Origin of the sequence: Paenibacillus sp. FSL H8-0034 (assembly GCF_038000305.1) — a bacterium.
Classification (GTDB): Bacteria; Bacillota; Bacilli; order Paenibacillales; family NBRC-103111; genus Paenibacillus_S.
Window position 1 is genome coordinate 2,228,328 of record NZ_JBBOBS010000001.1, and the last position, 922,746, is coordinate 3,151,073.

Here is a 922,746-nt window from a genome sequence, read left to right on the forward strand (position 1 = left end):
TGATCACCGTCTTGCACTGATGGCGATTGAGAACGGTATTGACAAGGTTCGGATCAACCCAGGCAATATTGGCCGCCGCGAGAAAGTAGAAGCGGTTGTTAAAGCCTGCAAGGAGCGCGGAATCCCGATTCGGATTGGGGTAAATGCAGGTTCTTTGGAAAACCATCTTTTGGAAAAATATGGATATCCGACACCGGAAGCTATGGTTGAAAGCGCACTGTTTCATATCAATATTCTCGAAGAGCTTGATTTCCATGACATCATCGTTTCCTTGAAAGCATCCGATGTGCCGATGGCCATTGCTGCCTACCAAAAGGCAGGAGAAGCATTCCGGTATCCGCTGCATCTCGGTATCACTGAGGCAGGCACTTTATTTACGGGCTCAGTGAAAAGTGCAGCTGGTATTGGCGCCTTGCTGAATATGGGTTTGGGCAATACTTTGCGTATTTCCCTGAGCGCAGATCCTGTTGAGGAAATTAAAGTAGCTCGTGAGCTGCTCAAAACCTTTGGTTTGATCACGAACGCGGCTACCCTTGTTTCATGCCCGACCTGCGGAAGACTCGATATTGATTTGTTCTCGATCGCTAATGAGGTAGAAGACTATATTGCCAAGATTAAGGTGCCGATCAAGGTATCTGTCCTTGGCTGCGCTGTAAATGGTCCAGGAGAAGCCAGAGAGGCTGACATCGGGATCGCCGGAGCCCGTGGAGAAGGTATGCTGTTCCGTTACGGAGAAATGATTCGCAAAGTTCCGGAAGCCGAGCTGTTGGCCGAGCTTAAGAAAGAAATCGATATTATCGTGGAGCATTTTGGGAGAACAGGCGAGATACCTGGCAGAAAGCATCATTCCACTCAGACCTCATAAATCTAAATCTTTACACTTAAGGAAAGCAGTGTTCTCTGTACGATGGGGGCACTGCTTTTTGGCGTTTTTGCATAGGCTGGCCGGTATTGACGAATAACATAAGAAAGCAGGAAAACAATTTGCTTACGAGTCTGCTTTCTACGGATGCACAAGGAGGTAACCATGCACACAGCTGCAAAGTGGCTTATTGCCAGCACAGTCGTACTGATATCCCTTGGTTCTGGTATAAGTCAAGCCGAGCCAACACCTGAAGGAGCTCCAGCGATTACCAAGAAAATAGCAATTGTGATTGACGATTTTGGTAATGATATGCGTGGCACGGAAGAAATGATGGCCTTAACGATTCCATTTACTGCAGCGGTAATGCCTTTTTTACCGACGACAAGGCGTGATGCCGAGTGGGCACACAAGCTTGGTCACGATGTATTGGTTCATATGCCGATGGAACCGGTACGTGGCAAAAAAAGCTGGCTCGGGCCTGGAGCCATTACAACCGATCTGTCCGATGAAGAAATCCGCACAAGGGTACAGGCGGCGATTAATGATGTGCCCTTTGCAATCGGGATGAATAATCACATGGGCTCGAAGGTGACTGCAGATCCAAGAGTTATGCGTATCATTCTGGAAGTATGCAAGAATAACAATCTGATCTATTTGGACAGCAAAACAACGCACAAAAGTGTGGTGCAGTCCTTAGCCAAGGAGCTGGGAGTCCGAACGCTCGAAAACCACATTTTCATGGATGATCAATACACGCGTGCGCACATTCTTAAACAGGCGAGGAAGGTGGAGGCACACGTTAAGGATAACGAAACTACAGTTGTCATTGGTCATGTAGGCACGCCAGGCAAATACACTGCAGCCGCTATCCAGCAATCGGTGCCTGTTTTGAAGCAAATAGCTGAATTTGTAAAAATATCACAGCTGGCCCCTTAGTGGGCCGGCTATTTTTGCAGATAGGTCAATATACCGGCACAGATGGCATCAGCAAGCTGGCGCTGCTTCTGCGGCTGCATCATTTGCTCGCGGTCCTGTGCGTTAGAGATGAAGCCCATTTCCACTATGACAGCAGGAACTTGAATATGTTTTAGCAAAAAATAGGTTTTTCCATAGACCGGTGCTGTTTCTGTTGCATACAAAAGATTCAGGGATCGCTGCAAGCTGGTGGCCAGCTGTTTGCTTGCATCGCTTTTTTGATGGAGCACCACAGGTCCGCGTGCTTTACTGTTGGTTGCCCAATTGACATGAAGGCTGATTACGATTTTGGGATGAATTTCGTTCGCAAGATGGCTGCGCTGGGCCAAGTCCTTCAAATGTCTGGAACGATTGCGAAACCAAAGGTTTTCACTACTGAGCGCATAGTCATCCAGTCGATTGAGAAGAACACGAAGTCCTTTTTCCCGCAACAAGCTGTACGTAACTTTCCCCATCTCCAGATTGATATCTTTTTCATACACATCTCCGTGAAGCGTTCCGCTGTCTATGCCTCCGTGCCCAACATCGAGCAGCACGTCGACATTCGTTAAAAAAGGATTGATCATATAAGGATAAGGCTTGGATGCTGCCTTACCGCTGATTGAGCAGGAAAGGGTCATGCCGAGAATTACAATTGTTGAGATCATCATTCGTATTCGCATACGTGGTCGGTTCCTCCTCCGTCATTTTCACTCCTTATCGTTCTCCTATGCCTTGTTATCATACATGCTTGAAAACTTTCTCAGGTAAGGATTAGTGTGTCTGCAAGAGGGGAATACTACCATGCAAGGTACATACTTGTGATGTCATTTCCAAGATACGAGTTTATGCTGCCCAAGTAAATTTCTGCGAAAAATTCTGAGGAGGGACCCTAATGAATATTAGTGTGATTTTGATGATTATCCAGCTGTTTTTTGCAGTTGTGATTGGTATGTATTTTTGGAATTTGCTGCGCAATCAGCAGACAAATCGCACTGCCATCGATAAAGAATCAAAAAAGGAAATGGAAAAATTGCGTAAGCTTCGCGCCATATCATTAAATAAGCCCTTATCCGAAAAAACAAGACCAACTGCGATGAACGATATTGTAGGACAAAAGGAAGGCTTAAGGGCACTCAAAGCAGCCTTGTGCGGGTCCAATCCTCAACATGTGCTCATCTATGGCCCACCGGGAGTAGGGAAAACGGCTGCTGCACGTGTAGTTCTGGAGGAAGCCAAAAGCAATAAAGACTCCCCTTTTCGCCAAGATGCCCAATTTACCGAGGTGGATGCGACAACAGCGCGGTTTGATGAACGTGGGATAGCAGACCCTTTGATTGGTTCTGTACATGATCCGATTTATCAAGGTGCGGGAGCAATGGGCGTTGCCGGGATTCCTCAGCCCAAGCCAGGTGCTGTAACGAAAGCGCACGGTGGTATTTTGTTTATCGACGAGATCGGTGAGCTTCACCCGCATCAAATGAACAAGCTGCTCAAGGTGCTGGAGGATCGTAAAGTATTTCTCGAAAGCGCGTATTATAATTCGGAGGACACGAATGTGCCTTCCTATATCCATGATATTTTTCAAAACGGCCTGCCTGCTGATTTTAGAATGGTCGGTGCGACAACACGGAATCCACAAGAATTACCTCCTGCTATTCGTTCGCGTTGCATGGAAATATTTTTTCGTCCACTGCTTCCGAATGAGATTGGCGAGATTGCCGAAAAAGCGTTTATCAAAATCGGTTTCCCTGTTAATCCCGCCGCGGTTGAGGTTGTAAAGAAACATGCTACGAATGGCCGGGAAGCTGTCAATATTATTCAGCTGGCCGCCGGAATGGCCTTGGCTGATGCTCGCAAAGCAGTAACGGCTGCTGATGTGGAATGGGTAGTCAACAGCTCGCAAATTCCACCTAGGCCGGAGAAAAAGGTCGGAGCCAAACCGGAGATCGGATTTGTGAATGGGCTGGCTGTATATGGTCCCAATCTGGGGATGGTATTGGAGATCGAGGTTACGGCTATTCCGGTTACTCATGGTGGGGTAGGAAACTTGACAATAACAGGGATTGTTGATGAGGAAGAAATGGGAGGATCCTCGCGGACGATCAGGCGCAAAAGTATGGCGCGCGGCTCTGTGGAAAATGTAATGACGGTTTTAAGGAAGCTTGGCATCAATCCTTACAAGTTCGATCTACATGTCAACTTCCCGGGCGGAACTCCCATTGATGGCCCTTCAGCTGGCATTTCCATGGCAGTTGCTATCGCTTCAGCGATATTGCAAACACCTGTCGATAACCATCTGGCTTTGACCGGAGAAATTGGCATTCATGGAAAAGTAAAGCCGGTGGGTGGAGTTGTGGCGAAGGTTGAAGCTGCATTTCAAGCCGGTGTAACCCGTGTCATCATTCCCAAAGAAAATTGGCAGGAAATATTCAGCGGGCTTAACGGATTAGAGGTTATTCCTGTGGATTCCATTGAAGAAGTCCTGGATTATGCACTTGGATCACAATTCAAGTTTTTACCGGAAGCCTATGGAGCACAACCAGATTTTGCACCTGCCGCATCCATTACGGTTCTGCACGCCGATGCGCTGGAATAATAGCAGCATCGGCTTTTCTTTTGTTGAGATGATAATTAGCGTGGGAGGGCGATTGGTGTTTTGATTTTAATTTTGATAAAATGTAAACGTCAGCGAATGTTACGAAGTCAACTTTGCCCAAAGCAAAGTTCTCAGGAGGTGCTTCAGAATGGGACCGAATAAAATAAAAGTGCGGCGTTTGCCATTGCTTCCTTTGCGTGGGCTGCTTGTTTATCCGAGTATGGTGCTGCATTTGGATGTGGGCAGGGAGAAATCAGTAAAAGCGCTTGAGAAGTCCATGGTGGACGACAGCTTGATTCTGCTATGCTCGCAGTCGGAGATTAACATTGAAGAACCTACCACAGAAGATATATATCGCATTGGTACGATTGCCAAAGTCAGACAAATGCTAAAGCTTCCTAACGGTACGATTCGTGTACTCGTTGAAGGGGTAGTGCGTGCGGAGATTACCGAATTTTTAAATAATGATGAGTACTATGAGGTGCAGGTCAGGGAGCTGCCTGAGCAGGAAACAAGCGATCCCGAGATCGACGCTTTAATGCGAACGGTTTTGCATCAATTCGAGCATTACATTAATTTGTCAAAAAAGGTAACACCGGAGACACTGGCAGCCGTTTCCGATATTGATGAGCCAGGTCGTTTGGCTGACGTCATCTGCAGTCATTTATCCTTGAAGATCAAAGACAAGCAGGATATTCTAGAAACGGTTCCTGTAAAGGATCGTTTGGAAAAGCTGCTTAGCATTTTAAACAACGAACGCGAAGTGCTGGAGCTGGAGCGGAAAATCAGTCAACGCGTCAAAAAGCAGATGGAAAAAACGCAAAAGGAATACTATCTTCGCGAGCAAATGAAGGCTATTCAAAAAGAACTCGGCGATAAAGAGGGACGGACAGGCGAGATTGAGGAGCTGCGTTCGCTGCTTGCTGAGACTGAGGTTCCCGACAAGGTTAAGGAAAAGATCGAGAAGGAAATTGATCGTTTGGAAAAGCTGCCTGCAACCTCAGCAGAGGGCAGTGTCATCCGTAATTACATCGATTGGCTGCTTGGTATTCCCTGGTCCAATTTCACCGAGGATGATCTGAACATTATTCATGCTGAGGAAATATTGAATGAGGATCATTACGGACTGGAAAAGCCGAAGGAGCGAGTGTTAGAGTATTTGGCGGTACAGCAGCTGGTCAAGAAGCTGAAGGGTCCGATTCTATGTCTGGTAGGCCCTCCAGGTGTCGGCAAAACGTCAATAGCCCGTTCGATTGCCCGATCCTTGGGTCGACAATTCATTCGCATTTCACTGGGCGGCGTGCGTGATGAGGCGGAAATCCGCGGACATCGGCGTACGTATGTCGGTGCAATGCCGGGAAGAATTATTCAAGGCATGAAAAATGCGGGCACGACGAATCCGGTTTTTTTACTGGATGAAATCGATAAAATGGCGATGGATTTCCGTGGAGATCCGGCAGCAGCACTTCTCGAGGTGCTGGATCCGGAGCAAAACAACACTTTTAGTGATCACTATATTGAGGTTCCGTTTGATTTATCCAATGTCATGTTTGTGACAACCGCGAATGCGGTGCACAATATTCCGCGGCCGCTGTTGGATCGTATGGAAGTCCTCTACATTCCCGGTTATACTGAAATTGAGAAATATAAAATTGCCCGCAATTTTTTACTGCCCAAGCAGCAGAAGGATCATGGACTGCGGGAAGATCAGCTGATTATCGATGAGCAAGCACTCATGAAGATTGTCAGGGAGTATACCCGAGAAGCAGGCGTGCGTAATCTGGAGCAGCAGGTAGCGGCTATTTGCCGTAAGTCGGCGAAGCGTCTTGTGTCTGGCCAAGGTGAAATCGTTACGATCCATGCAGACAATGTGAAGGATTTTCTCGGCCCAGCCAAATTCCATCACGGTATGGCGGAGGAATCCGATCAGATTGGCGCCGTTACAGGACTCGCATGGACAGAGGTAGGCGGCGATACGCTTGTCATTGAGGTTACTGTGATGCCAGGCAACGGGAAGCTGACACTTACCGGTAAGCTGGGAGATGTCATGAAGGAATCTGCGCAGGCGGCGTTCAGCTATACTCGTTCCCGTGTCGGACAGCTTCGTATAGCTCCCGATTTTCATGAGAAGCTGGATGTACACATTCATATCCCGGAAGGCGCTATCCCTAAGGATGGACCGTCTGCTGGGATTACGATGGCAACAGCCCTGATTTCAGCGCTTACGAACATTCCTGTGTCCAAGGAAGTTGCCATGACAGGTGAGATTACACTGCGTGGCCGTGTACTGCCGATTGGCGGGCTTAAGGAAAAAAGCCTTGCAGCGCACAGAGCAGGTATTCGTACGATCATTATTCCGAAGGATAATGCCAAGGACTTGGAAGAAATTCCGGAAAGCGTGCGAAATGAACTGAGATTTATTCCGGTTGCGCATGTCGATGAAGTACTGGAATATGCTTTAGTCAGGCCTGTAGGCGTTTAAGTAAAGGAGCACAGCTCCATAAAGAGAGAGTGGAATTTATTATGAAGGTCAATCAAGCTGAATTTATTATCAGCGCGGTTGGTCCGAGTCAGTATCCTGCCGACGCCTTGCCCGAGATAGCTCTGGCAGGGCGTTCGAATGTCGGCAAGTCATCTCTGATCAATCGGCTCATCCAGCGCAAAAATCTGGCACGTACCAGCTCCAAGCCGGGGAAAACCCAGCAGCTTAATTATTATAAAGTGAATGCGGACTTATATTTAGTCGATCTTCCAGGTTATGGTTATGCCCAAGTTTCCAAATCCAAACGTGAGATTTGGGGCAAGTTTATCGAACAATATTTACTGCACCGTGAGCATCTTAAGCTGGTGCTATTAATCATTGATATTCGGCATGCGCCATCCAAGGATGACCAGACCATGTTTGCCTGGCTTAAGCATAATGATGTTCCCTTGGTTGTCGTTACGACCAAAGCAGACAAAATAACAAAGGGTCATTGGCAGAAGCATGTAAAGATCATCAGAGAAACACTGCAAATGGAAAAGCATGACCGTATGGTTTTATTTTCATCTGAGCTCGGTGTTGGTAAGGATGAATTATGGCAAGTTATTGAGCAGGAGATTGGCTATGTAGCCCCTGAGCCGAAAACTGCGCTTGAACCGGGAGCCCAAACAACGTTGGAAACCAAGACTGAACCGGAAACGAAATTTCAACCCGAAATCTAATTTTAAGGAAATGCGGTGGTTGTATGCATTCAGCATGTGTCGTTGAAATCGTCAAGCGGTTTAAGGAGCAAGCTGATGCAGATGCCGCTATGCCTATGATAAAGTATATGCGCAACCAGTTTGCATTTCTTGGGCTTCCGAGCCCTGTAGAACAAGTATTACGAAGCCTCCCCCCAATCCATAGTCTAACTCATTAAGTAATCTACAGGGTAGGTTGCTTAATTTTGCATACATGGCAGCGAACCGCAGAACTTAGTAAGGGAAACAGAGGGATTCAGATATATGCTTGGAATTCTTCGAGGAAAAGGCGTTATTTTCTAAAATAAAACGGAATTTAATGAATTTATGACAGGAATATTAATGTTTTATGTAGTATACTATATATAAAATAATGTACTTATAGCTTTTTGTTTACAGCAGGGTATGTAAAGGGCTCGAAATTAAAGAATCGAGGGATTTTTATGGCAATGAGGTTAGCGACTGAATATGTCAAAACCTGCCTACAATTAACGGAAGCCGAAATGGCCATGTTTATTCAAATGTTTGTCGATCAGCAAGTAACCCTGCAGGTGAAAATTCTCGATAATGGAAGTCAGGAAGTCGTACTTTTGGATGATGCGGGTCAAGAAATTGTCCTGTCATTCGAATTGCATTATGATACTTATGTGTGCCTCGGCTCTTGCCGTATCCGCAATAAAACACTTGTTAATCTGATGCGCAAAGCAGTTTCAACTTTTAAAGGCAGTGCAACGGTTCATCGCATTTATGAAACTTATATTATGGTGTATGAATATGAGCGCGGCTCCGTAGTCCGAATTGTAGAAAGCAAGGATGGGCTTGAGCGGGTGATTTATGAGCATAAAGATACGTTAGGCTTGCTGGAAAGCTTGTTCCGCAAGGACGAGGTGGAGCAAGAGATTGAACGTATCAAATCTCAAGTGAACAACTTACTGGATCTGAGAAATGACATTCGTGAATTAGCTGTTCGTGAACAGATTGATGAACGTTTAGGTAAATTGACTCATCAATTGTTTGTACTCGAGGCTTAAGTATAGATTTGGTTAAACGAAAACTTCTGATTCCGCCAAGGATTCAGAAGTATTTTTTTTGCCCGAAAAAAAAGTGTTGCATTTCCGTTCAATAGATGGTACTTTTAATCTCGTTGAAAACAAACAAAATAGGAACCAGGATTCACTCAGGACATTATTGTTGCGAGAGATTACTCCCTCGAGAAGTGAATGACGTAGGTCCTAGCGGATGAAATTTTTCAAACATTTTATTCCTAGGAAGGGGGAACCGAAAGATGGAATATTCGACTTTCGGAAGACACGTTGCTGTAGATACTTGGGGGGTTGATTTTGATCTTCTCAATAATGCAGAATGGTTACAAGCGCAAATGGTGGAGGCAGCAGAAGCATGTGGGGCGTCAGTGATGTCGGTACAAGCCAAACAATTCGAACCACAAGGTGCAACGGTATTGGTATTGCTGTCAGAAAGTCATCTCTCCATTCATACTTATCCTGAGAAAGGTTTTGCCGCATTGGATTGTTACACTTGTGGCGAGACGGTAGATCCTCAATTGGCTATCGATTATATGGTATCCGTTTTGAAGCCTGAAACGACTCATGCCAAAAAGCTAATTCGTGGAATGGGTGAGCTCGTAGTAGAAACACCGGTAATCAAACAAATGCAGTTAATTAAATAGAGCAATATGTGTTGCCAATTAAACATGCTTTAAAAATAGTGCCCCGGAGAAATCCGCGGGTATTATTTTTGTCCACAAAACCCCATACACTGTACAATACAGGCTCAGCATGTTTACGAAGTCAGTTTTGTTACACAAAACCAAGTAGATGCTTACGAAGTTAGTTTTGCTCCGCAAAACTCTGAGGGGGACCCCATGAAAAGAAAACGAAGGCTTGTACTCTATTTGCTGTTGATTTTTTTGTTAGGGTGGCCGTTGTATCAAATCTATGCTATGGCGCAAGGGACAACGGAGAAGCAGGATGCCGGGAAGATGCTGTATCAGGTTTCATTGTTTCAGATGGAGCTATTAAGCAGCTACTTACAAAATATAGACAAGGTGAAAGATACCGAAAGCTTGAATGCGCTGCGGCAGGCGGTGTATACGGCTAATTTTACGCATGACCATCTTGTGCTGGCCTTCGGTGATCCAGCTCTTACGACACTAGCAGGAGTACCGGAGCTCATGCAGTACATGCTGCGCCTGCAGGTTGGCGGGCAGCGTTCCCTGCGATCGGATGAAGTGCAGACACTAGTCGAGGTATACAAGCAATTCAGCATTTTTTTCGATGCCTACGGCAAGCTGCTTTCTTCGCGTCTTGATATCAATTCATCGCAAAGTGCTATCATGGCCAAGGCTGATCAGGCAATATCCGAGCTGCTTCGCAAAAAAATGCAGCAGTAGTTTTCGTTTACCGTAATAATAAAGGGTGTTTAATTAACGGACTGCGGTATAAAGCTGAAGGAAATGGTTGAAAATAATGTACATTACACCTTATGCAGCTTTCACAGTTTATACAAAAAATTTGTCGGAGAACCAGAATGTTATATGCTATAATAAACAGAGATTATTTGGAGGGAGGCAGGTGACACCTATGCATATTGTTGTGGCGGGCTTGAATTACCGGACGGCACCCGTTTCGATCCGGGAGAAATTTACGTTTGCCGAAGGAGATCTCCCTTTGGCGCTTAAACAGCTGAAAGAGACGAAAAGCGTCATGGAATCCGTCATAGTGGGCACCTGCAACCGAACGGAGCTATACATTGTCGTAGACCGTGAGCATTTATGCGGACATTATATTCGCGGATTTATAGAAAATTGGTTTGGTGTGTCGCGAGATGAATTCAATAGTCATTTGTATATTTATGAAAATGACAAAGCAATCGATCATTTATTCAGGGTCGCGAGTGGTTTGGATTCGATGGTTATTGGTGAGACTCAAATTCTGGGGCAGGTTAAGGATTCCTTTGCTTTGGCTCAACAAACCAAGACGACCGGGATTATGTTCAATACATTGTTTAAGCAGGCGGTAACGTTCGCGAAGCGCGCACATACCGAAACAGGCATCGGCGATAATCCTGTTTCGGTCAGCTATGCGGCAGTTGAGCTGGGCAAGCGGATTTTTGGCAGCTATGAGCATAAAAAAGTATTAATCATTGGTGCGGGCAAGATGAGCGAATTAACGGTCAAGCATCTATATGCCAACGGTGCGGATAAGGTTATCGTAGCCAATCGGACCTTAACACGTGCTCAGGAGCTGGCTGAAAAGTTTCAAGGTGTAGCCTGTACTATGGACAAGCTGAATGCCTGTTTGGAAGAGGTTGATATCGTCATTAGCTCGACGGGAGCTGCTGAATTGGTATTGACTCGAGAACAAGTCGCGGCTGTCCTTCAAAAGCGTCGTTCACGTCCGTTATTCATGATTGATATTGCAGTTCCCAGAGACCTGGACCCGGCAATCGGCAGCTTGTCTAACGTCTTTTTGTATGATATCGATAATTTGCAGTCGATTGTGAACACCCACTTACAGGAACGGCGGGAAACAGCTGTTATGATTGAACAAATGATTGCAGATGAATTGCAGACCTTTGAGCAATGGACCAAGACGTTGGGTATCAGTCCGGTTATTCAAGCTTTACAGACTAAAGCAAGCTCGATTCATCAAGAGACGATGGATAGTTTGATGAAGAAGCTTCCTGATTTGGATGAAAGAGAATTAAAGATCATCCGTAAATTAACGAAGAGTATCGTGAATCAAATGCTGCGAGATCCCGTAAACCGTATCAAGGAAATGGCTGCGGAACGGCACGGTGATGAGGCGCTGGACTATTTCACCAAAATATTCGCGTTAGAGGAGCAATTGGAAGAGCAGGAACGTGCGGAGCAAGCGGCTCGTCAGCTGGAGCTTGAAGACGTACAAAATCGTTGGAAAGAAGAACTGCTAACGAAGGTTTCCCTAAAGCCTGCTGAGGCCTTGTCCAAATCGTAATCGGAAGAGGTGCCTTGGTCAATGGTTACGAAAAGTTGGTTATACGATGCTATTATTTATATCTACGCCCTGAGCCTACTGTTTTACTTCTCGGACTTTGTTGGTCCGAACCGAAGTGCAAAACGGATTGGGACAGGGTTGCTTTCTTTTGTATGGGTTTTGCAAACGGTATATTTGATATTCGGTTTGGTCTATCATGATCCAACGGAAGCTTTTTCAATGTTTGAGACCCTATTTATGTTGACCTGGCTGCTAGTCACCGTTTCTCTGGTTGTGAACCGCTTTATTAGAATCGAATTTTTTGTGTTTATGGTCAATGTGCTGGGTTTCTCAGTTCTTGCTCTTAATTTTTTCAGTAACCCGAAAGTATCGCCGTCACTTGCTTCCTGGAATATTAAGGATGAAGTGCTATTCATTCATATTTCCTTATCCATCTTAAGCTACACGGCATTTGTAGCGGCAGCCGTGTTTTCCGGCATGTATTTATTGCTCCACCAGCAGTTGAAGAGAAAGAAGTGGTCAAAGCTGATGCAGAGATTGCCGAGTCTTGACAAAACAGATCATTATTCGTATGTTTCTGTCATTATCGGAGCCCCTCTGCTGCTGTTGGGTTTGTCCATTGGTTTCGTGTGGATTGCGCTTGAAGGAAATGCGGCATTATTTTTTGATCCTAAGGTCATCAATTCCTGGTTTGTTTTGCTGGCCTACGTTTTCTATTTATTTCAAAGGGTTATGCTGAAGACACCGGGCTATAAGCTTGCGTTATGGAATTTAGCAGCTTTTTTCATTATGGCACTCAATGTAGTGTTTGCGAATTTTTATTCTTCGTTTCACCAATGGTCGTGATACCATGAACAACATAGATTATTATCCTGTGCTGGTTAATTTGAAGAACAAGCCCTGTGTGATTGTTGGTGGAGGCCACATAGCTGAACGGAAGGCAGGTTCGCTGATAGAAGCAGGTGCGTCTGTAACCGTGATAAGCCCGGACTGCAGTCCACAGATTGAGAATTGGATGCAGCAGGGAGCTCTGACGATACTTCACGAGTTTTATTGTGCAGGAACACGGGAAATGGAACAATCCTTTCTTGTATTCGCCGCTACCAACAATCCGGAAATTAATGAAGCGGTTCGTCTGGAAGCAGAAGCACTGGGCAAGCTGGTTACAGTGGCTGATAATACGTCTGGCAGCAGCTTCATCGTTCCGGCTATGGTCCGTCGCGGCAAGCTGCTCATCTCTGTCTCCACTGGAGGTGCCAGCCCGACGATTGCCCGTAAGATCAAACAAGAGCTTGAACAAGCCTACGGATTCGAATACGAAACTTATCTGGATCTTGTGCAGGAGCTTCGTTTATTGATTCAATCACAGGTTGAGGATATAGAGGTAAGACTGCAAATGCTTAGATTGATGCTGGATTGGGAACTTATGTCCTTAATCCGTTCCTCCGGTACGGATACATACTGGAAGCAGGAGCTCATAGACAGCTTGTCTGCTGAACCAACTATTGCGAGAATGAAGCAAATCGGACTTTGGATTCAACAATACATCAAAGAAGGAGAGACATATGCGTAAAATCGTGGTGGGAACAAGACAGAGCGCGTTGGCCCTGACACAAACCGGGCAGGTTGTTGAGCATCTACGGGAGATCAGTAAGAAGCACGGCATCCCCTGTGAATTTGAAATCAAAAAAATTATTACCAAAGGTGATCGTATCCTCGATGTGACGCTTTCCAAGGTGGGCGGTAAGGGCTTGTTCGTGAAGGAGATAGAGCAGGCTTTAATGGACGGTGAAATCGATCTGGCTGTTCATAGCATGAAAGATATGCCGTGGGAACTTCCTGAAGGTCTAATAATCGGCGCGATCCCGCTGCGTGAGGATCCAAGAGATTGTTTGATTACACAAGGCTCGCTTCAACTGAATGATCTTCCGCAGGGTGCTAAAGTAGGGACGAGCAGTCTGCGTCGTTCTTCCCAGCTGCAGCATTATCGGCCAGATCTCAAGATTGAATCCATTCGCGGCAATATCGACTCGAGGCTGAAAAAACTGGAGTCTGAAGGCTTTGACGCCATCCTGCTGGCGGCTGCCGGCCTGCATCGCATCGGATGGACAGATCGCATAACAGCTTATTTGCCACCTGAGGTTTGTCTGCCAGCTGTTGGCCAAGGTGCCTTGTGTATCGAATGCAAAGATGACAACACAGAAGTGCTGGAGCTGCTTGGGTATTATAACGATGAACGGACAGCGCTTGCTGTGTCAGCAGAACGAAGCTTTCTGGGACGGCTCAATGGCGGCTGCCAGATACCGATAGGTGCGTATGCAACCGTTGAAGGTGAACTTACAGGTGGAGGTTATCAAATCACCATGACAGGTATGGTAGGCTCGCCTGATGGTCAGCAGATGCTGAAGGAAACTTTGAATGGAACCGATCCGGAGCTGTTGGGTGTTACTCTGGCAAATGCTTTGATAGAGCGTGGGGCTTCCGATATTTTGGATAAAATAAGGGGTTGACAAGAAATGTCTAAAGGCGTCGTATATCTCGTAGGGGCAGGACCTGGCGATCCCAAGCTCATCACAGTACGTGGATTAGAGGCAATACAGCGTGCCGATGTCGTTGTATATGACCGTTTGGCAAGCCCAAGACTGCTGAGGCATATGAAGCCGGGTGCTGAGAAAATATTCGTCGGCAAGCTGCCAGATAAGCATATGATGAAGCAGTCGGAAATTAATCAGTTATTGGTTGATCTGGCTCTGCAAGGCAAGACAGTGACGCGCTTAAAGGGAGGCGATCCGAGTGTATTTGGCCGGGTTGGCGAGGAAGCGGAGCTGCTTGCTGAGAATGAGGTAGCTTTTGAAATCGTACCTGGTATCACTTCTGCGATCGCTGTTCCTGCTTATGCGGGTATTCCGGTGACGCATCGCGACTTTACTTCATCCTTTTCCATAGTAACCGGACATGAATACAAGAATAAAACCTACAATGGTGTGAACTGGGGAAATCTGTCGCAGGCATCAGGCACATTGATCTTCCTGATGGGAGTAGCTAACCTCGAATCTATATGCAACAAGCTGATAGAAGGCGGTAAAAAGACCTCCACTCCAGTCGCTTTAATTCGTTGGGGAACGTGGATGGATCAAGAGACTATTACTGGCACCTTGTTTGATATTGTCGAAAAAGTGCGGGCTGCCAATTTCAAATCACCTGCGGTTATTATTGTCGGAGAAGTGGTAAAGCTGCGCGACAAGCTGGCCTGGTTTGAAAAGAAACCGTTATTCGGTAAACGTATTTTGGTTACTCGTGCAAGAAGTCAGGCGAGTGAATTGTCCAATCTGATTGAGGATTTGGGCGGAGAAGCTGTCGAATTTCCCGTAATCCGAATTCAAGCTACTTCTCAAGCTGCTGCACGTACTGCGCTTGGAGACGCTTTGCAGCGGCTGGAGGATTTTGATTGGGTTATATTCACAAGTGTGAACGGTGTGGAGCATTTCTTTGAAGCTATTCGTGAACAACAGATAGATATTCGTAGAATGTATAAAGCAAAGATTGCTGCCGTAGGTCCCAAGACATCAGAGGCGTTGAGAAGTCGGGGATTGCTTGTCGAATTATTACCTTCGAAGTTTCACGGAGATGAGCTGCTGGCAACGATTGCGGAACAATTGAAGCCAGGACAACAGGTTCTGCTGCCAACTGCTGATATTGCCAAAGAATACATTCCAGCGAGATTAAGGGAATTAGGCTTGCAGCTCACTGAGGTAGATGTATACGAAACCGTGCTTGAAACAAGTGGTGGTACAGAGATTATCGAAATGCTGGAGCAGAAGGTGCTGCAGATCATTACTTTCACCAGTTCCTCGACAGTGACTAACTTGTTCCATGCTTTAAAAGAATTAGGTGTGGACAATCCGCTTGAGCTGATCAAAGATTGCCAAATCGCCTGTATCGGGCCGATGACTGCACAAACCGCCATTGAGGCCGGACTGACCATAGATTATCTAGCAGAAGAAGCAACAGTAGAATCCCTGGTAGCCAGTTTATATAACAATTAGAGATTATAGATACATCACGGGAGGTAGAACGATATGGCTTTTCCAATTATTCGTAACCGTAGATTAAGAGGCTCGGCTGCATTACGTAATTTGGTCAGAGAAACGAATGTGACGATTCATGATCTTATATATCCTATATTTGTAACGCACGGAACAGGAATCAAGGACGAGATTTCATCGATGCCTGGCGTGTATCATTATTCATTGGATTTGCTAGAGGAAGAGCTTCAGGAAATCGTTGACCTGGGTATTCAATCGATCCTTGTATTTGGGGTTCCCGATTACAAGGATGCGCACGGAAGCTCCGCTTACGATGCACATGGAATTGTGCAGCAAGCAACACGCCGCATAAAAGAGCTTCAGCCGCAGCTCGTTGTGATTGCTGATACGTGCCTATGTCAATTTACAGATCATGGTCACTGTGGAGTCGTACATTTCGACGAGCAAAAGCAGCGTGCTGATGTGCTTAACGATGAATCACTTGAACTGCTGGTACGCACTGCGGTTTCCCAGGCGGAAGCAGGCGCCGACATTATTGCTCCGTCCAATATGATGGATGGTTTTGTATATGCGATTCGCCAAGGTCTGGACGAGGCTGGATATGATCAAATTCCGATTATGTCCTACTCGGTTAAATTTGCTTCAGCGTTTTATGGACCTTTCCGTGAGGCTGCTCATTCAGCTCCTCAGTTTGGTGATCGCAAGACGTATCAGATGGACCCGGCTAACGGACGTGAAGCGCTTCGTGAGGCACAGTCCGATGTGCTGGAGGGTGCAGATTTCCTGATGGTGAAGCCAGCCTTGGCTTATATGGACCTCATTCGTCAGCTGCGTGATCAATTCGATCTGCCGCTTGTCGCTTATAACGTAAGCGCCGAGTATTCGATGGTCAAGGCTGCAGCCATGCAGGGCTGGATCGACGAGCGTGCGATCATTATGGAGACGATGATTGGCTTCAAGCGTGCCGGAGCAGATCTGATCATTACTTATTTCGCCAAGGATGTTGCACGTTGGCTGCGTGAATAAAGTACTTGTCGCGAGACCTTGGTACAATCAATAAGGAAGTCAGAAGCTTTTCCCATACAGCCTCGGTTGTGTGAGAAGGGCTTTGTTTTTTATACAGGAAGTGCGCCCTTGTCATACATTTGTCGGAATCTGAAGGGGCAATCAGTTGTTACATGCTGCTAAATAGGGCATAATATGAGTAGATCAATTAAAGCTTGCGAGGTCAACTTTTCATAAGGAAAGTTCTTGGGAGTATACGGAAATGAGGAAAAGCGGATGAGCTACAAGGATACATTTATCAAGGCTTGTAAAAAGCAGGAGGTAGATACACTGCCAGTATGGTATATGAGGCAGGCAGGACGCTACGATCCGGATTACCGCGTAATTAAGGAAAAGTACAGCTTGCTCGAAATTTGTCAACAGCCTGAACTGGCTGCCGAAGTGACATTGATGCCAGTGAACAAGCTCGGTGTGGATGCGGCTATATTATATTCTGATATTATGAATCCAGTCGCTTCGATTGGTATTGATTTTGATATTGTCAAAAATATCGGTCCTGTCATCCATAATCCGATCCGTTCTTCAGCTGATGTGGAGAAGCTGCGTCCGATCCAGGTGGAACAGGACTTATCTCACGTCATAAAAACGATCGAGATTTTGGCTGCAGAACTTCAAGTTCCTTTAATTACATTCGCTGGGGCGCCATTCACAATCGCCAGCTATTTGATAGAAGGCAAGCCATCCAAAAGCTATATTCGGACCAAAGAGCTTATGTACAGCGAGCCTGCGGTCTGGTTTCAATTGATGGATAAGCTGGGCGACATGGTCATTACATACTTGAAGGCTCATATCGCTGCCGGTGCAAAAGCGGTGCAGCTGTTCGACAGCTGGGTGGGTGCTCTATCACCCAAAGATTTTCAACATTATGTATTGCCGACGATTAAGCGTATTTTTGCCGAGCTTAACCATCTGGATCAGCCCAAAATTTATTTTCCGGGCGTAAGCTCGGGCGAGCTCCTTCCTTTGCTGCAAGAGGTAGAGGCTGACGTCATTGGTCTGGACTGGCGTGTATCTGTGCCGGAAGGACGTAAGCGTCTGGGATCGAAATTCGCAGTTCAAGGTAATCTGGACCCCTATGTGCTTACTGCTCCTATGTCGGTTATCAAGGAGCAAGCCAAGCTTATTATCGATCAGGGCATTCAAGAGCCGGGTTATATTTTTAATCTTGGACATGGTTTATTTCCTGAGGCGTCCATTGATAAGTTACGCGAGCTGACGGATTTTGTCCATTCTTATTCAACATCCGCTTTGGCTGCGGCCAAACAAGGAAGTGGTGTATAAATGTCAAAACAGCGAATTGGTGTACTGGTCATGTCATACGGGACGCCTGAGAGCTTGGATCAAGTGGAGGCGTATTATACGCATATCCGCAGAGGAAGACCGCCTACAGCCGAACAGCTCAAGGATTTAACAGATCGCTATGAAGCCATAGTCGGGGGTTTTTTTCCACTCAGGGAAAATACGAATAAGCAGGTAAAGTCATTGGAAGAGCGCTTGAACGCTGATCATCCCGACTACTCTTTTGTCTGCTATCAAGGCTTGAAACATGCGGAGCCGTATGTAGAAGATGGTGTAGAGCAGATGGTCAAGGATGGCATTCAGCAGGCAGTCGGTATCGTTCTTGCTCCGCATTACTCTCATATGAGCGTTGGCAGTTATATCAAACGGGCACAAGACAAGGCTGATGAGCTTGGACTTTCTATTCAATTTGTCGAAAGCTACCATCTGCATCCACAGCTTATCCAAGCACTCTCTGTGCGTGTACAAGATGCACTGGAGCGTTTTGATGGTATAGATAAGTCCGATATTCGTGTTGTATTTACAGCACACAGCTTACCTGAAAGTATTCTTGGAACAGGTGACCCTTATACAGAGCAATTACTTGAAACTGCGCGAGCTGTTGCGGCACAGACAGGTATTACGAATTGGCAGTTTGGCTGGCAAAGCGCGGGTCGTACGGGAGTTCCTTGGCTCGGACCGGATATTCTTGATATTTTGCGAACCGTAGTAAAGGAAGAACAGATCCGCAACGTCCTAGTGTGCCCGGTCGGCTTTGTATCTGATCACTTGGAGGTCTTGTACGATCTTGATATAGAGGCACAACAGGTAGCTCAGGAGCTGGAGATGCATGTGGAGCGTACGGCTTCACTTAATACCGATCCCTTGTATATGGAGACGTTGAGCGATGCGGTTTATTTGAAAGTAAACGGTTGAACAAAAAAAGCCCGATTGTTGAATCGGGCTTTTACTGAAATCAAAAAGCGATATGTATTGTGCATGAAGATCGTAAAGTCTAACCTCGTAGCTTGGCAAGATCAAGCTTCATCTCGTTGCCGAGAAAGGTCAATATTTGTCTTTCCTGAAAATCACGGATGACCTGCATCAAGATAGGCTTTTGCACACCGGCCATTTGGGAAACCTCATCGTAGTTAAGCATCATTTTGATTGTTACAATACTGCCTGAACGAATACCATTTTTGTTGGCAAGCTTTATGAGGCTTTTGATGACTCTTGACCTGGCGTCCAGGAAGGTAAGATCATGAACGTGCTGGTTCGTGTCGCGAAGGCGATTACACAGCTCCTGCATAATACAGAGTGAAATGTCGAAGTTGGATTTTAACATCTCCAAAAAGTTAGGCCCAGAAAGTGCGATCATCACGCTGTCTTCCAGAGTTTGGGCAGAAGCCGAACGTGGCTTGCCGTCAATCAATGAGAGTTCTCCAAAGCTGTCGCCTGTTTTGAACAGGGAGAGAATCTTTTCTTCACCGGATGTTGCTGCTGTATAAATTTTTACCGAGCCGCTGAAAACAATGTAGAATACAGAGCCAAGTTCTTTTTCATGAAATAAAACAGTATTGGCTTTGAATGATTTTTTGGAGCAAATATTGGAAATGATCATTAACTGGGAATTGTTGAGACTGGAAAATAAGGGTACCTTGCGCAAAAAGTCGATCATTGTTTCCCCCCGCTTCTTTTGCTGGAAAATAGTCCGAGTATAAATTCAGTTCGAATAATTATATATCGATTTTTCTTGATTTTCAAGACATTTTATCGTAAAGAAAGGGGCATGGCATTGAAACCAACCCAACGAGACGACTCACGTTCATCGAAGGCATTTGCAGAAGCCAAGCAGTATATTCCGGGAGGTGTTAATAGCCCGGTTCGCGCATTTAAATCAGTAGGCTTAACCCCATTGTTTATGGAACGGGGAGCGGGTTCGAGAGTATTCGATATTGACGGAAACGAGTTTATTGATTATATCGGCTCATGGGGACCGCTAATTGTTGGACATAGTCATCCGGAAGTCATAGAGGCGATCAAAAGCGCAGTTGAATTAGGGACTAGCTTTGGCGCGCCGACTGAGCTGGAAACGCGTATGGCCAAGCTGGTCATTGAAAGAATTCCTTCCATGGACATGGTAAGAATGGTCAACTCCGGTACTGAAGCAACCATGAGTGCTTTGCGATTAGCCAGAGGTTATACGAACCGTTCGAAGATTTTGAAATTTGAGGGCTGCTACCATGGTCATGCCGATGCGCTGCTGATTAAAGCGGGATCAGGCGTAGCTACTCTGGGATTGCCTGACAGTCCTGGCGTGCCGGAGAGCGTCGCAGTCAATACCATCACTGTGCCCTACAACGATCTCGATTCGATCCGTGTTGCCTTTGAAAAATACGGAGAGGAAATCGCCGCTGTCATCGTAGAACCGATTGCAGGGAATATGGGCGTCGTGCCACCGCAACCGGGATTTTTACAGGGTCTTCGGGATATTACGACCAGTTATGGCAGTCTGCTTATATTCGATGAAGTTATGACGGGCTTTCGGGTCGGCTTGGGCAGTGCCCAGGGACTTTATGGAATCAAGCCGGACCTTACCTGTCTCGGTAAAGTCATTGGTGGCGGCTTACCGGTAGGCGCTTATGGCGGCAGACGCGATATTATGGAAATGATCGCGCCAAGCGGTCCTATTTATCAGGCTGGAACCTTATCCGGTAACCCGTTAGCTATGGCTGCTGGCTACACTACGCTTCGTTTGCTAGGCCAGCCTGGAGTTTATGAGGAGCTGGAACGCAAAGCGGCCCGATTAGAGGCCGGATTTATCACCAATGCAAAGGAATTTGGCATTGCCTGCACGATCAATCGTGTCGGTTCGATGATATGTCCTTTCTTTACGGATCAACAGGTAACGAATTATGAGACAGCCAAGACTTCGGATCTGCAGCGATTCAATCGTTACTTTGCCGCGTTGCTCGACAATGGGGTGAGTGTGGCACCTTCCCAGTATGAAGGGATGTTTGTATCAACTGCGCATTCTGACGAAGATATTGAGCAGACTATTGAGGCTCATCATACTATTATGAAACAGCTGTAACTAACCATACAACTTAAATAAAAAGGATCAACCCTCGTTGGATGCGAGCGTTGATCCTTTTTATCATTTAACGGGTACTGGAGTAGTTTTTTCTGTTGAACCTCCGGTTGTAGATCCTCCAGCAGGTGCTGCTGGTGAAGCAGGAGGTGTGGTTACAGTTGTGTTAGTCTTAGCTGCTGCATCTCCAGCTGCTGGCGTGTTCTTGGTAGATGCGTCACTCGATGATGCAGGTGTATTCTTGGAAGCATCATTTGTTGCAGGTGCATTCTTCGAAGCGTCATTTGTTGTCGGCGTATTTTTGGAAGCATCGCTTCCAGCAGCTGGGGTTGTATTGGGTACAGATGTGCTGCCCGTTCCTTGCCCCTGTTGATTAGATCCACCCGTCGTAGATGATGGGGGGTTAGCAGCCGGATTCGTCGTGCCTCCAGAAGCCCCTGCTCCTGTTGGAGTGGTCTCTCCTGGCTTAACTGGATCTGTTGTTACCGGATTACCATTACCACCTTGCTGAGTATTAGGATGCGTGGTCGTATCTTTTCCAGTATCCTTGGTACCATTAGTAGAAGGTGTTGTTTTGCTGTTGTCTGTGCCTTGTTGAGGCTTGGTCGCATCTGATTGTGTGTTAGTCTTTGTAGATTCATTGTTACCGGATGGCTTATTGGTTCCAGTATTTGTAGCAGGAGTTTTGGTCTGCTCCGTATCTGTTGTTTTGGCTGGCGTTGGTGTTGTCACAGGTGCCGGATTATTTTTGGCTTTTGCTTTAAGCTCAGCTTGCTCTCGCAAAAAGTCAGGGTGATCGAATGCACCGCCGGCATTAATTGAAGATAACCCATCCCAAACTCTGTTGGCTACCGCATCCTCAGGATGATCGTAGACGAGAAAAGCGGACGGTAATCGGCGTTCACCGTAACGGCTGGAAGGCTTGGTGATCAGCTCGCCGTTCACAACTAGCTCGGAAGAGGCGCCCCCATCCAGGAAGCCTGCGTTGACTACATCATCCGCAAGGAACAATTCCTGAATTTCTTTCAACGTCGCTCCAACACTTTGAGTCGAGCGGCCGTCAGCGACGATAAAAATGACGGTTCCATCCGCTTTTTGACCAACTCCGGTCCGCGGCGCACGGCTAATGTCATTGATGGGAAGCGGTTTTCCATTGGCAATAACCCGCGGATAAAAGGAAGCCGCTTCGGATATACCCATTTCTTGTAATTCAAACATATTATATTTACCGACGACGAGTGTACCTTCCTTGGTAAAGCCAACAATATGCTGTGCGACACTGCTATCCTGGTCCGTATAAATCACTTCTCCACCGGAGATAACAGCCCCAATAGCAGCAAAGCCATTACCTAAGCCCTCGGGATCGTCAAAACCTCCTGCATTGACTCCGGCTACAGCGCCAGTGCGTTTTACCATGGAAGAGATTTTTTCACCTTCACCTGGTTTCGCTGGGGTCATGAGACGAATCGATTTAGGATCATACACATACATCCGTTTGCCCTTCCAGAACGTTCCAGAGACGTCTTCTACTTTAATTAATTCATCGATGGTTCGATTCTTGCGAGTGACCGCAGAGGTAGGTTGAACTGTAACCATGTTAAACTGCTGCTTTTCCTCGGCATTTTCTTCGATAAACTGCCGCATTTTTTGAAGCATGCTGTCACGCTGCTCTGTTCCTACAAATATCCAAGCCCAATCACGATGCTGGGTAATAATGACGGTGTTAGCCATCCAGATGCGCATTTCCGTCCCGACCGGTGTCAAAAACATAAAACTGGAAACCATAAAGGTCAGTATCGTAAATCCCAATAGTGAGCGCTTAAACCAACTCCAATCACGAAGCTGCTGTCGGGTGGATTGGAGAAATTGTAGTGCATTACTCAATGTGTAGTCCTCTCCCAAGTTCAAAATAAAATCAATAAATACTATTCATTCTATCATATTATTTGGTTGTTTAATAGAAGTCCTCATGCGAATTTGCTACAATGAAATATAAAGTTTTGTGAATTGAGGCGATAATTGCGTGGATAAATACAGTCTGTACGGGATTACACTGGAAACCCTGGTTGTGATGTTTGGTTTTTTACTTGTCTTCGGAGTTCTTGTGGCTTACGGTGTTATTTATATGAAGAAGGTGCGGAAGCCGTGAAGATGTCTTGGAGCAAAAAGGGGGAATGGCTGGAGTTGATATTGCCAAAACCTCTTGAAGCAGAGCTCGAGATAGGGAATTATATCCGAATGCCCGTGCTTTTTTTGAAAAAACTGATCAAAAGCGGTGGTGTTTTGATAAAAGGCCCCCGCGTACGCCTCAGGCTGTTTCCGAATGAACCCCTACAGGATATGCCGATATGGGCTCCTTTAGACGTGTTATATGAGGACGATTTTTGTATGGTTGTCCACAAGCCGGCAGGTATGAGGGTTCATGGAGACGGATCAAGAAATGGCAGCGATCAGACGACCTTGGCTGATGCTGTAGCCTTTTACTATGAGAGCACAGGACAGCAGTGCAAGGTACGGCACATCCATCGCCTGGATGAGGATACGACAGGCCCTGTGCTGTATGCCAAGCATGAATGGGCCCAGCTGATTCTGGATGAAGACATGAGAAGTAAATCCATACAGCGCTTCTATGCTGCGATCGTTCAAGGACAATCAGCCCTTTTGTCTGGGACTATAGACGAGCCTATCGGTAAAGATCGGCATCATTCAGCGCGTAGGCGTATATCTGTGACAGGGGAGCGGGCGGTGACCCACTATGAGGTTGTGGAGCAGTTGAATCAGGCTATGCTTGTAAGACTTCGTCTGGAAACGGGAAGAACGCACCAAATTCGTGTTCATCTCAGCCACATCGGGCTTCCAATATGGGGTGATTCCTTATATGGCGGTCCTACTCATGGAATCAATCGACAGGCTCTGCATGGCGAAAGCTTATCATTTGAACATCCCCTGACTGGTGAGTTCATCCATGTTTCAGCACCCTGGACGGAGGATTTTCTAAGGCTGTATACGGTACTTCAAAAAATATAGTCATGCTTATCCCCCGAAAACCATATAAATCTAAAGACAACTGAAACTGATTAACCGATGGATACGGTTTGCAAGATTTAGTTTTCGGAGGGAGGACAAGATATTGGCTGAGCAGCAGAATGGATTGCGGTTCGATATTTATGAGCGGGTGCATTTGTCTGAGGGAGTTGCTGGCATTAAACAATTGGAGGATGTGGAGCTGGTTCCGCATATTCAGGTTGTGCCTCAAGGGGATCAGGCTCTTCTAAGAGGTAATCTGCTTCTATCCGGCACCTATGTAGATGAGCAGGATGCCGTGAATCGTACGTTGGAGCACCTGATTCCGGTAGAAATTACATTGCCGTTGAATCGGGTGCATCGTGTTGAGGATATCGCCGTTGAAATTGAGAACTTTGATGTTGATATTCTTTCAGCCCGAAGCCTCAATATTACCGGAGTATTATCTTTGAATGGGCTTGAGGAAGTCATTGTAGCTCCAAGTGCTGATGAGATCTGGAATCATAATCCGGAGGAGGTGCTTTTTGTACATGAGGCGCCTACACCTGCCAGATCCGACACATCTGGACCGATTTTAACTGAAGCTGCTTATACCCAGCCTATTCAAGAGCGTTCACCATCTTCAGCTTATAATGATCCACCGGATGATTTAAGTGGTTTGACAGATGGTGGAGACGAGGAAGAGGAGGAATGGTTGGAGGACGAAAGCGATGAGGCTCTCGATGCGTTTCAGCATCAGCAGGCCGATAGCTATGCAAGCTATGCGGCAGAGGACAAGATAGAGCCAAGAGTTGCTTTTAATGGGAAGACTACCGATGCTCCCCAACCTGTAAAGCCATTCGGTTTGACCTCTTTGCTGCAAAGTTCCTCGTCAGTCAAAGAGGAGCAAAGATTAGCTGAATCAGAGGCTGCACAGAGTGCTCCCGCTCCGGGTGACCGATTGGAATGGAAGAAGCTGCTGCTGAGCTCAACGAGTGAGAAGCAGGAATTCCGCCGCGTTCGGTTATGTATTGTACAGAAGGAAGAAACCTTGGAAATCATTGCGAAGCGCTATGAATTAAACCCACGTGAAATTGCACTGTTTAACCGATTAGCCGAGCATGAAGTTACCGTAGGACAAATCGTCTATATTCCCAAATAAACGAAAATGCCCGATCAAACCTTAATAGGGGTTTGAAACGGGCATTTTTGGCTATAATAAGGATAAAACCTTGGTTTATAGGCGGATATGTTATTGACTCCATCGGTAATGTTGTTTATCATAGATGTAATCATATGTTTCAATAACTTGGAAAGGGAATAGTAGGCAGCTAACCCATCAGAGAGCGGAATTGTTACGCTGAGAGGTTCCGTAGGATGTAACTTGCCGAAGTCGCCCTGGAGTTGCAGCATTCAAGGCAGGTCTGAGATTCAATATAGCCATCTCGTATGGTCATTGAATGCTTGGTTTGCGGATAGATGCTGCCGGTATCAGCCGTTATCTGTTGAAGTGCCGCATAGTGGGCAGTAATGTGTCAGCCCAATTCTTTTTCTTATGCGGAATAAAGGTGGTACCACGGAAGCAGATCCTTTCGTCCTTTGCGGCGAAGGGATTTTTTTGTTGCCTATGAAAGTGCAGTGGATGGGTAGAAGGTTAAACCCTGGCCCAGTCCAGCCTGCAGGTAATGGATGAATAGTATGGATAATGGAGGAACCCGCGATGGAAGAAATAAAAACAACGGAAATGCCGACGACCTACGATCCGAAGGAAGCGGAAAGGAAATGGTACGAGTACTGGCTGAAGGGCGAATACTTTAAAGCAGGGCAGCGCAAGGATGCAGAGGCGTATACGATCGTTATTCCTCCGCCGAATGTAACAGGCATGCTGCATATTGGGCATGCGCTGGATTGCACACTGCAGGATATTATGATTCGTACCAAGAGAATGCAAGGCTATGATGCACTCTGGCTGCCTGGATCTGACCATGCCGGAATAGCGACACAAACCAGAGTCGAGCAGAAGCTGCGTGAGGAAGGCATTACCCGCTACGATCTGGGCCGTGAAAAGTTTCTGGAAAAGGTGTGGGAGTGGAAGGAGCATTACGCGGATTCGATTCACCAGCAGTGGGCTAAGATGGGCTTTTCGCTGGATTATTCCCGTGAGCGGTTTACACTGGATGAAGGACTGTCTAAAGCGGTCCGTGAAGTGTTCGTCCGGTTGTACGAAAAGGGCCTTATTTATCGCGGCAACTATATTATTAACTGGGATCCGGCAGCACGGACCGCTTTATCGGATATTGAGGTTGAACACAAGGAAATCCAGGGACACCTGTACCATTTGAAATATACAGTCAAGGATAGCGATGAGTTTATTGTGGTTGCCACAACACGCCCGGAAACGATGCTGGGTGATTCTGCTGTTGCGGTGCATCCGGAGGACGATCGATATCAGCATTTGATTGGAAAGGTATTGGTACTGCCATTTGTTGGTCGGGAGATTCCGATTATTGGCGATGAATATGTGGATAAGGATTTTGGAAGCGGAGCTGTAAAAATTACGCCTGCTCATGATCCGAATGACTTTGAAGTAGGAAAGCGCCATGATTTGCCGCAAATATTGGTTATGGATATTACAGGTACAATGAACGATAAGGCTGGACCTTATGAAGGTTTGGACCGTTTCGAGTGCCGTAAGCAAATTGTTGCCGATATGAAGGAATCCGGGGTTTTGGTGAAAATTGAGGATCACGTGCATCAAGTCGGCCACAGTGAGCGCAGTGGAGCTATTGTTGAGCCCTACTTGTCCACCCAATGGTTTGTGAAAATGAAGCCGTTGGCGGAGCAGGCGATTGCTGCGCAAAACTTGAAAACTGGAGTTAATTTTGTTCCGGAACGCTTCGAAAAAAGTTATTTGCAATGGATCGAAAACGTTCGTGACTGGTGTATTTCCCGTCAGCTGTGGTGGGGGCATCGGATACCGGCCTGGTACAATGACGAAACAGGGGAAATGTTCGTATCGCACAGCGAAGCTGAGGCTTCCGTCCGTGCAGGCGGCGGCAAGATCCGTCAGGATGAGGATGTGCTGGATACCTGGTTCAGCTCTGCGCTATGGCCGTTCTCAACATTGGGCTGGCCCGATGAAACGGAAGATTTGAGCCGCTTTTATCCTACGAGCTTGCTGGTTACCGGCTATGATATCATTGGATTCTGGGTGTCCAGAATGATCTTTACCGCGCTTGAATTTACGGATCAAATTCCGTTCAAGGATGTGCTTATTCACGGCTTGGTCCGTGCTGAGGATGGCCAAAAAATGTCCAAATCCTTGGGCAACGGAGTAGACCCGCAGGAAGTAATCGAGAAGTATGGCGCTGATGCGATGCGCTTTATGCTCTCCACAGGCTCAACGGCGGGGCAGGATTTGCGTTTTCGTTGGGAGAAGGTTGAGCAGGCGCGTAACTTTGCCAATAAAATTTGGAATGCTTCGCGTTTTGTATTAATGAATTTGACTGGCTTCACGGTGAAGGACATTGATCTGAGCGGTCAATTAGGGACGGCTGATCGATGGATTCTCCACCGCTTGAACGAAACCGTACGTGATGTAACCCGATTGATTGACACCTACGAATTTGGTGAAACCGGGCGTCTGTTAACTAGTTTTATATGGGATGACTTGTGCGACTGGTACATTGAATTCAGTAAGCTGTCCTTATATGGAACTGATGCTGAAGCCAAGAAAAAGACGCAATCCGTGCTTGCCTATGTATTGGATCAGACACAGCGCTTGATTCATCCGTTTATGCCGTTCATTTCTGAGGAAATATGGCAGCATCTTCCGCATGAAGGAGAGACCATTACACTAGCTGCGTGGCCGGTTTACAATGCCGATTGGGAAGCCGTTGATGCGGTTCAGGAAATGAATTTGCTTATGGATGTGATTCGTACGGTTCGTAACATTCGAGCTGAGGTTAACGTGCCGATGAGCAAAAAAATCGAATTGCTGATCAAACCGGCTAACGGAGAAGCTTTGATTATCCTGCAGCGTAATGAGGAATATATTCGTCGGTTCAGCAACACCTCCTTGCTGGAAATTAGTCTGACCCTGGCGAATCCGGATAAAGCGATGACCGGAATCCTTACAGGAGCCGAGCTGTACTTGCCGCTTGCTGGATTAATCGATATTTCACAAGAACTTGTACGTTTGGAAAAAGAACTTCAATCCCTGCATGGCGAAGTGGAGCGGATCGAGAAAAAGCTTGGAAATGAAGGCTTTGTAGCGAAAGCTCCTGCTAAAGTAATTGATGAAGAGAAAGCAAAGCTGGCCGATTATGCAGATAAGCGGGATAAAGTGATTGCCCGTTTAGCAGAGCTAAGGGGATGACTTCGATGAGCAGTACGACGAATGATTCGCAGGTACAATCATCCAATGGTTTTCAGAGTGCGGAAGAAGCTATAGATTGGATCGTCAACTTGGTCAAGTTCGGTGTGAGACCCGGGCTCAAACGGATGGAAAAACTGATGGAGCTGCTTGAGCATCCGGAACGCCGCTTGAAATTCATTCACATTGCTGGCACAAATGGTAAAGGCTCGGTTTGTGCTTATCTCACAGAGGTTCTGAAGCAGAGCGGTTACGGAGTGGGTACCTTTACCTCTCCGTATATCGAGAAATATACAGACCGTATTCGCTATAACGGAGTCAACATCGCTGATGAGGATTTGCTGCTAGCCGTGAACAAGCTGAAGCCTTTGGTCGATCAGGTAGCTGCTTCCGATCTGGGGCAGCCAACTATGTTCGAAGTATCAACTGCTGTGGCGATTTATTATTATGCTCGAATATCTTGTCCGGATTATGTGGTTTGGGAAACCGGATTAGGGGGAAGACTGGATTCTACGAATATCGTAAAGTCTATATTGACGGTAATTACGAATGTTGGCCATGATCATATGGACATTTTGGGAGATTCCCTGGAGCTTGTGGCTGCTGAGAAGGCTGCGATTATCAAGGCAGGTGTTCCTGTAGTCAGCGCGGTCGATCAACCGGGTGTGATTGAGGTAGTTGAGCAGGAGGCCGCAGCCAAGAATTGCACGCTGTATTTAAGCGGACGGAAGTTTCGCTATGAAACTGTCTCAACCAAGGAAAACGAACAGATCTTCAACTTCGATGGGCCATTTCGCAAGATCGAACAGGTTGCGATTTCCATGAATGGCGTTCACCAGCTGCAAAATGCTTCATTAGCGCTGATGACCCTTGAACTGCTGCGCCAATACTACGCGCTGATCATCGAGGATGAAGTCCTGTTGCGCGCAATGAAGGAGACAAGCTGGGCAGGCCGCATGGAAATGGTGTCTACGGAGCCCCGTATTTTAATAGACGGAGCCCACAACCCTGAGGGTGGTGCCGTGTTGGCACAAGCGCTTCGCGACACCTACAGCTACAACAAATTGCATTTTGTGATGGGGATGCTGTCCACCAAGAATCATTCCGGTTATTTGCGGCATATACTACCAATGGTGAACACATTAATACTTACGGAACCGGTGTGGCATAAGAAGGAAGAGGCTGCTAAGCTGGCGGAGCTGGCTGCTTCACTTATTCAAGAAATGAGCCTTCCCGATATCGAAATCATTGTAGAGCCTGACTGGAAGGCAGCACTGGAGCTGGTGAAAAGCAAAACGGCAGAGAATGATCTGGCCGTTGTGTCCGGCACCTTATATTTAATAGGGGACGTCCGATCCTGGATCCTACATCAAACCGATTCTGAAAAAGGCTGGTGAGAGCTGCGTGAATACATCTGAGCACATCCATTTTATCGGTATTGGCGGATATGGCATGAGTGCTATTGCCAAGGTCATGCTTGAAATGGGCTACCGTATATCGGGGTCTGACCTTGCTTCCCAGGAGCTAACGGAAAAGCTCGTTGCCAAGGGAGCAACCGTGTTTATCGGGCATGAGGCAGAGAATGTCAAAGGAGCCGACGTTGTCGTCTATTCGACAGCCCTGTCTAAAGATAATGTGGAGATGGCGGCTGCTGAGGAATGGAATATTCCGATTCTGCATCGTTCGCAAATGCTTGCACGTCTGATGAACGCGAAGAAAGGGATTGCAGTCGCTGGTGCCCATGGCAAGACAACAACCTCCTCGATGATTGCGCTCGTGCTGGAGGAGTGCAAAATGGACCCTACCTTTATCATTGGCGGCGAAATCATGAACGTTGGCAGCAATGCCAAGGCCGGCAAGGGAGAATGGGTCGTTGCGGAGGCCGATGAAAGTGATGGTTCCTTTTTGCAATACAATCCATTGATAGCGCTCGTCAATAACATTGAAGCGGATCATCTGGAAAATTACAATGGTGATTTTGAGAACCTGAAAAAGGCGTATGCGCAGTTTTTGAGTCAGGTAAGCGACGAAGGCAAGGCTATCGTTTGTAAAGACGATATGTATCTTCAAGAGCTGATACCTGATATTAAAAGTGAAGTCATTACTTACGGTATTGAAACCGATGCCGATTATACAGCCCGCAACATCGTGCTTGGTGATCGCAAGGTAAGCTTTGAAGTCGAACATCAGGGCAGCAGTCTTGGATTCATCCAATTGTCTGTACCGGGCAAACATAATGTTTATAATGCAATGGCAACATTGATTACCTGCATGGAAGCAGGTTTGAGCTTTAGTCAAATTGCGGAAGCTATTACGGATTTTCGTGGTGCAAAGCGTCGTTTTCAAGTGCTTGGCGAGGTGAATGATATTCTGATCATTGATGATTATGCTCATCACCCTACGGAGATTGAAGCTACAATCAGCGCGGCCAAGGCAACCGGCAAAAGGATAATTGCTGTATTTCAACCCCAAAGATATACGCGTACGTACTTCTTGTTTGATCAATTCAGTCGTGCATTCTCTGAAGCGGATGAAGTCATCATCACCGATATATATTCACCTGCTGGCGAGCAGCAGATTGAAGGCATAACTTCCTCCAAGCTGGTTGAATTGATTCGACAGAACAGCAATCAGCATGTCCGCTATATTCCGAGTAAAGAGGAAGTACAGGCTTTTTTACTTGAGCACGTCAAGAGCGGTGATCTTGTACTTACGATGGGTGCCGGAGATATATGGAAGGCAGCGTCAGGATTGGCCCGTACACTGAATCAACAAGCAGAATCCAAATAAAATACAGCTTAAGAGAAACAAACCGAAGACGTCTTTAATAAGCGTCAAGGTTTGTTTTTTTAATTTGCTTGAATAAGCTGTAATAAATAAATTAACATTGACATTGATAATGATAACTATTATCATCAGATTCAAATGTATACTTGTGAGATAAAGGAGCAGGATATGAAAAAAATCAAATACTGCTGTAAAAACTTGAAGCTTGGTTCCAAAAAAGTATACAAATCCATTAAGGAACGATTTCCCGAAATCAAGCAAAAGAAGCAGGATTGTCTCGGGAACTGCAAGCTATGCTCCAAGCAATGCTTTGTTATGTTAGGTAAATCCAACGTTATTTATGCTTCAAGTCCTCGTAAATTGTATAAAGAGCTGAAGCAGGTCATAGGCTGAAATTTTACATACGAAAGGATAATTTAACGATGAGCTTGAGCCTATTGTGGATTCTTTCTCCTATTTTGTGTATAGTGGTTGTACTACTCCCACTTTACGTATGGGGTTTACAACAAAAATAATCCATGGAAGGTGCGTGCTCGTATGTTGAATGATTCCTTAAGTACAGCTCTGAACGATCAAATGAATTTCGAATTTTACTCCTCACATGTGTACCTGGCCATGGCTGCTTATTGTTCTGGTGAAAGCTTGGATGGGTTTGCCAACTTCTATATTGTGCAGGCTGAAGAAGAACGATTTCACGCAATGAAAATCTATAAGTTTTTAAATGACCGCGGCAGAAGAGCGGTTGTGATTGGTATGGATAATCCCAAAAATGATTATGTATCCATGCTGGACGTATTTGAGCGTGCTTACGAGCACGAACAGATCGTTACCAAGCGAATTTATGATTTGTCGGATATTGCAATGAATGAACGTGAGCATGCGACGATTCAGTTTTTGAAATGGTTTATTGATGAGCAGGTTGAAGAAGAAGCGATGTTTGATACGATCATTAATAAATTGAAGCGTATTGATAAGGACAGTAATGCATTTTTTATGATGGATACCGAGTTTGCAGGCCGGGTGTTTACGCCGCCTGCACCTTAAACAATAATATTGAATGGACACCAACAGGCAGCTGATTTCCGGACGATCGATTCGTTCAGGAGGCAGCTGCTTTTTTATGCCTTGCTATCGAAAGTCTAGTGTTATTGTTCTATTCATCTTCACTCTTTCATAGTCTAATAATACGAATTTGGACAAGGGAGCGAAGTATAATGAGCAAAGCCAAAATGACCTTTCGGTTTGATCAGGAATATAGAAACAACGTTGGCGTTCCTGAGAGGAAAGCGAAAGAGCAGCAGGTAATCCCGCTGCACCCGGAAGAATACAAGGTCACCCCCGTGGATACACAGACATTAAATCCATATCCGAATGATTTTGGGGGATGGGAAAGTTCATTTGAAATGGAAACTCAGCGAGTGGAGAGGCTGATCCGTGAGTCAGGTCATAGTACGCAGCAGGAGAAGGAGAACAGAAATGAGAATAGGTACGACCTTCGGCATAACCTTGGACGAGAACCCAGACATGAACCCAGACATGACTCAATAAAAGCTGCTAATGAACTAAATGTTGAACCCAAAATTGACGCTATTCGAGAAACGGGAGCTCCGAATCACAGAACATTGGAAAATGAGGAATTATTATTCTCGAATGATCCTATACGAGGCGAGCCTATAGATCCAATTCGTGATCATCGTTGGTATGTGCCGGAGGAGACATTTTATCGGAGGAGGAAAACGGCAGCCTCATGGTTTAAGGTTATAGCCTCGGTTGCCGGAGCTGTCGCTACGGGTGCAGCCTTCGGATTTCTTGTGCTATCGATGTTTTCCCAGGATTCTGGGACCAATAAAACAAACGTCACGGTGCCAACAGCTGCCAATGTCATGGCTAATGCCTCGGCACCAGCCAAATCAGCACCTACAGATCAAGCTGTCGCGGTGTCTGGAGCAGTGACTCCGTCCAATACAGCTGGCAAAGCTGCAGATCCTGCGGGTTCCATTGCCGCATCGGCATCGGTCAGCAGCGGGGCGTTGGCTGTTGTGAACGTGCCTGCAAAAACATTGACCTTCCTGCAAAGCGGTGTATTCTCGACATCACAAGGCGCAGCAGCTGCACAATCGGAGCTGAAGAAAAAAGGTCTTGCTGCGGTAAGCGATGTCGGTGAAAAATTTCCTGTTTATGTAGGCATGGCTTCCAATCGGGATGAGGCCTCACGGCTCGTCCAGCAATTTCAACAAAAAAATATTGATGTAATCATAAAGAGTGTGGATATGCCTGCGCTTTCGAAAATCAAATGGACAGGCAAGTCAACGGATAATGTGTCGGCCTTTATCACGCAAGGTGATAATCTCGTCCAGCAAATAGCTCCACTTACCGTTTCCCATTTAACTGAAGCTAAATTAACGGGAATGGATGCTTCACAGGTGCAATCCGTCAAAACTGCTCATCAAGCCTGGCTAGGGATGACTACGGGAGTGAATGAGGGGCTTTCCGAGGAAGGTAAGGCAGCCGTTCTTAAAATCAGCAGCGCAATGAATGCAGCTGTAGCCTCATTGGATGAGTATCGCAAAAGCCCAGCTGCTTCCACGCTATGGCAAACGCAAAATGCGATTTTGCAGGCTGCACTTGCACAAAAGGAATTCAGGCGAATAATCACGGCATCATAAAAGTGGGATGATGAAGTCCGTTGTGTTTCTTTACACCTGACATAAAACACGCTGAAAAAAACGCCGACCGGCTCAGCTATGGCTGCTGAGGGGTTGGCGTTTTTGATGTGCTTTGAACATAGCGATCAAGTAAGGAGGCTGCTTCGGCACGCGTCATGCCACGATTCGGCATAAATTGATCTGGCGCTATGCCATCGATCCAGCCGGCATGTTGTAAACTGTAGATCGATTTGGCTGCCCAATGATCAGCAGGTACGTCTGCAAACGACGCGGTACCTAACGGTCCAAGGGCGGCAGGCAGAGCAAGGCGCTGAAACGTAGCAGCAACTTCTGCACGAGTAATCGGTTGATCGGGACGTAAGGTAGCGTCATCGTAGCCGTTAAGAACATCTGCCACTACGGCTTTGTTCAAGGCGGCATTTGCCCAGTGACCGGCTATATCCATGAACAACGGCATCAGAGGTTTTACAGGTGTTACACAGCTTTCACCATTCTTATAAACCACACCAGAAACCGTATGGTTGTTACTGCCGTTTGTGCAAACGGAAGGGTTGGCTGAAGGCTTCTTGACCGTAGATAAATCGAACACCCGGTCCAGCAAGGTCATCCATTCCGCTCGGGTCAGCTCACGGTTTGGTTTATACAGTCGCCCCACGCCGTCAATAATTCCCTGACTTTTTAAGCGCAGTACAGCGTCCCGTGCCCAATGTACACGCATATCGGTGAACACCTCGCTCGGTGTATTCGGTGGCATATAAGCTTCAATGCCTTGCTCTATAGCCTGAGCCATAGTCGTTCTGACCTCATCACTGGCCAGTAATGCTGCATCCTGTCGATTCGAGAGAAAAGCAGTTTCTACGAGTATGCTTGGAATCGTACCCATACGAACTACATAAACAGCGCTCGCTACAAGGCCACGATTTTCTAATCCGGTAGCATCAACGAAATTGTTCAGAACTACCTTTGCAAACTCTCGGCTCTGCGGGGTGAGCTCCGCCATTTCCGGGCTTGCCGGATAGTCTTCCTGTGGATAATTATTATCGTGGTACAGTATCAAAGCACCGCGTGTTTTGGCATTTCCCGGCATGGCGTTGGCGTGGATCGAGACAAACAAATCAGCCTGCTGCGCGTTTGTAAAGTCAACACGTTCTTTAAGTGAAAGAAAAGTATCATCTTCTCTCGATATTGCGGTTTCATAGCCGCGCTCTGCCAGCATCTTTGTTAATTTGGCGGCAATGTCCAGATTAACATTTTTCTCCAGCAGTCCATTGACTCCGACAGCTCCTGAATCCGAGCCCCCATGACCCGGGTCGACAACAATCTTTATTGCCCATGACGAGGATGGAGCGGCTAACAGGCATACAAGGATAAAAATAATAAGGGTATAAGACCGACGCATCAAACAAGGTTCCTCCTTAAAGTTTTCGCCAGAAAACTGGCATCGTAAGCATAAACTTAAAGTTTTCGCCAGAAAACTGGCATCATAAGCATGGGTTAAAAGCTTTCGTCAGAGTGCTTTTAGCTCATCCAGGGTATGTTTTTTAGCAAGTAGGAAAGAGGCTGTATTTACAGGATAAAGGCTTGTGCTATAATACGGTGAGCGCAGTAGCGGCAGCAATTTGACAGCTTCATTTTTTAACATGTAAAGGAAGTGTAGCTATTTATGAAAAAGAATACATTTACTTTCATCTTGCTGCTCGTCATAGGATTAGTAGCGGGAAGCCTGGTGGGTCAGCTGCTGGTTTCTGTCCCTGCACTGGCTTTTCTTATAAAGTCGGTTGATCTTACCTGGCAGCCAAAAGCGGATTTGCTGGTGATCAAATATGATCTCCAATTTCAAATGAAGCTTAACTTGATCAGTTTGGTGGGGCTTGTTGCGGCTTTTTGGATTTTTCGCAGATTATAATGAACTTACTTAAACTTTAACCTATTCGAGACAAGGAGTCTATATATGTCGATATTTGGCGCAAAAAAAATCATTTTGGCATCTTCCTCACCACGCAGGCAGGAATTAATTCAAACTTTGGGACTTCCCTATGAAATTCGGGTTAGTGATGTTCAGGAGGATACAGAACCGGGAATGAGCCCATCTGAAATCGTCGAGCAGCTCTCCGGTCGTAAAGCCGCAGCTGTCTGCGAAATGTTTAAAGCCGAGCAGCGGACAGAAGGGATCGTGATTGGTTCCGATACGATTGTTGTGCTGGGTGATCAGGTGCTGGGCAAGCCGCAAGACCGTAAAGATGCCGCACGCATGCTGGAGGCTCTGCAAGGAAAGGTCCATCATGTTTACAGTGGAGTTGCTTGTATGGATCTGGGTACGGGACGTGAATTGTATGCCCATCGGGTTACTGCTGTCTATATGAAGCCAATGAGTACTTTACAGATTGAAAGGTATATCGATACGAATGAACCCATGGATAAAGCGGGATCCTATGCGATACAGGGGATTGGTGCGACCTTGATTGAACGGATCGAAGGCGACTATTTCAATGTTGTGGGTCTGCCATTATGCCTGCTTGGCGAAATGCTTGGTGAATTGGGCGTAACTGTTCTTTAATCCGGCATCATGCTATAATAAAGCTTCTACAAACCTACGATGTCAGGGGGGAACGAATGGAATCGCACAATTTAACATTGCGCGATGTCCCAAACGAAGAACGTCCAAGAGAGCGCATGATGCAGGTTGGGGCTCAAGCATTAAGCAACGCGGAACTTCTGGCAATTTTACTAAGGACTGGTACTTATCAGGAGTCGGCTGTCCATTTGGCACAGCGCATGTTAAGTCATTCCGGTGGGTTGCGCAGTCTGGTTGATATGAGCTTGGAGCAGTTAACCGAAATCAAAGGCATTGGTTCGGCTAAAGGACTGCAGATTCAAGCCAGCATTGAATTGGGTCGTAGATTGGCACGAAGTGTGATGAATGATACCGTAATGGTTCGTTCCCCTAAGGACGTAGCTGATTTGATGATGGAAGAACTGCGTTATTTACAAAAGGAGCATTTTGTATGCTTGTTTTTAAATACTAAAAATCATGTCGTGGGTCAGGAAACACTTTCCATGGGCAGCTTGAATGCAGCTATTGTTCATCCAAGGGAAGTATTTCGTGCGGCGATTAAACGAAGCAGCGCTTCGATTATATGTGTACATAACCATCCGAGCGGGGATCCAACTCCGAGCTCAGAAGATATTCAATTGACACAGCGGCTGGTAGAGGCGGGCGAAATTATCGGCATTGATGTACTGGATCATATTGTTATCGGCGACCAAGCTTTCATCAGCTTGAAAGAGCAGGGGATGATGTAACAGAAATTGAAACAAACGAAGGGAGTATCAAGCATGTTTGGTGGTTTTACGAAAGATTTGGGCATTGATTTGGGAACTGCTAATACACTCGTCTATGTAAAAGGAAAAGGTATCGTTGTCAGAGAGCCATCGGTAGTGGCAATAAGGACAGATACCAAAACCATCGAGGCCGTAGGAAATGACGCAAGAAATATGATTGGACGGACCCCGGGTAATATACGTGCCATCAGACCGATGAAAGACGGCGTCATTGCCGATTTCGATACAACCTCGACGATGATCAAATATTTCATCAGACAAGCGCAAAAGCAGCGTTGGTTGTTTCCGCATCGTCCAAGCGTGATGGTATGTGTGCCTTCAGGTATAACAGCCGTCGAGAAGCGAGCAGTTGAGGATGCGACACGGCAAGCAGGCGCGCGCGACGCTTATACGATTGAGGAGCCATTTGCAGCCGCTATTGGCGCTGATCTGCCGGTTTGGGAGCCGACAGGAAGCATGGTCGTTGATATTGGCGGAGGCACTACAGAGGTTGCCGTCATTTCCTTGGGCGGCATTGTAACAAGCCGTTCGGTTCGCGTTGCGGGAGATGAGATGGACGAAGCCATCACGCAATACATTAAGCGTACCTATAATTTAATGATCGGGGAACGTACGTCCGAGCAAATCAAGATGGAGATCGGCTCGGCCTTGACGATGGACCCTCCGGTTCGTTTTGAAATTCGTGGACGGGATCTGGTTAGCGGTTTACCCAAAACAATGGCGATCACGTCAACTGAAATTACGGATGCACTTACCGACACGGTGAATAGTATTGTTGAAGCTGTGAAAGTGACATTGGAGAAATGTCCTCCTGAGCTTGCGGCTGATATTATGGATCGTGGCATCGTGCTTACAGGTGGAGGCGGACTGCTGCTTAATCTGGACAAGCTGTTGGCAAGAGAAACAGGGATGCCTGTGCTTGTTGCCGAGAATCCACTTGACTGTGTTGCTATTGGAACAGGCAGAGCACTAGAGCACCTCCATTTATTCAAAATGAGATCGGGCCCAACAAGTAAATCCAGACGTTAAATCCATAAGCGTAAGATTAGAAGGTGGTTATTTTGAAATTACTGGGAAATAAACGATTATTAATACTGCTGCTGGGTTTCATTTGCTTTATTGCCTTGATGGGTTTGACGCTTGGAAAGCGTGAGCGAATGAGTTGGCCTGAAAAATTTGTTACCGATACGATCTCCTGGACGCAAGGAATTATTTATAAGCCCGCTGGCTATATAGCGGGTTTCTTTGAGGATATTCGGCAGGTGCGTACGATTTTTGAAGAAAACAAAGTACTGAAGCAAACCTTGACGAAATACGCGCGCGACACGACCAAATTGAATGATCTGGAACAGACGAACAAACGGCTGCAGGAAGCTTTGAATTTTACAGAGCGTCAAAAGCAGGCAGGCAATTACACCTTTCGTATTGCGGAGGTCGTGGCTGTTAATCCTGATCTACTCAACAATACAGTGAGTATCAATCTGGGTGAGCAGGACGGCGTCAAGCCGAATATGGCCGTAATGTCTGTGGAGGGACTGGTAGGACGCGTTAAGAAGGTATCTTCCTTTTATTCTACGGTTCAGACGCTCAAAGGTATTGATGATACGGCCAATGAATCCAAGGCGATTTCGGTAACCGTCAAGAATAAGGAAAATGAAAGCTTTGGTGTCATTGTATCCTATGATCCTGGGGAACAGCTTCTCGTCATGACCATGATCGATCCTAATGACAAGCTGGAAGTTGGGGATACCGTGATTACTTCCGGATTGGGACAGGTTTTCCCTAAAGGAATCGAGATTGGCAAGGTTGTCTCCAGAAAGCAGGGCAATTTCGGCATCTCGCATGAGGCGCTGATTCAGCCTTTTGCTTCTTTTGACCACCTTCGTGAGGTGTTTGTCGTTATCGTACCGGAGCAGGGGTGAGCTGATCATGCGTAAATGGCTCTGGTTGATCCTGTTGGCTTTGTTTATTTTGGAGGGTACCATACTGCAATGGATCATACCATCTGTATGGCAATCCAAAATCTATGTGGCGCCTCATTTTATCGTTGTAATCGTGATTTATATCGGTCTGTATGTAAATCGGCATACGGCGCTGGTTTATGGTCTTATTTTTGGATTATTACAGGATTTTATTTATTACTCACCTATGCTGGGTCCGATTTCATTTGCAATGGGCTTGACCGGCTATTTGGCTGGCTTGATGCATCGCCGTCTTCATTCCAATATTATCGTGAGTATGCTCGTTATGGCACTCGGAAATTTGTTTTTCGATTCCATTATTTATGGGCTGTACAGACTGTTCCAAATCAACCATCTTGATCTGCAGTGGGTATTTTTCCACCAGATGCTTCCGAGTATGCTGATTAACCTCCTATTCGCGCTTATGGTCTACGTTCCTGTCCGAAAGTTGTTCGAAAGCATGCAGGCTGCAAAGACTGACGCAGAGGAATAATTTTTCACTGAACAAGCAGGAGTTACGTCGAAAAAGGCCGAATTGTATTAGGTGTAGGGAGGTAGGGACGGGGATGGCGGCTACAAAACATCATGTGATGATTAAAGGTGTAAAAGAAGGTCTTGTATTTCTTCTGGATGATAACTGCGCATTCGAAGAAATTATCGAGGAACTACACCATAAACTGGAAAAAACACACCAAAAAATATTGACGGGTCCGATCATTCATGTTCACGTCAAATTGGGTACCCGTACTGCCTCAGCCGAGCAAAAAGATCAAATTCGCAGCATCATAGGTCAAAAGGGCAATCTGTTGATTCAATCCATCGAGTCTCAGGCGGTGGATCCGGTAGCGATTTTATCTAATACAGGTGATGTGCATTTGGTTCAAGGTATTGTGCGTTCGGGTCAAACGATGGTAAAAGAAGGAAATATCCTATTTCTGGGTGACGTCAATCCGGGAGGGGAGCTCATTAGTACGGGCAGTATTTATGTAATGGGCTCGCTCCGCGGAATGGCTCATGCCGGTGTGAATGGTAACGATAAATCGATTATCGCAGCTTCTCATTTGAGACCTACCCAGCTGCGCATATCCGCTATTATTAGTCGACCTCCGGACGAATGGGGCATGAACGAAGCTTTTATGGAATTTGCTTATGTCAAAGATGGCAAAATGGAAATCGACAAAATTCACCATTTGCATAGATTGGTTATGGAACCGTAACATGAAGGAGCTGAGCACTATGGGTGAAGCAATTGTCATAACCTCGGGAAAAGGCGGGGTCGGTAAAACGACTACCTCTGCTAATATCGGAACGGCACTGGCGCTCAATGGCAAGAAGGTTTGTATGGTCGATACCGACATTGGCTTGCGTAATCTGGATGTGGTCATGGGGCTGGAAAATCGGATTATTTATAATTTGATCGATGTTGCTGAGGGCCGCTGTCGATTGGCGCAAGCGCTGGTCAAGGACAAGCGTTTCGATGAGCTGTACATGCTGCCTGCCGCGCAAACTCAGGATAAGAGTGCGATTTCTCCCGAAGCAGTCAGAGAAATTATTTTGGAGCTCAAACGTGATTTTGAGTATGTTATTATCGACTGTCCCGCAGGTATAGAACAAGGCTTTAAAAATGCGGTTGCAGGTGCGGACAAGGCTATTGTGGTGACTACACCGGAAAACGCTGCCGTTCGTGATGCTGACAGAATTATCGGTCTTCTGGAAAATGAGAAAATATTTTCGCCCAAGCTGGTGATTAACCGTATTCGACAAAGTATGGTGAAAAAGGGTGAAATGCTCAGCATTGACGAAATCACCTCCGTTCTGGCGATAGATCTGCTCGGTATCGTCCCGGATGATGAGTATGTCATCAAAGCGGCTAATATAGGGGAGCCTACAGTTATGAATCCTAATTCTGCGGCAGCAATTGCTTATCGTAACATTGCCCGTCGTATTCTGGGAGACACAGTTCCACTCATGCCAATGGAAGAAAAGTCAGGGGTATTGACTAAATTCAAGAAGTTTATCGGGATGGGATGAGCATGTTTTGCTGCAAAAACTAAAAAATATCGATTTGTTGATCGTAGCCATTCTTTTGTCATTCATGGTTATTAGTACGCTGCTTGTTTATAGCGCAACGCTCGATGATCCCAATATCGTGTTCGATATGAAAAAAACGATTACGATTTATGTTATTTGCATACTGGCCTTTCTCGGAGTGGCCTTGGTTGATTATCGTGTTTTATTAAAAATCTCTCCCTATTTTTATGGGGCTGGGCTAATATTATTAATTCTTGTCTATAAATTCGGTTTGGAAATTAATAGTGCCAAAAGCTGGTTTCAGCTGCCCGGTAACTTGCTGTTCCAGCCTGCAGAATTTATGAAGCTCATGCTCATTCTTGCCCTAGCCGCGTTCATGGCTAGAAGGCAAGGAGAAAAGCTGCTCTTTTTGACGGACATAGTGCCTATAGGATTTATCGTACTTATTCCTTTTGTCCTTGTACTGATTCAACCGGATTTGGGAAATGCTGTTATTTTTCTGGTTGTTTTGGTCGGGATGCTGTGGATTGGTAACATCAAGTATACGCACTTTTTAATAGGTTTTTTATTGGTGATAGCGGGACTGTTTCTATTTTATTATTTATTCACTCATTTTCACGACCCGATTCAGCAATATTTGAAGCTGCAAGGTAAAGGACACTGGGTTACCCGGATTGATACCTTTATAGATCCAGATAATGCTTCCAAGGATCACAGCTTCCAGGTGGTCAATTCGATCAAAGCAATTGGATCGGGAGGCTTGTCAGGGGAACGGTATTTGCAAGGCACCTCGGTCCACCGCAATTTCATTCCATATGCGTATTCCGATTCGATATTTGTCGTGCTGGCGGAAGAATTTGGGTTTGTCGGGTCATCGGTGCTGCTGCTGCTGTATTTTGTGCTTATTTATCGGATGATTCTTATCTCGATTCAATGCCATGATAAAGGCGGGGCCTACGTTATTGTTGGCGTGGTGTCGATGTTCGTATTTCAAATTTTTGAAAATGTCGGGATGCTGCTGGGCATCATGCCTTTGACAGGGATTACGCTCCCGTTTATCAGCTATGGGGGAACATCGTTACTTTTGAATATGATGAGTATGGCCGTTGTGGTCAGCATACGGATTCATCAGGAAAAAGAACCTACATTTCGCACATAAAAGAGCACCCATCGAGGTGCTTTTTTTGTGCGAACGCAACAATTATGTTCAATTCACTTGGAGTTTCTTGCTATAATAAAAGCAGGTAAACCATGGAGCGTAGAAGTAGTGGCGAAAGGTTGGGATTCACATCAGGCATATTTTGTTGTCCAAATATTTTTCGCGATTGTTCTGGTACAGCGTATTCATTGTCATATTTCCTGTCATAGTGCTTGGTGGCTTTTCCTATTATAAATCCTCGGGTATTGCGCTTCAAAAAGTGAATGAAGGCAATGCGCAGGTTACGCTGCAAACCAAGCTGCGGATCGAGCAATTTTTGAAAACCGTTGATGCGGCCTCGTTGCAATTGGTTAGTTCGCCGCTGGTCAACAATGCCATGGATCGGGAGCTTTCCTACAAAGAATTTCAACTGATCCAGGATCTGCGTGAGCAAATACAGCGTATTCAATCGTACGAGCTGGGGATTCAGGATATACAGCTCATCAATATGTCAAAAAGATGGGTTTTGGAAAATAGTGGTGTATACCGGTTTGATGATTATGCCGTAAATATGGACCTGATCTATATCAAGAACACGAAAAACTCCTTCTGGACCGGCTCTTTTTCCAACAACCCTTTAACTACAACGATTGGAAAGGGACAAAGTCTGCAATTGATCCGCAGATTGCCGCTGAATTCGCAAGCTCCACAGATGGTAGTCGTTATCAAAATTAATCCGGGGGAAATCAGCAAACTGGTCGAAAATATCCCGGGGATTGGCAAAACATTCGTTTTGGATGAAACCAATAACGTTTTAGCCAGTCATGACGGTTCTCTTAACGGTCGGTTATTTCCGATGAAAGAGTCGCTTCGCGAAATGTTGAGCAGTGATCATCCTCCTGAGACGTTCCAATCCGAGTGGATGGAGCAAATGGTATCGATCAACCTTATTCAATCTACCTATAATGATTGGAAGTATGTAACTCTGATCCCGATCGCTGAGGTTACCCGTGAGTCGAGAGCGATTGGCTGGATTACTTTTCTCATTTGTCTCGGCATTATGGCGGTTGCCAGTGCTCTAGTTTACCTGCAATCCCGCAACATGTACACTCCGATCCGTAAGCTCTATGAGGCTGTCCGGGGAGCATCCGGCACCGCCTCCAGTTCTGTGAATGATCTGAGCAGCCAGGATGAATTCCAGTATATTAGCGAGCGGTTCCAGACGATGAGGCTGACCCAGAATGAAATGGAAACACAAATGCAAAGACAGGCTCAGCAGTTAAAGGATTACTTTGTGCTGAAGCTGCTCCAAGGTCATGTGAATACAGTGGATATCACAGGGGAATGGAAATGGTCGCAATTTCCGTCCGAATGGCATATGAAGGCGGTGCTGGTTACACAGATCGATACCTTTGAAGGGGTACGTTTTCGTGAAGGTGATAAAGATTTACTGCTGTTCGCGATCAATAATATCGTAAGTGAATTAGTACCCGCCGATAGCAGACTGAATCCCATACTGATTCATCCTTCCCAGGTAACGGTAGTCGGGAGTAATACGGAAGACCGTGAGGATTTTAAAAACAAGCTGTATGCAGCTGCAGAAAAGATTCAGGCTGCCGTCAGCAGCTTTCTCGGTCTCCAAATCAGTATCGGCATCAGCCGTCCTTATTCCGAGTGGAGCGACATGCCCAAAGCCTTCCATGAAGGCCAGGAAGCGTTGAAATACCGGATCAAGGCAGGGCAGGAAGCCGTCATTTTTATTGAGGATCAACAGCCTGTTCATCATGTTAAGCCTTACTATCCTGAAGCTGTTGCCGGGGATATGCTGGATGCAATTAAGCTGCTTGAAATCGGGCGGGTGCATGAGCTGCTCGGACAGTTCATGAAGGAAGTTTTTTCGCGGGAATGCACGCACCAGGAGTATCAGGTGTCGTTCATACGGCTGCTTATTGAATTCATAGATTTGGCTAACCAAATGGGAGTATCGTGGGATTGGAATGACAACCGCAATCCATCCTTTTTTGAAAGACTGTTGGAGCTGAATTCATCTGCTGATATCGAGCGTTGGTTTCGTGAGGATATTATTGGCAGGATTCTTGAAGCTGTTGAGCAATCAAGAACTGTGCAGGACACGTCGATCACTGAGCAGGTATTAAGAATGATCCACGAGCAGCAGGAAACGGACTTGACGCTTGAAGCCTGCGCGGCGCGATTGCATTTTCACCCCAGTCATGTCAAAAGAGTGTTCAGGCGTGACGTGGGGGTCAGCTTTAGTGAATACGTTTCCACACACAGGCTGCAGACGGCCAAGAAATGGCTGACCCATTCGACAATGAAAATAAGTGAAATAGCTGAACGACTGCAATATAACAACGCCCAAAATTTTATTCGTTATTTCCGCAAAATGGAAGGGATGACTCCGGGGCAATACCGGGAGCAGTACAAAGCTTGACCATGCTCATGACAACAACGGAAAGGCCTCCCCTGCGGGAGGTTTTTTTCAATTGATTACTGGATCCCAAATGATTATCACGACCTCCAAGCGGCGGAATGATCCCAAAAGATTGTAGACGTTATGATCGGCAGCTTCTATATTGAGGGCAAGCGGCTTATAAACACAGAAAAGGAGGTTAAACGTTGGCTTACTCTCATCTATGGACCTATGTAACTAAACATCGCTGGTTGTATCTCATGCTGGCGCCCGGATTTTTTTACTTTGTTATCTTCAAGTATATTCCGATGTGGGGTGTATTGATCGCCTTTCAGGATTATCAGGTATTCCAAGGTTTTTTGGCAAGTCCTTGGGTAGGCGTGAAACATTTTGATCGATTTTTTGGTGATCCGGCTTTTTGGTTATTGTTCCGTAATACATTTGTACTTGCTTTTTACAATCTGTTTTTCTTTTTCCCTTTACCGATCCTCATTGCCCTGATGCTGAATGAAGTACGACAGGAACTGCTTAAGCGTACGGTGCAAACACTCATCTATATTCCACATTTTATTTCGTGGGTCGTGGTGGTCGGGATTGCGTACATTTTTTTTACAACAGAGGGTGGAATCGTCAACGAGTGGATCGCGTCACTAGGCTGGGAGAAGCTGAACTTTCTTGTCAGTGAAAAATGGTTCCGGGTGATGGTTGTTTCTGAACTGATGTGGAAAGAGACGGGGTGGGGTACGATCATTTTTCTGGCAGCACTGGCGGGAGTCGACCCGCAGCTTTATGAAGCCGCTCGTATGGATGGAGCCAATCGACTCAGACAGCTTTACCACATTACGCTGCCAGCTATTCGAAGCACGATTGTAATCCTGTTGATTCTACGTTTAGGCAGCTTTCTGGATACCGGCTTCGAGCAAATTTTTCTGATGCTCAATCCGTTGAACCGTCAGGTGGGCGAAGTGTTTGACACCTATGTATACAGCATAGGCATCCAGCAGGGGCTGTTTAGCTATAGCACCTCCGTTGGATTGTTTAAATCTGTGATCGGGCTTGTTTTGGTATTGGGAGCGAATTATACCGCCAAAAGGTTCGGGGAGGAAGGGGTGTACTAACACGTGGATTCGATACAAAAACAGGACGTGCAGCGGCATATGGCGGTAAAACGAGCAATCGGAAAATCAGCGGGCAGCATCCTGTTCGAAGGCGTCAATTATACACTGTTAACGTTGTTTGCACTGGCAACCGTCATTCCGTTCGTATATATCATCGTAGGTTCCTTAACCCCTGCGGACGAATTAACGAAGCAAGGCTTTACGCTCATTCCTACCCGAATCACCTTCGATGCTTATAGCTATTTACTGGCATCTGAGGCGGTCATTCGTGGGTTAGGTGCTTCGTTGTATATTACGGTGGTAGGTACGTTCATTAATATTTCATTTACCGTACTGATGGCCTATGCGTTGGCCCGTAAAGAACTGAAAGGCAGGCGACCTGTCCTGCTGATGGTCATCTTCTCCATGCTGTTCAGCGGTGGCATGATTCCGACCTTCCTGATTGTCAAATCGTTGGGACTCCTGGACAGCTATTGGTCGCTCATGCTTCCTGGTGCGATCAATGCCTTTAACCTGATCGTGATGAAAAGCTTTTTCCAGCAGCTGCCTGAGGGCTTGGAGGAATCAGCCAAAATCGACGGCTGCAACGATCTCGGCATTTTATTCCGCATTGTGATACCGCTTTCTATGCCTGCTATTCTCACCTTTGTGATGTTTTATGCGGTGACTCATTGGAATAGCTATTTCACAGCTATATTGTACATCAATGATACCGAGAAATGGCCACTTCAGGTACTGGTTAGGCAGTTGATCATATTGTCGCAGGGCGGATTAGGTGAGTCCGGTCAGGACAGCTTTAATATTCCTGCACAAACCGTTAACATGGCGATGATTGTTTTGTCGACACTTCCGATCTTACTCGTGTATCCGTTCGTACAAAAGCATTTTACAAAAGGGGTCATGATAGGCTCCGTTAAAGGCTGAGTTTTTGTAAAGCATTACAATCAAATTATTGGAGGGGACAATGTAATGAACAAACGGCAATGGTATACAAGCTTAAAGAGTGTCGGCCCTGTTCTCGTGGCAGCAAGCTTGTTAGTCGGATGCAGCGGAGGGAATGCAGCAAGCAGCAAAGCAACAGAGACAACTCCGGCAGCCAAGAGCACACAGCAGGCCAGTACTCCACCGAAGGAACAGCCCAAGGAACCGAAAAAGATCAGTTTGATGATGGTCTATTATTTTGCCGAGCCTCCGAAAAAAGACAATATTATGGTGCAGAAGATTGAAGAAATGACAAACACCAAGCTGGATATAACCTGGGTTCCGAATTCCGCTTACGATAATAAAGTGAATGCAACGATTGCTTCAGGTTCACTCCCTATGGTGATGAACGTTCAGAACAACAAGCTCTCCACCATCTTATCGGGGGTGCGGTCCGGGATGTTTTGGGAAGTCGGCCCTCTTTTAAAGGATTATCCGAATTTAAAAGGCTTGTACAATGAGCAAACGACTTACAACGCGTCTACAGACGGCAAGCTGTATGGTATGCCGCATCAGCGCCCGCTTGGGTTACAAATGCTTCTCTATCGTAAGGACTGGCTCGATAATTTGGGGATGAAGCCGCCAGAAACCATTGATGATGTGTATCAGATGGCCAAAGCCTTTACGGAGAAGGACCCGGATAAAAACGGTAAAAAGGATACGTACGGACTGGTAGAATTTATGCCCAAGCTGCTCAGTCAGCAAGGTTTTGGCAATGCGCTTGCATGGTTTGGAGCTCCTAACGGTTACGGGGTAAAGGATGGGAAGCTGTACCCTGACTTTACAACAGACGAATATTTGGAAGCGATGAAATTTTACCGCAAAATGTTCAGTGAAAAGCTGATGAACCAGGACTTCGCCGCAATTCAGCAAGGGCAGGCATGGGATGGAATCGCAAAAGAAAAAGCGGGAATATACCCGGCTGTTGTCGCTCATGCTACCATTCCAAACTGGACTGCATTGTATCAGGCGAATCCGAATGCCAAGCTTGATTTCGTTACACGAATCAAAGGGCCGAAGGGGGAGAGAGTGTTCGCCTCCAATGGGTTTAATGGCATGTATATGTTCCCCAAATCCAGTATCAAAACGGAAGCTGAATTAAAGGATACGCTTGAATTTATTAATAAGCTGTCTGATCCAAAGCTGGAGCAGTTGCTAGTTAATGGTATTGAAGGACGGCATTATAAAATGGAAAACGGCAAGCCGGTACGCTTGGATCAAAAATTGTACGACGATGAAGTGACGTCTGTTATTGAGCTTCTGATTACAGACTGGAAGCCCAAGCTGATGACTGGTTCGCCGATGGATGAAAAAGTAAATAAAACATATGTTGAAAATTCGTCTATAGCCGTAGCTAATCCGACACTGCCGCTCGTTTCGAATACACAGATCGAAAAGGGCAGCGAGCTGGACAAATTAGTCAATGACGCGCGTGTAAAGTATATTTACGGCGAGGTGGACGACGCCGGCTGGAAAAAGGCGATCGATCAATGGAGGAGTAACGGCGGAGACAAGGTCATTGAGGAATACAACGCGGAGTATGCCAAATTTACGAAAAAATGATCTTTTAGCTGGATGGCAATGTCAGATGAATAAACGGTATGGAGGCTATACATTCATCTGACTCGTCAATCCAGCGAGAAAGGAGCAGTAGGATGGAAACCGGTAAGGTAACAGGGAAGAAACCCAATGTGATCCTGATTACTTCGGATCATCATCGTTGGGATTACATGGGCTGTGCAGGGGCACCGGGCGTTAAGACTCCGAATTTGGACCTTCTGGCGGCACGCGGTACCCTCATTACACGGACTTATTGCAATGCACCGCTCTGTGTACCATCAAGAATAGCTATAACATCAGGGAGGTACCCGATGAATACCGGATGCTTTACGAATCGGCATCCGATACATCCCCATACACCTACATTTCTGCACGCATTACGTGGAAATGGCTATCATACAGCGATGATAGGCAAGCTGCATCATCATGTTCATGTGTGGGATGGTGATTTTATCGCCCATGAAGCAGATATTCATCAGCTCGGATTTGAGCATGTGCATGAAACATCGGGCAAAATGGGCAGCGGCAGCATCGGATGCGAATGCCAGTATACCCGTTTTTTGAGAGAACAGGGCTTGCTGGAAGCTTACCGGAGCTGGACCGGCCGGTTTCGGCAAGGGAATGCAACGATGCTGCCTAATGAAGCATGGCCTTGGGATCAGAAGTATACCCAGGATGCCTATATCGCTCGCAAAGCCAGTGAATTTCTCTTGCAGGTGTCGCCTGACAAACCTTTTTACCTGCATCTTGGATTTGTAGGACCTCATGATCCTTATGATGCACCACAGTCCTACAGGAATTTGTATGACAATGAGGATTCAGATGCAATGCTCGAACTCATTCCAGCAGCGCCGTTGGCGGGTGTTCAGCATATGGAGTATGACAAGCTGCTTGCTTATAAGGCTTGCATTACAGAAGTAGACAGCCAGATCGGACGTGTGTTGGATACTCTCAAAGCGAGCGGATTGCAAGACGATACGGTCATCCTGTATACATCAGACCATGGAGATAATGCAGGGGATCATGGGATGTGGGGGAAAATCAATTTGTATGAAGGCTCTGTTCATGTGCCTTTTATTGCTGCTGGTCCTGGAATCGGGCAAGGTGTAGTCAGTGATGCGATTGTTGAGCTTATCGATATTGGTCAAACCGTGTGTAATTTTACCGGTTGTGAGAGCCATCATTACGATCAAGGCAAAAGTATGATGCCGCTGCTGCTTGGGACTACACAGCAGCACCGTAAGGATGCTTTCTGTGAGATGGGCAGCGATAAGATGCTATATGACGGCAGATACAAGCTGATGTATGGCGATTTAACACGAGATACTCGTACAGAGCTGCAGGCAGCCCCCTATCATGGGCCAGCCTTCGGTAGGCCTGTAAACCTGCCGCCTGACCGGATCTCTCTATATGATTTATTGGAAGATCCGTACGAGCAGCACAATCTGGCAGATGATCCCGTTTATCACGAGATATTGGCGGAGATGAAGGAGAAGCTGCTGATCAGACTGCTCTGCAATATGCAGGCAGTTCCCGATGATTCCGGGAGTGTCCTATAAAGCTTGTTCAAAAGCTGACTTGTGAGCATACGCTACTAGGTTATTAAGGAGAGGTGAACATACAATTGAAGGATAATTGGTTCAGCAGTCATATACGACAAGTGCATGTCGATTTTCATATGCCGGAGTTTCCTTACGATGCCATTAATGATTTTGATGCTGAATCCTTTGTGGCTGAATTTGTCCGGGCAAAAGTCAACGTCGTCGGCATTTTCACGAAATGCCATTTCGGCAATGCTTTCTACGACAACACGGTAGGTCACAAGCATAGCGGGCTTAAGCAAGACTTTTTCGGAGAAGTCCTGGAGGAGGCCCACAAGCACGGTATTAAAGTGATCGCCTATTATTCCTTAGGTACGGATGCTTACGCAGTTGAGCACAATCCAGATTGGTACCAGATTGATAAGGATGGCAGCAAACGCGGAGGTAAAGGAACAGTGTGGGAGCTTCCTTGCATCAACAGCCCTTACCGCGAAGAGCTTGTGATTCCACAGCTGAGGGAAATTACGGCCAAATATGCGATGGACGGTTATTTGCTCGATATTCCATATTTATGGGACCATCACTGCTTCTGCCGCTACTGCAAAAGCAGATTTGTACAGGAATACAAATTAGAGCTGACACCTGAACTGCTTGCTTCCAATCCCAAACTGGTCAATGGGTTTGCGAAGCAGTCCGCCGCTCGCTGCATGCAGGAAATTTATGATGTAGTGAAGTCGATACGTCCGGAAGTCCTCGTTAACTGTAACGGGGCCTGGAAAATGGGTGAGCCAGCGGAAATTAATGCAACAAGCGATTATGGCCTCTGGGAATCCCAGCCTGCCTCAGGAACGTTTCTATGCCATTCCATTCGTTCCCGCTTTGTACGCAACCTTCCAGTACCCGTACAAGTGATGACAGTGCGTTTTACTGAGGGATGGGGGCTGATGAGCTGCAAAACAGCCGAGCAGCTGAAATATGAGTTTGCTGCAATCATGGCTAACGGGGGTGTAATCAACGTTGGTGATCAGGTGCTGCCAAGCGGAAAGCTGCAGAGTGGTGTATACGATATTATCGGGGAAGCATTCTCTTTCGTTGAGGAAAGAGAGCATCTGTGCATAGGTTCCAGCGCTCATAAACACATAGCTCTCATCGGTAATTTTACAGAGAACTGGTATTTCGAGCAGGGAGAAGCGGCTACGATGGGTGCAGCCAAAATGCTGATCGAAGGCCATCACCAGTTTGATATCTACTTCAATAATGATTTTCCGGATTTATCGGATTATCAAGTTGTTGTGCTTCCTGAAACAGTGCGGCTGAATGAGCTATCGACAGCTAAAATAGCTGAATTCGTCCGTAACGGAGGGCTGCTGCTGGCAGCTGGGGAAGCTAGCTTGACCGGAGCGGAAACCACACCTAACTTTATGATGGCAGAAGTGCTTGGAGTGGACTATTTGGACAGAACCCCTTATCCATTTGCTTATATGACCCAGAATGATGAGCTGTGGGCTGGTACCGCATCGATTCCCCAGCTAGTGGAAGAACCGTTTCTCAAGGTGAAGCTATCCACGGCAGAAGCTTTAAGCTATGTACAGTGGCCATTAACCGTTCCGGCACCTCAAAGAGCGTTTCGGCACCCGATTCCGCCTGCGGGCAGGGTCAGCGATTTTCCGGCGATTACCGCTAACCAATATGGACAGGGAACGGCTTTGTATGTAGCTGCTCCGATTTTTAAAGCGTATTGGAACAACAACCATTTTTGGCTGCGGCGAATTATGAATAACCTGTTGAACAAATATGATACGTCTATACCCTTTAAGGTAGAAGCACCGACAACCGTGGAAGCTAATATGATGGAGAAGGACGGAGGCCGCTATCTTCATTTGATCAATTTTCATAACGGTCACACAGGCAGCCGCAAGCAAGCTTTGTATGATCCTATTGAATCCATTAATCCTGTGTATGATATTAAAGTCACGTTCCACAGCTCTGGAATTACAGAAGTTGTGCAGCAGCCGGAAGGGCACGTGTTGGCATTGAGACCAGCAGATAAGGGATATGAAGTGACAGTTCCCAGGCTGCATATTCACAGTGTATTGGAAATCCGCTGATTAGTTTATCAAAGATATAACATAAAGGCAGCTTTTGCAGAGAGTATAATCTGCAAAAGCTGCCTTTTGATATAATAATCCGTTCCAATCTTAGCCAATACGTATTAACCTTTGATACCCGTAGTGGAGATACCCTCGACAAAATATTTTTGCGCGAAGAAGAATACGAGAATACAAGGAACCACAGCGACTACTGACATCGCCAGCACCTGATTCCAGGCTACACTGGTCGAATTATCAAGGGCCATACGCAGGCCGAGGGCCACGGTGAAATTTTTCACACTGGTAATATAGATGAGAGAGTTGAAGAAATCGTTCCAGGTCCATATGAACTGAAAGATCGCCGCAGAAATCAAAGCAGGCATCGCCAGCGGGAGCAGAATACGAACCAGAATGACGAAGGAATTACAGCCATCCATTTTGGCCGATTCATCCAGTTCCCTTGGCAGTCCGCGGAAAAATTGAATGATCATAAAGATGAAAAACGCACTGGTCGCCAGCATCGCCGGAACAATAAAAGGCAGGTAGCTGTTCAGCCAGCCGAGGTTTTTGAACAAAATATATTTGGGAATAATGACGACAGCATTCGGCAGCATGAGCGTAGAAATCATCAAGGAAAACAACAGCTTTTTGAATGGAAAGTTAAATCTGGCAAAGCCGTAAGCAACGATGGTGCTGGAAATTACCGTAAAGATTACAGTTGGAATCACAAGCTTGAACGTGTTCATGAAGAACAGGCTGAACGAATATTGTCCAGAGCCTACCCAACCCTTTGTATAGCCGTCCCACAGGAACTGTTTGGGCCAAAGGCTCAGCGAGCCGAATATTTCTTCGTTGGATTTAAAGGAAGCCGTGAACAGCCATATTAAAGGATAAATCATAATGAGTCCGAATATGCACATCAGCAGGAACGTAATCGAATTTCTAACCGATTCTGATTTCATCGTTTATCGCCTCCGTCTTCATAATGAGCCCATTGGGAGGACGATTTGAACACTAGTGCGGTGAAGAGCATAATGATGGCGAACAATACCCAGGAGAGGGACGAGGCATAACCCATTTTCAAAAATTTGAAGCCTTCATCGTACAGCTTCATTCCGAACAGATAGGTCGATTTTAAAGGGCCGCCATCCGGTAAAATGACAAAAGCTCCGGTAAACTCCTGAAAAGCGTTGACGATTTGCATAATCATATTAAACAACAGAATCGGTGTTAGTAAAGGCAATGTGACGGAAAAAAACATCCTTACTTTGGAAGCTCCATCGACGCGACCAACCTCATACAGCTCGCTTGGTACCTGTTTTAAACCAGCCAGGAACAGAACCATCGATGAGCCAAACTGCCATACATTCAGCATGGAGATCGTGTACAGCGCGATATTCGGGCTGCCGAGCCAATCGACACCAGGGATATGGACCGTAGCCAGCATTTGGTTAACGATACCTTCCTTCATGAACAGGAATCTCCACAGAACGGCGATGGCCACACTTCCCCCAAGAATTGAAGGTAAATAATAAACCGTCCGGAATATATTGACGCTGCGCAGCTTCGCAGTCAAAACCACTGCAACAAACAAAGCGAATGCCAGCTTAGCAGGAACGGCAATCAACGCATAGATAAGTGTTACTTTTAAGGATTGGTAAAACATGTCATCCTTGGTGAACATGTCAATGTAATTTTTCAGGCCAATAAATTTGGGCGGATTGATAAGATCAAACGATGTGAAGGAGTAATAAAAGGACATCATAAATGGATATAGCTCCAGGCATAGAAAGCCCAGCAACCATGGACTGATGTAAAGCAGGCCGATATATTGGTATTTTCTCTTTATATGAACAGTAGGTTTCGTTGCTGCCATTTCCTCACCCCGTACATGGTCTATTTGAAGTAGAAATGCCGCTGGTTGTCAGCGGCACTCCCTAAATGTGACATTGAAGCTGTATGTGACAGTTACTTTTTCAATTCTTTCAATTTGTCCGTATACCGCTTGATCAGCTCATCGGCTGCTTGAGCGGGTGTTATTTTGTCAAAAGCGACTTTTTGGATAATATCTTTGCCAATATCTCCAAGCTGTGAATTTTGCGTGATAGCATTATCGGGAACAGCCTGATTTTTAGCGGCAAGATCAACTGCGTCAGCTACATTTTTGTCCAGCTTGTTAGCCTCGACAATGGCTTTTTTGGCAGGCTCAAGTGCAGGCACAGCCCGAACATCCCCAAGAATTTTGGCAGCCTCGGTATCGCTTAACAGCCAGTTTGCGAACTTAAGAGCTTCTTCCTGACTCTTCGATTGCTTATTGATACTCAAGACCATGGAAGGACGGATAACGGCAGCACCGGTTTTGGAATCCGTGTACGCTGCTGGCAGAACGGATTGGATTTCTGTGCCTTTAGGCAGTGTATCTTTGAATTTGATAACCTCACTGCTCCAGCCTTCAATAGCTACCATTTCCTGATTAATCCATTTTGGATTTTGGTCGGTTTTACCGGAAAATAACTGGCTTTCGCCAAGCGGCTGGAATACGCCTGCTTTATACGCTTTTTGAACCCAATCAAAGGCTTCGGTTGCCTGTTCCTTGGTGAAGGCTAATGTATAGTCATCCTTGACCATTGGACTATTGGCTCTTTGTCTGAGCATGGAAGAGAACATTACCTGTATAACACCAAGATCGGAGTTCATCAGATACATTTTGCTATCCTTCTCATGCAGCTTGCGGCCTTCTTCCAGCACGCTGTCCCAGGTCCAGACCTGATCGGCTTTAATGCCCAGCTTGTCTGCCAATGTCTTGTTGAAAACTAAGGTTCTACCGTTCGTGCCCATAGGCAAGCCGATGATCTTGTTATTGTAGGTTGTGAAGTTTTTCAGGTAAGTAGCATCGAAGCCTTTGAGATCGAACGACTTTTGATTCGTTAAATCAAGCAGAAGCTCGCTGCCGCTGCCAAGCTCAGACAGCCAGGGCTGATCCAATTGGATCAGATCGGGTGCCGTGCCTCCGGCCAACTGCGTTTTCATTTTTTGCTCGTAGCCGTCAAAACCGCCATATTCGGCTTCAATGGTCACATTCGGATTTTTCGTTTTGTACAAATTAATCGCTTCCAAGGTTGCCTTGTGACGGGAATCGCTTCCCCACCAAGCAAATCTTAAAGTAATCGGTTTGCTGCTGTCGGTTTGACCTGCATCCTTGCCTTGGGATGGACTTGCTGGTTCTGGTGTACAACCCACCATGCTAGCTGAGAGCAAGGATATAGCAACAGCCGAGCCCCATAATTTCTTCATATGATTCATTTTCTGATCCCCTTTATGTTCGATTATTCAGCTTCAAGCAGTTACAGGTCCTATTATAGCAACGACCCTGCCAGCTTTAAATCCATCTGATTTGATAAAAGGTTTGAATATTTGTCTATAATGTTGACGGAGGCAATTGGATTTGGGGTGCTTGATTTGTTATTAGTTTTCATTATTTGTCATCGTATTGTTTGCAGTTCTTCGTTCCTCTATAATAAACCCATCACAATTTCCTATTAGAAAAGCACCGGGGAGGATCACATGTACACACTGTTGGTCGTTGATGACGAGACGAAGATACGTAATGGCATATGCAACTATTTCCCGTGGAATGAGATTGGCTTCGAAATCATCGGGGAAGCGAAGAATGGACGGCAAGCGCTGGATACGATCCTCAAGCAGCAAGTGGATGTAGTGCTGAGCGATATCAAAATGCCTGTCATGTCAGGCATAGAGCTGGCCCAGGAATTGTACAGCAGAGAGATCAGTACCAAAGTTGTGTTTCTGACGGGCTACAAGGAATTTGATTATGCGCAGAAGGCTCTTATGTATGGCGTCAAAAGCTATATTATCAAGCCGACCAAATATGAGGAGCTGCTGGCGACCTTCAGTAAAATTAAGGATGAGCTGGATCGGGAAAGACAGCAGGAGTTGGCTATTCCCATACCCCTTGCAGCGGATGCAACGGTTCACCTTCCTGAGGCACCAGAAGATCCGATAGAGGAACAGGGCTATCATGAAAAGAAGATTGCTGCTATCAAAGCACATATCATGGAATGCTACAGGGATGTGACCTTGGAGGAAGTGGCGGGCTTGTTTCATATGAATCTGTACTATCTCAGTAAATATTTCAAAAAATGGTCGGGACAAAATTTCTCGGAGTACGTGATTTCGGTTAAAATGGAAAAGGCTGCGGAGCTTTTAAAAGATTTTTCCTACAAATCCTACGAAATCGGCAGTGCTGTCGGCTACGATAACGCGAAAAATTTTTCCAGAGCCTTTAAGCTCTACTTCGGTAAAAGCCCCCGTGAGTTCCGAGATTCCCCTCCATGATGCTGTCCATTACATGTCCAGAGCAAATGAACCGTAAAGAATGGAAGGCGAACACATGAAAAACAAGTTTTTTATTAAGCATTTGTCCATGTTCCTGCTTCCTTTGCTCATTCCACTTACAATTTTGGGAACCCTTTCGATTCTCATTACGCAAAATTATATTAAGGAAGATATCAATAAAAATTCGGTTAACGTGCTCAAGCAGACGAAAGAAAATATAGAATTGATTTTAAGTGAAACCGACCCGATGAGCCTTGTATATGGTAACGATTTGAAGGTCATTGAAGCGTTAAGCTCGATTATGAAAAATAGCTCTTTGACGCATGAGGAGCTGATTTCCTTTGATATTCTGAAAAGCTTTCTGAGTGCCCCGGCCAACGCGCGGCCCTATATCGATTCCTTTTATATCTATATGCCTAATTCCACAGGCCGTTTTATTTCCTCCAAGCAGGGGTTATCCGATTTGCAAACCTATAATGACAAGGAATGGTACTCGCATTTTATCGAGAAGGACGAGAAGGTCAAGCTGTGGATTGAGCCGCGCAAGGTCAAACAGTTTGAGTTTGAATCGACGAATACGCCGCTTGTTACCATCTATCAACGAATTGAGTCGACGAACGGGGTTATTGTACTGAATATTCGCCCGATCTACATTGAAAATATTTTGAAATCCTTGTCCACCTTCCCGGAGCAGTGCATTCTGGTCGTAAACGAGAACAATCAAATCATTTTTAGCGACCGTCAGCCTGAATATCTGAAGGATCTGAATATGGACAGCATCAACAAGTCGAATGAGGCCTTTTATACAATCAATGCTGCCAATGAATCCTTTATTGTATCCCAGCTGAATTCAGCTCGCTACGGCTGGAAATATATTTCGATTGTTCCTCAGCGGGCGTTGTATGAGGTACCGTTCCGAATTATTCAAATCACGATGCTGTTGCTGCTTATTTCGTTCATGCTGGGTCTCGTTCTTGCTTTTTATTTAACTAGAAATCGGTACAAGCAAATTGCTAATATTATCGATATTATTGATTCTGCTGAAAAGGGAAATCCGCTGCCATCATTACCGGAACGCGTGCAGGATGAGTACGGGTATATTGTGCAAAATATCGTAAAAACGTTTATAGAGCAAAGCTATCTGAAGGTCCAGCTTTCCGAGCGCAGATACAAGCTGCAGGTAGCCCAGTTCACCGCTTTACAGTCGCAAATCAATCCGCATTTTTTATTTAACACGCTGGAGGCCGTAAACTGGGAAACGATCGCATTAACAGGAAAGCCGAATCAGGTTACGAAAATTATTGATAATTTATCCGAGATACTCCGCTACTCCTTAACCAATCCGGAAGAACGGGTATCCTTGCAAACTGAAATTAAAAATGTGAAAAGCTATCTGGAAATCCAGAAATACCGGTACGAGGATAAATTTGATCTGGAATGGGACTATGACCCCAAGGTGATCGGCTTTCGGGTAATGAAGCTGTTGCTGCAGCCTTTAATTGAAAATAGTATTTATCATGGGATTAAAGAAAAGGAAGGGCACGGCTTGATCCGGATTAAAATCAAGCTGGTGGAATCAGCGCTGCAAATAGCCATTGTGGACAATGGTTTAGGGATGAATAAGGATACGCTTGAGATGCTACGAAATAATGTCGAGACTCAGCACGAATTTTCGGAGCATATTGGACTTTTCAACACCAACAAAAGGTTAAAGCTGGCCTATGGGGAGGCATACGGCATTACCATACGCAGTAAAGAAGGGTGGGGCACTTCCGTTTATTTGAAAATTCCAATGACTCAGGCCAACACGGATTCTGTTGACAGCGATGACCGTCTTTAACATGATGAAGCCTGCACTTTAGCTCTGTATCACAGATACAGGGCTTATTTGTTGAGGATCCTGCTTGCTTGTTATATTCGAGTGTACATGCTCATAGGATGAAATATACAAGCCCTATCTGATGCAGGAGGATTATCTACATGGAAACAAGGGATAAAATGAGCCATCGACAAATGGAGCAGCTGCGAGAGAGTGCGGAGCGTTGGAATGATCCTGAATATGTATGGAAACGTAAATGGATGCAGGAATATTCGGAGCAAGCAAAAGCGGATCCTGAAGATGAAGGCGGCTGGCCGTTTCGGCCTAATGCCAATTCGATTCGAATCAAGCTGGTCATTAGCTGCGCGTTGTTTGCAGCGGTATGGGGATTGTTTCAAATCAATCATCCGTGGGCCAATATTGCCAAATCTCATATTGAAGCGTCGCTGAATGAATCTTTTGATTTTCATATGGTTACTTTATGGTATGAGAGGCAATGGGGAGGGAATCCATCACTGCTTCCCGCCTGGATGCCTGGCAAGCAGCAGGAGGCACAGAAGGTGTCGGTTCTTAAAAAGCATTATTTTACCCCTGTGAAAGGAACGGTCATCGCTCCTTATGAATCGAGTCGCTTAGGGGTAACGCTGGAAACGAAGGCGGATGCGACGGTAGCGGCTCTGGATACAGGCCTGGTTATTTACAAGGGCAATAAGGATGAGACGGGCTTCACCGTTGTTATACGCCATGCGAATGGCCTGGAGTCTGTGTATGGCTGGATTGATGCAAAGGTCGAGCTTAATGATTGGATAAAGGGAGGGGAAACGATTGGTAAGGTTTCTGCCAACACCTCCAAGCAGGCTGGCTATCTGTATTTTGCCATTTCCAAGGATAATCGATATTTGAATCCGATGGATGTGGTTGCTTTTGATTAGGTGGAATCGATGGATCGGTGTGCCTGTTCGTATTCATCCGCTGTTTTCAATTGTCATGCTGCTATCCGTAGCTGGTGGCTATTTTATAGAAATAGCTACTTTGTTCGGAATTGTGCTAGTTCATGAAATGGGTCATGTTGTAGCCGCCAAAGGGTTTGGCTGGCGCATCAAGGAAATACTGCTGCTGCCCTATGGCGGTGAGGCTGTGGTCGAGGAGCTCGGCAGCGTCCCGGTCTGGCAAGAAGTGATCGTTATTATCGCAGGCCCATTGCAAAATATATGGATGATGCTGATTGCTTATTTACTGCAATGGATGGGCCTGGTTTCGGAGCAGTGGAGCGCCTACTTCATTGAAGCGAATCTTTTCATTGCCTTATTTAATCTACTGCCCATCTCGCCGCTAGACGGAGGAAAGCTGCTGGAATCGTTGATGAGTATGTGGATGCCTTACCATCGTGTTATTACGCTTTGCAACGGTTTAAGCCTTGTGCTTAGCCTGGTGGTTACAGTAGTTTCCATCTTGCATGTGATCCGTGGAGGCGGTATACAGCTGAATTTGCTTATGATTGGCTTATTTCTGCTCTATTCCAATTGGTATAGCTATAAAGGGAGAGCGTACCATTTCATGCGTTTTTTACTGCATCGCGAAACGGCGCTGGTTCGGTTAATGGGGGCAGGGACGCTGGCTCAACCTATCGTAGTCAATGGGAGTCGGCGCATTAAGGATGTCGTTCGTTTATTCAAGCGTGAACGATACCATTTGGTTTATGTCCTTGACGAATATGGATCGATAAGAGCCGTTGTATCGGAACAGCCGCTGCTGTATTCCTATTTTAATGAGTCCAAGCGGGGATGTGCGATTTCTGAGCTTTTCATGTAAAATGGAAGGCGAGGTGGAAAAGATGAAGCAAATTCTGGTTCAATGCGGACAAGATCAAATTGAAGTAGCTGTGTTAGAAAATGGCAAGCTGGCTGAGTATGACAACGAGTCTCGTGGAACCGAGCAATTGGCTGGCAATATGTATGTAGGGCGTGTCATGCGTGTGCTGCAAGGAATGCAGGCCGCATTTTTGGATATAGGACTTGAGAAAAATGCTTTTTTGTACATCGACGATATGCTTCCTGCTCATCTGGATAAACAGCCTCAGCAAAAGCCGCTGGTTACCGACCTCGTTCAGGAGGGACAAACCTTGCTGGTTCAGGTGGTGAAGGAGCCGGTTGGAACCAAAGGCGCGCGTGTGACGACTCATCATTCGATTCCTGGCAGATGGGGAGTGTATATGCCGGAGGCAGATTATATTGGTGTATCCCGGAAGATTGCCAATGAAGAGGAGCGGCTGCGGCTGAAACGGGCTGCGGAAAGCAAGGTACACCCTGGAGAAGGCTTTATTGTACGAACAGCGGCACAAGGAGTACCGGAGGCGACGATTGCGGCCGATTTGGAAGAGCTTCGACAACGTTGGCTGGCGGTAGAAAAATTGGTCGAACAGCCGGGTGCCGTGCCGCGGAAGGTGTATAGCGATTTTGGACTTCTGTCCAGATGGGTTCGGGACGGGTTTAGTGAAGACATCAAAGAGCTCTGGATCGACGATAAAGATATTCACCAATCCGTTGTATCACTGCTGCGCACCTCGGCGCCTTCGTTATGCGAGCATGTACGTTTATATGAGAGTCGACCGATATCATTATTTGCGACCTATCATGTGGATGAGCAGCTGCAAAGCGGCTTTAAACGCAAGGTGTGGCTTGATAACGGCGGTTATCTGATAGTTGATTACACGGAGGCGCTTACGGTCTTTGATGTCAACACAGGCAAATACACGGGCAGTGTCAGCCTGGAGCAGACGGTGTACGATACGAATTTAATGGCGGCCAAGGATATTGCGAGACTGTTGAGATTGCGAGATATTGGTGGACTGATCGTCATCGATTTTATTGATATGGGCCTGGAATCGAATCGACAGCAGGTTTTGGAGCTGCTAGTCGAGGAAACACGCAAGGATCGAACCAAAACGGTCGTTGTCGGTTGGACGAAGCTCGGACTTATGGAATTGACCCGCAAAAAAATAAAGACAGGTACAGATAAGCTTCCGGTGACACGCTGCAAGACTTGCGACGGGAATGGCTGGATTTGGTCCAAATAGCCGTTATTTGAATCAATGAAGTAAATGTTGCTTTGTTAAGTTCACTGTGATAGAATATTCGAGTATGTTGCAAAACATGCTGTAACCGCGCGAAACAGGTCTAAGTATGTGTGGGAGTTATGACACATCACCTGATGTATAGGCGAGTCTGAGACATGAGGGAGGTGCAACAATATGTACGCAATTATTGAAACAGGTGGTAAGCAATACAAGGTTCAAGCTGGCGATGTTCTTTACATCGAGAAATTGAATGCTGGTGAAGGCGATTCCGTTACTTTTGACAAAGTTTTGGCTGTGTCCAAAGAGTCTGGTTTGGTTCTTGGAGCTCCATTGGTTTCCGGAGCTGCTGTTTCCGCGAAAGTGGAAAAGCATGGTAAAGGTGAGAAAATCATCGTTTACAAATACAAAGCCAAGAAAAACTACCGTCGTAAACAAGGTCATCGTCAACCTTACACTAAAGTCGTGATCGAAGCTATCAACGCTTAAGGATCAGCAGATGATTCGTGTAAAGATTAAACGCAAGCCTGACGGTCGGATCTATTCGTTTCAAGTAAAAGGTCATGCCATGTATGATGAGCCTGGCAAAGATATTGTCTGTGCAGGTGTATCTGCTGTTACAGTAGGTACGGTCAATTCGGTCGAAGTATTGCTCGGAATTCAATTGAAGACGAAAGCCAAGCATGGTTTTTTGGATGTTGAACTTACTGAGCTTGCGGATAACGTCTTGAATGAAAAGGTGCAGATGCTGCTTGAGTCGATGGTTGTCATGCTGCAAACTATTAAACAATCGTACAGTACGTATATAGATGTGCAAGAAAATACGAAATGAAGGAGGTTGACACCATGTTACAATTAAATCTTCAGATGTTTGCATCCAAGAAGGGTGTAGGTTCCACAAAAAACGGTCGTGACAGTATCGGTAAGCGTCTTGGCGCTAAACGTGCTGATGGACAAGGAGTTAGTGCTGGAAGCATCTTGTACCGCCAACGCGGAACTAAGATTCATCCGGGAAATAACGTAGGTATCGGTTCCGATGATACGTTGTTTGCTCTAATCGAAGGTGTTGTGAAGTTCGAGCGTTATGGTCGTACTCGCAAAAAAGTAAGTGTTTACCCATTTGAAGTCGCTCCGGTGGCTGCAGCTGTAGAAGTATAATACGTCATCGACGATAGCCCCGGCGATTCAGTGTCGCCGGGGATTTTTCTATATTTGGACTAGTGGATCGGAGAGGTTGGCATGGGTTCGAATCGACCGTTCAACGAAGAATGCTTCAGTAATCAGAGTGAAAATGGAGCCTTTTTAATGGGTGACGAGAGAGAATCTGATCAGGATCTCCGATGGATTCGCTTGTTTAACCACTATCGGCACGATTGGATGAATGAGATTCAATTAATATTCGGTTATGTTAAATTACGCAAGTATGATAAGCTGGAGAGCTTGATGCAAAACATCAAAGTGAAGGTTCAGCGAGAAAGTAACGTTTCGAAGCTGGGAGTTCCTGAACTCATTATGTATGTGTTCTCGGTACAGGCCGAGGTGAAGGAATTAAAGCTGGAAGTCGATATGGAGCACGAAATCCATTTAAATGAACTCTTGATCGATTGTAAAGAATTGACTCGATTGCTGATTGCAGTCATTGAAGTTTTTAAAGAGCACGCGGTTGTTCACCATGAACATGAGTATGGTTTACGGCTAAAGCTGACACAAACGGTTGGCAAACTGACAATTGAAGGTCATTATCAATGTGATAAGGCCGGTAATCAGCTGCTGCCTGCTCTTGAACGAGTCAGGCTCCAATCGGATATGAATATGACATGGAAAACAAATCAATGGGATGGACATTCTATAGGAGTGAGCATCGAATTACCGTTGAACATATAAAGAGGTGTAGGCATGTTTATCGATAAAGCGAAGATTTATGTTAAAGGCGGCGATGGAGGCGATGGTCTCGTTGCATTCCGCAGAGAAAAGTATGTACCTGATGGAGGCCCTGGCGGAGGCGATGGAGGTAATGGAGGCAACGTTATTTTCCGTGTGGATGAGGGCCTTCGCACACTCGTTGACTTCAGATACCAAAAGCATTTTAAAGCAGATCGTGGAATTAAGGGCCGCAACAAGACGCAGCATGGTGCTAATGCTGAGGATCTAATCGTAAGAGTACCTCCGGGTACGGTCGTCATTAATGATGATACTCACGAAATTATGGCAGATTTAACGCGTCATGATCAGGAAGTTATCGTAGCCAAGGGTGGTCGCGGTGGTCGCGGTAACGCCAAGTTTGCAACAGCGAACAATCCCGCTCCGGAGATAGCCGAGAATGGCGAAGAAGGCCAGGAGCGTTGGCTTGTGCTTGAGCTTAAGGTGATGGCGGATGTGGGCTTGGTAGGTTTTCCGAGTGTAGGGAAATCAACACTGCTGTCCGTTGTATCTGCAGCCCAGCCTAAGATCGCTGCTTATCATTTTACTACACTGACTCCGAACCTGGGAGTTGTGGATGTAGGGGATGGTCGAAGCTTTGTGATGGCCGATTTGCCTGGATTAATTGAAGGCGCTCATGAGGGCGTAGGTCTCGGTCATGAATTTCTGCGGCATGTAGAAAGGACACGAGTTGTTGTTCATATTATCGATATGGCAGCTACGGATGGTCGTGATCCTTTTGATGATTGGCAAAAAATCAACAATGAGCTAACGCTTTATAGTGCCAAGCTCGGTGAACGGCCGCAAATTGTTGTCGCTAACAAAATGGACATGCCGGACGCAGAAGTATATCTGGAGGAATTTACACGGCAGCTTGCTGAAGTGGATCCGTCAATCCGTGTGATGCCCGTATCGGCAGTAACTAAAAATGGTGTTCAGGAGCTTCTGTACAAAGTGGCGGACCTGCTGGAAACGATTCCTGATATGCCGCTCTTGGAGGACCTGGTTGATCTGTCTGAGCGTAAGGTGTTCAAGTTTGAAGCACAGGATGACGAGGAATTCACCATCCGACGTGAGAATGATACATTTGTTATAGAGAGTCCAAGCATTGAAAAGCTGATCAAAAGAACGAACTTCAGTACACAGGAAGCTGTTGAACGATTTGCACGGATTTTACGTAAAAAAGGTATTGATCAAGCACTTAGAACTCGTGGTGCTGTAGATGGACAGACGATTCAGATTGGTGATTTTGAATTTGAGTTTGTTGAAAAAGAATAGTAAGCACGATAAGAGGAGTTCCGCTGCACATGAGTTTGATGTGCTGCTGGCATTTCTCTTATTTTATGTCAACCGCTTATAGATTTTTTGGGAATGTGTGTGTATGATTATTATGTTAGTTAAACTTACATATAAAAGATGGAAATGCTTGAAAAGAGAGTGGTTCGGGAGGTATTATAGAATGGAAGCGAAAAAATTTAAAAAATCAGGTCATTTCCCAAGTTTGATGTCAGCATTTCTATATTTCGATGTTAGTTTCATGATTTGGGTATTATGCGGTGCGTTGGCTTTATATGTCACCAAGGATTTTGGACTAACGGATGCACAAAAAGCAACTATGGTTGCGATCCCAACATTGGGCGGTTCAATATTCAGGATTCCTATGGGAATATTGGCTGATCGTATCGGATCTCGGAAAGCAGGCATTATCGGTATGCTGCTAACGATCCTTCCGCTGCTCTGGGGCTGGCTTGGTGGAACGACCTTTAATCAGGTGTTGGCACTCGGTTTTTTACTGGGGATAGCAGGAGCAAGCTTTGCTGTTTCCTTGTCTCTGGCAAGTCGCTGGTACCCGCCGCAGTATCAAGGCTTGGCTATGGGTATTGCCGGCGCAGGCAATAGCGGTACAGCACTAGCAACCTTCTTCGGTCCGCAGCTGGCAGCGAGCATGGGCTGGCACAACGTATTTGGACTTGCGATAATTCCGTTAGTGCTGGTATTGATCGCTTATATGCTGATGGCGAAGGATAGTCCGAATCAACCGGCTCCCAAAGGACTTTTTGATTATTTATCGGCATTTAAACATAAGGATACGTGGTGGTTCAGTGTCTTTTATGCGATTACGTTCGGTGGCTTTGTTGGATTTTCCAGTTACTTCAGCATTTTCTTCTATGATGTGTATGGAGAAGGTGCGGTCGCGGGCGGTTTGTCGAGAATTCAAATTGGTTATCTCGTTACGATCACGGTCATTGCCGGCAGTCTTTTTAGGCCTATAGGTGGTTACATAGCCGATAAAGTTGGGGGCATGCGATTTATGCTGATTCTTTATTCCGTCATCTGTGTATGTGCATTTCTTGTGTCGACAATGCCAGGCTCCTTTATGGTGATGCTGCTGATTACGAGTGTGATGATGGCTTGTCTGGGCATGGGTAATGGATCTATATTTCAATTGGTGCCGCAGCGCTTCTCCAAAGAAATTGGGGTTGTCACGGGTATTGTCGGTGCCGCAGGCGGATTAGGTGGATTTCTGCTGCCTAACAATATTTTAGGACCTTTAAAGCAGGCCACCGGATCTCACGTTTCTGGATTTATTGTGGTAGCCTCGATCGTTCTGGTAGTGACGTTGGCGTTCTATGCGGTGTCCCGCAGCTGGAGAAATGATTGGGCCAAGTCGGGCTCCGGTGTAAATTATTAACGATCAAAGCGATAAGATGAGTGAGTGGAGTGAACGAATTACTTACGGTCTTTCTGCTTACGCATTTGGCGTTTTAGTCATTTTTGAGGGAGTTGACACCATGAAGCAATGGATTAAAGCGGTAGGAACCGGACGAACAGGGTCGCGTGATTTGACTTATGATGAGGCGGTAGCTGTGGCTCATGCCATTGCTCGCGGCGAATCTACGGATGCACAAACAGCGGCGTTTTTAATGGCGATGCGGATGAAGGGGGAAGCGGACGAAGAAATGATGGGCTTTGTCGATGTCTTTCGCAAGTACTCCCTGCCGTATCGTTCCTTCTCCAATTCTTTGAATTGTGCCGGCCCTTATGATGGCAGACAGTATTTTCCGGTTACGATTCCCGTCAGCCTGCTAATCGCTTCCGTTGGATTTCCACAGGTGCTCCATGGAAGTCAATCGCTGCCTCCTATGTTGGGTATTTCTTTGAAGGAGCTTCTGGAGGGCATAGGCATCCAGGTGGAGCTGGAAGCCAGAGATTGGGAAAACATCTTCATGAGCTTGCATATCGGATTCATATGGACAGATCTGATTTGTCCACCCTTTGGGCGAGTGAGGCAGGTTCGAGAGCAGATAGGATTACGAACGTTCTTTAATACCGTGGAAAAAGTAATCAATCCCGTCCATTCGCAAAATTTAATGATCGGTGTACACCACAAAACGGCGATGGACCATCTGATACATCTCCTGCCGAGGTCGGGTTTTGAAACAGCCTATATAGTACAAGGTATTGAGGGCTCTGAGGATTTGCCGATTCATAAAAGCAGTGTTGTTCGTAAGGTGACACCTTGGGGTGACGAGTCCAATATTATAGATCCTTTAACCTTCGGATTTCGTGGTGACCCATTAGAGAAATGCGGGAAAGACGAACAAATTGGACTTTTAAATAGGGTTATTCAAGGGGATGATTCCGATGATATCCGTAATGAACGGGAACATGTTGTGTTTAATGCAGGATTGCGCCTGTACTGGTTTGACAAGGTAGGTTCGTATGAAGAAGGCTTTCAACTGGCTCGCTCCCTGCTGCAGCGCAAAGAGGCGTTTAAAATTCTAGATAAATGGCGGGATCTCAGTCATAAAAGCGAGTTTCGTTCGCATGGCTGAGGTTGAAGACTGCTCTGGAGGAAGTGTCAGTAAAAAAACCGTATGGACAATCAAGTCCAGACGGTTTTTTGTCATTTTTATTTTAGCAGTACTTTTTGAAGTTTGTCAGTTCATTCCAGGATCGACCAAAGCTGTCCAATGTACCTCAGGCGCGGAATATTGATCAAATCCAGCGGTGCCAACCCAGATGTGGTCAGTTGGACCATGCTCGAAGTAGTGCTCCAGCAGTCGGTGGAAAATAAACGGGATTTCTCGATCAAGTACCTGCTCGCGCGGAATCCAGTGCAATACCCCTTCCTCAGTCTGGATGACATCCCGGCGGGTGGTTTGAGCTGTGTAAATAAATTGCTGGCGAATTTCCTGCTGATTGAGTCGGATCAAAATGTACTGCAGCTTTAGATCGATAATTTCTTCTTCCTGTAAGCCTGTTTCCTCGCATACTTCACGTAAGCAGGCATTGCGTGGAGAGCTAATCTCTCCCGGATCGAGATGGCCGCCTACGGCTGCCCACATTCCCGGATTTAATGTACGTGTCGGGGACCTTTTCATCATCAAAAGGTCGTTGTCATGAAACAACATGGCCGTTGCCATTATACGTGCACGAATCATCAATTTGCTCCTTTATGCTTGTTTATTGATTTTACCAACTTTACCATGAATGCACTTGTTTAGGAAGGCGACAGATGTGGAGACTTTATGAAAAAGACTGGCTATTTGCAAAAGCCTATTGCCTCAACCCGTTGTTTTCGATATAATGTCCACTAGGTAGAAACATTCGTCTTTATGGAGAGGATTTTTACGCTGTCGGATAAAAAAAAGGGTGACACGAAGCCAAATGAACATGAGCGTTACTATTTGGTCAGGGAAGACATTTTACCTGAGGCCTTGCTCAAAACCGTGCAGGCCAAGGAACTGCTGGCCCGTGGGAAGGTAAGAACGATTCATGAGGCTGTGGAACAGGTCGAATTAAGCAGAAGCGCCTTTTATAAGTATAAGGACGGAATATTTCCGCTCAGCAAGCTGGATCGGGAGCGAATCGTGACAATTTCGATGGATCTGGAGCATCGTTCAGGCATTTTATCCAAAGTGCTGGCGATGATAGCCGGACTTGAGGGTAATGTGCTAACGATACATCAAACGATTCCGCTGCAAGGGATTGCCAATGTGGTGATTTCAGTGGAGACTTCATTGATGGAAGAAAATGTAGCTTTTGTGCTGGAGATGCTGCGAGCACAAGAAGGCGTCAGTCGTGCTGCTCTGGTTGGACAGGGGTAGTAGCCGTAGCCGAAGGCTAAAGGAACGGTTGCAAATATAAGGAGGCTATCATATGAAATCTATTCAAGTAGGGCTGCTCGGTCTTGGGACTGTAGGAACAGGGGTTGTCCGTATCATCAAGGGACACCAACAGGATTTGATGAGCCAAACCGGTGCCTCCATCGAGATATCGAAGATTTTGGTTCAGGATAAAAGCAAGCTGCGTGACATCGAGGTCAGTTCTGAACTATTGACGGAAGATCCGCGTGACGTTATTGAAAATCCGGAAATTGATATCGTCATTGAGGTGATGGGCGGCATTGAGCTGGCCAAAGGCTATATTCTTGATGCGCTGGATAGAGGCAAGCACGTTGTTACAGCCAATAAGGATTTAATGGCCCTGCATGGACAGGAGATTTTGGCGAAAGCGTCTGAAAAAGGCTGCGACGTTTTGTATGAAGCAAGTGTGGCAGGCGGTATTCCGATCATTCGGACCTTGGTGGAGGGCTTTTCTTCTGACCGCATTACGAAGATTATGGGAATCGTCAACGGAACGACCAACTATATCCTGTCAAAGATGAGCCAGGAAGGCGCTGCTTATCTTGATGTGCTGAAGGAAGCGCAGGATCTGGGATATGCGGAGTCTGACCCTACCTCAGATGTAGAAGGCTTCGATGCGGCACGCAAAATGACGATTCTTGGCACGCTCGGTTTCCATGCCCATGTTTCTTTAAGTGATGTCAAGGTTCGAGGTATCAGTCAAGTTTCCAAGGAAGATATCGCTTATGGCAAGCGCCTTGGGTATGAAGTGAAGCTGCTTGGGATCGCCGAGCGTCAGGACGATTATATCAGCATCAGCGTACAACCGACAATGGTGAAAAAATCGCATCCGCTGGCTTCAGTGAACGGGGTTTTCAATGCAGTGTATGTACACGGTGAAGCCGTAGGGGAAACTATGTTCTACGGTCCTGGGGCGGGCGGTATGCCTACAGCTACTTCCATTGTCGCGGATCTTGTAGCGGTAGTTCGCAATTTGAAGCTGGGCATCAACGGTCAGCGTGCTTTGGCTCCATTTAAAGAAAAGAAGCTGAAGACCGATGAGCAGATTGCCTCCAAAAATTTCATTTTGCTGCACGTCGAAGACAAGGCAGGTGTGCTTGCCCAAATTACGCAGGTGTTCGCCCAGCATGAAGTCAGCCTTGAGTCTGTATTGCAGCATCCGAACGAAACGAATCCGAAAGCGGAAATTATCATTATTACTCATGATGCGAATCAGGCGGCAATGAAAAAAGTGTTAAAGCAGTTCGAAGGTATGGACGTGGTTCACTCGATCAAAAGCGTTTATCGGGTGGAAGGCTAATAAATCAATCGAGAAGCTGAAACGGAAAAAGGAGTCGTACGATGGGTATGAAAAGCGGCAAGGTACGCGTAAAAGTGCCGGGAAGTACGGCGAATCTGGGCCCTGGATTTGACACGCTCGGTATGGCGCTTGATCTATATACATGGATAGAAATGAGTACAGCAGCACAAACCCGTATCCATCTGCTCGGGAATGGGATGGAAGGAATTCCTACAGATAAAACCAACCTGATCTATAAGGTAGCGCAGATGGTATTTGACAAAGCCGGGGTTACGCACCCGGAGCTGGAAATTTCGATGTACAGCGATATCCCGCTCACGCGTGGTCTTGGCAGCAGCGCAGCAGCGATTGTAGGCGCGCTGGCATGCGCCAATGCGCTGATTGGCAGTCCGCTGTCGGATGACACCTTGTTCCAGATGTCGACGGCACTGGAGCATCATCCCGACAATGTCGGCGCTTCGCTGTTCGGCGGCCTTGTCGTCGCCTTCTGGGACGGCGAACGCGCGGAATATATCCGCGTCGAGCCGAATGAGCAGCTGGAAGTGCTGGTGGCCATTCCACACTTCCAGCTGTCGACAGAGAAAGCGCGGCATGTCCTGCCGCGCGAGCAAAGCCTGACGAATGCCGTGTTCAACGTCGGCCATTCGTCCGTGCTCGTAGCCGCCCTCTGCACCGGGCGGCTTGACATGATACCGCGCGCGATGAAAGACGCGCTGCATCAGCCATACCGAGCCCCGCTTGTGCCGGGGCTCGCGCACATCCTCGCCGAGGCGACGAACCATGGCGCCCTTGGCGTTGCTTTAAGCGGTGCCGGTCCGACGATGCTCACGCTGGTCGACCGGAGCAGCTCCCGCAAGGCGGAGCTGGAGCAGTTCCTGCAGGGCACGCTGCGGGGCGAAGGGATCGAGGCTACCTTGATGTGGCTGAACCCTGCGTCACATGGCGTGCAGGTGTTGACACACTTTGATGAAGGGTGTACATTATTTGAAAACATCAAAGGAGACGTTCGCACATGAAGCGAATTGCACTTTTGGGTCCCGGTACATACACCGAGGAATCGGCACGCCATTTTTTGGATAGTGCTGTCTGTGAGTACGTTCCCTGCAAGCTGATTGACGATGTGTTTATGTCAACGGTAAACGGAATAACGGACTATAGTGTCATTCCGATCGAGAACACCTTCGACGGCTCGGTCAGCCTTCATCTGGATTGGCTGGTACACGAAGTGAATCTGCCGATGCAGGCCGAGTGGATTTACCCGATTTCTATACAGTTAATGGCTGTGGGGGCTCCGGGAGATACGCTGGAAGCAAGCTGCAGCGGCCTGAAGAAAATCGTTTCGCACAGTGTGACGTTAACCCAATGCCGCCAGTTTTTGCGGAAGTATTTGCCTCATGTGGAGCTGGAGCAGGTAAGCAGCAACGGTGAAGCCGCAAGACTTGTACAGGAGCTTGGCAGTCCGGAGGTAGCGGCACTTGCTCCTCGTTCGGCTGGAGCACTGTATGGACTCCAGATATGGGAACAGGATGTGCAGGATCATCAGAAAAATTTTACCCGATTCGTTCTTGTTGGACAAGACCCGATTGAACTGAAGGACAACTACAGGTCTCACAAAACGACAATTCTCGTCACGCTGCCGGAGGATTATCCGGGAGCTCTGCATCAGGTGCTTTCAGCTTTCGCCTGGCGCAGGATCAATCTGTCCAAGATCGAATCCCGGCCAACGAAGAAAAAGCTGGGCAATTACTACTTCTACATCGATATTGACGCATCCCTGGATTCGGTATTGCTCCCGTCAGCCCTTCAGGAAATTGAAGCGATAGGCTGCCAGGTTCGCATATTGGGTTGTTATCCCACCTATTCTTATAAACCTACACACTCGGAGGTGTAATTGTTATTATGGCACAAGTGATTTATTTAAACGGCAAGTATGTGAGCAAGGAAGAGGCAACAGTTTCTGTATACGATCATGGATTTTTGTACGGAGACGGTATCTTTGAGGGGATCCGGATTTATAATGGAAATATATTTAAATGCAAAGAGCATTTGGATCGCTTGTACGATTCGGCCAAATCCATCATGCTTGACATCCCGCTTCCACAGGAAGAAATGCAGCAGGTGCTGATCGAAACCATTCGCAAAAACGAGCTGCAAAACGGATACATTCGTCTTGTTGTTTCCCGTGGTCCCGGTGATCTTGGGTTAGACCCGCGCCGTTCACCGAAAGCAAATGTGATTATTATCGTAGAGCAGCTGTCGATTTACCCGGAAGAGGCTTATGTGAATGGATTAAAAACCGTTTCCGTATCCACACGCCGCAATGTGCCTGATGCTTTGAATCCAAAAATCAAATCGCTGAATTACCTGAACAATATTTTGGTTAAAATTCAAGCCAATCTCGCTGGTGTAGGCGAGGCCATCATGCTGAATTCCCAAGGTTATGTGGCTGAGGGCTCGTCGGACAACATTTTCATCATCAAAAGAGGGGTTGTTTTCACGCCGCCTTGCTACTGTGGGGCGCTTGAAGGCATTACCCGTGCTGCAATAATCGAAATTTGCGAGAAGCTGGGCTACAAGGTCAAAGAAGAGCCGTTCACCCTGCATGATGTTTATGTGGCGGATGAGGTGTTCTTTACCGGAACAGCTGCAGAGGTTATTGCTGTTCGCGAGGTAGATGCGAGAACAATCGGTGAAGGCAAAGCAGGCCCTATCACTACGCATTTGCTTAAAGAATTCCGTAAGCTGGTTGATATCGACGGTGTGAAGGTATACGACGAATAACTCGTCTTGGAGCAGCCCTCTGTTTCCACTTCTAAAGTGGAGATAGGGGGCTTTTTGTGTTGTTCAGCAAGGCAATAAGTCGAACACCAGCAGGTAAAGGTGACAAGCCCTCGATTTTTCTTGCGTTCAATCTTAGTTTTTTTCCTTTAATGATGGTCAAATGCCTACTTCGGTGCATAAACTGTAAGGTCATTTTGTTTTGGCACGTGCAGGTGGTTTTCAGGATAATGCCAAGGAGGTTTGTGAAGTGAAAATTCATATGGTGAAGAAAGGCGACACGCTCTACGAAATCGCCAAGAAGTACAATGTAGATCTCGACAAGCTGATTGCCAGCAATCCGCAAATTGCGGACCCGAATGTGATTGAGGTGGGAATGAAGGTGAAAATCCCCAATGCGCCAATGCCGGTCATTCCGCCAACCGATTATTTGCATAAGCATGTGGTTGTGCAAGGGGATACGTTGTGGAAGCTGGGAAAATCATGGAATGTCCCCTTGCAAATGTTGATTACCGCAAATCCACAGCTGAAAAATCCGAATATTTTGATGACAGGCGAGGTTGTGTACATTCCCAAGGTCAAGCCGCATCATGAATCTCATCAACATGAAAATGATCATCCGCATCAGCCAGAAAATGAGGCGCAGCATCAGCATACCCACCATCATCATAATAAACCGAATACCGCACCCATCCCAGTTCCATTACCTGCTCCAGCTCCAATCGCGGTTGAACCTGCGCCCGTAGTGGAACAGCCAGAGGTAGTGAAGCCACCTGTCAAGCCAATTCCGATGCCTGAGCCAATCCCCAATATCGAATTTCAAATGCCGTTAAAGCCTCCAGCTCCATATCCCGAATACTTACAACCTGAAGCCCAAGTGCCACCTGTCAAGCCAATGAAGCCGATGCAGCAAGAACAGCCGCAATTTTTACAGCCTGAAGCTCAGGCGCCAAATATGAAGCCCATGCAGACTAATCAGTGGGCACAGCCGATACAGCAAGAACAACCGCAGTTCCTGCAGCCTGCAGCTCAAGCACCAGCTGCAAAGCCGGCTAATCCGTGGACAGAGCCGATGCAGTCCAATCCGTGGACAGAGCCGATGCAGTCCAATCCATGGACAGAGCCGATGCAGTCCAATCCATGGACACAGCCGATGCAGTCTAATCCATGGACAGAGCCGATGCAGTCCAATCCGTGGACAGAGCCGATGCAGTCCAATCCATGGACAGAACCGATGCACTCTAATCCATGGATGCATCCGATGGTCGAATCCACAAACGCCTATCCATGCGTCGACAATTACCCGAGTTATGTACAGGGCGCACAAACACAAGCACCGATGTGGGGGCATCACCCTCATGATATGAATTTGTTTCAGCAATACCAGGAGCCAGCTACAGAAGTATTTACTCACGACAACATGAATGCTCCCATGCAGCCTATGTGGTCGGCACCAATGGTTTCTCCTATGGCTGCAGCACCTAATGCGGCACCAATGGTTTCCCCTATGGCTGCAGCGCCTAATGCGGCACCAATGGTTTCCCCCATGGCTGCAGCACCTTATTCGCCAAACATGCCTATGGAAGCTGGATTTGCCGGCATGCCAAACTATCCCTTCTACCAACAGCCGCAGTCGTCTGCAGGTGGTTGTGGTTGCGGCTGCGGAGGTCCTGTGGCCAACATTCAGCATCATCAAGTAATGCCTTATGCATACGGGATGCCGAATGCGCCAATGCCATACGAAACTTGGCCTCATGCTCAATCCCCGGCAGCTTATGGAGAAATGCCAGGTTACTCTCACGGGTATGAACCTATGAATGTAAATACGGCTGCTGCTAACTCTGCATATCCGGGCTCTGTGTATCCAATGTCTATGCAGCCACAGATGGTTCACCCGTACGGATGGTCCCCATATGGAGCTGGCGTACCTGATTGCGGCTGCAACAGCAAGTACGAACTTGAGCAGCTGCTCAGACAGCAAAGTGAAGCCGAAGCGAGAGCAAAGGCCGAAATCTCTACACAAACGGATTCTTTGGAAGCTAATAAAGTGACTATTCAAAACACAAATAACAATAAGAAAAAAGCTTCTATTTCCACAAGAGCCGCCAAGCCAGCGCAAAGAAACCGCAGATCAACCAACAAAACCAGTAAAGCAACATCGAATTCTCCATGGCTGGTCAGATAACGAGTAATTCCATTTTTCGAAACTGCTGCTTGTCACCTAATGAGTGATAAGCGCAGTTTTTTTGTTGTTTTCATAAAGAGTAAAGCGGAATTAGGCGGTTGTGTATAAAGAAAGGAACGGAGGGGAAAATAGGTAATAAAAACCTCACAGGTTCGGATATTGTACAGAAGGGGTGGGTACATATGATTATTCTTGCATTCCTCAAAAAACTTAAAAAACGATTGCAGAAAAGCTTGCGCTGGAAGCGTCGTTGGATGAATTTAACGATATTTTGGCTCGTGGTCAGCGTTTCTGCTGCTGCTTACATGTGGCATTATTCCTCACAATCTACGATGACCTTACAACCCGACGAGCAGACGCAGATGGTAATGGGCCATAACAGCAGGCAGCCTGAGAAGGAAGTGATGGAAATGATCAGTCAAATCAAAGCTCAACGGGAAGCTTTTACCCAAAAATTATACGTGTGCGGCGAAGAGCTGCAGCCGATAGGTATGATGAGTGCAGACGAGATATTGGCCTACCATAGGAGCAGTCCTGATGCAACGGTTAGTATGGATGCGAATGGACGCATTTATTTCAGGGAAACCATTGAGGACCTTTCGCCGCGCTGCAAAGAAAATGCGTATTTCGGAATGGACAGCGGAGGGAACCTATCATTATTTGAAGGCGTTCCAGGGGTAGGGGGCGGCAGTGTGATCCAAACCTTCTTTCAATTAAATATTGAACATCTTAAAAGCAGCCTGCCGAACAGTGCAATCAAAGAGCTGTATCGGGGCATTCAGGTGAGAGATTTATCGGAGTACAACAGTGTCTTGTCAACGTTCAGTGATTACGCCGTCGATGCACCTGGACAAGCCTTAAAGATTTCACCAGCCCCATAGATAATCAGGGAAATCACAGTGTTGATAGATAAACCGCACAGTCTGTTCAGTTGTTTTAAGCTGAATGGACTTTTTGGCGTGTTCATTGGAAGCGATATCTGCTATAATGGAACACATATGTTCGCTTTTGGCAGGCTGGGAGTGGGTAAGTGATGCGAATTATGGGAATTGACCCGGGAATTGCGATTGTTGGATTCGGTGTTATTGATAAGCAGGGTAGTCGGCTTGTTCCCGTTCAGTATGGCTGTATTCAGACAGAAGCTCATACAGATAGTGCTCTTCGTCTCAAGACCGTTTATGACTCGATGGTCCAACTGATAGATAAATATAAGCCGGATGCTGTTGCCATCGAAAAATTATTTTTTAATCGTAATGTTACGACAGCGATGACAGTTTCACAGGCTCGGGGTGTGCTCATTTTGGCAGCGGTCCAGCAAGGGCTGGAAATTGGCGAATATACACCACTTCAGGTGAAGCAAGCTGTAGTCGGTTATGGTAAGGCCGAAAAAAAACAGGTGCAGGAGATGGTTAAGCTGTTTCTGCATTTGTCAGCTGTACCCAAGCCTGATGATGTGGCGGATGCTTTGGCGATTGCGATCTGTCATGCACATTCGGCTGTGCTTTTACAAAAGATAAATGAGGTACGCAAACCATGATCGATTTTTTAAGAGGCATAGTTGTACATAGAGAACCGGATTATTTGGTGCTGGATGTAAAAGGCGTTGGTTATCGGGTATTCTGTACGAATCCTTATGCCATCCAGACGAAGGATGGAGAAGAAACGACCCTGTTTATTCATTATCAGGTCCGCGAGGATGCGCATCTGCTATTTGGCTTTCCTACACGTGAGGAGCAATCGTTGTTCCGCTTGCTTTTGGAGGTTAACGGAATCGGGCCCAAGGTGGCGATTGGGGTACTGGCCGGAGGGAGACCGGAAGTTATCGCGGCTATGATTCAACAGGAAAATATTAGCTTTCTGATAAAGCTGCCCGGGATCGGACGTAAAACCGCTCAAAGAATGATCCTCGATTTGAAGGATAAGCTTGGCGTTATTTCAGCTGGCGATGATTCGATGCTGGCCATCACAGGTACAGGTCATCTCGCAGTACCGTCCCAAGGAGCCGGCGTGTGGAGTGAGGCGAAGACGGCTTTACTTGGGCTGGGCTACACGGAAGCAGAGGCAGACCGGACAGGACAGCTTATCAAGGCTAAGCTCAAGGGTGATGAAACCGTTGATATCGTGATCAAGCTTGCGCTGCAGGCTCTGTTCCAGCAGTCTTTGCGGTAAAGTTTTTTGGCGATGAAAGGAGACACCATGATGGACGACCGGATTATCTCGGCCAATCTGATGATGGAAGAAGAACAAATGATGGAGTACAGCCTGCGTCCGCGCTATTTGGCTGAATACATCGGGCAGACACAAGCCAAAAACAATCTGAAGATCTACATAGATGCTGCCAAAATGCGTAAAGAAGCGCTGGATCATGTATTGCTGTACGGTCCTCCCGGACTCGGTAAAACCACGTTATCGAACATTATCGCCAATGAGTTGGGCGTGAATATTCGTACGACATCAGGACCGGCAATCGAACGTCCCGGGGATTTGGCAGCGATATTGTCGAATCTGCAGGAAGGCGATGTACTGTTTATCGACGAAATTCACCGTTTGAACCGAACCGTCGAAGAGGTGCTTTATCCCGCGATGGAGGACTATGCGCTTGATATTATTATCGGTAAAGGACCGAGCGCTCGCACCGTCAGATTGGATTTGCCTGCCTTTACTCTAATCGGTGCAACCACAAGAGCTGGATTATTGTCTGCTCCCTTGCGCGACCGATTTGGTGTTATCAGCAGATTGGAATACTACACGATTGAAGAGCTGACTTTTATTGTGAGCCGGACAGCTGATATTTTGCAGGTGCAAATTATTGGTGAAGCCGCGCGTGAGATTGGAATGCGGTCTCGGGGAACACCGCGGATTGCTAATCGTCTGTTGAAGCGTGTGCGTGATTTTGCCCAGGTTAAGGGAGACGGCATCATAACAATGGATATCGTAAATGATGCCTTGATCAGTATTCAGGTAGATCATCTTGGATTGGATGAAATCGATCATAAGATGCTGCGCGCCATCATTCTGAGCTTTAAGGGCGGACCTGTGGGCTTGGATACGATTGCTGCAACAATAGGAGAAGAAAGTCAAACGATTGAGGATGTGTATGAGCCGTATCTTTTACAGATTGGGTTCCTGCAGCGCACGCCGCGTGGTCGGATGGCGACACATACTGCTTATCAGCATTTAGGATTGCCTATTCCAAAAAGCTCACCGTAAAAAGGGGGAAACACGGTAATGGGAAAGCACCGGTACCAACTGCATTTGGGCGGTTGGGGGAAATCGACACAAAAGGTTCGGTATAAAGCAAGCCTGCTCTTACTTATTGGCTGCACAATGTGGATGCTGGCAGGTCATTTAGCTCCAGCTTATGCAGCAACCGCCGTACCCAAATTGGATTTGATTAGAATTGCCTTATTTATCGATACAGGAAAATATAGCGCACCAACTCCAGATGTAACATTATCAGCAGATAAAGGGCTTGATGTCAGTTTAAGAAATGCTGCAGGTTTGAAGCCGCTGTTTGCAACCTCTGATAAAAGCCCGCTGCGTGTGGAGCTTGATTCTTATAGTGTGATGGTTCTGGAAACGCCGGATGCGAATCAAGCTCGAGCACTCACCAAAAAGCTGACCGATTTAAAGCTGGATGCAAGTATCAGTGTTCGCACAAAGCTTGGGAAACCAGCATACCAATTGGAGCTGGGTCCATATACAACCAAGGAACTGGCAGCCTCTGCCCTAACCAAAGCCAAGACGATTGCTGATTTGACTGCAGCGAGCAAAGGTTTTACAGCTGCGGTAAATGGGCCTCTGCACTGGAGTGCAGGCAGCTACTCAACGGAAGCTGAGGCACTGGCGCAGGCGGCAGTCCTTGGACAAGCCGGATTGGATGCCGATGTAGCATACCTGGATGCAGCTGCAGGGGCACCTGCCTTTGCAGTTCTGGTAGCCGCAGGATCGGATACAGCGGAGCTGAATGCTGCCAAGCAGCAGCTGGCTACCCTTGTACCAGGTATTTCCTTACAGCCTGTCGACGCTGGTCTCACCTATGTGATCAAACGTACGCTTGCCGATCCTTCATCCACTACAGGCGGAATGATTCAGCAGCTCCTTTTGGGGGGGACAGGCGTTAAGCTTGCCGTAACGTCCAAATCTGCCGAAACGGTTACCGTTCTGGAAAGATCGGAGCGGTCTTATCGAGGGCTGATTGAATTGTCACGTCTTAACAACAAGCTTGCGGTTATTAATGAATTGCCTTTCGAGCAATATCTGGTATCGGTCGTGAGCTCCGAGCTTAGCAAAGAGTGGCCGCTTGAAGCTCTGAAAGCACAGGCGGTAGCTGCGCGAACCTTTGCATTAAAGCAGGGTGTCAAATATCAGATTGCCCATCTCACGGATACGACTCTGGACCAGGCTTATAAAGGGGCAGGTGCCGAATTCGCCACTGCCTCGCAAGCTGTCATGGCTACTGAAGGCGAAGTTATCATGGAGCAGGCGGGTTTGATTTCACCTTTGTTTTATTCGAATGCAGGTGGAATGACAGCTGAATCTACCGAGGTATGGGGTAATAAGGTCAACTATTTGAAAAGCGTGGCTACTCCCGATGAAGGAGCAGAGAAAGGCAAGGCGGTTTGGTATCGGATCGTATTGCCAAATGGGAATAACGGTTATATCCATTCTTCCTATGCAAGGGATACGGGGCAAAAAAATCCGGCCGGTCTTCCTTACTATGAGTCCACGGGTACGGATATTGCCGTACGTCCCGCACCTTATGTCGATAATACAGCTAATCCTGCCACTTTCAAGGTTAATATTGGAGACCGTTTCGTTGTGTTTGATCAAGCTGTGGAATCCAATGCCTACTCATGGATTAGAGGTCCCTATGATGCTGACAAGATTAAGGAAAAAGTGAATACCGTGATGAAAAAACCGATTACGGGTGCTCTGGACCGATTGGAAGTGAAGGGACGCGGAGCATCGGGCCGTGTCATTGAGATGACAGCCAATGGCCAGCTTTTGGAGCCTGATTATCCGGATGCATTGCGCACTCTATTTAATGGTCTGCCCAGCACCCGGTTTGAAATTGAGGAAACAGGAAGGTATACTGTATTGGGAGCTGATAGTACGGTGCGCAACCAATCGGCTGCCATGCCGAATGTGACCGTTATCGGAGGGACTGGCACAGCGAAGCCAGCTGCTGAATCTCAGCTGTTTGTGCTCAGTGGCGATAACAAAGTACGTTTGACGAATAAAACATCCCAGTATGTATTTAAAGGGACAGGAAATGGTCATGGCCTTGGTATGTCCCAATGGGGAGCCAAAGGTTATGCTGAGCTTGGCTATGATTACAAAAAAATATTGCAGACCTACTATGTAGGAGTCTCGATAATCAAGGAATGAAGCGAATATGCAAGTAGATTGGTTCGATTATGATTTACCCGATTCATTAATAGCACAAACCCCCTTGAAGGATCGTACAGCTTCGCGTTTATTGACGTTGAATAAAACAACAGGCGCAGTGGATCATAAAGCTTTTCCAGCATTGATTGATTATATGGAAGCCGGGGATGTACTCGTGTTGAATGATACACGGGTGCTGCCTGCACGGCTTTTTGGTGTGAAATCCGGTACGGGTTCAAAAGCGGAGCTGCTGCTCCTGAAGCAACTGGAGGGTGACCGGTGGGAAGCCTTGGTACGTCCAGGCAAAAGGCTGAAAACAGGGGCTGTTATTTGGTTTGGTGAAGCAGAAGCAGATGGCAAGCCGCTGCTTACGGCTACTGTTGAGGAAGAATCAGACATGGGTGGACGTGTGGTACGTTTTAGCTATGAAGGGATTTTTCCGGAGCTGCTGGACCGATTAGGTCAAATGCCGCTTCCGCCTTACATCAAAGAACAGCTTCCGGAGAAAGAGCGTTATCAAACTGTATATGCCCGAAATGAGGGCTCGGCCGCTGCGCCAACAGCAGGGCTGCATTTTACGGAAGCTTACTTGAATAGGCTGGAACAAAAAGGTATACAATTAGCCTATATCACACTGCATGTAGGACTCGGAACCTTCAGACCCGTATCTGTGGATGATGTGGAGACACATGAGATGCACGAGGAGTTCTATGAGGTGAGTGAAGAGGCGGCAGCCCGTATTAATGCGGCCAAAGCAGGAGGGCACAAGGTAATCGCTGTAGGCACGACCTCGGCGAGAACGCTGGAAACGGCAGCACGTAACTGTCAGCAATCCGGGCAAGTTGAGGCCGGCAGCGGATGGACGGGTATTTTTATTTATCCAGGCTATACCTTTCAAATTGTGGACGCCTTATTAACGAATTTTCATTTACCGAAATCGACACTGCTTATGCTCATCAGCGCTTTGGCTGGGAGAGAGCAGGTACTGGCCGCTTACCGCGAGGCCGTTGATCAGGAATATCGTTTTTTTAGCTTCGGCGATGCCATGTTTATTTATTAGTTCAAATAGTTCAAGTTCAAAAAGTCGCCTTTTCAGCACCGAGAAGGTTGTAAGAAGGTGACGAAGGAGGAGCGGAGTTTAGGAAAATCCTAAATGAGCACCGGACTTCAAGCCTGAATGCAAGATTCGAAGCCGAGTAAGCTACGTGTCAAACTTCGTGATCAAAAGGGGACTTTTGAACAACATTTATTAGTTCAAGCAGGAAGAGTGATCAGAGATGGCAATTACCTACGAGCACATCAAGACATGCAAGCAATCGGGAGCCCGTTTGGGACGAGTTCATACACCCCATGGGATTATCGAGACACCTACGTTTATGCCCGTAGGTACTCAGGCTACCGTAAAGACGATGAGTCCGGAAGAATTAAAAGCGATGGACGCGCATATCATTTTAAGTAACACCTACCACCTGTTCATCAGACCAGGGCATGATATTGTAAGACGTGCAGGCGGACTGCATGGTTTTATGAATTGGGACCGTCCGATTTTGACAGACAGTGGTGGCTTTCAAGTATTCAGTCTTAGCAACATGCGTAAAATCACGGAAGAGGGCGTTGCCTTCAAGTCGCATCTGAATGGCGACAAGCTGTTCATTTCTCCTGAGAAATCGATTGAGATACAAAACTCGCTGGGAGCCGATATTATTATGGCTTTTGATGAGTGTCCACCGTATCCTGCCGAGCATAGCTATGTGAAAAAATCATTGGAGCGGACAACCAGATGGGCGGAACGCTGCTTGCAGAGTCATGCTCGCCCGCAGGATCAGGCGTTATTTGCGATTGTACAAGGCGGAATGTACGAGGATCTGCGTAAACAAAGTGCAACTGAGTTGACTTCCATGGATTTCCCGGGTTATGCTATTGGTGGACTGAGTGTTGGTGAATCCAAGCCGCTAATGTATGAGATGCTGGATTACACGGTTCCAATCCTGCCTGCGAATAAACCCCGTTATTTGATGGGTGTCGGTTCGCCCGATGCACTTATTGAAGGTTCAATTCGCGGAATTGATATGTTTGACTGTGTGCTGCCGACTCGTATTGCCCGTAATGGTACGGTTATGACCAGCTCGGGAAGACTAGTGATTCGTAATGCCCAGTACGCAGAGGATTTTGGCCCGCTTGATCCTGAATGCTCTTGCTATACCTGCACTAATTATTCCAGAGCATATATCAGGCATTTGATTAAAGCGGATGAAACATTTGGTATTCGTCTCACGACCTACCATAACCTTCATTTTTTGGTTGAGATGATGCGTCAGGTTCGACAAGCGATTCTTGAGGATCGTCTGCTTGATTTCCGTGATCATTTTTTTGACAAGTATGGATTACATGAGAACGGAAGAGGTTTCTAAACTATAGTTTAAGATAAAAGGGGAGATTGAAATGTCGTTTTTAGTTGCTGCTGATGCTGCTGGAGATCCGGGACTACAGGGGTATTTGGTTACATACGGTCCGCTTGTACTGATGTTTGTTGTGTTGTATTTCTTATTGATTCGTCCTCAACAAAAGCGTCAAAAAACTCGCGGTATGATGCTGGGCAATTTGAAAAAAGGCGATAAAGTTGTAACGATTGGCGGCCTTCACGGTACTATTCTGGAGATTTCCGACGATACGATCGTTTTACGAGTTAATGATGTGACGAAGCTTACATTCGAACGTTCAGCAATCAATGCCGTTTCGAACCAACCTGCCGTAGATGAGAAGAAATAGGTTGCTGTAAGGGAAAATGCGAGCCTCCACTGATATGGATGGACTCGCATTTTTGTTGTACGTTATTTTTTGAAGTTAATGCCGAGGATGCCTCCGAGTGCACCTGATACAAGTGTCAGCGCTGTCAGGTACAAGGTTTGTTGGCTAAATCCGGCATCATAAGTCAGAAAGCCAATGAGCCATATGATACAGGTGTACACCAACCCAAGCATGCCTCCGTGATACCAGCCTTTAGTTCCACTTCGTTTGCCCGCTGTCATGCCACCAATCAGCATGGCTATTCCATGAATGGACATGGTGTAGCTGTACAACGAGCTTTCCTGTAAATTGGTCGCAAGCATCAGCAGCGAGGTCATGAGTGTTCCGAGCAGCATGAATATCATAGCAACCATTAACCCGGATAATAAGGGGGATGACTTCATTCCGGCTCTCTTCCTTTCAGATAGAGGTTCTTATCATCATTGTATGGGCCCGTACATAAAATTAGTACAGGTTGATCCGTTCCTGCACAATCAAATATCGGGGAATGGCACTATTGTGAGTGAAAGGAAGTGATTGTATGGGTATGGTTCACACCCTTGCCAACTGGCAGATACTAGCTGCTGTTATTATTGCTTTATTCACTTTAATTTGGATTGTCACTGGACTGATTCATCGTACGTATGTAGCGCTTGGCGCCGGACTGCTGATGGTCGTATTGGGCATTGTCAAAGCAGGTTCGGTCTTTTGGAACCATCTGCCCTGGCAGGCGATCGGGCTTTTGATGGGCTTGATGATGATGATCGGATTGACAAATCGAACGGGCGTTTTCGCATATGCGGCTGCCAAAGCAGCACAGAGCTCGAAGGGAAGGCCGTCCATCCTGCTTATTGCTCTGGCGCTGCTAAGCAGTGTAACAGCCGCTTGGCTGGATAATCTAACCGCTATTTTATTGCTCATTCCAGTTACCATTTCTATCGCCAAGGTGATGAAAATCAGTGCGGTTCCTTTTGTGATCACTATCATAATAACCGCTAATCTGGGTGGTACAGCGACGATGATTGGCAGTCTGCCCAATAGTATCATTGGAACAAAGGCCGGACTTACCTTTAATGATTTCTTATTGAATCTCGTGCCTCCTGTGCTTATCATTTGGATAGTGACGGTAGGGCTGTTAAGCCTTCTTTATGCAAAAAGCTGGAGGACTACACAAATTTCGATGGTTGAACTGATGTCCATACAACCAGGCTCCTATGTTAAGGACAAAGGATTGGTTATTAAGGTCTTAACGGTATGGGCTCTTGTGCTGGCTGTCTTCCTGCTGCATCCGCTGCTGCACTTTGAGGTAGCCTATGTAGCGTTAGCAGGCGCAGTATTGATGTATCTGGTCAATTATAAAACGTACAGCTGGACGGAGATGTACAGCTCTGTGGATTGGAACACCTTATTCTACATTTGTGGTTTGTTCATTATAGTTGGCGGGCTCATAGAAGCTGGCATTGTTCAAATTATCGTGGTAAAAGCAATGGAGCTTACCTCTGGTAATTTGATGTATGTCTCGATGCTGATTTTATGGTTAACAGGACTGGTTTCAGCAACAACGGATCACACCATGTTTGTTGCCCTAATGGTTCCTATTATTCAGGATCTGGGTTTACAATCCCAAGGTGCATTGCATCCACTATGGTGGTCATTAGCACTTGGGGCGGGATTAGGGGGCAGTGGTACATTAGTTGGGGCAACAGGCAATCTAATCGCGGCTGGTCTCGCTGGTAGAGCGGGGCATCCCATCTCATTCGGAGCCTTTTTGAAAGCAGGAGCGCCAATTACGCTGGTCTCGCTTTTAATAGCAACCGCTTATGTGAGCTATATGTATTATTAGTACAAGCTCCTTAATAACTTGGCAAACAGCCGTACTCGTCTTGATGACGAATACGGCTGTTTGAGTATTGACAGATTGCTGACGCGGCTAACGGTTACCGTTACACCTGTGTTTGTGTAACGTCTTCGTGAATGAATTGTTTTTGTTTCCATTTACGAACCCATACTCCGTGTGTAGGTGAAAATAACAAAGCCAGCATGAAGAAGCAGCCTGCTATACTGATCATGCTTCCGGCAATCGAGGCGTCTAGTAGATGAGCGACATAATAGCCAATAATGGAGCAGAAGCAGCCAATGATGATGCTGTAAATGATCATCCTGCTTAATTTTTCTGTAAGCAGATAGGCTGTTGCGGGAGGTATGACGAGCATACCTACAACGAGGATAGCGCCGACACTTTCAAAGGATGCTACGGTACTGATAGAAACGAGGCCCATCAGCAGGTAATGAAACAAAACAACCGGAATTCCTACCGCTGCAGCCATTGCCGGGTCAAACGAGCAAATCTTGAACTGCTTGTAGAACAAGGAGATCACAATAACAGTGAGCAGCAGAGCCAGACCGACACCCCATACCGCTTTGGGTCCGATGTCAAGTCCACCGATATGAAGTGTATTCCAGGGTACATAAGCAATTTCCCCATACAGCACACAGTCGAGATCGAGATCAATATCCTTGGTAAAAATACTGATCAGAACAACCCCAACCGCGAAAAGTGCGGTAAATACAACACCAATCGCTGCATCGGATTGCACACCGCTATGATGGAACAATTGAATCAGAAAGACGGTTATGAGACCAATCGCCGCAGCGCCAAGCATCATAAATAAAGAGTCTCTGGAACCGGTAATCAGAAAGGCTATGACGATACCAGGAAGTACGGCATGACTGATTGCATCTCCTATCATCGCCATCTTCCGCAGCACCAGGAAGCAGCCTACAATTCCGCAGGTGCTGGCGACCAAAGCTCCCGTTAGTATAATCCAGAAGGTGCTCATCCTGCTTCACCTCTCTGCTCGAGTTGTAGTGTGTTTTCCTCTTGCAGTACATGGTTGCGAACCGAGGCGCGAACGAGCAGCTTGGAGATGACACCCCTGCGGGGAGCAGCTAATAATGAGAGGACAAAGAGGGCAGTTGCCGCAAGTACAGTTAAGGGGCCCGTCGGTAAATTGTTGCCGCTCGCGCTGATCAGTGTGCCTATGAAACCACTCAGGGCTCCGAACAATCCTGATATTACAATCATCACACCAAGCTTATCGGTCCAATACCGTGCGGATACAGCTGGGGTAATGAGTAGAGCAGCCATTAGAACGACGCCTACCGCCTGGATTCCCACAACGACGGCTATGACTATGAGAAACATAATTAACTGCTCCAGAAAGGCAACAGGGTACCCCATACCGCGGGCAAATCCCGGATCAAAGCTGACCAGCTTGAATTCCTTGAATAATAACGCACTGACGCTGAGCAAAAGCAGACAAATGATCGAAATAGTAATTACATCGGATTTAACCATCGAAGCGGCCTGACCAAACAGAAATTTATCCAAGCCGCTTTGATTACCGCTCCCGCTGTGCTGGATCTGCGTGAGCAGCACGATACCGAATCCAAAAAACACAGAGAGTACGATAGCGAGCGCGGAGTCCTGCTTGATTCGGGTGTGCCGTGTCACATAGCCAATTCCGAATGTAGCAATGATTCCTGCAATCGCTGCTCCAACCAGAAACAAAAGAATGGACTTGGAGCCGGTCAACATGAAAGTGATGCAAATTCCGGGAAGTGCCGCATGCGATAATGCATCTCCCATTAGGGATTGCTTACGCAAATAGGCAAAGCAGCCGATAACGCCACTGCTTAATCCAAGCAGCATACAACCGAGCAGTATCCACTGTGTATTCGGATCGAGAAATAATTGAAACCACGAGAACATACCTTTCACCTCGAATCTATAAGTAATGCCGAGCGGTTATCGTGATCCAGCATCGTGAGTCTGCCACCATATGTTTCCTGAAGCTTAGCCGATGTAAAAGCATGCTCCGTTGGACCAAAGGCAATGATCTGTACATTCAGCAGCATGACCCAATCGAAATATTCCTTCACAGTGGCGAGATCATGATGGACGACCAGCACGGTCTTTTTTTGCATTTTCAACTCGTTCAGCAGTGTGATAATCGCTTTTTCTGTAGCGGCATCGACACCAACAAACGGTTCATCCATAAAGTACAGCTGAGCATCCTGAGCCAAGGCCCTTGCCAAAAAAATCCGTTGCTGCTGACCGCCGGAGAGCTGGCTGATTTGCCGATCTGCAAAGTCAGCCATCCCGACCTTTTCAAGGCATTCCATGGCGATTTTCTTTTCAGCCTTGCCGGGACGTTTAAACCATCCCAGATGCCCATAACGTCCCATCATGACAACATCAAGCGCATGGGTAGGAAAATCCCAGTCAACAGATTCACGCTGCGGTACATAGCCGACAAGATTCCTTTGTTCTGCATAGGGACGTCCGTAGATGGATACGTCACCTGTCAGGCTTGGAATCAGTCCGAGCGCAGCCTTGATTAAAGTTGATTTTCCAGCGCCATTCGGACCAACAATTCCAATCAGCTTTCCCTCAGGTGCTTCAAAGGTAACATTGCGAAGTACAGGCTTCTTTAAATACGCGACAGACATATTCGTAATTTGCAGCGGCGTTGTGCTCATCGTTCATTCTCCTTTTTGAACTTATTTTAGGGCTTTAACGATCGTATTGACATTGTGACGAACCATCCCGAGATAGGTGCCTTCAGGTGTACCGGCTTCACCCATAGCATCGGAAAACAGCTCACCGCCGATAGTCAATTCGTGGCCCTTTTCCTTGGCTCCTTGAATAACGGCATCGATCGCTTTTCGAGGAACACTGGACTCAATAAATACGGCTTTTATTTTATTTTTGACAAGAAAATCACGCAGGTCTGTGACATCCTTGGTACCTGCTTCAGACGCAGTGCTCATGCCTTGCAGCCCCATCACCTTAACCCCGTAAGCATCTCCAAAATATCCGAACGCATCGTGCGCGGTAACGAGCACCCGGCTTTGCTCTGGTATCGATTTAATCTGTTCAGTTACCTCCTTATGCAGGACATCCAGTTGTTTGAGATAAGCTTCTGCATTTTTTCTGTAATCCTCGCTGTGTGCCGGGTCTTTCTTGATCAGGGTGTCACGGATCGATTCGGCTGCCTGCATCCAGTGTCTGACATCAAACCAAATGTGAGGGTCGAATTCACTGTCCATTTCGGCACCGGAACGCAGCTTGGAGCGATCAATTTTTTCAGATACAGCGATTGTTGTTTTCTTTTTGGCCATCTTTTCGAAAATCTCACCCATTTTTCCTTCAAGATGAAGACCGTTGTAGAAAATAACATCGGCATTATCCAGTTTTTGAATATCTCCCTGCGAAGCTTTATACAGATGGGGATCTACACCAGGCTTCATCAAACCTGTAACCTCAACATGATCTCCACCAATCTGCTGCACTACGTCAGTAATCATGCCTATGGTGGTTGTAACCTTGAGCTTAGGCTCACCGGATACCGGTTTGTCAGTCTTATCGATGGTGGAGCAAGCGGCTATCATGGCCATAAAACTTATACTGCATACAATAAAAATGAACCTGTGAAGAGCTGAGGATGCTTGTTTCTGACTTACCTTCATCATTGCGAACCACTCCTTAAAATGTTTTCTTTACACAAATATTTTGGTTGAGGGAAACAATTAGGGCAAAAAAATAGGCCCAAACCTAATGCTGATATACAATTTATCCTACAGCAAAAATGTTTACCTTGCAACAATTATTTTCCCTATGACAAATAATTTCCTTAGGGAAACATTTGAACGCTATGCTGGCAACAATTCGCAAATCAACTTGAGTATGAGGTGTATACATAGAGGTCACAATAGGCTTGGAATATGCTCAGGAGGGTCAACCCATATGCTGATGCTTTTTTTTCGTACCATTTTCGTGTATTTTATTGTGTTCGTTACGATGAGAATTATGGGAAAAAGGGAAATTGGCAAGCTGTCCGTTTTTGATTTGGTGATTTCGATCATGATTGCAGAAATTGCTGTATTTGTGCTTGAGGATATGAATAAGTCGCTGATGGATGGGATTTTGCCGATGTTCACGCTGGTAGGGGTTCAACTGATCATTGCCTATCTGTCTTTAAAAAATGAAAAGATTCGCAGACTTTTTGAAGGCAAGAGCTCATTGATAATTGAGAATGGAAAACTCAACCGTGAGGAGATGAGACGACAGCGCTATAATCTGGATGACTTATTGCTGCAGCTGCGTCAAAGTAAGGTGATGGATGTAGCCAATGTCGAGTTCGCCATTCTTGAGCCCTCGGGCAAGCTCACTGTCGTCGAGAAAAAGGAGCCTGCTGCTGCTCCAGCCGAGGGGAAAAGCCTTTTCCGGTACGAGGGCTTGCCGTTACCGCTGATTATGGATGGCAAGGTGCAGGATGAGAATCTGGAGAAGCTGGGGAAAACACGGTTTTGGCTTAAGAGTGAACTTCAGACGCAAGGAATCAAAGAGTTCAAGGATGTATTTTTCTGTACATTTGATCACCGCGGAAAATGGTTTGTGGACCGCCGCCGGTAACATCATATGAACTAGCTTAGAATAAGTTTACTTGATCAGCTTGCGCCCAAGCAGAAGAACACGCGTCAGATCAGTGCGGTCAATAAGTCGCAACAGAACTGAACAGGATAAGTAGATAATCACGCCAGCGATACACGATACCGCGAAACGTACAGCTTCAACATCCATCCAATGCGTATACATGAGGATATAGCTGCACCAGCCCGATACGAGCATGGCTAAGCCGACCTTGGCAAAGTCAATCATCTGCATCCGAAAGTGAAGCAGTCTTACGACACTATGCCAATGCAGTACCGTCACGAGCATGATATTGATATTGATAGCCATTACAGCCCCGAGAATGCCAAACTGAGGCTGACCTGCAAGTCCGACTATAAGAGCAAGCTTAATTACAGAGCCAATTAATGTATTAATCAAAGCCGAGCCGGGGCGATTCAAAGCCTGCAGGCTGGCTTGCAGGGGTGCCTGAAAATAAATAAAGAGAGCGACCGGAGCCATCATTTTCAACATAGGAGCGATTTGGCTTTGTCCATACATCAGATCACACAGCGGTTCGGCCAATACAAACATAATCATGACAAAAGGGGCTCCTGTAACCAAAGCAAGCTTGAGTGATTGGTGAAGCCGATTATGAATGGTTTGCATATCGTTACGTGCGGCCGCCTCCGACAATGAGGGAATGAGTGAAACGGACAAGGAGTAGGTCAATGCGCTTGGAAGCAGCAGAATCGGAATAATCATTCCCTGAAGCATCCCATATTGTGCTGTTGCCAGCTTGGTGGCAATTCCTGCCGCGGCGAGACTGCGAATAATGAGAATCGATTCAAGAAAATAAGAGCATGAGCCTACCAGCTTATTTCCGGTGATGGGCATGGCCAGCTTCAAGAGATGTTTCAGATTTGCCAAACGGCCGACAAGCGGTACGCTTCCTATTTTGGCAATGGGAAAAGGGGTTGTCTGGCTGCGACTGCGTCGATAATAGAGGTATAGTACCAACAGAGCAACAGCTTCTCCCACCATAACTCCAGCCATTGCTCCTGCGGCTGCATATTCAATACCATAAGGAAGCAGGGCATAGGCAAAGGCGAGCACAGTGAAAATACGTATGAACGTTTCCGCAACTTGTGATACTGCTGTCGGGATCATATTTTGTCTGCCCTGAAAGTAACCGCGCAGCACAGAGCCAATTCCAACCAAAATAATAATTGGAGTCATACACAAGAAGGTGTAATAGACTCTGGAATCGGTCAGCAGATGGTTGGCAATCCATTGTGCGCCAAGCAAGCTGGCCAGAGTGAACAGGATAGCGAGCGACACCGTAAGTGTCATCGCCAGCCGAAGAATGCGTCTGATCCTGCTCTCATTATGTTCTGCTTCTGCTTCAGCAATAAGCTTGGCGACAGCAATCGGTATGCCTCCGGTTATTAAGGTTAAAATAACAATCATAAACGGGAAGCCCATTTGATATAACCCCACGCCTTCTGCTCCGATAAGTCTGGGCAGCGTAATTCGGGGAATAAAGCCAAGAATACGATTTACAATTCCTGCTGCCAGTAATATAAGCGTTCCCTTCAAAAACGATTGTTTGGTCACATCGATTCCTTCTTCCTCCCGAGACTACTAACATGGATATGCAGTACCTGTCCCTATGCATGCACAATATTTAACATGGAGATCACGATACAGAAGGAAAATCCTGCTTGGCAGCGAATATGAGTAAGAGGAAGATGGTTGAGGGCAGGAGGTTGTGAAGGTGGAGCATGATGGGCGCAAGGAAGAGCAGGATGCTCAGCATTCAGAAGATCAAACGAAGCAAGAAACTATCGAGCAAGAACAGACTTTTCTTGAACTGACTACGGAAACCGAATCGAACGAGACAGCAGCCGATGTGCAAACAGATCCTCTTGTAATTGGACAGGAGGACATGCCTGAGGTCATTATGACTAATGACGATGGTAGTAACGATGTCGGGGAGCTTGATGATGGTGAGGAATTGGAAGCTTTCTCAAGTGAGGAGCTTGATGAGGAGCCTGTTGCATTATCGGAAATGGAGCTTAACGAGCTGATTGAGAGCATCTGCACCAGTAAGGCGGAGGAATTTAGAATGATCGGCTACGAGCATGTTACCGGTAGAGAAATCTGGGAATGCGTTAGCGATAAATATCAGAAAACAGGGATGCCTGCGCTTCATCAAATTGTGAATGACATTTTGTCGTTAAAGGTGACGAAATTTATGAACTGGATGACGATGAGTATATATAAAAGCAACCCTTTCGCTTAGAAGGGGTTATTTTTTTGCTGCTGGCAGAGTCGTGTCGCAAATCATCAAATTGACTCGTTTTTAGCAGGTGAGTATAATAGGACTATTGAGATTGGAAGGAGATCGTTACTCATATGAAACGGATTGCAATATTTGTGGCTGTAGTGCTCGTTACATTGGCGCTAGTGGCCTGGACAAGCCCGAGTTTAGTTAACAAAATTAAATTGGGTTTGGACTTAAAAGGTGGTTTCGAAATTCTTTATGTAGCGGAGGCTATAGAGGAAGGTAAGCCCGTTACTGCGGAAGCTTTAAAAGAAACAGCGAACAGTTTAATGAAAAGGGCGGATGAGCTGGGTATTGCAGAACCAGAGATTACGACTGAAGGGAAAGACCGGATTCGTGTACGTTTGGCTGATGTAAAAAATGAGGATGAGGTTCGTAAGGTTATTAAAAAGCCAGCCGAGCTCACTTTCCGCGGTCCAGATGGAACGAAAGAAATGCTGGGCAGTGATTTTGTGGAAAACGCAGCCAAAATTGGCTTCGACCAAACTAACCGTCCGCAGATCAATATCAAGGTCAAAGATCCTGAGAAATTCAAGAAAGTAACCGAGAAGCTCGTAGGCAAGCCTTTGGCTATCTATCTGGACGAGCGTCAGCTGTCTGCACCGATTGTTAATACGGTTATTACAGATGGCAGTGCGACGATCTCCGGTAACTATACGTTTGAGGAAGCTACTGAACTTGCATCAACCATCAATTTGGGTGCATTGCCGTTGAAGCTGACTGAAAAGTACACACAGGTTGTGGGAGCATCCTTGGGTAAAGCTTCGTTGGAGCAAACCGTAAGAGCGGGTTTGATCGGTTCCATCCTGATTTTAATATTCATGATTATTTTTTATCGCTTGCCTGGCTTTATTGCAGCGATCACTTTGATTACATATACATGGCTGCTGCTGGTCGTGTTTGACTGGATGAATGCCACCCTGACACTTCCTGGTATTGCCGCCTTTGTACTCGGTATCGGGATGGCTGTTGATGCCAATATCATCACCTATGAACGGATTAAAGAAGAGATTCGCAGCGGAAAAAGCTTGCTGTCCTCCTTGAAATCAGGCTCCAAGCATTCCTTCCGGACGATTATGGATGCTAACATTACGAATATCATCTCTGCCGGTGTGCTTTATTATGTAGGTAATGGTGCCATTCGTGGGTTTGCGCTTACGACTATTATGAGTATCGTACTAAGTGTTTTGACCAACATATTTTTTTCAAGAATGTTATTGTACTTAATTATTAAAAGTAACAAGTTCAAGAAACCTTCTTATTACGGTGTAAAGGAGGCGGAAATTCGTGGACTATAGAGACCATTTTGATTTTATGAAAAATCGCAACAAATTTTTCACCATATCTATCGTTTTATTGATTGTTGGAGTCCTCGTCACATCGATTTTTGGCTTGAATTTCGGTGTTGATTTTAAAGCAGGTACGGGTCTTGATATTAACGTAGGTCAAACTGTAACGAAGGAAAAAGCGGAAGAGGTCTTTACCGGCATCAATCTGAAACCTTCGGTTGTATCCATAGGCGGGAATAATGATCATGTCTCCGCCAGATTTGATATCATCCTTACAGACGATCAAATCAAACAAATTAATGCAGCTATGGTTTCCACTTTCGGGGATAAGGTTTCCCAGGAGGTCAACACCGTATCTCCGGATATTGCACGCGAGTTAGGACTTAAGGCGATCTATGCCGTAGCTATTGCGAGTATTGCGATTTGCATTTATGTAAGTATCCGATTTGAGTGGCGTTTTGCTCTCGCTGCGATTATTGCGATTTTGCATGATGCTTGTGTCGTTATTGCGATGTTTGCGATTTTCCGTTTTGAAGTCAATCTGCCATTCCTGGCAGCAATTTTAACGACTATCGGTTATTCCATCAATGATAAAATCGTTATTTTTGACCGGGTTCGTGAGAACCTTCGTTTTTCTAAAATTAAATCCACACAAGATCTTTCCAATTTGTTGAATAATAGTATTTGGCAGACGATGAGAAGAAATGTTTACACAGTTCTTACTGTATTGCTCGCAGCTATTTGTTTGTTTGTATTTGGTAGCGAATCAATCAAGCTTTTTGCACTTGCCAAAATTATCGGGTTAACATCCGGAGCTTATTCTTCGATTTGCATAGCCAGCCCATTGTGGTATTTACTGAAAAACAAATCATTGAGTTCTAAACCAAGAGCAACTGCAGTAAAAGAATAATAGCTGGCCGCGTGAACTGATCGGTTCCGCGGCCTTTCTATCAATTTTTAGGGAGTGGCTCTTTTGACAGAGGAACGTTTTCAAAAAACGGAATTCGCCTACTGGATCGGAATCATTGGAAATATTTTTCTTGCTGCCCTGAAAGGTGTATTCGGTTATATCTCAGGAAGCAAGGCGCTCATTGCTGATGCCTTGTACTCAGTTTCAACTGCTGGACATTCATGTGCCATGCTGATGGGACTGCGTGCTGTCAAACAACAACCGGATGGAAATGTTCTCTATAAACAAGGGAAGGCTGAATCCATTGCCGCCATTATTGTGTCGGTATTACTATTGGTTATTGGTATCGAGATTTGTTTTTCATCCGTTAAAACGATTTATTATGGAGTGGATTCGCCTCCGAAAGCTACTGCACTCATTGCGATTGTGCTGTCGATCATTCTTAAAGAAACGATGTTCCAATATCAATACCGTCTGGGTAAAAAAATGTCGAATCAAGATTTAATTGCGAGCGCCCGGAAGCACCGTTTGGGGATGTATTCTTCATATGTCGTATTGGTCGGGGTAGTCGGTGCGCTATCAGGTAATTACCTGGGAAATAATTATTTGTATTACCTTGATCCGCTTGCAGGCTTATTGGTAGCCGTACTTGTTGTGAGAATGGGATATCGTCTTGTAATGGAATCCATTAACCAGACATTAGAACATGTGCTTCATGATGAGGATGTAGCAGAGCTGATGCGCACGGTGCAGGTTATTAAAGGGGTAATTGCTGTCGAATATTTGCGTGCACGTGAACAGGGACATTATGTGATTGTGGATATCAAAATCAGTGTAAATCCACGAATCAGTGTACTTGAAGGCCACGACATTGCAAAAACGGTTAAGCAAGCCTTAATGAAGCGGCATATTCATGTCGCAGAGGTTTATATTCATGTCAATCCATATGATGCGGGATATCCCTATAAAAATAATATTGATTTGGAGCAGGACCAATTTTCATCGATGCTTCATTAGGAAAGCTAAGTAGATGCTTATGAAGCTAGTTTTGCAACGCAAAACTTTCAGGAGGGTAAAATATGCTTCACGCAAAGGCAAAATGGAACATAACTGAAGCGGATGACGATCAAGTGGAAAAGCTGGCGCAGGAGCTTCAGATAGAACCATTACTTGCTCGTCTGCTTATTGCCCGAGGAATGACGAATATTGAACAAGCCAAAGCTTTTCTTGACGAAGGAACGGATTGGAATCATGATCCGTTCCTTTTGGATGGAATGGGAGAAGCGGTTTCCCGTATTCGATTGGCTATTGAACAAGGTGAAAAGATTCGCATATACGGAGATTATGATGCAGATGGGATCAGCAGCACCGTATTGATGATCCATTTGCTGAATCAAATGCAGGCAACGTTTGATTATTACATACCGCACCGGATTCATGAAGGCTACGGGTTAAATAACAAAGCTCTCGATTTGGCTCTGCAGCAGGGAGTTCAATTAATCATTACGGTTGATACGGGTATCAGCGCTGTTGAAGAAATTGCTTATGCCAGACAGCTGGGTCTTGAAGTGATTGTAACCGATCATCACGAACCACCGGAACACCTGCCGCAGGAGTGCATCATTATTAATCCCAAAAAACCAGGCTGTCCTTATCCGTTCAAGCAGTTGGCTGGTGTAGGTGTAGCTTTCAAGCTGGCTCAGGCTTTGCTGGGCCGTTGGCCTTCGGAGCTGCTGGAGTTCGCAGCCATTGGTACGGTCGCCGATTTGATGCCCTTATTGAATGAGAACCGGATGATCGTCAAGCAAGGGCTTAAACGCATGCAGTCTTCGTCTAACCCTGGGATACGTGCTCTGTTTGATGCGGCGGGTATTCATTTGAAGGATGTCAATTCCACGCATATCGGCTTTACTCTGGCCCCTCGAATCAATGCCAGTGGAAGGCTTGAGCATGCCGACGATGCCGTTCGTCTGCTCATTACCGATAATCAGCAGGATGCCGAACAGATGGCCTATCAGCTGGATCAGCTAAACAAAGAACGGCAAAGAATTGTTGAAGAGATGACCAAGCAAGCCTATGAGATTGTTCAGGAAAGCAAATCAGTGCCGCTTAAGCAGGTGCTGGTCGTTGCCCAAGAGGATTGGAATGTAGGTGTGGTAGGTATTGTCGCCTCCAAGCTGGTTGACAAATATTATCGCCCCACGCTTGTATTAAGTATTGATAAAGAAACCGGCTTGGCCAAAGGCTCTGCACGATCGATAGCAGGCTATGATTTATATCAGGCATTAAGTCATTGTCAAGACCTGCTTGATCATTATGGAGGACATCAGGCAGCCGCAGGATTGACGCTCTCGCGAGAGCATCTGCCTGAGCTGGAAAGGCGTTTGAATTTACTCGCTGAAGAATGGTTGTGTTCCGACGATTTTACCCCCTATATGAATGTAGATATGGTCTGCTCGCTAAACGAAATTGGAGTGACAACGGTTCAACAGCTGGAGTTGCTTGGACCTTTCGGTATGGGGAATCCCACACCCAAGGTCATTATTAGCAATGCTGCATATAAAGAGCTTCGTACCATAGGTAAAGAGCAGCAGCATGTAAAAATTACATTAAAAACAAGCAAGGATGAAAGTGCCGCTACCCTTGATGCCGTAGGCTTTCATAAAAGCGCGCTGCTGCCCTGGATTTCTTCTACAGCAGCGATGGATGTGCTTGGAGAGCTGTCCATAAATGAATGGAACGGAGTCCGTAAGCCTCAGGTAATGATTCAGGATTTGCGGATTGCTCATATGCAGCTGTTTGATTGGCGGGGCATTGCCAAGATAGAGCCTAAGCTCGCCGAACTGGCGGAACGTGTTGATGGGCGAAGCTCGGGTGGTGACGCACGGGCTGGTATCCTCATGTTTCACGCCAATAATACCAGCATGCTTGGTTCCATCGTGAACAAGCTTCCGGTGTGGGTGTTGGCGAAAGAGAATGGCAACAGCCTGATGCCTGCCAACGAGCTGGCTGGACAGAGCAATCTGTCCATGGTGACCGATATGATTCTTTTCGATCTTCCTTCAGACTTATCGAGCCTGGGTGCAGCTCTTAGTTCAGCAGTCGGTATGGAGCGTGTCTATGCGATATTTTATCAGGGTGGAACTGTTTATGAAGGTGCTCTGCCATCGCGGGATATGTTTAAGACCGTATACGGAGCCGTGCAACAGCAAGCAGCAGCGAGTCCGTCGGCAGCATTCATAGCCAGTCTGTCGAAGCGTTCAGGTCTTTCTTCCAGTCTCATTCAATTTATGCTGGATGTGTTTACCGAGGTGGGCTTAATTACACAATCTGCAGGCAGCTATCGGCTCGTAGTCAAGCCTGACAAAAAAGATCTCACTCAATCTCAGATTTACCAAAATCGACAGCTTCATGTCGAAGTAGAGCAGGCCTTGCTCTATTCAAGTGCTCAGGAGCTGCATGAATGGCTGATGGAGCAAAAGCAACAATCAAACAAACCATTACTGGAGGGTATTATATGAATTTCAAACCGTATATCCGTGTTATAGAAGATTTCCCACAGCCTGGCATCAGCTTTAAAGACATCACAACCTTATTGCAAAATGGGCCCGTGTACCGGGAAGTTATTAACGAGCTCGCGCGTCAGTTAAAGGAAGTCGAGATTGACTGTATCGCCGGACCGGAAGCAAGAGGATTCGTTATCGGTGCGCCGCTCGCTATCGCGCTCGGAGTAGGCTTCATACCGATTCGGAAAAGCGGCAAGCTTCCGGGACATACCATTGAAGCAGATTACGCTTTGGAATACGGCAAGGATAAGCTTGCCATGCACCAAGACGCGATTCAGCCAGGTCAAAAGGTGCTGATTGCTGATGACCTTCTTGCCACAGGGGGAACGATTGCGACCTCGATCAATCTGATTGAGCAGTTGGGTGGACAAGTGGTCGGAGCTGCTTTTTTGATTGAGTTGTTAGAGCTGAATGGACGCGAAAAGCTGGGTCCGATAGATATTATTTCATTGGTAACCTACTAAAAGGTACGCTTTGAAACAAAACCCGGATCCTTGGTCCGGGTTTTGTTTTCGACAAAATATGTCGAAATGTCGTAAATAAGTTGACGTATTGCCTATGAAAAATGCATAATGGACTAAAATCGAATTAAGGGAATGAGTAAAGCGAATGGGGATTGAGCAGCTTCTTGAAAAGGCGTCTGGGTTTATAAAAGAACATGATTTGAAGCGTATCAGGGAAGCATACGAATTTGCTGAGCAGGCCCATTTCGGGCAAGTTCGCAAATCGGGCGAGCCCTATATTTTACATCCATTGGCAGTTGCGGATATTGTTGTCAACATGCAGATGGATGCAACTTCAATCATCGCCGCGCTGCTCCATGACGTAGTTGAGGATACAACCGTTTCGCTGGACATTGTTAATGCCAAATTCGGGAAAACCTGTGCCATGATTGTAGATGGCTTGACCAAGCTTGAGAAAATCAAATTCAAGAGCAAAGAAGAGCATCAGAACGAAAATTACCGCAAAATGTTTGTTGCGATGGCTCAGGATATTCGGGTTATTCTTATCAAATTAGCCGATCGCCTGCACAACATGCGCACATTAAAATATCAGTCCGAGGAAAGTCAGCGGCGTATTGCCGATGAAACATTGGAAATATTTTGTCCAATTGCCAATAGACTGGGGATCTCTGCGATCAAATGGGAAATGGAGGACATCGCCCTTCGTTACCTCAACCCGCAGCAATATTACCGGATTGTCAATCTGATGCAAAAAAAACGTGTCGAACGTGAGCAATATATCGAGGACGTCGTGCATAATGTCAGCGAAAAGCTCTCCGAAATGGGAATAGAGCCGGATATTTCAGGGCGCCCCAAGCATATCTACAGCATTTATAAAAAGATGACAGCTCGCAATAAGCAGTTCAATGAGATTTATGATCTGCTGGCGCTACGTATCATCGTGGACAATATCAAAGATTGCTATGCTACGCTTGGTATCATTCATACGCTTTGGAAGCCTATGCCAGGACGGTTTAAGGACTATATCGCTATGCCCAAATCGAATATGTATCAGTCTCTGCATACGACAGTCATTGGCCCCAAGGGGGAGCCGCTAGAGGTTCAGATCCGTACAGGCGAAATGCATAGAACCTCGGAATACGGGGTAGCGGCGCACTGGGCCTATAAAGAGGGCAGTGTCGTACCGTCAGGCAGCTTTGAAGATAAGATGAGCTGGTTCCGTGAAATATTGGAGCTGCAGCAGGATGCCGAGGATGCTTCTGAATTTGTTGAGTCATTAAAGATGGATTTTTTCTCCGATCTTGTGTTTGTTTTTACACCCAAAGGCGAGGTCATCGAGCTGCCAGCTGGTTCAGTCCCGCTTGATTTTGCTTATCGCATTCATACCGAGATCGGTAACCGTACTATTGGCGCCAAAGTAAATGGTCGTATCGTATCGCTGGACTATCGTCTGAAAACCGGAGATATCATTGAAATATTAACCTCCAAGCATTCCTATGGACCGAGTCAGGACTGGATCAAGCTGGCCCAATCCTCGCATGCCCGCAGCAAAATCCGGCAGTGGTTTAAGAAGGAAAAGCGTGAGGAGAACGTAGAAAAAGGTAAAGAAGCAATCGAGCGCGAGCTGAAGCGATTGGGACTGGAGCCATCGGCTCTTATGAAAGACAACGAGCTTATGGAGGTCGCCAAGAAGTTCAACTTCCATGAAGTCGAAGATATGTTCTCTGCGGTTGGCTTCAGCGGAATTACCGCTGCACAAATTGTTACTCGTCTTACCGATAAAATACGTAAAGAAGCGGAAGAAGCGCAGCAGCAGGCGCTCCAGCTTACCAATGAAATTAAAGAAGTCAAGGGAGCCACAGCCGAGAAGAAAAGTCGGCCTACACACGGAGTTCGAGTTAAAGGCGTGGACAATTTGCTCGTTCGTTTTGCACGCTGCTGCAATCCGGTTCCAGGGGATGTTATTGTTGGCTACATTACTCGTGGTCGAGGTGTTTCGGTGCATCGCGAGGATTGTACGAATATTCCCGCAGACGATGGGAGCGAAGAAGGTAATCGCCTGATCGAGGTGGAGTGGGTAGATTCGGTTGAAGCCAGCTATAACGTAGAGATTGAAATTGCGGGACATGATCGAATGGGCTTGTTAAATGAAGTGCTGCAGGCCGTTTCGGAAAGCAAAACAATCATATCGGCTGTCTCCGGCCGTTCGGACAAAAACAAGATGGCGGTTATTCATATGTCGATATTGATTCGCAATATTGAGCATTTGCATTCTGTCGTTGAAAAAATCAAACGGATCCGTGATATTTATTCGGTACAACGGATCATGCAGACATAACAATATTGATTTCCAGTTAAAAGCAGGTTTAGTACGAGGATTGAGGTGTGGACAAGTGCGTATTGTTGTTCAGCGTAGTAAGCAGGCTAGCGTTGTGGTGGATGGAGTCACGGTCGGTTCGATTCGGAACGGTCTTGTGCTGCTGGTGGGTGTGACTCATGAGGATACCGAGCAGGATACTCGATATGCAGCTGAGAAAGTAGCCGGGTTACGCATATTCGAGGACGAGACAGGTAAAATGAATCTGTCCATCACCGAGACAGCCGGCCAAATCTTGTCGGTTTCACAGTTTACGCTTTATGGGGACTGCCGTAAAGGCAGACGTCCCAACTTTATGGCTGCAGCCAGGCCGGAGCAAGCTGAACCCTTATATGAGCAGTTCAATGAGCATCTTCGCAGGCTTGGTTTACAGGTGGAAACTGGAGTGTTCGGCGCAATGATGGATGTAGCCTTAGTTAATGACGGCCCGGTTACCTTAATTATTGATAGCCGATAACGGTTCTTTCCGTCTCAAACCGCTCTTACGATATGCTGCGCATACGGTATGGCATACGGATAAATGCATTTCAATGTGGAAATAATAAGCTCAGCAGTGAACGAGCCGTCAACTCGGTCAGCTAGTACTGAAAAGGAGCTTGTTTCCTATGCATAAGTCTGTTAATCAAAATATCGTTTATCGGCCTGAACAGCAGCTGCTATCCTGCGGCTTGGGGGAGTCTGTAGGAATGGTTGCTGCCAGTTTGAACGGCAATGAAGTCACCGCAGACTATTCATCCGTTACAGAGCAGCTAAAGCAGCAGCCTCGCCGAACCTATCGTTAACCACATGCAGATCAAGTAAATCGTCAGGGCATGCTCTGGCGGTTTTTTCTTTTGTCTGCTCCTGACCTGTGATACACTTAGTCTAGTTTTGAGTTCATTCATGGGTCGATTAGTAGCGGACAAGCACTAAATTATGATCATTTGTTGAATTTTGACCAACATTTGCAACCATTGTCACCTATAGCTCGTATTTAGAAGGTGCGGGTAATTTTAACTCAACAATTTTATCGAATTATAAAAAATGATACTTACGAGGTGCAGGATGGGGAAAGCAGGTTATTCAACTGGAAATAGTAAGGGATGGCAGCTGGTAGTGTTTGCTGTGCTGCTGGTGGCCGTAATAGGAGCAGGTACATATTTAATAGCAACAAAACTGGCTTCATCCGGAGGACTTGGTATGCCGCAGAAGCTAATGGTAGTGAAAAGTACTAAAATAATTAAAAGCAGCTATGATCTCATCGTAGTGGGAACCGATCCGGAAGGCTTGGCTGCAGCCATATCGGCATCACGCAACGGCCTCAAAACACTTTTGGTGGATGGGTATGATCGTGAAATCCTCGGAGGATTAATGACACTGGGGTGGCTGAACAGCCTGGATATGAATTATGAGCCCAGCAAAGGCTTATTGTCGAATCATGACATTCTCAATAAAGGTATATTCAGTGAATGGTATGGCCGTATCGAAGGGGATTCCTTTGATGTGGTAACAGCGGCTAATGTATTTAATGATATGGTGAGCAAAGAAGCCAATATCGATTTGCTGTTGAAAACTAAGAAAATCGAGCCGCAGATGGCCTCAGCGGGAGCTGGAGCGCTTGCCCGTGTTACGGGCATAGTCGTTACCAAATCGGATGGCAGCAGGGCTGCTATCGAAGCGAAGGCGGTTATTGATGCAACACAGGATGGAGACATAGCAGCAGCAGCAGGTGTTCCTTTTACAGTGGGACGCGAAGACTTGATGGATCCGAAGAGCCGGATGGCAGTCACAGCGGTATTCAGACTTAACGATATAACGCCTGAACGTTGGGCCAGCTTCAGTAAACCAATTCAAGCTGAGGACAAAGGGCTTGGTATATACGGAATCAACGAAATGAGTCTGTGGGGATTAACGAAAATGCAGGATTACCCCGCTGTTAATAAAGAAAAGGTAAGAATGCGCGGCCTGAACGGCGGACGGCAAAACGATAATACGATGCTTGTTAATGCGCTGCAAATTTTTGGCGTTGATCCTTTTGACCCTAAATCACGGCAGGAAGCGTTTCAGATTGCCAAGGACGAGCTTCCTAATGTTCTGGCATATCTAAAGGAGCAGTATCCTGAATTTGAAGGTGTAGAGCTGGCAGGCATTGCACCTGAGCTGTACGTGCGGGAATCACGCCATATGCAGGGTGAATATAGATTGTCGATTATCGATTTGCTGGAAAATCGGGATCAATGGGACCGTATCGCATTTGGCGGATATCCGGTTGACATTCAACGGACAAGCCCCAAGGATAATGGGGCCGTCGTGATTGATCCAGATAAATATGCGGTTCCTTACCGCAGCATTGTACCGCTTAAGGTAGATGGATTGCTGGTCGTTGGCCGAGCCGCGAGCTATGATACACTTCCTCATGGCAGTGCGCGAGTTGTACCGGTGGGTATGGCTGAAGGCGAAGCTGCAGGGGCATCGGTGAAGATCGCAATTGATAAAAGTATAAGCTTCCGTCAGCTATCGGCATCCAAAGAATCCATTGGCAAGCTGCATAGGATGCTGAATGATCAAGGAATGGACTTAAAGCCATTTAGTCTCAAACCTGCCCCTTACATGGAACACAAATCGTATGAGGGGTTAAAGACTGCTGTAAGCCTGGGACTTTCCAGCGGTGGTTACAGGAATGAATTCGATCTGGATAAAGCTTCGAATCAGCAGCGGATGGTCAATATGCTGGAAGGCATGCGCAAGTTCAAACCCGGAGCGATGTCAGGCAGTGCTTCGGCGGTAATCGCCAAGGCTAATGAACCTGCCAAGCAAGCATTGACGCTGGATTCAGCCGCGCAAATGATAGCATCCTTGCTGAAGCAGGACGCTGCTCCTGCGAATGCTTTGAACAATTTACTGACTAAGGGAATCCTGAACAAAGAGACCGTAGACGGGATTACCAAAAAACAGGAATTGTCGAATGGGGATACTTACATGCTCATTAATGATGTATATAAGTATATTAAAGCGGCAAAATAAACTTATTGAATGCAGTGTTTACTGGCAATAACACACATTATCAAGCAAATGGCTTGACTTTGCCAAAATTCGCTATTACAATAATGGTTATTGAATAGGATTATATATCCGTTGATGGGATCAAGTACTTCGTACCCTTGCATATCCAGAGAGGGAAGCTCAAGCTGCAAGCTTCCTTATGTGAAACGAACGAACAGACCTCCCGGAGGACAATCGGGGAACCACAGTAAATGGATACTGTGCAGTAGTCGAATTGCGTATTGCGGGCGTTAACCGCTTTGAGTGTGTATCTTGATGATTAAGATGTTAAGATGCAAATCGTGGGTGGTACCGCGGGAAGACTTCGTCGATAAGTCTCTCGTCCCTGACAAATTGATGTCGGGGGCGGGAGCTTTTTTAATTTCCTTCCATATCCGGCAAAAGAAGAAAGGAGCAGCCTTATATGAGTATTCAGAAACCGAAGGGGACCCAGGATCTGCTTCCTGGAGAAATCGAAAAATGGCAGTATGTAGAATCCAAAGCACGTGAATTGTGCCAACGATTCAATTATCGTGAGATTCGCACCCCGATCTTTGAGAACACTGAGCTATTTCAACGAGGTGTTGGTGAAACAACAGATATCGTGGAGAAGGAAATGTATACGTTCGAAGCCAAAGGTGATCGCAACAAGCCGCTAAGCTTCTCGCTGCGTCCGGAAGGAACAGCTGGTGTTGTCCGTGCCTATGTGGAAAATAAGCTGTTTGGTGAGCCAGACGTCAGCAAGCTGTTTTATATCGGACCGATGTTCCGTTATGAGCAGCCGCAGGCTGGACGATATCGCCAGTTTCATCAGTTTGGCATTGAAGCCTTCGGATCGGTGGACCCGAGTATTGATGCGGAAGTAATCGCGCTGGGATACACATTTTATAATGAGCTTGGCATCAAGGATGTGACCGTTGATATTAACTCGGTTGGAACTATTGCTTGTCGAGACGTATTCAAGCTGAAGCTGCAGGAATTTTTTGCCCCGGTAAAAGACCAGCTGTGCTCCGATTGCCAATCCCGTTATGATCGAAATCCGATGCGGATTCTGGATTGCAAGGTGGACCAAAAGTTCTGCGAAGGTGCCCCGACTATATTGGAATATTTGGATGAGGAATGTACCGCTCATTTTGCAGCAGTCCAAGAGCATTTGAGTGCCATGAACATTCCATATCGTATTAATCCGCGCTTGGTTCGCGGACTTGATTACTACACGCATACGGCATTTGAGTACAAGGCAGCAGGTATTGGAGCTATTGATACCATTGGCGGTGGCGGCCGTTATAACGGACTTGTAGGCCAAATTGGCGGTGGCAGCAACGATCAGCCTGGAGTTGGTCTTGGACTGGGTCTGGAACGTACTCTGCTAATCCTGCAGGCACAAAATGTGGAGCTTCCTGCTGTGAAGCTGCTCGATATTTATCTGGTTGGTCTGGGAGAAGCTGCAGAGAAGGAAGTTACCAAGCAATTGCAATGGCTTCGACTGGCTGGACTGAAGGCAGAAAAAGATTATTTGGGCCGTAAAATCAAAGCGCAAATGAAATCGGCTGATCGCTTCAAAGCCTCCTATGTTGCAATTCTCGGTGACGATGAGCTGGAACGTGGCGAGATCACCATCAAGTCAATGGGCAATGGCGAGCAGCAAACCGTGAAGCTGGACCAATTTGTAGCCCATATGAAATCTTTAAAGCTGAACTAGAAATTTTAATTAACTGTATTTAACAAAACCTGGAGGTTGATGATAGTCATGTTGTTGAAAACCCATCATTGTGGAGCGTTAACGAAAGCGAATGTAGGAGAGACCGTTATTCTGAACGGCTGGGTACAAAGAAGACGCGATTTGGGCGGCGTATTGTTCATTGATTTGCGTGACCGCAGCGGTTTGGTACAAATCGTATTCAATCCTGATTTTTCCGGTGAAGCCTTAACTATAGGTGACCGTGCACGTAATGAATACGTTCTGGCCGTCAGTGGTAAAGTTGTTGAGCGTGATGCAGCTACGATTAATGCCAACCTGCAAACAGGCGAAATCGAAATTCAGGTTACGGAGATTGAAATCCTGAATGCTGCCAAAAACCCGCCATTCTTCATCGAGGACGGCATCGAAATCGACGAGTCCTTGCGTTTGAAATATCGTTACCTCGACCTGCGTCGTCCGGAAATGCAGCGCACGCTGATGCTGCGTTCCAAGGCTGCCAAAGTTTTCCGTGACTTCCTTGATGCCAATGGCTTTTTGGAAATAGAAACGCCGATTTTGACCAAAAGCACGCCTGAGGGCGCGCGTGATTATTTGGTGCCAAGCCGTGTGCATCCGGGTGAATTTTTTGCTTTACCGCAATCTCCACAAATCTTTAAGCAGCTGCTTATGGTAGGCGGCTTGGAGCGTTATTACCAGATTGCACGCTGTTTCCGCGATGAAGATTTGCGTTCGGACCGTCAGCCTGAATTTACACAGGTTGACATCGAGACTTCCTTCCTGTCGCAGGATCAATTGCTGGATATGATGGAGGAACTTACTGTTGAGCTGTTCAGAGTGACTACTGGCACAGAGCTTGCACGTCCATTCCAACGTATCAGCTATGCTGACGCTATGGGCAAATACGGCTCGGATAAGCCGGATTTGCGTTTCGGTCTTGAGCTCAAGGATGTATCCGATATCGTAGTCAATTCCGGTGTTAAAGTATTTGCTTCCGTTGTCGAAAAAGGCGGTCAAGTCAAAGCGCTTAATGCCAAAGGCTGCGGCAGCTGGAGTCGTAAGGAAATTGATGACTTGGGCGTATTCGCTGGACGCTATGGCGCCAAAGGTCTTGCTTGGGTAGTGCTCAAGGAAGGCGAAATGAAAGGCCCGATCGTTAAATTCTTCTCCGAAGAAGAGCTTGCCGCGTTAAAGACTCGTCTGGAAGCAGAAGAGGGAGATTTACTGTTATTCTCGGCAGACAGCAAAAAGGTTGTTGCTGATGTACTAGGAAATCTTCGTTTGAAAATCGGACGCGATCTTGGTCTGATCGACGAGAACGAATTTAAATTCGCGTGGGTTATGGACTTCCCGCTGTTGGGCTATGATGAAGAAGCCAAACGTTATGTTGCCGAGCATCATCCATTCACCCGTCCTAATGAAGAAGACGTACATTTCTTCGATACCGACCCGGGCAAGATCAGAGCGCAAGCTTATGACTTGGTACTAAACGGCTATGAAGTTGGCGGCGGCTCCATGCGGATATACAAGCGTGAGGTTCAAGAGCAAATGTTCCAAGCACTCGGCTTCAGCAAAGAAGAAGCCCAAGAAAAATTCGGCTTCCTGCTGGAAGCTTTTGAATACGGAACTCCTCCACACGGCGGAATTGCCTTCGGCTTTGACCGTCTGGTCATGTTAATTACAAAACGCACCAACCTGCGTGAAACGATTGCGTTCCCTAAAACCGCAAGTGCTACCGACTTATTAACAGATGCACCAGGTCCAGTAGACGACAAACAGCTGGAACAACTGTCAATCCGCTTAGCCCTTAAGCAGCCCGCTGCAAAAGCGTAATTTTTGCCCTGCACCAACAGTCAAGCTTGTCCCGTAGGGGCCAAAGCGACCCGAGAAATCGCAGTCTCGCATACAAGCACCACACCAACAGTCAAGCTTGTCCCGTAGGGGCCAAAGCGACCCGAGAAATCCCAGTTTCGCACACAAGCATCACACCAACAGTCAAGCTTGTCCCGTAGGGGCCAAAGCGACCCGAGAAATCGCAGTCTCGCACACAAGCATCACACTAACAGTCAAGCGTGTCCCATAGGGACGGAAAGCGACCCGAGAACCCAAACCGTCTGCGCACAACAAAGGGAGTCCAGAGGGCAAAGCCCTTTGGGGCCCTCCCTATAGGGAGGGTTTGGGAGGGTAATAGGGGGAGTAATTTTCATGCTGCACCAGTTTTCAAGAACGGAGCTTGCCATCGGACCGGAAGGTCTGGAAGTCCTGCGTAACAGCTGCGTAGCGGTATTAGGCATCGGCGGCGTAGGCGGAATGGCTGCTGAAGCTTTAGCCCGTACAGGGATTGGGCGGCTCGTGCTGATCGATAAGGATGTAGTCGATATTACGAACATTAACCGTCAGGTGCATGCTCTGATGTCGACTGTTGGCCAGCCCAAAGCCGATTTGATGCGCGACCGCATATTACAAATCAATCCTGAATGCGATGTCGTTTCCTTGCGAATGTTTTATACGGAAGAAACGTACGAGCAGTTGTTTGCTTATCCTTTGGATTATGTAGTGGATGCTTCGGATACAATCAGCTACAAAATTCATTTGATCAAACAATGCCTGGAACGTAAAATACCGATCATATCGAGTATGGGTGCGGCTAACAAAATGGATCCTACCAAGTTTCAGGTTGCCGATATTTCCAAAACCTCCATGGACCCATTAGCCCGTGTCATCAGAAACAAGCTGCGTAAGGATGGAATCAAAAAGGGAGTTAAGGTCGTCTTTTCGACGGAAGCCCCTCTTAAGCCGAGAGTCGATGTTACGCAGAAGATCGTTCCGGAAAATGCCCCTGAAATTCGTAAGGCCAAGCAGCCGCCGGCCAGCAATGCCTTCGTACCGCCTGTAGCGGGATTGATTGCAGTCAGTGTGGTAGTGAAAGATTTACTGGAAAAATCGAATCAGGGCTGAAGATTTTGGAGCGTAGTGAGCACAATTGTGACCACATTTTGTAAACGCCTAAAAAGTCCTTTATAATGTAAAGCATAGGGGAAGCTCCGCAAGGAGTTCTCCTGTGCTTTTTTACTATTTGAAAACTAGATTCGATTACAATAGAGGTTGTGAATGAAGCATGGATTTATTTTCATTAGCAGAGGAGAAAAGCCCGGCAGGGAAGCTGCTCGCAGATCGGATGCGACCGGTTACGCTGGATGAATATATTGGTCAGGAACAGATCGTCGGTCAGGGTAAGCTGCTGCGCCGGGCTATAGAAGCGGATCAGGTATCATCCATACTGTTATACGGCCCGCCAGGTACAGGGAAGACAACGCTTGCGAACATTATTTCGCATGCTACACAAGGCACATTTATCAAATTGAATGCGGTGGATGCCACCGTCAAAGATGTACGTGAGGTCATTGAACAAGCCAAAGACAATAAGACGCTGTACGGTCGTAAAACCATTTTGTTTCTGGATGAGGTGCATCGCTTCAATACGTCACGTCAGGATGCGCTGCTGCCGGCTGTCGAGCAGGGGATTATCGTGCTCATTGGGGCTACGACCGAGAATCCATTTCATCATGTGAATGGCGCGCTCTTGTCAAGATCCACGCTGTTTGAGCTGCAGGCCTTAACTCAGGAGCACTCGCTTGTGGCACTGCGCCGAGCGCTTACTGACCGAGAGCGCGGCCTTGGCTCGCTGCCTATCGCAGCTACGGAGGAAGCGCTTGCGCATATTGCTCGCATGGCTGGTGGCGATATTCGCCGCGCATTGAATGCGCTTGAGCTTGCTGCGCTAACGACTCCGCCGGATAGGGGCGGAGCTGTACACATTACGCTGGAGGTGGCAGTGGAGTCGATACGGCGTCCTACCGTCAAAGCAGATGAATCGACTCAGTATGATGTGCTCTCAGCCTTCCACAAGAGCATCCGCGGCTCCAGTGACGCAGCGCTGTTCTGGTTCCTCTATGCGGTAGAGAAGCTGGGCATGGATCCGATGACCTTTCTGCGCCGCTTGATAGTAGCGAGCAGCGAGGATATAGGTTTGGCTAATCCACAGGCGATGCTGCAATCCGTAACGGCGATGGATGCCTATCATAAGATCGGCTGGCCGGAATCGAAATATGTGATTGCTCAAGCCATTTTGTTTGCTGTTGAAAGTCCCAAATCGAATGCGATTCCACTCGCTATTGGCAAAGTCATGGGAGCCTTTGAGCTTCTGGGCGCTGCCGAGGTACCCCTGCATTTGCGTGATGCGCATTATAAAGGTTCGGAGAAGCTTGGGCATGTCGGTTATCAATATCCTCATAATTTTCCTGGGCACTATGTGGACCAGCAGTATTTACCGGACAAGCTCAAGGAGCAAACCTTCTACGAGGCAACCGAGCAGGGCATGGAGGATAAAATAAGGCTGAATCAAGAGCGCAGAAACGGGCAAAAGCAGCGAAAACCGCGATAATAGGTCAGGCTGGTTCATTTTAGCCTCATTTAAGGCTAATTCTCGGTATAAGTTGAACTGATCAAGCTTTTTGACTGTTTTGTTTAACTTTTAAGCATAGCCCACGGTTTGACTGTATAGTTTAATCATATATAATTTAAATATAGAGTTATATGATGCTCGTAAAAGAATGACGAAGGCTTCTTAATTAAGCATCGAAACATTTTTTTGCATACTATACCAATATTTATGTTGATAAGCTCTAACATATATCAGTTTCAAATGTTTCAAAAAATTGTGAATTTAGGGGAGGTGTACCTATTCATCTCGAACGAGGAGAATAGGAAATTAATTGAGTAGTGACCCATTACCGATACTTTGGAATTTAAGTTTAGTTTTGCTTTTGGTATTCTTAAACGGCTTTTTTGTGGCAGTAGAGTTTGCTTTGGTTAAGGTTCGTCATAGCCGCATTGATGTGCTGGTTAAGGAAGGTAACCGCAATGCCAAGTTTGCTCAAATCATCATGAGAAACCTTAACGGATACTTATCTGCCTGCCAATTGGGAATTACGCTTGCTTCCCTGGGGCTTGGTTGGATTGGTGAACCAGCAATAGCTAAACTGCTCCAACCGGTGTTGCAGCCGCTGCAAATCCCTGAAACGATCCAGCATACGATTTCGTTTATTATTGCTTTTACGATCATCACCTCTTTTCATATCACACTGGGGGAACAGTTCCCCAAGACGTACGCGATTCGTATGCCAGAAAAAATTACACTGATGGCTGCGGGCCCGATGATTCTGTTTTACAAAATCATGTTTCCATTTATTTGGTTTCTGAATGGTACTTCCAACTGGATGCTGCGCAAATCTGGAATAGAGCCTACAGACGAGCATGAGACAGCTCATACGGAACAGGAAATTCGCGGCTTGATGAAGGAAAGCAATAAAAGCGGACTCATTGATAATGCTGAATTAACTTTAATGGACAATATTTTTGAATTTTCGGAAACCAATGCCCGTGAAATTATGATTCCTCGTACTGAAATGATATGTTTGTACGCTAATCTATCCTATGAGGAAAATCGACAAATTGCTGTTACAGAAATGCACACCCGTTATCCGGTCTGTGATCCAGACAAAGATAATGTTATTGGGTTTGTGCATATCAAGGATTTGTTGAAGTCAGACCGCGGTATTGGCAATATCAAAAAAATTATTCGTCCGATCACCAAAGTTCCCGAGTCGATGCAAATCAGTGCGCTGCTTAAGCTGATGCAAAAAAGAAAAACGCAAATGGCGCTGCTCATTGATGAGTATGGCGGCACATCGGGATTAGTCACTTTTGAGGATATTATCGAAGAAATTGTCGGCGAGGTTCAGGATGAATTTGATGAAGAGCGTCCGCAGATCGAAAAGCGTGATGATTCAACACATTCCATTGACGGGCGGATGCTGATTGAAGAAGTAAATAGTTATTTTGGTGTAGAAATCGAATCTGATGACTACGATACGATAGGCGGCTGGATTTATGCACAGGTAGAAATGCCTCCAAAAAGAAGCCAACGGATCGATTACAATAATGAATATGAATTTGTGATTGATGAAACCGATCATTTACGAATCTCGCGAATTTTGGTCATTAAACGCAGTGAGCAAGATGAACAAGAGGTTACGCTCCCAATGAGCATGTAAAAAAAGGCGGATATCCACCTGCAGCATATACTCTTACAAAGAGTGGCTGCAGCGGATAGTCCGCTTTTTTGTGTATTGTGAAGCTCTTAACTGAATTGAGGAAAGGTTAAGTTATAACCGTATCGATAATAGCACCGCCAAGACAAAGCTCGCCATCATAAAATACGACCGATTGGCCTGGTGTGACCGCCTTTTGCGGTTTGTCAAAAATAACCTCGCAGGTGTGATCCTTCTCGTTAAAAGTGACGCTAACTCCTTGATCAGGCTGCCGATAACGGAACTTGGCTGTACAGCGGTATTCCTGTTGAGGCAGCGTTCCGCTGATCCAATTTAGATCAGTCGCTCTCAGTCCCAAGGAATAAAGGCTTGGATGCTGCTCACCCTGCACAACATACAAAACATTGGTTTCGAGGTTTTTGCCTGATACAAACCAAGGCTCTCCACTGCCGGAGCCGCCACCGATACCAAGACCCTGCCGCTGTCCTAAAGTGTAATACATCAATCCGTCATGGCGTCCTTTAACTTCCCCCTCCAAGGTTTGCATATCACCGGGCTTGGCCGGCAAATACCCGCTTAGAAATTCCTTGAAGTCCCGCTCTCCAATGAAGCATACGCCTGTACTGTCCTTCTTCTTCGCGGTGGCAAGACCTGCCCGCTCAGCTATGGCTCGCACTTCCGGCTTCGGTAGATGTCCGATCGGGAACATGGCCTTGGACAATTGGTATTGATTAAGTGCATTCAAAAAATACGTTTGATCCTTATTGCCGTCAACACCCCGTCGTAAGCGGTATATACCATCCTGTTGGTCTACCTGCGCATAGTGTCCGGTTGCAATGTAATCTGCGCCAAGCTCAAGCGCTTTGTTCAGAAACTCCCCGAATTTAATTTCACGGTTGCACATCACATCCGGATTCGGTGTCCTGCCCTTGCGGTATTCATCCAGAAAGTATTGAAATACCTTATCCATGTATTGTTTCTCAAAATTTACCGTATAATAGGGAATGCCGATTTGGTCGCATACTCTGCGGACATCCTCGGAATCTTCTTCAGCGGTGCAGTGGCCCCACTCGTCTGTGTCATCCCAATTTTTCATGAAAACACCGATAACCTCGTACCCTTGCTCCTTTAAAAGCAGAGCTGACACGGAGGAATCGACACCGCCGGACATACCGAGAACGACTCGTGTTTGCTTATTCATTATGGATTTTCTCTCCTTGCTGCTTTACGTTTATCTTGTATTATACATGGGTTATACTGAATAATAAATATTTCATCAATATGACACGGTTTTTCTCCCAAAATACAAGGATTTATGATACCATATATACGATACCAACATGTATTGAAATGTAAATGAGGTGCTTGACTTGAAAATTTCTACCAAAGGCCGATATGGTTTAACAATTATGATGGAACTGGCGTCCAGGTACGGAGAAGGACCCACCTCATTAAAAAGTATTGCCGAAAAGCATCAGCTTTCCGAGCACTACTTGGAGCAATTGGTAGCCCCTTTGCGTAATGCAGGTTTAGTTAAAAGTATTCGAGGAGCCTATGGAGGCTATATTTTGTCCAAGCTGGCAGAAGATATTTCTGCGGGCGATGTGATTCGGGTACTTGAAGGACCGATCAGCCCTGTTGATTTCACGGAAGAGGATGATCCAGCCAAACGTGACTTATGGGTGCGCATCCGGGATAGCATCGCAACAGTGCTTGATTCCACCACATTGAAGGATTTAATCAGCTTCAAGGGTGAAGGCGTCAGCGATAGCTACATGTTCTATATTTAATTCAGATGAAGATAATGGAGTTATCATGACGATCTATTTGGACCATGCAGCAACAACACCGGTTCATCCCGAGGTTCTTGAAACTATGCTGCCTATTTACACACATTACTATGGAAATGCCTCCAGTACGCATAGCGCCGGTAGAGAAGCACGTTCTGTTGTTCAACGATCAAGAGATTCGATAGCTTCTTTACTTGGCTGTGCGGCTTCACAGCTTGTTTTTACAAGCGGAGGTACCGAAAGCAATAACATGTCTATATTAGGCGCAGCTGCTGCGCGCTCATCTTTGGGCAGGCATATTATAACGGTACAGACTGAACATCATGCTGTATTGCATACATGCCAGTATCTAGAAAAGCTGGGCTTTGAGGTAACCTATTTGCCTGTTGATACGAATGGTCAGATCGAATGGAATCAGCTTGTACAGGCGATTCGGTCGGATACTATTTTGATTAGTGTGATGTTTGGCAATAACGAAGTAGGAACGATTCAACCGATTGTGGAGATTGGGGAACTGGCCAGAAGTAAAGGGATCTGGTTCCATGTCGATGCTGTTCAGGCTTTGGGAGCCATGGAGCTTAGTCTGAATAGTCTTCCTATAGATTTAATGAGCTTTTCTGCGCACAAAATTCAGGGACCCAAAGGAATCGGAGCCCTTTATATAGCTAAACAAATTCAGCTAGAGCCGATTTTGCATGGTGGCGCTCAAGAAAGAAAGCGGCGTGCAGGCACCGAGAATGTACCGGGAATTGCAGGTTTTGCAAAAGCATTACAAATTTTTATTGATCATAGGTATGAAATGCAACAAAAGATGGAAAAACTACGTATAGAGATGATAACGAGGCTGCAAGAGCAATTGGGAACAGAGCAAGTGGTGGTCAACGGTCACCCGACAGCGCGTTTGCCGCATATACTCAACCTCAGTTTTCCTGGCATTTCATCCGAAACGATGCTGATGAACCTTGATATGGAGGGAATCGCTGCTGCCAGCGGATCTGCTTGTACTTCGGGATCATTGGAAGTATCCCATGTGCTTCAAGCGATGAAGCTATCTGAGCAGGTAACCGCGTCAGCTGTCCGGTTCAGCTTCGGGTCCAGCAGCAGTTTGCAAGATATTATGACGTGCACAGAGAAAATTGTAACCATTGTAACCCGTATACGTAATAATTATTAGTAAGAGATGTTTCATTCATTTGCAGCTATTGCATCGGGAGGATACAGCGCTTGAAAAAAGCTCGTGATGTGATAGGATTACCGATCCTTTGTGTACAAACAGGTAAACAAGTCGGTACAGTCAAGGATCTATTGCTGGATGAAGCTTGGCAGATTGAGTTCGTACTTCTGGAGAACAGGCATTGGTTTTCAGTATCAAGCTGTGTTGCCTGGAAGGATGTAATTGCGCTGGGTGAAGATGCTATAACCATTCACAACGAAGAGGCTGTCATCCCGTTGGATGCTCAGGATCAAGTGTACATCTCGCTGCTGAATGGGGACCACAAGGTGAAGGGAATGCCTGTTGTAACCGTCAATGGTCAGCATTTGGGTATTGTGGATGATGTTTATCTGGACCCCGAGCTGGGTAAAAAAGTAATAGGCTATGAATTGACCGAAGGTTTTATTTCCGATCTGAAAGAGGGGCGCAAATGGCTGCCCTTACCGGATTCTGTAACAATGGGTGAGGATGCAATTATAGTCCCCGTTCACTGTAATGAATGGTTGACTGAAATAGTCAAATCAAATGAGGAATAGGGTGATACCAAATGTTACGTTGTCCGAATTGTAATTCGAAGGATATTGGCAAAATAGGCTCGCATCAGTTTTATTGCTGGGGCTGCTTTATTGAACTTAGTGTGAACGGAGAGAAAATGTCCGTATATCAAGTTGAAGAAGACGGTACTTTAAGCTCTCTCGACGATCTGTTTTTTGAAGAGGAAATGCCGCATATTCATGCAAACTGATAAATTATCGAATCAGATGTATGTCGAATCGCATTCGCCCTAACCGCTTGAATCTTGCAGCGGCTGGAAGCGAATGCGATTTTTTGTGTTATCCAAGGGGATTAAGAAGCAGGGTTGTACATATACTTATAAAGGTCAAGCGACTTGGACAAGAATGGTTAGGATATGGAACTGAGGTGGTGAGAACGCATGAATCATTTTTACAAAAGCAGAGTTTTTTCAATTATGATACATATCCTGCTGGGACTGCTGATCCTGCTGGTTTTATTGAAAATTCGTCCGATCTGGCTCGGAATTTATCATTTTCTGCTTGAGATCCTGGCTCCTTTTATTATCGCAATGATCATATCGTATGTATTGAATCCTGTTGTGTCCCTGCTTAACGCACGCAAGGTGCCGAGGACGGTGGCTGTTCTACTGATTTATGCGGTTTTCATTCTGTCCACAACGGTTATACTGATGAACTTGATCCCGATGTTCATTAACCAATTGAATGAATTTAATGAGCATATTCCACAGCTGGAAATGAAGGCTCAAGGCGTTGTCGATACGATGAACAGTATGCAGTTTGTACCGGACACCATCCGTACTGGCATCAATCAATCACTGATGAAGCTGGAAAACGGCGTATCGCATGCCATATCGAAGTACATTGACGGTATTGGCAGTACAATCAATATGATATTTATTGCTTTTATCGTACCTTTTTTGGCTTTCTACATGCTAAAGGATTTTCAATTGATAGAAAAAACCGTACTGGCTACGGTACCTAAAGCAAAGCGCAAACAGGTTTACAAGCTGCTGATGGATATCGATACGGCTCTCGGTAATTATATTCGCGGACAGTTTTTAGTATGTGTCATTATTGGAATACTGGCGTATCTGGGTTATTGGCTGGTGGGAATGCCGTACGCGCTGCTGTTGGCTTGTCTGGTTGCCGTGTTTAATATTATCCCTTATCTGGGCCCTTTTTTTGGGGCGGCCCCTGCTCTTATAATGGCCTCGACCATTTCCTTCAAGATGGTGCTGATGGTCGCTGTAGTGAATACAGTCTGTCAAATTCTCGAAGGCAATGTCATTTCGCCTCAGGTCGTAGGCCGCTCGTTAAAAATGCATCCACTCCTGATTATATTTGCTCTGCTTGCAGGCGGAGAGATAGCGGGTGTGATCGGCTTGATTCTGGCGGTTCCGTTGTTTGCTGTCATCAAGGTAATTGTTCAGCATGTTTTTCAATATTATGTACATCGGAGAACAACGTAAACAAGGAGGTTGAATGGTTCTCCAGACGCATCTCCCTAATCGGCTGCTTGGCCGGCTTGTTGACATTCCTTTCAAAAAACGTATATAATCGTATACAAGTATATAACTGAAAGCGTTGATGAAATCAAGTAAACCATAGTCCATTATCCAGAGAATAGGTTACAGCCCATTGCTGCTTGCACGAGGCTAGCTGAGAGAACCTTACTAATGAAGGATGGTTGAAAGCTCATTTCGGAGTGCGGAACAAATCCGCCGGATGGACTCGTTACAAGTCTTGTTCAAGGAGATTGTACAGCAGGCTTGCGTCTTAATTGACAGCTGTGCAGTAACCAGGGTGGTACCGCGATCAATTCGTCCCTGTCAGCAGGGGCGTTTTTCTGTTTAAAAGAGGGTTTGGGGAGTGGAATCGAGGTTTTGCTTGGCTTGCGGAGAAGTAAAGTTCAAGAGAGGGGAATTTGTGCAAATGCTAATGTCCCCTGCGTGCGCAAGGGATGTGCCTTCAAGCATATGCTTTCGAAGTAAGTTTGCGTGCGCAAACTCGTAGCTGTTGAACCCGGATGATCTTGATTAGACGAAGTGGTAATCATCCAGGTTCAAAGGCGGCACGTAAACTCTACGGCACAATCCCTTGCTCCCTCGGGGACCCATTTGAACAAATGCCTTCCTATGGAAGAACTTTACCTGCTTCGCTTGGGGGCAAAACTCCTACTCCATCCCCAATAGGGGGTGGAGTAGTGAACCCCACGCTGCGCGGAGCTTCCCTTAACTAAAGGCTAGCGTGTCCCGCAGGGACGATGCGGCTCCAGAACACAACAGCTGCACCAAGCGCCCGTACTTGAACTTGTACTCACGCACTTGCTCAAGCACCACAGTCAAGCGTGTCCCGCAGGTACGAAAGCGGCCCGAGCACTCGCATGAACTCCAAAAGCATAGCACCACAGTCGAGCGTGTCCCGTAAGGGACATAGCGGCCCGAGAACAACGCAGTCCGCCACGCTCCCACGGGAGTCCAGAGGGCAAAGCCCTTTGGGGCCCTCCCTATAGGGAGGGTTTGGGAGGGTAAAAAAACCACCGGAGGTATCTATATGAAAGCCAGTGAAATCCGTTCCAAATGGCTCGCATTTTTTGAAAGTAAAGGACACCGCATTGAACCGAGCGCGCCGCTCGTTCCGCACAACGATCCATCCTTACTGTGGATCAATGCAGGGATGGCACCGCTCAAGGCTTATTTTGACGGACGTATTGTTCCTGAGAATCCGCGGATTGCCAATTCACAAAAATGTATTCGTACCAATGATATTGAAAATGTCGGCAAAACACGCCGTCATCATACTTTTTTTGAGATGCTCGGCAACTTTTCAATCGGTGACTATTTTAAAGAAGAGGTTATTACCTGGGCATGGGAATTTCTGACGAGCCCGGAATGGATCGGCTTTGATCCGGATCGTTTGTCGGTGACGGTGTATCCTGAGGATACCGAAGCTTTTGAATTTTGGAACAAAAAAATCGGGCTTCCGGAAGAACGCATCTATAAGCTTGAGGAAAACTTTTGGGATATTGGCGAAGGACCTTGCGGACCTTGTACCGAAATTTTTTATGACCGTGGCGATGCGTATGGGGACTTGAGTGATCCTGAATGCTGGCCGGGCGGTGAAAATGAACGTTTCCTGGAAGTGTGGAATCTGGTGTTCTCCCAGTTCAACCATAACAAGGATGGCAGCTACACGCCATTGCCTAATAAAAATATCGATACAGGAGCAGGTCTGGAGCGTTTTGCCTCGATTTTGCAAAATGTGGATTCCAACTTTGATACGGATTTGTTCATGCCAATTATTGAGCAAACCGCCAAGCTTGCTGGTGTGACGTATCATGAGAATTCAGAAACCGATGTAGCATTAAAGGTTATTGCCGATCATATCCGTACGGTTGCCTTTTCGGTAGGTGACGGCGTGCTTCCTTCCAATGAAGGGCGCGGCTATGTCATTCGTCGTTTGCTGCGTCGTGCCGTGCGTTACGGGAAAGTAATCGGTCTCGATAAACCGTTCCTGCACACGCTGACACCGATTGTTGGTGAGATCATGGGGATGTATTATTCCGAGGTTGTCGACAAACGTGAGTTTATCGAGAAGGTGATTCGCACCGAAGAGGAGCGTTTCCATGAAACCTTATCCGATGGTTTGGCTATACTTGCTGAATTAACGGAAAAAGCCAGCTCTGAGGGCAAAACACAGATCAGCGGCGCGGATGCATTCAAGCTGTATGACACGTACGGGTTCCCTTTCGATTTAACAGAGGATTTTGCTTCGGAAAAAGGTTTGACTGTGGATCGTGAAGGGTTTGACAGCTCGATGCAGGAGCAGCGTAATCGCGCCCGGGCAGCTCGCCAGGATTCGGACAGTATGAAGGTACAGGGCGGACCACTTGCTGAGCTGACGGTTAAAAGTGAGTTTGTTGGTTATACTGAATTGGTAACTACTGCTAAAGTGATTGCTGTGGTGCATGAGAATCAATTTGTCGATTTGGTCGGTTTGGGCGAGACGTGTCAGGTGGTGCTGGATGTCACTCCTTTCTACGCAGAGAGTGGTGGACAGGTGAGCGATCACGGCTATCTTGCTTCAGGGGATGTCCGTTTAAAAGTAGTGGATGTCAGCAAAGCGCCGCATGGTCAGCATGTGCATACGGTTGTAGTTGAATCGGGTGTGCTGCGTAAGGGCGATACCGTTCAGGCAGCGGTCAGTGAAGAAATGCGCGAGGATATTATCAAAAATCATACGGCCACTCATTTGCTGCATAAAGCTTTGAAAGATGTGTTGGGTGAGCACGTGAATCAGGCAGGCTCATCGGTAGCTCCAGAGAGATTGCGTTTTGACTTTTCACATTTCGGCAGCATTACTGCTGAAGAGCTGCAGGATGTCGAAAAACGGGTTAACCAGCAAATCTGGAAAAGCACGCAGGTTTCGATTACACTTAAACCAATTGCGGATGCCAAGGCAATGGGGGCGATGGCTTTATTTGGTGAAAAATACGGCGATGTTGTCCGTGTAGTTCAGGTAGGCAGCTACAGCCTGGAGTTGTGCGGCGGCTGTCATGTGGCCAACACGAGCCAGATAGGTCTGTTCAAAATCGTCAGTGAATCAGGGATCGGCTCCGGAGTTCGCCGGATTGAAGCCGTGACTGGCCGTAATGCTTATATGTATATAGATCAACAGCTGCAGCTGCTGCGTGATTCGTCAGGACTGCTGAAATCCAACATTCAAGAGGTTCCCAAACGAATCGAGGGCCTGTTTGTTCAACTGAAGGAATTGGCAAGAGAGAATGAATCCCTGAAGTCGAAGCTTGGCAAAATCGAGGCCGGTTCTTTAACGGACCAGTTGAAAACCATTGTAGGAGTGCCCGTGCTGGCCGCGCAGGTCAATGCCGGGGATATGGACTCACTTCGCAGTATTGTGGATCAAATGAAGGTTAAGCTGGGTTCAGCAATCATCGTGTTGGGTGCGATTGCAGATGACAAAGTGAATCTGGTAGCAGCCGTAACACCGGACCTTGTGGCTCAAGGCTTTCATGCCGGTAAGCTGATCAAGGAAACAGCTGCAATTGTCGGCGGCAGCGGTGGTGGCCGTCCCGATATGGCGCAAGCAGGAGGCAAGGATGCTTCCCAATTGTCGGCGGCATTGGAGCAGGTAGGACATTTTGTAGAAAATCAAGGGATGCTGAAAAAATAAATTTGCACTGTCAAGAGGAATCTTTCGACAAATAGCGAATATCTAAGAAGGTAACGTGTTTTGTAAGCTACTATTCATCATTTTTGTTTCTAGGGGGTGTAGGGATGAGCTCGATGGATAAAACGATGAAGTTCAATGTGAAAGCGGAAGAAATCGAAACATCACCCAAGGAAGTTATATTGGCGGTATATGACGCGCTGCAGGAAAAAGGCTATAATCCGATTAATCAAATTGTAGGCTACCTTTTATCCGGCGACCCGGCTTATATTCCACGCCATAATAACGCTAGGAGCATCATTCGCAAGCGCGAACGTGACGAGTTGATTGAAGAGCTGGTCAGATCGTATTTGCAGCAGCATAAATCATAAGATGCAGGGCAGGAATTTTAAGATATGACTTGATTGCCTGCCGTTGGGAGTTTAGCATAAGATGGAACGTTTGATGGGTTTGGATTACGGAGACAAAACGATTGGTATCGCCCTTAGTGACGAATTGGGCTGGACAGCTCAAGGTCTTGAGGTCATCCGGAGAACAAGCTCAGAGAAAGATATGGCAAGACTTCGCGAATTGATTGCGCAGTACAACGTTCACGGACTTGTCGTAGGCTTGCCCAAGAATATGAACAATACCATAGGTCCTCGTGCAGAGCTGTGTATCGCTTTTGCTGAGTCACTGCGGGAAATTTTCGGATTACCCGTACATCTATGGGATGAGCGGCTGACAACGGCCTCTGCACAGCGTGTGCTGATTGATGCTGATGTCAGCCGCAAGAAAAGAAAGCAAGTCATCGATAAGATGGCAGCTGCGCTCATTTTGCAAAATTATATGGATTCCAATACGAAGAGGTGATTGGCGTGACTAAAGAAGAACAACTTCAAGAAGAAGAACCGGAAATTATTTATATCCCGGATGAAGAAGGTAATGAAGAAGAGTTTGAAGTCATTATGAAGTTCGAGGTTGACGGTTCCGATAAAAAGTACATGATGGTTGTGCCGGTCGACGCGGAAGAGGAATCCGATGAGGTGTATGCTTTCCGTTATGAAGAAGACGGAGACGACCTGCAGTTGTTTACGATCGATAACGAAGAAGAATGGAATATTGTCGAAGATACCTTTAATACATTGATGGATGAGGATGTCGAAGAGGAAGAAGAAGACTCCAATTAATTGAAATGACCACAGGAGGCGTTCTTTTTGTTCACATTAAAGGATGTAAAAATAATAAGTCAGTTGCGCAGCACCTACGGAGATGATATTATTTTGTATGATGATAATGAACAATCCGTTGTTTACAAGCTGCTTACTGAATTTCAGCTGGGTGATCAAGGCTATGCGGTTGTGAAGCAGGATCAGCCTGTTATCGGAGAACCTGAGGTTTTCCGGGTTACAACAGGTCCAGATGGAGAGCTTGAGCTGGAAACCATAGATGATGATGACGAATGGGAAAACGTGACTGAGCTGTATGATGAGATGACGTTTTCTGAGGATAGTGCGTTGTAAACAAGATGTTGGTTTCAAACGGAGTGAGCGGAGACAATCCGCTCTTTTTCGTTGTTTATGCGTACTTGGTCGAAAGGAGTAGTAGTGGCACCGTTTAGTAGAGTAAAAAAGATTGTAGTAACCTTAATTGTGATAGTTATAGTAGTAGTTGTATTAGCTTCGATAGGTTTGGGGTTGTATGTAAAGCAAGCCTTGCAGCCTGTTGCTGAATCCTCTCAGCCACAAAAAATTATGATCCCACCAGGCATGAATCCGAATTCCATTGCTGAGCTGTTGGAGCATCAAGGCTTGATTCGCAGCGCACGCGTTTTTACTTATTATTTGAAATATGTTCAACAGGGCAGTAAATTTCAGGCAGGTGAATATGAACTGCTTCCCGGCATGACCAACGATGCGATTATTGATACTTTTAATAAAGGTTTAACCGTTAAAGAGCAGGGGATCAAGCTTACCGTACCCGAGGGCTACACTGTAAGGCAGATCGCGGATAAGGTTCAGCAGCAATTTGGAACCGATCCGGCAGTATTCATAGAGAAGGCACAGCAGGACAGTCACTTTACGGCACAAGTATTCACGAAAATGGCAAATCAAGCACAGCTGAAAAGCAGGCTGGAGGGGTATTTGTTTCCTGAGACTTACGAATGGAGCAAAGACATTCAAGTGGAGGACATGCTCAATAATATGATGCTGGAGCTCGACAGGAAGCTTGATCAGCTACCGGACAACTGGCAGCAAGCGATGGCGGATCGTGGACAAAGCTTTCATGAGATGCTGACCATTGCTTCGTTGATTGAACGGGAGGCTGTATTGGATGAAGAGCGGCCGCTGGTCAGCGGCGTCATTCACAATCGATTGCGCAAGAAGATGGAGCTGCAAATCGATGCCACTGTTCAATACTTGTTTGATAAGCCCAAGGATCGATTATTTGAAAAGGATTTGCAAACGGAAAGTCCGTATAACACTTATTTGCATAAAGGCTTGCCACCCGGTCCTATTGCGAGCCCAAGCCTCTCGTCGATTAAAGCGGCGATATACCCGGCAGACAATAACTACCTGTATTATGTCACGAAAAAGGACGGCACCAAAGCGCATTACTTTGGGGAAACCTTTGATCAGCACCAAAAAAATATAGCGGTCAGCAAGAAAAACGAAAGTACGCTTAAAAAGTAATTTTTTTATTGAAGGGTGAGAGTACAATGAAAAAACCAGAACTGTACATTTCTGCCGGAACAGCAGAAGAAGCACGGCGTTATGTAGAGGCCGGAGCCGACGCGGTATCGGTCGGTGAGCATCGTTATGGCATGCGGTTATCTGGCGAGGTTCTGCTGGACGAATTAAGCGAGTTAATTCCCTGGTGCCATGAGCGTGGTGCGAAGGTATATGTGATGGTTAACAAAATTATCGATAACGAGATGCTTGCGCAGCTTCCGGATTATTTACAGCGTGTGCAGCAGCTGCAGGCTGATGCGGTTGTATTCGGCGATCCGGCCGTATTAATAGCAATGCGCCAGGCTGCACCGGGATTGCCGCTGCATTGGAATGCCGAAATGACTTCGACAAATTACGAAACAGCCAATTATTGGGGCTCCAAGGGATCGAAGCGGGTCGTATTGGCCCGGGAACTGAACATGGATGAAGCCCTTGAAATAAAAAGCAAGCTGCCGCACATGGAAGTACAGGTGCAGGTGCACGGGATTACAAATATATACCATTCCAAACGCAGCCTGGTAACCAATTACGAGGACCATCAGGGACGCGGACAAGGGGCATCCAAGGGGCTTGAGGATGGCCTGTTTCTGATCGAGCAGGAACGTAAGGATGAGCGTTATCCGCTGTACGAGGATGAGAATGGTACGCATATTATGAGCTCTGATGATATTTGTATGCTTGAAAACCTGCATGAGCTGGTTGAAGGTCATATTGATAGCCTGAAGATTGAAGGCTTATTAAAGTCACCTGAATACAACGAGGCTGTAATCAAAGGGTATCGCCTGGCGATTGATACCTTCTGTTCTGACCCGGACAACTATGTATTCGAAGAGCAATGGCTGGATGCAATTCGGGAGCTGCAGGACCCAAGACGTGAGCTGACGTTCGGCTTTTTCTTTAAAGAGCAAGTGTATTAAACTAGAATGGGATAGGAAAAAGGAGTGATCGTGATGACGTTGATACAGCAGCAGCTTCTTGGCAAGCGAGTACGCCTGGATAAACCGGAGCTATTGGCCCCGGCTGGTAATCTGGAAAAGCTGAAATTTGCCGTCCATTATGGAGCTGACGCCGTCTATATTGGGGGCCAGCAGTATGGACTGCGTTCCAATGCGGATAATTTTTCATTCGATGAGATGCGCGAAGGTGTGGAATTTGCCGAACGTTACGGGGCCAAAGTGTTCGTTGCTACCAATATTTATGCCCATAATGAAGATATCGAAGGGTTGGAAACCTATTTACGAGGTATTCAGGATGCTGGTGTAGCAGCGATTATTGTCGCGGACCCGGTCATTATAGAAACCTGTAAGCGGGTTGCTCCCAAGCTTGAAATACATTTGAGTACCCAGCAGTCGACGATGAACTGGCAGGCTGTGCAATTTTGGAAGGAAGAAGGCGTGGATCGTGTTGTGCTCGCGCGTGAAGCGAGTATGCAGGAAATTGAAGATATCAAGAAAAACGTCCATGTGGAGATTGAGATTTTCGTTCATGGCGCGATGTGCAGCTCCTATTCAGGGCGCTGTGTCTTATCCAACCATTTTACCGACCGGGATTCCAACCGCGGCGGCTGCTCGCAATCCTGTAGATGGAAATATGATTTGTTTACAACGGAGCAGGATCAGCAGGTCGGGATTAAGGAGCTTCCTTTATTTCAGGCTGAGGATGACGCCTTTTCGATGAGCTCCAAGGATTTATCAATGATCGAGCATATTCCTGAGCTGGTACGCTCAGGTGTAGATAGCTTCAAAATCGAAGGCCGGATGAAAAGCGTTCACTATGTGGCTACAGTCGTTAATGCATACCGTCAAGCGATCGATGCATATTTTGCTGATCCTGAACATTATGAGATGAAGCCTGAGTGGCTTTACGAAATCCAGAAGGCTGCCAATCGGCCTTTGAATACAGGATTTTTCTATGAGCACCCGGATCATGAAGACCATATTTTTGAGCCGGAGGATAAAGCAGCGCCTTATGATTTTGTAGGTGTAGTCACAGCCTATGATGCGGATAGCGGCATAGCGACCATTCAGCAGCGTAACCATTTTAAGCCGGGACAAGAGATTGAATTTTTTGGACCTACGGGAACCTTTTTCAAGCAAAACGTTCCTGCTATCTATGATGAATCGGGGCAAGAGCTCGATGCAGCGCGGCACCCTCTTCAATCGATCCGGATGAAGCTGGATCAGCCCGTTCAACCTATGGATATGATGCGTAAAAGAATGCGCAAAGCATAAAAACGGATAAAAGAAGCCTCTACCTCTTGGGGCTTTTTTTGTCTAGGGTCATAATACCCATGGACAGTAATGGAAAAAAGTAATATGATCCAAATGGTCGAAAAAAATGCAAAAATCGCCAAAAAATTTAAAAATGAAGCATATGGACTATTTTATTTCCAATGAAAGCGATTTATAAAAAGGAATTACAAAAACGATGTCGAATATCATTTCTAATGTTATTATGTCATCACTATGTGCAGAAGAAACTATATCAGATTAGGTGGTGGTTCCTTTGAAAGGAATACTGTCTGTGCTCAACGAATGGACAGCAAAAATCGGCAAATTCTTTAAAAATCTTATGTCAAAAAATGAATCCAACAAAGGAGCTTCGAGTTCACAGCATATGAAAAATTCGATGAGTGGTCTTCGTTTGGAAAATCCAATTAAATCCGTCGGTATGAAATTATTTTTAATTTTTCTCGTGAGCATTCTCTTTTTCGTATTGACGGTAGGATTCACGTCGTACAACATTTCCAAAGGTGTGATTCAGAAAAAGGTAGCAGATGCCTCTGAGCAGACGATCATTCAGGCAGGTCAAAAGCTGGATATCATGTACACGGTCTATGAGGATCTGTCGATGCAAATTTTGCTGGACGACGAGATGAAAAAGCTGCTTGTTGAGTCGGAAGCCGTTAATAAAGGAAGCTATGATTATTTGCAAATGCGCCAAAAAATCAGCGACAAATTAAACGTATATACATACTCGAACAAAACGATTAAAGCTTTGCATTTATTTCGTCCTACAGGTGAGCCTATCGCCGCATCGGGAGGCTCTACAAGCAAAGAAACTTTGATTCAGGAGCCGTGGTTCAAAAAAATTACCGATGACAACGGTCGTGCCACCTGGATCGAAACTAAAACCTCAGGCTTTGTAGATACATCCTCAGGAAGCAACACGGCGGCCTTTGCTCTTGGACGTGTATTGAAAAATACTTCTACGAACAGCACACAAGCGGTTCTGCTTATGGAAATTAACGTAGATGCTGTAGGAAAAGAATTAGCTGATATTCAAATGGGTGAAGGTGGACAAACCATTATTATTACCCCTGAAATGAATATAGCTTATGCTACCGATAAAGCTGCTATTGGCAAGCCGACCGTTTTGGATATCACTCCAGATATTCTGAAGGATGAGGCGCGCAGCGCGATGAATGGTAAAAAGGACTTGCAGCTGGTGTACTATAAATCGACCAAAACGGGATGGTACCTGTTGGGTGCGATGCCGATTGCCGAGCTTGTTAAGGATGCCAAGGCTATTTCCAATGTTACATGGATTATGGCACTCGTAGCAGCATTGATTGCTGTAGGTATCGGGATACTCGTAGCCAAAATGATCGGAAAGCCTGTGATTATGCTTCGTAACCTGATGAAAGAAGGGGAACAGGGGAATCTGACTGTTCGGATGAATGTTCAATCACAGGATGAGATCGGCCAATTGGGTCATAGCTTTAATCAGATGATGGAGAAAATTACCGTACTGGTTCAGCAAACCAATCGTTCGGCTCAAGAAGTATTAGAGACTGCAACCGAGTTATCGGATGCGTCCAAGAAAACGGCTACTTCCGCTAAGGAAATTGCGATTGCCACAGAAGAAATAGCCGGAGGAGCTTCAAGCTTGGCGGTTGAATCGGAACGTGGTAATGAGCTGACACATAGCATAGGCATGCAAATGAAGGCTGTTGTCAACTCCAATATTGTCATGGGTACAGCTGCAACAGACGTTCAGAAATCCAGTGAACAAGGTATTCAATACATGTCCGAGCTGATTCTGAAAACGAATGCTACCGAAGAAATGACCAGGAATATGGTTGAGAAAGTCGATAACCTGAAAGAAAGCACACGCTCGATCCGCAAAATTCTTGAAGTGTTGAGCAATGTGTCCAAGCAAACCAACATCCTGTCGCTAAACGCGACTATCGAAGCTGCTCGTGCGGGTGCTGCGGGTAAAGGCTTCATGGTTGTTGCTGACGAGATTCGCAAGCTTGCTGATCAATCCCGTCAATCAATTGCAATCGTTGGTCAAATCACCGAAACGATTCAAAAGGAAATTGATGAAACGGTTAAAGCTTTATCCAATGCATACCCAATTTTTCAAGAACAAATCTTGTCTGTAAAAGAAGCCGATTTGATCTTTAAGGAAGTACAGAATCATATGGGCGGATTTATTGGACAGCTATCCGAAGTAACAGAATCGATCAGCCAGCTTGATGCATCCCAATTGGTGCTTAATGATGCGATGACGAATGTCAGCGCAGTTGCAGAGGAATCCTCGGCAACGTCACAGGAAGTAGCATCGCTCAGCTCCGAGCAGTTGAACATTAGTTCCGGTTTGGTTCGCTTGTCTGACAAGCTTGAGCAGCTATCCAACTCCCTACAAGAGTCGCTTTCCAAATTTGATGTTTAATGAAAGCTGATGAAGGCATTCAGCAAAAAACCTCCAACCATTTTAAAATGGTTTGGAGGTTTTTCTCGTTTCTAAACTGTATAGGCAGCCTGATAATAATCGCACGTTTCCTGCAAGCCTTGCCGTAAAGTATAAACGGGTTCCCATCCGAGATGCTGCCTGGCTGCCGTGTTATCCAATCGACTGTGAAGAATATCGCCAGCGCGTGGCGATTCGAATTTAGGTGCATAAGGAGTATCACACAGCTCACACATCAACTGGAGCAGTTCGACAACAGTCGTTTGAACGTTCCAGCTGATATTGTAAATGCCACGGCTTCCATGTGTCAAAGCTGCCATATTAGCTCTAACAATATCTTTTACATAGATGAAGTCTCTCGTCTGATCCCCTTCACCGAAAATTAACGGCTGCTGTTTCTGCAGCAGCTTGTCCACGAATATGGATACGACTCCGCCTTCGCCTTTAGGATCCTGACGAATGCCATAGACATTTGCATAGCGCAGAATCGTATAATCCAATCCGAATAAAGAGGAGAAAGCTTCAATATAATGCTCAGGTGTGTGCTTCGAGATGCCATAGAATGAAAGTGGTTTTAGGGAATGACGTTCATCAACACCTAAATATTCAGGAGTGCCATAGACGGCTGCCGATGAGGCATAGATCAGCTTTCTTACGCCATGATTACGGCACTGCTCGAGTATGGCAATGGTGCCCAGGATATTAATTTTGGCATCAAGGAGCGGCTGTTTGAGAGAGGTCTGTACATCGATTTGCGCGGCGTGATGAATGACAATTTCCGGATGTATCGCTTCAAATAGTTGAGAGAGCTGTCCGTCCAATAAATCAGCCTTATAGAAGGTCGCCTGGGGGTTGATGTTGCTTGTTTTGCCTGTAGAGAGGTTATCGAGAATATGTACGTGATGTCCGTCCTCAATCAGCTGATCTACAATGTGGGAAGCGATGAAACCTGCGCCTCCTGTTACAAGAACATTCATGAGTAAACCTCCAATGATAAATTAGAAGAAATGTCAAAAAGAGCTATTGAAACTACTTTAGCAGAGGTACTGTCCAAGATGCATTGTCGATCCAGGTACGGTTGCTGAACTCCCGTCCTTTGATAACGACCTGGTGCGGATACACTTCAATATACATACCTTGAGCAAGTGATGACGTTTGTCCTGGCAATGTACTACGAGTACGTCCCACAGATGCATTGTTAAACCAATGGAAGGGGGTTTTCCAGTTATAGTGATCTTCGCTCTCAAAGCTTCTGTGTGTGTGTCCAGATATGACGAAAACATTTTTGTAGGGCTTCAAAATATCGGTAAATTCCTTCGCGCGGATCAATTGATGAGTTCGTCCATCTGTCCCAAGAGCAGGCAGCGGTTGATGAATAAATACGAGGGATGGTTTACCGTCCTCATGAGACTTCATAATATCGCGTAGCCAATTGAGCTGCTCGTCCGAGTACCAGGCTCCCTCGCCAACCTCAGGTCTTTCTTCTACATAAGCCTCCTGGGAGACCATAATCAAATGAACTCCGTTAATCCAGGCGTCGATATAAGGCTTGTTCCCATAAGCCCCATAAGCGAGAAAATTCTGGAACCGGGCACGGGACATGGCATCGGTCTTTCCGTTAGGTACAGTTTCTGTTGAAAATGTACCCTTGGCTGTAAGCCAAACATCGTAATAATCATGATTGCCCATGTTGCCATAAATTTGTGGCAGCTCGTATTGATTCAAAATCTTTTTGAGTAACAAATAATCGCTTAATCGCCCAAAATCAGTTAAATCCCCCCCAAGCACGATAGCATCGAGTTTTGTTTCCCAATTGGTAATATCTTGAAGTGCCAAGTGCAGTTTGTCTGACATGGATGATTCATTGATCGTGATATGTAGATCGCTAAGCACGAATAATGAAATTAAGGGTTCATTGGATACGGCTTCGATGAAGCCAGCGGTGGAATCTGCTGTTGTTTCTGCGTTGACAAAAGGTAGGGAGTTTGCAGCTCCGGCAGATAAGAAGCCTAAAGATAGTAAGCTTTTTTTGATAAAATTTCTGCGTGTTATCACAATCGTATCACCCAATCAGTCTAGGGCCTGTATGAAATCTGGTCTGACAGGTCACCCTAAAGTTTGTTTTATAATGAAGTTTCTCTTCTATTATAACTATCCGAGAGGATGATCTCAATCCAAACAGAAATCAAGTATAAATTAAACTTCCAAATATACGAGATAAACGGTTAATAAATGACGATATAGTTAGCGCGATCAGAATGAATACGTTCTTTTGAGCTTATTCAGCCTTAAAACCATATTAAACCTAATATTCAAGGAACTGCTGCGACTTTACGGTAGGAGCCTCGCGATTGTATTATACATCATGTGTGTATGTAACAGGTTTAAAACGAACCTATTCAGGGAGAAGAGGAAGTCAATCACATGGTAAGTAGAGTAAAACGTCTTTTTATTGGAAGGCCTATGAAATCAGAAGAGCTTGGTGAAGAAAAGCTAAGTAAGTTAAAGGCTTTGGCTGTATTGTCATCAGATGCTCTATCCTCGGTAGCTTATGGAACCGAACAAATTCTCCTCGTTCTCATGACAGTGGGGGTGGCTGCGCTATGGTATTCAATTCCCATTTCGGTGGCGGTTCTGGGACTGCTAACAATTCTGATTTTATCTTATCGGCAGACGATTTTTAATTATCCTGCAGGCGGAGGCGCTTATATTGTAGCCAAACATAATTTGGGTCTGTCAACGGGCTTAATGGCAGGTGGTTCTTTGCTTGTAGACTACATTTTAACAGTTGCGGTTAGTTCCTCTGCTGGCACGGACGCCATTACCTCAGCATTCCCCAGCCTTCATGACCATCGTGTATTGATTTCCTTGATTATGATTACGTTTTTGACAGTATTGAACCTGCGCGGCATTTCAGAGTCTGCTTCTGTGCTGGCTTTGCCGGTTTATTTGTTTGTTTGCTCAGTGTTTATATTGATTGTTTGCGGAATTTACAATTATATAACAGGCGGGGTCAGTGCGCCACAGCCGGTCTCTGGAATGACGATGTCGGGTGTCGGCCTGTTCCTGCTATTAAAGGCGTTCAGCTCCGGCTGCTCGGCGCTTACGGGGGTTGAGGCAGTGTCCAATGCAATCCCTAACTTCAAAAAGCCAGCTGAAAAAAATGCCGCCGCGACGCTTGTGATGATGGGTGTTATTCTCGGAAGCATGTTTATCGGAATCAGTCTGCTAGCTTACTGGTATGGGATTCAGCCAACAGAAAAAGAAACGGTTGTTTCACAAATAGCAGCATCTACCTTTGGCCGGGGAACGATTTATTACATCATTCAGGGTGTCACTGCCCTTATCTTGTTTTTAGCCGCAAATACGGCCTATTCAGCCTTTCCTCTGCTGGCCTTTATGCTGGCCAAGGATAAGTTTATGCCGCATATGTTCATGGTTCGCGGAGATCGGCTCGGATTTTCCAATGGTATTATTATATTGGGTGTTCTGTCTGCACTGCTCGTTATTGTATTTCACGGAAATACGGAAAATTTGATTCCGCTCTATGCGGTTGGTGTGTTTATTCCGTTTACTTTATCCCAGTTGGGTATGATGGTCAGATGGATCAAGCTCAAGCCGAACGGCTGGGCCCTGAAGCTGATCATTAATTCAATCGGGATGCTAACGACACTGGTCATTACTTTTATTTTTATCATAACGAAATTTAGTCAGGTGTGGATGGTATTTATCTTTTTGCCAGTCGTTATGTTTATTTTTTACAGCATTCACAAGCATTATCTGAATACGGCAGATGAGCTGAGAATTCAAATTGATATCGATAAGCCGGTTATCAAGGGAAGTACGATCGTGATCCCTGTTGCCGGCATTACCCGTGTAGTGCTCAATACGATTAGCTATGCCAAATCTTTAACGGATAATGTAGTGGCAGTGTATGTAGGCTTTGATGATGAAGAAATTCAGAAGATGGAGGCCAAATGGGAGGAATGGAATCCGGGTGTACGCCTTATTGTGTTACGGTCGCGCTACCGGAGTATTATGAAGCCATTGATCCGATTTATTGATACAGTGGAATGGAAAACAGCGGATACCGATCACATTACGGTGTTGATTCCGCAATTCATAACCAGGTATTGGTGGCAAAATATATTGCATAATCAAACAAGTTTATTGATCCGTGCGTACTTATTTCAACAAAAGGATATCGTAATCGCCACAGTTCCCTTTCATTTGAATCGGTAAGTCAACAATTGTCTTTTCATGGGTGAAAGAATCAGGTAACATGGAATTAAATGGTTCGCAGACATGTTGATGGGGGATATTTATATAATGAATCAAATTCACAAGCAGCGTTCTTTTATGAGAGAACTATTGATCTGGGTTGTGCTGCTTATAGTAGCTCCACTGGTTACCGTATCCATTCTTTTTTATCAACATGAAATGTCCGGAATGAACAAGATTGAGCAAGAGAAATCGATTCTAACGAATCAAACTGCTCAGAAGCTGGTCGAACGTCTGGGAGATACTATTCTCGGGATTACCGTTACAAACGGGTATTGGGAGGATAATCGACAAGCTGTACTGAATAATGACTTACGATGGATTCAGGACAATGTTGGTGTAGTACCTGATGTAGTGCCCAATATTGATTTTGTAGCGGAAACCGATTTACAAGGCAACGTGCTGGTGCAATCCGGGGATGTAGCAGAGTTGAAAACCAAGGTCTTGTATCCTTTTATTCTTAATAAATTTCAAAAGGAACCGAAGTTTTCCGGGATCGTAAATACGTCCAAGGGACTTGCCATTGTAGCTGTAGCTCCGATTACGAGTAATAAGGGAGAAGCGGCCCCCGTAGGTCTTGTCATATTTGGCAGACTGCTATCCGATGAAATTATAGTTGGCTTAAAGGATACGCTGCAAGCCGATATTGCGCTTCTCCTTAACTCTGGACAGTTTCTAACTTCTACAAAAGGGATCTCGACAGAGCGGCTGCATACTTACGTGGATACTATGAAAACAGATGGCGTGGAGCATTTCAATCTGGAGCGCCGCGGAGAGCTATTGGTTGCGCAATCTGCAGCGCCTTTGCTGGATATGGAAGGGAAAACTATCGGGGCGCTGTACGCAGAGCAGCCGACACGATCGACGACTGAAGCCGCCGACCGTCTTCGCATTCTCGGACTTTGCTCACTTGGCGGCATGCTGCTGCTGCTCGGGCTTGTTATTCTTATGGTACGACAGCGAATTATTTTGCCATTGCGTCATTTCACGTTAACGCTGGAGGAAGTTGCTGCCGGACGTACGGTTAAAGAGATGCCTAAGCATGTCCTGCATGCAGAAGCACAAATTGTCGGTGCCATTGATAAGATTATGCAGTGGAACCAGGTGCTGGAGCAAACGGTTGCCGAGCGAACGGCCTCGATTCGTTCCTTATTGGATAATGCGAGACAAGGGTTTATGTCGATTGGACCTGACCTTCGGGTGATGGGAGAACACAGTGTGGAGTGCACACGTATTTTTCAACAGGATATTGCCGGACAGCGACTGGGATCACTGTTCTATGCAGGTGATGAGCAGGAAGCGGCGCTTCTGGAATCGATCCTCGACGAATTTTATAATGAGCCGGATGAATGGAAGCGGGAATTAATTTTCTCGCTGCTGCCTGAAGAGGTTATCATACACGGTATGGTAGTCCAGGTGGAGTTCAAGTATTTGCCAGCTGCCGAATCGGCCGATATACAGTCGACTATTGGCGGGGCTATTATGGTCATGCTTACCGATATTACCGAAACCCGTCGACTGGAAGAGCAAATGAATCGTGAGCGCAAAAGACTGCAAATGGTCGTTCATGTGATCACACATTCTGAGGATTACGCGCAAATAACGAGAAGCTTTGAAACCTTTTGCAATACGGAGCTTGTTGAGCTCTCAAGTGGTAATGAATCGGTTGAGGATAAGCTGCTTGAGATTTACAAATCGATTCATACGTTCAAGGGCAGCTTTGCCTTGCTGCAATTTATGCATATCGTCCCTCAGCTCCATGAACTGGAATCGGAACTGATGGAGCTGCTTGAACGCGATGTTAAACCGACATGGGAGGAGCTTGAGCAATGGCTTCGCTCGTTGCGGTTAAATGAATGGCTGGACAAGGACAGCCAGCTTCTGAAGGAAGCTCTGGGTGATGCGACATCGGAGATGGGCATGGAATATGAAGTGAAATTGACGAGGGAACAGTGGCAGCACTTGGAACGAGAGTTAAGGATGAGGCTGACCCTGGCAGAGGACAAACTGTGGCTTGCTGAACTGAGGAAATGGCGCTTTAAGCCGTTAAAGGCTTTGATACAGCACTATCCGGCCTATTTATCGGAGCTGGCTGAACGTAACGGCCTCCTTTTGCATCCAATTGAGTTGAATGGAGCAGACATCCCTGTTGATCCGGATCGTTTGAATGGTTTGACGCAATCCCTTGTTCATATTGTAAGAAATATTGTTATTCACGGTATTGAGTCACCAGAGGAACGAGTCGAGCAAGGCAAGGATGAATATGCAACGGTCAGTTTTTCCATCGAGCAAGTTCAGAACGAGCTCACTTTGACGATTTCCGATAATGGTCGTGGCATTGATCTGGAAGCGGTAAGATTACGAGCGGAATCCAGAGGTCTGTTGCCTCCTTATAATGAAGCAATGCCGTTGTCGAACGAGCATATTGCCAATTTGATTTTCAAAGATCAGCTATCGACGACAAAACATACTACGGAATGGTCGGGTAGAGGAATTGGCTTATCGGCAGTAAAAGCGGAAGCTGAAAAGCTGGGTGGAACGGTTCGGGTATCCACGTCAAAAGGTAGCGGCACTGCATTTATCGTGAAGCTGCCATACGAAGATATTACGGGTGCAGAAAGGGTCGGATCACTGTGAATCATGAGGAGCAATATTTTCAAGCTTTTACTGCTAAATCGGCAGCTTATATAACTGGACTTGGAATTCCGGGCTTAAGGGATATTGAGGAGCAAGCAGAAGGATTATTTTTGGAGGATGTAACGGCCTTTATTCAGCTTAGTGGTGTCATTCAAGGCGGTGTTATACTTACTGTTGATCATTCATTGGCAGGCGCGTTGGCTCACAAATTTATGCTAGAGGATATTACTGAGGAAGAAGCGGCGCAATATGGGGTTGAGGTAGTCGCAGAAATAGCGAATGTGATTTCGGGAAATGCTTTGACAGACCGTGATGAACATGATATTTTTTTAGGAGCGCCCTTGGTGATCGTGACCAAAAAAGCGGAGCTGCGATCCAAATTCAGTAATTTTTTCGTGAAAAGATTCCAAACCGATTCAGGTAACTTCTATTGTATATATATCCCTTCACAAAATAAATCCGAGCTTGCTCGTATACTTGCAATATAATCTACCTATGTTTGGAGGATTCAAAGCAGTGGCTAACGTTATGATTGTTGACGACTCTACGGTAATGCGCAGAAATATCAAGCTCATTCTTGAACGCGGTGGACATAAAGTGGTAGTAGAGGCGACGGATGGCAGAGAAGTACTGGCAAGCTATATTAATCATAAGCCGGATTTGGTTACAATGGATATTACGATGATCAATATGGATGGTATTGAGGCGCTGCAAATTTTACTAAAATCCTTTCCTCAAGCGAAGGTTGTCATGATCAGTGCGGTTGGACAGAAGCAGCAGGTGTTGGAGGCGATCAAGTCCGGTGCCAAATCGTATGTCGTGAAACCTTTTGAGGCTGATAAGCTGTTGGAAATCATCGGAAAAGTTTTAATGGCCGGTTAAAAGCAAAATGTACATAGGTATATCCCATAACAGCCGTCAGCAGAGAGATTCTGAGGATGGCTGTTTGCTTGCGTCTACGGAAGTCAATTAGGGTACTATAGAAAGATAGTACTTCTTTTCCTGGAGGGGTCGGGTATACTTATCAATAGGTAGAGATGATAGTGAAAGCTTACGAAGTGAGTTTTCTACGAAAACAGTAGTGAATGCTTACGATGTAAGTTTTCTACGAAAACTTGAAGGTGGTGTATGCACAATGAGCAGAAAATGGCTGGAGCATGAGGGGCCGGAATGGGTCGATAAACGTATTATAACCCGGGAGCAATATGAACAAATATTGGATCTGTACCATGATAATAAGCATGCAATTGGGGTTCTTCCGCTGCTCGGCAGCATATTGGTCGGTCTGGGGATATTAAGCTTTATTGCTGCGAATTGGCAGGAGATCCCACAGCTGGTTAGACTGATCCTGATTATCGTGCTGATGGTTGCTTTCTATGCAGGCGGGGAGCTGTTCCGCAAAAATGATCACGACAGGCTTGGGCTTGCCATGACGGCTTTGGGACTCACCTGCTTCGGTGGGGGTATTGTCCTTATTGCACAAATGTTTCATTTGGTCTCCTACGATATTACTTCGTTCATCATCTGGGGGTCGGTAGGTACGCTGCTCACGTATTTGTATCGAAGCAAGCTTTTGTACTTGATGAGTTTGCTGATTTTCACAGCTGCCCAGTGGTATGGGGTTGTTGAGCATCATCAATTTAGTTATGTCTGCTTCGCTATCATGGTTGTCGGATTAGGCTATTATAGCTGGAGGCGTCAGCATGTTGGTGTGATCTGGTGCTTTGCGGTAAGCTTCATGCTGCAAGCCTTGATGCTTGTCATCGAACAGGAATGGAAGTTCCTCTGGATATTTGTTCCTGTGATGCTATTGTATACGCTGGGTGATTGGATGAAGGATCGGAGCTCAGGATTTGCGCTGCAGTCCGTACCGCTGGCGTCAGCATTTCTGTTTGCCATCGTGATGGTGCTAGCCTTTGATGATTTTACGCGGGGTGACCGTCTGGAATTGCTGGCACAGATTCCTTATTTCATGGGGTCCTTGTTATTGCTATTTGCTTTATCCTTGTATGGTAAATGGAAACATAACCGGATCTCGAGTGCATTTGAATGGATATTGGCAGTACCGTTTATCTATTTACATTCAGGTATTGCCGTGATGTATTTGCTGGCCTTGTTCACCTTTTCCTTTTACGTATTATGGAGAGGGTATATGGAGCAATGGCGCTTCAAAATTAATTTTGCTACGGTGCTGTTTATTTGTACCACGATGGTAGCTTATTTTAAATTAACTTGGGATTTTATGGATAAATCGTTATTCTTTATTATTGGTGGCTTACTGCTGCTAGTACTAAGCTGGTTTTTAAACCGCAGGAAAAAAGTTGTTCTCCGGGATGCCAATGAAGGGGGGAACCACAATGAGTGATCAACCGATGGAAAAAAAGCGCCGATTAACAATACTTCTTATTATAGTTGTGCTTCAAGTGTTGTTCCTCGGTGGAATTGCAACCTCCTACTACGCCGTTGGCTGGTTCGGCACTGAAATTAAAATTAAAACCGTACCTGTTGATCCACGTGATTTTTTATACGGTGACTATGTAACGCTCGGCTACGAGATTAGTACGCTGAACCCCCAATTATGGAAGGAGTCTGCTAATAAGCCGAGTCAAGGTGAAGCTGTTTATGTGCTGCTGAAGCCTTCTGCCAATGGGTTGTATGAAGCGACGGGAATTTATCACAGCAAACCTAGCACGCAAGCAGGTGAGGCAGTATTAAAAGGAACCGTCGATTACAGCTGGGACGATCTGCTTCGTATAGAATATGGACTGGAGCGGTACTATGTGCCGGAGGGTACAGGCAAAGACTTGGAAAGAGAAGCCCGCAATATGATCGTAAGAGTGAAGATCGCTCCTTGGGGACAAGCGAGAATTGATGGCCTTGAAGAAGTGACACCTTCGTAAGGGTAAGTTGGAGATACTGGAAGATTAGCAGCCAACCAAGCTTGATTCGATGATTTAAGGGTTGTAGTGAGTAAAGGGTTAATGGATATAAGGTAAAAGGGCACCCGACGGGTGCCTTTTCTATTGTAGTGATTGTGTGCCTACGTCAAATGTCATCTCTAAATCATCTGTAGAATGGGTCAGGACAGGTTGTTTAATAACAGCTGAACCTTTGCCGCCTGCTGCGAAATCTGAATTAAGGCTGCGTTCGTGGTATGAACTGTCCCCATCCTTTTGCCTTATCGTCAACTTTACCTTGCTCTGCGACTACTTTGCCGCGCACGATCGTATGGGTCGGGAGCCCTTGAAGCTTCAAGCCTTCATAGAGCAACGCCGTTTCTCTGGCAACGGTATAAAGCTCGTGAATATTTACAGTTCGTTGTGCACGCATATCGACTATCGTTATGTCTGCATCGGTGCCAATCCCAAGAGTGCCTTTATTCGGGAACATCCCGAATGTTTTGGCCGGATTCACAGACAACAGCTCAACCAGCCTATGCAGGGAAAGCTTTCCTTTAATCACTTGATCAAGCATAAGCGGCAGCGTTAGCTCTGTACCAGGGAAGCCGGCAGGCGATTTCAAAATATTCGCATATCCAAGCTCCTTGAGAGCCTTCGGGAAAGGGGAATGATCACTCGAAATATAATCGATGGTTCCGTCCTCGATATAGCTCCACAACGCTTCAATCTGCTGGGGACTGCGAAGAGGAGGATTACACTTGCCATAAGGGCCGATCTTCTCCAGATAGCTATCATCAAATATTAAATAATGCGGGCACATTTCGGCATAAATACGAATTCCGTCCTGCTTGGCACGCTTTATGATTTTTAACGCTTCAGGACTTGACACGTGACAGCAGATGACCGGAACCTGCAGCTGTTCAGCGAAAAATACAACCCGGTTAATGGCGCTGGTTTCCACTAGCGTATTCCTGGCTAACAAATGCTTGTTGTAATCTCCCTCAACAAACGTGCGTTCTGCAAATTCCGAGAAATAGCTTAACAGCTCTTCATGCTCGGCATGCAGGGCGAGCGGCAGCCCGGTTTGCGAAATTTGCTTAAAGCCCTCATACAAATCGCGGTCACGGGTCATGGTAAAACCTTCGAATTCCTGCTCTCTACCTGCTGGAGCTTTATGCATAAACGTTTTGTATGCGGATATTCCCTCATCTGCGAGCGGTATGATATCATCCAGATGGTCGCTGCCTGCAGCACCGTACAAACCGTAATCGATTAAAGCCTCCGTTTTCAATATTTCCTTTCGCTTGATCAATAGCTCTGTGTTATACGTACATGGAAAAGAGTTCGGCATTTCAATGATACTGGTAATTCCGCCTGCTGCCGCAGCACGAGTTCCGGTAAAGAAAGTTTCCGTAGAAGCCGGATCTTTGGCAGGTTCCCTGAAGTGAACATGGGCATCAATCATACCGGGCAATACATATAAACCCTCAGCATCAATGACACGTTCCGCTTCAAACTGGATATGGGGCTCGGAAATGATATGAATCTTGCTATCCTTAATTCCGATATTGGCTAACTGGAAGTCCTCTTCTGTTCGGTATACAAGCCCGTTTTTTATCCATAGATCAAGCTTCATGTTTATGCCTCCAAATGTTAGTACTTGGGATGGATTTTGATTTATTATCAAATAGTGATAATTAATTATTATTAATTGATAATAATCATAAATGATTCTTTACATAATTTCAATATCGAAATTGTACTGCACACAAAAAAGCCGCATCCTCTGGGTAGAAGATACGGCTCCGTACTCTGCATACTGCTATATATTTTGCTCAATTTGCTGGGCTGCCCTTTTTAAGCTTGCGATCAATTGCTCTTTGTCCTTCTGAATCATTCGTTCCCTTGGACCGGCGACACTGAGCGAACCGATGACTGTATTGGTTGCGAAGAGCGGTACTGCATACGTGTACACCCCTTCGTCGAGCTCATTGTCAGATTCGGCATAACCAAGCGTTCTTACAGCTTTCAAATTGTCCAGCAGCGCTTGCTTGTCGGTGATTGTGTTTTCTGTATGCTTTTGAACAATACCGTGCTTGAACAATTTGTTCACAGCGTCATTGCCCATATAGGCCAGAATGGCTTTGGAGGAAGCGCCTGCATATAGCGGGATAAATTTGCCTGGTTCTGAAGAAACTTTAACCATGTGAAAGGAGGACGATATATTTTCAATACAAATCGTTTGAAAGCCGGATAAAATAACCAATACCGTCGTTTCTTGAGTTTCGTTCATCAATTGTGTCATAACCGGCGTAGCTGCGAGTGAGAGCTCGTTGTTTAAATTAATCATATTATTCATTTCCAGAAAACGAAGCCCCAAACGGTAAGTCCCTCTGTTTGTCTCCAGCAAATATTTCTTCTCTTTCAAAATGCGGATGTAACGGTACACAGAGCTTTGAGGTATATCCATGATTTCAGAAATCTGAGGAACACTAAGCTCTCTTGTTTCCAGCGTATACAAATCCAAAATTTCTAATGTTTTTCGTGTACTCACTTTGTTCATCCTTCCGACAAATATTTTCTAAATGAAATTCTTATGTTGAAAATTGAGGGTAGACGAAATATAATGTTGTTAATCAGCTTTAATTATCAATTATCAATATCATATTATCAATAATTGATAATAACATCAAGAACTTCTAAAACTCTTTTTTCGGGGAGGGACAAACGCTCAGGTCCACACTGTTTTATTTATTAGATCACAAAAGGGGAAAAAGATAAAGATCGAATGTCCCAAACCAGTTAAAAATGATAACGCTTTACAAATGTTACATTTTATTACATGATCTATTGTTTTGATTTTGAATTCGTTTATTCGCAATTTTAATGTCAGTTAACATGACATAAAGATATTGACAACTATTTTTAGCTGTTGTAAAGTTAGACCCACGTTACATTTTACTACATGAAAATACAAAATTCGACAAAATCCTTAAAAGCGTTTGTATGTGCTCAAAACGTTTTGTCGGACCAAATGGAGGTTGGGATAACTGTAAAACGGGGATCGAAGCACGGTTTCATTTTCGGTTCAGGTCATGTAATTGTTCATGCTTAGCGATAACAAACCATTTTAGGAGGCTAATCAATATGAAAAAACAAACTTCCCTGGTACTCGTTCTTATTCTTTCTCTGGTATTGCTAATCAGTGCTTGTTCGAGTTCTGCTCCTGCAGCTAACGGAAAAGCGGATGTGGGTAACGCAAAAGGTCTTTTGGCTGATATCAAGAAACGAGGTACGATTGTCATCGCAACAAGCGGCAACAACGCACCGACTATTTTTCCAAACGAAAAGAATGAGCTGGTAGGTATTGATGCCGATTGGGCAAAAATTATTGCGGACCATCTGGGTGTGAAAATTGAATGGAAACGGATGGATTTTAGCGGAATCATTCCTGGCTTGATGACAGGTAACTTCGACATTGGATTGTCCGGTATCGGTGTAACGGAAGAAAGACTAAAAACCATGGATTTCTCCGAGCATATTGCGTATGACGAGGTTGTTGCCGTATATAACAAGAAAACAACGGGAATCAACAGTCCGGAAGATATTAAAGGACGTATTACAGGTGTTGTAACGGGTTCCTCCAACGGTGATGCTCCGGCACGTAAAATCGGTGGATATAAAGAATTGAAGACCTATCCGGGACAAGCTGAAGCCTTCCACGATTTGCAAAACGGTCGCATTGAGGTCATGGTTACCGGTAAAATGCTGGCAGGACATTGGATAAAAACAGAAGGCAAGGATTACATGGTATCTCCTAAAGGGATGGAAGGTCGTAAACTGGCCGTAGCCATGAAGCAAGGCGAGCCTGATCTGAAAAATGCTATCAATGAAGCGATTCTTGCCGCCAAAAAGCAGGGGAAATATGAAGAAATTGCCCAAAAATGGTTAGGCTCCACGTTCTCTCAATAATGCCATATTAGCCAGCGCTCAAAATCAGTTGAAGGAGTTGATTACCATGATCAAGTGGGACGTTATTATCACTTATTTTCCTGCTCTTTTGGAGGGCGCTCTGATTACTCTGGAGGTTTCCTTGCTGACTATGGTTATTGCTACCATTGCGGGAACATTTCTGGCGCTCATGCGCATTTCCAGTAACCGGACTATGCGTTCCATCTCTATGGTCTATATGTGGATCATGCGGGGAACACCCTTGCTGCTTGTATTGTTTTTCGTCTACTATGCCTTTCCGAGCTGGGGTATTCGTCTTCCGGCGTTCGCAGCTGCGATCTTGGCCATGTCGATGAATTCTGCAGCGTATAAGGGAGAAATTATACGTTCCGGCATACAGGCTATCCCGCGTGGTCAGATCGAATCGGCTATGGCTATCGGGATGAGCTATGGACAAACGATGAGACGTATCATTCTTCCACAAGCGGTCAGGATTATCATTCCGCCCTACATTAACAATTCCATTTTGCTAATCAAAAACTCGGCATTAGTTTCCTCGATCACGGTAACGGATTTAATGCTGAACAGCCAACAAATTTACAGCGCAACCTACCGTCCTGTTGAGATACTGGGTACAGCCGGCGTGCTTTACTTAACGATGACCAGTTTACTCATGTGGTTTCAGATGTGGGCCGAGAAAAAGCTGTCCTATTATAACCGCTAAGGGATTTTGATGCAGAGGAGCTGTTGACATGAAACCGATTCTACAAATTCAAGGATTGCGGAAATCGTATGGTAATCATGAGGTATTAAAAGGTGTCGATTTGTCGGTTAATAAAGGAGAAGTTATCGCTGTTATCGGTCCAAGTGGCACGGGGAAGAGCACCATGCTTCGGTGTATTAATTTCTTGGAGGAGCCGACGGCAGGTTCAATCTGGCTTGGTGACGAGAAGGTGGAAAGTTTGCCTTCCAAGGCGAAAGCAAGAACGTATCACCCGCAAATAACGAGGCTGCGGACTCGGGTTGGCATGGTTTTTCAACAATTTAATCTATGGCCGCACAAAAGTGTTCTGGAAAATATAATTGAAGGCCCGATGTTATTAAAGAATGTAGCCAAAGAAGAAGCGATCAAGAAGGCCAAACATCTCCTCGAATTGGTGAAAATGGTCGATAAGGCAGACAAATATCCGGCGAGTCTTTCCGGAGGCCAGCAGCAGCGTGTAGCTATTGCCAGAGCACTGGCTATGGAGCCGGAAGTGATGCTCTTTGATGAGGTGACCTCAGCGCTTGATCCCCAGCTGGTAGGTGAAGTGTTGGAGGTAATGACCAATCTGGCTCAGGCGGGCATGACGATGCTTGTTGTGACTCATGAGATGAAGTTTGCCGAGAATGTATCCAATCGGGTGCTATTCATGGACGGTGGCGTTATTGCCGAGCAAGGCACGCCTCAGCAGGTGTTCCGAAATACGGAGCACGAAAGAACACGAAAATTTCTGTCTTCCGTCCTGTAAGAATAGACGGTTGATTCCAGTACCCTATATGAAGCAGGGGGATTCTCATGATTATTGTTACTGGCGGCGGCGGATTTGTGGGCAGCCATATCGTAGAGCGTCTGGCTCATCATGGTAAAGAAGTGCTGGCCGTAGATCTGCATGAGCCTGCCCAACCCGTTAAGTCGCTTTGGCAGCCTTATGGTCGGCGTATTCAGTTTGAGGAGGTGGATATAACGGATAAAGAATCGTTGACTGCGCTATTTTCCCGCAAACCTGTGAAGGGTGTAGTCCACGCGGCAACGATTACCCCTACCGCTGAGCGCGAAAGAGAGGAACCGGAGCGTATCCTGCACATTGGCGTCGTGGGGAGCTCGCTCGTTGTAAACACGGCTGCCAGACATGGCGTCAAAAGATTTATTTATCTGAGCTCAGCGTCCATATATGAACCCATACCAGATCCGCACTGCGTTCTGGGCGAGTTGGATCGGCTGCAGCAAACAGGATTGTACCCATTGACGAAGGTAGCAGGTGAATGGATAACGCGTTATTTGTCCGAAAGCTCTGGAATGGAGGCTGCATCTGTGCGGATTGCAGCCTGCTATGGTCCGTTGGAACGAAATACGGGCGCGCGGACTTCCATGTCTCAAGTATGGAAAGCTGTCAACAGAGCCAAGGATCAGAAGCCGCTTCTTGTAGGCTCACCTGACTATATACTGGATTTCACCTATGTCAAGGACATTGCTGAAGGTATTGTTGAGCTGCTGCTCACCCCGAATTTGGAGCATGATGTTTACAATATTTCGGGTGGAAGCGGTTATTCGTTGATGGAATTAGCGGAAGCTGTAGCGGGGACGATACCCGGTACGGAAATACGGGTTACGGAAGAGCGATCCGACGATGTCTTATTTGCCAAGGATGGCAGCCGCGCTGGTCGATTGGATATTACACGGCTCACAACCGATACACGGTTCGTGCCTGTTTATAATCTTAATTCTGGATTGGCTGATTACGTGAAATGGCTTGAGACGCATCAATTTTAGTGGAGCTGTCTGGCTGCACAGCTTGCCGATGGCTTACTGATGCAGGAAATGGAGTGATGGAGCAGCATGAGAGTTAAAGGAAAGATTGTTCTTGTCACAGGAGCCGGTTCGGGAATTGGTCAAGCGATAGCGTTATTGTTTGCAGCGGAGGGAGCATCCATAGTCGCATCGGATATATCAGAGAATGCAGTTCAGACCGTTGAACAAATTAGGACCCAAGGCGGACAAGCAGCTGTCGTCATCGGTGATGTTGGCGATCAGGATGCATGTAACCGAATGGTGAATATGGCACAAGAGTCGTTCGGAGGTTTGCATGCCGTTATTCATGCGGCAGCGATTTCGCGGAAGGGTACGGTAACCACGATGAAGGAGGAGGATTGGCGGGATGTTGTTAACGTCAATCTGAACTCTGCATTTTATTTAAGCAAGGCCGCCGTCCCGCTTCTATCCCAGGGCGGCGGAGCGATTGTATTCATTGCCAGCCAGCTCGGACTTGTCGGCGCCAAAGATTCTATTGCCTACTCGGCTGCTAAAGGTGCCGTGGTGAATATGGCGAGATCGATGGCTTTGGATCATGCGCCGGATGGAATACGGGTCAACAGCCTTTGTCCGGGGCCGATTGACACGCCATTTCTCCATGCCTCGTTTCAGAGGCAAGCCGATCCGGAAAGAGCCCGAGCATTGGCGCTCGATAAAATCCCTTTGGCTCGTTTCGGTACGCCGATAGAAATAGCGAATGCAGCTTTGTTTCTTGCTTCAGATGAGGCTTCTTTTATTACAGGCGCGACTCTGGCTGCAGACGGCGGTTACACGGCTTGGTAGCAAAGGGGCCAGGAATAACGTTATAGCACTATTCATACCGATAATTTATGAAGGAGTGGATCATATGGATTTAAATCTGCAAGGAAAAGTAGCTTTGATCATCGCCTCCAGTCAAGGTCTGGGTAAGGGTATTGCTGCCGAATTGGTAAAGGAAGGCGCTAACGTGATGCTGACGGGCCGGGATCAGGACAAGCTGCAAGCGACCAAAGCTGAGCTTGAACAGCTTGGTACAGGACAAGTGGCGTACCATCCGGTTGACATTACGAACCCTACGGATATACAACGGCTTGTACAAGTGACCCGCGATACGTTTGGAACCATTGATATTCTCGTTAATAACGCTGGCGGCCCCCCGGCAGGAACGTTTGAACAGCTCTCGGATGAGCAATGGCAGGCTGCTTTTGAGCTCAATCTATTAAGCTACATTCGGATAATTCGTGAAGTGCTGCCTGATCTGAAAAAACAAGGTGGACGCATTATCAATTTGGCTTCTTCTTCCATTAAAGTACCTATTCCCGGATTACTTCTATCAAATACGTTCCGCGCCGGAATCGTTGGGTTGACTAAAACATTAGCTGAGGAGCTGGCGCCTTACAACATTCTTGTTAATACGGTTGCCCCTGGTCGGATTGCAACTGACAGAGTTGCCTTTCTGGATGATGTCAAAGCCCAAAAGACCGGTAAGACGCGTGAGCAGGTAGAGGAAATGTCCAAACAATCCATTCCGCTCGGTCGTTATGGAACTGTGGAGGAATTTGCTAAGGTAGTCACCTTCCTGGTATCGGATGCGAGCTCTTACATCACGGGAAGCTCCATTCTAATTGACGGCGGAATGATTAAATCTATCTAAGAGGAAGAGGTGTATATCGTGAGCAGCATTCGCAACATTTATTGTGTTGGCAGAAACTATGTTTTGCATGCCAAGGAATTAAATAATGAGGTGCCGACCTCTCCCTTTCTTTTCTCCAAGCCTACACATGCGCTGGTAGAAGCGGACGGCAGCCCAATTGTTCTGCCTGGTGATCGTGGTTCCGTTCATTATGAGACCGAGCTTGTTATTCGTATTGGAAGACCTTATGAAAAGGGAATTACGGTCGATGAACTGGTGGATGGGTTAGCTATAGGCATTGATTTTACTTTACGTGACGTTCAGAACGAAATGAAGAAAAAAAGCTACCCTTGGTTATTGGCCAAAGGTTTCCCGAATTCCGCACTCGTGAGCAAGTTCATTTCTTTTCCAGGAGTTGAAGTATGCAAGTCCAAGGATTTTGCTCTTGTCAAAAATGGTGTAGAGGCTCAGCTTGGCAATATCAAACAGATGCTGTTTGATTTACAAACCATCGTAGATTTCTGCGCGCTTCATTCTGGCTTAGAGGAGGGCGATATTATTTATACAGGAACGCCTGAAGGTGTGGGTCCGGTTAACGACGGCGACCACATGAGCTTGCACTGGGATGGCCAAATTGTTGGGGAATGTACGATCCGGCTGTCTTGATATTTCATATCGTGCATATGGAAAGGTTGGTTTTTTTGCCTTCCCTAACCATGTCAGGATCAGGCTTGCTCCATAATATGAAAAGGACCTGACGGTAAGCTTGCCGCCTGGTCCTTTTTGAGCTGTATTTGAAATTTCAAAATAAGTTTTACTTGCGCTTAAGTGTCAACCAAATGACACCGGCAATCACTGCAAGCATACCCAGAAAAGCAATGATGAATACCACGCCATTTAATTCAAACTGATCGCGACCTGTTAGGAAGTCACGCATCTGATTGGATTTTGGTTTGGCGTTTGCCTTGGGGGGAACCGGTTCTTCAGCAAATTCATGAACTTTATTCAGACTGTCGATAGCGACAAATTTACCGGATATTTTGCCGCTTTCAACAGGACTCGTTAGTACATCACTTATCGAGCTGATCCGATCCGGGGAAGTTGCAGCCATAAGCAGCAAGGTTTTGTTCTCATTCAGTGGAGAGCGAGACAATTGGATAACCGCTGAACGGCTCTGTAAATTACTTAATAATTCTACATTTTTGGCAAGCGAAGTCACTTGATCACCTTTAAATTGTATAGAGCTGTCAGCGAATCCATTCATGAAATCAGGGAGTTCTTTGCCTGTGCCAATATACAGAACGTTACGGTCCCGAAGCAGATCCTTGAGCCCTGCCGCGGATACTTTCGCCATAGTTAAATCCGTGTTGTCCTGTGCGCTTCTGCCGATAATTCCAACAGCAGTCATCGCGATATTCAGCTCTCTCGTGCCGATTTTGTCGGGAAAGAGGAAGGTCGTCTGGTTCCAACGGTTGTTCACTACAAAGGAGTAAGGTATCGATTGCAGATTAAAGCTTTTTCTTTCAACAGGCGTGTATGTTAAGGAAGAAGAATTATCAATAACAGCCCAGTTTCCAATCAAATTCGGGTCTACGCAAGCTTCCTGCTGCTTATTCTGCGTCAGGTTTGCAAATTGGAAGGTAACTTCGATCTCAAGTCTTCGGGAAGCTCCGATAGAATCTTGGGTGAAGTCGATTTCCAGTAAGCCAGAGTCGCTGGTTGCCTCGCTGAGCCTATGACTGTCAACAGGTATACCATTCAGCTTCACCGCTATGACGGAATTTCCGAGATCGATGGACTTGGAATGCTTGAATGCTAATGTAAGCCGTGCGCCATTCTCTATATCCGCATAGGCAGGAAGATTGTAATTAATGGTCGTACTGGCTTGCTGCATGCCACCTATGGAGAGATTGGAATAGCCTATTTTCTCCAAGGTCACTGTAAAGGGACTGCCTTGCTTGAATGGATTTAAAGGCTCCGTTTTTTTCAAAGAAGCAGGAATCGAGGTCGTTTGACCAAGCAGCTGAGAATAAAGCGATTCATTCGTTAATATGGATACTGCAGTATTGAGTTCTTCTTCCTTGCCTGTAATGACCAAACCGCTTAATTCAGGATTCCAGAGGGATTGCCCTACCCCGATAAAGCCTTGTCCTTGAAGGGCCGGGTCGGCTTGCTTGCGATAAGCATCTTCTATGGCTTGGCCGCGTTCCTTCCAACGACCTGTCTGTCCGATCCAAATCGTGTTGTTCTCATGTAATAGCGTGTCGGTTAGATCAGATTCCGCATAGATCGGAATATTGATTCGGCTGGCCGATGCCTGGGCTGAAAAAAACTGCACCATACTAGCGGCTGCAGTGAACTCCACCTGCTGGATTTCATCGGGAACAACGAGAATGGATTGAAGCGGCTGTTGGCTGCCCTTTTCAAAGAAAGGACTTGGATACCAGGTCAGATCAGCATTCGCATAATTTTTACCGACATTCAAGTGAATGCTGCTATTTTTACTTACAGTCAACCAATTGGCAGGATTGTTCGGATCTGGACATGCATTATCGGAAATGACCATATGTGTGATAAGCGACAGCTTGCGATAGCCCGGATTTGTAAGGTAATTGGTGATATCCAAACGAAAGTGAGCCTTTTCTTTATTGGAATTGTCCAATAGCACACTACCTACTGGCGTATCGTCGATTAATAGGGTCAAGGTTGAGGTTTTGGACAGCAGTGTCGTAGCATGTCCAAATTCGATGTCCACGAATGAACCGGGAAGCACCTTTCGACCTTTCCCAATCTCAAAATATACGTCTTCGCGGGCATTTTCGCCTTTAAGCGTACGATCCTCCGAGAAAACCGGAAAATTTTCACTGTTTTTTGGAGTAGCGCTGGTTGAGTTAGGTACAGTACCAGGCTCTAATGCCCAGATGGAAGGCAGGTTGACGGTGGAGAAAAGAACCATAAAAAATAATATAAACACACTGGAACGCAATAAAGATTTCATCGAAATGAGTCACTTCCTTAGGGATTTCTTTGACGGATACGTTCGAACGGTGAGCTGTATTAGGTTAGACATCGCTAAATTTTAATTCCTGTTGAGCCTTCTCCAAAATTTCATAGCAGGTCATGCCATGTGGAGGGCAATCTACTTTGCTATGTCTAAGCTTGGCAGTAACCGTACCTTTGCCGCGAGGGCGGGTGAGCAGCATGGAGTTGAAATGATCATCGAGCCATAGCTCGGCTATGCTGGAATTGGCTCTTTCTGTTCCTGACAGGAGCATCGCGAATTGGCCTTCCTCCAGGTATGCCTTGATCTCAACCTCAGGCATAATATCGTTAATGAGTTCGGCGACCTTATTCAGAAAAAGCTGAGTCTGCTCGTAACCATACTCTTTAAAAAACTCATGAAACTGATTAATTTCTACTATCATCAGGGACAACCTACGCTTGTTGCGTACACCCAAAAATATAGCTTCCTCAAACCGCTTCAGAAACAGATCGTGATTAACAAAGTCCAGGGATTCCTCAATGACAAAAGGTTCATCGATATAGGACTCACTGTTTTTTCTATTGTTAGTGAGCGGGCTTCTGCCCTTGTTTTTGGATTGACCGTTCCGTTTGTTAATTCCCCCAATGAGAGAAAAGAACGGAAAGCAAAGCAACCAGATCAAATCGTTCCAGCCGACAGTGGCAATATGATTTCTTACATACAATTGATAAATAACGGAGCTCCCATATACGGCAATAACAAAAAAAGTAAGCATCAACGTGTGATCGGTTCTCCGAAAATAACCGACGACTCCTAACAATATAGCAACTATAAACCACAACGTATTCGTTGGATAAACCTGGCTTGTCATTATAAGATAAAGAGTTAGAAACCCAATTGAAAGCACTTGAAGTAAAATATTAGCATACATTCTGTCTGGCGATTTCATTTCTTACATTCTCCCTCCAAATCATTCTTGCGTATTCACGGAGCAGTTCTAGGTTCAACATAACTATATTCCCCAGAGCTTATGAATTCACCTTTTTTTCTAAGAAAAAACGAAATTTCAACAAATTATTTTACTAAGATAAACGAAAGTAAGGGGGACTGCAAACTAATTTTTAGTAAAGTTTATTAAGTTGGACTTATCATAAACAACAAAAAGGCTACTGACTGGAGCAAGCTTCTGCCCAGGGTAGCCTGATGTGGAATATGGATAAACGAATTTAATTGTTCAGTGTGCCAACCAAGCTTCTTACCGGACCATTTGGAGTTTCGATGATCTCATAAATTTTTAGTACGATCGGATTTTCCAATTGATCGGATGTTGAATCCGTAAAGTAAATGAGCTGCTCGCCAGAGGTCAAACGGCCTTCGCCGTTCAGGCTTTGTGTATTGGATGCAATCCGTCTGCCATCCTTGGTTTCTAATTCAATTAAAAGCTTGTTGTAATTGCTATCAACCATCACGGGCTCAAGTGTCTTTAAATCCATATTGATACGCAGCTTGTAGCTGTATTTGTAGCTTAAGGTTGAAGGGTTGGATAGGGCTATATTCGATAACGCCCAGTCTTGAATCGTAACCTCGTAAGGATACATATTCAGCTTTACATTATCCTTCACTGGTTTGTTGACTGTCAGGATCGATTGTGCAAAATTGATTTTGTACGGAGCTGCCGTTTTATTATCAATTAAACGCAGATTATATTGATCCACCGTATCGCCAACTGGAAGCACAAACGAGTAGTTGACGAGATAATCCGTTCCAGGAACAACCAGATCGGTTGATGCATTGATTCGATTCCCGGCGTAGATAAACCCATTACCCATCAGTTCCGCGGCAAACTGGGGAACTGGCAGCGGCTTATCGCCTTTGTTGGAAAATCTCATTTTGATGATCCCGGTGCTGTAGCCCATTCCTTTATTTTCATAGATTTGAAAATCGGCAGCGGATATGTTGATGTTAGGGTTGACCACGTTGTTGATCGGATCGATTGGGATTTGTGAATTCAGTAAGTAGGGTGATGCTTTGGTGCTGTCTGATACCAGTTGCTCAGTTGTAGGCGCGCTAAAGCTTAGACGACCTATATAATAGGTAAGGTTAGCTGAAGCATCTGTCCGGTTTGGAATTTTAAATGATTCGGGTGTAGATAGCGTAAAGCTGATCAGCTGTGTATCCAAATCCGTTGGAACCGTCCAATAAATGTATTTCTTTTCCCCAGGATCTATGGAGCTGATGGTTTGATCAGCTCTTGAACCTTTGTAGTTCTGCGTGCTCGATTTGCCCTCGATAATAAAACCGGGAATAACTTCGGTTGTTTTTCCTGGATTTTGTACAAGCAGCTTGATCACCTGAACAGGGGTCTGATCCTTGAAATCTGTAGTCATGTTAATTGGCGTATAGGTTAAAGCTGAATCCAGTGAAGGGATTGTAAAGGTTTCTCCCCATTTTTTGATAAGCGCAGGGTCTGAGATGATGGATTGATCACCGTACCAAACCAGATTGGAGATGGGCAGATCGAGCATAGTCGTTTCGACCTTCGGATAGACGTCTTTGTTCACATCGACCCAAACGATACTTGTCGGCTTCAGATTATCGGGTAATTCGACCTGAGCCATATAGCTGAGTGTGATATTGGACATCGGAGGGACCGATATGGCATTGTCGGAGCTGCCGCGCAGCACATATCGTGCTCCATTGTCTGTTACAATCCGAACTTCATAATCAGGGACTCTTACCGTATCATTGGAAACATTATACATTTTGACAATAGTGCCGATACGCGTGCCTGTTAAGGTATGTTCACTCAGCAAACCATTGATCTTGACCTGAAGCGGTCCTGTCAGCGTGGAGGGATAACGTGTATCCACAGCTGCGGCTTGCGCCTCATCAGCCAATGCGGCGCAGTAAGGGAATGATAGAAGAAGTGATGATATCAAAATTACGGACAGAGCTTGCTTTCTAACTTTTTTCATTCAATAGCCTCCATTTACAATTCAAACTTATTTTCGCAATTCAATTTTATCTTTGTCCTTCAAATCCTGGGTACCCGACACGATGACTTGCTCGCCTTCCTTGATGCCATCCGTAACTTCCCGATTTGTATCGGCAACCCGACCCAATGCAACCTTGCGTTTCTCTGCCTGATCGTTAGCTGCAACAAACACATAGTTGTCATTGCCTTCCTTGACGATGCTTGCGGTCGGGACTGTCACGACATCTTGAGTAGAGCCTCCGCCCAGCTGCAGCTTTACTCTCATTCCTGATTTCAGCTTTTGATCGGGATTGGGTACGCTGAGTTCGAGTACGTAGGTTTTGCTTTGCGGACTCATGACGTCAGCCAAATAAGTAATCGTACCTGTCATTGAGGCGCTGCTGCCTTGTGTAACAAAAGGAATGGTTGTTTTGCCTTGAATATATTTCATAGTGCTTTCGGTAATGTCGGCATGAACTTTAATCGGGTTCAATTGCTGGATAACACCGGCTACATAACCGGCTTGCACGGTGATCCCCTGTTCAGGAAACAGATCGGTCAGCACGCCGCTGATCGGTGCTTTCACTTCAAAATCAGATAAGGTTTTGTCTATATCGCGAAGTGACAGCTCCGTGGATTGCTGCTGGATACGCAGTGTAGCGAGTGGATCGGTTGCATCCAGGTTAGCTAGCTGCTTTTGCGCTGTATCCAGGTCAAGTCGATTGGTTTTGATCTGGGTTTCGATCTTCTCCAGCTGAGCTTTGGTAGCAAGCCCCGCATCGTAGTCATTACGTGTATTGTTATAGCTTTTTTCCTGATCAGCGATCAGGATTTCGAGCTTCTGCACGGTATTGGTAAGAACTCCGCGATTCGTAGAGATGTCTTCGCGGGTTTTGTTAATTTGCGCCTGCAGGTTTTGCAGCGTAAGATCGGTTTTTTCCTTGTTTCTGGCAGCATCCACAGAATCGAGTACGAGCACAACGTCGCCTTGATTCACGGTGTCACCACGTTTTTTGAGAATTTCTTTTACATCGCCGCTTACTTTGCTCAGCATGTTGACCTGGGTAGAGGAGACTACATCCGCATCAAGCTCGGTTTTATCTTCCATCTTTTGTTTGGCGGCAGGTGCGGTTTTGACTGATTTGGCTTGACTGCTGCTGGCGTTTGTTGTTGAGCAGCCGACTGCAACTACCCCGCTTAAGGCGAGGATAAGTCCGGTTTGAATCCATCGTTTCCACTGGACGGGATTATTGTTCATTTGAATAGATGCCCCTTTACAATAAAATCGGTAATAATAGCTAATTATTCGCCCATCACGTGCTGTTTGGGTGCGCCGCTTACTTTGGTATTTCTTAAAAATAAGGAAAGCACGGCAGCTATAAAAGATAGTACAGCCGTAATAATAAATACATCATCCAAGCCCATGACTGTGGCCTGCAACTGTACTTGACCATTCAAGTAGGCCAATGCACTTGAGCTTGCCTGTGTAGCCGATTGCCCCATGCTCATATACTGATTCTGCAGCTGTGAGAATTGAGTTGCGATGTTCGTTGAGAACATATTCAATTGATCGGAAAGATCCGCGATATGAAAAGTACGACGATCCGAATAGAGCAGTCCAAGCCAGGCAATACCGAAGGATGAACTGATCTGTCTGACGGTGTTGGACAACGCAGTTCCCTGACCCATCTTGTTCATTGGAATGGTATTCATGCCAACAGTTTGAATCGGCATCATCATCAAGCCCATTCCCATTGCCCGAAACACGAGCCAGAAAATGAGAGTGGAAAATGCAGTTGTAATATCCAAGGCTGAGGTTAAATAGAGAGCCACTCCTGTAAGAAGAAGTCCGATGATTGCCAACAATCGAGCGCCGAATTTATCGAACAGAGCACCGGCTATCGGCATCATAATTCCCGACATCACGGCCTGCGGCAGCAGAATCAAACCGGTCTGTACGGCAGATAAGCCGGAGAGGGTTTGTAAAAATACCGGCAGCAGGAACAACACACCCATCATGATTAGTGTCGAAATACTGGAAATGACAAGGGAAAGTGTGTATGTGCCGTTTTTTAACAAGCTTAAATCGAGTAATGGATAGTCGATCGTTAGTTCAATAGCAACAAAGATAAGAAGACAAACCAAACCTATTGCAATAAAAGCGATGACCTCGTGGTCCGTCCAGCCTTTCTCGGTAACCTTGCCGACTCCATACAGCAGGGACGCTAATCCGATACTGGAGGTGAGAAAGCCCCAAAGATCGAATTTGCTGGCAACAGGAGATTTAAATTCCTTCAAGACGGCCATTGCCAGGAAAAAATCGAGAATACCGATCGGCACATTAATGGTGAAAATAAGTCTCCAGTCCAAATATTCGACGATGTAGCCGCTTAGTGTAGGGCCTGTGGCAGGTGCGAACATAACGGCAATACCGAATAGGCCCATTGCCATTCCGCGTTTTTCTGCAGGAAACATCCGAAATATCATAGCCATGGAAATGGGCATCAGTGCACCACCACCAGCCGCCTGGATAATGCGGAAGATGATCATGGAGCTGTTGCTCCAGGCAATTCCACATAAACCAGAGCCGATTGTGAATATAATCATGGCCAGCAGGAAGATGCGTTTATAGCCAAAGCGGTCACCCAAATAACCGGTCACTGGAACCAAAGCTCCGCTCACTAACGCATAAGCTGTTACAACCCATTCGATCTCGGATTGATTGACCCCGAAGACAGACATCATTTTGGGAATTGCGACATTCACGATACTCATATCAAGAATAGCCATAAAAACAGCGATAATGACGGCTAACATCGCTAGTCCGTATCCAGTGCTCTTCTCTTCAGCGGGTTTCTCTGGAGCTGTATGTACTGCCGATGCGTCCATGGATGAATCTTGTGTTGACACTCGGTTTCCTCCTTTCTCTGTATTGCTCGTGTAGCGATTTATTTCTCAATTTTGACGGTTGCATTTAGTCCAGGCACCAATCGCTTACCTTGGTAGCTGTCAATCGAAATTTTAACGGGAATCCGCTGAATGACCTTTGTAAAGTTACCGCTTGCGTTAGATGATGATAATAGCGAAAAGGAAGAATTAGTTCCAAGACCAAGACGCTCTACATGACCTGTGATAACGGCATCCGGATACGCGTCCACTTTAATCGTGACTTTATTGCCAATCTTGGCATCGGCGATTTCGGTCTCCTGCAGGTTGGCTGTGACATACAGCTTATCCAGATTCGCACTCATTGCAATTGCACTGGTGGGGGATACCATCTGATCTTTAACGCCATTAAATTGAATAATCGTACCTTCCTCTACAGCAATGATCTCTTGTAAAATAGCAGGTGTATTGCCACGGGCAGGCGTTGTTTCAACCATCCCAAGGATGTCACCTTTTTTGAAGGAATCGCCTTCCTTGTAATTCCACTCAATTAGCTTACCAGCTCCGGGTGTGCCGATTGCGCGTAAATCACCTGCAATTTTGGCATCCTCCGTATTGATATACTTGCTGGCCATAGCAAAGTAGTAAGTGCCGCCAGCTCCGCCTCCCAAAAGAATAATAGCTAAAACAGTTAAAATAATAATTTTTTTCTTCATAGTAGGGTTATAGCTCCTCTCTATTTATATTGGATCTTGTAAATTAGTCAGCATTTTGTGGGCGATAGTAATGAACTGCTCGCTTTCCTCAGGTTCAAGACTGCTGATCATACAGCGGAGTACTTTTCTGCGCCGTTCTCTTTGTTCGTAGACCAGCACTCTGGCTTCAGGGGTTAGCTCCACCCATACGACTCTACGGTCGGTTTCATCGCGGGTCCGAGCGACATGTCCGTCACGAACCAATCGATTAATGGCTAATGTTGTCGCGCTAGGAGACAGGTTGAGCTCGTCGGCAAGGTTGCTGACGGTTGCCCGGTTCTTATTATCCAGTGTGATGAGCAGCAAATACTGCTGCTTGGAAAATTTGACCGATCCCCATTTATTCGTTCGGTGCATACCCATTAATATTAACTCTTCCATTCGATCCAGCTTTTGTTCCAAATCATCCATAAGGTACACCTCCTTTTCCAGTGAATACAACGAATAAGATTAGATTTACAGTAAAGATATTTTAGGCTAATTAGTTTTAAGTTAAAACTATATACCAAAAAATATCACAATTACCAATCTATCGTCAACACAAATATTTAGGCATATCGACCTGTGCTGAACAAAAGCTTGGGCAAGTTCTCCATGCATGGTAAAATGAACATTACAATGATAATTATCAATAAGATAAAGGGGCACAAAGCTAATGACTGATCACCGCAACCTCTTAGAGTTGGAAGAGGCAGCGAGACAGCTGTTTCGTAAAATATCGGTCTCATGGTCCAAGTTTAATGAAAATGGGATGACGCCTGTTCAGGGCTTTTTGTTAGAGAGACTTGAAATTGAGGGGCCTCTTAAGGCATCTCAGATTGCTGATATGCTGTGCTATACGCCAGGAGCCATCACTACCTTATCGGATAAGCTGATAGCTGCAGGTCTCGTCGAAAGGGAGAGGACCGATGAAGATCGCAGAGTCGTTTACTTAAGCATCACAGAAGCGGGAAGACAGATGCTGGGATCGATCAGATTGCAGCGCAGAGCTAATGTTGAAAACTTTTTTGGCGATTTGGCGGATGAGGACATTCAGCATTTGATTCGGATATTTAAAGAGGTTGTCTATAAGGACAAAGGATAGCATTCCACTGCGTATAATTGGATTTCACATTACAATGGGGATCTGGTTGCGATGAATGGTTTTACAGACCTAAGGAGGCATACAACAACATGGAATTAGAGGAATGGTCATTGCCGGGGGATATGTTGATCTGGGACCGGACCGAGCAGACAGGGCAAAGTGATGTGCTTGTCCCTTTTGCAATGGACGAGCTGTTGACCAGAAGAGTGGGTGCTGGTGGAACACCTATTGTTCATCTATGGAGGCATCCACGAGCTTTTGTGATGGGTTTGCGTGACAGTCGTTTACCTTATGCCTTACAGGCGATGGAGTGGCTTGAAGAGCAGGGCTATTCGGTAATTGTTAGAAATTCCGGCGGCGCCGCGGTACCACTTGATCTGGGTGTCATCAACATAACGCTCATTATGCCCAAGCGTCAGGGAAATATTGATTTTCGTCATGATTTTGAAACGATGTTCCGATTAATCAGTGAATCCCTGCATAAGGTAACGTCCGATGTATCAAAAGGCGAAATCATCGGCTCCTACTGTCCAGGCGATTACGATCTAAGCATACGGGGACGCAAATTTTGCGGAATTGCCCAGCGGCGCCAGGCGCATGCTATCGCAGTCCAAGCATTCGTTGTTGTGCGGGGTATTGGCAACCCTAAGGCCGAATTGGCCAAGCAATTTTACAATATAGCTACAGGGGAGACGGCAGTCGAGAGTACGTGTGATACCGGAGGGCTCTGTTTTCCAAAGGTAACGGAAAACAGCATGGCCAGTCTGGAGGAATTGATCGGGTTAAAAGACGAGCAGTCCTTCATTGATTCTATAAAAGAGTCGGTTAGAGCGCACAAACCTAAGACCGATAACCAAGCATCTCTGGATCTCCCTAATGAATCCGAAATAACCACAATGGTCGAAACCCTGCGAACCCGTTACGGATTAAAATAAGTAAATAAACAAAAAAACGGAGGCAATGTCCCGTATGGGACGATCCCCCCCGTTAAATCAATCTTTGCTCTCGTAGTCAAGCGTGTCCCTCAGGGACGAAAGCGCCCCGAGAACACAACAGTCTGCACACGTCGAACTCACCCAATCGAGCCCCAAGCGTGTCCCGCAGGGACGAAAGCGTCCCGAGAACACAACAGTCTGCACACGATCCAGGGGAGTCCAGAGGGCCAAGCCCTCTGGGGCCCTCCCTTCAAGGGAGGGTGGGGAGGGTGCCCCGCCCTTATAGGAACAACTTCAAAGCCTCTGGAAGCTCCTTTTGCCAAAAGCCCCATACATGCTTGCCAGGCTTTTCTATATAAGTAAGGTTGCAGCTTCTCGCTTCGAGGAGCTGTTTGGTTTGTCGGTTTGCCTCTAGAAAATCGTAAGTGCCTCCCTGTGTAGCGATTTCCAGCTCGTCCGTTCCAATCAGCATATACAGCTTCAGCCAGGACAAATCGGTTTCTTGGGCAACTTGATCTTGTGTTTGCTGTAAAAATGCACCGGATAAGGATAGGACATTGCAAAATAGGCTACGATAATTTAAGGCTAGATGCAAAGATACGGTTCCTCCCAATGAGTCTCCTGCAATGATGCGATCCTTGGCGATGCTGCCCACAGGGTAACGGCTTTCAATAAAGGGCAGAAGCTCCTGTGAGAAAAAATGCGTGTAGGCTTCAAAGCGTGCTTCCCCTGGAGCATACTCCGAGGTTCTTGTCGCGACGTCAACATCGACGCCAACAATGATCGCAGGCTGAACTCCCTCATCATAAATCAGATGGTTCATGAGTGTAGCGATGCGTCCAAAATTAAAAAATTGCTCACCATCCTGACAATATATGACAGGATATGTGTTTAGCTCCTGATAACCAGGGGGTAAGAGGATTCGAACCGGCCTTTCTTGACCCAATGAGGTAGAGGGTACCTGTTCTTTTACAATCGTTCGTTTATAGTAAATGGCTTCGTCCATAAGGGTTTCCTCCAGTTGTATTAGTATAGTTTTGTGGATTTTATTAATCTGTACTATATATTTTTAAAAACTGTTATATAGGGTAGGGCTAATAAAAATCATATTTTTCAAGTAAGTAGTTGTGTTCTGAGTGAAAACAGGTTTATAATACTACTATAACAGAATTCCAGCTTTAATGGCATTGAAATCCTACTATTGAGGTGAATGTACATGAGTAAGCCGTATGAAGTAGCTGTAACCGAGGTACAGCCTTTATCCGTTCTAGCGCCTGACGGCACTGTCGTAAATGAGCAAGAAATGCCGAAATTGAGTGACGAGCAGTTAAAAGAATTAATGAGACGTATGGTATTTACGCGTACTTGGGATCAACGGGCTGTTAACTTGACCCGTCAAGGCCGTCTTGGCTTCTACGCTCCAGTATCGGGACAGGAAGCAACAATGATCGGTAGCGAATTTGCTTTAAATTCAGATGATTTTGTATGTCCGGGTTATCGCGATATGCCGCAAATCGTATGGCATGGTCTTCCGATGTATCAGGCATTCCTATATTCCCGCGGTCATCAGCACGGCGGACAAATTCCAGAAGATGTACATGTACTTATGCCGCAAATCATTATCGGTGCACAAATTCTTCATGCAATGGGCGTTGCCATGGCATTCAAAAAACGCGGTGAAAAACGTGTATCCATTACGTATACAGGTGACGGCGGTTCATCCGAAGGCGACTTCTATGAAGGTCTGAACTTTGCAGGTGCATTTAAACTTCCTGCGATTTTTGTTGTGCAAAATAACGGTTATGCCATCACGACTCCATTCTCCAAGCAAACCGCAGCAGCATCTGTTGCTCATAAAGCAGTAGCAGCGGGTATTGTAGGCGTGCAGGTAGATGGTATGGATGTTCTGGCTGTAGTGAAAGCCGTTCAGGATGCTGCTGAGCGTGGACGCAATGGAGAAGGCGCGACATTGATCGAAGCGATCACATACCGTTTCCTGCCGCATTCCATGTCCGGTGACGATCCGTCCAAATACCGTACGAAGGAAGAAAGCACGGAGTGGGAACAAACCAAAGATCCTTTGAACCGTTTCCGTTTATACGTTACAGCCAAGGGCTTATGGTCGGAGGAAGAAGAAGCCAAGGTTGTAGAAGAAGCGAAGCAAGCAGTTGCTGACGCCATTAAAAAAGCAGAAGCTGTGGAGAAAATGACGATTCCCGGCTTGATCGATAGCATGTTTGAAGTAACACCGTCCCATCTGGAAGAGCAAAAAGCAGATTATTCAAAGTAAAAGGGAGGAAGAGTAAGCCATGGCACAAATGACAATGATTCAAGCGATCAAGGATGCAATGCGTGTTGAATTGGAACGCGATCCGAACGTAGTCATATTCGGTGAAGATGTTGGTAAAGTCGGCGGTGTATTCCGTGCAACGGAAGGTCTACAGGCTGAATTTGGCGAGGAACGTGTATTCGATACGCCTTTGGCTGAATCCGCAATCGGTGGTTTGGCAGTAGGTATGGGGATTCAAGGATTTCGTCCGATTGCTGAAATCCAATTTGTCGGTTTTATTTATGAAGCATTAGACCAGATTTGTGTTCAGGCAGCACGGATGCGTTATCGCTCAGGCGGTCGTTACAATGCGCCAATTACATTCCGTACTCCTTTTGGCGGCGGCGTAAAAGCGGCTGAACTGCATACAGATCCGTTGGAAGGTTTGTTAACTCAAACACCAGGAATTAAAGTAGTGGTTCCTTCCAATCCTTATGATGCCAAGGGACTGCTGATTGCGGCTATCCGCGACAATGATCCTGTATTTTTCATGGAGCATCTGAACTTGTACCGTTCTTTCCGTGCTGAAGTGCCGGAAGGCGATTACACAGTGGAAATTGGTAAAGCCAAAGTTGTCCGCGAAGGTTCTGATGTTACCATTATTACCTACGGCGCTATGGTGCATACTTCTTTGAAGGCTGCTGAAGAAATCGAAAAAACTCGTGGAACGAAGGTAGAAGTCATTGATCTTCGAACATTGATGCCGCTTGATATCGATACAATCGTGGAATCGATCAAGAAAACGAACCGCGCTATCGTTGTACAGGAAGCACAAAAATCGTCCGGTATTGCTGCAGAAGTAATTGCACAAATTAACGAAAAAGCGATTCTGCACCTTGAGGCTCCTGTACTTCGTGTAACACCTCCGGATACCGTATATGCATTCTCACAGGTTGAAGACCAATGGCTTCCTAATCCGGCCCGTATTATTGCTGGACTGAACAAAGTATTGGATTTTTAGGATAACGAAGCAAGTTTTGCTACGCAAAACTCTAAAGGGAATGCTTACGAAGTAAGTTTTCTACGAAAACTTTTAGGAGGTTACAATATGGCGGTATTTGAATATAAATTCCCGGAGCTTGGTGAAGGCATTCACGAAGGTGAAATCGTCAAATGGCTGGTTAAGCCAGGCGATGTCGTCAACGATGAGACCATCATTATGGAAGTCCAAAACGATAAGTCAACCGTAGAAGTACCTTCTCCTGTTGAAGGCAAGATCGTCGAAATCAAAGTTGCTGAAGGCACTGTCTGTACGATTGGCGATCTGATCGCAACAATCGAAGTTTCTGGAGAGGTTCCACAGCAAGCGGGCCACGATCACGGTCAAGGAGAGAGTGCGGCTCCGGCAGCACCAGCTGAGGCTGCTCCAGCAGCGAAGAGCGATGACCAAGCTGCCGAGTGTGCAGTTGGCGGAGCGGTCGCGGCTAATGTCGCGAACTCGAAGCTGGATACGCCGCTGGCAGGCGGAGCACCGGCTGAAGGCGCGGCTCAAGCCGATGCAGCAGCCGGCGGTAAAGCACTGGCTACGCCAAGCGTGCGCAAGCTCGCTCGCGAGAAAGGCTTGAACATCGGGCTGGTCACAGCTAGCGGCCCTAACGGCCGCGTGACCAAGGAAGATGTTCTCGCATTTGCCGCAGGCGGAGGCACAGCCGCGGCAGCGCCATCTGCTGGAAGCGAAGCTCCGGCAGCAGCTGCGGAAGCAACTTCGAACGCAGGCGCTCCAAGCAAGCCGGCAGTCGCTTCAAGCGCAGCGGCAGCAGTTAGCGGTGAGCGCATCGAAGAACGCGTGCCATTCAAAGGCATTCGCAAAGCAATCTCGAACGCGATGGTTAAATCCGTTTACACAGCTCCACACGTAACCTTGATGGATGAAGTAGACGTAACCCAATTGGTTGCTCTTCGTGCGAAGTCCAAACCCATTGCAGAGAAAAAAGGCGTTAAGCTGACTTACCTGCCTTTCATTGTAAAGGTTCTGGTTGCAGCGGCGCGTCAATTCCCGGCTTTGAACGCGATGATCGACGAAGAAAAGAACGAGATTGTCTACAAAAAGTACTATAACATTGGTATCGCAACCGATACGGATAATGGCTTGATTGTGCCTGTTATTCAGGATGCGGATCGTAAAAATATTTGGACAATCGCTGAAGCTATCAAGGATTTGGCAGCACGCGGTCGTGATGGCAAGCTGTCAGCAGCGGAAATGAAAGGCGGCACGCTGTCGATCACGAATATTGGTTCGGCTGGCGGCATGTTCTTCACACCTGTTATCAATTTCCCTGAAGTGGCAATTTTGGGTACAGGACGTATTACTGAGAAGCCGGTTGTGAAGAATGGTGAGATCGTCATCGCTCCGGTAATGGCTCTTTCCTTAAGCTTCGATCATCGGATTATCGATGGTGCGACAGCTCAAAACTTTTTGAACTATATCAAGCAATTGCTGGCTGATCCTGAGCTATTAATCATGGAGGTGTAACAAATGGTAGTAGGCGATGCATCTGTAGAAATCGACGTGTTGGTCATCGGTGCAGGTCCCGGTGGGTATGTGGCTGCTATTCGTGCCGCTCAACTGGGTAAAAGTGTTCTGATCGTAGATAAGTCGGAAGTCGGAGGTGTATGCTTAAACCGTGGCTGCATTCCATCCAAAGCTTTAATTCATGCTGCAGAAGAGTTCGAGGCAGCAAGCCATAACTCATCGATCGGGATTGTTTCCGAAGGCGTCAAGATTGATTTTACAAAGGTACAGGAATGGAAATCCGGTATTGTGAAAAAGATGACAGGTGGCGTAGGCCAACTGCTCAAAGGTAACAATATTCAGGTATTCAATGGCGAAGCCTTGTTCATTAATGAAAATGAAGCCCGCTGCTTCAATGATAATGAAACAGCTCGTTTCCGCTTCAGTGATTGCATCATTGCAACAGGCTCGCGTCCTATTGAATTAAAGGCATTCCCTTATGGTGGTCGTATCCTTTCCTCCACCGAAGTGCTGGATCTAAAAGAGGTTCCGGAAAGCATGATCGTCATCGGCGGCGGCTACATCGGTATCGAGCTTGGACAAACGTATTCGAGACTGGGTACAAAGGTTACAGTTCTGGAAGGCTCTGACTCCATATTGCCAGGCTTTGAAAAGGAACTATCCAATCTGGTTGGCCGTGGCTTGAAAAAAGGCAATGTTGAGGTATTCACAGAAGCTTTGGCTCAAGGCTGCGAGCAAACGGATAAAGACGTTACCGTTACTTTCACAGTCAAAGGCGAGGAGAAAAAGGTTACTGCACAATACGTGCTGGTAACCGTTGGACGTCGCCCGAACACCGATGGCGATCTGTCACTTGAGTTGGCAGGCGTTGAAGTGGGTGAACGTGGTTTGATCAAAATCAACGAAAAATGCCAAACTAATGTTCCGCATATTTATGCAATTGGTGATATCGTCGCAGGTCCTGCTTTGGCGCATAAGGCTTCTTACGAAGGTAAGGTAGCGGCTGAAGTCATTGCCGGACAACCAAGCGTAATTGATTATAAATGTATTCCAGCTGTCGTATTCTCTGATCCGGAAATTGCAAGTGTAGGCTTGAGTGAAACTGAAGCCAAGGCACAAGGCAAAAATACAGCTGTGGGCAAGTTCCCATTTGGTGTAAATGGCCGTGCATTGACGATGAATACCTCTGACGGTTTTGTAAAGCTGATCGGTGACAAGGATTCAGGTCTGCTCTTGGGCGGACAGGTTGTCGGTAAGCAAGCCTCTAACCTGATTGCCGAATTGGCTTTGGCCATCGAATTGGGTGCTACTGTTGAGGATATCGCGCTTACGATTCATGCACATCCTTCATTGGGTGAAATTACGATGGATGCAGCTGAAGTATTGTTGGGACACCCGATTCATGTATTGGGTAAAAAATAAGATTGATGTACACAAGCCTGGAGCCTCGCTGCTCCGGGCTTTTTTTGTTGATAATCCTACATTTGTCCATACGACATTGCAATTATCCATTAACAGATGTGATCGAACATTGTAGGATACTCCTTGTAGATCATTTTTTATAAAAAGGTGTGTGTTCACATGGGGATTCAATTTGATGCAGAACAGCGGCTGTTTCATCTTCAGGCTGCTGATACGAGCTATGGCCTTCAAATATTGGAATCAGGTTACGTGGTCCACTTGTACTGGGGCCGGAAAATAAATCATCTAAAAGCAACACATTGGCTTCAACTCGGGAGAGACCGGTCCTTTTCTCCAAATCCGGATCCTGCTGATCGAAATTATTCACTCGACTGGCTGCCGCAGGAGTACCCGGCCTATGGAAATTCTGATTACCGTCAGCCTGCGATTCAGCTGCAGCTGGAGAATGGCTCCACAATAACGGATTTCAAGTACGAATCACACCGTATTATAGCTGGTAAGCCAACTCTGGACGGACTTCCTTCAACCTATGTTGAGCATGCAGATGAAGCACAGACACTTGAGCTCACTTTGATAGATGAGTTGACTGAGCTCAAGGCGGTATTAACTTATACGGTTTATGAAAATCATAATGTGCTTACGCGTTCAGTTCGTTTGATCAACGAAGGACTGCAAGCGCTCAAGGTGCTGCGTGTGCTCAGCATGAGTATCGATATGGCCGATAGCGGCTATGACCTGCTGCAGCTATCAGGAGCTTGGGCACGTGAGCGGTATGTTGAGAAGAGAGCACTCGTCCCTGGCACTCAATCCATTGAAAGCCGCCGCGGTGGCAGCAGTCATCAGCAGAACCCATTCATTGCTTTGCTGGCGAAGGGCTCCACAGAGGATCATGGTGACGTGTATGGATTCAGCCTTGTGTACAGCGGTGGTTTTCTCGCCTCCGTGGAAGTAGACCAATTTAATACGACACGTGTAGGCATGGGTATCAATCCATTTGATTTCAGCTGGCTGCTGGAGCCCGGGCAGTCTTTTCAAACGCCGGAAGTGGTGATGGTTCACTCTGCAAACGGGCTTGGCGGAATGTCACAGACATATCATGAGTTATATCGCACGCGGCTGTGCAGGGGAACATTCCGTGACCAGTCACGACCTGTATTGATCAATAACTGGGAAGCGACGTATTTTGACTTTACGGCAGATCAGATCGAGCAAATCGCAAAAGCCGGCAAAGAGCTCGGGATTGAGCTGTTTGTGCTCGATGACGGTTGGTTCGGACAGCGCAACAATGATAAAACCTCTTTAGGCGATTGGTTTGTTAATCTGGAGAAGCTCCCCGAAGGTTTAGGGAACCTGGCTGAGCGAATCACCAAGCTGGACATGCAGTTCGGTTTATGGTTCGAGCCTGAAATGGTTTCTGTCGAAAGTGAGCTGTATCGGGCGCACCCAGACTGGTGCTTGCATGTACCGAATCGAACGAGATCCGAGGGAAGGAATCAACTGATTCTCGATTTATCGCGTTCCGAGGTTTGTGATTATATCGTGAATTCGGTATCGGGTGTACTTAACAGTGCTCCAATCACTTATGTCAAATGGGATATGAACCGATCTATGACCGAAATCGGCTCGGCTTCATTGCCTCCCGAGCGCCAAAGAGAAACGGCTCACCGCTACATGCTTGGTCTATATTCGGTGATGGAGCGTATCACGTCTGCTTTCCCACATATTTTGTTCGAGAGCTGCTCGGGTGGCGGAGGACGGTTCGATCCAGGAATTTTGCATTATATGCCCCAAACCTGGACAAGTGACAACACCGATGCGGTGACCCGCTTGAAAATCCAGTATGGGACGAGTATCGTCTATCCGATCAGCTCGATGGGAGCCCATGTGTCAGCAATTCCTAACCATCAAGTACATCGCAACACCTCACTGCAAATGCGGGGGGATGTCGCGATGTCAGGAAACTTTGGCTATGAACTGGATCTAACGAAGTTTACGCCAGGTGAACGAGAGCTAGCGAAGCAGCAGGTAGCCATGTATAAAGAGCTGCGTCAATTCGTTCAATTTGGTTCTTTTTATCGGCTGTTAAGCCCCTTTGAAGGGAATACTGCTGCCTGGATGTTTGTATCCACGGATGGGCAGGATTGCTTGGTCTGCTATTTCCAAATTTTATGTGAGCCTAATGAGCCGACAGAGCGCATCAAGCTTAAAGGTCTAGATGCAGACGCTCAATATACCTGGTTGGGTACCGATGAAGTATATGGCGGCGACGAACTGATGTATGGAGGTTTCAGCTTACCATCATTACAGGGGGATTACCAAAGTTTCCTTGTACGTCTGAAAAGAGTATGAATACAAATTGCAAGGCTGTTCCAAGAGTCTATGAGACTATGGAGCAGTCTTTTTTTTGCTAAAATTTAAGTTAAATTTTCAGAAATTTTTTAGATTCATCGTGTATAATGGATTTTAGTATGTGCTTTTTTGAAAGGGGAACAGAATGGAACATCTTCATGGAACTTACAACCCGCTAATCGTTATTATTTCTTATATAATAGCAGGAGCAGCCTCTTATTCTGCATTGGATTTGGCTGGAACTATTAGCTTCACTAAGGGAAAAGCACGGGCTCTTTGGTTAATTTGTGGAGCCAGCTTAATGGGATTGGGTATCTGGTCTATGCATTTTGTCGGAATGCTGGCATTTTCTTTACAGATGGAGGTTACCTACCATACCGAGCTTGTCGTGTTATCCGTTGTCCTGGCTATAGCAGCTTCGTATATTGCCTTGTATATCGTTAGTAATAATGAACAGAGAGTCCGTCAATTGGTCACTGGCGGTGCATGTATGGCTGCAGGTATTTGTGGCATGCATTATATCGGGATGGCTGCAATGATGGTTGATATTACATACAATTTCTGGTTGGTTGGTATTTCTATACTGGTAGCTGCCGTAGCCTCTAGCGCGGCGCTTTGGCTGCTATTTTATTTTCGCGAGAATAAGTCCCGCTATATCGTTCTTTATAAGTTGATAAGCGGACTCGTGATGGGAGCGGCAATAGCTGGCATGCATTATATCGGAATGGCAGCGGCTGAATTCTATCATGGGGAAAAAACGGTGATTGCATCAGGCATGCAGATCGAGCAGGGGATTCTGGCTTATATCATTGCGGCAGGTACGCTGGTTACCATTGGATTCACACTGTTCGGTATTTATGTGAATAAACGATTATCATCTAAAGATTCAACGATTTTGGAACACGAAAGATGGTACCATTCTCTGTATGAGAATAACTCTAATGGCATTGTATCGGTGGATATTCATGGTAATATTATGGGCTTTAACCCTGCTGTGACCCGAATAACAGGGCTAAACGAAGCGGACTTCATTAATAAGCATATATCGCTTATCGGTTTGCAAATTGCAGAAGAGGAAAGGGAAAACACGAAAAATTTTTATTATGAATCGTTCAAGAAGCAGCCGCAAAGCTATGAAACTGCATTGATGGCTAATGGTAAACGGGTCGATTTGAGCATTATTAACGTGCCTGTAGAGATTAAGGGAAGACTTGTCGGCAATCATATTATCGCGAAGGACATTACTGAAGAGAAACAATCCAAGGAAAAGGTGCAGCATCTTGCTTATCATGATGAGCTGACGGGATTGCCGAACCGGAGAAGGTTCAATCAAGTGCTTGCAGAAGCCATCGAGGCGACTAAGGGAACGGATTTGAATTTTGCGGTTATGGTGTTGGATATTGATCGGTTTAAGATGATAAATGATTCATTGGGCCATACCTACGGCGATATTTTTCTGCAAGAAATGTGTGAGCGTATTCGCAAGAGCGTAGAAAACTATAAAGTGACACTGGCTCGAATCGGTGGTGACGAATTTACCCTGGTATGCGATCATAGCTATGATGAAAGTAAATCGATTGAGATTGCAGAACGAATTATCCAGGCTGTACAACTGCCTTACCATCTTAAGGACAATGATTTCTACATAACGGCGAGTATTGGTATTGCTCTCTATCCGCAGCATGGATCGGATGATGTGCAGTTGCTCAAAAATGCAGATACGGCGATGTACGAAGTTAAGAAGAACGGGAAAAATGGATACTTCATGTTCACCAGTAAGCTGGATTTCGAGCTTCAGGAAAAAATAGAGCTGGAAAGCGATTTGCGAAAAGCTATCGAGCGTAACGAGTTTCTGCTGTACTATCAGCCGCAAATTCGTCCGAGTGATAATCATATGATAGGTGTGGAAGCCTTGGTAAGATGGATGCATCCGACCAAAGGTATGCTGTCCCCGGGAATGTTTATCTCCATTGCCGAGGAGACGGGAATGATCTATGAACTTGGATCATGGGTATTACGTGAGGCTTGTACACAGATGCGGGCCTGGCATGATGCTGGAGGGCCATTGATTCCTGTTTCCGTAAACTTGTCCTCTCAGCAGTTCCATCAGACGAATCTGGTTTCACAGATCAGGAAAATTCTCGAAGATACACGCCTTGAGCCCCAATATCTGGAGCTGGAAATAACGGAAAGCATGATGATGGACGCTTCGATATCTTCAGAGATTTTGAATGAATTGAGTGGGAGCGGCATTCGAATCAGCCTCGATGATTTTGGGACAGGCTACAGCTCATTAAGCTATTTGAAGCTTTTTCCGATTCACAAGCTCAAAATCGATCGTTCCTTTATTACCGATATTACGAGTGATGATAATGATAAAGCGATTGTAGCTACCATTATATCAATGGCGAGACATCTTAATATGGAAGTGATTGCAGAAGGTATTGAGACTAAGGATCAGCTTGAGATATTACTGGATAATGAATGTCAGGAAATACAGGGCTTTTACTACAGTAAACCTTTATCGGCTGGTGATGTGGAGCAGGCCTTTTTTGTACCGATGAGAATACAGAATCTGCAGGCTAGTGAACAACCGAATGGAGCGAAAGTATGGTCGAAGAAAGCCTTAAGCAGGCAAAAATATTAATTGTAGATGATCAGGAATATAATCTTAGTCTCCTGGAACGGATTCTGGATCGTGCAGGATACAAGAACCTGCACAGCAGCACGGACCCTCATCAGACTGTGCCATTAATCGAGAAGATGGACCCGGATATTGTGCTGCTTGACTTGCATATGCCGGAAATCGATGGGTTTGAGGTATTGAGATTGATTCGTGAATATACCCATGAAGACAGCTATTTACCCGTTCTTGTGCTTACAGCTGATATTACGCCAGAGGCCAAGAAAAGGGCGCTGCAAGCGGGTGCTAACGATTTTCTGACCAAGCCGTTTGATCGAGCCGAGGTTGTTCTTCGTATTCATAATTTGTTAAGAACGAGATATCTTCATCTGCAGCTTCAGCAGCAGAACGAGCTGCTTGAGGAGCGCGTACAGGAGCGAATGAAAGAGCTGCGGCAAGCGAAAGCCGAAATCTTGCAATTGCTTGGCCGCGCTTCAGAGTATCGTGACGATATGACCGGTCAGCATACACAACGAGTTGGGCGGCTGTCGGGCTTGATTGCTGATCGATTGGGACTTCCTGCTCGGCAGGTGGAGATGATCCGAATGGCAGCGCCGCTGCATGATATCGGTAAAATCGGTATTCCCGATGAGCTGCTGCTGAAGCCGGGTCGCTTTGAGCCTGAGGAGTTCGAACGGATGAAGCTGCATACGACCATCGGCGCCAGTATTTTGGAAGGAAGCTACTTTGCGGTTTTGAAAATGGCAGAAATTATTGCCGGCTCACATCATGAAAAATGGGACGGAACTGGGTATCCCCAAGGATTAAGCGGTGAGGCTATTCCAATAGAAGCACGAATTGTTGCGCTTGCTGATTTCTATGATGCATTGACGCATGAACGTCCTTACAAAAAAACGTGGACGTCTCAGGAAGCGATCACTGAAGTGAAAAGTCAGCGCGGGAAACATTTTGACCCACAGATTGTGGATGTATTCATTGATTTATTTCACGATAGCGCTGTTAACTTTTGTAACGAGGAGGTTGTATAAATGAAGGGGATTGTGTTCACGGCATTTATTGAAATGGTAGAGCAAAAGTTTTCTTTGAAAATGCTGGATACGATCATCACCAATGCTCAATTGCCTTCCGGAGGAAGCTATACAACTTTAGGTACGTATGATCACAGCGAAATGATTCAGCTTGTTGTTATGCTCAGTGAGCAATCGGGCATACCTGTTGCTGATTTGGTTAAAGTATTTGGTGAATATTTGTTCGTTCAATTGGTTGAAATGTATCCGCAATTTGTAAATACGAACCGGACCTTGTTCGATTTCTTGTTAAAGGTTGACAGCTATATTCATGTCGAGGTGCTGAAGCTGTATCCGGATGCCGAGCTGCCCGGGTTCCAATATGAAACTAGCGGTCCCGACGAATTGGTAATGATCTATCGTTCATCTCGTCCGTTCGCTGATCTTGCTGAGGGTTTAATTCTTGGTTCCATCCAGCATTACGGCGAAGCTGTGGACATCCAACGGGAAGATTTATCAAATGGTACGGTGAATACTGCCCGATTTACTTTAACAAAGCGGGGGTGAAATCTCATGGATGAAATTGCGATGCTTCGCAGACAGCTCGAACGAGAAAAAGCCGCCCGAAAGGAAGCCGAAAAAATAACGGAGCAAAAAACTCGTGAAATTTATTACATCAATCAGGAACTGCGACGGTTGAATGACAATCTGGAAGACCTCGTCGCCGAGCGCACAGCGGAGCTGGGAAGAGCCCATGATGAAGCTATTCAAGCGAATATGATCAAGAGCCAATTTCTTGCAAACATGAGCCATGAGCTGAGGACACCTCTCAATGCGATTATCGGTTATAGTGAAATGCTGATGGAAGAAGCGGAGGAAATCGGTGAATTGGTCTTCGTGGAGGATCTGGGGAGAATCAACAAGTCGGGCAAACATCTGCTTGAGCTGATAAATGATATACTCGATATTTCGAAAATTGAAGCCGGTAAGATGGATATGTATTTTGAACCCTGTGATCTGACAAGCTTGATTCATGATGTCATGACTACGGTGAGGCCACTGGTGGAAGCGAATGGAAATCGTGTGGAGATTCATAATGTTGAAGGCGAGATTATAAGTGATGTAACGAAGCTAAGACAAATTTTATTTAATTTATTAAGTAATGCAGCCAAGTTTACTAAAGAAGGTACTGTGTATATCGAGGTTAGCTATGAAACCCGAGATGATCGTCCAGGCTGCTCCTTTAGCGTCAGAGATACGGGAATCGGCATGACATCTGAGCAGATAGACAAGCTGTTTCAACCATTCACACAAGCGGATTCGTCGACAACCCGTAAATATGGCGGGACTGGACTCGGTTTAGCGATCAGCCAACGGTTCTGCGAATTAATGGGAGGAACGATATCCGTTCGCAGTGAGCTCGGTCAGGGAAGTGCCTTCACTTGCTGGCTTCCCCTCCAGGCTTCTGCGCAGGCTGATTCTGCATCACCGGCATTCCTGAATCAGCTGCCAATGGAGCTTGAGCAAGCGAGCATCCTTCTCATTGACGATGAGCCTGCCAACCAGCAGCTGATGCGACGGTATTTGGCCAAGGAAGGCTGGACATTAGCGTTTGCTGAAAGTGGGCAGGAAGGTCTGAGTCTTGCCAGAAAAATTCGTCCGAAGGTAATCTGTCTGGATATTTTGATGCCAAGCATGGACGGATGGACTGTACTTTCCTTACTCAAGAATGATCCCGATTTGCAAAATATACCTGTTATTATCCTCTCATTAACGAATGACAAGCATTTGGCCTATTCATTGGGTGCATCCGAATTTTTGAATAAGCCGGTGAATCGGGAGCAGATGATCAAGGTATTGGACAAATTTGTTTCGAATCATCAGGATCATTCCGTATTGGTCATTGAGGACGATGTGGTTTCAAGTGAAATGATGACCAAAATGTTAACCAAAGAAGGCTATGACGTAAGCCAGGCTAATAACGGACGGACTGCGCTGAATGGCATGGAGAACAAAATCCCTGATTTGATTCTCTTGGATCTGATGATGCCGGATATGGACGGTTTTCAATTTCTCTCTGAGCTGCGTGAGCGCGAGAAGTGGTGTCATATTCCCATTGTTGTAGTAACAGCGAAAGCAGTTACTGCAGAGGACCGTTTGAAGCTGAATGGTTATGTGAAGGATATTTTGCAAAAAGGAACGTTCGATAGGGATTCACTAATAGCAGAGATTCGCGGACTGATTCCCGGACCCCCACAGGATCCAAGCTAAGAGACCGTGATTCTATATAGTGTTAGTGCTGGCGAATAATGAATTTATTATGATTAAGGAGTCTCGTATGCATACTATTCTTTTGGTCGAAGACAACGAGATGAATCGCGATATGCTATCCAGACGTTTAATCCGCAAGGATTATCGGGTCCTTATAGCGGAGGATGGTCAACAAGGTATTGAACGCGCCGCTCTGGAACACCCTGATCTGATTTTGATGGATTTGAGCCTGCCCGTACTGGATGGTTGGGAGGCTATTCGGATTCTGAAGCAATCCCCGGAGCTGAGGGATATACCAGTCATTGCTTTAACTGCCCATGCGATGATATCAGATCAGGAAAAGGCATACGCAGCTGGCTGTGATGATTTTGACACGAAGCCGATTGACCTGAACCGATTGCTGGAGAAGATATCCGCGGCATTGACCAAGCAGAAGCACCTACCATAAAAGCTATGGAGTGCTTCTTTTTTTATGCTGATTTATAGATTGACACGGGGCATCAACGGGTGTATTATCCAATTATAAGCAATTTGAACAAACGTTCAAAACATTTGTTTAAAACAAATGTTCAACATTTATACTATGTATGATATTTGATAGATCAAAGGAGGCTGAAATGATGCAGGATAGCAAGGATGTAAAACTGAAAATTTTGGATGGAGCGAAGGTGCTGTTTGCTCAAAAAGGCTTTGAGGGGACAACGGTTCGTCAAATCTGTGATCAAGCGGGTGTTGCGTTAGCGTTGGTATCGTATCATTTTGGCGGCAAGGAGAACGTACTGTTGGCTTTGTATGATACATTTGCACCGCAATTTTTGCAGGAGCCTTTCGTATTGTCTGATCCTGAACAGGATTTACGGAGGTTTATTACAGAATTCGTACGATTTCGTAGGGAGGAGCCGGAGCTGATCAATATATTACAGCAGGAAATTATGATGCAAAGTCCGAGAGCGGAAAAACTGCAGAAATGTGTGTTTGCTTTATGGATGCCTTTGAGGGAAATATTGATATCGGGGAAAGAGCAGGGACAATTTGAGTATGAATCATTGAGGCATACGCTGAATTTTATTGTAGGTACGTTAATTTTTTCGCGTGTCCACTCTTTTTTCGACCCGGTGTTTGTGCAGGATGATATCAAGGACAAGGATGAGTTGGAAGAAGTAGTCGAGCATACGCTCCGATTTATTTTCAAGGGATTGCAGGCTGCACACTAGTCATCATGAGGGGAGAAGGAATTGTATGAAACGGAATTTGATACTATTGCTGGTATTGGGCGCAGCACTAGGGGGCGGAGGATACCTGCTCGCTGCCGAGGGAAAGGATGCAGTGTCTCTGGCGGCAAACCATAAGGGGAGTTTGTTGACGGCGGAGCAGGTTAATGTGTCGTTTCAAGGCGTGGGTGGCAAAATCATTGATTTGGCGGCAAAGGAAGAAATGAAGGTAAGCAAAGGCGATGTACTGATGACGCTGGACCCAACGGATATCGATTTACAGCTGCAAAAGGCGCAGGCGGACATAGAGGTGACAGCCATCAAGGTAAAACAAAGTGAAGATGCGTTGAATGTCGCACAGGATAAGCTGGGCAATGCACTGAAGCAGGCGCAAATTGGGGTGGAGCAGGCCAGGACCTCACAGGAGCAGGTGCTTGAAGGCGCGCGCTCGGAGGATATCGAACGTCAGAAGCTCGCAGTAGCGGCAGCAACCGAAGCACATACCCACGCGTTGAAGCTGTACAATCAATTGCTCAATATCGAAGATACATATGATAACAATCCATACGCTTATAAGGACCATCGCGATGCATTGGAAAATGCACGCAGTCAGCTGTCCACCTTGGAAAACGCGCGGGACCAGCAGCAGCAGGCTTTAAACAAAATGCTCAATGGTGCTTCTCAGCAGGATAAGCAGCAGGCAGCGTTATTGACAGATAAAGCCAATGCGATATTGGAGCAGAATATGCTGACGGGGCAGGACATTACGAATCAACGAATAGGTTTGGATGCACTGATCAAGCAGCAGGAGCAGCAAAATATTCTTTTACAATCCCTGCAGGTGCAAAAGGAAAGAATGGTATTGAAAGCCCCTGTTGATGGCAAAGTGGCCAGAATTATTCCCAAAGCAGGCGAAAATGTAGGATCGGGGACTCCATTAATCGTGCTGGAAACCGGTAAATTGTATTTTGATATGTATGTAGATGAGCGCCAGGTGACGAAGCTGCAGCCAGAAGGCACGGTTCCGGTACGTTTTGCAGCACTTCCTGATCAATTAACTGGACGAATTCAATTTGTCACAGCCGCTCCTCAGTTTGCGGGATTAAGGATGAGTCGGGAGAAAGGAACAGCTGATCTGACAATGTTTCAAGCCCGCATTGAGGTGGATCGGATCGATAAATTACTCCCCGGGATGACGGCGGAGGTGCATATAGATGAAATCGCTGCTCGATGAATGGAGATTTGTGCTGCAAGGCAAGTTTGTACTTATTATATTAATCGTTCCACTGCTCGTATCGGCGCTGTTTGGTTACTTGTTTCAAAACAGCCAGATCAATGAGGCTCCAATTGCTGTGGTGGATGAAGATAACAGCTTGTACAGCAGACAATTTACAGATAAAATCAATGCCTCTCAATATATGAATGTCGTCGATGTGTTTCACTATGCAGTAACACCGGATACTTTGATGGCGAATGAAGCTTATATGGCAGTCATTTATTTGCCTCGTGGGATGGAGCAGCTTCGACTTCAGGGCAAGCAGGTGAATGTGGGGGTTTTGATCGACAATTCGATGCCTGCTGCGGTAAGCAATATCCGTAATGGAGTTCAGGAGCTGTTCACCGTGGAGAACACGACTACCTCGATGGGCAAGCTGAAAGCGATGGGCGTATCGGATGAAGCTGCAGCTGCGATTATTGCCCCTCTTTCGATGCAGCAAAGGCTGCTGTACAATCCGACATCCGATTTTATCGCATTCATGGTTATCGGATTCGTAAATGTAACGGCGCTTGGAATTACAATTGGCGGAGCTGCTGCGATTGTACCGCGATTACGCCTTGAGGGTAAACTGCAAGAGGAGCTCACGCGTCCAATCGGCTTATGGCTGAGAGTGCTGCCTTATGCGATGAGCTCAACCATCAGCTTGCTTCTTGTATTCGGAGTGTTGAAGCAGCTTGGGGGCTTACGATTTGCCGGCAGTCCGCTGGCGTTTCTCGTACCGTTGATTCTTTATACACTCGTAGTGACCGTTATCGGAATGCTCGTCGGTTGGACGGCCGCAGATCCTGCCAAGGTTACCTTACGAACGTATCCTATTGTATATCCATCCTTTATGCTATCAGGCTTTCAGGTGGCCTCAATAATGCTGCCTCACTCGGCACAAGTGCTGGGCAGTCTGCTTCCTCTTACATGGCTATTCAAATTTATCCGTGGCATCGGTTATCGTGGTGGAAGCTTGACTTATTATGCCAGTGAAATCGGCGTGCTTGTTCTGATGCTGGGTGTGCTGTCCTTAGGTGTCGGTCTGATGATCATAAAAGAAAACCGCAAGCTGAGTTTGAATAACAAGATGAAGGAGATTACAGCATGAGCAGAAAAATGAAATTTGCAGCAGTTGCGGTAGGCTTTACCCTTTCCTTGTTTCACTTTATTCCTCCGGTTGGGGCTGAAGCTGCAGAACCCGCAGCGACAATTATACCGATAGATGCTGAAGGGATTTCAATAACCAAGCCGAACTCTTATCTATTAAATGATACTTTAAAGATAGAGATTAAAAGTGTGCTGAACGAAACGACCTCGGAAGGACAACGAGTTGCCGTTGTGGTGCGTGCGAAAAGCACGGCTTCCAAAGTGGTAAGCATACCGGATATGGAGCTGAGAGTGAGAGCGGCTGATGGCTCCGAGTATACGCTTCAAGCCAGCGTATTTAATGCTCATGCCATCCGTCCTCAAACCAATGAAGAGCTTAGCTATATGGCCGTGGTCGATCGTAAGGATACGTTTGAATTGAAGGAGCTTGTGTGGCTATCTGTGGATTGGTATACATATCCGAAGACGGAAACAGAGCTGTTGACCATCCCTGTATCGGGACGCAGCTGGAATGGCGCGTTATCCTCCATACAAGACCCATCTGCCAAGAAGACATGGGATGAATCCTTCCAAATTCCGAATATCGATTCACCGTTGATTTATAAGCCGGCAGCGATCCATAAAGAAAGCACTCCAAAAGGCACCATCCATACGGTAAAGCTGCTGGTGGAAAATCGTTCTACGAAAAAAGAAATGTTACCGTTACTTGGTATGGATGGCAGAGTCGGTGCTGCTGGAGTAAACACGACTTTATTTAACGGAGTAAATACGGAACAGAGCGCCATCACGTTGGAGCCGGGAGAAAAGCGTTATCTGTATTTTCAGATTCCAACAGACAAAGATACGGTATTAAGCAGCTTGAATGTACTAAGCTCAGAAAGCTTCAGACAGATGGACGCCAAAGGAGCAGTTGCACAAGTAGGTTATACGATTGGCAGATTGAATATTGCGCTGCCGCAAGGCGGTCAGGCTGATCTTCCGGTGCAAAGCTTGACTTATCAGTATGGCACTGACTTTTCTTTTGACAGCTTGTCAGATACGATAGACCCTCATATGTCCGTTTCGTTGGTTGAGATGCACATGCATGAGAATGAGGGAGAAGGCTACAATACGGTGATCGGTAAATTCAAGCTAAGCAATAACGGAGATCAACCACTGCCCTTGCCTGTTTTTCAAACAAAGCTGGAGACCGAATCCGGTGCTGCATACAGCGGTAGCCGACAAACGACAACCGCGCAGGATATTATGCCGGGAACTGCTTATATATTGAGCTATTCCTATCGGATGCCGATAGATATGAAGGATCGTACGTTTGTATTAAAAATACTTGATACCAAAGTTTCCACAACGGCAGCAGCTAGTATGGCAACAGCAGCTTCAGTGACCAATACGATCGGCGCTTACGTCGTTGCTTTGCAGCAGGATGTTATGGATGCGGAGAAATTATCCTTTTATCCATTCCAGGTGAAGCTCAACGACTGGTCCCTGATGGCCCGTACAAGCGCACCTTCTGCTACATCACCGATTACTTATACGTACAGGCTTAAGCTTAGCCTTGACATTGAGCGCGAGGAGAAGATGATTGTCGATAAAGACTTTTCCAAAATGTCGCTGGAGCTTATAGATCCAACAGGCAAGCTGTTATCGGTCAAGACCTTGAATTTTACTGGGGTTAACCGATTGGTGAGCGGTATGCAGTTTATTACCTTCGATAACCTGCGCACTGACGAGCAGGAATATCCGCTGAGTATCAACGTGTACGAAACGATTGCAACCCCGACTGGTGAAGTTAAACGACTTATGACGGTGCTGCAGGAGCGCTAATGCAAGCCAATTAGTTTCATACACATAGAGAAATAGGGCAGACAGCGAAAGCTGTCTGTTTTGTCTGTCTGTTAGTGCCTGAATGCTTCTAGCTGTTCTGCAACCATCTTGATGGGAGTTGAATTGTGACGAATCAGCTTTCCGTCGCTATAGACACAATGATGTTCATAACAAGCAGGATCGTAAATCAGAGCATTTAAAAATATAGGAATATTCGAAGCTACTCCTTGGTTTCGAGGATTCAGGATCCAATCGAGCTGCTTCCAGTCTAAAATACCCTCTGTAGTTTTGATCGGAGTGGGGTAGGGGAATTGTGTCGGCAATTCGGCTGCATACAAGTACATACCGCCCAAATCTTGACCATCCACTGTCCAGGTTACAATCCCTTTATAGAAAAGCTCATAATCAGCTTCTGTCAAATTTGCCTCCTCGCTGATCTCACGAATCATCGATTGTGTGGGAGATTCCTCCGGCTCCAGCTTACCACCAACACCGTTCCAGCAGCCCATCCAACTGGGCTTTTCTCTATTTAACAATAAAATGTGATCGCCTTGTTTAATGAAGCAAATGTTGTATTTCAGTCTTGATTTCATCTGATCTCTTCCTCTTAAATCCGATTTTCCTAAGGATACCACAGAGGCTCGTCCCTGAATACCATATAATGGGTAGGTTATGTATAATGAAGAAACAGAAATAGTAGATGTGTGAGAGATAGAGGGGGAATCAACAATGCTTCATCAGCTGTTTATCAATGATCAAATCCCATTCAGACGTAATGGGCTGCTGCAGGGACTTATCATTAGTTATGTGATATTCTGGGTATGGATGTCGATCGAACCTTACAACAGCTTTGGCTGGTGGCTGGAAAACCTGCTGATTTTCGCTGCTGGTGTGACGCTGCTGGTAACGTATCGCGGGTTTCATTTTACCAATTTGTCTTACTTGCAGATCGTGCTGTTTCTTGCCCTGCACACGTTTGGTGCTCATTATTCATATAACACAAATCCGGTGGATAAGCTGATCCATTCACTGTTTGAATTTCCAAGAGATGAGTACGATCGGGTAGTTCATTTTTGCTATGGCTTATTGATCGCCTATCCGATTCGTGAGCTGATCATAAGACTGATGAAGCCAAGCGGCTCATGGGCGTATTATTTGACTCCAGCGTTGGTGCTTGGGAGTGGAGCGTTCTATGAACTGATCGAAATGTGGACGGCTTTTATCGTGGCACCTGACATTGGTACTTTATTTCTTGGTACGCAGGGTGATCCTTGGGATGCGCAGCATGATATGGCGGTTGCCTTGTACGGTTCAATCATCGCGATGATTGTAACGGCGGTTGTCAAGGTCGTGACAAATAAGCCCGTCGTGGTTCGACAACCAGTAGAACAGCGACGGACTGAAGCTCATTAACGCAACAATATTCATGAATGAATGCGAGTAATCCCATGTTGAGCGAATAGGTCTGGTACGGAAAGGCAGCCTGCGATTTGAACTATCGACGTCTTGTGGGTTTGGTAAGCCTGGGCCTTATTCGGCGGGAAGCCGTTGCGGCCACAGGCATAACCTTCATGGTTTGGGTCAACTGATTGTAAACCAGACCCCATTTTTTGCCGGGTCTCAGTCCGAACCTTCGCATATTGATGGGGGTAAGGCGAAAATCGGTTTCCAGTTCGTTTTCCGGGATGACAACCTTCAGCTTCTTGCTGATGGACCCATTAGCTACGGTAATGACCATATTGGGTGTACTTGGTATACCGAGCCAGCTCAATAACGTATAGCCGATAATGATACTGCCATCCCGATGCTTGCGCGGTTCCGATACAAGAAAACCATGAGCCTGGCTGGTCGTGATTCTACGAATCCGAAGTCGGTTAACGTTCGGATCGTAGTTCAGTGTAAATCGGCTGCCGTGACGCATACGGAATTTTCTTGCAGTCAGTGGATCAACTTCGATATAGTTAAACGAGCAGTCGCTTCCTTGTTCGTGAACGACTCTTACTTTGCCTTCGAGATCGGCTCGCTGTAGAGTGACCTCATATCCGTCGCGAATGAGGTGAAGATCGTTGGGCAACCCGCCCTCGCAATTATAAATAATAACCATCGTGTTCTCAGCCAATTCTTTGGAGACCTGAATGTCTACGACGCCACTTGCCACGATACGCTCACTCCCTGTCGATCCTAGTTGCACGGATACGGTAATTTATACTTCTTTACCATATGCGCTTATGTATTTGTTCGTTTGGATGGTTGTACCGGGAAAGATCATAAATAGGATGAAAAGAGGATAACTATGGATCAGCAGCATGTAATAGACGAAGCAAGACGATTTGCGAGGGAACAGCTTGGAGATGATTCCAGTGGTCATGATTGGTGGCACATTGATCGGGTAACCCGAATGGCAGTCCTTCTTGCCAGCAAAGAAGGCGCAGATGTGTTCATCTGTGAGTTAGCCGCTTTACTTCATGACGTAGCCGATGAGAAGCTGAATCCATCACTGGCGGCCGGGATGGCCAAGGTTAACGATTGGCTGGCTGCACAGGAGCTCGCGTCTGCAGTCGTCCATCAGGTTATGGATATTATAGGAAGTATTTCATATAAAGGCGGGCATAACCCTCCGGTCGTATCGATAGAGGCACAGGTCGTGCAGGACGCCGATCGTCTGGATGCGATTGGAGCTATTGGTATAGCACGGACATTTGCCTATTCAGGCTGGAAAGGACAGCTTATTCATGATCCAGAGCTGTCTCCGCGTAAGGAGATAACAGCAGAAGCTTATCGCAGCGGCAAATCTACAGCGATTGCACATTTTGATGAGAAGCTGCTGAAATTGAAAAATTTGATGAATACCGATAGCGCCAAACGGATTGCGGAGGATAGACATCGTGTGATGGAGCAGTTTCTGGAGCAATTTCACCAAGAATGGTATGGCTTGGAGTTAGGTAGCGACGCATCACATTGAAAAACCGGCTCTCCTTCAAATAAAGGGGACCGGTTTTTTGGTCTATTAACAGGATGGTGTGTGACGAGTGCGCCGAAACAACAAGCTGTTGCGATGACTGCTGAGCAGGACAAAGCCGTTGCGTCGCAAGCATCTGCTGACTCGTCGTACCGAGCCGTTGATGACTAGCAGATTGCGACAGGGCGATGCGCTGCCGATCACGCAAAATCCCGTAATAATCGGTACCCGTGAGGTGTTATGGCGGAAGCGTATGGTAACCAAGTCAGTATGAACTGCCATCAGATTCACCTCCTTTATTGGTAATCTGCTATAGTTAATGCTAGATATGAGATTTAGGTAACGGACAAACATCGTCACATCTTGATAATTACAAAGATAAAAAGATAAGAAGGTTAATAGAGATGACCATACAAAGTTTTGTAGGCATTGATGGGTGTAAAGCAGGCTGGATGACCGTTATACTTTCAACAGAGGGGAATTGGACGGCGAAGGTATATGCAGAGCTGAATGAGCTGTGGAGGGACTATGGCGATGCGAAGCTGCTGTTGATCGATATGCCGATAGGACTGCCTTCCTGTGAGAATGGAGTGAGGTCATGTGATCGAGAAGCCCGACAGCTACTGCGGCCTAAGAGGGCTTCAAGTATTTTTTCGGCACCAATTCGTGAGCTGCTTGATCTGTCTTCGTATAGTGATGCCAATGCGCTTAGTAAACAACTGACATCCCGTGGGTTATCCAAGCAAGCCTGGTTTATCATTCCCAAAATCCGGGAGCTCGACCAGCTGCTGCAGATCAATCCGATAGCTCCAAAGAAGCTGCGAGAGTCGCATCCGGAGCTATGCTTCACCACATTGTCAGGCGCACCGATGCTGCATAACAAGCAGACCGAAGCAGGTTATGAAGAACGCATAAAGCTTTTAGAGATGTTGTACCCCCAAGCCCGAACGATCGTCCAACACACATTGGCAGCTTATTCACGGAAGGCTGTGGCAAGGGATGATATTGTGGATGCGCTGGTGCTAGCTATTTCCGCGCTGCTGAGTAGAGGCCATATACAGGCAGTCCCCAGGGTCACGGAGATGGATGAAACAGGACTTCCCATGCAAATAACGTATCCTCCAAAAAGCCTTGATGAATAAGGTTTTTTTGTTATTCAAGCCCTTGATTGACATGGGGACTGCAAGGATGTTGAAGCCGTGCAAAAATGTCTAAGTGCTATCTCACGTAGTGGGGAAAGGATACAAAAGAGTATGATTGTTGATCGAATGGATGTATTTTATAGTAAACCTACAAGAACTCATTATAGATCAGGGAGGCAGCTCAATCATGTTTGATATGCAAAGGTTTAAACAGCCAGCGGCGGCAGATCGTATTCATCCGTTCTGGTTTTGGAATGGTGAAATGGAAGATGGCCAAATTCAGTATCAAATCGATGAAATGGCAGATAAAGGTTTGGGCGGTGTATTCATCTGCGCCAGACAAGGCTTGAAAATTCCTTATTTATCGGAAGCCTGGTTTCAAAAGGTGCGTGTTGCGGTTGAAGCAGCAGAGAAGCGCGGATTAAACGTCTGGCTGTATGACGAATATCCTTATCCGAGCGGTATTGCCGGCGGGGAGGTTACACTGGAGCATCCGGAGGCCAAGCACTACACGCTCACACATACTACACAAAGAGCACTGGGTGGAGAACACCTATCGTTAGAGCTGCCTTGGGCACGTATTGTTTATGCCAAAGCAGTCCCCATTACTGCGGATGGTCGCAGGAATTGGAATGAAGCGATACCGATCCGTGATTCCATAGGTAACTTTCAAGCGGATTCGATTTTTCAAAAAACCGGTCTGACTGCCTATAATCAAAAACGTTTTTTTACTTACCGTACGATTCAAAAGCTGGATTGGACTGCTCCTGATGGTGAGTGGGAAGTATTTATCGCTCAGGAAAAAGAAATAGAAGATTTTAAATATTACGGTACGTTCGTTGACCCTTGCAACCGGGAAGCCATGGCAACGTTTATTCGACTGACGCATGAGAAATACGCGAAATATCTGGGAGAGTTTTTTGGCACGACAATCAAGGGAATGTTCACTGATGAAATCGGTCTGCTCGGCAGTATTCCATGGTCACCACAGCTGGCTGGATTTTTCCTTGAGCGCAATGGCTATGATTTGCTGGAGCATCTGCATGCACTGTTGGACCCCGAGGCAGAGGGTGCGGCCAAGATACGTTACGATTATTATCAGGCAGTCCACCTGCTATTGAGAGAATCGTACCATAAGCAGGTTCATGATTGGTGCGAGCAGCACGGTTTGGAATATGTCGCAGAGGTGCCTTCGGTAAGACATACGACCCAATTGTTCAGTCATGTGCCTGCCGGTGATACTGCACATGAGAAGCTCGGGCGATCGCTGGAGTGGATACTTACTCATAGGGCGTTTGAATTCCGCAGTAGTGCGAAGATGGTCAGTTCTCTGGCACGTCAGCTAGGACGGGAACGGAATCTGATCGAATGCTTCCACAGCGTGGGCTGGTCGATGACACTGCAGGATGCACGATGGATGATCGACAGGATGGCTGCACAGGGAACGAACTTTTTTAACTTTCATGCCTTTTTCTATACGGTTGACGGCTTGACCCAGCATGATGCGCCGCCTTCGCAGTTTTTGCAAAATCCGTATTGGGCGCATTTCCGCAAGCTGGGTGACTACACGGGACGGATCAGCTATGTGATGACCAGTGGAGAAGCTGTAATTTCGATTGCAGTTCTGGAGCCGATAACGTCATTATGGGCCCGTATGGGCAATCCGTTCCATGGTTTTTCACATGGCGGCACCGATACAGCTGAAGAACAAAGGCTGAGCAGCTTAAAAGCATGGTGGGTGCGTATCTTGTACCAGCTGAGTCTTGAGGGCAGAGACTTTGATCATTTGGACCCGGAACTGCTGGCAACTGCGGAAATCAGCAGCGGTACGATCAAGCTGGGTAACGCGCGCTACTCGACATTGGTTCTGCCGCCGCTTACGAATCTGGAAAGCGGAGCCTGGAAAAGCATACAGACATTTTTGCAGCAAGGTGGCAAAGTGATCAGTATGGGGCAGCTGCCCTATGAAGCAATTGATTCGTCAACATCGGATTTGTTCGAGATTACAGCAGCGTTCGGATTAACTGGAGGCGTAAAGGCAAGCTTTTGGGAACAGAACTCAATGGGAAGTTCGGAGTCTGCCGCGAGCTTATATCAGGAGCATGACTCCATCGACGGTGAGCTTCAGGATTGGTACAAAGGAGAGCATAACGCTTACCACCTTCCTTTTAAAGCGTCAGCTGACGAGCAGCAAGTGCTGAAGCCTTTTACAGAGCTGCTGGATAAGCTGGACCCGATGGCAGTTCGACTTCAGCCTGCTTGTGGTGAATGGGGCTTGATGCTGCAAACACGTCTTGTTGAGGAAAATAAGGCACTTGTATTTATTAGCAATCAGGAGTCCATACAACGCCAGGTTGAATTGCAGATCGAATCTCATCTGTGGGGTAAGCAGACAATTGCAGCTGAATCCTACTCACTCGAATTCCGTGAGCTCTCCTTGGATACAGGCGAGGCTGTCGATCTGCAAGGCAAATATGCACAAGTAGGCACCTCGTGGGGGCTGCCTCTGTCGATAGCACCATTTGCATCAAGACTGATTGAGGTCGTCCGTACTGATAGCGGCAATGCGAGTTTGTCACAGCAAGAATTCGATTCAGCTAAGCCGTGGAAATGGACTTTGGATGCGTCCAATGTTTGGAATATGAGCGCACAGCAAGCGAATGTGCTGCGTCTGGATACTTTCCGCTTAACACTTAGTGATGCAGCTGCATCCGCAGACAGCTTTTCTACCATTGGTGCTGACGTGGGTGTGAAAACATTCATAGACCAATGTGCGGATTTGGCTGAAACCTCGGCGCTGCCTGTCATGATGCAGCAAACCTTCGGGACGCCGATGGAAGTCTCGCTAGCCTACCCGCTTCAAGCACGTTATTCAGTGGAATTTGTGGTGAAGCAGCTGCCTGAACAGGTGGAAATGCTGATGGATGATAGTGCTATTGCAGGCTCGGCAATCATTCGAATCAATGGGCATGTACTGGATAATCATAATTTCAAAGCGGTTTTTGTCTATGACCATATGAATAGATCCCAGGAGATCACAAGCCTTCTGCAAGAGGGAATGAATCTGCTTACCGTGGATATAGAGATAGGACAGGATAGCGATGGCATTGTAGATGCCTTGTATGTGACAGGTCCATTCGAGGTCCATTTTGATGAAGCTAATCGGGCAGTGCTGTCGGGTCCAGAGGTGCACAAGCTGCCTTTACAGGCAGGGCCGTATGAGGGCTATCCGTATTATGCTGGTGTTTTCTCGTTTACACAACATGTAGAAGTGACACCTTCCACGGATGCGGCAAGCTTTGAGCTTACCTTTGCAGGCTGGGACCCCCATTTTCATGATTGTGCAGAAGTGCTTGTGAATGGCACATCTCTCGGTGTCTGCACCTGGTCGCCTTACTCATGGGAAGGACCTGCCACACTGCTGCGAGAGGCGGATAACCATATAGAAGTCAAGGTGACGAATACATTGATCGGTCTGCTAGAAGGCAAATACTTCGATTATGAGGAACACGCTGTTAAATTGATTTCGCAAAGAAAGGGGTAAAGCCATGTCTGCTGCACAACAACCACGAACTGCCCCCGGTACGAACACGGTACCTACCGGTGAAAGACGGATGACCCGTCTCCGCCGCCTTGGCCTCGATCTACGCAGGGATAAATACTTATATTTGCTGGCACTGCCGGGCTTGCTGTTCTTCTTCTTCTTTAAATATATACCGATGGGAGGCATCGTGATCTCCTTTCAAAATTATTCGCCATTCGCAGGGATTATGGGCAGCGAGTGGGTTGGGCTAGAGCATTTTCAACGATTCTTTTCCAATCCCGAGTTTATGCTGCTGTTTCGCAATACGATGGCGATTAACATCATGAATTTGGTTCTGTTTTTCCCTTTACCGATTCTGCTTTCCTTGCTGCTGAACGAATTGCGAAGTGTGCTCTATAAACGGCTGGTGCAATCTATTGTGTACATGCCGCACTTCTTGTCATGGGTTATTATCGCCGGACTCACCTTTCTGCTGTTTGCGAAGGGTGAGGGCTTGGTCAATAAAATATTGGAATCACTCGGCGCTAGCCGGATGGATGTGTTGACCAATCCAGATACGTTCTGGCTCATGCTTACGCTGCAATCCATCTGGAAGGAATGCGGCTGGGGAACCATCCTGTTCCTCGCAGCGATGGCCGGGATTGATCCACAGGTGTATGAGGCAGCCAAAATCGATGGTGCCAACCGATTGCACCAAATGTGGCATATTACGCTGCCGGGAATCCGTAATGTCGTGATTATTTTACTCATTCTGCGCTTGGGCCATATGATGGATGTCGGCTTCGAGCAGGTATTTCTAATGTATAACGGAGCTGTTTCCGAGGTGGCTGAGGTATTTGATACGTATGTTTATCGCGTCGGTATTCAGCAGGCGCAATTCAGCTACAGTACCGCGGCTGGATTATTCAAGTCGGTTGTAGGTCTGCTCATGGTCGTGATGGCCAACTGGATCGCCAAAAGAATGGGCGAAGAAGGCGTATACTAGCTTACAATTGTTCTCGCCTTTACCTTGAAACCAACAGCGATCAGAAGAAGATGACAACACAGCCATACGTATTCAACGTACTTTTAAGGAGGTTCCTCATGAAATCAAGCTTAGGCGATCGCATGTTTAACATCATCAACATCGTATTTCTGGCTTTAGTTACGATTGTGACATTTTTCCCGCTTTATTATGTGTTCATTGTATCGTTCACGGATCCAGTGGAATATTTGCAGAAAAGCTTTATTTTGTTCCCGGAGAAATGGTCTTTGGACTCCTATAAATATTTGCTATCCACCAAGGCTTTTCCGAATTCTCTCGGTGTCAGTGCTTATTTGGCAGTCGTCGGCACAGCTTTAAGCTTGATTGTTACAGCGGCGCTGTCCTATACGCTTTCCCGTAAAAGATTGCGCGGTCGGCAGCTGATTCTGCTGCTGATCTTATTGACCATCCTGTTCAGTCCGGGAATCATTCCCAACTACATGGTTGTCCGCCAATTCGGACTGATCAACAGCTTATGGTCACTCATCATACCGGCGCTCGCAAGCGGCTGGAACGTTATATTGATGAAAGGTTTCTTCGACAGTGTGCCGGTTGAGCTGGAGGAATCGGCGCAGATCGATGGCTGTAACGATTTATCGATTTGGTTTAAAATCATTTTGCCCTTATCGCTTCCTTCGCTGGCGGCGTTCGGATTATTTTATGCGGTTGGATACTGGAACCAATTTTTCAATGCACTGATTTATATTACGGATGCCTCCAAATGGCCGATTCAGGTTATGCTGCAAAATATGCTGCTCAATGCGAATAATACCGATCTTCAGGCCGACGTGCTTACGGTTGCCCCTCCGGCAGAAACCTTGAAAATGGCCGCGGTTATCGTGGCAACGGTGCCGATATTGCTCGTGTATCCATTCCTGCAGAAGCATTTTGCCAAGGGTGCCATGGTCGGATCTGTGAAGGGCTGATCGATGGAACAAGAGATCCGGGAGGCACGCAGGCAGGATAGCAGCGGCTTGTTGTCGAACATAGCTGAATAGTGTGTCATAACTGCGTAGACTCCCACAAAAGGTTGGAAGGTGAGCGATATTGGATCGAATTTGGAAGCGATGGTTTGGGATTGCCTCAAAATACAAATATAACAGCCGATTTTTTCGTAAAAGCCTGGTCATGATGCTGCTGGTCGCGAGCATTCCCGGATTGATTATCGGTGTCAGTATTTACTGGTTGGCTTCGGACAATATGGAGGGTGAGCTGCAGCGGCTGCATCAAAATCAGATCAAGCAGCGTGCGGAAAATATTGACGATCAGCTGGCTTATTTGGAGCTGACCTTCTCGCATTGGGCGTTTGATTCCAAATTCGATGAAAAACTGAAAACTTTGGATATTGCCTATAATTTCGAACAGGTTCAGGATTTATTCCGAGCGCTGCTCGTTATGGAAGGTGCACACCCGCTGCTGGAGCGGGTTGAGTTGTTTCTCGATAAGCCGCGGCCGCTGATCTTCAACAAGCTGCAGTATACGTACATTACCGAGCCTGCAAGCCTGCAGCCTTATGAGTCACTGCTCAGAAAAGAGCGTTCTGTATTCTGGACGAATGCATACCCTGCGGCACCGACCAAGGATTCAGAGACCAACTCCTTATCCTTGGTCAACAAGATTCCCGGTGGCAGTGCAGAGCCATTCGGTGCCATCGTAGCAACGATTAATCAGGAAAATCTCATTAAAATGTTGAAGACGCTGACGCCTTACAATGAAGGAGAAACGATTCTTCTGACCGGAGATGGCAGCTGGAAGCTATCGAGCAGTGGCATTGGTAAATTTACAGATATCGATATAGCCTTACAGCAGGAATATTTGAAGCACAGCTCCAAATCGGAGTCCTTCCTGTTTGAGCACAATAAGACGACGTATTCGGTCTCTTATGGACAATTCTCACGGCTGGGCACAACCTGGGTCTATATTTCGGCCGCCCCGCTAACTTCCATAACCGCACCGGTTGTACTTGTATCCAAGTGGATTTTGTTCATCAGTCTGTCCGGACTGCTGCTCGCGCTGCTGTTGTCATGGTTCGTTTCACATCGGATGTATTCGCCGGTTGAGCGGCTGGTACGGCTCTTGTCGGGTGATAAAGATACAGAGCTTAACGATGAATTTGATCTGTTTGAAAAGCAGTGGAATCACCTGTCCAAAGAAAGTGAAACGATGCGATCCAAGCTGACCGAGCAGCTGCCACTGCTGCGTGAGGGGTTTTTCCTGCAATTGGTGCAAGGCTATTTCTACTCACTACAGGAAAATGATCTGCGGGAGCGAATGAAGCACCATGGCTGGAAAACGGAGAAACGGCAGTTTATCGCATTGATGTTCCAATTAACGGGTTTTTCAAATTTACAGGGGCGTTTTTCCTCCGGAGATGAGGATTTGGTTACATTCACGGCAGCTAATATTATTGAGGAGCTGACAGGTTCCCAATATGAGCAGGTCGAGGTTATCAATTTTCACAATTTTTCTGTAGGCCTGCTGCTGTCATTTCCGCTCGATCATCCTGCACGCTGGCTGGAGGACGATATTAGCTCCTTTTGCCAAGAGGCGACACAAACGATCAATCGTATTCTGAAAATGCAGGTAACGGTTTCGATCAGCAAGTCAGCCTATCAGGTGAAGCAAATTCCGCATTTGTTTGAGGAGGCGAGACAGGCGTTGGTATACCGTGATCTGCTTGACGACAATCAAATCATCAAGCCGGAGCTGTTGTCCAAATCGAGCACATTGATGGAGAGCACTTTCCCTTTTACACTGGAAAAAGAAATCGTGCACGCGATCCGCAATGGCTTGGAGCATGAGGCTGTAGAGCTGATCGAACAATTTATGAAGGAATTATCGGCAAGCGGTTCGACGGAGCTGGCTGTGCAGCAGGGGATGCTGCAGCTGCTTGGAAGCATACGGTATGCCGTTCTGCAATCCGGTATGAATCCTGTTCAATTGTTCGGTGGCGTTAACCTGTTCGAGCAGCTGGCACAGCTGAAGGAGCCGGAGGAAATGCTCAGATGGTTCCAGTACAAGCTGGTAGCTGTATTCGTGCAGGAGCTGATCAGCCGGCAGGATTTTCATCTTAAGCAAATGGTAGAGAAAGTAATTTTTCATTTACGAGAGAATTACATGACGATGCTGTCGCTGGATTCTTGTGCAGAGCTGTTCGGGACCAGTCCCTATACCTTAAGTCGGGCCTTCAAGCATATATCCGGCGTTAATTTCATTGACTATCTAACCGACATTCGGATCGATAATGCCAAGGGCCTTCTGCGTGAGACTGAAATCAAAATCAATGAAGTCGCCGAACGTGTCGGTTATCAGCATACGTACTTCAATCGTATATTCAAAAAATACGAGGGGATTACGCCAAGCCAGTTCCGCGAGCTCAATCGCTCCTGATAGGGATAAAAGCTTGTCACATCAGCCTGTGCAATAGCTGCAACAAAGTCCAAACCATGTAAATCGCGACTTACAAAAGAGTATGATTGTTGGCAAACTCCCAATCGATTAACGTCAATGGTGAGCCATCGAATATAGAACTAAAGGGAGGATCACCAATGAATGCAAGACGAAACACGAAAACAGCAGCAGCTTCCATAGCTGCAATTCTGGCACTCTCCGCCGTATTGGCAGGCTGTTCCGGAGGAGCTATAGAAAGCGCCCCGGCAGCAGGGAAAGCAGCAGATGGTAAGATGGAAGCCAAAACCGAAGCGCCGCTTGAGGTCAGTATCATGACGATTCTGCTTACACCTTCACCCGCTGCAGATGATAATCCGATTAAAAAAGCAATTGAAAAAGCAACAAATTCCAAGATGAAGATTCAATGGGTTTCCGGCAACAATTACACCGACAAGCTGAACGTAACGCTGGCTTCCGGCGATATTCCAGAGCTGGTATTGATAAACGATCCGTTTACCTCGGTATTCCGTAATTCTGTTACACAAGGCGCTTTCTGGGATGTGGCTCCTTATATTAAGGATTATCCCAATCTAAGTAGCAAAATTTCCAAAACTGCCTGGGATTTGACAAAAATGCAGGATGGTAAAAACTATGGGATTCCTCGCCCTCGTCCGTCCGAAGCAGATGGTTTCTTCATTATTCGTAAAGATTGGCTGGACAATCTAGGCTTGAAGGTTCCGACAACAACGGATGAGCTGTATGACGTTATGAAAGCGTTCGCGGAAAAGGATCCTGATAAAAATGGCAAGAACGACACGATACCTTTTGCTGCGAATGTAGGACCGACCGATATGGGATCTTTAGGCCAAGTAGAAAACAGCTTCACAGGTGTAAATGGCAGATGGAAGCTGCTCGACGGCAAGTTTGTGCATACAAGCTTTCTTCCTGAGACGCGTAAATCGCTGGAGTATTTGACGAAGGCTTACAAGGAAAAGCTGATTCCGGAAGATTTTGCAGCGTTGAAGCTGACGCAAACCGGGGATCTGTTTAAAGCAGGCAAAGCAGGCATCATTATAGATAAAGCGGGTACTATGGTCGATTATTACGATAAGCTGAAGGTCGTACAGCCTGATTTCAAGCAGGAGAACTTTTACCCGATTACAAACATTAATGGCTATAATCCTAAGGGTCCAGGCTTCTCAGGTATGATGTCGATTCCGAAGTCCGTGCCTGAAGCGAAGATGAAGCGTATTCTCAAATTGATGGATACCTGGATGAGTGATGAGGTGTTCGCGATTCAGCAGTATGGCTTTGAAGGCACCCATCACACAGTTAAAGACGGCGTCAAGGTGATTAATACCGAGAAGCTGGCCGCAGACAACGGAGCCGATTTTAATCAGATTGCCTATGTGGCCGATCCTTATGCAAGCTCCACCAAAGTATTCTTCCCTACGGAAGTAAATGCTTTGTATACCAAAATTCAGGATGAACGCGCCAAAAACAGTGTAGCGGATATCAGTACAGGATTGTTCTCGCCAACCGTGCAAAAAGCATTGCCTGAATATGAGAAAAAGGTGCAGGATTTGAAAACAAAAATCATTTTGGGCAGAGAACCGATTACTGCCTGGGATGAATTTGTAACTAAAATGAAAGCCGACGCGGATATGGTCAAGATGAGTCAGGAAATGACAGAAGCTTATCAAAAGCGCAGCGGCGGCAAATAATAAGACAAAACGCGGGGAGCAGTCTGTTCTCGCAGCAATCAGAGCCTTCAAAGCCACGAATCAAGTGGTTTTGGGGGTTCTTTGCATCTGAGCTATTGGCTAGATTGCTTGCAATATTGTAACATAGAGGGGAATCCGACATAGCTGCAGAGGGGAGTCGTAGTATAGTGAGACCATTTATGTTTGCAATCAAGCCTTCCTACTATGCGAATTTAAAAATAAAACATAAGGTATTTTCAATCATATCGCTGGTCATGGGTATTTGCTTTTTGGGTACTTATTTGTCTCTGCAATATGTGTATTCGATTTATGACGAGCAGTTGTACTCCAAATCGTCACAGCTGCTGAATTTGTCTTCCAGCGGTATCGAAAATGAGCTTAAGAAGCTGGATCGTATCTCCTATAATATTGTTACGGATTTGAGGGTTCAGGAACTGCTGCTATCGCTGAATGAATTTACACCAGAATTTGAAAAATACAAAATTCGTTCTTATGTTACGGATCGACTTGTCCAATATGCCGGTAATGAAAAATATATTTATTCCATGGAGGTGACGGATGTGCTGAGTGGTGAAGCTGTAGCCGGCCAGGCCTCCAGATCCTCAACTGCCAAAAAACAAATGATCCTGAACGAATCGGCCAAAGGTCAAGGCGGAACCCGATGGATTGTACCTGATGCAGAAGATTCCTATTTAATAGCTGCCAGGGAAATACGCTCCTATAATGGCACCAATTTTGACCTTGATCGACTGGGCACCTTAACGGTTAGAATTTATTTTGATAGAATTGCCGAAAATGTGTTGGAAGGCACTGAATTGAAAAATGGCGATTTACAGGTTACCTCCAACAACTATGTGATCTACCCGATCAGTAAAGGACCAGATAAGCTGACACCGATTCCCGTGGAAACCGATATGGATCGTCAAGACTATGCCATCAAGCCCTACAACGGGCAGCAGTACTTTATTTCCCAGGTTCGCTCGGAATATTTGGGCTGGACGTATCTCAGCTTGACACCGTTTGATAAAATTTTCACAAAAATTATTTTGATGAAAAACATCCTATTCGTGAGCTTTGTCATTATTTTACTTCTGTTAATGGCTGTGGCGATCAAATTTGCCAGAACGATGACCAAGCCGATTGAGGAATTAATTGGACGAATGAGGCAGGTTCAGAAGGGGGATTTCAGTCTCGCAGGTATGGAAAATTCGGATTGGACCTCAATCCAAATGGATGAGGTGGGTCAGTTAAGGCGGACATTCCGGATGATGATTCAACAAATCAACGAGCTGATTACGGAGAACTATTCCAAGCAGATTACGATCAAGGAAACCCAATTTAAAGCGCTGCAGGCTCAAATTAATCCGCATTTTTTATACAACACGCTGGAATCCATCAACTGGTTAGCCAAATCAAATGGACAGCCGCAAATCTCGAAAATGGTCGAATCGCTCGGATTTTTACTGAGAAGCTCGATCAGCCTGAAGGAAACCTTGATTACGGTGGGCGAGGAGCTGGATATCGTGATGAATTATATTACGATTCAAAGATTCCGGTTCGAAGAGAGGCTTGTATTTGAACTGGATGTCGCTGAAGACACCAGATCGTTGCTGCTTCCGAAGATGACCTTACAGCCGCTGGTTGAGAATTCGATCCACTATGCACTGGAATCGATGCTGGAACCGTGCCATATCCGGATCTGGACGAAGAAAGAGCCTGGAAAGCTGATCCTTGTAGTGGAGGATAATGGTCCGGGTATGGAAGCAAGCCTGCTGGAGCAGGTACGGAGAGGTGAAGCACCTACTCGCGGGAGCGGGATAGGGCTCTCCAATATTGAGGAACGTATCGTCCTGGCTTTTGGCGAAGGTTATGGCGTGTCCATTGAAAGTGAAATCGAGAAGGGAACCCGGATTTCGATCACCATACCAGATGAAATGAGGGAGCGGCATGTATAAAGTATTATTGGTTGATGATGAACGAATTATTTTGGATGGAATATCGAATGTGGTGAATTGGGAAGCGGCGGGAACGGTACTTGCCGGGACGGCCCGAAATGGCATCGAAGCCTACGAGTTTGTCAAGCAAAACCAACCTGATATCATTATCAGCGATATTAAAATGCCTGGAATGGATGGTCTGCAGCTGGCAGCAAAAATGTTCGAGGAATACCCTCAGATCAAGCTGGTCCTGCTGTCTGGCTTCAGTGAATTTGAATATGCACGTCAGGCGATGCGCTACAAGGTCAAGCATTATTTGTTGAAGCCATGTAATGAAAATAAAATTTTGGAAGCGTTGGTCGAGCTCGTGGATGAGTTGAATCGTGAGGAGCAGCGGGAACAATTCGTGCACAATATGAGGTACGGTCTGGAGAAGGTGCTACCGCATGTTAAGGAGCAATTCCTCAAGGAATTCGTCACGAACAAAACCTATGGCAACCGCGACTGGGAATATTACCGCAAGCTGTTCGACCTGGATCTCCAAAATCGCAAGGTAAGGCTGATCCTGTTTCAATTGGAGGGACATTTTGAGTTTGAGCATATGTTTGCGGTGAAGAACATTGCTGAGGAGCTGCTGCAAAAAACCGTTCTAAGCTCCACAGTCGGCGGACAGGTGTTAATAGTCGTTGAGGATGCGGAGTCTGTCAGTGAACTGTACGATTGCATTCACCAAATTCGCGAAACTTTTTTACGTTATTACAAAATTGATCTGACCATCGCGCTTAGTGAAGCAGATGAAATCATCCGGGCACGCTCCCTGTACAAGCAGACGCTGGAATGCCTGAATTACCGATTTTATTTGGGAGAAGGCAGCTTGATAACAAAACGGGATATTGTGGGGGTAGAGCAGCCTGAACTCAGAGACTTTGCTTATGACGAGGATAATTTGATGCTGCAAATTAAAGCAGGACTGTGGGAAGAGGCCAATAAGGAGATAGATTTATTTTTTCAAAAGCTTGCAGGTCTTCGTTCCAATATATCGACGTCCAAATCTTATGTGATTCAGTTGCTAATGGCTATCATTCGACTTGGACATGCAGATGCTATTGTTAATTATCGAGACCACCTGGTCAAGCTGATGGATCTGGAAACCTTGCAATCGATCCAAACCTTCTTTAAGGAAGTGGCAAGCCAAATTACACTCAGCCATTATGAGCATACGAAAAACAAGCATTGCGCGATTACCGATAAAGTGCTGGACATCATTAACGGACATCTCGGTAATACAGAGCTTTCCCTGAATTGGGTAGCTCATCAAATGCTGTATATGAACTCCGATTACCTGGGCAAGCTGTTCAAGAAAAGAACGGGTGAAAAGTTTTCCAATTACGTCATGAAGGTGCGGATCGCCAAAGCGACTGAACTGCTCGAGCAGAAGTCCGATATCAAAATATTTGAGCTGGCCGAAATGCTCGGTTTTGGAGATAACCCGCAATATTTTAGTCAGGTCTTTAAGAAATACGCAGGCTGCACACCTTCCGAATATATTAAGGCTACATGATCAAGCTCTGTTTTTTTAACAAGCAGGGCGGTATATTAGATTCATATTTGCACGAAAAAGCGTAATAATAGACCTTGTGCAGGAGTAGAGACAAGGGGGGACTGTACTTGATGAAAAAGACATTAATGCTTCTGGTTTCTGTATCATTGCTACTTACAGCGACTGCTTGCGGAGCAAATACAGCCGTACCAACAACGAAGGACACAGCTATTAAGCCGGAGACCGGAGCAGCAGGCACCAGCAAGGAAACGGTCAAGCTTCGTTTTGCATGGTGGGGCGGGCAGTCCCGACATGATTATACATTCAAAATCATTGAGCTGTATCAGAAGGAACATCCCAACGTCAAGATTGAAGCTGAATATGCGGCATTTGACGATTATTGGAAAAGACTGGCTCCTCAGGCAGCAGCCAACGATTTGCCCGATATTATTTCCATGGATATCTCTTATCTGAGTCAATTTGCCGGAAGAGCTCAGCTGGAGGAATTAACTCCCTACATTCATAACCAAACCATTGATGTTAGCACGGTAGCTGCCAATACACTTAACAGCGGCCAGTATGGCGGCAGGCTTTATCAAATCACAGCTGGTGTGAATGCGCTCGGTTCGACGATTGATCCTGAGCTGGTTCGCAGAGCAGGTGTCGCAATGCCTTCCAAGGATTGGACCTGGGATGATCTGGAAGCCCTTGGCAAGCAAATGAAGGCAAGCGGCAAGCTGCTGGGTGACTATATGCGGTACGACGTGTTTTTTCCCTACTACCTGCGTTCCATGGATCAAAAATTGTTCGATCCGAACGGAGCATCGCTCGGTTATACCGACGATAAGGCATTTATCGATTATTATAAACGTTATCAAAAAATGTATGACGCCGGCTACTTCCTGAGTCTGGACAAGCTCGCGCTGAAGAAGCTCACCCCGGAGGATGATGAAATGGTGCTGGGCAACGCGATGGCCTCCTTCGCTTGGTCCAATCAGTATGCTGCCTGGTCAGCGGCTGCCAAACGTCCAACGGAGCTGCTCCCGCCACCGGGACCGAACAGCAGGAAAGGCTTATTCCTCAAGGCAAGCATGGGATTTGCAATTACAAAAAACTCGAAGCAAAAAGCGGAAGCTGCCAAATTCATAAACTTCCTTATCAATGACATTGAAGCCAACAAAATCATGAAGGGCGAGCGTGGTGTTCCCATATCGTCCAAGGTCAAGGAAGCCTTGAGACCACTGCTTAATCCTGAAGAATTAAAAGTATTCGAATATGTAGCTTGGGCGGAAGCAAACAGCAGTCCTGCCGATGCACCCAATCCGATTGGCGCGGTAGAAGTGGAAAAGCTGTTAAAGGACATCAGCGAGCAAATCCTCTACAAAAAGATTTCGATCGAGGACGCAGCATCGAGGTTCCGTACTGAAGCCAACGCGATTCTGGCTAAGTACAATAAAAAGTCATAATTTCGTAAGCAAAAGGCGACTTTGGGATCATTCCCTGTCAGGAATCAGGCCAGTTCATGCAGAACTGAGACCTGATTCTTCTTTTTTTGAGAAAAAAAGGCTCTGATTTCGTTCAAAATGTCTGTGCAGGATGAAATGTCTGTTTTTTAAACAAGGATAACGGTTTTTTGAATTCATATTTTGATCAAAAAGAGTGATAATAAATCTTGTAGAACTCGAATTAAAGGGAGGATACAGATATGAAGAAAGCGCTAACATTAATCTTATCTGCAGCATTGCTAGTTACAGCCTCGGGATGTGGAGCTACCGCTACACCATCAGCCGGAGCGGATACAACGAAAAAACCGGATGCAGCCACACCTGCTCCAGCAGCAACAACAAGCAAAGATCCTGTGAAGTTGCGGTTCTCCTGGTGGGGCGGTCAAGCAAGACATGACTATACACTGAAAATTATTGAACTGTATCAACAAAAAAATCCGAACGTCAAGATCGAAGCCGAGTATGCAGCATTTGACGACTATTGGAAAAAGCTTGCTCCGCAAGCAGCTGCTAATGATTTGCCTGATATTATCCAAATGGATGATGCTTATATCAGTCAATTCGGTGGCCGCGGACAGCTTGAGGATCTACGTCCTTATATGGATAAAGGAACGATTGATAAAACCAATATCTCACCAGCATACCTGAAAATCGGTGAATATGACGGCAAGCAATATCAGTTAACCATGGGTGTGAATGCACTTGGCCCTGTTATGGATGCAGACCTGTTGAAAAAAGTCGGCGCTCCTGTACCTGCCAAGGATTGGACCTGGGACGACTTGGAAGCCTTGGCTAAAAAGTTTAAGGAAAATGGCAAGCTGTTCAGCGACCGTGTCGATTACAAAGTATTTTTCCCTTACTACCTGCGCAGTGTAGATCAAAGAATCTATACAGCTGACGGTACGGCACTTGGATATACCGATGACAAGCCGTTTATCGACTTCTTCAAACGTTACCAAAGATGGTATGATGCTGGTTACGTATTGACGCTGGACAAGATGGCACAAAAGAAATTGACGCCGGAAGATGACGAAATGGTGCTGGGCAACGCAGGTGCTTCCTTCGCTTGGTCCAACCAGTATATCGCTTGGACAGCAGCAGCCAAACGTCCTACTGAAATCATTGCACCTCCAGGCAACACAGGCAAAAAAGCACTGTTCCTGAAATCAAGCCAAGGCTTGTCAGTTACCAAGAACTCCAAAAATAAAGAAGAAGCGATCAAATTCGTTAACTTCTTCATCAATGATCTTGAAGTTCACAAAATCATGAAGGGCGAGCGCGGCGTTCCCATTAACTCCAAAATTCAGGAAGCTCTCAAACCGCTCTTAACGCCGGAAGAAACCAAAGTATTTGAATATGTAGCATGGGCAGCAGAGAACAGCAGTCCGAACGATCCTCCATACCCAGTAGGTTCCGTTGAAGTTCTGAAGGTTCTACAGGATGTGGGCGAGCAAATTCTGTACAAGAAAATTTCCGTAGAGGATGGAGCAGCCAAGTTCCGTAAAGAAGCGAATGCCATCCTTGCCAAAAACAAAAAATAATCAATGAAACCGATCAGGATATGAGCAGCTGCAGAAGCTCTCGTCCTGATCTTTTTTTATTACCAAGCAGCTGGCTGGAGTAAAAATGAGCGCTTTTATCGTAGATTAGTATCTCATGTAAACGCATACAATGATGGTACAATACATATTAGAAATAACAATTAAAGGAAATTGATTAGGGGAGGAAATGAAGATATGAAGAAATGGACCCAAGGCACTTTATCTTTATTGCTTGTCAGCTCGGTTCTGGTAGCAGGCTGCTCGAGTCGGACCGGACAAGCGGGAGGAGAGGCGCCGAAGACGGAACCCCCAGCCAAAACAGAAGCAGCTAAACCGGCACCAAGCACCGGAGGGGCCAAATCCAAGCTTTCTGTATACAGTACGGTTAATGATCCACCGGTTCAAACGATTTACAGGGAAATTGGTGAAGCGTTCAAAAAAGAAAATCCCGATATTGATGTGGAGCTGCAGTTCCCTGGCACAGAGTATGAGAATTTACTAAAGGTCAAAATGGCTGCTAACGATTTGCCCGATGTGTTCGATACCCATGGCTGGGCTCAGATCCGATATGGTAAATATTTGGCAGACCTTCGCGGAGAAGCCTGGGCTTCACAAATGACAGATACAATCAAAAATGTCGTGACCGATAAAGATGGGAAAGTGTACGCTCTTGTTATTAGTGAAGCGAAGGACGGCATCGTGTACAATGCTGATCTTCTGAAGCAGTACAGCATCCAGCCACCCAAAACGTATGATGAACTTATGGCAGCAGCAGAGAAAATAAAAACAGAGTCCAAGGGAGACGTAACACCGTTCTACTTCTCTGGAATCGATAACTGGATGATCGGCTCTTATTTGGATATTTTCTCGACTTCTGCGTTCATTAGTGCACCCAAAAATGATGCCGAAGCCCTGATGAACAATACCTTTGACTGGAACAAGTGGGCTGATCTGTCGCAAAAGCTGTTGGATCTTCAAAAGAAGGGCTACCTCAATAAGGACGCGCTGACTGCCAAATACAGTGATATGCCCAAGCTATTTGCTAACGGTAAGGTAGCTTTTGCTCTATCCGGCCCATCATTCGCTGATGAAGTGAGTAAAGTAAATGCCAATCTGAAAATGGGCTACATTCCGGTTCCATCTATGGTAGCTGGAGATACTCCTAACTTCTCCGGTGGTGAACGGAATACGATGGGGATTTTCAAGGATACCAAGCGCATGGAAGAATCGAAAAAGCTGGTTGCGTTTTTTGCCAAAAAAGAGAACATGACCAAAATTGCGAATTCCACCAAATTACCTCCTGGACTCAAGGGCGTCGAAGCTAATCATAATTTTTCTGCTTTTTATAAAGAGTTTGAGAACATTCGTGTATTCCCTTACTTTGACCGCGTCTATTTGCCTAATGGCATGTGGGACGTTATGTGTAAGCAAGGGACCGAGCTGCTGGCTGATCGGATAACCCCACAGCAGTTTGCCCAAAACATGAAGCAGGAAGTTGAACGTTTACGCAAAAAATAAGGAGAGCTTATGGACAGGGGGCTCGCTCTAGCGGGCTCTCATTTGCTCTTTCCAGGAGAGAATGGAGGACATCATGCCAAGAACCACTTCAGAGCCAACAAGCCGGGATAACCTTTCGAGGCTGAAAACCACGAAGCAGGAAACCAATCGCTTGATCAAATGGAGCCGTTCGGCCTCCGTGCTTAATCTTATGTACATTCCTGCGTTAGCCTTGTTTAGTGTGTTCATCTTATACCCTTTTATTAAAGGGATTCAAATTTCATTTACGAACTGGGATGGTTACTCACAGGAATATGGCTGGGTGCAGGTAGATAATTATATACGGATGCTCAAGGATCCGATTATCGGGAATACAATCAAAAATACGTTTATTTATGGCATAGGCAGCACTTTTTTTCAAAACCTGGTAGGCTTGATGTACGCACTGCTATTAAATCAAAGCATACGCATGCGCGGCTTGACGCGTACCATCATATATTTGCCTGTCATCATCAGTCCGCTAATTATGGGGTATATCTGGTACTTCTTTTTCCAATATAACGGTGGCGCGCTTAATGATATTATTCTTTTATTTGCCAAGGAACCGATCAACCTGCTTGCCAACGATAAAATCAACGTATGGTTGATTACCTTCGTTAACACATATCAGTATTTGGGGATCGCGATGGTCATTTTTTTGGCAGGCTTACAAACGATACCGAAGGATTACTACGAAGCCGCCCAAATTGATGGTGCAACGAAGTTTTCCCAATTTATCCATGTGACCTGGCCTTTACTTGCTCCATCGGTGACCATCAACATTGTTTTGAATCTGATAGGTGGCTTTAAGCTGTTTGATGTGGTCGTTTCCTTAACAGGCGGCGGGCCGGGTTATGCATCCGCATCGTTATCGACATTGATGTATCAGCTTTATTTTGCCAGACAGGATGCAGGTTATGCGGCAGCTTTGGGTAATTTGATGTTTGTCATCATATCCATCATTAGTATCAGTTCACTGTATTTCCTTCGTCGAAAGGAAGTGAGTTCATGAGAACGATATCGAAGCCTTTAAAATATATATCTATTCTGATCTGTTTGCTGCACATTCTTCCCTTTTATGTTCTGATTACAACTTCCTTTAAAGCTGTGGATGATCCGAGCTCGAAGTGGATATTACCGGGCTATCTATATCTCGATAATTTCTATAAAGCTTGGGAGCAGGCCCAATTGGGCAGCGCTTTTATGAATAATATGATCATCACCTTTGTGAGCGTACTTCTCGTTATTATTCTTGGCGCCGCATCATCTTATCCACTTGCCCGTTATAAAACGAAATGGAATACGTTCATCTATACGCTGTTTATATCTGCGTTGATTGTTCCGCCCCTGACGATTTTGGTTCCCTTATATAAGCTGTACGTGGATCTTCATGCCTTAAATACGTTATGGGGCATTGTGCTGCTGCATGTAACATTTAACCTGCCGATCACGATTTTCCTGTACAGCGGATTCATTGGCACGATCCCGAGGGAGCTGGACGAAGCGGCGATGATTGACGGCTCCAGTCATCTGGGTCTTTTCTTCAGGATCATCTTGCCTTTGCTCAAGCCGGTGACAGCTTCGGTTATTATTTTAACGGGAGTCGCGGTTTGGAATGACTATTCATTTTCTGTATTTTTTCTGCAAAAAACAGAGGTGCATACATTAACCGTTGCTCTCTCAGCGTTTTTTGGTCAATACAACAGCAACATCGGATGGGTGGCTTCAGGTTCATTGATGGGTGCTGTTCCGATGACGATTCTGTATTTGTTTTTACAAAAATATTTTATACACGGGCTCTCTTCGGGTGCCATTAAGGGGTAAGGCATTTCGAATATACGGACGGGTGGCTGATGACGTATAATGTTGGAAATGATATCGCTTCCAACAAAGGGGAATTTATCGATGAGGCTTGCGTATTCCTTACGAATGAAATTGACGATGCTCTTCATCATATCGATCATTGTTCCGGTGCTAATCATTATCTGGGCTATGCCATCCTACTTTCACAGTCTGATTTCGGAGGATACCACGGCTTTGACAGAAGGGACTTTAACGACACTTTCCGGTAATTTGGAAACGTATCTTGAAGATTTGGAGCGATTAACGGTAGCTCCATACTGGAGCGCCGAAGTGATGCAAGCGCTGAAGGTAAAGGCAAGTGAAACGAGCGAAACCGAGCTCTATACGAAATACTTAACAGAAAAATCATTGACGGGGACGCTCCCCATTTTCCTGAAAAACACGAGAAAAGATATTTTAGGCACCATTCTTCTGCCTTTTGATGGGTCTGCCTATGTAACTTCCTTAACGAATGCGAATGAAGCCACGGAGAACTTCCCTTTTACGAAGCAGGATTGGTACAAGAAGGCGCTTGAAGCGGATGGAAGGGTCAGTTTTATTAGTGTGCATCCGCAGGATTATTTGAAGTACCGCACTACTACCCAAGTATTTTCGGTAGCACGACTCATAAAGGACCCGGATTCAAGCCAGCCGCTGGCTGTGATTATGGCTGATGCCGATACGGTGGTGCTGGAGCGTATTGTTCGTGATATCCGCTTTAATGTAAGCTCGATTATCGCTATTTATGATGATAACGAAAAATTGATTTATTCCACGCATCCTCTGTCCAAAGAGCTGGAGGAGAAGGCGATCCTGGAAGGTCCGAATGGCCAAACCGTGGATTCCTACGTAGTCGTATCCAAGCAAATATCAACGGCCAAATGGACGGTTGTTGTGCTGCTGTCCAATACAGAGCTCAAGGAAAAAGTGCGCTGGATGTACGCGGCGGGTGCTCTTTTTGCTGGAGGCGGTATTGTACTGACCTTATTAGTATTCTTTGTCTTGTCGAGTGCAATCATTAAGCCGTTCAAGGAAATGATTCTCGTTATGCGGCGGGTACAGCGAGGAGATCTGAAAACCCGATTTTCTTTTCGTGGGAGGGATGAAATCTCGGAGCTGGGTGCCGCCTTCAATACGATGATCGATCAGCTTGGTGATCTGATTGATAGTGAATATAAAGCCGTTTTAAGCAAACGCAATGCCGAATATCGAGCGCTGCAGTCGCAAATCCAGCCTCATTTTTTGTACAACACGTTGAATGGCTTTATTGGATTAAATCGGATGGGTGACCGCAAGCTGCTGGAAAAAGCGATCTTTTCCCTGAGCAGCATGCTGCGTTACATATTGGAGCATAACGATTGGACGACACTTGGAGAAGAACTGCAGTTTTTACGCCAATACGGCGAGCTTCAGCAAATTCGGTTCTCCGACAAGCTAACCGTTTATATTCAATCCGACGCTGAGGTACACGCGATACGGCTGCCCAAGCTGCTGCTTCAGCCGCTTGTCGAAAACGCGATTATACACGGAATCGAGCCGATGGATCGTCCCTGTCTACTTAGAATTGAAAGTCATTGGCTGCTTGCAAGTGATCGTGAAATGCTGGAAATAGTGATTGCGGATAATGGAATGGGTTTCTTACAGGATAAGGTAAACGAGAAGGTGGATATCGGTATGGCCAATGTCAGAGAGCGACTTCATTTGGCTTACGAGCATGCGGAACTATCTATATACAGTAAGCCTCTTGAAGGGACGACGATAACCATTCATATTCCTGTTCAGGGGGGAACATTATGAGGATTGTCATTGCTGATGATGAAAGTCTGGTCAGGATCAGCTTAGCCAGCATGATTGAAGAAATGGAGGGGACCTGGGAGCTCGTTGGAGAAGCCACGAACGGTGCCGAGCTGTTGGAGCTGATTAAACGGGAAAAGCCGGATGTTGTGCTTGTTGATATACGTATGCCCCTGCTGAACGGATTACAGGCAATGGAGAAGGGCTCGATCATTTCGCCGCATACGTACTGGATTATCGTGTCTGGTTATTCAGATTTCTCCTATGTACAGGAGGCATTGAAACGTGGGGCGGTTGATTATCTACTCAAACCAGTCAGTCCTCAGGATCTGGAGGAAGCCTTAATCAAATCCTCGCAGGAAAAGCAGAAACGACAGCTGCTGCTGGGTAAACGGTTTGAAAATGAGCTGGTTTCCCTCGTTCATGGGTTAATGGATGTTCACATGCTGCCGGATGACAGTATGATTCCGCACGTTCGGTTTCAAATTGTGATGATTTATAACGATGGCAGCCATTGCGATGCAGGGAAAATGGTTGGACGCTCACCATGCTTAGATAAGCTTCGGCGCTCGATGGATGCCTATTCAGCTTCCGGGGTTTATGGAGTTTTCATCCTGATGCCTATGGGAGGAGCCGCATTTATTACGGCCTGGAATCAGGCAGATCACTGTAGATCGAACACATTGGTCCAGCAGCTGCTCACCAATCTGAAGGAAGCGGTTCATCAAGACGGGAACAGCAGCATAGCGATTACCGCGATCTTTTCTGAGGAGTGTGAGAATTGTAACGTGCTGCTGGAGCGGCTTAACGAGCTTCAAACCTGGGGCCCGCTGCGTGCCGTCAATGGAATTAATTGCTGCTCTTCAGCGGCTGAATTAGCCAAATTATCCTCCAATGAGGGGATAGAAGAGCTGGCAGCCATTCTGCTCAGGCTGAATCAATCCTACAAAGAGAAGGATTACATGACGTATGCCAAAACGGTAATTGATTTGGAGCGTTGGTCCCATAAGCATGAAGAAAGCAGTTTAAGCACCTTAAAGTCTGCAATCTGCGATTTCATCGATGTAGGTTTGGATTGCAAGCTGGATCACACACAAACCTTTTCACATTGGAAAGATGGCTTGAGCCGCCATGGTGAGCAGCTTCTCAGCAGCGGGGAAGGGATAGGCTGCTCGCTTGTGGATATGTCGATCGCCTATATTGAGCAGAAGTATATGCAGGATATTAGTATTACGCAGGTTGCCCAGGAGTTAAATGTAACACCCAATTATTTGAGTACATTGTTTCGCAAAAAAACAGGTACGACCTTTATCAAATATGTCACCCATATCCGCATGCTCAAATCCAAGGAATTGCTTGCCTCGCCCAATGCCCAGGTACAAAAGGTTTCCGAGCAAATGGGCTATCTTAGCACTCGGCACTTCACCAAGCTGTTTAAAGAACATACGGGCTGTTATCCCTCCGATTATAGAAAACAGCTAATGCAGCAGGAGACGCAGACGAAAGAGCAAATTAAATCCTATTAATGGAATCCGGACTTATGCGCAGAGGCGTATAAGTCTTTTTTATATGAACGCAGTGTGTGGTTTGGATATCTACTAATTCGAGGGCAGCAGAATGGGGTCAAGAGTCTGTATTTTGAACAAAGTGGACGGTTTTTTAAATTCCTAACCCTCTCAAAATCTTTATAATAGAATATATAGGAAAGCAACACATACTGCATACTACTTGTATAGGGGTTGAAATTCATGACTAAGCTGTGGGAAAAGGACAATGTTGTCGGATACGTGTTTGCAGCTCCGTTTATACTCGGATTTCTCATTTTCACTTTATTTCCGATTGTATCTTCCTTGTATTATTCATTTACCGAATACAATTTAATGGAATCACCAACTTGGATCGGGCTCGGAAATTACGAAAAAATGTGGGATGACGATAAAATATGGAAGTCCCTGGAAGTCACCTTTACTTATGTATTTGCAAGTGTGCCGCTGCGACTGGGCTTTGCATTATTCGTAGCTGTGCTGCTTAATAAAGCAATCAGCGGTATCGGTGCTTACCGTTCTGCTTACTATCTACCTTCCTTGATCGGCGGCAGTGTTGCGGTTTCGATTATGTGGATTCAGATTTTTGGCGATAAAGGGCTTTTGAACTCCATGCTTGGCGTCATTGGCATTCAATCAGATACCTCTTGGATCGGAAGCCCGGGAACTGCTTTGTGGACTTTGATAGCGCTTTCAGTGTGGCAATTCGGTTCCTCAATGCTGATCTTCCTGGCAGGATTGAAAAATATTCCGATTTCCTATTATGAAGCGGCTGGTGTGGATGGCGCGAATGCGTTTCACCGCTTTTTCAAAATCACCTTGCCTTTGCTTAGCCCAATTGTATTGTTTAACCTGATCATGCAAACCATTGGCGCCTTTATGACCTTTACCCCGGCTTATATTATTTCAAGAGGTGAGGGCGGTCCGCTGGATAATACACTTTTATATTCGCTGTATTTGTACCGCAGAGCTTTTGTATTTTTTGAAATGGGATATGCTTCCGCAATGGCATGGGTGATGCTGATTCTGATCGGCTTGCTAGCGCTTGCTATCTTCAAATCATCCGTATATTGGGTTCACTACGAGTCGAAGGGAGACAAATAACATGACATCCAGTACAAGACAAGTAAAAGCAGCTCTTTATCATGTATTCATTGGCGGATTGGCTCTTATTATGCTGTATCCGATCATATGGCTCGCAGCCAGCTCCCTAAAACCAAGTAGTGAAGTGTTCTCAACGGCCTATAACCTGATTCCAAGCAGTATTCAATGGGTCAATTATACATCTGGCTGGAAGGGCTTTGCCGGCAATACGTTCACTACGTTCTTTAAAAATTCGTTCATCATCGTTATCTTATCGACCATTGGTGCTGTCGTTTCCTCAGGCCTTGTCGCTTATGCGCTTGCAAGAATTCCGTTTAAAGCAAGATCCTTCTGGTTCGCCTGCGTCATGTTCACAATGATGCTGCCGCACGATGTTACGGTTATCCCGCAGTACGTTATGTTTGCAAAGCTGGAATGGCTGGGTTCCTTTAAGCCTGTTATTGTACCGAGCTTCTTCGGAATGCCGTTCTTCATATTCCTGATTATGCAATTTATTCGTACGATACCGCCAGAAATGGATGAAGCGGCGAAAATGGACGGCTGCAACAAATATACGATCTTTTTCCGGATTATTGTGCCATTGATTGTTCCTGCATTGATGACATCAGCGATTTTCTCCTTCTATTGGAAATGGGACGATTTTATCAATCCGTTGCTGTACTTGAACAAGCCTACCTTATATCCGGTTTCTCTGGCGCTGAAGCTGTTCCTCGATGGCGATTCGCTTAACAACTGGGGTGGTATGTTCGCCATGTCGACACTGTCTCTCTTGCCGATACTGATCGTATTTTTTGTTTTCCAAAAATTCATTGTTGAGGGAATTAGTACGAGTGGATTGAAGTAAGGTAAAGCTGAGGTATGTGTGGTGGGGAGTGGAGTATGTGGGGGCTGCGCGGTCATAGTGTTCTTACGATCGCTGTTGTTCACAGGTTTTCTCATTAGGTAAAAGATTAATAGGTGAAAACCCGTGAACAAAGGCGAACGCTGCGCTTCTCCAGAACACTATGACCACTCCGCTTCGTACTTACCTCGCTTTAAAGATTAGGGATAGAGGGCAAGGGCAAGTGCAAGGACAATATTTAGAGCAAATGCTGAGGGCAAGAGCAAACTGAAGTATTGGATTTAAGCATGAGAGGTATATTAATGCCAACGTTGCAATTTGATGACAACGAAATTCGTGCAGTGATAGATAAAGTTGTAGAGTGGGATATTGAAAGCTACAGAAATGTGCCACATAAGCGGCTGCAGGGCTGGGGATAAGGATTGGTATTGATTTTCCTGACATCGCTGCTTGCGCGTCAGGATTCGTGAAATACTACATGAAGAGGCTGAAGGCTGGAACATGCCGCGGCTTCTTTTTTCTTTTTGGGGGCAGTGAACTTTAATGCCATCTCAGACGTATAATAGATGTTTCGAACATAGTCGAAGGGAATTGGCTCGTGATGACGGACGAACAGCAACTGATTTACCAAGCGCAAAAAGGCGATAGTGTTGCGCTGTCGAAGCTATTCCAACAGCATTACAGCTATATATTCAAGTATGTGGTCAAGCTCACGATGAATGTACAAACGGCCGAGGATTTGACACAGGAAGCACTGATGCGTTCCATGGAAAAGCTGCATCTCTATAATGGAAAGTCGAAATTCTCATCATGGTTGATCACGATTGCTACCCGTATCTATATGGATGAGCTCAGAAAGAAGAAACGTGAACGGAATTGGCAGGTACAAGAGCAGCTTCAGTCTGTCCGCAATCTACAGTGGCAGCTAACGCAAAGCGGGGGTGAATGGCCTGATGTTTTGAATGCACTGCACAAGATGTCTAGCGATATTCGGATACCGATTATTTTGAAGCATTATTATGGATACAGCCAGGAGGAAATCGCGGATATGCTGGATGTGCCCGTCGGCACCGTCAAATCCCGGATCCACAACGGTTTAAGGAATCTGCGAAAGGAGCTTAATGAGCATGAAGAAGTCCGAGACTGACAATCATCACCAGAGGTCCAATACGGACATTGACAAGCTGCTTGATGTAGATGATGAAGATATTACTGCTGCGCTGCATGAAGGATGGGATCGTTTGGACAATCACATCCAAGCATTCACACCAGAGCTTGACTGGTTTCAGCAGCAGATCCAACAACGACAAGCGGTGAACCGCAAGAGATTGGTTCTCGAGCTCGGTATGTTTGTGATAGTTGCTGTTATATTATTGTCGTTATTTATATCACTGACCGTCTGGGCACCCGCTATATTTCTCATCATTCAGCTGATAGCGGTTCTAATTGTTCCGTTCGTACTGGTATCACTGCTCAGAAAGCGGGTGGAAGCATGAAGCTGGAGCCTTCGGAGGTGCCGATTTGGGTATGGATCTTGCTTGGTGCCATCCTGCTGTCGCAAAGCATTTGGCTGTTCTACGATGCACGTAAGCGAGGATTGTACCCGTGGTTCTGGGGTGTATGGGGTTTGTTTCAATTTCCTTTGCCAACATTGATTTATTTGTTGTTTGCACGTAAAATTTTTAAGAGGAGGACATGAATATGTCAAGATCTGTCGAATTTACGAAGGATATGCTGATTTTGCATTTAACCGGATTAACGAGTGTGGGGGCTCTAAGACGCAGAGTTGAAATACCGTACACCGAGATCATTCAGGTTTCGGTCAGAGATTTTAAGTTATCCATGTTTCAATTTCGTGTTGGTACTTCGATCGCTGATGTGAGAGAGGGTCGGTTTTTGATTGATGGTCATTGGTGCTTTATATCCTATGAAAATCATAATGATGTGGTTGTGCTCGAATTGAGGGATCATGAGTTTAAACAGGTTGTTTTTCAAATTGAAAATCCGGTGGAAACCGAACGACTTATTGCAGAGCACAGGCTTGAGTATATAAAAAACCGGGGCATGCAGCAGTAAATTTAGATGATGGCGAGGAAACGTACTGTGGGATCAGCTTTTAAGTTTGATTTTGGTTTGGGGCCAGCGGAGAGATTTTTGCATTCCTTTAAATACGGCTTTTATCGTCGATGTCCCTGACGGCAATTATCATGTCACCTTGATGGTCGGCGATACCTTAACAGCTACCGAGACAACGGTAAAATCGGGTGAGGGCCGTCTGCTGCTTCATCGTCTGCAAACCGCTGCAGGTCAATTTATCAAGCGCAGCTTCGCTGTACATGTAAGCGGGGGGCAGCTCATTCTGGCATTCTCAGGTATTGCGCCGCGGGTAAATGCATTAGAGATTACAATGTCCTCCCAGATTGTGACCGTGTTTCTGGCAGGTGACTCTACTGTCACGGATCAGGAGGCCGAGGGTTATCCCTATGCAGGCTGGGGACAGATGCTGCCGCACTGCCTGAATGCTTCAGCCGCGGTAGCCAATCATGCCAAATCGGGTCGCAGCTCGAAAAGCTTTATCGATGAAGGGCGCTTGGATGTCATCTTGCAGCTTATTCGTCCGAACGACTATCTGTTTATCCAATTTGGGCATAACGATCAAAAGCCGGACCTGGAACGGCGTACCGAGCCTGCTACCACCTATAAGCATTACTTAAAATTATATATCGACGGCGCACGTGAACGAGGCGCGTTACCTGTATTGGTCACAGCGGTTCATCGTCGTATATTTGACGAGAATGGTCTGATTATCAACACGCATGGAGAGTATTTGCAAGCGGTCAAGGAGCTGGGTGAGGCCGAGCAGGTTCCGGTTATTGATCTTGCCGACAAAACACGAAAGCTCTATGAGGCTTATGGTGCGGAACGATCCAAAAGGCTGTTCCTATGGTCGGTGCCCGGCGAATTTCCGAACCACCCATCGGGTGCGGCTGATAATACGCATTTTCAGGAGCGGGGCGCGATTGAAGTTGCCAAGCTGGCTGCTGAAGGGATCAGGCAAGCCCAGCTGAATCCGCTGATGCTGTTTTTGAACTAAACACCGCATTACAATTGTAAAGGGAGGGTTACGAACAATGGGGAAAAAGGCTAGATTCAGTATCATTGGCGGCGGCTTCCGCACGCAAGCATTCCTGCGCATTGCCAAAGAATTGCCTGAACGCTTTGAGGTGTCGGGTCTGGTTGTTCGAGATCCGGACAAAGGACAAATCATTGAGCAGGAATGGAACGTACATACTTATCGTACTCTGGAAGAGCTGCTGGAGAAGGAGCAGCAGGACTTTGTTGTCGTATCTGTAGCGCGTACGGTATGTCCGGACTTCCTGTTTGAGTTGACAGAGCGCGGCATACCGGCTTTGACGGAAACGCCACCTGCCCAGGATGTGGATGGACTGCTCAGGCTGCATGAGCTTACACTGAGCGGAGCCCGTATTCAGGTCGCCGAGCAGTATCATGATCAGCCGCTCCATGCGGCAAGGCAAGCTTTTGTGGAATCGGGACGACTGGGTACTATTTCGGAAGCTTATGTATCAACTGCCCATGATTATCATGGGATGAATCTGATGCGTAAGCTGCTGGGAGCCGGCTATGGGCAGGTCAAGATTCGTGCGATGCGGCATGAGACACCGCTGATGGGCGGACCGACACGAAGCGGCCCTCCAACGGAAGAAACGCTCATTCCGTCTAAACGGGATCTGGCATGGCTTGAATTTGAGGATGGCAAGCTTGGCGTTTATGACTTTTGCAATGATCAATACAGGTCGTGGGTTCGCTCCAATTTGGTCAGTGTAAGAGGCGAGCGGGGAGAGATTGTAGATCAGCGCATTAATGTGCTGGCTGATTATGCGACACCGCAATATTTGGATTTCAAACGGATTAATAAAGGAGAAAACGGCAACCTGGAAGGCTATTTCCTGCAAGGGATCATGGCCGGAGATCAATGGATGTACCATAACCCTTTTGTGGGCTCGCGTCTGAATGATGATGAAATCGCAATTGCAACATGTTTGGCCAGAATGGCCGAATACGCGGCGGGTGGCCCAAGTTCTTATGGGCTGCGGGAAGCGTCGCAGGATCAATACCTCGGTTTGATGATTCAGCAGGCGATTGCTTCAGGTGAAGTAATCACTACGGACGTACAACCGTGGGCAATAATCGACTAACCATAATAAAACCTCTCTCACCCCCTGATCGTAAGATTGGGCGGCTGGAGAGGTTTTTCATTTCTTATTACCAATATGAGGCTGCTTACTTCACTTCAAAATAAGCTACGATTTCATCCAGAAGCAGGTTAGCCGCTTGAATGCCGCCAGCCGAGTTCCAGATCACATCATTCACTTTGACGACTTTGTTGGCTTTGGACACGTTCAAGTTTTTGAATAAAGGGTCTTTTAACCAATTATCGGCCACAGTGGCTGCATCTGTTTTACCGGTATTTTCAGTTACAAAATAGAACAGGACATCGCCATCCATACTTGGGATCGATTCCTTGGTCATTTTTTCAAATGAGGCGTCCTTATCCTGGGGAGCAGGGCGGGCAAATCCAAGCTGAGACAAGAGCAGACCCGCAAAGGTTTGCTTTTGATACATACGTACCTCTGCAGCGGAAAAGCGTACTAGCGATATTTGGGTAGCAGCCTTAGCTCCGAGCTTGGCTTTTACTTCCTCAACCCGTTTTTCGAATGCTGCTATAGCTTTCTCGCCTTCGGCTTTCTTGTTCACAGCTTCTGTATACAGCCTAACATTCGTTTTCCAATCCCCTGATAAATCAGCGGAGAATACGGTAGGAGCAATGTTCTTCAATTGATCATAAATCTTGGCTTGTCTGACTTTATTGCCAATAATTAAATCGGGCTTAAGACTGGCGATCAGTTCAATATTTGGTTGTAATTCATCACCTAGCACAGTGACATCCTTCATATCGGCTTTAATATGATCATACCAGGGTTCTCCGTACCAGGACTTGACGGCGCCAACCGGCTTAATGCCGACTGTAAGCAGTGCTTCTGTTCCTTCATTAGTCAAAATAACAACGCGTTTAGGTGTACCTGTCAAGGTTTCTTCGCCCATAGCATGTTTGATTACCCGTGGGGCTTCAGCCTGGGGTGAAGCGGCTGGTGATGGAGCTGGTGTGGCTGCGACTGGGGACGTTTGTTGAGTATTGCTTCCGCAGCCTGCTGCTACGAATAATACAATAATCGATACTATAAGCAGCAACGGACTACGGGCAGATCTCAGTAATGATAGCATAAATGTCTCTCCTCTGAAAAAGTGAATGGCCGTAACGAACATAAAAAAATGATAATGGTTATCATTATCATAAAAATAATAAGGGATATGAAGGGCCACGTCAATTGCTAAATCAGATCTTGGAGCGTTGGCTCAGGAATCACGTTTAATCCGAGACTCCTGTGATATGAATGCGAACTCATTAAAGATCATTTTCGTGAAGATAAGCGACGGCCTCAGAACGGCTGGAAACCTTCAGCTTTTTGTAAATCGTACTCAAATAATTTTTTACGGTACCGGTTGTCAAAAACAATTCTGAAGCGATAGCTTGGTTGGACTTGCCTTGTTTTAGATTCCTTAAAATGTTGCGCTCCTGGATCGACAGGCCACTCAACTTTTCATCGTGCTGTTGATCAGTGTAAGCTGGTGCCATATTGTCCTGTGACGATCGGGTTTTATGCTGCTCGGAGGCATGGAGCATCCGGGCAAGTCGCTGCTGAATGCTGTAAGGGTAATTGATTCTCCCTCCCATACAGTCCTGAATCGCAGAAAGCATCTTCTCAGTCTCAATGCCTTTGACCAGAAAGCCGCTTGCTCCATGGCGAATCGCTTCCCATATGTAATCTTCATCCTCAAAGGTTGATAATATCAGCACCTTAATCTCAGGAAATTGCAATTTGATTTGTCTGGTTGCCTCCAATCCATCCAGCTTCGGCATATGGATGTCCATCAATACCAGCTGAGGACGATGCAGTTGTACCTGTGCTATTGTGGCAATTCCGTCACCTGTCTTGGCTACTACGGCATAGTTGTCCTCCATACTTAGAATGGCCGCCAAACCATCACGGATTAAAGGTTGATCGTCTGCTATAAGGATGGTTGTTTTAGACAAGTTGCTCACTCCGTTCGATCGTTTTTGCTTGATAGGGGATCGTTATTTCCAACGTGACACCACCAGCCAAATTGTGGCTTGAAATCGCAAGCTTGCCGCCAACATCTGCAACTCTCTCATTCATAGCGCTCAGGCCAAAGCCATGAACGATTTGGAGTGGAGGTTTGCCATTGTCGGCTAACATAAAACGGATGTACGTAGAGTCATATGTTAATGAGAACTGGAACAAGGTGCTGGCACCATGCCGAATTCCGTTTGTTATGCCCTCTTGCAGCGCACGATAAATCGTTAGCTCGATCATGGGCGACAATTCTGGAATCGTAGTATCAATTTCGCATGCAATTTCCACGTTTGTCAGCTTTTCGGTTTCCTCAATTAACCCCATAAGCTCAGGTATGAACGGGTGGCTCGGGAGGTTTTCACGCAACAGATGTACTGAGGTTCGTACGTCATCCAAACCGCTGAGGATGTTGTCCTTCGTTCTATCGATCATTTCAAGTGCAAGCGAATAATGGTTTTTCCCGATGGCATGTGAGGCTGTTTGCAATCCTGTTAGCGCTGATGTCAGCGTATGCCCAACCGAGTCATGAATTTCACGGGATATTCGTGTTCGTTCTTGTAATATGGCTTTGCGCTCCAACTCAATCGAGGCGATTCGCAGTTGTTCATTATCTCGGGCCAATTGATTTTTTTGCTGAAAAGCAATTTTTGCAAGAAAGCTCATTCCAAAAATGGCGAAGTATTCGATGATTCGAGGAAAAGTAAAGAAAATTTGTTCGTAAGGGGGGAATTGTTTGAAAATCCAAAGGCTCAGCAAACAGCAGACATAGCTCACTATCGTAAAAATAAGCGAACGGTTTCTGGAGTGATAAAAAGTAAATTCACCTATGAGAATCAAAACATAAGCCTGTGCAAAAAAATCCTCAGAAACTACCCATATGATAAGTGCTAAAGCCTGCTGAGAAACTAAAAATAGAACGCCAGTCCTTCGGTGCAGATCGACCTTCAGGATATAATCCCGTAACAGGACGACTGCGATAAAAGTACAAGTTAGCAAACAGAGTCCAATAGAAAAATTAGTCGTATGGAGCAGTAAGGTGACGGATGCTGCCAGTACAATTGCAGTCAAGATGAAAGTTAGGTTTCTATTTAATTGTGTATCCATGGCATACCCTCACATGAAGTGAAATATCTAATGACTTTATTTTACCATAAACATGACTTAAGTCATATTATTTAGAAAATAATGTCGAGATATGACCAAAATACTGATTTTTTAGTGAATTTCTTCATCTGGGTTAGGCCATTAGAATCATCTATAATAGAAGAGTATGATAGACTAGGTTAGATATAGGTGTTTAATTAGGTATTGTCTCCCAAAGATGCTTGTGCCTTTATAAGGTGTAGGTCAAAAGGTCCGGGATTTATGCCGGAGGAAAGTAATAAGCTGGGGACCTGTTCAGCAATTACAGATGAAAATAGAAATTTAAGGGAGGCATGGATCATGTTTCTGATTTTATGGAATGTACTTGGCGGCGTTCTTCTAATTTCGACTCTATGTCTGCTTATCGGTTTAATAAGGGGAGGCAAGCCTGAACAGGTGAAGCTCCTCCCTATGGATAGTAGGAAATCGTCATATGAGCAACGGAAAATCTCATGAAAATGACGGTATGGAATATGAGATATTGAATGAGCTCCAGATTCAGAGAATAGGTCCCGCTATGCAGGATTTTTTGGATTGTAATCAGTTTACGCAGCGGGAATCGGAAATTCTCATATTGATTGCTGTACATGGTTTTTCCAATCGTGAAATTGCCGAGTATTGCGTAATCAGTGAAAAAACGGTCAAAAATCATCTTGCCAATATTATGAAAAGGATGGGCATTCGCTCGACACGGAAGCTGCTTTCCTTACTGTTCAATCATGTACTCAACGCTCGTGAACAAGATTCCACTCAACTTCACCGAGTAACAACTATGTTATGATCAAACCTATGGATGGAGGTATTTATATTTCAGCTGTGAACAAAGGAGTAATGATTGCATTTGTAATAATGGCCATTATGCTGTCCGTTGTGTTTGCATCAAACCTCGTTAATGCAGCAAGTGAACCAAATCTTGCTTTAAATCCGAGTCAGACAGGTTATCCCGAGGTTACAGCATCCTACACCTGTGGCTGTGACAATGTATGGAGCGCCGTTAATGGCACTTTTTACTTCAAAGGTAATGAACCACGTGACAGATGGACCAGCTATTATACCGGCAGTGAAACGGATTGGTTGGCTATTGATTTTGGGTCACCTACTACGTTTAATCAAGCTAAATTATACTTTTATAATGACGGAGGCGGTGTGATCCCTCCAGCGAGCTATCTTGTCCAATATTGGAATGGTAATAGTTGGGTAGAAGCGGCAAATCAAACAAAGACCCCAGAAACACCTACCGCCGCTATAGATAACGTGGCAACACCGGAGAACACTTTAAATATAGTGAATTTTGATACAGTGACATCGACCCAATTAAGATTAGTATTTACCAACACGGGCGGTTATGCTACCGGGCTTGTAGAGCTTGAAGTATTCTTGCATCAATCCGCCGATCAGATTGCAGCTTCTGCAATGATAACGCAAATTGAACAATTGCCGCTCCAGGGAGCTGTTGTACTAACGGACAAGCCAGCTATCGTTGCGGCACGTATCGTCTACAATAATCTTACGGTGAGCCAAAAAAATCTGGTCACGAATCTGAGCAGGTTAACAGCGGCGGAAGCAGCAATGGTCACACTGGAAGCAGCCGCAGCCGATCAGATAGCAGCCTCAGCATTGGAAGCGCAGATCGAACAATTGCCGCTCCAGGGAGCTGTCTTATTAACGGACAAGCCAGCTATTGTTGCGGCCCGAGCCACCTATACGAATCTCACTGTGAGCCAAAAAATTCTGGTCACGAATCTGAGTAAATTAACAGCGGCAGAAGCAGCTATTGTAACGTTAGAAGCGGCCTTAATTCCGGACGTGAAGAACGTGGGCGTACTATCTGCTTTTGGCAACGCAGCGGGAAATACGATAACATTAAAATTATCTTCGGTCCTGGATGTGACGTACAGCATGCAGCCGGACAAATTTCAAGTTATCGTCAATGCAGCTCCAATTCCAGTAACTCATGCCGTCTATGATTCGACAGATCCCAGTCGTCAAACGATCAAATTAACATTTTCCTCGCCTGTATTGTTGAATGAAACTCTGGTTGCTTTTTCATCACAAAGCGGAGCGTTCAAAACGAGCAATAATGAATTGAATAATGCGATTCCTTCCAGACCTGTCATTACCTTCAAAGCACTTGATCTGACGCTGGATAATCGTATTGGTGTGGACGATATCGTACGTACGATGAGCAGTTCTGCTCTGCAAATCGATGTTAATCAGGATGGTTTTTTTAATCGAGAGGATCTATTCATGTTATTAAGTCAGCTTTCGGTGCGTTAACTTCAGTCCGTTCATCGAACCTCCATTGGGAGGTTTTTTGTATTGTACAATCCTAACAGGTTAATGGAGCAAAGTAAGGATGGATTCCACGGAATTGTCAATAAAGGAACGATTGGGACGTGATTTCATAAGCACAGTAAGTCCGATTAATGATACGACAAGTGTCTGCGCCAAAGCGGTTGCGTTCGCAGCTGGATCGAGCTCACCCGATTGTTGGCCACGTTCGATCGTTTCTTGAAATATGGCGGACAAATACATCTGATGCTCTCTGGTCAATATTTCAAATTTGGCATCATGAGGAGCAAGCTCGACCATCGTATTAATGCAAAAGCATCCGCGATGAGGCGCCTCTTCGTATTCCTTTGCCACCAGATTGTCAAAATAGGAACGAATTGCAGCTTTGACCGATGGATTCTTTTGAAGTTGAGCTCTCACACTTGAAGCGTGGGACTGGGTGTATTTTCGAAGTGCAGCTTCAAATAGTTCCTTTTTATTCCCGAATGCCGAGTAAATACTGGGTCTTTGAATCCCCATTGTAGAAGTCAAATCACTTAATGAGGTAGCCTCGTATCCTTTCTCCCAAAATACTTGCATAGCTGCGTCTAATGCCTTGTGCTCATCAAATTCACGGAGACGTACCATGTGGAACCCTCTTTTCATATCGATCAGTATAATATGATTTTATTATTTTCTTAAGTTACTGTCAAATCCATTGACATCATAAATGATAACTTATATATTAGTCACTATCATAACATACTGATCAGTATGAATTAATGGTTTGTATTTAAAGGAGTGTTAGCACATGGAAAAGCTTGATGAACAAGCGTTAGTTGTTGGCAAGGATTCATGCGGTGTAGAACCCAGAACGACTGTAGAGTCAACTAAATCCGGTTCAGGTATGGTTCCATCCCTTTCACGCTCCATTACGCTGTTGTTGGCAGTTGCTTGTGGGCTGGCTGTAGCCAACATCTATTTTGCGCAGCCACTGCTTGACACGATAGCTAACGAATTCGGTATCGCTTATTCGTCGATTGGGATTATCATTACGATTACTCAGATTTGTTACGCGCTGGGACTTTTCTTGCTGGTACCGCTTGGCGATCTACTGGATCGACGCCAGTTGGTTGTCACCATGATGCTCATATCTGTTCTTGCACTCATAACGGTGGGTTGTGCGCCTAATAGTGTTGTTATGCTGTTGGGTATGGCTGTGATCGGGTTACTGGCCGTAGTCGTACAGGTGTTTGTCGCATATGCGGCGACTCTGGCTGCGCCCGCTGATCGAGGACGCGTTGTTGGCTTGGTGACGAGTGGTGTAGTTATCGGTATTTTGTTGGCGCGTACCTTTGCCGGTGTATGGACCGATCTTGCCGGATGGCGTGCGGTTTATTGGATCTCCGCGGCATTAACACTGGTGATGGCTTGTGTGATGCTCCGGGTATTGCCTCGCCAGGGAAAAATGACAGCGGCGTTATCGTATCCCAAATTGCTGCGCTCGGTGTTCATGCTGTTTGTTCAGGAACCGGTACTGCTTATCCGTGCTGTGATCGCTTTGCTGATTTTTACGGCGTTCAGCATCTTGTGGACTTCGCTCGTTCTGCCGCTCAGTGCACCGCCACTTTCACTGTCACATACCGCAATCGGGTCGTTTGGGCTAGCAGGTGCTGCAGGAGCGTTAGCGGCAGCGCGAGCAGGACAGCTGGCAGATCGTGGGTTAGGGCAGCGAACTACGGGTATTGCTCTTGTCGTATTACTGGGATCGTGGCTGGCAATCGGCTTGGCCGAGCACTCATTGTTAGCGTTAATTGCTGGAGTAATCGCGTTGGACTTCGCCGTGCAGGCTGTGCACGTGACCAGCCAGAGCATGATCTTGAGCGTGCGTCCGGAATCGCGCAGCCGCCTTACAGCGGGCTATATGATCTTTTATTCCATCGGCAGTGCAGCGGGTTCGGTGGCTTCAACCTTCGTGTACGCACATGCAGGCTGGATCGCCGTATGCTTGCTGGGTGCCGCGGTCAGCGCCTTAGCGCTGCTCTTTTGGGCATTAACCCGACATGTAACGCCTTTGTCTGATACAGCCAGCTGATACAAAACGCAAGCATCAAGTAATCCAAGAGGAAAAAATGAGATGATCATAGTCAAATGACTGTGATTTTTTTCATGCTGTCCTTTACGCTTGGATGAATCCTCAAGTAGAATGAGCTTGAAGGCGCCTTTAATTCTGTTGATCAGTCGAGAATGGTACAATGAGTATCCAAAGTACCTTATGGTTGCGAAAGGAGAAAAGCTATGTATCGCGTTTTAATTGTAGATGATGAGCCTTGGGTGCTTAAAGGCATACTCAATACGTTCAGATGGGACGATTTCGGTTTTGTGGTGATAGCGGATACAACCGATCCTTTGTTGGCCTACGACACCATCCTTAAACAGCAGCCGGATGTGGTCATGACGGACATCAGGATGCCGGAGCTGACGGGGATAGACCTGATGAAGCTGAGCCGGGAGCAGGGGATCAAAGCAGAGTTCATTATTATTAGCGGAGCGGCTGATTTTCATTATGCACAGGAGTCGATTCGCTTGGGCTGCTTTGACTATATGTTGAAACCGCTTCAATTCGATGCGGCGGATGCTTTGCTGGAGCGGTTAAGCCACCATTTGGAGTCGGTGCTTCCACCCAAAGAAGTCGCGGCAAGAGAATTGGAGCCAAAAGCCGAGAATGCTGCGCCGAGCCCGCTCATCAATGAGAATTTCAAACAGTTGCTGGACTATGTCAATCATCATTATGAGAATGAGCTGTATCTGAAGGAGCTTTCGCACAAATTTTATATCAACTACACGTATTGCTGTGATTTATTTCAAAAGGCTACGAAATCTACCTTCAACGAATTTGTAACCCGTCTGCGTATGAATAGAGCCGAACAGCTGCTCAAGGAAAGCCATTTATCGGTACACGAGGTTGCCCGGACAGTAGGCTATAAAGACTGCAATTATTTCAATAAGGTTTTTAAAAAAAGGTTTGGCATGACTCCGACGGGCTACCGCAAGAGCCTACAGGGGGATCAGGCATGAGATTATTAACAAAAATGACTTTAATGCACAAGCTGCTGCTCATTGTCGGCATATCCACGCTAATGATATTTTCACTGCAAATTTATTACTATTCCAAATTTTACGGGCTGACCGAGGACAAGGAAAATGTACATACCTCCAAAATCTTGAAGCAGGTGGAGGAAAAGGTGATTTCCTATGCACAGGATATTAAGGATGCTGCCCTGGCCTCCTCTTACAACACGATGACACATGACTATTTAAGCTCGGATGACCCGATCTACAGATTGCGATTAAACAAGATCGTTGTTGAAATTATGTCTGGCATTAAAGCCTCCAACAAAAATATTCAATCGATTATGATCGTGGATAAAAACAACAATATTCTCGGTGCCTTAAACCCCGAGGATTACATAGTGCTTGAGGAGTTTGAGAAGAAATACAGCCTGCCTGTTTTTCGTTCGCAAACGAAATTTTTCGGAAAAGTATTTAATAGTGAAAAAATGGAGCGGCCCGCCTACTTCTTTTATCATTCGATTTCTTCGACGCTAAACAGTGACAGCACAGTTTCCGATTTGGGAAAATGTATTGTCATTTATAAAACAGAAATTTTGGACCAGCAAATAACGAATATTAAGAACACACCCAATTCATTACTGATGATTCTCGATAATGAATCTCACATTGTTACGGCGGATGAAAGCTCGCTGAAAGGCACTTTCTTTGATAAATCGATTTTTGGAGGCATGGAAAGCGACAGTAGGGAGCATCAGGTGGAATATCGTCAGAAGCTGAACCATGTTCAAATCAACGAGCTTGAACTTCTGGATTGGCAAATTGTCAGCATGATTCCGATTAACGAAATGACCGACGAGCTGCGAGCTATCCGCAACAGCGGTTTTATGATCGGCACGGCGATGACACTGCTTATTTTGGTGATGGGCCTGCTGTTTATCCGCAGTGTGACGCTGCCCTTTGGGCGGATTATACGTTTTGTCAATTTTATCGGGAACAATGACGGCAAGCAAAGACTGAAAATGTCGATCGGCAATGAAATGGGTTTTTTGGCTATTGAAATCAACAGGATGCTGGATCGGGTTGACGAAGCGAATGAGCAATTACTGGAAGCCAGCATTTCGTTGTATCAGATGGAATTAGCCAAAAAGCAGGCTGAATTAGCTTCTCTGCAAAGCCAGATTAATCCTCATTTTCTGTATAATACGTTGGAATGTGTACGAAGTATTGGGCTTGCCAACCGGGTGATGGAAATTGTGGAGATCGCTACAGCGATGGCCAAAATATTCAGGTACAGCATCAAGGAGGATCATTTTGTCCAAATCAACAATGAGATGGATTGCATTCAGGATTATATGCGTATCATGACCATCCGATTTACTGACAAATTCAGTGAGCACATCAGCATCGAAGACAACGTCCTCAGGATGAGAATTCCACGAATGATCCTGCAGCCGATTGTTGAAAATGCGATCTATCATGGACTGGAACGGAAGCACGGAAAAGGGATTTTGACCATAAAGGGCTGGGTGACGGCGGACAATGTGGTACGCTTTGAAATTGCCGACAATGGCAAGGGAATACCTGCTGCAGAGCTTCACAAGCTTCACCGACGCTTGCAAGCGGCGGATATCGATCAGAGCTTTTCCACGGAAAAAGGGCTCGGCTTATTGAATATCCAGCGCAGAATCAAGCTTGCTTTTGGCGAGTCATACGGCATCGAGGTTAACAGCATCGAGAATGAAGGGACTCAGGTTAGCCTGCAAATCCCGATCTCCTTTGACGAGCAGCCTGCCGTGAGGTAAAGATGTTGTGCTGCAGGATGGACACCACCTTTTGTTGTATCATGACTGAATCTATGTGTTGTAAGTTCCGAATTTATTACCCTATCGTCCGAAACGAATCTCTGGAATTCCCTTGGAAAACGTTTACAATTAAAGTGATAATACAAGGAGGCGGATGTGGATGTTTAACCTGCACTCATGTTATGTGAAGGAGCTTGACAGCAGCTGGAGGATGGATCGCACCGTAACCACTCATGATTTACTGATTTTTATTACAAGCGGCAAATTGATTTATTGGGTTGATAATGAGAAAATCCCGCTGCAGCAGGGTGATATTTTGTACATTCCGGAGGGTTCGCTGCGCAGCGGAGCAGCTATTGAATACCATCAAAGATATGCAACGGTGTTTAGTTCGACAGGAGCCGATCAAGGACTGCTGCCGATACTGGACAAGAAAAAGAGCTTTAAAATGAAAATTCAAAATTCCGCGTATTTCAAGCTGAGATTCTCGCAGTTAACCCATCATTGGCAGATGAAGGGGCCTTATCTGGACACAACCTGTTATGCGATTCTGCTCGAGATGCTCAGTATGATCAACAGCGACCTGGATCACAGGGAGCTTGGCACACGGAAATTGAAGCTCGTTTCCGATATCAAAAACTATATCCACAATCATCATCAGGAATCCATCAAGCTGCAGGATTTGTCGGATTATAGTGGTAAAACACCCAATTACATATCCTGTTTATTTAAGCAAGTGACCGGCTTTACGCCGATAGAATATCTTCATGATGTGCGGATCTCGGTTGCCAAGGATTTGATGCTGAGCAAGTCGATAACAGTTCGCGAAATTGCCGAGCAGACGGGATTTTGTGACCAGGCTTATTTTCACCGTGTTTTTAAAAAGGTAACCGGCTATTCGCCGACAGATTTTTTGAACGAAAAATACGGATAAAACTATCTTACATAGAGGCACTTGCACAGAAATGCAGCAGGTGTCTTTTCTTTCTAAAAAATTTTGCCACAATCGTAAGATCGTACAAAGAGGCGGGTATCGTTAATGGTACGGAAGGCAGAAAGGGACTATGCTGATAGAGAAGAAGAAAGCTTTTACACTTGAGATAGCCAAGGGCCATCATAATTTGAAATGGAGGAAATGATCAATGGAGCCATCGAGTTTGCAGTATGCATTAACAGAGGAAGAGCGTCAAACGTTTAACGAGACAGGGTACCTGATTCTGGAAAATGTTCTATCGCCGGAGCAAGTGGCAGCGCTTACTAAAGAGGTTGACCATATATTCGAAACGAAGGTAAAGGCCGGTCATGACACAACCAAAGCATTGTTTCATCCCAACTTTATTCCGGATCATCAGCTTTTCCTTGATTTACTCGATTATGAAAAAGTGCTTCCTAAAGTATGGGGAATTCTCGGCTGGAACATTTATTTGTATCATGCCCATATGATAGTTACCCCTCCAAGCGGCGCGGAGCAGAACGATAAAACGTTCGGCTGGCACCAGGACAGCGGGCGGATGAATATCGAAATGGAATCGGAGCCGCGCCCACGTATGTCGTTGAAAGTAGCGTACTTTTTATCGGATATTTCCGAGCCTGGACGCGGTAATTTCTGGATCGTGCCCAACAGCCATTTGAATAATACAATGGTCAGACCTGAGAGTGGGCTCGGTCAGCTCGAAGGAGCGATTCCCGTATGTGTGAAGCCGGGAACGGCCGTGTTCTTCGACAGGAGGTTGTGGCATGCGGCAAGTCCGAATTGGTCGGACATTACGCGCAAGGTACTCTTCTATGGTTATGGCTACCGTTGGATACGGACAAAGGACGATATGACGGTGCAGGATCTGTATCCGAAGTGTGATCCCATTCAGCGGCAGCTGCTGGGTGACGGGATTAACTGCAATGGTTATTACACACCAACGGATGAAGAGGTACCGCTGAAGGTATGGTTGAAGGAGCATGCACCTAGTCAGGTGGGCAAATAAATAGGTAGAGCAATAAACAGGTAAATCGATGAGTTCAACGATAGAGCGACCATAATGACTATGCTTAAGCAAGGGGGATATGATGCGATGTCAGTAAATGAGCAGACAGCAGTAAACGAACCTTCGGATGCTTCCAGAGCTACACGAAAAAAAGTGAAACACGGCATTATCGATTGTGATGTGCATCCGATACCCAAAAGTATGGATCAAATTAGGCAATACTTGCCAAAGTTCTGGAAAGAACGGTTTCGGGGAGGAGGGAGAGGGTTGTTTTACGGCAACCCCTCCCACGGTATGCGTCAGGATTCGCTTCCACCTGACGGAGGACCGGCTGGCTCTGACCCGGGCTTCATGCGCAAGCAGCTGCTTGAAGCCAATAATATCAAAACCGCGATCTTGATTCCGCGTGAGAACAGCTGCCAGTTTCCCGATCTGGATTACGGCAATGCAATTGCCTCGGCCTATAACGAGTGGATTGCCGATACGTGGATCGGCCCTGGCGATAATCATGACGGCATATTCAAGTCGTCGATCGTCATCAATCACAGCGATCCAGTCTCCGCTGCCAAGGAGATCGACCGTTGGGCAGGGCACAAGCATTTCATCCAGGTGACTACCGATTCAGGCGCCAGATTTCTGATGGGACACCGCAATTTTCATCCGATATTCGAAGCGTGCAGCAGACATCATCTACCGCTTGCTCTGCATCCGGGATTAGATGGGATTGGGATTAATATTCTTCCGTCTCCGGGTAATCCAAGCCATTACATTGAATGGCATACCTGTATGTCGCTCAGCTTTCAGGCGCATTTGGTCAGTCTCTTGACGGAAGGAACGTTTGAGCGGTTCCCGGATTTGCGTGTCGTGCTGGTTGAGGGCAGCTCGACATGGCTGGTTCCGTTGATGTGGCGGCTCGATATGGAGTACAAGGCATTACGTCACGAAATCCCCTGGGTCAAAAAGATGCCAAGTGAATATTTACGTGACCATGTGCGGATTACTTCGCAGCCGTTGGAAAGACCAAGTAACGATGAGGATTTTATGGATATGTTAAGAATGATGGATGCCGAGCACCTGCTGATGTTCTCCTCGGATTATCCACACTGGGATTTTGACAATCCGAAATCGGCTTTTCCCAAGCTTCCGGAGAAGCTGTATAATCGAATCTTTTTTGAAAATGCGGAGGAGTTTTATGGATTATAAGTCCGGTGAATAAGGTGAATAGATATCCGCTGCGCGGTCAAATATCCTTCCAATCGCTGTTGTTTCCTGTATTTTTATTATTTTGTAAGACACTTAGCTGTAAAAATACTGAAACAAAGGTGAACGCTAACGCTTTTCCAGGATTATTTGACCGCTCCGCTCCTTATTCACCGGACTTTGAAATTAAATATTAGGAAGAGGGGAGAATCGGCAGATGGGCAAGCATTTGGTAGGAGCTACCAGTGAGATTTTACCGGGTCAAAGGAAAATTGTTACGGTGGAAGGCATTACGATGGGTGTATTTAATGTTAATGGTACGTACTACGCGGTGAAAAACAGCTGTCCTCACCAGCAGGCGCCATTATGTGTGGGCAAAGTATCGGGAACAACGCTTCCCTCGCAGCCAGGAGAGTTTCTGTATGGCAGGGAAGGAGAGATTCTCCGCTGTCCATGGCATGGCTGGGAATTCGATCTAACGAACGGGCACTCGTTGTTCGACCCCAATCGCTGCTGGGTGAAAACCTATGAGGTGGAGGTAGAACTGCCCGAGGAGGAGCAGCCCAAGCTGGAGACGTTCCCGGTTAGTGTCGAGGAGGAGCGCGTTATGGTTTCTGTGCACAGATGATCTACGGTTATTCGGCAAGACGGCAGAAAACACAGAAAGGGGCGGTACCTCATTATGGAGGAACAGATAAAGAGCACGCATAATCGGAGCACCAATAAAACCGGAATCATTGATTGTGATGTACATCCCTATCCGAAAAACAAGGAAGAAATCCAGTCCTACATGAAGCAGCCTTGGCGCGAACGGTTCAATAGTGGGGGCAGGGGGCATTACGGTAACCCCGTGCATGGGGATCGGCAGGATGCCAAGCCCCCCGGCGGGGGACCCAGCGGCTCCGATCCTGAATTTCTGAGAGAGCAGCATGTGCTGAAATATGGTATCGATCATTGTATTCTCCTTCCTCGTGCCTTCTGTAATTTACTCCCCGATCCGGATTTTGCAACCGCCGTAGCTGCTGCATTTAACGATTGGCTGGCGGATACCTGGCTCGGCAAATACAATGGCGACGGTGTATTCAAAGGATCGATTACGATTGCTCACCAGGATCCGTTAGCGGCAGCGGCTGAGATCAGAAGATGGGCGGGCCATCCGCATTTTGTTCAGGTGATGACGGATTCCGGTGCAAGGGCACCATTCGGACAGCGGCAGTATTATCCGATTTATGAGGCTTGTGCGGAGGCCGGACTGCCTCTGGCCATTCACCCGGGTACGGACGGTATGGGCATTAATATCCAGCCTACTCCGGGGTATCCCACCCATTATATTGAGTGGCATACCTGTCTTTCGCTCGGCTTTCAGGCGCATCTGGTCAGCTTTATTACAGAAGGAGTCTTTGAACGGTTTCCCGGGTTTAAAGTTGTGCTAGTAGAAGGCGGCGTATCCTGGCTGCCGGCTTTAATGTGGAGATTGGATGCCGAATATAAAGCTCTCCGTTATGAGGTTCCCTGGGTGAAGAAACGCCCGAGTGATTATTTGCGCGACCATGTACGGATCACTTCACAGCCATTGGAGCGGCCTGACAATGACAGTCATCTGCTGCAAACGCTGGAAATGATGGACGCGGAGCATCTGTTGATGTTTTCAAGCGACTACCCGCATTGGGATTTTGATTCTCCGAAGCTCGCATTTCCTAAATTACCTGAGCCGTTATGGCAGAGAATCTTTAGAGAGAATGCCAAACAGCTTTACAAGCTCTGATTAGCCACCTGCTTGTAAGCGTTTAACTAGGGCGCATGAAAGATTTTTATAAATGAGGGGATGATTGGCATGCAAAGTAAAGTGTTGTCAAGAACAGCCGGGTATCTTGCATTGGGTATGACCTTATCTGCGCTGGCAGCCTGTAGTGCGGCCCCAGCAGCCAATGATGCAAAGGGCACGGACAGTCAGCCGACTGCAGCAGACAATAAGCCCTTTGCCTATAGCACGATGGTATCAACCTTTGCTGCGGTTCCCGACATGAAAAATCAATTTTGGACCAAATTTCAGAAGGATAACAATCTGCAGCTGGCTATTGAATGGATTCCGGATGTCGAATTTCAAACGAAGCTGAATCTGGCGATGGCGACCGGGGAATTGCCGGATGTCGTATCCGCTCAGAATCCTCATGATATCGGTACATTAAACGCGGTAGATAAAGGCATCTTTTGGGATTTAGGCCCGCTGCTCGGTGATTTAAGCAAATATCCGAATTTGAAAAAGAACATTCCTGAAGCGGCATGGAAGTTTTCCAAATATAAGGGCACGTATTACTTTATTCCGAGAGCCCGCTCTCAAATCAATACAGGCTGGATGATCCGCAAGGATTTGCTGGATGATGTTGGTCTGCCTTTACCCAAAACGACAGATGAGCTGTACACGGCGTTAAAACAGATCAAAGCCAAGGATACAGGCAACAAGCTGATAGGAACACTGTTTTTTGAATCGATTGCTTCTTCCTTCGGCACCTTTACCCCACAATACAACAAAGAAGGCGGCATGTACCGTAATTTACTAAGCGACGCTTATACGGACATGGTGGATTGGTACCATAAATTATATGCGGACGGCTTGATGTCCAAGGAGTTTTCCGCAGTCAAAGGCCTTGAGCCGGATAATTTCTTTGCTTCCGGTAAAACGATATTTCATACCAAAAATTTCTGGCATCAATACCGGATGGATCAGGAAAATAAAAAGATCAATCCCAAAGCCAGTGTAGAGCTGGTCCCGTCACTAAAAGGGCCAGGGGGCTACAGCGCTTATTTGGAGCCGGGGTTTACAGGCGGTCTGTTCATTTCCAAAAAAGTGCCTGAAGAAAAAGTTAAAAAAATTCTTGATGTTTTCAATTTGGCAGCCAGCGATGAAAATTCCCAAGCGTTATTTTATGGATATGAGGGCGTCCACCATAAGGTGGAAAATGGAAAGTACATCATGACCGATATCGGGCTCAAGGAAATTCAAAGCTTTACGAATGATCCGTTTACAATTAAAAGAAACGAGTGGGATAAAGTAGACAGTCCGCTTGCCCCGATTGAAGTCGATTTGGCAAATCGCGAAAAAGTGAAGCCATTATATAAAGAGCTGACGGTCGATCCCTTCCGGATTATCCGTTCGACGACCTGGACGGCGGAATGGCCGAAATTTGCAGATGAATTTGAAAAGAAAAGAACGGAAGCCATTATGGGCATCATTACGATGGATCAATACAAGCAATATATTGAAGGCTTAAGGAATAATGCCGTATTGAAAAAATCGTTCGTAGAGCTTGCCGCCAGCTATAAGGAATACTTCGGAAATTAATCAACCCAGGTCAACGGAACGGACGAACGGGCGGCTAACAGCTGACTGCACCTATCCGTTGACCCTCCCATTTTTTAATGGAAGGAGCATGATGATGGAAGTTCAAAAGGCTGAATGGAATAAAACAGCAGCAAACTCCCGGGAACGGGTCCGTTCGCATTCAGCATGGTCGCAATATGTGAAGTACAGGCATATGTATTTGCTGGTGATACCCGGATTTCTGTTTTTTGCTGTATTTAAGATGGTACCGATGTGGGGCCTGCTGCTTGCTTTTAAGGATTACAGCCCCATTGATGGATTTGCCGCCAGTCCATGGGTGGGACTGAAGCATTTTAACGAGATGTTTGCGGATGAGCATTTTTATATCATGCTGCGCAATACACTATTAATCAACGTGTTTGGGCTTGTGTTCTTTTTTCCGCTGCCTGTGCTTTTGGCAATTATGCTCAACGAGGTTCGTCACGAAATATTCAAAAGGGTGAATCAATCTTTAATTTATATGCCGCATTTTTTGTCATGGGTCGTGATTGCAAGTCTGACCTTTTTCATGTTATCTGTTGATGTCGGTTTGATTAACAAGGTCATACGGGCTGTCGGTTTGGAGCCGTATTCCTTTCTGAATGACAGCAAGCTGTTCTGGGGAATGGTCACGGTACAAAGCATATGGAAGGATGCGGGCTGGGGAACGATTATTTTTCTGGCTGCCATTGCAGGCGTCAACCCGGAGAGGTATGAGGCAGCCGTTGTGGACGGTGCGGGTCGATTCAAGCAAATCTGGCATGTAACATTGCCGGCCATACGCCCGACGATCGTCATCCTGTTAATCCTCCGCTTGGGCCATATTACCGATGTGAATTTTGAGCAGGTTCTGTTAATGATGAACCCGTTAGTGCGTAATGTGGGCGATGTATTCGACACGTATGTGTACAATAACGGAATCCTCCGTGGCATGTATAGTGTGGGGGTAACAGTCGGATTTTTTAAAGGCCTTATTGGTCTGGCGCTGGTCATGGCCTCGAATTATATTGTCAAAAAGCTGGGACACGAAGGCATTTACTAAAGGCTGGGGGAATCGACCATGAGCTTTGTGCAGCACAAAAAAATAACGCTTTTTGATATCGTGAATTATACGTTGTTGGCGATTATCTCGGTATCCTGTCTGTTTCCTTTTGTTTATGTGTTGAGCTTGTCCTTGACGGATCGAGCCGTGTATATTCCATATACCTTCCATTTATTTCCTGAAAAATGGTCTTTGGCCGCATATGCCTATATTTTGTCATCGGATAGTTTTCTGAATGCGTTGAACAGCACATTGTTTATTACGATTGTAGGCTCGATTTTAAATTTGGCGTTTACCTTTACGATGGCTTACGGCTTGACCGAAAAAAGATTGCCTCACCGGAAATGGATTTACGGGATCGTTGTCTTTTCTCTGGTGTTCAGCGCAGGGCTAATCCCCGGCTTTTTTCTGGTTAAGGAGCTGGGCTTGATGAACTCGTATTGGGCACTGATCCTCCCGTCGCTGACCAATGCATGGAGTCTGATCGTGGTCAAAAGCTTTATGGATTCATTGCCGGTAGAGGTGATGGAGTCAGCCAAAATCGACGGCTGTACGGACCTGGGTGTTTTTGGCCGTATCATCCTGCCGCTCAGCAAGCCGGCCTTGGCCGCATTTTTTCTGTTTTTTGCTGTGGCTCATTGGAACACCTACTTTAATGCGCTTATGTTTTTGACCGATTCCAAAAAATGGACGCTGCAGGTACTGGTCAAATCGCTGGTTCTCGATAACCGCGCTTCAACCTCCGGCATGGAAGCCTCTATCGGCGATTCAGCTCCACCGTCGGAGACTGTCCGTTCCGCGGCGATCATCCTCGCGATTCTTCCCATCCTGTTCATCTATCCTTTTTTGCAAAAGCATTTTGCGAAGGGTGTCATGGTTGGTTCAGTGAAAGGGTAATCCTAAACGTGTTGTGACGATAAAAAAGGTAATATTTGTAAATCATAACATCGCACAAATAAACGAAATAAGCCTTGCCCTGAACTGGGGCGGGCTTATTTTACATTTAAAAAAGTAATTAGATCCGAAGTCCTCTTTTTTTAATCGTATTGTTTTCAAATTATATCGTATTGTTTTCAAATCATGATATCATTGAAGGAGCGGAATGAGCAGGTATTACCGACAAGGTGCATAACCCGTGAAATTGAGTGGAAGGTGCTTGTGATAAAATGAATACCTATATCAGCAAATTATTTCATCGCAGAAAATTTTTCGTGAAGCTTTTAACCTATTCCTTGTTGATTGCCATCATTCCAAATATGGTTACATCCATCTTGGCTTATGTAAATGTCACAAAAGTATTCCGTCAGGAAGCCAGCACCAAAAGCCAAGTGCTTCTGACTCAAATGAAAAGCGCGATGGAGATCCTGGTACAGCAAATACAAGAGAACAATAAGCAGGTCATTTATAATACGTCGTTTCGTAATTTCGAAAATTTCCCCAACGGGTATTATTATGAGAACTTGTCGGGTAATCTGAAAACAGAGGATTTGCCGACCAACTACTGGTATTTGAGAAACAAAGATGAAGCAGTAAACAGCATCAATCTGTTCAAGCTGTCCAGTACCTATGTGGACACGGTGTATTATTATGACCGTGACAAAAGCATCGTGTTAACTTTTGGAGGCGAAACCTTGCTCAAACAATACGACTATGGTTCCTTTTATGATAAGGACTGGTTTGATTCACTGGATCGATTCGATGATCGTGGCATGGTTTTTCTCGATACCCGTCCAGCCATGCAAGCGAATCAAAGCTTGAAAAATGTGATCACTCTGATCATCCGTTCAAGTGTGTCCAATGCCTTCATTATTAATCTGGATGTGGACAAGCTTGAGGATAAGATCGTATCCAAGCTGTCGGATCAGGATAACCTGCTGATCGTCTCCCGGGAACGGGGCTTGATTTTCAAATCCCATGGAGAGAAGACGACTGACGAATTGCTTGAACTCATCAAGGACGATACACGTGTGTTCCAAGATACCAATAATACCGTTATCCACAAAAACATGCTGATCACCAGCACGTTCTCTCCCGAGCTTGGCTGGTCGTTCGTCAATTATACGAGTATGGACAGCTTGGAGCAAGGATTGAATTACTTAAAGCAGCAAATTCTCATGTCATCGTTGTTTTTGATTTTTGCGACTATTTTGATTGCCTTCTTATCTTCCAAAAAGCTGTACCGGCCTCTTCAGCAAGTGATGGATACGATGAGAATACAAAAACAGAAAGTGGATGGCAGCTCCAAACCAGAGTTGAAGGATGAATTTCAAGACATTGCCGATTTCGTTCGGTTGACCGTATACGAGAAAGAACGGATCATTGACAGATTGCAGGAAAGCTTGCCTTACTATAGGGAAAAATTTATTCTTTCGCTGCTGAAGCCGAGTACCCGGACAGAAGAAGAGATTAATGCCAAGCTTGATTATTTAGGAATCGAGTTTGAATTAGGTCCTGTCATTTGTTTTGTCGTATCCATGGATAACTATACTATATTGCTGGAGGCGGAAGATCCGAAAATTATTGATTTGTACCGAATCAAGGTCATTCATTTACTGCAGCAGTGCAATTATGACGGCGAACAGGTATTGATCACTGAAGTGGAGGATGACAAGCTTGCAATAGTAATGACTATGGGAAGCTTGTCATTGGATAATGTCTTTTTGATTGCTGAAGGTGTGATGCAGCAGCTACAGGAATCAATGGGAGACGGATTTACAGTCGGCATTGGCAGTCCGTGCAGCGATATGTCCACACTTCCGGGTTCGTTTCACGGCGCATTGGAATCGCTGCAATTTAGATTTTTATATGGCGGCAATCAAGTCATTTTTATTGGTGACGTCTCTTTGATTTCCAGTGGGGACCAGGATTGGTTCAAACAATTGTCCGAAGCGTATGTCGCAAACATTAAATTGGGGAAAGCGGAGGAGGCTAAGCAGACGTTGGACGCCATTGTGGAGAACATCAAGGAGAAACGCATCCACTACAATGAAGCCCGTTCCTTCTTTGCACAGCTGCTCCAGGGTCTGCAGTATGGGATTTCGGCGATCGGGGGCAAGACGGATACGTTGTTCGGGCTGGATCCCTATCAGGAGCTTGCGAATAAACAGAGGATTGAGGATATTACCGACTGGTTCGAAGAACTTACGGATCGAGTGATTGTATCCGTGTCGGAAGAATTTAATGCCAAAGGAACCAATCATATTACCAAAATACTGGATATCATTGATGCGGATTTGAGCCAGGATTTGAGCCTAAATGCAGTTGCCAGCCGCTTGTCGCTCAATCCTTCCTATGTCAGTCGGTTGTTCAAGCAATTTGTTGGCAAGACGTTCGTTGAATTTGTGACGTCCAGACGGATTGAACAGGGAAAGCAACTGCTGGAAACGACAGACATGAAGGTTGGCGATGTGGCCACATGCGTTGGCTACCAGAATTCGTATTATTTTATTAAGCTATTCAAAGAAGCGACGGGCATGACCCCTGGAGAATACCGTAAGCAGCACGTGCGGGAGTAATACAATCTTGATATCACTTTTATTAAAATCAAGGAAAGAAGCCGACTTGATGGGCATACGCCACGATTCTCCGCATTAATCTTTTGACATGGTGAAACTACTATATATTTCATCGTTTTAAGCATGCTATGCTCTGATTGCGGGTTGAAAGCGCTTCATTCAAGAAGGCCTTACGAACGACCGCGAACAAATGAAAACCTATGGGGAGGTAAAAAGAGAATGAACAAAAAGTGGATTGGAACGACCGTTGCCGCATCAATGATGGTCACACTCGTTGCTGCGTGCTCCAATAATACGCCGGCTAAACCAGCGGCGGGAGGCGCGGTTAAAGAACAGTCTAAGGATGCTTCCAAAATCGTCATTTATATGAATACGAATGCGATCTCCCGCAAACCGGAAGGCAGTGACCCGAAAGCTTTGGAAGAAGTGACGAAATATGTTAAAGAACAAACTGGCGTAGAAGCAAAGGCAATCATCCCTCCTAAAGGCTCCGAGAAGGATAAGCTGAATGTTCTACTCGCCTCAGGTGACCAACTGGATGTCTTTCAAGGAGGCTGGGATGAATACAAGCAGGCCATTATCCCACTGAATGATCTTCTGGACAAATACGGTCCCGACATCAAGAAGGCGTGGGACGCCGATGCTTGGAAGCTTATGACGGACAAGGACGGGAAAATCTGGGGTATTCCACGAATTATTACGACAGCTCCTTTCCCGCTTTGGGTTCGGGCTGACTGGCTGCAGAAGCTGAACCTCCCAATGCCGAAGACGCTTGATGAATTCGAAAATGTGCTTAAAGCTTTCAAGGAAAAAGATCCAGATGGCAACGGGAAGGACGATTCCATTCCTATCCTGCTGGACGACCGGTTTCAATATGGCTTGGTCGGCGCTTTCACCGAGAACGGCTACAGCAATTGGATAGACCCAAAGGACAACAAGCTGAAAATTCCCGAGCTGCAGCCAGGTTACGTCGATTTCTTGGCGAAGATGGCAGACTGGTACCAGAAGGGCTACATTTATCGTGAAACGTTCGCCAAGTATGATGTATTGGAAATGTTGAAGACCAATCGTGTCGGTGCGGTGGACATCTGGTACTCTAGTTTGACTGTTAATGCTCCGAAAGTAGCACAGACGGTGAAGGAGATGGACTATCAAGCCATTCCTGATATTAAAGGACCTAAAGGTTACTTCCAAACGGCATATCCTGGAACATCTTCAGCCATGCTTGTAACTAAATCTTCAAAAAGTCCGGAAGGGGTCATTAAATTCATTAACTGGCAGTATCAAAACGTGGAGAACCACTTGACGGCCTGGTACGGTTTAAAGGACAAACATTGGAAATGGGCTGACGAAGGCAAGAAGACCGTCGAGGTATTCAATCCAAGTCCTTACGCCGGAGAGTTTATGATTACTCTTGGACTGGCTATGGAAAGAAAGTATGCGACAAATGATCCACTGCGGGTTAAGCACTCTGATTTCCTGAATAATGAATTAACCAAGTTTGACAAAGTGAAAATGCCTCTCGATCTTGGTGTCATTTATGACCAGATGGCTCTGAAGGAAAAGGTACCGAACGCGGGCGATTTGGATCGTCTCCGGAAAGAGGAAGTTATCAAGTTTATTATGGGTGCCCGTCCAATTAGTGATTACAATAAGTTTGTAGATGAGCTATACAAGGCAGGTCTTGATAAACTGATTGATTTCCAAACGGAACAGTACAACAAACAAAAGAAATAAGCCCATACTGCGTATCGGCAGGTTAGGTTGATCAGGACCTGCCGCATCGCCTTACTGAATGGCTGGACGGGAGAGTTGCAACTATGAATTCACAGAGGATTGGAAATATTTGGAGAAGGCAAAAGTTTTATTATTTTCTGATGCTTCCCGGTCTGCTTTACTTCTTCATCTTTCATTACATTCCGATGTTTGGTGTATCCATTGCGTTCAAGGACATCACACCTTTTGATGGTATCGAGGGAATATTCGGCGGCGAGTGGGTAGGTCTCACACATTTCAAGCGTTTTTTCGATTCCTATTATTTTTGGAATGTGCTTGGAAATACCATTATCATCAGTTTGTATAAACTGTTTTTTGGTTTTCCCGCTCCGATCCTGCTCGCTCTATTATTGAATGAAGTCACGAGCAAATGGTTTAAAAAAAGCGTGCAGACCATTTCTTATTTACCGCACTTTATTTCCATGGTTGTTGTTGCCGGATTATTGACCAATTTGTTGTCAACAGACAATGGGATTCTGAATGCCATTCTAAGCGCCCTCGGTAAAGAAGCAGTTTCCTTTTTGGGTGAGCCGGCCTATTTTCGAACCATTCTGGTCATTTCCGATGTATGGCAATCGATAGGCTGGGGCAGTATTTTATATCTTGCAGCCATGGCGGGAATCGATCCGCAGCTGTATGAAGCTGCCAAGATGGACGGAGCCAACCGTTTACGGCAAATGTGGCATATTACTTTGCCTGGCATTAGTTTTGTCGTATCCATTTTGCTCATCCTGAATGTAGGCAAATTTTTGGAAGCGGGGTTTGAGCAGATCTTTCTATTGTATTCTCCGTCCGTGTATCAAGTTGCGGATATCATTGATACGTATGTATATCGGCAAGGCCTGCTGCAAATGCAATATTCTTTCGCGGCCGCCATTGGTGTGTTCAAAAATATTGTGGGTATGGTCTTAATACTGCTCGCCAATTACATCGTCAAAAAAATGGATCAGCCTGGGCTGTGGTAAGGGGAGGGAAATACTATGATTAACAAAAGCGAAAAAACAACCCAATGGTTGATCTACATTGTTCTTGTCCTCGTATCTCTCGCCTTTTTGCTGCCATTTTTGTCGGTTTTATCTACTTCCTTGGTTAGTGAAAAAGAGTGGATGCGGCGAGGAGCCTTTATTTTATTCCCTGAAGAGTTGGATTGGACAGCTTATCGGATGGTTTTATTCGACAGCACATTAATTTGGGGTGCGTACCAAGTTACTCTCTTCCGTGTACTGGTGGGAACAGCGCTGAACTTGATCGTGACTGCCATGCTCGCTTACAGTCTGGCCCGTAGGGAATTGCCGGGGAAAAATATCGCTGTTACTTTTATTTTTATCACGATGGTCTTTCACGGCGGTTTAATCCCGAGTTATTTGCTTATCAAGTATATCGGTTTGCAAAATTCGTTATGGGTATTAGTTCTGCCATCGCTTGTGAGTGCTTGGAATACGTTCATCATGCGCAATTTCTTCATGTCGATTCCGATTGAGCTTGAGGAATCAGCCGTGATTGACGGCGCTTCACCGGCTAAAGTGTTAATGAAGATCATTGTCCCTTTATCGATGCCGTCGTTTGCAACAATCGGGTTGTTTTACGGAGTGTATCATTGGAATGAATGGTTTCAAGCCTCTATCTATCTGAATGATACACACAAGTATCCGGTTCAGGTGTTCATGCGCAACATACTGCTCAGCGGTTCACTTCAAGATGAACAAATGGATTTGACGAATGAATTACCGCCGGCCGATACACTGAAATCAGCAGTCATTATGGTCAGCACTTTGCCTATTTTATTGGTATATCCATTTATTCAAAAGTATTTTGTAAAAGGCACACTGGTTGGTTCCGTAAAGGGATGAGCTGGATGAAATTATTGGTTGGAGCCAATTGGGAGGAAGTCATAAAATGAAATTTGATTTGCACACACACCATCATCGCTGCGGGCATGCAGTCGATGAAATTGAGAGTTACATCCGCTCCGCCATTGACTTAGGTTTGTCGGCAATCGGGATCTCAGATCATTCTCCTTATTTTGCCGCAGAAGAGGACCATCCCTCACCAGGATTGGCGATGGCGAAGAGTGAATTTCCAAAGTATATCGAAGAGGTAGTGAGGCTTAAGAAGCAGTATGAAGGTAAAATTGAAGTTTTAGTAGGTGTGGAGTCGGATTATTTTACAGATTCGATTAAGCTGTATGCGGACATATACCGCAAATATCCTATCGACTATCTCATTGGATCTATCCATATTTCAGGCGGCAAGCATATATCGGATAGAGGGCTGTGGACGGTGCTTGATGAGGAGCAGTTGGAACTGGAGAAATTCATCTATTTTGACCTGCTGCAGCAAGCAGCCAAAAGCGGCGTGTTTCAAATTATTGGCCATATGGATTTAGTCAGACGATATTATAAGGATTTCATGCAATCCTGCGGTCCGCTTGTTGAACAGACGATGCAGGTATTTGCAGAAACCGGTGCGGTGTACGAGGTCAATACCTCAGGGATCGAGCGTGGGGAAGGGATTAATCCGTGCCGAGAGGTGCTTGAAATAGCCAGCCATTATGGAGTTAAAGTCACCTTTGGCTCCGATTCGCACCGACCTATGCGGGTAGGGGAGCATTGGGATTCAACAATCACCTTATTGAAGCAATTGGGCTATAAGGAATTGATCATGTTCCGCAACCTTAAGCCTGTAAGCATATCGATTTAATGCGAGGGGAACTAGCGATGAAACAGCAGCATGCTTATCAACAATAAACTATCTTATATGGAGGAATTTTATATGAAAATCAGAGGTATTGCACATCGTGGTTATCCCAAGAAATTTCCAGAGAATACATTGTCGTCGTTTCAAGCAGCTTGCGATTTAAACTTTACCCATCTGGAACTGGATGTTCACTTGAGTAAGGATGGCGTTCCGGTTGTTACCCATGATTATTCCATTGACCGCTTGTCCGACGGGAAAGGATTTATTCGAGATTATACGCTGAAGGAATTGAAGCAATTTTCAATTGGTGGGACAGAAACGATCCCGACGCTTGAAGAGGCGATGGATTTGCTCAAGGGTAAAATTAAAGTGCTTATCGAACTGAAGCAAGCCGGTGACATGTATCCCAATCTGGAGGAAGCAACGCTTAACGTCGTTTATAGTACAGATACACTGGAACAGTCACAGATTATATCGTTCGACCATTTCTCCCTCATGCGGACGAGAGAGCTTGATAAGGATATTGAATTAGGAGCACTTTGCAGTGGTAATATGCCGCACGTATTCCCTTTTATGAAAGAAATGCGTTGTACCTTTCTGGGTACACAGCTTAAATTCCTGACACCGGCGTACGATAAGCTTATGAGAGATAACGGCATTATTTGTGGTCCCGGCGTGATCAACTCTATGGAAGAAATGGAGATCATTGCGGACAAATATCCGGCCGCATTGGTTACGACCGATGAACTGGAGCGTTGGGCTGACTTATATAAAAGCAACCCGAAATTGCGTCTCGAGGTTTAATTATTGTGCTTGTTCGTATGAAGTGTGGTTATATGATTGGATGAAGGAGATAGAGCAATGAAAGCAGCCGTGTTCAAAGAAGCTCACCAGATTGAAGTTATGGAATGGAAAACAACGGAGCTTAAACCCGATGAAATGAGGATTCAAGTCAAAAGCTGCGGAATTTGCGGCACAGACCAGCACATTTATCATGGAAATCCAGGCTCTGCAGCCGTAACCCCACCGCTTGTGCTCGGCCATGAGCTGGCTGGTATCGTCACAGAATGCGGGGAGCAGGTGAAGCCATTTAAAGCAGGAGACCGGGTATCGATAGACCCGAATATGTACTGCGGAAGCTGCCGATATTGCCGCAATGGCCAATCGCATCTATGTGACCACCTGCAAGCTGTTGGTGTTACACGTGATGGAGGCATGGGTGAATATACAATCGTACCCGCTGCGAATTGCTATTTGCTGCCGGATTCGATGAGCTTTGCCGAGGGGGCAATGGTTGAGCCACTTGGTTGTGTGCTGCATGGCTTCAAGAAAGTCGACATTCGCCCGATTCATTCCGTACTGCTGATCGGCGGTGGCTTTATCGGTCAATTGTTCCTGCAATTGGTGAAAAAGCAATGCGCTGCAAGGATCGTGGTTAGTGAGCCTGCTGCAGAAAAGCATAAGGCGTTGTTGGCACTGGGTGCTGATGAGATCGTGCAGCCAACCGCTTTAGTAATGGAGCAGCTTAAAGGAGAATTCGACGTAATCATTGAATGCGTGGGACGCAAGGAATCAATGGAGCTTGCCATTGAAGCTGCAAGAAAGGGTGGGCAAGTGCTGCTATTCGGCGTCGCCAATCCGTCAACGCAAATCCAAGTATCACCTTATGCGATTTTCACCAAGGAGCTTTGTATATTCGGTTCCTTTATTAATCCACATACGCATGAAGAAGCAATCGCTCTGATTGACCAAAAGATTGTCAAGGTGGAGCCTTTAATCAGCCATCGATTCCCGCTGAATGAAGTACCGCAAATCATGGATAATTATGCAGGTATGAATGTGACCAAAGGGATCATCGTTTATTGATTTAGAAAGCGAGAAGAAAGAAGTGAACACGTTGAACGGAATATCCAGCATTTGGTTCATTAGCAACGTTGAGCTTCTATGGCGGATGGTGCTTGCTGTTGTTCTCGGTGGATTGGTTGGCATGGAGCGTGAATGGCATAACCATGCAGCAGGCTTCCGTACACACATTTTGGTATGCTTGGGGTCAGCCACCATTATGCTGCTCTCGATCTACGGCTTCTCCGAGTTTGTTGCGGAGGCTAACGTACGGATTGATCCTGCCCGCTTGGCGGCTCAAGTCATTAGCGGTATTGGTTTTCTTGGAGCTGGCGCTATTCTCCGTAACGGTTCCTCTATTAAGGGATTAACCACGGCAGCCTCAATTTGGGTTGTAGCAAGCATAGGCTTGTGCGTTGGCGCGGGATTTATATACCCTGCCTTTGTTGCGACGCTTCTGGTTCTTATCAGCCTTCTTCTGTTAAACAAATGGGAGAAGTATTTGCTAAGGCACCGCCGAAGTAATGATGTCACGGTCAAAGCACATGATGATCCCGGTATGCTTGGAAACATTGCTTATAAATTCAGTGAACAAGGCATTCAAATCATAAATGTAAAAATGACGCATGATCTGGATCAAATGGATGACGAAGACGGGAGAGCGAAAACCCAATTCTATTTTAACCTGCAGGTTAAGGATCGGAATAAAATCTTATTGGCGGTCGAGCAGATTAAAGGACTGGAATCCATTCTTTCAGTTGAAACAAGTCCTGGTCATGATAGGGTCAGGCTTCACCAGCAATTGCCTATGTGATCGTTATAAAGGGTGTAGGCAATGCTGGGTTTAGTGGAGCATCGCTGCTTGTCAAGCATGAGCTTCTATAGCTGTAAGATCGTGAGCTGATCGCTCGCAATCCTGTTATAGATTATAATGCAGCCCCGATCCGAATAGATATTGCCAAATCGAGTTTTTCTAATTTTAAAGGTACAGGCACTTATAGGCTATCACCCACATATGATGATACTAATCGCAACGTGGGGGTGACTGAGTATGCCTGGACTGTTCTCGGCAATAGCTTTGTTTATTAAAGAGGTCGTACTGCTGGTTTCGTATGTCAAAAACAATGCATTTCCCCAACCGCTATCCGAAGCGGATGAGGATAAACATTTAAGACAAATGGCAGCCGGGAATCAACATTCGCGTAATTTACTCATCGAACATAACTTACGTCTCGTCGCGCATATCGTCAAAAAATTTGACAACACTGGCGAGGATCTAGAGGATCTGATCTCAATCGGTACGATTGGATTGATCAAGGCGATCGAATCTTTTTCACCTGATAAAGGTACAAAGCTGGCTACCTTCGCAGCCCGCTGTATTGAGAACGAAATACTTATGCATTTGAGGTCGCTTAAGAAAACCCGTAAGGATGTATCCCTGCATGATCCGATTGGTACAGATAAGGAAGGGAACGAGATTACGTTAATCGATATTCTCGGTTCCGAAGCGGATGATGTGGCCGATCTGGTGCAGCTGAAGATTGAAAAGTCGAAGATCTATAGGAATCTGGACATCTTGGAGGAGCGTGAACGTGAGGTTGTTGTGGGCCGTTTTGGGCTGGAGGCCGGGGGCGAGGAGCGAACACAGCGGGAAATTGCCAAGTCGCTGGGGATCTCACGTTCGTATGTATCGCGGATCGAAAAGCGTGCGTTAATGAAGCTGTATCATGAGTTTTACAAGATAAAGCGGTGAATAAATTACAACGAATAAAACGAAGGTGCCCAAAGTGTAGGTACCTTCGTTTTATTTATTGGGAGATGTTATTAGCTCAACTTTCGCAGCAGCGAATTAAACTAATCACCATATCGTTCCTATCTGACCCGTCTCGTTATTCATCTGTATTCATCGCCATTGCGATACAGCCCCAGACCGTTCATTACATAAGGACGAACAATGTCTAGAAGCAGATCGGTTCGATCTTTTTCCTCGACATTTAACCAATAATGCGCAGCGCCATAAATCGCTGAACCTGTCATGGCCGCCATGATTTTTATATGATGCCTGTCCGCCCCATGGTGGGTATCCCCTTTCAGAAAAATACTCTCTATGGTTTGCTGCAGCATTTTCTTTATTTTTTCATCGACAAGTGTCGCCATCGAATTGGAATCCATTCTGCAGATCAAATAAAAATCCACGATGTATTGGTGCGTCAGCAAGATCAACTGGTCACATATTTCATCCGTAAACTCCTGGGCATTCGCCACTTGCTCAGGAATCATTTCATGAAAAGCCTGTTCTGTGACTTCGTCAAGCAAAGCATATTTATCTTCAAAATGGGCATAAAAGGTGGCGCGGTTAATGGTTGCTTTCTGAGCGATATCTTTGATGGTGATTGCATCAAATCCTTTTCTCCGCAACAAATCTCTGAACGCTGCTCTAATTAACTCTTGTGTGCGTAACACCCTCGGATCTTCCTGATTTACCATTTCTTATCTCCTTGTTAAACATCAATTATCACAATGTGTTGCCTATGCAACTTTCATCTAATTCTGCCGGTTGAAATCATAAGCTTGCGATATTATTATCTTATCAAACAGATGTTGCTTAAACAATCTGTGACTAATTCTATGGAAGGAAGGATCATATTGAACACCAAACCACATAAACTTTTGATATTTGGCGCCGGCGTGATTGGCAGTGTATATGCACTCCGATTAGCACAGTCGGGACTGGACGTCACTATACTGGCACGAGGAAAGAGACTGGAGGCGCTGAAAAGGGACGGCCTGAAATACAACGATAATGGAACGATAAAGCAAATATCTATCAAGACGATAGAAAAGCTTGATAACGACGACATTTATGATTTTATCTTTGTTCCAGTACGATATGATCAGGTCGAATCTGCCCTGTCTGCGATCAAGCATAATCGGAGCAAGACCATCGTCACCTTTACCAATACCATTGGATATGACTCTTGGCTTGAAATCGTGGGTGATCGCTTACTTCCGGGATTCCCGGGCGCCGGTGGAGACATCAAAGAAGATGTTCTATACGCTCAATTCGGTTCCGAAAAACATCAAGGAACCATTTTTGGTGAAATAAATGGACAAACGACCGAAAGAGTGAAAGAGCTTGCCAAAATATTCGAATCAGCGGATTTGCATTATGAAATACAAAAAAATATTCAAGCATTCCATGTTTCGCATGCTGCACTCGCTATAGTCAACAAGCATTTCTATACGTATGACGGACTGGTGGATATAGAGACAGCAAGAAGTGAAAGCACTCTAAGCAAGATCGCTGCAGATATTAAACAAAATATTCGCCTGGTTGAACAAGCCGGAATCCCGGTAATCCCGCCCGAAACGAAGTCAATGAGTGAATTTCCTGAAAAGGATATTATTTCCATATACCGCCAGATGTTAAGCAATGACTTTATAATTGATGTAAAGCTTGGGAACCATGCCGTCAGCCAAAAAGCAGAAATCATGTTATTGCATGAGGTGTTTCATAAAAAGCTATCTGTTCGACGATGACATCATCATCGGCTCCACAAAGGACGGCAAAACGGTTGATATTACCTCCCACTGGGAAAGCAATTATCGGATCATGCCAAGGATTTGACCCAGTTAACACAGTAGAAATAGCTGCAGTTAAAAAATCAACGTATGTTCAATTTAAGAGGGAGGATAAGTCATGAAAGCTATCGTTTTGACAAGTTTTGGAATACCGGAAGTACTAGAGGAACTGGAAGTGCCGGTCCCCGCACTCACCGACACACAGGTTCTCATCGAAATGCACGCCTCTTCCATCAATCCCGCAGATATTCTATTTCGCAGCGGCGCGATTCTTCAAAGTCCGATGGCCGATAAATTTCGGGCTCAACTTCAATTACCGTTTGTTCTTGGTAATGAAGTAGCCGGCATCGTAAAGAAGGTTGGCGAAAAAGTGCGTCACTTCAAGCCGGGGGATCGTGTCATGGGCATGGTTGATAGGGGTTCCTACATGGACTATGTTGCGGCGGAGGAAGATCTTCTTGCGGTTATCCCTGAGAGTCTTACCTTCGAAGAGGCAGGCGCCGCGCCTACGGTTGCCTTGACAGCTTGGCAAGCGCTGTTTGAGCATGGCCGTCTTCAATCAGGGCAACGCATCCTTGTTCAAGCAGGCGCCGGAGGCGTGGGACATGCGGCGGTCCAGTTGGCCAAGCAGCATGGAGCGTATGTTATCGCAACCGCGAGGGACTATAATCATGATTTCGTCAAAGGACTCGGTGCGGACGAGGTGTTCGATTACACGAAAGTCGACTTTGCCACCCAAATAACAGATCCTGTTGATATCGTAGTGGATTCCGCTATGGACCCATCCACTTTCGGTACCGGGTTACCAGGAGAAATCGGAAAGAAGAATTACTCGGTCATCAAGAATGGTGGAACCTATATTTCAGTGGTGGCATTCGCGATCAATCAATATCCGAAGGTTCGCGACATTGACGCATGTTTCTTCCAGGCAAGACCTAACCGTACCGACTTTGAATCTATTGTTCGCCATATGAAAGAGAATAAATTGAGAATCCATATCGATGAGGCCTATCCCTTTACTGCTGAAGGCCTGCTTCAGGCGTATCGCAAAAGCGAAGAGTTGCCGAAACGAGGAAAAGTCGTCATATCGAAAAACGTGAGATAAACCTCTTGCTTAGTGAAATGGGTGCTCTTTCTTTTTTTGAATATGTGGCTAAACCAGTGAACATAATCACTTAATTTCAACGCTAGCTGTTCAGAGTTTAAGCAATGAGCATGATTAGCGAATTCCGTTTTAAAAACCTTATACTTCTTCGTGATTTTCCGCTTTCATATAACCGAACCATCTTGCTCTTGAATTCGGCTGTGAATATACGTCTTTCTTTGGGCATAGTAGTTTCGCTCCTTGTCTATTGGCTTTATTCTACTAGCCCTCAATTTATCTGGCCAATTTACTGTAGCCGATCTCTTTCCCTTTTCGAATAATCTCCATCATGAACCTCCCCTGCCTACGTTTTGCTTAGAGGCAGGAGTTTCTTACTACTACTTACCGTAACTTTCTACAAAACAGCAGGTTGGCTGCTGTCTTTCACTACCCTGATAGCGGAAACGTTGACAGCAAGCTATCGTAAGCAACACTTTCGCAAGTAGGTGGGTACCTCACCATCTACTACTTCTAGCTTTAGGCTATCCGTAGATACTTGATCTCCGGGGTTTCTCCCAAATGTCGGATCTCTCCATACAGATGCTTGGATAAGATCCCTTTACTCCCATGGACATCCCGATGCTCCTTATAGCCGCACCCACATTTGTAATTTCTTGTAGACGTCTTGTTCCGTCTACCGCAACAAGGGCATTGTTGGCTCGTATAGCTTTCATCGATCGTTTTCACGCGGATTCCATAGGCTTCAAACTTGTATCGGATTTGCTTCTGGATCTTGCCAAAGCTCCAATTGGATAACTTTTGGTTCACTACCTTAGCTACGTTTCCATCATCGTAACTCATTGAAATCATGAGTTTTCGATCAAAAACGAGTTCGATTTCTTTGATCTCTGCAGCAGGCAGGCGAGACACTGTAATCCGGATGGCTTGCTGTCTTTTTCCCTTCCATACCCCTAAACTGAGTTGTAGGGTATTCCCCTCGATCTGGAAAGCTTTGTCCACCCATTTCGTGTTGAAATGGCTCTTCTTCTTGTAGGGGTATTTAGGGTTCAGTCCTTGTTTTCTCGCTTGTTGTGCGCTATCCCGCGAGAATAAGTACTTATGGCATACCGCTTGGACCGACTGAGAGTGCAGGGGGAATTGCCCTTTCAGTTCGGATTGCAACTACGATTGGCTGATCCATTTCCCCTCGTGTTGGCGTGCATAATTTCTAGCGTGGGTCAGACATTCGTTCCATATTTCTGCGGATATTCGATTGCATGCAAACAGTCGATTTAGATTCTCTTGTGTCGTTCGGAATTCTGTTTTTATACAGCGAATCATGCGGGTTTCACTTCCTTCTCTGGAAATGAATGAGAACATATATTCCTATTTTAGAAGAGATCTAATCCTTTTGCTACAAGATAAATGCTATTCATCCCCGACTTAACGACAGCAGTTTGAGGACATTGTCGTTGGAAGTCGGGGAATTCTGGCTGATTTTGTTAAATTCAAATTATCACGAGACAAATACCAAAGCGAGGTCGAGAAATGAGGTGAGAAATAAATGCCGGTCGATATTTTTTCAGCGCTTGCTGATCCTACCCGAAGGAAAATAATTGAATTGCTTGCCGAACACGAAGAATGCCCCGCATCCTTCATCCACGCGCAATTCCCAGTCAGTCCTCAGGCGATCTCTCAACACCTGAAAATTCTTCTCAAAGCTAATCTAATCAGCGTGGAGAAAAAAGCGCAGCAACGTATCTATCGGCTGACTCCCATGGTCTTGTTTAAGCTTGATGAATGGTCCAATCATGTCAAGCAAAGGTGGAACAGACGCATGGATGCTTTGGATGCCGTTCTGAAAAATGAGATGGAGAACATGCTCAAAAACCATGAAAAGGAGATTGACGATGAGCCTTAATAAGCAAGATGTCGTAATTACACGTGTTTTCGATTTTTCGGTGGAATTGGTGTGGAAGGCATGGACGAATCCATCACTAGTGATGCAGTGGTGGGGACCTGCTCATTATACGTCTCCACGGTGTGAAATCGATTTTCGAGAAGGAGGAAAGTTTCTATTCTGCATGCGTGCACCTGATTCACATGGCGGTCAGGAGTCGTACTCTGCAGGTATCTACAAAGTAATCAAGCCATTGGAACGGCTAGAGTTCAACCAGTATTTAAGCGATGCAAACGGCAATTACATCGATCCGGCAGAGGCAGGGCTCCCATCGGATTTTCCCAGCAATGTTGAATTTGTAATCGAGTTTTCCTCAATAGGCGAGCGGACGGAACTTAAGATAACGGAATATGGCTGGACGCCGGGAGAGATGTTGAAGTATGCGCTCCTGGGGATGAACCAGTCGCTCGACAAGCTTGCCGAACGAATCGGACCGATGAATCTGTCTTAGCTGACAAGACACGCATATGTATTGCAAGGTCTATACAATTTGACAAAAATAAACCTTAGAAAGTCCAAGTCGCAACGTCATCAGGACTTTGCTGATAGGGCTCGGATTAGAGGTCTGTAGGCTCAGATTTATCAACAAAAAGAATGATTGACAACAAGTTAAACTTTCCTCTATAATTCAAATCAATAATAAATACGGTAAAAGGTTGAGTAAACGAGTACCCTTATCCGTAAACATTTTCCGCTGCTGGCGGGATCTGTTTACTGCGGATAAGGGTTTTCTTGTTTTACCGGGAGAGTGAGGATTTGATTTGAAAGGTTACATTTTTGACTTGGATGGAACGGTTTACTTAGGTGACACCATGATTGAAGGGGCAGCTTTGGCTATCAGCCAACTGAGGGCTAGAGGTGATAAGGTTGTATTTCTATCCAATAAACCGATTGCACCAAGAATCTCTTATGCGGAAAAACTGACGAGAATGGGCATACCGACCTCTATCCACGATGTGCTGAATTCATCGTTGATCGTAGCGAGGTACCTGCAGAAGCATCTAAAACAAGGACAACATGTGTACGTTGTTGGTGAAGAACCGATATGTGAAGAGCTGCGGCTGCACGGAGTCCCGTTGACGGTTGAAGGGCACAAAACGGATTACGTCGTTCTATCATGGGATCGGAGCTTTAACTATGACACGCTTAATTTTGTTTATCAGGCGGTTCTACGCGGAGCAATTGTCATTGCCTCGAATCCGGACTCGACCTGTCCGCTTGAAGATGGAACATTGCCGGATACAGGAACCTTTATTGCAGCATTGGAAGCAGCCACAGGCAGACCCGTTGATCTAGTTGTTGGGAAGCCTTCACCCATTGCGGCGGAGGCAGCCTTACAGCATATCGGACTTGATTCAAGCAACTGTTTTATGATCGGAGACCGACTGGAAACAGATATCAAAATGGGGAATGATGCGGGTATGTCCTCTGTGCTTGTACTGACAGGCATCAGCACTAGAGAAATGGCACAAAATGACGTTTGCCGCCCTAAATATATTATTCCAAGTATCAAGGATATCATTTATTTATAAGTATAGTCCCCAAACTGTAATTATAAGTAAATGGTATAATGAATGATGTCACTATCTAGCTGAGGGGGGCATCACATGTATCCGATCGTCGATTTGGTAGAGCACCAAACAATAGCTGCGGTTCAAAAAGAGGAAGATATGGAAAGAGCCTTGTCAGGAGAGGTTAATATCGTTTTTTTATTAACCGGATCCATTTTTAACATCAAAGAACTGGTAGACCGGATTAAAGCCGCAGGGAAGCATGTTTTTATTCATATGGAATTTATCGAAGGAATTGCCGCTGATCGCAGCGGTGTTACTTACATGGCTAAGCATGTTCAACCGACAGGCATTATTTCCACGAAAAGCAACCTTATCCGGATTGCCAAGGAACATCAGCTTATGGCTATTCAGCGTATATTCCTAATTGATCGGAGTGCGGTAGCGAGGGGGATGCGGGCAGTCGAGCAAAGCATGCCTGATGCTATCGAGGTCATGCCGGGGGTTATGCCCAGAGTTATACGAGAAATAACGAATATGACACCGCTTCCAATTATAGCGGGAGGGCTTGTCGTCCACCAAGAGGAAATCGATGATGCTTTGAGAGCTGGGGCTTTGGCTGTATCGGCAGGTACATCGTCACTATGGTAATCCGAGTCGAGCCCCATGCCGAATCCCCCAAGGATATGCCCACTTACGAAGCTACTCTGTCAAAAGGGGAGCTGGCAGGGAAGGTGCTATTGCAACCTGTTGTAACCTCTATGCCGCCATAAATCTCTTTCATCACTTGATGAAGCGGGATTTTTAGACTATAGCATTGGCAGGCTTTCAGGAAGGTGAGGTGAAAATACCGCTGGAAAGACAGTTTTTACTGTGCTTCAGGAGAATGGAATGATGAAATTTATACTAATTCGGAGGTGTTGTTAATTGAAAACGTTAATGCCGCAATTGAGAGAACGAAAGGGTACGATATTTAAACGTCGTTTGGCTGTACAAATATGTGCAGTTTTGCTGGCAGCCTTGATGCTGATTCCAATTTTGCCACCGAATCAACAAGTTTTAGCAGATCCGCTTCCGGTAACTCAGGTATTTGATTTGTCAGATAGCTCGGATCCATCAATTCTTAAAAAAAATCTACAACGCAGCACAGTCTTGCAGTCTTTTGGCTACGATAATGTCAATCAACATATTTACACGGTGCAATTAATTGGCGGTGGCCTTCAACTGCCGGGCGAGTCGTCGGCCCCCACTGCTGCGGTTAGAAAAACGAATGGGGATTTATGCATCACCAAGCTCGATTTCGCAGGCAACATTATCAGCTATATGTATGTGTTAGGAGCCGGACACGGGGTGTCCATCGGTGTGGAGCCAGGCATTGGGCAGAGTGGACAGCCAGTTGCTTATCTGTGGACAGAGACGGACGGTGTGCCTGATAGTGTGAATGGAGCAAGGGGGACGAAGATCGCCAGATTTCCTTTCACGGATGGTGCGGTAGTAACGCCTAATACCCCGTGGCTTCAGAAGCATACGCTCGTTCCTGGATCCACCAATGCAACAGTCAGCATTGACATGAAGAATGGCTATTTGGTTTCGCGGTATAAAGCAACCGATGGGAATTATAAGCTCAGCTTGTTTGATCTGGCGCAAGTGAAGTTAGGAAACTATGTTGTGCGGTCTACGATAAATATGCCAGCTGTGGATACAACGGTTACTTCGTTCCAAGGTTATACGTCCTATGGAAATTATGCTTATTTGTTGGAAGGCACAGCATATGGGAATGGGAACTCAGTAGCTCCTAACGGCAATACTTACATTAGCATATATGACTTCAACACGGGAGCTTTAGTGAATCGGGGGCTTACAAAAGCCGGATATTCGTTGCTGTATAGAGAACCCGAAGGCATGGCAATCCAAATCCCAAATCCTAGCACCCCGGGCTATGCACGCTTGTCATTCGGCTTTGCTTCCTATGTTTCTACAACGGATACTAGCAAGCAGGCAAGTATCTATTATAAGGACGTGCTGCATTGATCTTGGATTCAAAATAATATTTGAATGGAAAAGTGACATAAGGTATAATAAAATTATCTTAATGAAAACGCTTTAATTGCCAATTATAATTAAATCACTCTGGGTTACGGAGACCATGAGATTACCCAAGAGACAAAGAAATCGTATGTTTGCATACGATCCATTCTATTGTCTTTTCTGTATTTTCTTGGTCTTTTTGCATACGTTCATCAATAAGGGAATCTTCAAAATGCAATCTTATGCTGGACAAAAATGAGAGGGGTATTCTTAAACTATGAAATTAAAAAAAATGACAGCTGTGTTGTCTGTAGCAGCCATGACGGCGACACTGCTTAACGGTTGTTCCCAAGGATCCGAACCCGCTGCAGCAACCAAGCCCGTTGCAGAGGACACAACGCCCATCACGATTCAATACTGGCATTCCCATGCTGAGAAGCAAATGCCTATAGTCAACACGATGATTGAAGAGTTCAAGAAGAAATATCCGTATATTACGGTAGAGCAGGTGTTCCAAGGCGGATATCCCGATCTGCACAAAAAACTGCAGGCAGCCGTAGCCGCAAACTCTGTACCCGCTGTTACGAATGTGGAAGTGGCTTCCCTTCCTAACTTTGCAGAGGGTGGGGTGTTCACGGACCTGACTTCTTTCATCAAGCGCGATCAGATCGACCTGAACGATTTTTCCAAAGGGATGCTTCAAGCTTACGGATACAACAACAAGCAGTATGGCTTTCCATTGATCGTCAGTTCAAGTGTGTTCATATACAATAAGACGATGCTTGATAAGATCGGGGTCAAACCTCCTCAAACGTGGTCGGAAATCGAAGATTTCAATAAGAAGGTAACGATCAAGGAAAACGGCAAAACAACCCGATATGCCTTTTCGGTGCCCGGTTGGGATACATGGTACTTCGATCCATGGATTACCAACGGCGGAGGTACTATTCTTACGGCGGACAAGAAAAAGGTAGGCTTTGACCAGCCGGAGAGCTGGAGATGGATCGAGAATTTCCGCAAATGGACGCAGGAAGGCTCTGTGCAAATGGGATACGGACCAGGAGCTTCCGATAATATGCGGCAAATGTTCCTTGATCAGAAGGTCGCTATGGTCGAGCATTCGTCTGCAACCTTGAAAGCGACCTATCTCGATAATGCGAAGTTTGAAGTGGGCATGTCGTTTCTTCCGGGTGATAAAGAGCGGAAGGCCCATATCGGTGGGGCGGGCATCGTAATTATGGATAAAGCCCCTGAGAAGCAGAAAGAGGCAGCCTGGAAGTTTGTTAAGTTTTTGACAGACAAGGAGAACAATATCAGATGGGCAGATGGAACTGGATATTTGCCGACTCACAAATCGGTCATCAACACCGAGGAAGGCAAAAAGTTTTTTGAGAAATATCCTCAATATAAAGTGCTATTCGACAACTTCGATAACATAGTAGGGCGGCCGCAGCACCCTGCATATCCGGAGTTTAGCAAGAAATATTTGGATATCGTTGGCAAGATGTTGTTGGAGAATGCGGATCCGGTGCCTCTTCTGAAAGATGCAGTTAAAGGGATGAACGATATCTTGAAGGATTATCAATAAAGAATTCATTAAGCAATCATATCGGTCAATGCAAGTGCTTGGACAGGCTTGCTTGGCTGTCAATTCTGCAAATGAGAGGGGAGTCGCCATGAAGACGATGACCAATCGTCGGGCAAGTTCAGAATCGCTGTCTATCAGCACACAGAGCAAGCGATCCCGATTTCGTTGGATGGAAGGCATGAAGGATTTTTCCTTTGCTTTGCCAGCTTTGCTATGTTTATTAATATTTGTTTATTATCCTTTGATCAACTCTTTTTATTTGAGCTTCACAAGCTGGAATATGACGAATCCTATCAAGAAGTTTATCGGATTCGATAACTACACGTATTTGCTGACGAGTGATACCTTTTACAAGGTTCTGAAAATTACGTTTACGTATACGGTTTTGGACGTGACCCTTACGCTATCGATTGGCTTGCTGCTCGCGTTGCTGTTTAATCATTCATCAAAGTTTTTTAGTTTCATGCGCTCCCTGATTTTCATGCCGCATTATATTTCAATGGTTATCGTTGCGATGATCTTCCTATGGATATTTAACGGCCAGTTCGGCGTATTGAATAAATTGCTGGGCAACATGGGAATCGAGCCCGTTCTTTGGCTGATGAATCCGAAAACGGCGTTATGGGCACTGATAGTTGTTTCCGTCTGGAAAGGAGTCGGCTTTACGATGATCATCTTTATCGCCGGTCTTCGAGGCGTGCCTCTGGATTACTATGAAGCGTCAAGTATCGACGGAGCGACCAAGTGGCACCAGTTCTGGAGCATTACCCTTCCGCTCCTGTCACCGACTACTCTGTTTCTGTTTATTACCAACTTTATCTCCTCCATGCAAGTTTTCCAATCCGTCGACGTTATGACGAACGGAGGTCCGTTGGATGCAACGAAGGCCATGGTATTCTGGATCTACGAAATGGCGTTTGGTGAATTCAGGACGGGCAGAGCCTCTGCGCTCGTTATTATCTTCTTCATTATCATTGTACTTCTGACGATCGTTCAGATGTATGTTTCCAGAAAAAAAGTCCATTACGAAGGGTAGGTTGTCCATCACATGAAAAGCTCGGTGTTCGTATCTGCCCGTATCATCGCTGCCGTTATCGTTACCTTATTTATGTTCTTTCCCATCTATTGGATGGGGGTCACAGCATTGAAGTCTCCTGAGGAATTAAGGCTGGCCGTACCTACCTTCTGGCCGGAGAAATTCATGTGGAGCAATTTCTTGAACGTGTTTGATAAGATTCCGTTCGCCCGTTTTTCCTTAAACACGATCATCCAGACAGTCGGCATCGTGGTGCTGCAGATCAATGTGGCCTTGATGGCCGCGTATGCATTTGCCAAAGGAAGCTTTATCGGCAGAGACAAGCTGTTTCTTCTTGTTCTGGCTGCCTTGATCGTGCCCGACCAGGTTGTATTCGTGCCTGTATACGTAATGCTGTCCAAGATTGGCTGGCTTGATACCTATTATGCGCTTATTATTCCACATGCCGCCTCGGCCTACGGAATCTTCCTGCTTCGCCAAATGTTTCGTTCTATCAATAATGATGTCATTGAGGCCTCAAAAATGGATGGTGCAAACCGGATGCAGATCCTGTACAAGGTATTGGCACCTATGGCGATGCCGACGGTAGTTACTTTGCTGGTTATCAGCTTCATTGGCAGCTGGAATTCTTACTTCTGGCCGCTGGTTATGACCAATTCGGATAAAATGCGCGTGCTTACGGTCGGACTTGCCAAGATGCGTGATTCCATCGGGGGCAATGAAGCCTTGTCTTTTCATCTGCTGATGGCAGCCAGCGTCACGGTCATTATTCCGATTGTTGTCGTGTTTGTTTTTGCACAAAAGCACATTATTACCGCCATGTCCAATTCAACATTCAAGTAACAGGGAACTAAGAAATTAGACGATTAGAGAAGGAGAATTGGCATGTATAACAAACGAATACTAACCATTGCCCATCGGGGAGCAGCTGGGGATGCACCTGAAAATACGTTAGCCGCTTTCCGGCTGGGGCTTGAACAGGGCTGTGACGCCATTGAGCTTGACGTACATTTATCGAAGGATGGTGAGATCGTCGTTTGCCATGACCATACTATCAATCGGACATCCGACAGGAGCGGAGCGATTTGCGAGCTGACAGTCGATGAATTGAAGCGGGCGGATGCCGGGTCCTGGTTTCATGAAAGATATGAAGGCGAGCAGATTCCGCTGCTGGAGGAAGTGTTTGAGCTGGTTCCGCCCGAGGTGACGATCAACATAGAGATTAAAGACTCGCGTGGACGCAAGCTGGAGCCGGCTCTGATCGAGCTAATGAAAAGAAATAACCGAATTGCGAATGTAGTGGTATCGTCATTCGATCATAAGAATCTCGTGTTTCTGAAGCTTCTGGAGGAGGAGGTAAAGATCGGGCTTCTTTATGATTGCAATCCTGTACGACATTCCTTGATGGCCGCTACGGCAGAGGTTCCGATCTATTCGCTCCATCCCAATTTCAAGCGACTCGACAACGAAGATGTCCGAGATGCTATAGAGCAAGGACTGCAGGTGTACCCTTATACGATCAACGATGAAAACTTGATGGCCAAAGCTATTAATTATGGTGTGTCCGGTATCATTACCGATTATCCGGGAAGGCTTAAGCGATTGCTGGATCAAACAGCTGGAGGAGCTGGCTATTAAGCGTCGGTACATGAGCCTTTTCACAAACGCAGCTCTTATAGACAGATTATAACTTCAGATAGATCGATTGTGGTGATATGGTATGGAAGACTGTATAATTTTGTTATCATGCATAGGAGGTGCCTTTAGTTATGATTATACCAGGTTTGGCACATCGTGGAGATCCGAGGAAGTTTCCCGAGAATACACTGGCATCTTTTCGTGCAGCGATCGAACGCTCTTTCAGCTATCTTGAACTGGATGTTAACCTGACCAAGGATGGAATTCCTGTTGTTATTCATGACCCTACTATTAATCGCACGACCAACGGTACTGGCAAGGTGTATGATTACACTTGGGAGGAGCTTCAGCAATTCGATGCGGGTCATGGTGAACGAATACCCCTCCTCCTGGATGTCTTGCAATTGGCTAAAGGCCGAGCGATTGTGGATATTGAGCTGAAGCAGAATGGTGATTGGTATCCAGGAATGGAACGAGCTGTCTGGGATGCCATCAAGCAATCTGGGATGGAAGAGCAAGTGGTTGTAACCTCGTTCGATCATTATGCCATCTTGCGGATGCGTGAGCTGGCGCTTGCATTAGAGCTGGGTCTGGTTATTTATGGAGCGACACCATCCATCTTCCCGCTAATGGAACAGCTGAAGGCTAAATATTTAGCTGTCAAATACATATATTTAACAGAGGACTATGTTCAATTATGTGAAAGCAAGGGCATACAGGTGATCGCCTGGACGATTGATGATGAAGCGTCGATGAGGGCTTTTCGGGCTAGATTTCCGAATGTGCTTGTATGCACGAATGAGCTGGAGCGATGGAGTCAATGTGTGCGTGATAGCTCGGTTTCATTTGAATAAGTAGGTTTGGAGAAGGGAAGAGGACAGACTTACATGGCAGCTCCATAGTATCTCTATTTAAAGTTCAAGCCACCTCTAGCGGGTGGCTTTTTACGTGTGACTCATGAGGTGGATCGAATCACACAACAAATCACGTTGGACCCAAACCTCACAACATTTCAGTATATAGCTGACCCATTTGAGGGTTCCAATACATTTCGAACCGTAGCAAGTGAAAAAGAGTTTGGTCAATTACAATTTAGCTGGCGGTAACAAGCGCCATCAGATTTGTTGAGAAAATAAATAAGCGGTTGATGACTGAAATTCTGCCGAGATAATCAAAACCTGGATTCGTTGTGGAATCCGGGTTTTCTTTGTACAAACGAACGACATTCGTCGTTATGTCTATGAGAATCAATATATGACTGTTGGGTATAAATGAAATTATATTTAAATTTATCGAAACGATAACAATAGATATCATTAGATAATAATAGATAACAATAGATAATATTTGTTTACAATAGACAGTGAATTTGTTAATATTTAGTTGAGATATATATCGCAAAAATAGAAATCGAAAGTAAAAGGAGTGATCGCATGAACAGAAGCCCATAAAATCCCTACTTTTGAAAGCGCTTTATTTAAAAAGGCTGCTTCGGTGCTGATCACTTCATTACTTAATATTTGTTGGAAACCAGAAAGCACAACAATTGTTGAACAAGGGAGATCTAAAGTTGATAAGATAAAAGCAGTTTTACAAGCTATAAGCATCGGGAAGTCCAAAATAAATGAGGAGGTTTAGTTATGCTAAAAAGTTTATCCATGATGAGACTCGGGAGACGTTTTACCCTATTTGTAGTCCTTCTTCTCTGCACAGCGATGATGATACCCGTCACAGCCAATGCAGCATATTACGACACCTACACCACCGTCGCAACGCTCGACAATGCAAATAATTGTACCATCGCACAGGGATTTGCTGTGGGAACTACCTACGTCTATTCCGTAAAAATCAACAGTGATGAAACTAAGGCAGTCATTTACAGAACTAAAATAAGCGATGGAACCACTACGCTCATGACAAACGGTGATAATGGGACAACTTACGCTACCTACCTCGGCCATGCCAACGATGTAGTGCTCAGCTCAATTAACGGAGAATATTATATGTTCGTCGTTACCTTGAACTCTGGCAGTATGAGTCTCGTGAAACTGAAGTATGAAGGAACGACATTCTACAAAGTTGGTAACTACACAATCAAATACAATAATGTAGACAAGCCTATGTCGGGTGTAAAAATTACCAGCAAAGACGCCAGCAACATATACTTTCTCCTCAAAAACGGACGAACCTATTACAGGGGTTCACTTCCTCTGACTGCAAACAGCGGTACAATTAATGTAACCAATGGATTCTACCTAAATACTGAAAATGCCCTGGTTAACGGCAGTACCGTATCTAACATCACCTCGTATGCAAACCAGGGTTTCGGTTATTTAAACGATACCATATATGTTCCGCTGACATATCAAAACATCAGCATTGTACTTGTTTATCATAATATTTCTACTGCCTCGGGTACCATATATGCAGATCCTAATCTGTCATTCCGTGTTACGTCCGCAGTATACCCTAATCTTTTTGAGATAGAGGGCGTCGGAATCGCCAACGGGGATAAACTTTGGTTCAGCACCAATCGAAGAAACGCACCGGATGATATCGCTCACGACGGAGTTCACTATTTCGACGATTACAGCGCATCCTAAATAATAGGCATTCACCGCGGTAGATGGGACAAGGCTTTGTCTGGCCTATTCAAACTGTTTTCCTCCTACTTTCGTAGGGGGATTTTTTTATTTAAACCCCAACAGACTATAAGGTAGATGTGGAACTAAGGTTAGCCCATCAATTATGCGTACAGTGGAAAAGGGGCTGCACTCTTCAATGACCACCTTACTCATGTGTGGTAATGAACCTGTGTTGCGTTGTTGGTGTATGTTCTGCGTCCATATGGGCGTTATCACGAAGATCGGTATTGCGGGAAATAGGTAAAAGTAAATGGATATCCAGAGATGCCGCATTAAAAATAGTTCCACCCATGCCTTGGTTCAACAACTGCATATCCAAGAAATTCGAAATCTGTTCCCAACTGTGGCCGTTGTTTATCGGTTGCTAAGTCGTAAGACGAGCAGAATAGTTGAATAATAAAAGTTTATAACTGTACATTTACCTTTAATTTATGTTGTAATGTGTAAATTACATAGAACTGATGTCTGGGTCATCAGATGTGGAGGAATGAAGATGTCTTTTTTAAATGGAATAGAATTATGTCGTCGATTTCATACGGAAGTCGTTGAGTCTGTCATGACGGACTCCTATCCTTTTTTGTCCTATTCATCGGCTCTATTGGGGCCCGGCAGTGAAGTGCTGGGTTATGATACGGAAATGTCAACGGATCACGATTGGGGACCCCGGGTATATCTTTTTCTTAACGAACAAGATATCGGGTATTCCGATCAAATACAAGTATCTCTACAGGGACGAGCTCCGGAGCGGTTTTATGGCTTCTCGGTTGATGTACGAATGACTGTAATTACAACGGTGCCAAGGTTTATTGAAAGCTGCTTGGCTGTTAAGCAAGATGGACCCATAGAGTCAGTGGATTGGCTTACGTTTCCTTCGCAGTCGCTTCTTGAGATAACTAGGGGAGCAGTTTACAGGGACGATCATCGACTACTATACCAGTTACGAAATCAACTCGATTATTACCCTCAAGATGTTTGGCTGTACCTAATGGCATCAAGTTGGCAACGCATCGGTCAAGAAGAACATCTAATGCTTCGTTCAGGCTATATAGGCGACGAACTTGGTTCTGCTATTATTGCTTCACGCCTTGTCCGTGATATCATAAACCTTTGTTTTCTAATGGAGCGTCAATATGCTCCTTATCCGAAATGGTTGGGTACGGCATTCAAGCAATTGAAATGTAGTGAGCAATTACTGCCTTATCTTTGGACTGCGCAAACGGCCATTACATGGAGAGAACGTGAGCATGCATTTAATAATACTTATAAACATTTATCACATATGCACAACGGTCTTAAGGTCACAGAAAAGATTCCGAGTGACGTTTCATACTTCTATGATCGCCCCTTTAAAGTGATGAATGGTGCAGTCGTTGCTAGACTTATTGCGAATCAAATTGTCGATGCTGATATTAAGCTGTTAGCAGATAAGCGCTTGATCGGTAACATAGATCAGATTACAGACAACACTGATTTTAGAAAAATAAATGGGTGGTCTGATGGAGAAGGACAACACGCAAGAACGGCTTTGAAAAAACTGATTATGCCACAATGACAAATAGTCAAACAGGATTAGCACCTTCCCTGCAAGGTGCTTTTCTCATTTCTTGTCATTGGCAAGTAGTATTGGGTTATGTATGTCACAGGAATGCACTGAATATACAGATGTTGTTTGATAAGCCGATTGAAGATGTATGGCTAAATGGATACTATATTAGCCCCAAAGAAAAGGGACCTACTCATACATTTTACCGATGCGGGGACGTATTGGTCATGGAGCGTTATGGTGACTTTGGGTTGGGATCTAACTGTGATTTGCCTACTGCCTTAAATGAGGATGCCCTGTCTTCAATCAAACTGAGAAAGATTAAATCTGTACGAATGTCGTAAGTCCTTGAAGTTGAGGTCATAACATTTTATTAATTTAATTTATTGAAGATGGAGTAGTATGCCGTGGCAATTGCTCCTTGTTGTTATTAAGCTAAAGGGCAATTTAAGGCAGTATTTAAGCAACAATTTAGTTGATTATCTACTTTTATTCACATATACTTAGGTAAACTATTTAATTAGTAATCAAACAATTAGGTGAACTATGTATTTTGAAAACGAAAGGAGTTTATTCATTATGCGCATGCGTGGATTGACCTATGACACGGGATTTCTAAGTGAAGGAACCAGCACACACTCCAACTTCGATGCGGCGAGAGTGTACAGGGAGATGGAAATTATACGGCGCGACCTGCATTGCACTGCCGTAAGAGTGACAGGCGGCGAGCCCGATCGTCTGGAGATCGCTGCGCAAGCGGCAGTAGCAGCAGGCCTTGAGGTATGGATCTCACCGTTCACAAACGATCTTGACCAAGAAGAGTTGCTTGCCTTGCTCGCGGACTGTGCCGAACGCGCCGAACGCCTCCGGGTTACAGGAGCTGAGGTTGTCATGGTAACGGGTGCAGAACTCATGCTCTTTACCCGCGGCTTCTTGCCCGGCGAGACTTTGTCGGAGCGCATTGCGGCTCTGTCCGAACCGACGGTTAGCCGTACTGCGTTCGCGAGACTAGCGACTCCTCTCAACGACTTCCTAGCTCGTGCTGTAGACGTAGTCCGAGCACAGTTCGGGGGTCGTGTCACGTACGCGGCCCTGCCTATCGAACCTGTGAACTGGGAACCTTTTGACTTTATCGCTGTCGACGCCTACAACTCTACTGAGGTTGCTCATCTCTATACTGATTCAATCAAAAAGCTGGCCTCCAGTTCAAATAAGCCTCTGGTGATCTCCGAGTTCGGATGTACGACCTTCAAGGGTGCACACGATCTGGGCGCACGCGGCATGTTCATCGTCGAGTGGGACGGTGCGCGTGCCGTTCGTCTGACAGGCAGCTACGAGCGTGATGAGTCCGAACAGAGCCGATACTTCAACGATAGCGTCAACATTTTCGAAGAAGCTGGAGTCGACACAGCATTCTGGTGTACCTTTGCTTGCCACAACTTGCCGTACGACGAAGACCCCAATCACGATTTTGATCGAGCGTCTTATGGGATCGTGCGGGTTCTGCAAGAAAGCCAGGGAGCGACATACCCCGACATGCCTTGGGAGCCCAAGGAAGTATTTTACACCATCGCAACGCGATATGCAGCCGTAATGGAGTCTTAGAACAATCTATCGTCATTGCATCTGAACCGATCTACTAAGCTATGTAGTTTCCAATGTATTCGTATTCGAGGAGTGAATGGATTGTCTAAAGAGCAGAAGGAAATCGCAAAACAGTTAATGGAATCGTACTTCCAATCACAGGTTGGTGGAAATATGATGCAGAATCGTGCGGTATACAATCAAAAGCCAGGCGAGATAATGGTTCTCTATTTCATCAGTGTGAATGTCAAGGATGACAGTCCGGGTTTGATGGTTTCGGAAATAAGCGGAAAGCTGAATGTCACTTCGCCAACGGTATCGCAGCATATCAACAGTCTGGAAGCACAGGAACTTGTCGAGCGTCATGCCGATCCTGCCGATCGGCGAGTTGTCAGAATCCAGCTTTCAGATAAAGGTAAAAAGCATATACAACGTATTAATGAGGCCCGCCTCAATATGTTCGTTGGTCTCGTTAAGCATCTAGGTGAGGAAGAAAGCCTGCTCTTTGCCGAGATGATGAGAAATGCTTCGGATTATATGCTCAAACAACAGGAAATTTATATCCGGAATATGATGAGTAATGAGTAAGCCACTAACTCTGTTTTTAGAAGTTTTAGGTTAAGATAGGTCAAAGCAGCCATTAAGGACAATGCATTGAAAATTTGAAGGTATTTTTGTAACGATCTCGAATTATTCGATGTATGAATTCGATTACAAATCGTAGGAGGGATATTTGGTGTGGAACCCGGATGAGTATATTAAGGATTTATATGAAAGCGTACGTCCCGTTGAAAGCTTTCGTGCGGACTCGCAGCTGGAATGGGAGGAATGGAGAGGGCGTTTACGGAAACAGTTGGTTGATCTGCTTGGCGGTTTTCCCGTTGAGGTGCCCAGTCTTTCACCGGTTCTGCTCGAATCGGAGGACTGCGGAACGTATATCCGTCAGCGTATTCAAATTCAGACTTATCCACGACTCTATATGCCCATCTATGTCCTTATTCCTAAAGAAAGCAAAGGCCGTCTTGGAGCAGTTATCGCCTGCCATGGTCACGGATACGGCAGTAAGGATATCGTAGGTCTAAACCCCGATGGCACGAAAAAAACGGGAAATCCAGGATACCAAAAGGATTTTGCCGTCGGGCTGGTCAATCGAGGTTTTCTTACCATCGCGCCCGAATTGTTTGGATTTGGAGACCGCAAGCTTCAAGAGGATGCCAAGGCTGCGAACTCCTGCCATAGGTTATCTACGTTTCTCCTGGCAATAGGCCAGACGATGGCGGGGTATCGAGTTTTTGAGACATTGCGTTGTGTGGACTATTTACTTACACGTGAAGATGTGGATGCGGAACGTATTGGATGTATGGGCATTTCTGGTGGAGGTCTTGTCTGCTCATTTGCAGCCGCGATAGATGATCGGATTTCTGCCGCTGTTGTAAGCGGGTTCACCAACACCTTCCAAGCGAGTATTTTATCTATGCATCATTGTGTGGATAATTACGTCCCAGGGTTGTCACTTGTAGCGGAAATGCCTGATCTGCTTAGTCTGATCGCCCCTAAGCCTTTGCTCATTGAAGCGGGAACACGAGATCCGATTTTCCCCGTTCACGCCACCCAAGAGGCATATGAAAAGCTCCAAAGCATTTATCACTTATTAGGTGCTGTAGAGAATTTGGAATTGGATCTATTCGAGGGTGAGCATGAAATATCGGGCAAGCTCGCTTATGATTGGTTTCGTCGTGTGTTGACATAATTAAAAATTGCGAAATGCTTGCGTGTTTTTAATCAATTTTCCGAATTTCATTGGTGCCTATTTCAATGGATACGACGCCAAACTTGGATGTGAACATTTTGGAGATGCCTCTTGCACATACCAATGCATCATCCAAAGTGTTCCATGTATCGTAAACTCCTTTTACTTTTGAATGATCTAAATAAGAACCTGAGACTTCAACGCAGTATCTTTTGGATCCATCCATATAAATCCTAATCTTCCTTAATGATCTGACATTGCCCAAAGATATTCTCTTCATTATTTACCCCCATTTTTATCCAGCAAAATCCACCAAATCCTCAGTCTTTTTACTCGTCACATTCAAAGGAGAAAGTATTTCGGAATGACAATACCATTTAAATTATCTGACTATTCTTATTATAAATGAATCAAATATGCTTACCAAGATGAAGAAATGCATCAGGAAAGCTGTATTTCGGTCGAATTCTACCATTATTTTCTAGTTATTATGACATAAGTCATGTTTGGGTCTGTAATTTGCTTTGCAACTTTTGGAAATTCATGATAATGTCGTTGTCAGAACAGCATGGACATGGAGGTTAATTGCGGTATGGCTCAACTAGACCCAACTATCCGTTTTAGGGCAATGATTGCGTTTTTTTTGCCATTAGGTTTTTCCGCATTACTGATATCGGTTTCTCATGTCATTATTAATAGTACGCTGGCTCATGCGATCATCAATCCTGAAATCGTGATAACCGGGTATGCGATGGCTTTCAGCATTTTTGGTTTGACAGAAGAAGCAGCTGTCTTAATGAGGCAAACGTGTACCGTGCTGGTAAAAGACAAACGTACGTTTAAATCGCTTTTAATGGTTTGTTTATTCCTGATTATTTTTATTCTTTTGATTTCGTCTGTTGTTGCATACACTCCTGCAGGAGCCTGGTTGTTCGGATATGTGTTCGGGGCCTCAGAGGAGCTTCAAACGGATATTCTCGGTACTTACAGGGTTTTGGTACTCGTCACTATTTTTTCTGTGCTTAGATGCATTTACCAAGGAATCATCATTTCCAAAATGCGTACCAAGTGGCTAACAATTGCCATGATGATCCGGTTATCCGTGATGTACGGATTATCTTTATTATTTATCAGCAATCCGCATTTAATTAGCGGCAGGACGGGTGCTTTTATTTTTTTGGCGGGTATGATTGTAGAAGCGGCAGTGAGTTATGCGGAGGGGCGTATGCTTGTAAACAAGCTGCCGGCTTTTTCGGATGATGGCGAATCACGGGATGTTCGGGGTGTTTTTCGATTTTATCGGCCGATGCTTATTTCCGTATTTCTTGCAGTTAGTGTCACGCCTGCGATTAATGTGCTGCTGGGCAAAACGGTTAATATGGAATTAGCCATTGCCTCTTACACTATCGCATTCAGTATTACCTGGCTTGCGATAAGCTTTCAGACATATATGCATCAGATCGTTCTGAACTATTACAAAAAAGCACCTCATCTTGTTTTTAAGTTTGGAATTATCTTTGGGATTATGCCAGGCTTCTTCCTCTGCTTGTTGGGATTCACCCCGCTTGGACATTGGGTATTGCAGAATCTCGTTGGGATTAACGGTGATCTGCTGACAGCTACTGCACAAGCGCTAAAAATATTCGTACTGTTCTCGCTTATTTTTCCTTGGGTGGACTTTTGCAATGGAATTGTCATGCTGCGCAGCCAAACCGGTATTATGGTGTGGTCCCAGGGTTCAAATATTGTTATGACTTTAGTTGTACTCCTGATTGGCATTTGGCTTGTTCCAGATTGGAATGGAGCGATTGGTGCATTGGCCCAGTCCATTGGGAGTGCTGCTGAACTTGGTGTGCTGGTGCTTTCGCTGTCCAGACTCCGTCAGCCTTCGACTTACGAAGCTGAAAGCTGCGGGTCTTGAGAAAATTATCATAAATAAGCTGACAAAAAGGGAGGCAGCCGATTACAGCTCCTCCCTTCATAAATGCAATCAAGCATGATTAAGTTCCAACTGGTCTTCTTCATCCCTATTGAATGATTCCCTATCGAATTCGCCCTCAGAATTGGCCACCAACAGAGCGCAGACAGTCGTCCCTGTTGCATTCACTGCGGTCCGGCCCATATCAACGACAGCGTCAATAGCAAGAACAAGTCCGAGGCCTTCGATAGGCAGTCCCAATGCCGTTAACACCACTGTCGTCGAAATCGACGCCGGACCGGGTACGCCTGCCACCCCGATCGAGGAAATCATGCTGACCAGCACCAGCAGCACATATTCGGTGATACCCAGTGGAATATTGTAAACACGAGCAACGAAGATCGCCACTACAGCCGGCCAGACGCCGCCGCAGCCGTTCATATTCATCGTAGCGCCAAGTGGTGCCACGAAGCTTGCGATACGAGGCGATACGCGCAGCCGCTTCGTGATGACCTCCATATTGACCGGGAGCGTGACATAGCTGCTCCGTGTGGTGAATGCGATCGCAATCGTCGGATATGCCTTACGGAAAAATTTAAAAGGATTCACCTTGGCGACAAAAGTAACCAATCCACCAAAAGTAAAAATAAAGTGAATAATCAGAGCTACATAGGTCGCAGCAATCACTTTGGCTAATGGCGCTAACGTCTCAAGTCCGTATTTGGCAGCCATAGTCGCAATTAGCGCGTATACGCCATAAGGTGTCAGACGAATGATGTATTTCGTCACCTGATGCATGACTTGGGTGAACGAATCGATCACCTGCTTGACAGGCTTCACGGCTTCCGGCTTTTTTGTGCCAACATGGACAATGGCAATGGCTACGAAGAAAGCGAACACAAGCACAGGCACGACTTTACCTGCTGCCATGTCACTGATCGGATTGGTCGGAATCAGGTCCAGAATAACCTGCGAAAATGTTGGAATATCCCGCGGCTTAAAGCTGGACGGTATGGTTTGCGAAATTCCAGCACCCGGGTCGAAGGCCAGAGCCACTAGCAAGCCGATCAATGCGGCAATACCGGTAGTAACTAGAAATAGTGAAATGGTTTTAATGCCGATTTTACGAAGCTGCCCGAGACTGGATATGGAGGTGATACTTGTAATAACCAGAACAAATACTAAAGGAATAACGAGCATTTTGACCAAATTGACATAGATTGTCCCGATGGTTCCAACACTGGTTGCATCAATTTTAAAAGTATTAAAGAATATCCCTGCAACCAATCCAAGTCCAAGTGCCAACAACACCCGGTATCCGAAATTGACCCGCTTTCTTGCTAGCACATAAAGCAGACCGATCAGAATGGCCGAGACAAGCAAGCTGATCCAATTGGTTAGAAAAGCATCAAGTAAATTGTTTTTCACATGGTTCACCCCTTCATTACCCACTTATACAATAGGATTAGTAAAAATACTATACTGCCATACAAAAGTACTGTCAACTATATTATTTTACCCTTCTCTCTTTAAAATATAAGTCTCACAGGTAGTTACAATCCAGATATGAGCTTGGGAATGCATAGATTGTTTGGTTGCAATGCCAAGTAAAAGTTAATTAACAAATATCGTATAAATCTGTTACCATAGAAAAAACATCCACCCTTGACCAGATTACTATTAGTTGATTATTTACAGGAGAGTGCGCCATGAATCACAGAAGAAACCCTTCATTTTCCTTATATTCCCAGTTAGATCTGCGCTCCAAGATCTTGTTGATCTTCATACTGATTCTGGTTATCCCGCTTAGCTTGCAGGGAATCCTCACCTATTATGAATTTTCAGCTTCAGTCCAAAGAAGGTCGGCTGACTATTCCACGCAAATTGTCGGGCAAATTAACCGCAATCTGGACCGGACGCTAATGGAAATGCAGCGACTCTCTCTGATGCCACTATACGATACACAAGTGCTGACCATTTTGCATAAATACAGCCAGCCCGAATATGCTCAAACCCGTCCTTCGCTCGCCGAAATGGAAAAAATGTTCCTCTATATCTCAGGCTCCGCCTACAATCGTTCCGAAGTGAGAGGCATTCAGATTATTGCCGATAACGGATTTATATTTACGAATGTTGACTCCGCACTGATGAATTTTTACGTGGATGTGAGGCAGGAGGATTGGTACCGAAGAGCGCAGATAGCGGATGGAGCCTGGGTCATCATCCCCCAGCATCAACCAAGCTATTATACCCAAAATTCCACGCAAGTGTTTTCCGTAGCCCGTATGATTCGTGAGCCTGACACCAATAACGTAATCGGCATGATTAAAATAGATTTAAAGCTGGACGTATTCCGGCAAATATTGTCCAATGTCAAGTTTGAGGATAAGGGCAGCATACTCGTCGTGAATGACCGCAATGAGTTTTTATTTGAAGAAAGCAGCCCCACGCTGGAGCCCCGTCTAGCAGCAGCTATCCGTTCTACGAATCCATCCAATGAGAATAAGGTCAAGAATCTGGTTCTGGGCGGAAGACCCTTTATAGCCATTGTTGATTATTCCGATTATTCCGGGCTTAAGGTGATCGATTTTATTCCGGTGGATTCCTTGCTGTTAGAAACCAAAAATTTACGCAACTTCACCATCATCATAGCCGTTATTTTCGTTGTTGCCACAGGTATTCTGGCCATTATTTTCTCTTATAACCTAAGCAGCCCCTTAATTCAGCTTAAACGTAAAATGCAGCTGATCGAAATGGGACAGTTTGATCAAAGCGTGCCGGTCGTAACGCAGGATGAGATTGGACAGCTGAGCAAGGGCTTTAACCGAATGGCAGAGGAAATCAATCACTTGGTCAAAGAAGTCTATGTGATAGGACTAAGAGAAAAGGAAGCCGAATTAGCGGCGCTGCAGAGCCAGATCAACCCTCATTTTATTTATAACACGCTCGAATCGATCAATATGAAAGCGCTCGAACAGGAAAATTACGAGGTATCCGATATGATATCCACCCTGGGACAATTGATGCGATATTCAGTTGATCCCTACGACAGGCTGGTGCTGCTAAAGGAAGAGCTGGCTTCTGTAGGCTCCTATGCAAAAATCCAGCAGCTGCGCTATGGTAATAGACTGCACTTTATTTTTGATATTGAGCCTGATCTTGAGAATGCTCTGGTCCCCAAGCTGTTATTGCAGCCACTCGTTGAAAATTCCATCTTTCATGGCGTTGGGGACAGGCCTCTGGGTGGCACGATATGGATCTCTGCCGTTCGATTCGAGGATGATTTGCTGCTGACGGTTCGAGATGATGGAATCGGCATGACCGAGCAGGAAATCGAACAATTGAGATCGTCTCTAAGGTCCTCCTTGCCTGACGATAACGTTCAAAAGCGAGGCGTTGCCTTGCGAAATATATACCAGCGTCTTTTATTAATGTTCGGCGCTTCTTATGAGCTTCAATTTGATGGAAGTCCTGACCAAGGAATCTCTTTTACCATTACGATACCGATAACGGAAAGGACGAAGGAAGATGTATAAAATCATGCTGGTTGAGGATGAAGAAATCATCCGTACAGGTATTAAAAATCTCATAACCAAAGTTTCCAGTAAATTTGAAGTGGTCAAAGAAGCCGCACATGGAAAAGAGGCTTTAGCATATTTGCAAGCTGAAATACCGGATGTGGTCATAACAGATATACGAATGCGCGAAATGGATGGGTTATCGCTAATTGCCAAAGTGAGAGAGCGCTATGCGCATATGCCGCTATTAATTATAAGTGGCTATAGTGATTTTGAGTACGCGCAGAAGGCGATGCGCTTCGGAGTATCGGAATACTTGCTCAAGCCTATTAATCGGTTGGCATTGGTATCCGCACTCGAACGCATTTATCAAACTCTTGAGCTTCAAGAACACGGCGGGCAGCCGACTCGTGCTGTCCTTCACACTGAAGGAGCCCCAGATGAAACCATAATCAAGAACAGTGACGGAAAACGACTCATTCGCAAAATCAAGGAATATATACAGGGCCATCCGGAAGGGGATTTGCGGCTGCAGGCTCTAGCTGAATACGTCCATTTAAATCCGGCTTATCTCAGTCAATTATTTAAACTGGAAACCGCTATGAACTTATCGGATTACATTATGGAAACCCGAATAGAGAGAGCTAAATACTTACTTATCTCGACCCAATTAAAAATTTACGATGTAGCACGGCTATCAGGATACCAGAGTCCCAAACATTTTATGCTTGTATTTAAACAGCAGGTTGGCATGTCTCCAGGCGCATATCGAGAGGATCAAGGTTTGTAAAATATATATAAATAACGGACCAAATCTGAATAGTGCGTGATTTTTTTGGTGTAGGGCTACCCGTATAATGAGGGCTGTAGAGGTTTTCTTATTATTAAGGGGGGAATTGTATGATGAAAAAGAAATGGTTAAGCGGTCTTCTAGCTGTAGCTATGGTTATCGTGTCAACCGCATGTACAAAGCAGGAAGCAGCCGTATCCAGTAATGCGGGTGATAATTCAACGAGCAATAAGCCAGTAACATTGAAGTTTTTGACATGGGGGAACCAGGCACATCTCGATATGTATGCCAAGCTGCTGGAAACGTACAAAAAGCAAAATCCCAACATCACTGTAACGCTGGAGTCCATCCCATTCGCAGACTACCAGCAGAAGGTATCCGTGCTCGCTGCCGGACGAGAGCTGCCTGACATTGCCTGGGTATCCGAGCGGATGGTGCCGCAGTTCATGGCGAATGACATCCTGGCCGATGTGTCAGATATCAAAAGTGATGCTGCCTTCAATTTGAACGATTTTATTCCTTCCACCTTGAATTTGTTTACAAAGGAAGACAAATTGTATGGACTGCCGTTTTCAACACCTCCAAGCGTAATGTTCTATAACCAGGATTTATTTGATAAAGCAGGACTTGCGTCTCCTAACGAGCTGGCCAAGCAGGGGAAATGGACGTGGGAGGAATTTACCAAATCTGCCAAAGCTCTAACAAGCGGTACGGGAGCCAACAAAGTATACGGGGCCAATTTCTTCCGTGATTGGAAAACCTGGATTATGCTTGCCTCCTACGCATGGTCTAACGGCAGTGGCCCGTTCAATAAAGATATGACGAAATTTACATGGTCTGACCAGTACGGTGTAGAAACGTTCAAGATGCTTCAAAATATGATGTTTGCTGATCAATCCCATCCTAAAGCAGGCGAACAAATCAATTTTGAAACCGGAAAAATCGGTATGTTCTTCGATGGATACAGCTATATGTCCAAAGCCCGTACGATCAAGGATTTTAAATGGAGTATTGCTCCAATGCCATCGGGTTCCAAAGGCTCGGTTCCTATGATGGGCCAAGCTGGTTACGTCGTATTTAAAGAAAGCAAGCATCAAAAAGAAGTGAAGGACCTGCTGAAGTTTTTTGCCAGTCAGGAAGGCATTCAGACCTCTTCCACGTTCTTCGTGCCACCACGCAAGACGGTGCTGAACTCGGATTCTTTTCTTAAACAGCCTGACAGCCCCGACCCGTCCATCATTAAACAAGTTGTCATTGACGAGATGGAGAAAGCCGTCGTACAGCCAGGACATGTTCAATGGCAAAAAATCGATAATGAGATATTGGGTGGCTTTGATCAGCTCTTTGGTCAAACCGCACAGCCAGAACAGATTGTGAAAACGATGGAAGATAAAATTACTCCGCTGCTCAAAAAATAACAATGATGTAAGCTGCGGTTCATTCCATAATGGGCCGCAGCTCTACAGGATGGGATGTTACTATGAATCGGTTACGCCAAGCTTTGCATGAACCTAAGCTTCAACTATTCGTCAGCCTGCCTTCCAATGATTTGGCATTGGCGCAAGCGGCCATTGAGGAGGGTGCGGATGGACTGAAGGTACATATCAATGTAGATCACCGCGCCAGTGGAAACAGCTTTGGGCCTCTATCCGAGTATGCAGAGACATTCGCTCAAATTCGCTCCTTGCTGAATGGACCTTTGGGCATCGTTCCTGGTGGCTCGCTTGATGCTATTAATCCGCAGGAAATCGAGCAGCTAATCACACTCGGCATAGACTTCTTTTCGATTTATGCCTGGCATATGCCAACGTTCCTATTAAATTATCCGCAATTGGCTCCTACCTTTGCTATTGATCATACGTTTGATGCCAGACTGCTGGAAGCAGCCAAAGCTTTTCCGATCCAAGCGCTGGAGGCTTCCGTTATTCCATCGGAGCAATATGGGACACCCCTTAACTTTGCTGATCTGCTTCGATATCGTTGGTTGGTGCAAACAGCTGGTTTGCCTGTAATCGTTCCATCTCAGCGCAAATTGGTGCCTGATGATGTTCCGGCTCTAAAGGATAGCGGAGTTCGAGCCTTGCTGCTTGGCGCTGTCGTCATTGGCAAAAGCGCAGATGAAATAAGACGGGCGATACACGACTTTCGCAATGCGATCGACAGTTAGGAGTGAATACCTATGGAAAGCGTACCTTCAGCAAGAAGAAAAAAAGCAATGAATCCATTGAAGCGTGAAGCGAATATTACTGGATGGATTTTTGTTTCACCTATGGTTTTGGGGTTTGCTGCCATATTGATGGTTCCACTGTTCCAAGCCTTTTACATGAGCCTGACGGATTGGCCCTTACTTGGAGAAGCCAAGTTTATCGGCTTTGATAATTATGTGAACATTTTATCGGATCACGACTTTTGGGTTGTGCTCGGCAACACCTTTTATTTTGCAGCCGGTCTGGTGCCGCTCAATATTGCTATTGCTCTACTTTTCGCGGTACTGCTAGCCAAAAGCATGCCAGGCATCAGTTGGTTCCGCACCGCAATATTCGTTCCTGTTATGACCTCGTTAATCGTCTGGTCCATCGTCTGGAAATACATGTTCGCTACAGATTCCGGCTTTATTAATCAGATTTTGCAGCTCATCGGTATTGAGGGTCCTGCCTGGTTGTATAACCCCCAATTGGCGATGCCGGCTGTCATCATTACCAGCGTACTAAAGAACGTCGGTTTAAACATGGTGCTGTTTATCGCAGCTCTACAGCAGGTGCCTGTTCATCTGTATGAAGCTGCAAAAATAGATGGTGCCAATCGATTCACTCAATTTATACGAGTTACGATTCCACTCATCACGCCGACCTTGTTTCTCACCATTATCATGACGGTCATTGGCTCTATGAAGGTGTTTGGCCAGATTTATGTCATGACTCAGGGTGGACCCGGAAGCAGCACCAAGGTGATGGTCTATTACATTTGGGAAAAAGCGTTCAAGCTGTTTGAATTCGGTTATGCTTCGGCTTTGGCTTATATTCTTTTCTTTCTGATTATGGCATTCACTTTGATTCAGTGGACGCTTAGGAAGAGGTGGATTTTTCATGAAAACTAGATCCTTACTGGAAACGGCCTCCAGACGGATGGGTGTTACTGCCCATTACGCCGTTTTAACGCTTTTCTCGCTGCTGCTGCTGTTTCCTTTTATCTGGATGATTTCGACCTCATTAAAGGAACCGTCGCAAATTTTTGTTTTTCCTCCGGTATTTTTACCGTCGCCGATCCGTTGGGTAAATTACTCGGAAGTTCTTCATCTCATACCGTTTCATCTGTTTTATTTTAACAGCTTGTATATTGCCATTGTGGTTGTCATTGGAACGATTTTCTTCGCTTCTCTGGCTGGTTATGCAATCGGTCGAATTCCTTTCGCAGGAAGAAATCTGATATTTTTGCTGCTGTTAAGCACCATGATGGTTCCTTCTGAAGTAACAGCTATTCCCTTGTTTCTGTTCATGCGGGATATCGGCTTCATCAATACACATCTTCCTCTAATTATACTGCCGATCTTCGGGGCGGGCGGTGTCTTTGGTGTCTTCGTCATGCGCCAATTTTTTCTCGGAATGCCCAAGGATTTGGAAGAAGCCGCGATGATCGACGGATGCTCACAGTTCCGTATTTATTGGAATATTATGGTTCCCTTAGCCAGGCCGGCCATCGCGACCTTAACTATTTTTACTTTTTTAACCAGCTGGAACGATTTTTTTGAACCACTCATTTTTATTAATGACCGTAAGCTGATGACGCTGCCGTTGGCACTATCGTTGTTTACGGATGAAGCTGGCACCTCGTGGCATCATTTGATGAGTGCTTCAACCATGGCGACATTGCCGCTGCTAATCGTATTTTTCTTCGCACAGAAGCAATTTATTGAAGGTGTGGCGATGACAGGATTAAAGGAATAGGAGTGATGATAATGACTCGTAAGCTACAGGCGGATGTTGTGGTTGTCGGAGGAGGCCCCGCTGGAATTAATGCGGCTATAGCCGCCGGGAGACAAGGAGCCAGCACCATTCTGATCGAACGTTATGGCTTCCTTGGAGGGATGTCAACTGCTGCCTCGGTTTACCCCTGGATGACCTTTCATACGGAAAGCGGGCAGCAGGTTATTAAAGGGATCGCTCAGGAAATCATCGACCGGTTGATGGAACGCGGTGGATCACCAGGACATTTACGCGATACAATCGGTTTTGTCCATACAGTGACTCCTTATCACCCGGAGATTTATAAGCTGCTTGCCATCGATATGCTGAAGGAGGCTGGGGTAAAGCTGCTCCTGCATAGCTTTGTAGACGGTGTTCAAGTTGAAAATAAGGTGATCCAATCTGTTCAGCTTTCCGGAAAATCGGGACCTATTCAGGTTTCTGGTCAAATGTTTGTCGATACTTCCGGGGATGCGGATATGGCTTATTTGTCCGGAGCCCCTACACAGACAGGACGTGAGGGTGATAAGCGGACCCAGCCGATGACGATGAAATTTCGTATGCGCGGAGTAGATCTCGAAGTCATTCGCCAGGAGATGATCAACAATCCAACTAATTTTTATCATAAAACACCGTTTCATGAGCTGAATGAATTGCCGTTAACGGGCATTCAAGGCTTTTACTCGCAATGGAATGCGGCCAAGCTGCCGATTAATCGGGATCAGGTGCTGCTATTCGCCGGACCGGAGTCTGACGAAATTTTGGTCAACTGCACCCGTGTCCAAGGTCTGGATGGTACGGACATCGAGGACTTGACTTTAGCCGAAGAGGAAGGTCTTAGACAGGTGATGATGATGGCCGAGTTTTTGCAAAAATCGGTTCCCGGATTCTCCCATGCATCCATATCATCTGTCGCTGCCCAAATCGGTGTTCGCGAGACCCGACGGATTGATGGGTTATACCATCTTAGTATGGATGACGTAGTTACAGGAAGACGATTCGAAGATGTTATTGCGCGCAGCGGTTATCCGATCGATATCCACGATCCATCCGGCAAAGGCGTTACGGAGGCTTTGGTGCGAGGGGATGGAGCTTATGATATTCCTTATCGCTGCCTCGTGCCGCAGCAGGTGAAGAATCTACTCGTAGCCGGTCGCTGCCTGTCAACTACCCATGAAGCATTGGCAACAACGAGATTGACGCCAAGCTGTATGGCCACCGGACAAGCTGCAGGAACAGCAGCAGCTTTAGCCAGCGCTGCGGGTACTACGGCTGCTGAGGTCGATGTGGCTCAGCTACAGAAGGTGCTGCTGCACAATCAAGCTGTCTTAACCTGAAATGATAGCGAAAAACTCAAATATGAATCTGGAAAATAATTAAATATTCACAAAGACCGGAGTAGCTTTTGCTACATCCGGTTTTTTGTTGTCTTTTTAAACCTAACTTAAACTCATTTCATAGGTTGACCACTTATATCTACATGGTGTAGATTTATATAAAACTACATGATGTAGATATAGGAGGATTCACATGACAAAATGGCTGCGCATGTCTGATGCTGAGAAACAGATCATGGACATCATCTGGGCAACCGGACGACCTGTTACAACTTCGGAGATTATTAGTAAGCTGCCGGAGGACAAGACCTGGAAGCAGAGTACAGTCCTTACTTTTTTAGCCCGGCTCATGGACAAAAACATGATTACAGCGACTCGAGTAGGAAAAGCGAATCATTATGAACCTTGTATCACTGAACAGGGATATCTGAATATCGAAACCAAGCAATTTATTAAAGAGGTTCATCGCGGTTCTGTATCCGGATTAATAAGGGCGCTTTGTGACAGTGAGGATTTAACGAAGGAAGATATGGAAGACTTGATGAAAAGGCTGAAAGCGAAGTACGATTTACAATAACTGTATCTACCCTCAATCCTTTGAAGGCAGAAGCTAAAGGTGAGGGGATTGAGGTTTTCGTTTCCAGTCCATATCAACGAGCCATTCTGTTCAAAGAATGTGGAATATCCGGTAATGGCGTATTCAGCAAAATCCTTGCCAGGTAAGGATTTTAATTTTCTATGATTTATATCACTTACGTTCTTAACCTAACGACTTATAATCATTTCTATAAGCAGCTAAAGTTAATAATGAATAGACGGGGGTATGATTTATGGAATTAATGAAAAATTCAGAACCGAAAAACCAATTTAGCGGACTTGGCCTTGTTATTTTCCTGATGGGTGTGATTACGTTCGGCCCGTTGATTTATTTTCTAATTAGCTGGGCGCTTGGCAATGTGCCTCTGGTTTCTGGAGGACCCGTGAATTAAAGATAGTGTTACCTAATAGATGAGTCTTGAACAATCCATTTAGTGAGTTTGAACCCTTGATTCTATCAGATATTTTTCATATTTGATAGGGTCAGGGGTTCTCATTTTTGCATATCGCTGCATAAGCCGGTGTACGGCTAATCCGTCGACTAAGGCACGAGGCACAAAAATAACCCAGCTCCCACCGCGGAAGCTGGGTTCAAGCATCATATCGAAGCTGCCAGCTTGGCAATTTCCGTTTTTTCCTCCGGGAACCTAGCGGTAAAGGCATCATAGATTTGTTGATCACTTTGTCCTAATTTTTGTAACGCTGCCAAGTACCATCTCACGATCATACGTGAAATGGGCGCATCCGATTGAAGGCCGGCATTCAGTCGCAGCACTTCTGCCGCGGCTTTGTAATCCTTCCGTTCCGCGAAAATTTTCCCTATCGCTAATGAAATACCGGGAGTAATATCAAATGGCTCCCCTTGCATCTGTCCTTTGGGAAGGCTTTTTAAAGACTCCTTACGGGTCAGCACCTGCTGGTAAGTCTCAACGGCTTGATTCCACAGCTTGAGATTCAATTCCTTGTTGTTGTCCGTTCTCGCACGGTCACCCAGCTCAGCATAAAGACCAATCGCACGTTCATACCAGTTCTGTTCGCCTTGCCGGATATTAATGCCCCAGCTATTATTACGCAGGCTTCTCTCTGTCACTACTAAAGCCTCGTTTAACTTCCCTTCCGTGATGTATTGGTTATACTCGGTCTCAAGGCTTTCTTTATTATAGGGCTCCTTCTGTTTCAACAGCTCCAAATAGGTTTTGGCCTCTTCGTATAGGCTAGCATTTTTAGATTGATTATAAGCTTGATACAGCAGGCTTAGCTTTAGATTCACATAATCCGGATGAGCAGGTGTCGCGGCCAGGGCCGCATTCATCGGTTTCATCACATCTTCAAAACGAACCTGTTCGGTACCCTGCAGCTTTTCTAGTGTCGCCATGTACTGTCGATTACCATTTAACTCTTTAAGTCCGGATACCATGACAACAATCGAGACGACACCGATCACTAACGGGTATATCAAGCGTGTTTTGCCTTGATTTATGCGACCAAACAGAGCTTTTTCCTTGATTAATGAGGGGACGAACCGCAAACCTGCAGCCAAACCACCAAGGGAAAGAAAAACAACCGAAGCCAGATAAGCATAGCTCATTTCAAAATCAAGTAGGCTATGGATCAAAATCGATACGGAAACGATATAGAAAACCTGATAGCCGCCCCGATCCTCGATGTTTTGTTTGAAGTACTGCCTGATATACAAATAGTAAATTGCAATGAGCAGGACAGACAGTACCAGTATTCCAATTAAGCCGGTTTCAACCCCATATTGCAGAAAAAAGTTATGTACTTGTTTAACGATATAAGGATTGTTTTGATACTGCTGATATAAAATCGTCCAAGCGCCGCCCCCTGCACCAGCAATGGGGTAATCACTCACCAATTTCATAGAATCCTTGTACATCGTCAATCGTTCCAGAACACTATGCTGCTGGAAATTAATCGATTGCAGGCGAGTCTGTAATTCCACGGGCAGGAGCCTGGAAACCAAATTGTTTCCCGACAGCAGTATAGCTCCGAACAAACCCGCTATGATCAGAATGATCGGAATAAAAAGATTGGCTATACGATACTTGTTAATCGCAAGCGTTGGCTGCTCCAGCTTCGGCACCACATAACGCTGAATGACCGTAATAACCAGACCCGCTGCTATCGATACAGAGCCTATAATCAGCCAGCCCTTTAACGAATCAGAATCAAACAGGCTGAGTAGAGCGGGTTGAAGGGGGTCATCCGATGTTACTTGCTGAAAGATACGGGTCGTAAGGCTTCTTATCGGCTCAAGAATCAGCAGCGCGCCGATGGCTCCAATTATCGCATACACAAAAAAACAAATCTGCTGTACGAATCTGAAAAAAGGTAAAATAGCCAGCGCAATCAGAGGCAATACGACTAATCCACCTCTGGAAAGTGTAAGTAGGAACGACACAAGCAGCGGCACTACCATAACCGCGTGGATCGAGACCACATACCATTTGCGCTCATTCATTAACAACCACAAAGCAGACAGTAGAATGGCCAGCAAATAAGCGGCATACGCATTGGCATATTGAAAAACCGAAGTTAACCTCAGTCCTTGATCGGACAGCATCACCGCATCCCTAAAATAAGCATTGCCAAACATATTCATAAAACAATAAATGACAGCGACGTAACCAGCTAATACGATACCGTTTTGAATGATTCGTGCGCCGAGCTTGTCCTTGGCAACAGCAACGGCTAATACAAAAAAGATACTATACATCACATTTAGCATAATCATACTGGAAGCATAATGGCTTGAAACAGCATGGAAGGATGCGAGAATGTAAGCAGCGGGTATTGTCCATATCCATAGCCCGAGCGCATCACTGACATCTGTTAATTTCCAATGGTAAGCCTGATAAATGCTAAGCACAAACAGCATGATTCCCGCCCAAAATAACGCAGAATTCAGAGCGTATTCATATTGTACGGTGTAACCGTAAAAAAGCCCGGTTTGAAACAACCACACAAATAAAAATACGGTGATGAGTGCAAGCGAAAGCCAATACAGCAGAGATCTTTCCTTAAAGCCCTTGTTTCCTCGTTCCCTGTCCTTCTTGTACGAATGGGGTATTGCTGCTGCCATACCTGACCTCTTTCCTATAAATTCAACTTTTTCATTCACATATAAGCTAATATTTTCCACTTCATTAGACGCAGCAAGTCCTACATTTGTTTCATTTTCTGGAATATTTATATGCTTAAATAACAAAAAAACTCGTCTTTGGCTTATTAGCTCAAGACGAGTCGTATGCTGCTTTTTTACCAGATAGGCACGAAGCCGTTAATTTCGTCCAGAACACTATCGACGGACTGAATAACTTCTGGGGACAAGGTAACTCCGCTTGCTTGGATATTTTCTTCGATTTGTGCTAGTCGGCTGGCTCCGACAATCGCTGAGCTGACACCCGGCTGTCTCAATATCCAGGCAATGGCAAGCTGCGACAAGGTCAGCTCTTGACTTTGGGCAATCGTATCCAGCTTGCCAACGCACTCAAGAACATCGTCCTGCAAATAGCTGCTGATCCAGCGGTTGATATCGCTGTTGGCCGCGCGGCTTTCGGATGGAATCGGCTGGCCTGCCTTGTATTTGCCGCTCAAGATGCCTTGTGCCAGCGGAGAAAATACGATTTGTCCCAAGCCTTCTTTGACGGAGGTTGGCAGCACTTCCTTCTCAATATAACGGACAAGCATGTTATAGATAGGCTGGTTTGAAATTAACGGTCTCAGGTTCAAACTTTTGCCTATATGAACTGCATCAGTAATCTGTGCCGCCGACCATTCGCTGACTCCGGCATACAGGACCTTGCCCTGACTGACCAAATCGTCCAGAGCGCGCAGCGTTTCCTCTAACGGCACCTCCGGATCGAACCGGTGGCATTGATACAAGTCGATATAATCCGCCCCAAGCCTCTTCAGGCTGGCTTCGCACTGCTCAACGATATGCTTGCGCGACAGTCCTTTATCGTTGGGTCCATCCCCCATGGGAAAATACAGCTTTGTCGCAATGACATAGCTTTCACGTGCATAATCCTTAAGCGCTTCTCCGACGACGATTTCCGAAGCACCGCGGTTGTACGCGTTGGCTGTATCAAAGAAATTAACGCCGTTATCGTAAGCGTATTTAATACAATCGATCGCTGTCTGCTTCTCCACCGCGGTACCGTAGGTTAACCAGCTTCCCAACGAAATCTCACTGACTTTTAATCCACTTCTGCCTAAATTCCGATATTTCATGTATGTTCCTCCTGTTTGATCCATCAACCTGCTCAATTGTAAGACTAGCGGCGGCCGATATTTTCGATTTTTTTCATCCTTAACTTGAAGTAATCCTCGTTTTGCAGCTCATTGGCTTTCTCTTGCAGTTTATCCGCATCCTCATGAATGGAAACAATTCGCCCTTGATAGGCATCCAGCTTGCCTTCACCCACCAAATAAGCCAGTGTCGGAGCTAGGTGGGCAGGAGCGTCTCTATGCTCCGCAAAGGCCTGGGTAATACGCGGAAAATAGGTTTGCCCAGCCTCTGTTTCTCTTTGGTATTTAGTCATATCCGTATCGTTCAAGCCAGGATCTAAGGCAAAAGCCATCACTCCTGTGTCCTGCAGCTCGGCATTCAGATTTTCTGTAAACCGGGCAATAGCCGTTTTTGAGGTACCGTAGCCATTGCCGTATTTAAACTCCCGAGTGGTGCCGCCGCCTACGACATTAATAATTCTTCCTGCGCCTTGCTCAAGCATAAGGGGGACAGCGCCCTGCACACAGTGAAACACCCCGAACAGATTGGTGCTTACATCGTTGATCCACACCTCAGGGTCTACCTCCCATGTGGGTCCGATAGCGGCAAACGCGCCAGCGTTGTTGATCCACACATCCACATTGTTAACGATATTTCGAATTTGACCGATTGCTTTTTGCACGGAACTGCGTTGTTGAACATCCAGATGCAGACAGTGGCTTCGAGGTGACAGCTCCCTCAGCTGCTGATCAAGTTCATTCAGAAGCTGTTCGTTTCTGCCGGTTCCCACAACGGTATACCCACGCTCAGCAAAATAAAGGGCTGTATTTTTTCCGATTCCTCTCGTGGCACCTGTGATGACGACTACCTTGTCCGAATCTCCCATAATGGAATACCTCCTTGAAGAACAAGTTAATAAAGCTCGTTCCTGATCCTCATGATACAGGATTGGAAGAAATTATTTAAGAACTGACTTATTATGCAATTAGTTACCTTGAAGTAACCACGGTGGGATATTCCGAAGAATAAAGCTGCGATGTCAGTACTTTTGGCTTGTCCAAAAGCCATTTCGTTCCATAAAGCTAACATTGACAGATGCTCTTTAGTGGCATAATAATTAACATCTAAGAACAGTCAGGTTCCAATGAGGGCCTGATGTTCAATTTGAATAAACAAGGAGAATCCTACTATGCTGAATTATGATTCGTTATTTAACCCATACCCTTCTCAAAGAATGGTGACCTATGGCAGAAAAGGGATGGTCGCGACGACACAGCCCTTAGCTGCACAAGCAGGATTGGATATACTGAAAAAAGGCGGGAATGCGATTGATGCCGCAATTGCTACAGCTGCCTGCTTAACGGTGGTTGAACCTAATTCCAACAGCATTGGCGGCGATTGCTTTGCTCTGATATGGGTGGATGGGAAGCTGCATGGCCTCAATTCAAGCGGCCCTTCTCCGGCAGCGATAACTGTCGACAAGGTCAGGGAGGCTGGACACAGCGCTATGCCGACTTATGGAATGGTACCGGTAACCGTTCCGGGGACGCCAGCAGCTTGGGCGGCGATGTCAGAGCGATTCGGCCGGTTGCCTCTGGCGGAAGTGCTGCAGCCCGCTATCGACTATGCGGAAGAGGGGTTCCCGGTATCACCGACTATTGCGAAGTACTGGAAGCATGGCTTCGAGGCGATCAGCGCTTTGAACAGCAGTCTATACGATCCTTGGATGGAAACCTTTGCTGCAAATGGACGCGCACCCTATGCCGGAGAAATATGGCGTTCCGAGGGACATGCCCGCACACTTCGTTCGATCGCGGAAACGCAGGCGGAATCGTTTTATAGAGGAGCGCTGGCAGAGAAGATGGATCGTTTTTTCCGCAAGCACGGAGGCTTCCTGACCCAAGAGGATCTGGCCGCGTATAAGCCGGAATGGGTGGATCCGATCCAGGTCAACTACAGAGGCTACGATGTCTGGGAAATTCCTCCGAACGGCCAGGGGCTGGTTGCTCTTATGGCATTAAATATTCTCAAAGGAATGGGTTTTGACGCCAAGGATACGGTGGATACTTATCATAAACAGATCGAGGCTGTAAAGCTGGCGTATGTGGACGGTCTGAAATATATTACGGATGCGACCAAGATGAAGGTTACTACGCAGCAGCTGTTGTCCGATGATTATGCCCGGGAAAGAAGGGAATTAATCGGTTCGGAGGCGATACTGCCATTGGCCGGGGAGCCGCCCAAAGGTGGAACTGTTTATATGGCCACTGCGGATGAAGAGGGCAACATGGTATCGTTCATTCAGAGCCATTCAGGCGATTTTGGCTCCGGAGTTGTGATTCCAGGGACCGGAATATGCATGCAGAACAGGGGAGCAGGATTTTCGCTCGATCCAGAGCATCATAATGTCCTTGAACCTGCGAAAAAAACACGGCATACGATTATTCCGGGATTTATTACGAAGGACGGCATGGCCGTTGGACCCTTTGGCGTCATGTGCGGTTCCATACAGCCTCAGGCACATGTACAGCTGGTGATGAATACGATTGATTTTCATTTGAATCCACAGGCGGCTCTGGATGCACCGAGATGGGGTTGGGTGAAAGAAAAAGTGATCGAAGTCGAGCCGCAGTTTCCCGATCACATTGCTCAGGCCTTGGCAAGACGGGGGCATATCGTTCAGCGGGCACTCGATTCCGGCATGTTTGGCAGGGGGCAGATTATTTGGCGTGATACGGTAACCGGAGTGCTGGCAGGTGGAACAGAACCAAGAGCCGATGGAGAGGTAGCAGCCTGGTGAGTGACGCCAACAGCCGTTTTATTTCAAATGGCTATGCTCGGTATCTTCGAAAAGATGGATTATTAAGCTTATAATAACTGCATTAAAAATTTGGATGTTATATTAATTGGCTGGATACCCCTTACACGTAACATCATTATATAATATTGTTGTAAGGTGAATGTTAAATTAAATAACATGAAAAGAGGGGATTATATGAAAAATGCTTTCATTCAAAAATCATTATTAGTCGTTGCCTCTGCCGCTCTTGTTACGGCTACAGCTTGTGGAAATGTCGACACCAAAGAAGCGACCCCGACTCCCGGTACTGCAGCCAAGGAAAATGTGACCCTTACGATGGAATACAACTGGTCAAGCCCGAATGCTGACAACCAGCTGTACAAGGAACGAATCCAGAAGTTTATGGCTGCGAATCCGGATATCAAGATTGAGGCGCAGGATATCCCCTCGGCCCAATATCGAACCAAGCTGCGTACGGAAGCAGCAGGCAACAGCATGCCGGATATGTTTATCTTATTTCCGGGAATAGAAATGGACCCGTACATCGATGCCAAGGTGCTTATGCCTCTGGATGAGATTATGGATACCTGGAAAAATATTTTACCCGCTCAGGCGTTGGCTGGCTATAACGTAGACGGTAAGCAGTATGCGATTCCAACGAAAATGACCTTTGTTGATATTGTTTATTACCATAAGGATATGCTTGCCAAGGTTGGCTACAATCAATTCCCGAAAACCTATACGGAATTAATTGATTTGGTGAAAAAGCTGAAAGCCTCCGGTGTGGTGCCGATTGGTATCGGTAATAAGAACAGATGGCCATTGCAATCGACCGTTCTCTCGACTGTTGAGGATCGGATTGCAGGAACGGAATTCCTCACCAAGGTGAAGCAGGGCCAAGCCAAATTTACAGATCCCGATTTTATTAAATCGCTCGCCGTCTTTGACGAACTCAACAAGCTGGAGGCGTTCAACGCCGATTTGAACACGATGGATGAAGTGCAGCAGCAGGATTACTTCCTGCAAAAGAAAGCCGCGATCACCATGACAAGCTCAACCATTGATACCAAATTCCGTGTCAGCAATCCTGAAGGCGGAGACAATATAGGTGTTGCACTCTTTCCAACTATTGATGGCGGAAAAGGAACAGCAGGCAAAAGTGCAGGCGTCGTTCAATATGGAATCGGGCTCAGTAAAGAATTAAAAGGAGCCAAGAAGGAAGCTGCTTTCAAATTCCTGAAATATTTTTACGCACCTGAGCTGTATCAAGAATTGATGAGCAAAGGAATTGTGGTTCCGGCCAAGGTTGATATGCCTGCAGATACCAGCAAGTACCTGAAGGAAATGCTGGAGCTGACGAAAAACGGCGATGCGCTTGTATTTGACAGTGTAATGCCAGCACCAGTTAAGGACGTTATCGAGAATGGCCTGCAAGCCATTACGATGGGGCAAAAGACACCAGAGCAGGTTGCTCAGGATATGCAGGCTGCAATTGAAAAAATAAAAAAGTAAAGGCTCGTGGTGAATAGGGGAGTACTTGCACAGCTTCTTTAAGAATCATGTTGGGTAGGGAGGAATAGCAGTGAAAGCCTCAATCGGGGGATTTTCCTTCTATCAGCTGTTAAGCGAAGGTGAAATGGACATCTTCGGATATCTCGAAACCGTCAAATTCCGTTATAGATTGGATGCAGTCGATTTGTGGAATGGTTTTTTCTGTGACCGCAATGTTCCTATCTGGACTTTGGCAGACGAAGATTATCTGAGAAAAATAAGAAAAGCGCTGGATGAAAAACAGCTGACGGTTGCCAATTTGGCTGTGGATCGGGCCCACTTATGGGACCCCGATCCTGAGGTCAGAGAACAATTGCATCAAAATGCGCTGCTGCATCTGCGTGCAGCGGATATTCTGGGAGCGAAGTCGGTTCGTATTGATACGAGCCGGGGCCCGGGCGCCATGACAGAGGAGCGGTTTGATTATACAGTCGGGCGTTTTCGGGAATATGCACAGATTGCTTCCGACTACGGATTCACGGTAGGTCCTGAGAATCACACAGGAGCTTCATTGAATCCTTACTGGATGAAGCTGATTGCCGAAGAGATAGACCATCCGGGCTACGGCATCTTGCTTCATATTGGACGCTGGGAAGATGGGAACCAGCAGGGCGATCTGATGGTCGCTCCGTGGGTAAACCATACTCACTTTGATGCACGTACAGTGGGTTCGGCAAAAGCGGAAGAAACGGTCAAGCTTCTGAACAACCTTGGCTATACCGGATATTGGGCTGTGGAATACAATGCGCCGCAGAATCCTTATACGGAGCTCGGGTGGGCGCTCGGCTCCATGAAGAGAGTGCTCGTATCGGCAGGATTAACAAGCTAAGCTGGAGGCGTAAGCAATGGAACGGAAAAAGATCAGAATTGGCGTTATCGGCGTTGGGATTATTGGAAAAGCACATCTGGATAATTACGCTGGAATCGAGGGTGCTGAAGTGGTTGCCATCTGTGACATTAATGAGCGTGAGGCTCTGCAGGTCGCAGAGAAGTATGGAATTGCCCATGTGTATACCGATTACAAGCAGCTGCTGGCCCGCGATGATATCGATGCGGTTGATGTCTGTCTTCACAATAATTTTCATGCTCCTTTGACTATTGCTGCCCTACAGGCAGGGAAGCATGTGTACTGCGAGAAGCCGATAGCCGGATCTTATTATGACGGTCAAAAGATGCTCGAAGCAGCAAGGGAATGCGGAAAAATGCTGCATATCCAGTTAGGCCTGCTGTATAAAAAAGAAACGAAGGCTGCGAAGGCGCTGATCGACGCCGGGCAATTAGGCAAGCTGTTTCATGCGCGCTCATCCGGGTTTCGACGTCGGGGCAGACCCTATGTCGATGGCTTTGGCACCTCCAATTTCACGCGAAAACAAAGTGCAGGCGGCGGAGCGCTGCTGGATATGGGCGTCTATCATATTGCGCAAATGTTGTACTTGCTCGGAGTCACCTCCGTTCAAAGAGTAACCGGCAAGCTGATCCAGGAGATGGAGATGGATTCGCAGCGACAAGCAGACAGCGGGTTTGACGTGGAAGAATTGGCTCTCGGCTTCGTTACGTTCGAGGGCGGACTTACATTGGATATTTTTGAAGCCTGGGCCGTCCATTTGGGTGGCGTAGAAGGAAGCAGTATTATTGGGTCCAAGGGCGGAATTCGCCTTCCGTCCTATCATTCAGCCGAACAAACGGCTGACTTCAGCTTTCATACAACGGTTGCCGACATGGATCTGGACAGCCGGATTGATTTAAACCGGATGGATATCCGTTGGCACAGAATGAGAGAGAATGAGGATGCGTACGATTCGTCACAGCAGCACTGGATTGCCGCTCTGCAGGGCAGGGTAGAGCTGCTGCCGACGGCTGATATCGCTCTGGCGACCATGCTGATCAGCGAGGGGCTGTACCTCTCGGATACGCTGGGACGCGAAACGACGGCGGCTGAAATTATCGCGAACTCGCAGTCACTTGCGATTCCGATGTAAGCCTTGCGTTTCCTCCCTCCGGGAACGGGGAGCTTGCTCTTCGTCCCTGGTAATCCTCTCATTAAATTCAGAGTGAAGGAAGGCTAAATATGAATGTAACGAAGCGGATGGGAATCACTATATTTGTTGGAATGCTGCCCGCCTTGATTATTTATATCGGCATTGCATTGATTCCGGTTGCGATGTCCTTGTACTATTCATTTTTCGATTGGAATGGCTTGTCTTCCATGACTTTTGTAGGCTTGGATAATTATGTTACCGCCTTGAAGGACAGCATATTCTGGAAAGGTTTTCAAAATAATATTTACATGATGATAAGCGGAATTGTGGGACAATTGCCAGCGGGGTTGTTTTTCGCACTGCTGTTAAATCGGTCGTTGAGGGGTCTCAAGCTATATCGCTCCGTCTTATTTCTCCCGGTTATTATATCGGCGGTTATCGTTTCCTTGGTATGGAACATGGTGTATGGAACGGAATCCGGCTTGCTCAACAGTATCCTTAGCTCATCGGGACTGGATTCATGGAAGCAAAACTGGCTGGGCAGCCCGCGTTGGGGCATGATATCGGTAAGTATCACTTATTTGTGGCAGAACTACGGATTTTTTATGGTTATCTTTTTGGCTGGCTTGCAAAATATTTCGGAAGAGGTCAAAGAAGCGGCAGTTATGGATGGGGCGACCGGTTGGACGCGGTTGTGGTTTATTACGCTCCCGATGCTGAAGGAAACGATCTGGGTAACGCTCATCTTCTCGATCAGCAACAGCTTCCGGGTATTTGACCTGATCTATGTCATGACGGCTGGAGGGCCTGCGCATAATACCGAGGTTATGAGCATTTATATGTATACCAATGCATTTTCAAACATGTACTTCGGGCTTGGAAGCGCCGTATCCATTCTGATTCTGATATTCAGTCTGCTTGCTATATATGCAGCCAAATTAATTACCCGTAGAAGCGATTAATCCAGGCAAGCTGCAGAAGGAGGAGCGAGTAGCTATGCAAACATCACTTGGCAAAAAAACAATGATTCATATCCTGTTGGCGGTATTGTCCGCCATCAATATACTCCCGATCGTCTGGATGGTCGTCAGCTCTTTTAAATCTGAGGCAGACTTTGCAACGAATCCCCTGGGACTGCCTAAGACTTGGAATTTCAGTAATTACACGAGCGCCTGGAAGGTTGCCCATCTGGGTACTTATTTCTGGAACAGCGTGCTCGTGACAGCAGCTTCGATCCTGCTGACGGTGCTGCTCGGCGCACTGGCCTCCTACTTTTTATCGAGATTTGAATTTCGGATGCGCGGATGGTTATACGGGTTGTTTATTATAGGGATGACGATTCCGATTCACGCTACGCTCGTTCCGATCTTTATCGTGATGAAAAAAATCGGCTTGTTGAATACTCACCTTTCCTTGGTGCTTCCTTATACGGCCTTCCATCTCTCGATTACGATCTTTATTCTCGCAGGCTTCATGAGAGGGTTTCCGAAGGATGTGGAGGAATCCGCTATTATGGACGGGGCAGGACTGTACCGAATATTCTGGTCGATCATTCTTCCGATGACCCGGCCTGCGCTGGCTACCGTCATTATTATTAACTTTATTTACAATTGGAATGAATTTTTGTTCGCGCTTGTTCTGATTAACAAAGCAGCTCTGAAGACACTGCCTCTGGGATTGGCTAATTTCGCCGGAACCGAGACCCGCTTTCAGACGCTGCAGATGGCGGCATTAACGATGGCTCTTGTACCGCTTGTCGGCTTTTACCTGGCGATGGAGAAGCAATTGATACAAGGCATGACAGCGGGCGCGGTCAAAGGATAATCGTCAATAAAGATCGTTTTACCTGCGTAACTGGTTATTTATAACATGGATTTAATATTTAGGTAGCATCGAACCCTGGTTTTCCTTTAATGTAGAGAGGAAGCGTATTGCGGACAGGGGGAGCAGGATCGAGATGAGAGCTAACGGAACGCAATTATGGAATTTCAGCTTAAGAAGGAAGTCGGTAGCGATCTTTTTGCTGCTGGTCACTCTTCCTTCTATTCTGGTAGGTTATGTGATATTGAGCTGGTATGATGAAATATTGAGGCAGCAATTCATAGACTCCATGGAAAAGAACCTGAACACCATCGAGCTGAATCTGACTGAAAAAATCAAGGCTGTTGAAGATATATCCGACTATATGATCTATCAGGATAACTTTCGCAATTTCATGGAAACCCCGGCGACTCCGGCGTACAGAGAGCAAGTCAATAAGGATAGGACCGCAATTGAAGGCTTTATTGCCTTCCAAACGATGTCAAAACGATATATTAAATCAATGTCCTTACAGGGGATTGGCGGCAACGCGCTGCAAATAGGTGAGCCTGTGACGGGATTGGAAACGAATTGGACCGATCAGGCGAAAGCGAATAAAGGTCGTATTGTCTGGACGGATTCCTATCCGCTGGAGAGCGGTTGGACGGGCAGCAAACGAGTCGTCTCGATGATTCGTGTCATTAACTCCTTTGAAAATCCTTCACGTCCGGTGGGTGAGGTCATCGTGCGTTTGGATGAATCGGAAATAACGGACTTATTATCGAATGCTGTTCCTACGGATCAGGGCTCGATTTTTATTGTTCGTGCGGACGGTACCGTTCAGCTGCACCAGGATGCGTTGCTGGTAGGTCAACCATATCCCGATGCAGCCTTGCTGCAAAAGGTGGCAAAGCCGGCTAACAAAGTGTTTTCGTTGAAGGAAAATGGAGTCTCCTACGTGGTGTTCAACCAACAAATGAAAGCGACAGGCTGGAACATTGTAACGATGATCAAGGAAAAGACCATTGTTGAAAAAACTAGGGCAATCAAGGCATCCTTGCAAATTTTGCTGTTCGTTTTCCTCGTCTTTGGATTGTTTGCTTTAATTGGCTTTGAACTGACGATTATCCGACCGATCCTTGCCTTAAGGAAAGAGACGCACCGTCTGAAGCAGGGCGATTTTTCCGCACAGGTGGAAATTCGGTCCCGTGATGAGGTTGGGGAGCTCGGCAGGCAATTCAATATTATGGTAACCACGATGAGGGAATTGATCGATAACAAGTACAAGCTGGAAATTCGGCAAAAGGAATCAGAGCTGCGCATCCTGCAAAGTCAGATGGACCCGCATTTTCTGTATAATACGCTCGACATGATCCGCTGGACAGCCAGACTGGAGAAGGCTCCTGAGACGAGCCAGCTCATCGAGACGTTATCGCGATTTTTTCGAATGGGTCTGAACAGTGAGAAGCGTTTTATCACATTGGCTGGAGAGATGGATTTTGTTCGTTCTTATCTGAATTTACAGCAGAAGCGGATGGGCAGCAAGCTGCAATTCAGTCTCTATATGGAAGCGTCGCTTGAGGGTGCCGTCCTGCTGAAAAAGGTGATTCAGCCGCTTGTAGAAAACAGCATTAAGCACGGGTTCCGGCGACGGGGTGGCCAGATTTATGTACGCTGCTATCGTGATGGACAAGATATGATCATGGAAGTCCTTGATACAGGGGTCGGGTTCACTAAGGATAAAATGGAACAGATTCGTCAGGCGCTTGTTGAAAGAAGCGATGATCCTGCTGTGATGGATCATGCAATCTGTAACATTCATGAGCGCACCTTGCTGGTTTACGGCAGTGGATATGGAATCGAGCTGCCTGATCAACAGCAGGAAGCTGGAGCATGCGTAAGGCTAAGAATCCCTCTATGGATGAATGAACAGGAGGCGGAAGCATGACCATCAGAATGTTGATTGTGGATGACGAGCCGATCATTTGTCAAGGGCTGAGAGAGACCATTGCCTGGGATACCATCGATGTGGAGGTAGCGGGGGAAGCCTATGACGGCCTGGAGGCTTTACAATTCGCAGCCAAGGAGCCGATTGATTTGGTGCTGACGGACATTAACATGGACGGAATGGACGGACTCGAGCTGGCCAAAACGCTCAAGGAGCGGATGCCGCATATCCGTATTATCATTCTTAGCGGTTATGATGATTTCGAGTATGCACGTCGGGCGCTGCGTCTTGGCATCGAGGATTATTTGCTTAAGCCTGTCGACATTGAAGAGCTCATGGCAATGGTACAAAGAATCGGTCAGGAAATCGTACTGGAAGCTGAGCAGGCGCACAAGCGCAAGCAGGAGCTCCAGTTAAAGTGGTTCTCCGAGCTTATCCAAGGCGGAGGGACCATACAAAAGGATACGGATACGCCATCCTTTATATCTCGTGACGTTCATTCCTTCCGATTTATCGCCAGCCAAATTACGGACTATGCAGGCTGGGCCGAGCACGCTTCCGAGGAGCTTCGGCGTTCCGCAAGAAGCCAATGGGAGGCAGCGGTTGCTGCTGCATTAAAGAGCTGCGATCAGGAGGTGATCTCCTTCTTTCATCATCCCAATTTGCTGTTAACGTTATGCATGGGGGCGCATCAAGCAAGCGGTGTCGATTTGACTGTAGCTTTGTCGGAGGCACAAGGCCGGATGTCGGATAGTCCACGTCTGCATTTTGGAATTTCATCGGGTTATGCCTCATTGAAGCAGCTGTATGCCAGTTATACCGAAGCGATGTCGGTACTGCAGCTGGATGCGATACCGGGCTTCGGAAGCTTCAGATTCTACGATGAGGAGCAGGTTGTGAAGCGGAGACCTCAGCAATTTTCCCCTTTAGAGCTGGAAAAGCAGCTGATGCAAGTGCTTTTTTATGGGAGCTATGAAGAATTGGATGAGATTATCGAAAGGATTATGCAGGAGCTTCGCGAGCAGGGGTACCTGCTGAAGGAAATTTTGCAGGCGATCAAGGAATTGAGCATCATTTTGCAGCGTAAACTGCGTACCAACGGGATAGATCTAACGCGCCACACTGATTTATTTAATGCCCATGAAATTGATCTGCTGGTGCACAACTCCAGTCGGGCCTTGAAATCGCTGCTCCGTCGTGAGCTGTGGTCGATGTTTTCGATCATTCATTCCTCTCTTGAAGGCAAGCATCACTGGATTACCGAACGGGTCATCACCTATATCGATTCCAGGCACACCACGGATTTGAAGGCTTCGGAGGTCGCAGCCTGGCTCAAAATCACGCCGAATTATTTCAGTATTATTTTTAAACAAAACTTTGGCAAAGGGTTTGCTGAATATTTGAATGAAGTCCGCATCAATCACGCCAAAGCGATGCTCGTGGAGACGGAGGAGCGCGTATTTGAGATTGCCGAAAAGGTAGGGTATCGCGAATACAAATATTTTTGTTCGATTTTCAAAACATACACAGGAATCACCCCAACCCAATACCGGAAGCTTGCGGTAGTGCCGTCAGGCTCTGCTGGAACTTTGGCGGTGCGTAAGCGCTAGCAGGCTGAAAACAGGGAGTGGCAGTTAAGATGTCGGAAGCTTCTTCAGTGAACGTACGTTCTTTTGGCGTCATCAAAGGATTCAACTTTTTTATTTATGGGGCTATTGCGATTTACAGCTCTTTTTTTCCACTATATTTGAAAGCAGTAGGGATGTCGAACTTTACAATCGGTCTTCTGCTCGCTGGAGGTCCCTTCATTTCACTGCTGTCCAATCCTTTTTGGGGATATTGGAGCGATAGGCTGCAAAATGGCAGACGTATTCTGATCGTGCTGTTAGTAGGTAACGGGGTAGTTATGCAAGCTGTTTTTGCTGTCCATTCCACCTACTTTATTTATGGGTTAATGCTGATTCACTTTTTTTTCCAAACTCCATTATTTTCACAAAGCAATAGCTTAATACTGGATGTCGTTGAACGGACAGGCCACAAATTCGGTGCTTTCCGACTATGGGGGGCATTAGGGTGGGCGATCATGGCGGTGGCCACGGGGCCTATTCTCGAACGTCTCGGTATTCAGGAGTTCTGGATCGTATACGGCTTGATGATCGTGATTTCCATCGTGCTCGGTTGTATGCTCCCGCATCAGGCTCCTGCCGTGAGCACGAAGAAGGTATCCGCTGGCGGCTACGGTAAGATTCTCGGAAACAAGCTGTTCCTGTCCTTGATTATTATAGGAATCCTGATCTCTATTCCCAATTCGATGAATAATATTTTTGTATCGATCTATATATCGGATATGGGAGGCAGCCATGCCTTGATCGGCTGGTCAGCGTTCCTATCCTCGATATTTGAAATTCCGGTTTATTTGCTGCTTGATCGCTATTTACGCAGAGACAACAAGACGATGATCGCCTGCCTGATTGTCGTCAGTCTGCTGTATGCACTGCGCTGGCTGCTGATGTCGATGGCGGTAACGCCCTATCAGATCATTTTCACGCAAACGCTTCATTGCCTTACCTTTGCAGGCTATTATTATGTCGGCACCCAATTAACCGCTTATTTGATTCCTCAGCCATTTCGGGCTTCCGGGCAGGCTGTATATGCTTTAAGCTGGGGAGGCTTGGCAGGCATTATTGCGGGCATTATCGGAGGATGGATGTTTCAGGATCTGGGGGCGCCTACGATGTATCGCATTTGTACCTTAATGGCTTTGCTGGGTGCAGCCGGATTTGCTGTCATGTACATATATGTCTTCAAGTCAACACGGCATCATACATGATTTAACTAATAAAGTAATAATAGGGAGGAATTATTCATGGAAAAGTTGAGGATTGGCGTTATCGGGGCTGGCAGTATCTCAAGCCTGCATATGGACGCTTACGCAAACAATAAGGAAGTTGAGCTGTATGCCATTTGTGATATGAATGTGGAAAGAGCCCAGGAAAAAGCGGACAAATACGGAATTCCCAACGTATATTCGAACGTTCAGGAGCTGCTGGCCAATTCTGAGGTGGAAGCTGTCAGCATATGCACCTGGAACAATACGCATGCGGAATTTAGTATCGCCGCTGTGAACGCGGGCAAGCATGTGCTTTGCGAAAAGCCGCTATGTCAAACGGTTGAGCAAGCATTGGACGTTCAGTCTGCTGTCCAAAGCAGCGGCAAAGTGTTTCAGGTCGGCTTTGTCAGACGATATGGGAATACGACACAAATGCTGCGGCGCTTTATCGATGCTGGAGATTTGGGTGAAATCTATTATGCCAAAGCCAGCTATTTGCGTAGACTGGGCAATCCCGGCGGCTGGTTCTCAGACAGCAAGCGCTCCGGCGGCGGACCGCTAATCGACCTTGGTGTGCATGTGATCGATTTGTGCTGGTACTTGATGGGCAAGCCGAAGGTTCAATCGGTAAAAGGCAATACGTATCGCAAGCTGGGCAACCGCGCAAATGTACAGCATCTATCGTTTTATCAGGCTGCTGATTATGATGCAACCCAGAATGATGTTGAGGATCTGGCGAATGCACTCATCTGCTTCGAGAATGGTGCATCGATCATGGTCGATGTCAGCTTTACCCTGCATGGCATCAAAAATGATGGCACCATCAGCATCTACGGAACGAAGGGCGGGGCACAGGTGGAACCGGAGCTGCAAATTGCAACGGAAAAGCATGACATGATGCTAAATCTTTTGCCTCAGGCTGACACGCTTACGTTCGATTTTGTTGCCGGCTTCCAGAATGAGATCAATCATTTTGTTCGCTGCTGCCTGGGAACGGATGAGACTCTCAGCCCCGTTGAGGATGGTGTGGAAATTATGAAAATTTTATGTGCGGTCTACGAGTCGGCGCAGACAGGGAAAGAAGTTCGTTTCGATTAGAATGGCAAGGTCGTATGGGATTTAATAAACGGAGTCAAATGGAGGATACAGATGAAAACGAGCTTGAGTGTGTGGAGCTGCCATAAGTATTTTTACGATAAAACATGGACAAATGCGGATTTCATTCATTTTGTCGGTCAACAGACGAAGGCGGACGGGATCGAGCTGCTGCATCGTTTTTGGGACCCGGCAACGGATACCCCGCAGGTTGAAAAAGCCTTGCAGCAGGAAGGACTGGAAGTAGCATGCGTTGGGGCTAGTAATAACTTTGCCCTGCCAGACGCGGCAAGTCGTCAGGAGCAATTGAATCATATCATCGAATCAGTCGATATTGCTGCCCGATTTGGCGCAAAGGTTGTGCGGGTATTTTCCGGCAATCAGCAAGAGGGTGTTGCGTACGATGAAGCCAGGCACTGGATCATCGAGGGGCTGAAAGCGGCGGCTGACTATGCAAGCAGTAAGAACATCGTTTTATGTCTGGAAAACCATGGGTTATTCGCAGGCAAATCGGAGCAGGTGCGTTCGATCATTCGGGAAGTGGATTCCTCTGCTCTTCGCAGCACGTTTGACATGGGGAATTTCATGCTGGTTGACGAGAATCCGAATGATGCTTTTGAACAGCTTCAATCTGTCGTTGCGCATGTTCATTGCAAGGATTTTATAAAGGTTGGAGAAGACTTTCAGGGCGAAAGCTATGCTTCCTTATCCGGAGACAAGTATGCCGGTACTATTATAGGAGAAGGCAGCGTGGATTTGCGGCACCTGTTGAGTCGTCTTAAGGAGAACGGTTATGATGGCTGGTTAACCGTCGAATTTGAAGGAAATGCAGAACAGAAGGCAGGCAGCATTCAATCTATCGATCATTTGCAGCAGCTTTTAGGCGAATACTAAGCGGAAGATTCATGTTAAAGCAGCGCAGATAGCGCTGCTTTATTTGTGCAGCACGAAACGAACAGGAGCATGTAAACAAAAACAAGAGTAGAGCATGTGGTACAGGCTCTACTCTTGGCTATTAGCTTCTATTAATCACGTATTTCTGCAATAATCTCGATCTCGACCGGTGTATGGAAAGGCAGCTCGTTCGTTCCAATAGCTGATCTTGCATGTCTGCCGTTATCACCAAACACGTCCACCAATAAATTAGACGCACCGTTGATCACGTATGGCTGATCGGCGAAACCAGGTGCACTGTTGACAAGGCCCAGCATCTTGACAATTTTCACGACACGGTCCAAATCGCCGAGATAGCCTTTCATAACAGCTAGACAGTTGATGATCGTCTGGCGGGCTGCCTCTTGTCCCTGTTCTATAGTAAGATCCGTGCCCAGCTTGCCCTCATACATCAATTCACCGTTAATGCGGCAATCCTGCCCTGACAAATAGATCAGATTACCGGTTTGAACGCAGGGAACATAAGTAAACCGCGGTTCAGGTGATGGGGGGAGTACGATACCAAGCTCGAGTAGTCTTTGTTCAATTTTTGCCATTGTGATGAACCTCCATAAATGTATATTAGTGATGCGTGCAGCAGTGCTGCGCCCGAATCAATTGACCTTCTCTTGCGTGTGTATGCTGATCACGATCAAAGGTTGGCTTGCCATTAACGATAACCTGAGTGATACCTTGAGGATATTGTCTGGGGTCCTCAAAGGTGGCATGATCCTGGATGGTCTCTGGATCGAATACAGCCAGGTCGGCTGCATAACCAGGGACGAGCAAGCCACGCTTGCCGAGCTTGAAGCGCTGTACAGGGAAGGAAGTCAGCTTGCGCACTGCCTGCTCAAGAGTCAGCACCTTCTCGTCACGTACATATTTGGCAAATACCCGTGGGAAGGTGCCATAGAGTCGCGGATGCGGCTTGCCGGTTTCACACGTCAGGCTGTCCGATGCAATAAGCGACCGTTCATAGCCGACTACTTGCTTGACATCCTCGTCAGCCATATGGAAATACACAATTGAAATTCGTCCGTCCTCTTCAAGCAGTAAATCAAGCATGCAATCAACCGGATGCTGACCTCTGATTTCGCTAATTTCCTCAATATGCTTGCCTTCAAGTGCCTTGTTTTTCTCGGAATGAACAGCTGACAGGTAGATGCTTTGCCAGCCGGTGGAGCAGACCAGGTTATCCCAATCCTCATGCTCGCGTCCCAGCTCTTCACGGATACGTTTGCGCATACTTGAGTCTCTGCATAGCTCCAAAACGCCATGGATGCCGCCTTCAAGTGACCACGGCGGGAGCACGGTTGTTAAGGTAGTGGAGCCTGCGCTATACGGGTACACATCGCAGGTAACGTCAAGTCCGCGGGCACGAGCCTGTTCAATCAGCTCCATCGCTTCCATGACCTTGCCCCAGTTGCGCTTGCCTGCAGCTTTCAAATGACTGATATGCAGAGCAACGCCTGTTTTCTCGGCAATCCAGATCACTTCCTTGACGGATGGGATCAGATTGTTGCCTTCACCGCGAATATGGGTCGAGAATAACCCGTTGTACTTGGGCAATATGGAGCATAACTCGGCAACCTCCTCCTTGGAGGTATAGCTGCCCGGAGCATAGAGCAGTCCGATGGAGAAGCCTATAGCACCTGCTTTAAGTCCCTCCTCCAGAAGCTGCTTCATCAGCTGCAGCTCCTGTGCTGTAGCATCGCGCTTGGCGAAACCCATCACGGCAATCCGCAATGCGCCATGTGCGACGTAAGTCGCGATATTCTCGGAGGGAGCGGAACGCGCGAGCGTATCCATGTACTGGGAGACGGTTTCCCACGGCCATTCCCATGAGGTTTTTCCAAGCACAGGCTGGACATAGCTTTGCAGCAGGTCGGCATTCTGCTTGAAAAACGGGGCGGGAGCGAGTCCGCAGTTACCCACGACCTCTGTGGTCACACCTTGCCGGATTTTGATTTCGCTATGGGGATGATCCAATATCATCAGATCGGAATGGCAGTGTCCGTCAATAAAGCCGGGAGAGATGACCTGTCTGTGAACATCGATCGTGCTGCGAGCCTCCTGATCAAGCCTGCCAATTGCTGCAATCAGCCCATCCTTCATGCCGACATCACCCAAAAACCACGGATTGCCTGTGCCGTCTACAATGCGACCGTTTTTCAATATGAGATCAAGCATAGTAACGTCTCCTTCTGTTCGGATTCGGTAGTTATTCCAGCATCCCGCGCCCAAGCACGGTCATTTCCTCGAATGCAGCGCCGTCATGGAAATACACTTTGTTGTGCAGATTAACCGTACTGCATATATGGTTCGGGATGATCCGCAGTCGGCTGCCGACCTGAGGATTGGTGATCTGCGCGTTTGGACCAAGCCGCAGCATACCATGCTCTTCGGAGAGCCGCTCCAGCACCGCATCGTCCAGCCCATCGATGTGGCCGAAGCCCTGAAGCATCAGCGGTTCGACATTGGGCTGCACATCGGTGGCAAATGTTTTACTGCCGCCATCGACCACAGCAAGATCTGCTGACGGTCGGCTCACGACCGTGACCCAGACGCTGCCTGCACAATCCTCCAGGCTGCATACGCCCAGACGGGCCTGCATGCGATCCTGATACACATAAGTGCCCGGTCGGATTTCGGTTACGCCCTCTACAGAAGCTGCATACATGCCTGTTGGAGTTGAGCCTACACTCACATCAACGATTGGAATGCCATTCGCGCGCAGCCGCGCAGCCAAATCGGCCATGATGTGGCCTTCATCCTCACCTGCGGTTTGCAAATCGAGTGTTGGCTTCTGCTTGTAGATCGCTCCGCGGAACGTATAAATACCTGTCAACCGCAAATGCTCCAAGGCATGGATACGTGCGGCCAATTCTGGTGCTTGATCATACAGCACGCCAGTTCGACGCAGACCGGTATCGATCTCCAGTCTTACTTGAAGCTGGTGGCCGCTGCGGCCGGCTGCTTCGTTCATACGCTCAGCACCCTCCAGGCTGTCCACCGCTGTAATCAGTGTGATTTGTTGGCTTAGTCGGATTGCGCGTTCGAGCTTGTCAGTCGTCACAAGCGGATAAGCGATAAAAATATTCGTGATCCCATGCTGTGCCATGACCTCAGCTTCGGACACCTTGGCCACGGTAATGCCTACAGCTCCGGCTTGCAGCTGCTGATGGGCGACCCCAGGCAATTTATGTGTTTTGGCGTGGGGACGAAGCTGAACCTGATTGCTGCGGGCCACCTCCGCCATCTTCTGAATGTTACGCTCCATTGCCGCTTTATCAATCTGGATAAAAGGGGTTTGTGGTTCCTTATTTATGGTTGACTTGCTCGCTGCTTCGCTCATTCGTGGTCCTCATTCCTCTCAGTTTGAGATTTGCTTTCTTCCAAATAGCTGTACAGCGTGTACTTGGAAATGTTCAAGTAGCTGCATATTTTCTCGCCGCTCTTTTTTACCAGGAATGCACCTTTCAGGTCCAACAGCTGAATCATCTTCATTTTGTCCTCTTTCGTCATCGCGGCTACCGGCTTGCCTACCTGCTCCTGAGCTTCCTGAAGCAGGGCTTCGAGCAGGTCGCTCACATTGCTGACGAACGATTCCTTCACCTCTACCTGCTGTCCGCCAGTCGTGAGTGAATCCAGTGTTCGCTTGGCCATCATCAGATCGGTCACATCATAATTGATGCATATGGCTGCGATCGTTGCGCCCTTGCTGTTTTTCTTATACAACGAAGTGGAACGAAGGATGCGGCCATCCTTGGTTTGGGTAATGTAATTGAATCGATTTCCATTCACCTGACTGCCGCGCAAAATTTCCAATCCCAGATTCGTACCAGGGTCGCCGACCTTCCGTCCGGTTATATGACCATTCTCAATCGCCACAATGGTACTTTCGTAATCTCCGGTCAAATCATGAAGCACGACCTCGCATTGCTCCCCGAATTGAGCAGCAATACCTTTAATCAGATCGTTAAAGAATTCAAAATCCTCACGAATAGACTCCATCATTCATCACGGTCTCCTTATTTAAAAATAACTCATGTAAAAGCAGCACCTGCAAAAATAGTAACACAAACAAAAAGAAATTCAAACATAAATTTAGTTAGAATAAATAAAAGTTTGCTTCATTTCATTTAACTGACGATCATATAAGCTCTGTGAGCGATTTGTGGGCTGTATAAAAAAATGGCATAAATCACAATATAAGGATGAGGTGGGGCCAATGTCATTATCGTGTGAAAAAACACCACAATTACAAATCAACCAAATATTCGAAAATAGCTACGATTTCATATGTGCAGAAACGATATTGAATCATACAATCGTACATATTTGTTATTTACAGTCCTTAGTGAATTTTAAAGAAACGCTGGATTTGTTAGTGAATCAGCTCAGCGATGCCGAAGAGGGTATGGATCCGATTCGTTATATGTCACTGTCCTATAATGCCAGAGTGAATCTATCCCTGGATGAACTGGTCAAATCTGTATTGCGGGGTATGTTAATTGTTTTTAAACAGGATGAGATCGAGCATGTGGTGTTTGAACCTTTACATCCTAATATTGCCCGGAGCATCGGCGAAGCTCAAAACGAGAATCCCATCCAAACATCCATGGATGCATTTACCGAAGATATGAAGCTGAATGTGGGTCTGATGCGCAGAAAACTGATGTCAAAAGACTTAATCATTCAATCACATTCCTTAGGCTCTGCTTACCCGCGTGAATTGTCGGTTCTTTATCTACAGGATCAGGCTGACCCGAAGATGGTCAAGCTTATTCAGGATTGCTTAAATGAGAATAAAATGATGGACATATCCGATATTCAGCATTTATTGAAAGCATTAAAGCAGCCCCGGTTCAGCCTCGTCCCCACCTATGTGACTTCAGAGCTTCCCGTAACGACAAAGCATTATCTGCAGGATGGACGGGTCGTGATTTTATTGGATCATTTTCCGTTTGCTATTTCGTTTCCTGCTATAGTCACGGATTTCTGGGCCGTAAAAACCGATCAGGATCATCCGGTCCCTTTTATGATTCTATATCGAATTATTCGCGTAATTTCTCTATTAGTAGCCATTTCCATGCCCGGCTTGTATGTGGTCCTCAATGCCGTTAATCCTGAGCTTCTGCGAATTCAGCTTGCCGTGTCCATTACAGACTCCAGAGAAGGGGTTCCATACCCGGTATTAGTTGAGGTCCTGCTCATGCTGATCATTATTGAAATGGTTATTGAAGCGAGTATTCGGCTCCCCAAGAGCATCGGTCCAACGATCACGATGGTTGGCGGTATTATTCTTGGAGAAGCTGTAGTTCAAGCCAGATTGATGAGTAATTTTTTGATTATTATCGTAGCGGCTACCACCATTGCGCATTTTTCATTGGGAACGTATATGAATTCACTCTCGATTCGATTGTATAAGTATGTAGTTATTTTTTTCAGTGCTTTATATGGAATTTTCGGCTTAATGTCCTCCCTCGTTCTATTGTGTTTCTATTTGGGGAGTATTACCACCTTTTCCGTCCCTTATTTGAGTTATACCGCCAAAAGAGGGAATTCTGATGAATAAAAATTTGGTTTTAATTTTATTTTTACTTGTCCATCTATCTTTGTTTTTTTATCTGTATCCGGTGAACATTATCGAAGCGGCAACAAAGGGCAGCTGGGAACCTATATTGATCGGTTTTCTGTTGGAGGCGCTTCTTACCGGCGTCTATCTTAAGGGATTATCCGCTTTTCCAGGTAAGGATATTGTCGATATATTCACTGGAATTTCGGGAAAATGGATAGCAAGAGCTATGCTTATTCCCTATTTCATTTTTCTGTTTGTAAATTTCATCGTTGCTCATCGCATGGAATTGGATTCGGTTAACGTTGTGCTCCTGCCCAAAACCCCTATGTTATTTCTATTGTTACTTTATGGAATCCCTTTTTATGCAGCTTGGAAAGGCATTCATTCTATAGCACGAGGGGCGATAATAGTGAGTGCCTTCGGTGTGCCATTAATCCTTTTTTCCTTGATGAGTGGCATCAAAAATTTTAGTTTTCAACAAATTTTCCCTTTATTAGATACCCATATGACTTTCTTCGGTAAAACACAATTTTATTCGTCGTTTTTCGCCCACACTGGTTTTTTGTTTCTGGGGATGATAGGTCTCAAGGTTAAGGTAAGCATGCGTTATATCATTCCGGTCTTAATGATGCTTTCCTTTTTTGGACTGTGCGCTGTTTATGTACCCTTATTGATTTTTGGTCCCGAAGCGATTATTTATTTGCGATATCCCGTCGTGTTAACCTCGGATACGGTCGATATGGAATGGGTGATTTTTGATTGGCTGCCTACATTTTTTATTATTTCTACGATAGCCGTCTCTATGGTGGAAGCAGCCGTATCCTTCTGGATCATGACAACCCTATTGCAAAAGCTGTTTTCCTTTCGAAAAAGAGGAGTGGCCATCATAGGCTTAGGCATCATGTCGTATGTCTTTAGTGCAATGATCGTCAATACGGATTGGCTGGATCAACTGAATTCGTGGAATACGGTCTTTTGTTTGTACAGTATCCTTGTAATCCCTATGATGGTATGGATGATGAGTTCAAAGTATAGGAGGAATTCCACGTGATGCCTCGCTCGATGATCCGTATAGGACTCTTTATGTGCTGTCTGGGCTGCCTCGGAATTCTTACCAGCTGTTGGGACACCAAGGATATTAACAAAAGACTCATGCCTGTCGTCATGGGGGTTTGCAAAAATGGCGATCAGCCCTACAAAATTATATTGCAGGTTCCGAGTCCTCAGAAGAAAGGGTCCCAATACTTAGAGGGTGAGGCCCAGACGATTAACAAGGCTATGGATGAAATACGTACGAAGTCTGAAAAAAGTGTTGACCTGCTTCATTTAAGGTTATTTCTCATATGCGAAAAAACGGCCAAAAATAATATTAATGACATTGTCAATTATGGAGTACAGGCAAACGATATTTCGGTAAAAGGATTGGTCGGGATTGTGAGAGGTGATTTCGAGCAGACGATGTATCACAAAATCCAATCCAATCCGGAGCTGTCTTCCTATGATTTTTTCAGTGAACAGGCGGGGTGGACTCCCGACAATACAATCAAACGGCTATGGGAAGTATTTCGTGATATAAATTCGTATACACAGGATATGGCCATTCCTATTCTTAGTAAAGGAACCGACACCCTGTATAATTTCGAAGGTTCTGCCATTATGCGAAAGGACAAAATGGTCGGTGATATTTCTTCGGATGAAACCTTGATTTACAATGCCTTTCAAAGAAAGTATACAGGCGGAACGATAGAGGTTTCGAAGAACAGCAGTGTCTTGATCAAGAAGGCAACCATTAGCCATAAAGTGAAATGGACGGATGCAGGTCCCAGTATGCACAGTCGGCTGAAATTGGAGGTAGTCATTGCAGAGAATAGAGATATCCTATCCGACGATGATATTGCAAAGCTGCTTAAAGAAGATATCGAAAAAAAAGCGGAAAAGCTTATTAACCGACTGCACGCCTATAAAGCCGATGCCCTTGGAATAGGACAATATTTTCGAAGAATCATGACGGAGAGTCAGATGAAAAACTGGAAAAAGCAATGGTTCCCACAAATGAAGCACGAAGTCACAGTAGATATAACGATTCTCAACAACATTTATTTCAAATCTTCTACTAAAATGAAATCAAGACCTGGTACTTCACCAGAAAATAAATGAAATGTAACTAATATTTTTATCAAAAACAGATAGAAAAAGTCAGACTTTGGTAGGAGAGCAAATAGTACTGCATGTTTTGGAATGAGGCCGAATGATCCTGAAAAAAAGTTAACGTTACATGACCAATGGTAAATATTAGGTACGCATTTTCAGTAAATTTAGGGCCAGTCACCCAAAAAAGACTCATTTTTGTGATAAAGGACACAAAAAATAATCGAAATTACGAATTGTATAAGAGTTTATAGTTAAAATCTATTTGTTTATTTTTTACATTTTAGATGTTTCAAAAACTGATTTTTGGGTAACTAACATTGAAGTCTCTACATAAGTGTTGCAATGAATAGTTAGAAAGGGGAGATTTAATAAATCATCAGATCGCCAAATGTTCTTAGTAATTGTGTAGTTGAATACGAAGAACATGTTAGTAAACAGGACAATAAGGGATGGTGATGCTGGTGAAAGCAATTGCGGTCAAAGAGGACCGCGCAATTTATTTCTTTCGGTACTGTTCACTCTTGCTTACCTCCCTGATTTATTTATTAGGGGACAGGGATCCGCCATTCATGTTTAAGTTGAGTATGACTTTGGCGTTGTTTATTTTGGCAAAAGGGATTACGGACATTTACAGAAGGATCGATAAGTCCTCATGGATGTTCAAGTTAATTCTATGCCTGGAAATGGTCGGGATGCTTCTTCAACTCCTGTTCACAGGCGGATTCGGCAGTCCATTTCTATGGTGCGTCATGAATCCTTTGTTAATCGCGGCCAGCTATACCTCTGCTGTTTACGGCTGTTTATTGCTGCTGGGGTACTTGCTGCTTGCTACATCATTTTTGTATTACACGTCTGGCGGCAACTATGAATCGATTGGGACTTTTTTATTGGATAACAGCTATTTTTACTTGATGCTCCTGCACATGATATTTTTCGTTCATATATTAACCGATGTGAAGAACAAGCTGGAGAGGGCGAATACACGGACCAACGAGACGTTATGGCATATCAAGTCGCTATATCAAATCGTGGAAGCAGCAGCCCAAAGCGAATCAGGCAATCTAAGAAAGATATTTACCGAGTTTGCGTTAAGGCTGACCGACCAGAAAATGGCTTTTTTTTGGGATTCAAACGCCAATGAAGATGATGAAAGATTAATTGTCCATGGAACCACAGGCAGTGACGTCGTGGCATCGATAGGTTTCGCAATGGAAACGAGATGGAAGGAGCTTCAAAGCCAGGACAGCCCATCGTTGGTCAACCTGTTTTTTCACGGTGAATATTTGATTATGCCTGTCAAATCTACAACAAGATTCTGGGGCGTACTCGGTATCAAGATGGAAACATATTCTCAGGAGGAAGGAAAACACTGGTTCGTTCAGCAGCTTTATTTCCTATCTGAGCTATGTGCCATCGTTCTCGAAAGGCATCAGCTTGAGCGCATCGAGAATCAATTAATCATTATTGAGGAACAGAACAGGATCGCTGCTGAAATGCATGATAGCGTATCACAGCATATGTTCGGTATTGTGTATGCCACACATTCTTTAATTCGACAATGGCCCAACATCCCGGAAAAGCAATTGAAGGAGCAGCTACAGCTCATTCTGGAATCATCCAATATCGCTTCACAAGAACTGCGCTCGTCCATTTATAGTCTAAGCTCCAGAAAAAACGGTAGTTCCTTTTGGGTCAGTACGGTCACCTCCCATCTGGATAGCTTGTCCAAGCTGCATACGGTGGAAATCCGCATGAAGGTAACAGGGGACGAGCATCGTCTGCCTGTTAATCATCAGAAGGCCTTATTCAGGATTATTTCCGAAGCGACTGGTAATGCCATTCGGCACGGGTGCAGCAGTTCCATTCAAGTAGAGTTGATTCTAGCGACGGGTGAAGCCAAGCTGGTTGTGAATGATAACGGAGAGGGCTTTGATGTACTTGGGCGACTATCCGATCCGAAGCTTAACGGGCTTGGAGTCAGTAACATGAAGTTTCTTGTGCAGTCGTTAGGCGGGACTATTGAAATTCGCAGCCATCAAGGAAAGGGTACCCAAATCCTAGTCATCATGCCTATTGATTATTACGAAAAAAGAAATTAGATTTCCCAATATACGAAAGTAGGTGCTTGAGTATGAAGATTGTTATTGTAGATGATCATCCGTTGGTAAGAAGAGGATTGTCGGCGGTACTGACTCTTGAACACGATATCGAAATTATGGGAGAATCTGAAATGGTTGAGGAAGCGATGGAGTTGATCGAAGAAACCAAGCCTGACTTGGCTATTGTAGATATTAAGCTGGGCAACCGATCAGGATTTGAGGTTGTTGAGCAGTTGAAGGATTCATCCTGCCGTTGCATGATCCTGACTTCTTCGATGATGGAGATGGACGTTAGAAGGGCCGAGGCTGCTGGCGCGGAAGGGTATGTGCTGAAAGAAGCGCTTCCTGAAGAATTGTTATTGGCTATTAAGCTTATTTTCAAAGGCAAGAAATATTATGACCCAGGTCTGATGGAGATTTTGTTCAAAAAAGATGACGACAATGACCTGCATAAACTAACTCCCAAAGAGCGTGAGGTTCTCATTGGCCTCGGAGAAGGGTTGTCCAACAACGGCATCGCGGATAAACTGGTAGTCACTGAATTTACCGTTAAAAAACACGTAAGCCAAATCCTAAGTAAATTGAACTTGAACGATCGCACTCAGGCTGCTTTATACGCACATTCCAGAGGACTTGTTAACTTTTCTATGGACACTGCTGGCTCCATGCATCAAAACTTCCAGTAATACTATCTCTCATAAGATTCGGGTGCATCCTATTCTGCCTCCTACCGGCTATGTCCGGTTGGGAGGTTTTTTTATTTGCTACACTCTGGTTGCAACAGCAGTTGGAAGAAGGTCTGCTTTCGCAGCACCTCCATGCTGACGATGCTCATCTGGTACAAAAGTATACTTTTCAGATATTAAATAGAGGGGGGCGACCCTGCACAAAATACCTGCAAAAATCATAACATCGGGTAATACCCAAAGTGTCAGAGGTACTATAAGATTTATCTATAAGAGGTAGTTCAAAAAGCCCCCTTTGATCACGAGGTCTCACTGTAAGCCTGCTCGGCATCGAATCTTGCATTCAGGCTCGAAGTGCGGTGCTCATTTAGGTTTGCCTAAACTCCGCTCCTCCTTCTTTACCTTCTTGCAACATTCTCGGTGCTGAAAGGCGAATTGTTGAACTCGCACTATAAGCAGAGTTCTCGACTTTGAACAAAAATAATCGATAGTTATGATTCGGGAGGATGACATGGAGAAAACGATACTTGATTACTTCATCATAGTTCGAAAAAAACTATGGTTGATTGCGCTGTTTGTTCTGCTCTCTTGTGTAATGACTTACTACGTCAGCAAGACGTTCGTCCAGCCTGTGTATGTTGCAACTAACCAACTGCTGGTCAACAGTGTTATGAAGGACTCTGAATCTATCAGCCTTAATGATGTCAACATGAACCTAAATCTGATCGAAAGCTACAAGGAGATCATTAAATCAAACACGATTACCGAAACGTTAATTGCTAACCACCCTGAACTGCAGCTGACAAGAGAGCAGTTGGACAAGAAACTGAAGGTAAGCTCCGTCGATAAAACGAACCTCATCAAAATTGAAGTGGAAGACAGCAATTATGGCAAGGCGGTTCTGATTGCCAACGAAATTGCACAAACCTTTATAGACGAAGTACCGGGCTTAATGAATGTGAACAATGTCAAGATTCTTTCTCCCGCTAATCCGGGTAAACTGCCTGCTCCGGAAAATGCCAGCATCGCGATGAATCTCGCCGTCAGTTTCATTCTTTCTGCGATGGCGGCTCTCGGTGTGGTATTCTTCCTGGAAAATATAAATGACACCCTTCGTTCCGAAAAAGAAGCTGAGCATTATGTAGGTTTGCCGGTTCTTGCAACGATTGGAACGATAAAGAAAACCAACAAACGAAAAAGATCTAAAAACATGAGCGAAGAGGTGAGTGATCAAACTTATGTCACTGTTAAGTAATGTACTTGTCACTGAGACTGATCCAAACTCTGCCGTTGCCGAAACTTATCGGTCTTTACGTACTTCAATTAGGCACAAGAGACTTAAAAAATCGGACGAGGGAATCGTCCTCATGATTGCCTCTCCTAAAGCACAGGAAGGCAAGACGACCACCTTATCCAATCTTGCCGTCGCCTTTGCGCAGGACGGTCAGAAGGTGATTGTCGTTGATTGTAATTTACGCCAGCCTTCTTTACACACGATATACGGATTGTCGAGTGATGCGGGACTTGCCCAATATCTAAAGTCGGTTTCTCCTGTCCAAGGCTGCACTTCCAAGGCTGCACTTCCCAATCTGCATCTGATTACGTCAGGAGGGCAGCCGCCTAATCCTTCGGAGCTGCTGGGTTCCCCAGGAATGGCGGAGCTGTTGGATCATTTAAAACAGCAATACGATGTGGTTCTTCTGGACTCGCCGTCCGTATTGGATTATACAGATGCCGGGCTGCTGGCAGAGTACAGCGACGGTATCCTGCTGGTTGTCAAACAAGACAGGACTAAACGTGAGTGGGCCAAACAAGCCAAGGAACGGCTTGAACAATCAGGAGCCAGGATACTGGGTATGATCATAAACAAATAAGAGGGAACTTCCACAAATCGATAGGAGGATAAGAGAGATGAAAAAAGTGAAGAAAGCAATTATTCCTGCAGCAGGATTAGGAACACGGTTCTTGCCAGCTACGAAGGCAATGCCCAAAGAAATGCTTCCGATCATCAACAAGCCAACTATCCAGTATATCGTGGAAGAAGCAATTGAGTCTGGGATCGAAGATATTATTATTGTGACGGGTAAAGGGAAACGAGCGATTGAGGACCATTTTGACAACGCTTTTGAGCTGGAGAGCAAGCTGCTCGAAACCGGCAAGCTGGAAATGCTGAGGGAAATACAGCGTTCCGCCAAAGTGGAAATCCATTACATCCGGCAGAAGGAGCCTAAAGGCTTGGGACATGCTGTCTGGTGCGCAAGGAGATTCATTGGGAATGAGCCGTTCGGTGTACTGCTTGGTGATGATATCGTCACTAGCAAGGTTCCTTGCTTGAAACAGCTTATTAACCAATATGAGAGCTCCGAAAATTCAGTTATAGGCGTTCAGAAAGTACCATCAGATATGACCCACCGATACGGTATTATTAATCCAGGTAGACAGCAGGATCGGTTGTATCAGGTGAATGATTTTGTGGAAAAGCCTGAGCCTGGAACAGCTCCCTCCAATTTGGCAATTATGGGCCGTTACGTATTCTCCCCCAAAATCTTTGAGTTTTTGGAGCTTCAGGAGAAGGGAGCAGGTGGAGAAATTCAATTAACGGATGCCATTCAAAAGCTGAATCAAATCGAGCAGGTGCTCGCCTATCAATTTGACGGAATTCGTTTTGACGTAGGCGAACGTCTCGGTTATATTCTCACCACACTAAGCTTTGCCCTGCAAAGTAAGGATCTTCGTCACCCGGTGTTGGATGCCATGGCTTCCATGCTCATCACAGAACAGTATCCGTCCATACTGGATCTTAAAGGAGGTAGGGACAATGGGTTTGCGAGAACTGCGGGAGGATTATGATTATGCTGTACCGCACAAGAGATATTATGGCAATGTAGCCCACAAGGAGAAGAGCTACGCTGCATATCTGTTTATGAAACGTATGCTGGATATAAGCTTATCCTTATGCGGAATCATATTCCTACTCCCCTTATTGGTCCTTGTAGCTGCCTGGATCAAGATCGAGGACCCGAAGGGGAAAATTTTTTTCAAGCAAAATCGGGTCGGTAAGGACGAGGTACAGTTTCCGATGTACAAATTCAGATCCATGGTGTCCAATGCTGAACAATTAAAGGAGCAATTAAAGGCTCAGAATGAAATCAGCGGTGCGATGTTCAAGATGAAAAACGACCCGAGGGTCACTCGTGCAGGCAGGTTTTTACGCAAAACGAGCATCGATGAGCTTCCCCAATTATGGAATGTCTTGATAGGCGATATGAGCTTGGTCGGACCGCGTCCTGCACTTCCGAGCGAAGTTAAAGAATACACGAATTACGATAAAAAAAGGCTGGCAGTAACGCCAGGCTGCACAGGCCTCTGGCAAGTAAGCGGAAGAAGCAGCGTAAGCTTCAAGCAAATGGTCGAGCTGGATTTGAACTATATCAAAAAACGCAGTATAGGATTCGACATGAAAATTATATTTAAAACCGTATTTGTACTACTGGGCTCTAAAGATGCCTTTTAATCAGTAAAAGACAGGGGAGGGGAGCAAATCCATGGTGCCTAGTAACCAACAGCCGCATGTCTCCATCGTTATATGCACCTATAATCGGGCTGATTTGCTGCGTGTAACCTTAGACTCCCTGCAGGACTTGTCCAGTCTCGATAAGGCTGAGGTGATTATTGTGGACAATAACTCCACCGACCATACGCGCAGCGTTGCGGAGTCATTTATGAAGCGCAATACGGGTAATGTGGAGGTGGGTTATTACTTCGAGCCCAGTCAAGGACTGTCTGCAGCGCGAAATAAAGGGATTCAGGCGGCGAACGGACCTATTATCGCATTTCTGGATGATGACGCTATCCCCTGCTCCGAATGGATCAGCACGATTATTGCCGTATTCGAAAGCAGGCAGGACGTGTATGCGCTTGGAGGCATTATTCGCCCTAACTTTGAAAGCGACCGCCCTGACTGGTTGATTAAATCGCTTGAATTGCCGTACACGATTGTGGATATGGGCAGCGCAGTGAGGGAGTATCCGCCGAAACGTCATCCTTATGGAGCCAATATGGCAATCCGCTGTTCTTTTTTTGAAAACCATTCATTCCCTACGAATCTTGGCCGAAAAGGAAGCATGCTGCTGTCAGGCGAGGAATCCTGGATATTCGATAAAATGAAAAAAGAAGGCAAAACGATCCTTTATCATCCGGGGATGGCTGTCGTTCATTTTATCCCTGCCAGCCGGTTGACCCGGGAATGGATCCAACAAAGGTACTATTATCAAGGGATTTCAAATGCATGTATGCATAACAGCTTTGGGAGTAAGGTTAGCCTTCTTGGTACGCTGGCAGGTAAAATGCTCTACATTATCGCTGCTTCTCTCTTCGCCCGCAATGAAGGCAGCAGGCTGCTGATCAAATGCAGGCTGGAAAGCATACGCGGTACGCTCGATATGTTAAGGAGACGCGGAAATACGCCGCTGGTCAGGTGAGGGCTGCCTATGACGGACCTTCATCTACAGTTGAAAAAGCCGGTATATGTCACAACTGCCTATGTAACCACTGCATGGATAACTGGAATCGCAGCGGTTTACCAGCCCATCTTGAGTATCTTGGGAGCAGCTCTCCTGCTCCTGCTGGCTGTTACCGTTCATAACCCGGCACGAATCAGCTATCCGGTGCTGCTGTCTACGGCCATATCAGTCAATTACATCATTGATGCTGATGTGTTCGGTATTGAAATGATCTCGTTGTATAAGCTTGGGATCCTGGTGCTGCTTATCCCTTGTATGCTTCAAAACGGTATTCGCTTGAAATTTGTGTATCCCATTGTTGCGTTTGCCGCCATGCTGTTTCTAACCTTTTTTTTCTCGGAATGGCACCCGAGACTAAGCGCTTCTTTATCGCTGAAAGCTTTTATCGGACTCGCACTGCCGTTCGTCTTTCTGCTGATCCAGTGGAAGAAGGAGATGGCGCAGCGGCATATTCAAATCATCTGCCTGCTTCCTCTGGTAAGCATTGCAGCAGGACTCGTCCTTCAGCTCGCACATCTGTATTCTTTCCTTGATGTCGAGTTCACAGGAGCTGTCAGGGTGCAGGGAGCGAATATTGCACCACACTTGGCGATGCTGGCTTTTTTGGGAATTACGATTGCTCTGATTGAAACGAAACGCAATCCGGATAAGGCGACGTTTTTTTATTTTACGTTAGCCGCTAATTTTGCAGTGCTCATTGCAACAGGAACACGCGGTCCGATACTGGCCATGCTGGCTATGGTTGCATATTACTTCTTTGATATCGTCAGACAATATGTCAAAGGCAAAGCTATGCTGATTATTCCGCTTGTTTGTTCCGTAGCCTTGCTTGCGGCAGCTGTGTATGTACAGTGGGACAATATGACGAAGCGTTCCTTTGAACGTCAAACAGGTACGGGAATTGACTTATCCGGCAGAACCGAGGCCTGGGCATTCTTCCTGAAAGGAGTGGAAGATTCTCCGATGGCAGGCAGAGGGCTTGGCTCCGTTACGGTTGCAAATGACGGAAGCTTATATAAGGGATTTGTTGTTCCGCATAATGAATATATTCGCTTCTACTACGATTCCGGCTACATCGGATGCGGACTGCTATTTCTGTCACTGCTGATCGTATTTGCTTTGATTTACCGGACTCTAGCTCCCAGCATAAAGGTTTATTATTTGGCATTTATATTCGGGTTCTTCCTGTATTCCTTTTCGGATAATACATTGTCTACCGTGCAATTCATTATTCCGTTCTGTTGGTACTTGAACTGCCTGTATCTGCTATCCAGGATAATCCCCAAAAAAGAAGATGTGATCCCATGAGTAGAGTGAATATGTTCAATGTCAATTTTGATAATTATGATTTTATGGATCTGCTGGGATTCATTGATGAAGTAATTCGCCAAAACAAACATTCCTACATTTTAACCTGCAATGTCGATCATTTGATCAAGCTTAGAAAGGATACCGAATTTCAAAAGGTATATTCAAATGCCGGAGCGATTGTCGCAGACGGAATGCCGATTATATGGGCCTCGAAGGTGCTAAAGAAGCCGTTGAAGCAGAAGGTATCCGGTGCCGATCTGTTTGAAAAACTGGGAGAGGCCTTTGAAGATAGGCAATACCGCTTGTTTTTCCTGGGATCGGCAGCTGGAATTCCAGAACAAGCGATGAGAAACCTTAAATCCTTATTTCCAGGTATGAATATCGTCGGCTGTTATTCGCCTTCATACGGCTTTGAGAACAAAGAAGAGGAGAACCGGCACATCGTTCAGATGCTGATTGAGGCGAAGCCGGATATTGTATTTGTTGGCGTAGGTGCTCCTAAGCAGGAGAAATGGATATACCAGCACTACTTGAATTATCAGGTTCCGGTTTCTATTGGAGTTGGGGCTACCTTTGACTTCATTTCTGGCTCGGTCAAAAGAGCTCCCGATATTATGCAAAAAACAGGATTTGAATGGTTTTGGAGACTTGTACAGGAGCCAAAAAGACTGTGGAAACGTTATTTGGTCGATGATTCTATGTTTATCGTTATGGTATGGAAGGAGTTCAGGAAGCAATTCAAGCTGAAACGGAGGGGAGCGTAATGAATGATGAATCATTCGGCTGGAATACCCGGAGGATGACTACAATTTGGGTACCCGCCCTTATCGTGATGGCTGTCATATTCGTCCTTTCCTCCCAATCCTACGAGCAGCAGACGATCAAGGCGCAGCTAACGTATGTGGTGCATAGTACCATCTTGAGCGATTATTTATCTAGCATCAAGATCCAATACGGCTCACTAACGATTGATGGCAATAAAGACGGTCCGGGTGGAGTGCTTGAGTTTATGATCCGTAAACTCGCCCATGTCATCGAATATTTCCTGCTGAGCATAAGCTTGCTTAGAGGTATCCGGTATACGACAAAGCTTCGCCTTCCCAATGCCATGATCATTACAGTCTTGCTATCGGTCTGCTTTGCTGTGACGGACGAATTTCACCAGCTGTACGCGATCGATCGCGGGCCCAGACCGCAGGATATTGTTCTTGATATGGCAGGTGTGTTGATCGGCATACTGGTATACGGCTTGCTTGCATTATGGAAGAAGAGAAGACTTGTCAATACGCACAAGACGGAGGGCTTATGAGAACGATAAAAGAGCTGTATTCATATCCCTTCATGAATAATGCGGCTGTCGTTGGTTTATGGATATGTGCTGCATTGCTTGTTTCTATCATTATTGGCTTTTCCAGCGCAAGCCTGAGCCATGCCATCAGTACAGAGATTGCAATTTTGTCAGTGATTTTGTTTCCGGCCTTCGTTATGGCTTTGCTTGAATCACGCAAGATTGTCCCTTATATTTTGCTTGTCTGGGCCGTATGCCCTGAGATTAGAAGAATCGAGGATTGGCTTGAAGGTTCCTATCATTCCGTTTCGATGTTAAGTCTGGCACCGCTTCTTACAAGTGCTGTTCTCATTATTCCGGTGCTGGCCAATGTACACAAAATCGACTCACCCATTCGCAAAGTGCTTTTATTCCTGTCTTTGGCTTTGATCTACGGATGTGTAATCGGTCTTACCAAGAACGGGACAGGCACCCTTTACGATTTGGTCAACTATCTGATTCCGATGCTGTTAATTCCGTATTTTGCCGTTGCTCCATTTGAAAAGAAAGATTTGGACCGGCTGCTTATCACGTTCTCCAATATAGCGATTCTGGTTGCGGTTTACGGAATTATCCAGTATATGACGGTACCGCCATGGGATGCTTTTTGGATGAATCATGTGGAAATGAGCTCGATAGGCAGGCCCTATCCGCTGGAAATACGTGTATTCTCTACCCTTAATTCGCCGGGACCTGCCGGTATGTTTATGGGAACTGCGCTTGCACCGATGATTCTGGAAAAACGATGGCGCGGAGCCTTGGGCTGGATAGGTATCCTGCTGGTAGCCGTAGGCTTACTCATCACACTTGTTCGCTCGGCATGGCTGCTGCTATTCGTCGATATTGCTGTTTATACGATGCTCTCATCGGGAACGCATAAATGGAAGCTGCTTACTCAAATAGGGGTGGCTGTAACCGCTATGTATTGGATTATTCCGAAGCTGCCAGGTGCACAGGTGCTTATCGCCAGGCTGGAAACGATGACGGCCATCCAGGACGACCATTCCTACAACGAACGATTGGATTTTTTTCATACGGTTTTCCCTATGATGCTCAGCCAACCGCAAGGATTGGGACTCGGAAGTATAGGAGTCGGAACGAAATTGGACAATGGGGGCGCGCTTGGTGAATTTGGCATATTCGATAACGGGTTCGTCGCCGTCTTTCTTACATTTGGTATTATTGGAGGATTTCTATTCTTCCGAGGGCTGACACTGATGGTCAAATATCTAATTACACGAAGTGAGGGAATGGCTGGTTTTTTATCATATCGAAGTATGGCGGTTGCCTCCATAATAGGCAGCATAGCGAGCTTGATGTTTGAGAATGGCTATACGGGCTTGAGGGGCTTTCTGCTGTGGAAGATGGTGGGTATAGGGATCGTGGCGCATAAAGCCATAACACAGGGAAGGAGGCGAAGCCCGGATGCAGCAGCAGATCAACTTAAAGTTAGTCCGGATTAGGCCGATATTCGGTTTACTTAAAGCACTATTGTCCAGCAAGAGCAATATGGCTAATACAATCAGAACGATGCTCTTCAGTATTTTGATATTAGGAATTAATATGCTTACGGGTATTTTAACCGCACGCTTTCTGGGACCGTCTGGACGAGGTGAGCAGACGGCCATGGTGTTATGGTCACAGTTTCTCGCCTTCAGCTTTACTTTCGGTATTCCTTCAGCATTAATTTACAACGTCAAAAAGAACATACAGGATGCTGCCAAGCTGTATACGACTGCATTGTGGATGGGGCTAGCTGCGGGAACGATAGCCATGGCTGCTGGAATTATCTTTCTACCCTATTGGCTCAATTCGTACTCCCATAATGTCGTACTGTTCTCACAATGGTCGATGCTCTTTGTTCCCTTGATCGTTCTCTCTCAAATCAACAATGCGATGATGCAGGTGAGGGGAGAATACAAGCTGTACAACCGGCTGCGGTTTCTGATTCCATTAAGTACGCTAGCCTGCTTGGGTGTTCTGATCTTGTCGGGAACAATGCATGCTTATACATCGGCAGTCGCGTATTTGGCTCCGGCGGTTCCTTTCTATATATGGACGACACTGCGTTTAATCCAAGCCTATCAAATCATCTTGAAGGATGCTTTTCAAACCTTCAAGCAGTTAATTAGTTATGGGATTGGCTCCTACGGTAACGATTTAATGGGTAATCTTTCTTATTATATTGATCAGATTGTCATAGTTGGGTTATTGAACCCAGCGCAATTGGGACTTTACGCGGTTGCAGTCAGCCTCTCACGGGTGGTCAACGTCTTCTCCACTTCGATTATCGCGGTATTGTTTCCCAAAGCATCCGGCTTACCGAAGGATGAAGTGGTACAGTTGACCTTTCGTGTATTTCGTATTAGTACCTGTATCGCCATCATGGTATCGGCAGCCATTATGGTCATTGCGCCTTTTGTCCTGACCTTGCTGTATGGTAATGAATTTAGGGAGGCGCTCGGCGTGTTCAGGCTGCTTTTGCTGGAGGTTTCCATATCCGGTGGAACGATGGTTCTGGCCCAAGCTTTCATGGCGCTCGGTAAACCGAAGGTTGTCACGATTCTTCAAGGGCTTGGACTGCTGCTCGTCATTCCGATGCTGATGCTGCTCGTTCCAAAGCTTGGACTTACCGGCGCAGGGATAGCGATGCTGTCGTCCGTATTAATCCGATTTCTGTTCATTCTCATCAACGTACGATTTACCTTGAAGATGAAGATCCCATGGCTTCTGATTACCAGGGAAGATGTGCGTTGGTTAATATCGGCGTTATCTGCGTATAAAGCGAACAAGTCTGCTGAATCCAGGGAATAAAGGAGGTGTAAGTCCGATGATCGACCATTGTGCTTCTGCAGGGAAGTATCTCATATCTGCGGTCATTATTGCGCAGGATGATGAATCAAGGATTGCCGGCGCTATAGCTTCCTGCAAAGCTTTCGCCGATGAGATCGTCGTGGTTGACGGAGGGAGCAAGGACGGTACCATTCGAGTCTCCGAGCAATTAGGCTGCAAGGTATATCAGAATCTGTGGCCTGGCTATGCCAAGCAGCGTATTTATGGGAGCGAGCGGGCGTCACATGATTGGATATTCGTCATCGATACCGATGAGGTGGTGAGCGAGCTTTTAGCCAAGTCCATTCTGGAGAGAAAGAGAGATTTATCAGATGGGAAAATAGCTTATGCTGTCTTTCGAATCGGAGATTTTTTGGGTCGTTGGATGGGGAAGGGAGAACGTCTGGTTCGTTTATATAATCGAAACAACGTTCAATATAAAGACAGCCTGGTTCATGAAATACCGGATGTATCGAATACACAGGTTATGAATTTACAAGGGACATTATGGCATTACGGTTTCCGCAGCATTAACGATCATGTTGCCAGGTTTAACAAATATACCGATTTAGAGGCGGAGGAGGCCGTAATTGCGGGGAAGCCGTTTAGATGGATTCGATTGCTGTACCGTCCTCCGGCGCGTTTTATACAAAAATATGTGATTCAGGGATTGTACAAAAAAGGTGTCCCCGGTCTTGCCGTTGCTATATTCTGGGCGATGTACGAGTTTCTGGTTTGCTTAAAGCACTATGAAAGTGCTCTTGTTCACAGCAAGGTGAAACATCGACATGAAGAAGAACCGCTAAAGGAGGGAAAGAAATATGCCATCCAATAAGCTGCAAATTTTGTCTATCGGGATGGGCTGGCCGTCTTCCCAGGCGGGTGGATTGAATACCTACTTTAAGAATATCTGCGAAAATCTTTCAGAGCGGAGTAAGCTGCATGCTCTGGTATGCAGTAAGGATAACCCCAAGGCTAAAGAGGGAATGCGCATTACCAGCATTACTGATCCTGATATGAAGCTCGGGAAGAGGCGGAGCATGTTCCGCACGTATGCAGCCAGGCTGATGGATGAGCAGGAGATTGACATCCTGTATTCGCATTTTGCTCCATATGGCGTGGGAGCCGCCGAGGAAGCCAGGAAGCGAAATATTCCGGTAGTCATGGCATTTCACGGTCCGTGGAGCGAGGAAATACGTGCAGAAGGGGGCAGCCTAACGCACCATATCAAAGCATGGATCGCCAAGTCGATGGAAATGAAGGCCTATAGGCTTGCTGATGCTTTCATCGTATTGAGTGAAACCTTCCGTGACGTTTTGCACCATCAATATGGGATTCCATTTGACAAGATATTCATAATTGCCGGTGCGGCTGATATACGGCGGTTTCAGCCGTCCGAGGACCGAAGGGAGGTTCGGAGAAGCCTTGACTTGGCAGAAGATGGCACAACGGTGCTAACGGTAAGAAGACTTGTTAATCGAATGGGCTTGCTGCAATTGCTCGATGCGTGGAAGGAAGTTGTTCAGCACTTTCCTGATACTATGCTTTTGATAGGAGGGAGGGGGCCGCTAAAGGAGCAATTGGAAAGCCGAATCGCGGAGTACGGTCTCGAAGGCAAAGTTCGATTGCTTGGTTACATCCCTGACAGTGATCTTCCCAGATATTATCAGGCCGCTGATTTGTTCGTAGTTCCTACCCAATCGTTGGAAGGCTTCGGATTGATTACCGTCGAAGCCATGGCCTCAGGGCTTCCCGTTGCAGCTACGCCTGTTGGGGGTAGCCGGGAAATATTAGAGAAGTTCCGCCCCGAAATGCTGTTCAAGAGCGAGAAGAGCAGCGATATCGCAGAAGGGATCATTCGTTTACTGAAGCATAAGCAGCAGTGGCCTACCGCTGAACAATGCAGGAATCATATTCTGGACAACTATACGTGGGAGCATGTAACGAACCAGGTGGAAGCTGTTTTTGAAACGGTACTTGGCAAGTATCAAAGCACCGACGGCCGGGATCGCAATTTATGGACACCGAGCACACGGAAAGGGAGGCATGATGCGGATGTTAAGAGTAGCGTACATTGATCATACTGCCAGATGGAGTGGCGGAGAGGTTGCCCTTTATAATATTTTGACCCATCTGGGCAGCCATGTGGAACCGTTGGTCATTTTGGCGGAGGAAGGCGTCCTGGCCGACAGACTGAGGGAAAAGGGAATCCAGGTTCGTGTGATCACCATGAATGAGAAAGTCAGGAACCGCAACCGGAATGCCGTCAATATGCAGATTGTCTCCGCAGCCTTTCAATTACTGTCCTACGGAAGAGGGCTTGCCCGAATTTTGAAGGAAGAGCAGGTCGTCTGCGTTCATACAAATTCCTTGAAATCAGCGTTTTACGGTGCAGTTGCTGCGAAATTGGCTGGAATTCCATTGATCTGGCACATCAGGGACCACATCGGCGAGCCCTATTTGAAGCCAGTTGTAGCGAAGGCCATCCGGTTGTTGTCACGTATACTGCCTAACGGTGTCATTGCCAATTCCAATTCTACTCTAAATGCCTTGAAGCTGCCGAAATCGAAGAAAACATTGGTCGTCTATTCTTCCTTTGCCAAGGCTATCAACCCATTACCGGGCGTAACGGTGCTGAAACCAAAGTTCACTGTGTTGCTCGTTGGGCGTCTTGCCGAATGGAAAGGCCAGCATATTTTGCTGGAGGCGGCCAGGTCGTTTTTGCCTGACCAGCATGTCCAGTTCTGGCTCGCTGGCGATGCACTTTTTGGAGAGGATGCTTATAAGGAGGAGCTTATTCGTCAGATTGAAGTATACGGGCTAACGAATGTAACCTTACTCGGGCATGTCGAGCATATTCAGGAATTGATGCAGCAAGCTGACCTTCTCGTCCACACCTCAATTACACCTGAGCCTTTCGGACAAGTGATCGTGGAAGGGATGGCAGCAGGGCTGCCGGTTATTGCCTCTAATGAGGGCGGACCCACTGAAACTGTCGTACACGGTGAAACAGGACTGCTTATCACACCTGGAGATCCCGCTCTGTTAGCCCGCTCGATCCGTGAACTGCTGGGAAATCCGGAAGAAAGACGCAGAATGAGTGAGAATGGCAGGAAACGTGTGCAGGAGCATTTTGTCATTGAACGAACCGTTACCCAAATCACAAGCTACTATGAAGGATTAATTTCCAATATTTAACTAAACCATGGGGAAAAAGGATGGATCAAATGAAAATAGCAATAGCGCATGATTATTTGATTCAAATGGGCGGTGCCGAAAGAGTCGTAGAGGTCTTTCATCATATGTATCCGCAGGCGCCTATTTTCACCACGGTTTTTAGCAGCAATGGGCTGCTTGACGCGCTTAAGGATGCGGATATACGTGCATCCTGGCTTCAAAAAATGCCAGGAGGGACAAATAACTTCAAGGGAATGCTTCCCCTTTACCCATTTGCGATTAGGGATTTCGACTTCCGTGAATTTGATATGGTGCTCAGCTCCAGCAGCGCATTCATGAAAAGCATTCAAGTGCCGAAGGAGACTTTCCATCTCTGTTACTGCCATACGCCAATGCGGTTTGCATGGGACTATGACACTTACATGCAAAGACAGTCCAAATCCAATGTACTGAAGCAGCTTTTGAAGATCTACATGCAGCAGCTTAAAACTTGGGATCAAAGGACGTCAAAGAACGTAAATCAATTCGTTGCCAATTCATCCGTTGTGAAAAACAGGATTCAAAATTATTATAACCGCGACTCCGACGTTATTTTTCCTCCGATCAATACATCGAGGTTTCACAGCTCTGCGACAATCGGGAACTATTATTTGATTGTTTCCCGGCTTGTGTCCTATAAACGGATTGATCTGGCCGTGGAGACGTTCAGCCGCAATGGACTTCCTTTGTATATCGTCGGAGAAGGGCCCGATCTTGGGCGGCTGCGTCAGCTGGCTAAAAGTAATGTGAAATTTCTCGGCAGGCTGGAGGATGGGGACGTTACGAAGCTGATGGCCGAGTGCCGAGCATTGATCTTTCCCGGTGAGGAGGATTTTGGCATTACGCCGCTTGAAGCCAATGCTGCAGGAAGGCCGGTTATCGCTTATCAGTCTGGAGGCGCACTTGATACCATCATGCCGAAGCTGAACGGGATTTTCTTCAAACGTCAAGAAATCGATGATCTGGATGCTGCTATAAATGAAGTCGAAAATCACGCTTGGGATGTACAGCAAATCGTCAACCACGCTCGGAAGTTCGATGAGAAGGCATTCATGGTGAATTTCAAAAATTATATAGGCAAAGCTTATGAAAAATTCAGAGAGGGACGGTGACGGCATGGATATCGCTGTAATTGGAACCGGTTATGTCGGACTTGTTTCGGGAATATGCTTTGCAGAAATGGGCAATCACGTTACTTGTGTCGATCAGGATATCAATAAGATTGAGGCTTTGCACAATCTAGCTTCCCCCATCTACGAGCCAGGAATCGAAGCATTTATGGAGCGCAATGTCCAAGCCGAACGTTTGAAGTTCTCATCCAACTTGGTCGAGGCGGTACGGCAATCCGAGCTTATTATTATAGCGGTAGGTACTCCCTCCCTGCCAAGCGGTGAAGCCAATTTGCAGTATATTGAGCAAGCAGCAGGCGAAATAGGCAGAGCCATGAACGGCCGGAAAATCATCGCTACGAAAAGCACCGTTCCCGTTGGAACGAATGAGAAAATACGCCAGATCATAGCGGGTCAAACGGAGCAGCCATTTGATATTGTCTCCATACCGGAGTTTCTACGAGAGGGCTCGGCTATACAGGACACGCTTCATCCTGACCGGATTGTGATCGGGCTGGATAACCGGGAGTTAGAAGCAACCATGGTGGAGTTGCACAGCAGCTTCACGGACCAGATCTTCGTCACGGATATTCGCAGCGCGGAAATGATCAAATATGCTTCCAATGCATTTCTGGCAACGAAAATATCATTTATCAATGAAATATCAAATATTTGTGAAAAGGTGGGGGCTGATGTAATGGAGGTCGCTTTAGGAATGGGGAAAGATCCCAGAATTGGTCCGTCGTTCTTGAATGCCGGAATTGGCTACGGAGGATCATGCTTTCCTAAAGACACCAAAGCATTAATCCAGATTGCGGGTAATGTTAATTATGAATTCCAGCTTTTGAAGTCGGTGGTGGAAGTCAATAAGGCGCAAAGATACAAAGTGATTGAGAAGCTGAAGCAGTCGCTCGGACAACTGAATAACACCGTGATAGGGATATGGGGCTTATCTTTCAAACCGAACACGGATGACATCCGCGAAGCGCCTTCGATTGAAATTATTGAAGCCTTGATCGGCTTGGGTGCACGGCTTAAGCTCTATGATCCTGTTGCCATGGACAAATTCAAGGATAGCTTCGACCACCCTTCCATCACGTGGTGCGCTAATGCGCTGGATGCTGCAGCAAATGCGGATGCTGTGTGCTTGCTGACAGATTGGCAGGAATTCAAGGAGATTTCATTGTCACAGTTAATCTATGTGATGGAACAACCGATTCTTATTGATGGAAGAAATGTGTACAGTAAAGAGCAGATCGAAGGAGCAGGGCTTCATTATTATTCAATAGGAAGGCCTGAACCTATACCAGCTTTCCGTTCTCAGGTCCATGTCGGATAGGCTTAACTAATCATAACCATAGGGAGAGTGACATTCATGAAACTTGTTCTTCTATCTGGAGGCTCGGGTAAGCGGCTTTGGCCATTGTCCAACGATTCAAGATCCAAGCAGTTTTTGAAAATACTCGAAAATCCGAACCATGAGATGGAATCTATGGTACAGAGAGTATGGAGGCAGCTAAATAACGCAGGTTTGACAGATTCCGCTTATATAGCTACAAACCGCTCTCAAATGGATATGATGACCAGCCAGCTTGGGAACGAGGTCCCGATCATTGTCGAGCCCGAAAGGAGAGATACCTTCGCTGCTATTGCGCTCACGGCTACATACATGTATTCGATGGGCAACGTTCCGCTTAATACCGTCATAACCGTCATGCCAGTCGATCCTTATGTAGATGAAGCTTTCTTCGAAGCTATCAAGCAACTGGAGCAGGTTCTTCAAGAGACGAATGCCAACCTGGCGTTAATCGGTGTCGTTCCAAGCGTCCCTTCAGAGAAATATGGCTATATCGTGCCCTCCGAGCCTCATACTGCAGATCCTAATATACTTCAGGTCAGTCATTTCAGGGAAAAACCTGACCGTACGCAAGCCGAAGCTTTGATCCAGCGTCATGCTCTATGGAATTGCGGGGTATTTGGATTCCGTCTCGATTACTTGATTAATGTGCTGATTGAGAAAGGACTTCCCATTCAGTATGAGGAGATGCTCAAGCAGTATAAAGACCTGCCCAAAATCAGCTTTGATTACGAGGTTGTGGAAAAGGAAGACAATGTAGTCGTGCTGCCCTATAGCGGATTTTGGAAGGATCTGGGCACCTGGAATACGTTGACAGAGGAAATGAGCTGCTCCCAGATCGGGACGGGCATTATTACGGAGGACTCCATAAATACACACCTGATCAATGAGCTGGACATCCCGGTTACCGTGATCGGCATGAACGATGTGGTAGTGGCTGCAAGCCCGGACGGCATATTGGTCACTTCCAAAGCGGAAAGTCCAAGAATTAAGGAAGTTATGAATCATATTGAACAGCGGCCGATGTACGAGGAACGGAGATGGGGACGGTATCGCGTCGTTGACTACATCAAATATAAAGAAGGTAATGAAGTATTGACCAAACGCATCATGGTTTGTGCAGGTAAAAATATTAGCTACCAGCTTCACTATAAACGAAGTGAAGTATGGACCATCATTAGCGGCATTGCTGATATTGTGATCAACGATAAGCCGTTTCAAGTGAAGGCGGGTGATGTAGTCCGTATTCCGGAAGGGACCAAACACAGCATTCTGGCTATAACTGATATGGAGCTTATCGAGGTACAGACCGGTTCGGAATTGATCGAGGAGGATATCGTTCGAATTTGCATGGAATGGAAGGACATACCGCTTCATCAATTCATATGAAAGCGGATATTCGGAATGAGCAACCGCCTTTTATTCTCTTTGTGGGGGATGGAAGGCGATTGTTTATTTGACCACTAAGTATAAAATAATGAACCAGATCGGCAAGGTTATGACAATAGCCCAAATACAACCTCTTGGCATGGACAGCTTAGAATTAGGATTCACTCACCAGCAGCTCCTTTAACAAGCATAAGTTTTGCGAAAATTATACCATATGATTTTGCTGCAGCATAGCAGAAGGGTGGGTGTGGTTCAAAAAGTGATTTCTATTTTACTGTTACTTACGTTGGTTACCCCTCATTTTCCTGGTGATTCAGATATTTCGTTAGCTTTATCTGCTCCGGTAAATCCGATAGCATCAACCGAAGCAAAAGCAGTATTGCACAATCTCTATGAGATATCAGGGACGAAAATCATAAGTGGACAGCATGATTACTTGGAAAGCCCGGATGAGCTGAACAACAAGTTAAAGAAACAGACTGGCAAGAACGCGGGAATCCACGGTTATGAGCTTGGAGCCATTATGAATCAATCCCCTTCGGAGGTAGCCTCGCAAAGACAAAAGGTGGTGAACAGCGCGATCGCATGGAATAAGGCAGGTGGTCTTGTTACGATGACTTATCATGAAAGCATTCCCGATACTTGCCGCTGCTGGTCCAATGTACAGAAGGAAATGAGTCAATCTGAGTTCGATAAGTATGTGACGCCGGGAACTGAGGAATATGACAAATTGATTGCGGACCTGGATGAGGTGGCCGTATCGCTGATTAAGCTTAAGGATGCTGGGGTTCCGGTATTATGGCGTCCGTATCATGAAATGAACGGAGGATGGTTTTGGTGGGGCAAGAAGAATAACTTCTCTGCTCTATGGAATATCATGTATGACCGATACGTAAACGTGCATAAGTTGAACAATCTTCTGTGGGTATGGAGTCCAAATGCGCCTACGGAATGGGCCGATCCATATACGCTGACTTATCCTGGAGCTGACAAGGTGGATATTCTGGCTGTGGACATCTATGGTAATGATTTCCGACAGGAATATTATGACAAGATTGTTGAGCTTGCGGGAGACAAACCAGTGGCGATTGGAGAAACCGGCGAGATCCCGGACCCTGCTGTCCTTGAGAATCAGCCAAAATGGGCGTATATGATGGTTTGGGGCAAAATGCTGACCGAAAATAACACCGCAGAGCGTATCCACTCCTTTTATACCAGCTCAAGATCCATTAAGCGGGGGACGGTTCCACTTACTCTCCGAATGCCCGGCAAGGCTGTCGGTAAGAATGGTTTGGTAGCCGAATATTATGATAATAAGGACTTTACAGACCTTAAGGAAGTTCGTGAAGATCCTAATATCGACTTCAATTGGCGGCAATTGGCTCCAACTACCGCTGTACAGGCAGACACCTTCTCTGTGAGATGGACGGGCAGGCTTTGGCCCAGCTTTACGGAAACTTATTCGATATCCACCTTGAGCGATGACGGAATAAGAGTTTGGGTGAATGGGAATTTAGTTATAGACAGCTGGTTCAACCAAAGCTGGGTTGAACGATCCGGCACGATTGCACTTACCGCCGGAAAGCCCGTCGACTTTAAAGTAGAGTTTTACAATGATAAGGCAGGGGCGGCAGCCAAAGTCATGTGGTCAAGCCTGTCCCAAGCCAAAGAAATCATTCCGGAGAGTGCGTTATTTATTCCTAAATGAAGGACGCGGTTCAATAAAAGGAATGGAGACACACCATGAAAAGAAAACTGGTTTTGTTGTTTGTCTTGCCAGCAGTTCTGCTAGGCTTGTTCATTGTATCTTTAGTTTCCTGCAACCCATGCAAGGCAGCCGATCAATTAACGCGTGCTGAGCCAGCGTCAGCCTTGCTAAGCCAGGACAGCTGGATATGGCTGCTGGGGAAACAGGATGATTCCTTTAATGAATTCGGTGATTCGGATATCGGGAGTCAAAGCTACAGCTTTTCTGCCGATTCCATGAAGAGTACGGATTGGAAGAGTGTGCCGAGTGGACTTAATAAATCAGTGAATCCGTCATTTAGCATTAATTATTCGTTGGAAGCAATCCCGGAATACGGCGTACATTTACAGTTCAAAGTACTCGATGCTTACAAATCAGTCCCTCAAATGGCTGTCTTCACCAACCGCTTGTTATCGGGCATTGTTCAGATCGCTGGCGTAGGTGGTACGACAAGCGATTACCCATTCCAAAAAACATACAAGCTTTACATCCCGAAGGAGCAATTGCAGCTGGGTAACAACGTATTGGAGCTGCAGGCTGCAGGCTGCTTATATTGCTCGGCGTCGGAGAATGAATATCTTTGGTGGAAGTGGGATTATATCGGGTTAAAAGCTTTATCTACACCTGTGGAGGAACCGATTCATGGCAGCTATATCGCATCAGGTACAAGCCTCAACAATATGTCCTTTTACTACGACGAAGGGGCCGTTCGGCATCTCCCTTATGTCTTGAAATGGATGGGCATCGCTTATAGCGGTAATGTGATGCGTACCGGCTGCGCTACCGATGTGAAGAACGCTTGTTCAGCTATTGGGACTTATTACGAGACATTACGGGACTATAATACTCAAGCTGTATCGTTTCATTTGCACACAGGCAATATCAAGCTGAAAATGGATGGAACACTTCCCGATGATGCCAAGGATAAATTGTATAATTACGTAAAAAATTATGGTTCTCTTTTTCAATATTATGAGATCGATAACGAGCCTGGATTATTTAATCGTTCCAAAGCAGTAAATCTGGCCATAGCGAATTGGTTAAATGCCAATATCCCTATATTGGCACCCCACTTGAAGACCGTTGCCCCAGGCTGGGCCTATGCTCTCCCATATGAAATGAAAGCTTGCAAAAATCAATTGCCCGATGGAAAACGCCAATGCGGGGATCCTGACGGGTGGGAAAGCGATCCGTCCCAGCGCAGGGAGCTGGAAAATGTGACGAATCTAACCAATGGTCATTCCTATGGCTCCTCATTTGCGGATCGTGTGGGCGGAAGCTTTGTGGAAAATTTGAAGACGTTTGGTGGAGCCGAAGACGGTTTGCCGAAGCTGATGCTGAATACCGAATATGGTACCTCGGATACTCATATGGATGCTAAGCAATTTGGGGCGGTAGAACCGAAATCGGCGGTTTTTGACCGGATTATGCGCGCTCATATTGGTTATGCAGACATGTTCACCCATCATGCTGCCTTTTATCCCAACTACTCTTTGTTTGAAACGGGCTTTAATTTGAATAACCACAATCCTGCTACAACACGAATTTACGGGAACACTTCGGAAACAGATTCCCGGGCAGGGGTTATGAGACGGCTTAATCTGGCCTATGCGACCCATGGCAAACCGTTAGTTTACCAAATAACGAATACCAATGTCTTGTATGATAAGCTGGTATACTTCCGTGGGGTAGACACGTCTTCGCTGAGGCCTTTGCCCGGATCGCAGGGAACCTCTAACAAAATATTGCTGAACTTCGTTAATTTTGAGAAAAGCACACAGACGATAGCTGTCAAGGTGACGATGCCTGAGCAGACTATTTATGAAGGGGAAAGATTCGGGCCAGGCAGCACCTATGAGGAAGCACGGACGTATATATCGGGATTACAGGCTTCCCCTGATCTGGAGTTAAGGGAAACGCTTGGTCCGGGTGAAGCGGTTCAATATATTCTAACACGTTCTGAAGATGTTAAACCAAAACCTCCGACTTGGGTGAAGGCGGCGCCTATACAGCAGCATTCAATAGAACTCTACTGGATGGAATCGGAGGGAGCCAAGGGCTATGATATTTGGCGTAGTTCAGATTCAAGTATGAGCTACGAATTAATCGCTGCTAACGTGCAGAAAACCAGTTTCATCGACAGCAGCACTTTGGCTGGAACAACATACAAGTATCAAATAAGGTTGCCAGGCGTAAGTGGGACTTCGCAAACAGTCGAGACAGCCGCGACGGATTATGTGCCTTTGGAACGAAAGGATTGGATAGTCTCTGGCAGTTCCGGCGGGAAGCCACAAGGCGCGATTGATGATAACAGCAATACAAGGTGGGATACTAGCGCCGCGCAGACGTCGGGACAATATTATCAGGTAGATATGAAGAATCCCTTTACGATCAATCGAATAGAGCTTCAGACGGAGGGATCGCCTAACGATTACCCACGTAAATATGAAGTTTATGTGTCGAACAATGGCTTAACCTGGACAGGGCCGATCGCATCCGGTAACGGAAATAAGGTAACGGAAATAAAATTCACCCCGCAGCAGGCCAGATATGTAAAAATTGTGCAAACCGGTACGAGTGGAAATTACTGGTCCATTCATGAGCTGCAGATTTATGGTTTTGAACAATAGCTGAGAAGATGAATCCCCCATCTGGGGGATTTTTTTGCGAAAATTGTCCCAAAATTAGGATAGGAGCTACAATTTTGAATTTCAGTCTTCTTGACATTTCAATAAGAATGAGGTAAATTGATTTTATGAAATTAAATTGTATACAATTTAATTGAATGGAAAGAGATGCTTATGAACAGAGATGAAATATTGAAGCTGGATAATCAATTATGCTTTGCGGTCTATGCGTTCTCAAGGGAAATGACAAAGCTGTACAGGCCGGTGCTGGATAAGCTGGGACTTACATACACCCAATACATTGTGCTGTTGGTGCTTTGGGAGCAGGATGTCCTCACAGTTAAGGAGTTGGGCAGCCGATTGTATCTGGATTCGGGTACCCTTACGCCTTTGCTGAAGAAATTGGAGGGCATGGAATTGCTTCGACGGAACCGTGACCCTCGGGACGAGCGCAATGTCATCATCCGGCTGACGGATCGGGGGCATTCTCTTAAGGAGCAAGCACAAGAGGTGCCTGAACGCGTATTTTGCCAGATCGACATAGCTCAAGAAGAAGCTTTCACAATGAGGAAGCGTCTTACCGAGCTGCTCGAGCAAGTTCATCAACTTACACAGGAGGAATAAACTATGGGAGTTCATTCGTTTTCCGCTACCAACATTCGAGGTCAAGAAGTGCATTTGGATCAATATAAGGGCAAGGTGCTGCTCGTTGTGAATACAGCAAGTAAATGCGGATTTACACCGCAATATACCGAGCTGCAGAAGCTGCATGAAAGCTACAGTGATCGAGGACTTGTTATTCTTGGCTTTCCCTGCGATCAATTCGGCGGTCAAGAGCCTGGCACTAATGAAGAGATCGACACCTTCTGCCAAATTAATTATGGCGTTACCTTCCCGCTCTTTTACAAAATCGAGGTGCTGGGTGACAACAAGCATCCGTTGTTCGGCTATTTGACAGAAGCTCTGCCATTCAAAGGCTTTGACCTGAACGACGGAACTGGTAAAATGATGCACAATATGCTGACTAAAGCGGGTACGATTGAGGGCAACGATATCAAATGGAATTTTACCAAATTCCTTATTGATGCCGATGGTAATCCGATCCAACGTTTTGAACCCACGGTTTCGCCTGCAGACATGACCTCTGAGATTGAAGCGCTGCTGTAATTTGTTATTCATTGCTGGGACCCTTTTTTAGGAAAGGGTTCTTTGTGTTGTTTAAAATGAAGCTGCATTTCGAGATTACAGCTACTGTGTGGACGAAGTTCAAATTAATTATGCCGAAATTGGCAAATTTTGCTCAATCGCCTTCCACCGGACACGTGGTTACGATTATGCCCGGAGTGACCATTGGCACCGGCGCTGATTGAAAGAAAGGCTAAGCTGCTATCAGTTTAAGGGCTTCTGTTATGAACAGGCATTTTACAAATTCTTCACTTGCGTTTGATATTCTGATAACAAACGACTGATAAAGTAGGTATTGTAGCAAACAAACGAATAGGTAAGGGTACGAGTCGAGGAGAATACCCTTTATGCAACAAATGGAAGAGCCTTTGTTTTGGCGCGCCGCTTCCGTTTGATGGATAAAGGGTTTTTTGTGTTGTTCAAAGGAAGGAGACCGCGGACTTAACAGCAGATGATCACATGTCGATGGTTTGTAAATGAACTCATGAAAGGGTTGAAAATTTATGAAAAGGTACTCGATGAAAAAGCATGCCAAATATGTAGTTGTAATCATGATAATAAGTTTAATAAGCGGTATGTTTCAAGTCCCTATGCTTCCATCCGAGGTTCATGCTGCGGATACAGGGAGAAAATCGCTGGATGTGAAGAAGACGTTAACAGCACCGGTAATTGATGGGAAGCTGGATGATTCCGTCTGGAAAATTGATCAGCCACTGAATGCACGTGTAGGCGAAGGCACCTTTAAAGACAGCAAATTCGGCTTACTGTGGGATAACAAATATTTATATATGGGTATTCAGACGGATGACGACACGCTCACGAGTGGTGGAACGGGGGATTGGTTTGAACAGGACAATATTAATGTATTCCTGGATCCCAAGCTTCATCAATCCACACCTTATGTGGCCGATGATATGCAGCTGGGTTTTGTATATAAACCGAATACGACGGTACCGGAATTTCATTATGGTGCTGCAGCTAATGGTCAGGCAGCCAAGGATGATAAGAAAATATTGAGAGCCATCAATAAAACCGCTACAGGTTGGTCTCTTGAAGTCGCATTGCCGTGGGATATGATCAATTTTGACCCGGTGTTAAAAAAACAATTGGGTTTAGAAATTGGCGCTACAGACCGATATGATACGGACCATGCCAAGAATAGAACCAGCTTCTGGAGTGCCTATAACTCGTTTTCCTTCTGGAATGATACGTCCGGATTTGGAAACATTACGCTTGTGGACAGCAGTCCGGTTTCAGGCAGCCTGAACAATGTAATCCTTCAGGAAAATTTCGACAATTATGCTACAGGTCAAATTCCAGATGGATGGATTTCGGATATTAATGCCGGTAGCCCCCCATTCTCCGTAGTGAAAGATACATATGGCAATGGAAGAATGGCATTTAATGGTAACTCGTCAGGCACGCAAAGCCGCATTCTTGCGCCGGTTCAATGGGACAATTATGTGATTGAAGCGGATGTTCGATTTGATGCATGGTTGAATACAGGCAGATGGGGTTCCATCATGTTCCGGGCACCCTCCACCGGCAAACCTCCTTATTCGCAAATGGCTATTAAGCCAAATGGTATTATTGAGGTTGCTTACAGAAAGGCTGATGGCAACTGGGTCTCCCCTATAACCATTACCGGATCAGCACTGGCACTGAACAAAGATTATACGATGAAAGTAAGAGTCTTCGATAATCATGTTCAGGATTATTTTAAAGATAAGAGTGCGCCTGCTTTTGATCTCAAAGGGGACAAGTTCTTGACACCGGATGTGCTGCCAGAAAGAGGGTCAATAGGTTTCCAAGGCGATCAGAGTATCGTATCCTTCGATAATCTGAAAGTGACCCGTATAACGGCTGATCGGCTCGATATGACAATGCCTGGCACACTTGAGGCCCTGACAGGAGGGGCTAGCGTAACAGCCAGTGTGTATTATTCGGATGGCGTGACAGATTCTCCTTCCGATGGACGGGTGAAGCTGTATTCATTGGATGAAAGCATTATTAGAATTATTGACAATAAGATCTATCCTATCAAGCCGGGTAAAGCAATGGTTAAAGCTGTTTATTATAACCAGGAAGTATCTAAAGAAATTACGGTTACACCGTCTCTGACAGGGATTCAGGCGACATCCATCAAACATGATGACGGTTATATTTTGGCTACTGCTGGTCAGGATGTGCTGCTGAATTCGGTTATATTTAAAGCGGAATTTAATGACTTTTCATCGGGAACTATCAAGGGCGATGAACTAACCTGGACTCCCAGCAGTCCTGACGTTGTTGTAGCGAATGGCAAAATAACGGCGCAAACAAAAGGTGTCTATACGCTTAGTGCAGCAGCAAGTGGCGCTACAGCGAATATGGCTCTAGTCGTTAAAAACGCTGGTGATACTGAATATACACTATACGAAGAGAATTTTGATAACGCCGCAGAAGGCTCTTTGCCTCAAGGATGGACGAGAAAAGAGGGGACTACAGTCAGTGCGGCTGTGGTGAAATCCGGTGCCTTTGAGCTGAATGCGAGTGCTGCTCCCGATAATCCTTCCCGAGTGCTGCTTCCCGATTACCTGGGGTTGTTCGGTAATTACAGGATTGAAGCTGATGTTACGCATTTGGCTGCAAATGATGCGGCCAGATGGCACTCGATCATGTACAGAATACAAAACAATGATTATCCCTACTACCAAATGGCTGTTAGGAAGGATGCAACTGCATCCAATGGGATTGAATTTGCCGAGCGAACAACTGCCAATGCATGGAACGTAATGGAGACAGGATCGAATACGGAAGCTATTGATGCAGCCAAAACTTATCATTATACAGTCAAGACCCATGGAAGTCGGGTACAGCAATTGATTAATGACCGGGTAATGATAGACACCAACGCTGCAACGGCGTACACGAAAGGAAGAATTGGGCTTCAGTCCAACGGAAGTAAAATGAAGGTGGATAATATTCGAATCACTTTGCAGCAGGAGGCGCTGCCACCGATGCCGAGTGATCGATTCGTTCAGGTTACAGAACCGGAAAGCCGGATTTCCATGGCCCCGTCTGTGATCACCGAGCTGAAGACGATGAAGGATTTGACAGCATTAACCGGACCTGTTCTGCCTGCGACTGTAATGGTCCATGTGAACAGTGATTTAAAGGCTACAGATCCAACAGGCCAGACGGAAATTGCAACTCTTGACGTTATTTTGGACGCAATCGGAAACCGGATGATTCCTGCTTTCTACGTCAAGGATGAGCAGACTGTGGATAAGCTGATGGATGCTCTGAAGAACAAGGGTATGGAAGATGCTTTTGTCATCTCTGACAAGGGGGATTTGGTTAAGAGGGCAAGAACGGCCTATCCAATGATCCGTGGTATTGTAGATTTCAGTAATATTAGAGATGTAACGCAAGAGGGCTTGTTGGACATTCGTAGACAAACCACACGCAGCCTGGCCAAGATCGCACTGCTGCCACAGAGTGCAGCCTCCATGGACAATGTTGCATACCTTCAGCAGCGGCTGATCGTAGTATGGTCGAAGGAAACGGCTGGAGCGATTGGTCACAGCCTGTCGATGCACAGCTTGATTACCGCCGGAGTGAACGGAATCGTCACGGATTCGCCAAATGAAGCTTTCACGGCCTTTCAACTGTATTCGAATAATACAACATTGATCCGTAAGCCTTATATTATCGGTCATAGAGGCATGCCGACGAGCGCTCCCGAGAACACGATCGAAAGTGACAAGCTTGGGTTGGATAACGGAGCAGACTTTATTGAAAATGATATTTATGTAACCAAGGACAATCGTCTAGTCATTATTCATGATGCTGAATTGTCGCATACAACGGATGGTGCAGGAAATGTTGAGGACTTTACACTGGAGCAATTAAAGAAACTGAATGCCAATAAGCCGTTCCCAACAGGCTTTCCGTATGTTCAAATTCCGACACTGGATGAGCAGATTGAACTGGCTGCAAGCAGAGGGAAAATGGTTATGGCTGAAATCAAGACGAGCACGCCAGCTGCTGTTGATGCCTACGTCAAGCTGCTTAAAGAGATGAACGCAGAGGGTCTTGTCGACTCGATGTCCTTTAGCTCGAATCAATTAAAGCTGCTGGCTGATCAGATGCCGGAGATGCCTTCGGGCTTGCTGGTAAACAACATCAGCTCTAATGAGACGAACGCCAATAAATCACTGCGTGATGCGCTAAGAACGGTTCAAGGTCTTAATGCCACGTTCAACGTAGGCTATTATGGGATCGGCAAGAACTTTCTGGAGGCAACCAAGCACCGTGGATTAATCGTATCGCCGTGGACCATTAATAACCAGGATGATCTTAAAAACTTGTTCGCACTAGGAGCCTACGGGTTGACGACCGATTATGCGCTATGGGCTGCGAATTGGGCGGCTTCGGTTAAACCGGAGAAAGACAACTATGTCATGCTGAAGGATGAAGACTTGTCCTTACATGCAACCGTCGAAACCTACAAAGGCACCAAATCGACCGTAACACCGGAAATCGTGCTGCTGGACGGTCAAGATTTCATTGGGGTGGATCAAGGCAAGATAACAGCCAAAAAGTCAGGAACCGCACATGTGCTGCTCAGATATACAGCCGCCATGGACGCCAGCCGGAAATATGATTTGTATACGAAACCGATCTCTATTGAGGTCAAAGGGCAGGAGCCGGAGAACCCAGGAGGTAATCCAGGAGAAAACCCAGGAGAAAATCCGGGCGGTAATCCAGGAGAGAATCCAGGTGGTAACCCAGGAGAAAACCCAGGTGGTGGTAACCCTGATCCTGAGCCAGTAACCTATACACTCAGTGTGAATCCGAAGCAATATACGATTATTGTGGGCAGAGAACAGAACATCGACAATGTTACCTATTTGTCTGCAAAGGATAGCCAAATTGTAACTCCTTATGCAGCCTATACACCTCGTGACAATACCATTGTATCTGTAGAGAACGGTAAGATGCGGGCGCTCATAACCGGTTCTACAGTGATTGATGTTGTTTACCGTAACACGACCGCTTCCATTGACGTTACGGTAGTGCTCAAACCGTCCAATTCGAGTTCAGGCGGCTCCACATCATCCCCGGATACATCCGATACATCCGGAACAGGCAATAACGGTGATGGCAAACAGTCCGTGAAGCTTGAAGCCGTCGATGGCAAGCTGGATGCGGGTCAACTCAGAAATGCATTTGCTGCTGGAACCAGAGTTGAGGTGCATATGACAGGCGAGAAGCTGGAGCTCAGTGCGGCCGGGCTGTTGGATGCATCACAAATAAACGGAAGCACGCTGGTCATTACAGGCGATAGCAATGCTGCTTATTATTTGCCAGTATCCACTTTAAATCTAACGGGATTGGCACAGCAGCTGGGTGTAAGTGTGAATGACCTGACGATCCAGGTGACGATCAAGAAGCTTGACGACAGCATGGCGGCAGCAGTTGCAGCAGCTGTGGTGAAAGCAGGCGGACAACAAGTCTCTACTGCTGTAGATTTTGATGTTCAGGCAGTCAATAAGAGTGGCCAATCACTTCCTATATCCTTTGGCTCCACCTATGTGGCTCGCGAGCTAAAGCTTGGCAAGGAAGTCGATTTCAAAAAAGCGACGGGTGTACAGTTTATCCCGGAAACCAAAATGCTCCGGTTCGTTCCGACCGTTTTCGAAACGAAGGATGGTCAGACAACAGCTACACTTAAACGAAATGGCAACAGTATGTATACCGTAATGGAGAATAACAAAAGCTTCACCGATCTGGCCAACCATTGGGCAAAAGCGGACGTGGAATTGCTGGCCAACAAGCTGGTGGTTGATGGGGTTAGCGATAGCCGTTTCGAGGGTGATCGCAATATCTCTCGCTCGGAATTTGCGGCACTGCTTGTTCGTGCCTTGGGTATAAGCCCAACTGCTGCGAAGAGCGATTTCCGCGATGTAGCCTCCGATGCCTGGTATGCTCCTGAGGTGGCTGCGGCGGCGAAAGTAGGTCTGATCAGCGGCTACGAGGATGGTACATTCCGTCCTGATAAGGAAATTACACGTGAGGAGCAGGCTGCTATGGTCGTCCGTGCCATGTCCTTCGTAAGCGTGGATACGGCGATTTCGGCAGCACAGCAAAGCGAAACCTTGGCGCCATTCAAGGATGCCAATAAGATCGTTTGGGCTAAATCCGAGGTAGCTACCGCTGTTCATGCGGGTCTGATGAATGGAATGACACCCGACACGCTCGATTTGGCAAGCTACGCAACACGTGCCCAATCCGCTGTTATATTGAAACGTTTCTTAAGCAAAGTCAATTTTATTAACTAGGTTTGATCAGCTTCGTTTCATGAGTTGGTTTGGGTGAGCGAAGCTGTATGAACAAAATGGTTGAATATAAAGTTTGCTTGGGCTGGACATAACAGTCCAAGTAAACTTTTTGTTGATTCAAGTTAATATTGCGCAAACAATAGTCTGTTAAATTGGAGTAGGCTTAAGAGATGGAAAGGATGTTGGCTAATGAGTATTATTGAACATGATTATTGGGGCCCCAAAAGGATCATACCAGCAGTACGCAAGGTGGAGGATTTGCAGGCGGCCTGCCGTAGTGACAGTCCGGTTGTTTTCCTGCTGATCGGCGATCTGCTGACCGTGGAGGATTATATTAAACAAGTGCAACAAGCCGGTAAGAAGATTTTCCTCCATGTCGATTTTATTACGGGATTGGGTGGCGATCCGATTGTAATGAAGTTTGTAGCCGAGCGATTGCGGCCGACTGGCATCATATCCACGAAGAGCCATTTTGTAAAGCATGCCAAAAAAAATGGGCTGATGGCGATCCAACGGATTTTTTTGATCGACACGTCGGCTTTGGAGCATGGCATCCACAACATTGAGCAGAGTGGGCCTGATGCTGTTGAAATTATGCCTGGATTGATACCTCGTGTGATTACCAAACTATGTGATACGATTTCAATACCTATTATTGCAGGTGGATTAATCCATGATCACAGTGAGATCACAATGGCTTTACAGGCTGGGGCCAGCGCCGTATCGATGGGCAGTAAGCGGCTTTGGACCTGATGATGCCATAGGTTTACAAAACCTTAACTTCCGCTTGATGCTCCGATAACACAAGCTTGGTAAAGTAAGAGATGTAATAACTAATCGAATATACAAGGGTACGAGCCGAAGAGAAAACCCTTTTATGCAGCAAGTGGAACCGCCTTTATTGGGGCGCGCCGATTCCGTTTGATGGATAGAGGGTTTTTTGTGTTGTTCCAAGAAAGGAGATGCTCGAAGATTGCCGGATATGATGGATTTGGATGGTTACTTTTTTGATTTGGATGGAACGATTTTACTAGGGGAACAGCTGCTCCCGGGTGTCTCGGAAACTTTGGCCGTGTTAAGGCAAACAGGAAAGAGGATTTTGTTCTTGAGCAATACTACGACACGAACCCGTATGGATTGCGTGAATCGGCTGCGCAAGCTTGGCCTTGAGGCGCACCTGGAGGAAATCGTGACGGCCGCTTTTACGGCAGCTATATATCTGCGTGAAGGCATGCAGGAGCCGCTGGTATTTGCAGTCGGGGAGCCGGCATTGTTCAGCGAGCTGGATGAGCAGGGGGTCAAGCATACGATGGACCCGCTTGCCGCTACACATGTGCTTGTAGGTATGGATATGCATTTTGATTACGACAAGCTTCATCAAGCCATGACGGCTGTACGCAATGGAGCTGCCCTGATCGCTGCGAACCCGGATCCGAATTGTCCGGTTGTCGGAGACGTCATCCCGGATACGTGGTCGATGGTGAAGGCCATAGAAGCGGCAAGCTGTATAGCACCTCATGCCGTTATCGGCAAGCCATCCGAGCATTATGCAGCTAAAGTGCAGGAATGGAGCGGTCTAAGCGCTGATCGTTGTCTGATGATAGGTGACCGGCTGGAGACGGATATTTTATTCGGGTCGAATCATGGTTTTTACACGGCGCTTGTATTGACGGGGGTCACGGCAAAGAGTGATATCGCACACTCTCCGATTCAACCTGATTACGTATGGGACTCGTTGGATGACTTACTATCGATCCTGCACATGCATAATGAACAGACGTAAGCAGTCCATTTCAGCAAACACGTAGCATGAGAGTTTACACCTGCTTCACACAGCTGTAATCATGGGATCACAATGATTTGTTACAGTGAATGTGGAAGCGGCGGAAGTACGCAGTTCTTTACAAATAAGATCATAGGAAAAAGGAGAGATTTACTTATGCGTTCCCTCACAACAAAAATGATAGGTCTTACTTTATGCGTCTCCATGCTGGCCGCCTGCGCCAAAACGACGACCGAGCCATCTGCCGCAGCACCTGCAGGGGCACCAACCGATACGAAAGCAGAGAAGGTCGAACTGAGCTTCTATTACCCGATTGCGGTAGGCGGTCCTCTGACTGCGACGATTGAAAGCATGGCTCAGGAGTTTACCAAGCTTAATCCAAACATCACCGTTAAGCCGGTATATACAGGCAGCTATGCGGACACTGCAGTCAAAACTCAAGCCGGCGTACAGAGCAAAAATCCACCCGATGTGGCCGTGCTTCAGTCTACCGAGCTGTTCAGTCTGCTGGACATGAACGCGATCGTTCCGTTGGATGATTTCATTGCCAAAGAAGGCGGCGATAAATATTTGTCCGATTTCTATCCGGCATTTATGTCGAACTCGCAAACCGGCGGGAAAACATACAGCATTCCGTTTCAACGCAGCACCATAGTACTTTATTACAACAAGGATCTGTTTAAAGCGGCAGGACTTGATCCAGAAAAGGCTCCGCAAACCTGGGACGAGATGAAGGATTATGCGAGCAAGCTAACCAAAAACGGCGTATGGGGCCTGGAAATTCCGGTGACGGGATATGCTTACTGGATGATGCAAACCTTTGCGCTGCAAAATGGTAAAAATTTGATGTCCGAAGACGGCAAAAAAGTCATGTTTAATACGCCTGAGAACGTGCAAGGACTGCAATATTGGAGCGATTTGGCGAAGAAAGACAAAGTAATGCCGGAAGGCGTCACCGAATGGGGAACTGTACCTTCTGACTTCCTGGAAGGCAAAACAGCGATGATGTACCATACAACTGGCAACTTGTCCAACGTGAAGAAAAATGCCAAATTCAATTTTGGTGTAAGCTTCCTGCCTAAAAACAAAAACTTCGGAAGTCCAACGGGCGGCGGAAACTTCTACATCTTCAAGGATATCGATAAGAAAAAGCAGGAAGCAGCCTGGAAATTCGTGAAATTCATGACTGAAACAGAGCTTGCTGCACAATGGAGCATCGATACCGGTTATGTCGCTGTTAAAAAATCGGCCTACGATACAGAACGAATGAAGAAATATGCGGCAGAATTCCCGGCTGCTCTAATTGCCCGTGATCAGCTGCAATATGCTGCTGCCGAGTTATCCACACATAACAACGGCAAGGTTATGAAAGCATTAAACGATCCGATTCAGGCCGTACTGACTGGCAGTATGGCACCTGCTGAAGCTTTGCAAAAGGCACAGGAGGAAGCGGATAAGGCGCTTGCACCTTTTAATAAGTAATTGTTGAAAACGGGGAGGCGCTGCTGCGGCACTGAGCAGGACGCACAGCAGACTGCTTCCCCTTATATTAATGCGAGGAGGCCCCCAATTGGGCAGCAAAAAATCAGTCTTAAGCTGGAAAACCAATGCGTTTGCCTGGATGCTTCTAGCGCCATCGCTTGTCTTTTTGTTTCTATTTACGTTCTACCCGATTGCCAAAACGATTCGACTCAGTTTTTACCAGGCTGATTTGGCGACACCGGTACCTATTTTCAACGGTTTGGATAATTATAGGCATTTGCTGGACGATATGGTTTTTTGGCAGGTCATGTCCAACAATATGTGGTTTGCGATTGGCACGGTACCAACCTCGATTCTGTTAGCGATCCTTATGGCGGTATTTACCAATAAAGTAATGCGGGGCACAAGCCTGGCACGGACAGCCTTTTTTTATCCGACGTTAATTCCGATGATTGCTGTAGCCAATATTTGGTTGTTTATTTACACCCCGCAGTACGGACTGCTCAGCAGGGTGATGAAAGGCTTTTTGCAAACCGATGTGAACTGGCTGGGATCACCGCAGTATGTGATGTGGGCCATGGTGATTATGGTAATTTGGAAGGAAGCCGGATATTTTATGATTTTTTATTTAGCCGGTTTGCAAAATATTTCTCCGGATCTGTATGAAGCTGCACAGATGGATGGCGTGGGACGCTGGACGGTATTTCGTAAAATCACCTTTCCGCTGCTCATGCCAACAACATTATTCGTTTCCATTGTGGCCTTGACCAACTCGTTTAAGCTGGTGGACCACCTGCTGATTATGACCAAGGGAGGACCAAACAACGCCAGTAATTTGCTGCTCTATTATATTTACGAATCTGCGTTCAGCTTCTGGGATCAGGGAATGGCTTCAACCTTGACGGTTGTCATGATTGGGGTTCTTCTATTGTTTGCAGCGTTAAATTTCCTTGGATTGGACAAAAAAATTCATTATCATTAATGCCTCCTCAAGGCCCAAGTAAGCTCCCGTAAGGGGGAGAAAGGCGATCCCTATGCTGCTTAAAAAATTGAATATAAGCCAATGGCTCTTATATATAGGTGCTGCCTTCTGGCTGGTGCCGCTGCTTTGGATGACAGTAACTGCATTCCGCCCCAAGCAGATTGCTTTGTCACCTTCGTTTTCACTGGAGTTCACACTTGATAATTTTGCCCGGGTCTGGTCGGCAGCGCCATTTGCACAATACTATTTGAATACGATCCTGATCGTGGTGGGCGTATTCCTCGTTCAGATGATTACGGCTTCGATGGCCGCCTTCGCCTTTGCAAGAGTGGAGTTTCGCGCCAAAAATATCGTATTTCTGCTATTCCTTATCCAAATTATGGTGCCTGCTGATGTATTGATTTTCCCGAATTACAGCGTGCTCAAGGAATTGTCACTGCTCGATACCAAGCTCGGTGTGATGCTGCCGTATTTTGCATCGGCTTTTGGCATCTTTCTGCTGCGGCAGATGTTCAAGACGATCCCTCCAGAGCTCGATGAGGCTGCAGTAATGGAAGGCTACTCGAAATGGCAGATTTTGTGGAAAATCTATTTCCCGCTTTCCCGTCCCACTTATGTGGCCTTTGGGCTCGTATCCGTCAGCTATCATTGGAACAATTTCCTATGGCCTTTGATTGTTACCAACTCCGTAGAGAACCGTCCCTTGACGGTAGGTCTGGCTATATTCGCACAGTCGTTCGAAATAGGTGCTCAATGGACTGAAGTCAGCGCTGCTACGCTGCTTGTCATCGCACCACTGATGATCGGATTCCTGTTGTTTCAACGTCAGTTTATGAACAGCTTCATTCATTCAGGAATGAAGTAATAACCAAGAAAGGATGATGAATATGCGGAAAGGCAATGAATGCTTGATCTCGACGTATGCTTTGGCAGATATTTCCTTGGATGAGGCGGTTAATCATTTAATAAATGAAGGCTGTAAAGCGATAGAAATCATGTGCGAAGGGCGTCATGGTGAATTGCTGGATTGGCCGCAGGAACGACTGAATGAGCTGAAACAGCTTGGAGATGAGAATCAAATCATCTGGACGATTCATGCTCCCATAGCGAATCTGAATCTGGCAGCAGAGGAAGAGGAGTTGATTCAGTCTAACACGGAGCTGCTGCTTCGGACCTTGCAGATTGCGGAGCTGCTGGAATGTGCTTATGTGGTGCTTCACCCCGGCGAGCTGAGCAGGGACAAGGTGGATCAGGATAGCGCGAGTCATGAAGCAGCGCTGAGGATAGCTGCCTTTTTGCAGGAGATTGTGAACGAAACCGAAGGGTCACAAGTTATCCTTGCTTTGGAAAATGTGCCTCCTTATCCCGGATTGCTGGGAACAGATAGCGTGTTTTTGAAAAAAGTGATTCATCTCGTACAATCCCGACGTGTAAAAATTGTTTATGATGTGGGTCATATGCATTTGATGGGTGAAGGGCGATGTGAACAGTCGTTTCAAAGCCTGCTGCCGTTTATAACGAGTATTCATCTTAGTGATAATCTGGGGCAGCATGACGATCATCTGCGGCTGGGAGCAGGAACCGTTCCTCTGAAATCGGTGCTTGCCATGGCCAACGAATACGGTTATTCAGGTGCCTGGGTGCTGGAAATGAGCAATATGAACGATATCCGATTATCTCAGGAGTGGCTGGGTCACTAACGCTAAACATTTTTTTACTAAACGAACAATTATTCGAGGTAATTGAATATATGTTTAATAAGGAATGTTTAAGGGGGGACGTCATGCAGATCCAAGTTGTGCGACCAGGCCAGACGCTCTATCAGCTTTCACAAGCTTATGGTGTAAGTATTCAAAGCATTGCAGATGCAAATGAGCTATCACCGGATAAATCGTTGGTCGTGGGACAGGCATTAGTAATCCCGATCACGGGTCAATACTATTGGGTAGAGAGCGGGGACAGCCTGTATACGATTGCCCATAAATTCAGGATATCACCGCAGCAGCTGGCATCGGTCAACGGTTTAGCACCAAACCAGCCGCTCAACGTGGGTCTCAGGTTATATATTCCACCAAGGCCGCGCAGAAATATCGAGGTTAATGCTTATATCGAGCCTCGAGGTGATACGGTCTCACCTGCACTGCTCCAGGCAGCCCGGCAAGCGTCCCCCCATCTTACCTATCTTGCTCCTTTTAGCTTCCGCATCCAACGCGACGGTACTTTGCAGGCTCCTCCTCTTGGTGGCCTCCAGACCATAGCCAGTAATAACAACGTGACGCTCATGATGGTTATAACTAATCTGGAGCAACAATTCAGCGCAGAGCTTGGAGCAGCCCTATTAAATGACGAGCAGCTGCAGGATACCTTATTGGATACGATTATTCAAACAGCCAAGCGACTTGATTTCAGGGATATTCACTTTGATATTGAGCATTTGCGTCCACAGGACAGAGAAGCCTACAATCGTTTCTTACGTAAAGCAGCGGACATCATCCATAATGAGGGGTTTTTGATGTCAACGGCACTCGTGCCCAAGACCAGCGCAGCGCAAGTAGGTGCGTGGTACACGGCACATGATTATCGTGCCCATGGTGAGATTGCCGACTTTGTCATCATTATGACCTATGAATGGGGGTACAGCGGCGGGCCTGCTATGCCCGTATCCCCGATAGGTCCGGTTCGACAAGTATTGGAATATGCGCTGACGGAAATTCCCGCCTCCAAGATCATGATGGGACAAAACCTCTACGGATACGACTGGACCTTGCCCTTTGTGGCCGGAGGAGCGTATGCCAGAGCTTTAAGCCCTCAGGAGGCTATTAATTTGGCTCGTGAGCGGCAGGCTGCGATTCAATACGATTACGTGGCGCAGGCTCCACATTTTACCTACTGGGACGATAATGGTAAAACCCACATCGTTTGGTTTGAGGACGCAAGATCGATTCAAGCCAAATTTGATTTATTAAAGGAATTGAACCTTCGGGGGATCAGCTATTGGAAGCTCGGATTAAGCTTTCCTCAGAACTGGCTGCTTATCGAGGATAACTTCAATGTCATCAAAAAATAACAAGTCCGATAGATCACCCGCTTCTTTTCGATGAATTTCCGTATAATAGCTAGTATGAGGCCTGCGTGATTGCAGGCTTTTTTCATTTGATTAGGTTATAATAGGAGAGGTATCATCATTCCATTTAGGAGGTAATCAAGTGAATATTGCTTTTGTTGGTTTGGGGACTATGGGGCGGCACATGGCAGTCAACTTATTAAAGGCTGGATATAAATTAAGCGTTTACAATAGAGATCGGCGCAAGACTGAGGGTCTTGGCCCTTCCGTCCGTGTTGTAGACTCTCCCGGCGAAGCTGCCCAAGGAGCAGACATTGTGATCACGATGATCTCAGATGACCGTGCTGTCAAGGAAGTTTATTTGGGTGAAAACGGGATTGTCCCTGCCTTACAGCGGCAGCCAGGTGCCAGAACGCTTATCGATTGCAGTACAATCTCGCCGGATACAAGCCTGGAGCTGGCTGCTCACTTATCAGCTGTTGGCGTACAGATGCTGGATGCACCAGTTACTGGCAGCGAGCCTCAAGCAAAAGAAGCACAGTTGACTTTTATCGTTGGTGGAGACCGAGAATTATTCGAGAGCTGCCTGCCTTTATTTAATGCGATGGGGAAAAAAGCGGTACATATGGGAGCGCAGGGTACAGGCTCGCAAACGAAGCTTGCCAATAACGCTCTGGTTGCTATTACACTGGCTGGACTTTCCGAGAGTATCTCGCTTGTTCGTCAAGCGGGCATTGACCCCGCCTTATTTCTTGAGGTAGTAGCGGGTGGCGGAGCGCGCAGCGGCATGGCGGAGATGAAAGGACCCAAAATGCTGAGCGGTGACTTTTCACCGCAATTCATGACTCGGCTAATGCTGAAGGATTTGAAGCTGGCCCGCGGATTGGCGGAATCGTTCGAGCTTCCGGTGCCTGCATTATCAGCTGTCAAGGAGCTGTTTCAGGTTGCTTGCAACGATGGATATGGCGATGAAGATATGAGTGCGATTGTCAAATGCTATGAAGACTGGGGCAAAGCCGGAGCCAGTCATCGTAGCTAGCCAGCATCATTGCCAGTCTCACAAGTACAGGCTCCCCTGATGTCTTCGAATCATATCCTACTAAAGATCAGCTGGTTATCCAAGCTGATCTTTTTTCATTCTGGATAACCCTTCACTCACCCTAAGCCTACAGGTGTAATTTTACGGATACGGATTTGATGGGTTGTCGTGTATGATCAACAGCTTTATACTAAGGATAATCATGGGAATGTCCTGCTGTCAGGAAATCATTTATTAGAACAGGTGGAAAAAAACGACTATGTATTATTGGAAAGCACAGATCGAAAAGCCGATTGAATTCATATCTGCAGGGCACTTTACCGCTGGTTATCCGTGGATTCACGGTAAACGTTCGATAAACAGCTTTGAGATTATCCTTGGGCTGCGCGACACTGCCTATATTCAGCAGGAGGATGAACAGTTTGAGGTGACTCCAGGCAATGTACTGCTGCTCTTGCCGGAGCAGACCCATTGGGGTTATGCGTATTCGGACCCGCAGGTTTCTTTTTATTGGCTGCATTTTCAATGTCCTGAGAGCAGCATGGAGTTCATCGACGAGAAGCAGGCCGAGGCCGAGCTTGGACGGTACAAGCATAATCCTTATTTGGATCAAGGCATGCCATTTGTCCTGCTGCCGGCGTTTTTTAAACCACCCGAGGTGGACAAAGCAGGGATTTTGTTTCGTCAGCTGCTGCACATTGTGGAATCACGCTATTACACCCGGCAGGGGGCCGACTACATGCTGACTTCTTTATTAATTGAGCTGACGCAGCAGTCGATGGCCGCTTATGCAAGCCCTCAAGGGGGAATGACTTCGAGGCACCAGAGGATGAAGAGTGTGCTGGAGTGGATTCGCATCCATGCTGTCAAGCCTATATCGGTTGATGATGCTGCACGTGAATTCAATTACAACCCCGATTACTTGACCCGTTTATTTAAAAAGGAAATGGGCATGAGCATGCAGGAATATATCCAAAAGGTCAAAATCGACCGTGCAAAGGAAGAACTGGGCCGCACCGATCTTTCGATTAAAGAAATCGCCCATCGGTTGGGATTTGAGGATGAAAAATATTTTATGAAAGTGTTCCGCAAGCATCAGCAGATGACGCCTACTGAATTCCGACGTGCTTTTTACCGGACACATTTGAATAACAAGTAGATCGTCAAAATACCGTAAAGTAGACAACTGAAACACAGTAGGAGAAATGAATCATGTTCTTGCTCATAATTATAGACAAATGAAACGGCCTAATGGAAATGGTTAATCATCTTCAGCATGAAATCGATTACAATACAATCAGAGCGGTTGTTTCAAATATCCACTTACGGATGGCAAGGAGGGCACCATGAGTATGAATAATTGGATTAAGGTGATGCGGAAAAATAAGCTGTTTTTCAAAATTCTGATGTACTTCTTATGCTTGCTGCTTCCTATCCTGGTAATCGGTTTTATTGCTTATTATAATTTGCTTCAATGGCTGGGACAGGATGTATCTACCAAGCTGGTCAATAATTTGACGGCAAGCTCCAGGAAAATAGATGCTAATCTGGAAATGGCGCAGTATACACAGATGAATTTATTGTTTAATAGTGCCGTTCAGCAAAACCTGCAGCCGTATTCGGAGCTTGTAACATCCAATAGAAGAAACCTGCCTGAGCTTATTCGGGCGATTGCCTACAGCAGGAGCATTGTGAGCTCTTATGTAGACAATATGTATCTATTTATGGATGATAAACGGATTTACCGCAGCGACGGGGCCGATGATTTCGATTTTTTTTTCAATAGTGTGAACCGTTATGAGAAATATAACGCTTCGTTTTGGCAAAATAAACTGCAGGAGTATCAAAATTTTGAAGTTTTGGAAGCGAGCGATGTCAGTACTTCAGGGTCAGATGCAAGGAAGAAGGTCGTACCGATTTTGTCTGCCCAGTATATAGAGGGACATATGGCAGTGCTGGTATCGGATTTATCCGTTCAGGCGATGGCGAAGCAGATGAAGGACAACTCACTATTCCCCGATACCGGATTTGTTATTACGGATCAGCAGGGCCGATTAATTGTGAATACGGGACGATACACCGATACGGAAATCAACGAAATGACCGCAGAATTACCGGATGATCAGCCTTCAACTCTTAAGATGAAGCTGCAAGGTCAGCCTTCACTCGTTGCTCATATATCCTCAGAAGCCATCGGATGGTCCTATTATTCCATAACACCGGAATCGGCCTACAATCATCAGGCATCCAGTGTGCTCGGTATTGTTTTTTGGATTTGCCTGCTTTTAATCGTGTTTGGTGTGATCCTGTCCTTTATTTTCAGTGTCAATTTATATAATCCGATTCGGAATATGCGTGACGTGCTGATTCAGAGTGAAACGGCAAAATTATGGGATGATGAGCAGACAGGCAACGAGCTGGAGGCGATAGGCAGGGGAATCCGCAAATTGCTGGAGACTAACGATATGGCTAATCGAAAATTCAGCTTGTTTTCAAGCGAGTTTCTCGATAATGCTTTTACCTCGTTAATACGCGGCGTTCCGCTGGTTCATCAGGAATCCTTCTACCGTATGCTGAATGAGGTCGGCTTTGAGAATGGCCGTTATGTATGCTGCTGCATGCTGTTCCAATTCCGGGATGCCTTCTATGAAGAGATTCAGGATACGGAACGATTCATCATATTGGAGAAGCTTAAAAAGGTAATTTGGGGTGTGCTGCAGCAGCATGTGACCTGCTATTTGATCGAGTACGAGCACAATGCGTATGTCGGTATCGTCAAGCTGGAACCGAACAACGATAAGAGCAAGCTGATGAAAGGACTTGAAAATATTAAGCAAACCTTCGGCTACGATGTCAAATACTGCGATCTGATGATCGGTGTGGGTACGGACTACTCCGACATTCAGGATATCGTGAAGTCCTACAATGAAGCCATTACGGCGATTGGCCATAAATCGGACGCTGCTCTTGACGATATGGTGATCATGGACGCCGCCGATTTACAGATGGAACACAACTATTACTACTCCTTTCTGGAAGAAAATAAAATCATCAACAGTCTGAAATTCGGAGATATGGAGCTGCTTGAGAAGAGTATGGATGAATTGATCAAAATGAATAAAGCGCGCGGTGCCTCTCACCAATATTTGGACGCGCTGCTCATGGAGCTGTTCAGTACCGGCAATCGATACCTGGCTGAAAAGAAGCTTGATCTTCATGCTTTTCTGTCCGAGAAGGAGCATTTGACTTTAACCCGCAAAGGGCTGCTGCCGCATGAGTTTGATGCAAGAGTCAAGCTGCTGCTGACATTTTTCAAGCGAATTATCGGTCAGACCGCAACAAAGCCCGAACGTAAAACGAATCAAGTCGTTCCCTTAATCGTCACTTATATCAACGAGCATTATTCGGAAAATCTCTATCTCGAAATGATTGCCGATGAGATGGGGATGTCGCCCAAATACGTTTCCCGTATATTTAAGGAATCTACAGGGCAAAACCTCACAGATTATATCAGCTTGATCCGCATTAACAAGGCCAAGCAATATTTATCCGAGACGAACCTGTTAATTGGCGATATTTCGTCCAAGGTTGGGATTCACAGCCGATCGACCTTTTTGCGGTTATTTAAAAAGTATGAAGGCATTACCCCGATGGATTATCGAATTACCCTTGAACAAGAAAGTACCTGATTGTGAGATCGGGTGCTTTTCTTTCGGTTAATGAGGCTTGATAGCTGTGATTATCCAGAAATTTGAACAGGGTGGACGAATGACACATCGTATCAGGTCCGGAAATTTGGCACATGGAGGTACCTCTTTGCCACTTTAACTATATCGCTCATGGACTTACAGTAAAGCTATTCCGAACAATAGCAACAAGGAGGAGTCTACATGGTAAAAAGAACCAGCAAAACGATTGCCGTTCTCATGTCTTCTATGCTCGCCACAGGAACATTAGCTGCCTGTTCCCCCACCACGAAGGGAACGGACAACAAAGCTGCAGGTGATAACAAGGAAGCCACCAAATCGATTGCAATCAAATGGATGAGAGGAGAAAATCCGGCACAGCCGCTGATTAAGGATTCAGTGGTTATTAAACAGCTGGAGGTGAAAACAGGAGTCAAAATTGATTTGGAAGCGGTACCAGGGAGCAATTATGAGGATAAGAAAAAAACGTTATTCGCGACCAACAATATCCCGGATGTTATGATGGTGACCCTCACGGATATATCCAACTTTGCCGATACCGGGATGCTGCTGCCGCTTAATGATTACATTGATAAGTATGCGCCTAATTTCAAGAAAATCATGCAATCGAATCCCGAGATCAATAAATTGATGATCAACGGCAAGCTGTACGGTTTCCCTTCCCTTCACAGATGGCAGATTGACTACGGCCAGCTCCCGATGATGCGTGTGGATTTGCTCGACAAAAATAATATTAAACCACCTACGACCTTCGATGAATTGTATCAGGTTTTAAAAAAGCTAAAGGAGATTTATCCGGATTCCTACCCGATGACAACCCGCAGCGGGACCAAAAGCCTGCTGGACATTTTATCTTTCAGCTTTGGCGGCGGGTATAACATTTATTATGATCCTCACAAAAAGAAGTATCAATTTGGAGCGCTGACCCCTGAATTCAAGGATACGCTGGAATATGTGCATAAGCTCTATAAGGATAAGCTGCTCGACCCTGATTATGCAGTTAATACCGCCCAAACATGGCAGGAAAAGCTGAGCTCGGGTAAATCATTTTATTTTCACGATAACATTACGTTTGCAACCAACTTTACGAAAACGCTGCAAGCGAAGGAGCCGCAGGCCAAATTCGATCTGCTGCCGGTGTTAGGTACAGCGAAAGGCGTCAAAAGAAACAGCATGTACCCGGCTGGTCATTTAGCCGAAGCCCATGTGATTAATGCCAAAACGAAAGACCCGGTTGCATTAGTTAAGCTATTTGACTACCTATACAGCGAAGAGGGTGCTGACTTGCTTAACTTTGGCATCGAAGGTACGCATTATACGAAAAAAGGCAGCGAGTATGTGATCAATGACAGCCTGCTCAATCAGTTCAAGGATAAGCAGGACCCGTTCCGTGCGATGCAGTCCTCGATAGGAACCGGTTACTTGGGACTTGCCTTGCTGGCTGATGACCGTCCGCAAGCCGTTGTATCGCCACCCGAGCTGCTGAAGTGGGATAAAACAGTGAAGGAAGCGCAAGCGAGAGGCGAGCTGTTTGCCCAGCCGCTAGACCCCCAGTTCACCAAGGAAGAACGCGAAAAGCTGAAGCAGCTACGCTCTCAAGTCGATACAATAATGGCTCAAAATGTCGATAAGTTCATCATGAACGAAGGCGCGTTTAATGAGTTTGACGGCTTTATCAAGCAGTTGACGGATAAGGGCGCTTTGGAAATTGAAAAAATTTATAATGATGCGAATGCTCGTGTAGGCAAATAAGTAAAAAAGTAAGCAAGCAAGCTTCCAGGCATTGCGGGAAGGAGGAGACTGAATGCAAGACAACCTGCAGGCTGCAAAGCCTGTCGCGCAAGAGCGGGAACGAAGGCTGAAGGCTGTAGGCAAGCAAATTCGGAAAAATCTGGTGCTCTACGCGATGTTCCTGCTTCCGGTGTTATATTTTATCGTGTTTCACTATATCCCTATGTTTGGGAATTTAATGGCGTTCGAGGACTATAATGCTTTTCAAGGATTTTTTGGCAGTCCATGGGCAGGCACCAAACATTTCGAGGCTTTTTTGGGAGATCCGTATTTTTGGAAGCTGGTACGCAATACGCTGCTGCTCAATGTATATTCGTTAATTTTTTTCTTCCCGGCTCCGATCCTGTTTTCGCTGCTGTTGAATGAGCTGCGGCAGCGGTTGTTCAAACGTTTTGTACAAACCATTACGTACATCCCGCATTTTTTGTCCACGGTTGTGGTCGTTGGTATTATTGTTAATCTGCTGTCGCATGACGGACTGATCAATCAGCTGATTGCCTTCTTCGGTGGGGAAAAAATATCATTTCTGATGAAACCGGATTGGTTCCGCTTCATATACGTGAGCTCTGAAGTGTGGCAGGGTGTTGGCTGGGGGACCATTATTTATCTGGCCGCATTGACTGCCATAGATCCGCAGCTGTACGAAGCAGCCACATTGGACGGGGCCGGGCGCTGGAAGCAGGTACGCCATGTTACACTTCCAGGCATTCAACCTATCATAACGATCATGTTCCTGCTGACGCTTGGCCAGATTCTGTCTGTCGGCTTCGAAAAGATTCTGCTGTTGTATAACGGCGCCACTTATGAAACCGGGGATGTGATCCAAACCTTTATTTACCGCAGAGGTCTGCTTGATAGTGATTTCAGCTTTGCATCGGCTGTTGGCATTTTTCAATCACTGCTCGTCTTTACGCTAATTGTCACAGCTAATAAAATTTCAAAAAAACTCAGTGAAACGAGTCTTTGGTAGGGAGGAGGCGGACAATGAGAACGAAAAAATTCGGTGTGTTCGATGCCTTCAACCTGATGATCATGATTGGGATGCTGTTTGTAACCCTGTATCCGCTCTATTACATGTTTATTGTATCCATCAGTTCAGGGAATGCCGTTTCCAGAGGCGATGTCATCTGGATGCCCATCGACATCAGCTGGCAGGCTTATAAAATCGTGTTTGATGATCCTTCTATTATGAGAGCTTACGGCAATACACTTCTATATACGACGTTAGGTGTAGGTATCAATCTTGCGATGACTTCACTCTGTGCGTATCCATTATCACGTAAAGGCTTCTATGGACGAGGCGTATGCTCACTGCTGATCGCTTTTACGATGTTCTTTGACGGCGGGCTGATTCCGCGCTTTATGGTCGTTAATGAGCTGGGGTTGGTCAACACGATGTGGGCGCTGCTGCTTCCCTCGGCGATTAACGTGTGGTATATGATTCTGATGCGTACGTTTTTTCAGGGCATACCGGATACTCTGCATGAATCTGCCAATATAGATGGAGCAGGCGAGCTGCGAATTTTTCTCCGTATTGTGCTGCCGCTGTCCACGCCGATCATAGCAACGATGATTTTATTTTACGCAGTCGGGCATTGGAACAGCTTCTTCCCTGCTTTGATCTATTTGAATGATAAAGACTTGTTTCCTTTGCAGGTCATTTTGCGAAATATTGTGATTCAAGGCGATATGGCAAGTCAAGGACTGGATATGGGCGGGATCATGGGATCGCTGGTGATTGCCCAGAACATTAAGTATGCAGTCGTTTTTGTAGCTATAGCTCCTATCCTGGCCGTGTACCCGTTTGTTCAAAAATATTTTGTGCAGGGGGTGATGGTTGGCTCGGTTAAAGGTTGATAGTACTCATTACAAAACAAAGGAGAACTTAACCATGAAAATTCAATCCCAAAAACAATTTATATTTGAAGACGACCGCCCTTTTCCAAGCTGTCATGCTTCTACGCTGGTCGTTTTGCCGAATGGCGACATTCTGGCTGCATGGTTCGGCGGTTTGCATGAGAAGGCTAGCGATGTGGCGATCTGGATGTCGCGGCGTACCGGAGAGAGCTGGTCAGCACCTTATCTAGCTGCAGATGAAGAGGGCATTGCCCATTGGAATCCGGTGCTTTTTGATGATGGCCGCAAGCTGACGCTTTATTATAAGGTCGGCCATGAAATCACAGATTGGTTTACACGGGTTATTCATTCTGTGGATGGCGGACAGACATGGACAGAGCCGAAGAAGCTTGTTGAAGGCGATATCGGCGGACGAGGACCGGTACGCAATAAGCCGATTTCATTAAGCAATGGCACTATATTGGCGCCTGCTTCTATCGAGAGGAAGGACCCGGATGCGCCGGGCAAGCAAATTTGGGAAGCATTCGTCGACATATCCGACGATTTCGGACATACCTGGAGGCAGAGCGGCCTTGTGCCCATGGAGGTCTCCAAGCTGGTAGGGGCGGTGCATTCACATGCCAAAGGGTTTATTCAGCCAACCTTGTGGACGTCAGGCGGGACGCATGTCCATATGCTGCTGCGCAGCACCGAAGGCTTTATTTATCGCAGCGATTCGGAGAACAACGGAGAAACCTGGAGCCTGGCCTATCCGATAGAGCTGCCCAACAACAACAGTGGAATTGATGTCGTGCAAATGGACAACGGGCTGCTGGCGCTTATTTTTAACCCAGTGACCGGTTATTCCACAAGCAGTCCACGTACGCCGATTGTCATTCGTTTTTCCTCGGACAATGGCGGTACCTGGACGGATGAAATCAAGCTGGAAACCGAGCCTGGTGAATATTCATACCCAGCCATTGTTGCCAATAACAATGAGCTGTACGTAACGTATACCTGGAAGCGGGAACGAATCGCCTTTTGGCAGCTGACCCTGCAGCAGCAAGCGGTCCATAGCTAGAGTTGAAGAGTCGACAATCATGCTACAAAAAAAGTCCGGTTCTCCCACTTGTGGGAAGTAACCGGACTTTGGCTTTATAGCTAAACGAGTTTTTTGATATAGGACATGTAAGCGGGCAGCGAAACCTCAGGTTCCTCCAGATAAGGAGCCCACTTTTTCTCATATTCCAGCGAGAGCCAGCCGTTATAGCCATTTTCCTTCAGTATGCTGACAATCTGGGGGACAGGCACATCGCCATCTCCGATCAGACAAAGCTTTTTACCGTCTTCGCCTTTAATCGCGTCCTTGACATGGGTATGCTTGATGTAAGGAGCAAGCTCCCTGTAGGTAACTTCAGGCTCTTCCCCATGCAAATAAGGATGCTCAAAATCCCATAGGACGCCAACACTGCTGCTGTCGGTTTGATCCAATATCTGCTTGATGATGCGGTGATTGTTAATATCTCCGTGGGTTTCCAGCAGTACAGTTACGCCGGTTCCTTCTGCATAACGCCCTAATTCAGTCAGTCCTGATGCGATTTGGCCTGCAATTTCCGCTTCTGAAGCGCCTTCGGGAATGATGTCTCCAAATACGCGGATGTAAGGTGCCTGAAGCTTCACCGCAAGATCTATCGCATCCTTACCTTCCGGAATGGCGGCACGGTATTTCTCCTCACTGTGAAAGGCGCAGGATGTGTCCAGACAACAGATTTCCAAACCCTTTTGTTGTAAATCCAACAAAGTTTGCTCTATATTTTCGGGTAAAAAAGGTCGCGCCCGGGGTAAGTACATCTCGCCTTCCACGCCTCTTAACTCAATACCGTCGTAGCCAAGCTGCGCGGCTGCATTCAGGGTTTGCTCCCAGCTCCAATTCGGGCTTGCCAATGTTTGAAATGCGATCTTCATCAGGTTCTCTCCTCAACTATACAAATGTTCATGTATGCAACAATGACTTTCTTGATAAGAATAGAGTATGATATAGTAAATGCAATTTCATTGTAATTTTTGGTGATAATATGGACTAAATTGACGTTTTGTGGGGGGATCGTACTGCTTCATACTTATTTAGACCAAATCGATCAATATATTCAATTTTTACATGTTCAACGCAAAAGCCACAGTATCGATTTTCATCTGCATCAAGGCTGTGAAATATATTTTCTGCTTCAAGGGGATGTGAAATACTTTGTCGAAAAAACGGTGTATCCACTTCAATTCGGTGATTTGATTATTACGAATCAACATGAAATCCATAAACCATCCTTTTCGTCCGATGTGGTTTATGAGCGAATCACGATCGAATTTGATCCCCAGCTTGCTGCATTGTTTCAAACGGACGATTTTAATCCTTTATCCTGCTTTTATGACAGACCTATCGGGAAAAGGAATAAGCTTTCTCTAACCAGTACGGATTCAGCCGCGCTGCTCAGTTTATTTATGAAATATGATGCTTTAAAAAACCATCCGTCCTTAGGAAACGCCGTTATGAAAATGGGTTGTTTTATGGAAATTCTCGTTCATATCAACCGCCTGTTCCAGGAGCAGAAGCTTACGGATCAAGGGCTCGATTTGCATCACAAGCTGTCTCCCGTTCTGGACTATATTGAGATGAATTTGGGAGAGGATCTGAGTCTTGATCAGTTGGAGAAGCAATTTTTTATCAATAAATATTATTTGATCAAGCTTTTCAAAAAGTATACCGGAAATACGATTCATGAATACATCATTTACAAACGTATCTCCCTGGCCAAAAAATTACTCGCAGAGGGCAGCAGTGTTACCGAGGCTTGTATGGTCAGCGGATTTAATGATTACACCAGTTTTTTGCGTATGTTCAAGAAAAAAGTAGGAACCCTGCCTCGGGATTATCAAAAAAATTATTTGGGATAGCCGTCCACTTGTAAAGTTGGTGTTAAGTCAATAATTCCTATATATTCATCAAAAATTACAAGGAAGTTGCATTTATCACCCCTTACAATGAGAGAGAGCGTGATATCACAGAAATTTGAGGAGATGCAGGATATGAGTGAACGGAAAATAAGTATTGGGTTAGTCGGGCTTGGGAACATTGGCTCCACACATGCCAAAATATTGAAGGAAATGAGCAATGTTCACATAGCTGGTGTATGTGATGTTGTTCAGGAAAAAGCGGATTCCTATGCCAAGGACCTGAATACGAAAGCTTATACCAATTACAAAGATTTGCTGGAGCAGTCCGGGCTGGATGCAGTGATTATTGCCGTGCCGCATTATGATCACCCTACTGTTGCTTTGGAAGCCTTTGCACGTGGAATCCATGTTATGTGCGAAAAGCCGATTGCTGTTCATCTTAACGATGCCAAGCGTATGATCGATGCCTACGAGGAAGCTAAAAAGCAGCATCCGAATTTGGAATTCGCCATCATGTTCCAAGAGCGCACCCTACCTTTTTACCGTAAAGTGAAAAGTGTTGTAGACAGCGGCCAGCTTGGTAAGCTTACGCGTGCTACCTGGATCAATACGGCATGGTTCCGTTCCCAGGCTTATTATGACAGTGGTGACTGGCGTGCAACCTGGGCAGGCGAGGGCGGCGGTATTTTGACAAATCAGTGTCCGCACACACTTGACATGTATCAATGGTTGTTCGGTGTACCTGCCAGCATTACCGGACATGCACATATCGGCAAATATCACAATATCGAAGTCGAGGACGAGGTAACCGCATACTTTGAACATGCTAACGGCATGATCGGGCATTTGATGGTGACGACGGCTGAGTCGCCGGGAACGAATCGGATGGAAATTATCGGTGAACACGGCAAGCTGGTGCTGGAGGATGGCAAGCTGGTGCTTTATAAAAATCCGATGTCCATGCTGAAATACTCCAATGAAACTGAACAAAAGTTCAGCAAAATGGAATTCGAAAAGATCGAGATTGAAGTCGATATTAATGAGCCTTCCGGACATCAAGTGGTGACTACCAAATTTGTTGAACGGCTGCTGAACGGTACTGGAGAGCTTATCGCTCACGGCGTTGAAGGTGTAGGCGCGTTGACTTTGGCAAATGGCATTATGCTGTCCTCGTTCCAAAAACAGACGGTAACCGTTCCGATTGACGCTGATGCTTTTGAAGTCAAGCTGAAGGAACTGATTGCCGGTTCAAAATTCGTTAAGAAAGCGGCAGCAAGCTTGTCGCAAGAAGATATGTCCAAATCTTTTGGCAAGTAATGAATGGAGAGGGGACCTCGCTGTGAGTCATGTTAAGCTTACTTGTTTTGCCGATGAAATCGCTTCCGATTTAGATGAACAGCTGGATGTTCTTGAGCAGGAAGGTATCAAATATTTGGAATTACGTGGAGTATGGGGCAAAAATGTGCTTGATCTGAATGAAGAAGAGCTGAATCAAATACAAGCGGCATTACAACAACGAGGTTTTCGTATTTCATCCATTGCTTCACCGATCGGTAAATACTTAATAACGGACCCCTTTGAACCACAGCTTGAGGCGCTCGATAAGGCGGTACACGCGGCGCATTTGTTTGAAACTCCGTATATTCGCATTTTTTCTTATCGGCTGCCTGAAGGCGAACCCGTTGAAGCCCATCGTGCAGAGGTGCTGTCCAGACTGAAGCAGCTCACAGAGACTGCCAGCCGCCATGGAGTCATATTGATCCTGGAAAATGACAGCAATTTGTACGGTGCAACCGATGATTGCTGCCTGGACATTCTTGCCCATTGCGATTCGAAGCATATGCGTGCAGCGTTTGATCCAGGAAATTATGTAATGAATAACGTTCAGCCCATGCACGACGCTTATCCCAAGATTGCTCCCTACATCGACTATGTCCATATCAAGGATGCTACACAGGTGCCCCGTCAATTCGTACCAGCTGGTGTAGGTGAGGGTCACATTGAGGAATTGCTCGTTACATTAAAGGAACGTCAGTATGACGGTTTTCTATCGGTAGAGCCGCATTTAAAGCATTATTTGCCTGAAGCAAGCGATTCGGAGCGTGTTGTTGCGGCAATCCAGGCTTTAAAGGTATTGCTCGATAAGGTAGATCAGACCTGGGAATAGTACTGTCATAATTGAATTCAAACCGGCTCTTCACTCGAATATTTTTCGGGAGGGAGCCGGTTTTTTGGTGCATCGATGATCCGATCTCTGCTTTGCTTACCCTCGGTATCCCTTGGGAGATATTCCGTACAGCTTCGTAAAAGCACGGGTGAAAGAGAACAAATCAGGATACCCAAGAGAAAGGGCGATTTCAGTTACTGAAAGATCGGTTTTCTTGAGCAGCTGGCTGCCCTTTTCCAAACGAAGCCTTTGTAAATACTGCATCGGGGAGCAGTCAAACTCTTTCATAAAAGCAGTATATAGGTGGGACCGGTGCACACCCATATACCGCGCAATATCGTCTATTTTGATATTTTCGGTACAATGCAGCTCCATATAGGGTTTGACCTCGGTAACCCAATGGCGCTTTGGCATGGCTTGCTGAATGTCGGTGTTTTGTTTGATTCGCCACAGCAGCTCAAATAGCAGACTTTGCTCGCGCATAGGATCAAGTTTGCCTTTTTGAAAATATTGAATGAATTGTCTGATTGTCGCCCATACGCGATGGTCCAGTGCCTGCCGGAGATGAAACGATGTATCCGTCAAACCCACCTCTAACAGTAAATAAGGGACCTGTGGACCATCAAGCGCCAGCCATACCATGTGCAACTCCTCTGAACTATCCGGTGTTGCTTGATAAATATACGATTTCCCAGGAAATAGACAAAAGGCATCGCTCTCCGCCAGCTCTACCGTTACGCCTCCACTTGTCACTTGAACTTTCCCTGATTGAATCAAATGAAATCCGAATTGCTGAATGCTTTTCGGTCCGACAACATAATGTGGTTTCGCTTTATTATGCCCAGCCCGGACGATCCAACTGCCGCCTGCTGCCTGCATAGGTGTGGGAAGTGAATACCAATGCTCAGCAAATTCATGGGCGTATTCCTGCATATCCATCGTCAACTCCCTGATAACCTGTCCTACCTTCAGGATAAATCAACAGACAACATAATGACAAGTACAACATATTTGCATTCTCACGAAAAGGAAACCGATTTATACTATTAAGATAAAGAAATCGATTCCTAACAGGAGGATTGCATAATGAGTAAGCCCAACATATTGCTAATCACAAGTGACCAACAGCATTGGAATACCCTTGGCGCTTTTAACGGTGAGATTTCCACTCCGAACCTGGACAGATTGGTGAAGCAGGGAACAACCTATACGAAGGCTTATTGCCCGAATCCGACTTGTACACCCACGAGAGCTTCCATTGTTACCGGTATGTATCCGAGTCAACACGGAGCCTGGACCTTGGGCACGAAGCTTTTGGAGGACCGACATACCGTTGGTGAAGACTTTAAACAGGCCGGTTATCGAACGGGACTGATCGGGAAGGCGCATTTTCAACCGCTAAAGAGTACGGAGACATATCCTTCCGTGGAGTCATACCCCATCATGCAGGATCTGGAGTATTGGAAAAGCTTTAACGGGCCTTTTTACGGGTTTGATCATGTGGAGCTCGCACGCAATCATACGAATGAAGCCCATGTGGGACAACATTATGCTATCTGGATGGAGCAAAAGGGCTGCACCAACTGGCGTGATTATTTCCTCCCGCCGACCGGAACGATGGATCCGTCTGTGCTGCATAAATGGCCTATTCCTGAGAAGTTTCATTACAATACCTGGATAGCCGAACGAACCAATCATCTACTTGAAGATTATAGTCAAAATGAGGACAGCTTTTTTCTATGGGCAAGCTTTTTTGATCCGCACCCTGATTATCTCGTACCGGAGCCTTGGGATACGATGTATGATCCGGAGCAGCTAACCATTCCAACCGTAACACCTGGTGAGCATGATCAGAATCCGCCACATTTTGGGATGACTCAGGAGCCGAATCCGGATTTCTCGCATTTACTGGAAAGCGGCTTTGGGATCCATGGCTACCATTCCCATAATCGGCACTCGGAGAGTGAACGCAAACAGCTTGTTGCGACTTATTACGGAATGATCAGCTGTATGGATAAGTATATCGGCCGGATTTTGGATAAGCTCGATGAACTGGGGCTAACGGATAACACCATTGTCGTGTTTACAACAGACCACGGCCACTTCTTTGGTCAGCATGGGTTGCAATATAAGGGTGGCTTTCATTATGAGGATCTGATCAAAATTCCTTTTATCGTCCGTTATCCGGACCATGTGCCAGCAGATGTGCAATCTCCGGCTATTCAATCGCTTGTTGATCTCGCGCCGACATTTTTGAGTATGGCCGGAATTGCAGTCCCTCACAGCATGACGGGTGTCGATCAGAGCGAGGTATGGTTAGGGAAGTCCGATCAGGCGCGGGACCATGCCATCTGTGAATTTCGCCACGAAGCGACTACAATTCACCAAAAAACGTATGTAGATCAACGATATAAAATTACAGTCTACTACAATCAGACCTATGGCGAAATCTTCGACCTGCAGGAGGACCCGGGCGAGCTGAATAACCTGTGGGATGACAGCAAAAGTGCAGCATTGAAGACAGAGCTGCTGTTGAAATATGTATGGGCGGAGCTTGGAAAAGAACCGCTGCCGATGCCGCGCATTTGGCACGCTTAGACGTCACCAATAGAAAAAGATGGTTTCCGTTTAGCGGAACCATCTTTTTTATCTCCATTAGGTCATAAGGAGAGCCTATCAGGCTTATATTCACAATAATCACTCGTGACTATTCTTCACCTTTATTACAATTTTGATGCGCTCTCCGACTCCACCTTCTTGTAATTTTTCTTGTATTCAGACGGATAACACCCAACAAATTCTTTAAATAGCTTTGTAAAATGTCTTGTACTGAAATAGCCAACCTGCTCGGCGGCTTGCTGTACCTGAACCATTGGGTCGGACAGCAGCTCCTGCGCTTTCAACATTCTGAGTTTGGTCACATATTGCATAAAGGTCGTTCCGGTTCGCTTATGGAACAGACTGCTTAAGTGATTCGGAGTCACACTGAACTCTTCTGCGGTACGACCTAATGTTAAATCTCCTGCATAATGCTTTTCTATATAAGCTATGGTTTTGCCTACCAAATCAGGCTTAGGATCGACTTGTCGGATCTTTTTATCCAGAAGCTGTACGCCAAGACCCTTGAGTAACTGCAGCCATTCCGCTTCCCCAGTTGGAATGAGCACGGGCGCTTGGATGGAGCAGTTGAGAAACCGTGAAAAAGCCATTGACGTTTCTAGAGATATCGAGTTGCACTGCTCTGAATAGTTTTTAATAAATTGCTCAATCATATCCATATAGCCTACATATTGTGCTCTGTGGTATTCATCTACAGCTTTATTTAAGAGGTGGCATAGCTGAGAAATCATTGGCTGCGATTCAACTGCAAGTAAATCTGCTTGAGTCCAGCTGCGTGAGATCCCCAATGAACAGCGGAGATAAGAAAGCTTATGAAGCATATTTACCTCAGCTAGCAGGGAGGTATAAGAATCGCATTCACCAGATTGTACCAGTGTAAATGCTTGCCCCGGCTCCTCAGCCTGCTGTACCAGCTCGGCGTGAGCAGAGAATAGCTGCTCCAATTGCGCTGCGCCCTGTAATGTCTGGTACTTCCCGACTACAGCCCAATCCCCGCTTGGCAAAATTAAAGTGGCCAGCTCCAAATCCTTATGGTAATACCGCGACATTGCAGAGCGAATGGCACTGATCAACAGCTTGATGGCTGCAGATTTTTCCGTTTCCGAGTAGCAGCTGTCCATATAAATAATTTGACATCGAATCCCGCTGTAAGTCTTAGGTGCCGGTTCAATTTCTTCCCAGTCGCGAATGAGACCGTGAAATAAAGATAACATGTCCGACTCAAAGAGCTTGTTCTTCTCGATGATTTGCAGTAATGCCGTTTGTTGTATTTTGGTCAGCAGCACTCGTATATCCTGAATATCGACCGGCTTCAGCAAATACTCCATCGCTCTCAGTCGGAGGGCTTCCTTGGCATATTCAAAATCAGCGAAGCCGGTTACTATAATCCATTGGGTATCCGGTGATAACGGGGCTGCTTCTTGAATCGCTTCGAGACCTGATTTGCCAGGCATTCTAATGTCCACAAAAGCAGCCTCAGGCTGGATCCGTTCAGCTAGTTGGATCAGTTCCTTACCGTTGCGTGCTTCATAGATATGCAAATCCGGGCAGATTTCCAACAGCATAATCGATAACGCTTCTCTAGCCAATTGTTCATCATCTGTAATCACAATATTCATGGTGCCAGCTCCTCTTTGTTAAGAGATATAGTGATCGTTATGGTAGTACCCTGTCCTGGGCTGCTGACCAGTACAAATTCGTGTTTATCCGGAAAAGCGAGCGCTAATCGTTCCTTAACATTGCTTAAACCGATATGCTGATCATCTATGTGTACGGAAGTATCAAATCCTAATCCGTTATCTGAAATGCGAATGACAAAGCTTTCTCCGTTATCGCTTTCGGGGGCCATTTGAGCGCTTACCTCAACTATACAAGGATGCTCACAAGGCTCAACGCCGTGAATGATAGCGTTTTCGACTAACGGCTGAATCAGCAGCTTGGGAATATAAATAGGTGCCAGCTCGGGTGCCAATGTGATGTTTATTTGTAAGCGGTCACTAAAACGTATGCTCATCAGCTCGCCGTATTTGTGAATACTGGAGAATTCCTCCTCCAGACTGCAGGAATCATGAGAGGTTAAGAAGTAACGGAGCATTCCGCTTAACGATAATATAGCACGCTCCAGCAGCGCATGTTCTCCTTTTCGGTTTAGACTCACGAACGCATTTAATGTATTATACAGAAAATGAGGGTGAATTTGTGACTGCAATGCGCGAAATTCGGCATTTCTTAGCTTCAGCTTGTTCAGATACTCATTCGTAATTAATTCATCCAACTGACTGATCATTTTGTTCAAAACGGTTCCCAATTGAGCGATCTCATCCTGTCCTCGAACGGAAAAGCGTTTGTTCATATTGCCGAGCTGAACCTGGCGCATGACGCCGATCATTTCTTTGAATGGTGTCAGTAAGGTTCTGGAATAGGCCAAAAACAAGAAGAAGGTAAGCACCACGCCAGCTGCTGCAAATATCGCTCCCGTTAAGCGCATCCAATGGGTTTTGGAAGCCAGCTCTGCTTTGGATAACCAAACGGTAATTTTCCAGGAGCTGGTCGAGATTTCCCTGGATACAGCTACATAGGACTGCTGATTAAAATCGTTATTGGTCGGGTTTTTCAAAAATTGGTTCAAAGCCTCATGAGATAAGTTCGTATTCGAATAAATCAACCTTTGATCCTTGTCCGTAATCGTAACAAAAGAATCTGCGTTAACGGAAATTTGTCTGACGATACGATCCAAAATGATCGTGTCGGCATCTGCCATAATGACAGCAAGCGGTTGTTTGGAGTCAGGGTCCTTGATTAATCGTGCTACAGAGAATACCTCCGGGACAGCAGTCAGCTTTAAATAATCCTGGGGATGGACATTAACAAAGGCTACTCTTCCATTAGCTGCAACGGCTTCACGATACCAGTTTTGCTCCGTATAAGGATATGCGTTACGAGTTTCAGTCAGCTGCGAGCTGCTATCGTTATAGTAGACAGAACCATCAATAGCCACAAGCAGTGTGCCCAATATATCCTTACGTAAATTGACCAGCAAGCTCGGAAGCGTATGGTACAAGGTATAATCGGCTTTAAACTTTGAATACGGATCAACAGGACTGTTGATACCCCGGGCTTGTTGCTTGAGAGAGTTCATCACATCATTATTCGTGTAAGGAGAGATCGTGACTCGTTCCAAATCGTCCAGATACGTTTGAATGTTTTCGGTCAGACCGATCAAGGTAGCGTCGGTAAGCTTTTCCGTTTCTTTCGTGATAATTTTCACATAATAGGCAGGCATTACAAAAGCGATTATAATAACAGGAATTAGAATCGTTAACGAGTATAGCAGAATCAGTTTCACTCGAATCGAGATTTTTGGCTTATTCAAGAGAGACTCCCCCTGCATTAATTTGAGGTCGATTATACTTGAAAATGAATAGGGTTGCAAGATTAATTATGAGCGCCTGAAATCGTAGATTTAGCGTATATGTAAACCCTTACAACTATGATAGGATTTTTGTGGGAAAGAAATAATAAATCTAAAGAGGTGGGTACATGTTAAAAAAGTGGAAAATATCTTTGGCATTAACCTTGGTATCAGCAGTAGCTATAAGCGGTTGTTCCCAACGTCCTGAATCAGCTTCTCCAGCACCAGCGCCTTCGAGTGGAAAGGAGAGCAGCAATAGTAATGCCAAGAAAACGTTATCCATGATGATTAATGTTGCTGATCAGCCGGTACAAGATGTGTATCGCCAAATTCTTAATGATTTCTCCAAGGAGAACCCGGATATCGCTGTGAATATTCAGTTCCCTGGCTCGGCTTATGAAAATAACATGAAGGTAAAGATGGCGGCTAATGATCTTCCCGATGTATTTGATACGCATGGATGGGCGCAAATCCGTTATGGAGAATACCTGGCCGATCTGAAAGATGAGCCGTGGGCCAAGCAATTGACTGATACCATCCAAAATGTAGTGACAGACAAAGCTGGCAAGGTATACGTCTTACCGATAAGTGAAGCCAAGGACGGCATTATGTATAACGTCGATATGCTCAAAAAATATAATTTGGAACCGCCCCAAACCTTTGATGATTTAATAACAGTTGCTGAGAAAATTAAAAAAGAGAGTGGCGGAAAAACAACACCTTTTTTCTTATCAGGCATTGATGAAAGCACCATTGGCACCTACTTTGACTATTTTGCAAATTCCTTACTGATCAGCCCTGCAAGCAATTCTGCAGATGCATTGTTAAAAAACACCTTCGATTGGAACAAATGGAACCCGCTTCCGGAAAAATTGCTGGATATTAAAAATCGCGGACTGATTAACGAAGATTTCTTGACAGCGAAGCGGAGCGAGATTCCGGCTGCTTTTGCTGCAGAGAAGGTAGCCTTTGTATTGCTGGCTCCATCCTTCGTTGATGCGGTTAATAAAATAAAGCCGGATATGAAAGTCGGCTTGATGCCGATTCCATCGATGTCAGCCGATGATAAACCGAATTTTTCTGGCGGAGAACGATCCACGATGGGGGTATGGAAAGACTCCAAGAATATGGCCGAATCCAAGAAGCTGCTTCAGTTCTTTGCTAAACCAGCCAATATGACCAAGATTGCCAATGTAACGAAGCTGCAGCCGGGGTTAAAAGGCATTGAGTCGAAGCATGACCTGACCGAGTATTATGAAAGATATGCCGATATTCGAGTGTTCCCTTATTTTGACCGCGTTTACTTGCCTAATGGAATGTGGAGTGTTATGTCCAAATCAGGAACTGAGCTGCTTGCTGGACGAATTACACCAAAAGAATATACAGCGAATATGAAGCAGGAAGTCGAACGTTTACGCAAAAACTAACTATGCTCGGCTCGTATCACGCCTTGTGACTCCATATCCTCTGCATGGGCGATTGCATCCCAGTAGAAGGAGCAACGGACGTGGTGCGAGAATGTTAACGCTGTTTCACATTCGTGTCTTATTTGAATGAAGGAGGATTAAACGTGGAGACCGTGTATCGTAAAACAGGTGAGAGAGGAACTACTAAAAGTCGTTTACGTCGCTGGATAAATTCCCCATCCTCAATAAACCTGATGTACTTACCTGCGCTTCTGCTGTTTGTGTTATTCATTTATTATCCATTTTTTCAAGGGATTATGATCTCTTTCACGAATTGGGACGGTTACTCGCAGCTGTACAAGTATATCGGTTTGGATAACTATAAAAGAATGCTTTCGGACCATCGAATCGGTACCGTAATTGTCAATACGCTGATTTATGGAATTGGCAGTACGGTTTTACAAAATGCCATCGGTTTAGCCTATGCGCTCTTGCTCAACTACCATATCCGTGGAAAGACCCTTATTCGTACGATTGTCTATCTTCCCGTTATCGTCAGTCCTCTGGTTATGGGTTATATATGGTATTTCTTCTTTCAGTTTAACGGCGGGGCACTTAACGATATCATTCTATTATTTCGCGATAAGCCGATCAATTTACTTGCTGACACCCAGCTTAACGTATGGATCATTACACTGGTAAACACCTATCAATTCCTGGGTGTTGCGATGATTATTTTCCTGGCCGGCCTGCAGTCCATTTCCAAGGATTATTATGAGGCAGCGGAGATGGATGGCGCTTCGGGGTTATCTAAATTCCGCAATATTACGCTCCCGCTTCTTGCGCCTGCCATTACGATTAATATTGTACTTAACCTGATCGGCGGCTTGAAGCTGTTTGATGTAATAACCGCGTTAACCAATGGGGGACCCGGCTATGCATCCGCTTCATTATCCACGATGATTTATCAATTATATTTTGCTCATCAGGACGCTGGCTACGCAGCCGCATTAGGTAATTTTATGTTTTTGCTTATATCTGTTATTGGTTTGACCTCTTTGTATTTATTACGTAAAAAGGAGGTTTCCTCATGAAGCGTGCAGGCGTTCTGTATACCCTCATAGGTGCGTTAATAGGTCTCATGCATATCGTTCCTTTTTATGTGCTCATCACCACCTCATTTAAAGATACCTTGGACACCAGCTCCAAATGGATCATGCCGGGTTATGCATATTGGGATAATTTTATTCATGCTTGGGAGATCGCAGGTCTGGACAGAGCATTTGTCAACACAGCGATCATAACGTTATTATCCATTGCACTGATCTTGATTCTCGGTTCGTCAGCGGCATTTCCACTTGCCCGTAATCAAAGCAAGCTCAATAAATGGATGTACGGATTTTTTGTAAGTGCGCTTATCGTACCACCGCTTACGATTCTCGTTCCTTTATATAAAATGTTCGTTGAAATCGGGGCCATGAATACGTATATAGGGATCGTGATTCTTCATGTTACCTTTCACCTATCGATGGCTATCTTTTTGTTCACAGGCTTCATTAGTACGATTCCAAGAGAGCTGGACGAAGCTGCTATGATTGATGGCGCTTCCAGGATTGGACTGTTTTTTCGGATTATATTGCCGGTACTTATGCCCATTACGGCGACTGTTATCATCATGAATGGCGTTTCGATCTGGAATGACTATCAATTCTCTGTATTTTTCCTGCAGAAATTAGAATACAGAACGATCACTGTGGCTTTATCGACATTTTTCGGTGAGAACAATTCCAACATCGGTTGGGTAGCTGCCGGTTCCTTATTAGCTGCAATTCCCAGCATTTCAGTCTACCTGTTTTTGCAAAGATATTTCATCTCAGGCATGACCTCGGGGGCTATCAAAGGATAATAAACATAGAATTAGAGGATACAACATTCATAGAGAAGAGGAATGGCAGCATGAAGAGAAAACCGGTAATGGGCTTAACCTTGGGAGATGCAACAGGCATCGGATCGGAGTTGGTTGCAAAAACGCTCCAATCTGCAGAAATTCGTCAATTGGCGACATGGGTTGTAGTAGGTGATGAACGTGTTTTTCAGCAAGGCCAGTCCGTAGCAGGATTATCAGTCCCTTATGTAAAAATCGCTAACATCGAAGAAATCGATAGCGAGGACAAGGTTTATTTGATAGATTTACACAATTTGTCTCCGGATACTTATTCTCTGGGCCAATTATCGGAAGATTCCGGTCAAGCAACCGGTGAGACGTTGACGTACGTGTTGAAGCTTGCACAGCAAAAAAAGCTGGATGGTGTTGTTTATGCGCCCATCAATAAGGAAGCTTTGCACCGAGGTGGATTTCATTTTCAGGATGAGCTGCATTTTTTTGCATCACTTCTGGATTGCAAGGAAGGCTTTAGTGAAATTAACGTGATGGGCGACCTTTGGTTTACGCGAATAACTTCCCATGTGCCGTTAAAACAAGTCAGCAGCCTCGTAACCAAAGAACGCGTTGCCCGTATTATCCGTTTTGCTCAGGATACTCTAACCAGCGTAGGCTTCGATAATCCCAAAATTGTCGTAGCCGCCCTTAATCCGCATGCCGGCGATGGAGGTCTGTTAGGCACTGAAGAAATCGACGAAATTCGGCCTGCCATTGTGAGCGCTCAGGAGCAGGGAATTAACGTAGAAGGCCCTTATCCGGCGGATACCATCTTTTTACGGTTGAAAACCAAACCTTTCGATTGTCTGGTTAGCATGTATCACGATCAGGCACAGACCGGTATGAAGCTGCTTGGCTTTAATAAAGGCATTACGGTCAGCGGAGGACTTCCTGTTGTCATCACCACGCCTGCGCACGGTACGGCATTTGATATTGCAGGGCAAGGGATCTCTGACCCTGGCGCTACAGAGCAGGCCATGAAGCTCGCTGTAAGATTAGCAGGATTCTAATAAAACCATACAATTGGGAGGCAAGGTTTATGTCAAAGATTACTTTTCTAGGTGCTGGCAGCTCGGTATTTGCCAAAAATGTGTTGGGTGACTGCATGATGACCCCAGCTCTGCAAGGCTTTGAACTAGCATTGTTCGATATCAATGAAGAACGTCTCAAGGATTCTGAAAATATGTTAAATAATTTGAAGCTGACACTTGGAAGCACCTGCACGGTACGAGCGTACACCAACCGCAAAGATGCGCTTCGTGGGGCCAAATATGTAGTTAATGCGATACAGGTGGGCGGTTATGATCCGTGTACGATTACAGATTTTGAAATACCAAAGAAATACGGCTTGCGTCAAACGATCGGTGACACCTTGGGAATTGGAGGCATCTTTCGTAATCTCCGCACCATTCCGGTCATGCTCGATTTTGCCAAGGATATCAATGCAGTGTGCCCGAATGCGCTGTTCCTGAACTATACGAACCCGATGGCTGTACTGACGAATGCCATGATCACCTATGGTGGTGTACAGACAGTCGGCTTATGCCACAGTGTTCAACGGTGCATACCGTACTTATTTAAGGACTTGGACATCGATACGGAAGGCGTTCATACCAAAATAGCCGGTATTAATCATATGGCCTGGTTGCTGGAAGTCACTAAAGACGGAGTGGATCTGTATCCGGAAATCAAGCGTCGTGCCCGTGAGAAACAACAAGAGCAGCACGAGGACATGGTACGTTATGAAATGATGTTCCGCTTTGGCTATTACGTGACCGAATCCTCCGAGCATAATGCCGAATACCACCCGTACTTTATTAAGAAAAATTATCCTGAATTGATTGAGCGTTTCAATATTCCATTGGATGAGTACCCACGTCGTTGTGAACGCCAAATCAAGAGATGGGCAACCATGCGTGATGAACTGGTCAATAACAAAAATCTCGGACATACCCGGTCTCATGAATATGCATCCTTTATGTTTGAGGCGATGGAGACCAACAATCCGTTCAAAATCGGCGGTAATGTGATGAATACCGGATTAATTACGAATCTGCCTAAGGAAACCATAGTCGAAGTACCATGCCTGGTTGATGCAAGCGGTGTGACGCCAACGTATGTAGGGGATCTGCCTCCGCAGCTGGCTGCATTGAATCGCACGAATATCAATACGCAGTTGTTAACCCTGGAAGCAGCTGCCACCGGGAAAAAAGAGCATATTTATCACGCAGCGCTGCTTGACCCTCATACGGCAGCCGAGCTTTCTATCGATGATATCGTAGCTATGTGCGATGATCTTATTGAAGCTCATGGCGATTGGCTGCCGAAGTTTGTGTAAGAAGAGACTTATTAAATAGACAATAGCTTATGAAGTGCAGGTCCGCGTATATCGTGGACTTTTTTGTTATTCATAATTATCTAAATATTCAGATAAATATAAAAAGACCAGGCTAAATATTGTATCATTCATACGCCATGTCTGCATAAACTGTAAAAGAGTACTAGTTGTTGCAACCGGTTTCATTCGGTTGAGTAAGTGAGATGTTTCACAAATGGAGAAAGGTTTGACGACTCATTGGCCAAGAAGCCGACCTATGTTAGGAGGATCGCCGTATGCTGCATATTGTTGTCTGTATCAAGCAGGTTCCCGACAGCCGAGAGATTCGAATTGACCCGAAGAACAATACTTTAATACGTCAAGGGGTTCCGAGTATTGTTAATTTTTATGATTTGCATGGCTTGGAGGAAGCACTGCGGATTAAGGATGAATTGGGTGCAAGGGTAACTGTTGTCACGATGGGGCCTCCCCCGGCGGAAAAAAGCTTGAAGCAGTGCATCTCGTTGGGTGCGGATGAGGCCGTATTGGTAACAGATCGAGGATTTGCAGGTGCGGATACACTAGCTACCTCTTACGTGATAGCCAAGACACTTCAAAAGGTAGCGGAAACATGGGGTGCCATAGATTTGGTATTTTGTGGAAAGCAGACACTGGATGGGGATACCGGACAGGTCGGGCCGGGCGTAGCCTGCAGACTTGACTTGGAGCAGCTGACCTATGTCAGTAAGGTGGTGGAGGTCGATACGGAGAAGCGCAGACTGACAGCGCACCGCTTACTTGAGGATGGCATTGAAGTGGTACAGACCAGCATGCCGGTGCTGATTACGGCTTTGAAGGAATTGAACAAGGTACGCAGAGCCTCTATGCCAGGGATGATTCGGGCCGCCAGGTACAAGCCGGTGGTATGGACGACAGCCGATTTTCCGGATTTGGAACGATCAATGATTGGATTGAAGGGCTCGCCAACGATCGTGTCCAAAACCTGGGTACCCGAGGTCAAAGCCGTCAACTCGAAAATGATCACAGGCGATTCACCGGAGGCAACTGCCGTACAGCTGCTTGACCAGCTGTGGGAGCGGGACTTACCAAGCCGATTAGGCTGGACTTAGGAGGCGACAATATGTCCAATGAACCAAAAAAGGACACACAGGATGCGGGGGCTATGCCGGATTGGTCGGCGTATCGTGGGGTTTTAATTGTCATTGAGCAAAGGGATGGGGAAGCCAAAAAGGTGTCCTGGCAGCTGCTGGGTGAAGGTAAGAAGCTTGCAGCCAAGCTGGAGGTTCCCTTACTGGCTCTGGTCATCGGCAATGGAGTTGAGCCTCTTGCGAAGGAGGCTGCTTATTATGGTGCTGACAAGGTTTATTTGTGTGAAGCACCTGAGCTTGGTGTATATCGGACACGGCCTTACAGCCGTATCTGCCTGAAGCTGATCGATGAGGTGAAGCCTGAGATTGTGCTGTTCGGCGCGACGGGGACAGGACGGGACTTGGCTGGAGCGATTGCGACACACCTGCCGACAGGGCTTACCGCGGATACAACGGAGCTGGACGTGGAGCCGCATCCCTCACGGCTGCTGCTGGCCAGCCGGCCGGCCTTTTCCGAGAAGATGATGGCAACGATTCTATGCAAGCAGTATCGCCCGCAGATGGCGACGGCGCGTGCCGGCGTATTCCAGGCATTGCCACGGGATGAGACACGCGAAGCTGAGATCATCAGGATCGAGAGTTCGATGCCAGAAGAAGAAATTGCTGCGCAAGTTATCGACTTTATACGGGATACAGGTAATCTGAATCTGGAGGAAGCCGATATCATCGTATCCGGCGGTCGCGGTTTGGGAGGGCCTGAGCCTTTTGCGATGCTCAAGGAATTGGCCGATGCGTTGGGCGGGGTCGTCGGTGCTTCTCGAGCAGCTGTAGATGCCGGGTGGATCAAGCATGAGCACCAGGTCGGACAGACAGGCTCAACCGTCCGGCCGAAGCTGTATTTTGCCATCGGCATCTCGGGCGCGGTTCAGCATACGGTAGGTATGGGCAATTCGGACATCGTTATCGCAATCAACAGGGATGAGAAAGCTACGATTTTCCAGTTTGCTCATTATGGGATTGTGGGGGATTTGTTCAAGATCGTGCCAGCGATAACGGAAGAAGTCAAAAAACGTAAAAGCCTGTTCGGCATTCAACTACCGAATTCAGAGGCAGCATCGCAAGAGCCTTCGCGGCAGCAGAATCTGGAACAATCTGTATAGAACTATTATTGTGAGGAGCGGATTGCTTTGAACGAAAAATTTGATGCTATCATTGTTGGGGGTGGACCAGCAGGTGCCGCCGCCGCATTAACGATGTCCCGGGCCGGATTGTCTGTTGTATTGCTTGAGCGTGGTGAATTTCCCGGTGCCAAAAATCTGTTTGGTGGTGTATTATATCGTAAGCAAATCGAGGAACTCGTCCCGGAGTTTTGGAAGGAACGTAATTTCCCGATGGAGCGGTATATTGTAGAACAGCGAATCTGGATGATGGGCAAGGAATCAATGGTAACCTTTGGACATCGGAATGAAAAATATTCGGAGCCCTATAATTGTTTTACCGGCTTGCGAGTCAAATTCGACCAGTGGTTTGCGGACAAAGCGGTTGCTGCAGGAGCTCTGCCCGTCTATGAAACGGTTGCTTTGGATGTCATTCGGGAGGGCGACCGGGTAGTGGGCGTCAAGACCGATCGGGATGACGGCAATTTGTATGCGGATGTCGTGGTCATAGCGGATGGTGTGAATTCGCTGCTCGGTAAGGCGATGGGCATTCACAAGGAATGGAAGCCCGATGAAGTCTCTCTGGCGGTTAAAGAAATCATCTCCTTGCCCAAGGAAAAGATCGAGGATCGCTTCGGTCTTGAAGGGGACGAAGGCGTCACCATTGAATTTATGGGTGAAACCTCGCTTGGCATGGCGGGGATGGGATTCTTGTACACGAACAAGGAAACCATTTCGTTAGGCGTTGGGGTCATGGTCAATCATCTGCGGGACAAAAAGGTTAAGCCTTATGCCATCCTGGATGCCGTGAAGCAGCATCCGATGATCCGCAAATTAATTCAGGGCGGGGAAACCAAGGAATACTCGGGGCACCTGATTCCCGAAGGAGGTTTTCATTCAATACCTCCACTGTCTGGAAACGGCTGGTGTGTATGTGGAGACGCGGCTCAGCTTGTCAACTTTGTAAATCGGGAAGGCACGAATCTGGCGATGACTTCAGGCCGCCTGGCAGGCGAGGCTATTATTGAAGCTAAAGGCAGAGGCGATTTCTCGGCCGCTTCGTTGAACGCTTATGACCAGAAAATCCGCAGCTCTTTTGTACACAAGGATTTGAAAAAGTACAAAGGCATGCACCAATTCCTCAAAGAACAGAATCCCGAGCTGTTATTCGATAAGCTGCCCCGGGCATTAAATGAAGCGGCATATAATATGTTTTTAGTTGACGGCATCCCTAAAGCGGATAAACAGAAAATGGCTGTTAATTTAATTAAGGATGCAGCCGGCGGCACCATGAATCTGATGAAATTAGGCTATAAAGGGTGGAGGGCGATGAACGGATGAGCTGTAATGTTTCTGAAAAGCTATTTACGATCCGTTATAAATGCGATACGGAGTCCCATTTGGTCATTAAAGAAACGGAAACCTGTTTGAGCTGCAAGACCAAGGACTGTAATTATTTTTGTCCGTCTGACGTCTATGAGTGGGAGAAAAAGCTGAAGATTACGACAGTAGCCTTTGAGAACTGTATTGAATGCGGCACCTGTCGGATTGCTTGTCCATCCGATAATATCGCTTGGGTATATCCAAAAGGCGGCTATGGCATTACGTATAAATACGGGTAAACCGGAGCGGCTGAGTCCATTGCATACGAAACGAGCCTCGCAGTCTTTCTGCAGGCTCGTTTTTTATTGTATTTGTATGCATAACCAGATGATTATTGGTAGGCGTGCACATTTAGCAAGGTTTCGAGATCAACGATATCGTAATTTCGTTTTTGCAGCTCCTCAATCATAATCGGCACGGCCTTGGCGGTTTCGTTTGTTCTTGAAGTGGAATGCATGAGAATAATGTCGCCATTTCGAATATTATCGATGACATTATGAACAATATTATCGCTTTCTCGCTGCGACCAATCCAACGTATCTATCGACCATAGAACGATCTTATGACCTGTTTCGGTTGCAGCGGCAACCACTTTCTCATCGGTATCCCCATACGGGGAGCGCATCAGAGCAGGCTTCTTGCCGATGATATCCTCAATGATTTTGTCAGTTTGATTGAGATCCGCTTGAATTTGATGATTGGTTTTTTCGGTTAAATTGTCATGCTTGTAGCTGTGGTTCAACACCAGGTTTCCATTATCGAATGCATGGCGCACAACCCCCGGGTAGATTTTGGCCATTTCGCCTACAAAAAAGAAGCTTCCTTTAACCCCATATTTCTTCAATGAATCGATAATAGCAGGCGTATTGACGTTATCTGGACCATCATCAAAGGTCAGAGCGACTCTATTCCGGTCAGGCCCATTGATGTAGACGCTGTCACGATGTTTCCGGGCAAAAGTAATTATGTTCTCACGCCACTCTGTCATGCTTTTTAAAGCTTTGGGAGTTAGCCGGTTGGACTTCCCTTTAATTTCCAGCCTATACTCTGGAGGTTCAGGCTCGGGTCGAGCTGGGGTTTCTTCAGGTACGGGTATAGCCGTTTCAGCTGCAGGTATGCTCAAGACAGCAGAAGCAGTGATAGGCGCGGTCACCTCGGAAGATTGGGTTGGAAGGGAAGGTATGGTTGGAATCGACGCGCGGGAAGGTTCTGACGAATGGTAGAAACAACCGCCCAACCATACCATATTTACTAGCACCAGCAGAAAAGTAAATTTGTTATTCATAAGCTTCATAGTAAATAGACACTCCCTTTATCCGAGCATACCAAACTACGTTCATATGTAAAGGCTCTCGGATTCGATTTGCAGACATTATTTAATATAGACGGACAAGCAGTCCTTAGAGTTGTACGTTCATCGAGAATAACTAATAATATCGTCAATAAATACCATTTTTAAACACAATAGGAGAGCGTCGGTCATCGCTGGGCTGGCAGTTTTATGTTGTGTGTTGTTTGATTTCCATAATTTATGCATACTTTCTATTTCACTATTTTGATAGACTTTGTATGTGACAGGAATATATTTTAGGAGGAATTGCATGAAAAGGTTTGTCATTTCTACTATGCTGGCCGGGAGTCTTTTATTTGGCGGTATAGCTTCAGCTTCAGCGGCATCAGCAAATCCGTACCTCGCTACAGATTCCGACACATTCTGGAGCATTTCACAGAAGTTAAATATGAATGTCTCGGACCTTATTGCTGCCAATCCGCAGATCGATCCACAAAATGTGCATGCAGGTGTTTCTATCAATCTTCCAGGAACGCAAGCAAAAGGCTGGGAAGCCCAAGCGGATGCTATCATTGCGACAGGGATGAAGCAGCTTGGAACCCCCTATGTGTTTGGCGGCGACACCCCGTATGTGGCATTTGATTGTTCAGGCTTTGTACAATATGCGTTTAATGAAAACGGTTTTGACCTTCTTCATTCTTCATCATTGCTGAGTGAAATGGGAACACCTGTAGATAAAGGTGATCTTCGTAAAGGCGATCTTGTATTTTTACAGGGCACCTACACGAGCGGCGTTTCCCACGTTGCGATTTATCTTGGCAATAATCAGGTTCTTCAGGCGGGAACTATGGGCACCCGTGAAGTGAAAATCAGCACTTTTTTTGGCACACCTTACTATGATGAGCACTATTGGGGCGCACGCCGTCTCATCAATTGAATACGAGGGCAGGTCGAATACGATTATTCGTCTGCCCTTTTTGCTGTAAATGGGCTGCACCCAAATCCGCAAATACGAAAGCGGTTCCCCATTGACAGAGATGAATCGATATGATAAGTTGAATCCAAGAATAAACGCGCGTCCACAAAAAACAGGAATGGCTGATGGCATTTTGAGAAACTTGGATATTAAAAGCAAGGAAATCGCTGAAATTGCAGGTGTGTCCAGAAGTACAGTAAGCAGAGTTATCAATAATTACCCTAATGTCCCGGCCAAAACAAGGGAAAAGGTCATGAGGGTCATCGAGCAATATAATTATTTTCCGAATATATCGGCGCAAATTTTGGCTGGCAAAAAGACCAAAACTTTAGGTTTATTTTTTATCGATCAATCTCACTTTAGCGAAGATTCGTCTGCCAATTTGTTGATTACAGGCATAATCGAGAGCGCTTCCATTCTTGGATATAATGTACTTGCCTATATAATTCGGGACTTGAGTACAGCGGAGAATATGAAAAATGTCAAAGAAGTGTTTTATCAGGAGCGTATTGCCGGTGGAATATTTATTGGAGCGGAAAATCATGAGCCTATCGTAGAGGAGCTGATCGCCGGAGGATTTATCGTAGGGATATTAGACCAGGTTCTACCAGGACGCAGTGAGCCTAACCGAATTGTATATAACCTGGATAATGAAGGGGCCGCTATGCAAGCAGTGGATTATTTGGTCCGTTTAAACCATACCAAAATCGGGATTATCAATAGTACAATGAGCAGAGCCTCCGCCAGCTTCAAGTTCAAAGGCTTTATGAATCGCATGCAGCATCACGGCCTGGAGGTTAAGAAGCATTGGATCATGCATGGTCAATACGAATCCGGCGGGTATGAGGCGATGGACAATCTGATTAGAAATTCAACCGACTTACCGACAGCGATATTTGCAGCCAATGACAGCATTGCCTTTGGTGCGATTCGTGCTGCTAATGATCATCAATTAAAGGTTCCCGACGATATTTCCATTATTGGAATCAATGATCAGAAGCTGAGCGCTTATTACAAACCTGCATTAACTACGTTTCGTTCTAACTTTAAGGAGTTTATATCCGGGATTACTACAAGTGTGATTGAGGCTGTAGAAAATGGTGTTGCCAACGAATCGATAAAAGTAACGCTGGATTTGGAACTGATCGAAAGAGAATCCTGTAGAAGAGTTGAAGCGTAAGGAACAGCTTCATTCTTTTACACTCAATTATAAACGCGCTTTCACAAAGAATTGGGTAATGAAAGGGATAAACCCTGAAAATATCCGTATATAATAGCATGATTGCATTATATGAAGAAGTGAATGACATCGATGTTAATATTTTTTCTTGTTCATAAATAAACGCGCGTCCAAATCTAAAATAAAGTGTCGGGAGCGAGCCATGAAAACTATTTTTATTACAGGAGCCAATCGGGGATTAGGGTATTGCTTGGCGGTGGAGGGACTGCATAGAGGATATGCGATTTACGCAGGCGTAAGATCAGCGGATTCCTTTGCCATGCTGGATTCGTTGTATAATCAATATCCCAATCGGGTCCATTTGATTGAAATCGATGTCGCAGATGAAGATTCGGTAAGAAAGGCAAGCGGCGAGATCCGCAAAACGACAGACTCTCTGGATGCCATCATCAATAATGCGGCCATTATGCTGGAAAGAGAAAAAACTATCGAAGAACTGGACTTTGATCTCGTTCGCCACAGCTTTGAAATCAACACATTCGGGCCGATGCGAGTGGTCAAACATATGCTGCCACTCATCGGAGCAGGCACCCAACCAGTAATCATGAATATTTCCTCGGAAGCTGGCACCATTATTAACGCATTCAGTACGAACTATCCTTACAGTATGTCCAAGACTGCATTGAACATGTTCACGGAGAGGCTGCGGCATTACGTTCAGGATCAAGGAATAACCGTGTATGCCGTGCATCCGGGCTGGATGAAGACGGATATGGGTGGAGAAGAGGCACCCAGCGAGCCGGCAGCTGCGGCCGAGGGAATTTATAATATCATCGAAAAAAAGATTACGGTTACAAGTAAAATAGCTTTCATTAATCACCTGGGCAAACCAATGCCGCTTTAATTAGGTGGCAGGCATCACTCATTTTAGCGGAGAATTCGTTGTGGATTGGGGGGCTATGATGGGAGCCTCGGTGTTGGTTTCGGTACCCGTGCTGATCATTTTCCTGTTGTGCAGCAAGTACTTTGTACAAGGACTTTCGGACGGCTCGGTAAAAGGCTGAGTCATCTGTTTATTATTGCTGGAGGTGAGTGCCGTATAAGTCGTCCAAGGGAATTCCTTGTTATCAAATAACAGAGCACCATCCATAGCTTTAACCTGTAATCACACAATCGAACTCAAAAAAGCGGAGGTTATTCACATGTTTAAAGGAATCGGCCATACAGCCTACAACGTAATCGATATGGACAAATCATTGCAATTTTATTGTGACGTGCTTGGGTTTAAAAAATGCTTCGAATTAAAAAATGATAAAAATGAGCCGTGGATCGTTTATCTAAAGGTTCTTAATTTACAATTCATCGAGCTGTTTTATAACGCCAAGCAGGGAGTCGACAACGACACCAAAGTTACTAAAGGCTATAACCATCTGTGTCTGGAGGTCAACGACATTCACGAAATCGCCAACCATTTGAAAAACAAAGGATTGACTTTGGATGTGGAGCCCAAGATGGGGGCGGATTTGAACTGGCAGTGCTGGGTTAGAGACCCGGATGGAAACCGTATTGAATTTATGCAGCTTGATCCTGAATCACCGCAAGCCAAATCTTAAATAAAGGGAGTGTCTGACTTGGAACAAATATCGAATAACCGAATCATCAAGCTTGGTGTCGTCGTGGACAATCTGGAGGAAGCGTTCCAGTATTATGTGGAATTGTTCAAGCTTGACCCGACCAAGATGAGAGCACCTAAGCCCAAACCAACCGATTCAGAGTTATCTCAGGCACCAGTAGCTGCTGCTACACCAGAGGGCGGCAATACCCCTTTTGTATGGTACAGGGGGGAATATCGGAATGCACGATGCCGGACGGCTATTATTCCGTTGGAGCCGATTTATCTGGAATTGATTGAGCCTTATGATGAGCTTAGTCCATGGACGGAATTTAGAGAAAAGCATGGTCCTGGCATCCATTTTATGACATTTCATATCGATGGCTTCGAGGAGCATATTGAGCTGATGGAGAGCAAGGGAATGCCTGCTATCCATCAGCAGGAAAAAGGTAAGGAACGGTACGCTTACTTTGATTCCGTAGCCAAATTAGGGGCAACGATCGAGTTTAAGGAAATCGATAAGAACTAACAAACAAACCAAGGCCGTTCTTCAGTCCATTGTGGCTGTGAACGGCCTTGGTTCTGTTACATGGAGGAAAAGCGGTCCAACCCTTAGAGGTACAGCTTTCGGTATTGACCCGGGGGTACACCGGTTGCTTTCTTGAACGTACGGGTAAAGCTCTGGGCATTGCTGTAATAGAGGCGTTTGGCTATCTCATCCACACTGAAATCCGTTTCGACAAGCCACTGCTTGCTTTTTTCGATACGTTGATTCAGCAGCAGCTCAGCGTATGTTGTCTCATATAGCTCCTTGATCGCCTGTTTGGCTACCGATACAGGGATACCGAGTGCCTTGCAGCAATCCTCCAGTCGTATATCCTGCAAAATGTGTTCGCTTATATAATCTCTAAGATGGGTCGCCGCTTGCTTCATCTGGGTATGATACTCTTCGGTCAGCCTCCCAATCAAATACTCTGCACAGTGGTGCTGCAGCCAGTTCAGCCATTCATCCATGGTCGTGAACCGGAGAAGCTCACTTAAGGAAGGAGGCTCCAAGGGCTCGGTAAGTGCTGCACCGATTTCCCTGTAAACCGATAATGTCAAATCAAGCAGCAAATGCTGCAGCTTGTGATAATCTCCTTCCGGGGCTAATATGCGTAATTTATGGAGGGACAGCAGTGCTTCATCCATATTCCGCGAACGGATGCTGTGAATTAAATCCTGCTCAATCCTGCGCGACTCATCAAATGAAAAGCTTAAGCCCTTGACTGAGGTTAGATCCTCGTAATACAACACTTTATTCGTTCCGAGCGAAAACTTTTGCTTCAGAATCTCCATAGCTTCCGATGCGGAAATGTGCAAGTATTTCGTTCCTTTGCGGGATTGGCTGACTCCTATCGTTACGGTTATCGGGAAGTGCTCTGAGATAAACTCGTGGATCGTTAACATCCAGCCGTTTAATTGCTCGCGAAAGGGTGTCTCTTCTTGTTCAGATGAGCCGGCGATTCCAATCAACTTGCCATCGTTCAGCTTCACTGCCAGACCATGATCGGTAAGCACCTCACGGACCACACAGGCAATGCCGTACTCAAAATAAAACAGATCCCATTCGGAATACGTTTCCTTCAGTTGATTGTAATAATCGATTTCAATGGCAAAGCCGCAGTAGTCGGCTTCCTCATGCAGCTGTAAATCCAGCTTTTCAACCCAATCCTCCTTAATACTGACACCGTTTTCAAGCACCTTTCGCAAATAAGCATCCTTGGCTTCGGGAATAATTTCATGAAGTCGGTGCTTGAGCTGGGAAACATGGGAATAGATCCGCTCGAATTCATCGCTTGGTTTCGTGGTGAGCTTCGAACCGAAGGGCTCATCCATTAATCGGATCAGCTTGCTCCATCCTCGGAAAAACCAATGATTGCTAATAAAGACAGCAAGTATGGATAACGCAACAGCGATGAGCAAGATAAGGAGTGTGATATTGCGGAACGAATTGATTTTGCTAAGAAATTGTTCGTCAGGTACTGCAACGCCAAAGATCCAACCCGTCACAGATGAAGAAACACAAGTGATCAGCAATCCATTTTTATATAAGGTATGGGATTGGTCGGACTGTAGCGCAGTCAGCTCCTGATCATGGGCAAGACTGAGGGTAATTTCTTCAATCCCGGCAAAAGTACCTTTTCCTATCGGCAAACCATTGCCATCCATAATAAAAGCGGTTGCTTTGTTCGCTTCGTCCTTGTTGGTTATGCCTAAATAATCATAAAATAATTTGGAATTGACATGAAATAACAGGAGTGATGAAGGCTCACCCCTAAAGACCGGCAGTTTCCTTATGTATACATAGGTAGAGGACCCATTAAAATCTTTGGTCAAAAAGGCATGATCTACATGCATGCCCATAAACTCCTCCAGCAATGAAGTATATCCCGAATGGACCTCATCCATCGTCGGCTGGGAGGAATAGTGCAGCTTGGCTTCCGGATCGAACAATAATACGTTATCGAGATAGCTGATGGACGCCTGAACCCGGACGAGCAGCTGGGTAAAAGCCAGCCTATCAAATTGGTTGAGCTTATGGGCTGAAGGATTGTCAATCCATTTTTCAAAATCAGGGACTTTTTCCATCTGTATGGCAGCCTGATTCAACTGCTTGATATAGTTCTCAAACCCATCGCGTGTTTGCTGCAGGGATATCAATTGAACCTGCTCAATTTCCTTGCGGATAATATCGGAGGCCAGATTGAAAATAATCAGACCAATCAGCACTATGCTGAGGGATGTGAGAAGAATATGGGTTACCGCATTTTGCAACTTTTTCGACATGCTGTCCTCCAAATTCCTTGCACTTAGTAATGATTAATTATATCATGAATGTTTTGGATATTTGAAGTCAATAAGAGCCGAATAACGGACAATCAGCGGTAAATTCACTTACCAATTCGAGCAAATGCTTGTTTTAATTAAAAAGATAAACGTACCATATTCATAAAAACCGCATTTTCGCGATTTGTAAATTGCGAGATTGGGTACGAGAATACACAATAGGGACATGCGGCACGAACATGGAAGCATGCTCCATGAATGCTTCATTCTAATCATTCTAATCATAGGACATATAAGGGGGCATTCCAATGAAATCGTTGAGAAGCTGGAAAATGGGTACGATAATAAGCTTGAGTACGGTTATGGCACTGTCTGCGACGGCTTGCTCGAATCAACCGGCAGCGCAGGGAAGTAAGGGAGCACCTGTGGCCGAAGGCCCAGTGAAATTAAATATGGCCTACTATATTGGCTGGAACACGCCAAGTATCGCCAGAGAGGATAACCCTTCACTGAAGTATCTGGAGGACAAGCTGGGAATCCGAATGAACCTCACCGCAGCAGCTCCCGATATTTATAAAGAAAAGCTGAAGGTGATGATTGCCTCCGGAGATGTCCCGGATGCGTTCGCCTGGACGGATATCGATGATTTTATGGTCAAGCTTATTAAATCGGGCGTTGTGATTCCACTCGACAAACATATTGATGAGTACCCGAATTTAAAAAAAGAAAAACATTTGTTTCTAACCAAATATCAAGGAAGTATTTATGGGCTGAGCAGCGTCCGCAATCCGATCGCCTCACAGGATATCCCGCTTATCCGCAAGGATTGGCTGGACAATCTCGGTATGAAGGTGCCAACAACACTGGATGAGCTGTACGAGACGGCGAAGGCATTTACCAAGAACGATCCCGACAAAAATGGCAAAAACGATACGTATGGTCTCCAGCTCGGTAACACGGCTGCCGGTATTTCTATTAGAGGAACGACTGGGATTACCCAGGCTTTTGGTATCAAAAATGCCTGGACCAAGCAGGGAGATAAAGCAGTGCCGCGGTTTGCGACTGCCAACTTTAAAGAATACTTAACCTGGATGAATAAAGCGTTTGCCGAAGGACTGATTGATCCCGATTTTGCTGTTACCGACGGTCCTACATCCGATTCAAAGCTGGTGCGTAAAGGTCAGGCGGGCATTATGTTCAACTTCACTACGCGTATTTACGATTTCGAAACGAATTATCAAAAAACAGATCCGAATGGCAAGCTGATCCCCTTCGAAGCGATCAAAGGGCCTAACGGAGAACGTGGTGTGACGGCACGTGTGGATAGAGGAGGAATCTTCATCTCGAAAAAGGCAGCCGATGACCCGCAGAAAATGAAGAAAATTATGGAATGGCTAGATTTTGGCGCCAGCGAGGAAGGCGGTATTTTCTGGAACTATGGGGTAGAGGGCATGCATTACAAGAAAACAGCCGACGGGAAGATTGAACAGGATACGAAAATGTTCGAACGGGATATGCCGCGTACCTTTAGCTTTACACTGCCGATCCAATCCACCGATGAGCTGTACATTTTCCCGCAAAACACCAAGGAGGCGCAAAATCTTGTAGTTTCCGGTCATAAGATGAATGAGCCGTATCTGGTAACCGATGAGACGCAGCTGTTATTCTCGCCGACCTATGCCAAATACGCAACCGAGGCGGAGAAATTCATTCAGGATAACACCGTCAAAACGATTATGGGTGCAAGTAAAGTCAGTGATTGGGATGCGGTTGTGAAGCAGTGGTATGACCGTTATGAAGGTGACAAGGTTGCTTCTGAAATCGCAGAGGTTATGAAGAAGTAAGAAGGATAGACGTCGGCGGACACAAGCTGTACAAGGCTTGTCCGGCCGATCGTCATAAGAAAGCGGGTGCTGCAGCAAGAATGACGCTAACTAAATTATGGAAGGCCGATAAATATTTATACCTGATGGCACTGCCGGGAATGCTTTATTTTATTGTATTCCATTATTTTCCAATGTGGGGGATTGTGATCGCATTTCAGGAATATGACCCCTTTCAAGGTGTTATGAGCAGTGAATGGGTTGGTGCGGACCATTTCGTCCGTCTGTTCAAGCATCCCGATTTTTGGATGATTATGCGTAATACGCTAGTTATCAGTATGTTAAATATCGTATTTTTTTTCCCGGCTCCGATCATACTGGCACTGTTATTAAATGAAGTGAGAACAGCCTTTTTCAAAAAGACGATTCAAACGGTTATGTATTTACCGCATTTTGTCTCCTGGATCGTCATCTGCGCGTTATCGATTTCGTTAATGAACTCCGAAGGACTTCTGACTGAATGGGTTCATGCGCTCGGATATCCACAGGTTCAATTATTAATGGATAAATCCTTATTCTGGGGCATTATTACGCTGCAAAACATCTGGAAAGATGCCGGATGGGGAACGATTCTATTCCTCGCTGCGCTGGCGGGAATCAGTCCCGAATTGTATGAATCCGCCAAGGTGGATGGTGCGAATCGCTGGCAGCAAACGCTCCATATTACGATTCCGTGCCTGATGAATACGATTGTCATTTTATTGATTCTACGGCTCGGACAAGTATTGAACATATCCTTTGACCAGCTGTACATTATGGGCAATCCGCTTGTAAAAGAGGTTGCGGAAGTTTTCGATACGTATGTGTATCAAGCGGGCGTGCTGCAGGGCAATTTCAGCTATGCGACTGCCATCGGCATTTTTAAATCGGCTGTCGGATTTGTGCTCATACTTGGAGCCAACTATATTTCCAGAAAGACAAGTGAACATTATTTATTCTAACAGAGGAGGCGAGAACCAGTCATGAAACGAATTCGCCCCGCCAGCCTTGCCTTTGATATTTGTAATTATATCGGTTTGGCTTTACTGGCTGCCCTGATGGTCTTTCCGTTCTGGAGCGTGCTCGTCAGCTCGTTGACCGCACCGCATCTTGTACATGAAGGCGCCATCATGCTGTGGCCCAAGCAAATCACGGGGATTGCCTTCGAGACTATTTTCAATACACCTAACTTTATCAAGGTATTTCAAAATACGATCTTTATCACGGTGATAGGTACCTTTGTCAGTATGGTGTTATCCGTCATGCTCGGATACCCGTTGTCGAAGAAACGGCTCAAAGGCTCGCAGGTCATGATATTTATTGTATTTTTTACCATGATGTTTCATGGCGGCATCATTCCATCCTATTTGATTGTCAAAAGTCTGGGACTGATGAATACGTTATGGTCGCTTATTATTCCGAACGCCATTAATGCTTTTAATATCATTATCCTCATCAGCTTTTTCCGAACATTGCCTGAAGAGCTTGAGGATTCTGCGCGAATCGACGGATGTAACGATTTTGGTATTTTATTCCGAATCATGGTGCCGGTCTCAATGCCAATTCTCGCTACACTGACGCTTTTTTACGCGGTAGCACAGTGGAATATGTTCTTCCAGGCGGTTATGTATATTTCCAATCCGAATAACTTTACGCTGCAGGTGCTGCTGAGACAGCTGCTGCTGGTACTGACTTCGGATGCAATTGCTGCTTCGCTCAGTGAAGACGCCCCTCGTATTGGTGTAACGGTCAAATTGGCGATGATTGTCGTGTCTACCGTACCGATTTTGCTCGTATACCCGTTTCTGCAAAAGCATTTTACAAAAGGAATGATGCTCGGCTCGATTAAAGGGTAGCTCATTGAGCTCCGACAATTATATCTGGTTATCAATGTAAATAAGAGCAGGGCAGGTCGAATTTTATCATTCGCCTGCTCTTTTTGTTGTACGGTAAGGAATTCAAGCTGAGGCTGTCATATATCAATTATAGATACAAAAGTGATGAAGTTCGTCCATTTTAAAATGGAAGCGAATACAATAAAATGAGGGTAGACCTATACTTCGCAGGATGGCTGCAGCTTGAGCAAACGATATGGAGGGTGAATCATGAAAAAATCAGGTTTCATTGTACTACTGGGATTGCTCGTATTCCTGAGTGCCTGTACGCCAAATGTTGGAGCCCCGGAGGCTAACGACATTAAACCAGCAGGTAATCAAGCAGATGCCAAGACCGACGACAAAGGCAGTAAAAAGTTGACGTTATGGGTTTTCGCTGAGGCACACAAACGTTTTTATGAAGCGGTAAAGGAAGAATTTAAGAAAAAACAGCCTAATGTTGAGGTTGACATTAATTTGATGGACGGAAATGCTCTGGTAGATAAGTATACCATCATTGCCAAATCCGGTGGAGAAGGTTCTCCCGATCTGATCGATATTGAGCAGGGGCAGTTCCCCAAATTCATTCGTGGGGATATTCCATTTGAAGCGCTTGATCCTTACCTGAAACGTGACAATTTGTCAGAAGTGATGTCCAAGGGCCGCCAAGCTTTATACACGGTCAATGGCAAGCAGTATGGTATTGAGCATGCTGCAACAGCTTCTGCTTTATATTACCGCAAGGATGTATTCGACCAGGCAGGGATTAACGTTGCGGAGCTGAAAACCTGGGATCAGTTTACAGAACAAGCAAAAAAGCTGGTAGGCGATAAAAAATACATATTTCCACCGTCCCCGTCAACAAAAACGAACAGTGAGCAAACCTATTTTGAGCTGCTGATTAAGCAGGAGGGCGGCGACATTGTTACTACCAAGGGAGAGATCGGGTTTAACTCGCCTGAAGGAGTCACCGCGCTTAAGCGCATGAACAACTGGGAGAAAGACGGTATCATGGATAAAAACTTTTATGATGGTCCAGCCTTCTGGGATCAATACAAAAAGGGGAATTACATTGCGGCCTTTGGCCCCGATTGGTGGGTAAACCAGCTGGCGGATAATGTTCCTGATCTGAGCGGCAAATGGGCTGCTGTCCCGATTCCTTTGGGTGGTGCCAAGTCGGTCCCTACATCCGTATGGGGTGGAACGGGACTGATGATTTCTAAATTTGCCAAAAACAAGGATTTAGCCTGGGAGTTTGTGAAAACCGCCCAATTAACGCCTGAAATGTCGGTAAAACGCTTTCAAATCGTTAATTTATTTCCGGCGCTCCTCACCTCTGTTAATGAAAAAGGACTTCATGAGCAAAGTAAATATACGCAATATTTTAATGGGCAGGATTTAGGTGAGCTGTACGGAAAGCTTGTTGCCGTAGCACCTAATCAAAATCAGGCCTGGTGGCGAGCCTTATTCACACAGGCCTGGGATAAATTCAAGTTCGATTATGCTGAAGGGAAATTGACACCAGAGCAGTTCCTGCAAAAAGTCGAGGAAGAGCTGAAGCAGCAAATCAAGAAACAGGAAGCAAGCGGCTGACAACATAGAGCTGGGAAAGGGGACCATACTCCCCTTTTCTGCTTCTGTTTAAAGGAGGAATAACCGTTGATTATAAAACCATCGCATTGGTTAAAGCTGGCACCGTTTTTGTTTATTAGCCCATTTTTCATACACTTTGCGGTATTCAACCTTTATCCGACGGTGTACGGCTTCTGGGTTAGCTTGTATGCCGGAGTCAGTAAGCTGGCTTTTGTGGGATTCAGAAATTATGGCTTTGTCCTTCAGGACGAAAAGTTCTGGAAATCGATGTGGAATGGTCTTCAGCTAACCGGTGGCAGCGTGTTTATTATTCTTCCGATTGCACTCGGTGTAGCGCTGCTCATTAACCAACCGTTTGTCGAGAAGCGAAAGGGACTGTTTGCCACCTTTTTCTTCACACCCAATATTACGTCCGCTGTAGCGGTTGCCATTGTATTTGGCCTTATTTTCAATAAACAGTTTGGCAGCTTGAATGTGATCCTCTCCTTTGTAGGGATGAGTCCGATAGCCTGGCTTGAAAATCCGAGATGGACGATACCAGCTCTCATCCTTCTCTCAACATGGAGATATTTGGGTATTAACATTTTGTATTTCTTGGCTGGCTTGCAAAATATCCCGAGCGAATTAATTGAGGCAGCCAAAATGGACGGGGCCAATTTATTTCAACGATTTTGGCGTATCACGCTTCCGCTTCTTCGTCCGATCCTGACTTTTATTGTATTTCAAGCGATTATCGGTTCGTTCAACATGTTTGCTGAAGCTTATTTATTGGCCGGTGGAGGCTCAGGACCTGATAATTCACTGCTGTTTCCAACGATGTATTTGTATGAACAGGCATTCCGCTCGCAAAATTTCGGTTACTCTTCAGCCATTGGATATGTGTTTACCTTTATTTTGTTAGCTATAGGGATGCTTCAGTTACGAATGTTTCAGGAAAGGAAGTAAGGCAGATGCTTACGAATCCAATTTACAACGTGAACACGAAGAGGATGATAGTATGCTGACTAACAAAATGAATCGCATGACCGTATATGCCACGCTGATCATCCTGAGTTTTCTATTTAGTGTACCTTTTCTTTTCATGGTGGGAACCTCGTTCAAAACGTATGATGACATTGTCAACAGTCCACTGAATCCCATACCACTGAAGCCTACACTGGATAATTTCGTTCTTCTTTTTCAGAAACTCCCTTTCTGGACGCAGTTTTTGAATGGGGCCTTTATAGCAGTCAGTGTGGCTGTATTAGCCATGATATGTAATGCTGTGGTGGCATACGGATTTTCCCGTTATGAGTTTAGAGGTAAGCAGGTTCTATTCATGATCGTCATTGCCACGATATTGATTCCATCCCAGATGACGCTTGTACCGACCTTTATTATGTTTCGTAACTGGGGATGGCTGGATACCTTTTACCCTTTGATCATCCCAGGTGCTATATCGGCGATAAATATTTTTCTGATTCGGCAAATTATGAATGCAATTCCCAAGGAGCTGTACGAAAGCGCGCGTGTAGACGGGAGCTCGGAATGGGGCACCTTCGTGCGTATAGCAGTTCCTCTATCGATGAGCGGGATCGGTATTGTTGGTCTACTGCAGTTTATGGGTTCGTGGAATGATTATTTAAGTCCGCTCATCTTTTTGATATCGGAGAAAAAGATGACTCTGGCTGTAGGAATAACGACCATGAATAACCCTTATAAAGAGGACTATGCCACACCTATTACAGGAGCTTGCCTGATGGCCATCCCCGTGCTCATTCTGTTAAGTGTCGTTGGTCGAAAATATTTTGTCAGTGGGCTTGCTGCCGGGGCTATAAAGGGTTAACCAGGTGGGATCACATGATTATAGCTTTCTCTTCGAATTTCACTTGGCGTTTTTCCAGAATGTCGTTTGATCGTGCGGGCAAAATGGTAGGAGGTTTTGAAGCCTACCTGTTCAGCAACGGCTCCAATCTGCAGGCCTGTGCTGCGCAGCAGGTCAATTCCTTGCTTGACACGGTAGTTCCATAAATATTGGATGGGCGTCATATCTTCATCACGTCGGAATAAACGAATCAGATGCTCTGGTGTATGTTTAGTAACCTTCGATAGGCTGCTTAGCGTCAAATCCTCAGCATATCGCTTATGAATTTCCTCCTTGGCAATCAGTACGGAAGGATGCTTTCTGTCATTGATGTTCCCTTGGCTGCATTCTGCCAAATATAATAATATCGCAGCTCGTCCCAATGTTCGGATTACTTCCTCATCTTGCTGCACCCCATCGCTTTGCAGGGATCGTATAATGTCTGTTAGCTGATTCATCTTTTCGGATAAGGGAATGAAGAGAGGAAGGGAATCCAGGAAGCTGATCGCCATCCCGTCCAGAGGCTCGACTGAAACAGCGATCCAGCGATGCCAGGTTTCCCGTTTATCCGCGAACACGAAGTTCTCCATATGTCCGGGTTTAAGAAGCACCACATGTCCAGGGGGCACCTGATGTTTGACTTTGTCAATTTCCACGGTCATGGCGCCTGAATGCAGCAGTACGAGCTGCAAATCCTGCTGAATACGCGGACCATACGCCCCACCGGGACCGTAAACTACACTGCCACCGTAAGTTTTAATAACAGTAAAGGACGGAGTCGCTTCCGTCCCTGATTGTTCGATCATCCCGATCCCTGCCCTCGTAAAAGCGTATTTACCTCCTATTATACAAGAGATATTTTACGTTTTAAATCCTCTCTTTCAATCTTGGAATCATGCCGAATATAGTGGCACACATAAGAACGCCTCCAACGATTCGAGCGATTGCGGGTCGAGGAGTGGATAAGCAAGCTGTCAAAAATAAGGATATCCCCCTGGTCCATGATGACCGGAATTTCTTTACTTAAATCAACGTCCTCAACCTCGTCGGTCCACGCCTCGTGCTCCTGCAAATTTTTGACGGCTCCATGGGAGAGAACCCCCAGCTTATGTGATCCCGGTATGACCCATAGACATCCATTTTCTTCATTGACCTGTTCCATCGCGATCCACGCTGCTGTCAAAGTATTCGGCTCATTGCGAATATAATAATAATCCTGATGTGCCGCTTGCCCGGGGGAAGTTGGTTCCTTATAAAAATACATACTTTGAACGCCTGTGGCCTCGTCTCCGAGCAGCTGCGCCAGTGACCCGCGAACGATGGGCAGCTTCATCATCTGAAGTGAAAATCCATCATGGAGGTGAGGATTAAATAACCGAACAGAGAAGCGGTCTTTATCATCGATGAACTCTTTGCCCTTTCTAGGCTTGGCCCAATCCGGCATCTCATCCGATGAGCGGATAGCATGAATATGAGCATTGAAGGTATGGATCAAATCGTCGGAGCAGCCCCCTTTGATGATAATAAATCCATCCTCCTTGTATTGAGCAATTTGCTCCTCGGTAAGTGGATTGGTCCTTTCGAATTGAACTTGAACAGTCATAAGTAATGCCCTCCTTTAAAGTTCAAAACCGAATCGCCTCTCCTGAAAGGGCTGCGATTTCTGTTTTGCTATACTCCAAGTGTAAGGTACAGGGGGATAAAACAAAATGCTTGCAACTAATATTTTGTGTCTGTAATTGATATTTGTAAAAAAGATAATGGCCCAGAGTGCGCAATTTAACAGCTTTATCTCCAGTCTCTGCGTGATTTCAAAAAAAGACTATAGCCGGAAATTTTTCAGAGGCATAGTAATAATTTGTTATTATTGCACGTTCGGCAAGCTCTATCCTAAAGTAAGGGCATAAGCTAATCGATTCACACCAAAGAACACTTTAAGGAGGAAGGCTTCATGGATATGCAAGCGACAAAATCAATCCCGCAATCGCTTTCCAAAAGTAAAAGCAAAGCCTCGCTATGGGCCGAACTGAAAAGAGATAAGTATTTATATCTGCTGGTTCTGCCAGGCGTACTGTATTTTCTTGTTTTCAAATACTACCCCATGTGGGGGATCATCATCGCCTTTCAGGACTATTCCCCTTATATGGGAATATTCAAAAGCGCTTGGGTCGGTGTCGAGCATTTCATCCGCTTTTTCACGAACCCAAGCTTCTACTTGCTCTTTCGCAACACGATGATGATAAGTCTCCTGAGTCTGGTCTTCTTCTTTCCCTTGCCCATTGTGTTATCCCTTTGCATGAATGAAGTGAGCAACAAATATTTTAAGCGGGTGATTCAGTCTGTGGTGTACCTGCCGCATTTTCTCTCCTGGGTCATCATTGCGGGGATTACGTTCCTGCTCTTATCGCAGACGAACGGCATTATCAATTTGATGCTGGAATACATGGGGCTTTCGAAAATTGCTTTCTTGACCAGTGAGAACTTATTCTGGGGACTATTGACCGGACAAAATATATGGAAGGATACCGGCTGGGGGACGATCATTTTTCTCGCAGCGATTACAGGCATCGATTCGCAGCTGTATGAAGCAGCCAAGATCGACGGGGCCAACCGGATTCGGCAAATGTGGCATGTAACCCTGCCGGGCATTCGCAATGTCATTATAATTTTGTTGATTCTCCGCTTGGGTCATATTATGGATGTCGGCTTTGAGCAGGTGTTCCTGATGGCCAATGGAGCGGTAGCGAATGTCGCCGATGTTTTTGAAACCTACGTGTACCGTAACGGTATTCAGCAGGGTCAATTCAGCTATACCACAGCTGTTGGACTATTCAAATCGGTCATTGGCTTGACGCTTGTTGTTTGTGCCAACTGGCTGGCTAAGCGGTTTGGTGAAGAAGGTGTGTATTAAAGTGGAGCGTTGGAGCGTGTTCAAAAAAAGAGTATGTTCAAAATGTTGATCGCTATGGAGAAGGGGTATGCCTCCGGTCGCTGTTGAAATCGTGAATGGTTATTATATTCAGCGGTATATTCACGATTTCAAAGGCGAACGCTACGCTCCTACAGCACACCCCTTCTCCTCCGCTGTTCATTTTGAACACGCTCCAAATAAGGAGAGGGTAGAGGGAGAGATACATTCGCCCAGCGTAATGTATCTTGTTAAGGGATGAATGCGCTGAATCATAATCAGCGTATGACTGCTTACTAGTCGTGAAGCTGTCATTTGTAAAAAAATGATCATGATGTACACCTTTGTCCTATATCGCTCAATATCACATTCGGCTTCTCTTGCTACCTCAGGTCGGTTCCATAACGATGAAAAACATCGTTATACGGAGTACAAACCGCAAGGAGCGCTTATAACGATGTTTTTCATCGTAACAACGGACATTCAGCGGATTTAGTCCTTCATATTGCCGTGTTGCGATGTTTAACATCGTACCACAAGACATTTCGGCGTCTGCTGGAATTCTAACGATGTTATTCATCGTTACGAGAGAGAGCGCTTAGAAAATGTAGCCGAAGAGTACTCTCTTAATGCGGATATGATGCAAATAACGCATAATGGCGTTGCTCTAATCCATATTCAATGCTGATCCATTGAATAAATGCCCTTTACCTTCAGCGATATTTATAAAATAAGCTGCGCCTTGCGCCCTGCGGCCTAGAGGGCCGCAAAATGCGGTGAATACGCAGCGGAGCGTCCGTGGTGTTCTGGAGATAGCGGAGCGGTGCCTTTGTTCCCGGATTTTCACCGATAAATCCTTCATACAATAATAAAATCCGGGAACAACAGCAATCGGAGGAACACTTCGGACGCACAGCGACAACCGATTCACCGCATTTTATCCCTTTGTTCTTTGTACAGCATCTCGCAATCCCATATTATTTTAAAAAGGAGCCACCCTCATGAGAGAAAGCTTAGGCGACCGCCTGTTCAGTATGGCAAACCTTGTGCTGCTGGTCATCATCGGCATCATTACGTTGTTCCCCTTGTATTACGTTTTCGTGGTTTCCTTCACAGAGCCACGGGAGTATATCGATAAATACGGTTTTGTGTTATTCCCGAGCAAGTGGAGCCTGGGCTCCTATGAATACTTAATGTCCACATCCGCTTTTATTCGGGCAACGGGTGTCAGTGCTTTTCTGGCAACGGTGGGTACGCTGCTCAGCCTGATGGTAACCTCGGCCTTTTCATTCGGACTTTCCCGCAAAAGGCTGAGAGGCCGAAAGCTGATGATGTTCATGGTCATGTTCACGATCCTGTTTAATCCCGGGATTATCCCGCTGTATTTGCTGGTGCGTGATTTGGGTCTGATCAACAGTGTATGGGCGCTCATTATTCCGGTATTGACCAGTGGCTGGTATGTCATTTTGATGAAGAGCTTCTTCGACAGTATTCCGGTAGAGCTGGAGGAAGCTGCCATGATTGATGGCTGTAACGACCTGAGCATTTTCTTCAAAATCATCTTGCCGCTTTCCGCTGCATCGCTTGCCGCATTTGGTTTATTTTACGCAGTTGCTTATTGGAACACCTTCTTTAGTGCGGTGTTGTACATTAATGATTTTACGAAGGTACCGCTGCAAATTGTACTGCGCAACATGCTGATTGATTCCGATACCGCGATGGGTGGGGCGTCAGCCGTGGAAATGTCATCAGACAAGCAGCTGCCTACGCAAACGATCAAAATGGCTGCTGTCGTCATCTCAACCTTGCCGATTCTGATGGTGTATCCGTTTTTGCAAAAGCATTTTACGAAGGGTGTTATGTTAGGTTCTGTCAAAGGTTAAGTGCAGCTGGCTTGTCGTTGCTTAATCCCGCATCGGCAGCAGGGCTCAGCTCGATCTGGCACACCAACAATTATATAAATACAAATGGTAGAGGAGCAAATGAAAATGAAAAATTTTTCCGATTTGGACAGCACATGGCGTATTGAGAAAATTGAGCAGGCACTCATGAAAGGCGAACGCCGCAGAACGGCGGGCTGCAATGCAAGACTGGGGGTACATGGTAAAGAGGTCAGCTTTCCCTTGGTACGAATCACGATTGGCGGCATCGCGGGGTATAGCTGGTCCCGTGTTTCCCGTGAGGCGGCAGCAGCGTTTATCGGGACTCCGATAAGCGAAATCTTTTGTGAGGATCAATGGATCAAGGACCGTTTTCAAAGCATCCAATTCCCGCTGTTTGACTGGTTAGCGAACGTAAGAGGCATTCCGGTGTATCAGCTGCTGAGCGGCCAATCGACACCTTTGAGCGTTGCTTGCTATGATACGTCCTTGTATTTTGATGATCTGCACCTGAGCTCTGAGGCAGATGCGGTGAAGCTGCTGCAGGAGGAAGCGATGCAGGGCTATAACGAAGGATTTCGCGGCTTTAAAATCAAGGTCGGCCGTGGTGCGATGCACATGGACTTGATGGAAGGCACGAAGCGGGATATCGCGATTGTAAACGGCATCCGTGAGGTGGTCGGCCCGGCATGCAACATTTCAATTGATGCGAATAACGGCTATAACCTGAATTTGACGAAGCATGTTCTGAAAGAAACGGCGCATGCCAACCTGCTGTGGATGGAGGAAGCGTTCCACGAGGATGATCGGCTGTACCGTGATTTGAAGGCATGGTTGGCTAAGGAGGAGATCGATGTGATGATCACCGACGGTGAAGGCTTGGCGGCGGGACCGATTGTGGAATGGGCGGAGCAAGGCCTGATCGATGCCATCCAATACGATTTGAAGGATTACGGTATTGTCAATTGGTTAAAGCTGGCGAAGCGACTGGCTGCAAGCGGCGTGAAAGCGGCCCCGCACAACTATGGCGGCTTCTATGGAAACTTTGCTTCGGCACAGGTATATCCAGCCATCGAAGGCTTTATGTTCGTGGAATGGGATGAAGCGCAAATTCCGGGTATCGATACGTCCGGCTACACCATTCAAGACGGCAAAATCTCTGTGCCTTCTACACCGGGCTTCGGCTTGCACATCGATACGGACCTTTATGAAAGCAAGCTACGTGACGGCGGTTGGGCAGTGTAAACTCAAGCTCCCGAATTGGAGCAGGCGAGTTATCCACATCAGATAAAACCAGGAAGCTAAACTAATTTTAAGGGGATGATTTGCAGTGAAATTAACAACAACCCAGTTACTTAAAAAACGGACTCTGTTATTTGTATCCATGATGGTCGTATGTTCTTCATTTGCCGCAGCTTGCTCGTCACCAGCGCCTTCAACTGGACCTGCGTCTGCGCCGGCAGCTGCCGGTAAGGAGGAGCCCCAAGCTCCAGCCAAGCCTACGGAAATCAAAGTGATGGCGGATTACACGATAGCGCAGCCTCCATCGCCAGACAATCAGGTGCAGAAGGAATTTGAAAAAAGAACGAATACGAAGCTGACGGTTACCTGGGTACCGGGTGGAGATTATGCGGATCGCGTGAACGTGGCGCTGGCTGCTGGCGATATTGCCGATCTGATTAAAATTCCGAATATTACAACCCCGTTGTTCCGACAAATGGTCAAACAAGGAGCCTTCTGGGATTTGACACCTTATATCAAAAACTATCCAAACCTGATGGCCATAGATCCGAAAATATGGAATAACACCAAGATCGATGGAAAGTCGTTTGCAGTTCCTGCGGGACGACCTTTGAACGGCGGTGGCTTCTTCTCGATTCGTAAGGATTGGCTGGACAAATTAGGCTTGAAAATGCCGACAGATCTGGATGAGCTGTATACCGTTTTGAAGGCCTTTAAGGACAACGCGCCTGACGGTAAAAAGGACACGACCGGCTTTACCATGCGCGGCGGCTCTGGTGTATTTGAAGAGGTATTCACCGGAACTGTCGGCAAATGGAAGGAAAAGGACGGCAAGCTCGTCAATATGACGCTGGAGCCGGAGATGAAGGAAGCTCTGATTTATGTGAGTAAATTGTACAAGGAAGGTTTAATTCCGCAGGACTTCCCTGTGCTGAAGGAAAATCAGTATTGGGAGCTGGCTACAAGCGGCAGAGCGGGACTGACATCGGAAACACCGGAGGCCTTATTCAGATACACCATGGATCAATGGAAGAAGGACCCGAAGGTCGAATGGACACCGATGCTTTCACTGGCTCCAAAAGCCGGAGGCAAAGCTTACGTACCGCAAGCAACAGGCTTTAATGGCGTGTTGGCGATTCCCAAAACCGTACCGGAAGACAAAATGAAGGCGATTTTGAAATTCGTGGATTACGGCTCGGGCGGCGAGGGCCTGGATTTGACCCTTTATGGCATCAAGGATGTTCACTATTCCATTGTTGACGGCCAAAAGATTGCGAATGATAAGGCTGTAGCCGACAGTGTGGGAACCGCTTCCTGGGGTAAAATGTTCAGTACACCTGTACTTGATCTGTGGCAGTATGCAGCCGGAATGCCCAAAGAGGTATATCAACGCAACATGAAGCTGGCTGAAGAAAAAGCGAAAATTTCCACGCCTGACCCGGCTATTGGTTTGGTTTCCGACACAGAGCTTAAAATGGGTGCTGACTATACGAAAAAAATCGCTGATATGAAGACACAAACGATTATTGGCAAAATTTCATTGGATGACTGGGATAAATATGTAGACAGCCTTAAGAAAGATCCCAACTACACCAAAATTACGGAAGAAATCAATGCAGAATACAAAAATCGGTTGGCTCAAAAATAAGCTGAACACAAGTGCATTTGTGCAGAGGCAAGGGTAGCCCCTTGCCTCTTAGACAGCAGCAACGGTGTGTGGTCAATGTGCAATGGGGATGGATGGAGGCGCTTAATGGAAGCTGCTGTATCTGATCGGATGCAGCAGCTTTTTTGCGTTGTCAGCGATCTTAAATTCGTATAACCTTTTGTTGATTATTTCATATACAAAATATACAATGTATATTATACATACGCAATTAAGTGCAGAAGCAGTGATCGGTGCGCGGCGATTGGGCCCCATCAACCAAAGGATGTGAAATGTCCCGATGAGCAGGCCAAAGGGCAAACATAAAGGGTCAATCTATTGGAAAAATTTAAGTATTGTCCTGCTGATCACATGCATCCCCATTGCATTAATCAGTGTTATTCTTTACTATATCGGAACGGATCGTATTGGAATGGAAGTGAACAAGGCCCATCAGAATCAGCTGAGCCAGTCGATTCAGCACATGGAGGATTATTTATCCAACCTGGAGCATACGGTGGTGCGACTTGCTTTTGATCGAAGTATGGATGAGTCGCTTAAGCAGATGGATTTTATTATGGAATTTCAAAAAACAAATGAATTAATGAGATCGTTTACATTGATGAGGGAATCGAATTCCTTGATTGGTGGAGTGAGCTTATATTTACGCGATGCCAATAAGCTTATTGGAGATGAGTTTGGATTTCAATCCGTTCAGTCGGAGGATGACAGGAAGCTATTAAGATCCTTATTGGAAAAAGAGCGTACCATCTATTGGAACTATTCGTTAAGAAAACCGGGTTATTCCGATACCCTGTACAAGGCTATTGTGGTCAAGCTTCCTGGTGGTCAAATGTATGATTCCTACGGGGCATTCATCCTTTATTTGGATCAGGCTAAATTAAATACGATGGTGCAAAAATTGGCTTCCGGAGAAGGCGTTGCTTTCTTAATTAATGAGAACGGTGATTATTTAACTACTCCCCACACCAATGAACTTTCCAAGGAAGAACTCACACTTGAGGATGCGGTAAGAAGCCGGATCGCCCAGGAGGATCTTCGCGACCATACCTTTAAATTTGACTGGCAAGGTCAAAGCTATACCGTATCCTATGGGAAAATATCCAAGCTTGGCGGCAAATGGACGTTTGTCTCGGCAACCCCGATGTCGCAAATCATTGCTCCGGTCACTTCGCTGTCGAGATTAATTCTCTGGATTAGCCTATTCGGCCTGACGGTCGGCTTGCTGCTATCGTGGTTCGCCTCCAACAAAATTTACGATCCGATTTATCGCTTGAAAAGCTTGTTCGAATCATCCAAGCCTACCAGGTCAGATGAAAAGGATGAGGTCACCTACATTGAGAATCAGTGGAATCAGCAGCTGGTGGAGCAGCAGACCCTTGCGATGCAGATCAAGGAATCCATACCAACCTTAAGAGAGAGCTTCCTGCTGCAATTTTTGCAGGGCAATTTGTATACGCATACAGAATCGGAGCTCATAGACAAGATGAAGCAGCTGGATTGGAATGCGGAGGATAAAAGATTTGCGGTTATGGTGGCGCAGCTGCATGGGATTTCCGAGCTTGGTGGCAAATACTCCGAAAGGGATTCGCAGCTGATTACGTTCGCCGCCTCCAACATTATATTGGAGCTGTGCTCTGAGAAGCTGAACATGGTGCATGTAATTAATTTTCAGGATTTATCTGTCGGTGTGTTTTTTGTTCTGAATCATAGCATTACGAATGAGGAAATCAAGGCTGTACTCAACAAGCTTGCCCATGATTATATCGCGGCGGTTAATAATGTGCTGCGAATGAAGGTGACGATTGTCACGAGTAAAATATCCGATTCGCTGGTGGATATGCCGAATGTACTGGAGCAGACGCGTAAAGCGCTGCGCTTCCGGGATCTTCATACGTCCAATCAAATGCTCGATATGAATCAATTTATGATAGAGCCTAACAGTGCGAAGCATTTTCCCTCCGAGCTGGAAAGAGAAATCGTACATGCGGTCAGCCTTGGTCTGGAGGAGGAAGCAGTACGTTTAATTCGACTGTTTATACAGGAGCTTCAGGGGGATAACAGTACCGAATTGATGGTTCATCAAGGGATGATGAAGCTGCTGGGTACGCTGCATGACACGATTATCAAGCATGATGTGAATATGTATGCTTTGTATGAGGGGGTACATCTGTATGAGCAGCTGATGCTGTTATCCGAGCCGGATCAGATCGTAGACTGGTTCCAGTACAAGCTGATCCACCCGTTTATCAAAACATTGTCCATGACCTATGACGGTAATTTGCGGGAGGTGATCGATAAGCTGCTCGTGCAGATTAAAGAGGAAATCCTGATGGATGTCTCTCTGGAAATGTATGCAGACCAATTGCAGATGAGCTCCTCCAAGCTGAGTAAAGCCTTTAGACAAATCCATGGTACGAACTTTATCGACACGATTATTCGTTTGCGTATTGAAAAGTGTAAGGAGCTGCTGTGCAAGACCGATATGAAAATCAATGAAATCGCAGAGCTGCTGCATTATCAGCCCTCTTACCTCATTCGTATGTTCAAAAAAAGCGAAGGTTTGACACCAAGACAATATCGGGAAAAGCATGCGCAAGGATAGCCATGAGGCCTGTTCAGCTATGAAGAAGGAAGCTTGAAAAAAGGATGTTGTCCAATGGTTTACATTTCCACACTTATATTGTAGTATTGCAATGTACATTGTGTATTAACAATATGGAATAAGGGTGATAAATATGACGGTGCAGCCGTATAGACAAGACTATCCACGTCCACAATTTGAGCGGTCTGAGTGGCTTAATTTAAATGGGGAATGGGAATTTGAATTTGATGACCATCAGGTAGGGAACCTTGAGAAATGGAATGTATCGCACGATTTTAGTCAAAGGATTCAAGTTCCTTTTTGCTTTCAAAGCAGCTTGAGCGGCATCGGAGATACGGGTTTTCATGATACGGTCTGGTATCGTAAAGCGTTCACTGTACCCGCCGCCTTTGTCGGCAAAAGGATCGTATTGCATTTTGGTGCTGTTGATTATATGTCATGGATCTGGGTAAACGGTCAGTTGGTGAAGGTTCATGAAGGTGGGCACACCCCTTTTTCAGTAGATATTACCGATCATCTGCAGGATAATGAGAACACAATCGTCGTGAAGGCTCAAGACTACAGCCAGGATCAGACTCTTCCCAAAGGCAAACAATATTGGGAGGAGAAATCGGCAAGTATTTGGTATACCCGGACTACAGGCATTTGGCAAACTGTCTGGTTAGAGCCTGTAGCCGAGACGTATCTGAACAAGGTAAAGCTTACCCCTTACATCGATTCGAATGAGATTAAAATCAGGGCATTTATTGAAGGACGACTAAGCGATAATCTTTGGTTGAAAACAATTATATCCTTCAAGGGAGCTCCGGTAGCTGAAGAGATCGTTAAAGTCACAGAGTCGGAGCTGATGCGGCGTGTTGGATTGCACGATTTTAACGATCATGGAAGAGGTCGCTGGTGGTCGCCAGAGAAACCGAATTTATATGATATCCAATTCCTCCTGCTAGATGGCGATCAAGTTATTGATCACGTAAACAGCTACTTTGGAATGCGCAAAATAGCTATCGAGGACGGCAAGGTATGCCTGAATAACCGTTTTTATTATATGAAGCTTGTGCTCGATCAAGGTTATTTCCCGGACGGTATTATGACGCCACCAACAGATGACGCGATCAAACAGGATGTTGAATTGACCAAAGCAATGGGCTTCAACGGAGCACGCAAGCATCAGAAGATCGAGGACCCGCGTTACTTGTATTGGTGTGACCGTTTGGGACTGCTCGTATGGGGAGAGATGGCGAATGCCGCGGCGTATTCGGAAAATTATGTGCGTCGCATCACCTCGGAATGGCAAGAGGCTATCGAACGTGATTACAATCATCCCTGCATTGTGGCTTGGGTGCCATTGAATGAAAGCTGGGGCGTGCCAAATATTTTGGTGGACAAGTTCCAGCAGCAGCACGCGCTTGGTCTGTATCATTTAACCAAGTCCTTGGATGACACCCGACTTGTTATTTCTAACGATGGCTGGGAGCATATTAAATCCGATATTTGCACGATACATGATTACGAAAGCAGCCGGGAAGTGCTCGTAGAAAGATACCGTACCGTGGAAAATGCAGTTCAGGCAAAGCCAGCCAACCGTTGGATTCATGTGCCTGACTATCCTTATGAGGGCGCTCCGATCCATGTGTCGGAATATGGCGGCATATCATTCAAGAAAAGTGATTGGGAAGGCTGGGGTTATTCAGCAGCTCAAAGCGATGAGGATTTTATCGAACGCTATAAATCGGTTACGCAGCCCTTGCTGCAATCACCGGTCGTACAAGGCTTTTGTTATACGCAGCTGACCGATGTAGAGCAGGAAATTAACGGATTGCTGACCTATGATCGTAAACCGAAGGTAGCATTGGAGCTAATAAAGCAAATTAATGAAGGAAAATAAGCGGAAACCTATATACAGATGAAAAGGTGGTTTTGGATCATGCTGAGAGTTCCTTTTTCCGAGATGATGGATCAATTTGTACGCGTGCTGCTTGGCAAGGGTTTCACTGAAGAACGGGCACAGCAGTGTGCAGCGCTGTTTGCCGAGGCCAGTCTCGATGGGGTGTACTCACATGGGCTGAACCGATTCCCATCTTTCATCGAATATATGGACAAGGGTTATATCGATATCGATGCTGTACCGGAATGCATCCATAGCCTCGGGGCTATGGAGAGGTGGGATGGACATCTTGGACCGGGCAACCTCAATGCCAGATTGTGCATGGACAGGGCGATTGCTCTGGCCAAGCAGCATGGCATGGGTTGTGTAGCTCTCAGGAATACGAATCATTGGATGCGTGGCGGAAGCTATGGCTGGCAGGCTGTAGAAGCGGGCTGTGCAGGAATTTGCTGGACCAACACGATGCCCAATCTGCCCCCGTGGGGCTCCACCGAAAGAAAGCTTGGCAACAATCCGATTGTATTTGCAGTGCCACGGGCAGAAGGAGCTATCGTATTGGACATGGCAATTTCCCAATTCTCCTATGGACAGCTCAATACGAAGAAGCTGCTTGGATCGCAGCTTCCTGTTGATGGCGGGTATGACACGGCTGGTAACCTGACCAAAGATCCATCCGCTATCCTGGAGTCGGGAAGGCCACTGCCTATCGGCTTTTGGAAAGGCTCGGGCTTAGCGCTTGTGCTTGATCTGATGGCTGCAATGCTTGCCGATGGCCATACGACTCATGAGATTGGCAAGCTGCCAGTTGAACATAGCGTATCGCAAGTCTTTATGGCTTTTGATATCGGTGCATTTCCGAACCTTGATTACATTAACGAACGGATTCATGAGGCGATTCTTGATTTGCAAGGTGCTGCGCCACTTGAAGAGGACAGTACGATTCGATACCCTGGTGAGGATACACTTGTCAGACGGCAGTATAATTTGGAGCATGGAATCCCGGTGGAGCCTTCCATCTGGCAGCAGGTCACCCGTTTATAAGTTCTGCGTTCATCTTATGGGAGGAATTCACAATGAAATTCAGTGAAACGACGATACTCCACAAACGGACCCTGTTCCTAGTATCCACATGGGTTGCCTTGTCTTTCTTTGCTGCTTGCTCCATTCCGTCGTCAGAGGCTCCATCAGTCGATGTCAGTGAAGAGTCCCAAGCCTCTGGCAAGCCGACCGATATCAAAATCATGGCGGACTACACGATAGCTCAGCCTCCATCACCGGATAATCCGGTACTGAAGGAATTTGAGAAAAGAACCCACACGAAGCTTACAGTAGTCTGGGTGCCGAGCGGGGATTACGCGGATCGGGTCAATGTGGCTTTGGCTACCGGTGATATTGCCGATTTGATCAAAATTCCGAATATCACGACACCCCTGTTCCTTCAATTGGTGAAGCAGGGTGAGTTCTGGGACTTGACGCCTTATATCACAAATTATCCGAACCTGATGACACTAGACCCGAAGATCTGGAGCCATACGCAGATTGATGGAAAATCCTTTGCAGTTCCGGCAGGACGTCCCTTGAATGGGGGTGGCTTTGCCTCGATCCGTAAGGATTGGCTGGATAAATTAGGTCTCAGGATGCCGACTCATATGGATGAGCTGTACACCGTGCTCAAGGCGTTTAAGGACCAGGCGCCGGATGGCAAAGAAAATACGGTTGGTTATACGATGCGGGATTGGCGTGTTGTTGAAGAAGTATTCACGGGAACCGTTGGTAAATGGAAGGAACAAGACGGCAAGCTAATCAATATGATACTGGAGCCGGAAATGAGAGAGACACTCGTTTACCTGAACAAGTTGTATATCGAGGGTCTGATCCCCTACGATTTCCCTGTGCTAAAGGAAAATCAGTTTTGGGAGCTCGCTACAAGCGGCAGAGCCGGATTGACCTCGGAAACACCGGAAGCGTTGTTCAGATATACGATGGAGCAATGGAAGAAGGACCCGTCGGTCGAGTGGACCCCGATGCTTTCCTTGGCACCCAAAGCAGGAGGTAAGGCATTCGTAACGCAGACTACCGGCTTTAACGGTGTACTGGCTATTCCCAAGACCGTACCTGAGGAGAAGATGAAGGCCATTCTCAAGTTTATTGATTATGGCTCCGGTGGGGAAGGATTGGATCTGACACTTTACGGGATCAAGGGTGTGCATTATACGGTGGTTGACGGTCTGAAAATCGCTAACGATAGAGCATTTGCAGACAGCATAGGAACGGCTACATGGGGTAAAATGTTCAGTACGCCCGTGCTGGATTTGTGGCAGTACGCGGCTGGGATGCCCAAGGAAATATACCAGCGCAACATGAAAATTGCTGAACAAAAAGCAAAGTTATCTACGGGTGACCCTGCGATTGGTCTGGTTTCCCAAACTGAGCTTAAAGTAGGAGCCGACTACAACAAGAAAATTGCCGATACGAAGGTACAAGCCATTATCGGGAAAATTTCCATGCAGGAATGGGATACCTTTGTAGATACGCTTAGGAAAGATCCGACCTATACCCGGATTACCGATGAAATCAATCTCGAATACAGCAAACGGATGGCACTCAAGTAAATAGGATCCCCTTACGGTTGATAACGAAGGAAGTTGTCGACGAAGGGGATTTTTTGCTATTTTAATTAATAACGCTTACATTTCCAATCAAATTGGCATTTTAGCATATCAGAGTGCCTTATTTAATGATCAGGATCGATGATATTATGAAAGCGTAAACAAATTACAAGATTGAAAGGGGTATACAAATGAAAAAGTGGATTGCGATGCTTTGCGTGTGTGTATTGTTTGTCATCTCGGCCTGCAGTGGGAGTGGAACAACACCCGCGACACCGGCAGCACCAGATGCCAAACCGACCCAGCCAGCTCCTGCAGCTAAAGCTGGTGAGAAGAAGAAGCTATCGTTCTGGTATATTGACACTGGCAAACGGAAGGAGCTTATTGAAGCGGCCGTCCAAAAGTTTATGAAGGATCATCCTGACGTAGACGTGGAAGCGGTTCAAATTCCTAATGACCCTTACAAGACAAAGCTCTCGGTAGCGATGGGCGGCGGAAATCCACCGGATGTATTTCACTCCTGGGGCGGCGGCTGGTTGAAGCAATTTGTAAGCGCTAACCAAGTGCTGGACCTGACTGGCAAAATCAGCAGCGATGATTTTTTGACTGCTGGTCTGGATGTAGCTACCTTTGATAAAAAGGTGTATGGTGCACCGCTTGCCATGTCTGTCGTTCCCTTTTACTACAATAAAGAAATTTTCGCCAAATACAATATACAACCGCCACAAACCTATGATGAACTGCTTACGATCATCGATAAGCTGAAGAAAGAGAACATCATTCCTATCGCCCTGGCAAACCAAACCAAATGGCCTGCGGCATTTTACCTGATGTATTTTGCAAACCGTTTGGGTGGCTCGGAAATCTTCAACGAAGCCTTCGAAAGAAAGGGACGTACCTTTGAAGACGAAACTTATGTGAAGGCCGGAGAGATGATTCAGGATTTGGTTAAACGCGGCGCTTTCAATCCCGGATTTAACGGTATTCAGTACGACACCGGAAATTCCCGTCAGCTGATGTACACAGGTAAAGCCGCTATGGAAATGCAAACGTCTTCCTACATTAATAACATTCGTGCGGAATCACCTGACTTCGAGAAAAAAGTAGGCATGTTCCCATTCCCTGCAATACCTGGCGGCAAAGGTAAAGTTACCGATCTGGTAGGTGGCGTCTCCCCTGTATTCTCGGTAGCTGCCAAAAGTAAATATCCTGCTGAAGCGATTGAGCTGGTTAAAGCTTTGACCTCCAAGGAGCTTGCACAGCAAATGGCGGATCAGGCGAGCACAATCTCGGCAGTTAAAGGAGTTACTTATTCCGATCCTTTTGCCAAAGAACTCAATGATATGCTGAGCAAAGCAACCTCCATGCAGACCTTCTATGACCAAACCTTGCCTGCCGAGCTTGCCGAGCTGCACAAAGATACAACTCAAAATTTATTTGGTAATTCCATGACGCCGGCTGCAGCAGCCAAAGAGATGGAAGCGAAAGCCAAAGAAGTCCTGAAAAAATAAATCGGGTGATGGATTACGGATCAGGGGGAGGGCTGCCTCCCCTTACCGGTAACACACCAGAAGAGAAAGGAGCTTCCCATGAACAGCAGTAATCCTACAGCGACTTCTGCTCCGACAGGGAGCGGCACGACTTCGACCGAGCAGATCCGCAGACAGAACAAGCTTCGAACCAACCTGTTTTTACTAAGGTTTATCGGCCCGACGCTGCTTATTTACCTGGTCTATGTAATCTATCCTATCTTTGCGACGTTTTATTACAGTCTATTTAACTGGAACGGCATTCAGGCTGAAAAAACGTTTATAGCTCTAAATAATTACAGTGCATTGTTGTCAGATAAAGTATTTTGGATGACGATTTCTAATAATATGCTGCTGGTTATCGCTTCTGTGGTAACGCAGATTCCACTTGGTCTCATCATGGCACTCATTTTATTTGCCCCACTTCGAGGCATGCGTATATTTCGTACCGTGTATTTCCTGCCGCTGCTCATGTCTACCGTGGCAGTCGGAATTTTATGGACATTCATCTATGATCCGATGTTCGGTATTGTCAACAAGCTGCTGGAGGTGATCGGGCTTAGCTCATGGCAAAATGGCTGGCTGGGCGACCCGAAGACTGCTTTTATTGCGGTAATCGTAACGATTTGCTGGCAATATACGCCGTTTTATATGATCTTATTTCGTGCAGCGATTTCGGGAATTCCCGATGAAATTTACGAAGCAGCTGAAATCGATGGATGCAGCGGTTGGAAAAAGTTTTGGAGTATTACGCTTCCCTTGATTAAGCCAACAATTATCACATCCTCGGTGTTATCTGTAATTGGATCGTTAAAATATTTCGACCTGATTTTTGTTATGACCGCGGGCGGCCCGTCCAGTAGTACGGAGCTCATGGCAACTTATATGTACAAGCAGGCCTTTTCCAAATTTAACATGGGTTATGCCAGTTCCATTTCGTTTACGATGTTCGCCATCGCATTTGTGGTTGCACTCATCATCCTGGCGGCCGACAGATCCCGCGATAAGACAGCCTGATAATCGGGGACAATACAGCATAAAGAAGGGGATGATCACAATGCTTTCCATGATAAAGCGTGCAGGGCTTTATCTTATTGCACTCGTATTACTGGTCTTTACCGGATATCCGTTTGTATACATGATAGCGACCTCGTTGAAAACACAGACTTATTTTTTTCAGAATCCCGCGTCCTTATGGACCAACTTTGTGCTTGAAAACTATGGACTTGTTTTTAAACTGGGGATCGACCGTTATTTTGTGAACAGCCTGATGATTTCGATTTTTTGCGTAGCCGCCGTTATTCTGTTGTCAGCGATGGTCAGCTTTCCACTCTCCCGTATGAGATTCAAGCTCAACCGTCCGATTTATTATTTGTTTCTTGCCGGTATGATGATTCCAGTGCATACTACACTCATTCCGGTGTATATTCTTACCAAAGAAATCGGCTTGTACGATTCGTTATGGGCGCTGGCAGGTCCTTATATCTCCTTTAGTCTGCCGATCTCTATCATCATCCTGGCACAGTTTATTCGGGAGATTCCCCGAGAGCTCGATGAAGCGGCCATTATGGATGGAACGACCCAACCCCAATTATTTTGGAAAATCATTCTCCCGTTGCTGTCTCCGGCTCTGGCAACGATAGGAATTTATAATTTTATTCATATATGGAATGAGTTCGTATTCGGTCTGATTCTAATAACAACACCGGCCAAGATGACGCTGCCGCTTGGACTACGCGCCTTTTACGGTGAATTTTCGGTCAATATTCCGGGAATTATGGCTGCACTCACACTCGGCTCCTTGCCGCTGCTGATCGCTTATTTTGTTGCTCAGGAAAAGGTAGTCAAAGGGTTATCCGCCGGCGCCGTAAAGGGCTGATCCTGCGAGAAACAAACCTGTTAAATTCAATATGTTGCATGCGGACCATCCCTATAGTGTAATATAGGAAATGGTTCTTTGTGTTTAAAGGATGTGTTGGACATGTACAGGATGATAGCAAATCTCCAATTGAACAGGACACGAGTGCAAATTTTACTTGGCTTCCTGCTCGTCATGGTCGTAGTGCTTTCCGTTGCAGGGGGGCTTGTATATCGTTCGATATCGGATTTGCTGATCCGTAATGCCGAATCCTATGTGGGGGAGACGGCGAAGCAAGCGAGTGCACGGCTTGATGCCGTTCTGGCCCAGGTCGATTCGCTCAGCCTGCAGCTGGTGACGGATGCCCGAATCCAGCAGCTATTATATAAAGCGAAGACAGGAGAGGTGCTCACGATCGATCAGAAGCTGTCGGTCCGCCCGATTTTGAATAATTTGATGGCTTTATCGTGGCTGATTCAAGGCATTGAGCTGTATGCAGGGGATGAACCCTTATATCCGCTGGAAAACCAAAATATTTCGGAACGGATCGGCTTGGAAACGGCTACTTTCGCAAATATCAAAGAAGGCCAATTGATATGGGCGGAAATGCAGCGCAAGGAAAGCGGGCATCTTTTTGCCGTGAGACAGATCCGCCTGGAGGATGATTACTTGGGAAGAGGAGGATATGCCGTATTCCGGGTTACGGATTCGCTGCTTGACTTTTTCAATACGGAATTTCCTACGGTCAAGGGAAGCACGATGCATTTGTTCGATCGGCATGCACAGCTTGTGGCCTCAAGCTCCCCTTCACTGCTGGATTCGGTCGATCCGGCGATTCTGACAAGTACGGCTGCGCAAGGGGCGCATTCGATTATTCAAATAGAAGGTACAGACTATTTGAAAATCGTTCGTCAATCAACAGAGACCAACTGGTCTATTCTCATGCTCGTACCGCTGGATACGATAACCGAAGGCCTTTTGGTTTTAAAGCAGGCTTTACTGTGGGCGCTTGTTATCGGTGCGGTGCTATGTCTCCTGCTTCTGTGGATTTTGTCCAGCATCATAACGAAGCCGATCCGCAGGCTCAGAAATAAAATGCGTATCCCTGTATTTGCTCTGCCGCAGCAAAATGACGAGGTCTATTTTAATTTTGAAATGAATGAGCTGAACATCTCGTACAACAATCTGGTCAGAGAGCTGCATCAGCTTGTGCAAACGGTTTACGAAAAGGAACGTCTGAACAATCAGGCAGAAATCAAAATGCTGCAGGCGCAAATTCATCCGCATTTTTTGTTTAATACACTGGAATCGTTATACTGGACGTTGATAGAGAAGCAGGAGGAAGAAGGAGCTCAAACCGTTATTGCCTTATCCAAGCTATTCCGATATACCATTAATGCAGGAAGCAATGATGATTGGGTCAGCCTCAATGCCGAAATCGAACATTGCCAACGTTACATGGAAATTATGAAATACCGAATCGGTCACCGCCTGCACTGGCAATTCCATATTGATCCGCTTCCCTACGATATCAAGCTGCCCAAGCTGTTGATACAACCACTCGTTGAAAACGCTATCCAGCACGGTATTGAACCCAAGGTTGGCGCATCCTCCCTGCTGGTATCGATCCGAAATGTGGAAAGGGACGGGAAGTCTTTGTTAGGCATTCAGGTAAAGGATGATGGAGTTGGCATGGACACAGAAACGCTAGCGGCCTTGACCCAAAGACTGGAGGTCCATCATCAGCCGGACCCCCACTCATCGTCCTCTTCCTCGGGTATGGGCTTGTTAAACGTACAACGACGAATCAAGCTGTATTATGGTCAAGAATACGGAATTCAATTTCAAAGCAGTCCCGATCGAGGTACAATCTTAGATCTTTATCTTCCCTATGGAGTTGAGCGCAATGTCTGAATATCCTTGCATTCTCATAGCTGAGGACGAGCTGCCTACCCGAAATGGCGTATTAAAAGCATTACAGTCCTGGTCACAAGGAAAAGTGAATTTACACACAGTGGAAAACGGTCTGGAGGCTTTTCAATACCGAAGCATTCATCCCGTGGATTTGCTGATTACGGATATACGGATGCCAGGCCTTAATGGTATTCAACTGCTTGAAAGGCTCAAGAAGGAGGGACTGGAGACGACGTCCATACTGCTGACCGGTTATGCGGAGTTTGAGTATGCCCGCAAAGCAATGGCTTTGGGAGCCGTGAACTACATCCTGAAGCCCGTTGAATACCAAAGCCTGATTGCGGCGGTCGAAGAAGCATTTGAAACCAGGAAGCTGTGGAAACAATCACATACCGATTCTGCTCTTGCGATGCCGCAGGTGCACAATGATTCAATCCGTAAAGCGCTGATCTTTATTACTTCCGAGCTGTCGAATCCTTCTCTGGGTATCCGGGACGTTGCCGAGCATATTCATTTGAATTCGAGCTATGTATCCGTACTTTTCAAAGAAGAAACCGGACAAACCTTCAGTGACTTCCTCACCCAACAGCGGCTGTCGAAGGCTAAAGAGCTTCTGCTTGGGACGGATATGAGAATATACGAGATTGCCGAGCGTACGGGGTTTAGTTCGTCCAAATACTTTGTGAAAGTATTCCGTGAGGCGGAGGCCTTGACTCCAAAGGAATATCGCAACGACAGGAAAAAAATTCAAGATAAGAGCGGGAGCGACCGTGATGAGAACGCGTAACCTTAAGTTATGGATACTTGCCATGCTGCTGGTCACTGTGATGCTGGTCTTAATGATCAAAGGCTGTTTCTCATCTGCACCCGAGCCGTCTCAAGCTGAGCCTTCCGCTCCTTCAGCACCTGTTAAAATTACATTTTGGAACCAGGAAACCAATGACCGCAGGCAGGAAGTACTAAAAGAGAGCATTCAGACCTTCAATCAAACACATCCCCATATTCAGATCGTACCGTATTTTTACGAGGGGGAAACCTATAAAGCCAAGCTGAGAGTGGCTACGATTTCCGGAAAAATGCCCGATTTGTTTTATTATTGGACGGGTGAATCCTTCAAGTATATGGTCGATTCCCAGATTGTAGCCGATTTAACGGACTTGATGGAGCAAAACCCGCTGTATAAAAAGCAATTTTATCCGGAAGCGCTGCACAACGCTACTTATTATGACAGACTTTATGGGCTGCCTCATACAAGGACTCATGTCGTATTTTGGTACAATAAGCGCCTGTTTGCCCAATACGGGTTGACACCTCCACAGACCTGGGACGAGCTGATGCTGACGGCCGACAAGCTGCTGAGCAAAGGAATTTCGCCGTTTACCGTCTCCGGCAAGGAAAGGTGGCCCTTGTTAAATTGGTATGCGTACTTGTCCAATCGGTTAGGCGGGTCATCCCCTTTTCATTACATAACTAAGGGAGCCGGAGATTTCACCGAGCCCAGCTTTATTGAGGCCGCACTGTTATTCCGTGAATTAGTGAAGAAAAAAATGTTTGTGCCAGGTTTTCTGGGAGTCGATAGGCAATTAGCGGAAAGCATGTTTTTGAAAGGTGAAGCGGGGATGTATTTGCAAGGTGATTGGGCAGCAGAAGAGATGCTAAGCAATCCGGATATCGCTTATTTCCGCTTTCCAACTGTGAACGGTAAAGGTGATCCTACCGTTTATTACGGTGGCTCGTCCAATGGCTGGGCAATTTCCAAAAACAGTAATCAGCAGGCTGCCTTTGAGGTACTCTCCTATATGCTGAGTATGGAGGAAAGGAAGAAATTCGTCGAGACCAGCGGCCAGCTCTCTACACTTAAAGAGCTGCCGCTTTCGCCTAGCCATATGAAGCCGCCGATCTATGATTATGTCCAATTTATCCAAAAAGATCCGAGCAATTATTTTGGCTATTATGATCAGGAAATTGATCCTCGCAGGTCCGAATTGCTGTTGGATGCGGTGGTTACAATGGCTGGTGCGCAGACGATGTCACGAAAAGAAATAGAAGATTTATTGAAACAGATTCGGTAAATGCTTATTTAACAACCAACACTGGAATTTTGGCATGCTGCACGACATTGTGACTCACGCTACCCAGAATAAACTCACTAATTGCATTAAGGCCTCTGCTGCCGATAACAATCAGATCAGCATGAACCTCATCGGCATATTCAAGAATAGTTTGGGCGGGGCTGCCTTGCCGAATTTCAATATTCGTATTATCGGGGTTAAGCAGCGATTTTTGAATTTGCGCCACGATTTGTTCAGAATAATCGCTATTGATTTCCACGGGTGGAATGTAAACCGCTTCACCTACAACGTATTTGGGAATATTGATGACATGTATGATTTCCAGGTGGGAAAAATGATTAAGCTTGGCCAGCTTTATCGCGGAATCCAGTGCTTTTTCGGAAATTTCAGAGCCGTCATAGGCAACAACAATTTTTGAATAGATCATCGAAATCACTCCTACTATAAAGTAATATTTTCTCCTGTTTTCTCGCTTATCCTCAGTATTTCAACATTGACACCTTGAGTGGTAGTTGTGCAGAATGTAGCCTACACCTGATTTTCTGTAAGGACGTAGGCAGGAACAGAGCTTAGGATCGTTTGGATTCCAAAACTGTGGATAATTGGATATGATCGCACAGTTGGATCTCCACATTCACCCTTGGGGTTTACCCTCCTATGTCACACTGGGTCTATGCCCTCACATTCCTTCGTTCTACCTCTCAAGGGGTGGATGCCGATTCTTGCTCCTTTACGGGGTCGTTGCCCTTATGGAATGTTGTTCGTCGGCTTCTCCGATGCTTCTGTTGTCATTGCCTAACACATGTGAATTAACTCGAGTTACAGATGATTTGCTTTGTTTTTAAGCTGCCTCTAGCTGCATATGAAACTGTCGAACAGGACCGAGTACATCTTTCGCGTTGTACTCTCTTTGCTTTGTCCCCAAGGTATGCAGGACTCGAATCAGCTTTCCACATAAGGCAATGAGGGACTGTTTCTTCTTGAGCGGATTCTGGCTACGGGTCGTGTATTGCTTATGAAGAGCCTTAAACGCTTCGTTTTTAGCAGCCATTGGCATCACGGCGCGGAACAGTAGCGCACGCAGACGTGATCGCCCTCGCTTACTAATCCCTGTCCTGCCCTTGCGCTTGCCCGAACTGTTCTCTCTCAAGTTCAGTCCAGCGAGCCGTATGATTTGTTGTCCGTGATCGTAGTTGTTCAGATCGCCTACCTCCGCTAGAAAACCGGCTACTGTTATCGCTCCGATTCCTGGCACGCTCAGCATCTGTTCAGCCCCTGGGATCTCGCTGAGTATGTGCATAACCTGATTGATGATCTGTTCGAGTTGTTCACAAAACAGGTCGTACTGCCCCAGTAGCGTGTCCAACTCAATCCGAGCAGCTCTTGCACCCTCTGTAAGTCCGATCGATTCAGAAGCAGCCGTGTAGAGTGCCTCTGCACGTTTGATACCTACGCCACGTTTGACCTCCGTTTTCCAGTGAGACAGAACACTTCTTGCCCCTTTCAGGACAATATCCGCTGGCAGCGCAAATGATCGCAACGTCATGAGCGATGCCTTACCTTCCCAGGCCTTGAATACCGTGGTGTACTCGGGAAAGAACCGATCAAGCCAGTTACCAATGCGACCTTTGACCTGAGTCAAGCTAGCCGACACCTTCTCCCGAAGGTTCATGAGAATTCGTAATTCTGCATATTCCTTCGTCGGTAGCTTTGGCTCCGAGTACTTCCCGTTTCGGATGAGATCGGCAATGACTTTGGCGTCCTTGTAGTCGCTCTTGGTCTGAGAGTTGTCCTCCAGTTCTTTCGTCTTATTCACATGATGCGGATTCACAACGACGACTTGGATGCCTTGATCTTGCAAGAAAGCCGCTAACGGAAACCAGTAGTGTCCGGTAGGTTCGATGCCAAACACGATGTCTGTTTTGCTGTGTGTTTGACCGAGTTCCTTCATCCACATGGCCAGTTTCGTTAGCCCTGTATGGTCGTTATGGAACACGCAGTCTTTTCCTAGCTCAATGCCTCGGAAATCCACCGCTCGAGCCACATGAACCTTTTTGGCGATATCTGCTCCAACGACCAGTGTTTTTTCGGTAATTCGGGTAATCCGTTGATTCTGTTTCTGTTTTAGCTTATTCTTCATAGTGAGTGCCTCTTTTCGTATGTGGGTTTTGTTCTTCCCGGAACGTTCCCAGTATACTAGAGGCGCTTTTTTCATTCAAAGCTCAAATTACTTCATTACAGGAATGGCTCCTTATGTAGTTGATTTGTATATTTTAACATGATGAGATGTAAGCAGGTATGATAAATATCACAGAGAAATAAAAAAGCGCCTTCTTTATCTGTGGATAGAGAAGGGGCTGCCGCTTGCAAATGCCAATGGAGCAGGTTACGCATTTCTGTCCGCACCCAGAACCGCCAAATAGTGCGGATTGCACATAATTCCCAGGATGTTCCCGAAAGGATCGACCACGGAAGCCGTAATGAACCCCTCACCACGTTCTGTGAGTGCTTCATACTCTTTGGCTCCCATGGACAGCAACTTCTCCAGTACTGCTGATATATCGTCAACGTGCCAGTACACGACAGCACCAGCCGGTCCGGTCGCCATACCACCAGGCGCATAGCGACTATCAATCAGGCCCAACTCATGCTGGTAGTCGCCAATGCGAAACTCGGCATATCCTGGGCGTTCGAAGTAAGGCTCAATACCTAACAGTTCAGTGTACCATTTCTTCGCTGGCGCTAGGTCAGCCGCCCAAAAGCTAATGGTGCTAAGTCCTCGTAACGTTTGTTTATTATTCATTATCTCCACTCCTACAGTTGTGTAAGCAAGAATACGACATTATCAGGAATCATCGGATAATGCTCAGTCTGCTGCTCCTATATATATTGTAAACGTCTAATACTGACAACAGTATGTCAGTGTTCTAGCAAACCCCAAAATAGCAATCCATAAGAAATAAGATCTCGATTACAATGCTATAATGTGAATGCGAGTGTAACCTGCATGCTCGGTTTTGCACTACACATGCAGGAAAATTTAATTTTGGGGTGAGCGATTATGGGAGTTAAGGCAGCTAAAATTTTTGTTAATTTACCTGTTAAAGATCTGAATAAATCCGTCGATTTTTTTACTAAAGTAGGGTTTGAATTCGACGCCCAATTTACCGACGAAAATGCAACGTGTATGGTCGTCAGTGAGCACATATTCGTCATGCTGCTGGTTGAAGATTTTTTTAAAACCTTTACGAATAAACAAATTTCCGATGCAGCAAAAAGCACAGAGGTTATTGTAGCGTTATCTGTTGACAGTAAGGAACAAGTGGATGAAATTGTCAACAGGGCTCTAAATTCTGGAGGACAAGCCTCCAAGGAACCGATGGACCAAGGTTTTATGTATGGATGGAGCTTTCAGGATATCGACGGTCATCTATGGGAAGTTTTTCATATGGATGCCAACGCAGTCGCTCAAGGATAAGAGCACCTATGCAAGCCTTAATCAACTGTCCTGCCTGCAGCCGCAGAGGGCAGTTTTTGTCTTTTCTATTCATTTGAAAACAGTCGTGATATATTATTATAAAATAAATCCCATCAAATCTGGAGGCATACAGGATGAACAAGGAAACATTTGTAGCTTGGCTTGAGGAAAAAATTCAACGAATTAACGATACACCGGTTAGTCTGGTCGAAACGAAGGAAAAGCAGCATTACCTGTTAGGCAGCTTGAGAACGCTAGAATTAATAAAGGAAAAAATGGTTAACGGTGATTTTGATAACGAGTAGATGCAGTCGTGGATATCTGCGACTTTTCAACCATTAGTAGGCATCGACGAAAGAGCAGACGAATAATGACTATTCGGTCTGCCCTGCGCCTTTAGCAGATATGATTATTGATTACCGTCTTCATGACCATGATGATGATGACCGTTGGCATGCTCACCCATATGGCCTCCGACATGACCGCCTACACCATGACTGCCAAATTGGCTGTCTGCATGAACGCCTGCTTCATGGTTTCCCCAATGACCGCCAGCATGGACGCCCACTCCATGACCACCAAAATGACTGCCAGCATGGATACCAGCACCATGACCGCCCAGATGACCACCGGCATGAACACCTACTCCATGACCGTTAGTACCATGGCCCAAATGAGTGCCAGCATGAACTCCGGCACCAAGGTTGCCCAGGTGACCACCTGCTTGAACGCCAACACCATGGCTGCCAAAATGGGTACCAGCATGAACACCCGTACCATAACCAGCAAGATGCCCACCGGCATGAACACCAAGGCCGTGGCTGCCAAAATTACTACCGGCATGAACACCGACACCATGGCCGCCCAAATGACCACCCGCTTGAAAACCCACGCCATGAGGGCCATAGTAGCCTCCAGCTTGAGGATGTACCCCGTAGAACTGCTGCGAGAAGGCTTGTGGATAATTCATATGCGGATATTGTCCCTGCGCGTACATATGGGGAATTCCCGGATAGGGCATCGTTTGCTGCTCTGGGTCCCGGAATGAGGCTGGGTGTGCCGCATTCACAGGCACTACTTCCTGCACATACATGGTTGTGCAATGCATTTTATCCAGACGAGGAATATAGGCAGTGCTTCCTGGAGCAATATCATTAGGATTTAGAATATGTGGGTTCATGGCCTCAAGAATGGGCTGGGGGACATTATACATCTGCGCAATCTGCTCCATGCTTTCTCCTTCTTGGCTAAGATGCTGAGCATAATAGTTGCCATCCCGGTCATCTTCTCCTCTGAAAAAGGGAAAGGAAAAAGATGAAAGAGAGAAAAAAGGGAACAATCGAACACGAGGATCTGGTCGGTTATAGGATGGCTGCCCAACAAACCCTCCTCGAAAACCACCAAGACTTTCCAATCCACCGAAACCTCCCAATCCAAAAGCACGATCATCCATAATGTTAACCTCCGCTTATGATAATATAGTCATTTGTCCCTATTGTATGGGCAAATGTCATAATCGGTTCGTAATAAATCGCAAAAATTTTATGAAGCAGAATAAAATGTTCCTGATCTTCCTCTTCAAGCAAGATGCCGAAATTAAGCATAGTTTTTCCGTAGATAAGAATAGAAGCTGTGGCTCCCAATCACCTATACTAAAGTTGTTCCTACAAGCAATGCTGGCTAATGAAATTCACGGTCTGCCATGCTTAACTACAACACATTCAGGGAGGATCACAACCATGTCAACACAAACGAATCCATCGCTTTCCAAAGAAGAGGTTACTTTTTACGAAGAAAATGGCTATTATTTATACAAGAAGCCATTGTTCAGTCAGGAAAAGCAGCAAGAACTGAAACAAATCTTTGAAGAGCAATGGGAGCTGGTTGGCCGCAAATTGAACAGCGAGCTGGATACACCCCATTTTCGGGATGAAAGGCTGCTTAAATTTTTGCTGAGTGATGAGGTGCTGGATTTGGTTGAGCCGCTTCTTGGGCCCAATATCGCGCTATGGTCCAGCCATTTTATTTGCAAAGAGCCTTTCATTGGCAAACAGACGCCATGGCATGAAGATTCTGCCTATTGGAACGGTCGGTTAAGCAGATTCGATAAACTGGTGACGGTATGGCTGGCGATTGATCGCAGCTCAGAGGAGAATGGCTGCATGCGGGTTATTCCGGGAACGCACAACAATGGTTTTTCAGAATATGAAGCTGTGGATAAGGATGAGAACATCTTCGCTACCGAGATCAAAAAAGTCGATGACGCGAATGCCGTATACTTCGAGCTGGAGGCAGGAGAATGCTCGCTTCACGATTCACGGATTATGCACGGAGCCAAGCCCAATACGAGTCCTTACCGTCGCTGCGGCTACACGATGCGTTATTTTGCCACAGATGCTAAATATATTGAAGAGAAGAACTCTCCTGATTTCAAAATTTGGCTGGCACGCGGAATAGATTTGGCCGGCAACCGTTACGAGAATGCCTAAGGTGAGCTGAAGCATAATTATGGGAAATGGGGGATATAGGGATGGATGAGGCTTTCATCGGACCAGAGCGATTAACGAATGAAAAATTTATGATTCTGCCATCCCCCTTTCGTATATATCAAACAACAATTGAGCAAAGAGTGAGAACGCATTGGCACGAATTTTTTGAAATGTCGTTCGTACGATCTGGGGCTGGAACACATATACTTAATGGGAATCCGATTCCGATTTCAAGAGGCCATTCCTTTTTGTTAACCCCGGCGGATTTTCACGAAGTCGTACCGGATACAAGTCAACCGCTGCATATTTATAATTTGATTTTTACGAACAGGTTTATTAGAGATGAGCTGATGCCCCACATTTTCGAAGGAATTTCTGTTCATTCCTGTTTATTTCAAGCTGAAGAGTGTGAGTTTATTGAGCAGGCCTACAAACGGATTTGGGAAGAAGCCCATAATTGGCGATCGGATAGTGAGTTCATTGTGCAAGGTTGTATTGAGCGCTTGCTGATCGATCTCTCACGTAAATGCCGACAGGCTATTGATACGCCACAATGGACCGGCAATACCGCGGTGCATGAGGGGGTCCGCAAATCGTTAATTTATATACAGCATCATTTTCGTACAACCCTTTCCCTGGAGGAAGTCGCTTCCTACTGCGGGCTGTCAACCAACTATTTCAGTGAATGCTTCAGCAAAATGATAGGGATGCCCTTTCAGGTCTATGTCAAGGAAGCACGGCTGCAATTTGCCAAATCGCTGCTCGGTGTGACAACCCTTCCAATTACCGATATTTGTTTTGCCTCCGGCTTTAATACGCTGCCATACTTTGAACGGGCTTTCAAGCAAAAATTTGCCGTTTCACCCCGCGACTATCGTAAAAACTCTGTTTACTGAGAAAGCAGAACTTATTATTTATTTTATTATGACAAGCGTTGTCACTATTATCGTTTATCATTAGAATCAAGCCCAGTTAAACAGGCGGGACTGAAAAAAATGAGAAACGAAGGAGCTGTTTCATGATGACGCTGCAAGTAATCCCATATATTATGTTGGATGGACAAGCAGGGGAGGCTATTGATTTCTATGTACAAGCATTGGATGCCAAAGTCCTCTTTAAACAAACAATCGGAGAAGGTCCGGAGAACCCCGAATTTCCACTGACCATCGAAGAAAAGCAGCGTGTGGCACACTCCGTCTTACAAGTTGGCACAACAGAAATGTATGTGGCTGATCTTGATCGAGGTCAATCCTATCAGTCGGGTAATCAGGTTACCATTTGCATTACGGCTGATGTGAGGGAGCAAGCCAAACCCATCTATGATGCCCTGCTGCAGGACGGTCAAGTCATTATGCCACTGCAGGAGACTTATTTTAGCCCTGCCTACGGGATGGTTACGGACAAGTTCGGTGTCACCTTTCAAATTTTCACGAAAAGACAGCGTTAATGCTGCAAGCATGTTTTTGACGGAAGCCAGCCGCGATGGTCGATGGGGCTTCCTTGGAACTTGCGTAAACTAACGGCTCTGCTCGCAGCATTTGCGAAAGAGCTTTTTTTTTCAGCAGTAAAAAATTCCTTGTCTGTGCAGCAACCTTTTACGTACATGATCCGTCTTAAAAATTAAGCATTTATTGGTAATGCACTTTGAGGAGGAATGAATGATGAGGATACGCAAAAACGCAAGCACGGCAGCACTTGTATCGATGTTATTACTTTCCAATGTCCCACTGGCACTGGCAGATGAAGCGGTGCCTGCAGCCATGAGCTCCAGACCAATGTTAATCCCGCCTGGCGGCTCCGAGGCTAGTCCAGGAGATGCAAAAATCTCCAAGGAACGGGCGATCGAGCTGGCTAAATCGTATGTAACGATACCAGAAGGCTATACGGTTGAATCGGTAAATCTCAATTCCAACAGCTTCAACGGGAATCGCATAGTTAACTGGAACATAAGCTTTCGCAAGCTTGTTGATAACAAAAATATCGGCAATATGAACATTACCATTAACGGATTGAACGGCAAGCTGATGGAATATTATTCGTACAGCAATGATCCCGATTATAAACCGAGTTATCCTCCTAAGGTGGACCTTCAGAAAGCGAAGGGCATTGCCGCGGAGTGGATTGCCAGGCTGAATCCGGATGAGCGTGAGCAGCTGCTGTATAACGACATTCTGGAGCAGTCGCTTAAGGCGCCGCTGAATGGCTCTTACCAATATTCAATCCGATATGACCGCACGCATAATGGTGTTCCTTTCCCGCAAAACGGTATTAATATTCAGGTGAATGGGGACGGCGTCGTCACCCAATACAGCTTTAATTGGGATGAGAACTCGACCTTCGAGAAGGCAACGCCGATTAGTGAAGAAGAAGCCGCTAAAGCCTTCAGAGACAAGCTCGCTCCCAAGCTGAATTATCTGATGCTGAACGAAGCGAAGGGCGAGAGAAAGCCAGTCGTTGCGTATACGATGGAGCTCCCAATTCTGAATGCAGCTACAGGAGAAGTATGGAAGCAAGGACCCGCTGCAAGCGTCAGCCAGGAGCCTGAAAAGCCTTTGACGGATGCGCCTTTAAGTGAGCCGCCTGCGAGCAATCTCAACCTGACCAAGGAACAGGCGTTGGAAAAAGTCAGCTCCACGTTTAAGCTGCCGGAAGGCGTTAAGCTCGAGGACGCTTCTTATAACGAATCGACCAATCCGGTAACGGGTGAGGTGCAGTCCATTTGGAACCTTCGCTGGAATGAGGAGAAGAGCACAGACTCCACCATTAGAGCGGGAATCAATGTTTGGGCTACAGTCAACAGCAAAACCGGAGAAATTACCAACTTTAGCCGTAATACTTATACGCCTTATGGAGATCAAAAGCCTGTTGAACCGAAGATAACCGTGGACGAGGCGAAGGCGAAGGCGATCGAATTCGTTAAAAAGCAGCTGCCCGCGCACACCGACCAGTTAGTGCTGGATACAGCAGCAATGGCCAATTTGGTGAATATGCCAGCTGAGCAAACAAAAATGATGACCGCCTGGGACATACCCTTCAAGAGAATAATAGACGGTGTGTATGTGAATTATGAAAACGTGCATCTGGCTGTGGATAAAGTGACGGGAGACATCACAAATTATCAGTTCAATTTCTCCAATGTTGCTTATCCGAAGCAGAAACCGGGTGTTATTGATCTTAATAAGGCGAAGGAGCTGCTGCTGTCTCCCTATACGATCAAGCTTAATTATGTGCTGTCAAATCAAGGGTTTGGAATTATGCCTATCGAGAAAATTCGTCTTATGATGGCTGCGGGAGAGCTGCCGCAAGGCTCTGATACAACCGACAAAGAGGCCAAGCTCGTGTATGTGCTGCAGTCTAAATATAGTGGCGAAAGTTATTTTCTTGATGCCGTAACCGGTCAATGGAGAAATAGCTCAAACGGGGAAGCCATGAGCTTGGAAAAGGTGCATGTCACGGATATCGAAGGTCATTATGCACAAACAGAGCTGCAAATCATGCTGGATTACCAGGCGCTGGATGTCGTAGACGGAAAAGTGAGTCCGAACGCTTCCATAACGCGCGGTGAATTGGTCAAAATGCTCGTTATCGCAATGAACGGGGGACGCTCCGGTATTTATTATGGTGCGGAGCGCGCAGCATCCTTCAAAGATGTGAGAAATGAATCTCCCCTCTTTGCCTACGTGGAGAACGCTGTTGACCGCGGCATCATTCAGCGCGGCAAGGATTTCAACCCACAGGAGATTATGAATAGGGAAGATATGGCTGAATTGATCGTAGGTGCGCTTGGTTATAAAAAACTGACGGACTATGCCAATATTTTCAGCGACAAATTCGGTGATGCCGGCTTGCTCAAGAATCGTGGGGAAGTGGCCATTGTGATTGGACTTGGGATTATGACGCTTTCGGATGGAAGCTTTAATCCTAAGCAGGAAGTTACTCGCGCACAGGCTGCCGTAGCGTTCTATCGTTATTTGCAAAAGGCGACTGAGCTGGCAAATAGATACTATTAATTCATGAGAACTCATTTCTGATCTGCATGTCAAAGAACCATCATCCCTACTAAGAGTAGAGATGATGGTTCTTTGTATTCCAAATATTATTTATTAGCTTCCCATTCTGCAATTTGTTCCTTGTAAAGAACCAATAGCTTGGCCAGGGATTTTGTGATCACTTGGGCATCCTTGGATTCAGCAGCCTTTTGCAATTCCAGCTCACCTTTAAACAAAGGATTATCTAAAGAAATAGCAGCGACACTTACAGTGTTTCTGGCTTCGGCAGTGGAGAGAGTTAATGTCTCTGCATCAGATGGAAGAGCTGGAAGAGCAGCAACAGCTAAGGCTACCCCGACCTTGATATCAGTGCTGGCTGTTGGATTTGTAAGCTCGCCTAGAGTCACAGCTTCCGTGAACTGGCCATCCACAATCTCCTTCATATCGGTCCGGTCAATGATTCGAACAGAACTGAGATTTAAGTTTGTCCCTGTGCTTTCCAGAGGAGTAGCCTGTCTGAGTACGGCTCCGAATTTTTTCTGAATAGCTTCATGGTATTGAGTTAAAGTGTTTTTCCAATCATTCACTGTATCCGGCGCATAAGCTGCAGCCAGCTCTACAGGATCAGTACGCTTAACGGCAGTAGTAGCAGCAACAGCCTGAAATTGGGTTGATGATGTCAATGTTTGGGATGGGCTTGTCGTGGTCTGACTGGCTTCACTCGCATAGGCAGAACTGGCAGCAACGGTCAGCAGTAAGGTGGACAGGGCAATTTTTTTAACGATCAGTTTGTGATTCAAGATTCAACACTCCTTGGTTTGTTTTTGTCTTACAAGTTCTAGTTTAGAGTTCAGGTGTGGCAGAAGATTGGTTAAATTGTGGAAAAACAATGGCATTCTCCCCTATCCATCGATGTCTTGGTTATAATGTAGAAGAGACTTGATAGGAGGTTATATCATTGAACAGCTATCTGATTGCCGTTGTAGACGATGATCATCATATACGTAATCTTGTGGAAGCCTATTTGCAAAAGGAAAACTACCAAACCATTGGATTGGAAACGGCGGAGGCGGCGTGGGAGCTATGGAGAACCAACCCTCCGGATATGTGGGTGCTGGATATTATGCTTCCCGGGATGAACGGCTACGAATTTTGCAGAAAGATTCGTAATGAAGCAGAGGTGCCAATCATTATGATTTCCGCTCGTGACACTGAAGTCGATATCATTCTCGGTTTGGAGCTGGGAAGCGATGATTATTTGGTTAAGCCCTTTAGTCCACGTGAACTGGTGGCCCGTGTCAAACGGCAGCTTCAACGCGGAAACAAGCTGAAAAACGCGGATGAAGCCAGTAAAAATGCCGCAGAGCTGCCACAGATCATAGTCGGCCAGCTGCAGCTGATGCTGGAAGAAAGACGCGCGTTTTGGCAGGGGGAAGAAGTAGAAATGACGCTGAAGGAATTTGAGCTGCTCAAAGCATTAGTCGAGCATCCGAATCGCGCTTTTACACGAGACGAGCTGCTGACTATGGTGTGGGGGGACGATTATTTTGGAAGCGAGCGAGCCGTGGATCATCTAATCAAACGCCTGCGCAAAAAAATCGGCCAATTGCCAGTCGAGTCGGTATGGGGACATGGCTATCGCCTGAGAACGGATGGAGGAGAGTTGAAATATGAAGCTGGTTCATCAAATTAATCTCGCTTTCGGGATATTGCTTGTTCTTGTGCTCACTGTTACTGCGATCAGTATTCATTTTGTACTGCTGGACCATTTTATAGGCGCACAAAAGGATGATATGCATGCAGTGGGTTGGAAAATGCAAGAGACATTGGAGCAAGAAGCATACCAGATGACTGAAGGTGTGTCAGCAGTTAACGTGACTCCTAGGCTATTATCGAGCAGCACTGCTGCCATAGCCGCTGTCCCCATAGTAGGCGTTGATGCTATCATCTCAGATAATATGGGAAATATTGTGTCTGGCACACTCCCGGCTGCTTCGTCTACCTCGATTACAGGGGTCAAAGCATTTAATGCAGTCACTGCGGTTAGCCCGTTGAGCTTAACGAGAGCTGCCACTGTAATCGATCCTACTCTGCAGGAAACTGCGAACGTACCAAGCCTGCAAAATATATGGGAAGGGAGAGACACACGCTTCATAGCTACAGTCAACGCTATTCCCCAAGGTACTTTGACTCTCATTACACCGGTTAGTAAAATTACAGCTATTGAACAGGCGCTGTTTGGAAGGCTGCTCATCGTATTAGGGGTTGGAGGCATATTGATGTTTCTGCTTAGCTTATTTATTACCAAGAAGCTGATTAAACCGCTGATGAGATTACGAGAGGAATTAAAAAAAGTAAAGGAACGCCGATTCTCTGAGGTTCAGTTGATTCATGCCGGAGGGGAGATCGGTGTCGTTGCCCATACCGTATATGATCTGGCTGAAGAGCTGGATAGATACAACCGGGTACAGAAGCAATTTTTCCAGAATGCATCACATGAGCTTAAAACTCCACTAATGTCCATATCAGGATATGCGGAAGGTATCCGTGACGGTATATTTGAAGGGGAAAGCGTTCAAAAAGGATTGGACATTATCCTCAGCGAGAGCGGCAGGTTAAAAAACATTATCACCGAAATGACGCTGCTGGCGAAGCTGGATAGCGAGGAAAATATTTTCCAGACGTCAATGGTTAACGTGCAGGACATGCTGACAGAAACGATTGAACGGATCACGCCGCTGCTGGTCCAAAAGGGATTAAGTTTGGAAATCGTGTACGGTGAGGGCAAGCAGGATACAATGGCGATTGCGGCTGATCGGGATAAGCTGCTGCAGGCTTTGTTGAATGTGGTTGCAAACGCGACGAGGTATGCGAGCCAACATATCTGCATTCATGCCGGGATCTATCAGGACAGGGTTGAAATTTCCATTATCGATGATGGATCAGGAATACCGGAGGATCTGCTTCCGTATCTGTTTCATCGCTTTGTGAAAGGCAAGGGAGGTGAAAATGGACTGGGCTTGGCAATCTCCCGCGCCATCGTCGAGCGCTGCGGCGGTCTTATCAAGGCTCGCAATCGTAAAGAGGGCGGGGCCGTGTTCACGCTCGATTTCCCTTCCGCGGCCTAACTACATAGATCGCCAACCCCTTACAGGAGGCTGGCGATCTTTTGGCGATCTTCGAACTCTGTATTACTTGGATTACTTGGTTGCGGTGATAGCAAACATAGGCTTATGCTGGTTCAATACCTGCTCGATCTGTCTCAAAATGTCTGCATCGAAGCCCTGCCATACCTGAACCTGTGTAAAACCGATATGCTTCAGCATATCCACATCCCACATTGGCCTTTTTACATAGCTGAGCGGCAGAGCCAAAGCAAAATCGTGACCTTCGGCAATTTCATCCTCCGTACGATAAGGAATATAACCCTGTTCAACAGCCTCCTGCTGAGCCAGTTTTTGAAGGAAGGCTTCTTTGGGATCGGTCAAAAACAGATTCCAATTCCCATCAAAAATAATCACATCCCCGCCTTCATTCAACCAGGAATGCCAATTCCGATAAGCTCTAACTGGATTCGTCAAAAACCATGTCACATTACGGGAAATAATCAGATCGAACGGCTCAACAGGATTAAATTCAAAAATATCCGTTTCAATAATCTGGATAGGACATCCAAAGTGTGCCGCATTTTTCTTTGCTTTTGCAATCATTTCCGGTGAAGAATCGATGGCTGTCACATCATGGCCTAATCGCGATAAGAGTATACCGAAAAAGCACGGGCCGGTACCCACATCAAGCACCTTCAGCCCCTTTTTATCCTTAAGCAGTCGGCTAATGATGAGCTCCCACTTTTCGTAGGCCCCGTTCGTAAACTCGTTATGTATGATACCGTCATAAATATCTGCCCCCTTATCCCAATAGGCACGGTGTTCTTTGGCTAACTGTTGTTCACTGGCTGTAGTCATACATATTCGCCTCCTTTGCGATGATTGAATGAGCTTTGTTCATAAATGCTAACGAATGGTGATCATTATACTAATTGTAATAATTACTGTCAACATCCATATTATGAATGGCAGTTACCTTCGATTTGGCTCATAACGAATCATGGCTTGTAATCGCTCTCTAAAAAAATAACTTGCTAATTGTATTATTTACGATTAATAATAAAGGCAAGAAATAATAGGAGGCGTACACATGTATACACGATTTAACATCATGCTCTTCACAATTATGGTTATTATGGCGTTATCAGGCTGCTCGGATAACTCGAATTCCCAGATAGCTGATTCCAAGGCGGCAGACGTACAAGCTGAAAGCCCCACAACGATCACTATCGCCACTACGCAGGATTCCATGGGAGATAAGCTGGATGCGGCCACCTATAATGGCACCAGACACGCTCATGCCTCTGTATATGATGCACTACTGGATTATCAGGGGAAGGGTGAGCTATCGCCAAGCCTTGCGGAATCCTGGGATATAGCTGAGGATGGTTTGACGTACAGCTTTCATTTGAGGAAAAATGTGAAATTTTCGGATGGTAATGAATTGACTTCCGAAGCAGTCAAATTCTCCTTAGAGCGTGCTGTCAAGCAGGAGGCCAATGCGCCATTAGAAATTTCGCAGAAACTGGCCAAGATCGAAACACCGGACAAGTATACGGCTATACTCACCTTTAAGGAGACCGCTCCCCAAACCTTGCTGGAGCTGAGCCAGGCCCGTCCCTTCCGGATCATGAGTCCGGATGCTGTAAGTCCGCGTGGCGCCATTGAGGGTGAATTCAAGAAGGCTATTGGCACAGGTCCATGGCAAGTAGGCAGCTACAAAAAAGGAGCGGAAACGGTATTAGTAGCCAACCCGCATTACTGGAAGGATAAGCCGTCGTCATACTCGCTAGTTCTGAAGGTCATTACAGATCCGCAGGCTCGGGTGCTGGCGCTGCAAAATGGTGAGGTTGATTTGGCTGGTGGTGAGATGGGCAACCTGCCGCTTGAAAACATCCCGTTGTTCGAGAACAACAAAAACTTCAAAATCGAAACCAACAGCAGTACAATGTCTTATTTTCTTGTCATCAATCAAAAAAATGAGTTTCTCGCAGACAAAAACATTCGCCAAGCGATCAATTATGGAACCGATACAAGCAAAATGATGAATGGAAAGGGCGCTGCGGTCAGAGGTTTATTTCAGAAAAATGTCGCCTTTGTCACGGACAGCAATCAGCCCGCATATGGATATCATCCCGACAAAGCCAAGCAGCTGCTCGAGGCATCCGGTTATACATGGAACGCCGGCAAGAAGCTGTATGAGAAAAATGGCAGGCCGATTCAGCTTAAGCTGGTCATTCAAACGACCGAATACCCGGAATGGAAAGAGATGGCCGAAATTTTTCAGGACAATATGAAACAAATCGGCATACAGGTAGATATTCTCAACCAGGAGAGAGCTGCTTACTACAACACGCTCTGGAATACCAAGGAATACGATCTGATGATCTATCGAACTTATACGGATGCCCAATTACCTTATCGATTCCTGTCATCGCTATTTTATAACACAGACAAGGTGCCAGCCGTTGCTTATCAGGATGATCTCTTGAACGGTTATCTGGACAGCATAGCCAAAACCCATGTGAAAGCGAAGCAGCAGCCTGTGTTTGATCAAATCTTTGCCCGTATTCACGACGAAGCGATGACCGTCCCGATATTTTACATGAAGCAGACCTTTATACATAGCAGCAAAATCACCGGCTTTTCCTTTGGTACGATTGAAGATGATCCTGTTCAATGGCATAAGCTGCAAATTGAGGGAAAATAAATGACCCGCTATCTGTTGAATCGGTTCGTTGTGCTGATTCTCACCCTGCTTTTGTTTACCCTGTTTGTATTTACGCTCATGCATATGGCTCCAGGAGATCCGGCAGCATTGTTTCTGCAGGACCTTGGGGCCGCCCCTGATAAAACATTAATTGCAGCCTTACAGCAAAAGTGGGGGCTGGACCAATCCTTTGCCGTTCAATATTTCAGATGGCTGTATGAGCTTGTACAGGGCAAGCTTGGCAATTCCTATATATCAAGTATCCCGGTTACAGAGGAGATCGTTACGCGTCTGGAACCGACAATTCGTCTAATGCTCAGCTCCTTCGTTGTCACCCTGTTCATTTCGGTTCCGCTCGGCATTCATATTGGACTGCGTGAACACTCGCTGCTGGATCGGGTAACTTATGCAGGCACCGTTCTGGGATTGTCGATTCCGTTGTACTGGCTGGCCATTCTGCTGATGTTTGGCTTTGGTGTCATGTGGAAGCTGTTTCCCATTGTGGGCAGCGGGTCGTTACGCCATTATGTGCTTCCTGTGACGGCAATCAGCATCGTCGAAAGCGTCTATTTTATCCGCATGATTCGGTCCTTGACGCTGGAATATAAACGGGCCTTTTATATGGAAGCTGCTGCTGCCCGTGGCTTGAAAAGGCGGATTTTGTATCCATCCTATTTATTTCGCTCGATGCTGGTGCCGATTATGACGATAATAGGGAGCAGCTTTCCCAGCTTTTTTGGTGCGGCGATCATCATAGAAAATATGTTCAGCTTTCCGGGAATCGGCACCTATATGCTGGATATGATATACCGTCGGGATTTCCCGGCCATTCAAGGCTGTACCCTGCTGCTGGCGACTGCCATCTTTATTTTGAATTTTTGTACCGACCTTTGCTATTATTGGGCTGACCCGCGAATTCAATTAGAAAAGCAGAGGTGGGAAAACTGAGCTTATTTATTACGAATCATAAAATAGGTTCAGCAGCTATCCTATTTATCCTTCTGTTAATAGCCGTTGGCATATGGGCACCGTGGCTGTCCCCGTATGATCCCTATGCAACGAATTATAGCGCCAAGCTGCAAGCACCGAGCCTTGAGCACTTGTTTGGCACCGATTATTTGGGACGGGATATATACAGCCGATTGCTTGCGGGTATTAGTCAATCTGTGTTTCCGGTGTTTGTCATATTAGGCATCGTTATCGTGATCAGCTTATTGATGGGGACGCTAAGCGGCTATTTCGGAAACTGGCTGGATATGCTGTTGATGAGTATTACGGACATTTTTGTCGCTTTACCGAATCTGCTGCTCACGATTGTGATTGTCGGCTTTTTGGGTTTTGGCATCGAGAACGTATATTTGGCTATTATTTTGTCTTGGTGGGCGAAGTATGTACGGCTGATCCGCGGTTTGGTTCACGATGTGAAAAAAGAAGCCTACATTCTGTCCAGCCGGGTAAGTGGCTCCTTTGGTCTTGTGACCATCATCCGCCATGTGCTGCCCAATGTCGGTCCACAGGTGCTGACGATGTTGATCCTGGATGTAAGCCGGGTCATTCTGACCTTGTCGGGTCTGTCCTTTCTCGGTATCGGAGCCCAGCCTCCTTCACCCGAGTGGGGAGCAATGCTGCTGGATGGGAAAAATTATTTGCAAATTGCACCCTGGATGGGATTTTTCCCAGGCTTCGTTATTTTTCTGACAGCCTGTGCCTTCCAACTATGCGGTGAAATGCTGCGCAAGCGGTTTAAACTGAAATAAACGTCAAAGGAGGCTGCAGGTGGCGGTTATAGCTGAAGTGAAAAAGCTGTCCATTACTAGTCAGGATCATCAAACACTGGTGTCGGACATTAGCTTTTCTTTACATACAGGCAAGACGTTTTGTCTGATTGGCGAAAGCGGCAGCGGGAAAACCTTAACACTCAAAGCGATGCTGGGCATGCTCCCGAATCAGCTTCATCTCACGGGAGAGTTAATATTTAAAGGTACGAATACCGTTCCCTTTACCCGCAGGGAGTGGCAGCAGATTCGAGGCAAGCATATCGGGATTATTTTTCAACATCCGGAACAAGCGCTGCATCCCGCTATTCCCATCGGTCGGCAGCTGGTTGATTTGCTGAAAAGCCATATTTCGATTACAAAGCTTGAGGCTGAACGACAAGCCTGCCGGATGCTGGACAAGGTTGGTTTAAAGCCAGCGGAGACACTGATGAAGCGGTATCCTCATCAATTAAGCGGAGGCATGAATCAACGGGTGATGATCGCGATGGCCCTGCTGCTTGGACCGGAGCTGTTGATCGCTGATGAACCGACAAGTGCTCTTGATGTGACCACACAAGCGGACATTCTCACTCTGCTGCGAGGGCTGACTGCCGAGAGTGAGATGAGCCTGCTTCTCGTTACGCATGATCTGCTAATCGCCAACTATATCGCAGATACCATTGCGGTGATGGTTCAAGGGACTATTATCGAACAAGGAAACGCATACGATGTGATGAAGCATCCCCGGCAAGCGTACACCCGAACCCTGTGGGAATACCGTTCAAAATTCATGATAACCTAAGGCTGTATAAGAGGAACCAAAGGAGAAGGTCTTATAAGTCATGTTAGACATCCAGCATATAAGCAAGCGGATCGCGTTTAAGACGATTCTTGAAGATATTCATATCACCTTGCAAACAGGTCGTTCTCTGGCGGTTGTCGGCGAGAGCGGGAGCGGAAAATCCACTTTGGCCCGAATCATTATGGCACTGGAGCGTCCGACATCGGGACGTATTATGTTCAATGGGGTGCCGGCACCGGAGAGAAGGACAGCTGAGTTTAAGAGCTGGTATCAGCAAATCCAGTTTGTATTCCAAAATTCTGCGGCCTCACTTGACCCCCGTATGACGATTTTCCAAAGCATAGAGGAGCCTTTATGCCATTTGACCAAGCTCAGGACAATCGATAGAAAGCAGCTTGTGCACGAATACGCTGCCAAGGTCGGACTTCCACAACGTTTGTTAAGCTCGGTTCCGAGTCATTTAAGTGGTGGACAATATCAACGGGCTTGTATCGCCAAAGCATTAATCGTGAGGCCAAAGCTGCTTGTGTGTGATGAAATCGTATCCAATCTGGATGTGATTCATCAGCATACCATCATCGAATTATTGCAGTCCTTGCAAGCGGAGCAGCAATTATCACTTCTATTTATTACCCATGATCTTTCTCTGGTTCCCAGCTTGTGTGACGATGTGTTGGTCATGAAAGACGGGCGAATGGTAGAGCTTATACAATCAGCTTTGCTGAATTCCAGCCAACATCCGTATACAGCATCGCTTCTGAGTGCGGTGAAGCTGCTCGGCCAGCATTGGCACCATTGATATATGGATTATTGTGGAGTATCGCATCGGTTACCCGATTCACCAATTGTAGACAGCTGTCATAACGGATTCTCATCCGATGATAGCTGTTTTTTGTTTATGTACATGGGTTTCCGGATGAAATGGTTTTATCGTTGACATTTAAAAAAACTACCACTACGATAACCATTATAGAAAGGGGACCTTTGTCCAACAAGATTAAAGATGATGGGAGGGAAGGATATGATGATAAAGGCAGGACATGTACTGGCACGTTTAACCTCAAAATCACTCAAACGCAGCCTGGTCATTTATTTGCTTATAGCCTGCCTGATGCCTATGCTGCTCCTGACGGTTATTACTTATGGAAGTATTTATTCGATTCTTGAAAATAAAATCAAAAATGGGATTTATTCTACCCTCAAGCAAGAACGAATCGGTCTCGAAAACGTCCTGAATAATCTGGACTTTGCCTCCAAGCAGCTTGCAATAGATGGAAAAATAGTAAATGATGTGCAATTATATTCTACTCAAGGCGATTTTTATGACAAAGCGAACATTGGGGCAAGCATTAAAGACAAGATCAATATGATCAGCTATACGAATCTGAATCTGGGTATGATGTTCTATTATGATCCTCGTTCCGATCAGCCGTACAAATTTGAGAATTTACAGGTGGATTCAAGCCGTGCCATCTCAACGCTGCCGCATTTTACCGAATACCAGGGTGCCGTATATTACGGTCCACACAAAACGATGTACAAGAGCAGCGATAATATTGTTTTTTCCTCGCTCCGCAGGCTGGAAACGAAGGAGAATCTCGAATTATATGTATATCTGGAAACGAATTACAATTTATTTCGCAAAATTTTAAATAATGAAACTTATGGTATCGAGGTTTCCCACCTATTGATTAATGCGCGTGGGGAGGTTACCTACATGGAAAATGAAAAAGGGTTCACAGAAGCGGACAGTGTGCCTATTCTGCAGGCGATAGATAATGAGAGTGAATACAAGGGCTATATTTTGTTTCATACGATGAGTGAGCAGGGCTGGCAGCTCGTTATTGCCGTCAAGAAAACGGCATTCAATAATGAAATTTATGCGTGGCTGACCAAGATTGCGCTGCTTGTCGTAGCGACGACCCTGTTTGCGCTGCTGCTTGCGCTCATTATTTGGAGAACAGTGTACAAGCCGATGAAAAAGCTGAATAAGGAAATTATTTATATGGCAGAGAACCGCAATGCTCCCGTTCAATTCACCAGAGTCGAGGAATTCGACCACCTCTTAATTAATTTTCAGGAAATGAAGCAGAAGATCAATGTGCTGATTGCCGAAATTGAGGAGAGTGGCAGGGAAAAAAGCCGCCTGGAGGTCGAGAAGCTGTTAACCCAGATCAACCCGCATTTTTTGCATAATACACTGAACACGGTCCAATGGCTGGCCAGAATGAATGGTCAAAAAGAAATTGATCGATTGGTCACGCTCTTGGTTAAGGTGCTGCACTACAATCTCGGTAAGCAAAGTATGATTGTCACGGTGCAGGAGGAGGTCGATGCGCTGAACAACTATATAGAGCTGCAGCGTATTCGATATGATTATGAATTTGATTTGCGGCTGCAGGTGGATTCAGATGTCAGCCATGTAGCGATGCCAAGGTTCCTGCTCCAGCCGTTGGTGGAAAATGCAATTTATCATGGCAATGGTGAAAGAAATAATTATATTGAAGTTTCGATTCATAAAAATGATACGGATGGGCTCCTATTGAAAGTAACAGATAATGGTCAGGGTATGGATGATGCGACGCTCAGCAAGCTGCTGGCTGAAAGCAATGAAAATTTAAAAAGAGGCTTGGGAATCGGTTTACAGTATGTGAGCCGTCTCATTAAACGATATTACGGCGATGCGAGCAGAATGTCGATCGACAGTGTAGTCGATAGAGGCACGGTTATCCGGATCGACATTCCGATTAAGTCTAAGGAGGATTTTGATGATTAAAGCGATAGTCGTAGATGATGAGAGACTGGTGCGTAAAGGCTTTATATCGATGCTGGATTGGTCAGCCCGCGGGATTGACATTATAGGGGAAGCGGCGGATGGCAAGACGGCTCTGGACATGCTGAAAACTCAGGATATCGATTTGCTGATTACCGATATTACGATGCCAGGCATGACGGGCTTCGAGCTGATTCAGCAGGTGAATCTGCTGCCCCGGCGAATATGGACAGTCGTCCTTACGTGCCACCACGAATTTAATTACATTCAGGATGCGCTGCGGCTAGGAGCTATCGATTATTTGGTCAAAACGTTGCTGGACATGGACAATCTGGAGCAAACCATCGACCGGATCGTAGAGCGGATTCATACCGAGGAGAAATACCATCTGGATCGGCAGGCAGAGGTTCATCCCCAAATTTATACAGAGCATGCCGCCATTGTCTTTTGCTCATTGGATGAGGTACCCCCTGGTTCCGAGCTGCTTCAGCAGCCCTTTATCCGTAAGAACCGGATTATCGAGATTGCACCGGATTTGTGGTCGCTGCCGCTTCGCCAGTCGTATTCCTATGATGAGCTAGTGAAAACGGTGGAAGGCATGGCGCTGCGTCGCTGGCAGGGGATGTACCTAACAGGCTTGGAAGGACGCTCGATTGAGAACGTGTCCGGATTGCTCGCGCAGGCATTGCATAACAGAGTCTTCTATTCGGTAAGACCCGGAACCGGCTTGATGCGAACAACCTTAGCCGATCTGGAGCGGCGGTATGGAAGCAATCGGACTCACGCTGTAGAGTCCTGCTTAACGAACTGGATCCATCTGAGATGGGCTTTGAATAAATCCGAATGGGAGCGGCTGCTGGAGGAAACCGAAGCTGTACACCCTGACTTCAATCAGCTGCGTCTGTCCATGCAGCGGTTATTAATCGATTGGGAACCGCTTTTTCACTGGCACAAGAACGCTCCACAGCTCATCGCGGCGATCAAGAAAAATCAGTACTGGTATGAGTGGAGAAGCTGGACGGCAGAGCTGTCGGCTTATGCACAGCTGAAAACCTACGAGCTGTCTGTAACGGCGGAAGTGATGACAAGCCTAATTCGTTCCATTCAATTGATGCGTGATGATCTGGGAAGCGAACTGACTCAAGAGGCGGTTGCCAAGGAAGTGAATATGAGCCGCAGCTATTTCAGCCAATGCTTCAAGAAGCTGGTCGGGGAATCATTTGGCGACTATTTACGTGCCCTGCGGGTAGACGAAGCCAAGAGGCTGCTGGAATCCAGTGACAAGGCCGTTTATGAAATCGCAGCAGCTGTCGGCTTTAGCGACGATAAATATTTTAGCCGGGTGTTTCGTGACAAAACAGGTCTGCTGCCAACCGAGTACCGAATGGCCCGAAAGGGAAAATGGTTCGATGAGGGTTGAATTTCGTTCACAAAGTGTGGACGGGAAATCGATGTTATGACACCGCTTTCTATCCCGCTGCCGGGGTTGGATCTAGTATGATGATAAAGCAAGCAAGGATCAGCACAGTAGATAGGGGACCTATATGAAAGTGAAGCCGTTTTCCTTAATATTGGCGACGATGCTGGCATTGTCGGCATGCAGCCCCGATCAACCACCAAGCCGTGCGGAACTGAGCGACAAGGTAAGCCAAGACGGTGAAATGAAAGGAGAAGACCTGGCCTTTGGCAAATACAAGGTGCCCATCACACTGAGGATCGGTTTTTCGATTCCTAATGAGGCTGGAAGGCTGGCTCAGGGCGATACCTATGATGACAATCCCTGGTCTCGTTATTTCCAGAGCAAGACCGGTATACAGGTTGTGCACAGCTGGCAGGTCCGGAATGAAGGCGATGCTTACAGGTACAAGCTGGACGTATCGATTGCCGATAACGATCTGCCGGATGCAATGGTCGTGGATCGCCAGCAGCTGCGTGCTCTAATTGATCGCGATATGCTGACTGATATGACGGAGGTGTTTCCTAAATACGCATCACCGCTTGTAAAAGCAATGTATGATTCCTCCCAAGGACTTGCGACAAGAGATGCTACATTCGGTGGAAAGCTGATGGCTCTACCCAACATTGCGATTGAAGCGGATAGCCCGACACTCGTCTGGTTACGTCAGGATTGGCTGGATAAGCTGAAGCTGCCTGCTCCCACAACATTAAACGATATTGCTGCCATCACGAAAGCTTTTATAGAACAAGACCCGGATGGCAATGGCAAGCCGGATACGGTAGGGATTCCGGTAAACAAAGTGATCGTATGGGGTGCAAAACCGAATATGAATGGTCTTGATTCCGTTTTTGGCGCCTACCGATCATTCCCAGGAAACTGGCTGAAGGATCGCAATGGGAACATCTATTACGGCTCGGTCGCCCCGGAAACGAAGCAGGCGCTGGGAATACTGGCAGGGTGGTATAAGGCCGGCATTATCGATCCTGAATTTGCTCTGCGTCAGGACCCTAACGAACCGATTGCCGATAATAAAGCCGGTATTTTCTTTGGCCCCTGGTATGCGCCGAGTGGTCCCCTAAGGGAGTCCGTCAAAAAGGATATGGCAGCAGAATGGAAAGCTTTTGCCGCTCCGCTTGATAATAGCGGAAAATTCGTCACCCATATGGCTCCGATTACAGACCGTTATCTTGTGGTCAGGAAGGGCTATCCGAATCCGGAAGCCGTCGTACGCTTACTGAATCAGTTCACGCAGTATGAACGGGTAGACAGCTACATAGCCAATTATGGCAGTGAAATGGATCCGGCTCTGCAAGCCTTGAAAACCTACAAGGAAGCTAACCATGTACAGCCCAGGCATTATTATCCCTTTGATTTGCTGCTGGATTATACCGATTCCGTGCAGCGTTCCTACAAGGCTGTGCTGGAGGTTATGGAGGGCAGGAATCAGCTGGAAAAGCTGGCCCCTCAATACCAGAGCAGCTACAAAAACATGATCATCGACCGTGAGCACCCGAAGAAAAACCTCGATGCCTGGGTCAGCGCCCATGCGAGGGCATACGGTGCCAAGGTTATCGTGGACACGCCGATGGATAAAGTGTACAGCGAATTTTACGGCTTGACGACAACGATGGAAACCAGGTGGGCTGCGCTCGAAAAGCTGGAAAAGGAAACCTTTTTCCGTATTATAAACGGCAGTGCGCCGTTAGACAGCTTTGATAGCTTCGTTCAGCAGTGGAACCAGCTGGGCGGTGAGACGATTACGAAGGAAATACAAAAGTCCGTAGATCGATAGTAACGATATGACAAGGGGGATTAGCTGTGAAGAAAAGGAAAAAGCTTGTATTTGGATTGTTGTCCATTGTGTTGGTCGCGTTATCCGCCTGCTCGAGTCCACAGACGGAGGGTCAAGGTACTGCCCCTGTCAAGGATAATAAAAATGAGAAGGTGGAGCTGCGTGCAACGTGGTCAGGAACTGCAGGACGCCACGAGCGCACTTTGAAAGTCATTGAGCTGTTCGAGAAAAAGTATCCGAACATTAAAATTAATGCGGAATACTCAGGTACTGACGGATTTTCCGACAAGCTCAATACCCAGATTGCCGGAGGGAATGCTCCTGATTTAATTAATGTCGGGGGGATTACCGATTTGGTGGCCCGTGGTGCAGCCCTGGATATTACGCCCTATGTGACCAGCAAAGAAATCAATCTCGATAAATTCGATCCTGCTTTATTGGAGCCGGGCAAGGACAATGGAAAGTTCTATGGCATCAGTTTGGGTACCAATGGAATCGGTTTTTTTTACAATGCGGATCTGATTAAGAAAGCAGGTATGGAGCCTCCTAAGGATACATTGTCATGGGAAGAGTATGAAGCTTATGGCAAGGAAGTCGTTAAAGCACTGGGACCCGGCTATTATGCATTTGCCGATCAATCGAGATATTCGCTTTATATGAATTATTTCCTGCGCCAAACCGGCAAAACCATTTACAAGGACGGCAAGGCAGGCTTCGATAAAGCGGATGTGGTTAGATGGTACACGATGTGGGACCGGATGCGCAGTGAAGGACTGCTTCCAACACCGGAAGAATCGGCGACTTTTACCGACCTGTCCGTAGACACCTCCATATTCCCGAAAGGCAAAACCGTATTTCTGATGAGCTGGCTGAATCAATTAACGGCATTTCAAAATGGGATGAAGGATGAGCTGCAGATTACAGCACTGCCGTCCGGCGGACCAGGAGCCAAAAATGGATTGTGGGTTCACCCCAGCCAATTCTGGACGATTAATAAAACATCCAAGCATCCGAAGGAAGCCGCCATGTTCATTAATTTCTTCATTAATGATGAGGAAGCAACCCAGGTTCTTGGCAGTGAGCGTGGTATTCCCAACTCATCGGCCGTTCGTGACATGATGAAGCAGACACTGAATCCGACAGAGAAAAAATTCTACGCGTATTTTGAAAATTATATCTCCAAAGCCGGACCTAAGGATCAGGATCTCCCTAACGGTACAGAATTTGGCAATGCCGTTGTCAGCTCCTCGCAAAAGGTTTACTTCAAAAAAGCGACCATCGATCAGGCTGCACAGGAAGTTGTAGATGCCTTTGACAAATCGGTCAAGAAATAAGCGATAGCGTGATGATCAAATCTGTATGAGGAGGAACCGTGTTGAATTCGATTGTTGCTACGAATAAGGGGCGAGGGCACAAACTGCGGAGGCTTTGGAAGGAAAATAGTGCTGCGTACCTTTTTCTCCTCCCATGGTTGATTGGAATCTTCCTGCTTACGCTCGGGCCGATGCTCAGCTCGCTGTATTTATCCTTTACCAAATATGACATGCTGAAGCCCTCGGAATGGATCGGAATGGACAATTACAGGACTATGTTCACGAATGATGTCCATTATATGAATGCTTTGAAGGTAACGTTCACCTTTGTATTTACATCGGTACCACTCAAGCTTGCTTTTGCACTGGCGATTGCCATGCTGCTCAATATGGGTCTAAGAGGACTCGGGATATACCGTACGCTTTATTATATCCCGACCCTGCTTGGGGGGAGCGTAGCCATTTCCGTGCTGTGGCGCAAAATGTTCAGCGCAGACGGTGCCGTCAACCAGGTTATGCTCAGTCTGTTCGGTTATCAAGGGCCGGATTGGGTAGCCAATCCCAAATATGCGCTGTATTCGGTTTCGATGCTGGCTGCCTGGCAGTTTGGCTCTTCAATGATTATTTTTCTCGCCGGGCTGAAGCAAATTCCCTATGAGTATTACGAGGCATCCAAAGTGGATGGAGCAGGGAAAATCCGCCAGTTCTTCAATATTACGATTCCGCTGCTTACACCCGTGCTGCTGTTTAATATTGTGATCCAGATCATCGGAGCGTTTCAATCATTTACGCAGGCATTCATCATTAGCGGAGGCACAGGCGGACCGATCGATTCGACGTTATTTTATACGCTGTATTTGTATATGAAGGGATTTACTTCTTTTCAAATGGGATATGCTTCTGCAATGGCGTGGGTGCTGCTGGTTATCATTTCGATCTTCACCGCACTGATTTTCCTTTCATCCAAATACTGGGTAAATTACGGGGATGGAGGTAATTGACAATGACTGATCGTCTCGGAAATCGGGCTTGGCTGCTTCATTTTGCAATTGTTTCGCTTGGTGTCATCATGCTGTATCCGATCGCCTGGCTGATTGCCAGCTCATTTAAGCCCAGTAATCTGATTTTCTCTGATCCGGGTCTGTGGCCAACCGAGTTTACATTAACCAATTACACGACCGGTTGGGCGGGATTCGCCAAAAACAAATTCAGCACCTTTTTTATTAACTCCTTTATCGTATGTGCCTTGTGTGTAATCGGCAATCTGGTGTCTACATCCCTGACGGCGTTTGCTTTTGGCCGAATGGGCTTCATCCTGAAAAAGTTCTGGTTTGGTCTGATGCTGATGACGATTATGCTGCCGCATCATGTAACGATCATTCCACAGTATGTACTGTTCCGCAATCTGGACTGGATCGATACGTATTTCCCGTTGTTTGTGCCCAAGTGGCTCGGGACCGAAGCGTTTTTCATCTTTTTGATGATTCAGTTCATACGTGGACTTCCCAAGGAGCTGGATGAATCGGCAAGAATCGATGGCTGCGGGCCATTCCAGATTTATTGGCGCATTATTATGCCGCTATGCACACCAGCGCTGATTACGACCGCCCTGTTCACCTTTGTCTGGACATGGGACGACTTTTTCACGCAGCTGCTGTATCTGAACTCGGCCAAGCTGTTCACGGTTCCACTCGGTTTAAGACTATTCATGGATTCATCAGGAGAATCGGCTTGGGGACCACTGTTTGCAATGTCGGTGCTTGCGCTTGTGCCCAGCCTGATTATTTTCTTCTCGCTGCAAAAATATTTTGTCGAGGGTATTTCAACAACAGGAATTAAAGGTTAATTAAAATTGAGATGAGAGGCGGAGTTAAAGTGAGTGTAAAAGCGAAGGAAGTACCTAATGGCGTTTGGCCGGTAATGCTAACCCCGTATACGAAAGACAATGAGGTTGATTATATCGCACTTGAGCAATTAATAGATTGGTATATCAAAAATGGCGTCCATGGATTGTTTGCGGTATGCCAATCCAGTGACATGGTTCAGCTTTCATTGGCAGAGCGGGTAGAGGTTGCACGCTTTGTCAAAGAGAAGGCGGCTGGCCGAATACCTGTTGTGGCATCCGGGCACGTATCCGAATCGTTCCAGCAGCAGCTGGAGGAAATTAAACAAATATCGGCGACTGGTGTGGACGCTTTTGTGCTGGTAACAAACCGCCTCGCTCAAGAGCATGAGGACGACGAAGTATGGAAGGCGAATGCCGAAAAAATATTGGCGCAATTCCCAGATGTGGATTTTGGTTTATATGAATGTCCTAATCCCTACCATAGACTGATGTCTCCGGAATTAATGAAATGGTGCGGTGAAACGGGCCGATTCGGCTTCATGAAGGAATGCAGCAACAATATTGAACAGATCAAAGCGAAGATCAAAGCCGCAGAGGGCACGCCTCTTAAAGTGTTTGTCGCCAATAATCCGCATGTGCTCGAAACGATGCAAGCAGGTGGTGCGGGATACAGCGGTATGCTGGCGACGTTCCAGCCTAATCTGTATGCATGGTTGACGGACAATTGGGACAAGGAGCCTGAAAAAGCCGAATTGATCCAAAACTACCTGGGTGCCTCATGCTTGTTCGAGGGCAGACATTATCATATTGCAACCCGCTATTATTTACAGCTGGAGGGACTTGATATTACCTTGAAGGCTCGTACGAAAAAAGCTTCAGATTTTAAAGTCACACATGAGCGCGAAGTGGAGCAGTATCGAAAGTTCAATCAATATGTGACGCAAACGATTTTAAATTAAACGAATTTATACCAGCAAAGAGCTGATGCATCTTTCATGGCATCGGCTCTTTTTTTGATTGAAAACGCCCTGTAGCTATTTGGTCCAGTTTTTATGCTTGCGATATTCGGTTGGCGTCATTTTTATTTTTTGCTTGAAAAAATGGGAAAAGTGGGAGGTGTCATAAAAGCCGAGCGACTCGGAAATATTCTCGATCGTATAGTAGGAAGCACTCAGATAAGAGCAAGCCTTATTAATTCTAAGCTGATTATAGAGATCGATCACGCCGCAGCCAAATTCCTTTCGCACAAGCCGCTCCAAATGGGATTGGCTGATCGCAAGCTCCTTGGAAACATCGCTCAATGTGATTTTCTGGTTCAAATTTTTATTCAGAAACGTTAACAAATGATTTTTGAAGTTAACTTCGTTGCCATTCATGATCATTTCCACGCAGGAAACAATAAGGCCGTCCAAAATATTGGCAATTTTGATTTTCGAGAGCTTGGTGAATCCTCTGGATTCCTTTTCAAGTACAGGCAGAAGATCAAGATTATGCGAGTAATCGATAATGATAAAATCCGGAATGTAGGCATCCAGCAGGCCAAGCATACCCTTGGTATCCTTGGACGTTTGCAAATTGATACCGAACTGATAATAGCCGGTGGTCGATCTTAATGAATGCGGCTGCAGCGGAGGTGTAATACAAATCTTCCCACGTGTTAAAGTATATTCCTCTCCACCTATCGTAAACAATAAAGTCCCATCAATCACCCAAATAAACTGGTAGTAGTTGTGATGGTGCTCAGGCATAAACCAATTCTGGGCACGATTGTAAAAATTAACCTCCTGATAAGGCTCCGCAACATTATATACCATAAAGCTCTCATTATTTTCCATATTTCTGAGCAGCCTCCCCCAAAAAAACGATATGAGCGAAATATACAAATAATTGATCTGATTGTCAATAGTGGGTTTGATTGAAACCATATATAATCTAACTATCAAGACACGCCACATCCAATGTAAAACAGCGTGATTATACAACCTTTTTTCAAACACGTCTAAATGTGCAAAGGGAAGTGATACAGAGCCTTTCATGTAAACGCTATCTTGATCAAACCACAATCAGGGGTCAATTGGGAATTGCTTAATCATTATGAGGAGGATGAACATGTCTACTAAAAAGTTTGCTCTGTTAGTCGTGACGCTACTATTTTCAACTACAACTGTATTAGCTGGATGCACAAGCAGCAATCCGCCTGCTGCGAAGCCTGGGGACAGTACTGCTGCACCTCAAGCAGGCACGGGAACGATGATTACCGATAAACCGTTAACGGTTACAGGCTGGACTGATTTTATACCTGCACCGGGCTCAACGGGAGTCAGCAGCTATAGCGATCAGATCCTGTGGAAGGAAATTGCCAAGAAAACGAACATTTCCGTGAAGTGGGAAACGACAGCCGCCCCGGCTGCAGATGAGTTTAAGCAGCAGTTGGGCCTGATCATGGCTTCAGGTAAAATTCCAGATATTATCGGACATATCGATCCACTGCTGGCTGATCAGTACGGCCGTCAAGGTGCACTGCAGCCGTTGGAGGATTTGATTAAGAAAAATGCGCCCAATCTCCAGAAGATTCTGGACAGCACCCCGGCGGTAAAAGGTCAAATCACTTCACCTGATGGGCATATTTATTTCTTCCCGAGACTTTTGCTGGACCCTCGTACGCAAGCGTTTGCAGGATATATGATCCGCGGGGATTGGCTGCAAAAGGTTGGGATGAAGGCACCGGATACGACGGATGAATTATATCAGGTTTTGAAAGCGTTTAAAGAAAAGGATCCGAACGGAAATGGCAAGGCGGATGAGATTCCGTTCACCGACAATCCGAACCCGATCATCTGGGCGTTTGGCGTAGGCAGCCGTGGTCCGAACAGCACCGACGATTTCTTCGTCGAGGACAGCAAAATCAAATACGGTCCGACTGATCCGCGCTACAAGGATGCCCTGCAATATTTGAACAAACTGTACAGTGAGGGATTGCTGGACCCTGAATACGAAAAAATGAAAGGTGATGTGCGTGACGGCAGAATTATGAATGAGCAGTCCGGCTTCATCTACGGCTCAAATGCCGGTTACCTGACCAAATATAACAAAATGCTGCAGGGTGCGGGCAAAACTCCGGGCTTTAACGCACTAGCCGCTCCCAAAGGACCAACAGGGGAACGCAATATTCTTGGTAGACATAATGAAATCGATCCGGGTCGTGGCGTGTCCATTTCCAGCACAACCAAAAATGCGGTAGAGCTGACGAAGCTGATGGATTACTTCTATTCCAATGAAGGAGCTACTCTGTTGTACTTCGGTACGGAAGGCGATACGTACACGATGAAGGACGGTGTACCCACCTATACAGATAAGGTGGCGAACGATCCGAAGCTTGATATTCTCGGATATCTGAATACGTATGTCGGCTATGTCAGCGGATGGCCTTCCGCACAAATTCCTGAGCATTATTTGGCTACGCTTAGCGATGAAGGAAAGAAAGGCAATGCACTGGCCGTGCAGTACGCAGGCAAGAAGAAGGTTCCTGCGCTTCACTTTACCCAAGAGGAACTGAACGAGGTGCAAACGCTTCAAAGAGATATTAACACGTATATCGATGAAAATATGAATGCTTTTATACGCGGGAAGAAACCATTCAGTGAATATGACGCCTTCCAGGCAGGACTTAAAAAGATCGGTTCGGATAAGCTGGCTGAGTTGTATGGCAAGGCTTATGCCCGATTCATCGCTGCGCTTAAGTAATGCAGCAACCATACGAACGTAAATAGGGTAAATCAGGCCGAGTGCAGGACGGATCGTTCCTTCCTGCGCCGCCTGTGAGCCTGGGAGGTGCATCAAACTTGGAAAATACCGCAGTGCAGCGCAAATCCGGCATGTGGATGCGAAATAAAATGAAGCGGAACCTGGTCTTGTATCTGTTTATCGCTCCAGCTGCTATCTATTATTTATTATTTCATTACGCGCCGATGTACGGCACGCTGATTGCTTTTCAGGACTATAACCCTTTTAAAGGAATGACGAGCAGTCCGTGGGTTGGTTTCAAGCATTTTCAGGCCTTTTTCGATTCCATCTACTTTTTCCGTTTGGTTCGAAATACACTGCTGATCGGTCTATATACGATTGTGTTCGGGTTTACGATTCCCATTGTGTTTGCAATCCTGCTGCATGAGGTGAAAAATTCGAAATTTCGCAATGTGATCCAATCCGTCAGCTATTTGCCTCATTTTATTTCGACGGTCGTTGTAGCGGGCTTGATTGTTAACTTTTTGTCACCTTCGACAGGATTTGTTAACGGAATTATTGAGCTATTGGGCGGCACGCGAATTGACTTTTTACGTGATCCAGGCTGGTTTCGGACGATTTATGTATCTTCAGGCGTATGGCAGACGGTTGGCTGGAGCTCAATCATTTATTTTGCCTCGTTAACCGGGATCAGTCCGAGCCTGTATGAAGCCGCAGAAATGGATGGAGCAAGTAGGTGGGATAAAATCTGGCATATTTCGCTTCCAGGCATCAAGCCGACGATTATTACGATCCTGCTGCTCGATCTGGGGCGCGTGATGGATGTAGGCTTCGAGAAGGTGTACCTGCTCTACAACACTGCCACCTATGAAACGGCAGATGTGCTGAGCACCTATGTATATAGAGCCGGTTTGGAGCAGCAGCAGTACAGCTTTGCTTCCTCCGTAGGTTTGTTCAATTCGTTCCTGACGTTCGTCTTTATTATTGTGTGCAATCGGTTGGCCCGGCGACTCAGCGGCTATTCTCTATGGTAACCGAATCTCTTGAAAGCGGGTGGATGTAAGATGAGTCGTATATCAAAAAAAACAAGCGGGACGGACGTGGCCATTTATGTGCTGCTGGTACTGACCGCAGTCTTGTTCATATATCCGTTCCTGTATATTATTTCTGCCTCTTTCAGCGATCCGGCCCAGGTCATAGCGAATCCGATGCTGATTGTTCCAGTAGGTTTTACGCTGGGGGCCTACAAGCTGCTGCTGTCCACGAGTACGATCTGGCTCGGCTATTACAACAGCATCATTTATACCGTCTGCGGTACGGCATTGAACGTAACGGTAACCCTGCTGGCTGCCTATGCCTTATCGCGCCAGGAGTTGACGGGAAGAAAGATCATCATGTTTTTTATCGTGATTACTTTATTTTTCAACGGCGGCATGATTCCGACTTATTTGATCGTCAAGTCACTGGGACTGCTTGATACGCGTCTCGCGCTGATTGTCACAGGTGCCGTGACGACCTGGAATCTGCTGATTACCAAAACCTTTTTTGAAATGAACATTCCCCAGGAGCTGCGCGATGCTGCCGAGGTAGATGGTGCGAGCGAGTTTACTTTTTTCCAAAAGGTTGCTCTGCCCCTATCGAAGCCGATTATTGCGGTTATCGCTTTATTTTATGGCTCAGGGCACTGGAACGCCTATTTTAACGCACTTATTTATTTGCGTCAGCGTGATTTGTTCCCGCTTCAGGTGTATTTAAGAGAAATTCTTATTCTCGATCAAAACACGGATATGATGGGGGACGTCAGTGACGGTCGTGTGCTGGTGGCACTTACGCTGAAATTCGCCGTTATGGTGGCTGCTATAGCGCCGTTATTACTTGTATTTCCATTCGTGCAGCGCTTTTTTGTAAAAGGTGTATTGATTGGAGCACTGAAAGAATAGACAGCGTTTCATGCTGAACCATGAGGAGACGGAGGCTTTACAAATGGAGATAGAAAAAATCAAAAACTTGTCAGTGGATGTACACAGATTAACGAATGGTGAAGGGCATTACTTTTACGGTTATTATGATAATCCGTCGTGGAGCGGGAATGACCGTTATCACTTGTATACAAAAGTAAAATTTTGGGATCGCCTGCAGACAAGCGAGGATATTGCCGAACTAGGCATGATTGACGTGGAGACCGGTCAGGAAATCCCGCTTGCGGAAACGACAGCCTGGAATTTTCAACAGGGAACGATGCTGCAGTGGCATCCGCTGGCCCCGAATGATGAAATTATTTTCAATCAGCAGACGGATGACGGCATTAAAGGCGTGGTAATGAATGTCCACACCAAGGAGTCAAGATTTTTGGAGCGACCTGTAGTGAATGTCGATCCGACAGGGAAATATGCGCTGAGCGTTAATTTCTTCCGGATGTATGATTTTCGCCCGGGCTACGGCTATGAGGGGACACCCGATCCGTTTGTAGATATGCCGCATCCTGAGGAGGACGGAATATTCCGGATTGAGCTGGAAACAGGTATTAGCAAGCTGGTGCTGTCCTTACAGGAAATTTGGGACTTTACCAAGGGCTATTTTGCAGGCGAAGATCAGAAGATTATGATAAATCACATCAATTTGAATACAGATGGAACCCGATTTGTTTGTTTGGTAAGGAATTTTCCTGTAAATGGTAAAAGTTGGAAAACAGCAATATTGACAGCCAACCATGATGGCTCCGATCTATACCTGCTGTCCGATTATGCTTATGCATCCCATTATCATTGGCGTGATCCGCAGCATCTCGTGATTTATTCGAGCGGCTTGGAAGGCTCGACAGCGGGTGTTCAATTGTATGAATTGAAGGATCAAACACACGAGGTTACGCTGCTCGATCAGCAGTACTTTTTGAGGGATGGCCACTGCACCTATTCGCCGGACAGGACTATTATGCTGTATGATAGCTACCCCGATGAGGACAGCTATCGTCATCTGTATGTATATGATTTGATCAACAGGAAGGGCGTAACGCTGGGTTCATTCTATTCCTACCCCCATATTAACGGAGATTTCCGCTGCGATTTGCATCCAAGGTGGAACAGGGCCGGAACCGCGCTATCGTTTGACTCCACACATGAAGGGAATCGTCATATTTATACTGTGGATGTCAGCGACGTATTTAAATAATCGAATAGGTAAGGCCAGGCTGTTTCCAAGATATGTCTGATCATGGCGAACAGGCTGGTGAGCACGGACTCATCGGAAAAAGCACCTTTTACGAAGGTTCTGCGAGAATCCCGATGATGTTCGCCGGGGATCTTATTGAATTTGGACGAGTCGTCAATCGGCCCGTCAGCATTTTGGATGTAGGGCCTACGCTATGTGAAATCGCAGGAGCAGATACACCACCAAGACAAGATGGAGTAAGCTTGAGACCGTTATTTGTCGCTCAGAATGATGCGGAAGCAGAGCGTATGGTGATCAGTGAGTTCATTTATCAAGTGGATGGAAATATCGTGCACGCTCGTATGCTTCGCCAGGGCAATTTCGGATTGGATCGCACAGATTTATTACAAGCCTCATCGACCATCGGCTTGAAGACAACACAAAAGCGAATAAGATCCATTGACATCATCGCCAGCAATTCACAGAAACGCCGTAGATCAGTCGTTTTTGGGCTTCAAGGAGCTGATTCAAGGCCGGAATAATGTTATTTATTTCAGTGATATTAACCCCAAACACACGCTTCAATATAATTATCCGTTTCAGGAAATGAAGGCTTTGGAAACATCAGTGATAGAAGGCAATATGGACATGATCAATACCGTTATCAAATCGATTTTGCCAGCCATTCCGGCATGTCCCAGTCTCATCTGTCTTACTTGTTCAAGCAAATGCGAGACAGCACGAGTTCCGATTACATCAACTATTTAAGAATAGAAAAGTCGAAGCAGCTGCTGGTCCAAACAGACGAACCACTCACCACCATCGTATTGCAAATCGGCTATTCCGATGTGTCCAGCTTTGTCCGCAAGTTTAAGAACACCGTAGGTACGACCCCAGGAGCTTTTAGGAAAACGGGTATTGCCAAGTAAAGGGCTTATGCTATCTGCATAGGCTTTTTGTTTACCTTAAATTTCGCATATAGACTTGCAATATCGCATATTGCTTTTGTGTTCCTCATTCAGCTACGCTTGGAAGTGACTCAGAGAGAATGAGGTCAGATCAAATTAAAACGCTTACTTAAAGAGAGAGAGCGTACATTCAAGAAAGGGTGACTTTGAATTGGCTTCAAAGATATGGTGGAATCGACCAAGAGTGGGACGCCTATGTCAAGAAAGTCAAGGACATGAATTCGGATGAGCTTGTAAAAATTTATCAGGAAGCCTTAGATCTTTTCAATAAAAATTAATGGCTATGACTGGAATTCACATCCCAATAATCAGCACGTCGCAGAAAGGAAAAGACTAATGCAAAGGTATTCAATAGCTGACGCTCCTACGATTGTTTTTGAATCTCCGGACCCTGCAGAGATTTATTGCTACAGTCCTGGAATTGCGAGACTTCATACTGGCCGCTTGATAGCGACGCTGGATCTTGGAGGTAAAGGGGTCACCAAAATGGAAGGCCCCAAGGGCATTCGCTATGGTGAGCCTACGATGGGGAAGGCGTTCATTCGCAATGAGAGCACAGAAGAATGGGAGCATGTGCTTGACTTCCCTTTTATGCATGCCCGGCCTTTCACAGCGGGAAGGGCTACATATATTCTGGGATTGACCGGTGATTTGACCATCGTGCGTTCGGATGATGATGGGATGACCTGGTCAAGCCCGGTAACACTGACCGAAGGCGAGCAATGGACGCAAGCTCCTTGCAATGTACATTATGCCGGCAATTATGTTTATCTGGTCATGAACAAAAGACCGTATCATGATGTGACATCATTTCCACCGTTTTGTGTGGAGGCACCTGTTTTAATGCGTGGGCACGTCAATGCGGACCTGACATTAAGGGAGAACTGGATTTTCGCCTCGGAATTGGTGTTTCGGGACATCGTTTCGATAGATGATCTGGATTATTTTGGAATTCCCTTTTACCAAAAACATGAGGGAGAAAGTGTGGAAGCTGCACCGGGAAGGAAATGTGTCCCGATTGGCTGGCTGGAAACGAACATCGTCCAATTTCAGGATCTGAATCATTATTGGTATGATCCCAGTGGCCGAACGTTTCATTTGTGGAGCCGGGCGCATACGGGAGGAACGGGGTATGCGGCGATTGCCAAGGTTGTGGAGCATGAAGATGGAAGTATGACGACGATGCTCGAAACGGTGCCCTCAGGCAAAACAATCTTGTATGTGCCTTGTCCGGGGGGACAGATGAAATTTCACATTGTATATGATGACTTGTCTTCGCTGTTTTGGTTACTGAGCACGCAGGCAACCGACAGTATGACCCGTGCCGAGCTGCTGCCGAAGGATCGGTATGGACTGCCGAATAATGAGCGGCAGCGGCTGCAGCTCCATTTCTCCAAAAATTGCATCGATTGGTGCTTTGCAGGGATTGTAGATATGGTGTCTGAGGTTAAACAATCGCGGCACTACGCAAGTATGGTGATCGATGGCGAGGATCTGCATGTACTCAGCCGCTCTGGGGATAAGCATGCCAAGCATGCACATGATGGCAACTTAATCACATTCCACACAGTGAGAAATTTCCGGGAGCTCATTTATTAACTTATGGCAACAAATCTTATGGGAATGAATAAGGAGACATGGATACATGGTGAAGAGGGTTGCACAAACGCTGGCAGAAAAGTGGGTTACGGTTTACCAGTCACCTGACCCGTCGTCCATAGCATGCTATAGTCCCGGTATTGCTCGATTACCTGGAGGGCGGCTGCTGGCCACGATCGATATTATGGGTATTGGTTTAGAGCAGCTGGGTGGAAGCAAGGGCATCCGAAATGGCAAGGAGATACAAGGGAAGCTTCTGATCTCCGATGATGGAGGGCAAACGTGGCAGCAGCAGCTCGATTTCCCGTTGATGCATGCCCGTCCCTTTGCCTGTGGCTCCAATGTCTATATTCTTGGCCATTGCCAAGATTTGATGATCATCCAGTCAGGCGATGGGGGCAATACCTGGTCGGAGCCGATAAAGCTGACAATAGGTGAGCAATGGCATCAAGCTCCCTGCAATGTTCATTATGCAAATGGGTGCGTGTATATCGTCATGGAAAGGTTTGCAGCTTCCGATGTGTCTGGTTGGCCCGTCAGTGTCATCGCTCCCGTAACCATGCGAGGCAGGATGGATGCGGATCTGACAATAAGGGAAAACTGGACATTTGCCTCTGAGCTTGTGTTCCGGGATGCAGTTGCGGTGAGCGAGCTGGATTATTTTGGGGTTCCTTTTTTCCCTACACTGCCGAAGGAAACCATGGAGGTTGCACCGGGAAGGCATTGCGCCCCAATCGGCTGGCTGGAAACGAACATCGTCCAATTTCAGGATCCGAATCATTATTGGTATGATCCCAGTGGCCGAACGTTTCACTTGTGGAGCCGGGCGCATACGGGAGGAACGGGGTATGCGGCGATTGCCAAGGTTGTGGAGCATGAAGATGGAAGTATGACGACGATGCTCGAAACGGTGCCCTCAGGCAAAACAATCTTGTATGTTCCTTGTCCGGGGGGGCAGATGAAATTTCATATTGTATATGATGACGTGTCTCAAATGTTTTGGCTGCTGAGCACACAGGCAACCGACAGTATGACTCGTGCCGAGCTGCTGCCGAAGGATCGGTATGGACTGCCGAATAATGAGCGGCAGCGGCTGCAGCTGCATTTCTCCAGAAATTGCATCGATTGGTGCTTCGCAGGCATGGTAGCCATGGTAGCGGACAATAAACAATCGCGGCATTATGCGAGCATGGTGATCGATGGAGAGCATTTGCACGTACTCAGCCGATCCGGGGATGAGCACGCCAAAAATGCACATGATGGAAATTTGATTACGCTTCACACCGTGAGCAATTTCAGGGGCTTGATCTATTAGTGAAGGCACGAATCGAATGAGAACCAAATCCTATGAGGTTACTGTAAGAAAATTCGATATTACCAAAGAGAATGAACGGATTGTCGTTACGATATAAAAATACGAATAGGGAAGAAGGAAACGCTCTTGATTCAGAATCATCCATCAGCAGCTTCATTTAAAGGTGTGTTTTCACTGCTGCTCACCCCATTTACAGCTAATGGCGCCATCGACTGGAACACGTATGACAAGTATGTGGATTGGCAGCTTTCAAAGCAGCCAGATGGTTTATTTGCCGTCTGTGGAAGCAGCGAGATGAAGTGGCTGAGCTTCGAGGAAAGGCTGGAGCTGGCGAAGCGTGCCGCACAACGCTCCGGCAAGATTCCTGTCATTGCCACGGCCAATCTGAATCCGGATATAAGTAAGCATGCCTCAGAAATTGCCGAGATGTCAGAGACCGGAATTTCCGGAATTGTGCTTACGCCACCGAGTGGCATGGGCGAAGATCAAAGCAAGCTGGGCGATTATTTCGCCAGCCTGCTGGAAGGCTGCCAATTGCCTGTAATTGTATACGAGTGGCCTCATGTTACTCCTTATTTGATCGATCCCCAAATATTTGGGAAGCTGGCTGATCTGGGCCTTACAGGCATCAAGGATACAACTTGTACGCTTGAGGGCATTCAATTCAAAATACAAATGGCTTCCCAATCGGTGGTTTACCAAGCGAATACCCCGTTCATGCTTGATGCGATTCGAATGGGTGCCCAAGGCATTATGGCGATCACAACAGCATCAGCGGCAGGGCTGGTCGTGGATTTTTGGCAGAAGGCAACGCACAATCACCCGGACGCTGAGGTACTTCATCAGCATCTTGTTTATTTGGATGCCATTCTGCGGCTAGGCTACCCGGCGATGGCGAAGCATTTGGCAGTCTGCCAGGGAATTCCGTTTGACCTTTATACAAGATGGCCGGTAACGTTAAAAAACGAAGCGCTCAAGGCCATCGAAATATGGTACAACTATGCCAAAAGGCTGGAGCTGCTGTATTAGAATTAAGGGTCATGCGAACAGGGTGAATATCGGGTAAAACCGTATGCTCATCCTGTTTTTAAACTAGTTTAAGAATCGCATATGGGTGTTAATTTTCGAGCATTTACATGGCGCCATGTACTCACTAGAATGAAGCATGCAGCACGGCAAGATAAATGGAAAAGTGAGGAGAAGATGCGAATTTACTTTGTAAATTGAAGGCGGTTTCGAGAGGTATTCATCATGTAATAGGCTACAGAGATGCTCTTAAGATTTAGCTTAAAAAAAAGGGAGTGATCGTATTTATGTTCCATTTTGCATGTGTCAAGTCTAGTGTAATTACCATGATGATACTGGTTCTACTGATGGGTTTGCTGCCAGTCCAGGAGGTTCATGCTGCTTCAGTTAACCCGAATGCCAGTCAGAAAGTAAATGCTGTATTGAATTACCTTGAAACGTTGAAAAACCAGAACCAAATATTAGCTGGACAGCATTTGCATGAAGGTCGGACCGATCTGTATGCGCCTATCAGTGAGTATCAGCATACGTACGACGTGACCGGCCGCTACCCGGCGCTTCTCGGCTTGGATATGGATTTTGGTGTGCATGGGTCGGTGTTCTCCAGTATGGATGAAAACCGGTCGAAGAAAGTTGAGCAAGCCACCCAGCATGCTGCGCATGGTGGACTTGTCACCTTTACATGGCACGAGACCAGTCCCCAAGCAATCGATGACAGTGGCTGGAGTGCAGTTAACCAAGCCATGACAGCAACCAATTTCCATGATCTTGTTACGCCGGGCACGCCCTTGTACAACAAATGGTTGGCTCACATCGATTTGATTGCTTCATACCTGAAGGAATTGCAGGATAATGGTGTAGTTGTGCTATGGAGACCCTACCATGAAATGAACGGTAGCTGGTTCTGGTGGGGTAATAAAGGAACGGAATTCAAGCAGCTATGGATCAACATGTACAACAGATTTACGAATCATCATAATCTGAATAACCTGATCTGGGTTTGGTCGCCGAACACGGGAGACATGAACAGCGTGTACACCAATTATTATCCAGGTGATGCATACGTGGATTTGGGCGGAGTGGATTTATATACCAACAATCGAACCGATGCCGCTTGGACTTCCGTCAATAACACCTTCAAGACCAAGCTAGGCTCGAAGAATTTCGGCTTAACGGAAGTAGGGCTATTGCCGACTCCGGAAAAGCTAATCAACGATACCGACTATGTGTGGTATATGTTATGGCATACAGGCTGGATGGACAATAACTTCTATGGGGCGCCAACTGGTAACGGACCGGGAAGCAATCCGCAGATTCTGATGGATTTCTATAATTCCCCCAATACGATTACTAGAGATGAATTATCTTTATCGACGACAATTATCGATCCGCTCGACAATTGGAATAAAACCTACAGCCATAGCTCGGGTCTCTCCTTCGACGTAACGAACACGCAATACATTGGCAATGATTCCTCCCGAGCCTATCGGATGCCAACAGCTCCAGCCCATGCCGAGATCGTCTGGAAGTACAAAGGCATCTCAAGCTTTCAGGCTACAGGCTATCATTGGCCCTATGAGTCGATATCGCACTACAGCTTCTTTACATCATCCGATGGAAGCACCTGGACACCGGCAACACCGGTGATTACCCAAAACTCAGTTGGCTCGGGCGGGAATTGGTCCAAGTTTACTTACGCTCTTAGCGGCTTGTCGAATGCCAATTATGTAAAAATACAATGGAACTATACGAGCGGAATGCAATGGAACCCCAATCTCGGCGAAGTCAAGCTTGAGCATACAGGTTCATTTGAAACCACTTCTGTAGATCCGCTCAATGATTGGACCAAGACCTATTCCCATACCCCTAACACTAACTTTAACACGACTAATAGCACTTATATTGGTTACGATCCTTCGCGAGCCTCTAGGACGCTGGCAACGGACGAGGAGATGATATGGAACTACAATCAAATTCAAAGCTTTCATGCCACAACTTACTTCTATCACGAAGAAGCGATAGCTCATTTCAGCTTCTATACGTCACCAGATGGAAGCACCTGGACACCGATTACTCCTACCATCCACCAGAATACGGCGGTTTCCAGTGCTGCGTGGACGAATATGTCTTACACACTGCAGAATCTTAGCAACGTAAATTACGTCAAGGTTAAGTGGAATAAAACTTCCGGTTATGCCTGGAGCCCTCAGGTCGGTCAAGTGGCTGTAACGCATCTCAATTAAAGTCGAGCAAGATAAGAATCGCATATGGGTATTAATAATGGAGCATTTACTTCCAGCTAAGGAGTCACTACTATGAAGAATGCAAACGCTATCAGAACATCGAAAGGAGGGTTACAGATCACTGTAATAGGTAAAAAAAAGGCGCTCAAGGTCATACAGAATTATCAATTGTACTTATTGTTTTTACCTACCTTCTTATTTTTTATTATCTTTCATTATGGTCCGATGTATGGCTTGCAAATTGCTTTCAAGGATTTTAATTTTGCGAAAGGCATTACGGGCAGTCCATGGATTGGGTTTGACCATTTCGAACGTTTTTTTCGCTCTCGACAGTTTTGGACATTAATAAAGAATACACTGGGCTTAAGCCTATATAACTTGCTTGTCGGATTCCCGGTACCGATTATTTTGGCACTATCATTGAATCAAATTACAAGGAATCGGTTTAGGCGCTTCGCTCAAACGATTACCTATGCACCACACTTTATCTCGACTGTTGTCTTGGTTGGGATGATGTCTGTTTTTTTGTCTCCTTCCACTGGGCTAATCAACCACTTGATTACGTTTCTGGGCGGAGATCCGATATATTTCTTTGGAGAAGCAGGCTGGTTTCAAACCCTTCATGTATTCTCAGGTGTTTGGCAGCATGCTGGATGGGGAGCAATTATTTATTTGGCAGTTCTTGCAGGAGTCGATCCTGGTCTTCATGAAGCAGCAATTGTGGATGGAGCCAATAAATTTCAACGGATCCGGCACATTGACTTCCCGAGCATCATTCCAACGGCAGTTATCCTCTTGATCTTGAATTTCGGAACCTTGCTGACAGTTGGTTTCGAGAAAACCTTTTTGATCCAGACGCCATTGAATATCGCTTCATCTGAGGTAATTGCAACCTATGTCTACAAAACCGGCCTATTGGGATCACAATTTAGTTATTCAGCGGCAATTGGACTCTTTGATTCCGTGATTAACTTGATGCTATTAATTGCCGTGAACCGACTGGCCAGAAAATTTACGGAATCAAGCCTGTGGTAATCAGTTATCGTAAAGGGAGGTTAAGTTTTGATTAAAGCAAGGAGTCGTGAAGACCGTTTATTCGATGCTCTCAATTATTCGTTGGTGCTCCTCTTATGTGCCATTGTTATTTATCCGCTTTATTTTATCATCGTTGCATCCTTCAGTGATCCTTATGAGGTCAATACAGGGCAGATGTGGTTGTTTCCAACAGAAATATCGTTCGAGGGGTATAAAAGAATATTTCAAAATGACACACTTTGGTTGGGCTACAGAAATTCTTTGATTTATATGGTAATTGGCACATGTATCAATGTAGTTTTAACGATTACTGGAGCTTATCCGCTATCTAGAAAAGACTTTTATGGGCGGGGCTTCTTTATGGTCATGATCGTTTTTACCATGTTCTTCAGCGGGGGGTTAATTCCAACCTATCTATTGGTAAAGGATTTTGGCATGGTTAACACCCTATGGGCATTAATTATCCCTAATGCAATTGTCGTATGGAATTTGATTGTCGCCAGAACGTTCTTTACGCAATCCATCCCTGAGGAGGTTAGAGAAGCTGCCTTTATCGATGGATGCTCGAATATTCGGTTTTTTATGACGATCGTTGTGCCTCTATCGAAGGCGATTATTGCAGTCATGGTTCTCTTCTATGCGGTAAGCCATTGGAATTCTTTCTTCTCGGCCTTAATTTATTTGCGGGATGAGAATAAATACCCGCTGCAACTGGTCTTGAGACAAATATTAATCCAAAATCAGGTGCAAGAAAACTTTGATATGGGAGATCTCGACTCGACAGTCATGCTGCAGCTTGCCGAGCAGATCAAATACGGAGCGATTATTTTGGCAAGTATTCCAGTGCTCATCTTGTATCCGTTTTTACAGAAATATTTTGTTAAAGGCATCATGATTGGATCTTTAAAAGGATGAATGCAATGTTCAACTTTTTTAGATATAGTTAATCATACAAAGGGAGTGTTTATGTTTATGAAAAGACGTGTTAGTACACAGGTGCTAATTGCTTTATCGATGGTTCCCTTATTGGCGGCGTGTACAAATGATAAGGATCCTGCTGCTGTTGAGAGCATAAAAAAGGTCGAGAAATTTAATGTATCAGGACTTCCTATTGTAAATGAAAAGATTTCTTTAACCGCTTCTATTCTAAAAGCAGCCCATCATGGCGATTTTAATGATATGGAGATGGTGAAGAGGCTTGAGAAGCTGACGAATGTCCATATTAAATGGGATCAAATCCCCGCTGAAAGCATTAAGGAAAGAAATAATTTGATGTTTGCCAGCCATGAGCTGCCGGATATCTTCTTTGCTGGATTGAACTCTATCGAGGTTGTGCAGTATGGTTCGCAAGGTCTGCTAGTTCCGCTTAATGATTTAATAGATAAGTATGCGCCTAATATTAAGAAATTTTTGAATGAAAACCCGAATGTGAAGAAAGCGGCAACAACACCAGATGGGAAGATATATGCACTGCCTTGGGTGTATAACCAGCCGTATTTTGAATATCGGAACAGCTTTTTTTTGAACCAGGAATGGTTGAAGAAATTGAATTTGAAAGCGCCAACAACAACAGAAGAGCTGTATACCGTATTGAAAGCCTTCAAGGAGAAGGATCCCAATGGAAATGGAAAAGCGGATGAAATTCCGTTAGGCATGATTTATTCCAACTTGAACAATAGCCACCATGTACTGTACGGCGCGTTTGGTGTTTTGGAGCCAACTGGAAGCAAGCTTGCTGTAGTTGATGGGAAGGTACGCTACGAGCCTGTTCAGCCAGCCTATAAGGAAGCCATTACATATTTCCATAGATTGTATCAAGAGGGCTTGATTGATCTGGAAGCATTCACCCAGGATCAGAAGAAATACAATGCGAAGATTGCCAATAAGGATGTCGCGCTATACGGTTCATTTACAAGCTTCAACGGTGGTGAAACAGGATCTAATGAAAGGCTCGCGCAATACATCCCCATTGAACCTGTGGCAGGTCCGAGTGGTGATCGTTTCTGGCGTAGACAAGATAATCGTATGCAATTAAACTACTTCTCGATTTCATCCAGCAATAAGCATCCCGAAATTAGCATGCGCCTGGCGGATGCCATGAATGAAGGCGAGCTCAAATATGAATTGCATCGGGGTCCTTTCGGAACTCATTTAACAAAATCAGCTGACGGTAAAATTACTGAGGTTGCTCCACCTGCCAGTGAATCACAAGCTGTATTTAAAGGGAAAGTAGCGCCTCTAAATTTCATTCCCTTACTGTTCAGCAGCAAGGAAGCTTTAAATGTCGTCGAAAGCGCTGCCAACGATGCTAGAAATGTCGCTTATGAAACGATTTATAAGGACAATATCGTACCTGAGAAAAACACGTATCCTTCAACGGTTTACTCGACCTTGGAGGAAGCTGACAAACTGAAGGTATTGGATCTGGACATTGATTCCTATGTTTCCGAGATGGAAGTGAAGTGGATCGTTCGCGGCGGCATTGATGAAGAGTGGGACAATTATATCAAAGAAATTAACAGTATGGGACTAAAGGATAAGCTGAAGATTCATCAAGGCATCTATGACCGTTATATGAAGAATTGATTTGAAGGCTAGAAGATGTCTATGATGAGATTGAATGTGAGCGAGGAGAAGTGCGTATGAAGTTCTTAAATAAATGTTCACTGCACTACAAGTATTTCATTTCATACACCATCATTCTTAGCATACCTTTGATCCTCATAGGCGGATTCATTTATCAGTATTTTATAGAGACAGTCCGTTCGGAAGTCATAAAAAACAACAAGCAAGTGCTGTCGCAAGTGCAATATAATCTGGATGTGAAAATGGATGAATTGGAAAAAATAGCTTTTCAAATTTCGTTGAATAATCAACTAACCCCTTATCGCGTTACAAGAGACGGCTATTGGGGAAGGCAGGCTCTGCAGGAATTAAACAAATACAAAACAGGAAATAGCTTCATCTATGATCTTGTGCTTTATTATGATAAACAACCTTTTCTATTCTCATCTTATAGTACATATCAGGTAGAAGAATTTATGGATGGATTATTTGGTTATACTTCATGGAATCAAGACCAATTCAGGCAGGATATCCTCCATAACTCCTTGTCTAAAGTGTACGCGCCACAACCTATTAAACCATTGGGTGATAATCCGTTTATTACGTACATGGTCCCCATTCCTAAATCAGCGACCAATTATGGAGTGGTCATGTTTTTCATTAAAGAGAGTTCTATTCAGCTTCTCATTCAAAATATTTTAGAGGATGATGGCAAAGCTACATTTATCTTAGATAGAGAAGGGAAACTCGTTAATACGACTGAATCTAGCAACGCATCCCAAATGGCAGTGATTGCTCCCTATCTGCAATCCAAAGCGGATGAAGGAACCATGAAGCTTCAAATAAAGGATGTTGATTTTCTAGTTTCCTATACCAGATCACCAAGAAATGGATGGACGTATGTGACGCTAGTAGAAGAGGATAAGATCATGACACGTGTTGTCTTTATCAAGAAAATTGCTCTTATAAGCTTAGCGGCAACCTTCCTATTGGGGCTTTGCCTGAGCTATTTGTTTATGAAGTTGAACTATAGCCCGATTCGCAAGCTTAGACAATTCATTGAAAGTGAAACCGGAGAGTCTCTACAGCAACATGTTAATGAATTTGAAGCCTTTCAAAGTATTGTTCATCAGATGTCCAATAAGAACCGATCTATGCAGAGCCAAATTATTTTCAGCAGGCCTGTTTTGAGGAATTTTTACCTGCATGAGTTATTAAGAGGGAATATTGAAGAACTGTCCAAGCTGAATTGGATGGTCAATGAAACAGGAATCTATTTTTATTACGACTGGTTCAGGTCTGTCATTCTACAGCTGGACACATCAGAAGAATCGATCAATGAAATACTGCCCCAAATTGCCCGTAAACTGGAAGAAGAGCTGGACCAGGAGAATGTAGGTTATGCACTGGATACATGGGAAAACAATAAAATCGTGTTTATTATCGCCTCTGAAAGTGATAGTCCGATCGCTTTCCTGAAACAAATGGAGAAATTGCAGATGGCTCTAAGAATAGAATGGGGGGTTCATGCGACCATTGGTGTAGGCAATGCTTATGCGAAAACATCCGAAATCGGAAAATCGTATATTGAAGCCAATACCGCACTGGATTATCGCTTAATACGTGGTAAACGGTCCATCATTTTCATCCATGAGGTGGTAGAAGGTGACAGAGCCTTACAGATGGTGAATGAGATGGAGAATATACGGTTGTATATTCATCGTGGTGAGATCGAGCAGCTATCCAACTATTTGTCCGAATTGATTCGCGAAATCAAAGTGAAAAATGTGTCGTTATTTGTCGTAAGGAACATCTGCTATGATCTCATCCATCTTATTGTGACGACGTTGAACGAGCTGCAGCAAAATGATCAATATGAAGCAATAGGCTACCCGGATGTCATCACTTTATTGGATTATGAAACCATTGATGAATTATCCGATATGATTACGGATATTAGTATTCTCATCTGCCGCCATATCGAGGAGAGTAAAAACCGTTCCTCTGTCCAATGGAAGAACGAGTTAGTGACTTATGTGGATGAGCAATTCACAAACCCTCAGTTTTCCCTTCAATTGATGGCGGAACAGTTCTCGGTCACGCCACCTTATTTAAGTCGTATTTTCAAAGAAGAAACAGGCAAAACATTAACCCAATATGTCAATGGACTACGCATCGAAAAGGTCAAGAAGATGCTTGCTGATGGAGAAGATAATTTGCAGGAGCTTGTGGAGAAGGTTGGCTATACCAATGTCTCAAGCTTTATAAGGAAATTCAAGGAGAGTGAAGGCATTACGCCTGGCGATTATCGGAAAATCTATACGAAGTAAATAAGGAGGAGTACATCCATGTTTTTATTAGAAAAAAGAGTGTTAATTAGAGTTTTGATTTTATGTATGCTGTTGTCTTTAACACCGTTCATCGGGATATTAAACCATGCTTCAGCTGCGACAACCCTGTACGTTTCTCCACAAGAGAACAATGATTATCTAATAAACCCAGGGAAAGGATGGGTTGTGTATAGCAATTTTGCTAATGCAAATTCTGCGGTCTGGAAAAAGGCCTCAGTGGGTTATGCTCGCTTTAATTGGAAGGATATTCACATAGGAGACAATTCTTTTAATTGGACACCGATCGATAACATGTACAATGCTGCTGTAACTAAAGGTAAAAAATTTGCATTTGGGGTTATGCCTGTTCAGGTGAACTCGTCATCAAGCTACACATCCATGCCTCAATGGGTTATTGATGCTGGCGCACAGTATTATTATGCATCAGATGCACCGAGCACCAAAGTGCCTGTATGGAATGATCCCGTATTTATTAGCAAAATGGGACAATTTATTACTGCACTTAAAGATCGTTATAATGGTGATCCCAATATTGAATTTATCGATGCCAGAACCTTTGGAAACTGGGGCGAGTGGCATTTAGGTGGGCTTGGGGGAACAGACCCAGGTGATGCGGTTAAGAGACGGTACATCGATCAGTGGTCTGGCTTTGATCAAACCCATATTATCGTGCCGATATCTGGTGGAACGGGTATGTATGCTGGAGGGTATGGCTATTATGCTCGAGACACCTATGGGTTTGGTGCAAGAGAGGATTCTTCGGATTACTCTCCACGATGGCAAAAAGCTTTGTCATTTTTAAATATCGGTCCAGCAGTAGGAGAATGGTCTTTTCCATATGAAAAATTAAAGCTTGGCCAGGGATGGACAGGTGAGATCTGGTATGACGGTATGGTTCCGGGCCAAATTAATGGTTCCAAATATAGCTATCAGCCATTAGGTGAGTGGAATGGAACGGACGCCAATACCTTTTTATCCGAAAAAGGAAATCTGGTTGATGAGTGGCAGAACAAAATGGGCTATTGGTTTAAAATGACAGAGGCGGCTTATCCCAGTGATCTAGGCAACGGCACTACCGGAAGCCTAACCTTCAAGATGCGGAATGACGGAGTCGCACCCCTATACATGAAAGGAAACACTGCAGTTGTAAAGCTGGCCTTGTTGGACAGCAGCAATCATGTACTTGCCACCAGCACCTTGTCCGGTGTGAATCCTTTTGACTGGAAGCCTGGCCAGACCGTTACGAATTCAACCTATTTTTCATTCACATACAACGCTAATGCAACTAAGCTGGCGCTAGGTGTATTCTCCAAAGCTTCTATGCCAGAGCCGGATATCAAGCTTGGTATTAACAATGGAACATCAAGTAATTGGTATGTACTGTCCGAAATGCCTTCAATACCAGCACCAACTCCCGTTGTACCGGCGGCAGGGCAGGTATTATGGCTGAAGGCAGATTCCATAACGGGCTTGAATAGCGGTGACAATGTGTCTACCTTCGCTGACAGCTCTGGAAGCTCAAACCATGCTGTTCAGAATACCTCGACAAAACGGCCTAAATATTATGCAAATGTTGTTAATGGAAAAGCAGTGTTACGCTTTGATGGCATTGATGATTACATGAGTATGGGGAGTCCTGCATCTTTGAACTTACAGAATAATACGACGATATTTACGGTTGCAAAAAGTCAAGGCACTTCTATTAAAGGCATATATGGCAGAGGAGAAGCGTTGAGAATATCAAGCTCAGACACCGTACCCAGGTTTTTGGTAAGGAATACAAGCCACACGACCAAGACGGTATCGGGAACTGTGTATAGTGGCACATGGAATGCTCTTGGCGGCACCTATAGCAATTCGGATGGGAATCTGAATTTTTATAAGAATGGGGCATGGATAGGAACCGATTATTTGGGAGGGCAGATCAGGAATGTTTCGCCGGATGATCAACCCAACACGATTGGAGCTTATATGGCTTGGCATACGGGTGATCAAAAGTATATCGATTACTTTTTCCAGGGAGATATTGCAGAGGTAATTATCTATAACCGTGTACTGACAGTGAACGAAAGGCAAGATGTTTTTTCTTATTTGTCCAATAAATACGGATTATAATACTTCTAAAGTATGGGATGCTTGTTACAGGCGAGGCTAAGACTCCATGAGAGCTATACTTCTCATGATCTGTATTAGTAGTGAGGGATAGTTCACGCTCCCTGTGCGATTGCAGCAGCGAATGCAGGTGCTCATGGGTGCGATGGGCGACCTCGGCTTTCACAAATCCAATTTGATCCGTTGGCTGCTTGACGACGAAGTGGCTGAAGTCGCTGCTCTCGTGAACACACTGCATAAAGAAGGAACCGATGTAGACGATAACGCGACCTGCGTATTGCGCATGAAGAAGGGAACGATCGGCACGTTGGTTGCCAACTGGACGTTATTATAAAGGCGGCGACAACAGCACGGTATGGTGGTGCGAGAATGGCGCTATGCACATCGCACGCATCTGGTTGATCAAGTTATTGTCGAGCTTCGTGACGGCTCCGTTGAGAAGTATCAAGTAGGAGCGATGGCGACGAACGATAAGCAATTGCCTAGCGGTATTATGGACGCTTTCGTGGAAAGCATTGTAACAAACATACCACCGTGTATTTCCGGTGAAGAAGGTCTGAAGTCGTTGGCAGACGGTCATTCTGGCTGCTTTCGAATCATAGGATTCGAAAAAAGTTGTTCCTTTGTCCTAATACTTATTTCTAATACTGGTACTGAAAAAGTAAACCTATCTGCTGCTTGAGCAGCTGACGGCTTACTTTTTTTATATTGAAGCGAAAAGCACATATGCAAGCATAGGGGGGGTGGTTTTTTATTTCCCCTTTTAAGTCAAAAAAATATACATGTTTGTGTATAAAATTACATTCATGCAATGGCGGATAGTCTCATCAATTATGGAAAACTGCGGTTTAGTTCAGGTGCGATTCCATGCAATGGAAACTATGTATGTTTCCAGAGGATATGTCTTTGATCCTGAAGGATCGCATTCAGATATTAGAAGTACAATGAAGATCGGTTTCAGAAAAACTCGGCGACCTCTCCGGTGGAATACCAGTAAGTGATCGCCGCATAAGCCTTATGATTTTTCGTGGATTATCAAAGGAAGGAAGTATAATATACTGCAGAGAGATGCACGCGAAAAGATTCAATGCAGCCGAGGTAGGTTAATCGAATTTCAATTTTATGAAGTCGTTATTGCGCATCGGCTTGTTTTTATTTTCCTGATACCATTTATTGTAAAAATCATCAATTTGCTTGCCGCCCGACTTCTCCCAAAGTGATTTCGCCTCTACCATCGCCTGCTCCGGCGTATATTTATCGCCGCTTACAATCGCTTTTTTCCATAGATCGTTGATCGTATCCGTATTTTTGTTAATGACGACTAGATCGGCCGAAAGCGAAGGAAGAATCGTCGAATCGTATTCGGTCGCGAACGGAAGATTCGGGTTCAAATATATTTTATCCGCCGTTTCTATCATAGTAAGGAACTCTTTCTCCTGCGGAATGTCGGGACTCAGCTTAATTTCGTATTTTTCGCATTTGCCCATCAGTGCCATTGAGCTCAACATTGCAATATCGTTGGTCATCACCATTTCTTTCTTGTTTTTTTCTTTATCGATCGGCTGGGCGCATCCGTCTTTATCCGTCTTGTAATGCTGGCCCTCCAGCCCGTTCTTAAGCGTATTCATCGTCGGCTTGGATACGAGGAAATCGATATACTTCATCGCGGCCTTCGGGTCCTTCGTATTTGCATTAATGGCAGCCGTCAGCTGAACAGGAAATTTGGGGTTCGGATTGAACTGACCATACGGCCCTTTTGGAAGCTCGATCGGAATCACCTCAGCGTCCGGCACATTTTTCTTCAACGATTGGTATATGGCGAAGGTCGAAACCTGATCCGCGCCGCTACTCTGCGCATACATGCCCAGCTTGCCGTTAATCCAGTCCTGCTTGGCTTTTTCGCCGTTCTTGTCCGTTAAGAAGTCTTTATCCACTAATCCTTCAGAGAACAATCGTTTTTTGAACGCCGTGGCCTCCCTGGCCTGTTCCCACGTCTTCTCCAACTTTCCGTCCTTGGAAAATACCCCTGTATTTTGAAACATTGCGTTGACTACATTTTCTGCCGTATAGCTGAGGTTAATCGCATAGGTATCCTTAACGCCATTGCCGTCCGGGTCCTGCTCGCGGAAAGCTTTAGCCACCGCGTACAGCTCCTCTGTCGTTTTAGGGATTTCCAGATTCAGTTTCTTTAGCCAGTCTTTGCGGATAAACAGCAGGTCGTTGGTCTTCATCCCGAGCAGACGGCCGAACTGATAAATTTTTCCGTCCGGCTTCCTGCCCATTTCCTTCAATATCGGATATTGATCGGCCAGCTTCTTGTACTCAGTGCTGTTGTTTTGAATCAAATCGTCCAGTGGCAACAGCTGCTTCTGCACATACAAGTCATTCATCAGGCCAGAGTCGTAATCGAACACCAGGTCGGGTGCGCCGGCCGATGCGAACAGGACGTTGAATTTCTGCTTGGACTCAGCTCTCGGAATCGGCACAAACTTCACATCGACCGGACCTTGCTCATTCAGCCATTTTGTCCAGCGGTTATTGTCCACCGTACCCTCCTCGACGGGCACATTCCCCCTATCATACAGGGAGGAGGAAATGCTTCCACGTTTGCCATCCCCTTTGGAATTATCACCGCTCTTGGCCGCGTCTCCGCCGCCGGCACAGCCTGCGAGCAAGGCTCCTGCCGCAAGCATTACGGCAAGGCCGGTATTCGCCGTTCTATAAATAGATGTACGTTTCATTTGTTAACCTCTCCTTTTAATATATTCTTTGTCCAATCAAGTCTTGAAGCTCCGATCGTGCTATCCCTTGATCGCGCCGATCATAACACCCTTGACGAAAAATTTTTGCAAAAAAGGATATACGGCCAACATAGGGAGCAGCATGACGATTACACCCGCGGCTTTTATCGTTTCCGGAGTAACATCCTTGATGTCGTCCGACTGTACATTGTTGATTTCCTGTAAAATGGTCTGGCTTTGAATCATTTGCTGCACAAGCACCGCCAGATTCAGCTTGGTTGTATCCTGAATATAAATCATGAGACTGAAAAACGAGTTCCAATAACCGACACCATAAAAGAGAGTCAATGTGGCCATAACGGGCAAAGACAACGGGATAACGACTTGAACCAGCAGTCTCAGCTCGCTACAGCCGTCCATTTTCGCCGCTTCGATCAGTTCTTCCGGAATATTTTCAAAAAAGGTTTTCATAATGAGCATATTGAACGTGCTGATCAAGCCCGGCAGCCAAAGCGCTGCGTATGTATTCAACAGTCCCAGCGATTTAACGACAAGAAACGTCGGGATAAGTCCTCCGCTGAACAGCATCGTGAATACAATCACCAGCGTCCAGGGACGCCGAGCGTAGAAATGGCTGCGGGAGAGCGGATATGCCGCCATTACGGTAAACAGCATGCTTAAGGCGACGCCCACCACTGTAATGACAACGCTGTTCCAAAATGCCCCTAGCACCCTCGTCCCGTTAAACAGCACGCCATACGTTTCCCATGTAAACCCGATCGGCCATAGCGTCACATCTCCCGACATGACCGCATGTGGATCGCTGAACGACAACGAAAAGAGATGAATCAGCGGCACAAGACAGCTTAGACCCGCTAACGAAAGAATGGCATAGTTGCAGAAGTAGAATAGTCTTTCGCCCCTTGAAGTCTTCACTTTGGCTCCTCCTTACCATAAACTTTGATTAAACCGCCGAGCCACCCTGTTTGCCGTGAATACCAGAATGAAGCCGACAAACGATTCGAACAGCCCCATCGCCGAGGTTAGGCTGAACTGCCCGCCCTGGACGCCTACGCGATAAATGTACGTACTGATGACCTCCGCTATGTTTAGAACGCTTGCATTTTGAAGCACATAAATGTGATCGAAGCCAACTTCCAGAATCCGGCCGAGCGAAAGAATAAATACGACGACGATCGTTGAGCTGATACCCGGCAGCGTTATGTTCCAAATTTGTCTGAACTTGTTCGCACCGTCCATGCTGGCCGCCTCGTACAATGATGGATCGATGGAACTCATCGCCGCCAAAAAAATAATGGTGCTAAAGCCCGCCTCCTTCCAGATGCTCGACCCTACGAAAATGGTAATCCACGAAAATTCGTCATAAAGAAAACTGAACGTAGATCCGCCCAGCTTCTGGATCATAAAATTAACCGCTCCGGACTGCTCGGCGAATAGCGCCACCACCAGCCCTCCTACAATGACCCAGGAGAAAAAATGAGGCAAATAGACTAACGTTTGAACCGCCTTTTTAAACCACTGTTTGCGCGCCTCGTTCAATAAAATCGCCAGCACGATCGGAACCGGAAACCCGGCAACGATGCTGAGCACGCTCAGCATCAGCGTATTGCGGATAATGTTTAATGTCTGGGGATTGCTGAACAAGATTTGAAAGTTTTTGAATCCAACCCAAGGGCTATGCCAAATTCCATCCGCAAAGTTATAGCTTTTGAAAGCCATCACGGTTCCGAACATCGGAGCATATTTGAAGATAGCGTAATACGCCACAACGGGCAAGAACATAAGTAGGAGCGGAAGGTTCTGCTTAAACCTTCGTCTTGCATTCAAGCGATAAATCTCTGGCGATTGCGAATGAAGTTCGGTATCTCCTGCAGTGTTCATATGAGCTCCTTTCGATCCATGAATTTGTGCGCACTCTGGATGGCCTTAACTATAGGACTGAACGGCCGAGCTGGCAATCGCCATGTTTCATTCGATCTGCAAATTTCCGAATTCGGCTGAAAAACAGGAATATACAAAAATCCGGCAATTGATACAATTCCGCAGTGGTCCGCTCCATACAGAAAAACCCACTCCTCTGACGGCGCAACGCCATGGAACGGGTAGTCTCGGAAAATTTATACTTTGCGGTATTCGCCAGGAGTCGTTCCGGTCGTTTTTTTAAAAGCACGGATGAAGGTCATTGCGTTGGTATATCCGACATGCAAAGCCACATCCTGGACCGGCAGTGCCGACTGCTTCAACAGATCCTTCGCCCGGTTCAAACGGACATTCGCCAAATAATCAATGAATTTTTCGCCCATCTCGTCGCGGAACAGCTGGCTAATATATTTGCCGTTGACCTTGAAGGCATCCTCCAGATGCGACAAGGACAACTCTGGGTTATTATAATTCACCTCGATATACTTGCGCACGCCTTGAATAAAATCGTGATGGCTGCTATGTTCACGAACCCGAGACAACTTGCGCCACGTATCGTCCAAAACGCCGAACACCCGCTGCTTCAACTCCCCAATTGTTTCGAAGCTGTCGAGCAACTCGTTCAGCGCCGGAATCGCTTCCGCTTTCCACAGCTCCTGCAGCTCTGGCTGCAGTTCCATCATTTCCTTGTATAGATTGTAGAGCAAATAATTGAGCAAATGCAGGATTTCTTCGCGCTTATACAAGCCGTTGTCGATTTCTTCGAAAAATTCGTCCGCATGCCCCTTCCATTTCTCGTCACCCACCCTGAACGCATGTGCGAGAGAGTGGACGGAATTCAAACTTTTATAAGCCACTCCCTGCTGCAGCGGAGTATGCCTGCGTTCGATCACCCGGCCGGTGCCCAGCATCGTCTTATAGCTCAGCGATTCCAATGCGGACTGATAGCTCTGTAAGATATCCGACGGCTCCTCCATCGTGAAGCCTATACCCATGGTAACCGTAAAATCGAGATGTTCCCGCACCCAGCCGATCACCTGGCTGCACAGACCGGAGACGGGATCGTCGGCTTCGAGTTCCTCACGGTACTGCAACAGCACCCCGAGCCGGTGTCCCGACGTCCATTCCGCCCACGGGGTCAGACCATGCGTTTCCCCCAGTTCATGGATCACGCTACTGAGCACAAATCTAAGCAAATATTGATCCCGCGTCGAATAAGTTTGGCAAAAATTCGAGTACTTGTCGATTTCCAGCACGGCCAGTCCGATGCGTCCGTCGTGGCGCGGCAGTTGAAGACGTTCCATCTCCAGCTGCCACTGCTCGCGAGAGTACATCCGGTTGCCTTCGACTAGATCTGTAAAAAATAGCCGTCTCTTATAAAGCAGCCCTTCCTCAGAGCCTTGCCGGAGCTCATTGGCTTGCTCGATCAGCATGTCGATCGCATGCTCAATGAATTTAAGCGCATCCTTACCAAATTCGCTCCAATTCAGCTGGTTTTTCTTCTTGGAATACGAATTCAGTTTGCTCAACATCGATTCGATCGGCCGATAGTTTCGCCGGGTGATGAAAACAATCCAGTACGCACCGGCGATGAAGAACAGAACGGCGACGATAAGAGCCGTATTGTAGACTGCATTGCCCGCTTCGTACCAGTTGCCGTTAATGAGACCCGTATGAATCGTAAAGCCGCTGTACTCCGACGTAAGCCGGATCAGCTCAACGCCGCTCTTCACCTCGGGTGTGTCCAGCAGCATTTGCTCGTCGGTACCGCTGATTTCGGCATAGCTGACATTCGCATTCGACATTTCCATGATCAGCTCTTGTAGCTTTTTCGTTTTGACATTAACGACAAAGACCGTTTCTACCCCGGTGCGCAGCGGGATTTTCCGCAAGAGGGTAATGACGGGTACGGCAGCGTCCGACCCGGTTATTTCCTTGTAGATACGCTTGGATGTCCACGGATGCTCACGCATCGCTTGATATTCCGGCCTGGCCGCCTCTATCGCAAATGCCCCGTCCCCAAACTGCTCAACCGGACGAATGAAATTGTCTGAGAAAACCTTGCGCTCCTCCGGACGGAAGATGTAGATCGAATCGATCAGCGAGCTGCTGTTGTGCATCCGCTTGATTTCATTGGTCACTTCGTATTCGACAAAGTGGTCGTTCAACGAAGGAACGTCATAAATAAACTGGATCAGCTTATGGTTATTGTACATTTCGTTGACGAGCATTTTTTCGATATTTTGCAAATTATAATCAATCGCCTGCAGCACATGCTTGGCAAATACTTCGTTGGCACTGCGTGCCGAAGCTTTGGACTGGTGGTTCAGCATATAGGCCATCAATAACGAAAGCAAAATAAATACGATAAAAAAGACCGGGAGATAATACAACAATTGACGATAGAACCATGGTTTTTTCATAGGAACCTCGTTATAACATAATATAAGGTGGATGGCGAAGCTGCGGAGGACACTTACTTGCCATTCGATTTTATGCCATACGGGGGCAATTCGCAACCATGAAAATGGAAGAATGCATTTTTTTATACTTTCATCCCATCATCAGTTTATCGTTGATTTTTAAGTTGATGGCAATACCATTTAAATATATCTTTACAGGAATTCCCTTATGCGGTAAGTTCTAATTATAAGAAAACTGTAATATGGAAGAGGGATTGAAAGTGGAAAAATCGTAGTATCTATCTATCTATCTATCTATCTATCTATCTTTAGACGGAATCATGGAAGAGCCGGGGGGGTGGCATATGCCTTATTGGGATGATGAAATGGCCAATTTCCAACGCGATGTGTTTTATCCGAGTGACGCGCTTCTTCTGGGGCGAGTTACATACGAAGGTTTTGCCGCAGCGTGGTCGAAAATGAAGGGGGAGGGTGCCGACGAGAAGAATTCCATGCCCAAGTATGTGGCTACTACTACACTAGAAGAAACCCAATGGAACGCCAGTTTCATCAAAAACAACATTATAGAAGAAGTGACCAAGCTTAAGCAGGGAACGGATCAACAATATCTGATCTATGGTAGCGGTCAATTAATTCGTACCTTGATGGAGCACAACCTTATCGACGAGTATCACTTTATGATTCGTCCGGTAGTATTAGGCAAGGGCAAACGACTCTTTACGGAACAGAATCAAAGAGACTTGAAGCTGGTAAGCGTTAAGACAACATCAACGGGTGTAGTCATTTTATCCTATCAACCCTCAAAATGACTTGACTAAAGAATTCAAAGACAGTTTCACAACGTTCCATGCGCTTGAATTACAAACCAGAATTGAACAACTGGACTATGATAATGACCCGTTGCCTCTAATACGACTGCCGCACGTTTCCCAATAAAAGATTCCAAGTCTTGGGCTTAACGAAGAAAAGACGCAAGTCCATCAAGATCATGATTAAAACGAAAAATCTTTCCATAGGGTGTTCCTCTGTCTGCAAAAGCTTGCACGTGACTTTCCCCTTTGAACACATCCAAACCAATGACATGGTTCACATAATCACTCCCATTATATTATTCATCGGCAACCCCTAACCAACTGTCGTCCACATTATCGCATGTGATTCGGGATCATGGTCCCAACCACACAAAATAAGGTCTACCAGAAAGATCTGGTGACCTCATAATGGATTGTCAACATTAAATCAGACAGCTTTTTTAAGGGCTGCTTGACGATACTGAACAGGCGTCATGTACCCCAGTGATCCATGAATTCGATGCTTGTTAAACCAGTTGACGTAGTCGAATAGTTCCAACTGCAGGTGATGAAGGCTTTGGAACTCCATCTGATGGATGAACTCCGTTTTCATAACCTTGTAGGTCGCTTCAGCCACAGCGTTGTCATAAGGACAACCCTTCGCGCTTAACGATCGACCGATCTCAAAGGTTTCCAGAAGCTCGTCCATCTTCTGGTTTTTAAACTCACTTCCACGGTCCGTATGAAACCACTGGATTTGGCTCAGATCGCCTTCTACCGTAGCAAAGGCACGCGAAACCAGAGCAGCGTCCTTATGGGGACCTGCACTATGGCCAAGGTACGTCGTTGTTTTTTCGGCATTGTAGAGTTCCGCTCCTTCGCATGATAGGTCTATTCTACAAGCCCTTATTTTTATTGTCCAACTAAGTGTAGTCGATCCAATATCGATAAAAAAGGCGAGAAATGCAGCTAAATCAACGAAACCTATTAATGAGAGAGCATCCCAATAAAGCGGATGCTTTTTTATTTTATAGGGGAAGGGGGATAGTTTCTACTTTTTATCAAAAGTGTATATTGTAGCAGGGTAAAGGCACTGCAAATCGTCGCGCTGTATTTTGAAAAGAACGACAATATTATCAACTATAGCGATACGCCAGATGGTACAATAGGTATAAAAAGGGAATTGATATGGATATATGAACCATTGGTCTCTGATACATCATTGGAGCATATTTGGATTGAGCAAATTATTATACTCGGGTGTGGATTGCTTGAAATTAATCTTTTTAGATATCGATGGGGTACTAGTAACATCTAACTCTTTAATACCAAGTGACAAGTATTTTGGACATACATTTGATCCGAACTGTGTTCGAAAATTAATGGAAATCCTTACAGCGACAAAAGCGAAAATAGTCATTTCTTCATCTTGGAGAGAAGGCAGGACCTTAACTCAATTACAATCCATATTTAGAGCTAATGGTCTAGAGGATTGTGTAATTGGAATGACACCTTCGTTCAACGATGAAACATTCAGAGGAATTGAAATACAGGTATACTTGGACACTTTTGATGATCTTGAAGGATTCGTTATTATTGACGATGAGGAAGAGATGGGTGAATTGGAGCCTTTCCTTGTGGAAACTGACTTTAGAACTGGAATAACGGAAAGTGTAAAAGATGATGTAATAAACAGATTAATGATGAACAAACAATGAACGAAGGAAAAATTGTGAGTAGGAGGTTATGCTATGTCACTAGTACCCTTGAGGATACCAATGGGGGTTATATGCTTATCTAAATCAGCACGTCTAGCAGCTCTAATCACAATGTCACGGACACCTCAATCATACAATCAATTCCCGTTAGAGTTGTTTATTCCAAAGGTTGCCGTAGTAAATTGGAAGCATAAGCTTGCCAAAGCGGCAAACATATGGGTTAAGTGACACCTCATGTACAGCATGTGTCAGAAAAGGCAATCACGTATTCACCAGAATTTAAAGTAAAGGCTCTATAAGAAGATCTGGAGGCTTATGCGCAAGTAGGGTCTTATGGCTAAGATAACGTAGGCCAAACCCCTACCGAAAGATGGCTAAGGCCACTCAAGAGCATAAGACTTCTCCGAACCTGCTCAAGCGTCAGTTTGATCAAGGCGAATCCGAAAAGGTGCAACTGACGGACATTACCTACATTCCTTATGTAAATGGACTCATGTCCTATTTATCTTGTGTAAAGGATGGAGCAACCTAACAAATCTTGGCCCATCACCTTTCGAAGTCGTTAGAGATGTCTATCGTGAATCGAACCCTGGACAAGCTCTTGAACCTTGCATTTTACTCTCCATCCGGAGGCCATGATCCATTCGGACCAGGGGATGCACTACACACCCTTGCTTTCAAATGCGCATTAAACAAGCCGGCCTTCAGCAGTCTATGTCTCGTAAAGGGAATTGTTGGGATAATGCTTCTATAGAGTCGTTTTTCGGGCACATGAAAGATGATCTGGATGAAACCACATCTTTAACTTTTGAAGAACTACAAGCCCAGATAGAGGAATATATCCACTTTTATAATTCAGAACGTTTCCAATGGGAATTAAAACAGATGACCCCTGACGAGTACAGGAGCCATCTATTAGCAGTATAGGGTTACTGGGTGTTTATTTAAATGTCCACAAACCGGGTCACAGTTCAGATTGGCGGAGTGGCTGTTTTTTAAGGTGAAAAACTATCGTCGTCCGGCTACTCGCTTTGACAAATTGACCTCGACAAAAAGCGAGTTTATGCTTGTCAGTTTAAAATAATTTCAAGATTATTTTGGATATTTATAGTAGAATAAATCCGAGTTATTTTTTATAGAAAGGATATTAGAGGGGGAACGGGGCATGGCCCGACTGGAATATCGTTTATTACATAATCCTGCTGAAATGATATGTCATTATGATCCTATTTCAATCGATGAATTGCTTGTACGCAACGATTCGGATTGGTTTATTCGCGGTGGAACGATATATGAACGGCATCGTACGGAAGAGGAAGACAGTGTTCATCTGATCTATGTGATTCCAACAGAAACAGCGGTAGAGCAGTCCGAACCGGAAAGCGTGCAGCAAGAAGGATTCGTTGTAGAAATCCGACAATTTGCAGACGAAGCTGCTGATTATCCGCTCCTGCATGTAAAGCATTGCAGCAGCTTGCTTGAGGTTCTGCTGCTGCTGCAAACGGAAACGATCAAGCTGAATGGACGCAAGTGGAATAAAACATCCTTCGAGCTTGATGAGGATCGAAAAATGTTCGTTTATTATGCGAGAACCAACGATTGAGGTGACCAACGATGCTGCCAAAAAAAGAAACGATAACACACACAGAAAAGACTCCTCCCATGAATAAAACGGCGCTAATGGTTTCCGTATTCATGGTTACGGCCTTGGTGGGGTGTGGACAGACTCCCCCAAATGCCAACACTGCTGCATTGGCCAACAAGACCGCCCAGGAGGCCGTGGTATCCGGCGAGGAAGAGATACAAGAGATACCGGAGCTGGCCAGCACAGATGATATACCATATGGCGGCACTGCAGGGGATTATTGCCAGGACGATAATGGCGATAACCAATGTGATGACTCAGGAGCCAGCGTGGATAGAAACTATGTGTACAATTACAATGGAAGTACTTATTATGGCCGGGAATCGTCCGTATCCTCAGGATTAATTACCGGAGCGTTGGCGGGGCTTGCCGTAGGTGCCGCAGCCGCAGCAATCGGAGCCGCTAAGGCCGGGAAAGCTTTGCAATCCAATAAGGCAGTTGCGCCCGCCAACAATAAGCCGACAGCCAGCAGCAATGCCAAGAGCACAACACCTGTCGCTGACAGCAAATCAAAGACTGCAACGACCAGCAAGCCAGCGCCTACGACAACTCAGCGCTCCGGCTCGTTCACCTCTTCTGCGTCTACGGCTCCTTCTTCCAGCTCTTCATCCGGAAGCAAGTCAGTATCAGCACCCAAAGCGTCATCCGGTTCCTCCAACGGGATATCCAGCGGAGCCTCCGGCGCCAAGGGAGGAATCGGCAGCTCCTCCGGCAGTTCAGCATCCAAAGGGTCAAGCAGCTAGGAGCTAGATGAAGGGTGGGGGCGTAGCCTGCATGAATTACGAAGAGCTTAGAAATTCGATCTATGGTCCGCTGCGTAAAGAGGGCATATTTACGTGGGACTTTATGTATGAGGCCGAATACGCGCTGGCAGACATTCATCTTATCAACCTGGTTGAACATAAACAGCTTCAGGAGGCGACAGATCGCCTTGCGCGTATTTTTCACAAATGTTATCCGGTGCTGCAGGAGGCGGAGGATGACTTTTTGCTGGCCATGGGAATTCCCGCTGAGGCTTTGCAGACGGTTCGTATCAAGCTCCCAGCTGCTTTTGCAACGGTGTACGGAGCTTTGGATTTGGCATGGACAACGGACGGCATCAAGCTGATCGAGTTTAATGCCGACACACCGTCTTTAATTGTAGAGGCCTATTATGTCAATGGACACGTATGCCGCCACCACGGCGTGAGAAATCCGAATGAGGGCTGTGAGCAGCATTTTCCACAGGCATTTCAATGTATGCTGGAGAGCTACGGCGAGCTGGCGAATAGTACGGAGCCTATCGCATTTTGCTCGCTCGACTGGCATGAGGAGGATGCGGCTACGACACGCTACTTATTGCAGCAATCGGGACTGAACGGCCGATTCGTTCCGCTCTCCGATCTCCGGGTATATGAGGATAATCTGTATTTTGTAGATGGCGATTATTTAACACCTGTACCTATGATGCTGCGGCATCATGCTTTGGAGAAGCTGGCTATTGAGACCGATGAGGAAGGATATCCGACTGGAGCGCATACCCTGGATTTGATTGCACGAGGGAAGGTCGGTATTATTAACCCGCCGAGCGCCTTTTTATGCCAGACGAAGGCTCTCCTTGCGCTCATCTGGAACCTTCACGAAACCGGTGTTTTTTTTAGCGAGGAAGAGCATGAATGGGTTGACCGCTATATGCTCCCGACATATTTTGAGAATCGCTTTATCGGTGAGCATGCTTATGTAGAGAAGCCGATTTATGGCAGGGAGGGCGGATCGGTTACGCTCTATGACGCAGACGGAACCATCGCCGAGCACAACGACAATGATGAATACCGCGACCAGCCGATGGTTTACCAGAAGCAGGTAGAGCTTCCCCAAATTACAGTTCAAACGTTAAACGGCCCTTACACAGGAAGTGCGCTATGGCGTTCTTTTGTTATCGGAGGGACTCCTTCCGCTGTATTATTACGATTGGGAAATAAAATTACGGGGAATGAGTCGTTTTATTTGCCAGTCGGTCTCAAGGACTAACGGCTATGATGCTGCAACAGGAAAGGAACATGGATATGGATTTGAGTTTGATTATCACGTGGGAGCAAGTATCTAATTTTTTATTATATTTGGTAACGACCTTGGGACTTATTGGCGCAGGACTGGGTATTTTTCTAATTATTACTCCATACAAGGAAATGAAGCTGATCAAGGAAGGGACCAGTACTGAAATAACGAAGGTGAATGCAGCGCAAGCATCCGCTCACGATCTCGGCGGGAAAATGATCGGACTGTGCGTCGTGCTGGCCTCAGCTATTTATCATTCTGCTAATCTTATGGAGCTGATCCTCTGGGGATTGGTCGCTATTGTTGCCCAAATTGTGACTTATTACTTGTTTGGATGGATTACCCCTTTTAAAGTCGCCAAGGAAATACAAATGGGTAACGTATCCGTCGCGATTCTCGGGTCACGTCTCAGTCTGGGATGCTCGCTTATTATAGCTGCTCTGATCAGTTGAATAGTTAGTCGGATAGTTAGACAGTTGGATACATATTTACATACATAAATCCATCAATATTTCTGGAGCAGCCATTGAAGGCTGCTCTTTTTGTCGTGTTCTATAAAGATTATAGAAGTGGACATTAAGGATTATAAACGCCCAAATAACCAACAACCATACGGTTTACAAGGATTTACTGCAATTGTCGCTGTCGGGATTGTATCTATTTATCCGGTTATTCGAAATAATGAATTCAGAAGTCAGCTTCACCGACAGGGCGTCGGTATCATCCAACCCAATATCAAGAATGAGGTGCTGAATGAAAAAAAAGTATGCAGTTTGCGGCGTAAGCAATCGAAGCCTGAAAATGTTCATCGGACCGATGCTTTCGACATTTTCCAATCAAGCAGAGATCGTTGGGCTGCTCGATATTGATTCCAGAAGGTTTGAAGTATGTAAGAGCAAATACCCGGAGCTTGCCGGCGTGCCGGAATACGGAGCCGATGCTTTTGATACAATGGTCGCACAAACGAAGCCGGATGTCATTATTGTAACGGGCCGTGACGATACGCATGTCACTTATATTTTGAAGGCGCTGCAGCACGATCTGGATGTGCTTTCCGAGAAGCCGATGGCAACCACTGGGGCTGATTGTAGGCGTATTATCGATGCAGAGTCCAAGAGCAAGGGGAAGGTAACGGTTGCTTTCAATTACCGGTATGCTCCTATTCACAGCCGGATCAAGGAACTGGTGCTGGAGGGCAAGGTAGGGCGGGTAACATCCGTCGATCTGAATTGGTACATCGATACGTACCATGGAGCCAGCTATTTCAAACGGTGGAATCGGGTTAGGGAGCATTCGGGAGGATTATCGATTCACAAAAGCTCGCATCACTTCGATTTGGTCAATTGGTGGACGGGGCAGCAGCCGGTAGAAGTATTTGCCTTCGGCGCTCTTAATTATTACGGCCCTGATGGCGAGTTGAATCCGAAAAAAGAAGATGGACGCCATTGCGCCACCTGTGAGGTGAAGCCCGATTGCAATTATTATATGCGCTGGTCCTCACGGAGCAAGGAGGTTCATGTAGTAGACGATCATATCGGTGCTGTCGGCACCGTAGATGCTCAAGCTCCTTACAGCGAATACCGCTCTGATGCCTGTATCTACGATTCACAAATTGATATCGAGGATACTTATTCGGTTAACGTCAAATATAATGGCGGAGCGCTGCTCACCTATTCAGTCAATTTTTCACTGCCTTATGAAGGCTACCGACTGGCAATTAACGGAACCAAGGGTCGTATTGAATCGATGGAATACCATTCCTCCGGCAGAGTACCATTCCCTGTCCCTGTGCAGACGATCGATTACTTTCCATTGTTTGGCTCCAAGGAAACCATTCATGTCGTTCACAGACAGGGTGGGCATGGAGGCGGAGACCCAACGCTTCTGGAGGACATCTTTCTCGGTCCCGATCCGAAGCGGCCCTATGATATTTTGTCAGGCTCGATAGATGGCGCCTATTCGGTTGGAACGGGAGAAGCGGTATGGAAATCCGTTAAGGAGAATCGTCCCATTCGGATCGAGGATGTATTGGCCTCAACTTAAATTGCACATAACAGAAAGGAGGCGTTGGATTTGAAAACACAAGTGGCGAACGGTGCAGCAAGCAGCTTGAGCCATAAGGCAAGCTTGTTCTGGAGTCGGCTTATCAAAGGGCGTTATTTATACATGATGGTCACACCGGGCCTGCTGTATTTTGCCATATTTAAATATTTACCTATGTGGGGGGTCATGATTTCCTTTAAGGATTATTTGCCTTATCGGGGGTTTTGGAACAGTCCTTGGGTCGGCTTTAAGCACTTTGATCGTTTCTTCCATGATCCGGTATTTTGGCTGCTGCTAAAAAATACGTTTGTGCTTGCGATTTATAATATTGTCTTTTTCTTTCCAATCCCGATATTAATCGCATTGATGCTGAACGAGCTGCGCGTGGAATGGTTCAAGCGATACATTCAGACCGCCGTCTATATTCCCCATTTTGTATCGTGGGTCGTCGTTGTCGGCATGGTGTACACCTTTTTCTCCTCCGAGGGCGGGATATTTACGAATATGCTCGTTAATGCGGGCTTCGGCAAAATTAATTTTTTGATGTCCAACGACTGGTTCAGACCCATGATCATTCTGGAGGTCATCTGGAAGGAATCCGGATGGGGAACGATTATTTTTCTGGCTGCGCTGTCAGGGGTCGATCCTACACTCTATGAAGCCGCCAAAATGGATGGCGCGGGCCGAATGAGACAGCTGTGGCACATTACGCTTCCAGCGATTCGCAGCACCATCGTGATCTTGTTCATTTTGCGGCTTGGCAGCTTTCTGGATACCGGGTTCGAGCAGGTTTTCCTGATGCTCAATTCGACAAACCGTGAAGTTGGCGAAGTGTTTGATACTTATGTGTATGTCAATGGTGTTCAGCAAGGGCAGTTCAGCTTCAGCACCGCTGTCGGTCTGTTTAAATCACTTGTCGGCTTGTGCCTGGTGCTTGCCGCTAATAAAGCAGCCAAGAAAATAGGCGAGCAAGGTGTATATTAACTTGGAAAGGAGGCTGCTGTTATGATTCATCCTACAATGAGCTCACGCGTATTTGATATTGTCAATTCCGTGATTCTGATTGGCTTCGCATTGTTTGCCATCGTGCCCTTCCTGTTTGTACTGTCAGGTTCGTTAACAGCTTCAGAGGAGCTGATGCAGCGCGGGATTGTGTTATTTCCAACGAAGTTCTCGCTGGATGGCTATCGCTATATTTTTTCAACAAATACCATCATGTGGAGCCTTGGCGTAACGGTTTTTATTACGGTCGCAGGCACCTTGATCAATTTGCTGTTCACGACATTAACGGCTTATCCGTTGGCGAGAAACGAATTTATGGGTCGCGGTCCGATTATGCTGCTCGTGCTGTTCACAATGCTGTTCAGCGGGGGCATGATTCCAACCTTTCTGGTCGTCAAATCGTTCGGCCTGCTGAACAGCTACTGGTCCTTGTTAATTCCGGGGGCGATCAGTGCCTTCAACCTGATTATATTAAGAAACTTCTTTCAGCAGCTGCCGGATGGGCTGGAAGAGGCAGCCAAGATTGATGGCTGCAACGATTTTCAAATATTGGTGCGCATCGTGCTGCCACTTTCACTTCCCGCTATGGCTACCTTCTCATTATTTTATGCGGTTGGCCATTGGAATACATTTTTCAGTGCGATTTTGTATATCAATGACAGCTCCAAATGGCCCATTCAAGTATGGCTCCGCCAAATCGTTATTTTGTCACAGGGCGGGATCGGGGATTCACAAGAGATGGGCAGTGATTATGTAGCACCCCCCGGTGAGGTCATCAAGATGGCGGTTATCGTCGTCTCAACGGTTCCGATTTTGATTGTGTACCCTTTTCTGCAAAAGCATTTTGCCAAAGGGGTCCTGCTCGGCTCTGTCAAAGGCTAGGGAATCATCCAATACAACGGGAGGGCATCATGAAAATCACCAATATTACCTGCTATACAAAACCGATGGGATTGTTCTATGTTAAAGTGGATACCGATGAAGGCGTCTACGGTTTCGGTGAGTCCAGTCCGATGCGGCCTGATGTGCTGCTGCAAATTATGAACACTGTCATCAAGCCCTATGTGATCGGGATGGACCCCTTTCAGGGAGAACGGATTGAGGAGATTGTGCTAAGGAGAAATTATAAAATATCCGGCCAGCTGCTGGCAGCCGCATATAGTGGTCTGGAAATTGCGTTATGGGATCTGAAAGGTCGCTATTTGAAGCAACCCGTGTATAATTTGCTTGGGGGTCTATATCGTGAACGCATCCCTCTCTATGCGTCCAGTATGAGCCGCGACCTGACGCATGAGGAAGAAGCCGTCAAGATTCGTGATGCGATAGACCGTCTTCAGGTAAAAGCCGTCAAAATCAAGGTGGGGCCGCGTTACGGTACAGGACTGCCCGTCGATCTGGACGATGATGTACGCAAGGTCAAAGCGGCGCGGGAAGCGATAGGCCCGGATTGCAAGCTGATGATCGATGGCAACAGCTCGTATACGTATATTCAGGCGGTTCAGCTGTTTGACAGAATTAAGCCATATAACATTTACCATTTTGAGGAGCCTTGTCCTTATTATGATGTGGACACCTATATTAAGCTGGCTAACACGCTGCCCGTACCGATTCATGTCGGGGAGCAGGATTGGAGCATCTTCACGTTCCGTGATTTTATAAGCAAGGGAGCCTGCCACTTGTACGCTGCCGATCCGGTCAAATGCGGAGGGCTGTCCAGTGCGAAACGCGCTGCCGCCTTGTGCCGTGCATTCGGCATTCATTATGTGCCGCATAATACAACCAAGGGCATCGGTTTTGCCGCAGCGATCCATTTGGCTGCCAGCTCACCGGAATGCAGCAGCTATTATGAATACAACATAGAATCGAACAGCACACGAGAGCGCTACTTGAAGCAGCCTTTCGAGGTACAGGATGGTTACATACTTGTGCCGCAAGGACCCGGCCTCGGCATTGAGCTGGACGAGGAGCTTATGGAGTCGACGCTTGACGTTTTCCGTTAATTATTTAATGAAACTCTACTATGAGCTTGACCATTTCAGGAGGCGAATTTATTCATGCAAACCAAACGTATCATCAAACAAGGTCTGATGGCTGCTGGAGCTTTATCCTTAGCTATTACTTCTGCATGTGCAAATGGCGGAGAGTCCAAGTCAGGAGGAGCGGCAGCGACCGGTCCGGTTGAAATTACGATGATGAACCAGTATTTAACAGCAGAGCCGCCCAAAATGGACAGCGAGCCAATGAAGCTGCTTCAGGAATATACCAACACCAAGCTGAACATAACCTGGGTCCCGAGCGCCAGCTATAGTGAGAAGGTAACCGCCTCGATTGCTGTGGCTGGTGATTTACCGAAGCTGCTGCTCGTGAAGGACGACCGTAATCCGGCGATTATCGAAGCGGCCAAGGCAGGTCTGTTCTGGGAGGTGGGTCCTTATCTGAAGGATTATGCCAATCTGAAAACGCTCGATGAGGCCCGCCTATCCAATATTTCTATAGAAGGCAAAGTGTATGGCATTTATCGCTGGCGGGCTATTGCGCGAAACGGGATTATTATCCGCAAGGACTGGCTGGACAATCTCGGACTGCAGGAGCCCAAAACGATTGATGAGCTGCTGAATGTGTTCAAAGCGTTCACGTATAATGACCCCGATAAGAATGGCAAGAATGACACGTTCGGGATCTCTTTTGACTCCAACAGCTCATTAATTCTCCATCTGCTGGCAGCTATGGGAACACCGAATTTGTGGGCCTATCAGGATGGTAAGATGACACCTGATTTTATGACAAAGCCGTATATGGATGGTTTGAAAATGATTCAGCAAATGTTCAAGGACAAAGTAATGAACAGTGATTTTCCTGTTGTGAAGGATCGCACTGTGCTGGTGAATCAAGGAAAAGCAGGCGTCTACATCGGAGCCTATGATGATTTGAATGCCAGGTTTACCGATTTGTTCAAAGCCAATCCGAACGCCAAGCTGGATACGATTGCTAATGTAACCGGCCCGGGCGGTGTCAAGGTACAGGCAGGAAGCGGCTATAACAGCGTATTTATGATCCCGAAAACAAGTGTGAAAACAGAAGCAGAGCTGAAGCAGGTTCTGGCATTTATTGACAAATTAGGTGACGAGAAGGTTCAGACCTTGATGAACTGGGGGATCGAAGGCAAGCATTACAAGGTAGATAACGGTAAAGCCATTCGTATCGACGAGAAGGTGTACACAGATGAAGTATATAATACGCTGTTCCAATTAATGGTATTTGATGGCAGCAAGGCACTTCCGGGCAATGTCGATCCGGCCGTTACCAAGTTTAACAAGCTTATTGCCGACAATGAGAAATTTGCGGTTCCGAATCCCGCATTGCCGCTTCTTTCCAAAACCTATATGGAAAAAGGCAAGCAGCTGGATCAGGTGATGTCCGACGCAAGAACCAAATTCATTATTGGCGAGCTCGATGAAAAGGGCTTTGAGCAAGCTATTGCCAACTGGCAAAAAATTGGCGGCGACCAGGTTATGGCTGAATACAAGGCAGAATATGACAAATCACTCAAAAAATAAATGATTTTCCGGGGAGGAGCCGACAGGTTCCTCTTCTTTCCATCAATTGTAGCGCTAATGATTATAGGATTTCATCAAGGATAATGCGATAATGGATGCAGATTGAACGTTTGAATTGACTTAGGAAAGTGAGATCGTCATGAAGCTGAAGTTATCCCGCTATCACGTAAAGCTATTTATGTTATGCTTGCTGCTTGGTGCCATTCCCGTTATGGTATTAGGTATTTTTTCGTATATGAAATCGTCCAACATTATTGAAAACAAGGTGCTGCAGGGCAATGACCAATTGTTGCATCAAACTCAAATTCAGCTGGAAAACACATTGAAAATTATTGACTTCTCGATTTTTCAGCTGGTCAATGCACAGCCGGTCAGTGATGTACTCCAGATGCCCATTCAGGCCAGAGATTTTCCGCTTGTCGACAAGGTTCTGGAAACCTTGCAGCGTATTCAGATCTATGAACTCGGTATTCGCGATATTCAACTGATCAGCATCGATCAGAACTGGATCATCAGCAATAAGGGCTACGCCAAGCTGGATGAATTTACGGACACCGGCAGGCTTGCCTTATTCACGGGTATCGATCGACCTTTCAAATGGATGACTGAAACCACAGCAAGCAAGGACGAAGCCCAGGCGCAAACGAATATTTATTTGGTGAAACGCTTTCCGAGCTATTCGGCCAAGCCTACCGCCCTGTTGGTGACCCAAATGTCCAATCAGGAGCTGTTCAAGGTACTGCCCAAAAGCAGTGAGCTTGGTTCATTGATGGTTGTCGATGAGCAGGGGAATATCCTCGCGACCGATCTGCTGCCCGAGGTGGATAAAGGTCTTCGTGATTCACAGCTGCTGCAAAATATGCTGCAGAGCCCCGAACTGAACGGCTACCGGATCGGACAAATCGGCAAGGAGGAGTATGGCTTCACCTTCCGCAAATCGTCGTATAATGGCTGGACCTATTTATCTATTGTATCGCTTGACAGTATCACACGGGAATCACAAGCGATTGGATGGGCTACGTTATGGGCTTGCCTGATCATTCTCATCCTGATTATTATACTTTCCCTGCAGGGAGCCAATAAGATGTATTCCCCACTGCGCAGTCTGTATCAGAAAACGGCTGTCGCTGGAGAACCCGGGGATACTCAGGTGCCGCAGGACGAATTCAAGGTGATCGAACGCCGGATGGAGACCATGTCGCAGAATAATATGCATATGACCAGCCATGTTCAAATGCTGAGACATCAACTAAAGCCATTTATGATTTACAAGCTGGTTCAAGGTCAGCTAACAGGTAAAGAGATTGAGGAGCAGCTGCAGCTATTCGGCTACTCGCAGCAATTTCGCTGGTTGGCAGTGGTAGCCATACAAATTGATACACTGGAGACAACGCGCTATAGTGAGCACGACCGTGATCTGCTATTATTTGCGATCAGCAATATTGTGGAGGAAACGGTTGCAGCAGAGCATCGTCTGAATCCTGTCGTCATCGATCAATCACAGGTGACTGTCATTAGCAGCAACCACGATTCACCGGATGCTTTCAAGGATTTTATGTATGCAACGATTAAGCAGGTCCAGGAAAATGTATTGAAATTTCTCGATCTGCCAGTCAGTGCGGGAATCAGTCGGCCTTATATCACTTACGACCTGACGTCCAAAGCGTATGCGGAGGGTCTTGATGCATTAAAATACCGGATTACAAAGGATACTGAAACGATTCTGTTTATCGAGAATGAGGAACCGGAAACCCAAATGGTGTTTTTCCCGGAGCATCTGGAGAAGCAGCTGGTCGAAGCGGTCAAATTCGCCGATGATAAACGCGCACATGTGCTGTTGATGGAGTTTCTGCAAATTTTGTCCAATCGTGAGCTTACCCATAATCAGATGCAGAACTGGCTCATGAAGCTGCTGATGGATCTGCTGTATATTCCAGAGCAGCAGGATGCTGCTATTTCTTCCCTGGATACGAATGCAATTCCGTTATACCTGCAGCTAAAACGCCTGAATACCGTTCAGGAAATCGAGCAGTGGCTGATGCAGCAAATCATTGAACCAATTATTCAAACAATGGATCAGAGTAAAGAAGCACCTTACCACAAAATATCCAATGAAGTGGTAAGAATCATTCAGAGCGAGTATGACCGTGAGCTGACGCTGGAGGAATGCGCTTCGCGGCTCAATTACCATTCCAGCTATATCCGGCGTGCACTCAAGAAAAGCATGAATATCAATTTTAGCGATTACCTGCTTGCCTACCGGATGGATATTGCCAAGAAATGGCTGACCGAAACGGAGATGAAAATCACCGATATGGCTCGCAAGCTGCAATATAACAATCCACAAAATTTTATCCGTTATTTCAAGAAAACGACTGGCATGACACCCGGACAGTACCGGGAAGTATCGCTAAGTGAAAATGGAGGCTGATTGTGATGTGGAATCCCGATGAATTTCTTGAACAGCTGTACGACCGTCAGACGTATGTTCACGCCTTTAAAGCGAACACCGAGGCCGAGTGGAGTGAATGGAGAACAGCATTGCAAGCAAGGCTGATCCAAGCGCTGGTGCTGCCGCAAAGAGACGTGGTTCCGCTGAACCCTGTGTGCCTGGAGCGAGTGGACTGCGGCGATTATATTCGCGAGCATATCGAGCTGACGACCGATCATTTTTTGAAAATGCCCTGTTATGTACTCCTGCCTAAACAGGTAAAAACTCAAGCTGGAGAGGGTTCCGCGGGTACTACTCCCGCAATCGTCGCTTGCCCAGGCCATGGGTATGGGTACAAACAGCTTATAGGGCTGATGCCGGACGGAAGTGTGAGGGAGGACGAGCCTGGTATTTACAAGGATTATCCCATTGAGCTGGTAAAGCGCGGGTTTATCGTCATCGTGCCTGAATTATTGGGCTTGGGTGATCGAAGATTGATGCAGGATCAGGACAAGGAGCCGAATGCCAACTCCTGTTTCAGATTGTCCACGAATCTGCTTATGGCTGGTAAAACGTTGGCCGGTTACCGTGTTCATGAGATGATGTGCTGTGTCGATTATGTATTATCCCTTCGTGAGGTAGCTCCTGAGAGGATCGGGTGTATGGGCTTCTCCGGGGGCGGGAACGTTATGGCATTAACAGCGGCTGTTGATGAACGAATTCGTGCTGCCGTCATTAGCGGGTTTACCAATACCTACAGGGATAGTATATTGGCCAAGCCCCACTGCTCGGATAATTATATACCGGATCTGCTGAATATTGCTGAAATGCCTGATATATGGGGGCTTATCGCTCCGCGGCCTTTGCTTATTGAATCCGGTCAAGCCGATCTTGGATTCCCGATTGCAGGCGCAATTAAAGCGCTTCACCATTTAAAATCGATTTATCACGTACTCCAGGCAGAAGATCAGCTGGAGGAAGACATCCATCCGGGCAAACACGAGGTTTCGGGTGCCATAGCTTATGACTGGCTTCAACGGCATTTGTCTGCAGGTTAACCATTCAGAAGGAAGTCCACATTGCTACACCCATATAATGTCAAGGAGGGTATACCATGCATAAAGAACAGCAAATCCGTCTCGGAATGATCGGAATGGGCAAGGTTTCCGTGGAGAGGCATATTCCATCCATCCATTCCTTGAATGATCCCGATGTACAGATCTATGCCGCTGCAGACGCCATGCCGGGACTGGCCGACAAAGCTGCGAGCCAATTCAATATTCCGCATAGCTTTGAGGATTATAAAGAGCTGCTTGCAATGAAAGAGATCAATGCCGTTTCCATCTGTACACCTACGTTCACTCACGCAGCAATCGCCATTGATGCCTTAAGGGCGGGGAAACATGTGTATCTCGAAAAGCCGGCAACACTGAATGAACAGGAAATGCGTCAGGTGCTGGATGCTGCCAAGCAAAGCGGTAAGGTGTTTATCGTTGGCTCCAATGGCATGCTGCAAAATCAGATGTTCCTGTTTAAACAGATGATTGATAATAAGGAGCTGGGCGAGGTTTTCAATGTTAGCATTACACGTGCATCCTCTAGAAGCAGCGGCAGCCATAAACGCAAAACAATCGGTGGCGATGGCATCAGTATGGAGAGTGCATCCCACAATGTGGAATGGGCGCTCTATTTCTTGAATGATCCCAAACCGATATCCGTAACAGGTCTCGGCTATTACAAATATGATAATCTATCGATACCTCTTGAGCTGAGAGAAGCTGGCGAAGTGGATGATTGCTCCCTGGCGCTAATTCATTTTGATAATGGAAGCAGCTTTATGTACAAGGCAATGAGATCAGCCGTGGCTCCCGCTGAATATGAGGTTAACATTCAAGGAGATACAGGCTTGATCCGCTATGATGTCAACAAGTGCTATAAAGAGAAATCCGATGACTGTATACGTATTTATACCCAGCATAAGGATGGGCAGCTTATGGAATCCAAACCGCTGATCTCCTGCGGCAGAACCCATGCTGCGATGTACGCGCATTTTTGGGATTGCATACGTCAAGGGAAGCAATCTCCTATCAGCAGTGGAGAGAGAAGCGTAAGAGTGATGGAGATATTGGACGCACTGCAATTGTCGATGCGCAATAACGGGCTGCAGATCAGGCTGGATGCCACCTCCGCTTTCGGAGGGAATTAGGATGATAGGGCTCAGCTGCCATTCACGAAATTACGGTCCCGGCACACCGGATGAAATTTTTGCATTTATTAAGAGGCTCGGCTATGAATACATTGATGTTGATTCGGTTGGTACGATCAGACAGGACGATGTTATTGAGAATCCGAAGAAACAAGCGCAGCTTGTCCAAGAGCTTACCGCCAAATACGATCTCAGGCTGGCCGAATATTTTCTGGGAACCGTCGCTGTTGATGGAATTAGTGTGAATAACAGTCAACCGGACACTGTGCTCAGGGGTAAAATGCTGGATAACTTTGCCCGGATCTGCGATTATGCCCAAATGGCCGGTTTTCGAAGCATCATGGGGTCAGCAGGAGCGTTACACAAGGAACTGGGTTATGAGCGTTCATTCGACAACGCGGCTAATACACTCCGCGAAATGGTGGCCATGGCAGCCGCGCATGGCATTTCCTTTCATGTCGAGCCCAGCCGAGCCTCGCTGCTGAACGTACCCTCCCAAGCTATGTTAATGGCACAAACCGTAGAAGGCTTAAAATATACACTGGACTTTCTGCATTTTCAGGTGAACGGTTATGATCAGCAGGAAACGATGGAGCTCTTGAATTATACGGGGCACATGCATGCAAGACAAGCTGCAGTCGGTTGGCCAAAGTGTCCATTCGAGCATGGGGAAATTGATTTTGATGCCATTATTAAAAGGCTGAGAGGGCTTCGATGGCAGGGCATTATTGCGATGGAATTTTGGAATGGACCCGAGGAAGAGGCAGCTGGCATGAATCCGGTCGAACAGACGCTGTTGATGCGTTATCACTTGAAGGGACTTATCAAGAAATACGAATGTTAATGACGGGTTCCGCTGACGCAATAAGTTGGCTGGAACCTTTTTACTTTTACAGAGTGCTGAATAGTGCGATATTGCAGGAAAACCAAGCTTTAGACATGGATGCATAAGCTGCGGGAAGCTTTGGTCAGGCCGGGAGCAGCAGCTTTTTTATTGTTAAATTACCGAACTCGTACTACAATAAGATGAGCAATATAAAAGGTTGGTGAATTTGAATTGAGTAAAGCGATAATTAACGTGCTTGAGAAATATGCTCCAAAGCTGATTGACCTGAAAAAACAGCTAAAGTCAGTATCATCTGACGAAAAAATGATCATGGGTCAGCTTGATGAAGAAATTAACGGATACAGCTCATCCCTTATTAATAAGAAGATATATGAACTCAAACGGATCTCAGGAAAAATAGTCGAGACCCGTAATGATATTTCCCAAAAAATTCTGATGAATCTTGAAAATCATAGCACCCCCAATGAAGAGCTGTTTGAGCAGCAGGAATATTTGGAAATGCAGATTTTGATTCTGGAGAAAGCCATTCAGAGAAAACAGGAACAGAACCGCCAATTCAGCCATAGCGTAGAGCGTAACTTTATTGACCATCCTTTTATTTCTTCAACGACTCCCAATGAGTCCACGCTAAAGCTGAGACGTAATCAAAAGGGTATTCTCGAATTGAACAAATCCGGGTTCAGAAACCTTTTTTATCAAAATAGCAATGGAACTCTGCTGCTGCCTTATGACGCGCGTAATTTATTCGGTGTTTTTAAGATGTGGGAGCAAAAGGGGAAGGCCAAGGAGTTTGAATTCGCTTTTAAAGAGCTGCTGCATAATGTGAATGCTGATATTAATGGCGGCGAATACGATACCCTGCATACGAGCTTGGACAACCTCGGCAAAACGTCGATTGTGATGGAAGAATTTTATGATGCCGAAGCCAAGAAACGCAGAAGAACGAAAATTCATAATCCTTTTCAGGATGTCGATATCGATCGTGACACGAATACAGTCTTTATGAGGCTAAGCGATGATTTATATAAAAATCTTCTGGCTGGCAACGTGGTGTCGATCAGTATCTCGCTGTTTAATGACCTTGCCACCCCGACCTCAAAAAATCTGTATTTGATTGTCGTAAACAAAACAAAGGATCGCGAATTTGTTCTTGAGGTCGAAGCCCTGATTAATCATTTGGGTCTGAACACGAATGATAATTACAAGGCTTATGTGATGCTGAAAAACTCATTTGATGAACTGCAAAATTTTGATGTTATCCGTAATTATGAAATCGTCAAAAAAGGTCGGGTACCGGTTAAGGTTATATTTGAACCGAGCGAATGGCTGCAAAAAGCGACGGATACGATCGAGGAACGATTGCTTATTTAATATGAGAGGCCTCTTCATCCGAAGGGGTTTTTTATAATATCAGAATTAATAAGTTTTCAGCGGAGCTGAACATTCTGATATTGCAAGAAAAGCTACATGTAAAACACGGATGTATCTTCACCGAATAGGCTTCGATCAGAAGCTTTTCTTACTATGTCGAAGTCAAACACCTCTCTACTACGAAATCAAACACCTCTCCACTACGAAAAAATGAAAAAAAGTAACTTTTTCTCGATCTTTTTCCCACCTCTGTACTACGAAGTAAACACCTCTGTACTACGAAAGACCTTTCTACTACAAAATAAACACCTCTCCACTACGAAATGAAACCACTCTGTACTACGAACCACCTCTCTACTACGAAAAAAAACCACTCTGCACTACGAAGTAAACACCTCTGTACTACGAACCACCTCTCTACTACGAAAAATAACACCTCTCCACTACGAACTAAACCACCTCTGTACTATGATTGACCAATCTTAATCTTAAATGGTATTGTCGAAAATACCGGAATCCTGTTTAACGATCCCGAGTGTTGGGGATCAGCAAAAAAACCTCCGCTGTCAGCGGAGGCTTCTCTGGGAAAATAAGGTCGCCAAACCTTACTCTCCGAGCACCAGATTGCACTGGATACTCATATTGTCGATAAATCCATACCGGTTGCAGCTGTTACCAGCAGTCAGCAACCTCACCCAACCTTAATCCGCAAAAAAACGGCGCGATTGAAGGTCTGCTTAAATTTTGTCTTTTAAGGGATTGTCCGTATATTGTAATGAATTGCACTTGTCCTGTAAAGTTTTTTTTCAAATTAACCAGTTAGTCTTCGGAAGGAGGTATGATCGAGTCATGGGAGAGGCCAAACGTAAGTCTGACGTAAACCGCAGCGCGAGTTATTTGCAGCTGGACAATAAGAATCTGGGCAGCACTTATCCCGTCTCGGTAGATCATACCTTCCTTACCGATCTATTCAATCTGGAGAAATCCTATGCCAGCGATTCGGTGGTCATGTTCCGTAAGAACAGCCATCCGCTGCGTAAATTTCACGTCACAGGAACGACTATTCGTTTCATGATGACGATCTCGCGTCGTTTTAATACGGAGGGGACGCTGGCAGGCTGTCCGCTGCACCGTCTGTATCAATTGATGGCCGAAGAGTACGAGGAGAGCTGCACGAAGGAGCAATTTTACGCGGAGGCTCACAAGCTTATTGCTCTTGGCATCCTGTCCGTTTCACGCAGCGGGATTATTAATGAGTGGAAGCTCGAGTCCTTTAAACGGGAGACAGGCCGTTTTGTCTTGTTTCACCCTCTGGTGTTCACCGCCGCGTTTACAAATTTGCCGATTGCCGCTCAAAAGCTGTATTTGTATATGGTGAACAAAAATGGCGAAAAGCTGAAGCATAAAGATAAAGAGCTGCTCGGACGCCATTCGTGGTTGTACACTCTCACTCATAAATCACGTCCCGCGCAGATTCGGGAATTATTACAGACTCTTTCTGAGTTGGAGATCAATGGGCAGCGGCTATTTCTGGAATGCTCGGTGGAAAAGGATTCATTGGGCCGTTGGGCTGTTCATTGGGTGCTCAACCCGACCTTCGTTGTTCAGCATGTGCCTGGTGCACATTACCGTATGGTTCCGAAGGCAAAAATCCCCTACTCGCAAACGGTCTCTCGTCTGCGTCAGCTGTTCAGCTTCTATCGGATTTCTGAGGTAGAGCAGCTTGGCAATGGCAATGTGTTCCTCGGTTTGGCTCAACTATTACATCATGCAAGCATGACCATACTCCGTTATGCAGCTGCCCGGATTCGGGACATCGTAATGCGCTACGGTTTTCATGGTATGGACCTGGTCAATATGCTTACTGTTGAGCTAGAGGACCGTTCCTTCGCTGCCTATATGGAGGTTATGAAGGAAACCGGAGCTTATCGGTATATAGAAGCCTCCGAAGATGAGGGCGTGTATGCTGAAGCAAGACCACTCCAGTTCTTCCGCGCGATTAAGGACAAGTTCTCACTTCGTGAATTTGCCAAGGTCTGCAGCAGAGCAGTCGCTGAGCTTGGAGAGCGGTATAGCAAACCGATGAAGACACCTATCTCTTCCGCGGACGTGCACAGGTTCAGAGGTAGCGCTCTTCATCATGAGGTTTTTTATCTGGAGGATTTCCTGCTTGAGCTTGAATCATCTATGAATGGAAAAGTGACTGCGTAGCTTCCTGTAATTTCAGGAGGCTGTTTGTCTTACCCAAAATCAAATGGCGATCTTTCCCACAAGCAGAATCCACAGAGAACTATCGGGGATTCTCACATATTTGAACAACAAGGGGCAACAGGATTCGCTGTATCAGCGGCTGCTTGCCCTTTATTGTTAACTTAAAGTTATGAATGCAGACAATAGGTAAGCATCATGGTTAGTTTATTAGAAATAACGCTGTACCTATAGTTAATTAATTAGACAGCTTTTGTGGATTGTTGGGAGACGGGGGATAAGTATAGAGCCTTCTTAGGGGGAATTAGATATTAACATGGGGATATATTGTAAATCTCTGAATCTATAACTTAATAATCATTGAGTCTGAATTTATGCACATAAGTGGACAGCTTGTCTGAAAAGTTATTCACAGGCTGAATAACCACCTTTGTCTGTTCTGGCTTTGCTGCTGTTGATACTTTTCCTAATAGGTACTTGATTTATAAGTTACTAATTTTTAAAAGATAAATAATTTTAGGGAATGGTTTAATCAATTTAAATACTGTTTTTCCCTTTATTTTCCGTAAAATATGATAGATTTCCTAAATTGAACAAAGCGTGAACAGATTGTCCTGTTATGAATTGATATTCTTCGTACTGTTACTTTAGTTAGATGTGATTTTTATTGAGGTTCTATAGAATTATGTCGAACTATATTCTGCATAGAAGGAAGGATTACAGACAGCATGAAGCTAAAACATTTTACTACCTATGTCCTTGCTTTGATGATGCTTGCTAATGGAAGTACGGCACTTGCCGCCAGCTTCTCGGATACTAGCAACCATTGGGCCAACAGCAGTATCGAACAGATGGCTGCCTCCAAACGAATTAACGGTTACCCCGATGGGACCTTTAAACCGGATCGTCAGGTCAGTCGGGCAGAGTTCGTCAATATGGCCAACCAAACCTTCGGTTTGTCCGGAACAGCTGCAAACACTAACTTTAATGATGTAAAGTCAGCAGATTGGTTCTATCCACAGGTATCAGCTGCACAATCTGCTGGTTATATCCAAGGTTATCCTGACGGAACCTTCAAACCGAATCAATCGATTTCCAGAGAAGAGGCAGCGGCTGTTTTGGCGAGACTTCTAAAACTGGATACAAGCACTCCAAGCACCCTCACAGTCAAAGATGCGGAAGTTATCGATAGCTGGGCTAAAGGTAGCGTCTCAGCTCTTCTGACCAAGCAAATATTCAATGGCTACGAGGATGGGTCCTTTAAACCGTTTGCTCCCATTTCACGTGCTGAAGCAGCAACTGCATTTCAACGTTCTTGGGAATTGAATCAGCTGTCTGTTACTGCTCCAACGGATGGGAAGTTGAATATTTCAACTGTTAACGGTGAGAACGGTTTGATTACCGTCCTATTTAACCAGGCATGGACTACGGAACCAACCCTAGCCGATTTCAAAGTCACACAATCTGTAAATGGCGAGACAGAAACAATTGTGACTCCAACGAGCTTGTCTGTAGATGCATCTGCCAAAACCGTTAAGCTGGTTGTCCCTACAGTGAGTCAAGGCTCTGTCGTATTTAGTGTATCCTATCAAGGATTGGCAGCAGCTGCTCCAGCCTTCACAATCGCTGCTGGAGGCGGCGGATCAGGATCAGGTTCAAGCCAAAGCTCGTCGAACAATGTTTTATGGATATCGAATACATCAGCTATATTTGATGGGCTGTTACTGACCAAGATCGAAGCTGCTGTCAATACACAAGTAACGAAAGTAGAAATTATGAAGGGCACTGTGAAATTGAACGATGCTATTCCAGTCAATGGAAGCATATCGGTCAGTTTAATTGGAGCACAAAGCGGGGAAACGTTGACGTTGACAGCTTACAATGGTTCGACATTGCTGAAATCCTTTTATGTGAGTGTTCAATAAATCCATAGTTTGTAGATCGATTATTTATTAAATTGCATAATGAAAGGTGAGAACCCATGTCCAAGGCAACCAAGAAGCTGCTTATTACTGCCTCTGCCTCTGTATTTCTAATGGCAGCAACTTCCGCACCTATCTTCGCAGCTCCATCCAATCCGGGCTACTATGTAGGCAATCAAAAATATCTGCTTAGCGATATAGCAGCAAACCCAAGCCTGCTCGTACAATTGAACAATAATTTGAATACGAAGGGGCTTTCCAGTTTTATTGCGGATTTACCTGAGGGCCGACTCAATTATGCCCAATTCATGGCTGCGAATCCTGGTAAGCTTAATCTGTCTGCTTTTAAAACATTCGCTGCTGCGCATCCCGCAGTCATTCCGGCTGACGCCGTTATCGTACGCCCTGATGGAAGGGAAGAACGCGATCCTGACTCACCTCTGCCTGGAATAAGTGTGCAGAATGGACTCATTACCATTAGCTTTGGTAGTGCGCCTTCGAGCACACCTACTATTAAAGACTTCGTTGTTACACAATCGGTGTATGGAGGCAGTAATCCTCAGGTTATCGTTCCTTCAGGTCTCCAGCTGAATGCAGACGGTACCGTGGTATCGCTGAGTGTACCCACAATAGCTGCGACTGACATTGCACAGAGTATTGTCTACACGGTGGCTTACAAGCTCTCCAGTACGGTATCAGCAGGTTTCACGTTGGCCGCCAAACCAACGACGGAACAGCCGGTAGAGCAGGCAGTGATAAGTACTGTAAGCGCGGTGAACGGAACCATCACAGTAAATTTCAATAAACCTGTAACTGTCGCCGAAGCAACCTATAGTATGAAGATTAGTCGTTCCATAGATGGTGGAGCAGGCACAACTGAGATACCTTCCCTGGTTCAAGCATCCGGTAATACCGTTATCTTTAAAGTAGCTGAGGTGGGACAGACGGCGGCTAAACAAAGTGTGGTGTACAGCCTGTCCTATTTGAATGGAACTACCATCAATACGGTGGGCTTTACCGTAGCCAAGATTCCTGATGCGGTTATCAACTCAGCTAGCGCGGTGAACGGAACCATCACGGTTATTTTCGATAAGGCTGTATCTATCGCCGAAGCGACCAAGGGCATGATGATTATTCGGTCCATAAATGGTGGACAAGTTTCGACCGAGGCACCTTTACCGATTGAAGTATCTGGTAACACCGTTACCTTCAAGGTGAACGAAGTGCAATTTACAGATGCAGATCAAAGCGTCGTTTACAGCTTGTCCTATCAGAATCAAACTGCCTACAATACGGCGAGCTTTACCGTAGCCAAGATTATTGTTAGTGCGGTTAACGGTAGCGTGACCGTCAAATTTACAACAGTCGAAACAGTAAGTGAAGCTATTTACCAAAATCTTAAGTTCAAACAGTCGATTGACGGAATGACATCTACTAATGTAACAGCAACATCTTCTGTGTTGGATTCTGTGAATAATTCGGTTACCTATACCGTTCCAGCTGTTCAGAAGCTATATACGGAGCAAAGCGTCACCTATAGTGTATACAATGGAGGAAGCACTGCAGTAGGATCGGCTGCGTTCACTATTATATTAAAATCACCAACGATTAACACTCCAGTCGATCTTAATAATAACCATAAAATAGTAACTGGGACCGGAGAACCCGGTTTTAAAATTAAAGTGACTATTTCCGATGGAATTCATTCTGTAGAAAATCCTGAAGTTATAGTTGGAGTAAATGAAACAGCTGATGACAAGTTTACTACTGCCAATTTTAATCTAAGCACAATAGCAAGCGGCCCTATTACCCTTACAGTAACACAGCGTGATACTGATAACGGCAGAGAACAAACAATTAGTGGTATCACAGGAACCAGAAGTCCATAAAATGCAGTTGGTCAAGAGAAATCCATTCTACAACGTCACTTTTCAACTTAATATCTAAGACACAGATACTCGATGAAAGTGGTGAATCCATTGACCGACATTTACGTCCTACAGCCTTTGGAGATTCAGCCCTACGAACATCTGGCATTACCGGATTATATTCATTATTTCACGCAGAATGATGATCTATCTACCCGGATCAGTGTAGGAGCAAGCATTAATGGGGATCCGGCAGCTCTAGTTTTGGCTGAGATCAGGATAATCGACGCTTTGGGGATCTTGCATTCATTTGGAATCGCGCCTCCTTATCAGAGTGAAGCTTTAGAGCAGGAGTTGCTTCGTTTTACAGTAAAGCAGTTTAAGGAGCTTGGCATCCGCAGCTTACAGATTACTTTGCAGCCGGGGCATACTGTTAGTTTCCCAGACTCCTTGACAGCCTGTGACTGGCAGAAGGATGAAGGGGCGGTGACCCATTATCAGTTTGATTGCCTGCTGATTAATAGTCATTCCAAATGGAGTCTGGATATACCGCTGCCCAAGAGCTATTCGGTACACGACTGGCAGGACATCACTGTTAAGCAATGGGAGGAGCTGAAGGAGGCAGACTGGTATCCATATGCCCTTTCTCCATTCGAAAGCTATAGCTTTGGTGATATTGATCAGCAAGCCAGTTTGTGGCTTCGTCAAGGTAAAGATATTGTCGGATGGATCGTGGCAAAGCGTTCCAATGAGCAGTTTTTGTACTGGAGCTCAATGTTCATCAGAGAGGATGCTTACCGCAAGCATGTTGGTATTCCTTTCATACAAAGGATGATCAGACGTCAGGTCGCGTTGGGAATACCTTACGGTTGCTTTGATGTGAATGCCTATCATCAACAGTTCCAACGCTTTGTCAACAAACGATTTTTGCCCTATATTTTCCATCGTCAGGAAGTACAGATTTTTAGCAAAATTCTGTAAGCCCATTCGATACCTACATCACAACCAATGAATGAATACATGAACTAAAAAACAGTAGGTTTATATCCAAGAAAAAGAAGCCTGCACTTTTCACACATGTACTGTGGAAAAACGTAGGCTTCTTCTTTCACATTTAGGAACAGGCTGGATACTATGGATTTTTTGGAACAACCGTTCTCACACCGTAATAACGCTAATCCCGAGCTCCTGCAGCCGCTCTAGTGTTTCCTTATCTATGCGGCGGTCCGTGATAATGACATCGACCTCGGACAAATCGGCAACATGCGTGAACGCCTGCACACCGAATTTACTGGAATCGGCCAATAGAATCACCTCATCCGCCATGCCGATCATCTTTTGCTTAATACGGGCCTGCAGCTCGTTGGACTCGCTGATGCCGCGGTCAAGATGAACGCCCTTGCACGACAGGAAAACTTTATTGACATGGTAGGCGTCCAGAGAACGCTCGGCCAGTGGCCCTACGAAGGACAAGGAACGCTGCGCTAATATGCCGCCTGTTGAGATGACTTCGATCTTTTCCTTACTGCTTAGCTCCGTTGCGACCTTGATTGCATTGGTCAATACGGTGAGAGGCAGATCAGGCAGATCGGCAGCCATATACCAAGCCGTCGAACTGGCATCCAGCAAGATACGATCCTTCAGGTCGATCCGCTTGATCGCTTCCTGAGCTATTCGTTTCTTCTCATCGGCATAGGTGATTTCCCGTTCAGCATATGGAATTTCCGGCTGCTGATTGTCCTTGACACTGACCGCTCCACCATGCGAGCGGCGCAGACGCCCAGCTTGCTCCAAGCGGTCCAGATCACGGCGAATCGTCTCCTCCGTAACCTGACATAGCTCGCTCAGCTCAGAAACTCGGATACCGCCTCTTTCGTTGACCAAACCTACAATCTTTTCATAACGCTCCGCAACCAGCATACTTAACCTCTTTTCACAAACAATGTTATTCAGTCATTCCTGTCAGTTTCAGAAATTGATCATAGGCTTCGGCCCACAGATCTTGTGCTTCAGGCTCATAAGTAATAATGCTAAAGGAATCCCGAATCACCTGACGCGCTTCCCATATGTCCTGGAATACCCCTTGGGCAATCCATTGAACGGCCATATTGCCGATAGCGCTGCCTTCAGATGGACCCGCCCATACCGGCTTGCCAATCGCATTAGCTGACCATTGGCAGAGCAGCGTATTTTGAATGCCTCCGCCGACCATATGCAAACCATTGAACCGCTGCCCGGACAAGCGTTCCGTCATTTCAAACACGTAGCGGTATTTGAGGGCAAGGCTTTCGAGAATGCAGCGAACGATTTCACCGATCGTTTCAGGGGCTTGCTGCCCAGTTTGATGGCAATATTGGGTTATTCTTGAAGGCATATCACCAGGAGCCAGGAACAAGGCATCATCAGGATCTATGAACGCCTTGAATGGCTGAGCAGCTCCGGCCAATTGTACTAATTCGGGAAAAGCATACGATTTTCCTGCTTTCTCCCACACGCGGCGGCTTTCCTGCAAAATCCACAGGCCCATAATATTTTTGAGCAGGCGATAAGTACCCTCGACGCCACCTTCATTGGTAAAATTGAGCTTCTGCGCCATCTCATTAATGATCGGCTTGTGTACCTCGGTTCCCATCAGTGACCAGGTGCCACAGCTCAAGTAAGCAAAGGATCGATCCGTAGCCGGAACCGCTGCGACGGCAGATCCTGTATCGTGTTCGGCAACCGCATAAACGGGAATCGAAGGTATGCCCAGCTCTTCACAGACGGATGCTTGCAGCATACCAGCTTGACTTCCAGGCTGCAGCACATTGCCAAACCACGATGCAGGGAAATCCAGCAGCCTCAACAGCTCGGAGTCCCAGCTACCTTGAACCGGGTTAAATAATTGGGTCGTTGTAGCATTCGAAAACTCATTGTGCATCTCGCCCGTCAAGAAATACCTCAGCAAATCCGGAATCATCAAAAACCGGTTATCTGCCTGCAGCCAAGGGGAGTTAGCCTGTTTGAGCGCAAATAATTGAAATATCGTATTAAACTGCAAAAACTGAATGCCTGTTCTCCCAAAAATAACCGACGCAGGAATCTGTGCAAACAAGGTTTCCATCATATCTTCCGTATGTCGATCCCGGTAATGATAAGGGTTCCCAACCAGCTCGCCATTTTTGCCGATAAAGCCAAAATCAACGGCCCAGGAATCAATGCCAATGCTGTTTACTTCTATTCCCTGATTCTTGACGATCAGTAGTCCTTGCTTGATTTCATGATACAACCGTAAAATATCCCAATGCAAGCGGTCGCCCACCTGCACCGGATCATTGGAAAACCGATGAAGCTCCGTGATTTCGATCTTGCCATCCGTCAGGCGGCCGAGCAGCGCTCTGCCGCTGCTCGCCCCCAGATCAAAAGCGACAATGTTCCCCAAAGGATATCACCCTTATTCGTTAATTAGTTTCCGCGTTTAAGCAATACTTCCTGCTCGTAGGATTTTACTTCTGCCAGCCACTCTTCACGCACCGGCACGCCTTTGGACGCGCAATAGTAATCCCAGATGGCGCCAAAAGGATAGGACTTGAACTCTTCCGTCAATGCCAGACGTGTAGTGTAGTCGCCTTCAAGCTCGGCTTTCTTCAAGGCTTCGACTGGATCAAGCATCGCACGCATCAGTGCTTTGATCGTGTTGCGTGTGCCGATTACCCAAGCCGCTACACGGTTAATACTGCCGTCGAAGAAATCGAGGCCAATATGTGTTTTTTCAAGCAGATTGCCGCGCACTAATTCTCTGCCGATCTCGATCAGCTCATCGTCCAGCGTTACCACGTGATCGCTATCCCATCTCATTGGGCGGCTGACGTGCAGCAGAATGCCATCGGTGAAGAGGGCAAGAGATGACAGCTTGTTGGAGATAACCTCTGTCGGGTGGAAGTGACCTGCATCCAGGCAGATCAGCTTGTTATTTTGGATGCCATAGCCCATATAGAACTCATGGGAGCCGACCACGTACGCTTCTGAGCCGAGTCCAAACAGCTTGCTTTCAATGGCGTCCAGGTTATGGGCTGGATTGAGCTCTTCAGCGAATACTTCGTCCAATGCCGATTTCAGGCGCTGTCTTGGTGCCATACGGTCTGCCGGAACATCCTTGTAGCCATCTGGAACCCATACGTTGGTGACGCACGTTTGACCCAATTGCTCGCCGAAAAAGGCGCCGATTTTTCTTGAGGCTTTGCAGTGATCGATCCAGAATTGACGAATTTCCGGGTCGGAGTGGCTTAAAGTAAATCCATCCTTGGATTTTTCATGAGAAAAACAAGTCGGATTGAAGTCCAGACCCAAGCCTTGCTCCTTGCACCAATCAACCCATTTTTGGAAATGCTTCGGCTCCAGCTCATTCAGCTCGACCTTTTCATCTGTATCCGCATAAATCGCATGGAGATTTACCTTGTGCTTGCCGGGAATTAAAGAGAACGCTTTCTCCAAATCCGCTCGAAGCTGTGCAGGGGATTGTGCTGCTCCTGGATAATTACCGGTTACGGAAATACCGCCGGTCAAATCCTGATCTCGATTAAGGAATCCTTTTACATCATCGCCTTGCCAGCAATGCATTGAAATTTTGACTTTTTCCAGCTGCTCGAGCACTTGATCGACGTTGATGCCGTGAGCTGCGTACAGTTCTTTCGCTAATTCATAATTGGCTTGAACATTTTTGTCCATGGGTTAAGCTCCTCTACCTTAGGATTTGATGGGATAAGCGATGACTGACATCAGAGCATTCTCGGCCTGAGTCGTATCCAGACGGCTGTATTGTACGATAATCGGAATATGGCTTTGTACTTCAATCGCATAGGGAACACCAAGTGGAATAGACGTTCCTTCCTTGGTAGCCAAGGAGCTCGTGCGGATATGCTTGGTCCGGCGGCCGGCAACCATTTCCTGAATGTCCTCAAGCGGAGGACGGTCCTCGAAAAAAATCGTAATAGTAATGTGTGCATCCTCTGAAGATGTGTTCAATACACAGATCGATTCGTGGCTGGTTAACGTCCCTGAGCTGATCTCCGGAATGTAACCGTCAGGAATAATCCAAAGCTTTTCTCCTGTGGCAGACGGCATGTCACGGCCTCCTTTTAATTGTAAATCTATGAGTTATCCGATGTATACAAAGGGGTGAACATGCATTCATTGTATGGGTTTGTATACATCGGAGTACACTTAAGAACATACTTGCACAGACAATGATTAACGAGTGAATGCAGCAGGAACGCCGCCGTCGATCGTCAGCATGCAGCCGGTGGTTTTATCGGATTTGGAAGATGCAAAGAAGGCAATTCCCTCGGCAATGTCACGCGGATAAATATTAACGAGCAGGGTGGTACGTTTACGATAATGCTCTTCCAGTTGATCGGGTTCAATGCCGTAGGCAGCGGCACGTTCATTGCGCCAACTTCCGTTCCAGATCGCAGAGCCTTGCAGGATCGCATCCGGCAGGATTGTATTGACACGAATACCAAATTCTCCGCCCTCTGTAGCGATACAACGTGCGAGATGAGCTTCCAGTGCTTTGACAGAGCTGTATGCGGACGCGCTTTTTCCGGCATATATGGAATTTTTGGAGCCAATGAATACCATGTTACCGCCGATGGCTTGTTCCTTCATCAGGATGAAGGCTTCACGGGCCACAAGGAAATATCCCGTTCCGAGCACGTTCATGTTTAGATTCCATTCCTTCAACGATGTCTGGTCAAAGGGGCTGGAGGTGGCAAGACCGGCATTATTGACGATAATATCCACACCACCGTAGGTGATGGAAGTCTCGGCATAAGCAGCTTGAATCATTTCTTCGCTCGTTACATCCATCTTGACGGCAATCGCGCGATTTTCTCCATACTTGGCATTGATTTCTGCCGCTACCTTCTCGGCACCCTCCAAGTTAAGGTCGGCCAGTACAACATGCGCACCTTCAGATACAAGACGACGAGCCGTTTCACTGCCAATCCCGCCAGCTCCGCCGGTAATAAAAGCAATTTTGCGGGAAAATTCCGCTTCAGCAGGAGCTAGCGACAATTTGTAAAGCTCTAATGGCCAATATTCCACATTGTAGGATTCGTTTTCGCTTAGCGATACGAATTGACCCAGAGCAGTAGCGCCTCTCATGACAGCTATCGCACGATGATACAAAGCGCCGCTAACCTGTGACATCGCCCAGCTTTTACCCGTATTGATCATACCTACTCCCGGAATCAGAATGACACGCGGCGCAGCTTCAAACATCACATCGCCTTCATTTTTGTTACGGTCGAAGTAAGCTTTGTACATTTCTTTATATGCAGCGACGCCTTCTTTTAGCTTCGCTTTCAAACCTTCGATATCGTCTGCATTGGGCGTCCAGTCTATGAACAGGGGAACAACCTTCGTGTGGACGAGATGATCCGGGCAAGCCGCGCCAACCTGGGACAATGCTGCGGAGTTGTGTCCGCCTACAAATTGCAGAACATCGTCGGCATCGTCGAAGGAAAGAATCATCTTCTTGGCATCGCTCACTGCACCGCGAATCGTCGGCATCACTTGTGCAGCCACGGTTCTGCGTACCTCTGCGGCTAGTGCGGCATGCTTCACACCACCAAAAGCCTGCTCTTCTTTAATGCGTGCTTCGATGAAGTTTTCCGCTTCGGTAATGATTTTGATCGTTTGGGCGTAAGCCGCTTCAGACGTTTCGCCCCAAGTGACCAGGCCGTGTTTTTCCATTAGGACAAGCTCAGCCTTAGGGTTGTTCAACACGCCTTCTGCGATCATTTTGGAGAGCGTGAAGCCGGGACGAATATAAGGGACCCATACAAAACGGTCACCGAAAATTTCACTTGCCAGCTCCTTGCCATTATCGGCGCAGCAAAGGCTTATGATGGAATCGGGATGGGTATGGTCAACGTGTTTAAATGGAAGAAAAGCGTGCAGCAGGGTTTCGATTGATGCGCGTGGATGTTTGGCGTCAATCATGCAATTTGCCAAATAAGCGACCATTTCTTCATCAGGCATTTCCGATTTCTCAAATAAAGGACGAATATCCTCCATGCGCAAGCCAGTAAAATTAGACGCTTTCATGGAAGCCAGATCAGAACCGCTGCCTTTGACATACATGACCTCTACGTCACGACCACGGAAATCCTTGACGATGGTTTTGCTGGACGTATTTCCTCCACCATAATTGCATACGCGACGATCCGTGCCTATCAGATTGGAACGATAGACGAGTTGATCCAGACCGGTGACTTGCTCTGATGCTTTAGACGCTTCCCACAAACTTTGTACCATGCTTATACCTCCGTATGAATGTTTATTTGATTTTGTTTACATCTTATCATATTTGTTTGTGTTTGAATATATCAAATTCAAACACAAACAAAAGCAATGTAATAGTATTAAGTTTGGGTATTTATTGTTTTGTATAGCTGACTTTCTTAAATCCGGTAAGCTTTGCGAAAGGCAGATGGACTCATGTTGTAGGTATTGGAAAATACCCGGCTCAAATAAAATCCGTTCTGATAGCCGCATTGCTGAGCAATCGCTTCCAAAGTAAGCTCAGTATTCAACAGCAGGCTCTGTGCCTTGCGCATTCGGATAGCTGTCAAATACACGATAGGCGAGACGCCCATAGCGGCCTGGAATCGTCTGGAAAACTGCGACTGACTCAAGGACGCTTGATCAGACAAAAGCTTCAAGGAAAGCGGCTCGTATGCGTGATTGTGGATATGTCGAACCGTGGTACGGATGACCGGATCCGCTGCAGTGATTTGAGTCGTCTTGTCCAGCTGCTCTGCGGCACATAAGTACAACACATCGGTCAACAAATGCTGCTTATAAGCGAACCACCCCTGAATGCTCGAATCAGCAAACTCGCGAATGCGCGAAAACGTCGCTGAGTAGTGATCGATTCTATGAAAGGAAACTTTGCCGGAAGAGACGTCGGGTCCAGGCACAATAGGACGACCCTCCGCATCTGTCCACCTGAATTCGATGAATAGGAAAGAGATTGGCTCCAGCGCCTGGCGGTACAGTGTCACACCGGGAGGACACAGTAGGAGCTCACCAAATTTGGCACGTCCTTCCTCATTACCCATCCGATACAAAAAGCTGCCTTCATCAGCCGCCAATAGCACCCAATTCTCGTAAGTATCCTCTGCCAGCATAAATGACCTTTTAATCGAAGTATTGTACCAGCGCACCAGAGATGCCTGGAAGGTTGTGTCCAACATCGTTTGTCCTCCTCTCGCTTACGCACAAAAAAAGATATGGATGTTAAGAAGTTCCTGCATGTAAGTCTTGGTTTGTACGTAGTAAGATGATATCAGGAATTGAGCAAAAACTATATAGTCAAATAGAAAAGGATGTGTTGGCATGAAGAAGGTTGCTTATTTAACGAACGATCAATTGAAGAGCTACAACGACAATGGGTATCTCGTGCTGCGAAAAGTATTCTCCGAACAAGAGGCTGCCGTATGGCGTCAAGATAGCGAAAGACTGCTCAGCTTGAACGAATATCTCGATCCGAACAACCTGCGTGTTGGTTACCGTAAGATCGAAGAACGTTCCATAATCGAGAAGATCGACCCTGTGCAGGATCTTTCGGCTGTATTCCACGGTCTGGTGAACGATGAACGTATTTTGTCGCCGCTTCGTGATATTTATCAGGATGAACCGACGTTGTTCAAAGACAAGCTTATTTATAAGCTTCCCGGTGTGACGGGGTATACGATGCATCAGGATGCCTCATGGTGGCAGGGCTTTCCGATAGAAGGATTGATTTCGGTCATGGTCGCTATCGATGGCGCCTCGAAGATAAACGGGGGCTTGGAGCTATTTCCGGGCTATCACTCTAAATTCCGCTCAACACCGGGCGAGCTGCGTAATATGAATGCGGAGGAAATCGCTGAAATTGATTCGGCCAAGGGACAAATCGTAGAGACAGAACCTGGAGATATTATTATTTTCCATTCGTTCACGCCGCATCAAAGCGGTCCGAATACAGCCAACGTCAGCCGCCGCCAGCTGTATCTGACTTATTCACCTGCCAAAAACGGCCAGCTGTATAAAGCACATTACCAGCATTATTGTCGGTATGTCACGAATTTAAGATCGAAGACCGATCCTAACGACTTGTATTTCAAATAAGTGACTGTTTACATCTGTTAAAAATGTGAAACCTATTCGGGTGCAAGGACATATCCTGTAGAATAGGCATACAAACAGGGTGTGGTGACATGAAGATCAAGCTGCAAACCGACATGAAGGTAAATATGAAAACCATATTGAAGGATAGTATTATTCATGTATCAGATGATGCACTCAAACGGGAGGTCAGAGGGATTGTATTATTCTGGGCGGAAAAACGACTGCTGGAGGATGGATGGCCCAGACCGAACAGCACCAAGGCGATTCGAGAATATTTGATGGAAAACGGGGTCATAGGTGACATTACGGAAGATCAGGAAGATATCTGAATATGAATGTGTGCACATGAAAACAAGGATAGCTCTGCTGCTGGAGAAGCAGCGGGACTATCCTTGTTTTTATTTTAGCATCAAGAACTAATGTTCTATACGTTGTTGCTCAGAATTTTGAGTGCAGTCGATATAGAAGGGGAAAGCAAGATTTTTTTCGTAATGATCAGTAGAAGCCTGAACCTTATCCAATTGTATTTCCATTTCTTTTTTGGTTGATAGCTTCACGGGGCGGCTCCTTGTGACTACATCTATACATAGAATAAGCATGATACCAATTGTAACAAAAAACACGATAGCATAGACGGTCATCTCTTGAATCATCGTATTCCTCCTATGAATCTTTTTTCAAAGTTTACCAGATAGTCGCTAAAAATGTACTCGAAACCCACTGTCAAGCCATAGCTTTTATTGTCGAGGAGCATGAATGTGAATAGATTATGGTAATTAAGAGAATTTTAGGAGGAATACAAGAGGGAATAGCGAATAAGAACAAAATTACGAACATTAATAAAAATATGAAAATTTAGGTAAAGGAGAGGTAGAACGATGAAGGAGACGATAGCGGTTGAATGTGTAGAAGTAGCGCCTTTCAAAGCACTTGCGGTACGGACGGCGATGCTGCCAGACAAGAGTGGTACACGGGTAGCGTGGAGCAAACTAACAGCGCAGGTTCCGTTGGAGGATGCACGACTGACGCTTGGACCGTCGGCGTATGTGTTCATTCCACAGGAGCAGTGGGGCGAGAAGGTCGATACGCTCTGGGTTGGACTGGCGGTTGCCGAATTCGGTAATGTACCCGATGGCATAGAAGCATTGGAAGTGAGCGGAGGGCTGTGTGCGAGCGCGCGCGTGCACGGAGATGAAGCACACATGTGGCGTGTGTATGAAGCCATGTTTGCCTGGTTGGAGCAGTCACCTGATTATGAGCTGGATAAGCGACAAGGCGTGTTGGGGATGGAGACGGTGCCACTCGAACCGTTGAATGCTTTAACCATTCCTTATGAATCCATCAAGACATTCGATTTCACCATGCTGTATCCGGTGCGCAAGAGAAAGTTGGATTGATTTATACACGCACATGAACAAATAAAAACGGCATTTCTGCCGTTGTATGAAAATAATTATTTATTTTGGCAATAATAATTCGATTCACGATGAATGTGATATGGGATGCAGACCATATTTGTGTATGACTTCCGCGACGGCATGCTCGAGATGGGATTTCGCAACATATTGCGCATGTGCTTTGAGCTCTGGATGCGCATTCCCGACAGCTACTCCCAATCCGGCAGTCTGTATCATTTCCAAATCGTTTAAATTGTCACCGATCGCAATCACTTCCTGCAGCTCGATTCCAAGATGGTTCGCAAGCGTTATTAAAGCCTGCCCTTTGGACACCGACCGAGGCAGCACTTCCAGGTACGTAGGCTCCGACCGCACCAATTCACAGTTAACCCCCACCATAGCTTCCAGTGCTTCCGATACTCCGGAGAAATCCTGATCCTCATTAATGATTAGTATTTTGTTGACATTGCTTTGCTTCAAAAAATCCGGAGTATCCCAGCTGTGACACTGTACCTTATCCTTTTTCATATAAGCCTCGATAGGTTCCGTAATTTCTTTGACCCATATTTGTTTGTCGGCATAAAAAATCATATCCAGCGGTTGGTCTTGCAGCAGTTGAAGGCATCTTTCAATGACATTCAGCGTAAGCCTTGCTTCAAAATAACAGTGATCCGTGTTGAAATCGACAATTTTACCCCCGTTGTATAAGATAACCGGATGACGGATATCCAGCTCCTGTGCGTATGGCAGCGCAGCTTCTTCAACCCGCCCAGTGGCGAGTGTGACGATCCCGCCCTGCTGTTGAAAAGCATAAATCATTTCCTTGTTGCGCTTACTGATCATTTGCTGCAGATCCACCAGTGTCCCATCAATATCGGTGACGATCATGCGGTAGCGATGCACTGACGGCATTATTTGTACACAATCCTTTCTGGAGCCAGCGGTAGCATAGATGAGAGGTAAAGGGTTCCCGACTGCGAGCCTGTAACATATAACTCGGCTCCAGACGTATGCGCTAACCGTTCCCATTCATCCTGAAATTGTTTATATTCGGTGTCATTGTTCGTAATTAATATCCAATCTGGAGACAGCTTTCTGAGCAGCTGTTCGTTCCATCCATCAGCCATACCATGATGACCAACCTTAAAGCCGCATGGCTGCAGCTTCTCATACTGCATAATTCGATCCCAGTTCGAGAGCAGCGCATCACCACCGAATAGTAATAGCTGAAGACCATCCGTCTGCTCGAATAGCCAGACGCTGCTGTCCTGATTGGATAAGGAATCGAAATTAATCAGAAGCTTCTCTTGTATGACCGGTTCGTGAGGTGAAGAACACAGCTGCATAATATTCTCGTAAGCCGGTAAATCATTGACATATAGTGGGTCCAGATGCCGCAATACAAAGGGTCCGATACTCCATGATGCAGAGGCAGCATCTTCACTGAAAGGTGGACGCAAGGATATGATTGTATTTTGCTGGAGCAGCAGCTCCCATAATTGCTTATAATTATCGAACATCCGGGCTGTTTGGACCGCTTTTGGGTGGCGAATATCACGTAAAGTCAGCGAGAACCGAGGGTAAGGCATAACCGCCTCGATGACAGGAATATGCTCGGCTACCCCAAGCAAGCCTGTCAGATGATCAGGATGAAGATGGGTTAGAATCATCAGATCGATCTGTTTCCAGCCTCGTTCCTGTATGAAACGAAACGGAATAACGGACTCTTGAAAGAATTGATCCCCTCCGTCGATAAGCACGACAAAAACTCCGCTTTCCGTGGGGATTTCCAGAAAAAAAGCGTCACCCCGACCCACATTCAATGCATATACAAGGGGTCTCATGCTTCATCTCCAATTAATAGATGGATCTTCTTTTTGTCCAAGGCAATCCGGATGTTACCTTCCAAATATCCACGAACACTTGGACTGGTATCATCAACGATCCACTGTGTAGAACCGGCTTCTGCCCAATATCTGATCATTCGACCCAGAAAGCTGCTTCTTGTAATGAATCCGCTCCATACATTATCGTAATTTCCTTGGCTAGTTTCATAAGGGATAACGGAAATGCATTCCGGTCTAATAACCAGTGTCACCTTGTCTCCCAGTTTTGCAGTATAACCGGTTTTATCGACCCTGATCGCCATATCCGCACATTTGACGATATAATCCTCAGCTTCCACGCCAACCACTTCACCGTTCAGGAAGTTGGCGACACCTACAAAGTCGGCTACAAACCTGTTGTTCGGTTTAAAATAAACTTCCCAGGGCGTACCGATCTGATAGATGGTCCCTTTGTTGAACACGGCAATCCGGTCTGACAACGAAAGTGCTTCGTCCTGGTCATGGGTTACGAAGATTGCCGTGATTCCGGCACGCTGCTGCATATCTCTTATATCGTTTCTCACTTCCACACGCATTTTGGCATCCAGATTGCTTAAAGGCTCATCCATCAGCAAAATATTTTGTCCTATGATCAATGCCCTCGCGAATGCGACTCTCTGCTGCTGGCCTCCGCTCATCTGCTTTGGATACCTGTGCTCCAACCCCTGTAGTCCGAACATATCGAGCATCGCTTCGACTTTTTCCTTTAGCACATTGGCGGGCACCTTTTTCAGCTTTAAGCCGTAGGCAATATTCTCAAAAACAGTCATATGGGGGAATAGCGCATATTCTTGAAAAACGAGCGGGGTGTTTCTTTTGTACACCGGCGTGCCGTTTACTTGATTTCCTTCTATATAAATAGTTCCGGAGTCGGGCTCATGGAAACCGGCGATCAACCTCATCAGCGTCGTTTTTCCACAGCCGCTTGGCCCGAGAAGCGTGGTAAAGCTGCCTCTTTGTATGTCCAGTGATACATTATTGATGGCCTTGAAAGCTCCGAACTGCTTCGTCACATGTTCAATTTTGATAATCGAGTTCTCTGCACTCATCATATGCCTCCGTTATAACCCAATGGATTTACCCTGTTCTTTCATAAAAAGTCGAGCTATGCCGAGTACGGCGAAGGCGATGGAAATAAGCACGACCGTAAATGCTGATGCGCTGCCCCAGGCACCGTTCTGTACAAGGCCCAGAATTGAAATCGTACCGACCGACGTTCCTGCCGAATAAATAAATATGATTACGCTTAGGCAGGTCACCGAACGTAGGAAGGAAAGTACAAGTCCCGATAGAAAAGGCCCTCTGAGCAGGGGAAGCAGGATGTTCTTGAACGTTCTGAAATTGCCAGCGCCCATATTGAGCGACGCTTCCTCCAGAGAGGTTCCAATCTGCTGCAGGCCTGCAAGGCTGGCGCTGTAACAGGTAGGTAAATTCCAGAACATCAATGCGATAATCATAATAGCCGAGGTTCCCGTCAGTACAAGCGGACCTTCGTTAAAAGCAATGGCAAACCCGAGTCCGAGAAATACCCCTGGGACAGCTCCAGGTAAAATGGCCAGAAAATCCAGCAAACGATTGATCCCAATCTGCTTTCTTTGCACGATATAAGCAAGCGGCAGTGAAAATAATGCTGCTGCAATCGAGGAAATGAGTGCAAACTTGATGCTGTTGAACATTTCCTTACCCTTGGCAAACACATAGCTCATATTATTCAAAGTAAAGGACCAGTCATATCCCCATGTCTTCGTGAAAGCTCCGTAGAACAGCACCCCATAGACCGCTAATATAACTGCCGTAACGAACAAACAGAAGGAGAACAAACCCCATTTTACATAAAAAGGGACAGGATACGGCGCCAAGGAGGTTTCTTTGCCAGTGACGGTTACATAGGATCGTTTCCCGACCCAATTCCTGTTCAGAACAAACAGTCCGAGCGCTGGAATGAGCAGTGCCGTAGACAGCATAGCTGCCGAAGGCAGGTCGAACAATCCGGCCATCTGCATGTAAGCCTCAGTTGGTAGAAGCGTATAGTTGCCTCCGATAATCATCGGATTGCCGAAATCAGCCAGCACATTCATGGCGGCGATGAGTGCGCCTCCCGCAACCCCCGGTCTGCATAGCGGGAATAGTATATCCTTAAATACTTGCCAGCGAGTTGCTCCCAAATTATACGCAGCATATTCCAGGTTCGTCGGACCAGCCTTAAGGACCCCGTTAATAACAGCATAGGCATACGGGAAAAAAGTAATCGTCTGAACCAGCCATAACCCATGCCAGCCGTAAATATCAAAGTTAAGGTGCAGCACATGCTTGGAAATGATCCCCTGTCTGCCAAACAGTAAAATGTACGACAGCGCGACGATAAAAGGAGGGGAGACAATCGGTAAAAGGGTAATAAAACGGAAAAGCCCTTTGAGCGGAATATTCAGCCTTGTAATGGAATAAGCAAAAATAAAAGCGACGACGGTGCAGGAAATCGTTGAAATAACCGTCATGAACAAGCTGTTTAGCGCTGCCTGAAACCAACGTGAATTGCTAAACAGTTGGAGATAATCGCTTAATTGCGGAAAGCTAATGACTTTTAGGATCGGCCAGCATACAAAATAAACAGTGATCAATATGATCATGACTATAAGTGCAGCCAGAATCGGCTCTTGCTTCAATCGTTTCAAATCGGCCCATGCGTCTTTAACAGCACGTGAGGTCAAGGCAGGTCACACCTTTCGATTGCTAAACTTGCCTATGTGGTAAGTGAGAAACATTCCCCGCACAGGCAAGTCAGCGGTTTGCTTGATATGGCGGTTGCGATTGTTATTTCTTTCCGGTCATTTCAGTAAATTTCTTCACAACATCAGCCTTCATCTGGGAAGCTTTCTCACGATCATATTTCACAAGCTTAACATCCTCGATTTTAATCATACCTTCCGGTGGAGCCACGTCTTTTCTCACTGAATAACGGTTCGATAATTTCGTGTTCATTTCCCCAACCGGCTTGGTTAACAGCCAGTCAACGAACTTCTTCGCATTATCCGCGTTGGCTCCGCCTTTCACAACACCGACGCCGCCGATTTCAAACGCAGTTTGCTCCGGAACGATAACCTGAATTGGATAGCCTTGCTTGGCTGATTTAACGATATCGTGCGACCAGGACATCCCGGCGACAAATTCACCTGTAGCCGTAAGATTAATGCCGTCACCAGCAGCAGGGGTGTAGTGATGAACGTTGTCATTGAGCTTTTTCAAATAGTCCCAGCCCTTTTCTTCGCCTAATCTGAACAACTGGTCTGCTACAAATATGTATCCTCCGCCAGCTGTAGCCGGGTTGGACGTTATGAATAAGCCTTTGTAGGCAGGATCAAGCAGATCATCCCACGTTTTTGGTTCTTTAATGCCTTTGGGTTCAAGCTCTTTTTTGAATCTGTCCTTATTCAGCACGATGCCGAGAACACCCATATACCATCCTTGCCAGAAGCCTTTAGGATCATTGAACTGGGCATCCAGATCCTTAGCGTTGGGTGAGGAGTATTTCTCTAGTAATCCTTGGGAAGCGAGGGGCTCGTAAAATTCAACTGAGCCGCCGACAAAGATATCTGCTTTGGGGGAAGCTTTTTCAGCCTGAATTCGTGTGCTTGCCTCTCCAGCTCCGCTTAAACGTAAATATTCGATTTCTATACCCGTATCTTCTTTAAACTTTTTTTGAATTTGCACAATATCATCTTCATTGAGGGCGGCATACACGGTCAGTTTTTTGGATGCTGCAGGGGTGTCTTTGGGTGCTTCCTTGGTTTCAGCCGGTTTCGGAGCAGAAGCGGTTGTTGGACCTGCACTGTTGGTTCCGCATCCGGTTAACGTTACAACACTGACGAGCGTAAAGGCAGTTAATACACCAATCCATTTTTTTAACACGTTTGTTCCTCCTAGTTTTGTTGCCCAATGGGCATGGGGTTGAAGAAGCAGGATAGCATGATCTTAGATTGATTGTTATATTTGCAGAGCCTTACAGGTTTGCCTTACGATCAACTTGGCTTTGATCAATTCGGATTTCGGGGTCATTTCTTTATCAGAAACCATTTGCAGCAGCAGCTCGGCCGCTTTGGCACCCATTTCCGTACGGGGCTGCTCCATTGTAGTTAATTGGATCCAGTGCAGCTCCGTGTATTCCAAATTATCGAAGCCTATGACGGAAATCTGATCCGGTACCGCAATTTTGTGCTGAGCCAGCCATTCGAGCGCCCCGATACCAAGCAAATCATTCCCGGCGAATACAGCAGTTATGTTCGGATTTTTCTCATACAGCTTGCTCATGGCCTTTCGGCCGCTGTCTATGTTTCTTCCACCACTCATCACGATGTTGCTGTCATCAGAGAGAAGGCCGTGCTTCCACATGGTATCTTTATAGCCAAGCAATCTTTGAATCCCGGTAAATGAGCTTTCCGGCATCCCGATAAATCCGATCTGCCTGTGGCCCATCCCGATTAAATAATTGACCGCTTCTGTTGCTGCCTCATAATGATCAACATCAACATAAGGAGCCGATAAGCCCGGAGGCGTTCTTCTCCGTAAAAATACGACAGGCATATCCAGACTGGAAATGAGTTCCTTGAATGAATCGTCCAGGAAATCGGGAGTAATAATAAGCCCGTCAAACTGTCGCTCAATGGCATTGGAAAGAAACTGTTTTTCCTTCTCAGGGTCGCGGTTCGTATTTCCGTACACAACCTGATACCCTTTTTTGGATAAAGTATCCTCAACTGCATTGGCTAGACCGGCAAAAAACGGATCCGATATTTCCGGGATCATTAAACCGATCGTATACGTTTTTTTGTTAATTAATCCTCTCGCAATCGCATTGGGCCTGTAATTTAGAGCTCGGATCGCCTCCATTACTTGCAGCTTTGTCTCTTCGCGTACATCGGGATGATTATTCATTGCCCTTGAAACGGTAGATACTGAAATTCCTAAATGCTTAGCCACGTCTTTAATATTTGCCACATGCACACCTCTTCACAAACGTTTCCGGAAACGTTCCCTATGTTACAATACGATGTTTATACTTTCAATCCGTTTTGCCGAAATTTACATAATCTCAAGAAATGAGCCGTTTTTTCGATCAAATCTTAATAATAATTTTAAAATTACATATATTTTTGAATGAAAATGTCGTTGTTAAAATACAAACGTTACCGGAAACGATTGCATAAGGAGGCACCCTGTTATCTGGATACCTCCACGGGTGGTGGGAGCTGCATGTCATATTACAAGCCCGATTGGCATATACATGTGGTTAAAGTCAGATACATGTCCAACATGAAAATAAACGTTTGAAGATTGCGCGAGGGGATGGATGTAACATATGGAACACGCAGATCCAATCATTGCGATCCTGGGCATAGGTACGGCTGTACCGGAATTTCGGATCGATCAAGCGGATACCGCACACAGATTAGCTGAAGCATTAAGAGATAGTCCCGATTCCGCACGTTGGGCCAAACGAATATTTAAGCAATGTGGGGTAGAAACACGCTACACCTGCGAACCGAATCTGCTCGAATCCGCTGATAGCTGCCGTTATTTTCCAAGAGGCACAATACAGGATGCCCCTTCAACCAGGGACAGGATGCAAACCTACAAAAGGGAATCGGTTCCCTTAAGTCTGGATGCTGCTCATAAAGCTTTACTGGATGGGAACATCAAGACATCGGATATTACCCATCTGTTCACGGTCAGCTGCACAGGGCAATTTCTGCCCGGCTTGGATACGGTCCTGGCTAACCAATTGGGACTAGCCGCCGATGTCAATCGGACGCCGCTTAACTTTTTGGGCTGTGCTGCCGGATTGAAGGCTATTTCTTTGTCACGGCAAGTGCTCTTGGGCAATCCGTCTGCCAAGGTGTTAATTGTATGCGTTGAGCTATGCACACTGCATATTCAGCCTTCGAGCCAGCGTGAAGCCTTATTTGCAGCTTCTTTTTTTGGTGACGGGGCGTCGGCTTGCATCATAGGGGCACCTGGCCCTGACCATAAGGATGTGTTTCAGCTCGACAATGGGCGTTCCGTTCTGCTGCCTGATTGTGCCGATGAGATGGTATGGGAAGTTGGCAACTACGGCTTTGATCTTTATTTATCTCCGAATATTCCTAAGCTGATCGCAAGCTTGATACCTGCCGAGGTTGAACATTTGTTAGACGGTAAGCCGAATCCAGAGCTATGGGCTATACATCCCGGAGGTCGAGGGATTGTTGATTCCATACAAAGCCTGTTCAAGCTTACAGATGAACAGACCCGTCCCAGCCGAACCATACTTCGTGATTATGGTAATGTATCCTCAGCAACCTTGTTATTTGTCCTGAACGAAATGAAACAGGAGCTGAAAAGCAAGGGCTCCGGACCAGCTAATGGGATTGCCCTGGCATTCGGCCCAGGTCTGACCGCAGAACTGATCCCGATAACGTATCATCCAGCGGTCATTAGTCAAGAACAGCTTATAGGTTATGGCCGTGCTTAGAAGCATCCAGCGAAGGGCCGAAGAGCCCGAATTGATGGACGACCTTACTGTAGGGGGGGCTGCGCTGCGGGAAGCCTTGCATCACCTCCGGCGGCTGAATCGGATTTTCGGTGCCTCTGCGCCTACACTTTATGGAGTCAAACGATTGTGGCTGGATGCCGGCAAGCCGGGAAAGCTAACTATTCTGGATATTGGATGCGGTTCGGGGGATGTAAATACGCATCTCCTGAGATGGGCGGACAGGAATCGCATCGAGCTCCAGCTTGTTTTGATCGATATTACAGAAGAAGCCTATGAAGAGGCAAGGCTGTACTTTCAGAATGAACCGCGTGTACAGGTGAGGAAAGATGATTTGTTTTCACTGCCGGAGGCTTGTGCAGATATCATTACGGGAACGCAATTTGTACATCATTTTGCAGCAATCGAGCTTCCCAAGGTTGTAGACAGGATGCTGAAGGCTTCGCGATTAGGCGTTGTCATCAATGATATCCATCGGCATTGGATTCCATGGGCTGCGGTGTGGCTTGTAACGCGAATGCTTTCCAATAATCGTTACATTTTACACGACGGGCCATTGTCCGTAGCCAAAGGCTTTCGATCGGCGGATTGGCAGCATCTGAGGAAAACGTTGGATACCCCGGAGATGTTTTATGCATGGAGACCGTTATTCCGCTATGTCGTCGTCTTAAACAAGACCAGATCTAATTCCAACAACGGAGTTGAGCAGGGATGAATCCTACTTACGATGCAGCCATTCTTGGTGCTGGCATTGCAGGCAGCAGTCTGGCCAAAAAGCTCGCGGATCAGGGCTGGAATACCGCTCTGATCGATCGTCAGTTGTTCCCCCGGCACAAGGTTTGCGGAGAATTCCTTTCCCCGGAATCCCAACATACACTGAAAGCATTAGGTTTAATGAAGGCTGTGGAGTTGCTGCAACCAAGCATGATTACCCGGATAAGGCTGATCTTTAGTCACGGTGCTGCTTTGGAGATTCCTTTGCCTGGACATGCTCTGGGAGTGAGTCGTTATTTACTGGATTCTACATTCCATAATGAGGTGTTAAGGTCCGGTGCACAGCTGCAGACGGCAACAACGGTCACATCCGTGTATCCCAATGAGGATGGATATACGATTGAGACGAAGCGGGATGGGTTGAACAAACAGATTCAGGCACGTACGGTAATCGCTGCTTGGGGAACTCATCGTCGTTCAGGACTTCCGGGTTCTACTAATAAGGGTTCCGTTCAATCTATGCACATCGGGGTGAAATCCCATTACTCTGGAATAGAGATGGAGCCTGTTGTTGAACTGTATGTGTTCCCTGGTGGTTATCTGGGCATTTCGCCGATTGAAGGTGGACTTGTGAATGTTGCGGCGCTTTTGACACAGAGCGCTTTTGGAAAAACAGAAAAAACGATCTTTGGCATGATCGATGCTGCAGCCCGTAGAAGCCCCAAGCTATATCGAAAACTGGCTCAAGCGACTCCGGTGCCAGGTACACAGTCGGCAGTTTCCCCGATTGATTTAAAGCGCAGTCCCTTGGCATGGGATGTGATTCCGCATGTGGGGGATGCTGCGCTCATGATACCGCCATTATGTGGAGACGGCATGTCGATAGCTTTGCGTTCGGCGCGATTGTGTGGCGCATTAGCCGACCGCTATTTACGCGGGGATCTAACGCTTGGAAGCTGGCGGTATGAATATACGCAGTCTATACATCGGGAATTCAAGCGTCCTATGCGATGGGGGCGCTTTCTGCAATGGCTGTTTGGCTTACCGCTTGTGCCCCGACTATTGCCTGGATTAGCGAATCTGGCACCAGGACTAGCTATTGAATTGGTTCGGGCAACCCGATTACAAGGAACAGAGTAAATATGGGAGTTCACAGGCTTGCACTGATCTCTTACCGCTATCCCAAGGTTGTTATATCGTTCTGGGCCTTGTTTTTGCTGTTTTTTGGTAGTTACGCAAGCAAGCTGCCTACGGTCCTCAAGGATCACGGCTTGCTCCCGAATGGAGCCTATGTCCAGGTTCAGCAGCTATTGTCTGCTGATTTTCATATACCCGAGGACCCGATCATGCTTGTTTTTGAAAAAAAAGAATTCGTATCGCTGGAGAAGTTTCAGCATTATATCGAACAAGCCTTAAATCAATTGCGTGGAATTGACGGTCTAACTGAGGTTATATCGCCACTCCAGACGCTGGGGATGCTTGAAGGTAATTACGCTTATGCACTTCTTTCCTTTTCCTATAAGCCTTATCAGCTGAAGCCCGTACTGGCAAATATGCGTAGTCGTTTGCTGAATCAGCAGGATATGATGGTAACCATGACAGGGAAATCTGTCGTTCAGGACGATGTGAACCGGGCAAGCGAACGTGATTTGCGCCAAGCCGAGCTGATCGGCATACCGGTCGCCTTTGTGATCCTGTGGTTTGCTTTTCGAGGAATCGTTTCTGCGATGATTCCTGTTGTTATAGGCATGATTGGGGTAGCCTGCACGATGGGGATGATGTATGGGATAGGTACCCAGCTTGAGCTTTCCAACTTTGTGCTTAATGTCATCCCGATGGTCGGACTGGCTCTGAGTATTGATTTCTCCTTAATTCTGGTCAGCCGATTTCGCGAAGAATTGGAGAGACAAGCAGCAGAGCCGGCGATGGTCACAGCCATGAAGACAGCTGGAAGGGCTGTCTTATTCTCGGCGTTCAGTGTTTGTTTAGGTTTAATGGGAACCCTGTTCATTCCACTTCCTATTTTCACTTCGGTTGCTGTAGGAGCGATGACCGTATTAGTCGTTTCGGTTTGTTTGACCTTTACCTTATTGCCCGCGATGCTGTCATTCTTATGGCCAGCCATTCAAGCGGAAAGCAAGCCGCTGTCCAATAAATCAGCATACAGAAGAAACAATATCTGGTATTCCCTATCGCTTTTTGTAATGGACAAACCGGTCCGTATGCTTGTATTGGCTTCATTATTGCTAATCGTCTGCTTGCTGCCTGTAAGCAGGATGAAGCTTGCCATACCGGACGCGTCATCTTTACCTGCTGTCTATAGCTCACGTCAGGCTGCAGAGGTTTATCAAGCCCATTTCGTTACTCCTTCGACCTCTCCTATAGTTATGGTCATGCAAGGGAAATTCGATAACCTGAACAAACAAGATTGGATGGAGGCCTATGCCTTTGTTCAAATGCTGGAAAAGGATCCCGGTGTGGTACGTGTTGCTTCTGTTTTTTCCACCTTGGGCATGCTGCCTGCGAAGCTGGATGCATCGTTTCAGCAGCAACCGCTGCCACAGGACCCATATGGCTCGGTGCTGCAGCGATTTGTGAATAAAAACCACATGCTGCTCCATGTGACATTAAGAGGAAGCCCGTCTTCGGAACAAGTAATGGACTGGCTCAGACAACGGGAGCAGACCGGAGCATCTGCAAATTTACCGTATGTGCTGGGTGGAGAGGCCAAATACCAGCAGGAAGTCTTTGATGCTATATTTCACAATCTTGGTTACGTGCTCTTATTTATTGTGATTTCCAATTATTTGGTATTATTCTTTGCTTTCCGATCCCTGCTTATTCCGCTTAAAGCCATTGTGATGAATCTCCTGAGTCTGGGAGCCGCATTCGGCATTCTGGTATGGATCTTTGAAGAGGGGAATATGGGAATGGAACCGGGCAGTATCGCCATCATGATTCCCGTATTTATATTTGGACTGACCTTCGGTATCAGTATGGATTATGGGGTGTTCCTGGTATCGCGAATCTTTGAAGTATACCGAAATACACAAGACAATGATCGTGCGGTACTCATCGGGCTGGCGTCAACGAGCAGAACCATAACCTCAGCAGCAGCAATTATGATTGTGGTGACAGGACCATTTGCATTTGCCGACGTTGTCGGGGTTAAACAGCTTGGGATTGGTATCGCAGCAGCTATTTTGATTGATGCGACCATAATTAGAATGCTTGTCGTTCCCTCCTTAATGAAATTGTTCGGCAGTTGGAACTGGTGGTCACCGAGCTGGCTCAAATAGGTTGTGCAAAGTATAACCGATTACACATGCGATATTTATTTACATAATATGGAATTAACGAATTACAAGTAACCCTTTCATTTATGAAGGGTTTATTTGTAGTTGCTCATGTAGTCACACTTCATGCATCCAGCCTCCAAATACAAATTCACAAAAAAATATCGTCGATGCAGGAAAGAAGGTAACCCTGCTAGAAAGCTATCTAAAAGCTTATTTCGATTTGTGACACGGGGAGGGACCTATGATTAACGACTATCGTTTTGCGGATGAATTATTCATTCAGGCATTTCAGCACGCACCTATTGGGATGGCTCTCGTAGCAACAAATGGAGCCGTTCTTAAGGCGAATGCTTCCGCATGCTCCATGTTAGGGTATTCGGAAGAAGAGCTGACCTGGATCACTTTTCAGGAAATTATACATCCTGATGATTTAGAGCTTAATCATGAGCTTATGAACCAATTAATCGAAGGCAAGCGGGAGTCGTATCAGATGGAAAAGCGATTTTTTCATAAGCAAGGTTCTATTACATGGATTCAATTAACAGTCTCCCTAGTAAGGGATGAGGAAGGCAGACCCTTATTTTTTATATCCCAGTTTAATAATATATCCACTTATAAATTGGCTGACGAAGGATTGCGGGAGAAAGAACGCCAATTATTATACAGTGAACAACGGTACAGATCGTTATTCGAGCATCATCCCGATCTGATCTTCTCGATGGATTTGGAGGGTACTTTTACTTCAATCAACCATTCGGTGGAGAGACTTATCGGATATACAGATCAGCAAATTCAGCACAATTCGGTCAACTATCGCACATTTATGCATCCTAAAGACAACAAGAAGGTAGAATACCATTTTGCACTGGCAGCAAAGGGACTTACTCAACGGTATGAGACGGAGGCATTGGATAAGAACGGGAATGGCTTCAGCTTCGATGTGACACATATTCCTATCATCGTGAACCATCAGGTGATGGGGGTATACGGAATTGCCAAGGATATTACCCAACAAAAAGAATTATGGCTGCAGCTGAAGGAAAGTCAGGAGCTGTACCAGATTATTTCAGATAATGCTCAGGAAATTATTTCATACAGCACGCCGGATGGAATTACCCGTTATGTGTCACCCGCTATCAAAACCATACTGGGTTATGAACCTGAGGAAGTAATTGGCACCGTTACGACCGATTATTGGCATCCTGAGGATCGAGCATTTTTGATCTATAACGGACTGTTTCCCATTTCGGAGGTCGATATCTTTACCTGCAGAGCCCGCCATAAAAATGGACACTATATTTGGATCGAGACCACCTTGAAGTTAATCAGAAATCGTGATGGGAAAATTACCAAATTATTTAGCGTTGGAAGGGATATTTCTGAGCGTAAGCAAGCTGAGGATGAGCTGAGGAAAACCAAGGACAGACTGGAATCGTTGATTCAAAATAATGCCGATGCGATATGGGTCGTTGACCTTGAGGATCGGGTTATAGAAGCCAATGCCGCTTTTGAGAGCATGTTTCAATGGAGTCTGGATGAAATTATTTGCGCTGACTCGGTATACTTGATCGTGCCCGATCATCTCAAGGAATCTGTAAAACTCAATTTGAATCAAGTGAAATCGGGTAATTCGGTTATCGGCTTCGAAACAATCCGACTGCGTAAAGATGGAAGTCTCATCGAGGTAAGCGGAACCTTGTCTCCCGTACGTGATGAACAAGGCGTAATTGTGGGGATCATGGGGATGTACCGCGATATCAGTGAAAGAAAAAGAGTGGTTCAGGAGCTGAATGCCGCTAAGGACCAGCTGGAATCCTTTATTGATCATAATGTTGATCCGATTCTAATCGTAAACCTTGAGGAAAAGGTGTCCAGAGTCAATCATGCATTTGAAAAGGTTTTTGGATGGTCAGCCGCCGAAATTATAGGCCTCTCCATTCAGAAGCTGCCGATTATGCTCCCTGATTTGTCGCCGCAGATGGATATGAGGCAGAAGGTATCAAAATCGGATGAGCCGCTCACCGGTTATGAAACCGTCAGATGCAGAAAGGATGGCACGGTCATTCCTATTATGCTGTCCAGCTTCGGTATGCGAGATGAGCACGATCATATTCATGGCTGGGCTGTTATTCTGAGAGACATCACTGCGCAGAAGCAAGCAGAAGAGCTTGTGATCAATTCCAAAAAATTATCGATAGCCGGTCAATTGGCGGCGGGAATTGCTCATGAGATCCGTAATCCAATTACGGCTATCAAAGGCTTTGTTCAGTTTATGCAATCGGGTTCGCTTCAGAAGCAAATCTATTTTGATATCATCTCGTCTGAAATCGAACGGATCGAAATGATTTTGAGTGAACTGTTAATTCTCGCCAAGCCGCAATCGGTCCAGTATGAGCGTAAGGATATTCGCATGCTCATCGGTCAAGTGACCACCTTATTGGGGACACAAGCGATCATGAACAATGTGCAAATTGTTACCGAGTTCGAGCTGGAGACGACTCATATTTTATGCGATGAAAATCAATTGAAGCAAGTCTGTATCAACTTCATCAAAAATGCTATTGAAGCTATGCCCAAGGGCGGCACGATCGTGATTCAATTGAAAAGTAAAGATAAAGAAAACCTGCTGCTCCGCTTCATTGATCAAGGGTTTGGTATTCCTGAACATATTCTATCCAGGCTCGGGGAACCTTTTTACACAACCAAAGAAAAAGGCACGGGACTCGGCTTTATGGTGAGTAAAAAGATTATTGAAAATCATCAAGGAGCGATAGAGGTATTCAGTATAGAAAACGAGGGAACAACGGTTGAGGTCAGTCTTCCCATAGCTCAATAAGGCAAGGCGTGTTTAAATTCAGGAAATCTTAGAATTATTGAGAAATGATTAATCTTTGTATGCTATAATTCTGCTATCGTCTGATTTATAGATAGAACAGGTGGTGGATGCATATGATGTCCCGAAGGCAATTTGTCAAAAGAATGCTGGCCATCCTGGCGGTTTTTGCGGGAGGCGGTACAATATGGAAGTATGTGCTTGATCATGAAAAACCGCTGCATGCCGAATCTGAATCCACAGCTGCAACTACACCTATCACTGCCGAGCCAGCAGCCAATCCGATGTCGAATAAGCTGCTGCTGTCCTTTTTCCTGTTAAGTGATCTGCATATTTCCGATGGGATCTCGATAATGACAGATAAGCTGCATGCCGCATTGAAAGACGTCAGCAGCTTTGAATCTCCGGTGGAATGTATCGTGTTGGGTGGAGATCTGACGGATATGGGCCGTGATACGGATTATAAGCTGCTGCGCAAAATATTAAACGGTTACAAGCTGCCTCCGATTTACGCTAACATGGGGAATCATGATTACTATGATATTTGGTTAGATAAGAAAGGCGAGTTTGCCAAGGAAACCATGCCCAATGGCAAAAGCGATGCTATGGCCAAAGAGCGATTTATGAAATTTTTTGGATATAAGGATCAACCATATACCGATTTCTGGATGGGTGGCTTTCATTTCATATTGGTATCTCAGGAAGCTTATGTCGGCGATAAACCGGAATATGGCGAAGGGGCCTGGTATTCGGATGCACAGCTGGCTTGGCTGAGCAACCAGATGAAGCAGCATGAGGACGGGAAACCCGCTTTTGTGTTCATTCATCAACCGCTGCCGGCACCGGGTATGGATGGAGGCTCGCATCAGCTGGTCCGGGCCAAGGAATTCCGTGAGATTCTTAAGCCGTACCGCAACGTATTTGTTTTGTCGGGTCATACGCACCGTAATTTTGCCACGGAAAATCACTACAACCAGGATAATTCGTTTCATTGGTTCAATAATGCCTCGGTTGGCAAAACCCGCAGCTCCGGGAATGATAATGTTGCTCAGGGCATGTATGTGCAGATCTATGAGGATAAGGTTGTGGTCCGGGGACGTGAATTTTCGGATCGCAGCTGGATCGATTCAGCCCATTATACTGTGCCGCTGCAAGCGAAGGCATAAGAGATTTACCCTCGGCGAATTGAATGTACCCATTCTGAAGTCTCCAGTTTCCACGCTGACACGTGTGAGCTGGAGGCTTCTTAACTCGTCCTCAAGAACTTTTCTGACACATCTTGCGTCTAACTCATAGCTGGAAAAATATATGTATAAATGAGGCGAGCGCACATGTTAAAGAAAACGATGCTGACCTGGCTCGGAGCGCTGCTAGTGTGGTGCCTGTGGTCAGGTATAGCTATGGCGGATGCGGGCTCTGTTCAAGTGAGCATAGTGAAATTCCCCGTAAAGGTTAACGGTCAAATGATGAACAACAAGCAGTTGGATTATCCATTTCTAGTGTACAAGGATGTGACCTATATACCGTTAAACTGGGATTTGATGCAGGAGCTTGAGCTCAGTATCGATTGGAACGCAGACGAAGGATTGAAGATTTACAGAAGCTGCTGCACAAGTCCTTACTGGATGTACCCGGCTCTTGAGAAAACAAAGTACGTACAGAGTGGCAAGGCAGCAAACTTGTTGACCCGCACCTATTCGGCCAAGGTTGCCACTGCTCCCATTCAATTATGGGGCGCACAAATTGTTAACGATAAGGAAGAATATCCGTTCCTGGAGTTCAGGGATGTCACCTACATGCCGCTGACATGGACGTTTGCTCATACACGACTTATGATGGATTTGCAATTTAGCCTTGAAGAAGGACTTTCGATATGGAGCGGTCAGGACCATGTGCTCCAGCAAATTGTATATGATGACGCCCAAGCCTTGTATGTCGATGCCTTGGGTCAAGACTATAAAACCTACGCCATGATGAAAATCGATAAAAAGCTGCAAACGAAACCGGAATGGATCGAGCAGGAGCAGGCGCAAAATATCCGTGACAAGGCCGCTCAGGATGCACAGGCTGGAGCCTATGAGGGGAAGAAGGCTGTAATTGAACGTGTGGGCAACAGCCTCACCTATGAAGGCTTTCAGCTTGGAGAGCTGCGTAAAGAGGAACAAGGGATTCTCGGCGATACCAAGCTGCAGATTGAAGGTACGCTGTATGAGATCGATAGCAAGCGAAAGCTGCTTGCCGTGTACACCTATTTCCCGATAGCCGTAATAGGTCCGCCGCCAAGCAGCCGCTATCAGTTGTTCGCGATTATAGATGGACAACTGCGTCCAGTCACGAACTACCCCTACAAGCCACAATATGTTGTTAAAAATACCGACGGCTCGGTTTGGATTGCACGAGATCGCATGCCATTCAGGGATTTTTATTTCCGCGGCTCCGGTTTGCTGGCGCTTATGGACATAAATGGCAATATACGCCTTGCCAACGAAGTCTGGAATGAACAGGATATCAGCCCGATTGGGTTTAACAGCCCTACAAGAAATCCAGTTGAACCCGATGGACGATTGATTGTAAGGCTGTACGGCAAGTCTTACACGAATGAGCTGGGAATCGACCCTTCTACAGGGTTGAACCCTCTTACCAGCGAGCTTACGGATTCTCAGAAAGAGGGCTTGTACGAGGTATTGCCTACACTGGAGCTGCGGAAATTGTCGAAGGCCCCTGACGATGGACTTTCCTTTTACCGAGACAGCGAAGGTGATATCTACACCATTCAATTGTACAGCAATACGGTGACGAATTGGACACAGAATCGGTCAAAAACCTGGAGTGACATCGAGCTCCTGCAATAGCATACTGTTTCGTATATAATAAGCAGCTGCAGATGAATAGGCGTATGGAATAGGGGATAACCATTGGTTACCCCGTATTTGTCATGTTTAGTGTCTCTGTATCGGTAATCATAAGGAGTCTGCGCCCAGATTGTTTCTGTATTGGGTAGGTGTCATGCCGATATACTTTTTGAAGATTTGAAAAAAGTATTTTTCATCGTTATAGCCGGCGGCATGGGCAATATCACTTAGCTTCATGCTTCGATCGTGGAGCAGTCTGCAGGCGTGATCGATACGAATTTTGTGTAGATGGTCGAGAAAATTGGTTTTGAGCTCTTGCTTGAACAGAAAGCTTAAATAACCGGGAGTAATGAAAACTTCGCGGGCTACGGTTTCCCGATTGATGTCCTTATGATAGTTATGCTCCATATAATCAAGTACGGATTGGAACATTTTATTACTGTTTTTTTTCACATGTAATTGCTCACTGGCTTTTAATAATACGTCCGTTAATGTCTGTACGATGTAATCCATACTGGAATGCTCGATAATACGGGTAAGCTCTGTAAGGCTTTCACCGAATACGTCATTCGTATTAATATTTTTTTCGATACAATAACGGTATAAGGCAAATACAAGCGCGAGCATGGACTTTTGAATATGCTCTTTTGAGGTGCTGGCTGGCTTAAGCGCTTCGTTAAATGCGTTCAGCCTGTCCGCAATGGCGTTCTGATCACCTGTGGCTACAGCCTGAATTATCGCTCTCTCCTGGGATAAAGGGTAGGAGGTGTGAACGGGATCATCATCGACAGTTTCCTTGTAATCAACAATCTTTTCGGTGCCGATAAAATATTTCATATCCAACGCCCGGATCGATTCCTGATACGAAATTCTCAGATGGTTAATCCCCGGATCAAAGCTGCCTATACCGATTGAAACCGTGAATTTCAAATATTGACGAATATGCTGCTGCACCTCTGCGACGTGTTGGTTCAATTCATCGCTGCCTGTCCAATCCTCTGTATTTAAAATAACGATGATATCATCCTGATGTTCAAATGCAGCACATCGAAATAAAGCAGAGAACGTTTCCTCGGCTATATTCTTGACACCATATTTGAACAGCTCGATATCCTCTTGATCATACTTTCGCTGCAGCATATGCAGATTATCAATTTGTAAGACAATGATGCCAAAAAACAGATGGGGAAACGCCTCTCCATTGATATGCAGATTGGCCAGCAGACGCTCGAACGGTGGATTATCTGTCATCACCAGTCGGCTTAAAGTCTTCTCCTTTAAAAGCGGAAAGCTTTCGCGAAAGCCGACCTTGAGCTTTTCCAACGTATTCTCCTGATGGCGGGCCTCCTCAATGATCGCTTTAAGCTTAAGAACCGTATCCAATATTTCCTGTGTTCGGCTTGGCTTAAGCAGATAGTCACTGGCGCCGATCGTCAGCGCTTTCTGTGCATAGGCGAATTCATCGTATCCGCTCATAATCACACATTTGATATGGGGATAATCATTCGTTACATGTTCAATCAGGGAAAGCCCGTCCATCTCCGGCATACGTATATCAGTGAGCAGGATATCCACATGAACATTGTTCAACAGCTCGAGGGCTTCAGCCCCGTCCCTGGCTTCACAAACGATTGTGATATCGTGCTTCGTCCAATCAATTAGGGAACGTATGCCTGTGCGGGCTCTTTCCTCATCATCGACAATCATTAAATGGATCATACGCGTGGCTCCTCCTGGGTATCGGGTATGGCAGGGACTATAATTTCCACTCGGGTTCCTTGACCCAGTTCACTTTCATAATTCAGTTGATAACCTTCCTTGTAATAATGTCTCAGTCTGGCATTCACATTCTGGATCGCATAGCCACTGGTTTCTTGTCCCGTGTACACGTCACTGTCGGCTGGCTCTGCCAGTATCCGTTGAATCGTTGCCGCATTCATACCAGGTCCATTATCTTCAATGACAAATCGCAAGGTATCGCCCTGCAGAGAGCCGCTAACCGATACAATTCCGCCGCCGCGCTTACGCTCTATGCCGTGAATTAACGCATTTTCGATAAAAGGCTGAAGAATGAGCTTTAAAATGACATAGGGCTCGATTTCATCCGCGATATCAACCCGATATTCCAAAAGATCCTTGAATCGCATTTGCTGCAGAGATAAATACAATTCAATCAATTCTTTTTCCTTTTTCACATTGGTAAAGCTTTTGCCGCGATTCAGACTTAAACGGAACAATCGGGACAGGTTCACAATCATCTCACTGATCCGGCTTTGACCGGCTGCTTCAGCTTCCCAAAATATCGTATCCAGCATGTTATACAAAAAGTGAGGGTTGATTTGTGATTGAAGCGCCTTGAGCTCGGCTTCTTTTTCTTTGAGCTGAAGCACGTAGGCATCGTCGATTAAGGCTTTAATGTTAGCCACCATGCTGTTGTACCCGCGGCTTAATTCTCCGATCTCATCTCTATATTTAATATCTACCCGTTCGTCAAAATGGCCATTCTGAAATCGTTTCATCGACAGCAGCAATTGCCGCAGGGGCGCAGTCAAAATCGAAGTCAGGATAAACATAAATGGAATACTGAGAAGCAGGCATGCCAAAATTAATACGATAACAAACACCTTGATCGAGTCCAGCTCATGCGTCAGTGAAGCCAAAGGTACCGCATACAGAATACTCCAACCGTTTTCATTGATACCGCTGTAGGAAAGCAGCAGCTTCTCTCCATTGCTGTTGATGATCATGGAACCGGACTCACTTTGCTGCCTTGTCGCTGTAAAAGACAAATCCGGGTTGTTGCTGCTAAAAAAATCCTTGCCCGCCTTTAACAACGGGTAGCCGGTTTGATCGAGAATGACGATGCCATGGTCTTGGTCATGTAAATTTTTTAAATACAGGCTGCGGATCGTATTTTGGTTAATCCCCACAAAAATGAAGCCGATCGTGCTGCCATCGCTAACATTGCGGACAATCCGGCTCATTCCGATTTTCTCATTCCGGTTATTCTGAATGAACACGTTGTTATCGTCCGTTAGCGGAAACCAGTATGAGGCACCGTTCAGCTCCTCGGTTTTACGGTATATCGGACTTTCCTGAATGTGAATAAACTGGTTGGCACCGCTGCTATCATCGGTGGATACCTGAAACAGAGGGGCAGGGCCCTTCCCATACAGAGCCAAATAATCAAAGTTCCGTGTGAGCAGCATCTGGTTCATGATCGATGCGGATGAGCCTGAATATAGCGTGGTTTCCAACTCACTGGTTGAGCCTACGCTGCGCTTAAGCTGGCTTTGTACCTCGGATGCGAGACTGAATACCGTTACCCAATCCGCAATGTTTTTTTGCAGCATGACAATATTGTTGTCCACTTCTTTAATAATCCCGAGATTGGTGGTACTGACCTTGTTAATAATTTCTTTACTGGAGGTTTGATAGGAATAATAGCCCAGTGTCAGACAAAGGACTACAATTAGCAAGTAAAAGAGAATGAAGATTTTATATTTAATGCTCAGGTTTAAATAAAGCTTTCCTATATTGATCATCTCCATGTATGCTACTGATTCTGGTTGTATTGTATATCCCCGCAGCAGTTTTCACAACGTATGTACTCCAACATTCGATAAAATTAAACTTTACCCGTTTTTTCTCTACTGTTTCTTAGCGAACACTTTGCTATGATCCAAGTAACAAACGAACCTTACATGCGAAACATTCAAATTTATTATTCAGGGGGAGCTCACTTATGAAGAAAACGAATCCTATGGTTAAGGCTGCTTTGCTCACAACGGCTGTGGCTATGGTGGGGACATTAGCAGCTTGCGGAGCCAGCACTGATACGAAAACAACGCCAAGTTCAGCTTCAAGTACGCCAAGCCCGGCAGCTGCCGGTGCCAAAAAAGAAATTACACTGCGTTTATTTTCCAACCTGCCGGATCGCAAATCCGGACAAGGACTTGCCGAGCAGATGGCTATTGACAGCTATGTCAAAGACAATCCCCATATCAAGATTGATGTGGAAGCACTAGCCGAGGAGCCATTCAAAAACAAGCTGAAGGCTTACATGGCCTCCAACGAACCGATTGATGTCACCATGGTTCATGGCGGTGCTGAGCTCAGTACGCTTGTTAAAGCCAAATATGTGAAAGAGCTGAATGCCAAGGAGTATGAAGGGGACAAATACAACTTTTTTCCCGGCGTCTACAAATCGTTTGAATTTGACGGGAAAATTTACGGACTTCCGAGAAACAGCGATTACGAAGTGATTTATTATAACAAAAAAATGTTCGCTGATAACGGAGTTAAGGTTCCTGCAACCTACAATGAGCTGTTGGACGTGGCCAAAGCGTTCAGGGCCAAAGGCATTACTCCGATGTCGATCAATGGAAAAGATTTGTGGAGCTTCGGTTTGCTGTACCAAAATATACTGCAGCGCGTGAGCGGCGATCAAAGCCTGATTCTGGACGCTGTTGATCAGAAGAAAACTTTTGCACAGGATCCAAGCTTTTTAAAGACGGCACAGCTTATGAGTCAGCTGCGGGACGTCAAGATGTTTCAGGATTCGTTCATGACTGCTGATTACGGCGCTTCGCAAAATCTGTTTACACAAGGAAAAGCAGCTATGTGGTTTATGGGCTCATGGGAAGCGGGGATGGCTACCAATGATAAATTGCCGGAAGCGTTCCGCAGTAATCTTGGGGTTGCCAAGTTCCCTGTAGTCGAAGGCGGCAAGGGTAAGGAATCCGATTTGCTGGCATGGAACGGCGGCGGGTATTCAGTTACAACTTCCTCCAAAAATCCGGATGAAGCCAAAAAGTTTTTTGATTATTTAATGAGCGCGAATCAATGGGCCAAATATGCCTGGGAAACCGGCGCCGCTGTACCTGCACAAAAATACAATTTAACCGGAAAAGAAAGTGAGGTTCAAAAGCAGCTCACTGATATCCTGGTTAAGGCTTCTTCGACTGCTGGAGCTTCATTTATCGATTACGGCTCACCGGCATTTAAAGATGATGTTCAAAATGCATTCGGCAAGTTTTTTGCAGGTACATTTACACCGGAACAGCTGACTGCTGAATTGCAGGCATCAGCGGAAAAACAAAAGAAATAAGCTCGGAATGAGAGATAGAGGGATTGTTCGAGGGCAGGCCGTGCTGTCTGTCCTTGACGGATCCAAGTGGAAGGAGTGAGGTGCCATGCACAAGGTGCTTGGCAACAAGATGGCTATTTTCCTGTTTGTTTTTCCAGGTATTTTGTTATTTATGGTTACGTTTCTGGCACCGATTGTGCTTAGTGGGTATTATTCGTTCACCGATACGCTGGGCCCAGGTACGGACGTTAAAATGGTCGGATTGCAAAACTATCAGGAATTGCTGTTTGAGGATTCGCGGTTCTGGAGATCGTTAATGAATGCGCTCCTGCTTGGTATTGGCTGTATTGTCCTGCAGCATCCGATCTGTATAGCCTTCGCTATTTTGCTGGATCGTATCGGCGGCAAAGCCGAGAAGGTGTTTCGTACGATTTTTTTCATTCCTTGTGTCATTTCTGTGGTGGTCATCTCCAGAATGTGGTTGAGCATCCTGGACCCTGATTTCGGGATTTTCAATAAAATTCTGGATACGATCGGGCTTGGATTTTTGCAGCATGCCTGGTTAGGCGATACGAGTACCGCACTTGGCTCCTTGCTGTTTATTTTAATTTGGGCGGGGTTTGGCTGGGGGCTTCTATTCTATTATGCCGGAATCAAAGGGATTCCCGAGGAGCTTTATGAAGCCGCTCATCTGGATGGGGCTTCAGGACTGAAGCTGCATTTGAAAATTACACTTCCGCTGCTATCGCCGGTCATTGCTGTTCAGGTAACTCTCGCGATAGTTACAGCACTCAAGCAAATGGAAACCGTGTTTCTGACAACAAATGGCGGTCCCGGTGATTCCACACAATTTCTGGCTGTTTACTTGTATAACAAAGCCTTCTCGGCGAGCCAGTATGGCTATGCCAACGCGATATCGATCCTGTTTATTCTCGTTTGTTTAATCGCGACCTATGTAAGCAACAAAATGATTCGCAGCGACATAGCTGAATATTAGGCGGTGGCAGATATGAAAAGCAAACATTCAACGATTCTTTGGATTCTGTTTATACTGGTAGCCTTCGGGCAGTTATTCCCGTTAATCTGGCTGTTCAATTATTCGCTGCTTAACAGCAGCGACTTTTTCTCCTCCAGTATTTTGAAATGGCCAAGCCAGCCGGAATGGCAAAATTATGTGAACGCATGGGTGGACGGCAAATTTCCCAAATATTTATTCAACAGCGTATTGGTATCAACGGTAACGATACTTTTAACCGTATTTTTGTCCTTATCACTGGCTTACGCCTTCACACGGATGCAGTGGAAAATGCGTTCGTTCTTTTTTACCGTGATTTTGTTAGGCATCATGATTCCGATTCACGCCACGCTGCTCCCGAACTTTGCCATTTTCAAAGCCATTGGCTTGACCAATTCCTATCTCGGATTAATTATTCCTTACACAGCCGTTTCGGTTCCGCTCGGAACCTTCATCTTATCCGGTTTTCTGCGCAGCATTCCCTCAGCTATCGAAGAATCGGCTGTTATGGATGGCTGCAGCATTTATCGGATCGTCTTCCAAATCATTATGCCGCTCACAATGCCAGCGTTGGTCACGATAGCCGTAACTACATTTTTAACCTGCTGGAACGAATTTATTATGGCTGCAACCTTTCTGAGCAAGGATTCTTTAAAGACGCTGCCCTTCTCCGTGATGAATTTTGCAGGCCAGTATTCCTCCGATTACGGCTCACAGTTCGCAGTGATGGTACTGACCTCGATTCCTGCGATTATTATTTATGCGATGTTTAATGAGCAAATTACGAAGGGTGTCACCGCTGGTGCCGTTAAAGGGTGAGGCTGTTATAAGCCATTGTCGATTAGTTGACAATTCGCGTGCTATATTCCGCTCATCAGACACAGGTTATAGCCGACAGCCGTCAATCGTTGGCTGTTGATATAATACGGATGGCTGTAGCGCGCTAACGCCTGCTCGCTGTCCTTGGCGTTAGCGTCCGCCCAAATCCGGATCATGCCGTCCGGATAAAAGCAGAGCAGCTGCTCGCCCGGCATATCGAGAAAATGCGAGGCCATCGCAACCGACCCGCCGACCTTGCCGTACGAGCGCCCGCTGCGGTCCAGCACTTCCCCGTCCCCGCCGGGAATGCCGCGGACGAGCTCGTGATACCCGTCGCCGTTCAGGTCGACGGGCACCATCCGGTAGACGCTGAACGGCAGCTCATACGGCTGCCCGCTCGACGCGTCGAAGGTAAATTCATCGCGGTCCTGATGGAAGCGGCCATCGGGACCGCATGTTTTGGTTCCGATGCGGATCGCCATCGCCACATGCCCGCCCTCATCCTTCAGGCGTGCGGTCCAGCCCATATCCATATGGCCATGGTCGACTTCTCCCCACACATGATGTCCCTCCTTGTCGTATACAAGGACGCGCGGCGAAGCTGAAGGGTCGGTTTCGCGTATCGTATACAAGCCCCACGACTCCGCTTGGGTATCCCATACCGGTTGTACGATATCGGAATGTCCCTTATAGCTTTCGCGATCGGCACAAAACAATTCGGTTCCGGTATCCAGCTCAATGCATCGCTCACCCCAAAAAATTTCATCCACACCATCCTGATTGAAATCAACGACAGGACATAAATGGCTGCCTCTGGCACCCGGGTCATCCTTGCCTACCTGAAATTCCCAACGCGGACTCATATTCGAATTCCATCCTTGCAAATACATGTTGCCATAGGTACCTTGTGCCGTAACCAATACAGGCTCGCCATTAACCATACCTCCGGCTATGAAGTTACGGTACTGTGTGGACATAGGCTGCTGCGTGTCTCTGTACACCCACGGATACTGCCCGATGGTTTCTCCTGTGCTGCCGTCAATACGTTCCAGGCAGCTGTTTTGCAGACTAAGCTGATGCTGCATATTCAGATTGTTGACGAACCAGATTTCATCCGTACCATCCCCATCCAGATCAAAAGGGAAAACCGGGCAAAACCAGATCCCAGGAATAACGGAAGGACCAAAGTCTCGTTTCCATAAGATCTCGCCCTCTGGCGTAAATAGCACCAATTTCAAATTGTCCGTCGGAAAAAAGAACATCTCCGCATAAGGATCAATATCAAAATCCGCGCTGTATACGACGGCGATCGCTTTTTTGCCTTCTTTAATCCGTACGGGAAATGCCCGCAGCATGCCGATGGGGGAGCCGAGTGACAGCTCCAGCACCTGCTTCAATTCAATCTCCTTACGATCCTTCGCTTCCGTATTCATACTTCTAACCTCCTATAATATGATGAATGGTATAACCCTGCCTCAGCCTTTAACTGCCCCAACCATAACCCCTTTAACAAAAAAACGCTGAATAAACGGATACACAATCAGAATCGGCAGCGCGGATAAGAAGATAGCGGCTGTCCGCAGCGATAGGGAGGAAACGTGGCTCATCGCAGACATATCTCCTAATAGAGCGGCCATTTCGTTTTGAATAACCATATCTCTTAAAAACAGCTGCATGACCTTCAAGTCGCTGGAGCTTGTATAAATGACTGCATCCATAAAGGAATTCCAGTGATGGACGGCGATAAATAGCCCGATAGTCATAATAGAAGGGAGCGATAAGGGCAAATAGATTTTCAGGAAAATCGTGAAATCGTTAGCGCCGTCAATTTTGGCCGATTCCTCCAGACTGTCCGGGACATTTTCGAAAAAGGTGCGCAGCAAAATCACGTTCCACGTGCTAATTGCGGTTGGGATCACAAGCGCCCATATCGTATCCATCAGACCAGTCGCCTTCACGATCAGGAAGCTGGGCACGATGCCGCCGTTAAACATCATTGTAATGATGATATAGATCATGAACCACTTTCTGCCCGGCAGGTACGTTTTGGAAAGCGCGTACGCAATGGTTAGCTGCAGGCACAGATTGACGGCCAGTCCAAGCACAGTTCGGGTGATCGTCACCAGAAACGATTGTATAAATTGATTGTTGGCCAGGATTAACGAGTAGGCTTCCAAATTAAAGCCTCTTGGAATCAGCAGCAGCTCGCCCTCCGTAATCAAATCCGAATTGCTGACCGAGGCCAGAATCACATAATAAAAAGGAAAAAAAGTCATGATCGCGAACAGCACCAGAACGGCACCGATCACTGTGGAAGCAGACCATTTATAAGACATGCCCAACACCCCTTTCTTTTACCATAACGAAACATCGCTGAATTTGCGGGCTAGCCGGTTCGTGCTCCAGATCAGGAAGAAACCGATAGCCGACTGGAATAAGCCTATAGCCGCTGTCGTACTGAACTGGGCGCTCTGCAGCCCAACCCTGTAAATATACGTGCTGAGCACATCTCCGACATCGTACACGGAAGGATTGTAGAGAATATAGATTTGTTCAAAGCCAACCTCAAGCAAATAACCGATTTTCAAAATCATCATAATAATAATCGTGTTGCGGATACCTGGCAGCGTAATGGAAATCAGCTTGTGCCAACGATTCGCCCCGTCAATCGTCGCCGCTTCATACTGCTCGGTGTCAATGGAGCTGAGTGCTGCCAAATAAATGATCGCGCCCCAACCCGATTCCTTCAGTATCGAGGAAGCGATGACAACAGGACGGAAGTATTCGGATTTACTCATAAAAAATACCGGCTCCATACCCAAATAACGCAATATGCTGTTGACCAGCCCTTCATTGGGAGCCAATAGCTGGATCACGATACCACCAAATACGACCCAAGACATAAAATGCGGGAAATATACGACGGTTTGGATCGTCCTTTTGAACAATACGCTTTTCATTTCGTTCAACAGCAAAGCCAATATAATCGGAACCGGAAAAGCAAATATCAGCTCGTACAAATTGATCAATAACGTATTGCGGACGATCATGAAGAAGTCCTGATTGTGCAGCAGAAACTCAAAGTGCTTCAAGCCAACCCAAGGGCTGCCGATAATGCCTTTGGAGAAATTATAGTCCTTGAAGGCAATAATCACCCCGTACATCGGTAAGTAACGATAAATAAAATACCAGATCACTCCCGGGAGCATGAGCAAATACAAATATTTATATTTGCTTATCGCCAGTCGGATAGCTGCAGCTCGACTTCGTTTCAACGATCGGCTAACGACTGCCTGCATTTCTAATGGTGTCGCCATGTAAATTCCCCTTCCTGTTCGATATGGTCTTTATTATAGGGGGGTTATTCCAGCGCTGATATTGTTATTATGCCGGATCATGTATATATTTTTGACTTTTGGCTTGCTATTTTTCCTTCCAAAGAAATAGACCTTATCCCTAAAAAAGGTTGATGTTATACTTAATGACGACGCTTTCAATGATTTAGATGAAGCTTTGGCGGGGGGATGAAGTATGCTGAAAAAATTAAAAAACATGAAAAAATGGCTTCTTCTGCTCATGATTCTTGTATTGATTCAGACTTTTGCTTACGAGTTTTATTTGATTAAAGCACAGGTTGAGGCGTCTGAGCGTTCCATTGAATCCTTTCGATCCACGCATGAAAGTCAGGCGTCACTGGCCTTTTTACTGGAGGACCAGATCAGCTCGATTTATTATCGGCTCACTCTCGACCAAACGCTGGGGGAGTGGTTGCAGCAGCGGGAGCCTACCATATCCAATATGTATTTACTGGGTCTTCTTCAGGACAATTCCTTGAAGATTATTAGCAGCAATCCGCTTGTCGTCTCTGTATATATTTATGGAAAAACAACGGATACGGTTTTATCGACCAACCATGAGTTCACCAAGCTTGACCAATTTCCCGATAAGGAAATTTTTACGGAATTCAATGAGAAAAACGGCCATTGGGTTGGCAAACGGCTGGAAAAGGCCGGTTACGGCAATGCCAAAAGCATTATTTCCTTTATAGGCGCAATCGGTAACAATGGACTGGTGGCGATCAATATCGACGAACGTAAGCTGCTGAGTCAATCGGCCGACTTGTACGGGACCCTGCTCGTTGGCAAGGAACGGAATATCCTTACGTTTCAAGACGGCAAGGACGTCAAGATCACGGAGCTGCCTCTAGAACGATTGCCCCAAAAGCCGACTTTATTGGATCAGCCATTTTCACTTGAAGGATACAAGGTATTTCAGACCGGTCATGCGAGTGGGGAGTGGGAGATGATTTCCATCGCTACACCTATCGAGTCCTCGCCTGCATGGCAGTATCGTAAGATCATGATCGTGGTGTTAAGTCTGTTTCTTATAATGCTGGCAGCACTTATCTATAGATATGCCAAAAAGTCGTATTTTCAGCCGATAGAGCGGCTTGAGCATAATTATAGTAGGAATCTCGATGACTTGAAGCATAATTTGGTGCTGAATGTACTGACAGGCAAGCTCAAGGAAGCGGATATTCGCGAGAAAATGACGGAAATGGGCGTGCAGTTTCCTTCCGACAGGATCATGGTCATTGTGTTTCAGATCGATGATTTTTATGATTACCTATTAAATATGAAGCAGGATGACCGTTTTTTTATGGATAAAACGATATACAATGCGATCAAGTGGACCTTCATGACCTCTTATGCGGCTTATGCGGTGAAGGCGGAGCTGGAGAAAATCGCGATTCTGCTCTCGATACCGAGCGATATGGAGGAATCAGCTATGCTGCATAAGGTGGAAGGCACCATCCGTTATTTACAAAATGAGATCAGGGATAACTGCAATCTGACGATTTGCGCAGGTATTAGCCGTTTGCAGGAAAGCCTGAAGGATGCGCATACCGGTTATTATCAGGCCCTGCAGGCTGTTGGCTTCAAGACGATCTATGGCAAGCACAGCATCATACGATACCAGGACATTTCAGCCAAACATTCCGATGAACATGTGTATCTCGTTACCGATATTAACAAAATGTGCAATCTGATTAAAGAAGACCGGCTTGATGAATTCGAAAGCTTATTTCGCCGTATGCAAAATGGAATGCTGAATGAAGAGAAATTTTCGCTCGACCGCTTGAATGCACTATTTTCCAATGTCCTGTATGGGATTGTGAAGTTGACGCTGGAGCAGCGGTTTGATTTTGCAGACATCGTGAAAGAGGATATTTTTATGAAAATATACAGCTATGAATTTCTTCAGGATAAAACCGATTACGTGATTCATGTAGCCCGTACGGTATCGGCAGCCATTCAGGCGCGTAAAAATTCCAATAATAAAACGGTTCAGCTCATCCTCGATTATATTCACGATCATTACGATCAATCGATTTCGCTGACGACCATATCCGATTCTCTCGGAATTAATTCGTCCTACATCAGCACATTAATCAAGCAGGAGGTGGGTCAAGGGTTCGTCGATTATATGAATCAGCTGCGAATCAATAAAGCACAGAATCTGCTGCAGGACCCGAATCTGACGATCAAGCACATTTCGGAAATTTGCGGTTATGAAACGGTGCACTCCTTTATTCGCAATTTCAAGAAGGTACATCTGCTCACTCCAAGTGAATACCGCAATAAATCGCTATCCAAAAGGAATGTATAAAAAAATAAACATCTCGTTTTGCAACTATTTTACACAAGTTGAAATAATGTAAATTGCCAAGCGAGGTCGAATGATTTAACAATGGAATTACCGGCCGATATCACCGATTGCCATTTTAAAGGGGGAGCAGCTTCAGTCGGCGGAGACGATATGTATCTATAAAAGGAGGAAGTCCGGATGAGAAGGGTTGCCTGGAACAGAACAGCTTTACCAGCAGTATTGGCTGCAGCGTTAGCAGCTATGGTCGGCTGCAGCAGCACAGGGTCAGGGGGAAATACGGCAGCGGCACCAAAGGATGCGGGACCGTATAAATTTAAAGTGATGTTTGACTACAACGTCGATCCCAAAGGAATGTCGCTCTCGGATAACGAGTACATCAAGTTTCTGAAGGAGAAGACAGGGGTGGAGGTAGTGCTGGATTCACCGGGTACGGCTGGCTACGTAGATAAGCTGAATGTACTTATGGCATCGGGCAGCTACCCGGATGCGTTTGCTGTAGGCGATCGTGATCTGGTGATGAAATATGCCAAAGACGATTTGTTGGCTGATCTGTCTCCTTATATTAATGATACGGCCAAGTATCCGAATTTGAAGAAGGTTATGCCCCCTGATGCTTGGCTGCCGGTTACCGAAAAGGGCAAAGTGTTTGCCATTCCTTACAGCAGGCCCGACGGCTTGAGTCAGGTTGTGTATATCAATAAAGAATGGCTGGATAAGCTGAAGCTTCCGATACCCAAAACCATTGATGATTTTTACAACGTGATGAAGGCGTTTACAACCGATGATCCTGACGGTAACGGGAAAAACGATACGTTCGGCTTATTAACGAATAATACTGTCGATAACGGAGCTCGTGCGTTCAAAGCTGCCTTTAATGCGGAGGCTTACTCCATTCGTGATGGGAAAGTAACGCCATCGGAAATCACGCCGGAATACAAAGAATTTTTGAGATTTATGAACAAGCTGGTCAATGAAAAAATTCTCGACCCGGAATTCCCGACCATCACGACACCGATTTTCCAGCAAAAGTTTAAAACGCTCAAGTATGGCATCATCTCTGGATTCTGGCACTATCCGTCCGGCCTGGAAATTCCGAAGGAGGTCATGAGCAAATACATTGCAGTGCCCGCACCGCTGCAGCTTGACGGTCAAGCCTCCAGCTTCGTATATCCGAGCTTGAACCGACATTATGTGGCGATTCCCAAAACGACCAAAAATATCGATCAATTGATGAAATTTATGGATTGGGCGGTATCACCGGAAGGAATGAAATATTCGTTCATCGGTGTTCCCGATTTCAACTACAAGGAAGCTGGCGGCAAGATTGAGCTGACTGCCAATCAATTAGCCCCGATCCATTGGGCATTTTCGCTGGTCCGTACCGGACAGCTGACGGAGGATGTGAAGAAATACATCGGTGTCGTGTATCCGAAGGAAGCGGTAGATAATCTGGAGATGGCAACGAAGATAGGTAAAGCGGATGTGCTGCGCGCTGCGCTTCCTTTTTACCCCGAGCTGACCGGCTTTAATCTGGCTAAAATCAGCAGTGAATATACGACCAAAGCGATTCTCGGCAACGCTGATGTGGACAAAACGTGGGATGATTATGTCAGCCGTTATAAATCCGCAGGCGGGGACAAGGCTATCGAATTTTGGACGAATTGGTATAACACCGAAGGTAAAAATGTGGTCAAACCCTGATTAGGATGAATTTTTCAAAAACTTTAAAGTAAATGCTTACGAAGTCAGTTTTTTTCAAAAAACTTTTAGGAGGCAACAAAACATGGCAAATTCTACAGTACAGGTTAAATTGGAAAAGATACTGGAGCTATCGCTCGGGCAAAATTTGGGGCAGCTGCGCGCTATACCCGTACAGCTGGGCGGCGGACAAAAGGCGTTTCTGGCGATATATGCAGCGGACTTTGATGTAGATCCGTCCGTAAACATGTTTTTCTATCCGACGGATAACCTCAAGATGACGCTGTTTACCGAATCAGGCGAAGTCCTCTGGAAGCGTGAATTTGGCAAAGGGCTGGTTCCCGGCATCTGGTTTTGTCCGGTATATGCGTTCGATTTGAACGGAGATGGTGTGGATGAAATCTGGTTTGTTAACAATACGAATGAACAGCATCCGTTTGCACTGCCATTTTACCGGTTGGAGCAGCTGAATGCGGCGACCGGGGAGACGGTAGGGCATTGGCCATGGCCTCATGAGGGCGGTAAGGTAGAACCGCTGAGCTGCACATTCCGTAATTTCATTGTCGGCGGTTACGTCCATGGGGAGCCCGTTCTTGTAACGGCTCAGGGAACATATATGGATATGCGGCTGCAGGGCTGGAAGGCTGATATGACGAATCGTTGGGAAACCCTTATCAAGAGGGAGGACCCGGGTGCTCGCGGCAGCCATGTCACCCCTGTGATTGATCTCAATGGAGATGGAATTGACGAGCTGATGTGGGGGGAGCGCTGCATTGAGCTTAATACGGGCAAGGAGCTGTTCTGCGCGGACCGTGACGTATATGAGGGGCATTCGGATGTCGTTCAGCCTATATTGGACAGCAGCCAAACCTGGTCGTTGTTCACTGTTCGCGAATCCGATCCTACAGCAACACCACGAGTTGTCATGTTTGATGCTCAGGGAAATCGCAAATGGGGGGATGTCGAACAGGGGCATATGGACATTGGCTGGGCGGCTAGATTGAAGGATGATCGCAGCCATGTGACAATGGCGATTCGGATCGGTGCCAAAACGTGCGGACCGGACGGACGATTCCATCAAGATATGGATGAATTCACCTATGATGCGGGAACCGGCAAGCCCTACGAGCTGCCGTTCAGTGTGTACCGTACGATGCCGGTGGACTTGAATGGCGATGGCTTTCACGAGCTTGTTCGTGGGATGCCAGGGGGTGACGGGGAGGTCATCGACCGACATGGTGTCTCCCTCGGCAGTGTTGGCGGAACAGTTGCCATGGCGACCAAATTTCTGGATATGCCGGGCGAGCAGATCCTTGCGTTCAGCGCTGACGGTACGATCAGCATCTGGGCTGACCGGAACGCCGAGGATACACCAGAGGCGATAGCTCGCTACAATCATCCTTACTACAAAGCTTGCCAGAAGCTGTACGCTGTCGGTTACAATTTGTACATTATTAGCGGCTTGTGAGTGGACACATAAGCAAGCAGACGGTCTGCTGAAGTTAGACAGGCACCCCCTTATGAGAACTTATTAGCGGTACTCGACAGCCCTACCCCGTGATCTAACGGGTGCAGGGCTGTTTGTTTTCCTATTTATTTGAAGAAAACGTTTTTTTATGAGAAGATTGAAATGAATAAATTTGAGCACGTAAGGAGTGAGCGTACTGATGTCAACGCCAACGATCAAATGGGGCATTGCCGGTCCGGGCAATATATCCAGGCAATTTGTAAAGGATTTGGCTTTTGCTAAAGGGGCAGAGGTGGTTGCCGTTGCGGGAAGGAGTCTGGAGAAGGCAGAGAGCTTTGCCAAGGAATTCAATATCCCGCAAGCTTATGGAAGTCTGGAGCAGCTGGCTGAGGACTCACAGGTGGATATCGTCTACGTAGGTACGCTGCATCCCGCACATAAGGACAATACACTTACATTTCTACGAGCCGGAAAAGCGGTGCTATGCGAAAAACCATTTACCATGAACGCGGCGGAAGCCGAGGAAATGATCACCTATGCCAAGGAAAATCGTGTATTCCTGATGGAAGCCATGTGGACACGCCATTTGCCCGCGATTCACAAGGTAAGACAATGGTTGGAAGAAGGGAAGATCGGTGAGGTTAGACTGGTTAAGGCGGATTTTGGTTTTAATATCGGCTGGAAGCCGGAAAGCCGTTTACTGAACCACGCATTAGGTGGTGGAACGCTGCTGGATGCCGGAATTTATCCTATTTCCTTTATATCGATGGTATATGGTACTCAGCCTGTTAACATCATGAGCAGTGCGAGAATGGGAGAAACCGGGGTAGACGAGCAGTTTTCACTGCTATTTGAATATGAGGGAAAACGAACGGCATCACTGAATGGATCTGTTCAGCTGGCTATGGTCAATGATGCTTACATATTCGGGACCAAAGGCCATATTCATGTCCCATTATTTCTAGCAGCCCGCTCAGCCACGCTGAAGGTGACGGGTGAAGATACCATAACCTACGAGGATGATCGCAAGGCACACGGATTTGTATTTGAGGCGGAGGAGGCCATGGCCTGCCTGCGTGAAGGGCGGACGGAAAGCAAGATTATGCCTCTGGATGAGACACTCGCTATCATGACTACTATAGATACGATCAGAAAACAGTGGAATTTAACCTATCCTGCTGATAAATAATTGGTGAACGGCCAATAACCTGCTCATGGATGAGCAGGTTATTTTTTGACGTACAGCCTTACAAACATGAAGGATTAATTGTAGGAAATAAGTGGAGATGGTAAAATAGGGGAATATTTACGTGCATGTGTCTCAATGTTCAAACAAGTACAGGGGGCTGAATGTGATGAAGATGAATTTGTATTATCGTATGCTGCTGTCTTACACGCCTATTTTCTTTGTGGTCATTTCGATCCTGATTTTTTCTTTCTTCGCTGTATTGAACAATTCGGTCCAGAAGCAGATCGTGATGACGAACGAAGCGATTACAACGAAGGTTGTTCAGGCTATCGACGCGAATCTCAAATCGGCGGAACGCACGGTGATCAAAGAAATCGTGGCCAACCAGACGATGAAGGATTTTTTTTCAACCTCGGAATCTAAAGTGCTGTATGACTATTTTCGCATCTCACAAAAAATGGACGAACTCTCGTCCATCCTCCCCTTTTCCAATTCCATTTATGTGTACAATGCCAATTCCGGCAAAGTTTTATCAAGAAGTGGGCTATCGAACCTGGATCAGTTTGGCGACCGGGATTTTCTGCTTTCGGCTTATAATTCGGCTGTGAATCCCAATACCTGGAGCGATCCCCGAATGTATAATGAGTTTGTTCATGAATCCATAGGTGAAGAACGCGTCGTATCGCTGATCAAATATTATCCCTATATTGGTGAAAAGCAGGGTGCTATTGTCGTTAATGTCCATGTACAGGCTTTGAACGGGTTCATTAAAGATTTGGTTCGATCTGATACCGGCCCGATCGAGCTGTTGACGTCGAAGCTGGAGCCGTTTAATCCCAAACGTACACTTCAGGATCCAAGTGCGGCTCTTGATGATAATAAACGGCTGTTTACCAAATCAGAGTACACGGGCTGGGGGTACGTATCGGCACAAAGTGACAAACGATTTTCGCTGCTAGCCTTGCTGAATGATTTTTGGATCGTTGTCGGGTTCATAGCGATCATATCGGGACTTATCGGGCTAACCTATATTACACACCGCAATTATAAGCCGATTCAAGCCATTGCAGGTCGCATCCAGAACTACTCCAAACGTAAAAGCGGAGAGCTGGTCAAGCGCTTAGAGAAGGATGAATTAAAATATATCGAGTACGCAATTGATGATTTATTGGAAAGGGCGGGTCAATACGAGCAGCTGCATAAGGATGATCTGCTCATTCGCAAACGACAGGTGCTCTTTGATTGGCTGGAGGGCCACAAGGTATGGTCTGACAAGTCGTGGAAGCAGGAGATGGAGAACCTCCAGCTGCCTACCCAGTTTCATCGATTGACAGCTGTCATCGTGGAGATTGACCGATTTTCACACTTTACCAAGACCTATAATACGAGAGACCAATACTTGCTTAAATTTGTGCTTAGCAATGTACTTCAGGAAATTGCCCACAATGATCAGTTATTTGTTTGGAATGAATGGTTTGAACCACAGCAGATGGCGGTTGTGCTGTACCTCAATAGTGATCAGGAGCAGAATCAGAGTGCGGTATGTGAAGTGATGAAAAAAGTGCAGGCGTGGACCTTAAGCAATCTGGGTTTTACAGTTTCCGTAGGGATCGGCTCGGAGATTCAGTATCCGGGTGAGATCACCGAGTCCTATTCGGTGGCAAAGGAACACGTAACGTATAAGCCGGTATTTGGCCTAGGTGCGATGATAGGGAGCTGGGACCTGCAATCCAAGGCAGAGGGCCGTATTATCCCTCATCTGCAATTAGCCCGGACCATAGCGAAGTCTTTTCGGATGAGTGACGGACAATGGCAGTTCCATTTAGCTGGGTTGTATCAGGAGTTGAAAAAAGGACGCTTTTCACAAACAGACATGGAAACCATTACGAATTATATGATGTATCATTTACATAAAGAATTGCTGGAGATGGCGGATGAAGTGAACCACCTGCTTCACAATGAATATGATTCGGAATTTGAAGCGATAGCCAATGGGTCGGAAACCCTGGATGAATGGCGAGACCGGTTGGAAACGCTGCTCTCCGTGCTGGAAAGTAAAATATGCTCTCTGCGGTCCGTCAAAAATAATTATGTGCTCATTGGGCGGGTGAAAGAGTATATTGAGCTTCATTATGCCGATCCGAATTTGTCCTTGAACCAGATCAGTGACCGGTTCGGGATGAATCCACGTTACTTGAGCAAGCTGTTTAAGGAAGAATTCGGTGAAAAATTTATTGATTATATGCTTAGAAAACGGTTGGAGGTAGCTCAACAGCTCCTGCTGAATACGTCGCTGCCTGTACAGGATATCGCGGAGCAGGTTGGTTACGTCCATGTGATTTCGTTTCACAGAGCCTTCAAAAATATGTTCGGATTACCTCCGGGGGATTATCGGAAGCGTGCCGAGGGGCGCTAAACTCCATCCCTGCCTGGGACGAAGGCTAATAATGTTCGGAATTGTTAAGTAAATACAAATGGTTAAGTGAGTAATTGGAAGCGTTTTCTAACAAATCGTTAAGCGGCGATTCATGTAAATTGATCCTCTTTCGCTGCTGCTTTAAAGTTTACCTTACATTACACAGAAAAGGAGGTAGCCTATGCCGGGCAAGAAATCTGCAGCAGGAGGTACCGTCGTTAGCTCGGAATCTTTACCGCAAGCGTCAGTAAAGCTGAAGAGAAGGTTTTCCATTGGCCAGGATTGGCAGCTGTATGCCTTGCTGTTCGTGCCGATGCTGTATTTTTTGGTATTCAAATATATACCGATGTACGGCGTAACCATTGCATTTAAGGAATTTAATATGTTTCAGGGCGTCTGGAGCAGCCCGTGGGCGGGGCTGGATACCTTTCGTGAAATTTTTCTGATGAGGGATTTCTATAAGGTGCTGCGCAACACGCTTCTGCTTAACCTGCTGGATCTGATTGTTTCATTCCCGGCTCCCATTGTATTGGCGCTATTGTTAAATGAAATTCAAATCAAATGGTTTAAAAAAGGCTCGCAGACGATTTTGTATTTGCCGCATTTCATTTCCTGGGTCATTATAGGCGGGATGGTTTACCAACTGTTATCTACCAATACAGGATTGGTCAATCATTTATTGAAAGCGTCGGGACTCGGTGTTATTCCGTTCCTGACAGACCCGATATACTGGATCATTACTTATGTAGGCTCAGGGGTTTGGCAAAATGCGGGATGGGGCACGATCATTTATTTGGCCGCACTGACCGGTATTAACAAGGAGTTGTATGAAGCGGCAGAAGTGGATGGGGCTGGACGACTGCGGAAAATATGGAATATTACGCTGCCTGGCATCAAACCAACGATTATGATTCTGCTTATCATTAACATTGGCCATATGGCGAGTATCGGATTTGAGCGGCCATATGTGCTGGCGAATCCCTTGGTTAATGATGTATCCGATGTTATCAGTACCTATGTGTACAAGGTAGGTGTGCAATCTGCCCGCTTCTCCATCGCAACGGCTATCGGTTTGTTTCAAGCTGTGGTCGGTTTAATTTTCCTGCTCTCATCCAACTATATTTCCAAAAAAGTGACCGACCAAGGCATATGGTAAAGGGGGAAGCTTAAGTGACAACCAGCGTGAATGATAAAATTATTAATGCGTGCATCATTATCGTAGTAACCTTTGCATCTTTCCTGTGCCTTGTGCCGATTCTGCATTTGGTTTCCATTTCGCTTAGCTCCAATGCGGCTATATTATCGAATCAAGTCACGCTGTTTCCGGTAGAATGGAGCACTTTGGCCTATCAGACCGTGCTCAAGGACGTGAAGATGTTTAAATCACTGTTGTTTACGATCATGCTGGTCGTCCTGTTTACTTCGATTTGTATGGTAATGACGATTTGCGCCGCATATCCGTTGACGAAGAAAAGGCTGAAGGGCAGAGATTTTTTTCTGTTGATGATTTTGTTTACGATGTTTTTCAGCGGCGGGCTGATCCCTGAGTATTTGCTTGTTAAATCGCTAAAGCTGACCAATACGATCTGGGCGCTGGTGCTCCCTGGGATGGTCAACGCATTTTATTTAATTATTTTGAAGTCCTTTTTCTCTTCAATTCCCGAGGAGCTTGAAGAGTCGGCGCGCATGGATGGAAGCTCTCATTTTGGAACTCTGATTCGGATCGTGCTTCCACTGTCGATGCCTGTTCTTGCGACGCTTAGTTTATTTTATGCCGTAGGCAGATGGAACGCATTTATGGATGCGCTGTTCTATATTACGAATCAGGATCTGTATCCGATCCAGCTCAAGCTGTATCAGCTCGTGATCAGCAATCAGATGAGCGATTCGATGGCCACAGAGGGGATGAGCGCAACGGCTCCTATTCCCGAAAGCCTGAAGGCGGCGAGCATTATGTTTGCAACCGTTCCTATTTTGTTGGTTTATCCGTGGCTGCAGCGCTATTTTATTTCCGGAATGATGATTGGTGCGGTAAAAGGTTGAGGGTAAATAATCCGAAATGGAGAGTGGACTGCGATGAAACTGAACAAGAAATCCGCATATCGGGCATTGGGTAGTACGCTCGCAATTACGCTGCTGGGCGGGACGCTTGCTGCCTGCTCGGGTGGGGAAAGCGCAAGTGGCGGAGCGTCGGACAGTGGCAAGAAGGGTGCTCCTGTTACATTAAAAATTGAGCTGTTTGACCGCGGCAATACGCCTCCTGGTGCTCCGCCGCTCACAGAAAGCTACTTTGTCAAATATATGCAGGAAAAGTTTGGCGATCCCAACAATATCAAGCTGGAGTTCGTAACGGTTCCACGGACAGAGGAAGTACCGAAGCTTAACGTGTTAATGTCGGCCAATGAAGCGCCTGATCTGATATTTACCTACAGCGACCCTGCCGTTCAGAACTGGGTGAAGCAGGGTGGGTTAACCGAGCTTGGGGAATTGCTGAATCAATACGGACCTAATTTGAAAAAGTATCTCGGAGATCAATTGCTCAGCTATGGGAATTTTAGTGGCAAGCAGTACACGATTCCGGCGAAAAGAATTATTTTGGCATCGCAGACGCCGAATATCAGAAAGGATTGGCTTGATAAGCTGGGCATGCAGCCTCCTAAGACAACGGATGAGTTCTATGCAGTTTTGAAAGCGTTTAAAGAAAAAGATCCCGGTGGTACGGGAGGCAAGGTCATTCCTTATGGAATTAAGTACAATAACAATATTGACCCATTGGTGAGATCATTCTGGAAGAAGATGACCGAGGAGGAGTACAGCTCCCTGCCAGATCTGGTTAAGCCGGGTAATAAGGACGGGTACAGGTTCCTGAACAAGCTGTACAATGAAGGATTGATCAGCCCGGACTTTGCTCTGGATAAGGATGGCAAGAAGTTCCAAGCGGATCTGGTTAACGGTCTTATCGGCTTTTCGATTACGAATACGAATGAACCGGTTTATTTTGCCTACTACTCCACACTGCAAAAGAATGTGCCAACAGCAACACTGATGGCGGTTGATCCGTTTACCAACTTTGAGGGCAAGCATGTCAAATCGATTTATCATCCGTTGTCCGCCCATATCGCAATTCCCAAATCGAGCAAAAGAGCTGTTGAGGTTATCAAGTTCCTAAACTGGATGTCCGATTATAAGGTAATCTTCGATCTGCAAAACGGTACGGAGGGTGTTACCTATAAGATGGGTGAAGATGGGATTCCAGTAATTATCGACTCGGATGAAGCCAAGAGGGTGCTGTACAATTATCTCGATTACAGTATGCTGATCAACGGCAAGGACATGGGCGACCCCGAGAAAACCTTAAAGGCTAATGCTGCAGATCCGAAGTATAAAGACTTTACGATGAGCAGCATCAAGGTTGGCGAGCAGGATGGACAATTGCCTGCGCGGTTTGACCGACCTATTGAGGCGCAAATCAAATATAATCAGACACTGGGCGATAAGGCGATCGAAATTTATGTGAAAACCGTTACCGCCAAGCCAGCTGATTTTGACAAGCTCTACGATGATATGGTCGCGGAATATATGAAAACCGGCGGCAATGAAGTGCTGGAGGAGCAGAAGAAGGCGTTCCAGGAGATGAAAAAGTAATCGTGTACGGTACAAGCAAGCGATTAACCCCACAATTAACTGTATACCAAATAAGCTTATGGGAATCCATAGGCTTATTGGAGTTCAGCAAAATGTACAAATACGCTATAATAATGTCTATATTGACCATGATGGAAGTTTATTCCTGCCGTATTATAAAGGTAAATGCAAGCATAAGATGAATCAAACGTCCAGCCCTCCGCAACCGATATTGAAAGCCACCTTACACAAGGAGTTATCCATGATTTGCTCAGGGAGGTTATTTGAATGGAAAGACAGCTGCACAGCAGCCAGTTTATTAAAGAGCAATCTTTTCCCTTCTGGATCAAAAGATTTTATCACGATCACGAGCATGTTCCGTTATTGCACGGTCACGATTTTGTTGAACTCGTATACGTGATCCGCGGCGAAGGCCAGCATGTGTTTGAGGGCCATTATTATGAAATTCGCACTGGCGACGTATTTATTATTAATCCGGGTGAGGTCCACACGTACAGCATTCAGCCGGGCAAGGAGCTTGAAATTATCAATTGCCTGTTTTTGTCCGATCTGATTCAAGGTAATTGGCTGCTCGATCTCGGGATTTCGCAGTCCATGGATTATTTTTATGTGCATCCTTTTATGGACAAAAGAGAACGTTTTCACCGCTGCCTGAACATGTCGGGACCGGATGGGGCTCGCGCCTTAAGTCTGCTGGAAACGATGATAGGCGAATTTGATAACCGGCAATCCGGCTCTGAGACCTTAATTCGGCTGCAAATGGTGGAGCTGCTTATTATGCTTTCACGCTCTTACCAGCAGGCACAAGGGCAATGCAGCAAAGAACCGGTACGCAACCAATCCAAGCATATGCTGATCCGCCGAATCTATGGTTATTTGGAGCGGAATTATGATAAAAAAGTATCGATACCTGTTCTCTGCGAGCTGTTTACGATCAGCTCCCGACAATTGAACCGGATTTTTAAACAATCGATGGGCATGACCGTCGTGGATATGCTTCATCAAATTCGTATTGAGCGAGCCAAGCATCTGCTGAAGGAAACGGACGAGAAGGTTATTACCGTGGCGGGCAGAGTCGGCTATGAGGACCCGGCTTTTTTTAGCAGGCTGTTTCATCGTCGGGTTGGCTGCTCCCCAGGCAAATATCGGGAATCCTCCTGAAACCTGTGAATGGAAAGGAGGGTTTCCTGTGTGGCGATGGAATGACCGGATGCTCAAGACCAAGATGTTTATTTCCTTTTCAATTGTTGCCTTGGTCATCGTCGGCATCACCTGCGGTATTTTTTATTACAAAAATACGAGCGATATCAAGAGCCAAACCTTTTCCTTGTCCAAAATCATAGCGAAGCAATTTTCTGAAATGCTGGATTTATATATGCAAAATATTGAAGAGCTAACCCTTTCCATTTCAATCGATCCTGCTATTCAAAGCAATCTGTTTGATTTTTATAAAGCTTCCAATCCGATTGAAAAGGAAACGATAGGCTACAGATTGAACCCGATATTATTTAATTTCTCCTATCCCAAATCCTACGTACAGAGCATCTCCATTTACACCTTGGACGGACATTTGTATCACTACACGAAGTATGTCAAACCGGACCCGGTAGTTACCTTATCGAGCGAACAGTTGCACAATTATGCGGAGGTGCTGGGCAGCAAGCCGTTTATTTTGGTGCCGGCTCCTGAGGAGCAAAAGCTTGGAGATAATCCGGAAACCGTCGTTTCCTTTATTCGCAAAATTACGAAAATCCCCACCCAAACGATCATGGGATTCGTGGATATCAAAATCAATCTGAACGCATTCAAGATGGTGCTGACCAACACCGAAGAGAAAGAAAATGACAGCACGATGCACGTATTGATCGTCAATGACGAAGGTAAGGTTGTTTTTGAAAATGGGAGTCGTCTCATGGGAAATTCCCAGGCACGCTTTGACACCACGATATTCAGTAAGCCCCTTCCTGAAGGCGAATTACACTGGAATGACAAGGTTTACCTGTATACTTTTGAAAAATCGAGCTATACGGGGTGGTCGACCATCATTCTCATCCCCAAGGACATTATTATCTTAAAGCAAAAGCGCATTCAGGATATCGTCATCATTATCGGACTCATCAGTATGCTGCTGATCGCTACCGTCTCTTATATATTGTCCCATCAAATTACCCTACCCCTCAGCAACATGGCGCGCAAAATGTCCCGGGTCGAAATCGGCGATTTGAGTCAGAGAATGGATTATGCAGGAGCCAATGAAATCGGAAAGCTAAGCCGGATGTACAATCATATGCTTGACAGCATTTCCCGCTTGATCCGTGAAGTGTACGAATTAAAGCTGGCAGAGAAAAATGCTCAATTATCGGCGCTGCATGCTCAAATTAATCCGCATTTTTTATACAATACCCTCAATATTATGAAGTCGATCAGCCGTTTGCGGGGAATTGAGGAGGTAGCGGAGATCTCGGAATCACTAGCGGGGTTATTTCAGTACAGTATGAAAAATCTCCATCGCCCCGTGGCACTGGCTGAAGAAATTGAGCACATCAACAATTATATCAAAATTCAGCAGCATCGATTTGGCAGCCGTCTGGAGCTGCAATGCGATATTTCAGGAGCTGTGCTGCAGGCTTCTATTCTTAAGCTGACGATTCAACCGCTTATCGAGAATGCTGTAAATCACGGTCTTCGTAAGGTAAAGACGGGTGGATCTATTCTTATACGGGCAGTCTGCCATGAGTCCGTTCTGACGATAACGGTGACCGATAACGGAGCCGGAATGAATGAAGCGCAGAGAATACAGATAGACAACACCTTGGATAGCTCAAGCTCACTCCATCAATTTCAGGATATCCACCATGGGATCGGACTCTTGAATATCCACCAACGGATTCAGCTTTTTTACGGAAGACCGTATGGATTGCAGGTAAGCAGCGAGTTGGGTGTTGGGACTACAGTAACCCTGATGATTCCGTTCAGTCGGGTCCAACCTGTGAAGGGAGAAATCGCGCAATGAATATTTTTGTAGTAGAGGACGAGCATTGGGCATTGGCTGAGATGGTAGAGCTGTTCAAAAGCTACGAGCCTGATCATCATATTTATGCTTTTGAAAATGGCGATGATGTGTTGACAGCTCTGGACACGGTTCGACCGCATTTGGTGCTGACAGATATTAATATGCCGGGTATTGACGGTTTGGAGCTGATTGAGAAGCTGAATCAATTGGACCCGAACATCATGAGCATGATTGTCAGCGTTCATGACGAATTCGAATACGCTCGTGTCGGGATGAGGTTCGGGGTTATTGATTATCTCCTGAAGCCGGTAAAAAGGGATATCCTGTATAAGGCTGTGGATCAAGCGATTGTACATATCGAGAAGGAGAGCAAGCGGAGAGAGGAATGGCTGAACGGATCGATTACGCAAATGCTGCTTGCCGAGGAAATTCCTGAGTATGATATTTTGCAGTCGATAAATGGTCGTGCCTATTGTATGGTGCTGCTCGTATTGGATAAGGGCTCGGTAGTAAAAAGCTGGAAGGATACGGCTGTAAGCTGGAATGAGCTGAGACAGCAGCTCGCCGGTAAATATGCAACTCATAGTAATTATTACTGTGTTGATCTGGATTGTCGACATAGGATCGTTCTAATCCCGTTACCTCATGTCAGGCAAATGAGCGATATCCAAGAGAAGCTATCCTTTTTATATGAACAATTACGTACGCTTCCATCTCCAGTCCATATGGGATTTTATGTCAAATCGGAGCGAAGCAGCCTTTATCAGGTATGCTTGGAGCTGCAGCAGCGGCTGGATAAGCAGATGACCTTTGGCATGTCCACGTGGCTGCCGCCGGAATTGAAAAGGCAGGATGCCGAGCTCGGCACAGTATGGGAAAAGGTTAGAGTCATGGAGCTTCATTATAAGAAGGGCGATATGTTAAAAGGGAGTGCGGTTTTACAGCTTATTATGGAGGAACTGCGCTTGAAGCAGGTTACCCGACGTCAGCTTCAATTGTTTATTCATGATCTGCTGTATTCTCTGAAATATAATGTGCTTGCCTCCAAAGTAGGGATGGTGAGTGTTCATGATCTGCAAGAGGACGTTCGGCTGCTGAATCAATTGGCAAGCTACACAGAGCTGTTCAATTGGTTAAATGAAAGTATTGTCAGTATTTATTGTGAACAGGAAATCAAGGACTTCAATCCGAAGGGGCTTGTACCTGTTCTGCTTCAGCTCATCCACAACCATTTTCAGGGAAGCATTTCCTTACAGCAGTTTGCAGCCGAGCATCATGTCAGTCTGGGTTATTTATCACGAATTTTTAAAAGCCAGACTGGGCATACGTTCTCGGAATACATAACGAATTATCGGATAGGCAAAGCCAAGGAGCTGCTGACAAGCGGAGTCGAGCGGCTGCAGGAAATTAGCAGTCTGGTCGGTTACGAGGATCCTAGGCATTTTAGCGCGCTGTTCAAAAAAATAGTAGGTGAAACTCCGATTACCTATGCGAAGCGACATGCAGTTAAAAAATAAGAAAAGCTTCAGATCGAAGCCTATTCGATGAAGATACATCCGTGTTTTACATGTAGCTTTTCTTGCAATATCAGAAGGTTCAGCTCCGCTGAAAACTTAGACATTCTGATATTATAAGAAAAGCTTCAGATCGAAGCCTATTCGGTGAAGATACATCCGTGTTTTACATGTAGTTTTTCTTGCAATATCAGAAGGTTCAGCTCCGCTGAAAACTTAGACATTCTGATATTATAAAAAAAAGGAAAAATCCCCCCCATAAAAGAGTGCAAATCGTAGGTATGCTGCAAAAAGCATCGAACGTACAATGAAATCAAGGCCAAGGGAGACGCTTCGCTTACGAAGTTTGTCATCCGAAACTGGTAACGCTTACGAAGTCAGTTTTCTTCGAAAACTTTTAGGAGGTCAAAAAAATGAGTCGAGTCAGGTTCTTAACCGTCTGTTCTTACGCAGCCTTGATAACAACCGTAATTGCAGGCTGCAGTACACAACCCCAAGCACAACCGGCTGGCGGTTCAGCCCCGGCCACAGGTACTCAACCTGCTGCACCCGCTCCGGCCGCAGCCAAACCTGCTGAGCCGGTAACCCTCACCCTGTTGATCGGATCGACCGGAACACCGTACCCAGCTACGCAGGCTGTAGCAGCAGAAGCGGAGAAGAAGCTGAACATCAAGATCAAATTTGACATTAAGCCGGACGGTACGGAAGGCGACAATCTGGTCAAGACACGTCTGGCTACAGGAGATATGGCGGATATTCTTTACTATAATTCGGGTTCCCTACTGCAGGCGCTGAATCCGGAAGAAAACTTCGTGGATCTGACAAAGGAGCCATTTATGGCTAATCTACTCGATTCCTATAAAGAAACCGTTTCCTCCAATGGCAAGGTTTTTGGCGTCCCAGGCGGCTCATCGAATGTCGGCGGTATTCTGTACAATAAAAAAGTGTACAGCGAGCTTGGCCTCACCGTACCGAAATCATGGGCGGAATTCATCGCAAATAGCGATAAAATCAAAGCTGCCGGTAAAACGGCAGTCATCGGTTCTTACAAAACGACCTGGACTTCACAGCTCTTCGTGCTTGGCAATCAATATAATATTCAGGCTCAAGTACCTAATTTTGTGGCGGATTACACAGCCAATAAAATGAAATATGCAACTACACCTACAGCGCTTCGCGGCTTTGAAATGACAAGTGAAGTGTTCAGTAAGGGATACATGAACAAGGATTTTCTCGCGACAACCTACGATAATGGACTGAAAATGCTTGCTGAGGGTACAGGCGTACAGTACCCGATGTTGACTAGTGCGATCGATGCCTTGGCTCAAAATTATCCGGATAAGGTAAAGGATATCGGCGTTTTTCCAACACCAAGCGATAACGCCAGCATCAACGGCTTTACGGTTTGGATGCCAAGCTCCTACTATATTAATAAAAAGAGCAAAAATGTGGAAGCAGCCAAGAAGTTTTTGGATTTCATCATGTCGGCGGATGGACAGAAGGCTTATATGACCAAGAGCAAAGCGAATGGTCCCTACGTTATTAAAGGAAGCAAGGTTCCTGACGATGCCTTTGACGGTATCAAAGACATGCAGCCTTATTTTGATAACGGCAAAACCGCACCGGCATTGGAGTTTGTATCTCCCGTCAAAGGACCGAATCTGGAAAGCATCCTGATTGAGGTCGGTACAGGCCAAAAGTCACCAGCCGATGGTGCAGCCGATTATGACAAGGACGTCAAGAAGCAAGCCCAGCAGCTTAATCTTCCAGGCTGGTAACAATCGTAAACCAGTTAAGCTGCTATTGTATACTATTGGATTAAATGAACCGGCCCTGCAAGAACTTTGCAGGGCCGATTGTGTAAGGGAGCGATCATAATGAAATTAGTGCAGAACCGGATGTATTCGTATTTATTTTTATTGCCTGCAGGCATTATTTATTTTGTATTTTATTTGCTGCCAACGATCATGTCGTTTTTTTTCAGCTTGACGAGATGGACGCTGACCAAATGGCAATTTATCGGATTTGATAACTATGTGATGTTCTTTGAGGAATCGTCTCTGAAAATAGGTTTTAAAAATACGCTGATCTTTGCGGTGGTGACCTGCGGATTAAAAGTGGTACTTGCTCTCTTGCTCGCCACACTGCTGACCTCGAAAATCTGGTTCAAGGACTATTTTCGCTCGATGGTGTTTTTCCCGACGCTGCTCAGTACGATTGCGGTGGGGATCGCCTTCAGTACGATGATGCATCCTACGCAGGGTGTCATCAATACAGGTCTCGCAGCGATAGGGATCAACGGCCCCGATTGGCTTGGGAATACGAAGCTTGCCCTGTTATCGGTTGCTTTTGTGGACGTATGGAAAGGCGTCGGCATCGCCACGGTAATTTACATAGCTGGCATCATGTCGATTCCCCAGCATTATTATGAAGCTTTGAAAATGGATGGAGGCAATGCGATCAGGGGGTTTTGGCATATCACACTGCCTCTCAGCAGGCCAGCCATGAATTCTGTCATTATTTTGGCCTTCATCGGGGGTTTGCGTACCTTTGACCTGATTTGGGCGATGACCAAAGGCGGTCCCGGATTTTCCACGGATTTAATCGCTTCTATTATTTATAAACAGTATCAGGCTGGATTTTACGGTCTTGCTACAGCAGGGAATGTCATTCTGTTCATCGCTATCATGCTCTTGGCCTTCCCCTTGTATATGTTCCTGAATAGAAGAGAGGTAGATTTATGAACAGGATCACACAAAAAACGACGATCAGTATCGTGATGCTGCTGCTTTCAACGGTGATATTCTGGATTCCGTTTTATTTTGTCATCATCAATTCGTTTAAATCTCCTACAGCAGCGGCTGATATGAATATGTCCTGGCCGACAAGCTTTCATATTATTGACAATTATACTGCCGTATTGACAGCTACCGACCATATGCTGGTTCGCGCCTTCGGTAACAGTACGCTGCTTACACTGCTGTCGGTTACAGGCTTGGTCTGCGTCAGTTCATTGGCAGGCTTTGTGCTGCAGCGAAGAGAGAAAGGAAAAGCGGCCTCGATCTTCAATTTCCTGGTGCTGGCGGGGCTGATGATTCCACCTGCGGTCGTACCGACGATTTGGGTGTTGAATTCCATTGGCTTATTCAAAACCTTGACAGGGCTTACGCTGGTTGAAATTGCATTGCATTTTCCGTTTTGCGCGATTTTGTATAAAGCCTTTACCGCAACGATCCCGCGTGATCTGGACGAAAGTGCATTCATTGATGGATGCGGCGGCTTCAAGCTGTTCACGCATATTATTTTCCCTTTGCTGAAGCCTGTCTCTTCAACGATTGTTATCATTCAGGCGGTCAGTGTGTTCAATGATTTTGTAAATCCGTTGTATTTCTTGCCCGGCTCTGACAATGCAACCGTCCAGCTGACGCTCTACAATTTTATGAGCATGTACCTGACCTCGTGGAATTTATTGTTTGCGGATGTCGTGCTGATCTCGCTCCCCCCGCTCATTTTGTTTCTCTTCTTTAACAAGCAGATTGTCGCGGGCATGACCGCAGGCTCGGTGAAAGGATAATGACCGATTCGACCACTTGAATGGCTGAATGGACAATGAACTGACGGCGGAACCCCTTTACAATAGAGATAGTAAAAGGAATGGATAAAGGGGGAGCGTAGATGGACAGCTCTTGCGGTCCTGTGCTTTGGTTCACGGGCCTGTCAGGTTCCGGTAAGACAACAACCGCACAGCATGTTTATGAGCGACTCATTGCAGCGGGGAGAAAGGTTGAGCTGCTGGATGGGGATATGATTCGTTCGATGATTTGCAAAGGTCTTGGATTCAGCAGGGAGGACCGCTTGGAAAATATTCGCCGGATCGCCTATGTGGCTGATCTGTTGGCTCGACATGGTATTACAGTGCTCGTTTCCGCCATTACCCCCTATCGTGAAATGAGGGAGTACCTTAGAGCTCATGTTGCAGGATATATAGAAATTTATGTAAAATGCTCCCTTGAGGTCTGTGAGCAAAGAGATGTCAAAGGGCTATACGCCAAAGCAAGACGTCAGGAAATCGCCATGTTTACAGGGATTTCTGACAGCTACGAGGAGCCGGAACAGGCGGATCTTATTATTGACACGCAGCGGCATTCGTTAGCTTCCAATGTGATTCAAATTATAGAATGGCTGGATGGTCACGTCTGGGAAACCGAATCGATGCAGAGTCTCAGCTGTGTTGCAGCAGGTCAAGAGCTAGGCGAGCAGCCAGGCTTGGAGGCAGCTCATCATAAATCGGAAGGGGATCACGGATGAAGATCATCATGATCTCGCTGGATACGCTTCGTGCTGACAGGCTGGGCTGCTACGGGTATGGTAAACCGACAAGTCCGCATATCGACCGAATCGCTTCGGAAGGCGTACTCATGGAGCGTGCCTATGCGGCTGATATTCCTACCGAGGTCGCACATTCTGCCATATTTACAGGGAAAATCGGTCTGACGTCAGGAATCATTTCCCACGGCTCCGATCTGGCTTACCTGCCCAAGACCGTAGAGTGGCTGCCTTCGATGCTGAAAGCCTCGGGTTTTGTCACTGGCGCCGTTGATAATCTATACAACATGAAGGAATGGTTCGCACGCGGCTATCGGTACTACATCAACAGCTCGGGCAAGAAACGGTGGATCGACGGCAGAACGATTAATGATTTGGCAATGCCCTGGATTGAGGAGCATAAGGAGGAGAATTTTTTCTTATTCCTGCATTACTGGGATGCGCATACACCCTACCTGCCGCCGGATCACTACCTTCAAGATTTTTATGGGAAAGAAAGAGACCCTTACCAGAAGGACAACACGAGTATGAAGCAGGCGTATGCGCACGCTGCTTATCCTTTTTTTAAGCATCACCATTACAATAAGCTTGGCCCTGTAACGGATGCCGAATATGTAAACGCTCTCTATGACGCAGAAATTCGTTATTTGGATGATCTGTTGGGTGAACTGGACGCACATTTGCTGAATCTGGGCATCCGTGAGGATACGCTGCTGATCCTTTTTGGTGACCATGGAGAGAGTCTTACGGAGCATGACATCTACTGGGATCATTGCGGATTGTATGAGCAAACGGTGCATGTGCCTCTCATACTGAGATGGCCAGGACATATTCCGGAAGCAAAGCGGGTGAAGGGCTTCGTTCAGCATGCTGATTTGCTGCCTACGATATTTGAGGCCGCAGCACGGGCAGCACCGACGGGTATTGATTTATCCGTACTGCATCCGCCTGATGGATTGGATGGACACAGCCTATGGACATCCATTCACAGCGAGGCTGACGGGACAATGCGTGAGGTATATTTAAGCGAATGTGCCTGGCAGGCGGCGCGGGCAGTCCGAACCGAGCGTTATAAGTTCATCCGTTATTATGATTCAGGCCCTTTTCAGCGGCCTCCAAGAGAGCTGTATGATCTTCAGGAGGACCCAGAGGAACAATGTAATGTGGTTGATAAGCATCCTGAGCTGGCAGCGGCCCTGGAGCAGCAGCTTGATGATTTTGTAGCCCTAAAGCTGCAGGGGAAGCCCGATCCGATGATGCGGCAAATCGAAGAAGCTCAGCTGCCATTTCGGCGGCGGATCGAGACGATCCTGGGAGCGGTCGGATTAACATGGGAGTCGTGGATCGCGAACCCACAACAAGAGCGCTATGACGAATTGGAGAAAGCCCATGTCCTGAGAGATTGAAATTCTAAAATGAAATTCACTATGAAAGGTGGTGCAGTCCCTGCTTGCCCTCATTACAAGCAGCTTGGGGCAGGTGACGGGATGCGTAAAATGGCTTTGAAAATTGGAATCGTAGGTATGAACGGGATTGGCATGCGTCATGCCGAATGTTATTCAAGTGACCCCCTAGCGAATGTAATCGCTGTTTGTGACGTCGTTAAGGAACGAGCTGACAAAGCAGCAGACAAATACGGTGTCACCGCCTATTACAGTTTGCAGGACATGCTGCAGCAGGAGCCTGATTTGCAAATTGTCGATATTACGACGGGCGGCATCGATAATGGGAGCTGGCATTATGAGCCCGCTATGCAGGCAATTGCAGCAGGCAAGCATGTACTGATTGAAAAACCATTAGCGAACGATATCCATGAAGGCAGAGAGCTGGTTCGGTTCGCAGCTGAAAAAAATGTATATTTGGGAAGCAATCTGAACCACTATTTTACAGCTCCGGCGGAGAAAGCGCGGCAATACATCGATTCAGGAGATATCGGGGAAACCGTATATTGCCTGCACAAAATGGGCTTCAATGGTGGGGAGGCTATGTACAATCCACCCAAATCTCCAAAGGATAAAGGACAGCCTTATTTTCACATGAAAGCTTTTCTGACCCATCCGTTCAGCGTTATGCGCTATTTTTGCGGTGATATTACGCACATCCAAACTTTTTCCAATCAGGCCGGCTTTCGCAAAAGCGCCAGCGATATTATGGTCTCCATTAACAGTATCCACGTGAAATTTGCAAGCGGTGCTGCAGGTTATCTATTAAGTCAACGTGGCGATGCAACCTATGGCTTGGGTGGCTGGTGGAGCATGGAGGTTGGTGGAACGAAGGGGACCTTTTGCATTGAAAACTGTGTGGAAAAGGTGTCCTATTGGAGAGCTCAGCCGGGTGTTCCTGTGATTGGCGCGCATCCAGAGCCTGAGGTAACGGAATCAGGTGTTACGGAATTTAATTCGACCTTTAACAACAGGCTGCATGCGTTTCTTGAGGATATTAGCAATGGCGTGCCAAGAGAGCATATTCGCGCTTCCGGCAGGGATGCGCTGGCTGTGCTGGAATACACCTTTGCCGTAATTGAATCGTATGAGCAGGGAGGTGCCGTGGTTAGGCCTCACCCGCTGCCGGCGTTTCATGGTGATCCTTTGGTGATGTAATTTAAAAAATGGTGAACAGCTCGCTGCGCGACCGAAGTATTCTTACGATTGCTGTTGTTTCCCGATTTTTCTTATTGTATAAGACATTTCTTGGTGAAAATTCGGAAACAAAGGCACCGCTTCGCTATCTCCAGAACACCACGGTCGCTCCGCTCAGGTTTCACCGAACTTTTAAATGATTTGAGTGATTAGAGTTATTAAGGGCTTCACATCAAAAGCAGTGCTTTAATAATCAGTTCAAAACCTGATTGTGGTTAAATTCACTAAAATCCCAGCTATATGATGATCACGATTATGAATAAGTTCCTATAACGATGAAAAACATCGGATCAGACGAAATTCAAAAGATTCCAGCATTGTAACGATGAAAAACATCGTAAGGGGCACTCTTTAGGTGGATTCGCTCATTATTTTAAGTTCTAACGATGTTTTGCATCGTAACAGAGACTCAATACGTGACAGATCCATCTGTTAAGATGTTTTACATCGTAATAGAGTCACATTAAAACAAAGATGCCTCAATTGAGTACGGATATGCTTTTAAAAGATTAAACACGGCAGTAAAAGCCGAAAAAGGGAGAGTGTAGGAATATGATAAAGCTTGGTGTCAATTCAGTGTTGTTTAAGGAATTTGATTTCGCGACGGCTGTGCGTCACATCGCGCTTAGTGGCTACGATGGGGTGGAGATTTCTGCCATCGAAGGCATGTGCGAGCATTTGGAGCTTACGCGCTGGAAGGAGCAGGCAGCTGAGCTGAGATCGATTGTTCAAGAGAACGGTTTAAGTTTTCTTTCGATGGAGTTTGGAAGCGTCAAAGATGAACAGAGACTGTTGAGCGCTTTTGAGGCAGCGGCAGAAATCGGGATTCCGATCATTAACATCGGACCGGGTGGTAAATCCGGTGTAGAAGAGGATGTGCAGCGCTCGCTCGATATGCTGCAGCGGATGTCGGAACAGGCGGCCTCCTTTGGAGTGACTTTATGTGTGAAGGCGCATATTGGCAATGCCATCCACGACACGCCGACAACGCTCAGGGCGATGTCCGAGGTATCGTCTGCCGCATTTGGCATCGATATGGATCCCAGTCATATTTTCCGAGCGAACGAAAATCCAGAGGAAGCGCTGCCTGCTGTTATCAGCAGAGTCAAGCATGTTCATATCCGTGATTGCAAAGGCCGTGAGCAGGGCCCGGGACCGATTGAGCTGCAGGCTTGCGGGCGCGGCGACATCAATCTGTTTGCTTACTGCAAAGCGATGGCAGACAGCAGCTATAACGGACCTGTTGTACTTGAGGTTATCGGTGCCAAGCCGGAGCATTCACTTGCCCAAGTGTCCATAGTCGCTGCAGAAACCTACGGGTATTTGAACGCTTGCCTCCGACAGCTTGGCGCACGTTAATTGTATCCGAATGATCATCATATTTAATAAATTTATCATAAGTATAGGAGAGTGAACGGAATGTCCGGTTCTACAAAAAAGCCTAATCTGATTCTGTTCGGAATTGACAGCCTGCGTCGTGATCGAATGAGCTCTTATGGCTATGGCAAGCTGACAACTCCGCATTTGGATAAGCTGGCTGGCGAAGGGGTGCTGTTTGAACAGCATTTTAGCCCCAGCATCCCCACCACCCCTGCTTATGCCAGTATGCTGACTGGCAAGGATTGCTTTGGTACCGATGTAGTCGCACTGCGGCACAAAGGAGCAGTAGGGGCAAAGACGCTGCCGGAGGTGCTTGGCGAACTCGGCTATAACACGACATGCGTCGGATTTACAGGGAATCCATCGTCGCGAGGCTTTGATACTTATCTGGATTACGAAGCCTGGCTGCCAGGCGAGTCAGGAAGGTGTCCGAAGGCTGAAAACCTGAACGAGGTGGCCATTCCCGAGCTGAATCGCCTGGCTGAGGATGACAAACCATTTTTCCTGTTTCTTCGCCATATGGACCCGCATTCTCCCTATTTGCCGCCGAAGCCCTATGAGCGTATTTTTTATGGGGGCGATGAGATGGATCCATCCAACCCTTCCATGGAGCCGGTATACAGCTTCAAGCCATTTGCTGATTTTCTCAAATCATGGATTCCGGAGGGCGTGACCGATGAAGCGTATGTGAATGCCCAATATGATGGAGCCGTTGCCTATATGGATGCCTGCATTCAAAATTTGCTCCAAACCGTAGACGCTTTGGGACTTACCGAGGATACCCTGATCGTGGTGACGTCCGACCATGGTGAAACGCTGTATGAGCACGATTGCTTTTTTGATCATCATGGCTTGTATGACTGCACATTGGTTGTACCTTTAATTATCAAATATCCGGGTAAGGTACCCTCAGGTAAAAGAGTGACAGATGTCACGGTTATCAGTGATATTATGCCAACGATTCTGGAATTGATGGGAATTGATGAGCAGCTGGAGCCGGACGGTCAAAGCCTTGTACCTTTCATACATGATGATCCGGGACGCAGAGTAAGTGAATTGTATATTACAGAGTGTACCTGGATGCGCAAGCACGGATGGCGAACGCCGCATTGGAAGCTGATTCGTGCGCTGGAGCCCGATTTCCATTTTAAACCGGAGGTGGAGCTGTACAATCTGATTGAGGACCCGCAGGAAAATAACAATGTGGCCGAGCAGGAGCCGGAAATTGTGGAGCTGCTCACGGCAAGAATGGAAGCCTATATCAGCAAGCGCGAGGATCAGACAGGGAGAACCAATCCGATGTATACCAATCTTGGTTGGCATGGCAAGGGTGACGCTCCTTTTACATCCTCGCAGCAGGCGTATGATACTTTATATATCGGTGATTCCCGCAATGCCCGAGCTCTTCAGGCCAAAGGGCTTAATAAGAGCAAATAACGAGTGGACCATGCCGCCCGCAATATTGCGGTGCGGCTATTGTTTATGAGCAGCAGTGATTAATTTATAGCAGCACGGTAAGCAGTCGGTTAAAGAGATGACATCTGTATATTTTCACATTCACACATGTTCAGGGAGGGTTCATCGATATGATTCGTGTAGCTGTGGTTGGCGTCAATAACATCGGGAATATACACTGCCGTTACTACGCACAGCATCCGGATACGGAGCTTGTTGCTGTTTGTGACTTAATGGAGGATCGAGCCAAAGCGGCTTCTACAGCCTTTGGAGTCAAAGCTTATACAGACCTCAGAAGCTTGCTGGACAACGAGGAGATTGACATGGTTTGCGTAGCGACAGGCGGTGAGGAAAAGGGCAGCCATCATTATGAACCCGTGATGCTGGCTATCGAGGCCGGGAAGGATGTGCTGGTGGAGAAGCCGATCTCCAACCGGATTGAAGAAGCCCGGGCCATGGTGAAAGCAGCCGCAGCCAAGGGCGTGCGTTTTGGCTGTAATTTGAACCATCGCTTTACTCCGGCTGCCGAGAAGGGCAAGGCTTGGATGAAACAAAATCTGCTGGGCACCCCGCTATTTATCAATATGAGATTGTCGATTGATAACAAGGCCGATTTTACGGAATGGTTTCATATGCGGGCGCTTCATCCTCATTCTATAGATGTTATGCGTTATTTTTTCGGTGATATCAAGCGGGTGCAGGCATTTATGAATAAAGCTCCGGGCCGAACCACATGGTCCAACGCAAGCATCAATCTGGAGTTTGCGAGTGGGGCTATCGGTCATTTGACAGGCAGCTATGACATGTCCATGCTCCACCCCATCGAATGGTGCGAGGTGGCTGGAACAGAAGGGCGATTCGTCATCGAAAATGTATACGAAAGCATTACCCTGTATCCACGCCAGAGCAGTGAAACCATTGTGGTGCACAATTCGATTATGAGAGGCATGCAGGGCTTCAACGATACGTTCCGCAACCGGATCGAACGATTTATCGAGCAAATTAAACAGAAAGCTGCCCCTGAACAGATTGAGGGCTCAGGCTTGGAAGCATTGGCAGCCCAGGAGGTCATCGAAGCCGCAATCCTATCCCAACAATCCGGGGGCCATGCGATCGAGGTGCCGAGCAGCCTATAAAGGGACCCTTTGGGAAGGAGGGAGCACAGATACGATGAAATCCCCAAATATTTTGTTTATTATGCTCGATCAGCTGCGTTACGATTGCATCGGCTATAGCGGAGCTTATCCGGTCCATACCCCGAATATCGACCGTTTAGCTGCGGAAGGGGTTTGGTTCTCGAACGCTTTTACACCCATACCCATTTGCTGCCCATCCAGGCAGGCCTTGATTAATGGTCGAAGGCCGGAAACCTTTGGAGCACTGTGGAATTTCAAAAACGGACTCCGCATCCCGGCGCTTGAGCCTACGGAATATGCTTGGCCAAGAGAGCTCCACACGTGCGACTATACCAATGTATTTCTCGGTAAATGGGATGTACATCCCGAGCTGTCTCCCTTGGAGTACGGTTATGACACCTATATCGGATTTGAGGGCTATAAGGAAATGCTGGCGCAAGCATACCCCGATATCCGCTATGAAGCTGGTTTTTTCGGAGAACGTGACCCCGTTCCTGTAGAGTGCTCCAAGACGCACTGGCTGGCGGATCGGGCATGCGAATCGATCCGTGAGCTGACATCAGGGGACCATCCCTGGTACATTCAGCTGAATTTTACCGAGCCTCATCTCCCGTGCAGACCGTCAGGCAGCTTTGCAGATATGTACCGACCTGAGGATATACCGATTTGGAGCAGCTTTGACGAAACCTTTGCCAATAAACCGTATATTCAGAAGCAGCAGCTTCACAGCTGGCGGATTGAAGACTTTACATGGGAGGAATGGGCACCTATCGTGGCCCGCTATTATGGTATCATCAGTCAAGCGGATGATGCGATAGGCAAAGTGCTTCAAGAGCTGAAGCAAACGAACGCCTACGACGATACCCTTGTCATCTTTACCTCCGATCATGGCGATATGTGCGGCTCGCACCGGATGATCGACAAGCATTATGTGCTCTATGACGATGTAGTCAAGGTTCCGCTCATAATTAAATACCCCGGGACAGCGGGGCAGGGACGTGTATGTGAGCAGTTTGTCTATAATATGCTCGATTTGCCACCAACTTTGCTGGAAGGGCTGGAATTGCCTGTACCCTCATCGTTCCACGGCAGATCGCTCATTCCATTATTGAAGGATGAGTCTGTTCCCGACTGGAGAAAGGAGATCGTTTCCACCTACAACGGGCAGCAGTTTGGATTGTATACGCAAAGAATGCTCCGCACTGCGAACTGGAAATATATCTGGAACACAACCGATATCGATGAATTATACGATTTGGCGCACGATCCTGACGAATTGATCAATCGTATTTATGACCCTGGCTGCAAGGAGCTGATCCAGACACTTAGAAGCCTCTTATATCAGCGGCTATGTGCCGAAGGCGATGGTTTGGTGCAGAGTGAATGGATGCGGAATCAACTGCTGGACAATAAGAAGCTGTAGCTGCTCACGTATGGGGAGCGGTGAGTCATTCATTTCAATTCAGGTGTACCTGAGAAAGGAGAAGGCACAATGACAGAGCCCCATTCGGGTACAGCTATCAACCGATCTGCGACAGATTTGGCATTGAAACAGAGGAGGAAGCTGACAAGATACATCATCGCCTACTCCTTCCTGGTGCCCATTTTTGTTTCGATGGGTTTGTTCAAGTATTATCCATTTTTTACGGCTATAATCAAGTCGCTTTATCAATGGAACGGGGCCAATTTGAACACGTTTGTTGGCTTGGATAACTTCGTCAAGCTCGTTCGTGATCCGACCTTCTATGCTTCTCTTAAAAATGTCACATTGCTCACGATCAGCTTTGTTATCATTCAGCTGACTTTACCGTTGTATGCCGCTGTTGGCGTCTTTCATTCCCATAAAAAGCTTCAGCATGCGTATCGCTTCTTATTTCTCGTTCCGATGGTTGTTCCTTACATCATTATCTTTTTGTTGTGGCGATGGATCTATTTAAGTAATGGCGTTCTGAATACACTGCTAAGACAGCTAGGTCTGGACTTCTGGACCCACGCTTGGCTAGGTGATAGTACGACAGCGCTGGCATCTATTGTATTCGTCAATTTTCCCTGGATTGGTGGCATTTACTTTCTCATCTATTTGGCGGGACTGCTTACCATTTCTCCTGAGCTGTACGAGGTGGGAAAGCTGGATGGCATGAACGGCTGGCAGCGCTTTTGGTATATCGAGCTGCCTTTACTCCGTAATCAAATCAGGCTTGTTGTCATTCTGGCCTTCATTCATCAATATCAAAGCTTCGAAAATGTGCTGGTACTGACCAACGGAGGTCCAGGGTTTACAACGCTGACTCCTGCCCTGTATTTATATAAAAAAGGCTTTGAGTATAACGAGCTGGGGTACGCGTCTGCTATCGGCGTGATGATTTTCCTCATTCTCATACTATTTACCTTTATCGCCAACAAAGCAATCAAACAAACGGAAAAGCTGGATTAAGGGGAAATGAGCATGCGTAAATTAACTTATGGAGCTGCTGCCAACCAACTGATTTTATGGCTGCTGGTCGCATTGACCTTGTTTCCTTTTTATATGCTGCTGATGAGCTCTGTGAAGTTTCAGGATCAGATTATTCACAGCTTTTGGACTCCGGCATTCCCGCTGCACGTTGACAATTATAGCAGTGCCTTCAAACAAACATGGCCGTTTATTATGAATTCGATTCTGATTACATCGGGCATTATCGTCTGCGTGCTGATCAATTCGACTCTAGCGGGTTATGCATTTGCAAGATTCAGCTTTCCAGGCAAAAAAATATTGTATGCGCTTATCCTCATGCTATTGATGGTGCCCGGATTTTTGCTGCTGATTCCCCAATTTATTTTGTTCAAAAATCTCGGATTGCTCAACACGCACTGGGCTCAAATTTTTGGACCGATGGCTGGGGCTTCCGCTCTGGCAACGATGCTGATGAGAACTTTTTTTGAGGGGATCTCCAGCAGCCTATTGGAAGCCGCCGAGCTGGAGGGTGCAGGTGATCTGAGAGTTTTCTGGCAAATGGTGCTGCCGCTGTCTCAGCCCATCATTGCGACGGTGGCTATCATGAATGCACTAACTGGCTGGAACAACTACATTTGGCCTCTGGTCGTGACCTCGGGGGATCGGGCTCGCCCAATCATTTTGGCGCTGAGCAATATCAAGGGACCGCTCGATCAGGTGCAGGGAATGCAATTTGCCGGATACGTTATCGCCTCGGTGCCTATGCTGGTCTTGTTTGTGTTCGCCACTCGATCCTTCATCAGCGGGATCACGTCCGGTGCGATGAAGGGGTAGTACGGGAACTGAAAAGAAGTGATGTTGCGAAGAAACGAATGTAGGTAGGCTTACGATGTAGACAAAGGAAGGGTGTTGAACCATGTTGGCAGCATTACGCAAGGAACAAACGTCTTACAAGCTTCTAACGTTTGGATTAGCATTTACGTTTATGGCTGCCGGATGCACCGGGACTCCGTCGGGAGATGCTGGCTCCAGTAATCAAGCAGGTGGTTCCACGACGGGTACAGGCGCCAAGACCGAGCTTAACGTCATGTTTACGACAGAGGCGAACGGAGATCAGACCGAGCAGCAAATTTGGGAAGAAACGGTGAAGATGTACGCGCAGAAAAATCCGAACGTGAAAATCAATTTACAGCTGCAAAATTTCGGTGGTGTGGAGCAGCATCGGGCATGGGTGACGACACAGCTGATCGGCGGTACCGCACCGGATCTGTTCACAACCCGATATATATGGGATCAGGAGGATCTGAAGAAAGATCTTCTCATGGATCTGACGCCTTTTTATGGTAAAAAAAATGATTATCTTGGTGGCAAGTCCTGGGACGAAGTATTTCCCAAATCTGTATTGCAGCGTTTGATCGGAGATAATAAAACCTATGCAAGTGTGCCGGCCAGCATCGATTCTGTACGTATTCTTTACAATAAGGAGCTGTTTGCCAAAGCCGGTATCCAGAACGTACCTGCAACCTGGAACGAGTTTCTCGACATTCAGGATAAATTGAAAAAATCAGGGGTAACCCCATTCGGTTTTCCAAACACAAAACCTGGAGATTACAACTACAGCTGGACCACTCGCATCCTGACAGAGGAACTGATTGCCGGACAATATGAACAGATGGATATCAGCCATAACGGCTTTATCGAGGTGAACGAGTATACGCGTGCTGTGGATCAAGGAATTGTCGATATAACCCGCTCTCCTTACAAGGATGTGTTCCCTATTATTAAAAATTGGAGTCAATATTGGGCGAAGGGCTATAATGGCATCGATTTTAATACGTCGACGGACATGTTTTTGCGTGGGGAAGTTGCGATGATTATGAGAACCTCCGGACAGAGCAAGGTGCTGTATGAATCCAGTGCGCGCAAGTTTGAGATGGCTGCCTTTCCGCTGCCGTATTTGACCAAAGAAAACCATCCTGATGCCATAGGCAAGCTAATGGAAATCGGTGGTGTGCCCGCGGGCAATATGGCCATTCCCAAATCGATCAAGCCGGAGAAGCTCGATGCAGCCATTGATTTTATGGCTTTTGTAACCTCAGCCCAAATTCAGGGCCTGCATGCACAGAAGTTATACCGGACTCCAGCCACCTCGACTGCGGATCTTCCTGATAACCTGAAGGGCTTTGCCTTTGTAGGTGACCCAATGAAGCTGAATATTTATGGCGGCGAGGTCGACAAAAATGTTACAGAGAACAATCAGAAGCTGGGCCAGCTGTATCTCGAAGGCTCATTACCCTTGGATAAATATTTGAATGATCTGAAAAAGGTAATGCTGGATGGAGTGAAGCAAAAGAAGGAGGAGAACAAGTGGAGCGTTGATAATAACTACGGGATTCAGAAATAAATATGGATAAAATTAAGTATGCTTAAGTAGGAACCAGATGGGCTTGATCTGCAAGGAGCAGAGCTGAAGGCATTTCAGTAAGCTAAGCACTGCGCCTGATAGATCAAGCCATGTAAGATAAAAAATTGTTGTTGACAAACATCCATAAATCATATATCTTTAATTAAAGATACTTAATAATGAGATAAATAGGAGGTAAAGCTCATGATCATGCACTTGAAAAGAGCGGAGAACGCGACACTGAAACAGGCGATCAAACCAGATCTTATAACATGCAGAAAAGGTGCTTTTGTTATCCGTTAGCAAGCATATTTATTATTCCTTCGTCATATATCTTAAAATTAAGAATATTAAATTAAAAATAATTGGAGGCTGATTGTTATGGTAGCATGGGGATTATTAATAATTCGTTTGGTAGTTGGTTTGTTATTTGTCGGTCATGGAGCTCAAAAATTGTTTGGCTGGTTTGGTGGCTATGGCCCCAAAGGAACAGGTGGATGGATGGAGTCGGTTGGTATTAAGCCGGGAGTTGCTATGGCGGTTATCGCCGGGTTGATGGAGCTGCTGGGAGGATTGCTGTTTGCCATAGGCTGGCTGACCCCTGTTGCCGCTATTTTGATTGCTGCGACAATGCTTGGAGCCTTCAAGGTTCATGCTAAGAACGGAATTTGGGCTGCAGCCAATGGCTATGAGTATCCATTAGTTCTTATTGCCGTTGTAGTCGGAATCGCCTTGACCGGAGCTGGCGCTTATTCATTGGATGCCCTTTTTAAATAATGATCAAGTTATGATAATCGCACTCATCAAACCTGAGGTTTGATGGAGTGCGATTTATTTTATGCGGGCATGTCACATAAAAATGTTAAATAGTTCCCATACTACAAGAACGAAATAACATGGGGAGGAATTGAATTGGAGCCAATAGTGTTGTGTAACAGGTTATTGTATCCATTATTAAAAATAGGTAGCTGCTTAGAGTTGGATACTCCATTCATTCTGAATAATTCACTGTCCCTGGATGCCGATGAACCGTTCCAATAAAATCGAAAGACTATTGTGGAGCATCGCGTTTCCTGGTTTTGGACAAATGCTAAATAAAAAATATGTAAAAGGTTTCACTTTGATTGTTCTGGAGTTCGTTATAAACTCAAATGCACATTTGAATCAAATCATCATTCTCAGCTTTAATGGCGAAATCAAGAACTCGATTGAAAGTACTGATTATCATTGGCTAATGTTTTATCCTTGCGTCTATATGTTTGGAATGTGGGACGCTTATAAAGATAGTGGTGAAACGGCAGATTACGCTTATTTGCCTTATGTTAGCGGCGCATTTCTCGGTACAGTAGGGTTGATGTATTCAGCTCACCTGACCATTTTCGGCATTTTATTAGGTCCTGTGTGGATGCCGATGTTATTTGCTTTTCTGGGCATCGGGATCGGGATTGCGTTATTTAAGATATTGTATCAAAAGAAACCCTGACACTATTCAGGATAAATCAATATGAATACGGTTGAAATCACTCTTACTAACATTAATAAACATAATTCAACTTGGATATGGTAGTATTGATTATATTTTCACTTTAATTCACAATGAGTGTAAGCGGATTCATATGGGGGGATGGAAATTGCTGAAGGTCATGATTGTTGAGGATGAGGATATTGTGAGAGAGGACATCAAACATTTAATCGATTGGGAGCAGCATGGTTTTGAGATCATCGCCGAAGCAAGGAATGGCGGAGAGGGCTTGCGAATTTGTATGGAACAAAATCCGGATGTGATTATTACGGATATCAAGATGCCTGTCATGGGTGGATTGGAAATGATTGATACCATTCTACAAATTCGCAAAAGCAAAAAAATCATTCTGCTAACGTCCTATGGTGACTTTGACTTTGCGCGGCAGGCTATTCAATTAGGCATCCATTCCTATGTGCTGAAGCATGAACTGGACGGTTCGTTATTAATTCAGGAGCTGAACAAATTAAAGCAGCAGATGCAAGAGGAAGAAAGTGTCGGTTATTTGGCCCGCAGAGAGCAGCTTCGTATGTATCTCAAGCGGATGGAGTCGATGATCGATGATGCTGGCATAATAGTCACTGACGATTTGTTTCGTTGGAAGGGTAGAACAGGAATTCTTATTATGGGCTTTGATTCTCTGCATCCAGATCAGGAATATACACAGAACAGACCTGCCGCAGTAGATAGGAAAACATTTATCGATTTTATGTACGCGCGTTCATCGGATAAAGTCGAATCGGAAGTCGTTGATATGTACGATAATGAATATATTATTTTTTATCGAATTCCTGAACGCAGTAGTGAACTCAGCATTTTTGAATACAGCAGCCATTTGGCGAATCATCTGCAATCCCTTGTCAACAAAGCGTTTTCCAGGAAAATTTCCGTAGCCATCGGACCTGTTTTTGAAAATCAGCGAGATATCCGGGAGAGCCTTAAAAAAACAAGGGAGTTGTATGCCTTAAGAATATTTAGGAAGGGCAGCTCCCTATTAGTGCAGACTCACAAGCAGCTCGACAAGCAGGCATTGTTGGCTTCGATAGATCACAAGCTTAAGGAAATTCAGGAGTATTTGAAGCATGAGCAGTATGGGTTGGCTAATGAAGCCATTGATGAGCTGTTTACCCGGCTGCTTGTAGCCTTGGAGGACATAGCTGCACTGAAAAACGGAATCCTCGAGCTGATCCGTTTGATCAATCTGAAAGCAATTCCCAAGCACGGAACGCCAATGATCGAGCCCTTTGATGCTCTGTCTGAAATACAGCAGTTGGGCAGTGTGTACCAGATTGCAGAATGGTTCCAACATATGGTCATGAAGCTGGAAGAAGAATCGAATGCCAAATACAGCAAAAAAATCAGGGAGCTGCTGCAATATATTCATGCCAATTACGCGAAGGATATTACGTTAAATGAAATTGCGGACCGGATGGGGTTCAGTTTGATTTATGCGAGCCAATTGTTTAAGAAGGAGGTGGGTGTTTCCTTCATCACATATTTGACCCAATACCGGATTGAAAAGGCGAGGGAGCTCCTGGCTTCCGGCCATTATAAAGTGTACGAGGTGAGCTCGATGGTTGGATATCAAACGGTGCAATATTTTTCCAAAACATTTAAGAAAGTAACCGGACTGAGCCCTGGTGATTTGTAAAAGGATTCACGGACGATTCCCAAGTCGAATTTGGATTGTGTACTCATCATGAAGGAGGGTCGATGTATGCCCCATTTTTTAAAATCGATGAATATTAAGGTGAAAATTACAGCCGTCGCATTTATTTCTATTTTACTTTCAGTCGGCCTGAGCAGCTTTTCGATTTATTTGTACGTCAATCCGATATTGAGCAGGCAGATCGTTAGAGATAACCAAACGATCGTTGAAAAAATAGCCCAGCAGGTTTCTTATCTTTCCGAGGATATTGTGAATTATGCCAAAGGGATTGTCGTTAACGATCAGCTGCAGCTGCTGTTAAAAAAAATGTCTACCACGCAGGACTACGACTATTTTGTGAGCAATCTCCAATTGGAAACGGTATTAAAGGAGTATAGCTTGCTCAGGGATCATATCATTGTCGATATGTTTATCGTGGATCGCGATAACAAGGTATTGGAAATGAAAGATGTTTACTCAAGCTCCATAACGGAGGATTGGTACGATGACTTTAGAACCAACAATCAGTATAACGGAACGTCCAAGCCGCATATTGTTACGAATAATTTGAACCGACCTACGGAGTTGAAGGTTGTCACCTATGTGATGAATATTTATGACAAGCAAAATCCTTATGTATATTTGGGCAAGCTTCTCATTCACATGAATTATGAGGTATTGGTAAAACCGATGCTGACCGATCCTTCGCTCGGAATTCACATATGGACCTTGAACAAGGATAAGGAAACGGTGTATGCCCCGAACACTGCTGCTTTATCGGCTCCACAGGAAGTGTTTGGCGATTCCGCTCTTCCGAAAGAGACCGTATTGAAAGATGGGAATTATTACATACCTGAATCGATACCCTCCTCGCAATGGGAATTAATCGGGGTGATTTCGGAAAATAAAATCAACGCCAACATGACATATACCAATTATGTGCTGGTGTCCATTATGCTGATCTGTTTGTTGATCATGTCATTGTCGATCTATCCGGTGGTTGCCAATGTGACCAAGCCGCTCATGAAGCTGATCAGAGGGATGCGCCAGGTTTCCAAGGGCGAGCTGCATACCCATATATCGGTGACAAGTGGCGATGAAATCGAAGAGGTTGCCAAGGTATTTAATAAAATGGTCAAGGATATTAAAAATCTGGTGGAGGAATCGGTTCTGATGGAGAAACAGAAACGGGAGCTTGAGCTGAAAATGTTCATGTACCAAATCAATCCGCATTTTATCTACAACACTTTAAATTCTGTGATTTATTTGGCGAGAAAGGCGAATGCCCCGGATGTGGCGGCTCTTACGAAGGCATTTATTTCATTCCTGCAGCGAACGATCAAGAATAAACCCGAGATGCTTGCCTCCATTCAAGAAGAAATGATCTACATGGAGGACTATATAATGATTCTGCAATACAGGTATATCGATAGAATGGAGCTGTTATGGGATGTTGAAGAAGCTTGCAGGCAGAAAAGAATACCCAAAATGATTTTATATCCGTTAGTGGAAAACAGCATCTTTCACGGTATTCTCCCTTCTCAACGCAAAGGCTGGATTCGAATCCGTGTAAGGGCTGAGAGCGGCAACCTTGTGGTCAGTGTGGAGGATAACGGAGTTGGGATGAGCCTTGAGAAGCTGGAACGTCTTCGTTCGTTGATGGGCTCGCCTTTTCTGCAGGAGGATCTGGACCACATTGGCATGCTGAACGTGAATAACCGGCTTCAATTATTGTACGGTGAACCGGCGATATTACAAATCGAAAGTGTAGAGAACGAAGGTACGCGAATCCGCTTTTCCATACCAGACTGGCTTTCATATGCCGCAGATCATAAAAATGTATAACATATAATAATTTTGACATGTATTCAGCTCTGGATGCTGCTGTTATATTAATCCATGTAAGCAAGATCATATTGAATCAGGAGGATGATGTATGCGCAAGAGATGGATGAAAGCGTTACCCGTGGTTCTTCTCACAGCAATGCTCGGATTGGCAGGATGCAGTGGAGGGGGTCAGCAAAATGCTGCCGGTACAGACAAAAAGCCGGAAGCGGCAGGCAGTCCAGCGAAGACAGACATTAATATTTGGTTGTGGGACAAGACGGATTCCCGGGCCAAGATGTATGAGGAGTTCACCAAGCTGTATCCCCAGTATAACATTGTCATGACAGCGGTTGAGAGTAAGGATATGGCTCAAAAGCTGCAAACGGCGCTGGCCTCCGGGGCGGATCTACCTGATGTGGCATGGCTGGAACAGACCTATCGTGGCAAGCTGCTATCCCTGAATATCTGGGAGGATCTGTCTAAAGCCCCTTACAATCTTGACAAATCTCAGGTGCTCGACTATTTGGTACCTCTGGAAACTACCGAGAGCGGAGTTTATGTCGGCCCTGAAGCCCCTTCTGTCGCGGGTATGGCTTATAAACGCGCTTTGGCCAAACAGTACTTTGGCACAGAGGATCGTGCGGAATTGGAAAAAATCTTTACCGATTGGGATACCTTTATTCAGAAGGGCATCGAGGTCAAGGAGAAGTCCAATGGCAAGGTGTTTATGTTTGCAAGCCTTGGCGATGCTTATGCATTCCTCAAAGGGCAAACGAACACACCGTTTATTCAAGGAACTACCCTGAATTTGAAGCAGGGTGTTGGACCTTTGCTTGACAAGCTGGTGCAGATGAAAAAAGCAGGCATTATCGATGTATTGGATACGAACTCCCCTGCTGCCAATGCTTCCTATACCGATGATTTACACATTTTTTACCCATGCGCCAACTGGTCGGTTGAGTTCACAATCAAAGCTAACGATAAAAATGGCGTAGGCCGTTGGGGCTTCATGATTCCACCGGGAGGACCTTTCCCGCTTGGCGGAACACTGCAAGGAGTTCCACAAAAAGCCAAGAACAAAGTAGGGGGAGCCGAGTTTGTGAAATGGCTGTTCCTGACCGAAAAAGGCTCTGAGGTAGCACGCGATTATAAGGGCAATTTCTCGCCATTCAAGCCGATTTACGAGAAAGCCGATTTCTACTCGAAGAAGGAAGAGCATTTTGCCGGGCAGGACGTTCAGAAGGCTATTGCCCAGGATGTATTCCCCAAAATTAAATCGGTACGCCTGCCAAGCAAATATGATCAGGATATTGATGATTCCGTTAACGTAGCGATGAAAACGATCAATGCGTCCAAGGATGGCAATGTGGCTGTGGATCAGCTGATCAAGAAGATGGAAGATGACTTGAAGAGCAAGCAGCCAGATCTCAAGGTTCAATAAACAAGATCAAGCTTGTTAAATAGCAAGAAGGCCAAAAGGGGGTTTGGGTTCAGGCGCAAGCTCCCTTTTGATTCATAATGATAAGGTAGAAGGTGAGATGCTTGTTAAGGGTTGGGAAAAAGGCAACACCTTATTTGATGGTCGCCCCGTATTTTGTTATGTATATCGCATTCGGTTTGTTTCCGATCCTGTTCTCACTGGTGATCAGCTTTACCAAATGGGACGGAATCACCGATATGGTATTTGTTGGTTTAGCTAACTATATCCGAATATTTACGAATGACAGCCTGTTCTATGAATCCCTGTATAACACGATTCTGATCATTGTGATCACCATACCGGTAGAAATCATATTAGGGCTTCTGCTGGCGGTATTCCTGAAGGATTTCTTTCGAAAATCAAGAAATGCGCTTCAGCTGATTAACTTTTTACCGTATATTACAACGCCGGTTGCGATCGGAATCATCTTTCAAATTTTGTTTGACTGGAAGAATGGCTCGGTGAATGCAGTGCTAGGCATGCTGGGCATTGACACTGTTTATTGGTTGGGTGTTCCATGGGCAGCCCGGCTTGTTGTGATCATTATGATGAGCTGGACTGCTTACGGGTATAAAATGGTGCTGTTTTTGTCAGGGTTATCCACAATTCCCGAAGAGCTGTATGAATCAGCCAAAATCGATGGCGCCCGGTGGTGGGACAGCTTTATTCATATTACGATTCCTATGTTAAGACCGATCATGCTGTTCGTCGTGATTACCAGCATTATTAACGGCTTCCGCTTGTTTGATGAACCGCAACTGCTGTTTCAATCCGCATCACAGCCGATTGGTGGTCCTGACCATGCTGTTTTGACCGTAGTCATGAGATATTATGATGTGGCCTTTCACAATTTTGAATTCGGCTATGGCTCTGCTATTGCTTACAGTCTGTTTATTGTAATTTCGATTTTCTCCATTTTCTCCATGAAAATTATGAACCGCAAGGAGGAATCGCAGCTTTGAGACATATAGGAAAATTACCGGTATATATCCTGGTTACGATTGTATCCCTGTTTGCGTTAGTTCCGTTTTATACGATGATTATTATGGGCACCTATGTCAGTGAAGATTTGTATACAGGACTCAAGCTGCTTCCGGGCACTTATTTGCTGGAAAATCTAAAATCAGTGCTGGCGCAAAACTTTTTCCGGTTTTATTTAAACAGTCTGGTTGTTGCTGTGATTAACACGACGGCAGCAGTACTGGTCAGTGCGCTGACAGGCTTTGCCTTCGCCAAATACCAGTTTAAAGGTAAAAAGCTGCTCTATTTCTTTATTATTGGCACGTTGATGATCCCTCCACAGCTAGGTTTGGTTGGATTTGTTGTAGAAATGCGTTATTTGGGACTCGTTAATACCTTGGTTCCGTTAATTATAGGTGGTATAGCCAATGCGTTCGGTGTGTTCTGGATGACGCAGTATATCAGCAGTGCGGTCCCTGGTGAAATTATAGAAAGCGGCAGGCTGGACGGATGCAGCGAATTCGGTATATTTGCGAGAATCGTGCTGCCTGTTATTCGCCCGGCTCTGATCACCTTGTCCCTGCTGTTTTTCCTGTGGTCCTGGAATAACTATTTGACACCTCTGGTATTGATTAATAAGGAAAGCCTGTATACGATACCGCTTGCAGTCTCCTTGTTGAGCAGTGAATACCGTACGGATTATGCCGCCAGAATATTGGCGCTTGCCCTGTCAACGATTCCGATCCTGATTTTGTTCGGCTTCGGCTCGAAGCATCTGATTCGTGGACTTGTGGGAGGAAGCATCAAGGGTTAAAGGTCGAATGACTTGCATGCCCTACTTCATAAGATACAAAGGGAGAGTTAACATGAAACTCATCATTCAGTTAAACGATTCGTGGGAAATCAAAAAATTCGCTCCATTTGATCAGGTTGATGCGGATACATTAAATAAGGATGCGGAAGAGTCTGTAGGGGAAAATGGATGGATACCGACCAACGTTCCCGCTCAGGTTCATGAAATTTTACTTAGGGAAGGGCTGATCGAGGACCCGTCTCTGCTTGGCAAAGGAAAGGAATGCTTGTGGGTCGCCGAGCACGACTGGATCTATAAACGTACCTTTAGCGCCCCCGAGCTGCAGGATCAAAAGGCATACCTTCATTTCAAGGGACTGGATACGCTGGTCGATATTTACCTCAATGGCAAGCATGTGGCCTACCACAATAATATGTATGTGCCAGCCAGACTGGAAGTATCAGGGCTGTTGGAAGAAGAAAATATACTCGTGGTACATATCCATTCGCCCTATGCCTTCATGCAGCAGGCCGATTATCCGAAAGATTGGACTGGCAAAATAAGACCGAGTCGTTTAATCAGAAAAAGTGATCAGGATTTTAACGATTACTTGGGTGCCAAGCCTTACCTGACCCGGATGGGCATTTACGACACGGTTTCTCTAGAGGTTGTAGATGAGCTGGAGATTGTGGACAACGATCTTTCATTCCGACTGCTGGAAGGGTATGAGCAAGGGTTAGTTACAGCCAAAGTGAGTGGAGCCGGGTTCGCAGCAGGCAGCACTTTACAATTGACTATCAAAAGCCCGGATCAGCAGGTCGTTGCTCAGCATAACACCCCGATCTCCAGCGAAGACGCAGAAAGCTGGACTTATACCTGCGAACTGGCAGTTCCTGATCCGCTGCTGTGGTGGCCACGGGGCTACGGCGAGCAGCCGTTATATGAGGTTTCCGTGTCTGTGCTTGTTAACGGCGAAGCCAAAGACCAGAACGTGAAACGAATCGGCTTCCGCGATGTTAAGATGGTGCAGCCGCTTGATTTTGTCATTAATCAAAAGCAGATTAAATTATGGGGGGCTCAATCGGCGCAGCTACAGGGAATTACCCACTGCTGGAATAACGAAAAATCCAACCAGTTGCTGGACCTGCTGGAGAACGCGAATATGAACTCGCAGCGGGTATGGGGCGGTGCCGATCGATACGATGATGCCTTTTATGATGAGGCTGATCAACGGGGCATTCTGATCTGGCAGGAGTTTTTCCACGATTATGGGATGTATCCCGATACGCTGCCCTATCGTGAATTGTACAGGAAGGAAGCAGAATATCAGGTGAAGCGGCTTAAGCATCACCCTTCGCTGCTGTTTTGGTGCGGTGGCAATGAATGCTTCATGGGAGCTGAGTTTGAGCTGCCCGGAGAGCCCTACATAGGCGGCGAAATCTTTCTGGAGGATTATAAGAGCGTATGTGAGACGCTGGACCCTGACCGATACTACCACATCAATTCGCCATACGGAGGTGCTTATTGCAATGATCCGTTGGCAGGGGATACCCACAGCTATACGAATACGTGGTATGTTCCGGGAGCTGATTATCCGATCATGATTGCCGAGGAAATCAGAACGTCCCCGCCATCATTGAAAAGCTTTGTGAGATATATGGGCGAGGAGCGGGCATGGCCGGCAGATTATTCAGGTCAAATAACCCGAAACTCGAAATACCCTTGGCCTGATACCTGGACCGAGCGGACATCAGCCTTCGGCTGGAGGAAGATACCGCCGATTGAGCTGTTTTATGACGCAGACGATCTTCCATCGGCCGTATACAAATTTGGAGCTGCCCATGGGCATTATTTGCGGAAGGTGCTGGAAAATAACCGCAGAGGCAAGCCGTCTGAAAGCCCAGATGGCGAACGAATATGCAAAGGGCATTTCGTGTGCAGATGGAACGATTCATGGCCTGTTATTTATGGAAGCATGATCGATTATTATATGGAGCCGTATATGCCTTATTATGCGGTCAAGCGAGCCTACCAGCCTGTACTGCTGTCGTTTGATGTGCAAAACTTTATTTATTTGTGGGCTGTGAATGACAGTGCCAACGATGTTGAAGGCACCTTATATGTGAAGCTGTTCGATCCTTTATCCAATGCTTTTGTACAAGAGTTCGAGAAAAGCGTGCAGGTTCGTTCAGGTGAGTCGAACCTCATTACGAATCTCAACGAGTTCAAGCAGTTTTCCAGAACCTATATCTTATATGCCTATTTGGTGGATGCTCGGGGTGAGCTAATCGCGAGAACGCATGATTTCGTAGATATCGAAAGGCATATGCGATTCCCCGAGGCCAGGATTGCGATGGAAATCAACGGTGGTCAACTCACGCTGTCAACGGATCAGTTTGCACGATGCATTGAGCTCTCGGGCAATCATGAGGGTGATGAGTTCGGCTGGCTGTTTGAGGATAACTACTTCGATTTGCTGCCTGGAGAGGTCAAGCAGGTCAACATATTGGGCAGGCACACGAAGGGAACGATTACAGCAAAAGCTTATTACTCTCCATTTCCAACTGAAGGAGGCTTTACCCGATGAATATCATCCGTTATTCAGAAAAGCTCGATCCTATTATTTCTCCCGAGCAGACTGCGCAGAAATTGGCCACGGGCTTCTCCTTTTCGGAAGGTCCTGTCTGGTGCTCTCGCACAAACCAATTATATTTTACGGATTTCCCGAATCATCGTATTTATACCTGGAACGAGACGAACGGCTTGCAGCTTTATAGTGATCATAGCGACAGAGCGGTTGGTCTTACCTTGGACGCGGAGGGGCGGCTGTTATCGTGCGAAACGCTAACCCGCAGAATTTCCCGAACGGAGCTGGATGGCTCTATTACAGCGCTCGTCACCCATTATCAAGGAAGCAGAATCAATAACACCAACGATGTCATTGTCAAAAAGGACGGAACGATTTATTTCTCCGACCCTTACAGTACAGCATTGGGAGATACGAAGGATTTGGACGTTAACGGGGTATTCCGGTATGATCCGCAATCAGGAGCTTTGGATTTGCTTGTAGAAGATTTTCCGAGACCTAACGGACTTGCCTTTTCTCCGGATGAATCACTTTTATACATTGACGATACGACTGAGCAGCATGTCAGAGTGTTCGAGGTAAACCCGGATGGAAGCATCAGCAATGGACGGGTCTTTGCGGAGCTGGACACGGAGGCAGGCCCTGGTGCCGCAGACGGGATGAAAGTAGACGAGCATGGCAATGTGTATGTGACCGGACCGGGCGGTGTGTGGATATTTGCCCCGTCAGGGGAGCGGTTGGGCAGACTGGAATTCCCGGAGGTTGCTGCCAACCTATGCTTCGGTTCACCGCCGGAATCGGCGCTTGGTAACACACTGTTCATAACAGCGAGCTCTTCCTTGTACAGCGTCAAGCTTCAGGTTCGCGGAGCGGTATAATGAAAATTATTGACGTACAGGTTTTTAAATTGAGCGGAACGATGAACAAGGCGTGGGAGCACCGTGCACGTTCGGCTGCTCCCTTGGACATCTATCCCGAATATGCACATCGTGACCCGTCACCGTCGATAGACAGCTCGACAGAGTCGATACCGTTGGTTCGTTATTATGTGAGCATTGTTACCGACGAGGGTCTTGACGGGTTATACGGGCCGATGGTGTATGAAGAGCAGGCGGATATCATTATCAAGAAGCTAAAGCCGCTGCTGCTGGATCAGAACCCGCTGGATATCGAACGTTTATGGGATCAAATGAGATTCGACCGGCACGGCCGCAGCGGTTATTATATGATGGCTGCCAGTGCAATCGATTGTGCGCTATGGGATTTACGCGGTAAATTTTATCATACGCCGGTTTATCGGCTGCTTGGCGGACCCACGCGTTCGCAAATTCCCGTATATGCCAGCACACTGGGCTATCCGATTGATGCAGGCAAGGCAGGCGAGCAAGCAAAAGCCTTCGTGGACGCCGGTTTTAAGGCGCAAAAATGGTTTTTTCGCCATGGCCCCTCTGCTGGCGGGAAAGGGAGGGCAAGCAATCTTCGTATGGCGCAGGAGGTACGGGAAGCCATTGGCAGCGAGGCTGATTTCATGCTTGATTGCTGGATGGGCTGGGACGTTCCTTACGCGATCGATATGATGGACCGGCTGCGCGAATTACGGCCGTTATGGCTGGAGGAACCACTGCTTCCCAATCAGATTGACGGCTACAGGCTGTTAAAAGAACGGGGGTCGCTGCTGCTGGCCGCCGGTGAGCATTTGTATACCCGTAAAGATTTTAAGCCGTTTTTTGACGAGGGGCTGTTAGCTTATGCCCAGCCTGATCCGGATTGGACCGGAGGCATTACAGAGCTGCGTAAAATCGCGATCCTTGCCGAAGCCTTTGATGTGAAATTCATTCCTCATGGCTGCACAGTGCTGCCTAATCTGCATGTGATCGCATCGCTTGCGCCTTCGGTGTGTCCTTATCTTGAATATTTGGTACTCTACCAGCAGCAGCAAAACCATTTCCACCTCAACAAGCTGATCCCGGTGAACGGATTTCTTGCTCTTCCTGAGCAAGCTGGGCTGGGCATTGAGCTGGATGAAAGTACGATTGAAGCTAAAGTACGGTTGTAGCATATATCATTAAAATGAAATGTATTCGTGGAGGGATTGCGATGAAATACGGTTACTTGGGTAAGTCGGGATTAAGGGTAAGCCGGTTATGTCTGGGTACGGCAGCCTTTGGCGGCAAGGTAGGGAAAGAAGGAGAGTATGGGAGTATCAGTGAACAGGAAGCATTTCGAATTATGGATGCAGCTTTGGATGCGGGAATTAATTTCTTTGATACCGCCAACGTCTACGGAGGGGTAAGACTTCGTGGGGAAACCATCGGTCATCGCGGGATTACCGAGGAGATTATCGGACGCTGGTTTGCCCAGGGAGGCAACCGTCGGGAACGGGTAGTACTCGGAACCAAGGTGGGCCGGGTGTTCGAGGAGGATGAGCTTGACGGCCCGAACAAGGCGCAGGGCTTGTCGTTGTACAAAATCCGTCGACATTTTGAGGCATCACTAAAAAGGCTGCAAACTGATCACATCGAGCTGTATCAAATGCATCACGTGGATCGGAATGTGCAATGGGAGGAGCTGTGGGAGGCGTTCGAAGGCCTTGTCCGGTCAGGAAAGGTCGATTATATCGGCTCCTCCAATTTTGCCGGAAGAGATTTGGCACGTGCTCAATCGGTCGCCAAGGAACGGCATTTTATGGGCCTGATTTCCGAGCAGCACGGGTACAACCTGCTGAACCGATTTCCGGAAATGGATACGCTGCCGACCGCCAAGGAGCTTGGTATCGGCATTACAATATGGAGTCCGCTGGCAAGGGGGCTGCTGGCCACGGATGTGAGCAAGCCGATCACCCGGACACTGACAGATGATGCACTGATGCTGCTGGAAACCCATCGTTCGCAGATGGAGCAGTTCTCTGACCTGTGCAGAGAGCTGGGTGAGAAGGAAGCCAACGTTTCCCTGGCATGGCTGCTGGCCAATCCGGCTGTAGCTGCCCCGGTAATCGGTCCGAGTACGGTGGAGGAGCTGGAGGATTTACTGCGCTCCGTCGAAATCGAGCTGGATGCGTCAACGATGAAAAGGCTGGACGAAATTTTCCCAGCCACGAGTGAGCTGTCCATGTTTAAACAAACTTAAAGGCGGGGAGGTATGAGCAGTGAAATACGGTTACTTGGGAAAGTCGGGGTTAAGGGTAAGCCGGCTGTGCCTCGGTACAGCAGCCTTTGGTTCCTTGCCAACAAAAGAAGGGGAATATGGGAGTATTTCTGAGCAGGAAGCGTTTAAAATTATGGATGCAGCTCTGGATGCAGGCATTAATTTTTTCGATACTGCCAACGTATATGGCGGAATCGGCCACCGCGGCAGAGCCGAGGAAATCATTGGCCGCTGGTTTGCGCAGGGCGGCAATCGCCGTGAACGGGTTGTGCTTGGCACGAAGGTTGGTCGTGTATTCGAGCAGGATGAGCTTGACGGCCCGAATAAGGAACAGGGCTTGTCCTTGTACAAAATCCGCCGCCATATCGAAGCATCGCTGAAAAGATTGCAAACCGATCATATTGAGCTGTACCAAATGCATCATGTTGATCGGCATGTGCAATGGGAAGAATTGTGGGAGGCTTTCGAAGGCCTTGTCCGGTCAGGCAAGGTGGACTATATTGGCTCCTCCAATTTTGCCGGAAGAGACTTGACGCGTGCCCAATCCGCCGCGCAGGAGCGGCATTATATGGGACTTGTTTCCGAGCAGCACGGGTACAACCTGCTGAACCGATTTCCAGAAACAGATACAATGCCAACTGCGAGGGAGCTTGGCATTGGCATTACGATATGGAGCCCACTGGCCAGAGGGCTGCTGGCAGTGGATGTCAGTAAGCCATCAATCCGACCGCTCACTGTCGATGCCCAGATGCTGCTGGAAAATCATCGTTCGCAGATGGAGCAATTCTCAGCACTGTGCAGGGAGCTCGGAGAGCAGGAAGCCAATATTTCCTTGGCGTGGTTGTTGGCCAATCCGGCTGTAACTGCTCCTGTGATCGGTCCAAGCAGTGTACAGGAGCTGGAGGAAACGCTGCGTTCTGTTGAAATCGAGCTGGACGCTACGACGATGAAACAGCTTGACGAGATTTTTCCGGCGTCTCGGGAGCTGTCGATGTTTAAACAAACGTGACCCATTTCACCCAAAATGTGGTATGTTATTGAGGAGGGGCTTGAACATGTCCAATAGCTCCCGGTGCACAATTCGTGAATCGGTTATATCTACATTAAAGACAGTCACCTTGGAAAACGAACTGCTGCGGGTCCGTATTCTAATCAGCAAGGGGGCTGATATATTTGAGTTCATCTACAAGCCATTAGATATGGACATTCTTTTGAAAACGAGCAACGGGCTTGATCGGTTTGAGCATAGAAATTTGGCTGAGCACAGATTGAACAATTATTCGGAGCTGTTCACGGGCGGCTGGCAGGATTGCCTTCCCCATCGAGCCAGATATTTGGATTTGGATATTACGCAGGACACCGGTGGCATCGCAGCAACAGTGCCTTGGGCGTATGAAGTTGAACAAAATACGGCTGAATGTGCCAGCATCCGCTGCTTCGTCCAATTGCCCGATATTCCGCTGTTCATCGAAAAAACATTTAAGATTAAGCAGGGGGATTCGCGTCTGTATGTCGAGCAGCGAATTCGTAATAAGGGAGCGGCAGCCGTACAATTTACATGGACGCAGCATGCGGCGTTTGGTGGTCAGTTCCTAGATGAACGCGTGTACATTGAATTTCCAGCTTGTATCGCTTTTCATGCAAGGCAATATGACCGTGCATTTGCAAAAGACTTGAGCCGTTTTGAGGAACCGATTAACCGGGTCACGTTACCCGACGGTACCATCAGAAATCTTCAGGAGGTGCTGCCGAGGTTTGCCAATGAGCAAATATTTACGGTGCTGACGCATATCCAGGAGCCTTGGGTGAAGCTGATCAACCAGGATAAGAAAGTTGGCGTTCAACTCCGCTGGGAGCTGGATGCTTTTCCATTTATCCGCTACTGGAGCAACAATGTCGAGGATATGTATACGATCGGCATTGAGCCGAGCAATGATGCATTTGCCAATTTTGATCATTCCCTGGAGCACGGTACTTATCGCGAACTGCAGCCTGATCAGTCATATGCCACCGAATATACTTGTGAAATTTTTGAGACATAAGCTGCATAACCACAACAGGATTGAAGGGAGTTATCATCAAATGGCTATCGCCGTAGCGTTTCGGACAGCCTCGCCTCAAGTAAGCTTTGCTGTCGATAAGTTAAAGGAAGCGATTCTGGCAGTGGGGGAGACCTATGAAACCGGAGAGCTGAATCGCCCGGGGCATCTACATATCGCCATCACCGGCTCGGAGGAAGAAGCTGCTGTGCTTGGCTTGGCAGTGGATACCTCTGTGCTTGCCGAAGGCTTCGAAATACGACGATTTCTGCATCAAGGCAAGCCAGCTCTTGCAATTCTCGCTCGTGACGAGTCGGGAGCGATGTATGGCGTATTGGAGCTTGCCGAGCAGCTCCGCGATCAACTGGAGCTGTCCTTTATCCCTGAAGGTATAACCAATGCCAGATTGGCGTTTCGGGCACTCAAGTTTAATCTGCCCTGGTCCAGCTATCGGATGCATGCATGCTTTGATTTGCAGCATGAAACCGTTCGTGATCTCGGCTTTTGGCAAAGCTTTCTCGATATGATGGCGATTAACCGCTACAATGTGCTGACGCTTTGGAATCTTCATCCTTTTCCTTATATGGTCAGATCGGTTCATTTCCCCAAAGCAACTCCTTTTTCCGATGAGGAATTGACGGAGTGGAAGCAGTATTGGACCTCGCTGTTTCGGATGGCTAAAGATCGTGGTATCGAAACATATGTGATCAACTGGAATATTTTCGTATCGGAGGCGTTTAAAGAGCACTATGATGCGCAGGCCGTGGATGATCTGCAATTTTATTACGGTGATGCTTACTCAACCGAACAGATTAAACAATATACTCGCGAAAGCGTTACCCAGATAATTGATGAGTATCCCGATTTGGCCGGACTTGGCATTTCTCTCGGAGAACGAATGGACGATATGGCTCCCGAGGCGAGGCAGACGTGGATCGAGGAGGTGTATTATGAAGGCATGAAGAACGCCGGCAGACCTGTCAAATTTATTCACCGTGCGCCGTTTTCCGTAGACCCGCTTATTACAAGAACCTCTATCGAAAAAAACGGTTTTATGCCTGAGCCGGTCTGGGTTGAGGTCAAATTCAACTGGTCCCACGCCTATTCGTCCTCGAAGCTGCTGCTGACGCATGGGGGCTCCAAAGGTATGGAGGGCTACTGGAACCCGCCGCCGACCAACTACAAAATTACGTGGATGATCCGCAATGAAGACTTTTTCACGCTTCGCTGGGCACAGCCTGACTTTATCAGAGAGCATCTGGCAGAAAATATTCATGACTATGTAGGCGGTTATTATGTGGGTTCCGAGTGCTTCATACCCGCAAAGGATTATTCCCATGTGGAGGACAGCCCGCAAATGAGCTGGACCTACGCGTTCGAGAAGCACTGGCTGTATTACATGCTGTGGGGTCGATTGTTATACGATCCTTCAACACCTGACACCGTATTTCAAAATGAAATCAGTCAACGATACGGGGAATCGGCAGGTAAGCATTTGCTTCGAGCCTTTTCATCCGTTTGCAAAATGCCGATGGCACTCGGTTCCTTTTTCTCATTTACGTGGGATTTTACTTTATATGCCGAAGGTTTCATCGCGACCAATCGGACTGAGTACAATTCGGGAGAGGCGTTTATTTCCTTGAAGGACCTGCTGGAAAGCACAACCTTTGATCCCGCGTATTTATCACTTCGTGATTATGCAGACCGTTGGGTAAACGGTGAATCGATGGAGGGCTTCATCACACCGCTGCAATTAGCGGATACGTTGGAGGCGGATGCCCAACAGGGACTTAAGGCGCTGTCCGCCATAGTCGATCCCTCGCCCGCACTCAGCTCTGAGACAGCAGATGTTGAAGCCTGGGCGTATCTAAGCCTTTATTTGGCTGCCAAGCTCCGGGCCGGAGTCTGCTATGCCCTGTATGAGAAAACTGGCAAAGAGGATGATCGCAGAAATGCACAGCATTGGCTGGAGGCGCCCTACGCAGCGAAGCATTGGGAGGATTTGATCGATGTGACGAAATCCCGTTATAAGAAGCAGCCTTTGATGCATTTGGGAGAAACTTTGTTCAGCTGGGAGCTGTTTCGTCCGCAGGTCGCTGCAGATATTGCATTTGTTGGCGGGAATCAAGTAACGGCGGTTAACTGAGACACATAATCAGCGAATGGCTGGGCTGTCCACAGCAGGGCCTATACAAGTAAGCGGAGGTGGATGATCACAATGGCGATTGATTTCAAGGTAAGGCTGATCCCGAGTGCCGGTATGCTGCTCCCTATAGTAACCCGGTTGGAGTTAAACACATCAACGTATCAACAGCTTGTACAAGAGTTCAGTGATATGGATATTTGGTTGCAGGACGAAACCTCAGGGCTGGAATTCGCATGTCAATTAAATAGTCAGTCGATGTCCGCAACACCGGTGGGCACGAATACGGAGCACGCGCTGTATGTGTTGATCAAGGAATGGCCTGCCGACAGCAGTGCTGCCGAATTAAGCTTGGTCTTTATGCAGAAAGCCAAACCAGTTTCCATGCCTGAGGACCGAAAATATAATCCATGGCGGAACACATATGGGGTATTCCTTGATCATCAAGAAGAGAATGCAAGAGTTATCGTGAGCATCGAAGGCAGTTTGGCTACACGTTATATGTACTCTCCGTTTGTACCCAAGCCTTATTATTACCCATTGATTGGACCGAAGGGACATACGCTGATTCAGGATGCGCCGGATGATCATCTGCATCACCACGGCTTGTGGTGGGGACATGATGACGTCAACGGGCATAAGGCATACCATGAATTTCGTCGAGAAGGGCGGCAGACCCACCGCAAGTTCCTGGCGCTGTTTGGAGGACCTGTTTTTGGGCAAATTACATCGCTTGTGGATTGGCTGGATGAGGACGGCGGCCTTCTTTTGCAGGAGACGCGTTGTGTCCGGATTTATAATATGCCAAGAGAGGCCAGATACCTGGACCTTCACACATCGCTTCATGCGGTAAACGGTGAGGTAGTTTTTGGCAGCACCAAGGAAGGCGGTTTCCCGTTCATTCGGGTCAATGAGCAAATTAACGGCTTCCATACCGGATTGCTGACGGCTGCCAGTGGAAATACCAAGGAAAAGGGAATTTTTGGAACAGTAACTGAATGGGTCGATTACAGCGGCAAGCTGGTTCATGTGGATTGGGATAACGGCATTCCCCACAAAACGCACATCGATGCAGGAATCGCGATGTTTGTACACCCGGACAATGAAACGTACGCCTCGCAATGGTTTGTGCGGGATTCCGGAGCCTTTACATCGGCGAACTTTCATTTCTCGGGAGGAAAGACGCTGCAGGGTGGCGATAGTTTGAACATACAGCAGCGGATTTACGTGCATGAAGGCGATGTGAATAGCGGTCAAGTGAAGGAACGGTTTCAGGAATATATAGAGCCTATAGCGATTGAAATTATAAGAACGTAAGCTATCCCCAAATAGGAGGCAAACACTTTGAAAATCAAAAGTATAGAAAGCTTTTGCACACAGCATATCGGGATTGTCCGTGTTCGGACTGAGGATGGATTGGAAGGTTACGGACAAGTTGCTCCATATCAAGCCGATATCTCGGCTATGGTGCTGCATCGGCAGGTCGCTCCTTATGCGCTCGGAGCCGATGCTGACGATATCGATGGACTGGTCGACCGCGTTGTGACAGGCGAGCACAAATTCCCGGGTTCTTATATTTGCCGGGCAGTCGGAGGCCTGGATACAGCGTTATGGGATCTGCGCGGCAAACGGGCAGGGAAAAGCGTCTGCGAGCTGTTGGGAGGCAAGCCGCGACTGCTGCCTGTATACGGTTCCAGCATGAAGCGTAATATAACGCCTGAGGCGGAGGCTGAGCGGCTTCTGAGGCTTCAGGATAAGCATGGATACGAAGCATTCAAAATCCGGATCGGGGAAAACTTCGGTAACGATGTTGACCATTGGCCGGGACGCACCGAAGCCATGATCCCGACCCTTCGGAAAGCTTTGGGTGATCAAACGATCATCCACGCCGACGCCAACAGCGGGTTCACGCCAAAACGGGCAATCGAGATCGGCCGTTTGCTGGAGCAATATAACTACGGACATTTCGAAGAGCCGTGCCCTTATCCGGAATTGGAATGGACCGCGGAGGTTGCCGACGCTCTAACGATCCCTGTGTCCGGCGGAGAACAGGACACCGATCTGGCACAATTCAGACGGATGATCGCGATGAAAGCTGTTGATATTGTACAGCCGGATATTTGCTACGCAGGGGGCATCAGCCGTACGCTTCAGGTAGCCAAAATGGCCGAGGCAGCCGGAATTCCCTGCACGCCTCATGCCGCCAATTTGTCAATGGTAACGATTTTCACGCTGCATCTGATGGGAGCCCTGCCCAACGCTGGACCTTATCTGGAATTCAGTATTGAGGAACCGGGCTGGGCACAAGGCTTTTACGAAACGTTCCCGGTGGCCAGAGACGGTAAGGTCGCCATTCCTGACGGACCAGGCTGGGGCGTTACCTTCAGCCAGGAATGGCTGGACAAGGCACAATATCAGATCAGCAGTAAGCAGTAAGGAATAAGAGGGATTTCAAAACGGATATGATACACAAAAAAGCAGCGATCTTGCAAATGGCTGCTTTTTTGTGTCACAATTAAGATGGATTGTTGGAAGCATTCTCCCAGTCAAATCGAAATCATGAGGAGTCGAAGTTCGATGCAAATCATTTACCATGGTCATTCTGCCATTCAGATCATCACCAACGGAAAGTCGTTAATTATCGATCCTTTTCTCAGCGGCAATCCACTCGCGACTGCCAAGCCTGAGGATATCAAGGTCGATGCCGTTCTTCTGACGCACTCCCACATCGACCATATATTGGATGCGGAGCCGATAGCCAAAGCCAATGATTGTTCGGTTGTGGCGAATGTGGAGCTGGCAACCTATATGTCCTGGAAGGGTGTAAAAACGATAGGCATGAACATGGGCGGGAACGTCGACCTCGGCTTTGCCAAGGCGAAAATGGTCCAGGCGTTTCATACGTCGGGTATCGTCGATGAAGAAAACAAGCAGATTCTGTATGGGGGCACACCTGGCGGATATTTGATCTATGCGGAAGGTTTAACGATATTACATACCGGAGATACCGCATTGTTCGGCGATATGAAGCTGATCGGCGACCGCAATCGTATTGATGTCGCTTTGGTTCCTATTGGTGACCATTATACGATGGGACCTGAGGATGCCTTACAGGCTGCAGAATGGTACAAGGCGAAGCTGGTTGTTCCCGTTCATTACAATTCATTCCCTGCTATCAGGCAGGATGCCGATGCGTTCGTATCGCTGCTGGAAACACGCGGACTGAAGGGGAAGGTTATGGCTCCTGGAGATACGCTTGAGGTTGAGCAGGAACTAAACAAATAGTAGAGCCGAGCGTCCCGAAACCTTTATACACCTTTACATAATGACAGTTGAGAACATGATTCATGTTCCCGACTGTCATTTTTTTATTTACCGGAAATCGTCCATTCTTAATCTGGAAATCGTACATGGTTCATGTCAGGACGATCACCTATAATAGACAATGATAATCATTATCAATTGAAATAAAGGAGAATACGGATTTATGGGATTTTGCATATATTTGATAACTGCCAGGGGGAAAGAGAGAATGAGAAAGCTGTCCATATTTATACTCAGTTTGATGGTGGTCGTGATGGGTTACGCTCCAGCGATCGGATGGGCGGAACAGGCAAGCAGCCCAAGTCCAGATATAGCCAAGCAATTTGAGAGCTTGAAGCAGCAAGGCATATTAGAAGGGTATGCAGACGGCTCAGCCGGATTGGAACGCAGGATGACGCGCGCCGAGTTCTCTGCGGTACTGGTCCGGTTGCTGAAGCTGAACAGAGAGACCGGCAACCCTTCATATGAAGATACTTCATCGCATTGGGCTCATGAGCAGGGGTACATAGAAGCGGTGACGGCTTCTCGGCTAATGGAAGGAACCCAAACTCACGTATTTGATCCAGATGGAAATGTAACCTTGGAGCAGCTGGCTGCCACTTTGGTACGCGGCCTTGGCCTAAAGCCAGCACCAGAATTAGCAATGAAGGGCCAAGTATCCGACTGGGCCAAGGGATATGTTGCCACAGCCGTTCAGCTGAAGCTGTTGGGAGAGCAGTCGGATTATACCCAGGCAGCGACAAGAGAGACGCTGACGGTTTCACTTTCCGCAGTTGAGGACAAGCTGAAGCAGGCTCCTGCCGTGCCTGTCGGACCTGTCTCCATCACAGAAGTCAAGGCAACCGGAGTCAAAAAACTGACGGTTACGCTTAACCAGCCCGTAGATACAGGCAATATCACCTTCGAGGTCAAGCAAGCAAACGCCTTGGTAGAAGGTAAGGCTTCTTTTCAGGAAAATCGTCAATCGGCAGATATCGTATTTGATACCGTATTAAAGGAAGGCAGCTACTCTGTCGAGCTGAAGGGCTTGGAGGGTACTAGCGTGGGTACAACCAGAGCAGAAGCCACAGTCCAGAAAGAAAAAATGGAGAAAATCGAGTTTGTTACGGCATCAGATACGCTTCCACAGGCCAATAACGTATACGTTGAATTTAAGGCATTCAACCAGTATGGTGAAGCGTCGACCTGGAACGCCAATCAATTCGTTATCGAAACGGGAAATGTCAAAAGTACTGCAGTCAGCGGTAAGCAGGCGATTAAGCTTCAGCTGCAGGAGGAAGACAAAAAATCGCGGGTGTCCGTAACGATCCTGCACACTGAGACCGGACTGATAGCCAACAAAACATTTGCTATAGGCGATCGTCCTTACGTCTCGAAAATCGAAATCGGTGATTTGCTGCTGCCCGGCACATCCAAGAAGCTGATTGCAGGCGCTGAAGCCTACCTGAAGCTCAAGGCGTTCGATCAATATGGAATTCCGGTTATTGCAATCGACGGGCTTGGGCAGGATGGTGCTTCCTACGGCTTGAACACGTACAACGGCATCAAGGCAGTTGTGAAGGACAGCACGGTCCTGAAAATACCGGATGGGGCATGGTATGACTACGACGGTGATGAATTTCCAGAGCTTAAAGTCATTGGCGGAACGGATATTGATCAGTTCAGAGAGTCGGAGATCACCTTGTATGCGCTCGGGTCGGGCCAAGCAATGACGAAGAAGATCTCTATCTCATTAATTAAAGGTGCTTTTTCCGTACAATTTGGCGAGTTTAATAAGGTTGCAGCCGTAGGCGATAAGGATATCATTTTACCGTTGATAGTCAAAGACGATCAGGGTCAGGTATTGACGTCGAATGAACTGGCGGCAGGAATCGATCAGTTGACCGTGCAAAGCACGTTTGGCAGTGCAGCGAGCGTGAAGCTTGAGGCATTGGGTAAAACGAGAGGGCTGCTTGCGTTAACAGGCCTGTCGGTAGGAAGCGGAACCGTTACCGTGCAAATCATAGGCACCGATAAAAAAGCGAGTCTGAGCCTTAGCATACAGAAGGAGCGTTACCCTGCCCAAATTATGGTGAAGACGGCGCTGGCTCCTTTCTATATACAGGAAGCAGAGGAAGGTCTGGTTATTCTCATCAAGGATCAATACGGAGAATTTATCCGCAATGCGAGCAACGAATATATTTCGGTGCTTGCTGACGCTGCGGATGCGACTAAAGTCCGAACGGATGCAGCTTACAAAATTCATGTGGCCTATGAAAATATTGGGGATGTCTCAGAGAATAAGGCTCTTTATCCGACTACGGGACCGTTAAAGCCGGCTATAGATGCTTTGAATGCCAGCAAGCCGCTGTCTCCGAATGTGAAGGAGCAATACAGGATAGATGAGACATTTATGCAAGCAGCTTCCGGTAATGTGGAAGGGTTTAACATCGGGAATATTTACAATATCAAATTATCCTTCAAAGCAGACGCCAGGAAAACAGGCAGCTATAGATTGAGCTTAACGCTTGTTAAAGTCGAGCATATCAATGGTACCGTTACTGTGGAAAAACTGAATCAATTAACCAATACGATTGGGGTTATTGATGGCAAGGATCCCTCCATTACTTATCAGGTGGTATTGGATACGGCTGTGGACAATACGCTTTTTGCTGCTGGTGATGCTTATAGAGAAGGGATAATTGTCGATTCAACGGTAACGGGAGACGCTTACGGCTTGGTCAAGGACCGTGTTAAGCTTGCCAAGGAAGTTTTGCTTTCCGCCAAAAAATCCGGCCAGGAAGTCAAAGTACCCGTTGTCTGGATGCACAATCCACTGGGAAACGTAGCTTCTTCCAACACCACCGTAGCGAATGCTGTGTATATCAATACGGGGACGGCGGCTGCGCCACTTTATAAATATTTTGTGATTGGAGATAAGGAAGGCTCAGCGACGATAACCGCGCTATATAAAACCGGCAACAGCGTGAACGCAACCAGAATAGAGATGAAAACGTCCAAAAAGCCGATAGAAATTGTGAGGACGGCTAGCAGTAAAGCCTATGCGTCCATTGAATACAACAAAATTTCCGGCAAAAAAATGTGGGATTATCCGTTAATGGGAGAAGTCATTCTTACCGATCAATACGGATCACCTTATAAAAATGATGTGATGTCGGCGCATGTCAAAGCGTTAGGCTTGATGTTCTATGTAACGGATATTGCCTATAAAACCGCTGGTGGTGACGATGCGGTGACGGTTGATCCTTCTACCGGGGTCGTGACCTACACCGGTGATGGCGATATGGCCAGCTTTACATTGGTCATCGCAGCGCCAAGCGGCAAGAAAGTACAAACGGTCGTCAATTTGCGATAATACAGCTCCTCAACATGTACAGCTGATTTAAGCAGGCAGTCTGGCTATGAGCTTCCACAAATAAATGAAAGTGACAGCGTTCCAGCAGTCATTTTCATTTATTTGTATTTGTATAGGAGCGCCTTGAAATCAGCTTGACCGCTATTCGTACACTATGCTAAGTTGTTATTTGATAATGAATATCATTCTCAAATTAGATAGGGGAGTTTAGCTTGCACCATACACTACATGAGCAAGTACCTATGCATATAAACGTCTCTCTGGACAATATGTGGTTTAAGCTTCAAAGCATCGAGCTAGTGCGCGATGGTCGGATCGAACAGCAGCTCATCGAGTCCTACGTATTGATCATCGTTAAGAGCGGTGTTGGCTGCTTGACCATGGATCTCGACGAATACCCATTGCGACAGGATGCCATACATATCGCTTTGCCTGGGCAAACGCTAGGGGTGACGCTTCAGGATGAGGATGAATTGGAGCTGTATGTGATCAAGTTCGAGGTATGCTGGGATTCCGTATCGCATCCAACATTTCCACTTGTAGGGGAAATTCCTATTTACCCGAAGGCACAGACGGTACTTTTGTGCGATTTGATGTACAGCTATTGCCGCAGTGAACAACCGGTGGAACGTTTCCGTGGGCAATCTGCTTTTCTGGAATTGCTGTATTGGATTATCAAGAACATTCGCATGCTGCCCGAGCTGGATTCCCGCACAGCGCTTGAGTCCACCAAGGCTTACATTGAAAGCCATTATAACGAAAGCATTACCATTGAACAGCTGGCCCGTATGGCGAAGATCAGTCCCAAATATTATGTAGACTTATTTAAAAAAACGTATGGAAAAAGCGCGATGGATTACGTAACCGAAGTGAGGGTCAACTATGCCAAGCAGTTCATGGTGCAATCCGATGCCCGTTTACGCGATATCGCTCATCAGGTCGGCTACAATGACGAGTTTTATTTTAGCCGCAAGTTCAAGAAGGAGGTAGGGGTATCGCCTACAGCCTATATGAAAAATCGCCGCCGTAAAATTGTCGCCTATTCCTCTCCCATCCTCGGTCAATTACTGGCTCTCAAGATGATTCCTTATGCTGCGCCGCTTCATCCCAAATGGACAGCATATTATCATAAAATGTACCGGACGGATATACCCCTGCATCTGAGCGCATACCGGTTTAATGAGGATTGGGAATCCAATATTGAGGCGCTCATCCAAGCCGAGCCGGATGTGGTTATTAGCAGTGATGAGCTTCAGGCTGTTGAGAAGGAGAAGCTCAGGCAGGTTGCGCCTATCTTTTACATTTCTGCGCAGGATAAGAATTGGCGAGAGCAATTGCAGCTGACCGGACAGCTGCTTGGAGCAGGACAGGAAGCCGATACGTGGCTGCTGAACTACGACAGGAAAGTGACGCACGCCCGCGGCCGTCTCCTTCAGGAATTGAAGGATGATACGATTCTGATCATGAGTATTTTTAAGCAGAGCTATCATCTTGCTCCGGCACGAGGGATGAGGGATGTGCTGTTTCAGGACTTGCAGTTACAATCACCAGCCGGTGTCGATCCGACAGTTTGCAATCAATCCATTAGTCTGGAGCAATTGGCAGGTTTCGATGTCGATCGGATTTTGTTAAATGTGTGTCAGGAGCCAGAATCCCTGAACCATTGGCAATCGCTGCAAACCTCATCTCTATGGCAAAATTTGAAGGCGGTCCGCAGAAACTGCGTGTATATGATTTCCTCCGATCCATGGCGGGAGTATTCCGCTTATGCGATTGGACGCATGGTGGATGACCTCTTGAAGCTTGTATATGGACATCGTACAAATTAACTTCCGGAAATCGTCCATGTCCCAGGATAGCGACGTAGTTTATAATTCGATTGAGAATCTTTATCAATTGAAAGATAATGTTATGCTCACTCAAGTTACAGGAAAAGGGGATCGTCAGGAAATGAACAAGAAAGCATGGGCATTAGGATTGATATCCATAATGATGCTGGGGTTGGCAGCTTGCGGCGTCAAGGATGAGGCCAAGCCTGTCGGCAGTGTGGCAGCAGGTACTTCAAGCACAAATGTCGCTGGCAGCAGTGCCGCCGCAAGTGCGTCAAGCCCGTCGACAGCATTAAGAAAGATCACTTATTTGGGCAAGGAGTACACCGTACCCGCCAAAGCGGACAAAATTGTGATTACCGGAGCGGTGGAATCGATGGAAGACGCACTGGTGCTGGGTGTCAAACCGGTCGGAGCGATTACCATTGGCGGCAAATTCCCACCCATGTTTGCCAAAATTACAGAAGGCGTGGAATCGGTCGGTGAAAAATCCCAGCCTAATATTGAAACGATTCTGAAGCTCAAGCCCGATCTGATTTTGAGCAGCACCAAGTTTCCTGCCGAAGCTCTGGAAAAAATGAGCAAGGTTGCGACGACGATTCCCGTATCTCATATTTCAACCGATTGGGAAACGAATCTGAATTTGCTTGGAGAGCTGACCGGCAAACAGGAGCAGGCCAAGCAGGCGCTTGATAAGTACAAGAATGAGCTGAAGGAGTTTAAGGAGAAGGCTGGATCTAGCTTAAAGGACAAGAAGGTTCTGGCCGTAAGGCTTCGGACTGGCAGCCTGTTTATCTACCCTGAGGACGTATTTTTCAATCCATCGATTTATGCCGACCTGGGAGCAGCGGTTCCCGCAGAGGTAAAGCAAGCGAAGGCACAGCAGCTTGTATCCCTGGAGAAATTCTCAGAGATAAACCCGGATTATGTGTTCATCCAGTTTGCAGAGGACGAGAATAAGGATACCCCCAAAGCGCTTGAGGATCTGAAAAACAATCCAATATGGAAAAGCATCAACGCTGTAAAAAATGGTCATGTATACATCAACCTGGTCGATCCGGTAGCTCAGGGTGGTACCGCTTATAGCAAAATCGCCTTCCTTGATGCCATTAAAAGCAGTGAATTTCTCCAAGCAAAGTGAGTAGAGTCCTATGTCATTAAAGCTTTCTGCAACGGCAATCATTCTGTGGAGCTCGCCTTTCATCATCATATTCACGATGCTGCTATCGATTTTTTACGGAGCCAAGAATATCGAGATGAATACGGTTCGTGATGCGCTGTTTCATTTTGATCCGGGTAATGTGAATCATCAGATCGTTATGCATTCCCGAATTCCAAGAGTAGTCGGAGCCTTGCTGATCGGTGCTTTTCTGGCCATATCAGGGGCACTTATGCAGGGGATGACAAGAAATTATCTTGCATCCCCTTCGATTATGGGGGTTTCCGATGGTTCGGCATTTGCTATAACCGTCTGTATGATTTTTATGCCGGGCTCCTCTTCCATGGAAATGATTTTGTTCTCTTTTCTGGGCTCAGCGCTCAGCATTATCATTGTATTCAGCTTGGCTTCGCTTTTACCAGGCGGGCTTTCTCCAGTTCGAATGGCAATTCTTGGCACGATCATAGGTACGTTTTTGAGCAGCATTTCAGCAGCGCTGTCGACTTATTTTCAAATCTCGCAAAATATCAGCTTTTGGTACAATGCACGGCTGCATCAGATGGACCCCAGTTTGATCAAGCTGGCGCTTCCTTTTGCCGTCGTCGGGATTGTGATTGCACTCTGTATATCCAAATCAGTTTCCATACTTTCGCTCGGGGAAGAAATCGCTGCAAGCCTGGGACAAAAAACGTTATTTATCAAGGTTGCGGCCACACTCAGCGTAGTTATTTTAACAGGGGTATCTGTTGCGCTTGCAGGTAAAATTGGGTTTGTGGGACTCATTGTACCCCATATCGCACGTTTTTTTACCGGGGTTGATTACAGAAAAATCATTCCGTGCTCCGCTGTGCTCGGTGGCATCTTTCTCGCGCTTTGTGATGTGCTCAGCCGTTTTCTCAATTATCCGTTCGAAATGCCGATAGGGGTCGTGACAGCAATGCTTGGCGTTCCTTTCTTTCTCTATCTAACAAGAACGAGGGGAGGAGCCAAATCATGAATAACGCTTGGAACCGACGTTTTGCTGCGGTAATGGTAGTGGGGACGGTTATTTTACTGATTACGCTGTATATGAGCCTGACCAGTGGGACCTTCGATATGACGGTTCAGGACGTCCTGCGGACCTTGCTGAGAATCGATCAGAAGCCGGATCAGGACTTGGTAATTTTTGAATTTCGTTTACCGCGGATCGTCATTGCCGCACTTGTCGGATTAGGCTTGGGGATTGCAGGTGCTGTGATTCAGGGTATAACGAGAAACGGACTGGCCGATCCCGGCATACTGGGGATTAATGCAGGTGCGGGCGCGGCGATGGTGATTTTTCTGTTTTTCTATCAAGGCAAGCTTAAAGGAACAGGCTGGATGTCCATTCTGGCGATGCCGATGTTTGGATTGGTAGGTGGTCTGCTCGCAGCGATACTGATTTATCTGTTTTCGTGGAAAGACGGCAGGCTGGAATCCCAGCGTCTCTTGTTGACCGGCATAGCGATAGCGTCGGGCTTGGGGGCAATATCGTTGTATTTGACTTTGAAAATGAATGCCAAGGATTTTGAGATGGCGGCTGTATGGACATCCGGCAGTATTTATAATGCCAATTGGAAATATATCGTGTCGATGCTTCCATGGCTTGTGCTGCTCATTCCCATTATTATCCGAAGGTCATATATTCTTGATTTGTTCCAGTTGGATGAGGACAGTGCAAGAAGCGTAGGGGTAGCTGCGGAAAAAGAAAAGGCTATACTGCTGCTAAGCAGCATCGGGATTGTGAGTGCATGTGTATCCGTATCCGGGAGCATCGGCTTTGTCGGACTGATGGCTCCTCACATCGCGAGGCGTTTGGTCGGGAGTGCACATAAGCGAATTATTCCTGTATGCGGTATTGTTGGAGCTGTCCTGGTTATGGTCTCGGATTATATCGGCAAGGTGCTGTTTGCCCCGGCGGAATTGCCTGTGGGTGTCGTTGTGGCGATCATTGGGGTTCCCTATTTTGTCATATTGCTGTACAGAAGCAAGGCAAGAAGCTGAAACGAACCATTCACATATAAAACAGGTTCTTATTGGAATCAGAGGAGGAATTGAAACGAGTGACTCTTGAAAAAAACGTGCAGGCCGAAATCCTATCCAGGGACCTTATTCCACAAGAGGTGACTATACCACGCAGCGAGCAGCGAGTGATGCTGTCACACGCGGGTAACCGCGAATACCGAATCAGCATAGCTACACCGAAGGAAGAACCGCCTGCTTCCGGATTTCCGGTCATTTATTTGCTGGATGCCAACGCTGTATTTGGAACGATGGTGGAAGCTATTCGTGTACAAGGCTCGCGGTCCGAGAAGACCGGAGTCGTTCCAGCTATTGTCGTAGGGATTGGCTATCAGACTGAGGTTCCATTCGCGACCGGACGTTATTATGATTACACACTGCCGGTGCCTATCTCCGAGCTGCCCGTTAGACCGGACGGAATCGCTTGGCCGGAGCATGGCGGAGCCGAGGATTTTTTGACTTTTATTGAAGAGCAGCTAAAACCGGAGATTGAACGTGATTATAAGATTGACACCCGCAGACAAACCATATTTGGCCATTCGCTTGGCGGTTTCTTCGTGCTGCACGTGCTATTCAGCAAACCTGCTGCATTCCAGACGTATGTGGCGGGTAGTCCGTCGATTCATTGGAACCAGCGTGCGCTCCTTGAAGCGGAGCAGCAATTCGCTGCTGGCCTGAGTCAGGAGCGAGCCCATGTGGAGCTGTTGCTTGCCGTAGGGGAACTGGAACAAAGTCATAAAAGCCGCATGAATGCCAACGCCAAGGAGCTTGCTGATCGGTTGTCCACGTTGAAGAGCTGTGGTGTCCATGTGGAATTCAAGGAATTTGAGGATGAAGGCCACACATCGGTACTGCCGGCATTGATCAGCCGTGCGCTGCGGTTTGCATTGAAACCATCGGGCGGAATTGATAAAAGTTAGACGATTGTCCCTTTACATAATGAATTTTCATGTTAATTTAAGGAAAAATATAGCAGAAAATCAGCTGAATTTCATTTACGCTTCAGGTTGGAATTTTATTCTTAGTTCATAAGGAATAAGCAATTCCTTTCTCGGTTGACACTATATAGACAAGGTGGAGAGAGCCATGAGTAAATGGAAGCAAAGTATGATGGCAGGAACGGTAGCGGCGGCATTATTGGTTGGAGGATTTGGAGGTTCATTCACACAGCAAGTGTTTGCCGATGATGACAGCGAGGATTCATCCATCTCCTCACCGATCGATACATCGATTCCCGCTGCAACCCGGGCTGACTTAAAGCTCAATCAAATCCTTATATTGGCATCTTCTATATTGGATGTCGACTATAGTGATTTGCAAGAGGAGCTTCATGATGGGCGGTCGCTGGCGGACTTGGCCACACAGCAAATGAACGAATCTGCTAGCTTTACAAATCAACTGGTAAGTCTCGTCGAAGCACCAATCAACAACAGTTTAAATAGCGGCAAGATCACCTCTGACGAAGCGACTGCACTCATAAAATCGACCACAGAACAGGTTACTCAAATCGTTAATCAGGCGGGCTATCAAGAAAAATCCTGAAATTATGTTAAATGAGTCCGTAGTGTTTCACTTCAAGATGAACAGGGTAATAAAAAGTAGTGGGAAGTGGTAATAATGAATCAAACGTCATACGGAAGAAGCATGAACCTATGTCAATCCGAAAGGTAGTTGATTTACCATGAGCTCTCTGAAAAGGATGAAACGATCGAGATGGTTTCGATTGTTTTCAGGTCAAATTCCCTAGCAGCTGGAAACTTCAATATTCTACAGCTAAATGAAAATTAATAATGTCTTGATAACTAATTGAACGGACGTTATCGGACGCAATCGCTTCCCACGTTATATAAGGACCCTACGATGCATGCATCGTAGGGTCTTCGTAATGAGATGAGCAGAGTTATGATTGAACTGCGACTAACTGGCTACGCCGCTTTTCCAGACCAAAGCTTAGAATAACGCCGCCCAGAGCGAGAACGGCAAGGCAGGCTGCCAACCAGGGAACGGAGGACAATCCCATATAGGTTATAGTCACACCACCCAGATAGGCTCCGCTCGCATTACCTAAATTCAAGGCTGAATGGCTTGAGGTTGTTGCAAGCAGAGGGGCTTCATGAGCCAAATTCATAATACGGATCTGGATACCGGGCATAATACCGAAAGCCGCGATTCCCCAGAGGAAGATAGTAACGACAGCCAGCACTGGATTCGAAAGCGTAACGGTCAACAGCGATAGAATGACGGCCAGCACAGCAAAGTTGATTATTAAAGCAGGCTTTAGCTTCCAGTCAGCAAGTCGGCCGCCAAGCATATTGCCAATGGTGACTCCAAATCCGAATAAAACCAAAATCCAGGTTACACTATGCTCGGCAAAGCCGCTGATCGATTCCAGCATAGGTGTAATATAGGTGAATACGGAGAACAGGCTCGCGCATCCGAGTGCACCCGTCAGCAGCACCAGCAGTACCTGGGGATTAATCAGACTGCGGAATTCCTTGGCAAGACTCGGTACGTGCTCCTGGCGAATAACAGGAATAAATTTGATAATGCCGATCAAGGAGATAATTCCCATGATGGTAATGGCGCCAAATGAAGCTCTCCAGCCCAATTGCTGACCAATGAAGGTTCCGAACGGGACACCAATAATATTGGCAATCGTCAATCCGGCCAGTACCATGGATACCGCTCCGGCCCGCTTTTCTGGCGCTACAAGTCGAGCAGCGATGATGGATCCGACACCAAGAAATGTACCGTGAGCGAAGGCTGTCATCACCCGTGCGGCAATCAGCAGATAGTATGAAGGGGCCACGACAGACAAAGCGTTACCCACAATAAAAATGCACATGAGCAGAATGAGCAATTTCTTTTGGGGAACCTTATGGGTAAATATAGTGAGCAAAGGTGCGCCAAAGGCGACTCCAAGAGCATAGCTCGTAATGAGCTGGCCTGCCTGTGGGATCGTGACTTCCAGATCATTAGCGACATTAGGGAGCAGACCCATAATGATAAATTCGGTCATGCCGATGGCAAAGGCGCCCGCAGTCAGACATAAAAGGGGTAAAGGAAAACGTCCCTTCTTGGGTGACGATGGGGCTTGGTTTATTGCTGAACTCATGATGTGTATCTCTTCCTATCCGTAAGTTATTCCGTGTCTGCCTTATCTGTTTATATATTGCAGGCAGTGCACAGTAGGCTCTCTTGTAAGAGTATAGCACCTCTGGCTGGATGCGTTAAGATGAGAAATACCGGAAAACCGACCGATACAGTTGGATTACAGTCCTTTTCCGGTTTGTGCTGCGTATTGCAAGATAGCTATTGCCGCTCTTTCCCTACGTTTGGAGTCGCTGCTGTTGAGCGCTTCCTTCAACACATTCATAGCTTGCTCAAGGGTGTCTTTATCTATGATGGCCTTGGGTACGCTTTGTACAGGGATATTTGGCTCAGCGCCTGTATGTGCAACGACTCTCAAATGATTCGGCAGCCACCGGTCCAATCCGGCTGTTTCCATAGCTAGCTCATATGGTGTAATGGCTTCACGATGATTTAATAAGCTTTGCACTGCTTTATTCAGTTCACTTCGAGGTATCCGGTTCAACCAGGTAACGCCTCTTCTATGGCACATGCCTTCATCGTTATTATCATGCTGTTCAACATAATAATAATCGCCTATATCCCCAAGGTAGACCTCTTGTTCATGGGCAACAAGCACATAATCACCATCCTGCACCATGTGCACAAAGCAGTTGATTTCGTCTAATGGATCGGTTATATTGGTATCCGTCATCTCGTAAGCCAGGACAAGCCGTCGTTCCAGCTCGGGTGTACTAATGTTTTCCAAATCTCCGATGCCCGGCCAGCCTATACATACAAAATGATCTTTAAGAAAAAGTGCCATTCGATCCATTCCATGCGGGTTGGATTTTATTTGAAACAGCTTCATCGGTTGCATTGCTCCTTTTCTGCACAATAATGGAAAAAACCAAACAGACAGCTAATAAATCGCTGCCCTTTTAGTTATTGCTATTTCATTGTATAGATAATAGAAGGGAATTAATTAGCTCTGATTTCAAGCAGCTCGTATTTAATGACACCCACAGGTGCATTGACACTAACGATATCGCCAACCGATTTACCCATGAGAGAACCACCGAGAGGACTTTCGTAAGATATTTTATTCTCGGCTACATCAGCCTCTGAAGGACCAACGATTTTATACTCAACTTTTTCCGAAAACTCAACGTCATTCAGGATAACGATGGAACCTACATGAACGGATGATATGTCCACATTGTCAGCTACTTTGGCTTTTTTTAACATTCTTTCAATGGTTATTATTCTGGTTTCCATGAATGACTGGTCGTTTTTCGCAGAATGGTATTCACTGTTTTCCTTGAGATCGCCATAGCTGATTGCTAATTTAATACGTTCGGCTAATTCCTTACGCTTAACCGTTTTTAAATCCTCCAGCTCAAGCTCCAAATTACGAAGTCCCTCTGGTGTTAAAAATATTTCATCCTTTGCCATATCTGCATCCCCTAGACTATCCAATTTCAGATCCGATGATCTTCTTACATATTACACTATATTCGGCAATCGTGCGAAGAAAGGGTGAATTTATCGCACATTTCAGATGAGCCTTATTATGGAAGAGTCGGTGTGAACCCCAAAAAACCTGGCCAGCGGCCAGGTTATAGGCTGTAATTCCAATTACGTAATGATGGTGATAGTAGGAGCTGAAATGGTAGGTTGAGTAGCAATTGTAGAAGTTACGGTGCCGAAGTTTGCTATTTCCAATAGAACAGGTACCCCTACTGAGATATCGATCGTTGCCAGTACAAGGCTAGCTGTTGTCAGCGTGGACAGCGCGCTCTGCTGAAGAACACCATTAATATAAACATTGTAGTAATCATTTTCAGTGACAGCAGGTAAAGCCACAACCGGACCATCAGCATCGTCAACAAAGCTGGCTGCGGGAATTGTAATTTCTGTAGCACCTATCATTCCGTCATCAATTGCCGCAAAGAAACGGGAGACAACGGGATTGACAGTTGTATCGATGGTGCCACCGCTCGATATCGGAGCCGTGGAGGTTGCCGTATAGACGGGTTTAATAATTGCCATATTCTCACCTCCTTTACTCTGCGTTGAAACCGAATGAAATCTTCAGTTCTATTAACAGTAGATGAAAGTTAAATAGAATATGTAACGGCCAATCTACTGACATCTATATTAAGGTTACAGAACCTATGAATGCTATGAAATAGCAGGTTGGCGTGCGATTGATAGATATCTCTGATTCATTGGAGAAATCAGCACATTTGCCTGCGCATCAGGTCTAGGTTAACATTGAATAATCAGTACTCACGCGAAAGCCATGGGAACAAGGTAGACAGCCGATGGTACTCCATGGGAGAAGCTGTTCGAATCAATACGATGATGGAGGTGCAGGAAATGGCAGCAGGCTCAGGAATTAAAGCTGTAGAGTGGTCGATGAAAGCAGGTGAACATACGTTTGTCGTTCATGCTGCATTACTATGGGATGAGAACGATGGCATTCTTGTGGATACAGGAATCCCCGGTCAGCTGGAGGTGATTCGAGCTTCACTTGCTCAGGAGGCGGTTCCTTTTGACAAGCTTACAAAAATCATTATTACTCATCAGGATTTGGATCATATCGGCAGTCTTCCTGAGCTGCTCTCGGCTTCAGAGGGACGGATTGAGGTTCTCGCACATGAATTGACCAAGCCTTACCTATTAGGGGAAGTACCGATCATAAAAAGAGGTGTCCTTGTGCCGCCTTCCAAGGTTGATGTGACGCTTCAGGACGGTGATGAGCTTCCTTATTGCGGGGGGATTCAAGTAATTTTCACCCCGGGCCATACACCGGATCATATCAGCCTTTATCACAAGCCAAGTAAAACCTTGATATCGGGTGATGCCTTGACCTCACAGGATGGTGTGCTGATGCCGCCTAACAAAGCATTTACACCCAATATGGAGCAGGCACTCAGCTCGGTAGCCAAGCTGCTCGATTATGATATTGAGACCGTCATTACGTATCATGGCGGTGTTTGCACAGAACGGATTCAGGAGCGACTTGCTGCAATTGCAGCGGGTGAGCAATAATAAAAATAATAAAATAGAAGGATTGGGATCGGTGGGTAAACCCGTCGGTCTTTTTGTACTTTCATCACAAATATCCCATCCCGCTCATCCGAGCAGGACAGGATGTAAGTAGTTGTTGGAAAATGGTACTGCTTTAGTTTCTCGATTTCTGGATGACCTCCGTGGCCGGTGGTTCCTTAAGGATTCGGGCTATAGTTAAAGCTTTAAGACGAAGCTGCTCTGCAGCCTCATTAAAGCGGATAAGCCATGTGAACTGCTCCAATCGGCTAATCAGCCAGAGCGGGATGAGCAGACCTGCCAGCGAAGCCAACACAGCTATGGGCAGTGCCCATAGACTGTCCGGATGGGCGAAGTAAGGAATGAACGAAACCGCTAATATGGGAGCTGCATTCCATTTGAATACTTGGATCAACGATATCGTAACAATTGCAGTTGCAAAAAATGAGACAGCCCCGGTATCCATTGTATAAAAGAAGCTTCCGAGCGATACTGCAATGATAGCTCCGATAATGATGCGCACAACATCTTTGAGCTGGCCTATTCGGTGTATGAACAAGAAGCTGAATGCGCCGAGCGTTGGATAAAATACCATCTTCAATGATGGAAAATGGATGGATGCCCAATAAGCGGTCATAAGATAGCAGCAAATGATAAGCGAACGCAAAAAAAACATGAATTGCTAACTTCCTTTCTCATGAAACGGATTAAACCGATCTCTTGACTTGGCATTTTTAATTTTACAAATGGTTACACTCGATGTCAATCATTTAATGAATGACACGACTACAGATGTTTTGTACGGTCAAATTGTGTTATGTTTTTATAAATTTATGCTACGAAACAGGAAAATCGTTGTCGATATCGAATATAAGGTACTCAACAGCAAATCAAAAGCATACATGAATTAGGTGCCCATTAGACAATAAGGGGTAACAGGGAATCGGGTGCAACTCCCGAGCGGTCCCGCCACTGTATTCGGGGAGTTTTTTTTCATGCAGGTCACTCGGTAATGTATCGGGGAAGACGGAAGAAAACGAAGATCCGAAAGCCAGGAGACCTACCTAATTTAATCACCCGACAGCCTTCGCGGAAAGGAGTGGTGTACAAACGATGAAACGGCGATCCCGCAGGATCCTGTTTTATATTGTGATGTACCCATGACCAATTCTAAAGGATTGGTTTTTTTGTTTCGCCTATTATGGGAAAGAGAGGATTTAGAGAATGAAAGCAAAAAAGATGTTTCGAGCTTTATTGGTGGTTGTGGCCTTTACCCTGTATTTTGTTATTAACGAGCCTCAATCTGCCTACGCGATGCACATTATGGAGGGGTTCCTGCCACTGGGCTGGGCTGTGTTCTGGTGGGTTGTGTTTATTCCCTTTTTCATACTCGGATTACGTGCCTTGGTCAAAATCAACAAGGAAACACCAGAGTTGAAGATTATGCTGGGTCTGGCGGGCGCTTTTACTTTCGTGCTGTCAGCTCTTAAGATCCCTTCGGTAACGGGAAGCAGCTCACATCCAACAGGGACAGGCTTGGGTGCCGTGATGTTCGGACCTCTGCCGATGAGTGTGCTTGGATCTATCGTACTGTTGTTTCAAGCGCTGCTGCTGGCACACGGCGGTTTGACGACACTTGGAGCAAATGCCTTCTCCATGGCGGTCGCAGGACCTATGGTAGGATATGTCGTTTATAAGTGGCTGATGAACACAACAGGCAAGCAAAAGCTGGCCATATTCTCGGCAGCTGCATGTGCAGATCTGTCCACTTATGTGGTAACCTCGATTCAATTGGCGTTGGCTTTTCCTGCGGAAAATGGCGGCTTCCTGGCTTCTTTCATCAAGTTCGGCGGTGTGTTTGCGATCACCCAAATTCCTCTGGCTATCAGTGAAGGCTTGCTCACGGTATTGATCTGGAACTGGCTGCAGGCCTATAGCTCTGAGGAGCTGTCCATTCTTCAACGCAAAATGAAAGGAGTTAAGCAGTCATGACAAGTCGCACTAAAAATATACTTATGCTGACAGCTGTAGTGCTGTTGGCGGTTCTTCCGCTGATTCTGGTGAATGGTGAATTTGGCGGAGCGGACGATGCTGCCGAACAGATTATCGCAGAGCTTCACCCTGGCTATAAGCCGTGGTTCTCATCGCTTGTCGAGCCTCCTCCCGAAACGGAAAGCATGCTCTTTGCGCTTCAGGCGGCAATTGGTGCAGGCTTCATCGGCTATGCGATCGGCTGGTTCAAGGGTAAATCGGTTAAGCCGACTAAACAATGATCAAGCTGATCGATACACTATCCTATAAAAATCGGCTGCGGTCCGTATCTCCTGCGTGGAAATGCGGTTTTGCGGCCGTTCTGTTCGTAGCAGCATACTTGTCGCATCCTGTTGTACAGCTCTGCCTTGCAGGCTGGATGCTCGTATGGACTGTTTTTTATGCCCGAATTCCTTTTAAATCCTATATCCTGCTGATTGGGCTTCCTTGTTTATTTTATGTGACCAGCCTGCCTGCCCTTATGATCGAGATCGGAACACAATCCAGGGATTCGGTAGCGGCAGCCAGCACGAATCAAGTGCTTTTTACATTTATGAATTGGACATGTTATATGACGGAAGCAGGCTTGCATCAAGCTGGCTACTTATTTGCAAGAGTTGTTGCTTGTCTTTCCTGTCTTACCTTTGTGATGCTGACAACGCCGATGTCCGAGCTGTTTCAGGTGATGAACAAGCTGCGAATGCCCACATTGGTATTGGAGATTATGTTGATTATGTACCGTTTTCTTTTCCTGCTGTCAGAAACGGCGCAGCACATGTATACAGCCCAAAAAGCGCGAGGCGGTCAGTCCGGATTCCGCGGCAGGCTGAACGACACGGCGATTTTAATCGTTCGCTTGTTTGGTAAAACCATGCAGAGGTATAGAGCACTGTCCCATGGCTTGATAGCCCGGGGTTTTACGGATGAGATTCGGATGGCTCCTTATATGGCTAAGCCCGTTGCGCCCCGTTACTGGTTGGAAAGCTGGATCGGGGTAAGCCTCTTGTTGGGGCTGGAGTGTTGGATTCGATGGAGGTAACAGTAATGAAATCGATCTTGGAAGCAAGAGATGTACATTATAGGTATCCCGGTACGGATACGGAAGCTCTTCAGGGACTGAAGATGAGTATACCCAAGCATAAGAAAACGGCCATTTGCGGCCATAATGGCTCCGGTAAATCAACTTTTTTCCTTCAGGCGATTGGTATACACCGTCCTGTGGTCGGAGAAATGCGGTGGCATGACACTCCTCTATCGTATCGTCCGGAGGCTCTCAAAAAACTTCGCCAGCAGATCGGTCTTGTGTTTCAGGACCCCGAGCAGCAGTTGATTCTGAACACGCCGTTTGAAGATATATCCTATGGCTTGCGCAACGCCGGGATGGCTGAGCAGGAGATCGCGCTGCGAACACGTCGTATGCTGACAGCTATGGGTCTGGAGCATTTGGCGGACAAGCCGATTCACCATTTGAGCTTGGGCCAGAAGAAACGGGTAGCGCTTGCCGGAGTACTTGTGCTTGAGCCTGAGCTGCTGATGCTGGATGAACCGACAGCGTATCTGGACCGTTTGTCCGAGCAGCAGCTGGTCGAGGAATTGGATCGGATTCATGAGAACGGCATTACGATCGTGATGGCCACCCATGATATGAATCTGGCCTATTCATGGGCGGATTGGATTCTGGTCATGGATCATGGACAATGTGTGATGCAAGGCACGCCGTATGAGCTGTTTCAGCATGAGGAGCGGATTCAGTCACTCAGTCTCGAACTGCCGCTGCTGCTGGAGCTGTGGCAGGCTTTGCCCGAATTTATCCGTAAGGACGTTATCCCTCCTCGTACGATGGCGGAATTCAAGCGCTTGATGGCTGCGTCGTCTCAAGGGTGAAATAGCGGATGAAAGCTGTGATCTGCGAATTTACTTTGTTTTGCGATTTATGCATCCTCACAGCTGAAAGAGCTATTAGCCGATGTCCGTGAAGCCACATGTATCAATTGATATAAATACAGGGGAATACTTGTATAACCGGAGTTTTTTGGTTTTTCACAAAAAAATTCCGGTTTTTTATTGTCTTTACATACTATTAATCCGTATATCAACCGGCGGTTTACGTTTATTTTCATAAAGAGAGGGAGATATTAAAAGCGAATACAAAAAAAACGGAGGGTTGGCGTTAACCATTTCCAATATGACAACTATGTATGATAAAAATGAGTCCGATGCTTTTTTTGATCAACTGATTAATGTCATAGGAAATCCACCGGACTTAATATATCAAACTTTTGCACTGAGCGCGGACGTTCAGGGGTGCTATTTATTTATCGAAACCTTGGTGGACAAGAATAAAATTGATAATAATGTGCTGCGTTTTTTTTCGGAGGCTCAAATGTTTGACGGTTTGGAGAACGGCTTGAATCTCGTGGAAACCTTAAAAAACACCATTCCTATTGTTGCGACGACGACAACTTATGATTTGGACTCTTGCGTACAAGGCCTTTTGGAAGGGAAATGTTTGTTTTCTATTCCTGGAGCTGACGAAGTGCTTCTATTTGATGTTGCTCATTTTCCTCATCGTGCCGTAGCGGAAGCTAAAACAGAGACGACTGTTCAGGGACCCAATGAGGCTTTTAATGAACACCTGACGACCAATCTGGGCTTGCTGCGAAAAAGAATTCAATCCTCAAATTTTCGAGTCGAACAAATGAAGCTGGGCACGTCCACTGAATCGAGAGTTTTGCTGAGCTACATGCAGGATCTCGCACCGACCGAAGTAGTAAATGAATGTCGTAACCGCATTCGGGCTATTGAAACAGATAGCATTCTGGACAGTACTTATATTGTGGAATGGATTGCAGACAAAACATTCATTCCCTTTCCTTTGATCATGAAAACGGAACGGCCTGATGTCACGGTTTCACATATATTGGAAGGCAGGGTAGCTATTTTGGTCGATGGAAGTCCAATAGCACTAATCGGGCCGGTTACTTTTTTTCAATATTTTAAGTCGCCTGAAGATTATTTCCAAAGAGCGGATGTCGCCACTTTTATGCTTTGGATCAGGTTTTTGGCTTATTTGATGGCCATATTCGTCCCGGCACTTTATATAGCTGTTACCTTATACCAACAAGCATTGATTCCACCTATGCTTCTTGTAAGCCTATCTGCACAGAGGGAAGGAGTCCCGTTTCCTTCGTATGTGGAAGCTTTTTTGATGACGGGTATATTTGAGGTGCTGCGTGAGGCCGGTTTGCGAATGCCGCGAATTGCGGGTCAAGCGATCTCGATTGTAGGAGCACTAGTATTAGGGGAAGCCGCGGTACAAGCTGGTTTTGTATCGGCCGCGATGGTTATTGTTGTAGCTGTTACCGCTATCACGAGCTTTGTCGCCCCATATTATAACTTCGGCTTATCACAACGATTTCTTATGTATGCTTACATGATATTGGCCGGATTTATGGGATTATACGGTATCTTATGCGGTGTCTTGTTTACCATTGTTCACCTCGTTTCACTGAAATCGTTCGGTGTTCCTTTTATGGCTCCTGTTGCACCAACGTTCCTTTCGGATTGGAAGGACACGCTAATTCGCGTGCCAAGATCACGGATGAAAACCTATCCTCGCATGAATCATACAAAACGCAAAAAAAGGTGAAACTCATGAACTTCAAACATTTTCTCAGGTACTGTAAAGGTTACTTGATGATCATTTCTTGCCTTTGTTTGACAGGCTGCTGGGATATGGTGGAAGTGAATCAGCTTGCTATTGTAAACTTTATCGGGTTGGACAAAAATCCGGATACCGGAATGTACACCGTTTATTATCATATTATTAATCCTTCAGGTATAGCTACACAAAAAACGTCGGGGATCAATTCTCCTATATATTCGTATCGTATCGAGTCCAAGACCATTGGAGAGATTTATGATAAAATGCTCGACAAGATTCCAAGACGGCCTTTTTTTGACCATTATCAGTCATTGGTAGTGACCGAAAGGACTGCTAAAGAAGGAGTAGAGGAGCTTATTAATTATTTGGTCAAGCATTCGGACAACCGGTCCACTATCCACATGTTCGTAACCGGTTCTCGACTCTCAGACATCATGGATACATATACCACCCTGGAGAGGATGCCAGGCAGGGTCATACACACTATCGTTGAAAATCAGTCCAAGCAATCGGGTCGGGCAAGCAAGCAATCGCGAGTCAAAGATCTGGTTGAGAATATGGAAAGCTCTTCGCTTACCATACTTCCCCTTATTACCCTATCGAGCTCACAGCCCAAACCCACCACTAATCGTTATGAACAAATTGATGCAAATAAGGGAAACATTGTATTGGATGGAGGCGCTGTATTCAAAAGAGGCCATATGATTGGGAAATTAAAACCGATGGAGATGCCCTTGGTCAATTTGTTGAATGGGCAAATTATGACTTTTCACCAATCATTAAATTTAGCCGGAGGTCATGTCGATGTCCGCGCTATGTCGATTAAGGTACATAAGAAAATATTAATACAAGCCGGCCAACCGGTTTTAAAGATTGATATCAAAGCGAATCTTGATATTCTAGAAAATTCTCAAACTACGAAGTTGACCGTTCAAAATCTGGATGAAATCAAAAAAAAGTTCAACGAACAAGTCTCAGAGGAAGCTCACCGTTTTTATGAGAAAACTAAACGGATGGGTTGGGACATTCTTGGAGTCGAGGAACAAATCAAACGAAATCATATAAAAATCGGAGAAGTCATTCCAAAAGATAAAAATATATGGGATGAAACCCGTCTTGAGATTACCGTAACTTGCATCATACAATCTGTCGGTGATACTATCGATCCGTTAAAAAAGAAAAGGTGATGACGATGGAGGAAGCACGCATCAGCAGGTGGCAGTTTTTTCTGTTGACATTGAATTATACAATGGGCACCTCTTTCTTTATTAGACCAGGAGGTATTATTGCTTCAACCAAGCAGGATGGTTGGATCATTCCGTTAATAGCGGGAAGCATTACTTTATTGGTAGTCTGTTTGTGGTTGACACTGGTAAAAGCCAATCTTGGATTAAGTATCGTGCAAATTTGCATAAAGGTGCTTGGGAAACCAGTGGGAGGATTCTTTGCGCTGCTTTATATTTGGTACTTTGTGCAAACGTCCAGCTGGGTTACTCGCAATCTTGGCGATTTCATGAAGACTCTTGTCATGCCGCGTACACCAATATCTGTATTTCATCTCATGCTATTATTGATCGTTTGTTATGCCGCTATCAAAGGAATTGAGACTATAGCAAGAGTTAGCGAATTCTTGACCCCATTCGTCTTAATTGTTGTAGTGATTATCTACTTATTAACCTTATCCGAATGGCGGACGGATCGTTTGTGGCCCATGTTTCAGATGGATGCCTGGCATTTGATGATCAATTCTTCCTCTGTTATCGGATTTCCGTACCTGGAATCTGTTTCTCTTATGATGCTGGCTCCTTATGTCAAAAGTGGGGTCAAGTCAGGTTTGTTATATGGTATAACGATGGGGATGTTTCTTTTAAGCGGGATTGTTTTTGTAACCATAGGTGTTCTTGGAGTGACTCGCGCATCTCATTCTACGTACCCGCTGTATATCATTGTTCAGGAGCTTAAAATTGCCGAATTTATCGAACATGTGGAATCAACAATCGTGATTGTCTGGCTGATCTGGATTTTCCTCAAGCTTTGTACAGCATACTACTGCGCTGTGCTGGGTATATGTCAATTATTCCGACTCAATGACAGAACATGGATCGCAGTGCCCCTGATCCTGCTAGTCTCCGGGCTCGCGATTTCATTTAACGATAACGTAGTGGAAAATATAGAGTGGGATAAACGATACATCTTTTTATATTCCTGTTTTTATGGAATTGGAATCCCTGCTTTGCTTCTCTTGATGACCTGGCTCCGGAAAAGTCGCAGCAAAAGTAAGGAAGGCTTATTGTGATCTGGTTTATTGTGTGTTTTACGGTCGGATTTGTTGGGAGTTTTATCTTGATGTTACGAAAGAGAAAATCCGTTAAGGAAATGTTCTTTTTTACAGCTCTTTCGTTGCTTGGTTTTGTTGTTTGGATGGGTATTTTTCTTCAACATAAACTCAATCCGAATGAATGGATAGGAAGATTGATCGATATGATGAAAATGTAGAAGCTATTACTTGCCGAAGAGCCCATCGGTTCTTGTGGACTCCAGGCACTTGGACCATGAGAACTGTATAAATCGGTTCGTTCCGAAACCTTCTGGAATCAAACAACGCTTTGTGCTCCAAACCCATGCTATCCGCCTTTAACTCCCACGCTTGTATTCCGATTCTTCGAAGATATCTTTAACTCAACTTTGTCAGTTTCGTTAGTAAACCCTCCAGATCCTTTTGATAGTTGTCAATTTAATTGTGCACAAAATAAATTCGGGCTTATAACGCAAAAGATGATTTATTTGGAATTGTGCATTATACTTTGAGAAGATGCAGGAAGGGACAGTGAAAGCAAGTGGTCAAAGAACGATTGGCAGTGTTGAAAGTGCATATTGAGCAAGCGGGCTACGAAGGTCAATCCGACGTGATCAAGCAAATTCAATTTGATGTACGGCAAGGTGAGCTTGTCGGTTTGCTGGGCCCGAACGGAGCAGGCAAAAGTACTACAATCAAAAGTATTCTGGGCTTGCTCAAGGATTTTAAAGGAGAGATCACCTTTATGGGTGAGAAGAAAAGCTATGCGTATATTCCCGAGCATCCGATACTTTATGACGAGCTGACACTCTGGGAGCATATGGAGTTTGCAGCTGCTGTGTATGAACTGGATCGGGACGTATTTCTGGAAAGAGCCGATGATTTGCTGCGCCGCTTCAGGCTGTTGGATGAAAAGCATCATCTGCCAGGCAAATTCTCCAAGGGCATGCAGCAAAAAATCATGCTCATCCTCGGTTTCCTCAACAAGCCGGATGTCTACATTGTGGACGAGCCTTTTATTGGATTGGATCCCAAGGCGATCAAGGATTTTCTCGGTATGCTCGATGATGAACGGCAGCGCGGAGCGGGTATCCTGATGAGTACGCATGTGCTGGATACGGCTGAACGGATTTGTACTTCCTTTGTGCTTTTATCGGGTGGCAGACTGGTAGCAAACGGAACACTGCATGATATTCAGCAGCAGTCCGGCTTACCGGGTGCCCCTTTATTCGATTGCTTTCACTCCTTGCTATGATGGGGGGACGGGGCACATTGACGAGCAGCTGGCGGTTATTTGTTCGAAGAGTAGGTTCTGATTGGAGCTATCAACATAAAGCGCTGCGGCTTGCCGTGGACTGGATTGTAGCTTTGTATGTCGTCATTCCCTTGATGCTTGTGGCAGGTTATCACTATATAACATGGCTCCACACGCCTCCTGCGTGGTTTCATTTGTTTACGTTACCGATGGTTGCAGCGGTATTGTATGTATTTGCCTGGATGGGGACGATACGTTATTTTGTTGAGGAGGGGGATCAGCTCTTTCTCAGGCAAAATCAAAGCTGGTTCCGCCATCTGATGGTTCTTGGCTATAGATATTCTCTGGTTCTGCAGGGTGTCACAACCTTACTGCTGGTAGCTTTGCTGCTGCCCTTGTTATACCAGAATTTCGCCTTTACAGCTGCAGCGGTTGCCAACCTGTTTATTCTGACCTATTTGTTAAAAGTAACCTTGGGCTTAGCCCGTCAACTGCTTGCTCTCCATCTGTACGGAATCGTTCTATGGTTATTGCGGATTGTATTATTTACGGGAGTTTTCTTCTTATATGAGAATATTGTTGCTCACATTATTGAGCAGCCTGTGTTCAGCTGGGGCGGGATGCTGGTGCTACTGGTGCTGTTTGTTGTTCTTAGCCGGGTACGATTGGCCCAGAAGGGCGCATTTTTTGCCGATATTGCCAGAGAGAGCGATTCACGGATGAGGATTGTATCACTGATGCTGATTCGGGTCGTTAAGCGGAGGATCAGACCGACACGCAAGTATCCATTACTGTTCGGAAGATCGCAGCGATTGTTCCGTGGTGCAGGCGCGGCCAGCGGACTGTCCGATTTTTTGGCCAAATCGTATTTTCGCAGTGGTACACAGTGGAGATTTACGATACAGTTTGCGGTGGTGATGGGAGCGGCTTTGTTTTTTTTACCGGGAACACTTAAGATCGTGATCTGGATCGTGGCTGCGTGTATGTTGGCCTATTGGAGAAAACGGTTCTGTAAGGAAGAGATGAACGCTTCGTTTTTGAAGCTGTTTGATATTCAAGATGCAGCCAAGCACCAAGCGCTTCAAGCCGTTACTCCCATTCTGGTGCTGCCAGCGCTGCTGCTTATCAGCTTATGTGCAGGTATTTCCATGTTTACCTGGTGGGGACCCCTGCTGATGCTCGGAGCTGCTGTACCGCTAGCCTATGGATCATCTTCTGTGTTTACGAGCTGGTACTAGGGGAGGGGATTGCAACATGATGTAATTAGCTATCAGCCGCGAGATTCGGATTTTTCTTCCGATGATCGGGCTTTTTAAAGTTTGACAATAACCGAACGATCGTTTATTATACAGACATGAGACATAAAGATGATAATAAAAGCGAAGCGATCTTCCAGGCGACGATCCAGCTTTTGAACGAAATTGGTTTTTCAGATATTTCGATGTCCAAGATTGCCAAACGGGCAAATGTATCCCCCTCAACGATTTATGTATATTTTGAAAATAAGGAGGACATGCTGAAAAAGCTCTATTTGAATGTTAAAGAAAAAATGAGCTTGAAAATGCTTCATGGAATTAACGAAACGACCCCGATTCAAGCGGGCTTTGAATTGATTATGAGCAATCTGAAGGACTTCGTGCTTGATAATAAGGATTATTTTCTGTTTCTGGAACAGTTCACGAACTCACCGCTGATCGCAAGATTGTGTCTGGATGAGAGTATCGGGTTTTTTAGAACGCTTCATGAATTCGTTGAAAAAGGACAGCAGCAGCAGCTATTAAAACAAGTAGATGCCAATCTGCTGCTCATGTATTGTTACTACCCCGTCACACAAATGGCCAAGGAGCATTTTAAAGGGGCCGTAGTGTTCAATCAGGAAAAACTCAAGGAAATAACTCAAATGAGTTGGGACGCCATCCAAGCGTAGTTATTTCTTTTTTTATATAATAAAGAACGAATGATCGTTTAATTTAAAATCATTAAAACAAAATCCTATAATGAAAGCAGGAATTATTCATATGTCTAAAGTATGGTTGATCACAGGAAGCTCCCGAGGACTTGGACGCAGTATTGCTGAAGCTGTTTTGGCGCATGGAGATCAATTGATAGCAACAGCCCGTAAGACCGAACAGCTGGCCGATCTTGTAGCACAATATGGAGATCAGGTGCGCGCTGTAACACTGGACGTTACAAGCCCCGAGCAAGCCGAAGCCGCTGTACAAGCCGCTGTTGAAGCATTTGGACGGCTTGATGTTGTAGTCAACAATGCCGGGTATGGGAATATGTCTTCAATCGAAGAAACTTCATTCGAGGACTTTCATGCTCAAATCGACACGAACCTGTGGGGCGTTATTAACGTAACGAAAGCGGCATTGCCTGTTCTGCGTAAGCAAAAATCAGGTCATATCGTGCAGATTTCCTCTATAGGCGGCCGCAGTGGCACACCGGGTTTGGGGGCCTATCAGACAGCCAAGTGGGCAGTCGAGGGCTTTTCCGAGGTGTTGTCCAAGGAAGTGACTCCTTTTGGTTTAAAAGTCACGATCATTGAACCAGGCGGCTTCCGCACAGACTGGGCAGGCTCCTCTATGAGTCACGTTGAAGCAGGAGAGGATTATCAAGGAACGGTAGGCAAATTACAGGCATACATTCGTGAGAAAACAGGTACAGAGCCAGGAGATCCGGCAAAAGGGGCACAAGCGATCCTTGCCGTTGTCAATGAGGAGAATCCACCACTTAGACTTCTGCTCGGCAGCGACGCTGTATATATGGCCAAGCTGATCGATCAAGGCAAGCTCGCCGAAACGGAACGGTGGGAAAAGCTGAGTATTTCCACGGATTATGCTGATTCCTCATTAAATGCAGCACTCAAGGATCTGATTTAAACAAAGCCGGCAGAAAGCAGGAAGCCATATGTCATCGAACGTTAACTTGTCACTTACTAACACAAGAACCGCAAATACACCGCATCAGAAAATACGGGCGATTATTACGGGGGTTACCGGTATGGTAGGGGAAGGTGTACTCCACGAATGCCTTATGCATCCGGATGTCGAGCAGGTATTAGTGATTAATCGGAAGCCGTGTGGTGTAACACACCCCAAGCTTATTGAAATCCTGCATCATGATTTTTATGACCTGACGCCTATCGCCACTCAATTAGCACCTTACAACGCATGCTTTTTTTGCCTGGGCGTTTCCTCGGCCGGGATGAAAGAAGCGGATTACGAGCGAGTGACGTATCAACTTACGATGCATGTGGCTGAGCTGCTATCCCGACTCAATCCCGATATGACCTTTTGTTATGTAACCGGAACGGGGACTGACAGCTCTGAGCAGGGAAGAAGTATGTGGGCCAGAGTGAAGGGGAAAACGGAAAATCATCTGCTGCAGCTTCCGTTCAAGAGAGCATTTATGTTTAGACCCGGCTATATACATCCAACCAAGGGACTCCGGAATGCTCATCGGTTGTATTCCCTGCTGTCCTGGCTGTATCCTCCACTCAAACGCCTTTTCCCCAATCATTTGATCACACTGAGGGAACTGGGGATAGCTATGATTCATACCGTGAATACGGACGATGAGCGATCCATTTTGGAGGCTAAGGATATTCTGAGGCTGGCTGAGGGCGGATGATTAGCTTATAATTAGCTGTAAGCCGTTTTCTTCATCAACTCTTGGGAGGTAACAATGAAACTACGATGTGCGATTCTTGATGATTATCAGAATGCTGCCTTGCATAGTGCGGATTGGTCCACTATTTCGGAGCAGATAGAGGTTGAGGTTTTTCAGCAGCACTTTGATCAGGAGGACGAGCTGGTCAGGGCGATCCAGGATTATGACATCATTGTAGCTATGCGTGAACGCACTCCTTTTAAGGCGCCGTTATTTGCGCGGCTGCCGCGCTTGAAGCTGCTCATCACGACGGGCATGCGTAATGCTTCCATCGATCTGGCAGCAGCTGCGTCTCACGGTGTTGTCGTTAGCGGCACTTCGGGCAGCGGAGATCCTACTACAGAGCTTACTTGGGCATTGATTCTCGGACTTGCCCGCCATATTGTACCGGAACATAATGCGATTCAGTCGAATGGTCCTTGGCAGAGCACGCTTGGCATGGATCTTCAAGGGAAAAGACTCGGCTTGCTGGGGCTTGGCAAGCTTGGCAGTCGGGTGGCACGGATTGGGCAGGCCTTTGGGATGGACGTGACGGCATGGAGCCAGAATTTAACCAAAGCGCGTGCCGAAGAAGTAGGGGTGAGTTACGCAGCCTCCAAAGAGGAGCTGCTCGCAAGCAGTGATATTGTCTCGATCCATCTCGTGCTCAGCGAACGGACGAGAGGGCTGCTTGGCGAGAAGGAGCTCAAGCTAATGCGCCCGACGGCGTATCTGATCAATACCTCGCGCGCACCGATTGTGGATCAGGCTGCTCTTGTCGAAGCTCTCCAGAACCAGCGAATAGCAGGGGCTGGGCTGGATGTATTCGAGGTGGAGCCTTTGCCAAAGGATGATGTGTTTCGTCGTCTCCCCAATGTATTAACCACACCGCATCTCGGGTACGTGTCCCAAGGGAATTATCAAACCTTTTACCGGGATGCTGTGGAAAATATAGAAGCGTTTTTGTCCGGCTCGCCGATTAGAATATTGTCGTAAGGCTGTAAATAGATTAGGTCTACAATAAAGAAGCCAACTTGTCATAGTCTGGAGTTGGCTTCTTTGTATTTTATTTGGTTGGCTGCAATTCGACGGCAATGGGCTTATACTTCGCGGACAGGTAGGTGTCTGCTGTAGCTTCTACTATGACCTGCGGATTCATGATATCCGGCTGAGGCTCGGTAAGGCTGTACTGGATCTGTGCAGTTCCATCGGTAAGAAAACGAATGCCCTCAATCTTGATGCCGTAGCCTGGATTGGGCGTGATGCCCCGTGACAGCGTAATTCGGTTCAAATCTGCGTTCACTGGCTCAACCGCTACGGTTACCTCCTCGTGCTGCGGATTCGTCAGTTTAACGGAGTGGGCTTCGAGAAACTGGATCGTATTGCTAACCCAGACAGCAGCTTCCCCACGGGTCATTTCCCGTTTAGGGTAGGCCATATGGTTCTCCTCTGTTTTGGCCAGCTTGTGCAGATACAGAAGCTGCATGCTATTCGTATACGCTTTGTCGATCTGGTCTTCATCAGCAAAGCCGATATACATCATAATCACAGGAAAGGTCCCTTTTTTGTCCAGCGCATGAATGAGCAAATCGGCGTACTGTTCACGAGTAATCGTAGCGCCCGGGTCGACATCCTTGGGAATGTTAAGTCCATTCAACTGGGCGATAATAAACGCTTCCGCATACCAGGCATCGTTAGGTACCTTGGTGAAGTAATCGGAAGCCTCCGGTTTTTTAATAAAACGTATCGTATCGAGATTCAGGTTCAGCCCTTTGACGAGCAAGCTCACACTTTGAGCATAGCTGATCGGACTGCGTGGGGCAAAATGCTCGCTATCCACGCCGGTTACGATCCCTTTATCTTTAAGCATCATAATAGGCTCTTTCTCCGCTGCATCCAAATCCGTAAAGGCAAATACAGAGCCCGCCGACATTGTACTTAACAAAAGGGCTGTTGAAACTATCGCTGTTATCTTTTTCATGATCATGTTCCACCTTTCCTAATTGTAGTTGCTCACTATCCTGCAGTTAATCCTTAAGACGGTCCATATACTGAAAAGGTTGCTGTGCCCGTACAAATAAAGTTAGCTGGAAGAAATGTCGTTTAAGAAAAGCAAGCATATTCCAGGCCTTTGCATAGATCCGCGCGGGGTTCCGATTGTAGGACGATCTATGATATGATGGTAAGGATACGAGGTAAGAACTGAAAGAACTGAATGTTAAGAGCTGAATTTATTGCCCGATAGGAGATTGTATAGAATGAATAAAGTTACGAAGGCTGATCGTATTAAACGGATGCAGGTTCCACAAGTGGACTCAAAGCTTGCAGGCAGAGTTCCGGCTGGGCAAGTGGTGACGGAGCGATTCCCTATTTTACACGAGGGTGAAGTGCCTGAATACGATATGTCCAAGTGGACCTTACGTGTATTTGGTGAGGTTGCAGAGGAACGGGAGTTCAGCTACGAGGATCTGTTAGCATTGCCGCAAACCGAGGTTGTCTGCGATATTCATTGCGTTACCCGCTGGACCAAGCTGGACACGGTATGGGAGGGCGTACGCTTCCGTGATTTTCTGAGCTTGCTGAACATAGAGCCACAAGGGAAATATGTTATGCTTCATGCGGATCATGACTACGAAACGAATGTTCCGCTGGAGGATTTAATGGGTGATCAAATCCTGCTTGCGATCAAATACGATGGCAAACCGTTAACGAAAAAGCACGGCTGGCCGCTGCGATTCCTGGTACCGCATCTTTATTTTTGGAAAAGCGCCAAGTGGGTTCAGGGTATCGAGTTTATGAAGGAGGACCGGGAAGGCTTTTGGGAGCGTAATGGTTTTCACAATACAGCCGATGCTTTTGAGGAGCAGCGTTTTTCAGGTGAGCCTCTGCCGATTCCCGAGGATGAATGGGTACATAAGGATTATGACTGAGTGCTCATAGGAGGCGTTAAGCTCCTGTGTCAACAAGTGAAAAAAGCTGATCAAGTTCGAAAGTGGTGAAATTAAGGTGCTACTCCTAACAGCACGCGTTCTCCAACTGATAAGGAGAGCAAGGCAGCCACTGTCCAAGGCGGAAATTGCCAATGAGACTGGGATTTCTTTATCGGCAGTTTCTGTTCATGTCGATCGATTAATGCAGGAAAAGCTGATCATGGTATCCCATGTAGGTGCTTCCAGCGGTGGCAGAAAGCCTAAGCAATACGCGATTCATAAAAATTATGGGATCATCGTATCCATTGAGCTGGGTATTTCCTACGTTCAGGTTGCGATTGCGAATTTTGATTGTGAGATTATAGCGGCGACGAACTCGCCAAGTGATATTAATCAAGGACCTGATGTCGTTCTGCCTCAGGTGCAGCAGCTGGTGGACCATTTGCTTCAGGAAAATAATCTCGATAAGAGTCTGATTAAAGGGATCGGAATCGGAGTGCCGGGCCCTGTCGATTTTTCCTTGGGAACCCCTATTGCACCCCCTATCATGCCAGGCTGGGATCAATATCCAATCCGCGAATTCTGGTTTCAGCATTATGCGTGTCCCTGTTATGTAGATAATGATGTTAACAATATGGTGCTTGGCGAATATGCCAAGGGCTTGAATTTTGAAATCGATAATTTAATTCACATCAAGGTCGGTACGGGTATCGGCTCCGGTGTGATTTACGATGGCAAGCTGTACCGCGGCTCCACGGGAAGTGCCGGTGATATCGGGCATTTTGATATTGGCAATGAGGTGATGTGCTGGTGCGGTAACCGCGGATGCCTCGAAGCGAACGCAGGAGGCAAGGCAATCGTCGAAAAGGCGAAGCAGCTCGCTTTATCCGGGAAAAGTGAGTATTTGTTACAGCTGCTGGAGCGCAACGGAAGGCTGACACTCGATGACTTGGGGGAAGGCTTGCTTAAGCTGGACCCGGCCTCTGTGGAGTTAATCCGCGAGAGCGGAGCTGCGATTGGCAAAGTGATTGCTTCTATCGTAAATTTTTCGAATCCGTCATTAATTTCAATTGGCGGCAAGCTGTCCGAATTTGGCGATATATTTCTCGCAGCGATTCGCCAAAGTGTGTATCAAAGATCGATGCCGCTGGCTACCCGTAAATTGATGATGAATAAATCATTATTAGGCAGCAAGGCTGGACTGATTGGCGGCGCTTATATGACGATAGATCAATTGATCCTGCAGGCAACGAATGATGATCCCGAGCATTTTCTGAATGTGATGCCAAGTATAGAGACATACAAATAAGTTGAAATGGCTGAATGGGGTATGTACCTGTTCAGTTTTTTGTTGTTTGCCAAAAGTGCTGGCGGATGATCTATGCGCATAAGATCTTTTATCTTTATAAAATATACTTTTAATATTGAAAGTCAAAAGTATATCTGCTATAGTCAAAACCAAGGGAGTGGATGTTCATGCGCAGGATCAAAGCGGCTATCATCGGGGCGGGGTTTATCGGAAAGGCCCATCTGGAGGCAGTTCGAAGGTTGGGATACGTGGATATTGTGGCGATAGGTCAGAATGGGCAGGATAAGGCGGATGCTTATGCGGAAGCGCTTAAGATCCCCAAAGCTTATGGCAATTATATGGATTTATTGAATGATCCTGAAATTGAAGTGATTCATAACTGTACGCCCAACCATCTTCATTTTGAAATTAACAAGCAGGTGCTTCTCCATGGCAAGCATCTACTATCGGAAAAGCCGTTGACGTTAACCCGTGAGGAAGCAAAGGAGCTATACGAGCTGGCCAGTCAAACGTCGCTCGTGACCGGTATTAATTTTAATTATCGGCAGTTTCCGATGGTTCAGCATCTGAAGTCGATGGTCAAGGACAAGGATTTAGGGGAGATTAATATTATTAGAGGCAGCTATTTGCAGGACTGGCTGCTGTATGATACGGATTATAATTGGCGAATGGAGCCTGAGTATGGGGGACAGACGAGAGCTATCAGTGATATCGGGTCGCATTTGTTTGACCTTATTCAGTATGTAACGGATTTAAGAATCGTTGAGGTATTCGCAGATCTGGCGGTTGTGATTCCGAAACGGTATATGAATGCTGCGCAAGGAGAATCCTTTCAACCGAGTTCGACTCATGATCGACAGCTCGTAGATATTAAGACTGAGGATTACTGCTCTGTACTTGTGAAGTTTGATAATGGTGCTCGCGGCGTGTTCACCGTATCTCAAGTATCGGCAGGTAAAAAGAATGCCCTTGAAATTAATCTGGACGGTTCGCAGGCTTCCGGCTCCTGGAAACAGGAAGAGCCTTTTCGATTAATGATGGGCTACCGCGATAAACCGGGAGAAACCGTTCTGAGAGACCCGAGTCAGCTCAAGAAGGAAGCGCTCCCCTTCATGCATTATCCAAGCGGACATGAGGAAGGCTGGACCGATAGCTTGAAGAATATGATGCATAATTATTATCAGGCGATCGTGAATCAAGTACCGATATCCGGTTCCGTGGCGACGTTTAAAGAGGGCTACGAGATCATGGTTATTAATGATGCCATTGTGCGGAGTGCGCGGTCGGGAACATGGGAGGCCGTTAACTGGGAGTAGGCAGTTGCCCGATACTTATACCGATTGGTAGTTATATGAGCTGGATTTCATGCAGAGAGGCTGTCCCTTTAGTAGAGAAAGTCTACTCGAAGGACAGCCTCTTATCTAATTCATTCGCGGGCAAACTGCTGCACCTCTGCCAGAGTAGGCAGTGAGCTTTGGGCTCCGGCGCGGGTCACCGTGATGGCGGCTACAATCTGGGCTTGCCGGATCGCTTCGTCCATATTCGGATTGGACACATAGCTGGCTGCAAAGCCACCTATAAAGCTGTCTCCGGCAGCAGTGGTATCCAGGGCTTTGACCTTATGGGCCGGGAACATGGTGAACGTCTGATGATCTGCATAACAGCAGCCCTTTTCGCCAAGTGTCACAATGAGTGATTGGACGCCTTTGGCCAGCAGCGCCTGGGTCGCAGCTTGAAGGCTTTGGTCATCGACAAGCTCAATTCCGCAAATATCCGCCAGCTCATGCTCATTCGGAATCAAAATATCGACGTAGGACAAGAGCTCATCATCGAGAGGTTTGGCTGGAGCTGGATTCAATATCGTTGTTTTACCAAGCTGCTTGGCTAATTGAAGGGTGTATTTGACAACCTCCATGGGAACCTCAAGCTGAAGCACGACAATCTCACATTGCTCAATAGCCTGCCTTTGCAGCTCAATATCCTGCTCTGTGATATCAAAGTTAGCACCTGGAATAACAATGATATGGTTACTGCCACTCTGATCCACGGTAACTACAGCAACACCGGATTTCTTGGTAGAGGTAACGATATGCTCTGTATTGACGTGGGAAGCTGTTAGAGAGCTTAAGAGGGAGGTGCCGTACGGATCGGCTCCGACTTTCCCGATCATGCTGACCGGTGCCTGCAGCTTGCCGATCGCTACTGCCTGATTGGCGCCCTTTCCCCCGGGGATTTCCGTTAATCCGGTTCCAATGAGCGTCTGGCCCTCCTTAGGCATGTGGTCGACATTAATGACGATATCCATATTCAAACTTCCTACAACTACGATAGCTGGTTTCATGGTTTTCATTCCTTTCTTGTGGAGGCTCGCGGGATAAGGGTAACATCTAATTCGTGCAGGCTGTTTGCTACAGCGTCTCCGTTAATCTTTTGAATCAGCAGCCTTGTCGCTAAAGCTCCAAGCTCATAAATCGGCTGGGCCACCGTTGTAATTTCAGGTTCTGTGGCCTCTGTAAGCTGTATGCCATCAAATCCGCATATCGCCACTTGCTCAGGAACCTGGACTCCCATACGGAGCAAGGATTTCAATACCCCGACAGCCATCAGATCATTACCAACAAAGACACCGTCTACATCAGGGTGGCGCTCCATCATGTGTTCAGCAGCTGTGATCCCGCCATCCAAGAGGAAATTTCCGGGTATGAGCAGATTCGGACTGTACCACGGCAAATGCTGCACGATATCCTCGTATCCCCGAAGTCGCTCCTGAGCGGTTCGAATCTCCTGTGGTCCATAAATGTGAGCGATTTTGCTGCAGCCTCTATCCAGCAAATGCTGAACAGCGAGCCTCGCCCCAGCACGATTATTCGAGCGGACAACGCTGCAAACCTCATCAGAGGGTGCGCGATCCAGCACGATATAGGGGATATGGCTGCTGTTCAGGCGAAGAGCCTCTTCCATACCCAGCGTGTGTGAGGAGAAAATAATTCCGTCGACGTATCTTTGTCTGAAAATCTCGATGTAAGCCTGCTCCTTATCGGCTTGATCATCGGAGCTGCCAAAAAACACGGTATAACCAAATGTACGTGCGACTTCCTCGACGGCTCTTGCCAGCTCTGGAAAAAAAGGATTCATCATATTGGAAAGAATCAAAGCGATCGTTCGGCTCCGCTTGCTTGCCAGTCCTCTAGCGACTGCACTGGGTTCATACTGCAGCGTCTGGATGGCCTGATTCACCTTGTGCTCCGTTTCCTGATTGACGTAGCCGCTCTTGTTCAAAACACGGGACACAGTGGAAACAGACACACCTGATAATTGTGCAACATCCCGGATCGTTGCCACCAATAATCACTTCCTTCGAGAGAGATGCTGCATAAGCATGCGCGTTGTGGTATCGGTACCATAACGGATCAAAAGTAATGTGGTACCGGTACCACATTCGTAACATAATTTTACTTGGGAAATAAATCAATGTCAATATGACAAAATAGTTGCGTTTAAAGTAAAAGAAATGGAATACGAAAGTGGTTTCATATGCGATATAGTTACAGCATTACAACATAAAGACTGGATAGGGGAGAGAGCAATGAGAACTAATTCGTCGACCGCACCGCCGGTTGGGGTTACAACGAAAAGACCTAAACAGGGGTTCATGAAATATTTGGATTTGTATCTAATGGTGCTGCCGGCTCTTGTGTTTCTGATTATCTTTAAATATGTGCCGATGTACGGCGTCGTTATCGCATTTAAAGACTACAACATCATTCAGGGTGTCATGAATAGCAAATGGGTCGGATTTCAACATTTTCAAGAGCTGTTTGCATTCGACGAGTTCCCCAATGTTGTGCGTAACACGTTATTAATCAGTCTAATGAAACTAGTTATAGGATTTCCTGCTCCGATCCTGTTAGCATTGCTGCTTAATGAGCTTAGGCTGGCTGTATTTCAACGCGCTGTGCAAACGGTTACTTATTTGCCTCATTTTATTTCATGGGTAGTTGTCGGAGGCATGGCTGTAGATTTGCTTTCTCCGAGCAGCGGGATTGTGAACAAGATCATTCAAGCCTTTGGCTTCGAACCGATATTTTTCTTATCGGATGAGCGTTTGTTTCGTTGGATTTTGGTATGGTCTGATATATGGAAAGAAGCGGGTTGGGGTGCAATTGTTTATTTGGCGGCATTGATCGGAATTAATGAAGAGCTGTTTCAAGCCGCGACAGTGGATGGAGCAGGTAGATTTAAGCAAATATGGCATGTTTCATTGCCGGGGCTTACTTCAACAATCGTTGTTTTGCTGCTGCTTCGCCTTGGCCATGTGCTTGATGCCGGGTTTGAGCAAGTTTTGGTTATGTACCATCCGGCTGTATACGAAGTGGCGGACATCATCGACACCTATGTATTTCGGGTAGGGCTAGGTACGATGCAATTTGGGTTAACAACGGCAGCTGGGCTGTTCAAATCGGTAATAGGCTGTGTGCTACTCATTTTAGCGAATATGTTAGCAAGAAAGATGGGAGAAGAAGGAGTATTCTAACAAGGAAAGGCGGTGGTACCGTTGATACGAACTAAAGGTGAATTTGTATTTAATTATTTGAATGTCTTCTTGCTTTCTCTGTTATCATTATCGATGGTCTTGCCGTTTATTCATATAGCTGCCAAGTCGCTCAGCAGTGAGGCGCATGTGCTGGCAAAAGATATTATTTTGTGGCCAAAAGGCTTTAACACGTTGTCGTTTGAGTATGTGCTTACGAACAGGCAGTTTTTTTACTCCTTTTCCAATTCCGTGTTTATTACGGTAGTTGGCACATTAGTCAGCATGGCGTTGACGGTATTGGCTGCTTATGCTTTATCCAAAAAAGTATTGCCTTACGGGCGTGTCTTGATGCTGGCGTTCGTTATAACGATGTTCTTCAGCGGCGGTTTGATTCCAACGTATCTCGTTGTTAAGGAGATAGGCTTGATGAATACGTTGTGGTCACTTATATTGCCCGGTGCCATAGCCCCCTTTAATTTGATTCTAATTCGCAATTTTTTCATAGGTGTACCGGAATCATTAGAAGAATCGGCTAGAATAGATGGAGCTTCTAACTGGCGCATTCTTTACTCGATCTATCTTCCATTATCCAAGCCTGCTTTGGCTACGGTAGCGATGTTTTACGCTGTAGGCTACTGGAACAGCTTCTTTCAGGCAATGATGTATATTACAGAACGGCGCTGGATTCCACTGCAGATGTTTCTGCTGCAGCTTGTGTCGGATGAGAAAACTGCTGATACGGCGCTCAATGATGTTTTTAGAGAAATAACTCCTGAAACGATTCGTGCGGCGGCCATATTATGCGTGGTTATTCCGATCCTGCTTGTGTATCCGTTTATTCAAAAATATTTTGTAAAAGGGATTATGTTGGGAGCGGTGAAAGGGTAGACAACCTGTCTTTGCACCGGACCTTCATATATATACTCAAATAACAATGGATTTCTAAAAACAGGGAGGGTTACAAATGAATTACAAAAAAACAGCGTTAATCAGTATGTCGGCTTTGCTCGTTGCTGGCGTAGCGGCTGGATGCGGCAATGATGCGGGGACTGGGGCAAGTAAAGGAACGGAGAAGTCAAGCGGGTCAGCGACGGCTGCGAACACTAATAAAAATGTAAGCGTTATGATGTCCTATCATCCATCGTTAGAGCAGTTCTCAGGGTCAGACGACATGAATAACAACAAGCTGGTCAAGTTATTGAAGGAGAAATCAGGGTTTAATGTAAAATATGAAGCACTGCCCAAAGATAATCCGTCCCAGAAGGTTTCCATCATATTTGCTTCCGGTGATGTTCCGGATCTGATACGGATCAGCGGCAAGTCCGACTATTTCAAGCTCGCTCAGCAGGGTGCATTCGAACCATTGGATGATTTGATCAAGTCCAGTATCCCGAATTTAAGCTCATACCTTACACCGGAAATTATGGACTCTACGCGATTAGACGGCAAAATATACGGAATTCCACACCGTGTAGCGCAGAAGGTAGGCAATGGTATCCTTATGCGGTCCGACATTACCAAGGAATTAGATCTAAAAGATCCGGTGACGCTTGATGATTTTTATGCAACACTTAAAACGATTAAGGAAAAGAAAAATCTTGCTGGTTTGACTGCTGCCGCCGCCAATCCTGGAGCCTTCACGAATTCTTTCCTTCCGTTCGCAGCAGCCTACGGTGTTGGCAACAGGACCGTCGTAAAGAACGGCAAGCTGGAGTTTTCTGTGCTGCAGCCGGAATATAAGGAATTTTTAACGACAATGAAAAAGTGGTACAGTGAAGGCTTGATTGATCAGGAGTTCTCCATTAATAAAGATGTGAAGGACAGGATGATCAATGGTACATCCGTATTCAATACGGCGGCTTGGTCAGATGCGTTGACGATTGACCGATCGATCCAGGAGAAGAAGACAGGAGGCACCCTGAAGTTCATTGCTCCTGTAACAGGCAAAGACGGTCAATCCGGCGTCCCGGAGGAAGCCGTTGTTGGCAGCTCCTATTGGGTTATTCCCAAGCAAGCCAAAAACAAACAGGGAGCAGCTGAATATTTGAATTATGTCATTGGACCTGAAGGAGATCAATTGCTGACCTACGGAATTGAAGGCCAAGACTTTAAAATGGAAAACGGCAAACCCGTACAAACAGCTGAACAAAGCAATGCCATTAATTGGCGCACGCTGTATTTCTTTGGGGATACCGATCCAAGCTTCTTTGCCAGATTAGGAGCGAAAGGCTTCTTGCCTTATTATGAACCCCTTATTCCTTTCAAGCGGAACCGGGAAGAAACCGTATATGCACCATCTGTAGAAGCGTATGATTCCAAATCCACTGAATTGCGTAATTTTGGTGAAGAAAACTCCTTGAAATTTATTATGGGCAAACGGAGCTTGGATGAATTTGATAAATTTGTACAGGAATACAATGCCAAAGGCGGCAAAGCAGCTATTGATGCGATGAATGAATGGTATACGAAGAAAAAATAACCGGTAAAGCCCCCTGATCCGGAAGAGAGGTTGATAATCCATGAATCCCGGCAAAGAAATATTGAAGGTGATTGATTGTGATGTACACAATCAGTTCCGCAGCAACCAAGATCTTGTTCCTTATTTGGAGGAGCCATGGAAAAGTCAGGTGAGAAAATTCGGTTGGCACGGAGGAGGGCTGCCCTATGCATCGCCAATCGGCAATAAACGGAAGGATGCCGACCCGCCCAGCGGGCTTCCGGTTGGCGCCGATCCCGACTACATGATCGAACACCTGGTGAAACCTTACAATATGGAATACGCTCTGTTGAACTCCGATTCGATAATCGGCATATCGGGATTTGCGGATGCGGATTATGCTTCAGCGATATGCCGCGGGTATAATGATTACTTCATTAATGAATGGCTTTCGAAAAGCGAACATTTCAAAGGTTACCTGTGTATCGCGACGCAAGACCCGTTGGAGGCTGCCCGGGAAATTGACCGGGTAGGTCCCCATCCGGATATAGTCGGCGTTGTTGTAGTAGGCGGCTCGCGGACTCCCTACGGTCAGCGGTTATTTCATCCGATCTATGAGGCATGCGTCAGAAATGATCTTCCCTTCGTCATCCATCCGGGAGCTGAAGGAGCGGGTATCTTTAATCCGCCGACAGCAGTCGGATATGTAAGCAATTATTTGCAGTGGCATACCTGCCTGCCGCAATCCTATATGGCTCATTTGGTCAGCTTTGTCTGCGAAGGCGTGTTTGAGAAGTATCCTACCTTGAAGGTCGTGTTCTGCGAAGGCGGCGTTAACTGGCTACCACCGTTATTATGGAGATTGGATAAAAATTATAAAGCGTTGCGTGCTTCCGCCCCATGGCTTAAGCGGATGCCGAGTGAATATGTGCGTGACCACTGCTTTATGACCACACAACCCATAGAAGAGCCGGATAACCCGAAGCATCTGTTAATGATGTTCGAAATGTTTGATGCGGAAAATATGCTATTGTTTTCAAGCGACTATCCGCATTGGGATTTCGATGATCCGAACCGAATCCTTCAGCAACTGCCAATAGAGAAAAAACGTAAAATTTATTATGAGAATGCGAAGCAGCTTTTTAAGCTTAAATAAAGGGTTGATAAGGCTTTAGGAAGGCTATTCTTATCAGCCTTTCTGGAGCTTGTTAGCAGTGTATATAGGAGGGAAGAGCAGCATGGCGGTTTACTACGTGGCTGACACGGCAATCATACCGGAAGGAACCCACCGGATTGTAGAGGTGGAGGGTCGATCGATTGGTATATTTCATATCAAAGGGGAGTTTTATGCCCTTCATAACAGCTGCCCCCATGAAGGTGCGGAATTATGCAAAGGACCTGTTTGCGGTACAACTCTTCCATCCGATGTGTATGAGTTTAAATATGGACGTGATCAGGAAATTGTGCGCTGTCCTTGGCATGGTTGGGAATTTGATATTAAAACAGGTAAATCTTTATTCAGCGATCGCGTCAGAACGCGCAAATACAATCTGATCTTATCCGAAGGGCAGATCGGTATCGTAATCGGGAGCGCAAACGAAGAATAACTTCAAGAAAGACAGCGACATATGAAGGTTAATCCCAAAAGTCATTTCGGGAATTTTCAGTCCCCACATAACAATCAATATCGAGATACAAAAGAACCTCCAGTTCCACTTTACAGTGGATTTGGAGGTTCTTTTGTAGATATTTGGGATTGTTTCTTTAGGCTTTGCTCTCTCGGGACAGGTCCGGTTTATTCCACACGTACAGCCGTAGTTCCAGCGATACATAAATCTCCCTGAATCCGAATGTGCTCATAGGGCAGCGTTGGATTGGCAATTCGCCAAAGCATACGATCGGCAGCCCGATATCCGGTTTCGCGGATCGAGAGCAGCGGTCTGGTGAAGAGCGGAAGCGAATCCGGCTGCTCATTTAAAAAGCCGATAACAGATACATCCTCGGGTATACGAAGTTTAAGCTCCTGACACAGCTGATAAAAAGGGGCGACCTCACCATGGACACCACAGATCACGGCAGTTGGGGCATGTAGAACAAGCTTGTCTCGCAAATCCTTTAGCCAATCAGGTTGAAGGCTGCGCTGACCGATCGAATGCGCTGCAGCGTCTACCACAGCATTGAATTCATTCATCGCATGGATAAAAGCCTGCCAGCGCACAATAAATCCTCTTTGCGAATGCGTATCGCCAATATACATGATGTTATGATGGCCGATGGACCTTAAATAAGCAACAGCCTGATAAGTGGCTTCGTATATATCCCAGATCACACTGTCCGCCTTGGTACCGAGCGGGGGATAGCTGAGCAGAATCTTCGGCATCGGTATTTGCAGCAGCACAGACTCCCAGGTTTTGGGCAAGATGCTGGGCGCAATGAACAAGCCGTCAGTGAATGCGACTGCTTGTTCCTCCAGCCACTCAGCCATAGCGGCCTCCCGAGTTAAGGCAGGCAGTAAGCAGATTTCAATATGGTGGCCGAAGGAGGCAAAGCGATCATGCAGCCCCTCCAGCAGCAGACGATTATAGCCAATGGATTGCTCGGTCTGTACGAGCAGGAATCTTTTGCGTTCTATGGGATAGGAAATAATCCGCTCCGCTCTCAAGCTGCGGATTTGCTCTTTCGTAAAATACCCGAGCTTCTCCGCCGCTTCCACGATAAGCTGCCTTGTAGCCTCTGACATCCCCGGCTTTCCCTTTAAGGCCTTGTTAACGGTCTGTATCGTAACGCCAAGCTGCTGAGCGATAGTTTTCAGCGTTACCTGCTTGCGTATGGGCATACTTGGGCACCCCTTGAATTAGATTAGGATTTTATTGGCTATGCTTCGGTAGCTTGTGCTTATGTTCTATCCTACCATGCTTTGATTTTAGATGAAACTAAAATGAAACTAGTTCTCTTGCAGCGGCAGCTTATAATGAAGATATCTTACTTAAGGAGGCTGACAATATGAATAAGCAAGCGTTAACCACGATTACAATAACTTCTGAGCTGCAGGTGTCCCATACACCGGATGTTGTCGTTATCGGAGGCGGTGCGACAGGGATTGCTGCTGCCATAGCAGCGGCACGGAATGGCGCGAATACATTGTTGATCGAGCAGCGCGGATACCTCGGCGGTATGGGTACGGCAGCTTTGGTGCCTGCCTTTTGCCCCTATACGGATGGAGAAAAGCCGATTATTCGCGGTATCGGACTGGATCTGCTGGAGAAGATGAAGCAGGCGGCCGGTGACAAATTTCTTAACAGCTACAAGGATTTGCTGGATTGGGTACCGATTGACGTGGAAACGCTAAAGCGGGTATATGACAAGGAGGTGCTGGACAGCGGCGCCCAGCTTTTGTTTCATACGGTCGCAGACCAAGTGCTGCTCGATGGCGACCGGATCAGCGGAATCGTCATTAGCAACAAGTCTGGACGTTCTGTAGTTCAAGCAAAGCTGTATATCGATGCGTCGGGAGACGCCGATCTGGCTGCGCTAGCCGGTGTTCCGTTTCAAACGGGTGGAGAGCAGGGCGAGCTGCAGCCGGGTACGATGTGTTATGTGGTATCTGGCGTGGATAAAGCGCGCTTCGAGCAGTTTATCGAGCAGTCCGGGCAAGGCAAAAGCTTGGAAAAAACCGTCGTAGAAGCTCAGCTTAACGGTGATCTTCCGGAAGGTCGTAAACGCATTTCGGGTATGGCCTGGATCACAGATTCAGTGGTCGGCTTTAACTTTGGTCATATCTTCGGTATCGACGGGACGAAGGCAGAGGATCTGACCCGTGCCGCGATTGAAGGGCGTGTGCTGATCGATGTGCAAATCCAGTTTTTGCGTAAATATGTACCGGGCTTTGAGGACATTCATTTGGTACATTCCGGCGATCAGATCGGGATTCGGGAAACACGGCGGATTGCCGGTGATTATACGCTGGTTGTCGATGATTTTATCTCGATGCGAACCTTCGAGGATGATATAGCCCGTAATGCTTATTTTATCGATATTCATCTAGCCAATGCGACCAGTACGATGGTCATCAAGCATCTGCCGAAAGGACAATCACATGGAGTGCCTTATCGCTGCATGCTGCCGCAGGGCAAGTCCAATCTGATCGTCGCCGGGCGTTCCGTTTCCTCCGATCGTCCCGTGCAGGGCTCGCTCCGCGTAATGCCGAACTGCTTTGCGATGGGGCAGGCGGCAGGAACAGCAGCGGCTATGGCGAGTGTAACCGGTAGCGGGTTTCGCGAGGTATCGATACCTGAGCTCCAGCGGAAGCTTGTTGAGCAAGGCGCTTGGCTGGGGGAACGACCAGGCCATGCGGATGCTGTGGCTGTAGGTGTAGGGGCTTCGGGTAAGGTTGAATTCGACGATGAAGCTTGACCCAAAGTAAATGAACCAGATCAAAGATCGGCCTCCTGTATGATTGCGGCGGGAGCGGCGATCTTTTGTCTTTTTGCGTGTGTCTGTGCGTCATTCAAGTTATACTACATAATAGATGGGAGGGGCAGCACATGTATCGATTGGTTATCGTGGACGACGAGCCTACAGTGCGGCACGGGCTGAGCACTTATTTTGACTGGAGTCAGTATGGAATTGAGGTCGTCGGTGAAGCGGACGATGGGGATGTCGCTCTCGAACTCATTGAACGGATCAAGCCCGATATGGTGCTGACCGATGTCCGCATGCCGCAGATGGATGGCATACAGCTGTCCAGTGAAATCAAGCTGCGCTTTCCCGGGATCAAAATTGTTTTTGTCAGCGGGCATGATGATGCGGATTATTTGAAGTCTGCGCTTAAGGTCAATGCTGTCGATTATATATTCAAGCCAGTGAATATGCAGGAGCTGGCAGCTGTGGTGGAGCGGGTGGTCAAGGAGCTGCAGGATGCGGAGCAGGAGCGCACCTATATTGTAGACATGCAGGTGAAGCTGACGCAAAGCATGCCTTTACTGCGGGAGAAGTTTCTGATGTCATTGATTTGGGATGGCGTGACGAATCCGGCACGGATCAAAGACCGGCTGGATTTTCTCGGACTCGATTTGCCGGCCGAAGCCGATTATTGGACACTCGTATTGAAAATCGATGATAGCGCAGAGGTGGTGGCGACCCGAACGGAGCGGGATCAGCAGCTGCTTTCCTATTCGGTTCTCAACATCGTTCAGGAATTGACGGAGCAGATGATGCAGGGGTATGCCTTTGAAACCCGCAATGGCGAGTTCGTCGTCATTCTGAGAATGGGGGAGGAAGATAGTCAGGAGGAACGGCTGTTCAGCTTAACCGAGCAAATTCGCGACAACCTGAAGCGTTGGTTGAAAATTAGTGTCACTATCGGTGTAGGCGAGCGAATTTCCGGATTGCAATCGATGCCTGAATCGTATAACCAAGCACGCGAGGCGGCCGATCAAAGATGGTATCTGGGGAAAAATCATATTATCTCGATCGATAATTTACAGCAAAATACGGACAGCCTTTATCGGTTCGATACGGCTCAGGGTGAACGCATCATGTCGGTGCTAAAGGCTACGGATCAGGAAAAGCTGATCGCCGAGCTGGATGGAATTTTTGAGCCCCTGTCGCGAAGCCGCAAGGAAGGCTTGACCAACTGCCGTAACGTCAGTCTGCAGCTGATTCTGATGGCAAGCCGACTGCTGCTGGAGCTTAATATGATGGGGCCGGAGATGGCCGACAAGGAAGCCGCACTGTGGGAGCAGGTATTTAAGCAGGAAACGATTCTCGATCTGCGTCACAGAGTAGAGACTCATCTGCTGGATGTATGCGAACGGATCCGTGAAAAACGGAGCAGCAAGCCCAAAAATGCGATTGAACGGGTACATACCCTGATCGATGAACGGTTTGCCGAAAACCTTCAGGTTGGCGATATCGCGCGGGAAGTGTTTTTGTCGCCGACCTACTTGTGTCTGCTGTTCAAGCAGGAAACGGGAGAAACGATCAATGAATATTTGACCAAGGTAAGAATCGAAAAGGCCAAGGAGCTGCTAAGCGATCCGCGCAATAAGTTTTATGAGGTGTGTTATACCGTCGGCTATTCGGACCCGAGCTATTTTAGCAAGCTGTTCAAAAAGTATACGGGTCTGACACCAAGCGCATTTCGCGACCAATTGCCTTAAAGGGGGGAATAAGAAACATGAGAAGACTCTTGAAAAGAAGCTGGAACTATGGCTTGCTGCTCTTGAAAGGAGCCATGGCGGCCAGACGCTGGCTGTTGGCTTATGTCATTCTCATTCTGATTCCTGCTGCGCTGCTGCTCTATTCATATACGCAAAAGTCCTCTCAGATCATTGAAGAGGAAGTAACCCGTACGATGCTGCAGACGATTAAGCAAGCAAGCATCAACCTCGACTACCAGTTCGATTCGGTCCGTGATACGTCGAATATTATTTTTATGAATCCGAAGCTTCACCAATATTTAAGCAGCACGGCTTCTATTGGACAGCAGCTCGACTCGCTCAAGGAGCTGAGGTATCTGGTCGATAACGCCGGGACGAATCCGAATGTGATGCGGGTTCGTTTGTTTGTGAACAGCAATCGGATTTTTTCCGGGGAACGGGTCAACTTTTTCACATTGGATAGCTTGAAGGGCAGGCCTTGGCTCCAGCAGGTGATGGATGCAGGCGGCACCATTGTGTGGACGGGCGCTTATCAGGAATCGTATTTGGACCCCGGTCCTGTCTATGTGTTCTCCGGTGCCCGAATGCTGAGAGATCCTGAAGTATACGATCAGATTTCAGGCGTACTCTTGATCGATGTGGCCGAAAGGACGATCCAGGATATTTTGGCCAAAATCAAGCTGACCCAAGAGGGTACGATCTACCTTGCAGCACCGGATGGGACGATGATATCGAACAAAGATAAGACGCTGCTGGGCAGTAAAATGGAATTTTCTGAGGTGCTGGCCGCATTCGGACAAAGCGAGGAAGGCATTATCCCCGTAATGAAGGACAACAACTCTCGTTATGTCGTGTATACAACGCTTCGATCAACGGGCTGGAAGCTGGTTGCGGAAATTCCGAAGGCGGAGATTACGTCGCGAGCGACGGCACTGAATCAGTTTTCCGGAATTGCCACGTTATCGAGTGTCACGATTTTGTTCCTGCTGCTTGTATTTATTTTATTAGCCGTGCTTGTACGAGGCATGAACCGCAGGATGCAATCCGTGATCATGATGATCAAACGGGAAGGAATCGAAAGCCTGGATGAACGCTCGGGTATGTCTGAGGGTGACTCCAACCTTTTGGAAAATAGCGTCGATCATTTGATTCACAAGGTTCATGATTTGATGGAAGAGACGTATCGATCCAGGGTTCAGGAGCGGGAAGCGCAGCTGCGGGCCCTCCAGGCACAGATTAACCCGCATTTTCTGTACAATACCTTGGATACGATTAACTGGATTGCGATCGGACGGGGAGCTCACGATATTAGCCAAATGATTGACGGGTTAGCCAAATATTTTCGGCTTAGCCTCAACAAAGGCAAGGATAGGGTCAGTGTCAGCGATGAACTGAATTTGGCCAAAGTATATCTGGACATTCAGCAAACCCGGTTTCCGAAAAGCTTTGAATTTCATATTGAAGCGGAAGCTGGCCTGGATGTGTATGAAATGCCTAAGCTAACCCTCCAGCCGATTGTCGAAAATGCGCTGCTGCATGGGATTCGCAAATCAAAGGGTAAGGCAGGCACGATATGGATTCGAGCAGCCATGGAAGGTGACGAGCTGGTATTATCGGTTACGGATGACGGAATCGGCATGCAGCAGGAGCTGGTGGACACCCTGCTGACTGAGCCACAGCCTGCCATGCGATCCGATGGATCAGGGAGCTCCTATGGGTTATATAATGTGAACGAGCGTATTAAATTGTTTGCCGGAGAGCAATACGGGTTGACCATCGGGTCGAGGCTTGGCGAAGGTACGACGGTTGTTGTTCGTTTCCTCTGCTTGCAGTCAGATCAGCACAATAAGGCTTAATGCATCATCCTATAGTCCAAACCATAAACCGCACTCTTCGAAAATAGAAGAGGGGCGGTTTTTTGTATAAATACCTTAAGATAATACCAGAAACACAAATATTGCCATCTACAGACGGATCGGCTCTCTCTATATAATACAAATATACCAACACGGAGGTGAGCTGACCACATGAGTCGTACCCTAGTAGAACCTGAACCCCAAATCGTTCAAACCAAAGCGAGAAGAGTAAACAGCGGCCGCTGGAGATTGTTTCGAGGCAATCTCGACCTCTATATATTGTTAGTCCCTGGCTTGCTGTTTCTATTGCTGTTCAAGTATGCGCCCATGTATGGCATTATTATCGCTTTTCAGGACTTTAACATTTTTGATGGGTTTACCGGCAGTAAATGGGTCGGACTGGCCCAATTCGAAAAGCTCGTTCACTCGGAAGAATTTTATCAGGTATTTATCAATACGTTATTGATTTCGCTGTACAAAATCGTGCTGCTGTTCCCGATCCCGATCCTGATTGCACTTTTCCTGAATGAGGTGCGCAGGACCTGGTTCAAAAAAACCGTACAAACGATCATCTTCCTGCCGCATTTCCTGTCCTGGGTTATTATTTCGGGCTTGTTCATCAACATCCTGTCACCAAGCGGCGGACTGGTCAATAATGTCATTCAAGCCTTTGGCGGCACACCGATATCCTTCTTTCTGGACAACAGCTTCTTCCGCAGTGTGATCGTATTTACGGCTGGCTGGAAAGAATCGGGCTGGAATGCGATTATCTTCATCGCTGCTATCGCAGGTATCGAGCAGGAGCAGTATGAAGCGGCTGCCATTGATGGAGCAGGGCGAATTAAACAAATGCTGCATATTACACTGCCTGGCATCGTGCCGACGATCATTCTGATTTTTATTCTGCGCCTGGGCTATTTACTGGAAGCGGGAACCGAACAAATTTTGACCATGTACAATTCGGTTGTCTATCAATCGGGCGATGTTATAGGAACCTTCGTATACCGTCAAGGGCTTGGGCAGCAGGATTACAGCTTCAGCACGGCGGTTGGCATATTCAATTCGCTGGTTGGCTTTATTCTGATTGTCGCAGGCAACGAGCTTAGCAAAAAACTGATCAAACGCAGCATCTGGTAGGAGGCGAGAAATATGCATAAAAAAACAATTGGCGATTGGTCCCTCGACATCTCCGTTTATCTGGTATTGCTGCTGTCGGGTCTGGCTACCTTACTGCCGCTCGCTAACGTGCTTTCCAAAGCCATCAGCGAGGAATCCGCCGTGGTATCCGGGAGAGTCGGGATTTTCCCTGTAGGCTTTCAGCTCGACACGATGAAGCATGTTGTATCTTCCGCACAATTCCTTCATTCGATAGGGGTTTCCCTGCTGATCACAGTGGTGGGTACCGTGCTTTCAATTCTTTTGACAGCGATAACAGCCTATCCCTTATCCAAAAGGCACCTGCCCGGCATTTCCTTTATCATGCTGCTGTTTATTTTTACCATGCTGTTTAATGGCGGCATCATTCCAAACTACCTGTTGATGAAGCAGCTTCACCTGATTAACAGTCTTTGGTCGCTTATGCTGCCAGCCTTGATTAGCGTGTTCAATATGCTTGTCATCAAAAGCTACTATGAATCGTTGCCGGAAGCGCTGGAGGAGTCAGCCAGAATGGATGGTGCACGCAATTTTACAATTTTATTCCGAATTATCATACCGTTGAGCGTTCCTGTTATTGCGACCATCGCGCTCTTCTATGCCGTTTATTTCTGGAACGACTATTTCCATCCCATGCTTTATATCAACGACGCCGGCTTGAAGCCATTGCAATTATATTTGCGAGATATCGTCATGGATGCGGACAGCTCCAGCGCCGTCAACAAAAGCGTTGACGATATGATGAACGTATCTCCGGAAGGTGTGCGTGCGGCAACCGTTATCGCTTCGATTATCCCGATGCTGCTCGTGTATCCTTATTTGCAAAAGCATTTTGTCAAGGGTGTATTGATCGGCTCTGTCAAAGGATAAATTTGCGTTAATGCTCGGGGTGCTTGCATCCTGGGTTTAATGATATAGTAAACATAATCGAATCGGGAGGTTTACACATGTTGATAAACAGAAAAACCATGCTGCTTACGGTTGCAGCCACCTTGTCAGTGACGTCGCTTGCGGCCTGCTCCAGCCCAACCAACACCAGCGGTGGCAGCGCGCCAAATCCTGCCCCGGCAGCTTCAGCGCCAGCAGCACCAGCTCCCAAGCCGGAATTGAAATCACTTCAAATCTGGCAAAAGGATGACTACAATACGTATCCGGTAGCCAAGTATTTGGAGCAAGCTACAGGCTATAAGGTCCAATATGATATGCTGCCGCAGGATAAACCACAGGACAAGCTGAACATTCTGATTGCCTCCGGCGAGCCTTACGACGCGATTACGACTACCGGTGGTACGGATTTCAAAGCTTTGTATGCCGATTACGCCAAAAAAGGAGCTTTAACGGACTTAGGTCCCCTGATCGACAAGTTTGGACCTAACATTAAAGCAGCGATTGATCCGGCTGCCCTGGAAGCGGCTAAAGTGGATGGCAAGCTGTATGCGATTCCTACCAGAACGATTCCCTTCGCTGCATCCAGCCTATACATTCGTGAGGATTGGCTAGATAAAGTCGGAATGAAAGCGCCTACTACACTAGATGAGCTCGTGGCAGTTCTGAAAGCGTTTAAAGACAAAGATCCAGGCGGCAATGGTGATAAAAATATTCCTTTGACCATAAGAGGGGATGCTTCCTTTATTGACAATATTGTTGGTGCATTCGGAATGCCTGGCTTCTGGAACAACGTGAATGGCAAGCTGACGCCTCGCGCCATGGACCCTGCTTACAAGGAGTATGTAACGTTTATGGCAGATCTGTTCAAACAGGGCCTGCTCGATAAAGAATTCGGTGCGAACAAGGATGCGACTGCCAAGGAAAAATTCACCAGCGGCAGAGCGGGCATGATGATGTTGAATTGGTCCGATGTACCGACCATTGCGGATGCCTTAACCAAAAGTGTACCTACGGCCAAGGCTGCCTTTATTCCGACGATAAAAGGAAAGGATGGCAAAACCGGCTTGAACACCAGCTCAGGCTTTGACCGCATCACGTACATTCCCAAATCCTCCAAGCATGCAGAGGATGCGATCAAATGGATGAATGCCAAGCTTGAAAAGGACGTCTTTAGAACGATGGCGATTGGTGAGGAGAACAAGCATTATACACTTAAGGACGGCGCGTACATGCCTATTCTGCCGATCTTTACCGACGAGCGGAATCAGGCTAACAACTTCTTGACGGGTACGGACGATAAAAACTATCCGACCTATTGGCAGGCTCGTGTTCGCAAGGACCCACGGTTGTTCGATGCATGGAACTATATGAATAAAATCCAGCCGGATAGCACAAGAATAGAGGATCCGCTTGGATTTGCTCCTTACTTGCCTGAATTCTCCAAGAGCTTCCAACAGCTGAATACGTTAGTTGGCGATTATACGAACAAGCTGATCTATGGTGCAGAACCGATGACGGGGATAGACAATTTTATTCAAAAGTTCAAAACCTCTGGTGGAGATGCAAGCTACAAGGAAGTGAACGATTGGTACGCAACTGCGAAGAAATAAGGTAGATTGAATTCGCGGCAATTCTCGCACTGTTGTTGGAGTGTGAGGTTGCCGCTTTGTTGGTCTTGGAGTTATCTTGTTCTCGGAGGGAATACACATGGAGAATCGATTAGAACGCAAATGGCAAGGGAAAAGCTGGTGTACCCTGGGTGACAGCATTACCGAAGCCAATGGCTACCAGCCCTTGGTTGGTGCTGTACTAGGGTTTTCCGTGATCAGTAATGAAGGGAAAAGCGGTTGTCCACTCACTGCTGGCGGTGACCGGGATTATGGGGCCACCGTGCATATCGGTCGCAGCATCGAGCCGATGTTCGATTGCGTTACGATCTTCGCGGGTACCAATGATTATCGCCTGGATAAGCCGATAGGGCACAAGGATGATCGGAATATCCATACCTTTTATGGTGCTTACCTCACATTGGTCGAGGATTTATTGAACAAGAACCCGGCATGCAGGCTCAATTTATGGACGCCTCTCCAGCGCGATAAAGACGGCTTCGATATCGATACTATCAATCAGTCCGGTCATCGGCTTATCGATTACGTCGAGGTCATTCAGGAGATCGGCAACCGTTATGCACTTCCGGTACTGAATTTGTATGCAGAAAGTGGCTTCAATCGGTTTACGCTGTCTTATTTGAGTAAGGATCGGTTACATCCGAACGAACAAGGCTATGAACGGATTGCGTCGATGGCTGTCAGCTTTCTGGAACGTTTATAATCAATTCGAATGGTTCAGATTATCCTTACAATTCCCAATAGACCTTCCATGCTGCTCTGGAGCAAATGGAAGGTCTTTCTTCGTCTATATGGCCTGATTAACGGTTATTTCGACTGCCGCTCTCTGTACTGCCCCGGTGTGATACCCTCATGCTTCTTGAAGGTTCGATTAAAATAAGCGGCCTGATAGCCTACCTGCGAGGCAATATCGTTGATTTTCTCATCCGTTTCTATCAACAGCTGTTTGGCCTTGTCCATACGGAATTGGGTTAAATAATCAATAAACGTTGTGCCTGTAACCTGCTTAAAGCCGACACTCAGCTTCTTGGGGTATGTGCCGTGCAAATCCGCGCAATATTCCAGGGAAATATCCTTCATATAAGTTTCGTGAATCGTATGAAGCACCTTTTCGACGAGCTGTTTGAGCTGAATGTCCTGCGTTTGATGCATTTCCTGCAAATAAGGTGCGATTAATTTGTCCTTGATCGTTTGGATCGTGGTCTTGGGGTCCATATGAAACAGCTTTTCCCACAGGGTCTCACCTTCATCCAAATGCAAGGGGTTGAAACCGGAAAGCATGATCGTGTTTTGAATATTGCCGAATAGTTGAAGAAGACCCTGACGCACCTGAATTTCCTTATCACTCTGCTGTTGAAGAGCTGCCAGAAAATGATCCAGACTCTGGTACAGCTCTGTATCGCTACCCATGCGTAGAGCTTGTATAATTTCCTTCTCGGTTTCGAATGGGTAATTAATGGCATGAGACCCTTCCGGCATCATTTCATCCATATACAAAATCTGCTGCTGTTCATCGAGCTTCTTATATTTCAGTGCTTTTCGGGTATCATCGAATAGATCCGAGAGATTGCTGAGCGAGCGGGTGCTTTTGCCTACACAAATGGTAATATGCACCTTGAGCAAATTGTACAGCATGGAAGCGAGCTCGTCAGCGAGATGATACAGGGTGGCCTTGATATCTGCCTCCGACATATCCACAGCAAAGTGGATGAGCAGTCCGACCGTCAAATCCTGAAAGTTAATGACACTGCAGGCCATCGCTCTACCGTTTGCAGCTTCCCCGACAATATTGGATGCTGCAAATGTTACCAGCTGCTCGTCACCAGGCGAAAATTTACCCTCGTGATGAGACAAGCCATGCATCTGAATCATCATTACCGAATGGATGGTATCCTGAACATCCCAGCCGTATTGCTCCATGCGATCGACGATTTCCTTTTCATTCAGAAAATACAAATGACCTTGTACCAGCTGCAGCAAAAAGCTTTCCTTAAGCGTAGGCAGCTGGGTGTCCAGACGTTCCTGCATCATCTGGCTTTCTCGTGAGATATGCTTCCATTCGCTGGCTATAAAATCAAGCTCATCCGTTCCTTCGGAGCTCTGCTTGCCAGAACGAAAGAGCAGAGCAAGCTTGCGAATCGGACGATACGATTGCCTGGAAGCAAACCAGGACAGGAACAGGGCCAACAGCAGTCCAAAGCAGCCTGAGTAGATAACCAACCGGGACAGAAGCTCGACTGGCTGGGTCAACTGTGCAAGCGGCGCAGCTGTGGCGACCTTCCATATATGTCCGATCCGTTTCATCGTGGCATATGAAATCGAATACGATTGACCTTTCAAGGTTTCCACGTAGGAGCCCTGCTCATTTTCTCCGATGACCCTTGCCACTAATAAATCCAGCTCCGTCGGCTGGCTAATGGGATTCAAGCCCAGGGATATGGTTCTGCCATCCTGCTGCATCAGAATTGTGGAGCCTTCGCCTCCGGGTTCAAGCTCCCCGATCAGCCGGTTTAACTGCTTAGCGTTAATTTCTATGATTAATGCAGCCTCTGTAGTGGCTAATCCACCAGGAAGCCGGACGACCAGCATATACGGAGCGGCATTGGGATTACGCGTAATGGTATCTGTCCAGTATATGTCTCGTTGGTAAGAAACCAAGGCTCGATAGTCCTGCAAGGAATCCATGGAGGTAAACTTCTGAATGCCTTTATTTTCCTTGATCAGCACTTCCTGCTTATCCAGATACAGGCTGACCTCATCGATCAGCGGATCCGATGCCTTGATCCACGTCAGTGATCGATAGATCACCTGCTGGATATTATAGAAGTCACGCTCGACATCCAGATTGCCATACGTATTGCTAAGATTCAAATTAAATGACCATTGGGCAATGACGGTTTCCAAATGCGCGAGATTACTGTCAATTCGTTCAGTGGCGAACGAAACCTGATTTTGATGGGTTCGTTTGGCTTCTGCTTCGATATTGGCAGTCCCAATGAAATATACAAACAATCCGATTATGGCAGCGGGTAAACAGGCGCTGATGGCTGCGATGAGAAATGTATTTCTATAATGTTTGTGCTTCCACATGCGCTCACCCCCCAGTATACGTTATATCTTAATACATAGGTGGGCTATAAGCCAAGCGTTTTTGGCCCTTGGAATGAAAGTCCAATGGCAGGAAATCGAATGGAATGAAAGTACATATACAGGAAATGGATGGGGAACGAATATGCAATTGCCGGAAATCAAGCGGCATTATATAGTGAGTCCAAGAACAACAAGAGGATGGTGAATGGGATGAGCGGCCCAAAGATGGATTCCATGAATGCTGCCGCATGGAAGACGACAACACATAACAAGAAAGCAACCAAACGACGAGCAGTCTGGCGAGGGTTAATCAGGGACAAGTATTTGTATGTGCTCGCCTTGCCCATGCTTGCGTATTTCCTCATATTCAAATATGTACCGATGTGGGGAATACTGATTGCTTTTAAAAACTACACGCCTTATGTAGGGTTTATGAGCAGCCCATGGGTAGGGTTGGAGCATTTCGAACGGTTTTTCTCCAATACGGACTTTGTGATCCTGCTTCGCAACACGCTGGCGATCAATGTGCTGAACTTGGTCTTGTTTTTTCCGCTGCCAATCCTGATCTCTGTGATGCTTAACGAGGTCCGTAGAGAGTGGATCAAGAGAACGATACAATCGGTGATTTATTTACCGCATTTTTTATCGTGGGTCGTGATTGCAGGAATTACTTTTCTGATGCTGTCCACGTCAGATGGTGTCATTAACAAGATCCTATTTGCACTTGGCTTTCAAAAGCATGATTTCTTGACGGATTCCAACTTCTTCTGGCTGCTGCTCACGTTTCAGTCGATGTGGAAGGAAGCGGGGTGGGGGACGGTAATTTTCCTCGCTGCGATTGCTTCGATTGATCCGGGACAGTATGAGGCTGCCAAAATTGATGGCGCCGGACGCTTGCGGCAAATCTGGCATGTGACCCTTCCGGCGATTCGTAATGTGATCATTATTTTACTCATTCTGCGGATTGGCCATATGATGGATGTCGGGTTCGAGCAGGTGTACCTGATGATGAACGGAGCCGTGGCCGATGTGGCCGATGTATTTGATACGTATGTATACCGCAGCGGGATTCAGCAGGCTCAGTTCAGCTACAGCACTGCCGTCGGTTTGTTCAAATCGATCGTGGGTGTCATTCTGGTTGTGGTCACAAACCGATTAGCCAAAAAATTCGGAGAAGAGGGCATTTACTAAAGCAGGGTACCAAGGGGATGCAGAAAAGATGCGGCCTGATCTTGGGAACAAGCTCAATGAGCTGCTTGATATCAGCCTAATGAGGAGGTTAACCGATGGTAGATCGGAGTATTTCGGACAAGTTGTTCAGCTCGGCAGTTTTATTCATTTTATTGGTTATTGCTTTAACGATGTTTTTTCCTTTTTATTATGTATTCGTCGTGTCCTTCACCTCACCCATTGAATACTTGCGCAAAGGTCTGGTGCTGTTTCCAACTGAATGGACCCTGACCTCGTACAAATATTTACTGGCGAATAATGTATTTGTGAATGCAACGGCGGTAAGCACCTTTCTCGCGACAGTCGGAACAGCGTTAAGCTTGGTTGTTACCGCAGCGGGAGCCTATACCTTGTCCAGAAGACGACTGCAGGGGAGAAGGGTGCTGCTGATCCTGATTCTGATGACGACCCTGTTTAATCCGGGCATTATCCCGCCGTATCTGGTAGTTAGGGAATTGGGTTTAATCAACAGTATTTGGTCATTAATCGTACCTGTGCTAACGAGCGGCTGGTATGTGATATTAATGAAAGGCTTTTTTGAAAGTATTCCAGAGGAGCTTGAAGAGGCAGGGAAAATTGATGGTGCATCTGATATTGGGATTTTCCTGCGGATCATTTTACCGCTGTCGCTTCCTTCTCTGGCTGCTTTTGGTTTGTTTTATGCAGTGGCTTACTGGAATACCTTCTTCTCGGCGATTTTGTATATCAATAAGGCAGATTTAAGACCGCTGCAGGTTGTACTTCAAATGCTGCTGATTGATTCCTCCAGCTCGTCCTCGGGAGAAATCGCAAATCAGATGTCGAGCGAAATATCGATTCCAACCGATACGCTAAAAATGGCTGCTGTAGTCATCTCGACCGTTCCGATTTTGCTGGTATACCCGTTTTTGCAAAAGCATTTTGCCAAAGGGGTTATGGTCGGCTCGATCAAGGGGTGAGCAGGTTTGGAATAGCCCGTGTGTCTGTGGCGGGTTGATGAATGCAGCTGAAAAAGCTGATATTGGGGTAAGCTTAATAACATACTCAGGGAGGTTACAAGGATGAAACGTTATCATTCAAACATGCACCAAAAAATCGCATTTACATGTGCTGCGGCACTCGTTCTGCCTGCTTTGCTTACGGCTTGCTCAGGTGGTGCCGGAAGTACGGGCGGAGATACGAAAGCCGGAGGAGCGACGAATGCGGATGCAGGGAAACCAACGGAAATCTCGATCTTTGCCAACCAGCAGGGGGCGCAAGCCGTAGATTCCTCTAATGAGCTGCTCAAGGAAATAGAGAAAAAAACGAATACGAAATTGAGTATTACCTGGGTGCCTTTTAACTCAATCAAAGAAAAAACCAAGGTAGCACTGGCATCTGGAGACTTATCTGACCTGACCTTTGTCGATAATGTTTACGATTCGCAGGTCGTCCAGATGGCGACTTCGGGAGCTTTTTGGGATTTGACTCCTTATATCAAGGATTATCCGAACCTGAATGCGCTGCCCAAGGAAATATGGGATAATGCCAAGATTGATGGCAAAAACTTTGGAGTACCACGGCCTCGTCCGCTTGAGGGCGCTTGGGGTGTTCATGTCCGTAAAGATTGGCTGGATAAGCTGGGGCTGAAGGTTCCTGAAACGATGGACGATATTTATGCAGCAGCCAAGGCATTCACTGAAAAAGACCCTGATGGCAATGGAAAAGCAGATACGTTTGGACTTACCGGGAACGTGGATGCCGATGGGATGGGTGCTTTTGGCTGGATTGAAAATGTGTTTGTCGGGGCGTCAGGCAAATGGAAATTGAAGGATGGACAGCTGGTTCCTGTTATTTATGAGCCGGGACAAAAGCAGGCCTTGGAATGGTTGAAAAAAGCCTATGATGAAAAGGTGCTTGTGCCCGATTTTGCCGTTATGAAATCCACACAAGCCAGAGAGCAGTATATGGCGAACAAGGCGGGAATATTTGGCTCTGCACTGAATCCTCAATGGTTGTATACGGATGCGCTTCGTAAAATCGATCCGCAAGCCGACTCCTATCCGTTAACATACGTGACTGGACCGGAAGGCAAGTTCGCGGGCAAGGATTCGGGTGTATTCGGGATGTTTGTCATTCCCAAGACGGTGCCGGAAGCGAAGCTGAAGAAAATTTTGACCTTTGTGGATCAAGGCAATAGCGAGGAAATTTCAACGATGACCCAATTTGGCTTGGCCGATAAGCATTATACAATCAAAGACGGCTTCAAGGTTGCGACAGAGCAAGCCAAGATTGATAATATTCCGGATGTGACGAATAACCTGCTGCAAATTTTTCAACGATACGATAAATACCAACGGGCCTATTATAATGGTATTCCCCAAGAATTCTACGAGCGCAACAAAAAAATCGTCGATGATCGTTCGAGCTTCAGCAAGCCGGACATCAGTACGGGATTAATCTCGCAAACGGCGTTGACCTTAGGACCCGATCTGTACAAAAAGATACAGGATATGAAAATCAAAGTCATTCTTGGTAAAGAGCCGATGTCTGCTTGGGATGATTATGTGGCTAAGCTGAAAACCGATCCACAGTTCGTGAAAATTATTCAAGAAACCAACGAAGCTTACAAAAATAAAAATAAATAATGAGTTGCTTGTCCCTGGTTGCCTGTTCTATGGTAATCAGGGATGTTGTTATTTTCTAATGATAGGGCTGAAGCATATGGATTATGAGTTTTTGACTGGCTTTACGCCGCGAATGGTCGATGTGGTGGAGCGGGAGGCTGGGTTCTGGGAACATTTTAATTATAACCTGCTGCGCGAGAGGACAAGACTTCATGTGCTCTGTTATGTGTACGCGGGTAAAGGCCTGCTTGAGCTTGATGGGGAAAGGCATTTGCTCGTACCTGGCAGTCTGTTTCAAATTCGCCCGAACCGACATATGCAGATTACGACTCAACCGGATTCTCCGGTATGCTTCTTTTCCTTTCATTTTCAATACCGTCTGACAAGCTGGGAGGGCATTAACATGAAAATCACGGAAGGGGTTGAAGAGCTGCCTTTTCCAATCGTACAATATGTTCAGGAGCAGCCTGCTCTGACAGCTGCATTCCGTAAAGCCTTTCAACTGTGGAGGGACAAGAACAGCGGCTACGTATGGCTGGTCAAGCTTGAATTCCTGAATACACTCCAGCTTATGAATCAACTATCCACGATACAGCAGGAGGATTCCTCGACCTTGGCAGCAATTCAGAAGGCCATTCAATATATGAAATCTGCTTATCAGGAGCCGTTAACGAGAGATATGCTGGCCGAGCATGTGTCCTTATCACATGGTTATTTTTCCGTTTCCTTTAAAAAGCATACAGGCATTAGTCCTATCCAATATTTAACGCAAATACGGCTGGATTCCGCGAAGCATCTGCTTAAAAGTTCAATGCTCCCGATCAAAAAAATCGCTGAAGAGAGCGGATTTCCCGATTCCTTTTATTTCTCGCGTTTGTTTGTCAAAGAAACCGGGATGTCTCCTCGCGACTATCGGAACTCTTAACTGCAGCCAATAGAAGAAACCTCTAACACATACATGAGAGAGGTTTCTGATCAATCTTATAATTACATTTTAGGATTCGCGCCATATTTATTATCATACTCATCACTATCCTGACACAAAAATACAATAAGGATAATGCTTCCAATCAGCGGAATCAAACTAATTAAGAGCCACCATCCGCTTCTTCCCGTATCGTGTAGTCGACGACATCCAACAGCTAAAGACGGTAACAAAATAGCTAATGAATACAGTCCTGCTAATATGGAATTCAGATTTACGATTGAATCCAATATGGCCGCTACAATAGAAAAGATGGTACTGAACAGAAAAAACATCCAGTATTCCTTGCGTCTTGCTCTCCCTTGAAATCCAGCGTAATTCTTAAACGCTTTTAAAAACCATTCCATTTCCAATCCACCTCGATTTCATTTTGTTGCGGTATCCGCAATCTTACAATTACTTTTTCTATATCGGCAGGTAGAATACAATTTTTAAGTATATTCCCAAATTTTTTTGAAAATGTCTGCTCTAGGTTTTCCTTTGCCCTTGTTTTTTTGCTTTTGCTCTTGCCCTTGCTCTCTACCTCCTGCCAAGTGAGGTGAACGATGAGCGAAGCGGTCGTGGTGTTCTGGAGAAGGGGAGCGCTCGCCTTTGTTTGCGGATTTTCACCGATAAATGTCTTATCAAATGAGGAAAATTCGCAAACAACAGCGATCGTAAGAACACTTCGACCGCGCAGCTCCTACCGTTCACCTCCCTTGCATACTTTTCTCCAGATTTTCCGAAACTTTTGTTCATGTACGAACCTCCGATGTGCCTTTATAGTAGAACGTATAAGCAATTAGATACCGCGGTTAAAGGAGCGAATAAGATGAACAATAAACCTAATATCATTGATGCTGATGTGCATAATGCGATTGCCAAGCCCAAGGATCTGCTTCCCTTTTTGCCGAGAGTATGGCACGAGAACTGGCTGGCAAGCGGTCCAGGCTACGGTGGAGGCTGGTATTCACCGATAGGCGTGATGCGTAAGGATTCCGTTCCTGAAGGCGGAGGAACTCCAGGCAGCGACCCTGCCTTCATGCTGAAGCATCATTTTGAAAAATACGGAATTGACTACGGGATTTTGACAGGGTCCGGTGTGCTCGGCATTTCTCTGAATCCGAATCCCGATTATGGTAATGTCGTTGCCAGTGCTTACAACGATTGGCTCGTTGAGACCTGGCTGAAGGCCAGTCCGGTATTTAAAGGGTCTATTCTTATCAATCATTCGGACCCGCAGGCAGCGGCCAAGGAAATCGATCGGATGGCCAAGCATCCGGATATGGTACAGGTGATTATGTGCAGTGGTTCGAGAATGCTATATGGTCAGCGTTATTATCATCCGATCTACGAGGCGGCGGAGCGTAACGGATTGCCGGTAGCTGTTCATCCCGGAACGGAAGGCAGGGGGATATCGGGAGCGCCGACACCATCCGGTTACCCGACATCCTATCTGGAATGGCACAATATTTTACCGACGAATTATATGGCTCATGTGAACAGTCTGGTCTGTGAAGGGGTATTTGAAAAGTTTCCAAAGCTGAAGTTTGTTGCCATTGAAGGTGGAATTGCATGGCTGCCGCATCTAATGTGGAGGATGGACAAAAATTATAAAGCGCTGCGGGATTTAGTCCCTTGGTTGAAGCGGATGCCTTCCGAGTATATTCGAGAGCATATTTTGCTAACGACACAGCCGATTGAAGAGCCGACAAGCCCTGATCATCTGAACCAGGTTTTTGATATGATTGGCGGCGACCATATGGTCATGTTCTCATCGGACTATCCGCACTGGGACTTTGATAATCCACAGATGGTGCTGGCGCCGATTCGCAGAGATTTACGACGTAAGATTCTGGTCGAAAATGCTATGAATCTGTATGGACTGTATGACAAACCAGCTGCAAGCATCGCACAATCGACTGAGACTCCTTCGAAGGAGGAACACCCTAATGAATAAAGTCAAAGTACGTTACGAGGCTGCGTCACTCATGGAATTGCAGGAAAAAGGGCGGGTCATAGCAGTGGTTAAAGGTATGGAGATCGGGATTTTTCTTGTAAAAGGAAACCTGCATGCATGGCGAAATGTGTGCCCGCACGCTGCGGCTCCGGTGTGTGTAGGGGTAGTATGCGGGACCCGATTGCCCTCGATGGTATATGAGTATCAATATGGCAGGGAGCAGGAAATTGTTCGCTGTCCCTGGCATGGCTGGGAGTTCGATTTGACCAATGGCCAGCATTTGGCAGATCCTAATGTCCGACTGCGGGGATATGAGGTGGAAACAGACGGTGATCAGGTATATGTGCTGATCTAAATGCTTATGTTAATGTCTATTCCGAAATTGAGTCGGTGAAACGCCGAAATAGGCTGTAAATTGTTTGGTGAAATAATGAATGGAAGCATAGCCCAGATACAATGAAATATCGGTTATGGATCGGTTGCTTTCAAGCAGGGTGGCTGCAGCTCTACGCATTTTTATTTTCAAAAGATAGGCTTTGGGTGACAGTCCCGTCATCTGTTTAAATAAATTATAGAAATGGGTCTTCTGCAGCCCGCTTTGGTGTTGCCAATCAATCTCATCGTCCTGGTTCCAGGAATGGCTCTCCATCTTTTCGATAATACGTTGAATCCGTGGATCGAAGGGTTGTGCTGAGCGGCAAATTTGATGAAATTCCAATATCCAGCCATAAAGCAAACTTGCTGCAATTTCGTTCTTATACAGGCCGTTTTCACTATACACACGAGTTATATGAATAAACAAATCGACAAGACGAGGATGCTGTTGGATTTGTACCACCGAAGGAAAGTGCTCCAGTTCATCACAGGGCATTAGGGTAGTGAGGTATTGGGAGTCGATTTGTGCGGTGTTGTAGGCTACATGCTGCTTTGTCTGCATGGGATGATTTGTCCAAAGCTCGCAATAAATATTATAGCTGGACAAAGGATCTTCATGACTGCTCTGAAAACCATGTATGTGTGTTGGTGGAATATAGAACAAAGATCCTCTACGTACAGGATAACGCTTGGAGCCGACTGTCACCGTGCCTTGTCCACCATCAAATAGATGAAAAGCATAACAATATCCATAACGATTTCCTTCATTGGAGCTTTCATAAAACTTGTAATGGTGCGCAATTCTTAGGGTAGGGACTATATCTTGAATGTTTTTCACGGAGCCGATTCATCTCCTGACCATTGGAATACGAGCTGACCTCCTTAGTTTAACATATTTGGGCGAACTTAAATCACCGGAATATCGTACAAATCAGTGATGATTTATTAAAATACTTATGAACCGTCGATTGCTATAATAATCCTGCAGATCAATCCAAACTTTATCTGGAGGTGTTTGAGCGATGGACGTGTATGCAAGTGGCAGTTTAACGAAAGAGCAATTGGATTTTTATAACGAAGAAGGTTATTTGGTTCTTCCCGAATTATTAACAGAAGAGGATTTGCAAGCGGTGAAGCAGGCGATGTCACAAAAGGTGACACAGATAGCCGATGAGCTGTTAGCCGCAGGGTTAATTACGGATACTTTGGCGGATACTCCTTTTCCGAATCGACTGGGGGATTTGTTCAAGGACTTATCCGCAGAGGAATTTCTGAAATACGGGCGCAGCTGGAGAGACCGCCTTCCAGGCTACTTTAACTTAATGAGCAATCCCAAAATACTGAATGCAGTAGAATCGCTGATTGGCGGTGAAATATTTTCTAACCCGGTTTATAATGTTCGTCCCAAGGTTCCTCTTGTTGCGGCAGGTGCAGTACCGTGGCATCAGGACAAATCGTATTGGCCGGATGCCAATGCAAATCCTGTCATTACAGTATGGATCTCATTGGTTGATGCAACCGAAGAAAATGGCTGTCTGCATGTCAAGCCGCGAACGCATAAAAAGCGGGTGTTGAAATGGCATCGGGAGAGTGCTACAGGAACTGGCTACACCGCGTTAAGCGAGAAGCAATTAGGAACTACACCAACTGTAATCTTGCCCGTAACAGCAGGGAGTGCGATATTGTTTAACGATCGCTGCCTGCACATGTCGACTCCAAACTTGTCGAAAAGTGTTCGCTGGAGCGTGGATCTGCGTTACCAGCCAACAGATCAGGACCCGATGCCACAGCATGGAGCCGGTTTTCTTGCAAGAAGCCATAAGTATCCTGATCGGGTATGCACCTTGGCGGATTGGTTAAACAACAAACCTGAGCATAGAGAACAGGATTTGCAATAATTGCATAGCAAACAGCGCCCTGAACCCGATATTTCACTCGGGTCAGGGCGCTGTTTATTTGGAGCCGTCATGCGGAGTATCGCAATGGACATGGGCTCGTTACTTCTGGGGCTAACGGAGGTCAGGTTAATGTCATACTAATGAATCCAAAGCAAAGGGTGTAAAGTATATGGATTCAAGCGTTTTTGTATAAGTGCGTACGGTATCCATAGAGGTCAGGCAAACAACACCGCTTTCTATGGCTTCACGACGCAGTTGGAAGCCGCTGCTGTCAGCCATTTTCCCTGTCGTCACCGTGTTGATGAACAGGTCCGCTTTGAGGCTTCGCAGCGAATGGACCATTTCCTCTATGGGAAGGCTTGCGGCTGGAATACCGGCTGCTTGCAGCACCTGCGCAGTCCCGGGTGTAGCGATAATTCTGTATCCCAGTTGGAAAAGCATGCTTAATGGCTCCACCACTTCCTGCTTATGCCTGTCGTCAACAGAAACAATAACAGTACCTTGAGCTGGAAGCTTCATGCCTGCGGCGAGCATGCCCTTATGCATCGCTTTGGCAAACACGGGGTCTCTGCCTATCACCTCACCGGTAGATTTCATGACCGGACCGAGTGCGATCTCGACTCCGCTTAATTTATGCATAGAAAACACGGGGACTTTGACGGATACTTCGTCTGTTTCCTTAAGTAAGCCCTCCGGAAATCCGAAAGAGGAGAGGTTTTGACCTAACGCTACTTTCGCAGCAATATTAGCCATAGAGACACTCGTGACTTTACTCATAAAAGGTACGGTTCTTGATGCACGCGGATTGACTTCGATAACATATACCAGCTCGTTTTCGACTAAAAACTGAATATTCACAAGTCCTACGATGCCGAGGTGTTCAGACAATTGTAAGGTGATGGCTACAATTTGAGCCTGGACACCGGATGATAAGCTTTGTGGTGGATATACGGCAATGGAGTCTCCGGAATGGACACCGGTTCGTTCGATTTGTTCCATAATGCCAGGAATCAAGATGGTTTGCCCATCATAAATGGCATCGATTTCGACCTCGATTCCGTGCATATAACGGTCGATTAAGACGGGATGCTCAGGGCTGACCTGGGCTGCACGTACCATATAAATCATCAGCTCGGCCTCGGAATGAACAATTTCCATGGCGCGTCCCCCAAGAACGTAGGAAGGACGTACCAATACAGGATAGCCGATACGTTGTGCGGTATCCGCAGCCTCGACAATCGAACGTGCTGTGGCTCCTTGTGGTTGAGCAATATGCAGCTTGCTAAGGAGCGCCTCGAATTTTTTGCGATCCTCGGCCGTATCGATTCCGGCAAAGCTGGTACCATAAATACGAATGCCTCGCTCCACTAAAGCCGACGCTAAGCCAATAGCTGTCTGACCGCCGAATTGCACGATAACGCCTTCTGGCTGCTCATGTTTAATCACATGCAGGACATCCTCAAGATGAAGAGGCTCGAAATACAAGCGGTCGGAAATGTCGAAATCGGTCGAAACCGTCTCTGGATTATTATTGATGATAACCGCTTCATAACCCATTTCCTGAATGGCTTTAACAGCATGAACGGTGGAGTAATCAAATTCGATTCCTTGTCCGATACGTATGGGACCAGAGCCCAATACTACGATCCTGGGCTTCGTTGGTATCGGGGTTTCATTTTCCATTTCATAGGTTGAATAATAATAAGACGAAGTTGCTTCAAACTCCGCCGAGCAGGTGTCCACCATCTTGTATACCGGAACCATGCCAAGAGCATATCGATATTGTTCAATCGCCAATGCGGTTGTCAAGGCATAGGAGGGATTCACTGAGCGGCGAATGCCAGCAATAGCCTGATCGCTGAAGCCGTGCTGCTTGGCTTCCAGAAGCAGTGACTCCGTTAGCACCTCTTGTTGAAGCTCATACTCGAATTGAACCAGCTGCTCGATATTGTGCAAGAACCACGAATCAATCTGTGTCAGACGATGAACGTCGGATACGGCGTATCCGCGACGAAATGATTCGGCAATCAGAAACAGCCGCTCATCATCCGCTTTTTGCAGCCGTTTATGCAATTCGTCTTGTTGGAGCTGCGCTGTGTCGGGAAGGTAGAGTCCTACCGCCCCAATTTCAAGGGAACGAACAGCTTTCTGCAGGGATTCCCCAAAGGTACGGCCAATCGCCATGACTTCCCCTGTAGCCTTCATTTGTGTGCCCAGCGTACGGTTGGCTGAAGGGAATTGATCAAACGGCCAACGTGGAATTTTCGTTACGATATAATCGAGCGCAGGCTCGAAGAAGGCATAGGTTTGGCCAGTAACCGGGTTAACGATTTCGTCGAGGGTAAAGCCCATTGCTATTTTGGCTGCAATTTTGGCTATCGGATACCCTGTGGCCTTGGATGCCAGAGCCGACGAACGGCTGACCCTCGGATTGACTTCGATGACGTAATACTGGTAGCTATCCGGGTCAAGCGCGAACTGGACATTGCATGCGCCCTCTATACCGAGCGAGCTAACGATTTGAATGGAGGCCGTGCGCAGCATTTGATATTCGCGATCGGATAAAGTTTGGCTCGGAGCTACAACAATACTATCCCCTGTATGTACGCCAACAGGATCGAAATTTTCCATATTGCAGATAACAATGCAATTATCGTGGGCATCACGCATAACCTCATACTCGATTTCCTTCATACCAGCGATGCTTTTTTCCACCAGACATTGACCGATGGGACTGCAATACAGACCGGAGCGGACGATATCCATGAGCTCATCCACCTGATGGGCAATACCACCACCACTTCCGCCCAGCGTATAAGCAGGGCGAACGATGACCGGATACCCGATTTGCTCGGCAAACCGTATAGCCTCATCGGGCTCGGTAACAATGACGCTCTGGGGCACAGGCTGCTGCAGCTCCTTCATCAGCTCGCGGAACAGCTCACGGTCCTCCGCCTTGCGGATGGCATCCAGCTGCGTACCAAGAAGCCTCACCTGTTCACGCTCCAGAATGCCGTCTTGAGCAAGCTCAAGCGCCATGTTGAGCCCCGTTTGCCCGCCAAGCGTGGCAAGTATCCCGTCAGGGCGCTCCTGCATGATGATCTGTTTGACGAATTCCAGCGTGATCGGCTCCAGATAAACCTTGTCGGCAAACGTATGATCGGTCATAATCGTAGCCGGATTGCTGTTAATAAGCACTACCTCTACGCCTTCCTCCTTAAGCGCTTGGCAAGCCTGTGTACCCGCATAGTCAAACTCGGCAGCCTGCCCAATCACGATGGGGCCTGATCCGATGATAAGAACTTTTTGATAAGCTTTATTTTTCGGCATACAACCGTTCTACTCCTTTGTCTTGAGAATTATTTAAAGTGCGAGTTGGCTGAAAACGATGGATAACGTCCAAAAATTGATCGAACAGCGCATTGCTGTCATAAGGCCCCGGAGATGCTTCGGGGTGGAACTGTACTGAAAATGCTGGATAATGGTTGTGCCGGAGTCCTTCTACTGTGCCATCGTTATTATTGATATGGGTGATCGTCAGATCGGTGGCAGCAACAGAAGATTCAACCACCGCATAGCTGTGATTTTGTGAGGTAATGAGACAGCGGCCGGTTTCCAAGTGCTTTACCGGATGGTTGGAGCCGCGGTGCCCGAAAGTCAGCTTGCTGCAATCCGCACCACAGGCCAGTGCAAACAGCTGATGTCCCAGACAAATACCGAACATCGGAATCTCGTCGAGAAGCTCCCGGATCACGGGTAACACATAAGCGACATCCTTCGGATCGCCCGGACCATTGGAGAGCAGAATGCCATCCGGATTAAAGCGGCGAATTTGCTCGGCAGTCGTATCATGAGGAACAACAGTAACATCGCATCCCCGGGTGATTAGCTCTCGGATAATACCCGATTTACAGCCGAAATCCACAACCACAATACGCTCTTTGGCCCCTGGGCTCCGGTATGGCTGCGGGGTGGAGACAAGCGCTGCCGGATTGCTCAGGGGAGATGCGGCATGCAACTGCTCCTGCAGTGAGGCCAGCGATTGGCTGCTGGTCGTCAGCAGACCCTTCATCGTACCGTGCTGTCGCAGAATACGTGTCAGCATTCGTGTGTCAATGCCGCTGATCCCTGGAATTTCATACTGCTTCAACAAGGCATCGAGACTCATGGACGATCTCCAATTGCTCGGTGCAAGCTCGTGTTTCCTAACAATAAAACCGTGAATCCACGAGCGGATAGCTTCAAAATCGTCCCGGTTGATACCATAATTTCCGATCAACGGATACGTCATCGTAACGAGCTGTCCGCAATAAGAAGGATCAGACAATACCTCCTGGTAACCCGTCATACCGGTTTGGAAGACGACCTCTCCTGCGGATTCTCTCTCACTGCCAAAAGCCTGGCCCTCAAAGAGGGTTCCATCCTCTAACAACAATCTGGCTTTCATCCTGCTTCACTCCTAAAATAATTATATGAAAAAGGTGGGATATTAAATTAAAGTTTTATAATTGTGATTAAATATACATTAAAACGAATAAATATACAATCCTATAATTTTTCTGGATAACTGACGAAGGGTCGCAAATGTAGTATAATGTCCTTTTCAAAGAGGAGGAGTTGGATGGGAGTCAGCGTCAAGGATGCGATGCAGATCGGCGGACTGGTCAAGTGCAAGGTAGTAGCCGGGGAAAAGGGACTGCATAAGACCATTGATTATATCACTGTTATGGAAGTACCGGATGTGATCCGTTGGCTGAAGGGAAATGACTTATTGTTGACGAGTCTGTATCCGATCAAGGACGATGAGGAAGCGATTGGACAGCTGGTTCAACAATTGCATGCTGTGGGAAGCTCTGCCTTGGCGATAAAAACCGAGCGGTACGTGAAACAAATCCCTGCTGCGATCATTGAGGCAGGGAACCGGCTTGATTTTCCAATTATTGAAATTGATGACGAGGTTTCCTATCTGGATATCATGACCCCATTGATGGAACGGAGCTTAAATCAGCCGGATCTGGGGAAGGAGCAGCTGGAAAAGTCGTTCCAGTGGATCACGGAGCTGGCGATGGGAGGCAAGGGCATACCGGCTTTGGTGGAAGCTGTCCAGCAAATGACGGAGAACATCATTACCGTGGGTTCGGAGATGCCTAACCTCGAAGGTATTTCGTCGGGCAGTCATGTCGCTCCCCTCACACGATCACAAAAAAACGAGTTGAAAATAGCGAAACGCTCGATCAGGATGGAGCGCATGCTTAATCACCTCAATACCCCCTGCATAGTCACGCCATTGCTGTTAAATGATGAGCTGTATGGAGATGTGACGTGCTGGCAAACCAAACGAGAATTTGTCGAGCGGGATTTTCTTATACTGGATCGAACGATACTGCTGATGGCTCTTGAGTTTTTGAAGGTGATTACGAAGGCGGATGTGGAGCAAAATTTTAAGGACGACCTGTTAACTGAAGTGCTTTTGGGGAATATTACGGATAAAGCCGAGGTTATTAATAAGGGGAGAATGTTCAACTGGGATTTAGCGAAGGATTATCAGGTGTTTGCTATCGCTTTTACCAGTTCTTCTTCACATACAACTCTGATCGAGAATGAAGCACTGTGGTTTCAGGAGCGTAAACGAAAGCTGCTGCGCAAAGTGAATGAGATTTTCCGATTTAATGCCATACTTACAATACGTAAGGAGCATATTATTGTGCTCTATCACTGCGATGGGACAGGTGCGACAGAATATGCCCAGCAACCGGGGCCTTACAAAAGCTCCACCATGGATTTGGCCGAATCTGCGTATCGACAGCTTTCGCAAGAATTTGAGGAATTGCAGTTTACCATCGGTATCGGGCGGTTTTATCAAGGACTGGAAGGCATTCACGAAGGGTATAAGGAGGCAGTCAAGGCGATTCAACTGGGAAAACCGATCAGTGGAGCCACAGGCTGTGTCCATTACGAGGATCTCGGTATCTATCGCGTATTGGGTCAGGTCAGTGATTGGAAAGAGATGGAGGAGCTGTATTCGGAAACCATCGGCAAGCTGGTAGAATACGACTGGAGTAACAATGCCACCCTTGCTGATACGCTGAGGGAGTACTTTGCCAGCAATTGCTCTTTGTCGGAATCGGCAGAAAAGCTGTTCGTTCACGTGAATACGATGAAATACCGGCTGCAAAAAATAGAACAGCTGACAGGCTGTAACGTTCATGATGCGGAGAAACGACTGCTGCTGCATATGGGACTCAAAATAGACCAGCTTTTACAGTCCGGCAATATTTAGGATTTGGCTAAACCGACGACACTCGGTTTATTTTTTTGTCCAATTCCACATATTCGCACCGCGATTTTCTTGGTACGATTTCTACTATCTCTTTCTATTACTTGAATTGAAAGGATTGACAGGACATGAAGATGCTTATAAAAAATGGAACGGTTATCAATCCGGAAAATAATTTTAACGAAATCGCTGATGTCGTCATCGAAGATGGCAAGGTGGTTGCTATTGGAAATAAGCAAGTTGAAGCTATAGATCATGTGATTGACGCAAAGGGTTTACTGGTGGTTCCGGGTCTGGTCGATATTCATGTTCATTTTCGTGATCCCGGCTTCCCGCAAAAGGAAACGATTTCATCAGGTGCTGCTTCTGCTGCCGCAGGGGGGTTTACCTCGGTGGTCTGCATGCCCAATACGAAGCCAAGTATTGATACGGTACAGACGCTTGAATATGTGCTTCGCACCGGACAGGAGCAAGCGGGCGTTAAGGTCTATTCCTCGGCAGCTCTGACTTACGGTATTGAAGGCAAGGTGCTGACGGAAATGGAAGCCCTTTATCGGGCAGGAGCTGTTACATTTACCGACGATGGCAAATCTGTTATGGACCCACGACTCGTGCATGAGGCTTTTCGCAAAGCTGCACAATTGGATGTGCCGATCAGCTCTCATTGTGAGGATCATCAGCTGGTTCACAGTGGTTCCCTTAATCAGGGTAAGGTAAGTGAGCAGCTAGGAGATCCGGGAATCCATCGGCTTGGTGAAGAATTGATTATTGCCCGTGATATCCTGTTCGCAGAAGATACGGGTGCAAGGCTTCACATTCAGCATGTGTCCACCTCCAGAGGCGTTCAGCTTATACGCGAAGCGAAGGCTAGAGGGGTACGGGTAACGGGTGAAGGTGCGCCGCATCATTTTTCCTTAACGGATGAACAGGCATTGGTAAGCGGCACGATGGCCAAGGTGAATCCACCGCTTCGCACCCGGGAGGATGTGGAAGCCGTCATTGCGGGTTTGGCCGACGGCACCCTGGATGCGATTGCAACCGATCATGCTCCGCACACGTTTGATGAGAAAGGGCGCCCATTAGCGGAAGCACCCTTTGGGATGGTGGGGCTGGAAACGGCTGTGGGTTTAACCTTCACCTACCTGGTTCATCCAGAGAAGCTGACTTTGACAGAGGCGATTGCCAAGCTGACGATTATCCCTTCGCGAATAATGGGTCTTTCTTCAGGAAGGCTGGCTGAGGGCTGTGATGCTGATATTACATTACTTGATCCGCAGAAAGAATGGACGGTCGATGCAGAAGCATTTCAATCCAAATCCCGAAACAGTCCGTTTATCGGTATGAAACTTAAAGGAAAAGCCGTTCTAACGATGGTCAATGGTAAGGTCGTATATGACGAAATGGGGATATCCAGATGACGATTCGATTTCCAAGAGTTTTTCTGATTGTTCTTGATAGTGTGGGCATCGGTGCGCTTCCGGATGCATCCCAATATGGAGATTCAGGCTCCCATACCCTGGGGCATATTGCCGAGACTACAGGACAACTACGGCTGCCGCACTTGGAGCAAATGGGGCTTGGCTGTATAGAAGCCATTCAAGGGCTGCAGGCTGTAGCAAATGCCAAGGCTCATTATGGGAAAATGGCCGAGATTTCAGCGGGCAAAGACACATTAACAGGTCACTGGGAGATCATGGGTGTATGTAATAAGGTGCCATTTCAAACTTTTCCTGAAGGCTTTCCTGAAGCGTTCATTCAGGCTCTGGAGACGGCAGCTGGCCGCCGTATTATCGGCAATAAGGTTGCTTCGGGCACCGATATTCTCGATGAGCTGGGTGCTCAGCATATGCAGAGTGGACATCTGATTGTATACACCTCAGCTGATAGTGTACTGCAGATTGCGGCGCATGAAGATATTGTCCCTCTTGAAGAATTATACGCAATTTGCCAGAAGGCAAGGGAAATGACCTTGAATGAGAACGGTATCGTCGTGGGCAGGGTCATTGCTCGTCCTTTCACTGGAGGGCCCGACCTGTTCGTAAGAACGCCGAATCGACGTGATTACGCTGTAAGCCCTCCTACGGCTACGGTCATGGATCGCTTGGTTGAGCAAGGGCTTGATAGTATAGGGATCGGTAAAATTTCTGATATATTTGCAGGGGCGGGTGTTACGGAAAGCTTGAAAACCAAATCCAACAGGGATGGAGTGGACTGGCTGCTGAGCGTTATGAAGCAGGATTTTACAGGTCTTTGCTTTTTGAATCTGGTTGATTTTGATGCTATTTATGGCCATCGTCGGGACCCGGCAGGCTATGCGTCCGCGTTACGGGAATTCGATGCGCGATTGCCGGAAATAACCGGGGCTTTAAGGCCCGATGATTTGCTCATCATTACGGCCGACCATGGTAATGATCCGACACATCCGGGCACGGACCACACCAGGGAATACGTGCCGCTGCTTGTTTCACATCGGAGCCTGGATCAAGGCTTGAATCTGGGAATTCGTACGACCTTTGCAGACGTTGGAGCGACGATAGCCGATAATTTCAGCTCGCTGCCCCCGGCATATGGACAAAGCTTTCTTTCTGATATCTAAGGGAAAAACTGCATACTCATTAAGAACAGTGGGCATGAATAAGAACAAGGAAAAACTTGCTAGACGAGCCGATTCCATATATTTCTATTCAGTTTCTGTATGATATTGTCATCGTCAAAGGATGAGCTGGAACAAGAATGGTAAATATGTACATTGTCTGTATGGACAAAAATGATAACTTTAATTTGTCGGTTTGGATATATTCCTTTACATTTATAAAATGTAAAATAAGTCTATACAAAAGGAACAGCTATTTATACAATGGTGTCCGTAAAATTGCGAAGTTTAAGGGGTGTTATACGTGTCTACTACTGCAATTCACATCGAGGATGTTAACAAAATCTACAAGGCAAGCGATGGGCGAGAGGTACAGGCGTTAACACATATTAATCTGGATGTAAAAAAAAGTGAGTTTATTTCCATTATTGGTCCATCCGGGTGTGGAAAATCAACCTTATTGCGCATACTCGCGAATTTGGATACGCCTTCCACGGGTAAGATTACATGGGAGAACTCGGCAGACAATATCGGTTTTGTGTTTCAGGATGCTACCTTGCTTCCTTGGAAGACCGTTTACCAGAATGCCAAATTTCCGCTTGAGGTCAAAAAGCTCGATACCCCGGCCAATCTGGCCAATCTGGATAAGCTTTTGGAGCTTGCAGGCTTGAAAGGATTTGAAAAAGCATATCCCCGTGAATTGTCCGGCGGGATGAGGCAGCGGGTAGCGATAGTCAGAGCATTATCGTATAATCCGGATGTTTTGCTCATGGATGAACCATTTGGCGCTTTGGATGCACTGACTCGTGACAAAATGGGACTGGAATTGCTTCGAATCTGGACCGAAACCCAAAAGACCATCCTGTTCGTGACTCACAGTATTTCGGAAGCTGCATTTCTATCGGATCGTGTTATTGTGATGTCACCCCGACCAGGGAAAATTGATGAAATTATCGACATTCAATTGCCACATCCACGGACCGTAGAAGTGAAGGAGACGATCGAGTTCGTGAACTACGTTAAAAAGCTAAGGGAAGTGCTGGGCTAATGCTGAGATTAAGGCAAGTTGGAGAGTATTTCGTTGCCATCCTTATTCTTGTAGTCATTTGGTATGTGTATGTCGTCGCTTTCGATGTACCTGCGTTTATCGTGCCGCTTCCTTCGGATGTAGGAGTAGCACTTATCGAAATGTTTTCCGCACAGGATTTGCTGCACCATTTTTTCGTCACCTCGGGTGAAGTGCTCGCAGGTTTTGTATTGGGGATCGTTTTTGGTTATTTGGTCGGCTATTTGATCGGCCGTTTTAAATTTCTTGAAGAAGCATTGATGCCTTATATTCTTCTTGCCCAAACGGCGCCGAAGATTGCCCTTGCTCCTTTATTTGTCATTTGGTTTGGTCTTGGCTTCACCTCCAAGCTGATGTTAATTGTATCTATGGTGTTTTTTCCAGTTATGCTGGGTGCCATATTCGGCTTGAAAAGTGTCACGTATAATCTCAAATGCTTAATGCAAATAACGGGATTAAACTGGTGGCAAAAAATCATTCAAGTTGAGCTTCCGTATTCCTTGCCGCAAATTTTTGCGGGCTTGAAGGTCGGCATGGTTCAGGCGGTTATTGCTGCTATTGTTGCGGAATGGATATCAGGAGAGAGCGGGCTTGGTTATTTACTGGTGTTTAACAGCACGACATACAATTCCCCTATGCTGTTTGCCAGTATTATATATACGATAGTTGTTGGGATTATTTTCTATGCACTTATTAGCTTTTTGGAAAACCGTTTTCTGTTCTGGCACGATTCCAAGCAAGTGAAATAATATTAGGGGAGGTGAAAAGAGAAGATGAACAGCAGATTCATTCAAGCAGATTTTCCTCTATATGAAGGAACGAAAGTACCTCATCTACGCATCTCCGAAGGGGAAACAGCACCTTACGTACTGCTGCCAGGCGACCCGGCGCGAGTTGAGCTGATCCGTGAACTGTTTGACAGCTATGACATCATCAGCTCGAATCGTGAATTTAAAGTCGGTACAGGCGAGTACAAGGGGAATCCGATCTCTGTCTGCTCAACCGGTATCGGTGGTCCTTCCACAGAAATTGCTGTTCTGGAGCTGCTTCGCTTAAAAGCTAAATGTTTGCTTCGCATTGGCGGGACGGGCGCGATTCAAGAAGGCATTGATTGCGGGGATATGATCATCAATACGGGAAGTGTCCGATTAGGTGGTACAACTGGCCATTATGCACGCCCTGAATTTCCGGCGCTGGCCAATCATTATGTGACTCAGGCGTTAATTGAAGCCTGTGAGGAATTAGGCTACCGCTACCATATTGGAATTGGCGCAACAACCTCTTCCTTTTATCATGGTCAGGGGAGAGACGTAGCCCCTTACAATTATTCAACTGACATCATTAATGAGATGAAATCGCTTGGCGTGCTGAATCTGGAGATGGAATCAGAGACGCTGCTAACGATTGCTTCGGTTATGGGCGCTTACGCAGGCACCTTACTTGTTGTGCATGCTAACCGCATCACGAATCAATGGCTGGTTGATTATGAGGAAAGTCAAATGAAACTATGTAAGGCCGCTTTGCTAGCTGTAGACAAATTGATAAGTAGGGGTGTTGTTTCGTGATGAAGAAAAAATCAATTAGCCTTTTAATTTGTATGTTGTTTGTTGCCTCAATTTTGGCTGCTTGTGGAGCTAAGACGGGGAATGAAGCTGCACCTGCTGCACCTGCGCCAGCCGCAACCGATAAGCCTAAGGAGCTGCAAAAGGTTACCATTCAAATGGACGGAGCTGCTGTTCCTTACTATGCACCGATGTATGTGGCCAAAGAACAAGGCTTTTTCAAGGAGCAAGGTCTGGATGTTGATTTTGTTTATGCCGATGCTGCAAGTATCGTGAAGAATGTTGCTGCGGATAACGTGCAATTCGGATTTCCTAATGCGGATGCAGTTATTACAGCCAAATCACAGGGCATTCCTGTAAAAGTTGTACACACCACTTATCAACGTGGTTTGGGAGCAACTATTTTCAAGAAAAATAAAGGGATCACAGGTCCTAAAGATTTGAAGGGCAAGACAGTTGCCGTAACCAGCTTCGGAAGCCCGAACTATATCCAGCTGCAAGTTATGCTCGAGAAGAACGGCATGAATATCAAAGACGTGAATACGAAAATTGTAGGTACAGGTGCTATTGTCAATGCGCTGGTGTCTGATGAAGTCGATGCTATCACTTTCTCAATGTTGAGAACCGTTGAGCTCAAAAACAGCGGTGTGGATGTTGATGAAATTCGCTCTGACGATTTCTTGCCTTCATTCGGTAATGTTGTAATCGCATCGGATAAGTATTTGTCCAGCAATAAGAACACGGTTATTGCGTTCAATAAAGCATTGAACCAATCGTTGGATTATATTATTAAAGGCAATGCCAAAGCAGCCATCGACATGTCCATCAAGAAGTATGCAACATCGTCTGAAGGTAAACAGGAAATTACAGAACAAATATTCAACGATGTGTTCATTCCTTACCTGTGGCAAAGTGATCTGACGAAGAAAGATGGCTATGGAGCTGCCGATATGGCAAGATGGCAAGCATCCATCGATACTCAAAAAACGTTTGATACGATCAAGACCAGCTTTAAAGCAGAAGATTTAGTTGTAACCAATCTAAAGTAACGCAGGTGATCGTAAATGAAGTATTACGGACGTAAAAGCTTGCTCGTTCTTGCTACGCTGATTGTGTTTATAGGGCTATGGCAAGCCTACGTATCTGTATTTCATATACCGGTACAAATTCTTCCGGGTCCATTATTGTTCTTGTCCAAGTTTTTGAATATTATGGCAATGGGTGATATGAGCACGCATATTGGGTTAACGTTGTATGAGATTTTTGTCGGATTTTTGATTGGTTGTGTGCTGGGCTTGCTCTTCGGATATTTACTTGCCAAGAGTGTACTGCTGGAGCGGATGTTCACGCCGTATATCGTCTTGGTTCAAATTGCACCCAAAATATCGATCGCTCCGCTGTTTCTATTATGGTTCGGGCTGGGTGCTACCTCGAAGATTGCTTTGGTCATACTGGTTGTCTTTTTCCCTATCATGGTCAATACGATTGTCGGTATTCGTTCAGTGGAGAGCAATATGCAGGACTTGCTGCATATTCTCAAGGCTAATCGGTGGCAGCGTTTCTGGACAGTGGAGATTCCTTATTCATTGCCTTCGATCATGTCAGGTGTCAAAGTGTCTACGACCTATGCGATTACCGGTGCCGTGATTGGAGAAATGATCGGTGCCAAGGCAGGTCTCGGGTATCTCGTTATTCTGGGCAGTGAAACCTATGATATTAACCTTATACTAACAGCTGTATTGTTATTAAGCGTAATCGGTCTGGTTTTATACCTTTTGTCTAATGTATTGGAAAAAAGGCTGCTCCGTTGGCATGAATCTCAAGAAGTTATTATGTAAGCAAAGCTTTCCGTTTCAGCCGACCCCAACGTTTTGTAATCTGTCTGACAGACCTTAACGAAGGGGCGTTTTTTTTAGAGTAAGAGGTGAAGAATCGTGAATATCACTCGATTGGAGACTGCGTTAATAGAAGTCAATGAGATAGGTGCTGTCAAAGGGCAGGGAATCACCAGACTTGCCTACTCTCGCGAGCATTGGGCTGCGAATGCTTACTTTATTCAAAAGTGCGAGGAAGCAGGGATGTCCGTACGCATCGATGCCTGCGGCAATGTGATTGCACGGAGGGAAGGCAGCGATCCACAGCTGCCCGCTGTAGCTTGCGGATCTCATCTGGATACGGTGCAGCACGGTGGTGGTTACGATGGAACACTTGGCGTTATAGCCGGGTTGGAAATGATACGCAGCTTGAATGATAGAGGCGTTGTCACCCGTTATCCGATTGAGCTTATTTCATTCGCTTGTGAAGAATCGGCGAGGTTTGGTGTCTCGACAATTGGAAGTAAAGCGATGGCAGGGAAGTTGAACCCCGATTCGCTTGCGCATCTGCTGGATAATGAAGGTACATCCTTTCCGCAGGCACTGGCTGCAGTCGGATTGGACTTTACACAAATCACAAATGCACGAAGAAAGAACAATGCACTGAAAGCTTTTTTTGAGCTTCATATCGAGCAAGGTCCGCTGCTTGAAAAGCGCGGAGTGGAGATTGGCATTGTCACAGGCATAGCTGCTCCCATCCGTCTGGAAGTAACGATTCAGGGTCAAGCGTCCCACTCGGGGACGACACCTATGAACATGCGTAAGGATGCGTTGATCGGAGCTGCCGAGATCATCACGGCTCTGGAGAAGGCGGCGTTAGAGCAAACCGAGCACGATACAGTCGCTACCGCAGGTGTGTGCGAGGTACTTCCGGGAGCGATGAATGTAGTACCGGATTGGGTAAGCCTGAAGATTGATATTCGCGGTACAGATGCGACTTCCAGACAAATGATTATCGAACAGCTATACACTTTGTTTCATGAATTGGAAAAAAAACGGGGACTGCAGATTGCAGCGCGAATCTTAAGTGAAGAAAAGCCGGTTTCCTTGGATAAAGAAACGATACGTTTATTGTCCTCCGAATGTGAGGCTCAAGGTGTCACTTATACGAATATGATGAGCGGTGCCGGGCATGATGCGATGAATATGGCAAGTATTTGTAAAACCGGTATGATTTTCATTCCATCCAGAGACGGTATCAGCCATCATAAAGATGAATACAGCTCCATCTCCCAAATAGCAAAAGGCGCTGCCTTGTTGGAAGAAGTTGTTCTCCGGTGTGCAGAAGAGATTCGGAATGGTTCAACCGGGATATTGAATAACATGGACAGGAGCATACAAGATGAAAGCGGAAAAAAGAAAAGTGCTATCTAATCAACAAGTCAGCGAGCGTTATTGGCATATGATTGTTGATGCGTCAGACCTACAGATCACAGCAAAGCCCGGCCAGTTCTTTAATGTTCTCTGCGGGGAGTCTTATTATCCGCTGCTGCGTCGGCCTTTTAGCATATACAGAATTAATAAAGACAGCAATACGCTCGAATTTCTTTATTTGGTTAAAGGGATCGGGACCAAGCAGCTGGCAACTATTCAGGCAGGAGATACTGTCGATATTTTTGGTCCGCTTGGCAATGGCTTTACCCTGCGTGAAGAAGCCGGGACGATTCTGATGCTCGCTCGTGGCGTTGGCATCGCCACACTGGCAGCGCTGGCGCAAGAAGCTGCTCAGCAGGGAGTCCGCAGTGTGGCTATCCTTAGCGCGAGAACAGCTAATGATTTACTTGCAGCAGATGCTTTGCAAGGGTTCGGTGCGGAAGTATACAAGGTGACGGACGAAGACGGCAGCAGCGATGTCGAGCAGGTACGGCTGTTGATTGAGCGTATTATGCAAGAGCATTCCATCCAGGCCGCCTACACCTGCGGTTCCAAACGATTGTCTATGCTGCTGCAGGAGATTGCCGCCGGGCAGGATATATTCGCCGAAATTGCATTGGAAGAAAATATGGGCTGTGCGATGGGTGTCTGTTTTGCTTGTGTCTGCGATATTCAGGACCAGGATGGAGCTACCCGGAGTGTCAGGGTTTGTAGAGAGGGTCCCGTGTTTGCCCTGGAACAGGTGGTGCTATCATGATGAAAGCGGACCAAGGAACAAGGATACAGGAAGCTGATTTAAATCTGCAAGTCCAAATCGGAAGTCTCATGTTACAGAACCCGATCATGCCAGCCTCGGGAGCCTTCGGCGAAGAGATGGAACAGGTGATCGATTTTAATGAAATTGGGGCGATCGTTCCGAAAAGTATTACCAAGCATCCACGTAAGGGGAATTTAACGCCAAGAGTTTGCGAGGTTCCTGCTGGAATGATCAATTCCATTGGCATTCAGAGCAAAGGAATTGCGTATTACCTGAAAGAAACGATTCCGAGTTATGATAAGTATGATGTACCTCTCATCTCCAGTATTTCGGCAGATTCGATCGATGAGTTTGCGGAGATGGCGGAGATTATCGGAAAGCTGGATAGAGTCGGAGCCTTGGAGCTGAATATCTCATGTCCCAATCTGAAAGGAAATGGACTTGCCTTCGGTATGGACCCGGAAAGCACACGCGCATTAGTCCGTAAGGTGAAGGAAGTTACCGACAAGCCGATTATCGCGAAGCTCTCGCCCAACGTGACCAGCATTCAGGAAATTGCCCTCGCAGCTGAGCAAGGTGGAGCGGATGGGTTGAATGTAGCCAATACCATACTGGCCATGGCTATTGATATCCATACACGCAAGCCCAAAATCGGCAATAATATGGGCGGATTATCCGGTCCGGCGGTCAAACCGATTATTGTCCGTATGATTTATCAGGTGCGTCAGGTCACCTCTTTACCGATTATCGGCTGTGGCGGGGTTTCTAGTGGCGAGGATGCCATCGAAATGATTTTGGCTGGAGCTACTGCGATACAAGTAGGAACGGCCAGCTTTATCCAACCAACAGCAATGATCGATATTCTACAGGAAATCAAGGACTACATGGTACTTTATCAAATCCAGAATATTAATGATTTAATAGGGAAAGTTATGGTAAATAGTATTTATGCTGCTGATTAGGGAGGTTTAATTTGAGTATAGCCATACTTCGCAATCTGAAATTCAGATCCAAAATGATTATTTTAAATGTGACAGCTCTTATCTCCATCATTTTTATTGCGTTTGTAGGCTATCATTATATGACGAGTATGGCTGCGAATTCCAAGGAAATGTACATGAGCCGATTGATGCCGGTCAAATGGATCAATAATATTCAAACCAGCACACGCACAAACGAAGCCAGTATGCTTGAGTTTCTGTTGACGAAGGATGAACTGTTAAAAATTAAGATCAGCAAGCAGGATCAATTTATCGATACTACGATTGAAGCATACAGTAAGATTGCCAACACTCCGACCGAAATGGAGCTGCTCGAGCAATATAAGAAGCTGCTTCCTGCCTACCGTACAGCTGTTGACAAGGTAATCGAGCTTGCTATGGCTAATAATGAAGCAAAGGCTTATGATGCATTTGTGACAGAGACCAGCATCTTAGGCAAACAAATTAATCAAACCTTAATTGACCTGTCTGATTATAATGAACAAATCGCTGAACAATTGTATGGGCAAACAGAGCGGGATGCGAGTACAGCAAAGGTCATTACTTTTATTTCAACCTTGCTCGCTGTAGCGGTTTCTATCCTGGTAGGGGTTATGATCAATCATGTTATCACTACACCACTGCGCTCCCTGCAAGAGTTAATGAACCGGGCTGGTGCTGGCGATCTTTCGGTAAATGGAGATTATCCTTATCAGGATGAGGTGGGCAGTCTGACGGGCTCCTTTAATAAAATGCTGGAAGGCTTGCGTGCTTTGGTCATTCAGGTGTCGGACAATGCGCTGATCATTTCCTCAAGCTCACAACAGCTGCTGGCAAGTACAGAGCAAAGCGCGCTGGCCTCCGAGCAGATTGCTTCATCAAGCGAATATTTGGAGCAGGAGCTGGATAAGCAAGTGATCAGCTTGGAGGATGCGACGAATGCTATTGATCAAATGGCGGACAAGATCACAGCGATCCAAAGTAACAGCGAAAATGTGTATGTATCTGCTGGCCAGGCCGCTACCTCTTCCAAAGAAGGGGCCTTGACCGTCACATCCGTATCGGAACAAATGGTATCGATCCATTCATCGGTGAAAGATCTGGATGCTACTATTGAGCTGTTGACTACGCATATTCGTGATATTGGCAAATTCGTTGCCGTCATCCATGAGATTTCAGCTCAGACGAACCTGCTTTCCTTGAATGCAGCTATTGAATCGGCGCGTGCGGGAGAAGCGGGAAAAGGCTTCGCTGTAGTCGCTGCAGAGGTCAAAAAGCTTGCTGACGAATCCGCAGTATCCTCCCAACAAATTGAGAGGCTGATCGGTTTGATTCAATCGGAGATGAAACGGATTGGCAGCACCATGCAGAGCGGTTTATACGAAGTGGAATTAGGGATCGCAAAAACGCAGCAAGCCCAAGTCGTCTTTCAGCATATTGACGAAGCAGTTGACCATGTATACGCAGGAGTAAGCAGTGTCAAAGAAACGGTTGACCATTTGATATTAGGCAGCCAAAGAATCGTAACCGTTATGGATGTCGTCGATAACGTTGCCAAAGAGGGCAAGGCAGTGAGTAGGCAAAGCTCAGCTTCAAGTCAGGAGCAATTCTCCAGTATGGAAGAAATCAGAAGTGCAGCTGAATCACTAGCCAAGCTTTCTGAGGATTTGCAGCTAGCCCTACAGCATTTTCGACTATAAACGACATATTTTTACAAAATTCGCTAGATTGTCATAGTGTTGATGATGATTTTAAGGTAAACTAATGGCAAGCGACACAGTTGGTTTATCCATTCGTCGATACCACATTTATGGAAGGAATGATTTTATGAATAAAGTTGAAAAGGTAAAAGCATTTTCAGAGTTGTTTGAACTCATTAACATGTATTATGTTGAACGGGATCAACCAAGCGAGGAAGACAACTTTTTTGCAAAAGTGGAGAACTGCTGCGATCTATTGGAATTGGATTTTGAAGAGCTTAAAAAAGCGTTTGAACTTAACTCATTGGCTTAATACCTATACGTTTGGAACAATGACCTGGCCCTTGGCCAGGTTTTTTTAATTTTCGCGAAAGTCAGAGGCATCTGAAATGACCGTTATTGTTACGATTATGACCGTTTGAGCGCAGTAGGGTGCCGACAAGTGTAAACAACGGTAAGCATTTCAACAATATCTTTACTTGTCTCTAATCCTTGCAAAACATTGCATAGGTAGAATCGGTATGTAAGCCAAACAAGGAAGCTATCAGGAAGGAGCATTCGGAGTGATATCTAAAGAGGCTGTAGCATTAGGGAGTAAGCCTACTGTTAAACCTGCCGCAACCCTTCGTGAACGCAAGCAAGTCAAGCCGCGTTCCAAACGAAAAACAAGAGAAGCATGGACTGGATTTATGTATGCCCTGCCTGCACTGGCACTATTATTGCTGTTTCGATACTGGCCGCTTGTGTTCGGGATGTGGATCAGTTTATGGAAATGGGGATATGTGCCGGAGCGTTTTATTGGCTTGGACAATTATATGCGAATATTCACCGAGGATCTAATTGTGAGTGATCCTGCAGCCGGCTTGGAGCTTGGCGCTGTCGCGCAGGCATTCATGGTGACGATCTTTTATGCGATAGGAACGATTCCGTTAACGTTATTGCTTGCTTTTATTGTAGCTTATGTGTTGTTTCATATTACGAAAGGCAAGACACTGCTGCGGGTTCTGTTTTTTCTTCCTTATATTACCTCTCATGTAGCAGCAGCGATTGTGTTCAAATGGATTTTTCATCCGAGTGTAGGTCTTGCCAATTGGGGGGTGCGCTCCATGGGAGGAACTCCGCAGCAGTGGCTTACTGATCCTGATCCCATTCTGATCAAGCTGATCACGACGCTTGGAGGCCAATGGCCGGCTGCCATTCCGACCGTGTTCGCAGGACCGACCTGGGCACTGGCTGTCATTATATTATTCTCGATATGGAGCAGTCTTGGCTTTCAGATAATCGTGTTCCTGTCCGGTATGACACAAATTCCGCATGATCTGACGGAGGCGGCCCGTATGGATGGAGCGCGGACCTGGAATGTGATCCGTCATGTGACGCTTCCGCTGTTGTCTCCGACCTGGTTTCTGCTTACGATCATATCGGTCATCGGGGCTTTTGAATCGTTTAATGCCTTTTATGTATTTTCCGGTGGTGAGGGTGGTCCCCTTGGCTCGACAATGTCGTTGCCATTGTATATTTTCCGTAGCTTTTATGTGTATGGTCAGATCGGCTATGCTTCGGCAGTATCTATGGTATTGTTCGTGCTGCTGCTGGGATTGACCTGGCTGCAGCTGCGCTACGGTGAGAAAAAGGTTCATTATATGCATTAAACGGAGGAAAGCTGTGAGGAGGAATGTAGCATGTACCAAATGGTTGGGGCGCGTCGCTCCTCCAAAATCTTATGGACAGTTGTATTGATCAGTGTGGGGTTATTGGCTTGCTGTGTCGTGTTTCCTTTCTTTTGGATGATCCTGACCTCGCTAAAAAGCGCCGTGGAAATCAATCGGATGCCGCCGACCGTGCTGCCTGAGCTGTGGCAGTTTCACAACTATGCGGCTGCTTGGCTAAAACCGGAGTCGACCTTTGAGCAGTATTTTATAAATACAGTCATTATCGCCGGGATTGGAACGGCTTTGCAGCTGCTGGTTTGTGTTCCGATAGCTTTTGCCATCACGCACTTTTCATTTCGCGGACGCAACCTGATTTTTATGCTGGTGGTCATCACGATGCTGATTCCTTACGATGTTACGCTGGTTCCCAATTTTGTAACAATGCGTCATATCCCTTTCGCTGGCGGCAATGATTGGCTGGGTGACGGTGGTCAAGGGTTTTACGATAGCTACATGGGGATGCTGCTGCCGTTTCTGGCTGAGGCGTTCACGATATTTTTACTGAGACAGGCGTTTCTTTCCGTACAGAAGGAATACTGGGAGGCGGCTCAGGTCGATGGAATGTCAAATGGTCGCTATCTGTGGACGGTGCTGCTTCCACTTGTGCTGCCTTCGTTGATAACGACAGCATTGCTGGCATTTATCGGTAAATGGAACGGTGTGCTGTGGCCACTGCTGATCACGTCCAGTGAATCACTCAGACCGCTGCAGGTTGGACTGCTCTATTTTGTCAGCGAGGAAGGTCCGAATTACCATCTTCTGATGGCGGCGGCTACCTTCACAATCGCACCGATTGTGCTGCTGTATGTGTTCGCTCAGCGCTGGTTTCATCAAGGTATCACAGCAACAGGACTTAAAGGATAAGCAAGCTTGCATACAAACATAGCAGTTGCTTGACAGAGGAGGATTACAGATGAATGGGCTGCACAATGTAGAGGTCGTACTATTTGATCTGGACGGTACGCTTTATCAGGATGGAACCTTTTATAAACGCTACCTGGAGCTTTTGTTTGACAAAGGGGAGCATGCTGCAAGGCTGGAAGAGCTTCTAGTCGAAATGGCTTCTTTATTGGAAGGAGGTCATCCGAGCAGCATTGGGGATTGGTACCACCCGGGTTCGGATACATGGACACGCGGTGGAGATCTGACCGTGTACCGGGATTGGCAGGGTCAGCAAGTAGAGGCTGTAACGAATACGGCAGAAATGGCTTCTATATATGCAGGGGATGCCTGGAGTCTGGTCAGCATCTTTGCAGCCAAATACGGTGTTGAGGAAGGGCAGCGACAACAAGCCTTCCAGCAGGTACGCAAGGAAATGCTGCAGGGCGCTTCAAGCTTTGAACGCCATCTGGGTCTATACGAGGCGATTGGGGGACTGACCGGAGTACGTAAACGGATCCTGCTCACCAACTCGCCGGAAAATACAGGCCGCGAATTTATTTCGGCGCTTGCCTGCACGGAGCTGTTCGACGAAATCGTGTATGGGGCTGGAAAGCCAAGTGGTCTTGAACGATATATGTCTGAGCTGATTGAGCAGGAGGGTCTGCGTCCAGATCAAATCTTATCAATTGGCGATCACGCCTGGAACGATCTGTACCCAGTACGCAAGCTTGGTGGCCGAACCGTTTGGCTGTCTCCGTATCCATCCTCGGAAACAGTGCAATGGGATGTGCAGCTGTCCACTCTTGATGAGCTGGCAGACCTGTTGGTGAGGCTGCAGCAAGCACAGGAGCAGAAGCTGGAACAACAGACTGAGGTCAACACATAAAGCATTCAAAGGAGGAAACAAACATGAGTGAACGGTATGAGGAAAAGCTTACCTTCTACGGCGGACTGACTACGATTGGCGGTGTACATATTATGTACAGCTGCGGGGATACGGGTATCGTATTCGATCTGGGTATGGCACGCGGTTTTTTCAACGGAGATACCCGGGTTCGGTCAGATTATGGTATTCGCAGTTTTTTACTGACACGCATGGCTCCGCCTGTGCTTGATCTATACGATCCCGAACTGCTGGGTGATCTGGGCGAAGCAGAGCTGCAGCAGGTATGGGGCAGGGAGCAGCTGGAGCAGGTAACCAATCTGCATGGCTTTGTCAGTCACATTCATCAGGATCATATGGCACTCTTGCCCTCACTTCGGCCTAATCTCCCGGTATGGATGCATCGCGATGCCTATGCCGTATATGAAGCGATTGTGGCAGCGGGTGAATATGAAGACACACGTGCTGATATTCGCATCATTGAGGACGGGCAGATCGTCGATTACGGTCCCTTCCGCATCGAATTTATTGAGGTCGATCATGATAGCCCCGGTGTGACAGGCTTCATCATTCATGGACCGGAGCATCGGATAGCTTTTACCGCTGACTGGCGGCGACATGGACGAAATCATCATCGTCTGGACCGTTTTATCGAACGCTGTCAGACGGTTGGTGTGGATGTGCTGATTACAGAAGGCACAAGGATGCGCCCTGACACTTTATTCCGGAAGCCGAAGGATCGGCTTGAGGTGCAGGTAGCTGTTGAATGCCGCCTGGCGATGGAGCAAACGGACGGATTAGTGTATGTGAACATTCTTGCCCGTAATGTGGAGCGAGTAGCCGATCTGATTATGAAGACGCAGGAAGCAGGTCGTGAGCTGGTGATGGACGAAAGTACGGCTGTGCTCTGGTTTGAGGCTTCAGATAAGCTGCAGGTGCTGTCCGGACATCCCGCGCTGGAAGCTGGACGCCATGTAATCCGACTGCTTCGCACACCTGTTTGGTCACAAGGACCACGCCCTGCGAAGAATGTTAAGCTTCCTTATGCGCCTATTACAGTGAATGAGATTACAGCGAATAAATCACAGTATGCGGTTTACCTAATCTATCCACTCACTGCATTAATTGCAGAGCTTGAGACCAAAGGCTCGCAAGCTGCAGCGTCCATATACGTTCATGCTGATGGCAATCCGCTGACTTCGGCTGACGAAACGCTGTTAAAGTGGTTGAACGAATTTGGCGTTCAATACCGTTATTGTGCAACCGGAGGTCACGCAGCTCCGCAAGAAATTACGGAATTGACGACTGCCATTGCGCCGGGACTCGTGATTCCACTGCACAGCAACCATCCGACCTTGTTCAACAGCGGTGGCGTCCGCAAATATTATCCAGCTCCCGGAGAAAGCTTCAAGGTGTCCGAGCTTGTGGGTAATAAAACAACCGTGTAGCACTTGCATTCAACGTTCGATTTGACTTGCTTGCCATTCACCTAATAAACAATTCCCAACAATCGAAGGAGTGATAGTCGTGTATTCACGTAAATCGTTTGCTCATTGGAAAGCATCATTGGCATCTTTATTATTAATCACAACGGTAGGCTGTGGGGTGACAACTCCCGCTGCAACAACAGGCAGTGGGACGGATAAGAAAACGGAAAGCGCAGCAGCCAAAGGCATTGAGCTAGGTAAAAACGGACCGATTACCATTGACTTCTGGCACATTCAGGCGACGATTTATGGCGATGCGATTAAAGAAATGGTAGCTGCCTTCAACAAGGAGTACGAAGGGAAGATCATCGTCAAGGAGGTATTCCAGGGTTCCTATGATGATCTGAACAAAAAGGTTCGTGCTGCGCTGCAGGGCGGAGGCCTTCCGGCTGTTGCGATGTCCTACGAGAGCGATACGCTCGAATATATGAAGGCTGATAAAATTGTACCGTTGGATGAATACATTAACGACCCGGTGAACGGGCTGAACAAGCAGGCGTTGGACGATATTATGCCAGGGGTGCTGGCGCGTCAGCGTATTCCGGAGTATAACGGCAAGACGATGAGCTGGCCGCACGGTAATTCCTCCATGGGCGTATACTACAACATCGATCTACTCAAAAAAGCAGGTTATGAGAAACCGCCGGCTACGTGGCAGGACTTTGAGAAAATGGCGCTCGATATTACACAAAAAAGTGGTGAGCCGGCACTGGTGATGGGCAACGCCAACAACGGAGGTACGTTCCGTACGTGGCTGCGCACCTACGGCATTGATCCGATCAAGCTGGATCAAAGCGGCGTCAATTATGATAATCCGCAGGCGGTAGAGCTGGCAGCTATGATGAAAAATCTGCTGGATAAAAAAGCGATCATGCTGGCAGAAAATACGGAGCAGGAATTCACGAATGGCAGAGCAGCCATGGAAATCGGAACGACTGCCCGTACAAGCTCAAAGCTGGATCTGATCAAGGACAAGTTCAAATGGGGAATCAGCCTGATTCCGCAGGGCAAGAGCGACAGCAAGGTGACTGAGCTTTATGGTGGCAATCAGGTGCTGTTCAAGACGACCCCCGAGAAGCAGCTGGCCGGATGGCTGTTCCTGAAATACTTTGCAGAATCCAAGGCACAGGCGATCTATGCAGCGAAAACCGGATATTTCCCGGCTACCAAGTCTGCGCAGGATACGGATTTACTGAAGAAAAACTATGCGGATAATCCGCAAAAGAAACAGGCGTTTGATGAAGTATTCCCTTATGCACGTATCGATGTATCATCCGCTGCCCGCAACAAGATGGATACGGTTCTGGGCGAAGCGCTGCAAGCAATGAATGCGGGTAAGCTGACTCCTGCTGATGCGATGAAGAAAGCGCAGACTGATGTTACCAAGGCTTTAAAGGAATTCAAATAATACATTGAATAAGTGAAACCGGAGTCTGAGAAAGCATGCTAACTTCTCAGGCTCTCAGGAGGTATCAGCGTTGAGCTCAGTTCATCGGAGAAATGAAATTATGATCGCAGTACGGCGTGTCGGCAGCGTCTCAGTTGAAGAGCTGGTCGATACGTATCAAGTCTCGGTGGAAACAATCCGCCGGGATCTTCGTATTTTGGACGAGAAGGGACTTTTACGCAGAACGTATGGCGGAGCGGTGAAGCGAGAGCAGACCACCTGGGATATGCCTTATTACGAAAGAATGCAGCTCAATCTGGAGCGCAAAGAGGCGATTGCCCGTGAAGCTGTGAAGCTGCTGGAGGATGGCGATAGCGTTTTTATTGACGGAAATACCTCCGGTCTGGTGCTTTCCCGTTACATCCCTGTTGACAAGAACCTTACGATTGTTACGAATTCGGCTATGGTTACGCTGAATTTGATTCAGAAGAAAGGGAAGCTGAAGGTTTATTTGGTTGGCGGAGAGGTCGATGAGGACGGCAAGACGTTCGGCTACAAGCTGCACTGTGAGCTGCGTCAGTACCGATTCGATAAGGCGCTGTTTTCCTGCATGGGCTTTGGACCTGAGGGCATTTATTATTCCAAGTGGGAACCGCTGCAAATTGCGCAGATGCTAGTCGAGCAGAGCAATCATCTGATTCTGATGGCGGATTCGTCAAAGGTCAATCGCAGCGGCTTTTTGTTTGGCATGGGCCTGAACCGGATTCATACACTTGTAACAGACGAAGGAACACCTGCCGATATGCGCGATAGTTTGCGGGATTCAGTCCGCAGCTTGGTCATCAGCGGCATTGAAGGCAAGGAAGAATAGCTGTCTGATAGGAAATGAAGCATAGAAGTAAATTGAACTGCGGCATCCTTAGGGACGTCGCAGTTATTTGGCATGCCTCAGAGTACTGATTACCGACAATCTGCCCTAATGATTATATACAATCATGACACCAACAGATAACTTAGAGAGCAGAGAGGCTGATTTGTAACCCCATTTTGTATTCTATATAATGTAGAAACCGGATACCATTGAAAAACAACTATGCTGAAATGATTTAAATGTATATATTTACCATTCATCAAGTGCGAAAACTATAAGCCTAAATCGTGAGGGAATGCCATGTATAAATCCAAATATTTACGGAGAATCATTCTCTTTAGTATGATCCTGGTTACGATCCCTGTCGTATCCTTAGGTATTTTATCTTATTTTAAAGCCAAGGGTATTGTTCAGGAAAAGGTTAACGAGGGCAACATGCAAGTGCTGACGCAGACGGAGTTGAAGGTTGAACAGATATTACAAACGATTGATAACGCAATTGTCCAATTCAGTAACAGTAAAATTGTGAGCGAATCGATAACCCGCGGCTTTGAGGCCAGAGATTTTATGTTAGTGACCGACTTGGCGAATGGCCTTTACAAGCTGCAATCGTATGATTTAGGTATTTCCAATGTACAGCTTGCGAGCTTTGCGCATAGATGGACACTCGACAACAGCGGGTTCACGCAATCTATGACGGACATCGAACTAAAAACGCTGACAGAACGAACGCAGTTTGCAGAATTATCCAAGTGGGTTACCAACGAAGGTGCCCATATTTTGCTGGTCAAAAAACTGCCGATCAATATCTATAAGGGCACATCCGGTGTGATTGTAGCGAACGTTCCTAACTATAGGCTGCAAAAGCTGATTCCCGAATATAACGGCGAGTCGGATACGATCGTTTTTGATGCGGATTACCGCTTATTGACACAGGTGTCCAATCCCAATTTTTCGCAGGAAAAGATTGATCAGGTAGTTCAACATTTAAAAGCATCCACAGTGGATAAAGGCAGCAATGAAATTCGTCTACAGGATGGGTCCATCGGTGTCACATACAAAAAATCTGCTTTTAACGGCTGGGTCTACGTTTCACTTGTTTCAATTGAACAGATTACGAAGGAGTCAGGGGCGATTGGTTGGTACACGTTTTATGTGTGCACAGGGGTATTTCTTATTTTGCTGGTGCTATCGTTAATCGGTTCCAATCGAATCTACACACCTATTCGTCTTGTATTCGAGTCCGCGGCTGGAGATAAAGCTAGCGAGAACAGAAATGAGGATGAGCTGCAATTCATTGGCAAACATATCGTTTCACTGCGAACCTCACAATCAAGACTGCTGGATCAAATACAGGGACATACGAAGCAGCTGAAGGAGTTTTTTGTGAGAAAATTGCTGTTAGGTGAGTTGAATGGTCAAGAAATTAAGGAAAAGTCAGAGCAATTTCAGTATGAATGGGGCGGTGACTCCTATTGTGTGCTGACGGTACAAATTGACACATTAGCGGGAACGCGTTTTCAGGAAAATGATCATGACCTGCTGATGTTTGCGGTTAACAATATCGTCTCGGAGCTGACACTTCCGGAATCCCGTCTTGAACCTGTCGTTATAGGCGGCAATCAGGTGACACTGCTGAGGAACAGGACCTCTTCGTCCGAGCAAGGGAAGAACGATGTGTACGCACTCTCAGAGCTGATTCAGACAACGGTCAAAGAAATACTGGGGCTGCAGATCAGCATAGGCATCAGTGGCTTCTATACGAATTTGAATAGAGGGGCGCAGGCTTACAGGGAAAGTCTGGAGGCATTAAAGTATAGAATTCGCTTTGGTGAAGAGGCCATTCTGCATGTTGAGGATGTGCTGCCTGACCATCGGATTCAGACAATTTTCCCCGAATGGATCGAAAAGCAGCTTATCGATGCGCTCAAGATTCCCGATTTGGACAAGGCCCAGCAGCTGCTGCACGAGTTTCTTACTGTGATGCTGCGCGACCCTATTCGGCATCAGGAATATCAGATGATTTTGTTCCGGCTGCTGGCCGATTTGATTCGCGAGATTCAGAATGCAGGCGAGAATCTTCAAGCCTCCTCCCAGGAGGACCGGCAGCTGTTTGAGCAGCTTTTTAATCTCAAAACGATTGCAGAAACCGAGAGCTGGTTTATGAAAACAGTGCTGGAGCCGATGGTCACATTGTTGAACAAAAAGTGGGAAAGCCAGAATAAAAATATTTCCGAGCATATGATCGAAATTATCCATGAAGAGTTTGAGTCCGACCTGACCCTGGATTTATGTGCAACACGACTTAATTATCATCCGAATTATTTAAAAACCGTGTTCCGTAAGGAGACCGGTGTGAACTTCAGTGATTATGTTTCGCAATATCGACTCAATCAGGCGAAAAAATGGCTGCTGGAAACCGATATGAAGGTATCCCAAATTGCGGAGAGGCTCAGATATCAGAATTCGCAAAACTTCATTCGGTATTTCCGCAAGATGGAGGATATGACTCCAGGCGATTATCGCAAAAAATATTTGGATACCTGAAGAATGTTAGTTAAACTGGCATTCTTTTTTGTGCTTAGTCAACTAATAGACATATTTCGACAAAAAATTCCCCATTTTTGGACCTCCCATTTGGAATAAATACTGGTTTTTACTATAATAAATAGAAAGCACATGATCAGGACAGGAGTACAAATTCAATATGGATATTTATCATGACGTTGAAGAAGCCGAGCAGTTTATTCATATATGCTACAATGAAACAGGCAAAACAATGGGTGAAATGGAACAACGAATTATAGAGATCCGGCAAGCAATCGCCGAACAGGGCTATTATGAGCATACGCTTGAGGAACTGCAATATGGGGCCAAGCTGGCATGGCGCAACAGCAATAAATGCATCGGCAGGTTGTTCTGGGAGACCCTGCATGTTATCGATGCACGCACTCTGGAAACGGAGGAAGAGATCGTGCAGGCGCTGTATCGTCATATCGAATACGCTACGAATGGTGGTCGGATTCGTCCAGCAATCACTATTTTCAAGCCTGCCATTCAGTCGGAGCAGCAGATTCGCATTATGAATCACCAACTCATTCGTTACGCGGGCTATGAAACCGATCGTGGTGTCGTTGGAGACCCAGATTCCGTTGCCATCACGAAGCTTTGCCAGGAGCTGGGCTGGAGGGGAGCCGGGGGCTCCTTTGACGTGCTGCCGCTCTTGGTGAAAATAGGCAATCGAGTGCCGCGGCTATTTGAGATTCCGTCATCGCTCATCATGGAGGTGCCTTTGAGCCATCCGGAGATCCCTGGCTTTGCCGATTTGGGGCTGCAATGGTACGCCGTGCCAATGGTCTCCAACATGCGGCTGGAGATTGGAGGCATTCATTATACAGCAGCTCCCTTCAACGGCTGGTATATGGGGACTGAGATTGGAGCGCGGAATCTTGCGGATACGGGGCGTTATCATATGCTGCCCAAGGTAGCCGATATGATGGGACTGGATACGAGCAGGGATTCCACCTTATGGAAGGATCGCGCGCTGGTCGAATTGAATATAGCCGTATTGGATTCTTTCAGGCAGCATGGCGTAGCCATCGTCGACCACCATACAGCCGCCCAGCAATTTATGAGATTCGAGGCCAACGAGCAAAAGAAGGATCGTCAGGTGACCGGGAATTGGTCCTGGTTGATTCCGCCCTTATCGCCTGCGACGACACCTATTTTCCATCGGCAGTATGAGGATGCAATTGTAAAACCGAATTTTTTTTACGATGAAACGATATAGAGCTATCAGCGAAACCTCCCATCAAGGAGGTTTTTTGGCTTCTTAAGAGATTATCCGATCTGCCATAATGATTATAAATGATCAAATTGACACGTAAACCGGCCTCTGAGGCTCTCACAACCCCATGATCTGCTGCCGTGATTGTAGACGGTAACGGGCATTGCCTATAAAGTATGAGCTACAGACAAACGACCATACAACGGGTGAATGGGGAGTGAACCAAGATGCAGGCTGTATCTGAAACGAGATCATCCATTTCAGATTCCAAAATGAATGCTTTTAAACGAAGACTCAAACGGCAAAAATGGTTTTTTATTATGCTGCTTCCGGGACTGCTGTACTTCCTAATTTATAAGTATATGCCGATGTGGGGTATACTCATTGCATTTCAGGATTACCAGCCGTTCCTGGGTTTTTTTGGGAGTAAATGGGTTGGATTCAAGCATTTCGAAACGTTTTTTGGCAATGAGATGTTCTGGCAGCTGTTCAAAAATACATTCATTCTGGCTGTGTATAACATCGTGTTTTTCTTTCCATTACCAATTATCATTTCGCTGATGCTCAATGAGGTTCGCCGAGATATATTTAAACGATGGATTCAAACACTCATCTATGTGCCGCATTTTGTATCATGGGTAGTGGTGGTCGGAATCAGCTTCCTGTTCTTCACGACAGAGGGCGGAATCGTCAACACGATGCTGAATAATATGGGAGCTGAGCCGGTCAAGTTTCTGTTAAGCAAGGATTGGTTCCGAACGATCGTTACGTCACAAGTGATATGGAAAGAAACGGGATGGGGCACGATTATTTTTTTGGCTGCGCTCGCTGGTGTCGATCCTGGATTGTATGAAGCCGCCCGCATTGACGGGGCTAACCGCTGGAGACAAATGTGGCATATTACGCTTCCTGCGATTCGCAGTACGATCATTATTTTACTTATTCTGCGGATCGGCACGTTCCTTGATTCCGGCTTCGAGCAAATTTTCCTGATGGTTAATCCATTGAACCGCGAGGTTGGGGAGGTGTTCGATACGTATGTATACACGACGGGGATTTCGCAAGGGAAGTTCAGCTACAGTACAGCGGTAGGTGTGTTTAAATCGATCATCGGGCTGCTGTTGGTAACCGGGGCAAATCGCTTAGCCAAAAAGTTCGGTGAAGAGGGTATTTATTAATAAGCGACGCTTGGCCATTGCACCCAAGGTTCAGTCAAACTCGAAGGAGGATCAAACCCATATGGTAGAAAAACAACTATCCAGCAGATTGCTTGACGGCATCAATTACTTGCTTCTGCTCCTTATTGCCGCCGCTTGTATCCTGCCTTTTATCTTCATCATCGCTTCGTCACTGACAGCTCCTGAGGAACTGCTGAGGAAAGGATTTATCTTATTCCCTACCAAATTTTCTTTGGTTGGTTACAAGTATATTTTATCGACGGACATTATATTATCCAGCCTTGGCGTTTCGATATTTATCACGGTAGTTGGAACGCTGGCGAATCTGTTGTTCACCGCCTTAATGGCGTATCCGCTGGCGCAAAGAGATTTGATGGGCGTCAAGCTGTTCATGAAGCTGGTCGTGTTCTCGATGCTGTTCAGCGGCGGGATGATTCCTACGTATCTGGTCGTGAAGGAGACGGGGCTGCTCGATAATGTTGGCTCTCTTATTATTCCGGGCTTGATCAGCGCCTTTAACCTGATTATTATGCGCAGCTTTTTTCAAAACCTGCCTGATGGTCTGGAGGAAGCAGCGAGGATTGACGGCTGCAGCGATGTGGAGATTTTGTTCCGGATTGTGCTGCCATTGTCGGCACCCGTACTGGCTTCACTCGCTTTATTTTATGCGGTAGGGCATTGGAATGCTTACTTCAATGCCGTTCTATATATTAACGACAGCAAGCTATGGCCGATTCAGGTATGGCTCAGACAAATCGTTATTCTATCGCAGGGAGGAATTGGAGATTCTACGAATTTCGGTGAGGATTTTGTTGCTCCACCAGCGGAAACGGTCAAGATGGCAGTTATTGTGCTTTCGACGCTGCCAATTCTGATTGTATATCCATTTCTGCAAAAGCATTTTGCCAAAGGCGCGTTATTGGGGTCAGTAAAGGGTTAAACTAAACTAGAGATGAAGAGGAGATTTAACTATGAAAACGAATGAAACTCGTAAATTTGCGAAAATGATTAGCGTTGTTTGTTTGACCTGCATGTCGGTGTCACTGCTGGCAGCCTGCACAGGCAAAACCGAAACACCTGCCGGACAACCGGCAGCAGGCACACCGGCCAAGCCGTTGGAGCTTCAGATTATGATGATTCAACAAGGTGCTGAGCCGCCAAAGAAGGACAGTCCCATTCAGAAAAAGATCGAAGAGTACACCAATACGAAGCTTGATATTATCTGGGTACCTGGAGCGGGTACAGCCTATGATGACAAGGTTAGTGCAACAAATGCTTCCGGTAAGCTGCCCGATGTGATGCTGATCCGTAAAACGAAGGAATCCGCCATGCTGAACGCGCAAATGTCGGGCATGTACTGGGATTTGACTCCATTTATTAAAGACACGAAAAACCTCAGCAAGATGAATCCGGTTGCAGTGAAAAATGCGAGCGTCAGCGGCAAGCTGTATGGAATCCCGCGGGAGCGCGTATTGGCTCGTTACGGTATGATATTCCGCAAGGATTGGTTGGATAATCTGGGATTGCAAACGCCTAAAACAGCTGATGATATTTACAATGTGGCGAAAGCCTTTACTTTAAATGACCCGGATAAGGATGGGAAGAACAATACGACCGGTATCCAGGAAGACGCTACGATGGAATTGCTGAAGCAGCTGACCATATACAATGGAGGTCCGAATGGATGGGGACTGAAGGATGGCAAGATTACGCCGGACTTCCTATATCCAGAGTTCAAGAAATCTTTGGACCTCTACAAAAAGATGGTTAGCGAAAAGCTGATCAGCCCGGATTTCCCGATTGCCAAGAAATACGATTACTTTAACCAGGGCAAAGCAGGCATGTATTTCTCCGTTATCGACGATGGCGCTACCCGTCATTTGGATATGATTAAAGCGAATCCGAAAGTGGTCGTTGATGTCGCTGAGAATTTCGATGGCCCGCAAGGACAAAAGGTAAGAGGCACTGTAGGTTATGATTCTCTGATCGTCATTCCAAAATCGAGTGTTACGACTGAAGCCAAGATGAAGCAGGTGCTGGCGTTCCTGGACAAGTTGGGTGATGAAGAGATGCTGACGCTGCTCAATAATGGGATTGAAGGGACTGACTACAAGGTTGAAAACGGAGCAGCGAAAAGAGTTGATGGCTCGCAGCTATCCGGAGAGTTTGTTAACCTAAGATGGGGCGATCAGTACGGTGGCATCAAGATTACTAAAAATGCGATTGAAACCCAAATTGACAAAATGTTCGCTGACAATAAAGGTATCGCGGTTAATGATCTAAGCGCTGCATTATTATCCGATACCAACACAGAAAAAGGCGTGGATTTGAAAAAGGCGATTACCGATGCGCAAACCAAGTTTGCACTAGGCGAGCTCGATGACAAAGGCTGGAGCGATGCCGTAGACAAATGGGTTAAAGGCGGCGGCGACAAGATCATGGAAGAGTTCACAGCCGATTATAACAAAAACGGCAAATAAGGAGCTGAAAACATGATCCAATATCCCGAGCTGCCACAGCATCTGACACCCTTGTTTGACTACCCGCTTCGCGATACGTCCATTTGTCTCGGAGGCGATGGTGTATATTACCTGACCGGAACGACAGGTGCCCCCGATTGGTGGGCGGTGACAGGAGACATCCAGCTGTGGAAATCATCAGATTTGGAGCACTGGGAGCCGCTCATTACCAAACCGCGTAAACGGACAATCGTTTGGAATGTGGATCGGGACGGCACCTGGCAAAAGGAGATCCAGCAACGGGACGGTGCGCCGTTCCGTCCGCTCTGGGCACCCGAGATTCACTTTCTCAAAGGCACCTTCTGGCTTACCTACAGCATTCCGAGACTTGGCAATGGACTGCTGCGAAGCATTAGCGGCAAGGCGGAAGGGCCTTATGTGGATAATATCGAGGTGGATGCACCGCTCAGTCCGCATATTGATGCCTCACTCTTTCAGGATGATGACGGTCAGGTATACTTCTTATGTGATAACGGTAAAATGGCGAGAATGAATGAAGATATGACAGCATTGGCAGAGGAGCTGCGGCTTCTAAGTCCCGCCAATGCCGAGCATGTCGGCTTCGAAGGAACGTTTCTGTTCAAAGCTGAGGGACGTTACCATCTGGTTGGAGCGGATTTTGTGGATGGTGACTATCACTGCTTTGCAGCAAGCTCCGATAAGCTGTATGGTCCTTATGGCGACCGATATGTAGCTATTCCGCATGGCGGGCATAATATGATTTTTCAGGATAAATGGGGCCAGTGGTGGAGCACATTTTTTGGCAATAATGACAGCGCTCCGTTCAAGGAAAGGCCGGGTGCGCTTCGAATTGAATTTGATCAGAACGGACAAATTCGCCCTATGAAGGAATCCCGTTCGGAGCTGTGACAAGCTTGAATTAGCTGCCCAATGTTCGAAACGATTAAGAAGTTAGCTGTTTTTACGGAGGGATGAAATTGACTGTCTTGAGATTGGACGATATTCCATCACCTGTACTGCTGCAAGGCAATAGCCGGATCGCTTATCGCGACCCGGCTGCTTTGTATCATGAGGGTGTATTCCGATTGTTTTTTACACTGACGGAAACAGAGCCGGATGGACGAATATACATGTATACAGCGACGAGTGAAAGCCGTGATTTGTTATCTTGGAGCGAGCCGAGAAAATTGACACCGAGAGACCGCAGCTTGAATTATTCCAGTCCTGGTAATGTAATTCGCTATCAGGATCGTTGGGTGATGTGTCTGCAAACTTATCCAAGGCCAAATGGCGAGAAATATGGCAACGATTCATCCAGAATATGGAAAATGGAAAGTGAGGATCTCGTGCAATGGACAGCTCCTGAACTTCTGCTCTTGAAAGGCTCAGAGGTTCCTGTGGAGCAAATGGGCCGGATGATCGATCCTTATTTGATTGAAGACAAGGATCAACCGGGCAAATGGTGGTGCTTTTACAAGCAAAATGGCGTTAGTCTCTCGTACTCCTGCGATTTAGAAAAATGGACTTATTATGGGCATGAGCGCGCAGGGGAAAACGTCTGTATTTTGAATGAGCACAATGAATATGTGATGTTTCACTCTCCGGAGAACGGCATCGGGATCATGCGGTCATTGGATTTGAAAAGCTGGACGCATCAACAGCCAGTGCTGACCTTGGGACAGCAGGAATGGGAATGGGCGAAGGGCAGGATTACTGCGGGGTTCGTCCTGGATTGCCGAAATGTTGCAGGCATCGGTAAATTCCTGATGTTTTTTCATGGGAGTGGCCCTGAGGATGAGCAGGTTATCTTCGATACCCACGCTTGTATCGGAATCGCGTGGAGTGATGATCTTGTGGAGTGGCATTGGCCGAGGTAAACCTGAGCATCAAGAGAGGTTTACAGCATTCCATCTACGAGCAGTAGCCGCCTGAGCATCAACTCCGGCGGCTTTTATATGAGGACATTCGCAAAGCGGTCTATTGTCTGTCGTAGACAGGCAACGGGTAAACACTGGAGCTTAGCCAATAACAACTCCGATCTTACCTTCGTCTACTTGTGTTGTATAGCTTCGGGTACGCGTTTTGTCATTAAACAGCGACTTTCCGGTCTTAATATCAAATTCCCAGCCGTGCCACGGACAGCGGACGATCTCTTGATCTCTTCCATATATAAATTCATATACGCCGGAATCCAGTGTTGTTCCACAAACGTCACCCTTGCACAAAGGTGCACCCTCATGCGGACAATAATTGTGAATAGCGTAAAACTCCCCTTTAATATTGTAAACACCGATCGATCGACCGGATACCTCCACCACCTTGTGACTCCCTGGCGGAATGTCAACGGCTTCAGCAATATAATAAACGGCCATGTGGGAACTACCTCCTCCTGCTCCTATTTAAGCTGGTACAGCTGACGGGCATTTTCGTAAAAAATCTTGTGCTTCGCTTCAGCAGACAAACCTCTCATGATCATAAAAGGGTCGTCAAAATCCCAATGCGGGAAATCGCTGGAAAATAATAGAATATTCTCCGCATCCATCATTTCAAATATTTGCTGCAAATGCTTGGGATTATCTGGCTCTTCAATCGGCTGAGTGGTCAAATAACAATGATCACGGATGTATTGGCTGGGCATCTTCTTCAACCATGGCGTGGTTGCGCGCAGCGCTTTAAAATTTTTATCCATTCGCCACATCAGATGGGGAAGCCAGGCGACTCCGCCTTCTACGAGTACAAATTTTAAGCGCGGGAATTTCTCGAACACGCCTTCGAGCACAATACTAACGAGCTGAGCCATGAAATTTTGTGATAAGCAGGTGTGCCACTGGAAATAGTTGCTCACATACCCTGCCGCAGTAGGCGGATTGGAAATGCCGCTTCCTTCGGATCCCGGATGGATGGCCACAGGCAGCCCATGCCTCTCCGCCGCTTCATAAATCGGATGATAATAACGGTTTCCATAGGGAATGTGTGTAGCGCTAATGAGTATGACCTGAACGATATCGGGATGTGGTCCAATCCGATCGATTTCCCGGGCTGCCTGCAAAGGGTCTTGGGTGGCGACGGTCATGGAGCCTTTAAGCTTTGGATGATTCGGGAGCCAATGATCAATCAAGTAATCATTATAGGCTGCCACAATAGCCGTGGCATAATCGGCATCGGGATGAATGGACATGGCATAGGTGCTGCCGGTAAGTATTGCATAATCCATATGATAAGCGTCGACCAGATGCTCCATAACGAGCTCGGGATAGGCTGCTGCGTCCCGGCCGTCATCCGCATAGGCATCCTTACGCTGTACGCCAATAGGCGAAGTATACGTGCCGCCGCCGCCCTGTATACCGAATTTGATAACTCTGCTTTTCCACGGCTCTTTCAAGTAAGGCACGAGATCCATATGGCTCTTCAGTGCCTGATGAACGTCGCAATCAATGATTTGGGCTGGAAGCTTCATATCGTCATTCCTTTCACAATGGCTGATTGATTTCTAGTTCAGTATAAAAAAATAAGCCTCTGCTTGCGATAAACAAAACAATTATTATTTGGACAATTCGATGATTAATGACTATAATGGGGGGATTAACCGTAACGCTTAGTGAAGAAGTGGTAATGAAAATGAAACGAATGAGCAAAACGACATGTAAATGAGGTGAAGCCGCGATGATTGAATTAAAATCCGTTCTTCTGGAGGAGGTTGGTCCTGAATGGAGAAAGGCAGAGGAGATCACGGAAGCCCATATTTTTATCTATGTGGTCAGTGGTGAATTGACCTATCGCCTGAACCACCAGGATATACCGCTTACAAAAGGGGATATACTGTTTATTCCCAAAGGCACACTTCGTGCAGGTATCGGGGACGGTACCCAGATGCATCAAAAGTTCGCATTTCTGTTCCAGTCCTCTGGTGCAGCAGAGCATACCTCCATTCCGCTGCTTGCACACAAGCCGTATCTGCTGCTGCATACCCGGAATCATGAATATATGAAGCAGCGCTTTTCACTGCTGCTGCAGCAGTGGCTTGGCAAGCTGCCGCATTACGAGCTGATCTGTACGGGCATCGTGCTGGAGCTGCTCGGTATCGCAGCAAGGGAAGCGGATCATGCAGACTTACCGTTGAAAAAGCTGTCCATGGTGGCGACGATTCAGCAGTATATCCTCGACAGCTATCGCGGACAAATTCGTCTTGAAGAGCTGTCACAGCTCGTTGACCGGACTCCTAATTATGTGACACGAATATTCCGCGAGGTGACAGGACAAACACCAATCGATTATTTGCATCAGGTGCGTGTGTATGCCGCTCGCGATTTGCTGCTGAATTCGCCGATGACGATTGGGCAGGTTGCTGATCAGCTCGGCTATTGTGATCAATCCTATTTTAACCGGATGTATAAGAAAATTACCGGACATCCGCCCTCCAATCATACCGGACATCAAGCGATCGGACAGCGGAGAGAGGAGCGGGCATGAGAAGCCTTTCGAGATTGAATTCGTTGCAGACGAAGCTGACGCTGACGTTCCTGTTGATCCTACTGCCGCTCGTGAGCGTCAGCATATTTGCCAATTATTATTCGCAAAGCATCATGAATGAGCAAATTAGTGACCGAACCAAAGGGGCTCTGTTAACTACGCTGGAGTATATCGAGCAGTTAACCCAAAACATGGATCAGCAAACACTGCTGATTGCGTCCAATCCCAACATCGTCGATATCTGGAAAGGAATCGAGAATCCTTTAAGCCCGGACCATTTGTATGGTATCCATACCGTTCAGCAGCAGCTGACTGCACTGACGAATGTGAATGGAGCGATCAAGGATGCTTTTATCATTCATGGTGAAAGCGGTAACGGAGTCTCCACACTGAAGGGGGGGATCAAATGGCCTGATGTGAAAAAGGATTATTGGTTTCAGCAAACGATTAAAGGGAGCGGTGGGCTGGTAGTGTACGTGCCGACCAGGGAGAGTCGCAATCCGTCGCTGTATATGAGCGAGGATATGATTTATTATATGCGTCTGCTGGATGTGCTCAGCAGCACGCAAGAACCGAATGTGATGGTGCTGGCTGTCGACAAGCGATCCTTTCAAAAAATCATCCAAAATCTGCAAACCTCCATTAATATGAACATTACACTGCTCTACAACGACGGATTTGTACTCGAAACCAATCCAAATTCGGAAAATTTGCATAAGGAGGAGCCTTTTTCGATTACCGTAAAAAAGGGTGAATGGTCGATGCGTCTGGCGCAGCCGAGGGAGGAGGTATTTAAGCTATCTCATATTCTTCAGCAATTTACTTATTTGATTACAGCTATCAGTATTATGCTGGCGATATGGATTGCATGGCTCGTGTACAGCAGCATTTCCAAACCGCTGCAGCAGCTATCGGGTGCCTTTAAACAATTCAGCAGCGGGAATCTGACTTTCGAGGTCGTACATCAGAGGAAGGATGAGTTTGGCTTTGTAATGAATGGCTTCAATCGAATGGCGGCCGCACAGCGTAAAATGATTGAGGATGATTATGAAAAGGAGCTGCGGTTGGCCAAGGCCGAATTCAGCTTATTGCAGTCGCAGATTAATCCGCATTTTCTGTATAATACACTGGATTCGATCTATTCGGTTGCTTCAAGCAAACGTATTCCGGAAATAAGCGAAATGGTCATTAATCTGGCCCGTTTTTTTCGTGTAAGTTTGGGCAAAGGCAGAGACTCCTTCACATTGGCGGAGACGGTTCAGCATCTGATGTATTATATGCGTGTACAGCAAATCCGCAAGGATCATTTCACCGTGGAAATCGAGCTGGATGAGGCAACGAAGGAGCTTCAGATCCTGAAATTGCTTCTACAGCCCATTGTGGAGAACTCGATTATCCATGGACTGGAACAAAGCCCGAATGAGGGTTACTTATGCATTCGCTCGCGAATTGTAGAAGACAGATTATATGTTGAGGTGGAGGATACGGGAGTCGGAATCCCCGAAGACAGGCTGCAGGAAATTATCATGGAAATGGACAAAATCACGAGCAAATCGTATATGAGCTCTCCAGATAAACCAACGATTCTCTATTATGGATTGAAAAATGTGAAATCACGGATCAAGCTGTATTATGGCGGTGACGCTGATTTGTTAATCGACAGCCAAGAAGGCAAAGGTACGAAAGTAACGTTGATTTTGCCAATGGGAAAGGAAGGACAAACATGAAACTGTTAATCGTTGAGGATGAGCATCATGTCAGGGAGCGGATTGCGGAAGGGATCGAATGGGCAGACAATCAAGTGGAGCTGGTCGCGGCCGTCGGCAGCAGCAGGGAAGCATTAACCATTCTGCAAAAGGATCATATTGATATCGTGCTTACGGATATTCAGATGCCCTTGATGAGCGGACTTGAGCTGGCCAAATGGCTTAAACAGAAATTCCCGCTTATTAAGGTCATTATTTTAACCGGTTATGACGATTTTGAATACGCGCGGGAAAGCATCGAATATGGTGTGTTCCAATATTTGGTCAAGCCGGCGGAGAACGAGCTCATTATGCGGACAGTACTGGATGCGAAGGCAGTCAGGGAGCGGGAAATTAACGAGAAGCACAACATAGCCACGCTCGAAGCCAAGTGGAATGAGCAGCTGCCTGATTTGCAAAAGATGTTTTATAAAAATTGGTTGAATGGGCGTTATTCCATATGGGAGATCGAGAAAAGAGGGCGGGATCTTCTGTTAGCCCTGGATGCCCGCAAATATTTGCCCATCATATTCGACATGGACCCCATCTCAGAGGACAACGGCCGCTTTCAGGTACAGGATCGATCACTGGTACAATTTTTGCTTGCTACAATTGCGAGCGATGTGCTGGCTGATCAGGAATGTGTGGTATTGCAGGATGATGACGGCATGACGGCTGTGGTCTTCATATGGTCGGATGAAGAGCGGGATGAAACGGTGTATGGGCGGGTGAATCCGCTTATTAGCGGGCTGCTCGGGACAGTTAAGGATTGTCTCAAGCTGACGGCCAGTGCAGGTATAGGGCCTCTGGTGGCCGATAAACAGCTGCTCGCCAATGCCTATAAGCAGAGCCGAATGGCTCTGCAGGAGCGGATTATTCTGGGCAATGAAATCGCGATTCCGTATAGGGATGTGGTCTCGATTCAGGACTCGTGGATGATGATGAGCCATTTGGAGAAGGAATATGAGGTTGCTATTGAAACAGGAGACCGTACCAAGTGCGAAGCCTTTATACAACAGATGATGGAGCTGGGTTTCTCTGCTCATACGCCTGTTACGGAGGCGAAGGAGATGCTATGGCGAATTACGTGTCTGCTGGCAAGGATTATACATATCCACGGATGGACATTGCGTGAAGCGCTGCAGCAGGATTATGCCGATTTTGAAAACTTCAACCAGCTATTATCGAAAGAGCAGGTTGGTGAATGGCTGCGCCGGATGACTTCACGTATTAGCCAAACGATAACCGAAAGGCGGCAAACCGGCACACAGCTTGCAATGAGTCAGGTAATCGGGTTTATTCAGGAAAGGCTGCATGAAGAGGAATTAAATCTGTATCTGGTTGCCGAAAAAATGTTTATCAGCTATTCCTATTTAAGCCGGACGTTCAAGGAAGTGACTGGGGAATCCTTTTCCGATTATGTACTTCGACTGCGTATGGAAAGAGCCAAGGAATTGCTGACCAAGGGCATTAAGGTGTACGACACGGCTGAGCAGGTGGGATATAAGCATGTGAATTATTTTTCCAAAAGCTTTCAGAAATATTGGGGAGTCAAGCCAAGCGAAATATATAAATGAGCGTGTTCATACAGGAAAGTCGGAAATCGATCCGGCTAACAGAAAGAAGGCATGAAGTGAAGAGGGGCTGTCCCGCAAGGTCTGAAGAGACCTGTGAGACAGTCTTCTTTACGTTGACTGAACAAAAGTACAACTTTTACGTCAGGTTTGGGGAAGTTTTGCACAGCTTTCCATGATACAACTAAAGTAGGACTGTATTCGCTTAAGAAGGGAGATTTATATGCAAACGTCCGTGTTCGCTCGTTCGGGTGAAACCATCAGCAGGCTTGGTTTTGGTGGTATGGGTTTAAATGGCATCTTTGGCCGGCAAGACGATGCTGCGATGATCCGTTCCCTTGTGTTTGCGCTGGAGAACGAAGTTAATTTTATTGATACGGCAAGAGTGTACGGAAGATCGGAGGAGCTTATAGGCAGGGCTTTAAAGGAGTGGAGCGGGGAAAAGCCGTTCATCGCAACAAAAGCTGCTGCCTCGGCACCGCACCATTCCTTACCCGGTGCAGGCTTTCATTTTCCGCTGGACGTACAATCCACCTATCCGCCCGGATCTATACGGACGAGCGTGGAGCAATCGCTGCAGGCTATGGATATAGAGACACTGGATCTGCTCCAGCTTCATGTCTATTGGCCGCAATGGGATGGTGTAGATTATTGGATGGAAGAGCTGCTCAGGCTGAAAGAGGAAGGCAAGGTTCGATATTTGGGTGTCTCTTTGCCGGACCACCGGCATGATCATGCGATTTCATTGGTTAGAGCGGGTGTTATTGATTCGGTGCAAACGATCGTCAATATTTTTGACTCGGTCGCGCTTGATTGTCTGGTTCCAATCTGCCAGGAGAATAAAGTGGCTGTCATCGCAAGAGTTATTCTGGACGAAGGAGGGTTGACGGGATTCTTGAAGGAGGATACCGTTATCCCCGATTCGGATTATCGCTACAATTATTTTGACTGTCAGCCACGAAGTGTTTATCTGGACAAGGTGGATCGCCTTCGCCAATATGTGCCTCAGTATGCGAGCTCATTAACGGAGCTGGCCATTAAATTCGTGCTGAAGGACCCGGGTGTGACCGTTGCGATTTCTTCGATGCAGGTACTCGAATATGCAGCGGAAAATATCGCAGCTTGTGACAAGGAAGCATTGCCGGATGAGCTGTTTGAGCTTATTAAAATCCGTGAACGTTGGATCAGACACTTCTATCATGCTAGGAGACATTTATGAGCAATGACTCTGAAGCTGATTCCAAGGTGCTGTGGGCCGAGCTGTTCCCGGCTGAATTGATTGAGCGCCAGCAGCAATGTCCTATCGTGTATATGCCGCTTGGTTTGTGTGAGCCGCACGGTCAGATCAGTGCTTTTGGTCTGGACACCTTCAAAGCGGAATATTTATGCACACGTGTAGCCCGGCAGGTGGGTGGTATTGTCGCTCCCAGCATGAACTATCATGTGCACGAGACGGGGCCTTCAGCCAAATTTCTGGAGGCAAATGTGGGGGAACATAATCCCTATATGTCATCCGTTCCTCCATACGTATTTTACCATTTTTTCCTGTATCAGCTGCGTTCCTTCTATAATGCAGGCTTTCAGTCGGCTGTCATATTGTCCGGGCACGGTGGGGCTCATGTGCATGATCTGCGTAAAATTTCCCGGATGTTTCAGGAGAAGACAGGAATGAACATTTGGTATGGAACAGATTTTGATCTTGTCGAGGGCACGTATAAGGGAGATCATGCCGGGAAATACGAGATTTCGATGCTGATGCACATACGTCCTGATCTGATAGATCCTTCCAAGAAAGCCTTGGAGGAGTTGGATGGGGCTGGCGGACGGTTGGCGGCTGCATCGGATGCCGATGAGGCGACTCGGGCGTACGGTGAACTGATTTGCGATGCATGTGAGCTTGCTTTAAGCCGCATTGTGGCTGAACTTGGACTTCAATCCGAACCTGTGACGAATCGGCTCCCACTTCCCTATGGGGTAATTGAGGAATTATGGTCACAAATTGTACGCTCTGCTGAATCAGGTACCGAGCATTGGGCAGCTTTGCAGCCGAGGGAAGGGCAGGCGCCTGTCTCTGAGCAGTCACGTTGGAAGCCTTACGAGCATATCCGAATGCAGACTAATCTGTAATCAAGAGCACTCATGCCCAATTCTATTAGTTTCTGCGAAGGTCTGAACAAAAGTACAACTAATTGATTGAATTGAAGCAGTGAAGAACATATTTTTTCGATATATTTATAGCATACCAAACAAGGAGGGTTCACCCCATGTTAATGACCAACGCATCGAATTTTGTATTGACTGAAGAAATGATTGAAGAATTTTATCGTGAAGGCTTCTTCTACGCTCCAGGCTTTTTGACCCAGGAAGCTGTTGATAAAATTAACAAGGAAAATACGGAATTTGCCACCCAGCAATCCAATGATGGCAAGTGGAAGTCCAATCCTACTGTAAGCTTGGCCAAAAGTCAGGCACAGTTCCCGGAAACCGTCAATTTCCTAAGCAATACGCGGATTATTGAATCCTTTGAGCGCATTTTGGGAGACGATGTCAAGCTCTGGATGGGGATGTATGCTGTTGTGCCTCCACGTGGAGAAGGCTTGGCCTGGCATCAGGATAATATGTACACGCATATTCTGGGACATATGCTGAATGGTTTTGTCGCACTGGATCATATCACTCAAGAAAACGCAGGCTTGTGGCTGGCACCAAGATCCCATCGTTTGGGCCGTCAAAAGGATCTGAATGAGGCTGGTGAAACACATCGCCGTGCTGCTGATCCGGATAACGGGGCACCTTGCAAGCCAATGGCTCCAGGAGATGCTGTCATTTTCCATAGGGAAACGCTGCATCATAGTAAAACCAACCATACCGACCTGCCAAGAAGAGCGTATGCCTTCCAGGTGGCATCGGCCGTCTGCCGATATGCCGAGACGGGCAAGCTGCTGACAGACCGCGAAGATCTGTCTCCTTACAAGAAGTAATTGTATATGTATTCAAATAAAGCTGCTCATGGTTGTATAACGTGAGTAGCTTTATGTATTTTATGAGATATGGAGCAATTACACATTAATTTAAATACTATTGAAAATGATTCTCATTGTCAATGATAAATTTAATAACAAATTTTAATATCCCATATCAAGAAAAGTTATATCAAATTAGGGGTTGACAATTATTTACTCCCTCATATACTATCGAAATTGTATGCATACGGCAATTCAACACCCGGTATAAGCAGAAATCAAGATTGATTGGCAAATACTAAGTGAAGTAAGAAAGATGTAACAATATTTTTTTTGCATTATTGTTGAGAATGATTATCGTTATTATTTAAAGGTGTCAATAGCCCTACTGAGTATTATCTGTGGCATATCCTTGCTGCTTATTCGTAAAGGAGAGATATTGTGAACGCGCAACTTAAGAAAGTCATGTCAAGCTTACTCATTCTGTTTGTCCTGCTTGCAGGCATCCCGCTTCCGGATGCAACGGCGGCTACCGGTGATCCTACCGTACAATTAAAATCCGCCACAACCTCGGTGTATGGTGGAAACAAGCTCTCTAATATTTGGCAATCTGTTGGTAATGTGACCAATAGTGTGTACCAGCAAGTGTATGGATATGAAGCGACGATATCCTTTAATCCGAATGAGATGGAATTATCGGACGCTACTGCCCAAAATCAGTTTAATACACCGGTAAAAACGGAAGTAGCTCCCGGAAAGTATCTCGTTACTTTTGATATCAAGGACAGAAGCAATCCTGTTAGTATTACATCCGAGACTTCTTTTCAATTGCTATCTTTATCCGTGCAGACTAAAGAAACCTCACAAATTCGTAACGTAGCGATTCAAGCATCCGATATCTCCATTATCAACAAGGATGGCAACAAATTAAAAGTCGATGATTGCTCGTTCACCTTTACTGTGTATCCGGCCGGTGATCCTACCGTCCAGGAAATAAACTTTACAGCGCTGCATGCTACCAAGGATGAAGCTTCATCCATGGATAGGTACTTAAGCAAACCAGCGAAGTGGAAAGTACAAGACGGCAAGAACAAGGTATCATTTACGATCAATGACAGCACGACGATACCGAGCTTCAAGGTGGATCATAACGGTACAATGGTGGAAGCGACTGTAGTCAGCACAGATACAGCAGCGAATACAAGAGTTGTGGAGTTTGAAGTGAGCGACATGACGGCATTGCTGAACGCTGTGGTGCATATATCTACTGTACAAAAAAATGGGACGCCTTATGAAATGGATCATTCGATTCGTTTGAGATTCGAAATTTCGAATAAGACCTCCTTGCAAACGTTGATAACCGACGCACAGACATTCCATGATGCAGCTGTGGAAGGAAGTGCAAATGGTCAATATCCGGCAGGTGCGAAGAGCACATTGCTTGTGGCTATTAATCAAGCCAAGAGTACGGCTGACAATACATCCGCTACTCAGCAGCAGTTGGATGAAGCACTGGCAGCTCTGCAAGCGGCGCTGACTGTGTTCAAAGCAGCAGTCGTTGTTGTCACTAATCCGGGTACAGGGACGGGAGGATTAGCAGACGGCGAGTACGCGGTCAGCTTCAACATTTACAAAAAAGGTACGAATGAAAATTCGGTGATGTACGATTACGTAGATAAGAATAGCGGTAAATTAACAGTTGCCGGCGGTAAAAAGTATGTTTCGTTCAATTTACTGCAAAGTGCTGAAATCACTTCGTTCAAGACTGAGCAGGCTGGAAGTTTGACAGAAACGGCAATCGTAAGCAACGATACCGCTAACAACACCCGAGTTATTAAATTCGAAGTTAATGATTTGAATGCACGATTGAACGGATGGGTGAAAATTTACTGGCAGGTAACGCCTACCTTCTTGTACGACAATGAGTACGATGTAGAGCTCGGTTTTTCCAGTATAACCACGGAACGAGAAATAAACTTTACAGCGCTGCATGCTACCAAGGATGAAGCTTCATCCATGGATAGGTACTTAAGCAAACCAGCGAAGTGGAAAGTACAAGACGGCAAGAACAAGGTGTCATTTACGATCAATGACAGCACGACGATACCGAGCTTCAAGGTGGATCAGAACGGTACAATGGTGGAAACAACTGTAGTCAGCACAGATACAGCAGCGAATACAAGAGTAGTTGAGTTTGAAGTGAGCGACATGACGGCATTGTTGAACGCTGTGGTGCATGTATCTACCTCACTGCCAAATGGATCGCCTTATGAAATGGATCATTCGATTCGTTTGAAATTCATTATCGTGAATACCAATTCCTTGCAAGCACTTATAGCTGAAGCGCAAGCCATCCATGATGCAGCTGTAGAAGGAACAAACCATGGGCAATATCCAACAGGTACGAAAAGCACATTATTAGTTGCTGTTAATGAAGCCAAGGTAACGGCTGGCAATACATCCGCTACCCAGCAGCAGGTGGATGGAGCATTAGCAGCTCTGCAAACAGCGCTAAATGCGTTCAAAGCAGTCGTAGTTGACAAAACTATTGATTTAACTCAGCCTGTTAAAAACGGTGAATACAGTGTTACCTTCAAAGCAGCAGTATCGGAGGATGGCTCTGGAACTCCAATCAGTAACTATATCGACAACGGAGGTACTCTGAAGGTAGTTAACGGTAAGAAAATGGCAGCAATAAAATTGAAAAGTGGAGTAACGGTTTCGAAAATCCGGCGTATTCATGCTGACGGTACATCATCTGAATTATTACCTCAATATTCACTCAAACAATCAGGCGTCGTAAGAATATTGGCTGCTGAGGAAAGCTCCAGGCAGGTGGAGTTTGAAACTGAGGATTTGACAGCTACCTACGCCATTCAATTAAAGGGTTCAGCAGGAGAGGAACATACCTTTAAATTAGAATTTGACAAGGTCATCGCAGTCAATGTACCCGACGATCCAACCACACCTACAACACCAGGCACAGGCAATAGCGGCTCTGGGAATTCGGGTGGCGGCGGCTCTGGGGGCGGGTCAGGAACGGTGTTATCAACTTTGGTTGACGGCAAGTACAGCACGAACCTCACGATTTTTAAAAGTGGAACGGATGAGAAATCAATCATTCAGGATTATGTGCAAAGCCCAGGTATCGTAAGAGTAAGTGGAGGAAAACAATATGTTTCCTTTATTGTTAAACAAAGTAAAGAAATAACAGAAATCAAGATTGAGCAAAATGGAAGCTTGTCCGAGGTTAGCGTCCTTAGCAAGGATGAATTGAATAATACTCGTGAAATCGAATATGAAGTAAAGGATTTATCAGCGAGATCAAAAGGCTCGGTCAAATTGGCTCAGACAGCCGTCAATGACGTCCAGTCCTTCGATGTTGAAATTGCTTATGATAAGTCCAGCTTGAAGGAAATTGATCAAAATGCAACGCTGACATCGATCGCCGAGAGTGGTCAACCAACGGTTAATCCAACAGCAGGACAGATTGCGTTAAGCGATATCCAGAACCATTGGAGTAAAGCCGCAATTGAGCGTGCAGTGGCACTTGGCATCGTTAATGGGTATGAGGATGGTTCGTTCCGACCTGACGGTGAAATCAATCGTGCTGAATTTACGGTAATGATCAGTCGTGCACTCAAATTAGAGGGCAAAGCAACAGAATTAACTTTTGCTGACCTCTCCAGCATACCAGATTGGGTAAAACCACATTTGGCTCAGACTGTAGGTGCAGGTATTATAACGAGCTATGAGGATCAAACTTTCCGCGCAGACCGCAAAATTTCCAGATCGGAAATCGCTGTTATGATCGGGAGGGCGTTGAAGCTTCCGTCTGATGAAAAGGAAACACTTTCGTTTGCAGATGCCGAGCAAATTCCATCTTGGGCACGTGCGTACGTTGCTGCTGCGGCTAAGCAAGGAATTATTAACGGAAGAGATAATAATTTGTTCGCACCCGATGCGAGTGCAACGCGTGCAGAAGCAGTGACTCTGATTGGCAAGCTGTTGGACCAAGTTAAGTAATAATTGCTAAATCATATCCGTTTTGGATATACGAAGGGTGCCGGGCAACTGGTACCTTTCGTATTTTTATATGTATTTATTAACATATTTTAGTGTTTTATACTAAAAATTATGTATTGTTAGAATAGCAAGGAAGAGGGTAAGATGGGAGAAACTTCATTGTGGAAAGGGAATTGACAAGATGAAACAGACATTATCCAAATTTCTGCTATGCTCTGCACTATTGTTATCCGCCTCCACTCTCCCTTATCTTACTTGTTCCGCTTTTGCGGAGCCGGCCTTCTCAACAGTTCTGTCACAGGGATCTACAGGCACTCAGGTATCCTTGCTGCAAACCAATTTGAAAGTACTTGGGTATTTTAAATACGATACCGCAACAGGTTACTACGGAAGCATGACTACACAGGCTATCGTGGACTTTCAACAAGCATACAGTTTGCCGATAACTGGAATGGCCGACCTGAAGACCCAGACAGCCATTACCAATGCATGGATCAAAAACAAAATTGTCGCTGATAGCTACAATTACCTAAAAACCCCCTACGTATGGGGTGGCACGAATCCTGGTATTGGATTTGATTGCTCCGGCTTCGTCTATTATATGTTTTCGACATATGGTGTTACCATGAATCGGACGTCCTCTGCCGAATTGTCTCAAATGGGCACAGCGGTAAGTCGAAGCAAGCTGCAGCCGGGAGATCTTGTTTTCTTCAGCATCAATATACCAGGAGTCGTTGACCATGTCGGCATCTATGTAGGCGGGGGCCAGTTTATTTCAGCGACCCGTTCGTCAGGCATTGCTGTCCAGACTTTAGACAACAACAGCTACTGGACACCGAGATATTTGGGAGCCAAACGGGTTTATTAAGATACGCAACAAGAACCGGAAGCCAAGTGCTTTCGGTTTTTTGCCTAGTACTTGCTCATACTTGGATCCGCTTTCATAATAAAAGGATGTCTGCTATACTTAAAGGCTGACAAGTATTCCAGGTTCAACCTGAAATGACGGAGGAAGCAGCTATGTTTTACGATGATATTCGTTTGGATGATGAACTTAATTTTGTGAAAAAAGTGGGTACTTTAACCGAGCATGAGATGCATGTTCATGATGCGCTGGAAATTAGCATTGTGTTAAAAAATAATGTCAAATACCACCTGTGCGACCGTGATTATCATGGCAAGCCTGGTGATGTTTATGTGTTTCGTCCTTTTGAGCCGCATTGGAATCTGGCTGAGGAAAGTGATAAGCCGGTAGAGTGGACGATGGTGTTGTTTGCCCCTTCGATTGCGAGGTCAATCCCGGAAGGACATAAGCTGCTAACGCCGTTCTATGCGGCCGACAAGTTCTCGCCATTAATTCCTGCACATACAACATACGCTCAAGCGATACAATACGCTTCCAAGCTGGCGATAGCCGAAGGGGAACAGCAGCTTCCCGGATGGAGGGCCAAGCAATATCTGTATTTTATCGATATTCTGGTGATGATATTCCGCTACTATGAGGCCGTGCAGCTGGATGATCCTTCTAATTCCAAAACGGATCAGGGGATTATTAATGTCATACAGTATATGCTTTCCCATTTCTCTGAGGATATCGATATCAACGAAATGATCCTCATGTCGAATCTGCGAAAAACACTGTTTTTCCAAAAATTCAAAGGCACTACGAGTCTGTCCCCCAATGAATTTATTAGCCGCTTACGATTGCAATCTGCAGTCTACCTGCTGGACCACACAGCCAAATCGATCACCGATATCGCTTTTGAGTGCGGCTTCCATTCCTTAAGTTATTTTAACAAGCAATTCAAGCAGTACAGAGGAATTTCACCCAGAGATCAGCGCAACCAGTTGAACATAAGAAGAGAGCTATAAGTCCAAATACTGCTTTCGGTATTGATAGGGCGTGATGCTCATCCTTTTTTTGAAAAACTGGCAAAAATAAGACAGATTCGCGAAACCGCTTTCCAAACAAATCTCACTGATGGTTTTGGAGGAGGTTTTTAATAATAAACACGCCTGATTCAGACGTTTGGCCATCAGATAGTCGGTGATGGTTCCCCCGGTTTTTTGCTTGAACAGTGCGGAGATATGCTTGTGGGACAGATGAACCTCCTTGGCCAGCTCGTGAATGGAGAAAGGCTCCTGATAATGCGCCTCGATCCAATCCATAATCCGTTCGGCGTGGTTGAGCGATCGGATTGAAGCGCCATCCGTGCTATCATATTCCGCCCATATCGTGCGAAGCAGGCATAGAAAACGGACGAAAAACAAACCATATTCCTCAGCCAGCGTGTTGGAGGGAACCTTGGCACATCGTTCATGGAGTTCCTTGTAGAGCAGAACCAGCGGGTGCTCCTCACTCAGCTCGAATATTTGCTTGCTCAACTGATCCTTCCATAGATGCTGGAAAAAGCTGCGCAATACCGGAAATGGTGCCAAATAAGTATCAAACAGTGACGGCTCGAATACGACATAGGAGCGTATATAATCCGAGCTGTTATCCTGCTGGATACGGTGCAGCTGAAAGGGCTGGAACACGATCAATTGTCCGCTATTAAACTCATACATTCGGCTATCCAGCATCAAATGACCTTTCCCCTCGTAAATATACATAAACTCCATTCCTTTATGGGCATGAAAATGGTTCACCATTTTTTGGTCTGCCTGATACTTCAGAACAAAATGGTTATCCGTCAAATCCAAATGCTCAATAACGGCCATACAGTACCTCCTAACACCGTACTTTAACTACATTATAACCGTTATTAATGAAAGTTTAACGTGTTTTTTTATGATAAGCTTTTTAGGAAGAGTCGGTATGGCTAAAGGGGGGTCAAAGATGAGAATCGTTATAATTGCCGACGCGATCAGCAGGGATTCTGGAGCAGCTGTAGATATAGACAGTCATTCCCGGCAAGTATGCAAGCGCGTACATGGGGACGTCAGAGAACTCATTGACAGCGTCCCTGGATTAAGGGCGAACAAAGGAGCTTAGCAGAATGACAATACTGACGGCTGCATTAATCGGAATCGGAGGCATTGCCCAGGCGCTTCACCTTCCCGCTCACCAAGCGTTGAATGGCTCCAGACTCAAATGGTTGTGTGATCCTGATATCAATAAGGCAAGAGCTGCCGCCGAGCAATTTGGTATTCCTCACTGGACGAATGATTCCAACGCGATATGGTCAGATCAGGAAATCGATTGGGTGGATATTGCTGTGCCTAATCGTTTCCACGAGTCCGTGACCATAGCCTGTCTCGAATCCGGCAAGCATGCTTTATGTCAAAAGCCATTGGCAGGCACCTTCGATGCTGCTAAACGGATGGTGCATGCAGCCGTTCGTTGTGAACGTCAGCTTGGCGTCTATATGTGCTTTCGAGGGGACCCGGCACTTCAGTTGCTCAGACGGTTGATCCGGCAAGACCATATGGGTGAGATCATTTCGCTGGGGGGCAGGATGATTTCTTCCAACGGCTTCCGTATACAGGAGGGGCAATGGCGAATGGAGGAGGCTTCGGGTGCTCTGGATTTGCTTGGTGTCCATATGATTGATCTGTTTGCCTGGCTGCATAGCGATATTGAATGGGTGCAGGCCTATTCCAATACGCTGTATGCACCGATGAAGGGCGATGATGTGACAACGGCCATATACGGTTTGGCGAGAGGCGTAACAGCGGTTCTCGAAACAACGTACAGCTCGTTCGTTCAAGCCGATACCCCCTTGTATGTACTGGAGGTTAACGGAACGGCAGGCTGGGCTCGATATGTGCTGGATCGTGGACAGTTGACGATACAACTCAAGGACAGCTTTATTGATGAACAGCTGGCTTACGAGGGCGGCACCATGATCGAGGCTGAATTTCCACATACGCTATCCGGTGGCGGGGCATTGCCTAATGTTCATCAATCCTTCGTAAATGCGCTGCGTGAAGATCGCCCATTCGAGATCGACGGACAATGCGGCGCGCAAGCTATTCGCGTCATGTCCTGTACCAGGGAAGCGGCGGTTACACACGCAAGGGTCATGATTTAACCCGTAAGGTTGATCTCGGTTGTTTCACTTCATTGATGTACATAGGAAAAGGGAGGGTTCAATATGAAGCGAAGTTTGGTAGCAATGATGTCCATGGTGATATTGGCAGGGGGAGTGGCAGGCTGTTCGACGGGGGCCAATAGCGGCAACAGTACAATGGCTCCCAAAACCGATACTCCCAAGCAGGAGGCACCCAAGGCAGAACCGGCCAAGACGGACCCGGCAGCGAAGGTGAAAATTCGTGTAGCCTGGTGGGGCTCTCAGGACCGGAATGATAAAACGCTGAAAGCCATCGATTTGTTCATGAAAAAAAATCCGAATATTGAGGTGCAATCCGAATTTATCGGGTTTGACGATTACTGGAATAAAGTGAACACCCAGGCTGCCGGAGGAAACCTGCCGGATCTGATGCAAATTCATGAAGGCGTCATCAATGAGTACGTCTCACGGAAATTGCTCGTCGATTTGAACCCTTATGTAGATAAAGGAACGATTAATCTTAAAAATGTCGATGCCAACTATTTACCGGATAAAGTGGACGGCAAGCTGTGGGGTGTCAATCTGGGTACCAACACGATGACGATGATCTACGATCCGGCTCTATTCCAGAAAGCGGGCGTTGAAGAATTAAAGCCGGGTTATACGTATGAGGATATGGCCAATACGTTGCGTACTATGAAAGCCAAGCTGGGTAAAGATTTCTACGGGATTACACTGGATAACGGTTATGACGGATTCAAGCATTTTGTCAGACAGAACGGTACGATGTTTTATTCGGCAGATGGGAAAAAGCTCGCTTATCCCGATGATAAGGTGTTCGTTGACTATTATACCTACTGGCAGAAGCTGATGAAGGAAGGTTTGGCACCAGGACCTGAGGTTCAATCCGAATTTAAACAGCTGGAAAATTCACTGTTGGTTCATGGTAAAGCAGCGATTCAGCCGGTTCAAAGCAATCAGATTGTCGCCTTGGTAGCGGCTTCCAAACGTCCGTTGAAAATGACGGTTTACCCGACACTGCCCGGCGGCAAGGAAGGACATTTTCTGAAAGCGGCGATGTCATTCGCTGTTACGAGCCACTCGAAAAATCCGGAAGCAGCAGCCAAGCTGATCGACTTTTTCACCAATGATGCTGAAGGCAATGATATCTTGGCGGCAGAGCGGGGAATTCCGATCTCCTCTGAAATCCGCAAATCGGTTTCGGCGAAGCTTCCAGACACGTCCAAGCAGATGTTCTCCTACGTTGAAGTTGCCCAAAAGTATGCTCGCGAGAGTGAAGCACCATCCCCTCCAGGGGATAATGAAATCAGAACGCTGCTCGGCAAGCTGCAGGAGCAGATCAATTTTGGCAAGCTGACACCGGAGGAAGGTGCCAAGCAATTCCGTAAGGATGCTGAGCAAATTTTAGCCAAAAGCGCAAAGTAAGTTTATTAACACGTTAACCAGGAATTCTACAAATTAAGTAAACAGCCGTTCGGCATCGGACGGCTCATCTTTATATAGGGGGCGATTCACGATGCGCCAGACAGTAGCAACAGACCGCCAATCTATCAGGGTGAATAAGCTTGCCGCATTACGGGAATGGAAAAAAACGATCATTGCGTATGCTTTTATATCACCGTGGCTAATAGGTTTTATCGTATTCATTATCGGCCCGATGCTGGCCTCTTTGTATTTTTCCTTTACGCAATATGACATGCTGTCCAACCCCAAATGGATTGGACTCGATAATTATATCGAGATGTTTACCAGCGATAAACGTTTTCTCACTGCACTTAAAGTAACTCTGCTGTTCGTGCTCGTTTCAGTTCCGCTTAAATTGTTGTTTGCCTTGCTGGTTGCGATGATTTTCAATGTGGATCGAAAAGGGGTTACCGTTTACCGTACCTTATATTACATTCCGTCCATTCTTGGCGGAAGTGTCGCGGTTGCTGTGATGTGGAAGCAATTATTCGGCTCCAAGGGAGCTGTCAATTCACTTCTGGGCTTGATCGGGATTAAAGGTATGAGCTGGATTGCAAGTCCTGACTTTGCCTTATGGACATTGATTCTGCTCGTGGTTTGGCAGTTTGGCTCACCGATGCTTATTTTTCTGGCGGGGCTCAAGCAAATTCCAACTGAATTGTATGAGGCAGCCAAAATGGATGGGGCCGGAGCAGTCATGCGCTTTTTCCGTGTTACGCTGCCTATGCTGACGCCTATCATATTTTTCAATCTGGTGATGCAGACGATAGGAGGCTTTATGACCTTCACGCAAAGCTTCCTGATTACAAGTGGCGGCCCGATGGACTCTACGTTATTTTACGCGGTGTATTTGTACGAAACGGCATTTACGCATTTCCATATGGGCTATGCATCGGCGATGGCCTGGGTCCTGCTGCTGATCGTGGGTCTGTTCACAGCATTGATTTTCAAATCTTCGTCCTCATGGGTTCATTATGAAACCGAAGGAGGGAAATAGGATGAGTAGTTCGATACGTACGATTTTATTTCATACAGGCGTGGTGCTGCTGGGGTTGTTCATGGTGTATCCGATCCTGTGGGCCATTTCGAGCTCGGTGAAGCCGGAAGCGGAGATTTTTCAAAATGCGTCTTCCTTAATACCTTCAAGCCTGCGATGGGATAATTATGTGAAGGGCTGGGCAGGGTTCGGTAATTTTCATTTTGGGCTGTTTTTTCAAAATTCCTTAATCATTACGACAGCGATTGTGATGGGTACGCTGATTTCGTCCAGTCTGGTAGCATTTGGTTTTGCACGTCTGCAGTTTAAGCTGCGTAAGTTATTGTTTGCTTTACTTTTGATGGCGATCATGCTGCCGGCGCAGGTCACATTGATTCCTCAATATATTTTGTTTCACAAGCTGGATTGGGTGAATACCTTTCTACCATTGATCGTTCCCGCATTCGTAGGCGGAACCCCATTTTTCATTTTCCTGCTGATTCAATTCATCAGAGGAATTCCCAAGGAGCTGGATGAATCAGCGGTTATCGACGGCTGTTCTACCTTTGGCGTGTTTTGGCATATGATGCTTCCGCTGATGGCTCCGGCCTTGGCGACAGTCGCTATCTTTTCGTTCTATTGGTCGTGGGATGATTTCCTCGGGCCGCTTATCTACTTGAATCAAACGAAGCTGTTCACCGTATCGCTCGGCCTGCGGATGTTTGCAGATCCGTCCTCGATGTCACAATGGGGTCCATTATTCGCGATGTCCGTGCTGTCGATTGTTCCGCAGATGCTCGTATTTTTATTTTTCCAAAAATATTTGGTGCAGGGACTGGCTACTACGGGCCTGAAAGGGTAAGAGAAGAACTACTAGCAGCCACAGCGATAATGTGTCATGGCTCAAGGCTGTAGGCTTAGCACGTATTGGATGGATAGAAACCCGCCTGGGGCGGGTTTTTTGTTGTATAAACGTACATTTGGTTTGTAAATAAAAGGTATCAAATTGTGTGCGAAGGGAGACATTAATTTCAGCGGATTTAAAATAGGTCGTCCGCAATTAGATAGGTTGCAAACCTATCTAATTGTGTGATTTAATATATGCATGTCCAGTACAATGTAAAACTGCTGAAGAGGAGAAGCTAGGTATGGAATTGTTTATTACGATTTTGGTTTTGCTTGCGCTTATCGGGGTGTCTAATGTTATAAATCGGGAGATTCCATTCGTTCCCGTTCCCCTCATTCAAATTGCTCTGGGCGTTATTGTAACTATTATTCCACTCAGCATTCATATGCACTTGGAGCCTGAACTTTTTTTTCTTTTATTTATCGCTCCTCTGCTCTATAACGATGGCAAACACACCCCCCGCGGTGAGCTGTGGCGTCTTCGCGCACCTATTTTAATACTGGCCGTCGGACTTGTTTTCGCAACTGTTTTTCTGATCGGATATGCCATTCATTGGATGATACCATCAATCCCGCTGCCTGTGGCGTTCGGTCTTGCTGCCATACTGTCGCCGACAGACGCCGTCGCTGTCGGTGCATTAGCAGGGAGAATCCGCCTGCCCAAAAGCTTGATGCATCTGCTCGAAGGCGAGGCGTTGATGAACGATGCTTCAGGACTTGTCGCTTTCAAATTCGCGGTAGCTGCTGCTGTAACCGGCGTATTTTCTTTACCGAAGGCTGGTGCCAGCTTCTTAATAATAGCTATTGGCGGCCTTGTCGTTGGTGCGGTGCTGGCATCGCTCATTACCGGTTTACGTATATTGCTGCGCAGATCCGGGCTCGAAGACGAGACCATGCATATGCTCATACATATTCTGACTCCTTTTGCACTTTTTTTGGCAGCAGAGGAATTAGGCTTATCCGGCATATTAGCCGCGGTGGCCGGTGGTGTTATGCACGCTGTCGAACGAGATAAGTCGCAAAAGGCAAAACCCCGAACGAATGAGGTTTCAGATAATACCTGGTCCGTGATTCTTTACCTGTTAAACGGGCTCGTATTTGTTATTCTGGGTTTACAAATTCCAAGTGTTTTCAGTACGGTACTGGGGAGTCCTGATTTCAACAACGGGGAAGTCTTGGGCTATGCGCTGGCCATTTTCGTTATGCTGATCGTGCTCCGCTTTTTATGGACCTTCGCTTTTTCGCGAGTGGGCAGCATATTTGGCCGTATTAAAAGCAATGAGAAAATATCGTTTAAAATTCTTGCGATGACCTCTTTATCGGGTGTTCGCGGTGCTGTGACGCTTGCGGGCGCCTTCTCCATTCCGCTGATTATCGATAATGGCGACCCATTTCCAGAACGCACCCTGGTTATTTTCCTGGCAACGGTTGTCATCCTGCTGTCTCTGCTTACTGCAAGCATTCTACTTCCCTTGTTAGCCAGCAACGATGGAAAGAAGAATGAAGAAGAGCGGCTGGAAAAAGAGCGACTGGGTCAGATCAAGATGATGAGCGCTGCGATTGAGGCGGTTCATCAGGCTACGAATGAAGACAACGAGGCTGAATCCGCGGCTGTTCTGGCCGATTATAATCGTTGGATGAAGCACATTCAGCCCAATGAAAACAGATATGGCAGCCTGCGCATGAGTAAAGATGAACCCAAATTTCGAATCGAAGCGGTTGAAATAGAACGTGAAGAAACGCGCCGCTTGTTGGCAAACAAGGAAATAAGCAAGGAGCATGCTGTTTTATTTCTTGACAGCTTGGAGCAGCTTGAGCTGATTTTATCAAGTCGGACGCATCTCTTGCTTATTATCCTGAAGTCTTTAGCTAAAAGGTTTAAGGGAGTCTTTTTCAAGGATGTATCGAGGTTTTCAGACGCTCAATCCAGATCGGATCGGGAGGCTATGAGACAAATTAAGCTGCGAACCAGCAGTGTCGTTATCGAAACTATGGGAAGGCTCCATTCCGGGTCCAAAGAGAAAGAGGTTATGGAGGTCATTAACCATTACCATTTTATTAAAGATAAACTGTCAGAGTCCTATCTTTCACAACAAGGAAATAAGGCAGGCAGTGATGAAGTCAAAAGAGATTTGCATTGGGTAGCGATCCAAGCGGAACGAGATGAGGTACAGGCCTTGTACGAGCAAGGTATAATTACTCGGGACATTGCCAACGAGCTCAGACGAATCATTCGTGATCGTGAAGCATCGATTCTTGAGCAGGAGTAGTACAAGAAATGAAAATAGCAAACGGAGGTGATAGCTGCCGTGGATGAGGAATTGTCTTCTATTATGAAGGAAATGTCTGAAACCTTTGAACGGTTTGGTAAAGCCGCATGGCGAAAGCAAACCGTCTACGGTATTAAATCGAGCGAGATCCGCGTGCTGCTTTGCTTAAATCAACTTACGAATGAAAGTGATCATGGTGTCAATATTTCTGATATTAGCAAACGGTTATCGGTGACTTCGCCAACTGTCACACAAATGATCAAAAATGTAATAGCTGCTGGTCTGGTAGAACGGTTTAATGATTCTACCGATAAACGGATTACGTTACTCCGGCTGACGGGCAAAGGAGAAGCTGTCGTTCAGAAAGCTACAGAAAGATACCAGTTTCTTTTCTCCGGTCTCATCGAGAAGTTGGGAGAGGAGCAAAGCAGAACGCTCATCATGCTGCTTAACGAAGTGTACAATCATTTTTACGAGGTCAGCTCCAATGAGTGGGCACATGAGGATGAATAGGAAGGCTGCCGCTCGTATGGAAATCGCTCTTCAGCAGCACCATGATTCATGATTGGATTGTGTAAGAGGATATGTCAATAATCGGATACCAAGCCCGCTGGCCTAGTGAATGACCGGCGGGCTTTGCCATGTTCATATCTCTGTTAGTATTAAAATAGGTACTTGCTTTTCCTTTTTATTAGTTGCTTTTAATTGTTTTTAATTGACAGTTTGAAAGCGACGGAGTATGATGAAGCCATAAGCATTCATCTTTGAGAAAGGAGGAGAAGTGGTCATCGTTATCGCTTTTATACTCGTGATTGGCTCTGGGCTGATGCACGCAGTCTGGAACTTATTTACCAAAACCAGCACTAATAAAATTGTATTCCTATGGTCGATCCACATTACATCGTTTGTGTTATTGCTGCCCCAATTTGTTAGTGAATTGTGGCAGGCTCAGCTTACCTCAGCCGTGTTGGCGCTTATGCTGCTGTCCATGGTATTTCAAATGGCATACTGCTTTTTGCTTCCGATTGTATATCGGCTTGGAGATATGTCACAAACGTATCCCATTATGCGTGGAACGGGTGCGCTGCTTGTGCCGATTTTAAGTGTGCTGTTCATGGGTGAAACGATGACACCTGTGGGATGGGCAGGCGTGTGCGGTATCGTTCTCGGTCTGTTCGCACTCGGTGGATTTACCCGAAAACGAGGAAAGGAAGCGCCTGCCATTCGCAATATGTTACCTGTGTTTGCGGTAGGATTATGCATCACCGGTTATGTCATGACTGACAAAATAGTACTACAGACGCTCTCGCCGGTAGCTTTAATCGAGCTTGCGAATATCGCGTACCTGCTTGTGCTAAGTCCGATTGCGCTTCGATCCGGCTTGATCAAACAGGAATGGAAGCTGAATGTCAAGACGATTCTACTGGGAACGGTATGCTCACCGGGCTCGTACCTGCTGTTTTTATTTGCTATGCAGCTTGCACCTTTATCGTATTTGGCACCTATGCGCGAGATTGGAACCGTTTTCGGTGCTTTATTTGGCATCATTTTATTAAAAGAATCGGATGGACTGCGCCGAATCATGTTATCCGGTGTGATAACGGCAGGGGTCATTTCGGTTGGTATTTGGGGAAGCCCATAATCATATTCCAGGAGCGTGATGGGTATTGAAGAACATTAATCGTGTCATTATTATTGGATGGGACGGGGCAGGAACTTTTGTGCAAGGGGCACATACTCCCCATTTGGATCGATTCATTCAGACAGGCGCGTTTACCCTGGAGGCTCAGACGGTAGTACCCTCGATCAGTGCCCAATGCTGGGGGGCTCTGTTGCATGGAGTTGTCCCGGAGAAGCACGGACTTACCAATGACTTGGCAGCTGCGGCGAGCTTTCCCGAGGATTCCGAGTTCCCGTCGGTCTTTAGATTGGCAAGGGAAGCCTATCCACATCATAAGCTGGCCTCCTTCAGCGCCTGGCAGCCGATTAATGACGGGATTATTGAACGTTCACTTGAGGTTCATAAAGTAAATATTGCGGTGGATGGTGAGCTGGCTCTTGCGGCTGCGAGCTATATTCGCGACAACCCCGATTTGCTGTTGATGTATATTGATTTGGACTGGCCAGACGCAATGGGGCACCGACATGGCTTCAATACGCCGGAACAGATTCACGGAATTGAGATGACGGATGCACACACGGGGATCATTCTCGCTGCGATTGAGGAAGCAGGAATCTGGGATGACAGCCTGATCATCATCGTAACCGATCATGGAGGCGGAGGGATTCAACCACAGGACCATGGCAGTGATCATCCACTCGACACAACGATTTTTTGGGGATGTATCGGTCCGGGCATCCAGACAGAGGCAGCGCTTTCAGGACTTACAATCACAGATACAGCCGCTGTCGTTGCACATGCTCTCGGGCTTCAAGCGCCTGCTGCTTGGGATGCCAAGCTGCCGAGTGGATTATTTGCCAATGAAAAGCATACAGCATCATCGGCAGCCGATTAAACGGCTTTGATTAAAGCCCAGCTGTCGTCAGCCATTTGATAGTCTGCTGCTTCAATACCGTTTCCCATTCTTCGGGAGGCTCCAGATCACACACAATCCGGGATATATGCTCTGAATCGCTAATTTTATAAGGAAAGCGTTGACCCAGCTTGGAGGAATCGCTAATAACGATCACATCGTTCGTCTGCTGGATGGCTTTTCGGGAAATGAGCGCCTTGCCTTCGTCCATACTTGTAATGCCTGCTTCAGGATGAAGGCCGTCAACAGAAATGAATGCTTTATCGACGTAATAATGACTCAGCATGGTTTCCGTGATGGACCCGGAACAGCGTGCCTGCTTGACACTGATTTCGCCACCAAGAAACAGCACACGCCCTTTAAATGTATGCCGATTGCTTCTTTCGATCAACAAGGTCGATATGGGAAATGAATGCGTTATGATCGTAAGATCATGTTGGTTCAAATAAGGAACGATGGAAAGTGAAGTCGTGCCTTCGTCCAAAAAAAGGACATCTCCGTCCTTCACAAGGCCAGCCGATAGGCGGCCTATTTGTGTTTTTTGCTTCTGATACAGGGTGACTCGATCCAGATAAGGGGGCTCCTCCTGAGCATAGCTCCGTTTAACAGCTCCGCCGTAAATCTTCCTTAGCTTCCCCTGAGCTTCAAGATCGTCCAGATATCTGCGGATCGTTTCCTTGGATACCTGTAATAAGCTGACAAGCTCAGCTGTGGTGACCTCGCCGTTATTGTCCAGAAGCTCAATAATGGTGCGTTTGCGTTCTTCACCGATGAGTGACAATGTGATCCTCCTGGCTTTGGTGGAATGAGTAATCGTAAATTCTCAACTGATGTGTTAATCGCCGCCCCCACCACCTCCACAACTTGAGGAAGAGGAGCAGCTCGACGATGAGCAGTTGGAAGAGGAACCGCCGCCGTCATGGCCGCTGCCGCTATCATTGCTGCAATTGCTTTCATTGCCATTGCCATGGAATAATGAACCCGAATCACTGCCGCAAGATGAGCCGCCCCCTGAGGCTGCATAGTCTTGTTCGCGCTTCAAGGCGTCCTCCTCGGTGTAATGCTGTCCCATGAAGGAATCGAAGCTGCCGAACTGGGTGGCGGAGTAGAATAATAAGGCTCCAGCCAAATAAGGCATATAGCCCGCCGATTGGGAAACGTGACGCTCTGTGTAGTAGGTGGTGCCGGGAATGGCCTTGGTTACTTGTGCTTTGGCCTGACGTATGAGCTCGATGATCGTTTCATTGATCTCGGGGTAACGATCCGCGGCACGTTGATTGAATCTGCGGGCCCGTATTGACGTCTCATCAGCCTGCTTAAGCTCCTCAAGCCTTTCGGCATTTAACGGAAACCGGAAAAAGGGCCCCCAGATCCGGTTGGAATAAGCGGTATCGATGAACATATGGGCGTATACCCAATCGAACCAAGCCCGGCCATCAGGGTCCGGTACTCCATCTGTATGTGGGGCGTGATGGATGGGGGAACCGAGAAAAGCTTCTCCCAACTGGCCGTACTCGCGTGTGAACATCAGCATTTCATGCCAGATCTCGTCAACAGCATCACTGAACATCGGAACATCCTTCAACACCGCAGTCATCAAAAAATAACGTTTCAGCTCAAGAAATTTCCATTCAAATTCTGCGGGCGACATTTGCGGCTGCTTGTTCAGCATGCGGGTTTTGAGCTTGGCTGTAAATTCTCCGGCTAATGCTTGTTCCAGACGAAGCACGGCTTGCTTGATGGGCAGAGTGGGCTGGATACCAAGCAGGGAAGGTGTCGGAGTATCCGCATACAAGGCTTGCGGCGGCTGAACCTTTCTTCTTGGCGTCGTGGGCTTATGACGTTGGTGCCGATTGCGACTGGAGAAATTGTTTTGATTGGATTTGCGTATAGTGGCATTGCTAATGACAACGACGACAATAACGAGAAGCACAATAATAACAATAGATGCGACAGTCATAGCTGACCTCCTTTAAATTGTCGAAGTAATGACCTTCAAAACGATTTACCAGGAACTGCCTACAGTATACCATAACACCCCTAAGTGGAATCAACCGTTGATTAATAGCTGGAGGAATAGGGTAAAATGACATAGGCTTTAACAACATTCCCATTACTGAAAGGAGACGTTGATTATGGCAAGAGTAGCATTTTTGTTGGGACCCCAATTTGAGGATAGTGAGATGCAGCAGCCATATGAGGCTGTGCGCAAAGCTGGACATGACACGGTTATTATCGGATTAAAAGCTGGTGAGAAATTGGAGGGCAAGCAGAAGAAGGCCGCCTATGTGAGCGAGAAGGCTGCCAAGGATGCGGATCCGGCAAGCTTTGACGCTGTTGTGATTCCCGGAGGCTCCTCCCCAGAGCAGCTCAGGCTCGATCCCGACATCCAGTCATTCGTCCGGGAGATCGATAAGCAGGGCAAGCCGATATCCGCCATATGTCATGGACCGCAAATTCTGATCAGCGCCAAGCTGACCCAAGGACGTACGATGACGAGCTACCCGCCTCTACAGGATGATCTGACCAACGCAGGAGCAAATTTTAAGGATGCCGAGGTTGTGGTTGATCGCAATTTTATAACGTCGCGTACACCTAAGGATGAGCCTGCATTTATAAGGGAAACACTGAAAGCCCTTGAAGCTGTCAAAACCGTTCGAGTCTAATGAAGCATACCAAAAGCCGATCCTCCTGTAAGCTGGGTAGGGTCGGTTTTTTTGATTGGAGGATGTGCTAGCTTAACCCAAACCTGGCTCAATCTCGAAAATAAAATTGGTATGGTCAATCCGGCAATGGGCCGTGACCGTGAATGGGGACGTAGCGTAGATATCGTTCCATGAAGCTTGCATTTTTTTCCAATACTTAGGATAGCTGCGATGAATCTTTTCTCCGATACCGAGCAAATCAACCTTGTGTTTTTGGGAATAGCGGATATATTGCTGTACGTCGCCGGCGATTGCCTTATTTAGCTTTTTTTCCAGCTCAAGGATGATCTCGGGATTGATTTCGGCACCCTTACACTCATACCCGGTAATATTCAAGGTCGCATAAATATCAATATGAGTTTTTGGTTTCAGGGTGGCATCGACAACTGGCTTTATAACGCTTTTGTTGCTGACGTTTTCAAATGTGATGGTTTGATTGGGTCCGCAGGAAAGGGTTTCTACAGTGCTCTCCATCTTGTTCAAGGCACGCATGTAGCCCTTGGTTTCCGGTGTGCTCATAAGACTGATGAGCCGCTCGTCCTGAAAAGCATATAGACCCGTAGCTTGCAGCTGCTGCTTATTATTTTGTAAGGGGTCCTTCTCAACCTGGAGTGCAGGTATAGTCAAATCATGGGTGCGGTTAACCAGCCCTTTATAAACATCAATCAAACTCGTTTGCTGCGTTAACGCGGTGCTCTTCTCACCCTGTGACAAACCTCTCAGAACTTGTGAAAAAATCGGCCCCTTCGGCTGGGACACCTGCAAGACTTCATAAGCATGTCCTTCCGTCACATAGAGCAGCGTGGAATTGCGGAACTGCTTTAACCGGCGCAAGGCTTCTATATGCTTGTTAATTCCATTTTTCGCGGCTGCCTTGCTGAACAGGATGACTGCCGTATGTCCCCAGAGCAGCGTTCGATCCGACTTGGTCCTCATCAATCGGGCTGCCTCGAACAAGCCATTCCCTTCAGAAGAAAGAAAAAAAGTACCGTTATGCATTCCTTTTGGCTGCTGTCCACTAGGTGATAGCTCCGCTATTTCGGCTGTTAGCCTTATTAATCCCTTATTTCCTTCGTCAATGGCAATTGAATGGACCAGGTGCAAATCGTTCAACTCCATATTGCCTCTACAGCCTGAGCTGATCAGGCATATGCCCAGTATAACCGCTAACCTCCATGTCCCATGCTTCATCTTTTTTTACCATTGAAGCGGGTTCGGTTAATGGGCCTGAACATGCTCGGACGCTTATAGTTGACGGAATGGGGTCTCCGAATAATGACATCGGTCAATTGATCCATATCAAACGGCGCAGCAGGTCCCAAATAAGGAACGCCGAATGAACGAAGAGAAGCCAAGTAGGTTAGCAGCATAATAATCCCTACCATAATCCCAACGTAGCCTAACAGGAAAGCAAACAGCGTCATGGCAAACTGGAGAATACGAATCGTGTAATTCATTGCCGTAGGTGGAAGTGTAAAGGTGCATATCCCTGTTAATGCCGCGATAATGACCATGATCGGAGAAACAATACCGGCCTGAACAGCGGCTTGCCCCAAGATAAGGGCACCGACAATACTGACAGCCTGCCCGATCTGCTTGGGCATCCGAACTCCGGCTTCACGCATAATCTCAAAAGCAAACATCATCATTAAGCTTTCTAGCACCGCGGGAAAAGGTACGGGTTCTTTTGCCGCTGCTATGCTTTGCAATAAAGGAGTTGGCACGAGTTCGTGGTGATAAGTAACCGTAGCCACATAAAAAGCGGGAAGGATCAAGCCGAGAAAGCCGCAAAATAAGCGGAGCAAGCGAACACAGGAGCCGATATAAAAATTCCAGTTATAGTCTTCGCTTACTTGAAACGCCTGCAGGAATACAAACGGCAGCAAAATGACAAAAGGTGTTCCTTGAGCCACAACGGCGATTCTTCCATCGAGCAAAGCGCCAATGACCCGATCGGGTCTTTCTGTTGACTCTACTAAAGGAAATAAGGTATATGGGTTATCAATAATCCACTCCTCGACATAATTGCTGCTCAAAATAGCATCTATCGGGATTTCACCAATTCTGAGGTGCAGCTCATTCAGAATGTCGGGATTTGTGATTTGACTGACTGAGAGGATAGCCAGGGTCATTTTGCTTAAATAACCGACTTTCCGGTATTCGACCTTCAGATCTGTTGATGGAAAATGAAATCGAACCAATGCAATATTATTATGCAACGATTCTGTAAACCCGCTTCGTGGTCCTTTCACCGTAGATTCACTGTCGGGTTCATTCACATTTCGCAGCTGAACACCAAATGTAGCTATAGCGATTCCATATGCCTCAGCTGGAATAAGCAGTACCGTTAACCCCGAAACGAGTTGTTCGGCAGCATCCTCAATGGTGTATACCTTGGACTCTTTTTGAAAAGCGCGCAGCATCTCCTTATTTTCTTTAAACAGCGTCAACATCTTCTCGAGCTTTTTGGAGTCGGTCATTCCTTCCAGATAACACACCGTTATGGCTTGCCCGTCATCCATAGATAAGTCAGCCATAATCAGATCTTCAGTATGCTGAAGCTGATCCAGCAGCCATTGCTTATTATCCGACATATTGTCCGTCAATGCGGTTTTGTTCGTTTGTATGAGGCTCACCCACTTTTAAAGACTTTTAGTTTCAACAGGGCTGCTGCTAACAGCAGGGTAGGAATGAATAATTGAAAGGATACAAAATACCAGGCCTGTTTATCATAGATGGCCGCTAATTCGATAAGGCCCCATACTTTGTATTTGGAGCATATGACAAATCCGATAGCCATAGGTACGATGAACATGCGAGGGTGTTGAATGCGCAGTAAATCCGTGATTCCCTGCAGGGCTGACCAGAAATAAACCGTAATCTTGATGAAAGAGCTCATCACCCATACCGCAATAAGTACAGCATCGAATCGTTCAATATTGGTAAAGATTCGTATGTTTTGTATGAGACTGATGCTGGGGTATGTAAAAGTTGATGTCGTTCTCCAACCAAATATCAACGTGCAGGCCATGACCGAGAACAGCAGTATACAGGCAATCAGTCCAACCGCACCTACTGCGTAATAAGAGGTTTGTGGAGTCTTGCGAACATGCTTGAGAATCATGGAAATAAACATCAAATCACCATACCAGGAAACGGCAACTATCAGACCCTTCAAAGGCTGAATGAATCCTTTCTCCAAGATGGGAAGCAGATATTCGGGATGATACTGATTGACCAATAACAGATAAATGCCTAGAAATGTGAAAAGAATCACAATGAAAATAATTTCAGATATACGAGCAAATACCTCAAGGCCATGATAAACGGCATAAGAGCACATAATTGCACAGGCGATCATGTACCATACTTGTGGGGTTGTAGGATCAAGGGCAATAATAAAAAATTGAGAAAACTCACGAAGTGTCCATGTCGATACGTCTATAAAATAAAAAATAATAAGGGCAGCGACCAAACTGCCGATCCATCGTCCTAACAGGGAAACACTGATTGTTATCATATTTTTACCGGGAAATAAACGGTCCAGCCATACAAATACAAATATGTTGAACAATCCAATGGCGCCACCCACCAATATTAAATACCAGGAGTCGCGTTCCGCATAGTGGGCAAGCGCTGCTGGAGCGTATAAGCTTGAGGCCCCAATGGTCGAGATCACAACTAATGCCAGCATTTGATGATTGGTAATCATAACTCGGCGTTCCATATCGGACCTTCCTTTCCATTGATTATAAGTATGCTCACTCATTAATGAAATCATCCAGCTCCAGGACCCGATCCAGATTGTGATGACTTACTGCTCTGCTGCCAAGCCAATGACGACGGCATACCCGAATAACAGGCTGATTTTGGGAAAAGCTAACTTTGGTATATATGGATTTTAAGAAGAAAGAGGGAGACTTGTCTATGAGTTCTGTACCTATTGTGTTTCGATTCCAAGACGACGGGGCGGCTGCCTTGGCTTATGATACGTTATTGGAAATCGGTTATCATGCTCATCAGGATGAACAAGAAGGTCAATGGATCGTTCAAGTGTTTGTGGATCACAGTGAGCTGACTTCTGCTTTGGAAATTGCGCAAGCTCATGGTGGGGAATTGCTGTTATTGGACGAAGGCACTACAGGGGATGAAGACGATGACAGTGGCGTATTCACTGGCGGTGATTTAACGGATGCAGCCGGAGGACAGCTGTTCAATACGGCCTATGGACTGGATATGATTTCGATTCCGGCTCATCTCGTCAATGAGGACGAGGTTGCAGATACAACAGCTTCCGACTGATGAAACCTTATATTTACGCGTACATCCTGTCAGCTATTTGGTTTCTGCTTGTGATCCTGTACTTGCCTCACAGTAAAGGCTATGAAATGATCGCCAGCAAGAACTGGAGCTTCGTGGTTATGGATCTCTTACTGATAGCTCCTGTGCTCATTTTCCTTGCTATTGCAGAGCGCTTCTGTCGTACTGCAAAGAAATCCGATTCGCAGCAGAAATCATCAGGTCCATAAAAAAACGATAACGGGAGCTTGGTGTCACACTGCCGATTTGTCTGGATGAGCATACAAATTTATATAAGAACAGCAGCTTCTCATGTACCTGTGACTTGGTTTCTACCATCATACGAATTCCTCCTGTAAAAGAATGGCTTATAGCATAGCTACAAGTTCTTCAGATAAAGTAGGGGGAATTCTGAAGATTTTCTTAAGAATTTACAAAACTATCAAGCTTGTATGATCTTGCGTTAATAGTGTAGCTGTACAATAAGGTGAAATATAGCACAAAAGAGGAGAGATACCGATAATGCATAAAGGTAAATGGATCACAATGAGTCTCGCCTGCATCATGGTTTGGACGATCAGCGGCTGCGGCACCTCGCCAACCAATACAGACAAGTCCGCCTCTCAGGCAGTGTCTGCCGGAGTAGCGGAGACGAAAACGGCTGTAGCGGGCAAGCTGAATTTTTACACCTCCCAGCCTGAAGAAGATGTGACAAAGCTGATCACAGCTTTCAATAAAAAGTTTCCTGAGGTGAAGGTGGAAACGTACCGATCCGGGACGGAAGAGGTTATCGCCAAGCTGCAGGCAGAGAATCAGGCAGGTAAAGTCCAGGCCGATGTGCTGCTGGTTGCAGATTCCGTAACCTTCGAGGCGCTTAAACAGCAGAAGCTGTTAAAATCGTATAAATCGCCAGAGCTGGCCAAAATCCCAAAAGGATTTGCCGATCCGGATGGAATGTATCAAGGTACCAAAATTTTAGCGACGGTGCTCGCTGTTAATACACAAAAAGTAAAAACGCTGCCTACTTCTTGGAAGGTGTTGACGGAAGCGGCCATCAAAGGCGCAGCGATTATGCCAAGTCCATTGTATTCGGGAGCGGCTGCTTATAATGTTGGCGTGATGACAAGGACGAATGAATTTGGCTGGGACTTTTTCAAGCAGCTTAAAACAAGCGAAATCTCTGTAGTCAAGGGTAACGGGGCTGTTCTTAAGGAAGTAGCAACAGGCGCCAAGTCATATGCTATGGTGGTAGATTATTTAGTGCCGCGTGAGAAAAAGAAGGGTTCTCCGGTTGAGCTTATTTATCCGACGGAGGGAGTGCCGGTTATTACGGAGCCGATTGGTATTCTGAGCAGCACGGCTAATGAAAAAGCGGCGCAGGCACTGGTCGATTTTGTACTATCCGAAGACGGTCAGAAGATCTCCGCAGAAATCGGGTATACACCGCTGCGTGAGGGTATTAAAGCGCCGGATGGCTTAAAATCGTTCTCCGAGATGAAGGTGTTATCCGGTGATCTGGCTAAATTGGTAGAAGCGCGCGATCAGGATAAAAAAGCATTCACGGACATATTCGGACAATAAAGCTAATGAAGGACGCGTGTACACAGATATGAATACAAATCTTGAGCAGACAGGGCTTCATAAGAACGGTTCAAGGGCCGATAAGGCTCCGACCCGATTGGGCTCCCGTGTCTGGCTGCAACGGATCGCTCTTGGATTAGGTTTCGTTACTGTCATTCTGCTGTTTCTGTTCCCTATCATAAAGCTGATGGCGTTGAGCTTTGTGCACAAAACAGGAACGGGGCTTGGTGTATACTTGGATCTGTTGGGTGAGGCAAGAACATGGAAAACGATGGAATCGACTTTAATCATCATCAGTGGTTCGACGCTGGTTGCAATCATTTTAGGTATAGGCCTTGCATGGTTAATTGCCTATAGTAACTTGTCACATAAATCATGGCTTCACTTGATTGTCATGCTGTCATTTATTATGCCTTCTTATGTCGTTACATTGGCCTGGACTTCATTTACAGGCGTACAGGGGCCGATAGCCGAATTTCTGCATCTGTTTTCCGAGGATCTGAAGCCGTGGAGCATGTACAGCTACGGGGGAATTATATTTGTCATGGGTATCCATCATTATCCGCTTGTGTATTTGCTGACGGTTGGTGTGCTCAGGCGAATACCGCGAGAGCTGGAATGGGCAAGCCGCGCAGGTGGAGCCGGCCGATGGGCGACATTTCGCACGATCACGCTGCCGCTGGCCATTCCGGGTATAGCAAGCGGTGGTCTGCTCGCTTTTCTGGCCAGCCTGGACAACTTTGGGATCCCAGCCTTCCTGGGAATTCCAGCTAATATTACGGTATTAAGTACGCTGATTTATGAGCAGGTAGTCGGATTTGGACCCAGTGCGTTTGCAAGAAGCTCTGCGCTGGCTGTCCTTCTGGGAATTGTCGCCTTGGTCGGAACTTCAATACAATGGTTTGTTCAACGCTCCTACAAGACATCGGAAACGGCCTGCGAGGACATGGTGCCGCGGTTTCAGTTAGGTAAAAGAACAGGGCTGTGGACGGGGCTCGTCTGGCTGTTTCTGGGCGTGATTACTTTTTTGCCGTTAATCTCGATGCTGATGTATTCCTTAAAGAAAGCCTATGGACTCCCATTTAGCTGGAATAATACGACATTCGATCATTTCCGTTTCGTCCTGTGGGAGAACGCCAAGGCGTACCATGCGATTGGCAATAGCTTCACATTAGCGTTGGTCACCTTAATCGTCTGTATGATATTGGGAACTGCCTTTGCGTACTATCGGCTGCAACGGTCTACGCTGCTGGTAAAAGGAATGGATCTGGTGATCAGCCTGCCCTATGCACTTCCGGGCATTGTGTTCGGCTTAGCGATGATTCTTACCTGGATGGAGCCGATTCCAGGCTGGAATCCGGGAATTTACGGCAGTGTGGCGATTTTGTTCATTGCTTATATGATCCGTTTCATGACGCTGCAGGTGCGCAGCAGCATGACGGCTTTTCAGCAGATCGATGCTTCAGCGGAGGAAGCCGCCCGGATTTCAGGTGCAGGGTGGAGCAGCGTATGGCGTAAAATTCTCCTTCCTCTGACGCTGCCGGGGATACTGGCCGGAGCACTGCTGGTGTTCTTGTCCGCTTTGACGGAGCTAACGGTTTCCTCGTTGCTATGGTCGTCAGGATCGGAAACGATTGGTGTCGTTATTTTTAATTTTGAGCAGGCAGGCAGCACGAATTATTCAACTGCATTGTCGTGCGTCATTGTGGCCCTGATTATGATATTGATGATTCTGCTGCAGGCTGTGAAGTGGACAGCCCAAAGAAAGGGAGGCGCATTGTGAATACGGAAATCATTCGTGTAACGAAGCATTTCGGATCGCAGGAGGTATTGAAGGGGATTGATCTGCAGATTCAATCGGGAGAATTTGTCGCTATTTTGGGGCCGTCTGGCTGTGGCAAAACGACACTGCTGCGGCTTATGGCAGGCTTCGATCATACAACCGATGGGGAGATCCGGATTGCCGGGAGAACAGTCGACGGCAACGGGCATAATGTTCCGCCTGAGCACCGGAATATCGGTATGGTGTTTCAATCCTTTGCGCTGTGGCCGCACCTGAGTGTCAAGGAGCATGTCCGTTTTCCATTGCGTCATCAAAGCAACAAGGCTGCTTTACCACGTGCGAATGAGCTATCACGCATCTCCGAGGTATTGGAAATGGTTGGTCTGACACAGCTGGCAGACCGGATGCCGCATGAGCTGTCCGGCGGACAAAAGCAGCGGGTTGCCTTTGCCCGTGCAGTCGCAGCCAAACCGAGCTTGCTGCTGATGGATGAGCCGTTATCGAGCCTGGACGCGATGCTGCGCCTGGAGATGCGTCGGGAAATTCAAAGCCTTCACCGTCGCAGTCAAGCCTCGATTGTTTATGTGACACATGATCAGGGAGAAGCCTTGGCGATGGCGGATCGCATTGTAGTGATGAATGAGGGTCGGATTGAGCAGATCGGAACTCCGCAGGACGTGTACCTGCGGCCGCAAAGCAGCTTTGTGGCCCGATTCGTAAGCAAAGCCAATCTGGTTGAAGGCAGCTGGGACGGAGCCGTTTTTCATCCGAGAAGCGACAATGTGGCTGCACCTGCATGGGCTGGAAATGAGGTTTCAGGGGAGATCAAAGCCAGCGGTTTGTTTCCGGTCAGACCTGATCAGTTTTTGATGCAAAGAGATGGCAGGGAGCGAACAGATCGACCTGGATTGCCCGGACAAATCGTCAATGTGCAATATCAAGGCAAAGAAATTCATTATGCGGTTAACGTGAACGGGCATACCTGGGAAGTGCATACAGGATTTACGGAGCCCTTCGAGGTAGGCGAGCGGGTACAGGTTGCCTTGAAACAGCAGGCTGTATAAATGAGCTCAATAGCAGCATAAGCATTCCAAAAGCAAGAGCCGTTTCCTGGAACGAACAGGGAACGGCTTTTTGTGTGCGATGTTCAATGGAATGCTTATTTTTTATCGGCCAGCCAGGTCGCAAGCGCACCGATTTCAGTATCTGTGAGCTTGCCTTTAAAGCTGGGCATGGCCCCTTTTCCGTTATTCAATATTGTGGCAAGCTGGTCCTTGGAATATTTGGCGCCGACCTTTTGCAAGCTGGGTCCAACGGCGCCCTCCAGTGCATTACCGTGACAGCTTACACAGTTTTGCTTATAAATCGCACTAGCATCCGCAGTGCTACCGCCACCCGTAGTTGATCCAGCTCCCTGATTGGCTGCTGGCGGCGTTGGGGTACTTGGTGGTGCAGAGCTTTTCGATCCACAGGCGGATAGCGAAATAGAAAGCAGCAGGGTGACACAGACAAGTGATTTGTTCATAGGGAATTCCTCCTTAGGGTTGGTTCTGGTTTCAGCTATTTTGTGAAAAACAGTTTGTTTGCATAAAATGTCCGTCCGGTGATCAAAATATACGCAACGTCCATTTATTACAAAATGAAGCTCAATAATCCAATCCAAAAGGAGATTGATATCATGGAAGAAAAGGATACAGAACGTCCATCAAACGATTCGCGCCGACGTTTTTTGAAATATTCCGGAGCTGCTATCGGTGGGGTCGTTGTGGGTGGAGTGCTGACCAAGGCGCTCACCGGCGGATTTACCAAGCCCTCAGAGACTCCTGCCCCAGCACCTGCAACTGGCACTGAAGCCTCAGCGATTGATTACAATCAGGCTCCGATGTTTTTTGATCAGACTCAGCTTCAGCTGACGGAAGCAGCAGCAGAATGTATTTTCCCCAAGGATGAGCTTGGTCCGGGAGCTACAGAACTGGGTGTTGCCTTCTACATAGATCATCAGATGTCCAGCCGCTGGGGCGTGAACGCCCGCGAATATCGGATGGGCCCATTTGTTAAGGGGGAAGTGACTCAGGGCGATTATCAAAGTATTCGACGTAATGAGCTGTTTACAATGGGTTTGCAATCGTTGGAGGAAGCCAGCCAGAAAAAATATTCAAAAGGTTTTGTGGATCTGGCCGAGGAGGAGAAGATCGACATTCTCACGATGATGGAAAAAGGAGAAATCATGGTTGTAAATGGGGTCACGGGTAAAACCTTTTTCAACATGCTGCGCACTTTAACGATAGAAGGTGCCTATTCCGATCCGGTATATGGTGGCAACAAAAATATGATGGGTTGGAAAATGCGCAAATATCCGGGCAATCAAATGAGCTACACGGAAATTATGGACAAGGACCAATTCGTCTTGATGGAGCCAAGAAGCTTACGGAACCATTTTGTTACCCATTAAATCAATAACAGAGCAGTCAACCATAGAAAGTGAGGAAATTAAATGGCTACAGTATTGCCAAAGGTTCCGGTAGTGATCGTGGGCATGGGATTTCTGGGCGGAATTATTGCCGCGGAATTGACCAAGGAGGGCGTCAAGGTTGTCGGGTTGGAGCGCGGGAAACCTCGGAGCACCAAGGATTATTATATGGTGCATGATGAGCTGCGTTATTCACAGCGGTATGAGATGATGCAGGATTTATCCAAGGAAACGATTACGTTTCGCAACACCGAAAAGGTTGCAGCTGTGCCGATGAGAGAATATGGCTCCTTCCTGCTCAGTGAGGGGCTCGGGGGTGCAGGGGTTCACTGGAATGGACAAACGTATCGGTTCCTACCCTATGATTTTGAAATCTATAGCAAAACAGTAGAAAAATATGGTAAAAATAAAATTCCGGCAGGGATGACGATCCAGGATTGGGGTATTACCTATGATCAAATGGAACCGTACTTTGATAAATTTGAGAAGATGGCCGGCATATCCGGTGACCCCGAACAAAATCCGCTTGTAGGCAAAAGAACCAATCCTTTTCCAACCAAGCCGATGATTCGGACACCAGTGCTCAAATTATTTGAAGAGGCCTCGAAGAAGCTGGGTTATCACCCCTACATGATGCCATCTGCTAATCTTTCCGAGCAGTATACGAATCCTGACGGTATCACACGGGCTGCCTGTCAATACTGCGGCTACTGTGAACGATACGGCTGTGAATACGGGGCCAAAGCGGATCCGGTGGTGACAGTCCTACCAGTAGCTCAAAAAACCGGCAATCTGGATCTTCGATCCTACTCGAATGTAATTCAAATTTTGAATGACGGCAAGAAGGCCACTGGAGTCGTCTATGTGAATACGCTCACTGGGGAGCAATTTGAACAGCCGGCAGACGTGGTGATCATGGCAAGCTACGTGTTCAATAATGTTCGTCTGCTGCTGACTTCCAAGCTGGGCAAACCCTATGATCCTGTTTCGGGAACAGGGGTAATCGGCAAAAACTACGCTTATCAAACAAACGGAGGAGCAGCTACCGGATTTTTTGATGATCGAGAATTCAATTTGTATGCAGGGGCCGGATCACTCGGCATCGAAGTGCCTGATTTCAATGGAGACAACTTTGATCATACAAATCTTAATTTTATTCATGGAGCAGGTATCCGGATTTCCCAGACAGGGCTTCGACCGATAGCAACCAATTCCGTACCCAAGGGAACTCCATCGTGGGGAAAAGAATTCAAGAAACAATCGATCAAATATGCCAATAGTGTGCTGGCGGTATCTCCGCAGGGAAGCAGTATGCCTTGGAAGCATCATTATCTTGACCTGGACCCTACGTATAAGGATGCGTACGGACTACCCTTGATTCGGGTGACCTTTGACTTTGAGGATCAGGATCGTGAGATGATTAAATTCGTCGCAGGTAAATCGGCGGAAATTATGAAAGAAATGAAACCAACGACAATGGGGTCGGCGGATCAATTAGGGCCTTACAACATAGTCCCTTATCAGTCGACTCATAATACAGGAGGAGCGATTATGGGAGCTGACCCGTCCACTTCTGCTGTTAACTCTTACTTGCAAATGTGGGATCACGAAAATATATTCGTTGTCGGGGCATGCGCATTTCCGCATAACAGCGGCTATAATCCTACAGGAACCGTTGGCGCACTCGCATATCGGGCGGCAGAAGGGGTCTCTCAGTATATAAAAAAAGGCGGATCTCTGGTGTGAGTACACGGAGTCTGCAATCTAGCTTCTAATGGGGGTGGGGATCGGATGGAAATGGAGGACTGGGTACTGCATTTGGCGGAGATCAGGAAGCGGCTCATTATCGTCGGTTCTTGGTTTATCGCCGCACTCTGTGTAGGACTTTACTTGTCGCCGAGTATTTTACGTTACATCAAATCACAGCCTACAGCGAGCGGAATTGAATGGAATGTATTCTCATTTACGGATGGGCTGCTCATTTATATGAAATGTGCTTTGCTGTTTGCTCTGCTGTTCGCGGTGCCTATCATATTGCATCAGCTGTGGGGGTTCGTGAAACCAGGGCTTACAGAGGCTGAGGCCAGAAGCACCTTGCCTTACATTCCTGCGGCGTTTGTACTGTTTTTAGCTGGAGCTGCCTTTGGCTACATGGTTGTGTTCCCGATGATGCTGCATTTTATGAAGACCATGAACGTGACGATTGGTGCTGTGGAAACGTATGGTATCGACCGCTACTTTTCGTTTTTATATGAAATTGTGTTTCCGATGGCGGTAGCCTTTGAGATGCCAGTGGTGCTGATGTTTCTTACCAAATTGGGACTGCTGACACCCGAGCGGTTAAAAATGACACGAAAATATGCCTATATCACCCTGGCCATTGTAGGCTCGTGCATTTCGCCACCGGATATGATTTCCCACTTATCGGTAACCGTTCCTTTGTTCCTGCTGTTTGAAATCAGTGTATTCGTTTCAGGCAGGCAGTGGCGGGCCATGCAGCATACGCCGACGAACAGCTAAGGAAGTCTGTACCGCAGCAAAGAATGCATACATAGGAGCCTTCACCATTCCGAAAGGCTCCTGATCATCAAAGCAAGAAAGGAGAATCCATATGTTTAACAATATTGGTGTTTCAGGCTTAGTGTTAATTCTGGCTATCGCTCTGATCGTGTTTGGTCCCTCCAAGCTGCCGCAGCTCGGCAGAGCCTTCGGGGACACACTCCGCGAATTCAGGAATTCTACGCGCAGCATCGTAGAGGATGAGGAATCTGCTGACAAAGCTTCCATCAAGAACGAAACGACAAAACTGTTGTAAAGCCGGCTCATGGTTGAGTAGCGTGGAATAAATAAATACACCTCTCAAATCCCACTTAAATTGTGGTTTGGAGGTGTATTCGTTGTTATTGGGAATAACAATTATTTACCTTGGTAGAAAGTAAGAGTTCCAGCTACTTCATCAGCGCTGACGAACAGGTTGCGTCCGCCAACCTTGTGAATACCCTCAGGTGAAGTTCCGGAAGGAAGCAGGCCCAGATAATTTGGTTTCTTGGGATCGGTTACCTCGAAAAACAGAATCACGTTTGCGCGTTCAGCAGCTACCGCCATGATTTGCTTGCCGTTCACTTCGGCGATAGTCAGGTTTTCAACCTCGCTGCTGCGATTACCGCTGCGGCTTTCTGGGTAAAGACCTACTAGAGCGGCAGATTGATCGATGAGTTCCATGCTGTCATAGATCACATTTCCATCTAAATCCCAGCCCATCACATTGCGTCCGCCCGAGCGAACGCCATCCTTGAATTCGTCTTTGCCCAGATCGCCTTCATTGGCAGTGAATAGGTACTTACCGTCAGCTGTAAAGGCGATACCATCCGGCTCAGGACGTGCAGTCAGCTCTTCAGTGATCGACACGATGTCATCTGTTTTTAAATCGGCTTTATGTTTGGTAACACCAAGCGAGAAAATTTTGGTAATCGCTTTTTTGTTCAGATCCACAATGGCAATTGCATTGTTTTCCTGCAAAGTGATTGCGGCTGTGGAGCTGTCCGGACTGATCGCTACATATTCAGGCTGAGGATCATGAGGGTAGATAGCTCCTTTAACAGTGGATAAATCTATTTTAAGGTCGGTAAGCTCTCCTTTGGTAACGTCTCCGCCTGCAAAGCTGATGATTGCGATCGAGCCTGGACGTTTGGCGTTTTTATAATCGATTTCGTCCTTCGCTACATCAATTTCTTCATCTTCAATCGCAATGACCGCATATTTGCCGTCTTTGGATATTACTATACTGTCAGGTCCGATGCCAACCTCATAGGACTTAACGATGCTATACGTATTTAAATCGACTGCGGCAACTATACCTTTGTTGGCATTCGTTACATCATCACCTGTGCGGATAGCAGCCAATGCATATTTGCCATCAGGAGTTACGGCCACACTGGTAACGGTCGCTTTATCAGAAAGGCTTTTGAAGCTGACTTGCTTCAAGATACTAACCTTAGTCACATCTTCAATATTCAAAATGCTGATACTGCCCAGATCATCCTCGGTAACGACCAAACGTTTACCATCCGGTGTGGATGAAGCGATCTCGGCTTTGCCACCCGGCATTTTGAAGGTGCTGGCCACCTCGTAGCCGGTTTTGTTTTGTTCTGCAATTGCAACCTGTTGAATAGACTGGAAGGTCTCAGGTGAGATTTGCATCAAGGAATCAACCAGATAAGGCTTTTTATTTAATTTGAACAGCTTGCCCTGGAGTGTCGCTTCATCGGAATCGAGCTTGAGCACAGCCTGTACGCTGCCGACCGCGATTTGTACACTGCGATCCTTTTCGTTCCAGGTCAGCTTGCCCTGCATGTTTTCAAACGTTTTTCGTACAGGTACATCCTTTGTTTCCGCAAAAGCCGTAGCGGCTGTCAGACTTGTGATCAATAAGGCGCCTGCGGTCATGCTGGTCAATAGTTTACTGCTGCGTTTCATGGATACACCTCTTCATCAGAATAATGACAATATGCATAGTATAAGAGGCCATTGTAAAGAGAACGTTATGAAAATATAAATAAACTGTAAATATAAATCACCATTTTCCAGGATGTTAATTGTTTACATTACGTTTACACACACTAAATATTTAGATAGTACTTCCTATATATAATGATTAAAGACCATATTGAAAGAGTGGAGAGTCTATATGACCAAAGGTGATATTTCGCAATTTGAAAAGAAGATCATTATCCGTAATATTGTGCGTGCCGACTTTGAAAATATTATCGAGCTGCAAAACGTCTGTTTTCCGAATATGCTCCCTTGGAAAATTGAACAGCTGGAAAGCCATATCCGCATATTCCCGGAGGGGCAAATCTGTGTCGAATATGATGGAATTATAATCGGTTCGTGCTCCAGCCTGATCGTCAACTTCGATGAATATTTGGAGCAGCATACCTATGCGGAAATTACGGATAAAGGATACATACGTACACACAATCCATTAGGCGGAAATTTGTACGGCATGGAGGTCATGGTCCACCCGGATTACCGTCGTATGAAGATAGGCAGACGTTTGTATGAAGCACGGAAGCGGTTGGCCGAGGAGCTGAATCTGAAAAGCATTATTGTAGGCGGACGTATTCCGCTCTATCATAAATATAGCGATAAAATGTCGCCAAGAGCATATGCCGAAGAGGTATTGCAGCAAAATATTTATGATCCCGTGCTGACCTTCCAGATGATGAACGGCTTCACGTTGAAACGGATCATTACGAACTATTTGCCCGATGATCAGGAATCGATGACCTATGCGACACTGCTGGAATGGAACAACATTGAGTATAAACCGAAGATCTCCAAGATCCATTACAAAATGTCATTTCCCGTGCGGGTATGTGTTGTTCAATACATGATGAAGAAAATCGAATCGTTTGAGGAGTTTGCTACCCAATGCGAGCATTATGTGGATGTGGCCTCGGATTATAAATCAGACTTTGCCGTATTTCCGGAAAATGTGACCATGCAGCTATTATCCTTCCTGGAGGAGCGCTCACCCAGCTTGGCTGTCCGCAAATTGACCGAATTCACACCGAATTATGTGGAGCTCTTTTCCGATCTGGCTGTGAAATATAACGTCAATGTTATCGGAGGTTCGCACTTCTTGGAAAAAAATAATCGTATCTATAATGTGGCCCATTTATTTCGCCGCGACGGGACGATAGCCCAGCAGTATAAGCTGCATATTTCCCCTAACGAACGCAAGTGGTGGGGAATCAACGGTGGCAACCGGTTGGAAGTATTCGATACGGATTGCGGTAAAATTTCGATCCAGCTCAGCAGTGATATTGAGTACCCTGAGATTTCACGCATTGTTGCTGAAGAAGGGGCGCAAATTATTTTTGTACCGTATTGTACGGAGGACCGCCAAACCTTTTTACGCGTCAAATATTGTGCCCAGGCGAGAGCAATTGAAAATCAAATGTTCGTTGTGACCGCTGGCACAGTAGGCAATCTGACGCATGTTGAAAATATCGATATCCAATACGCCCAATCCGGCATTTATACACCATCCGACTTCTCCTTCCCCCGTGACGGTGTGGCCGCAGAGTGCAGTGAAAATACGGAAACGGTTATTATGGCCGAGATCGATCTGGAGGTACTGCAGCGTTACAGAAAAACGAAGGAAGTTTTGACGATTGGGGATCGACGAACCGATATTTATTCGCTGCAAATTCGTTCCTAATTCGTTTTTCTATTGTGAAGGAGTTACGCCACTATGACAACACTGAAAATTGCTACGATTCAATACGGTTTGACCGACATTCATTCCGCTGAGCATTACTGGGAGCTGATGGCCGAGAAGCTGCAGGAGGCAGTCAGGCAGGAGGCGGAGCTGGTAGTTTTACCGGAATATGTGACGGCACACTTGCTGTCGCTTGTTCCAGCTATGGATAATGAGGATGCGTGCCGGTATTTGGACAGCTTTACGACCGTCTATCGTGATTTCTTTCAGCGCCAAAGTAAAGAAACCGGTATGGTGATTGCCGCCGGCAGTCATATTTGTCAGGAAGCAGACGGGTATGTGAACACGGCATTTATGTTCTTTCCTGATGGCCGGGTGGAGACGCAAAATAAATTTCATCTTACCCCTGAGGAAAAGCATCGCTGGCTGCTGAAAGGTGGAGATTCACTTAATATCATTCATACCCGTTGGGGCAAAGCGGCGATCTTAACCTGTTACGATATCGAATTTCCCGAGATTGCACGAATTGCTGCAGCCAGAGGCGTAGAGCTGATCCTGTGTCCCTCTTATACGGATTCTGCGGCGGGATATCATCGTGTCCGGCATTGCTGCCAGGCACGTGCCGTTGAAAATCAATTGTTCGTGGCACTAAGCGGGATCGTCGGCTCCTTGCCCGTGGGTCGTCCCCAAATCGATGAGGGCCATTGTCAGGCGGGAGTATTTGCACCATGCGATGTTCCTTTTCCCAATGATGGAATCTTGATGTCCGGGCGGTTGAACGAAAATATGGCCGTATATACGATTGTCGATTTCTCCGAGCTTGACAAAAACCGCAAGCATGGCGTCGTTGCTCCCTTCTATGACCGCAGGCCGGATTTATATGAGCGGGAAGAGAAGGCGAGAGTATAATTAGAAAAAACTTGATAATAAGGTCCTCCCCAACTATGATGGAATCAATAACGCTTTGAACCTTTATAGGCTTACAGGAGGACCCGCATGCGTAAGGAAAAAATGGATTTGGACCACGCCTTTCCCATCGACATGGCCAGAAGAACGATCCGAGCCAATACGGTCACCAAGCATTGGCATCCGTTTGTGGAGCTTGGATATTGCATCGACGGCGAAGGCTGGTTCCATATTAATGATGAAACCTACCCCGTACGCCCTGGTGATGTATTTGTAGTGAATCAGACACAGCCTCATATCGCCAACTGCGATCCGGACAAAATGTGCCGGTTTCTTTTTATATATTTCCGACCTTCCATATTGGAAACGAGTGAGCCTGAGCTGCTGCTGCCCTTTAACTCCAAGTCTTTTGTCATACGCAATCAGATTGTAGGCCATCTGCCGATAGCGCAGGAGATTGGTCGGTTGATGCTGGGCATGGGGGAGGAATTGGAGCAGAAGCAAATCGGCTATAAAAGCTATGTGGTTGGGGCACTGCAGCAAACATGTGCTCTGCTTGCCCGCTATTATCGGTCACTGCTGAGCGAGCAGGAATGGAATGTGACGTTAACTTCATTTAACAGGATATTCCCGGCGCTGCAATTTATTAAGGAGCATTATACCGAAACGATTCATCTGGAGGATGTAGCCGCACATATTTCGCTAAGCCCGTCCCGCACCTATCATTTATTCAAAGAGATTATTGGAGACGGTTTCAAGGAGTATTTAATTAAAATGCGCGTGAAGGAAGCGCAGCGGCTGCTGATTGGCAGCGATATTCCGGTTACCGATGTATTTCTGCAAAGCGGATTCCCGAATCACGCTTCTTTTTATCGTTCGTTTCAGCAGCTTGTGAAGATGACACCAAGGCAGTACAGGTCAAGTGTAGGTGCCACAGCGGATTTTATGAATTTTCCATAGGTTATATTGAAGCTTCGACCCCTTTTTGATTATACACTGTTAGTAAGAAAAGGAGTCGATTCAGATATGGAGACTAAGCTCAAAATAGGAATTGTCGGCTGTGGCCGCCACATGTTCGAATTTATGTACAATACGTTAAGATGGGCCAAGCCGGTATCGGTTGTAGCGGCATGTGACATCGATGAGGGACGATTGGACAAGTTCACAGGTCATTATAATATCCCCAAGCGCTATACCGATTTTCGTGAAATGTTCGAAAAGGAGCCGTTGGATGCCATCATTTGCGTCATTAATCCACAGATGCATTATGAGGTGGCGAAGGCTGCTATGCTGTCGGGCATTGATGTACTGGTCGAGAAAACACCTTGCCTGAATACAGCTCAGGCCGAAGAGCTCCTGCACATTCAGGAGCAGACGGGACGTATCACGATGGTAGGCTTCAACCGCAGATTTACCTCCTCGTATGTGATGGCGAAGCAAATTGCGCACCGTCCGGAGTTTGGCGGGATTCATATGTTCCAGTCACAATTTAATGCATCACCCTATAAATCCGATGCCGAATTCAAGCTGAGTCACATTATCCATCATTTTGATCTGGCCCGTTTTATATTGGGAGAGATTGAATTGACGCATGCGCAGCGAATCAGCTTGGATGAAACGATTGGGCATACCCAGGTGGGGTATACGATTTCGTTCCGTACAGAAGGGGGCGCAATCGGTTCGATCCAGTCTGCTTCCATTCTCGATGAAATGTATCCGATGGAGCGGCTGGAGCTTCTGGGCAACAAACAAAATATTGTTGTGGATAATATTCGTAATTTGGTTTATAACCGTCCCCAGGGATATCGCAGGGATCATTATAAGCCCTATGACCTGGTGGACGGTGGAGACGCACTTGTTTGGAATTCCAGTCTGGGCCTGTATCCGCGGTTTTCGTATTATGGTTATGAGGATCAAATGGTGTATTTTATAGACTGCCTCATGAACGGTAAGAAGCCGGAGCCTAACTTTGCGGATACAGTTCGTACGATGCGGCTGCTTGATGATCTCGACAGACTGCTCGGCTAGCTTCAGGAAGAATTGGTCTCACGAACAAGAGGAATGCGCAGCGTAACCTCTGTCCCGCCTTGTGCAGGCGAGGTGTATAGTAGACTGCAGCTGTCGCCATAAAATAATTGCAGCCGTTCCTTGATATTACTAATGCCAAAGCCTCCGCAGCCAGTAGAAACGAAAGTCTGATTGTTTAATTGCTGCATCATGCTTGGAGAAATACCGTATCCGTTATCCTTGACGAGGAATTCCATGAATTCCTCGTTTTTGTGTACGTAAATAAGGATGAAGCCTTTATGCTCCACGTGACGGATGCCATGGGCGATCGCATTTTCGACAACGGGCTGCAGCAGCAGCTTGAGCATATGGACTGATTGGAGTGATGGCTCCATCTCAATATGATAATCGAATCTATCGTTATATTTCATTTTTTCAATGAGTAAATAGCTGTTAACATGCTCTAACTCCTCACGGACGGTGATGATCGCGGCCCCTTTGCTTAATGAAATCCGATAAAAAAGTCCCAACGATTTGGCCAGCTTGTAGATGTCATCCGTCCGTTTCAGTTTAGCCAGACCGCAAAATGATTCCAGTGTATTATACAAAAAATGTGGCTTGATCTGGGACAGCAGCAGCTCCAGCTCCAGATTGCGCTGTCTGGCCGAGGCTTGCTCGATTTCCACGGTATACGCTTCGAGCCGGTCCATCATTTTAGCGAACGTACGGCTAAAGAGCCCGATCTCATGTGAAGCTCCCATTAAGGGAGTCATATCATTACGGAAGGTCCATTCAATTTTTTTATCAAAATTGATCGATTGCAGGAGTCGTGTTAATGTCGTTACCGGCTTTAGCATCCGCGAAGAAATAAATATGGACAAAGAAAGGATGAGCGTCCCGGCTATAATCATGAAGATCACCATGAACTCCAGGACACTGCGGCTGCTGTAGTTAATTTCCGCTGTCGGTACAGCATTGATGATCACCCAGTCGCCATACTGGGACGGATATTGGGTAACCAGATAAGACTTGCTGTCCAGCTCCATCTCCAGATCCTCCCTACCATGGATCGGAACGGTCCGGAGTTGTCCCATAATCCTGTCCATGTTGTTCGAATCGGTACCAAATAACAATTGGCCGTCCCGGGTGATGACATAGAACTTGCGGTCACCCGTTACATTGTTCGTCAAGATACGAAATACAGGCGTAAGCTCCATATTGATTTGCAGCAGACCCGATTTAAGCAAGGACGAATTGTCATAATAATTCATAAATACCGATATAAAATGCGGTTTCTCCGGAGGGTCGTCCGGTGCACGCACCGGCAGCCAGTATTGGGTTAAGGAAGGAAGCTGATCAATCGTCGGGTAGGCTGCGAGACTGGATATCCGTTCTTCCGGCTTTTTCACTTGAGCACCGAACTGAAGCACGGCTTGGTTGCCTTGATATACATAAACGGAATCTACATAGGGACGTGTAGAAAGCATGTTTTTCATATATAAATAGCTGCTGATTTGATTGTTGACGTATTGCGGATGCGAGAAATCGGGAAAGGTATGGACCAGCATACCCAGCTCATTGTTAGTGTACATGCCTTTGGCCAGCCGATCGATATCCTCCTGCATTTGGTGGATATCTCTATCGAGGACCTCGGTTGTATAATTGATCGATTGCTTGGTTTCCTTGAGCAGCAGGCCTGACACCCTGTTATACATCCCAATGCCAAGTGTAACAAAGGAAAGCAAAATAATCAGTACCAGTATGGCATTCATACGAGCGCGTATCGAACCGAAGGAAAGCTTCATCTGGCCCTCTTGTACTCGGAGAAAGAGATCTGAAACATTTTTTTGAAGCATTTACTGAAATAAACGGGATCACGATATCCAACCTTTTCTGCTAATACATGGAGCTTGTAATCCTGCTCACTGAGAAGCTCGACAGCCTTGTGCATACGCAGTGTGTTGATATATTCACTTAGCCCTACACCTTGAAGCTTCTTGAAGCGATGGCTCAAATAAGAGGCCGAGACAAACAGCTTTTGTGATAGCAGCTCGACACTCAAATCCGGGTCATGCAGTGCTTCCATAATCAAATACTTGGACTGCTGTACAAGCTCATCCTTCTTCGTAAGCTGTTCCTGGTAATAGGAAACCGACAGCTCTGTAACAATACGAATCGTGGTTTCAGCAAGCTCTGCAAGAGTTTCCACCTGCTGGATCACGTCGGATGTCACTTGCTTTTGCACTAATCGATGGGCTTCGAGATTGAGCAGCTCACTGGAAAACAAGAATGCAGCTTCCCGGGTGTAGGCTTGTTCGTTGGCCAATGCCACATAATAATCCTTCAGGATCGCACGCAAATTAGCAGTTTGGCCTGAGCGAATAAGAAAGGATAGCTTTTCTCTTGGAAAAGCAAGATAGGATTGTCGGGCTTCCTGCGATCGAATACTTGTGGGTCGAATCATGCTCCCATGCCCAAGATAGAACTTACGGGCAAGCTGCTGTTGGGAGGATAGGAAAAGCTGTGGCAGACTATCGTATCCACTGTTGGTTTCGCTCATTCCTATAGTTAAGGATAAGGAGTACCTGGCATGTACCATTTCCATCCATTCAGCAAGAGCAGCCGGCAGGAAATGCTCGAACCCATACGTGGAGCCTATGACCAGAGTCAAGGTTCTGGAATCCACTCTATGTAACACATGCCAGGGAAGACCCGCATTTCTCAAGCAGCTGATGCCGAATTCGAGCACCTGGCTGACAACATCATCAGCGGAATCGCTATAACCGGAATCCGTTGGAGAAAGCTCGGTTAAGGATGGTCCTAGCTCCACTATTGCACATTGGATATAATCAGATGGCAGCGTCACTTGGAAATCGTGCAGATTGGCGGCGACCTGTTCATTAGACAAGGAATTTTCTAACCATAATTTGATAAAATGGGCAAATCGCACGCTTTGCAGTGCACTTTCCGATGCGTCCCAATGCTGCAGCTTCTGAATTGTTAGTGCACGGCTGTCCAGTTCATGCTTCACACGCTGTACAGCAGTTAGCAGGGCATGATCGTCAATCGGCTTGAGTAAATAATCTGTAACTTTGTAAGTAATCGCCTGTCTGGCATATTCGAAGTCACTATAGCCGGATACTATAATCATGTGCATGAGCGGGTAATAGGTATAAATTTCTTTGGCAACCTCAATCCCGTTTACAATGGGCATATTGATATCGATAATAACCAGATCAGGTACCGTCTGTGCAAGCTGGGATAACACTTGTTTCCCATTCTCCGCTTCCCCGACGATTTCAAAGCCTTGATCCTGCCAGTCTATGGCGTTTTTCAGCATTTCTCTGACGAGGTATTCGTCGTCTGCAATTAGAACCTTTAGCATTATGGGTACTCCTTCCATCTCAAAAAACACTAATAAATCTACAAGTAGAGTGAAGATTATTGCATGTAGTTCGACTGGCTTTGATTATACAATATAAATGTGCTTAAGAAATATGAGCAATTATCCATATACAGGAGGGGTTTTCTTGAAAAAGATAGGTTCAGTCGTACTTATGCTCACCATGATATTCGCACTTTTGGCCGCTTGTTCCGGTAACGAGGGGGCCGAGCCGTCCAAAGCATCCGCACCGCCAAAAAACACTCAGGCAGCATCCGAGCCTCAAAAGGACGGTCCCAAAGTAACATTGCGCTTTGCAACCAATTATGTGGCCAATCAACCGATGGGCCCCATGCAGCAGCAGATTTTGGATCAATTCAAGAAAGACTTCCCGAACGTGACGATTGCGATGGAAGAATCGGCGGGTAACGACCTGCAAACCAAGATCAAAATGGATGCGGTCAGCGACAGAATTCCTGATGTGTTCAACTACTGGCGGATGGATCCGGTTTTTGGATTGGATGGTATTGCGAAGGCTGGACAGCTGGCGGACTTAAGCGATTGGGTCAAATCGGACCCTGCTTTTAAGGATCTGTTTGATGATGATTTCTGGAAAACAGCCACGCTCGAAGGAAAAACGTATGGTGTACCTATCGTCATGTATTTCATGCAAATGTTCGTCAACAAAGAAATACTGGATAAAGCGGGAATCGCTGTTCCACAAACCTTTGAGGAGCTGTTGGCGGCCACTAAAGCGTTGAAGGCAAAGGGCTATGTGCCTTGGGGCATTAATACACAGGCCGATAGCCTGGCCAATCGTTTGTACAATTATGTGATGAATGGAATGCTGACGAACGAGAGAGCGTTGAAGATGCACTCAGGGCAGGAGTCGATGAACGTACCCGAGGTGGTTAAAGCATTAACACTGCTGAAGGAGCTGGTTGTCGGCAACATACCGGAAGATGCGGTAGCGCTGAATACGGATGCGGTCATTTCCAAATACATCAATACCGAAAAATCGGCTTTGTTTGAGAGTGGTTCGTTCTCAACCCCGTTAATCAAGCCTGAAATTCAGGCCAAAATGGTAGCCATCGATTTCCCGCTTATCCCGGATGGCGCCCAAAAAACAAAAACCATTGAAAAGGATCTGACTAATCTGTATTATGTCAGTGCCAAATCGTGGGCAGATACCGATAAGCGTCCCTACATCCAGGAGCTGTTACGGAGATTAACGTCCCGGGAAGCCGGGAAATCATACGCAGAGAAAGCTGGACAAAACATTCCGATGAAGGGTGTCGAGGTCGATCCGGTGAAAATTGGCCGATTGGCATTCGATGCGCAAAAGCTGGCAGCCAAGCTGCCTGCCAACAAATGGCTGAATGCCGTGATGAAGCCGGATCAGCGTACCAAATTCGAGTCGAAGATGGGGGCATTCTACGGCGGACAGATTACACCGGAGAAGCTTGCTGAGGATTTGAACGCGATATTTTATAGCAAATAATCAAGCTTGATGTGTTCATGCTATTGAGACTACGGGGCCAATCCGCTCTCGCGCCGAGAGCAGGTTGGCCTCATTAATCCTGTAAAGGTAGGAGGCAAATCCAGTATGGGGTTGCTTGCATTTCGTAAGACGGTTATTTTGTTTATGCTGCCCAGTCTATTGATATATGGCTTGTTCTTTGTAGTTCCATTTGCACAAACCTTTTATTTCAGTTTTTTTGAGTGGAGTGGCATCGGGAAGAAGACATTCCTTGGTTTTAAAAATTATATGGATCTTATGCATGATCCGCTTTTTTTGAATGGTTTCTGGAGAGTGCTAATCTGGGCCTTGCTGGCCATTGTGATTAAGGACGGACTGGCGTTGGTTCTGGCAAGCGTACTGAGAAAGCCGATTCGCGGCTCAAACTGGTTTACGACTGTATTCTTTTTACCTGTGGTGATCTCTACGGCAGCGATCGGACTGATGTTTTCATTAATGTATGACAAGGATATCGGGCTGCTGAACTTGTTTCTGCAAACGATTGGTCTTGGGGATTGGTCGAGAAGCTGGCTGGCCGATGAAAATACGGCTTTCTATGCAGTAATTGCTGCTCCTCTCTGGCATACGATCGGTTATTTTTTCATTATTCTGCTGGCGGGTATGCAAAATATACCAGAAGAGGTATATGAAGCAGCCACACTGGATGGGGCAGGAGCATGGACGCAGTTTACACGGATTACGATTCCGTTAATTTGGCCTATTTTGCAAATATGCATGATTTTATCGATAACGGGAGCCTTCAAAAGCTTCGATTACGTCTTTATTATGACCAAGGGCGGTCCGGGCGACTCCACACAGGTCCCGGCAACCTATATGTATGAAACTGTATTTGTTGGAATGAAATATGGATATGGAACAGCGATAGCCATCCTGATTTTTGTATTTAGTCTGGTCGTCACTTTGCTATTTCGCAAGCTGACGACTTCAAAGGAACAGTAATGACAACCGATGGGGGGACCAGAGAATGAGCAGGATGCAAGGCGGTCGCATGGTCGGCAAGCTGTCGACAGCCGTCAAGTATGGCGGATTGATCGCTTACTCTTTAATGACATTATTTCCGCTGCTGTGGATATTAAGTATTTCGTTTCGTGATAACGACCAAATATTTACGAGTATCCGATTGATTCCGGAGTCCTTTAAATGGACGAACTATGAGCAGGTACTTCTGGGTGGCAACATTCCCCGCGCCTTTTGGAATTCTGTCAGCATTACGACACTTTCCATTGTACTGCTGCTGTTTTGTGTGCTCACGCTGTCGTTTGCGATTTCCAGATTTCGCTTTAAAGGCGCCTCAGCGGTGTATCTGATTTTTTCCGCTGCCGTGATGGTTCCTACGGTGACCATTCTGCCGATGACATTCAAGCTTTTTAACGATCTACACATATTTGGATTCAAATATTCGATTGTGTTTGCCTATGTAATTTATGAGCTGCCGGTTTCTATTTTTTTGATGGTGATGTTTATGCGGGCGATCCCGCAGGAGCTTGATGAAGCGTCAGTGATCGACGGCTGCAATATTTGGCAGTTATTTACGAGAGTGATTCTGCCACTCAGCCGCAATGGAATCGTCACGATCACGATTTTAGCATTTGTTGCGTACTGGAATGAATATTTAACGGCTTTGATTATGCTGCCGGATCGGGCTAACCGTACGTTGTCCGTTGCATTATCGTTCACCAAGGATGAGAATAGTGTGAAATACGGGTTAATGGCGGCCTCCGTGATGATCGCGGTCATTCCGATGATTATTTTTTATTCGATCGTCAAAAACCAGCTCGTCAAGGGGATGTCCTTGGGGGCAGTGAAAGGCTGACTTAAGAGTCTGCAACGGATTTTATGAATTATTCGTGCTTTATGTTGAAGCTTCACTGATGTGTTCCTACTATAATATAGAAGAAACAAACGAATCGGGAGGAAATGACATGGAAAAGAAATTGCGCGTGGGTATTGTAGGCTGTGGAAAACATATGTTTGAATTTATTTACACATGTCTCAGATGGACACAGCAGGTTCAGGTAGTTGCTGTTTGTGATATTGACGAAGCCAAGCTCAATCGGTTCTCGAACTACTACAACATTCCGCAGACGTATACGGATTATAACGAGATGATTGCCAAGGAATCGTTGGATGCGATCGTATGCGTCATTAATGAGCAGATGCATTACGAGGTGGCAAAGGCGGCTTTGCTCGCTGGAATCGATATTTTTGTAGAGAAAACGCCAAGCTCCACCAGCCAGCAGGCTGAGGAACTGATCGAGCTGCAGAAGCAATCGGGCAAGACTGCGATGGTTGGTTTTAACCGTAGATTTATGACTTCGTATGTGATGGCCAAGGAAATTGCGTCACGCCCGGAATTTGGCGGTATTCATATGTATCAATCGCAATTCAACACGACCCCGTATAAATCGGAAGCATACTTTAAGCTGAACCACGTGATTCATCATCTGGATTTGGCTCGCTTTATGATGGGTGAGATTAAGCTGACTCAGGTGCAGCGTGTGTTTATTGATGACAAAAGAGTTGGCTATACGATTTCGTTCCGGTCGGAGTCGGGTGGAATCGGTACGATTCAGTCCGGTTCGCTGTTGGATGAGCTGTATCCGATGGAGCGGCTGGAGCTGATTGGCGACCGTCAAAATGTCGTGGTCGATAATGTGAAGAACCTTGTTTATAACCGTCCTCCCAGCCAAAAGAAGGATCAATTCAAGCCTTATGCGCTGCTTGAGGGTGGCGATACGTTAAGCTGGAATACGAGCCATGGTCTGTATCCGAAGCATTCCCATCATGGCTATGAGGATGAGTTGGTTTACTTTATCGATTGTCTGGTGAACGGTCGCAAGCCGGAACCGAACTATGAGGATGCCGTGCAAACGATGCGTCTGCTGGAGGATATGGAAGTACTGCTGGCTGAGCAGGTGAAGTAACGGCAGCTACCCACGAAAGCTGAGTGAACAGGGATCATGGCCGTGCAAGGTCATCCTGAGTGACCCTGCTTTCGATGAAGCTGGATACAGCAGATAGGCTGGAAAATAAGATACCTGTTGAGGTGTGTTATTTTCCAGCCTTTTCAACAACACGAATGTATCGCTGTGTGCGTGTACTTCTTATCCAGAGACGAAGCAACGCATCAGGTTTCCCTGCTGCGGTATTCGTCGGGAGTCATATTGAAATATTTTTTAAAAACACGTGAAAAGTGAGAGGGGTTTACATAGCCGGATTTTCGGGAAATTTCATGAATTTTTTCATTGGTTTCGCTTAGTAAATGAGAGGCTTTTTCCATTCTTAATCTATAGATGTAGTCACTCATGCCTTCGCCAGTTTCCAGCTTGAAGATTTTCGATAAATAGGCAGGGTGAAGATACACATGATCGGCCAACGATTGCAGGGACACATCTTGATCAAGATGGGCGTGCACGAATTCCTGCACCTTTTGAATAATCGTATGGTGGCTGCCTTTGGTTTCTTTGACGGCATGATCCCGCAGGGAATCGATAATCCGGGTTCCCCATTTTTCCAAACTGTCTATGGAGGCGAGCGTTTCATGGTCGGTCGCTTTCAAAATACCGATGTCAGCGAATTGTTCCAGCAATAGGCCTTGCTTGTGCAAGGTTTGCAGTACAGCGGAGCCGAGCATTAGTGCGGTTTCCTGCATATATTCGTAGGTGTAGCCTTTTTTTGTACGGAGCTCATCAATAATGGACATGAACTTGTCTTCGACTGCACTGAAGCGGCCTGCCTCTAGCAGATGAATTAGCATCGGTGGTTCATACAAATTACGCAGAGGTTGAAATTCAGCAGGTGGCACTACATGCTTGGAGCTAATAAAAAAACCATGCAAATTTTCCGGATGTCGACGAATAATGGATATGGAGTTTTGGTAAAATGGATAAATTTGATCGGGATAGCTGCCCCAATCACTGATGAGTACCGATACACTGCCCTTCAGAAACTGAGTCACACTGTCCTGCAGCTGCAATGACAGCTTTTCGAGAATTTTACGAGCCTTTTGTTCATTCATTTCGCTGCCCGACAGGAAGCCAGGGTCCTTGGGTGTAATAACAAACACCAAATAATCGTAGATGTCCTTGCACTGCCATAGCTGAAATTTCTCAGCAAAAATTTCTTCGCTAATATTGACGATGCCAAACTCCAGCAAGGAGCGGCTGTAATCATCATAATTACTGAACCCTTGCTCCATTCGCACGAACATCATGGCAAACAGCTGGTCGCGTTGATCCGGCAGATTGAACATGGTGAGCTTTTTGTTCAACATCAGAGGCGGTATGTATTTGCCCTGCAGCAGATCGTTCAGCAGCGCACTCCGCAGCTGCGGCAGATGCTCGCTTAAGGTATACAACGTACGTTGATGAGAGGTGACTTCCTTCCATTCGGTCTCAATTTGATCGATGGCAGTCTGTACGGTCTGGATTAATTCTTCCTCCTTAACGGGCTTTAAGAGATAAGCGACAGCACGAGAAGAGACGGCATGCTGGGCATAGCTGAAATCGGAATGCCCGGAAAGCAATATACACTTGGTTTTACCGGAGAGCTTATGGATCTGGTCAATCAGTTCCAGTCCGGAAATACCCGGCATGCGGATATCGGTAATCACAATATGAATATTTTCAAACTGAATGATCTGCAAGGCCTCATGGGCCGAGTGGGCCGTGTGTATGGCTGTAATACCCAGATCCTCCCATGGATATGTTGAAGCCAGATTATCAACAACAAACTTTTCATCATCAACAATTAACAGTTCAAACATGGACAGCTACATCCCTTCTCATTGAAAGTACAGCCTTCACACCGCCAAGCTCTGAATGATCGAGCAATAGACCGGATTCATCACCGTACATATAGATTAGTCTTTGGTGCACATTCCATACGCCACAGCCCATTTCTTCTGTTAGCGGCTGTGAGCAGGTACGGCGCAGCTCCTTAAGCTGGATATCAGTCATCCCGACTCCGTTATCCTCAACGACGATATTAATGCTGCTCACGCTCATTTCCATATAGATCGTAATTCGCCCCTCCCCCACGAGCGGCTCCAGTCCATGAATGATCGCATTTTCGACCAAGGGCTGCAGCAGGAGTCGGGGGATCGGCAGGTCGAGCATTTCTGGTGGAATCTGAATATCATAATTGATTTGCTGTCGAAGCTGCTGGATGGTCAGGTAGTTGTTCACGAGTCCGAGCTCTTCTTTCAGAGTAGAGCTTTGCTTTTCCACACGTGTTGTATAGCGATAATAATCGCCAAGATTGGTAGCCATAGCTTCGACAGCCTGGTTCTCCCCTAATCTCGACATACTGACAATGAAGAACAGACAGTTATAAAAAAAATGTGGATTTATTTGCGATTGCAGTTGCTTGAGTGTCGCCTCTCGTGAACGCAGCTTCTCGGCATATACCTTTTCGATGAGCTCCTGAATTTCGGCAGCCATCTCGTTAAACCGACTGAATAAAAAATGAAACTCGTTTTTCGGCTGATTGGACAGTCGTGCTGAATAATCGCCTCGCTTCAGCTTTTGGACGTTATTGATTAGCTCACGAATCGGCATCTGTACATTTCGATAAAGCACAAAAGATATCGCAGTGCCCAGAATGATCAGCACGATGATAACGGAAAAGAATAAATTGCGGCTTTTATACATCGGCGATAACACTTCATCCAATGGAACAAAATCGATCAGGGTCCATCCTAAAGCATTTGACGGAACCGAGCTGACCATATAAGGCTTGCCGGATATCATAACCTGAGCGTGGCTGCCTGAGCTGCCGGGCTGATGATCCTGGAAATAACGGATTAGTTCGGTGATATGCTCGGGATTTCCTTTACGGTTCATAATAGGTTCGAATCCATTTCTATAGAAGAAAGGGTTTCCCTTACGATTGGTCATAAAATCGTCAAGCATATTGCGTAAGTTATCGGTGGAAAAGCTGGTCTCCACGACCAAAGTGGCAGTAGACAGGTCGTTCCGGGCACTTGGCGGCTCGGTTGTGTACCAGGAAAAGCGATCCTCTGTACTCCGGTTATCCTTGGGTTCGAATATCCATTTGGTAATCAGCTGTTCCTGAAGCTCAGGCAGCTTATATTCGATCACCGGATAGGTCGATAACGCAATATTGGAAATCGGCGAATAGACCGAGATATTGTTGCGCCAGCTGCTGGAGCTGCTGAACAGGAGAAGCTTTTCTTCAATCGTCTTTCTCGTTTTGATACGTGCGACATAACTGCTGATCTGATCCAACTGACTAATTTCACGAACTCCGTATTCACCGCTTTCATTGCTTAATGTGATCGAGTGCAGAGCCAGCTGCGCAGCTGTATTTTCCACCTGACTCAGAAAAAAGTTGAGCTGACGAATGCTGGAATCCTCGATCTCGTTCTGAATGACCTGTACGCTGGTTTGATACGAATAACTGTACAGGAAAATAACCGGTAGTAACAGGACAAACATCAATACCATAATTTTTTTGAAAAAGCTCATCTTGAAAGGCATGGAGCGCTTTCACTCCCTTTGAGTGGATTGCTTTCAGTTTATCACGATCCCTTTCGGGAATATAGACGTAGGCGAAGCAGATCTTTAAATGCTTAAAATTAGTACACGTTTCCTAAGAGGAGAATATATGCGTGTTTCCTAAAACCATCTATGATTAACGTAGGGGAACAAACAGTTAACGAAGTGCTTACGAAGTTAGCTTCCTAAGGAAGCAAGCAAATGCTTACGAAGCCAGTTTTGCTACGCAAAACTAAGTTGATGCTTACGAAGTTAGCTTCCTAAGGAAGCTTTAAGGAGGAGAATACTTTGATATCTGGAGCGAGAGCAGTGGTCTCCACGATAAGTGCTGATGCAGGTTCTGGCAGGCGGGAAATAGAATCCGATTGGTTTGTATCCAGTCTCGCGGATTCACTGCTGCTGATTCAACTGCTGGAAACCAACGACTGGACTGCAGCAGAACGCAAGCTGCGAGAGTTATTTGCCAACTGGAATGCGACAGCAGAGGTTACGGGTGAGCATAGGCTGGAGATGTATTATATGCTTTGTATGACCTACAGCTATGCGGCACATCGTCAGGGCAAACAGCCAGAGCTCATTATGGGCAGTAAAACGTCCCAGATGAATGCGTGTCCTGAATTCATATCACTAAAGGAACTGGAGGCATGGGCAATCGGGATATTATTCAAACTAAAAGCAGAGTATGGAGAGGTGGAGCCGTCCAATGTTCCCCATCGTAATGAGACCATCCACCATATTCAACAAATTGTGCAGCAAAACCTGCATGAGGATGTATCGCTGCAGCTTCTCTCAGACAAAGTGAATTTGCATCCCAAATATGTATCGTGGCTGTATAAGAATGAAACAGGAGAAGGCTTCAATGATTACGTACATCGGTTAAAAATGGAGCGAGCTGTCCACTTCTTGCGCAATAGCAGCAAAAAGGTATATGAAATCGCCGAGCATCTGGGCTACCATCATACGTCTTACTTCATACGGGTATTCAAGGAGCGGTTTCACATGACGCCGCAGCAGTTCAGAGATCAATAATGGATGTTATCACACCAGAGACAGAGGAGAGCGCTGGATATGGAAAACGCGCAGCAAATCACGAGAAACGCAGCAATTAAAAAAAATAAAAAAACGGACAAGAAAACAAGGATTAAGTGGAATTTTGCACGAAATTGGCCTTTGCATCTGATGGTGCTGCCAGCATTTCTGGTCGTGCTGCTTTTCCAATATGGCCCGCTGCCGGGGTTAATTATGGCCTTCCAGCAATATAAGCCCTGGCTTGGATTTACGGATTCACCCTTCGTGGGCTTGGATCAGTTCGCCAAGATGTGGGAGTTTCCGCAATCTCGTCAGGTTATTTTGAATACGTTAATTATTGCCAGCTTGAAGGTGTTGTTTCAATTAATAGTGCCATTCGTCTTCGCTCTGCTGCTGAATGAAATTCGTGCTATCGGCTACAAAAGGACGATTCAGACCATGGTCTATTTGCCCCATTTTTTGTCATGGGTCATTCTCGGCGGCATTCTGATCGATATGCTCTCAACGGACGGTGGTATGGTCAATCGGATTCTGGGTGCCGTATTCGGTATTCAACCGATTTTTTTTCTGGGAAATGGAGATTGGTTCCGGTTTACGATTGTGGTCAGTGATGTGTGGAAGGATTTTGGATTTGCTACGATTATATTCCTGGCTGCACTTGCCGGTATTGATCCGAGCTTATATGAGGCGGCGGTCATTGATGGCTGCAATCGATTCAAGCAGGTGCTTTATATCACCATTCCCGGGCTGATTCCAATTGCGATTGTGGTCGGTACACTGTCATTGGGCAGCATTCTGAATGCGGGATTCGACCAGATCTTTAATCTGTACAATCCGCTCGTTTATGGAAAAGGCGACATCATCGATACCTATGTATACAGAGTCGGACTCTTGAGTGGTGATTACAGCTTTGCTACGGCTGTAGGTATGTTCAAGTCGGTAGTCAGCTTTATTCTGATCATGATTGCTTACAGAATGGCGTACGTATTCGCCAATTACCGGATTTTCTAGAAAACTCAGATTATGCTTACGATGCAAGCTTCCTACGGAAGCTCAGCAGATGCTTACGAAGTCAGTTTTCTGTCGAAAACTCAGATTATGCTTACGATGCAAGCTTCCTACGGAAGCTCAGCAGATGCTTACGAAGTCAGTTTTCTGTCGAAAACTTTTAGGAGGGACCCTCATTGAATCACCTATCCATGCCTTACAAAATATTTTCAGTCTTCAACTATGTATGTATGGGGCTGCTTGCAGTGATTTGTCTGCTGCCGCTTATCCACATTTTGGCGGTATCCTTTAGTGCACCAGCTGCGGCCAGTGCCAATCTGGTCGGTATATGGCCGATGGGCTTTACTGTTGACGCGTATACGAAAACGTTGGCCAATGAAAACTTTTTGAGAGCATTGATTAACGGTGTCACCCGTACTGTAGCGGGAACCGTGCTGTCCATGCTGCTCATTACATTGACGGCGTATGCATTATCCAAGGATAATCGCGATTTTAAAGGCAGAACCTTTTACATGTGGGTGTTTGTTTTTACGATGCTGATGCATGCCGGCCTGGTGCCGACTTACATTTTGATTCAAAAGCTCGGAATGATTAACACACTGTGGGCGTTGATTCTGCCCCATGCTGTGAATGTATTTAATATGATTTTGCTGCTTAATTTCTTCCGCTCCAGTGTCCCCAAGGCTTTGGAGGAGGCTGCATATATGGATGGAGCCGGTCATTTCCGCACCGTGTTTAACATCTATTTACCTCTTGCCTTGCCTGCGATTGCTACGGTATCGTTATTTACGATGGTCGGTCAATGGAATTCATGGTTTGACGGTCTAATTTATATTACCAAGGCCCAGAATTACCCGCTGGCCACCTTTTTGCAGACGATTATTGTACAGCGTGATTTAACGAGTATGAACGTGAGTGCGGATGATCTGGAGCAGATGAGCGAGCAGACTGTCAGAGCTTCCCAGATGTTTATTGGCGTGGTGCCGATTCTGCTCGTCTATCCTTTTTTGCAAAAATATTTTGTTAAAGGCATTGTGATGGGATCTGTTAAGGAGTAGGAACAAGTAAGATATTTTCAATAGAAGTATAAATTGTTGCCTGTCAACGATATAGATAATTTGATATATCTATATCATATATCTTCGGATATACTCGGTTTGAAAACAAATGAATGGGGGATTCACATGACACAAATGTTCATCAAGAAAGCTTTTGTACCGTTGCTGCTAACGTCTGCACTGTTAACCGTAACCGCTTGCACCCAAGAGCCAGTCGCAGCACCGAAGGTTCCATCTACTGATACAACAGCACCTACGACAGGCATCCAATATACGGCACCGTTCAAGGATGGCAAATATGACCCACCGATCACGTTGACCACAATTAATCAAATTAGTGCGAGCACAACTTTTAAAAATGGCGAAACGATGGAGAACAATGTTCATACCAAATGGGCGAAAGAGCGTCTTGGCATTAATCTTAAATATAACTGGACAGCACCTGCGGCTAATAAGGCGTTTGAAACGAGGTTGCGCTTGGCGCTTTCCGCGAATGAAGATATGCCGGATGTGGTTGCCATTGCTGGCAACACGGCGCTTGCCAATGACCTGATTGATTCGGGTAAATTTATGGAAGTCGGCAAGATGTGGGAGCAGTATGCTTCACCGCTATACAAGAAAGCAGTTAATGAAGATCCTTCGATGTGGTATCCGTTTATGCGCAAGGATGGAGCCTACGGGATTCCCATTCCTGAATACTCCATGAATGATGACACGGTCTTTTACATTCGCGAGGATTGGCTGGAAAAACTCAATATTAAAGCACCAACCACTATTGATGAGATGGAAAAAGTGATGGATGCGTTCGTGAACCAGGACCCGGATGGTAATGGCAAGAAAGACACCTACGGTATGGCAACTGCTTTCCGTGATTCGCTCGTAAGTACACAAGCGACTGCTGGCTGGCTGTTTGGAGCCTATGGAACGATGGCTGAGATTTGGAATGAAAAGCCGGATGGCACTTTAGCTTATGGTTCGATACAGCCAGGTGTCAAGCCTGCGCTCGGGAAGCTGAGAGATTGGGTGGATAAAGGCTACATCCATAAAGAAGCGGCTCTAATGGACGAAACCAAGGCAGCAGCACTGTTCACATCCGGTCGCGCCGGAATTATTGCCGGACCTCACTGGATGACCTTATTTCCATTAGCTGATCTTATGAAGAACGTGCCAGGAGCCAAATTCAAAGCCTACACACTTCCCAAGGGACCTGATGGCAAGCAGGGCCGTAAAGGCAACCTGAACTTTAGCGGATCGGTGCTCATTAACAAAAATGCAAAAAATCCGGAGGCCTTTTTCGTTTACCAAAACTACCTATTCGAGAACTTCGCTTTCCCCGGCAAGGATAGTGAATTCAAATACCAGTTTGCCGAAGGCTATGATTATGCAATTGTAGACGGCAAGCCAACCGCAGATACAACCAAGATTCCGGGTGGTCGTGTGATTCCGCAGAAATATACGATTGCATTTGAAGGCGCGCGGATCCCTTCTACACAAATGGAGGCTTATGCCAATCTGGCCAAAGGCAATGGACCTACTACACAATTTGAGGTTAGATCCAGTTTGATTGCTGATGAACCAAGACTTCAGGCAGCGACCATCAACCTTGCATTGAAGGATGTATCTTATCGAGAGAAATATACGGCGCCTCCAACCAAAACGATGAAATCGAGATGGGATAATTTGAAGCAGCAAGAAAAGGATACGTTCGCCAAAATTATTTACGGTGAGGTACCATTGGATGAATTCGATAACTTCGTCAAAACCTGGGAATCCTCCGGCGGTAACACCATTACTGGAGAAGTGAACGAATGGTACCAAAGCGTGAAGAAGAAATAAAGTAATTTGAAGATCATACCTATACGGGAGGTTTTTATTTTGAAAAGGACGCTGGCTTTACTGACTTCACTCCTAATGGTTTTTGTTATGGCTGCCGGCTGCTCAACTTCTGAGCCTGCAGCCGGGTCTGGCAACGAAATGAAGCCCAAGGAAGGAGCTCCCTCTGCGACAGGACCCGATAAGAATAAGAAGGTCACTCTGCGCTTTGCGACGAACTGGGTGGGCACAAGCCCGATGACGAAGATCGTCAAAGATACGCTTGACCAATTCAAGAAGGATTATCCGAATGTCACGATAGAGGTAGAAGAATCTCCCGGTAATGATCATATTACGAAAATCAAACTGGATGCTGTCAGTGACCGTGTCCCCGATTTTTTCAACTATTGGCGCCTGGACCCGGGCTTTGGACTCGATGAGGTGGCCAGAGCGGGCAAGGTTGCCGACCTGAGCGAATGGGTGAAATCCGATCCGTTCTTCAAAGATCTGTTCGACGAGAGCGCCTGGAAAACCGCTTCGCTAGACGGTAAAACCTATGGTATTCCGGGTACGATGTTCTACACGGCTATTTATGCCAACAAGGAAGTGTTCGATAAAGCCGGTGTCCCGATTCCTGCAACCTGGGATGAGTGGTTATCCGCTGTGAAATCACTGAAAGCCAAGGGCGTATTGCCGTTTGGCATCAGTGTTAAGGGCGACAGTCAGGGCGTGCGAGCGTTTGACTATGTATTCAGCAATTACTTGGGCAATGATAAGGTCCGCGATATGATCCTGGGTAAAGAGCCGTTTAACACACCGGAAACATTGAAGGCCGCACAAATGGTCAAAGAGCTGCTGATCGGCAATCTCCCCGAGGACGCAATTGCGATTGCAAATGAAGTAGCTGTATCCAAATATTTGAATACAGGTAAAGCAGCGTTGTTTATCGACAATTCTTCAGCAATTAATAGCATAAAACCGGAAATTCAGGAAAAGCTGGTTGCTTTGAAATTCCCGTTGATTCCGGGTGGTGCACAAAAAACGCAAAATTTTGAAAAGGATTTAACCCAGCTGTTCTATATGGGCTCCAAAGCCTGGAACGATAAAGACAAACGTCCTTACCTGGAAGAACTGCTGAAGCGTTTTGCTTCTCGTGAACAAGCCAAAATTTATGCAGAAGTCGGTCAACAAACCGTTCCCCAGCTGGGTATGAATATCGATCCTGCCAAATATGGGCGTTTGGCGACAGACGGACTTAAAAACGCACAATCAGCACCAGGTAACAAATGGCTTCCTTCCTATATGAGCCCGGATCAAAGAGCCAAATTCGAACCGTTAATCAGCGCTTATCTTGGTGGCGAAGGGACACCGGAGCAATTTGTTCAGGAGATGGATAAAATTTTCAAGAAATAGTACGGCCTGTTAGCTTGAAAGGAAGCCTCAAGTCGGGAGGGACACTGCTTAATGGGACAGCTCAGGTTTCGAAACACGATTATTTATTACATGCTGCCGGCGCTCATTTTGTACTTTATTTTCTTCATCATCCCATTCTCCAGAACGTTTTATTACAGCTTTTTTGAATGGAACGGGTTTGGCAAAACCACCTTCGTCGGTTTACAAAATTATGTCAAGCTGACGAAGGATGAGCTGTTCCTGACCGGGATCGGCCGGGTGCTGCTGTGGGCTGGTTTGGCTATACTCTTGAAGGTCGGCTCGGGACTTGTTCTTGCCAGTATGCTGCGCCGCCCGATCAGAGGCTCGAAGTTTTTCTCGGCTGCTTTCTTCATGCCGGTGGTCATTTCTACTGCTGCGATTGCGCTGATGTTCACGTTGATTTATGACCTGGATGCGGGATTATTGAACACCCTGCTGCGCTCAATCGGACTGGAGAGCTGGGCACGAATATGGCTGGGGGATAAGCATACTGCCTTTTATGCGGTCATTGCCGCACCGATTTGGCATACGATTGGTTATTTCTTCATTATTTTGTTAGCGGGCATGCAAAATATATCCGAAGAAATCTACGAATCAGCCACCATTGACGGCGCGAACGCATGGGTGCTTTTTTCAAGGGTCACGGTTCCGTTGGTATGGCCGATTTTGCAAATTTGTATGATTCTTGCGATAACCGGAGCGATCAAAAACTTCGACTATGTTTTTATCATGACCAAGGGAGGGCCAGGCACCTCTACACAGGTACCGGCCACCTACATGTACGATACGATTTTCGTCGGATTGAAATATGGTTATGGAACCGCGATCGCTTTTACAATCTTCCTGTTTTCATTAATTGTCACCTTGGTGTTCCGCAAATTAACAACCTTCAAGGATTAAGTCATGAGGTTCACATGTGAGGAGGTGGTGTGGAAATGGAAATAGCAGCTGCCAAGGTGAAAAGTATGCAGGCAAGCCGCTCTATAACCAGCAGATTAGCCACGTGGATCAAGTACGCAGTGTTGATTGTACACTCCCTGTTTACTTTAGTACCGCTGGTCTGGATATTAAGCAATTCGTTTCGTGATACGGATCAAATCTTGACCAGTATTCGTTTTATTCCGGAAAGGTTCGATTTCAGCAATTATATGAGTGTGATTACGGCATCCAACATTCCCAAAGCGTTCTATAATTCGGTCAGCATCACATTGGTCAGCTTATTGCTGCTCTTGGCAGTTGTGCTTCCGGCTTCGTTTGCCATTTCGAGGTTTCGCTTTAAGGCCAGTGGATATATCTATATGTTTTTCTCGGCCGCGATCTTTGTACCTGGTATCACGATTCTGCCCATGGTATATACGTTGTTTAATGATTTGCATTTGCTTGGATACAAATATTCGATTGTTCTGATGTATGTGGTGGGCGAGCTGCCGATTGCGATGTTTCTGATGGTCATGTTTATGCGGGCGATTCCCCACGAGCTGGACGAATCCGCGATTATCGATGGAGCTACCACCTGGACGCTGTTCTCCAGAATTGCTGTGCCCTTAAGCCAAAATGGGATTGTTACCGTGTTAATTTTGACCTTCGTGGCGATCTGGAATGATTATTTGTTAGCCTTGATTATGCTGACGAACAAAGCGTACCGTACCTTGTCTGTCACGCTGGCCTTTACGAAGGATGAAAATGGGATTAACTACGGGATGATGTCGGCGGCTATTATATTTGCGATCGTTCCGATGATCGTATTTTATCTGGTCATCAAGGATCGTTTAATTAGCGGGATGACCTTAGGCGCAGTTAAAGGTTGACTGTGACTTTCTTAAAATGGGGGTGTGGTTTCATAATGCAATCGAAGATTACAGATGCCTATGCTCACTTTGGGCAGCCACGTTTTGGATCTCTGGATCAGCTTATCAGTTATATGGATAATCATCAGATTGAGCAAGCAGTAGCGGTGTTGGGACCGCGAGTTCCCGATTTCTCTATCATCAGTGAAGCAGCAATCCGGTACCCGGATCGTATTCGAGCGGTCGGCATTCCTTTTGGAGAAACGAAAGACGAGCGGATTGAGGCGGTGAAGCTGCAGCTGGACGTTGGAGCGATGGGCATTCGTCTTGAAACACGTGAGGCTGTGGAATACCCGGAAATACTGGAGCTGATTGGGGAAAGCGGCCGCTGGGCGTATGGAATCGGAGCCTGCCTGAATCAAAGGATGGCTGAGCTGTATTTGACTTGGTTGAGCCAATATCCTAAGGCCAAGCTGGCTGCTCCGCATTTTATGTACCCCGATTTCTCACCTGAAGATTCGGATAAATCGGGTGGCAGTATCCAGAAGCTGATGCAGCACGAACGATTTTATGGCATTTTTGTTCGTAATGCTGGCATGACTTCGTCGATTCATCCTCATACGGCTTATAAAGCCTGGATGGAATATGTGTATGAACAGTGTGGTCCCAACCATTTGATGTGGGGAAGCGAATATCCGGTGCTCTATTGGCGCAATGAAAATGCGAACGCAGCGATGGACATGTTCAGAGGGTTTCTTAATTGTAATGAGGAAGAATGGAAACGGATTGCCAGCACGAATGCTATCGAGCAGTTTTTTACAGGTATGGCTCCCCTTAGCACCAAGGGCTTTATAATGGAATCGCCGGAGAAGCAGGATTCATCCATACAGAAGCTGGCTATACCGGAATGGGTAGAACAGCAGTTTGAGCGCAACCGTACAATCCCGTATTTTCCCAAAGGGATCGATCTTCCGGTTGAGGTTTGTGTTGCCATATTGGAAGGATACTTGCATTCACCTGAGTTTGCATCAGGCAGAAGCATGTCTGAATATATATTTAAACAATGGACCCGATAAGTAACATCCTAGCAGTGGTCCTAAACAGAGAGTAGGAGGAGTAGGAAAGCAATGGAATATACAACTTTAGGTAAAACAGGGGCGACTGTGAGCAGGATTGGTTATGGAGGTGCGGCAGCCGGACTAAAAAATTATTTGCATACCTTTGACCCGACTGACGGCGATGACCGTAAACATCTGTTCGAATCCATAGAAGCTGCTCTGCAGGGCGGGATCAATTATTTTGACACAGCGCCGGGATATGGCAATGGTGAAAGCGAAGAGATTCTGGGGTCAGCACTCCAAGGCGTCACCGCAAGCGGTTCGCACCCGCTGTTTATTGCTACCAAGGCCAATTATAAAACCCGTGGCAAACTGCGCGAATCCGTCGAGCTCAGCTTGACAAGACTTCGCAGGGACCGAATTCAGCTGCTGCAAATCCATGGCGATTCCTATACTGCCGAGCAGGCTGACAACATCCTGATGGATGGGGGAATGGCCGAGGAGATGCTGCAACTGAAGCAAGAGGGTCTGGTTGAGCATATCGGCTTCAGCAGTGAGGATAACAATGATGCCGTGTACCGTTTCATTCGCAGCGGCATGTTCGATATGATGCAGATTTGCTATAACTTTATTTTTCAGCATGGTTACGAGCCGAGCCGTCCTTTTGGCAGTCTATTGGAAGCCGATAAGGCTGGGATGGGCATTGTAACGATGAGAACACCGACCTCTGGCACATTTCAACGCTGGATTCAAACTGTGAATCCGGAAAATACGTTCGATTACACACCTGCATTGATTCAATTCGTATTATCAAATCCATATGTCGATGTAGCCCTGATGGGGATGCGTGACAAATCTATTGTGCAGAAAAATATCGCCATTTGTGAGGATAAAGCTGGCCGTATCAGTCTGGAAGCACTCCATGAACGGTACGTCTAAGAGTGCATGTGTAAAAAGTATGTCGCTATAGAAGTTCGGTGAATATAGAGCGGAGCGACCAAATGATCCTGGAGAAGCGTCAGCGTTCGCCTTTGAAATCGTGAATATACCTTTTAATCTCATCCAATTTCACGATTTCAACAGCGATCGGAAGGATATTTGGTCGCGCAGCGGAACTTATTCACCACGTTTTGCAAATTCAAATGAAATATTGGAGGAACAACAGCATGACTGAAAATAAACAATGGTATCAAAAGCAGCTGCGGATATTGCAAACGGTACTGCGCGAGCCGGATGTAGTGGATTATGACGCTGGCTCCGTCGTTAACTATATGGAACAAATACGTGCGAACTGCATCATAATAAATGGCGGCGGAATCGTTGACTTTTTCAGACATAATCTGGTTACGGCGAATCCGAATCCATTTATGACCAAGGAGGATCTGCTCAAGGATCTGGTGGAAGCGGCTCATGCCAAAGGCATTAAAGTCGTGGTCCGTGTCGATTTCCGTGGTGTGGACAAGAAAATCTATGAGCTGCGTCCCGATTGGTTCGCTGTCAATGAAATCGGTGAGCCGAAGACACGCGATAATCCGCTTCACTCCGCAATTTTTCAGCCTTGCTACCAGAGCACCTACCGTAATGAGCATGCGTATCGGTTCATCGATGTGCTGTTTGAAAAATATGATATTGATGGGATTTGGGAAAATTCCTACAGTCAAGGCGGGATCTGTTATTGCAAGAGCTGCTCGGACCGATTCCGTAAGGAAACCGGTCATGAATTGCCTCGTGGCGGTCAATTCACAGATAGCCATTACGATGAGTACCGCGATTGGAAAGCAGCCTGCGTGATGGAGCATCTTCGTGATTGCCGTGCAGTTGTTAAGAAATATGGCGAAGAAAAAGCCTATGCGGCTGAAATATTCGGTTTATATCATGATCGCTTTAAGTCGGATGGACATGATCTGTATGCGATCAAGGACCACTTTGATTTCCTGGTCACCCCTTTGTTTACAGCCAACCACGAGCCTATGAACGGTCCCTCGACGCTGATCAAATTTTTGAAAAGCTTGTCGCCGGATAAGGTTCCGGTTATGCTGTTTGGTCACCTGGGCACGAATAATGATTTGCGCTATATTTCCTCTGCCAAGCAGGAAACAAGGTTATGGATGTGGGAGGCCATTAGTGCAGGCGGTTCATTCTGGAACTGCGTATTTAACGGACAGCATCCGGGCGCAACCTATGACCGCAGAAATGCGCTGCTGAGCGCCGATATTTACGATTATATGGAACGCAATGAGGACCTGCTGACCGAGCAGACAACTGTTGCTGAAGTCAATGTCTTATATTCACGCGCAACGAATGCAGCATTCGGTAACCCGAATCGGAGCAAGGATGCCTATTTGACACATTTAATGGGGCTGGAGCAAGTATTAAACGATCAGCATATTCAATACCGGCTGCTGACGGATGATAAGCTTAGTCTGGAGACACTCCAAGCGGCCAAAGTGCTTATCTTGGCTAATGCTGCATGCCTGTCTGATGAGGAAGTCGAAATCATCCGCAGCTATGTACGCGGTGGCGGCAAGCTGATTGCGACCAATCTGACCTCGTTTAGTACGCCAGAGGGTAAGAACCGTCCTGATTTTGCATTAAGTGATGTATTTGGCTGCTCGTTTACAGGTAGTGTCAAGGACAACTCCCAGTATGGCTACCAGTATGTAAAAGAAGCTCATGCCTTGACTAAAGGCTTCGAGGATACTCAACTGCTTGCGAGCTGGAGTGATCAGTATCTGGTTAGAACGAATACGGATACTGCACAAGCTTTGCTTACGTATGTGCCGCAGATTTTCCCGCAGCCGCCGGAGCGCTCGTGGCTCAGAAGCTATGAGACGGATTATCCGACCCTGATATTGAATCCATTTGGTGAAGGAGAATCGATTTTCTTCCCTTATGGTGTGGATCGTAATGTGTGGCTTCATGGACATAATGATTTTAGCGAGCTACTAAAAAATGCTGTCGAATATATGCTGGGCGAGCAACATTTGATCCGCTCGAATGCGCCGCTCAGTGTTCATTTTAGTCTTAATCATAGCGGTGCCGCAGAGGGAGAATATGTGCTTCATATCGTCAATACGACAGCAGCTCCGCGCCGTCCGGTTCTACAAACGATTCCAGTTACAGATATCGAGGTTGAGATTGTGCTGCCTGTTCAGCAGGTGGCTGAATTCAGAATCCTTCGAGGAGATGCCGGAATTGAACTGGTTCGTACTGAATCTGCTGGCGATGGGCAAATCCGGTTGTTTGTCCGCATTCCGCGTATTGAAGAATATACAGGCATTTATATAGATGCCCGGTAGGTGAAGGACGCTCACAAGCAGGAACATATAGGAGTCGGAAAAAAGAGTTGGAAAAGCCGATACTGTCTCGCTGTGAGATAGCTCGGCTTTTCTTTCCGTCTGTTGTATAATCAATATGATGAATTATGCATCAATGATCTGACAGTTTGTAGTTGTAATGGTTACGAACTGTCGTTATTTGAATCATGGAGGGATTATCATGTTGAAGTTTTTGCTAATTGCTCCTTATCGCGGGATGAAGGATCTTTTGGAAGATATACCGGCAGCGCCCGACTACGAGGTTCATGCAGAGGTGGGTGATCTGAAGCAGGGGCTGAACATTGCCAGGACAGCCGAGCTGCAGGGCTATGACGTTATTATAAGCAGAGGCGGAACCGCACAACTAATCCGCAGCCATGTGCAAATTCCGGTGATCGAAATAACGGTCAACGGCTATGATATATTACGTTCGCTTACTTTGGTTAAAGGATATCGGGGGACGATTGGTATCATTGGATTTCCCAACATTGTGGAGGGAGTGGACACGATTGCCGAGCTGCTGGACATTCAGGTCATGACCTTCCTTATCCATCATGAGCATGAGGCGGAGGCGGCGGTTAATAAAGCCAAGGAGCTGGGCGTCGATCTCGTGATTGGCGATGTGGTTACGGTGGCAGTCGCCGAGCACTCGGGTGTTCGGGCGATTCTGATAACGTCTGGGCGAGAAGCGCTGCAGGAATCGCTGCTGCAAGCCGAGCAAATGGCTAGAAAGAGGCAGGCAGAAGCCCATCACAGAGTGTTGATGAAATCGATACTGGATGCTTTGCAGTATGGAGTTGTTTATGTCGATGCCGAACAGAACGTGAAATTTTGCAATGAACAGGCTGGGCGTCAATTAGGAGTAATAGCGACGACAGCGGTAAATATGAAATGGGCTGAGCTCATTGCCAGCACCTCCACTTCCCTGATTTATACAGATGCAGGTCGTTCTGCAGACAGAACCAAAGGAGCAGACGGAACAGATAGAACAGCTGTACGCAGCAGAACAGGTTCGTTTAAGCTTCAGCGGTCTAACCCGACAGAGGACCTTATTCTTGTGATAGAGCATTCTTTGGCGGAGCAAGGAACGATCTTTGAGTTGCATGAAAGTCAGTCGATTGAAGGTCTGGAGCGGCGTGTCCGCAAGGTAAGGGAGGACAGGCTTTCACCGCCCAAGAGCAGGTTCCAGCAATTCGTGCAGACGGATCATATCAATGACGCCTATATGGATAAGGCCAAACGTTGGAGTAAACAACTGTATCCGATTTTGATTACTGGAGAGCCAGGGACAGGAAAGAAGACATTAGCCGAAGCGCTGCATAATGACAGCCCCTATCAGTCGGGTCCTTTTGTCCTGCTCGATGCGGGTAGCTGTACATCCGAGCAGCAGGACCAGCAGTTGTTCGGCCGTTTGGACCAGCAGGATAGCTCCTTGGTGCGTCGTGCAGAATCAGGAACGCTGCATATCCAGCGAATTGAGCAGCTTAGTCTTCCTGTTCAGCGTAAGCTTGCAGCGGCATTACAAGCTTCCCATGCAGCTCTGATTCATGATGATCGGCCGCCATTTCGGTTTATTGCTTCCACAGCTGCAGATTTGGCGCATCAAGTGAATCTGGGCGAATTCGACCAGCAGCTGCATGTACAGCTGCAGATTTATTCGCTTCATCTCCCACCACTTTGCAGCGTAACAACAGAGCTGGATCATATCGTATTTTGGTATTTGGCAGAAATGAACCGAACCTTGGGCAGTCAGGTGCTGGGAATTAAACCGGATGCATTGAATCGGATGACAGCATATGAATGGCCAGGGAATTTTGCCGAGCTGCAGCAGGTGCTCAAGCTGATTGTCGAGACGTGTGAAGGTTCTTTTATTACGCTGCAGCATTTACAGCCGGTATTGGACAGCTTAATGAGTAAACAGGACAAGACAACGAATAGCAGTCTGGAGCAGTTGATCGGAGCAACGCGGACCCTGGAGGAAATTGAGGCTGATATTATACGTTTCGTTCTTGAGCAGGAGGGCTTCAATCAATCTGCTACTGCCAAAAGATTGGGGATGAACCGCACCACGCTCTGGCGCAAGCTAAGCCCATGAGTCGTGTCCTGTACGATTATAGCTATTACAAATGTCACAATTTAAAAAAATGTTTAAAAATGAAACACAATTCGTATTTCTCGCCGTTGTATTATGAAACGCTGATTTGATAAGATGAGATCAGACAGCAAGTGGAAAAGGAAAGCAGGCGGGTACGATCATGGATAACGTCATTATTCTTTCTGATGATTTAACAGGGGCAAACGACTCCGGCGTTCAGTTCGCCAAGCACGGAATGCCTACAGTTGTTTGCATTGATGACAGGCAAGTTCTTACGCCGGCTAATTCCGGTACAACGTATGTTAGGAATGTGGAAAGCCGGTCACTTACACCGGAAGCCGCATTTCGTAAATGGAGCGAGCTGCTTGAAACCCAGGATTTGAGTCAGTTTCAGGTCATTATGAAAAAAATAGATTCTACATTGCGTGGAAATATTGGCAAAGAAATTGAAGCTCTGATGAGCACTGGACAGTTTGACCTGGCCATCGTAGCCCCTGCCTATCCGCAGAAAGGGAGACTGACCATAGGTGGTTATCAGCTGCTTAACCAGCAGTTGCTTGAAGATAGTGAAATTTCACGGGACCCGAAGTTTCCGGTTACGAATTCCAAGATTTCTGATATCATCGGTGCTCAATCTTCGATTTTGGTGGGTGAAGTTGAAATTCGTTCCATCCGCAGCGGCAGACTGGCTATGGAGGTACGCACGCTTCAGCAGCAGGGAACACGGGTCATTGTAGCGGACAGCGCCACACCTAATGATTTGCAAACCATTGCTGAGCAACTCGCGGGCGAGCGTGTGCTATGGGTAGGCTCTGCAGGGCTGGCGGAAGCATTGGCTAATCGTTATCCCAAGGTTGGATTTTATAAGTTGGAGTCGGACGTTGAGAGGTTTGATGTCGAGATAACCCAAGATCAGGAGCAGCTTGCCGATCCTACAGCTCCTGTACTTGTTGTGGCAGGAAGTGTCAGTCAGGTTACGAGACAGCAGGTAGAGACACTGAGGCAGAATGGCTTCCGGTCCTTGGTGATTGATCCACTCCTGCTGCTTGGTATTAGCGATCAGGAAATGGCTGAGCTCGTACAGGAAGCGCGGCAGCTCATTGCCTCAGGCGAGGATCTGGTTGTAACTACGGACATTTCCAATGAGGCCAAAGTTCAAGTGGTTGATTATTTGCAGCAGGCTGGTTTAAGTGCACTGGCTGGCGGGGATCTGATCGCAGATGGTATCGGAAGGCTGGCAGCAGCGGTCATTAACCAGGAAAAGCTTGCCGGTGCAGTACTAACGGGTGGCGATATTGCCTACCGTGCCTGCACACATTTGAACATTGCCAGCCTGGTTATTATCGGTGAGGTGGAGGAAGGCTTGCCGCTCTGCAAAGCTGAAGGCAAAGTCTCGATTCCTCTGGTCACAAAGGCGGGGGCTTTCGGAAATCCTAATTCTTTACTGCAGGCAGCACAAGTTATCAGGGATAGAAAGTAGTTATTGCCCAAGCAAACAGTCATGGAAAATAATCAGCCAAGCATAAGGAGATATATAGAATGCATAGACCGATAATAGGAATTACGATGGGTGACGCGGCAGGTGTCGGCCCGGAAATTATTATGAAAGCATTGAAGGACCCACAAGTATTTGAAACCTGCAAGGCGATTGTAATCGGTGATGCCAAATTTTTATCAAGAGCCGAATTATTTTTGCAAACCGGTTTGCGCGTTCATTCGATCAAGTCCCCTGAGCAGGCATTGGATCAAGCTGGAGTCGTCAATTGTCTGGATATGGATCTATTGCCAGAGAGTCTACCCTACGGTAAAGTTTCACCACAGTCCGGCGATGCCGCGTTCCGCTTTTTGGAGAAATCCATTGAGCTTGCAAAGGAAGAGAAGATCGACGCCATCTGTACGGCACCCTTGAACAAGGAGGCACTGCAGAAGGGTGGACATCATTATCCGGGACATACGGAAATTTTGGCGGATTTAACTGCAACGAGTGATTACGCAATGATGCTGAGCTCCCCCAAGCTCAAGGTTATTCATGTGACAACCCATATGGGTCTGATCGATGCGGTCAAGTCAATAACGGCTGAACGCGTATATTCGGTTATTAAGATGGCACATGACACTCTGAAGAAAGCAGGCTATGAGCAGCCGCGGATTTGTGTATGCGGGATTAACCCTCATGCCGGAGAAAACGGGCTGTTTGGCTATGGTGAAGAGGATGCGGTTATTGTGCCTGCTGTAGAGCGTGCCAAGCAGCAGGGAATTAACGTGGTTGGGCCGTTGCCTGCCGATACGTTATTTTTCCTGGCAGTTCGCGGCGATTACGATATTGTAGTTGCGATGTATCACGATCAGGGGCATGGTCCTATCAAGGTGCTGGGTCTGGATGCAGGCGTCAATATTACGGTAGGCTTGCCGATTATACGTACCAGTGTGGATCATGGAACCGCATTTGATATTGCAGGCAAGGGCATTGCTGATGAAAAAAGTCTTTTGGAAGCGATCCGTCAAGGTATCGAATTAGCACCCAAGCGGTAGAAGTGAAGACATGCCATACATGTATGACAATCGAAACCATATCCTTTCAAGGAGGAATAAATCCAATGTTGCTGCCAAAGTTTGTGAAGGTCAAACAGCATTTTAATGGACCCAAGATCGACGATATTGAGGCGGAAATCAGCAAGCAAATGGAAGCTATCCGTTTGTCCGACAAGGTCAAGCCGGGGATGAAGGTGGCAATAACAGCAGGCAGTCGAGGGATCGCTAATATTGCCTTGATCATCAAAAATGTGGTCAATGAGCTCAAGAAGCTTGGGGTCGAGCCACGAATCATTCCGACAATGGGCAGCCATGGTGGAGCGACCGCTGAAGGACAGATCGAGGTGCTGGAGGGTCTGGGAGTGACTGAGGACTACTGTGGGGCCCCGATTCTTTCGTCCATGGAGGTTACACAAATTGGAGAAACGCCGGCAGGACTAGCGGTATACGCGGACAATCACATTCTAGTCAGTGATGCGGTTATCGTAATTGCCAGAATCAAAGTTCATACCGATTTCAAATCCTCGCAATGGATTGAAAGCGGAATTGTCAAAATGGCCGCTATTGGTATAGGCAAGCACAAGCAGGCGCTGCTGCTTCATTCGTATGGGATTCATGGCATCCGTGATTTAATGCCTGCTGTGGGTCAAGTCACTCTCGATAAATTGAATGTATTATTCGGGTTGGGCATTGTGGAAAATGCTTTCGATCAGACGGATATTATCGAAGCTATCGAAGCAAAGCAAATTGTTGAGCGGGAGCAGGCGCTTTTGAAAATATCGAAAAGCATGATGCCGAAGCTTCCCGTGGACGATATAGACGTGCTGTTCGTTGACGAGATCGGCAAAAACTACAGTGGAACCGGAATGGATACCAATATAATAGGTAGAATGCGGATTTTGGGCGAGGAAGAGCTGGACAGTCCGAGAATCAAATATATAGTAGCCAGTGATTTAAGTGAGCCTTCCCATGGAAATGCACTCGGAATGGGGCTTGCCGATCTGACAACCAAACGTTTTTTCGATAAAATCGATATGAAAAAAACGAATGAGAACGTCATTACAAGCTCATTTATTATGCGTGGAATGATTCCGATGGTCATTGATAACGACAGAGAGGCGCTTCATGTGGCTTTACGCTGTAACTGGGGTATTGAATCGTCACAAGCGAGAATTGTTCGTGTTCCCAATACACTTCATTTGAAGTATATCTATGTATCAGAGGTGCTCGTACCCGAAATTCAAAAGCTGTCTCATATCGAAATTTTGGGTCAGCCGGAGCCCTTGCAATTTGATGATCATGGCTATCTTCCGAAAATGGCTGAGCACGACTAGACTCACTTTATTTCAGGTAACTATAGGAATTCAAGTATATTAAATGAGATTAATGTCAGTTCTTTCTATTCTCTCAATTATTGGTTATGATTTAAGAGGTGGATTACATATACCAAAGGAGCTGAGTATTAATGGAGTACACGTTCTTAGGAAGAACCGGACTTAAAGTGAGTCGTCTTTGTTTAGGCACAATGAACTTTGGTCCGTCGACTGATGAGAAGGAAGCTTTCAGTATTATGGATGCCGCACTGGATGCCGGAGTGAATTTCTTTGATACCGCCAACGTTTACGGAGGGGAAAACCGCCGTGGCTGGACCGAGGAAATCATTGGGCGTTGGTTCGCTCAAGGCGGGAATCGTCGGGAGAAAGTCGTGCTGGCTACCAAAGTGTATGGACCTATGGAGGATGAAAATGATGGTCCTAATATGGAAAGAGGATTATCCACGTACAAAATCCGCCGTCACCTGGCAGCTTCATTAAAACGGTTGCAAACCGATCATATTGAATTATACCAAATGCACCATATTGCCCGAAGCGCGACTTGGGATGAATTATGGGAAGCCTTTCAGGCATTGGTACAGCAGGGAACTGTTGACTATGTCGGCTCCAGTAATTTTGCTGGCTGGCATATTACTTTGGCACAGGCCAAAGCGAAGGAGCGTCACTTCCTGGGGCTGGTATCTGAGCAGCACAAGTACAGCCTGTTTTGCCGTGAGCCTGAATTGGAAGTACTTCCGGCTTCAGAGCATCATGGAATCGGTGTGATCGCATGGAGTCCATTAGCGGGAGGCCTTCTGGGTGGCAATGCATTGAATCCGGATGCAGGCTCAAGAACAGCCAATCAGACCAAGGCTATCGAGAAGCATCGCTCGCAGCTGGAGCAATTCTCCGCGCTGTGCAAGGAGCTGGGGGAAAGTGAAGCGAATGTTGCCTTGGCATGGGTATTATCTCATCCGGCACTCACCGCACCGATCATCGGACCACGGACTCTGAAGCAATTTGAAGATACATTAAGAGCTGTAGAAATCAAGCTCGACACGGAAACGCTGACCAAGCTGGACGAGATATTCCCGGGTCCAGGCAAGCCTGCTCCTGAAGCGTACGCCTGGTAGCAGCTTGTTACATCCATACTTACATCTATACTAAACAGACAACCCTCCAAATTCGCTGTAAAACGCGATTGGAGGGTTATTTTACTCTCATACAGGCTGGGTATGATGCAAGGCGCTACACTTTAAACTTACCGATAACGTCCTGAAGTTCGTCGGCCATGCCGGAGAGAACTGTTGCAGATGCTGTGATCTCCTCCATGGTAGCGAGCTGCTCCTCGGCCGCTGCCGATACATTTTGCGTACCTGATGCCGTCATATCGGATACCTCCATAATGGTCTCAAATGACTGAACGACCTGCAACGCATTCGCACACATGTGCTGGGAGGAGTCGGACACCTCTTGAATTTGTGTAGATACCTGCCGGATTGATTGCTGAATTTGTGTAAAAGCGTCACCTGCGGTATGGACGGCGTCCAGGCCTTGGTTGACCTCGGTAATTCCGATATCCATAGATTCAACCGCGTTTGCGGTTTTGTCCTGGATGACGGTAATAAGCTCGGCGATGGTTTGCGCTGAACGGGAGGACTGCTCGGCAAGCTTCCTGACTTCGCCAGCAACAACAGCAAAACCGCGGCCCTGCTCGCCGGCGCGAGCTGCCTCAATGTTGGCGTTCAGAGCCAGCAGATTGGTTTGTTGGGCAATGCTTGTAATAGCGCCGACGATTTGTCCGATTTCCTGTGATCGGTCGCCAAGCTCCTTGATTACCAAGGCAAGCCCGTTAACGGTTTGCTGCATGGACTCCATTTGGGTGATAGCCGAATGAATGGCCACGTTACCTTGTTCCGTCTTTTGGGAGGCGTCCAAAGCCAGAGAAGAGACATTGGTAGCATTGGCAGCAATCATTTGAATACCGTCTGAAATATCCTGAACGGACTGGGAGCTTTCTTTTAAAGTCTGGACCTGCTTCTCCGTTCCCAATGCTACTTCCTCAGTAATCTTAGCTACTTGTTCTGTGGCTTGACTGGTCTGTGACGCGCTGGCTGTCAGCTGCTCGGCAGATGCTGCCAGGCTTTCGGAGTTGGAGCCGACCTGCTGAATCATATGCCTCAAATTTTGAAGCATCAAGTTAAAACTGTCGGCAAGCTGTCCGATTTCATTGTTATCCTTGACTGTCACTTGTACAGTAAGATCACCGCTCGATGCTTGTTTAGTAAAGGCGGTCAACTGAATGAGCGGTCTGGCAATTTTATTAGATAAAAAGAAGCCTGCAGCACAGGAAACTAGCAATACAATGACAAGCAAAACGATGCTTTGAGAGATGATTTTTGTGTTCTGAGACATTACGGAATCGTAGGATTGAGCATTACCTATAAGCCAGCCAGTCAGCTCGTTATAGGTGTAAGAAACCATCATTTTTTGACCATTTTCGACAAAAATCGATGTTCCGTCATTTCCTTTCAAGCCCTGTTGGACAAAATCGATTGCACTGATATCCTTATCTATGTAGTTTTTATCCATGTGAGCCAAAATTTTACCACTGCGGTCTATGATAAAAGGAACATTACCGTTCTGAGAAAGTTTGGTCACATATTCACTGAGAAAAGAAAGATCAATATTGTCAGTCAGGATTCCAGTAACCTGCTTGCTTTCATTCAGAACCGGCACGGCCAGGACGATAATTTTATTTCCGGTAGCTTTGGCTATCAATACTTCGGATACAACAGGCTTACCGGTTTGCAGAGATTGTTTGAAATAATCCCGGTCGGCTACGTTGGTCATAGCCAGATTATCACTGCGGACTTTTTGCTGCCCTGCCACATCGGTGTAATTAAGGACAGCTTCTGGATGAACCTTTACCGAGGCATTTAGCAGTGCTTTAGCAGTTTCAGCTTTGGGTGCTCCGCTCTGAAAGATTTCATTCTGGGCAAGTACTTTTAATAAGTCAAAGTTTTGGGCGATGACAACGCTAATATCACTCTTAATCGATTGGGCATTGGCCAGGCTAAATTCGCTGGCATTGTGCTGCAGCTCCTGGCTATTCGAGTAAATACTGAAACTGGAAAATACTAAAATGGGTAACGAAGCGAATAGCATAAGAACAAGGATAAGTTTCTTTTTCACATGATGCCCCCCTGAGATGTTTGTAAAAAATTAGTGATCTTTCGTACATTATATTGCATAATTCGACAAAAAATCTATTAAATAATAGTCAAGTTCCTAATAAATCTTATAAACAAGGACTAATGGACTAGAACGTTCATGATTACAAAAGTAAGTTCTTCCTGTCAATTGCTAATTGTCAATGTATTGGAATTTTGGCTTGATTCTGTTAGAGTATTTATATGGAAAAATAAGCCAATCAAACAAAGGATGGGGAGACATTTAATTGAATTATTTACAAAAATCAGGCAAACGTTTTATGCTGTCGGTCCTTGCAGTGATACTCTTTGTATCGGTTGCAAGCTCGTCAGTTTATGCGGATGCCGCAGCCGACAAGGGAGCTGTTCCCGCGGTTATCGAAAAAACGACCCGATCTGTCGTAGCGATCATCGGTAAACCTATCGATAATAAAAAGACAGTGGAGAAAAACCGCTATGATCTCGCTCACGGCACCGGAGTTATTGTAAAAAGCGATGGGTACATCCTGACCAATGCCCACGTAGTGAAAAATATGCGTAATATCGTGGTTGTAACCTCGGATGGACAGACGCATCCGGGGAAAACGACACATTTTGATGAAGAAAGTGATCTGGCTCTCGTGAAGATCGAGGCGACGGGCTTGACCCCGGCCATACTGGCAGATCCCACGGATCTTAAGGTCGGTGAATCGGTCATGGCGATTGGGACACCGTTATCCTTTGCGCTGCGCAACTCGGTTACCTACGGTATCGTCAGTGGAATGGACCGCTCGGTATTGTCCAAGTATCAGCTGATACAGACGGATGCGGCGATTAATCCCGGCAATAGCGGGGGGGCGTTGGTCAATATGAAAGGACAGGTTATCGGGATCAATACACTCAAGTATGTCCAGTATGGCGTAGATGGACTTGGCTTTGCGATTCCGGTGGCGACCGTACAGCATGTATTGGACCACTTTTTCAAATACGGCAAGGTGAAGCGTTCTTCCCTGGGATTGGAGCTTGGAGAGAGCTGGGAGGCTGTTGTTGGCTTACCGTCAAGCAATGGCCTGGAGGTAACTTATGTGGAACCGGATTCTCCGGGCGCGAAGGCTGGGATTGTCCAAGGTGATGTGCTGCTGGCTATCGACTCTTACCCAACACGCAATCAGGTCGAATTCAACGAGGCTTTAAAGAACTATTTACCGGAGCAAAAGGTCAGATTGACGCTGCAGTCAAGCGGAAACTCCAAAGTCATCGAGGTAGTTCTGGGTGAGGAGCATTCCAGCTCCGAGACTGTTATTCAGGATGCCGATGGCTCCTATATTGATGCGGATCAAGGCAAAACATGGATTGGCGATAGCCATTACGGCTGGTCGATGAAATATCCGGCAGGACTTGTTAAGACCAATGAAGATTCGGGGCAGGGCAAAAGTGTGCTTCTTGTTGATGCCAAAGGCGAGTTTGCCATCAGTATTATCGTTGAAGAAAAGCAAAGCGAGGATATTTCTCCGGTTGGACTCATGAAAAAACTGGCCGATGATGGCAAAGGTACGCTTTTGGAAAAAAGGTTTATCGAGCAAACACCGCAATCTTATTTATTACTTGTAAAGAAAAATGAACGTGGGGAATATTACCAAACACGAGCCTTTTCCAAAGGGGATAAAGTTTATTACCTGACGCTGATCGTCGAGAAGGAGGAATCCTACAACAACGCGATCAAACGCAACAGCTACAGCGATCTGCTGGATTCGTTCGTGCTCTCGTTTGATGCGAGTAATGCCTCCTTGAAGGATATATCCGCCTATCAAACCGGGAATACGGTGACGACGGAGTATGGGCTAATCTTTGAAACGCCTCTGGAATGGAGCAAGCGGGATTGGGGCAACGGTCTGAATTATGCAAGCAAGGACGGTGAGCAAACTTTATCTGTACAGGTGAGCTCGGCCGCGTCCGGTGATACCTTGAAGGACTGGGTAGCAAGACAATCAGCGAAATTTAATGATGCCTACACGGAAGGTTATAAGGAAGTAGGGGAGTCGAATGAAACCGTCATTGGCGGTACCGCGGCTATTGAAAAGCGTTATGCTTCGACTATGGGGGACAAATGGCGTCAGTCTCATGTTATTTACATGATTAAGGATAAATACAAGTACGAAATAAAATTCGTGTTTCCAAAAGCCGCAGGTGGTGAAGACATGGATACGCTGATCAGCAGCTTCGAGAAGTCTGCTTCCTTTACCAAGGAAGGCGTCAATCGTTCACTCGGATTTATTCAGGATGAAGAAGATCTGACCGATCTGAACAAAACGATAACGTACACCAACAAAAAATATATGTACACACTGCGTGTTCCCGAAGCCTGGCAAGGAGTTTACCAGAGAGAGCTTGACAGTCCATCCGCGCAGTTCAGCTTTAATGGAGGCAGCCTGAACATATCGGCCGATGACCGTTCAAGTCTGGAAGAGACGATAAAGCGGATTGAACAGGATCATAAGAAAAGTACTGAAGCCGATGCAAATTACAAAAACTCCGCCGCTGACGAGGAAATGTGGGGCATGACGGTTAGAAAGTTCACAACTACATACAAAAGCAGAAATGTGCCCTACACCCTCGTTGAATTTGTATTTGAAAAGAACGGGTATGTGTATTCCGTTCGTGAGCGGATTAATGATGCGGTCAAAACCGAAGGGCAATGGCAGCGGCTGGAACATGCTGTGCATTCGATCCAACTGCTCGATAAGTAAGGATAGGATGAGAAATAGTGATGTACTATCGATGTAATTTCTTGAATCCGTAATATCAGGAAGGGGATTATGCTCATGCGAGGTTTGGATCAGCAGGTAGCCGTTATTGCAGGTGGTGGCAGAGGGATTGGCAAAGAGATTGCCAAGGCTCTCGCCAGCTATGGCAGCAAGGTCATCATCGGAAGTCGTACCGAGGAGCAGTATAAGGGAACAGCCGAGGAAATTCGCGGGTTGGGCGTAGAGGCGGACGGACTCTCGCTCGATGTTCAGGATCAGGCCAGTATTCAGCAGTTTGTGGAGCAGGCGCACCGTATTCATGGGCGAATCGATATCCTGGTTTATTGTGCCGGGACGAACAAGCGAATGCCTGCCGAGCAGTACACATCGGAGGCATGGGATGAGATTATCGGAATTAATCTGAGAGGGGCCTTTTTAACCTGCCAGGAGGTCGGGAAGCGGATGATCGAACAAGGCAGCGGCTCGATCGTGACGATCACCTCGATGCTGTCCCATATCGCTACCCCGAATCAGAGCGCTTATTCAGCCTCCAAGGGCGGTCTGCTGCAATATAGTAAGGTGTTGGCGGTGGAATGGGCTAAATATGGAATTCGTGTTAACTCGGTAAGTCCGGGCTATATCGAAACCGATCTCAATTCGGCGAACTTTAAACGACAAGCGTTCCGAGACGGTGTATTGGGCAAAACCCCGATGGAACGGTTTGGTCTGTCACATGAAGTGGCGGAGGCGGTCTGCTTTCTGGCATCTCCTCAAGCCTCGTATATAACGGGCATCAGTATCCCTGTGGATGGCGGCTTCTTGGCAGGACATCAAAATATTGTTATGCTATAGGTTCAGTCAGTTAAGGATAGAAGGGAGGCTAATCTCCAGATGGCCAAAAAACAAAGACCCGCAGCGGCACCCAAACCAGCTGCTCAGGATAAGCCGGCTACTTTGAAGGATTTGATTAATCCTGATGTTCTAAGCAAGCTGCAGGCACAGTCCGATGCGATGAAAGCAGCCGAGGCTAAGCAAAAGGAAGATGCCAGACAGCAGATCGTGGATGCCCGCAAGGCCGAACAGAAGCGGCTGGAAAATGATTTCGAATATTTACTGAACAACAGCGGTACGAAGGGAACGAAGTACTGATTAAAATGTAAAGTTAAGTACTGAATGCAAACTTTCATCAAAGTATAAATAGGTCCATAGCAACAGAGATGACGTTGGTAAGGTATGTGACTTGAACTATTTCTTAGCCTAAAATCAGATGATTTTAGGCTATTTTCATGGCTTAAGAACGTAGGAATTGCTACGCGATTTTTTTTATGATGTAATATCGTCGAAATTCTGCAAAAGGCGCAGCTCCAGCCCTTTTTCGTTTGTTGTTAGTTCTTGCATGATCGGAATAGTCATATCGGTATTAGGGTTGTATTTCAGGCCCCAGTGCATAATGGCAAAAATGACCGGAAACAGGTCAAGTGTCTTTTGTGTTGGTCGGTACATGGTTTGTGCGCGGTTTGAATCTCCTTCTATCTTGACGAGCAGGCCTGCTTCAACGAGTGATTGGAGCCGTGCACTCAAAATATTAGTTGAGATGTGCTCGCGTGAAGCAAGAAACTCGCGGTAATACCGCTTGTTATGGATAAGGACGTCACGAAGTATGACTAGGCTCCAGGGATCACCCCATATGTCGAGCGCATATACGATTGGACAAACTGTGGAAGGTCGCTTTTTCATGAGAATGATTATACAATTCGTGCTTGCATTTTGCAAGTTTGTACTTGCGTTTTGCAAGTACAAGATTTATACTCGTTGTGTAGTCAAAAATAACGAAGGGAGATAACTTGCATGAATCAAAGTTACAGTACTTATTTTAAGGTAGATCAAAGTCCCGAAGAAGTCTTCGCCGCCATCAATAACGTCCGCGGATGGTGGTCTGAGGAAATTGAGGGCACTACCGACGAACTCGGTGAATTTAAGTACCACTACCAAGATATTCACCGCTGCACGATCCAAATCACCGAGCTTGTTCCAAGTAAAAAGGTTGTTTGGCACATTACAGACAACTACTTTAACTTCGTAGAGGACAAGAACGAGTGGAAGGATACCGACATTGTCTTTGAACTCGCCAAGAAAGACGGCAAAACAGAAGTTCGATTTACGCACGTAGGCCTCGTTCCCGAGTATGAGTGCTACGCCGTCTGTACGGACTCCTGGGGCATCTACATAAGCGGCAGCCTTCGCGACTTGATCACCAAGGGTAAGGGCCAGCCCAACCAAAGCGAGCAAATTGCAAACAAACACGGCATAAAGAACTCTTAGAAACCCCATGCCATAGACTGAAGCTCGACGCTTAGCAACCGAGGCTTTGCCAAAAGGTTGCGTTGCCGCTTTTGAAAGCGTCGAGCAAAGTATTAACAATAGTCAACGCAGACTCCTGCGGGTTTCCCCAAAAAAACTTGCCGTTATTTGTGATACGGCTCTCCGTATCTTATAGAATGGCTAGATGATTGCGTTAACTGGAAACGATAGTTCAATCAATTGAAACGGGATCTGCGACTACCGCGGAGCCCTTTTCATTATGAGTTTGCAAGCATTTCTTTGCCACGGATTCTTTGAAGCATTTCCGTTGTGGTAAAATAATGCATCTAGCCACAGGTGTCATTGCTTTGTTCCTTTTTTTGCGCTGGATTGATCAGAGTTTGTCATTTGATTCTGATCCTTTACATAGTATTCCCGAAAATAATAACTAGTGCTATGATGAGAATTGAAAAGCTGATGCCACATAAGAAATGCTAATCATACTGGTTTTCTCCACAAACTCGGTTTATAATAATGAAATAAGTTTTCTTGCAAAAACCAAATGAATGCCTATGGAGGGCTGCAAAGAAATGCGCATTGACGCACATCAGCACTATTGGCTAACCTCACGTACTGACTACGGATGGCTCAAGCCTTCCCTGGGACGTATCTATGCGGATTATATGCCTGAGCAATTAAAGCCTTTGCTGGAGCAATACAATATCCAAAAAACCATCGTTGTTCAGGCTGCTCCAACCTCTGAAGAGGCGGAATTTCTGTTAAGCATAGCGGAGAAGGAACCTACGATTGCTGGCGTAGTCGGATGGCTGGATCTGGAATCGAACACATTTGAGCAGGAATGGGACCGCTTTCGCAGCAACCCCAAGTTTGTCGGTCTGAGACCGATGATTCAGGATTTGCCTTCTGACTGGATATTGGGGGAAACCGTTATCCGTCATCTCAAGTTATTGGCCGAAGCGCAGTTCCCAGTAGATTTGCAGGCTAATCCCCGTCATTTGCCGTATATTGTGGAGCTGCTCAAGCAGGTGCCGGAATTACGTGCTGTTGTCGACCATCTGGCCAAGCCGCCGATATTGGAAGGCACAATGGAGCCGTGGGCTTCGCAGATTCGACAAATTGCCGCGTATCCGAATGTGATGTGCAAGCTGTCTGGAATGGTGCCCGAGAAGTTAGATGCCGATTGGACGCAGGCGGCTATTCAGCCTTTTGTGGATGTGGTGGTTGAAGCCTTTGGCAAGCAACGTGTGATGTTCGGCAGCGATTGGCCGGTATGCCTGTTCTCAGCGACATACACGCAAGTGCTGGAGTTGACCCAATCAAGTCTGGATGCAAGCTGGACGGAAGATGAATTGGCTGCTGTCTATGGAGGCAATGCAAGTCGGTTTTACCGATTAAATGGATAATTCATTCGATAATTTACATTCGATAACCAAGTAAAGCATATTACAGGAGGCATAATGATGACTACTATTCAACAATCAGGCAGCACACGGAGCTTATCCGATATTCCACAAACGATGAAGGCAGCGCTAATGACGGAGCCGCATCAAATCTCGATCGTCGAGCTGCCCGTACCGGCGATCAAGCCCGATGAGGTACTCGTCAAGGTAATGGCAGTGGGCATCTGCGGATCGGATCTCCATTATTATGAACACGGTCGAATCGGTACTTATGTTGTAGAAAAGCCGATTATTCTTGGCCATGAGTGTGCAGGAATCGTCGCAGCTTGCGGTGAAAATGTAACACGCTTTAACCCGGGTGACCGTGTGGCCATCGAGCCTGGAATTACGTGCGGTCGTTGTGATGCCTGCAAGTCGGGCCGTTACAACTTGTGTCCAGACGTTCAGTTCCTGGCTACGCCTCCGGTAGATGGAGCCTTCTGCCAATATATTGCCCACCGTGAAGACTTTTTGTTCCCGATTCCTGATTCCTTGACCTTCGAGGAAGCGGCTTTGAATGAACCTTTTTCCGTCGGTATTCACGCGCTGAATCGGGCTGGCTTTAAACCTGGATGGGATGTGGCTATTATCGGAATGGGTCCTGTGGGCTTAACAGCCGTGGCTGCCGCCAAAGCCTTTGGAGCCAACCGGATTTTTGTCAGTGATCTCGAAATCAACCGCTTGGAAGCAGCCAGAAAGCTGGGTGCAACCGACCTGATCTATCCTGATGTGGCCGATGCTGCAGCCGAGATCAAACGACTGACTGGTGGAGGTGTTCATTTGGCTATTGAAACCGCAGGGCATCCACGTGCACTCAAAACAGCGATGCATTCGATCCGACGTGGAGGCAAGCTGTCGATAGTAGGACTGCCACCGGTCGATGAGGTTGGCGTTAATGTTCCTTTCATCTGTGATAATGAAATCGACATCTATGGCATTTTCCGTTATGTGAATACGTACCCGCAGGGAATTACCTTCTTGTCTTCCGGCAATACGGAGATGATGAGCTTAATTACAGACCGATACCCACTTGAGCAAACGCACGAAGCGATGGAGCGAGCCAGAACGAATAAAGCGGGCAGTCTGAAGGTTATGGTATATCCGAATTCACTTACGTAAGTAATCCCGATATACGAGTCTACATGTATCATAGACACGAGTCCAGCTGTGAGCCTTTAAATGGCGATCAGTGGAACTCGTGTTTTTTTATGGAAAATGCTTCGTGCTTCTTTTTCCATGAGTGTGGAATGCGTCACAATTAACCCAATATCAATCATATCCGGGGGACTACCCCGTCCGTATAATAAGGTTATGAAAACTTGATACATACAGGGGGAGCACAACAAATGAGACGTCACGCAAAACGAATTATGGCTGTATCTATGGCATTTGCATTGCTTGCATCGGGTTGTTCGAACAAGGCGCCAGAGCCTTCAGCCGAGGGTAAGGCGGCAAAAGCAGCAGAACCCAAACAAAAAGTGAAAATTCGAATGGTGTCCTGGTCATCCGCATCCAGCTTTAAAATGCAAAAATCGGTAGTCGATATGTACTCCCAGAAAAATCCGGATATCGAGGTTATATTCGAGTCGGTCCCCGAGCAGTATACGGAAAAGCTGCTGACGCAAATTGCTGCAGGCGACGCACCGGATATTATTATGGCTGGTAACGACCAATTATCGCCGTTTGCCGAGAAAGGCGGGTTAACTGACCTTGATGAATTCGTCAAGGGACCCAACGGAATTAATACGGCGGATTATTTCGAAAATATCCTGAGCTTTGGCAAGTATAAAGGCAAGCTGTATTCGATGCCCAAGGATTGGACCAACATGGCGATCCTCTACAACAAAAAAATGTTTGATGATGCCAACATTCCTTATCCGAAGGCAGGATGGACGTGGGATGAATTTTACAGCATAGCCAAGAAACTAACGATCAAGGACGGTAACAAAACGACACAGTGGGGTGCCAAGTTCAACGGCGCTGACGTGAGCAAGATTCAACCCTTAATGCTTGCATACAGTGACGGCCTTGTTCAAACAGATGGGAAAAAGTACGAAGGTTATATGAACAGCGACGGAATGGTCAAAGCGATGCAATTTTATCGGGACGCTCACTTTACCGACGGAATCAGTCCAGGCAGCTCGGATACCCAAGCATTAAAAGGTGTTGATTTGTTCGCAGCAGGGAAGGTTGCCATGAGTATGGATGGCCGCTGGCAGATTGAGACCTATAAGAAGGACCCGAATTTTAAATTCGGATCAGTTACCTTACCTGTTGGACCTAAAGGTCCGGCAAACGTTGTGTTCTATGGCGGATGGGGAATTTACTCCAAATCCAAAAACAAAGAAGCAGCCTGGGAGGTACTGAAGTTCATTTCCGGACCTGAAGGAGCGAGAGTATTCGCTGACTACGGATTCTCCGCCCACAAGCTCGTAGCCGAGGAGAAGGGGCAAATGACCGACCCTAACTATAAGGCGTTTATCGACGACATGCCGAACAATAAACCAACGCCGCAATACAGTGACCCGCTCTACACGAAAACCGGTCTTCCGCCTATGCAGCAGGTGATCGAGAAAATTTTGCTTCCGGGCGATGTTGATGTGAGGAAAGAACTCAACGAAGCCGCAAAAACGGCAGATGCCAATTTAAAGAGAGAAAATAAATAAAGGGAGAAAAGCGGGTTCTACGAACTCGTTTTTCTATGCCCCCATGGAGGACTTGAACTTGCTGGCAAAAACAAACTCAGAGAAAAAAGAAGCAATCACATTTTACGTGCTGATCTCGCCTTGGTTGATTCACTTCTTCTTGTTCGCATTGGGTCCCATGCTGGCCTCCTTGTACTTCGGCTTCACGAAGTGGGATATGCTGAATCCTCCTGAATGGATTGGCCTGGACAATTTTAAATTTGCTCTGTTTGAGGACCCGCTGTTCTGGAAGTCGCTGCGTATTACTGTTACTTATGCGATATTTTCTGTTCCCTTGACGCTTATATTCGGTTTGGCTTTGGCTATGCTCCTGAATAAAGCAGTTAGGGGAGTCAGTATATTCCGTACCCTGTTTTACTTGCCCTCCCAGTTAAGCGGCGTTGCGGTTATGATTTTGTGGATGTTTATTTACAATCCGCAAATCGGTCTGCTTAACACGATTCTCAGCTATTTCGGGATCGAAGGCCCCGGATGGATCTTTGATCCGAATTGGAGCCTGCCGTCCTTAATTCTGATGAGTTTGTGGGAGGTTGGCGGGGGGATGATTATTTGGCTGGCCGGATTGAAGGGAATTCCCGATTCGCTGTATGAGGCTGCAGAATTGGATGGGGCCAGCCCGTGGAGGCAATTTTGCAATGTGACGCTTCCGATGTTATCGCCTACGATTTTCTTCACGCTCGTTATGGGGATTATCAGTGCTTTGCAAAAATTTGGAGAAGCCTTTGTTATGACCAAGGGTGGCCCTTTGAATTCGACACGGCTTTATAATTTCCATTTATATGATTATGCATTTTCCAGGATGGAGATGGGCTACGCCTCCGCCTTGGCCTGGCTGTTATTTGTTATCATCATGGCCTTAACGCTGATTGTATTCAAATCCTCTGCATCCTGGGTTCATTACGATGGGGAAAGGAAATAGCAAACCACTATGAAAAAAAACAAAAAATGGGTAGAAGTCCTGATTTATTTGATACTTACATTGGGATCGGTCATCACGATGATTCCGTTCTTCTGGATGCTGTCCACCGCACTCAAGGAGGAGTGGCAGATTCAAAAGTGGCCGCCACAATGGATTCCGAACCCTGCCAGATGGGATAATTTCCTGATCGTCTTCTCCCAGCTTCCGTTCGGCAGCTGGTTTATGAACACGCTGTTCATAACGGCTGTTACGATGGCGGGAACACTGCTGTCCAGTACGATGGTAGCTTATGGCTTTGCCCGATATCGCGCTCCTGCCCGGCAGTTTTGGTTTATTTCCATGCTGGCTACGATGATGATACCGTGGACGGTTATGATCATACCGCAGTTTTTTCTATTCAAGAGCCTGGGCTGGATCAATACCTTTTTACCGCTGATGGTGCCCAGTTTCTTTGGTACTGCTTTTTATATCTTTTTGCTGCGCCAGTTTTTCCTTACCATTCCGATCGATATGGAGGAGGCTGCCAAAATCGATGGGGCGGGTACGATCAAAGTGCTCATGTACGTGCTGCTGCCTATGGTGGTGCCCGTGCTGATAACAGTAGGCATATTCCAATTTAATTCAGCATGGAACGATTTTCTGCATCCGTTGATTTATTTGAATCGTTCAGAGCTTTATACGCTTTCCCTTGGCATTAACTTTTTTAAAAGCGATAAAGAGGTGCAATGGAATTTATTGATGGCCGCATCGATTGTTACGTTACTGCCCAGTCTGGTGCTGTTTTTTGTCGGCCAGAAGTATTTTGTACAGGGAGTCGCGATGAGTGGGGTCAAAGGGTAGGCATCAAGATAAAGAGAGGAGAATTCCCATGCGAATTGTCATTCTGGGTGATTTTCATTTAAATCCGGAGCAATATGAATTAACGGAGTCAGCAATGGCAGACATTGTGCAAAGCAAGCCTGATTTGGTCATACCACTCGGAGACTTCGGCAGCCGTACGCTCATTGGCAGCACGGAGGGTCTTAAGGAAGCCAAATGTTTTCTCGATCAAACGGGGACCACACTAAGGCCGATTCTCGGCAATCACGATTTGGAAAGGGAATCGGGTTCGGGACTGCAGCCAAAAGGAACGATGATTGATTGTTTTCAAGCTTTATTCAAATTAGAGCAGCCTTACGGTGTGTTGGAATATGAGCATTTCCGTTTGTTTTTTGCATCTACAGATCCGCAATCTCCCGATTCCTGCTACGATGTTCAGGAATGCTTTGTTTCCGATATACAATTCAATTATTTGACCGGGAAATTAAAAGAACGCCCGAACGTACCTGTAATCTTTTTCACGCATGCACCACCGATTGGCTGCGGTTTGCGGACGGTGCCGCGTGTTCATGTCAGATCGACGAACGCCTATCTGGATCAGAACCATGATTCGCTGCGCTGGTATCATTTATTTAGGAATACCCCGGAAATTGTCATGTGGTTTTCAGCCCATTATCATCTTAGCCACTTCCATCCGGATGCTTCAACGCTGCGCTTTGGAACGCGCTTTTTTATAACCGGTGTACATGGGATGTGCACGCGTGATGGCAACAGACAATCGAGGATATTGGATATCGGCCGTACGGGAGTCAAAGTCAGCACACTGGACCATATTCAGCGCACAATTACGGATGAAGGGGGCTGGAGCTATGAGGAAGAGCTGGGGGGCTTGGTGCAAGTGCCGACTGTAAAGCTGTCGCTTACGGCCTCCACCTCGGTTGGCGAAGCCGCCGCTGCCGCTTATGGCATCGTTCCTATCAGCAGGAAAAGGTATATCGTCTCGACAGAGGACGGCTTTTCGTGGGAAACAGAGCCTGCGATTGAAGCGGTATTGGGAACTTACCACATCGGTCCCACGCTTATAGGAATCACGGTTTCTCGAGACGATGTCTGGATCGCTTGGGATCAATATGTGGGACGGAGTGATCTTCGCAATCCATGGCGATTTGTCAGGCTGGAGAAGGGGCCATGGCCAGCTAATAAGCTTTCACTGGATAACGAAATTCAGGCAATTGCGGCAAACGTGTCAGGAGGCATCTGGGTGCTTGCCGGCAATGAACTGTTCAAGGTCGATTATTCAGAGATCACGGCTGATTGTCAGTTCGAACGCATCATGGCTGTGGATGAGCCTTGTGAAACATTGATTTCGAGTGAGGGACATGTCTGGATTTTGGCCAGCTCAGGTGTATTGTATGATTACAATGAAGCAGAGAGGACGCTTCTGAAGTATCGGGAGCATGTACGGGCATGGGACTCGGACTACGGCCAACATGTCGGTTTGGTTTCGCATCATGGACAATTAGCCATTATTTCCGAGGATGGCGAGCATTCATTCAGGTTCGTGCTGCCAGATGCATTCAATCATACAATGCCTGAAACTGTCCGAATCCTTGCTCTCGGCAGACATCATGCTGCTGTACAGATTGACGGCAGCGTTTATTACGCTGTGATCAACGGACAAACACTCACCAAGCTGGATACCGTCGGCAGTACTGTGACCGACATTGCCAAATGTCTGGAGGAGGATGCAGCAGCCACTTGTTCATCGTTCGCTCTTGCTGTCCATCCCGGAGAAGGTCGTCCCCAGCTGCAAATTTGGCAATGTACCTTGGAATGAGGATTTACCTGATTCACATTTGTAGGTTATATTAAGGGGGAAGCTTGACCCGTGAACACATCTGACTTTAGGCAGCTTTGATGATGATTTTCAAGGGAGGAAGATGGGCATGGGTCTAAAAAAGAAAGCGATCCTCTTCTTTGTTCTACTTATTATGATTCCCGTCCTTGCGGTGGGCTGGTATTCCTATGAAAAGACGAGCTCTACCATCAAGCTGCAGGTAGGCAGGACCCTTCTGGAGCTGCTGAAGCAAAATCATGCTGCTTTGAACCGGGTCATCAATCTTATCGACGAGAATTCGATCAAAATCTCGACCGATTCAGCAATTCGCAGCCTGACGGATCGCCAGATGTCGGGAAAACATCGTTTAGAGGATGTAGAGGGGCTGCTCGGAAGATATTCTTCCCTCAATATTAGCCAGCCTCGTTATACGCTGCTCACCCATCACTATGCGGAGTATGGCATCCAATTGAATCCGGCTAACCGGTTGAGCAGTGTCATAGATATTCAGCAATTCAGTACTCCGGCATGGTTCTCCGAAACGATTCAGCATGCAGGGAACGGCAGCTTTAAGGTGCTGCAGGATTGGAGCGCTTTTGGCAAGAGCCGCAATACGCTTGCCTATATGCGGGCTATTCGGAAACAGTCGAACGCCGATCAGGCTGAAAGCATACTGGTCGCTTCCAACCTGGAATCCGTGCTGCAGCCGGATCTGGAATCGGTTCAGCTGCCTTCAGGCAGCCATGCTTATTTAACCAATAACCTTAATGAGGTATTGGTAAGTACGGCTGCTGATGTGGCGCCTGGCTCGCTGCTCGTTTTTCCAAGGGAAGTGGATCTCAAGAACGAAGGGGTTTCTTTTGTTCAGCAGGATGACAAGCAGTGGTTATATATTACGCATTACAGCTCAACTTTCAGCACAAGGCTTATTTATAAGGTTCCCGCAGATACGCTGACGGCACAGCTGGAACCGATTCGATATGTGATTCTGACGATTACATGCATTTACCTGGTGCTGATGGTACTGTTTGTCGCATATTTGGACAGAGCGGTGCTGCGGCCTTTGCTTTTTTTGACGCGTTTAACCAAAAACTATACCCCTGGTCAGAAGCGAGGGGAATGGATCAAGTCAAGACGATCGGATGAGATCGGTCACCTTCACGATTCCTTTCATCATATGACGGAAAGGTTGAACGAATTGATCGAGGAGAAATACATTATCGAGCTGAAGGAAAAAGAAATCAGACTGATGTCCCTGCAGTCCCAGATCACTCCTCATCTCTTGTACAATACGCTTGACTCGATTTATTGGTATGGGATGAAGGGTGGAGTCCCGGAAGTAGCGGAGATGGTACGTGACCTTTCGATGCTGATGAGGATTGGCTTAAGCAAAGGCAAGCTGATTACGACTCTTTCCGAGGAGCTACTGCATGTCGATTCCTATGTGCGGCTGCAATTCAAAAGATACAAGAACTCATTCCAGGTACACATGGATATTACGGAGGAGACCCGCGGCTGCATGGTACCCAAAGTGATTGTACAGCCACTCGTCGAAAATGCGATTTTTCACGGAATTGGCAAAATGGACGGCGAAGGTGAGCTCTGGATTCGAACACTTTTTGTTGATGGTGTGCTGCAGATCAAGGTAGAGGATAACGGATTTAAGCCGATTCAGCTGGATTTGATCAGCCGCATTCTTTCGGAGGAGGATCAACCTGATCCTTTAAAGGAGAAGGGTTATGGCATTCGCAATGTGAATAAACGGATTCAGCTGCATTACGGAAATGAATATGGACTTACTTATTTCTTGCGTCCCGGAGGAGGGACAATAGCAGTTATCACCCTCCCTGTTCTAAGAGAGGAGGAGATTTCATGCTAAAGATATTAATTGTTGATGATGAGCTGCTCGTATGTGAAGGAATTCGTGATTTGCTGATGAACGCTAATCTCGGCTTGACGGAAATTGAGATCGCCCTGAATGGGTTCGAGGCTCTGGATTACATTCGTAATGACCCGCCTCATGTTGTCATAACCGATATTCAGATGGGCGGGATGAATGGTGTCGAATTGATGGAAACGGTGTTTTTGGAGCAGCCGGGAATTCCGTTCCTCGTGATCTCGGCTCATGATGAATTCGAATATGCCCAGAAATGTATGCGCCTTGGTGCAAAGGATTATATCGTTAAGCCTGTCGTTCCTGAGCAGCTGTTGGAAGTTGTCGGTAAGCTGCTAAAGGAAAGGCAGGGCTATTTCAGCGATTATGCGATTAACCGCAAGTTTTCGCTGGAGGGCGTGCTTTCGCCGCAGATGTATATTTTGAGCGAAACCTTTTCCAATCAGCAAATAGATCACCGGGACCTGGAGGAGCTGTTCGAAAGCCTGGAGCTACCGTTGATAGGACCTTATTATTCTATTGTGGTAGTCAAGATTCATTTTGATCCGGATAAAAAGCTGAAAGACCGCAATTTATTCAAATATGCGTGTATGAACGTAATTGAAGAAACGATAGCTAATTGGAGTGGGCTTGCGTTTCACGTAAGCGGCAATAAAATTGTCGTACTGCTGCAGTGGCAGGAGGATATTCATCACGTTAGCTCGGATGGCGCTGTGTCTGAGCTCAACCGAATCGGCAACCTGCTGCACTACAATATTCAAACGTATCTGCGCTTGGAAACGACCGTAGGTATAAGCCGTGTGGGAAAAGGCAGTAATCGGATCGGTGAGCTTTACCATGAGGCTGAGGATGTGATCTATTGGCGAAAGCTTCATCAGGAGCATGCTGTGTATTACACGGAGGATTTTAACCGCGCCTCTGCTTCAAGATTCGTGAACTGGCAGCAGCAGATTGATTTATTAGCTGAGTTATGGAAAAAGGAGCTTAGTCCGGAGAGCACCCGACGAGAGATCGAACAGATGCTGGATTCCATAGAGCAGATTTATGATGACCAGGAGCTTTATATCAGCTTTGTCTCCATGGCTGCATCGCGTATTTATTGTGTGCTGCTTGAATTCAAGGATGAAATCGGAGATGGCATTCGGCCGTTTGATCCCCGTTATTGCAATGAATATATGGTGCCTCATGATCAACGGAGGGCATCGCTTATTGATTTTTTCTTTGCTGCCTATCAGCGGTTAAAGGAATGCAATGAGAACAAAGACCGGACGATCATCCAGCAGGTACTGAGCTTTATCCAGAAATCATACCGCAGCAAGGAACTCAATTTGCATGAGATTGCGCGGGTTGTACATTTAAGCCCCAATTATATGAGCTACTTATTCAAAAAAAGCATGAACATCAATGTATGGGATTATGTCATTAAACTAAGGATGGAAGAAGCGCATCGGCTGCTGCTATCCACGGATAAGAAGCGATATGAAATAGCTGACGAGATTGGTTATGAATCGCCGGAGCATTTTGGCCGCATATTCCGCAAATATTTCGATATGAGCCCGAATGAGCTGAGGAATAGAACGGAAGCATAGGATAAAGCCTGCCAATTCACTTGTTAAAGTGGACTCGCAGGCTTTTGGTTGTTGAACTAGAGCAATGCAATTACAGAGGTACATCGCGTTTGCATTCATAAATGGAATGAGGCAGAACGATGATAATTATTATTTAGCCTGCACGCTGATACGAATCACATTCCATGATGCCTTTGTCAATTGTGCTGTCAAGCCGGAACCATTCACCACGGCATTGCCGCGGTTATGCGGTGCAACTGCAGTAGAATCGTCAGCAGTGTTGCGCGCCTTCAGATCAGGATTCTCCAGAACGATATGCTCAATCAGACGGCTGTTGGCTCCAAAGCTGCGAAGATCAAGCTCAAGCGGCAGTGGATGCTCCAAATCTCGGTTGACAGCAAATACCGTAACCTCCTGCGCTTCCTCATTATGCACAGCTACAGCTTCAAGGTAAGGGACATCGGTGATCTCGCTTGTATCGTATTTCGGCGAATGAATTAACGGAACTAACGCATTGCCTCTGCCATATACCGATGCATGCATATAAGGGAAGAAAATCGTTTGCATCCACGCTTTACCGCCTGTTTCCGTCATAATCGGTGCAATCACGTTGACCAGCTGCGCAAGGCAGGCCATTTTGACACGGTCGGCATGTTTCAATAAACTGATAAGCATACATCCAACAACCAATGCATCCTCCATCGTATAAATATCCTCAAGCTGTGGAGGAGCGATTTGCCATGGGTCGCGCTTCTTGTCAGCATCATTGGAGTGATACCAGACATTCCATTCATCAAACGAGAGATACATCGTTTTTTTACTGCGCTTTTTGGCTTTGATGTAGTCGCTTGTAGCTATAATTGTTTTAATGAAGTCATCCATTTCCAACGAACGTGCAAGGAATGTTGGTGTATCGTTCTTTTTATTGCCATAATAGGTATGCATCGATAAGTATTCAACATGATCATACGTATGATCGAGCACGGTAGCTTCCCATTCCGGGAAGGTAGGCATCGTCCGGCTTGAGCTGCCGCATGCTACGAGCTCAATCGTTGGATCGACCCATTTCATAACCTTGGCGGATTCGGCAGCGACACGGCCGTACTCGGTTGCCGTCTTGTGACCGATTTGCCAAGGACCATCCATTTCATTGCCCAGGCACCAGGTTTTAATTTGATGGGGCTGCTCATAGCCGTGGCTTCTTCTCAAATCACTCCAATACGTACCGGAGGCATGATTCGAATATTCCACGATATTGCGAGCTTCATCGACACCATGGGTGCCCAGATTAATTGCCCACATGACATCGGTTTGAGCTTTTTGGGCCCATTCCACAAATTCATTCAAACCAAATTGATTCGGTTCAATCGTTTTCCAGGCCAGCTCCAGCCTGCTTTTGCGCAATTCCTTGGGTCCGATTCCGTCCTTCCAGTCATAACCGGATACGAAATTGCCGCCGGGATAACGAACAATCGGTACCTGAAGCTGCTGAATCAAAGAAAGCACGTCTTGACGAAAGCCTTTTTCATCCGCTTCAGGATGCCCTGGTTCATAAATGCCTCCATAGACGGCACGTCCAAGGTGCTCGATGAATGAACCGTAGATGCGATTGTCAATTGCGCCAATAATAAAATCCTTGTCAATAATCATGGTAGCTTTGTGTTGAGACATGATTTGTAACACTTCCTTTTGATTAATATAATTATTAATTTAACTAACCTGCATTCTTTCTGATATCAATTTAACACGTATATAAAAGGAATATCAATGTTTATTTTTAATATCTTCTTGATTTTATTGAAATAATATATATATTAATTATAGTGATTGTTTATACGAAGGAGGCTCGTATGTTAAAAATAAATACGGATACCAAATGGCTTGCACTCTATGAGGCGTTGGCAAGTGGAGTACGGCTGCGTATTCTGGAGCTGCTGGGGGAACAGCCGATGAACGTAAAGGAACTTGCTGCAAGCTTGAGTCTGAGCAGCGCTATTGTCACCATGCATGTCAAGAAGCTGGAAAATGGTGGGTTGATAACGACGCAGATGGTTCGCAAGCAGGGAGGTACGCACAAAATATGCTCACTTGCCGTCCGAGGTATTGAGATTATACTTCCGGGTGAGGCGCCGGCAGAAGAAAGAAGCTACCATGAAACGAACATCCCGATAGGGCATTATACAGCCTTTGACGTATATCCCACATGTGGATTGGCTACACAAAAGCAAAATATAGGACAATATGATGATCCGCGTTATTTTCTTGACCCTGATCGGATGCATGCCCGGATTTTGTGGTTTAGTAAAGGGTTTGTGGAGTATACGGTTCCTAATTATTCGCTGCAAACTCAGAAGTTGGAGGAGATTGAAATCTCCGTGGAAATTTCCTCGGAAGCACCTGGCATCAATGAGCATTGGCCTTCCGATATTCGTTTTTACTTAAATGGAATATGCCTGGGAGAATGGACGAGCCCCGGAGATTATGGGCATACCCGAGGTCGCTTCACACCTTCCTGGTGGCAGAGAAATGTCAATCAGTATGGATTACTCAAAGTCATTCGAATTGACCACAAAGGGACTTATATCGATGGAAGGCAAATATCAGAGGTCACAGTGGATGCATTAAGCCTGCACAAAAAGTTCTGGACGCTGCGATTTGCCGTGGAGGAAGATTCCAAGCACGTAGGCGGACTGACCCTGTTCGGCGAAGGCTTCGGCAATTACAATCAGGATATTGAGCTGCGTGCCTATTATAGTGAAAACTAGATGTGTAATGAAAGAAGAAGTAAAGGGAAGGCTATTGAAGATCTTTAAGGTCAAAGAAGGTCAAATAAATAGAGAGTCCATGATTTGGCAATCATTTTGCCGGAAAACCGATCTATTTTGAGCTATACAGCCGATAATCGCTTTTGATTCTTTAGGCAAGTAAGTTTATAATAAACATATACCAGAAAGTTAGATGAACCGTGAGTGGCGGCTGAAGGGTTACGGGTAACCACAGTGAAATTGTAAATACAGCGATTTGGGGCACATTAATGGTTACTGTAACCGTTCAATCGTGCCCTTTTTAATAGATATGGTTTGACCTTTATTGACCAATTTGATATGGGGAGTGAAGGCTATGAGCCCTACCAAGGATTTCTATAAGATACTCGGTGTTGACCGTAAGGCGACAAAGGAACAAATTAAAAAAGCACATAAAAAAATGGCCAAAACTTATCATCCCGATGTGAATAAAAGCCCTGAGGCGGAAAAGAAATTCAAGGAAATCCAGGAAGCTTACGAGGTCCTGAGCAATGAAGAATCCAGAGCCAACTACGATCAATACGGGGATAGCTGGCAGGATCGAGGCCGTGCCCAGCAAGGTGGCTATGAAGACTTTGGACAAGCGGGCGGCTTTAATTTCAATGGACAGAATTGGGGAGGCACATCTGGAGGTGCAACCTACCAGACTGGAGAGAGCGATTACGGTGATCTGTTCAGCCAATTTTTTGGCGGAGCTGCTGGTCGTGGAGGCCCGGCGGGTGGTGGTTTTTTTACGAACGAGGACAGATTTGGTACAGAGCAAGTGGATGAAGAGGCATCGCTGCTTCTTACGTTAGAGGAAATTACAAAAGGCGGCAAAGTCAGGGTACAGGTTCAAGGTAAGGAGATTGGCGTTACGCTGCCTGCTTCCATTAGTGATGGACAACGTATTCGTCTCAAGGGCATGGGTGGAACCTATAGGAATGGCAGCAAAGGCGACTTGTACATTACGCTCAAATTCAAGCCTGATCCTGTATTCGTCGTAGACGGCTTCAATCTGACTGCCCGTCTTGAGACTGCTCCTTGGCATGTGGCGCTCGGTACTGAAGCGAAGGTCAAGCTGCCGGATGGCAGCATGCTTAACGTTAAGGTGCCTGCCGGAATCAGCACAGGGCAAAAGCTGCGAGTTACCGGTAAGGGCTTGCGCAAGCCGGATGGCAGCTTCGGAGATTTGTATGTCGCTGTACAGGTGACGGTACCTAAGGCAAGCTCGGAGAAGGTACAGCAGCTGTATCGCGAGCTTGCACAAGAGCAATCCTTCGAACCTAAATTTATGACTTTATGAATGGGGGAAATAACATGGATTTTAATCGTTTTACACAAAAAGCTCAGGAAGCAATTATCGCAGCCCAGCAGACGGCAATATCGCGCAAGCATCAGGAAATTGGTTTGACGCATCTGTTATGGGCACTGCTGGATCAGCAGGAGGGCCTTGCGCCGCGGCTGCTGCAAAAGCTGAATGTGCCTATTGAAGCCTTCCGCTCCCGTTTGGAAGAACAGCTTGGCCGTAAGCCGAGAGTAAGTGGACCCGGCGCGGATACGATACGGAATTATTTATCTCCGGCTTTCGACCGAATTATACAGGACGCAGAAAAGGAAGCCAAGTTACTGAATGATGACTATTTGTCGATCGAGCATTTATTGCTCGCAATTCTTGAAGATAAGCTAGAAGCCGGGGAGCTGTTTCGTTCCTTCGGTGTGAGGCGCGAGACCCTGCTGAAAGCATTGTCCGAGGTTCGTGGGCATCAGCGTGTAACGAGTCAGGAACCGGAAGCTACCTACGAAGCGCTGAGCAAATATGGCCGTGATCTTGTTGCCGAGGTGCGGACAGGCAAGGTTGACCCTGTAATCGGCCGGGACGCCGAAATACGTCGTGTCATTCGCATTCTTTCGCGTAAAACCAAAAATAATCCGGTCCTGATCGGTGAACCCGGAGTTGGTAAAACAGCCATCGTAGAGGGACTTGCCCAGCGTATTGTCAAACGTGATGTCCCTGACGGCCTGCTCGACAAAACGATTTTTTCACTGGATATGAGCTCACTCGTAGCCGGTGCCAAATACCGTGGGGAATTCGAGGAACGGCTGAAGGCTGTACTTCACGAGGTCAAGGAAAGTCAGGGGCGTATTTTGCTCTTTATTGACGAACTGCATACGATAGTGGGAGCGGGCAAAACCGAAGGCGCGATGGACGCAGGCAATATGCTGAAGCCGATGCTGGCGCGTGGTGAGCTTCACTGTATAGGTGCAACCACATTGGATGAATATCGTCAATACATCGAGAAGGACCCGGCGCTTGAGCGTCGTTTTCAACAGGTGCTTGTCAGCGAACCGGATGTGGAGGACACGATTTCGATATTGCGTGGATTGAAGGATCGCTTTGAGCTGTATCACGGTGTGAAAATCCATGATAATGCGCTCGTGGCTGCAGGTATTCTATCGAATCGCTATATATCTGACCGCTTTCTGCCGGATAAAGCCATCGATCTGATTGATGAAGCCTGCGCGATGATACGTACCGAGATTGACTCGATGCCGACAGAGCTGGATGAGGTAACGCGGCGCATGATGCAGCTTGAGATCGAGGAAGCTGCGTTGCGCAAGGAAACCGATGCAGCGAGTCAGGATAGACTGAAGGTGCTTCAGAAGGAGCTTGCGGATCTAAAAGATCGGCATAACACATTAAAAGCCAAATGGGAAAATGAAAAAGAAACCATTCAAGGCATCCAAAGGCTTCGCAAGGAATTGGAGCAGCTCCGCATGCAGCTGCAGGAAGCTGAGGATCGTTATGATCTTGAAAAATCCGCAGAGCTGAGCTACGGGCGTATACCCGAGCTGGAAAAACGTGTGAAGCAGGCGGAGGAGGAGGCGCGGGCGAACACGGACCATCGTCTGCTGCGCGAAGAAGTTACGGAGGAGGAAATTGCCGGAATCGTTGCGCTCTGGACCGGCATACCGGTTAGCCGTCTCGTTGAAGGCGAGAGGGAAAAGCTGCTCCGTCTGGAGGAGCTGCTGCATAAGAGGGTCGTCGGCCAGGATGAGGCGGTTAATCTGGTTTCCGATGCTGTGCTGCGCGCGCGGGCTGGATTGAAGGACCCGAATCGACCTATCGGCTCGTTTCTGTTTCTGGGACCTACTGGCGTCGGTAAAACAGAATTGGCCAAAGCATTGGCTGAAGCTTTGTTCGACAATGAGGACCGAATTATACGGATTGACATGTCGGAGTATATGGAGAAGCATTCGGTATCCCGACTGATTGGAGCTCCTCCCGGTTACATTGGTTACGAGGAAGGCGGACAGCTAACAGAAGCGGTGCGCAGACAGCCGTATTCCGTGCTGCTGTTTGACGAGATCGAGAAGGCGCATCCGGAAGTATTCAACTCGCTGCTGCAGTTGCTTGATGATGGCCGATTGACCGACTCTCAGGGCAGGGTTGTCGATTTCAAAAATACGATTGTGATTTTGACCTCCAATATCGGGTCTGCTTATTTGCTCGATGGTGCGGATGACAACGGAAATATTGCGAAGCAAGCGGAGGAAGCCGTCTTCCGTGAGCTGCGGCAGCATTTCCGTCCCGAATTTTTGAACCGGATTGATGATGTTGTCCTGTTCAAGCCGTTATCGCTTCATGATGTTGAGCAAATTGTCAGCAAGCTTGTACATGGCTTGGAGCAGCGTCTTAGTGAACGGCGGATTGAACTGCGCTTGACGGACGAAGCCCGTTTTCATATTGCGGTTGAAGGTTATGATCCTATGTATGGCGCAAGACCATTGAAACGCTATATCCAGCGATTTTTGGAAACCAAATTGGCTCGTGAAATTGTGGCTGGCAGCATCCTGGACGGCTCGCGGATTGCTATCGGTGTCAGTGAAGGCCAGCTAGCCATTATTCACGAAGAAAAGGTCGCTTATCCTAACGATGGTGAGGCGGCAGCTGCAAATAAGGATGACCCGACAGCCAGCGTAAAATAATGGATAGCTGGAGCTCCTCACAATTGCAGGTGCTCTGGTGATACAACTGCAGCTTCATGCAAAAAGTCCCTGTCAGATGTGTTCTGATGCAGGGACTTTTTGCGCATTTGTGCCTGTTATTTTTCCATGCCTATGAAACTCGGCTAGCTATCCTTCGTTATTTCCGTACTTGCTGCGGTACTGCCCCGGAGTCATTTCCTCCTGCTTGCGGAAGGAGCGAATGAAATTTTGCGGGTTATTGTACTGCAGTTTTTGTGCGATGTCCTTGATTGGCATATCGGTTTCGATCAACCATTTGCGTGCCATCTGAAACCGGTACATTAACAGATAGTCGCTGAACGTCATATCGGTTTCTTTTTTGAACACACTGCTTAAGTAAAAGGCATTATAGTGCAGCCGCAGGGCGCATTCGTCTAAAGTCAGCTCGGTATCATATTCACTATGAATCATGCTAATAATTTGCTCGGATAAATTATGGTATTGCGAGTCGCCGCGGTCACGGAACACTTGCAGCATCGGCTGCAAAATACGGGTGCGGAACCAGGATTCGATTTCTCCGCTAATATACAGCTGCAGCAGCTCCTCGTGCATCGAACGTCCTTCATGATGAATTTGTACCAAAGCAATACCGGATTCCTGTGAGACGATCATCAAATCGTTCAACAGCCTGATCAACGAAATTTGGTATAATTGCGGTGTTTGATCCTTGCCCAGCACTTGAACAAGCCACTGCTTCAGCAGAGCATACGATTTGTCCTCATCGGCCAGCTTAATGGATTCGATCAGTTCATTTTCCAACTGCTTGGGATACGTGTAAATTAAGGTGTGCTTGCCTGAGTTGAGATTTTCATACGGAACAACGATACCTTGTCCGAGCTTGAGCCGCTGCATCAATGCCTCCAGGCCTTCGCGGTAAGCACGGGCACTTTTGCTCGCACTGTCAAAAGGCAGACTTAAGCCAATACTGATCGATAAACCGAGATAAGTACGAATATTTTGCTGAATGGATTCAGTAAATTGGTAAACCCGATCCTTGAAAGAATCCGTCTGTGAACTCTTGAAGCCAATCAGGGTGACCTGCGTCTGGTCAAAAATCACGGGCGTCAGCCGGTTCTCTGCAGGTACGATTTCCTCGACGATATTATTGATGGCAAACATCAAGAGATCCAGATCATTGGCGGTAAAACGGGTTTCCTCCAGGGAATCGATCTGAAGCGTCAACACAATCATCTGATCCCAGCCATCAATCAGCTCGGCATAACCGTAAGCTCTGAGTCGATCTTCGATTTCCGTTTTGACGACGTTGTCCTGATACATGTTAATGAGAAAAAAACTGCGGACCTGCTGGGAATGCCGGTTGATTTCGACCTTCAGATTCGAGTTGGAGGCAAATAGCTGCTGAATATGCTCCTGGATAACCTGAAACTCATTACGTTTGACAGCATCCCACTCCGGCAGGCCCTCCGAAATCGCTTGAAGAATGCGCCGCATCGGATTATACATGTTGCGGCTTCCGTACCAGACGAAGATTACGCATACGGCAAGTATGAGCAGGCAAGCATACAAGGTAAACCAGCCAATGGCTCGTGATTCCTTGGTAAACTGACTCATTTCCGTGAACGATACATAGATCCAATTGTTCAAATCCGATTTCACATAGGTGACCGAATAAGAACCGGTGGTTGTATTGGTTTCAAACTGTTCACTATTATTGGCGAAATGGGTAAGCTCGCTCTCATTGATGTATCCGGTTTCCATAATGGATTTACCGATCAGAGATTCGTCGGGATGTACCATAATGGTATGGTTTTGGTCCATGATCATAAAGTGGCGTGCCGTTGATTCCGGTTCCATCATGCTGACGAGGCTGCAGACCGGAATCGGCGCAAAAAGAATGCCTCTTTTGTCAGACAGCAGCAGGGGCAGCTTTTTGACCAAAATCACGGTATGGCTGCATTTGTTGCTTTGCGTGTCCGGGGAACCCAGATTGCTGTTCTCGTGCAGGATCCAGCTCGAATTGTTCGGTAAATTCATAAAGCTCAGCAGGTGTTCCGTTTCTTTAAATTTATTAAGCTCGTATAAGCCGTTGTTGTTAATCAACCATTTATCGGCCGCATTAAGCAGGAGCACATCCGTTACCTTCATATCGAACGATTGAATATGCCCAAATTCACGACGGAGGCTATTATAGAGCTGAAAGTCGTTATAATCCATCTGACGGAATAGCGCGTCCTGCATCAAGGTCGAATCCGCCATATGATTAAGTGTATAATCAAGCGTTTTCAAAACTTGTTCGATATTCCCTTTCATTTGCTTCATAATAAGCGTATTACTTTGATTAACCTGATGCTGAATTGAGCTTGAGGACTCCATATAGGAAAGCATACCGAGCAAGAGCACGGGTACAATGCAGAGGACACATCCAAAAAGGATCAGCTTCGTCAGCAGGCTTTGTTTGTTCATAGATCGGCGACTCCTTTATGAGAAGTTGTATAAGTAATTTAGAAATTGATTGTGCAGGTTCGATGAATCGGGAATGCGGAGTGATCGCAATAAGCACCCGATTGTAGCTGTATGTAATAGTAACAAATACAAGCCGGATCTCCAATAATCATTTTGCCGGAAGTAATCATTATATCAGATTCAGTATGTAGATAACAGGTTTTACCGCGTTATACCAGCATGTTACAAGCCTGCAAAGCCAATGATTATAGACGTAACGGATCAAAAATTATAGTCTGAGATTGTCACAAACGGCTTGAAATGTTCAGCGACAACCACACTTACAAATGATAATGGGGGACCGAACAAATGATGAATAAACGAGTATCGATGGTTATGGCAGCTGCATTATCACTTACCGTAGCGGCTGGATGTGCATCCAGTTCAACGAAGCCCGCAGCTAATGATGGTAAGAATGCAGCAGCAACTCCAGCAGGGCCTACGAAAATTACGATCATGGCTTCACTTAAAATACCAGAGGTACCAACAGATACCATCCAAAAGCTGGTCGAAGAAAAAACCAATACAAAACTTGAGATTCAATGGGTTCCAGATGGCAGCTACGATGAGAAGATGAACGCTTCGATGGCGACAGGCACACTGCCTCAGGTATTGTACTTGAAAAATCCAGCCTCGCTGATCCTGTTGAAGGATGCCATCCGCAATAATCAGTTCTGGGAGGTAGGTCCACTACTTAAGGATTATCCGAATTTAAATAAATTGCTTCCGACAATTCTGAATAATACATCGGTTGACGGAAAAATTTATGCGTTGTATCAAGAGACTCCATTGTCACGCCAAGGTGTGATTTATCGGAAGGACTGGGCTGATAATCTCGGTCTGGCTGCTCCCAAATCTACAGATGATCTTTATAAAATGCTTAAGGCATTCACGGAGAATGATCCTGACAAAAACGGCAAAAAAGATACGATCGGTCTGACTGACCGTAATGATCTGATCTACGGAGCCTTCAAAACGGTATCCTCCTACTTCGGTACACCTAACAACTGGGGCGAGAAGGATGGCAAGCTTGTGCCTGAATTTATGTATCCTGCCTATATGGACACACTGAAATACTTTTTAAAGCTTCATAAAGAAGGCTTGATCAATCAGGATTTCCCGGTTACAAGTAAAACCGATCAACAAAATCTGTTCCAGACCGGTAAAGCGGGCGTTTATATTGGATCGATGGCTGATGTTATTTCCCTGAACCAAAAAATGGCAAATAAGGATTCCAAGCTTGATGTGGCTAACCGTCTGACAGGTCCGGACGGCAAAACCGGCATTTGGTCCATTCCTGGTTACGGCTCAGCCGTATTCTTCCCGAAATCCGCTGTAAAAACAGAAGCAGAGCTCAAAGGCATCCTGACGTTCTATGACAAAATGATGAGTCCGGAATTAACGAACCTGATTTACTACGGTATTGAAGGCAAGCACTACACGTTGAAGGATGGTAAAGCCCAGGTTTCCGAGGATTCCAAAATGACTGACCGCGATGTGAAGCCTTATCAGGCTACGCTGATTGGCGGACAAAGCACGAATGGTATGCTGACAGGTTACTTTACTTATGATGCCAAAGCAAAAGCCGAGGATCTGATTGTCGACAATAACAAAATTCTTATTAACGATCCAACCGCACCACTGGATTCCAAAACCTACACCGAGAAGGGTGTTCGTCTGCAGGATATTATCAAGGATGCAACCTATAACTTTATTATTGGCAAGATTGACGAAGCCGGCTTCCAAAAAGAAGTAGACAGATGGAAAAAAGAAGGCGGAGACAAAATTATCGAGGAATACACAGCAGCTTATCAGAAAGCCAAGAAATAATTTAAACGATAATTCTCTATGAAGCTGGGGGCCTTCCGGTCTGAGGATGGCTCCCGTGCTTGTTGTACTTAAGGAAGGAGGAACCTGCGATGAATGACACAATTGTCTCCAATCAAGTCCAAATCAAACCGAAATCAAGCTCGAGCCTTTTGCGGCGAGTTATCAAAAATAGAGCGATCTACCTGATGATCTTACCGGGGTTCCTGTTTTTTATCATTTTCAAGTACGTCCCGATGTGGGGACTTATTATCGCTTTTCAGGATTATAAGCCATATTTGGGGATTACGGGAAGCAAGTGGGTAGGACTCGACAACTTCCAGAGACTGTTCGAGGAACCGGCATTTTTTAGAATACTTGCCAATACTTTGATCTTGTTCGGGATGAATTTATTGTTCTTTTTCCCGGTGCCGATTTTACTGGCCTTAATGCTTAACGAAGTGCGGCACAGCGGTTTTAAACGGACCGTGCAAACGTTGGTTTATATTCCGCATTTTATGTCCTGGGTTATTATCGTGTCGATTACATTCGTTATGCTTTCGATGGATCGGGGGATCATTAATGAAATGCTGGCTGCGGCCGGATACGATAAAATTAACTTTTTGCTTAACGCCTCATGGTTCCGGCCTACTTATATTTTACAGGTAATCTGGCGCGAAGCGGGCTGGGGAACGATTATTTATTTGGCGGCAATGGCGGCGATTGATCCTGGTTTGTATGAAGCGGCCAAAATGGATGGTGCCGGACGTCTGCGTCAAATATGGCATATTACGATTCCTTCGGTACGCGGAGTTATTATCGTGCTGCTTATTCTGAAAATCGGTGATGTGCTGGAGCTAGGATTTGAACAGGTCTACTTGCTGTTAAACTCGGCTAACCGTGAAGTAGCGGAAATTTTTGATACGTATGTGTACACCGCAGGCTTGAAGCAAGGACAATACAGCTTCAGCACCGCTGTCGGATTCTTCAAATCGATTATCGGCCTGATTCTCGTGATGAGCGCTAACAAATTAGCCAAAAAAGCTGGCGAGGATGGCATTTATTAAGTCAACATGGAAAGGAGACAGAGCCTTATGCAGCAAGATAAATCGATGAGCAGTCGCTTGTTTGATGTGATGAATTACGGACTTTTGGCTATTATAGCTCTGGTGATGATTCTGCCGTTCATTCACGTGGTAGCGGGATCGTTCACGACTGCCGAGGAAATGGCGGCCAGACAATTTGTTGTGTTTCCGACCGTCTTTTCGTTGAATGCCTACAAATACATTTTCTCCACGAATACGATTCTGCGTTCGTTGGGGGTTTCAATCGGAGTTACGTCGGTCGGCACTGTGATCAGTATGTTTTTAACGGCTTTGATGGCGTATGGCTTGACTCGACGTGATCTGGATGGACGAAAAGTGATCATGTTCATGGTCGTGTTTACTATGCTGTTCCATGGCGGGTTAATTCCAACCTTTATTACCGTAAAAAACATGGGTTTAATCGATTCCTACTTTGCTTTGATTATTCCTACGGCTATTAATGCGTTTAACTTGATCATTATGCGCAACTTTTTCCAAAATATCCCTGAAGGTCTGGAAGAGTCGGCCAAAATGGATGGCTGCAGCGATTGGGGTATTTTGTTCCTAATTGTACTTCCGCTGTCGATGCCTGCCATTGCGACGATTTCGTTATTTTATGCGGTAACCTATTGGAATACGTATTTATCGGCGATTCTCTATTTGAATGATAATGCAAAGTGGCCGGTACAAATTATATTGCGGCAAATTGTTATTTTGGCAAGCGGGCTCAGTGCAGATTCCTCGGGCTTCGATGACGGTTATGCAGCACCACCGGAGCAGACAATCAAGATGGCCGTTATCGTGGTAGCTACCATTCCTGTGCTGATCGTATATCCGTTCCTGCAAAAGCATTTTGCCAAAGGTGCATTACTCGGTTCGATTAAAGGCTGATCTCATGATTCCATACACTATTCACCTACTACCCGAAGGGAGTTAATTATGAATACTACCAACACTACATTTAACCGTACCGAAGCAACCCCTATCGATTGGGCCAAGGCGGCCTGCGATTCACTAGTGTCCAGCTTTGTACCAGGGGAGCTTCCTCCAGCTAATCGCTGGCATTATCACCAAGGCGTGTTTTTGCAAGGTATGCTCGCTCTGTGGGAGCAAACGAAGGACGCGAAGTATTTACTGTATCCCAAGGCATATGTGGATCATCTGATCGACGAGCAGGGCAATTTCTATTTCAGCCGCGATGAGCTGGATGCAATTCAACCGGGCCTGCTGCTGTTCACGCTGGATAAGAATTTCAAGGAGCCCCGTTATCGGATTGCGATGGAGAAGCTGCGACAGCTGTTCCGCACCTTGAATCGTACGGCTGAGGGAGGATTCTGGCATAAGGACAAGTATCCCTACCAAATGTGGCTGGATGGTTTGTATATGGGCGGCGTATTTGCGATCAAATATGAGGTCGAGTACGGTGAAGCCGGATTAATTGAACAAACGCTGCATCAAGAAAAGCTGATGCGTACGTATATGAGTGATCCCGCAACGGGGCTGCTGTATCACGCATGGGACGAAAAACGGCAGACACCTTGGGCGAATCCGGAAACAGGCTGCTCACCGGAATTCTGGGGCAGATCGCTTGGCTGGTACGGACTGGCTTTGGCTGATTTCCTTGATGCTTTGCCTGCTGATCATGAGGCGCGCGAGCAATTGACGACATCGTTGGGTAACTTCGCTGCAGCGCTTGCCCGCTATCAGGATGAAACCAGCGGATTATGGTATCAGGTTGTAGATAAAGGTGATCGTCCTGAAAATTGGTTGGAAACATCAGGCTCAGCCTTGTTCGTATATGCGATTGTCAAAGCAATCAAACATGGCTATGCAGATACGGATGGCAGCTTGGCCAAGGCAGCTAAGCATGGTTATCAGGGTTTGGTCAACCGGATGAAGTTCGATGAGCAGGGACGTTTTGTTATGCCAGATATTTGCATCGGAACCTCAGCGGGAGACTATACGAATTACATGACAAGACCTGTTTGTGAAAATGATCTGCATGGCGTAGGTGCATTTGTGCTGACATGTGTTGAAATGGACGGAATTTTTTAGCATACTGAATAGGTGAAGGAAAATCATACACTATGAGTCGCTGAAAGTAGTGTGTCATGGAAGGAGTTGTCTTTCATCTGGAAGCCTGATTTGTATTTGGAAAAGCTGTATACGGAGACGGAAGCGATACGCAAGAGGAATGGCAGTGATTCTCAAGATCAGGAGCAGCTTCGTAATAAGCTTGCAACAGCTCTTGGCTCCTTCGAAGCATTAGATGGCACACAGCCTGCGCTTGATCCTGTACTTCTAGAGAGCACTGATCTGGGTGATGTTATACGGGAACGCGTTGAGTATTCGTCAGCTGATGGACTGCGGGTTCCGGCCTATGTTCTGATTCCGAAGAAGCATGGCAATGGACCTTTCCCTGCGGTTCTGGCCTGGCATGGACATGGCTATGGCAGCCGGGAGGTTGTCGGACTTCTGCCTGATGGTTCAGAGGATACCGGTGCCTTGGGGATTCATCGTCATTTTGCTCTGGAGCTGTGCCGAAGAGGGATGGTCGTCATCGCACCCGAGATTATCGGATTCGGTGACCGTAAGCTGACCTGGGATGCCGAGCAGAACCCGGACACGCCGAACTCATGCTTTCCGATTGCTGCTGCACTGCTGCTGGCAGGTAAAACGATTGCCGGACTGAGAGGATATGAAGCCATCCGTTCGGCGGATTATTTGACAACACGGACAGATGTTGATGCCTCCAGAATCGGATGTATGGGCTTATCGGGTGGTGGTATGGTTGCCTCGTTGTCTGCAGCATTGGATCAACGGATTCAGGCTGCTGTTATTTGCGGATACAGCAACACGTATAAGCGCAGTATTTTATCAAGACGGCATTGTCTGGATAATTACATTCCTGGTATTTTATTGCATGCGGAAATGCCGGAATTGATCGGATTGATCGCGCCGCGAGCCTTATTTATTGAGTCCGGTATTAGCGATCCGTTATTCCCGATCGATGCGACTGAAGTGACGATTGAGCGAGTAAGCGGCATTTATGCTTCGATGGGTGTACAGGAGCGCTTTACTTCTGATTTATTCGAAGGCAGACATGAGATTAGTGGACGACGTTCATTCGATTGGCTGGCCGAGAGATTAAGCGCTGGCAGGCAAACAATCAGCAGTTGATATATAATGTGGACGGCCGCGCAGGTCGTCTTTTTTTCGTCCATATTTGTGATTACGCGGATTTTGTCGATAATACTTGAACGAGTGATCGATATGGAGTTAGACACATTTTGATACTTGGCGCCCTATTTAGCTCGAAGTACCCATAACAACAAGACATTTTTTGATATCCTGCAGCACTTTTGGCAAAAACAATAAATGTCGCTACCATCTGCTGCCAACTTCTATTAAAATAGAGAAGAAGGTTATAAAGGAGGAATTGGGATATGGGTTCAATTAAACAAGGTGCTGCAATCGGCTTCATCGGTACGGGTGTCATGGGTCAAAGCATGGTCAAAAATTTAATGAATGCAGGATATAAGCTGCATGTGTACAGTAGAACCAAATCGAAAACCGATGAATTGGTGGAAGCTGGCGCAGTATGGCAGGAATCACCGGGAGCTTTGGCCCGTGAGGTGGACGTTGTGATCACGATGGTTGGTTTTCCGAGCGATGTTGAAGAAGTATATTTGGGCGAGCAGGGTATTCTCCGTCATGCACAATCAGGCACTTACCTCATCGATATGACGACATCCAGTCCTTCACTTGCCAAAAAGATCGAGCAGGAAGCGAAAAAAGTGCAATGCTTCTCCCTGGATGCTCCAGTTTCCGGTGGCGATGTGGGTGCTCGTGAAGCCAGATTGTCAATTATGGTTGGCGGTGAGCAGGATGTATTTGACGCAGTTTTGCCGGTATTTGAAGTGATGGGCAAAAATATCGTCTATCAAGGACAAGCAGGCGCAGGTCAGCATACGAAAATGTCCAATCAAATTGCGATCGCTTCGAATATGATGGGTGTTTGTGAAGCATTGATTTATTCGAAAAAGGCTGGTCTTGATCCGTCCACTGTGCTTAAGAGCATTGAATCGGGTGCTGCGGGCAGCTGGTCACTGAGCAATCTGGGACCGAGAATTATTAAAGGCGACTTTGAACCTGGATTTTTCGTAAAGCACTTTATTAAGGATATGGGAATCGCCATTGATTCAGCTGAAGAGATGGGTCTGCAAACACACGGTCTCAAGCTGGCTAAATCGTTGTATGAACAGCTGCAGGAGCTTGGCGAAGAAAACAGCGGCACACAGGCCTTGTACAAAATATACGAATAAGCTGAATGGTCGAGGCTGGATTGTGTTCACGGCTCTATTTGGCCTATACGAGTGTAAAGGCGTGATGAAGGATGGAAACCTTTTTACAATATGGAAAAGATGCTTTGCGGATTAACGTACCTGATCATTCCAAAGTCATTGAACCTTCGCATCTGGAGGGCTTGCAGGACGATAAGGCTGCCGTCATGGAAGCATTACAGCATCCGATCGGCGTTCCTCCCCTGCGTGAGATGGTGAAAGCGACGGATAAAGTAGCTATCGTGATCAGCGATATTACAAGACCGACACCCAATCATAAGCTGGTTCCTTGGCTGATCGAGGAGCTGGCCCATGTACCGGCAGAGCAATTCGTCATTATTAATGGGACGGGCACGCACCGGGATCAAACAAGGGAAGAATTCATACAGATGCTGGGCGAGGAAATCGTCGATAAGGTTAGAGTTATCAACCATCATTGTCACAACAAGGATGAGTTGGTCAACCTGGGGCGAATTTCGTTCGGCTGTGACGCGTATTTGAATAAGGAGTACGTGGAAGCGGACTTTCGAATTGTCACCGGATTTATCGAGCCGCACTTTTTTGCCGGATTTTCCGGTGGCCCCAAAGGGATTATGCCTGGAATAGCAGGAATCGAGACGATTCTGACCTTCCATAATGCGCGGATGATTGGGGACCCGCTAGCAACCTGGGGGAATATGGAGCACAATCCTTTACAGGAGATGGCTGGCGAGGTTAATCGCTTGTGCAAGCCTGAATTCATGCTGAATGTTGCGCTGAACAAAGACAAGGAAATTACGCAGGTATTTGCCGGGGAGCTGTTCGAAGCCCATAAGCAGGGCTGTGCTTTTGCCAAGGAGCATGCGATGGTTCCGGTTGAGCAGCGTTTTGATGTCGTCATTACCTCCAATTCAGGCTATCCACTGGATCAGAATCTGTATCAGGCTGTCAAAGGGATGAGTGCAGCGCATAAGATTGTCAAGCAGGGCGGAACGATTATTGTTGCTTCCGAATGCTCGGACGGGATACCGGATCATGGCAATTATGCAGGCATCTTACAGCTGCGTAAAACACCGCAGGAGATTTTGGAGCTGATCAACGATCCTTCGTTTTCCCAATTTGATCAATGGCAGGTACAAAAGCAGGCTGTTGTGCAGGTGTGGGCCGATGTGTATGTGCGCTCATCACTGCCGGATGGGCTGATCGAACAAGCGATGCTGAAGCCATCCGCTAATATTGATGATACGCTGCAGCAGCTTGCGCACAAATATGGTGAATCTATGAGTGTTGCGGTGCTGCCTTTGGGTCCTTTAACAATTCCTTACGTTAAGGGCGAGTAAGAAGGTATGTTTAAAAGGCTTTCAAGATAAGCATTAGGGAGGCTATGCTGACCGATTGTTGAATCTTGAGGGCTTTTTGCGTTGTAAGCGGTGAAGCAGACACGGTATAGTACTTGAGAAAGCACTCATGACAAGTATTGACGGTTCAACGCCGCCTTCCTTCTGGTTATAATCATGTAGTACAATAAAAGCACATTGCGTGGAATCCTCCCGCAGTAGATGGAGGCAGCTATGACCAACTGGATTAACCACTTGTATCGTGCATTATTTCCCGGGAAAGTAGAGCGAAGTGGTAAATATTTACATCGTTTAATTTGGGTAGGTTGTCTTTCGGTATGTATTCCCATCCTTGTAGCCGGATTATTATATTATCAGTTTGCTATGGAACGGACCAAGGAGCTTATTATAGATGAAAGCAAATCTTCGCTGGCATTAACAAGAGACCGGGCGGAGCGTATTTTGCAAGGCATTGAAAAAGAGTCCCTTCAGCTGGCAGCGGAACCGGTAATCAATGATGTATTTTCCAACCGGATTACTGACAAGCCCTTGGTATGGCATTTGGAGCTGATGAATAAAATTACATTGGCCAAAAATGCAAACGATTTTATTAATGAAATCTATTTTTTCAGTACGCAGGAAGATGTGGTTCTGACGAATCAATATGGAGCCGTCGACCTTCATGAGTTTAAATATAAAAATGATGTTATACAGCTGATGGCGGATAAAAATCCATTGAGATGGGTGTATTTGCCGGACAGTCAACAAAGTGGAATCATTACATTCTTCCGAAGATTGCCGGTAGCCGCCGCGGCTTCGTCACAAGGTATTTTGGCTTTTCAGATCGATGCCAAAGGGATTATGCGATTTTTCCCCGATGATACGAATTTATTAATGAATGGAAAAGAATTGATTTTTGTCAGCTATCCGCATCAATTGACTCAGTCCGGGAAGACATCAGCGGCTAACGCTATGAGTCTGGAGGATATGCCGGTCCTGAAAAAAATTAGCGAAGCGAGCAGCAGTATCGACAGCTTTTATTATACGGGTGCCGATGGCAAGGAAGCCCATTACTCCTACGTCAAAAGCTTGTTTGGACGAACCTATGTATCGGTAATTCCTCAGGAGCTGATTACGGAGCGGTTGGTTTGGATACGTGTGATTACGTTATTGGCCTTGACCTTTTTTATTATATTGGCCGTCATTTTCACCTATTTCAGCACCAAACGTGCTTATAGTCCGATAGATCAGCTTATTAAGCACAGTAAATCGCTTGGGGCCGGGCGTGTGCAGACGAATGAAAATGAATTTGACTACATTCGCGCCTGTCTGGATTATTTGAGCAAGGAGACGCAGCAGCTTGGCAGTTATATGGATAAGATCCAGCCGACATTGCGTGAACGGTGTTTGCAGCAGCTCATTAATGGCGATTACGTGCTTAGCAATTCCCTTATTCAGGACTGTGAAACGTACGGTCTGACAGTGAAGTCCAACTATATGATCATGGTCGTCGAGGTAGAAAATGTGCTGAGGGAAACGCGGTTTTTGCCGGGCGATCAGCCGATTATTGCTTTTGCCGTGGCCAATGTGATTCAGGAGCTTATGGATAAAAACTCGGATTTGAAGGGTTATGTATTTCCGTATCAGGGAAAGGGGATAGCTCTGCTGCAATGGGATCATGATGCGGAGCAATCGAAGCTGCCAGAGAGGACGATTGAATTCGCCCAGACGGTGTGCGACTCTTTGAAAAGCTTTCTGTCCTTCGAAGCTTCTGTAGGGATTGGCCGCTGCTACTCGCATATTGCCGACGTTCCGGTTTCGTATAAAGAAGCTGAGGTGGCTCTGCAGTATCGGATTTATCAGGACACGGCTTCAGTTCTCTATATAGAAGATCTGGAAAATTCAAAAACCCGCGCCATCTTCCGTTACCCGCGCGATTTGGAGGGGGCAATTGTCGATTCGCTATCCAAGGGCGAGCTGAAGCAGGCAGAGCAATCGCTGGAACGGTTCACCAAGGCGTTGCAAACATCACAATCCGTTAATTTTATTCACCAAAGCTACTCGGTGCTGCTATCTGCGATTATTACTTCTCTGGAAAAACAGGGAGGGAGCATTCTCGATATTCTGGAGCATAATCTGTTCGGTCAACTGGAAAGCAAGCAAACCTCACGCGACATCATCGACTGGTTCAAGGAGGTATTGTTCCCGCTGCACAAGAAGCTGACCGAGGATTCGCTTAATGATACAGGACAGACTGCGATTTGGCAGGTGTGCCAATATATTCGCGAGCACTGCACGGAGGACTTGTCTTTGGTATATTGCGCCGAGCTGGTAGGGATGAGCCCTTCTTATGTAAGCCGATTGTTCAAAAAGGAAATGGGAATCAACTTCCTGGAATTTGTCGTGGAGTGCAAGGTCGAGGAGGCGAAGCGGCTGCTGCTGGAAACGGATCAAAGCATCAGCGAAATTGCCGCGATCATTGGCTACTCCGAACGTAATCTGACCCGCGTGTTTCAGCGCAATATTCAGATGACTCCAGGGATGTTCAGGACGGCTTATCGGTAGTTTGAATGTGAAACTTCAGATCGTTTTAAGGGATTCGTGATCATAGTATCGCGAATCCCTTTCGCATTTTAACTAATGTTATACATGAACAAAGCGCCGATTTATACAACCGTTAGGATTTTACTCCCTTGACCGTGAGGTCGAATTGATTATTATTGATTGTCAAGGCTGCTTCATAATAACCTCTACCACAACCAGAGGAATTACATTTACATTGATACGTACCCGAACATCCGCACACATAAAATTTGGTCTTGGTAAATCCAGGATAAATATTATTTAGCTTTTCATAAAATGTGTGTGCATGGTGAGTAAAAATAGCTATAACGTTATCTCTCACATTGGAAGGAATCGCATTGAAAAAATGGTCTGTTTCATTCTGACTCAAAACATGCGTAGGATCTACTGTAATTCCTTTCACCTTTAAAGGCCAATGACAATCGATAATATAGTAAAAATTAGGATCTAAATTTTTAAGTAAAGTTATGCTTGCAAAGCTGAATTTTCCAGGTGCATTATCCAACCAGACATACTTCACTTTACCATTCGTCCCAGGAAAATTCATTTGTCCGAGAACATTTCCTAAATACTTTTTGAATAAAACTCTTGTATTATCTTCCCAACTTCCTATGGACGCCTTAAAGGGAATATTCTTGGGGCCCAAAATTCCTCTGGCGACATCTTTGAATGCTTTATAATCCACATCGGCGGCTGTTCCCGTCGAACCGTGTTTATTATCCCCTCCAAAAATAACAAACTTTTTATTCCCCGTTTTCACTGCTTTAGATAACAGGCTTTTATAAATGCTTAGTCCATTACCATAGCCGACATGACTATCACCAATAATTGTAAAGTTGACTACTTGAATAGCTGCTTTACGTACCGGTTTGGATTTGAAAAAAAGTTTAACTTTACTAAGTTTTTGATTGTTCCTTATCCATCTCAATAGCATTCATCCTTACTGTTAGTTGGATTTGTGTATGAATACTTTTATTCCTAATGGAACTTCTATGTGTGGGTAAAATGGTTGTATGAAATAAATGGGTTCTGTGAGCGCCCAATCGACCCATCCACAATCAATCAAGCGTGTCCCGCAGGGACGACAAGCGCCCCGAGAACGCCGCAGTTGCGCCAAATCAATCCATCCACAAGAAATCAAGCGTGTCCCACAGGGACGATAAGCGCCCCGAGAACAATGCAGCCGCGCATCCGAATAGGGAGTCCAGAGGGCTAGGCCCTTTGGGGCCCTCCCTGCAGGGAGGGTTTGGGAGGGTGCGTCCCTCAGGGTTCTGGGTGAATATCAAAAGACAATTTCTGTCCATCCCTTCGGACCTTAATTGCATTTCAAGAATTGTCTGTATACTGCCTTCCTCCAGCAGTCTAGTATTAAGTCCACAAGGAAGCAAACCACAACAAATGAGGAGAGAGGGCGTACACAATGATAGAATCCAACAAGGCCGTGTTGATCACCAGAGCAACCGGAAACGCAGGCTACTGGTCCAGGCTATGGAATCGGATGGTGCAGCACAAATATATGTATTTGCTGGCTTTACCGGGAATTTTGTTTTTCTTGATATTTAAGTTTGCACCGATGTGGGGGCTGCTGCTTGCTTTTAAGGAGTATAACCCGTACAGCGGATTTGCCGGCAGTGAGTGGGTAGGGTTCAAGCATTTCACCGAATTATTTACGGACAAAAATTTCTACATCATGCTTCGCAATACGTTTGCCATTAACATATTCGGCTTGGTGTTTATGTTCCCGCTGCCGATTATACTCGGCTTGATGTTGAACGAAGTTCGTCATGAGGTGTTCAAGCGGATTAATCAGTCGATCGTATATTTACCGCATTTTTTATCATGGGTTGTTGTAGCAAGTATGACTTTTTTTGTACTGTCTACAGATGTCGGGATTATCAATAAATTAATAACGGACTCGGGTGGGGAAAGCATCGCTTTTCTATCCAATCCTAATTATTTCTGGGGAATGATCACGCTGCAAAGCATGTGGAAAGAGGTAGGCTGGGGTACGATCATCTTCCTCGCAGCGATGGCGGGCGTCGATCCGCAAAGATATGAAGCGGCTGTTGTTGACGGTGCAAGCCGTTGGCGGCAAATCTGGCATATTACCTTGCCTGCGATTCGACCTACCATTTTCATTTTGTTAATTCTTCGTTTGGGACATATGGCCGATGTAGGCTTTGAGCAAATTTTGTTAATGATGAACCCGTTGGTTTCGTCCTTGGCCGAAGTATTTGATACCTATTCCTACACACAAGGGATTCTTAAAGGCCAGATCAGTACCGGGGTTACGGTCGGTATGTTTAAAGGTGTGGTAGGCTTTATCTTGGTCATGGTTTCCAATTATGTGGTTAAAAAATTAGGACACGATGGAATCTATTAATTAAAGGAGGAGAAAACGGATGAGCTTTGTATCGAAAAAGAAATTGGAGCCCTTCGACTGGGTCAATTATTCATTGCTGGCCCTCATATCATTCGTCTGTGTGTTCCCGTTTCTGTATGTGTTTAGTGTTTCCTTTACCGATCCACAGGTGTATGTGCCGCTGAAATTTTATGTGTTTCCGGAAAAGTGGTCGCTCTCCGCTTATAAATATATTTTATCGACCAACAGCTTTGCGAATGCTTTGAAAAGTACCGTGTTTATTACATCCATCGGTACGGTGATGAATGTAATTGTATCGTTCTCGTTGGCCTATGCGTTAACCAAAAAGACAATGCCAGGCCGTGGTATTATGATGGGCGCTGTTATTTTTACGCTTGTGTTCAGTGCGGGGATCGTGCCGAACTACCTGCTGATTAAAGAGCTGGGCTTGCTAAATTCATACTGGGCTTTAATCTGGCCGGCACTGACCAATGCGTGGAGCTTGATTGTCATCAAAAGCTTTCTGGAATCGCTGCCCTCGGAGCTGGAGGATTCAGCCAAAATTGACGGCTGCTCCGATCTTGGCGTGTTCCTGCGTATCGTGATTCCGTTGTCGATGCCTGCGATTGCGGCGTTCACCTTATTTTTTGCAGTAGCGCACTGGAATACGTATTTTAATGCATTAATCTATATTTCCGATTCGAAGAAATGGACGCTGCAGGTGCTGGTCAAAACACTTGTTATCGATTCCGATTCGAACGGTGTAGGTCAGGCGGGTTCCGGCGGAGATGACCGGATGGTTCCTCAGGAAACGATTCGAATGGCTTCGATCATGCTGTCGATGGCGCCAATTCTTGTCATCTACCCGTTTTTGCAAAAACACTTTGCCAAAGGTGTTATGCTGGGTTCAGTAAAAGGTTAGTCGATCCGTTGGACGGACAATTTTTATCCTGAGCCAATCAGCGCATCAATTGTCTGTATCACTCGGTCCAATGCAGGTTTAGATTGAATAGGAGTAGAGAGCTTTCTTGAAAGAGAGCATTTTTATGAAACCATACGATGCAGGAGGATTTATTCAATGAAAACATCAAGAACATGGACAGCCAGCGTATCTGGCGTGGTAGCACTATCTTTACTGGCAGGCTGCGGAGGCAACGAAGGTCAATCTCAGACACCGGGTGCGGCAGCAGGCACTGGCAGTACAAGCAAGCCGCTTGAAATTAAAATGTTTGCCGGGCTTTACAATGAAGTTCCCGATATGAAAAACGCGTTTTGGACCGAATGGCAAAAAAGAACGAACAGCAAGCTGGATATCGAATGGGTACCCGACGGTGATTTGAATACGAAGCTGGATTTATTGCTGGCCTCCGCGGATCTTCCCGAGGTTCTGGCAGCGCCGTCTGCGGTGCGTCCTACACTATTGAATGCTGTCCGCAGCGGCGCATTTTGGGATTTGACGCCTTTCCTTGGCGATCTGAGCGAATATCCAAACCTGAAAAACAATCTGGCCAAGGACGCGCTCAAATATTTGACGGTTGATGGTAAAATCTATGCGGTTCCGCGTTCCCGTTCCCGAATTGATCCCGGTATCAAAATCCGCAAGGACTGGCTGGACAAGCTGAACATTCCCGTACCAAAAACCTTGGATGAATATGCGGCAGCCTTGAAAAAAATCGTGGAAAGCGACCCTGACGGCAACGGCAAGAAGGATACGCTGGGCTTGATCGGTAACGAAATTATTGTAAAGGATGCTGATCCTTCGTTTGCCGCAGGCTTCGGTGCCTTGGATCCTACTTATAATGCCGAAGGCGGTATGATTGAGAGCCGTTTGACTCCGCAGTATAGCGACGCGGTAGCCTTTTACAAAAAACTGTTTGATGATGGCATTCTTTCCAAGGAATTTGCGGTTATGAAGAAAACGCAAGCCGAGGAATTGTATAAAACCGGCCGTGCCGCTTCCTATGGACGCAGTGTGTGGTGGGACAATGAGTGGGAAACCGCCATCAAAAAAGTACAGCCGGACGCTCAAATTTTGAACCTGCATTTAAAAGGACCTAAGGGAGACGCTATCGAGCTGCAAACCGGTGTATCCGGCGGCTACTACATTTCCAAAAAGGTTCCTGAGGCCAAGGTGAAGGAGCTGCTGAAATATTTTGACCAAACGGCTTCCGATGAATTAACAGATTTGGCTTACTATGGTATCGAAGGTGTACACTACAAGCTTGTCGACGGGCAGAAGGTGCTGAACGATCAAGGCATCAAGGAGGTTAACACGACGAGCAAAGGCGCAGGTGTACTTGCTTACTCCAAGTGGGGCAAGGTAGAGAGCGCTTCAGGCAGCAAAGCTTATAATGATGCGAAGAAAAAAGAAGTGGAAATTTTCGATGAGGTCGGTAAAGTCAATCCGTTTAACTACACGGTGTCGAATACCTGGAACAGCACATGGCCTAAATACGAGAATGAATGGAAAGCCAATGTGACTAAAGCGATCGTTGGTCAAATTACGCTGGATGAATACAAGGCCTACGTCGAAAAGATTAACAACACACCGGAAATGAAAAAAGCTTATAAGGAATTTACCGAGTCGTACAAATCTTTTACCGGTAAATAAGAAGAGCAAGTAAGCAAATACAACAACCATTCAACGGTTACCAAGCCGAGTGGGGCCCTCCAGACCATTGGCGCGCACACGGGACTGGTAACCGTTTCCAGGAGGAAACTATGGATACAACGAACAAATCTTGGTGGCAAAAGCCGCTGCGTGTTATTCAACCGAATCTTCAGGTCCGCGACACGGATCAAATCGATCCGCAGGAACTGGCTGCTCAAATGAAAGACATGGGAGCCAATACAATTGTCTTTAATGTCGGCGGGATTTATGGCTGGTATCCGTCCAAGGTCAAATTTCATACGTTGAATGAATTTTTGCCAACAAGCTTTGATCTCTTAAAGGAAGTTATCGAAGCGTGTCATCAGCAGGGTATCCGCTTTATTGCACGTGTCGATTTCAGTAAGGCTGAGGATTCCATCTACCTGCAGCGGCCGGAATGGTTTGCCAGAGATCTCCAAGGTGAGCCGATTACGATTGGTGCCAAACGGCCGGGCAATTGGTCACTGCTGATGTCTACCTGCATTAACAGCGCTTACCGGAATGAGGCAGTGGCGATTCCCGTCCTTCAGGAAATTATCGATAACTATGACATTGACGGGATTTTCTTCAATGCACCTAATTACACCCTCTGCTACTGTGAAGCCTGCTCCCGCAAATATACGAATCTGTACGGGACGGAAATGCCGACGGAGCGAAAAGCCTTCGAACCGGCCTGGGAATCGACCTGCCTGCGCGATAATATGGATAACCTGTACACAATGATCAAACAAACCGGCAAAGATATTCCGATGATCCTTTACTACAATCTGTATCATGATAATTTATTTGATCGTGCGGAAACGACTGATATGCTGTGCACGGAGCCGCAGGATATTTTGTCGCTCGGACATCATCATATTCCGGAATTTTGGAAGCCTGCTTTAAGTATGAAAATGGGCCGCAGTCTGCCGGATCGCCCGACTCCTTTTGGCATCGTGCATTCAAGTCCGGGTATGGATTGGCGGCATACGGGGCTTCCTCCGGCTGAGTACAGCTTCTGGCTGTCGCAAATTCCGGCTCATGGCGGAAGCATCTGGCATTCCTTAACAGGAATACCGAATACGATTGGTGACAAAAGAATTCTGGATGTCGTGAAAAATTTCAACGTCAGCGTCGAGAAGGTCGAGAACTATATGGATGGGGCTGCTCCCGTAGCGCAGATTGCCATGATGTGGACAGCAGATGCTTCGGCAGAGGGCTGGGCTGATGGTTTGATCAATATGCAAATTCCTTTTGATGTGCTGCTGGAGGCACAGGCGACAACCGATAAGCTTTCACAATATCGTGGTCTTGTTATCCCGGAAGGCATGCAATATTCAGATTCTTTTATTGCAATTATTAGCGACTATGTCCAGGCTGGCGGTCATATTTTTGCCGAGGGTGCGATTCCGAATCATCCGGCTCTGCTGAAGCTGCTTGGTATTTCAGAGGATATGTACACAAGCGAGTCATTGCTGGCCTCGTACCTGCGTTTTGAGGGTGCTAACAATCCATTGCAAAAGGGACTGGAGCATACCGAGCTGATCGCTCATCGCGGCAAGGTCAATTATGTCAAACCCACGGGAGCAGATACACAGGTGCTGGCGACATTGGTGCCGCCATTCTCACCACTTGAAAGTGTGGGAGCGCCTCCGGAACGTGCTTCACTGCCGGTTAGCCATACGGATTTACCACTCGCCGTTTGGAATTCATCAGGAAAAGGCCACGCGCTGTACCTGCCGTTCTCCTTAAGCCAATTGATCAATGAATATAAATTGGGTGAGCACTACCAGTTCTTATCCAATGCGATTGATATGGCACTTGCTGAACATAAATTTATTGAAGTCAGCAACTTTCAGGGATTGCAAATGACTGTTTTTGAAAAAGATAAGACATTGCTTGTCCACCTTGTTAACGGAGTTGGCAGACGTCCACTATCCACCAATATTCCGCTGCATCAGATCGAGGTGTTGATCAGGTTGAAGGGTAAAAGCGTGAAGGCTGTGAAGCAGCTCATCTCCGGGCAGCCATTAGAGTTTGAGAGCAAGCAGGACAAATTAGCGGTTTCCGTTCCGAAGTTGGATATTTGGGAGTGTCTGCTGATCGAATTTGAGTAAAGCGAAGGCAGACCAATCTTGCTGCCCGGACAGTTTTTGACTTAAGCAGCGTTTAGCATGAATTGTCTGTATGATTCCGATTGTTTGGCATTTAATATCGGGTTATCGGGGTTCACGTTCGGACAACGAACGGAGCCCCGGCCCAATGCCATAACAAACACAAAACTTTTGAGGGGGACAATTTAATGAAAGCGTTTCAAAAATGGTCTGCAGGCATTTCATGTGTAGTTGCTTTATCTTTAGCTGCTGGATGCTCGGGAGGTACCACAGAGAAAGCTGCACCTGCGGCAGCTGGAACGGGAACTGCTACCGACACCAAGGCTCCGGCGAAGCCGCTGGAAATTAAAATTTTTGCTGGTCTGTACAACGAAGTGCCTGATATGAAAAATGCGTATTGGACGGAATGGCAAAAGAGAACCAATAGCAAGCTGGATATCGAATGGGTACCCGATGGCGATTTGAAAACAAAAGCAGATTTGTTGTTCGCATCGGCTGATCTGCCAGAAGTCGTGGCATCCCCTGATTCTACCTGGCCGACACTGCGCAGTGCGATCAAGAATGGTGCCTTCTGGGATTTGACTCCATTTCTTGGCGATTTGAGCCAGTATCCGAACCTGAAAAAGAACATGGCCCCGGATTGGCAAAAGTATTTATCGGTAGACGGCAAAATCTATGCGGTTCCACGTTCCCGTTCACGAATTGATAACGGTATCAAAATCCGTAAGGACTGGCTCGACAAGATGAATGTTGCTGTGCCGACTACTTTGGATGAATATGCAGCTGCCCTGAAGAAGATTGTCGATAGCGATCCCGATGGCAATGGCAAGAAGGATACGCTTGGTCTTATCGGACACGGTGTCATTATTAATGATGGAGACGACGCGTTTGCGGCCGGCTTCGGTGCGCTTGACCCTACTTATAATGCAGAAGGCGGCATGATCGACAAGAGAATGACTCCGCAATGGACCGAGATGGTGAATTGGTTCAAAGGCTTGTATACCGATGGCGTGCTGTCCAAGGAATTTGCGGTTATGAAGAAAACTCAGGCTGAAGAGCTGTACAAGACCGGCAGAGCCGCTTCCTATGCCCGCAGTGTATGGTGGGACAAAGAGTGGGAGGATTCCATCAACAAAACACAGCCAAATTCCAAAATTATAAATCTCAATCTGAAAGGACCTAAGGGCGACGCCATTGTGTTATCCACAGGTGTATCCGGCGGCTATTACATTTCCAAGAAGGTTCCTGAAGCCAAGGTTAAGGAGCTGCTGAAATACTTCGACTACACTGCTTCCGATGAAATGACCGATTTTGGTTATTATGGATTGGAGGGCGTGCATCATAAAGTAGTCGGTGGTCAAAAAGTATTGACTGAGCAAGGCGTGAAAGAGGTTAATACCACAAGTAAAGGCGCGGGCGTGCTGGCTTATGCCAAATGGGGTAAGGTGGAAAGCGCATCAGGAGACAAAGCTTATAACGACGCGAAGAAAAAAGAAGTCGAAGCCTATGACACGATTGGCAAGGTAGACCCTTTCCGCTATGTGTACTCTGCAACCTTCAACAATACTTGGCCGAAATATGAAAGCGAATGGAAATCGATGATGACCAAAGCGATTGTAGGACAAATCACGATGGATGAGTACAAAGCCTATATTGAAAAATTAAACAACCTGCCTGAAATGAAAAAAGCTTATATGGAAAATACCGAGGCCTACAAGGAATTTAACAAGAAATAAGCACAGAGTGCGGTTACCAGAGGATTCCTCTGGTAACCGTTTCGATGAATGCAGGCGAAGCTGGAGCTGCCGAACAAAACTTAAAAGCCCCGTGAATAGGTCTCCGCTGTGCGGTCAAATATCCTTCCGATCGCTGTTGTTTCCGTATTTTTTGGATTGTATAAGTGATTTAGTGGTACAAATAAGCTCTCTATTCACCAGATTATTAAAAGTGCGATGAATCAACAGCGGAGTGACCGTGGTGTTCTGGAGATAGCGAAGCGGTGCCTTTGTTACCGGAATTTTACCGATACATGTCTTATACAATTATAAAATCTGGAAACAACAGCAATCGGAAGAATACTTCGGTCGCGAAGCGGGATTTATTTCATCGCATTTTTAAGATTGTGCTTACGAAGAAAGCTTCCTACGGAAGCTCAGTTAATGCTTACGAAGTGAGTTTTGCTAAAGCAAAACTCAGCAGATGCTTACGAAGAAAGCTTCCTACGGAAGCTCACAGGAGGGTCAATCATGCAGAACCATACCAAAGCGTGGTGGCAAAAGCCGCTGCGTGTAGTGCAAACCAATTTGCAGATTAAAGACACCTCGCTGATCGAACCGGATCGGTTTGCTGCCCAAATGAAGCAGATGGGGGCCAATACCATCGTCTTTAACGTGGCGGGAATTTATGCCTGGTATCCATCCAAGGTGCCTTTCCATACAATTAATGAATATTTACCGCACAACTTCGATTTATTGAAGGAAGTGATCAGAGCTTGTCATGAGCAGGATATTCGCTTCATCGCACGGTTTGACTTCAGCAAGACAGAAGACAAGTTTTATTTGCAAAAGCCGCAATGGTTCATCCGACAGCCATCAGGCGAGTCCGAGATCATAGGAGCAGGACGACCGGGAAATTGGTCTTTGTTGATGTCGACCTGCCTGAATGGTGGTTATCGCAATGAGGATGTAGCTATTCCGGTGCTGGATGAGGTCATTAGCAATTATGACATTGACGGGATCTTTTTTAATGCGCCTCGTTTCGTACCCTGCTGGTGTGAAGCTTGTCAGAAGAAATACTTTAAGCTGTTTCAAAAGCCGCTTCCAGCCGATAAAAGCCAATTTGATCCGAGCTGGGCACCCACCTGCTTCCGTAACAATGCGAACCATTGGTACAACATTATCAAAAAGAAAAATCCTGAGCTTCCGATGATTTTATACCTGTACCCAGCCAATATGCTGGATCGTGAGCAAACCTCAGATATGCACTGCACGGAGCCGCAGGATATTTTGTCGCTTGGACATCATCATATTCCTGAATTTTGGAAGCCTGCCCTCAGCATGAAGCTGGGCAAATCATTGCCGGATCGGCCTACACCATGCGGGATCGTTCACTCCAGTCCAGGTATGGACTGGCGGCATACAGGACTTCCGCCAGCAGAATACCGTTTTTGGCTGTCACAAATTCCGGCTCAAGGCGGGAACATCTGGCATTCGTTAACAGGCATACCCGAGACGATCGAAGACAAACGGATTCTGGACGTAGTGAGTGATTTCAATCGCAGTGTAGAAAAAGTAGAGAGCTATATGGAGGATGCGGTTGGTGTTGCGCAAATAGCGATGATGTGGACAGGTGATTCATCGGCAGAGGGTTGGGCTGATGGCTTGATCAACATGCAAATACCATTTGATGTAATCCTTAGTGTACATGCAACCCCTGAGAAATTGTCACGCTACAAGGGTCTCATTATCCCTGAGGGAATGAAAGTTAGTGACGCGTTTATTGCGACCCTTCATCAGTATGTGAAGGGTGGCGGAACTATCGTCGTCGAAGGCGCAGTTCCTGAAAATGAGCAGCTGCTTGAATTACTGGGCATCTCCAACCAGCTATACACGAGTGAGGCGCTGACAGCATCTTACCTGCGCTTTGAGGGAGATAACAATCCACTGCAAAAGGGTATGGAGCATACCGGCTTGATCGCACATCGAGGCAAGGTGATGTATGTGAAGCCGATTGGCAGCGATACGCAGGTGCTCGCTACCTTGGTGCCGCCGTTCTCACCGCTTGAGAGTGTGGGAGCGCCCCCGGAGCGGGCGTCGCTTCCGGTCAGCCATACGGATCTGCCGCTCGTGACCCGGAATCGAATCGGCACAGGCCAAGCTGTATACATGCCTTTTTCACTTAGTCACTTAATTAATGAATTCAAGCTGGGTGAGCATTATCAGCTGCTGTCCAATGTTATCGATATGGCTCTTGGTGACGATAAGCTCATTGAGATCAGCAACATTCATGGTCTGCAAATGACCGTCTTTGCAAAAAGCAATACCATGCTCATTCATCTTGTCAATGGTGTCGGTAAACGCCCGCTGGCAACGAACATCCCGCTGCACGACATCGAAGTCAGGCTGAAGCTGGATGACCGCAAGGTCACACAGATCCGTCAGCTGATCTCCGATCAAGCGCTGACATCAACCGTAACGGATGGTAAACTAGCCATCACCATACCACGGCTGGACATCTGGGAATGCTTGTTCATAGAATTTGAAAAATAAACCTGTAAGTTGGGTGAATAAGAAACTCGGCCAAGAGCACTTCGGTCGCGCAGCGATTCTTATTCCACCAACTTTCATCTTGCTAGGAGGCAAAGCTATGAGCTGGTGGAAATCAAACCATTTACGATTAATTCAAAATAACCTGCGTGAAACGGATGCTAATCTGAATGTGGATCGTCTGATTGAAGATTTGCAGCGACTATCCACGAATGTACTGATGATGAACGCAGGTGGGATCGTTGCCTTTTATCCGACAAAGCTTGAGTATCAATACCGGGCTGCCAACCAGCAAAAGGATTTGTTGAAGGAAGCTATCGAAAAAGCGCATGCTCATGGCATGAAATTTATCGCCCGTTTTGATTTCAGCAAAGCGCATGAATCGATTTTTGACAAACGGCCTGAATGGTTTTACAGAACCCGTGAGGGCAAAGAGGTCAATTATCATGGAATCGTGCATACGTGTATTAACGGCTACTATCAAAGGGAATATTCACTGCAAATGATTGACGAAGTGATATCTAATTACGATGTGGATGGCATTTTCTTCAACATGTTTGGCTATCAGACGCGTGATTATAGCGGCACTCATTACGGAATCTGCTTTTGCGCTAACTGCAAGGCCAAATTTCATGAATTTAGCGGTTTGGATTTACCGTTAACCGAAAGCCTCGATGATCCGGTATACCGTCAGTATAAATTGTTCCAGGATGCGACCACCAAGGAAATGCTGGATCGTATCCATGCATTGGTGAAAAGTAAAAATAAAGATATCGCGATCTCGACGTATAACGAGCATAAGGTCGATATTGTCCGCAAGGAATCGAATACGGATAACAAGCGTCCCCATCCGGTTTGGTTGTATTCAGCCTCGGAAAATGTGCAGTCGCTGGAGGATTCCTGGGAGGATAAGCTGGTCAGCAACTGCTGCATCAATGCGATTGATCTGGTCCATCGGTTCACCGGCGTGTCCAGGCATGAGGTGAATATTCGCTTGAAGGAAGGCTTGGCGAGTGGATCGGGACTCGATTTTTGCATTATCGGCGTGTTCGAGGATTATCCGGATCGTGAGAATTTGCCGACGGTTGCGGCCATCTATGAGTATCACAAAAACAATGAACAATATTATGGCAATTTTATTTCAATGTCCGATGTCGCCCTGATCAAGCCGGGCAAGCCCGTTCAGAAAAATATGAAGGAATATTTGGGGCTTTACAAAATGCTGAAGGAGGAGCATGTGCTGTTCGACGTTCTGGATCAAAATGTTCTCGCGACGAAAGCAGGATCGCCCAAGCGCTATAAAGCGATTATGATCCCGGATATTACGAGCTTTTCAGAGGATGAGCTGCAGGCGCTGGAAGCTCTTTATCTACAAGGTGTTTGTTTGTTCAGTACAGGTGGTTCCTTCACCGAAGGCGTTGAGAATATATCTTTTCTCCAGCACAGATTTGATGTCAAGCTGGAAAGTGTGCACGTACACACGCAAGAGGCCGCTTACCTGCTAACCGACAATAAGCAGCTTTTTGCAAGCTTTCCTGAACGTGATTGGATCTTTCTGACGGACAGCTTTTACCGCGTTGAATTTGGACCCAATACGGATAAGCAGCTTCCTTACGTGATTCCATCCACATTTGGCCCGCCAGAGCGTGCTTCCGGTCATCGAATCTCCGAGCAGCATTGGGGAGCGGGCATCCATACGAACGGGAACCACAAGGCTGTGTATATCCCATGGCAAGCTGGTGAGCTTTATTACAAGCATGGTTATGCCGATCATAAAAACGCGGTTATGGATTTGCTCCATCATACTCTGGATCAACCGTTGACTCTGGCAACGAATGCGCCGACGAATGTGGAGGTGTTTTTTCACAAGCTGCCTGATGGTAATTATATCCTGCATATGCTGAACCTTTCCGGCTTTAACGGTGTATCGTACACAGCTCCACTTCCTGTCTATGACTTGAAGGTAACGCTTCGTGGATTAGAAGCATGCAGTGAGACTATTCATCTAACTGAACCATCTCAACCCCAAGCGATGTTTGTCCAAACCGAACAGGAGATATCGATTGAAATCCCGGAATTGAGTGATTTTGCTGCGATTGTGATTCGTACCCGTTAAGAAATTGTGTACAGCCCCTAATAGACACAATGAAGCCTCCGCCCACGGTTATAGTGGAAACGGTAGGCTTCGTTTTTTTAAATGAATAATCTTAATACTATTTTGAATCCTTGTCGGATACAGGTATCATGGCAGTCATTTCATATATATCGTGTATTTCTTGTTCAAGTCCATGGTACAAATCCATCTTAGGCTCGTAGCCCAGTAAGGATTGGGCCTTAGTAATATCTGCCCAAGTATTTCTGGGTTCCCCATACGTAGGTCGGATAAACTGAATGTCCACTTTTTTGCCAACCAATCGTTCCAATATAGAAATGCATTCCAGAACCGAAGCGCGTTCCTTACCACCGATATTGATGGTTTCACCGATGACATCATCCGCATAGGCAACCTGGGCAACTGCTCGAACACAATCTTCTACAAATGTGAAGTCTCGGGTTTGCTGACCATCACCATATATGGGTATCGGTTTATTGTGCATAATGTGATTAATAAAACGATGAAAGGCCATATCCGGCCGCTGTCTCGGACCATATACGGTGAAGAAGCGAAGGATCACGATAGGAACCTCATCATTATGAGCGTATACGTGACACAGCTGTTCCCCGGTAAGCTTGCTGACTCCATATGGAGACAAGGGATCTGTTGGGGTAAGCTCGTTGACTTGCCCCGTCTTTTCTCCATAGACGGAGGAGGTCGAAGCGTAAATTAATTTCCGGACCGGATACTGTCGGCAGCCCTCCAGCAAGCATTGCGTAGCCAAAATATTGTTCGTCACGTAAGTCTCAAAGTCGGGGCCAAAGCTCGAACGAACACCAGGGATTGCCGCCAGATGATACACAATATCCACCTGTGGGAGCAGGTTCTCCCATGAAACCTTCAAAATATGCTGCTGAATAAAAGAAAACCGCGGGTGATGAAGCAGCTTTCGAAGGTTGCGCTCCCTCATCCAGTTGGGAGTAGCCGATTGGACAAAGGCATCCAGTCCGATTACTTGATTGTTTTCATCCTGAAGCAATCGCTCGCATAGATGTGAACCTATAAATCCGGCAGCGCCAGTGACTAATATCTGCATAACAACCATCCTTTAGCTGATTTAGGTACGTCGACTTTATTTTATAATATCAGCATTTATAAGTTTTCAGCAGAGCTGAATATTCTGATATTGTAAGAAAAGCAACCTATTGGACACGAATGTATCTTCACCGAATAGGCTTCGATCAGAAGCTTTTAAGGCCTCGATAGACGGTTTTCTTATTTCTGCATCTGAGTCCAATTCATGCCAATACCCGAATAATGATAGCCCAGTGAAGTTAATTGCGCGCCATCCAGCATATTTCTGCCATCCAACAGGAAAGGCTGCTTCAACAGGCTTTTTAATTGTCCCCAGTCCGCCGTGATATATGGCTTCCATTCCGAGCATAGGATGACAGCATCACAATCTTGAATAGTTTCCTCCAAGGAATCGAATTGCTGCAGCTGTTCGGAGTACATGGTGCCCGGAAGCTTGGCTACCGGATCGTGGACTCTGATCACAGCAGAGCTTTCCAGTAATTTGGCGATAATGCCGATTGCGGGTGCTTCTCTGATATCATCAGTATCCGGTTTAAAGGAAATGCCTAATACCGCGATTGTTTTCCCATTGAACGTGCCCAACAACTGCTCCCAAATGTCCAAATAATAGACAGCTTGCGACTGATTGACCTGCACAACTTTTTCTAGAATCGTTAAGCTCAGGTCATGCTCCTGAGCTGTAAACAGCAGCGCATGGATATCTTTGGGAAAGCAGGAGCCTCCATATCCGATGCCTGCTCTTAAAAAGTGCGCTCCAATCCGATGATCCATCCCGATCCCGACTGCAACATCGGCAATATTCACTCCTAATTTCGTGCACAGTCTGGCCAATTCATTGATATAGGAGATTTTCGTAGCCAAAAAGGCATTTGCAGCATATTTGATCAGCTCAGCTGTTTTGGGCTTGGTAACCACCACAGGACAGCTTAATTTCTCATATAAAGATCGAAGCCGTTCTGTGGCTTGGTCATTTTCACTGCCAATAATAATCCGATCAGGCTCAAGAGCATCTCGTAATGCGCTGCCTTCTCTCAGAAATTCAGGATTAGATATCACGTCAAAAGAAATCGCAGTAAGCTGGGCTTGGGCAATCCATTGGACTACTTGTTCATTGGTTCCAACAGGAACCGTGCTTTTGATTACAACTAGTCTGTATCCCGCCATGTTTTTGCCGATACTCTCCGCTGCTTCTTTAATAAACCTCAGATCTGCACTGCCATCACTTCCTGAGGGTGTCCCGACACAGAGGAAGATGACTTCATTATCGCAGACAGCCATGTCCACCTCTGAGGTAAATGTAATGCTGCCGGAAGCCAAATGCTTTCTTAACGCATCGTCCAAGCCAGGCTCATAAAAGGGGGGGACGCCTTGATTCAACATTCCAATCCTTGACTCATTCGGGTCCAATCCTGTTACATTCCAACCAAGCTCTGCAAGCAGCAAAGCTGTAGTCACGCCGACATAGCCCATTCCCATAATTAGAATATTCATTTGTTGGTTCCTCCGGAGGTCTGAAGGTATATGAATTGCGCACCGAGAATGGCATGACTTAGGGCAGTCCCGGTATCAAGCAGCTCAAGTCCTTCCAGCAAGATGCAGTTGTCCATATGGCAGCCTTCCAGCTTAACTTGCGGACCAATGGTTACATAAGGACCGATGATGCAGTTCCTTAATAAGGCGCTAGGGTCAATGAGCACAGGGGGAATGATTATGCATTCGTCCAAACGTTCGCGATTGTTCAGCAATCCATCGGCATCCATCTGGTCCAGCATCCAGTGATTCGCTTCAAGCCATCGTTCCATCGTCCCCACATCTGAATAGTTTTGTTCTGTCTTGTGGAAGACTGCCGAATAGCCTTGATTGATCATCCACGAAATGGCATCCGTAATTTCATATTCTCCTCTTGGAGACGGTCTGATTGCATGTATGGCCTTGAATATGTCAGCACTAAAAGCATAAGCTCCCAGGACGGCGAGGTTAGACTTGGGTGACACAGGTTTTTCTTCAAGTCCTACTATTCGATTCCCGGCGATCTCCGCTATGCCAAAATCCTGAGGGTTTGCAACGTTTCCAAGCATAATGGCGATCTCATGATGGTCATAATGAATAGCTTGAGCCAAAGGCTCCAAGGACTCTGTAATCAGATTATCCCCTAATAATAAGATGAAGGGTTCATCCAGAATAAAGGACTCGGCCTGCAGAACTGCATTTGAAATCCCAAGGGGCTGCAATTGATGAATATAGGTAATATCCAAATTCCATTGCTCACCTGTGCCAATCTCTTTCATGAAAAGCGCGAGGTGCTCGGGACGTATGACAATGCCAATCTCACGTATTTGTAATTTAATCAGCTGTTCAATGCAGTAATGGAGAATAGGTTTGTTGGCTACCGGGAGTAATACTTTTGGTGTTGCTTCGGAAAAGGGGTAGAGCCGGGTACCTTTACCTGCACAGAGAATTAATCCCTTCATAAGGTTTGAGCTCCTTGCTTATATGAATTTATTATTAATTTATGTATATCATTTTCTATATGTTAGGGCGATTAGCAGTTCATAGAAAAATATGCGCTTTGATCAATAAGTGTTGTGAGGTCAACTGAATTCCGCCTTATTACTCTATCAACAGCCTACACAATTAGATTAGGAAATCATAGAATACAGGGAAACCTGAGAAGTTTCAAAATTAGAAGCGAAGGGAATGATCGTAGTGTCATTGGCAGATCAAGTGAAGTTAATGCTTGACAACCATCCTGATGTTGCAGAAGTTCAGGTGGAGTATTTGAATGGTGAAAAGCATGATTTTTCTCTCGTTGAAGGAGAAGAAGACGATGCTCCGCCCATACCGAGAGAAATAGCTATAACCAATTTGTTGAGCGGGGTAGATTGGAGTCTAGTAGATGAAATTGAAGTGGAATTCGATAATGGTAATAAAGTGGAGTTGGATGTAGAGACAGGAGAATTGGAAGAAGACGAAGATGAAGACGAAGATGAAGATGAAGACGAAGATGAAGATGAAGATGAAGATGAAGATGAAGATGAAGATGAAGACGACGAAGATGAAGACGAAGACGAAGAAAGCGAAGACGATGATGAAGATGAAGACGAAGAAAGCGAAGACGAAGACGAAGATGATGATGACAACGACGAAGATGATGACGAGGATGAAGTTTAAGGATTGACCTGTAAACATAATTGGTTTAGCGGCAATCAACCCGGATGTCAGCCGGGTTGATCCATCGTTCTTGAATAATATTAAAGCTAAGTAAGTGTACAAGCTGCCTACATGAAGATAAAAAACGGCTGCATCAGCCCTAATGCTGGACTCCTGTCGTCAGGAAGTCCAGCTTAGGTACTGAGTCTGAAGGGGCGTTATCTGCGTTCCCAGACGGACAAGATGTCATCAGCAACACGCTGCCAAGTGAAATGCTGTTCAACCATACGACGGCCATTCAGACCCATTTGACGAGAACCATGGAGATCAGACAACAACAAATTCAGATGATGCGCATATTCCAGAGGATCTTCCGGATCTGTAATTAAAATGCCATTGTTGCCTCTTACAATTTCCGGATTTCCTCCCCGATTGGTGGTGAGAAAAGGCAGTCCTGCAGCCATTGCCTCATAGTGGACTCTTGCCAACGGCTCCTGCCAGATGGAGGTGCAAACAAAAATATCGCTCGCACAGAACCAACGATGAACATCGTGAGCTTGAACGTATCCGGTTGTGATTACGGGTATAGAGGAACGCTCAGCTAGAGCGCGGACATAAGCCACATAGTCGCTAATCGTATTATCGCTGTACCAAGCGCCACCTACAATGACAAGCACGGCATCGGAATGCCTTAGATGGGACATGGCGCGGACAAGGACATGTGGACCTTTGTTACGCGACAATCTTCCTACAAAGAGGATTATCTTTTTGGATGCAAGATTGTGCTCCGTTCTAATACTTTCTCTGGCCTGCAACGAATACTGGGATTCGGTCCAAGGGGCAAATTTGCTTAAGTCGACCCCGGAGTAGATCGTTTTCAGCTTTGGCTCTGCTTGAGGGAAGTATTCACTTATTGCACTGCCAATATAATTACTAATGGTAATGATCCGTTCAGCTTGCTCAATGGCAGCGCTGCCCTCGGCTTTGCTGATTTTCGCAGGATTAAACATATCGTTATGCATACTTAATATAATTCGGGCGTCTGGCGCAGCCTCATGCACGGCAGTAATGAGCTTCGGACGATTAAAAATATGAATGATATCATAGTGCTCCTGACTCTGTGAGAGGAAGCCGATCACTTCTTGAACATAAAGATCTAACACTCCATCTGAATTGACACGGACATAGCGGATACCATCCGTAACTTCCTCGTTTAATAAATCAGGATCTGTTCTTCCAAGAATCGTAATTTGATGATGCTTGCTTAGTAGCGAAGCAACTCCACAGATATAAGTTTGTATGGCACCACCCCTAATGTTGGGAACAGGCAGTTTTTCAGTACAAATCATTAAAATATTCATTAGTCCGTATCCTCCTAAATTTAATAGACAACTTACATCGTAAGCATCTATTTTATAATCAGGCTGTCTTCTGCGACCGTGGTTTATAGACTGGTTTAATGGATGATTTAAGCGGAATCGCTTGTTTTTTCTTGACTTCTATTTTCTTTTTGGTTACAGGGGATGGTTGCCCAGCTTTTTTTACTGTCGTTTTCTTAAGCTTTTTAACGATTTTCAGTTTGGCTACAGGTCGCGATTGCAACTGTTTTTTGCGTGTTTTACGTTTGGTCTTAACGACCACTTTTTTGACTTTTTTCTTCAATCTCGAAGGTTTAGGAATTTGAAGGACGATCCGTTCAGGTGCATTAGCAGGAGGCTGTGCGGCTGCACTGTTGTCAGCTTGTGCGACTGTATTGGCAGATAAATCTTGAGTCCCAATGGCTGCTGGCGGATGCATGATAGGCACTCCTGCCGGCTCATAAATAAGTGGTGCATGTGTAAATAGACCAAAATGATCAGAATGAGCAGGTGTAGTCGAAGTATCAGAGTCTGATAAGTAGATCGGATTAGACAATGGCGTATACGGCTGGTAATCCACATCAGTATCAAAGACAGGAATGGCTTCTTGCTGCTGGTGAGCAAAATCAGCATCAAAGACAGGAATGGCTTCTAGTTGCTGGTGAGCAAAATCAGTATCAAAGACAGGAATGGCTTCTTGTTGCTGGTGAGCAAAATCAGCATCGAATACGGGAATAAGCTCCTGCCCCTGTTTCTCGGAAGGTGCCCAAGGCATTTGTGGAATATCGATGCCCACCGGAAGTTTGATACCTTGTCGAACAGGAGCCTTGCGTACAACTTCCCATTTGGATTCGATTTCCTCGGTCGAGTATTGTGCAGGTAGATAAAGGGCTTTGTCCTGCTCAAGCTCGGATAAGGCCTGCCATTTACTGCTTTCTGTTGCCAATACCCTTGCCAGAATAGGCTCAAGCTCATGCTGCAAAAATAAATTCGGATCAAATACGATCTCCTTGATATGCTTGTAAAACTCGTTAGGAAATGCCATATCGATCCATAGAAGCTCGAACATATCCTGGTCAATCGGATTAGCTTCGTGGTAAGCACCGATCATACCGCGAATCCAGTTCAAATCCCAGTTACCCATATCATCCATCGTACTCGTTATCAATTTACGCAAATCACGGAAGGGCAGGTCGTAAGCGACACCATCCAGATCTATGACCCATATCCCACCGGGACCCATCTGACCGTTGGACCATCCGTAGTCCTGATGAGCAAGTCCCCAGTACTGCTCACCTTTGCCTATCATTGTAAAATAGGGCGATGCCTGAAAACGAGTGAATATGTCCTGGGCTTGTTTTTTAAACTCATCGATAACAGAAAGCAAACGCTCACTTGATGGTGTTTCTCGATAGACGGTAGCAATATCCTCGAACCATCCAATCTTGGCCATAATTTTCTCGTAATAGTTGGACCAGCCGTATAATCGGGACGATTTGGCAGCACCCCATGGAGGGGTATAGCCTTGGGAATGTTTATGAAACTCTCCAAGACCGTAGCAAAGCGCCACGGCGCCTTCCAGATCGATTTTTGAAACTTGCTGCAGCGGTTCAATCCACTCCGTCACGATCCATAGCTTGCCACCAGCTTCAACATACAACGTGTTTTCTTTATTGGGAATGAAGGCAGGTACCTTGGCACCTTGCTCAACCATATATTGCTGGGCGCCGATACTGAATAAGCTTCTTTTGGGATCTCTGTGCAATACTTTAAGGCTGCGTGGGCCATGATCTGTATTAATTCTCCAGATAGCACCCCCTTTATCGGGTTTGGAAGTGATCAGCAGCATGTCGAATACAAGCATTTCGTACTGCTCCATCACCTGATAGGCAATTTTTTCCAGCTCGGGCGGAACGTATTGCTCCAGAACGGTCCCAGGCGGCAGCGTGTTCGTGAGATGGTCCCAAGGCCCAATTAGGTAGTTCTCCAAAACGATCACTCCTTCATATAAAATTAATGTTCCGTGCAGATTTCGACTGGATGGCCTGATCGTATAAGCTCAGCTGCTTTTCAGTCGTTTGTGAAATATGAAAGCGGTCCATCACGAATTTTCTCCCGGCCTTGACTATATCCGATTTTTGCTGTTGTTCGAGAAGCAGCATACTCTTTATTTGATTGGCGAGCAGGGCGCCGGATAAAATTTGTGGGCAAGCATGGTCGCCAAACCATGATTCCCATGCTTTATCGTATAGATCCGGCTTCACCAATCCCAATATGCCGAGTGTACCTACCGCTAACAAGGGTCGTTCACAAGCCATAGCTTCGAGGGCTATTCGTCCCGTACCGATAATATAATCGCTGATACAATAATAAGCACACATGTCAGTAACTTCGCCAACGTAATGAATATAAGGATGGTCTGTGAGCTTGCGATGGTTGTTGACCAGTTTAATGATGTTCTCTTGCTTGCCGCCTCCACCTGCAATGATCAGATGCAAATTCGGGTCATCCGTGTATCTTAAGGCAGTGGTAACATGAATCATGTACTCACAAATATCTGCTTTCTCCCACGATAGGCGGCCTGCATACAGGATTACGTTTGCTTGTTGGGGAATAAACAGCTTTTGACGAAGATACCTCCGATAAAAGAGGGCATAAGGCTGATATTCCATGACATCGAGTCCATTGGGAATCAGATTGGAATCCAGTCCTTTTGCTGCCAATGAACGTTGTATGGAGGGACTAACACAAGTAACAGTCGAGGATTGTTGCAGCAATTGGAGGAATTCCGGGTCATAGTAGGTGCCATGAACTGTGAATACAAAAGGAATGTTCATCCGATCCGCAGCCGTGATAGCAACACTTCCCGAGGGGACTTGGTGGCCATGAACCAGATCAATTCGCTCTGCAGCTATGATCGATTGTATGAATTTTATATACAGTTCCCTGTTTTGCGAATCAGGCTCATAGGTGTCCAGAACAAAGTCAATTTCATAATAAGAGCATCCCAGTCCGAGAAAGTGCTCCAGAAGCTTCCCCCTTTTACCAGCCACGATGACAGCGGCCCCTTGTTTTAAAAGCTCGCGGGTTAAGGAGAGCGTGTAAGTTTCCGTTCCGCCTATATTGAATTGATCAATAACCATCAGAATCCGCAGGGGGGGAGCGAGGCTTGAGGAACGAGCGGATTCATTAGGGTTAGGGCTCAGTGGGCTTATCGGATTTTTACTTATTTGAATGAAGCTGCCTGCAGATTTATGGACGGGTTTGGACAGGAATTGATTCTTAGACACTCCTCGCTTGTTAGCTTGCATGATTCACCTCCCAAACAAGTTACTTGTATCTATTTCTAAGCATATGTCATCTAGCGATTCGTTGATATGTACATTCGTGGATTTTGCTCAAATACGTGGGATACGGAGCATTGTCCTAAGTTTTATTAATGAAAGCTGAATATATTAGTATACGATTCATAACCAAAGGAGTGAAATGCTTGGATATCCAAGAGTTGCTTAAAGGGGCTACATTGATCGGGAAAGGAAAACAAGGGAGAGTCTATAAGCTTGATTCCGATCGGTGTATCAAAATATATAGCGATGAGCAGCATGCTCAAATGGAACACATGTCCTATTGCCGTGCAGAGGGCTCTCCGATTATTCCTAAGCTGTATGAAGCAGGAGCGAATTACTTGATCATGGAGCTTGTGCAGGGAGCGTCGCTGGATCGTTATTTGAAAAAAAAGGGTGCGATAAATCGAAGCGACACGGAGCGTATTTTATTCATCATTTATGAAATGACAAGGCTTGGGTTTACACGAATTGATGCCGCGGTCTTTCATATTTTTATCGATCAGGACCAGCCAACTGGCAAAGTGATCGATCTAGTCAATAGCTATACAAAGCAATACCGCATTCCATTGGTAATGTTCAAAGGATTGTCCAGGCTTAACGTCTTAAATACTTTTCTCACGCATGTTAAAGCCTTGGACCCTGAGCTGTATCAGTTGTGGGGGAGTTACTTGATGGCAAGGAGCGAACGGTATGGGAAACTCCAAGTTTTCGATGAATGAGGATTATTTTAAGCCGCACCTCATATGCGAGCAATTTCAATTAGGCAGTTTTCATAAGGTTCTTGGCAAGCTGGGTGGAGCATTTAATACAAATGTAAAAATGGAGACCAGTGAAGGTGAATTTGTTGTTCGAATTTTAAACGAAAATAATACGATAAAGCATCTGCGATATGTAGGAAAAATGCTTGCGGAGCTGAGTGCGAAGGGGCTGCCGGTATTGACACCTCTTTTGGCGAAGAATGGCGACTCCTTTATAAGATGTAAGGATAAATGGCTTCAGGTGTCGGCGTTTGTGACGGTTGAGCCCTTCCAATGTCGGGAAAGCCAGGTATATGCCAGCGCGCGGAGCTTAAGGGCTTACCATCAGGCGCTGGAGCATGTACATCCGGGGCCTAAACCGGGCTGGTCCTTTTATCGAAGCTCTGTTTATTACAAGCAAGCCAAGGAACGTTTAAAAAGTATTGATGTGGTTCCTCAAGCCGAGCTTTCCAGTATGGAGTTCATCCTTGAAGACTTGTCGAACAAATGGGGGCAGGCCCAAGCTTCACTTCCGAAAGCGGTTCTTCATGGGGATTGGCACTTTTGGAATCTGGGTTATGCGGGGGATGAAGTCAGCTGTGTGATGGACTTTGATTTTATGCAGCAAGGAACAAGGATTCACGATGTCGCCTATGCTTTATGGGTTATCTATGTGCTGCTGCCGGAGTATGCCTACAGCTTTGACAGAACTTTTATAGAGGGATATGGACCACTGACGGATGAAGAGAAGCATATACTCCCAGTCGCTGTGGCCCGTATCGCTATGTTTTTCCTGTTTCAATCGGCCTATGCTTCGAATCCTTTGGTGAAGTGGCAAAAGCACTATCCAAAGCAGGAGCCTCTGATTCAATGGTTATCCTCTGAGGGCACCGTAAGGCTTGAGGAAATAACAAGAGCAGCATCAGATCAACCTTCGTCATGGAGGTCAGAGGGATTGGCAATTGATGAGGAGGATCCATCTTAAGCTTCAGAATGGATCGCGGTCGCCCTGGAGGCGGCCGTTTTTGGATTCGGACCTATACAGGAGGCGGACAAGAGGATGATCACAGCGGTATGTTGACAATGCAGCGTTGGGATCGGTTAAAGAATAAGAAGCAAACAAAGACACCCTCAGCGGTGTCTTTGTTTGCTTCTTATTTGCTGCTCTGTTGCTTTTCATCATCTGATTTGCCGTCGAATGTGTCTTCAACCCTATCCATGATTTCTTGGACAGCCTCGCTCACCATATCTGTCGGGGCAGCATCCTGCTGATCGACAGGTGTAATAATAAAGTCGGGTGTGGGAGTAGGGTGCGTATCCTGCTCTATGTTTTTTTTGCTCATGTCGTTTTCCTTCTCTCGATTGGATTTATGACGTACACAATATTACCCATCTCACACGATTTTATTCACCTATACTTCAACATCTTCAATGAATCGTGCATACAAGAGAGTAAAGCTGTACAATAGATAGGAGAAGACAATTCAAAGGCAAAGGAGTGAATGAATTGAGCGAAACTACTTCTACGATTCAGGAAGCGTTTACCTTGGAAGCGGGACAATTGGAAACAGGAGAGAAGCTGTTTATCCGCGGAGAAGTCAGAGTTGTACCGGACCAATCTGGCCCAAGTCCCGTGCTGCTGATCTGTCATGGTTTTAAAAGTTTTAAGGAGTGGGGATTTTTCCCATATATCGCCACTCGTTTTGCAGAGCGGGGCTATTATGTAATCACTTTTAATTTTTCCTGCAACGGGGTGAATGTAACCGATTTTGATGAGCTGGAGCGATTCGCCGTGAATACATTTTCCAGAGAGCAGCAGGATCTGGAGGTCATTCTTCAGGCGCTGCTTGCTAATAAGCTTCCACTTGCTGATGCCGCGGACAAGGAAAGTATTCATTTGTGGGGGCACAGCAAAGGTGGAGGAACCGCCATTATATTTGCTGCTGAGCATCCGCAGGTTAAATCTGTATTAACATGGAACGGAATCGGATTCACGGATCTGTTTGACGACACTTTCAAAAAGCAGCTGGAGGAGTACGGGATCGCCTATGTGGCCAATGTACGCACCAAGCAGGAAATGCCGATCAAGGCCGTATTTTATGAGGACCTGATGGACAATAAGGAACGGTTTGATATTGTGAAGCGATTAGCGGGTCTCACCATTCCTGTACAGCAGATTCAGGGGGATCAGGATTCTCTCCGTCTGATGGAAGGCTTTCAACAGATGCGTGCGGGGGATGACAAGCATTCCGTAGTTACTATTGCCGGTGGAAACCATACATTCGGAGCTGTTCATCCATTTAAGGGAACGACGCCCCAGCTGGAGCAGGCTATACAGGCCTCTCTGCAGTTTTTACCTTTGGGTTGACAGTGAAAAGACACTTTGCTAGCATGATATCATAGTAAACCAATATGGATAAATATTTAATTTAGGTTCTGCCGGACAGCCGGAGGCCAACATGCCATGGTGTGTCTCTTTTTCATATCCTATTATAGAAAGCGAGTGTTCAAGCATGAAGCATAGAAAATTGGGAAGAACTGGTTTGAAAGTTTCCGAGGTGAGTCTGGGTACGATGGCGTTTGGTCGTTGGATTGATGAAGCGCAGTCCCAGCAGGTTCTGGATGCCGCGCTGGATGCAGGAATTACATTGATTGACACAGCTGACGTATATGGAAAAGGCATGGATCGTGATAATCCTCTGGAGTCCGGAGAGTCGGAGTATATACTGGGCAGAGTGCTGAAGGGCAGACGCAATCAGATCATTCTGGCGACCAAGGTACATGGCAAAGTAGGGATAGGTCCTAATGATTCAGGACAAAGCCGCTATCATATATTCCGTGCGGTGGATGCAAGCCTGAAGCGGCTTCAAACCGATTATATTGATTTGTATCAGGTACATCGCTTTGATCCGGAGACGCCGCTTGAGGAAACGCTGAGTGCCCTCGATGATTTGGTCAAATCGGGCAAGGTAAGATATATTGGCTGCTCCAACTTTGCTGCATGGCAAATTGCCAAGGCCCATGGGATCAGTGCGCTGAACCATCTCCACCGTTTTGAAAGTGTGCAGCCCGAGTACAGCATTATTACGCGAGGCATTGAAGATGAGCTGATTCCTTTCGTTGCCTCCGAGCAGGTCGGTGTTATTGTATACAGCCCTTTGGGTCGTGGATTGCTGTCAGGGAAATACAAGCAGGGGGAAGCTCCACCGGAGGGTTCGAGAGCCGCAGCTGGCGAAAGAAGAATACATACCCTGCTCGGTGTGGAACGCAATTACCACATTATTGAATCGCTCAAGCCTCTGGCGTCCAACCGCGGCTGGACGCTGGCGCAATTCGCTTTGGCTTGGGTGCTGAGCAACCCACATGTTTCCTCCGCTATTCTTGGAGTATCGAGACCGGAGCAAATCCAAGATGCGTTGCAGTTTATCGGTGACCCACTTACGGCTGAGGAGCTGGCCGAGGTTGACCGCATTTCGAAGCTGAATTAATGGAAGCGGCTAAGTGGGACAATCGTGCAATCAGCTGGATTTTTTTTGATGTAGGCGAAACGCTGGTGGACGAATCGAAGCCGATTCGTGAGAGCATCAGGCAATTTGTCGATAACGCCGCGAGACTCGGTTATCAGATTGAGCCGCATATCGTGGAGCAGTCGCTCATCCATTATCATGGGTTGTTCAGTACGTTTCCGATGCGGCAGGTCATGGAACAGCTTGTTCCGTCCGAGGCGGATCGTCTGGAGATACGCAAGGGTATGGCTTATCGCAAGGAATGGGATGAGCCTTTCCCGGATGCTGTCGGGATTCTGGAGCAGCTGAGCAGGCATTACAAGCTTGGGATTATCGCCAATCAGAGTGCAGGCACGGCTGCGAGACTGGAGCAGTATGGGATGCTGAAATATCTTTCGGTTGTCTGCTCCTCCGCAGAGGAAGGGTTATCGAAGCCGGATGTACGCTTATATGAACGAGCCCTTACAGAAGCGCAGTGCAAGGCTGAGCATGCAGTAATGATTGGTGATCGGATCGATAACGATGTCATTCCTGCAAAACGTGTGGGGATGCAGGCGATATGGGTACGGCAGGGACTGGCCCGGCATCAGCCGATTCCGCCGGATCATACCGCACCGGATATCGTAGTGGATCGATTAGGGGAGATCATCAAGTATTTGGCAAGAGTATAGTGGTAACGAAGAAATGATGCTGACAATGTGCCCTTTTGGCTGTCTTCCTTTAATGGAGGCGGGTGAGAGGGCTTTTTTGAATTGGCGGATCGTCCGTTTATGATATGATTTAACAGGACAGGAGGACTATGATCGTGGAAAACAAATGTATTAGATGGTATGAGTTCGGAGAGCCACAGCATGTTTTAAAGATTGAGAAAAAGCAAGTGGAGAGACCGGATCGTGGAGAAGTTCTTGTGCGAATGAGGGTTCGCCCCATCAATCCATCCGATCTGATCCCGATTAAGGGAGCCTATTCCCATCGTATTTCACTTCCGTGTATTCCTGGATATGAAGGTATCGGCATTGTGGAGGATATAGGTCCTTCGGTTTCTCAAGAATTGATAGGTAAACGTGTGCTGCCTTTACGTGGGGAGGGCACCTGGCAGCAATTTGTTAAAGCGCCGGCTCAATGGGTAGTTCCGTTACCTGATGGTATAGAAGATTACATAGCAGCTCAATTATATATAAATCCGATAACGGTTTGGCTTGCCTGTACGGAAATATTGAATTTGCAGCCAGACGATGTTGTACTGGTTAATGCTTGCGGCTCTTCGGTGGGGCGCATTTTTGCCCAATTATCTAAAATTATAGGTTTTCAAATGATAGCGGTGACGAGAAATCATAGCTATACCCAAGAATTGCTTCGATTGGGTGCTTCCCATGTTATCCCTACAACAGCAATGCCACTGCATCCAACGGTGATGGAATTGACGAATGGACGGGGGGCCGATGCTGCAATTGATTCGGTAGGAGGATTACCCGGTACAGAATTAGCTTATTGCGTGCGTCCCCATGGTTCATTATTAACCATAGGTCTTTTATCAGGTACATCTGTAAATTGGGCGGAGATCACAAACAAGGCTCAAGTCCATGTTAAAATGTTCCATTTGCGGCAATGGAATCAGCGCGTATCTGTTCAAGCCTGGCATGAAGCCTTTAACCAGTTGATATCCTTCATTCAGGATAAGAGATTAAGTCTGATGCAGCCACAATCGCTTTACAGTCTGACAGCGATACATGAAGCAGTTGGAGCTGCAGAGAGTGGTGGAGGCAATCAGGGAAAAATATTTCTGACGAGCTAGGGAGTCAACAAACAGGGATTGACGTTACCCGCGAAAATAAGTATGATAACTTACAAACGAAGTAAAACGTAAATATAAATAACAAATCGAAACAAAAATACACTTTAAATCGAAAGAGGTTTTTATGATGAGTCGAGGCTTGGTTTCATCTACACCGCTATTAGTGGAAGCAAGAGCACAAGGATACGGAATCGTCGCCTTTAACGTACATACGCTGGAAATGCTGCAGGCTGTCGTGGAAGCGGCCGAGAGCTGCAGGGCGCCGGTTATTATTCAAACCACGGTCGGCACCGTAAAGCATTTGGGGATGGATTATATTGTAGCTGCAGCTCAAGTAGCGGCACGCCGGGCATCGGTACCGATTGCACTTCATCTTGATCATTGTCAGGATTTGACGCTGATTCAACAGTGTATAGAAGCCGGATATACCTCCGTCATGATCGATGCCTCCAAGCTGCAGTTCGAGCACAATGTCGAGCGGACGAAGGAAGTCGTGGCCTATGCAAGCCGACGTGGTGTGAACGTGGAAGCGGAATTGGGCAAAATCGGCGGTGTTGAAGACGATATTGTTGTGAATGAGGCCGATGCTATGCTCGCGGTTCCCGAGGAGTGTGAGCAATTCCTGGCGCTGACTGGTGTTCCTACACTGGCTCCCGCCATCGGTACGGCACATGGCATTTACAAGGGAGAGCCAAATATAGATTTCAAGCGTATTGAACAAATCGCCAGTCGAGTGGCTGTGCCGCTTGTTCTGCATGGCGGCTCCGGTATTCCTGCTGATCAGGTCAAACGATGTGTAGCATTGGGGATGGCCAAGATGAATGTAGCGACCGAATTGAAAAATGCATTTTCTTTGGCCATTCAGCACTTTTTTGCTGAGCATCCGGAGGAGCTGGACCCACGTCAATATATGGTGCCTGCCAAGGAAGCGGTCAAGCGTATGGCAATAGATAAAATCAACCTTTGCGGCAGTGCAGGCCGCGCATAAAGCTATAGAAAGAAGGAAGGGATATTGCCATGCATAACGAGTATCTGCTTGGTATCGATATTGGAACCTCCGGCTGTAAAATAGCTGCTTTTACACCGGATGGCGAGGTTGCCTTTCAATGCACCGAAACATATGAAACGTTATATCCGGCAAAGGATTGTGTGGAGCAGAATCCGCTCGATTGGTGGGCGGCGGTATGCCGCGGGACCCAGCGAATGTTTGCCCAAACCGCTATTCGGCCGCATGAAATTCAAGGTATCGGCGTGGACGGACAAAGCTGGTCGATGATCCCGGTGGATGTGACCGGACAGGTGCTGCGTAACAGTATGATCTGGATGGACCGGCGTGCAGTCAGTCAGTGTGAGCAGATGAAGCGTTCCGTAGGGGAGGAACGAATTTTTACAGTTTCCGGCAATCCGCTGTCACCCTCTTATACGACTGGCAAAATCCTCTGGATGAAGGAGCATGAGCCTGAGCTGTACGCAAGGACACATAAGGTGCTGCAGTGCAACAGCTTTATCGTGTTCAAGCTGACCGGGATTATTTCGCACGATCTTTCACAGGGCTATGGTATTCATGCATTTGATATGCAAACGGGAACCTGGGACATAGGGCTATGTCGTGAGCTGGGAATCGATCCGGACTTGCTGCCTGAGCTGTACGGATGCAGTGATATCGTCGGGACGGTACATGATGAGGCGGCTGCGAGCAGCGGGCTGCTCATCGGGACTCCGGTTGTTGCCGGAGGCTTGGATGCAGCCTGCGGCACATTGGGAGTTGGCGCGATTCATGATGGTGAAACTCAGGAGCAGGGCGGTCAGGCTGGTGGAATGAGCATTGTGATGAGCCAGCCTATCATGAATGACAAGCTGATCCTGGGCTTCCATGTTGTTTCAGGTAAATGGCTGCTGCAGGGCGGTACGGTCGGTGGCGGGAGCCTGAGCTGGTTTCAACGCGAGCTGTTCGGGAAGGGTGTTACAGCTGATAAGCTACAAGACGGTGCAGAAGCAGAGCAGAATGGCAACGCTGTACCCCAGTCTGTGTTCGAACCCTTCAGAGAAATCAATGAGGAAGCGGCACAAATTAGCGAAGGCAGTGATGGCCTTATTTTCTTGCCCTATATGGCAGGTGAGCGCTCCCCGATCTGGGATATCGATGCCAAGGGTGTTTTCCTGGGACTTACCTATGCAACAACGCGTGGTCATATGGCTCGTGCCATTATGGAGGGCTGTGCGTATTCGCTGCAGCACAATTTGGTAACGGCAGCCGATGGCGGCGTAGGTGTCGGTGAGCTGTATAGTATGGGCGGTGCGGCGAATAGTCAGCTATGGTCACAGATTAAAGCAGATATTACAGGCAAAACCCTGCGGATCGCAGCATCCGATACGGCAACCACCCTCGGAGCCGCAATGCTGGCAGGGGTTGGAACAGGCTTGTATAAGGACTTTGCCGAGGCTGTTCGAAGGACGGTCCGGTTCCAAAGAGAATTTGCTCCTGATCCTGCACACACGGAGCTGTATACCAAGGGCTACGAGCTGTACCTATCGGCTTATGCAAGCTTGAAGGATTGGTTTCCACAAATGAAAGCGAGGTCTTGACGCATGAAAGCAGCAGTATTATATGGACAAGATGATATTCGTGTTGAAGATATAGCCATTCCTGAGCCGCAGGCGCATGAAATTCTGGTTAAAGTTATGGCCACAGGGATTTGCGGCTCCGATGTGCCTCGGGTTCTGGGAACCAAAGCACATCATTATCCGATTGTACTCGGGCATGAATTCGCCGGGATCGTTGCCAAGGTCGGCACAGGTGTAACACGGATCGGTGTCGGAGATCGGATTGCCGGAGCGCCATTGGTTCCTTGTCATCAATGTGTGGATTGCTTCAAAGGGGACTTTGCCCAATGCCAATACTATTCCTTCGTGGGCTCACGGGTGAACGGCAGCTGGGCCGAGTACGTCATTATTCCTGAGATCAATGCGGTGCGGATTGATGATACGGTCAGCTATGCGGAAGCTGCCTTCTTTGAGCCATCGGCTGTTGCTCTTCATGCGCTGCGTCATATCAGCTTTCAAGGCGGCGAGGACGTGGCCATTCTGGGCGGAGGCACGATTGGCTTATTAACCCTGCAGTGGGCCAAGGTGCTTGGAGCGCGAACGGTTACGGTATTCGATATCAATCAAGATCGTTTGGAGCTTGCCCGCAAGCTGGGCGCGGATTATGTGATCGATACACGCAGCGAGGACTTCAAGGAACAGGCAGCTTCTATTGTAGGTGCCAAAGGCTTTGGTATCGTGATGGAAACAGCGGGATCGGATGTGACGATGCGTCTTAGCTTTGAGCTGGCGGCTAATAAAGCGAAGGTCTGCTTCGTAGGTACCCCAACTAAGGAGCTTACCTTTGATTACAAGCTGTTTGAGCTGATGAACCGCAAGGAATTTACTTTAACCGGTTCCTGGATGTCCTACAGTGCGCCGTTTCCCGGGAATGAGTGGGAGCTTACAGCACATTTTTTGAGTAAGCAAAGATTCAATTTCCTGGACATGATCGATAAAATATTGCCTCTGGAGCAAATCAACGATGCCTTTGAGCTGTACAAGCAGCCAGGTGCCGTTAAAGGGAAAATACTGCTGACCCTGGGAAGTGAGCCTGTGTGAGTGAGGACCCTACTAGCGCTTCCCCTGCAGATTCTCGTAAATTATTAAGCCTGGAGCGGCATCAACGGATCATGGATTATTTAAAAGCTAACAGGAGTGTCGAGGTCTCCCAGCTAAGCGAGCTGCTTAAGGTATCGGAGGTCACCGTGAGAAAGGATCTGGAGCGGCTGGAGCGGGCTGGCTTGTTATCCAGAAGCCATGGCGGCGCGATTCTACTAGAGCGGCTGCTGTACGAGCCTTCTTTTGCCGAGAAGGAGGATCAATGGATCGATGAAAAACAAGCCATAGCTCATGCTGCAGCTTCTCTCATTACAGATGGAATGACCGTAGCGATTATGACCGGAACGACATTAAGCCATACGGCAAGGCTGCTTATGCAACGTCAACGATTGAATATTGTCACGAATGCGGTCAATATAGCGACCGAGCTGATGCATGCGGCAGGGGTGAGTGTATTTTTGACAGGGGGCAATATTCGACCGAATACGTTGGCTTTGGTTGGAGAAATGGCGGAAAGGTCGTTGGAAGGCATTTATGTCGAGACAGCCTTTATCGGAGTGAATGGCTTCAGTCTGGAACAGGGTTTAACAACTCCCAGTATTGAAGAAGCCCGAGTTGTCAAAAAAGTAATGGAGAATGCACAAAAGATAGTGGTTGCGGTCGATCATACGAAGTTCAATCAGGTTGCTTTTGTTCGGATTTGTACCGTGGAGCAGATCCATACCGTTATTACCGACAGGAAGACACCAGCGACCGAAATCGATAAGCTGCGCGATAAAGGAATTACGGTTATCGTCACTTAAAGTGTGCTTGCGCAAGTAAGCTACACTTTTGAAATGACAGTCCCGTGAGCCCGCCGACCTAAAGGTAACTTTCGCGGACAGGCGGGTTCACGAGGACGCCAAGCAGCTCATAATCGGTTCCGATGAGTAAGTATTGAGAACGACCAGAAGGCTCCAGTCGTTTACTGCTTGATACCAACTAAACGTTTAGCAAATGCGGCACCGAATTCCTGGCATTGCTTAAGCTCGCTCTGCGAGGGGGACATTTCGATTTTCAAGCCTTCCTCTACAACCTCAGCACCAATTTCCTTTAGCTTGTCAACGAGCTGATCGACCGCCCCGCCAAATACAGGATAAGAAGAATCGCAGGAGCCAAACACGATCGCTTTTTGTCCATCCAGCTGTACCTCCGACATTTCATCAAAGAAATCGAGAAACTCATCCGGCAAATCTCCGTCTCCCCAAGTGTAGGCGCCCAGCGCGATACCATCATATTTTAACAGGTCATCGCCTGATGCATACATGACTTCCTTTATATCCAGCTCTACTTGCTCGGATTTAATACCTTCGGCAATGGCGTCTGCCATATCCCGTGTATTTCCGGTAAGGCTTGTGAAGACCATCAAAATTTTACTCATTCCTATACCCAGCTCCCTTTATGTGTAATTGCGTACTGATGTTAAGCGAATACCAACAATGATAAACGTTATCAGATAATCAATAATGATAATCATTATCATTTATGTTGTCAATAATAAAATATTTTTGATCCCCTCTATAGTCATCCTATGGTTTCGTCCGTGTTGCTGATGGTGTAAGATGTGTATAGATGCATAGAGAGGGTGTTTCCAGATGGAAAATTTCTATTACATAACGGTTAAGCTGTTTACAGCCATGGTTGGGCTGTGGCTAATTACAAAACTGCTCGGCAAGAAGGAAATTTCACAACTGACCGCCTTCGATTTTGTCTCTTCTCTGATGTTAAGCGAGATTGTTGGCAACACGCTTTATGACAAGGACGTTACCCTAAGTGAGCTGCTCTATGCGCTGCTGCTGTGGGCGGCGATGTCGATGTTTCTGGAAAAGCTGGTGCAGTTTATACCCGGATTGTCCAAATATTTGAATGGCCGCGCCGACATTATTATTAACCAGGGGAAAATTGATTTTCGGGCGATGAAGCGCAACAATCTGGATTTTGACCAATTGCATACACTGCTGCGGGAGCAAAATATATTTACCGTACGCGAGGTCGCTTTTGCTGTTTTTGAAACGAACGGGAATATCTCGGTTTTGAAAAAATCGGAGGTTGACAGCATCACGAAGACGGACCAGGAGCTTCCAGAAAAGTCTATGATGCTTCCGATGGTGCTGGTTGAGAATGGGCGGATTCAAACGGATCGATTGGCAAGACTCGGCCGCACAAAGCCGTGGCTGCTTGATGAGCTGAAGAAGAACGGGGCTGGACGAATACAGGATGTTCTGTATGTAGAATGGTCGGAGCATCAAGGCATGTATGTTCAGAAAAAGGAGTGACTGCGGATGTAAACACATGCTTGCGTTATGAAATTAGACCATGGGGGAGCTAGCATGAAGCCTAGTAAAAAAGGTTTTAAAATCTCATTTATCATATCCAGTGTCGTATTGTTTTCTGTTCTCATGACCCTGCTTATTAATTCGTTCGTAGGCTATCAGGCTGAGAAAACGTCCTTATACAGCACGACGCAGGAATTAAATCGAATTCGATCCGACGAGCTGAGCCGAACAACCCAAACGATTATTTTATCGATGAAACAAACCGTAATGGCATCCGCACAATATTTTACAAAAGAACACAGCTCGGATGAAGCAGCCCAAGAGCAGCTGGATTTTTTAATGAGCACCGATAATTTGTTTAATTCTGTAGCATTGGTAGATAAATCGGGGTCGTTACGAGCAATATCACCAAGAAATTCGGACATTATTGGACAGAAGCTGACATCACAGGCTTCCAGACAAGCGCTGGAGCTGCAAAAACCTTTAATGTCAGAGCCTTACAGGGCAGTCACGAACCGACTGATCATATTGGTCAGCCATCCTGTTTTTGATGCGAACGGAAGCTACAATGGTTTTATTTCAGGTACCATTTACCTGCAAGAGCCTAATTCACTTAAAAAAATACTGGGAGAGCAGTCGGCTGCTACTAATGGTTCGTATTATTATGTCGTCGATGCAGCAGGCAATCTTATCTATCATCCGGACCCTGAACGAATTGGGGAAAATGTGCTCGCAAATCCTATCGTACAAAAAATAGTAGCAAAAGGCGGCGGTCAAGGCGAAGTCAGCAATACCAAGGGTGTGAGTTATTTAGCCGGTTATTCCACAGTCCCTGAAACAGGCTGGGGCATTGTGGCCCAGACGCCTAAGCAATATGTAGACCAAAGCACCAAAAAACTGATAACCTCAATGGCTCTGTATTCGTTACCCTTTTTAATTATCGTACTTGTCTTGGTGCTGTGGCTGTCACATAAATTATCACAACCACTGAGCAGGCTCGCGTTGATTGCTTCCGGTCTGAATAACGCAGATGGCAGGAGCAAGGAAATTCCCCAAATCGATCACTGGAATTATGAAGCTAATGAACTGTATACAGCCATTGCCAAGGCGTTTCATATCATGAACAAAAGAACCGAGGAGCTTTCCTTTGAAGCACAAACCGATCCACTGACAGGGCTGACCAATAGAAGGACTATGGATGCCATTCTTGGGTTGTGGCAGGCGCAGTCAAGAAGCTTCAGTGTGATCATGCTGGATCTGGATCATTTTAAATTGGTGAATGACACCTACGGTCATCAGATAGGGGACCAGGTGCTTCAGTTTACAGCAGGTATCATGATGTCCGAGAAGCGGGAGCACGATTATTGCTGCCGGTATGGCGGCGAGGAATTCACCATACTGCTGCCGGATGCTACGGAAGAACAGGCTTTTTTGCTGGCTGAGCGCATTCGAACCTGTATCGAGGGCAGCATCTGTCCGACAGGTCAAACAATTACATTGTCGCTTGGCATCGCGTCCTATCCGAATGATGTATTGAGCATACAGAGGTTATTTAAAAACGCCGATGATGCGCTGTATCAAGCCAAGCATAATGGACGTAATCAAACGGTAGTGTATACGAATGCATCTGAGCCGACCCTCACCTCATCTTAAAAACAGATTGTCTGTAGCCAGGCCATGCTCGTTACGGTATTTACCTGGTGACATGCCTACCCAATGCCGAAATACCTTGGAGAAATAGTTACCCCCTGCAAACCCGACGGAACCTGCAACCTCGTCCAGGGTTTGTTCGGTCGTTCGCAGCAGCTCGGCCGCCTTTTCGATGCGCAGCTTGTTTAAATATTCCAGTGGCGTCAGTCCGATAAAGCGCGTGAATTGTCTGAGAAAATGATACTTGGAGAGTCCCGCATTTTCGGCCATCTCGTCCAGATTGAGAGGCTGCTCGTAGTGCAGTTCAATGAAAAGTACGGTTTTTTGTATCGCTTCGGGGATCTCGGATATCGATTTTTCAAAGGTCGTGCTGCGGTGAAGCTCAGTAATAAATTGATACGCAAATAGCGCGTTTAGGTAACCATCTGTAATTTGCCGCTGCCTGGCTTTCTCGAATATCATTTTCAATGCCCGGATTGGAGGGCTATCTATGGAAAATTCGGACACATGTCCGAGCTTGGAAATCAGCTCATCGACGATGGGACGAAGCCGCTCACCCCGCATCATAATAAACATATACTCCCAGTGATCACTTTCCGGGGGAAAATAGTAACGATGCTGGCTTGGAATCCATACCAGAAATGCTTTTTCGGGAGTGAGCAGGCAGGATTGCCCCTCTATATGCATCATGCCATAGCCAGACAATGTATATTGGAATAAAAAAGCCCCTTCTTCGCCGCGATTGAGCCCATCCCAGTTGTAGTCCGTGCTGACTGTTCGTTCCCATCCGACCCCGTGCAGCTGGGCGATCTCATAAGCTGGTGTTTCCCGAAATCGAAAGCCATAGCTGTGCCGAAACGGTTCATTGGATTTATTGGACAAGTCAGAATTCTCCTCTTTTCATCGATCTGAAATCATAACTCAATACAGCAATATATTACCTATGGAAAGCAGTTTATTACCATTGTCATTGTTTCCATAATACTTTATTTTAGATAAAGGAAGCAATTTATTAGATTGATGAGGAATCAGGAGGATGTAAACATGTTGAAGGTAGCTATGATTGGTGCCGGAAGTGTTGGCTTTACACGCAGATTAATGATGGATATTCTCTCTGTAGAGAAGTTCAGGGATACCGAGTTCCGGCTGATGGATATTAACGCAGACAATTTGCGGATGGTCTCAGACCTGTGCCGTAACTTAATTGGAAAGAACAGCCTCGCTGCGACGATTGTGGAAACGACGAATCAAAGGGAAGCCATAGCCGGTGCAGATTACGTCATTTGTATGGCTCGTGTTGGTGGTTTGGAAGCGTTCCATCATGATGTAGAGATTCCACTCAAATATGGCGTCGATCAATGTGTCGGTGATACGCTTGGACCGGGCGGTGTGTTCTTTGCCCTACGGACGATACCGGTGCTGCTCGGGATTGCCAAGGATATGCGTGAAACCGCGCCCAATGCACTGCTGCTGAACTACTCGAATCCGATGGCGATGAACACATGGGCGCTGCGGCGTGCAGGTGGCATTAACGTTGTTGGCCTGTGTCATGGCGTGCAGGGTGGTCATAAGCAAATTGCCAGGGCGCTTGGACTGCCGCGTGAGGAGGTTGATTTTATATGTGCGGGCATCAACCATCAAACCTGGTACATTCAGGTTACGCATGAAGGAAGAGATATGACGCCTTATTTACTGGAGGCATTTGAGAAGCATCCTGAGCTGTCTGAACGTGAGCCTTGTCGGATTGATGTACTGAAGCGCTTCGGTTATTATTCAACGGAATCCAATGGACATCTAAGCGAATATTTGCCATGGTACCGCAAGAGCAAGGAAGAGATCGACAAGTGGATTTATAAAGGCGAATGGATCGGCGGCAGAACCGCAGGTTATTTAAACCACTGTATTTCCAAGCGTGACGAATATCTCGAGATGTATCCCAAATGGATGAGCGGTGAAGCTGAATATATCAAGCTTGGGGAGCGCTCCGACGAGCATGGCTCCTATATTATCGAGGCACTGGAAACAGGCAAAACCTACCGCGGCCACTTCAACATTGAGAACAGGGGTTTTATCACCAACCTGCCCGATGGTTCTACGATTGAAATCCCTTGTTATGTGGATCGCAATGGCATTAACGTTGCCTGGGTAGGTGATCTGCCCTTGCAGTGTGCGGCAACATGCCGTACGAGCATTAGCGTTCAGGAGATGGCAGTCGAAGCAGCGCTTACCGGAAACCGTGAGCTGGTGAAGCTGGCCATTCTGCATGACCCTCTAACTGCTGCGCAATGTACGACACAGCAGGTATGGGATATGTGCGATGAGATGTTTGACGCGCTGGCTCCATGGCTGCCGCAATTTAACGGTGAAGGCGCGACCTGGCCGGATATCCCGCAGCCGGAATCATTCTACAAGATCAGCAAGTCTGCTGACGGCTGGCTGCCGCCCGCTCTGCGTGGTGAGCAGGTAGTTGTGAATACGGAAGAGCGTCTGTCTGTCGGGTATAAGGATTCTTAAGGAAATTGCTATCAATACTTCGGGTAGAAAGCCTTCTCTGGAATAGAAGTGTTCGTTCATGAACGCTCATCCAGAGAGGTTTTTTTGCTTTTTATGAACTATGCAGGCGTTACCCCGAAGCTTGCCGCACTCCAGAACTCTGTAGGCATTGCGTTTAATTGCGCTGTTTTTGTTCTGGCAGCGTTATAGTTTTGGCGGCATTGGTATATGATTTGACGGATTGTATGCATAGTTCATGGCAGGGGAGCTTGTTAAAATAGAAGTAGCTGTTGAGACAAAGGAGGCTTGCTTCATTGATTAATCTAGATGCTCATTTTCCGTCCTATACACAATTTAACCCAGAGGTTCCGGTTTGGTGCGTGACACCCCATGAAGGAAGGGTCATCCATCGTTTTTTTGATACTTCGCCTTTCAGCCCATCGGGCCGGTATATGGCGCTTTTTCGCATGCCATTTGAGAATCGGTATCCGGTACCGGGGGAACGGGGGCAGATTGTATGGGTGGATCTTCAGGAAGGAACCGAAGCCGTGATTGCCGACACCTGCGGTTGGGAAAGCCAGATTGGCGCTAATGTGCAATGGGGAACGAGCGACACGGAAATTTACTATAACGATGTGGATACGACCACCTGGAAGCCGATCGGGGTCAGACTCAATCCGTTTACCGGCAGCAAGCACATCTTTGAGCAGGGGCTGTTCGTCATTTCTCCGGATGGGAAAAGCGCAGCGACCACCTGCCCGCTTCGTGCGCGCCGAACGCAGGACGGTTATGGTGTAATTGTTCCTGACGACTGCTTGCCTAAGAACAACGGGCTGCCATACGATGACGGCATTTATATCACGGATATTGAAAGCGGGCAAAGAAAGCAGCTGATATCGCTTGGGAGCATGCTGGAATCGCTTGGGTCGCAAGTAAATCTCGACACCTACCGTACAGGTGAAAGCTACGGCTTTCAATGCAGGTACAATCCGCAGGGTACCCGATTAATGATGATTCTCAGATGGCTTAAGCCCGGTGGCGGTGAAATCAAACAAGCGATTACCGTCAAAAGCGATGGAAGCGACGTGCGGCTTGCCGTATCCCCTGAGCAATATTCGAAGGGTGGCCATCACATTAACTGGCATCCCGATGGCGAGCATTTGACGATGAATCTGAATATCAACGGAGATGGCATTCGATTCGTCCAATTCCGATACGATGGCACAGGATTGCATAAGCTTGTAGACAATCCGGGCTCCGGGCATCCTACCGTCCATTCGAACGGAACGCATTTACTGACCGATGCCTATTTAAAGGACACACCTGCCTATGGCGATGGAACCGTTCCGCTTCGCTGGGTAGATTTGCGTAATGGCCATGAGACGGCGATCGTCCGCATCCATACACAGCAGGCTTATGACAACACGCTTAGAGTGGACCCGCACCCCGCATGGGATGCTGGATTCAAGCGGATCGCTTTTAACGGGTTCGCTGACGGAACACGCAGAGTGTATGTAGCCGATGTATCCTCCTTGTTATAAATAATCTTTCGGAAAGGCAGATGAAGATGGTGAATCAACATGAATATATACCTACTCTGATCATAGGTGCCTCTATGCTGGGGCTTGGAGTGGCATTCAGTAAAGGAAAAGACGCGGTTACACTTGAATACAGCAGCGCAGTCGGCAATGAATTTATTCGCAGCTTTAAATTGGCCGATCAGCCTTATCAGGTAGCTTCCTCCAAGGGTTTGGATATCGGGCAGGAATGCCTGGCGAGAAATGCAATGTCTGCAGACGGAAAGCTGCATTTGCCTGGGCTGATGCATGTGCTTGTCAATCAATTAAGTGAAGCCAAGCTTGATGTTCGGCTGTTAACCTCCGTAGTGGAAGTCAATAAACACAAGGATCAATTTGAAGTGCTGGTATATGATGCCTCTGGGCTCAGAACGATCATTACGGATCAATTAATTGATACGACGCCTTATTGCGTCACCAGGCCCGGCCAGTGGGGTCCGGCATCCAAGAGCCTGAATATGATGATTCACGGCTGGTCTCAGTCTGCACAGCTATTGGAGACAGCGCACAGCCCGGAGCTGAAGTTGGAGCCCGCCGGGAATTCGAAGACAGTATACAGCCCGAATCGGCAGCCGGAGTCAAGTCCAATTTTGCAGCCTAACGATGCCGCCGGTTATGCGATTAAATATGGACGGTTCGCATCGGAGGTTATTCTTGAATACCCGCTTGACATCGAGGACAACTGGGCAATAGCCCGAGATAAGCTGTTTACATTTTGGCTGAATCGTCCTGAAGCTTTACGCACATGTTCATTTGTCACACACGCCGACGAATTCAATATGAAATACAACCAACCCCACCATCATCTGGAACCGGGCTGGGATTGGTTCCCGTCTGCTTTTTACGACAATCCGTTGGAAGCTTTCGATCATGGTTACCAGCATCGAATGGGGGTTCAGCAATGATGAAGCTATGGGAAAAAAAGTCGGGCCATATAGACTCCAGTGAGATCCATACGCAGTTCGGAGAGCATTATGATGTAATTGTCGTAGGTCTTGGCACTGCCGGCTCCTTTGCAGCTATGCAGGCTGCACGCAAGGGGTTAAGGGTACTGGCTATTGAACGTTTGAATGGCATGGGTGGTACGGGTACGCTGGGTGGGGTGGCAGGGTATTATTACGGTACGCGGGGCGGCATTTATGAACAAATCGACGAGCAGGTCACGAAGTATCAGAAGCAGGATGATTTCCTGCCGTTTAAAGGGATGCATTCGGAGCTGAAAAGCTGGGTGCTGGATACAGAAATAGCAAGTGCCGGTGCGGAGGTTCATTATCTATCCTATGTAATCGGCGTATATATGCAGGATAGAACGGTTACGGGACTGCGCTGGGTATCTCCGGCCGGGATTCACCAGTCTTCTGCCCGGATCGTTATCGATTGCTCCGGAAATGCCGAAGTGTGTGAGATGGCCGGTTGTGCCTTCCAATTGGGCAGGTCTATCGATGGCCAGCCGCAGCCATTCTCGAACGTGGTATTCAAGCTATATGAGAACCAGCGTGTGGGCAATTTTTATACGGATTCCGGTTATATCGATATTACGAATCCGGAGGATGTCACCAGCACGATCCTCGAATCCAACAGGCTGCCTACACATTTAAAAGAGCAGTATACCGAACAATCCATGCTGCTAAAAACGAATCAGCTGCTGGGAGTCCGTGAGACAAGGACTATTGTCGGGGAGGCTCAGGTCACCCTCAAGGACTATCTTGATGATCGACTGACGACGGAGCCGGCTTTCTATGCATATTCGAATTTGGATAACCATGGCAAAGACATTGCCTTCGAAAGTGATACCCAGCAGCAATGGCTCGTTGCCGCGAGCTTATGGGGTTTGAATTTCAGCGTCCCCATTCCGGCGGGCACGTTGATTCCCAAGGGCTACGACGGACTGTTGGCTGCCGGTCGAAGTTTATCGGTGGATCATGATATCGCGGCTTGCGTACGCCAGAAGCGCGATATGCAGAAGAGCGGGGAGACAGCGGCAAATCTGGCGTATTTAGCGATTTCCGATAGTGTACGTTTAAGCGAAATTCCCTATAAGAAGCTGCAGGCTCTGCAATTGGAAACGGGCTGCCTGAGCCTTGACAGCAGCATTGAGCTGCGTGATACAACACCACAGGAACATACCAGTCAGGCTTCGAATAGCCAATTGAAGTGGCTGACGGATATCGAAGCGATCCGAACGGCATTAAGTACAGACAAGCCGGGAATTGCCATATGGTCCGTGAGGCGTCTGGGAGCTGCATATGATTCATTGCTCCCCTCGTTAATCGAGTGGATTCAGACGGGGCAGGAAGAGCTTTTACGTAAAAATAGCGCTATTGCTCTTGGCATGCTCGGTCATGCGGCCTCTCTGCCTATATTAAGAGAAATGGTAGTTAATCGTGACCTTTATGTACCGAGGTCGAGTAGGAAATATAACCAGCCCCATGTGTTTACTGCGATCTATCTGCTTGGTACCATGAAGGATCAGGAAGTTATGCCGGAGCTTCTCACGATCCTGGATGATGCCTCTTTTATCGATACAACAGCCGTGGATAATAAAAATCAGGAATTTATTTTTGATACAGACGAGCTGTATTTTCAATTTTTCAGTTTTTCCTTTATAGCCGCGCTGCGCATTGCAGATGCTTATGAAGTCTGGAAAATCCCGGTCGCGGACACGATCGAGAGACGTCTGAAGGACCCGCATACGAAGCTGTCGGTCACGTTGAAGAACAGCTCGCAGGATGTAACGGCAACCGTCAGAAAAGAAATGAAAGGGAAAATCGAACAGATTTTCAAGCAGCATATCAAGCAATGGGACTCGGTCAGTTCGATCTGAAGCCCGGAATCAAGAGGCGGAGCCAATCCGCCTTTTTCTCGTTAGGACATGGTATACTGTTTTTTAGCCGTTCATGAGAACGCTATCAATTACTATGAGCTGTACAGATTAAGGGGGGATCATGGGCATGAATGAGAAAAGGCTGCGGATCATTATTGTGGACGACGAGGTCCCCATCAGGCAAAGGCTGCAATTGTTTGACTGGTCTGCTTGTGGAGCGGAAATTGTAGGTGAAGCCGAGAATGGCGAGGAAGCTCTGGATTTATGTGCCAGCTTGCTGCCGGATCTGGTGTTTACGGATATCAAGATGCCCGTGATGACAGGCCTTGATTTATTAAAGCAAATTTCACAGGAATATCCGGAGATTCCTGTTGTGCTGATAACGAGCTTCGACGATTTTAATTACGTCCATCAGGCATTAAGGATGGGTGCCGTTGACTATTTAATGAAGGTGACCCTGCGGCAGGAGGAGCTGGCGCAAACGATTCAGAAAGCGAGAGACTGGCTTCAAAGCCGCTATTCGCAAAAAGAATACGAACGGGCCGAGGAACGGAAGCATAAATCACAGCTGTTTCGTCGTATGCTGGGACAGCCGCAGCTGCGGGAACAATCGCAGCAGGAAATGTTGCAGAACCTGCTGTTTCCGGAGAAGCTGCCGGAGCTTCCCTTCCGCTTTATACGCATCTTAGCTCAAGTCAAACGTGAGGACGAAATGATTGTGGATCAGCAGCTTCAGGAGCTGCTGATCCTGCAGCAGAAGCAAAGCAGATTGGCAGACATGAAGTATTGGTATTGGTTCTCGATTAATTTAGGCGATTATCTGGTTTGGTTTCCGCAGACCTATCCTCTTGAGGAGCTTACGGTTATCGCAAACGGGATTATTGATCATATTCGTCATTCCCTGGCAGCGAGTATGCCGTATTTGGTTCAAGATGCTGCCGTGTATGCGATTATCAGCAGCGAAGTAACCAGCTACGACGAATACCGCAATGTGTTTCGTGAAACGTTTTTTTGGATCGATTATTGTTTTTTTAATGAAGGTGATTCTGTATTCGTCGGTAAACCGGTGCCGATGCAGGTAATGGACGGCAAGCTGGAGTTTGAGCTGCGTACGAGCTTTCGCCGCAGCCTGACAGATTTATCAAGCTTTAACGAATATGTGAGGACCGAATTTAAAGCATGGATGCTAAAGCATCGGGTACATCCGTCCGGTATCCGCATGTTTCTCAAATCCGAGCTTCAGGAATGGGACTCAGGCTCAAAAGATATCGTTCATGACCGTACCCAGCTTGTTCAGCGTATCGATCAGTCTGCCACGCTGGATGAGCTGATCTCCAATATGATTTACTGGATGGAGGATAAACGCGGGGATTTTGTAAGAAAGGAGATACGCAGAGCCAAGGAGATTATTCAGGAGCGGCTGGGTGAGCCTGTTACCTTGTCGGCGGTTGCCGGGGAGGTAGAGCTTAGCGGCGACTATTTTGGCAGGCTGTTTCACGAAGAGCTGGGGATGACATTCAAGGAGTATTTAACCCGCTGCCGGATCGAGAAAGCCATCGAGCTGCTGCAAACGACAAACCTGAAGGTGTATACGGTATCCGAGATGGTAGGTTTTCCGAGCTATCGCTATTTTGCTCCATTATTCCGCAAGTTCACCGGTCTCTCACCATCTGATTATAAGCGGGGGTAACATCATGTTAAGACGCATGCATCGTATGAGGCTGGCAACGAAACATTTTATTTTTTTGTTCCTTGGCGGTCTGCTTGTATTCGGTATTCTGGCCTGGAGTACGCTCGTGCAATCGGAGCAGTTGTTTCGCGCCCAAACCATCCGGGACTCGGAGATCATTATAAACCGGACGAATGATTATTTGAATGCTTACCTGGAAAATGTGCAGCATGTTATTTTGCAGCTGGTATCCCGGACTGATATCTTCGACAGCTACGACCCGATGTATACTGAGAAAGCCCTGCAGGAGTATGCCGATACCAATAACTCTATTATAAGCACCATACTGTTCGTTAAGGATGACGGGACCATCCTAAGCAATACCCAGCTTTATTATGACATCCTTGGCTCAGGTGAGCTTCCCGATGTATTTGAGCTGGCGAAAGGGAACTATGGCGGCATTAATTGGAGCGAGCCCTACTGGTCGTCGCTATCCCAATACACCGTTGCTTTTGTTCGTCCGGTGGGCGGGTCGCAAAAAGGGATTGTCGTGATCGAAATCAATCTGAAGGAATTTTCTTCGCGATTGGCGACTTTAAGCGGCGGCGAGTTTCAGACCTTTATGATTATGTCTGCAGGCGGCCGCCTGGTTGCAGGCAATTCTTACAGCAAATTGCTGCCATATCCGTCATACCCTCCCGAGCTGCCAGCGGCTTTGAATGAACAGCTGTTTGAGCTCCCGACAGGGACCAGCGAGATGGAGACCGGGAATAACCATCTGATTGCCGTGAAATCGAATATGAACCGATTGGGATGGAGCCTGATCTCAGTATTTGACAAGGGATATTTTTATGGGAATATCGGTGAATTGTATGCCACGTATGGCAGAGCTACGCTGCTTTTGGTCATTATACTGCTTGCAGGTGCATTGATGATCAGCAGAACCTTTTCACAGCCGATTATTACCTTGGCCAAAAAAATGGACCGGGTGCAGGATATCGACGTTCCCTCTTACCTGAGTGTGTCGCGGGGCGATGAGATTGGTGATCTGGCAAGAAGCTATAACTCCCTTATGTCGAGGATCAGTATGCTCAGCAAAGATATTGTGGAGATGGAAGTGAAAAAAAGAAGCTATGAAATCCGAATGCTGCAGAATCAAATCGGACCGCATTTTCTATACAACACCCTTGCCTGCATCGCCAGTCTGGCTTATCAGAATAAAAACGATCAGGTACAGGAAACGATTCATTCCCTGGTCGGTTTATTAAGCATTACAATGGGCAAAGAGTCCTCACTCACGACGCTTGCCGAAGAGATTCAAGGGATCGAAATGTTTACGCAAATCCAGAATGTGAGATACGGAAACCGCTTTACATTGAATTTGGACATTGATCCGGCTGTGCTCAAGGTTCTGATGCCTCGATTAACCCTGCAGCCGCTAGTTGAAAATGCAATCTTTCACGGCATTGTACCCACACGTCAGCATGGCATGATTACGATCCGTGCATTTCGCAATAAGAAGGGTGTGCGTATTTACATAAGAAATAATGGAATCGGGATCAGCAAGCCATTTTTTCAAAAGCTGCTGGAGGGTCACCCCCACGATGACGACATGAACAGGAAGGACGGACTTGGCGTGTACAATGTCAACCACCGGTTGTTTTTATACTTTGGGAGGCCGTATGGGCTGAAGGCCAACGGTGTGCATACAGGCACGATAGTATGTGTACGCATTCCTTTTACAACAGAGCGGAGCCAGGTGTAGACCTTTGCTTCGTTTTTTTGTTTTGGTACACATTTTCCGATCTTTTCCGGCGCAGCCGTCTGTTCTCGCGGAAATAGTGGAGTAAATCACGGTATTGATGTATAGAGTTGAATCCTGCTACTTGATAAACTGAAGTAGTCATCGATGATCACGATACTAACGAAGCAACTTTTTCCACGAAAACGATAAGGAGGACCCAGAACTGAATGCTGCTCTCTAGACGCAATTGGGCCAAGTATTTTGCCTATTACACCATGCTGCTGCCCGGAATTATTTATTACATCGTTTACAAATATTTTCCGATGTACGGATTGATTATCGCATTTAAAAACTTCAGTATTGTGGACGGGATTATGGCCAGTCCCTGGAACGATCCCTGGTATGGCCACTTTCAGGAGTTCTATCAATCGCCTTATTTTTGGCAGCTGCTGGAGAACACCTTTTTGCTCAGCGTGTACAAAATGATAGCAGGTATCGTACCGCATATTGTACTGGCAATTTTTTTATTCGAATGCAAGGTTGTTTGGTTTCGCAATGTGGTCCAGACGCTGAGCTATATGCCTCACTTTTTGTCGTGGGTTATTATTTACGGGATTTTGATTGCTTTCTTATCGCCCAGCTCCGGCCTGGTCAACAGCTGGATTGTAGGCTCAGGCCTGCAGCCGATTGCGTTTATGTCGTCGACGGAATGGTTCCGGAGCGTACTGGTCGGCTCGGATCTATGGAAGGATCTGGGTTGGGGTGCAATCATTTATCTGGCTTCGATGGCAGGCATTAATCCAGCGCTGTATGAAGCCGCCAAGGTGGACGGGGCTAATAAGTTTCGAATGATTTGGCACATTACGCTGCCGGGCATCCGCAACGTCATTGTGATGATGGTCATCCTGAAGCTGGGTCATATCCTCGATGCCGGCTTCGAGCAAATCTATTTGCTGTACAATATCAGCGTATATGAAGTGTCGGATATATTGGATACCTGGGTATTCCGAACTGGGCTTGAGCAGTTGAATTTCAGTCTCGCCGCTGCAGTCGGATTGTTCAAATCGTTGATTGGGCTTGTGCTGGTTCTTTTATCCAATCAATTGGCGAAGAAGTGGGGGGAGGGCATTTGGTAAACTGGACATCCGACCGATTATTTAATGCTCTTATGTATGTCACTCTGCTGCTGGTTTCAATCGCCGCTATATTTCCGATGCTTTATGTGGTATCCGTATCCATTACACCTTATACCGAGCTGCTGCGCAATGGCGGATTTATCGTAATCCCGAGATCCGTAACGTTTACGGCTTATAGAGAGCTGTTCCATCAGCCTTATATTCTTAGCGCTTTCAATATTACGGTGTTTATTACTGTGGTCGGGACGGCGATCAATCTCATTCTAACTACGCTGATGGCTTTTCCGTTAAGCCGCAAAGATCTGCCCGGCCGAAATATCGTTTTGATGATGGTCGTGCTGACCCTTCTATTCAGTGGTGGGATCATTCCTACCTATCTGATTGTCAAAGACACCGGGCTGTTGGATTCTGTCTGGTCGATGATCATACCCAACGCCATATGGAGCTTTAATGTATTGATTATGAAAAGCTTTTTTGAAAACCTGCCGGAAGAAATTATGGAATCTGCGCGGATGGACGGTTCGTCCGAATATGGTCTTCTTATCAAAATCGTCGTTCCGCTGTCGGTACCTGTGATGTTTACACTCGGATTGTTTTATCTGGTGGGTCACTGGAACGAGTTTTATCATGCGATTATGTATGTGACCAAGCCGGATATCCAGCCCTTGCAGGTGGTGATCCGCAATATGCTGATGCAGGCGCACAGCCAGGTTGAAAGTGTCGATGAGACGATCCCGACGATGACCCTGCAGATGGCAGCAGTTGTGTATGCCTCATTGCCCATTATTGTTTTTTATCCGTTTATTCAAAAGCACTTTTCCAAAGGAATCATTATCGGGGCGATCAAAGGATAATTATAAACAGAAAGAGGGAGTTCGAATGAATCGGAAATGGTTGATTATGATGTCGGTGCTCGTAACAGGGGGAATGCTGGCAGGCTGCTCCGGAGGAGCAGCTACAGGTGGAACCAGCACAGCGAAGGAGCCGGCGGCAGGTGCGGATAAAACACCGGCAAAGGCAATCAAAATTGAAGTGGCGCGTCCGGGAGGCAATCTGCCAAAGCCTGAGGAGGACCCATTGAAACAGGCAATTGATAAAAAGCTGAACGTCGATTTCAATATGGTGATGATTGGCGGGAGCGACTACAAGAATCAGATCAATGTTCGTTTGGCTGCCGGTAATTATCCCGACGTTTTTGAGCTGGAGCCGGGTGAAATTAAAAGCTTTGCCGACAAGGGTCTGCTGCTCGATTTGACACCCTATGTGCCTAAGCTTAAGCCTGTGCTTGATTTTCAAGGAAAAGAGGATTTCGAGAGAGGTTTTATTGGCGGCAAGCAGTATGCGATCGGACGGGATGCTAATCTTCCGTTCAATACGTTCCTGATTCGCAAGGATTGGCTGGATAAGCTCGGCTTGAAGGCGCCTGGGACACTTGAAGAGTTCAAAGCAGTAGCAAAGGCGTTCACGGAGCAGGACCCGGATGGAAACGGCAAGAAGGATACCATCGGCCTGACGGGATTCGAGCTGGACACGTTTGCCCCGCTGTTTGGATCGTTCGGAGTTGGCAGCCCCGGCAACCTTTATTTGAAAAACGACAAGCTGACGGATGCGATGTTCGATCCTATGATGAAGGATGCGCTTACCTACATTAAAGATCTCATGGATTCCGGCGGCGTGGATATGGAATATATAACGAACAAGAACGGGCTTGCCATCGAGAAAGCCTATCAAGGCAAAGCGGGCATTATTTATACAGGCTGGCAGAGCTTTCTTAGAAAAGATAGCGAGGTGAAGTGGAAGGGCGTGAATCCGAATGCACAGTGGGTTCAGTTGGCTTCCCCAAAAGGTCCGGGAGGACAATTTGATGCTTCCTACGATTATGGCAAGGCTCCACAATATTTTGTGATTTCCAAGGCTGTTGAGAAAGATCCGGCGAAGCTGCAAAAAATATTGGATGTTTTTAACTACATGGCAAGCCCGGAAGGCTTGAATTTGGTTTCCTACGGGATTGAAGGCAGACATTACAAGCTGAACGGCGGCAAGGTTGAACCGACAGAGCTGATGGATACGGAAGGAGGTTACTTTTCCATCTACCAAATGGCCGGACGTAAGGAGCTGGAGTACTTGTCCACACGGTTTCCTTATGTAGAAAAAGAGCTCAAGTTTACGAATGAGCAGCCTCGAATCAAGATTTTGAACAGCTATATTTATAATTATCCGGCGGGCTTCAACAAAAACGATATGGATCGGTTTACGAAGGACGAAATCATTAAGTTTATTCATGGAAAACGTCCTTTGACGGAGTATGACCAATTCCTGGCGACCTTGAATTCAACCTTTAAAAATGATGCTTATCTGGAGCATGCTGCCAAGTTGTTGAAGGAGAAGGGGATTTTGAAATAGCTTAATTATTTCACACTTGCAAGGGCTGTAGGGGGATTAAACCTCATGCAGCCCTTTGTTTGTTATAGGTGTCGAATTGTGTTTTCGAATCGTGCAATAGGCATAGACAAACGTCCTATATTATGGATAATAGGTAATGGGACCCAATTAGAGCCGAAAAAGAGGGAGTAAGGAATATGAAAAGGATCTTGGGCGGTAGCGCATTAATCATCATTGGAATCATAGAAATATTTGTTTACAGGAATTCGTATGAATATCATATGGTCACTTCCCCTAAGTTTACGATCCTGGTTTTTTTTCTCGTGGTAGTAGCTCCTTTGTTTTGTGGGCTTATGATACTCCTCGATTTTAAACCTTTTACCTATATCCAATCCAAGATAGTCTCTTATCTTTCGAATAGGAAGGCCAAGAAAAATCCATTAGCTATTCGGAGGGAATTGGAAAAAAATCTGCTGAAGCTGGCCTATACAAATAAGGGTGTTCTTACGGTTGTTGATGTTAGTTTACATACGGATCTGACTTTGGAGGCAGCCCAGGAAGCGTTGGAATATATGGTTAAACATAGCCATGCGAATATTAAAATTGCACAGAACGGAACGGTGCTGTATCAGTTTAGAGGCATTCTGACCGAGCGGGAAAAGAAAGCTGATAAAACGCTGGATGAATTGTTGGAAGAAAAGCTTTAAACGATTCAGGCTTGTCACCTGAACTATACAGCAAAATGAGTGGAGGCTATTCAATGCCAGTTCAACTATTGACTACAACAGCGGGCGTTCAATCCTCAGAAACGCTAGCAATATACATCTTTATCAGTGGATTTATATTGAATGGTTTGCTGCTCGCAGCTTTGATTTATTTGCTATACAACATATCGAAGCTGAAGAAGAACCCTGGATTCATCTCAGAGCCTACTGCAAGACCAAGCACGAAAAAGCCTGCCGAACAAGGCGTAGGACAAGTAATTGAGAAACAGATTCTGACTCTGGCTTCTAAGCGCGGCGGTAATTTGAGCGTCGTCGAAACGGCTTATTATACAAAGCTCTCTTTAGAATTATCGGAAAGAGCATTGGTGTCCTTTGTAACAAGAGGATTTGCTGAAATCAAAGAGAAAAAGGGAGCCTGTATCTACCATTTTCAAGGTATTCTTACTGAATACGAGAAGGTAACAGCCAAATCACTCGATGATTTATTGGACGACAGGTTTAGTTAGATTCGAAATATTAGAAGAGAAAGGAGTCTATACATGTCTGTATTCTATTATTCCAGCACTACATCTTCCGCGGGGGTCGAAATCTTTGCAACAGTCTTCGCTACTATATTTATATTAGTAATATTCTGTGCGCCGCTTTGTATTATTGATGCCTATTTTTACGGAAAATTTAGGGAAGCTAAAGCGAAACGAAAATCTTTTGGAGTTATTTTTGAGACACAGCTGTTGGAGCTGGCCCATGCAAAAGGAGGCACGCTGACGATTCAAGAAGTTTCCATGAATACGGATCTCTCACTTGAGGAATCGGAGCAGATGCTGGATTCATGGGTCAAACGTAACTTTGTTAATCTTCGAGTTTCGACTAGCGGTGATGTTCTCTATGATTTCCCAAGAATTGCATAATCTTCGAGTAGTTCTAATAACCCGGAGCAGCTAGCATCCCTATGATGGGACTAAGTGGCTTCGGGTTTTTATTATGGTCTCAACCCATCGCAATAACATACCCCTGTTAAATATTAACTCAACCCTATCCTTTAATTCTTTTCTATTCGGTAAGATAAATGAAGAGCGGAATGATGCTTACGAAGTCAGTTTTCTGGCGAAAACTTTTAGGAGGGAATCCATGTCCAAACAGCAGGCGGCCTTGCCCTGGCAGAGGCAATCAGCCGCAAAACACACGAAGTGGCACAGAATCAAAGCATACAAATGGCTGTATGTACTGCTGCTGCCGTCGATTGCTTATTTTTTTCTGTTCAGTATTGTGCCCTACTATGGGTTGACAATCGCTTTCAAAAACTTCTCGCCGTTTGTCGGAATTGCTGATAGCCCTTGGGTGGGGCTAAGGCATTTTGAACGGTTGATGGAGAACCCGGATTTTTATCGGCTGCTGAGAAACACGCTGTTGATCAGCCTGTACAAGCTCGGCTTTGGCTTTCCGGTTCCGATCCTGTTTGCCTTGTTATTAAATGAGGTGCGTTCGGTTGTATTCAAGCGCTCGGTACAGACGATTACGTACTTTCCGCATTTTTTATCCTGGGTGGTGTTCGGTGGGATTGTCGTTACCTTTTTGACTCCCTCGGGGGTCATTAATGCCATGTTGAAGGCTTTCGGCATGGCTCCGGTCAATTTCTTGGTGGATCAGCAGTTTTTTAGGCCGATTTTGGTCGTTACCGGTATTTTAAAGGATTTTGGCTGGAGTGCGATTATTTACCTCGCGGCGCTGGCGGGTGTCAATCCCGAGCTGTACCATTCGGCCAAGGTCGATGGAGCGGGCAAGTTCCAGCAGATGCTGCATGTCACGCTGCCCGGCATACTGCCGACGATATCGCTGATGCTGATTATTAATTTAAGCCATTTGCTGGATGCCGGCTTTGAGCAAATCTTCGTGCTGATGAATCCGACCGTATACGAGGTAGGCGATATTATCGATACGTATGTGTATCGGATGGGTCTGGAAAAAGGCCAGTTCAGTATCGCAACAGCAGTCGGTTTATTTAAGGGTGTCATAGGCTTTGTTCTGATTGTAAGCGCAAATTGGCTGCTGCGGAAATTCGATCAACGTTCGATCTGGTAAGAACAAGACACTGCAAGAAGACTTAATAAAAAGGAGGTTTCCCATGGTCAAAAGTGAGCGCAATGTACTCACGGACGTTTTGATTCACGCTGTACTTGTTCTGTTCTGTATCGTCACGCTGCTGCCGGTCGTGCATGTGTTCTCGGTTTCATTCAGTGACCCCATAGCTATTCACCAATCGAGCATTATGCTTTATCCGAAAGACATTACGCTCAGCGCGTATCAATATATTTTTTCAACACCGGCGCTGGTCAGAGCGTTCCTGATAACGGTTACGATTACGGTAGTGGGGACATTTTTGAATCTGGTATTCACGATTACGGCGGCATTTGCACTTTCCAAACGGAATTTGCCGGGGTTGAAGATCTTTATGATTCTGATTATTGTTGTCATGAATTTTAATGCCGGGATTATTCCGGGTTACCTCAATATCAAAAACCTGGGGCTGCTGAACAGCATATGGGCGATGATCATTCCGGGTCTTGTCAGTGCGTTCAACCTGATCCTGATGCGTAATTTTTTTATGGATTTACCTGAGGAGATCGAAGAATCCTCCAAGATGGATGGCTGCAATGAGTTCACATTCATTTGGAAAATATTAATCCCTCTATCGCTGCCAGCAATCGCTACGATTGGCTTGTTTTATGGAGTTGCGCATTGGAATGAGTTTTTTAAAGGCGTCTTTTATATTACGGATTCACGTAAATGGCCCTTGCAGGTACTGTTGAAGGTCATTGTGTTTGACGGCAACTTTACGAATTTGGCTGGAGCGGATACGGAGCAAATGAAGGTCGAGCCTGCCAATGTGCAAGCGGCCGCGATTATTTTTGCTACCTTGCCGATCGTGCTGGTGTATCCATTTTTACAAAGGCATTTTGTGAAAGGTATCGTGATGGGTGCTGTGAAAGGGTGAAACTTAACAGAGCAGGGTGAAACATTAAAGCAGTCTTATTATCAAAAACCATTTAGGAAGCTACCATTAATCGTGTAATCGTCAGTAAACGCAAGCAAATGAAAAGGGAGGTCTTACCATTGATTCGTAAATCATTACCTGTAATTATGACCGGAGTGGTCGCATCCTCATTGCTGTACGGCTGTACGGCACAAGAAACGAAGGCCCCTGCTGGCTCAGCGGCTAATACACCTGCCGGGTCACCGACTGCAGCACCCGCAAGCACAGCACCAGCCAAAATTTCAGTTATCAAGCCATTGTATCCGGGACACATTTATTACCCTGATTCCGAGCTGGAAAAGCTGGTTGAGAAGGGAGCCAATGTCGAGGTTACCTATGAGACTCCACCGAGCACGGAGTACAAGACCGCAATTAACGTCAAACTTGCTGGAGGGGATATCCCGGATATCGTCAATACGTTTTCTCCAGGCGATACCGAGCACAATGCGCTGATCGCTCAGGGGGCGTTTAGAGCCCTCGATGATTTACTGCCCAAATTTCCGAAGCTGCAGGCTTCCTTCAGCGATTCCATATGGAATATGCTCAAAAATCCCGCAGATGGCAAAATCTATGGAGTACCTTGGCTGCGGGACCGTGGGGGTACAGGGATTGTCATCCGTAAAGATTGGCTGGACAAATTGGGCTTGAAGGAACCCAAAACTTTAACGGAGCTTGTAGATGTACTTAAAGCGTTCCGCGATAAGGATCCTGACGGCAATGGCAAGCAGGATACGATTCCGCTCGCATTCAAAGACAATCAGCTGTTGAATGTGTATGCGCTGCTGCCGCTGTTCGGTGTCAATCCCGGCTGGTCTCCTGATCCGAAGGATAACAATAAACTGGTCAATGGCATTACCCAGCCGGGCGTGCTGGATACATTGAAATTTATTAGGGATTTAAGACAGGAAGGGCTGCTGGATCAGGATTTTCTGGTTGGCAAAACGATCGGCTTTGACAAATTTAAATCAGGGCAGGTGGGTGTGCTCTTAACAGGTCTCGGTGACTATAGGCAGCTTGCTGTGCTGCCCAACATGAAAGCGGAAATTCTTGATCCAATCGAGCATAACGGAAAGAAATGGGGGCTGGCGATGCCGGCCATACCGATTTCACGAACGAACCAAATCTCAGCCAAGTCCAAAAACCCGGAGGCGGCGCTGCGCTACCTGGAATACCAGATCACAGATGGCTTTGACTATATTCAATATGGGGCTGAAGGTAAAACCTACAGTATCGTCAATGGCATTAAAACCCCTTTTGCGGACGACAAGAAAGATAAGCAGTACAATACCAATGTAGGCTTGGAGCTGCTGCAGCCGGAATGGCTGTTCGTCGATACCGAAAAATACACGAAATTTGTTTCCAAGGATATTGCCCAGTACATCATCAAGAAGCTTGACGAATACGAGAAAAACAGTGTGTATGACTATCTTCGTCCAAATGTGGATTTCCCTTACCGTACGGAAACCTCCGTGCAGCAGACGCAAATTCTTACCGAGGGCTACAGTAAAGTATTGCTGGATACCGCAGTAGACCCGAACAAAACCTTTGAGGATACTATTGCCAAATGGAAAGCGGCTGGTGGCGATAAGGTTACTGAAGAAGTCAACAAGCTGCAAAAGGATAAATCTGCACCAAGCTATACCTTTAAAAAGAAGTAGGGCGATTTGTCAAACTTTAAAGAATTCATAGCCACTTTTACAAAATCATAATATAATAGACTCCTAAGCCAATCACAGCTGTTAAGGAGCTGCATATGAAAAATTTTGTAACCGTCATAGGTACCGTGTTCGTGGATTGTAAAGGTTTTGCCAAACAAAATTATATTCCGCAAGGAAGAAACTTGGGTAAAATCGAGTTTGTGCATGGTGGCGTAGGCCGCAATGTAGCCGAGAATCTTGCGAATCTGGAGTTAAATACAGCATTTGTATCCACTATGGATCATTCCGGATTAGGTCTCGAAATTAAACAACGTCTTCAGGATGTTCAAGTCAATACCGACTTTTTGAAGCCGGCGAATCAAGGTATGGGCATGTGGCTCGCTGTGCTGGATGAGAACGGGGATTTGGCCGGATCGATTTCGCAGATGCCCGATCTTCAAGCATTGGAAAGCGTATTTGCCGAATCCAGACAGGAAATTGTGGAACGCTCATCCCATATCGCTTTGGAGCTTGACCTGAATGAACAGATAAGCAGCTCAGTTATTTCGATGGCTGTACAACAAAACAAGCCTGTTTACGGAATTCCTGGAAACTTGGATGTTGTACTTAAAAACAGAGGTTTGCTCAAGCAGCTGGAATGCTTTATCTGCAATGAAGTGGAAGCCGAGCGGCTTTTTGATAAGCGTATAGGTACGACGAACCCGGACGAAATGCTGCAGGAATTGGTTCCTTTTGTAGATGCTGTTGGACTGCGCTCGATGGTTATCACTTTGGGGGAGCATGGCTCCGTGTATTATGACTCCGTTACCAAGGAACAAGGCCATCAGCCTGTTTTCCCGGTTAAGGTTGTCGATTCCAGTGGTGCTGGAGATGCTTTCTTTTCCGGAACTATTATGGGATTAGTGCGGGGGATGAGTCTTAAGGAAGCGGTTGTGTGCGGTACCAAGGTTGCGGGCTGGACAATAGAATCACAAGAAAACAACTGCCCCGATTTAAAAGTTAGAACGGGTAAAGACGAATATTTCCAGAGACTGCTTGTAAAATAAGCAGTCTTTTTTTTGTTCATCGCAATCTAGCATTCATCAACGGACACAGTCTATCACTTGCATCCCGCAAAATATGAAGTAAAATGAAGATAGATGTCGATCTGGTGGAGGTGGAGAAGCGATGAAGAGAAATGTGGGAAGGGTGCTGCTCGCTGCAGCTGTGATCATGATGCTCGTACAACCGCTATCTGCTGTACATGCCGGATTTTTTGATCGGGTGAAGGATATTTACAAGCTGCCGGAGCAGGTGGAGATCATTGAGAAGGAATACGAATCCACGAAGCAGCAGCTTCAGGAGCAAGTCAAAAAGTTCGACGAACAGAAGGATAAACTGACTGAAACGATAGCACGCTCGAAAGAAATGGAAGAGAGGCTGCTGGCCCAGAACAAACAGCTGCTGGAGCAAAATGAAGCTTTGCAAAGAGCTATTCAGTCAGCGGAACAGGACAAGCTGGACAAGGAAGCGCGCAACCGTAAGCTGTTCTGGATGGGAGCGACAGCTGTAGCTTTGATCGCAGGTTATTTTGTATCCGGTCGGTTAATACGTGTAGCGGTCTGGAAGCGGCAAAAGCGCAGCTTACGTAAATAGAAAATGGCAATTTATGGGAGGGTCGCAATGGACATTTCTTTTGAGCAGGCTGAACAAAGGACCCGGCTGGCAGTGCTTACGATGGATAAGGGAGAAGCCGTCCATGTGATGCATCCCAATCAAATTGTTGCTTTTCAAGGCCAGCCTTCCTTGCGTGAGGATTCCTTTATGAAGCTGTCCAATATGTACCGCAAAAAAAGATTCATTCAATCGCGGATCAGTGGTCCGTCACGTTGTATGCTGGGTCTACCCGAGGGCTATAGCCTGGGAATGGTTGCTATTAAAGAGGATGACGATCTGCTGTTTGAATTCAAGCATGTGTTGTTTTATATGGAGGGGATGACCTTTCGCACACATATTCAAACCATTCGTAATGCGATCATGACACGTGATTTGGTGAAAATGAGGTTTCAAGGACCGGGAAACCTGGGATTGCTAACGTCAGGACCGCTTTATCAGGTGGAGCTTCACCCGGATAACCCGTTGTTTGTCGATGTGAACTGTCTGGTTGCCTACCCCCAGCATATTGAGCTTAAGCCATGTGTATATGGAAATACGTTAGCCAGCCAGCATATGAACTATCATTGGGAGCTAAAGGGCACCGGTTCCGTACTGCTGCAGCCCTGCAAGCCTGACAAGCAGCTGGATGAGCATATGCAAGGTGACAGTCTGATTCGTCGGGTACTTAGAGAAGTGATTCCGTTCGGAGGGATCTTTATCAAATGAAATAAGCCACCGAAGTGGCTTCAGAGCTTAAACAAAACCTCGTACGGTAGCATGGGGTTTTTCTTCTGTTTGGAGAGATACCGTTTTAATTGAAGTGATCGGAATGATATTGATGCTATGGGGAGATTGATACTTCACAAAGCGTTCATCCATCTCAATAAGCGTCCCATTGGCAATGCTTCCGCCATCAATGAAAAGTATCGTGACCTTTTGATTGAGAAATTCTTTTAACATGGACCTCACATCCTTCCTAGTTCAGTGTACCCTAAAGTCGGAAAGAAGGCAAAGCAGACATTTCACCCAACAAGTTAAATCAGGCAGGTTAAACCTTAAGTTAGACCTATCTTAACCTGGAGCGATATCCGCTATGATATAACGGAACCAATAGTAAAGGTTGTTCAAAGAGCTGTTTTTGAGCACGCAAAATGACTGAAAAGGGTGGTTGAGATGTCTGCAAATGTTAATAATCCAATGAAAGATGTGCGGAATATTAAATGGGGTCTTGAGATTCCCCGCGAGCATTATTGTGATCAGCCCTATATCGTAATCACGGCAAGTGGAGATTGGGTATGCGTGATGACGACTGGAGCCGGTGTTGAGGGAGAGCGGGGACAGCATGTGGTCTCTGCAATCAGTAAGGACCAGGGTCAGACTTGGTCGGAGCTTACCGATATCGAACCGGCCGATGGTCCCGAGGCTTCCTGGGTCATGCCGCTTATTGTACCGAGTGGACGGATTTACGCGTTCTATACGTATAATAGCAGCAACAGGAGCGAGGTTATTTCGGATAGTGGTTCCCACATATCCCGAGTAGACACATTAGGTGACCTGATGTTTAAATATTCCGATGACGGCGGACGTTCGTGGTCGAAGGAGCGGTATCAGGTGCCGATTCGGAATATGCAGATCGACCGTGATAACCCTTATGAGGGCAAGGTGCAGTTTTTCTGGGGAGTGGGCAAGCCGATCATTCATGAGGATTCGGTATATATGGGGTTGGCCAAGGTGGGCAGCTTTGGTGATGGATTTATGGCATCTTCAGAGGGGATTTTTGTGAAAAGCAGCAATATTTTAACGGAGTTGTCTCCCGAACGAATTGAATGGGAAACACTTCCTGACGGAGATCAGGGGATTAAGGCGCCTTTGGGAAAAGTAGCGGATGAGCATAATCTGGTCGGACTGAGTGATGGCAGCTTGTACTGCACGTATCGTACGGTTGAGGGTCATAATGGTCAGGCCTACAGCCGTGATGGAGGTCATACGTGGACAAGTCCTGATTATGCCGAATATAATCCGGGAGGCCGGAAGATCAAGCATCCGCGAGCCGCTAATTTTGTACGCAGGTACAGCAACGGCAAGTACACGCTCTGGTTTCACAATCATGGTATGGACAATCGGGCAACCCCATCGCTTGCTTATCAGGATCGCAATCCTGTCTGGATGTGCGGTGGAATCGAAAAGGATGGGTACATTCTTTGGTCGCAGCCGGAAATCGTGTTATATGATGATGAACCGCGGACACGGATCAGTTATCCCGACTTTATTGAGCAAGAAGGCAAATATTTCATCTCCGAAACGCAAAAAACGATTGCACGAATCCATGAAGTCGATGCCGCATTATTAGAGGCAATGTGGAACCAGCATGACAATGACGAGCGGTCCGAGCGGGGCTTGGTTTTCGAGGTCGTGAAGCCGGCAACGATAGGAACAGACGCGCTTGTGGAGCTTCCAGAGCTGCCGAACCTTGCAGCCGGAGGCGGGTTTGCGCTTGATCTATGGATTTATCACGGAAGCCGTGGTGCAGCAGGAAGCCTGTTGGATACGAGGAGACGGGGTGGCAAAGGAATAGCCGTAGCTATGACCGAGCAGGGAACGATTCGTTTGACGTTGAATGACGGCAGAAGTGAATCTTCTTGGGAGTCCGATGAAGGACTGCTGCAATCCAACGCCTGGCAGCATATTGTGGTGAACGTTGACGGAGGTCCCAAAATCATTACGTTTGTGATCAACGGTGAGCTGGCGGACGGCGGCAAGCAGCGGCAGTTTGGCTGGGGACGGTTTTCACCACATATTCAGGATATCAACGGAAGTCGTCAGGTCCTGCTAGGAGCGGGCTGGGAGGGTCTGATCGGATCGTTTCGTATCTATGACCGCTATTTGCTGACCTCTGAGGCAGTTGGAAATTACCGTTTCGGCTTGACGTCACAATAATCCAAGGAAGAAAGGAGGGCAGATCCCGCATGAACGAGGAGCCATGGAAAAAATATATAAAGCTTGGTTTAAATCATCATTTGCTGTTTCCGGTAACCTTTGAGTCGGCAGCCGAGCATCGACGCACGATCAGGGAGGTGCTGGCTTATCCCGAGTTCGAGGTCATTGATATGTTCATTCCCGATTCCGATGAAGCCGCTGAAGAAGAAATTCCGTTGGTGCACGCCAGCGGCAAAGAGCCTGTGTATAACTGCCCACTGATGAACGGACCGAGGCTGAACCCGAACAGCCCTGACCGGGCCATCCGAATGGAGACCGTAGAGGCGGTAATCAAGCATTTGCGAAGAGGGTTAGATATTGGAGCACGCAAGGCCGTTATTGCGAGTGGACCGAATCCGGGAGAAGCGTTAATTGCCGAGCAAACCGCTTATTTCGTCGAATACGTAGCCGCACTGTGTGCGCGTGTTCCCGAGATCGAGCTGCTTATTGAGCCATTTGATCGCTCCATCGGGAAAAATCTGCTGATCGGATCAACTCGTGAAGCGGCTGAGGTTGTAAGACAGGTTCGAGCTCAGGGCTATGGGAACATCGGACTGCTGATCGACATGGGACATATCCCCTTGATGAATGAAACCTTCGCTCAGGCTGTGAAGGATTCACAATCCTATATCAGGCACGTACATCTCGGCAGCTGTGTGATGAGTAATCCCGCCAATCCGTTATATGGGGACATGCACCCGCCATGGGGCTACGAGGATGGGGAGCATGATGTAGTGGAACTGGTCGAATTTCTAAAAGCCTTGTTTGCATCCGGCTATCTGGGTGGAGAGGACCGGCCTTCCGTGACTTTTGAAATGAGGCCTTACCCTGGGAAAAGTGAACGGGAAAGCGTGGATATTTTTCTTGCCAAGCTGCGCGAGGCCTGGAAGACGCTTTGAGGTGCACCAAGGCTGAATGAACAAGGGGAGGATTAAGCAGATGAAATGGATGATTCGTGTAGATATGGAAGGCTTGACAGGTGTCGTCAATATGAAGCAGGTCGTGCCTGGCGCCGAAGACTATGGGTTTGGCCTGCAAATGCTGAAGCATGATTTGGCAGCTGTGCTGGAGGGACTCCTGCAAGCCGAAGAGGATGAGGTATGGTTGTATGACATTCATTTTTACGGTACGAATGTCGATCTGTTCCAGCTGGACCCGAGGGTTACCGCAATATGCGGCAAGCCGCATTACGGACCCGAGAACCTTGCCTTTCTGGATGGCAGCTTCGATGGAATGATTCTTCTCGGTCTTCATGCGAAGGCTTCTATGCCGGGGGCGCTGCTCAATCATAACTATGAGCATGATATCATCAAAATGAGCGTAAATGGTGTTGTTGTAGGCGAGATTGGACTGGAAGCCTTAATGGCAGGCGAGGCAGGCGTGCCTCTCGTTATGGTTACGGCGGATTCAGAGGGTGTGAAGGAAACGGAGGCATTGCTGCCGGGAACGGTTACGGTTAGTGTCAAGCAGTCGCTTGGCGACAACGCTGCCGCCTGCTATCCACCTTCGCGGACAGCAGCTCTGCTGAAAGCTGGTGCGATGGAATGCGCCACGGCAGCGAAGAGGCTGACACCCTATACAATCGCCGGACCGATTGAGCTGGATATGCAGTTCAAGCCGGGAGCTTTACTGGATAAGCTTAGAGTCAGATTGGCTGCTGCTTTCATCGAAGCAGACCGGATGGTTCTCACAGGTGACACCGTGCTGGAGGCCTGGAATCAATATTTGATTGCCAAATCCGATTGATGGCTTCGGCAGTTTAAGTAAACCCCCTCAAAAATATATGCAGCCGTGTATTGTTTGTACCTGAGCCTTGGTACAATGACATACACGGCTGTATGAGGTTATCAAGCCGTTCACTGAAAGATCGATTTTTGAACATGATCGTATGTGTATCGATTATAATAGAACTAAAACACTCGTTGTGGAACCGAAGGGAGGCGACCGTATTGAATCCATCGATAGATATTTTGATCATCGAAGACGAGGGTGAGGTACTGGAAGGTATTCGCACTTCCCTTCAACAGCTTGACCCCTCAATCGGTCATATCTACGCTATCGGCAATGCGGAGGATGCCAGAGAGATGATCCGTACGCTGTTTCCGCGGATTATTGTAACGGATATTGTACTTCCGCGGCTGTCAGGACTGGAGCTGCTGGATGAAGTGATGCAAATCTCCGATTACGAGCCCAAGGTTGTCGTAATCAGCAGTTATAATGAATTTTCCTATGCGCAGCGGAGCTTGCAGTTAGGTGCGCTTGATTATGTGCTCAAGCCTTTCGATAAAGCTGAATTCAAGCAAAAGCTGCTCAAAATTGTGGCAATGATCCATGAGGAGGAGCGGCAGCGGTTCGAAATGCAGCATCGGATCGAGCATGCGCAGATGGGCACCCGGATGCTGATGGACCAGTACATACTGAGCTTTTGCACCAAAAAAACACAGCTGCAGGAGCATATTTACCACCGGCTGCAGCTGTGGAATTTAACCTGGCTGACGACCTCCTCCTATCATCTGATGGCCTTTGGCGTTAGCGGTGAGGTACCGGAAAGCGATAAGGATATGGAGCTGCAGCTGTTTTCCGTCGGCAACATAGCCGGAGAGACGATGGAGAAGTTCCACTCCTCCTATCTGCTGAAAAACGTCCATAACCGCTGGATCGTAATAACCGCATACCCGGATCTGGAGGAGATGATGGAGGCCATTCGCCACAATGTCCGCAAGTACCAGCGTCACGAGCTGCATTTTGGCGTCAGCGGTACGATGTTTTCGTTTCAGGCTTTGTTTGACGCCTATGAGCAGTCCAATCAAGCACTGCGCTGGGCGGCTGCCAACCGTAAGCCGGAGCTTTACTATCAGGAGATGGAGGATGGCTTGCCGGAACGTACAACGGCGGATGTCAATGAACGGTGCGCTGCTGCGCTGATCTCCGGTGACCGTGACGGCATGGTCCGAGCGGTTCGGGACAAAGTGGAAAGCATCGTCCGGTTAACGCAGCTCATTCATCGCAAGCAGCTGGCCCAAAACTGCCTGGACTGGATTATGGATATTCAAACGCTAGTCAATGAAAAGTCAGGCATTTATCTGGATCAAATCTCTTTATCGCTGTGGGAACGTCTTGAATGCTACGAATCGATAGATTCAGTCAAGCACGAGTTGTGTGCCTATTTTCAAGACTTGTCTGACAAAGTAACCTCTCAGATATCCGGAACAGGCAATGCGATTATTGAGCAGGCCAAGGTCATGATAGGCGAGGAATTCGATAAAGATATTACGCTCCAGGGCATTGCCGATAAGCTTGCGATTCATCCGGTATGGCTGAGTCATTTGTTCAAGAAGGAAACAGGCCAAACCTTTTCCGATTACGTGATTGAGCTGCGTATTGAGAAGGCGAGAAGACTGCTTCGTGAATCCAATCTGAAAATATATGAAATCGCTTCAAAAATCGGATATTTGGACCTGCAGCATTTCGGGAAAATATTTAAAAAACGGACGGGGATGTCACCCAAAGAATACCGGTATGGCAAATGAACGGAGTGTGCCAACAGCCATGATCAACCTGAATTTATATGCCAAAATCAGCCTGCTGCTGCTATCCGTCGTGACAATCCCAACCATACTGCTGGGGTATTTGTCGTTCAGCAATTCAAGCGAGCAAATCCGTAACGTGACGAATGCGTTCCTGCTTGATAATTTGCAGCACAATGCCCAACGGGTGGACACTCTGATGTCGAGAATTGAACAACGCTCGGAGAAGGTTCTGGAATCAGATAAAGTGAAGGCGCTGCTCAGAGAGCCTGCTCCGGACAGCCTGCTCAATGAATTTGATTTTATAAGGATGATGAATCCGGTGCTGGATGAGCTTAAGGGCGAGTACGAGCTGAACATTTATCCCAAGCAGCCTGCCAAATACCCGAATTATGCGAGCGGTATTACGGGAGAGGAGCCGTGGTTCAAGCAGGCCCTGCAAATGGAGGGGCGCGGATACTGGCATGTCTATTCCGTGAATGGGGAGCGTACTACGGATTTGCTGTATGTCCGGGCGATTCGCGACTTCCCTCAGCTGCAGCCGCTTGGTGTGCTTACGATTCGGGTTCCGAGCTTTCTGCTCGCTAACCAGCTGATCATTCCCGAGCGTCTGGAGCAGCTAAGCTTTTATATGGTCAATGAGGCAGGCAGGATCGTAGCTACCAGATCGAATCAAAAGGAAGGCGCAGATCTGGCTATAACACCGAGCACAGTGAAGACGAACACCTCGGTGCTCCAGACCAGAATTCAGGGTACCGATTATTACGAGGCCGCCAAGACGCTTGGAACGGCTGGCTGGAGCATTACCGCATTAATTCCGGTCTCTGAGCTGATGGGTCCTATTGAGAACATTAAGCAGTTTACCTGGATACTGGTCGTGTCAGGCATTTCAATTATGAGCATTCTTCTATTAATTATCGTGCGTAAAATAACGATTCCGATCAAATCGCTGGTCCGCCATATGCGCCGCATTTTGCTGGGGGAGCTCGTGTATTTTGACAGCTACAGGAAACGAACAGATGAGATCGGACAGTTGATTCGTGGCTATAATTCAATGATTACGGGGATGATCGAGCTGATTGGCAAAACCAAGCAGTTTGAGGAGGAAAAAAGACGTCTGGAAATCCGGACACTGATTCATCAAATGAACCCGCACTTTTTGTACAATACGATGGATACGATCAAATGGAAAGCCGAGAAGGCCCAAGAGCCGGCAATCGTAAATATGGTTACGGCACTATCCAATTTGCTGCGTTTCAGTATTAACAATGGAGAAGAACTGACGACGGTGGAGCGAGAGATCCAGCACGTACGCAATTATTTGAGCATCGAGCTGCAGCGGAATCACGATGCATTCGCTGTCTTTTTTCAGGTGCAGCCGAATATTCTTCATTTTCCATTTATGAAGCTTACCGTACAGCCGCTTGTGGAGAATGCCATCAAGCATGCGGTCAAGAAGATGAAGGAAGGTACTGGAAAAATTATCTTATCGGTGTACCAATCCGGCGACCGCCTTATTTGCTGTGTGGAGGATAACGGAGCAGGCAGCGATCAGGATTTATCGGCGCATTTTGCACTCATCGAGCAGTCCGGAGGCAATCAGGAATCAGGTGTCGGTCTATACAACGCGGACAGAAGATTGAAGCTGCGGTTTGGAGCGGACGAGGGCTATGGTATCTATATGGAAAATCGGGCTGGGGGCGGCTGCAAGGTCACACTGGTCCATCCCGTAATCGGGCATGAGGAACAGGAAAATCAGCATGAACTGTATAAAGCACGGTGAAACATTAAATAAACCATCTTTCGGTCTGTGGTGGGAAGGACTAGAATCAGGGTGAGTTGGGCCCTGTACCTTATAAGGGGGGTTACCGGTTTGAGCAATAACATCGCATTCAGAGCTATGGTGGCACTGCTGGTTTGGATAGCCCTGACCGGATGCAGTGACGGCAGTAATCAAGCGGACAGTAAGGATAATCAGATGGAGCCGATTCCTAAGCTTACCGTGATCAAACCGCTGTTTCCGGGACATATCTATCATCCGGACTCAGAGCTTGAGAAGCTGCTGGAGAAGGAGACGCATGTGGAGGTTACCTATGAAACACCCCCTTATAGTGAATACAAGACAAGACTTTCCGTTAAAATGGCGGGTGGTGATATTCCAGACATTGTGAATACGTACAGTCCGAATGATCCCGAGCATAATGCATTGATCGATCAGGGTGTGTTTTTGCCGCTGGATGATTTACTGCCCAAATTTCCCAAGCTGAAGCAAGCGTTCAGCGCACAGACCTGGGAGTATATGCGCAATCCGACGGACGGTCATATTTATGGAGTTCCCTGGATGCGGGATCGTGGAGGGCAAGGCATCGTAATTCGCAAGGACTGGCTCGACAAGCTCGGTTTGAAAACACCGACAACGCTCGATGGGCTGGTGGAGGTATTGATCGCCTTTCGTGACCAGGATCCTGATGGCAACAGGGTGAATGATACGATACCCCTTACCTTTAAGGACAATCAGATTTCCAATCTGAATGGGTTCTTTTCATTATTCGGGGTCAATCCCGGATGGTCTCCGGCAAGTACGGATGCCAATCAGCTTCAATATGGTTTGGTCCAGCCTGGAGTCAAGGAGGCTCTGAAATTTCTGCGCACCTTGCGTCAGCAGGGGCTGATGGACCCCGACTTTCTGGTTGGCAAAACAATCGGAATCGACAAGTTCAAGTCAGGCAAGGTGGGTGTGCTTATTCTGAATATTGGCGATTATCGGCAGCTTGCCGTGATGCCGTCATTGAAGACAGAGATTTTGGACCCGATCCATCATAAGGGGAATGTCCTGAGTATTAATCTTCCGGCCACGCCGATTAACCGGACAAATCAAATTTCCAGTCGTTCCAAGAACCCGGAGGCTGCGCTTCGTTATCTGGAGTATCAGATTACAGGTGGATATGACCTTATTCAATACGGCGTGGAGGGTAAAACGTATCGGATCGATAACGGGGTCAAGCTTCCTTTCGACAATGAAAAAAAAGATCCCCAATTCAGCACGAACGTCGGACTTGAGCTGCTGCAGCCCGAATGGCTGTTTACCGATCCGGAGAAATATACCAAATTCGTACCCAGGGATATGGCTGATTACATGATGCACAAGCTCGACACGTATGAGAAGAACATTATGTATGATTATCTTCGTCCTAATGTGGTGATCCCGTCACTTCAGGAGAAATCAGCGCTTCTTCGTCAAATTATTGAAGAAGGGTATACACGAATGCTTCTGGAATCGAAGCTGGACGTGGATACAACATTTGATGAAATGGTCGGCAAATGGAAGAAGTCCGGAGGCGATCAGGTCACCGAGGAAGTCAATCGTTTGCAGAAGGATAAGTCGGAACCCAGCTTCACCTATATGCGAAAACCCTAAAGGTTTTCTGTGGAAAGGAAGGAACACAAGAAGATGACGATGAAACCTGAGATACAAGTAGATGAATGGAAAAGAAGCAATCCCGATATAATGGTTTTTGTGCCTAAGGAGGATGCGTATACCGGAGATAATGAGCATTTTCTCGTATTTGAAAGTCCCAAGGGCGAATGGCTGGCATTATGGACACAAAGCTCTGTGGAGGGACACGGTGACAACCATCTGGTTTTGTCACGGAGTAAGGATCAGCTTGAATGGTCGGAGCCGGTTTATGTAGCAGGGGCGCGTCGGGGCGAGAGAGGCGGACAGGCAAGCTGGGGTTTTCCAGTTGTATCGGAGCAGGGGCGTATGTATATCTTTTATACGAAAGATATCGGCATTCATGACTTGGATTCACAGACGACCGGTACGATGGGCTGCGTGTATTCAGATGATGATGGATATACATGGATAACGGGCACTGATATTCCGATGGATCGGAACCGGTATGATCACCCTGATCCTAAGGTGCCACGCAACTGGATCGGTTGGCAGAAGCCGATTCGCGACAGTCAGGGCCGCTGGATGACAGGTTATACACAGTGGAGCAGCCGTGAAGTCTACGATGTCCCCAAGGTTGGCTGGTACAGCAAGGATTCTCGCTCCCTGTTCATGCGATTCGACAATATCGACGAAGGACCGGACCCCGAACGGTTGAAGATCACCTGGCTTCCCCAAGGCAGCGAGGGACTTGCAGTGCCTTTTCCCGGGAATCCCGAGCTGTCCGTCGCACAGGAGCCAAGCCTTGTACTGCTTCCCGATGGTCGTTTATTTTGCGTGATGCGAACGTTTACAGGATTTATCTGGTATTCGGTTTCGAGTGATGATGGAGAGAGCTGGACCCCTCCACAAATGCTTCGTTATCGTGATGATGGGGAGCCCATTCGCCAACCTATTGCTTCATGTCCCGTATATCCGCTCCAGGATGGACGGTTCGTGCTTGTATTTCACAATAATGATGGAAATCTGGGGGAATACGGGCCGCATCATGCGCTTCATAACCGCCGTCCGGCTTACCTAAGCTGCGGACGTTATGTTGAAGGAGCCCGTCAGCCGCTCTGGTTCGGGAAACCTAAACGGTTTGTGGATACAGACGGTTTAACGATAGGACCCAAGGGTACAAGCGAGATTGCCACTTACCCCAGCATGACGCAATTTAATGGGAAAACGGTGCTTTGGTACCCCGACCGCAAATACTATTTGTTAGGGAAATATGTGACAGAAGCCTGGCTGGAGAATGGGCTCGATTAGGTTTATTTAAACTATAAATGCGGCCCGCACAGAGTCATTACTCTGAGCCAAGCCGCATTTGTCTTGTAGCCAACTATAGGTTCGGATCGTAGTCGAATTGTATCAGATCGAATTGCAGCATGAATAGGCTACTGAGCTCTTGTCGATTTCCCTGGTGCAAAACCGAGTTCCCGTTGCACATTTTCCATTGAAAAAATGGGCTTATATGCATGGCCCGGCTGTTCATAATAGGATAGATCGTATTGCCCCGCCCGTTCTCCCAATATGGCGCTGAGCATAGCTATTGTAGGAATGCTGCAGCTGCTTTCAGGACCAACCATGTTCCATGTATAGGCTCCTGCTTGAAGGGGGGCATGGATGGCATGAACGATGGCTTCGACAACATCGCTGGCATAAATATGGCTTAAGCGGACAAACGGTATGGTTAATTTCGTAGCTGCTGTCACGACGGGAGGTGTCCAGCTGTCATCGGACACGACACTACCCAATCGCAGGTTAATAAAGGTCGTATCTGTATGATTTCGCTGAAAGTAATCCGTTAGCTGCTCCAGCATGAATTTGCTTAAACCATAGGCATCTTTGGCCAGACAGATGTGATCATCAGGAATAGGAAGCTGCTGTGGAAGAAATTCGTTATCCAGGCAGCCCACTGCTGCGATCGAGCTGGCCCCAATAAAACGGGTCGCTCCCCGATCGAGCAAATAACGGTATAGTCTTCTTGTGCCAAGTAGGTTGACCGATAGTCCGTCTTCTTCGCTGCAGCCCCCGGTAACCGCGGCGAGATGTACAACAGTGCTGACGCTGAATTCGTCCAGAAGCCGCAAATCTTCAAATCGGTCATAGTTCCCGCGTATAACAGCGACGGAAGGATTGACAGGACTTCGCGACAGGCAGACGACATCCTCATGAGCATCTGTCGATAGTCGTTCGAGCAGCCTTTGTCCGATAAATCCACTTGCTCCAGTTAGTAATATCGTCATATAGATCTCCTATTCCCATCGAATAACGATGCCATTATAAGAATTGCGTTTGCTGGTAAACAGCTGATTGTACACATCGGCTGAAGCATCCCAGTTCAGCTCGTGGGATATGAGCTTTGCCATATTCAGGGTACCGGATTCGATGAGGCGTATAACCCCTTCACGAACCGGATAATCTCCGATGAAGCAAGGAAACACGGCATTCAGTTGTTTGCTGTGAGGGATATTAAAATGGAAGCTGACCCGATCCGGGTACCAGCCGAGAAACACGAAGGTTCCTTTGTTTTTGCATGTATCCAAGGCATCGTCGAGCAGAGCTTCAAAGCCTGTCGATTCCGCAACGATGTCAACACCCCCGAGGAATCGTTCTTTGATCGCTGCCACTGCCTGCTGCTCGTTGGAATCGATCACCCAATCCGCACATAGCTCACGGGAGCGCTGAAGACGATCTGTTGCAATATCCGAGGTGATGACATAAGCGCCACGGAGCTTAGCAAGCATGGCTGCACATTGTCCGATCAAGCCTTGTCCGACGATATAAACAACATCTCCTGTACGGACCCCGGCCTTGTTCCAGGCGTTAGCCGCAACACTCGGTTGAACGAACATAGCGCATGCTTTTAGCGATGCGGTCGAGGTCAATTTGTGGGCAAGATGCCTGCTAGCCTTCACATATTGTGCATGCGCTCCGCTGCAAAACACCGTCACCCAATCTCCCGGTTGGAACATCCCGACTGCGTGTTGTCCCACTTCCACAACTTGCCCGCTGGCCTGATAGCCATTTACAAACGGAGGTGGACCGTAATCCGTCCTTTTTCCTTCTGCAATCCACATTTCAGTACCTATGCTTATGCCCGAATAAGCTGTTTTAATAATAATCGAATCATCATCAAGCTGAGGATACGCCATTTCGATAATTTCCGCTTTTTTGCCAAGCTCCGTTACGGCTAACACTTTGATCATGGATTTTGCCACCTTTTTCGTTGTATGGTTAGAGGAAGGTTCTAACAGTTCTATCGTAAAGGGATTGCGGATGGATGACGATGGTGTAAAATCAGACTTCGTATGGTACATATTCCGATTATCGGAGGTAGACAAGTACATGGGTGAATCGAAAGCAACTGTTGTGTTTCAGGGCAACCGATTTTTCAGAGAAGGCGAGAGCTTCAGTATGGTCAAGCATTCGGAATCGATGATGGAGGACAGAAGTTTCCATTCTCACGATTTCGTGGAAATTTGTTATGTCTATTCGGGTTCTGGCTACCATGTTGTCGGAGAACAGATATATGAGGTGGCTAAAGGGGATTTGTTTCTCATTAATTACGAGGTGACACATACGTTTTACCGTACAGCTGAGCAGCAGGAGCTGGTAACCTACAACATTTTGTTCAAGCCGGGATTTTTGGATGACAGTCTGCATTTGTTTCACGATTTTACAAGCTTGACGCTTTCCTATTTATTCAAGGATAGCTGGGCGGACGAACCGTTCCGCGAGGACCTGAGATTAAGCCTCGACGAGCAGCGTGAGTTCGATCAGCTTATTCATAAAATGGACATGGAATACAATCAACGTATGCCCGGACATAGTGCGATTCTAAGAGCTTATACGATTGAGCTGATTGTTATGATGATGAGGGGCTTTCAGAACCTCAGCACAGGCAATGAGCGTCAGCACAAAAAAGCTTCGGAAATCGAAGCGGCACTGCTTTATCTGGACACCCATTTTCACGAACCAATTCAGCTTGCCGAGCTAGCCAAAAAAACCTTTTTCAGCAAAAATTATTTTTCACACCTCTTTAAAGAGGCAACAGGCCTGACGGTTTCCCAGTATACTCAGCTTGTCCGGATTGATAAAGCCTGCGAAATGATGCGGGACCCGGACAAAAAAATTGCGCAGATTGCATGGGAGGTCGGGTATGCGGACTATAAGGCGTTTTATCTGGCTTTTAAGAAACAAAAGAGCTTGTCCCCGCATGCTTACAGGAGCGGCCAGCCCCTCACAAACCAATAACTTAAATGAAGCGGGTTAAACCTTAAGTGAGACCTATCTTATCCTGGGCCTATATCCGTTATATTGGAAATAAAACCGGAGTGGGGTGAGTGTCGAGATGAACCAAAGACGATGGTTGCAGAATGTAAAATGGGGAGAAATACTTCCTTATGCAAGGACGCTGGCAGGGGATGATCTGCAGTTGGGGCTATGAGACGACCGTTCAGCTTTCAGACGAAGCTGTTTATTACGTTTTCGTTGCTCGTTACGATGATCATCGCGATTGCATTCAGCGTCTTTTATTGGTATTACCAGAAGGTAAATGTAGAGACGATTATTCGTACTTATCGGGGAGAAGCGGCAAGCGTTACCCAGCAGCTCGATAATTCACTGTATACGATGGACAGGCTGGTTATGCAAATCAAATACAATCCGACGATTGCCAACACGTTTTTTTATATGCCTTATCAGGAGAATGCCGAAAGCTACTTCGAGAATAACCTGGAGGCAGCCTACAAAATGAGAGAGCTGATTACCTCTATTGTCGGCCTGGACCCGCAAATTTTTAATCGGGTATCGATTTTGAGCCGCTCCGGCGCTTTCTTCGGAACGGGTGCCTATTATGACAAGGCACGGGTGTCGAAGCAAGCAAGAGAATCGCCCTGGTTCAATCAACTGAGCAGCAAATCGGAATACCGCTTGCTGCTTCCGCCGCACAGGGACGATTGGGATCTTGAATCGAACCGTGAGGTGATTTCGGTTATTCGCAAGCTGGGAGAGGATTCGATCCCCAATACGTTAGTCGAGATCCAGCTGCCGGCCGAATACCTGGATAAGATCAGCTCCCCCGGACAAACCGGCAGCAAGCAGGTGATGATGATCAGCCGCACCGGAGAATGGATATTTCCCCGAAATCCCATACTTACAGAACGTTTTGAGCCGCATCGTCAGGCTTTTTTACAGAATTCCGCTGCATCCCCATCCTTGCCATCCGGGAATGAATTTGCCTGGATTGATATGCCGGACGGCTCCCGGGATTTGCTTATTTATCAGCACGCCCCTTATTCGGACTGGACCGTTATGATCGCAGAGCCGGAGCAGGAACTGCTGGCGCCAACCCGCCAAGCCGGATATATATTCAGCATCACGGCTTTTCTGATTATTTTATTAACACTGTTAACCTTGTATTTCTCCACAAAGCGTCTCCTGAAGCCGCTTCGGCAGCTGCGTGACACGATGAATCAAGTGCATCTGGATGCAATTCCGGATATGCGTGAATCGAAATTGTTCAGGGGCGTGGAGCTGCAAAATACGCACAATGAGCTGCACCACTTGTACCAATCCTTTCGTAAAATGCTGGAGCGACTGGAGGAATCGAAGGAGCAGTCCATCGAGGCTCGCTCACGTGAGCTCAGGTCTCATTTTGCAGCTCTCCAGGCACAAATCAATCCACATTTTTTGTACAATACGCTTTCCTTGATCGGCGCTTTGGGCTATGAAACGGGCAATAGCAGCATCAATCAGCTATCAACGATGCTGGTCGGGATGTTTCGCTATATCACTTATGCGGGAGGACAGCCGGTCACGCTGCGGGAGGAAATCAGGCATACGCTGAACTACCTGAATATTATGAAAATCCGTTACGAGGACCATCTCGACTTTGTAATTGATGTTGATGAGCGGCTGCTCGAACAAGCCCTTCCCAAGATTACGCTCCAGCCGTTTGTGGAAAACTGCTTCAAGCACGGCTTTGCCAATACCAATTATCCCTGGAAAATCACGATTACAGGGTATGAAAGGGATCAAAGGCAGTTTATTGAAATTCGGGATGACGGTTGTGGATTTTCGGAATCCTATTTAGTTGGTTTTGCCGAACAGGCTTCCGAGGTTGCGTCCGGTACATTCAGTGTTTATTCACCAACATCTCGCGCACAGCAGGATAGCGGGACTCCTGATGAATGGAAGGAGGAGAGCGGAGCGGGTACGATCAACACGTATGCACGGCTGTACTACCATTTTGGCGGTCGGGTTTGCTTAGAGCTGCTGAATGGGGAGGATCAGGGAGCCGTCGTGCGCATCGGCTGGTGGAAGGGAACACAGCTACATACGCCGGAGTGAATGATCTTTTATGTACGTGCAGCAATAGCGTGCAGCATTCAAAGCTGATTAAAAGAGGGAGCTGGGGCCGATGCCGACAGTTGTCGTCGTGGACGATGAAGCGCCGTATTGCCGGGCATTAAGAAAAATGATAGAGGAAGCGGGTCCGCGTTTTCAGGTGCTGGGGGAAGCCTTTAACGGGGAGCAGGCACTCGACATGCTCGCACAATTACGGCCTGATGTACTGTTTACCGATATTCGTATGCCGGTGATGGATGGACTTCAGCTTATCGCTGAAGCCAAGCGGCGGCAGCCGGAGATCGCTACCGTCATTGTAAGCTCGTATGACGATTTCCATTATACGCGTAAGGCGATCCAACTGCAGGCCGAGGATTATCTGCTGAAGCCGGTGACGATTCCCGATTTGCAGGAACTGCTTATGCGGGTCGAGGCGGGCATCAACGAGCAAGTGAGAAGACGGGAGAAGGAGCTGTGGGCAGCTGTTGTGGAGCAGGGGGCCGTTGATCGGCTGTCCAATTCGATGAGATATGCTCATTACGTTGTCTACATGCTGTGCGCAGGCTCTATGGGCCAAGCTTATGAGGATCATATGCATCCGGGCAAGTTATTTTGGCAGTCGGATTACGGGGAGGCCATTATACGGAAGATGATAGTTGAACCTTATGGCTGCTGGATACTGGATACAGAGAAGGAAAATGAACGCTTTCTGCTGATAGGAAGCAAGGAATCCGTAGAATCAGCTCTTCAGGCAGCGCAGGGATTGATTCAGGAACTGCTGCACAGGGCGGACTGGTTAGCCATCCCCCTGACCATTGTGCAGCAACCCGTGACTGAATTGTCAGGACTCAAGCAGGTGCTGCAAACTGCAGGCAAAAGGATGCGGCTTGGTCTGCTGTTCGGCCGATCCAGCGTAATGGATGAATGTACTGACCGCAAGCCTGCGCCTATGCAGCCCTATTATCGTAGGCTCGGTCAGGCGATGGAGCTGCGGCAGAAGCAGCCGATCCTCGACGCGATCTTTGACATCGTACACGTCTGGGAGCAGCAGGAAGCCAGCCAAATCACTATCGAAAATGGCTTGAAGCAAATTCTTTTTATGTTTCCAGAGCATTTCAAATTGATTTCGGATGAGCAGTTCATCCTAGCAGGGATGGAGCTGGATTCGCTTCTGCTCCATTCCTTGACTTATCCGGAGCTGCTGGCCGGAGCTGAATATACATATAGCACCTTGATGGACAGTGCAGCTTCCGGTACCCGAATCAGCGATCATCAAGAGGAAATCATTGTACAAATCGAGCACTATTTGCAGGCCAATTATTCGCTGCCAATTACCCTTCAGGATTTGTCCAGGCGGTTTAATCTGGTGCCCAATTATTTAAGCGCCATGTTCAAGAAATTCCGCGGGGTTACACCAGGTGAATATTTAACCCAATGGCGTGTTCATCAGGCCAAGAAGCTGATGAGCGATTCATCTGGCTTACTGTTGAAGGATATAGCGGATCGAGTAGGCTATTCCGATCCATTGTATTTCAGCCGCGTCTTCAAAAAGGTTACGGGCTTGGCACCTTCGGACTATATGAAGTAAGTCTGATCCCTGATGTCGGGCCGAAATCGCAACAAATGAGATATGTCCATAAGCGGCTCTGATTCGTCCATTCCTTTGGCGCAAGGCTTAAGCGTATACTTTTTCGTGAAAGCGATCTCATTTGTTGTAATGCTTTGACGATTGTCCGGTTTCATAAAAAATCAGTTCAAGGAGTGAAGACATTGAAGGTTCATTCATCGGGTTTACAGCGTTGGGGACGGGAAAGGCGGCGGTACTTATGTATGTTATTAAGTTTCGCATTATTGTTCACGGCATTATTACCGATTAGCGGTTTCGGCGCTGCAGTAGCCAATGCCGATCCGCTGCCGGAAAGCGATCTGATCAATGAGTCATTTGACGGGATGGCAACGGGATCGACACCAGCTAACTGGGGAGTGTCGGTGACAGGAAGCTCTTATGTTAAAGTGGCGGAACGGCCTGAGGGCGAACGTTTTCTGCAAATTTACGATGCAAGCAAGCAGGCGACACAGGGAATCACCAAAACTTTCACCTCACAGACGGGCAAGCTGACCGTTCAAGCGGATGTGCAGCTGCCCGCGGGGGCTACAGCCGGCAAGGAAAACATGCTGTTCTATATCCTTGATTCAGCTAACAAGCCGGCAATTGCGCTCAATCTGCAGCCGGATAAAATTATTACCTATCGCACAGTCAGCGGTGTCACGACGAGTACGACACTGGCCACAGGTCTGCCCCTGAACGGCTGGAGAAGCCTGATTGTTGCAGCGGATTATAGCAGCAAAACGTATGATTTCTACCTGGACGGTTCACTCATTCAAAGCGGTGTGCCTTTCCGTTACGATGATGCCGTGAATCTGAGCAAGCTTCAGGTAGCCGGTGCCTACTATGCGGATGATGCGAACTATATCCGTATCGTCAATCTGGATCAGGTAGCCGTATACACCGGGGCGGTCCGATTGCTGCAGCCTCCTGTGCTTGCTCCTGACGTGACGAATGCCACAGTGGGTCAGCCGGTTGATCTTGCTTTTACGGATAGCGCTTCATGGCGTGCGGCGATCAGTGGCGTTGCGGTTGACGGAGCGACAGTCAGCGGTTCAACGTATACAGTGGGTTCCGGCAATCTACATATCGGGTCAGCCGCTTTTCCAACCGCCAAATCGTATCAGATCGTTGTGAAAGCTGCCGGATACGTGAATGCAGCCGTTACACAGCAGGTCTATGCAGCGACGGTAACCGATCTTGTGTATGAAAGCTTTAATTCGATCACGGTGGGAACGACCCCTTCCCAATGGGGAGCCCAGACGACAGGCAGCTCTTATGTGCAGGTGAAAGAGAAGCCTGATGGAGACCGATATCTACAAATTTACGATGCCAGTAAAATGACTACGGAAGGCATTAACAAGAGCTTTGCCTCACAGACAGGCAAGCTGACGATTCAGGCTGATGTCCAGCTGCCGACGGGGGCAACTGCTGGCAAGGAAAATGCGCTGTTCTATATGCTGGATTCAGCAGGTAAGGCTGCAATTGCATTAAGCTTCACACCTGATAAAATAACCTCGTTTCGAACCGTGGGGACGACAACAACGACAACGAATCTGGTCACAGGACTTCCGCTTCATGGCTGGAGAAGCATCACGGTGGCTGCTGATTTCGCAGCCAAAACCTTCGACTTTTATCTCGATGGCGAATTGAAGTCAGCGGCTGTTCCGTTCCGGTACGATGATGCTGCCAATATAGCAAAGCTGAAGGTCAGCGGAGCTTCCTATGCCGATGATGCCAATTACATCCGCATCGTGAACCTTGACAATGTCCATATTTACGTGGGCGAGCCAAAGTTTCCTGCACCAGACCTTGTTACGCCGCCGGCACCCGGTGTTGAGAAAAATTCCTTCGACAGCTACTCCAGCGTATTCCTTTCCTCCAGGTGGTGGCGTACCGACGGCATGGATGGACAGTTGGGAACACTGGATGTGTTGAAGCGTTTTATGGCTACCGATGACAAGTGGTCTTATATAACCGACAAAAACCAGATTTCCAATATCGTGCGGCAGGGAGTCGGCTTTCAGGGCACCTTGAATATGAATATGGGATCGGTTGGCAGAGCCAAATACTTCGACGGAACTCCGATTGTAGCGCCATGGATGACCTGGGGAGCGACCTGGGGCAGCATGAGCGATCCGTTATACTACCAGGCTGTGCTGAATGTCGGCAAGCAGAGCATCGACGCGGGAGCGGCCTCCTTCCAGTTTGACGATTGGCGCGGCAGCGTGGATGCCTACAAGTTCGGCGGAGATTTCTGCGATCCGTGCATGGAGCAGTTCCGCCAGTATCTGGATGACAACTATTCGGATACACAGCTGAGTGCCTGGGGAGTTTCCGATATTTCAGCCTTCAACTATAAGACGTATTTGCAGACGACGCTGGATGTTCAGACCAACGGCGATTATATCAATAAAAAAATACTATCACCCTTGGACGGTGCTTTTAGTGATTTCAACTACAAGGCTGCTATTGATTTTCATACCCGGATGAAGCAGGATCTGGAGGCTTATGCGGGTACAACGATAGAGTATTCCAATAATGCTCCCTTCATTAAGGATTCCGTGGCAAGCAAGCATTTTCTGCATGATGCGTTCAACTATGGCATGGGTGAGAATGATGAGGACTCCATGACCATTGATAATATGGTAACGAACGGCTCCTTGTCCTCAGGCCTCGGCAAGCCGCATATCATATCTCCGCTGCCTTATCACGAGGCCAAAATTCGTGAAGGCATCGCCGCATCCTATGCGCTCGGGCAGTATATGCTCGTACCGTGGGATGCCTGGCTGCAGGGCTCGACGCGCTACTTCGGAACCGTCGAGCAGTACGGTGATTTATTCCATTTTATCCGGCAATATCCGTTTCTGTTCGATGGGCAGGAACCTCCCGCCAAGGTAGGCATACTTGTCAAATGGAGCGATATGAATTTTGCGACGCTCAGCAGCTTGTCGATGAAATTGTTTAAAGCCGGTGTACCTTTCCGAATACTTGCTGCCAATGACAGTCTGCCGGCTTATGCGCTGCGCGAGCAATCATTTGAAGGTCTAGACACGCTGATCGAATATGCTCCGACAGCTTCCTTCAGCGCGGCCGACCAGCTGCTGATCAGCAATAGCGGCGCCACTGTTCTCGGTGCCACCTATGTCGATTCATCCTGGCTCGCTGCCAGAAGCCAGGTGTCCGTCAGCGGCGGAGAACAGCTGTATGCCACTGTTCGCTCGCCTGAGGACACTCTCGCTCCGAAAGTCATCCACCTGCTGAACCGTACGGGGTTAACGGCAGAGGATATCGAGGTTACGTTGGCGGATTCGGCATTTTTTGGAGGCTCCAATCTTCAGGCCGTGCTTTACCAGCCGGGCCATAATCCGCTTGCACTCACTGTAACGAATGTGGGAAGCGGCAAGCATAAGGTTACGGTTCCTTCCCTGGAGGAATGGGGAATCGTTCGTGTCGGCAGCGGCAGCTCGATTACGTCTGGGGATGTGTTCAACGTATCGGCGCCATGGTCGGGTATCGCGATTGGAAATCCGGCTCCCACAGGTTCGGCATCTTCCAGCGGAAGCACCGTTACCATCACGAGCTCCGGTGCAGGCCTGCATGTGCCCTCCAAGGGAGATATGGGCTCTTCGGATCAATTCTCATATGTATATGAGCAAATCCATGCCACACCGCTTCAGGATTACAGCGTAAGCACGAGGCTTGCGGACTCCACAGGGGCTGCGAACGGTGCATTGACGGGTCTTATGCTGCGCGAGACTCCGGCCTCCAACTCCAAGTTTGTTGCTATTGCTAACGTTGCAGGGAACGGGCTGAGGCTGTTCTGGCGTGATGCAGACAATAGCGATATCGGCTCCTTGTCACTCGGTCAGCCGGCGCTTCCCGGGTATGTCAAGCTGGTAAGGCATTCCGGGACGTATTCAGCTTATTATTCCTCGGACGGCATTCAATGGGGAGCTGCTATCGGTACGCATAATATTTCGCTGCGCACTACGCTTGGAGGCGTCTTCACTGCAGCCGGCAAAGGAAATGAATCCCATACGGCTTCATTTGATTCTACCGTTATTACGTATGGTGATGTGGTTCTTCCGTCCGGTCAGCTGGATCACCTGACTATAGGCGGCCTGCCACAGCAGCTGTCGGTAAGCAAGACAGCGCAAGCAACGGTGACCGCCAGCATTTACAATTCAGGAGTGGAAACGAAGCTGGATATTACAGGCGAGCAGATTCAATATACGTCATCCGACCCGTCGGTAGCGATAGTCAGCTCCAGCGGGATCGTAAGCGGGATTGCAACAGGAACGGCAACCCTAACGGCGTCATTTACCGCTAACGGTGTGACTGCAACGGGAACGGCAGCGATCACGGTCGTGCCTCCGAATTCCATACTGCTTGACGAAACGTTTGATTCCTATGACGTATCAGAGCTGCCGGCAAGCTGGGTATACAGTCCCACTACAGTGGGAGGCTCTTACATTCAAATTTCGGAGACTCCGTCTGTATCGGACAAAAGCCTGAATATTTATGATAACTCGCCGGGTGGATTCCCATCGGCAACAGCCAGCTTTGAACAGCAAGCCGGTCCGTTCTCCGTCCAATTCGATTTCAAGGTAAATTTCGGTACGGTGAAAAGCAACGGCGGTGCGATCGTCGCTTATATGCAGTCGCCAAGCGGAACTAATGGCATCTCACTGCTTGTTGAAGACGACGGCTTCTGGTATCTGGATGGATCGACGACGGTTGTAGCGGCTCCAGTTGTGGAAAATCAATGGTATGCGATTCGTATTGATCTGAATCCAGGAACAAGAAAAATGGATCTGTATATCGATGGAGTGAAGGTTGTGGATCAGGGGAACTTCCGCAACGCAGTCGATACGATTTCCAAAATACAGGTGGGCGGAAGCTCCAACGGAGTGGAAACGTCGGCCTTCTGGAACAATGTGCACATTTCTTCCTGATAAGCAGTCTGTCAGCTTATGCAGCTGTATTATGTAACAAAGAATCAAGCCCGGAGAATGTAAGGCTCCGGGCTTTCCCATGTAACAACTACTGTTTATCCATATACAACATAGATCCGTCTATGTAAGCCGTCTGACGAGGCTGTTACACTTATCCTGTAAGCGCAAACAAAGCAGGGAGCGTGCTATTCAGCAAGAAAAATAGAAGCAGCATGGAGGTGAGAATGAAAATGAATATCGAACATAATGAGAGCGTTATCGCCAGTGCTACCGTCAAACGGTCGGGCACACAGAATAAATCCGGCTGGCTTTACGATCTCCGTAGAAACACTAACCTGTATCTGATGGTGCTGCCGGGCCTTATCGGGTTTATCGTGTTCCATTACATACCGATGTACGGCATCATCATTGCTTTTAAACAGTATGATCTGGTCCTCGGATTTATGGAAAGTCCATGGGTCGGCTTCAAGCACTTTCAAAGCTTTTTTAACGATCCTTATGCGGTCCGGGTCATTAAAAACACACTGCTGTTAGGCTTTTACAGCCTGCTGATCGGCTTTTGGCCACCGATTATTTTGGCGCTGCTGCTGAATGAGCTTACCTGGAAAAGGTGGAAAAAATTTTTCCAGTCGATCAGCTACCTGCCGCATTTTATCGCGATGGTTGTCGTGGTTGGGATGATGATGGACTTTCTGAGCATAAATGGTGTGGTGAACTCGGTCCTGCTTTCAATGGGTTTTGACAAAATAGCCTTTTTTAATGAATCGGGCTACTTTCGCAGTCTATACATCGGCAGCGGTATTTGGCAGGGAATCGGGTGGGGATCAATTCTGTATTTGGCGGCTCTGACCGGCATCGACCCGGAGCAATACGAGGCCAGCTATATCGATGGCGCCAGCCGCCTGCAGCGCATTTGGCATATCAGCCTTCCGGGCATGCTGCCGACGATTACGATTCTACTGATCCTGCATGCCAGCGATATCATCAATATCGGCTTCGAGAAAGTATACCTGATGACCAATCCCGCGATTTATGAGGTGGGCGATGTGATCCAGACGTATGTGTACCGAAGAGGCATCATAGACCGCAATTTCAGCTATGCGACTGCAGTTGGTTTGCTCAACAGCGCTGCCGCCTTCCTGATTCTGTATACGGCCAACAAAGCGAGCAGGGCGCTGAAGCAAAATTCGTTGTGGTAGGAGGAACCCCATTTGAAAAATACAGGCTTGGCCAACCGGCTGTTTGACATATCCAATTTCACCGTACTCATGCTCTTATCGCTCTCCATCGTACTGCCGTTTGTGTATATGCTATCGATTTCCTTAAGCAATCCGGTACAAGTGGGGCTTTATCAGGTGGGACTGATACCACGCGGGTTCAACTGGAAGTCGTACGAAACAGTTTTTCAGGATAATCAGATTCTGCTGTCGTACTGGAACAGCGTGCGTTATACGATGCTGGGCACTGTGCTGGTGCTGCTGATCGGCTGCCTGACGGCATATCCGCTGTCTGTCAATCGGTTCAAGGCGCGCAGACCCTTATCGATTCTGTTTACGTTTACGATGTTTTTCAGTGGCGGTCTGATTCCGTCCTTTATGCTGCTCAAAAATTTGAGCCTGCTGGACACGATTTGGGCAATAACGCTGCCCGCTGCATTCAGCTTCTGGAATATCGTCATTCTGCGTACCAATTTTCAGGCAATGCCGCAGGAGCTGTATGAATCGGCGTTTATCGACGGTGCCAATGACTGGCAGATTTTGTTCCGCATCGTGCTGCCCTTGTCGAAAGCGATTTTGGCGACAATTGCGCTGTTTGCCTCTGTCGGGCTGTGGAATGCCTATTTCGGCCCATTAATGTATCTAACCTCGCCAGAAATGCAGCCTCTGACGATTATTCTTCGACGCATTTTGCTGGCCAATGAGGTGCTGTCACAGGGCGCGCTGGATCAGGCCAACAGCATGGAGATCGACCCCGTTGCCTCAGCAGGACGGATGATGAGTATTCGAATGGCGACGATCTTTGTCACGATTGGCCCGATCGTGCTGATTTATCCGTTTGTACAAAAATATTTCGTACAGGGTGTTCTCGTTGGTTCGGTTAAAGGCTGAGCGAGTTGCGGAGCGGAAGAATGAGCTGCTGCTGCGTGTTTATGGATCTATCAGTCTGCATGCTGGCGGTGTAAGGTGAAGCGATTTGCAAATACAAACAATGGAGGGGTTTATGTGAACAAAGCTACAACAAGAACGGCTGCTGCCGTCATGGCGATTTGGATGACGATTTTGGCCGGGTGCCAGAGCGGGGAGAAAGCCGTTTCGACCGCACCTGCTGCAGCAGGGGATGGGAAATCTGCGAAGGAAATCCCGACAGTCGAAATCATGACGGCCTGGGACCCGGGGCTGCCAATCAGCAGCGATCTGCCCGTGTTCGTAGAATGGGGTAAGCGGACAGGGATCAAATTCAACGTCAACAGCCCGCCAAGGGATGCATTCAAGGAAAAAATAAACATTGTGCTCACCTCGGGCCAACTACCGGATATGATGAAATTTTTTCAGGACGAAACGACGCAAAAGGAATACGGTCCGCAGCTGTTTGTAGCATTGGATGATTACATGAAAGCCGGCAAGCTGCCCAATCTGGAACGCTGGCTGAAGAAATACCCGGAAATTGAAAAGGCGATGCGCCGTCCCGAGGATGGCAAGCTGTACGGCTTCCCGCTTGTCCAGGATTTTGATTTTGCAACGACGCTGTGGCAGGTGCGCAACGATCTCCTGAAGAAGGAAGGACTGGACGCGAGCCAGATCCAGAGCGTCGACGATTTGAAAAAGGCGATGCTGGCGCTGAAAAAGCAGACCGGAGACTATATCACCTCCTCGCGGCTCGGCTTTGATTATTTTGCCGAACGGACGCAGGTATATTTTGGAATTAATGTCAACAACGGTCCGAATAACGGGATGATGTTCGATCCGGAGCAGAAAAAATTCATGTTTGCCCCGGTTGATTACAAGGATCGTTACAAGCAGTGGGTCGAGCTTATGCGCTGGATGTACGCCGAGAAGTTGCTGCACCCGAACTTTTTGACGATGAAGGACCAGGAGCTGTTCGCAGGCTACGCGAGTGACGATTTCCCGCTGATGCTGGAGCAAACGGCGATGAAAAACCTCAATATGACGGATGATCCAGCCAAGGAAGTACAGCCGATCTATCCTTTCAAGATCGATGGGAAGATTCAGTCGCAAAATCTCGATCCGCATTACAATATCCATTACCGCTCACCGCTTGTCATTAACAAGAAATCCAAATATATAGATGAAATCATCAAAGCGATGGATTATACGTACAGCGATGCAGGTATTGAGCTTTTGATGCTGGGCGTTGAGGGGGAGACCTTTTCAAAGGACCCGAAGACTCCGTCAGGCTACAAATTCGACAAAACGCAAAGCGCCTGGACGGTTGGCGCAGACGGAAAATTCCCGGACGGATTGAAAAAGGGTACGGATTACGGTTACGGCACTTGGTGGCTGACTGGAGTGATTCCTGCCGCTGCTCGTTACAGCACCTGGAGCTACAAGGAAGGGCAGGAAAAGGAAGCGCAGCTGGTTCCTGATCGGATGAAAAAGCTGAAGGAACTGGGGGCGCTGCGTGATCCTGAACCGGCGTTAAATTGGAGCAAGGAGGAATCCTCCAAAATATCTGAAATCAGCACAGCGATGAAAACCTATATCAGTGAGAACGTGACCAAGTTTATTCTCGGTCAAAAGCCGATGACGGAATGGGACGCTTTCACTGACGGCTTCAAGAAGTTGAGATATGAGGAGCTCGCCAACATGTATAACGAGAAATATAAAACCTTGAAATAGCCGATATCGAATTGAGAGAGGAGGGATATTTCGATGACACGATTAAAGGTGGGGCTGATCGGTCTCGGAGAGGTTGCGCAAATTATTCACCTGCCTGTGCTGGAAACGCTGGTGGAGCGTTTTGAAATTGCGGCGCTCTGTGATGTTTCTCCTGGCGTGCTGCAGGCCATGGGTGCGAGATACAGGGTAACACGACTTTACGAGGATTATCTCGAACTCGTCAGGGAGCCGGACCTCGATGTCATTTTCGTGCTGAACAGCAATGAATACCATACGGATTGCACGCTTGCCGCCCTGCAGCATGGAAAGCATGTACTGATCGAAAAGCCGATGTGTATGACACTACCGGAAGCGGATGCGATCATTCAAGCGCGGGATGAAGCGGGGAAGCATGTTATGGTCGGATATATGCGGAGATACGCTCCCGCATTTCTGCAGGCGGTGGAGGAAGTGAAGGCGATGGATGTCATCCATTACGCCAAAATTCGGGATATCATCGGCCAAAACCGGTTGTTTATCCAGCAGTCGAGTGTCGTGAGTAAATACGATGATATTCCTCCTGCGGCTATCGCCGATTGTACGGAACGCAGAAACAGCCTGCTGAGGGATGCGATCGGGCGTGTCCCGGTAGATTTGGCGAGAGCCTATGGATTGCTGAACGGGTTAAGCAGCCACAGCTTGTCCGCCATGAGGGAAATGCTCGGATTTCCGCAGCATGTCGCTTCGGCTGTCACCTGGAAAGGCGGCAGCTTTATTCAAGCCGTATTCGCCTATGACGGATATTACGCCACTTTTGAAACGGGTACGGACGGATTAAGAAGGTTTGACGGCCATCTCGAAGTGTTTGGAGCCTCCAAGCAGGTGAAGGTTCAGTATGATACCCCTTATATCCGCCATCTGCCGACACTTCTGCATATCCAGGAGACTCAAGGGGAAGCGCTGGAAACGCGTGAGATCAGACCTACCTATAAAGATCCCTATACCCTGGAGCTTGAGCATCTGCATGAGGTTATAACGGGATCGGTTCCACTCAAAACGACACCGGAGGATGCCAGGCAGGATTTGGTGCTGTTTGGATGGATCATGGAACGCTTAAAGGTGAACTAAATAAATTTGCTAATAACCGTGTCCTCCGTTAACACCGGAAGGCATGGTTTTTTGTCGTTCAATCACCGGAGATCGGCTAAAGATTATCGAGTTTGTCAAATGATTATACCGGTGTCTCAACGCTTTAGACAGCTGTTCGGTTCAACTGGTTGGCTGTTGATTATATCCTGAACCATTCTTAACCTGCTACATTCGGAATGCGGATTAGAGCTTCCGTGTTCGAACCATACAGATCATACAGCTCGGGGAGGTGAAAAGAATCATACACAAGCACAAACAAATGCGGCAATTCTCCATTCGTTCAAGGGATGGATGGCTTTACCTGATGCTGTTGCCCGGACTATTGTTCTTTATTTTGTTCAAATATTTACCGATGTGGGGCGTATTGATTTCACTCCAAAACTATCAGCCGGCTCTCGGACTGTGGGGAAGCGAATGGGTAGGACTGGCTCATTATAAACGTTTTTTTTCTGACCCTTCCTTTTGGATGCTGTTTCGCAATACGACGCTGCTGGCCGTGTACAGCATCGTGATCTTTTTCCCCATGCCAATTATCGTTGCGCTGCTGTTGAACGAGCTTCGGGTGCAGTGGTTCAAGCGTTCGATACAAACGTTGATCTACATCCCGCATTTTTTTTCAATTGTTGTCGTTGTGGCGATTTCCTACGTGCTGTTCACAACAGAGGGTGGGATTATCAATGAAATGATAGTGGGGATCGGCGGCGAGAAGGTTAACTTTTTGACAGAGCCCGAGTGGTTCAGGCCGATGGTAACCTTACAGGTGGTCTGGAAGGAAACCGGGTTTGGGACGATCATTTTCCTGGCCGCACTGGCGGGCGTTGATCCGCAATTGTACGAAGCGGCCAAAATAGACGGCGCCAATCGTTGGCACCAGCTCTGCCATATCACGCTGCCAGCGATTCGGAGTACGATTGTCATTTTGCTGATCCTTCGGCTGGGACACTTTCTGGATACTGGCTTCGAACAGATGCTGTTGATGATCAACGCATTGAACCGTGACGTAGGCGAGGTATTTGATACGTATGTGTATACCAGCGGTATTCTGGAAGGCCAGTTCAGCTATTCAACCACGGTGGGTTTGTTCAAATCCATTGTTGGCCTTGTTCTTGTAGTAATTGCCAATCGGATTGCCAGAAAATTAGGTGAAGAGGGGGTGTATTGAAACGTATGCTGCACAAACGCTCACCGGCAGGAGTTCTATTCGACACAGCCAATTACATTTTTCTGATTGGAATTGCGTTGATTACATTGCTTCCGTTTCTGCATATTGTGGCCGGTTCGCTTGCTTCCGCCCGCGAGGTGCTGAACAGCCGCTTCATTTTGTTCCCTAGGGAGTTCTCACTGGAGGCGTACCGATTCATATTTTCGGAAAGCACCCTCTCCCGCAGTCTGGCGACGACCGTATATATTACTGTTGTGGGTACTTTTGTGAATATGGCGATGACCTCGTTGATGGCGTATCCATTATCCCGTAACATTAAGGGGAAGCGGCCGATTATGCTGCTTATTGTGTTCACCTTGCTATTCAGCGGAGGGATGATTCCTTCCTTTCTTGTGGTAAAATCACTCGGCTTGTTGAATTCCTATGGGGCATTGTGGCTTCCCGGTGCGATCAGCCCGTTTTATTTGATCATTATTATTAATTTCTTCAAGCAGCTGCCTGTTGAATTCGAGGAATCGGCCAAAATCGACGGCTGTAGTGACCCGCGAATTTTGTGGAGTATTATATTGCCTTTATCGATGCCGGTGATGGCAACGTTTTCGCTTTTTTATGCGATTGCGCATTGGAATACATTTTTCCAGGCATTAATCTATATTAATGACGCTTCCAGATGGCCGATTCAGGTGCTGCTGCGGCAAATTGTGATCATGTCCTCCGGCGGGATCGGGGATGCCAGCTTCAGCAGCGAAACGACGATTCAGGTACCGCCCCAGACAGTGAAAATGGCCGTTATTGTCGTGTCCACACTGCCGATTATTGTTGTTTATCCGTTTTTGCAAAAGCATTTTACGAAAGGCGTGCTGGTTGGATCGATCAAAGGTTAATTCATCACATAATTGAGCGTCCATGCAGCAATTTTATGCTATATAATAATGATGAGGGGTAGGGGAATTATGAAGTCGATAACAAGGAATAAACGAACTATTTCTTTAATATGTGTGCTATCTACGGTAGTGACTATGGCAGCGGGCTGCGCGAATCAGGAAAAGGGGAATGCGGCTACAACGCCTGCAGCGGGACCGGAACCTCTGAAGCTTAGTATTATGGCTACCTATTACACACCACAGCCGCCGAATGCTCAGAATGAAGCATGGAAAAAGCTGCAGGAGCTGACCGGTACTTCAATTGATATGACCTGGGTACCCCGCTCGGCTTTTGATGATAAGGTGAGTGTGTCGATTGCCTCCAATGACCTCCCGAAGGTGATGCTGGCCTTGAAATATAATGCGGCACCTTTGGTTAACGCAATTAAATCGGGTATGTTCTGGGAAATCGGACCGTATCTAAAGGATTATAAAAACCTGAACGCGATGAATTCCATCCCATTCAACAATACCAAGATTGACGGCAAAATCTATGGTTTGTACAGGCCGCGACCCATATCCCGCCATGGTATCATTTTCCGCAAGGATTGGCTGGATAATCTGGGCTTGAAGGAGCCGAAAACACCCGAGGAATTATATACGGTGTTGAAAGCCTTTACACATGACGATCCTGACCGCAATGGCAAGAACGATACATTAGGCATGGCGGAATACAAGGATATTGAATCGTATTTAATGCCGCATATGGCAGCCATTTTCGGAGCGCCGAACAAATGGAATGAGGACAAGGGAGCGTTTACGGCCGAGTTCATGACTAAAGAATATTTGGATGCGCTCAAATTCATAAAACGGCTGTATGACGAAAAGCTGATGAACCAGGATTTTGTCGTGACCGAAGAGCTGCAGCGCAGCACGATGTTTTATCAGGGAAAAACAGGGATTGTGCTTGGCAACGCCGATGGTGCAGGCTCGATGCAAAATGAGCTTCGCAAAAACCTTCCTGATGCCAAGGTGGAGCTGATGGGCGGCATTGCCGGTCCGAAGGGCGAACGGAATATGGCGCAGCAAGGCTATACCGGTGTCTATCTATTCCCCAAATCCTCGGTAAAAACGGAAGCTGAGCTTAAAAAGATTTTGTCCTTTTTCGATAAGCTGCTCGAGCCGGATGCCGTTAACTTGTTAGCATGGGGTATGGAAGGCAAGCAATACAAGCTGGTTGATGGGCAAGTGGAGAAGCTGCTGGATAACGAGAAGTTTACGAGCGACTTACTTGGTCTTGATGAGCTGCGCATCGATGACAAGGCGAAGGAGCTGCCGCTCAAGGGCGAGGACGCCATCACCAAAAAAGCGAAAAAAGCAATGCAGGACAACGAGAAGAAAGCCGTTCTCAACCCTTCGCTGGGGCTGGAGTCGGAAACTCTGGTCCAGAAGGGCACAGAATTAAATAAAATCATCAATGATGCCAAAATTAAGTTTATTACAGGCAAGCTGGACGAAGCAGGCTGGAATAAGGCGGTTGAGGATTGGATCAAGGCCGGCGGCGATAAGGTCATGACGGAGCTGGCTGAAAGCCTAAAGAAGTCACAAACCAAATAACCGGTGGTCCAAGGGAGAAGCAAGTCTTTTCCCTTTCCAATGTTTCATAAAGTCCGGTGCTGCACGAAACCGCTGCTGGGGAGGGACCGGATGAATCATCATCATCGCATCAACTTTTTCAAAAAATTATTTTTATTTTGCTTCGGCATAGGGATTGTGCCTGTGATTACGTTGGGCTATTTCTCTTATGCCAAGTCCTCCGCGCTTTTGCTCGACAAAGCGAACAGAAGCAGTGCGGAGTCGGTAGAACAGACGCGGCTGCGATTCGAGCAAAAAATGAAAATGGTTGATAATACACAAACTCAATTCATTGGTGCATCTGCAGTCATCTCGGCGATGGAACAGCGGCTGGATAGCAATAATTATTTGTTGTATGAGGACTTGATTCAATCGATTCATCGTCTGCAAACGTATGAGTTCGGTTTGGCGGAGGTATATCTGGTCAACCTTTATCAGGATTGGATTTTGGACAGCCGAGGTCAAAGCTCGTTTGAGCAGCATTATCTGGCAAAGTCGATCGATGCGTACGTGGGCATTCCCAAAGCTTCCTTCTGGGCTTCCATGAAGCTGCCCTGGTATGAGGATGGCAACCCGCTCCAATGGAATATGGCTCTTGTCAAAAAGATTCCTAACAATTCGATCAAACCAATGGGATTGCTTGTAGCCATCCTTCCCTGCATAGAATTGAACAAGATGCTGCCTCAGGGCGGTGAGCCCGGCGAGTTTTATGTGTTGGACGATAAGCTGAGGGTTATCGCTTCTGCCCATCCTGAGCAGGTCGGCATCGATCTTTCGAAGGATCCGGTGATCGGTCAAATTCAAGGCGAGCAGCTGGAGGCTAACCAATTTCAGACGGATATTGGAAATGAGGCCTATGGGATCACTTATCGAAAATCCAGCTACAATGGATGGACATATGTGAATAAAATTCATATTAGGGATATCAAGCAAGAATCCAGAGCTATTGGCTGGCTGACCATCGCGATCTGTTTAAGCCTGCTGCTTTTTTTGCTCCTGCTATCCTTTCAAGGGTCTCGACAGCTGTACCGACCTATTCGCAGGCTGTATGACATCGTCTTAAAAGCACCGGATACGCCCAAATTATCGCCCAGAAAAGATGAGCTGTCCTGGATTGAATCCAAGCTGCACATGCTGCTTAGCAATCAGGCTCAAATGAGCCATCAGCTAAAGGAGTTTTTTGTGCATAAGCTGTTGCAGGGCGCGGTCGGTGCGAATGAGATTATGGAAAGATCCGATTCACTGGGGCTGTCTTCCTGGAAGTCCATGAGAGTCCTGTGCGTGAGGATCGATACGATGGAAAGCACGAATTACAAGGAATGGGATCGGGATTTGCTGTTGTTCGCTATACACAATATTACAAGCGAGCTCATTGCAGCAGAGCTGTGCCTGCCACCTGTCGTGATCAATGAATTTCAGGTTACGGTTATAGGAAGCCATGCCGAGCTTGCGGAGGAATCCAAGGCAGAGGCCTATGGACAGGGGAAAGCGATTCAAACGGCGATTCAAGACTATTTGAAGCTGTCTGTCAGCATGGGCATCAGCTCTGCAATCACGCATCCAGCAGATATGCCTGGCGCATTTCTGGAGGCCAAGGAAGCGTTGGCGTATGGGGTTCGACTTGGATACGAATCGATCCTGTTTCTTGAGGATATGCACTCTCCCTTGATGTCTGTACCGGTTACGTTTCCACAGCATATCGTCAGCGAGCTAACGGAACAGATCAGGCTGCTGGACGAAGGAAAGGCGAATCTGCTGATTGAGGAGTTTATGGCGGTGGTGGCCGATAAATCCATTAGTCATCAGGAGTTTCAGCTTTATCTGATGCGGCTTCTGGTCGAGCTGCTGCGTTTGTATCAAGACAATGGCGGGCAGATGCAGGACCTCGTGCTCAATGAAAAAGCAGTTGTAAGCGAAATGTTTCTATTGAAGTCCAATAAAGAAATCGTCGTCTGGTTTCAAATGTCTGTCATCAGACCGTTAATCGCCCACATCGAGCAGCGCAGGGATTCGCTGTATACCAGCATATCCGATCAAATTCTAACCATCATTCACAGCGAGTATGATACCCCGTTAACACTGGAATTGTGCGGTGCGAGGCTGAGCTACCACCCGGAATATGTGGGTCGCGTCTTCCGCAAGGAGACGGGCTTTGCCTTCGGTGAATATTTGTCCGGGTATCGTCTGCAAATAGCGAAGAAGTGGCTGGTTGAGACGGATATGACCGTAACGGAGATATCTGAGAGATTGATGTACAACAAGCCACAAAATTTCATCAGGTATTTCCGTAAAATGGAGCAGATTACACCCGGTCAATATCGGGAGTTGTTTCACAGCAAATCCAAACGGGCAGCGGAGCAGCAGGAGACATCGAGTGCTGAAACCTTTGCCGCTAAAAAGGAGTGAATGCTTATGCTTACCATGAATACGTATAAAGATTCGATGACAGGCTGCCGGATTCAGACAATCGGACAGTCAGGTACCGATACGAGCCATTATTATTTTACGGCTATGACCTGGCTGGCAGACAGTCGAAGATTGATTGCCAGCACCCAAATCGACGCTGACAAGAAATGCAGCTACGTGCTGTTTGACACAGAAACCGGTCATTCAACGGTTATTGCGAATGGGGAGCAGTGGGCGGGAGGTGTTGTTTCCTCGGATGATAAGCTGTACTTTCCACGTGACAATTCAATCCAAGGCATCGATTTAAACACATTGAAATCCTGGACCGTGTGCGAGCTGGCATCTGGAGATTATTTCGGGGAGCCGCTTTCCGTGTCTGATGATGCCTCAGTTCTCGGCGTGTATGGAATGCTCGGCGGACAATCGTTTATCGGAACTGTGGATGTAGCTGCCGGAAAGCTGACACATCAGATAGCGCCCGGGTTCGCCCGGCCCTATGAGATCGCTAACCATGCGATGGTTAATCCCGTTTACGACCATTTGGTCTTGTTCGCCCATGAGGGAAAGACCGAGCACATCCCTGACCGCTTGTGGCTCTACGACACCGAGGCCTCTAAACTGAGCAATATATATGAACAGCAGCAGCTGCAGGACGGTAGCCTTGGCGAGTATATAGGGCATGAGATGTGGGCGGCTGACGGGGAGGGCGCATATTTTGTCAGGTATAAATCCAGTCCGATCGCGCCAACCGGCATTTATTATGTGGATAGGCACCGGAGCCAAGGGGTATTTTTAAATGGGGATTATGGCTATTGGCACGCTGCTGCGAGTCCTGACGGCAATTGGATCGTTGCGGATACACATGAGCAGCCATCCAAACTCGTGCTGATTGACCTTCGTGATCATTCGTCCAGAGTGCTAACCGAAGTACCGTTATGGTGGAACCATCCAGGGCATCCCCATCCTTCGTTCAGTCCGGACAGCCGTAAGGTAACCTATACATTTGCCGATGATGAGAATCATTTGTGGATCGGCATTATCGATATATATGAAGAGCTTGAAAAGTCTGGTGAATAAAGAGCGGAGCGGTCAAATGATCCTGGAGAAGCGATAGCGTTCGCCTACACGCTTTCTGTAAGAAAGCGACAACGAAAACATGCGCTGTCTCCATATTTTTACTACTAAATATCTAATAAGATCAAAAAATAAGGAGACAACAGCGATTGGAAGGATATTTGATCGCACAGCGGGACTTATTCAGCGGACTTTTAAACAAAGTCCTAGATATGAGCAGCAGTCAAGGAAAGGAGCAACGATTGTGAAAAAGCTCGAAGGTAAGCAGGAAGCCGCAACCCTTAATAACATGGAACACTATGCATCCGATGTAGCGGCTTCCGACAGTGCACTGAAGCCGGTCGTGCATATGATTGGCAACGCACATCTGGACCCGGTATGGCTCTGGCGCTGGCAGGAGGGCTTTGCCGAGATCAAGGCCACGTTCCGCTCTGCTCTCGACCGGATGGTGGAATTTCCCGAATTTGTGTTTACGTGCGCGGGTGCCTCCTGCTACAAATGGATAGAAGAAAATGAACCCCGTATGTTTGCAGAAATTGTGAAGCGGGTAGCCGAAGGGCGGTGGGTCATTGTCGGCGGCTGGTGGGTTCAGCCGGATTGCAATATTCCGGCAGGAGAGTCGTTTGCAAGGCATTCACTCTATGGACAGCGCTACTTTCTGGAGCGTTTTGGCAGGTCGGCGAAGGTCGGCTACAATGTCGATTCCTTTGGCCATCATGCCATGCTGCCGCAAATTCTCAAGCTGAGCGGTATGAACAACTATGTATATATGCGGCCCGAGGAGCATGAGCAGCACATTCCGGCCAATCTGTATTGGTGGGAAAGCATGGACGGCAGCAGAGTCATGACGTACCGGATTCCATGCGGTTACAATACGCATCAATTTGAAACCTCGGAGCCCAAAATCTTGAAGGTGCGGGAAATCGCCGAGCAGCAGCAGACCGACCAAATGTGCTTCTACGGGGTTGGCAATCATGGCGGCGGACCGACTATTGCCAATTTGCATGAAATCCGCGCTGTCAAGGAAAGGCCTGGTGGCGAAGCGATCCTGCTCAGCTCGCCGGACGCCTATTTTGAGCGCATGCAAGCGCATGGGCAGATACTGCCGGTCGTCACGGGTGAACTGCAGCATCATGCCAGCGGCTGCTACGCTACCCATTCGGAGACCAAAGCCAGCAATCGTAAGACAGAGCACAGGCTGATGACGGCGGAGAAGCTGTCTGCCTTGGCGCACCGTCTGCTCGGACACGATTATGACTCCGCACAATTTCAAAAAGCCTGGGAATGTGTGATGTTTAATCAGTTCCATGACATTATGGGCGGCTGCAGCATCAAGGAAGCTTATGACGATGCGAGAGAAGCTTACGGTTATGCGCAGCATATCGCTTCCATTTCGTCCAATGCGGCCCTGCAAAGGATATCGTGGTCGATCAATACGATGCGCCCGGGCATTACCTTTCTGGATAAAAATAAAGACCGCACCTTGTGGGAACAAAATGACAGCGGGATTCCGGTAGTCGTGTTCAATCCTTTGTCCTGGGACGTAGAGGCACCGGTGGTCGTTACCCAACAGATGAAGAGCATCACCGACGAAGAGGGGAATCCCGTTGTCATTCAGCATGTGCGCGCCTCGCGAACGAACGGGGGAGATAAATACGACACTCTATTCAGGGGAGTGATTCCGGCCTTCGGCTACCGGGTGTACTGGATTTTCCGCAATCAAACGTTTACTGACACCGATCCCGGAGCCAGTGTGGGTACAGATCCGAATAGCGGGAACGCTGCATCCCAGACCTTGTGCGAGCAAACGCCAAAGGATGCACTACTGGTCTCTTCGCAGGGGGCGGAAGCTTTTCTCGAAAATGCATGGATACGCCTTGAGATCGATCCACATACCGGTTACGTGAAAAGCTTGTTTGATAAAAGAGCTGGAATCGAAATCGTAGTTGGCCGCATGGCTGTGCCTCTTGTCATGGATGAGCATGACTGTGATACTTGGGGGCACGGCAAGCTGGAGTTCCGCAATGAAATCGGACGCTTTACCGATGCCACGGTGAAGGTCGTTGAATCGGGACCGCTGCGGGCTACATTAAGAGTAACAAGCCGGTACGGGAATTCCACGCTTAGACAGGACTTTATGTTATATAAGGATAGCCCGGATATCCAGGTAAAGGCCAAGCTCGATTGGCAGGAGAAGCACAAGCTGTTGAAGCTGTCTTTCCCGACACGTATTCACGAACCGAAAGCAACATATGAAATTTCTTATGGCTATCTGGAGCGCCCGGTAAATGGCGAGGAAGAGCCGGGGCAGCAGTGGGTCGATGTGAGCGGATGGCTTGTATCCAGCAGAGAGGCTTCAACGAATTTGCCTATGGAGGCTGCGGCAGCAGGCTGCAGCTACGGGTTAACGCTGCTGAATGATAGTAAATACAGCTTCGATGTAAAAAATGCCGACCTGCGTATGACGATTGTGCGTGGAGCGATTTTTGCCGACCATTATGGTAAACGGGATGATCTATGCGAATATATGGATCAGGGTGTTCAGGAGTTCGCCTATGCGCTGGTGCTGCATGCGGGAACTTGGCAGGAGGCGAGTATTGTCCGCAAAGCCTATGAGTGGAATGTTCCCCCGGTTCATATTGTAGAAACATATCATGAAGGGTCTTTGCCACAAAAGTGGAGTGGCATCCACTTGTCTACAGAACAGGTTGCCGCCACTGTTTTTAAAAGGGCAGAGGAAGACAATGGATACATATTGCGCTGCTATGAAACGCATGGTTTGGAGACGGATGTGACAATCGAGCTACCGATGCTAGGACGCTCATGGCAGTCTAGGTTCGGACGCTGCGAGATTAAAACCTTTTACATTCCAGATGCTTCCGACTTGCCTGTAGTTGAGACGAATTTTATTGAACTGCCCTGGACATGAGGGCATAACGAATTCGGCCAATGATGTGGTGGGAGACTTGATTACCCCAATTAATAAATTTAGCAGCAAGGTCGGGAAATCCGGCCTTGCTTTTTTTTGTATATCCCCGAATGGTCAGACGCGGCTGCTTCTGAGAAAAAGATAACTAAGGCGTATAAAAGCTTAACTGACACCTATCTTTTTTAAGGGTGCACTTCGTTATGATAAATGTGATCGCAGGGATGGATTTGCTGTGATCTGAATTTGAATTTGGAGAGGATGATGGATATGCCACAAAGGCTTATTGCCCAGGAACCGAGAATATGCACGTATGAAACTTATGAAGACCGTCCGCTGCTTGTCAATGAAGTGAGGGTGCTTACCGAATACGCATCGGTGAAGATGGGCGTGAGCTTCGTACAGGAAGGTGGTCATGAAGCATGAGTCTGGAGTCTGTGAATTCAAGCATAACGAATAGTGGCACCCATAGCACCCAGACAACGATTTTGTTCCTGGACGATTGGCAGCTAAGCAGTATTACGAATATGGATCGCAAGGTTGGCAAACCCAAATGGATTCGGGAAGGGACGCTGGTCGATGGATTGACGGAAGGCACATGGAACTTTCCACTTGTCGTCTATGAGCCGGATTTGCAGCTGTGGAAGGCAGTTTACTGCGGTGCGGTTGATTTTGAACCCGTAAGAGCTAACAAAAACCGTTTTCTGCGCAATCAGATCCTGCTGTATGCCGAGAGCTCGGACGGGGTGAACTGGGTGAAAAAGGACGTGAGCGACCAAGCGTCATTTCCGGGTAAGCGGTATGCAGCCAATCAGGTATTTGGTCTTGATGAACACTGTGATGGTGCGCCAGTATTTTATGATCTTCATGAGCGTGATTCTGAGCGCCGGTGGAAATACTTTTTTGCCAGCCATCGCAAGCAGTTTCTGGCTGTCTCGCCTGATGCTATCCATTGGAAGGTGGAGGCTATTCCTCTTGACGAGGTAACGCTTGATTCGCCGATCACGTGCTTCTATAATGATGTTAAAGGTACTTATGTGCTTTCCCGCCGTGTTCATAACGGAGACAGACGTATTGCGCTGTTTGAAACCATGGATTTTCGCACTTTTACTCAACCGGAAATAGTGATTCATCCCGAGCCGCATGATCCTCCCTTGGTCCAGTTCTATGGAATGCCCGTTTATAAATACGAGCATTTGTTCATGGGACTCCTCTGGATGTTTCATACGAATCCGGGAGAAATCGAGTACCACAAGGATTTCGGTCCGATTGATTGCTCGCTGGCGTACAGCATGGACGGCCGGCATTTTTTTCGTGCGCTGCATGAACCCTTTATCCCACGCAATGAACGCGGTGAGCACGGCGGTGGCAGTATATATACGAGTACGATGCTGCAAGCTCCCGATGGTCATCTGCGTTTTTATTCGGGTGGTTCAAAGGCGGAGCATTTTCAGGATCAAAATCTCGACGATGCAGCCCTGCTGCTGCATGAGCTGCGCAAGGACGGTTTTTTTTATCTGGAAAGCCATGCCATGATCGGCAGGGTCATGACACGCTGCGTTGATTTTGGCGGGAATGGTCTGAATCTTAATGTCCGTGCACCGTATGGAAGGATCAGGGTGCAGTTGTCCGAAGCGCAGGGCAAACCGCATGATGGCTTCGCATTTGACGATTGTGTACCGTTCTGTGGTGACTCTACTGCATACAGCCCAGTATGGAAATCTGGCAGGCTCCCATCGGAGCTGCATGGAATTCGGACGCATATTGAAGTGGAGGTAACTTCTGGAGAGCTATACGCCATTCGCGGCGACTTTGAGATTCAAATCGGTTCGAAATAAAGCCTGCAAGTAACCTTGAAACCTTTATGCGAAAATGAGAAAAGGCTTACAAAATCAGGAGGTACACAATGATCTACTCGCCATCAATTGATGCTGTGTTCAGGAATAGCGGTTATGATCTGGACAGGATTTTGCGAACAGTCAAGGAGCTTGGTTTTACAGCTTTTGAATTTTGGGGCTGGGGAAATCGGGATATCGATTTGATGGAGCAGTTGGTTCAGGAACTGGACCTGCAGGTAGGTTCCTTTTGCACCAAGTCAATTTCACTGCTTGATCCAGCGCTTCGCGATTCATTTGTAATAGGGCTGGAGGAAACATTGGTGATTGCCAAGCGGTTGAACTGCAAGTATTTGATTGCAGTAACGGGGAATACGCTTGATGGGTTTTCACGAGCAGAACAGCATCAAAGTATCATCGACGGATTAATGGCTTGTGCTCCCTTGCTGGAAGCGGCAGGCGTTACTCTGGTTCTGGAGCCGCTGAATACGAAGGTCAATCATCCGGGATATTTCCTTGAAACCACTGCAGAAGCATTGGCTATCATTGCCGAGGTTGGCAGCCCTAATGTGAAGCTGCTGTATGATGTGTATCACCAGCAAATTACCGAAGGTGATCTGACGCCAACAATTAGCTTCAATATCGGGCAGATCGGATATATTCACGTCGCTGATCATCCGGGGAGGCATGAGCTGGGAACAGGAGAAATTGCCTATCCATTTGTTATGAACAAGCTGCGGGAGCTTGGATATTCCGGCTATGTGGGACTGGAATTTATTCCTACAGGGACACCGGAGGATGGTTTGAGAGCTTGTCTTGCGCAGTTAGATAAATAGTATGTAAGTGACTAAACAAGAAGGCCTCGTTTCCGTTAGCGGTCAAGAGGCTTTTTTATATGAACCGTTAACCGATATGTGAATTTCACGCCAAATAAAGGGGATGGACAGATTGATTCAGCTACCCGAGAAATTTATTCATACCATAATGGGCGTACATCAGGAAAAAGGCGCTTTGTGGCTGGAGCATTTTGAAGAGCTTATCCAATACTGCGAGAACCGCTGGTCTTTTCAAGTTCAGGCAGCTTATCCGCTTTCTTTCAACTTTGTTGCGCCAGTGCTTTTTCACAATGGTACAGAAGCCGTACTCAAGCTGGGAGTTCCCAACAAGGAATTAATCACGGAAGCGGAAGCACTGCGCATGTACAAGGGGAATGGTTGTGCCAGACTCTGGGATGCGGATACCGATAAAGGTATTTTGATTCTGGAAAAAGCGACCCCAGGGCACACCCTGAAAACAGTCGTAGATGATGATGAGGCGGTACGACTGGCCTCAGCCGTAATGAGGAAGCTGCAAGTACCCCCGCCGCTGCGCCCTTTGTTTCCATCGACAGCGGATTGGGCCAAAGGCTTCGACAAGCTACGCACCCGTTACCATGGCTCCACAGGACCCTTGCCGGAACGCATGGTGCGTAAAGCGGAGGAATGGTTTGCGAAGCTGCACAAGACTTGGAGAAATCCACAGCTGCTGCATGGTGATCTTCACCATGAGAATCTGCTGTCAGCCGAACGTGAGCCTTATATCGCTATCGACCCTAAGGGTCTGATTGGCGAGCTTGAGTATGGCGTCATTTCTTTTTTAATGAATAACTTGCCAGAGAAGCACCCAAGCGACATCATTAGACGAAGAATTGAGCTCTTCAGTAAAGAGTTGACATTAGATCCAGTAAGAATAATGACTTGGGGCTACTGTCATGCGGTACTTTCTGCCTGGTGGTGTGTGGAGGATCAGGTTGGCGATCCCCTGAAATCACTGGAGCTGGCAGCTGTTTTTGAGAAGCTACTGGAAGAAGAAGCATAAGATGAGTTCGTACCAATCCAGGCTATTAAGGGTGCGCTCTGTTGAGTGAATAATAAAGGATGCGGGACAGATTGACATCACTAAGGTTTAAAAACAAGCTGTACAGGAGTTTGGCAATTTTTATTTTTACAGGATATGGTCTATTTATGTGTTATTTATTGTTTTTCGGATTCTCCAGAGCTGCCAGAACGGAAAGAATGATGAACCTGGTTCCTTTTAAAACGATATCCAATTATATAACAGGATTTCATCATTACAATTTGGATACGTGGGTCATTAACCTGTTTGGAAATGTGGCAGCTTTTATTCCGTTTGGTTTTTTGGTGCCGCTGGTTTTCCCGGGCGTTCGGAGCTACCTGCAAATCATTACCCGTTTTTTTCTGGCGCTGCTGGCTGTTGAAGCGATCCAGTGGGTGTTCCATGTTGGCAGCTTTGATGTTGATGATATTTTGTTGAATGTAATCGGCGGATTAATCGGATTTGCCATGCTGCAAAGAGTTCGCCGTTTGAATAAGAGATAAAATAATGAACGGTGACATGCCTAATGACGGAAAATGAAAGAAGGAACACATTTGCCGCAGCAAATCGATAATGAGAGCGTTTCAGCCGCGTCGCCTGAGCCACGCAAGTACAAACGATTGCTCGATCCACAAGTGCTGTTAAAGCTGGAGACAGGTGGGAAGAAGGAAATCCGTAAAGTGATTTTGCAGCTGGCGGGACCTTCACTCGTTGAAAATATGATGATGAATCTGCTTCAAATGATTGTGATGATCATGGTCGGGCATGTGGGTGCGGAGGCAGTCACGGCGGTTGGATTGACGAATCAGCCTGTGTTTTTTGCGTTGGCGATCTTTATGGCATTGAATATCGGTACGACTGCGATTATTGCAAGAGCGATGGGTGCAGGTAATGTAGAAGAGGCTACACTTACGGCTCAGCAGACGTTTATGCTCAGCTTATTGCTGAGTGTTGTGGTCATCTCGCTCAGCTACATATTTGCTGAAAATATTCTCGTGCTGCTCGGTGCGACGAGCGATGTTCTTGCAGAGGGACTGAGTTATGCGAAAATGATGTTTATCTCGCTCAGCTTTACGGTCATTTCGACAAGCCTGTCAGCCATTTTACGAGGAGCCGGGGACACCAGAACCCCAATGAAAATCAATGTATTGTCGAATATTCTCGTTGTCATTCTTGGATATCCGCTTATTTATGGAATTGGCTCCATTCCGGGCATGGGACTGATCGGTGCTGCTGTTGCTACGGTGGTAGCGCGGGCTATTTCTACCTTGTGGGTAGTCTTTGTATTATTTGGAAAAGGCTCAATTATTAAGCTTTCCTGGAGGAAGCTAATGGTTGTCGATTACCCGATGATCCGTAGAATTGTCAAAATCGGCCTGCCATCAGCGGGGGAGCAGCTTGCTCTTCGAGCAGGGCAGCTTGTATTTACTTTGGTACTGAGCGGTTTGGGTACGGCGGTGTTCGCGGCGCATACGATTTGCTTCAACATTATGGGGCTTACCTTTATGCCAGGTATGGCTTTCTCGCTTGCGGCCAGCACGTTGGTGGGTCAAGGATTAGGAGCTGGCAAGCCTGAGCTTGCGGAAAAATTCGGCTGGGAGACCAGCAGGTTCGGACGCATTTTTGCCGGTATTATGGGCGTCGGATTTATTGTGTTCGCGCCTTACATTATGATGCTGTACACCCATGATGCAGCTGTTATTAGCGCGGGGGCGAGTGCACTGCGTATTATTGGGCTGATCCAAACCTTTCAGGCGTCGCAGTTTATCCTGGCAGGCGCGCTGCGTGGGGCTGGCGATACCCGGTTTCCCTTGATTTCGACTTTTGTTGGTGTGTTTATTTTTCGGGGTATGCTCAGCCTGTTGTTTGTGCTCGTTTTTCACTGGGGGATTATCGGTGCCTATTTATCGATTGCGGTCGATCAGGTTGTCCGAACTGCCATTATTTACTTCCGTTACAAAAGTGGTAAATGGAAAATGGCGGCTGTCTAGTAGTGTGGTGAATAAAGAGCGGAGCGGCCAAATGATCCTGAAGAAGCGTTAGCGCTCGCCTACACGCTTTCTGTAAGAAAGCGACTACGAAAGCATATGCTGTTTCCGAACTTTTACCGCAAAATAACTTATAAAATGAATAAAAATACGGAAACAACAGCGATCGGAGGGATATTTGGCCGCGCAGCGGGACTTATTCACCGCACTTCCAGACTTGCCCAAGTTACAGTCATACAACTAACTACATGTCGATGTTGAATTGAATGGCTTCGGAACCTTCCTTGAGAGGAGGGTTCTTTGTCATTCGTAGCGATTCTGCAGCATAGGGACATGGGTATATAATAAATAGCTGGATGCATGCAAAAAGATTGGAGCCAAAGCGTCAGGACTCCGTCGAATCATGGATATGAGGCAGGCTGAGTCTGCATAAAATAAGATAACAACCAGAAAGGGTGATCCCGGATGGAGATCGTTTTTGTATGTCATGGTCAAGGAGAACACACACTGCAAATACCAGAGAGCTACAAAATGGAGAATCCCGGGCTTACAGATTACGGAAAACATCAGGCTGAGCGCCTGAGAACAATCATGCCCCTGACAGAACGCCATGCCGTCATAGCGAGCCCAACAAGACGTACGCTGCAAACCGCGCAGCTTTGGTGTAAAGGTTCGCACGCGCTTCGTTTTGTTCATCCGGCTGCGGGTCCTCGACAATTTCCGCTGCGCTTTGATTTCCAAACCTTGCCTTGCGATGAAATGCTGGAGCCTTCCTGCTTATCCGATTGCTATAGTGACTTTTCGCTGCCCCAGGATGTACCTCCCTATATGTGGCTGCAAGGTATCAACACACTGCCTAATCTGCTGTTTGAGAAATGGGCTGAGCAATTTATGAACTGGTGCAGGAAGCTGGAGAAGGAAACGCTTTATATCGTTTCTCATGATGGAACGATAGCCTCCTATATGCAGCTGATTACCGGGACTAAGTTAACCCGGAGGGATCTGCTGCCGGATGCAGGATGGATTCCCGTGTCCTCTTACCAAAAGGTTTGATGGGTGATTTCCCGCTTTCAGTTAGGAAAGTATGGGATCGGGTCCAAGACAGCTCAGTCATCGCTGCATGTTCAAATATACAACGCAGGGAGAGGAGCATTTTTGTGCTTCATCCTTTACTGCTGATATGCTATAATAATACATTGTGATGTAAAAGTTTCGGTTAGGGAGTGAACAGTTTGTCTCTTATAGTAATGAAATTCGGTGGAAGTTCGGTTGGTGACGCAGAACGGATGAAGCGCGTAGCGGGTCGTATCGTAGAGAGACAGCGCGAAGGTCATCAATGTGTGGTCGTAGTTTCAGCAATGGGAGATACGACAGATGATTTGATTGACTTGACGAAGCAAATCAGCTCGTCTACACCTCCGGCCAGAGAAATGGATATGCTGCTGAGCACGGGTGAGCAGGTATCGGTAGCATTATTGTCGATTACGATTCAGAGCTTGGGTCAACCGGCGATATCTTATACGGGCTGGCAGGCTGGGATGTACACAGAGCCTGTTCATGGAAAAGCGAGAATTTCCGATATTCAACCGGAACGTATATTTAAAGCGCTGGACCAGGGGAATGTAGTCATTGTTGCGGGCTTCCAAGGTATGACGCAGGAAGGCGAGATTACGACTTTGGGACGTGGTGGCTCCGATACGACAGCAGTAGCGTTGGCTGCTGCGATTAAAGCTGACGTATGCGAGATTTTCACCGATGTGGATGGAATTTATTCCACTGATCCGCGTGTGGTCAAATGTGCTCGCAAGCTTCCGGAAATTACGTATGATGAAATGCTGGAGCTCGCCAATCTGGGTGCTGCTGTACTGCATCCGCGTGCTGTGGAATACGCCAAAAATTACAATGTGCCGCTGGTCGTCAGATCCAGCTTTAACCATAATGAAGGTACCCAAGTCAAGGAGGAAGCAGCAATGGAGCAAGGTATCGTAGTACGCGGAATCGCAAGCGATAAGAATGTAGCAAGAATCAGTATTCTTGGTGTGGAAGATAAACCGGGTCAATTGGCCAAAGTATTTACTGCACTGGCTAAAGAGCAGATTGACGTCGATATTATCGTACAAAGCGGTGTTCTGAATGGTGTTGCTGACTTCTCATTTACTGTAGCGCTTTCCGATAAGGACAGAGCTGTCAAAGTCATTGAAGAGATTCGCAGCACTGTGAACTTTCATGAAGTCTCATCCCAGGAAAATCTGGTGAAGGTATCTATCGTTGGTGCAGGCATGGTCAGTACGCCAGGAGTAGCTGCCAAAATGTTCGAGGTCATTTCGGATCTGGGTTTAAGCATCAATATGGTCAGTACGTCTGAAATTAAAACCTCATGCGTAATCGACAACAGTCGTTTGCCGGAAGTGATTCAGGCGCTGCATACTGCTTATGGCTTGGACACTGAGCAGCAGGCATTTGTCGGAGGACCTTCCGACAGACGTTAATGATGATCTTCCTCTTATCTTAGCTTATCAAATAAAAAGGTGAATACCTTCAACAAAAAAGCTGTAATTCCAGCAGCCATCAAAGGCCCGACAGGAATGCCGCGCAAAAAAATAATACCGAAAATCGAACCGATGACAAGACCCACAATTAATTGTGGGTCTATTTTTAATAAGCTTAAACCTTTACCGTTCATATAGGTGGCGATGGCCCCGCCCAGCAGCGCCAATATTCCCGGCCATGTCGTAAACATACTGGCTACGTCTTTGAATGATATTTTCTCACTGGCAAACGGAACCAGCACGCCCATGGTTAAAAATAACAGCCCCAGCTCCAACCCTCTGCGTTCAATGGTCGGTAAATAACGATCCAGGCTGACCAGCTTGATAATCAATAGCACGCAGGCTGCTGTAGTAATGATGTTCGAGCGTCCAATCAGGCCGATTATAATAAGCGCAACCAGTAATATATCCCCATTCATAGCAAGAACTCCTTGTCTCATGGATTTCACTTTTACTGTATGAGACAGGCAGCTATTTCATGTTCATTTCATTAAAGGTTTAATGCAGCTGTTTCACCGGCAATAAGGTCAAACGCCCACCCTGCATGATAGGGACGAGAGGGATGAGATTCATTCGTGAGCAGTAGATGACATCATCGCGGAAACCGAGCTTATCCAGCCGTTTACCGTTGCTGCTTTTTAACAAAGCTTCTGTCATCGCGGATTGCACTTGCCGGAATGCGTGCAGCTGACATAAGCCCAGATCATCGACATTCATCGACTTGCCTTGCCCCGACAGTCCTTGTAATTCCTCGATAAGCTGACCTGCACAGATTCCGTCCTCAAAAGCAAACACGTCCTGCGTACCCGAGCACAAGATGACGATATCTTTATTTAAGGCTGCTGCTTCCATCGCGCAGGCTCTGCCGTTAAGCAGTGAAGCGATAAGTACAGTACCGGACCTGTTCGCTTTTTGGATAGCACGGGTACCGTTGGCAGTCGTAAGAATAATGGTTTTACCTGCAATTTTGTCATCCATATACTCAAATGGGGAGTTGCCTAGATCAAAACCCGGTATTTTTTTACAGTAACGTTCTCCACCCGCTAGCCATTCCTGTTGTTCTAATAGAAGCTGCTTGGCTTGCAGCACCGTTTCGACCGGATAAATCGCATCGCACCCATGAGCCAAGGCTGTCAGCATGGTACTGGTGGCTCGCAGCACATCAATGACAATAACAGTTTTGTTCACTAGGTCATCCGAACGCGCCTCGTTGACACTGGGAATGACGGTAATATCCATTGATGCTATCCTCCTATAAGTTTTGCTTAAGCAAAACTGGCCTCGTAAGCGATACTATAAGTTTTGCCAAGGCAAAACTGACTTCGTAAGCTTCCTTATATAACCCAATCTCCGACGTAGGCACAAGGTGCCTCCAGACCAAAATGCATCGTATCCGAACGCAATCCTCTACGCAGCGCCTCCAGTGAAATCAAATCCTGTGGGGCTACATTGCCCAAATGAATATCGCTTCCAAGAAGATTTAACAGATGGACCTGCTGCTCCTTCTGAGGAGCTTCCCACAGCAGCAGATGCTTGGATGGCACACGTTCCAGCACCTTGACGATGTCCTGATCCTTACACTCGCCCTGCTCATCATAAATGCCGACACCTTTACCTGACTCCCGACCCTCGATCGTAATCAGGCTGGCACCCAGCTCAGCGTCTATAGTAACCGTTTCAATCAATGCATCAATTTCGATAGAGGAGCCCCACAGTTTTTTTCCATATTCGGTAATAACCGTGAACCCTTCCTCTGCAGCACGAGTAATAAGCTGGCTGCGCAGATTCCGGTCCAGCTCAATCGTACCATCGGAAATTTCAACACCGTTAAAGCCCAAAATTGAGATCATATCAAAAAACTCGTCTACCGCGTCCTGCTGAATAGCGACCTCCAAAAACGTACCACCAGGGTACACGATAATATTGTGTTTTTTGGCCATCTCGATTTTGCGCTTCAATATATCCGTTTCATACAGCGGTGATGTGCCAAATCCGATTTTGAGCATATCGACATAAGAACCCGCCGTTTGCAGCAAATCGTCAAGCGCATGAATTCCCAGGCCTTTATCGATCACCATGGTTTTACCGAGCATTCTTGGTTTGTCAGTGCGTTTACCTGACGGATCGCTGAGCAGTGGATGCCATTTTACCTGTGTCGTTGCTTCCATGTTTTATCGCCTCGCTGTTACTTGGATTGATTACTTCGTCATCATATGCATCAGAAGGTAGTGATGTGCCCAGTATGCCTAAAAGCAGACATGTCCGCATAGAGTTGAATGAGAGGCTGAAATAGAAGAGTTCCCACACGCAGATAAAGAAAGGAGAGGAGAAAGCTGATTAATAAAATTGTATTAAGTATGGCCGCACTTCGTTTGATGTCGGGTAGTATCGAGATCATTGCCGCGCTTCTGATGCTACGTTATAACCAGATTGAAAAAGCTCTGATGGTTAACACCGGTCTGGCTATGGTAGGACCCTTTGTGCTGCTGACGACTACCACTCTAGGGCTGGTGGGGCTTGCGGATAAGCTGTCTGTAGGCAAAATGCTCTGGGTGCTTGTTGGTGTGAGCTGCATTTTTATCGGGATTTTGAGAAAATAACTGGTCATATTTCAGTAGGCCAAGCATACACATAATTTAGTGAACGGAAGAATAATCTGACAGAACAGCAGTGAGGGTTCACTGCATATTAAATGAAGGGGGTGGGTGGATGCAGTCACTACTTCAGCTATTTTCGGTTTCATTACGTCAAAGACTAGCAGCGCTACCCTCTCAAATTGTACAGGATTTACAAGAAATTCGGGTTCGTGAGCAGCGCCCTCTTGAGATTGGCTGGGGGAGGCAATACAGCTTTGTTTCACAGTCAGGTGGTCTAACTAACGATCCCGCTGAGGCTTATAGGCCGAATCGAGAGGATTGCGCCGCGCTGCTGGAGATGCTGACGCAGCATTCGCTATATACCTTTGAGGAGGAGCTGCGAAGAGGCTTCATTACGGTGGCAGGGGGGCATCGCATCGGGCTGGCTGGGCGGACTGTGCTGGAGCAGGGCAAGGTCAGGCTGCTGAAGGATATCAGCTCTTTCAATATCCGGGTTGCCAAGGAGCATAAGGGCTGCGGCAATCAAATTTTACCTTATGTGACCGATGCAACAGGACAAGGCTCTATTCTTCATACCTTGATCGTATCCCCGCCTCAGCAGGGGAAAACGACCCTGATTCGTGATTTGGCAAGGATTATCAGCAGGGGTCCCGTAAATGGCAGTGGCTTGTCACTGCGACGGGGATACAAGGTTGGAATCGTGGACGAGCGATCCGAGATTGCCGCATGCGTCCGAGGAGTGCCGCGCTTTGAACTGGGTCCGCGTACGGATGTGCTGGATGGCTGCCCAAAGGCAGAAGGGATGATGATGATGATTCGATCCATGTCTCCAGAACTGCTGATTGTGGACGAGATTGGCAGACCTGAAGATGCAGCAGCTATCCATGAAGCGATTCATGCCGGTATCACCGTGATGGCCACCGCACATGGCTTGAATTATGACGATATTTCAAGAAGGCCGGTATTAAAGGAATTGCTCCATGATCAGGTTTTTAAAAGGATCGTCGTACTGAGCAATCAATCGAGTATAGGAGCATTGGAAGGTATCTACGATGGTCAGGGACGCAGATTGAATACTTCCATCAAAGGCAGTCATGCTCTCACAGTCGCTGTTGATCAGGAACGAACAATGATCACACGCTCCGTTCAACCGTCAGGGAGCACCTTATGCTGAAGCTGCTGGGAGCCATGATGATTATGCTGTCGGCAACCTTATTCGGTTTTTATCAGGCACAGCGATTTTCGCGAAGACCCAGGCAAATTTCCGATCTGATCCGATCCTTGCAGCGGTTGGAAACCGAAATGACCTATGGCTTGACCCCGCTGCCTCAAGCACTGCTGCAGGTCGCACGCGCCTGTCCGCAACCAGTCAGTCATCTATTCCGCTATACCGCAGAACAATTGAAAGTAGCTGCAGGTCGGACAGTACAGCACATATGGCAGCAAGCGATAGCTGAACATTGGCAATATACAGTGCTAAAAACGGGGGAGCAGGAAATTCTCAGTCAGCTGGGGAGTACACTAGGATTATCGGACAGCGCCGATCAGGTCAAGCATATCCGGCTGGCGGTTCAACAGCTGCAGGGTGAACTCGAAACGGCAGTGGAGGAACGTAAAAGGTATGAAGGCATGTGGCGCAGTCTTGGGCTGCTGATGGGAGCGCTGGTCGTCATATTGATGTATTAGAGGGATGGGATCAAGGGTTTACAGGTTAGAGGTGAGGTGCCGTGAATGAACGTTGACGTGAGTGCGATATTTCAGATAGCCGGAATCGGAATTATTATCGCAATGATTCACACCGTACTGAAGCAAATGGGCAAAGAAGATATGGCGCATTGGGTAACATTAATCGGATTTGTTGTCGTGCTGTTTATGGTTGTCAGAATGCTGGACAGCCTGTTCAAGGAAATTAAAACTATTTTCTTATTCCAGTAGGTGAATCGTCTTGGAGATCATACAAATAGTGGGCCTGAGCCTGTTCGCCACCGTTCTCGTTCTGATCATCAAGGAACAAAAGCCGATGTTTGCTTTTCTGATCGTCGCGTTTACGGGTATCACCATCTTTTTATTTCTCATCGGCAAAATATCAACGGTCATTCAGGTACTGGAGGATTTAGCGACTAAAGCGAGCATAGACATGATTTTCCTTAAAACCATTCTCAAAATTGTCGGGATTGCCTACATTGCCGAATTTGGTGCCCAAATTGTTAGGGACGCGGGTCAGGAATCGATTGCCTCCAAGATCGAGCTATCCGGCAAAGTATTAATTATGGTGATGGCGATTCCCATCGTATCCGTCATTATAGAAACGGTCGTGAAGCTGCTTCCAGCCTAACGTAAAGTCGCATGGTTCCAGGAGATGAAGCTAATGATGCCCTACAAGACTTGGAAACGATACACCTCCACACCGCTTACAGCTGCTCTTTATGGAGACAGAAACAAATTGGGGATCAAACGGGGTTGGCTGCTGCTGGTATGCTTCCTGTACCTGTTCATAGGGGGACTGGGTGGCATTGGATTTACGAATATGACAGCAGGTACAGATCACGTTGAAGCTGCTGGTCCGGTCGAGCAAATCATCAAGGAAGAGGCCGAACGGCTGCAAACCGATCCCGTTGAGCAGTATTGGACCAAGCTGATGCAAACGTATGGAGGTTACTTTCCGGAAAGCAAGACACCGACCTTTAACGAGCTGTTGACCGGGGCCAAGGATTTTCAGATGAGTACGATCTTATCCGGTATTTTTCGTTACTTCTTCCATGAGCTCGTATATAATGGCAAGCTGCTGGCGTCCATCGTCGTGTTATCCATATTCAGTATGCTGCTTGAGACGCTGCAGAGCTCCTTTGAAAAAAACAACGTCAGTAAAGTGGCGTACGCGATCGTTTTTATGGTGTTGATGATCATGGCTGTTAACAGCTTCACGGTTGCCATCGGTTATGCGAATGCGGCAATCAGCGAGATGATCCATTTTATGATCGCGATTGTCCCGCTTCTGCTGACACTGCTGGCTTCGATGGGTAATATGGTTTCTGTTTCTGTCCTGCACCCGTTAATCGTATTTATGATCCACGCAGTCGGGACGGGCATTTATCTGATTGTATTCCCGCTGCTGTTCTTTTCAGCCGTGCTGCATATCGTTAGCTCCTTGTCTGACAAATACAAGGTAACCCAGCTGGCTAACCTGCTCAGAATGATAAGTGTGGGGTGTCTTGGAGTCTTTATTACCGTATTTCTCGGAGTTATTTCAGTTCGTGGGGCAGGCAGCGCCATCGTGGACGGAGTCACAATCCGCACAGCGAAATATATTGCCGGGAACTTCGTACCTGTCGTAGGTAAAATGTTCTCGGACGCCTCGGAGACGGTAATAGGCGCTTCGCTGCTGGTCAAGAATGCTGTGGGACTTGTCGGACTGGTTATCCTGCTCATTTTGTGTGCTTTTCCTGCATTGAAAATAATGGCATTAGCCTTGATATACAACCTGTCAGCAGCCGTCATGCAGCCGCTTGGGGATAGTCCTATCATTGCTTGTCTGGATACGATAGGAAAAAGCCTGATTTATGTTTTTGCCGCCTTGGCCGTGGTTGGACTGATGTTTTTTCTGGCTATTACGATGCTTATAGCAGCAGGCAATCTTTCCGTGATGATGCGATGATCGTTGTACGCAGATAGGGATGACAGAGGAGGGAACAGGATGGGTTGGCTTTCCGATTGGTTGAAATCGATCATTATGGTGATCCTGCTCGCGACTTTTGTGGACATCCTGCTGCCGAATCAGACGATGCAGCGTTATGTGAAAACAGTCATCAGCCTTTTTATTTTACTCACCCTGCTTCAACCGCTATTTTCATTGTTTCAAAAGTCGACCTCCGTTGATCTCATGCTGAGCCAGGCACAATCGCTTTTTCAAGACAATTCGGCATCGGGAGGAGCCTTGCCGGTTTTCCAGGCTTCATCGCCAGCATCGCAAGCAGGAGGTCCGGGGCAAACCTTGCAGCAGTCACAGACACAAGGGTCGGCCGGCAGCATGCAGACACTCGGAAGCATTCAACAGCAGGCGGAAGCACTGAAAATGCAGCAGGAGGAACGCTCCCAGAAGCTGATGCAGCAGCAAATCATTACTTTAATGAAACAAAATATTGAACAAACGCCGGCTTTTAAGGTAGGAGATTTGAAGCTGGAAACCGGTAAGGACGCAAACGGACAGATGCAAATCCGCAGCATCCGTGTACAAGTCGCTTATCGACCGGCTTCGGTCCCATCCAACATACAGACGCAGACGGTCAACACCTTTCAGGTTGAACCTGTTAAGCCTATAGACATTTCGATAGAAGCGAGCAGTGGTCAGATCGATAGTACCTCAATGGGAGGAGGAGACAACAGGCAGACAGATAGTAAAGCAGCTAGCGCTAACGGCTCTACAGGGAATAAACAGAAGCCGAAGCCAAGCACCGGCTTTGAGCAGCAGCAATCACAAATCCGCATGCTGCTCAGCAAGACATGGCAGGTTCAGGAGGACCGTATAGATGTAGAGGTTACAGGGGAAAAGCTTTAGCTGATCAGGTTACTTAGAAACGGCGGGCATTCATTTAATCAGGGAAGGGTGCAGGGGGAGGTGGAACCGATGGGAAGTCTGATGAAATGGATCGAGAAATGGCTCGGTGGTGGGCCGAATGGAACCAAACGAATACAGACATTTCGCTGGCTGCTGCTGCTCGGGCTGGTGGGAGCGGCGTGTATGGTGCTTAATTCTTTTATTCATGTCAAGGATGTCGATCCTATCGGGGAAGGCCGAGCTTCTCCTACAGAGACAGCCAAGCCTGTATTTGGTTCCTCAAGCAAGGAACGAAGCACCTTTCGTGAATATGAGGAAGCCTACCAATCACAGCTGAAGGAGTTGTTGAGCAAAATTGTTGGTGTGGGTGAGGTGGAGGTATTGGTAACGATTGATTCTACTGAGGAAATTGCAGTCGAGCGCAATACGAAGGATACCCAGCAGGTAACCAATGAGAAGGATCAGCATGGTGCAACCCGCCATATCAGTGATGTCACACGAAGTGGGGAAGTGGTCATCTACGAGGTTTCAGGTGGGAAGCAGCCGCTTGTGACCAAAACGATCAAGCCCAAAATCAGAGGCGTCGTCGTCGTGGCCAAGGGAGCCGAAAATCTGACCGTCAAAAAAATGATGACCGAGGCTGTGGAGAGAGGGCTGGACGTTCCTGCCAACCGTATTTCCATACTCCCGCGTAAACAATAGACGCCAGGTTTTCTACGAAAACTCAGTAAAGCTTACGAAGCCAGTTTTTACTGGCGCAAAAACTCAGTAGATGCTTACGAAGTAAGTTTTCTACGAAAACTCAGTAAAGCTTACGAAGCCAGTTTTTACTGGCGCAAAAACATAGTAGATGCTTACGAAGTAAGTTTTCTACGAAAACTCAGTAAAGCTTACGAAGCCAGTTTTTACTGGCGCAAAAACTTTTAGGAGGCAAAACAATGAACTCAAAAAGACAAACAATTTGGTTGGTATCCATGCTCAGTCTGATGGTCGTGTTATCTGCTTATTATTTGTTTACAGAAGACGTCAGCAAGCTTGAGTTTACATCAACAGGTGCAGCAACAACAGGTACTGCAACAAATGGTACAGCCAAAGGAACGGACAGCACAACTGGACTTTCCGCCAAGGAAATCGTCATCAACACCAATGATCTGAACGTCAAGCCGGTTGAATCCAAAACGACGCCTCAGGCAGCTGCCAAAACCGATACAGCTCCAAGTGCTGGTACGAACGCTACGGTCACTCCAGCAAACCCCGCCGCACCTACAGCCAATCCAGCAACTCCAGCTGCACCAACAACCAAAGCAACGACACCAGCTGCTGCCGATCCTAAAGCAAGCAGTGAAGCAGCCAAAGATCCGAAAAGCACAACCCAAGCCAGTGCCGCTACTGCACAGCCTACTGCCAAAGCCAACGAAGCGGTGAGTGCAGAGGATGCGAAAGTGCTTCAGCAGGTCATGACACAGGTCAAGTCAGGCAGCGACTATTTTGCAGGTCTTGGGCTGAAACGTAATGAGGAGCTCGCCAAACTGACCGAGAAATGGATGACGATTCTGGCTGATCCGAAGCAGAGCGCCACAGCTGCAGCGAATGCAGAAGCAGAGCTGAGAAAGCTCCAGGATCAAGAGGCTAAGGTTACCAACCTGGAAGATACATTAATGAAGGAATTTCCGCAAGCTGTGATTACCGAGGAAGCCAGCAAATGGAGGGTCACTGTTCAAAGCAATAAGCTGGAAAAAAGCCAGGCAGTCAGCATTATTGATAAGGTTATGCAGGAAATGAACGTTGCGGCTGATAAAATAGTGGTGCAATTTGTACCTTAAGGAGATCCCGGCAGCTACAAACCCGATTTAGATCAATGAAAAAGCACAAAGAAGCGGAAAAGGATTGTCGCATCCTCCGCTTCTTTATTGTTTTTTATCGATTGAGAAGAAGGGCTGAGCATAAATGAATCACGCTCGTATAGAAGTTGACCAGCACATAACTTAGCCAGCCCATTTAATTGTGGGAAGCGGTTGCAAAAAAAGAGTCCGACGGGTCGGACTCTTCGCGTAAAAATAATACATAAGTGCTACTCCACAGGCTCGGTGACGATATCGTCCGCGTCTTCCGCTGAATCGGAAATTTCCTCATCGGCTTCCTCAGACTCCTCGTCGTCTGATTCTTCCTCCTCAACGGCCTCTTCCTCTTCAGCCTCAGCCTGGACGTCTTCGACCTCAGCGTCGGCTTCGCCTACTGCTTCCTCCGATGCTTCTGCAGCTGTTGCCTCTTCGTCAACCACAATCGCTTCGTTTTCAACTTCACTCATATGTATCCCTCCAATTGTGCTTAGCTGAGCTAAGCCTACTACTAATATAGCAGGGAGGTACTGCAGTAGCTGTCGATATATGGGTATGATTGTTAAATTTGGATTACATTCTGATTACAGCTTGCTCCAAATCTACAAGTGCGATTATTCCTGCTTTACAGCCAATATTTGTAAAAGCTCTGAACGTGTATTGATGCTTAGCTTCCGGTACATGCGCGATACATAATTTTTGACAGTGCCTTCGGTAATATACAGATCCTCTGCGATCATCCGGTTACTCCAGCCTTGCCAAATCAGTCTGACTATTTCCAGCTCCTTGTCATCGAGTGAAGTGCTATGTTTGGATAACAGCTTGCTCAGATCGTTGATGGTTGTATTTTTTTCAAGCTCTCTAAGCTGGGTGAGTCTGCTGGATATGTTGTTGATCAGCTTGAGTGGTGCCACAAACTGGCCCTCCATGACCATCTCAACCGATCGATAAAAGGACTCGACATTCATATCCTTGAGCAGATACCCATTGATCCTGGCAATGGCACCCTCCTCCATATAAGTATCGTGATCAAAAGCAGTCAGCAAAATAATTTTCATTTGAGGATATAGTTCTCTGATCGCCTTGGTGCATTCAATGCCATCCATATCAGGCATTTGAATATCCAGAATACAAAGCTCCGGCACAATAGTGCTGTCCTGGAGAGCACTCAAAGCTTCTTCGCTGCTCGCTACAGAGGCTATAATCTCATACTTCGAATTCGTTTGCAGGATTTCCTGCAGGCTGCTTCGAACCAGTGAATGATCCTCGGCAAGCAGGACTTTAATAGTGTGGGTTATCATGGCTCATTTGCGCTTGATCCTTCTGGATGCAGCTCTCCTTTTTAATCTATGCAAAGTTATTGTATCATGTAATATAGTAAACAGCTGTAAATTTTCAACCATGCTTGTTAATTGAAGGAGGACATTGTTGAGAACCTTGGTCGTGGTCATGTTTGTATGGGTTATTATGCTCACGGGATGTTCCCAAGAGGAGTCAATTCCGCGCGTGAACAAGGGGGAGGTGGACTTCAGTGGATTTTCATTGTCAGGTGTGAACCGTTCTTATGTGTTGTCTGGGGATTGGCGCTTCGCTCCCGATAGGCTGGTCGACCCGAAACAAAGCTGGCCGGAGGCAAACACCGGATATATGGAGGTTCCTGCAAGCTGGGAATTTGCGCCATACATAGGTGACAAGGAATGGAATCGTCAATACGGAACGTATCGATTACAAATTCGACTGCATCCTGACGATGTGGGGCAAACAATTGGCTTAAATATGAGACAGATTTCTTCAGCCTATCGAATGTGGATCAACGGTCGATTGTTAATGGAACTAGGCACGGTAGGTACAACGGCCTCGACATCAGTACCCTATGAATCCCCTGAATACGTTTACTTTATCCCGGAGAGCAGCAACTTGCAAATGGATATACAGGTATCCAATTACGCCCAGCGCAAAGGTGGAATTTGGAGCGAAATTCATATTGGGAGCCAACGGGCGATCCAATCCGATTCACTTCCTCCTTTGGTTAGAGACTGCATGAGTGCGGGCGCTTTATTGATGATGGGTTTGTTTTATTTAGTATTTGCATCGTTATACATATCTGATCGTTCAACCTTATTTCTGGGCCTTCTATCGATTTTATTAGGACTGCGGACATTCTTATTTGGTGAAGTTTTGGTCATTTCCTTTCTTCCGGATCTACTCTGGGAATGGCAGGTAAAGCTGGAATATTTGATTGAGATTGCAGCCATTCTTGCTCTCAATCAATACTTGAGTTCGATCTTCCCTGAGCATTTTTCCAGATATGTACTGAAGTTCCTTTATTTAATCTTTGGGTTGTTCGCTGTATTTGTTTTGTTAACACGACCTGTTATTTTCACTCAATGGCTTAGCGTATTTACGGTGTTGATTACCTGCACGCTTTTGTATTCTTCATGTATTGTTTATCCAAGGGCAGTCAGGCAGCGTCGCCTTGGGGCGCGTTCTGGTGCGATAGCGGGTATCATTGCAGTTTTCACTGTATTGAGTGATTCTTTTTATTACCTGTGTATTCCACTTACATCGGAAGGTCTTATCAATACCGGTTTCTTTATCTATTTACTTACGCAGATGGCAGTTACCGTCCGGCGTTATATCCATCTTAAGCAGGAATCTGTGGCGCTCACCCTACGCTTGGCTGAGTCCAATGAGCAGCTGGAACAAAAGGTAATGCAGCGAACCCGGCAGCTCACAGAATCGCATCGGTCCAATTCTCGTTTATTACATAATATCGCTCATGACTTGAATGCACCGATTGCATTGATTCGTCAACAAACGAAGCTTCTGCAGGTCCATGTTCAGGAAGATGGACTTCACCATTTAAAGCTTATCGGGCAGCAATCCGAATGGGCTGTACGGCTGGCACAGAACCTGAATGATTTGGCACGACTGCAGGAAAACGAAATGAATTTTCAACCCGCGCTGATGAGCTCAGAGGGCTTGCTGAGGTTTCTTTATAAAAGGACCGAGCCTATCATTCGCGGAGGCGGATTTACGTGGTCGCACAAATCGCTGGACGATTTGTTTGAAGCGGACGCGCTGATGGTAAAGGTAGATTTGTTTTTAATGGAGCGGGTGTTCGATAATATCGCCTCTAACATGCTTAAATATGCGCTTCCAGCCGGCCATGTAAGTTTGTCTTATGAGAAAAAGGAAGAATCAATGGAAATTATTTTTGAGAATGAAGTAGCTGCACTGACGGATGAAACACTTGACCGCATGTTTGATCGCTTCTATCAACAGGTTCCTGAAGAGGGTGGAAGAGGCATCGGGTTAGCGGTTTGCAGTGAAATTGTCCGTTTGCATGGGGGACAGATTCGTGTCGTTCAGCCCGATAAAGGGACAATTCAATTTGTGATATCGCTTCCACTTATGCTGTAGTCAGAGGAAACTCTTTCTTTGTTAAGGGATTGTGGTATAATAGCAACGTTATTGTTTCACCATCGTTGAAGGAGTGAATCTAGTGTTTAAACTTAGCGAAATTAAAGAATTAATTAAATTAATCGATCAAAGTTCCCTGCAGGAATTGGAAATTGAAAATGAAGGCTCTCGTTTGCTGATTCGCAAACCTACCAAAACAGAATCTGTTGTATTTGCATCATCACCAACGCAGCACTCATTTCAACATTTAGCACCTCAACAATCCTTACCACAAACGGTAATCCATGCCCCGGCGGAAAGTCATAACCCTGTGGTGGAGGGTGTGATAGCACCTGCGGCGAACGCGAACTTACATAAAATTGTATCACCCATGGTCGGCACGTTCTATGCGGCATCATCCCCAGGTGCTGCTGATTTTGTGAACAAAGGCAGCCAGGTTAAAGAGAAGTCCGTTGTCTGCATCATTGAAGCGATGAAGCTGATGAATGAGATCGAAGCAGAAATCAAAGGTGAAATTGTGGAGATACTGGTAGAGAACGGCCAATTGGTAGAATACGGCCAACCCTTGTTCCTTGTAAAACCCGAGTAACGAAGTGCGAAGTCGGTTTTCTTCGGAAAACTCAAGGTTACGCTTATGAAGTCAGTTTTCCTTCGGAAAACTTGTAGGAGGAGATCGGAATGAAGTTTCAAAAAATTTTAATTGCCAACCGCGGCGAAATTGCCGTTCGGATTATTCGTGCTTGTCAAGAGCTGGGTATATCCACAGTTGCCGTGTATTCGGAAGCAGATCGGGAATCGCTGCATGTCCGGCTCGCAGACGAGGCATATTGCATCGGCCCCACTTTATCCAAGGACAGCTATCTGAATTTGACCAATATTATGAGTGTAGCAACCTTGACTGAAACCGATGCGATTCATCCTGGTTATGGATTCTTGGCTGAAAACGCCGATTTTGCCGAGATTTGTGAGAGCTGTAACATTACCTTTATCGGTCCCTCGCCAGATGCGATCAATCGAATGGGTGATAAAGCAGTAGCCAAGCTTACGATGAAACAGGCGGACGTTCCGATTATTCCTGGCTCTGACGGTCTTGTTGAGGATTTGGATGATGCGCTCAGGATCGCCAAGGAAATTGGATATCCGGTCATCATTAAAGCAACAGCAGGCGGTGGAGGCAAAGGAATTCGTATTGCCGACGATGAAGAGATGCTGATTAGTCAAATTACCAATGCCCAGCAGGAAGCTCAAAAAGCTTTTGGAAACGCTGGCGTGTACCTGGAAAAGTATTTGACAGGAATGAAGCATGTTGAAATTCAAATATTGGCAGACAAGCATGGCAATGTCGTCCATTTAGGTGAACGGGATTGCTCGGTTCAGCGCAGACGCCAAAAGCTCGTTGAGGAAGCACCTTGTCCAATTTTGACTGAAGAAGTGCGTGTACGGATGGGTGAAGCTGCCGTTCGTGCTGCCAAGGCTGTTAATTATTCAGGAGCTGGAACACTGGAGTTTCTACTCGGCGCTGATGGCCAGTTTTATTTTATGGAAATGAATACGCGTATTCAGGTAGAGCACCCGGTAACGGAGATGATCACCCGTATAGATATTATTAAAGAGATGATCCGGATTGCTGAAGGGGACCCGCTATCCTTTACACAAGATGAGGTTAGAATCGAAGGATGGGCGATTGAATGCCGTATTAATGCTGAGGATTCCACCCGTAATTTCATGCCTTCCGCCGGACAAATTCAATTTTATTTGCCACCTGGAGGGTTCGGAGTCAGAGTAGACAGCGCTGCGTATCCGGGATATACGATTTCACCGCACTATGATTCGATGATTGCCAAGCTGATTGTTTGGGGAAGAGACCGTGATGAAGCGATTCAGCGCATGAAGCGTGCGTTGTCCGAATTTGCGGTTGAAGGCATACACTCGACGATCCCTTTTCATTTGAAGCTGCTGGAGCACCACAAATTTATTTCCGGGGATTTTGACATCAAATTTCTTGAAGATCATGACGTGAATGACCCTGAATCGTAAAGCTTTTATTTGTCATGGCTATATGATGATGATATAGTATGGGTTAAGACAAGTTTGCTAACTTCGCGCATACATATAGAGAGATCGAAGAAATAGACGCTTAGGAATCGGATTATAAAATTAGGAGGCCCCCAAATCATGACAATGATTGCTGCGGATTACGAAAAAACAGAAATGGGTACGATCCAGATAGCTCCGGAAGTCATCGAGATCATAGCCGGTATGGCTACGATTGAAGTTCCGGGAGTTGCAGGAATGAGTGGCGGTTTTGCAGGCGGGATTGCCGAACTGCTAGGTCGCAAAAATTTGTCCAAAGGCGTTAAGGTTGAAGTCGGACAGCGTGAAGCAGCGGTTGATGTATCCATCGTTATTGAATTCGGTACACGTATTCCAGAAGTAGCCTCAGGTGTTCAGCTCAATGTCAAGAACGCTATCGAATCCATGACAGGTCTGAGTGTTAAAGAAGTTAATGTACACATTCATGATGTTATTTTTAAAACGGTTGAGAAAGTGGAAGAGACAGAAGTTGTTCCACATCGGGTTAAGTAATGTAGTTTTGAAATGGTGAAAAAAACGATTTTGAAAACCCCCTTCAAGCTGTAAGGGGGTTTGCTCTCATTCGGAAGGAGTCCGGTTTTGTGGTAAAAGTGATAGATAGACTGCTTCTCTTCGTACTCAGCGTCGTTGTTCTGATCGTAGGCTGCTCGGTGTTATTGTGTGCTTTGGGTTGGATTCCTTTCGATAAAGCTGTTAATTTTGCCCGTGACGTGTACTTTGATTTGCATACGGCATTAACCTTTATATCCTTGACAGTCGTGACTATGCTGATCAGTATTCGTTTACTGATAGTATCCCTGCCGCGAAGCAGTGCGGTAGTGCCGTCCATAGATCAACGGACCGAGTTTGGAGATATTCGAATCTCAATGGAAACGGTCGAAAATCTATCTTTGAAGGCAGCACAGCGTACACGCGGTGTGAAGGATTTAAAGGCTCGGGTGAAGGTAAGTCCCGCGGGCCTGGAAATTATCATCAGGGCGATCGTAGACGGGGAAACCTCAATTCCGCAGTTGACCGAAGAGATGCAAGCAGGGGTTAAAAAGCATATCGAGGAAATAACGGGAATTCCGGTTGCAGTTGTTACCGTGTTTATCGCCAATATTCAACAATCAACACCTACATTTAAAAGTCGGGTAGAGTAGAGGTGGGTTCTTCCATGTGGAATGGGCTGTGGGAACTGCTGTGGGAACGTCATCGCGGGAAAACCCTGGGGTCAGTCGGTGGCGTACTATTGGGACTCATCTATTTAATTTGCGGATTGTGGGATATGTTAATTTTCGCCCTAATCGTATATACTTGTTATCATATAGGGAATCGTGTAGAGCGGGGAGAACCCGCCATTCCCGTTGAAACGACGTGGCGCTGGATCATGGACAAATGGAGATTGTTTAGATGAAATCCCTGGTTCTTGCCAAGGATTTTTTTGTTTGATGTTACGAAGTTGCTGTTTATGAAGCGAGCTTCCCTCAGGAAGCCTTTAGAAAGGAATTAAACCGGATGAGAAGAAGATTGGCAAGAGAGCTAGCGCTCCAAAGCCTGTATCAGGTTGAAATGAACACGGTGAGCGTGATAGAGGCGATCACTCATGTTGTGGAAGAAGCACAAAACGATGATGAGTCTGAATTGATCAAAACGAAGGATACCATTGCTGAAGAGGAAATCAAGGAGCTTGTGGACGGGACGCTTGCCCATAAGGAGAGCATTGACGAGCTGCTTAAAGACTATTTAAAGGGCTGGAAGATGGACAGGCTTTCCCGTGTAGACCGCGAAATCTTACGATTGGCTTCTTATGAGATGCTATACCGTGATGATGTTCCGCCCAAGGTTGTTGTCAATGAAGCAATTGAATTGTCCAAGCATTTTGGTACGGAGGAGTCCGGCAAGTTCGTCAATGGCGTGCTGGGCAAAATGATTAAGGAACTGGATGAAATCAAAAGCAAACGTTAATAAACATTCAGGAAAGGGGACAAATCATGTCCGCACAAGTCATTAACGGAAAAGAGATCGTCAGCACTTACCGTGCGCAAATTAAAGAGGAAGTCGCTAATTTGACAGCCAAGGGTGTACAGCCCGGACTGGCTGTTATTATCGTGGGCGAAGACCCCGCTTCTCAGGTTTATGTACGTAATAAAGCCAAAGCTTGTGAAGAAGCAGGGATCTATTCCGAGGTTCATAAGCTTGCGGGCAGCACGTCGGAGGCTGATGTGTTGGCACTAATCGAGCAGTTGAATCACAATCCGCGTATTCATGGCATTCTTGTGCAATCCCCCCTTCCCAAACATATTTCCGAGGATAAAATCGTTGAAGCGATAGCGGTTGAAAAGGATGCAGATTGCTTCCACCCTGTTAACGTTGGTAACTTAATGATTGGCAAGGAAGGTCCGGCTCCTTGTACGCCTGCGGGTGTGATTGCCATATTGAAGCATATTGGCGTTGATATCGCGGGTAAACATGCAGTGGTTATTGGAAGAAGCAATATTGTAGGCAAGCCGATGGCTATATTAATGCTCAGAGAGCATGCAACGGTAACCATATGCCATTCCAAAACAGCCAATATGGAAGAAATTACACGCCAGGCGGATATCTTAATTGCAGCAGTCGGCAAGCCGAAGATGGTCAAAAAGCATCATGTGAAGCCGGGCGCTATCGTTATTGATGTCGGTATCAATCGACTTGATACAGGCAAGCTGGCAGGAGATGTTGATTTTGATGATGTCTTGGATACAGCGAGCTATATTACTCCGGTTCCGGGTTGTGTAGGACCGATGACCATTACGATTTTACTTAGAAATACGCTTGATGCGGCTGCGCGTACCTTACAGTCCCAAGTGAACGGATAAGCAGATGAAAGAAAAAAAAGTTCTTTCGATCAAAGACCTGAACCGATATATCAAAATGCGTCTCGAAAGTGACAATACCCTGCAGGACGTATGGGTCCGCGGGGAAATTTCCAATTTCACCCATCATTCCAGCGGTCATATGTACTTTACATTAAAAGATGCGGACAGCAGGTTGAAAAGCATCATGTTTGCCTCCAGCAACCAGAGACTCGGATTCATCCCGCGTGAAGGCACAAAGGTATTGGCCTGCGGGAATATTTCCGTGTATGAGCGTGATGGTCAATACCAATTCTATGTATCTCAAATGCAGCCTGATGGCATCGGAAGTTTGTATCTGGCTTTTGAACAGCTGAAGAAAAAGCTGGCGGATGAAGGACTGTTCGCAGTTGAACGGAAGCAATCGATTCCACGTTTTTCAAAGGCGATCGGAGTCATTACTTCGCCGACAGGGGCGGCAGTCCGTGATATTATGATTACGCTTCAACGGCGCTATCCGAATGTGCCTATACTGCTGTATCCTGTGCTGGTGCAAGGAACGCAGGCAGCACCTTCTATTGTGAAAGCGATCGAGACGATGAATGCAAGAAATGAAGTCGATGTCATGATCGTCGGTAGAGGCGGAGGCTCCCTGGAGGAGCTTTGGGCATTTAACGAAGAGGCAGTAGCCCGATCGATTTATGCATCACAGATACCGATTATATCCGCTGTAGGTCATGAGACGGATTTCACAATTGCCGACTTTGTTGCTGATCTCAGAGCGGCAACACCAACAGCGGCAGCAGAACTGGCGGTTCCTCATCATTTGGAGCTTAGACAGCAGCTCAGCTATTATAATCAAAGGCTTCACGGTGGGTTGTCCAATCAGTTGGAGCGGGGGCGAGACCGTTTGCGCAGGGCGCGGCGGTCACCGGTATTTCTGAATCCCCGCAGACAGCTGCTCGTACAGCCAATGGAACGGTTGGATCGGACGAAGGAGCAGCTGGCCTACAAAATGCGCAGACGTCTGACCAAGCTGCAGGAGCGTCAGCTTAAGCTGGACAAGCTGCTGTCTTCGTACAATCCGAAGGAGCAGGTGCTGTTTGCCAAGCGCCGTCTGGGCTCAACCGTACGCCAATTGCAGCAAGCGATTCAGACGGCCAAGAGCCAAAAGCGGCAGGAGCTGGTCAGTGCTATCCGTCAGCTGGATGCGCTTAGTCCATTAAAGGTTATGCAGCGGGGCTATAGTCTTGTCTACGATGAAAATCAAAAGCAGCTTATCAAATCCATCCAGCAGGTACAGATCGGCGATGTACTGAAGCTTAGATTGACGGATGGGCAAGTAGATTGCCATGTATGGTCAATGGAGGGAAAAGAAAATGTCAAAACAGGAAACGACGCCTAGCTTTGAGGAGGCGATGGATAAATTGGAGCAAATCGTAGCCCTTCTTGAGAGTGGAGATGTCCCCTTGGAGCAAGCGATTGAGCTGTTTCAAGAAGGTATGAAGCTGTCCCAATTGTGTGGAAGCAAGCTGGAGCAGGTAGAGCACAAGATCGAAATTTTGATGGAGCAAGAGGGCGGATTGGTCAAAAAACCTTTCAATCCAGGCACAGACGAAAAGGGTGGAGCTTAATATGAGCACCGAAATGACAATAAAGCAATACCTTGACCAAAAAGTCGAGCTGATCGAAGCGGAATTGCTTGAATCCATTCCCGGTATCTGGAATATTCCTGAAACCTTAAGGGAATCCATGATGTATTCACTGATGGCGGGGGGCAAACGTCTCCGTCCCATTTTGATGCTGGCAGCAGTAGAAGCGCTGAATGGCAGCACGGAATCGGCAATTCCCGTTGCTTGTGCAGTTGAAATGATTCACACCTATTCACTGATTCATGATGATTTGCCTGCGATGGATAATGATGATTACCGCCGCGGCAAGCTAACGAACCATAAGGTATACGGTGAAGCGATGGCTGTATTGTCCGGTGATGCACTGCTTACCCATGCATTTTATTCAGTTGTTCAGGCGTATCGGATTTATGAGGTGCCGGCTGAACGGGTGCTCGACATCGTTGAGGATTTATCCAGACTGGCAGGTGCTCCGGGGATGGTTGGCGGCCAGGCAGCGGATATGCAGGGAGAACAGGGCTTAACTCGCTTGGAGGAACTCGAATATATTCATACACACAAGACAAGCGATTTAATCGTGTTTTCTTTGAAGGCTGGAGGTCATTTGGCGGGTGCTAATCCGAAACAGCTCCAAGCGTTGGAGAAGTTCGGTTATAATATCGGTCTGGCCTTTCAAATTCAGGATGATATTCTCGATCTGGTCGGGGATGAGAAGAAACTCGGCAAGCCGGTTAAAAGTGATGAGAAGCAGCAAAAGGTTACCTATCCTTATTTTGTAGGCATTGAAGCCTCTCAGGCCAAAATGAATGAGCTCGTTGAACAAGGCAAGCAGGCGATCATCAATGCCGGATTCCCGTATTCAGCAAGACTTTTGGAGCTTGCTGATTTTATTGTGCAAAGAGACAGGTGAGCTTGGTAGAGGCAGTTCAAAAAGTCAGCTATATGAACATGCACAATGAGCTGCATTTTTCCGTATCATCTTACAATTGAGCACCTATCATCAACTATGCTATAATAAATCAAACGTTTAGTGGGATAGATTGCTTATTCACTCCTGCGATTGGGGTGTTTGTTATACGCAACAGTCCAAACAGGAAAGCGGGGAACACGCGTGCTGCTAGAACATATCAATCAACCACAAGACTTGAAGCACCTGACGATCGAACAATTAGAACTGCTTGCAGAGGAAACGAGGCAGTTTTTGGTTGAAAAGCTTTCGTTAACCGGTGGACATCTTTCTTCTAATCTGGGAGTTGTTGAGCTAACCATAGCCCTTCATTATCTTTACAATAGCCCTGTAGATAAATTTATTTTTGATGTGGGACATCAATCCTATGTGCATAAAATGTTTACCGGACGTATGAATCAGTTCGATACCCTGCGTAAGTACCAGGGTCTATGTGGCTTTGTCAAGCGCTCGGAGAGCGAGCATGATGTCTGGGAGGCCGGGCACAGCAGTACGTCGTTATCGGCAGCCATGGGCATGGCAGTAGCTCGTGATCTCAAAGGTGAGGACAACAAGATCATCGCTGTTATCGGAGATGGCGCCTTGACCGGCGGTATGGCCTTTGAAGCTATGAACCACATCGGACATGAGAAAAAGAACATGATGGTCATTCTGAACGACAATGAAATGTCGATTGCTCCTAACGTTGGCGCGATGCATAATTATTTGGGGAAAATCCGCTCCGATAAGCATTATGTGAAAGCCAAGGAAGAAGTCGAGTATTTGTTGAAGAAAATCCCGGCTATTGGCGGGACGCTGGCCAAGACGATGGAAAAGCTGAAAGACAGCTTGAAATATATGCTTGTATCTGGAGTTATATTTGAGGAACTGGGCTTTACTTATTTGGGACCGGTTGACGGACACAATCTTCCTGTGCTGCTGGAGACGTTAAAGCAGGCCGAGAAGGTTGAAGGACCCGTTATGGTTCATGTGCTGACATTAAAAGGTAAAGGCTACTTGCCAGCAGAAGCAGATTCGTTTGCCTGGCATGGGGCACGTCCATATAAGGTCGAGTCTGGCAAAATGCTTAAGGCTGTCGGACATCCCGTGTATACGGATGTTTTTGGCAATACGCTGATCGAGCTGGCTGAGCAGGATTCAAGAATTATTGCGGTTACTCCCGCGATGCCTGGAGGCTCTGGCCTGCTGAAATTTGCAGCTCAATTTCCAAAACGGATGGTTGATGTTGGGATCGCCGAGCAGCATGCAGCTACCTTCTGTGCGGGGCTTGCGAGCGAGGGCATGAAGCCTGTATTTGCTGTATATTCCACATTTTTACAGAGAGCTTATGACCAGATTGTTCATGATATTTGTCGTGCGAATCTGAATGTGATCTTTGCTATCGACCGTGCAGGCTTTGTCGGAGAAGATGGTGAAACCCATCATGGTGTGTACGATATTGCGTATCTGAGAAGCATTCCTAACATGGTGCTGATGATGCCCAAGGATGAAAATGAGCTGCGTCATATGCTCAAAACTTCAGTCGATTATGATGAAGGTCCAATCGCGGTTCGTTATCCACGGGCCAATGGGCTTGGCGTACCCATGGATGAACCTTTAAAGGCGATTCCTATCGGTACATGGGAAGTGCTGAGACCTGGCGACAGTGCCGTAGTGCTGGCTGTGGGACCTATGATTGGCATCGCCTTAGAGGCTGCCGAGCAGTTAAATAAGGATGGCTTGCAGCTTCGGGTTGTTAACGCACGTTTTATTAAACCCATGGATGAGGCTATGCTGCTTCAGATCTCCAAGGAGAACCTGCCTATCATTACTTTGGAGGAAGGCACAATAATGGGCGGCTTCGGCAGCGGTGTGCTTGAGTTTTATGCGAATCAGAATCGTCATGGTTTGCAAATCAAAATCCTCGGAGTTCCCGATTATTTTGTCGAGCATGGATCGGTAAAAGAGCAGCGTCAGGAAGTAGGACTTACTGCAGAACGGCTTGTATCCGAGGTAAAAGCGTTGATGCCGCGCAAACGGCAGCATGCTTGAATCATCTCGGCAGAAAGTGGGAATAACTTCAGCATGGCAGCAGATAAAGAACGATTAGATGTATTACTTGTGGAGCAGGGCTTTTTTCTGACACGGGAAAAAGCGAAGGCGTCCATCATGGCCGGACTTGTTCAGGTGGATGAGGAACCCATCGACAAGGCCGGTACAAAGGTGCTCAGAAGCTCCAGAATTCTTGTTAAAGGTGCAATCCATCCCTATGTGAGTAGAGGTGGATTGAAGCTGGAGAAGGCTTTAAAGCTGTTTAATATTGATCTGAATGGCATCACCATGCTGGATATTGGAGCCTCCACCGGAGGATTTACGGATTGTGCTCTACAGCATGGAGTGGCTTACGTATACGCAGTGGATGTGGGCTATAATCAATTGGATTGGTCGATGCGCAGCCATCCTCAGGTGAAGGTCATGGAGCGAACCAATTTTCGTTTTATGAAGCTGGAGGATTTGGAAGGACAGCAGCCTGCTTTTGCTTCGATTGATGTATCGTTTATCTCCTTAAAGCTGATCCTGCCTCCGTTAAAAAGCATTTTGGCAGAGCATGGATCGGTCGTTGCATTGATCAAGCCGCAATTTGAGGCAGGTCGCGACAAGGTTCCCAAGACAGGGGTTGTACGCGATCCGTCTGTTCACACGGAAGTACTTCAAACGGTGCTGGGTTTTGCAGAGGAAGCTGGATTTTATTTGCAGGGACTTACCTTTTCTCCGATACGCGGCGGCGAAGGCAACGTTGAGTTTCTAGCTTATTTTCAATCAGCAAGTCCTCAATCTATTGTATCATCACAACTCAAAGACGAGTGGATTCAGCAAGTAGTCATCGATGCGCAAAAGCTTCAAAACTCATCTGGAGGATGAGTTTTTTGTTTTTTTGGAGGATATTGGTCGGGTTTCTCGAATACTTACCATTGAGGTGAACGGGATGCAAAGTGGCGATGGCTTTGTTATAATTTTGATAATTTTGATCGTGGGATTCTGGTTATACCTGTATATTCGCAATCGAATGAAGGGCACTATGGAAAGTGAAGGGGAAGGACTTCCACTTCCGGAAGGTACCCCGGTATCGTCGGATGAAGTTACTCGGTTACTGGAGGAAAATGGATTCAAGGTCATTAGCGGCAAACAGCGTATTCCCATTCACATTACGATTAATGAGGGGGAGCCCTTGCACAGCCGTTTGTTTATTGATTATTTCGTGGAGCAGGACGGACTGTATTATACAGTAAAGGTTGCCAGAGAGCGCAAGCCTATGGAAGCCACAGGAAGCTCGATACGTGATCATCTGCTTGTCTTCCATTTACTGTATCCGCAAACTTCAGGCGTGCTTTATGTAGATCCGCAGCAGCAGAGGATACAGTGTATCCGATTTCAAATAGACAACGAGGATGAGGTATAAAATGAAAGGCCAACGACATATCAAAATACGCGAAATTATTACGAATAATGAAATTGAAACTCAGGATGAGCTGGTTGATCGATTGAAATCTGCGGGTTATACGGTTACGCAGGCAACCATTTCACGGGATATCAAGGAATTACATTTGATTAAGGTTCCATTGGATGATGGCCGTTACAAATATTCGGTTCCTGCCGATCAGCGTTACAATCCTCTGCACCGTTTGAAGAGAGCTTTAAATGATCATTTTGTACATATCGATTATACCGATAATCTGGTCGTATTAAAAAGCCTTCCGGGAACGGCCAATGCGATAGGTTCGCTGGTTGACAGTCTGGAATGGCCGGAAATTATGGGAACGATCTGTGGCGATGATACCATATTAATGATTTGCCGCGGCAAAGAACAAAGCAGCAAGGTGGTAAATCAGATTTTATCCATGCTTAGCTAACAGGGAGAGTTGACGATGCTGCTTGAAATGACAATACGCAATTTAGCTGTTATAGAATCCGTACACCTTAACTTTCGTAAAGGGTTTCATGTCCTTACCGGAGAAACAGGCGCAGGTAAATCCATTATTATTGACGCTTTAACCCTTGTAGCTGGAGGAAGAAGCTCAGCCGATCTGGTTCGATACGGCAGCGATAAATCTTCCATTGAAGCTTTATTTCATATCGAGTCGGGGCATCCGGTTTGGACAACCCTGGCAGAACTTGGGATTGAAGCCGATTCGGAAGAGCATTTAATCATACGTCGTGAAATCACAGCACAAGGTAAAAGCACAAGCCGTATTAATGGGCAAATGGTTAATCTGGCAGGACTGAAATCCGTAGGTGCCTGGCTTGTGAACATTCATGGTCAGCATGAGCATCAATCGCTGTTCCATGTGGATGAGCATATCAATTGGCTCGATTTGTTTGGTGAAGCGGAGATAGGCCCATTAAAAAGCGAATACGGGAAGGCCTATTTAACGTATAGCGGGATTCGTAAAAGCTTGAAGGAGCTTGAGGAAACCAGTAAAAAATCTCTGCAAATGCTGGATCTGTATCGTTTTCAGGTGGAGGAAATCAGCTCGGCTCAATTAAAGCTGGGCGAGGATGAATCATTACTCGAAGAAAAACGCATACTAGCGAATGCGGAAAAGTTATATCAGAACGCTGCGGATTCTTACGATTCTTTAAGTGGAGCTGGAACGGGTCTTACAACGATTAGTAAAGTGATGCAAAAAATTGAGGATATTGCTGCTTTGGACCCAATAAAGCTTCAATCTGTTCTGGAGCAGGTCCAAAATGCTTATTATCAGCTTGAAGATGCTGCTTATCAGCTCCGTGATTATCGTGATGACATCGAATTCAATCCGACAAGGCTTGAATTTATCGAACAACGCTTACATACCATGGCTGGGCTTCGACGCAAATATGGAGAAAGTATTGCTGACATTCTTGAATATTTAAAGAAAGTACAGCATGAGCTCGATATGATTGAGAATAAGGATGAAAAGCTGCAGGAACTGCAGAAGCAGGAAAATCAGGCTGTTCAAAATTTACGCAAGCACGCCAAAAGCTTATCTGAGAAAAGACAGCAGGTAGCGGGCAAGCTGGCAGGCGAAATTGTGGCCGAGCTGCGCGATCTGCATATGGAAAAAACGCAATTTAAGGTTCAAATTAAATTTAACGAAGAGTCTTGCGGCGCAAATGGTGCGGACGAAGTGGAGTTCCTGATTTCAGCCAATCCCGGTGAACCGTTACGATCCTTGAGTAAAATCGCCTCAGGTGGGGAAATTTCCAGAGTGATGCTTGCTTTAAAATCGATTTTTGCCCGAGTCGATCGTATTCCTGTGCTCGTGTTCGATGAAGTTGATACTGGAGTTAGTGGACGTGCAGCTCAGGCAATTGCCGAGAAAATGTCACGGCTGTCCCGGGATTGTCAGGTGTTTTCAATTACTCATCTTCCGCAAGTCGCTTGTATGGCCGATGCTCATTACCTGATTCACAAAACAAACGACGGAAAGCGGACTTTTACCCATGTAGACGATTTATCTGCTGAAGGACGTATTCACGAGTTGGCGCGTATGCTCGGAGGTGTAGAGGTCACAGGCACGACCTTGCAGCATGCTCAGGAAATGCTGGATTTGGCAGATGTCAAGAAAGGAAGTTTGTAGCCCCAAGTGTGGGATCATTTTCACTTATAAAACGAATGGTGTGGGGATACCTTAAGGGTACGCATTAAGCGGTGAGTCATTGCCGCTCGTGCACAGGAAGCAAGGGAGCGTGACACCATGAGTTCCAACCGGAGAAAAAGATTGATCGGATTAATGCTTATCTTCTTCGTTTGTCTGGGTAGCCTGTCCACACCCTTCCAAAGCTTTGCCTCATTTCCAGAAGAACTAAGACTGTTCACTGGTCAGCAGACCAGTCTTCAGTTGGCGATGCCTGTTAGCGCCCAGGTGAGCGTGAATGATCCGGACATTGTTAAGGTTAATGGATCGAACAAGCACTCATTTCAAGTGGATCTTCATCATCCCATTTCTTTGGAATCTTACAAAGCAGGGCAAGCGGAGCTTACGCTAAAACTTTTTGGCAAGATTCCACTCAAAACCGTTAAGGTCAATGTTGTTCCTGACCTCAAGGTTATTCCAGGTGGACATACCATCGGAGTCAAGCTAAAGTCCGCTGGTGTTCTGGTTGTCGGCCATCATTTGGTGACGATAGCGGATGAAAAAAAGATTTCACCAGGTGAGGATGCCCGAATCCAATTGGGCGATCTGATTGTCAAGCTGAACGGTAAGCCGATTACCGACGTGTCCAAGGTGTCTGAGCTGGTGAC

774 protein-coding genes, 3 pseudogenes, 1 riboswitch and 2 other annotated features (2 of these 780 running past the window's edge) are annotated in these 922,746 nt (G+C 46.5%); of the genes and pseudogenes, 641 read left to right on the forward strand and 136 right to left on the reverse strand.

All coding sequences use genetic code 11. From position 1 onward, the window contains the following. Together ispG and NST47_RS10140 are read left to right on the forward strand one after the other, a co-directional pair. Positions 1–865, forward strand: partial view of a flavodoxin-dependent (E)-4-hydroxy-3-methylbut-2-enyl-diphosphate synthase gene (gene ispG / locus NST47_RS10135; RefSeq protein ID WP_341159646.1) — the 3' portion only. The gene continues 251 nt to the left of window position 1, outside the view; the window shows 865 of its 1,116 coding nt (coding positions 252–1,116); its start codon lies off the left edge, out of view; its stop codon occupies positions 863–865. Positions 866–1,027: 162 nt separating this feature from the next. Beyond that, the gene (locus NST47_RS10140; RefSeq protein ID WP_341155030.1) at positions 1,028–1,801 is read left to right on the forward strand and encodes a divergent polysaccharide deacetylase family protein; all 774 of its coding nucleotides are present in this window, start codon (positions 1,028–1,030) and stop codon (positions 1,799–1,801) included. A gap of 8 nt (positions 1,802–1,809) precedes the next feature. Here NST47_RS10140 and NST47_RS10145 read toward each other — a convergent pair whose 3' ends face one another. Continuing rightward, a complete protein-coding gene (locus tag NST47_RS10145; RefSeq protein WP_341155031.1) occupies positions 1,810–2,502 on the reverse strand; it encodes an N-acetylmuramoyl-L-alanine amidase family protein in 693 nt (230 codons plus the stop codon). Between the two features lie 212 nt (positions 2,503–2,714). Here NST47_RS10145 and lonB point away from each other — a divergent pair, with 212 nt between their 5' ends. The 14 genes from lonB to hemH all read left to right on the forward strand — a co-directional run bounded on the left by lonB (position 2,715) and on the right by hemH (position 18,960). After that, positions 2,715–4,418 carry an ATP-dependent protease LonB gene (lonB, locus tag NST47_RS10150; protein ID WP_341155032.1) on the forward strand — a complete coding sequence of 568 codons (1,704 nt, stop codon included), beginning with the start codon at positions 2,715–2,717 and terminating at the stop codon, positions 4,416–4,418. A 148-nt stretch (positions 4,419–4,566) separates the two neighbouring features. Continuing rightward, complete coding sequence (gene lon, locus NST47_RS10155) at positions 4,567–6,900, forward strand: endopeptidase La (protein ID WP_341155033.1); 2,334 nt, start codon at positions 4,567–4,569, stop codon at positions 6,898–6,900. 41 nt (positions 6,901–6,941) lie between these two features. Beyond that, entirely contained in the window at positions 6,942–7,622 is a 681-nt protein-coding gene (gene yihA, locus NST47_RS10160) for a ribosome biogenesis GTP-binding protein YihA/YsxC (protein ID WP_341155034.1), read from the forward strand. Between the two features lie 461 nt (positions 7,623–8,083). Continuing rightward, positions 8,084–8,671: a non-ribosomal peptide synthetase module gene (locus NST47_RS10165; protein WP_341155035.1), complete on the forward strand. Its 588-nt coding sequence runs from the start codon at positions 8,084–8,086 to the stop codon at positions 8,669–8,671. Positions 8,672–8,925: 254 nt separating this feature from the next. After that, on the forward strand, positions 8,926–9,327 hold the full coding sequence (speD, locus tag NST47_RS10170) for an adenosylmethionine decarboxylase (protein ID WP_076231477.1): 402 nt from the start codon (positions 8,926–8,928) through the stop codon (positions 9,325–9,327). A 195-nt stretch (positions 9,328–9,522) separates the two neighbouring features. After that, positions 9,523–10,050, forward strand: a complete 528-nt coding sequence (locus NST47_RS10175; RefSeq protein ID WP_341155036.1) for an S-adenosylmethionine decarboxylase — start codon at positions 9,523–9,525, stop codon at positions 10,048–10,050. 190 nt (positions 10,051–10,240) lie between these two features. After that, entirely contained in the window at positions 10,241–11,635 is a 1,395-nt protein-coding gene (gene hemA, locus NST47_RS10180) for a glutamyl-tRNA reductase (protein ID WP_341159647.1), read from the forward strand. A 21-nt stretch (positions 11,636–11,656) separates the two neighbouring features. Next, on the forward strand, positions 11,657–12,481 hold the full coding sequence (locus tag NST47_RS10185) for a cytochrome C assembly family protein (protein WP_341155037.1): 825 nt from the start codon (positions 11,657–11,659) through the stop codon (positions 12,479–12,481). Between the two features lie 4 nt (positions 12,482–12,485). Beyond that, positions 12,486–13,208: a precorrin-2 dehydrogenase/sirohydrochlorin ferrochelatase family protein gene (locus NST47_RS10190; RefSeq protein ID WP_341155038.1), complete on the forward strand. Its 723-nt coding sequence runs from the start codon at positions 12,486–12,488 to the stop codon at positions 13,206–13,208. Next, on the forward strand, positions 13,201–14,145 hold the full coding sequence (gene hemC, locus NST47_RS10195; RefSeq protein WP_341155039.1) for a hydroxymethylbilane synthase: 945 nt from the start codon (positions 13,201–13,203) through the stop codon (positions 14,143–14,145). Before NST47_RS10190 ends, hemC begins: the two co-directional genes overlap by 8 nt. A 6-nt stretch (positions 14,146–14,151) precedes the next feature. Next, positions 14,152–15,681, forward strand: coding sequence for a uroporphyrinogen-III C-methyltransferase (gene cobA / locus NST47_RS10200; protein WP_341155040.1), 1,530 nt, complete (start codon positions 14,152–14,154; stop codon positions 15,679–15,681). A gap of 33 nt (positions 15,682–15,714) precedes the next feature. Further along, the gene (hemB, locus tag NST47_RS10205) at positions 15,715–16,707 is read left to right on the forward strand and encodes a porphobilinogen synthase (RefSeq protein ID WP_341155041.1); all 993 of its coding nucleotides are present in this window, start codon (positions 15,715–15,717) and stop codon (positions 16,705–16,707) included. Positions 16,708–16,962: 255 nt separating this feature from the next. After that, the gene (hemE, locus tag NST47_RS10210) at positions 16,963–18,027 is read left to right on the forward strand and encodes a uroporphyrinogen decarboxylase (RefSeq protein WP_341155042.1); all 1,065 of its coding nucleotides are present in this window, start codon (positions 16,963–16,965) and stop codon (positions 18,025–18,027) included. Beyond that, positions 18,028–18,960 carry a ferrochelatase gene (gene hemH, locus NST47_RS10215; RefSeq protein ID WP_341155043.1) on the forward strand — a complete coding sequence of 311 codons (933 nt, stop codon included), beginning with the start codon at positions 18,028–18,030 and terminating at the stop codon, positions 18,958–18,960. A gap of 79 nt (positions 18,961–19,039) precedes the next feature. Here the strand turns inward: hemH and NST47_RS10220 are convergent, their stop codons facing one another. Further along, positions 19,040–19,702: a Crp/Fnr family transcriptional regulator gene (locus NST47_RS10220; protein ID WP_341155044.1), complete on the reverse strand. Its 663-nt coding sequence runs from the start codon at positions 19,700–19,702 to the stop codon at positions 19,040–19,042. Between the two features lie 111 nt (positions 19,703–19,813). Between NST47_RS10220 and hemL the strand changes: the two genes are divergently transcribed. Beyond that, positions 19,814–21,118, forward strand: coding sequence for a glutamate-1-semialdehyde 2,1-aminomutase (hemL, locus tag NST47_RS10225; RefSeq protein WP_341155045.1), 1,305 nt, complete (start codon positions 19,814–19,816; stop codon positions 21,116–21,118). A 63-nt stretch (positions 21,119–21,181) separates the two neighbouring features. Here hemL and NST47_RS10230 read toward each other — a convergent pair whose 3' ends face one another. Next, a complete protein-coding gene (locus NST47_RS10230) occupies positions 21,182–22,999 on the reverse strand; it encodes a phosphodiester glycosidase family protein (protein WP_341155046.1) in 1,818 nt (605 codons plus the stop codon). A gap of 139 nt (positions 23,000–23,138) precedes the next feature. On the opposite strand from NST47_RS10230, the gene NST47_RS10235 reads away from it, so the two are divergent. From NST47_RS10235 to NST47_RS10275, 9 genes are all read left to right on the forward strand, one after another. Beyond that, positions 23,139–23,264, forward strand: a complete 126-nt coding sequence (locus tag NST47_RS10235; protein ID WP_341155047.1) for a hypothetical protein — start codon at positions 23,139–23,141, stop codon at positions 23,262–23,264. Positions 23,265–23,266: 2 nt separating this feature from the next. After that, positions 23,267–24,142 (forward strand): RluA family pseudouridine synthase, encoded by an 876-nt coding sequence (locus NST47_RS10240; protein ID WP_341155048.1) that lies wholly within the window; start codon positions 23,267–23,269, stop codon positions 24,140–24,142. A gap of 103 nt (positions 24,143–24,245) precedes the next feature. Next, positions 24,246–25,280, forward strand: coding sequence for a LysM peptidoglycan-binding domain-containing protein (locus NST47_RS10245; protein WP_341155049.1), 1,035 nt, complete (start codon positions 24,246–24,248; stop codon positions 25,278–25,280). A gap of 139 nt (positions 25,281–25,419) precedes the next feature. Continuing rightward, positions 25,420–25,721, forward strand: a binding site (T-box leader). A gap of 117 nt (positions 25,722–25,838) precedes the next feature. Then, positions 25,839–28,496 carry a valine--tRNA ligase gene (locus NST47_RS10250; RefSeq protein WP_341155050.1) on the forward strand — a complete coding sequence of 886 codons (2,658 nt, stop codon included), beginning with the start codon at positions 25,839–25,841 and terminating at the stop codon, positions 28,494–28,496. Between the two features lie 5 nt (positions 28,497–28,501). After that, the gene (locus NST47_RS10255) at positions 28,502–29,890 is read left to right on the forward strand and encodes a bifunctional folylpolyglutamate synthase/dihydrofolate synthase (protein ID WP_341155051.1); all 1,389 of its coding nucleotides are present in this window, start codon (positions 28,502–28,504) and stop codon (positions 29,888–29,890) included. Positions 29,891–29,897: 7 nt separating this feature from the next. Then, entirely contained in the window at positions 29,898–31,283 is a 1,386-nt protein-coding gene (gene murC, locus NST47_RS10260) for a UDP-N-acetylmuramate--L-alanine ligase (RefSeq protein ID WP_341155052.1), read from the forward strand. A 165-nt stretch (positions 31,284–31,448) separates the two neighbouring features. Continuing rightward, entirely contained in the window at positions 31,449–31,673 is a 225-nt protein-coding gene (locus tag NST47_RS10265) for a DUF1450 domain-containing protein (RefSeq protein WP_091163585.1), read from the forward strand. A 144-nt stretch (positions 31,674–31,817) separates the two neighbouring features. Next, positions 31,818–32,324 carry a ferritin gene (locus tag NST47_RS10270; RefSeq protein ID WP_341155053.1) on the forward strand — a complete coding sequence of 169 codons (507 nt, stop codon included), beginning with the start codon at positions 31,818–31,820 and terminating at the stop codon, positions 32,322–32,324. A 170-nt stretch (positions 32,325–32,494) separates the two neighbouring features. Continuing rightward, entirely contained in the window at positions 32,495–33,946 is a 1,452-nt protein-coding gene (locus NST47_RS10275; protein WP_341155054.1) for an SPOR domain-containing protein, read from the forward strand. 76 nt (positions 33,947–34,022) lie between these two features. Here NST47_RS10275 and NST47_RS10280 read toward each other — a convergent pair whose 3' ends face one another. After that, positions 34,023–35,345 carry an N-acetylmuramoyl-L-alanine amidase gene (locus NST47_RS10280; protein ID WP_341159648.1) on the reverse strand — a complete coding sequence of 441 codons (1,323 nt, stop codon included), beginning with the start codon at positions 35,343–35,345 and terminating at the stop codon, positions 34,023–34,025. A 264-nt stretch (positions 35,346–35,609) separates the two neighbouring features. On the opposite strand from NST47_RS10280, the gene NST47_RS10285 reads away from it, so the two are divergent. The 15 genes from NST47_RS10285 (at position 35,610) to NST47_RS10355 (ending at position 52,157) form a co-directional block, all read left to right on the forward strand. Continuing rightward, positions 35,610–35,852 carry a DUF4321 domain-containing protein gene (locus tag NST47_RS10285; protein ID WP_341155055.1) on the forward strand — a complete coding sequence of 81 codons (243 nt, stop codon included), beginning with the start codon at positions 35,610–35,612 and terminating at the stop codon, positions 35,850–35,852. Positions 35,853–35,897: 45 nt separating this feature from the next. Next, entirely contained in the window at positions 35,898–36,503 is a 606-nt protein-coding gene (locus tag NST47_RS10290; protein ID WP_341155056.1) for a Maf family protein, read from the forward strand. A gap of 56 nt (positions 36,504–36,559) precedes the next feature. After that, a complete protein-coding gene (gene radC, locus NST47_RS10295) occupies positions 36,560–37,249 on the forward strand; it encodes a RadC family protein (protein ID WP_341155057.1) in 690 nt (229 codons plus the stop codon). 33 nt (positions 37,250–37,282) lie between these two features. Next, a complete protein-coding gene (locus NST47_RS10300) occupies positions 37,283–38,317 on the forward strand; it encodes a rod shape-determining protein (protein WP_341155058.1) in 1,035 nt (344 codons plus the stop codon). Between the two features lie 32 nt (positions 38,318–38,349). Then, complete coding sequence (gene mreC, locus NST47_RS10305) at positions 38,350–39,210, forward strand: rod shape-determining protein MreC (RefSeq protein ID WP_341155059.1); 861 nt, start codon at positions 38,350–38,352, stop codon at positions 39,208–39,210. A gap of 7 nt (positions 39,211–39,217) precedes the next feature. Next, complete coding sequence (gene mreD / locus NST47_RS10310; protein ID WP_076231545.1) at positions 39,218–39,742, forward strand: rod shape-determining protein MreD; 525 nt, start codon at positions 39,218–39,220, stop codon at positions 39,740–39,742. 73 nt (positions 39,743–39,815) lie between these two features. After that, positions 39,816–40,466 carry a septum site-determining protein MinC gene (locus NST47_RS10315; protein ID WP_341155060.1) on the forward strand — a complete coding sequence of 217 codons (651 nt, stop codon included), beginning with the start codon at positions 39,816–39,818 and terminating at the stop codon, positions 40,464–40,466. A 19-nt stretch (positions 40,467–40,485) separates the two neighbouring features. Continuing rightward, on the forward strand, positions 40,486–41,280 hold the full coding sequence (minD, locus tag NST47_RS10320; RefSeq protein ID WP_076231549.1) for a septum site-determining protein MinD: 795 nt from the start codon (positions 40,486–40,488) through the stop codon (positions 41,278–41,280). A gap of 7 nt (positions 41,281–41,287) precedes the next feature. Further along, positions 41,288–42,439, forward strand: a complete 1,152-nt coding sequence (locus NST47_RS10325) for an FtsW/RodA/SpoVE family cell cycle protein (RefSeq protein ID WP_341155061.1) — start codon at positions 41,288–41,290, stop codon at positions 42,437–42,439. A 145-nt stretch (positions 42,440–42,584) separates the two neighbouring features. Next, positions 42,585–44,870: a helix-turn-helix domain-containing protein gene (locus NST47_RS10330; protein ID WP_341155062.1), complete on the forward strand. Its 2,286-nt coding sequence runs from the start codon at positions 42,585–42,587 to the stop codon at positions 44,868–44,870. A 239-nt stretch (positions 44,871–45,109) separates the two neighbouring features. After that, positions 45,110–45,967 (forward strand): ABC transporter permease, encoded by an 858-nt coding sequence (locus NST47_RS10335; protein ID WP_341159649.1) that lies wholly within the window; start codon positions 45,110–45,112, stop codon positions 45,965–45,967. 39 nt (positions 45,968–46,006) lie between these two features. After that, positions 46,007–46,891: a carbohydrate ABC transporter permease gene (locus NST47_RS10340; protein ID WP_341159650.1), complete on the forward strand. Its 885-nt coding sequence runs from the start codon at positions 46,007–46,009 to the stop codon at positions 46,889–46,891. A gap of 45 nt (positions 46,892–46,936) precedes the next feature. Further along, complete coding sequence (locus tag NST47_RS10345; protein WP_341155063.1) at positions 46,937–48,511, forward strand: extracellular solute-binding protein; 1,575 nt, start codon at positions 46,937–46,939, stop codon at positions 48,509–48,511. A gap of 92 nt (positions 48,512–48,603) precedes the next feature. Next, positions 48,604–50,067 carry a sulfatase family protein gene (locus NST47_RS10350; protein WP_341155064.1) on the forward strand — a complete coding sequence of 488 codons (1,464 nt, stop codon included), beginning with the start codon at positions 48,604–48,606 and terminating at the stop codon, positions 50,065–50,067. Positions 50,068–50,132: 65 nt separating this feature from the next. Next, complete coding sequence (locus NST47_RS10355) at positions 50,133–52,157, forward strand: alpha-amylase family protein (protein ID WP_341155065.1); 2,025 nt, start codon at positions 50,133–50,135, stop codon at positions 52,155–52,157. A gap of 104 nt (positions 52,158–52,261) precedes the next feature. On the opposite strand, the gene NST47_RS10360 is transcribed toward NST47_RS10355, so the two are convergent. The 3 genes from NST47_RS10360 to NST47_RS10370 form a co-directional block, all read right to left on the reverse strand. Continuing rightward, positions 52,262–53,101, reverse strand: coding sequence for a carbohydrate ABC transporter permease (locus NST47_RS10360; protein WP_341155066.1), 840 nt, complete (start codon positions 53,099–53,101; stop codon positions 52,262–52,264). Continuing rightward, complete coding sequence (locus NST47_RS10365) at positions 53,098–54,015, reverse strand: carbohydrate ABC transporter permease (protein ID WP_341155067.1); 918 nt, start codon at positions 54,013–54,015, stop codon at positions 53,098–53,100. The genes NST47_RS10360 and NST47_RS10365 overlap by 4 nt, the downstream gene beginning before the upstream one ends. A gap of 92 nt (positions 54,016–54,107) precedes the next feature. Beyond that, a complete protein-coding gene (locus NST47_RS10370) occupies positions 54,108–55,442 on the reverse strand; it encodes an ABC transporter substrate-binding protein (protein ID WP_341155068.1) in 1,335 nt (444 codons plus the stop codon). Positions 55,443–55,703: 261 nt separating this feature from the next. Between NST47_RS10370 and NST47_RS10375 the strand changes: the two genes are divergently transcribed. The 12 genes from NST47_RS10375 (at position 55,704) to NST47_RS10430 (ending at position 67,143) form a co-directional block, all read left to right on the forward strand. Then, the gene (locus NST47_RS10375; RefSeq protein WP_341155069.1) at positions 55,704–56,495 is read left to right on the forward strand and encodes a response regulator transcription factor; all 792 of its coding nucleotides are present in this window, start codon (positions 55,704–55,706) and stop codon (positions 56,493–56,495) included. Positions 56,496–56,550: 55 nt separating this feature from the next. Next, the gene (locus NST47_RS10380; RefSeq protein ID WP_341155070.1) at positions 56,551–58,335 is read left to right on the forward strand and encodes a cache domain-containing sensor histidine kinase; all 1,785 of its coding nucleotides are present in this window, start codon (positions 56,551–56,553) and stop codon (positions 58,333–58,335) included. A gap of 140 nt (positions 58,336–58,475) precedes the next feature. Next, the gene (locus NST47_RS10385; RefSeq protein WP_341155071.1) at positions 58,476–59,246 is read left to right on the forward strand and encodes a M23 family metallopeptidase; all 771 of its coding nucleotides are present in this window, start codon (positions 58,476–58,478) and stop codon (positions 59,244–59,246) included. Continuing rightward, positions 59,239–60,126, forward strand: coding sequence for a site-2 protease family protein (locus tag NST47_RS10390; protein ID WP_341155072.1), 888 nt, complete (start codon positions 59,239–59,241; stop codon positions 60,124–60,126). Before NST47_RS10385 ends, NST47_RS10390 begins: the two co-directional genes overlap by 8 nt. A gap of 22 nt (positions 60,127–60,148) precedes the next feature. Beyond that, positions 60,149–61,390 (forward strand): Rne/Rng family ribonuclease, encoded by a 1,242-nt coding sequence (locus tag NST47_RS10395; RefSeq protein ID WP_341155073.1) that lies wholly within the window; start codon positions 60,149–60,151, stop codon positions 61,388–61,390. Between the two features lie 73 nt (positions 61,391–61,463). Beyond that, positions 61,464–61,550, forward strand: a sequence feature (ribosomal protein L21 leader region). A gap of 14 nt (positions 61,551–61,564) precedes the next feature. After that, a complete protein-coding gene (rplU, locus tag NST47_RS10400; protein ID WP_240414360.1) occupies positions 61,565–61,876 on the forward strand; it encodes a 50S ribosomal protein L21 in 312 nt (103 codons plus the stop codon). Positions 61,877–61,886: 10 nt separating this feature from the next. Further along, positions 61,887–62,219: a ribosomal-processing cysteine protease Prp gene (locus NST47_RS10405; protein ID WP_341155074.1), complete on the forward strand. Its 333-nt coding sequence runs from the start codon at positions 61,887–61,889 to the stop codon at positions 62,217–62,219. 14 nt (positions 62,220–62,233) lie between these two features. Further along, the gene (gene rpmA / locus NST47_RS10410; protein ID WP_076231585.1) at positions 62,234–62,545 is read left to right on the forward strand and encodes a 50S ribosomal protein L27; all 312 of its coding nucleotides are present in this window, start codon (positions 62,234–62,236) and stop codon (positions 62,543–62,545) included. A gap of 81 nt (positions 62,546–62,626) precedes the next feature. Continuing rightward, complete coding sequence (locus NST47_RS10415) at positions 62,627–63,271, forward strand: Spo0B domain-containing protein (RefSeq protein WP_341155075.1); 645 nt, start codon at positions 62,627–62,629, stop codon at positions 63,269–63,271. A 12-nt stretch (positions 63,272–63,283) separates the two neighbouring features. Continuing rightward, on the forward strand, positions 63,284–64,585 hold the full coding sequence (gene obgE / locus NST47_RS10420; protein WP_262684694.1) for a GTPase ObgE: 1,302 nt from the start codon (positions 63,284–63,286) through the stop codon (positions 64,583–64,585). Between the two features lie 181 nt (positions 64,586–64,766). After that, positions 64,767–65,999, forward strand: a complete 1,233-nt coding sequence (locus tag NST47_RS10425; protein ID WP_341155076.1) for a nitrate/nitrite transporter — start codon at positions 64,767–64,769, stop codon at positions 65,997–65,999. A 100-nt stretch (positions 66,000–66,099) separates the two neighbouring features. Then, entirely contained in the window at positions 66,100–67,143 is a 1,044-nt protein-coding gene (locus NST47_RS10430; protein WP_341155077.1) for an anthranilate phosphoribosyltransferase, read from the forward strand. Between the two features lie 105 nt (positions 67,144–67,248). Here the strand turns inward: NST47_RS10430 and NST47_RS10435 are convergent, their stop codons facing one another. Beyond that, positions 67,249–67,752: an NUDIX hydrolase gene (locus tag NST47_RS10435; RefSeq protein ID WP_341155078.1), complete on the reverse strand. Its 504-nt coding sequence runs from the start codon at positions 67,750–67,752 to the stop codon at positions 67,249–67,251. A gap of 174 nt (positions 67,753–67,926) precedes the next feature. On the opposite strand from NST47_RS10435, the gene NST47_RS10440 reads away from it, so the two are divergent. The 14 genes from NST47_RS10440 to yajC all read left to right on the forward strand — a co-directional run bounded on the left by NST47_RS10440 (position 67,927) and on the right by yajC (position 82,880). Continuing rightward, positions 67,927–68,418 carry an ACT domain-containing protein gene (locus tag NST47_RS10440; RefSeq protein WP_076231601.1) on the forward strand — a complete coding sequence of 164 codons (492 nt, stop codon included), beginning with the start codon at positions 67,927–67,929 and terminating at the stop codon, positions 68,416–68,418. A gap of 52 nt (positions 68,419–68,470) precedes the next feature. Further along, positions 68,471–69,757, forward strand: a complete 1,287-nt coding sequence (locus NST47_RS10445) for a homoserine dehydrogenase (protein WP_341155079.1) — start codon at positions 68,471–68,473, stop codon at positions 69,755–69,757. 47 nt (positions 69,758–69,804) lie between these two features. Next, positions 69,805–70,773 (forward strand): homoserine kinase, encoded by a 969-nt coding sequence (gene thrB / locus NST47_RS10450; RefSeq protein WP_445667455.1) that lies wholly within the window; start codon positions 69,805–69,807, stop codon positions 70,771–70,773. Beyond that, positions 70,770–71,648, forward strand: coding sequence for a prephenate dehydratase (gene pheA / locus NST47_RS10455; protein ID WP_341155081.1), 879 nt, complete (start codon positions 70,770–70,772; stop codon positions 71,646–71,648). The genes thrB and pheA overlap by 4 nt, the downstream gene beginning before the upstream one ends. Positions 71,649–71,656: 8 nt before the next feature. Further along, the gene (gene ilvE, locus NST47_RS10460) at positions 71,657–72,538 is read left to right on the forward strand and encodes a branched-chain-amino-acid transaminase (protein ID WP_445667373.1); all 882 of its coding nucleotides are present in this window, start codon (positions 71,657–71,659) and stop codon (positions 72,536–72,538) included. A gap of 247 nt (positions 72,539–72,785) precedes the next feature. Continuing rightward, positions 72,786–74,720: a LysM peptidoglycan-binding domain-containing protein gene (locus NST47_RS10465; RefSeq protein ID WP_341155082.1), complete on the forward strand. Its 1,935-nt coding sequence runs from the start codon at positions 72,786–72,788 to the stop codon at positions 74,718–74,720. 182 nt (positions 74,721–74,902) lie between these two features. After that, positions 74,903–75,601 (forward strand): BofC C-terminal domain-containing protein, encoded by a 699-nt coding sequence (locus NST47_RS10470; RefSeq protein ID WP_341155083.1) that lies wholly within the window; start codon positions 74,903–74,905, stop codon positions 75,599–75,601. 152 nt (positions 75,602–75,753) lie between these two features. Continuing rightward, positions 75,754–76,257 carry a crossover junction endodeoxyribonuclease RuvC gene (gene ruvC, locus NST47_RS10475; RefSeq protein WP_341159652.1) on the forward strand — a complete coding sequence of 168 codons (504 nt, stop codon included), beginning with the start codon at positions 75,754–75,756 and terminating at the stop codon, positions 76,255–76,257. After that, positions 76,254–76,889, forward strand: a complete 636-nt coding sequence (ruvA, locus tag NST47_RS10480) for a Holliday junction branch migration protein RuvA (RefSeq protein ID WP_341155084.1) — start codon at positions 76,254–76,256, stop codon at positions 76,887–76,889. The genes ruvC and ruvA overlap by 4 nt, the downstream gene beginning before the upstream one ends. A gap of 30 nt (positions 76,890–76,919) precedes the next feature. Then, positions 76,920–77,930, forward strand: coding sequence for a Holliday junction branch migration DNA helicase RuvB (gene ruvB, locus NST47_RS10485; RefSeq protein ID WP_240414644.1), 1,011 nt, complete (start codon positions 76,920–76,922; stop codon positions 77,928–77,930). A gap of 18 nt (positions 77,931–77,948) precedes the next feature. Then, positions 77,949–80,111 (forward strand): SpoIID/LytB domain-containing protein, encoded by a 2,163-nt coding sequence (locus NST47_RS10490; protein ID WP_341155085.1) that lies wholly within the window; start codon positions 77,949–77,951, stop codon positions 80,109–80,111. Between the two features lie 7 nt (positions 80,112–80,118). Then, positions 80,119–81,171 carry a tRNA preQ1(34) S-adenosylmethionine ribosyltransferase-isomerase QueA gene (gene queA, locus NST47_RS10495; protein ID WP_341155086.1) on the forward strand — a complete coding sequence of 351 codons (1,053 nt, stop codon included), beginning with the start codon at positions 80,119–80,121 and terminating at the stop codon, positions 81,169–81,171. Positions 81,172–81,388: 217 nt separating this feature from the next. Continuing rightward, entirely contained in the window at positions 81,389–82,522 is a 1,134-nt protein-coding gene (gene tgt, locus NST47_RS10500; RefSeq protein ID WP_076231627.1) for a tRNA guanosine(34) transglycosylase Tgt, read from the forward strand. A gap of 31 nt (positions 82,523–82,553) precedes the next feature. Beyond that, the gene (gene yajC, locus NST47_RS10505) at positions 82,554–82,880 is read left to right on the forward strand and encodes a preprotein translocase subunit YajC (RefSeq protein WP_341155087.1); all 327 of its coding nucleotides are present in this window, start codon (positions 82,554–82,556) and stop codon (positions 82,878–82,880) included. A 62-nt stretch (positions 82,881–82,942) separates the two neighbouring features. On the opposite strand, the gene NST47_RS10510 is transcribed toward yajC, so the two are convergent. After that, complete coding sequence (locus NST47_RS10510; protein ID WP_076231632.1) at positions 82,943–83,302, reverse strand: TIGR04086 family membrane protein; 360 nt, start codon at positions 83,300–83,302, stop codon at positions 82,943–82,945. A 137-nt stretch (positions 83,303–83,439) separates the two neighbouring features. Here NST47_RS10510 and NST47_RS10515 point away from each other — a divergent pair, with 137 nt between their 5' ends. Continuing rightward, positions 83,440–84,741, forward strand: coding sequence for an ArsB/NhaD family transporter (locus NST47_RS10515; RefSeq protein ID WP_341155088.1), 1,302 nt, complete (start codon positions 83,440–83,442; stop codon positions 84,739–84,741). 100 nt (positions 84,742–84,841) lie between these two features. Here NST47_RS10515 and NST47_RS10520 read toward each other — a convergent pair whose 3' ends face one another. The 4 genes from NST47_RS10520 to NST47_RS10535 are packed head-to-tail and all read right to left on the reverse strand — an operon-like array spanning position 84,842 to position 88,433. After that, complete coding sequence (locus tag NST47_RS10520; protein ID WP_341155089.1) at positions 84,842–85,738, reverse strand: metal ABC transporter permease; 897 nt, start codon at positions 85,736–85,738, stop codon at positions 84,842–84,844. Then, on the reverse strand, positions 85,735–86,670 hold the full coding sequence (locus tag NST47_RS10525; protein WP_341155090.1) for a metal ABC transporter permease: 936 nt from the start codon (positions 86,668–86,670) through the stop codon (positions 85,735–85,737). The genes NST47_RS10520 and NST47_RS10525 overlap by 4 nt, the downstream gene beginning before the upstream one ends. Before the next feature lie 5 nt (positions 86,671–86,675). Next, entirely contained in the window at positions 86,676–87,440 is a 765-nt protein-coding gene (locus NST47_RS10530) for a metal ABC transporter ATP-binding protein (RefSeq protein ID WP_341155091.1), read from the reverse strand. 21 nt (positions 87,441–87,461) lie between these two features. Then, positions 87,462–88,433, reverse strand: a complete 972-nt coding sequence (locus NST47_RS10535; protein ID WP_341155092.1) for a metal ABC transporter solute-binding protein, Zn/Mn family — start codon at positions 88,431–88,433, stop codon at positions 87,462–87,464. A gap of 274 nt (positions 88,434–88,707) precedes the next feature. On the opposite strand from NST47_RS10535, the gene NST47_RS10540 reads away from it, so the two are divergent. Beyond that, positions 88,708–89,376: a DUF421 domain-containing protein gene (locus tag NST47_RS10540; protein WP_341155093.1), complete on the forward strand. Its 669-nt coding sequence runs from the start codon at positions 88,708–88,710 to the stop codon at positions 89,374–89,376. A gap of 27 nt (positions 89,377–89,403) precedes the next feature. Here NST47_RS10540 and spoVB read toward each other — a convergent pair whose 3' ends face one another. Then, a complete protein-coding gene (gene spoVB / locus NST47_RS10545; RefSeq protein WP_341155094.1) occupies positions 89,404–90,969 on the reverse strand; it encodes a stage V sporulation protein B in 1,566 nt (521 codons plus the stop codon). A gap of 160 nt (positions 90,970–91,129) precedes the next feature. Here spoVB and NST47_RS10550 point away from each other — a divergent pair, with 160 nt between their 5' ends. From NST47_RS10550 to NST47_RS10620, 15 genes are all read left to right on the forward strand, one after another. Next, a complete protein-coding gene (locus NST47_RS10550) occupies positions 91,130–91,657 on the forward strand; it encodes a post-transcriptional regulator (RefSeq protein ID WP_341155095.1) in 528 nt (175 codons plus the stop codon). Between the two features lie 113 nt (positions 91,658–91,770). Further along, positions 91,771–92,997 carry a protein translocase subunit SecD gene (gene secD, locus NST47_RS10555; RefSeq protein WP_341155096.1) on the forward strand — a complete coding sequence of 409 codons (1,227 nt, stop codon included), beginning with the start codon at positions 91,771–91,773 and terminating at the stop codon, positions 92,995–92,997. Continuing rightward, complete coding sequence (gene secF / locus NST47_RS10560; protein ID WP_341155097.1) at positions 92,987–93,898, forward strand: protein translocase subunit SecF; 912 nt, start codon at positions 92,987–92,989, stop codon at positions 93,896–93,898. Before secD ends, secF begins: the two co-directional genes overlap by 11 nt. A gap of 54 nt (positions 93,899–93,952) precedes the next feature. After that, positions 93,953–94,915: a cation diffusion facilitator family transporter gene (locus tag NST47_RS10565; RefSeq protein ID WP_341155098.1), complete on the forward strand. Its 963-nt coding sequence runs from the start codon at positions 93,953–93,955 to the stop codon at positions 94,913–94,915. Between the two features lie 62 nt (positions 94,916–94,977). Further along, a complete protein-coding gene (gene recJ, locus NST47_RS10570) occupies positions 94,978–97,419 on the forward strand; it encodes a single-stranded-DNA-specific exonuclease RecJ (protein WP_341155099.1) in 2,442 nt (813 codons plus the stop codon). Then, positions 97,416–97,928 carry an adenine phosphoribosyltransferase gene (locus NST47_RS10575; RefSeq protein ID WP_076231657.1) on the forward strand — a complete coding sequence of 171 codons (513 nt, stop codon included), beginning with the start codon at positions 97,416–97,418 and terminating at the stop codon, positions 97,926–97,928. Before recJ ends, NST47_RS10575 begins: the two co-directional genes overlap by 4 nt. A 145-nt stretch (positions 97,929–98,073) precedes the next feature. Further along, complete coding sequence (locus NST47_RS10580) at positions 98,074–100,266, forward strand: RelA/SpoT family protein (RefSeq protein WP_341155100.1); 2,193 nt, start codon at positions 98,074–98,076, stop codon at positions 100,264–100,266. 55 nt (positions 100,267–100,321) lie between these two features. After that, positions 100,322–100,762: a D-aminoacyl-tRNA deacylase gene (gene dtd / locus NST47_RS10585; RefSeq protein WP_341155101.1), complete on the forward strand. Its 441-nt coding sequence runs from the start codon at positions 100,322–100,324 to the stop codon at positions 100,760–100,762. A 148-nt stretch (positions 100,763–100,910) separates the two neighbouring features. Continuing rightward, positions 100,911–101,087, forward strand: a complete 177-nt coding sequence (locus NST47_RS10590; RefSeq protein WP_179097493.1) for a hypothetical protein — start codon at positions 100,911–100,913, stop codon at positions 101,085–101,087. A gap of 262 nt (positions 101,088–101,349) precedes the next feature. Continuing rightward, the gene (locus tag NST47_RS10595; protein WP_341155102.1) at positions 101,350–103,308 is read left to right on the forward strand and encodes an FAD-dependent oxidoreductase; all 1,959 of its coding nucleotides are present in this window, start codon (positions 101,350–101,352) and stop codon (positions 103,306–103,308) included. A gap of 442 nt (positions 103,309–103,750) precedes the next feature. Further along, complete coding sequence (gene hisS / locus NST47_RS10600; protein WP_341155103.1) at positions 103,751–105,028, forward strand: histidine--tRNA ligase; 1,278 nt, start codon at positions 103,751–103,753, stop codon at positions 105,026–105,028. Positions 105,029–105,076: 48 nt separating this feature from the next. Further along, the gene (gene aspS / locus NST47_RS10605) at positions 105,077–106,858 is read left to right on the forward strand and encodes an aspartate--tRNA ligase (RefSeq protein ID WP_341155104.1); all 1,782 of its coding nucleotides are present in this window, start codon (positions 105,077–105,079) and stop codon (positions 106,856–106,858) included. A 372-nt stretch (positions 106,859–107,230) separates the two neighbouring features. After that, entirely contained in the window at positions 107,231–107,983 is a 753-nt protein-coding gene (locus tag NST47_RS10610; protein WP_341155105.1) for a tRNA threonylcarbamoyladenosine dehydratase, read from the forward strand. Positions 107,984–108,143: 160 nt separating this feature from the next. Continuing rightward, entirely contained in the window at positions 108,144–109,469 is a 1,326-nt protein-coding gene (locus tag NST47_RS10615) for a replication-associated recombination protein A (protein ID WP_341155106.1), read from the forward strand. Between the two features lie 331 nt (positions 109,470–109,800). Next, positions 109,801–111,141 (forward strand): hemolysin family protein, encoded by a 1,341-nt coding sequence (locus NST47_RS10620; RefSeq protein ID WP_341155107.1) that lies wholly within the window; start codon positions 109,801–109,803, stop codon positions 111,139–111,141. Between the two features lie 106 nt (positions 111,142–111,247). Here NST47_RS10620 and mnmA read toward each other — a convergent pair whose 3' ends face one another. Further along, the gene (mnmA, locus tag NST47_RS10625) at positions 111,248–112,339 is read right to left on the reverse strand and encodes a tRNA 2-thiouridine(34) synthase MnmA (protein WP_341155108.1); all 1,092 of its coding nucleotides are present in this window, start codon (positions 112,337–112,339) and stop codon (positions 111,248–111,250) included. A 169-nt stretch (positions 112,340–112,508) separates the two neighbouring features. On the opposite strand from mnmA, the gene cymR reads away from it, so the two are divergent. The 14 genes from cymR to NST47_RS10695 all read left to right on the forward strand — a co-directional run bounded on the left by cymR (position 112,509) and on the right by NST47_RS10695 (position 127,252). Continuing rightward, positions 112,509–112,928, forward strand: a complete 420-nt coding sequence (gene cymR / locus NST47_RS10630; protein ID WP_076231676.1) for a cysteine metabolism transcriptional regulator CymR — start codon at positions 112,509–112,511, stop codon at positions 112,926–112,928. A gap of 25 nt (positions 112,929–112,953) precedes the next feature. Continuing rightward, positions 112,954–114,102, forward strand: coding sequence for a cysteine desulfurase family protein (locus tag NST47_RS10635; RefSeq protein ID WP_445667374.1), 1,149 nt, complete (start codon positions 112,954–112,956; stop codon positions 114,100–114,102). A 50-nt stretch (positions 114,103–114,152) separates the two neighbouring features. Further along, entirely contained in the window at positions 114,153–114,677 is a 525-nt protein-coding gene (locus NST47_RS10640; protein ID WP_341155109.1) for a PRC-barrel domain-containing protein, read from the forward strand. Between the two features lie 11 nt (positions 114,678–114,688). Continuing rightward, positions 114,689–114,886, forward strand: a complete 198-nt coding sequence (locus NST47_RS10645; RefSeq protein ID WP_076231682.1) for a hypothetical protein — start codon at positions 114,689–114,691, stop codon at positions 114,884–114,886. A 189-nt stretch (positions 114,887–115,075) separates the two neighbouring features. Then, positions 115,076–116,146 carry an AI-2E family transporter gene (locus tag NST47_RS10650; RefSeq protein WP_341155110.1) on the forward strand — a complete coding sequence of 357 codons (1,071 nt, stop codon included), beginning with the start codon at positions 115,076–115,078 and terminating at the stop codon, positions 116,144–116,146. A gap of 1,084 nt (positions 116,147–117,230) precedes the next feature. Further along, positions 117,231–119,867 (forward strand): alanine--tRNA ligase, encoded by a 2,637-nt coding sequence (gene alaS / locus NST47_RS10655; RefSeq protein ID WP_341155111.1) that lies wholly within the window; start codon positions 117,231–117,233, stop codon positions 119,865–119,867. Positions 119,868–119,971: 104 nt separating this feature from the next. Continuing rightward, on the forward strand, positions 119,972–120,235 hold the full coding sequence (locus NST47_RS10660) for an IreB family regulatory phosphoprotein (protein ID WP_076231688.1): 264 nt from the start codon (positions 119,972–119,974) through the stop codon (positions 120,233–120,235). A gap of 61 nt (positions 120,236–120,296) precedes the next feature. Further along, positions 120,297–120,716, forward strand: a complete 420-nt coding sequence (gene ruvX, locus NST47_RS10665; protein ID WP_341155112.1) for a Holliday junction resolvase RuvX — start codon at positions 120,297–120,299, stop codon at positions 120,714–120,716. 5 nt (positions 120,717–120,721) lie between these two features. Further along, on the forward strand, positions 120,722–121,033 hold the full coding sequence (locus tag NST47_RS10670) for a DUF1292 domain-containing protein (RefSeq protein WP_341155113.1): 312 nt from the start codon (positions 120,722–120,724) through the stop codon (positions 121,031–121,033). 27 nt (positions 121,034–121,060) lie between these two features. Further along, a complete protein-coding gene (locus NST47_RS10675) occupies positions 121,061–121,366 on the forward strand; it encodes a DUF1292 domain-containing protein (protein WP_341155114.1) in 306 nt (101 codons plus the stop codon). Between the two features lie 57 nt (positions 121,367–121,423). After that, complete coding sequence (mltG, locus tag NST47_RS10680) at positions 121,424–122,536, forward strand: endolytic transglycosylase MltG (RefSeq protein WP_341155115.1); 1,113 nt, start codon at positions 121,424–121,426, stop codon at positions 122,534–122,536. A gap of 26 nt (positions 122,537–122,562) precedes the next feature. Further along, entirely contained in the window at positions 122,563–123,492 is a 930-nt protein-coding gene (locus NST47_RS10685) for a peptidase U32 family protein (RefSeq protein WP_341155116.1), read from the forward strand. Between the two features lie 33 nt (positions 123,493–123,525). After that, a complete protein-coding gene (locus tag NST47_RS10690; protein ID WP_341155117.1) occupies positions 123,526–124,806 on the forward strand; it encodes a peptidase U32 family protein in 1,281 nt (426 codons plus the stop codon). Between the two features lie 340 nt (positions 124,807–125,146). After that, positions 125,147–127,252 carry a methyl-accepting chemotaxis protein gene (locus tag NST47_RS10695; protein ID WP_341155118.1) on the forward strand — a complete coding sequence of 702 codons (2,106 nt, stop codon included), beginning with the start codon at positions 125,147–125,149 and terminating at the stop codon, positions 127,250–127,252. A gap of 71 nt (positions 127,253–127,323) precedes the next feature. Here the strand turns inward: NST47_RS10695 and NST47_RS10700 are convergent, their stop codons facing one another. After that, positions 127,324–128,247 carry an NAD-dependent epimerase/dehydratase family protein gene (locus NST47_RS10700; protein WP_341155119.1) on the reverse strand — a complete coding sequence of 308 codons (924 nt, stop codon included), beginning with the start codon at positions 128,245–128,247 and terminating at the stop codon, positions 127,324–127,326. Between the two features lie 52 nt (positions 128,248–128,299). Continuing rightward, the gene (locus NST47_RS10705) at positions 128,300–129,325 is read right to left on the reverse strand and encodes a metallophosphoesterase family protein (protein WP_341155120.1); all 1,026 of its coding nucleotides are present in this window, start codon (positions 129,323–129,325) and stop codon (positions 128,300–128,302) included. A 369-nt stretch (positions 129,326–129,694) separates the two neighbouring features. Here NST47_RS10705 and NST47_RS10710 point away from each other — a divergent pair, with 369 nt between their 5' ends. The 6 genes from NST47_RS10710 to NST47_RS10735 all read left to right on the forward strand — a co-directional run bounded on the left by NST47_RS10710 (position 129,695) and on the right by NST47_RS10735 (position 137,088). Further along, on the forward strand, positions 129,695–131,512 hold the full coding sequence (locus NST47_RS10710; protein WP_341155121.1) for an APC family permease: 1,818 nt from the start codon (positions 129,695–129,697) through the stop codon (positions 131,510–131,512). A gap of 87 nt (positions 131,513–131,599) precedes the next feature. Next, positions 131,600–134,188, forward strand: coding sequence for an ATP-binding protein (locus NST47_RS10715; RefSeq protein WP_341155122.1), 2,589 nt, complete (start codon positions 131,600–131,602; stop codon positions 134,186–134,188). Beyond that, positions 134,185–134,676: a chemotaxis protein CheX gene (locus NST47_RS10720; RefSeq protein WP_341155123.1), complete on the forward strand. Its 492-nt coding sequence runs from the start codon at positions 134,185–134,187 to the stop codon at positions 134,674–134,676. Before NST47_RS10715 ends, NST47_RS10720 begins: the two co-directional genes overlap by 4 nt. Positions 134,677–134,704: 28 nt before the next feature. After that, positions 134,705–135,070: a response regulator gene (locus tag NST47_RS10725; protein WP_341155124.1), complete on the forward strand. Its 366-nt coding sequence runs from the start codon at positions 134,705–134,707 to the stop codon at positions 135,068–135,070. A 253-nt stretch (positions 135,071–135,323) separates the two neighbouring features. Next, a complete protein-coding gene (locus NST47_RS10730; RefSeq protein WP_341155125.1) occupies positions 135,324–136,553 on the forward strand; it encodes a DUF2157 domain-containing protein in 1,230 nt (409 codons plus the stop codon). Continuing rightward, positions 136,546–137,088, forward strand: coding sequence for a GDYXXLXY domain-containing protein (locus NST47_RS10735; RefSeq protein ID WP_341155126.1), 543 nt, complete (start codon positions 136,546–136,548; stop codon positions 137,086–137,088). Before NST47_RS10730 ends, NST47_RS10735 begins: the two co-directional genes overlap by 8 nt. A gap of 235 nt (positions 137,089–137,323) precedes the next feature. On the opposite strand, the gene NST47_RS10740 is transcribed toward NST47_RS10735, so the two are convergent. Together NST47_RS10740 and NST47_RS10745 are read right to left on the reverse strand one after the other, a co-directional pair. Next, positions 137,324–138,724, reverse strand: coding sequence for a dihydroorotase (locus NST47_RS10740; protein WP_341155127.1), 1,401 nt, complete (start codon positions 138,722–138,724; stop codon positions 137,324–137,326). Positions 138,725–138,910: 186 nt separating this feature from the next. Beyond that, a complete protein-coding gene (locus NST47_RS10745; RefSeq protein ID WP_341155128.1) occupies positions 138,911–139,642 on the reverse strand; it encodes an IclR family transcriptional regulator in 732 nt (243 codons plus the stop codon). A 593-nt stretch (positions 139,643–140,235) separates the two neighbouring features. Between NST47_RS10745 and NST47_RS10750 the strand changes: the two genes are divergently transcribed. The 7 genes from NST47_RS10750 (at position 140,236) to NST47_RS10780 (ending at position 145,889) form a co-directional block, all read left to right on the forward strand. Beyond that, positions 140,236–141,060 carry a substrate-binding periplasmic protein gene (locus tag NST47_RS10750; protein ID WP_341155129.1) on the forward strand — a complete coding sequence of 275 codons (825 nt, stop codon included), beginning with the start codon at positions 140,236–140,238 and terminating at the stop codon, positions 141,058–141,060. 46 nt (positions 141,061–141,106) lie between these two features. Then, entirely contained in the window at positions 141,107–141,763 is a 657-nt protein-coding gene (locus NST47_RS10755) for an amino acid ABC transporter permease (protein ID WP_076231719.1), read from the forward strand. Positions 141,764–141,800: 37 nt separating this feature from the next. Further along, positions 141,801–142,550: an amino acid ABC transporter ATP-binding protein gene (locus NST47_RS10760; RefSeq protein ID WP_341159654.1), complete on the forward strand. Its 750-nt coding sequence runs from the start codon at positions 141,801–141,803 to the stop codon at positions 142,548–142,550. Positions 142,551–142,597: 47 nt separating this feature from the next. Further along, positions 142,598–143,572, forward strand: coding sequence for an NAD-dependent epimerase/dehydratase family protein (locus NST47_RS10765; RefSeq protein WP_341155130.1), 975 nt, complete (start codon positions 142,598–142,600; stop codon positions 143,570–143,572). A 66-nt stretch (positions 143,573–143,638) separates the two neighbouring features. Continuing rightward, positions 143,639–144,394 (forward strand): SDR family NAD(P)-dependent oxidoreductase, encoded by a 756-nt coding sequence (locus tag NST47_RS10770; RefSeq protein ID WP_341155131.1) that lies wholly within the window; start codon positions 143,639–143,641, stop codon positions 144,392–144,394. Positions 144,395–144,458: 64 nt separating this feature from the next. Beyond that, positions 144,459–145,244 (forward strand): SDR family oxidoreductase, encoded by a 786-nt coding sequence (locus NST47_RS10775; RefSeq protein WP_341155132.1) that lies wholly within the window; start codon positions 144,459–144,461, stop codon positions 145,242–145,244. Positions 145,245–145,262: 18 nt separating this feature from the next. Then, a complete protein-coding gene (locus NST47_RS10780; RefSeq protein ID WP_341155133.1) occupies positions 145,263–145,889 on the forward strand; it encodes a fumarylacetoacetate hydrolase family protein in 627 nt (208 codons plus the stop codon). Positions 145,890–146,037: 148 nt separating this feature from the next. Here NST47_RS10780 and NST47_RS10785 read toward each other — a convergent pair whose 3' ends face one another. From NST47_RS10785 to NST47_RS10815, 7 genes are all read right to left on the reverse strand, one after another. Beyond that, positions 146,038–148,221: a cellulose biosynthesis cyclic di-GMP-binding regulatory protein BcsB gene (locus NST47_RS10785; protein ID WP_341155134.1), complete on the reverse strand. Its 2,184-nt coding sequence runs from the start codon at positions 148,219–148,221 to the stop codon at positions 146,038–146,040. Positions 148,222–148,285: 64 nt separating this feature from the next. After that, positions 148,286–149,077: a diguanylate cyclase domain-containing protein gene (locus tag NST47_RS10790; protein ID WP_341155135.1), complete on the reverse strand. Its 792-nt coding sequence runs from the start codon at positions 149,075–149,077 to the stop codon at positions 148,286–148,288. A gap of 355 nt (positions 149,078–149,432) precedes the next feature. Continuing rightward, a complete protein-coding gene (locus tag NST47_RS10795; RefSeq protein WP_341155136.1) occupies positions 149,433–151,181 on the reverse strand; it encodes a hypothetical protein in 1,749 nt (582 codons plus the stop codon). A gap of 27 nt (positions 151,182–151,208) precedes the next feature. Next, a complete protein-coding gene (locus tag NST47_RS10800) occupies positions 151,209–152,438 on the reverse strand; it encodes an efflux RND transporter periplasmic adaptor subunit (protein WP_341155137.1) in 1,230 nt (409 codons plus the stop codon). Between the two features lie 44 nt (positions 152,439–152,482). Further along, a complete protein-coding gene (locus NST47_RS10805) occupies positions 152,483–154,090 on the reverse strand; it encodes a DHA2 family efflux MFS transporter permease subunit (protein WP_341155138.1) in 1,608 nt (535 codons plus the stop codon). Positions 154,091–154,128: 38 nt separating this feature from the next. Continuing rightward, positions 154,129–154,782 (reverse strand): HlyD family secretion protein, encoded by a 654-nt coding sequence (locus NST47_RS10810; RefSeq protein WP_240414280.1) that lies wholly within the window; start codon positions 154,780–154,782, stop codon positions 154,129–154,131. Positions 154,783–154,806: 24 nt separating this feature from the next. Beyond that, positions 154,807–155,232: a MarR family winged helix-turn-helix transcriptional regulator gene (locus tag NST47_RS10815; protein ID WP_341155139.1), complete on the reverse strand. Its 426-nt coding sequence runs from the start codon at positions 155,230–155,232 to the stop codon at positions 154,807–154,809. A gap of 244 nt (positions 155,233–155,476) precedes the next feature. Between NST47_RS10815 and NST47_RS10820 the strand changes: the two genes are divergently transcribed. Then, positions 155,477–155,905, forward strand: a complete 429-nt coding sequence (locus tag NST47_RS10820; RefSeq protein ID WP_341155140.1) for a MarR family winged helix-turn-helix transcriptional regulator — start codon at positions 155,477–155,479, stop codon at positions 155,903–155,905. A gap of 89 nt (positions 155,906–155,994) precedes the next feature. After that, a complete protein-coding gene (locus tag NST47_RS10825; protein ID WP_341155141.1) occupies positions 155,995–156,840 on the forward strand; it encodes a lipoate--protein ligase family protein in 846 nt (281 codons plus the stop codon). Between the two features lie 280 nt (positions 156,841–157,120). On the opposite strand, the gene NST47_RS10830 is transcribed toward NST47_RS10825, so the two are convergent. After that, on the reverse strand, positions 157,121–157,846 hold the full coding sequence (locus NST47_RS10830) for an alpha/beta hydrolase (RefSeq protein WP_341155142.1): 726 nt from the start codon (positions 157,844–157,846) through the stop codon (positions 157,121–157,123). 210 nt (positions 157,847–158,056) lie between these two features. Here NST47_RS10830 and pdhA point away from each other — a divergent pair, with 210 nt between their 5' ends. The 14 genes from pdhA (at position 158,057) to NST47_RS10900 (ending at position 176,738) form a co-directional block, all read left to right on the forward strand. Beyond that, positions 158,057–159,130, forward strand: coding sequence for a pyruvate dehydrogenase (acetyl-transferring) E1 component subunit alpha (gene pdhA, locus NST47_RS10835; protein WP_341155143.1), 1,074 nt, complete (start codon positions 158,057–158,059; stop codon positions 159,128–159,130). A 19-nt stretch (positions 159,131–159,149) separates the two neighbouring features. Further along, positions 159,150–160,130: an alpha-ketoacid dehydrogenase subunit beta gene (locus tag NST47_RS10840; RefSeq protein WP_341155144.1), complete on the forward strand. Its 981-nt coding sequence runs from the start codon at positions 159,150–159,152 to the stop codon at positions 160,128–160,130. Between the two features lie 87 nt (positions 160,131–160,217). Further along, positions 160,218–161,642: a dihydrolipoamide acetyltransferase family protein gene (locus NST47_RS10845; protein WP_341155145.1), complete on the forward strand. Its 1,425-nt coding sequence runs from the start codon at positions 160,218–160,220 to the stop codon at positions 161,640–161,642. A gap of 3 nt (positions 161,643–161,645) precedes the next feature. Next, positions 161,646–163,064: a dihydrolipoyl dehydrogenase gene (gene lpdA, locus NST47_RS10850; RefSeq protein WP_341155146.1), complete on the forward strand. Its 1,419-nt coding sequence runs from the start codon at positions 161,646–161,648 to the stop codon at positions 163,062–163,064. Between the two features lie 159 nt (positions 163,065–163,223). Beyond that, positions 163,224–165,413 carry an alpha-galactosidase gene (locus tag NST47_RS10855; RefSeq protein ID WP_341155147.1) on the forward strand — a complete coding sequence of 730 codons (2,190 nt, stop codon included), beginning with the start codon at positions 163,224–163,226 and terminating at the stop codon, positions 165,411–165,413. 145 nt (positions 165,414–165,558) lie between these two features. After that, positions 165,559–168,060 carry an EAL domain-containing protein gene (locus tag NST47_RS10860; RefSeq protein WP_341155148.1) on the forward strand — a complete coding sequence of 834 codons (2,502 nt, stop codon included), beginning with the start codon at positions 165,559–165,561 and terminating at the stop codon, positions 168,058–168,060. Continuing rightward, the gene (locus tag NST47_RS10865; protein WP_341155149.1) at positions 168,024–169,085 is read left to right on the forward strand and encodes an HD domain-containing phosphohydrolase; all 1,062 of its coding nucleotides are present in this window, start codon (positions 168,024–168,026) and stop codon (positions 169,083–169,085) included. Before NST47_RS10860 ends, NST47_RS10865 begins: the two co-directional genes overlap by 37 nt. Beyond that, positions 169,086–169,631, forward strand: a complete 546-nt coding sequence (locus NST47_RS10870; RefSeq protein WP_341155150.1) for a heme NO-binding domain-containing protein — start codon at positions 169,086–169,088, stop codon at positions 169,629–169,631. A gap of 6 nt (positions 169,632–169,637) precedes the next feature. Beyond that, positions 169,638–171,335, forward strand: a complete 1,698-nt coding sequence (locus NST47_RS10875; RefSeq protein WP_341155151.1) for an ATP-binding response regulator — start codon at positions 169,638–169,640, stop codon at positions 171,333–171,335. A gap of 67 nt (positions 171,336–171,402) precedes the next feature. Beyond that, a complete protein-coding gene (locus NST47_RS10880) occupies positions 171,403–171,783 on the forward strand; it encodes a response regulator (protein ID WP_341155152.1) in 381 nt (126 codons plus the stop codon). A 172-nt stretch (positions 171,784–171,955) separates the two neighbouring features. Continuing rightward, positions 171,956–172,549 (forward strand): TetR/AcrR family transcriptional regulator, encoded by a 594-nt coding sequence (locus tag NST47_RS10885; protein ID WP_240414267.1) that lies wholly within the window; start codon positions 171,956–171,958, stop codon positions 172,547–172,549. Positions 172,550–172,574: 25 nt separating this feature from the next. Continuing rightward, on the forward strand, positions 172,575–173,780 hold the full coding sequence (locus NST47_RS10890) for an HlyD family secretion protein (protein ID WP_341155153.1): 1,206 nt from the start codon (positions 172,575–172,577) through the stop codon (positions 173,778–173,780). Beyond that, positions 173,761–174,915 carry an ABC transporter permease gene (locus tag NST47_RS10895; RefSeq protein WP_341155154.1) on the forward strand — a complete coding sequence of 385 codons (1,155 nt, stop codon included), beginning with the start codon at positions 173,761–173,763 and terminating at the stop codon, positions 174,913–174,915. Before NST47_RS10890 ends, NST47_RS10895 begins: the two co-directional genes overlap by 20 nt. Continuing rightward, positions 174,912–176,738 (forward strand): hypothetical protein, encoded by a 1,827-nt coding sequence (locus NST47_RS10900; protein WP_341155155.1) that lies wholly within the window; start codon positions 174,912–174,914, stop codon positions 176,736–176,738. Before NST47_RS10895 ends, NST47_RS10900 begins: the two co-directional genes overlap by 4 nt. A gap of 71 nt (positions 176,739–176,809) precedes the next feature. Here the strand turns inward: NST47_RS10900 and NST47_RS10905 are convergent, their stop codons facing one another. After that, positions 176,810–177,331, reverse strand: a complete 522-nt coding sequence (locus NST47_RS10905) for an NUDIX hydrolase (RefSeq protein ID WP_341155156.1) — start codon at positions 177,329–177,331, stop codon at positions 176,810–176,812. A gap of 136 nt (positions 177,332–177,467) precedes the next feature. Here NST47_RS10905 and NST47_RS10910 point away from each other — a divergent pair, with 136 nt between their 5' ends. Further along, complete coding sequence (locus NST47_RS10910) at positions 177,468–178,151, forward strand: DUF2238 domain-containing protein (protein ID WP_341155157.1); 684 nt, start codon at positions 177,468–177,470, stop codon at positions 178,149–178,151. An 82-nt stretch (positions 178,152–178,233) separates the two neighbouring features. Here the strand turns inward: NST47_RS10910 and NST47_RS10915 are convergent, their stop codons facing one another. After that, positions 178,234–178,896, reverse strand: coding sequence for a hypothetical protein (locus tag NST47_RS10915; RefSeq protein WP_341155158.1), 663 nt, complete (start codon positions 178,894–178,896; stop codon positions 178,234–178,236). Positions 178,897–179,031: 135 nt separating this feature from the next. On the opposite strand from NST47_RS10915, the gene NST47_RS10920 reads away from it, so the two are divergent. Next, a complete protein-coding gene (locus tag NST47_RS10920) occupies positions 179,032–179,700 on the forward strand; it encodes an HD domain-containing protein (RefSeq protein WP_341155159.1) in 669 nt (222 codons plus the stop codon). A gap of 45 nt (positions 179,701–179,745) precedes the next feature. Here the strand turns inward: NST47_RS10920 and NST47_RS10925 are convergent, their stop codons facing one another. Beyond that, complete coding sequence (locus NST47_RS10925; protein ID WP_262683000.1) at positions 179,746–179,979, reverse strand: hypothetical protein; 234 nt, start codon at positions 179,977–179,979, stop codon at positions 179,746–179,748. Positions 179,980–180,101: 122 nt separating this feature from the next. On the opposite strand from NST47_RS10925, the gene NST47_RS10930 reads away from it, so the two are divergent. The 23 genes from NST47_RS10930 to NST47_RS11040 all read left to right on the forward strand — a co-directional run bounded on the left by NST47_RS10930 (position 180,102) and on the right by NST47_RS11040 (position 209,922). Then, positions 180,102–180,839, forward strand: a complete 738-nt coding sequence (locus NST47_RS10930) for a DUF429 domain-containing protein (RefSeq protein ID WP_341155160.1) — start codon at positions 180,102–180,104, stop codon at positions 180,837–180,839. Between the two features lie 187 nt (positions 180,840–181,026). Next, positions 181,027–184,383 (forward strand): glycosyl hydrolase, encoded by a 3,357-nt coding sequence (locus tag NST47_RS10935; protein ID WP_341155161.1) that lies wholly within the window; start codon positions 181,027–181,029, stop codon positions 184,381–184,383. 4 nt (positions 184,384–184,387) lie between these two features. After that, the gene (locus NST47_RS10940; protein ID WP_445667375.1) at positions 184,388–185,368 is read left to right on the forward strand and encodes an ABC transporter permease; all 981 of its coding nucleotides are present in this window, start codon (positions 184,388–184,390) and stop codon (positions 185,366–185,368) included. 98 nt (positions 185,369–185,466) lie between these two features. After that, complete coding sequence (locus NST47_RS10945) at positions 185,467–186,333, forward strand: carbohydrate ABC transporter permease (protein ID WP_240414257.1); 867 nt, start codon at positions 185,467–185,469, stop codon at positions 186,331–186,333. Between the two features lie 121 nt (positions 186,334–186,454). Then, positions 186,455–188,797, forward strand: coding sequence for an AraC family transcriptional regulator (locus NST47_RS10950; RefSeq protein ID WP_341155162.1), 2,343 nt, complete (start codon positions 186,455–186,457; stop codon positions 188,795–188,797). A gap of 158 nt (positions 188,798–188,955) precedes the next feature. Beyond that, positions 188,956–190,521, forward strand: a complete 1,566-nt coding sequence (locus tag NST47_RS10955) for an extracellular solute-binding protein (RefSeq protein WP_341155163.1) — start codon at positions 188,956–188,958, stop codon at positions 190,519–190,521. A gap of 167 nt (positions 190,522–190,688) precedes the next feature. Beyond that, positions 190,689–192,476 carry a sensor histidine kinase gene (locus NST47_RS10960; RefSeq protein WP_341155164.1) on the forward strand — a complete coding sequence of 596 codons (1,788 nt, stop codon included), beginning with the start codon at positions 190,689–190,691 and terminating at the stop codon, positions 192,474–192,476. Continuing rightward, positions 192,469–194,019: a response regulator transcription factor gene (locus tag NST47_RS10965; protein WP_341155165.1), complete on the forward strand. Its 1,551-nt coding sequence runs from the start codon at positions 192,469–192,471 to the stop codon at positions 194,017–194,019. The genes NST47_RS10960 and NST47_RS10965 overlap by 8 nt, the downstream gene beginning before the upstream one ends. A gap of 110 nt (positions 194,020–194,129) precedes the next feature. Further along, positions 194,130–195,464, forward strand: a complete 1,335-nt coding sequence (locus tag NST47_RS10970) for an ABC transporter substrate-binding protein (protein ID WP_341155166.1) — start codon at positions 194,130–194,132, stop codon at positions 195,462–195,464. 239 nt (positions 195,465–195,703) lie between these two features. Continuing rightward, positions 195,704–197,044 (forward strand): ABC transporter substrate-binding protein, encoded by a 1,341-nt coding sequence (locus NST47_RS10975; RefSeq protein ID WP_341155167.1) that lies wholly within the window; start codon positions 195,704–195,706, stop codon positions 197,042–197,044. 195 nt (positions 197,045–197,239) lie between these two features. After that, on the forward strand, positions 197,240–198,562 hold the full coding sequence (locus NST47_RS10980) for an ABC transporter substrate-binding protein (protein WP_341155168.1): 1,323 nt from the start codon (positions 197,240–197,242) through the stop codon (positions 198,560–198,562). Between the two features lie 190 nt (positions 198,563–198,752). Next, the gene (locus NST47_RS10985; protein ID WP_341159656.1) at positions 198,753–199,592 is read left to right on the forward strand and encodes a carbohydrate ABC transporter permease; all 840 of its coding nucleotides are present in this window, start codon (positions 198,753–198,755) and stop codon (positions 199,590–199,592) included. Next, positions 199,589–200,404 (forward strand): carbohydrate ABC transporter permease, encoded by an 816-nt coding sequence (locus NST47_RS10990; protein WP_341155169.1) that lies wholly within the window; start codon positions 199,589–199,591, stop codon positions 200,402–200,404. Before NST47_RS10985 ends, NST47_RS10990 begins: the two co-directional genes overlap by 4 nt. A gap of 105 nt (positions 200,405–200,509) precedes the next feature. After that, positions 200,510–202,219 (forward strand): cache domain-containing sensor histidine kinase, encoded by a 1,710-nt coding sequence (locus NST47_RS10995; RefSeq protein WP_341155170.1) that lies wholly within the window; start codon positions 200,510–200,512, stop codon positions 202,217–202,219. Next, a complete protein-coding gene (locus tag NST47_RS11000) occupies positions 202,216–203,742 on the forward strand; it encodes a response regulator transcription factor (protein ID WP_341155171.1) in 1,527 nt (508 codons plus the stop codon). Before NST47_RS10995 ends, NST47_RS11000 begins: the two co-directional genes overlap by 4 nt. Before the next feature lie 222 nt (positions 203,743–203,964). Beyond that, a complete protein-coding gene (locus NST47_RS11005; protein ID WP_341155172.1) occupies positions 203,965–204,864 on the forward strand; it encodes a carbohydrate ABC transporter permease in 900 nt (299 codons plus the stop codon). Position 204,865: 1 nt separating this feature from the next. Beyond that, positions 204,866–205,708 (forward strand): carbohydrate ABC transporter permease, encoded by an 843-nt coding sequence (locus NST47_RS11010; RefSeq protein WP_341155173.1) that lies wholly within the window; start codon positions 204,866–204,868, stop codon positions 205,706–205,708. A gap of 598 nt (positions 205,709–206,306) precedes the next feature. After that, a complete protein-coding gene (gene sigY, locus NST47_RS11015) occupies positions 206,307–206,852 on the forward strand; it encodes an RNA polymerase sigma factor SigY (RefSeq protein ID WP_341155174.1) in 546 nt (181 codons plus the stop codon). Beyond that, a complete protein-coding gene (locus tag NST47_RS11020; protein WP_341155175.1) occupies positions 206,833–207,201 on the forward strand; it encodes a YxlC family protein in 369 nt (122 codons plus the stop codon). The genes sigY and NST47_RS11020 overlap by 20 nt, the downstream gene beginning before the upstream one ends. Further along, the gene (locus NST47_RS11025; RefSeq protein WP_341155176.1) at positions 207,198–207,404 is read left to right on the forward strand and encodes a sigmaY antisigma factor component; all 207 of its coding nucleotides are present in this window, start codon (positions 207,198–207,200) and stop codon (positions 207,402–207,404) included. The genes NST47_RS11020 and NST47_RS11025 overlap by 4 nt, the downstream gene beginning before the upstream one ends. A gap of 2 nt (positions 207,405–207,406) precedes the next feature. After that, positions 207,407–207,781, forward strand: a complete 375-nt coding sequence (locus tag NST47_RS11030; protein ID WP_341155177.1) for a hypothetical protein — start codon at positions 207,407–207,409, stop codon at positions 207,779–207,781. 52 nt (positions 207,782–207,833) lie between these two features. After that, positions 207,834–208,799 carry a rhamnogalacturonan acetylesterase gene (locus tag NST47_RS11035; RefSeq protein WP_341155178.1) on the forward strand — a complete coding sequence of 322 codons (966 nt, stop codon included), beginning with the start codon at positions 207,834–207,836 and terminating at the stop codon, positions 208,797–208,799. 37 nt (positions 208,800–208,836) lie between these two features. Continuing rightward, positions 208,837–209,922 (forward strand): Gfo/Idh/MocA family protein, encoded by a 1,086-nt coding sequence (locus NST47_RS11040; protein ID WP_341155179.1) that lies wholly within the window; start codon positions 208,837–208,839, stop codon positions 209,920–209,922. A gap of 85 nt (positions 209,923–210,007) precedes the next feature. Here NST47_RS11040 and NST47_RS11045 read toward each other — a convergent pair whose 3' ends face one another. The 3 genes from NST47_RS11045 to NST47_RS11055 all read right to left on the reverse strand — a co-directional run bounded on the left by NST47_RS11045 (position 210,008) and on the right by NST47_RS11055 (position 213,045). Next, complete coding sequence (locus NST47_RS11045; RefSeq protein ID WP_341155180.1) at positions 210,008–211,009, reverse strand: ABC transporter substrate-binding protein; 1,002 nt, start codon at positions 211,007–211,009, stop codon at positions 210,008–210,010. 181 nt (positions 211,010–211,190) lie between these two features. Then, a complete protein-coding gene (locus tag NST47_RS11050) occupies positions 211,191–211,880 on the reverse strand; it encodes a response regulator transcription factor (protein ID WP_341155181.1) in 690 nt (229 codons plus the stop codon). Beyond that, positions 211,873–213,045 (reverse strand): sensor histidine kinase, encoded by a 1,173-nt coding sequence (locus NST47_RS11055; RefSeq protein ID WP_341155182.1) that lies wholly within the window; start codon positions 213,043–213,045, stop codon positions 211,873–211,875. Before NST47_RS11055 ends, NST47_RS11050 begins: the two co-directional genes overlap by 8 nt. A 472-nt stretch (positions 213,046–213,517) precedes the next feature. On the opposite strand from NST47_RS11055, the gene NST47_RS11060 reads away from it, so the two are divergent. Both NST47_RS11060 and NST47_RS11065 read left to right on the forward strand, forming a co-directional pair. After that, complete coding sequence (locus NST47_RS11060; RefSeq protein WP_341155183.1) at positions 213,518–213,865, forward strand: response regulator transcription factor; 348 nt, start codon at positions 213,518–213,520, stop codon at positions 213,863–213,865. A gap of 50 nt (positions 213,866–213,915) precedes the next feature. Continuing rightward, the gene (locus tag NST47_RS11065) at positions 213,916–215,361 is read left to right on the forward strand and encodes a discoidin domain-containing protein (RefSeq protein ID WP_341155184.1); all 1,446 of its coding nucleotides are present in this window, start codon (positions 213,916–213,918) and stop codon (positions 215,359–215,361) included. A gap of 60 nt (positions 215,362–215,421) precedes the next feature. Here the strand turns inward: NST47_RS11065 and NST47_RS11070 are convergent, their stop codons facing one another. Continuing rightward, entirely contained in the window at positions 215,422–216,003 is a 582-nt protein-coding gene (locus tag NST47_RS11070; RefSeq protein ID WP_341155185.1) for a TetR/AcrR family transcriptional regulator, read from the reverse strand. A gap of 163 nt (positions 216,004–216,166) precedes the next feature. Between NST47_RS11070 and NST47_RS11075 the strand changes: the two genes are divergently transcribed. The 20 genes from NST47_RS11075 (at position 216,167) to sigK (ending at position 239,397) form a co-directional block, all read left to right on the forward strand. Continuing rightward, a complete protein-coding gene (locus NST47_RS11075; protein WP_341155186.1) occupies positions 216,167–217,450 on the forward strand; it encodes an MFS transporter in 1,284 nt (427 codons plus the stop codon). 203 nt (positions 217,451–217,653) lie between these two features. Then, positions 217,654–218,433 (forward strand): response regulator transcription factor, encoded by a 780-nt coding sequence (locus tag NST47_RS11080; protein WP_341155187.1) that lies wholly within the window; start codon positions 217,654–217,656, stop codon positions 218,431–218,433. Further along, entirely contained in the window at positions 218,430–220,232 is a 1,803-nt protein-coding gene (locus NST47_RS11085; RefSeq protein WP_341155188.1) for a sensor histidine kinase, read from the forward strand. Before NST47_RS11080 ends, NST47_RS11085 begins: the two co-directional genes overlap by 4 nt. A gap of 160 nt (positions 220,233–220,392) precedes the next feature. Continuing rightward, entirely contained in the window at positions 220,393–221,166 is a 774-nt protein-coding gene (locus tag NST47_RS11090; RefSeq protein ID WP_341155189.1) for an AraC family transcriptional regulator, read from the forward strand. Between the two features lie 208 nt (positions 221,167–221,374). Further along, on the forward strand, positions 221,375–222,211 hold the full coding sequence (locus NST47_RS11095) for a phytanoyl-CoA dioxygenase family protein (protein ID WP_341155190.1): 837 nt from the start codon (positions 221,375–221,377) through the stop codon (positions 222,209–222,211). Positions 222,212–222,298: 87 nt separating this feature from the next. Then, positions 222,299–223,414: an amidohydrolase family protein gene (locus NST47_RS11100; protein ID WP_341155191.1), complete on the forward strand. Its 1,116-nt coding sequence runs from the start codon at positions 222,299–222,301 to the stop codon at positions 223,412–223,414. 214 nt (positions 223,415–223,628) lie between these two features. After that, complete coding sequence (locus NST47_RS11105; protein ID WP_262682972.1) at positions 223,629–224,039, forward strand: Rieske (2Fe-2S) protein; 411 nt, start codon at positions 223,629–223,631, stop codon at positions 224,037–224,039. A gap of 54 nt (positions 224,040–224,093) precedes the next feature. Continuing rightward, positions 224,094–225,176: an amidohydrolase family protein gene (locus NST47_RS11110; RefSeq protein WP_341155192.1), complete on the forward strand. Its 1,083-nt coding sequence runs from the start codon at positions 224,094–224,096 to the stop codon at positions 225,174–225,176. Between the two features lie 69 nt (positions 225,177–225,245). Beyond that, entirely contained in the window at positions 225,246–226,754 is a 1,509-nt protein-coding gene (locus NST47_RS11115; protein ID WP_341155193.1) for an extracellular solute-binding protein, read from the forward strand. Positions 226,755–226,848: 94 nt separating this feature from the next. Next, complete coding sequence (locus NST47_RS11120; RefSeq protein ID WP_341155194.1) at positions 226,849–227,814, forward strand: ABC transporter permease; 966 nt, start codon at positions 226,849–226,851, stop codon at positions 227,812–227,814. A gap of 18 nt (positions 227,815–227,832) precedes the next feature. Further along, positions 227,833–228,711 carry a carbohydrate ABC transporter permease gene (locus tag NST47_RS11125; RefSeq protein WP_341155195.1) on the forward strand — a complete coding sequence of 293 codons (879 nt, stop codon included), beginning with the start codon at positions 227,833–227,835 and terminating at the stop codon, positions 228,709–228,711. A gap of 269 nt (positions 228,712–228,980) precedes the next feature. After that, complete coding sequence (locus NST47_RS11130) at positions 228,981–231,329, forward strand: AraC family transcriptional regulator (protein ID WP_341155196.1); 2,349 nt, start codon at positions 228,981–228,983, stop codon at positions 231,327–231,329. A gap of 219 nt (positions 231,330–231,548) precedes the next feature. Continuing rightward, a complete protein-coding gene (locus NST47_RS11135) occupies positions 231,549–233,066 on the forward strand; it encodes an ABC transporter substrate-binding protein (protein WP_341155197.1) in 1,518 nt (505 codons plus the stop codon). A gap of 83 nt (positions 233,067–233,149) precedes the next feature. Next, positions 233,150–234,070, forward strand: a complete 921-nt coding sequence (locus NST47_RS11140) for an ABC transporter permease (protein WP_341155198.1) — start codon at positions 233,150–233,152, stop codon at positions 234,068–234,070. Between the two features lie 15 nt (positions 234,071–234,085). Beyond that, positions 234,086–234,955 (forward strand): carbohydrate ABC transporter permease, encoded by an 870-nt coding sequence (locus NST47_RS11145; RefSeq protein ID WP_341155199.1) that lies wholly within the window; start codon positions 234,086–234,088, stop codon positions 234,953–234,955. Between the two features lie 46 nt (positions 234,956–235,001). Then, positions 235,002–235,805, forward strand: coding sequence for a histidinol-phosphatase (locus NST47_RS11150; RefSeq protein ID WP_341155200.1), 804 nt, complete (start codon positions 235,002–235,004; stop codon positions 235,803–235,805). 72 nt (positions 235,806–235,877) lie between these two features. Next, complete coding sequence (locus tag NST47_RS11155; RefSeq protein WP_341155201.1) at positions 235,878–236,606, forward strand: glycerophosphodiester phosphodiesterase; 729 nt, start codon at positions 235,878–235,880, stop codon at positions 236,604–236,606. A 57-nt stretch (positions 236,607–236,663) separates the two neighbouring features. Continuing rightward, entirely contained in the window at positions 236,664–237,668 is a 1,005-nt protein-coding gene (locus NST47_RS11160) for a zinc-dependent alcohol dehydrogenase family protein (protein WP_341155202.1), read from the forward strand. Between the two features lie 85 nt (positions 237,669–237,753). Beyond that, entirely contained in the window at positions 237,754–238,458 is a 705-nt protein-coding gene (locus tag NST47_RS11165) for an MgtC/SapB family protein (RefSeq protein ID WP_341159657.1), read from the forward strand. 237 nt (positions 238,459–238,695) lie between these two features. Continuing rightward, positions 238,696–239,397 (forward strand): RNA polymerase sporulation sigma factor SigK, encoded by a 702-nt coding sequence (gene sigK / locus NST47_RS11170; protein ID WP_341155203.1) that lies wholly within the window; start codon positions 238,696–238,698, stop codon positions 239,395–239,397. A 140-nt stretch (positions 239,398–239,537) separates the two neighbouring features. Here the strand turns inward: sigK and NST47_RS11175 are convergent, their stop codons facing one another. Continuing rightward, on the reverse strand, positions 239,538–240,131 hold the full coding sequence (locus tag NST47_RS11175) for a TetR/AcrR family transcriptional regulator (RefSeq protein ID WP_341155204.1): 594 nt from the start codon (positions 240,129–240,131) through the stop codon (positions 239,538–239,540). A 111-nt stretch (positions 240,132–240,242) separates the two neighbouring features. Here NST47_RS11175 and NST47_RS11180 point away from each other — a divergent pair, with 111 nt between their 5' ends. Both NST47_RS11180 and NST47_RS11185 read left to right on the forward strand, forming a co-directional pair. Further along, complete coding sequence (locus tag NST47_RS11180) at positions 240,243–241,184, forward strand: ketopantoate reductase family protein (protein WP_341155205.1); 942 nt, start codon at positions 240,243–240,245, stop codon at positions 241,182–241,184. Positions 241,185–241,344: 160 nt separating this feature from the next. Next, complete coding sequence (locus NST47_RS11185; protein WP_341155206.1) at positions 241,345–242,331, forward strand: NADP-dependent oxidoreductase; 987 nt, start codon at positions 241,345–241,347, stop codon at positions 242,329–242,331. Here the strand turns inward: NST47_RS11185 and NST47_RS37175 are convergent. Both NST47_RS37175 and NST47_RS11190 read right to left on the reverse strand, forming a co-directional pair. Next, the gene (locus NST47_RS37175) at positions 242,262–242,486 is read right to left on the reverse strand and encodes an IS3 family transposase (RefSeq protein ID WP_445667456.1); all 225 of its coding nucleotides are present in this window, start codon (positions 242,484–242,486) and stop codon (positions 242,262–242,264) included. The genes NST47_RS11185 and NST47_RS37175 overlap by 70 nt on opposite strands. A 361-nt stretch (positions 242,487–242,847) precedes the next feature. Continuing rightward, entirely contained in the window at positions 242,848–243,492 is a 645-nt protein-coding gene (locus NST47_RS11190) for a transposase (RefSeq protein WP_341155207.1), read from the reverse strand. A 382-nt stretch (positions 243,493–243,874) separates the two neighbouring features. On the opposite strand from NST47_RS11190, the gene NST47_RS11195 reads away from it, so the two are divergent. From NST47_RS11195 to NST47_RS11240, 10 genes are all read left to right on the forward strand, one after another. Continuing rightward, positions 243,875–244,231 carry an ArsR/SmtB family transcription factor gene (locus NST47_RS11195; RefSeq protein WP_341155208.1) on the forward strand — a complete coding sequence of 119 codons (357 nt, stop codon included), beginning with the start codon at positions 243,875–243,877 and terminating at the stop codon, positions 244,229–244,231. Continuing rightward, complete coding sequence (locus NST47_RS11200) at positions 244,203–244,721, forward strand: SRPBCC family protein (protein WP_341155209.1); 519 nt, start codon at positions 244,203–244,205, stop codon at positions 244,719–244,721. The genes NST47_RS11195 and NST47_RS11200 overlap by 29 nt, the downstream gene beginning before the upstream one ends. A gap of 310 nt (positions 244,722–245,031) precedes the next feature. After that, positions 245,032–245,802, forward strand: a complete 771-nt coding sequence (locus NST47_RS11205) for an HAD-IIA family hydrolase (RefSeq protein ID WP_341155210.1) — start codon at positions 245,032–245,034, stop codon at positions 245,800–245,802. A gap of 75 nt (positions 245,803–245,877) precedes the next feature. Beyond that, a complete protein-coding gene (locus tag NST47_RS11210; protein ID WP_341155211.1) occupies positions 245,878–246,432 on the forward strand; it encodes a glycerol-3-phosphate responsive antiterminator in 555 nt (184 codons plus the stop codon). A 276-nt stretch (positions 246,433–246,708) separates the two neighbouring features. Next, the gene (locus NST47_RS11215; protein WP_341155212.1) at positions 246,709–247,812 is read left to right on the forward strand and encodes a phage baseplate protein; all 1,104 of its coding nucleotides are present in this window, start codon (positions 246,709–246,711) and stop codon (positions 247,810–247,812) included. Between the two features lie 274 nt (positions 247,813–248,086). Next, the gene (locus NST47_RS11220) at positions 248,087–249,397 is read left to right on the forward strand and encodes an ABC transporter substrate-binding protein (protein WP_341155213.1); all 1,311 of its coding nucleotides are present in this window, start codon (positions 248,087–248,089) and stop codon (positions 249,395–249,397) included. Positions 249,398–249,485: 88 nt separating this feature from the next. Continuing rightward, a complete protein-coding gene (locus NST47_RS11225; RefSeq protein ID WP_341155214.1) occupies positions 249,486–250,433 on the forward strand; it encodes a carbohydrate ABC transporter permease in 948 nt (315 codons plus the stop codon). 12 nt (positions 250,434–250,445) lie between these two features. Beyond that, positions 250,446–251,276, forward strand: coding sequence for a carbohydrate ABC transporter permease (locus NST47_RS11230; RefSeq protein ID WP_341155215.1), 831 nt, complete (start codon positions 250,446–250,448; stop codon positions 251,274–251,276). 42 nt (positions 251,277–251,318) lie between these two features. Continuing rightward, positions 251,319–252,071: a glycerophosphodiester phosphodiesterase gene (locus NST47_RS11235; RefSeq protein ID WP_341155216.1), complete on the forward strand. Its 753-nt coding sequence runs from the start codon at positions 251,319–251,321 to the stop codon at positions 252,069–252,071. A gap of 131 nt (positions 252,072–252,202) precedes the next feature. Further along, a complete protein-coding gene (locus NST47_RS11240; RefSeq protein ID WP_341155217.1) occupies positions 252,203–252,925 on the forward strand; it encodes a glycerophosphodiester phosphodiesterase in 723 nt (240 codons plus the stop codon). 525 nt (positions 252,926–253,450) lie between these two features. On the opposite strand, the gene NST47_RS11245 is transcribed toward NST47_RS11240, so the two are convergent. Then, positions 253,451–253,690 (reverse strand): hypothetical protein, encoded by a 240-nt coding sequence (locus NST47_RS11245; protein WP_341155218.1) that lies wholly within the window; start codon positions 253,688–253,690, stop codon positions 253,451–253,453. A 21-nt stretch (positions 253,691–253,711) separates the two neighbouring features. Here NST47_RS11245 and NST47_RS11250 point away from each other — a divergent pair, with 21 nt between their 5' ends. The 6 genes from NST47_RS11250 (at position 253,712) to NST47_RS11275 (ending at position 261,514) form a co-directional block, all read left to right on the forward strand. Next, positions 253,712–254,674 (forward strand): hypothetical protein, encoded by a 963-nt coding sequence (locus tag NST47_RS11250; protein ID WP_341155219.1) that lies wholly within the window; start codon positions 253,712–253,714, stop codon positions 254,672–254,674. 535 nt (positions 254,675–255,209) lie between these two features. After that, positions 255,210–256,268 (forward strand): DUF4037 domain-containing protein, encoded by a 1,059-nt coding sequence (locus NST47_RS11255; RefSeq protein WP_341155220.1) that lies wholly within the window; start codon positions 255,210–255,212, stop codon positions 256,266–256,268. A gap of 570 nt (positions 256,269–256,838) precedes the next feature. Then, positions 256,839–257,864 (forward strand): hypothetical protein, encoded by a 1,026-nt coding sequence (locus tag NST47_RS11260; protein WP_341155221.1) that lies wholly within the window; start codon positions 256,839–256,841, stop codon positions 257,862–257,864. 81 nt (positions 257,865–257,945) lie between these two features. Then, the gene (locus NST47_RS11265; protein ID WP_341155222.1) at positions 257,946–258,431 is read left to right on the forward strand and encodes a MarR family winged helix-turn-helix transcriptional regulator; all 486 of its coding nucleotides are present in this window, start codon (positions 257,946–257,948) and stop codon (positions 258,429–258,431) included. 148 nt (positions 258,432–258,579) lie between these two features. Next, a complete protein-coding gene (locus NST47_RS11270) occupies positions 258,580–259,593 on the forward strand; it encodes an alpha/beta hydrolase family protein (protein ID WP_341155223.1) in 1,014 nt (337 codons plus the stop codon). A gap of 592 nt (positions 259,594–260,185) precedes the next feature. After that, on the forward strand, positions 260,186–261,514 hold the full coding sequence (locus tag NST47_RS11275; protein WP_341155224.1) for a multi antimicrobial extrusion protein MatE: 1,329 nt from the start codon (positions 260,186–260,188) through the stop codon (positions 261,512–261,514). A gap of 69 nt (positions 261,515–261,583) precedes the next feature. Here NST47_RS11275 and NST47_RS11280 read toward each other — a convergent pair whose 3' ends face one another. Then, positions 261,584–262,939, reverse strand: coding sequence for a dicarboxylate/amino acid:cation symporter (locus tag NST47_RS11280; RefSeq protein WP_341155225.1), 1,356 nt, complete (start codon positions 262,937–262,939; stop codon positions 261,584–261,586). A gap of 281 nt (positions 262,940–263,220) precedes the next feature. Between NST47_RS11280 and NST47_RS11285 the strand changes: the two genes are divergently transcribed. From NST47_RS11285 to NST47_RS11325, 9 genes are all read left to right on the forward strand, one after another. Then, entirely contained in the window at positions 263,221–265,047 is a 1,827-nt protein-coding gene (locus NST47_RS11285; RefSeq protein WP_341155226.1) for a sensor histidine kinase, read from the forward strand. Next, a complete protein-coding gene (locus NST47_RS11290; protein WP_341155227.1) occupies positions 265,040–265,819 on the forward strand; it encodes a response regulator transcription factor in 780 nt (259 codons plus the stop codon). Before NST47_RS11285 ends, NST47_RS11290 begins: the two co-directional genes overlap by 8 nt. Positions 265,820–265,929: 110 nt before the next feature. Further along, positions 265,930–267,237 (forward strand): ABC transporter substrate-binding protein, encoded by a 1,308-nt coding sequence (locus NST47_RS11295; protein WP_341155228.1) that lies wholly within the window; start codon positions 265,930–265,932, stop codon positions 267,235–267,237. 62 nt (positions 267,238–267,299) lie between these two features. Continuing rightward, the gene (locus NST47_RS11300; protein WP_341155229.1) at positions 267,300–267,986 is read left to right on the forward strand and encodes a hypothetical protein; all 687 of its coding nucleotides are present in this window, start codon (positions 267,300–267,302) and stop codon (positions 267,984–267,986) included. A gap of 12 nt (positions 267,987–267,998) precedes the next feature. After that, positions 267,999–268,916: a carbohydrate ABC transporter permease gene (locus tag NST47_RS11305; protein ID WP_341155230.1), complete on the forward strand. Its 918-nt coding sequence runs from the start codon at positions 267,999–268,001 to the stop codon at positions 268,914–268,916. A gap of 28 nt (positions 268,917–268,944) precedes the next feature. Further along, positions 268,945–269,763 carry a carbohydrate ABC transporter permease gene (locus NST47_RS11310; protein ID WP_341159658.1) on the forward strand — a complete coding sequence of 273 codons (819 nt, stop codon included), beginning with the start codon at positions 268,945–268,947 and terminating at the stop codon, positions 269,761–269,763. A gap of 11 nt (positions 269,764–269,774) precedes the next feature. Next, on the forward strand, positions 269,775–271,118 hold the full coding sequence (locus tag NST47_RS11315; protein WP_341155231.1) for an FAD-dependent oxidoreductase: 1,344 nt from the start codon (positions 269,775–269,777) through the stop codon (positions 271,116–271,118). 193 nt (positions 271,119–271,311) lie between these two features. After that, positions 271,312–271,695: a BlaI/MecI/CopY family transcriptional regulator gene (locus NST47_RS11320; protein ID WP_341155232.1), complete on the forward strand. Its 384-nt coding sequence runs from the start codon at positions 271,312–271,314 to the stop codon at positions 271,693–271,695. 253 nt (positions 271,696–271,948) lie between these two features. Then, positions 271,949–272,107, forward strand: coding sequence for a hypothetical protein (locus NST47_RS11325; RefSeq protein ID WP_179097410.1), 159 nt, complete (start codon positions 271,949–271,951; stop codon positions 272,105–272,107). 206 nt (positions 272,108–272,313) lie between these two features. Here NST47_RS11325 and NST47_RS11330 read toward each other — a convergent pair whose 3' ends face one another. The 3 genes from NST47_RS11330 to NST47_RS11340 form a co-directional block, all read right to left on the reverse strand. Then, the gene (locus NST47_RS11330; RefSeq protein WP_341155233.1) at positions 272,314–274,818 is read right to left on the reverse strand and encodes an O-antigen ligase family protein; all 2,505 of its coding nucleotides are present in this window, start codon (positions 274,816–274,818) and stop codon (positions 272,314–272,316) included. Positions 274,819–274,994: 176 nt separating this feature from the next. After that, a complete protein-coding gene (locus tag NST47_RS11335; protein ID WP_341155234.1) occupies positions 274,995–275,969 on the reverse strand; it encodes an aldo/keto reductase family protein in 975 nt (324 codons plus the stop codon). A 44-nt stretch (positions 275,970–276,013) separates the two neighbouring features. Further along, a complete protein-coding gene (locus NST47_RS11340) occupies positions 276,014–276,853 on the reverse strand; it encodes an SDR family NAD(P)-dependent oxidoreductase (protein ID WP_341155235.1) in 840 nt (279 codons plus the stop codon). 303 nt (positions 276,854–277,156) lie between these two features. Here NST47_RS11340 and NST47_RS11345 point away from each other — a divergent pair, with 303 nt between their 5' ends. From NST47_RS11345 to NST47_RS11395, 11 genes are all read left to right on the forward strand, one after another. Further along, positions 277,157–278,767, forward strand: a complete 1,611-nt coding sequence (locus NST47_RS11345) for a gamma-glutamyltransferase family protein (protein WP_341155236.1) — start codon at positions 277,157–277,159, stop codon at positions 278,765–278,767. Positions 278,768–278,962: 195 nt separating this feature from the next. Then, complete coding sequence (locus tag NST47_RS11350; protein ID WP_341155237.1) at positions 278,963–280,279, forward strand: extracellular solute-binding protein; 1,317 nt, start codon at positions 278,963–278,965, stop codon at positions 280,277–280,279. Between the two features lie 70 nt (positions 280,280–280,349). Continuing rightward, complete coding sequence (locus tag NST47_RS11355; protein ID WP_341155238.1) at positions 280,350–281,147, forward strand: sugar phosphate isomerase/epimerase family protein; 798 nt, start codon at positions 280,350–280,352, stop codon at positions 281,145–281,147. A gap of 16 nt (positions 281,148–281,163) precedes the next feature. Continuing rightward, entirely contained in the window at positions 281,164–282,297 is a 1,134-nt protein-coding gene (locus NST47_RS11360; protein WP_341155239.1) for a Gfo/Idh/MocA family protein, read from the forward strand. A gap of 89 nt (positions 282,298–282,386) precedes the next feature. Then, positions 282,387–283,259, forward strand: coding sequence for a carbohydrate ABC transporter permease (locus NST47_RS11365; RefSeq protein WP_341155240.1), 873 nt, complete (start codon positions 282,387–282,389; stop codon positions 283,257–283,259). 34 nt (positions 283,260–283,293) lie between these two features. Then, positions 283,294–284,121 (forward strand): carbohydrate ABC transporter permease, encoded by an 828-nt coding sequence (locus NST47_RS11370; protein WP_341155241.1) that lies wholly within the window; start codon positions 283,294–283,296, stop codon positions 284,119–284,121. A 133-nt stretch (positions 284,122–284,254) separates the two neighbouring features. Beyond that, on the forward strand, positions 284,255–286,045 hold the full coding sequence (locus NST47_RS11375) for a sensor histidine kinase (RefSeq protein ID WP_341155242.1): 1,791 nt from the start codon (positions 284,255–284,257) through the stop codon (positions 286,043–286,045). Continuing rightward, positions 286,042–287,655 (forward strand): response regulator, encoded by a 1,614-nt coding sequence (locus NST47_RS11380; protein ID WP_341155243.1) that lies wholly within the window; start codon positions 286,042–286,044, stop codon positions 287,653–287,655. The genes NST47_RS11375 and NST47_RS11380 overlap by 4 nt, the downstream gene beginning before the upstream one ends. A 47-nt stretch (positions 287,656–287,702) precedes the next feature. Further along, positions 287,703–288,875: an MFS transporter gene (locus NST47_RS11385; RefSeq protein ID WP_341155244.1), complete on the forward strand. Its 1,173-nt coding sequence runs from the start codon at positions 287,703–287,705 to the stop codon at positions 288,873–288,875. Positions 288,876–288,911: 36 nt separating this feature from the next. Beyond that, on the forward strand, positions 288,912–289,973 hold the full coding sequence (locus NST47_RS11390; protein WP_341155245.1) for a Gfo/Idh/MocA family protein: 1,062 nt from the start codon (positions 288,912–288,914) through the stop codon (positions 289,971–289,973). 51 nt (positions 289,974–290,024) lie between these two features. After that, positions 290,025–290,864 carry a sugar phosphate isomerase/epimerase family protein gene (locus NST47_RS11395; RefSeq protein ID WP_341155246.1) on the forward strand — a complete coding sequence of 280 codons (840 nt, stop codon included), beginning with the start codon at positions 290,025–290,027 and terminating at the stop codon, positions 290,862–290,864. A gap of 131 nt (positions 290,865–290,995) precedes the next feature. Here the strand turns inward: NST47_RS11395 and NST47_RS11400 are convergent, their stop codons facing one another. The 4 genes from NST47_RS11400 to NST47_RS11415 are packed head-to-tail and all read right to left on the reverse strand — an operon-like array spanning position 290,996 to position 294,917. After that, complete coding sequence (locus tag NST47_RS11400) at positions 290,996–291,460, reverse strand: RidA family protein (RefSeq protein ID WP_076229358.1); 465 nt, start codon at positions 291,458–291,460, stop codon at positions 290,996–290,998. 25 nt (positions 291,461–291,485) lie between these two features. Further along, positions 291,486–293,093 carry an N-acyl-D-amino-acid deacylase family protein gene (locus tag NST47_RS11405; protein ID WP_341155247.1) on the reverse strand — a complete coding sequence of 536 codons (1,608 nt, stop codon included), beginning with the start codon at positions 293,091–293,093 and terminating at the stop codon, positions 291,486–291,488. Positions 293,094–293,124: 31 nt separating this feature from the next. Next, complete coding sequence (locus NST47_RS11410; protein WP_341155248.1) at positions 293,125–294,258, reverse strand: alanine racemase; 1,134 nt, start codon at positions 294,256–294,258, stop codon at positions 293,125–293,127. Further along, positions 294,255–294,917: a helix-turn-helix transcriptional regulator gene (locus NST47_RS11415; protein ID WP_341159659.1), complete on the reverse strand. Its 663-nt coding sequence runs from the start codon at positions 294,915–294,917 to the stop codon at positions 294,255–294,257. Before NST47_RS11415 ends, NST47_RS11410 begins: the two co-directional genes overlap by 4 nt. A gap of 217 nt (positions 294,918–295,134) precedes the next feature. Here NST47_RS11415 and NST47_RS11420 point away from each other — a divergent pair, with 217 nt between their 5' ends. The 41 genes from NST47_RS11420 (at position 295,135) to NST47_RS11620 (ending at position 347,134) form a co-directional block, all read left to right on the forward strand. Next, positions 295,135–296,481 (forward strand): spore germination protein, encoded by a 1,347-nt coding sequence (locus NST47_RS11420; RefSeq protein WP_341155249.1) that lies wholly within the window; start codon positions 295,135–295,137, stop codon positions 296,479–296,481. Further along, a complete protein-coding gene (locus NST47_RS11425; RefSeq protein WP_341155250.1) occupies positions 296,474–297,535 on the forward strand; it encodes a GerAB/ArcD/ProY family transporter in 1,062 nt (353 codons plus the stop codon). The genes NST47_RS11420 and NST47_RS11425 overlap by 8 nt, the downstream gene beginning before the upstream one ends. After that, a complete protein-coding gene (locus tag NST47_RS11430) occupies positions 297,535–298,641 on the forward strand; it encodes a Ger(x)C family spore germination protein (RefSeq protein WP_341159660.1) in 1,107 nt (368 codons plus the stop codon). The genes NST47_RS11425 and NST47_RS11430 overlap by 1 nt, the downstream gene beginning before the upstream one ends. Positions 298,642–299,204: 563 nt before the next feature. Beyond that, the gene (locus tag NST47_RS11435; protein ID WP_341155251.1) at positions 299,205–300,734 is read left to right on the forward strand and encodes a sensor histidine kinase; all 1,530 of its coding nucleotides are present in this window, start codon (positions 299,205–299,207) and stop codon (positions 300,732–300,734) included. Between the two features lie 32 nt (positions 300,735–300,766). Beyond that, the gene (locus NST47_RS11440; protein WP_341155252.1) at positions 300,767–301,420 is read left to right on the forward strand and encodes a response regulator transcription factor; all 654 of its coding nucleotides are present in this window, start codon (positions 300,767–300,769) and stop codon (positions 301,418–301,420) included. A gap of 511 nt (positions 301,421–301,931) precedes the next feature. Then, complete coding sequence (locus NST47_RS11445) at positions 301,932–302,675, forward strand: YveK family protein (RefSeq protein WP_341155253.1); 744 nt, start codon at positions 301,932–301,934, stop codon at positions 302,673–302,675. Then, positions 302,659–303,294: a CpsD/CapB family tyrosine-protein kinase gene (locus NST47_RS11450; RefSeq protein ID WP_341155254.1), complete on the forward strand. Its 636-nt coding sequence runs from the start codon at positions 302,659–302,661 to the stop codon at positions 303,292–303,294. Before NST47_RS11445 ends, NST47_RS11450 begins: the two co-directional genes overlap by 17 nt. A gap of 37 nt (positions 303,295–303,331) precedes the next feature. After that, positions 303,332–304,270, forward strand: coding sequence for a UTP--glucose-1-phosphate uridylyltransferase GalU (gene galU, locus NST47_RS11455; protein WP_341155255.1), 939 nt, complete (start codon positions 303,332–303,334; stop codon positions 304,268–304,270). Continuing rightward, a complete protein-coding gene (locus NST47_RS11460) occupies positions 304,239–304,934 on the forward strand; it encodes a sugar transferase (protein WP_341155256.1) in 696 nt (231 codons plus the stop codon). The genes galU and NST47_RS11460 overlap by 32 nt, the downstream gene beginning before the upstream one ends. Positions 304,935–304,965: 31 nt before the next feature. Continuing rightward, positions 304,966–305,901, forward strand: a complete 936-nt coding sequence (locus NST47_RS11465) for a glycosyltransferase (RefSeq protein ID WP_341155257.1) — start codon at positions 304,966–304,968, stop codon at positions 305,899–305,901. A 9-nt stretch (positions 305,902–305,910) separates the two neighbouring features. Next, the gene (locus NST47_RS11470; RefSeq protein WP_341155258.1) at positions 305,911–307,251 is read left to right on the forward strand and encodes an O-antigen ligase family protein; all 1,341 of its coding nucleotides are present in this window, start codon (positions 305,911–305,913) and stop codon (positions 307,249–307,251) included. Continuing rightward, on the forward strand, positions 307,248–308,018 hold the full coding sequence (locus tag NST47_RS11475) for a WecB/TagA/CpsF family glycosyltransferase (protein ID WP_076229381.1): 771 nt from the start codon (positions 307,248–307,250) through the stop codon (positions 308,016–308,018). The genes NST47_RS11470 and NST47_RS11475 overlap by 4 nt, the downstream gene beginning before the upstream one ends. Further along, on the forward strand, positions 308,018–308,563 hold the full coding sequence (locus NST47_RS11480) for a VanZ family protein (RefSeq protein WP_341155259.1): 546 nt from the start codon (positions 308,018–308,020) through the stop codon (positions 308,561–308,563). The genes NST47_RS11475 and NST47_RS11480 overlap by 1 nt, the downstream gene beginning before the upstream one ends. Then, positions 308,560–310,044 (forward strand): O-antigen ligase family protein, encoded by a 1,485-nt coding sequence (locus tag NST47_RS11485; RefSeq protein ID WP_341155260.1) that lies wholly within the window; start codon positions 308,560–308,562, stop codon positions 310,042–310,044. Before NST47_RS11480 ends, NST47_RS11485 begins: the two co-directional genes overlap by 4 nt. Then, positions 310,007–311,395 carry a lipopolysaccharide biosynthesis protein gene (locus NST47_RS11490; RefSeq protein ID WP_341155261.1) on the forward strand — a complete coding sequence of 463 codons (1,389 nt, stop codon included), beginning with the start codon at positions 310,007–310,009 and terminating at the stop codon, positions 311,393–311,395. The genes NST47_RS11485 and NST47_RS11490 overlap by 38 nt, the downstream gene beginning before the upstream one ends. 16 nt (positions 311,396–311,411) lie before the next feature. Further along, on the forward strand, positions 311,412–312,248 hold the full coding sequence (locus NST47_RS11495; RefSeq protein WP_144026399.1) for a glycosyltransferase family 2 protein: 837 nt from the start codon (positions 311,412–311,414) through the stop codon (positions 312,246–312,248). Beyond that, positions 312,235–313,491, forward strand: coding sequence for a glycosyltransferase family 4 protein (locus NST47_RS11500; RefSeq protein WP_341155262.1), 1,257 nt, complete (start codon positions 312,235–312,237; stop codon positions 313,489–313,491). The genes NST47_RS11495 and NST47_RS11500 overlap by 14 nt, the downstream gene beginning before the upstream one ends. Further along, entirely contained in the window at positions 313,469–314,611 is a 1,143-nt protein-coding gene (locus tag NST47_RS11505) for a glycosyltransferase family 4 protein (RefSeq protein ID WP_341155263.1), read from the forward strand. Before NST47_RS11500 ends, NST47_RS11505 begins: the two co-directional genes overlap by 23 nt. 29 nt (positions 314,612–314,640) lie before the next feature. Then, complete coding sequence (locus tag NST47_RS11510) at positions 314,641–315,741, forward strand: glycosyltransferase (protein ID WP_341155264.1); 1,101 nt, start codon at positions 314,641–314,643, stop codon at positions 315,739–315,741. A 4-nt stretch (positions 315,742–315,745) separates the two neighbouring features. Further along, on the forward strand, positions 315,746–317,077 hold the full coding sequence (locus NST47_RS11515) for a UDP-glucose dehydrogenase family protein (protein WP_341155265.1): 1,332 nt from the start codon (positions 315,746–315,748) through the stop codon (positions 317,075–317,077). Positions 317,078–317,113: 36 nt separating this feature from the next. After that, a complete protein-coding gene (locus tag NST47_RS11520; protein ID WP_341155266.1) occupies positions 317,114–318,484 on the forward strand; it encodes a sugar phosphate nucleotidyltransferase in 1,371 nt (456 codons plus the stop codon). 247 nt (positions 318,485–318,731) lie between these two features. After that, a complete protein-coding gene (locus NST47_RS11525; protein WP_341155267.1) occupies positions 318,732–320,192 on the forward strand; it encodes a glycosyl hydrolase in 1,461 nt (486 codons plus the stop codon). 35 nt (positions 320,193–320,227) lie between these two features. After that, positions 320,228–322,861 carry a discoidin domain-containing protein gene (locus NST47_RS11530; protein WP_341155268.1) on the forward strand — a complete coding sequence of 878 codons (2,634 nt, stop codon included), beginning with the start codon at positions 320,228–320,230 and terminating at the stop codon, positions 322,859–322,861. A 171-nt stretch (positions 322,862–323,032) separates the two neighbouring features. Further along, positions 323,033–323,482: a MarR family winged helix-turn-helix transcriptional regulator gene (locus NST47_RS11535; RefSeq protein ID WP_341155269.1), complete on the forward strand. Its 450-nt coding sequence runs from the start codon at positions 323,033–323,035 to the stop codon at positions 323,480–323,482. Positions 323,483–323,485: 3 nt separating this feature from the next. Next, positions 323,486–324,025 carry a glutathione peroxidase gene (locus NST47_RS11540; RefSeq protein WP_341155270.1) on the forward strand — a complete coding sequence of 180 codons (540 nt, stop codon included), beginning with the start codon at positions 323,486–323,488 and terminating at the stop codon, positions 324,023–324,025. A 44-nt stretch (positions 324,026–324,069) separates the two neighbouring features. Then, the gene (locus tag NST47_RS11545; RefSeq protein ID WP_341155271.1) at positions 324,070–324,228 is read left to right on the forward strand and encodes a hypothetical protein; all 159 of its coding nucleotides are present in this window, start codon (positions 324,070–324,072) and stop codon (positions 324,226–324,228) included. Positions 324,229–324,561: 333 nt separating this feature from the next. Next, positions 324,562–330,369 (forward strand): glycerophosphodiester phosphodiesterase family protein, encoded by a 5,808-nt coding sequence (locus NST47_RS11550; protein ID WP_341155272.1) that lies wholly within the window; start codon positions 324,562–324,564, stop codon positions 330,367–330,369. 189 nt (positions 330,370–330,558) lie between these two features. After that, a complete protein-coding gene (locus NST47_RS11555; protein WP_341155273.1) occupies positions 330,559–331,122 on the forward strand; it encodes a glycerol-3-phosphate responsive antiterminator in 564 nt (187 codons plus the stop codon). A 229-nt stretch (positions 331,123–331,351) separates the two neighbouring features. Next, positions 331,352–332,152, forward strand: a complete 801-nt coding sequence (locus NST47_RS11560; RefSeq protein ID WP_341155274.1) for an HAD-IIA family hydrolase — start codon at positions 331,352–331,354, stop codon at positions 332,150–332,152. A 156-nt stretch (positions 332,153–332,308) separates the two neighbouring features. After that, positions 332,309–333,634: an ABC transporter substrate-binding protein gene (locus NST47_RS11565; RefSeq protein ID WP_341155275.1), complete on the forward strand. Its 1,326-nt coding sequence runs from the start codon at positions 332,309–332,311 to the stop codon at positions 333,632–333,634. Between the two features lie 139 nt (positions 333,635–333,773). Beyond that, entirely contained in the window at positions 333,774–334,616 is an 843-nt protein-coding gene (locus NST47_RS11570; protein ID WP_341159661.1) for a carbohydrate ABC transporter permease, read from the forward strand. Positions 334,617–334,668: 52 nt separating this feature from the next. Next, positions 334,669–335,481 carry a carbohydrate ABC transporter permease gene (locus NST47_RS11575; RefSeq protein ID WP_341155276.1) on the forward strand — a complete coding sequence of 271 codons (813 nt, stop codon included), beginning with the start codon at positions 334,669–334,671 and terminating at the stop codon, positions 335,479–335,481. Positions 335,482–335,497: 16 nt separating this feature from the next. Then, complete coding sequence (locus NST47_RS11580; RefSeq protein WP_341155277.1) at positions 335,498–336,316, forward strand: sugar phosphate isomerase/epimerase family protein; 819 nt, start codon at positions 335,498–335,500, stop codon at positions 336,314–336,316. An 83-nt stretch (positions 336,317–336,399) separates the two neighbouring features. Beyond that, the gene (locus NST47_RS11585; RefSeq protein WP_341155278.1) at positions 336,400–337,683 is read left to right on the forward strand and encodes a glycoside hydrolase family 18 protein; all 1,284 of its coding nucleotides are present in this window, start codon (positions 336,400–336,402) and stop codon (positions 337,681–337,683) included. 139 nt (positions 337,684–337,822) lie between these two features. Beyond that, the gene (locus NST47_RS11590) at positions 337,823–338,719 is read left to right on the forward strand and encodes an NAD(P)-dependent oxidoreductase (protein ID WP_341155279.1); all 897 of its coding nucleotides are present in this window, start codon (positions 337,823–337,825) and stop codon (positions 338,717–338,719) included. A 259-nt stretch (positions 338,720–338,978) separates the two neighbouring features. Next, positions 338,979–339,878 carry an AraC family transcriptional regulator gene (locus NST47_RS11595; RefSeq protein ID WP_341155280.1) on the forward strand — a complete coding sequence of 300 codons (900 nt, stop codon included), beginning with the start codon at positions 338,979–338,981 and terminating at the stop codon, positions 339,876–339,878. A 193-nt stretch (positions 339,879–340,071) separates the two neighbouring features. Then, positions 340,072–342,408 carry a helix-turn-helix domain-containing protein gene (locus tag NST47_RS11600; RefSeq protein ID WP_341155281.1) on the forward strand — a complete coding sequence of 779 codons (2,337 nt, stop codon included), beginning with the start codon at positions 340,072–340,074 and terminating at the stop codon, positions 342,406–342,408. Between the two features lie 201 nt (positions 342,409–342,609). Then, on the forward strand, positions 342,610–344,178 hold the full coding sequence (locus tag NST47_RS11605; RefSeq protein ID WP_341155282.1) for an extracellular solute-binding protein: 1,569 nt from the start codon (positions 342,610–342,612) through the stop codon (positions 344,176–344,178). A 52-nt stretch (positions 344,179–344,230) separates the two neighbouring features. Beyond that, positions 344,231–345,187, forward strand: coding sequence for an ABC transporter permease (locus tag NST47_RS11610; protein ID WP_341155283.1), 957 nt, complete (start codon positions 344,231–344,233; stop codon positions 345,185–345,187). Positions 345,188–345,201: 14 nt separating this feature from the next. Continuing rightward, on the forward strand, positions 345,202–346,074 hold the full coding sequence (locus NST47_RS11615; RefSeq protein ID WP_341155284.1) for a carbohydrate ABC transporter permease: 873 nt from the start codon (positions 345,202–345,204) through the stop codon (positions 346,072–346,074). Between the two features lie 34 nt (positions 346,075–346,108). Next, on the forward strand, positions 346,109–347,134 hold the full coding sequence (locus tag NST47_RS11620; protein ID WP_341155285.1) for a sialidase family protein: 1,026 nt from the start codon (positions 346,109–346,111) through the stop codon (positions 347,132–347,134). Positions 347,135–347,214: 80 nt separating this feature from the next. Here the strand turns inward: NST47_RS11620 and NST47_RS11625 are convergent, their stop codons facing one another. After that, positions 347,215–348,018, reverse strand: a complete 804-nt coding sequence (locus tag NST47_RS11625; RefSeq protein ID WP_341155286.1) for a sugar phosphate isomerase/epimerase family protein — start codon at positions 348,016–348,018, stop codon at positions 347,215–347,217. Positions 348,019–348,120: 102 nt separating this feature from the next. Between NST47_RS11625 and NST47_RS11630 the strand changes: the two genes are divergently transcribed. From NST47_RS11630 to NST47_RS11640, 3 genes are all read left to right on the forward strand, one after another. After that, on the forward strand, positions 348,121–349,002 hold the full coding sequence (locus tag NST47_RS11630) for an AraC family transcriptional regulator (protein WP_341155287.1): 882 nt from the start codon (positions 348,121–348,123) through the stop codon (positions 349,000–349,002). Positions 349,003–349,134: 132 nt separating this feature from the next. Next, complete coding sequence (locus tag NST47_RS11635) at positions 349,135–350,319, forward strand: Gfo/Idh/MocA family protein (RefSeq protein WP_341155288.1); 1,185 nt, start codon at positions 349,135–349,137, stop codon at positions 350,317–350,319. Between the two features lie 22 nt (positions 350,320–350,341). Then, entirely contained in the window at positions 350,342–351,169 is an 828-nt protein-coding gene (locus NST47_RS11640) for a sugar phosphate isomerase/epimerase family protein (protein ID WP_341155289.1), read from the forward strand. A 96-nt stretch (positions 351,170–351,265) separates the two neighbouring features. Here NST47_RS11640 and NST47_RS11645 read toward each other — a convergent pair whose 3' ends face one another. After that, complete coding sequence (locus NST47_RS11645) at positions 351,266–352,108, reverse strand: AraC family transcriptional regulator (RefSeq protein WP_341155290.1); 843 nt, start codon at positions 352,106–352,108, stop codon at positions 351,266–351,268. A 147-nt stretch (positions 352,109–352,255) separates the two neighbouring features. Here NST47_RS11645 and NST47_RS11650 point away from each other — a divergent pair, with 147 nt between their 5' ends. Beyond that, entirely contained in the window at positions 352,256–353,767 is a 1,512-nt protein-coding gene (locus NST47_RS11650) for a sulfatase family protein (protein WP_341155291.1), read from the forward strand. A gap of 125 nt (positions 353,768–353,892) precedes the next feature. Here the strand turns inward: NST47_RS11650 and NST47_RS11655 are convergent, their stop codons facing one another. Beyond that, positions 353,893–355,407, reverse strand: coding sequence for a response regulator transcription factor (locus NST47_RS11655; protein ID WP_341155292.1), 1,515 nt, complete (start codon positions 355,405–355,407; stop codon positions 353,893–353,895). Next, the gene (locus NST47_RS11660; RefSeq protein ID WP_341155293.1) at positions 355,404–357,161 is read right to left on the reverse strand and encodes a cache domain-containing sensor histidine kinase; all 1,758 of its coding nucleotides are present in this window, start codon (positions 357,159–357,161) and stop codon (positions 355,404–355,406) included. Before NST47_RS11660 ends, NST47_RS11655 begins: the two co-directional genes overlap by 4 nt. Positions 357,162–357,328: 167 nt before the next feature. Here NST47_RS11660 and NST47_RS11665 point away from each other — a divergent pair, with 167 nt between their 5' ends. The 9 genes from NST47_RS11665 (at position 357,329) to NST47_RS11705 (ending at position 366,750) form a co-directional block, all read left to right on the forward strand. Further along, positions 357,329–358,627 (forward strand): ABC transporter substrate-binding protein, encoded by a 1,299-nt coding sequence (locus tag NST47_RS11665; RefSeq protein ID WP_341155294.1) that lies wholly within the window; start codon positions 357,329–357,331, stop codon positions 358,625–358,627. A gap of 233 nt (positions 358,628–358,860) precedes the next feature. Further along, positions 358,861–359,700, forward strand: a complete 840-nt coding sequence (locus NST47_RS11670; RefSeq protein ID WP_083689182.1) for a carbohydrate ABC transporter permease — start codon at positions 358,861–358,863, stop codon at positions 359,698–359,700. After that, positions 359,697–360,512, forward strand: coding sequence for a carbohydrate ABC transporter permease (locus tag NST47_RS11675; RefSeq protein WP_341155295.1), 816 nt, complete (start codon positions 359,697–359,699; stop codon positions 360,510–360,512). Before NST47_RS11670 ends, NST47_RS11675 begins: the two co-directional genes overlap by 4 nt. 50 nt (positions 360,513–360,562) lie before the next feature. Beyond that, a complete protein-coding gene (locus NST47_RS11680; RefSeq protein WP_341155296.1) occupies positions 360,563–361,555 on the forward strand; it encodes a 4-hydroxythreonine-4-phosphate dehydrogenase PdxA in 993 nt (330 codons plus the stop codon). A 29-nt stretch (positions 361,556–361,584) separates the two neighbouring features. Continuing rightward, complete coding sequence (locus NST47_RS11685; RefSeq protein ID WP_341155297.1) at positions 361,585–362,883, forward strand: alpha-glucosidase/alpha-galactosidase; 1,299 nt, start codon at positions 361,585–361,587, stop codon at positions 362,881–362,883. A gap of 275 nt (positions 362,884–363,158) precedes the next feature. Next, entirely contained in the window at positions 363,159–363,992 is an 834-nt protein-coding gene (locus NST47_RS11690; protein WP_341155298.1) for an electron transfer flavoprotein subunit beta/FixA family protein, read from the forward strand. Between the two features lie 11 nt (positions 363,993–364,003). Then, entirely contained in the window at positions 364,004–365,131 is a 1,128-nt protein-coding gene (locus tag NST47_RS11695) for an electron transfer flavoprotein subunit alpha/FixB family protein (RefSeq protein WP_341155299.1), read from the forward strand. A 27-nt stretch (positions 365,132–365,158) separates the two neighbouring features. Beyond that, on the forward strand, positions 365,159–366,469 hold the full coding sequence (locus NST47_RS11700) for an FAD-dependent oxidoreductase (RefSeq protein ID WP_076229425.1): 1,311 nt from the start codon (positions 365,159–365,161) through the stop codon (positions 366,467–366,469). Continuing rightward, a complete protein-coding gene (locus tag NST47_RS11705) occupies positions 366,466–366,750 on the forward strand; it encodes a ferredoxin family protein (RefSeq protein WP_076229426.1) in 285 nt (94 codons plus the stop codon). Before NST47_RS11700 ends, NST47_RS11705 begins: the two co-directional genes overlap by 4 nt. Positions 366,751–366,842: 92 nt before the next feature. Here the strand turns inward: NST47_RS11705 and NST47_RS11710 are convergent, their stop codons facing one another. Next, positions 366,843–367,796, reverse strand: coding sequence for a polysaccharide deacetylase family protein (locus tag NST47_RS11710; RefSeq protein WP_341155300.1), 954 nt, complete (start codon positions 367,794–367,796; stop codon positions 366,843–366,845). A 316-nt stretch (positions 367,797–368,112) separates the two neighbouring features. Between NST47_RS11710 and NST47_RS11715 the strand changes: the two genes are divergently transcribed. The 6 genes from NST47_RS11715 to NST47_RS11740 all read left to right on the forward strand — a co-directional run bounded on the left by NST47_RS11715 (position 368,113) and on the right by NST47_RS11740 (position 372,099). Further along, complete coding sequence (locus NST47_RS11715; protein WP_341155301.1) at positions 368,113–368,739, forward strand: C40 family peptidase; 627 nt, start codon at positions 368,113–368,115, stop codon at positions 368,737–368,739. 100 nt (positions 368,740–368,839) lie between these two features. Then, positions 368,840–369,958, forward strand: a complete 1,119-nt coding sequence (locus NST47_RS11720) for a LacI family DNA-binding transcriptional regulator (protein ID WP_341155302.1) — start codon at positions 368,840–368,842, stop codon at positions 369,956–369,958. A 202-nt stretch (positions 369,959–370,160) separates the two neighbouring features. Further along, positions 370,161–370,862 (forward strand): SDR family NAD(P)-dependent oxidoreductase, encoded by a 702-nt coding sequence (locus NST47_RS11725; protein WP_341155303.1) that lies wholly within the window; start codon positions 370,161–370,163, stop codon positions 370,860–370,862. A 4-nt stretch (positions 370,863–370,866) separates the two neighbouring features. Next, positions 370,867–371,022, forward strand: coding sequence for a hypothetical protein (locus tag NST47_RS11730; protein WP_341155304.1), 156 nt, complete (start codon positions 370,867–370,869; stop codon positions 371,020–371,022). Between the two features lie 138 nt (positions 371,023–371,160). After that, positions 371,161–371,571 (forward strand): VOC family protein, encoded by a 411-nt coding sequence (locus NST47_RS11735; RefSeq protein ID WP_341155305.1) that lies wholly within the window; start codon positions 371,161–371,163, stop codon positions 371,569–371,571. 18 nt (positions 371,572–371,589) lie between these two features. Beyond that, positions 371,590–372,099 (forward strand): VOC family protein, encoded by a 510-nt coding sequence (locus NST47_RS11740; protein ID WP_341155306.1) that lies wholly within the window; start codon positions 371,590–371,592, stop codon positions 372,097–372,099. Between the two features lie 83 nt (positions 372,100–372,182). Here the strand turns inward: NST47_RS11740 and NST47_RS11745 are convergent, their stop codons facing one another. Next, a complete protein-coding gene (locus NST47_RS11745; protein ID WP_341155307.1) occupies positions 372,183–374,399 on the reverse strand; it encodes a helix-turn-helix transcriptional regulator in 2,217 nt (738 codons plus the stop codon). Positions 374,400–374,707: 308 nt separating this feature from the next. Here NST47_RS11745 and NST47_RS11750 point away from each other — a divergent pair, with 308 nt between their 5' ends. The 6 genes from NST47_RS11750 (at position 374,708) to NST47_RS11775 (ending at position 381,553) form a co-directional block, all read left to right on the forward strand. After that, positions 374,708–376,243 (forward strand): extracellular solute-binding protein, encoded by a 1,536-nt coding sequence (locus NST47_RS11750; protein ID WP_341155308.1) that lies wholly within the window; start codon positions 374,708–374,710, stop codon positions 376,241–376,243. A gap of 80 nt (positions 376,244–376,323) precedes the next feature. After that, entirely contained in the window at positions 376,324–377,223 is a 900-nt protein-coding gene (locus tag NST47_RS11755) for an ABC transporter permease (RefSeq protein WP_341155309.1), read from the forward strand. Positions 377,224–377,244: 21 nt separating this feature from the next. Further along, the gene (locus NST47_RS11760) at positions 377,245–378,117 is read left to right on the forward strand and encodes a carbohydrate ABC transporter permease (protein WP_341155310.1); all 873 of its coding nucleotides are present in this window, start codon (positions 377,245–377,247) and stop codon (positions 378,115–378,117) included. A 249-nt stretch (positions 378,118–378,366) separates the two neighbouring features. Then, positions 378,367–379,728 (forward strand): ABC transporter substrate-binding protein, encoded by a 1,362-nt coding sequence (locus NST47_RS11765; RefSeq protein WP_341155311.1) that lies wholly within the window; start codon positions 378,367–378,369, stop codon positions 379,726–379,728. A 66-nt stretch (positions 379,729–379,794) separates the two neighbouring features. Then, positions 379,795–380,673, forward strand: coding sequence for a carbohydrate ABC transporter permease (locus NST47_RS11770; RefSeq protein ID WP_341155312.1), 879 nt, complete (start codon positions 379,795–379,797; stop codon positions 380,671–380,673). 52 nt (positions 380,674–380,725) lie between these two features. Further along, positions 380,726–381,553, forward strand: coding sequence for a carbohydrate ABC transporter permease (locus tag NST47_RS11775; RefSeq protein ID WP_341155313.1), 828 nt, complete (start codon positions 380,726–380,728; stop codon positions 381,551–381,553). Here the strand turns inward: NST47_RS11775 and NST47_RS11780 are convergent. Together NST47_RS11780 and NST47_RS11785 are read right to left on the reverse strand one after the other, a co-directional pair. Continuing rightward, on the reverse strand, positions 381,550–382,377 hold the full coding sequence (locus NST47_RS11780; RefSeq protein ID WP_341155314.1) for an AraC family transcriptional regulator: 828 nt from the start codon (positions 382,375–382,377) through the stop codon (positions 381,550–381,552). The two genes, NST47_RS11775 and NST47_RS11780, sit on opposite strands and share 4 nt — an antisense overlap. A 38-nt stretch (positions 382,378–382,415) precedes the next feature. After that, positions 382,416–383,174, reverse strand: coding sequence for a phytanoyl-CoA dioxygenase family protein (locus NST47_RS11785; RefSeq protein ID WP_341155315.1), 759 nt, complete (start codon positions 383,172–383,174; stop codon positions 382,416–382,418). A gap of 354 nt (positions 383,175–383,528) precedes the next feature. Between NST47_RS11785 and NST47_RS11790 the strand changes: the two genes are divergently transcribed. From NST47_RS11790 to NST47_RS11855, 14 genes are all read left to right on the forward strand, one after another. Continuing rightward, on the forward strand, positions 383,529–384,482 hold the full coding sequence (locus tag NST47_RS11790; RefSeq protein ID WP_445667457.1) for an ABC transporter permease: 954 nt from the start codon (positions 383,529–383,531) through the stop codon (positions 384,480–384,482). Positions 384,483–385,480: 998 nt separating this feature from the next. Next, positions 385,481–386,362, forward strand: a complete 882-nt coding sequence (locus NST47_RS11795; protein WP_076229440.1) for a carbohydrate ABC transporter permease — start codon at positions 385,481–385,483, stop codon at positions 386,360–386,362. A 105-nt stretch (positions 386,363–386,467) separates the two neighbouring features. After that, positions 386,468–387,604 carry an enolase C-terminal domain-like protein gene (locus NST47_RS11800; RefSeq protein WP_341155317.1) on the forward strand — a complete coding sequence of 379 codons (1,137 nt, stop codon included), beginning with the start codon at positions 386,468–386,470 and terminating at the stop codon, positions 387,602–387,604. Between the two features lie 85 nt (positions 387,605–387,689). After that, entirely contained in the window at positions 387,690–389,249 is a 1,560-nt protein-coding gene (locus tag NST47_RS11805) for an extracellular solute-binding protein (protein ID WP_341155318.1), read from the forward strand. A 298-nt stretch (positions 389,250–389,547) separates the two neighbouring features. Next, positions 389,548–391,872 (forward strand): AraC family transcriptional regulator, encoded by a 2,325-nt coding sequence (locus tag NST47_RS11810; RefSeq protein WP_341155319.1) that lies wholly within the window; start codon positions 389,548–389,550, stop codon positions 391,870–391,872. Positions 391,873–392,005: 133 nt separating this feature from the next. Next, entirely contained in the window at positions 392,006–393,757 is a 1,752-nt protein-coding gene (locus NST47_RS11815; protein WP_341155320.1) for a glycoside hydrolase family 2 protein, read from the forward strand. Between the two features lie 39 nt (positions 393,758–393,796). Next, complete coding sequence (yiaK, locus tag NST47_RS11820) at positions 393,797–394,798, forward strand: 3-dehydro-L-gulonate 2-dehydrogenase (protein ID WP_341155321.1); 1,002 nt, start codon at positions 393,797–393,799, stop codon at positions 394,796–394,798. A gap of 32 nt (positions 394,799–394,830) precedes the next feature. After that, on the forward strand, positions 394,831–396,369 hold the full coding sequence (locus tag NST47_RS11825; RefSeq protein ID WP_341155322.1) for an extracellular solute-binding protein: 1,539 nt from the start codon (positions 394,831–394,833) through the stop codon (positions 396,367–396,369). 188 nt (positions 396,370–396,557) lie between these two features. Continuing rightward, positions 396,558–397,877: an extracellular solute-binding protein gene (locus NST47_RS11830; protein ID WP_341155323.1), complete on the forward strand. Its 1,320-nt coding sequence runs from the start codon at positions 396,558–396,560 to the stop codon at positions 397,875–397,877. Between the two features lie 78 nt (positions 397,878–397,955). Further along, a complete protein-coding gene (locus NST47_RS11835) occupies positions 397,956–398,912 on the forward strand; it encodes a carbohydrate ABC transporter permease (protein ID WP_341155324.1) in 957 nt (318 codons plus the stop codon). Between the two features lie 49 nt (positions 398,913–398,961). Then, the gene (locus tag NST47_RS11840; RefSeq protein WP_305954286.1) at positions 398,962–399,774 is read left to right on the forward strand and encodes a carbohydrate ABC transporter permease; all 813 of its coding nucleotides are present in this window, start codon (positions 398,962–398,964) and stop codon (positions 399,772–399,774) included. Positions 399,775–399,903: 129 nt separating this feature from the next. After that, complete coding sequence (locus NST47_RS11845) at positions 399,904–401,667, forward strand: cache domain-containing sensor histidine kinase (protein ID WP_341155325.1); 1,764 nt, start codon at positions 399,904–399,906, stop codon at positions 401,665–401,667. Continuing rightward, complete coding sequence (locus NST47_RS11850) at positions 401,660–402,454, forward strand: response regulator transcription factor (protein ID WP_341155326.1); 795 nt, start codon at positions 401,660–401,662, stop codon at positions 402,452–402,454. The genes NST47_RS11845 and NST47_RS11850 overlap by 8 nt, the downstream gene beginning before the upstream one ends. Further along, entirely contained in the window at positions 402,441–403,739 is a 1,299-nt protein-coding gene (locus NST47_RS11855; protein ID WP_341155327.1) for an ABC transporter substrate-binding protein, read from the forward strand. Before NST47_RS11850 ends, NST47_RS11855 begins: the two co-directional genes overlap by 14 nt. A 4-nt stretch (positions 403,740–403,743) precedes the next feature. Here the strand turns inward: NST47_RS11855 and NST47_RS11860 are convergent, their stop codons facing one another. The 3 genes from NST47_RS11860 to NST47_RS11870 form a co-directional block, all read right to left on the reverse strand. Beyond that, on the reverse strand, positions 403,744–404,166 hold the full coding sequence (locus tag NST47_RS11860) for a universal stress protein (RefSeq protein ID WP_341155328.1): 423 nt from the start codon (positions 404,164–404,166) through the stop codon (positions 403,744–403,746). A gap of 414 nt (positions 404,167–404,580) precedes the next feature. Beyond that, on the reverse strand, positions 404,581–405,879 hold the full coding sequence (locus NST47_RS11865; RefSeq protein WP_341154505.1) for an IS110 family transposase: 1,299 nt from the start codon (positions 405,877–405,879) through the stop codon (positions 404,581–404,583). 246 nt (positions 405,880–406,125) lie between these two features. Beyond that, complete coding sequence (locus NST47_RS11870) at positions 406,126–406,542, reverse strand: VOC family protein (protein ID WP_341155329.1); 417 nt, start codon at positions 406,540–406,542, stop codon at positions 406,126–406,128. A 258-nt stretch (positions 406,543–406,800) separates the two neighbouring features. Between NST47_RS11870 and NST47_RS11875 the strand changes: the two genes are divergently transcribed. Continuing rightward, positions 406,801–407,217: a VOC family protein gene (locus NST47_RS11875; RefSeq protein WP_341155330.1), complete on the forward strand. Its 417-nt coding sequence runs from the start codon at positions 406,801–406,803 to the stop codon at positions 407,215–407,217. Between the two features lie 134 nt (positions 407,218–407,351). Further along, the gene (locus tag NST47_RS11880; RefSeq protein WP_240415241.1) at positions 407,352–407,522 is read left to right on the forward strand and encodes a hypothetical protein; all 171 of its coding nucleotides are present in this window, start codon (positions 407,352–407,354) and stop codon (positions 407,520–407,522) included. Between the two features lie 104 nt (positions 407,523–407,626). On the opposite strand, the gene NST47_RS11885 is transcribed toward NST47_RS11880, so the two are convergent. After that, on the reverse strand, positions 407,627–408,670 hold the full coding sequence (locus NST47_RS11885; RefSeq protein WP_341155331.1) for a LysM peptidoglycan-binding domain-containing protein: 1,044 nt from the start codon (positions 408,668–408,670) through the stop codon (positions 407,627–407,629). A gap of 286 nt (positions 408,671–408,956) precedes the next feature. Here NST47_RS11885 and NST47_RS11890 point away from each other — a divergent pair, with 286 nt between their 5' ends. The 4 genes from NST47_RS11890 (at position 408,957) to NST47_RS11905 (ending at position 413,716) form a co-directional block, all read left to right on the forward strand. Next, complete coding sequence (locus NST47_RS11890) at positions 408,957–409,706, forward strand: phytanoyl-CoA dioxygenase family protein (RefSeq protein ID WP_341155332.1); 750 nt, start codon at positions 408,957–408,959, stop codon at positions 409,704–409,706. Between the two features lie 41 nt (positions 409,707–409,747). Next, entirely contained in the window at positions 409,748–410,602 is an 855-nt protein-coding gene (locus NST47_RS11895; RefSeq protein ID WP_341155333.1) for a helix-turn-helix domain-containing protein, read from the forward strand. Positions 410,603–410,727: 125 nt separating this feature from the next. Beyond that, positions 410,728–411,153 carry a VOC family protein gene (locus tag NST47_RS11900; RefSeq protein WP_341155334.1) on the forward strand — a complete coding sequence of 142 codons (426 nt, stop codon included), beginning with the start codon at positions 410,728–410,730 and terminating at the stop codon, positions 411,151–411,153. A 214-nt stretch (positions 411,154–411,367) separates the two neighbouring features. Next, the gene (locus tag NST47_RS11905; RefSeq protein WP_341155335.1) at positions 411,368–413,716 is read left to right on the forward strand and encodes a YcdB/YcdC domain-containing protein; all 2,349 of its coding nucleotides are present in this window, start codon (positions 411,368–411,370) and stop codon (positions 413,714–413,716) included. Positions 413,717–413,802: 86 nt separating this feature from the next. Here the strand turns inward: NST47_RS11905 and NST47_RS11910 are convergent, their stop codons facing one another. After that, a complete protein-coding gene (locus NST47_RS11910; RefSeq protein ID WP_341155336.1) occupies positions 413,803–414,495 on the reverse strand; it encodes a hypothetical protein in 693 nt (230 codons plus the stop codon). A gap of 158 nt (positions 414,496–414,653) precedes the next feature. Here NST47_RS11910 and NST47_RS11915 point away from each other — a divergent pair, with 158 nt between their 5' ends. Together NST47_RS11915 and NST47_RS11920 are read left to right on the forward strand one after the other, a co-directional pair. Continuing rightward, on the forward strand, positions 414,654–415,388 hold the full coding sequence (locus NST47_RS11915; protein WP_341155337.1) for a response regulator transcription factor: 735 nt from the start codon (positions 414,654–414,656) through the stop codon (positions 415,386–415,388). After that, positions 415,366–416,823 carry a sensor histidine kinase gene (locus tag NST47_RS11920; RefSeq protein WP_341155338.1) on the forward strand — a complete coding sequence of 486 codons (1,458 nt, stop codon included), beginning with the start codon at positions 415,366–415,368 and terminating at the stop codon, positions 416,821–416,823. Before NST47_RS11915 ends, NST47_RS11920 begins: the two co-directional genes overlap by 23 nt. A gap of 72 nt (positions 416,824–416,895) precedes the next feature. On the opposite strand, the gene NST47_RS11925 is transcribed toward NST47_RS11920, so the two are convergent. After that, positions 416,896–417,660: a class I SAM-dependent methyltransferase gene (locus NST47_RS11925; protein ID WP_341155339.1), complete on the reverse strand. Its 765-nt coding sequence runs from the start codon at positions 417,658–417,660 to the stop codon at positions 416,896–416,898. A 232-nt stretch (positions 417,661–417,892) separates the two neighbouring features. Between NST47_RS11925 and NST47_RS11930 the strand changes: the two genes are divergently transcribed. From NST47_RS11930 to NST47_RS11985, 12 genes are all read left to right on the forward strand, one after another. After that, a complete protein-coding gene (locus NST47_RS11930) occupies positions 417,893–419,512 on the forward strand; it encodes an ABC transporter substrate-binding protein (RefSeq protein WP_341155340.1) in 1,620 nt (539 codons plus the stop codon). Beyond that, positions 419,513–420,460, forward strand: a complete 948-nt coding sequence (locus tag NST47_RS11935; protein ID WP_341155341.1) for an ABC transporter permease — start codon at positions 419,513–419,515, stop codon at positions 420,458–420,460. Next, positions 420,448–421,269: an ABC transporter permease gene (locus NST47_RS11940; RefSeq protein WP_341155342.1), complete on the forward strand. Its 822-nt coding sequence runs from the start codon at positions 420,448–420,450 to the stop codon at positions 421,267–421,269. Before NST47_RS11935 ends, NST47_RS11940 begins: the two co-directional genes overlap by 13 nt. Positions 421,270–421,288: 19 nt before the next feature. Further along, on the forward strand, positions 421,289–422,071 hold the full coding sequence (locus NST47_RS11945) for an ABC transporter ATP-binding protein (protein WP_341155343.1): 783 nt from the start codon (positions 421,289–421,291) through the stop codon (positions 422,069–422,071). 40 nt (positions 422,072–422,111) lie between these two features. Further along, entirely contained in the window at positions 422,112–422,870 is a 759-nt protein-coding gene (locus NST47_RS11950) for an ABC transporter ATP-binding protein (RefSeq protein ID WP_341155344.1), read from the forward strand. A 222-nt stretch (positions 422,871–423,092) separates the two neighbouring features. Then, complete coding sequence (locus tag NST47_RS11955) at positions 423,093–424,847, forward strand: sensor histidine kinase (RefSeq protein WP_341155345.1); 1,755 nt, start codon at positions 423,093–423,095, stop codon at positions 424,845–424,847. Beyond that, positions 424,840–426,264: a helix-turn-helix domain-containing protein gene (locus NST47_RS11960; RefSeq protein ID WP_341155346.1), complete on the forward strand. Its 1,425-nt coding sequence runs from the start codon at positions 424,840–424,842 to the stop codon at positions 426,262–426,264. Before NST47_RS11955 ends, NST47_RS11960 begins: the two co-directional genes overlap by 8 nt. A gap of 124 nt (positions 426,265–426,388) precedes the next feature. Continuing rightward, positions 426,389–428,095: an ABC transporter substrate-binding protein gene (locus NST47_RS11965; protein ID WP_341155347.1), complete on the forward strand. Its 1,707-nt coding sequence runs from the start codon at positions 426,389–426,391 to the stop codon at positions 428,093–428,095. Positions 428,096–428,121: 26 nt separating this feature from the next. Continuing rightward, a complete protein-coding gene (locus NST47_RS11970; RefSeq protein ID WP_341155348.1) occupies positions 428,122–429,429 on the forward strand; it encodes an ABC transporter substrate-binding protein in 1,308 nt (435 codons plus the stop codon). 41 nt (positions 429,430–429,470) lie between these two features. After that, a complete protein-coding gene (locus NST47_RS11975; protein WP_256711221.1) occupies positions 429,471–430,409 on the forward strand; it encodes a carbohydrate ABC transporter permease in 939 nt (312 codons plus the stop codon). A gap of 2 nt (positions 430,410–430,411) precedes the next feature. Next, positions 430,412–431,254 carry a carbohydrate ABC transporter permease gene (locus NST47_RS11980; protein ID WP_076229480.1) on the forward strand — a complete coding sequence of 281 codons (843 nt, stop codon included), beginning with the start codon at positions 430,412–430,414 and terminating at the stop codon, positions 431,252–431,254. 29 nt (positions 431,255–431,283) lie between these two features. Next, positions 431,284–432,213: a dihydrodipicolinate synthase family protein gene (locus NST47_RS11985; protein WP_341155349.1), complete on the forward strand. Its 930-nt coding sequence runs from the start codon at positions 431,284–431,286 to the stop codon at positions 432,211–432,213. Between the two features lie 75 nt (positions 432,214–432,288). On the opposite strand, the gene NST47_RS11990 is transcribed toward NST47_RS11985, so the two are convergent. After that, positions 432,289–433,089, reverse strand: coding sequence for a helix-turn-helix domain-containing protein (locus NST47_RS11990; protein ID WP_341155350.1), 801 nt, complete (start codon positions 433,087–433,089; stop codon positions 432,289–432,291). A gap of 274 nt (positions 433,090–433,363) precedes the next feature. Between NST47_RS11990 and NST47_RS11995 the strand changes: the two genes are divergently transcribed. The 17 genes and pseudogenes from NST47_RS11995 to NST47_RS12075 all read left to right on the forward strand — a co-directional run. Further along, positions 433,364–434,998 (forward strand): extracellular solute-binding protein, encoded by a 1,635-nt coding sequence (locus NST47_RS11995; RefSeq protein ID WP_341155351.1) that lies wholly within the window; start codon positions 433,364–433,366, stop codon positions 434,996–434,998. A gap of 98 nt (positions 434,999–435,096) precedes the next feature. Continuing rightward, complete coding sequence (locus NST47_RS12000; protein WP_256711223.1) at positions 435,097–436,032, forward strand: ABC transporter permease; 936 nt, start codon at positions 435,097–435,099, stop codon at positions 436,030–436,032. Positions 436,033–436,062: 30 nt separating this feature from the next. Continuing rightward, positions 436,063–436,938: a carbohydrate ABC transporter permease gene (locus tag NST47_RS12005; RefSeq protein WP_341155352.1), complete on the forward strand. Its 876-nt coding sequence runs from the start codon at positions 436,063–436,065 to the stop codon at positions 436,936–436,938. A 43-nt stretch (positions 436,939–436,981) separates the two neighbouring features. Next, the gene (locus tag NST47_RS12010) at positions 436,982–438,166 is read left to right on the forward strand and encodes a hypothetical protein (protein ID WP_341155353.1); all 1,185 of its coding nucleotides are present in this window, start codon (positions 436,982–436,984) and stop codon (positions 438,164–438,166) included. A gap of 32 nt (positions 438,167–438,198) precedes the next feature. Further along, on the forward strand, positions 438,199–438,687 hold the full coding sequence (locus NST47_RS12015; protein ID WP_341155354.1) for a sulfatase/phosphatase domain-containing protein: 489 nt from the start codon (positions 438,199–438,201) through the stop codon (positions 438,685–438,687). A gap of 126 nt (positions 438,688–438,813) precedes the next feature. Continuing rightward, complete coding sequence (locus NST47_RS12020) at positions 438,814–439,074, forward strand: helix-turn-helix domain-containing protein (RefSeq protein ID WP_341159662.1); 261 nt, start codon at positions 438,814–438,816, stop codon at positions 439,072–439,074. Between the two features lie 185 nt (positions 439,075–439,259). Further along, on the forward strand, positions 439,260–439,391 hold the full coding sequence (locus NST47_RS12025) for a hypothetical protein (RefSeq protein ID WP_341155355.1): 132 nt from the start codon (positions 439,260–439,262) through the stop codon (positions 439,389–439,391). A gap of 58 nt (positions 439,392–439,449) precedes the next feature. Next, entirely contained in the window at positions 439,450–440,712 is a 1,263-nt protein-coding gene (locus NST47_RS12030; protein WP_341155356.1) for a hypothetical protein, read from the forward strand. 46 nt (positions 440,713–440,758) lie between these two features. Then, the gene (locus tag NST47_RS12035; RefSeq protein ID WP_341155357.1) at positions 440,759–442,027 is read left to right on the forward strand and encodes a sialidase family protein; all 1,269 of its coding nucleotides are present in this window, start codon (positions 440,759–440,761) and stop codon (positions 442,025–442,027) included. 126 nt (positions 442,028–442,153) lie between these two features. After that, positions 442,154–443,056: a dihydrodipicolinate synthase family protein gene (locus tag NST47_RS12040; RefSeq protein WP_341155358.1), complete on the forward strand. Its 903-nt coding sequence runs from the start codon at positions 442,154–442,156 to the stop codon at positions 443,054–443,056. Between the two features lie 284 nt (positions 443,057–443,340). Next, a complete protein-coding gene (locus NST47_RS12045; RefSeq protein ID WP_341155359.1) occupies positions 443,341–445,296 on the forward strand; it encodes a glycosyl hydrolase in 1,956 nt (651 codons plus the stop codon). A 72-nt stretch (positions 445,297–445,368) separates the two neighbouring features. Then, positions 445,369–446,331 (forward strand): ABC transporter permease, encoded by a 963-nt coding sequence (locus NST47_RS12050; RefSeq protein ID WP_341155360.1) that lies wholly within the window; start codon positions 445,369–445,371, stop codon positions 446,329–446,331. A gap of 27 nt (positions 446,332–446,358) precedes the next feature. After that, positions 446,359–447,246 carry a carbohydrate ABC transporter permease gene (locus NST47_RS12055; RefSeq protein WP_341155361.1) on the forward strand — a complete coding sequence of 296 codons (888 nt, stop codon included), beginning with the start codon at positions 446,359–446,361 and terminating at the stop codon, positions 447,244–447,246. A 57-nt stretch (positions 447,247–447,303) separates the two neighbouring features. Next, complete coding sequence (locus NST47_RS12060; RefSeq protein WP_341155362.1) at positions 447,304–448,917, forward strand: extracellular solute-binding protein; 1,614 nt, start codon at positions 447,304–447,306, stop codon at positions 448,915–448,917. 56 nt (positions 448,918–448,973) lie between these two features. Next, the gene (locus tag NST47_RS12065) at positions 448,974–451,226 is read left to right on the forward strand and encodes a helix-turn-helix domain-containing protein (RefSeq protein ID WP_341155363.1); all 2,253 of its coding nucleotides are present in this window, start codon (positions 448,974–448,976) and stop codon (positions 451,224–451,226) included. An 18-nt stretch (positions 451,227–451,244) separates the two neighbouring features. Next, entirely contained in the window at positions 451,245–453,362 is a 2,118-nt protein-coding gene (locus NST47_RS12070; protein WP_341155364.1) for a LamG-like jellyroll fold domain-containing protein, read from the forward strand. 130 nt (positions 453,363–453,492) lie between these two features. Beyond that, positions 453,493–453,961, forward strand: a pseudogene (locus tag NST47_RS12075) (Gfo/Idh/MocA family protein); the annotation flags it as partial. 501 nt (positions 453,962–454,462) lie between these two features. Here the strand turns inward: NST47_RS12075 and NST47_RS12080 are convergent. From NST47_RS12080 to NST47_RS12095, 4 genes are all read right to left on the reverse strand, one after another. After that, the gene (locus tag NST47_RS12080; protein WP_341155365.1) at positions 454,463–456,100 is read right to left on the reverse strand and encodes an extracellular solute-binding protein; all 1,638 of its coding nucleotides are present in this window, start codon (positions 456,098–456,100) and stop codon (positions 454,463–454,465) included. 60 nt (positions 456,101–456,160) lie between these two features. Beyond that, complete coding sequence (locus NST47_RS12085; protein WP_341155366.1) at positions 456,161–457,036, reverse strand: carbohydrate ABC transporter permease; 876 nt, start codon at positions 457,034–457,036, stop codon at positions 456,161–456,163. A 12-nt stretch (positions 457,037–457,048) separates the two neighbouring features. Continuing rightward, positions 457,049–458,002, reverse strand: coding sequence for an ABC transporter permease (locus tag NST47_RS12090; protein WP_341155367.1), 954 nt, complete (start codon positions 458,000–458,002; stop codon positions 457,049–457,051). Between the two features lie 236 nt (positions 458,003–458,238). After that, the gene (locus NST47_RS12095; RefSeq protein ID WP_341155368.1) at positions 458,239–460,464 is read right to left on the reverse strand and encodes an AraC family transcriptional regulator; all 2,226 of its coding nucleotides are present in this window, start codon (positions 460,462–460,464) and stop codon (positions 458,239–458,241) included. Positions 460,465–460,748: 284 nt separating this feature from the next. Here NST47_RS12095 and NST47_RS12100 point away from each other — a divergent pair, with 284 nt between their 5' ends. Continuing rightward, on the forward strand, positions 460,749–461,273 hold the full coding sequence (locus NST47_RS12100; protein ID WP_341159663.1) for a dihydrofolate reductase family protein: 525 nt from the start codon (positions 460,749–460,751) through the stop codon (positions 461,271–461,273). 59 nt (positions 461,274–461,332) lie between these two features. On the opposite strand, the pseudogene NST47_RS12105 reads toward NST47_RS12100, so the two are convergent. After that, positions 461,333–461,554 (reverse strand): annotated as a pseudogene (locus tag NST47_RS12105) (IS110 family transposase); the annotation flags it as partial. Between the two features lie 149 nt (positions 461,555–461,703). Next, positions 461,704–462,138: pseudogene (locus NST47_RS12110) on the reverse strand (transposase); the annotation flags it as partial. A 388-nt stretch (positions 462,139–462,526) separates the two neighbouring features. On the opposite strand from NST47_RS12110, the gene NST47_RS12115 reads away from it, so the two are divergent. From NST47_RS12115 to NST47_RS12215, 21 genes are all read left to right on the forward strand, one after another. Next, the gene (locus tag NST47_RS12115) at positions 462,527–462,973 is read left to right on the forward strand and encodes an HAD domain-containing protein (RefSeq protein ID WP_341155369.1); all 447 of its coding nucleotides are present in this window, start codon (positions 462,527–462,529) and stop codon (positions 462,971–462,973) included. A gap of 370 nt (positions 462,974–463,343) precedes the next feature. Continuing rightward, positions 463,344–463,505: a hypothetical protein gene (locus tag NST47_RS12120; RefSeq protein ID WP_341155370.1), complete on the forward strand. Its 162-nt coding sequence runs from the start codon at positions 463,344–463,346 to the stop codon at positions 463,503–463,505. 149 nt (positions 463,506–463,654) lie between these two features. Next, positions 463,655–463,900 (forward strand): IS3 family transposase, encoded by a 246-nt coding sequence (locus NST47_RS12125; RefSeq protein ID WP_341155371.1) that lies wholly within the window; start codon positions 463,655–463,657, stop codon positions 463,898–463,900. A gap of 238 nt (positions 463,901–464,138) precedes the next feature. Next, positions 464,139–464,576, forward strand: a complete 438-nt coding sequence (locus NST47_RS12130) for a hypothetical protein (RefSeq protein ID WP_341155372.1) — start codon at positions 464,139–464,141, stop codon at positions 464,574–464,576. A 59-nt stretch (positions 464,577–464,635) separates the two neighbouring features. Further along, positions 464,636–465,361 carry a hypothetical protein gene (locus NST47_RS12135; RefSeq protein WP_341155373.1) on the forward strand — a complete coding sequence of 242 codons (726 nt, stop codon included), beginning with the start codon at positions 464,636–464,638 and terminating at the stop codon, positions 465,359–465,361. A 31-nt stretch (positions 465,362–465,392) separates the two neighbouring features. Beyond that, positions 465,393–466,628, forward strand: a complete 1,236-nt coding sequence (locus NST47_RS12140; RefSeq protein WP_341155374.1) for a glutathionylspermidine synthase family protein — start codon at positions 465,393–465,395, stop codon at positions 466,626–466,628. A 5-nt stretch (positions 466,629–466,633) separates the two neighbouring features. After that, positions 466,634–467,107: a DUF350 domain-containing protein gene (locus NST47_RS12145; RefSeq protein ID WP_341155375.1), complete on the forward strand. Its 474-nt coding sequence runs from the start codon at positions 466,634–466,636 to the stop codon at positions 467,105–467,107. A gap of 301 nt (positions 467,108–467,408) precedes the next feature. Then, a complete protein-coding gene (locus NST47_RS12150; protein WP_341155376.1) occupies positions 467,409–468,698 on the forward strand; it encodes a Gfo/Idh/MocA family protein in 1,290 nt (429 codons plus the stop codon). A gap of 66 nt (positions 468,699–468,764) precedes the next feature. Further along, positions 468,765–469,682 carry an ABC transporter permease gene (locus NST47_RS12155; protein WP_372237348.1) on the forward strand — a complete coding sequence of 306 codons (918 nt, stop codon included), beginning with the start codon at positions 468,765–468,767 and terminating at the stop codon, positions 469,680–469,682. 21 nt (positions 469,683–469,703) lie between these two features. Continuing rightward, the gene (locus NST47_RS12160) at positions 469,704–470,582 is read left to right on the forward strand and encodes a carbohydrate ABC transporter permease (protein WP_341155377.1); all 879 of its coding nucleotides are present in this window, start codon (positions 469,704–469,706) and stop codon (positions 470,580–470,582) included. Between the two features lie 29 nt (positions 470,583–470,611). Then, positions 470,612–471,700 (forward strand): mandelate racemase/muconate lactonizing enzyme family protein, encoded by a 1,089-nt coding sequence (locus tag NST47_RS12165; protein ID WP_341155378.1) that lies wholly within the window; start codon positions 470,612–470,614, stop codon positions 471,698–471,700. A gap of 54 nt (positions 471,701–471,754) precedes the next feature. Further along, positions 471,755–473,257: an extracellular solute-binding protein gene (locus NST47_RS12170; protein ID WP_341155379.1), complete on the forward strand. Its 1,503-nt coding sequence runs from the start codon at positions 471,755–471,757 to the stop codon at positions 473,255–473,257. A gap of 139 nt (positions 473,258–473,396) precedes the next feature. Continuing rightward, positions 473,397–475,688 (forward strand): helix-turn-helix domain-containing protein, encoded by a 2,292-nt coding sequence (locus tag NST47_RS12175; RefSeq protein ID WP_341155380.1) that lies wholly within the window; start codon positions 473,397–473,399, stop codon positions 475,686–475,688. A 5-nt stretch (positions 475,689–475,693) separates the two neighbouring features. Continuing rightward, entirely contained in the window at positions 475,694–476,746 is a 1,053-nt protein-coding gene (locus tag NST47_RS12180; RefSeq protein ID WP_341155381.1) for an alpha/beta hydrolase family protein, read from the forward strand. 56 nt (positions 476,747–476,802) lie between these two features. Then, complete coding sequence (locus NST47_RS12185) at positions 476,803–477,894, forward strand: Gfo/Idh/MocA family protein (RefSeq protein ID WP_341155382.1); 1,092 nt, start codon at positions 476,803–476,805, stop codon at positions 477,892–477,894. Position 477,895: 1 nt separating this feature from the next. Further along, a complete protein-coding gene (locus tag NST47_RS12190; protein WP_341155383.1) occupies positions 477,896–478,738 on the forward strand; it encodes a sugar phosphate isomerase/epimerase family protein in 843 nt (280 codons plus the stop codon). A 213-nt stretch (positions 478,739–478,951) separates the two neighbouring features. Then, positions 478,952–480,112 (forward strand): replication initiation protein, encoded by a 1,161-nt coding sequence (locus NST47_RS12195; protein WP_262682729.1) that lies wholly within the window; start codon positions 478,952–478,954, stop codon positions 480,110–480,112. 849 nt (positions 480,113–480,961) lie between these two features. Further along, positions 480,962–482,323 (forward strand): hypothetical protein, encoded by a 1,362-nt coding sequence (locus NST47_RS12200; protein ID WP_341155384.1) that lies wholly within the window; start codon positions 480,962–480,964, stop codon positions 482,321–482,323. 725 nt (positions 482,324–483,048) lie between these two features. After that, positions 483,049–484,245 (forward strand): S-layer homology domain-containing protein, encoded by a 1,197-nt coding sequence (locus tag NST47_RS12205; RefSeq protein ID WP_341155385.1) that lies wholly within the window; start codon positions 483,049–483,051, stop codon positions 484,243–484,245. Positions 484,246–484,301: 56 nt separating this feature from the next. After that, entirely contained in the window at positions 484,302–486,131 is a 1,830-nt protein-coding gene (locus NST47_RS12210) for a hypothetical protein (RefSeq protein WP_341155386.1), read from the forward strand. A gap of 90 nt (positions 486,132–486,221) precedes the next feature. Further along, positions 486,222–487,091 (forward strand): hypothetical protein, encoded by an 870-nt coding sequence (locus NST47_RS12215; RefSeq protein ID WP_341155387.1) that lies wholly within the window; start codon positions 486,222–486,224, stop codon positions 487,089–487,091. Between the two features lie 177 nt (positions 487,092–487,268). Here NST47_RS12215 and NST47_RS12220 read toward each other — a convergent pair whose 3' ends face one another. From NST47_RS12220 to NST47_RS12245, 6 genes are all read right to left on the reverse strand, one after another. Then, on the reverse strand, positions 487,269–488,030 hold the full coding sequence (locus NST47_RS12220; protein ID WP_341155388.1) for a DeoR/GlpR family DNA-binding transcription regulator: 762 nt from the start codon (positions 488,028–488,030) through the stop codon (positions 487,269–487,271). Between the two features lie 25 nt (positions 488,031–488,055). Next, complete coding sequence (locus NST47_RS12225) at positions 488,056–489,531, reverse strand: rhamnulokinase (RefSeq protein ID WP_341155389.1); 1,476 nt, start codon at positions 489,529–489,531, stop codon at positions 488,056–488,058. 23 nt (positions 489,532–489,554) lie between these two features. Further along, complete coding sequence (gene rhaA, locus NST47_RS12230) at positions 489,555–490,817, reverse strand: L-rhamnose isomerase (protein WP_341155390.1); 1,263 nt, start codon at positions 490,815–490,817, stop codon at positions 489,555–489,557. An 18-nt stretch (positions 490,818–490,835) separates the two neighbouring features. Further along, positions 490,836–491,213, reverse strand: a complete 378-nt coding sequence (locus tag NST47_RS12235) for a sensory rhodopsin transducer (protein ID WP_262682718.1) — start codon at positions 491,211–491,213, stop codon at positions 490,836–490,838. A 126-nt stretch (positions 491,214–491,339) separates the two neighbouring features. Beyond that, positions 491,340–493,409 carry a bifunctional aldolase/short-chain dehydrogenase gene (locus NST47_RS12240; RefSeq protein WP_341155391.1) on the reverse strand — a complete coding sequence of 690 codons (2,070 nt, stop codon included), beginning with the start codon at positions 493,407–493,409 and terminating at the stop codon, positions 491,340–491,342. 146 nt (positions 493,410–493,555) lie between these two features. Next, on the reverse strand, positions 493,556–494,350 hold the full coding sequence (locus NST47_RS12245) for an AraC family transcriptional regulator (protein ID WP_341155392.1): 795 nt from the start codon (positions 494,348–494,350) through the stop codon (positions 493,556–493,558). A 142-nt stretch (positions 494,351–494,492) separates the two neighbouring features. Between NST47_RS12245 and NST47_RS12250 the strand changes: the two genes are divergently transcribed. Then, a complete protein-coding gene (locus tag NST47_RS12250; RefSeq protein ID WP_341155393.1) occupies positions 494,493–495,266 on the forward strand; it encodes a phytanoyl-CoA dioxygenase family protein in 774 nt (257 codons plus the stop codon). Between the two features lie 89 nt (positions 495,267–495,355). Next, a complete protein-coding gene (locus NST47_RS12255) occupies positions 495,356–495,595 on the forward strand; it encodes a hypothetical protein (RefSeq protein ID WP_341155394.1) in 240 nt (79 codons plus the stop codon). An 87-nt stretch (positions 495,596–495,682) separates the two neighbouring features. Here NST47_RS12255 and NST47_RS12260 read toward each other — a convergent pair whose 3' ends face one another. Continuing rightward, a complete protein-coding gene (locus NST47_RS12260; protein ID WP_341155395.1) occupies positions 495,683–495,919 on the reverse strand; it encodes a hypothetical protein in 237 nt (78 codons plus the stop codon). 225 nt (positions 495,920–496,144) lie between these two features. On the opposite strand from NST47_RS12260, the gene NST47_RS12265 reads away from it, so the two are divergent. Continuing rightward, positions 496,145–496,663, forward strand: a complete 519-nt coding sequence (locus tag NST47_RS12265) for a GyrI-like domain-containing protein (RefSeq protein ID WP_341155396.1) — start codon at positions 496,145–496,147, stop codon at positions 496,661–496,663. 84 nt (positions 496,664–496,747) lie between these two features. On the opposite strand, the gene NST47_RS12270 is transcribed toward NST47_RS12265, so the two are convergent. The 6 genes from NST47_RS12270 to NST47_RS12295 all read right to left on the reverse strand — a co-directional run bounded on the left by NST47_RS12270 (position 496,748) and on the right by NST47_RS12295 (position 503,541). Then, the gene (locus tag NST47_RS12270; protein WP_341155397.1) at positions 496,748–497,575 is read right to left on the reverse strand and encodes a Cof-type HAD-IIB family hydrolase; all 828 of its coding nucleotides are present in this window, start codon (positions 497,573–497,575) and stop codon (positions 496,748–496,750) included. Next, positions 497,575–498,507 carry a ComEC/Rec2 family competence protein gene (locus tag NST47_RS12275; RefSeq protein WP_341155398.1) on the reverse strand — a complete coding sequence of 311 codons (933 nt, stop codon included), beginning with the start codon at positions 498,505–498,507 and terminating at the stop codon, positions 497,575–497,577. The genes NST47_RS12270 and NST47_RS12275 overlap by 1 nt, the downstream gene beginning before the upstream one ends. Then, positions 498,504–499,598: an ABC transporter ATP-binding protein gene (locus NST47_RS12280; RefSeq protein WP_341155399.1), complete on the reverse strand. Its 1,095-nt coding sequence runs from the start codon at positions 499,596–499,598 to the stop codon at positions 498,504–498,506. Before NST47_RS12280 ends, NST47_RS12275 begins: the two co-directional genes overlap by 4 nt. A gap of 12 nt (positions 499,599–499,610) precedes the next feature. Next, positions 499,611–501,257, reverse strand: a complete 1,647-nt coding sequence (locus NST47_RS12285; RefSeq protein WP_341155400.1) for an ABC transporter permease — start codon at positions 501,255–501,257, stop codon at positions 499,611–499,613. Between the two features lie 103 nt (positions 501,258–501,360). Beyond that, positions 501,361–502,455, reverse strand: a complete 1,095-nt coding sequence (locus tag NST47_RS12290) for an ABC transporter substrate-binding protein (protein ID WP_341155401.1) — start codon at positions 502,453–502,455, stop codon at positions 501,361–501,363. 75 nt (positions 502,456–502,530) lie between these two features. After that, positions 502,531–503,541 (reverse strand): LacI family DNA-binding transcriptional regulator, encoded by a 1,011-nt coding sequence (locus NST47_RS12295; RefSeq protein ID WP_341155402.1) that lies wholly within the window; start codon positions 503,539–503,541, stop codon positions 502,531–502,533. A 361-nt stretch (positions 503,542–503,902) separates the two neighbouring features. Between NST47_RS12295 and NST47_RS12300 the strand changes: the two genes are divergently transcribed. From NST47_RS12300 to NST47_RS12330, 7 genes are all read left to right on the forward strand, one after another. Further along, on the forward strand, positions 503,903–505,054 hold the full coding sequence (locus NST47_RS12300; RefSeq protein WP_341155403.1) for a type III polyketide synthase: 1,152 nt from the start codon (positions 503,903–503,905) through the stop codon (positions 505,052–505,054). After that, entirely contained in the window at positions 505,041–505,787 is a 747-nt protein-coding gene (locus NST47_RS12305) for a methyltransferase domain-containing protein (RefSeq protein WP_341155404.1), read from the forward strand. The genes NST47_RS12300 and NST47_RS12305 overlap by 14 nt, the downstream gene beginning before the upstream one ends. Next, positions 505,784–506,926, forward strand: a complete 1,143-nt coding sequence (locus NST47_RS12310; protein WP_341155405.1) for an NAD(P)/FAD-dependent oxidoreductase — start codon at positions 505,784–505,786, stop codon at positions 506,924–506,926. The genes NST47_RS12305 and NST47_RS12310 overlap by 4 nt, the downstream gene beginning before the upstream one ends. 2 nt (positions 506,927–506,928) lie before the next feature. Further along, on the forward strand, positions 506,929–509,085 hold the full coding sequence (locus tag NST47_RS12315) for an MMPL family transporter (RefSeq protein ID WP_341155406.1): 2,157 nt from the start codon (positions 506,929–506,931) through the stop codon (positions 509,083–509,085). Between the two features lie 241 nt (positions 509,086–509,326). Continuing rightward, entirely contained in the window at positions 509,327–511,921 is a 2,595-nt protein-coding gene (locus NST47_RS12320) for a PAS domain S-box protein (protein WP_341155407.1), read from the forward strand. Positions 511,922–512,034: 113 nt separating this feature from the next. Continuing rightward, the gene (locus NST47_RS12325) at positions 512,035–513,084 is read left to right on the forward strand and encodes a metallophosphoesterase family protein (RefSeq protein ID WP_341155408.1); all 1,050 of its coding nucleotides are present in this window, start codon (positions 512,035–512,037) and stop codon (positions 513,082–513,084) included. Between the two features lie 165 nt (positions 513,085–513,249). Continuing rightward, positions 513,250–514,770 (forward strand): hypothetical protein, encoded by a 1,521-nt coding sequence (locus NST47_RS12330; protein WP_341155409.1) that lies wholly within the window; start codon positions 513,250–513,252, stop codon positions 514,768–514,770. A 108-nt stretch (positions 514,771–514,878) separates the two neighbouring features. Here NST47_RS12330 and NST47_RS12335 read toward each other — a convergent pair whose 3' ends face one another. Continuing rightward, positions 514,879–516,489, reverse strand: coding sequence for a response regulator (locus tag NST47_RS12335; protein WP_341155410.1), 1,611 nt, complete (start codon positions 516,487–516,489; stop codon positions 514,879–514,881). Then, entirely contained in the window at positions 516,486–518,321 is a 1,836-nt protein-coding gene (locus NST47_RS12340) for a sensor histidine kinase (protein ID WP_341155411.1), read from the reverse strand. Before NST47_RS12340 ends, NST47_RS12335 begins: the two co-directional genes overlap by 4 nt. Before the next feature lie 194 nt (positions 518,322–518,515). On the opposite strand from NST47_RS12340, the gene NST47_RS12345 reads away from it, so the two are divergent. The 3 genes from NST47_RS12345 (at position 518,516) to NST47_RS12355 (ending at position 521,693) form a co-directional block, all read left to right on the forward strand. After that, positions 518,516–519,880: an ABC transporter substrate-binding protein gene (locus tag NST47_RS12345; protein ID WP_341155412.1), complete on the forward strand. Its 1,365-nt coding sequence runs from the start codon at positions 518,516–518,518 to the stop codon at positions 519,878–519,880. An 85-nt stretch (positions 519,881–519,965) separates the two neighbouring features. Continuing rightward, positions 519,966–520,856 carry a carbohydrate ABC transporter permease gene (locus tag NST47_RS12350; RefSeq protein WP_341155413.1) on the forward strand — a complete coding sequence of 297 codons (891 nt, stop codon included), beginning with the start codon at positions 519,966–519,968 and terminating at the stop codon, positions 520,854–520,856. Between the two features lie 12 nt (positions 520,857–520,868). After that, complete coding sequence (locus tag NST47_RS12355) at positions 520,869–521,693, forward strand: carbohydrate ABC transporter permease (protein ID WP_341155414.1); 825 nt, start codon at positions 520,869–520,871, stop codon at positions 521,691–521,693. 41 nt (positions 521,694–521,734) lie between these two features. Here the strand turns inward: NST47_RS12355 and NST47_RS12360 are convergent, their stop codons facing one another. The 3 genes from NST47_RS12360 to NST47_RS12370 are packed head-to-tail and all read right to left on the reverse strand — an operon-like array spanning position 521,735 to position 525,010. Continuing rightward, positions 521,735–523,126, reverse strand: a complete 1,392-nt coding sequence (locus tag NST47_RS12360) for a rhamnogalacturonan lyase family protein (RefSeq protein WP_341155415.1) — start codon at positions 523,124–523,126, stop codon at positions 521,735–521,737. Between the two features lie 42 nt (positions 523,127–523,168). Continuing rightward, positions 523,169–524,029 carry a carbohydrate ABC transporter permease gene (locus tag NST47_RS12365; protein WP_341155416.1) on the reverse strand — a complete coding sequence of 287 codons (861 nt, stop codon included), beginning with the start codon at positions 524,027–524,029 and terminating at the stop codon, positions 523,169–523,171. A gap of 18 nt (positions 524,030–524,047) precedes the next feature. Beyond that, positions 524,048–525,010, reverse strand: coding sequence for an ABC transporter permease (locus NST47_RS12370; protein WP_341155417.1), 963 nt, complete (start codon positions 525,008–525,010; stop codon positions 524,048–524,050). 214 nt (positions 525,011–525,224) lie between these two features. Between NST47_RS12370 and NST47_RS12375 the strand changes: the two genes are divergently transcribed. From NST47_RS12375 to NST47_RS12610, 48 genes are all read left to right on the forward strand, one after another. Continuing rightward, a complete protein-coding gene (locus tag NST47_RS12375; protein ID WP_341155418.1) occupies positions 525,225–527,363 on the forward strand; it encodes a helix-turn-helix domain-containing protein in 2,139 nt (712 codons plus the stop codon). A gap of 177 nt (positions 527,364–527,540) precedes the next feature. Then, positions 527,541–529,064, forward strand: coding sequence for an extracellular solute-binding protein (locus tag NST47_RS12380; RefSeq protein ID WP_341155419.1), 1,524 nt, complete (start codon positions 527,541–527,543; stop codon positions 529,062–529,064). Between the two features lie 82 nt (positions 529,065–529,146). Beyond that, positions 529,147–530,529, forward strand: coding sequence for a hypothetical protein (locus tag NST47_RS12385; RefSeq protein WP_341155420.1), 1,383 nt, complete (start codon positions 529,147–529,149; stop codon positions 530,527–530,529). A gap of 199 nt (positions 530,530–530,728) precedes the next feature. After that, positions 530,729–531,718 (forward strand): Gfo/Idh/MocA family protein, encoded by a 990-nt coding sequence (locus tag NST47_RS12390; protein WP_341155421.1) that lies wholly within the window; start codon positions 530,729–530,731, stop codon positions 531,716–531,718. 166 nt (positions 531,719–531,884) lie between these two features. Continuing rightward, positions 531,885–534,134, forward strand: a complete 2,250-nt coding sequence (locus NST47_RS12395) for a helix-turn-helix transcriptional regulator (protein ID WP_341155422.1) — start codon at positions 531,885–531,887, stop codon at positions 534,132–534,134. Between the two features lie 181 nt (positions 534,135–534,315). Further along, positions 534,316–535,290 carry an ABC transporter permease gene (locus NST47_RS12400; protein ID WP_262682685.1) on the forward strand — a complete coding sequence of 325 codons (975 nt, stop codon included), beginning with the start codon at positions 534,316–534,318 and terminating at the stop codon, positions 535,288–535,290. A gap of 14 nt (positions 535,291–535,304) precedes the next feature. Next, positions 535,305–536,177 (forward strand): carbohydrate ABC transporter permease, encoded by an 873-nt coding sequence (locus NST47_RS12405; protein ID WP_341155423.1) that lies wholly within the window; start codon positions 535,305–535,307, stop codon positions 536,175–536,177. Between the two features lie 33 nt (positions 536,178–536,210). Beyond that, entirely contained in the window at positions 536,211–537,779 is a 1,569-nt protein-coding gene (locus tag NST47_RS12410; RefSeq protein WP_341155424.1) for an extracellular solute-binding protein, read from the forward strand. Between the two features lie 267 nt (positions 537,780–538,046). Then, positions 538,047–538,940 (forward strand): AraC family transcriptional regulator, encoded by an 894-nt coding sequence (locus tag NST47_RS12415; RefSeq protein WP_341155425.1) that lies wholly within the window; start codon positions 538,047–538,049, stop codon positions 538,938–538,940. Positions 538,941–538,968: 28 nt separating this feature from the next. Then, on the forward strand, positions 538,969–540,792 hold the full coding sequence (locus tag NST47_RS12420; protein ID WP_341155426.1) for a cache domain-containing sensor histidine kinase: 1,824 nt from the start codon (positions 538,969–538,971) through the stop codon (positions 540,790–540,792). Beyond that, positions 540,789–542,309: a response regulator transcription factor gene (locus NST47_RS12425; RefSeq protein WP_341155427.1), complete on the forward strand. Its 1,521-nt coding sequence runs from the start codon at positions 540,789–540,791 to the stop codon at positions 542,307–542,309. Before NST47_RS12420 ends, NST47_RS12425 begins: the two co-directional genes overlap by 4 nt. Positions 542,310–542,719: 410 nt before the next feature. Continuing rightward, positions 542,720–544,084 (forward strand): ABC transporter substrate-binding protein, encoded by a 1,365-nt coding sequence (locus NST47_RS12430; protein WP_341155428.1) that lies wholly within the window; start codon positions 542,720–542,722, stop codon positions 544,082–544,084. Between the two features lie 99 nt (positions 544,085–544,183). After that, on the forward strand, positions 544,184–545,050 hold the full coding sequence (locus NST47_RS12435; RefSeq protein ID WP_341155429.1) for a carbohydrate ABC transporter permease: 867 nt from the start codon (positions 544,184–544,186) through the stop codon (positions 545,048–545,050). Next, complete coding sequence (locus tag NST47_RS12440) at positions 545,047–545,880, forward strand: carbohydrate ABC transporter permease (RefSeq protein ID WP_341155430.1); 834 nt, start codon at positions 545,047–545,049, stop codon at positions 545,878–545,880. The genes NST47_RS12435 and NST47_RS12440 overlap by 4 nt, the downstream gene beginning before the upstream one ends. A gap of 101 nt (positions 545,881–545,981) precedes the next feature. Continuing rightward, a complete protein-coding gene (gene cysC, locus NST47_RS12445; protein ID WP_341155431.1) occupies positions 545,982–546,614 on the forward strand; it encodes an adenylyl-sulfate kinase in 633 nt (210 codons plus the stop codon). Next, positions 546,611–548,038: a sulfatase family protein gene (locus tag NST47_RS12450; RefSeq protein ID WP_341155432.1), complete on the forward strand. Its 1,428-nt coding sequence runs from the start codon at positions 546,611–546,613 to the stop codon at positions 548,036–548,038. Before cysC ends, NST47_RS12450 begins: the two co-directional genes overlap by 4 nt. 9 nt (positions 548,039–548,047) lie before the next feature. After that, positions 548,048–549,232 carry a Gfo/Idh/MocA family protein gene (locus NST47_RS12455; RefSeq protein WP_341155433.1) on the forward strand — a complete coding sequence of 395 codons (1,185 nt, stop codon included), beginning with the start codon at positions 548,048–548,050 and terminating at the stop codon, positions 549,230–549,232. Between the two features lie 591 nt (positions 549,233–549,823). Next, positions 549,824–550,630, forward strand: coding sequence for a sugar phosphate isomerase/epimerase family protein (locus NST47_RS12460; RefSeq protein WP_341155434.1), 807 nt, complete (start codon positions 549,824–549,826; stop codon positions 550,628–550,630). Between the two features lie 60 nt (positions 550,631–550,690). Further along, entirely contained in the window at positions 550,691–552,088 is a 1,398-nt protein-coding gene (locus NST47_RS12465) for a sulfatase family protein (RefSeq protein WP_341155435.1), read from the forward strand. Positions 552,089–552,237: 149 nt separating this feature from the next. Beyond that, entirely contained in the window at positions 552,238–553,242 is a 1,005-nt protein-coding gene (locus tag NST47_RS12470; RefSeq protein ID WP_341155436.1) for a Gfo/Idh/MocA family protein, read from the forward strand. A 34-nt stretch (positions 553,243–553,276) separates the two neighbouring features. Next, positions 553,277–554,665 carry a sulfatase-like hydrolase/transferase gene (locus tag NST47_RS12475; RefSeq protein WP_341155437.1) on the forward strand — a complete coding sequence of 463 codons (1,389 nt, stop codon included), beginning with the start codon at positions 553,277–553,279 and terminating at the stop codon, positions 554,663–554,665. A 69-nt stretch (positions 554,666–554,734) separates the two neighbouring features. Then, positions 554,735–555,676, forward strand: coding sequence for a carbohydrate ABC transporter permease (locus NST47_RS12480; protein ID WP_341155438.1), 942 nt, complete (start codon positions 554,735–554,737; stop codon positions 555,674–555,676). A gap of 12 nt (positions 555,677–555,688) precedes the next feature. Continuing rightward, positions 555,689–556,510, forward strand: a complete 822-nt coding sequence (locus NST47_RS12485) for a carbohydrate ABC transporter permease (RefSeq protein ID WP_341155439.1) — start codon at positions 555,689–555,691, stop codon at positions 556,508–556,510. Between the two features lie 82 nt (positions 556,511–556,592). Next, the gene (locus tag NST47_RS12490; protein ID WP_341155440.1) at positions 556,593–558,080 is read left to right on the forward strand and encodes an ABC transporter substrate-binding protein; all 1,488 of its coding nucleotides are present in this window, start codon (positions 556,593–556,595) and stop codon (positions 558,078–558,080) included. Positions 558,081–558,461: 381 nt separating this feature from the next. Next, entirely contained in the window at positions 558,462–558,857 is a 396-nt protein-coding gene (locus tag NST47_RS12495; RefSeq protein ID WP_341155441.1) for a DoxX family protein, read from the forward strand. Between the two features lie 247 nt (positions 558,858–559,104). Beyond that, entirely contained in the window at positions 559,105–559,563 is a 459-nt protein-coding gene (locus NST47_RS12500) for a hypothetical protein (protein WP_341155442.1), read from the forward strand. Between the two features lie 148 nt (positions 559,564–559,711). Next, positions 559,712–561,253 (forward strand): response regulator, encoded by a 1,542-nt coding sequence (locus NST47_RS12505; RefSeq protein ID WP_341155443.1) that lies wholly within the window; start codon positions 559,712–559,714, stop codon positions 561,251–561,253. 66 nt (positions 561,254–561,319) lie between these two features. Continuing rightward, the gene (locus NST47_RS12510) at positions 561,320–563,095 is read left to right on the forward strand and encodes a sensor histidine kinase (RefSeq protein ID WP_341155444.1); all 1,776 of its coding nucleotides are present in this window, start codon (positions 561,320–561,322) and stop codon (positions 563,093–563,095) included. A 91-nt stretch (positions 563,096–563,186) separates the two neighbouring features. Further along, positions 563,187–564,518: an ABC transporter substrate-binding protein gene (locus NST47_RS12515; RefSeq protein ID WP_341155445.1), complete on the forward strand. Its 1,332-nt coding sequence runs from the start codon at positions 563,187–563,189 to the stop codon at positions 564,516–564,518. 101 nt (positions 564,519–564,619) lie between these two features. Then, positions 564,620–565,519, forward strand: a complete 900-nt coding sequence (locus tag NST47_RS12520; RefSeq protein ID WP_341155446.1) for a carbohydrate ABC transporter permease — start codon at positions 564,620–564,622, stop codon at positions 565,517–565,519. After that, complete coding sequence (locus tag NST47_RS12525) at positions 565,516–566,331, forward strand: carbohydrate ABC transporter permease (protein ID WP_256711225.1); 816 nt, start codon at positions 565,516–565,518, stop codon at positions 566,329–566,331. The genes NST47_RS12520 and NST47_RS12525 overlap by 4 nt, the downstream gene beginning before the upstream one ends. Positions 566,332–566,383: 52 nt before the next feature. Continuing rightward, positions 566,384–568,897 (forward strand): glycoside hydrolase family 2 protein, encoded by a 2,514-nt coding sequence (locus NST47_RS12530; protein ID WP_341155447.1) that lies wholly within the window; start codon positions 566,384–566,386, stop codon positions 568,895–568,897. Next, a complete protein-coding gene (locus tag NST47_RS12535) occupies positions 568,894–569,775 on the forward strand; it encodes an SMP-30/gluconolactonase/LRE family protein (RefSeq protein ID WP_341155448.1) in 882 nt (293 codons plus the stop codon). Before NST47_RS12530 ends, NST47_RS12535 begins: the two co-directional genes overlap by 4 nt. Continuing rightward, the gene (locus NST47_RS12540) at positions 569,775–570,953 is read left to right on the forward strand and encodes an enolase C-terminal domain-like protein (RefSeq protein ID WP_341155449.1); all 1,179 of its coding nucleotides are present in this window, start codon (positions 569,775–569,777) and stop codon (positions 570,951–570,953) included. Before NST47_RS12535 ends, NST47_RS12540 begins: the two co-directional genes overlap by 1 nt. A gap of 41 nt (positions 570,954–570,994) precedes the next feature. Continuing rightward, positions 570,995–572,023, forward strand: coding sequence for an aldo/keto reductase (locus NST47_RS12545; RefSeq protein ID WP_341155450.1), 1,029 nt, complete (start codon positions 570,995–570,997; stop codon positions 572,021–572,023). A 19-nt stretch (positions 572,024–572,042) separates the two neighbouring features. Beyond that, positions 572,043–573,050: an aldo/keto reductase gene (locus NST47_RS12550; protein ID WP_341155451.1), complete on the forward strand. Its 1,008-nt coding sequence runs from the start codon at positions 572,043–572,045 to the stop codon at positions 573,048–573,050. A 46-nt stretch (positions 573,051–573,096) separates the two neighbouring features. After that, a complete protein-coding gene (locus tag NST47_RS12555; RefSeq protein ID WP_341155452.1) occupies positions 573,097–574,083 on the forward strand; it encodes a DUF4432 family protein in 987 nt (328 codons plus the stop codon). Positions 574,084–574,123: 40 nt separating this feature from the next. After that, entirely contained in the window at positions 574,124–576,226 is a 2,103-nt protein-coding gene (locus tag NST47_RS12560; RefSeq protein WP_341155453.1) for a hypothetical protein, read from the forward strand. Between the two features lie 72 nt (positions 576,227–576,298). Next, positions 576,299–577,540 carry a DUF6807 domain-containing protein gene (locus NST47_RS12565; protein ID WP_341155454.1) on the forward strand — a complete coding sequence of 414 codons (1,242 nt, stop codon included), beginning with the start codon at positions 576,299–576,301 and terminating at the stop codon, positions 577,538–577,540. Positions 577,541–577,567: 27 nt separating this feature from the next. Continuing rightward, positions 577,568–578,659 (forward strand): mandelate racemase/muconate lactonizing enzyme family protein, encoded by a 1,092-nt coding sequence (locus NST47_RS12570; protein ID WP_341155455.1) that lies wholly within the window; start codon positions 577,568–577,570, stop codon positions 578,657–578,659. 141 nt (positions 578,660–578,800) lie between these two features. Further along, positions 578,801–579,508 carry a metal-dependent hydrolase gene (locus tag NST47_RS12575; protein WP_341155456.1) on the forward strand — a complete coding sequence of 236 codons (708 nt, stop codon included), beginning with the start codon at positions 578,801–578,803 and terminating at the stop codon, positions 579,506–579,508. A 247-nt stretch (positions 579,509–579,755) separates the two neighbouring features. Beyond that, positions 579,756–582,902 (forward strand): S-layer homology domain-containing protein, encoded by a 3,147-nt coding sequence (locus NST47_RS12580; RefSeq protein ID WP_341155457.1) that lies wholly within the window; start codon positions 579,756–579,758, stop codon positions 582,900–582,902. A 212-nt stretch (positions 582,903–583,114) separates the two neighbouring features. Beyond that, positions 583,115–584,731, forward strand: coding sequence for an AraC family transcriptional regulator (locus NST47_RS12585; RefSeq protein WP_341155458.1), 1,617 nt, complete (start codon positions 583,115–583,117; stop codon positions 584,729–584,731). Positions 584,732–584,852: 121 nt separating this feature from the next. Continuing rightward, positions 584,853–585,872: an iron-hydroxamate ABC transporter substrate-binding protein gene (locus NST47_RS12590; RefSeq protein ID WP_341159665.1), complete on the forward strand. Its 1,020-nt coding sequence runs from the start codon at positions 584,853–584,855 to the stop codon at positions 585,870–585,872. A gap of 10 nt (positions 585,873–585,882) precedes the next feature. Then, a complete protein-coding gene (locus NST47_RS12595; RefSeq protein ID WP_341155459.1) occupies positions 585,883–586,887 on the forward strand; it encodes a FecCD family ABC transporter permease in 1,005 nt (334 codons plus the stop codon). 32 nt (positions 586,888–586,919) lie between these two features. After that, positions 586,920–587,912 carry a FecCD family ABC transporter permease gene (locus tag NST47_RS12600; protein WP_445667458.1) on the forward strand — a complete coding sequence of 331 codons (993 nt, stop codon included), beginning with the start codon at positions 586,920–586,922 and terminating at the stop codon, positions 587,910–587,912. Positions 587,913–587,971: 59 nt separating this feature from the next. Next, positions 587,972–588,850: an alpha/beta hydrolase gene (locus NST47_RS12605; protein ID WP_445667376.1), complete on the forward strand. Its 879-nt coding sequence runs from the start codon at positions 587,972–587,974 to the stop codon at positions 588,848–588,850. A 166-nt stretch (positions 588,851–589,016) separates the two neighbouring features. Next, the gene (locus NST47_RS12610; RefSeq protein WP_341155461.1) at positions 589,017–589,472 is read left to right on the forward strand and encodes a hypothetical protein; all 456 of its coding nucleotides are present in this window, start codon (positions 589,017–589,019) and stop codon (positions 589,470–589,472) included. A 358-nt stretch (positions 589,473–589,830) separates the two neighbouring features. Here the strand turns inward: NST47_RS12610 and NST47_RS12615 are convergent, their stop codons facing one another. From NST47_RS12615 to NST47_RS12630, 4 genes are all read right to left on the reverse strand, one after another. Beyond that, positions 589,831–591,045 carry an MFS transporter gene (locus NST47_RS12615; RefSeq protein WP_341155462.1) on the reverse strand — a complete coding sequence of 405 codons (1,215 nt, stop codon included), beginning with the start codon at positions 591,043–591,045 and terminating at the stop codon, positions 589,831–589,833. A gap of 156 nt (positions 591,046–591,201) precedes the next feature. Beyond that, on the reverse strand, positions 591,202–591,870 hold the full coding sequence (locus NST47_RS12620) for a hypothetical protein (RefSeq protein ID WP_341155463.1): 669 nt from the start codon (positions 591,868–591,870) through the stop codon (positions 591,202–591,204). 110 nt (positions 591,871–591,980) lie between these two features. Further along, a complete protein-coding gene (greA, locus tag NST47_RS12625; RefSeq protein ID WP_341155464.1) occupies positions 591,981–592,454 on the reverse strand; it encodes a transcription elongation factor GreA in 474 nt (157 codons plus the stop codon). Positions 592,455–592,637: 183 nt separating this feature from the next. Then, complete coding sequence (locus tag NST47_RS12630; RefSeq protein WP_341155465.1) at positions 592,638–593,051, reverse strand: DUF4183 domain-containing protein; 414 nt, start codon at positions 593,049–593,051, stop codon at positions 592,638–592,640. A 285-nt stretch (positions 593,052–593,336) separates the two neighbouring features. On the opposite strand from NST47_RS12630, the gene NST47_RS12635 reads away from it, so the two are divergent. After that, positions 593,337–594,056: an MBL fold metallo-hydrolase gene (locus tag NST47_RS12635; protein ID WP_445667377.1), complete on the forward strand. Its 720-nt coding sequence runs from the start codon at positions 593,337–593,339 to the stop codon at positions 594,054–594,056. A gap of 133 nt (positions 594,057–594,189) precedes the next feature. On the opposite strand, the gene NST47_RS12640 is transcribed toward NST47_RS12635, so the two are convergent. After that, complete coding sequence (locus tag NST47_RS12640) at positions 594,190–594,729, reverse strand: hypothetical protein (protein WP_341155466.1); 540 nt, start codon at positions 594,727–594,729, stop codon at positions 594,190–594,192. Positions 594,730–594,945: 216 nt separating this feature from the next. Then, a riboswitch (cobalamin riboswitch) is annotated at positions 594,946–595,135 on the forward strand. A gap of 142 nt (positions 595,136–595,277) precedes the next feature. Here NST47_RS12640 and NST47_RS12645 point away from each other — a divergent pair. From NST47_RS12645 to NST47_RS12710, 14 genes are all read left to right on the forward strand, one after another. Continuing rightward, positions 595,278–596,045, forward strand: a complete 768-nt coding sequence (locus NST47_RS12645; protein WP_341155467.1) for an energy-coupling factor ABC transporter permease — start codon at positions 595,278–595,280, stop codon at positions 596,043–596,045. Then, positions 596,042–596,326 carry an energy-coupling factor ABC transporter substrate-binding protein gene (locus tag NST47_RS12650; protein WP_341155468.1) on the forward strand — a complete coding sequence of 95 codons (285 nt, stop codon included), beginning with the start codon at positions 596,042–596,044 and terminating at the stop codon, positions 596,324–596,326. Before NST47_RS12645 ends, NST47_RS12650 begins: the two co-directional genes overlap by 4 nt. Further along, on the forward strand, positions 596,323–597,123 hold the full coding sequence (gene cbiQ, locus NST47_RS12655; RefSeq protein ID WP_341155469.1) for a cobalt ECF transporter T component CbiQ: 801 nt from the start codon (positions 596,323–596,325) through the stop codon (positions 597,121–597,123). The genes NST47_RS12650 and cbiQ overlap by 4 nt, the downstream gene beginning before the upstream one ends. A 5-nt stretch (positions 597,124–597,128) precedes the next feature. After that, a complete protein-coding gene (locus NST47_RS12660) occupies positions 597,129–597,968 on the forward strand; it encodes an energy-coupling factor ABC transporter ATP-binding protein (protein ID WP_341155470.1) in 840 nt (279 codons plus the stop codon). A 301-nt stretch (positions 597,969–598,269) separates the two neighbouring features. Continuing rightward, a complete protein-coding gene (locus NST47_RS12665; protein ID WP_083689175.1) occupies positions 598,270–599,733 on the forward strand; it encodes a spore germination protein in 1,464 nt (487 codons plus the stop codon). Between the two features lie 5 nt (positions 599,734–599,738). Then, a complete protein-coding gene (locus NST47_RS12670; RefSeq protein ID WP_341155471.1) occupies positions 599,739–600,935 on the forward strand; it encodes a Ger(x)C family spore germination protein in 1,197 nt (398 codons plus the stop codon). 5 nt (positions 600,936–600,940) lie between these two features. Then, positions 600,941–602,044 (forward strand): GerAB/ArcD/ProY family transporter, encoded by a 1,104-nt coding sequence (locus tag NST47_RS12675; protein WP_341155472.1) that lies wholly within the window; start codon positions 600,941–600,943, stop codon positions 602,042–602,044. A 50-nt stretch (positions 602,045–602,094) separates the two neighbouring features. After that, positions 602,095–602,244 (forward strand): hypothetical protein, encoded by a 150-nt coding sequence (locus NST47_RS12680; RefSeq protein ID WP_341155473.1) that lies wholly within the window; start codon positions 602,095–602,097, stop codon positions 602,242–602,244. A 356-nt stretch (positions 602,245–602,600) separates the two neighbouring features. Then, a complete protein-coding gene (locus tag NST47_RS12685) occupies positions 602,601–603,299 on the forward strand; it encodes an ABC transporter ATP-binding protein (protein ID WP_076229648.1) in 699 nt (232 codons plus the stop codon). A gap of 17 nt (positions 603,300–603,316) precedes the next feature. Beyond that, positions 603,317–604,537 carry an ABC transporter permease gene (locus tag NST47_RS12690; protein WP_341155474.1) on the forward strand — a complete coding sequence of 407 codons (1,221 nt, stop codon included), beginning with the start codon at positions 603,317–603,319 and terminating at the stop codon, positions 604,535–604,537. Positions 604,538–604,653: 116 nt separating this feature from the next. Beyond that, on the forward strand, positions 604,654–605,226 hold the full coding sequence (locus NST47_RS12695; RefSeq protein ID WP_341155475.1) for a TetR/AcrR family transcriptional regulator: 573 nt from the start codon (positions 604,654–604,656) through the stop codon (positions 605,224–605,226). Positions 605,227–605,317: 91 nt separating this feature from the next. Further along, a complete protein-coding gene (locus tag NST47_RS12700) occupies positions 605,318–606,181 on the forward strand; it encodes an oxidoreductase (RefSeq protein WP_341155476.1) in 864 nt (287 codons plus the stop codon). A 28-nt stretch (positions 606,182–606,209) separates the two neighbouring features. Continuing rightward, positions 606,210–606,932: an epimerase gene (locus tag NST47_RS12705; RefSeq protein ID WP_341155477.1), complete on the forward strand. Its 723-nt coding sequence runs from the start codon at positions 606,210–606,212 to the stop codon at positions 606,930–606,932. A gap of 54 nt (positions 606,933–606,986) precedes the next feature. Further along, positions 606,987–607,946, forward strand: a complete 960-nt coding sequence (locus NST47_RS12710) for a D-2-hydroxyacid dehydrogenase family protein (protein WP_341155478.1) — start codon at positions 606,987–606,989, stop codon at positions 607,944–607,946. Positions 607,947–608,016: 70 nt separating this feature from the next. Here NST47_RS12710 and NST47_RS12715 read toward each other — a convergent pair whose 3' ends face one another. Next, positions 608,017–608,931, reverse strand: a complete 915-nt coding sequence (locus NST47_RS12715; RefSeq protein WP_341155479.1) for an S-layer homology domain-containing protein — start codon at positions 608,929–608,931, stop codon at positions 608,017–608,019. Positions 608,932–609,208: 277 nt separating this feature from the next. Between NST47_RS12715 and NST47_RS12720 the strand changes: the two genes are divergently transcribed. From NST47_RS12720 to NST47_RS12730, 3 genes are all read left to right on the forward strand, one after another. After that, complete coding sequence (locus NST47_RS12720; RefSeq protein ID WP_341155480.1) at positions 609,209–609,880, forward strand: sulfite oxidase-like oxidoreductase; 672 nt, start codon at positions 609,209–609,211, stop codon at positions 609,878–609,880. Between the two features lie 76 nt (positions 609,881–609,956). After that, positions 609,957–611,189, forward strand: a complete 1,233-nt coding sequence (locus NST47_RS12725; protein ID WP_341155481.1) for an ROK family transcriptional regulator — start codon at positions 609,957–609,959, stop codon at positions 611,187–611,189. 167 nt (positions 611,190–611,356) lie between these two features. Continuing rightward, positions 611,357–612,505 carry a Gfo/Idh/MocA family protein gene (locus tag NST47_RS12730; protein ID WP_341155482.1) on the forward strand — a complete coding sequence of 383 codons (1,149 nt, stop codon included), beginning with the start codon at positions 611,357–611,359 and terminating at the stop codon, positions 612,503–612,505. A gap of 110 nt (positions 612,506–612,615) precedes the next feature. Here NST47_RS12730 and rbsK read toward each other — a convergent pair whose 3' ends face one another. Both rbsK and NST47_RS12740 read right to left on the reverse strand, forming a co-directional pair. Then, entirely contained in the window at positions 612,616–613,530 is a 915-nt protein-coding gene (gene rbsK, locus NST47_RS12735) for a ribokinase (protein ID WP_341155483.1), read from the reverse strand. A gap of 5 nt (positions 613,531–613,535) precedes the next feature. Further along, positions 613,536–614,531: a LacI family DNA-binding transcriptional regulator gene (locus tag NST47_RS12740; protein ID WP_341155484.1), complete on the reverse strand. Its 996-nt coding sequence runs from the start codon at positions 614,529–614,531 to the stop codon at positions 613,536–613,538. A 244-nt stretch (positions 614,532–614,775) separates the two neighbouring features. On the opposite strand from NST47_RS12740, the gene NST47_RS12745 reads away from it, so the two are divergent. The 5 genes from NST47_RS12745 to NST47_RS12765 all read left to right on the forward strand — a co-directional run bounded on the left by NST47_RS12745 (position 614,776) and on the right by NST47_RS12765 (position 619,767). Next, positions 614,776–615,723 (forward strand): ABC transporter permease, encoded by a 948-nt coding sequence (locus NST47_RS12745; protein WP_341155485.1) that lies wholly within the window; start codon positions 614,776–614,778, stop codon positions 615,721–615,723. 12 nt (positions 615,724–615,735) lie between these two features. Further along, positions 615,736–616,611, forward strand: coding sequence for a carbohydrate ABC transporter permease (locus NST47_RS12750; protein ID WP_341155486.1), 876 nt, complete (start codon positions 615,736–615,738; stop codon positions 616,609–616,611). Positions 616,612–616,687: 76 nt separating this feature from the next. Then, on the forward strand, positions 616,688–618,202 hold the full coding sequence (locus NST47_RS12755) for an extracellular solute-binding protein (RefSeq protein WP_341155487.1): 1,515 nt from the start codon (positions 616,688–616,690) through the stop codon (positions 618,200–618,202). A 40-nt stretch (positions 618,203–618,242) separates the two neighbouring features. After that, complete coding sequence (locus NST47_RS12760) at positions 618,243–619,316, forward strand: amidohydrolase family protein (RefSeq protein WP_341155488.1); 1,074 nt, start codon at positions 618,243–618,245, stop codon at positions 619,314–619,316. A gap of 82 nt (positions 619,317–619,398) precedes the next feature. Continuing rightward, positions 619,399–619,767: a Rieske (2Fe-2S) protein gene (locus NST47_RS12765; protein WP_341155489.1), complete on the forward strand. Its 369-nt coding sequence runs from the start codon at positions 619,399–619,401 to the stop codon at positions 619,765–619,767. Positions 619,768–619,955: 188 nt separating this feature from the next. On the opposite strand, the gene NST47_RS12770 is transcribed toward NST47_RS12765, so the two are convergent. Then, positions 619,956–620,996: a LacI family DNA-binding transcriptional regulator gene (locus tag NST47_RS12770; RefSeq protein WP_341155490.1), complete on the reverse strand. Its 1,041-nt coding sequence runs from the start codon at positions 620,994–620,996 to the stop codon at positions 619,956–619,958. Between the two features lie 167 nt (positions 620,997–621,163). Between NST47_RS12770 and NST47_RS12775 the strand changes: the two genes are divergently transcribed. From NST47_RS12775 to NST47_RS12805, 7 genes are all read left to right on the forward strand, one after another. Continuing rightward, the gene (locus NST47_RS12775) at positions 621,164–622,573 is read left to right on the forward strand and encodes an FAD-dependent oxidoreductase (RefSeq protein WP_341155491.1); all 1,410 of its coding nucleotides are present in this window, start codon (positions 621,164–621,166) and stop codon (positions 622,571–622,573) included. Between the two features lie 131 nt (positions 622,574–622,704). Beyond that, positions 622,705–624,321, forward strand: coding sequence for a response regulator (locus tag NST47_RS12780; protein ID WP_341155492.1), 1,617 nt, complete (start codon positions 622,705–622,707; stop codon positions 624,319–624,321). A 17-nt stretch (positions 624,322–624,338) separates the two neighbouring features. Continuing rightward, positions 624,339–626,177: a cache domain-containing sensor histidine kinase gene (locus NST47_RS12785; RefSeq protein ID WP_341155493.1), complete on the forward strand. Its 1,839-nt coding sequence runs from the start codon at positions 624,339–624,341 to the stop codon at positions 626,175–626,177. 171 nt (positions 626,178–626,348) lie between these two features. After that, positions 626,349–627,314 (forward strand): ABC transporter permease, encoded by a 966-nt coding sequence (locus NST47_RS12790; protein WP_341155494.1) that lies wholly within the window; start codon positions 626,349–626,351, stop codon positions 627,312–627,314. A 12-nt stretch (positions 627,315–627,326) separates the two neighbouring features. Beyond that, positions 627,327–628,202: a carbohydrate ABC transporter permease gene (locus NST47_RS12795; protein WP_341155495.1), complete on the forward strand. Its 876-nt coding sequence runs from the start codon at positions 627,327–627,329 to the stop codon at positions 628,200–628,202. A gap of 77 nt (positions 628,203–628,279) precedes the next feature. Beyond that, positions 628,280–629,830 carry an extracellular solute-binding protein gene (locus NST47_RS12800; protein ID WP_341155496.1) on the forward strand — a complete coding sequence of 517 codons (1,551 nt, stop codon included), beginning with the start codon at positions 628,280–628,282 and terminating at the stop codon, positions 629,828–629,830. 97 nt (positions 629,831–629,927) lie between these two features. Next, positions 629,928–630,551: an SGNH/GDSL hydrolase family protein gene (locus NST47_RS12805; RefSeq protein WP_341155497.1), complete on the forward strand. Its 624-nt coding sequence runs from the start codon at positions 629,928–629,930 to the stop codon at positions 630,549–630,551. A gap of 104 nt (positions 630,552–630,655) precedes the next feature. Here the strand turns inward: NST47_RS12805 and NST47_RS12810 are convergent, their stop codons facing one another. Then, complete coding sequence (locus tag NST47_RS12810) at positions 630,656–632,938, reverse strand: AraC family transcriptional regulator (protein ID WP_341155498.1); 2,283 nt, start codon at positions 632,936–632,938, stop codon at positions 630,656–630,658. A 225-nt stretch (positions 632,939–633,163) separates the two neighbouring features. On the opposite strand from NST47_RS12810, the gene NST47_RS12815 reads away from it, so the two are divergent. The 4 genes from NST47_RS12815 to NST47_RS12830 all read left to right on the forward strand — a co-directional run bounded on the left by NST47_RS12815 (position 633,164) and on the right by NST47_RS12830 (position 637,678). Then, positions 633,164–634,129: an ABC transporter permease gene (locus NST47_RS12815; protein WP_445667459.1), complete on the forward strand. Its 966-nt coding sequence runs from the start codon at positions 633,164–633,166 to the stop codon at positions 634,127–634,129. Between the two features lie 95 nt (positions 634,130–634,224). Beyond that, the gene (locus tag NST47_RS12820) at positions 634,225–635,106 is read left to right on the forward strand and encodes a carbohydrate ABC transporter permease (protein ID WP_341155499.1); all 882 of its coding nucleotides are present in this window, start codon (positions 634,225–634,227) and stop codon (positions 635,104–635,106) included. Positions 635,107–635,208: 102 nt separating this feature from the next. Further along, complete coding sequence (locus NST47_RS12825) at positions 635,209–636,774, forward strand: extracellular solute-binding protein (RefSeq protein WP_341155500.1); 1,566 nt, start codon at positions 635,209–635,211, stop codon at positions 636,772–636,774. A gap of 76 nt (positions 636,775–636,850) precedes the next feature. Next, positions 636,851–637,678, forward strand: a complete 828-nt coding sequence (locus NST47_RS12830) for an AraC family transcriptional regulator (protein ID WP_341155501.1) — start codon at positions 636,851–636,853, stop codon at positions 637,676–637,678. 62 nt (positions 637,679–637,740) lie between these two features. On the opposite strand, the gene NST47_RS12835 is transcribed toward NST47_RS12830, so the two are convergent. Beyond that, complete coding sequence (locus NST47_RS12835; protein WP_341155502.1) at positions 637,741–638,085, reverse strand: DUF805 domain-containing protein; 345 nt, start codon at positions 638,083–638,085, stop codon at positions 637,741–637,743. A 464-nt stretch (positions 638,086–638,549) separates the two neighbouring features. Between NST47_RS12835 and NST47_RS12840 the strand changes: the two genes are divergently transcribed. Beyond that, complete coding sequence (locus NST47_RS12840) at positions 638,550–639,677, forward strand: amidohydrolase family protein (RefSeq protein WP_341155503.1); 1,128 nt, start codon at positions 638,550–638,552, stop codon at positions 639,675–639,677. Continuing rightward, entirely contained in the window at positions 639,670–640,032 is a 363-nt protein-coding gene (locus NST47_RS12845) for a Rieske (2Fe-2S) protein (protein WP_341155504.1), read from the forward strand. The genes NST47_RS12840 and NST47_RS12845 overlap by 8 nt, the downstream gene beginning before the upstream one ends. 9 nt (positions 640,033–640,041) lie before the next feature. Here the strand turns inward: NST47_RS12845 and NST47_RS12850 are convergent, their stop codons facing one another. Then, positions 640,042–640,890, reverse strand: coding sequence for an AraC family transcriptional regulator (locus NST47_RS12850; protein ID WP_341155505.1), 849 nt, complete (start codon positions 640,888–640,890; stop codon positions 640,042–640,044). Positions 640,891–641,074: 184 nt separating this feature from the next. On the opposite strand from NST47_RS12850, the gene NST47_RS12855 reads away from it, so the two are divergent. Then, positions 641,075–641,950: a phytanoyl-CoA dioxygenase family protein gene (locus NST47_RS12855; RefSeq protein WP_341155506.1), complete on the forward strand. Its 876-nt coding sequence runs from the start codon at positions 641,075–641,077 to the stop codon at positions 641,948–641,950. Positions 641,951–642,082: 132 nt separating this feature from the next. On the opposite strand, the gene carB is transcribed toward NST47_RS12855, so the two are convergent. Continuing rightward, the gene (carB, locus tag NST47_RS12860; protein WP_341155507.1) at positions 642,083–645,280 is read right to left on the reverse strand and encodes a carbamoyl-phosphate synthase large subunit; all 3,198 of its coding nucleotides are present in this window, start codon (positions 645,278–645,280) and stop codon (positions 642,083–642,085) included. Continuing rightward, a complete protein-coding gene (locus NST47_RS12865) occupies positions 645,267–646,397 on the reverse strand; it encodes a carbamoyl phosphate synthase small subunit (protein WP_341155508.1) in 1,131 nt (376 codons plus the stop codon). The genes carB and NST47_RS12865 overlap by 14 nt, the downstream gene beginning before the upstream one ends. A gap of 174 nt (positions 646,398–646,571) precedes the next feature. Between NST47_RS12865 and NST47_RS12870 the strand changes: the two genes are divergently transcribed. From NST47_RS12870 to NST47_RS12995, 26 genes are all read left to right on the forward strand, one after another. After that, on the forward strand, positions 646,572–648,230 hold the full coding sequence (locus NST47_RS12870; protein WP_341155509.1) for a PucR family transcriptional regulator: 1,659 nt from the start codon (positions 646,572–646,574) through the stop codon (positions 648,228–648,230). Between the two features lie 125 nt (positions 648,231–648,355). Further along, the gene (locus NST47_RS12875; RefSeq protein WP_341155510.1) at positions 648,356–649,645 is read left to right on the forward strand and encodes a dihydroorotase; all 1,290 of its coding nucleotides are present in this window, start codon (positions 648,356–648,358) and stop codon (positions 649,643–649,645) included. Continuing rightward, positions 649,642–650,823: a phosphopentomutase gene (gene deoB / locus NST47_RS12880; RefSeq protein WP_341155511.1), complete on the forward strand. Its 1,182-nt coding sequence runs from the start codon at positions 649,642–649,644 to the stop codon at positions 650,821–650,823. Before NST47_RS12875 ends, deoB begins: the two co-directional genes overlap by 4 nt. 301 nt (positions 650,824–651,124) lie before the next feature. After that, positions 651,125–651,868 (forward strand): ABC transporter ATP-binding protein, encoded by a 744-nt coding sequence (locus NST47_RS12885; protein WP_341155512.1) that lies wholly within the window; start codon positions 651,125–651,127, stop codon positions 651,866–651,868. Next, positions 651,868–652,635 carry an ABC transporter permease gene (locus tag NST47_RS12890; RefSeq protein WP_076228305.1) on the forward strand — a complete coding sequence of 256 codons (768 nt, stop codon included), beginning with the start codon at positions 651,868–651,870 and terminating at the stop codon, positions 652,633–652,635. Before NST47_RS12885 ends, NST47_RS12890 begins: the two co-directional genes overlap by 1 nt. Positions 652,636–652,659: 24 nt before the next feature. Then, positions 652,660–653,451, forward strand: coding sequence for a nucleoside phosphorylase (locus tag NST47_RS12895; RefSeq protein WP_341155513.1), 792 nt, complete (start codon positions 652,660–652,662; stop codon positions 653,449–653,451). Further along, entirely contained in the window at positions 653,451–654,497 is a 1,047-nt protein-coding gene (locus NST47_RS12900; RefSeq protein ID WP_341155514.1) for an ABC transporter substrate-binding protein, read from the forward strand. The genes NST47_RS12895 and NST47_RS12900 overlap by 1 nt, the downstream gene beginning before the upstream one ends. Before the next feature lie 15 nt (positions 654,498–654,512). Then, a complete protein-coding gene (locus NST47_RS12905) occupies positions 654,513–655,286 on the forward strand; it encodes an ABC transporter permease (protein WP_341155515.1) in 774 nt (257 codons plus the stop codon). A 96-nt stretch (positions 655,287–655,382) separates the two neighbouring features. After that, a complete protein-coding gene (locus tag NST47_RS12910) occupies positions 655,383–656,696 on the forward strand; it encodes a Zn-dependent hydrolase (protein WP_341155516.1) in 1,314 nt (437 codons plus the stop codon). Continuing rightward, positions 656,665–657,453, forward strand: coding sequence for a dihydroorotate dehydrogenase electron transfer subunit (locus NST47_RS12915; RefSeq protein ID WP_341155517.1), 789 nt, complete (start codon positions 656,665–656,667; stop codon positions 657,451–657,453). The genes NST47_RS12910 and NST47_RS12915 overlap by 32 nt, the downstream gene beginning before the upstream one ends. Next, positions 657,450–658,415, forward strand: a complete 966-nt coding sequence (locus tag NST47_RS12920; protein WP_341155518.1) for a dihydroorotate dehydrogenase — start codon at positions 657,450–657,452, stop codon at positions 658,413–658,415. The genes NST47_RS12915 and NST47_RS12920 overlap by 4 nt, the downstream gene beginning before the upstream one ends. 11 nt (positions 658,416–658,426) lie before the next feature. Beyond that, positions 658,427–660,133, forward strand: a complete 1,707-nt coding sequence (locus NST47_RS12925; RefSeq protein WP_341155519.1) for a methyl-accepting chemotaxis protein — start codon at positions 658,427–658,429, stop codon at positions 660,131–660,133. A 127-nt stretch (positions 660,134–660,260) separates the two neighbouring features. Further along, complete coding sequence (locus NST47_RS12930; protein WP_076228292.1) at positions 660,261–660,446, forward strand: hypothetical protein; 186 nt, start codon at positions 660,261–660,263, stop codon at positions 660,444–660,446. 250 nt (positions 660,447–660,696) lie between these two features. Continuing rightward, positions 660,697–661,785: a carbohydrate ABC transporter permease gene (locus tag NST47_RS12935; protein WP_341155520.1), complete on the forward strand. Its 1,089-nt coding sequence runs from the start codon at positions 660,697–660,699 to the stop codon at positions 661,783–661,785. A 30-nt stretch (positions 661,786–661,815) separates the two neighbouring features. Continuing rightward, positions 661,816–662,709, forward strand: coding sequence for a carbohydrate ABC transporter permease (locus NST47_RS12940; RefSeq protein ID WP_341155521.1), 894 nt, complete (start codon positions 661,816–661,818; stop codon positions 662,707–662,709). A 49-nt stretch (positions 662,710–662,758) separates the two neighbouring features. Further along, the gene (locus NST47_RS12945; protein WP_341155522.1) at positions 662,759–663,613 is read left to right on the forward strand and encodes an HAD family hydrolase; all 855 of its coding nucleotides are present in this window, start codon (positions 662,759–662,761) and stop codon (positions 663,611–663,613) included. Between the two features lie 23 nt (positions 663,614–663,636). Continuing rightward, entirely contained in the window at positions 663,637–665,058 is a 1,422-nt protein-coding gene (locus NST47_RS12950) for an MBL fold metallo-hydrolase (protein ID WP_341155523.1), read from the forward strand. 79 nt (positions 665,059–665,137) lie between these two features. Further along, the gene (locus tag NST47_RS12955) at positions 665,138–666,505 is read left to right on the forward strand and encodes an ABC transporter substrate-binding protein (RefSeq protein WP_341155524.1); all 1,368 of its coding nucleotides are present in this window, start codon (positions 665,138–665,140) and stop codon (positions 666,503–666,505) included. 70 nt (positions 666,506–666,575) lie between these two features. After that, entirely contained in the window at positions 666,576–667,355 is a 780-nt protein-coding gene (locus tag NST47_RS12960; RefSeq protein ID WP_341155525.1) for a DeoR/GlpR family DNA-binding transcription regulator, read from the forward strand. A gap of 300 nt (positions 667,356–667,655) precedes the next feature. Next, positions 667,656–669,902: an AraC family transcriptional regulator gene (locus NST47_RS12965; RefSeq protein WP_341155526.1), complete on the forward strand. Its 2,247-nt coding sequence runs from the start codon at positions 667,656–667,658 to the stop codon at positions 669,900–669,902. 160 nt (positions 669,903–670,062) lie between these two features. Beyond that, positions 670,063–671,145: a nitric oxide synthase oxygenase gene (locus NST47_RS12970; RefSeq protein WP_341155527.1), complete on the forward strand. Its 1,083-nt coding sequence runs from the start codon at positions 670,063–670,065 to the stop codon at positions 671,143–671,145. Between the two features lie 269 nt (positions 671,146–671,414). After that, positions 671,415–672,320 carry an ABC transporter permease gene (locus NST47_RS12975; protein ID WP_445667460.1) on the forward strand — a complete coding sequence of 302 codons (906 nt, stop codon included), beginning with the start codon at positions 671,415–671,417 and terminating at the stop codon, positions 672,318–672,320. Positions 672,321–672,381: 61 nt separating this feature from the next. Beyond that, on the forward strand, positions 672,382–673,260 hold the full coding sequence (locus NST47_RS12980) for a carbohydrate ABC transporter permease (protein WP_341155529.1): 879 nt from the start codon (positions 672,382–672,384) through the stop codon (positions 673,258–673,260). A 31-nt stretch (positions 673,261–673,291) separates the two neighbouring features. Further along, positions 673,292–674,800, forward strand: coding sequence for an ABC transporter substrate-binding protein (locus tag NST47_RS12985; RefSeq protein WP_341155530.1), 1,509 nt, complete (start codon positions 673,292–673,294; stop codon positions 674,798–674,800). Between the two features lie 12 nt (positions 674,801–674,812). Continuing rightward, on the forward strand, positions 674,813–675,709 hold the full coding sequence (locus NST47_RS12990; RefSeq protein WP_341155531.1) for a family 43 glycosylhydrolase: 897 nt from the start codon (positions 674,813–674,815) through the stop codon (positions 675,707–675,709). A 68-nt stretch (positions 675,710–675,777) separates the two neighbouring features. Further along, positions 675,778–676,677, forward strand: a complete 900-nt coding sequence (locus NST47_RS12995) for a hypothetical protein (protein ID WP_341155532.1) — start codon at positions 675,778–675,780, stop codon at positions 676,675–676,677. A 141-nt stretch (positions 676,678–676,818) separates the two neighbouring features. Here the strand turns inward: NST47_RS12995 and NST47_RS13000 are convergent, their stop codons facing one another. Together NST47_RS13000 and NST47_RS13005 are read right to left on the reverse strand one after the other, a co-directional pair. Then, the gene (locus NST47_RS13000; protein ID WP_341155533.1) at positions 676,819–677,172 is read right to left on the reverse strand and encodes a Rieske (2Fe-2S) protein; all 354 of its coding nucleotides are present in this window, start codon (positions 677,170–677,172) and stop codon (positions 676,819–676,821) included. Positions 677,173–677,195: 23 nt separating this feature from the next. Next, entirely contained in the window at positions 677,196–678,257 is a 1,062-nt protein-coding gene (locus NST47_RS13005; RefSeq protein WP_341155534.1) for an amidohydrolase family protein, read from the reverse strand. A 206-nt stretch (positions 678,258–678,463) separates the two neighbouring features. On the opposite strand from NST47_RS13005, the gene NST47_RS13010 reads away from it, so the two are divergent. The 9 genes from NST47_RS13010 to NST47_RS13050 all read left to right on the forward strand — a co-directional run bounded on the left by NST47_RS13010 (position 678,464) and on the right by NST47_RS13050 (position 691,450). After that, complete coding sequence (locus tag NST47_RS13010; RefSeq protein WP_341155535.1) at positions 678,464–679,270, forward strand: helix-turn-helix domain-containing protein; 807 nt, start codon at positions 678,464–678,466, stop codon at positions 679,268–679,270. Next, positions 679,267–680,997, forward strand: coding sequence for a cache domain-containing sensor histidine kinase (locus NST47_RS13015; protein ID WP_341155536.1), 1,731 nt, complete (start codon positions 679,267–679,269; stop codon positions 680,995–680,997). Before NST47_RS13010 ends, NST47_RS13015 begins: the two co-directional genes overlap by 4 nt. Next, entirely contained in the window at positions 680,994–682,592 is a 1,599-nt protein-coding gene (locus NST47_RS13020; protein ID WP_341155537.1) for a response regulator, read from the forward strand. Before NST47_RS13015 ends, NST47_RS13020 begins: the two co-directional genes overlap by 4 nt. A 220-nt stretch (positions 682,593–682,812) precedes the next feature. Beyond that, positions 682,813–683,808, forward strand: coding sequence for an aldo/keto reductase (locus NST47_RS13025; RefSeq protein ID WP_341155538.1), 996 nt, complete (start codon positions 682,813–682,815; stop codon positions 683,806–683,808). Then, on the forward strand, positions 683,805–684,716 hold the full coding sequence (locus NST47_RS13030) for a creatininase family protein (protein ID WP_341155539.1): 912 nt from the start codon (positions 683,805–683,807) through the stop codon (positions 684,714–684,716). Before NST47_RS13025 ends, NST47_RS13030 begins: the two co-directional genes overlap by 4 nt. Before the next feature lie 137 nt (positions 684,717–684,853). Further along, positions 684,854–685,570 (forward strand): phytanoyl-CoA dioxygenase family protein, encoded by a 717-nt coding sequence (locus tag NST47_RS13035; protein WP_341155540.1) that lies wholly within the window; start codon positions 684,854–684,856, stop codon positions 685,568–685,570. A gap of 447 nt (positions 685,571–686,017) precedes the next feature. Next, the gene (locus NST47_RS13040; protein WP_341155541.1) at positions 686,018–689,578 is read left to right on the forward strand and encodes an NEAT domain-containing protein; all 3,561 of its coding nucleotides are present in this window, start codon (positions 686,018–686,020) and stop codon (positions 689,576–689,578) included. 181 nt (positions 689,579–689,759) lie between these two features. Continuing rightward, on the forward strand, positions 689,760–690,446 hold the full coding sequence (locus tag NST47_RS13045; protein WP_341155542.1) for a C40 family peptidase: 687 nt from the start codon (positions 689,760–689,762) through the stop codon (positions 690,444–690,446). Between the two features lie 152 nt (positions 690,447–690,598). Continuing rightward, positions 690,599–691,450: an AraC family transcriptional regulator gene (locus NST47_RS13050; protein ID WP_341155543.1), complete on the forward strand. Its 852-nt coding sequence runs from the start codon at positions 690,599–690,601 to the stop codon at positions 691,448–691,450. Here NST47_RS13050 and NST47_RS13055 read toward each other — a convergent pair. Then, positions 691,445–692,299 carry an AraC family transcriptional regulator gene (locus NST47_RS13055; protein ID WP_341155544.1) on the reverse strand — a complete coding sequence of 285 codons (855 nt, stop codon included), beginning with the start codon at positions 692,297–692,299 and terminating at the stop codon, positions 691,445–691,447. The two genes, NST47_RS13050 and NST47_RS13055, sit on opposite strands and share 6 nt — an antisense overlap. A gap of 118 nt (positions 692,300–692,417) precedes the next feature. On the opposite strand from NST47_RS13055, the gene NST47_RS13060 reads away from it, so the two are divergent. From NST47_RS13060 to NST47_RS13100, 9 genes are all read left to right on the forward strand, one after another. Further along, on the forward strand, positions 692,418–692,573 hold the full coding sequence (locus NST47_RS13060; RefSeq protein ID WP_341155545.1) for a hypothetical protein: 156 nt from the start codon (positions 692,418–692,420) through the stop codon (positions 692,571–692,573). A 4-nt stretch (positions 692,574–692,577) separates the two neighbouring features. Further along, positions 692,578–693,612: a Gfo/Idh/MocA family protein gene (locus tag NST47_RS13065; RefSeq protein ID WP_341155546.1), complete on the forward strand. Its 1,035-nt coding sequence runs from the start codon at positions 692,578–692,580 to the stop codon at positions 693,610–693,612. A gap of 63 nt (positions 693,613–693,675) precedes the next feature. Next, complete coding sequence (locus NST47_RS13070) at positions 693,676–695,037, forward strand: ABC transporter substrate-binding protein (RefSeq protein WP_341155547.1); 1,362 nt, start codon at positions 693,676–693,678, stop codon at positions 695,035–695,037. A 91-nt stretch (positions 695,038–695,128) separates the two neighbouring features. Further along, a complete protein-coding gene (locus tag NST47_RS13075) occupies positions 695,129–696,073 on the forward strand; it encodes a carbohydrate ABC transporter permease (protein ID WP_341155548.1) in 945 nt (314 codons plus the stop codon). 1 nt (position 696,074) lies between these two features. Next, on the forward strand, positions 696,075–696,914 hold the full coding sequence (locus tag NST47_RS13080) for a carbohydrate ABC transporter permease (RefSeq protein ID WP_262682525.1): 840 nt from the start codon (positions 696,075–696,077) through the stop codon (positions 696,912–696,914). Positions 696,915–697,200: 286 nt separating this feature from the next. After that, entirely contained in the window at positions 697,201–699,228 is a 2,028-nt protein-coding gene (locus NST47_RS13085; RefSeq protein WP_341155549.1) for a Na+/H+ antiporter, read from the forward strand. A gap of 39 nt (positions 699,229–699,267) precedes the next feature. Beyond that, positions 699,268–699,741 carry a MarR family winged helix-turn-helix transcriptional regulator gene (locus NST47_RS13090; protein ID WP_341155550.1) on the forward strand — a complete coding sequence of 158 codons (474 nt, stop codon included), beginning with the start codon at positions 699,268–699,270 and terminating at the stop codon, positions 699,739–699,741. Between the two features lie 268 nt (positions 699,742–700,009). Beyond that, the gene (locus NST47_RS13095) at positions 700,010–700,870 is read left to right on the forward strand and encodes an EamA family transporter (protein ID WP_341155551.1); all 861 of its coding nucleotides are present in this window, start codon (positions 700,010–700,012) and stop codon (positions 700,868–700,870) included. Positions 700,871–700,895: 25 nt separating this feature from the next. Next, complete coding sequence (locus NST47_RS13100; protein ID WP_341155552.1) at positions 700,896–701,744, forward strand: alkaline phosphatase family protein; 849 nt, start codon at positions 700,896–700,898, stop codon at positions 701,742–701,744. A 10-nt stretch (positions 701,745–701,754) separates the two neighbouring features. Here the strand turns inward: NST47_RS13100 and NST47_RS13105 are convergent, their stop codons facing one another. Together NST47_RS13105 and NST47_RS13110 are read right to left on the reverse strand one after the other, a co-directional pair. Beyond that, positions 701,755–702,543, reverse strand: a complete 789-nt coding sequence (locus NST47_RS13105; protein WP_341155553.1) for a DeoR/GlpR family DNA-binding transcription regulator — start codon at positions 702,541–702,543, stop codon at positions 701,755–701,757. A gap of 54 nt (positions 702,544–702,597) precedes the next feature. Next, entirely contained in the window at positions 702,598–703,722 is a 1,125-nt protein-coding gene (locus NST47_RS13110; protein WP_341155554.1) for a hypothetical protein, read from the reverse strand. Between the two features lie 175 nt (positions 703,723–703,897). Here NST47_RS13110 and NST47_RS13115 point away from each other — a divergent pair, with 175 nt between their 5' ends. After that, a complete protein-coding gene (locus NST47_RS13115) occupies positions 703,898–704,428 on the forward strand; it encodes a type 1 glutamine amidotransferase domain-containing protein (protein ID WP_341155555.1) in 531 nt (176 codons plus the stop codon). Positions 704,429–704,500: 72 nt separating this feature from the next. Here NST47_RS13115 and NST47_RS13120 read toward each other — a convergent pair whose 3' ends face one another. From NST47_RS13120 to NST47_RS13130, 3 genes are read right to left on the reverse strand one after another with little or no spacing between them, the layout of a single operon-like run. Beyond that, positions 704,501–705,658: a Ger(x)C family spore germination protein gene (locus NST47_RS13120; protein WP_341155556.1), complete on the reverse strand. Its 1,158-nt coding sequence runs from the start codon at positions 705,656–705,658 to the stop codon at positions 704,501–704,503. Further along, positions 705,655–707,073 carry a spore germination protein gene (locus tag NST47_RS13125; RefSeq protein ID WP_341155557.1) on the reverse strand — a complete coding sequence of 473 codons (1,419 nt, stop codon included), beginning with the start codon at positions 707,071–707,073 and terminating at the stop codon, positions 705,655–705,657. The genes NST47_RS13120 and NST47_RS13125 overlap by 4 nt, the downstream gene beginning before the upstream one ends. 26 nt (positions 707,074–707,099) lie before the next feature. After that, positions 707,100–708,194 (reverse strand): GerAB/ArcD/ProY family transporter, encoded by a 1,095-nt coding sequence (locus NST47_RS13130; protein ID WP_341155558.1) that lies wholly within the window; start codon positions 708,192–708,194, stop codon positions 707,100–707,102. Between the two features lie 200 nt (positions 708,195–708,394). On the opposite strand from NST47_RS13130, the gene NST47_RS13135 reads away from it, so the two are divergent. Beyond that, positions 708,395–708,769: a DNA/RNA helicase gene (locus NST47_RS13135; protein WP_341155559.1), complete on the forward strand. Its 375-nt coding sequence runs from the start codon at positions 708,395–708,397 to the stop codon at positions 708,767–708,769. A 159-nt stretch (positions 708,770–708,928) separates the two neighbouring features. On the opposite strand, the gene NST47_RS13140 is transcribed toward NST47_RS13135, so the two are convergent. Further along, positions 708,929–709,108 (reverse strand): hypothetical protein, encoded by a 180-nt coding sequence (locus NST47_RS13140; RefSeq protein ID WP_341155560.1) that lies wholly within the window; start codon positions 709,106–709,108, stop codon positions 708,929–708,931. Between the two features lie 180 nt (positions 709,109–709,288). Here NST47_RS13140 and NST47_RS13145 point away from each other — a divergent pair, with 180 nt between their 5' ends. From NST47_RS13145 to NST47_RS13155, 3 genes are read left to right on the forward strand one after another with little or no spacing between them, the layout of a single operon-like run. Continuing rightward, the gene (locus tag NST47_RS13145; protein WP_341155561.1) at positions 709,289–710,347 is read left to right on the forward strand and encodes an ABC transporter substrate-binding protein; all 1,059 of its coding nucleotides are present in this window, start codon (positions 709,289–709,291) and stop codon (positions 710,345–710,347) included. A 28-nt stretch (positions 710,348–710,375) separates the two neighbouring features. Then, on the forward strand, positions 710,376–712,130 hold the full coding sequence (locus NST47_RS13150) for an ABC transporter permease (RefSeq protein WP_341155562.1): 1,755 nt from the start codon (positions 710,376–710,378) through the stop codon (positions 712,128–712,130). Then, positions 712,127–713,194, forward strand: coding sequence for an ABC transporter ATP-binding protein (locus NST47_RS13155; protein WP_341155563.1), 1,068 nt, complete (start codon positions 712,127–712,129; stop codon positions 713,192–713,194). The genes NST47_RS13150 and NST47_RS13155 overlap by 4 nt, the downstream gene beginning before the upstream one ends. 95 nt (positions 713,195–713,289) lie before the next feature. Here the strand turns inward: NST47_RS13155 and NST47_RS13160 are convergent, their stop codons facing one another. Next, positions 713,290–713,655, reverse strand: a complete 366-nt coding sequence (locus NST47_RS13160; protein WP_341155564.1) for a c-type cytochrome — start codon at positions 713,653–713,655, stop codon at positions 713,290–713,292. 153 nt (positions 713,656–713,808) lie between these two features. Here NST47_RS13160 and NST47_RS13165 point away from each other — a divergent pair, with 153 nt between their 5' ends. The 4 genes from NST47_RS13165 (at position 713,809) to NST47_RS13180 (ending at position 717,415) form a co-directional block, all read left to right on the forward strand. After that, positions 713,809–714,582, forward strand: a complete 774-nt coding sequence (locus tag NST47_RS13165) for a gluconate 2-dehydrogenase subunit 3 family protein (RefSeq protein WP_341155565.1) — start codon at positions 713,809–713,811, stop codon at positions 714,580–714,582. 42 nt (positions 714,583–714,624) lie between these two features. Further along, positions 714,625–716,346 carry a GMC family oxidoreductase gene (locus NST47_RS13170; protein WP_341155566.1) on the forward strand — a complete coding sequence of 574 codons (1,722 nt, stop codon included), beginning with the start codon at positions 714,625–714,627 and terminating at the stop codon, positions 716,344–716,346. A 45-nt stretch (positions 716,347–716,391) separates the two neighbouring features. Further along, a complete protein-coding gene (tatC, locus tag NST47_RS13175; RefSeq protein WP_341155567.1) occupies positions 716,392–717,120 on the forward strand; it encodes a twin-arginine translocase subunit TatC in 729 nt (242 codons plus the stop codon). 91 nt (positions 717,121–717,211) lie between these two features. Then, on the forward strand, positions 717,212–717,415 hold the full coding sequence (locus NST47_RS13180) for a twin-arginine translocase TatA/TatE family subunit (protein WP_341155568.1): 204 nt from the start codon (positions 717,212–717,214) through the stop codon (positions 717,413–717,415). 101 nt (positions 717,416–717,516) lie between these two features. Here NST47_RS13180 and NST47_RS13185 read toward each other — a convergent pair whose 3' ends face one another. After that, complete coding sequence (locus NST47_RS13185) at positions 717,517–719,076, reverse strand: choice-of-anchor I domain-containing protein (protein WP_341155569.1); 1,560 nt, start codon at positions 719,074–719,076, stop codon at positions 717,517–717,519. 211 nt (positions 719,077–719,287) lie between these two features. Between NST47_RS13185 and NST47_RS13190 the strand changes: the two genes are divergently transcribed. From NST47_RS13190 to NST47_RS13205, 4 genes are all read left to right on the forward strand, one after another. After that, positions 719,288–720,826, forward strand: coding sequence for a bifunctional GNAT family N-acetyltransferase/carbon-nitrogen hydrolase family protein (locus tag NST47_RS13190; RefSeq protein WP_076228154.1), 1,539 nt, complete (start codon positions 719,288–719,290; stop codon positions 720,824–720,826). A gap of 33 nt (positions 720,827–720,859) precedes the next feature. After that, the gene (locus NST47_RS13195; RefSeq protein WP_341155570.1) at positions 720,860–721,735 is read left to right on the forward strand and encodes a carbon-nitrogen hydrolase family protein; all 876 of its coding nucleotides are present in this window, start codon (positions 720,860–720,862) and stop codon (positions 721,733–721,735) included. An 87-nt stretch (positions 721,736–721,822) separates the two neighbouring features. Next, the gene (locus NST47_RS13200; RefSeq protein ID WP_341155571.1) at positions 721,823–722,692 is read left to right on the forward strand and encodes an AraC family transcriptional regulator; all 870 of its coding nucleotides are present in this window, start codon (positions 721,823–721,825) and stop codon (positions 722,690–722,692) included. A 66-nt stretch (positions 722,693–722,758) separates the two neighbouring features. After that, positions 722,759–723,760, forward strand: coding sequence for a Gfo/Idh/MocA family protein (locus tag NST47_RS13205; RefSeq protein ID WP_341155572.1), 1,002 nt, complete (start codon positions 722,759–722,761; stop codon positions 723,758–723,760). Positions 723,761–723,762: 2 nt separating this feature from the next. On the opposite strand, the gene NST47_RS13210 is transcribed toward NST47_RS13205, so the two are convergent. Next, a complete protein-coding gene (locus tag NST47_RS13210) occupies positions 723,763–725,544 on the reverse strand; it encodes a sensor histidine kinase (RefSeq protein ID WP_341155573.1) in 1,782 nt (593 codons plus the stop codon). Continuing rightward, entirely contained in the window at positions 725,541–727,124 is a 1,584-nt protein-coding gene (locus NST47_RS13215) for a response regulator (protein WP_341155574.1), read from the reverse strand. Before NST47_RS13215 ends, NST47_RS13210 begins: the two co-directional genes overlap by 4 nt. 145 nt (positions 727,125–727,269) lie before the next feature. Between NST47_RS13215 and NST47_RS13220 the strand changes: the two genes are divergently transcribed. The 4 genes from NST47_RS13220 (at position 727,270) to NST47_RS13235 (ending at position 731,585) form a co-directional block, all read left to right on the forward strand. Next, a complete protein-coding gene (locus NST47_RS13220; protein WP_341155575.1) occupies positions 727,270–728,622 on the forward strand; it encodes an ABC transporter substrate-binding protein in 1,353 nt (450 codons plus the stop codon). Between the two features lie 105 nt (positions 728,623–728,727). Then, positions 728,728–729,600, forward strand: a complete 873-nt coding sequence (locus NST47_RS13225) for a carbohydrate ABC transporter permease (RefSeq protein ID WP_341155576.1) — start codon at positions 728,728–728,730, stop codon at positions 729,598–729,600. A 25-nt stretch (positions 729,601–729,625) separates the two neighbouring features. Then, positions 729,626–730,474 carry a carbohydrate ABC transporter permease gene (locus NST47_RS13230; RefSeq protein ID WP_341155577.1) on the forward strand — a complete coding sequence of 283 codons (849 nt, stop codon included), beginning with the start codon at positions 729,626–729,628 and terminating at the stop codon, positions 730,472–730,474. A gap of 109 nt (positions 730,475–730,583) precedes the next feature. Continuing rightward, positions 730,584–731,585, forward strand: a complete 1,002-nt coding sequence (locus NST47_RS13235) for a Gfo/Idh/MocA family protein (RefSeq protein ID WP_341155578.1) — start codon at positions 730,584–730,586, stop codon at positions 731,583–731,585. Between the two features lie 203 nt (positions 731,586–731,788). Here the strand turns inward: NST47_RS13235 and NST47_RS13240 are convergent, their stop codons facing one another. Further along, the gene (locus NST47_RS13240) at positions 731,789–733,426 is read right to left on the reverse strand and encodes a response regulator (protein WP_341155579.1); all 1,638 of its coding nucleotides are present in this window, start codon (positions 733,424–733,426) and stop codon (positions 731,789–731,791) included. Beyond that, the gene (locus NST47_RS13245; protein ID WP_341155580.1) at positions 733,419–735,149 is read right to left on the reverse strand and encodes a sensor histidine kinase; all 1,731 of its coding nucleotides are present in this window, start codon (positions 735,147–735,149) and stop codon (positions 733,419–733,421) included. The genes NST47_RS13240 and NST47_RS13245 overlap by 8 nt, the downstream gene beginning before the upstream one ends. 318 nt (positions 735,150–735,467) lie before the next feature. On the opposite strand from NST47_RS13245, the gene NST47_RS13250 reads away from it, so the two are divergent. The 15 genes from NST47_RS13250 (at position 735,468) to NST47_RS13320 (ending at position 754,755) form a co-directional block, all read left to right on the forward strand. Next, on the forward strand, positions 735,468–736,208 hold the full coding sequence (locus NST47_RS13250; RefSeq protein WP_341155581.1) for a helix-turn-helix transcriptional regulator: 741 nt from the start codon (positions 735,468–735,470) through the stop codon (positions 736,206–736,208). A 39-nt stretch (positions 736,209–736,247) separates the two neighbouring features. Beyond that, positions 736,248–737,219 carry an ABC transporter permease gene (locus tag NST47_RS13255; RefSeq protein ID WP_341155582.1) on the forward strand — a complete coding sequence of 324 codons (972 nt, stop codon included), beginning with the start codon at positions 736,248–736,250 and terminating at the stop codon, positions 737,217–737,219. Positions 737,220–737,407: 188 nt separating this feature from the next. Beyond that, positions 737,408–738,274, forward strand: a complete 867-nt coding sequence (locus NST47_RS13260; RefSeq protein WP_341159669.1) for a carbohydrate ABC transporter permease — start codon at positions 737,408–737,410, stop codon at positions 738,272–738,274. A 126-nt stretch (positions 738,275–738,400) separates the two neighbouring features. Further along, a complete protein-coding gene (locus tag NST47_RS13265; RefSeq protein WP_341155583.1) occupies positions 738,401–740,110 on the forward strand; it encodes an extracellular solute-binding protein in 1,710 nt (569 codons plus the stop codon). A 39-nt stretch (positions 740,111–740,149) separates the two neighbouring features. Further along, complete coding sequence (locus NST47_RS13270) at positions 740,150–741,499, forward strand: ABC transporter substrate-binding protein (RefSeq protein WP_341155584.1); 1,350 nt, start codon at positions 740,150–740,152, stop codon at positions 741,497–741,499. Positions 741,500–741,550: 51 nt separating this feature from the next. Beyond that, positions 741,551–742,420, forward strand: a complete 870-nt coding sequence (locus NST47_RS13275) for a carbohydrate ABC transporter permease (protein ID WP_341155585.1) — start codon at positions 741,551–741,553, stop codon at positions 742,418–742,420. 35 nt (positions 742,421–742,455) lie between these two features. After that, positions 742,456–743,328, forward strand: a complete 873-nt coding sequence (locus NST47_RS13280; protein ID WP_341155586.1) for a carbohydrate ABC transporter permease — start codon at positions 742,456–742,458, stop codon at positions 743,326–743,328. A 35-nt stretch (positions 743,329–743,363) separates the two neighbouring features. Continuing rightward, positions 743,364–744,383 carry an amidohydrolase family protein gene (locus NST47_RS13285; protein ID WP_341155587.1) on the forward strand — a complete coding sequence of 340 codons (1,020 nt, stop codon included), beginning with the start codon at positions 743,364–743,366 and terminating at the stop codon, positions 744,381–744,383. 51 nt (positions 744,384–744,434) lie between these two features. After that, positions 744,435–745,304, forward strand: coding sequence for an aldo/keto reductase (locus NST47_RS13290; protein WP_341155588.1), 870 nt, complete (start codon positions 744,435–744,437; stop codon positions 745,302–745,304). A 227-nt stretch (positions 745,305–745,531) separates the two neighbouring features. After that, the gene (locus NST47_RS13295; protein WP_341155589.1) at positions 745,532–747,664 is read left to right on the forward strand and encodes an alpha-amylase family protein; all 2,133 of its coding nucleotides are present in this window, start codon (positions 745,532–745,534) and stop codon (positions 747,662–747,664) included. Positions 747,665–747,863: 199 nt separating this feature from the next. Next, positions 747,864–749,777: a PrpR N-terminal domain-containing protein gene (locus NST47_RS13300; protein WP_341155590.1), complete on the forward strand. Its 1,914-nt coding sequence runs from the start codon at positions 747,864–747,866 to the stop codon at positions 749,775–749,777. Between the two features lie 160 nt (positions 749,778–749,937). Then, complete coding sequence (locus tag NST47_RS13305; RefSeq protein WP_341155591.1) at positions 749,938–751,257, forward strand: four-carbon acid sugar kinase family protein; 1,320 nt, start codon at positions 749,938–749,940, stop codon at positions 751,255–751,257. Between the two features lie 59 nt (positions 751,258–751,316). Further along, on the forward strand, positions 751,317–752,309 hold the full coding sequence (gene pdxA / locus NST47_RS13310) for a 4-hydroxythreonine-4-phosphate dehydrogenase PdxA (RefSeq protein ID WP_262682463.1): 993 nt from the start codon (positions 751,317–751,319) through the stop codon (positions 752,307–752,309). 65 nt (positions 752,310–752,374) lie between these two features. Continuing rightward, the gene (locus NST47_RS13315; protein ID WP_341155592.1) at positions 752,375–753,643 is read left to right on the forward strand and encodes a lactate racemase domain-containing protein; all 1,269 of its coding nucleotides are present in this window, start codon (positions 752,375–752,377) and stop codon (positions 753,641–753,643) included. 131 nt (positions 753,644–753,774) lie between these two features. After that, positions 753,775–754,755 (forward strand): aldo/keto reductase, encoded by a 981-nt coding sequence (locus NST47_RS13320; protein ID WP_341155593.1) that lies wholly within the window; start codon positions 753,775–753,777, stop codon positions 754,753–754,755. A 115-nt stretch (positions 754,756–754,870) separates the two neighbouring features. On the opposite strand, the gene NST47_RS13325 is transcribed toward NST47_RS13320, so the two are convergent. After that, positions 754,871–756,817, reverse strand: coding sequence for a methyl-accepting chemotaxis protein (locus tag NST47_RS13325; RefSeq protein ID WP_341155594.1), 1,947 nt, complete (start codon positions 756,815–756,817; stop codon positions 754,871–754,873). Positions 756,818–757,082: 265 nt separating this feature from the next. On the opposite strand from NST47_RS13325, the gene NST47_RS13330 reads away from it, so the two are divergent. The 3 genes from NST47_RS13330 to NST47_RS13340 all read left to right on the forward strand — a co-directional run bounded on the left by NST47_RS13330 (position 757,083) and on the right by NST47_RS13340 (position 760,706). Continuing rightward, positions 757,083–759,560, forward strand: a complete 2,478-nt coding sequence (locus NST47_RS13330; protein ID WP_341155595.1) for a S1C family serine protease — start codon at positions 757,083–757,085, stop codon at positions 759,558–759,560. A 75-nt stretch (positions 759,561–759,635) separates the two neighbouring features. Continuing rightward, a complete protein-coding gene (locus tag NST47_RS13335; RefSeq protein ID WP_341155596.1) occupies positions 759,636–760,409 on the forward strand; it encodes an SDR family NAD(P)-dependent oxidoreductase in 774 nt (257 codons plus the stop codon). A gap of 39 nt (positions 760,410–760,448) precedes the next feature. Further along, a complete protein-coding gene (locus NST47_RS13340) occupies positions 760,449–760,706 on the forward strand; it encodes a DUF3886 domain-containing protein (protein WP_341155597.1) in 258 nt (85 codons plus the stop codon). A 174-nt stretch (positions 760,707–760,880) separates the two neighbouring features. Here the strand turns inward: NST47_RS13340 and NST47_RS13345 are convergent, their stop codons facing one another. Next, positions 760,881–761,294, reverse strand: a complete 414-nt coding sequence (locus NST47_RS13345) for a winged helix-turn-helix transcriptional regulator (RefSeq protein ID WP_341155598.1) — start codon at positions 761,292–761,294, stop codon at positions 760,881–760,883. 111 nt (positions 761,295–761,405) lie between these two features. Here NST47_RS13345 and NST47_RS13350 point away from each other — a divergent pair, with 111 nt between their 5' ends. The 9 genes from NST47_RS13350 (at position 761,406) to NST47_RS13390 (ending at position 773,081) form a co-directional block, all read left to right on the forward strand. Further along, positions 761,406–761,879, forward strand: a complete 474-nt coding sequence (locus NST47_RS13350; protein ID WP_341155599.1) for an SRPBCC family protein — start codon at positions 761,406–761,408, stop codon at positions 761,877–761,879. A 569-nt stretch (positions 761,880–762,448) separates the two neighbouring features. Next, positions 762,449–763,282: an amidohydrolase family protein gene (locus tag NST47_RS13355; protein WP_341155600.1), complete on the forward strand. Its 834-nt coding sequence runs from the start codon at positions 762,449–762,451 to the stop codon at positions 763,280–763,282. 57 nt (positions 763,283–763,339) lie between these two features. Then, positions 763,340–764,437, forward strand: coding sequence for an NAD(P)-dependent alcohol dehydrogenase (locus NST47_RS13360; protein ID WP_341155601.1), 1,098 nt, complete (start codon positions 763,340–763,342; stop codon positions 764,435–764,437). A gap of 227 nt (positions 764,438–764,664) precedes the next feature. Next, a complete protein-coding gene (locus NST47_RS13365) occupies positions 764,665–765,984 on the forward strand; it encodes an ABC transporter substrate-binding protein (protein ID WP_341155602.1) in 1,320 nt (439 codons plus the stop codon). 58 nt (positions 765,985–766,042) lie between these two features. After that, positions 766,043–766,942 (forward strand): carbohydrate ABC transporter permease, encoded by a 900-nt coding sequence (locus tag NST47_RS13370; protein WP_341155603.1) that lies wholly within the window; start codon positions 766,043–766,045, stop codon positions 766,940–766,942. 9 nt (positions 766,943–766,951) lie between these two features. Next, positions 766,952–767,782, forward strand: a complete 831-nt coding sequence (locus NST47_RS13375) for a carbohydrate ABC transporter permease (protein WP_341155604.1) — start codon at positions 766,952–766,954, stop codon at positions 767,780–767,782. A gap of 28 nt (positions 767,783–767,810) precedes the next feature. Beyond that, the gene (locus NST47_RS13380) at positions 767,811–769,598 is read left to right on the forward strand and encodes a metallophosphoesterase family protein (protein WP_341155605.1); all 1,788 of its coding nucleotides are present in this window, start codon (positions 767,811–767,813) and stop codon (positions 769,596–769,598) included. 109 nt (positions 769,599–769,707) lie between these two features. Continuing rightward, positions 769,708–771,477: a cache domain-containing sensor histidine kinase gene (locus NST47_RS13385; RefSeq protein ID WP_341155606.1), complete on the forward strand. Its 1,770-nt coding sequence runs from the start codon at positions 769,708–769,710 to the stop codon at positions 771,475–771,477. Beyond that, positions 771,471–773,081, forward strand: coding sequence for a response regulator transcription factor (locus tag NST47_RS13390; RefSeq protein ID WP_341155607.1), 1,611 nt, complete (start codon positions 771,471–771,473; stop codon positions 773,079–773,081). Before NST47_RS13385 ends, NST47_RS13390 begins: the two co-directional genes overlap by 7 nt. Positions 773,082–773,210: 129 nt before the next feature. Here NST47_RS13390 and arfA read toward each other — a convergent pair whose 3' ends face one another. Continuing rightward, positions 773,211–774,731, reverse strand: coding sequence for an arabinosylfuranosidase ArfA (arfA, locus tag NST47_RS13395; RefSeq protein WP_341155608.1), 1,521 nt, complete (start codon positions 774,729–774,731; stop codon positions 773,211–773,213). Positions 774,732–774,910: 179 nt separating this feature from the next. Here arfA and NST47_RS13400 point away from each other — a divergent pair, with 179 nt between their 5' ends. The 3 genes from NST47_RS13400 to clpB all read left to right on the forward strand — a co-directional run bounded on the left by NST47_RS13400 (position 774,911) and on the right by clpB (position 779,833). Beyond that, positions 774,911–775,825 carry an ArsR/SmtB family transcription factor gene (locus NST47_RS13400; RefSeq protein ID WP_341155609.1) on the forward strand — a complete coding sequence of 305 codons (915 nt, stop codon included), beginning with the start codon at positions 774,911–774,913 and terminating at the stop codon, positions 775,823–775,825. A 355-nt stretch (positions 775,826–776,180) separates the two neighbouring features. Continuing rightward, positions 776,181–777,149, forward strand: a complete 969-nt coding sequence (locus NST47_RS13405; protein ID WP_341155610.1) for a DnaJ C-terminal domain-containing protein — start codon at positions 776,181–776,183, stop codon at positions 777,147–777,149. A gap of 14 nt (positions 777,150–777,163) precedes the next feature. Continuing rightward, a complete protein-coding gene (clpB, locus tag NST47_RS13410; protein WP_341155611.1) occupies positions 777,164–779,833 on the forward strand; it encodes an ATP-dependent chaperone ClpB in 2,670 nt (889 codons plus the stop codon). Between the two features lie 147 nt (positions 779,834–779,980). Here clpB and NST47_RS13415 read toward each other — a convergent pair whose 3' ends face one another. Then, positions 779,981–782,296: an AraC family transcriptional regulator gene (locus NST47_RS13415; protein WP_341155612.1), complete on the reverse strand. Its 2,316-nt coding sequence runs from the start codon at positions 782,294–782,296 to the stop codon at positions 779,981–779,983. A gap of 348 nt (positions 782,297–782,644) precedes the next feature. Between NST47_RS13415 and NST47_RS13420 the strand changes: the two genes are divergently transcribed. The 8 genes from NST47_RS13420 to NST47_RS13455 all read left to right on the forward strand — a co-directional run bounded on the left by NST47_RS13420 (position 782,645) and on the right by NST47_RS13455 (position 793,450). Next, positions 782,645–784,165 carry an extracellular solute-binding protein gene (locus NST47_RS13420; RefSeq protein ID WP_341155613.1) on the forward strand — a complete coding sequence of 507 codons (1,521 nt, stop codon included), beginning with the start codon at positions 782,645–782,647 and terminating at the stop codon, positions 784,163–784,165. A gap of 89 nt (positions 784,166–784,254) precedes the next feature. Next, positions 784,255–785,208 (forward strand): ABC transporter permease, encoded by a 954-nt coding sequence (locus tag NST47_RS13425; RefSeq protein ID WP_341155614.1) that lies wholly within the window; start codon positions 784,255–784,257, stop codon positions 785,206–785,208. A 27-nt stretch (positions 785,209–785,235) separates the two neighbouring features. Next, complete coding sequence (locus NST47_RS13430; protein WP_341155615.1) at positions 785,236–786,117, forward strand: carbohydrate ABC transporter permease; 882 nt, start codon at positions 785,236–785,238, stop codon at positions 786,115–786,117. Positions 786,118–786,165: 48 nt separating this feature from the next. Continuing rightward, positions 786,166–787,281, forward strand: a complete 1,116-nt coding sequence (locus NST47_RS13435) for a glycoside hydrolase family 88/105 protein (RefSeq protein ID WP_341155616.1) — start codon at positions 786,166–786,168, stop codon at positions 787,279–787,281. Positions 787,282–787,356: 75 nt separating this feature from the next. Further along, positions 787,357–788,406 (forward strand): alpha/beta hydrolase family protein, encoded by a 1,050-nt coding sequence (locus NST47_RS13440; RefSeq protein ID WP_445667461.1) that lies wholly within the window; start codon positions 787,357–787,359, stop codon positions 788,404–788,406. Positions 788,407–788,672: 266 nt separating this feature from the next. Beyond that, the gene (locus NST47_RS13445) at positions 788,673–789,551 is read left to right on the forward strand and encodes an NAD(P)-dependent oxidoreductase (RefSeq protein ID WP_341155618.1); all 879 of its coding nucleotides are present in this window, start codon (positions 788,673–788,675) and stop codon (positions 789,549–789,551) included. Between the two features lie 71 nt (positions 789,552–789,622). Further along, the gene (gene larA, locus NST47_RS13450) at positions 789,623–790,888 is read left to right on the forward strand and encodes a nickel-dependent lactate racemase (protein ID WP_341155619.1); all 1,266 of its coding nucleotides are present in this window, start codon (positions 789,623–789,625) and stop codon (positions 790,886–790,888) included. Between the two features lie 231 nt (positions 790,889–791,119). After that, positions 791,120–793,450, forward strand: coding sequence for a helix-turn-helix domain-containing protein (locus NST47_RS13455; protein ID WP_341155620.1), 2,331 nt, complete (start codon positions 791,120–791,122; stop codon positions 793,448–793,450). Positions 793,451–793,562: 112 nt separating this feature from the next. On the opposite strand, the gene NST47_RS13460 is transcribed toward NST47_RS13455, so the two are convergent. Then, positions 793,563–794,396 carry a metallophosphoesterase gene (locus NST47_RS13460; RefSeq protein WP_341155621.1) on the reverse strand — a complete coding sequence of 278 codons (834 nt, stop codon included), beginning with the start codon at positions 794,394–794,396 and terminating at the stop codon, positions 793,563–793,565. 492 nt (positions 794,397–794,888) lie between these two features. Here NST47_RS13460 and NST47_RS13465 point away from each other — a divergent pair, with 492 nt between their 5' ends. The 7 genes from NST47_RS13465 (at position 794,889) to NST47_RS13495 (ending at position 806,954) form a co-directional block, all read left to right on the forward strand. Then, positions 794,889–795,851, forward strand: a complete 963-nt coding sequence (locus NST47_RS13465) for an ABC transporter permease (protein ID WP_341155622.1) — start codon at positions 794,889–794,891, stop codon at positions 795,849–795,851. A gap of 19 nt (positions 795,852–795,870) precedes the next feature. Next, positions 795,871–796,752: a carbohydrate ABC transporter permease gene (locus NST47_RS13470; RefSeq protein WP_341155623.1), complete on the forward strand. Its 882-nt coding sequence runs from the start codon at positions 795,871–795,873 to the stop codon at positions 796,750–796,752. Positions 796,753–796,908: 156 nt separating this feature from the next. After that, positions 796,909–798,441, forward strand: a complete 1,533-nt coding sequence (locus NST47_RS13475) for an ABC transporter substrate-binding protein (RefSeq protein ID WP_341155624.1) — start codon at positions 796,909–796,911, stop codon at positions 798,439–798,441. 110 nt (positions 798,442–798,551) lie between these two features. Continuing rightward, complete coding sequence (locus NST47_RS13480) at positions 798,552–800,576, forward strand: alpha-amylase family protein (protein WP_341155625.1); 2,025 nt, start codon at positions 798,552–798,554, stop codon at positions 800,574–800,576. 185 nt (positions 800,577–800,761) lie between these two features. Next, on the forward strand, positions 800,762–802,309 hold the full coding sequence (locus NST47_RS13485) for an ABC transporter substrate-binding protein (RefSeq protein ID WP_341155626.1): 1,548 nt from the start codon (positions 800,762–800,764) through the stop codon (positions 802,307–802,309). Positions 802,310–802,819: 510 nt separating this feature from the next. Continuing rightward, positions 802,820–804,841, forward strand: a complete 2,022-nt coding sequence (locus tag NST47_RS13490; protein WP_341155627.1) for a hypothetical protein — start codon at positions 802,820–802,822, stop codon at positions 804,839–804,841. A 97-nt stretch (positions 804,842–804,938) separates the two neighbouring features. Further along, positions 804,939–806,954, forward strand: a complete 2,016-nt coding sequence (locus NST47_RS13495; RefSeq protein ID WP_341155628.1) for a family 10 glycosylhydrolase — start codon at positions 804,939–804,941, stop codon at positions 806,952–806,954. Positions 806,955–807,051: 97 nt separating this feature from the next. Here the strand turns inward: NST47_RS13495 and NST47_RS13500 are convergent, their stop codons facing one another. The 3 genes from NST47_RS13500 to NST47_RS13510 all read right to left on the reverse strand — a co-directional run bounded on the left by NST47_RS13500 (position 807,052) and on the right by NST47_RS13510 (position 810,499). Further along, positions 807,052–808,029, reverse strand: a complete 978-nt coding sequence (locus NST47_RS13500) for an NAD-dependent epimerase/dehydratase family protein (protein ID WP_341155629.1) — start codon at positions 808,027–808,029, stop codon at positions 807,052–807,054. Between the two features lie 179 nt (positions 808,030–808,208). Then, a complete protein-coding gene (locus NST47_RS13505) occupies positions 808,209–809,519 on the reverse strand; it encodes a UDP-glucose dehydrogenase family protein (RefSeq protein WP_341155630.1) in 1,311 nt (436 codons plus the stop codon). Beyond that, the gene (locus tag NST47_RS13510; protein ID WP_341155631.1) at positions 809,516–810,499 is read right to left on the reverse strand and encodes a sugar phosphate nucleotidyltransferase; all 984 of its coding nucleotides are present in this window, start codon (positions 810,497–810,499) and stop codon (positions 809,516–809,518) included. Before NST47_RS13510 ends, NST47_RS13505 begins: the two co-directional genes overlap by 4 nt. Positions 810,500–810,752: 253 nt before the next feature. Between NST47_RS13510 and NST47_RS13515 the strand changes: the two genes are divergently transcribed. After that, entirely contained in the window at positions 810,753–811,199 is a 447-nt protein-coding gene (locus NST47_RS13515) for a hypothetical protein (protein WP_341155632.1), read from the forward strand. Between the two features lie 197 nt (positions 811,200–811,396). Here NST47_RS13515 and NST47_RS13520 read toward each other — a convergent pair whose 3' ends face one another. The 3 genes from NST47_RS13520 to NST47_RS13530 are packed head-to-tail and all read right to left on the reverse strand — an operon-like array spanning position 811,397 to position 815,847. Then, on the reverse strand, positions 811,397–812,539 hold the full coding sequence (locus NST47_RS13520; protein WP_341155633.1) for a glycosyltransferase family 4 protein: 1,143 nt from the start codon (positions 812,537–812,539) through the stop codon (positions 811,397–811,399). A 58-nt stretch (positions 812,540–812,597) separates the two neighbouring features. Continuing rightward, positions 812,598–814,526, reverse strand: coding sequence for a CotS family spore coat protein (locus tag NST47_RS13525; RefSeq protein ID WP_341155634.1), 1,929 nt, complete (start codon positions 814,524–814,526; stop codon positions 812,598–812,600). 13 nt (positions 814,527–814,539) lie between these two features. Next, positions 814,540–815,847, reverse strand: a complete 1,308-nt coding sequence (locus NST47_RS13530; protein WP_341155635.1) for a glycosyltransferase — start codon at positions 815,845–815,847, stop codon at positions 814,540–814,542. A 179-nt stretch (positions 815,848–816,026) separates the two neighbouring features. Between NST47_RS13530 and NST47_RS13535 the strand changes: the two genes are divergently transcribed. After that, the gene (locus tag NST47_RS13535) at positions 816,027–816,602 is read left to right on the forward strand and encodes a kinase (protein ID WP_341155636.1); all 576 of its coding nucleotides are present in this window, start codon (positions 816,027–816,029) and stop codon (positions 816,600–816,602) included. Beyond that, on the forward strand, positions 816,574–817,605 hold the full coding sequence (locus NST47_RS13540; protein ID WP_341155637.1) for a phosphotransferase enzyme family protein: 1,032 nt from the start codon (positions 816,574–816,576) through the stop codon (positions 817,603–817,605). Before NST47_RS13535 ends, NST47_RS13540 begins: the two co-directional genes overlap by 29 nt. Positions 817,606–817,774: 169 nt before the next feature. Here the strand turns inward: NST47_RS13540 and NST47_RS13545 are convergent, their stop codons facing one another. Further along, on the reverse strand, positions 817,775–817,963 hold the full coding sequence (locus tag NST47_RS13545) for a hypothetical protein (protein WP_341155638.1): 189 nt from the start codon (positions 817,961–817,963) through the stop codon (positions 817,775–817,777). Between the two features lie 164 nt (positions 817,964–818,127). On the opposite strand from NST47_RS13545, the gene NST47_RS13550 reads away from it, so the two are divergent. The 8 genes from NST47_RS13550 (at position 818,128) to NST47_RS13585 (ending at position 826,369) form a co-directional block, all read left to right on the forward strand. Further along, on the forward strand, positions 818,128–818,988 hold the full coding sequence (locus NST47_RS13550) for an alpha/beta hydrolase (protein ID WP_341155639.1): 861 nt from the start codon (positions 818,128–818,130) through the stop codon (positions 818,986–818,988). 145 nt (positions 818,989–819,133) lie between these two features. Next, positions 819,134–820,108, forward strand: a complete 975-nt coding sequence (locus NST47_RS13555; RefSeq protein ID WP_341155640.1) for an aldo/keto reductase — start codon at positions 819,134–819,136, stop codon at positions 820,106–820,108. Beyond that, the gene (locus tag NST47_RS13560; RefSeq protein ID WP_341155641.1) at positions 820,108–820,797 is read left to right on the forward strand and encodes an HAD family hydrolase; all 690 of its coding nucleotides are present in this window, start codon (positions 820,108–820,110) and stop codon (positions 820,795–820,797) included. The genes NST47_RS13555 and NST47_RS13560 overlap by 1 nt, the downstream gene beginning before the upstream one ends. A gap of 134 nt (positions 820,798–820,931) precedes the next feature. Further along, positions 820,932–821,921: a zinc-dependent alcohol dehydrogenase family protein gene (locus NST47_RS13565; RefSeq protein ID WP_341155642.1), complete on the forward strand. Its 990-nt coding sequence runs from the start codon at positions 820,932–820,934 to the stop codon at positions 821,919–821,921. Between the two features lie 127 nt (positions 821,922–822,048). After that, complete coding sequence (locus NST47_RS13570; RefSeq protein WP_341155643.1) at positions 822,049–822,909, forward strand: class II fructose-bisphosphate aldolase; 861 nt, start codon at positions 822,049–822,051, stop codon at positions 822,907–822,909. 29 nt (positions 822,910–822,938) lie between these two features. Continuing rightward, on the forward strand, positions 822,939–824,507 hold the full coding sequence (locus tag NST47_RS13575; protein WP_341155644.1) for a xylulokinase: 1,569 nt from the start codon (positions 822,939–822,941) through the stop codon (positions 824,505–824,507). A 3-nt stretch (positions 824,508–824,510) separates the two neighbouring features. Continuing rightward, complete coding sequence (locus NST47_RS13580; RefSeq protein ID WP_341155645.1) at positions 824,511–825,566, forward strand: galactitol-1-phosphate 5-dehydrogenase; 1,056 nt, start codon at positions 824,511–824,513, stop codon at positions 825,564–825,566. Then, entirely contained in the window at positions 825,563–826,369 is an 807-nt protein-coding gene (locus NST47_RS13585; protein ID WP_341155646.1) for a DeoR/GlpR family DNA-binding transcription regulator, read from the forward strand. The genes NST47_RS13580 and NST47_RS13585 overlap by 4 nt, the downstream gene beginning before the upstream one ends. A 161-nt stretch (positions 826,370–826,530) precedes the next feature. Here the strand turns inward: NST47_RS13585 and NST47_RS13590 are convergent, their stop codons facing one another. Next, on the reverse strand, positions 826,531–826,986 hold the full coding sequence (locus NST47_RS13590) for a flavodoxin (protein ID WP_341155647.1): 456 nt from the start codon (positions 826,984–826,986) through the stop codon (positions 826,531–826,533). 214 nt (positions 826,987–827,200) lie between these two features. Between NST47_RS13590 and NST47_RS13595 the strand changes: the two genes are divergently transcribed. Further along, a complete protein-coding gene (locus NST47_RS13595) occupies positions 827,201–827,881 on the forward strand; it encodes a DUF421 domain-containing protein (RefSeq protein ID WP_341155648.1) in 681 nt (226 codons plus the stop codon). Positions 827,882–827,935: 54 nt separating this feature from the next. Beyond that, positions 827,936–829,534, forward strand: a complete 1,599-nt coding sequence (locus NST47_RS13600; RefSeq protein ID WP_341155649.1) for a sensor domain-containing diguanylate cyclase — start codon at positions 827,936–827,938, stop codon at positions 829,532–829,534. Here NST47_RS13600 and NST47_RS13605 read toward each other — a convergent pair. Next, positions 829,526–830,413: an AraC family transcriptional regulator gene (locus NST47_RS13605; protein WP_341155650.1), complete on the reverse strand. Its 888-nt coding sequence runs from the start codon at positions 830,411–830,413 to the stop codon at positions 829,526–829,528. The two genes, NST47_RS13600 and NST47_RS13605, sit on opposite strands and share 9 nt — an antisense overlap. A gap of 162 nt (positions 830,414–830,575) precedes the next feature. On the opposite strand from NST47_RS13605, the gene NST47_RS13610 reads away from it, so the two are divergent. The 18 genes from NST47_RS13610 (at position 830,576) to NST47_RS13695 (ending at position 851,131) form a co-directional block, all read left to right on the forward strand. After that, a complete protein-coding gene (locus NST47_RS13610; RefSeq protein ID WP_341155651.1) occupies positions 830,576–832,045 on the forward strand; it encodes an alpha-glucosidase/alpha-galactosidase in 1,470 nt (489 codons plus the stop codon). Positions 832,046–832,338: 293 nt separating this feature from the next. Continuing rightward, on the forward strand, positions 832,339–833,565 hold the full coding sequence (locus tag NST47_RS13615; protein ID WP_341155652.1) for a hypothetical protein: 1,227 nt from the start codon (positions 832,339–832,341) through the stop codon (positions 833,563–833,565). A 26-nt stretch (positions 833,566–833,591) separates the two neighbouring features. After that, positions 833,592–834,506 carry a hypothetical protein gene (locus NST47_RS13620; protein ID WP_341155653.1) on the forward strand — a complete coding sequence of 305 codons (915 nt, stop codon included), beginning with the start codon at positions 833,592–833,594 and terminating at the stop codon, positions 834,504–834,506. Next, on the forward strand, positions 834,503–836,425 hold the full coding sequence (locus NST47_RS13625; protein ID WP_341155654.1) for an FAD-dependent oxidoreductase: 1,923 nt from the start codon (positions 834,503–834,505) through the stop codon (positions 836,423–836,425). The genes NST47_RS13620 and NST47_RS13625 overlap by 4 nt, the downstream gene beginning before the upstream one ends. A 127-nt stretch (positions 836,426–836,552) precedes the next feature. Then, a complete protein-coding gene (locus NST47_RS13630; protein ID WP_341155655.1) occupies positions 836,553–838,115 on the forward strand; it encodes a response regulator transcription factor in 1,563 nt (520 codons plus the stop codon). A 4-nt stretch (positions 838,116–838,119) separates the two neighbouring features. After that, complete coding sequence (locus NST47_RS13635; RefSeq protein WP_341155656.1) at positions 838,120–839,859, forward strand: cache domain-containing sensor histidine kinase; 1,740 nt, start codon at positions 838,120–838,122, stop codon at positions 839,857–839,859. 206 nt (positions 839,860–840,065) lie between these two features. Continuing rightward, positions 840,066–840,974, forward strand: coding sequence for an ABC transporter permease (locus tag NST47_RS13640; protein WP_341155657.1), 909 nt, complete (start codon positions 840,066–840,068; stop codon positions 840,972–840,974). Next, the gene (locus NST47_RS13645; protein ID WP_445667378.1) at positions 840,968–841,828 is read left to right on the forward strand and encodes a carbohydrate ABC transporter permease; all 861 of its coding nucleotides are present in this window, start codon (positions 840,968–840,970) and stop codon (positions 841,826–841,828) included. Before NST47_RS13640 ends, NST47_RS13645 begins: the two co-directional genes overlap by 7 nt. A gap of 25 nt (positions 841,829–841,853) precedes the next feature. Then, entirely contained in the window at positions 841,854–843,377 is a 1,524-nt protein-coding gene (locus tag NST47_RS13650; protein ID WP_341155658.1) for an extracellular solute-binding protein, read from the forward strand. A 176-nt stretch (positions 843,378–843,553) separates the two neighbouring features. Beyond that, positions 843,554–844,063 carry a hypothetical protein gene (locus tag NST47_RS13655; RefSeq protein WP_341155659.1) on the forward strand — a complete coding sequence of 170 codons (510 nt, stop codon included), beginning with the start codon at positions 843,554–843,556 and terminating at the stop codon, positions 844,061–844,063. 53 nt (positions 844,064–844,116) lie between these two features. After that, positions 844,117–844,587 carry a hypothetical protein gene (locus tag NST47_RS13660; RefSeq protein ID WP_341155660.1) on the forward strand — a complete coding sequence of 157 codons (471 nt, stop codon included), beginning with the start codon at positions 844,117–844,119 and terminating at the stop codon, positions 844,585–844,587. Positions 844,588–844,620: 33 nt separating this feature from the next. Then, entirely contained in the window at positions 844,621–844,989 is a 369-nt protein-coding gene (locus tag NST47_RS13665) for a hypothetical protein (RefSeq protein WP_341155661.1), read from the forward strand. A gap of 220 nt (positions 844,990–845,209) precedes the next feature. Further along, complete coding sequence (locus tag NST47_RS13670) at positions 845,210–846,160, forward strand: ABC transporter permease (protein ID WP_341155662.1); 951 nt, start codon at positions 845,210–845,212, stop codon at positions 846,158–846,160. A gap of 43 nt (positions 846,161–846,203) precedes the next feature. Next, positions 846,204–847,073: a carbohydrate ABC transporter permease gene (locus NST47_RS13675; protein ID WP_076227967.1), complete on the forward strand. Its 870-nt coding sequence runs from the start codon at positions 846,204–846,206 to the stop codon at positions 847,071–847,073. 119 nt (positions 847,074–847,192) lie between these two features. Continuing rightward, a complete protein-coding gene (locus tag NST47_RS13680) occupies positions 847,193–848,770 on the forward strand; it encodes an extracellular solute-binding protein (protein WP_341155663.1) in 1,578 nt (525 codons plus the stop codon). Positions 848,771–848,865: 95 nt separating this feature from the next. Continuing rightward, the gene (locus tag NST47_RS13685) at positions 848,866–849,816 is read left to right on the forward strand and encodes a carbohydrate kinase family protein (RefSeq protein WP_341155664.1); all 951 of its coding nucleotides are present in this window, start codon (positions 848,866–848,868) and stop codon (positions 849,814–849,816) included. A 121-nt stretch (positions 849,817–849,937) separates the two neighbouring features. After that, positions 849,938–850,405 (forward strand): hypothetical protein, encoded by a 468-nt coding sequence (locus tag NST47_RS13690; RefSeq protein WP_076227961.1) that lies wholly within the window; start codon positions 849,938–849,940, stop codon positions 850,403–850,405. Positions 850,406–850,432: 27 nt separating this feature from the next. After that, a complete protein-coding gene (locus NST47_RS13695; RefSeq protein ID WP_240414034.1) occupies positions 850,433–851,131 on the forward strand; it encodes an AIM24 family protein in 699 nt (232 codons plus the stop codon). A gap of 27 nt (positions 851,132–851,158) precedes the next feature. Here the strand turns inward: NST47_RS13695 and NST47_RS13700 are convergent, their stop codons facing one another. Continuing rightward, entirely contained in the window at positions 851,159–851,365 is a 207-nt protein-coding gene (locus tag NST47_RS13700) for a hypothetical protein (RefSeq protein ID WP_076227957.1), read from the reverse strand. A gap of 237 nt (positions 851,366–851,602) precedes the next feature. Here NST47_RS13700 and NST47_RS13705 point away from each other — a divergent pair, with 237 nt between their 5' ends. The 7 genes from NST47_RS13705 to NST47_RS13735 all read left to right on the forward strand — a co-directional run bounded on the left by NST47_RS13705 (position 851,603) and on the right by NST47_RS13735 (position 861,613). Next, positions 851,603–853,342 (forward strand): LamG-like jellyroll fold domain-containing protein, encoded by a 1,740-nt coding sequence (locus NST47_RS13705; RefSeq protein WP_341155665.1) that lies wholly within the window; start codon positions 851,603–851,605, stop codon positions 853,340–853,342. A gap of 29 nt (positions 853,343–853,371) precedes the next feature. Then, on the forward strand, positions 853,372–854,280 hold the full coding sequence (locus NST47_RS13710; protein ID WP_341155666.1) for a sugar phosphate isomerase/epimerase family protein: 909 nt from the start codon (positions 853,372–853,374) through the stop codon (positions 854,278–854,280). Positions 854,281–854,320: 40 nt separating this feature from the next. Then, a complete protein-coding gene (locus NST47_RS13715; RefSeq protein WP_341155667.1) occupies positions 854,321–855,127 on the forward strand; it encodes a M55 family metallopeptidase in 807 nt (268 codons plus the stop codon). Between the two features lie 203 nt (positions 855,128–855,330). Next, positions 855,331–856,911, forward strand: a complete 1,581-nt coding sequence (locus tag NST47_RS13720; RefSeq protein ID WP_341155668.1) for a response regulator transcription factor — start codon at positions 855,331–855,333, stop codon at positions 856,909–856,911. Continuing rightward, positions 856,901–858,691: a sensor histidine kinase gene (locus NST47_RS13725; RefSeq protein WP_341155669.1), complete on the forward strand. Its 1,791-nt coding sequence runs from the start codon at positions 856,901–856,903 to the stop codon at positions 858,689–858,691. The genes NST47_RS13720 and NST47_RS13725 overlap by 11 nt, the downstream gene beginning before the upstream one ends. A gap of 90 nt (positions 858,692–858,781) precedes the next feature. Beyond that, complete coding sequence (locus NST47_RS13730) at positions 858,782–860,326, forward strand: extracellular solute-binding protein (protein WP_341155670.1); 1,545 nt, start codon at positions 858,782–858,784, stop codon at positions 860,324–860,326. A gap of 39 nt (positions 860,327–860,365) precedes the next feature. After that, positions 860,366–861,613, forward strand: a complete 1,248-nt coding sequence (locus NST47_RS13735; protein ID WP_341155671.1) for a sialidase family protein — start codon at positions 860,366–860,368, stop codon at positions 861,611–861,613. Between the two features lie 128 nt (positions 861,614–861,741). Here NST47_RS13735 and NST47_RS13740 read toward each other — a convergent pair whose 3' ends face one another. Both NST47_RS13740 and NST47_RS13745 read right to left on the reverse strand, forming a co-directional pair. After that, positions 861,742–862,593 carry an NAD-dependent epimerase/dehydratase family protein gene (locus tag NST47_RS13740; RefSeq protein ID WP_341155672.1) on the reverse strand — a complete coding sequence of 284 codons (852 nt, stop codon included), beginning with the start codon at positions 862,591–862,593 and terminating at the stop codon, positions 861,742–861,744. Between the two features lie 9 nt (positions 862,594–862,602). After that, complete coding sequence (locus tag NST47_RS13745; RefSeq protein ID WP_341155673.1) at positions 862,603–863,556, reverse strand: zinc-dependent alcohol dehydrogenase; 954 nt, start codon at positions 863,554–863,556, stop codon at positions 862,603–862,605. A gap of 139 nt (positions 863,557–863,695) precedes the next feature. Here NST47_RS13745 and NST47_RS13750 point away from each other — a divergent pair, with 139 nt between their 5' ends. The 22 genes from NST47_RS13750 to NST47_RS13855 all read left to right on the forward strand — a co-directional run bounded on the left by NST47_RS13750 (position 863,696) and on the right by NST47_RS13855 (position 896,500). Beyond that, complete coding sequence (locus tag NST47_RS13750; RefSeq protein ID WP_341155674.1) at positions 863,696–864,604, forward strand: AraC family transcriptional regulator; 909 nt, start codon at positions 863,696–863,698, stop codon at positions 864,602–864,604. Between the two features lie 189 nt (positions 864,605–864,793). Further along, entirely contained in the window at positions 864,794–866,701 is a 1,908-nt protein-coding gene (locus tag NST47_RS13755) for a cache domain-containing sensor histidine kinase (RefSeq protein WP_341155675.1), read from the forward strand. A 70-nt stretch (positions 866,702–866,771) separates the two neighbouring features. Next, entirely contained in the window at positions 866,772–868,286 is a 1,515-nt protein-coding gene (locus tag NST47_RS13760) for a response regulator transcription factor (RefSeq protein ID WP_341155676.1), read from the forward strand. A 242-nt stretch (positions 868,287–868,528) separates the two neighbouring features. Next, positions 868,529–873,262 carry a hemoblobin-interacting domain-containing protein gene (locus tag NST47_RS13765; protein WP_341155677.1) on the forward strand — a complete coding sequence of 1,578 codons (4,734 nt, stop codon included), beginning with the start codon at positions 868,529–868,531 and terminating at the stop codon, positions 873,260–873,262. A 230-nt stretch (positions 873,263–873,492) separates the two neighbouring features. Beyond that, positions 873,493–874,461: an ABC transporter permease gene (locus NST47_RS13770; protein WP_341155678.1), complete on the forward strand. Its 969-nt coding sequence runs from the start codon at positions 873,493–873,495 to the stop codon at positions 874,459–874,461. A gap of 12 nt (positions 874,462–874,473) precedes the next feature. Next, positions 874,474–875,370: a carbohydrate ABC transporter permease gene (locus NST47_RS13775; protein ID WP_262686844.1), complete on the forward strand. Its 897-nt coding sequence runs from the start codon at positions 874,474–874,476 to the stop codon at positions 875,368–875,370. Between the two features lie 114 nt (positions 875,371–875,484). Continuing rightward, positions 875,485–877,119 (forward strand): extracellular solute-binding protein, encoded by a 1,635-nt coding sequence (locus tag NST47_RS13780; protein ID WP_341155679.1) that lies wholly within the window; start codon positions 875,485–875,487, stop codon positions 877,117–877,119. A 33-nt stretch (positions 877,120–877,152) separates the two neighbouring features. After that, complete coding sequence (locus NST47_RS13785) at positions 877,153–878,226, forward strand: Gfo/Idh/MocA family protein (protein WP_341155680.1); 1,074 nt, start codon at positions 877,153–877,155, stop codon at positions 878,224–878,226. A 280-nt stretch (positions 878,227–878,506) separates the two neighbouring features. Beyond that, positions 878,507–879,409, forward strand: coding sequence for an ABC transporter permease (locus NST47_RS13790; protein ID WP_076227921.1), 903 nt, complete (start codon positions 878,507–878,509; stop codon positions 879,407–879,409). A gap of 5 nt (positions 879,410–879,414) precedes the next feature. Beyond that, complete coding sequence (locus NST47_RS13795; protein ID WP_076228380.1) at positions 879,415–880,293, forward strand: carbohydrate ABC transporter permease; 879 nt, start codon at positions 879,415–879,417, stop codon at positions 880,291–880,293. 69 nt (positions 880,294–880,362) lie between these two features. Next, on the forward strand, positions 880,363–881,889 hold the full coding sequence (locus NST47_RS13800; protein ID WP_341155681.1) for an extracellular solute-binding protein: 1,527 nt from the start codon (positions 880,363–880,365) through the stop codon (positions 881,887–881,889). Between the two features lie 90 nt (positions 881,890–881,979). Next, positions 881,980–884,313 (forward strand): helix-turn-helix domain-containing protein, encoded by a 2,334-nt coding sequence (locus tag NST47_RS13805; protein ID WP_341155682.1) that lies wholly within the window; start codon positions 881,980–881,982, stop codon positions 884,311–884,313. A gap of 15 nt (positions 884,314–884,328) precedes the next feature. Next, entirely contained in the window at positions 884,329–885,390 is a 1,062-nt protein-coding gene (locus tag NST47_RS13810) for a hypothetical protein (RefSeq protein ID WP_341155683.1), read from the forward strand. Between the two features lie 241 nt (positions 885,391–885,631). Beyond that, positions 885,632–888,316: an alpha-mannosidase gene (locus NST47_RS13815; protein ID WP_341155684.1), complete on the forward strand. Its 2,685-nt coding sequence runs from the start codon at positions 885,632–885,634 to the stop codon at positions 888,314–888,316. 267 nt (positions 888,317–888,583) lie between these two features. After that, the gene (locus NST47_RS13820) at positions 888,584–888,739 is read left to right on the forward strand and encodes a hypothetical protein (protein WP_341155685.1); all 156 of its coding nucleotides are present in this window, start codon (positions 888,584–888,586) and stop codon (positions 888,737–888,739) included. Continuing rightward, positions 888,736–890,151: a hypothetical protein gene (locus tag NST47_RS13825; protein ID WP_341155686.1), complete on the forward strand. Its 1,416-nt coding sequence runs from the start codon at positions 888,736–888,738 to the stop codon at positions 890,149–890,151. The genes NST47_RS13820 and NST47_RS13825 overlap by 4 nt, the downstream gene beginning before the upstream one ends. Before the next feature lie 68 nt (positions 890,152–890,219). Beyond that, positions 890,220–890,984 carry a hydroxypyruvate isomerase family protein gene (locus NST47_RS13830; protein ID WP_341155687.1) on the forward strand — a complete coding sequence of 255 codons (765 nt, stop codon included), beginning with the start codon at positions 890,220–890,222 and terminating at the stop codon, positions 890,982–890,984. Between the two features lie 112 nt (positions 890,985–891,096). Further along, positions 891,097–892,005, forward strand: coding sequence for an aminoglycoside phosphotransferase family protein (locus NST47_RS13835; RefSeq protein ID WP_341155688.1), 909 nt, complete (start codon positions 891,097–891,099; stop codon positions 892,003–892,005). Positions 892,006–892,115: 110 nt separating this feature from the next. Then, positions 892,116–892,526 carry a VanZ family protein gene (locus NST47_RS13840; protein ID WP_341155689.1) on the forward strand — a complete coding sequence of 137 codons (411 nt, stop codon included), beginning with the start codon at positions 892,116–892,118 and terminating at the stop codon, positions 892,524–892,526. A gap of 33 nt (positions 892,527–892,559) precedes the next feature. Continuing rightward, a complete protein-coding gene (locus tag NST47_RS13845) occupies positions 892,560–894,014 on the forward strand; it encodes an MATE family efflux transporter (protein ID WP_341155690.1) in 1,455 nt (484 codons plus the stop codon). A 462-nt stretch (positions 894,015–894,476) separates the two neighbouring features. Further along, a complete protein-coding gene (locus NST47_RS13850) occupies positions 894,477–895,064 on the forward strand; it encodes a histidine phosphatase family protein (RefSeq protein WP_341155691.1) in 588 nt (195 codons plus the stop codon). Between the two features lie 179 nt (positions 895,065–895,243). Next, positions 895,244–896,500 carry an aspartate kinase gene (locus tag NST47_RS13855; protein WP_341155692.1) on the forward strand — a complete coding sequence of 419 codons (1,257 nt, stop codon included), beginning with the start codon at positions 895,244–895,246 and terminating at the stop codon, positions 896,498–896,500. A 14-nt stretch (positions 896,501–896,514) separates the two neighbouring features. On the opposite strand, the gene NST47_RS13860 is transcribed toward NST47_RS13855, so the two are convergent. The 3 genes from NST47_RS13860 to NST47_RS13870 all read right to left on the reverse strand — a co-directional run bounded on the left by NST47_RS13860 (position 896,515) and on the right by NST47_RS13870 (position 898,728). Then, a complete protein-coding gene (locus tag NST47_RS13860) occupies positions 896,515–896,979 on the reverse strand; it encodes a DUF441 domain-containing protein (RefSeq protein WP_341155693.1) in 465 nt (154 codons plus the stop codon). A 79-nt stretch (positions 896,980–897,058) separates the two neighbouring features. Then, positions 897,059–897,799, reverse strand: a complete 741-nt coding sequence (locus NST47_RS13865) for a 2-phosphosulfolactate phosphatase (RefSeq protein ID WP_341155694.1) — start codon at positions 897,797–897,799, stop codon at positions 897,059–897,061. A 95-nt stretch (positions 897,800–897,894) separates the two neighbouring features. Next, positions 897,895–898,728, reverse strand: coding sequence for a phosphosulfolactate synthase (locus NST47_RS13870; protein ID WP_341155695.1), 834 nt, complete (start codon positions 898,726–898,728; stop codon positions 897,895–897,897). 165 nt (positions 898,729–898,893) lie between these two features. Between NST47_RS13870 and NST47_RS13875 the strand changes: the two genes are divergently transcribed. The 9 genes from NST47_RS13875 to NST47_RS13915 all read left to right on the forward strand — a co-directional run bounded on the left by NST47_RS13875 (position 898,894) and on the right by NST47_RS13915 (position 905,535). Then, positions 898,894–899,160 carry a YqhV family protein gene (locus tag NST47_RS13875; RefSeq protein ID WP_179097362.1) on the forward strand — a complete coding sequence of 89 codons (267 nt, stop codon included), beginning with the start codon at positions 898,894–898,896 and terminating at the stop codon, positions 899,158–899,160. 109 nt (positions 899,161–899,269) lie between these two features. Further along, a complete protein-coding gene (gene spoIIIAA / locus NST47_RS13880) occupies positions 899,270–900,331 on the forward strand; it encodes a stage III sporulation protein AA (RefSeq protein WP_341155696.1) in 1,062 nt (353 codons plus the stop codon). Continuing rightward, positions 900,325–900,843: a stage III sporulation protein SpoIIIAB gene (gene spoIIIAB, locus NST47_RS13885; protein WP_341155697.1), complete on the forward strand. Its 519-nt coding sequence runs from the start codon at positions 900,325–900,327 to the stop codon at positions 900,841–900,843. The genes spoIIIAA and spoIIIAB overlap by 7 nt, the downstream gene beginning before the upstream one ends. A gap of 45 nt (positions 900,844–900,888) precedes the next feature. Then, on the forward strand, positions 900,889–901,092 hold the full coding sequence (gene spoIIIAC, locus NST47_RS13890) for a stage III sporulation protein AC (RefSeq protein ID WP_076227891.1): 204 nt from the start codon (positions 900,889–900,891) through the stop codon (positions 901,090–901,092). Between the two features lie 10 nt (positions 901,093–901,102). Continuing rightward, on the forward strand, positions 901,103–901,492 hold the full coding sequence (gene spoIIIAD, locus NST47_RS13895) for a stage III sporulation protein AD (protein WP_076227889.1): 390 nt from the start codon (positions 901,103–901,105) through the stop codon (positions 901,490–901,492). 36 nt (positions 901,493–901,528) lie between these two features. After that, positions 901,529–902,812 (forward strand): stage III sporulation protein AE, encoded by a 1,284-nt coding sequence (gene spoIIIAE / locus NST47_RS13900; RefSeq protein ID WP_445667462.1) that lies wholly within the window; start codon positions 901,529–901,531, stop codon positions 902,810–902,812. 39 nt (positions 902,813–902,851) lie between these two features. Continuing rightward, positions 902,852–903,712: a stage III sporulation protein AF gene (spoIIIAF, locus tag NST47_RS13905; RefSeq protein WP_341155698.1), complete on the forward strand. Its 861-nt coding sequence runs from the start codon at positions 902,852–902,854 to the stop codon at positions 903,710–903,712. A gap of 69 nt (positions 903,713–903,781) precedes the next feature. Then, entirely contained in the window at positions 903,782–904,414 is a 633-nt protein-coding gene (gene spoIIIAG / locus NST47_RS13910) for a stage III sporulation protein AG (RefSeq protein WP_076227885.1), read from the forward strand. 236 nt (positions 904,415–904,650) lie between these two features. Continuing rightward, the gene (locus NST47_RS13915) at positions 904,651–905,535 is read left to right on the forward strand and encodes a SpoIIIAH-like family protein (RefSeq protein ID WP_341155699.1); all 885 of its coding nucleotides are present in this window, start codon (positions 904,651–904,653) and stop codon (positions 905,533–905,535) included. A gap of 248 nt (positions 905,536–905,783) precedes the next feature. On the opposite strand, the gene NST47_RS13920 is transcribed toward NST47_RS13915, so the two are convergent. Further along, complete coding sequence (locus tag NST47_RS13920; RefSeq protein ID WP_341155700.1) at positions 905,784–906,020, reverse strand: hypothetical protein; 237 nt, start codon at positions 906,018–906,020, stop codon at positions 905,784–905,786. Positions 906,021–906,164: 144 nt separating this feature from the next. Then, positions 906,165–906,851 carry a response regulator transcription factor gene (locus NST47_RS13925; protein ID WP_341155701.1) on the reverse strand — a complete coding sequence of 229 codons (687 nt, stop codon included), beginning with the start codon at positions 906,849–906,851 and terminating at the stop codon, positions 906,165–906,167. A gap of 127 nt (positions 906,852–906,978) precedes the next feature. Here NST47_RS13925 and NST47_RS13930 point away from each other — a divergent pair, with 127 nt between their 5' ends. From NST47_RS13930 to spoIVB, 17 genes are all read left to right on the forward strand, one after another. Further along, positions 906,979–908,973 carry a sensor histidine kinase gene (locus NST47_RS13930; protein ID WP_341155702.1) on the forward strand — a complete coding sequence of 665 codons (1,995 nt, stop codon included), beginning with the start codon at positions 906,979–906,981 and terminating at the stop codon, positions 908,971–908,973. A gap of 82 nt (positions 908,974–909,055) precedes the next feature. Beyond that, on the forward strand, positions 909,056–909,562 hold the full coding sequence (gene accB, locus NST47_RS13935) for an acetyl-CoA carboxylase biotin carboxyl carrier protein (protein ID WP_076227875.1): 507 nt from the start codon (positions 909,056–909,058) through the stop codon (positions 909,560–909,562). 89 nt (positions 909,563–909,651) lie between these two features. Further along, a complete protein-coding gene (accC, locus tag NST47_RS13940) occupies positions 909,652–911,010 on the forward strand; it encodes an acetyl-CoA carboxylase biotin carboxylase subunit (protein WP_341155703.1) in 1,359 nt (452 codons plus the stop codon). A gap of 138 nt (positions 911,011–911,148) precedes the next feature. Continuing rightward, on the forward strand, positions 911,149–911,559 hold the full coding sequence (locus NST47_RS13945) for an Asp23/Gls24 family envelope stress response protein (protein WP_076227871.1): 411 nt from the start codon (positions 911,149–911,151) through the stop codon (positions 911,557–911,559). Positions 911,560–911,648: 89 nt separating this feature from the next. Then, positions 911,649–912,209 carry an alkaline shock response membrane anchor protein AmaP gene (gene amaP / locus NST47_RS13950; protein WP_341155704.1) on the forward strand — a complete coding sequence of 187 codons (561 nt, stop codon included), beginning with the start codon at positions 911,649–911,651 and terminating at the stop codon, positions 912,207–912,209. Positions 912,210–912,223: 14 nt separating this feature from the next. Further along, complete coding sequence (locus NST47_RS13955) at positions 912,224–912,463, forward strand: DUF2273 domain-containing protein (RefSeq protein WP_076227867.1); 240 nt, start codon at positions 912,224–912,226, stop codon at positions 912,461–912,463. Positions 912,464–912,564: 101 nt separating this feature from the next. Then, the gene (gene nusB, locus NST47_RS13960; RefSeq protein ID WP_341155705.1) at positions 912,565–913,014 is read left to right on the forward strand and encodes a transcription antitermination factor NusB; all 450 of its coding nucleotides are present in this window, start codon (positions 912,565–912,567) and stop codon (positions 913,012–913,014) included. A gap of 26 nt (positions 913,015–913,040) precedes the next feature. Further along, on the forward strand, positions 913,041–913,907 hold the full coding sequence (gene folD, locus NST47_RS13965; protein ID WP_076227861.1) for a bifunctional methylenetetrahydrofolate dehydrogenase/methenyltetrahydrofolate cyclohydrolase FolD: 867 nt from the start codon (positions 913,041–913,043) through the stop codon (positions 913,905–913,907). A gap of 4 nt (positions 913,908–913,911) precedes the next feature. Next, a complete protein-coding gene (gene xseA / locus NST47_RS13970; protein WP_341155706.1) occupies positions 913,912–915,288 on the forward strand; it encodes an exodeoxyribonuclease VII large subunit in 1,377 nt (458 codons plus the stop codon). Beyond that, positions 915,263–915,517, forward strand: coding sequence for an exodeoxyribonuclease VII small subunit (gene xseB, locus NST47_RS13975; protein ID WP_240413979.1), 255 nt, complete (start codon positions 915,263–915,265; stop codon positions 915,515–915,517). The genes xseA and xseB overlap by 26 nt, the downstream gene beginning before the upstream one ends. A gap of 1 nt (position 915,518) precedes the next feature. Beyond that, positions 915,519–916,424: a polyprenyl synthetase family protein gene (locus NST47_RS13980; RefSeq protein WP_240413978.1), complete on the forward strand. Its 906-nt coding sequence runs from the start codon at positions 915,519–915,521 to the stop codon at positions 916,422–916,424. 201 nt (positions 916,425–916,625) lie between these two features. After that, positions 916,626–918,512: a 1-deoxy-D-xylulose-5-phosphate synthase gene (gene dxs / locus NST47_RS13985; RefSeq protein WP_341155707.1), complete on the forward strand. Its 1,887-nt coding sequence runs from the start codon at positions 916,626–916,628 to the stop codon at positions 918,510–918,512. Positions 918,513–918,545: 33 nt separating this feature from the next. Further along, positions 918,546–919,382, forward strand: a complete 837-nt coding sequence (locus NST47_RS13990) for a TlyA family RNA methyltransferase (RefSeq protein ID WP_341155708.1) — start codon at positions 918,546–918,548, stop codon at positions 919,380–919,382. 109 nt (positions 919,383–919,491) lie between these two features. Next, positions 919,492–919,920, forward strand: a complete 429-nt coding sequence (locus NST47_RS13995; RefSeq protein ID WP_341155709.1) for a hypothetical protein — start codon at positions 919,492–919,494, stop codon at positions 919,918–919,920. Between the two features lies 1 nt (position 919,921). Next, positions 919,922–920,371 (forward strand): transcriptional regulator AhrC/ArgR, encoded by a 450-nt coding sequence (gene ahrC, locus NST47_RS14000; RefSeq protein WP_341155710.1) that lies wholly within the window; start codon positions 919,922–919,924, stop codon positions 920,369–920,371. 15 nt (positions 920,372–920,386) lie between these two features. Next, positions 920,387–922,081, forward strand: a complete 1,695-nt coding sequence (gene recN, locus NST47_RS14005; protein ID WP_341155711.1) for a DNA repair protein RecN — start codon at positions 920,387–920,389, stop codon at positions 922,079–922,081. A gap of 117 nt (positions 922,082–922,198) precedes the next feature. Next, on the forward strand, positions 922,199–922,746 hold the 5' portion of the coding sequence (spoIVB, locus tag NST47_RS14010; RefSeq protein ID WP_341155712.1) for a SpoIVB peptidase. The gene runs 784 nt beyond the window's last position; 548 of the gene's 1,332 nt are visible here — the first part of the coding sequence; it begins with the start codon at positions 922,199–922,201; its stop codon lies beyond the right edge, outside the window.

What these genes read in the sequence shown, in the direction of transcription:
- NST47_RS10140 (WP_341155030.1), top strand. Translation starts at nt 1,028, where the DNA reads ATGCACACAGCTGCAAAGTGGCTTATTGCCAGCACAGTCGTACTGATA.
- NST47_RS10145 (WP_341155031.1), bottom strand. Translation starts at nt 2,502, where the DNA reads ATGCGAATACGAATGATGATCTCAACAATTGTAATTCTCGGCATGACC.
- lonB (WP_341155032.1), top strand. Translation starts at nt 2,715, where the DNA reads ATGAATATTAGTGTGATTTTGATGATTATCCAGCTGTTTTTTGCAGTT.
- lon (WP_341155033.1), top strand. Translation starts at nt 4,567, where the DNA reads ATGGGACCGAATAAAATAAAAGTGCGGCGTTTGCCATTGCTTCCTTTG.
- yihA (WP_341155034.1), top strand. Translation starts at nt 6,942, where the DNA reads ATGAAGGTCAATCAAGCTGAATTTATTATCAGCGCGGTTGGTCCGAGT.
- NST47_RS10165 (WP_341155035.1), top strand. Translation starts at nt 8,084, where the DNA reads ATGGCAATGAGGTTAGCGACTGAATATGTCAAAACCTGCCTACAATTA.
- speD (WP_076231477.1), top strand. Translation starts at nt 8,926, where the DNA reads ATGGAATATTCGACTTTCGGAAGACACGTTGCTGTAGATACTTGGGGG.
- NST47_RS10175 (WP_341155036.1), top strand. Translation starts at nt 9,523, where the DNA reads ATGAAAAGAAAACGAAGGCTTGTACTCTATTTGCTGTTGATTTTTTTG.
- hemA (WP_341159647.1), top strand. Translation starts at nt 10,241, where the DNA reads ATGCATATTGTTGTGGCGGGCTTGAATTACCGGACGGCACCCGTTTCG.
- NST47_RS10185 (WP_341155037.1), top strand. Translation starts at nt 11,657, where the DNA reads ATGGTTACGAAAAGTTGGTTATACGATGCTATTATTTATATCTACGCC.
- NST47_RS10190 (WP_341155038.1), top strand. Translation starts at nt 12,486, where the DNA reads ATGAACAACATAGATTATTATCCTGTGCTGGTTAATTTGAAGAACAAG.
- hemC (WP_341155039.1), top strand. Translation starts at nt 13,201, where the DNA reads ATGCGTAAAATCGTGGTGGGAACAAGACAGAGCGCGTTGGCCCTGACA.
- cobA (WP_341155040.1), top strand. Translation starts at nt 14,152, where the DNA reads ATGTCTAAAGGCGTCGTATATCTCGTAGGGGCAGGACCTGGCGATCCC.
- hemB (WP_341155041.1), top strand. Translation starts at nt 15,715, where the DNA reads ATGGCTTTTCCAATTATTCGTAACCGTAGATTAAGAGGCTCGGCTGCA.
- hemE (WP_341155042.1), top strand. Translation starts at nt 16,963, where the DNA reads ATGAGCTACAAGGATACATTTATCAAGGCTTGTAAAAAGCAGGAGGTA.
- hemH (WP_341155043.1), top strand. Translation starts at nt 18,028, where the DNA reads ATGTCAAAACAGCGAATTGGTGTACTGGTCATGTCATACGGGACGCCT.
- NST47_RS10220 (WP_341155044.1), bottom strand. Translation starts at nt 19,702, where the DNA reads ATGATCGACTTTTTGCGCAAGGTACCCTTATTTTCCAGTCTCAACAAT.
- hemL (WP_341155045.1), top strand. Translation starts at nt 19,814, where the DNA reads ATGGCATTGAAACCAACCCAACGAGACGACTCACGTTCATCGAAGGCA.
- NST47_RS10240 (WP_341155048.1), top strand. Translation starts at nt 23,267, where the DNA reads ATGTCTTGGAGCAAAAAGGGGGAATGGCTGGAGTTGATATTGCCAAAA.
- NST47_RS10250 (WP_341155050.1), top strand. Translation starts at nt 25,839, where the DNA reads ATGGAAGAAATAAAAACAACGGAAATGCCGACGACCTACGATCCGAAG.
- NST47_RS10255 (WP_341155051.1), top strand. Translation starts at nt 28,502, where the DNA reads ATGAGCAGTACGACGAATGATTCGCAGGTACAATCATCCAATGGTTTT.
- NST47_RS10265 (WP_091163585.1), top strand. Translation starts at nt 31,449, where the DNA reads ATGAAAAAAATCAAATACTGCTGTAAAAACTTGAAGCTTGGTTCCAAA.
- NST47_RS10270 (WP_341155053.1), top strand. Translation starts at nt 31,818, where the DNA reads ATGTTGAATGATTCCTTAAGTACAGCTCTGAACGATCAAATGAATTTC.
- NST47_RS10275 (WP_341155054.1), top strand. Translation starts at nt 32,495, where the DNA reads ATGAGCAAAGCCAAAATGACCTTTCGGTTTGATCAGGAATATAGAAAC.
- NST47_RS10280 (WP_341159648.1), bottom strand. Translation starts at nt 35,345, where the DNA reads ATGCGTCGGTCTTATACCCTTATTATTTTTATCCTTGTATGCCTGTTA.
- NST47_RS10285 (WP_341155055.1), top strand. Translation starts at nt 35,610, where the DNA reads ATGAAAAAGAATACATTTACTTTCATCTTGCTGCTCGTCATAGGATTA.
- NST47_RS10290 (WP_341155056.1), top strand. Translation starts at nt 35,898, where the DNA reads ATGTCGATATTTGGCGCAAAAAAAATCATTTTGGCATCTTCCTCACCA.
- radC (WP_341155057.1), top strand. Translation starts at nt 36,560, where the DNA reads ATGGAATCGCACAATTTAACATTGCGCGATGTCCCAAACGAAGAACGT.
- NST47_RS10300 (WP_341155058.1), top strand. Translation starts at nt 37,283, where the DNA reads ATGTTTGGTGGTTTTACGAAAGATTTGGGCATTGATTTGGGAACTGCT.
- mreD (WP_076231545.1), top strand. Translation starts at nt 39,218, where the DNA reads ATGCGTAAATGGCTCTGGTTGATCCTGTTGGCTTTGTTTATTTTGGAG.
- NST47_RS10315 (WP_341155060.1), top strand. Translation starts at nt 39,816, where the DNA reads ATGGCGGCTACAAAACATCATGTGATGATTAAAGGTGTAAAAGAAGGT.
- minD (WP_076231549.1), top strand. Translation starts at nt 40,486, where the DNA reads ATGGGTGAAGCAATTGTCATAACCTCGGGAAAAGGCGGGGTCGGTAAA.
- NST47_RS10335 (WP_341159649.1), top strand. Translation starts at nt 45,110, where the DNA reads ATGCTGGCGCCCGGATTTTTTTACTTTGTTATCTTCAAGTATATTCCG.
- NST47_RS10340 (WP_341159650.1), top strand. Translation starts at nt 46,007, where the DNA reads ATGGCGGTAAAACGAGCAATCGGAAAATCAGCGGGCAGCATCCTGTTC.
- NST47_RS10345 (WP_341155063.1), top strand. Translation starts at nt 46,937, where the DNA reads ATGAACAAACGGCAATGGTATACAAGCTTAAAGAGTGTCGGCCCTGTT.
- NST47_RS10350 (WP_341155064.1), top strand. Translation starts at nt 48,604, where the DNA reads ATGGAAACCGGTAAGGTAACAGGGAAGAAACCCAATGTGATCCTGATT.
- NST47_RS10360 (WP_341155066.1), bottom strand. Translation starts at nt 53,101, where the DNA reads ATGAAATCAGAATCGGTTAGAAATTCGATTACGTTCCTGCTGATGTGC.
- NST47_RS10365 (WP_341155067.1), bottom strand. Translation starts at nt 54,015, where the DNA reads ATGGCAGCAACGAAACCTACTGTTCATATAAAGAGAAAATACCAATAT.
- NST47_RS10370 (WP_341155068.1), bottom strand. Translation starts at nt 55,442, where the DNA reads ATGAATCATATGAAGAAATTATGGGGCTCGGCTGTTGCTATATCCTTG.
- NST47_RS10375 (WP_341155069.1), top strand. Translation starts at nt 55,704, where the DNA reads ATGTACACACTGTTGGTCGTTGATGACGAGACGAAGATACGTAATGGC.
- NST47_RS10380 (WP_341155070.1), top strand. Translation starts at nt 56,551, where the DNA reads ATGAAAAACAAGTTTTTTATTAAGCATTTGTCCATGTTCCTGCTTCCT.
- NST47_RS10385 (WP_341155071.1), top strand. Translation starts at nt 58,476, where the DNA reads ATGGAAACAAGGGATAAAATGAGCCATCGACAAATGGAGCAGCTGCGA.
- NST47_RS10395 (WP_341155073.1), top strand. Translation starts at nt 60,149, where the DNA reads ATGAAGCAAATTCTGGTTCAATGCGGACAAGATCAAATTGAAGTAGCT.
- rplU (WP_240414360.1), top strand. Translation starts at nt 61,565, where the DNA reads ATGTACGCAATTATTGAAACAGGTGGTAAGCAATACAAGGTTCAAGCT.
- NST47_RS10405 (WP_341155074.1), top strand. Translation starts at nt 61,887, where the DNA reads ATGATTCGTGTAAAGATTAAACGCAAGCCTGACGGTCGGATCTATTCG.
- rpmA (WP_076231585.1), top strand. Translation starts at nt 62,234, where the DNA reads ATGTTACAATTAAATCTTCAGATGTTTGCATCCAAGAAGGGTGTAGGT.
- NST47_RS10415 (WP_341155075.1), top strand. Translation starts at nt 62,627, where the DNA reads ATGGGTTCGAATCGACCGTTCAACGAAGAATGCTTCAGTAATCAGAGT.
- obgE (WP_262684694.1), top strand. Translation starts at nt 63,284, where the DNA reads ATGTTTATCGATAAAGCGAAGATTTATGTTAAAGGCGGCGATGGAGGC.
- NST47_RS10425 (WP_341155076.1), top strand. Translation starts at nt 64,767, where the DNA reads ATGGAAGCGAAAAAATTTAAAAAATCAGGTCATTTCCCAAGTTTGATG.
- NST47_RS10430 (WP_341155077.1), top strand. Translation starts at nt 66,100, where the DNA reads ATGAAGCAATGGATTAAAGCGGTAGGAACCGGACGAACAGGGTCGCGT.
- NST47_RS10435 (WP_341155078.1), bottom strand. Translation starts at nt 67,752, where the DNA reads ATGATTCGTGCACGTATAATGGCAACGGCCATGTTGTTTCATGACAAC.
- NST47_RS10440 (WP_076231601.1), top strand. Translation starts at nt 67,927, where the DNA reads ATGGAGAGGATTTTTACGCTGTCGGATAAAAAAAAGGGTGACACGAAG.
- NST47_RS10445 (WP_341155079.1), top strand. Translation starts at nt 68,471, where the DNA reads ATGAAATCTATTCAAGTAGGGCTGCTCGGTCTTGGGACTGTAGGAACA.
- thrB (WP_445667455.1), top strand. Translation starts at nt 69,805, where the DNA reads ATGAAAAGCGGCAAGGTACGCGTAAAAGTGCCGGGAAGTACGGCGAAT.
- pheA (WP_341155081.1), top strand. Translation starts at nt 70,770, where the DNA reads ATGAAGCGAATTGCACTTTTGGGTCCCGGTACATACACCGAGGAATCG.
- ilvE (WP_445667373.1), top strand. Translation starts at nt 71,657, where the DNA reads ATGGCACAAGTGATTTATTTAAACGGCAAGTATGTGAGCAAGGAAGAG.
- NST47_RS10470 (WP_341155083.1), top strand. Translation starts at nt 74,903, where the DNA reads ATGATTATTCTTGCATTCCTCAAAAAACTTAAAAAACGATTGCAGAAA.
- ruvC (WP_341159652.1), top strand. Translation starts at nt 75,754, where the DNA reads ATGCGAATTATGGGAATTGACCCGGGAATTGCGATTGTTGGATTCGGT.
- ruvA (WP_341155084.1), top strand. Translation starts at nt 76,254, where the DNA reads ATGATCGATTTTTTAAGAGGCATAGTTGTACATAGAGAACCGGATTAT.
- ruvB (WP_240414644.1), top strand. Translation starts at nt 76,920, where the DNA reads ATGGACGACCGGATTATCTCGGCCAATCTGATGATGGAAGAAGAACAA.
- NST47_RS10490 (WP_341155085.1), top strand. Translation starts at nt 77,949, where the DNA reads ATGGGAAAGCACCGGTACCAACTGCATTTGGGCGGTTGGGGGAAATCG.
- queA (WP_341155086.1), top strand. Translation starts at nt 80,119, where the DNA reads ATGCAAGTAGATTGGTTCGATTATGATTTACCCGATTCATTAATAGCA.
- tgt (WP_076231627.1), top strand. Translation starts at nt 81,389, where the DNA reads ATGGCAATTACCTACGAGCACATCAAGACATGCAAGCAATCGGGAGCC.
- yajC (WP_341155087.1), top strand. Translation starts at nt 82,554, where the DNA reads ATGTCGTTTTTAGTTGCTGCTGATGCTGCTGGAGATCCGGGACTACAG.
- NST47_RS10510 (WP_076231632.1), bottom strand. Translation starts at nt 83,302, where the DNA reads ATGAAGTCATCCCCCTTATTATCCGGGTTAATGGTTGCTATGATATTC.
- NST47_RS10515 (WP_341155088.1), top strand. Translation starts at nt 83,440, where the DNA reads ATGGGTATGGTTCACACCCTTGCCAACTGGCAGATACTAGCTGCTGTT.
- NST47_RS10520 (WP_341155089.1), bottom strand. Translation starts at nt 85,738, where the DNA reads ATGAGCACCTTCTGGATTATACTAACGGGAGCTTTGGTCGCCAGCACC.
- NST47_RS10525 (WP_341155090.1), bottom strand. Translation starts at nt 86,670, where the DNA reads ATGTTCTCGTGGTTTCAATTATTTCTCGATCCGAATACACAGTGGATA.
- NST47_RS10530 (WP_341155091.1), bottom strand. Translation starts at nt 87,440, where the DNA reads ATGAGCACAACGCCGCTGCAAATTACGAATATGTCTGTCGCGTATTTA.
- NST47_RS10535 (WP_341155092.1), bottom strand. Translation starts at nt 88,433, where the DNA reads ATGATGAAGGTAAGTCAGAAACAAGCATCCTCAGCTCTTCACAGGTTC.
- NST47_RS10540 (WP_341155093.1), top strand. Translation starts at nt 88,708, where the DNA reads ATGCTGATGCTTTTTTTTCGTACCATTTTCGTGTATTTTATTGTGTTC.
- secD (WP_341155096.1), top strand. Translation starts at nt 91,771, where the DNA reads ATGAAACGGATTGCAATATTTGTGGCTGTAGTGCTCGTTACATTGGCG.
- recJ (WP_341155099.1), top strand. Translation starts at nt 94,978, where the DNA reads ATGCTTCACGCAAAGGCAAAATGGAACATAACTGAAGCGGATGACGAT.
- NST47_RS10575 (WP_076231657.1), top strand. Translation starts at nt 97,416, where the DNA reads ATGAATTTCAAACCGTATATCCGTGTTATAGAAGATTTCCCACAGCCT.
- NST47_RS10580 (WP_341155100.1), top strand. Translation starts at nt 98,074, where the DNA reads ATGGGGATTGAGCAGCTTCTTGAAAAGGCGTCTGGGTTTATAAAAGAA.
- NST47_RS10590 (WP_179097493.1), top strand. Translation starts at nt 100,911, where the DNA reads ATGCATAAGTCTGTTAATCAAAATATCGTTTATCGGCCTGAACAGCAG.
- NST47_RS10595 (WP_341155102.1), top strand. Translation starts at nt 101,350, where the DNA reads ATGGGGAAAGCAGGTTATTCAACTGGAAATAGTAAGGGATGGCAGCTG.
- hisS (WP_341155103.1), top strand. Translation starts at nt 103,751, where the DNA reads ATGAGTATTCAGAAACCGAAGGGGACCCAGGATCTGCTTCCTGGAGAA.
- aspS (WP_341155104.1), top strand. Translation starts at nt 105,077, where the DNA reads ATGTTGTTGAAAACCCATCATTGTGGAGCGTTAACGAAAGCGAATGTA.
- NST47_RS10610 (WP_341155105.1), top strand. Translation starts at nt 107,231, where the DNA reads ATGCTGCACCAGTTTTCAAGAACGGAGCTTGCCATCGGACCGGAAGGT.
- NST47_RS10615 (WP_341155106.1), top strand. Translation starts at nt 108,144, where the DNA reads ATGGATTTATTTTCATTAGCAGAGGAGAAAAGCCCGGCAGGGAAGCTG.
- mnmA (WP_341155108.1), bottom strand. Translation starts at nt 112,339, where the DNA reads ATGAATAAGCAAACACGAGTCGTTCTCGGTATGTCCGGCGGTGTCGAT.
- NST47_RS10635 (WP_445667374.1), top strand. Translation starts at nt 112,954, where the DNA reads ATGACGATCTATTTGGACCATGCAGCAACAACACCGGTTCATCCCGAG.
- NST47_RS10645 (WP_076231682.1), top strand. Translation starts at nt 114,689, where the DNA reads ATGTTACGTTGTCCGAATTGTAATTCGAAGGATATTGGCAAAATAGGC.
- NST47_RS10650 (WP_341155110.1), top strand. Translation starts at nt 115,076, where the DNA reads ATGAATCATTTTTACAAAAGCAGAGTTTTTTCAATTATGATACATATC.
- alaS (WP_341155111.1), top strand. Translation starts at nt 117,231, where the DNA reads ATGAAAGCCAGTGAAATCCGTTCCAAATGGCTCGCATTTTTTGAAAGT.
- NST47_RS10660 (WP_076231688.1), top strand. Translation starts at nt 119,972, where the DNA reads ATGAGCTCGATGGATAAAACGATGAAGTTCAATGTGAAAGCGGAAGAA.
- ruvX (WP_341155112.1), top strand. Translation starts at nt 120,297, where the DNA reads ATGGAACGTTTGATGGGTTTGGATTACGGAGACAAAACGATTGGTATC.
- mltG (WP_341155115.1), top strand. Translation starts at nt 121,424, where the DNA reads ATGCGTACTTGGTCGAAAGGAGTAGTAGTGGCACCGTTTAGTAGAGTA.
- NST47_RS10685 (WP_341155116.1), top strand. Translation starts at nt 122,563, where the DNA reads ATGAAAAAACCAGAACTGTACATTTCTGCCGGAACAGCAGAAGAAGCA.
- NST47_RS10690 (WP_341155117.1), top strand. Translation starts at nt 123,526, where the DNA reads ATGACGTTGATACAGCAGCAGCTTCTTGGCAAGCGAGTACGCCTGGAT.
- NST47_RS10695 (WP_341155118.1), top strand. Translation starts at nt 125,147, where the DNA reads ATGTCAAAAAATGAATCCAACAAAGGAGCTTCGAGTTCACAGCATATG.
- NST47_RS10700 (WP_341155119.1), bottom strand. Translation starts at nt 128,247, where the DNA reads ATGAATGTTCTTGTAACAGGAGGCGCAGGTTTCATCGCTTCCCACATT.
- NST47_RS10710 (WP_341155121.1), top strand. Translation starts at nt 129,695, where the DNA reads ATGGTAAGTAGAGTAAAACGTCTTTTTATTGGAAGGCCTATGAAATCA.
- NST47_RS10715 (WP_341155122.1), top strand. Translation starts at nt 131,600, where the DNA reads ATGAATCAAATTCACAAGCAGCGTTCTTTTATGAGAGAACTATTGATC.
- NST47_RS10730 (WP_341155125.1), top strand. Translation starts at nt 135,324, where the DNA reads ATGAGCAGAAAATGGCTGGAGCATGAGGGGCCGGAATGGGTCGATAAA.
- NST47_RS10735 (WP_341155126.1), top strand. Translation starts at nt 136,546, where the DNA reads ATGAGTGATCAACCGATGGAAAAAAAGCGCCGATTAACAATACTTCTT.
- NST47_RS10740 (WP_341155127.1), bottom strand. Translation starts at nt 138,724, where the DNA reads ATGAAGCTTGATCTATGGATAAAAAACGGGCTTGTATACCGAACAGAA.
- NST47_RS10750 (WP_341155129.1), top strand. Translation starts at nt 140,236, where the DNA reads ATGAAAAAACAAACTTCCCTGGTACTCGTTCTTATTCTTTCTCTGGTA.
- NST47_RS10755 (WP_076231719.1), top strand. Translation starts at nt 141,107, where the DNA reads ATGATCAAGTGGGACGTTATTATCACTTATTTTCCTGCTCTTTTGGAG.
- NST47_RS10765 (WP_341155130.1), top strand. Translation starts at nt 142,598, where the DNA reads ATGATTATTGTTACTGGCGGCGGCGGATTTGTGGGCAGCCATATCGTA.
- NST47_RS10770 (WP_341155131.1), top strand. Translation starts at nt 143,639, where the DNA reads ATGAGAGTTAAAGGAAAGATTGTTCTTGTCACAGGAGCCGGTTCGGGA.
- NST47_RS10775 (WP_341155132.1), top strand. Translation starts at nt 144,459, where the DNA reads ATGGATTTAAATCTGCAAGGAAAAGTAGCTTTGATCATCGCCTCCAGT.
- NST47_RS10785 (WP_341155134.1), bottom strand. Translation starts at nt 148,221, where the DNA reads ATGAAATCTTTATTGCGTTCCAGTGTGTTTATATTATTTTTTATGGTT.
- NST47_RS10790 (WP_341155135.1), bottom strand. Translation starts at nt 149,077, where the DNA reads ATGACAAGCCAGGTTTATCCAACGAATACGTTGTGGTTTATAGTTGCT.
- NST47_RS10795 (WP_341155136.1), bottom strand. Translation starts at nt 151,181, where the DNA reads ATGAAAAAAGTTAGAAAGCAAGCTCTGTCCGTAATTTTGATATCATCA.
- NST47_RS10800 (WP_341155137.1), bottom strand. Translation starts at nt 152,438, where the DNA reads ATGAACAATAATCCCGTCCAGTGGAAACGATGGATTCAAACCGGACTT.
- NST47_RS10810 (WP_240414280.1), bottom strand. Translation starts at nt 154,782, where the DNA reads ATGAAGAAAAAAATTATTATTTTAACTGTTTTAGCTATTATTCTTTTG.
- NST47_RS10815 (WP_341155139.1), bottom strand. Translation starts at nt 155,232, where the DNA reads ATGGATGATTTGGAACAAAAGCTGGATCGAATGGAAGAGTTAATATTA.
- NST47_RS10820 (WP_341155140.1), top strand. Translation starts at nt 155,477, where the DNA reads ATGACTGATCACCGCAACCTCTTAGAGTTGGAAGAGGCAGCGAGACAG.
- NST47_RS10825 (WP_341155141.1), top strand. Translation starts at nt 155,995, where the DNA reads ATGGAATTAGAGGAATGGTCATTGCCGGGGGATATGTTGATCTGGGAC.
- NST47_RS10830 (WP_341155142.1), bottom strand. Translation starts at nt 157,846, where the DNA reads ATGGACGAAGCCATTTACTATAAACGAACGATTGTAAAAGAACAGGTA.
- pdhA (WP_341155143.1), top strand. Translation starts at nt 158,057, where the DNA reads ATGAGTAAGCCGTATGAAGTAGCTGTAACCGAGGTACAGCCTTTATCC.
- NST47_RS10840 (WP_341155144.1), top strand. Translation starts at nt 159,150, where the DNA reads ATGGCACAAATGACAATGATTCAAGCGATCAAGGATGCAATGCGTGTT.
- NST47_RS10845 (WP_341155145.1), top strand. Translation starts at nt 160,218, where the DNA reads ATGGCGGTATTTGAATATAAATTCCCGGAGCTTGGTGAAGGCATTCAC.
- lpdA (WP_341155146.1), top strand. Translation starts at nt 161,646, where the DNA reads ATGGTAGTAGGCGATGCATCTGTAGAAATCGACGTGTTGGTCATCGGT.
- NST47_RS10855 (WP_341155147.1), top strand. Translation starts at nt 163,224, where the DNA reads ATGGGGATTCAATTTGATGCAGAACAGCGGCTGTTTCATCTTCAGGCT.
- NST47_RS10860 (WP_341155148.1), top strand. Translation starts at nt 165,559, where the DNA reads ATGGAACATCTTCATGGAACTTACAACCCGCTAATCGTTATTATTTCT.
- NST47_RS10865 (WP_341155149.1), top strand. Translation starts at nt 168,024, where the DNA reads ATGGTCGAAGAAAGCCTTAAGCAGGCAAAAATATTAATTGTAGATGAT.
- NST47_RS10870 (WP_341155150.1), top strand. Translation starts at nt 169,086, where the DNA reads ATGAAGGGGATTGTGTTCACGGCATTTATTGAAATGGTAGAGCAAAAG.
- NST47_RS10875 (WP_341155151.1), top strand. Translation starts at nt 169,638, where the DNA reads ATGGATGAAATTGCGATGCTTCGCAGACAGCTCGAACGAGAAAAAGCC.
- NST47_RS10880 (WP_341155152.1), top strand. Translation starts at nt 171,403, where the DNA reads ATGCATACTATTCTTTTGGTCGAAGACAACGAGATGAATCGCGATATG.
- NST47_RS10885 (WP_240414267.1), top strand. Translation starts at nt 171,956, where the DNA reads ATGCAGGATAGCAAGGATGTAAAACTGAAAATTTTGGATGGAGCGAAG.
- NST47_RS10890 (WP_341155153.1), top strand. Translation starts at nt 172,575, where the DNA reads ATGAAACGGAATTTGATACTATTGCTGGTATTGGGCGCAGCACTAGGG.
- NST47_RS10895 (WP_341155154.1), top strand. Translation starts at nt 173,761, where the DNA reads ATGAAATCGCTGCTCGATGAATGGAGATTTGTGCTGCAAGGCAAGTTT.
- NST47_RS10900 (WP_341155155.1), top strand. Translation starts at nt 174,912, where the DNA reads ATGAGCAGAAAAATGAAATTTGCAGCAGTTGCGGTAGGCTTTACCCTT.
- NST47_RS10905 (WP_341155156.1), bottom strand. Translation starts at nt 177,331, where the DNA reads ATGAAATCAAGACTGAAATACAACATTTGCTTCATTAAACAAGGCGAT.
- NST47_RS10910 (WP_341155157.1), top strand. Translation starts at nt 177,468, where the DNA reads ATGCTTCATCAGCTGTTTATCAATGATCAAATCCCATTCAGACGTAAT.
- NST47_RS10920 (WP_341155159.1), top strand. Translation starts at nt 179,032, where the DNA reads ATGGATCAGCAGCATGTAATAGACGAAGCAAGACGATTTGCGAGGGAA.
- NST47_RS10925 (WP_262683000.1), bottom strand. Translation starts at nt 179,979, where the DNA reads ATGGCAGTTCATACTGACTTGGTTACCATACGCTTCCGCCATAACACC.
- NST47_RS10930 (WP_341155160.1), top strand. Translation starts at nt 180,102, where the DNA reads ATGACCATACAAAGTTTTGTAGGCATTGATGGGTGTAAAGCAGGCTGG.
- NST47_RS10935 (WP_341155161.1), top strand. Translation starts at nt 181,027, where the DNA reads ATGTTTGATATGCAAAGGTTTAAACAGCCAGCGGCGGCAGATCGTATT.
- NST47_RS10940 (WP_445667375.1), top strand. Translation starts at nt 184,388, where the DNA reads ATGTCTGCTGCACAACAACCACGAACTGCCCCCGGTACGAACACGGTA.
- NST47_RS10945 (WP_240414257.1), top strand. Translation starts at nt 185,467, where the DNA reads ATGAAATCAAGCTTAGGCGATCGCATGTTTAACATCATCAACATCGTA.
- NST47_RS10955 (WP_341155163.1), top strand. Translation starts at nt 188,956, where the DNA reads ATGAATGCAAGACGAAACACGAAAACAGCAGCAGCTTCCATAGCTGCA.
- NST47_RS10965 (WP_341155165.1), top strand. Translation starts at nt 192,469, where the DNA reads ATGTATAAAGTATTATTGGTTGATGATGAACGAATTATTTTGGATGGA.
- NST47_RS10970 (WP_341155166.1), top strand. Translation starts at nt 194,130, where the DNA reads ATGAAAAAGACATTAATGCTTCTGGTTTCTGTATCATTGCTACTTACA.
- NST47_RS10975 (WP_341155167.1), top strand. Translation starts at nt 195,704, where the DNA reads ATGAAGAAAGCGCTAACATTAATCTTATCTGCAGCATTGCTAGTTACA.
- NST47_RS10980 (WP_341155168.1), top strand. Translation starts at nt 197,240, where the DNA reads ATGAAGAAATGGACCCAAGGCACTTTATCTTTATTGCTTGTCAGCTCG.
- NST47_RS10985 (WP_341159656.1), top strand. Translation starts at nt 198,753, where the DNA reads ATGTACATTCCTGCGTTAGCCTTGTTTAGTGTGTTCATCTTATACCCT.
- NST47_RS10990 (WP_341155169.1), top strand. Translation starts at nt 199,589, where the DNA reads ATGAGAACGATATCGAAGCCTTTAAAATATATATCTATTCTGATCTGT.
- NST47_RS10995 (WP_341155170.1), top strand. Translation starts at nt 200,510, where the DNA reads ATGAAATTGACGATGCTCTTCATCATATCGATCATTGTTCCGGTGCTA.
- NST47_RS11000 (WP_341155171.1), top strand. Translation starts at nt 202,216, where the DNA reads ATGAGGATTGTCATTGCTGATGATGAAAGTCTGGTCAGGATCAGCTTA.
- NST47_RS11005 (WP_341155172.1), top strand. Translation starts at nt 203,965, where the DNA reads ATGACTAAGCTGTGGGAAAAGGACAATGTTGTCGGATACGTGTTTGCA.
- NST47_RS11010 (WP_341155173.1), top strand. Translation starts at nt 204,866, where the DNA reads ATGACATCCAGTACAAGACAAGTAAAAGCAGCTCTTTATCATGTATTC.
- sigY (WP_341155174.1), top strand. Translation starts at nt 206,307, where the DNA reads ATGACGGACGAACAGCAACTGATTTACCAAGCGCAAAAAGGCGATAGT.
- NST47_RS11020 (WP_341155175.1), top strand. Translation starts at nt 206,833, where the DNA reads ATGAAGAAGTCCGAGACTGACAATCATCACCAGAGGTCCAATACGGAC.
- NST47_RS11025 (WP_341155176.1), top strand. Translation starts at nt 207,198, where the DNA reads ATGAAGCTGGAGCCTTCGGAGGTGCCGATTTGGGTATGGATCTTGCTT.
- NST47_RS11030 (WP_341155177.1), top strand. Translation starts at nt 207,407, where the DNA reads ATGTCAAGATCTGTCGAATTTACGAAGGATATGCTGATTTTGCATTTA.
- NST47_RS11040 (WP_341155179.1), top strand. Translation starts at nt 208,837, where the DNA reads ATGGGGAAAAAGGCTAGATTCAGTATCATTGGCGGCGGCTTCCGCACG.
- NST47_RS11045 (WP_341155180.1), bottom strand. Translation starts at nt 211,009, where the DNA reads ATGCTATCATTACTGAGATCTGCCCGTAGTCCGTTGCTGCTTATAGTA.
- NST47_RS11055 (WP_341155182.1), bottom strand. Translation starts at nt 213,045, where the DNA reads ATGGATACACAATTAAATAGAAACCTAACTTTCATCTTGACTGCAATT.
- NST47_RS11060 (WP_341155183.1), top strand. Translation starts at nt 213,518, where the DNA reads ATGAGCAACGGAAAATCTCATGAAAATGACGGTATGGAATATGAGATA.
- NST47_RS11065 (WP_341155184.1), top strand. Translation starts at nt 213,916, where the DNA reads ATGATTGCATTTGTAATAATGGCCATTATGCTGTCCGTTGTGTTTGCA.
- NST47_RS11070 (WP_341155185.1), bottom strand. Translation starts at nt 216,003, where the DNA reads ATGGTACGTCTCCGTGAATTTGATGAGCACAAGGCATTAGACGCAGCT.
- NST47_RS11075 (WP_341155186.1), top strand. Translation starts at nt 216,167, where the DNA reads ATGGAAAAGCTTGATGAACAAGCGTTAGTTGTTGGCAAGGATTCATGC.
- NST47_RS11080 (WP_341155187.1), top strand. Translation starts at nt 217,654, where the DNA reads ATGTATCGCGTTTTAATTGTAGATGATGAGCCTTGGGTGCTTAAAGGC.
- NST47_RS11085 (WP_341155188.1), top strand. Translation starts at nt 218,430, where the DNA reads ATGAGATTATTAACAAAAATGACTTTAATGCACAAGCTGCTGCTCATT.
- NST47_RS11090 (WP_341155189.1), top strand. Translation starts at nt 220,393, where the DNA reads ATGTTTAACCTGCACTCATGTTATGTGAAGGAGCTTGACAGCAGCTGG.
- NST47_RS11095 (WP_341155190.1), top strand. Translation starts at nt 221,375, where the DNA reads ATGGAGCCATCGAGTTTGCAGTATGCATTAACAGAGGAAGAGCGTCAA.
- NST47_RS11100 (WP_341155191.1), top strand. Translation starts at nt 222,299, where the DNA reads ATGTCAGTAAATGAGCAGACAGCAGTAAACGAACCTTCGGATGCTTCC.
- NST47_RS11105 (WP_262682972.1), top strand. Translation starts at nt 223,629, where the DNA reads ATGGGCAAGCATTTGGTAGGAGCTACCAGTGAGATTTTACCGGGTCAA.
- NST47_RS11110 (WP_341155192.1), top strand. Translation starts at nt 224,094, where the DNA reads ATGGAGGAACAGATAAAGAGCACGCATAATCGGAGCACCAATAAAACC.
- NST47_RS11115 (WP_341155193.1), top strand. Translation starts at nt 225,246, where the DNA reads ATGCAAAGTAAAGTGTTGTCAAGAACAGCCGGGTATCTTGCATTGGGT.
- NST47_RS11120 (WP_341155194.1), top strand. Translation starts at nt 226,849, where the DNA reads ATGGAAGTTCAAAAGGCTGAATGGAATAAAACAGCAGCAAACTCCCGG.
- NST47_RS11125 (WP_341155195.1), top strand. Translation starts at nt 227,833, where the DNA reads ATGAGCTTTGTGCAGCACAAAAAAATAACGCTTTTTGATATCGTGAAT.
- NST47_RS11130 (WP_341155196.1), top strand. Translation starts at nt 228,981, where the DNA reads ATGAATACCTATATCAGCAAATTATTTCATCGCAGAAAATTTTTCGTG.
- NST47_RS11135 (WP_341155197.1), top strand. Translation starts at nt 231,549, where the DNA reads ATGAACAAAAAGTGGATTGGAACGACCGTTGCCGCATCAATGATGGTC.
- NST47_RS11140 (WP_341155198.1), top strand. Translation starts at nt 233,150, where the DNA reads ATGAATTCACAGAGGATTGGAAATATTTGGAGAAGGCAAAAGTTTTAT.
- NST47_RS11145 (WP_341155199.1), top strand. Translation starts at nt 234,086, where the DNA reads ATGATTAACAAAAGCGAAAAAACAACCCAATGGTTGATCTACATTGTT.
- NST47_RS11150 (WP_341155200.1), top strand. Translation starts at nt 235,002, where the DNA reads ATGAAATTTGATTTGCACACACACCATCATCGCTGCGGGCATGCAGTC.
- NST47_RS11155 (WP_341155201.1), top strand. Translation starts at nt 235,878, where the DNA reads ATGAAAATCAGAGGTATTGCACATCGTGGTTATCCCAAGAAATTTCCA.
- NST47_RS11160 (WP_341155202.1), top strand. Translation starts at nt 236,664, where the DNA reads ATGAAAGCAGCCGTGTTCAAAGAAGCTCACCAGATTGAAGTTATGGAA.
- NST47_RS11165 (WP_341159657.1), top strand. Translation starts at nt 237,754, where the DNA reads ATGGTGCTTGCTGTTGTTCTCGGTGGATTGGTTGGCATGGAGCGTGAA.
- sigK (WP_341155203.1), top strand. Translation starts at nt 238,696, where the DNA reads ATGCCTGGACTGTTCTCGGCAATAGCTTTGTTTATTAAAGAGGTCGTA.
- NST47_RS11175 (WP_341155204.1), bottom strand. Translation starts at nt 240,131, where the DNA reads ATGGTAAATCAGGAAGATCCGAGGGTGTTACGCACACAAGAGTTAATT.
- NST47_RS11180 (WP_341155205.1), top strand. Translation starts at nt 240,243, where the DNA reads ATGTTGCTTAAACAATCTGTGACTAATTCTATGGAAGGAAGGATCATA.
- NST47_RS11185 (WP_341155206.1), top strand. Translation starts at nt 241,345, where the DNA reads ATGAAAGCTATCGTTTTGACAAGTTTTGGAATACCGGAAGTACTAGAG.
- NST47_RS11195 (WP_341155208.1), top strand. Translation starts at nt 243,875, where the DNA reads ATGCCGGTCGATATTTTTTCAGCGCTTGCTGATCCTACCCGAAGGAAA.
- NST47_RS11200 (WP_341155209.1), top strand. Translation starts at nt 244,203, where the DNA reads ATGAAAAGGAGATTGACGATGAGCCTTAATAAGCAAGATGTCGTAATT.
- NST47_RS11210 (WP_341155211.1), top strand. Translation starts at nt 245,878, where the DNA reads ATGTATCCGATCGTCGATTTGGTAGAGCACCAAACAATAGCTGCGGTT.
- NST47_RS11220 (WP_341155213.1), top strand. Translation starts at nt 248,087, where the DNA reads ATGAAATTAAAAAAAATGACAGCTGTGTTGTCTGTAGCAGCCATGACG.
- NST47_RS11225 (WP_341155214.1), top strand. Translation starts at nt 249,486, where the DNA reads ATGAAGACGATGACCAATCGTCGGGCAAGTTCAGAATCGCTGTCTATC.
- NST47_RS11230 (WP_341155215.1), top strand. Translation starts at nt 250,446, where the DNA reads ATGAAAAGCTCGGTGTTCGTATCTGCCCGTATCATCGCTGCCGTTATC.
- NST47_RS11235 (WP_341155216.1), top strand. Translation starts at nt 251,319, where the DNA reads ATGTATAACAAACGAATACTAACCATTGCCCATCGGGGAGCAGCTGGG.
- NST47_RS11240 (WP_341155217.1), top strand. Translation starts at nt 252,203, where the DNA reads ATGATTATACCAGGTTTGGCACATCGTGGAGATCCGAGGAAGTTTCCC.
- NST47_RS11250 (WP_341155219.1), top strand. Translation starts at nt 253,712, where the DNA reads ATGCTAAAAAGTTTATCCATGATGAGACTCGGGAGACGTTTTACCCTA.
- NST47_RS11255 (WP_341155220.1), top strand. Translation starts at nt 255,210, where the DNA reads ATGTCTTTTTTAAATGGAATAGAATTATGTCGTCGATTTCATACGGAA.
- NST47_RS11260 (WP_341155221.1), top strand. Translation starts at nt 256,839, where the DNA reads ATGCGCATGCGTGGATTGACCTATGACACGGGATTTCTAAGTGAAGGA.
- NST47_RS11275 (WP_341155224.1), top strand. Translation starts at nt 260,186, where the DNA reads ATGGCTCAACTAGACCCAACTATCCGTTTTAGGGCAATGATTGCGTTT.
- NST47_RS11285 (WP_341155226.1), top strand. Translation starts at nt 263,221, where the DNA reads ATGAATCACAGAAGAAACCCTTCATTTTCCTTATATTCCCAGTTAGAT.
- NST47_RS11290 (WP_341155227.1), top strand. Translation starts at nt 265,040, where the DNA reads ATGTATAAAATCATGCTGGTTGAGGATGAAGAAATCATCCGTACAGGT.
- NST47_RS11295 (WP_341155228.1), top strand. Translation starts at nt 265,930, where the DNA reads ATGATGAAAAAGAAATGGTTAAGCGGTCTTCTAGCTGTAGCTATGGTT.
- NST47_RS11300 (WP_341155229.1), top strand. Translation starts at nt 267,300, where the DNA reads ATGAATCGGTTACGCCAAGCTTTGCATGAACCTAAGCTTCAACTATTC.
- NST47_RS11305 (WP_341155230.1), top strand. Translation starts at nt 267,999, where the DNA reads ATGGAAAGCGTACCTTCAGCAAGAAGAAAAAAAGCAATGAATCCATTG.
- NST47_RS11310 (WP_341159658.1), top strand. Translation starts at nt 268,945, where the DNA reads ATGGGTGTTACTGCCCATTACGCCGTTTTAACGCTTTTCTCGCTGCTG.
- NST47_RS11315 (WP_341155231.1), top strand. Translation starts at nt 269,775, where the DNA reads ATGACTCGTAAGCTACAGGCGGATGTTGTGGTTGTCGGAGGAGGCCCC.
- NST47_RS11320 (WP_341155232.1), top strand. Translation starts at nt 271,312, where the DNA reads ATGACAAAATGGCTGCGCATGTCTGATGCTGAGAAACAGATCATGGAC.
- NST47_RS11325 (WP_179097410.1), top strand. Translation starts at nt 271,949, where the DNA reads ATGGAATTAATGAAAAATTCAGAACCGAAAAACCAATTTAGCGGACTT.
- NST47_RS11330 (WP_341155233.1), bottom strand. Translation starts at nt 274,818, where the DNA reads ATGGCAGCAGCAATACCCCATTCGTACAAGAAGGACAGGGAACGAGGA.
- NST47_RS11335 (WP_341155234.1), bottom strand. Translation starts at nt 275,969, where the DNA reads ATGAAATATCGGAATTTAGGCAGAAGTGGATTAAAAGTCAGTGAGATT.
- NST47_RS11340 (WP_341155235.1), bottom strand. Translation starts at nt 276,853, where the DNA reads ATGGGAGATTCGGACAAGGTAGTCGTCATCACAGGTGCCACGAGAGGA.
- NST47_RS11345 (WP_341155236.1), top strand. Translation starts at nt 277,157, where the DNA reads ATGCTGAATTATGATTCGTTATTTAACCCATACCCTTCTCAAAGAATG.
- NST47_RS11350 (WP_341155237.1), top strand. Translation starts at nt 278,963, where the DNA reads ATGAAAAATGCTTTCATTCAAAAATCATTATTAGTCGTTGCCTCTGCC.
- NST47_RS11360 (WP_341155239.1), top strand. Translation starts at nt 281,164, where the DNA reads ATGGAACGGAAAAAGATCAGAATTGGCGTTATCGGCGTTGGGATTATT.
- NST47_RS11365 (WP_341155240.1), top strand. Translation starts at nt 282,387, where the DNA reads ATGAATGTAACGAAGCGGATGGGAATCACTATATTTGTTGGAATGCTG.
- NST47_RS11370 (WP_341155241.1), top strand. Translation starts at nt 283,294, where the DNA reads ATGCAAACATCACTTGGCAAAAAAACAATGATTCATATCCTGTTGGCG.
- NST47_RS11375 (WP_341155242.1), top strand. Translation starts at nt 284,255, where the DNA reads ATGAGAGCTAACGGAACGCAATTATGGAATTTCAGCTTAAGAAGGAAG.
- NST47_RS11380 (WP_341155243.1), top strand. Translation starts at nt 286,042, where the DNA reads ATGACCATCAGAATGTTGATTGTGGATGACGAGCCGATCATTTGTCAA.
- NST47_RS11390 (WP_341155245.1), top strand. Translation starts at nt 288,912, where the DNA reads ATGGAAAAGTTGAGGATTGGCGTTATCGGGGCTGGCAGTATCTCAAGC.
- NST47_RS11395 (WP_341155246.1), top strand. Translation starts at nt 290,025, where the DNA reads ATGAAAACGAGCTTGAGTGTGTGGAGCTGCCATAAGTATTTTTACGAT.
- NST47_RS11400 (WP_076229358.1), bottom strand. Translation starts at nt 291,460, where the DNA reads ATGGCAAAAATTGAACAAAGACTACTCGAGCTTGGTATCGTACTCCCC.
- NST47_RS11405 (WP_341155247.1), bottom strand. Translation starts at nt 293,093, where the DNA reads ATGCTTGATCTCATATTGAAAAACGGTCGCATTGTAGACGGCACAGGC.
- NST47_RS11410 (WP_341155248.1), bottom strand. Translation starts at nt 294,258, where the DNA reads ATGAGCGAAGCAGCGAGCAAGTCAACCATAAATAAGGAACCACAAACC.
- NST47_RS11415 (WP_341159659.1), bottom strand. Translation starts at nt 294,917, where the DNA reads ATGGAGTCTATTCGTGAGGATTTTGAATTCTTTAACGATCTGATTAAA.
- NST47_RS11420 (WP_341155249.1), top strand. Translation starts at nt 295,135, where the DNA reads ATGTCATTATCGTGTGAAAAAACACCACAATTACAAATCAACCAAATA.
- NST47_RS11425 (WP_341155250.1), top strand. Translation starts at nt 296,474, where the DNA reads ATGAATAAAAATTTGGTTTTAATTTTATTTTTACTTGTCCATCTATCT.
- NST47_RS11430 (WP_341159660.1), top strand. Translation starts at nt 297,535, where the DNA reads ATGCCTCGCTCGATGATCCGTATAGGACTCTTTATGTGCTGTCTGGGC.
- NST47_RS11435 (WP_341155251.1), top strand. Translation starts at nt 299,205, where the DNA reads ATGTTTAAGTTGAGTATGACTTTGGCGTTGTTTATTTTGGCAAAAGGG.
- NST47_RS11440 (WP_341155252.1), top strand. Translation starts at nt 300,767, where the DNA reads ATGAAGATTGTTATTGTAGATGATCATCCGTTGGTAAGAAGAGGATTG.
- NST47_RS11445 (WP_341155253.1), top strand. Translation starts at nt 301,932, where the DNA reads ATGGAGAAAACGATACTTGATTACTTCATCATAGTTCGAAAAAAACTA.
- NST47_RS11450 (WP_341155254.1), top strand. Translation starts at nt 302,659, where the DNA reads ATGTCACTGTTAAGTAATGTACTTGTCACTGAGACTGATCCAAACTCT.
- galU (WP_341155255.1), top strand. Translation starts at nt 303,332, where the DNA reads ATGAAAAAAGTGAAGAAAGCAATTATTCCTGCAGCAGGATTAGGAACA.
- NST47_RS11460 (WP_341155256.1), top strand. Translation starts at nt 304,239, where the DNA reads ATGGGTTTGCGAGAACTGCGGGAGGATTATGATTATGCTGTACCGCAC.
- NST47_RS11465 (WP_341155257.1), top strand. Translation starts at nt 304,966, where the DNA reads ATGGTGCCTAGTAACCAACAGCCGCATGTCTCCATCGTTATATGCACC.
- NST47_RS11470 (WP_341155258.1), top strand. Translation starts at nt 305,911, where the DNA reads ATGACGGACCTTCATCTACAGTTGAAAAAGCCGGTATATGTCACAACT.
- NST47_RS11475 (WP_076229381.1), top strand. Translation starts at nt 307,248, where the DNA reads ATGAGTAGAGTGAATATGTTCAATGTCAATTTTGATAATTATGATTTT.
- NST47_RS11480 (WP_341155259.1), top strand. Translation starts at nt 308,018, where the DNA reads ATGAATGATGAATCATTCGGCTGGAATACCCGGAGGATGACTACAATT.
- NST47_RS11485 (WP_341155260.1), top strand. Translation starts at nt 308,560, where the DNA reads ATGAGAACGATAAAAGAGCTGTATTCATATCCCTTCATGAATAATGCG.
- NST47_RS11490 (WP_341155261.1), top strand. Translation starts at nt 310,007, where the DNA reads ATGCAGCAGCAGATCAACTTAAAGTTAGTCCGGATTAGGCCGATATTC.
- NST47_RS11495 (WP_144026399.1), top strand. Translation starts at nt 311,412, where the DNA reads ATGATCGACCATTGTGCTTCTGCAGGGAAGTATCTCATATCTGCGGTC.
- NST47_RS11500 (WP_341155262.1), top strand. Translation starts at nt 312,235, where the DNA reads ATGCCATCCAATAAGCTGCAAATTTTGTCTATCGGGATGGGCTGGCCG.
- NST47_RS11505 (WP_341155263.1), top strand. Translation starts at nt 313,469, where the DNA reads ATGTTAAGAGTAGCGTACATTGATCATACTGCCAGATGGAGTGGCGGA.
- NST47_RS11510 (WP_341155264.1), top strand. Translation starts at nt 314,641, where the DNA reads ATGAAAATAGCAATAGCGCATGATTATTTGATTCAAATGGGCGGTGCC.
- NST47_RS11515 (WP_341155265.1), top strand. Translation starts at nt 315,746, where the DNA reads ATGGATATCGCTGTAATTGGAACCGGTTATGTCGGACTTGTTTCGGGA.
- NST47_RS11520 (WP_341155266.1), top strand. Translation starts at nt 317,114, where the DNA reads ATGAAACTTGTTCTTCTATCTGGAGGCTCGGGTAAGCGGCTTTGGCCA.
- NST47_RS11530 (WP_341155268.1), top strand. Translation starts at nt 320,228, where the DNA reads ATGAAAAGAAAACTGGTTTTGTTGTTTGTCTTGCCAGCAGTTCTGCTA.
- NST47_RS11535 (WP_341155269.1), top strand. Translation starts at nt 323,033, where the DNA reads ATGAACAGAGATGAAATATTGAAGCTGGATAATCAATTATGCTTTGCG.
- NST47_RS11540 (WP_341155270.1), top strand. Translation starts at nt 323,486, where the DNA reads ATGGGAGTTCATTCGTTTTCCGCTACCAACATTCGAGGTCAAGAAGTG.
- NST47_RS11550 (WP_341155272.1), top strand. Translation starts at nt 324,562, where the DNA reads ATGAAAAAGCATGCCAAATATGTAGTTGTAATCATGATAATAAGTTTA.
- NST47_RS11555 (WP_341155273.1), top strand. Translation starts at nt 330,559, where the DNA reads ATGAGTATTATTGAACATGATTATTGGGGCCCCAAAAGGATCATACCA.
- NST47_RS11560 (WP_341155274.1), top strand. Translation starts at nt 331,352, where the DNA reads ATGATGGATTTGGATGGTTACTTTTTTGATTTGGATGGAACGATTTTA.
- NST47_RS11565 (WP_341155275.1), top strand. Translation starts at nt 332,309, where the DNA reads ATGCGTTCCCTCACAACAAAAATGATAGGTCTTACTTTATGCGTCTCC.
- NST47_RS11570 (WP_341159661.1), top strand. Translation starts at nt 333,774, where the DNA reads ATGCTTCTAGCGCCATCGCTTGTCTTTTTGTTTCTATTTACGTTCTAC.
- NST47_RS11575 (WP_341155276.1), top strand. Translation starts at nt 334,669, where the DNA reads ATGCTGCTTAAAAAATTGAATATAAGCCAATGGCTCTTATATATAGGT.
- NST47_RS11580 (WP_341155277.1), top strand. Translation starts at nt 335,498, where the DNA reads ATGAATATGCGGAAAGGCAATGAATGCTTGATCTCGACGTATGCTTTG.
- NST47_RS11585 (WP_341155278.1), top strand. Translation starts at nt 336,400, where the DNA reads ATGCAGATCCAAGTTGTGCGACCAGGCCAGACGCTCTATCAGCTTTCA.
- NST47_RS11595 (WP_341155280.1), top strand. Translation starts at nt 338,979, where the DNA reads ATGTATTATTGGAAAGCACAGATCGAAAAGCCGATTGAATTCATATCT.
- NST47_RS11600 (WP_341155281.1), top strand. Translation starts at nt 340,072, where the DNA reads ATGAATAATTGGATTAAGGTGATGCGGAAAAATAAGCTGTTTTTCAAA.
- NST47_RS11605 (WP_341155282.1), top strand. Translation starts at nt 342,610, where the DNA reads ATGGTAAAAAGAACCAGCAAAACGATTGCCGTTCTCATGTCTTCTATG.
- NST47_RS11610 (WP_341155283.1), top strand. Translation starts at nt 344,231, where the DNA reads ATGCAAGACAACCTGCAGGCTGCAAAGCCTGTCGCGCAAGAGCGGGAA.
- NST47_RS11615 (WP_341155284.1), top strand. Translation starts at nt 345,202, where the DNA reads ATGAGAACGAAAAAATTCGGTGTGTTCGATGCCTTCAACCTGATGATC.
- NST47_RS11620 (WP_341155285.1), top strand. Translation starts at nt 346,109, where the DNA reads ATGAAAATTCAATCCCAAAAACAATTTATATTTGAAGACGACCGCCCT.
- NST47_RS11625 (WP_341155286.1), bottom strand. Translation starts at nt 348,018, where the DNA reads ATGAAGATCGCATTTCAAACATTGGCAAGCCCGAATTGGAGCTGGGAG.
- NST47_RS11635 (WP_341155288.1), top strand. Translation starts at nt 349,135, where the DNA reads ATGAGTGAACGGAAAATAAGTATTGGGTTAGTCGGGCTTGGGAACATT.
- NST47_RS11645 (WP_341155290.1), bottom strand. Translation starts at nt 352,108, where the DNA reads ATGGATATGCAGGAATACGCCCATGAATTTGCTGAGCATTGGTATTCA.
- NST47_RS11650 (WP_341155291.1), top strand. Translation starts at nt 352,256, where the DNA reads ATGAGTAAGCCCAACATATTGCTAATCACAAGTGACCAACAGCATTGG.
- NST47_RS11655 (WP_341155292.1), bottom strand. Translation starts at nt 355,407, where the DNA reads ATGAATATTGTGATTACAGATGATGAACAATTGGCTAGAGAAGCGTTA.
- NST47_RS11665 (WP_341155294.1), top strand. Translation starts at nt 357,329, where the DNA reads ATGTTAAAAAAGTGGAAAATATCTTTGGCATTAACCTTGGTATCAGCA.
- NST47_RS11670 (WP_083689182.1), top strand. Translation starts at nt 358,861, where the DNA reads ATGTACTTACCTGCGCTTCTGCTGTTTGTGTTATTCATTTATTATCCA.
- NST47_RS11675 (WP_341155295.1), top strand. Translation starts at nt 359,697, where the DNA reads ATGAAGCGTGCAGGCGTTCTGTATACCCTCATAGGTGCGTTAATAGGT.
- NST47_RS11680 (WP_341155296.1), top strand. Translation starts at nt 360,563, where the DNA reads ATGAAGAGAAAACCGGTAATGGGCTTAACCTTGGGAGATGCAACAGGC.
- NST47_RS11685 (WP_341155297.1), top strand. Translation starts at nt 361,585, where the DNA reads ATGTCAAAGATTACTTTTCTAGGTGCTGGCAGCTCGGTATTTGCCAAA.
- NST47_RS11690 (WP_341155298.1), top strand. Translation starts at nt 363,159, where the DNA reads ATGCTGCATATTGTTGTCTGTATCAAGCAGGTTCCCGACAGCCGAGAG.
- NST47_RS11695 (WP_341155299.1), top strand. Translation starts at nt 364,004, where the DNA reads ATGTCCAATGAACCAAAAAAGGACACACAGGATGCGGGGGCTATGCCG.
- NST47_RS11705 (WP_076229426.1), top strand. Translation starts at nt 366,466, where the DNA reads ATGAGCTGTAATGTTTCTGAAAAGCTATTTACGATCCGTTATAAATGC.
- NST47_RS11710 (WP_341155300.1), bottom strand. Translation starts at nt 367,796, where the DNA reads ATGAATAACAAATTTACTTTTCTGCTGGTGCTAGTAAATATGGTATGG.
- NST47_RS11715 (WP_341155301.1), top strand. Translation starts at nt 368,113, where the DNA reads ATGAAAAGGTTTGTCATTTCTACTATGCTGGCCGGGAGTCTTTTATTT.
- NST47_RS11720 (WP_341155302.1), top strand. Translation starts at nt 368,840, where the DNA reads ATGAATCGATATGATAAGTTGAATCCAAGAATAAACGCGCGTCCACAA.
- NST47_RS11725 (WP_341155303.1), top strand. Translation starts at nt 370,161, where the DNA reads ATGAAAACTATTTTTATTACAGGAGCCAATCGGGGATTAGGGTATTGC.
- NST47_RS11735 (WP_341155305.1), top strand. Translation starts at nt 371,161, where the DNA reads ATGTTTAAAGGAATCGGCCATACAGCCTACAACGTAATCGATATGGAC.
- NST47_RS11745 (WP_341155307.1), bottom strand. Translation starts at nt 374,399, where the DNA reads ATGTCGAAAAAGTTGCAAAATGCGGTAACCCATATTCTTCTCACATCC.
- NST47_RS11750 (WP_341155308.1), top strand. Translation starts at nt 374,708, where the DNA reads ATGAAATCGTTGAGAAGCTGGAAAATGGGTACGATAATAAGCTTGAGT.
- NST47_RS11755 (WP_341155309.1), top strand. Translation starts at nt 376,324, where the DNA reads ATGACGCTAACTAAATTATGGAAGGCCGATAAATATTTATACCTGATG.
- NST47_RS11760 (WP_341155310.1), top strand. Translation starts at nt 377,245, where the DNA reads ATGAAACGAATTCGCCCCGCCAGCCTTGCCTTTGATATTTGTAATTAT.
- NST47_RS11765 (WP_341155311.1), top strand. Translation starts at nt 378,367, where the DNA reads ATGAAAAAATCAGGTTTCATTGTACTACTGGGATTGCTCGTATTCCTG.
- NST47_RS11775 (WP_341155313.1), top strand. Translation starts at nt 380,726, where the DNA reads ATGCTGACTAACAAAATGAATCGCATGACCGTATATGCCACGCTGATC.
- NST47_RS11780 (WP_341155314.1), bottom strand. Translation starts at nt 382,377, where the DNA reads ATGATCGAACAATCAGGGACGGAAGCGACTCCGTCCTTTACTGTTATT.
- NST47_RS11785 (WP_341155315.1), bottom strand. Translation starts at nt 383,174, where the DNA reads ATGACTGTTCAAGTTCAATTCGAAAGGACCAATCCACTTACCGAGGAG.
- NST47_RS11790 (WP_445667457.1), top strand. Translation starts at nt 383,529, where the DNA reads ATGCAAGCGACAAAATCAATCCCGCAATCGCTTTCCAAAAGTAAAAGC.
- NST47_RS11795 (WP_076229440.1), top strand. Translation starts at nt 385,481, where the DNA reads ATGAGAGAAAGCTTAGGCGACCGCCTGTTCAGTATGGCAAACCTTGTG.
- NST47_RS11800 (WP_341155317.1), top strand. Translation starts at nt 386,468, where the DNA reads ATGAAAAATTTTTCCGATTTGGACAGCACATGGCGTATTGAGAAAATT.
- NST47_RS11810 (WP_341155319.1), top strand. Translation starts at nt 389,548, where the DNA reads ATGAGCAGGCCAAAGGGCAAACATAAAGGGTCAATCTATTGGAAAAAT.
- NST47_RS11815 (WP_341155320.1), top strand. Translation starts at nt 392,006, where the DNA reads ATGACGGTGCAGCCGTATAGACAAGACTATCCACGTCCACAATTTGAG.
- yiaK (WP_341155321.1), top strand. Translation starts at nt 393,797, where the DNA reads ATGCTGAGAGTTCCTTTTTCCGAGATGATGGATCAATTTGTACGCGTG.
- NST47_RS11825 (WP_341155322.1), top strand. Translation starts at nt 394,831, where the DNA reads ATGAAATTCAGTGAAACGACGATACTCCACAAACGGACCCTGTTCCTA.
- NST47_RS11830 (WP_341155323.1), top strand. Translation starts at nt 396,558, where the DNA reads ATGAAAAAGTGGATTGCGATGCTTTGCGTGTGTGTATTGTTTGTCATC.
- NST47_RS11835 (WP_341155324.1), top strand. Translation starts at nt 397,956, where the DNA reads ATGAACAGCAGTAATCCTACAGCGACTTCTGCTCCGACAGGGAGCGGC.
- NST47_RS11840 (WP_305954286.1), top strand. Translation starts at nt 398,962, where the DNA reads ATGATAAAGCGTGCAGGGCTTTATCTTATTGCACTCGTATTACTGGTC.
- NST47_RS11850 (WP_341155326.1), top strand. Translation starts at nt 401,660, where the DNA reads ATGTCTGAATATCCTTGCATTCTCATAGCTGAGGACGAGCTGCCTACC.
- NST47_RS11855 (WP_341155327.1), top strand. Translation starts at nt 402,441, where the DNA reads ATGAGAACGCGTAACCTTAAGTTATGGATACTTGCCATGCTGCTGGTC.
- NST47_RS11860 (WP_341155328.1), bottom strand. Translation starts at nt 404,166, where the DNA reads ATGATCTATTCAAAAATTGTTGTTGCCTATGACGGCTCTGAAATTTCC.
- NST47_RS11865 (WP_341154505.1), bottom strand. Translation starts at nt 405,879, where the DNA reads ATGAAGAATAAGCTAAAACAGAAACAGAATCAACGGATTACCCGAATT.
- NST47_RS11870 (WP_341155329.1), bottom strand. Translation starts at nt 406,542, where the DNA reads ATGAATAATAAACAAACGTTACGAGGACTTAGCACCATTAGCTTTTGG.
- NST47_RS11875 (WP_341155330.1), top strand. Translation starts at nt 406,801, where the DNA reads ATGGGAGTTAAGGCAGCTAAAATTTTTGTTAATTTACCTGTTAAAGAT.
- NST47_RS11880 (WP_240415241.1), top strand. Translation starts at nt 407,352, where the DNA reads ATGAACAAGGAAACATTTGTAGCTTGGCTTGAGGAAAAAATTCAACGA.
- NST47_RS11885 (WP_341155331.1), bottom strand. Translation starts at nt 408,670, where the DNA reads ATGGATGATCGTGCTTTTGGATTGGGAGGTTTCGGTGGATTGGAAAGT.
- NST47_RS11890 (WP_341155332.1), top strand. Translation starts at nt 408,957, where the DNA reads ATGTCAACACAAACGAATCCATCGCTTTCCAAAGAAGAGGTTACTTTT.
- NST47_RS11895 (WP_341155333.1), top strand. Translation starts at nt 409,748, where the DNA reads ATGGATGAGGCTTTCATCGGACCAGAGCGATTAACGAATGAAAAATTT.
- NST47_RS11900 (WP_341155334.1), top strand. Translation starts at nt 410,728, where the DNA reads ATGACGCTGCAAGTAATCCCATATATTATGTTGGATGGACAAGCAGGG.
- NST47_RS11905 (WP_341155335.1), top strand. Translation starts at nt 411,368, where the DNA reads ATGAGGATACGCAAAAACGCAAGCACGGCAGCACTTGTATCGATGTTA.
- NST47_RS11920 (WP_341155338.1), top strand. Translation starts at nt 415,366, where the DNA reads ATGAAGCTGGTTCATCAAATTAATCTCGCTTTCGGGATATTGCTTGTT.
- NST47_RS11925 (WP_341155339.1), bottom strand. Translation starts at nt 417,660, where the DNA reads ATGACTACAGCCAGTGAACAACAGTTAGCCAAAGAACACCGTGCCTAT.
- NST47_RS11930 (WP_341155340.1), top strand. Translation starts at nt 417,893, where the DNA reads ATGTATACACGATTTAACATCATGCTCTTCACAATTATGGTTATTATG.
- NST47_RS11935 (WP_341155341.1), top strand. Translation starts at nt 419,513, where the DNA reads ATGACCCGCTATCTGTTGAATCGGTTCGTTGTGCTGATTCTCACCCTG.
- NST47_RS11950 (WP_341155344.1), top strand. Translation starts at nt 422,112, where the DNA reads ATGTTAGACATCCAGCATATAAGCAAGCGGATCGCGTTTAAGACGATT.
- NST47_RS11955 (WP_341155345.1), top strand. Translation starts at nt 423,093, where the DNA reads ATGATGATAAAGGCAGGACATGTACTGGCACGTTTAACCTCAAAATCA.
- NST47_RS11960 (WP_341155346.1), top strand. Translation starts at nt 424,840, where the DNA reads ATGATTAAAGCGATAGTCGTAGATGATGAGAGACTGGTGCGTAAAGGC.
- NST47_RS11965 (WP_341155347.1), top strand. Translation starts at nt 426,389, where the DNA reads ATGAAAGTGAAGCCGTTTTCCTTAATATTGGCGACGATGCTGGCATTG.
- NST47_RS11980 (WP_076229480.1), top strand. Translation starts at nt 430,412, where the DNA reads ATGACTGATCGTCTCGGAAATCGGGCTTGGCTGCTTCATTTTGCAATT.
- NST47_RS11990 (WP_341155350.1), bottom strand. Translation starts at nt 433,089, where the DNA reads ATGGAAAATAATGAGAGCTTTATGGTATATAATGTTGCGGAGCCTTAT.
- NST47_RS11995 (WP_341155351.1), top strand. Translation starts at nt 433,364, where the DNA reads ATGTCTACTAAAAAGTTTGCTCTGTTAGTCGTGACGCTACTATTTTCA.
- NST47_RS12005 (WP_341155352.1), top strand. Translation starts at nt 436,063, where the DNA reads ATGAGTCGTATATCAAAAAAAACAAGCGGGACGGACGTGGCCATTTAT.
- NST47_RS12010 (WP_341155353.1), top strand. Translation starts at nt 436,982, where the DNA reads ATGGAGATAGAAAAAATCAAAAACTTGTCAGTGGATGTACACAGATTA.
- NST47_RS12015 (WP_341155354.1), top strand. Translation starts at nt 438,199, where the DNA reads ATGTCTGATCATGGCGAACAGGCTGGTGAGCACGGACTCATCGGAAAA.
- NST47_RS12030 (WP_341155356.1), top strand. Translation starts at nt 439,450, where the DNA reads ATGCAAAGGTATTCAATAGCTGACGCTCCTACGATTGTTTTTGAATCT.
- NST47_RS12035 (WP_341155357.1), top strand. Translation starts at nt 440,759, where the DNA reads ATGGTGAAGAGGGTTGCACAAACGCTGGCAGAAAAGTGGGTTACGGTT.
- NST47_RS12045 (WP_341155359.1), top strand. Translation starts at nt 443,341, where the DNA reads ATGTTCCATTTTGCATGTGTCAAGTCTAGTGTAATTACCATGATGATA.
- NST47_RS12050 (WP_341155360.1), top strand. Translation starts at nt 445,369, where the DNA reads ATGAAGAATGCAAACGCTATCAGAACATCGAAAGGAGGGTTACAGATC.
- NST47_RS12060 (WP_341155362.1), top strand. Translation starts at nt 447,304, where the DNA reads ATGAAAAGACGTGTTAGTACACAGGTGCTAATTGCTTTATCGATGGTT.
- NST47_RS12065 (WP_341155363.1), top strand. Translation starts at nt 448,974, where the DNA reads ATGAAGTTCTTAAATAAATGTTCACTGCACTACAAGTATTTCATTTCA.
- NST47_RS12070 (WP_341155364.1), top strand. Translation starts at nt 451,245, where the DNA reads ATGTTTTTATTAGAAAAAAGAGTGTTAATTAGAGTTTTGATTTTATGT.
- NST47_RS12080 (WP_341155365.1), bottom strand. Translation starts at nt 456,100, where the DNA reads ATGAAACGTACATCTATTTATAGAACGGCGAATACCGGCCTTGCCGTA.
- NST47_RS12090 (WP_341155367.1), bottom strand. Translation starts at nt 458,002, where the DNA reads ATGAACACTGCAGGAGATACCGAACTTCATTCGCAATCGCCAGAGATT.
- NST47_RS12095 (WP_341155368.1), bottom strand. Translation starts at nt 460,464, where the DNA reads ATGAAAAAACCATGGTTCTATCGTCAATTGTTGTATTATCTCCCGGTC.
- NST47_RS12120 (WP_341155370.1), top strand. Translation starts at nt 463,344, where the DNA reads ATGGCTAAGGCCACTCAAGAGCATAAGACTTCTCCGAACCTGCTCAAG.
- NST47_RS12125 (WP_341155371.1), top strand. Translation starts at nt 463,655, where the DNA reads ATGCGCATTAAACAAGCCGGCCTTCAGCAGTCTATGTCTCGTAAAGGG.
- NST47_RS12130 (WP_341155372.1), top strand. Translation starts at nt 464,139, where the DNA reads ATGGCCCGACTGGAATATCGTTTATTACATAATCCTGCTGAAATGATA.
- NST47_RS12135 (WP_341155373.1), top strand. Translation starts at nt 464,636, where the DNA reads ATGAATAAAACGGCGCTAATGGTTTCCGTATTCATGGTTACGGCCTTG.
- NST47_RS12140 (WP_341155374.1), top strand. Translation starts at nt 465,393, where the DNA reads ATGAATTACGAAGAGCTTAGAAATTCGATCTATGGTCCGCTGCGTAAA.
- NST47_RS12145 (WP_341155375.1), top strand. Translation starts at nt 466,634, where the DNA reads ATGATGCTGCAACAGGAAAGGAACATGGATATGGATTTGAGTTTGATT.
- NST47_RS12150 (WP_341155376.1), top strand. Translation starts at nt 467,409, where the DNA reads ATGAAAAAAAAGTATGCAGTTTGCGGCGTAAGCAATCGAAGCCTGAAA.
- NST47_RS12160 (WP_341155377.1), top strand. Translation starts at nt 469,704, where the DNA reads ATGATTCATCCTACAATGAGCTCACGCGTATTTGATATTGTCAATTCC.
- NST47_RS12165 (WP_341155378.1), top strand. Translation starts at nt 470,612, where the DNA reads ATGAAAATCACCAATATTACCTGCTATACAAAACCGATGGGATTGTTC.
- NST47_RS12170 (WP_341155379.1), top strand. Translation starts at nt 471,755, where the DNA reads ATGCAAACCAAACGTATCATCAAACAAGGTCTGATGGCTGCTGGAGCT.
- NST47_RS12175 (WP_341155380.1), top strand. Translation starts at nt 473,397, where the DNA reads ATGAAGCTGAAGTTATCCCGCTATCACGTAAAGCTATTTATGTTATGC.
- NST47_RS12180 (WP_341155381.1), top strand. Translation starts at nt 475,694, where the DNA reads ATGTGGAATCCCGATGAATTTCTTGAACAGCTGTACGACCGTCAGACG.
- NST47_RS12185 (WP_341155382.1), top strand. Translation starts at nt 476,803, where the DNA reads ATGCATAAAGAACAGCAAATCCGTCTCGGAATGATCGGAATGGGCAAG.
- NST47_RS12190 (WP_341155383.1), top strand. Translation starts at nt 477,896, where the DNA reads ATGATAGGGCTCAGCTGCCATTCACGAAATTACGGTCCCGGCACACCG.
- NST47_RS12200 (WP_341155384.1), top strand. Translation starts at nt 480,962, where the DNA reads ATGGGAGAGGCCAAACGTAAGTCTGACGTAAACCGCAGCGCGAGTTAT.
- NST47_RS12205 (WP_341155385.1), top strand. Translation starts at nt 483,049, where the DNA reads ATGAAGCTAAAACATTTTACTACCTATGTCCTTGCTTTGATGATGCTT.
- NST47_RS12210 (WP_341155386.1), top strand. Translation starts at nt 484,302, where the DNA reads ATGTCCAAGGCAACCAAGAAGCTGCTTATTACTGCCTCTGCCTCTGTA.
- NST47_RS12220 (WP_341155388.1), bottom strand. Translation starts at nt 488,030, where the DNA reads ATGCTGGTTGCGGAGCGTTATGAAAAGATTGTAGGTTTGGTCAACGAA.
- rhaA (WP_341155390.1), bottom strand. Translation starts at nt 490,817, where the DNA reads ATGGACAAAAATGTTCAAGCCAATTATGAATTAGCGAAAGAACTGTAC.
- NST47_RS12235 (WP_262682718.1), bottom strand. Translation starts at nt 491,213, where the DNA reads ATGCCGTCTGCCACAGGAGAAAAGCTTTGGATTATTCCTGACGGTTAC.
- NST47_RS12240 (WP_341155391.1), bottom strand. Translation starts at nt 493,409, where the DNA reads ATGGTACAAAGTTTGTGGGAAGCGTCTAAAGCATCAGAGCAAGTCACC.
- NST47_RS12245 (WP_341155392.1), bottom strand. Translation starts at nt 494,350, where the DNA reads ATGTTGGACACAACCTTCCAGGCATCTCTGGTGCGCTGGTACAATACT.
- NST47_RS12250 (WP_341155393.1), top strand. Translation starts at nt 494,493, where the DNA reads ATGAAGAAGGTTGCTTATTTAACGAACGATCAATTGAAGAGCTACAAC.
- NST47_RS12255 (WP_341155394.1), top strand. Translation starts at nt 495,356, where the DNA reads ATGAAGATCAAGCTGCAAACCGACATGAAGGTAAATATGAAAACCATA.
- NST47_RS12260 (WP_341155395.1), bottom strand. Translation starts at nt 495,919, where the DNA reads ATGATTCAAGAGATGACCGTCTATGCTATCGTGTTTTTTGTTACAATT.
- NST47_RS12265 (WP_341155396.1), top strand. Translation starts at nt 496,145, where the DNA reads ATGAAGGAGACGATAGCGGTTGAATGTGTAGAAGTAGCGCCTTTCAAA.
- NST47_RS12270 (WP_341155397.1), bottom strand. Translation starts at nt 497,575, where the DNA reads ATGCCGTCAGTGCATCGCTACCGCATGATCGTCACCGATATTGATGGG.
- NST47_RS12275 (WP_341155398.1), bottom strand. Translation starts at nt 498,507, where the DNA reads ATGAGACCCCTTGTATATGCATTGAATGTGGGTCGGGGTGACGCTTTT.
- NST47_RS12280 (WP_341155399.1), bottom strand. Translation starts at nt 499,598, where the DNA reads ATGAGTGCAGAGAACTCGATTATCAAAATTGAACATGTGACGAAGCAG.
- NST47_RS12300 (WP_341155403.1), top strand. Translation starts at nt 503,903, where the DNA reads ATGGAACACGCAGATCCAATCATTGCGATCCTGGGCATAGGTACGGCT.
- NST47_RS12305 (WP_341155404.1), top strand. Translation starts at nt 505,041, where the DNA reads ATGGCCGTGCTTAGAAGCATCCAGCGAAGGGCCGAAGAGCCCGAATTG.
- NST47_RS12310 (WP_341155405.1), top strand. Translation starts at nt 505,784, where the DNA reads ATGAATCCTACTTACGATGCAGCCATTCTTGGTGCTGGCATTGCAGGC.
- NST47_RS12315 (WP_341155406.1), top strand. Translation starts at nt 506,929, where the DNA reads ATGGGAGTTCACAGGCTTGCACTGATCTCTTACCGCTATCCCAAGGTT.
- NST47_RS12320 (WP_341155407.1), top strand. Translation starts at nt 509,327, where the DNA reads ATGATTAACGACTATCGTTTTGCGGATGAATTATTCATTCAGGCATTT.
- NST47_RS12325 (WP_341155408.1), top strand. Translation starts at nt 512,035, where the DNA reads ATGATGTCCCGAAGGCAATTTGTCAAAAGAATGCTGGCCATCCTGGCG.
- NST47_RS12330 (WP_341155409.1), top strand. Translation starts at nt 513,250, where the DNA reads ATGTTAAAGAAAACGATGCTGACCTGGCTCGGAGCGCTGCTAGTGTGG.
- NST47_RS12335 (WP_341155410.1), bottom strand. Translation starts at nt 516,489, where the DNA reads ATGATCCATTTAATGATTGTCGATGATGAGGAAAGAGCCCGCACAGGC.
- NST47_RS12340 (WP_341155411.1), bottom strand. Translation starts at nt 518,321, where the DNA reads ATGGAGATGATCAATATAGGAAAGCTTTATTTAAACCTGAGCATTAAA.
- NST47_RS12345 (WP_341155412.1), top strand. Translation starts at nt 518,516, where the DNA reads ATGAAGAAAACGAATCCTATGGTTAAGGCTGCTTTGCTCACAACGGCT.
- NST47_RS12350 (WP_341155413.1), top strand. Translation starts at nt 519,966, where the DNA reads ATGCACAAGGTGCTTGGCAACAAGATGGCTATTTTCCTGTTTGTTTTT.
- NST47_RS12355 (WP_341155414.1), top strand. Translation starts at nt 520,869, where the DNA reads ATGAAAAGCAAACATTCAACGATTCTTTGGATTCTGTTTATACTGGTA.
- NST47_RS12360 (WP_341155415.1), bottom strand. Translation starts at nt 523,126, where the DNA reads ATGAATACGGAAGCGAAGGATCGTAAGGAGATTGAATTGAAGCAGGTG.
- NST47_RS12365 (WP_341155416.1), bottom strand. Translation starts at nt 524,029, where the DNA reads ATGTCTTATAAATGGTCTGCTTCCACAGTGATCGGTGCCGTTCTGGTG.
- NST47_RS12370 (WP_341155417.1), bottom strand. Translation starts at nt 525,010, where the DNA reads ATGGCGACACCATTAGAAATGCAGGCAGTCGTTAGCCGATCGTTGAAA.
- NST47_RS12375 (WP_341155418.1), top strand. Translation starts at nt 525,225, where the DNA reads ATGCTGAAAAAATTAAAAAACATGAAAAAATGGCTTCTTCTGCTCATG.
- NST47_RS12380 (WP_341155419.1), top strand. Translation starts at nt 527,541, where the DNA reads ATGAGAAGGGTTGCCTGGAACAGAACAGCTTTACCAGCAGTATTGGCT.
- NST47_RS12385 (WP_341155420.1), top strand. Translation starts at nt 529,147, where the DNA reads ATGGCAAATTCTACAGTACAGGTTAAATTGGAAAAGATACTGGAGCTA.
- NST47_RS12390 (WP_341155421.1), top strand. Translation starts at nt 530,729, where the DNA reads ATGTCAACGCCAACGATCAAATGGGGCATTGCCGGTCCGGGCAATATA.
- NST47_RS12395 (WP_341155422.1), top strand. Translation starts at nt 531,885, where the DNA reads ATGAAGATGAATTTGTATTATCGTATGCTGCTGTCTTACACGCCTATT.
- NST47_RS12400 (WP_262682685.1), top strand. Translation starts at nt 534,316, where the DNA reads ATGCCGGGCAAGAAATCTGCAGCAGGAGGTACCGTCGTTAGCTCGGAA.
- NST47_RS12410 (WP_341155424.1), top strand. Translation starts at nt 536,211, where the DNA reads ATGAAACTGAACAAGAAATCCGCATATCGGGCATTGGGTAGTACGCTC.
- NST47_RS12415 (WP_341155425.1), top strand. Translation starts at nt 538,047, where the DNA reads ATGGAAAGACAGCTGCACAGCAGCCAGTTTATTAAAGAGCAATCTTTT.
- NST47_RS12425 (WP_341155427.1), top strand. Translation starts at nt 540,789, where the DNA reads ATGAATATTTTTGTAGTAGAGGACGAGCATTGGGCATTGGCTGAGATG.
- NST47_RS12430 (WP_341155428.1), top strand. Translation starts at nt 542,720, where the DNA reads ATGAGTCGAGTCAGGTTCTTAACCGTCTGTTCTTACGCAGCCTTGATA.
- NST47_RS12435 (WP_341155429.1), top strand. Translation starts at nt 544,184, where the DNA reads ATGAAATTAGTGCAGAACCGGATGTATTCGTATTTATTTTTATTGCCT.
- NST47_RS12440 (WP_341155430.1), top strand. Translation starts at nt 545,047, where the DNA reads ATGAACAGGATCACACAAAAAACGACGATCAGTATCGTGATGCTGCTG.
- cysC (WP_341155431.1), top strand. Translation starts at nt 545,982, where the DNA reads ATGGACAGCTCTTGCGGTCCTGTGCTTTGGTTCACGGGCCTGTCAGGT.
- NST47_RS12450 (WP_341155432.1), top strand. Translation starts at nt 546,611, where the DNA reads ATGAAGATCATCATGATCTCGCTGGATACGCTTCGTGCTGACAGGCTG.
- NST47_RS12455 (WP_341155433.1), top strand. Translation starts at nt 548,048, where the DNA reads ATGAAATTCACTATGAAAGGTGGTGCAGTCCCTGCTTGCCCTCATTAC.
- NST47_RS12460 (WP_341155434.1), top strand. Translation starts at nt 549,824, where the DNA reads ATGATAAAGCTTGGTGTCAATTCAGTGTTGTTTAAGGAATTTGATTTC.
- NST47_RS12465 (WP_341155435.1), top strand. Translation starts at nt 550,691, where the DNA reads ATGTCCGGTTCTACAAAAAAGCCTAATCTGATTCTGTTCGGAATTGAC.
- NST47_RS12470 (WP_341155436.1), top strand. Translation starts at nt 552,238, where the DNA reads ATGATTCGTGTAGCTGTGGTTGGCGTCAATAACATCGGGAATATACAC.
- NST47_RS12475 (WP_341155437.1), top strand. Translation starts at nt 553,277, where the DNA reads ATGAAATCCCCAAATATTTTGTTTATTATGCTCGATCAGCTGCGTTAC.
- NST47_RS12480 (WP_341155438.1), top strand. Translation starts at nt 554,735, where the DNA reads ATGACAGAGCCCCATTCGGGTACAGCTATCAACCGATCTGCGACAGAT.
- NST47_RS12485 (WP_341155439.1), top strand. Translation starts at nt 555,689, where the DNA reads ATGCGTAAATTAACTTATGGAGCTGCTGCCAACCAACTGATTTTATGG.
- NST47_RS12490 (WP_341155440.1), top strand. Translation starts at nt 556,593, where the DNA reads ATGTTGGCAGCATTACGCAAGGAACAAACGTCTTACAAGCTTCTAACG.
- NST47_RS12495 (WP_341155441.1), top strand. Translation starts at nt 558,462, where the DNA reads ATGGTAGCATGGGGATTATTAATAATTCGTTTGGTAGTTGGTTTGTTA.
- NST47_RS12500 (WP_341155442.1), top strand. Translation starts at nt 559,105, where the DNA reads ATGAACCGTTCCAATAAAATCGAAAGACTATTGTGGAGCATCGCGTTT.
- NST47_RS12510 (WP_341155444.1), top strand. Translation starts at nt 561,320, where the DNA reads ATGCCCCATTTTTTAAAATCGATGAATATTAAGGTGAAAATTACAGCC.
- NST47_RS12515 (WP_341155445.1), top strand. Translation starts at nt 563,187, where the DNA reads ATGCGCAAGAGATGGATGAAAGCGTTACCCGTGGTTCTTCTCACAGCA.
- NST47_RS12530 (WP_341155447.1), top strand. Translation starts at nt 566,384, where the DNA reads ATGAAACTCATCATTCAGTTAAACGATTCGTGGGAAATCAAAAAATTC.
- NST47_RS12535 (WP_341155448.1), top strand. Translation starts at nt 568,894, where the DNA reads ATGAATATCATCCGTTATTCAGAAAAGCTCGATCCTATTATTTCTCCC.
- NST47_RS12540 (WP_341155449.1), top strand. Translation starts at nt 569,775, where the DNA reads ATGAAAATTATTGACGTACAGGTTTTTAAATTGAGCGGAACGATGAAC.
- NST47_RS12545 (WP_341155450.1), top strand. Translation starts at nt 570,995, where the DNA reads ATGAAATACGGTTACTTGGGTAAGTCGGGATTAAGGGTAAGCCGGTTA.
- NST47_RS12555 (WP_341155452.1), top strand. Translation starts at nt 573,097, where the DNA reads ATGTCCAATAGCTCCCGGTGCACAATTCGTGAATCGGTTATATCTACA.
- NST47_RS12560 (WP_341155453.1), top strand. Translation starts at nt 574,124, where the DNA reads ATGGCTATCGCCGTAGCGTTTCGGACAGCCTCGCCTCAAGTAAGCTTT.
- NST47_RS12565 (WP_341155454.1), top strand. Translation starts at nt 576,299, where the DNA reads ATGGCGATTGATTTCAAGGTAAGGCTGATCCCGAGTGCCGGTATGCTG.
- NST47_RS12575 (WP_341155456.1), top strand. Translation starts at nt 578,801, where the DNA reads ATGCAAATCATTTACCATGGTCATTCTGCCATTCAGATCATCACCAAC.
- NST47_RS12580 (WP_341155457.1), top strand. Translation starts at nt 579,756, where the DNA reads ATGAGAAAGCTGTCCATATTTATACTCAGTTTGATGGTGGTCGTGATG.
- NST47_RS12590 (WP_341159665.1), top strand. Translation starts at nt 584,853, where the DNA reads ATGAACAAGAAAGCATGGGCATTAGGATTGATATCCATAATGATGCTG.
- NST47_RS12595 (WP_341155459.1), top strand. Translation starts at nt 585,883, where the DNA reads ATGTCATTAAAGCTTTCTGCAACGGCAATCATTCTGTGGAGCTCGCCT.
- NST47_RS12600 (WP_445667458.1), top strand. Translation starts at nt 586,920, where the DNA reads ATGGTAGTGGGGACGGTTATTTTACTGATTACGCTGTATATGAGCCTG.
- NST47_RS12610 (WP_341155461.1), top strand. Translation starts at nt 589,017, where the DNA reads ATGAGTAAATGGAAGCAAAGTATGATGGCAGGAACGGTAGCGGCGGCA.
- NST47_RS12615 (WP_341155462.1), bottom strand. Translation starts at nt 591,045, where the DNA reads ATGAGTTCAGCAATAAACCAAGCCCCATCGTCACCCAAGAAGGGACGT.
- NST47_RS12620 (WP_341155463.1), bottom strand. Translation starts at nt 591,870, where the DNA reads ATGAAGCTGTTTCAAATAAAATCCAACCCGCATGGAATGGATCGAATG.
- greA (WP_341155464.1), bottom strand. Translation starts at nt 592,454, where the DNA reads ATGGCAAAGGATGAAATATTTTTAACACCAGAGGGACTTCGTAATTTG.
- NST47_RS12630 (WP_341155465.1), bottom strand. Translation starts at nt 593,051, where the DNA reads ATGGCAATTATTAAACCCGTCTATACGGCAACCTCCACGGCTCCGATA.
- NST47_RS12635 (WP_445667377.1), top strand. Translation starts at nt 593,337, where the DNA reads ATGGGAGAAGCTGTTCGAATCAATACGATGATGGAGGTGCAGGAAATG.
- NST47_RS12640 (WP_341155466.1), bottom strand. Translation starts at nt 594,729, where the DNA reads ATGTTTTTTTTGCGTTCGCTTATCATTTGCTGCTATCTTATGACCGCT.
- NST47_RS12645 (WP_341155467.1), top strand. Translation starts at nt 595,278, where the DNA reads ATGAAAGCAAAAAAGATGTTTCGAGCTTTATTGGTGGTTGTGGCCTTT.
- NST47_RS12650 (WP_341155468.1), top strand. Translation starts at nt 596,042, where the DNA reads ATGACAAGTCGCACTAAAAATATACTTATGCTGACAGCTGTAGTGCTG.
- cbiQ (WP_341155469.1), top strand. Translation starts at nt 596,323, where the DNA reads ATGATCAAGCTGATCGATACACTATCCTATAAAAATCGGCTGCGGTCC.
- NST47_RS12660 (WP_341155470.1), top strand. Translation starts at nt 597,129, where the DNA reads ATGAAATCGATCTTGGAAGCAAGAGATGTACATTATAGGTATCCCGGT.
- NST47_RS12665 (WP_083689175.1), top strand. Translation starts at nt 598,270, where the DNA reads ATGACAACTATGTATGATAAAAATGAGTCCGATGCTTTTTTTGATCAA.
- NST47_RS12670 (WP_341155471.1), top strand. Translation starts at nt 599,739, where the DNA reads ATGAACTTCAAACATTTTCTCAGGTACTGTAAAGGTTACTTGATGATC.
- NST47_RS12675 (WP_341155472.1), top strand. Translation starts at nt 600,941, where the DNA reads ATGGAGGAAGCACGCATCAGCAGGTGGCAGTTTTTTCTGTTGACATTG.
- NST47_RS12680 (WP_341155473.1), top strand. Translation starts at nt 602,095, where the DNA reads ATGTTACGAAAGAGAAAATCCGTTAAGGAAATGTTCTTTTTTACAGCT.
- NST47_RS12695 (WP_341155475.1), top strand. Translation starts at nt 604,654, where the DNA reads ATGAGACATAAAGATGATAATAAAAGCGAAGCGATCTTCCAGGCGACG.
- NST47_RS12700 (WP_341155476.1), top strand. Translation starts at nt 605,318, where the DNA reads ATGTCTAAAGTATGGTTGATCACAGGAAGCTCCCGAGGACTTGGACGC.
- NST47_RS12705 (WP_341155477.1), top strand. Translation starts at nt 606,210, where the DNA reads ATGTCATCGAACGTTAACTTGTCACTTACTAACACAAGAACCGCAAAT.
- NST47_RS12710 (WP_341155478.1), top strand. Translation starts at nt 606,987, where the DNA reads ATGAAACTACGATGTGCGATTCTTGATGATTATCAGAATGCTGCCTTG.
- NST47_RS12715 (WP_341155479.1), bottom strand. Translation starts at nt 608,931, where the DNA reads ATGAAAAAGATAACAGCGATAGTTTCAACAGCCCTTTTGTTAAGTACA.
- NST47_RS12720 (WP_341155480.1), top strand. Translation starts at nt 609,209, where the DNA reads ATGAATAAAGTTACGAAGGCTGATCGTATTAAACGGATGCAGGTTCCA.
- NST47_RS12730 (WP_341155482.1), top strand. Translation starts at nt 611,357, where the DNA reads ATGCGCAGGATCAAAGCGGCTATCATCGGGGCGGGGTTTATCGGAAAG.
- rbsK (WP_341155483.1), bottom strand. Translation starts at nt 613,530, where the DNA reads ATGAAACCAGCTATCGTAGTTGTAGGAAGTTTGAATATGGATATCGTC.
- NST47_RS12745 (WP_341155485.1), top strand. Translation starts at nt 614,776, where the DNA reads ATGAGAACTAATTCGTCGACCGCACCGCCGGTTGGGGTTACAACGAAA.
- NST47_RS12755 (WP_341155487.1), top strand. Translation starts at nt 616,688, where the DNA reads ATGAATTACAAAAAAACAGCGTTAATCAGTATGTCGGCTTTGCTCGTT.
- NST47_RS12760 (WP_341155488.1), top strand. Translation starts at nt 618,243, where the DNA reads ATGAATCCCGGCAAAGAAATATTGAAGGTGATTGATTGTGATGTACAC.
- NST47_RS12765 (WP_341155489.1), top strand. Translation starts at nt 619,399, where the DNA reads ATGGCGGTTTACTACGTGGCTGACACGGCAATCATACCGGAAGGAACC.
- NST47_RS12770 (WP_341155490.1), bottom strand. Translation starts at nt 620,996, where the DNA reads ATGCCCATACGCAAGCAGGTAACGCTGAAAACTATCGCTCAGCAGCTT.
- NST47_RS12775 (WP_341155491.1), top strand. Translation starts at nt 621,164, where the DNA reads ATGAATAAGCAAGCGTTAACCACGATTACAATAACTTCTGAGCTGCAG.
- NST47_RS12780 (WP_341155492.1), top strand. Translation starts at nt 622,705, where the DNA reads ATGTATCGATTGGTTATCGTGGACGACGAGCCTACAGTGCGGCACGGG.
- NST47_RS12785 (WP_341155493.1), top strand. Translation starts at nt 624,339, where the DNA reads ATGAGAAGACTCTTGAAAAGAAGCTGGAACTATGGCTTGCTGCTCTTG.
- NST47_RS12790 (WP_341155494.1), top strand. Translation starts at nt 626,349, where the DNA reads ATGAGTCGTACCCTAGTAGAACCTGAACCCCAAATCGTTCAAACCAAA.
- NST47_RS12795 (WP_341155495.1), top strand. Translation starts at nt 627,327, where the DNA reads ATGCATAAAAAAACAATTGGCGATTGGTCCCTCGACATCTCCGTTTAT.
- NST47_RS12800 (WP_341155496.1), top strand. Translation starts at nt 628,280, where the DNA reads ATGTTGATAAACAGAAAAACCATGCTGCTTACGGTTGCAGCCACCTTG.
- NST47_RS12805 (WP_341155497.1), top strand. Translation starts at nt 629,928, where the DNA reads ATGGAGAATCGATTAGAACGCAAATGGCAAGGGAAAAGCTGGTGTACC.
- NST47_RS12810 (WP_341155498.1), bottom strand. Translation starts at nt 632,938, where the DNA reads ATGTGGAAGCACAAACATTATAGAAATACATTTCTCATCGCAGCCATC.
- NST47_RS12815 (WP_445667459.1), top strand. Translation starts at nt 633,164, where the DNA reads ATGGATTCCATGAATGCTGCCGCATGGAAGACGACAACACATAACAAG.
- NST47_RS12820 (WP_341155499.1), top strand. Translation starts at nt 634,225, where the DNA reads ATGGTAGATCGGAGTATTTCGGACAAGTTGTTCAGCTCGGCAGTTTTA.
- NST47_RS12825 (WP_341155500.1), top strand. Translation starts at nt 635,209, where the DNA reads ATGAAACGTTATCATTCAAACATGCACCAAAAAATCGCATTTACATGT.
- NST47_RS12830 (WP_341155501.1), top strand. Translation starts at nt 636,851, where the DNA reads ATGGATTATGAGTTTTTGACTGGCTTTACGCCGCGAATGGTCGATGTG.
- NST47_RS12835 (WP_341155502.1), bottom strand. Translation starts at nt 638,085, where the DNA reads ATGGAATGGTTTTTAAAAGCGTTTAAGAATTACGCTGGATTTCAAGGG.
- NST47_RS12840 (WP_341155503.1), top strand. Translation starts at nt 638,550, where the DNA reads ATGAACAATAAACCTAATATCATTGATGCTGATGTGCATAATGCGATT.
- NST47_RS12845 (WP_341155504.1), top strand. Translation starts at nt 639,670, where the DNA reads ATGAATAAAGTCAAAGTACGTTACGAGGCTGCGTCACTCATGGAATTG.
- NST47_RS12855 (WP_341155506.1), top strand. Translation starts at nt 641,075, where the DNA reads ATGGACGTGTATGCAAGTGGCAGTTTAACGAAAGAGCAATTGGATTTT.
- carB (WP_341155507.1), bottom strand. Translation starts at nt 645,280, where the DNA reads ATGCCGAAAAATAAAGCTTATCAAAAAGTTCTTATCATCGGATCAGGC.
- NST47_RS12865 (WP_341155508.1), bottom strand. Translation starts at nt 646,397, where the DNA reads ATGAAAGCCAGATTGTTGTTAGAGGATGGAACCCTCTTTGAGGGCCAG.
- NST47_RS12870 (WP_341155509.1), top strand. Translation starts at nt 646,572, where the DNA reads ATGGGAGTCAGCGTCAAGGATGCGATGCAGATCGGCGGACTGGTCAAG.
- NST47_RS12875 (WP_341155510.1), top strand. Translation starts at nt 648,356, where the DNA reads ATGAAGATGCTTATAAAAAATGGAACGGTTATCAATCCGGAAAATAAT.
- deoB (WP_341155511.1), top strand. Translation starts at nt 649,642, where the DNA reads ATGACGATTCGATTTCCAAGAGTTTTTCTGATTGTTCTTGATAGTGTG.
- NST47_RS12890 (WP_076228305.1), top strand. Translation starts at nt 651,868, where the DNA reads ATGCTGAGATTAAGGCAAGTTGGAGAGTATTTCGTTGCCATCCTTATT.
- NST47_RS12895 (WP_341155513.1), top strand. Translation starts at nt 652,660, where the DNA reads ATGAACAGCAGATTCATTCAAGCAGATTTTCCTCTATATGAAGGAACG.
- NST47_RS12900 (WP_341155514.1), top strand. Translation starts at nt 653,451, where the DNA reads ATGAAGAAAAAATCAATTAGCCTTTTAATTTGTATGTTGTTTGTTGCC.
- NST47_RS12905 (WP_341155515.1), top strand. Translation starts at nt 654,513, where the DNA reads ATGAAGTATTACGGACGTAAAAGCTTGCTCGTTCTTGCTACGCTGATT.
- NST47_RS12915 (WP_341155517.1), top strand. Translation starts at nt 656,665, where the DNA reads ATGAAAGCGGAAAAAAGAAAAGTGCTATCTAATCAACAAGTCAGCGAG.
- NST47_RS12920 (WP_341155518.1), top strand. Translation starts at nt 657,450, where the DNA reads ATGATGAAAGCGGACCAAGGAACAAGGATACAGGAAGCTGATTTAAAT.
- NST47_RS12930 (WP_076228292.1), top strand. Translation starts at nt 660,261, where the DNA reads ATGAATAAAGTTGAAAAGGTAAAAGCATTTTCAGAGTTGTTTGAACTC.
- NST47_RS12940 (WP_341155521.1), top strand. Translation starts at nt 661,816, where the DNA reads ATGTACCAAATGGTTGGGGCGCGTCGCTCCTCCAAAATCTTATGGACA.
- NST47_RS12945 (WP_341155522.1), top strand. Translation starts at nt 662,759, where the DNA reads ATGAATGGGCTGCACAATGTAGAGGTCGTACTATTTGATCTGGACGGT.
- NST47_RS12950 (WP_341155523.1), top strand. Translation starts at nt 663,637, where the DNA reads ATGAGTGAACGGTATGAGGAAAAGCTTACCTTCTACGGCGGACTGACT.
- NST47_RS12965 (WP_341155526.1), top strand. Translation starts at nt 667,656, where the DNA reads ATGTATAAATCCAAATATTTACGGAGAATCATTCTCTTTAGTATGATC.
- NST47_RS12970 (WP_341155527.1), top strand. Translation starts at nt 670,063, where the DNA reads ATGGATATTTATCATGACGTTGAAGAAGCCGAGCAGTTTATTCATATA.
- NST47_RS12975 (WP_445667460.1), top strand. Translation starts at nt 671,415, where the DNA reads ATGAATGCTTTTAAACGAAGACTCAAACGGCAAAAATGGTTTTTTATT.
- NST47_RS12980 (WP_341155529.1), top strand. Translation starts at nt 672,382, where the DNA reads ATGGTAGAAAAACAACTATCCAGCAGATTGCTTGACGGCATCAATTAC.
- NST47_RS12985 (WP_341155530.1), top strand. Translation starts at nt 673,292, where the DNA reads ATGAAAACGAATGAAACTCGTAAATTTGCGAAAATGATTAGCGTTGTT.
- NST47_RS12990 (WP_341155531.1), top strand. Translation starts at nt 674,813, where the DNA reads ATGATCCAATATCCCGAGCTGCCACAGCATCTGACACCCTTGTTTGAC.
- NST47_RS13000 (WP_341155533.1), bottom strand. Translation starts at nt 677,172, where the DNA reads ATGGCCGTTTATTATATTGCTGAAGCCGTTGACATTCCGCCAGGGAGT.
- NST47_RS13005 (WP_341155534.1), bottom strand. Translation starts at nt 678,257, where the DNA reads ATGAAGCTTCCAGCCCAAATCATTGATTGCGACGTTCATCAGGCACTG.
- NST47_RS13010 (WP_341155535.1), top strand. Translation starts at nt 678,464, where the DNA reads ATGATTGAATTAAAATCCGTTCTTCTGGAGGAGGTTGGTCCTGAATGG.
- NST47_RS13015 (WP_341155536.1), top strand. Translation starts at nt 679,267, where the DNA reads ATGAGAAGCCTTTCGAGATTGAATTCGTTGCAGACGAAGCTGACGCTG.
- NST47_RS13020 (WP_341155537.1), top strand. Translation starts at nt 680,994, where the DNA reads ATGAAACTGTTAATCGTTGAGGATGAGCATCATGTCAGGGAGCGGATT.
- NST47_RS13025 (WP_341155538.1), top strand. Translation starts at nt 682,813, where the DNA reads ATGCAAACGTCCGTGTTCGCTCGTTCGGGTGAAACCATCAGCAGGCTT.
- NST47_RS13030 (WP_341155539.1), top strand. Translation starts at nt 683,805, where the DNA reads ATGAGCAATGACTCTGAAGCTGATTCCAAGGTGCTGTGGGCCGAGCTG.
- NST47_RS13035 (WP_341155540.1), top strand. Translation starts at nt 684,854, where the DNA reads ATGTTAATGACCAACGCATCGAATTTTGTATTGACTGAAGAAATGATT.
- NST47_RS13040 (WP_341155541.1), top strand. Translation starts at nt 686,018, where the DNA reads ATGTCAAGCTTACTCATTCTGTTTGTCCTGCTTGCAGGCATCCCGCTT.
- NST47_RS13045 (WP_341155542.1), top strand. Translation starts at nt 689,760, where the DNA reads ATGAAACAGACATTATCCAAATTTCTGCTATGCTCTGCACTATTGTTA.
- NST47_RS13050 (WP_341155543.1), top strand. Translation starts at nt 690,599, where the DNA reads ATGTTTTACGATGATATTCGTTTGGATGATGAACTTAATTTTGTGAAA.
- NST47_RS13055 (WP_341155544.1), bottom strand. Translation starts at nt 692,299, where the DNA reads ATGGCCGTTATTGAGCATTTGGATTTGACGGATAACCATTTTGTTCTG.
- NST47_RS13060 (WP_341155545.1), top strand. Translation starts at nt 692,418, where the DNA reads ATGAGAATCGTTATAATTGCCGACGCGATCAGCAGGGATTCTGGAGCA.
- NST47_RS13065 (WP_341155546.1), top strand. Translation starts at nt 692,578, where the DNA reads ATGACAATACTGACGGCTGCATTAATCGGAATCGGAGGCATTGCCCAG.
- NST47_RS13070 (WP_341155547.1), top strand. Translation starts at nt 693,676, where the DNA reads ATGAAGCGAAGTTTGGTAGCAATGATGTCCATGGTGATATTGGCAGGG.
- NST47_RS13075 (WP_341155548.1), top strand. Translation starts at nt 695,129, where the DNA reads ATGCGCCAGACAGTAGCAACAGACCGCCAATCTATCAGGGTGAATAAG.
- NST47_RS13080 (WP_262682525.1), top strand. Translation starts at nt 696,075, where the DNA reads ATGAGTAGTTCGATACGTACGATTTTATTTCATACAGGCGTGGTGCTG.
- NST47_RS13085 (WP_341155549.1), top strand. Translation starts at nt 697,201, where the DNA reads ATGGAATTGTTTATTACGATTTTGGTTTTGCTTGCGCTTATCGGGGTG.
- NST47_RS13110 (WP_341155554.1), bottom strand. Translation starts at nt 703,722, where the DNA reads ATGACTGTCGCATCTATTGTTATTATTGTGCTTCTCGTTATTGTCGTC.
- NST47_RS13115 (WP_341155555.1), top strand. Translation starts at nt 703,898, where the DNA reads ATGGCAAGAGTAGCATTTTTGTTGGGACCCCAATTTGAGGATAGTGAG.
- NST47_RS13120 (WP_341155556.1), bottom strand. Translation starts at nt 705,658, where the DNA reads ATGAAGCATGGGACATGGAGGTTAGCGGTTATACTGGGCATATGCCTG.
- NST47_RS13130 (WP_341155558.1), bottom strand. Translation starts at nt 708,194, where the DNA reads ATGGAACGCCGAGTTATGATTACCAATCATCAAATGCTGGCATTAGTT.
- NST47_RS13135 (WP_341155559.1), top strand. Translation starts at nt 708,395, where the DNA reads ATGAGTTCTGTACCTATTGTGTTTCGATTCCAAGACGACGGGGCGGCT.
- NST47_RS13140 (WP_341155560.1), bottom strand. Translation starts at nt 709,108, where the DNA reads ATGATGGTAGAAACCAAGTCACAGGTACATGAGAAGCTGCTGTTCTTA.
- NST47_RS13145 (WP_341155561.1), top strand. Translation starts at nt 709,289, where the DNA reads ATGCATAAAGGTAAATGGATCACAATGAGTCTCGCCTGCATCATGGTT.
- NST47_RS13150 (WP_341155562.1), top strand. Translation starts at nt 710,376, where the DNA reads ATGAATACAAATCTTGAGCAGACAGGGCTTCATAAGAACGGTTCAAGG.
- NST47_RS13160 (WP_341155564.1), bottom strand. Translation starts at nt 713,655, where the DNA reads ATGAACAAATCACTTGTCTGTGTCACCCTGCTGCTTTCTATTTCGCTA.
- NST47_RS13165 (WP_341155565.1), top strand. Translation starts at nt 713,809, where the DNA reads ATGGAAGAAAAGGATACAGAACGTCCATCAAACGATTCGCGCCGACGT.
- NST47_RS13170 (WP_341155566.1), top strand. Translation starts at nt 714,625, where the DNA reads ATGGCTACAGTATTGCCAAAGGTTCCGGTAGTGATCGTGGGCATGGGA.
- tatC (WP_341155567.1), top strand. Translation starts at nt 716,392, where the DNA reads ATGGAAATGGAGGACTGGGTACTGCATTTGGCGGAGATCAGGAAGCGG.
- NST47_RS13180 (WP_341155568.1), top strand. Translation starts at nt 717,212, where the DNA reads ATGTTTAACAATATTGGTGTTTCAGGCTTAGTGTTAATTCTGGCTATC.
- NST47_RS13185 (WP_341155569.1), bottom strand. Translation starts at nt 719,076, where the DNA reads ATGAAACGCAGCAGTAAACTATTGACCAGCATGACCGCAGGCGCCTTA.
- NST47_RS13190 (WP_076228154.1), top strand. Translation starts at nt 719,288, where the DNA reads ATGACCAAAGGTGATATTTCGCAATTTGAAAAGAAGATCATTATCCGT.
- NST47_RS13195 (WP_341155570.1), top strand. Translation starts at nt 720,860, where the DNA reads ATGACAACACTGAAAATTGCTACGATTCAATACGGTTTGACCGACATT.
- NST47_RS13200 (WP_341155571.1), top strand. Translation starts at nt 721,823, where the DNA reads ATGCGTAAGGAAAAAATGGATTTGGACCACGCCTTTCCCATCGACATG.
- NST47_RS13205 (WP_341155572.1), top strand. Translation starts at nt 722,759, where the DNA reads ATGGAGACTAAGCTCAAAATAGGAATTGTCGGCTGTGGCCGCCACATG.
- NST47_RS13210 (WP_341155573.1), bottom strand. Translation starts at nt 725,544, where the DNA reads ATGAAGCTTTCCTTCGGTTCGATACGCGCTCGTATGAATGCCATACTG.
- NST47_RS13215 (WP_341155574.1), bottom strand. Translation starts at nt 727,124, where the DNA reads ATGCTAAAGGTTCTAATTGCAGACGACGAATACCTCGTCAGAGAAATG.
- NST47_RS13225 (WP_341155576.1), top strand. Translation starts at nt 728,728, where the DNA reads ATGGGGTTGCTTGCATTTCGTAAGACGGTTATTTTGTTTATGCTGCCC.
- NST47_RS13230 (WP_341155577.1), top strand. Translation starts at nt 729,626, where the DNA reads ATGAGCAGGATGCAAGGCGGTCGCATGGTCGGCAAGCTGTCGACAGCC.
- NST47_RS13235 (WP_341155578.1), top strand. Translation starts at nt 730,584, where the DNA reads ATGGAAAAGAAATTGCGCGTGGGTATTGTAGGCTGTGGAAAACATATG.
- NST47_RS13240 (WP_341155579.1), bottom strand. Translation starts at nt 733,426, where the DNA reads ATGTTTGAACTGTTAATTGTTGATGATGAAAAGTTTGTTGTTGATAAT.
- NST47_RS13245 (WP_341155580.1), bottom strand. Translation starts at nt 735,149, where the DNA reads ATGAGCTTTTTCAAAAAAATTATGGTATTGATGTTTGTCCTGTTACTA.
- NST47_RS13255 (WP_341155582.1), top strand. Translation starts at nt 736,248, where the DNA reads ATGGAAAACGCGCAGCAAATCACGAGAAACGCAGCAATTAAAAAAAAT.
- NST47_RS13260 (WP_341159669.1), top strand. Translation starts at nt 737,408, where the DNA reads ATGCCTTACAAAATATTTTCAGTCTTCAACTATGTATGTATGGGGCTG.
- NST47_RS13265 (WP_341155583.1), top strand. Translation starts at nt 738,401, where the DNA reads ATGACACAAATGTTCATCAAGAAAGCTTTTGTACCGTTGCTGCTAACG.
- NST47_RS13275 (WP_341155585.1), top strand. Translation starts at nt 741,551, where the DNA reads ATGGGACAGCTCAGGTTTCGAAACACGATTATTTATTACATGCTGCCG.
- NST47_RS13280 (WP_341155586.1), top strand. Translation starts at nt 742,456, where the DNA reads ATGGAAATAGCAGCTGCCAAGGTGAAAAGTATGCAGGCAAGCCGCTCT.
- NST47_RS13285 (WP_341155587.1), top strand. Translation starts at nt 743,364, where the DNA reads ATGCAATCGAAGATTACAGATGCCTATGCTCACTTTGGGCAGCCACGT.
- NST47_RS13290 (WP_341155588.1), top strand. Translation starts at nt 744,435, where the DNA reads ATGGAATATACAACTTTAGGTAAAACAGGGGCGACTGTGAGCAGGATT.
- NST47_RS13295 (WP_341155589.1), top strand. Translation starts at nt 745,532, where the DNA reads ATGACTGAAAATAAACAATGGTATCAAAAGCAGCTGCGGATATTGCAA.
- NST47_RS13300 (WP_341155590.1), top strand. Translation starts at nt 747,864, where the DNA reads ATGTTGAAGTTTTTGCTAATTGCTCCTTATCGCGGGATGAAGGATCTT.
- NST47_RS13305 (WP_341155591.1), top strand. Translation starts at nt 749,938, where the DNA reads ATGGATAACGTCATTATTCTTTCTGATGATTTAACAGGGGCAAACGAC.
- pdxA (WP_262682463.1), top strand. Translation starts at nt 751,317, where the DNA reads ATGCATAGACCGATAATAGGAATTACGATGGGTGACGCGGCAGGTGTC.
- NST47_RS13315 (WP_341155592.1), top strand. Translation starts at nt 752,375, where the DNA reads ATGTTGCTGCCAAAGTTTGTGAAGGTCAAACAGCATTTTAATGGACCC.
- NST47_RS13320 (WP_341155593.1), top strand. Translation starts at nt 753,775, where the DNA reads ATGGAGTACACGTTCTTAGGAAGAACCGGACTTAAAGTGAGTCGTCTT.
- NST47_RS13335 (WP_341155596.1), top strand. Translation starts at nt 759,636, where the DNA reads ATGCGAGGTTTGGATCAGCAGGTAGCCGTTATTGCAGGTGGTGGCAGA.
- NST47_RS13340 (WP_341155597.1), top strand. Translation starts at nt 760,449, where the DNA reads ATGGCCAAAAAACAAAGACCCGCAGCGGCACCCAAACCAGCTGCTCAG.
- NST47_RS13345 (WP_341155598.1), bottom strand. Translation starts at nt 761,294, where the DNA reads ATGAAAAAGCGACCTTCCACAGTTTGTCCAATCGTATATGCGCTCGAC.
- NST47_RS13350 (WP_341155599.1), top strand. Translation starts at nt 761,406, where the DNA reads ATGAATCAAAGTTACAGTACTTATTTTAAGGTAGATCAAAGTCCCGAA.
- NST47_RS13355 (WP_341155600.1), top strand. Translation starts at nt 762,449, where the DNA reads ATGCGCATTGACGCACATCAGCACTATTGGCTAACCTCACGTACTGAC.
- NST47_RS13360 (WP_341155601.1), top strand. Translation starts at nt 763,340, where the DNA reads ATGACTACTATTCAACAATCAGGCAGCACACGGAGCTTATCCGATATT.
- NST47_RS13365 (WP_341155602.1), top strand. Translation starts at nt 764,665, where the DNA reads ATGAGACGTCACGCAAAACGAATTATGGCTGTATCTATGGCATTTGCA.
- NST47_RS13375 (WP_341155604.1), top strand. Translation starts at nt 766,952, where the DNA reads ATGAAAAAAAACAAAAAATGGGTAGAAGTCCTGATTTATTTGATACTT.
- NST47_RS13380 (WP_341155605.1), top strand. Translation starts at nt 767,811, where the DNA reads ATGCGAATTGTCATTCTGGGTGATTTTCATTTAAATCCGGAGCAATAT.
- NST47_RS13385 (WP_341155606.1), top strand. Translation starts at nt 769,708, where the DNA reads ATGGGTCTAAAAAAGAAAGCGATCCTCTTCTTTGTTCTACTTATTATG.
- NST47_RS13390 (WP_341155607.1), top strand. Translation starts at nt 771,471, where the DNA reads ATGCTAAAGATATTAATTGTTGATGATGAGCTGCTCGTATGTGAAGGA.
- arfA (WP_341155608.1), bottom strand. Translation starts at nt 774,731, where the DNA reads ATGTCTCAACACAAAGCTACCATGATTATTGACAAGGATTTTATTATT.
- NST47_RS13400 (WP_341155609.1), top strand. Translation starts at nt 774,911, where the DNA reads ATGTTAAAAATAAATACGGATACCAAATGGCTTGCACTCTATGAGGCG.
- NST47_RS13405 (WP_341155610.1), top strand. Translation starts at nt 776,181, where the DNA reads ATGAGCCCTACCAAGGATTTCTATAAGATACTCGGTGTTGACCGTAAG.
- clpB (WP_341155611.1), top strand. Translation starts at nt 777,164, where the DNA reads ATGGATTTTAATCGTTTTACACAAAAAGCTCAGGAAGCAATTATCGCA.
- NST47_RS13415 (WP_341155612.1), bottom strand. Translation starts at nt 782,296, where the DNA reads ATGAACAAACAAAGCCTGCTGACGAAGCTGATCCTTTTTGGATGTGTC.
- NST47_RS13420 (WP_341155613.1), top strand. Translation starts at nt 782,645, where the DNA reads ATGATGAATAAACGAGTATCGATGGTTATGGCAGCTGCATTATCACTT.
- NST47_RS13425 (WP_341155614.1), top strand. Translation starts at nt 784,255, where the DNA reads ATGAATGACACAATTGTCTCCAATCAAGTCCAAATCAAACCGAAATCA.
- NST47_RS13430 (WP_341155615.1), top strand. Translation starts at nt 785,236, where the DNA reads ATGCAGCAAGATAAATCGATGAGCAGTCGCTTGTTTGATGTGATGAAT.
- NST47_RS13435 (WP_341155616.1), top strand. Translation starts at nt 786,166, where the DNA reads ATGAATACTACCAACACTACATTTAACCGTACCGAAGCAACCCCTATC.
- NST47_RS13445 (WP_341155618.1), top strand. Translation starts at nt 788,673, where the DNA reads ATGGGTTCAATTAAACAAGGTGCTGCAATCGGCTTCATCGGTACGGGT.
- larA (WP_341155619.1), top strand. Translation starts at nt 789,623, where the DNA reads ATGGAAACCTTTTTACAATATGGAAAAGATGCTTTGCGGATTAACGTA.
- NST47_RS13455 (WP_341155620.1), top strand. Translation starts at nt 791,120, where the DNA reads ATGACCAACTGGATTAACCACTTGTATCGTGCATTATTTCCCGGGAAA.
- NST47_RS13465 (WP_341155622.1), top strand. Translation starts at nt 794,889, where the DNA reads ATGATAGAATCCAACAAGGCCGTGTTGATCACCAGAGCAACCGGAAAC.
- NST47_RS13470 (WP_341155623.1), top strand. Translation starts at nt 795,871, where the DNA reads ATGAGCTTTGTATCGAAAAAGAAATTGGAGCCCTTCGACTGGGTCAAT.
- NST47_RS13475 (WP_341155624.1), top strand. Translation starts at nt 796,909, where the DNA reads ATGAAAACATCAAGAACATGGACAGCCAGCGTATCTGGCGTGGTAGCA.
- NST47_RS13480 (WP_341155625.1), top strand. Translation starts at nt 798,552, where the DNA reads ATGGATACAACGAACAAATCTTGGTGGCAAAAGCCGCTGCGTGTTATT.
- NST47_RS13485 (WP_341155626.1), top strand. Translation starts at nt 800,762, where the DNA reads ATGAAAGCGTTTCAAAAATGGTCTGCAGGCATTTCATGTGTAGTTGCT.
- NST47_RS13490 (WP_341155627.1), top strand. Translation starts at nt 802,820, where the DNA reads ATGCAGAACCATACCAAAGCGTGGTGGCAAAAGCCGCTGCGTGTAGTG.
- NST47_RS13495 (WP_341155628.1), top strand. Translation starts at nt 804,939, where the DNA reads ATGAGCTGGTGGAAATCAAACCATTTACGATTAATTCAAAATAACCTG.
- NST47_RS13500 (WP_341155629.1), bottom strand. Translation starts at nt 808,029, where the DNA reads ATGCAGATATTAGTCACTGGCGCTGCCGGATTTATAGGTTCACATCTA.
- NST47_RS13505 (WP_341155630.1), bottom strand. Translation starts at nt 809,519, where the DNA reads ATGAATATTCTAATTATGGGAATGGGCTATGTCGGCGTGACTACAGCT.
- NST47_RS13510 (WP_341155631.1), bottom strand. Translation starts at nt 810,499, where the DNA reads ATGAAGGGATTAATTCTCTGTGCAGGTAAAGGTACCCGGCTCTACCCC.
- NST47_RS13520 (WP_341155633.1), bottom strand. Translation starts at nt 812,539, where the DNA reads ATGAATATTTTAATGATTTGTACTGAAAAACTGCCTGTTCCCAACATT.
- NST47_RS13530 (WP_341155635.1), bottom strand. Translation starts at nt 815,847, where the DNA reads ATGCAAGCTAACAAGCGAGGAGTGTCTAAGAATCAATTCCTGTCCAAA.
- NST47_RS13540 (WP_341155637.1), top strand. Translation starts at nt 816,574, where the DNA reads ATGGGAAACTCCAAGTTTTCGATGAATGAGGATTATTTTAAGCCGCAC.
- NST47_RS13545 (WP_341155638.1), bottom strand. Translation starts at nt 817,963, where the DNA reads ATGAGCAAAAAAAACATAGAGCAGGATACGCACCCTACTCCCACACCC.
- NST47_RS13555 (WP_341155640.1), top strand. Translation starts at nt 819,134, where the DNA reads ATGAAGCATAGAAAATTGGGAAGAACTGGTTTGAAAGTTTCCGAGGTG.
- NST47_RS13560 (WP_341155641.1), top strand. Translation starts at nt 820,108, where the DNA reads ATGGAAGCGGCTAAGTGGGACAATCGTGCAATCAGCTGGATTTTTTTT.
- NST47_RS13570 (WP_341155643.1), top strand. Translation starts at nt 822,049, where the DNA reads ATGAGTCGAGGCTTGGTTTCATCTACACCGCTATTAGTGGAAGCAAGA.
- NST47_RS13575 (WP_341155644.1), top strand. Translation starts at nt 822,939, where the DNA reads ATGCATAACGAGTATCTGCTTGGTATCGATATTGGAACCTCCGGCTGT.
- NST47_RS13580 (WP_341155645.1), top strand. Translation starts at nt 824,511, where the DNA reads ATGAAAGCAGCAGTATTATATGGACAAGATGATATTCGTGTTGAAGAT.
- NST47_RS13590 (WP_341155647.1), bottom strand. Translation starts at nt 826,986, where the DNA reads ATGAGTAAAATTTTGATGGTCTTCACAAGCCTTACCGGAAATACACGG.
- NST47_RS13595 (WP_341155648.1), top strand. Translation starts at nt 827,201, where the DNA reads ATGGAAAATTTCTATTACATAACGGTTAAGCTGTTTACAGCCATGGTT.
- NST47_RS13600 (WP_341155649.1), top strand. Translation starts at nt 827,936, where the DNA reads ATGAAGCCTAGTAAAAAAGGTTTTAAAATCTCATTTATCATATCCAGT.
- NST47_RS13610 (WP_341155651.1), top strand. Translation starts at nt 830,576, where the DNA reads ATGTTGAAGGTAGCTATGATTGGTGCCGGAAGTGTTGGCTTTACACGC.
- NST47_RS13620 (WP_341155653.1), top strand. Translation starts at nt 833,592, where the DNA reads ATGGTGAATCAACATGAATATATACCTACTCTGATCATAGGTGCCTCT.
- NST47_RS13625 (WP_341155654.1), top strand. Translation starts at nt 834,503, where the DNA reads ATGATGAAGCTATGGGAAAAAAAGTCGGGCCATATAGACTCCAGTGAG.
- NST47_RS13630 (WP_341155655.1), top strand. Translation starts at nt 836,553, where the DNA reads ATGAATGAGAAAAGGCTGCGGATCATTATTGTGGACGACGAGGTCCCC.
- NST47_RS13635 (WP_341155656.1), top strand. Translation starts at nt 838,120, where the DNA reads ATGTTAAGACGCATGCATCGTATGAGGCTGGCAACGAAACATTTTATT.
- NST47_RS13640 (WP_341155657.1), top strand. Translation starts at nt 840,066, where the DNA reads ATGCTGCTCTCTAGACGCAATTGGGCCAAGTATTTTGCCTATTACACC.
- NST47_RS13650 (WP_341155658.1), top strand. Translation starts at nt 841,854, where the DNA reads ATGAATCGGAAATGGTTGATTATGATGTCGGTGCTCGTAACAGGGGGA.
- NST47_RS13655 (WP_341155659.1), top strand. Translation starts at nt 843,554, where the DNA reads ATGAAAAGGATCTTGGGCGGTAGCGCATTAATCATCATTGGAATCATA.
- NST47_RS13660 (WP_341155660.1), top strand. Translation starts at nt 844,117, where the DNA reads ATGCCAGTTCAACTATTGACTACAACAGCGGGCGTTCAATCCTCAGAA.
- NST47_RS13665 (WP_341155661.1), top strand. Translation starts at nt 844,621, where the DNA reads ATGTCTGTATTCTATTATTCCAGCACTACATCTTCCGCGGGGGTCGAA.
- NST47_RS13670 (WP_341155662.1), top strand. Translation starts at nt 845,210, where the DNA reads ATGTCCAAACAGCAGGCGGCCTTGCCCTGGCAGAGGCAATCAGCCGCA.
- NST47_RS13675 (WP_076227967.1), top strand. Translation starts at nt 846,204, where the DNA reads ATGGTCAAAAGTGAGCGCAATGTACTCACGGACGTTTTGATTCACGCT.
- NST47_RS13685 (WP_341155664.1), top strand. Translation starts at nt 848,866, where the DNA reads ATGAAAAATTTTGTAACCGTCATAGGTACCGTGTTCGTGGATTGTAAA.
- NST47_RS13690 (WP_076227961.1), top strand. Translation starts at nt 849,938, where the DNA reads ATGAAGAGAAATGTGGGAAGGGTGCTGCTCGCTGCAGCTGTGATCATG.
- NST47_RS13695 (WP_240414034.1), top strand. Translation starts at nt 850,433, where the DNA reads ATGGACATTTCTTTTGAGCAGGCTGAACAAAGGACCCGGCTGGCAGTG.
- NST47_RS13700 (WP_076227957.1), bottom strand. Translation starts at nt 851,365, where the DNA reads ATGTTAAAAGAATTTCTCAATCAAAAGGTCACGATACTTTTCATTGAT.
- NST47_RS13705 (WP_341155665.1), top strand. Translation starts at nt 851,603, where the DNA reads ATGAAAGATGTGCGGAATATTAAATGGGGTCTTGAGATTCCCCGCGAG.
- NST47_RS13710 (WP_341155666.1), top strand. Translation starts at nt 853,372, where the DNA reads ATGAACGAGGAGCCATGGAAAAAATATATAAAGCTTGGTTTAAATCAT.
- NST47_RS13715 (WP_341155667.1), top strand. Translation starts at nt 854,321, where the DNA reads ATGAAATGGATGATTCGTGTAGATATGGAAGGCTTGACAGGTGTCGTC.
- NST47_RS13725 (WP_341155669.1), top strand. Translation starts at nt 856,901, where the DNA reads ATGGCAAATGAACGGAGTGTGCCAACAGCCATGATCAACCTGAATTTA.
- NST47_RS13735 (WP_341155671.1), top strand. Translation starts at nt 860,366, where the DNA reads ATGAAACCTGAGATACAAGTAGATGAATGGAAAAGAAGCAATCCCGAT.
- NST47_RS13740 (WP_341155672.1), bottom strand. Translation starts at nt 862,593, where the DNA reads ATGACGATATTACTAACTGGAGCAAGTGGATTTATCGGACAAAGGCTG.
- NST47_RS13745 (WP_341155673.1), bottom strand. Translation starts at nt 863,556, where the DNA reads ATGATCAAAGTGTTAGCCGTAACGGAGCTTGGCAAAAAAGCGGAAATT.
- NST47_RS13750 (WP_341155674.1), top strand. Translation starts at nt 863,696, where the DNA reads ATGGGTGAATCGAAAGCAACTGTTGTGTTTCAGGGCAACCGATTTTTC.
- NST47_RS13755 (WP_341155675.1), top strand. Translation starts at nt 864,794, where the DNA reads ATGAGACGACCGTTCAGCTTTCAGACGAAGCTGTTTATTACGTTTTCG.
- NST47_RS13760 (WP_341155676.1), top strand. Translation starts at nt 866,772, where the DNA reads ATGCCGACAGTTGTCGTCGTGGACGATGAAGCGCCGTATTGCCGGGCA.
- NST47_RS13765 (WP_341155677.1), top strand. Translation starts at nt 868,529, where the DNA reads ATGTTATTAAGTTTCGCATTATTGTTCACGGCATTATTACCGATTAGC.
- NST47_RS13770 (WP_341155678.1), top strand. Translation starts at nt 873,493, where the DNA reads ATGAATATCGAACATAATGAGAGCGTTATCGCCAGTGCTACCGTCAAA.
- NST47_RS13785 (WP_341155680.1), top strand. Translation starts at nt 877,153, where the DNA reads ATGACACGATTAAAGGTGGGGCTGATCGGTCTCGGAGAGGTTGCGCAA.
- NST47_RS13790 (WP_076227921.1), top strand. Translation starts at nt 878,507, where the DNA reads ATGCGGCAATTCTCCATTCGTTCAAGGGATGGATGGCTTTACCTGATG.
- NST47_RS13795 (WP_076228380.1), top strand. Translation starts at nt 879,415, where the DNA reads ATGCTGCACAAACGCTCACCGGCAGGAGTTCTATTCGACACAGCCAAT.
- NST47_RS13800 (WP_341155681.1), top strand. Translation starts at nt 880,363, where the DNA reads ATGAAGTCGATAACAAGGAATAAACGAACTATTTCTTTAATATGTGTG.
- NST47_RS13805 (WP_341155682.1), top strand. Translation starts at nt 881,980, where the DNA reads ATGAATCATCATCATCGCATCAACTTTTTCAAAAAATTATTTTTATTT.
- NST47_RS13810 (WP_341155683.1), top strand. Translation starts at nt 884,329, where the DNA reads ATGAATACGTATAAAGATTCGATGACAGGCTGCCGGATTCAGACAATC.
- NST47_RS13820 (WP_341155685.1), top strand. Translation starts at nt 888,584, where the DNA reads ATGCCACAAAGGCTTATTGCCCAGGAACCGAGAATATGCACGTATGAA.
- NST47_RS13825 (WP_341155686.1), top strand. Translation starts at nt 888,736, where the DNA reads ATGAGTCTGGAGTCTGTGAATTCAAGCATAACGAATAGTGGCACCCAT.
- NST47_RS13830 (WP_341155687.1), top strand. Translation starts at nt 890,220, where the DNA reads ATGATCTACTCGCCATCAATTGATGCTGTGTTCAGGAATAGCGGTTAT.
- NST47_RS13845 (WP_341155690.1), top strand. Translation starts at nt 892,560, where the DNA reads ATGAAAGAAGGAACACATTTGCCGCAGCAAATCGATAATGAGAGCGTT.
- NST47_RS13850 (WP_341155691.1), top strand. Translation starts at nt 894,477, where the DNA reads ATGGAGATCGTTTTTGTATGTCATGGTCAAGGAGAACACACACTGCAA.
- NST47_RS13860 (WP_341155693.1), bottom strand. Translation starts at nt 896,979, where the DNA reads ATGAATGGGGATATATTACTGGTTGCGCTTATTATAATCGGCCTGATT.
- NST47_RS13865 (WP_341155694.1), bottom strand. Translation starts at nt 897,799, where the DNA reads ATGGATATTACCGTCATTCCCAGTGTCAACGAGGCGCGTTCGGATGAC.
- NST47_RS13870 (WP_341155695.1), bottom strand. Translation starts at nt 898,728, where the DNA reads ATGGAAGCAACGACACAGGTAAAATGGCATCCACTGCTCAGCGATCCG.
- spoIIIAA (WP_341155696.1), top strand. Translation starts at nt 899,270, where the DNA reads ATGCAGTCACTACTTCAGCTATTTTCGGTTTCATTACGTCAAAGACTA.
- spoIIIAB (WP_341155697.1), top strand. Translation starts at nt 900,325, where the DNA reads ATGCTGAAGCTGCTGGGAGCCATGATGATTATGCTGTCGGCAACCTTA.
- spoIIIAC (WP_076227891.1), top strand. Translation starts at nt 900,889, where the DNA reads ATGAACGTTGACGTGAGTGCGATATTTCAGATAGCCGGAATCGGAATT.
- spoIIIAE (WP_445667462.1), top strand. Translation starts at nt 901,529, where the DNA reads ATGCCCTACAAGACTTGGAAACGATACACCTCCACACCGCTTACAGCT.
- spoIIIAF (WP_341155698.1), top strand. Translation starts at nt 902,852, where the DNA reads ATGGGTTGGCTTTCCGATTGGTTGAAATCGATCATTATGGTGATCCTG.
- spoIIIAG (WP_076227885.1), top strand. Translation starts at nt 903,782, where the DNA reads ATGGGAAGTCTGATGAAATGGATCGAGAAATGGCTCGGTGGTGGGCCG.
- NST47_RS13915 (WP_341155699.1), top strand. Translation starts at nt 904,651, where the DNA reads ATGAACTCAAAAAGACAAACAATTTGGTTGGTATCCATGCTCAGTCTG.
- NST47_RS13920 (WP_341155700.1), bottom strand. Translation starts at nt 906,020, where the DNA reads ATGAGTGAAGTTGAAAACGAAGCGATTGTGGTTGACGAAGAGGCAACA.
- NST47_RS13925 (WP_341155701.1), bottom strand. Translation starts at nt 906,851, where the DNA reads ATGATAACCCACACTATTAAAGTCCTGCTTGCCGAGGATCATTCACTG.
- accC (WP_341155703.1), top strand. Translation starts at nt 909,652, where the DNA reads ATGAAGTTTCAAAAAATTTTAATTGCCAACCGCGGCGAAATTGCCGTT.
- NST47_RS13945 (WP_076227871.1), top strand. Translation starts at nt 911,149, where the DNA reads ATGACAATGATTGCTGCGGATTACGAAAAAACAGAAATGGGTACGATC.
- NST47_RS13955 (WP_076227867.1), top strand. Translation starts at nt 912,224, where the DNA reads ATGTGGAATGGGCTGTGGGAACTGCTGTGGGAACGTCATCGCGGGAAA.
- nusB (WP_341155705.1), top strand. Translation starts at nt 912,565, where the DNA reads ATGAGAAGAAGATTGGCAAGAGAGCTAGCGCTCCAAAGCCTGTATCAG.
- folD (WP_076227861.1), top strand. Translation starts at nt 913,041, where the DNA reads ATGTCCGCACAAGTCATTAACGGAAAAGAGATCGTCAGCACTTACCGT.
- xseA (WP_341155706.1), top strand. Translation starts at nt 913,912, where the DNA reads ATGAAAGAAAAAAAAGTTCTTTCGATCAAAGACCTGAACCGATATATC.
- xseB (WP_240413979.1), top strand. Translation starts at nt 915,263, where the DNA reads ATGTCAAAACAGGAAACGACGCCTAGCTTTGAGGAGGCGATGGATAAA.
- NST47_RS13980 (WP_240413978.1), top strand. Translation starts at nt 915,519, where the DNA reads ATGAGCACCGAAATGACAATAAAGCAATACCTTGACCAAAAAGTCGAG.
- NST47_RS13990 (WP_341155708.1), top strand. Translation starts at nt 918,546, where the DNA reads ATGGCAGCAGATAAAGAACGATTAGATGTATTACTTGTGGAGCAGGGC.
- ahrC (WP_341155710.1), top strand. Translation starts at nt 919,922, where the DNA reads ATGAAAGGCCAACGACATATCAAAATACGCGAAATTATTACGAATAAT.
- recN (WP_341155711.1), top strand. Translation starts at nt 920,387, where the DNA reads ATGCTGCTTGAAATGACAATACGCAATTTAGCTGTTATAGAATCCGTA.